Genomic DNA, 922,746 nt, shown 5'->3' on the forward strand with positions numbered 1-922,746 from the left:
GACGATGCTCGGCATCCTGATCGGCATCGCCGCCGTCATCCTCACCGTCGGCCTCGGCGAAGGGGCGCAGCAGCAGGTCAGCAGCGCCATCAACGCCCTCGGCACGAACCTGCTCGTGGTCACGCCCGGCAGCTCCACCACCGGCGGCGTGCGCGGTGGCTCCGGCACGGCGTCGTCGCTCACCGCGAGCGATGCGACGGCGCTGGGCAACAAGTCCGTCGCGCCGGACATCCAGGCCGTGGCGCCGAGCAACAGCCGGTCGGAGTCGCTGACCGCGGGTTCGACGAACTGGACGACCTCGGTTGTCGGCACCACCCCGGACTGGCTGGGCGTGCGGGCCCGCACCGTCGCGGAAGGACGGTTCCTCACCAACCAGGACATCAGCGGCGAGACGGCGAACGTCGTGCTCGGATCGAGCACCGCGCAGGAGCTGTTCGGCTTCGCCGACCCCGTCGGCCGCACGGTGACCATCGGCAACATCCCCTTCACCGTGGTCGGCGTGCTGGCCGCGGAGGGCGCGTCGTCCGCGCAGAACCAGGACGACCAGGCGGTGGTGCCGATCAGCACGGCGTCCGACCGGATCTTCGGCGGCGCCACCCGAACCTCGGTGCAGTCGATCTACGTGGAGGCCACCTCCGCCGACACCCTGTCGGCCGCCTACCAGGAGGCCAACCAGGAGTTGCTGACGCTGCACCACGTGACGGATCCGACCGCGGCCGACTTCACCATCGCCAGCCAGGAGTCGCTGCTGTCCACCGCGACCTCGGTGAGCAAGACGCTGACCATCCTGCTCGGCGGCGTCGCGGCCCTGTCCCTGCTGGTCGGCGGCATCGGCGTCATGAACATCATGCTGGTGTCGGTGACCGAGCGGATCCGCGAGATCGGCCTGCGCAAGGCGCTGGGCGCGAGCCCCACGCTGATCCGCCGCCAGTTCCTGGTGGAGGCGTCCGTGCTGGGCCTGTCGGGCGGCATACTGGGCGCGCTGCTGGGGATCGTGGGCGCGCTGGTGCTGCCGGGGCTGATCTCGTCGACCATCACCGTGTCCCCGACGGCCACCGTGCTGGCCATCCTGACCTCGATCGCCATCGGCATGGCCTTCGGCGTGTACCCGGCCAGCCGGGCCGCCCGCCTGGCCCCGATCGACGCTCTCCGTAGCGAATGAGCTGGAGCCCAACGATGTCCGTGCAGATCCGCAAAGCCGCCTTCGGCCTCGTCGCCGGCGCACTGGCGTTCACGCTGGCCGCGTGCGGCGGCTCGCCCGCGCCCGCGGCCGACAACGGCGGCGGCACCAGGCCGGCCCCCGGCGGCGGCCGCACCGGCGGCGGCGCGCCGCCCGGGGTGTTCGGCAGCATCGCCGCGGTGTCCGGCCAGACGATCCAGGTGCAGAACCCGCAGAGCGGCCAGACCGCCGTCAGCTACGACGGTTCCACCAAGATCACCAACTCGGTGTCCGGCACGCTGGCCGACGTCACCGCCGGCGCGTGCGTGAGCGTCGTCGGCACGTCCACCGGCCAGGGCCAGCCGGTCAGCGCCACCGCCGTGACGATCACCCAGGCCGGCGCGAACGGCTGCAGCTTCGGCAACGGCGGCCAGCGGCCGTCCGGGTCGAACTCGCCGCGCCCGTCGGGCTCGAACCGACCGCGGCCCAGCGGCGGTCCCCGGCCCAGCACCGGCAACAACCCGGCCGGCGGCCCGCGCGCCTTCGGCGCCGTGACGGCCGTGTCCGCCAACGGTTTCACCGTGCACTCGACCTTCGGTGGCAACGCCACCGACACGACGGTCAACGTCACGTCGGCGACGACGTACACCAAGACCGTCAGCGCCGATCCGAGCGTGCTGGTCGTCGGCGCATGCGTTGCGGCGCAAGGCAAGTCGGACGACACCGGCGCCGTGGCGGCGACGTCGATCGCCGTCAGCAAGGCCGGCCCGAACGGCTGCACCGGCGGCTTCCGCGGCGGTCGTGGCGGCTTCGGCGGCGGCCGGGGCAACGGCGGTGGCAACGGTGGCGGCGGTAATGGCTGAGTACAAGAAAGATGCCCGCAGACGGGGATTCCGTCGTTCCCGAGTGGTGATCGGCATCGTGGTGCTGGTCCTGCTCGGCGGCGGGGCAGCGGCGTTCGCCGCGACGAGAAGCGACGATCCCTCGTATCGGACGACCACCGCCGGCCCGGCCCGGGTGACGTCCGTGCTCAACGGCATGGGCACCGTGCAGCCGGTGTCCCAGGCGACGGTCAGCTTCCCGGTCTCCGGGCAGGTGGCGTCCGTGAGCGTCAAGCAGGGCGACCAGGTGACATCCGGGCAGGCGCTGGCGCAGCTGAACACCACGACGCTGCAGGGCCAGGTCAGCTCCGCCCAGTCCACTCTGGCCAATGCGCAGGCGAAGCTGGCGTCCGACCAGAACAGCCAGACCACGGCGGCGCAGTCGTCGACGCCGTCGTCGTCCTCGGGCGGCGGCTCGTCGTCGAAGCTCACCCAGCTGTTGAAGTCGATCTCCGCCGGCCAGAACGCGGTCCGCGGGGCGCAGCAGAAGGTGGACGCCGACCTGCAACTCGCCGGCGCCGCGCTGAAGCAGGCGCAGGCGACGTGCCCGGACGTCATCAAGCAGCTCGGCACGGGCAACCCACCCACCATCACTGGCACGCCGCCGACCAGCACGGATCCGACGCCGACGACGACCAGCGCGCCGCCGGCCCCGCCGGTCGACGTCACCACCTGCACGGACCTGCTGCAGCAGGTCCAGGACGCACAGGCGAAGACCGCCGCCGACGAGAAGGCGCTGAGCACGGCCGAGGCGTCGCTGTCGACCGCGCTGGGGCAGGCGGCGACCGCCGTGCAGCAGTCCGGGTCGTCCGCGGCGAAGACGCCCTCCGGTAGCACCGGCGGCAACCAAGGCGGTTCTCGTGGCGGGTCCTCGACGCCGCCGTCGGCCGACCAGATCGCCGCCGACCAGGCGTCCGTGGACGCGGCCAACGCGCAGCTGGCCGCCAACCAGCAGAACCTGGCCGCGGCCAGCCTGGTCAGCCCGATCGACGGCACCGTGGCGCAGGTCGACCTGGCCGCCGGCCAGAACGCGTCGGCCAACTCGGCCACCGCGAAGATCGTGATCGTCGGCCCGGGCGGCAACCAGGTCACCACCGCCGTCAACGACAACCAGGTCGGCCAGGTCAAGCCGGGCCAGCCGGCGACGATCACCCCCGACGGCTCGGGCAAGCCGCTGACCGGCAAGGTCGTCGCCGTCGGCGCGCTGGCCAGCACCACCTCCGGCGGCTCGGCCAGCTTCCCGGTGACGATCTCGCTGGACAACGGCGGCCCCGGCCTGTTCGCCGGCTCCACCGCGGCCGTGGCGATCACCCTCGGCACCGCGCAGGCGGCCGTCACCGTGCCGACCTCGGCGGTGCACACCCTCGGCGCGACGAGCTTCGTGACGGCGCTGGTCGACGGCAAGCCGGCCAGCAAGCGGGTCACCCTCGGCGTGGTCGGCGCGACCGTCACCCAGGTCACCGGCGGCCTCGACGCCGGCGACGAGGTCGTGCTGGCCGACCTGAGCCAGCCGCTGCCGTCGTCGACCACCGGCGCCCGCGGCTTGACGGGCGGCGGCGCAGGCTTCCGCCCAGGTGGAGCCGGGGGTGCGGGCGGCGGCGCGGCGACGGGAGGCCGGGGCGGAAGGTGACGGCCGACACGGTCGTCCGCGGCGTGGAGCAGTATGTCCCTATGCCCGAGCCAAGCAAGCGCAGCCGGCTGCTCGTCGTCGAGGACGAACCGAGCATCCGGGAGCTGCTCGCCGCCAGCCTCCGGTTCGCCGGCTTCGAGGTGGACACCGCGTCGACCGGCACCGACGCGCTACGTAACGTCGAGCGGGAGCGGCCCGACCTGATCCTGCTCGACGTGATGCTGCCGGACCGGGACGGCTTCGAGGTGGTGCGCCGGCTGCGCTCCGGCGGGCTGGGCGTGCCGGTGCTGTTCCTGACCGCCCGGGACGGGGCCGAGGACAAGATCACCGGGCTGACCATCGGCGGCGACGACTACGTCACCAAGCCGTTCAGCCTGGAGGAGGTCATCGCCCGGGTGAACGCGGTGCTCCGGCGGACCAAGGCGCAGCCGGAGCCGCCGGACAACCGGCTCCGCTACGCCGACCTGGAGCTGGAGGTGGACAGCCACGAGGTGCGCCGGGCCGGGCGGCTGGTGCAGCTGTCGCCGACCGAGTTCAAGCTGCTGCACTTCCTGCTGCGCAACGCCGGCCGGGTGCTGTCCAAGGCGCAGATCCTGGACCAGGTGTGGCACTACGACTTCAACGGCGAGGCCGGCGTGGTCGAGTCGTACATCTCCTACCTGCGGCGCAAGGTGGACGACGTGGAGCCGCGGCTGATCCACACCGTCCGCGGCGTCGGCTACGTGCTGAGGCAGTCCACGTCGTGAAACGCGTGGTCGGGTGGGTCCGGGACTGGTTCGGTCGCATGCCGTTGCGGGTGCACCTGGTCTCGGGCCTGGTCGTCCTGGTCGCGGTGGCGCTGTTCGGGGCCTGGTTCATCACGTCCAAGGTGCTGGAGAACTACCTGTTCGGCCAGATGGACAACCGGTTGCACACCATGGTGGTGTCCACCGCGCGGCAGATGCAGGACGGCAATCTCGACCGGCCCCGGCCGCCGCGCTTCGGGCGGCCCGGGTTCCGGCTGCCCGGCCGGAGCCTGGTCGTGCTGCGCACCCCGTCCGGCAGCCAGGAGCTCACCACGCCGTCCGACGACGGCGAGCACCGGCCGCAGCTGCCGGCGATGGGCCAGCTGGCCGACGGCTCGGCGGTGACGCTGCCGTCGCAGGACGGCGACGGGCCGCGCTGGCGGGTGCAGGTGGCGCGGCAGGGCAACGTCGAGATCGTGGCCGCCACCGACCAGCGGGACCTGGACGCCGCCGTGACCGACATGCGGATCCGGTCGCTGCTGATCTGCCTCGGCGCGCTGGTGCTGGTGGCCGGGCTCGGCTACGCGCTGGTGCGCAGCAGCATGCGGCCGCTGGAGGAGGTCGAGCAGACCGCCGACGTCATCGCCACCGGCGAGCTGTCCCGGCGGGTGCCGGTGCGGCGGCCGGGCAGCGAGGTCGGCCGGCTGGCCAACTCGCTGAACGTGATGCTGGGCCGGATCGAGGAGGCCTTCACCGCGCGGCAGAAGTCGGAGGAGGCCGCCCGCCGCTCGGAGAACCGGATGCGGCAGTTCGTCGCCGACGCCTCGCACGAGCTGCGAACCCCGCTGACCTCCATCCGCGGCTATGCCGAGCTGTACCGGCAGGGGGCGGTCACCTCGCCCGCCGAGGTGTCCGAGGTGCTGGGCCGGATCGAGGACCAGGCGGCCCGGATGGGCCTGCTCGTCGAGGACCTTTTACTGCTGGCCCGGCTCGACCAGCAGCGCCCACTGGAGCAGCGGGTGGTCGACCTGACCGTGATCGCCGTGGACGCCGTGCACGACGCCCGGGTGCTCGATCCCGACCGGAAGATCGGGCTGCACCTGAACGTGACCATGGATCCCGACGAGGAGGACGGCAGCGCCCTGACCGTGCTCGGCGACGAGGCCCGGCTGCGGCAGGTGCTCAGCAACCTGGTCAACAACGCCATCACGCACACGCCCGCCGGCACTCCCGTCGACGTCCGGCTCTCCCGGCGGGACGAGGAGGGCCGGCCGGTGGCCGTGGTCGAGGTGTCCGACCAGGGGCCGGGGCTCACCGGCGAGCAGAGTGAACGGATCTTCGAGCGGTTCTACCGGGCCGACGCCGTGCGCAGCCGCGAGAACGGCGGGACCGGCCTCGGCCTGGCCATCGTCGCCGCGCTGGTGGCCGCCCACGGCGGGCGGGTCGAGCTGGACACCGCCCCCGGTGACGGGGCGACCTTCCGGGTCGTGTTGCCGCAAGAGGTGTGAGGCGAACCGCTCGCCGCGGTACGCGGCGCACAGGCACGGTGACGCCAGCCACGCGGCGTCACCTGTAAGACTGGGGGGTGTGACGATCGAGCAGGCGACCACCGTTGACACCTCACGTGCGCTGTTCGACCGGGCGGCAAAGGCCACGCCGGGCGGGGTCAACTCGCCGGTGCGGGCGTTCCACTCGGTCGGCGGCACGCCTCGATTCATGGTCCGCGGCGAGGGCCCGCACCTGTGGGACGCCGACGGCAACCGCTACGTCGACCTGGTCAGCTCGTGGGGGCCGATGATCCTGGGCCATGCGCACCCGGAGGTCGTGGCGGCGGTGCAGCAGGCGGCGACCAGCGGCCTGTCGTTCGGCACGCCGACCGAGGGCGAGGTGCTGCTGGCCGAGGAGCTGATCGCCCGCGTCGAGCCGGTTGAGCAGGTGCGCCTGGTCAACTCGGGCACCGAGGCGACGATGAGCGCGATCCGGCTGGCCCGGGGCTTCACCGGCCGGCGCAAGATCGTCAAGTTCGCGGGCTGCTATCACGGTCACGTGGACGCGCTGCTGGCGCAGGCCGGCTCGGGCGTGGCGACGCTGGGCCTGCCGACGACGCCGGGCGTCACCGGCGCGCAGGCGGCCGACACGATCGTGCTGCCGTACAACGACTTGGCCGCGGTGAAGGCGGCGTTCGAGGCGAACCCGGGCGAGATCGCCGCCATCATCACGGAGGCGGCGGCCGGCAACATGGGCGCGGTGGCGCCGGATCCCGGCTTCAACGCCGCGCTGCGCGAGGCCTGCCACGCCGACGGGGCGCTGCTGATCATCGACGAGGTGATGACCGGCTTCCGCGTCTCCAAGGCCGGTTGGTACGGCCTGGAGCACGTGCCCGGCGACCTGTACACGTTCGGCAAGGTGATGTCCGGCGGCCTGCCGGCGGCGGCGTTCGGCGGCCGCGCCGACGTGATGGCCAAGCTGGCCCCGAGCGGCCCCGTCTACCAGGCCGGCACGCTGTCCGGGAACCCGGTGGCGGTGGCCGCCGGCCTGACCCAGCTGCGGCTGGCCGACGACGAGGTGTACCGCAAGCTGGACCGCAACGCCCGGCTGCTGGGCGAGCTGTTCACCGACGCGCTGACCGCCGAGGGCGTCGCGCACCAGGTGCAGTACGCCGGCAACCTGGTCAGCGTCTTCTTCACCGACCAGCCGGTGCGCGACTACGCCGGCGCGCAGGCCGCGCAGACCTGGCGCTTCCCGCCGTTCTTCCACGCCCTGCTGGAGCGCGGCGTCTACCCGCCGCCGAGCGCGTTCGAGGCGTGGTTCGTCAACGCCGCCATGGACGACGCCGCGTTCGAGGTCATCGAGCAGGCGCTGCCGCACGCCGCGGCGGCCGCCGCCGCGGCCAAGGAGGACGGTCAGTGACCGAGCTTGTGAGGGCACCATTCAGCACAGCGGCCTGGGTCGCAGACCCGCCGAGCGCCAGCGAGGTGGGACTGTGACCCGAACCCTCGTGCACCTCATGCGCCACGGCGAGGTGCACAACCCGACCGGCATCCTGTACGGCCGGCTGCCCGGCTTCCGGTTGTCCGCGCAGGGCGAGAAGCAGGCGCTGCGGGTCGCCGAGCACCTGGCCGACCGGGACATCGTGCACGTGGTCGCGTCGCCGCTGGAGCGGGCGCAGCAGACCGCCCGCCCGATCGTCGACTCGCACCGCCTTGAGCTGGCCACCGACGACCGGCTGATCGAGGCGGACAACAAGTTCGAGGGCCTGAGGGTGGCCGTCGGCGACGGTGCGCTGCGGTCGCCGCAGCACTGGCCCAAGCTGTGGAACCCGTTCGAGCCGTCCTGGGGCGAGCCGTACCTGAAGATCGCGCACCGGATGCTCGGCGCCGTGCACCGGGCCCGCGCGGCCGCCGCCGGCCACGAGGCGGTGTGCGTCTCGCACCAGCTGCCGGTCTGGACCGTGCGGCGGTTCCTGGAGGGCAAGCGCATGTGGCACGACCCCCGCAAGCGCCAGTGCTCGCTGGCCTCGCTGACCACGTTGACGTTCGAGGACGAGCAGCTGATCCGGATCAGCTACTCGGAGCCGGCCGGCAGCACCGACCCCAGGGTGACGGGCGCATGAGGGGAGAAGGGGCCGCCGCCCGGCGGGATCGTTGCGTGGGCGGCCGGCGCATGAAACGCACTGCCATTGCCGCCGTCCTTCTCATCGGCCTCGCGGCCTGCAGCACCGGCAAGGACGCGGTCGACCAGGGCCAGGGCACGTTCCAGTTCACCGCGCCCGGCGGGCAGACCCACATCGACTACACCGGCCAGCAGCGCCAGCCGCTCAAGGAGCTGTCCGGCGACAGCCTCCTCGACGACGGCAAGCAGGTGAAGCTCAGCGACTACACCGGCAAGATCGTGGTGATCAACATCTGGGGCGCCTGGTGCGGGCCGTGCCGGACCGAAGCCCCGCAGCTGCAGCAGGTCTACGACGAGACCAAGGACCAGGGCGTCCAGGTGATGGGCGTGGACGTGCGCGACGACAAGTCGGCGGCGCTGGACTTCTACCACAACGCCAAACTGGACTATCCGTCGATTTTCGACCCGCCGGGTCGGTCGCTGCTCGTGCTGCAGGGCTATCCCCGCACCACGACCCCGTCCACGCTCGTGCTGGACCGGCAGCACAGGGTCGCCTGGGTGTCCCTTTTGCCGGTTGAGAAGGGCGAACTGCTGGCCAAGGTGAAGCAACTCCTCGCCGAGAAGTAGGGCCGAGTTCACCGCGTATTTCCGTTCGTATGACGGGTGTTCCGCGCGCTTTCACTCATCTAACCTCGCGTGCGGTCCCGCCCCACCACGGATGGAGCACGCCCATGGCCGACTCGAACTCCCCTCTCACGCGCCGCCGGTTCCTCGGCACGGCCGCCGGCACGGTCGCGGCGGCCGGCGCCCTGGCCGCGCTGCCGCCCGGCATGGCCGAGGCGCTCGCCGAGCCGCGCCGTCGCGGCCGGATCAGCGACGTCGAGCACGTGGTCGTCCTGATGCAGGAGAACCGCTCCTTCGACCACTACTACGGCTCCATGCGCGGCGTCCGCGGCTTCGGCGACCGCACGGCCGTGATCCAGCCCAACGGCAAGGACATCTTTCACCAGTACGACCTGGCCCGTACCGACGGCAACCACCTGCTGCCGTTCCATGTGGACACGTCCAAAGTGGACGGGCAGGACCTCGGCGACCTCGGCCATGGCTGGGACGACCAGCACCTGGCCATGAACAACGGGGCCAACAACTCGTGGATCACCGCCAAGGGCGAGATGACCATGGGCTACTTCACCGAGCGGGACATCCCGTTCCACCGGGCGCTGGCCGACGCCTTCACGCTGTGCGACGCCTACCACTGCTCGGTGCAGGGGCCGACCACGCCGAACCGGCTCTACCTGTTCACCGGCACCATCGACGCCGACGGCAAGTACGGCGGCCCGGTCAACTACAACCCGGCCGACTACAAGGGCGTGCTGCGCTGGACCACCTACCCGGAGCGGCTGCAGGACGCCGGCGTGTCGTGGAAGGTGTACGCCAACAAGGAGGTCGGCGACGACGGGGCGCACCCGTTCGTCGGCGACTACGGCGACAATCCGCTGTGGCTGTTCGAGCAGTACCACCACGACTACGACAGCGAGCTGTCCAAGCGGGCCAGCGTGTTCAAGACGTGGGAGCCGGATTCCGGCAAGGGCAAGGACGTCAACCACGTGTTGTCGGAGTTCATCGCCGACTGCGCCGCCGGCACGCTGCCGAAGGTGTCCTGGATCGTCGCCCCCTACGGCTACTGCGAGCACCCCGAGGCCCGGCCGGTGGACGGCGCCGCCTACACCCAGACCGTGCTGAACGCCTTGTGGGCCAACAAGACGCTCTGGGACAACACCGTCGTGCTGATCGACTACGACGAGAACGACGGCTTCTTCGACCACGTGCCGCCGCCGATGGCCCCGGCCGGCACGCCGGGCGAGTTCATCGGCGGCAAGTCGATCGGCCTCGGCGCCCGCGTGCCGATGACGGTGATCTCGCCGTGGAGCCGCGGCGGCTGGGTCAACTCCGAGGTGTCCGACCACACCTCGGTGATCCGCTTCCTCGAGCAGTGGACCGGCGTGCGCGAGCCCAACATCACCGACTGGCGGCGGGCGATCTGCGGCGACCTGACCAGCTGCTTCGACTTCGGCGCCAAGAACGTGACGATCCCGCTGCTGCCGGACACCGCGCAGCTGCGCAAGATTGCCGACGACACGCAGACCAAGCTGCCCAAGCCGACCCCGCCGGCCACCGGCAAGCAGGTCACGCCGCTGCAGGACCAGGGCACGCGCCCGGCGCGGCCGCTGCCGTACCAGCCGGCGGTGACCACGTCGCTTTCCGCCGACAAGGGCACGCTGACCACGACGTTCGCCAACTACGGCACCGGCCAGCTGCAGCTGTGGGCGTTCCGCGCCGACGGCAAGCTCGACGGCCCGTGGCAGTACGACGTGCCGGCGGGCAAGCAGGTCAGCGACACGTGGAAGATCTGGAGCTACGGCTACAAGTACAACGTCGCCGTGCACGGCCCGAACCGGTTCCTGTGGCAGTTCGCCGCCGACGTGAACAAGGCCGGCGCCATCGACGCCGTCGCCGGCTACACGGCCGACTTCAAGCTCAAACTGACGCTGGCCAACCCTAGCGCGGCGGCGGTGAAGTTCACCGTCACCACCAACCACTACGGCAACGGCAAGCAGACGTTCACCGTCGCCGCCGGCAAGACCGTCGACCACATCTTCACGCCGACCGAGGGCTGGTACGACGTGAGCGTGACGATCGACGCCGACCCGGTCTTCCTGCGCCGCTACACCGGCCACGTGGAGAACGGCCACCCCAGCGTCACGGGGTGACGGCAGCCTGGGGGCGCTACCTCAGCGCCCCCAGGTACCGCTCGGTCACGAGGTTCTGCGCCAGCCGGCCGAACGGCCCGCCGAGCTTGGTCAGCAGCGTGGCGTGCCGGGAGAAGGCCGTGACGGTGAAGGACACCGTGCCGTCGTCGTTGCGGTCGAGCACGAACGCCTCCTCGCCGCGCTCGGGATGGCCGGGCAGGGTCCCGTAGGCGAAGCCCTGCCGGGTCGGCTCGTCGACGACGTAGACCACCCGGCACGGCACCTTGATCGGCCCCAGCCGCAGTTCCACCACCGACCCCGACTCGACCCGCGCCGAGGAGGCCAGCACGCGGAACCCGCTCGCCTCCTGCACCTGCCAGCCGAACAGCCGGTCCACCGCCTCGTCGAAACCGGTGGACAGCCGCACGCGGCGGCTGATCGTGCGGTAGCCGGCGGGTAGTTCGCCCGCGGTGGCACCGACCTCGGCGTACGTGAACGGAGCCGACTTCAGTGCGTCGGCACGGGCGGCAGGCAGGAGTTGGACGGTCACCGTGCCATTGTCCCGGCGCCGATCGCGTTCAGCAGCGCCGGCAGCGACCGGCGCAGCTCCCGCTGCCAGTACGGCCAAGCGTGCTGGCCGCCGGAGTAGAACTCGGTGGTCACCGGGATGCCGGCGTCGCGCAGCCGATCCACCAGCACCTTCGACTCCGCGCGGACCACCTGTTCCACGGAGTCGCCGTCGCCGGATGAGATGAACAGGGTCTTGCCGCGCAGTCCGGACACGTCACGGGCCGGCGAGTGCGCGAGCCACATGCCCACCTCGTTCGGCCGCGTCGGATCGCCCCACAGGTTGTGCCAGTCGGTGCCGGGGCACAGCAGCCACATCGACTCCGTGGCCTTCGGGTACGTGAGTGGGTCGACGGCCCCGCTGTAGGCCGCCGCGGCCTGGAACAGGTCCGGATGCGTGGCGGCGTAGTGCATCGCCCCCATGCCGCCCATCGAGTTGCCGGCCACCGCCCGCCGATTCCCGGCGTGATACCGGGTCTCCAGGATCCGCCGCAGCTCCGTCAGATGGAACGTCTCCCAGGCCGGGCCCCCGCCGCGGCCCTGGTTCCACCAGTCCGAGTAGTTCCCGCACCGGCCGCCGTCCGGCATCACGATGATCGCCTCGACGGTGGAGGTCAGGGCGGCCACGTCGGTGTGGTCCGTCCACGCCGCATGGTCGTCGCCGGAGCCGTGCAGCAGGTACAGCACCGGCCACGTGCGCGTGGCGTCCCGCGACCAGTCCGGCGGCAGCAGCAGCCGGGTGGTGACCTCGCCGCCGACCGCCGCCGACCGCATGGTCACGTCCACCTCGCGGCCGCCGAGCCAGTGCTCGGCCAGCCCGGCGTCGCCGGCGAACTCCGGCGGCCCGGTCAGCAGCACCGCCAGCGCCAGCACCGCGAGCAGGGCCTTCACAGAGATCAGATGCCCCGAGGTCACGGCCGGCAAACCGGGCGGCGGGCAACCGGCCCATGCTGCCAAAAACGGGCGGTGAGCTGCCCCGGTTGCTCGGTGACCTGGGCCACTACCTACTCTCGGACGAGTGAACCCGCTGGCAGAGCTAGCCGCGTCGGGGCCGCTCCTGCTGGCCGCGGCGGTTGCCCTGCTCGCCGGCGCGGTGTCCTTCGCGTCGCCGTGCTGTCTGCCGCTGGTGCCCGGCTACCTCGCTTACCTCGCCGGCCTCGTCGGCGCGGACGCGCCCGCGGTCAGCGCGGACGAGCCGGCCAAGGCGGGCCGGTGGCGGGTGGTCGGCGCGTCCGGGCTGTTCGTGCTCGGCTTCACGGTGGTGTTCACCATCGGCACCGTCACCCTGTTCGGGCTGACCGACCTGTTGCTGCTCAACCAGGAGCTGCTGCAGCGCATCGGCGGCGTCGTGACGATCCTGATGGGGCTGGTGTTCGTCGGCCTCGTCCCGGCGCTGCAGCGTGACCTGCGGCTGCACCGCAAGCCCAAGGTCGGCCTGCTCGGCGCGCCGGTGCTGGGCGCGGTGTTCGGGCTGGGCTGGTCGCCGTGCGTCGGCCCGACGCTGGGCGGTGTGCTGTCGCTGACCGCCGGCACGCCCGTCGGCTCCATCGCGCTGCGCGGCATCTTCCTCATGCTGGTCTTCTGCCTCGGCCTCGGCGTGCCGTTCGTGCTGATCGCGATGGGCGCCCGCTGGGCGGTGCGGGTCACCGGCTGGCTGCGCCGGCACGTCCGCGCGGTCCAGCTGACCGGCGGCGGGCTGCTCATCGTCGTCGGCGCGCTGCTGGTCACCGGCCTGTGGGGCCAGCTGCTCGCGATCATCCAGGAGCACTTCGTGACGAACGCGCCGGTGCCGCTGTGACCAACGTCCTGGCGTACCTCCGCAACACCTGGCGCGGCCTGACCGCGATGCGCACGGCGCTGATCCTGCTGGCGCTGCTGGCCCTGGGCGCGCTGCCCGGGGCGCTGCTGCCGCAGCGGCAACTGAACGCGGCCAAGGTGACCGACTACATCCGGGAGCACGGCTGGTGGGGCCGGCTGCTGGACACGCTGCAGTTCTACGACGTCTACGCCAGCGTCTGGTTCTCCGCGATCTACGTGCTGCTGTTCATCTCGCTGGTGGGCTGCCTGACGCCGCGGATGTTCGAGTACGCCAAGCAGGCCCGGCAGCAGCCGGTGATCACGCCGCGCAACCTGGCCCGGCTGCCGCACCACGCGACGTCCACCGTGGGCATTCCGGTGGACGACGTGGTCGAGGCCTCCCGCAAGCGCTTGCGGGGCTGGCGGATGGTCGTGCGCGACGAGGAGGACGGCGCCCGCACCATCAGCGCCGAGCGCGGCTACCTGCGCGAGACCGGCAACCTGCTGTTCCACTTCGCGCTGCTGGGCCTGATCGTGGCCTTCGCCTTCGGCAAGCTGTTCGGCTACTCCGGCCAGGTCGCGGTGATCGCCGACGGCTCCCAGTTCTGCAACTCCGGCCTGTTCGCGTACGACAGCTTCACGCCCGGCCTGAAGGTCGACGGCACCGAGCTGGATCCGTTCTGCATCAAGGTGAACAGCTTCAAGGCCACCTACCTGCCCGACGGCCAGGCCAACAGCTTCGACACCGACATCCAGTACCAGTCCGGCGCGGACCTGAACTCGGACCGGTGGCAGTCCTACGACCTGCGGTCCAACCACCCGCTGCGCACCGCGGGCGACCGCGTCTACCTGCTCGGCCACGGCTACGCCCCGCAGTTCACGGTCACCTTCCCGGACGGGCAGAAGCGCACCAAGTCCATCCAGTGGAACCCCAGCGACCTGACCACGATGCTGTCCAGCGGCACCACCACGTTCGACCCGCCGAACACCACCGACGAGACGCAGCTGCGCAAGCACCAGATCGCCATCACCGGGCTGTTCGCGCCGACCGCCGTCTTCGACGGCACGCTGCTGTCCTCGATCTACCCGGCGGCCAACGACCCGGCGGTCGCCGTCCAGGTGTACGAGGGCGACCTGGGCAACAACTCCGGCTACGCGCACAACCTGTTCACCATCGACCAGTCCATGGTGGACCAGGGCCGGCTGGTGCAGAAGGCGATGAAGAACCTCAAGCTGGGCCAGGAGATCACGCTCGACGACGGCACGAAGATCAAGTTCGACAAGGCGCTGGAGTTCGTCGGCCTGCAGGTCTCGCACGACCCCAGCCAGGACTTCGTGCTGGTGTTCGCCGTGCTGATGCTGGTCGGCCTGATGGGCTCGCTGGCGATCAAGCGCCGCCGGCTGTGGCTGCGGGTCACGCCTTCGGGTGAAGGTACGGTTGTCGAGGTCGGTGGCTTGGCCCGCACGGACCAGGCCGGGTACGGCGAGGAGTTCACCCGGCTCAGCGCCGGACTCCTTTCCGGGCGCGCGCCGATGACAGGGAAGGACACCTGATGCCGGTCAACGAGACGCTGGCCCGCTACAGCGACTGGAGCTACGCCTCCGCGGTCGTGATCTACGTCCTGGCCATGGTGTTCTACCTGGTCGAGCAGGCCATGACCAAGACCAAGCGGCAGGCCGCCCGCGAGCTTGCGGCGGTCGGCGGCGGCGCCGACAGCACCGAGGCCCCGGCCGCGCCGCTGGTCGTCACGAGCTCGCCCCGCGCCGAGCGGATCGGCCGGATGGGCTTCGCACTCAACGTGCTCGGCGTTCTGCTGCACGCCGTCGCGGTGATCACCCGCGGCCTGGCCACGGACCGCGTGCCGTGGGGCAACATGTACGAGTACGGCTCGGCGGTCTGCCTGTTCGCCGTGATCGGCTGGCTCGTCCTGGCCAAGCGGTTCGACCTGCGCCGGGTCAGCGTGTGGGTGCTGCTGCCGATCGTCGTGCTGCTCTTCCTCGGCGGCACCGCGCTGTACACGCCGGCCTCCCCGGTGCAGCCGGCGCTGCAGTCGTACTGGCTGGCCATCCACGTGACGGCGGTGTCCATCGCCAGCGGCCTGCTGCTGCTGCCGGGCGTGGCCAGCCTGCTCTACCTGTTCCGCGCGGCGTACGAGAAGGACAACTCCCGGTTCGCGGGCTTCGCCGTCCGGCTGCCCAAGGCCGACGTGCTCGACCGGCTCGCCTACCGGGTGACGATCGTCGGCTTCCCGCTGTACACCTTCGCGATCATCTGCGGCGCGATCTGGGCCGAGTCGGCCTGGGGCCGGTTCTGGGGCTGGGACCCCAAGGAGACCTGCGCGTTCGTCGCCTGGGTGATCTACGCCGTCTACCTGCACGCGCGGGCCACCGCGGGCTGGCGCGGCAACCGCGCGGCGGTGATCAACGTTGTCGGCTTCGCCGCGATGGTGTTCAACCTGTTCTTCATCAACCTGGTGACATCGGGCCTGCACTCCTACGCCGGGGTCGCGTGACCCCGTGTCGACCCGGCGGAACGCGCCTACTACCGTCGTCAACGGACGGGGAGGTCTCGATCCGCTAGCGCAGGGAGGACCCCAGCGGTGACCGGTCGTTTTGATGAGTCCGAGGGCTGGAAGGCGCCCGGCCAGGATCAGGCCGTCCAGTCCGGTCCGCACCCCGTCGATCCCTCGTCCTCCGGGTCGTACCAGGTCAGCGGCGGTCAGTCCGGTCCGTATCCCGTCGGCGGCGGCCAGTCGGGGCCCTATCCGGTCGGCGGCGGTCAGTCCGGCCCGTACCCGGTGGACCCGGCGTCCTCGGGTTCGTACTACGTGGACCCGTCCCAGCAGCAGCCCCAGCAGCCGCCGGCCCCGCAGCCTGGCTACCCGCAGCAGCCCTACCCCCAGCCGGGTGGTTATCCGCAGCAGCCGTACGGCCAGCAGCAGCGGCCGCCGCAGCCGGGCCAGCAGAACGCGCTGTCCCCGCAGGAGCTGATCAAGCAGAACAAGCGGCCGCCGCAGTCGGGCTGGCGGCGCAGCCTGCACCAGCTCACCGGCGGCCTGGTCAACCTCGGCGAGAGCCCGGCCGACGTGCGCCGCCGCGAGCTGATCTCGCGGATCAACCAGCCGCTGCGCGGCTGCTACAAGATCGCGATGCTGAGCCTGAAGGGCGGCGTCGGCAAGACCACCACCACGACGACGCTCGGTTCCACGTTCTCCTCGCTGCGGGGCGACCGCGTGATCGCGGTGGACGCCAACCCGGACCGCGGCACGCTCAGCCAGAAGATCCCGCTGGAGACCACCGCGACCGTGCGGCACCTGCTGCGCGACGCCAAGCGGATCACCCGCTACAGCGACGTGCGGGCCTACACCTCGCAGGGCCCGAGCCGGCTGGAAGTCCTTGCCAGCGAACAGGATCCGGCCGTCTCGGAGGCGTTCAGCGAGGACGACTACCGGCGCGTGGTCGACCTGCTCGAGCACTTCTACAACATCGTGCTCACCGACTGCGGCACCGGCCTGATGCACTCGGCCATGGCCGGCGTGCTCGACCTCGCCGACTCGCTGGTGATCGTCTCGTCCGGCTCGGTGGACGGCGCCAACAGCGCGTCGGCGACCATCGACTGGCTGGAGGCGCACGGCTACCGTGACCTGATCCGGCGCTCCGTGGCCGTGATCAACTCGGTGCGGCCGCGGGCCGGCAAGGTGGACCTGGACAAGCTGTCCCAGCACTTCGCCAGCCGCTGCCGGGCGGTCGTGCGCATCCCGTTCGACCCGCACCTGGAGGAGGGCGCGGAGATCGAGCTGGAGCGGCTCAGCCCGGACACCCGGCTGGCGCTGCTGGAGCTGGCGGCCACGGTCGCCGACGACTTTCCCGCGCGCTGAGCCGGCGGTGGCCGCGCCGGCCGAGGCCGCGTCGAATCAGGAGGAGCTGCGGGTCAGCAGCCTGGAACTGTTCTTCGATCTGGTTTTCGCCCCATAAGATCGGCGCAGCACGATCACGCAGCTGACCTCGGTGCTGTCGCACGAGCTCGACCTGGTCGGGCTGGCGCGGACGGCGCTGCTGCTGGCCGTGATCTGGTGGATGTACGGCGCCTACGCGTGGCTGACCAACGCGGTGCCGCCGCGCAGGTCCAGCGCCCGCTCGCTGCTGGTGCTGGCCACGATCGCCTACCTGGTGCTGGCCATCTCCGTGCCGGCCGCCTTCGGCGAGAACCGCTGGGTGTTCGCGGTGGCGTACCTGGTGATCGTGCTCGTGCACTCCGGCCTGTTCCTGACCACGACGGATCCCGGCAACCGACACGGCATCCTGCGGGTGCTGCCGTCCAACCTGATCGTGCCGCTGCTGCTGTTCGCCGCGGCGGCGGTGCCGGCCGGTCCGTGGCGCTGGGCCTGCTGGGCGGTCGTGGCGGCGGCGCTGTGGATCAGCGCCCTGGTCCGGCTCCCGACCGGGATCTCGGTGCGTGCCCCGCACTTCGTCGAGCGGCACGGGCTGGTGCTGATCATCGCCTTCGGCGAGACGGTGGTGGCCGTCGGCTGCTGCTCGGCGGCATCATCGTGCTCGCCGCCGGCGTGAAGAAGACCGTGGCGCACCCGTGGGACGCGCTGCCGGTGCCGGCCGCGCTCGCGGTCGGCACCGGCATGGCGCTCTACCTGGTCGGGGACGTGCTGCTGCGGCTCGTGCTGCACCTCGGGTCGAACTGGACCCGAGGCGTCGCCGCGGTACTCGCCGCGGCCAGCACGGTGGTGGGAGCGACCGGATCGGCCGTCGCCCAACTCGCCGTGCTCGCCGCGGTGGTGCTCCTGCTGGTGGCGGCCGAGCACCTGGCCCGTCAGCCCGGCGGGGTGCCGTCCTCGCGGTGACGCTTGGCCTGCTCGGCCAGCTTGCGCAGGAACTCGGGGTCGTCATCGGGCCCGACGCCGCGCTTGGCCTTGCTGCCCACGCGCACCCGGTCGGATCCGAACGCGCGCCAGAGCAGGTAGGCCACGGCCAACGCCCCGATCACCGCGAGCAAGTAGACCATTCGGCACCTCCGGTCAACTGCTCCGAGACTATCTCGTGAACAGTGGGTTCGGGGTGTGCCGCTCAGGCGTTACGCACCGGCTCCGTCGCCTCGGTGGTCAGCTCGGCCAGCAGGGTCTTCACCTCGGACTCGCGGAACCGCCGGTGGCCGCCGGGGGTGCGGATGGAACCGATCCGGCCCGCGGTCGCCCAGCGGGTGACGGTCTTCGGGTCGACACGGAACAGGGTGGCCACTTCGCCGGGGGTGAGCAGGCGCTCTCCGGCGTGCTGGCGGGGGTGCGGCACGGTCGCGGTCACTCTCGACCTCCCAGTCGCTTGGTTCGGGCGTTCCGGTCGCATCGTGGCATCTCACCCTGCGGGTACTCGAACGCTTGGGTGGAGGTAAAGAGGTAGTAAGGCCCAAAAGGTACAAAAACGGGCACGGGTGCATTCGTTTGCACCGGCCGGCCCGGCAGGGGCTCCGCCGAAGGTGCACCAATGGTCACTCGTTCTACGCCGCCCCGGGTCTGGACCTCGTTAAGTCCTAGGATTCCCCAATGGACGCCCTGGATCGTCAGATCATCGCCGCGCTGCGCACCAACGGCAGGGCGACATACGCCGACCTCGGCCGCCAGGTCGGCCTGTCCGCGTCGGCCGTGCACGAGCGGGTCGGCAAACTGGAGTCCTCCGGCGTGATCACCGGCTACCACGCGGTCGTCGACCCGCGGCTGGTCGGCCTGGGGGTGACCGCGCTGGTCGGCATCCACCCGTCCGACACGGCCGACGACGACGAGGTGGCCGCCGCGCTGGCCCGGCTGCCCGAGGTGGAGTCCTGCTACGCGGTCGCCGGCGACGAGGCGTTCGTGGTGAAGGTGCGGGTCGCCACCGTGGACGACCTGGAGCGGACCCTGGTCCGGCTGCGCCGGATCGACGGCGTGGCCAGGACCAACACCACCGTCGTGCTGTCCACCCGGTTCGAGGGCCGGCCGAACAGCCCGGAGGAGCCGGCGCCGCGGGCCGAGTAACCTGGGCAGCCGTGGAGACCAGCACTTTCGGCCGTGACATCGCGCTGTACACGGCGGCCCGGATCGGGCTGCTCGCGGTCATCGCGTTCCTGCTCACGCTCGCCCACGTGCCGCTGCTCATCGCCGTCGCGGTCGGGCTCGTGCTGGCCTGGCCGCTGTCCATGGTGCTGTTGCGGGGGCTGAACGCCCGGATCGCCGCCGCGCTCATCGAGCGTCGCGCCGAGCGTCAGAAGATGCGGGCGCAGCTGCGCGGGGAGGGGTCCGAGTGAGCGCCGACGCCACCCGATGTTGGGTTCGTGAGGCCGTCCGCATCATCGAGGCCGACGCCAACCGCAGCGCCGACACGCACCTGCTGACCTTCCCGCTGCCGCGGGAGTGGGGCGTGGACCTCTATCTCAAGGACGAGTCAACTCATCCGACCGGTTCTCTCAAGCACCGCCTCGCCCGGTCCCTGTTCCTGTACGCCATCTGCAACGGTTGGGTGACCAAGGGCACACCCGTGATCGAGGCGTCGTCCGGGTCGACCGCCGTGTCCGAGGCCTACTTCGCCCGGCTGCTCGGGCTGCCGTTCATCGCCGTGATGCCGCGGTCGACCAGCCGGGAGAAGATCGCCCTCATCGAGCGGCAGGGCGGCAAGTGCCACTTCGTGGACGAGCCCGGCGCCATCTACGACGAGTCGCGGCGGCTGGCCGGCGAGCTCGGCGGGCACTTCATGGACCAGTTCACCCACGCCGAGCGGGCCACCGACTGGCGGGGCAACAACAACATCGCCGAGTCGATCTTCGACCAGATGGCCTCCGAGCAGCACCCCGAGCCGGCGTGGGTGGTCGTCGGCGCCGGCACCGGCGGCACCAGCGCCACCATCGGCCGGTACGTGCGCTACCGCCGGCTGTGCACGCGGCTCGCCGTCGTCGACCCCGAGCACTCGGTCTTCTACGACGCCTGGCAGTCCGCGTCGCCGACGTTGACCGGCTGCAAGGGCTCCCGCATCGAGGGCATCGGCCGGCCGCGCGTCGAGCCGTCCTTCGTCGGCGACGTCATCGACCACATGATCAAGGTCCCGGACGCCGCCTCCATCGCCACCATCCGCTTCGTCCAGGACCTGCTCGGCCGCCGGGTCGGCGGCTCCACCGGCACCAACCTGTGGGGCGCGTTCCAGATCATCGCCGGCATGCGCCGCCACGACCGCCCCGGCAGCGTCGTCTCCCTGCTCTGCGACGGCGGCGAGCGCTACGGGAACACGTACTACGACGACGACTGGGTCGCCGCCCAGGGCCTGGACCTGCGCCCGCACACCCAGACCCTGGAGAAGTTCTTCGCCACCGGCGAGTGGACGGCCTGAGCTACTCCTCGGCGCCCTCGTCCGGGCCGGGGTCGCCGCCCTCGGCGCGGACGACCAGGCGGTCCATGTAGTGGTTCCAGCCGATGCCGTGCGACTGGAACAGGTCCAGCGGCAGGCCGCGGTGGGTGAGGGTGAGCACGGTGCCGGCGCCGTCGGGGCGCAGCGTGATGTCCACGGTGGACGAACCGGGCGGCACCGGGGTGTCGGGGGTCTCCCAGCCCCAGGTGAACGCGATCCGGTGGTAGGGCTCGACGGCGACGAACCGGCCGGAGGCGACGTTGCCCTCGCGGACGTTCATCCGGAACACGCCGCCGGGGCGCGGGTCGATCTCGGCCTCCTCGCCCTGCCACGACAGCCAGCGGTCGCGGTCGGTGAAGAACGAGAAGACCGTCGGCGGCAGCGCGTTGATCCGCCGCTCCACGACCAGTTCCGGGGCCTGCGTCGACGGCTCGGTCATGCCGACCGTCCCTCCTGTTCGGCGTTGTCCCGCTCGACCTGTTCGGCCAGCGCGGCGAGCGTGTCCAGTTCGGCGGACCACATCGACTCCAGCCACGCGGCCAGCGGCCCGAGCGCGGCGCGGTCGGCGCGGTAGAGCCGCCGGTTGCCGTCCTTGCGCACGCTGACCAGCCCGGCCTTGCGCAGCACGGCGAGGTGCTGCGACACCGCGCCGAACGTCACGTCGAAGTGCGCGGCGACGTCGCCGGCCGAGCGCTCGGCGTCCCACACCAGGCGCAGAATCTCCCTCCGGCGCGGTTCGGCGACCGCGTGCAGCGCGTCCACCCAACCAGTTTAGCCCCGACTAAAGCTTGCGGACAGCGGCGCCCGGGTCTAGCTTTAGCCGCGACTAAAATAGATGGGAGCCTGAGATGAGCGTGGACGTGAGCGTGCTGGTGCCGACGAGCGCCGAGGAGACCTACGGCTGGCTGACCGAGCCGGCGAAGCTGCGCCGGTGGCAACTCATCGCCGGCCGGACGGACCTGCGGGTCGGCGGCGAGTTCCGGTGGCTGATCGCCCCGGGCCACACCGCCGTCGGCGCCTACACGGCGGTCGAGCCGGCGCGCCGGCTGGCCTACGCCTGGGGATGGGAGGGAGCCGAGGAGGTTCCGCCCGGTTCGTCCACTGTGGAGGTCACGCTGGCGCCTTCGGCCGGTGGCACCGAGGTTCGGCTCGTGCACGACGGCCTCTCCGACGTGCAGGCCAAGGCCCACGCCGAGGGCTGGGAGCACTTCCTCCAGCGCCTGCGGACCGTGACGATCATCGGCGACGCCGGCCCCGACGAGGTCGCCGGTCTCGGCGACGACCCGAATCCCCTGACCGCCGCCGAGGCGTCGCTGGCGATCTGCCTGCGCGTGCTGCGCGCCGTGGGGACGTCGCACGGCGCCGACAAGACGCCGTGCGCGAAGTTCACCGTGGACGACCTGCTCGACCACCTGCTGGGGTCGCTGACCAGCCTCGCCGGCATGGCCGGCCGGCCGTTCGAAGCCGGTGACGGCACACCGGAGGAACGCGTCGCCGACGCCGGGCTGCGCTCCATCGAGGCCTGGCGCGCCCGCGGCCTCGACGGGACGGTCACCGCCCGCCTCGGCGAAATCCCCGCCGAGCTGGCCTCCGCCATCCTCTCGGTCGAATTCCTCGTGCACGGCTGGGATTTCGCCGTCGCCACCGGTGTCGACTTCAAGGCCGACGACAAGCTGAGCGCCTACGTCCTGGACCTCGCCCGCGGCCTGATCACGCCGCAGGTCCGCGACGGCGAGCAGTTCGCCGCCGAGGTGCCGGTCGGCCCGGACGTAAACACCCTGGAACGACTCGTCGCCTTCACCGGAAGGGCTGTCTGATGGAGTACACGAATCTGACCGAGTCCGCCGAGTACCGCAGGGCCCGCGAGGAACTGCGGCTGGCCGAGATCGAGCTGATGCGGCAGCGCGAACGCGTCGCCCGGCAGCGCCGCGAACTGCCGCCGGGGCCGGTGATGCCGAACTACGTTTTCCGTGAGGACAACGGCACGGTGACGCTCGACGACCTCGTCACCGACCGGCCGTTCATCGTCTACCACCTGATGTACGGCAAGCGGCAGACGACGCCGTGTCCGATGTGCACGATGTGGATCGACGGCTTCAACGGCGTCGCCCAGCACATCGCCCGCAACGTCGACTTCGCGGTGGCGGCCGCGGCCGAGCCGGAGGATCTCCAGCGCTACGGCCGCGAGCGCGGCTGGGATCAACTGCGGCTGCTTTCCTGTGGGGACAACACGTTCAAGCGTGATCTGCGCAGCGAGGACGAAGACGGCAACCAGGACTCCACCATCTCCGTGTTCGTCCGCGACGCCGACGGCGCGGTCCGGCACCACTACACGACCCGGCCGCGGATGAGCGAGGACATCCAGGAGCGCGGCATCGACCTGTTGGCCCCGGTTTGGCATCTGCTCGACCTGACGCCGGCCGGCCGTGGCGACTGGTACGCCGGTCTCGACTACGGTCGACTCGTCAGCGGGAGCCGAACCTGAGACGAGGGCACGCGCGGTGAGCAATCCGGTGCGGTGGGGAATCATGGGCACGGGCGGGATCGCGGGGGCGTTCGCGGCCGACCTGAAGTTGACCGACTCCGGCACGGTGGTGGCCGTCGGCTCACGCAGCCAGGCGTCGGCGGACGCGTTCGCCGACCGGCTCGGCATCGAGCGCCGACACGCCAGCTACGAGGACTTGGCCGCCGATCCCGACATCGACGCCGTCTACGTCGCCACGCCGCATCCGCTGCACCACCCCAACGCGTTGCTCGCTCTGCGCGCCGGCAAGGCGGTTCTGGTGGAGAAGCCGTTCACCATGAACGCCGACGAGGCGCGTGAGCTGGTGAAGGTGGCGCGGGACAACAACGTCTTCCTGATGGAGGCGATGTGGACCCGGTTCCTGCCGCACGTGCGACGCGTCCGCGAGCTGGTCGGCGGTCTCGGCGACATCGTCACCGTGACCGCCGACCACGGGCAGTGGTTCACCGAGGACGCCGAGCACCGGCTGTTCGCGCCCGCGCTGGGCGGCGGCGCGCTGCTCGACCTGGGCGTCTACGTGGTGTCGTTCGCGTCCATGGTGCTGGGGACGCCGAGCAAGATCGTCACCATGATCGACGCGGCGTTCACCGGCGTGGACGGCCAGACCTCGATGATCTTCGGTTACGAGAGCGGCGCGCAGGCGGTGCTGACCTGCACGCTCCGGGCCAAGAGCCCGACCCGGGCGGCGATCGTCGGCACCGACGCCCGGATCGAGATCGACGGCGACTTCTACGCCCCGACCACGGTCCGGCTGGTCCCGCGCTCCGGTGAGCCGACGGTGTTCGAGTCGGAGCACGAGGGCCGGGGGCTGCGGCATCAGGCCGACGAGGTGGCGCTGCGGCTGTCCGCCGGCGAGACCGAGAGCCCGCTGATGCCGCTGGACGAGACCGTGTCGATCATGGAGACGATGGACGCGGTCCTCGCGCAGGCTTAGGCCCCGCCGAGCGCCAGCCCGACGGCCGTGGCGACGGCCCACAGCAGCATGGCCAGGCCCGTGTCCCGGAGCACCGGGATCAGGGCCTTGCCGGTGGCGCCCTTGATCATCTTGCGGGCGCTGGTCACCAGCAGCGGCAGCGCCAGGAAGCCGAGCAGCAGGTAGCCGTCGCGGAAGCTGCCCACGATGCTGACCAGGAACGGCACCACGATCAGGCCCAGGTACAGGGTGCGGGTGTCCTGGTCGCCGATCAGCACGGCCAGCGTGCGCTTGCCGGTCGCGGTGTCGGTGGGGATGTCGCGCAGGTTGTTGGCCACCAGCACGGCGCTGGAGAAGCAGCCGATCGCCACCGCGCCGCCGATGCCGTAGCCGCTGAACTGCCCGGCCTGCACGTACAGCGTGCCCAGCACGGCGACCAGGCCGAAGCAGAGGAACACGGCCAGCTCGCCCAGGCCGGCGTAGCCGTACGGGCGCTTGCCGCCGGTGTAGAACCAGGCGGCGGCGATGCACAGCGCGCCGACCGCGATCAGCCAGTACGAGCCGCTCAGCACGGTCACGACCAGGCCGGCGACCGCCGCGACGCCGAAGCAGACGAACGCGGCCAGCCGCACCGTCGCCGGCTTCGCGACCTTGGAACCGACCAGCCGCAGCGGGCCGACCCGCACGTCGTCGGTGCCGCGCACGCCGTCGGAGTAGTCGTTGGCGAAGTTCACGCCGATGATCAGCGCCAGCGCGACGACCAGCGTGAGCACGCCCCGCGTCACGTCGAACGCGCCGAGCGCGAGCGCGGCGCCGTTGCCCACCAGCACGGGGGCGATGGCGTTGGGCAGGGTGCGCGGGCGGGCACCCTCGATCCACTGTGCGACCGTGGCCATGCCGTCATCTTCCGACACGGCCACGGCCGCCCGTCAACCAGGGGTTACGTCCACAGATAGGTGACGGTCACCCAGGCGTTGTCGGTCAGCTTGAGACCGTCGAGGAAGGTGCCGTCGGCCAGGTCGATGCCGGCCGGGTTGGCCACCTTGCGGCCGAACTGGTCCTTGCCGCCGTTGTAGCCGCTCTGGTACGCCGCCTGCGCCTCCGGCTTGCCCTGCGGCAGGTCCTTCCAGGACTGCCGGCTGGCCTTCGGGTTCCAGTAGTCGTCCTTGGTGTTCCACGGGCCGACGTCCCACACCGGGGCCGTCTCGCACCGGCCGTTGGCCGCGCAGACCTTCACCTGGTACGTCTTCTTCCCGTTGGGGGACAAGGCTTTCCCCGACGGCAGGGCGACGAAGTGATCCCGAGACTTGATCTTGTGGCCGTTGGCGGTCGTGCCGCCGACCAGGCCCTCGCGGGTCGCGAACACCTTGTACGACCTCGCCGCCTTCGGCGCCGCCGCCGCGGCCATGGAGTTGCCGGCGGTCAGCGTCAGCTTGCGGGCCGCCGGACCCGTCGAGCCGTACGGGGCGGTCAGCATCATCCGGACCTGGACGGTCGCGCTGGCCTCGGGCAGCACCGCCGGCGCGTCCGGGGTCGCCTCCGTCCATTCCGTCCACTGGCCGTCCGCGCGCAGGCCACGGACATCGACCGCCAGCTCGGAATCCGCCGGGACGTCTCCGTCCACAGTGGCCGAGACGGAGTTCGACTTCGCCGGCAGCCGGCGCGGGTCGAACATGATGATCCCGGTTTCCAGGTCCAGCTGGTCGGTGGCGGCGTGGGCCGGGCCGCCGGCCAGCCGGACGACGCCGTCGTTGTTGGCGATGTTGCTGTCGTCCTCGTTGTGCGACGCCAGATCGGCGGTCCAGGACGTGGTCGCGGCGGTGGCCGGTGCGGCGGCCGCCAGGGTCAGGGCGGTGGCTGCCGCCACAAGCAGGGGTGTCTTTCGCATGCACCGAGCGAATCGGCGACTTCGTGACTACTCAACGTGGTACGGCGATGTGCCCGTGAATTGCTCACGTTGCCGCGCGACGCCTCTGCCGGTCAGCCGAGTGCCTTCCTGAGGGCCGCTCGGTCCACCTTGCCCGGTCCGAGCAGCGGCAGCGCCGGCAAGAACCGGATCAGCTTCGGCACCGCCGCCCGCCCGGCGGCTTCGCGCACGGCTTCCCGCAGCCGCGCCTCGTTCGGCTGGGGTTCGGCGACCACCGCCGCCGCGACGATCTGGCCCCACTCCGCGTGCGGCAGGCCGACGACACAGGCGTCGGTGACGCCGTCGACCGCCGTCAGAGCCCGCTCGACCAGCAGCGGAGCGACCTTCACGCCGCCAGTGTTGATCACGTCGTCGATGCGGCCGATCACCTCCAGCCGGCCGTCGTCCAGCCAGCGGCCGAGGTCGCTGGTGTGGAACCAGCCGTCGACGAACGGCGATTCGCCGTCGAAGTTGCGGTAGCCGTCGGCCAGCATCGGGCCCCTGATGTCGATGCGGCCGTCGCTGAGCCGGATGTCGACGCCGTCCAGCGGCACGCCGTCGTACACGCAGCCGCTGGCCGTCTCGCTCATGCCGTACGAGGGGATGGCGTTGACGCCGGCGTCTTCGACGCGTTGCCGCAGGGCCTCGGGCATGGCGGCGCCGCCGAGCACGATGGCGTCGAAGCCGCGCAGCGCCGCCAGGCTCCTGTCGTCGGCCATCAGCCGGGTCAGCTGGGTCGGCACCAGGGCGGTGTAGTGCCGCCCTGGCGCCTCCAGTGCGGCCAAGGCCGCCTTGGTGAAGTTCTCCGCGCGGAAACCGTCCGTGAGATCGGCCACGACCGGCTCGTTGTCCGCGAGCAGTGAGCGGATCAGCACCTGCAGGCCGCCGATGTACCGCGCCGACATCGCCAGCAGCCACGTGCCCGGCCCGCCGAGCCGGGCATGCGTGGCCATCGCGGACGCCTTGATGGCGTCGGATGACAGCAAGGCGCCCTTCGGTGCGCCCGTCGACCCCGACGTGCCGATCACCAGCGCGATCCGGTCGTCCACCGGCCGGTCCACGCCCAGCGCCGCCGGCAGGCCCGGCTCCTGGTCGGTCACCGGCAGCAGCGCCGGGCCGTCGCCGGCCAGCGCCGCCGCCAGCGTCGGCAGCAGCGCCAGCACCTCGGCCGGCCGGGTCGGGACGGGCAGCGCCCGCAGCTCACGGGCCATCAGAAGTAGTACGGGTAGTCGGACCAGTCCGGGTCCCGCTTCTCCAGGAAGGCGTTGCGGCCCTCCACCGCCTCGTCGGTCATGTAGGCCAGCCGCGTGGTCTCCCCGGCGAAGATCTGCTGGCCGACCAGGCCGTCGTCGATCAGGTTGAACGCGTACTTGAGCATCCGCTGCGCGGTCGGGGACTTGCCGTTGACCTCACGGGCCCACTCCAGGGCGGTCTTCTCGAGTTCCTCGTGCGGCACGACGGCGTTGACCATGCCCATCTGGTGGGCCTGCTCGGCGGTGTAGGGGCGGCCGAGGAAGAAGATCTCGCGGGCGAACTTCTGGCCGGTCTGGCGGGCCAGGTAGGCCGAGCCGTAGCCGGCGTCGAAGCTGCCGACGTCGGCGTCGGTCTGCTTGAACCGGGCGTGTTCGGCGCTGGCCAGGGTGAGGTCGCACACCACGTGCAGGCTGTGCCCGCCGCCGGCGGCCCAGCCGGGGACCACGGCGATGACGACCTTGGGCATGAACCGGATCAGCCGCTGGCACTCGAGGATGTGCAGGCGGCCGGCGCGGGCCTTGTCGACGGTGTCGGCGGTGTCGCCGGTGGCGTACCGGTAGCCGTCGCGACCGCGGATGCGCTGGTCGCCGCCGGAGCAGAAGGCCCAGCCGCCGTCGCGGGGGGAGGGACCGTTGCCGGTGATCAGCACGCAGCCGACGTCGGACGACATCCGGGCGTGGTCGAGGGCGACGTAGAGCTCGTCGACGGTGTGCGGGCGGAAGGCGTTGCGCACTTCGGGGCGGTTGAAGGCGATGCGCACGGTTCCCTGGTCCACCGCACGGTGGTAGGTGATGTCGGTGAAGTCGAAGCCGTCGACGGCGCGCCACGCGCTCGGGTCGAACAAGTCGGACACGTGTTCATCAGGCACACCTGGGAGAATAGGCGGGTGAACCCGTCCACCGCGCAGGCCCGTGTCCTGGTCGACGAACTCGTCCGCAACGACGTGCGGCAGGTTGTGCTGTGTCCTGGATCACGCAATGCCGCGCTGGCGATCGCCCTGCACCACGCGGCCGTCGCGGGGCGGCTCACGCTGCACGTCCGCATCGACGAGCGGTCGGCCGGCTTCCTCGCGCTCGGCATCGCCCGCGGCACCGGCCGGCCGGTCGCCGTGGTCTGCACCTCCGGGACGGCCGTGGCCAACCTGCACCCCGCGATGCTGGAGGCCGCCCACAGCCACGTGCCGCTGATCGCCCTGACCGCCGACCGGCCGGTCGAGCTGGTCGGCTCCGGCGCGAGCCAGACCACCGTGCAGCACGGGGTTTTCGGCGCGCTGGTGTCCACCGCGGACTTCCCGATGGCGGAGCGCCGCGCGGGGCAGAACGCCGTGTGGCGCGGCATGGTCTGTCGGTCGCTGCGTTCGGACGGGCCCGTGCACCTCAACGTCCCGTTCCGGGAGCCGCTGGTGCCCGACGGCGACGACGACTGGCCCGGATCGCTGGAAGGCCGCCCCGACGACCGGCCGTGGACCTCGGTGTCGTCGGTTGCGGAAAGCCGTTCCGGCGCAACGGAGATCGGGCATCTCGGCGAGCGCACCCTGGTCGTCGTCGGCGACATCTCCCCGGAGATCGCCCGCGCGACGAGTTCGTTCGCCGCGGCGGCCGGCTGGCCGGTGATCGTCGAGCCGCTGGCCGCCGCGGCCGGCGACACCATCGCCACCGGCTCGCTCATGCTCGCCGTCGGTCTCCCGGCGGAGTTGCGGCCGGACTCACTGCTGGTCGTCGGGCATCCGTCGCTGAGTCGCGGTGTGCAGCGGGTCATCCGCGAAACCCCTGTCGTGCACGTGATATCCGATCATCCACAGTGGACCGATCCGCAACATGAGGCCGACTACGTCACCGGCCCGCTCGCGGTCGAGCCGCCTCGGTTCGGGGACGCGTGGCTGTCCCGGTGGCAGGACGCCGACGTGAGCGCCAAGTCCGCTGTGGACAAGTTCCTCGCCGACGAGCCGTGGCCGACCGGCCTGCACGTCGCCCGCGAACTCGTGGACGCATTGCCTTACGGCGCAACGCTTTTCCTTGGCTCCTCCAACCCGGTCCGCGACGTCGACCTGGCCGCGGCACACCGTGCCGACCTGCACCTGTTCGCCAACCGCGGGCTGGCCGGCATCGACGGCACCCTCTCCTGCGCCGTCGGCGTGAGCCTCGGGGTCGAGCACGGCTACGCCCTCGTCGGCGACCTGACGTTTCTCCACGACATCAACGGGTTACTCATCGGCCCCGGCGAGGTTCGACCCAACCTCACCGTTGTCGTGCTCAACGACGACGGCGGCGGCATCTTTTCCCTGCTGGAACAGGGTTCCCCGGAGCACGCCGACTCGTTCGAGCGGGTTTTCGGCACTCCTCACGGCGCTGACCTGGCCGCCCTGTGCGCCGGCTACGGCGTGCCGCACACGCTGGTCCGCACCGCCGGCGAGTTCCGGGACGCGCTCGCCCCGGCGACCGGAATCCAGGTCGTCGAGGTCCGTGCCGATCGCACTCGGTTGCGAGATCGGCATTTCCGACTGCGCTCCGTGGTCGAAGAGGCAGTCCTGACCGACTGATCTCGCTGCGTAGGAACCTACTAACGTTGGGTAGTGCCCTCGGGTGCGGCTCTCTACGTTCGGGCTTGTTGTTCCGAACGGGGAGGTTCGCCTTGAGATCCACCATGCTCGTCACGCTCGCGACCACCGTCGCCGGGCTGCTGCTGGCCGGCACCGCGTCGGCCGCGGGTGGGAGCCCCGGCGGGCAGTCCGTCGGCGACCCGTACTACCCGACCGACGGCAACACCGGTTACGACGTCGGCCACTACGACTTACGCCTGCAGTACCAGCCGTCGACCGACCAGATCAGCGGCACCGCGACCATTCTGGCCACCGCCACCCAGGACCTGTCGCAGTTCTCGTTCGACTTCGGGCTGCACACCGATTCCGTGCTGGTGAACAACTTCCCGGCCACCTACACCAGCACCGGGTCCAAGCTGGTGATCACGCCGTCGAAGACGCTGGCCAAGGGCAGCACGATCACCGTCGTCGTGCGGTACGACGGGATTCCGTCGCAGGTCACCATCAACGGCGAGCAGGACTGGCTGCGCACTCCCGACGGCGCTCAGGCCGTGCAGGAGCCGCACATGGCCGCCTTCTGGTACCCGGCCAACGACCACCCCACCGACAAGGCCACCTACGACGTGTCCGTGGCCGTGCCCGACGGCACGCAGGTCGTGTCCAACGGCACGCTCGTCAGCTCGTCCAGCCGGCTCGGGCAGACCCGGTGGAACTGGCGGAGCACCAAGCCCCAGGCCACCTACCTGACCTTCATCGCCATCGGCAAGTACGACCTGCGCCGCTCCACCGGCCCCGACGGCAAGCCCGTCATCAACGCCTACTCCACCGCCATCGGCGCCAACCACGACGCCGCCGTCGCCAGCGTCGAGCGGACGCCCGAGGTGCTGGCGTGGGAGTCCACCCTCTTCGGGCCCTACCCCTTCGAGGCCGAGGGCGGCGTCGTGCCCGGCGTCGACTTCGGCTTCGCGCTGGAGAACCAGACGCGCCCCGTCTACACCCCCGGCTTCTTCAACGCCGGCGCCGACCTGTCCGTGATCGTGCACGAGAACGCCCACCAGTGGTTCGGCGATGCCGTGTCCGTGCACCACTGGAGCGACATCTGGCTGAACGAGGGCTTCGCCGCCTACGCCGAGTGGCTCTGGTCCGAGAAGGAGGGTGAGGGCACCGCCCAGCAGCTGTTCGACTACTACTACAACTCCGCCCCCGCCTCCGACCCGCGCTGGCAGATCCTCACCGGCGACCCCGGCGCCGACCACCAGTTCTCCGGCTTCGGCGTCTACACCCGCGGGGCGCTGACCCTGCACGCCCTGCGCACCGCCGTCGGCGACGACGCCTTCTTCGCCATCCTCAAGGCGTGGATCGCCGCCCGCGAGTACAGCGACGGCACCATCGACCAGTTCATCGGTGTCGCCGAGAAGGTTTCCGGCAAGCCCCTGCACGACCTGTTCCAGCAGTGGCTCTTCACCCCGGCTCGGCCTTCCCTTCCCGCCGGCGTCGCCACCGCCCACGCCGCTCCGGTGAAGCCCAAGTCCGTCACCGAGATCGACCGCACCCAGGCGCTGCTGGCGCAGTCCCAGCGCTGATCCAGACGGCGCTCGCCCGGGCCCTCTGCCCGGGCGAGCGCCGCTTTGTCCCCAGGTTGTCCACAGCTTGGAGAGTTGTGCACAGGGTTATCCACAGGGCGATCCACAGCGTCCCATGGTGATTTCCCCGATGTTCCGGCGTGGCCGCGCCACCGAGGATGGGCGCGAACCTCGACGGAAGGCGGATCATGAGAGCCAGGGACCAGCGGCCGCTGACGGAGGCGCTCGGGCCGGAGCTGGCGCCGCGGGAGCGGGTGGAGCTGCTCGGGCAGGCGAGCGTCAGCACGGCGTCGATGGGGGAGAAGGTCGGCGTCGCGGTGGCGACGGCGGTGCTGTCCGGCGGGATGATGGCGGCGACCGTGTCGCCGTCGATGCTCTACCTCGTGCTCACGGATCGACGGCTGCTGCTGCTCCGGCCGGGGATCACGACGAAGAAGTCCAAGGTCGTCGCGCGCATCCCTCGGTCGCTGATCACGTTGAGCGACGTCAAGCGCGGGCTGTTGAAGGTGCGGTTCAAACTGAGCGTCGAGGGCGAGCCCCTGGTGATCCGGGTGGCGTTCATCTTCGCCAAGGCGGACGGCACCAGGTTCGCGGAATCGCTGGCACAGTCGAGAGTGTGATCTTCACGAAGATGTTGGTCACCTGGCTGTTGGTGCGGAACGAACGCGACCCGGCGACGCCGCTCGAAGGAGCCGTCGCACCCGGCCGGCCGACGACGTGCGCTGCTAGTCGGCGCGCTCCAGGGCGTCCCTGATCGGGATCATCTTCGCGGCGGCCTCGGCGACCTCGGTGTCGGGATCGGAGTCCGGCACCACGCCGCCGCCTGCGAACAGCCGCACCGACGAACCGGCGACCTGGGCGCACCGCAGCGCGATGCCGACCTCGCCGTCGCCGTTGGCGTCGACCCACCCGACCGGGCCCGCGTACCGGCCGCGATCCATGCCCTCCAGCTCGGTGATCGTGGCCACGGCCTTGGCCCGGGGGGTCCCGCCGACGGCGGCGGTCGGGTGCACGGCCCCGGCCAGCCGCAGCAGCGACGACTCGCCGGCCAGCTCGCCGGCGACATCGCTGGCCAGGTGCATCACGTTGGGCAGCCGCAGCACGTGCGGCCGCGGCGACACCGACATCGACGAGCAGAACGGCCGCAGCGCCTCGGCCAGCGACTCGACGGCATAGGTGTGCTCGCCCTGGTTCTTCGCCGACGCCAACAACTCCTGCGCCAGCTCGTCGGCGTCCACACCGGCGTGCGGCCACATCGTGCCGGCGAGCACCCGCGAGTAGACGCGCGAGTCCTCACGCCGCATCAGCATCTCCGGCGTCGCGCCGACCAGGCCGTCCACCGAGAAGACCCAGCAGCTCGGGTACTTGGCCGACAGCCCGTGCAACAGGAAACGCGGGTCGATGGCCTCATCGGTGTTGGCGATCAGGTCGTGCGCCAGCACCACCTTCGCCAGCTCCCCGGCCCGCATCCGGCCCACCGCCTTGGCCACCGCGTCGCGGTAGTCGGTGACGGAAAGCTCACCCTCGGAGTAGCGGATCGTGGACGGCTTGCGGACCGGCTCCACCGCCTGGAAAGGGCTCTCCGCCGACTCGCCGATCTCCGTCACCCACGTGATGCCGTCCCGCCGCCCCACCAGCACCCGCGGCACCACCAGCACCGACGAGCCGGGATCGTCGGCGAACGCCATGCTGACGAACGCGACCGGCCCGGAGCCGGGCAGCCCCACCTCGTCCGCGCAGTCGATGCCCGCCGCGTAGTCCCGCCACCAGAGGTCGGCCTGCTCGAACCGGTCCGCGCCGGACGGCTCGAACCGGGCGGCCTCGCCCCAGCCGACCAGCCCCTCGCCCCGCATCACCCAGGCCAGCGCGCCGTCGGCGGACGGCAGCAGCCGGAGCAGGTCCTCGTCGGTCGCCACCACCCGGCTGCGGGCACGGAGACCGGTGGCACGGGCGTTCGGAGCGGTCATCACGCCTTCGAGCGTAGAGCGCGGTCCGGCGGACCGTGACCCGGAGCGGGCCTACACTCGGGCGCTGTGGTGGAGAACGCAGTCGTGGCCCGACCGGCGGACACGGCCGGCCGGCAGCGGCCGCGCTGGGCGTTGTTCGGCATGGACAATCTCACGCCGGCCCGTCGTGGCTGGCTGATCGCCGTGGTGTCCCTGGCCGTTCTCCTCACCGTGATGGGCCTGCTGCTGATCGCCGGGGCCTGGCGGGACGACCACGCGATCGAATCCCGGATGGGCCACGCCGACGCCGACGTGCTCTCCGTCGCCTTCGACCGGACCGTGGTGAGGTTCACCACGCCCGACGGCTCGTCGCACAGCCCGTTCAACGGCGTGCTCTACCCGCAGGACCTGCAGGCGGGCCAGCGGGTGCAGGTCGAGTACGACACCAGCCACCCGGACGACCTGGTCCGCGTCGCCGGCCGGGACTACCGCCTGGCCTTCCTGCCGGTGGGCATGATGGTCGGCATCACATGGGCAGTCGCGGCTGGACTGATCTGGTGGCTTCGGCGTCCAAGGACTCCTGCCACCACGTGAGTACCTCGTCCGCCACGCCCGGGGCCGCGACCAGCAGGCCGTCCAGGGGCAGCGGATCGCCGGAGCCGCGCCGGTCCAGCACGACGGCGCCGGATTCCACGGCCAGCGCGACCGCGCCGGCGACGTCCCACTCGTGGTAGCTGTGCAGCACGGCCGCGGCGGCGTGGCCCAGCGCGACCTGCGCCACGGACAGCGCGGCCGAGCCGAGCACCCGTACGCCGGCACGGGCCTTGGCGGCGCGGGCGATGAAGCTGTCCATACCCGGCCACGGGCCGGTCTTCGTCCACTCCGTGCACATCACGGCCCCGGCGACCTCGGTCTTGTCCACCAGCTTGACCGGTGTTCCGTTGGCCCGGGTGCCGCGGCCGCGGGCGGCGGCGTAGATCTGCGCCCGATACGGGTCGGCGACGACGCCGACCACCGGGCCGTGTTCGTCGAGCAGCGCGAGGCTGTAGGCGCACCACGGGATGCCGGCCACGTAGTTGGTGGTGCCGTCGACCGGGTCGACCACCCAGCGGTACGGCGCGGCGCTGATCTCCTCGTCGGCGCCGAAAGCGTCGCCGTGCACGGGGATGCCGGGGAACTCGCTGGCCAGCACGCGGCGGGTGTGCCGCTCCAGGGTGCGATCGGTGTCGGTGACCCAGTCGAACGGGGAGTCCTTGGACTCCGGCCGCGCGCCCCGGCCGGCCGTCGCCGTGATCACGTCGGAGGCGTCGTTGGCCAGCCGGCCGGCGACCTCCAGTGCCCGGGACAGCAGCCCGGGATCTACCGGCTGAATCGATCGGGAGGACAAGAGGGTCACGCCACCCGAGCGTGAACGCGGTCGGTGTCGCCGACGAGAAGCAGAGGTGACGTCCCGGAGATCACCAGATCAAGTCTGCGGGCCGGCCGGCCACGCGCCAATGGCTGACCTGAGGATTTCGGGCAGCGTTCGCCGACCGGTCACCCCGTGTACGGGATGGGCGCGGACGCTGGGCGGGTGCGCGTCGCGATCGTCACCGAGAGCTTCCTGCCGCAGGTCAACGGCGTGACCAATTCCGTTGTCCAGGTGCTGGCGCACCTGCGCCGGCACCGGATCCAGAGCCTGGTCGTCGCGCCCGGGGCCGGTCCCGACCGGCACGAGGACACCCCGGTGGTGCGACTGCCGGCCGTCGACTTCCCGTTCGTCGCCTCGCTGCCGGTCGGCTTGCCGACCCGCCGGGTGCTGACCGCGCTGGCCGACTTCAAGCCGGACGTGGTGCACCTGGCGTCGCCGTTCGTGGTCGGCGCCCGCGGGCTGTCCGCGGCCCGCAAGCTCGGCCTGCCGACGATCGCCGTCTACCAGACCGACATCGCGGGATTCGCCGGTTCCTACGGATTCGGGCTCGGCGCTCGTACCGCATGGCGGTGGACCAAGCGGCTGCACACCCTCGCCACCCGCACGCTGGCGCCGTCCACCTGGGCCGTTCGCGAGCTGCGGGAGCGCGGCGTGCCACGGGTGCACCGGTGGGGCCGGGGCGTGGACGTCGAGCGGTACGACCCGCGCAAGCGGGACAGCAAGCTGCACCGGCAGCTGGCCCCCAACGGCGAGCTGCTCGTCGGCTTCGTCGGCCGGCTGGCACCGGAGAAGCGGGTGGACCGGCTGGCCGCGCTGAACGACGTGCCGGGCGTGCGGGTGGTCGTCGTCGGCGCCGGCCCCGACGAGCAGCTGCTGCGGGACAAGATGCCCGGGGCCGCGTTCCTGGGGCTGACGACCGGCGAGGAGCTGGCCCGGGTCTACGCGAGCCTGGACGTCTTCGTGCACACCGGCCCGCACGAGACGTTCTGTCAGACCGTGCAGGAGGCGCTGGCCTCCGGGTTGCCGGCGATCGCACCGGATGCCGGCGGCCCGTCCGACCTGATCGACGACGGTCGCACCGGCTTCCTGCTGCCGCCGTGGGCCGACGACGAGTTCGCGGCCGGGCTGCGACGAAGCATCGACCTGCTGCGCGACGGCGCCACCAGGGCCGCCTTCGGTGCGGCCGCCCGGCGGGCCGTGCAGGCCAGGACCTGGCCGGCGGTCTGCGACGAGCTGCTCGGGCACTACGCCGAGCTGCTCGACCAGCCGGAGTCTCGGTGCGCGTAGTCCAGCTGGCCAACTTCTACGGACCACGATCCGGCGGGCTGCGCACCGCGCTGCACCACCTCGGCGCCGGCTACGTGCTGCACGGCCACGAGGTGTTCCTCGTCGTCCCCGGCCGCACGCCGTCGTGCGAACGGCTGCCCTCCGGCGTCAAGCGGATCACCCTCCGCGCGCCGGTCATCCCTGGTACGGGCGGTTATCGCGCCGTCGACCCGTGGCGGGTGCGGGCGCTGCTCGACCGGCTCGAACCGGATCGGCTGGAGGTCTCCGACCGGCTCACGCTGCGTGGCATGGGGCACTGGGCCCGGGAGCGCGGCGTGCCCAGCGTCGTCATCTCCCACGAGCGCCTGGACCGGCTGCTGGAGCAGTTCCTCGTGCCGCACCGGCCGGCCGTGCTGGGCGCGGACTGGGCAAACCGGCGGATGGCCGCCAGCTACGACACCGTGGTCTGCACCACCGACTTCGCCCGCGAGGAGTTCGACCGCATCGGCGCCACCAACGTCCGCCGCGTCCCCCTCGGCGTCGACCTGCGCGAATTCACGCCTTGGCGGCGTGACACGGCAGTAAGGGACGACCTGGCTCGCGGCGCCGGGACGCTCATGGTCCACTGCGGCCGGCTGTCGCCCGAGAAGCATGTGGAACGCAGCGTCGACACCGTCGCCGAGCTGCACGAATCCGGTCACGACGTGCGTCTGGTCATCGCCGGCGACGGTCCCCGGCGAGAGGCCCTCGAACGCCGCGCCGCCGGCCTGCCGATCACCTTCCTCGGCTTCGTGTCGTCCCGTCCTGACGTTGCCACCCTGCTCGCCTCCGCCGACGTCTCGTTGGCCCCCGGCCCGCACGAGACCTTCGGCCTGGCCGCCCTGGAGGCCCTCGCCTCCGGCACGCCGATCGTCGTCTCCGCCTCGTCCGCCCTGCGAGAGATCGTCGCCCCCGGCTGCGGCGCCGCCGTCTCCGACCACGCCCCCGCCTTCGCCTCCGCCGTCGCTTCCCTGCTGGCCGACCCCGAGGCCGACCGCCGTGCCGCCGCCCGCGCCCGGGCCGAGGAGTTCCCCTGGCCGGCGGCCGTTGCCGGGATGCTGGCCGCGCTGCGCGCGAGGTGACATAGGCTCGCGGCATGTCGCGAGCCGGCTTGGACAAGAACCCGCGCGAGGTCGCCGAGATGTTCGACGGCGTGGCCAGGGGCTACGACCTGACGAACTCCGTCATGACCCTCGGGTTCGACCGGCGGTGGCGGGAGTGGACGCGCCGGGTGCTCGACGCCAAGGCCGGCGAGAAGATCCTCGACCTCGCCGCCGGCACCGCCGTGTCCACCGTCGAGTTCGCCAGCGCCGGCGCCTGGTGCGTGGCCGCCGACTTCTCCCTCGGCATGCTCCGCAGCGGGGCCCGCCGGGCCGTGCCCAAGATCGCCGCCGACGCCCTGCACCTGCCCTTCGCCGACGGTGTCTTCGACGCCGCCACCGTCTCCTTCGGGCTGCGCAACTTCCAGGGCACCGTCGACGCCCTCCGCGAGATGGCCCGCGTCGTCCGCCCCGGCGGTCGCCTGGTGATCTGCGAGCTGTCCAAGCCGACCTGGAAGCCGCTGCGCCAGCTCTACAGCAACGTCGCCCTGCGGGCGCTGCCGGTCATCGCCAAGCCCGTCGCCTCCAACACCGACGCCTACACCTACCTCGCCGACTCCATCCGCGACTGGCACGACCAGCGAGCGCTGGCCGAGCTCATCGCCGAGGCCGGCTGGGACGACGTCGCCTGGATGAACCTCACCGGCGGCATGGCCGCCATCCACCGCGCAACCAAGCCCGAGTAGCTTCCCCCGCCCCGCCCCCCGCCCCCCGCCCTTTCGCTACGTGAGTGGCCCATTTCGCCTCAGCGGCCACCTAAGCCACTCACGTGCCCGCACCATGACGCCTCGTGGGGCACGTGAGTGGCTTAGATCGTGCTAGGAGCGAAATGAGCCACTCACGTGCGGCAATGGGGAGCTGCGGAGGCAAATGAGCCACTCACGTGGAGAAAAAACGGCTACTCGAGGACTGCTTGTACGGGAGGGCGTGGGCGGGTGGCGGCGCTGGCGTGGGCGGTGGTGAGGTCACGGAGCACGGCGGCGGTGTCTCGCTGCAGCTGAGAGGGCAGTGTGTGAACGACGAGGACACCGGCGCTGGCCAGGGCGGAGTGCTTGCGCATCGTTCGCGCGTACCCGTCTGGCGTCAGGTGGAACTCCAACGAGTCGATTTCCCAGGCGAGGCCGACGTCATCCCACCACGCGTCCACGACACCAAGGCTGCGGCCGTCGGCTGTGCGCAATGCGACATTCCACGCCGGCGCCGGGAGGTTGCTGCCGTGGACCAGGGAACGGGCCCATGCCTCGGCGGCCGACCGCACACCGTCGCTGACCTCGGACAGCACCGTCCGCACGATGGCGGTACCACGCAGTCGACGAACCACAACTTCGTCGGTCAGCGATGCGACCGTGCACAGCCCGCGCTGGAGGCCGTCGGCGAGCATGGCCCGGACCACATCGAGCCGTTGCTCCCTCCGCGCGGCGTCGACGAGCGCCCGCTCGACGCTCACCAGTGGGAATCCGTCGGCCAGGCGGGCGGACCACGGCCGGCGGGATCGCTCCACCACCATGAACGATTGGCTGGCCAAGGCACGGGCGTTGGGCACCAGCACGTGCACCGAATCGTCCGTGGGAAGCCGCCGCACGCCATGTCGGTGAGCTGCCTCGACACCGGTCAGAGCCGACCCGGGACCGGCCCGGAGCAGAGCGGCTCGAACCATCTGGCGTCTGGTCGGCGAGCCGCCGGTCAAGAGGTAGACGCCGGTCAGCAGCCGGGTCCAGCCGCCGCCCGGTTGGCATTTGCGCGCCGGTAGCCCCTGGGGCACACCGAGCCGCAGCAGGTCCGTCCAGGTGGCGACGGCGTCGGGGAACATGTCGGCCAGCGCGGCCACGTCTCTCGTGTTGCATCGGGGCACTCGTTCAATGGTGGGCACGGATCGTGCCTGCGCAACTACCCCTCCGACGGCTGTGGACAACTCGCCGACAGGGCTCGCGGTTGTCCACAGTTAGACTCGCTTCGACCTGCAAGTGAACGAATTCACGAGGGAGTCCGGCATGAGCACGCCCAGCCGAGGCCAGGCCGGCGACGACGCCGACGTGATCGTGGTGGGGGCCGGGCCTGCCGGTTCGACCGCCGCGACGTACCTGGCGCGGGCCGGGCTGGACGTGCTGCTGCTGGAGAAGAGCACCTTCCCGCGGGAGAAGGTGTGCGGCGACGGGCTGACGCCGCGCGGCGTGAAGCAGTTGATCGACCTGGGCATCGACACCCGGGAAGAGGCGGGCTGGCTGCACAACAAGGGCCTGCGGGTGATCGCCGGCCGCACGCGGCTGGAGCTGCCCTGGCCGGAGCTGGCGAGCTTCCCGCCCTACGGCGTGGTCCGCCCCCGCCAGGACTTCGACGAGATGCTGGCCCGCAACGCGCAGAAGTCGGGGGCCCGCCTCCAGGAGGCGACCACGGTCACGAGCGCCGTCCGCAACGAGCGCACGGGGCGCATCGTGGGCGTGAAGTCCAAGGACGGCAAGGAGTTCCGGGCGCCGATCGTGTTGGCGTGCGACGGGGTGTCGGCCCGGCTGGCGCTGTCGATGGGTATCGAGAAGCGCGACGACCGGCCGATGGGTGTGGCGGTTCGCCGCTACTACAAGAGCCCTCGCACCCACGACGACTACCTGGAGTCGCACCTGGAGCTGTGGGACCGCACGGACCCGGCCAAGCCGGTGCTGATGCCGGGCTACGGCTGGATCTTCGGCATGGGCGACGGCACGGTCAACGTCGGCCTGGGCATCCTGTCGACGTCGAAGGCCTTCGGCAGCACGGATTACCGCGCGCTGATGAAGACCTGGCTGGACGGGACGCCGGAGGAGTGGGGCTTCCGCGACCAGAACGCGATCGGAAAGGTCGGCGGCGCGGCGCTGCCGATGGGCTTCAACCGCACCCCGCACTACCGCGACGGCCTGCTGCTGGTCGGCGACGCGGGCGGCACGGTGAACCCGTTCAACGGCGAGGGAATCGGTTACGCCATGGAGTCGGCGCGGCTGGCGGCGGAGTGCGTGGTGCAGGCGATGGCCCGCCCGGCCGGCATGTCCCGGGAACACGCCCTGTACGGCTACCCGACGCGCCTGCGCGAGGCGCTGGGCAGCTACTACCGCCTCGGCAACATCTTCTCGAAGTTGATCGCCAACCCGACGATCATGCGCACGGCCACCCGCTACGGCATGCCGCAGGAGGCGCTGATGCGGCTGGTGCTGAAGCTGCTCGCGGGCCTGTACGACGAGAAGGACGGCGACGCCATGGACCGGGTGATCACGCTGGCCACGAGGCTGGCGCCGGCGGTCTGAGATGATGATCACACGGGTCGGAGAGGCCGTGGCCGATCACGCTCCGTGACATGACGTTTCCGCAGGTGGAAGCGGCGAAAAATCCCCTCGTACGAGGGGATTTTTCATTTCCGGAGCATTGTCCGCCAATTGACGAAAACACCCGATCGGCGTAGCCGAAAGCCACTCGACATGATCTTGAACTGTCCCTGTTGTCAACCCCCTGGGCGACCCCGGGGAGGGGGGCATACACTCGGCTCGCTTGTGAACTGGTTCACAAGCTTGTGAAGAATTTCACAAGGCTGGCAGGCGTCGACGGTGGGAGGTGTCGATGAACGCGCAGGTCGGGGCGGTCGAAGTTAGGTCTGCCTTACCGATGGTGCGGCGAACGTCACCCCTAGGGTTCCGTCACGAGGCCGGTGATCGGCCCCACACGGAGGAGACGAAAAGGTGCTGAACGTCGCTGAAGCCGCAGCGGCCCCCTCGGCTCTGGGGGCCTATGTCCCGCTGGTGTGCCTGTTCGTGCTGGCGGCCGCATTCGCGTTGTTCTCGGTGACGGCCGCGCCGTTCACCGGTCCCCGCCGCTACAACAAGGCCAAGCTGGACGCCTACGAGTGCGGGATCGAACCGTCGCCGCAGCCGATCGTCGGCGGCGGCCGGATGCCGGTGGCGTACTACCTCACCGCGATGCTGTTCATCCTGTTCGACATCGAGATGGTCTTCCTCTACCCGTTCGCGGTGAACTCCGACGCCCTGGGGCTGTTCGGGGTCGTGGAGATCGTCCTGTTCATCGCAACCGTCGGGTTCGCCTACGCCTACGTGTGGCGCCGCGGCGGCCTGGACTGGAACTGACCTAGGGAGCGGCGAGATGGGTCTTGAGGAGAAGCTCCCCAACGGGATCCTGCTGGCCAGTGTCGAGAAACTGGTCAACTGGACGCGCAAGTCGTCGCTGTGGCCGGCCACCTTCGGCCTGGCCTGCTGCGCGATCGAGATGATGACCACCGGCGCGCCCCGCTACGACCTGGCGCGCTTCGGCATGGAGGTCTTCCGCGCCTCGCCGCGGCAGGCCGACCTGATGATCGTGGCCGGCCGGGTGACCAACAAGATGGCCCCGGTGCTGCGCCAGATCTACGACCAGATGCCGGAGCCGCGCTGGGTGCTGGCGATGGGCGTGTGCGCCTCGTCGGGCGGCATGTTCAACAACTACGCCGTCGTGCAGGGCGTCGACCACATCGTCCCGGTCGACATGTACCTGCCGGGCTGCCCGCCCCGCCCCGAGATGCTCATCGACGCCATCCTCAAGATCCACCAGAAGATCATGGACGAGCCGCTGGGCGCCAAGCGCGCCGCGCTGCTGGCCGCCTCGGGCCACCGCACCGAACTGGTGCCGTCCTCGGTCCACTACGGCAAGCCCGGCAGCAAGAGCTACCGCGGCCCGGTCGACCCCAGCCACCGCCACCAGCTCACCGCCGGGGAGTGAAGCGTTCCCGTGACTGACGACAAGCCCACCACCCCAGAGCCCGGCGGCGAGCAGTCCAGCGCCGACCGCCCGGCCGGCGGACTCGAACCGCGCGGCGCCGAGCCCGCGGGCGGTCCGCTGTTCACCGGCCGTGCCCGCAAGGGCATGTTCCACATCTCCGGCTCCGGCGACACCTCCGGCTTCGGTGGCCTGCGGCTGCCGGCCCACGTGGCCGCGCCCAGCGAACGGCCCTTCGGCGGCTGGTTCGACGAGGTCGCCGACGAGCTGCTGGCCGCGCTCAACGACGCGGAGCTGCCGGCCGACACCGTGCAGCAGATCACCGTGGACCGCGGCGAGATCACCTTCTACATCCGCCGCGAGCACCTGCTGGACGTCGCCCGCATCGTGCGCGACGACCCGGCGCTGCGCTTCGAGCTGTGCAGCTCGGTGTCCGGTGTGGACTACGGCGTGGACGTGCCGCAGCGGCTGCACTCCGTCTACCACCTCACGTCGATGACCTACCGCCGCCGGATCCGGCTGGAGGTCTGCCTCGACGTGGACGACGCGCACGTGCCCAGCGTGGTCGAGGTCTACCCGACCGCGGACTGGCAGGAGCGCGAGGCCTGGGACATGTTCGGGATCGTCTACGACGGCCACCCCGCGCTGACCCGAATCCTGATGCCGGACGACTGGGACGGCCACCCGCAGCGCAAGGACTACCCGCTCGGCGGCATTCCGGTCGAGTACAAGGGCGCCGAGATCCCGCCGCCCGACCAGCGGAGGTCGTACTCATGAGCAGCACCGAAGAGGACATCTACGCGAGCTCCCGGGAAACCACCGAGGGCACCGTCTTCAACGTCTTCGGCGGTGACTGGGACGAGGTCGTCGAGGACGCGCTCGGCAACGAGCGCATCGTGATGAACCTCGGCCCCCAGCACCCGTCGACGCACGGCGTGCTGCGGCTGGTGCTGGAGCTGGAGGGCGAGACCGTCACCCAGGGCCGCACCGTCATCGGCTACCTGCACACCGGCATCGAGAAGAACGTCGAGTACCGGAACTGGACCCAGGGCGTCACCTTCGTGACGCGCATGGACTACCTGGCGCCGCTGTTCAACGAGGCCGCGTACTGCATGGCCGTGGAGAAGCTGCTCGGCGTCGAGGTGCCGCAGCGGGCCCAGGTCGGCCGCGTGCTGCTGATGGAGATCAACCGCATCGGCTCGCACCTGGTGGCGCTGGCCACCGGCGGCATGGAGCTGGGCGCGCTGACCGGTATGACCGCCGGCTTCCGTGAGCGCGAGGAAGTCCTGCACCTGCTGGAGTTCCTGACCGGCCTGCGGATGAACCACGCCTACATCCGGCCCGGCGGCCTCGCGCAGGACTTCCCCGTGGACGCCGTCGAGAAGATCACCGACTTCGTCAAGCTGATGAAGAAGCGGCTGCCGGACTACGACAAGCTGCTGACCGGGCAGCCGATCTGGCGCAACCGGCTGGCCGGCATCGGCGTGCTGCCGGTGGACGCCTGCCTGGCGCTGGGCATCACCGGCCCGATCCTGCGGTCGGCCGGCCTGGCCTGGGACATGCGCAAGGTCGAGCCGTACCTGGGTTACGAGACCTACGACTTCGAGGTGCCCACCTCGACCGACGCCGACTGCTACGCCCGCTACCTGCTGCGGCTGGAGGAGATCCACCAGTCGCTGCGGATCATCGAGCAGGCGGTCAAGCGGCTGGAGCCGGGCCCGGTCATGGTAGAGGACGCCAAGATCGCCTGGCCGGCGCAGCTGACGATCGGCTCGGACGGCATGGGCAACTCGCTCGAGCACGTGCGCAAGATCATGGGGCAGTCGATGGAGTCCCTGATCCACCACTTCAAGCTGGTCACCGAGGGCTTCGCGGTGCCGGCCGGCCAGGTGTACGTGCCGGTGGAGTCGCCGCGCGGCGAGCTGGGCTACCACGTCGTCTCCGACGGCGGCACCCGGCCGATGCGGGTGCACGTGCGGGAGCCAAGTTTCGTGAACCTCCAGTCGATGCCGGCGATGAGCGAGGGCGGCATGGTCGCCGACGTGATCGCCGCGGTGGCCTCGATCGACCCGGTGATGGGTGGGTGTGACCGGTGACCTCTGATCTTTCCGACGAGCTGTTCGGCACGGAGATCGCGGACAAGGCTAAGGCGATCATCGCCCGGTACCCGCGGTCCCGCTCGGCGCTGCTGCCGATGCTGCACCTGGTGCAGTCGGTCGAGGGCTACGTCAGCGTGGACGGCATCGCGTTCTGCGCCGACCAGCTCGACCTGACCACCGCCGAGGTGAGCGCGGTGGCCACCTTCTACACGATGTACAAGCGCCGGCCGTGCGGCGAGCACCTGGTCAGCGTGTGCACGAACACGCTGTGCGCGGCCCTGGGCGGCGACGCGATCTACGACTCGCTGCGCCAGCACCTGGGCAGCGACGGCAAGCCGCTGGGTCACGAGGAGACCTCGGGCGTGCCGGGCGAGCCCGGCTCGATCACGCTGGAGCACGCCGAGTGCCTGGCCGCCTGCGACCTCGGCCCCGTGCTGCAGGTCAACTACGAGTTCTTCGACAACCAGACGCCGGAGTCGGCGCTCGACCTGGTCAAGCAGCTGCAGGCCGGCAAGAAGCCGGACCCGACCCGCGGCGCGCCGCTGACCGACTTCCGCCAGGTGGAGCTGCAGCTGGCCGGCTTCCTCGACGACCGCGAGTCCGATGTGGACGGTCCGTCGGCGGCGCCGGAGACGCTGCGCGGAGCCAAGATCGCGCACGAGAAGGGGTGGACCGCGCCGGCGATGCCGGACTCGGTCTCCTTCCCCGCTCTGCCGGAGAAGAAGTGAGGGGGCGGCAGTGAGCAACGACGTCAAACCACTGACCCCGGTGCTGACCAAGCGGTGGCTGTCGCCGAGGTCGTGGACGATCCGGACCTACGAGCAGCTGGAGGGCTACACCGCGCTGCGCAAGGCGCTGACGGCCCACCCGGACCAGCTCATCCAGCTGTGCAAGGACTCCGGGCTGCGCGGCCGCGGCGGCGCGGGCTTCCCGACCGGCATGAAGTGGGGCTTCATCCCGCAGGGCGACAACAAGCCGCACTACCTCGTCATCAACGCCGACGAGGGCGAGCCGGGCACCTGCAAGGACATCCCGCTGATGATGGCCGACCCGCACTCGCTGGTCGAGGGCATCATCATCACCTCGTACGCGATCCGGGCCAACTTCGCCGCCGTCTACGTGCGCGGCGAGGCGCTGCACTGCATCCGCCGGATGCAGGCCGCGGTCAAGGAGGCGTACGCGGCGGGCTACCTGGGCAAGGACATCCTCGGCTCGGGCTTCGACCTGGACGTGGTGATCCACGCCGGCGCCGGCGCGTACATCTGCGGCGAGGAGACGGCGCTGCTGGACTCGCTGGAGGGCCTGCGCGGCCAGCCGCGGCTCAAGCCGCCGTTCCCGGCGACCTCCGGCCTGTACGAGTCGCCGACCGTGGTGAACAACGTGGAGACCATCGCCAGCGTGCCGTTCATCGTCAACGGCGGCTCGGACTGGTTCCGCACCATGGGCCGGGACCGCTCGCCGGGCCCGAAGATCTTCTCGCTGTCCGGCCACGTCACCAACCCCGGCCAGTACGAGGCGCCGATGGGCACCACGCTGCGCGAGCTGCTGGAGCTGGCCGGCGGCATGAAGGACGGCATCCCGCTGAAGTTCTGGACGCCGGGCGGCAGCTCCACCCCGCTGTTCACGGCCGAGCACCTGGACGTGCCGCTGGACTTCGAGGGCGCGGCCGAGGCCGGCTCGATGCTGGGCACCACCGCGATCCAGCTGTTCAACGAGACGGTGTCGGTGCCGTGGGCCGTGATGAAGTGGACCGAGTTCTACAAGCACGAGTCCTGCGGCAAGTGCACGCCGTGCCGGGAGGGCACCTACTGGCTGGTGCAGATCCTGCAGCGGATGGTGCGCGGCGAGGGCACGCCCAGCGACATCGACACGCTGCTGGACATCTGCGACAACGTGCTGGGGCGCTCGTTCTGCGCGCTCGGTGACGGCGCGGTCAGCCCGATCACCAGCGGCATCAAGTACTTCAAGGACGAGTTCCTGGCGCTGTGCGAACAGAACGCGGCCAGCACCGGGAAGCACGCACTGGCAGGAGCGCACTGAGACATGACTGTCGCACCTGAGAAGCCTTCTTCGTCGGAACTCGTCGTTCCCGAGGGCCACGTCAAGCTCACCATCGACGGCCTGGAAGTGGTGGCCCCCAAGGGAGAGCTGCTGATCCGCACCGCCGAGCGGCTGGGCATCGTGGTGCCGCGGTTCTGCGACCACCCGCTGCTCGACCCGGCCGGCGCCTGCCGGCAGTGCCTGGTCGAGGTGGAGATGGGCGGCCGGCCGATGCCGAAGCCGCAGGCCAGCTGCACCATGACCGTCGCCGACGGCATGGTGGTCAAGACCCAGCACACCTCGCCGGTGGCCGACAAGGCCCAGCAGGGCGTGATGGAGCTGCTGCTGATCAACCACCCGCTGGACTGCCCGATCTGCGACAAGGGCGGCGAGTGCCCGCTGCAGAACCAGGCGCTGGCCCACGGCCGCAGCGACTCCCGGTTCGTGGAGACCAAGCGGACCTTCCCCAAGCCGATCCCGATCTCCAGCCAGGTGCTGCTGGACCGGGAGCGCTGCGTGCTGTGCCAGCGCTGCACCCGGTTCTCCAAGCAGATCGCCGGCGACCCGTTCATCGACCTGCTGGAGCGCGGCGCGCAGCAGCAGATCGGCATCGCCGAGGAGCAGCCGTTCCAGAGCTACTTCTCCGGCAACACCATCCAGATCTGCCCGGTCGGCGCGCTCACCAGCGCCGCCTACCGGTTCCGTGCCCGCCCGTTCGACCTGATGTCCACGCCGAGCGTGTGCGAGCACTGCTCGTCCGGCTGCGCACAGCGTTCGGACTGGCGGCGCGGCAAGGTGATGCGCCGGCTGGCCGGCGACGACCCGGCCGTGAACGAGGAGTGGAACTGCGACAAGGGCCGGTTCGCCTTCCGCTACGCCACCGCCGCCGACCGCCTGCTGCGGCCGATGGTGCGTGACGCGGAGACCGGCGACCTGGTCGAGACCTCGTGGACGGACGCGCTGCGCGCGGCCGCCGAGGGCCTGGCCGCGGCCAAGGCAGGCGGCGGCGCGGGCGTGCTGGCCGGCGGCCGGCTGACCGTCGAGGACGCCTACGCGTACGCCAAGTTCGCGCGAGTCGCCTTGGGCAGCAACGACGTGGACTTCCGGGCGCGGCCGCATTCCGCCGAGGAACTGGACTTCCTGTCCTCGCACGTGGTCGGCACCTCCCCGGACAACGGCGGCGTCACCTACGCCGACCTGGAGAAAGCGCCCGCGGTGCTGTGCGTCGCCTTCGAGCCGGAGGAGGAGTCGCCGATCGTCTTCCTGCGGCTGCGCAAGGCGGCCCGCACCGGTCGGACGAAGGTGTTCCACCTCGGCCAGCACACCAGCGGCGCCGTCGAGAAGACCAACGGCACGCTGCTGCGCTGTGTTCCCGGCGGCGAGCCGGCGGCGATCGAGGGCCTGTTCTTCAACTCCACCACCGCGGAGGCGTTCGAGGCGCTGTCCGGCAGCGGGGCGGTGATCCTCGTCGGCGAGCGCGCCGCCGAGATCCCCGGCCTGTTCTCCTCGGTGCTGCGGCTGGCCGAGCGCACCGGCGCCCGCGCGGCGTGGATCCCGCGCCGGGCCGGCGAACGCGGCGCGCTGGAGGCCGGCGTGCTGCCGAACCTGCTGCCCGGCGGGCGTCTGGTCACCGACCCGACGCTGCGGGCCGAGGTCGAGCAGGCGTGGGGCCTGGAGGCCGGCGCGCTGCCGGCCGAGCCGGGCCGCGACACCGACGGCATCCTGGCCGCGGCGGCGTCCGGCGAGCTGGCCGGCCTGCTGGTCGGCGGCGTCGACCCGTACGACCTGGCCGACCCGGAGCTGGCACTGCGGGCGCTGGAGAAGGCGTTCGTGGTCAGCCTGGAGCTGCGGCCCAGCGCCGTCACCGAGCGGGCCGACGTCGTGCTGCCGATCGCGCCGTCCTCGGAGAAGTCCGGCAGCTACCGCAACTGGGAGAACCGCGACCGCGCCTTCAGCACCACGCTGGACGGCACCGGCGCGCTGCCCGACTGCCGGGTGCTGGACACGCTGGCCGTGGAGATGGACGCGGACCTGTTCACGCAGACGCCCGCGGCCGCGGCGGCGAACCTGGCCCGGCTGGGCGAGCCGCGCACCAGCCGCCGGGCCGAGCCGCCCGCGGTGCCCGCGCCGCCGGCCCCGGTCGCGGCCGCCGGCAAGGTGTTGCTGGCCAGCTGGCGGCAGCTGATCGACAACGGCTCGCTCCAGGACGACGAGCCGAACCTGGCCGGCACGGCCCGCACCGCGGTGGTCCGCGTGTCGCCGGCGACCGCCGACCGGCTCGGCGTCGTAGAGGGGCACGCCGCGACCGTGGCCACCGACCGGGGCAGCGTGACGCTGCCGGTCGAGCTGGCCGACCTGCCGGAGGACGTGGTGTGGCTGCCGGGCAACTCCGGCGGCTCGCGGCTGCGGCGGACTTTGGGCGTCGGGCACGGCGCCGCGGTGACCTTGCACGCTGGCGGAGGTGACGCATGAGGTACCTGGCATCAGCTCCCAGCCCGAACACGGGACAGCTGCTGGCCGGCGACCCGCTGTGGCTGGTGATCGTCAAGACCCTGGCGATCTTCGTCTTCCTGGTCGTGATGACGCTGTTCATGATCTGGTTCGAGCGCCGGGTCGTGGCCAGGATGCAGCACCGGCCCGGCCCCAACCGGGTCGGCCCGGCCGGCCTCCTGCAGTCCCTGGCGGACGGCCTGAAGCTGGCGTTCAAGGAGGACATCCGGCCGGTCCTGGCCGACAAGTGGGTGTTCTTCCTGGCGCCGGTGATCTCCGCGGTGCCGGCGTTCCTCGCCTTCTCGGTGATGCCGTTCGGCGGCGAGGTCAACATCTTCGGCTACGACACCGCGCTGCAGCTGGCCGACCTGCCCGTCGGCGTGCTGGTGGTGCTGGCCTGCTCGTCCATCGGCGTCTACGGCATCGTGCTGTCCGGGTGGTCGTCGGGCTCGCCGTACCCGCTGCTCGGCGCGCTGCGCTCGGCCGCGCAGGTGATCTCGTACGAGATCGCGATGGGCCTGTCCATCGTCGGCGTGATCCTGCTGTCGCACTCGCTGTCCACCGCCGAGATCGTGAACTCGCAGCAGGGCCCGTGGTACGTGCTCACGCTGTTCCCGAGCTTCGTGATCTACGTGATCTCCATGGTCGGCGAGACCAACCGGGCCCCGTTCGACCTCGCCGAGGCCGAGTCGGAGCTGGTCGGCGGCTTCCACACCGAGTACAGCTCGCTGAAGTTCGCGCTGTTCTTCCTGGCCGAGTACATCAACATGGTCACCGTCTCGGCCTTCGCCACCACGCTGTTCCTCGGCGGCTGGCACGCGCCGCTGCCGTTCAACCTGATCGGCGACGGCTACTTCGACACCGGCTGGTGGGGCCTGCTCTGGTTCGTCGGCAAGATGATGGTGCTGCTGTTCACCTTCGTCTGGCTGCGCGGCACCCTGCCCCGCATGCGCTACGACCAGTTCATGCGCATCGGCTGGAAGGTCCTGGTGCCGGTCAGCCTGGTGTGGATCGTGCTCGTGGTGTGCGTCCGCGCGTTCCCGCACGCCAACGACTGGGGCGCGGCCGGCATGATCATGCTGATCGGAATCATGATCGTGGCCGTCCTCGTGGTCGTCGCGCTCATCCCCGAGCGCAAGCAGGCCGCCGACCCGGACCGGGTCATGGTCACCGGCGGCGGCTACCCGCTGCCCCCGCTGGACCTGAAGGTCCCGAAGGCGCCCAAGCGCCGCCAGGCCGTGGCCAAACCGGCCGCACCGCAAGAGCCCGCTGCCGTGGCGGCGTCGTCCACCCCGAAGGAGGCCAGCGATGGGGATTCTTGATCCCCTCAAGGGCTTCGGCGTCACCTTCTCGACGATGTTCAAGAAGGTCGTGACCGAGCAGTACCCGGAGGACTACCGGCCGACCGCCGCCCGCTACCACGGCCGGCACCAGCTCAACCGGCACCCGGACGGGCTGGAGAAGTGCGTCGGCTGCGAGCTGTGCGCGTGGGCCTGCCCGGCCGACGCGATCTTCGTCGAGGGCGGCGACAACACCGAGGACGCGCGCTACTCGCCCGGTGAGCGGTACGGCAAGGACTACCAGATCAACTACCTCCGGTGCATCGGCTGCGGCCTGTGCATCGAGGCCTGCCCGACCCGGTCGCTGACCATGACCAACTTCTACGAGTTGGCCGACGACGACCGACAGCGCCTGATCTTCACCAAGGAAGACCTGATGGCGCCGCTGCTGGCCGGCATGGAGCAGCCGCCGCACCCGATGCGGCTGGGCGAGAACGAGCAGGACTACTACGTGAACGGTCCTGAGCTGGCCCGAGGGGAGGCGGCCAAGTGAGCGCGCTCCTGCAGTTCGTCATGCAACAGCAGCAGACCGCGCCGCCGCCGGCGGACGTGGTCACCACGGGCGAGGCGGTCGGCTTCTGGATCCTCGGCCCGCTGGCCCTGCTCGGCGGCCTGGGCATGCTGTTCGCCCGCAACGCCGTGCACTCCGCGCTGTTCCTGGTGCTGACGATGCTCAGCCTCGGCGTGCTGTACATGCTGCAGCAGGCGCCGTTCCTGGGCTTCGTGCAGATCATCGTCTACACCGGCGCGGTGATGATGCTGTTCCTGTTCGTGCTGATGCTGGTCGGCCGGGACAGCTCCGACTCGGTGGTGGAAGTGCTGCGCGGGCAGCGGGTGATCGCCGCGGTCTTCGGCATCGGCTTCGCCGGCGTCGCCGTCTCGGCGCTGCTGCGCGCGGTGTCCCAGGTGCCCTCGGCCGGGCTGGCCCAGGCCAACCAGGGCGGCAACCTGACCAACGTCGGCAAGCTGATCTTCACCGACTACCTGTTCCCGTTCGAGCTGACCTCGGCGCTGCTGATCACCGCCGCCGTCGGCGCGATGGTGCTGGCCTTCGTCGGCAAGAGCAAGCAGGCCCTCAAGTCCCAGCGCGAGCTGGTGATCGAGCGCTTCCGCGGCAACCGGCCCTCCCCGCTGCCCGGCCCGGGTGTGTTCGCCACCGCCAACTCGGTGGCCACCCCGGCGCTGCTGCCGGACGGCTCCGTCGCGCCCGAGTCACTGTCCGAGCTGATCGAGGCCACCGCCTCGGAGACGTTCGAGCACGACCGGGCCGAGGTCGCCGGCACCGAGCACCACGCCGACGCGCACGCGCTGACCGGCACCGGCACGGCCGAGGAGGCGAACCGATGACGCCGACGTACTACCTGCTGCTGTCCGCGCTGCTGTTCAGCATCGGCGCGATCGGCGTGCTGGTGCGGCGCAACGCGATCGTGGTGTTCATGTGCGTCGAGCTGATGCTCAACGCCGTGAACCTCACGCTGGTCACGTTCTCGCGGATCAACGGCCAGCTCGACGGCCAGGTGATGGGCTTCTTCGTGATGGTGGTGGCCGCCGCCGAGGTCGTGGTCGGCCTGGCGATCATCATGGCCATCTTCCGGACCCGTCGCTCGGCCTCGGTCGACGACTCGAACCTGCTCAAGTACTAAGGGGCGACCGGGAAAATGACGGATATCTCCGCGGTCGGGCAGTCCGCCTGGCTGCTGCTCGCGTTGCCCCTGGTCGGCGCGGTCGTGCTGCTGCTCGCCGGCAAGGCCGCCAACAAGTGGGGCCACCTGCTCGGCTGCGCGACGGTGCTCGCCGCCTTCGTGTACGGCGTGATCCTGTTCTTCGACACCACCAGTCACGACGCCGCGCACCGGGTCTCGGAGCTGCACATCTTCTCCTGGATCCCGGTGCAGGCCCTGCAGGTCGACTTCGGCCTGCGGCTGGACCCGCTGTCGGTGACCTTCGTGCTGCTGATCACCGGCGTCGGCTCGCTGATCCACATCTACTCGATCGGCTACATGTCGCACGACGACGGGCGGCGGCGGTTCTTCGCCTACCTCAACCTGTTCGTCGCGGCGATGCTGCTGCTGGTGCTGGGCAACGGCTTCGTGACGCTGTACTTCGGCTGGGAGGGCGTGGGTCTCGCGTCGTACCTGCTGATCGGCTGGTACCAGAACCGGCCGTCCGCGGCGACCGCGGCCAAGAAGGCGTTCCTGATGAACCGGGTCGGCGACGTCGGCCTGGCCATCGCCATCTTCCTGATGTTCACCAACCTCGGCACCACGCAGTACAGCGAGGTCTTCTCGCGGATCAACACGCTGTCGCCGGGCACGATCCTGGCCATCAGCCTGCTGCTCCTGCTCGGCGCCTGCGGCAAGTCCGGCCAGTTCCCGCTCCAGGCCTGGTTGCCGGACGCCATGGAGGGCCCGACCCCGGTCTCCGCCCTCATCCACGCGGCAACCATGGTCACCGCCGGTGTGTACCTGATCGCCCGGTCCAACCCGATCTACAACCTCACCGAGGACGGGCGGCTGGTCGTCACCATCATCGGCACGATCACGCTGCTGATCGGGTGCATCGTCGGCTGCGCCTACGACGACATCAAGAAGGTGCTGGCGTACTCGACCGTCAGCCAGATCGGCTACATGATCCTCGCGGTCAGCCTCGGCCCGATCGGCTACGCGCTCGGCATCGTGCACCTGCTCACGCACGGCTTCTTCAAGGCGGGGCTGTTCCTCGGGGCCGGGTCGGTCATGCACGGCATGAACGACGAGGTCGACATGCGCAAGTTCGGCGGCCTGTACAAGCGGATGCCGATCACGTTCGTCACCTTCGGCCTCGGCTACCTGGCCCTGATCGGCTTCCCGTTCCTGTCCGGCTACTACTCCAAGGACGCCATCATCGAGGCGGCGTTCTCGGGTGAGGGCTGGCACGCCTGGGTGTTCGGCGGGGCGGCCATGCTCGGCGTCGCGCTGACCGCGTTCTACATGACCCGGCTGATGCTGATGACCTTCTTCGGCAAGGAACGCTGGAAGGACATCAAGTCCGAGGACGGCAAGGACTTCCACCCGCACGAGTCGCCGGCCGTGATGACCGTGCCGATGATCATCCTGGCCGTCGGCTCCATCGGCGCCGGCTGGTTCCTGACCAGCGGCGACCGGCTGGCGCAGTGGCTGGAGCCGTCGCTCGGTCAGCTCCGGGAGGCCGAGGCGGGTCCGATCCCGGAGATCGGCCTGACGGTGATCTCCCTGGCGCTCATGGTGATCGGCGCCGGGCTGGCCTGGCTGTTCGTGGGGCGCAAGGACGTTCCGCTGGAGAAGCCGGCCAAGGTCTCCTGGCCGGTCCGCGCGGCCCGCGCCGACCTGTACGGCAACGCCCTGAACGAGGCGCTGTTCGCCAAGCCGGGCGAGGCGCTCACCCGGGGCCTGGTCGTCATGGACGACAAGGGCGTCGACGGCGCCGTCACGGGACTGGCCGGCACCCTCGGCTTCCTGTCCTCGCTGCTGCGACGCACCCAGACCGGGTTCGTCAGGTCCTACGCGCTGACCATGCTGGGCGGCTCCGTCCTGGTGGTCGCGGCTCTGCTGATGGTGAGGTTCTCCTGATGGGAACTGGGTTGCTGATCGCCCTGCTGGTGCTGCCGCTGGTCGGCGCGCTGGTGGTGGCGTTCCTGAAGAACGACGACCGGACCGCCAAGATCACCGCCCTCGGCGTGACCCTGGTCGAGTTCGTGCTCGCGGTGCTGCTGTGGATCAGCTACGAGCCGGGCGGCGCCCGCATCCAGTTCTCCTCGTCGGTGGACTGGATGTCGCAGCTGGGCGTGCACCTGTCGTTCGGCGCGGACGGCATCGCGCTGGTGATGATCGGCGTGATCGCGCTGCTGGTGCCGATCGTGATCGGCGCCGGCTGGGCCGACAAGCTGCCCACCGGCCGGTCGGCCGGCGGCTTCCTGTCGCTGATCCTGGTGCAGGAGGCGTTGATGGTCGGCGTGTTCGCCGCCACCGACGTGTTCCTGTTCTACGTGCTGTTCGAGATCATGCTGATCCCGATGTACTTCCTGATCGGCGGCTACGGCGGCCCGCGCCGGCAGTACGCGGCGGTCAAGTTCTTCCTGTACTCGTTCCTCGGCGGCCTGATCATGCTGGCCTCGGCGATCGGCTGCTACTCGCTGGCCGCCGACAAGCTGGGGCAGGGCACCTTCGACTGGGCGACGCTGGTGACCGTGGTGCGGGACGCGCCGCTGGGCACCCAGGTGTGGCTGTTCTTCGGCTTCTTCCTGGCCTTCGCCATCAAGGCGCCGCTGGTGCCGCTGCACACGTGGCTGCCCGACGCCGCCGAGCAGGCGCCGATCGGCGTGGCCGTGATCCTCGTCGGCGTGCTGGACAAGGTCGGCACCTTCGGCTTCCTGCGCTACCTGCTGCCGATGTTCCCCGAGGCCAGCAAGGCGCTCGCGCCGCTGGTCCTGGTGCTCGGCGTGATCGGCGTGCTGTACGGCTCGCTGCTCGCGGTGGGGCAGAGCGACCTCAAGCGGCTCATCGCGTACGTGTCGATCGCCCACTTCGGCTTCATCGCGATCGGCATCTTCGCCTTCACCTCGCAGTCCGAGGTCGGCGCGGTGTCGTACATGGTCAACCACTCCATCGCGACCGGCATGCTGATCCTGGTGATCGGCATGGTGATCGCCCGCGGCGGGTCGACCAAGATCGCCGACTACGGCGGCATGTCGAAGCTGACCCCGCTGCTGGCCGGGCTGTTCCTGGTGGCCGGCCTGTCGACGCTGTCGCTGCCCGGCACCAACTCGTTCGTCTCGGAGTTCCTGGTGCTGCTGGGCTCGTACCCGACGCAGCCGGTGTACTCGGTGCTGGCGACCATCGGCATGATCCTGGCCGCGCTGTACGTGCTGTGGCTGTACCAGCGGGTCATGCAGGGTCCGGTGCGGGGCAACGCGCTGGTCGGCGTGTCCGGCGGGCCGGGCGCGGCGACCGACCCGGAGAGGGCCGCGGTGACCGACCTGAACCGGCGGGAGCTGGCGGTGCTCGCGCCGCTGGTGCTGTTGATCGTGGTGCTTGGCGTGTATCCCAAGCCGGTGCTGGACATCGTCGGCCCGTCGGTGTCGGCGACCATGAGCGCGGTGGGCGTGACCGATCCGGTGCCCGCGCAGGAAGGCAAGTGACGTGCTCTCCCAATACCTCCTGCAGGCCCAGAACCAGATCTCGCCGCCGGACGTGTCGTACGCGGCGATCGCGCCGATCCTGATCATTCTCGGCGCCGCCTGCGTCGGCGTGCTCTTCGAGGCCTTCATGGCCAAGGAGTCGCGCTGGGCGTGGCAGGTCGGGCTGTGCGTGGTGGCGATCCTCGCCGCCGGCGTCGCGCTGATCCTGTTCCTCAACAGCGACGCCGCCAAGGGCGGGGTCGCCGGGCACACCGGCGTGCTGACCCTCGCCAACGTCATCTCCATCGACAAGCCCGCGCTGTTCCTCTGGGGCACGCTGCTCGCGCTGGGGCTGCTGGCGTTGCTGCTGATCGCCGACAAGACCGTGGACCCGGACGGGGCGCTGCAGACCGAGGCGTTCCCGCTGTTCCTGTTCGCGCTCGGCGGCATGCTCGTGTTCAGCGCGTCGAACAACCTGCTCACCATGTTCATCGCGCTGGAGGTGCTCAGCCTCCCGCTGTACCTGATGTGCGGTCTGGCCCGGAAGCGCCGGCTCATCTCGCAGGAAGCCGCCGTCAAGTACTTCCTGCTCGGCGCCTTCGCCTCCGCGTTCTTCCTGTACGGCACCGCGTTGCTCTACGGCTACTCCGGTTCCGTGCGGCTGACCGACATCGCCAATGCCGCCGTCGGCACCAACCGGTCCGACACGCTGCTGTTCGGCGGTCTCGGCCTGCTCGTCGTCGGCCTGCTCTTCAAGGCCGCCGTCGGTCCTTTCCACGCCTGGACCCCCGACGTCTACCAGGGCGCTCCCACTCCCGTGACCGCGTTCATGGCCGCCTGCACCAAGGTCGCCGCGTTCGGCGGCATCCTGCGGGTGCTCACCGTCGCGTTCCAGTCCACTCAGTGGGAGTGGCGGGGCGTGCTGTGGGCCGTGTGCATCGTGTCCATGGCCATCGGCGCCATCTTCGGTCTGACCCAGACCGACGTGAAGCGCATGATCGCCTACTCGTCGGTGGCCCACGCCGGCTTCATCCTGGTCGGCGCCATCGCCCTGAACACCGACGGCCTCCAGTCCACGCTCTTCTACCTGGTCGCCTACGGCTTCACCACCATCGCGTCCTTCGGCGTGATCTCCCTGGTGCGCCGGGGCAACGGCGAGGCCTCGGACCTGTCCGAGTGGGCCGGCCTGGCCAAGCGCTCCCCGCTTCTGGCCGCCGTCTTCACCTTCCTGCTGCTCGCCCTCGCCGGCATCCCCCTCACCAGTGGCTTCGTCGGCAAGTTCGTCGTCTTCTCCGCTGCCCTGAGGGACGGCATGGCCCCCCTCGTCGTGATCGCCCTCGTCTTCAGCGCCGTCGCCGCGTTCTTCTACCTGCGCGTCGTCGTGCTGATGTACTTCAGCGAGCCCGCCGAGGACGGCCCCACCGTCACCGTGCCCGGCGCCTTCACCACGGTGGCGATCTCCCTGGGCGTCTTCATCACCCTGCTGCTCGGTGTCGTCCCCGGCTTCGTCCTCGACTGGGCCAAGGGCGGCTTCCTCGGCTGAGGCGTCTTTCCACACGAAAGGGGCGGCCCCACCTCGGGGCCGCCCCTTTCGTCTTCGTCTCAGGCCGCGAGCTTGACCACCAGCTTCGCGCCGAGCGCCTGAGCCACCCGGTCCAGCACCGGGATCGTCGGCACCGTCCCGCCCGCCTCGAACCGCGCGACCGCCGACTGCGTCATGCCGGCAGCCGCCGCCAGCTGCGCCTGGGTCCAGCCCCGCCGCTCGCGCATCTCCCGCACCGCCTTGCCGAGTTCGAAGGCCAGCCGGGCGGCCGCGTAACTCTCGCCCGCCCCGGGTTCGGCCATGCGCCGGTCACGCAGCTCCTGCCAGCTGCTCCGCTCAGCCATCGGTGTCGCTCCCGTCCTCGTCCGGCGTGTGCTGCTGCTGGATGCACCGTCTCATGGCGCGACGGGCACGCTGCACCTCACGCTCTTCCCGCATCCGAGTCTTGCGGAACACGGTGAGCAGCACGATCCGCCTCCCGCTCGCGATCCAGTACGTCACCCGAACAGGCAATCCGTCCAGATAGAACCGGAGTTCCCGAAGCTTGCCGTCGAGCTGCCGGGTATGCGGCTCACCGAGCAACGGCCCCCGATCGCCCAACAGGTCGATGTAGAAGGCCGCACCGGCGAACTGCCCGGTGGGCAGGCTCTCCAGCCAGTCAAGCACTTCCGGTTCCAGCTCGACGGTACCCCAGCTCATAGCATCAATGCTATACGCACTGCGTGACAGTTTGGGTGCTATGGGTGACCAAAGGTGGTTCCATGTCTGGCGACCTACAGTGATCGGGCGACTGCGGATCGAGGCGGCGGAGCTATCCTGGAGTTCTCCGCACCACTACCCAGGCACGACCGATCTCGCGGCGATTACGCTGCTGGGGACGTGACACTACTGCTGGGGAAACAGCCAGCAGCCGGGCCGCTGTAGGGGACACATCCACGTGACGGGCAACCAGAGCACGCATCCCGCCAGGGAGCAGGGCATCCGATTCGACTTCGCCGACCCGGCACTGGCCGACGCGGTGAGTGCCGGCCTGAGCAGAGTCGAGAACCTGCTGCGCTCGGTCGTGCAGAGCGACCTCGAGTTCGTCACGGAGACCTCGCTGCACCTGGTCGACGCGGGCGGCAAACGTTTCCGCCCGCTGTTCACGCTGCTGGCGGCGCAGTTCGGCGACGCGGACCGCGAGGACGTGACGAAGGCGGCGGCGGTGGTGGAGCTGATCCACCTGGCCACGCTGTACCACGACGACGTGATGGACGAGGCGACGATGCGCCGCGGCGCGGTCAGCGCGAACGCCCGCTGGGACAACACGATCGCGATTCTGACCGGCGACTTCCTGTTCGCGCACGCCTCCAAGCTGGTGGCGGACCTGGGCACGGAGGCGGGCCACATCATGGCCGGCACGTTCAGCCAGCTGGTCACCGGCCAGATGCGCGAGACGATCGGCCCGGCGGCCGGCCAGGACCCGGTGGCGCACTACCTGAAGGTGATCGACGAGAAGACGGGCTCGCTGATCGCCACGGCGGGCCGCTTCGGCGCCATGTTCGCGGGCGTGCCGGCGGAGCAGGTGGAGGCGCTGAGCACCTACGGCGACGCCTGCGGCTCGGCCTTCCAGATCTCGGACGACATCATCGACATCGCCTCCCCGGCGACGGAGTCGGGCAAGACGCCCGGAACGGACCTGCGCGAGGGCGTCCGCACGCTGCCGATGCTGTACGCGCTGACCGATCCGGACCCGCAGGGCGACCGGCTGCGCGAGCTGCTGGCCGGCCCGATCGCCGATGACAACCTGGTGGACGAGGCGCTGAAGCTGCTGCGCGAGTCGGCGGGCATGGAGCAGGCCCGGCAGACGCTGGCCGGCTACGCGGACCGCGCCCGCGCCGCCCTGGCGGCTCTTCCCGCAGGTCCGGCCCGGGACGCGCTGGACTCGCTGGCCGACTATGTGGTGGCCCGCACATACTGAACTGCTCACCCGTTAGTGTCATGCTGCCCTGAACGGGCAAGGCCCCCGAACGGGCCGGCGGCCGTTAGCCTGCCGCAAGGGCCAGCAGGCACTAGGAGGGTGTAGTCCGGTGATGTGGGTGTTCGGGCAGGTGTGGTTGCTGTGCCTGCTTGCGTTCGTGATCGGCGCGGGACTCGACCATGTGCTGTTCACGCGACCGCTACGCAAGCAGGTCAGGCAGCTGGAGATCCAGCTCGCGAAGGCCAAGCGGGCCGACGCCATGCCGCCGCCACAGCCGTCCGTGGAGACCGACGCCGAGCGCACGGGCATCGTCGACGAGCACCCGCCGCCGAGCCCGAGCTGGGACCCGGACCGGCTGCCCTCGTGGGAGCGCGAGCAGCCCGCGGAGTCGCCGCGCACGCTGGTCGCCCCGACGCCGGAGCAGGACCTGGGCTACGCCCAGCCGTACGAGCCGGAGCCGATCGAACCGGCCAAGTCGTTCGAACTCGGCACGTCCTTCGAACCCGCCGGGCACGACCACCACGCCGAGCACGAGCACGAGGCCGAGCCGGAGCCGGTCAAGACGCCGGAGCCCGCCCCCGAGCCGGAGCCGGTGGCCCAGCACGAGCCGGAGCCGGCGCCCGAGCAGCCGCAGCCGCCGGCCGACGAGCAGCCGACGCAGATCCACGCGCCGATCCCGGCCGCGCCGCCCATCCCCAACCCCAGCCCGGCCGAGATGACGGCCGCGATCAACCGGGTGATCGGCGAGGCGAACGCGGCGGAGACGACCAGCATCCTGCCGCCGGCCCGGGACGACCACGAGGACATGGAGCTGGCCGACCACGGGCCGGCCACCCAGGCGCACGGCCAGCTCGCCCACGCCCCGGCCGACGAGCTGGAGGACGAGCACCTGGTCGACGACGTCGTCGACGAGGAGCTGACCGAGTCGGAGCGCGAGGCGGCCGCCGAGACGACCGGCCCGGTCGCGGTGTCGGTGATCGCCGCGGCGGAGAAGGCCGTGCAGGAGCGCCGGCTGGCCGGTGAGCTCGCCGAGGACGAGCCGGAGCCGGAGCCGGCGTCCCGGCACAGCCGGGTCGAGGAGCACGAGGACGAGCCGGAGCCCGCCCACGCCTCCGAGCCGGAACCCGCTGCGTCGTCGTTCCAGCCGACGCAGGCGTTCCAGTCGGAGCCGGCGTCGTCGTTCCAGCCGACCCACGCCTTCGAGTCCGAGCCCGCGGCGTCCTCCTTCCAGCCGGTCGAGGCCTTCGACCAGCCCGAGCCCGAACCGGAGCAGGGCGAGGTGCAGCTGGAGGCGCTGGCCGAGCCGATCCGGCTGGACCCGAACCAGTTCGGCAAGCCGATCCCGCCGGGCGCTCTCACCCCGCCCGGCAGCGTGACCCCGCCGGAGCCCGCGGAGTCGACGCCGCTGCCGACCCGCCCGCAGCCGTCGCGCCCGGAGCCGGCCCCGATGGAGGCGGTGGCCCGCCCCCGCTCGCTGTTCGAGCCGGTGCTGGACCCGGACGGCGACGACCCGTACGACGACCTCGACGGCTTCCAGCCGATCCAGGAGCCGACGATCAGGTCGTTCTCGTCCACCGACTCGGTGCCGTTCACCCCGATCCTGGCCCCGGAGCTGCTGGAGGCGGAGAAGCCGCAGCCCCCGGCGTCCACCCCGGCCGGCCTGCCCAAGCGCACGGTGAGCAGTTCGTGGCCGCGCGGCGGCAACGGGCTCGGTGCCGGCCCGCAGCCGTTCGACCCGGCCCCGTTCCGGCCGCGGGCGCAGTTCAGCTCGATGCCGCGCAACACCGACGCGGCCCCGATCCGCCGGCCGTCCAGCGGCGGCCCGCGCACCCCGTTCGGCCCCGGTTCGGCGCTGCCCAAGCCGGACGGCTCGGCCCCGTCGGACGACTACCGGGTCAAGGCCGTGCTCGGCTCGCGGACGTATCACGCGGCCGGCAGCGGCGACTTCGACGGTGTGAAGGCCGAGGTCTGGTTCCGCAGCACCGAGGAGGCGGAGCGGGCCGGCTTCACTCCTGGCGCGTAGCCCACGAAGAAGGCCCCCGGCGAAATCGCCGGGGGCCTTCTTCGTGCGGAACGTCAGTCGGCCGCGACGGTCCAGGTGTCCTTGCCGCGCAGCAGCCCGGCCAGGTCGGCCGGCTTGCTGGCCTTGGCCGCCTCCACCTGGTGCCGGGCCAGGTCGTCGTACGTGGCCCGCTGCACGTTGCGGAACACGCCGGTGACGGTGTGGTCCAGGTTGTGGTGGCCCAGCCGCGACAGCGCGAACGCGTAGGACGGGTCCTCGATGGTGGCGTCGTGCACGACGAGGTTCTCCTCGCCGACCTCGGCCACCTCGACGACCTTGAGCGAGCCCGTCTTCGGGTCGCGGGCCACGCCGTGCTGGCCCTCGGCGCCGAACCGGATCGGCTCGCCGTGCTTGAGCGGCACGAGCCGCTCCTCGCGCTCGCCGGCCTCCTTGAGCACGTCGAACGCACCGTCGTTGAAGATGGGGCAGTTCTGGTAGATCTCGACCAGGGCCGAGCCGCGGTGTTCGGCCGCGGCCCGCAGCACCTCGGTCAGCTGCTTGCGGTCGGAGTCCAGCGCCCGCCCGACGAACGACGCCTCGGCGCCCAGGGCCAGGGAGACCGGGTTGAAGGGGTGGTCCAGCGAGCCCATCGGGGTGGACTTGGTGACCTTGCCCTCCTCGGAGGTGGGCGAGTACTGGCCCTTGGTCAGGCCGTAGATCCGGTTGTTGAACAGCAGGATCTTCAGGTTGACGTTGCGGCGCAGCGCGTGGATCAGGTGGTTGCCGCCGATCGAGAGGGCGTCGCCGTCGCCGGTGACGACCCAGACCGACAGGTCCTCCCGCGAGGTCGCCAGGCCGGTGGCGATGGCGGGGGCGCGGCCGTGGATGGAGTGCATGCCGTAGGTGTTCATGTAGTACGGGAAGCGGCTGGAGCAGCCGATGCCCGACACGAACACGATGTTCTCGCGGCGCAGGCCGAGATCCGGGAGGAAGGACTGGACGGCGGCGAGCACGGCGTAGTCGCCGCAGCCGGGGCACCAGCGGACCTCTTGGTCGGTCTTGTAGTCCTTGGCCGACTGCTTGCCGTCGAAGGTCGGCACCCCGGCGAGTCCGCCCAGGGTCGGGAGCCCGAGGTCGATGGCGGTCACGCGTCCAGTCCCTTCACGAAGTCGATCAGCACGTCCTGGAGTTCCTCGGCCTTGAACGGCAGACCCGCCACCTTGGTGTAGGAGACGGCGTCGACCAGGAACTTGGCCCGGATGAGCATCGCGAGCTGGCCCAGGTTCATCTCCGGGATCACGACCTTGTCGTACCGCCCCAGCACCTCGCCCAGGTTCTTGGGGAACGGGTTGAGGTTGCGCAGGTGCACATGCGCGACGTCCATGCCCAGCCGCCGCACCCGCCGGCAGGCCGCGCCGATCGGCCCGTACGAGGAGCCCCAGCCCAGCACCAGCACCCGCGCGGCCCCGGACGGGTCGTCGACCTCGGCGTCCGGCACGGCGATGCCGTCGATCTTGGCCTGGCGCAGCCGGACCATCTTGTCGTGGTTGTCCGGGTCGTAGGAGATGTTGCCGGTCTTGTCGGCCTTCTCCAGCCCGCCAATGCGGTGCTCCAGCCCCGGCGTGCCCGGCACCGCCCACGGCCGGGCCAGCGTCTCCGGATCCCGCAGATACGGCCAGAACTCCCCCGACCCGTCGGTGGCGTTGGGCTCGGTCGCGAACTCCACACTCAAATCGGGCAGGTCGTCGACGTCGGGGATCAGCCACGGCTCGGAGCCGTTGGCGATGTAGCCGTCCGACAGCAGCAACACCGGCGTGCGATAGGTCAGCGCGATCCGGGTGGCCTCCAGGGCGGCGTCGAAACAGTCGGCCGGCGAGCGGGGGGCGATGATCGGCACCGGGGCCTCGCCGTTGCGGCCGAACATGGCCTGCAGCAGGTCGGCCTGCTCGGTCTTGGTCGGCAGACCGGTCGACGGGCCGCCGCGCTGGATGTCCAGCACGACCAGCGGCATCTCGGTCATCACGGCCAGGCCGATGGTCTCGGACTTCAACGCGATCCCCGGCCCGGAGGTGGAGGTCACCCCCAGCGCGCCGCCGAAGGAGGCGCCCAGGGCGGCGCCGATGCCGGCGATCTCGTCCTCGGCCTGGAACGTGGTCACCCCGAAGTTCTTGTGCTTCGCCAGTTCGTGCAGCACGTCGGAGGCCGGGGTGATCGGGTAGGTGCCGAGGAAGACGGGCAGTTTGGCGCACTGCCCGGCCGCCACGATCCCGTACGCCAGCGCGGTGTTGCCGGTGATCTGCCGATACGTGCCGGTGGCCAGCTTCGCCGGGGCGACCTCGTAGGTCACGGCGAACGACTCGGTGGTCTCGCCGTAGTTCCAGCCGGTGTGAAACGCGAGGATGTTGGCCTCGGCGATGGCCGGGTTCTTGGCGAACTTCTCCCGCAGGAACCGTTCGGTGCCGGCGGTCTCCCGGTGGTACATCCACGACAGCAGACCGAGGGCGAACATGTTCTTGGCGCGTTCGGCGTCCTTCTTCGACAGCCCGGTGGGTTCCAGGGCGGCGCGGGTGATGGAGGCCATCGCGACCTGGTGCACGTTGTACTGCGCCAGGGACTCGTCGTCCAGGGGGTTGGAGGCGTAGCCGACCTTGGTCAGGTTGCGTTTGGTGAACTCGTCGGTGTTGACGATCAGGGTCCCGCCGGCCGGGAGGTCGGCGATGTTGGCCTTGAGCGCGGCGGGGTTCATCGCGACCAGGACGTCGGGGCGGTCGCCGGGGGTGAGGATGTCGTAGTCGGCGAAGTGCAGCTGGAAGCTGGACACGCCGGGCAGCGTGCCCTGGGGCGCGCGGATCTCGGCGGGGAAGTTCGGCAGGGTGGCGAGGTCGTTGCCGAACGCGGCGGCCTCGGAGGTGAACCGGTCGCCGGTGAGTTGCATGCCGTCACCGGAGTCACCGGCGAAACGGATCACAACTCGATCAACCTTGCGGACGTCCGTTGTGCGCGTCCCCCTACCCACGTCAATACTCATGGGCTCGACAGTGCCTTTCTCCTCGGCCGCGTCGCGCCGGCCGGCTGGCGGCGCCGGCCTGGCGCTATTTCACGAGCGTAGTCGTCGGGCTCCGGGTGTTCTCACAGTCTCAGCGAAAACTACTCACCCTGGGCGGGGCGCTCGCACCTGCAGTTAACGGTACTTACCACCAGTAAGATGAGGCCCGACGGTGCGGTGCACGTCACAGAAAAGTTCGTCGGTGTCCGATATGTGGGACACGCCCTCAGTTGCCGCTGATCCGCCGGCGCAGCGCCGCCAGCCGCTCCGCGAACGCCGGTGAGTCGATCGAGGCCAGCTGCGGTCTGATCTCCAGTTCGACCGCGTCGGCGTGGGCGGTGGTCGCCGCCGTCGCCCGCATCGTGCGCTTGGTCGCGATCACCAGCTCCCGCGGCGCCTCCGCCGCCTGGCTGGCCAGCTGCACCGCCCGCTCGACCACGTCGTCGACGACGTCGAGCACCAGTCCCGCCGCCAAGGCCGCCTTCGCGTCGTACACCGAACTGAAGAGCGTCATGGCGGCGGCCTGCTGCGGGCCGACGATCCGCTGCAGCATCCACGTCATGCCGCCGCCCGGGTGAATGCCCAGCTGGAGGAACCGGGCGTCGAACCGCGCCCGCTCGCCCGCGAGTCGGACGTCACAGGCCAGTGCGAGATTCAGGCCCGCACCGACGGCGGCGCCGTTGACCGCGGCGACCGTCGGCAGCGAACAGTTCGCCACCGCGAGGAAGCCGGCATAGATGTCGCGGAGGCCCTGCTCGCGGGCCTCGCCCAGCGCCGTCAGGTCCGCGCCCGCGCAGAACGCCGGCGGCGTGCCCGTGACGACGATCGCGCCGACCTGCTCGTCCGCCTCGCACGCCCGCACCGCCTCGGCCAGTTCGGTGGCCAGCGACAGGTTCAACGCGTTGCGGCGGTCGGGATCGTGCACCGTCAGCACGGCGACCCGGGCCCGCCGGTCGACAAGGATCTGACTCATGGCCGCAGGCTAGTGCTCCGGGGTCGGAGGCCGGTCGAGGAGCGTTGACAGCACCACTGTAGAGATCGTCCGGTCCACGATGTCCAGACCGCGCAGCCGTTCCAGGACCGTTTCCAGGTGGTGGATGTTCGCCGCGCGCAGGTGCACGATCGCGTCCGCCGCACCCGAGACCGTGTAGGCCGCCACCACCTCCGGCAGCGGCTCCAGCCGGCCGCGGATCTCCGACGGCGGGATGTTGCCCCGGCAGTGCACCTCCACGAAGGCCTCCGTGCCCCAGCCCAGCGCCTCCGGGTCGACGACCGCCGTGAAGCCGCGCAGGACGCCCATGTCCAGCAACTTGTCCACGCGGCGCTTCACCGCGGGGGCGCTCAGGCCGACCGCGCCGCCGATCTCCGCGTAGCTCGACCGGGCATCGGTCACCAGGCACGAAACGATTCGCTGGTCGATGGCGTCCATGCGCAACATTCTGCACCATCAGACGCAATGCAGCGGCGTTGATCGATGGTCCTCGCACCACTTACATTTCGATCCATGTCCACCACGCTCGACGCGCCGCTCCCCTCGTCGGAGCAGATCGCCCAGGTCCGGGTGCCGACCACCCGTCGGTACCTGATGTGCCCGCCGGAGTACTTCACCGTCGAGTACTCGATCAATCCGTGGATGGACCCCGAGCGTCCGGTGGACACCCGGGTGGCCGTCGAGCAGTGGACCGCGCTCAAGGAGACGTACGAGGGGCTGGGTCACAAGGTCGAGCTCATCGACCCCGAGCCGGGGCTGCCGGACATGGTGTTCGCCGCCAACTCCGGCACCGTCATCGACGGCGTCGTGCTCGGCTCCCGGTTCCGGGCCGAGCAGCGGGCCGCCGAGGCCGACCACTTCCGGCGGTGGTTCCTGCGCAACGGCTACCGCGACGTCGTCATGCCCACCTGCGTCAACGAGGCCGAGGGCGACTTCGCGTGGACCGGCCGGGTGTTGTTGGCCGGCACCGGGTTCCGCACCGACCCCGGCGCCCACGCCGAGGCCCAGGAGGTGCTCGGCGTTCCCGTCGTGTCGCTGCGCCTCGTCGACCCTCGCTACTACCACCTCGACACCGCGCTGTTCGTGCTCGACGACCGGTCCGCCCGGCCCGAGGTCTGCTACTACCCCGACGCCTTCTCCGCCGGTTCGCAGCGGGTGCTTCGCCACCTCTTCCCCGACGCCGTCATCGCCACCGCCGCCGACGCCGAGTGTCTTGGCCTCAACGGCGTGTCCGACGGCCACAACGTCGTGCTGCCGGTTGAGGCCACCGACCTCGGCGACCGCCTGGCCGCCCGTGGCTACCAGCCCGTCTACGTCGACATCTCCGAGCTCCGCAAGTCCGGCGGCGGCCCCAAGTGCTGCACCATGGAACTCCGGGACTGACCGGCGACTTTCCAGCCTCGCAGGTCCGTTCGCTAAACAGCCGCTGAACTGCTAGAACGGCCGCGCCGTGCGGTGGTCGGCTGTGCCACTGTCTGCCGCCGATTGCCGGGTTTTGCCGGTGGTCGCGGAACATACACGGAACAGAAAGGCCCCCGGCGAAGATCATCGCCGGGGGCCTCAGTATCCAGTCTACCTGCCGAAACATGCCTTGTGCATGGAGCCAGCTGATTGGTCGACCGGTAGCAGCTTGGACCTGCCCTTCGGGGCCACATTCCCCACGTCGAACACCCCGGTCAGGGCTGGCCGTACGTGGTCTGCTGATCTGACCTGGACCGATTACCCCGCTACGTTGTGTCTAAGCGGATGGGACATGGCGGGAGTTAGGCTCATTGCATGAAGCAGCCTGGTGATGTCCCAAATTTTGCGAATGTGATACTTCCTTCGTGGGTGTGGAATTCAAACCCTCGAGGATATTTTTCGGAGGCTGCGTTTGTTGGCAGTAAAGCCAGCTTTGACGAGAACGGTTGGACCGTGTTCGCGAAAGAGAGGGTCGACCCTTCGTTCCCTCCCCTTGTGAATGCTTTTGACATTGCCGAAAGTGGTATGGTGTCGAGATATGAATTTCTGTCTGCCTTGGCGGGAACTGAGACCATTGAAATGTCGTCAGCGACTCGCGAAGTAGGCGAGCGTGAACTAGAGAAGAAAAGACTCCGCGCTGAAAGAGTGGGTGATTTGGTTGACACTCTATCGTACTGGCAGCTCAGTGTTATGCTTGCATCGCGGGAAACTCTAGCTGATGTATGTCGCGACATTTACGGCAAGTTGCTTGAGATACCGCTTGAGGCGAGCCCTGGCGAGGTGGCTTTTCCTAATGCGTCTCTGCATGTTATATCAAAAAACCCTGCTCTCGGCTACAGGTTGGAGCTGATCGCATTTCTGCTGCGCGCGCGGTACGATTATGATGCACGGAAAGGGGATGTATCCCACCTTCACGAGGCGATCAAAAACGGTGAGCTGATCTTTGATAGTTCGAGAGGGTTGAGTGATGGAATAGCGCTGTTTGACGTCTATGTTGGTCCTCTGGTGGGCGCGCTAACGCCTGCGGTATGGTCGATAGTCGCTTTGCGGCCATCTGGCGTGATCTTTTATTCGCTTGGCCGCCTTGTTCGAGGGTTTCGGTCGGACCCTGCCGAGCTTATGCACATGCTACCAGTTCGAGGGAGCGTTGAGACGGTTCCCTTTCCCGTGCTGGGGGACGGTGCTGCTAGGGCGGCCATTCAGTGGTGGACTGAACGAATCGGTAAGCTGCTGTCGATAATCTCGGATCCCGCTGTCTTTACTGATCGTAACGGAATGTATGTGGCGACTAAGCATCTACATGCTGCCCTGACGGTGGAGCAACTCTTCCGGCGGGTTACCTCGATACAAGTTGCGCATAGAGATGCTAACGCTCGCCGCGTCCTTTTCTTCTCGGTCCTTGACACAATAGACCGTCTGACCGGTCATGATATTGAATATACATGCTCGCTTGCAAACGCCAGGCGGGCATACGAAAGAGTTGAGGGTGCTATTCCGTCAGCTTCTGCGGAGATTTTACTACCTGCCGCTCGACGTGCTATTGACGCTCTGGAAGAACTTCAGCAAGGGTTCTTTATTGCGAGGCAGGCCGGTTCTGGTGATGTAGTATTTAAGGATGACAAAGGAAAAAATGTTCGTAAGAGTCTAGATGCCGCTACGGCCTCGTACGTCAAGTTGCTGCGAGATGCAACTCATGGTCACGGCGCAAAGTTTGTCAACAAAAAAACTCAAACCAACGCGCTACTTGCGCATCATAATGGGAGTATTCCGTATGATATTGTGCTGCTATCCTATCTCTACCTTCTGGAGTTTCTGGTCGATCTCGATAAGCAGAGAAAGCGATTCTTTGACGGTGGTCGCATCTAAGTAGCTGGTTGGTCTTGGAGCTACGGTGCGTTTACTCAGGATCCAGCATGCTGGTGATCTTGCTGTTGGAGAGCGCCCGTTGGCCGTCGAGGCACTTCGCGTAGACCTTCAGTAGGACGTCGACCGTGTGTCCCGCGCGCTCTGCGACCTCAGCCGCCGGTACGCCGGCCGCCAACCAGGTTGACACCGCCGCGTGCCGCAGGTCGTACGGATCGGCGGCAAGCGGGGAGTCGTACTGCTCCGGCGACAGCCCGATCTTGCGTGCCTTGTCCCAGGCGTCGGTGTAGACCGTCGCGTTGACCGGGCCGCCGCTGACCGATCCGCGGAACAGCCGTCCGTCCTCCGTCGTGCCGAAGGTCCGGAGGTGCCAGCGGAGGATGTCAACCAGTTGCGGAGGTATCGGGACCCGCCGCACAGCTCCTTGCGCCCGCCGCTTGAGGTTCCGTTCCTCCCAGGTTTCTCCCGAGTCTGTGTAGCGCGCATTCGACCGTGAAGCCGACTTTTCCAAGATGATCTCGCCCCACTCGTCGACCTGGCCCTCGTCGGGGAGCCTCAGGTCCGCCTTGCGGATCCGGTTCACCTCGCACGGACGAAGACCCGCGTAGTACATGGCCCCGAAGAAGCCGTACAGGTACTCACGACGACCGGCATACGTCACCGCTGCGAGCACCTGCGGAGCCTGCTTCGGATTCAGTACGACGCGAGGGTCGACCTCGCTGCTTCCGACGTGTGTCGCGACTTTCGACCGGGTGACCGGGTTGGCGTCCAACTCCTCGACGTCGATCGCGAACTCCATCAAGTGGTGCAGCACTCCGCGCCGCGTGCGTGTTGTCCACGACGCAGCAGCTGTGCCGTTCAGGTTGCGGCCGAGCGCGCGAAGCACGTTGCCTATCTCGACTTTCTTTGCCAGGTCCGACACCGGACGAGACGCTGACACCACCCACTCGGCAGTCCGCGCTTCGTCGTCCGTGAGTTGCCGGTCCCGGCGATTGGTCGGCAGCAAGTGCGTCGTGAGCACCCGCCGCAGCTTCCGCCCATCCGGTACCGATCCGTCACGCTTCACGAACGCGGCGACGGCAACCGCGAGCGTGTCGACATACCGCTTCCGCGTGTTCGGAGCCGACTCGTTCCACTCCTCATCGATGAACTCCTGAGCGAGCTTGAGCAGTGATCTCGGCTCCCGCTGCGGCCACTCCGACTCCGGCAACCCGGTCGCAATGTCGAATGCCTCGCCACGCTTCGCCGCCTGAAGAAGCTCCGACCGCCGGCTGTCGGCGAGCTTGATCGTCTTGTACCACTCGGAATGTTCTTCACCTGCGGTTACCCAACGCACGCCGTACGGCTTGGGGCGCTTCTTGCCGTCCGCAGTCGGCTTCAGAGTCTTGATCGCCCACACGTTGACCTTGTACGTGGTTTTCATGCGGCATCACTCCGCCGCCCGTCGAGCCACATCAGATAGTCAGCGACCAGGATGCGGAGTGATCCGTTCGGCAGCTTCCGGGCGACAGGTGCGGCACCTGGAATCTGTCGCCACTTGTAGAAAGTGTTCTTGGAGACCCGCGCCGCCGCGCAGAACTCGTCGACCGTGAGCAGTTGGTTCGGGTCCGGCAGAGCGGAAGTCACGATGCCTCCTTCTTCGTGCGTCGGGTGTTCTTGATCCGTTCGGCGATGCCGTGCGCAAGTTCCATTTCTGCGTCGTTGGCGTAGCCGATGCCGGCGAAATCCCAGCGGTTGACGACGACCACGGAGTCCGGATCGACGCCGAGGCGCTCAAGCGCCTGCTCAGCCCGAAACGCCGCGCGCTCTCCGCGAATCGCCTTGAACGTCGTGCTGTAGTGCTTCGACTTCGTCAGGAAGTGCCCCCGGAAGCCGAGCATGTGCGCCCACTTCCGCAGGTTCAGCTCGTCGTACTCGGCCAGGCCGCCGAGGTCCCAGCACGTTTGGATGATCCGGCGATGGTGTGGCGTGACGTCGAGGTGATCGATGTCGACTTGTCCACGAATCGGCCGGTCCGCGGCTTCGCTCTTTCCGGTGCCCTTGGTGGCGTATTTCGCCACGTAGGCCGCCAAGCGCTCCTCGGAGATCTCGCCCCGCTCGTCCTCGACCTCCGCCGCAGCAGTCGGCCGAATCTGGCGGACGTCGACCTGCCGACCCCACACCAGGCTCAGCGCCGCACCGTCAGGCCGGCTGATGTCGAGCTGGACCGCGCCGGCCGCCGCGACGATCGCATCGGTCAGCAGCTCCGCCGTCGCCCACGCCGGTGTCTGATCGCTCGGTCCGCCTGCTCCGTCGACGCGGACCATCGCGTGGAAGTGGACCAGGCCGCGCCGCTGGTACTCGGCGACCTTGGCGTACGACAGGCGGGCGTGGTCGGTGAACTCGCGGACCGTGATGCCGGCCGCCTGCGCGAGCTTGCGGCGCAACGCGATGGTGAACCGGTGCCACAGCTTGCCCGCGTGCGCCTGCCACAGCACCGCGCCCACGTAGTCGTAGGTGTCGACATCCAGTGGCGCCCCGACCCGGGGGTCCGCCTGGTGGTGGCGTTCCCCGCACGCACAGGGGATTGTCCGGCCGCGCGCCGAGGTCCGCCGGTTGTGCACCGGTCCGAAGGAGGGAGCCGTCAGCGTCGCGAACACCCGAGGCTTCTCGGCGACCGTCACCGGAACGCCCTTGTCGCCTCCGGACAGTCCCGCCCGCATCAGGTGGAAGGCGTCGGCCGCGTACCGGTCCGAACAGGTGGGGCAGACCGACTCCCGCCGGTTGCCGCACGGGGCGAAGATGTGCCCGGACCGTTCGGCCAGGACCTCGCCGGCCTGGTCCTGAACCTGCCATGCGCCCGACATTCGTACCGGGTGCAGGCAGCCGCCGACTCGCTCGACCTTGGCCCGCCATGCCTGGAAGTCAACGGCCTGGACACGACGAGCGATCCGCTCGTCCAGAGACAACGGGGTCACAGTCACAACAGCCCCCTTGATCAACTTTATTTGGGCAAAAAAGGGGCCAGGCACGACGTTTCTGCCGTGCCTGGCCCTGATTACTGCGCCGTCAGCGACGCGAGAATCTGGCTTGCCATCCCGTCCGAGACGTTGGCCGCCCGCTGCACATCTGCGATGGTCGGCTCTCGCCCTTCAGACCGGGCAGCCGCGACGGCCGAGGTGACCTTGGCTGCCATCGGTGCTGGTAGACGAAGCCGTGACGGTGGCGAGGTCACCGCGGACTTGTCCTCGACGGCCGCCGGCTCAGGCTCAACCCGTGGTGCTGTCGGTTCGTGCGGCAGCCGCCGCATGAGCAGCTTGACCACGGTCAGGAACCCCAGCGCTGGCATCGCTGCCAACAGCCAGCCCGCCGGAGTCGGCTCGGCCTCAGCGACCTGGGCGAACATCTGCACCAGGAACCCCGCCACCAGCACCGCGACCGGGAGCGAGAACCGAGCCCGCCGGTCGGTCTGCCGGTCCCGGTGGATCTCGAACGCCGCCACGACCGAGATGCCCTCGATCACCACGGCATCCGCCCACGCCAGCCACCCGGTTTGGCCGTGGTGCGCCGCCCAGTCGTGGGTGTGGGTGAAGCCGGCCGCCGCGCCGATCAGCCCGAGCACGGCGGCCACGGTGAGCCGGATCCCGGTTGCTACCTTGTCGACCGACACGACGGCCCTCCCCTCTCTGCGTCAGGCAGCGTCCTGCTGGAGAAGGTCAGCGAGCAGGTACACCTCGTCCGGCGTGACGGACTCGGTCTCACCCGGCGCGAGCCGCACCAGGCCGTCAACGTGCGGGTACGGGATTCCGCCGTAGACCGTCACGGATGTTCCGCTGTCGGTTCGGCCCGACAGGTGGATATGCAGGCTGTCGGACCCTGGAGTTCGCCACTGCCGACCGGTGACCCCGTTCAGGGCCTGTGCCCAGCGGAGCAGGTTCACTAGGTGCGTCACGTCGTCCGTGTTGAAGGGCTGCACGTCGATCCGGTCCGGAGCGATGTGGAAGTTCACCGAACTGGGCTCCGGAAGGTCCCTGCCCGCGAAGTGGGAACGGTAGGCGCTCATGAGCTTGTCCAGAGTGGACATGGCAGACTGCCTTTCCTTAGAAGTCAACGGTTTCAGCGGCTCACGCGACGGCATCTGTCTGACCGGCAGCCGGCAGCGCGAGAACCTGCCCGCGCGCCGTGACGTACTGCTCCAACTCCTTGATCGAGGGGTCGGAGTTCCAGCCGATCCGGACGCGCATCGGTTCCCGGACGCCTTCCCCGAACACGTAGCCGACGCCCTTGCCCTGCGGCGTCTGCGGAATCCGATGTGCCCAGGCCCCGCGCTTGACGGCGTCATCGCCGAGGACCATGTCGACCTGCTGTTCGGTCGGCACCCGCAGGCACAGCCGCCGCGTGAAAAGGTCCCGGAACGCCACGGTGTCCTTGGCGGGGTCTTGCACGTATCCGCGAAGGCACACGCCCAGCGCGGCCGCCTGCGTCAGCAGCAGCCCGACCCGCTGATCGAGCTTGGCCTTGACCTGGGAGCCGGCGTACTTCGACAACGCCGCGATTTCGTCGAACTCGACCATGTGCAGCGGCTGCTCACGCGAGATGGTGACCTTGCGCGCCTTGCCCCGCAGCTCAGCCTTGCGAGCATTGGCGATGTCGATCAGGTGGTCGAGCAGTTCGAGGGCGCCGGCCGCCGTGTCGGTGTAGGTGGCGAACACCGTGCGCCCGTAGGCCAGCTCAACGCCCTTGGGGTCGATCGCGTGCGCCACGACCAGGCCGTCACGCAGCGCCGGAGCGACCGAGCGCAGAACCTGCCAGGTGAACGAGTTCTTGCCCGCCCGCGACTCCGCGCCCACCAACCAGTGGCAGGCCAGAAGCGGCACATGCCAGGGCCGGGAGTACTCGCTCAGCCCCGCGTAGACCCGTTCCAGGTCAACATCGGTGCCGGCAGCGTCGACGTCCAACTTGCCGCAGTCGACCAGCGAGGCCAGCACATCGCGTCGTTGGAAGTCCAGTGACACCGTCGACGGCCCGAGCTGCCGCACCAGGCACCGATCCGCACCGCGAGCGACCGCCAGCGCCCGCGTGGACTGCTCGACGTCCTCCACGGTCAACCCGGGCACCAGGCGGACGATCACCTCGTCCCACGACGGCCCCGACCGCACCGCCTTGATCGACGGCAGCCCCAGCTCAGCCTGATTCTCTCCACGGGCATAGACCGCCAACCCGCAGGAGCGGACCCAGTTCTTCCATCGCGGCTGGTAGACCGTCCACCGCAGCCACCAGGACCGCAGCCGCCGGCCGATGAAGCGCTCGAAGGTGGTCACGTGTTCGTGCCACCAGACGACACAGCCCAACGCAGCCGTGACCAGGGCAATCACCAGCGGCACCCACCCAACCAGCGAGACCAGATAGGCCACCGCGAGCACGCCGACCGTGGTCCGCCAGAACCGCCGGACCGTCGACAGCACCCACCACACGGCCACGCCCAAGCCCTTGATTGCCTTGCACAGCAGGAAAATCACGGCGGCGATCTCCAGCACGGCCGCAAGGATCTTCCCGAGCCACCGCATCACGAAGAACGCCACGGCACCCGCAGCGACCACGCCGAGGACCAGCAGGACATCTCCCGCCGATCCGGGGGTCGCGCTGGACGCGGCCAGCACGATGCCCATAGCCTCACCCCTGCTTCCTTTGCGAAAGGGAAGACCCCGGACCAGGGGAAGGTGCCGTGCGGCGTGGTTCGTTGGCTGCGAGACGCTACATAGGCGATCACCCCTGGTTCGGGGCCGAATCTGTCAGCCGAGCGAGGCAAGGAAGCCTTGCCGCACAACGTGTTCACGCTCGCCTGGCCGCCCTCTTGGTCGACCACGAAGACCCCCGGGCACCTGTGCGACCGGGGGCCAACGAAGCCACCGGTGCGCTACGACAGCACCGGTTTCAGGCATGGTTCGGCCCACTGTGGAATTGACAAAGAACAAGCAGCCCAAGAAGAACGGCTTAGATGATCAGTGAGGAAACAGTCCTAGACCGGGATCGGCGAGGATCAGGCCACCGGCTTGAGACCGGCTGCCTTGAAGGCGATGCCAGACACGGTCTCGCCCTTGTCGTTCTTGAAGGAGTACGGCGTGACCGTCGCGTCGATCAGCTCGACGTAGGTGCCGTCCTCGAAGCCCTCTCCGGGGTCGGCGGTCAGGGTCACCTTGATCTCTTCGCCCTTCGGGGCCTTCTGCCCAGCCGCCGGTCGCTGCTTCGCGAACAGTCCGACCACGAACATCGTGACGCCGTTCTGGTCGGTGACGAACTCGTCCCGCCCGTCCACGGTGCGCGTCTTCATCGCCGGCTCCTCCGTGACCATGAGCTTGTAGCCGCTCAGGTTCACCGGGATCTGCTGCATGGCCTTGCCTCCTGGAGTCGTTCTCAACCCGACGAGAATGACACTACCAGCTGTACTAGCAGTGTTAGTACTGCAACCTCTGGTCCGATCGGGTGATATGTATCTCTGCTAGCTATGGCGGTACAGTCATGACCATGACCTTGGACCCGACCGACCGGCGACCGGCGTACCAACAGATCGCTGACGATCTCCGCCAGTTCATCGCGTCGGACGCGGTGGGGATCAACGACAAGCTTCCGTCGCTCACCGAGCTGACCGAGAAGTACGGCCGTGCCGTGATGACCATCCGCAAGGCGCTCGACAGCTTGCAGGATGAGGGCCTGGTCGTGACGCGCCACGGTGAGGGCACCTACGTCGTACAGAAGCCAGCAGCTCACGCTGAGCCGGTGACGACCCCGCGTGAGCTGCTGGACAGTTTCCGTCGTATGAGCGAATCGTTGGCCGAGATCACCGACCGTCTTGCGGCCGTCGAGTCGGCGGTGTTCGGTCAGTCAGGCCCAGGTGCTCCTCGACGCGATCAAGGCGACGACTGACCTCCCTGAGCTGGGCTTCCACTCGCGAGGACAGGGCGCGCAACTCGTTCCAGTCCTCCTCAGTCCACTGCACTTCGTTCGCCACCCTTGTCCCCTCGACGTGCATGGTTCTGTGACCGCGTCCCGCTGCTAGCTCGCCCTGCCGACCATCAAGCTGTCGCCGCGACGCTGCTGGCCCTGCGCGATGCTCCGCTCCCAATCAGCCCCCTGCTTGAACTTCTTGGTTAGCGCTTCGAGCACGGCCAGGCGCGCGGCATACCAGTGCGCCTTCTCGTCGACGAGCTCCGGCTCAGCGCCGAGCCCTGACAGCAGACCGGCCAGTTCAGCTGGTCCGAGCGCCTTCGCGGCGTGACGGCCAGCCACCAGGTCTGGCCTGTTGTCCTTGAGCTGCCGACGCACCGCTTTCGCTTCGACGCTGTACAGCTCGGCCATCGCCACGCAGGCAGCAGCCAGCGCGAAGTGCAGCGCAGCCTTGTTCAACACCCAACCGACACGCGTGGCTATCGAGGCGACGCCGTCGGGGCGCCGGGCCTCGCAGAGCTTTGCCACAAGTTCCAACAACTCACGGCGGTGTTTGGACGTCTTCAGCTCGTCCGGCAAGCCAGCAGCTCGCACCTCCACGGCACGATTGCGAACTGTGCTTGTGTGCGGCATCTCTAGATCTCCTTGTGGAATGGCACGAGCCGAAGCAGATCGGCCATCAGCCCTCGCCCCGCTTGACGAGCCAGGTGACGTGTTTCGCCATCAACGGCAGGAGTCGAGCAACAAGCCGCGCCGCGACGTCCCGGGCCAACACCAGGTTCAACTGGTCGGCCCCATCGCCGAACCTCACCGTCACGTGGAACTCACTGACGTCCGTCACCGTCACCGGAACCTGTGACCACCCGACCTCTGCCACCATCGGCTTGCCGTCTTTCTCGCGGCACAGCACCAGCATCAGGACACCCCCTTCCCGGTCTCCGCCGCCGCAAGGCCGGCACGGCCCTGTCGAATGGCCTCCTCCAGGTGGTCCAAGGCCCGACGGTCGATGATCAAGGCAACCGGGAACGCCTTGCCGAGCTTGATCTCGACCCGATCCGCGAACGGCAACGCGTTGGCCCGCATCGGCAGGTCCGCCGTCAGGTGGACGTGCACCAGGTCGCGCATCTCGCCGTCCTGCCCGGTCACGCGTTCGCAATGGACAGGAAGGCCGCGGATCGGCCCCTCTCGTTCCGGCTCCCAGATGAAGTGGTCATCGCGTCGTCTCCCATCTGCTCGCCGGGTACTCCGGCGTTCGCTTCAAGGTCCACTTTCGGCGGAAAGCCAGGACGTGAGCACCGCCCGACGGGATTTCTGAGGACGTCCTGCTAGCCTCAAGTCGTCCCTACTTGTCCCTGGAGCCGAGATGGCAAACGAGCGCCTACGCGATGCTCTGCTGCGCAACGGGCTGACGCCGGAGCAGGTAGCGAATGGCATCGGGGTCGATCCGAAGACCGTCGAGCGCTGGATCACCAAGGGACGAACGCCGTACGCGAAGCATCGGCACGCCATCGCGGCGTTGGTCCGCGAAGCCGAGAACTACCTCTGGCCGAACGCCGTCGCGCCCGAGCGGGCGACGGAGATCGGCGGCTCCGAGGTCATCAAGGTCTATCCCCACCGCAACTCGGTCCCGCGCGAGCTGTGGTCGCGGCTGATCGACAACGCCGCCGAAGAGGTTGAGGTGCTGGTCTACGTGGGGATGTTCCTCACCGAGGACCGCAACCTGATCAAGATCTTTCGGGAGAAGGCACAGGCCGGCGCGCGGATCCGCCTGTTGTTCGGCGACCCGGCCAGCCGAGAAGTCGCCCGCCGCAGCACGGAGGAGGGGATCGGCAAGAACGCCATCGCGGCCAAGATCGGCCAGGCCCTCGCGTTCTTCCGACCGCTCGACGGCGTGCCCGGCATCGACATCCGGTGCCACGGCACCACGCTCTACAACTCGCTCTACCGGTTCGACGACGAGATGATCGTCAACCCGCACATCTACGGATTCCAGGCCGCCCACGCGCCTGCCCTCCACCTGCGCCGGCTGTCAGCGGGCGACCTGTTCGACTCCTACTCGGAGAGCTTCGAGACCGTGTGGAAGGCAGCCAAGCCGCCCAAGTGGTAGGCAAGACCTGTGCCGAAGAGGGACTACCTGGACGACCCTGCCGCGCCGAAGGCGAACAGCATCGTCCCCGCCGCAAGCGCTTTCGTGCAGGACGAGGCCGGCCGTGTGCTGATGATCCGGCGGACCGACAACGACCTCTGGGCCATCCCCGGCGGCGGCCAGGACGTGGGGGAGACCATCGCCCAGACCGCCGTCCGGGAAACCCTCGAAGAGACCGGCATCGACATCGAGATCACGGGTTTGGTCGGCATCTACTCGAACCCCGCACACGTCATCAGCTACGACGACGGCGAGGTCCGGCAGGAGTTCTCCGTCTGCTTCCGCGCCCGCCCGGTCGGAGGCGAGCCTCAAACGAGCAGCGAGTCCCGCGAAGTTCATTGGGTCGAGCCGGCCGACCTGGACGACCTGAACATCCACCCGTCCGTCCGGCTCCGCATCGACCACGGGCTAACCGGATCGGCCGCCCCGTACTACGACTGACCGAGCCCCGCGGCTTTCAGCCGTTCGTTCGTGCGCTCGACCGCGCCCAGCAGCTCCGGCCACGCCCAGCGGATGAAGCACGACACCAGATCTTCCGGTCCGTAGCGCTGCTGAATCTCCGCGACCCGGTCCGTGATCGTCGTACGCGTGCCGTCCGGCGTCGTCGTCATGTCCGCCCACCACAGCGCGTCCCGCAACGGCGTCTTCTCGTCCTCAAACTTCGCCAGCTCCGCCGACAGCCCACGTAGCTCCGCCTCAAGCACCGCGCAGGAGTGATGCGCCACCAGGTGTACCAGCCGATCCGGTGCGTTGATCGCCCTCAGGTACCGCGCCCCGTCGAGCGGGTGAAACCGGGTCTCGGCGATGTTCGGCGCATAGCCCACGTCGTGCAACACAGCCGCCGCAACCACCAGCTCGCCGTCATCCCCAAACAGGGCAGCTGATCGACGTGCCTGTTCAGCGACGCCTTGGACGTGAGCCCATCGTCTCGGCAAGGGCGCCTGAAGCAGACCCTGCGCCACCTTGTACGCCCACGCCACCAGCTCCACGGCGATCATCCTAGAAGTCGCTGCTGTGGCCCCGTGTTCACAGTTTCTTCTCTTCATCAAGGCGCGCCGCCGGCGGCGGCGCGCTGGTCACCTTGGCAGCTCATGGCGTGGCCGCAAGCCCGGAAGGGCGCGCGACGGGGCCCCTGCCTTCGGCGGCCCCGCGCGACCCTTCCGGCCGCGGCCAACCGGTGCGCACGTTCGCCGGCCGCCGATAGCAAGAGCTTCAGTCCTATCCATCGAAGAACAGCGGTCTGCAGTCGCCACACGCCCAGATGATCACCCGTTAGCACCAGCTACGGCGCAACACAGCACTTCATTAACCCTGGAGATCAATTTAACTTAAGCCCAATAGGATCGTCACCGCGAATCAAGCTTCTACGGCTAGTCGCAACTGATTGGCCTTCGCCCTGGAGATTCCCGCAGGCGATGCAACCTGTGGAATCATTAGGTTCTCCGAAAAGAACATAACTTCGGCGCCGCTAGCAACAGTCGAAGCGCTATATCCCAGCGAGTAGCGTATGTTAGGATACCCATTATAAAGCGAAAGAATCTCAGGTGCGGCGTCGTAGGACACGATCCAGCGTGTTTCCAAGCGTTTGATGAGGTCGCAAATCTTTACGTGATCATCATGCTGATAGAAGTTATCGTAGAGACGGGCGCCTTTTACGTAGTAAGGTGGATCAAGATATAGCAACCTGGTGTACTTGCTGTCACTGTCGACGTCGCGCAGGAGTTTGGCCGCGTCTTTTCTAGTGACAGAGATACGGCTCTTATAGCTCGCTATTTTACGCACTCGCTCACACAGTGCATCTCGATTGAACCTGGCGTCGATCTTCCAGTTGCCCTGCTGATTGAGGCCGCCAATTACGCCGCCGCGCGTGATAATTCCTGATCGATTCGTCCTATTTAGAAAGAAAGTAGCGAACCCCAAGTCCTCGGGAGAGGACTTGGGGTTCTCGTACGTTTCCTTTTGTTGTCGCCACTCGTCGACGTCTAGCTTGACCGCTTGAATTCGGTCGCACAGCTTTTCTGCGTCAGTCAGTGCCAGCTTCCAGAAAGCGTGCACTCCCTTATTTAGATCGTTGATGCGGATCCTATCGGCATAGCCGTCGAAAAGTAGGGCGAGAGCCACACTTGCGCCTCCGGCATATGGCTCGATGTACTCAACATTCGAAAGCGAGTTATGTGAGATGAGAAGCTTGAGGAAATTGCTAACTTTAGCCTTGCCTCCAGGGTAGCGCAATGGCGACGGGTAGCGTTCCTGCGTCTCCGCAAGCTTCACCTTTTTCACCTAACCCAAATCTGCTGGATGAACGGCTGCAACTCGTCCCAGCAAGTGCGAATTTCTGACGGCCTCGGGAAAACGTAAGGATTATGAACGTACTGATTCAACGTTGTAGTGGAAATGGAGAACGGACTCTTGCCCTCCGTCACCTTGATCACCGACTTTTCGAGCTGCTCACCGATCTTCCCTGCAGTGCGCATATGTTCAGCGGCCGACTTCATTCGCTTCGCGAGCGCAGTGTTACGCCGTTCATCTTCGGTCATCACGCTCTCGCGGATCAAGTACTCATCAACGCTCAACTCGACAAAGACGCGGAGTAGTACCGCGCATGCGTTTGCATACTCCTCGACATCAAGCTTGAGCAATTCGTGGTATATTCCCTTAATCCGCGCGTTGGTGACCTTGAGATTGCACGTCCGTGGAATTGTGAACGACCGCGGCCTCGAAATTCGCGCGCTACCCGGCGTAGTGTTCGAAGGGGTAGGATTCGCTGGGGTCGACTTTTCTGTCCCATCCGTTTCCTTGGGGCGAACCAGGCTTCCATTGCTGCCCGAAGCGCCCTTCGTTACGTCTACGGTGGATCCCACGGCAGGGCCAGAGACGTCAGGCCCACTCGCAGGGCTCGAACCGTCGACGGTCGCGCCCGATTTAACGCTGGGCTCTTCTGCAGTTGAAACCTCAGCTACCACAGAGAGTTCATTTAGAGCTATAGCCTCAGGTAGCCGTGTGCTCGGATCTGGTAGATCGATTGGCAAAAAATCGTCGATGTACTTACTTCGATCATCCTCGTAGTACACGTCGGTTACCTTTATGTCACCCGTACGAAGATCGTTGACGATCTTGCGTAGTCCCTTGTAAATCTCGGGGCCAGGGTAGGATGAATAAAGAACTCCACGCCTCAGCTCGAGTCCGAGGGCGTCCCGAACGGTCCTCGTTGAAATTAGGCGCTGGAGCGTCGTGATGATCTTGTTTGTTCCGGCAACGGCAGGTGCTACCCGGTCAACGAAATCTATAACCTGACCGGCAGGTGCCCGCTTTGCGTCAGATCCATGACGACTCTTAAACCGGTCCTTCTCGTCGGCGCCCCACTCGACAAGACCTGTGCCATTGTTTGCTCCCGTATGCCTACGCTCAATCCAAGGCCAGGCGTCATCCTCTGTTGCAAATAGCACGCACGTGACTGAATTGATGGGCGACTCCAGGAAGCGCTCGGACAGGCCGCGCAGTTTCCGCAGCTTTGCAGGTGGCAGCGCCCCGTCGACGATGCGGGGGTCATGCAGTGCCTTAAGCGCCAGCGTGCGCCGATTCCCTTCCAACACCTTGTAGTGGTTGGCAACTTCGGGATCGGCCACAACAGCGGGAACTGTGAGCGGGTCCAGTCCGCGCTCAACGATGTCTTCCGCTAGTGCTACGACATGATCCCCCGCAACACGTGCAAGTGCGCGGTATGTAGATTCCTGGTCAGGCTGAATTTCGGTCAGTCGAGAATTTGCCTGATCGAGCAGAAGCTTAGACACGCTGATCCTCTTTGTTGGCAAATCCATAACCTGACCTGGCCCCTCCGCTACTCTCGTGGCTACTTGCCGGCGGCTAGCCTACCGCATTGCATGCCGAAAGCACATTCAAAATGCAGAGCCCCCGGCTGCCCTCCTACCTCCCTCGCCCACACGATGGGCATGCGAAGTCGGTCGAGACGCGGGACAGAGGTACCTCTCACCTAGGCGCAATCAAGCATCCAAACGGCCGTCTTTCACCTGTTTGTGCTGGTAGTGACTCGGTGCGGCAACGGATGGGCTTGCGCTCCTAGCGCCTGCATGCAGGTACTAGGACTCGGAACTACGGTCAAGCATCTGCACCAACTCGAGATGCTGGAGCCGCTGATCCGTAGCCTGGACACGACTGCGAGCATCGAAGGCGACACCCCAGGTAGTGGGCGAGTTGCAAGTCGGCCTCCAGTGCACCTGTTTGCACTCCAACTGGCCCTAGGCAGGGTATTACCAGCGCAAATGCCGCAGGCTGCCAGCGTTGGGGAAGTCCTCGCCGGACGGGCAGGCCAACAGGATGGATGCGGACTGCGGCAGGCTGCGGTTCGGGAGCGGCCTTGACCGCGCCATCCCGTCGACCTCCCGGAGGGCAATCACACGCATCAAGGGGGCGCTCCCAGCCGGAGCCGGTAGTCCTGCCCGCATGTGCCCCCTTGACACGCGTGATCGGGCGTTGCCAGGTCGACGGGATGGCGCGAGGCCACTCCCTTGTGGTCGGGAAGCCAGGCGCGGCCGACGTCGATCGCCGCCGGTAGGGGAGTGGCAGCGCGGAACATGTGCGGAATACGACCCGGCGCGCAATCCCGCAGGGTGGTAAAAATGCAGGTCAGGGCCCTGAGTCGTTAGATCAGCAAGGGCTGCACCATGGAGCTCCGGGACTGACCGGCGACTTCCGCCCCGATCGGAAGATCGCCGGCCTCGGCCGCGTTGCTGTGTCCATGGAACTCGACGAGGACACGCGCGCTCTGCTGGACGGCAAGAACTTCGCCACCGTCGCCACGCTCGACGGCGACGGTGGCCCGCACACCTCCGTCGTGTGGATCGCGCGCGACGGTGACGCCGTGCTGTTCTCCGTCACGGCGAAGCGCCAGAAGGCCCGCAACCTCGCCCGCGATCCCCGGATCAGCCTGACTGTCTTCGACGTCGCGAACCCGTACCACTCCGTCGACATCCGCGGCACCGCCGAGCTGATCGAGGACCCCGAGAAGTCCCTGCCCCGCAGGCTCTCCCAGAAGTATCTCGGCGAGGACCCGCGGCCCGAGCCGGCCGAGCTGCGGCGCCTGATCGTGCGGGTGACCCCGCACAAGGTCACCGGCTTCTCCGTCTGACCGCCGGCGGTTCCACATCGAAATAGTGAGGCAGCCCCGGCGATGTCCGGGGAGGCTGGGTCCCATGAGGGACAGATTCCGGGACGCGATGCGGCTGATGCGGGGGCATGATCCGCAGCTGTGGGAGGACGGCTTCCACACACTGCGCCCGCACGCCGCCGACGAGGACGCGGCGTTCCGCGGCTGGGCCAGGCGCGGCCTGGAGCTGTTGGACGGCCGGGAGTCACGGAACTGATCGCCGGCGCCGCGCAACCCGACGCACAGCCCCCGCGTCGGCCGGACATGCGCAAGGTGCTGATCATCTCCGCGGTGGTGCTGCTGGTGCTGGTCGGCGGCGGTGTCGGGCTGTACCTGCTGATGAACGCCCGCACGTTCCAGCTCTTCGGTGGCCTGACGTACCGGGTGGACACCGAGCAGAAGGTGGTCGCGCTGACCTTCGACGACGGCCCGTCCGACAAGGCCCCGTCGATCGAGAAGGCCCTGTCCGACCTGCACGTGCCGGCGACGTTCTTCCTCATCGGCTCGGAGATCGAGAAGCACCCGGGGGTGGCCGAGCAGCTGGTGGCGCAGGGCCACCAGCTGGCCAACCACTCGTACACGCACACCCGGATGGTGTTCGTCGGCGCCGATTTCGTGGCCTCGGAGATCGAACGCACCGATGCCCTGATCCGCAAGGCGGGCTACGGCGGCGACATCGTGTTCCGCCCGCCGTACAGCAAGAAGCTCTACCAGCTGCCGCGCTACCTGTCCGACCACGACCGGAAGACGATCACCTGGGACGTGGAGCCCGACTCCGACGCCGGCGACCCGGCCTCCGACGACCCCAACGCCATCGCGCGCACGACGCTGGACCAGGTGCGGCCGGGCTCGATCATCCTGCTGCACCCCTGGAACGCCGACCACGACGCCGACCTCGCCGCCCTGCCCCGCATCGTGGACGGCCTGCGCGCCAAGGGGTATCGGTTCGTCACGGTGAACGAACTGCTGGCCGCCCACTGATCAACGCGATAACCTGTTCCCGGCGGGATCCACGGGCTTCGGGAGGTCCTACTGACCGGCTGGCGGGTGTTGGCGTTCCACCTTTTCATGTCGCATTAAGTGGTCAGCCGATCCTGCCCAAAATCCGACCAGATTCGCCGTCGACGCGGTGCTGTGTGCGCTGGCAGCAGCCCTGGTGGTCTTCGCGGGGACTGTCGCCTTCGGGCTCGCCCGGCGCGTCCTTGGCCGGATGCCTCGGCCGCCAACCGAGGTGCGGAACACGGTCGCCCACAACGAGGGCGGCGTAGTCGTCCAGGCCGGCACCATCAACGGCGACATCATCGTCCAGCGCTGCGACTGTCGTAAGGACCCGGACGACAGCTGCCGGCCACCCGACGGGTGACCGGCAGCTGGTCCACTCTGGACGGTGTCCTCACGCCGTGACGGCGGCCTGCTCCACGACGGCCATCAGCTCGTCGACGTCCGACTCGGCGACGGCCAGCGCCGGCTCCAACCGGCCCAGCCCGGTGCACCAGTCCTGGTCCGCCAGGGCGAACGCGGACACCACCAGCGGCGCGGCGGCCCGGCCGGAACGCACCATGTCCTGGAACAGGTCCAGCTCCAGCCGCCCGCCGATGCGGCCGGGCCTGAGCCGCAGCGTCCCATGTGGAGCCTCGTCCTCGTGCGCCCACCGGCACGCCCACTCGGTCCACACCACCGGGCGCTCCACCTCGTGGGTCGGCGACACGGCCTTCACGTTGGCGCCGATGGAGCTGATGCGGTTGGCGTCGGCCGCGCCGACCAGCATGTCCTCGAACTCCATGGACGTCATGCCGATGTCGTACCCGGCCACGAGCGCCACCTGCACGAGGGCGATCGGCACCTGCGGCAGCGCGTCCTCGAAGCACGTCATCGCGCCGCCGTAACGGGTGTTGATCTCCGTCGGCCGGAAGCCGTCCGCGGTGGCGACGCCGTCGAGGGTGAACGTGCCCCGGTAGCCGACGGTGGTGCGCAGCTGCTCACCCACCCGCCGGGCCAGGTTGCGCATCTCGTCACGGATGTGCGCGGGCGGGTCGTAGAAGCTGGCGCACCCGGCGTACAGGAAGCGCGCCGACTCGGTGCGCCGCGGCACGACCATCTCGATCGGACGCAGCACGGCGGTGCCGTCCGGGAACACGATCCCGTGCACGGACACCGGGATCCCCTCCAGGAACGGCATCACCCGGATGAAGTCGCACTTCGGCGCGAGGTGCCGGAACACCCGCCTGGCCTCGGACCGGGTCCGCACCCGGCGCACGAAGTTGGCCCCGCCGTTGATCGCCGGCCCGTCTCCGGACCACACCACGCCCCAGCCGTTGTCCAGCAGCGTGGACGCCTCCCACAGCGAGGTGAACGACTCGCTGCCGGCGTCGAACACGGCCGCCGGCGCGTGCGGCACGGACAGGTCCCGCCACAGCGAGTCGATCGTCGTCTTGTTCTCCAGCGCAACCCATTCGGGCTGCCGGCAGTTGAGCACGGGACGGCCGCCGACCTCGGGCAGCGTCATGTAGTGCGAGCCGATCACCAGTGCGTCGCCCGTCGGATCGAACTCGCGCAGCGCCCCGGCCAGCTCCGGGGTGGGACTGCTCAGCGCTTCCTCAAGGCCCATCTGTTCCATGGCGATCAGACCGCTGATGCCCAGCGGCAGCCAGGTGGCCACCTGCGGGTCGTACAGCGGGGCGGAATCGTCCGTGCTGATCACGAGCGTGCGGTCGGCGCCGAGGTGCTGCAGTTCCTGCACACGCCTGGACAGCCGGGTACCGCCGGCGAGGACGACCTTGCGGCCGCCGAACAGACCACGGAGGCGCTCGGAGAGCGCGCGAAACTGATGATCCATAGTCATGGACTCACTTAGCTGAAGTGCCTTGAGCCCGGCGAGCGCCGGATGCTTCGAAGCATAGAGCCCGCCGCCGGGTCGCCAAAAGCACGGTCTCGCAACGGTATCGGGGCCTCAGCGGGAGATCAGCCGGTCCGCCCGCGGGGTCGGCATCAACATCACCATTCGGTTCACGCTGCCGGGCGCCTTCAGCCACGTTCCCGGGTCGGCGAGCACCTCGTCGATCTCCTGGTCGTCCAGCTCGGGGGCGTCCGCCCAGATCGCGTTGCACGGCTCCCTGATCTCGACCAGCCCCCGGTCGATCAGGTCCCGCACCACGCGGCGGAACCGGGGGATCAGCTCCTTGATCGCCTCCTCGTCGGTGCCCGGGATCCAGACCGTGCCGCACCGCTCGGAGTGACCGAGGAAATCGGAGATCACCCCGTTGAGGTAGGCCTCCTCAATTGTGTTGATCATGACCCAGTACTCTTCGGGCCCGAGTTCCTCCCAGAAGCTCACGCGCCCATCTTCGCCACCGGCACAAGCCCCGCCATTGGCACGTCTAGGCTTGCCCTTCGTGACCACGACGACGTCGACCGTTCGGCTCAACTGGGGCACCCGGTACGAGGTGACGGTGCTCGACCTGGGACTGGCCTGCTGCGGCGTCGAGGTGATGGCCGCGCTGCACGGCCGCGGGGACGACGCCCCGGAACCGGTGCCGGCGGGTGCCCCCGAGGTGGCGCACGTGCTCGTGGTGTCCGGAACCGTTACCGACGTGATGCTGCCGGCGGTCCTCGCGAGCTACGAGGCGATGCCCGAGCCGAAGTACGTGCTCTCGGTCGGCGCATGCAGCAACACCGGCGGCCCGTACTGGGATTCCTACTGCGTCACCAAGGGAATCGACCAGATGTTGCCGGTCGACGTCGCCGTTCCCGGCTGCCCGCCGCGCCCCGAGGCGCTGCTGGACGGGCTGCGGGCGCTGCACCGGATGGTGACGTCATGACCGCCGCATCCGGCGAACTCGCCGCGCGAATGGCTGACTTGCTGCCGTCCGCCGCAACCAGGTCCGCCTTCGCTCAGTCCGTTGTCACCGTGCCGCTCAACGATTGGGTGGACGCCGCGCGGCTGGCCCGTGACGAACTCGGCTGCGTGCTGTTCGACTGGCTCGGCGCCGAGGACGCCGGCCGCCCCGGGTCCGCGGGCGAGCGCCACACCGTGCTGCTGCACGTCGTCGACCCGGCGACCCGCGACGGCCTGTTGCTGCGCACCGAGGTTGGTGACGGCGAGGAGCTCCCGAGCGTCGCCCACGTCTGGGCCGGCGCAGCCTGGCACGAACGTGAGGCGGCCGAGATGTTCGGCATCGCACTCGCCGGTCCCCAACCGGCGCACCTGCTGCTGTCCGAGACGTTCGCAGGGCACCCACTCCGCAAGGACTTCGTGCTGGCGTCCCGTGTCGTGCGGCCTTGGCCCGGCGCCCTGGAACCCGGCGAGTCCACCGCCGCGCCCAGCCGCCGCCGACTCGCCCCGCCCGGAGTCCCCGACCCCTCCTGGGGCCCGCGCCGAGAGGAGGACCCGTCATGACCGAGCAGTCGCCGCCGAGTCCTGATCGTGGCGAGGACAGCGCCGCCACCGGGCAGCTGCCGCCCCGCACCCGCGGCGTGATCGCGCTGCTCGAGGCCAACTGCACGGTGTGCATGATCTGCGCCCGCGAGTGTCCCGACTGGTGCATCCACATCGACTCGCACACCGAGACCGTGCGGCAGGAGGGCGCGGCCCGGCCTCGGCAGCAGAACGTGCTGGACCGGTTCGCCATCGACTACGGCCAGTGCCTGTACTGCGGCATCTGCGTCGAGGTCTGCCCCTTCGACGCGCTGCACTGGGCGCCCGAGCACGACTACCCCGGGACCGGCGAGCACGCCGTCGCCGAACTCGTGCACGAACGCGTCGACCTGGGAAAATGGGTCGAGCAGGTGCCGCCGCCACCGCCGCTGGACGCGGCCGCCGAAGCCGCGCCCGAGGCCGCGCCGGGACGCCCGGCGCGGGGCGCCCCCGGAACTGGGACCAGGCCGGGAGCGTTGTCAGAAAGGACGCGACGACCCGGAGGCTGAGAAGGTGCACAAGCACGTCAACGGGTTGAAGACGGCGCTGCTGCTCGGCGCGCTCAGCGGCCTGATCCTGCTGATCGGCCAGTTCTTCGGCCGGACCGGGCTGCTGATCGGCCTCGTGGTGGCCCTCGGCATGAACGCCTACGCCTACTTCAACTCCGACAAGCTGGCGCTGCGTGCCATGCACGCGCGGCCCGTGTCGCAGGTGGAGCAGCCGGCGATGTACCGGATCGTGCGTGAACTGGCCACCTCCGCGCGGCAGCCGATGCCGCGGCTGTACATCAGCCCCACCCAGGCCCCCAACGCGTTCGCCACCGGCCGCAACCCCGCCAACGCCGCCGTCTGCTGCACCGTCGGCATCCTCGAACTGCTCGACGAGCGCGAGCTGCGCGCCGTCCTCGGGCACGAGCTGTCGCACGTCTACAACCGCGACATCCTCATCTCCTGCGTCGCTGGCGCGCTGGCCAGCGTCGTGTCCGTGCTGGCCAACCTCGCCATGTTCGCCGGCATCTTCGGCAGCAACGACGAGGACCGCCCCAACCCCGTCGCGCTCCTGCTCATCGCCCTCGTCGCCCCCCTCGCCGCCGGCATCGTGCAGATGTCGGTCAGCCGCTCGCGGGAGTTCCAGGCCGACCAGTCCGGCGCCGAGCTCACCGGCGACCCCCTCGGCCTGGCCTCCGCCCTGCGCAAGCTCGAGCACGGCACCCAGGCGGCGCCGCTGCCCCCCGACCCGTCGCTGGTCTCCCAGTCGCACCTGATGATTGCCAGCCCGTTCCGAGCCGGCGAGGCCGGCGCCCGCCTGTTCTCCACCCACCCCCCGATCAGCGAGCGCATCCGCCGCCTGGAGGACATGGCCCGCCACGGCTTCCGCTAGGCAGAGCGGTGCTCCCGTTCGACCTTTCACCCCAGCCCACGAACACAGAACGGCCGCCGGACCCGTTGGGGCCGGCGGCCGTCGTGCTTGCTGATCTGGTGGTCAGGCGGGGGTCGACGGCACGGCGCCCGCGGAGACTGCGACCTCCATCACGTACTGGCCGTAGCCGGACTTCGCCAGCTTCTGGCCCAGGGCGTAGCAGGCGTCCGCGTCGATGTAGCCCATCCGCAGCGCGATCTCCTCGAGACAGGCGATGCGCACGCCCTGGCGGTGTTCGAGCACCTGCACGAACTGGCCGGCCTCCAGCAGCGAGTCGTGGGTGCCGGTGTCGAGCCAGGCGAAGCCACGACCCAGGTCCACCAGTCGGGCCCGGTCGCGCTCCAGGTAGATCCGGTTGACGTCGGTGATCTCCAGCTCGCCCCGCGCCGACGGCTGCAGGTTCTTGGAGATCTCCACCACGTCGTTGTCGTAGAAGTACAGGCCGGTGATGGCCTTGTTCGACCGCGGCTGCGCCGGCTTCTCCTCGATCGACACCAGCTTGCCGGTGGCGTCCACCTCGCCGACGCCGTAGCGCTCGGGGTCCCGAACCGGGTAGCCGAACAGCACGCAGCCGTCGATGCCCGCGACCTGCTTCTGCAGCATCGAGGCGAAGCCCTGGCCGTAGAAGATGTTGTCGCCGAGCACCAGCGCGACGCTGTCGTCGCCGACGAACTCCTCGCCGATGATGAACGCCTCGGCCAGGCCGTTGGGCTGCGGCTGCTCCGCGTAGCTCAGCGACAGCCCGAACTGGCTGCCGTCGCCCAGGAGCCGACGGAAGCTCGGCAGGTCGGCCGGCGTGGAGATGATCAGCACCTCACGAATGCCGGCCAGCATCAGCACCGACAACGGGTAGAAGATCATCGGCTTGTCGTAGACAGGCAGCAGCTGCTTCGACACGGCCTGCGTGATCGGATGCAACCGGGTGCCGCTGCCCCCGGCCAGGACGATGCCCTTCATGACCCGTTCCCCTAGCGGTAGTTCGTGAACTGGAGGGCGATCTCGAAGTCCTTGGACTTCAGCAGCGCGATCACGGCCTGGAGATCGTCCTTCTTCTTCGCCGACACCCGCAGCTGGTCGCCCTGGATCTGCGCCTGCACGCCCTTGGGGCCCTCGTCACGGATCGCCTTCGAGATCTTCTTGGCCTTGTCCGACTCGATGCCCTGCACGATCCGGCCGGTGACCTTGTAGATCTTGCCGGACACCGCGGGCTCGCCCACCTCGAACGCCTTCAGCGAGATGTTGCGCTTGATCAACTTCTCCTTGAAGACCTCGACCGCCGCCACGCAGCGCTCCTCGGTCTCCGCCTGGATCGTGATCGCCTCCTCGCCCGACCAGGCCACCGACGCCCCTGTGCCCCGGAAGTCGAACCGCGTCGACAACTCCTTGCCGGCCTGGTTCACCGCGTTGTCGACCTCCTGTCGGTCGACCTTGCTCACCACGTCGAACGACGGGTCCGCCACGAGTCCTGCACCTCCGCACACCGGTCCGGTAGACCCACGGAGGCTACCCGTAGGGATACCGGTTGGAGACCGCCCCCACGGGTTATGTATAGTTCTGCCCACGGACGCCACCACGGGTCCGCGAAGCCGAGCCAGGTTGCCCGAGCGGCCAAAGGGAGCTGACTGTAAATCAGCCGCGAAAGCTTCGGAGGTTCAAATCCTTCACCTGGCACGTGCACTGAGAACGGCCCGGTGACCTGCGACAGCAGGTCACCGGGCCGTTCTCTTACTGTCCGGCGAGTCCGCCGGAGTCCGACCCGTCTACACCTGGTTCTGCCGAATACCTGCCCGACCTTCGGCGGGCATCGACGTCGCTCCTCGGCCTGGGCGTGAGCAGCGCCTCGACCCGGGTCGGGCGCAGCCTGCTCGCCACCGTCGACGCACTGCCCGTATGTGTGCAGGGGCATCCGCGGGCGTCGCCCGCCACGTACACGTGACGGAGGTCATACAGCCGTTCGGCCAGAGGCGACGCGACACCCCAGGAGTGAATGCTTTCTCTCGCGTCTCGGACCAAGCGTCGTGTAGACCCTGCTGCCAAGCCTGCCGCCACGCGTCCCACGGAGCAGGTAACCCTCCTTGGTTGTGCCGTACCTGCTGATGTGCTGCCGGAGCATGTTGGTTAGCTCGGGACAACACGGGACTGTCCGGCTATTGGTCTCCGCACGGTGCTTCAGACTCGGTTCTTCGTTCGCTGCGCTATCCGTCCGCGCGGCCGCAACTTCCGGAGCAGCCTTCTCTCCAGGTGGCTGGTGCCCAGCATCCCGCTGGCAACGTGAAAACATCTTCGCGCAGGTTCAGAGCCTCTTCGGGCGGGGACGCGCACCGGTTGGCCACAGATCGCCGGTCGGCTCGCGCTTGCGTCGCCTTGGGTTTCTTTGTCCTCACCTCATCCAGCGAGGTCGCCAACTGGTCGACTGCTGCGCTTCGACCAGCAAGCGCTCCCGAGAAACCTGACGGTGTCTCAAGGCCGGAGTTCTGCGTGTCGAGCACCACAACGCAGTGACCGGTCGAGCACATCGACGCTTGATGTGCCGCGCTCGGCCGAGACCTTGGCGCGCGTTATCGGGATGAGCGACCAACTGGTTGTTCTCGGAGGCTGAACACCGGAGCAGCCGCATGGCGCTACATCTGGGTCGCCACAACGCCTTGGCGGTAGTCAGGTCGTACGCAGGTCCTGCTGAGCGGTTGCCGCTCGTCCATGCGGCCACCAGCAAGCTACGAGGGCTACGTGAAACCGCTGGTAGACAACTCACGCGATGAGATGGTGCGTGACAGTCGCCGCGTCGGGGTCGTCTCGGTTCTCCTGCTGCCGACCGGTGGCCGATGAGCGCCAGTGACGCATGTTGCCCGTTCCAGAAGCACGTTGTCGGCCGTACTACAGATGGCGCAGATGAGCAGATGTACGCCGAGGGACGTCTCCTTTTGCTCGCCTAACTGACTGACGAACCGTAAGTGAACCTCACCGAGAGGGGCTGGATCGCTTGGGGTGGCCATGAGAAAGCCGAAAATGTGATAACGATGCTGGGTGGGGTTTTACCGTGTGACCCCCTTGCGATCGCTGGCATGCAATGACGGATCGCTGGCATATGTGGTTATCGTAACCTGCAAGACTGTCGTTCTTGCGGCTCGTGTTGGAGCTTTCGCAACGTTCTCCGCAAAGAAGGAACCGTGCGGCGGTCGTCCACTGTTGACCGTCACGGTTATTTGTGAAGGTGGTAATGATGAATTCAAGGTGTTCCAAGCGACACCACAAGCTCGCCGTGATCGTCCGGTCCGGTCTCGCTCTGGCCCTGATGGCGACGAGCGCGTTCGGTGTGGCCGGTCAAGCGTCGGCCGCGACACAGTCGCAACCGGCTGCGCCCACGGCGGCCCGATCCACCAACGTCGTCCTGGCCAGCAACGTGGGTTGTCTGCTGGCCCGCGACATCACGCGGCTGGACAGGGGCCGGTGGACCATCGACCCGCCGGCAATCATCAGCTCAAAGGGACGTGGCACGTGGGAGACGGAGTCCAGGCTGCCACTCACCGGCACCGAGGGAACCGTCACCTACTTGACGACGGAATGCGCCGATCCGGCCCTGAACTACAAGACGGTCAGAGTGCACTGGAAGAATCCTTACGTCGGAAAGAACGAGTACGACGCGAACGGCACTGATCCCGCACTGCGGGTCACGTGGACTGAAGACGGGGGCAAGCACGCCCATGTAGTCTTCACTCTCGATAGCGCTACGTGATCTTCTCGGCGTCCTCGGGCTTCATCGATGGGGAGTCCCGATGGCGCACGTGATTCCGTTGGCCGAGGAGCCGCAATGGCCGGTGCATGATGCGGCAGGCTCAATGCATCGCTTCGGTGATGGTGCGACCCCGGCCAGGTGCAGGGTGACGACGAGGTTGCGCCGGCCGGCCATGACCCGCGGCCCGGATCGAATGCGGGAGTGATCCTCGCGGTAGACGGCGTCTCGGAGCCGGTGGAGCCCGTAGATCAACGCGTCTGACCGGGAGCCGGTCAAGATCTCAAGCACCTCCTTTCGCAAGTGGCTTGGGGTTGGCCGCGCTGCCGGCGACCGTGTCTGGCTGGTGGCCTGTAAACCAGCCGCGAAAGCTTCAGAGGTTCAATTCCTGCACCTGGCACGCGCGGGATGGGCGGGCTATGCCTGTGGAATACGCAGTCATAGCCCGCTTGCCGTGTCCTTCGAGGCGCTCGCCCCAAACCGCAGTGCAGGGGCTCCGCCTCCGGCGACCGGGATGCGGGCTCCGGACGGTTGTCGGCTCCGGTGTGAGGTCCTCCGGCTTCGCCCTGGCCTCATGTGAATGTCGGTGGGCATGGTTTGTCGTAGGCCGGTTGGGCTTTGTCCCTTGCCTGGTAAGGGTTCGGTGGGCCCTGGTTGCCTGTTGTGAGGCGTTGGAGTCTGCCTTCGCCGGGGTGGGCTGAGTTGGGCGTGCTCACACGCCTTGGGGTGATGTGAGTCCTACGGCGGTGGTGTGCCCGCCGGTTGGGGCTGGGCGGCACGGTCGTGTGCTCGGGGTCAGTCCTCAGTGGAGCGGGTTGGGTGGACCACTGCGATGGGGAATCGCTGCTCGCGTTCGAGCGGGAGCAAGCTCCGATCGGGCGCCGCTTGGTTGGGGGGCTCGTGGGGTGGCGATGTGCGCGGATGCGATGCGGCGCCGACGTGGTGGCGGAGTGGGATGTCGCGTGCGAGGCGCGGATGGCCGGCGTCTGAGCCGGCTCGGGGGATGGGGACGTGGTGAGAATGTGCGCGGAGAGCCCGGATGGGCTCGGGCGAAGGTGAACGTGTGCGGTGGCCAAGAGTTGAGGCGACCGCCGGGAGTGAGATGGCCGGCGCCTGGGGCTTCCCCTCCCAATGACGCCGGCCACGAGAGCAAGCGTAGCACGAGTTCGAACACAGGTTCGAGTGTTGTCATGGGTTTGTGATCTCCCGGTGGCCGCGGTCGGGGTCGTCGGGATCGAGGCCGAGATGGGTCAGCCGGGCCTTGATCGCGGCGCGGCTGCGGCCGAAGTGGTGGCCGAGCTCGGTGATCGGCTGCACGCCGTCCGTCCACAAACGACGGAGTTCGTCGTCCTGCTCGGAACTCCACGGCGTGCCGGCATTGGCCGGCGCCTGGCGCGATTTCGACGACACGCGGCCGCCGCCGCGCACGGTGGCCAGGCCCCGCAGGGTGGCCTCGATGAGTTGGCCGGCGGCGATCAGATCGGTGACCGGCAGGATGAAACTGCCCTCGGCGACCACGGCGCCGTCGGGCAGCTGGGCCTCTAGTTGGACGGTGACGGACAAGTCGGTGTCCATCTGGACGTGGACCGCGTAGCTGCGGTCTCCTATCTCTTCTTCGCCCCTGACTTGGACGCTTGTGCGCATGGGTGACCTCCCTGTGCGGCCACGCTAGGCGGGACGTCGTTGGCCGCGCTGAAGGCGCGATTCGGCGATCTTGCTTTGGGGCTGGATCCGCAGGTCGAGGCGTGTCAAGTCGGGGGTGGAACGCGACGGCCGAAAGCCGCCAGCACGGGTCCCTCGGGGTGGCGAGGATCGGTGCATGAGCGCTTTTCGATTCGGAGTGTTGGCGGAGACGGCGGGCAGCGTCGATGCGGTCGTGGCGACCGCGCGTCGGGCCGAGGAACTGGGCTACGACACCGTGTTGCTGCGCGACCACTTCGTGCCGGAGCCGTTCGGGGAACAGGTGGCACCGCTGATCGCCCTGGCCGCGGCGGCGGGCGCGACGAGCCGGCTGGGGGTGGGAACCCTGGTGCTGGACAACGACTATCGGCATCCGGTGATGCTGGCCAAGGAGGCGGCGACGCTGCAGCAGCTGTCGGGTGGCCGCTTCGAGCTGGGACTGGGCGCGGGTTGGCTACGCGTCGAGTACGAGGCGGCGGGCATGGCCTTCGACCGGGCCGGGGTGCGGGTCGGACGGCTGGAGGAGTCGGTGCGGGTGCTGAAGGAGTTGTTCGCGGGCAAGGAAGTCCGCTTCGAGGGCGAGCACTACCGGGTGGACGGCGTGACGAACTTCCCGCCGGTCGAGCGGGTGCCCCGGCTGCTGGTCGGGGCGGGCAGTCCACGGATGCTGCGGCTGGCCGGCCGGGAGGCGGACACGGTCGGAATCCTGGCCAAGGCATTGCCGGGCGGGACGATTTCCGACGCCATGGAGGAGCGACTTGGTGCCGCATTCGCAACGAAGGCGGACTTGGTTCGCGCCGAGGGCCGCGACGTGGAGATCAGCGCGGTGGTGTCGGTGGAGCTGTCCGACGACCCGCGCGTGGCGGCGGAGCGCTTCGCGATCGAACGCGGCTGGGGCGCCGGCGCCGCGGACCTTGTCGAGGACATGCCGGCGAAGTTCCTGGGCCCGCTCGACCACGTCGTGGAGCTCGCGCACCGGCGACGAGAACGGCTCGGACTGTCCTATTTGGTCGTGTCGGACCGCGAGTTCGAGGCGGCCGCCCCCATGGTGAAGGCGCTGACGGGCAGGTAGGCGTGGCCGTGCGAAGCGGCGGCGCGGTCAGGCGCGAATGGCCGGCCGGCGGTTCCAGCTGGTCCAGAGTGGACGGTAGCCGTGCAGGGACCAGAACGGCACGGAGCGGGGGTTGGCGACGCAGTAGTGCAGGAGCGTGACGGCGATGCCGGCGGCGTCCAGCTCGCGGTGGACGTGGCTGACGAGGGCGGAGCCGATGCCGGCGCCGCGGGTGTCGGAGCGGACGCCGCCGAGACCGAGGTAGGCGGCGGGGGCGGCGGAGGTGCGGCCGGCGATCCAGTCGGAGTGGGGCGGCAGGTCGACAGTGACGATGCCGACGGGGCGGTCGGAGACCTCGGCCAGCCAGATGCAGGGCTGCTCCCGGTCGATCATCTCGGCCATGTTCCGGCGGAGGCCGGACTCGGTGGAGGGGCGTTCGGTGAGGGCCCCGAACTGGGAGTCGTAGCGAACGACTTCCAGATCTAGTGCCACACACGCTGCCAAGTCCGCCTTCGTGGCGTGGCGGATGATGAGGCCGGGCACGGTCGGCGCCGGGCCGAACGAGCCTGCGCGGCGGACGGCGGTGGTGACGAGCGGGGCGAAGCCGTGGCGGACGAGGGCGAGCACGGCGGAGGTGTCCCGGCTCGGCCACGAGATCTGGGCGGCGCAGTCGTCGTCGCCGGGAGTGACGACCTTGGCCAGGTGCTCCTCCCAGCGGTCGAGCAGCGGCCCGAGGTCGGCGCCGGCCAGTCGCACGGTCAGCGTGTGCCGGCGCAGCGGGCCCCAGGTGGCGTCGAGTGCTTCGGAGTCGACCTCCTGGAACGCGGGCGCGCCCAGTGCACCGACGGTGTCGATCAGGTCCCCGGACAGCGGTGGGTCGGCCGGCAGCAGCGGATCGAGCAGGGCCAGGCGCGCGGCGTGCTGCCGCTCGACATCGATGTCCACGCGGAGTCATCCAACACCGGCGACGGGGCGAAGTCGCGGCCATTACTGACGGTGATCGACACGGGGTGTGATCGACGCATCCGAGTGTCCGTTTTGCCGGCGTTTTGTCCGCTTAATCGTTTCAAGAGGCCGGTTGGACGTGCAAATTGCTCTTTCCGACGCCAAACTGTTCACTGGGAGTGTTGCCTTCGTCAACTGGACGGGCCACACTCGCTCAACCGGGGTAAACTGCGGATGGAGGGGTTCCGGAGCGGTCGGGGCCCCTCGGTCGTGCCAAGACACCACCGGCAGGAGTGTCGACAGGGGGAAGGCGCCCTGTCTGCGTGGCCCGACAAGGAGGGTGGATGACCGACCACCGCCGTGCCGTCCATCCCGAGGTGCCACGTCCGCCGGTTCGCGCGCAGCTTGATCCACAGCGTACCCGGCGCTACCGCCTGTTCTCCGCGGCGGTCCTGCTGATCGGCGTCGGCGTCACGGCGGCAGTGCTCCTCGGTCACGTCGACCACCCGCAACCCGAGCAGCTGCTGATCGCCGGCCCGCTGCTCGCCGTCGGCTTCCTGCTGTCCGAGCAGCTGTCCATCGACTTCGACGTCCGGCAGATCAGCTGGACGATCTCCTTCGCCGAGATCCCGCTCGTGCTCGGCCTGGTCACGGTTCCGTTCGAGGTCGTGCTGGCCGCCTACCTGGTCGCCGGCCTCGGCGTGCAGATCAGCCGGCACAAGCTGCGCCACCTCAGCTACCACGTCGGCATCATGTGCCTCGAGGTGGCGATCCCGTACGCCGTCTTCTACCTGCTGACCAGCGACTTCGCCGCGATGCCGGTGTGGGCCGCCGCGGCGCTGGGCGTGCTCACGTCGCCCCTGGTCAGCACGGCTCTCGGCCTGGGAGCAATGCACGTGCTCGGCGGCGAGCTGCGGATGCCCTCCGCGGCCCGGCTGGGCCTGCGCTCGCTGGTCGTCTGCCTGATGAACGTCACCGTCGGCCTGGTCGCGTACGTGCTGGTCAACACCGCGCCGTGGGGCTGGCTGCTGGCCACCCTGCTCGCGGCCTCGATGGTGGCGCTGTACCGGGCGTACTCCGGGCTGCTGCGCGAGCAGCGTGACCTGGAGACGCTGTCCGACGTCAGCCTCAACGTGGCGCGCTCCGGCCAGGACGTCATGAACAAGGCGTCGGTGCTGACCAACGTGCTGCCGCCGGAGGACCCCGCCGACTGGCAGGCCATCGTGGAGCGCATCCGCGACCAGCTCAACGCCAAGCGCGTGGTGCTGCACCTGAAGATGGACGCCGCCGACGACGTGCGCAAGCTCGTCGCCGGGGTGCCGCTGCCCGACGACGCCGACCTGGACCGCGACGACCCGATCCTGCAGCTCGCCGGCAACCACGTGCGCTACTTCAAGCTGTCCGACGCCGCCGACGACGTGCAGGAGGCGCTGCGCCGCCGCGGCGTCTACGAGGTGCTGGTGGTGCCGCTGCGCGGCGCGAGCCAGCCGCTCGGCGCCATGGAGGTGCACGACCGGCTCAGCCGCTGGCGTGGCTTCGGCAGTGCCGACGTGCGGCTGCTGCGCACGCTGTCCAGCCACCTCGCCACCGCCATGGACAACCGCCGCCTGGTCGGGCGGCTGCGTCACCACGCGTACCACGACCCGCTGACCGGGTTGCTCAACCGCACCGGCTTCCGCGAGGTCGCCGGCGATCCCGTGCGCGGCGACGACGCGTGCGTTGTTATGCGCATCGATTTGGACGTGATGTCCGGCGTGGCGGACGCCCTCGGCTACGCCTGGGGCGACCGCATGGTGCTCGCCGCGAGCCGCCGGCTGCGCGACGCCCTCGGTAACGAGGTGCCGCTGGCGCGGCTGGAGGGCGGCTCCTTCGCGGCGCTGCTCGTCGACCACACCCACGAGCAGGCGCAGGAGATCGGCGAGAAGCTGCGCGCGGGGCTGTCCATGCCGTACCCGGTGGACAAGCTGACCGTGGAAGCCAGCGCGCTGATCGGCTACGTCTCCAACACCACCGAGGACGGCGACGACACGCTCGACGTCGACACGCTGCTGCAGCGCGCCGACGTCGCCGTGCAGGCCGCGCACAGCGGCAGCGACCCGGTGCGTGGCTACGCGCCGAGCATGGGCCAGATCTTCCTGCGGCGCTTCCAACTGGTCACCCAGTTCCGGCAGGCGCTGGAGACCGGCCAGGTCACCGTGCACTACCAGCCGAAGATCGCGCTGCCGAGCCGGCAGGTGGTCGGCGTCGAGGCACTGGTGCGGTGGCGGCACCCCGAGTTCGGTCCGCTCGACCCGGACGAGTTCGTGCCCGCCGTGGAGGCCACCGGCCTCGTCGACGCGCTCACCTCGTTCGTGATGGAGCAGGGCCTGCAGCGGGTGCGGTCGTGGCTGGACCGGGGGCTGCGGATGTCCACCGCGGTCAACCTGTCCGTGCGCAACCTGGCCGACGCCAACTTCCCGGACCTGGTCGCCGAGGCGCTGCGCCGCTACGACGTGCCGCCGCAGCTGCTCACCTTCGAGCTGACCGAGTCCGGCGTCATGTCCGACCCGGAGCGGGCGCTGCCGGTGCTGCGGCGGCTGCACGCGATGGGCGTGACGCTGGCCGTGGACGACTTCGGCACCGGCTACTCGTCGCTGGCCTACCTGCGGCAGCTGCCGGTGGACGAGGTGAAGATCGACAAGTCGTTCGTGCTCGGCATGGGCACCGACCTGTCGGACATGGCCGTGGTGCGGGCCATCGTCGAGCTGGGGCACTCGCTGGGCCTGACGGTGGTGGCCGAGGGCGTCGAGGAGGACTCGGCCCGCGAGCAGCTCGTCAGCATGGGCTGCGACGTCGCGCAGGGCTACCTGATCTCCCGGCCGCTGTCCGAGGAGCGCTTCGAGGCCTGGCTGCGGGCCCGCACGATCCGGGCCCGGGGCCTGCGGGATGAGACGGTCCTCACGTTGGTCAGTTGACGCAGGTCGGCGGTGGCCCCCCGATTTCGTGATCGCGGGGGTCATAGGCTAGAGTTCTAATCGCTCCGCAAGAGCAGGCCCCAATAGCTCAGTCGGCAGAGCGTCTCCATGGTAAGGAGAAGGTCTACGGTTCGATTCCGTATTGGGGCTCCAGAGATCGCCGCGGTGCTCAGCTTCAAGGCATCGCGGCTGCTCTGCGTGTAAGGCGGTGTAGCTCAGTTGGTAGAGCAAGCGACTCATAATCGCTGTGTCGCCGGTTCAAGTCCGGCCATCGCTACTCGATGGGGGCGTGCGCTCAGCTTCGCTGAGCCGGGTCGTTCCGCCATTACACTGGGGCCCGCGCCCCAGACCCCCGGCACGGGGGACTAGAGACAGGAGAGGTGCCCCGTGGCTGCGACCGACGTGCGACCGAAGATCACCCTCGCGTGCGAGGAGTGCAAGCACCGCAACTACATCACCAGGAAGAACCGCCGGAACGACCCGGACCGCCTGGAGATCAAGAAGTTCTGCCCGAACTGCGGCACGCACCGTGCCCACAAGGAAACCCGCTGACGCACAGCTTCAGCTCGTGAGAGGCCGCCCCGCATGCTCGGGGCGGCCTCTCCGCGTTCTAACCTGGCCCGGTGCCACTGGACAAGTCGTTCACAGGACGCAGCTACCCGCCGGGTGACGTGTACGAGGTAGGCCGCGAGAAGATCCGCGAGTTCGCCGACGCGGTGGGAGCCACCAGCCCGCTGCACCGCGACCCGGCGGCCGCGCGGGCCGCCGGCTACGCTGACGTGATCGCGCCGCCGACGTTCGCCACGGTCATCTCCATGAAGTCCACCTCGATCGTCGTCGACGACCCCGAGCTGGGCCTGGACTACAGCCGGGTGGTGCACGGCTCGCAGACCTTCGTCCACCACCGGCCCATGGTCGCCGGCGACCGGCTGGTCAGCGTCGTGCACGTGGACGACGTGCAGACCCGGATGGGCAACGACTTCCTCACCATCCGCGCCGAGATCACCACCGAGGACGGCGAATCCGTGTGCACGTCGACCGGGCTGCTGGTGGCCCGCGGGGAGGACGCGTGATGAGCAGGGTGCCCGCATCCAAGGTCACCAAGGGCGACGAGCTGCCGGCCAAGCAGGTCCGCGTCACCCGTGACAACCTCGTCCGCTACGCGGGCGCGTCGCTGGACTTCAACCCCATCCACTGGAACGAGAAGTTCGCGAACGAGGTCGGCCTGCCCGGGGTCATCGCCCACGGCATGCTGACCATGGCGCTGGCCAACGAACTCGTCAGCGACTGGGTCGGCGACCCGGGCGCGATCGTGGAGACCACCACCAAGTTCACCCGGCCGGTGCCCGTGCCCAACGACGGCGAGGGCGCGCTGCTGGAGATCACCGGCAAGGTCACCGACGTGAGCGAGGACGGCACCGCCAAGGTGGCGATCACCGTCTCCTTCGAGGGCCAGAGCGTGCTCGGCCGGCCGACGGCCATGGTCCGGCTCGGCTAGTCCGATCGAGTGACGCTGGGAACGGACCATTCCTCAACTCCGAGTTGAGGAATGGTCCGTTCCGAACGAAAGGTGCTGCGGAGGGTTACTTGGCCTCGCGGAGCAGGTCGCCCATCCGGTTGACGCCGGTGACCAGGTCGTCGTCGCCGAGGGCGTAGGAGAGCCGGAAGTAACCGGGGGTGCCGAACGCCTCACCGGGCACCACGGCCACCTCGGCGTGCTCCAGCACCAGGGCCGCCAGCTCGACGCTGGTCTGCGGGCGCTGGCCGCGCAGCTCCTTGCCGAGTATGCCCTTCACCGACGGGTACGCGTAGAACGCGCCCTGCGGCGTTGGGCAGGTGACCCCCGGGATGGCCGACAGCAGCTCGACCATGGTCTTGCGGCGCCGGTCGAACGCGGCGCGCATCTCGTGCACGGCGTCCAGCGGACCGGACACGGCCGCCAGCGCGGCGCGCTGCGCCACGTTGCACACGTTCGAGGACAGGTGCGACTGCAGGTTCGCGGCGGCCTTGGTGACGTCGGCCGGGGAGATCATCCAGCCCACCCGCCAGCCGGTCATCGCGTACGTCTTGGCCACGCCGTTGAGCACGACGGTGGTGTCGGCCAGCTCGGGCACCAGCACCGGCAGCGAGTGCGCCTGCGCGCCGTCGTAGACCAGGTGCTCGTAGATCTCGTCGGTGACCACCCAGATGCCGTGCTCCAGCGCCCAACGGCCGATCGCCTCGGTCTGCTCGCGGTCGTAGACGGCGCCGGTCGGGTTGGACGGCGACACGAACAGCAGCACCTTGGTGCGCGGCGTGCGGGCCGCCTCCAGCTGCTCGACGGTGACCAGGTAGCCGGTCGACTCGTCCGCGGTGACCTGCACCGGGACGCCGCCGGCGAGCGTGATCGCCTCCGGGTAGGTGGTCCAGTACGGCGCCGGCATGATGACCTCGTCGCCGGGGTCGAGCAGCGTCGCGAACGCCTGGTACACGGCCTGCTTGCCGCCGTTGGTGATCAGCACCTGGCTCGGCTGCACCTGGTAGCCGCTGTCGCGGGCGGTCTTGGCCGCCACCGCCTCGCGCAGCTCGGGCAGGCCGGCCGCCGGCGTGTAGCGGTGGTTGCGGGGGTCGCGGGTCGCCGCCGCGGCCGCCTCGACGATCGCGTCGGGCGTGGGGAAGTCGGGTTCGCCTGCGCCGAATCCGATCACCGGCCGGCCCGCCGCCTTGAGCGCCTTCGCCTTCGCGTCCACCGCGAGGGTGGCGGACTCGGCGATGCCGCCGATGCGGGCGGAGACCCGGCGGCGTGCCGCGGGGGTGTTGACAGGGGGAGCTTCGGGGGCTGCCATGGCCTTCATGGTGGCAGACGCCACCCATCGAATTTGCGTCCGGGGGGGCCCGAACACCGCTGTTGACCAGTGCGGTTGCAGTGACCACCCATTCGTGCCGTAGACTCTCGGGGCCGGGACGTGATGAAGCCTGTTCCCACGGAGTCCGTGGGACGGCGGAGGACGGCCTCAGAGGGGTGTAGCTCAACTGGCAGAGCAGCGGTCTCCAAAACCGCAGGTTGCAGGTTCAAGTCCTGTCGCCCCTGCATCGAAGCTTTTGGTGAGCGGAGGATGGCGTGAGCGAGGACCGCGAGCAGGAGCGGACGGAGAAGCGCGAAGGCGCTGCTCGTCCGGTCACCGCCGCAGCGCGACGCGAGCGCCGCGCCTCCGCACGCCAGGTCGCGCCGGAGACCGGTAGCGACCAGACTGAGTCGGCCAAGGCCGACTCGGCCAAGGTTGTCAGCAGCACCGGCAGGACCACGCAGTCGAAGCGCGAGCAGGGCCTCGAGACGGCGTCGCGGGACCGCAAGGCCAAGCGGCCCAACGTCTTCAAGCGCCTCGGTCGCTTCCTCCGCGAGGTCGTCGCCGAATTGCGCAAGGTCATCTGGCCGACGCGCAAGAACCTGCTGACGTACACGATCGTCGTGCTGGTGTTCGTGGCCGTGATGGTGGCGTTGGTCTTCGGTCTGGACTACGCCTTCTTCCAGGGCGTGGCCTTCCTGTTCGGCAAGTAGCCGAACGGGTGCGGGGCCACCGGTCGCCGGCATGAGCGACCGGACACTGACGCACGAGAGGAAGCGAGACCCAGCTGTGACCTCCGAGAACGGCGCCGCCGCCGGCCAGGAGCTGCCGGACGTCGACGAGCAGGACCTCGACGCCGTGCCCGGCGACGACGCCGCCGTCGAGTCCGACCTGGACGTGGCCGAGGAGAACGAGGTCGAGCAGGTCGAGTCCGAGGAGTCCGAGGACAGCGACGAGCAGGCCGTCGCGGCCGTCGACGAGGACATGGACCCCGCCGAGGAGATGCGGGCCGCGCTGCGGCACGCCCCCGGCGACTGGTACGTCGTGCACTCGTACGCCGGTTACGAGAACAAGGTCAAGACCAACCTCGAGACGCGCATCCAGACCCTGGACATGGAGGACTACATCTTCCAGGTCGAGGTGCCCACCGAGGAAGTCACCGAGATCAAGAACGGCCAGCGCAAGCAGGTGCAGCGCAAGGTGCTGCCCGGCTACATCCTGGTCCGGATGGAACTGAACGACGCGTCCTGGAGCGCGGTGCGCAACACCCCCGGTGTCACCGGGTTCGTCGGCGCCACCTCCAAGCCGTCCCCGCTCACCCTCGACGACGTGCTCAAGTTCCTGCTCCCGCAGGTCGAGCAGGACGCGGCCAAGCAGGAGGGCGGCAAGAAGACGGCCGCCGCCGTGGCCAAGCCCACCGTCGAGGTCGACTTCGAGGTCGGCGAGTCCGTCACCGTCATGGACGGCCCGTTCGCCACGCTGCCGGCTACCATCAGCGAGGTCAACGCGGACGGCCAGAAGCTGAAGGTGCTCGTGTCGATCTTCGGTCGCGAGACGCCGGTCGAGCTGTCGTTCACCCAGGTCTCCAAGATCTGACCGGTTCCCGGCAGGGAGCCGAGCAGCCACGCGGGTGGCGGGCAGGGCCCCCGCGCGGAACCACACGAATAACAGGAAACCCGAAATGCCACCCAAGAAGAAGAAGCTCGCAGCGATCATCAAGCTGCAGATCAAGGCCGGTCTCGCCAACCCGGCGCCGCCCGTCGGCCCGGCGCTCGGCCAGCACGGCGTCAACATCATGGAGTTCTGCAAGGCGTACAACGCCGCGACCGAGTCGCAGCGTGGCAGCGTCGTGCCGGTCGAGATCTCCGTGTACGAGGACCGCTCGTTCGACTTCAAGCTCAAGACCCCGCCGGCCGCGAAGCTGCTGCTCAAGGCCGCCGGTGTGGAGAAGGGCAGCGGCGAGCCGCACAAGACCAAGGTCGCCAAGGTCAGCTGGGACCAGGTGCGCGAGATCGCCCAGACCAAGATGACCGACCTCAACGCCGACGACCTGGACCAGGCGGCGAAGATCATCGCCGGCACCGCCCGCTCCATGGGCATCACGGTCGAAGGCTGAACCACCCTCACTCTTTTAGACAGCGTGGGAGAGCTGGGCGCAGCTCACAACCACTACTGATCCACGAAGGAACAGGAACATGAAGCGCAGCAAGGCCTACCGTCAGGCCGCCGAGCTGGTGGACCGGGAGCGGCTGTACTCGCCGCTCGAGGCCGCCAACCTGGCGAAGGAGACCTCCAAGGTCAAGCTGGACGCCACCGTCGAGGTCGCGATCCGTCTCGGTGTCGACCCCCGCAAGGCCGACCAGATGGTTCGTGGCACCGTCAACCTGCCCCACGGCACCGGCAAGACCGCGCGGGTGATCGTGTTCGCGACCGGCGACAAGGCCGCTGAGGCCGAGGCCGCCGGTGCGGACGCCGTCGGCAGCGACGACCTGATCGAGCGTATCCAGGGTGGCTGGCTCGATTTCGACGCCGCGATCGCGACGCCCGACCAGATGGCGAAGGTCGGTCGCATCGCCCGCATCCTCGGCCCCCGTGGCCTGATGCCGAACCCGAAGACCGGCACCGTGACGCCGGCGGTCGCCAAGGCGATCACCGACATCAAGGGCGGCAAGATCAACTTCCGGGTGGACAAGCAGGCCAACCTGCACCTGGTGATCGGCAAGGCCTCGTTCGACACCGACAAACTGGTGGAGAACTACGCGGCCGCGCTGGACGAGGTGCTGCGGGCCAAGCCGTCCGCCGCCAAGGGCCGGTACCTGAAGAAGGTCACCTTCTCCACCACCATGGGCCCCGGCATCCCGGTCGACCCGAACCGCACCCGCAACATGCTGACCGACGAGGCCAGCGCCTGAGTGCGAAGTAGCTGAGCAGAAGGGCCGCATCCCGCCAGGGGTGCGGCCCTTTTCAGTGGCTGTCGGCCGGCGGGCAGGGGCCCGGATCGGGTTTGTTGTCGACGATGATCCAGCCGTTGTCGGTGCGGGTGAGCACGAACGTCCCGAGCGGGTCGCCGCCGCTGATGGGCATCGCGCAGGAGTACACCGTCGCGGAGGATGTGCCTTCCTCGTGGATGGCCCCCAGTGGCACGGTGATGCTGGCGTAGGTCTCGCTGTCGGTGACCTTCTTGTGCTCCTTGTGCACTGCGTCCTCGCAGCTGGTGGTGCTGAACGAGCCCGCGAAGTGCACGCCGCCGATGCCTCCCAGCACGCTCTGGCAGACCTTGCCGGGGTCGTCGTTGCCGACCGCCGCGTATACGGAACTCACCGCGTACGCGGGATTGGCCGGCCCGTGCAGCGGGACGTCCGCGCCGGGCACGCCGCCGGTGCCGCCGTTGCCGCCGGAGCCGGTGTCGGCAGGGGCGAAGATGTTGGACAGGTAGTACTGACCGCCGCCGAGCACCGCCAGGATCACGATGCCGGCCGGGAGGTACGCGCGCCGCCGCCGCTCCTTCGCCACCGGTCAAGGCTAGCGTTTTGGAGTTACGGGCACCGGGTTGCTACCCTGGTCCCAGTTCCACCGAAGACCGCTGGTGTCTGGCGTGCCCAGACGAAGGTCCCGCGAGAGCGGGCGGCCCGCGCAGGAGGACGAGGCTGCTGTATCCGCACGGTTCGCCGTGCCTATGATGGTGTACGCCCCGTGCCGCTCTGCGCAGGGGCGTTTTCTCTTGTTCGGACCTCCTCCGGCGGTCGCCCGCGGCGATGTGTTCGCGGGTTCCCCGCTACCAAGCAGAGAGGAGGCGACCATGGCGAAGCCAAGCAAGGTCACCGCCGTTGCTGAGATCTCGGAGAAGTTCCGGGCCAGCTCGGCCGCGGTTGTCACCGAGTACCGCGGGCTGTCCATGGCGCAGCTCACCGTGCTGCGGCGCGCTCTCGGCAAGGGCACCACGTACACCGTCGCGAAGAACACCCTGGTCAAGCGTGCCGCCGAGGACGCTGGCGTCGAGGGTCTCGAGAGCCTGCTCGTCGGCCCGACCGCCATCGCGTTCATCGAGGGCGAGCCGGTCGACGCGGCCAAGGCGCTGCGTGACTTCGCGAAGGACAACAAGGCCCTTGTCGTCAAGGGCGGCTACATGGACGGCAAGCCGCTCACGGTCGACGAGGTCAGCAGGATCGCCGACCTCGAGTCCCGTGAGGTGCTGCTGGCCAAGCTCGCCGGCGCCATGAAGGGCAACCTGGCCAAGGCCGCCGGCCTGTTCCAGGCGCCTGCCTCGCAGGTCGCCCGCCTGGCCGCCGCCCTGCAGGAGAAGAAGGCAGCCGAGGCTCCGGCCGAGGGCTGACCAACCCAAGCCACCACCCCGCCTGCATGGCGGCCACGTATTGAGTAAGGAAGGAACGCCATCATGGCCAAGCTCACCACCGACGAGCTGCTCGACGCCTTCAAGGAGATGACCCTCCTGGAGCTGTCCGCGTTCGTGAAGCAGTTCGAGGAGACCTTCGAGGTCACCGCCGCGGCGCCGGTCGCCGTCGCCGCTGCCGCCGCCCCGGGCGCCGCTCCGGCCGAGGCCGCCGAGGAGCAGGACGAGTTCGACGTCGTGCTGGAGTCGGCCGGCGACAAGAAGATCCAGGTCATCAAGGTCGTCCGCGAGGTCGTCTCGGGCCTGGGCCTGAAGGAGGCCAAGGAGCTGGTCGAGTCCGCTCCGAAGCCGGTCCTGGAGAAGGTCGCCAAGGAGGCCGCCGAGGCCGCCAAGGAGAAGCTCGAGGCCGCGGGCGCCAAGATCACCCTCAAGTGATCTCGTAGCTCCACAGCTGTTCCCCGCAGAGGCGGTCACCCGTTAGGGTGGCCGCCTCTGCTGCATCCGGACCATAACGGCTCGGCAACGGGTTCCCGTTCGGAGGAAACTCGCCAGTAACCTTCGCCGTCCGTGGTCGTTGCACCAGGGTGACGACGTCCCACGGCGTCGCAGCGCTGTGGGGTGCACAATTCGCACTCGGAGTAATTCGGGGCACGAGGAGGTGCGGATGGGCGTCGAGGTGGTCGTCGAGGGGCTGTCGAAGTCCTTCGGCAAGCAGACCATCTGGCGGGACGTTTCGCTGACCCTGCCTCCCGGCGAGATCAGCGTCCTGCTCGGTCCGTCGGGCACCGGCAAGTCGGTCTTCCTCAAGTCGCTGGTCGGCCTGCTCAAGCCGGAACACGGCCGGATCGTCATCACCGGCACCGACATCGTGCGCTGCTCCGAACACAAGCTCTACGACGTGCGCAAGCTGTTCGGCGTGCTGTTCCAGGACGGCGCCCTGTTCGGCTCGATGAACCTGTTCGACAACATCGCCTTCCCGCTGCGCGAGCACACCAAGAAGGGCGAAGCGGAAATCCGGCGCATCGTGCTGGAGAAGATGGAGATGGTCGGCCTCATCGGGGCCGAGAAGAAGCTGCCCGGCGAGATCTCCGGCGGTATGCGCAAGCGCGCCGGCCTGGCCCGCGCGCTGGTGCTGGACCCCGAGATCATCCTGTTCGACGAGCCCGACTCGGGTCTCGACCCGGTCCGCGTCGCGTACCTGAACCAGCTGATCGTCGACCTCAACGCGCAGATCGACGCCACGTTCCTGATCGTCACGCACGACATCGGCACCGCCCGCACCGTGCCGGACAACATCGGCATGCTGTTCCGCCGCGAACTGGTCATGTTCGGCCCCCGCGAGGTGCTGCTGACCTCGACCGAGCCGGTCGTCGAGCAGTTCCTGATGGGCCGGCGCGAGGGCCCGATCGGCATGAGCGAGGAGAAGGACGCCGGCCAGGCCGCCGCCGAGCTGGCGGCGCTGCGGGCGGGCGGCTCGTCCGGCCCGCTCGGCGGCCCGAAGGGCGGCGGCGGCACCGGCATCGTGCCGCAGCTGGAGCCGACCCCGGGCCTGCCGATCCGCAAGGCCGTCGAGCGGCGCAAGGACCGCGTGATGCAGATCCTGCACACGCTGCCGCCGTCGGCCCAGGACGCGATCATCAACAGCCTGACCCGCGAGGAGCAGCAGCACTACGGCGTGTTCGCCGGCGCGGGCGTCACCCAGACCCAGCCGCCGGTGCAGATCTCCACCGCGAACCAGGCCCGGGCCGATCAACCTCTGGGCCAGACACCGCGGCCCACACCGTACCCGCGCACCGCGAACCTGCCGGAGAGCGAATGGCAGCCGCAGTCCGGCGCGCTGACCTCCGACGACGCGCCCGCCCCCGCCCCCGAACCGGGGCGCAAGCGGGGCTGGCTGCGCCGGGGCGGTGAGAAGTGACCGCACCAACGGCCAACTTCCCCGGCGCCGGGGCGCTGCGGGAGACCGGCAAGCTGTTCGCGCTCGGCCTGGACACCACCCGCATGGTGTTCCGCCGCCCGTTCCAGGTCCGCGAGTTCATCCAGCAGTGCTGGTTCATCGCCAGCGTCACGATCCTGCCGACGGCGCTGGTGTCGATCCCGTTCGGCGCGGTGATCGCGCTGCAGCTCGGCTCGCTGACCCGGCAGATCGGCGCGCAGTCGTTCACCGGCGCGGCGTCGGTGCTGGCGATCATCCAGCAGGCCAGCCCGATCGTGACGGCGCTGCTGATCGCCGGGGCCGGCGGCTCGGCGATCTGCGCGGACCTCGGTTCTCGCAAGATCCGCGACGAGATCGACGCCATGGAGGTGCTGGGCGTCTCGCCGATCCAGCGCCTGGTGGTGCCGCGGGTGCTCGCGTCCATGCTGATCTCGTTGCTGCTCAACGGAATGGTCAGCGTGGTCGGCGTGCTCGGCGGCTACTTCTTCAACGTGATCCTGCAGGGCGGCACGCCCGGCGCCTACCTGGCCAGCTTCTCCGCCCTGGCCCAGCTGCCCGACCTGTGGATCAGCGAGATCAAGGCGGTCATCTTCGGTTTCCTGGCCGGCATCGTGGCCGCCTACCGCGGACTGAACCCGGGCAGCGGACCGAAGGGCGTCGGCGACGCGGTGAACCAGTCCGTGGTCATCACGTTCCTGCTGCTGTTCTTCGTGAACTTCGTGCTCACCACGATCTATCTCCAGCTGGTTCCGGCGAAGGGGATGTGACCGTGGCTTCGATGCGACGTGCGGTGAACCGTCCACTCGAGACTTTGGACAACTTCGGCGACCAGTTGGCCTTCTACATCAAGGCCCTGGCCTGGACGCCGCGCACGGTCACCCGCTACTTCAAGGAACTGCTGCGGCTGCTGGCCGAGGTGAGCTTCGGCAGCGGCGCGCTGGCCGTCATCGGCGGCACCATCGGCGTCATGGTCGGCCTGTCGGTGTTCACCGGAACCGTTGTCGGCCTTCAGGGTTACGCCGCGCTGAACCAGATCGGCACCTCGGCGTTCGCCGGCTTCGTCTCCGCGTACTTCAACACCCGGGAGATCGCGCCGCTGGTGGCGGGCCTGGCGCTGTCGGCGACCGTCGGCTCCGGCTTCACCGCGCAGCTGGGCGCGATGCGCATCTCCGAGGAGATCGACGCGCTCGAGGTGATGGGCGTGCCGAGCCTGCCGTTCCTGGTCACCACGCGGATCATCGCCGGCTTCATCGCGGTCATCCCGCTGTACGTGATCGGCCTGCTGACCTCGTACGTGGCCGCGCGCACGATCACCGTTGAGGTGTACGGGCAGTCCGCCGGCACCTACGACCACTACTTCAACCTGTTCCTGCCACCGGTCGACGTGCTCTGGTCATTCGGCAAGGTGCTCGTCTTCAGCGTGGTGATCATTCTGGTGCACTGCTTCTACGGCTACCGGGCGACCGGCGGCCCGGCCGGCGTCGGCGTGGCGGTCGGCCGCGCGGTGCGGACCGCGATCGTCACCACCAGCCTGCTGGACTTCTTCCTGAGCCTGGCGATCTGGGGCACCACGACGACGGTGAGGATCGCCGGATGAGGGTCGCCAGGCGCAGGCTCATGGGCGTCGCGTTCATCGCGGTCATCGCGTTGATCGTGTGGTTCTGCATCGCCACGTATGCGGGCACTTTCACCAAATCCGTCACGGTGTTGCTGCGCACCGACCACGTCGGCAACCAGTTGCAGACCCAGTCGGACGTGAAGGTGCGCGGCCTGATCGTCGGCGAGGTCTCCTCGATCACGTCCACAGGGGACGGTGCGCAGCTCGCCCTCGCGCTGCAGCCGGACAAGGTGAACCTGATCCCGTCCAATGTGACGGCGCAGCTGCTGCCCAAGACGCTGTTCGGCGAGCGGTACGTGGATCTGGTGCTGCCCAACGATCCCTCGTCGCGGTCGATCGCGGCCGGCGACGTCATCGGGCAGGACAGGTCCAGCTCGGCCATCGAACTGGAGCGGGTGCTCGACGACCTGATGCCGGTTCTGCAGGCCGTGCAGCCGGAAAAGCTCGCGACCACGCTGACCGCCATCGACCAGGCGCTGTCCGGTCGCGGCGAGGAGCTGGGAAAGACGTTGGTGCAGCTGGATTCCTACCTGGGACAGCTGAACCCGTCGCTGCCCGACCTGGACGCCGACATCAAGAAGCTGGCGTCGCTGTCGAACACCTACACCAAGGCCGCGCCGGATCTGATCAACGCCCTGTCGGACCTCACCACGACGAGCAAGACGCTGGTCGACCAGAAGCAGAACCTGGCCAACCTGTACGCGTCGGTGACGACCGCCAGCGGTGACCTGACGAACTTCCTGTACGCCAACAAGAACAACCTGATCAACCTGGTGGCCACGGCCAAGCCGACGCTGGACGTGCTGGCCAAGTACGCGCCCGAGTACCAGTGCCTGTTCAAGCAGATGGCCGGCTTCGCGCCGCGCATCGAGCAGGCCTTCGGCAAGGGCACCAGCAACCCGGGCCTGCACATCACCCTGGAGATCACCGCCAACCGCGGCAAGTACGTGCCCAACCAGGACGAGCCGCGCTACTCCGACAAGCGCGGCCCGCGCTGCTACGACCTGGTGCCCGCGCCGAACCCGTTCCCGCAGTACCCGCCGGACGGCCCGATCAAGGACGGCTCCAAGGCGCCGACGCCGGCCCGCAGCACCAACGACGGCATCCTGCCCGCCGGCACCGCCACGTCCACCATCACCCAGTCGGCGTCGCTCGGCCTGCCCAACTCGAACCAGGAGCTGGACATGCTCTCCCTGCTGCTCGGACCGTCGATGGGCCTGGCCCCCAACGACGTGCCCGGCGCCAGCGGCCTGCTGGTCGGCCCGCTCTACCGGGACTCGGAGGTGACGCTCAAGTGAGGGGCATCGCCGGGCCGCTGACCAAGCTGATCATCTTCATGGTGATCACCGTGCTGGCCACCAGCCTGCTCGCGCTCACCATCGCCAACATCGACCTGCGCTCGGCCAGCGACTACTCGGCCCGGTTCAGCGACGTCACGTCGCTCAACGTGGGCGACGACGTGCGCATCGCGGGCGTCCGGGTCGGCTCGGTGGACGGCATCCAGGTGGTGGACCGCCGCCAGGCGCAGGTGTCGTTCTCCATCGACGGCGGGCACAAGCTGCCGGCGTCGGTGACCGCGACGATCAAGTACCGCAACCTGGTCGGCCAGCGCTACATCGCGCTGGAGCCGGGCGCCGGCGACCCGAACGCGGTGCTGCCGGCGGGCGGCACGATCCCGCTGGACCACACCAAGCCGGCGCTGGACCTGACCGTGCTGTTCAACGGCTTCAAGCCGCTGTTCCAGGCGCTGTCACCGGACGACGTGAACAAGCTGTCGTACGAGATCATCCAGGTGTTGCAGGGCGAGGGCGGCACCATCGACAGCCTGCTGGCCCACACCGCGTCGCTGACCTCGACGATCGCCGACAAGGACCAGGTGATCGGGCAGGTCATCGACAACCTGAACTCGGTGCTGGACACCGTCAACGCGCACGGCGACCAGCTGTCCACGCTGATCTCCCAGCTGCAGCAGCTGGTCACCGGCTTCGCCCAGGAGCGCAAGCCGATCGGCGACTCGATCGCCGCGCTCGGGGATCTCGCGGACAGCACCGCCGGCCTGCTACAACAGGGCCGCCAGCCACTCAAGGACGACATCGCCCAACTCGGCTCGCTGTCGAAGAACCTGGGCGACAACGACCTGCTCAACCAGTTCCTGCAGACGCTGCCCGGCAAGGTGGAGACGATCACCCGGACCGCCACCTACGGCTCCTGGTTCAACTTCTTCCTGTGCAGCGCCAGCGGGACGGTCGCGGTGCCGCCGATCATCTCCCCGGTGACGCTGCCCGTCGAGCCGGTGACCCAGGCGAGGTGCAAGGCGTGAAGCCCTTCCGTGAGCGCAATCCGATCGCCATCGGCGCGATCGGCCTGACCGTCATCGCGCTGCTGATGCTGGCCGCGTTCTTCGCCGACGACCTGCCGATCATCGGCGGCGGCACGACGTACTCCGCGGACTTCAGCGAGGCCGCCGGGCTGGTGCCGGGCAACGAGGTGCGGATCGCCGGCGTGAAGGTCGGCAAGGTCCGCTCGGTCGGCCTGGACGGCGACCACGTGAAGGTCGACTTCCGGGTGGACGACGCGTGGGTCGGCGACCAGACCACGGCCGCCATCAAGATCAAGACGTTGCTGGGCCAGAAGTACCTGTCGCTGGACCCGCAGGGCACGAAGGCGCTCGACCCCGGCACCGCCATCCCGCGCAACCACACGCTGGCCCCCTACGACGTCAACGAGGCCTTCAACGGCCTGGCCACCACCGTCGACCAGGTGGACACCAACCAGCTGGCGCAGAGCTTCACCGTGCTGTCGCAGACCTTCGCCAACACGCCGCAGGACGTGCGGACCGCGCTGGACGGTCTGTCCGCGCTGTCCAAGACGATCTCCTCGCGCGACCAGCAGCTGGCGCAGCTGCTGAACAACACCAACCAGATCACCAAGACGATCTCGGACCGGGACAAGGAGTTCCAGACCCTGCTCTCCGACGGCAACCTTTTGCTGCAGGAGCTCAGGAGCCGGGAGAACGCCATCAGCCAGCTGCTCACCGGCACCAAGAACCTGTCCGCGCAGCTGTCCGGCCTGGTCAACGACAACCAGGCCCAGCTGCAGCCGGCGTTGCAGCAACTGGACAAGGTGACCACGGTGCTGGAGCGCAACCAGGCCAACCTGTCCAAGAGCATCGCCGACCTGGCGCCGTTCTACCGGGTGTTCGCCAACACCCTGGGCAGCGGCCGCTGGTTCGACACCTACATCTGCGGGCTGCTGCCGCCGGCCATCGGTCCCATCAACCCCGAGGGGTGCTCGCCATGATGGCCACCAGAACCCGACTCGGGCTGGCGCAGGCGGTCGCCATCGTGTGCGTGCTGGCCCTCGTCGTCGCGACCGCCGTGTGGTGGCTGCTGTCCGCCACCAACCAGAACAAGATCACCGCGTACTTCTCCGCCGCGGTCGGCCTCTACCCGGGCTCCGACGTGCGGGTGCTCGGCGTGCGGGTCGGCAGCATCGACGCCGTGACGCCGCAGGGCACCACCGTCAAGGTGGACATGTCCGTGGACAAGTCGGTGTCGGTGCCGGCCAACGCGCAGGCGGTCGTGGTGTCGCCGAGCGTGGTCAGCGACCGCTACGTGCAGCTGACGCCGGTCTACACCGGCGGCGCACGGATGGCCGACAACGCGACCATTCCCCGTGAGCGCACGGCGACCCCGGTCGAGCTGGACCAGCTGTACCAGAGCCTGGACAAGCTGACGACGACGCTGGGACCCAACGGCGCCAACAAGAACGGGGCGCTGTCGGACCTGCTCGACACGGCCGCGGCCAACCTGGCCGGCAACGGGCAGAACCTCAACGACACCATCAAGCAGCTGGGGCAGGCCACGCAGACGCTGGCCGGCTCCAAGGACGACCTGTTCGGCACCGTCGACAACCTGCAGAAGTTCGTCACCACGCTGGCTCAGAGCGACCAGCAGGTGCGGACCTTCAACGACCAGCTGGCGCAGGTGTCGGGCTACCTGGCCGGCGAGCGCACGGATCTCGGCGACGCGCTCAACCAGCTGTCCACGGCGCTGGGCCAGATCCAGGGCTTCATCAAGGACAACCGGGACGAGATCAAGTCCAATGTGGACAAGCTCGCCGACGTGACCAAGGTGCTGGTCGACCAGCGAGCCGCGCTGGCCGAGACACTCGACGTCGCGCCGCTGGCCCTGGGCAACCTGCAGAACAGCTACAACGCCGCCTCGGGCACGCTGGACACCCGCGCCGACATCAACGAGCTGACCCAGCCGCCGATCGTCATGGTGTGCAACCTGGTCAAGCAGCTCACCCCGAAGAACCTGCCCCAGGCGCTCGCCGACGCGTGCGGCCAGCTGGCCCAGGTCGTCGACAAGGTGCTGCCGCTGCCGTCGGCGGCGCAGGTGATCGAGTCGCTGCAGCAGGGCAAGCTGCCGCCGTTGCCGGTGCCGCTGCTCGGCAAGTCGCTCGTCGGGGGTGAGAAATGAGGCGTCGTGTCCCCGCGTTCGCGGTGCTCGCCGTGACGGTCGCGACCGTGCTCGGCGGCTGCAGCGGCGGCGAGTTCGGCGGCGTGTACGACCTGCCGCTGCCCGGCGGCGCCGACCTCGGCGACCACCCGTACGAGGTGCACGTCGAGTTCAAGGACGTGCTCGACCTGGTGCCGCAGGCCGGCGTGAAGGTCAACGACGTGGCCGTCGGCAAGGTGGCCAAGATCGGCCTCGCGCCGGACGGCTGGACCGCCGACGTGACCGTCGAGGTCAACGGCGACGTGAAGCTGCCGGCCAACGCCTCCGCCCAGCTGCGCCAGTCCAGCCTGCTCGGCGAGAAGTACGTGGAACTGGTGGCGCCGAACAACCCGACCGGGCGGCTGGCTGGCGGCGCGACCATCCCGCTGGACCGGACCAACCGCAATCCCGAGGTGGAGGAGGTGTTCGGGGCGCTGTCGCTGCTGCTCAACGGGGGCGGCATCGGCCAGATCCAGGACATCTGCCGCGAGCTGAACAGCGCGCTGTCCGGCAACGAGCCACAGATCCGCCAGCTGCTGACCAACCTCAACACGGTGGTGTCCAACCTGGACTCCCACCGCAACGACATCACGCAGGCGCTGGACGGCCTGAACCGCCTGTCCGGCACGCTGAACAACCAGCGCAACGAGCTGGCCGGGGCGATCGACAACCTCGGGCCGGGCCTCGCCGTGCTGACCCAGCAGCGCGACCAGCTGGTGACGATGCTGAACTCGCTGAGCACGCTGTCCGGCGTCGCCGTCGACACCGTGAACAAGAGCCAGGCGGACCTGATCGCCGACCTCAAGGACCTGCAGCCCACGCTGACCCAGCTGGCCGCGACCGGGCAGAACCTGCCCAAGTCGCTGCAGCTGCTGCTGACCTTCCCGTTCCCGGACGCGACGGTCGCCGGCGTGAAGGGCGACTACACCAACCTGTACGCCGACCTGGACCTCAACCTCGGCGACGTGGTGTCCAACCTGGGCCGGTCCCGGCAGAGCCTGCTGCCCAGCATTCCCGGCCTGACCGGTGGGTCGGGCAGCGGCGTGCCGCTGCCGCTGCCCACGCTGCCGGGCGGGTCGTCGTCCGGCTCCGGCGGCAACAACACCGGCGGCCTGGGCGGGCTGCTCGGCGGTCTCCTGGGTGGGGGTGGGCACTGATGCTGACCCGCAAGGTCCGGCTGCAGATCATCGCGTTCGTGGTGATCGCCCTGGTCGGCGTGAGCTATGCCGGCTTCCGCTACGCCGGCGTCGACCGCCTCTTCGGCCCCCGCGGCTACGCCGTCAACGTGGCGCTGGCCGACTCCGGCGGCATCTTCACCGGCGCCGAGGTGACCTACCGCGGCGTCACCGTCGGCCGGGTCGGCCCGCTCAGCCTGACCAAGGACGGCGTCAGCGTCGAGCTGGACATCGACTCCAGCGACACGCAGATCCCGGCCAACTCGCAGGCGGTCGTCGCGGACCGGTCGGCGGTCGGCGAGCAGTACGTCGACCTGCGGCCCAGCACCGACAGCGGCCCGTACCTGGCGGCCGGCGCGACCATTCCGCAGGCGCGCACCCAGACCCCGCCGCCGGTGCAGGGGCTGCTGACCAACCTGGACAACCTGGCCAGCTCGGTTCCGACGCAGTCGCTGCGCACCGTCGTCGACGAGCTGGACACGGCGTTCCAGGGCACGGGCCCGAACCTGCAGACCCTGCTGGACACCACCAGCAGCTTCACCCAGGCCGCGGCGCAGAACCTGCCGCAGACCACGAGGCTGCTCTCGGACGGCAACACCGTGCTGCAGACGCAGCTCGACAAGTCGTCGGACATCCTGTCGTTCAGCCACAGCCTGGCCCAGCTCGCTGCCCAGCTGAAGAGCTCGGACGGCGACCTGCGCAAGCTCATCACCAACGCGCCGCAGGCGGCCGACCAGATCGACGGCCTGCTCCGCGACAGCGGCGTGTCGCTGGGCAACCTGACCGCCAACCTGCTGACCACCTCGCAGATCCTGCTGCCCCGCAAGGACGGCCTGGAGCAGATCCTGGTCACCTATCCCGCGGTGATCGGCGGCTCGTACACGGTCGTGCCCGGCGACGGCACGGCCCACTTCGGGCTGGCGGTGAACCTGTTCGACCCGCCGCCGTGCACCAAGGGCTACGAGGGCACGGCCCGGCGCGCCGGCGACGTGACCACCCCGGTCGCGCCGAACACGCAGGCGTACTGTGCCGAGCCGACGGGCAGCCCGATCGACGTGCGCGGGGCGCAGAACGCGCCGTACGGCGGCAAGCCGGCGGTGCCGGCGGCCGGCACGGGCGGCGGGCAGGGACAGCAGTCGCAGTCGGCGGCCCCGGGCCTCGCCCCGCTCGTCGGACTGCTGCCCGGACTGGGCAGCGCGAACCTGGGACCGGCGGGTCTGGCCCGGCTGCTCGGCCTGCCGGGCTGACCGGGCCTACCCTGACCGAGAAGTCGAACCTGGAGAGGCATGGCGAACCAGCAGGCAACCGGAGCGAACCGATGGCTGTCGGCGCTGTCCGCGGTGGCGGCGGTGCTGCTGCTCGCGGCGCTGATCTTCTGCGGCGCGTCGCTGGTGAGCTGGCTCGGCGCGTCCGGTGACGAGTCGGTGCGGTTCGCCGGCACCCGGGACGACGTGCTGCGGGTCGGCAAGCAGGAGCTGATCAACTTCTACACGCTGGACTACAAGAACCCGGACGCCTCGTTCGACCGGCTCGTGCAGTCCTCCACGGGTGACCTGGCGACCGCGATCAAGCAGGGCGAGGCCACCTGGAAGAAGCAGCTCACCGATCAGAAGACCAGCTCCACCGCGAAGATCCTGGACGCCGCGGTGACCGAGCTCGACGACCGCGCCGGCACCGCGACCGTGGTGGCCATCGTCGAGGTCGACGTGACGCCCGACAACGGCAAGCCGGCCAACCGGCTGCCCATGCAGATCCAGCTGACCAGGACGGACCAGGGCTGGAAGCTCAGCCAGGCCGGCTCCATCGTCCTGGGCTCGCAGTAGCCGGCCGCGGAAGGATCAGCAGGTGCCACCTCCCCGTCGTAACGCCAACGCCCAGCAGCCGGTCCGCCGGCCCCGGGTCGCCGGCCTGCGCCGGCCGACGGCCCGGCCGGAGGCCGCGCCGCCGCCCGCGGACGAGCGGGTGTCCGGCCGGCTGCCCGTCGACGACCAGCCGGTCGACCCGCCCGTCGACACGGAGGTCGTCGCGCCCGAGGTGATCGGCGCCGAGGAGACCGTCGAGCCGGCGGAACCCACGCGGCGCGAGTTCCCGAAGGCCTTCCCGGACGCCGAGGCCGAGCCGGCGCCCGCCGGGGAGCGCCGGCCGCTGGGCGAGCGGCTGGCCCCGGCCGGGCGCGCGCTGACCCGGCTGCGGCCGCGGACCGTGCTCGGCCCGATCGTGATGGTGCTGGTCGCCGCGGTGCTGACGGCGGCGGGCTTCTGGTTCCGCGGCGAGGCCGGCCGGGTGCTCGACGGCGGCTCGGCGGCCAACAAGGCGCTGGCCGACACCGGCGCGACCACGGACGTGATCACCCAGGTCACCCGGGACATGGAGACGGTGTCCTCGTACAAGTACACCGACCTGGCCGGCGCGCAGAAGGCCGGCCAGGCGGTGAGCACCGGCAAGTTCCTCGGCGACTACAACAAGCTGTTCGAGCAGGTGAAGTCGCAGGCGCCGGCGCAGAAGGCGGTGGTTACCGGGCAGGTGGCCAAGATCGGCGTCCGGCAGCTGCAGGGCGACGACGCGATCCTGTTGGCCTTCCTGACCCAGACGACCACCAGGGCCGACACGAACCAGTCCAACTCGGTCGGCCTCGTCTACACGGTGACCGCGCACCGCTCGGGCGGGAAATGGCTGATCAGCGACCTCACGCCGAGGTGAGCGGGCGGGGGGTGTGTTCGCAAATGCCACTAACACGGCCGGCGAGCCGCCATTACTCCTCCCTTTCACACCCGCACACTCGGTGAGCTGGTAAATATTGATCAACCGTTCGGGTGGCTGGGGAGGTCGGGTCCGTGATCAAGTGGCATCGGGATGACGGCGTCGTGGTCGGCACCCTGGAGCCCGAACGCGTGGCGTGGCTGCGCAGCAGGCTGGCGGAGTTCCACGCGCTGCTCGACTGGCGGCTGAGCCAGTACACGACGGACTACCCGCTCGGCGAGGTGCTCGGCATCGCGCTGCCCACCGAGCCGACGGACCACCCGCCGCTGCAGGCCGTGCTGCGCATGCACGTGCCGGACAGCGAGCCGGCCGAGGTCCGCCTGTGGTGGGAGCCGGAGCTGATCGGCGGGCTGCGCGCCGCGGTGGCCGACGCCTGGCGCAACCTGCCGACCGAGGGCGGTGTGGTGCGACTGGCCGACGACCCGCAGCGGCTGCGGGCCTGGACCCGGGTGCTGCTCAGCCTGCGCATCGCCTACCTCGCCACCTGGGTGCCCGAGGCGCTGTCCGCGCCGCTGCCCGAGGACGCCCCCGCCGACCAGCGCCGCCGGTACGACCGGGCCTGCTGGCTGCGCGCGGTGGTGGACACGCTCGGCGAGTTCACCGGACTGGGCGCGTCCAGGGGCTGACCGAGCGGCAGCGGCGTCCGCCGCGGCCCCGCACCGGCGGGCCTGACGAGCAGCAGCTCGCGCTCGTGCTCGGGCATGGCGCGCAGGTCGTCGAGATCGGCGAGCTTGAGCGCACTGCACCCGTTGCCGTACGCCCGCGCGAGCCCGACCAGGTACTGCAGGCTGGGCCGGCCGCGGGAGGCGGGCCAGTTCTCGCACTCGCTGACCCGCTCGGCGCTGATCGCCCGGCCGGGATTGGCCCGGTTGTACCGGTGCGCGAGCTGCACCTGCGTCCAGCCGAGCGCGTACCGCCAGGCCAGCCGGGGCCGGGCGCCGAAGCGCTGTGCCATCTCGGTGGCGATCCGCTCGACCGGGCAGCCGAGTTCGAGCATCCACGCCCGCACCTCGTCCCGCTCCGCCTTGCTCGTCATCCACGTCCCCCTTCTTGGAGAACCGCCGCGCACACACCCCCTTTCCGGATCCGAACCTAGCCCCGCACCCCGACAATTCGCCCTCCCCGCCAAGAAAACCGGCCACCGGCCCGAACTTCTGACCCGTTTCCGGGACGAATCCGCAGCTCACAGGGGTCGAAACGAGCCAAGAAAAGATTGGGGATCCACACGGGGTCGATCAACGGCTTCCAGCGCCAGGCTTGACCCATGACCGACATCTCGCCCACGAAGACCATCGCGGTGCTCGGCGTGCGCCCCACCGACCGCACCGCGGCACTGCACATCCTGGCGGCCCGGCTCGCGGCCGCGGGCCTGCGCCCGGTCCCGGTGCCGGACGACCCGGTGCTCGCCGACCCGGGTGCCGGCGCCGCCACGGCCGGCAGGAGCCCGACCGTGGCCCAGCTCCGCCGGGCGGACTGGGTGACCGCGTTCGACACCGTGCTGGCCGCGTGCGACCGCGAGCGCAACGCCCGCACGCGGGTGGCGGCGGGCGTGCTGCTGGTCAGCGGAGCCGCCCTGCGCGCGCTGGCGCGCTACCGGGTCGGCCTGGCGCTGCGCGGCGAGGACTACGACGCGTCGATCCGCGGCTGGCTGGAGGGCCCGGCGGCGGGCGCGGCAGCCGGCTACGACGCGGTGCTGCGCGTGCGGCCGGCCGCGCCGGTCGGGCCGGGGGAGCGGCTGCTCGACCGGGCGCTGGCGGAGGTGCTCGAACGGCTCGCGATACCCCCGGGCACGATCTTTACCACCACCTTCGGAAGTGACGTTCGCCACACTGTTTCGGCGGTGGTGGCGCTGGCGACTCGCCAGGGTGTGCCAACCTCTTTCGAGTGTGATCATCCGTCCGCCCGGCCGTCGCCGCTGGTCAGCGCCGTCCAAGCGGGTGGAATTGATGTCCGCCACTGGAGTGATCGGCCGGTGACACCTTGACTGTCGGCCTGGTCGGGGTCACTCTGTCGGTGAGCACCGCCGTGGGCCTTCCAGGGACCCCTCGACAGTCGCCGTTCTCCGGGCTAGACTGCCCCTTTGCGCTGCCCTCTGTCCGCATGCCCTTCGCCGAGAGCACGGGATTTGGGGAGCCACGCACCCCTGACAGACGCGTTAGTCCCTGCTGACGCGGCTGCCGCCAGTACATCAGTCCCTGGAAGGACGCATCTTGGCAGTCTCCCGCGCGACCAAGGCCACTGCTGCGACCAACTCCACCGGAATTCCCGGAGCACCCCGACGCGTCTCGTTCGCGAAGATCCGCGAGCCGCTGGCCGCTCCCAACCTCCTCGAAATGCAGAACCACTCCTTCGAGTGGCTCACCGGAAACGAGGCGTGGTTCCAGCGCCGGGTGGACGCTGGTGACGAGGCCCCGACCGGCGGCCTCGAAGAGGTCCTGAACGAGATCTCCCCGATCGAGGACTTCTCCGGTTCGATGTCGCTGTCCTTCTCCGACCCGCGCTTCGACGAGGTCAAGGCCTCCGTCGAGGACTGCAAGGACAAGGACATGACGTACGCGGCCCCGCTGTTCGTCACCGCGGAGTTCACCAACCACACCACCGGCGAGATCAAGAGCCAGACGGTGTTCATGGGCGACTTCCCGATGATGACCGACCTGGGCACGTTCATCATCAACGGCACCGAGCGGGTCGTGGTCTCCCAGCTCGTGCGCTCCCCCGGTGTGTACTACGACACCGCGATCGACAAGACGACCGACAAGGACGTCTTCAACGTCAAGATCATCCCGAGCCGGGGCGCCTGGCTGGAGTTCGACGTCGACAAGCGCGACACCGTCGGCGTGCGCATCGACCGCAAGCGCCGCCAGCCGGTCACCGTGCTGCTGAAGGCGCTGGGCTGGACCACGGAGCAGATCCGCGAGCGGTTCTCGTTCAGCGAGACGCTGCTGGCCACCCTCGAGAAGGACCACACCGCCGGTCCCGACGAGGCGCTGCTGGACATCTACCGCAAGCTGCGTCCGGGCGAGCCGCCGACCAAGGAGAGCGCGCAGGCGCTGCTGGAGAACCTGTTCTTCAAGGAGAAGCGCTACGACCTGGCCAAGGTCGGCCGGTACAAGGTCAACAAGAAGCTGGGCCTGAACTACCCGGTGTCCACCGGCGTGCTGACCGAGGACGACATCGTCACCACGATCGAGTACCTGGTCCGGCTGCACGCGGGCGAGACCTCGATGACGGTCAACGGCCAGGAGATCCCGGTCGAGGTCGACGACATCGACCACTTCGGCAACCGCCGCGTGCGCACCGTCGGCGAGCTGATCCAGAACCAGATCCGGGTCGGCCTGTCCAGGATGGAGCGAGTCGTCCGGGAGCGGATGACCACCCAGGACGTCGAGGCGATCACGCCGCAGACCCTGATCAACATCCGGCCCGTCGTGGCCGCGATCAAGGAGTTCTTCGGCACCTCCCAGCTGTCGCAGTTCATGCAGCAGACCAACCCGCTGGACGGCCTGACCCACAAGCGCCGCCTGTCGGCGCTCGGCCCGGGCGGTATCTCGCGTGAGCGCGCCAGCATGGACGTCCGCGACGTGCACCCCTCGCACTACGGCCGGATGTGCCCGATCGAGACGCCGGAAGGCCCGAACATCGGCCTGATCGGCTCGCTGTGCTCGTTCGCGCGGGTCAACCCGTTCGGCTTCATCGAGTCCCCGTACCGCAAGGTCGTCGACGGCCGGGTCACCGACCAGATCGACTACCTGACCGCGGACGAGGAGGACCGCTTCGTCAAGGCGCAGGCCAACACGCCGATCGACGACGACGGCAACTTCCTCGAGGACCGGGTCATGGTCCGCCGGAAGGGCGGCGAGACCGACCTCGCCGACGTGGCCGACGTGGACTACATGGACGTCTCGCCGCGCCAGATGGTCTCCGTCGCGACCGCGATGGTGCCCTTCCTGGAGCACGACGACGCCAACCGCGCGCTGATGGGCGCCAACATGCAGCGCCAGGCCGTTCCGCTGCTGCGCAGCGAGGCGCCGCTGGTCGGCACCGGCATGGAGCTGCGGGCCGCGGTCGACGCCGGCGACGTGGTGGTCGCCCGCAAGTCCGGCGTGGTCGAGGAGCTCTCGGCCGACTTCGTCACGGTGATGGCCGACGACGGCAGCCGGCAGACCTACGCGATGCACAAGTTCCGCCGCTCCAACCAGGGCACCTGCATCAACCAGAAGCCCATCGTCAACGAGGGCGACCGGGTGGAGCAGGGCCAGGTCATCGCGGACGCTCCGTGCACCGAGAACGGCGAGATGGCGCTGGGCAAGAACCTGCTCGTCGCGATCATGCCGTGGGAGGGGCACAACTACGAGGACGCGATCATCGTGAGCCAGCGTCTGGTTCAGGATGACGTGCTCACCTCGATCCACATCGAAGAGCACGAGATCGACGCCCGCGACACCAAGCTCGGCGCCGAGGAGATCACCCGGGACATCCCGAACGTCTCCGAGGAGGTCCTGGCCGACCTCGACGAGCGCGGCATCATCCGGATCGGCGCCGAGGTCCGCGACGGCGACATCCTCGTCGGCAAGGTCACGCCCAAGGGCGAGACCGAGCTGACCCCGGAGGAGCGGCTGCTGCGCGCCATCTTCGGTGAGAAGGCCCGCGAGGTCCGCGACACCTCGCTGAAGGTGCCGCACGGCGAGACCGGCAAGGTCATCGGCATCCGCGTGTTCAGCCGCGAGGACGACGACGAGCTGCCCCCGGGCGTGAACGAGCTGGTCCGCGTCTACGTCGCCCAGAAGCGCCGCATCCAGGACGGTGACAAGCTCGCCGGCCGCCACGGCAACAAGGGCGTCATCGGCAAGATCCTGCCGGTCGAGGACATGCCGTTCCTGCCGGACGGCACGCCGGTGGACATCGTGCTCAACACCCACGGTGTGCCCCGTCGTATGAACATCGGCCAGGTGCTGGAGACCCACCTCGGGTGGATCGCCAAGCAGGGCTGGAGCATCGAGGGCGACCCGGAATGGGCCGCGAAGCTGCCGGAGGACCTCTACGACGTGGAGCCGAACACGAACACGGCGACGCCGGTGTTCGACGGCGCCAAGGTCGAGGAGATCGTCGGCCTGCTCGGCTCGACCCGTCCCAACCGGGACGGCGAGCGCATGGTCGGCCAGGACGGCAAGGCCACCCTGTTCGACGGGCGCAGCGGCGAGCCGTACCCGTTCCCGGTGTCGGTCGGCTACATGTACATCCTGAAGCTGCTGCACCTGGTCGACGACAAGATCCACGCCCGGTCCACCGGTCCGTACTCGATGATCACGCAGCAGCCGCTGGGTGGTAAGGCGCAGTTCGGTGGCCAGCGCTTCGGTGAGATGGAGTGCTGGGCCATGCAGGCCTACGGCGCCGCCTACACCCTGCAGGAACTGCTCACCATCAAGTCGGACGACAAGCTCGGCCGCGTGAAGGTGTACGAGGCCATCGTCAAGGGCCAGAACGTCCCCGAGCCCGGGGTGCCGGAGTCGTTCAAGGTGCTGCTCAAGGAGCTGCAGTCCCTCTGCCTCAACGTGGAGGTGCTCTCCAGCGACGGTGCCGCGATCGAGATGCGTGACGGCGACGACGAGGACCTGGAGAGGGCTGCCGCCAACCTCGGCATCAACCTGTCCCGGAACGAGTCGCCGTCCGTCGACGACGTCGTGAACTGACCTCGCCGCGCTGACTCCGGTGTTCCCCGAAACGCCGGGGTCAGCGTCCCGACCCCCAGGCAGCAATCAACCCGAAGGGGAGAAGAGCCGACGTGCTCGACGTCAACTTCTTCGATGAGCTCCGCATCGGCCTTGCCACCGCCGACGACATCCGCCAGTGGTCCTACGGCGAGGTCAAGAAGCCCGAGACCATCAACTACCGCACCCTCAAGCCCGAGAAGGACGGACTCTTCTGCGAGAAGATCTTCGGTCCGACCCGGGACTGGGAGTGCTACTGCGGCAAGTACAAGCGCGTCCGCTTCAAGGGCATCATCTGTGAGCGCTGCGGCGTCGAGGTGACTCGCGCCGAGGTGCGCCGGGAGCGGATGGGCCACATCGAGCTGGCCGCCCCGGTCACTCACATCTGGTACTTCAAGGGCGTCCCCAGCCGGTTGGGCTACCTGCTCGACCTGGCGCCGAAGGACCTCGAGAAGATCATCTACTTCGCCGCGTACGTGATCACCTCGGTCAACGCCGAGCTGCGTCACAACGACCTGCCCACGCTCGAGAGCGAGATGCAGGTCGAGCGCAAGCGCGTGGAGAACCGTCGCGACGCCGACGTGGAGGCGCGGGCCCAGAAGCTCGAGGCCGACCTGGCCGAGCTCGAGGCCGAGGGCGCCAAGAGCGACGTGCGCCGCAAGGTCAAGGAGGGCGGCGAGCGGGAGATGCGCCAGCTCCGCGACCGGGCCCAGCGTGAGCTGGACCGGCTCGACGAGATCTGGAGCACCTTCACCAAGCTCGACACCAAGCAGCTGATCGCCGACGAGCTGCTCTACCGCGAGCTGGTCGACCGCTACGGCGACTACTTCACCGGCTCGATGGGCGCGGAGTCGATCCAGCAGCTGGCCAAGGACTTCGACGTCGACGCCGAGGCCGAGAACCTGCGGGACACCATCCGCACCGGCAAGGGCCAGAAGAAGCTGCGCGCGCTCAAGCGGCTCAAGGTCGTCGCGGCGTTCCAGCAGACCCGCAACTCGCCCATGGGCATGGTGCTGGACTGCATCCCGGTCATCCCGCCGGACCTGCGCCCGATGGTTCAGCTCGACGGTGGCCGGTTCGCCACCTCCGACCTGAACGACCTGTACCGCCGCGTGATCAACCGCAACAACCGGTTGAAGCGACTGATCGACCTCGGCGCGCCCGAGATCATCGTCAACAACGAGAAGCGGATGCTACAGGAGGCCGTCGACGCGCTGTTCGACAACGGCCGCCGCGGCCGGCCGGTCACCGGCCCGGGCAACCGCCCGCTCAAGTCGCTGTCCGACCTGCTCAAGGGCAAGCAGGGCCGGTTCCGCCAGAACCTGCTCGGCAAGCGCGTCGACTACTCCGGCCGTTCGGTCATCGTGGTCGGCCCGCAGCTGAAGCTGCACCAGTGCGGCCTGCCCAAGGCGATGGCGCTCGAGCTGTTCAAGCCGTTCGTGATGAAGCGGCTGGTGGACCTCAACCACGCGCAGAACATCAAGTCGGCCAAGCGCATGGTGGAGCGGGCCCGCCCGGCCGTGTGGGACGTGCTGGAAGAGGTCATCACCGAGCACCCGGTGATGCTCAACCGTGCTCCCACGCTGCACCGGCTGGGCATCCAGGCCTTCGAGCCGCAGCTGGTCGAGGGCAAGGCCATCCAGCTGCACCCGCTGGTCTGTGAGGCGTTCAACGCCGACTTCGACGGCGACCAGATGGCGGTCCACCTGCCGCTGTCGGCCGAGGCGCAGGCCGAGGCCCGGATCCTGATGCTGTCCAGCAACAACATCCTGTCGCCCGCCTCCGGGCGGCCGCTGGCGATGCCGCGTCTGGACATGGTCACGGGTCTGTTCCACCTGACCCGGATCAAGCCGGAGGCCGAGGGCGCCGGCCGGGCGTTCTCCTCGGTCGCCGAGGCGATCATGGCGTTCGACCGCAAGGTCATCGGCCTGCAGGCGCCGATCAAGGTGCGGCTGACCGACCAGGTGCCCACCCGCGGCCAGGAGCCCGAGGACTGGGAGCCCGGCCAGCCGTGGCTGGCCGAGACCACCCTCGGTCGGGTGCTGTTCAACGAGCTGCTGCCGGCGGACTACCCGTTCATCAACGAGGAGATGCCGAAGAAGCGGCAGAGTGAGATCGTCAACGACCTCGCCGAGCGGTACCCGATGGTGACCGTGGCGCGGACGCTGGACAAGCTCAAGGACGCCGGCTTCTACTGGGCCACCCGCTCGGGTGTCACGGTCGCCATCTCCGACGTGCTCGTGCCCGAGGAGAAGAAGGCCATCCTCAACGAGTACGAGGGCAAGGCCGAGGCCGTCGAGAAGCGCTACCAGCGCGGTCAGCTCTCGCACGCCGAGCGCAACAACGAGCTGGTCAAGGTGTGGCAGTCCGCCACCGACGAGGTCGCCAAGCTGATGGAGACCGCGTTCCCCGAGGACAACTCCATCCGGGTCATCGTCAAGTCCGGCGCGGCCGGCAACATGACGCAGGTCCGGTCGCTGGCCGGCATGCGTGGCCTGGTGACCAGCCCGAAGGGTGAGTACATCCCGCGCCCGATCAAGAACTCGTTCCGCGAGGGCCTGTCGGTTCTGGAGTACTTCATCGCCACGCACGGCGCCCGCAAGGGTCTGGCCGACACCGCGCTGAAGACCGCCGACTCGGGTTACCTGACCCGTCGTCTGGTGGACGTCTCGCAGGACGTGATCATCCGTGAGGTCGACTGCGGCACCAACCGCGGCGTCACGATGACCGTCGGCGAGAAGGTCGGCGACAAGGTCGTGCTGCACGAGTACGCGCGCACCAGCGTGTACGCGCGCTCGCTGGCCGAGGACATCACCGACTCGGACGGCAACGTGGTGCTCAACCGCGGCGCCGACCTGGGTGACCCCGCCCTGGACACGCTGATCCGGGTGGGCACCATCCGGGTCAAGGTCCGCAGCGTGCTGACCTGTGAGTCGGCCGTCGGTGTCTGCGCCAGCTGCTACGGCCGCTCGATGGCCACCGGCAAGCTGGTGGACGTCGGCGAGGCGGTGGGCATCGTGGCCGCCCAGTCGATCGGTGAGCCCGGCACCCAGCTGACCATGCGTACCTTCCACCAGGGTGGTGCGACCGGCGCGGACGACATCACCCAGGGTCTGCCGCGTGTCCAGGAGCTCTTCGAGGCCCGCGTGCCCAAGGGCAAGGCGCCGATCGCCGACGTCGACGGCCGCGTGCGGATCGAGGACGGTGACCGGTTCTGGAAGATCACCCTGGTGCCGGACGACGGCAGCGAGGAGATCATCTTCGACAAGCTGTCCAAGCGTCAGCGCCTGGCGATCACCCCGGACGGCCCGCTGCAGGACGGCGACCACGTGTCCGTCGGCCAGCAGCTGCTGGAGGGCACCCCGGACCCGCACGAGGTGCTGCGCGTGATGGGTCCCCGCGAGGCCCAGCTGCACCTGGTCAACGAGGTGCAGAAGGTGTACCGGTCGCAGGGTGTGTCCATCCACGACAAGCACATCGAGGTGATCGTGCGGCAGATGCTCCGCCGCGTGATCATCATCGACTCGGGCGCCACGGAGTTCCTGCCGGGCGCGCCGATCGAGCGCAGCGAGTTCGAGCAGTCGAACCGCCGCGTCGTGGCCGAGGGCGGCGAGCCGGCCTCGGGTCGTCCGGTGCTGATGGGTATCACCAAGGCCTCGCTGGCGACGGAGTCGTGGCTCTCGGCGGCCTCCTTCCAGGAGACCACCCGCGTGCTCACCGACGCCGCCATCAACGGCAAGAGCGACAAGCTCATCGGCCTGAAGGAGAACGTCATCATCGGTAAGTTGATCCCGGCCGGCACGGGCATCAACCGCTACCGCAACATCCAGGTGCAGCCGACGGAGGAGGCGCGGGCCGCGGCCTACGCGATCCCGTCGTACGACGACGGCTACTACACGCCGGACGTCTTCGGCACCGGCACGGGTGCGGCGGTTCCGCTGGACGACTACGACTTCGGTCGCGACTACCGGTGAGGTAGCGAGCTGAAAACGAAGGGCCGGGATGCTTCCGCATCCCGGCCCTTCGTCTTGCGTTGCCGGAGATGGCGGGCGAACCGCCCGGCGCGGCGAAGGCTCAGCGCTCCGCGGCCTCGCGTTCGTAGTTGGACCTGCCGCTGCCGACCGTCAGCTCGTCGTCGATCTCCTCGGCGGACTGCTCGGGCTCGGGGAGGTTGTCCATGGTCTCCTTGGCCCTGCCGTAGATCTCCTTGGCCCCGTCCTTGATCTCACCCTTCCAGTCGAAGCCCTCGTCCTCCTTCTCCCCGGAGGAACCGGCCTCGGCGGCCTTCTCGCCGCTGCCGAAGACGCTCTTGGCGGTGCCGGTGATGTGGTCCCAGTCCTCGCCGAGCTGCTTGACGTCGCCGGTGAGGCCCTTGCCGTCGCGGGCGATGACGTGTTCGCCGATGCGGCCGACGGTGGTGCCGGCCTCGTTCACCCGGGAGCCGACCTTGCCGACGTTGGCCCCGACCTCGATCACCTTGTCGCCGGCCTTGCCGACTCCCTTGCCGACGAGCTTGCCCAGCGTGCCGGCGCCCTTCTCCATCTCCTCGCTGACCTTGGCCAGCCGGCCACCGACCTTCTGGATGCTCGCGGCGAACTTCTTCAGCAGCTCCGCGATCTTGCGGATCATGTCCATGATCTTCTTGATCAGGTTGCCGACCTTCTCGATCAGCTTGCCGACCTTGGACACCTCGGCGCCGGCCTTGCCCACGGCGACGCCGGCCTCGGTGACGGTGGCCGCCGTCGCCGCCGCGTCGGACAGGCCGAAGGTGAAGATCGTGCCGGCCAGCCCGACCGCCCACGTGATCAGCATCTGCTCCACGAAGTCGGCCAGGATGCCGATGATGATGTCCTTGGCCGCCTGCATCATCGACGCGCTGGCCTTGAGCAGCTGCACGATGTAGCCGGCCAGCGTCGCGGTGCCGTGGATGCCGTCCAGGAACGTGGCCATCTCCTGGTGGGCGACGTCCGAGGCGTCGCCCTTCCAGTTGGCGAAGCCGGCGGTCAGCTCGTCGTGCAGCTGCTGGCCCAGCTGGTCGATGTCGGCCGAGAGCTGCGAGTAGGTCTCGGCGGCCGCGTTCAGCGCGTCCGGGCTGCCGGTGACCAGCTCCAGTGCCTCCTTGACCGGCTCGATGTAGTCGATGACAAAGCCGAGGCCCTTGCTGATCAGCGTGTTCAGCGGGTCGATGCCGCCGGAGTCGTCGGCCTCGGCCGCGTACTGCTCGATCTCGGTGACGGTGGCGTGCACGTCGGCGCCGGCGCCGTAGATCTCGTCGAGCACGTCGGTGTGGCCTACGGGCAGCGAGGTCATGCCTGCTCCTTGGGGGTGCTCGGGAGCAGCGTGCCGCTCATGTGCTCGTACGAGGGATCCTTCAGCGCCACCTTCGCGTGGCCGGCGTTGTCGGTCCGGGCATGCACGTCGACGTGCTCGGTCAGCCCGTCGGCCTGCTGGATGTCGCCCTTGACCTCGACGTCCTCCCGGGCCTCGCCGGTCACCTCGACGGTGACGGGGCCGCCGCCCTCGACCTCGACGGTGATCTTGCCGTGCATGGTCTGGTGGCCGTCCTGGCCGGGGTCCGGCACCATGCCCGGGTCCGGCGGCGTGGCCGGCGCCGGGATCTTCGGCCGGCCGACGGGCGGCGTCGGCGGTGGTCCGCCGACGGGTCCGCCGCCCCCGCCGACGGGTCCGCCACCGTGCCAGCCGCCGCCCGCGCCGCCGTACTGGTCGGTGTTGGTGTTGCGGGGCCCGCCACCGTCGACCGAACTGCCCTCGCGCGGGCCGCCGGACCGGCCGGGATCGGCCCTTCCGGGATCCCTGCCCTCGTCGCCGCCGGCCTGCTCGATCTCCTTCTTGTGGTACTCGTCGATCTCCCGGTACAGATCCGCGGTGTTGGAAATGCGCTGCCCGGCGTTGTCCAGCCCGCTGGTCATGTTCGACAGGTGATCGGTGAGCTGGTTCTGCAATTCCACGTACTTGCCGTGCGTCGTCAATTCACCGAGCAGTCCCCATGAACGGGACGGAACCTGGGCGGCGGTGGCGCGCCCGTGCAGCGACTCGGCCTGGCTCGCCATCGACGACACGCGCTTGCCGCATTGCGCCAGTTCCTCGGTGACGACGGTGAATCCCTCGGCCATCAGAACGACTCCTCCGAGCCGAAGCGGAACTCCTCGTCGTCATCCGACCGCCGCGCCGGCGCGGCCGGCGGGGTCGAAGGCCGGTCGTCGTCATCGGTCATGATGCCCTCGGGCATCGAGTCGTCGACGTACTCGTCGGGCGCCGGCTGCGCGTGCTGGGTTCCGGTGTGCTGCGCCTGCGGTGGCGGCGCGTACTGCTGAACCGGGGGCTGGACCTGGGGTTCGGGCTGCCGCGGGGCCTCGTGCCAACCGTCGGCCTGCGGCTCCGGCGGGTTGGCCAGCTCCTCCTGCACCTTGTTCACCCTGGCCGCGATGTCGGTGCGGTCGCCCGCGTAGCGCTGCACGATCTCGGCCTGCCGGCGGGCCGACTTGGCCACAGCCTGCTGGAACGTCGTCGTGACCAGCCGGGACAGCGCCGGCGCCGACATGCTCATCGCGGACGGGCTGATGGTGATCGACCGGACCGCGCCCGAGGGCCCGGCGACCACGGTGACGCCGCCGTCCCGCGACGTCTCCGTCGTTTCGATCGCGACGATCTCCTGCTGCATCAGCTCGAACCGGCCGGCGTCCTTTTCCGCCTGCGCCACATTGCGCCGAAACGCGTCGATGCGCGCGGCGGTGTCCTGATTCATCCCCAGTTCTCCCCGTGTCGGTGTACCGGGTTAAACACATACCGCATCGCCGTGGTCACCGTCCGCGTATCGCCCCCGCGCGGTCTCGAACACGCGGTCGACTATGCTTGTCGACACGAATGCCGAGGGCCTTGCCGATCTTCCTTCTTGATCTTCCGGCAGTGCGACACGCCACGCGCGACACGCGTGTCCGGTGCGTACCCGACCCCCGTTTTGACCCTCGGGCCGCGGGGAAGGTATCTTTGTTATCCGTGCCCGACCCATGTCGGGCCGCTCCGCGTGCCTGTGGATGGCAGTCTCTGGCTGCGTCGACCTCAGGGCGACGGAAGTCCTCCGGAAACCGTTGGGACAGCTAGTTGGTCTCTCGCGGGTCCCGTGAGCGGGCGACACGCCCGACCTCGGGGGACGGAGGGGCCAAGTACACAGAGTCCACGGTGCCCGCAAGGACACCAAGACGCGAACGGAAGAAGCAGCCGGTCTATGCCCACGATCCAGCAGCTGGTCCGCAAGGGCCGCCAGGACAAGGTCGCGAAGACCAAGACCGCGGCTCTCAAGGGGAGCCCGCAGCGGCGCGGCGTGTGCACCCGCGTCTACACCACTACGCCCAAGAAGCCGAACTCGGCGCTGCGCAAGGTCGCCCGCGTGAAGCTGACCAGCGGGATCGAGGTCACGGCCTACATCCCGGGTGAGGGCCACAACCTGCAGGAGCACTCGATGGTGCTCGTTCGTGGCGGCCGTGTGAAGGACCTTCCGGGTGTCCGCTACAAGATCATCCGTGGCTCGCTGGACACGCAGGGTGTGAAGAACCGCAAGCAGGCGCGCAGCCGCTACGGCGCGAAGAAGGAGAAGAGCTGATGCCCCGCAAGGGCCCGGCCCCGAAGCGGCCGCTGATCTCTGACCCGGTCTACAGCTCCCCGCTGGTGACCCAGCTCATCAACAAGGTGCTCGTGGACGGCAAGCGCTCGGTCGCCGAGCGCATCGTCTACCAGGCCCTGGAGGGCGCCCGCGAGAAGACCGGCACCGACCCGGTCGTCACGCTCAAGCGCGCGCTGGACAACGTGAAGCCGGCCATCGAGGTGAAGAGCCGCCGTGTCGGTGGCGCCACCTACCAGGTGCCGATCGAGGTCAAGCCCGGCCGCTCCACCACGCTGGCGCTGCGCTGGCTGATCACCTTCTCCCGCCAGCGGCGCGAGAAGACCATGGTCGAGCGTCTGATGAACGAGCTGCTGGACGCCAGCAACGGTCTCGGTGCCAGCGTCAAGCGCCGTGAGGACACCCACAAGATGGCCGAGTCCAACAAGGCCTTCGCGCACTACCGCTGGTGATTCGGGCGCGGCCGGCCATCGGGCCGGCCGCAACGGATCGGCGCCACCCGCACCGACCACAGCCGCACGAAAGCAAGGAAGACACCCGTGGCACAGGAAGTGCTCACTGACCTGGCCAAGGTCCGCAACATCGGGATCATGGCCCACATCGACGCGGGAAAGACCACCACCACCGAGCGGATCCTGTTCTACACCGGGATCAACTACAAGATCGGTGAGGTCCACGACGGCGCGGCGACGATGGACTGGATGGAGGAGGAGCAGAAGCGCGGCATCACCATCACGTCCGCCGCGACCACCTGCTTCTGGAACGACCACCAGATCAACATCATCGACACGCCGGGGCACGTCGACTTCACCGTCGAGGTCGAGCGCTCGCTGCGGGTCCTGGACGGCGCCGTCGCCGTCTTCGACGGCAAGGAGGGCGTCGAGCCCCAGTCCGAGCAGGTCTGGCGGCAGGCGACCAAGTACGACGTCCCGCGTATCTGCTTCGTCAACAAGATGGACAAGCTCGGCGCGGACTTCTACTTCACCGTGCGCACCATCGAGGAGCGCCTGGGCGCCAAGCCGCTGCCCATCCAGCTGCCGATCGGCTCCGAGAACGACTTCGTCGGTGTCGTCGACCTGGTGCAGATGCGCGCGCTGACCTGGCACGGCGAGGTCCAGAAGGGTGAGGACTACACGGTCGAGGAGATCCCGGCCGACCTCGCCGACAAGGCCGCCGAGTACCGCGAGAAGCTGATCGAGGCCGTCGCCGAGACCGACGACGACCTGATGGAGCGCTACCTGGGTGGCGAGGAGCTGACGGTCGAGGAGATCAAGCGGGGCATCCGCAAGATCGTGACCGACCGCCTGGCCTACCCGGTGCTGTGCGGCTCCGCGTTCAAGAACAAGGGCGTGCAGCCCATGCTCGACGCGGTCGTGGACTACCTGCCGTCGCCGCTGGACGTGCCGCCGGTGGAGGGCACGCTGCAGGACGGGGAGACCCCGGCCTCGCGCAAGCCGTCCGCGGACGAGCCGTTCTCGGCGCTCGCGTTCAAGATCGCCGCCCACCCGTTCTTCGGCAAGCTGACCTACATCCGGGTGTACTCGGGCAAGGTCGCCGCGGGGTCCCAGGTCATCAACTCGACCAAGGACCGCAAGGAGCGCATCGGCAAGCTGTTCCAGATGCACTCCAACAAGGAGAACCCGGTCGACGAGGCGCGCGCGGGCCACATCTACGCCGCCATCGGTCTGAAGGACACCACGACCGGTGACACCCTGTGCGACCCGCAGCAGCCGATCGTGCTGGAGTCGATGACCTTCCCGGACCCGGTCATCTCGGTGGCGATCGAGCCGAAGACGAAGGCCGACCAGGAGAAGCTGGGCACCGCGATCCAGAAGCTGGCCGAGGAGGACCCCACCTTCCAGGTCAAGCTGGACGAGGAGACCGGTCAGACGATCATCTCCGGCATGGGCGAGCTCCACCTCGAGGTGCTCGTCAACCGGATGAAGTCCGACTACAAGGTCGAGGCCAACATCGGCAAGCCGCAGGTGGCCTACCGGGAGACGATCCGCCGGGCGGTGGAGAAGTACTCCTACACGCACAAGAAGCAGACCGGTGGCTCCGGCCAGTTCGCCAAGGTCATCATCGACGTCGAGCCGCTGCAGACCACCGACGGTGCGCTGTACGAGTTCGAGAACAAGGTCGTCGGCGGTCGCGTGCCGCGGGAGTACATCCCGTCGGTCGACGCCGGCGCCCAGGACGCGATGCAGTACGGCGTGCTGGCGGGCTACCCGCTGGTCGGCATCAAGGTGACGCTGCAGGACGGCGCCTACCACGAGGTCGACTCGTCCGAGATGGCATTCAAGATCGCCGGTTCGATGGCGCTCAAGGAAGCCGCTCGCAAGGCGGACCCGGTTCTGCTCGAGCCGATGATGGCGGTCGAGGTGACCACGCCCGAGGACTACATGGGCGACGTCATCGGCGACTTGAACTCCCGCCGTGGCCAGATTCAGGCGATGGAGGAGCGCAGCGGTGCCCGTGTCGTGAAGGCGCTGGTTCCGCTGTCGGAGATGTTCGGGTATGTCGGCGACCTGCGGTCCAAGACCCAGGGTCGGGCGAACTACACGATGCTGTTCGACTCCTACGCCGAGGTTCCCACGAACGTGGCGAAGGAAATCATCGCGAAGGCGACCGGGGAGTAAGCAGCCCCACCGCTTTCAGCGGCTCCCGCGGGGGATCTCCCCGCGGGACGCCGTACATCCGACCCTGACGTAACCGTCGTCGTCGACCAACCACTAACGGCGCGGCGGAAGCAACACAAGTCCAGGAGGACAATCCAGTGGCGAAGGCGAAGTTCGAGCGGACCAAGCCGCACGTCAACATCGGCACCATTGGTCACGTCGACCACGGCAAGACCACGCTGACGGCGGCGATCACCAAGGTTCTGGCCGACAAGTACCCGGACCTGAACGCCGCGTTCGCGTTCGACCAGATCGACAAGGCGCCGGAAGAGAAGCAGCGCGGCATCACGATCAACATCTCGCACGTCGAGTACCAGACCGAGAAGCGTCACTACGCGCACGTCGACGCCCCCGGTCACGCGGACTACATCAAGAACATGATCACCGGTGCCGCCCAGATGGACGGCGCGATCCTGGTGGTCGCCGCGACCGACGGCCCGATGCCGCAGACCCGTGAGCACGTGCTGCTGGCCCGTCAGGTCGGCGTGCCGTACATCGTTGTCGCCCTGAACAAGGCCGACATGGTGGACGACGAGGAGATCCTGGAGCTCGTCGAGCTCGAGGTCCGCGAGCTGCTCTCGGACCAGGAGTTCCCCGGCGACGACGCGCCGGTCGTGCGCGTGTCCGGCCTGAAGGCCCTCGAGGGCGACGAGAAGTGGGCCCAGTCGGTGCTGGAGCTCATGGACGCCGTGGACGAGAACGTCCCGGAGCCGGTCCGTGAGGTCGAGAAGCCGTTCCTCATGCCCGTCGAGGACGTCTTCACCATCACCGGTCGTGGCACCGTCGTCACCGGCCGCATCGAGCGCGGTGTGGTCAAGGTGAACGAGGAGGTGGAGGTCGTGGGCATTCGCGAGAAGGGCTTCAAGACGACCTGCACCAGCATCGAGATGTTCAAGAAGTTCCTCGACGAGGGCCGCGCCGGTGACAACGCCGCGCTGCTGCTCCGCGGTGTCAAGCGCGAGGACGTCGAGCGCGGCATGGTCGTGATCAAGCCGGGCACCACCACCACGCACACCGAGTTCACGGGCAACGTCTACATCCTGTCCAAGGACGAGGGTGGCCGGCACACGCCGTTCTTCAACAACTACCGGCCGCAGTTCTACTTCCGCACCACCGACGTGACCGGCGTCGTGACCCTCCCCGAGGGCACCGAGATGGTCATGCCGGGCGACACCACGAACATGACGGTCAAGCTGATCCAGCCGATCGCCATGGACGAGGGCCTGCGGTTCGCCATCCGCGAGGGTGGCCGCACCGTCGGCGCCGGCACCGTCGAGAAGATCATCAAGTAATGTGCGGTGAGGGCCAGGTGACATTCATTTGTTACCTGGCCCTCACTTCGCCGGCCCCGATTTGGACGCCGCACCAGCGTGTGGCATCCTTAACGGGTTGCTCGTTGCAGAGGCGGCTGGCTCGTTCGCGTACCAGCCGCCCTGCTGCGAGAAGCCGGCACCCACACGGGCCGCAACGGCCTGGGTGTAAGGGTCTGACCGGACCCCGCCTACTGACTGAGCAACACCCAGTAGGGCTGGTGTGCGCGTCGGAGCTGTGTCACTGAAATGGCGACACGCCCGACCGCGTGGACCGGAGGGCCCCGGCACCTGATGACATTTGACTCGTGAATAGGGGAGCGGCACCGAGCTGGGCCCCGGCCCGTCACGAGTCAGCCCGCAGCGGTACGAGAAGAGGAACGGCAAGCCATCATGGCGGGACAAAAGATCCGCATTCGGCTCAAGGCCTACGACCACGAGGCGATCGACGCGTCCGCGCGCAAGATCGTCGAGACCGTGACGCGCACCGGCGCTCGGGTCGTCGGGCCGGTGCCGCTGCCGACCGAGAAGAACGTCTACTGCGTCATTCGCTCGCCGCACAAGTACAAGGACTCGCGCGAGCACTTCGAGATGCGCACGCACAAGCGGCTGATCGACATCCTCGACCCGACGCCGAAGACGGTCGACGCGCTCATGCGCATCGACCTGCCGGCCAGCGTCGACGTCAACATCCAGTAAGCGCGCGGCGGCGGAGAGTAACGAACTCATGTCTGACAAGCAGATCAAGGGGATCCTGGGCACCAAGCTCGGCATGACCCAGGTCTTCGACGACAAGAACCGGGTTGTGCCGGTCACGGTCGTCAAGGCCGGGCCCAATGTCGTCACCCAGATCCGTACGCAGGAGAAGGACGGCTACACCGCCGTCCAGCTGGCCTTCGGCGCCATCGACCCGCGCAAGGTGAACAAGCCGCGCGCCGGGCACTTCGCCAAGGCCGGTGTGACGCCGCGTCGCCACGTCGCCGAGCTGCGCACCACGGACGCCGAGACCTACGAGGTCGGCCAGGAGATCACCGCCGAGGTGTTCCCCGCCGGCTCGGTCGTCGACGTCGTCGGCACCAGCAAGGGCAAGGGCTACGCCGGTGTGATGAAGCGCCACGGCTTCAAGGGCCTGGGCGCCGGCCACGGCGTGCAGCGCAAGCACCGCTCGCCCGGCTCCATCGGTGGCTGCGCCACCCCGGGTCGCGTGTTCAAGGGTGTGCGCATGGCCGGCCGGATGGGCCACGCCCGCGTCACCACCCAGAACCTGACCGTGCACCAGGTGGAGGCCGAGTCCGGCCTGCTGCTCATCAAGGGCGCCATCCCCGGCCCCAAGGGTGGCCTGGTGTTCGTCAAGACGGCCGCGAAGGGCGATGCCTGATGACCACCCTGGACATTCGCAACGCCTCTGGTGAGGCCGGCGGCAGCGTCGAGCTGCCCGCCGAGATCTTCGACGTGCAGGCGAACATTCCGCTGATGCACCAGGTCGTCGTGGCCCAGCTGGCCGCGGCCCGCCAGGGCACGCACGCCACCAAGACCCGCGGCGACGTCCGCGGCGGTGGCAAGAAGCCCTACCGGCAGAAGGGCACCGGCCGCGCCCGCCAGGGCTCGACCCGTTCGCCGCAGTTCGCCGGCGGTGGCACCGCGCACGGCCCCCAGCCCCGCGACTACTCGCAGCGGACGCCGAAGAAGATGAAGGCCGCCGCGCTGCGCGGTGCGCTGTCCGACCGGGCCCGCGCCGGCCGGCTGCACGTGGTGAGCTCCCTGGTCGAGGGCGACAAGCCGTCCACCAAGGCCGCTCGCGTCGCGCTCGCCGCCATCACCGAGTCGCGCCGCACGCTCGTCGTGCTGGGCCGCTTCGAGGAGCGGGACTGGCTGAGCGTGCGCAACCTGGCCAACGTGCACCCGATCGCGCCGGACCAGCTGAACACCTACGACGTGCTGGTCAACGACGACGTCGTGTTCACCAAGGACGCGTACGAGCTGTTCATCGCCGGCCCGACCAAGGGTCGTTCGGTCAAGGCCACGGCCCGCTCGTCCGAGCTGACCGAGGAGGTCTGACGAATGATCCCCGACCACAGGGACATCCTGCTCTCGCCGGTGATCTCCGAGAAGAGCTACGGCCTTCTCGAGGAGAACAAGTACACCTTCCTGGTGGCTCCGGACGCCAACAAGACGCAGATCAAGATCGCGGTCGAGAAGGTCTTCGGCGTCAAGGTCCTGAGCGTCAACACGATCAACCGCCAGGGCAAGCGGAAGCGGACCCGGTCCGGCTTCGGCAAGCGCAAGGACACGAAGCGCGCGATCGTCACCCTCTCCCCGGAGAGCAAGGCGATCGAGATCTTCGGCGGCCCGACCGCCTGATGACTGAGGACTGCTGATCTGACATGGGCATTCGCAAGTACAAGCCGACGACGCCTGGCCGTCGCGGTGCGAGCGTGTCCGACTTCGCCGAGATCACTCGGTCGACGCCGGAGAAGTCGCTCGTGCGTCCGCTGCACGGCCGTGGCGGTCGCAACGCGCACGGCAAGATCACCACTCGGCACAAGGGCGGCGGTCACAAGCGGGCGTACCGCCTGATCGACTTCCGTCGGGCCGACAAGGACGGCGTGCCGGCCAAGGTCGCGCACATCGAGTACGACCCGAACCGCACCGCGCGCATCGCGCTGCTGCACTACGCGGACGGCGAGAAGCGCTACATCATCGCCCCGAACCGGCTGGCTCAGGGCGACACCGTGGAGAACGGCCCGCGCGCTGACATCAAGCCGGGCAACAACCTCCCGCTGCGCAACATCCCGGTCGGCACCGTGGTGCACGCGATCGAGCTCCGCCCCGGCGGCGGCGCGAAGATCGCCCGCTCCGCCGGCGCCCGGGTGCAGCTGGTGGCCAAGGACGGCCCGTACGCCCAGCTGCGGATGCCCTCGGGCGAGATCCGCAACGTGGACGTGCGCTGCCGCGCCACGGTGGGCGAGGTCGGCAACTCCGAGCACGCCAACATCAACTGGGGCAAGGCCGGCCGCATGCGCTGGAAGGGCCGCAAGCCCACGGTGCGTGGTGTTGCCATGAACCCGGTCGACCACCCGCACGGTGGTGGTGAGGGCAAGACCTCCGGTGGTCGCCACCCGGTGAACCCGGCCGGTAAGCCCGAAGGCCGTACCCGCCGCCGCAAGGCAAGCGACAAGCTCATCGTCCGGCGTCGTCGCACCGGTAAGAAGCGCTGAGCAGGAAGGGAGTGAAGGATGCCACGCAGCCTGAAGAAGGGCCCCTTCGTTGACGACCACCTGCTCAAGAAGGTGGACGCCCTCAACGAGTCGGGCAAGAAGACCGTGATCAAGACCTGGTCCCGCCGGTCGACGATCATCCCCGACATGCTGGGGCACACCATCGCGGTGCACGACGGCCGCAAGCACGTTCCGGTGTTCGTCAGCGAGGCCATGGTGGGTCACAAGTTGGGCGAGTTCGCCCCGACTCGGACCTTCAAGGGTCACATCAAGGACGACCGGAAGTCGCGCCGCCGCTGAGCGGGCCGGACAGGAGCAAGGGGTAACAAGCAATGGCTGACAACGCGACCGGCGCGGAGGAGCTGCCGCGCGCCGTGGCGCGGGCCCGCTACGTCCGCCTGACCGCCATGAAGGCACGCCGTGTGGTCGACCTCATCCGTGGCCGCAACGCCACGGAGGCCCTGGCCGTGCTGCAGTTCGCGCCGCAGGCGGCGAGCGAGCCGGTGGCCAAGGTGCTCGCCAGCGCCATGGCCAACGCCGAGAACAACCTCAGCCTCGACCGCGACACCCTGTGGGTGTCCAGCGCGTACGTGGACGAGGGGCCGACGCTGAAGCGATTCCGCCCGCGCGCGCAGGGCCGGGCCTACCGGATCCGCAAGCGGACGAGCCACATCACGATCGAGGTCGAGTCCCGTCCGGTCGAGAAGAAGGCCGGCAAGTCTCGAGCCAAGAAGGGGGCCCAGTAGTGGGTCAGAAGATCAACCCGCACGGCTTCCGCCTTGGTATCACCACCGACTGGAAGTCCCGCTGGTACGCGGACAAGCAGTACGCGGAGTACGTGGCGGAAGACGTCAAGATCCGCAAGATGCTGAGCAAGGGCATGGAGCGGGCCGGCATCTCCAAGGTGGAGATCGAGCGCACCCGGGACCGGGTCCGCGTCGACATCCACACCGCCCGTCCGGGCATCGTCATCGGCCGCCGCGGCGCCGAGGCCGATCGCATCCGGGGCGAGCTGGAGAAGCTGACCGCCAAGCAGGTCCAGCTGAACATTCTCGAGGTCAAGAACCCCGAGTCGGACGCTCAGCTGGTCGCCCAGGTGACCGCCGAGCAGCTGTCCAACCGCGTGTCGTTCCGGCGCGCGATGCGCAAGGCCATGCAGTCGGCCATGCGCTCGCCGCAGGTCAAGGGCATCCGGGTGCAGTGCGGCGGCCGTCTCGGCGGCGCCGAGATGTCCCGCTCGGAGTTCTACCGCGAGGGTCGCGTCCCGCTGCACACGCTGCGTGCCGACATCGACTACGGCTTCTTCGAGGCCCGCACCACCTTCGGCCGCATCGGCGTGAAGGTGTGGATCTACAAGGGTGACGTGGTCGGCGGCTTCCGCTCCCGCGACACCGCGGCCCCGGCCGGCGCCGACCGTCCGCAGCAGCGTCGCGAGCGTCCCAACCGCGCCCGCCGCTCCGGCTCGGCCGGCACCACCGCGACGAGCACCGAGGCCGGCCGCGCGGCCGCCGAGGCGAACGCCGCCGCCACCGAGGCCCCGGCCGTCGAGGCGACCACCACTGGCAATGGGGAGGGCTGAGTAGTGCTCATCCCGCGTAGGGTCAAGCACCGCAAGCAGCACCACCCGAAGCGGAGTGGTGCGGCCAAGGGTGGCACGCGTGTCACCTTCGGCGAGTTCGGCATCCAGGCGCTGGAGCCGGCCTACGTGACCAACCGGCAGATCGAGTCCGCTCGTATCGCCATCAACCGGCACATCCGTCGTGGCGGCAAGGTCTGGATCAACATCTTCCCGGACCGCCCGCTGACCAAGAAGCCGGCGGAAACCCGCATGGGTTCCGGTAAGGGCTCGCCCGAGTACTGGGTGGCCAACGTCAAGCCCGGCCGGGTGCTCTTCGAGATGAGCTACCCGAACGAGACGGTCGCTCGGGAGGCGCTGCGCCGCGCCATCCACAAGCTGCCGCTGAAGTGCCGGATCGTCACGCGTGAAGGTGGTGACTTCTGATGGCAGCGGGTACCACGGCCGCAGAGCTGCGTGAGCTCACCGACGAGGAGCTCGTGCTGCGCCTTCGGGAGGCCAAGGAGGAGCTGTTCAACCTCCGTTTCCAGATGGCCACCGGTCAGCTGGACAACAACCGCCGGCTGCGCACGGTCCGTCACGACATCGCCCGCGTCTACACCGTGATGCGGGAGCGGGAGCTCGGTCTTTCCGTGTCGCCCGACGACGTTACGACTGGTGAGGGTGCCGCATGAGTGAGACCAACGAGGCTGTGAGCCGCAACGACCGCAAGGTGCGCGAGGGCCTTGTCGTGTCCAACAAGATGGAGAAGACGATCGTCGTCTCCCTCGAGGACCGCAAGAAGCACCCGCTGTACGGCAAGGTCATGCGGACCACGACCAAGGTGAAGGCGCACGACGAGGAGAACGTGGCCGGCATCGGCGACCGCGTCCTGCTGATGGAGACCCGTCCGCTGTCGGCGACCAAGCGCTGGCGGCTGGTCGAGGTCCTCGAGAAGGCCAAGTAACAAGCAGACCGAGCCTGTCAGGTCGGAAATCTGGCAGGCCATCGATGGTCAGGAGCTGTAAGTGATTCAGCAGGAGTCGCGACTGCGGGTCGCCGACAACACCGGTGCGAAGGAGATCCTTTGCATCCGCGTGCTCGGCGGTTCCTCGCGTCGCTACGCGGGCATCGGCGACATCATCGTCGCCACGGTGAAGGACGCCATCCCCGGCGCCGGTGTGAAGAAGGGCGACGTCGTCAAGGCCGTCGTCGTGCGCACCGTCAAGGAGAAGCGGCGTCCGGACGGCTCGTACATCCGGTTCGACGAGAACGCCGCCGTGCTCATCAAGCCCGACAACGAGCCGCGGGGCACCCGCATCTTCGGCCCGGTCGGCCGCGAGCTGCGTGACAAGCGTTTCATGAAGATCATCTCGCTCGCGCCGGAGGTGTTGTGATGAAGGTGCGCAAGGGCGACACGGTCGTGGTCATCGCGGGCAAGGACAAGGGCGCCAAGGGCAAGGTCATCCAGGCCTACCCGGAGCAGAACCGGGTCCTGGTCGAGGGCGTGAACCGGATCAAGAAGCACACCCGGATCACCCAGACCCAGCGTGGTGCGCAGTCCGGTGGCATCGTCACCCAGGAAGCGCCCATCCACGTGAGCAACGTGATGGTCGTGGACTCGGACGGCAAGCCGGCCCGCGTCGGCTACCGCACGAACGACGACGGTCGGCGCGTGCGCGTCTCCCGCCGCAACGGTAAGGACATCTGATCATGACCACTACTGAGAAGGTCCTGCCGCGGCTGAAGAGCCGCTACCGCAGCGAGATCGTGCCGGCGCTGCAGGAGCAGTTCGCCTACGACAACGTGATGCAGATCCCGGGTGTCGTCAAGGTCGTCGTGAACATGGGCGTCGGCGACGCCGCCCGTGACGGCAAGCTGATCGAGGGCGCGGTCCGCGACCTGGCCACGATCACCGGCCAGCGTCCCGAGGTCCGCAAGGCCCGCAAGTCCATCGCGCAGTTCAAGCTGCGCGAGGGCATGCCGATCGGCGCGCGGGTGACCCTGCGCGGCGACCGCATGTGGGAGTTCCTCGACCGCCTGCTGACCATCGCGCTGCCCCGTATCCGCGACTTCCGCGGCCTGTCGGGCAAGCAGTTCGACGGCAACGGCAACTACACGTTCGGGCTGAACGAGCAGTCGATGTTCCACGAGATCGACCCCGACTCGATCGACCGTCCCCGTGGCATGGACATCACCGTCGTGACCACGGCAATCAACGACGACGAGGGTCGGGCGCTGCTCAAGCACCTCGGCTTCCCGTTCAAGGAGAACTGAGCCGATGGCCAAGAAGGCGCTGATCAACAAGGCGGCCGGCAAGCAGAAGTTCGCCGTGCGTGCCTACACCCGCTGCCAGAAGTGCGGCCGTCCGCACGCCGTGTTCCGCAAGTTCGGCCTGTGCCGGATCTGCCTGCGGACCATGGCGCACCGCGGCGAGCTGCCGGGTGTGCACAAGTCCAGCTGGTAAGGCGTTAGACCCCGCACCACCCCACTTCGCCCAAGGCCCGATGGGAACCAGGGCGAGAAAGGTTGACAGGTCACCATGACGATGACCGACCCGATCGCAGACATGTTGACGCGTCTGCGGAACGCAAACTCGGCATACCACGACGAGGTCGTGATGCCGCACTCGAAGCTCAAGGCGAACATCGCCGAGATCCTCAAGCGCGAGGGCTACATCGCCGGCTACCGCGACCAGCAGGGCGAGAAGGGCAAGAACCTTGTCGTCGAGCTGAAGTACGGCCCGAACCGGGAGCGGAGCATCGCCGGCGTCCGGCGCGTGTCCAAGCCGGGTCTGCGGGTCTACGCGAAGTCGACCAACCTGCCCAAGGTGCTCGGTGGGCTGGGTGTCGCCATCATCTCCACCTCCGGCGGTCTGGTGACCGACCGGCAGGCGGGCAAGCAGGGTGTGGGCGGGGAAGTCCTCGCCTACGTGTGGTGAGGAAGGGGGACTGACGATGTCGCGCATTGGAAGGCTGCCCATCACCGTCCCCTCCGGGGTCGACGTGAAGATCGACGGTCAGCTGGTGAACGTGAAGGGGCCGAAGGGCACCCTGGAGCACACCGTGGCCGAGCCGATCAAGATCGAGCGGGCCGAGGACGGCACGCTCCAGGTGACCCGGCCGGACGACGAGCGCCTCTCGCGCTCGCTGCACGGCCTGTCCCGCACGCTGATCAACAACCTGATCATCGGCGTGACCCAGGGTTACGAGAAGAAGATGGAGATCACCGGCGTCGGCTACCGCGTGCAGCTCAAGGGTTCCGACCTGGAGTTCGCGCTGGGTTACAGCCACCCCGTGCCGGTGAAGGCGCCGCAGGGCATCACCTTCGTGGTGGAGACCCCGACCAAGTTCTCCGTCCAGGGCATCGACAAGCAGTTGGTCGGCGAGGTCGCCGCCAACATCCGCAAGCTGCGCAAGCCCGACCCGTACAAGGGCAAGGGCGTGCGCTACGCGGGCGAGAAGATCCGCCGCAAGGTCGGGAAGACGGGTAAGTGATCATGGCTGAGTCCACTGCTACCAAGAGGAAGCCGGTCGGCAAGGACGTGTCGACCCGGCGCCGTGTCGCGCGGGCCCGTCGTCACTTCCGGCTTCGCAAGAAGATCAGCGGCACGCCCGAGCGTCCGCGCATGGTCGTCAACCGCTCCTCGCGGCACATCGTCGTGCAGGTCATCGACGACATCGCCGGCCACACGCTGGTGTCGGCCTCCAGCCTGGAGGCGGACGTGCGCGCGATGGACGGCGACAAGAAGGCCCGCGCCACCAAGGTGGGCCAGCTGGTCGCGGCCCGCGCCAAGGAAGCCGGCATCGACAAGGTCGTCTTCGACCGCGGCGGTTACGACTACCACGGCCGGATCGCCGCGCTGGCGGACGCCGCCCGCGAGGCGGGGCTGGAGTTCTGAACATGCACATCACTGGAATTGAGAGGGCCGTCTGATGCCGGGACGCACGCGTCGCGAAGGCGGCGGTGGCGAGCGCGGAGAGCGCCGCGACCGTCGTGACGGTGGCCGTGGCGGGGCGGCCCAGGAGAAGACCCCGCACCTCGAGCGCGTCGTCGCCATCAACCGGGTGGCGAAGGTCGTCAAGGGTGGTCGTCGGTTCAGCTTCACCGCGCTGGTGATCGTCGGCGACGGCGACGGCATGGTGGGCGTCGGCTACGGCAAGGCCAAGGAAGTTCCGGCCGCCATCGCCAAGGGTGTCGAGGAGGCGAAGAAGAACTTCTTCCGCGTGCCTCGCATCGGCGGCACCATCCCGCACCCGATCCAGGGCGAGAAGGCCGCCGGCGTGGTGCTGCTGCGCCCGGCCAGCGCCGGTACCGGTGTCATTGCCGGTGGCCCGGTGCGCGCCGTCCTGGAGTGCGCGGGTGTGCACGACGTGCTGAGCAAGTCGCTGGGCAGCGACAACGCCATCAACATCGTGCACGCCACCGTGGCCGCCCTGAAGGGCCTGCAGCGCCCCGAGGAGGTCGCCGCCCGCCGTGGCCTGCCGCTGGAGGACGTCGCTCCCGCCGGCATGCTGCGTGCCCGTGCCGGGCAGGGGGTGTGACCATGGCGCAGCTCAAGGTGACTCAGGTCAAGAGCAGCATCGGTACCAAGCAGAACCACCGCGACTCGTTGCGGACGCTGGGTCTGCGCAAGATCCGCCAGTCGGTCGTGCGTGAGGACAACCCCGTCAACCGGGGCCTGATCCACACGGTGCGCCACCTGGTGGTCGTGGAGGAGGTCAACTGATGACCATCAAGATCCACCACCTCCGCCCGGCTCCCGGCGCCAAGACGGCGAAGACCCGGGTCGGCCGCGGTGAGGGTTCCAAGGGCAAGACCGCGGGTCGCGGCACCAAGGGCACCGGCGCACGCAAGAACGTGCCGGCTCGCTTCGAGGGTGGCAACCTGCCGCTGCACATGCGGCTGCCGAAGCTCAAGGGCTTCCGCAACCCGTTCCGCACCGAGTACCAGGTCGTGAACGTCGCCGACCTGGCCCGCCTGTTCCCGCAGGGCGGCGCCGTCGACGTGGCCGCCCTGGTGGCCGCGGGCGCCGTTCGCAAGAACGAGCTGGTGAAGGTGCTGGGCGACGGCGACATCGCTGGCGTCAAGCTCGACGTCACCGCGCACAAGTTCTCCGGCAGCGCGGTGGAGAAGATCACCGCGGCTGGTGGCACCGTCACCACGCTGTGAACTGACGCAGTACCGCGAAGCGGCCGGCAGGAACTCCTCTCCTGCCGGCCGTTCCGTGTTTTCGAGGCCTGCTCGCGAACCGTGGGTCACCGGGACGTTCAAGCGTTTCTCAATACTCCGGACGGCCCAGTGGACTACGTTCCGGTGGCGTGTCGACGCCACCGCAGCAGCCCCCGTGGCAGCAGCCTCCGCAGCAATGGCAGCAACCCCAGTGGCAGCAGCAGCCCCATCCCCAGCAGCAGCCTTACGGCCAGCAGCAGCCGTTGCCGCCACAGCAGCCCTACCCGCAGCAGCCGTACCCGCCGCAACAGCCGTATCCGGGCCAGCAGCAGTGGCGCCCGGGACCGCCCCTGCCGCCCCCGAACCGCGGCAAGGCCGTCCGCCTGGTGATCGTGCTGTGCTGCGCGCTGCTGGTGCTCGGCGTCGTCGGCTTCACCTTGCTGCGCCCCGTCTTGTTCCCGTCCGCCGGCAGCAACACGGCCCAGCAGACACGGGACGACGGCATGACGGTCAAGCGGGCCGGGCCTGAGGCCGACTCGGACAACTACGCGGACCCGGCGCCGCTGTCCGAGCAGCCCGTCCCGCAGCCGACCAGCTACCAGGGGACCGCGGTGGTGCAGGCATGCAACCTGCTGGCCGTCGCCGACCTGAACAAGCTGGGGCTGCACTACGACCCCAACGCCGAACCGAACGTCGCGAACTACCAGCGCATCTACATCGCCGGCGACGGAACCGGTCGGCTGCACACCGACTCGCTGGGCTTCGCCAGCGCCAGCGGCTTCGCGCTGAACAAGTGCGGGTACAACCTGGAAGCCGACGACAAGACCCACGACGACATGGTCGCCGTCGCCGTGTCGCAGGAGCCCTACTACCCGACCGACGGCTCCCTGGACCGCTACCAGCGGCAGGCCGACATCGGCGACGTCGCCGCGTACACCCAGCGACGCGAGGGCTCCAAGCCTGACGACGTGACCGGCGACACGGTGCTCAAGGTCAAGGGCGTCACCGTGGATCTGGACTTCCACCTGACCAAGGCGGGGTACGCCGGCAAGCTCGACGACATCATCGCCGCCGTCGCCCACAACCTGACCACGCAGGCCGCCACGCCGGCCGGGCCCTCCACCGTCAGCTACGACAAGGCCGCGTTCCCCAAGAGCTACGTCCAGGCGTGCCCGCTGCTCGCCGGCGACGTCTTCGACAGCGCCTACCACAAGCCGCTGTCGCCGCTGGTCGTCGATCAGCCGGGCACCGCGGTCGGCCAGGTGGCGTTCAGCGACCAGAACGACCACAACCTCTACAACTACGTGGAGATGGAGTGCGAGCGCGGCACCGGTGAAGCGGACTCGCTCTCCCGTACGAGCCTGGACCTGCGGGTGACGAGCTACCTGTCGGACCGGCCGGCGCAGCTGAACATCAACTACGAGCGGACCCACCACGCCGGCGTCGCCACCGTGGTCCCGCTCGGCGACGAGTCGGTGATCATGACCGAGAAGGGCTCCGTCGCCACCGCGGGAGTGCTGCTGATCCGCAAGGGCCGGTTCGTGATCGAACTGCGGGCGGAGGACCCGGAACACGGCGACAAGGGGCTGACCCAGCAGGAGGCCGAGTCGATTCTGGTGCCGGCCGGGCAGCTGATCATGAAGAACTTCGGCGAGCAGAAGTGAGCGGTCCGCCCATCCGCCGCTGACGACCGGGTCCGGCCACAAGTGGCCGGTTCCTCCGTCCGCTGCCGCGACCGGGCGGGAGGGGGCCATCGGCGGTCGGCACGTGCCGCCCCGCGGGCCGGTCCGCGCCGCCGGGCATGGGCCTGAGCTGCGGTTGTCGGAGCGGGAATGTCCGGTTCGGGACCCGCCGACCGGCGGTCTCCGATGATCACCGTGGCTTTCTGCCCCTGGTGGGGTCCGTAGTGCCGCCCGGGCCTGTTACAGTCGTGAGCACGCTTCGGGCCCCGCCGGCACGAAGCGTTCCTGGCTTGCTCGCCAGGTCGTCAGCCGACATGGGTCGGACAAGCCGTTCACCGGTCGGAGACCGGTGACGCCGAGGAGGTCACGCGTGCTTGGCGCCTTCCGCTCGGCTCTCGCGACGCCGGACTTGCGCCGCAAGATCCTTTTCACGTTGGGGATCCTTGCGCTGTATCGGCTGGGCTCGCAGCTGCCTTCCCCGGGCGTGAACTTCGGAAACGTTCAGCAGTGCATCCAGAACGTGGACCAAAGCGGTGTCTACGGCCTGATCAGCCTGTTCAGCGGTGGCGCGTTGCTCCAGCTGTCGGTGTTCTCGCTGGGCATCCTTCCGTACATCACGGCGAGCATCATCATCCAGCTGCTGACGGTGGTGATCCCGCGCTTCGAGCAGCTGAAGAAGGAAGGCCAGGCCGGCCAGAACAAGCTGACCCAGTACACCCGGTACCTGACGGTCGCGCTGGCCATCCTGCAGTCCACCGGCATCATCGCGCTGGCCACCCGTGGCCAGCTGTTCGGTTCCTGCCCGGCGCAGGTCATCCCGGACCAGAGCCTGTTCTCGCTGAGCGTTGTCGTCATCACCATGACCGCGGGCACCGCGATCATCATGTGGTTCGGCGAGCTCATCACCGAGCGCGGTGTCGGCAACGGCATGTCGATTCTGATGTTCACCTCGATCGCCGCCCGCATCCCGAACGAGGGCCAGACCATCCTGCAGCAGGGTGGCGGCCTGGTGTTCACCGCGATCTGCCTGTTCGGCCTGCTGATCATCGGCTTCGTCATCTTCCTCGAGCAGGCGCAGCGCCGGATCCCGGTGCAGTACGCCAAGCGGATGATCGGCCGCCGGATGTACGGCGGCACCTCGACCTACCTGCCGCTGAAGGTCAACCAGGCGGGCGTCATCCCGGTCATCTTCGCCTCGTCGCTGCTCTACCTGCCGCAGCTGATCATCTCGCTGACCACCAACCAGGGCGGCAGTGGCAGCTGGCAGCAGTGGATCCAGAGCTACATCGTCGACCCGAGCAGCTGGGGCCACATCGCGCTGTACTTCGCGCTGATCATCTTCTTCACGTACTTCTACGTGGCGATCACGTTCAACCCCGACGAGCGCGCCGACGAGATGCGCAAGTTCGGCGGCTTCATCCCCGGCATCCGCCCGGGCCGGCCGACGTCGGAGTACCTCACCTACGTGCTGAACCGGATCACGCTGCCCGGCTCGCTGTACCTGGGCCTGGTCGCCGTGCTGCCCACCTTCTTCCTCAGCGTCACCGGGTCGAACGGCACGAACAACAACTTCCCGTTCGGCGGCACCGCTGTGCTGATCATGGTTGGCGTCGGTCTCGACACGATCAAGCAGATCGAGAGCCAGCTCATGCAGCGCAACTACGAAGGGTTCCTGCGCTAGTGAGACTCGTCCTCGTCGGCCCGCCAGGCGCGGGCAAGGGTACTCAGGCAACCGTGCTCAGCGAGAAGCTCGGGGTTCCTCACATCTCCACCGGGGACCTGTTCCGGGCCAACATCGCCGAGGAGACGCCCCTCGGGCTGGAAGCCAAGAAGTACCTGGACACCGGCGCCCTGGTGCCGGACTCGGTGACCAACGCGATGGTCAAGGACCGGTTGGCGCAGTCCGACGCGCAGTCCGGGTTCCTGCTCGACGGCTTCCCGCGCAACACCGCCCAGGCCGATGTGCTGGCCGAGATCCTCGCCGAGTCCGGCGAGTCGCTCGACGCCGTGCTGGAGCTGGACGTGCCCGAGGAGGTCGTCGTCGAGCGGCTGCTCGCCCGTGGCCGGGCCGACGACACCGAGGAGGTCGTGCGGCACCGGCAGGAGGTCTACCGGTCGGCCACTCGGCCGCTGCTGGACTACTACGACGAGATCCTGGTCACCGTCGACGCCGTCGGCGAGATCAGTGAGATCACCGAGCGGGCGCTCAAGGCGCTGCGCGCTGGAGTCTGAGTTGCTCAAGCGAGGTCGCGGTATCGAGATCAAGACGCGCGGCGAGCTGGAGGCGATGCGGGCGGCCGGGATTGTGGTCGCCCGCTCCCTGGCCCTGATGGCCGAGCGGGCCGCCGCCGGCGTCAGCACCGCCGAGCTGGACGAGCTGGCCGAGCAGACCATCCGGGACGCCGGGGCCGTGCCCTCCTTCAAGGGCTACCACGGCTTTCCCGCGTCCATCTGCGCGTCCGTCAACGACCAGGTCGTGCACGGCATTCCGAGCCGCACTCAGGTCCTCGCCGACGGTGACCTCATCTCCATCGACTGCGGCGCCATCCTCGATGGCTGGCACGGTGACGCCGCCGTCACCGTCCTCGTCGGACCTGGCACCGACTCCGACCGCAAGCTCTCCGAGGCCACCCGTGCCTCCATGCATGCCGGCATCGAGGCCGCCGTCGTCGGCGCCCGGCTCACCGACATCTCCTTCGCCATCGAGAGCTCCGTCCTGCGTTCCGACGAGGCCGATGGCGTCGAGTACGGCATCGTCACCGACTACGGCGGCCACGGCATCGGCACCCAGATGCACATGGAGCCGTTCCTGCCGAACTTCGGCAAGCCCGGCAAGGGTCCGCGCCTCAAGGCCGGCATGGCCATCGCCATCGAGCCCATGCTCACCCTCGGCACCGACCAGACCAAGGAACTCGACGACGGCTGGACCGTCATCACCGCCGACGGCACCCGCGCCGCCCACTGGGAACACTCCATCGCCATCACCGACGACGGCCCCTGGATCCTCACCGCCCCCGAGGACTGAGCTCGGCGCGTGCCTGCGCCGCGCCCGGGGTGCCCGGCCTTGGCCAGGGCTGGCACAGGTGTTCGACGCGCGAAGGACCGACAGGCCAATCGTAACGGTGTTACCGAACGTGGGTGGCTGGCAGGATGGTGGGGTGGAGCAGCCAGTGCCGCCGGATGCGAGGCGGGTGTCGGATGCGGACCGCGGGCTGGTGGCGGGCCAGCTGAAGAAGGCGCACGCGGAGGGCCGCCTCGACCTGGACGAGTTCGACGAGCGGACCCGCAAGGTGTGGGCGGCGCGGACGTTCGGCGATCTGGCGGAGGTGACGGCGGACCTGCCGGACGTGCGTCAACCGGTGCCGTGGTCGCGGTCGGAGCTGGCACAGGAGCCGACGCCGGCGAGCCGGCCGACGGCGGAGGTGGCGAGGCGGCCGCAAGGGCGCGGGGCGACGGTGATGCGGGTCGCGACGGGCGCCTGGTTCGCGGCGAGCCTGGTCAACTTCGTGATCTGGGCGATCGTGGTGTTCACCGAGGGCATGGTCTACCCGTGGTGGATCTGGGTGGCCGGCCCCTGGGGAGCCCTGCTGGTCGCGGGCTACATCCTGGGCATCGGACGCGACAACCGGGCGTGACCTGCGCCTCGATTTGGGTAAGACCCAGGAGCACCGTACACTGGATTGACGGCGCACTCGTCGCGTCGATTCCGTCGTGCCTGCGGTGATCTTGAAGTCACCGCGTTCGTGATCTCGGTGGGCGATCGGAGTCGGGGTGTCGCGCGGGCCGCACACCAGTCATACCACCGTCACGAAACGCGGAGGACATGGGCAAGAAGGACGGGGCCATCGAGGTCGAGGGCCGCGTGGTCGAGCCACTCCCCAACGCGATGTTCCGAGTCGAGTTGGAGAACGGCCACAAGGTTCTCGCGCACATCAGCGGCAAGATGCGGCAGCACTACATCCGTATCCTGCCGGAGGACCGGGTTGTCGTGGAGCTGTCGCCCTACGACCTGTCCCGCGGCCGAATCGTCTACCGCTACAAGTGACCTCCACGTTGGGGACGTGGGGCGCTGCTGAGCATGAGCGTCACACGCCGTGGGCCAGCCCTCGGACCCCCTAACTACTCGCACAGGAGTGCACGACCGTGAAGGTCCAGCCGAGCGTCAAGAAGATCTGCGACAAGTGCAAGGTGATCCGCCGCCACGGCCGGGTCATGGTGATCTGCGACAACCTGCGCCACAAGCAGCGCCAGGGCTGATCACCGACCTCGTGCTCGTCGTCGGTCCCTGAGTGGACGCGACCACAAGTACACACACCTCCTCGACCCTGCCGGGCGCACGCGTCACGCACCCGGCTCACCCCCGGACTCCAGGCCGGGGCTGGGACAGCGCCCGTGCGAGCGGGCGTATCGGCACAGCGAGTCGGTCCCAGAACGGACGAGGAGCAGACCTGGAGCGATGACAAGTGAGGAGCAGTACGCCGCATGGCACGACTCGCTGGCGTCGACCTCCCCCGCGAAAAGCGGATGGAGATCGCGCTGACCTACATCTTCGGCATTGGCCGGACTCGCTCGAAGGAGCTCCTGGCCGCGACGGGCATCAGCCCGGACCTGCGGGCCAAGGACCTGGGCGACGACGACCTCGCCAAGCTGCGTGAGCACATCGAGGCCAACTACAAGGTCGAGGGTGACCTCCGCCGCGAGGTCCAGGCCGACATCCGTCGCAAGATGGAGATCGGCTGCTACGAGGGGCTTCGGCACCGTCGTGGGCTTCCCGTGCGTGGTCAGCGGACGAAGACCAACGCCCGCACCCGCAAGGGCCCGAAGAAGACGGTGGCCGGCAAGAAGAAGGCCGGTAAGAAGTAACCCCCGCTAGCTAGGAGATCTCCGAAGAAATGCCACCCAAGACTCGCTCCGGCGCCGGGGTCAAGAAGATCCGGCGCAAGGAGAAGAAGAACGTCTCGCACGGGCACGCCCACATCAAGAGCACGTTCAACAACACGATCGTCTCCATCACGGACCCGACCGGCGCCGTGATCGCGTGGGCCTCCGCCGGCCATGTCGGCTTCAAGGGCTCCCGCAAGTCCACGCCGTTCGCCGCGCAGATGGCCGCCGAGAACGCCGCCCGCAAGGCGGCCGAGCACGGCATGCGCAAGGTCGACGTGTTCGTGAAGGGCCCCGGCTCCGGCCGGGAGACCGCGATCCGTTCGCTGCAGGCGGCGGGCCTCGAGGTCGGAACCATCCAGGACGTGACCCCGCAGCCCCACAACGGCTGCCGCCCGCCCAAGCGGCGCCGGGTCTGAGGCACGGGGAGGAGTAAGCACAGATGGCTCGTTACACCGGCCCCGCGACGCGCATCTCGCGTCGCCTCAAGGTCGACCTCGTCGGCGGCGACCAGGCTTTTGAGCGCCGTCCGTACCCGCCCGGCCAGCACGGCCGCGGCCGCATCAAGGAGTCCGAGTACCTCCTGCAGATGCAGGAGAAGCAGAAGGCTCGCTACACCTACGGCGTGCTGGAGCGTCAGTTCCGCCGCTACTACGAGGAAGCGGTTCGCAAGTCCGGCAAGACCGGTGAGAACCTGCTGCAGATCCTCGAGTCGCGGCTGGACAACGTCATCTACCGCGCCGGCCTGGCCCGCACCCGCCGCCAGGCTCGCCAGCTGGTCAGCCACGGTCACTTCATCGTGAACGGCCACAAGGTGAACATCCCCAGCTACCGGGTGTCCAAGTGGGACATCATCGACGTGAAGCCGAAGTCGCTGCCGACGCTGCCTTTCGAGGTCGCCAAGGCCACCTTCGGTGAGCGCCCGGTCCCGGCTTGGCTCCAGGTGGTTCCGTCCAACCTGCGTGTTCTCGTGCACCAGCTCCCGGAGCGGGCGCAGATCGACACGCCGGTCTCGGAGCAGCTGATCGTCGAGCTGTACTCGAAGTGATCCCCTCCGGCGCGGCCGCCCTCGGGCGGTCGCGCCGGGACTCGGTCGACGTCAAATAGCGGGCGTCGTACGAAAGAAGGTAAGCAGTGCTCATCTCTCAGCGACCCACGCTCGCCGAGGAGCCCATCAACGACACCCGGTCCCGGTTCGTCATCGAGCCGCTGGAGCCCGGGTTCGGCTACACGTTGGGCAACTCGATCCGGCGCACGCTGCTGTCGTCCATCCCGGGCGCGGCCGTGACCAGCATCCGGATCGACGGCGTGCTGCACGAGTTCACCACGGTTCCCGGGGTGAAGGAGGATGTCACCGACATCATCCTGAACCTCAAGGAGCTGGTCGTGTCCTCCGAGGAGGACGAGCCGGTGACCATGTACCTGCGCAAGCAGGGCCCCGGCGCGGTGACCGCGGGCGACATCGTGCCGCCGGCCGGTGTCACCGTGCACAACCCCGACCTGCACATCGCCACCCTCAACGCCAAGGGCAAGTTGGAGATCGAGCTCGTCGTCGAGCGCGGTCGCGGCTACGTCCCGGCGGTGCAGAACAAGCAGGCCGGCGCCGAGATCGGCCGGATCCCGGTCGACTCGATCTACTCGCCGGTGCTGAAGGTGACGTACAAGGTCGAGGCCACTCGTGTCGAGCAGCGCACCGACTTCGACAAGCTGATCCTGGACGTGGAGACCAAGCCGTCGATCACGCCCCGGGACGCCGTCGCGTCCGCGGGCAAGACGCTGGTCGAGCTCTTCGGGCTGGCCCGTGAGCTCAATGTCGACGCTGAGGGCATCGAGATCGGCCCGTCGCCGGCCGAGGCGGACACCATCGCCGCGTTCGCGATGCCGATCGAGGACCTGGACCTCACCGTCCGGTCCTACAACTGCCTCAAGCGTGAGGGCATCCACACCGTCGGGGAGCTGGTCTCGCGCAGCGAGGCCGACCTGCTCGACATCCGCAACTTCGGCGCCAAGTCGATCGACGAGGTCAAGCTCAAGCTCGTCGGCCTCGGCCTCGCGCTGAAGGACAGCCCGCCCGGGTTCGACCCGTCGGTCGCCGCGACCGACTTCCCGGCCGACGCGGGCTGGTCCGACGCGGGCGTGGACAGCCACCACGACGACGGCCAGGACTACGCAGAGACTGAGCAGCTCTGACCCAGCTGTTCTAGACCACAGGAGCAACGGAAATGCCGACCCCCACCAAGGGCGCCCGGCTTGGCGGGTCTCCGGCCCACGAGCGGCTGCTGCTGGCCAACCTGGCCACCGCGCTGTTCACCCACGGGCGGATCAAGACCACCGAGGCCAAGGCGCGCAAGCTGCGTCCGCTCGCGGAGCGGCTGATCAGCAAGGCCAAGCGCGGCGACCTGCACAACCGTCGTGAGGTCCTCAAGACCATCCGCGACAAGGACGTGCTGCACAAGCTGTTCGCCGAGATCGGCCCGCACTTCGCCGACCGCAACGGTGGCTACACCCGCATCGTGAAGACCATGCCCCGCAAGGGCGACAACGCCCCGATGGCCGTGATCGAGCTGATCGCGGACAAGCTGGTCACCACCGAGGCCGAGAAGGCCCGCGGCACCAAGTTCGCCAAGGACGAGGCCGCTGCCGCCCCGGCCGCCGAGGTCGTCGAGACCCCGGCCGCCGAGGAGGCCGCTGACGAGGCCACCGAGACCGAGGCTGTCGCCGAGGCCGAGGAGACCACCGAGGCTGAGGACAAGAAGTCCGAGTGACGTCTGTCCACGACGAGCCCGCCACCCCCGCCGGGGATGGCGGGCTCGTCCGCGTTCGGCTGGACCTCGGTTACGACGGCACCGAGTTCTCCGGCTGGGCCCGCCAGCCCGCCCGGCGCACGGTGTGCGGTGTGCTGGAGGACGCGCTGTCCCAGGTGTTCCGCCGGCCGCTGACGCTGACCGTGGCCGGTCGCACCGACGCCGGCGTGCACGCCAGCGGGCAGGTGGCGCACGTCGACCTGCCCGTCGAGTCCGACGTGGACGGCCTGGCCAAGCGGCTGTCCCGCATCCTGCCCGCCGACGTGCGGGTGTTCCGGGCGACCCGGGTGCCCGACGAGTTCGACGCCCGGTTCTCCGCGCTGCGCCGGCACTACGCGTACCGCGTGGCCGACGCCCCCTTCGGCGCCGACCCGCTGCGCCGGCTGGACACGATCTCCTGGCCGCGGCCGTTGTCGCTGGCGGCCATGTCCGAGGCGTCCCGGCTGCTGCTCGGCGAGCACGACTTCGTCGCCTTCTGCAAGCGGCGCGAGGGTGCCACCACCATCCGCGAGCTCCAGCGGCTGGAGTGGAGCCGCGGCGACGACGACGTGCTCACCGCCGCCGTCTCCGCCGACGCCTTCTGCCACTCCATGGTCCGCAGCCTGGTCGGGGCCCTGCTCGCCGTCGGCGAGGGCCGCGAGCCCGTCGACTGGCCGGCCTCGCTGCTGCGCTCGACCGAACGCTCCAGCTCCGTCACCGTCGCCCCGCCGCACGGCCTGACCCTGGTCCGCGTCGACTACCCCGCGGACCAGGACCTGGCCGCCCGCGCCGCGATCACCCGCAACGTCCGGGTCAGCAGCGCTAGCTGAACGTGATCGGCTGCCAGGTGTGGCCGGAGTCGGTCGTCCGGTAGAGGACGGAGCCGTTGAACGCGTCGGGCGAGCCGGTGACGACGGTGCCGAAGGCGTAGTCGACGAACCGCAGGTCGGCCAGGCCGAAGCGGTCCTCGTCGAGCTGGGTGGTCTGCCAGGTGTTGCCGCCGTCGGTGGTGCTGTACAGCAGCTCCAGGCCGCCACCGGTGGCGGCGATGGTGGCGTTCTGGGCGGAGCCGGCGGCGAAGCCCTGGATGATGCCGGCGAGCGGGGCCTCGGCGTCGGAGGGCAGGAACCGGACGCCGAGGGCGGCTGCGGTGACCAGCTGCTTGTGCATGTGGCCCGGGGAGGGATCGGCGGGGTCGCCGAGGCAGAGGGCGACCACCTTGCCCTCGCGAACGCCGTCCAGCGCGGTCTGCTTGGACACGTCGCAGGGCAGCGGCGACGGCGTGAAGTGCATGGCGTCGGTGGAGGTCCAGTACTTGCTGCTGGCGTGGTCGGCGCCGACCGAGACCTGGACGCCGCCGCCGACGGCCAGGTCCCCGTACGTGATGCCGCCGTCGATGGACATGCCCGGCACGGCGGTCAGGGTCCGCGCGCCGACCTTGCCGGTGTAGAGCTGCGTGGTGTTGTGGTCGGGCTGGCTGAGGGTGCTGGCCAGCGCCAGTACCTGCCCGTCGGCGATGGTGATCTTGTCGAGGTAGCTGGGGCTCGGCAGCCCGGCCAGCGCCACCGCGAACCAGTGCCGGCCGCCGTCGGTGGTGGCCTGGATGTGCTCGCCGTCGGAGACGAAGGCGTGCTTGCCGTCCGGCACGGTCAGCGAGACGTGGTTGTGGTTGTCCGGCAGCGAGATCGGCGGGACCGTCAGCCGGGACCACCGAGCGCCGCCGTCGGTGGTCTCCAGCAGGTACCCGGTGGATCCGGCGTAGCCGAGCACGTAGCCGTGCCGCGGGGTGAGCCAGCTGCTCGACGCCGGTGCGAAGCCGGCGGGCACCGTGGCGGCCACGGCGGTTGCGGGCACGGCGAGCAGGGCGGTCGCCGCCGCGACCGCCAGGGCCGCACATCGTGTGAACGTCATGATGCGGTGACGGCCGGTGACACGATCGGGTTGCGTCGGTTCCCGGCCAGAAGCCCTGGATCAGTCGCCGCGGCGCACCGGGCCGAGGATCTGCTTCTCGCCCTCGCTGGTGACCAGCCGGATCGGCACCCACAGGTCGCGGCCCAGCGCCAGCACGTGGTCGTCGCGCAGCTGGGACAGCTCGGTGACCCGTGCCGGGTTGAGCCGCCAGATCCGGGCGGCCAGCTGCGCCTGGGCGGCCTGCAGCCGCTGGATCAGCACCAGGTCGGCGTTCATGGCGAGCGACCCGGCCTGCGGGTGCAGGTAGGGCAGCACGTACATGGTGGTCTGCCACGGCGTGCGCGGCGGCAGCAGCTCGACCGGGGTGGCGCCGCCGTCGTGCACGACGAGCAGCGGGTTCTCCTCGGAGCTGTCGGGCAGCTCGATCGGCGACAGCCGGCGGATCGACACCACCGGCAGCGGCCGCTCGCCTCCGCCGGTGGTGGTGGCCTGGGCCAGCGCCTGCCACGCCTGCGGCCGGCCGGTCGCGATGATCACCCACGCGCCCGCGGCCAGCGCCCGCAGCGCGAGCTGGCGGGCCAGGTACAGGCCGCCGAGCGCGACCACGCGGGTCGGCATCGGGCGCAGCAGGGAGACGCTGGCCGGCTCGTTGGCGGGGTCGCTGCCGATCAGCGTGCCGCCGCGCTCGGCCGACGGGCTGACGGCGTCGAGCAGCTCGGGCGACACCAGGTACTCGGGGGCGAGCCCGCCGACCTTGCCCATGGTGTCGCGGGACCGGGTCTGACTCGTGCTCATGCCCATCCTCCGAACGGCAGCGTCGCGGCCAGCGCGGCGGTCTGCAGGCCGCGCAGCGGGGTCACGTCGAACCCGAGCTGGTCGGACATCTTCTCCAGCCGGTCCTCGGCCCGGGACAGCTCGGACGGGGTGCGGGCGCTGAGCCGCACCAGCCCGCGCAGCCCGACCTGGCCGTCCTGGCCGCCGGGCGAGATGGCCAGCGCGACGGTGGAGGACAGCGCGCGGATGCTGGTGAACGCGTTCAGCCCGGCGGCGACGCCGCCGCTGGGCCATCCCGTGATCGAGTAGCTGGAGTGGCCGACGCCGGCGGCGGTGACGCCACCCCACTTCTCGGCCAGCCCGACCCGGCCCTCGGCATTGAGTGCGCCGGACAGCTCGCCGATGGCGATGCCGGTGGCCAGCAACTCGTCGGCGTCGAGCGGACGGGTCGGCACGCCGCGGCCCTCGAGGGCGCTGCGCACCCGGGACAGCGCGCCGATCAGCGCCCGGTGCGCGCCGACCACGCCGCCGCCGCGTTCACGGATGGCGGCGCCGCAGCGCCGCGGGTCCAGCCGGACGGCCACCAGGGTGGTGCGCCGCGCGGAGGCCGGCAGCGCGCCGAGCACCTCCATGTACGAGGAGAGGGCGGGCGAGTTGGGCGGCAGGACGGCGCTGCCGGGGTAGCAGTGCCACAGCACCCGGATCGAGTCCAGCACGACGCCGCGGTCCTCCAGGCACGGGGCGAGCGCCCCGAGCGGCAGGTTCGGCGCCTTGCCGATGGGCGAGACGAGCAGCGGCTCCAGCTCCACGCGCAGGACGGCGGTCCAGACGCCGTCCTGCCACGCCATGCCGACGGGCGCGCGCTCGTGGTCGACGGCGTGGGCGACGACGAGGTCCGGCACCGCCAGCCGGAGCAGCGCGACCCGGGCGTCCTCGGCGCCGATGACCTTCGTCTCACCGTCCTCGTCGACGGGGGCGGCTGCCGACTCGGCGGGAGAAGTGACGCGGCTGTGCGAGCGGAACAGGTAACGCACGGTGAGCCCGACCCACTGGGTGAACCAACGGCCGTTCCACCGGATGAAGGTCAGGATGAGCGCGAGCCCCGCGATGCCGCCGGCGACCGGCAGCAGGGAGGTGTTCACCGCGAGCAGCCCGAGGCCGATCGCCACGCCGACCTCGAGCACGACGAGGTTGGCCACCGGCAGGCCGCCGATGCTCGCGCCCGCCTTGCGCCGGCGTGCCGGCGGCACGCGTCGCGGCGGCGGGGCTGCCTGCGCTTGCGGCGGGGGCGCGCCCTTGCTGGGCGGGCCCGGGCGTTGCGTGGTCACGGACATCCGCTCGATCTTCCCCTCGGTGTGCGCTGCGATATCGGGTGGTGGCCGATCGGGTCGTCCCGAAGCACACCCGGCCGGCACTGCCTCCCGCTATCCTGCGAAACCGTACCGCGAACGGGAGAGCTGCGAGCCGCGAATGCCTTCGACACCTACGAGCAAGTCCCAGGTCCAGGCGTACCGATTCATGCTGAGGCGGATGGAGTCCGCCTTGGTGCGCAAGGACTCGGTCATGCTGCACGACCCGATGGGGTCGCACATGCGCTCGGCGGTGGTGGGCGTGCTGCTCGCCATGGTCGCCGCCATCGGCTTTGTCCTGTTCGCCGTGCTCAGCCCGGCGGGCTCGGTGCCCGAGTCCAACGGCGTGGTGATCGGCAAGCAGTCGGGCGCCGTGTACGCGCTGATCACCGACAGCAACAACAACAAGCGGCTGGTGCCCACGTTCAATGTGACGTCGGCTCGGTTGATCCTGTTGGCCAACAACAGCGGCGGCGGGGCGCAGGGCGCCAGCTCGCCGGCGGCGGCCACGCCCGCGGTGGTCGACGACGAGGTGCTCAACGGCCTTCCCCGCGACAAGAAGCAGGGCATCGTGGACGGTCCGCAGCTGCTTCCCGTTGGGCCGCAACGGATCGGCAACTTCTGGGACGTGTGCGACACGCTGCCGGACAACGCCGACAAGAGCTCGACGCCGACCACGTCGGTGATCGGTGGTGTCGACGGGATCGGCTCGGAGATCAGCCTGTCGCAGCCGCTGCTGGTCACGCCGGACCGCGGCAACTCGTACTACCTGATCTACCGCAAGTCCTCGTTCAGCACGAGCCTCGGCCTGAAGAACACGCGCGTGGTCAAGTCCGAAGTGGACCTGGACAAGGACAAGGCCATCGCCAACACCTACCGGTTGCAGCAGCAGTACGCGCGGCCGATCAGCTCGGCCGTGCTGAACGCCATCCCGGGCACGGTGGCGCTGAGCCTGCCGGGCATCCCCGGCCGCGGCGAGCAGCCGACCAGCTACCAGGCGCCGGACAACGCGAAGATCGGCGACGTGCTGCACACCGTCGAGGTCGACAACTCCGACCACTACTACGTGCTGGTGGCCGAGGGCCGGCACGAGGTCTCCCCGATTGCGGCCGAGGCCATCTACGAGAACGGTGGCACCAAGCCGCACAACGTGGAGCCGGGCGACGTGAAGGCGATCCCGCGCGTCGGCACGGCGTGGGCGCTGGACGAGTTCCCGGTGGAGAAGGTCAACCCGGTCGACATCAACGAGTACCCGGCGGTGTGCGCGGCCTGGAGCTACCCGAACAACAGCCCGCTGCTGACCGTGCGCATTCTCGAGGCCCACAAGCCGCTGCTGCCCAACAACGCCAAGCCGATCAAGCTGGGCACGCCGAGCACCGACGGCACCAAGATCTCCGAGTTCTACCTGCCCACCGGGCAGGCCGCCGTGGTCCGGGACAGCACGTCTACTTCGGACGAACGCACCGGGCCGGTGTACGTGATCTCCGATCTCGGCGTGAAGTACGGCTTCGCGTCGTCGATCACCGGCATGACCCCGGACCAGGTCGCGGCCGGCGTCGGGCTCGGCGACCCGGCGACCTACCCGCCGGCGCCGGACGCGATCGTGCGGCTGCTGCCGCAGGGCACCGCGCTCGACCCGGGGGCCGCGCTGCGTACGTACGACACGATGCAGCCGCCGGCCACCGCCGGCAGCTACCCGACCGCGGCGCCGAGCAACCAGCAGGGTGCGCCGCCGGCGGGCGGGGCGGGGAACTGAACGCGGCCCGGGCGCGTCGAAGGGACCGGATCAGTCGGCGAGAGGGGATGACGTGAGCGGCGTGCGGATCGATCCGGACTGGATCGCGAGCTATGCCAAGACGGTCTCCCGGTCGTCGGAGGAGCTGGGGTCGGCGCGGGACGCGCTCAAGGGCGCGCCGCTGCCGGCCGACGCCTTCGGCCAGCTCGGCCGCAACACCGGTGCCGACACCGCGTACGCGCAGGCCGCGCGGACGTTGTCCGACCAGCTGTCCCGGGCCGTGGACGCGCTCACCGCGGCGGCCGAGGGGCTGGCCAAGACCGCCGACCACTACGGCTCGCACGACCAGGACGTCGCGGCCCTGCTGAAGAAGGCGGGTGGCAAGTGAGCGCGTCGCCGGCCCACCTGGACTACCTGTCGCAGATCAGTCGCCAGCTGGGCGTGACCGATCCCGTCGAGGAGTACTACGCGCCGCTGGTCGGCAAGTGGTCCGCACTGCGGGACGAGGCCGACCGCTGGCGCAAGGCGGCCAAGGCCGCCGGCGAGGTCACTGACACGCTGACCAAGTCGCTGGGCGGGCTGGACGCGTCGTGGCAGGGCAAGGACGCCGACTCGTTCATGGCGTACATGCAGTCCTACGGGCTGTCCGGCCATGACCTCGCCGATGCGATGAACGCCATGGCCGACGCCTTGGAGCAGACCGCCAACAGCGTCGAGCACCTCGTCGACCAACTCGGCGACACGCTGGCGGAGAGCGCCGACACGGTGTCCGAGGCGCTGTCCGTGCCGGTGCACGGGGAGAAGCGGGCCACCGAGCACCTGGACGACCAGCACGAGCCGACCAAGCAGCTGTTCGAGTCGGTACGGGACGTGCTGGAGGCGTTCACCAAGCTGTGCAGCGGTGTGCACGGCGGCGACGCCTTCTCCAAGATCACCGTGAAGCACCCGATGCCGACCTCGAACTGGTCGTACGACTACGCCCCGCCGGCCCAGCCGCAGCCCGCCGCGGCGACCAGCCCGGCGGCCGCCGCCCCGGCCCACGCGGCGGCTTCAGCGGCGGGTGCCGCCCACGCCGCCGCGGGTGGCGGTCACGCGGGTGGTGGTGGCGGTGCCTCGATGCCGGCAGCGGCCGGGATCGCGCACGAGGCCGTGCAGGCGCCCGGCGCCGGCAATGTCGCCGGTGTCGCCGAGCCGACCGCCGCCGAGCACTTCACGCCCCCGCCCGCCAGCGCCCCGGCTGCTGCGGCGGCCGCGCAGGGCGGTGCGGCGCAAGGCAGCGGCGGCATGGGCATGATGGGCGGCATGGCCGGTGGTCAGAAGGGCCAGGGCGGCGAGGACCAGGAGCACAAGTCCAAGATCCGCCTCAGCGGCGATTTGCGGGACCTGCTCGGCAAGCCGGAGAAGACGGCGCCGACCGTCATCGGCGAGAACTGACGCCAGCACCGGCCCGGCACGGCTGTCCGTGCCGGGCCCGGTTGCTCACATCCGCAGCCGCTGCGGAGCCGGCCGGTGGTTGCGCCGGGAGCGGCTCGTGGCGTGCACGACGAACAGCGTGATCAGCAGCAGCGCGACGCCGATCAGCGTGCCGTACATGGCGAACATCATCGGCGACAGGCTTTTCGCCTCCGCCACACCGACATCGGACGGAATCTGCACGGCCTTGGCGGTCGCCGGCGAGTTCGGCTCGCCCGGGACGACGGCGGTCAGTGCGGCGACGGGATCGATCATGCCGTAGCCGACCTGGTTGTTGCGGCCGGACGGCGTGCCCGGGTGCTGCGCGGTCATCTCGATCCGGTGCATCACCTGGTACGCGTTGAGGTTCGGGAACTGCTGCTTGACCAGCGCGGCCAGCCCGGCCACGTACGGGGCGGCGAAGCTGGTGCCCTGCAACGGTTGCGGCTTGCCGCCGACGATCTCCTGGTTGACCAGGCCGGTTCTGGAGCCGGGGTCGAGGCTGATGATCCCGGTGCCCGGCCCGGCGACGCTGACCCACGGGCCCCACATGGTGAAGTTGGCCGGCGCTCCCGCCGCTTGCCCGTTGTTGTCGGTGGCGATGGCGGCCACCGACAACACGTCCTCGGCGAACCAGGCCGGCGATTCGATCCACTTGGGCCGGTTCGGGTCGGGGGCGTCGTTCTGGGTGGTGCAGCCGGGGCCCTGGCTCAGGTTGCCGGCGGCGGCCACCAGCACGACCTTCTTGTCGGCCACGGCGTAGTGGATGGCCTGCTGCAGGATCTTCTGCGATTGCTGATCGGCGCCGCTCATGGTGGGCGAAAGGCAGGCCGACAGCGACATGTTGATCACGGTCGCGCCCCGCTGGACCGCGGTCAGGATGGCGTACGCGAGAGTGATGGAGTTGCCGGCGGGACGGTCGCTCTGGTCGGTCGGCGCCTTCACCGTGATCACCGAGCTGGACTGGCGGATCGGCAGGATGGTGGCCTTGGGGGCCACGCCCTGGAAGCCCGAACCCAGGCTGGACGTGTCCGCGCCGATGATGCCGGCGACCTCGGTGCCGTGGCCGTCGCAGTCCTGCTGGTTCACGCCCGGGACGTTCAGGTAGTCGGCCTCGGGCAGCAGGCGGCCGCTGAGCGCGTTGTGCGGGTTCACGCCGGTGTCGATCACAGCCACGGTCTGGCCGGCGCCGTTGGCGTACTGATGCGCCTCGTCCAGGCGCAGCCAGGTCTGGCCGTTGGGCACGTCCTTGATCGGCTGGCCGCCGCTGGACGTGATGCAGGCCTGTTTCTGGGTGAAAACCACGTTCCCGTTGGCGCTCTTGTCCACCGGCCCGTTGGCCGGCGGTCCGGTGTAGTTCAGCGCCGGCGGCATCCACGCGTCCGGGTCGGCGGCGGGGTTGGTGTCCTGCGCCAGCGCGGGGGCCAGGCCGGGGCCGAGCAGGGCGACGACGACCGTCGCCGCGAGCGCGGTTGTTCTGGTGATCCGCATGGTTTCCTCAGAGGTTCAGGTGGCGCAGCGTGCTGTAGAGGTCCATCACGGCCAGCGCCAGCGGCACCACCGCGGCGATGCAGATGGCCTCGAACACGTCGACGGACCGGCGCAGCACCGGCGAGAACTTGCGGTTGGGGAAGGCGACACCGAGCACCAGCGCGGCCGCGCCGACCACGATCAGCGTGCCGAACACCCACAGCAGCCGGCCGAACGGGTCGGACAGCGCGATCCAGCCGGCCAGCACGCCCGCGCCGGCGACGATGCCGCTGGCCAGCAGGGCGACCGCCTGGCTGCCGTTGGCGTACGTGCGCGAGCGCAGCAGCATCACCAGCGTGACGACGACGGCGAAGACCGGGCCCCACACGGTGCCGGAGGTGGCGGCGAGCACGGCGGCGATCGCGGTGGTCACGCCGGCGCCGATGATCATGCCGGTCATGTACTCGTGCGCGAGGCCGGCTCGCTTCTCGATCATGGTGTACTCGGGGAAGCCGCCGTCGTCCTTGAGGTCCTCGGCGTTGCCGGGCACGGTCGGCAGCGGCAGCTTGGCCAGCCGGATGGTGAAGCGCGGCAACCACGACAGCGCGACGAGCGACACCGCCGCCGCGCCGGCGGCGACACCGGCGATCGGCTGCGTGTCCAGCAGCGCGCCGACGAGGAAGGCCAGCCAGCCCAGGGTGGACGCGGTCGCGGCCGCGATGAACACCGTCACGCCCGAGCCGACGAGCAGGATGCACGCCCAGGAAACGATCATCACGAGCAGGCAGGCCAACAACAGGCTCCACCGCGTGAGTTCGCCGGGAATCACGTAGAGGCCGGCGACGAACGCCATCGGCAGACCACCGGCGGCGGCCACGATCACACCGGTCACCGGCACCTGGTAGACGCGGGTGAGCACGGCGCCGACGGCGACGCTGGCGATCATGCCGACACCGGCGGCGATCGCGGCCACCAGGCCGTAACCGCCGGGCATCAGCGGACCGGCGAGCAGCACCGCCACCGCGGCGCCGATCAACGCGACCGTGCCGGCGACATGGCCGATCCGCCTTGCCGTCTCGGCGGTCCACGGCCGGAAACTGTCCGGATTGGACTCCGCGATGGCGTCGACGACGTCGTCGTACAGCGGCGGCGGCGGATTCTCCGAGCGGCGGCGCAACTGCAGCAGGTCACCGTCGACGACGCCGAGCGAGGCCAGCGTCCGGCTGGCGTCCAGCGGGCTCTCGCCCAGCTTGGCCAGGCACCAGCCGCCGTGCCGCGCGCCGCCGTCCGGTTTGACCTCCTTGGCCATGTGCAACAGCATCGGCATCAGGTCGGCAACCGCGACGTCGGACGGCAACGCGACGTCGATCCGTGTCTGCGGCGCGACCACCGTCACCCGGCTGAACACCGTCGTACCGGTCGCCACCTGGGCCCCCTCATCTTTCGGTCTCGTGTGGACTCACCACCACCGCGTGCAGCCGTTTCGCATCCGAACTCCGCGAACCGCCCGCGCGCCGTCGGTGGCCGCCCCTAGTATGGCCGCACCGGCACGGCCGGGAACGGCGGTTCCGGTGAAGACGTTCCAATGGGTTTCGATCCACCCCCGACCCGAAGAGGTGTGTCCCGGTGAGCACGCTCCAGTTCCGGCGTTCGCCGCGCCTAGCCGCGCCCCGGCCGCCCGGCGGTGAGGTGCACCTGGAGCCGCCACCGGAGCTGCCCCGGATCATCCCCGGCAACATCGTGATGAAGGTGCTGCCGGTCGTCATGATCATCGCCTCGGTCGGCATGATGGGCTACATGTTCGCGGCGCCCGGCGCCAAGAACCCGCAGACGATCATGATGGGTGGCTTCTTCCTCATCTCCACGGTCGGCATGATGGCCGGCGGCGCGGGCGGCGGCCGCGGTGGCGGCCAGCGCAAGGCCGAGATGAACGAGGACCGCAAGGACTACCTGCGCTACCTCGGCCAGATGCGGGAGCGCGCCCGGGAGGCGGCCGACGACCAGCGGGCCGCCCTGGAGTGGAACCACCCGGACCCGCAGGCGCTGTGGTCGATGGCCACCACGCGACGGATGTGGGAACGCCGGCAGAGCGACCCCGACTTCGGGCACGTGCGCATCGCCCGCGGCTCGCAGCGGCTGGCCACCCGGCTGGTGCCGCCGCAGACCGGCCCGGTCGACGAGCTGGAGCCGATCGCCACCCTGGCGCTGCGCCGCTTCGTGCGCGCCCACTCGATCGTGCCCGACCTGCCGACCATGATCACCATGCGTGGCTTCGCCGCGATCTCCCTGCTGGGCGAGCGGGAGCTGACCCGCGGCCTGGCCCGCGCCATGATCGGTCAGCTGGTCACCTTCCACTCGCCGGAGGACCTGCTGGTCGCGGTGGTCAGCGCCGGCCGCGCCAAGGCCGAGTGGGAATGGTGCAAGTGGCTGCCGCACGCCCAGCACCCGACCGAGGTCGACGGCATCGGCCAGCTGCGCCTGATGACCGGCTCGCTGCAGCAGGTCGAGGACTGGCTGCACGAGCAGACCAAGGACCGCCAGCGGTTCCAGCGCAACGCCCCGCCGCTGACCGACCAGCCGCACATCCTGATCGTCATCGACGACGGCGAGGTGACCCGCGAGGAGCAGATCATCCTCGACGAGGGCCTGGTCGGCGTCACCCTGCTCGACCTGTCCGACTCGCTCGGCAACCTGGCCGCCCGCCGCGGCCTGCGGCTCGTCGTCGAGCCGGACCGGCTCGGCGCGCGCAGCAACGCGGGCGTGGAGTGGTTCGGCAAGCCCGACGGTCTCAGCGTGCCCGAGGCCGAGGCACTGGCCCGGCGGCTGTCGCCGTACCGGATCGGCGGCCAGGAGGCCACCGGCGCCGAGGACCAGCCGCTGCTCAACGCCAACCCGCCGATCCTGGAGCTGCTCGGCATCCCGGGCGACCCGATGACGTTCGAGATCGCGCAGGCGTGGCGGCCGCGACCGAAGTCGGACCGGTACAAGATCCCGTTCGGCGTCGGCGAGTTCGGCCAGGCCGTCGAGCTGGACATCAAGGAGGCCGCCGAGGGCGGCATGGGGCCGCACGGCCTGTGCATCGGCGCCACCGGTTCCGGTAAGTCCGAGTTCCTCCGCACCCTGGTGCTCGGCCTGCTGGCCACCCACTCGTCCACCGCGCTCAACATGATCCTGGTGGACTTCAAGGGCGGTGCGACGTTCCTCGGCCTGGACGACGCGCCGCACGTGGCCGCGGTCATCACCAACCTGTCCGGCGACCTCACCCTCGTCGACCGCATGAAGGACGCGATCGCCGGCGAGGTGGCCCGCCGCCAGGAGGTCCTGGCCAAGGGCAACTACAAGAACGTCTGGGACTACGAGAGCGCCCGCGAGAAGGGCGCCGACCTCGACCCGCTGCCGGCCCTGTTCATCTGCATCGACGAGTTCTCCGAGATGCTGACGGCCAAGCCGGACTTCATCGACATCTTCCTCCAGATCGGCCGCGTCGGCCGGTCGCTGCAGATGCACATGCTGCTCGCCTCGCAGCGGCTGGAGGAGGGCAAGCTGCGCGGCCTGGACACCTACCTGTCCTACCGGATCGGTCTGAAGACCTTCTCCGCGTCCGAGTCCCGCGCGGTGCTGGGTGTGCCGGACGCCTACGAGCTGCCGCCCATCCCGGGTTCGGGTTACCTGGCGGTGCAGGGCGAGCCGATGACCCGGTTCAAGGCCGCCTACGTCTCCGGCCCGTACCGGCCGGCCGGCATGATCGCCGGCCCGGCCACCCCCGTGGGCGTCAGCGCCGACCGCCGGCCCAAGTTCTTCGTGCCGGACTTCGTGGAGATCCCCAAGGAGCCGGAGAAGCCGCGCGAGGTCGTCAAGGAGAAGCCCAAGGACGAGGACAAGATCGAGCCCAGCGTGCTCGAGGTCATCGTCGGCCGGCTCAACGGCCAGGGCGCGCCGGCGCACCAGGTGTGGCTGCCGCCGCTGAACGAGCCGCAGTCGTTGGACATGCTGCTGCCGCCGCTGGCCGCGACGCCGGACCGGGGCATCTTCCCGCAGGGCTACCAGGGTTACCTGCAGATCCCGCTGGGCCTGGTGGACAAGCCGTTCGAGCAGCGCCGCGACCCGTTCTGGGCCGACTTCTCCGGCGCGGCCGGTCACGGCGCGGTCGTCGGCGGCCCGCAGTCCGGCAAGTCGATGCTGCTGCGGACGTTGATCATGTCCATGTCGGTGACGCACACGCCGGAGGAGGTCCAGTTCTACTGCCTGGACCTGGGCGGCGGCACGCTCGCGCCGCTGGAGGCGCTGCCGCACGTCGGCGGCGTGGCCAGCCGGCTGGAGCCGGACAAGGCCCGCCGCATGGTGGCCGAGCTGACCGGCCTGATCGCCGACCGGGAGCAGCGGTTCCGCGCCGCCGGCATCGACGGCATGGTCGAGTTCCGCAACCGCAAGCGCCGCGGCGAGATGAAGGACGACCCCTACGGCGACGTCTTCGTGATCATCGACGGCTGGCTGAACTTCCGGCAGGAGTTCGAGGCGCTGGAGCAGTCCATCCTCAACCTGGCGGCGCAGGGTCTGTCCTTCGGCATCCACGTGGTCATCTCGGCCAACCGGTGGGCGGAGATCCGGCCCGCGGTCAAGGACCTCATGGGCACCCGGTTCGAGCTGCGCCTCGGAGACCCCAGCGAGTCCGAGTTCGACCGCAAGGTCGCCGTGAACGTGCCGGTCGGCCGGCCGGGTCGCGGCCTGACCCCGGACCGGCTGCACTTCCTGACCGCGTTGCCGCGCATCGACTCCTCGTCCAACGTGGGCGACGTCGGCGCCGGCGTGCAGGACGCCATCGGCAAGATCACGGCCGCCTGGCGCGGCCCGGTCGCGCCGCAGGTCCGGCTGCTGCCCGAGATGCTGCCGTACGAGCAGCTGCCGACGCAGCAACAGCAGCGCAACCCGCACCTGGTGCCGATCGGCGTCAACGAGGACGGCCTCGCGCCGGTGTTCCTCGACTTCGACAACGACTCGCACTTCTACGCCTTCGCCGAGGGCGAGTCCGGCAAGACGAACCTGCTGCGCACCATCGTGCGGGGCATCATGACCCGGTACACCACCAGCGAGGCGGTCATCCTGCTGGTCGACTACCGGCGGACGATGCTCGGCTTCATCGACACCGACCACCTGCTCAGCTACGTGGTGTCGGCCAACCAGCTCGGCGACACCATCAACGACGTCAAGAACTCGCTCAAGGGCCGGCTGCCCGGCCCGGACGTCACGCAGGAGCAGCTCAAGGCCCGGTCCTGGTGGAAGGGGCCGGAGGTGTTCGTCGTGGTCGACGACTACGACCTGGTGGCGACCCAGAGCGGCAACCCGCTGCAGCCGCTGGCCGAGTTCCTGCCGCAGGCCAAGGACGTCGGCCTGCACATGATCCTGGCCCGCCGCTCCGGCGGCGCCAGCCGGGCGCTGTTCGACCCGGTGATCGGCAAGCTGCGCGAGATCGCCGCGCCCGGCATGGTGATGAGCTGCAGCAAGGACGAGGGCGTGCTGATCGGCACGTACAAGCCGACGATCCTGCCGCCGGGCCGGGGCGTGATCGTCACCCGCAAGCTCGGCCAGCAGCTGATGCAGACCGCGTGGCTGCCGGGCGAGTGAGTTGACGGTCCACGTAGCGGTCGACTTCGGCACGTCGAGCACGTGTGTGGCGGTGGCCGTCGACGGCAGGGAGCCGCAGCTGGTCGTCCTGGAGGGCGGCACGCCGGTGATGCCGTCGGCGGTCTTCGCCGACCGCGGCGGCACGCTGTTCGTCGGCCAGGAGGCGGAGCGGCAGGCGGCGGTGGACCCGTCGCGGTACGAGCCGAACCCGAAGCGCCGCATCGACGAGGGGCAGCTGCTGCTCGGCGACACCGTGCTGAACGTGCTGGACGTGGTGCGGGCGGTGCTGGTCCGCGCCACCAACGAGGCGCGGCGGCTGGTCGGCGGCGCGCGGATCGACCTGCTGGTGCTGACCCATCCCGCCGACTGGGGCGCGGTCCGCACCCGGATCCTGCGCCAGGCCGGGCAGGGGCTGGGCGTGGAGGTGTCGCTGGTGCCGGAGCCGGTGGCCGCCGCGGTGTTCCACTCGGCGTCCACCGCCATGCCCGACGGCAGCGCGCTGGCGGTGCTGGACTTCGGCGGCGGCACCGTCGACGCGAGCGTGGTGCGTCGGCGCGGGGCCTCGTTCGAGGTGCTGGCCACCCGGGGCGAGCCGAACTTCGGCGGCGCGGACATCGACCAGGCGCTGCTGGAGCACGTCGGCACGCTGGTGTCCGGGCAGGACCCGCAGGCGTGGCAGGCGCTGGTGGAGGGCCGGGAGATGGCCGACCGTCGGCGTCGCCGGGTGCTTCGGCAGGACGTCCGCGGTGCCAAGGAGACGCTGTCCCGGCACGCCTACACCGACGTGCCGATGCCACCGCCGTTCCCGGACGCCCACGTCACGCGGGCCGACCTGGAGCGGCTGATCGGCCCGCAGCTGGGCCGGGCGGCTGACCTCGTCGCGGACACCGTGAAGGCCGCGCGGCTGACCCCCGGCGAGCTGAGCACCGTGTTCCTCGTCGGCGGGTCCAGCCGGATCCCGCTGGTCGCACGGCTGGTGCACGAGCGCACCGGCATCATGCCGACCACTTTGGACCAGCCGGAGACGATCGTCGCCCGGGGCGCGCTGCGGGTCGTCACGCTCGATCCACATCGGACCGGGGCGTTCCCCGGGGTGCGGCCGCCGAGCCCGATGCAGCAGCCGCTGGAGACGCCGAGCCCCGGCTATCCGGCGGTGCCGGTGGGTGGCGCGGGGCCGATGCCGGCCGGTGCCGCCGCCGACGTCACGCATCCCGTGCCGGCGAACTTCCCGCAGGTGCCGGTGCCCTCCGCGCCGGTGGCCGTGAAGACCCGCAACAAGTGGCTGCCGTGGATCGTGGTCGGCTCAGTGGTGCTGGTGATCGCCGCCGGAGTGACGGTGTTCCGGCTGGTCACCAGCGGTCCGGACGGCAAGCCGGTGGCGCAGTACGACTACCGCTTCACCGCGCCGCCGGGCTGGAGCCAGACCGGCGGCGACGCGTCCAGCCGTGAGGTGCTGCTCAAGCCGGACGGCGGCAGCGGCCAGGACCTGATCGCCGTGCAGGAGCGGGCGCTGAACTACGACGCCACCGTCCAGCGCGACCTGGCCATCAGCCAGGTCCGGTCGGCCGTGGAGAAGGCCGGCTCCGCGTTCTCCGGTTTCTCGGACAGCACCAGCTTCGGCGGCAAGGATGTCCTCTACTACCGCCAGCAGCTCGACGGGGCCGCCGTCGACTGGTACGTGGTGCTCAAGGGCAAGGCGCAGGTCAGCGTCGGTTGCCAGTACCCGGCCGGCGACAGGGACGCCGTGCTGGCCGCGTGCCAGCAGGTCGTGAGCACGTTGGCGGTCGAGGCCTGAGGAGGGAGACGCCCGTGTCGATCGGCGACGCGATGAGCCAGTTCCGGTCCGAGGTGGACGCCGCCGTCGCGCGGGGCAGCCGGGCCGCCGGCGAGGCCCGGGCGCGCAGCGCCGCCACCCGTGGGCAGACCCGGGAGCTGGTGACCAAGGTGCGCGCCCGTCAGGAGCGCCCGCAGCCCTCCGACCTGACGTCGCCGGGGCTGCGCCGGGCGGCGACCTCGTTCCGTTCCGACGAGGGGCTGCCGGTGGACCGGCTGCCGGAGGGAACGGAGCTGCTCGCCCCGATCGGGTCGACTACTCCCAGTGCCCCGAAGCCACCCGCGCCGGGGGTGCGCCGCCCCCGTCCGAGTGACGATGACGAGGACTTTTCGCAGGAGGGAATCATGTTCCGGGGCTAGTTCCACCCGGGCGCGTTTACTAGAGCAACTGTTTGCGAAGAAGTCGCGACGGGGTGGAACCGACCATGGCACTGTCGTCGTCGCAGTAACCGTACGAACCAAGCACGCAGTACTTGACCCAGATTGAAGGGGGCACGTCCCAATGGCTGGCTTCGGGACCAACTTCGCCGAGATGGCGAGCTGCGCCAAGGACATCGAGAACGTCGAGCAGGAGATCAACGCGACGGTCAACAAGCTCAACGGCGACCTCACTCCGCTGCAGTCCAGCTGGAAGGGCCAGGCCTCGGCGGCGTTCCAGCAGCTCCAGGAGCGTCTGATGGAGGACGCCAAGAAGCTGAACCAGGCCCTGAACGACATCGCCACCGCGATGAAGACCGCTTCCGGCACCTACGCGCAGCAGGAAGAGGAAGCCTCGCACGGCATCAGCAGCATCTCCAGCCGGCTGGGTGGCTGACCTCGGTTTCTCGTTTCGGTCGCAGCCGAAACGCACCTTCTGCATTAGCGGCACGTCAGACTTCATTCAGGGGAGAAAACTGTGAGCAGCGAAATCAAGGTCACTTTCGCCGAGATCCAGCAGGCGGCGTCGGACGTCACCAACGCGGCGAACACCGTCGGCAGCCACCTCGAGACGCTGAAGGGCAAGATCGCCCCGATCGTCGCGGACTGGACCGGTGAGGCGGCCGAGGCGTACCAGAATGCGCAGCGGGCCTGGGACGCGGCCGCCAAGGACTTCCAGGAGACCCTTCAGGCCATCGGCGTCGCCGTCCGTCAGGCGGGCGAGGGCTACGAGAGCGCCGAGGGTTCGGCCAAGAAGCTCTGGGGCTGAGACTTTCATCACGCCCGTTCGCGGTGCCCGTGGACCCCGGGACCTCCCGTCCTGGGGTCCACGTATGTGTTCCGACCACCCGTTTTGACCCTCACGGGTGCGGCCGGGTATCTTCTTTCTTTGTTGTGCGGTAATGCGGCGCGAGGCTTGCTGCCGCGCGTGCTCCAGCAGTTCGTGACCACGCTGGCGCGCCCCGCCGCAACGACACCCCATGACACGAGCGTCGACCTACGCAGGGTCGCGCTACAGAGTGAGTGACGACGAGGTAGATCCGTGCGCACGTACAGCCCGAAGGCCGGCGAGGTGAACCGCGCCTGGCACGTCATCGACGCCCAGGACGTGGTGCTCGGCCGGCTCGCCACCCAGGCCGCGACGCTGCTGCGTGGCAAGCACAAGCCCACCTACGCCCCGCATGTCGACACCGGTGACTTCGTCGTCATCGTGAACGCCGAGAAGGTGGCGCTCACCGGCAACAAGCGGGACCAGGCGTTCGTGTACCGCCACAGCGGTCACCCGGGCGGCCTGAGCAAGCGCTCCTTCGGCGAGATGCTGGAGAAGCAGCCGGAGCGCCTCGTGGAGCGGGCGATCAAGGGCATGCTGCCGCACACCCGGCTCGGTCGGGCCATGGCCAGCAAGCTCAAGGTGTACGCCGGCCCGGCGCACCCGCACGCGGCGCAGCAGCCGCAGCCGTTCGAGATCACCAAGATCGCCCAGTGACCGAGGAAGTTTCAGTGACCACTCCTGACCACGAGCCCGAGCAGCTCGCCGACGAGGCCGTCGCCGCTGAGGCTGCCGAGACCACCGAGGCTGTCGAGACCGCCGACGCCGTCGCCGAGTTCGACGCGGCCGTCGAGGCCGACACCGAGACCGAGGCCGCTCCGGCGCCCGCCCCGGTCGCGCTGCCCAACCGCCTGATCCAGACCGTCGGCCGCCGCAAGGAGGCCATCGTTCGCGTGCGACTGGTGCCGGGCACCGGCAAGTTCACGCTGAACGGCAAGAGCCTGGAGCAGTACTTCCCGAACAAGGTGCACCAGCAGCTCATCAAGGAGCCGCTGGTGACCGTCGAGCGCACCGAGATGTTCGACGTCATCGGCAACCTCGTCGGCGGCGGCATCTCCGGCCAGGCCGGCGCGCTGCGGCTGGCGATCGCCCGTGCGCTCATCGAGTTCGAGTCCGAGGACCGCCCGGCGCTGAAGAAGGCCGGCTTCCTGACCCGTGACCCGCGGGCCAAGGAGCGGAAGAAGTACGGCCTGAAGAAGGCCCGCAAGGCGCCTCAGTACTCGAAGCGCTGATTTCGCTCAAAGGCGGCGCGGTCTGCGGTTTTCGCAGGTTGCGCCGCCTTTGGCGTGTTCTGGTCATTTCGGCGAGCAACCCCCGAAGGCGCTCGCACGACCTAGCCGTAGTCTGGCCGCCCCGACGTTCCCCGCCCCGGAGGTAGCAGCGTCCATGTCCCGTCTGTTCGGCACCGACGGCGTCCGCGGTATGGCCAACGCCGACCTGACCCCGGAGCTGGCGCTCTCGCTGGCCGCGGCCGCGGCCCGGGTGCTGGCCGAGCACGACACCACGCACCGACCGGTCGCGGTGGTGGGGCGGGACCCGAGGGCCAGCGGCGAGATGCTGGAGGCGGCGGTGACCGCCGGCCTCACGGCGGCCGGCGCGGACGTGCTGCGGCTGGGCGTGCTGCCCACCCCGGCGGTGGCCTTCCTGGTCGCCGACCTGGGCGCGGACCTGGGCGTGATGATCTCCGCCTCGCACAACCCGATGCCCGACAACGGCATCAAGTTCTTCGCCAAGGGCGGCGTGAAGCTGTCCGACGAGCTGGAGGACGAGATCGAGTCCCGGCTCGGCGAGACCGCGGGCCGGCCCACCGGCGCCGGCGTCGGCCGGGTCAGCGACGTGCCGGACGCGGCCAGCCGGTACATCGACCACCTGCTGCTGTCCACCCCGCACGACCTGCACGGCCTGCGCATCGTGGTGGACTGCGCGAACGGCGCCGCCTCCACCACCGCGCCGCAGGCCTACCGCCGGGCCGGCGCCGAGGTGATCGCCATCAACGCCGACCCGAACGGCCTGAACATCAACGACGGCGTCGGCTCCACCCACCTGGACGTGCTGCAGGCGGCGGTCGTCGAGCACGGCGCCGACCTGGGCATCGCGCACGACGGCGACGCGGACCGCTGCCTCGCGGTGGACGGCACCGGGGCCGAGGTGGACGGCGACCAGATCATGGCGGTGCTCGCGCTGGCCCTCAAGGACACCGGCGAGCTCAAGGACGACACGCTGGTCGCGACCGTGATGAGCAACCTCGGCCTGCACCTGGCCATGAAGGAGAACGGCGTGCGGCTGCTCACCACCGCGGTCGGCGACCGCTACGTGGTGGAGGAGCTGCGGGCCGGCGGCTACTCGCTCGGTGGCGAGCAGTCCGGCCACGTGATCCTGCCCTCGCACGCCACCACCGGCGACGGCCTGCTCACGGCGCTGCGGCTGATGGCCAGGGTGGCCGGCACCGGCAAGCCGCTGAACGAGTTGGCCGGCGTGATGCGCCGGCTGCCGCAGGTGCTGATCAACGTGAAGGTGGCGGACAAGGCCGCCGTCGCGGCCGCCGAGAGCGTCAGCAAGGCCGTCGCCGAGGTGACCGCCGAGCTGGGCGAGACCGGCCGCGTGCTGCTCCGGCCGTCCGGCACCGAGCAGCTGGTCCGGGTGATGGTCGAGGCCCCCAGCCACGACGAGGCGCACGGGGCCGCGACCCGGCTCGCCGAGGTGGTCTCGGCGGTCCGCTGAGGCCTCGTCACCAGTTCGGTGATAGCGACCTGCCCTGTCCGGTTTCTGTAATAGTGTGCGACGCATCGGCATGGACCGCGGGGTGGAACCGAAACGCGCCCCGCGGAGTCCGAGTAGTCATCCACAGCAGGGGGCCAGGGGAGGACAAAGATCATGTCGGGCAGCGTCAAGGCCGACGGCCAGGCGATCACGACTCTCGGTTCGTACTTCCGAGATCTCGATGAGACGACCGCGGTCGGATATCGCAACACGCTGGACTCGGTGCACGTCACGGGCGACATCACGGGCAAGTCGTGCCCGCAGGCCGGTGACGCGGCGGCGAAGGCCGTGCAGACCTTGAGCGCCAACATGAAGGACTTCGGTTCGCACGCGGAGGACATCTGCGCCGGATTGAACGCGACCGCGAAGAACTACGCCGACACTGATTCCTCGAATGCGTCGTCGATCTCGTCCGCGGGGGGTAACGCCTGATGGCCAAAGCACACAAGCACTCCCATCACGAGAGCTCGTCGCCGACCCATCACAAGGACGACAACGACGGCGGCACCACCAGCACCACCAAGCGCAAGAAGGACGACGACGACCAGAACACCGGCAGCACGCATCCCAAGGATGACGGCGACGGGAAGAAGGACGACGACGGCGACGGGAAGAAGGACGACCGCCGCCGCAACGGTCGCGACGGGCAGGACGGCCAGGACGGTGAGGACGGCCAGGACGGCCGGGGTGGTCGCGGCGGCAACGGGGGCGACGGCGGCGATGGGGGAGACGGCGGCGACGGAGGAGATGGCGGTGACGGAGGCGACGGTGGGGACGGCGGCTCCGGCGAGACCAGCGACGGCAGCGGTGGGGACCCGGGCGGCGACGGCGGCGACCTGAGCGGCCGCTCCGACGACGTCTGCGACGACCACGCCGACAAGCGGGACGGCTTCAAGCCGTACATCGACCTCTACAACCTCTACACCGGCAAGAACCTCAGCTTCGACAACGACATCGTCAAGCCGTTCGACCAGCCCCGCGGCATCGACTACGGCAAGCTGGCGCAGGCCGCGGACGACCTCGCGCAGGTCGCCTCCGACTTCGCCGACACCCGCGACGAGATGAACGGCAAGGTCAGCGGGGTCGTCGGCAGCTCGTGGCAGGGCGACGCGGCCAACGCGTTCGGCTCCTACATCCAGCAGTTCGGCAGCAAGGCGCAGACGATCGACAGCGACCTGGACAAGCTGAGCCAGGCCATCACGTCGAGCACCGCGGCGGCCCAGAAGATCGTCGACGCCTACGGTCAGACGCTGGACCAGATCGACTTCGGCAAGATCCAGTTCGACATCGTCACGATCGCCGAGCTGATCGCCATCTACAAGCTCGAAACGGGTCTGGACGACCTGGTCAACAAGCTCAAGGACGGTCTGGCCGACATGATCGGCTTCGACTTCCCGGGCGGCTCGCTGATGGACGCCGCGATGTACGTGTGCTCCACCATCGCCGAGGCCGTGCTGTGGTGCCTGGGCTGGGCCGAGGACCAGTTCCTGAAGTTCATCGCCGGCCTGGTGCAGAAGGTGCTCGACGCCGGCTTCAAGGACCCGTTCGAGCAGAACCTGCAGCTGCTGCAGCAGGGCTCGAAGACCGCGGACAGCGGCATCAAGCAGGCCTTCCAGAACCTGATCTCGACCGCCGAGTCGATCAACCAGAGTCCGTTCTCCGGGCTGTCCCAGGTGCCGGAGGGCAAGCCGGAGCAGAAGACCGGCGGCAACGGCAAGACCGGCGGGAACGGCAAGGGCACCGGCGGCGGCACGGGTGGCGGAACCGGTGGTGGCACGGGCGGCGGCACCGGTGGCGGAACGGGCGGCGGCACGGGTGGCGGTGGCGGCATGCCGACCCAGCCCCCGCCCCAGACCCCTCCGCAGCCGAGCGTTCCTCAGGTGCCGCACCCGACCGCACCGCAGTCCGCCGAGTCGGTGAAGATCCAGGACGGCGCCAACACGATCGAGGTGGACAGCCCGGACGGGCAGGGCCACGTCAAGATCAAGGTGGACGACGGCGACGGCAAGCCGCCGAAGACCTACGACGTCGACTTCAGCAAGGTCGCCAACAACCCGGCCGTGGCCGGCCTCGCCGGTCAGCACGGCCAGACCGGCGTCCCCGGGCAGACCGGCGGGCAGGGCGGCGTGCCCGGCCAGCCGGGACAGGGCGGGGTGCCGGGCCAGACCGGCGTTGGCCAGATGCCCGGCCAGCCCGGCGGCGGCGTTCCCGGTCAGCCCGGCCAGCCGGGCGCCAACCCGGACGGCTCCATCCCGACGCCGGCCGGCCCGGACGGCAAGGCCGTCATCCACGACGGCGACCTGACGATCACCGCGCAGCAGGGCAAGGTTCCCGGCGAGGTGCAGGTTTCCATCGACGACGGCAGCGGCAAGCCGCCGCACACGTACACCATCGACTACAACGACGCCGCCGGTCCGACGGCGTCGCCGGCCGGCACGCACCCCGCCGGCGCGGAGCCGGGCCAGCCCGGGGTCGGCTCGGAGTTCGGCGGCTCCGGCCACGCCGGCGTCGGCACGCAGCCGACCCCGGGCCAGCCCATCGGGACCGCCACCGGCGCGCACGCGATCGACGAGCCGCTGGCGGCCGACACCGGCCAGCCGCTCGCCCACGACGCGAGCCCGCTGGGTGGCGACACCACCGGCACCGAGACCTCGGGCTGGACGATGCCGGGCGAGACCCCGGTGTCCACCGGCCCGGCGCACGCCCTGCCGGACGACGTGCCGCCGCCGATGCCGGAGCCGGCGGCGTGGACCGCGCCGGCCGCGGCCGACCCGGGCTTCGACTTCGCCCCGTCCGGCCAGCACGACCAGGGCAGCTTCTCCGGAAGCCTGTTCGACGCCCCGGCGGCCACCACCGTCGCCGCCGCGTCGTTCACGTCCGGTGCGTCCGTCGACACCGGCGGCACGTCGGCGTGGACCCTGGGCGGCGACACCGGCCACGGCATGGTCGGCGACCAGGGCGGCATGCACCACAGCAGCGCCTGGGACACCGCGCACAGCGCCGCGGCCCCGGGTATGGGCGGGCAGACCCCGACCGACCAGGCCAGCGCGCCCGGCGAGGCGGGCCTGGCCCAGGTCGGCGGCGCGCACGCGGGTGCGTCAGCGCAGGGCGGCTCGCCGATGGGCGGCATGCCGATGATGGGCGCCATGGGTGGCGGCGGTCACGCCGGCGCCGAGGACCAGGAGCGCAGCACCAACGCGTCGTGGCGGACGCCCAGCGCCGTCTTCGACGACGCCGGCGCGGCCTCGGTGGGCCGGATGAACGGTGTGCTCGGTGAGGACGAGGGGAGCCAGCGCCAGTGAGCTATCAGGCGGCCGTCGCCGCGGATACCGCGGTCGCGGAGATGCGGCGGCTCCAGGACGACGTCCAGCGGCAGCGCGCGGCGACCGAGAAGAAGTTCGCGGACGCCGTCAAGGAGAACAAGGAGGCCACGCAGAAGGCGTTGGCCGAGGCGAAGGCGAAGCGGGACGCCGCCGAGAGCGGGCGGCCCGTCGCGCGGCCGGTGCAGGAGGTCCGGGAGGAGAAGTACACGTTCTTCGACAGCGAGGACGAGTACAACCCGCCCGCCGCCCCGTCGTTCCAGATGCCGGAGGTCACCCCGCCGCCGCGTCCCACGCCGCGGCGTGCGGCGCGTCCCGTCTACGACGACGATGACGACGACTATTCGAACCAGAGCTGGATGCAGTGATCAGCCCGCCGTGCGGGCCGTCGCCGGACGGCCCGCACGCTGGTAAGTGACGGGTGCTCGCTTCACGTCTCCGTACAACAGCGAGTCGTACGTGTGGTCGCCGTTCAACTGCCGCAACAAGAACGCGGTGATCACCGCCTTGGCGACGGTCTGTGTCCTGGCCTCGCCTCGGCCGCTGAGCAGCAGTTCGCTCCAGTGCCGGCCCTCGGCGAAGCCGAGGTGGTTGGCACCGGCGATGGTGCGCATCTGCACCGGCCCGCCCCAGCTCTGGGCGATCGCCTCGGCGTGCCCGACCGGCGGCGAGACCAGGTCCTCCTCGGCGGCCAGGTGCACGGCCGGCATCGGGCACAGGCGGGCCGCGTCCACCGCGGACGGCCGCGTTTCCGAGGCGGCGACGGTGAAAACGCCGCGGACCCGCTCGTCCTCGGCCGCCGCGAGCACCGCCGCGCCGGCGCCGGCTCCGTGCCCGCCGACGGCGAGCTTGCCCTTGTCCACGCCGACGACGCCGTCGCCCAGCCGTACCCCGGCCACCACGTCCAGTGCGGTGCGCAGGTCGGCGGCGAACAGTCGGGCCGACGCCAGCGGGCCGCGATGGGTGGCCGGCGCCGCGACGACAACGCCCCACGACGCCAGGTGCCGGAACAGGCCGAGGTAGCGCCGCGGCGGCTGCAGCCAGCCGTGCCCGAAGGCGACCGCCGGCAGGCCGTGGCCGGCGTGCGGGGTGAACAGCGTGCCGGGCAGCCCGACCAGGGCCAGGTCGCCGCGCCGCACGCCGTGCGGACCGGGCCGGCTGAGCTCGGTGAGCGCCTGCTTCGCGGTCAACGGCTTGCGTCGCGCCATACCCGGACCGTACCGCGTCTTTGGCGCGCGTTCCGCGCGCGGCTCGGCCGCCCACGAGGCCGGTGCCTTCCCTTGCCGGTTTTCGATCGATGGAAAGACTCGATCGAAAACCGGCTGCGGTCCAGGCACCGGCGGCGGCCTCGCATCTATTGATCGGCAGTGGTCTACACCAAATCAATTCCGATCATGCCCCTGACCAGGTGTGACGGGAACCAACCCGGCTGGTCGCAACCGGATGGTGGTCTAGCTACCCTGTACCGTCGTGTGCGGAATCGTGGGTTACACCGGTCATCGCCCGGCGCTGGACGTGGTCCTGGACGGATTGCGCCGGTTGGAGTACCGGGGATACGACTCGGCGGGCGTCGCCGTTCTCGACGGCGACGGCGGCCTGGCCGTCGAGCGCAAGGCGGGCCGGCTGGCCAACCTGGAGGCGCGGCTCGACGAGGTCGGCAGGGACACCCTGACCGGCGGCACCGGAATGGGCCACACGCGGTGGGCGACGCACGGCGCGCCGATCGACCGCAACTCGCACCCGCACCGGGACACCAGCGGCCGGATCGCCGTGGTGCACAACGGGATCATCGAGAACTTCGCGCAGCTGCGGGCCGAACTGGAGGCCGACGGCGTCGAGCTGGCCAGCGACACCGACAGCGAGACCGCGGCCCACCTGATCGCCCGGATCTACGACGGCGACCTCGCCGCGGCCGTGCGGACCGTGTGCCGGCGCCTGGAGGGCGCGTTCACGCTGGTCGTCACGCACGCCGACGAGCCGGACAAGGTCGTCGCCGCCCGGCGGTCCTCGCCGCTGGTGGTCGGCGTCGGCGAGGGCGAGACGTTCCTCGCCTCCGACGTCGCCGCGTTCATCGAGCACACGCGCAACGCCGTCGAGCTGGGCCAGGACCAGGTCGTCGTGATCACCAAGGACGGCTACGACGTAACCGACTTCCACGGGGAGCCGGTGCAGGCCAAGCCGTTCCAGGTGAACTGGGACCTGTCCGCCGCCGAGAAGGGCGGCCACGACTACTTCATGCTCAAGGAGATCGAGGAGCAGCCGGAGGCGCTGGCCAACACCCTGCGCGGGCACTTCACCGACGGCCGCATCGTGCTCGATGAGCAGCGGCTGGCCGACCAGGACCTGCGCGACGTGGACAAGGTCTTCGTCGTCGCCTGCGGCACCGCGTACCACTCCGGGCTGGTCGCCAAGTACGCCATCGAGCACTGGACCCGGCTGCCCGTGGAGTGCGAGCTGGCCAGCGAGTTCCGCTACCGCGATCCGGTGCTGGACCGGGACACGCTGGTGGTGGCGATCTCGCAGTCCGGCGAGACCGCCGACACCCTGGAGGCCGTGCGGCACGCCCGTGAGCAGAAGGCCCGCGTGCTGGCCATCTGCAACACCAACGGCGCCCAGATCCCGCGTGAGTCCGATGCCGTGCTCTACACGCACGCCGGCCCGGAGATCGGCGTCGCCGCCACGAAGACGTTCCTCGCCCAGATCGCCGCCAACTACCTCGTCGGCCTCGCGCTGGCGCAGGCCCGTGGCACCAAGTACCCGGACGAGGTGGCGCGCGAGTTCCGCGAGCTGGAGGCCATGCCCGCCGCCGTGCAGCACGCGCTGGGCACCGTCGACCAGGTCCGGGCGCTCGGCCGTGAGCTGTCCGACTCCAAGGCGGTGCTGTTCCTCGGCCGGCACGTCGGCTTCCCCGTCGCCCTCGAAGGCGCGCTGAAGCTGAAGGAGCTGGCGTACATGCACGCCGAGGGCTTCGCCGCTGGCGAGCTCAAGCACGGGCCGATCGCGCTGATCGAGGACCAGCTGCCGGTGGTCGTGGTGATGCCGTCGCCGAAGGGCCGTGCCGTGCTGCACAGCAAGCTGTTGTCCAACATCAGCGAGATCCAGGCCCGCGGCGCGCGCACCATCGTGATCGCCGAGGAGGGCGACGACACGGTGAAGCCGTTCGCGGACCACCTGATCGAGGTACCGGCCGTGCCGACCCTGTTGCAGCCCTTGGTGTCCAGCGTGCCGCTGCAGGTGCTGGCCGCCGAGATCGCGCGGAGTCGCGGGTACGACGTGGACAAGCCGCGTAACCTCGCGAAGTCCGTGACCGTCGAGTGATCGAGGCTGTTGATGCGGGGCGTGTGGACTGCCGACCAGGTTCGGGCGGCTGAGCAGCGGGTCTTCACCAGGGTGCCGGAAAGCCGGCTGATGCGGATCGCCGCGTACGCCGTGGCGAACGAGGTGCTCGCGCTGCTGGCCGCGCGGACCGGCGGCACCTCCGGGCGTCGCGTCGGGCTGCTCGTCGGTGCCGGCAACAACGGCGGCGATGCCCTGTGGGCCGGCGCTTTCCTCCGCCGGCGCGGGGTTTCCGTGACGGCGGTCCTGCTGGCGCCGGAGCGTGCGCACGCCGCCGGGCTGGCCGCGTTCCGCCGGGCCGGCGGTCGCGTCGGCGACTCCGTGGCCGGCGCCGACGTCGTCGTCGACGGCATCGTCGGCTTGTCCGCCAAGGGATCCCTGCGCCCCGACGCGGCCGCTCTGGTCGAGTCCGTGACGGCTCCGATCGTCGCCGTCGACCTGCCCAGCGGCGTCGACCCCGACACCGGCGCCGTCGACGGGCCGCACGTCGAGGCCGCCGTCACCGTGACGTTCGGCGGTCGAAAGCCTTGCCACGTCGTCGGTCCCGGTGCGGTGGCTTGCGGCCGGGTCCGGGTCGTCGACATCGGCATCGGCGACGACCTCGACGAGCCGTACGCCGTGCTGCTCGACGCCGAGGACGTCGCCGACGCGTGGCCCATCCCCGGGCCTTCCGACGACAAGTACACGCAGGGCGTCACCGGCATCGCCGCCGGCTCCGCCACCTACCCCGGTGCGGCCGTCCTCGCCACCGGCGCCGCCGTGCTCGCCACGTCCGGCATGGTCCGCTACGCCGGCACCGCCGCCGATGTCGTGCGGTCGCGGTGGCCCGAGGTCGTCGCCACCGGCCATGTCGGCGATTCCGGGCGGGTGCAGGCATGGGTCGTCGGTCCCGGGCTCGGCACCGGCCAGGCCGGGCGGCAGGTCCTCGCCGACGTCCTCGCCGCCGACGTCCCCGTGTGCGCCGACGCCGACGCCATCACCCTGCTCGCCGGCGACCCCACCCTCTGGGACGCCCGCGACCCCGACACCGCCGTCGTTCTCACCCCTCACGACCGTGAGTTCGCCCGCCTCGCCGGCGATGTCGGCCCCGACCGCATCGCCGCCGCCCGCCGCGCCGCCGCCCGGTTCAGCGCTATCGTGCTGCTCAAGGGCCACTCCACCGTCGTCGCCGCCCCCGACGGCCGGGTCCTCGTCAACCAGTCGCGGTCCTCGTGGCCCGCCACCGCCGGCTCCGGCGACGTTCTCTCCGGCCTCATCGGCTCCCTGCTCGCCGCCGGCCTCGATCCCTGGCTCGCCGCCGGCTGCGCCGCCTACGCGCACGAACTCGCCGCCGACCTCGCCGCCGACGGCGCCCCCGCCCCCGCCTCGTACCTCCAGGCCGCCATCCCCGACGCCATCCGCCACATTCGCAGCCTCTGACCTGCGCGGTATATACGCGAGTATGGTAGGTGTATATACCGTCCGCGCACGCCTAGGAGGCTCGTCATGACGCGCACCCTGATCGACATCGACGACGCCTTACTGCTGCAGGCCCAGCAGGTGCTCGGCACGGCCACGAAGAAGGACACGGTCAACACCGCCTTGGCCGAGGTCGTCGCGCTTCAGGCTCGCCGGAACTTCCTCGCCGCCGCACGCGGCGGGGCCTTCGCGGATCTTGCCGATCCAGAGGTACGAGGTGAGGCGTGGCGGTAGCCCGCTACCTGGCGGACACCAGCGCGTTGGCCCGGCTGCACAAGCCGGTGGTGTACGAATTCCTGGGGCCGTTGATCGAGGCCGGCCTGGTCGCGATCTGCTCGATGGTCGAACTCGAGATCTTGTACTCGGCGCGGAACAAGGGCGACTACGAGAGTCGACGCACCCAGCTGGAAACCGGCTTCGAACGCCTGCCGTCGCCGGACGAGGTGTGGCAGCGGGCGGTGGAGGTGCAGCAGGCGCTCGCCGGGCGCGGCTCACATCGCGGCGTGAAGCTGCCCGACCTGCTGATCGCGGCGACGGCCGAGCGGCACGGAGTGGTGCTGCTGCACTACGACATCGACTACGACGACATCGCGGCGATCACGGACCAGCCGACGCGATGGGTGGTGCCGCCCGGCACAGCCGACTGAGTGACCCGGTTGGCGGTGGCTGACCGGGGCGGGTGTCGGGGGGCTGTGTCACCATGAACGCGTTATGGCTGATCAGCACAATCCTCTCCCGCGGGCCGAGGTCCGGATCGACCTGGACGCCGTGAAACACAACGTCGAGCTGCTGACGCGGTTGGCAGTGCGTTCGGGCGCGCAGACGATGGCCGTGGTGAAGGCGGACGGGTACGGGCACGGCGCGGTGGCGGTGGGCAACGCGGCGTTGGCGGCGGGGGCCTCGTGGCTGGGGGTGGCCTCGGTGGACGAGGCCCTGGAGCTCCGGGCGGCGGGCATCCAGGGCCGCATCTTCTGCTGGCTGCACACGGTGGACGACAACTTCGGACCGGCGGTGGCGGCGGGCATCCACCTGTCGGTGTCCTCGCTGCGGCAGTTGTGGGCGGTGAACTCGGCGGCCCGGGCGGTGGGCACGGAGGCCCGGATCCATCTCAAGATCGACACGGGCCTGACGCGAGGCGGGTGCCAGCCGGCGGACTGGCCGGCGCTGGTGGAAGCGGCGGCCAGTGCCCACGACGAGGGCACCGTCGAGATCGCGGCGGTGTGGTCGCACCTGGCCAACGCGGACGAGCCGGGCCACCCCTCGGTGGACGTGCAGGCGGCCCGGCTGGACGAGGCGTACAAGATCGCCCTGGACGCGGGCCTGCACCCGATCCGGCACCTGGCCAACTCGGCGGCGACGCTGACCCGACCGGACCTGCACTTCGACCTGGTCCGTCCGGGCATCGCGGTGTACGGCCTGAACCCGGTCCCGGGCACGGCCGACCTCAAGCCGGCCATGACGTTCCGTTCCTCGGTGTCGCTGGCCCGCAGAGTCCCGGCGGGGGAGTCGGTCTCCTACGGCCACACGTGGACGGCGGAGAAGGACACGACCCTGGCGCTGGTGCCGGTCGGCTACGCGGACGGGGTGCCCAGGTCGCTGTCGAACCGGATGGACGTCTGGCTGGGCGGGACGCGGCGCCCGATCGTCGGCCGGGTCTGCATGGACCAGATCGTCGTGGACTGCGGGGACGACCCGATCACCGACGGCGACGAGGTGGTCCTGTTCGGCCCCGGCGACCACGGCGAGCCGACGGCGCGGGAATGGGCCGACAAGACCGGCACGATCGACTACGAGATCGTCACGGGCATGTACCGACCGAGGGTGCGGCGCACCTATATCGGCGGCAGCCGATGAGGCCGTGGGTTAAGGCCGCCGGGGTGACCGGCGGCGTGGTGGGTGCTGCGGCGACGGGCCTGGTGCTGGGCGCGGCGGCGCAGAACGCCCGCATCGCACGGCAGCGCCGCGAGACGGACGACCCGAACGAGGACGAGCCGCTCGGCCAGTTACGCGCGACCCGGGAGTGCACGGTCGCGGCGGACGACGGCGTGCCGCTCGCGTGCGAGGAGGTCGATCCGGCCGACGGCGGCACGCCGGCGCTGACCGTGGTGCTGGTGCACGGCTTCGTGCTGGACCGCCGCTGCTGGCACTTCCAGCGCCGCGACCTGGCCGAGATGGTCGATCCCCGGGTTCGCCTGGTGCTGTACGACCAGCGCAGCCACGGCCGCTCCGGCCGGGCCACCGCCGAGTCCAGCACCATCGAGCAGCTGGGCCGCGACCTGGACTCCGTGCTCCGCGCGCTGGCCCCGGACGGCCCGCTGGTGCTGGTCGGGCACTCCATGGGCGGCATGACGATCATGGCGCTGGCCGAGCAGCAGCCGGAGCTGTTCGTGGACCGGGTCCGCGGCGTCGCGCTGATCGGCACCTCGGCCGGCGACGTCGGCGCGTCCGGCCTGCCCCGCCCGCTGCTGTCCCGGCACAACCCGGCCACCCGGGGCCTGGGCCTGCTGGCGAACTGGCAGCCGAGCCTGGTCGAGTGGGCCCGCCGGGCGGGCGGCCACATCACCTGGAGCGCCATCCGCGGCCTGGCCTTCGGCGACCGCAGCGTCAGCCCGAAGCTGGTCGACCTGATGGAGACGATGATCGACGGGACCTCCCTCAAAGCCATCACCGACTTCGTCCGTACCCTGGGCTCGCACAACCGCTACGCGGCGCTGGCGGGCCTGCGGCACTGCAAGGTGCTGGTGGTCAGCGGGGACGCCGACAAGCTCACGCCGTTCCGGCACGCCGAGGCGATCGCCGCCGAGCTGCCGGACGCCGAGCTGGTCCGCGCCGACGGCGCGGGCCACATGGTGATGCTGGAGCAGGCCGACCTGGTCACCGGTCACCTGGTGGAGCTGGTACGCAGCTGTGCGGACGGCGAGACGACTGGACGGCGATGGTGGAAACGGGCGTGAAGGAACTCCGGCTGCCGGTGGAGGCGGACACGGTCGAGTTCGGCCGCCGACTCGGCGGCCTGCTGCGGGCGGGCGACCTGGTGCTGCTCTCCGGCCCGCTCGGCGCCGGCAAGACGGCGCTGACCAGGGGAATCGCCGAGGGGCTCGGCGTGGCGGGCCGGGTCAGCTCGCCGACGTTCGTGATCGCCCGCGAGCACCGGGCCGCCCCGGGCGGCCGGGGCGTGCCGCTGGTGCACGTGGACGCCTACCGGCTGGGCGGGCACCTCGACGAGCTGGACGACCTGGACCTGGACACAGAGCTGGTGGACGCGGCCGTGGTGGTGGAGTGGGGCGAGGGGGTGGCCGAGCGGCTGTCCGACGACCACCTGCTGATCCGCCTCACCCGCCTCGACGACGACGTGCGGGTGGCCGAGCTGCACCCGCACGGTAGCTGGACCACCCGCGAACTCCCCTAGCCCTTTTTGTCGCTACGTGAGTGGCTCATTTCCGTTTGGCGGGCACCTGAGCCACTCACGTGCCCCGAAAATGCGAAATGAGCCACTCACGTAGCGGAAGTGGGGGGCTAGGGCAGCGCCCGTTTCGTCACCTTGCCCAACTCGTTGCGGGGCAAGGAGTGCACGAAGTGCACGACGCGCGGCCGCTTGTGCGGGGTGAGCAGCCTCGCCACGTGGTCGATCAGCTCGTCGGCGCTGGGGGCGGGATCCGCCGCGACCACCCAGGCCACGATCCGCTCGCCGAGGTCGTCGTCGGGACGGCCGGCGACCGCGACCTCGGCCACGCCCGGGTGTTCCAGCAGCGCGTTCTCGATCTCACCGGCGCCGATCTTGTAGCCGCCGCTCTTGATGATGTCGGTGGCCCGCCGGCCGACGATCCGGATGTAGCCGTCCGGGGCGCGGGTGGCCATGTCGCCGGTGCGGAACCAGCCGTCGTGCATCGCCTCGGCGGTCGCGTCGGGGCGGTTGAGGTACTCCAGGAACAGGTTCGGGCCACGGACCTCGATCTCGCCGATGGTGGCGTCGTCGCTGACGGAGACGACCTCGCCGGCGTCGTCCACGAGCCGCACGTCCACGCCGTCGACCGGGGTGCCGACGGTGCCGGGCCGGCGCTCGCCCCAGGCCCGGACGCTGCAGTTCATCAGCGTCTCGGTCATGCCGTAGCGCTCCACGATCCGCTGCCCGGTGGCCTTGGAGATCCGCTCGTGGCAGGTCGCCGGCAGCGCCGCCGAGCCCGACACCAGCAGCCGCGCCTGGGCGACCTGCTTGGCCAGCTCCGGATCGGCCTCCACGTCCGCGGCGAGCCGGTGGTACATCGTCGGGACGCCGAACATCATCGTCGCCGGGCCGGCCAGCTCCGCCGCGGCCGCCGCCGAGCTGAACTTGCCGAGGTGGTGCACGGCGCCGCCGCGCCGCAGCGGCCCGAGCACGCCGACCACGAGGCCGTGCACGTGGAAGATCGGCAGCGCGTGCGTGACGACGTCGGCGGCCGTCCACTCCCAGGCCGCCGCCAGGGAGTCCAGGTTGGACGCGATCGCCCGGCGCGGCATCACCACACCCTTGGGCGGGCCGGTCGTGCCCGAGGTGTAGACGATGAACGCCGGCGCCTCCGCGTCCGGCTCCGGCGGCAGGCCCTCGTCCCGTACGGACAGATCCACATCGAGCCGCGGCAGCGACGCCAGGCCGCCGGGCAGTTCGACGCCCGGCGCCGCCAGCACCTGGGCCGGCGCGCTGTCGCCGAGGATGTGCTCGAGCTCGCGCTCGCCGACCTTGGGGTTGACCGGCACCACCGCGACGCCCGCCGCCAGCGCGCCGACCACCGCCGCGCAGGTCTCGATCGTCGGCGTCGCCCAGACCGCGACCCGGTCCCCGACCAGCCGTTTCGCGATCGCCGACGCCGTGCCGGCCAGCTCGCGGTAGGTCAGTTTCCGGTCGCCGAAGACGATCGCTTCGGCATCTGTCGGGTCGGCCAGAGCCGGCAGCAACATCCCATCAACCCCTCGCGTCGAAGTCGCTTCCGATGATGGTCGTACCCTTGACGACCGTGCTAGTGCTTGCCATCGACACCGCGACCCCTGCCGTCACCGCCGGAGTGGTCCAGCTCGACGCCGACGCGGTGCCGCGAACGCTGGCGCAGCGCGTCACCGTCGACGCCAAGGCCCACGGTGAGCTGCTGATCCCGCACCTGCGCGCCGCGCTGGCCGAGGTCGGCAAGACCATGGCCGACGTGGACGCCATCGTCTGCGGCAGCGGCCCCGGCCCGTTCACCGGCCTGCGTGTCGGCATGGTCACAGCGGCCGCCCTCGGCCAGGCCCTGGGCAAGCCCGTCCACCCGGTGCCCACCGTCGACGCCATCGCCGTCGAGGCCCGCACCGGTCACGGGCTGCTCGTCGCCACCGACGCCCGCCGGCGCGAGGTCTACTGGGCCGCCTACGACGCCGAGGGCCGCCGCGTGGAGGGCCCGCACGTGGAGAAGCCCGCCGACCTGGCCGAGAAGCTGCCGTCCCTGAACGTCGCCAGCGCCGCCGGGCAGGGCGCCGAGATGTACGCCGACGTGCTGGACCTGCCGATCGTGCTGGCCCCGTTCCCGTCGCCGCACGGCCTGGTCGCCGTCGCGGCACGGGACCTGCTCGCCGGCGCCGAACCCGGCCCGATGACCCCGCTCTACCTGCGCCGCCCCGACGCCGTCGTGCCGACCGGGCGCAAGCGGGTGACCCAACCGTGACCGGCTTCACCCTGGCCGCGCTGCGTCACGAGGACGCGGCGCGGTGTGCGGAGCTGGAGCGGAAGCTGTTCCCCGGCGACGACCCGTGGCGCGAGCGCGCGTTCCGGGCCGAGTTGGACAACGGGCACTTCTACCTCGGGGCGTACGACGAGAACGGGCAGCTCATCGGCTACGCCGGGCTCGCGCTCAACGGCCGTGCGCCCGACTTCGAGGGCAGTGTGCAGACCATCGCCGTGGACACCGACTGGCAGGGCCGGGGCGTCGGCAAGGCGCTGTTCGAGGCGCTACTGGCCCGCGCCGACCAGGTCGCGGCGCCCGTGTTCCTGGAAGTTCGCACCGACAACGACCGCGCCATAGCGTTGTACCGGTCCCGCGGCTTCGAGCAGCTGGGGCTGCGGCGCAGGTACTACCAACCGTCCGGGGCGGACGCGTACACCATGGGCCGCCCCGCGGCGGTCCGACAGGAGGAGAAGTCGTGACCGGCGACCGCATCGTGCTGGGCATCGAGTCCTCGTGCGACGAGACCGGGGTGGGCATCGTCCGGCTCGGCGCGGACGGCACCCTGGAGCTGCTGGCCGACGAGGTCGCGTCCAGCGTGGAGCAGCATGCCCGCTTCGGCGGCGTGGTGCCCGAGGTCGCCAGCCGCGCCCACCTCGAGGCCATGATCCCGACCATGAGCCGGGCGCTGGAGAAGTCCGGCATGACCCTGGACGACGTCGACTCCATCGCCGTCACCGCCGGGCCCGGCCTGGCCGGGGCGCTGCTGGTCGGCGTGTCCGCCGCGAAGGCCTATGCCGCCGCCTTGGACAAGCCGCTCTACGGCGTGAACCACCTCGCCGGGCACGTCGCCGCCGACACGCTGGAGCACGGCCCGCTGCCGTCGCCGTGCGTCGCGCTGCTCGTCTCCGGGGGGCACTCGCAGTTGCTGCTCGTCGAGGACCTCGCCGGCAAGATCACCGAGATCGGCTCCACCATCGACGACGCGGCCGGTGAGGCGTACGACAAGGTCGCCCGCGTGCTCGACCTGCCGTACCCCGGCGGCCCGCCGATCGACAAGCTGGCCAAGCAGGGCAACGGCTGCGCCATCGCGTTCCCGCGCGGCCTGACCGGTCCCCGCGACGCCAAGTACGACTTCTCCTTCTCCGGCTTGAAGACCGCCGTCGCCCGGTGGGTGGAGAACCGCGAGCGGGACGGGCTGGAGGTGCCGCTGGCCGACGTCGCCGCCTCGTTCCAGGAGGCCGTCGCCGACGTGCTCACCGGCAAGGCCATCCGCGCCGTCAAGGATCTCGGCGTCGACACCCTGGTGATCTCCGGCGGTGTCGCCGCCAACTCTCGGCTCTCCGGTCTCGCGGCCGAGCGCTGCGCCGCCGCCGGCATCACGCTGCGGGTGCCGCGTCCCCGGCTGTGCACCGACAACGGCGCCATGATCGCCGCCGTCGGCGCGCACCTCGTGGCGGCCGACGCGGAGCCGTCCGGGCTGGACTTGGCGACGGACCCGGGGCTGCCGGTGTCCCAGGTTCAGATCCTCTGAGCGGCATGAGGGTGGGGTTGGTTGAAGCGTTGGCACTCTCGTGGGTAGAGTGCTAGTCGCACGGCACCAACTACCGCCCCGGCCCCCGCGACGGCGGGGTGGCAGGCGCCGTCGGTACCTGCCAACGCTTTCGAACGACCGTGGAGGTCACCCCGGTGAGCGTGAACATCAAGCCGCTCGAGGACAAGATCCTCGTCCAGGCCAACGAGGCCGAGACGACGACCGCTTCCGGTCTTGTCATCCCGGACACCGCCAAGGAGAAGCCCCAGGAGGGCAAGGTCCTGGCCGTGGGCCCGGGTCGCATCGACGACAAGGGCAACCGGATCCCGCTGGACGTCGCGGTCGGCGACGTCGTCGTCTACTCGAAGTACGGCGGCACGGAGCTCAAGCACAACGGCGAGGAGTACCTCATCCTCTCCGCCCGCGACGTGCTGGCCGTCATCAACTGACGTCGCTTTCTCCGCTCAGGCGCCCCGGCGGCCCACACCGGGCTGCCGGGGCGCCTGTGTGCGTAAACCTGAGAAAGGCTCGTAATGCCCAAGCAGATCAGCTTTGACGAGGACGCTCGTCGGGCTCTGGAGCGCGGCGTCAACAAGCTGGCCGACGCCGTCAAGGTGACCCTCGGCCCGCGTGGCCGCCACGTGGTGCTGGACAAGAAGTTCGGCGGCCCGACCGTCACCCTCGACGGCGTGACCGTGGCCCGCGAGATCGAGCTCGAGGACTCGTACGAGAACCTCGGCGCCCAGCTGGCCAAGAGCGTCGCCACCAAGACCAACGACATCGCCGGCGACGGCACCACCACCGCGACCGTGCTGGCCCAGGCCCTGGTCCGGGTCGGCCTGCGCAACGTGGCGGCCGGCGCCAACCCCACCTCGCTGGGCCGCGGCATCCAGGCCGCCGTCGACCACGTGGTGGAGTTCCTGAAGAACAAGGCCACCCCGATCAAGGGCCGCGACAACGTCGCCCAGGTCGGCACGGTCTCCTCCCGCGACTCCTCGATCGGCGCGCTGCTCGGCGAGGCCATCGAGAAGGTCGGCGAGGACGGCGTCATCACCATCGAGGAGTCCTCGACGCTGGCCACCGAGCTGGAGATCACCGAGGGTGTCCAGTTCGACAAGGGCTACATCTCCGCCTACTTCGCCACCGACCCGGAGACGCAGGAGGCGGTCTACGAGGACGCCTACGTCCTGCTGCACCGCGAGAAGATCTCGGCCCTGGCCGACCTGATCCCGGTGCTGGAGAAGGTCGCCCAGTCCGGCAAGCCGCTGCTGATCATCGCCGAGGACGTCGAGGGCGAGGCCCTGTCCACCCTGGTGGTCAACGCGATCCGCAAGACCATCAAGGTCGTCGCGGTCAAGGCGCCGTACTTCGGCGACCGCCGCAAGGCGTTCCTGGACGACCTGGCCACCGTCACCGGCGCGCAGGTCGTCGCCGCCGAGGTCGGCCTGAAGCTGTCCGAGGTGGGCCTGGAGGTGCTGGGCAGCGTCCGGCGCGTGCACGTCACCAAGGACAACACCACCCTGGTGGACGGCTCCGGCCGCAGCGAGGACGTCTCGGCCCGGGTCGAGCAGCTGCGCAAGGAGATCGAGGCCACCGACTCCGACTGGGACCGCGAGAAGCTGCAGGAGCGGCTGGCCAAGCTGTCCGGCGGCGTCGCGGTGATCAAGGTCGGCGCGGCCACCGAGACCGAGATGAAGGAGCGCAAGCACCGCATCGAGGACGCGGTCGCCGCCACCAAGGCCGCGGTCGAGGAGGGCATCGTGCCCGGCGGCGGTTCCGCCCTGGTGCACGCGGCCAAGGAGCTCGCCGACAACCTGGGCCTGACCGGCGACGAGGCCACCGGCGTGCGCATCGTGCGCGACGCCCTGTCCGCGCCGCTGTTCTGGATCGCCACCAACGCCGGCCTCGAGGGCTCCGTCGTGGTGTCCAAGGTCGCGGACCAGGAGTGGGGCGCGGGCTTCAACGCCGCCACCCTGGAGTACGGCGACCTGGTCGGCGCCGGCGTCATCGACCCGGTGAAGGTGACCCGCTCCGCGGTCGCCAACGCCGCCTCCATCGCCCGCATGGTGCTCACCACGGAGAGCGCCGTCGTGGAGAAGAAGGAAGAGGAGCCGGCCGACGCCGGTCATGGCCACGGCCACGGTCACGGCCACTGAGGTCTGAGCAACGAAAAGGACCCCTTCCCGAGAACGGAAGGGGTCCTTTTCGTTGCGTCGTAAGGGATTACTGCATAGCCGGGTGGCGCTGCGACGCCGGGTCCCACTGGGCCCGCTGCTCGCGGCGGCCGACCAGGAACCACATCACGCTGCCGATCAGCGGCATCGCCCAGATCAGCAGGAACCACACCGCCTTCATGCCGGTGCTCTGCCGGGACCCGAGCACGCTCACCACCGCCAGCACCGCGATCAGCACGTGGGCGATGGCCAGGGCGACCAGTCCGACCAGGGCGACCCCGGCGAACACCTGTCCGAACTGGACGAAAGCCATGCTGTGCACTGCGACCATCCCCTAACTTCCCCGTCGATGAGACGAAGTTAGGGCGGGCGGGCGTCATCGGGCGTCCACCGCGGAGATGGTCGTCGCGTCATACCTTGGGCCTACGACGTGAGCACGAGCTGACGACGCCTCGACTTCAGGATGGTGTCCCGCTCCGACTCGGACATGCCGCCCCAGATGCCGTACGGCTCCTGGACCGCCAGGGCGTGCCGGCGGCACATCTCCAGCACCGGGCAGGTCTGGCAGACGGCCTTCGCCCGGGCCTCGCGCCGCGACCGGGCCGGGCCGCGCTCGCCGTCCGGATGAAAGAAGAAGGCGCTGTCCATGCCCCGGCAGTTGCCTTCCAACTGCCAGTCCCAGACGTCCGCGTTCGGACCTGGGAGCCTTCGGGTGTCTGCCATCGAGAACCGCCTCCTCGCCGGGTCGGTGCCCATCGTGGTTGCTCCGTATGGCTTAACTGCGATCACCGTAGAACCGCGCCAAAACTTGTTCAAGAGTGTTCGGGTGGGAAGTTGTTCATTCCTGCCGACGGGTGATCAAGGTCCTCCACCTCTGGTGGCCCAGGTCACACCGCGTGACGTGAGTTGCCGCTGTGAGAAGGTGCCCGGACGATGTCCACCGTGACGACTCAGCCGGAGCCCGTTCCGCGGGAGCGCGCAGCCGGCGAACCGATGCTCTCCGTTGCGGCAGTTGCCAGGCGGCTCGGCGTGGCACCTGCGACGCTGCGCACCTGGGACCGCCGGTACGGCCTTGGCCCGACCGATCACACCACCGGCCGGCACCGTCGCTACGGAGATCAGGACATCGCCCGGTTGGAACTCATGCAGCGGGCGTTGCTGCGCGGAGCGTCACCGGCGGAGGCCGCCCGCTACGCCCTGAGCAGCACATTGCCCGAGCAACGGCTGACCGCGCAGCCGCTGCCGGCCGAACTGCCGGAGCTGATCGTCGGCGGCGACGCCGATGACGGCGAGCAGGTCAGCACGGGTGGCCGCGTGCTGCGCCTGCCCGGCGTGAGCAGGCAGGCCCGGGGGCTGGGGCGGGCCGTGATGGCGATGGACGCGGTGTCCGTGCAGCAGCTGCTGCACGACGCGCTGGCCGAGCTCGGCGTGCTGGTCACGTGGAACACCATGATCCGGCCGGTGCTGACGGGCATCGCCCAGCGCTGGCGGCACTCGGGCGAGGGCGTCGAGGTCGAGCACCTGTTCACGCAGTGCGTCACGGCCGCCCTGTCGGCGGCGCAGGTCGGCGCGCCGCTGCCGGTGAATCCCCGACCGGTGCTGCTCGCCTGCGTGCCGGAGGAGCAGCACAGCCTGCCGCTGCAGGCGCTGGCCGCCGCGCTCGTCCAGCGGGGCGTAGGAACGATGCTGCTCGGCGCAGCGTTGCCGGCCGACGCATTGGCAGCAGCCGTTCGGCGGATCGCGCCGGCGGCGGTGTTCCTGTGGGCACAGCTACCCCGGTACGCCCACTGCACCCTGTTGACGGAGCTGCCGCGCACCCGGCAGCGGATCCGGCTGTTCGTCGGCGGCCCCGGCTGGCAGCAGAGCAAGCTGCCGCCGCACGCGGAGCCGCTGGACTCGCTGTCCGCCGCGCTGGACCGCATTTCGTACGTGTTGCTGGGCGCCGATGGATGAGTACCTGCGGGACGCCGCCTTCGGCGGGAACCCCGGCGCGGACGTCAGCAAGGCCGCCCTGGGCACGCCGCGGCAGCGCTGGCTGGCCGCGGTCGTGCTGGGTGGACAGGGCCGCTACGCCGCCGCCACGGCGCTCCTGACGGAGCTGCGGCACACCGCCGATCCGGTGCTGGCGTCACTGGCCGCGAGCACGCTGGCCTCCCAACGCCGCCAGGTGGGTGGTCACGCCGCCGCGCGACGGCTGGACGGGGAGGCCCTGGCGCGGCTGGCGGGCGTGGAACCGGTCGCCGACGACCCGGACGGGGTGGACGCCGCTGGCGCGCTCGCGGACGCCCTGACGGGGCTGGCGGCGGATGCGATCGGTGTCGGCGGCCCGGCTCGTCGCCTGCATGTGGTGGCAGCCGACACGGTCGAGCGAGTGGGCGGTCACCGCTGGCGGTCGGCGGTGCGGCTGGACTGGGTCCGCGCGGAGATCGAGTTGGCCGCCGGCCGGCCGGAAGACGCCTTGGAGCCGGCTCGGCGGGCGGTGGACACGGCGACCGCCGCGGGGGCGATCCGGCACCGCGTCAAGTCCCGGATGGTGCTCGCCGCGACGCTCGCGAATCTGCACGACGGGGTCTCGAAAGAGCGAGCTGAAGCCCTGTTAGAGTGTGATGTGCGTCACAATGAGGCCCTGGGGCTACACCCCCTCGTGTGGCCCTGCGCACTGCTCCTGTGCCACCTGCGACCCGATGGGGCGCAGGCATGGCTCGAACGGGCTAAAGGGGTGCTGAGCTGCGTGTTGCTGCGTGCCGATCCGGCCGCCCGAACGCTCGCGAAGGCCTCCGTCTGGGTGCCGTGAGGCCGCTGCTCCGTTCCGGGGAACCCGGCTTGGCGGACATCCGGGCGAACTACTTGACGGATTAAGCACCGGATCGTGTCAAGGTTGCCGGCCCGGCGTCCGATAGGGGAAGTGGAACGTCACTCGGCTGTCGGAAAGGAGTCCCCGTGACGACGGTCTTGATCTGCGACGACCGCCGCAGCGTGCGGGAGGGGCTGACGCGTGTCATGTCGGCAGTCCCTGGGGTCAGTCGCATCGACTGCGTGGCACACGGTGACGAGTTGTTGGCGCGGTTCTCCCGGCAGCCGGTGGATGTCGTACTGGTGGGAACCCAGCGCGCCGTGCCGACCGGTGTCGAGGCGACCCGCCGGCTGGTCTCGGCCAACCCCCAGGCCAACGTCATCGTGTTCGGAGCGCCGGACGACGCCGGCAGCATCGCCGCCGCCATCGCCGGCGGGGCCCGCGGCTACCTGCGCTGGGACGCGTCCCGGCCGGAGCTGGTCGCCGCCCTCGCGCACACGCTGGCCAGCACCTCGGTGCCGGCGCCGCGGCAGCCGTCCGACCCGGGCGTGCAGCTCACCGAGCGCGAGCTGCAGGTGCTGCGCGGCATGAGCCAGGGCAAGAGCAACGGACAGATCGGCCGCGAGCTGTACCTGTCCGAGGACACCGTCAAGACGCACGCCCGCCGGCTGTTCCGCAAGCTCGGCGTTCGTGACCGCGCCCAGGCCGTCGCGCACGGCTTCCGCCGCGGCCTGGTGTCCTGAAGTTCTCACTCCTCGGTACCCCCACCGCCGGTGTCGGGGACGCCACATTCTCGTGGGCGTCCCCGGGCGGAGGTGGGGAAATCGCTTGCCCCGCTGCCGCGCCGTCACGACGTCGCATCCCATTGGTCCAGCTCAGCGACCCGTTGGGCTGGACTGGCCCGTGTCCGAGGCCGGATGCCACACTCCGTGACCAAGGGTGACCCGCCGCAGCGTTACATCAGTCGGTGTCGCCCGGTACGGTGAGTCCGACCGGGTTGAGCGACCAACGTCTCGCATGCCGACCGCGTCGGTGTGCCCAGAAGTAACACCAGGGCTGTTGTCTGCGATGAGCACTACGGGGGACGGACTGGACGCCGCAGTGGGCGCTGCCGTTGATGGCGACCGCCAGGCCATCGAACGTGTCCTGGCGTCTATCCGCCCTTTGGTGGTGCGGTACTGCCGCGCCCGTGTCGGCAGGCAGGAGAGGTCCTTCGCTTCGGCGGACGACGTCGCCCAGGAGGTGTGTCTCGCGGTGCTCACGGCTCTGCCCGGTTACCGCGACCAAGGCCGGCCCTTTCTCGCCTTCGTGTACGGCATCGCCGCGCACAAGGTCGCCGACGCCCATCGGGCGGCCGCCCGCAACCGCGCCGAACCCGTGCCGGAGGTCCCGGACGCCCCGGAGACCGACGCCGGGCCCGAGCAGCGCGCGATGCACGGCGAGCTCTCCGAGCGGATGGCGCAGCTGCTCCGCATCCTGCCCGCCAAGCAGCGGGAGATCCTGCTGCTCCGCGTGGTCGTCGGGCTGTCGGCCGAGGAGACGGCGGACGCGGTGGGCTCAACCCCGGGAGCGGTGCGCGTCGCGCAGCACCGCGCGTTGGCACGACTACGCAAGACGCTGGCAGCGGAGGAGGTGGTCTGAGTGGCCGAGCAGCACGGGCCCGGCGATGAGGATGCCGCCACGAGAGAATGGCCGTTGAGAGGCCAGTTCTCTGGGAGTCTGGGCGGAAGCAGACCGGTGCTCACCGGTGACGACCCACTGGGTTCGGAGCTGGTGAACGGGTTCGACCTGGGCGCCGCCGACGTGCCGGTGGACCTGGCGGCGGTGCGTGCCGACGACGCGTTGCTGGACGCCCTCGGCGGGGGCAATCCCGAACTGAACTCCACGCTGGCCGGCCACGAGCTGAGCGCGCTGCTGCTGTCCTGGCGGCGTGACGTGGACAACGAGCCGTTCGGCGATCTGGTGGACACCGAGACGGCGGCCGAGACCGTGCTCGCCGCGCGGCGGGCCGCGCGCCGTCGACCCCGACTTCTGGTCCCGCTGGCCACCGCGGCCGCGGTCCTGGCGATCGCCTTCACCGGCGTCAGCCTGGCCGCGCGCGACGCCAGGCCCGGTGACGCCCTCTGGGGGCTGACCCAGATGCTCTACACCGACCACGCGCACTCCGTGGAGGCCGCGGTCGCCGTCGAGTCCGACCTGAACGCCGCCCGCTCGGCGCTCAGCCAGGGCCGGATCGGCGACGCCCGCACGGCGCTGGCCAACGCCCAGAGCTCGCTGCCGCTGGTGTCCAACGAGGACGGCCGCTCGCAGCTGTCGAAGACGCACGAGAGCCTGGTCAACGAGCTGAACACCACGTCGACGCAGCCGACGTCGCCGACCCAGCCGACCTCGCCGACGCTGACGTCGGACCCGGGTTCGTCGACGTCGACGCTGCCGACGACCACGACGACCACGCCGCCGCCCACGACGACCACGACCACGCCGCCGCCGTCGAGTTCCAGCTCGCCGTCGCCGTCGACGAGTTCGTCGGACACCGCCGGCAGCGGCAAGAACAACCCGCCCGACGACGGCGGCAACCCGCCCTCGGGCGGCAGCGGGTCGAGCAACAACCTGCCCACCGGTGGCACGCCGACCAGTTGACCCCGAATGCTGGGAACGGACCTTTCCTCCACTCCGAGTGGAGGAAAGGTCCTTTCCGAGCGTCATGGGTGGAGCGTCACGTGTGAGCTTGGTCGCAGCTCAGCGGGCGCTCTCCCGCTCGTTGACGCCATCGGCGTAGCCCCGGCAGTACTCCCAGCTCACGTAGCAGGCCGGGTCCGGGTCGAAGGCCGGCTCGTGCGGCCGCATGTGGCCGTCGTGCAGCAGCTGTTCGAGGCTGGCCTGCAGCAGTGCCCAGTCGTGGTAGTGCGGCTCGTCGCAGTCGCCGCAGTCCACCACCACGCCGCGGACCCCGCGCGGCTCCAGCAGCGCCTGGTACACCGCGAGGTCGCTGAGATCGTTGATCAGCTCGGCGCGTTCCTCCTCGCCGATCGGATCGTGCTCGTGGTCGTCGGCATCGCGCAGCGCCCGAGCGGGGTCGTCGGGGTCGCCCGCGAAGGGGTCTGGAGGCAACGCGTCGTGCGGCACGACCCCGCACGGTACCGCGCCGGGCCGCCAATGGCTCCAGATACCATGGACAGAGGCGCTCCGCCTGCGAAAATCCACCCTTTGTAGTCAGTGCAGGAAGGCCAGAGGCCCGAACATGACCGAGCTCACCGCTCAGGAAACGCCGTCGAAGTTCGCCATGCTCGGACTGACCTTCGACGACGTGCTGCTGCTGCCCGCCGAGTCCGACGTCATTCCGAGCCAGGTCGACACCTCGACCAAGCTTTCCCGCAACGTCACGCTGCGCATCCCGCTGGTGTCGGCCGCGATGGACACCGTGACCGAGGCCCGGATGGCGATCGCGATGGCTCGCCAGGGCGGCATCGGCGTGCTGCACCGCAACCTGTCCATCGAGGCGCAGACCGCGCAGGCCGAGGTGGTCAAGCGGTCCGAGGCCGGCATGGTGACCGACCCGGTGACCTGCTCGCCCGACGCCACGCTGGCCGAGGTGGACCAGCTGTGCGCCAAGTTCCGCATCTCGGGCGTGCCGGTGACCGAGCCGGACGGCAAGCTCATCGGCATCATCACCAACCGGGACATGCGCTTCGAGGTGGACCACAGCCGCCCGGTGCGCGAGGTGATGACCAAGGGTCCGCTGGTCACCGCCCAGGTGGGCGTGTCCGCCGAGGCCGCGCTGGGCCTGCTGCGCCGGCACAAGATCGAGAAGCTGCCGATCGTGGACGGCGACGGCAAGCTGCGCGGCCTGATCACGGTCAAGGACTTCGTCAAGACCGAGCAGTACCCGAACGCCACCAAGGACCCGGACGGCCGGCTGATCTGCGGCGCCGCGGTCGGCGTCGGCGACGACGCCTACACCCGGGCCATGAGCCTGGCCGAGGCCGGTGTCGACGTGCTGATGGTGGACACCGCGCACGGCCACTCCCGCAGCGTGCTGGAGATGGTGGCCAGGCTGAAGAAGGACCTCGGCGACAGCGTCGACATCGTCGGCGGCAACGTGGCGACGCGGGTCGGCGCGCAGGCGATGGTGGACGCCGGCGCGGACGGTGTGAAGGTCGGCGTCGGTCCCGGCTCGATCTGCACCACCCGTGTGGTCGCGGGCGTGGGCGTGCCGCAGATCAGCGCCATCTACGAGGCCGACCAGGCCTGCCGGCCGGCCGGCGTGCCGGTGATCGGCGACGGCGGCATCCAGTACTCCGGCGACATCGCCAAGGCCATCGCGGCCGGCGCGAGCGCGGTGATGATCGGCGGCCTGCTCGGCGGCACCGCCGAGGCCCCCGGCGACCTGATCCTGGTCAACGGCAAGCAGTTCAAGATCTACCGGGGCATGGGCTCGCTGGGCGCGATGCAGTCCCGGGGCGAGGCCAAGTCGTACTCCAAGGATCGCTACTTCCAGGACGACGTGCTCAACGAGGACAAGCTGGTCCCCGAGGGCATCGAGGGCCGGGTGCCGTTCCGTGGGCCGCTGGCCCAGGTCACCCACCAGCTGATCGGCGGGCTGCGCGCCGGCATGGGCTACACCGGCTCCAGCTCGATCGCCGAGCTGCAGTCCAAGCAGCTGGTGCGCATCACCGCGGCCGGTCTGAAGGAGTCGCACCCGCACGACATCACCATGACGGTCGAGGCACCCAACTACACCACTCGCTGAGTTGGTCTAATCTCGTCGGGTTTGCGTGATCGGGGAGAGAGGACAGGCCGTGCGGGATCTGGTCGAAATCGGGATGGGTCGCTCCGCGCGGCGGGCTTACGAGCTGGACGACGTCGAGATCATCCCGTCGCGGCGGACGCGCTCGTCCAAGGACGTGTCGACGGCGTGGCAGATCGACGCCTACCGGTTCGACATCCCGCTGATCACGCACCCGTCGGACGCGGTGGTGTCGCCGCGCACCGCGGTCGCGGTCGGCGAGCTGGGCGGGCTGGGCGTGCTCAACGCCGAGGGGCTGTGGGCCCGGCTTTCAGACGTCGAGGACGCGATGTTCCGGCTGACCCGGGCGGCCGAGGAGGACGACCCGCTGGCCGTCACCCGGCTGCTGCAGGAGCTGCACGCCGCCCCGATCCAGGCCGACCTGATCGCCGAGGCGATCAAGCAGGTGCGCGACTCGGGCGTCACGGTCGCGGTGCGGGTCAGCCCGCAGCGCGCCGCCGAGCTGACGCCGGATCTGCTGGCCGCGGGCGTGGAGATCCTCGTGCTGCAGGGCACGATCGTGTCGGCCGAGCACGTGGCCCGCGACGGCGAGCCGATCAACCTCAAGCAGTTCATCGCCGACCTGGACGTGCCGGTGATCGCCGGCGGTGTCGGCGACTACCGGACCGCCATGCACCTGATGCGCACCGGCGCGGCCGGCGTGATCGTCGGCTACGGGCACTCCAGCGGCGTCACCACCACCGACTCGGTGCTGGGCATCGGCGTGCCGATGGCCACGGCCATCGCGGACGCGGCGGCGGCACGCCGGGACTACCTGGACGAGACCGGCGGCCGGTACGTGCACGTGATCGCCGACGGCGGCGTGCACTCCAGCGGCGACATCGCCAAGTCCATCGCCTGCGGCGCGGACGCCGTGATGCTGGGCGAGCCGCTGTCGGCCGCGACCGAGGCGCCCGGCCAGGGCCTGTACTGGACCTCGGCGGCCGCGCACCCGTCGGTGCCCCGGTCCCGGGTGACCGTCGGCGCCGAGGCCGAGGTGGACCTGCGCACGCTGCTGTTCGGCCCGTCGGCGGACCCGGACGGCGCGGTCAACCTGTTCGGCGCGCTGCGCCGGGCGATGGCCAAGACCGGCTACTCGGACCTGAAGGAGTTCCAGAAGGTCGGCCTGACGGTGCGCGGGTGACCGTCGTCGAGCGTGACGGCGTCGCGCTGGTCGAGCCGACCCAGGAGGACGTCGACCACGTCCAGGACGGTTACGACGGCGACTACGAGGCCGACGACGGCGACACGGTGCACGACCTGATCAAGGTGCAGATCCACCGGCTGCTGGTCGTGGACGCCGCCACCGGCGAGCGGCTCGGCCTGGTCAGCTGGCATCCGGTGATGTACGGGCCGACCACCGGCTGCGTGGCCTGGAACATCGGCATCGGGCTGCTGCCGTCGGCGCGTGGGCGGGGTGTCGGCTCGATCGCGCAGCGGCTGCTGGTGGAGCACCTGTTCGCCACCACGCCGTACGACCGGATCGAGGCCGGCACCGACGCCGAGAACGTCGCCGAGCAGAAGGCGCTCACCAATGCCGGCCTTCGCCGCGAAGGCGTGATTCGTGGCGCCCACACTCGGGGCGGCGTCCGCCGCGACATGGTCATGTACGGCATCCTGCGCACCGATCTGGTGGAACCGGGCGGTTCCGCTTAGTCTCGGTGCATGGGCCTACTGACGAGTAGCAACGGTGCTTCCGTCGATTACGACGTCGTGGTGATCGGTTCCGGCTTCGGTGGCAGCGTCGCCGCGCTGCGGCTGACCGAGAAGGGCTACCGGGTCGCCGTCGTGGAGGCCGGGCGGCGGTTCAGCGACGAGGAGTTCGCCAAGACCTCGTGGGACCTGCGGAAGTTCCTGTGGGCCCCGCAGCTCGGCTGCTACGGCATCCAGCGCATCCACACCCTGCGCAACGTGATGGTGCTGGCCGGGGCCGGCGTCGGCGGTGGGTCGCTGGTGTACGCCAACACCCTGTACCGGCCGCTCAAGCCGTTCTTCGCCGACCCGCAGTGGGCCCACATCACCGACTGGGAGGCCGAGCTCTCCCCGTTCTACGACCAGGCCAGCCGGATGCTCGGGGTCGTCACCAACCCCACCACCACGCCGTCCGACCGGGTGATGCAGCAGGTCGCCGCCGACATGGGCATCGCCGACTCGTACCACCCGACGCCGGTCGGCGTGCACTTCGGCGAGCCCGGCAAGACCGTCCCCGACCCGTTCTTCGGCGGTGTCGGGCCGGCGCGCACCGGCTGCACCGAGTGCGGGTCGTGCATGACCGGCTGCCGGGTCGGGGCCAAGAACACGCTCGTCAAGAACTACCTGTACCTGGCCGAGCGGGCCGGCGCGCAGGTGCTGCCCATGACCACCGTGACCGGGCTGCGTGAGCTTGCCGACGGCACCTGGCGGGTCGACACCCGCCGCACCGGGGCTCGCTTCGGCGGCCGGTCGTCCATCACCGCCGGCCAGGTCGTGCTCGCCGCCGGGACCTGGGGCACCCAGAACCTGCTGCACAAGATGCGCGACTCCGGCGCGCTGCCGCGGCTGTCCCGCCGGCTCGGTGAGCTCACCCGGACCAACTCCGAGGCCATCATCGGCGCCGGCCGGCTCAGCTTCGACCCAGCGCAGGACTTCAGCCGGGGCGTGGCCATCACGTCGTCCATCCACCCCGACGCCACCACGCACATCGAGCCCGTCCGGTACGGCAAGGGCAGCAACGCCATGGGGCTGCTGCAGACCATCGCCACCGACGGCTCGCTGCCGACTCCGCGGTGGCTGCAATTCCTTCGCTACGCCGTGCGGCACCCGCTCATCACCGCCCGGATGCTCTCCGTGCACCGGTGGAGCGAGCGGACCGTGATCCTGCTGGTGATGCAGAGCCTGGACAACTCCATCACCACCTTCACCCGGCGCGGCAAGCTCACGTCCAAGCAGGGGCACGGCGAGCCCAACCCCACCTTCATCCCCGCCGGGCACCTGGCCAACCAGCTGGCCGCCAAGCACATCGGCGGCGTCGCCGGCGGGACCTGGGGCGAGCTGGCCAACATCCCGCTGACCGCTCACTTCATCGGCGGCTGCGCCATCGGCACCGACGCCGAGCACGGCGTCATCGACCCGTACCACCGCGTCTTCGGCCACCCCGGCCTGTCCGTTGTGGACGGCGCCGCCATCTCCGCCAACCTCGGCGTCAACCCGTCGCTGACGATCACCGCCCAGGCCGAGCGGGCGTTCGCCCTGTGGCCGAACAAGGGCGAGGAGGACCAGCGCCCCGCCGCCGGCGCCGGCTACCGGCGGATCGCCCCGGTCGCCCCCAAGCACCCCGTCGTCCCCGCCGACGCCCCCGGAGCCCTCCGCCTGGCCTGACCCCGGCGGGGTGGGGCGTCCGTCGGGCGGGGCCGGCTGATCATTGGGAGACTGCTGGCAACGACAGCGGTTCCGACGCGTCCTCGGGTCAGGAGGTGTCCAGGATGGCGATCAGCCGGCGGGCGTTCTTGCAGGCGGCCGGGGTGGGGGCGACGGCGGTCGCGGCGGCGGCGTGCTCGCCGAACGGCGGCCCGGGCCCGGTGTCGTCGACGTCGACGAGCCCGACGCCGACCACGACGACGAGGCCGCCGGCGGTGCCGCCGAACTGGGACAAGCTGCGCGGCCAGCTGGCCGGCAAGCTGGTGCTGCCGGCGGACCCGGCCTACGAGACGGCGAAGCTGGCCTACAACCCGCTGTTCGACAGCCGGAAGCCGGCGGCGGTGGCGCAGGTGGCCAACCCGAGCGACGTGCAGGCCTGCGTGGCCCTGGCCTACGCGTCGAGGATCCCGATCGCGGCCCGCAGCGGCGGCCACAGCTACGTCGGATACTCCACACCGGACAGTGGCCTGGTGGTCGACCTCGGCGGCATGAAGGACGTTCAGGTCCAGCCGGACGGCACGGCGACGATCGGCGCCGGCGCCCGGATGATGGACGTGTACGCGGCACTGGCGAACGCGGGCCGGTGCCTGCCGGCGGGCTCGTGCCCGACGGTCGGCATCGGCGGCCTGACGCTGGGCGGCGGCGTCGGCGTGCTGACCACGAAGTTCGGCCTGACCTGCGACAAGCTGGTGTCGGCGCAGATCGTCACCGGCGACGGCAAGCTGCGCACGGTCTCGGCCTCGCAGGAGCCGGACCTGTTCTGGGCGCTGCGCGGTGGGGGCGGCGGCAACTTCGGCATCGTCACCTCGTTCACGTTCCGGACCGAGGAAGCGCCGCAGCTGACCGTGTTCCAACTCCAGTTCCCGGGCGGCTCCGTCGCGGACGTGCTCGGCGGCTGGCAGCAGTTCATCGCGACGGCCCCGGACGAGCTGTGGACGACGATGGGCGTCTCCGGCGGAAATCCGTCGACGTGCCGGATCAACGGCTGCTTCGTCGGCTCGCCGACCGGGCTGAATCCGTTGCTGAACAAGCTGATCGCGGCGACGGGCACGCAGCCGACCAACCGGTACACGCTGTCCAAGTCCTATGTGGACGCGATGAAGTACTTCGGCGGCTGCGCCTCCTACAGCAACGCCCAGTGCACGCCGAGCTGGAACGGAAACGGCGTGCTGAAGCGGGAATCGTTCACAGCGACCTCCCGTGTGCTGGCGAAACCCTTGTCGGATCCGGCAAAGTTCGCCGAGGTGATGGCCGGCCGCAGCGGCATGGACGTGCTGCTGGACAGCATCGGCGGCGCGGCCGGTCGGGTCGGCGCGACGGAAACGGCCTTTCCGCACCGCGGAGCCCTTGCCACGGCCCAGATCTACCAGGGCTCGACCGCCGCCTCGGCGCGCACCGCCGTCGGCGAGGTCCGCGACAACCTCGGCGCCGTCATCGGCGACGGCGCGTACGTCAACTACATCGACGCCAGCCTCGCGGACTGGGGCACCGCGTACTACGGCCCGAACCTGCCCAAGCTGCGCAAGGTCGCCCAGCAGTACGACCCGGACGGTGTGCTGTCCTTCGAGCAGTCGGTGGCCAAGGCGTAGTAACGGGTCACGCGCCGGCCGCGACCTTCACGAGGTGGAGGACGACGAGGCCACCGTGCACAACGAGGTCACCGGGTCCGTCAGCGGCAACGTCATCCAGGGCCGCGACATGGAAGTGCACATTCACGCGGGGCCCGAGCCGGCCAGGCCGACGGTGTCGGAGTACCTGCGGTCCCTGGCCCGGGCCATCGACAAGGGCGTGCGAGCGGCCGGTGGAAAGCCGCTGGTGGTCACCGGACCCGACGCGGTCAAGGCGGTTCGCTTCTGGGCGGGCCGTGCCGGCGGCAACTACTACCGGGGCAGGACCGCGGTGATCGACCTGGCCAAGCCGGCCTGGCGCGACGACGCGAAGCTCGCGCCGCATCACATCCTGGCGCTGCTGTTGAACGCCAGGACCCTGGACGAGGTGCGGGAATTCCGTCGCATGCGCACGTGGCCGGGGGAGATCCTGATCGTGGTCGCGGCCCCGCAGGAACTGGCCGAAACCGACGGCGTGCGGGTCCTTCGGACGTCGGAGGTGCAGGCCAGGACCGCCACGTTCGACCTGTTGCCGTCCGAGCTGCGCTACAGCCTCCACCCGGCGAAGATCGCGTTTCCCATCGCGGTCGTGGCCACGTTGATCGTGGTGAACGTCAGCCAGCCGCTGCCGGGATTCGTCGTCGTCATTCTCGCGGTGCTCACGGCTGTGGTTTCGGCCTTGGGCGGTTACGGCGTCGGCCACGTGGTGCGGGGATTCTTCCCGCCCGGCGGCGGGCAACTGGTTGTCAGCCCGGACGGCGTCGACCTGCGGACGACGACCGGCTTCACCAGACTTTCCTGGAGCGACATCGAATTCGTGGCGATGGTGCCGCGAGCCGGCGCCTGGGCGCTGCTCGTGAAGGTGACCAGTGCCGAGGAGGTTGTCGACCTGTGCCTGGTCGGCGTCGGCGGACTGCACTGCGACCGCCCGGCGCTCAAAAGCAGCCGTGACGACGTGCTGAGGGCCGTCAAGCTCTACTGGCCCGGACCGGTCGTCGACACGCGCGCCGGGCTGCTGGCCCAGGACAAGCAGCTGGGGGACCGGTTCTGGCCCGGTCCCCGCAGCGCCGACACCTAGAACTTGACGTTGGTCAGGACCATCACGCGTTCCTCGGTGAAGTCCGCCATCGCCGACCGCAGCCCCTCGCGGCCGAAGCCGGAGCCCTTCACGCCGCCGTAGGGCATCTGGTCGGCCCGGTACGACGGCACGTCGCCGACGATCAAGCCGCCGACCTCCAGCTCGGAGGCGGCGCGGAAGGCCAGCTGCAGGTCGTGGGTGAACAGGCCGGCCTGCAGGCCGTAGGCGGAGTCGTTGACGGCCGCCAGAGCGGCGTTGGCACCGTCCACAACGGACACGGCCAGCACGGGTCCGAAGACCTCCTCGGCCCACACCTTGCTGTCCTTGGGCACGTTGGCCAGCACGGTCGGCTCGATGGTCGCCCCGGCGCGGTGTCCGCCGGCGAGCAGCTCGGCCCCGGCGTTGACGGCCTCGCCGACCCACGACTCGACGCGCTCGGCGGCGGCGTCGTCGACCAGCGGCCCGACCTCGACGTCCGGGTCGTGCGGGTCGCCGGTGATCAGGTCGCGGACGCAGGCCACCAGGCGCGGCACGAAGTCGTCGGCGATCGCGGAGTCCACGATCACCCGCTGCACGGCGATGCAGGACTGGCCGGCCTGGTAGTTGGCGAACAGCGCGATCCGCTTGGCCGCGAACTCCAGGTCCTCCTCGGAGCTCCAGTCGGCGGCGACCACGGCCGCGGCGTTGCCGCCGAGCTCCAGCACGACGTGCTTGCGCGGCACCGAGTCCATGATCGACCAGCCGACCGGGCCGGAGCCGGTGAACGACACCACCGGCAGCCGCGGGTCCTTGACCAGCGCGATGGTCTCCTCGTTGCCGACCGGCAGCACCGAGAACGCGCCCTCGGGCAGGTCGGTCTCGGCCAGGATCTCGCCGAGGATCAGCGCCGACAGCGGGGTCCGCGGCGCCGGCTTGACGATGATCGGCGAGCCGACCGCGATGGCCGGCGCGACCTTGTGGGCGACCAGGTTCAGCGGGAAGTTGAACGGCGCGATGCCCAGCACCGGGCCCCGCGACACCCGCCGCACCAGCGCCAGCCGGCCCTCGGCCGCCGGGTCGGTGTCCAGCCGCTGCAGCTCGCCGGTGAACCGGCGGGCCTCCTCGGCGGCGAACCGGAACGTGGAGATGGCCCGGTTGACCTCGCCGTCGGCCCACTTCAGCGGCTTGCCGTTCTCGGCGGTGATCACCTCGGCGATCTCCTCGCGCCGGGCGGCCAGCTGCTCCGACACGTGCGTCAGCGCCGACGCCCGCACGTGCGCGGGCGACGAGCGGAACGTCGCGGCCACCTCGGCGGCGGCCGCGACGGCCCGTTCCACCTGGTCGGGGCCGGGTACGGCGACGGAGGCGACCTCGGTGCCGTCGTACGGGTGGCGAACCAGCAGCTCGGTCGCGCCCTGCTCGGCGTGACCGGCGATCCAGCACGGGCGGGGCTTGGCCTCGATCGCGTCTTCCATGACCACACGATATGACCACCACGGCCCGTCACGCCGGTGGCCATCAGGTACAACGAGCCAGGTCAGGCAGGACAAAGTGTCGTATGCAGGTCGGGAACCAGACAAGCGTGCTCCCGATACATCCGGTTGTGCTCTTCCGCACGCTGCGTGACGAAGCGGGGATCCTGCTCGACCTGCTCGGCCATCCAGATCAGATACGCCGGCAGGTTGTCGGCCACGCCGCGCCGAGTGGCCGGCGAAGCGCCGTAGGCGTCGCAGAACAGGGCCGCACCGCGCAACTGCCGGTCCAACGGCCGCTCCAGGTCCATCAGGGCGAACCGGTACACGCCGTAGGCCACGTCGTACCAGCGCGGCGCCGGCCTGGCCCAGTCGAAGTCGATCATGCCAACGGCGGTGTCGCCCTCGAACACGAGGTTGTACTGGGCAAAGTCACCGTGGCAGAGCACCTCGGCCGGCTCGATGGGCGGGCACTGCCAGCCGTCGGAGCCGGCCACGAAGCCGACCGTCGCGTCGTGATGCCGCCGGAGCAGCCGGGCGGAACTGATCACTGCCTCGTCGCTCATCGGGAAGTGGTGACCAACTTCACCCGGCACGAAAGACAGGACCTCGCGGCCGTCCGCGTCGAAGCCGAACGGCTCCGGGGCGCCTTCGAATCCGGCTGCGGAAACGTGGCGCAGCAAGGCATGCACGCGGGACGACCACGGGCCGGCCGGCCGGTGCACCCTGCCGTCGATCAACCACACCGTGTTCAGTCCGCCGCGCAGCTCCACCCGGTGCACGCTAGCCACGCGTGGAACTGGGAAGATAGCGAATATCCCCCAACCAGGAGGTCCGCTGATCGTGAGCCGACCCGTGCTCGTCGTCGACTTCGGCGCGCAGTACGCCCAGCTGATCGCGCGCCGGGTGCGCGAGGCCCAGGTGTACTCCGAGGTCGTTCCGCACACCGCGTCCGTCGCGGAACTCGTCGCCAAGGACCCGGTGGCCATCGTGCTGTCGGGCGGCCCGTCCAGCGTCTACGCGGACAACGCGCCGCAGGTGGACCCGGCCCTGTTCGAGACGGGCATCCCGGTCTTCGGCATCTGCTACGGCTTCCAGGCGATGGCGCAGGCCCTCGGCGGCGTGGTCGCGCACACGGGCGCCCGTGAGTACGGCCGCACCGAGCTGACCGCCGACGGCGGTGTGCTGCACGAGGACCTGCCGGCGCACCACCCGGTGTGGATGAGCCACGGCGACAGCGTCACCAAGGCCCCGGAGGGCTTCACGGTGACGGCGAGCAGCGAGGGCGCGCCGGTGGCGGGCTTCGAGAGCGTGGAGAAGCGCTTCGCGGGCGTGCAGTACCACCCCGAGGTCGGGCACTCCCCGCACGGCCAGGAGGTGCTGCGCCGCTTCCTGCACGACATCGCCGGCATCCGTCCGCAGTGGACGACCGCGTCCATCGTGGACGAGCAGGTGGCGCGCATCCGCGAGCAGGTCGGTGACGGCCGGGCCATCTGCGGCCTGTCCGGCGGCGTGGACTCGGCGGTCGCGGCGGCGCTGGTGCAGCGGGCCATCGGGGACCGGTTGACCTGCGTGTTCGTCGACCACGGCCTGCTGCGTGCCGGCGAGCGCACGCAGGTGGAGCGGGACTTCGTCGCGGCGACCGGGGTCAACCTGGTCACCGTGGACGCGCGCGAGCGGTTCCTGGGCGCGCTGGCCGGCGTCAGCGACCCGGAGCAGAAGCGCAAGATCATCGGCCGCGAGTTCATCCGCGTCTTCGAGCAGGCCGCGCAGGACCTGCAGGACAAGGAGCAGTACGACTTCCTGGTCCAGGGCACGCTCTACCCCGACGTGGTGGAGTCCGGCGGCGGCGCGGGCACGGCCAACATCAAGAGCCACCACAACGTCGGCGGCCTGCCGGAGGACCTGCAGTTCAAGCTGGTCGAGCCGCTGCGGGCGCTGTTCAAGGACGAGGTGCGCCGGGTCGGCCTCGAGCTCGGCCTGCCGGAGACGATCGTGCACCGGCAGCCGTTCCCCGGCCCCGGCCTGGGCATCCGCATCATCGGCGAGGTGACCGCGCAGCGGCTGGAGATCCTGCGCGCGGCCGACGCGATCGCCCGCGAGGAGCTCACCTCGGCCGGCCTGGACCGCGACATCTGGCAGTGCCCGGTGGTGCTGCTGGCCGACGTGCGCAGTGTCGGCGTGCAGGGCGACGGCCGCACCTACGGCCACCCGGTGGTGCTGCGGCCGGTGTCCAGCGAGGACGCCATGACGGCGGACTGGACCCGGCTGCCCTACGACGTGCTGGAGCGGATCTCCACCCGGATCACCAACGAGGTGGCGGAGGTCAACCGGGTCGTGCTCGACGTGACGAGCAAGCCGCCGGGCACCATCGAGTGGGAATGACACGAACGGCCCCCGCCTCGGCAAAGGCGGGGGCCGTTCGCTATTTCCGGGCGGATGGCCTGACCGTCCACATGAGAATCAGCAGTCCGACGAGGATGGCGCCGCCGGCGACCAGTCCGGTCACCCCGAACGGCAGGTCGGCCATCTTCCCGTCGGACAGCGCGTAGGCCATGGCGAACAGGCCGCCGATGCCGAACAGCAGGCTCACCAGCCGGGGACCGCCCCGGCGTTCCGTCTCAGCCACGGTAGACCTCCACATCCCCGGCGCCGGCGTGCACATCGAGCTGGATGGTGCCGACGGCGTTCGGCACGTTGTCGACCACGTGCAGGTTGACGTCGCGCCAGTCGGCGCGCTGGGTCAGGCAGCGCACGTCACCCACGTTGGCCGTGCAGGTGGCCTCCACGTTCACGTTGGCCGGCACGATCACCCGCGCTTCGCCGGCGTCCACGCTGACCGTGGTCCGAGCCGGCTTCTCCTTGTCGAACTTGAAATCCGTGAGGTCCAGTCGCACGTCGCCGAACGACCGGGAGTAGCTCGCGTCCAGCCGGTCCGTCGGGTTGGCGCGCAGGTCGCCGAAACCCGAATCCCCGCCGTTGGGCGAGTTCGTCAGCGCCACCGCGGCCACGCCGACCAGCACCGTCGGCACGATCAGGCCGCGGCCGCCACGGGCGAACGCGCCGACCACCAGGCCGCCGGCGAGCACGCCGGCCACGATGCCGAGGATGTGCGGCAGGGTCAGCCAGGTCAGGCCCAGGCCGGCCTTGAAGATCAGCAGGGCGGCGGCGGTCAGCACGGCCAGGCCCATGGTCACGCCGCCGACCGCGGAGTGCCGCTTGCGCGGCCGCACCGCGAGGGTCTTGTCCTGGTCGTCGCTGGTGGCCAGCTGCGTGGTCACCGGCTCGTTCGGGTCGTGCAGGTCCCACTGCAGCGGGGCCGCGCCCAGCGGGTCCCACTCGGTCGAGGCGGCGGCACCAGGCGCGTAGCTCGGTGCGGTCATCGGTCCCCCTGAGGTCGTGGTCGGTGCGCCGGGCACGCCCAGCCCGGCGCGGTTGCGGTGCAACAGGAACAGCCCGCCCAGCAGGGCGGCGGCGCTGAGCACGCCGCTGAAGAAGCCGAACTGGCCGCCCCACAGCCAGCCGAACGCGGGCACACACAGCAGGCAGAGCAGGATGGTGAAGCCGCGCGACATCGAGCTGCGCCCGCGGCCCACCATCGCCTCCAGCGCCGAGGCCTCGTCGTTCTCCTCCGCCAGCGTCAGCCAGGCCAGCAGGTAGAACAGCAGGCCGGCGCCGCCGTACACGGTGCAGACGACCAGTGCCACTCGCACGATCACCGGGTCGATGTCGTAACGCCGCCCGATGCCGGCCGCGACACCGGCCACCATCCGGCCCTGCCGCGGACGCCTCGGGCGGGTGGCCCAGAAGTCCGCGACCAGGTGCTCGATGTTGATCCCGGAGTGCTTGGTCGTGTTCACGGTGACGAGCATGCGGCCTGGCGCGGGGCGGCGGCATCCGGGAGCCCCCTGAATCAATCCCCGGGCTCGTCCCTGATGGCTCCATATCCCTGTGCGTGTGACCATCTTGGGGTGAGTTCGCAGCAGCTGGTCGAGGAAGAGAACGCGACACCGGAGGTGTTCGCCGACCGCAGGCTGCGCCGCAGCGGGTCCCACAAGATCGCCGGCGGTGTCGCGGGCGGTTTGGCCGAGCACCTGAACGTGCCGGTGATCTGGGTGCGCGCCGGATTCACGCTGCTGACCGCGATCGGCTTCATCGGGCCGCTGGCCTACGTGCTGCTCTGGATGTTCGCCGCGCAGGCGCCGCCGGAGGAGCAGACCTCGCAGATGGACGCCAAGGAGCGCCAGCAGGGCATCGCGCTGCTGGCCCTTGGTGTCGGCCTGTTCATCGTCATCACGACGCTCAGCGGCTCCCTGGCGTCCTGGTTCATCGTGCCGACCACAGTCGGCATCGGCGGCGCGGCGCTGGTCTGGCGTGAGGCCGACGAGGCGCAGCGGCGCAAGTGGCGTGACGGCGCGCGGACCGGCGTGACCGGCTTCTTCGGCGAGGGCAGCGCCAAGGCCCGGCTCCGGCTGATCGTCGGCGTGCTGCTGGTGTGCGGCGGCGTCGGGCTGTTCCTGTTCCAGCAGGTCTCGCCGGCGCTGGTGCCGCCGGTGCTGATCGCCATCCTGGCCACGCTGGTCGGGGTCGGCGTCATCACCGTGCCCTGGTGGCTGCGCCTGGTCCGCGACCTGGACGACGAGCGCCGCGCCCGCATCCGTGACCAGGAGCGGGAGGAGATCGCCGCCCACCTGCACGACTCCGTGCTGCAAACGCTTGCGCTGATCCAGAAGCAGGCCGAGAACCCGCGCGAGGTGGTCAAGCTGGCCCGCGGCCAGGAACGGCAGCTGCGGACCTGGCTGTACGGGCCGACCGGCTACGGTCGCGGGCGCGCGGCCGCCGCCGAGGCCAACGAGGCAGCCGAGACCCCGGTCAGCGGCGGCACCCTGCACGAGGCGATCGCCGTCGCCTGCGGCGAGATCGAGGACAGCTTCGACGTGTCCGTGGAGCAGGTTGTCGTCGGCGACTGCCCGATGGACGTCCGGCTGACCGCGCTCGTACAGGCGGCCCGGGAGGCCATCGTCAACTCGGCCAAGCACTCCGGGGTCGGCGAGGTCAGCGTGTACGCCGAGATCGAGCCCGACACCGTCACGGTGTTCGTGCGGGACCGCGGCAAGGGCTTCGACCCCGACCAGGTGCCCGACGACAGGCACGGGCTGGCCGACTCGATCCGGGGCAGAATGGACCGGCACGGCGGGAAGGTCCGGCTGCGCACGTCACCGGGGGAGGGCACCGAGGTGCAGCTGGAGATGCCCCGCAAGAAGGAGGCCAAGGCATGACCACGCCGGAGCAGGAGGACCGCAAGCCGGTGCGGGTGTTCCTCGTCGACGACCACGCGCTGTTCCGGGCCGGGGTACGGGCCGAGTTGGCCGCCCACGGCGAGGACGTGGAGGTGGTCGGCGAGGCCGGCTCGGTCGGCGAGGCCGTGGCCGGGATCGAGCACCACCGCCCCGACGTGGTGCTGCTGGACGTGCACATGCCCGACGGCGGCGGCGCCGAGGTGCTGCGCCGGGTCCGGCCGGCCAACCCGGCCGTGGTGTTCCTGGCGCTGTCGGTGTCCGACGCCGCCGAGGACGTCATCGCGGTCATCCGCGGCGGCGCCCGCGGCTACGTCACCAAGACCATCTCCAGCCAGGAGCTGGCCAAGTCGGTGCGGCGGGTGGCCGAGGGCGACGCCGTGTTCTCGCCGCGGCTGGCCGGCTTCGTGCTGGACGCCTTCTCCGAGCGGCCCGGGGCCGCCCCGATCGCCGACCCCGAGCTGGACCTGCTGACCCCGCGCGAGCGTGAGGTGCTGCGGCTGCTGGCCCGCGGCTACGCGTACAAGGAGATCGCCTCGGAGCTGTTCATCTCCGTGAAGACCGTGGAGACGCACGTGTCCAGCGTGCTGCGCAAGACTCAGCTGTCGAACAGGTACGAGCTGTCCCGCTGGGCCACCGACCGCCGCTTGGTGTGACGACCGGTCGACTCCACCTCCAGCCGGAGCGTGTCGATCACGTGTGCCACGGTGTGTGTGCCCTCCGGCCCGCCGCCGCTGTGCACACCCTTGCGCGGGTGCCAGACCAGCGCCAACAGGGCGACGATCGATGACCCGATGGCCAGAGCCCACAACATGTCCACGCTCCCCGAATCCGTTCCCATCCCAGCCAACGGATCCGGGGAGCGCGCGGTTCAAACCGTCTCGGGCTGAAGTTCCTTGGCCGGCTCCGACGCGGTGACCTTGGCCTTTCGGCGGGTCAGGCCGACGCCGACCAGCACGATCGCCATGCCGGCGACCTCCCGCCAGCTCAACGTCTCGTGCAGGAAGACCACGCCGAGCAGCACCGACACCACCGGCAGCAGGTAGGCGACCATGGAGGCGGCGGTCGGGCCCTCCTTGGCGATCTGCGACTGCTGGATCAGGAACGCGAAGCCGGTGCCGAACACGCCCAGCACGACCACCGCCAGCAGCGCCGGCACGTCGAAGTGGATCGGCTGGAGGCCGTCGAACGGCAGCACCAGGGCGCTCATCGCGGTGGCGGTGAGCATCTGGGCGGCGGCCAGCGCGCCGGGGGCGACACCCTTGTTGGCCAGGAACCGGCCGGCGTAGACGACGCCGACGCCGTAGCTGGCCGCCGCGACCAGGCAGACGGCCGCGCCGCCGAGGTTGACGTCGGTGGCCTGCCACGGTGAGAAGATCACCAGCACGCCGGCGAAGCCGAGCACCACGCCGATGACCGTGTTGAGGCCGAGCCGGCGCACGCCGCCGAACAGCAGGGTGCACGGCACCGCCCACAGCGGCGTGGTCGAGTTGATGACGCCGGTGAGCCCGGAGTCGACGGTCTGCTCCCCGATGGCGAAGAGGGTGAACGGCAGGACGTTCGCGAAGAACACGTAGACCACGAGATGGCCCCACATCTGCCGGCCGCTCGGCAGCGGGGTGCGCCGGGCGAACGCGATGGCGCAGAGCACGAGGGCGCCGAGCAGGACGCGGGCGAACACCATCTGGGACGGCGAGAGCGCGTCGAGACCGAGCTTGATCCACAGGAAGCTCGAGCCCCAGATCAGGGCGAGCGAGACCAGTCGTAAGAGGCTTGCCGGTGTCGTCACGACAACAAGCTTGCGCGAGGTAAAGCATCAGAACAAGTGAATTAAACTTCAGAACGTTTAAGGTCCGCTGTAAGGTTTGGGCATGCTCGACGTGCGCAGGATGCAGGTGCTGCGGGCCGTGGTGACCAGCGGATCCATCACCGCGGCCGCGACCAATCTCGGCTACACGCCGTCCGCGATCAGCCAGCAGATCTCCGTGCTGGAGAAGGAGGCCGGGCTGCCGCTGCTGGAGAAGGTCGGCCGGGGCGTGCGACCGACCGCCGCCGGCAAGCTGCTCACCGACCACGCCGGCACCATCGCGGAGAACCTGGCCGAGGCGGAGCTGGCGCTGGCCGACCTGCGCGAGGGCCGCACCGGCCGGCTGCGCGTGCGCTACTTCGCCACCGCGGGCGCGGCCCTTGTGCCACAAGCGGTCGCGGAGTTCCGCAAGGAACATCCCAGCGTGCAGCTGGATCTGGTCAACGTGGAGCCGCTGGACCCGATCCACGAGGCGGCGGCCGGCCGGGCCGATGTGTCCATTGTGGTCGTCGCCGATGGGAAAACGCCGCAGCTGTCGGGAATCCAGCTCGTGCACCTGCTCGACGACCCGTACTCGGCGGTGCTGCCCGACGGGCATCCGTTGGCCGACAAGGACGTTCTCGACCTGGCCGACCTGGCCGGCGAGGTGTGGGTGGACAACGAGTACAACGCGGCGTCGAGCTGGACCTGCCGGCAGATCCTGCTCGACGCCTGCGCGTGCGCCGGCTTCAGCCCGAGCTTCTCCTTGCAGTGCAACGACTATCAGACCGCGCAGGGCTTCGTCGCCGCCGGCCTCGGCATCAGCATGGTCCCCCGCCTCGGGCTGGGCACCGTGGTCCCGGGCGCGGTGGTCCGGCCGGTGCGCCGACCCGAGCCGATCCGGCACATCTACGCCGCCGTGCCCGAGTTCACCGCCGACCAGCCGGCCACCGCCAGCCTCATCCGCTGCCTGCGCGCGGCGGCGTCCCAACAGACCCGGTGAGTGCTCGGAAGGGGGCATTCCTGGCGTTCAACGCCGGGAATGCCCCCTTCCGAGCATGAAAGCTAGTTCGGCAGCGCCTGCCGGCTCTGGCTGTCGATGAGCAGGTTGCCGTCCTGCGACACCAGCGTGAAGACGTCGGCCTCCTTGCTGGTGTTGCCGCTCTTGTCCTTGTACGTGACGACCGCGCTGACCTTGTCCTTGCCGACCGGGGTCACCTTGGTCGCCTTGACCTCGTCGACGCCGGCCCAGAACTGCCGGTAGCCGTCCGGGCCGCCGGAGGCCTGCTGCATGTTCGGGGTGAGGTGCTGGAACGCCTCGGCGGTCTCGTCCGGCAGCAGCTGGAAGTAGCCCTGGACGGCGTGCACCAGATCGGCCGGCGACGGCCCGTCCGGGGTCGCGCTGGTCGTGGTCGTCGTGGTCGTGGTTGTCGTCGTGGTGGTGGTCTTCTGCGTCTTGGTCGGGCCCGTCGACACCTGCGGCGGCTCGTTGTCGGTGGTCTGCGTCGGCAGCGAGGCCGGGTTCTGCCCGCCCGTGTCGGCACGGCTGCTGCCGCCGCCGGAGATGGCGTTGGCCACGAGGATGCCGACGACGGCGGCCGCGACCACGGCCAACGCGGCCAGCAGCATCGGCCGCTTGCTGTTCTTGCGGGGCGTGGGCGGCATGGACTGCTCGCCTGGTCTGAGGCCCGGCGGCCGGGTGTTCGGCCCGGACCCCAGCGGCCCGCCGGCGACCCGGGTGGCCTGCTGCCGGTCGAACGGGCGGGCGTCCAGCCGGGTCGGCCCCGGGCCGACGGGCGCGGCGCCGACGGGCGGGGCCTGGCGCGTGGTGCCGGGGGCGATCTGCCGGGTGGTGCCGGGTCCGGGCGGCGGGTTGACCCGCCAGGTCGGCGCGCCCGGCGAGGCCAGCAGCGCCGGCGGCACCGGGCGGCCGGCGGCGACCGCGGACAGGCCCTCGTGGGCCTGCCGCATGGTCGGGCGTTCCTTGGGGTCGGCGGCCAGCAGGCGCATCAGCAGTGCGTGCAGCGGGCCGGCCTGCCGCGGCGGGTTGACCACGCCGGCGGCGACGAGGTGCAGCAGCGCGAGGGTGTTCTCGTTCAGGCCGAACGGCGGCTCACCCTCGACCGCCGCGTACACGGTGGAGCCGAGCGAGAAGACGTCCGACGGCGGCCCGGGGTCGTAGCCCTTGGCCACCTCGGGCGCGAGGTAGGCGGGGGTGCCGGCGAGCATGCCGGTGGCCGTCACGGTCACGTCGCCGGTGGCCCGGGAGATGCCGAAGTCGGTGATCTTCACGACCCCGTCGTTGCCGATCAGGATGTTGCCCGGCTTGATGTCCCGGTGCACGATGCCGGCGGCGTGCGCGGCGTCCAGCGCCATCGCGGCCTGCGCCAGCACCCGGGCGGCCTCCTGCGGCGGCATGGTGCCCCGCTCGGCCAGGATCGCCGACAGGCTCCGGGACGGCAGGTACTCCATGATCAGCCAGGGATTGCCGTCCTCCTCGGCCACGTCGTACACCGCGATCGCGTGCGGGTGCTGCAGCCGCGCGGCGATCCGGCCCTCGCGCATGGCCCGCTGCTTGGCCTCGTGCGACTCGGCTGCGCTCATGCTGCTGTTGAGCAGCAGCTGCTTGACCGCGACCGTGCGGTGCAGCCGCTCGTCACGTGCGGTCCACACCACGCCCATCGCGCCGCTGCCGATCCGGTTGGTCAGCCGGTACCGGCCAGCGACCAGACGACCGTCGTCAGTCACGGGTGCAGTCTCTCCTCGGTGCGCTGGTCGGCGGCTGGCGTGCGTGGCCCGCCGTCCATCCGGCAGGACAGGTACCCAGGTTAGGGGGTGACCCTGTCAGTCCCCGGTCAATCCGACCGTGCGCTGTGACACGCCACAACTCGCCAGCCAGTATTCCACGACGAGGTGACGGTCAGCCGTAGGGAGGATTCGCGCTGGTCAGCCGAGCAGTCCCGTGATCGGGTCGAGCAGGCCGCCGATGATGCCCTTGTCCGGGGTCGAGCTCGACGGCGGCGGCGTGCTGTTGTTCTGCGACGACGTGCCGGCGCTGTTGTTCGGGCTGGACGGCGGCGTGTTGTTGCTGCCGTTGGTCGGCGTCGACGACGGGCTCGTCGTGCTCGGCGGGTTGCTCGGGGTGCTGCTCGGCGACGGCGCGTTCGTGGTGGTGGTCGGCGTGGCCGAGGAGGACGACGTCGCGCCGCCGTTCTGCTGCGCCTGCTGGCTCGCCGTCACGTACGGGGCGACGCGCGGCGGGGCCGCGTGCTTGTCGGTCGCCTTCGAGTTGCCCGCGGTGGTGCTGTCCGGGGTGACCTGCTCGGTGCCGCGCGGCGCCAGCGGGGCGTCGAGGGCCTGGCCGCGCGGGCCGCCGCCGTCGACGACCGTCAGCGGAACGCCGTTGCCGGAGGCGGAGTTCTGGTTGTTGTCCGCGTTCTGGACGTGGACGATGCTCGCGGCCACGGCGCCGCACAGGGCGGCGACACCCGCCGCTGCGGCGGCGATCTTCGGGGCCTGCTTGCGGCGCTGCTCGCGGGGCAGCTTGCCCTCGCGGCGGAGCAGCTCGCGAATGTAGATCTCACGGCTGGGGGTGTCGTCGCAGGCGACCGTCTCGACGGTGGGGGCCTCAGCGGCAGCGGCCGCTGCCGCGGCCCGCTCGGCGTCCATGGCCTCGACGTCGATCGGCGCGAGCAGCGTCTGCTCCTCCGGGTCCTGCGGGTTCTGCAGCACCGGGAGCGGGAACTGGTCGGTGTCCGCGTTCACCCCGACGAACGGCCGCGCCGCGTCGGAGCGCTCCTCGACGAACTCGTACGCCTCGGAATAACCGGTGGCGGGATACGACTCGTCCAGGTAGTAGTCGTCCTGCACGGCCGGGATGACGTCCGTGGTCTCGCAAGCCGTGGGCTCCGCCCATGCCTGGCGCGAAGACAACTGCTCGCCTCGATGGCGAGCGAGGAGCTCGGAAACGGGGATCTGCCGGGTGGCCGTGGTCGTGCCCACCCTCGTCGAGTCCTCGTACACCGTCGCGTCACCTCTCCGTCGGATCACTGACCGTGGTTTTGATACCGGATCAGAGGGAAGGCGTCACCAGTTTGGGGTAGAAGGCTCGCAGATTTGAGCTACTTAGTGCAGCCTTGATCGGCCAAATAGCCCAACGATGTGCCGGCGGTTGCCGTTTCGATGCCCACCTGTGACCTCCGGGCTGAAACACCGGGGAATACGGCCGCCGGACGCGATCGACGCCGCGCGGGCCGCCCACGCCCGCCTCTCGTGCGGGGTGGGACACACGGCCGGTCCGGCGCGGGGCCGTCCGTAGCAATCAGGTAATCCGGTCAGCCCTGCTGGGCCGATAGGACCTGGGCGCCGATGATCTTCGGCTGGTTGCCGCCGTCGACCCGGAGCAGCTGCTCCACGTGCAGCCAGCTGCCGTCGGCCTGCTGGATGCCGATCACGCCGAGCACGGTGCCGTCGGACATCGCCTCCACGCGCTCCGGCCGCACGACCCGCACCGACGACCAGGACCGGATGAATCCGGTCGGATCGAGGTCGGCCAGCGAGTCGCCCATCATGGCCAGCGCGTCGCGCGGGTTCTGGGCCACTGTGTTGTAGAAGTCGCGCACCACGTCGACCGGGCTGGCGGCGGCGTTCTGGGTCAGCGCCCGCTGGCTGGGGCCGGCGTTCACCGTCGGCGTGACGGCGGTGGGGGACGGGCCCGTGGTCGTGGAGGCGGCGCCCAGCGGCGAGGCCGGGTCGGTCTTGCCGGCGACCTCGGTGGCCAGAACGTCCGGACGCAGCGCGTCCGCACCGGTCAGCGCCTGCGGCTGCGGCGACGTCATCACCGCCACCCTGGCCGGCCTGGGCTCACCGGTGATCATGGACGCCGCCGCGATGGTGCCGGCCAGGGTGATCGCCCCGACGAGCACGCCGAGCAGCTTCAGCGCGGTGCTGGTGCGCGGGTCGCTGTCGTCCGGCAGGCCCTTGCCGCCGAGCAGGTCGCCGAGCAGGGCGTCGGTGGCGGCCTCCTCCGGCGTCGGAATGCGCACCGAGCCCGGCTGCCGCCGGATCAGATCGGCCACGCTGACCGAACCGCCACGGCTGTGCCGCCTGCCGCCAGCAGGACGCTCCACGGGCGTTCTCTCCTCGCCAGTGCCGTTCGAAGATGGGTACCGGAGCACTCGTACCGGGATCGACCCGGTGCGGGCCAGTTCTGGCGCAGAGTTCACCGCTTCGAGGTCGCCGTGGCTAGACACCTTCACTCGAAGGAATGAATCCCGGTGTAGAGGTTGCCGACCGTCACCCCGAGACCGGGGTGTCCTGGCTGATCAGCGGCAACACGCCGGGGGTGAAGGCGAGCACGTGCTCCTCGGTGCTCGTGGTGCCGTCCCGGTGCGTGACCAGCACCGTGTTGATGGTGATGCCCCTGCCCGGATCGATCGTGATGCCCCGCACCTGCACCGACGCCACGTCCTGGTAGCGCTGTTGCAGCGCCGCCTCGCCGTTGGCCTTGAGCGCGCCGGAGGTCAGCTGGTAGGCCTCGCCGACATTGGACGTCACCGCGGCGAAGAAGTGCTGCGTCTGCTGGGCGACCTTGCCCGGGTCGACCACGGGGCTCGTCACGCCGGTGACGGTGGTGATCGTCGGCTGCGTGGTGTGCGTGGGCGCGTCGCTGCCGTGCGTGCCGGTGGACGACGAGCCGGGCGTGTCCGGCCGGGTGCCCGTGCCCGCGGCGCCCGTCTTCGCCACGGCGCTCGGCGCGCCCGGCGGGAGCTGCCGTGAGGGGTCCGTGGTGGTCGGCAGCGGCACCTGGAGCGGATTGCCGGGGAACGACTCGATCTGCGTGCGCATCCGTGACGGACCGACCAGCAGCGCGCCCAGGACGAGCAGCGCCACCAGCGCCGCCACCGAGGAGCCGACCGTGAACCAGGCCGCCCGGCGCCAGGTGCGTGGCGGCGTCACCGAGGCCGGCACCGTGCCGATGTCGAACTTGCGCAGCCCCACCGCGTCCGTGTCGATCATCGGGTCGATCGGCGGCACCGCGGGCAGCGGGACGGTCGGCTCGTCGCACGGGCGGATGATGACCGGCCGGGCGTGGGCGGGCCGGAAACCCACCCGGGCCACCGGCTCGGGCAGCGCGCCGGGCCCGGACGCCGCCCGTCGATGCCGACCGTGATCCGCCTGCCCCGCCTCGCTGCTCATACTTCCAAGACCCTCCCGAGCATCCCTCCTGACGCGGATTTCCGGGCTGGACCGCTCCAGTGGGAATCACCCGTCAGAAGATCTCAGCGTAGGGCGTGAAACCGCGGCCGGCGGCGTCGGTCCCACTGCCGTGCCCGGTTACACCCGGTCGAGTGAGAGAAGGATTGCTACGGGTTGCTTCCGCTGTTCAGCTGCTTGCGCGCGTCCTGCAGCCCGCGCAGCGCCGTGCCGCCCGCGCCCACCGCCACGACGATCGCGATGATCTCGAAGAACAGGTTGCCGGACGCCATCAGCAGCGCCAGCAGCGACGCCACCGTGGTGATGCCGGCCTGCGGCCAGCGCGACCGCACCCACTGCACGATCGGCGCGCCGCCCGCCCGGCGGTTGGCGGCCGACCCGAGCACGAACAGGTATCCGTCGTAGGCGACCGCGGCCACGAGGCTGGCCAGGGCGATGATGACGGCGATGAACTCCATGCCCCCAGTGTGCTCGGGAAACACGGTCGAGGCATCGGTGACATCCCGGAGAAGTCCCCGGGGGTTTGTGCGTCTTGAAGACACCCATACCCCGCGGGCCTCACCTCACCGGCCGAGCGGTCCCCGGCCCATCCGCAGCAGGATCAGCGCGATGTCCTTGCCCTCCGGGCCGAGCCCCTCGCGGTAGCGGGCCAGGATGTCGATCTCCCGGTTGTGCACGATCTTCGTGCCGCCGTTGGCCATCCGCGTCCTGCCGACGATGCCGGACACCTCGGCCCGCCGCTTGACCAGCCGGATGATCTCCGCGTCCAGGTGGTCGATCTCCTCCCGCAGCGACGGGATGTCCGGGGTGGGCTGGTCGCTGACTGGCGTGCTCACTGTGTTCTCCTCCGCGTTTCGGAGATCGGTGGCCCCGGCAGCACAGAAGCCCCGGGTCCGAGGACTCCGGGGCTTCTGTGGTGGTCGTTTCGGCGCTACGCGACCACGGGAGCCGGAGTCCGGATCCCGTAAAAAAACTCGTAGTGGCGCGCGCACATGTCCGGAGTCTCGCACAGCCGGCGGCGCTCCGTCGACCCGTCGTGACGGAACTGTCAGTGCGGCCGGGTAGCGTTGGGGGCGATGAGCGCTCTGTTCGATCTGCCCACGAATCCCCCGGCGCGGGCGACCGGTCCCGACGCGTTGCTGGAGGGCCTCAACCCGCAGCAGCGTGACGCGGTCGTGCACGCGGGCTCGCCCCTCCTGGTCGTCGCGGGCGCGGGCTCCGGCAAGACCAAGGTGCTGACCAGCCGCATCGCGTACCTGCTGGCGGCCCGCGGCGTGCACCCCGGCGAGATCATGGCCATCACCTTCACCAACAAGGCCGCGGCCGAGATGAAGGAGCGGGTCTCCGGGCTGGTCGGCCGGCGCGCCAACGCGATGTGGGTGTCGACCTTCCACTCCATGTGCGTGCGGCTGCTCCGCCGCGAGGCCAAGACCCTGGGCATGTCGTCCAACTTCACCATCTACGACAGCGACGACTCCCGCCGCCTGGTCACCCTGGTGGCGCGCGACCTGGACCTCGACCCCAAGCGCTACCCGGCCCGCACGCTGGCCGTGCACATCTCCAACCTCAAGAACGAGCTGGTGGACGCCGAGACGGCCAAGGACCGCGCGGCCAACGACCTGGAGCGCCGGGTCGCCGAGGTGTACGAGTCGTACCAGCAGCGGCTGAGGCTGGCCAACGCGCTGGACTTCGACGACCTGATCATGCGCTCGGTCGAGCTGCTGCAGGCGTTTCCGGACGTGGCCGAGCACTACCGGCGGCGGTTCCGGCACGTGCTCGTGGACGAGTACCAGGACACCAACCACGCCCAGTACACCCTGGTGCGCGAGCTGGTCGGCACCGGCGAGGGCGGCGTCGCGCCGGGCGAGCTGTGCGTGGTCGGCGACGCGGACCAGTCCATCTACGCCTTCCGCGGCGCCACCATCCGCAACATCGTCGAGTTCGAGCGGGACTACCCGCAGGCGCGCACCATTCTGTTGGAGCAGAACTACCGCTCCACGCAGACCATCCTGAGCGCCGCCAACGCCGTGATCGCGCGCAACCCCAACCGTCGGGACAAGCGGCTGTGGACCGACTCCGGCGAGGGCGAGAAGATCGTCGGCTACGTCGGCGACAACGAGCACGACGAGGCCGGCTTCGTGGCCGGCGAGATCGACCGGCTGGTCGACTCGGGCGAGTTCACCAACGGCGACATCGCCGTGTTCTACCGGACCAACAACCAGTCCCGGGTCTTCGAAGAAATCTTCATCCGGCTCGGGCTGCCGTACAAGGTCGTCGGCGGCGTCCGCTTCTACGAACGGCGCGAGGTCCGGGACGCGCTGGCCTACCTGCGAGTGCTGGCCAACCCCGACGACGCCGTGAGCCTGCGGCGGATCCTCAACGTGCCCAAGCGCGGCATCGGCGACCGGGCCGAGGCGTGCGTGTCCGCCCACGCCGAGCAGCAGCGGATCGGCTTCGCCACCGCGCTGCGCGAGGCCGCCGCCGGCAAGGTCGCGCTGCTCAATCCCCGGTCCCGCAACGCCATCTCCGGCTTCGTCGCCATGCTGGACGAGCTGCACCAGGCCGTCGAGCGGGGTGACGACGTCGGCGACATCCTGGAGCAGGTGCTCGACGTCACCGGCTACCGGGCCGAGCTGGAGGCCAGCGACGACCCGCAGGACGCCTCCCGGCTGGACAACCTGACCGAGCTCGTCACCGTCGCCCGGGAATTCACCCAGTTCAACCTGCCCGAGCCGGACGAGGAGGACCCCGAGCCGGCCAGCAGCCTGGACGCGTTCCTGGAGCGGGTGTCCCTGGTCGCCGACTCCGATTCCGTGCCCGAGTCCGACGACGGCGTGGTCACGCTGATGACCCTGCACACCGCCAAGGGCCTGGAGTTCCCGGTCGTGTTCTCCACCGGCTGGGAGGACGGCGTGTTCCCGCACTCGCGGGCGCTCGGCGACCCCGCCGAGCTGGCCGAGGAGCGCCGGCTGGCGTACGTCGGCATCACCCGGGCCCGGCAGCGGCTGTACCTGTCGCGGGCCCTGATCCGGTCCGCGTGGGGCCAGCCCGCCGCCAACCCCGAGTCCCGGTTCCTCGGCGAGATCCCGTCCGACCTCGTCGAGTGGCGTCGGGTCGAGCCCGAGCGGGCCGCTCCCACCGTCACCACCACCTGGGGCCGTCGGTCCTTCGGCGACGACTCCTCGCGTTCGCGCACCACCCCCGCCTTCGCCAAGGGCTGGCAGCAGACGCCGACCCTGGAGCTCGAGGTCGGCGACCGCGTCAACCACGACAAGTACGGTCTCGGCACCGTCGTCGCCACCGACGGCTCCGGCCCTCGTGCCACCGCCACCATCGACTTCGGCTCCGCCGGCACCGTCCGCCTCATGCTCATTGGCGGCGTCCCCCTGGTGAAGCTCTGACGAACCGCTACATGCGGTGCACTCTGTCGCCGATGTGATACAGAAAAGGTTTTCTGGTATCGATCAGGCCGGCTAGTGCACCACAAGTAGCACTACATCGAGTGAACTGCTACCAAACTGGCTTCAAGTATCATTGTGATACGGATTTGAAGGTAGGTAGCTGTGCTTGTCGAGGTGTTCAGCGGTCGGCAGCGTGACCACGTGGTGCGCAGCGAGCGCGGCTATCTCGCGTTCGTCCCGCCGGATCTGCCGCCCGACGTCGCCTTCGATGTCGGGCTCGTGCGCCGGCTCTCGGCCGCGGACCGCGCGCTCGGCCAGCTCGCCGGGGTCGGCCGTACGCTGCCCAACCCGCACCTGCTCGCGCAGACCATGGTTCGGCGCGAGGCCGTGCTGTCCAGCCGTATCGAGGGCACTCAGGCAACCCTGTCCGACTTGGTGCGCTACGAGGTCGCGCCCGCCGCCACGCCGACCGGCGATGTCGCCGAGGTCTACAACTACGTTGCCGCCGTCGAACACGTGCTCGACCCGGACCGGCGGCTGCCGCTGAGCCTGTCGCTGCTGAGGGAAGCCCACGAGATCCTGCTGTCGGGCGTGCGCGGCGGCTACGCCACGCCGGGCGAGTTCCGGCGTACCCAGAACTGGATCGGACCGCCCGGTTGCGTGCTGGACACGGCCACGTACGTGCCGCCGCCTCCGGAGCGGATGTGGGAGTGCCTCGACGCCTTCGAGAAGTACCTGCATGTCGAGCACGACCTGCCGCCGCTGATCACCATTGCGTGCCTGCACTACCAGTTCGAGGCGATTCATCCCTTCATCGACGGCAACGGGCGGGTCGGTCGTCTGCTGGTCGCGCTGCTGCTCGTCGAGTGGGGCCTGCTGCCGGCTCCGTTGCTCGATCTCTCCGCGTACCTGGAGCCGCGCCGGGACGAGTACTACGCGCGGCTGCTGGCCGTCACGATCGACGGCGACTGGACCGGCTGGATCTCCTTCTTCCTGGATGTGGTGGCGAACCAGGCCGGGGACGCACTGCGTCGCGCGCAGGCACTGCAGGGCCTGCGTGAGGAGCTACGCGGCCGGGTGACCGGAACGAAGTCGTCCAGCCTGGCCCCGCGCCTGGTCGACGCGCTGTTCGAGACGCCAGCGATGACCATTGGCCGTGCCGCGAAGGTCTTGGGCGTGACTCATCGCGGTGCGACTCTCAACGTCGAGCGTCTGGCCGAGGTCGGCGTGCTGACCGAGGTGCCCAGCACCGGCCGGGCCAGACTGTTCCTTGCCGAGGATGTGCTGCGCGTGCTTTCCAGCGAGGATTAGCGGAGGGCGTGCCTCGCGTAGGCCCGGACGTCGGCGTCGGGATCGGCGAGGGCCTCGGTGAGTACGGTGACGGACTCGGCGGAGGCGGGGAGCTGGCCCAGGGCACGGACGGCGGCGCGGCGGACGTTGGGGTGCGGGTCCGCAACGGCGGCCAGCAGTTGGCCGGTGTCGGCCACCGCGGTGGCCGCCTCGCGAACCTGCCAGGCGGGGTCGGCGAGGGCGTCGGCGGCATAGGGCAGCAACGTGTCGGCGCCGGAGGCCAGGGCGGCGGCTCGGACAAGCGGGTCGGTATCGGTGACGAGCGGCACCAACGCGGCCTTGGCTGCGGCATCCGCGATGGAACCGAGCCCTTGTGCCACGGCGATGCGGACCTCACGGGACGAGTCGCCGACGGCAGCGGTGAGCGGGCCGATGGCATCGAGGGAGACGAGGCCGTGGACGGCCTCGATGCGCACCTCGGGCTCGTCGTCGGCGAGGGCCTCGGCGAAGGCGGCGAGCGACCCGACACGCAGGGACCGCAACAGATACAGGGCGGCGGAGCGGACGGCGGGTTCGGCATTGCGGACGGCGCGGACGAGCCGGGCGGCCAGCGGGTCGGAAGCGGAAACGACCTCCACCAACTCCCGCAACCCGGCTGCTGCAGCCCGGCGGACGGCCGGAGCAGGGTCGTCGAAGGCCTCGGCCAGCGCCAGCGCAAACCCGGCGGGGGTGGTCTCCGTCAAGGTCGTGACGGCGGTGACGCGGACCTCTTCGACAGGGCTGGCGAGGTAGGGGCGGAGGTCGTCGAGAGCCGGGGAGGCGTCGGCGAGGGCCAGGAGGGCGACGAGGTCGGCGGAGCCGCCGACCGAACGGGAACGGTGCTGCGAAACCGACTGAACGGCAACGGAGGCGGGGAAGTAGCGGGCGATGACCGACGGGGAACCGCCGGTGGGGGCGGGGAATTCGGGCACGGGCACCAGGTAGGGGGATACGGGGCGGCGGACGAACTCCATGGCGCCGTCGGGGGCGCGGCGGAGGTTGAGGTGGGCGAACCACGCGTCGTCGTCACGGTCGGGGTGGTCCATGCGGTCGTGGTAGAGCCCCCAGCGGGACTCGGTCCGGACGAGCGAGGACCGGGCGGCCATCTCGGCGCAGTCGCGGATGAAGCTGACCTCGGCGCAGCGCATGAGCTCGTGCGGGGTCCGAGCGCCCATGGCGGCGATCTCGGTGCGCATGCGCTCGAAGTGCTCGACGGCGATCTCCAGCCGGTTGGAGCTCTTGGGCGGAGCCACGTAGTCGTTGACCAGCCGACGAAGCTTGTACTCGACCTGGGGCTGCGGTGGACCGTCCGGATTGGACAGTGGCCGGTAGATGAGCTCGTGGGCGTCCGAGATCTGGTCCTCCGGCAGGGAAACCAGCGGCACGTCGAGCCCGGCGGCGTGGGTGCCGGCGAGGTCGCCGAAGACGAAGGCGCCGATCATGTAGTTGTGCGGCACGCAGGCGAGATCGCCGGCGGCGTACAACCCCGGCACGGTGGTCTGGCCGTTCTCGTCGACCCACACCCCGGAGGCCGAATGCCCGCCGCACAAACCGATTTCGGAGATGTGCATCTCGACGTCGTGCGTGCGGTAGTCGTGCCCACGCCCGGCATGGAAGGTGCCACGGGTCGGCCGCTCGGTGGTGTGCAGGATGCCTTCCAGGGCCCGCACGGATTCCTCGGGCAGGTGGGACAACCGGAGGTAGATTGGCCCGCGCTCGGAGTGGATCTCCCGGGCCACCTCGGCCATCATCTGGCCGGACCAGTAGTCGCAGTCGACGAAGCGGTCGCCGGCGGCGTTGGCCTGGTAACCGCCGAACGGGTTGGCCACGTAGGCGCAGGCGGGGCCGTTGTAGTCCTTGATCAACGGGTTGATCTGGAAGCACTCGATGCCGGACAGCTCGGCCCCGGCGTGGTAGGCCATGGAGTAGCCGTCGCCGGCGTTGGTCGGATTCTCGTACGTGCCGTAGAGATAGCCGCTGGCCGGCAGCCCCAACCGTCCACAGGGGCCGGTCGCCAACACCACCGCCTTGGCCGACACGGTGACGAAGTCGCCGCTGCGGGTGTCGAAGCCGACCGCCCCGACGGCCCGACCGCCGGAGGTGAGCACGCGCACGGGCATGACCCGGTTGGTGATCGTCACCAGCGACCGCATGCGCTTCTCACGGAGTACCCGGTACAGGACCTTCTTGACGTCCTTGCCCTCGGGCATCGGCAGAACGTAGCTGCCGGAGCGGTGCACCCGCCGCACGGCGTACTCGCCGTAGGAGTCCTTCTCGAACTTGACGCCGTAGCCCTCCAACCGCCGCACCATGTCGTAGCCGCGGGTGGCGGTCTGCATGATGGTGCGCTGGTTGACGATCCCGTCGTTGGCCCGGGTGATCTCGGCGACGTAGTCCTCGGGCGTGGCCTTGCCGGGGATCACGGCGTTGTTCACGCCGTCCATGCCCATGGCCAGTGCCCCGGAGTGCCGCACGTGCGCCTTTTCCACCAGCAGCACGGAAGCCCCGCGCTCGGCGGCGGAAATCGCGGCCATGGTGCCGGCGGTCCCGCCTCCGATCACCAGCACGTCACAGCTCAGCTCACGGCGTTCGGTCACTGCGTGCTCCCCAGTGCGGCAAGGATCTCGGCGCGGGCGGCGGAGTTGTCACCGTCACGGCGCGGAAACGGAACGTCCACGATGGACTTGATCGACGTGGGCCGGCCGCCGAGCACGGCGACCCGGTCGCCGAGGAACACGGCCTCGTCGACGTCGTGCGTGACGAACACGATGGTCGTGGGCTGCTGGGACCACACGTCGACCAGCAGCAGCTGCATGGCCCGCCGGGTCTGGGCGTCCAGCGCCCCGAACGGCTCGTCGGCGAGGATCACCCGCGGCCCGCTGGCCAGCGTCCGCGCCAGCTGAACCCGCTGCCGCATGCCGCCGGACAGCTCCCGCGGCAGGTGATCGGCGTAGCCGCCGAGACCGACGCGGTCGATCCACGACAACGCCTGCTCGCGGCGAGAATTCCTTGACACGCCACGGATCGCCAGCGGCAGCTCGACATTGCGGCGGACGCTGCGCCACGGCAGCAGCCCGTCCTCCTGGAACACCAACGCCCGCTCGGCCGAGGTCCGTACGATCGGCCGGCCGTCCAACGTGATCGTGCCGCCCGCCGGCCGGTGCAGCCCGGCGAGGGTGCGCAGCACGGTCGACTTGCCGCAACCGGAGCCGCCGACCAGCACCAGGATCTCGCCGGCTTCGATCTTGAGGTCGATCCCGTGCAGCACCGGGTTTTCCCGGTAGCCGACGGACAGGTCCTCGATCAGCATCATCGCGCGACCTCCGCTTCGCGAGGCAGCCAGCGGGTGACCCGCCGGCCGACGAGTTCCACCGCGGCCGCGCTGCCGAAGCCGAGCAGCCCGATGGTGAGCATGCCGACGATCACGCCGGGGTAGTCGACAACCGTGTACGCCTGCCAGGTCCGGTAGCCAACGCCGTACTGGCCGGAGATCATCTCGGCGGAGATCACGCAGATCCACGCCACGCCCATGCCCACCGACAGGCCGGAGAACACGCCCGGCAGCGCGCCGGGCAGCACCACGCTCCACAGCACCCGCCGCCGGTTGCCGCCCATCGTCAGCACGGCCTCCTCCCACACCACCGGCAGCGCGGCGACGGCGTGCCGGGTGGACACCAGGATCGGGAAGAACGCGGCGAGGAACGTGATGAACACGATGCCCTGCTCGTTGCTGGGGAACAGCAGGATCGCGATCGGCACCATCGCGATGGCCGGGATCGGCCGCAGCACCTCCAGCGGCGGCGACACCAGGTCGCCGGTCAGCGCGGACCGCCCGACGGCCACGCCGATCGCCACGCCGGCCAGCGCCGCCAGCGCGAAGCCGATCAGGATCCGGGCCAGGCTGTCGCCGAGATCCCGGTAGTACATGGACGTCTGCAGCTGGTAGCCGAAGTCCCTGGCGACGTCGACGACCGTCGGCAGCCGGTCGAAGTGCAGCCAGAAGTCCACGTGCAGGCTCGTCAGCAGCTGCCACAACAGCAGGGCGGCGACCAGGGAACCGCCGCGCAGCAGGTGTTTTCTCATGCCAGCCTCAATGCGGTGGGGTAGTCGACGATTCGGGCACCCGGATGGGAACTCACGTAGGCGCGTGCCTCGGCCTCGACGTCGAAGGGGCGCAATCCGTTGCCGTAGACCCAGTACGACTTGTCGGCGAACCAGCGCGTACCGGTGTCGGCGTCGTCTATGTACGCGGCGCGGACCTTCTTGCCGCTGTCGCGGATCGTGCGCAGCAACGCCTCCGGGGTCGGCGCGGTGACGGTTGCCGCGGAGCCCGCGAACCACACCTCGCCGGCGTTCACGGGTCGATGCACGGCCGGCACGGACAATGTGGCGAGCGGGCCACCATCCACAAAGGAGGAAAGATCCAGCCCCTTGATGCCGCCGATGGAACGCAGGAACGGAATGTCCTTCTGCAGGGCGGAGATCAGATCGGGGCGCAGGGCCGGGTCGAAGGTGACGAGGCCGTTGGGCCCGTTGTAGAGGTACACCACCTCCGGCGCGAGCCCGGTGACCGACGCGACCTTCAACGCCGCCTCCATCGGATGCGCGTTCAGGTACGCCGTCGCATCCAGCTGGGCCTGCAGAAACGCCTTCACCACATCGGGATTGGCCGTCGCGTACTTCTGGCGGACCACGACTCCGTGCCAGGTGGGCAGGTTCAGCGCGGCGCCGTCGTACAGCAGCCGGGCCTGGCCGGCGAACACGAGCTGCCCCGGCCACGCCACGAACTGCCCCAGCGCGTCCACCGCCCCGGCCCGCAGCGCCGACGCCCCGACCGCCGGATCCTGGTTGATCATCTGCACGTCGCGGTCGGAGTCGACGCCGACCAGGCTCAAGGCGCGAACGGTCGTGCCGTTTCCCGCCGACCCGATGCTTGTGGAAATGCGCTTGCCGCGGAGGTCGGTCAACGAGTGCGCCGGCGACGACGGCGGCACGACGACCATGTTCAGCGCCCCGCGCAGGTTGTAGCCGGTGGCGGACACCAGCTCGGTGCGCCCGTCGCCGAACTCCTGCGTCCGGGAGGCGTTGATCAGCAGCGGGAAGTCGCCCATCGAACCGATGTCGATCTTCCCGGCGACCATCTGCGCGGTGATCGGCGCGCCGGTGGAGTAGTCCTGCCACTCCACCCGGTACGTCTTGCCGGTCCGCTTCCCCAACGCCGACAACCGCCGCTCCAGGTACCCCTGGGCGCGCAGCAGCGTGCCGGCGGTGACGGTGTTGATGGTCTTCGACTGGTAGCCGACCACCACCGTCACCACCGAGGACGTCGCCCCCGACGCCACCGAGCAGCCCGTCAGCAACGCCAGCAGCAGCGCCGGCCAGGCCCGTCTCATCGGATGAGGTAGGGCATGTTGACGGTGACCGCGCCGGTGGGGCAGCGCGCCGCGCACGGGCCGCAGTACCAGCACTCGTCCACGTGCATGTAGGCCACGTCGGTCTCCGGATTGATGGCCAGCGAGTCCAGCGGGCACACGTCCACGCAAAGTCGGCAGCCCTTCACGCACAGTGACTCATCGATCACGACCGGGACATCCGCCCGGTTGGGCACCAAAGCCATGGGAACGAACCCCTCTATCGATCCAGTACGGCGCGCATGGTGAGCCGGTCCCCGCGGAACCGGATGAACTCCAGGTCGACCGGCCGGCCGTCGGCCAGGTGGGTCAGCCGCTCCACCAGCAGCAGCGCCCCGCCGCGCGGCAGATCCAGCACGGACGCCACGTGCGGATCGGCGTTGACGGCCTCCATGCCGACCTCGGCCCGGCCGAGCGGCTGCCCGCAGATGCGCTCCAGCAGCGCGAAGACGTCGTTGTTGACGAGGTCCTCGGCCAGCAGCGGCTCGCCGACATCGACCGGCAGGTAGGTCAGGTCCAGCGACAGCGGCAGGCCGTTCAGCCGGCGCAGCCGCTCGATGCACACGATCGGGTCGCCGGGCCGGACGAGAAGTCGCTCGGCCAGCACCCCGGTCGCCGTCACCACACCCGAGGTCCGGACCTCGTTGCTGACCACGCCGTGCTCGTGCAGCGTCTCGGCCAGCCCCATCAGCCGGTTCAGCCCGTGCGGGTACTTCCGCGCCACGACCACCGTGCCGACGCCCGGCGACCGCTCGATGAGCCCGTCCGCGCGCAGCAGCTCCAGCGCCTCCCGCACTGCGTTGCGGGTGGCGCCGAACTCGCGACCGAGAAGTCGCTCGTCCGGCAGCACGCCGTCGGTGAAGTCGCCGTCGAGCACCTGCCGGCGCAGCGCGTCGGCGATCTGCCTCGCCCGGTCCGCCCGGGGACGTCGCGGTTGCGGGTCCATGACGCCGAACGGTCCGGAGCAGCCATTTCCGCCGGATTTCGACGGTGTTTCCCCGGTGTTACGCCACCTGGTCAGGGCCGCTGACCGGCGGCTCGCCCGAGTCTTCGCCACCGCGGCCCGTGTAACCCCGGTTCATATATTGGGATGTTTCTGTCGGACTTCGATGTATGTCTCCGTCCCGCCGGTACACGCTGAATGGCCCCCTGACAAGGGGGCATCGGGCAGCACTTCACGGCATGGAGTCACCGTGAAGAGTTCGAGAAGTGGGGCCCGACACACTCAGCTACAGGAGGGATCACGGGGGTCATCCCATAGGAGGAGCAACGGTGGAGCGAGTTCGGGTAGGGGTTCACGCGGGAGACCCGATCACCCTGGCGGGAGTGGCCAGCCACCTGCGCGCACGTCCGGAGTTCCAGCTGGTGGGGGAGCGCCAGTTCGGCGAGGCGGCCGTGCTCGTGGTGTGTGCCGACGTCGTGACCTCGGAGGTCATGTCGGCGCTGCGCAGGTTCACCGAGAACTCCTCGGCGCGCTGCGTGCTGGTGACCAACGAGCTGCGCCAGGCCGACCTGCTCGCCGCCGTGGAGTGCCGGGTGGTGAGCGTGCTGCCCAGGGCGGACGCGACCGGGGACCGCCTGGCCGGCGCGGTGGTCGCCGCGGCGAGGGGCCGTGGTGACCTGCCGCCCGACCTGCTCGGCGAGCTGCTGTCGCAGGTGGAGCGGCTGCAGCGGGACGTGCTCGGCCCGCGCGGCCTGACCACCTCCGGCCTCGCCCCGCGGGAGGTGGACGTGCTGCGGCTGATGGCCGAGGGCTGGGACACCGCGGAGATCGCCGAGAAGCTGTCCTACTCGGAGCGGACCGTGAAGAATGTCGTGTATGCGGTGATGAGCCGGTTGGGGCTGCGCAACCGTCCGCACGCGGTCGCCTACGCCTTGCGAGCAGGCGTTATCTAGGCCGATCGGTGGGCACCTGATCACGATGTTTGGCCCTCGGCGTGTGAGGCGGCCACAATCGCAGCGTGCCGAGTACCTCGACCTCGAGCGAGCCCCTGCGGTTCACCCTGCTCGGCCCGGTCCGGGTGTGGCGTGGCGACCGCGAACTGACGCTGGGTCCGCCGCAGCGCAAGGCCGTCCTCGCGACCCTGCTGCTGCGCGCGGACCAGGTGGTGACGGCCTCGGAGCTGGTGGACGCCGTCTGGGGTGAATCGGCGCCGGCGAGCGTGCATGGGGTCGTGCAGACGCACGTGTCGATGCTCAGGAGCGTGCTGGAGCCGGAGCGGCCCCGCCGCGGCCAGGCCAGCGTGCTGCGCTCGGTCGGCAACGGCTACTCGCTGGCGGTCGGCTCCGCGGGCTACGACCTGCGCGAGTTCGAGAAGACGTTGGAACTGGCCCGCCAGCACCGGGAAGAGGGCAACGCCCGCGACGCCGTGGAGTGGTACGCCAAGGCGCTGGCCATGTGGCAGGGCGAGCCGTTGTCGGCCATCCCGGGACCGGGTGCGGTCATCGAACGGGCCCGGCTGAGCGAGATCGTGCTCGGCGTCCAGGAGGAGCGCCTCGAGCTGATGGTCGCGCTCGGCCGGCACACCGCCGCCGTCACCGAGCTGGCCGCGCTGACCTCGGCCCATCCCGTCCGCGAACGTTTGCGGGCGCTGCACATGAAGGCGCTGTCCCGGTCCGGCCGCCGGGCCGACGCGCTGCAGGTCTACACCGACACCCGCCGGGTGATGGTCGACGAGCTGGGCATCGAACCGGGCGCCGAGCTGCGGGAACTGCACCACCGGCTGCTGGCCGTCGACGAGCCCCGGCAGCAGCCGGTCGCGCCGCCGCCGGCACAGCCGAGCCGCCGGCCCATCGTGCCGTTCATGGACGAGCCGTTGCCGGCCCCGATCTCGCCCGCACAGCTCCCGGCGGACGTCGCCGACTTCACGGGCCGCACGGCGCTCGTGAAGCGGCTCACGGCGATGCTGACGCCCCGTACGCACCGAACGGCGCCGCCGCGGGCGCTGGTGGCCGGCATCGGCGGCGTGGGCAAGACGGCGTTGGCCGTGCACGCGGCGCACCAGGTGCGCCAGCACTACCCCGACGGCCAGCTGTACGTGGATCTCCGCGGCGCCGGCCCGGACGCCGCCGACCCGCTCAACGTGCTCAGCGCGTTCCTGCGGGCCTTCGGCGTGTCCCCCAACTCCACGCCGGCCGACCTGGACGAGCGGGCCGCGATGTACCGCTCGGTGCTGGCGTCCCGCCGCGTGCTGGTGGTGCTCGACGACGCCGCCGACGCGGCCCAGATCCAGCACCTGCTGCCCGGCTCGGCGACCTGCGGCGTGCTGGTCACCAGCCGCCGCCGGCTGCCGGAGATGCAGTGGGACGAGCAGGCCGAGCTGGAGGGCATGTCCCGTGAAGAGGCCCTGACCCTGTTCAGCCGCACCATCGGCGCGGACCGGGCCGGCCAGGAGCCGGCGGCCGTGGCCGAGGTGGTGGACGCCTGCGGGCGGCTGCCGCTGGCGCTGCGGATCACCGCGGCCAAGCTGGTCGACCGGCCGCAGTGGACGGTCCGCTCGATGGCGGACAAGCTCGCGCGAGAAAGGGGCAGGCTGTCGGAGTTACGGGTGGGGAGCCTCGAGGTCGAGGCCACCTTTCACCTGGGCTACGGGCAGCTCGACGCCACGTCCGCCCGCGCCTTCCGGCTGATGTCGCTGCCGGAGGGGCCGGGCCTGTCGCTGCCGGCCGCCGCGGCGCTGGTCGGCGAGCCGGAGCCCAGCGCGGAGCCGGTGGTGGAGCGGTTGGTGGACCTGAACATGGTCGCCAGCCCTTCGCCGGACCACTACGCGTACCACGACCTGCTGCGGCTGTTCGCCCGCCAGCGGGCCGCGCAGACCGACAGCAAGCAGGACCGGATCGACGCCATGGTCCGGCTCGGCGACCACTACCTGGGCACCGCGGCGACCGCGGGCTGGCTGATCCAGGCGCCGGCGTGGCCGAAGGAGCGCTTCTGCCGACGGCCCTACGCCGGCGGCGTCGAGCTGGACGACCTGAAGTCGGCGTTCGCCTGGTTCGAGGACCAGCAGCCGGCGCTGCTGGCGTCGGCCCGGCAGTTCCTGACCGACCCGGACCTGCCCTCGGACTACGTCGTCGACCTGATCACGTTCCTTGAGCTGTACCTGGCCAACGGCACGCATTTCGGCGAGATCGGGCAGATCGGCGAGCTGGCCGTGCGCGACGCGGAGCGCACCGGCGACCTGCGCGTGGAGGCGTGGGGCCGGCGCAAGGTGGGCGAGGCGCACCTGCGGCGGTTCCAGCTGCCCGAGGCCCAGGACCAGCTGAGCCGGTCCATCGCCGCCGCCGAGAAGGCCGGCGACGCCGTCGCCCTGGCCACCGCGATGGACCTGCTGGGCAGCGTCGAGTTCCGGATGGGCGACGGCGAGCAGTCGCTGGCCCACCTGGAACAGGCCCTCGCCGTCGCGCACGACGCCGGCGACGTGGTGCGCGAGGCGTACGTGCTGGGCACGATCGGCCGCACCCAGTCCGAGCGCGGCGAGTTCGAGCTGGCCATGGCCGCGTGTGAGAAGAGTCGCGAACTGCACGAACAGCTCGGCAACGAGACGGGCCTGGCCCGCACGCTGTTCATGATGGGCCTGGTCTACCAGCGGTTCCGCCGGCTCGTGGAGTCGATCGACCCGCTGGAGGAGTCACTGGCGGTCTGCCTGGGCATCGAGCAGAGCTTCGGCGAGGGCCACAATCTCGTCATGCTGTCCAGGGGCTATCTGGCTGACGGGCGCGCCGAGCAGGCCGCGGCCGCCGCGTCGCGGGCCCGGGAGCTGGGTGAGGCCATCGGCGACGCCCACATGCACGCGATGGCCGTCGCCGAGCTGGGCAAGGCCCTGCACGCGCTGGGCAAGCACGAGCTCGGCGACGAGCACCTGCACAGCGCCCAGACCCTCCTGACGGAGTTGAACTCGCCACAGGCGGCGGCGGTTTCTGCCCTCCTGAACAAGAAGTGACGTACCGCAAGCCACCCAATGGGGTGCCAGATTCCCTCGGATGCGGCAGTGTGCACGGTGTGCCGATCAGCGACGGGCCCGATGCGGGGGGCGAGGTCATCGAGTTCGACTGCCGTCAGGTGGGATCCGCGCTCGTCGTGTGCTCCCCGAACGGCGCGAGCAAGGCGGCTCGGGTGCTGGCCAACGCGTTACCGGGGGACCCCGAGCGCACGGTGGTCGTCGCCGACTTCCCGCCCGACTCCGGCCCCGAGGTGTGGACCGCGCTGGTCGCCGCCCTGCGCAAACGCGGCCCGATCCGGTTGGCGGTGTCCCGGGCCGGCAGCGGCGACCTGGGGTCGCCCGCGCAGTGGCTGTCCGACCAGCTGAAGGTCGAGGTCGTCGCCCCGGACGGGGTGTTGCTGCCGGTGCCCGGCGGCTCCGCGTTTGTCATCGACTCGCACGGCGCCGGCTGCTGGTACCGCTTCCGGCCGGGGCATCCACCGGACCCGATGGGCAGCCGGTTCCCGGCCCCGGAGTGGGAGCCGATGACGCCGGGCAAGCCGTGGGCCTCCGGCCGCGTCGGCGTGGCCGAGCCGATCCCGGCCGGGCTGTGGATGCACGCCATGCCGTCGGTGACGGAAGGCCCGAGCCGCGAGCACGCCCGGCCGGTGTTCGCGCTGCCGTGCCGGCCCGAGGTGTTGACCATCGTGCTCGGCGGGCCCGAGGAACGGCCGGTGCCGCCGGAGGAGATCCGCGCGCTGCTGACCGCGCTGCCGATGCCGGCGCGGACCAAGGTGCGCATCGCGCCGTACGGGGTCGCGCCGCTGGGAACCGCCTACGCGGACGAGCCGATCGGCCAGATCATCGCCGACCTGGTGGGCGAGCGGATCGCGGTCTACTCCGGGCTGCCGGTGCTCGGCGCGGACGGCGTCGACGTCGTCGCCTACGACGCGCAGGGGCAGCCGTCCTGGCGGCCGTTCACCACCGAGCTGGGCTACTGGCCGCGGACCACGCCGAACGCCATGCCGCCGAGCATCATCGAGCACCGGGCCCCGGTCGGCGGCCTGGTCACGCTGCGTCCGGGCGTCTACCAGCTGGCCGAGGGCGCGGTGGTGGAGCTGGTCAACAGCGGCCTGTGGATCCGCGACCCGGCCGAGCCGCCGCCGAACAGCAACGTCCGCACGCTGCCGATGGATCCGCTGTGGGCCCGCATCACCGTCGGCGTGCCGGGTATGCCGACCTCGCCGGAGCTGTTCGCCGCGGCCACGGAGCTGTACTCCCGGCTGGACCCGGACACCCAGCGGGCGGTTCGGTTCGTGTTCAGCGACGCCTCGCAACTCGTCGAGGACAAGCCGGCCGAGCCGGCGCCCGCGCCACGGCCGCTGGCCGTGGTGGCATCGGCGAAGACCGTGCCGCCGGCCATCGAGGACACCGACGTCGAGATGGAGCCCTTGGCGGAGGAGCCGGAGCTCGACGATCTCGATGACGACGACGACATGGCGCACGGCAAGCACTCCGACGACGGGCCGACCGCGATCGTGCCGCAGCATCTCGTGGAGTCGGCGACGCCCCGGGAGGAGCCCGAGGAGACGACCGCCGTCATCGAGGAGCACTTCGACACGGAACACACTTCCGGGGAGCACTTCGACGAGGTCGACCCCGAGGTGAACCTGGGCGCGCCGGAACCGGTGGCCGAGCCCGAGCCGGAGCCGGAGCCGGAACCCGAGCCGATCTGGCACCAGCGCAGCACCCAGGCCGAGCGGGACTGGGTGCGGCACACGCTGGGCGAGAACTACGAGGGGCACGCGGCCGCGGTGCTCCGCCTGATCGCGAAGCACCCCGGCCTGCGCACCCCCGAGGACGCCACGCTGGAGGCGGTGGTCACCGACCTCGTCGCGGCGCAGATGTACCTGCTGGCCAGCGAGCAGATGGTCAACTCGGCCCTGCGCGCCGGCGATCTGGGGCAGCTCATGCCGTTCGTCCGCTGCGTGGTTTCCGGGTTGCGGCGGATGCCCCCCTTCGAGGGCGCGGTGCTCTGCTACGGCAAGGAGACGCTGGACATCGGGGATGTCTTCACGGAGAAGGCATTCCTCAACACCGCGTCCAAACTGGACGCCGAGCTGCCCGGCCCGGTGGAGTACGTGGTGTGGTCGGTCAACGGCCGCAAGGTCGACGGGATCGGCAACGCCGTCGACCGGGTGGTGTTCCTGCCGGACACCAGGTTCCGCGTGGTGTACGCCAGCAAGACCCGGCTGTTGCTGGTCGAGGACGACGTGGCCGAGCAGTCGCTGGGCCGGCTGGAGCGAGCCGTGGCGGACCGGGAGAGCATGTCCACAGTGGACTATCCCGGCGTCGCGTCGCTGGAGTGGCCGCTAGGCTTCGGCGCGTAGCTTGGCGAGGTTCTTGAACGCCCGGGCGGCCGACTCGCGGCCGATCTTGGCGTTCTCGCACATCGTCCGCTCGTAGCCGGCCAACGCCGCGATCTTGTCCATGCGCCCGTCGCGGACGGCGATCAGCTTGTCCGTCAACACTTCCGCGTCGACCATGGCCAGGTTGGCGCCGAGGCCGCCGGGCGGCGCGGGATGCCCGGCGTCGCCGAGCAGCGTGACGGCTCGGGTCGGCCAGGGCTCGACGGCATCGCCCTCCTTGATCGGGGAGACGCCGCTGTTGGCCGTGTCGGCGTGGGCGATGAGGGCCTTCAGGTCCGGGTGCCAGTCCTCGATCAGGTCCAGAACCGGTTGCAGGTCGAGGGTTTCCGGTGCGCCGGGCAGCATCAGCACCCAGCGGATGTAGCTCGGCGTGTCCGGCAGTCGCACGTCCGGCGCCAGCTCGGCCGCCGCCTCGACCGGCGGCCGCTGGAACACCATCCGGCCCAGCATCAGCTGCACGTCCTTGGCGCTGACCACCGTGCTCCAGCCCGGGATCAGGTGCTCGAAGCCGGCGATGGGGGTGCGGCCGATCGCGCCGTACACCGGGAGATCGTGCACGCCGATGTGCGGCAGCAGTTGCCGGCGGACCGTCGAGCCCATGCCGTCGGCCCCGACCAGCACGTCGGCGTCGACCGTCGTGCCGTCCGCGAAGTGCGCACGGACCCGGCCATCCGGCAGTTCCTCGTAGCGGTCGAGCTTCATGTCGAAGCGCAGTTGGTCGTCGAGGCCGGCGATCAGCAGGTGGCGCAGCACGTTCCGGTCGAACATGCGGCCCTCGTCGTCGTCCCGCTCCTTCTCCTCGAGCACATTGAGCTGGGAGTCGACCGCTCGGCCGGTGCCCTCGATCAGGCCGCTGACCGCGTCCAGCAGCGGGTGCAGCCGCGCCGGCACCGCACCCTCCAGCGCCGCCATGCCGGGGCCGCCGAACCCGATCCGGTAGCCCTGGAAGCGGGCTTCGACGGCGCTGTCCCGCTCGTACACCTCGACGTCGATGCCGGCTCGGACCAGCCGCTGGGCCAGTGCCAGGCCGCCGAGTCCGGCGCCGATGACCACAACCTTCATGATCGTCCCCCTCCCGATGTGAACTAAGTTCACGTGAACTTAGTTCACATCGATCGGGATGGCAAGCTGTGCCCGTGACATCGCGACGCGACGAGGTGCTGGCGGCCGCGCTGGACCTGCTCGACGAGGTGGGTCTGGACGCGTTGACCACGCGGAAGCTGGCCGAGAAGCTCGGCGTGCAGCCCGGGGCGCTGTACCGGCACTTCGACAGCAAGCGGTCGCTGCTCAACGCCATGGTCGCGCGGCTGACGGCCGACGCCGGGAGCGCGGGCGAGCCGCCCGAGGACTGGGCCGGCATGCTCCGGTACGCCGCCGTCGGCGCGCGGGCCACCATGCTGACCCGGCGCGACGGGGCTCGGCTGATGGCGACCTACCTGGTGCCCGCCGACGAGACCGCGCAGCGGTTCTGGCACCGGCTCATCGGCGCGCTGACCGCCGCCGGCATCCCGCCGGCCGACGCGACCGTCGCCGTGGACACCGTTTTCGCCTACGTCAACGGGTTCGCCATCGAGGAGCAGTCACGCGACGGCTTCCCGGCCGAGCCGGGTCAGCGGGCGTTGCGGGACAAGAGTTTCCGGGCCGGGCTGGACCTGATCATCGCCGGGGTCACAGCCAGCCGGAGCTGACCGACGAGGTCCGGCGCACCGCCGCCACCACCGCCTGCCACGGCGGCAGCGCCCGGGCCGGCACCGGCCGGTTGATCCAGCGGGCGGCGGCGAGATTGTCGTTGCACGGCAAGGCGATCAGCGATCCCATCGGGAACAGGCTGACGCCCAGCCGGACCAGGTCCGCCAGCACCGCGTTCGAGGTGGACGTCACCGGCGCCGTCAGGAACACCCAGCGCTCCGGCGTGCCCGCATACGCGATGACCGGCCCGGACAGCATCGCCATCGACAGCATCGAGTTCACCTCGGCGCCCAGCCCGGCCCGCATCCCGATCGCCTCAACCGGATCTCCCACGGTCAGCACCGGTACCGACCAGTCGAGCACTGTCATCGGGTCTGTCCTTCCGCCGAGGCGGTACGAGGGCCGGGCAGCGCGGTGGGGGGCGTGGAGGAGTCGCACCACCCGGCCTTCGTACCGGCGGTGGATTACCACCGCCCGACCACCACGACGCACTCCGGATCAGAGGGGTTCAGTGTCTCTGCCGCGCGTTCCGCGCGGGTCGGGGCCTCGCGCTTTCCTGTGTACCAACTGGCGGGCAACGCGATGCCCGCTGGTGATCAGGCGGCCAGCAGCGCGGCTATCTCATCCGCTCGGGGGTCGCCTATGTGGGCGAAGATGGCGGCGGCGTCCAGCAGCGTCTCACGGGCCTGGGCGAGGTCGCCGAGCGCCTGCAGCGCGGTGCCGCAGACGTGCAGCGCGCACGCCTCGCCGTGCCGGTCGCCGAGCTCCCGGAACACCTCACACGCCCAGCGGGCGTTGTCCAGTGTCTCGGTGTGATTGCCCAGGTCGCAGTGGATTCGGGCGAGTTCCAGCCGGCCGAACGCCTCGCAGCGCCGGTCGCCGAGCTCGTGCACGATCTCCAGCGACTGCCGCAGGTGCTCCAGCGCCTGCTCGACCTCGCCGCGATTGCGGTGCGTGCGCGCCAGCTTGACCAGGGTCATGCCCTCGTACCGCCGGTCGCCGAGCCCGCTGAAGATCTCCAGCGCCTGCCGCAGGTGGCGCAGCGACTCGTCGCCGAGCCGGCAGGCCGCGCCGATGTCGTACAGCAGCGTCGCCGTGCCCTGCTGGTCGCCGAGCCGCTGGGTGATGCGCAGCCCCTGCTGGAAACAGTCCAGCGCCTCGTCGTACCGGTTGCGCCGCCAGTACGCGTTGCCGAGGCTGCGCAGCGCCAACGCCTCGATCTCGGGGACGCCGAGTGCCCGCGCGGCGTCGACCGCGACCAACTCGGTGGCGATCCAATCCTCCCAGTACGAGCGCAGCTCCAGGAAGTACACCAGCGCGGTGGGCAGCTTCCACGCGGTCTCGTGATCACCGAGCCGGCCGGCCTCCAGGCACGCGGCGACCAGATTGACCCGCTCCTGCTCCAGCCACGCCAGCGCCTGGTGGTACGTCTCGAACGCCAGCGGCTCGCAGTGCTCCAGCACCGGCTCCAGCGGGATTGGCCGGTTCTGTGGCATCAGCGTGCGGTCGGCGGCGCCGGAAGTGTGCAGGTACCACGACATCAGCCGGCCGGTCGCCGCCGCTCGCTCGTCCGCCCGCTCGTCCGTCAGCGCGCGTTCGGTGGCGTACACGCGAAGCAGGTCGTGCAGCCGGTAGCGGTCGCGGCCGATCGCCTCCACGAGATGACAACTGCTCAGCCCGTCCAGCATCCGCCGGGTGGCCACCAGCGGCGCGTCGGCCAGCGCGGCGGCGGCCGCGGTGCCGATCTCCGGCCCCGGATGCAGGCCCAGCAGCCGGAACAGCCGCGCCGCCTCGGGCTTCAGCGCGTGGTACGACCACGAGAACACGGCCCGCACCGCGGTGGTCTCGTCGTCGGGCGAGGCCAGCACGTCGAGCCGGTCCCGCTCGTGGCACAGCGCCTCGGCCAGGTCGTCCACGGTCATGTGCGGCCGCGCGGTCAGGTTGGCCGCGATGATTCTCAGCGCCAGCGGCAGGTGCCCGCAGCGGTCGGTCAGCGTGGCCAGCGCGACGGGACAGCCGGCCAGCCGCTCCTCGCCGACGCTGCGGGCCAGCAGCTCGCGCGACTCGCCGGCGGACAGCACGTCCAGCGTGATCCGGTAGGCCCCGTCCCGTGCGACCAGGCCGCCGAGCCGGTTGCGGCTGGTGACCAGCACCATGCAGGTGTGCGAGCCGGGCAGCAGCGAGCGCAGTTGGTCCGTGCTGGCCGCATTGTCCAAAACGACCAGAATGCGCTTTCCCGCCACCAGGCTGCGGTACATGCTGGCCTGTTCCTCGGCCGCGGACGGCACCTGGTGCGGCTCGACGCCGAGGCCGCGCAACAGCTGACCCAGCGCGTCGACGGCGGCCAGCGGCGGCTGGTTCGGGTCGAAGCCGCGCAGGTTCACGTACAGCTGGCCGTCCGGGAAGCGGTCGGCGATCCGGTGCGCGAAGTGCACCGCCAGCGCGGTCTTGCCGATTCCCGCGATGCCGTCGATGGCGGCGATCAGCACGCCGCGCTCGGTGGTGTCCAGATGTTGGCGCAGCAGCGCCAGTTCCTTGTCGCGGCCGGTGAACGTCGAGATGTCGTGCGGCAGCTGCGCCGGCACCACGCGCCCACTGGGCGGCACGGCGGCAGCGGCGGCGGGACGCGGAGTCCGGTCGGACAGGTCGGGGTCGTTGGCCAGGATCTGCTCGTGCAGCTGGCGAAGCTCCGGCCCGGGTTGGACGCCGAGCTCGGCGGCGAGCGTCCGCCGCGTCTCCGCGTACACCTCCAACGCCTCGGCCTGCCGCCCGCAGCGGTACAGCCCGCTCATCAGCAGCCCGCGCAGCCTCTCCCGCAACGGATGCTCGTGCACGACCCGGGACAGCTCGGCGACCACATCCGTGGCCCGGCCGGTGCGCAACATGAGCGACGCTCGGTGTTCGACGGCGCTCAGGTACAGCTCCGCCAGCCGGGTCCGCTCCAGCTCCGAGAACGGGCCGGGAATGCCCGACAGCGGGGCGCCGCGCCACAGCGCGATCGCGCTTTCCACATGGGCCAAGGCGGTTTGCGTGTCCGTGCCGGCCTCGCGCATCGCCGCCAGGTGCGACTCGAACGCCGTCAGGTCGACCTGGTTCTCGGGCAGCCGCAGCAGGTAGCCGGACCCGGCGCTGGCCAGCACCTGGGACGGCGCGCGGTTGGTACGGTCCGGCTCCAACGCCCGCCGCAGGCCCGCGATGTACGTGTGCACGCTGCCCTCGGCGCTGGCCGGCGGCGCCTCGCCCCAGACCGAGTCGATCAGCTCGGTGCGCGACACCGCCCGGCCCGCGTTGCTGGCCAGCACGGCGAGCACCGCTCGCTGCCGGGGCGCGCCGAGCTCGATCTCCACGTCCCCGCGCCACGCGCGCACCGGACCCAGCACCTCGACCCGGATGGTCGAGCCGTGGTCGGTCTCGGGGACGGGCATCTCGCCTCCTGTTCGCGCCTCCAGTGTGGGGTCGGCCGCCGCGGTGGCCAGTCCCGGGGCGGTCAACGCGACGGACGGGGCGGCTTGTTCCCGCTTGTCGAGGCGTCGACCCCGCCCGTCGTATCACACCGTGCCCGTGGAAGGAACGGGCCGATCGTAGCGACAACAGGATCCGCACAACCAGAACCGATGGCGGACAAGGAAAAGGTGAAGAAGATTCGGACCAGCTGATATTCGGAAGGGGGCATTCCTGGCGTCCAACGCCAGGAATGCCCCCTTCCGAGCAAACTCTGAGCTGATCAGGCGGGGATGGTGGGGTACAACGGGAAGCGCTCGGTCAACGCCACCACCCGGGCCCGCAGAGCGGTCGCGTCGAACTCCGGCGTGAGCGCCCGCGCGACGATGTCGGCCACCTCGCGGAAGGCCTCGTCGTCGAACCCGCGCGCGGCCAGCGCCGGGGTGCCGATCCGCAGGCCCGATGTCACCATCGGCGGCCGCGGATCGAACGGCACCGCGTTGCGGTTGACGGTGATCCCGATGTCGTGCAACCGGTCCTCGGCCTGCTGCCCGTCCAGTTCGGACTTGCGTAGGTCGACGAGCACCAGGTGCACCTGCGTGCCGCCGGTGAGCACGGTCGCGCCGGCGGCGACGACGTCGTCACCGAGCAACCGCTCGGCCAGGATCCGCGCGCCGGTGAGGGTGCGCAGCTGCCGCTCCCGGAACGACTCGCTCGCGGCCACCTTGAACGCGACCGCCTTCGCGGCGATCACGTGCTCCAGCGGACCGCCCTGCTGACCGGGGAACACCGCCGAGTTGATCTTCTTGGCCAGCGCCTGCTCGGACAGGATCACGCCGCCGCGCGGGCCGCCGAGCGTCTTGTGCGTGGTGGTGGTGACGACGTGCGCGTGCGGCACCGGGCTCGGGTGCAGCCCGGCCGCCACCAGCCCGGCGAAGTGCGCCATGTCCACCATCAGGTAGGCGCCCACCGAGTCGGCGATCCGCCGGAACTCGGCGAAGTCCAGCTGCCGCGGGTACGCCGACCAGCCGGCGATGATCAGCTTCGGCCGGTGTTCCTTGGCCAGCCGCTCCACCTCGGCCATGTCCACGTGGTAGTCGGACTCGCTGACGTGATAGGCGACGACGTTGTACAGCTTGCCGGAGAAGTTCAGCCGCATGCCGTGCGTCAGGTGCCCGCCGTGGGCCAGGTCCAGCCCGAGGATGGTGTCGCCCGGGTCCAGCAGCGCCATCATGGCCGCCGCGTTGGCCTGCGCGCCCGAGTGCGGCTGCACGTTGGCGTGCTCCGCGCCGAACAGCGCCTTCACCCGGTCGATCGCCAGCTGCTCGATGACGTCCACGTGCTCGCAGCCGCCGTAGTAGCGCCGGCCCGGGTAGCCCTCGGCGTACTTGTTGGTCAGCACCGAGCCCTGCGCCTGGAGCACCGCCAGCGGCGCGAAGTTCTCGGAGGCGATCATCTCCAGGGTGCCGCGCTGCCGACCCAGCTCCGCGGCCACCGCCGCGGCGACCTCCGGATCCAGCTCGGCCAGCGACGCGGTCAGCTCGACCGGTGTCACTCGCCGTCCTCCTGGATCAGCGCGGTGTACTCGTCGGCGTCCAGCAGCCCGTCGGGGTCGCCGTCCACCCGCACGGTGAACAGCCAGCCCTCGCCGAACGGGTCGTTGTTGACCACGGCCGGGTCGTCGACGACGGCCGGGTTGACGTCCACGACCTCGCCGCTGACCGGCGCGTACAGGTCGCTGACCGACTTGGTGGACTCCAGCTCGCCGCACGGCTCGCCCGCGGTGACCGCGGCGCCGGACTCCGGCAGCTGCACGTAGACGATGTCGCCGAGCTGCTCGGCGGCGTACTCGGTGATGCCGACACGGGTGATGCCGTCGGAGACCGACACCCACTCGTGCTCGGCCGTGTACCTCAGGTGGTCGGGGACGGTGCTCATGCTCGGGGCCTCTCAGGAAGAACGACGGTAGAACGGCAGCTCGACGACGTCGACCGGGGTGATGGTGCCCCGGATGTCGACGGCGAGCGCGGAACCGGGCACGGCGCGGTCGGCGTCGACGTAGGCCATCGCGACCGGATGGCCCAGCGTCGGCGACGGCGCGCCGCTGGTGACCTCGCCGATCCTCGCACCGTCGGCCGGGTCGACCACGGGGTACCCGTGCCGCGGCGCGCGGCGGCTCTCGGTGACCAGGCCGACCAGCTTGCGGGCCGGCGTCTCGCCGGCGGCCTTGGCCAGCGCGGCGCGGCCGACGAAGTCACTGGGCTTGTCCAGCTTGACCACCCGGCCCAGGCCCGCCGCGTACGGCGTCAGCTCGGTGGTCAGCTCGTTGCCGTAGAGCGGCATGCCCGCCTCCAGCCGCAGCGTGTCACGGCAGGACAGTCCACACGGGAGGATCTCGCCGGAGTCGGCGACGGCGGTCCACACCGCCTCGGCGTCGTCCGGGGCCACGAACAGCTCGAAGCCGTCCTCGCCGGTGTAGCCGGTGCGGGCCAGCAGCGCGGGCCGGCCGGCGACGGTGGTGGGGTAGGAGGCGTAGTACTTGACGGTCGACAGGTCCGTCGGCGTCAGCGGCGCCAGCAGGCTGACGGCGTTCGGCCCCTGCACGGCGATCAGCGCGTAGTCGGTGGACGCGTCGCGCACCTCGGTGTCGAAGTCCTCGGCCCGGTCGACCAGCTCGCCCGCCACCAGGGCGGCGTTGCTGGCGTTGGCGACGACCATGTAGTCCTGCTCGCCGGTGCGGTAGACGATCAGGTCGTCCAGGATGCCGCCGTCGTCGGCGCAGATCATGGTGTACCGGGCGCGGCCGACGCCGATCGCGGAGGCGTGGCCGACCAGCGCGTAGTCCAGCGCCTGGCCCGCCTGCGGGCCGGACAGCAGGATCTCGCCCATGTGTGTGAGGTCGAACAGGCCGGCGCCGGTGCGTACGGCGGTGTGCTCGGCCACGTCCCCGGTGTAGCGCAGCGGCATCTGCCAGCCGGCGAAGTCGGTGAACTTGGCGCCGAGGCGCTCGTGCACGTCGTGCAGCGGCGTGCGGCGGATGTCGGTGCCCATCAGGAGACCCCTCGTGTGGTGGAGTGAGCCTCCCCCTCTGTCATGGGCCTGAGAGTTTCACCGGCGAGCCGGCTTTCCCCTTGGGCGAGGCGCGATGGGCACGCCTGCTTTTCAGAGTCGCCTGTCCCGAGCGGTAGGGGGGCCTGAGAGATTCCGGGGAGGATTTGCTCCTTCGGCGCCTGCCCGCGATCGACAGGTCTCTCCCGCACGGTGTGAACAGCGAGGATGTACTTGTGCCGGCCACCGTATTTGGAGGTGGCCGGCACGGTCAAGATTCAAGCGTCTTGCCCCTTCAGATCACACCCGACCGCATGGCGTACGCGACCGCGTGCGGGCGGTTGCGCAGGCCGAGGCGGTTCATGACCGCGTAGACCACGTTCTTCACGGTGCGCTCCGAGTAGGAGAGCTTGGTGGCGATCTGCGCGGTGTCCCAGCCCTCGGCCATCAGGCGCAGCACGTCGATCTCGCGCGGGGCGAGCCCGGAGGCGGTGAGGCCGTTGGGCCGCAGCACCTCCTTGTGCAGGCGCTCCACCTGCGCGAGCAGCGAGCCGAGCAGCGTGGGCGGCATGTCCCCCATGCCCCGCTTGGCCGCCAGCACCGCGTGCACCAGGCGCTCGCCGCTGGCCGCCGCCTTCGGCAGCACCGCGACCACGCCGCACTCCACCGCCGCCAACAGGTCCGCGTCGTGGAACCGGTCGGTGACCAGGACGATCTTGACCGGCGTCGACTCGGCGGTCCGCCGCAGCAACCCCATCACGTCAGCGTTGACCGCGTCCGCGCACACCACGAACACCTGGGCCTCGGACAGTCTGCGCTCCGGCACCACCTGGAGCTCGGCCCGCGCCCGCAGGCAGCTGATCGCGCCGGCCAGGGTGATCGGATCGCCCGCGTGGACGGCTACCCACACTCTGTCCATGGTGTGTCCTCCTCGCTGTGTACCCCCAGGAACACACTGTGCAACGACCTTCTTCAGAGGATCTTCACGACGCCTCCATGTCGTAGAGAAAGTGCTGACCAGCGGTTTTCTCGAAGTCCACCCGATCGGGCGAGCGCGGCAAGGTAAGAACGGGCATCGGATCGCCCCGTTCGGGCACACTCTCGAGGCCCGGGGCTGGGAAGTTCCTGGTTGACCTGGGATCGTCTCCAGTAGGCTGGCCGCAGTCCCCCGCGCGAGCAGGAGGAGCCTGTTGGTCGTCGAGGATGCCGCCGCCACGCTCTCCCGGACCACCGCCGAACGGGCGCGATTGCCCGAACTCGCCGATGTTCTCGCCGCCTGTGCCGGCCACCTCTCCGACGAACTGCTCACCGCCGCCCGGTTCTGGCTGGCCGAGGGCCGCTTCGTCGACGTGGCCCGAGCGGTCGCCTTCGCCGTTGTCCATCTACACGTTCCGGTGACGGCCGTTCACCACCGCACCTTGGTCGACGCGTTGGTGACGGGCGGTCACGATCCTGTCGCAGTCCGTGGCGTCGAGCCGGCGCGCTGGCCGGCCGCGCTGCCGTTCACGTTCGTGGACGGCGGCTGGTCCGGGGACGACCGGCTGGACGAGGCCGTGGTCGACGTGGTGACCGACTACCCGGGCGTGCACGGCGTCTGGCGGGCCTGGCGGATGCCGATCGACGGCTCGCCCTGGCCGGCCCCCAAGCGGGTCTACCTCATCCAGGCCGGCGAGCAGGTGGACGTGGTCGCGCTGACCGCGCGGGCGCAGCAGGCGCTGGCCGCCGCGGGCGAGCCCGCGCCGCAGGTCGAGGCGTACGCGGTCGGCTCCCGGTTGGCGGCATACCAGCTGACGGTGCGCCGCAACGGCACGCTGCTGTGGACCTGCCAGCCGGTCGATGTGGACCAATCCGCGCCTTATATGGACCAAATCACATCTTGACGCGTCGCCACTGTTCCCTCTTGTCCGTGTACCAGGAAGAATGACGGCGGGGGTACGACCCCGACCGAACAACCGTCCGGCCGGGCTGGGGAGGAAGCTGGATGTCTGACAACGATGTCCCGGGTTCTGTCCTCCGGGTCGCCCTCCTGGGCCCGGTGCGGGGTTGGGCCGGGGACCGCGAGTTGGAGCTCGGCGCGCCGATGCAGCGCGCCCTGTTCGGCCTGCTCGCGCTCAGCCCGAACCGGATGGTCGGGCGGTCGGAGCTGATCACGGCGCTGTGGGGCGACCAGGCCCCGGCCAGCGCCGAGGGCAGCGTCCACACCTACGTGGCCGGCCTGCGCCGCGCTCTGGAGCCGAACCGGACGCATCGGGCGCCGTCCACGATGCTGGTCAACGCCGGCCCCGGCTACCTGCTCCGGATGGATCCCGACAACCTTGACGTCAGCGCGCTCAACGCGCACCGCGAACGAGCCCGCCTGCTGCGCGGCGAGGGGCACCCCGAGCAGGCCGCCGCCGAGCTCGACGCGGCGCTGTCGCTGTTCCGCGGCACCCCGTTCGACGGCCTGTCCTGTCCTTACGTCGAGCAGGAGCGGCCGCGGCTGAACGAGCTGCGGCTGCTGGTGATCGAGGAGCGGGCCAGCCTGATGCTGGACCTCGGCCGGCACCACGACCTGGCCGCCGAGCTGCCCGCCCTGGTCCGTGAGCACCCGCTGTGGGAGCGGTTGCGCGGACTGCTCATGATCACGCTCTACCGCTGCGGCCGGCAGGCCGACGCGCTGGAGGCCTACCAGGACGCCCGCCGGGTGCTGGCCGAGGAGCTGGCCATCGAGCCGTCCCCCGAGCTGCGCCGGCTGCACGGCAAGATCCTGCGCAACGACCCGGAGCTGGCCGCGCCGCAGCCGGCCCGCCCGGCCGCCGAGCCGGTCAGCGGCCCGGTGCCCGCGCAGCTGCCGCACGACGTGCCCGGCTTCACCGGCCGCGCGGCCGAGATCGCCGAGCTGGACCGGTTCCTGGACGAGACGTCCAACTCGGTGCTGATCTCCGCCATCGACGGCGCCGGCGGCATCGGCAAGACCGCGCTGGCCGTGCACTACGCGCACCGCATCACCGACCGCTTCCCGGACGGGCAGCTCTACGTCAACCTGCGCGGCTTCGACCCGAAGCTGCCGCCGCTGATGCCGGTGGACGCGCTGGGCTACCTGCTGCGCGGCCTCGGCGTGCCGGCCCGGCAGGTGCCCGCCGACCTCGACGACCAGGCCGGCATGTACCGCAGCCTCGTCGCCGGAAAGCGCATTCTGGTCGTACTTGACAACGCCGCGAGCACCGATCAGGTTCGGCCGCTGCTGCCCGGATCGCCGTCCTGCGCGGTGATCGTCACCAGCCGCAACCGGCTGAGCGGGCTGGTCGCCCGTGACGGCGCCCGCCGGATCACCCTGGACGTGCTCAGCACCGACGACGCCGTCCGGCTGATGGTCGGCATGCTCGGCCGCAAGCGGGTGGAGGCCGAGCCGCGGGCGGTCCAGGACCTGGTCCGGCTGTGCGGCAACCTGCCGCTGGCGCTGCGCATCGCCGGCGACCGGGCGGCGACGCACCCGCACCTGATGATGTCCGACCTGGCCGGCGAGCTGTCCAACGAGCGGGACCGGCTGGACGTGCTCGCCCCGGACGACGACGAGTCGACCGCGGTCCGGGCCGTGTTCTCCTGGTCCTACCACGCCTTGAAGCCCGACGCCGCCCGCGTGTTCCGGCTGCTCGGCCTGCACCCCGGCGCGGAGTTCAGCACCCCGGCCGCCGCCGCGCTGACCGGGCTGCCGGTGCCGATGACCCGGCGGCTGCTCACCGATCTGACCGACCGGCACCTGCTCGGCGAGGTCGACCGCGACCGCTACCGGCTGCACGACCTGCTGCGGGTGTACGCCGCCGAGGAGGTCGAGCAGGGCGAGGACGAGCGGGACCGGTCGCTGGCCGTCGAGCGGATGACCGACTGGTACCTCTACACCGCCAGCAACGCCGACAACGGGCTGCGCGGGCAGGCCAACGACATGCCCATCGGCGACCCGCCGCGGGAGTGCGCGCCGCTGCCGTTCGCCGGTTACCTGCAGGCGCTGCAGTGGTTCGACACCGAGAGCGAGAACCTCGGCGCGCTGGACCGGATGGCCGACGAGGCCGGGCGGCACCTGGACGCGTGGCGGCTGGGCGTCGTGGTGTGGGAGTACCACCGGCTGCGCCGCGACTTCGACCAGCTCATCGCCTTCTCCCGGGTGTCGGCCGCCGCCGCCCGGGCCATGAACGACCCGATCGGCGAGGCGCTGTCGCTCAGCTGCATCGCCGCCGCCAGCGCGCACCTCGGCCGGCAGGCCGACGCCGTCGTCGCGCTGCGGCAGATGCCGGCCGTCGAGTACGGGCCGGAGGACACGCACCGGGAGATGAGCACCCTCAGCAACCTCGCCGAGGCGTACCGAGGCAGCGGCATGATCGGCGACGCCCTCGCGCACTACCGCCGGGCGCTCGGGCTGGCCCGGATCGCCGGAAGTCGTTGGCACGAGGGCGATCTGCTGCGCGGGCTCGGCGAGACGTACCTTGAGTTGGGCGAACTCCAGCACGCGCTGGACTGCTGTCGCTCGGCGCTGACGATCTTCCGTCAGCTCGGGGACCTCTACGCGCAGAACACGGTTCTGCAGGATCTCGGCGGGACGCTGCTGGCCATGGGCCGGCAGGAGGAGTCCGTCGGCGCCTTCGCCGACGCCGTGGCCATCGCCCGCCGCATCGGCCACCGGCACGCCGTGGACCAAGGTCTGCAGGGCCTTGCCGCCGCCAAAGCCGTAGCGTCCTAAGTAGACTCTACTGTCGGGAATTGCTTGTGGTGTAATCGGTCCATAGTGGACTTTGTGATCGTCGGCGAAATCGGTTGCCACGGTGCCGACAATCGACGCATGACCACTGCTTCCGTGCTGACCCTGTCCCACTCCGCTGTCGCGGGGCGGGGCCAGCAGCAGCGGCGTGGCCGGGGAGGGTCGACTCCGCCCCGCACGTGAGCGCGGCACTGGTCGCCGGGCTCGTCGCCGGTTATGGCATCGCCATCCCGGTCGGCGCGGTCGGGGCCTATCTCATGGCGCTCACGGCCCGGACGTCGCTTCGCGTCGGCGCCGCGGCGGCCATGGGCGTCGCAACTGCCGACGGCCTGTACGCGCTGATCTCCACGCTCGGCGGCTCGGCGCTGGCGCCGGTCGTCCAGCCGATCACGACGCCGCTGCGCTGGGCCTCGGCGGCGGTGCTCGTCGTGCTGGCGATCCGGGGCGCGGTCAAGGCCGTCACGAGCTATCGACGGCCACAGGAGGTCTCGGGCCGGGAGCTGACGGATCCGGTGCGGGCCTACGCCGCGCTGCTGGGCATCACGCTGGTGAACCCGATGACCCTGATCTACTTCACCGCGCTGGTGCTCGGCGGCCCGACCGCCGGCGACGGGGCCGTGTTCGTGCTGGCGGCCTTCGCCGCCTCGGCCAGCTGGCAACTGCTGCTGGCCGGCGGCGGCGCGCTGCTGGGCCAGGCCCTGGCCGGGCCGCGCGGCCGGCTGGCGACCGCGCTGGTCTCCAGCGCGGTGATCGTGGGTCTCGCCGTGGGTCTGGTTACAGGGTGATGCCGCGGGCGTTCAGCCACGGCAGCGGGTTGATCTTCTTGCCCTGCGGGTTCCAGACCTCGAAGTGCAGGTGCACGCCGGTGGACTCGCCGCGGTCGCCCATCTTGGCGATCTCCTCGCCGGCCTGCACGTGCTGGCCGACGTGCACGGAGAAGGTGTCCATGTGGCCGTACACGTTGATGGTGCCGTCGGCCAGCCGGATCCGCACCCACAGGCCGAAGCCGCTGGCCGGGCCGGCGTCGATGACCACGCCGTCGGCGGCGGCCACGATCGGCGTGTCCATCACGTTGGCGATGTCGATGCCGTAGTGGAACGCGCCCCAGCGGCCGCCGAAGCCGGAGCTGAGCACACCCTCCGCCGGCTTCACGAACAGCGGCCGGTGCTCCTCGGCGTACTTGGCGGCAGCGGCGGCGGCCAGGTCGGCCGTGATCTTCTCGGAGTTGGTGAGCTTCTGCGCCTCGCTGGCGGCGTCGACACCGCGCTGGATGGGCAGCACCTCGGGAGCGCCGACGGCGTCGCCGCCGATGCCGAAGGCGGCACTGGCCTCACGGGCGTCGGCCAGCGGCTTGATGCCGTCGGTGGTGTGCTGCTGCGAAGGGGTCAGCGTGCCGCCGTACGCGGCGGCGGTGAACGCGCCGAGCGCGACTGCGGCCACTGCGACGCGGCCGCGCAGCGCGGACGGCGGCGGGGGAAGCCGGTGGGAGCCGCGGGTGCGCGGGGTCGGCACCCGGGTGATCTCGCTGTGCTCGTCACGCCTCGGGGTTGGCGCGGTGGAGCGTTTCGAGCCGCCGGGGGAGCGGTACTGCGTCAAAGCCTGCCCTTCCGCCTCGGGGAGCCCGATCACTGCGAGCCGGGCGGGGTTCCCGGGCGGCCGCTTCGGGGTGGCGGCCGCGTGTCGCGTACGTGATCAGACCGTGACAACGGACCGCGAGAAGGTAACGAAGTCGATCCCCTAGGGGCAAGCCCTGGTAGGGGGCCTCGCCCGAACGAGTTTCAGCTTGAGAGCTCGGACGAGGCGCTATGACCGTGCGTGACCGGCAATGTGCGGAGAGGGGTGTACTGGCTGGTAGCCCGTTCGGACGGACGGTCGTGCACACGCACGAGGGAATTGGCGACGAGGCGTGACGCGCGGGAGTCCACGGGCAGGGCCCAGTGACCGACATCACGCAGGCAGTGCTCCTCGATGTCCAGGTCCGGGTGGGTCAGCCGGGCGTTGGACTGGGGCAGCACGATCTGGTCGCTCGGCGTCCACACCGAGATGAACCTGGTCCGGCAGTCGGGTGCCGGCTCGTCCAGCTCGGCCAGCAGCGGCGACCCCGGCCGCAGCTGCCGCGCCAGCCCCGTCGGCAGTAGGTACGCCGCGACCGTGCCCCGATGCGGCGTGCCCAACGTGACCAGCGTGTCGACACGCTCGTCCCCGCCGCGGCGCTGCACGTAGTAGCGCGCGATGAGCCCGCCGAGCGAGTGCCCCACCACGTGCACCCGGTCGGACCCGGTCAGCTCGCAGACCTGCTCGACCTGCTCGCCGAACATCGACGCGGCCGTCCGCACGTCCCCGGTCACGGCGGTCAGCACGCTGTAGTTCACCGCGTGCACCACCCCGAAACCCCGTCGGCGCAGCGCGGCTCCCAGTACCGCGAACACGGAGCGGTTGTCCCCTATTCCGTGCAGCAGCAGGATCGGGGTGCCCGCCGCGTCCATCGCCGAAACCAGCAGTCCGCGGGCGGTCGGCGAGAGGGCGTCGGTCCGGTAGTGGACGTACGGTCCGTCCGGGTGGAGCCGTTCCGCCATTGCACCCCAGGGGTAGAGTGCGGCGTGCGCGGCCAGCCATGCCGATTCGACGGCAACACCCCGGAGGGTGCTGGCCAGTCGACCGAGCACGCCGTTACCCATACAGGTGACGGTAAATTAACTGTGCAACTTTCGCGATACATACCGGTTCACGATTAGTCATCTCCTCGCTACACCGTGCCCTTCCGCGCCGTGTTGTAGGTTCGCCCCCGTGAGTGAGCGGCCGAGGTCCCCACACCCACGTCTCGCCGACAGGCGGGCTGCCCGCGCGAGCGCGCCCGAAAGCGATCCGGAACCGCTGGACACGAGCCTGTGGCCGGCGATCGGGGTCGCCGCCGGCGGGGCCGTGCTCCAGATCGTCGGCCTGGTCATCGGCGTGGTGGACGCCCCCGCCGGCTACACGTCCTGGCCGCTCGCGGCCGTGCTGGCGCTGGTGCCGCCGGTCGCCGCCGTGATCTTCGTCGGCAACCGCCGGCCGGCCGCCGCGAGCGCGCTGCTGGTGGTGTTCGCCGCCGTGTCCGTGGGCCGCGCGGTCGCCGCCGTGCAGCTGGCCGTGGACGCCAGCCGGGTCTCGCGGCCGGACCTCGTCGCCGTGTCCGGGACCGTGCCGCCGAACGCCTCGTTCGGGTTGTGGCTGCTCATCCTCGGTTTTGTCGTCACGGTGGTGGCCGGCGTCCTCGCCCGCGACCGCGACCGGCCCGCCGAGGACGAGCCGCGACGCGGCCTGGTCGTCGGCGCGGCGGCGCTCGGCCTGCTGATCGCGATCGGCCTGGTGATGGCCCCGTTCTCGTCCAGCAATCCGCTGCTGCCCGCCGACGGCGTGTTCGACTCGCCGGCGCTGGCCCTGGTCGGCGGCCTGCTGGTGGCGCTGGTGATGCCGGTCGGCGCGGCCGTCGCGGCGAGCTCCGGCGACGCCGACACGGTCCGCGGCGGCATCCTCGGCGTCGGCCTGGCCGCGCTGGTGGTCGGGCTGCCGCCGGCCGTCGCCGGCTACGTGCTCGCCGAGCTGCACCCGTCCACCGGGCCGTGGATCGCCCTGGTCGGCATCGCGCTGCTGGTGCCGTTCGCGTTCGTCTCGGTGGGACGGCGGGAGAAGTCCCTCGACCAGGACGTCGACCTGCCCGGTCGGGGCAACCTGCACCTCGGGGCCGGCATCGTCGGCCTGCTCGCGGCCGTGTCCGGTCTGGTCGCGGTGGCGCTGCCGTTGCTGTCCCTGCCCAACGACGCCGCCGTGCCCGAGAACTATGCGATCCGGCTGCTCACGCCGGCCAGCGTGCTGGTCGGCGTGCTCGCCGTCGGGCTGCTGGTGCCGGCCTGGGCGGCGCTGGTGCGGCCGGCGTTCTCGGTCGCCTGCGCCGGCATCGTGCTGGCGGTGGCCAGCGGCTTCGACAACGTGCTGTCGGCGACCGGCGTGATCACCAGCAAGGCCACGCCCGGCGCCGGCGTCTGGTTCGGGGCGCTGGCCGTGCTGCTGGCGCTGGTCGCCGTGATCATCGCGACCCTGGCCGGCGCCTCCGAGCGGGAGGACGTCGACCTGTCCGAACTGGAGGGTCGACCCGTCCTCGGCTGGGTCGCCGGGCTGGCCGCGCTGCTGGCCGTCGGGGCCTTCGGATTCCCGGCCGTCACCGGCCCGGACTACGAGTCCGCCGGCCTGTGGACGTTCCGTATCGCCTCGACCGGCTCGGTCGTCGCCCTGGTCGCGGTGATCGTCGCCGCCGCGCTCGCCGCCCGGTCCCGGCCGTCGCGGGGCGCGGCATTGTTGTTCGGCGCCGCCGGGGTGGCGGTGGTGCGGGCCCTGGAGTTCGCGTTCACGGGCGGTCGCGTCGCCGGCTCCGCCCCCGCGCTGGGGACCTGGCTCGCCGTCGGCTGCACTCTGGTCCTTGCCGCCGGCGGCATCCTGGCTGTGTCCATGCCGCGCGTGCCGCGCGGGGCTCGGCCGCTCTAAGCCGGCGCCTTCGCTTGCCGCATTTCGAGCGCCGCATCGGCTCGGCGGTGGGTTGCTTCGGGTGGCGGCGCCCGAAATGCCCCAACCGCTCCAGGCGCCGGCGCGGCCTTCGCGGACGGTCCGTGATTGACCTCACGGCCGTTGTAAGTGACGTCACCGCTCCCGCGTGCGCCTGCGGTTCCGCAGGCCGATAAGGTCGGGCGAGGCCGTTGTCCAGTGGTTTTCTCGGGTGTTGAGCGCCCCATTGACCTAGCGCGCGGCCACGTCCGACACCGACGTCGCAGGAGACCCGAGTGGACCTGTACGAGTACCAGGCGAAGGACCTCTTCGCCGCCCACGGAGTACCGGTGCTGCCGGGCTCCGTGGCCGCCACCCCCGAGGAAGCTCGCGCGATCGCGGAGCAGCTCGGCCAGACCGTCGTCGTCAAGGCGCAGGTCAAGACCGGCGGCCGCGGCAAGGCCGGCGGCGTCAAGCTGGCCGACACCGCCGACGACGCCCAGGCCAAGGCCGAGGCCATCCTCGGGCTGGACATCAAGGGCCACATCACCCGCAAGGTGCTGGTGACCCCCGCCTCGGACATCGCCGAGGAGTACTACGTCTCCTTCCTGCTCGACCGGGCCAACCGCACCTTCCTGGCGATGGCCTCCGCCGAGGGCGGCATGGAGATCGAGCAGCTGGCCGTCGAGCGCCCCGAGGCGCTGGCCAAGGTCCCCGTGGACGCGATCAAGGGTGTGGACCGGGCCAAGGCCGACGAGATCGTCGCCGCCGGCAGGTTCCCGGCCGAGGTCGCCGACCAGGTGGCCGAGGTGCTGGTGCAGCTGTGGCAGACCTTCGTCGGTGAGGACGCCACCCTGGTCGAGGTCAACCCGCTGGTGCGCGACCCCGAGGGCAAGATCGTCGCCCTCGACGGCAAGGTCACCCTCGACGACAACGCCGCGTTCCGCCACGGCACCCACGCCGAGCTGGTCGACCACGCCGCCGAGGACCCGCTGGAGGCCAAGGCCAAGGCCAAGCACCTCAACTACGTCAAGCTGGACGGCCAGGTCGGCATCATCGGCAACGGCGCCGGTCTGGTCATGTCCACCCTGGACGTCGTCGCCTACGCGGGCGAGAAGCACAAGGGCGTCAAGCCGGCGAACTTCCTCGACATCGGCGGCGGCGCGTCCGCCGAGGTGATGGCCAACGGCCTCGAGATCATCCTCGGCGACCCGGACGTGCGCAGCGTCTTCGTCAACGTCTTCGGCGGCATCACCGCCTGCGACGCCGTCGCCAACGGCATCGTCAAGGCGCTGGAGATCCTCGGCGACGAGGCGACCAAGCCGCTGGTCGTCCGGCTGGACGGCAACAACGTCGACGAGGGTCGCCGCATCCTCGCCGAGGCGAACCACCCGCTGGTGACCGTGGTGGACACGATGGACAACGCGGCCGACAAGGCCGCCGAGCTCGCAGCTGCGGGGGTGTGACCGGTGGCGATCTTCCTCACCGCGGACAGCAAGGTCATCGTCCAGGGCATGACCGGCTCCGAGGGCATGAAGCACACCAAGCGCATGCTCGCCTCCGGCACCAACATCGTCGGCGGCGTGAACCCGCGCAAGGCCGGCGAGAAGGTCGACTTCGACGGCCAGGTGGTGCCGGTGTTCGGCACCGTCAAGGAGGCCATCGAGACCACCGGCGCCGACGTCACCGTCGTGTTCGTGCCGCCGGCCTTCACCAAGGCCGCCGTGATCGAGGCCATCGACGCCGAGATCGGCCTGGCCGTCGTGATCACCGAGGGCATCCCGGTGCACGACACCGCCGCGTTCTGGGCGCACGCCGTGGCCACCGGCAACAAGACCCGGATCATCGGCCCGAACTGCCCCGGCATCATCAGCCCCGGCAAGTCCAACGCCGGCATCATCCCGGCCGACATCGCCGGCCCCGGCAAGATCGGCCTGGTGTCCAAGTCCGGCACGCTGACGTACCAGATGATGTACGAGCTGCGGGAGTTCGGCTTCTCCAGCGCGATCGGCATCGGCGGTGACCCGGTCATCGGCACCACCCACATCGACGCGCTCGAGGCGTTCCAGAACGACCCCGAGACCGCCGCCATCGTGATGATCGGCGAGATCGGCGGCGACGCCGAGGAGCGGGCCGCGGCCTTCATCAAGGACAACGTCACCAAGCCGGTCGTCGGCTACGTGGCCGGCTTCACCGCGCCCGAGGGCAAGACCATGGGCCACGCGGGCGCGATCGTGTCCGGCTCCGCCGGCACCGCGGCCGCCAAGAAGGAGGCCCTCGAGGCCGCCGGCGTCAAGGTCGGCAAGACGCCCAGCGAGACCGCCCAGCTGATGCGGGAGATCATCGCCGCGCTCTGAGCTGCGCCCTGTGGGGCGGTCCGCTGCTGCGGGCCGCCCCACAGTCATGTCATCCCCGCCCACCCGCCCACTGGCATGTCATCCCCCCACCCACTGGCACGTCATCCCACCCACCCACTGGTATTTCTCAGCCGATCCGGAGAACCGGCCGTGGTCGGCGTACGTCCTACCGAGTGAATCCGATAGCGTTTTGTCCACGCGCGCCGTCCAGACCAAGGGAGAGCACACCCATGACCTTCCCCTCCGGTGGCCCGGCACCGACCCCGGCCAAGCCGGCGGCGACCCAGGAGCTCGACAAGCTCCTGCACATGGCCGCCGCGGGACTGTCGGTGCTTGTCCTCGTGGCCGGCTTCTTCTCGTTCGCGCCGTCGGTGTCCAGCTACGCCGCCGGCCTCGGCTGGATCCCCGCGCTCTACCTGATCGCCGGCGGCCTGTCCGCCCAGGTGCTGCTGCCCGGCAAGCCCACCAAGCCCGGCCTGCTGCCCGGCCTGGTCGCCGTCGCCGTCACGCTGCCGCTGCTGTTCACGGTGTTCACCGCCGGCGCGACCGCCTGGGGCGCCTACCTGCTGCTCATCCTCGGCGTGCTGACCGCCGCCGCGGCCGTCGGCGGCTACCTCGTCGAGGCCGGTTTCATCAGCGCACCGGCGCCCAAGCCGTACCAGCCGCCGCAGCCCGGCCAGTGGAGCCCGCAGACCGGCGGCTTCCCGCAGCCGCAGCCCGGCCAGCAGCCGTTCGGCCAGCCCGGCCCCGGTTTCGGCCAGGCCACGCAGGTCGTGCCCCAGCCCGGCCAGCCCGGCCAGCAGGGTCAGTTCGGTGCGCCGCAGCAGCCGCAGCAGGCCCCCGCGCCGCAGCCGACCCAGTTCATGTCCCACCCCGGCCAGTTCAGCCAGCCGGCGCCGCCGCCGTCCGCCCCCGGCGGCCAGCAGCAGGGCCAGCAGCAGGGCCAGCAACCCGGCACCCCGCCCGGCGGCTTCACCGCCCCGCAGAGTTGATGCCGCGGAGCTGATGTCCTTCGAAGGGGGCATTCCCGGCGCTAACGCCAGGAATGCCCCCTTCCCTGCGTGGCGCTCACTCGGACGGCTCAGCGTTGATGCCAAAGTGGGACCGTGCCGGTCCTCCAGTCCACACAGCGCCGGCCCGCCGCGCCCGCCCGGCGCCCGGCCCGGTCCCGCCAGGCGCGGGTGCGCGTGCTGGCCTACGCCGCGGTCGCGCCGATCGTCGGCGGCTACGCGATGGTCGCCACGGTGCTCGCGGTGGTCGTCGCCTCGGCGTCCAACATCCAGCTCTCGGCCCCGGGCGTGCTGCTCGCGGCGGTCCCGGGCTGGCTGGCGGCACACCACGTGCCGCTGGGGCTGGGCACGCACTCGTTCGCGGTGCTGCCGCTGCTGCCGACGGCGCTGCTGATGCTGATGGTCGCCCGCTCCGCGTCACGCGCGGCGGGACGGCTGCACCTGCACGAGCCGACGCAGGCACGGCTGGTGGTGTTCCCGATCGCGGCGGCGCACGCCGTAGTGGGTTTGACGATCGCGTTGGTGCTGCGCGACGGTCCCGTGACGGCGAGCCCGCCCGCGGCGTTCTTCGGCTGCGGCGCGCTGTCGGCGCTGGCGGCGACGGTCGGCGTGGCGCGGCGGTGCTGCCTGCTGGACGCGGCGCTGTCGCGGGTGGATCCCGTGGTGCTGCGCGGCCTGCGCGCCGGGGCGATCGGCGTGGCGGCGATGTCCGCGGCCGGCGCGCTCGTGCTGGCGTTCGGCCTGGTCACGCACTGGACGACGGCGACAACCATCTTCGAGCAGAGCGGTTCGGAGCTCGGCAGCGAGTTCGGCATGTTCCTGCTGGCGGTCGCGTACCTGCCCAACGCCATCGTGGCGGCGCTGGCCTTCGCCATGGGGCCCGGCTTCACCATGGGCACGTACTCGGTGGCCCCGCTGCATCTGACGATCGCGAAGGTGCCGGCGGTGCCGCTGTTCGCCGCGGTGCCGGCGCACCAGAGCCGGACGCTGCTCGGCCTGATGCTCGCGCCGCTCGTCGTCGGCGTGTTCCTGGGCTGGGCGTGCCGACGCATCGCGCCACGCCCGCTGGCCCGGCTGCGCGGCATCGCCGTCGCGGCGGCGATGGTCGGTGGGGTGGCGTTCCTGCTCGCGGCGTTGACGGGCGGACGGCTCGGCGGCGGCGTGTTCAGCCCGGTCACGGTGCCAGCCGGCCTGGTCGGCGCGGTGGCCTTCGGCTGGGTGCTGATCCCGGGCGGGTTGGTGGCCTTCTTCGCCGGTCCGAGGCAGGCGCGGAACGTGCGCCCGGTTCCGGAAGCCGGCCCACCGGTGGGCGCACCCGATCCAGAACCCGAGACCGCTCCCGAAACCGAACCTGAAGCCGTCGCCGAAGTCGATCCCGAGACCGACGCCGAAGCCGAAGACCTCGCCGCCGACCAGGAACCCGGAGCGGACGAGCCGGCCGACCTCGAAGACGGTGAAGAGGACGTCGAGGACCTCGACGAGGAACCCGAGGACGAGTTCGAGGACGAGGCCGACTTCGAGGACGATCCGGAGGACGACATCGTCGCCGAACTCGAGGCCGAGGCGGACGCCGAACTGGCCGCCGAGGACGACCTCGATGACGGCGAGGACGAGGCCGACGGCGATGAGGATCACTCGCCGGCCGAGTCCGGCGACAAGTAGCCGGACCTGGGCGTGAGCCCCGAAACCCGACCACTTACGCTGGCCATGACCGTGACCCGGCTCGCCAGGAGTTGACCCTGAGCACTCTGCACCGCGCCCGCGTCGTCGTGTTCGTCTCCGGTTCCGGCACCCTGTTGCAGGCCCTGCTGGACGCCGCCGCGACCGACGACTACCCGGCGGACATCGTCGCCGTCGTCGCCGACCGGGACGGCATCGAGGGGCTGGCCCGCGCCGAGCGTGCCGGCGTGCCCACGCACGTCGTGAAGCTGCGCGACCACGCCGACCGGGCCGCCTGGGACCAGGCCCTGGCCGATCTGGTCGAGACGCTGCGCCCGGACCTGATCGTGCTGGCCGGCTTCATGAAGCTGCTCGGCGACCCGTTCATGGACCGCTTCGGCGACCGGGTGATCAACTCGCATCCGGCGCTGTCGCCCGCCTTCCCCGGCGCGCACGCGGTGCGCGACGCGCTGGCCTACGGCGTGCGGGTCACCGGCTGCACCGTGTTCCTGGTGGACCGCGGCGTGGACACCGGGCCGATCCTGGTCCAGGAGGCCGTGCCGGTCGACGTCGACGACGACGAGGCCGTGCTGCACGAACGCATCAAAAAGGTGGAGCGGCGACTGCTGGTCGACGTGGTCGCCCGACTGGCCCGCGAGGGCTGGACCCTTCACGGACGAAAGGTGAGCATCCCGTGACCGAGGCAGGAACCGCGGCACGCCGTCCCGTGCGCCGCGCGCTGATCGGCGTTTCGGACAAGGCCGGACTGCTGGAGCTGGCCACCGGGTTGCACGAGGCCGGCGTGGAGATCGTCTCCACCGGCGGCACCGCGAAGGCGATCGCCGACGCGGGCGTGCCGGTGGTGCCGGTGGAGCAGGTGACCGGCTTCCCGGAGTCGCTGGAGGGCCGGGTCAAGACGCTGCACCCGAGCGTGCACGCCGGCCTGCTGGCCGACACCCGCAAGCCCGACCACCTCCGGCAGCTCGAGGAGCTCGGCATCGCCGCGTTCGACCTGCTCGTGGTGAACCTGTACCCGTTCACCCAGACCGTGGCCTCCGGCGCGAGCCCGGACGAGTGCGTCGAGCAGATCGACATCGGCGGGCCGGCGATGGTGCGGGCCGCCGCCAAGAACCACCCCAGCGTCGCCGTCGTGGTCGACCCCGCCCGCTACGGCTGGGTGCTGGAGAACGTGCGGGCCGGCGGCTTCACGCTCGCCGACCGGCAGCGGCTGGCCGCCGCCGCGTACCGGCACACCGCGTCCTACGACGTGGCCGTGGCGTCGTGGATGGGCAACGTGCTCGCCCCCGACGATGAGGGCTCGGGCTTCCCGGGTTGGGTCGGCGCCACCTGGGAGCGGTCCAACGTGCTGCGCTACGGCGAGAACCCGCACCAGAAGGCCGCGCTGTACGTCTCCGGCGACGGCCGGGGTGGGCTGGCCACCGCGCAGCAGTTGCACGGCAAGGAGATGTCGTACAACAACTACGTGGACGCCGACGCCGCGTGGCGCGCCGCCCACGACCACACCGCCCCGTGCGTGGCGATCATCAAGCACGCCAACCCGTGCGGCATCGCCGTTTCCGGCGACATCGCCGACGCGCACCGCAAGGCCCACGCCTGCGACCCGGTCAGCGCATTCGGCGGCGTGATCGCGGCCAACCGCGAGGTCACGGTCGAGATGGCCGAGCAGGTCGCGGAGATCTTCACCGAGGTCATCGTCGCTCCGTCCTATGCGGACGGTGCGGTGGACGTGCTGGCGCGCAAGAAGAACGTGCGGATCCTGGTCGCGCAGCCGCCGGTGCGCGGCGGCGCCGAGTTCCGGGCCGTGTCCGGCGGGCTGCTGATGCAGACCGTGGACACCATCGAGGCCGACGGCGACGACCCGGCCAAGTGGACGCTGGCCACCGGCGCCGCCGTGGACGAGGACACCCTGGCCGACCTGCACTTCGCGTGGCGCGCCTGCCGGGCCGTGAAGTCCAACGCCATCCTGCTCGCGCACGACGGCGCCACCGTCGGGGCCGGCATGGGCCAGGTCAACCGGGTCGACGCCGCCCGCCTCGCGGTGGCCCGCGCCGGGGACCGCGCCAAGGGCTCCGTCGCCGCCTCCGACGCGTTCTTCCCGTTCCCCGACGGGCTTCAGGTGCTGCTCGACGCCGGCGTGAAGGCCGTCGTGCAGCCCGGCGGCTCGGTCCGGGACGCCGAGGTCATCGCCGCCGCCGAGGCGGCCGGCATCGCCCTCTACCTCACCGGGACGCGCCACTTCGCCCACTGAGCTTTTGGCGCGCGTTCCGCGCGCTGGCTCGGCCCCTTCGGGGGCCGGTGCCTCGCCCTTGCCGGATGTCGCCCGCCGCGTCGGCTTGGGTGGGTGCGTGCGTTGGGTGGCGGCGGTCGAAATCCGCCAACCGGGCGAAGCACCGGCGGGGCCGAGCCCTCACCTGTGTTGGCGGGAGGGCGGCCGCCGTTGATGCTCGGAAGGGGGCTTTCCTGGCGTTGAGTGCCAGGAAAGCCCCCTTCATCACATGTCGCGGAGCTCCAGCACGAACTCCGCCGCGCAGGCCGCCGTGCACGGCCAGGGTTGGCCGCAGACGGCGCAGGCGGTGTCGGTGCACTGGTGCGTCGTGAGCACTTCGGCCGCGTGGCGCCGGTACCGCGCCAGCGTGTCGTTCCAGGCGTTCCTCGATGTCGTCGGTGTGGGCTCCATTGCCATCACGACCTCCACTCGGCTGTGCTGAAAACAGTGTGCGCCAGGTCACTCCAGGGTGAGTGGATGATCACTCCATAGGCGTGTCCCTGCCGCTTGACGGCCACTGTCACGGTGGTGTCTACTTAGCCCATCGGTTCGAACGTGAGTTCGAACCAGGAGGTGGTTCGGATCGGGGTCCGACCAGCTCCGAAACCGCCGTCTTCCCCACGGCGGGCCGCAGGTGCAGGGGTGCGCACGCGGCCGTGACAGTGGGTGAGGAGGTGGCTGGTGTCCGGGTCGGCAACGGCGTCGTTGACCGCGCTCAACGGGGTGAGCGCAGCCAATGAGCTGGCCCAGGCGCCAGTGGGGAAGGCACTGCCGGTCCTGGACGGGCTGGCCGGCCTGTTGCCGTGGGGCGGCCTGCGGCGCGGAAGCACCGTGGTGGTGCGCGGGTCCACCACGCTGTTGCTCGCGCTGCTGGCCGCCGCCACGGCCGAAGGTTCCTGGGCGGCCGTGGTGGGTCTGCCCAATCTCGGCCTGGTGGCCGCATCCGAGCTGGGTGTTGTCGTGCACCGCCTCGCGCTGGTGCCCGCGCCCGGCTCCGAACTCGTTCCGGTGACCGCGGCCCTGCTGGACGGCCTCGACCTGGTGGCGGTGGCCAAGCAGCCGCCCGCCGCCGAGGCGCGCCGGCTGTCGGCCCGGGCCCGGCACCGCGGCTCGGTGCTCATCCCCGTCGGCGGCTGGCCCGGCGCGGATCTCGAACTCGACGGCACCGGCCGCTGGTCCGGGTTGGGCAATGGCCACGGCCGCCTGCACACGCGGGAACTGACCGTGCGGTCGCGCGGCCGTGGCGCGGCGGCCCGCGGCAGCCAGGTGCGGCTCACCCTGCCCGGCGGGCGTGCGATCAGCCTGCCGACGGACAGGCCCGGGCTGATCTTGCCTCCCGACAAGCCCGGTGTGCCGCCTTCCGACAAGCCCCGGCTTCGGCAGGTGGTCTCGTGACGGCCGTGCGCACGCTCGTGGTCTGGTGCCCGGACTGGCCGGTACTGGCGGCGACCAAGGCCGCCGGCCTGCCCTCGCACGTGCCGGCGGCGGTGCTGGCCAACAACCGGGTCGTCGCGTGCTCGGCGGTGGCCCGCGCGGAGGGCATCCGGCGCGGCGACCGCAAGCGCAGCGCCCAAGGGCGATGCCCGGAGCTGGCCGTGTTCGAGGAGGACCCGGCGCGTGACGCCCGCGTGTTCGAGCCGGTCGCGGCGGCCGTGGAGAAGCTGGCCACCGGCATCGAGGTGGTGCGCCCCGGCATCGTGGCCCTGCCGGTGCGCGGGCCCGCCCGCTACTACGGCTCCGAGGCGGCGGTCGCCGAGCGGCTGATCGACCAGGTGGCGTCCGAATGCGACCTGGAGTGCCAGGTCGGGGTGGCCGACGGCCTGTTCGCCGCCACCCTCGCCGCCCGGCGCGGGCTGCTGGTGCCCGCCGGCGGCAGCGCCGAGTTCCTGGCGCCGCTGAGCACCATGGAGCTCAGCCCGCCCGGCGGTCCGGACCGCACCGACTTCGTCGACCTGCTGCGCCGGCTCGGGCTGCGCACCCTCGGCGCGTACGCCGCGTTGAGCGAGCGTGACGTGGCCTCACGCTTCGGCGCCGACGCCGTGGCCACCCACCGGCTCGCCCGTGGCCTGGAGGAACGGCCCCCGGCCAGGAGACGAACGCCACCGGAGCTTTCGGTAACGCATTCGCCCGATCCACCGCTAGACCGCGTGGACGCCGCCGCGTTCGCCGCGCGTGCGCTCGCGGAGCTGCTGCACGAGAAACTCGCGGCTCGGGGGCTGGCCTGCACCAGGCTCGGCGTCCACGCGAGCACGGACAACGGTGAGGAGCTGGGCAGGGTGTGGCGTTGCGCCGAGCCGCTCACCCCCACCGGCATCGCCGACCGGGTGCGCTGGCAGCTGGACGGGTGGCTGCGGGCCGCCCCGGGGACCCGGCCCAGCGCCGGCATCACCACACTGTGGCTGGACCCCGTCGAGGTGGTCGACGCCACCGCGCTGCAGCTAGGGCTGTGGCACGGGGGCAATGAGGATCCGGGAACCGGGGCGGAGCGCGCCAGCCGGGCCCTGGTCAGGGTGCAGGGGCTGCTCGGTCCCGATGGCGTTGTCACCGGGGTGCTCGGTGGCGGACGCGGGCCATCGGACCGGGTCCGGTACGTGCCGTGGGGCGAGGAACGCCTGCCCGGCGCCGATCCGGATGCACCGTGGCCGGGCCGGCTGCCGTCGCCCTCCCCGGCGACCGTGCCGGCCGAACCGGTGGCCGCCGTGGTGCTCGACGCCTCGGCGGCCCCGGTCGGCGTCAGCGGGCGGCAGCTGCTCACCGGGGTTCCCGCCGCCGTGTCCGTCGGCGGCGGGCCCGCGCGGGCCGTGCTGGCGTGGGCCGGGCCGTGGGCCGCGGAAGAGGCCTGGTGGGACCGGGGCGGCCGTCGCCGGGCCCGGCTTCAGGTGCTGCTGGACGGAGTCGAACAGACCGCGCTGCTGCTGGTCCGTGAGGGCCGGGCGTGGGCGGTGGAAGGGGTGTACGACTAGATGAGCGACGACCAGTGGGAGACCGCGGCGTGGGAGTCTCAGCGTGACCCGTGGTTCACCGAGCCCGAGTGGCCGGTCCGGCAGCCCTCGCTGCCGGCGTGGTCGGCGCGGGAGTTCGGCCAGCAGGCCGTGATCCCCCTGCCCCGCCGTTCCCCCGAGTGGCTCGACCGCCCCTGACCCCGGCGAGTCCGCCCAGCGTCACACCGAACGTGTGAAACGGATTCAGGCATTCGATGTGACTGTGGGCGGGACTCGCCGGGTTGGTCAGATCGGGTACGACGCCTGAAAGGCAAGCCGATGGTCGGCAGCGGCGGCGATGCGGTCCAGCTCGTCGTCCAACTCCAGAAACGCCTGCCAGGGTTCGCCGTCCAGCCGGGCGACGATGAGCTGTTCGAGGTCGGGGACGCGCTTGGCCTTCCAGATCTTGTCGGCGAGGCTGACCACCAGATCCTCGGCGGTGATGCCGGGCTCGGCCCATGACGCATGGGTGGCGGCGAAGCGGGCGAGCTCCGGGGGAATGCCTTGGGCGAGCAGGAGATCACGGCCGGCGGGCTCGTGGCGGTGGCCGGGGGCGGACAGCTCCTCGACGTGCACGACCTTGCCGATGTCGTGGGTGGCGGCGCCGAAGTGCACGGCGTCGACGTCGAGGGGGAGGCGGCCGGAGAACCAGTCGGTCAGCTGCACGGCGACGTCGTGCACGGCGCGAAGGTGGGCGGCGAGGCGAGGTGGGGCGGAAAGCCGGAGGAGCAGCTCCGAGGCGGCAGAAGGCAGGGGGCGGAGGTCGGAGTCGGCCAGGGCACGGCGCAGCACACGGTCCAAGGTAACCGTCCACTGCACACAAGCGGCCGATTGCCGGGCGGCTACACCGAATGCCAGCCTTGACGGCATGTCGAGCGACTTCCAACGCAGCAAGGTCGCCGGCGTCTTCAGCGCCATGGACGTCGACGGAGACGGCTTCCTCACCGAACAGGACTTCCGCGCCCTGACCGACCGCTGGACGGGAATCCGGGGCTGGGCCCCGGGAACCGAGGGCCACGACAAGCTGACCGGGGTCATGATGGGCTGGTGGCGAACGCTGCTGGCGGCGTCCGATCAGGACCGTGACGACAAGGTCACGCTGGACGTGGTGTTGCGGGTGGTGGACGGCCTCCAGCAGCAGCCGGAGGCGGTCCGGGGCACGGCGAACGCGATGTTCGACGCGGTCGACGAGAACGCGGACGGCGCGATCTCGGCGGCGGAGTACCGGCAGGCGATCGAGGCCTGGACCGGGAAACCCACGGACACCGACGACATCTTCCCGGTCCTCGACCTCAACGGCGACGGTCACCTGTCCCGCGAGGAGTTCGCGGAGCTGTGGACGGAGTTCTGGGCCGGCGACAACCCGAACGCGCCGGGCAGTCTGGTTTTCGGACGCGTGTAATCCACTGTGGACGGTCGCGCCGGCAGGATCGGCGCGCCGTCCGCCGAGTGGCAGGGGATTCCTACGGTTCGGCGCCTTCGGGCATGGAGGCGGACTGCCAGCCGTAGTCCTGCTGCCACGCCTCGCCGTGCGCCCACGCCACGAACAGCGCGGTGACGTCGGCGGGCTCGTCCAACTCCGTCCACACGTCCTGGCCGTCCCGCCGCTCGACCAGGAACGGACTGTCCGCCTCGCGCCAGGTCTGCAGGTACACGCCGGGTTCCCGCTCGGCGACGGCGAACCGGTCGCCGGCGCCGCCGATCCGCTCCATCAGGGCATGCAGTTCGGCGACGGTGGGAGTGGACAGCGCGGAGCCGTCCTCGGTGGCCACGGTGATCGGCAGGGGGTCGTTCGCTCGTTCCACCGCCCCATTTTCCCAGGCCGGCAGCCAAAAATCGCCCCTTACCGGCAAAAAGACCCCTGACCTGCGGTGATCACCGCCACCGGCCCAGGGGTGCCTACTGCACCTGGCCGGTGGGGCGCAGCAGGATCTCGTTCACGGAGACGTGTTCGGGCTGGCCGACGGCGTACAGCACGGCGGCGGCGACGTCCTCGGGGCGCAGGGTGCGCATCGACCGGTACCGCTGCTGCACCATGTCCCGCAGACCGGGGTCGCCGACCTGGGCGATGATCTCAGTGTCGACCATGCCGGGCTCGATCGACACCACCCGCACGCCCTGGGTGGTGACCTCCTGTCGCAGTGATTCGGTGAAGGCGTTCACGCCGAACTTGGTGGCGCCGTAGACCCCGCCCATGGCGTACGCGAACCGGCCGGCGGTGGAGGAGATCTGCACGATGGTTCCCTTGCGGGCCAACAGGTACGGCAGCACGGCGTGGGTCACGTAGAGCGTGCCGAGCAGGTTGGTGGCCACCATGCGCTCCCAGCCCGCGGTGTCCGCGCCGGCGACGGGGCCGCTGTCCATCACACCGGCGTTGTTCACCACTATGTCCAGCCCGCCGAAGTGCTCGACGGCCGCGGCGACGGCGTCGCGGGCCGACTGCCGGTCGGTGACGTCCAGCTCCAGCGCCAGCACCTCGCCGCCCAGCTCCTTGAGCCGGTCGACCCGGCGCGCCCCGGCGGCGACCTTCACGCCCGCCGTGGCCAGCGCTCGCGCGGTGGCCGCGCCGATACCCGACGAAGCCCCGGTGACCAGGGCGATCTTTCCCCGCACGACATCCTCCTGAGTTAACCGGACCGGGTGGTCACTTTCGACCGTAGCAGATAACCGGACCGGTTGGTCAGGTTAGAATCGACTCGTGAGAGCCGACGCCGTGCGCACCCGGAAGCAGTTGCTGGACGCCGCCTTTGCGATGTTCGCGGAGCGCGGCGCGGAGGTGTCGGTCGCCGAGATCGCGGAGCGGGCCGGCATCGGCAAGGGCACGGTGTTCCGGCACTTCGCCACCAAGGAGGACCTGATCGCGGCGATCGTCGGTGACCTGATCGACGACCTGGTCGAGGCGGCGGAAAGTCGCCATGACGCCGTTGATCCGACCGCCGCGCTGCGGGAGTTCATGACCTACGGCGTCGCGCGTCTGGTCGACAACCAGGCGCTGTGCGACGTGGCCGGCGGCTCGGTGCGGCATCTGGACGTGGAGGCCGGTGTGGCGCGACTGGCGGATGCCGTGCACGTGCTGGTGGGGCGGGCGCGGGTGCGCGGTGAGCTCACCGGCCGGGACGTGGTGCTCCTGATGACCGGCGTGCACAAGGCGGCCGCGCCGCTGCGGGACGCCGAACCCGACCTGTGGCGGCGCTACCTGGGCTTTCTCCTCGACGGCCTGCTTGACACGACGAGCTCAGCACCGCATAGTCGAACATGAGTTCGGGAGGTGCGCCGCAATGGGCTGGAACAATCCGCCGATACGGTGGCGCGACCTCGAACGGACCCTGTCCGGCCGTCCCGGCGTGACCCCGGACGGCGGTGACGCCCCCGGCTACAGCCGCAAGCGGGACGGCTACGAGAAGCCGACGGACATGCCGGCGCAGATGTCGCCGGAGACCACGGTGTACGGCGACCGCAAGCGGGTGCCGTACGCGGAACTGCACTGCCACTCCAACTTCAGCTTCCTCGACGGGGCAAGCCATCCCGAGGAGCTGATCGAGGCCGCGGGGCGGATGCGGCTGGACGCGATCGCGCTCACCGACCACGACGGCATGTACGGCGTGATCAGGTTCGCCGAGGCGGCCAAGGAGGTCGGCATCCGGACCGTGTTCGGCTCGGAGCTCAGCCTCGGCCTTTCCATGCCGCAGAACGGGATCGCCGACCCGGAGGGCAACCACCTGCTGGTGCTGGCCCGCAACCCGGAGGGCTACGCGTCGCTGTGCCGGGCGATCACCAAGGCGCAGTTGGACGGCAAGGAGAAGGGCCGCCCGGTCTACGACCTGGCCGAGGTGGCGGCCGAGTCGAACGACAACTGGGCCGTGCTCACCGGCTGCCGCAAGGGAACCGTGCGCACGGCGCTCGCGCACGAAGGCCCCGAGGGCGCCGAACGTGAGCTGCGAAGGCTGATCTCCTTGTTCGGCAGGAGAAACGTGTACGTGGAGCTGACCGATCACGGCCTGCCGGAGGACACCGACCGCAACGATCTGCTGGTCGAGCTGGCGAAGAAGTGCGGAGTCCAGTACCTGGCCACGAACAACGTGCACTTCGCGACGCCGGCCCGCAGCCGGCTGGCCGGCGCGCTGGCGGCGGTGCGGGCGCGGCGCAGCCTCGACGAGATGGCCGGCTGGCTGCCGGCGTCGAGCGCCGCGCACCTGCGCACCGGCGAGGAGATGATGGCCCGCTTCCACCGCTACCCGGAGGCCGTGCACAACGCCGCCATCCTGGGCGTGCAGTGCGCCTTCGACCTCGATCTGCTGGCGCCGAAGCTGCCGCCGTACCCGGTGCCGCCGGGGCACAGCGAGATGAGCTACCTGCGCTTCCTGACAATGCGCAACGCCCGCAAGAAGTACGGGCCATCCGACGCGAATCCCAAGGCTTACCAACAGCTTGAGCACGAGCTGAAGGTGATCGGCGACCTGGGCTTCCCCGGCTACTTCCTGATCGTCTGGCACATCGTGGAGTTCTGCCGGCGGGCCGACATCCTCTGCCAGGGCCGGGGATCCGCCGCCAACTCGGCGGTCTGCTACGCGCTGGGCATCACCAACGTCGACGCCGTCGAGTACAACCTGCTGTTCGAGCGGTTCCTCGCGCCGGCCCGGGACGGGCCACCCGACATCGACCTGGACATCGAGTCCGACCGCCGCGAGGAGGTCATCCAGTACGTCTACCAGACGTACGGCCGCACCTGCGCCGCGCAGGTGGCGAACGTGATCTCCTACCGGGCCAAGTTCGCCGTCCGCGACATGGCCCGTGCGCTGGGCTACTCCTCGGGGCAGCAGGACGCGTGGACCAAGCAGATCGACCGCTGGGGGCCGCTGAAGACGACCGAGCAGGAGCGCGACCACGACATCCCGGACCTGGTGGTGGACCTGGCCAACCAGTTGGAGGGCTTCCCACGGCACCTGGGCATCCACTCCGGCGGCATGGTGATCTGCGACCGGCCGGTGAGCGAGGTCTGCCCGGTGGAGTGGGCCCGCATGGAGAACCGGTCGGTTCTCCAGTGGGACAAGGACGACTGTGCGCTGGCCGGCCTGGTCAAGTTCGACCTGCTCGGCCTGGGCATGCTGTCGGCGCTGCACTACGCCGTGGACCTGGTGCAGGACTTCGAGGGCGAGACGGTCGATCTGTCCAAACTGGACCTGAACGACCAGAAGGTCTACGACATGCTGTGCAAGGCCGACACCGTGGGCGTGTTCCAGGTGGAGAGCCGGGCGCAGATGGCGACGCTGCCCCGGTTGAAGCCACGCGAGTTCTACGACCTGGTGGTGGAGGTGGCGCTGATCCGGCCCGGCCCGATCCAGGGCGGCTCGGTGCACCCGTACATCCGGCGGCGCAACAAACAGGAACCGGTGAAGATCGACCACCCGCTGCTGGAGAAGGCGCTGCGGCGGACGCTGGGCGTGCCGCTGTTCCAGGAGCAGCTGATGCAGATGGCGGTGGACGTGGCCGACTTCAGCCCGGCCGAGGCCGACGAGCTGCGCCGGGCGATGGGCGCCAAGCGGTCCACGTACCGGATGGAGCGGCTGCGGGAGCGCTTCTACTCGGGCGCGGCGGCCAACGGCATCACCGGCGAGCTGGCCGACGAAATCTTCCGGAAGTTGTTGGCGTTCGCCAACTTCGGCTTCCCGGAGAGCCACGCACTCAGCTTCGCGCACCTGGTGTTCGCCTCCGCGCACCTGAAGCTGTACCACCCGGCGGCGTTCTGCGCGGCGCTGCTGCGGGCGCAGCCGATGGGCTTCTACTCGCCGCAGTCGCTGGTCGCGGACGCCCGCCGGCACGGCGTCACCGTGCACGGGCCGGACATCAACGTCAGCCTGTCGCACGCCACGCTGGAGCATCCCGGCCCGTCGGTCCGGCTCGGCATCGGCACGATCCGCACCATCGGCGAGAAGCTGGCGGAGCGGATCATCGACGAGCGGGAGGCGAACGGCCCGTACCGCACCATGGTCGACCTGGCCGGCCGGATCGGGCTGACCACGCCACAACTGGAGGCGCTGGCCACCGCGGGAGCCTTTGCCGGCTTGGGGTTGGAGCGTCGCGAGGCGTTGTGGGCGGCGGGCGCGGCGGCCCGGGAACGCGCGGGTCGGCTGCCCGGGACGGTCGTCGGCACGGACGCGCCGATGCTGCCCGGCATGGACGAGGTGGAGGTCGCCGCCGCGGACGTGTGGGCGACCGGCGTCTCACCGGACAGCTACCCGATCCAGTTCGTCCGCGGGAAGTTGACCGAGATGGGCGCGGTCCCGGTGGCGGAACTGGGCAAGGTGGAGGACAAGACCAGGGTTCTGGTCGGCGGCGCGATCACCCACCGGCAGCGGCCGGCGACCGCCGGCGGCGTCACGTTCCTCAACGTCGAGGACGAGACCGGCATGCTGAACGTGGTGTGCAGCGAGGGATTGTGGCGGCGCTACCGCAGGATCGCCCGCACCAGCTCGGCTGTGCTGGTGCGGGGCGTCCTGGAGAAGGCGGAGGGCGTGATCAGCCTGCAGGCCGATCAGCTGCGGCACCTGGACATCCGCGTGCCCTCCACCTCGCGGGACTTCCGTTGACGCGGGGCGTCGTCACCGACTGATCGCGTCGAGCAGCAGCTTCGCGGCCACCGTCGCCCCGTCGGTGCTGATCATGTCGGCCACGGCCTTCGCACGGGCGTGGGTCTCGGGCGTCAGGGCCGTCGTGAGTGCGTCCGAAAGGGACTCGAAGGTCGGAGTGGGACTGTCGTGCATCGCGCCGATGCCCAGCTCGGCCACCCGCCGGCCCCAGTGCGGCTGGTCCCAGAACTGGGGTACCACCACCTGGGGCGCCCCGGCCCGGGCGGCCGTCGTGGTGGTGCCGGCACCGCCGTGATGGATGACGGCGGCCACCCGGGCGAACAGGGCCTGATGGTTGGCCTCGCCGACCGCGAAGCAGTCGTCCTGATCGTCGATCAGCGCCAGGTCGGCCCAGCCGTGGGAGATCAGCGCACGGCGGCCCTGCGCGCGGAGCGCCTCGACGGCCACCTGGGCAACGTCTTCCGAGCCACGCATCGGCATGCTGCCGAAGCCCACGTACACCGGTGGCGCGCCGGCGTCCAGGAATGCCACCAACTCGGCCGGCAGCGGGCGCTGGTCCGGCATGATCCATGCGCCGGTCTGCACGACGTCGAAATCCGTCAACTCCTGCCACGGCCCCAACGTCGAGTCCGCCGCCAGCCATGGCCGGTCGGTCAGGACGTGGTCGCGGACGTCCGCCACCGGTGGCAGGCCGATCGACGCCCGCTGGGCGTTGAGCGGCACGCCGTACATCGCGTTCATGAACTGGGCGTCCCGGTCCCACAATGTCCGGTTGTCGGTCACGCCCGGTGCGTGCACGCCCGGCCGCGGCGGCGGCGGGTAGTGCGGCGACGGCAGTTCGAACGGGTGGTAGCACGTGTACACGTAGCGGATGCCCAGTTTCTCGGCCACCGACCGCGCGGCGGCCGGCATGAAGCCGGTCGCCACCAACGCGTCGCAGCCCTCGGCCGCCGCGGCGGCCGTGTCGAAGTACTCGGCGATCAACTCGGCCGCCAGCTGGGCGCCCGATGCCGGCGGCGTCGCCCCGGTCAGCAGCGCGCGCATCGACTTGCGGAAGGGCACCAGCGGCACATCGACACCGGCCAGCAGCTCCGCGAACTCCTCGTCCGGCGGTGCGCACACCCGCACCGCCACGCCGAGCGCCCGCAACTGCACGGCCAGCCCCACCAGCGGTTGGACGTCACCGCGAGATCCGTACGAAATCAACAAAACGCGCATCTCGCGACTCCCAACGTGCAGTTCGGCGTGACTGGCAGTGACGTTGGACAGCCGGCGGTTCGACGGGCTGGACTCGTTGCGGCACAAGTGGTTCCGCTATTCATGACCACACTGATCGCCGCCGGGACCCGGAGCGCTACGCCGAGGGTCGCGAAAGGCCCACCCCTGGCCCGGACAGCCGAGTGACCGACCGGTGGCGGACGACCGAGGTGCCACTTGCGGTGGGACGCTGATGACTTTCCGTTGGCGACATCGGCGACCGCCATGCCGCCGTCGCAAGTGATCGACGGGGTCGACCCGCCGAAGCGGGCCGACCCCGTCAGCCGGTCACGGGTAGCTGACCACGTTGCTGGGCACGGTGCCCGAAGGCGTCACCGCGCCGGTGTCGTTGATGACGTGCGTGATGGTTCCCTGGTAGTTCAGCGAAACCGTCAGCAGGCTGTGGAACCGCACGCCGGAGTTGTTCGGGACTTCGAAGGCGTGGTAGGCGTTCACCGAGGGGTTGACGTTGAAGTAGTTGTAGCTGCCGAGACCCCACGCCTCGTGCGAGGTGACGCCTGCGCCGACCTTGTAGGCGGCGTAGCCGTTCACGCCGTTCGGCGCCATCCACGCCGCCTGGTTGGGCACGTCGTAGGGCATCTCGTTCTGGAAGAAGATGGTCCGGCCGCCCTGGCCGTTCCACGTGACCTCGTACTTCTGGTAGTGCTCGACGAACAGGCCGGTGGCCAACACGTTGTTGCCGTTGACGATCACACCGTTGTCGGCGGTGTTGGTGCCCCAGCCGACCGTGCCGCCGTTGCCGTGGTCGGCCCGCCACGCCCAGATGTGGTCGATCAACGTGTTGCCGCTGTTGACGATCAGGCTCGCGGTGGCCTTGCCGGCGATCTCGCCGCCGACCCGGAAGAACACGTCCTGGATGGAGGTCGGGTTGGACGCGTGGCTGGCCGAGGAACCGGACTGGCCCACCGTCAGCAGCGCGGCCGAGTTGGTCGTGCCGGCGTCGAACAGCAGGCCCTTGAGCCGCACTCCGTCCACATCGGACACCTGCATGGCGTTGACGCCGTTGTCCGGCACCAGGGTCGGGTAGCCGATGCCCAGCACCACGGTGTTGGCCTTGGTGACGTTCAGCGTCTGGTTGAGGTGGTAGACGCCCGGCGTGAAGAACAGGTTGCAGCCGGAGTTCAGCGCCGAGTTGATCGTGGCCGCGGTGTCGCCGGCCTTGACCACGTAGAACTGGCTCATCGGCACCGACGTGCCCGGGGTGCTGCCGTTGGCCCAACTCGGCCCGGAAGCGTTGGTACGCAAGGACGGCAGGAACACCCGGTACTTGCCGCTGCCGTCGATGTAGAGGTACGGCACGTCCCGCGACACCGGCGTGGTGCCCAGGGTCGTCTCCGGCGGGTTCGGGAAGGTGGTGGCCGGCGCGCCGTTCACGCCGGAGAACACCATGTTCCACACGCCGCCGGACCAGCTGCCGAAGCTGGAGTCGCGGGTGTACCACTGCTGCTGGGAGATCGACGCGGTCTGGCCGGACACCTTGGTGTCGGCGATGTAGCCGCCGCTGGCCCAGCCGTAGCTGGCCGGGTACAGCTGCAGGTCGCCGCGGATGTCCATGCGCCGGAACGGCGCCGCCTGCGCGACGGCCCAGCGGTCGCCGCCGGTGGCGTTGACGGCCATGTTCTCCGCGGAACGCCAGAAGTTCTGGGTGGCGTTGCCGGCGTCGGAGGGGTTGAACGCGTCGACCGTGACGTGCCCGTTGATGGTGACGTCGTCGGGGTTCTGGCCGAGGCCGGCGACCGAGGTGTAGAAGCCGACGTTGTCGTTCACCCCGTAGGTGCCGGGCTTGAACAGCTCGGCGACCCGCCGCTCGGCGAACTGCGCGGTCTGGGTGTCCTTCTGCGCGTTGAAGTCGGCGTCGAGCTGCGCCTGGATGCTGGCCGCGGACATGCCCGGGTCGAAGACGTGCACGTTCGGCCCGAAGTTCGGCGTGTCGGACTGGGTCGGGCAGGTCGCCGACGTGGTGCCGATGCTGTACGCGGCGCTGGCCACCGGCGAGTTCGCCATGCCGGCGGCCAGCGCGATCGCGTTCACGGTTTGGCTGGACGAGACCGTGATCGGGCCGGTGTACTGCGGCGAACTCGCCGTCGGCGTCGAACCGTCCACTGTGTACCGGATGGTCGCGCCGGAGGTGGCCGTCGAGATCGTCACCGTCTGGGCGGTGGCGTAGCTGCCGCCGGCCGGGCTGAACGTCGGCGCGGCGGCGGTCGGCGTGGTGGAGCCGCCCTGGGTGTAGCTGAAGTGCGGCGTGTCGTACTGGGGACCGTTCTTCTCGTACGTGAACCAGTAGTCCAGCACGGTGCCGGTGGACAGGCCGTTGACCGTCCACTGCCAGGTGCCGGCGTTGTCGGTCATCCGGACGTTCTGCTGGCCGAGGCCGGGCACGCCGGTGTAGTGCACGTCCACGTACTGCGAGGCCGTGGTCGGCGTGAAGGCGATCCGCGCCTGGCTGGCGCTGACCTGGGTGACGGCCTGCGTGTAATCGGTCGCGGCGACTGCCGGCAGGGCAGTCGTCGCGGTCAGGGCTACTGCACCGATCAAGGCGCGTAGCAGCAGTCTCCTCATCTGAGCACCTCCGAGCAGGGGCAGGGTCTGCCGGACACGACTTTGTGAGAGCGCTCTCAAGCGTCGTGACGATAGACCGCCCCGCCCGGGGTGCGGAAGAGTCAAGCCGGAAATTCAGGCCCCTGCGTCAAAAACGGCTGGCAGTGCGCGGGGCTCGTCGGGTCGAAGGCGTCGGGCCCGGCGTGGATACCCTGATCCGGCGGACGGCGTCGTGTCGCCCGATCGTACGAATCGGCCTGGTGTCCACTGTGGACGGTGTAATCTCCGACCGGTGACGACAGTCTCACTGACGCTGCACGGTGATCCCGAGGACGTCGACAGCCAGGCCCGCCAGCTGCGGACCGAACTGCTCGACCTGGACGTGGACAGCGCCGACTTCGCCGCCGGCGGGCCGGCGCCGGAGCTCAGCAAGGGCGCCGACGCCGACACGGTCAGCACGATCATCGTCGCGCTGACCACGTCCCCGGTGCTGGTCCAGCTCGGCCGGGTGCTGCGCGACTGGGTGCGCCGGGACGAGCGCCGCAAGATCGAGGTGCGCGACGGCGACCGCTCCATCGTGCTCACCAACACCACCGCCGAGGACAACAGCGCCGCCATCGAGGCTTTCTTCCGGCGCGAGCCAGGGGACTGACTACGATCCCTGGCGTGCAGGAAGACGCCGCCGTACCGGGGTTCGAGATCGGCAAGGACGGGGTCGGCAGCATCGTCGTCGGCGTCGACGGCTCGCCGCCGGCCGTGCACGCGGCCGCGTGGGCGGCCGGGCTGGCCCGCCGGGAGCGGGCCCGCCTCGTGCTGGTCTACGTCGAGCCGCTGGCCAGCGCCGCCTACTGGACGTCCATCGGCATGATCAACGCCGCCGAGGCCGCCAACGACTACGTGGCCGAGGTCCGGCGCGAGGCCGCCAAGTTCCTCGACCAGTTCAACATCGAGTGGGACCTGCTGCACCACCGGGGCGACCCCGCCACCGCCCTGGAGCAGATCGCCGAGGAGCTGCGGGCCGACTGCATCGTCGTCGGCCGGTCCCGGCACGGCGGCGGCCTGCTCGGCTCCGTGCCGAAAACCCTGGTCACGCGGGCGCACCGGCCGGTGGTGGTCGTCCCGTGAGCACCGAGACCGGCGAGGACTACGCCGACGCCGTGCTCACCGGGCAGACCTGGGAACGCCGCTCGTTCGAACGCTGCGACTTCACCGACGCCGACCTGCGCGACCTGGTCACCAAGGCGTGCACGTTCACCGACTGCGACTTCACCCGCGCCGACCTCGGCGACACCAGGCACACCGGCACCGCCTTCCGCGGCTGCACCTTCAACCGGACGGTGTTCGCCTCGTCCCGGTTCGAGGGCTGCACGCTGCTCGGCTCCACGTTCACCGACTGCCGGCTGCGGGGCTGCACGATCCGGGACACCGACCTGTCGCTGGCCGGGCTGGGCCGGATCGACCTGCGCAAGATGGACCTGTCCGGGCTGCGGCTGCGTGAGGCCAACCTGGTGGAGGCGGACCTGCGGGAATGCGACCTGCGCGAGGCGGACCTGTCCGGCGCCCGGCTGCTGCGGACCCGGCTGGAGGACACCGACCTGCGCGGGGCGCGGCTGGATTCCGACGGCCTGCGCCAGGCGCAGTTGACCGGCGCGCGAATCGACCTGGATCAGGCGGTGCGGTTCGCGGCCGCGCACGGATTGGTGGTCGAAGGCTGAGGGGGCGGCCGGTCCGCCGCCGCGCGGCCTGGTCGTCCAGAACTGAAACGGGCCGTGCACCCCGGTGCACGGCCCGTTCTCCGTCACTGTCCGGTCGGGGGCGGTGTGCCCTGCCGGACCTCGACCAACGTGCCGTCGGCCAGCAGCTCCTCGATCGACTTCGGCAGCAGATACGCGGTGCCGCCGCCGGGTTGCCCGAACCACGGCACGGCGACGCCGGCCAGGGCCTGCACGGGCTGCTGCAGCCGGTACACGTGGTACGGGCGGCTCACCCACTCCGGAACCAGCGAGCGCAGCGGGAACGGCGTGCCGCCGGCGTAGGTGAGGTTGCCGTCGGGCTGGCCGAAGCGGTCCACCTCGACGCCCTGCGGCAGTTCGATGACGCGCTTGCCGCGGAACAGCGTCAGCGGCGGCTCGCCCCGCAGCGGCTGGATCGGCCAGTCGTCGCCGCGCGGCGCCTGACCGTTCTGCTGCTGCGGCTGGCCGTTCTGCTGGCCCATCGGCGGCTGGTTCGGCGCGGCCATGGGCGGCAGCGGCGGCCGGTCACCCATGGGCGGCTGGCCGCCACCCAGCGGCGGCTGCGCCGGCATCGGCCGGGGCGGCGTCATCGGCGGCAGGCCCGACTCGGGGCGCGGCTCCATCCGGGTCGCCGGCTCGATCCGGGCCGACTCCGCCCGCGACGGCAGGTCCCGCGACGTGAGGTCGAGCGGCGGCAGATCCAACGGCGGCAGATCCGGCTGCTGCTCCGCCTGAGCCCGCGAAGGCAGGTCCATCGGCGGCAGGTCCGACTGGGCCCGTGACGGCAGGTCCAGCGGGGACATGTCCGGCTGGCCGCCGCGCGACGGGAGGTCCATCGGCGGCAGGTCCGGCTGGGCTCCCCGGGACGGCAGGTCCATCGGCGGGAGGTCCGGCTGGCCGCCCCGCGACGGGAGGTCCATCGACGGGAGGTCCGGCTGGGCTCCCCGGGACGGCAGGTCCATCGGCGGCTGCGGCGGGACCGGGTTCGGCGGGATCGGCACCGGCACCGGCGCGATGTCCACCGGCTCCGGCTCGGGCTCCGGCTCCGCGTGCTGCTCGACGTGCTCCTCCGCCGGCACCGGCCGGTTGAGCAGCAGCTTGCCCAGCAGGAACGCGGCGGCGTCGTTGTCGTCGTCGAAGAGCATCGGCGTGCTGAAGCCGTGCTCGTACCAGCCGACCTGCCAGCCGTCCTCGACCCGCTCCAGGTACCAGGTGTTCGGCGACGGCTCGCCGATCCGGTACACCGACGACGGCACGTTCAGCTCGTCGAGCAGCTCACGCAGCAGCTCGATGCTGGGCCCGCCGACCGGTTCGGCCGCGGGCTCCGGCTCCGCGTGCTGCTCCACGACCGGCCCGGGCTCCGGCTCCGGCTCCGGCTCGACATGCTGCTCGACGGCCAGCGGCTCGGGCTCCGGCTCCGGTTCGGGCGCCGGCGGCTCGGGCACCGACATCATCTGGGTGGCCGGCGGCTGCTGGGCCGGCACCGGGCGGCCGTTGGGGACCATGGTGCTCAGCAGCGCCACCGCCTGCCCGCGCGTCGGCTCGTCCACCTCGGGAGCCATGAAGTTGGCCGACCGGATGTGCTGCACCAGGTCCGGCTCGGGCGGCACGCCGTAGCGGGCCAGGTAGAAGATCACCGCCGCCGGCCAGATCCAGGTGCCGTCGGTGTGGAAGGCGAACGGGATGGACTCCGGGTTCTCGTGCGCCAGCCGGTCGCTGTCCATGCCCTGGGCGGTCATCACGACCGGCGCCGCCTCCAGGTAGTCCAGCACCTTGCCGACCTCGGCCGGGTCCAGCGGCGGCCGGTTCACCGTCGGCCGGCCGTCCGGGCCGGGGCCGTCGAAGATCCGGGCGGTGCGCAGCCGTCCGGGCTGCTGGCCCGGCTGCGGCGGCATCGGCGGCCGGGGCGGCTGCTGCGCCGGCCCCTGGAGCCGGCCGGCCAGCCACTCCGGCACGTTCTCCTCGGTGCGCGGGAAGAAACGCATCTCGTCGGTGTAGGCCATCGGCGGCGGCGGGTTCTTCCACTCCGGCTCGTCCCGGTCGAAGTCCAGGTTGTAGCTGGACGGCCGGTCGAGCTGGTAGCGGGCGTTGAACCAGGTGCCGCGGCCCTCGCGGTACATGCCGGCCCGCAGGCGCGCGAACAACGACGCGATGTCCGCGGGCGCGGTCCAAGCCCTGCTCTGGCCGTCCTGGTCGGTGACCTCGGCGGACAGCTCGAAGTAGCGGCCTGCAGCCCGGTAGTAGGCCCTGACCTGCTCCCAGTCCTGCGGAGCGGCCTTCATCAGGGCCAACCCGATCTGCTTGACCAGCGCGTCCTGTTCGACTGGGTTCAGCGGGGTCGGCTGTGACACACGCTCATCCTCTCGCGTTCCGTTGCGATCTGACACCCGCCTCACACCGGGTGTGGCCCAGACCTCCCTGCTCCTCGTCACGACCAGCATCGATGATTGTCCCTTGCGACGGCCAACGGGGGGCGAATGGCGCAATCGGGCGACGGTGAGTTATGAGATCAGTGGTCGTTCGGTCCGTTGCCTGGTCGAAGGGGTGGTTTCGGGCCGAGTTGCCGGTGGAGGTTGCCACATCGGCGCGAGCGACCTCGCCCCGCGCGGAACGCGCGGCACAAGCACGGCAGAATGACGTCGTGACCGCCACGATCCTCGACGGCAAGGCCACCCGCGACGCGATCTTCGACGACCTGCGGGTCAGGGTCGCCGCGCTCACCGCCAAGGGGGTGACGCCGGGCCTGGCCACCGTGCTGGTCGGCGACGACCCCGGCTCGCACGCCTACGTGCGCGGCAAGCACGCGGACTGCGCGAAGGTGGGCATCACCTCCATCCGCCGTGACCTGCCGGCCGACATCTCCCAGGCCGACCTCGAGGCCGTGCTGGACGACCTGAACGCCGACCCCGCGTGCACCGGTTACATCGTGCAGCTGCCCGTGCCCAAGCACCTCGACACCGGGGCGCTGCTGGAGCGGATCGCGCCGGCCAAGGACGCCGACGGGCTGCACCCGGTCAGCCTCGGCAAGCTCGTGCTCGGCGAGCCCGGCCCGCTGCCGTGCACGCCTAGCGGCATCGTCGCCCTGCTGCGCCGCTACGAGGTGCCCATCGCCGGCGCGCAGGTGTGTGTCGTCGGCCGTGGCGTCACCGTCGGCCGGCCGCTGGGCCTGCTGCTGACGCGGCGTAGCGAGAACGCGACCGTCACCCTGTGCCACACCGGCACCAAGGACCTCGCCGCCGAGGTGCGTCGCGCCGACATCGTCGTGGCCGCCGCCGGTGTCGCCGGCCTGATCACCGCCGACATGGTGAAGCCCGGCGCTGCGGTGCTGGACGTCGGCATCACCCGTACGGACGAAGGGCTGCGCGGCGACGTGCACCCCGATGTGCGGGAGGTCGCCGGCTTCCTGGCTCCCATGCCCGGCGGGGTCGGCCCGATGACCCGGGCCATGCTGCTCGCGAACGTGGTGGAGGCCGCCGAGCGCTCGCTCGCGGCGCAGTCGTGATCACGGTGACCGGCCGCCGCCGGTGGACCGAGGAGATCGGCCGCTACGCCCCGTTCGTGCTGGTCATCGCCATCGCCGCCGCCGGCATCGGGCTGATCTTCGCCTACCACTGGCGGATCGGCTCCGGCCTGATCGGCGGGTCGCTGCTGGTCGCCGCCGGGCTGCGGGCGCTGCTGCCGGAGAAGCAGCTGGGCCTGATCGCCCTGCGCCGCAAGTTCACCGACATCGTGTTGTACGGCGGCCTCGGCTTCCTCATCGTGTTGGTCGCCGCGACCATCATCGGCGGCCCCTTCGACCACTGACCCGGGGGTGGTCGTGGCCACGTCGAGACGCTGCTCACGGCCGGCGGTCGGCGATATCCGCTGCTTGGTAATCTGCGGCAACCGGGCGACGCGCCCGGTGCGCGGTCCCGGTGCTGAGGCCGCCGGACAGGACTCCTGCCGTGGTGGTCGCGCCCCGTGGACGTGATGCAGACTGCGGATCGGGAGGATCTTCCCTGTGGCACGCTCCGTCAACGTGACCGTCACCGGTGCGGCTGGCCAGATCGGCTACGCACTGCTGTTCCGGATCGCCTCGGGTCAACTGCTCGGCCAGGACACGAAGGTCCGACTGCGCCTGCTGGAGATCCCCCAGGCGGTCAAGGCGGCCGAGGGCACCGCCATGGAGCTGGAGGACTGCGCGTTCCCGCTGCTCGAGGGCATCGACATCACCGACGACGCGAAGACGGCGTTCGACGGCGTGAACGTGGCCCTGCTGGTCGGCGCCCGCCCCCGCACCAAGGGCATGGAGCGCGGCGACCTGCTGGAGGCCAACGGCGGCATCTTCAAGCCGCAGGGTGAGGCGATCAACGCGGGCGCGGCGGACGACGTGCGCGTGCTGGTGGTCGGCAACCCGGCCAACACCAACGCCCTGATCGCCCAGCAGCACGCGCCGGACGTGCCGGCCGAGCGCTTCACCGCGATGACCCGGCTGGACGAGAACCGCGCGTACTCGCAGCTGGCCAACAAGCTCCGCGTGCCGGTCACCGAGATCAAGCGCCTGGTGATCTGGGGCAACCACTCCGCCACCCAGTACCCGGACCTGTCCCACGCCGTGGTCGGCGACCGCCCCGCCCTCGAGCTCGTGGACGACCAGGAGTGGGTGGAGAACACCTTCATCCCGACCGTCGCCAAGCGCGGTGCGGCGATCATCGAGGCCCGCGGCGCCTCCTCGGCCGCCTCGGCCGCGAACGCCGCCATCAACCACATCCACGACTGGGTGAACGGCACCGCCGAGGGCCAGTGGGCGTCCATGGCCGTGCCGTCGGACGGCTCCTACGGCGTGCCCGAGGGCCTGATCTCCTCGTTCCCGGTGGTCTGCAAGGACGGCAAGTACGAGATCGTGCAGGGCCTGACCGTCAACGAGTTCTCCCGCGCCAAGATCGCCGCCACGGTGGCCGAGCTGGAGGAAGAGCGCGACGCGGTCCGCAAGCTGGGCCTGATCTGATCGCCATCTGAAAAGAAAGGCCCCCGCCGACAGGCGGGGGCCTTTTCACGACCAGGTCACCAGGCGACGGGCAGCGACGCGGCCCCGTACACCACGGACGTGTCGCGCAGCTTCACCTCGCCGGGCTCCACCGCCAGCCGCAGGTTCGGGAAACGGGCGAACAGCTCGCGGAACGCGATCTGCATCTCCACCCGGGACAGCTGCTGGCCCAGGCACTGGTGGATGCCGTGCCCGAAGGCCACGTGCGTGCTGTGCGTGCGGGTGATGTCCAGGATCTCCGGGTTGTCGAAGCGCGCCGGGTCGCGGTTGGCCGCCGCCAGCGAGCAGATCACGGTCTCGCCCTTGCGGAACTGCTGCCCGCCGACCTCGACGTCCTCCAGCACGCCCCGCATGGTGCCGAACTGCACCACCGACAGGTAACGCAGCAGCTCCTCGACGGCGTTGTTGACCAGCGACGGGTCCTCGCGCAGCTTGGCCAGCTGGTCCGGGCGCTGCAGCAGCAGGAACGTGCCCAGCCCGAGCATGTTGGCGGTGGTCTCGTGGCCGGCGATGAGCAGCAGCAGGCCCATCTCCGCGACCTCGTCGTCGGTCAGCGTCGGGTCCGACTCGAACAGGCCGCTGATCATGTCGTCGCCGGGCTCGGCCCGCTTGCGCGCGACCAGGCCGCCGACGTACTCGCGGATGGCCTCGCCGGCCCTCCGCGCCTCCTCGAACGGCAGCGACGTGTCCAGCAGCCGGGACGACCGCGCCTGGAACTCCTCGCGCTCCTCGTAGGGCACGCCGAGCAGCTCGCAGATCACCAGCGACGGGATCGGCAGCGCGAACTTCTCCACCAGGTCGGCCGAGTTCCCGGCCGTCTCCATGGCGTCGAGGTGGTCGATCACCATCTGCTGGATCCGCGGCTCCAGCGCCCGCATCCGGCGCACGGTGAACTGCCCGGTCAGCAGCCGGCGGTAGCGGCCGTGGTCCGGCGGGTCCATGCCGATGAACATGCCCGGGTTGACGTCCTGCCGCATGTCCTCCGGAATCACCCGCAGCGGGTTGGTGATGTTGATCGGCCGCGAGCTGAACCGCGGGTCGGCCATCACGAAGCGGACGAGCTCGTAGCTGGTCACCAGCCAGCCCAGGGAGCCGTCCGGCATGGCCAACCGGCTCACCGGCTGGTCCTCCCGCAGCTTGCGGTAGTCCTCCGGCGGGTCGAAGGGCGTCGGCCGCGTCGTCGGCAACGGTGTCGCCTCGATGGTCACTGTGGTCTCCCCTCACACATCGTCGTTCCCAGCCAACCGGGCCCGCCTGACCGCCGACTCCCACGAAGCTGACGAAAGCCTGACAGTGAAGGCGCTGCCTTCGCCCGATCGGGTGACCAGGTCCACCGAGCCGCCGTGCGCGGTCACGATCGAGCGCACGATGCTCAGGCCGAGTCCCGTCCCTCCGGTGCCCGGGCTCCGCGCCTGGTCGGCGCGGAAGAACCGCTCGAACACCCGGCCGGCGGTCGCCTCGTCCATCCCCGGTCCGTTGTCGGCCACAACCAATTCCACCCTGCCACGCTCGCCCGTGACGCGGACATCGATTTCCGTGCCCGAAGGGGTGTGCACCAGGGCATTGCTGATCAGGTTCTGCAGCACCTCGCGCAGCCGGTTCTCGTCGCCGGTCACCTCGGTCTCGCCGCTCACGGTCAGCTCGACGCGCCGGTCCGGCGCCGTGACCCGTGCGTCGGCGACGGCGTCGGCGGCCAGCACGCCCAGATCGACGGTTCCGGTAGCCGGCTCGTGCTGCTGGTCCAGCTGAGCCAGCAAGAGGAGATCGCCGACGAGGTCCTGCATCCGGGCCGACTCCTGCTGGATCCGGGACATCGACAGCGCGGTCAGCTCCTCGCCGGCCAACCCGTGCTGGTGCATCTCGGCCCAGCCGCGAATCGTCGTCAACGGGGTGCGCAGCTCGTGCGAGGCGTCCGCGACGAACCGCCGCAGCCGTTCCTCGGATTGCTGACGGGCGTCGAACGCCTCGTTCAGCGCCGCCGCGACCTGGCCGACCTCCGAGCCCTCGTTCGGCACGTCGATCCGTTGGTGCAGCTCGCCGGCGGCGATGCGGCGCGCGGTGCGAGCCATGTCCCGCAACGGAAGCAGGCCGACCTTGAGCACGCCGAAGCTCAGCAGCCCGATACCGGCCAACGCCACCACCGTCGCCGTCAACTCGAACAGCATCAGGCGGTTCAGCGCCTCTGCGGTCGGATCGAGGCTTTCTGCCAGCAGTGCGCTGGCGATGGTCACCGAGTGGCCGTCCGCGCCCATGTAGCGGACGTGCGTGCCGACGTCGAACATCTGCGCCCGGTATTCCGGTCCGCCGGCCGAGGGGAGCGTCGTCGGCTTCGCGGCGAAGTCCTTGCCCAGCACGGCCGGCAGCGTCGGCGGCGCGGCCGGGTTGCCCAGCGAATCCTGCGCGGGCGTCTGGTCCACGATCCGGCCGTCCGCACCGACCAGCACGACGACGTATCCCGGTTGGAGCAGCGCGGCGATGCTGTTCTTGGTGACCACGACCGAGGTGGTGTCGATCTGCTGCGTCACCCGTGTCGTGGTGTCGGCCAGCCACGCGTCCGCGCGGTCGCGGAAGTACACCTGCAGCGCCACGATCGAGGCCGCGTCCACGATGGCCATGCCCAGCGCCGCCAGCACGATCACCGCGCAGACCAGCCGCCCGCGCAGCGAGTTGGCGCGGCGCACCTCAGCCCTCCCGCAGGCTGTAGCCGAAGCCGCGGACGGTGTGGATCAGCGGCGTGCCGGTGGCGTCCAGCTTCTGGCGCAGCCGGGACACCACCTTCTCCACGACGCCGTCGCCGAAGTCGTGCCGCCACACGTGTTCCAGCACCTGGCTCTTCGACACCACCCGGCCCGCGTTCACCATCAGGTAGCGCAGCAGCCGGTACTCCGTCGGGGACAGCTCCACGACCCGGCCGTCCCTGGTCACCTGGCGGGTGGCCTCGTCCATCACGACGCCGCCGACGCTGAGCACCGGGTCCGCGCTGCGGCGGGTCCTGCGCAGCAGCACCTGCACGCGGGCCAGCACCTCGGGAATGCTGAACGGCTTGGTCAGGTAGTCGTCGGCGCCGGTGGTCAGCCCGGTCACCTTGTCCAGCACCGAATTCCGCGCCGTCAGCAGCAGCACCGGCGGCGCGTCCGGCTGCTCCGACACCCGCCGGCACACCTCGAAGCCGTCGATGTCCGGCAGCATCACGTCCAGGATGACCAGGTCCGGGTGCTCGGTGGCGACCAGCCTGAGCGCGTCGCGGCCGGTCGCCGCCGTGCGGACCTGGTAGCCGGCCAGGCCCAGGGTGGTCGCCAGCATCTCGGTGATGCCCGGCTCGTCGTCGACGACCAGCAGCTGCTGGCCCTGTCCGTACACCAGGGGCGGCCGTTCCACGCCGGCAGAACGAACCGGACCGGGCTCGCGTTCCGATGTGACCTGAGTCACTGCGTCGAACCGTCGCCGTGGATCACTCGTGTTCGCGGTGATCGTTCCTTTGCCGGCAACTCATTCCCGGAGAAAAGACCATGAACCGTGTGACGGTGGCGCTCGCCCTCGTGACGGCCGCTGTCGGCCTGACCGCCTGCTCCGCGACCCAGACCGAGGTGAAACCCCTTGCGCAGCAAGAGGTCGCCGCTCCGGCCGCGGTCAAGGTGCCGGCCGGCAACAAGCTGATCGCCAGCTTCGAGGGCGACGGCGTCCAGATCTACCAGTGCACGAACTCCGCGTGGACGTTGCTGCAACCCGCCGCCACCATCTCCGACCACGGCAAACCCGTCGCGCTGCATTTCAAGGGCCCGATCTGGGTGTCGACCCTGGACGGCAGCGAGGTCGCCGCCACCGCCGTACCCGGCGCGTCGGTCAAGCACGCCGACGCCATCCCCGAGCTGCTGCTCAAGACGTCGGAGAACCACGGCAAGGGGCAGTTCTCCGACGTCACCTTCGTGCAGCGGCTCAACACCAAGGGCGGCCTCGCGCCCGCCGGCAAGTGCACCGACGGCGCCGAGACCTCGGTGCCCTACTCCGCGACCTACACGTTCTGGTCAGCGGCCAAGTGACAAGACCGGCATTGGTCCACCCGCCACCCCCACCTTGATGCCGTGAAGGGAGCATTCCTGACGTTAGACGTGTGGAATGGTCCCTTCCAAAGGTTTGCCAGGCGGAGATTGGTTTGGTCAGTTCGTGCAGACCTTGCGGAGGGCGTTGATGCGGTCGGCCTCCTGCTGGGCCCATTTCGCCAGGTCACCGTCGGTGAGGTGCTTCAACGCGGCTTCACCGGCGGTCTGCGCGGCGTCGCTGAGCGCCTTGGACAGCTCCTGGTCCTGGGTCTGGGTGGACAGCTTCTGGAACAGGTCGGCCAGTTCCTTGGCGTGCTGGGCGTCCCGCTGCGCGGCGTCACCGATCTCGCCGAGCACCGCCGACCCCAGCGCCTGGGCGCAGATCTCGGACTTCGTCGACGGCGTTCCCGCCGCCGAGGCGTCGCACGCCGTCAGCGCGAACAGCGACGACAGTGCGACCGTGACGACCAGTTTTGCCCGCATCACACGACATTACCGGTGGTACAGGGACCGGACAACGTCGTCGATGTCCGGCTCGATCACGGCGACGTCGTGCACCGGCGACCGCTGGGCGATCATGTTGATCAGGGTCGCCGCGGTCACCGTGTCCCGCCGGAACGACAGCTGCTGCCGCAGCCCGTTCGCCTCCACCTTCACCTCGCGGACGCCCGGCAGCCCGGTCAGCTCCTCGCACGGCCGCTCGAAGTCCACGACCAGCACCCGCTCCGGGGTGACCTCGTCCCGCAGCTCGGCCAGTGGGCCGTCGGCGAGCACGCGGCCGTGGTCGATGACCATCATCCGCCGGCACAGCCGCTCGATGTCGTCCAGATCGTGCGTGGTCAACAGCAACGTGGTGCCGCGGGACGTGTTGAGCTCGGCCAGGAACTCCCGCAGCCGTTCCTTGGAATCCAGGTCCAGCCCGATCGTCGGCTCGTCGAGCACGAGCAGTTCCGGGCCGTGCAACAGGGCCGCGGTCACCTCGCCGCGCATGCGTTGGCCCAGCGACAACTGCCGGACAGGCGTGTCCAGAAACTCGTGCAGCCCAAGCAGTTCCGTGCATTCCTGCAGTCGCTTCAGGTGATCTTCGGCCGGCACCCGGAAGATGTGCCGCAGCAGCTCGAAGCTCTCGCTCAGCGGCAGGTCCCACCACAGCTGGCTGCGCTGCCCGAACACCACGCCGATGCGCCGGGCCAGCTCCGCCCGTTGTCGGGACGGATCGAGCCCGCATACTCGCACCCGCCCGGTGGTCGGCACGAGGATGCCGGTGAGCATCTTGATCGTCGTGGACTTGCCGGCCCCGTTCGGCCCGATGTAGCCGACGGTCTCGCCGGCGGCGATGTCGAACGACACGCCGCCGACGGCCACCACCTGCTGGCGGGTCCGGCGGAACCGGCCGGCCTTGCGCGTCACGGTGAACGTCCGACCCAGCTCGCTGACCTCGATCATGATCCCGTTCCTCGGTAGTGGCGGACGGCGGTGCGCCAGAGCAGGCCGGCGACCAGGGCGGTGAGCACGGTGACCGGCGCGTCGAGCCAGCCGAACCAGGTCGGCGCGCCCAGCGGGTCGGCGTGGTCGAGCAGGGTGAGCGCGGGGTAGTAGGCGACGAACGCGCCCGGCACGATGTAGCCGAGCAGCGTGCGCAGCCAGCCCGAGAAGACGGTGATCGGGTACGAGGTGAGGTAGCTGCCGCCGTAGGTGACGGTGTTGGCCAGCTCGCGGGCGTCGACGAACCAGAACGACACCGAGTTGGCGGCGACGAAGATCGAGCCGAAGATCGTGGCCCCGGCCAGCGGCGTCAGCACGAGCAGCAGCACCTTCGCCGGTGACCAGTGGATGTCCGAAGTGGACAGCACGTAGACCAGTGTGCCCAGCGCGGTGATCACCCGGCCGATCCGGCGCAGCTGGAAGTCGCTGACGAACAGCTGGAACAGTGTCGCGAGTGGACGCATCAGCACCACGTCGAAGCTGCCGGTGCGGATGTAGGTGGGCAGCCGCTCGATGCTGCCGACGCTGAGATCGGCCAGGCCGAACGACATCCCGGACAGGGCGTAGAGCAGCAGCACGGCGTGGAAGTCGAAGCCGCCGAGGCTGGCCACCCGGCCGAACACGATCAGGATCGCGGCCAGGTCTGAGGCCTGCGCGAGGGCCTGGGCCAGGATGTTCATCGCGAACGAGCCGCGATAGCTGAGCTGGCCGCGCACCTGGGCCCGGGCCAGCCGGGCGTAGACGCTCAGGTCAGCCACCCTGCACCACCACCTTGCGCACGGCCCCGTCCAGCAGCAGCCGGCCGGCGGCGGCCAGCAGCGCGACCCAGAGCAGCTGGTGGGCCAGCGTCAGCGGCAGCGACCCGACCTGAACGAACACGTTGATCGGGTCCTGCAGCATGGCCGGGAACGGGGTGAACACCAGCACGGCCTGCGCCCAGTCCGGGAAGTAGGACAGCGGCACCTCCAGGCCGGCCAGGGTGGCCCCGACGATCCGGTACAGGTTGATCACGCCACGGGAGTCCAGCAGCCAGAACGAGGTCAGGTGCAGCAGGAACCGGATGTGGAAGCTGACCAGCACCGCGCAGGCCGTGCTGATCAGGAAGGCCGGCCAGACCACCCAGGGGTCGCCCGGCCAGCGGAACGGGAAGAACAGCGCGCCCAGCGCCAGCTGGGGGATGAACCGGGCGACCAAGCCGAAACCGGCCCGACCCAGGTCGCCGCACAGCAGTGCGGCCTGGAGGTTCCACGGCCTTGACAGGTCGACGACGACGTCGCCGGAACGGATCCGCTCGGCCAGCTCGTCGTCGCCCCAGAAGTCGACGACGCCGAGCAGGCCCTGGCCGAGCCAGACGTAGGTGATGGTGGTGGTCAGGTCGTAGCCGCCGATCGGGGCTCCATCGCGCGCCACGTAAACCGCCGTCAGGATGCCGACCTTGATCAGTCCGAAGACGATGTTGGTGGCGGTGCCCGCGACGACGGCCTGGCGGTAGGTGGAGAACCTGTGGAATCCGGCGAGCGTGATGCGGAGATAACAGCCGATCACAGCGCACACGTCTGTCCACGCTAGGGGCGGCGGCAACCGATTTATCCGGGGATTTCCCCGATCCGGACCGGGGCCGCCCGCGCCTAGCATCGGTGTCATGGTGAACGGGGTGAGCAGCAGGGAACTCCGCGTCTCGGACGCGGAGCGGGAGCACGTGGTCGGGTTGCTGCAGAAGGCGATCGGCATGGGACTGCTGACGCTGGAGGAGTTCACCGACCGCACCGACGTGGCGCTGTCGTCGCGGACCCGCGCGGAGCTGAACGTGGTGCTCGCGGACCTGCCCGGCATGACGCACCCGGAGATGCGGGTCCGGGGCGGGCAGTGGGGCCGGCAGCCGGCGGGGCCGCCGCTGCCCGGCGAGCCGATGGTGCTGTCCAGCGGCTGCGGGTCCAGCATCACCCGCAACGGCTACTGGCAGGTGCCGCGGTCGATGCTGATCCGGTCCAAGTGGGGTTCGGGCGTCAATCTCGACTTCACCGAGGCCGTGTTCGAGCACGAGCGGCTGGACATGCGGATCGAGGTGACCGGCGGCGCCGTGACGCTGCGGCTGCCGGACGGCGCGAGCGTGTCCCTCAACGACCTGAACACGAGGATGGGCGCCTCGGTCAACGACCGTGTCGGCTTCCAGGGCCGCCAGGGCACGCCGCAGATCGTGGTCAGCGGCGACCTGAGCATGGCCGCCCTGACGATCAAGGGGCCAAGGCGCTAGCCACTTCGACGCAGTCGGGGCAGTGCTCGCCGGCCGCCTCCCCGGCCGGCGGCCGCACCCAGGAACGGCAGACGGCGACGATCGCCTCGCCGCCCGAGTGTCGGATCGTGCGCGGCCGTCCGGCGACCGTCTCCGGCAGATGCATCACGTGGCCCTGCACGACCGAGGGCCACCAGGTAGCGGCGGGCATGCAGCCATGATCACGACCGGTTTTGACGGCCCCGTTACAGCCGGAGAAAGGTCAGGAATCGCTGCGGGGGGCGGCCAGGACGCCGTCGAGCAGGCCGGGGAACAGGGCGTCCAGGTCCTCGCGGCGCAGGGTGTTGACCTTGGACGTGCCGACCGGCCGCTGGTGGATGACGCCGGATTCGCGCAGCACCCGGTAGTGGTGGGTCAGCGTGGACTTGCTGACCGGCAGGTCGAGCACGCCGCAGGCGATCTCGCCGTGGTCGGCGATGGCCCGCACGATGCGCAGCCGCACCGGGTCGGCCAGCGCCTGCAGCACCCCCTCGATCCGGATGTCCTTCCGGATGGGGTGCTCCAGCGCGGCCGTGGTGCTCATGCCTCCATTGTACGAAATTTGTCGAAGCGTCAGTGGCCCGCGACGACCGTCGGCACGTGCTGCAGGGTGAGCAGGTCGAACGGCACCCACGAGGCCAGGCCGGTGCGCTGCAGCGACGCCAGCGACAGCCACACCCCGAGCACGGTCAGCACGGGCAGCACCATGCCCAGCTCGACCCGGCCGCCGGTGCGCATCCGCATCGGCTTGGGCAGCGCCACCGGGTACCAGGTCTTGCCGGAGAACGGGATCGGCCAGAAGATCGGGCAGCCCTGCTCGGTGATGGAGTCGCCGAGGCAGTGCGCGAGACAGCCGGCGGCGACGGCGACCGCGCACCACTGGGCCTGTTCCGGCGGGCCGACCTCGATCCAGTGCCAGCACAGGATCGTGAGCCCGAGGGACAGCACGGTCACGCCGAGTACATGGCCCTTCGGCGTCCACTCGTGCAGAAGTCCGCGGACGGCCAGGGCACAGAAGAGGAACAGCAGCGGGATCAGGGCGACCTTGTGGGCCCACTGCACGGCCGCGTAGGTGCCGAAGCCGGCCAGCAGCGCGAACAGCAGGGTGTGCGTCACGCCGCGGTGGCCGCCGTGCCGATTTGCGTCGCTGCGTAAGCGAGTGCTGCGGTAGACCACGTGGCTGACCCAGTGCACGCCCTTGGACAGCACCCACGTGACCCGGCCGAACGTGTTCGCGACCGTGGCCTCGGGGTGGTCCAGGTCCGGCAGCAGCGCGGCGCCGCTGCACAGCGCGGCCCCGACCACCCAGGTCTGCGGCGTCATCGGCAGGCCGTTGGCGATGGCCGCGATGGACACCCCGCCCCAGGCCATCAGTCCACTCATCGCGTGGGTGGGTCCGGTCGACACAGCGCCCCCCTGCTTCAAGATCAGTTGTGCCGGCGAGGCAGGCTACCTGTCGGTCGACCCGTTCGAGGGCGGGACACGGCCGGACGCGGGGGCACAGCTACCCGTGTCCTTCAACACGACCCCGGGACGGTCACGGACCGTTAGCAGTACACTTGTACTGCTTGCATTGTCGCGAGAGGAGAGCCCGGCGCATGGGCAAGATCAAGGTCGAAGGCACCGTCGTCGAGCTCGACGGCGACGAGATGACCCGCATCATCTGGCAGTTCATCAAGGACAAGCTGATCCACCCGTACCTGGACGTCAACCTGGACTACTACGACCTGGGCATCGAGCACCGGGACGCGACCGACGACCAGGTCACCATCGACTCCGCCAACGCCATCAAGAAGCACGGCGTCGGTGTGAAGTGCGCCACCATCACGCCGGACGAGGCGCGGGTCGAGGAGTTCGGCCTGAAGAAGATGTGGCTCTCGCCCAACGGCACGATCCGCAACATCCTCGGCGGCGTCATCTTCCGCGAGCCGATCGTCATCTCCAACATCCCGCGGCTGGTGCCGGGCTGGACCAAGCCGATCATCATCGGCCGTCACGCCCACGGCGACCAGTACAAGGCCACCAACTTCAAGGTGGCCGGCCCGGGCGAGCTGACCATCACCTTCACCCCGGCCGACGGTTCCGAGCCGATCCAGCACGTGGTGGCGAACTACCCCGAGGGCGGCGGCGTCGCCATGGGCATGTTCAACTTCCGCAAGTCCATCGAGGACTTCGCGCGCGCCTCGCTGTCCTACGGCCTGCAGCGCGAGTACCCGGTGTACATGTCCACCAAGAACACGATCCTCAAGGCCTACGACGGCATGTTCAAGGACGTGTTCCAGGAGATCTACGAGAACGAGTTCAAGGCCGACTTCGACGCCAAGGGCCTGACCTACGAGCACCGCCTGATCGACGACATGGTCGCCGCCGCGATGAAGTGGGAGGGCGGCTACGTCTGGGCGTGCAAGAACTACGACGGCGACGTCCAGTCCGACACCGTGGCGCAGGGCTTCGGCTCGCTCGGCCTGATGACCTCCGTGCTGATGACGCCGGACGGCCGCACCGTCGAGGCCGAGGCCGCGCACGGCACCGTGACCCGGCACTACCGCCAGCACCAGCAGGGCAAGCCCACCTCCACCAACCCGATCGCCTCGATCTTCGCGTGGACCCGTGGCCTGCAGCACCGCGGCAAGCTGGACGGCACCCCGGCCGTCAGCAACTTCGCGGAGACCCTGGAGCAGGTCGTCATCTCCTCCGTCGAGGCCGGCGCCATGACCAAGGACCTGGCCCTGCTGATCAGCAAGGACCAGCCGTGGCAGACCACCGAGGAGTTCCTGAACACCCTCGACGAGAACCTGCAGAAGCGGATGGCGTCCGCCTGACGTCCGCGTGACCAAACGGGCCCCGTCGGGTGACGGGGCCCGTTTTCGCGCCGGTCACGGTTTACGTTCCGGCACATGGGGAAGAAGCTCCTGCTCGCGGCGCTGACCGCGATTCTCGGCCTCACGCTCGCCGGCACGGCTTCGGCCGCGACTCAGCCCGGCTACGTCGCTTTGGGCGACTCCTACGCCTCCGGTGTGGGCACCAGGACGTACTTCGACACGACGTGCGACCGGTCCGTGTACGCCTACTCCGAGCTGCTGGCCAGCCGGCTCGGGCTCGCGCTGAACTTCCAGGCCTGCAGCGGCGCCAAGACCGCCGACGTGCTCAACAAGCAGGTCGGCGCGCTGTCCACGTCGACCAAGTACGTCACGATTTCCGTCGGTGGCAACGACATCGGCTTCTCCGGCGTGATCGAGAAGTGTGCGCTGCCGTTCTACAACTGCACCAGCGACATCACCAAGGCCGAGGCGCTGATCACGAGCACCCTGCCCGGCGCACTGGACAACGTCTACACGCAGATCCACAACCGCGCGCCCAATGCCAAGGTCGTGGTGGTCGGCTACCCGCACCTGTTCAACGGCGAGGAGTGCAACCTGTTGGCCCGGCTCAGCCCGACCGAGCAGGGACAGCTCAACGCCGGCGCCGACCAGCTCGACAACGCCATCAAGGCGCGGGCGACCGCGCACGGTTTCACCTTCGAGGATGTGCGGTCGGCGTTCACCGGGCACGCCGTGTGCGACAACGTGGAGTGGCTCAACGGCCTTTCCAACCCCACCACCGAGTCGTACCACCCCAACCGCGACGGCCACGTGGCGTTCGCGAACCTTCTTCAGCCTCTGTTGTGACGTTTGGTGACGGGCTAGCCCGGTAGGGAGCCCCGGCCGGGTGGATTCCGGATCGGGTGGTTCTGCGGCACCCCGTCCTCCGGTATTGCTGGGATGTCCGGTTCTCTGGCCCGAGAGAACCGGCACAGCGGCGGGAGGAGGACGGGGTGCTCGGCATTCCGGTGATGAAACTGGCCGTGATCGGCGGTGTCGGCGTCGTGGCGTTCGCCCTGATCGCCCACCGGAACGCCGGCGCGTCGCAGAGCAACGCCCAGTGCGCCTTCACGGTCAACGCCGACGTGCTCAACGTGCGGGCCGGCCCCAGCACCGCCGACCGCGTCGTCGGGCGGCTGGTGCAGAGCCAGCCGGTGACCGCACAACCCGTGGTGCAGAACGGGTTTCGTCAGCTGGACGGCGCGAGGTGGGCGTCCGTCGACTACTTGGTGGCGGCCTCCGGCAACACCTGCTGAGTCATCCAGCCCTGATCGGCCAGGCCGATGTGGTACGGCACGTTGACCACCACCACCCCCGGCGTGAACAACAGCCTTGCCTTGAGGCGTAAGGCACTCTGGTTGTGCAGCAGGTGCTGCCACCAGCGCGGCACCACGTACTCCGGGATGAACACGCTGACCACGCCGCGCTTGTCCCGGGCGTGGATCCGGGTCACATGGTCCACGATCGGCTTGCTCACGTCCCGGTACGGCGAGGACAGCACCACCAGTGGCGCCTTGATGCCCCGGCGCTCCCATTCCCGTTGCAAGCCGCGGGTTTCCTCGTCGTCGGTGGCGACCGTGACGGCCTCCAGCCGGTCCGGCCGGGTCGCCTTGGCGAACGCCAGCGCCTGCAACGCCGGCTGGTGCAGGCGGGAGATCAGCACCAGCGCGTGCACCTTCGGCGGCATCGTCGTGTTCGGCTTGACGGTCGCGACCTCGCTCTCGAACCGCCGGTAGTAGCGGCTGATCGCCCGCATCACCACGAACAGCACGACCATCGCCAGCACCGCCAGCCAGGCGCCGTGCGCCACCTTGGTGGCGAACACGACGATCAGCACCACCGCGGTCAGCCCGGCGCCAAACGCGTTGATCGCCTGCGATCCGCGCATCCGGGTCCGCTTGCCCGGGTCGGTTTCCGTTGCCAGCGCGCGCTTCCAGTGCACGACCATGCCGGCCTGGCTGAGCGTGAAGCTGGTGAACACGCCGATGATGTAGAGCTGGATCAGGCTGTCGATATTGGCGTCGAAGCCGACGATCAGCAGCACCGCGAACGCCGCGAGCAGCAGAATGCCGTTGCTGAACACCAGCCGGTCGCCGCGGTTGTGCAGCTGCCGCGGCAGGTAGCGTTCGCGGGCCAGGATCGAGGCCAGGCCGGGGAATCCGTTGAACGCCGTGTTCGCGGCGAGGATCAGGATGCCCGCGGTGGCGGCCTGGAACAGGTAGAACAGCATCGAGCTGCCGCCGAACACGCTCGCCGCGACCTGCGAGATCACCGACGGCTTGCCGTCCGGCATGGCGTGCGCGTTCAGGTGCACGGCGAGCGCGGTGATGCCGCCGAACATCGTGACCGCGATCGTGCCCATCATGACCAGCGTCAGCGCGGCGTTGTGCGGCTTGGGTTTGCGGAACGCCGGGACCCCGTTGCTGATCGCCTCCACACCGGTCAGCGCCGTGCAGCCGGACGCGAACGCCCGCAGCGACAGGAAGATCGCGCCGAAGCCGGCCGTGCTCTCCGTGGGGTGCAACGGCAGGTTCGCCGTCGACGCCAACGGCAGGTTGCCGGTCAAGCCGCGAATCGCCGCCACCGCGAACATCACGAAGGTCAGCACGACGAACGCGTACGTCGGGATCGCGAAGGTCTTGCCGGATTCCTTGACACCGCGCAGGTTCGCCAGCGCTATGACCACCACGAACCCCACCGAGATGGCCACCGCGTGCGGCGCCAGCTCCGGGACGGCCGAGATGATCGCCACCACGCCGGAGACCACCGACACGGCGACCGTCATCACGTAGTCCACCAGCAGCGCGGCCGCCGCGGTCAGGGCCGCCGATTCGCCCAGGTTCTCCTTGGCCACCACGAACGCGCCGCCGCCGGTCGGGTAGGCGTAGCAGGTCTGCCGGTAGGACGCGACCACCACGATCAGCACGATCGCCACCGCCGCCGCGACCGGCGTGGACAGCGACAGCGCGCCCGCCCCGCCGACCGCCAGCGTGAGCAGGATCTGTTCCGTGGCGTAGGCGACCGACGAGATCGGGTCGCTGCAGAAGACCGGCAGGGCCAGCCACTTCGGCAGCAGCGTGTCGCCCAGTCGTTCGCTGCGCAGGGGACGGCCGACGAGCAGCCGTTTCACGACGTCGAACACGCTCTCCCTCTCCCCGGTTACTCGGTTGTGAGCGTGCGGGGCCTTGACGCCCGAACCGCTGGCCCTGATGTGTTCTTTACGGCGGAGCGCCTCGCGTTTACGCGTTCCTGATGCCGCTAGGCTCGGGCCGTGCTGACCGTGTCCACCGTCAATGTCAACGGCCTGCGCGCCGCCGCCAAGAAGGGCTTCGTCGAGTGGCTCGCCGCCACCGAGGCGGACGTCGTGTGCCTGCAGGAGACGCGGGCCGAGCTGAGCCAGCTGTCCGACGAGCTGCGGGAACCCGCCGGCTGGCACACCGTCCTGGCCGAGTCCGAGCTCAAGGGCCGCGCCGGTGTCGCCCTGCTGTCCCGGACCGCCCCCGAGGCCGTCCGGGTCGGCTTCGGCTCCGCCGAGTTCGACCGCAGCGGCCGGTACGTCGAGTACGAGCTCGCCGACGTGGTCGTGGCCAGCCTGTACCTGCCCAGCGGTGACGCCGGAACCCCCAAGCAGGACGAGAAGTACCGCTTCCTCGACGCCTTCCACGCCCACCTGGTCGAGCTGCGGGCCAAGGCCGAGGCCGACGGCCGTGAGGTTCTCGTCTGCGGCGACTGGAACATCGCCCACCGGCCCGAGGACCTCAAGTCCTGGAAGACCAACCAGAAGTCGGCCGGCTTCCTGCCCGAGGAGCGGGCCTGGCTGGACCGGCTCTACGCCGACGGCTACGTCGACGTCGTGCGCTCCCTGCACCCCGACGTCGCCGGCCCGTACAGCTGGTGGTCCTACCGGGGCAAGGCCTTCGACAACGACTCCGGCTGGCGCATCGACCTCCACGTCGCCACCACCGGCCTGGCCGAACGGGCCGTCTCGGCCGTCACCGAACGCGCCGCCAGCTACGCCGACCGCTGGTCCGACCACGCCCCCGTAACCGTCCGCTACGACATCTAGAGCCCCGGCGAGTCACGCTCTCAGACACACCGAATGTAGGTTTCGAGCAGCTGATCCCTGCCTGAAACCTACATTCGGTGTGCTCCACAGCGTGACTCGCGGTTTATTCCCGGGTTGGCTGTGAGAGTGGTCTCCCTACGCTGAGCGACGGTCCGGCGCGGCGGCCGACTTACGCTCGCTCGGTGGTCAACGACACCCCGCGCCCGAGCGAATCGGCCCTCCGCAGGGCGCTTCGCCGCGCAGCAGACGGTTCGACGCTGGATGCCACGGAGGCGGCGGTGTTGCTGCACGCCCGCGGCGATCACCTGGAGGAGTTGCTGGGGATCGCGGGCCGGGTCCGCGACGCGCACCTGCGGGCGGAGGGCCGCGAAGGCGTCATCACGTACAGCAAGAACGCCTTCATCCCGCTGACCAGGCTGTGCCGGGACCGGTGCCACTACTGCACCTTCGCGACGGTGCCGCACCGGGTGCCGGCGGCGTACCTCGAACGTGACGAAGTGCTGGACATCGCCCGCAAGGCGGCGGCGCAGGGGTGCAAGGAGGCGCTGTTCACCCTGGGCGACCGTCCCGAGGACCGGTGGCCAGCGGCCAAGGAGTGGCTGGAGGCCCGCGGCTACGGCTCGACCCTGGACTACCTGCGCTCGGTGGCGATCGCGGTCCTGGAGGAGACGGGCATGCTGCCCCACCTCAACCCGGGCGTCCTGAGCTGGGAGGAGTTCCAGCGCCTCAAGCCGGTCGCGGCGAGCATGGGCATGATGCTGGAGACCACGGCGACCCGCCTGTGGAGCGAACCGGGCGGTCCGCACTACGGCAGCCCGGACAAGGAGCCGGCGGTCCGCATGCGGGTGCTGACGGACGCCGGTCGGGTGGGGGTGCCGTTCACCACGGGCATCCTGATCGGCATCGGCGAGAACCTGGACGAGCGGGCCGATTCGCTGCTGGCGCTGCGCGGTGTCGCCCGCCAGTACGGCAACATCCAGGAGATCATCGTCCAGAACTTCCGCGCCAAGCCGGACACGGCGATGCGCGGCATGCCGGACGCGGACCTGCACGAGCTGGCGGCGACGATCGCGGTGGCCCGGCTGCTGATGGGATCCAACGTCAGCGTGCAGGCCCCGCCGAACCTGGTGGGCGACGAGTTCGACCTGATGCTGCGCGCGGGCATCGACGACTGGGGCGGCGTCTCGCCGGTCACCCCCGACCACGTCAACCCGGAGCGTCCCTGGCCGCACATCGACGAACTGACCGCCGTCACGGCGAAGTCGGGCTTCGAACTGCGCGAGCGGCTGACGGCGTATCCCCGCTTCGTGAAGGCGGGCCAGCCGTGGATCGACACCCGCATCAGCGCGCACGTGGATGCGTTGGCGGACCCGGAAACCGGCCTGGCCAACGAATCCGCCGTCCTGATTGGACGGACGTGGCAGGAGCCGGACTACGCCCTCGAGTCGCAGGGCCGCACCGACCTGCACGAGACGATCGACACCACCGGCCGGACCAGCGACCGCCGCGGCGACTTCGACAGCGTCTACGGCGACTGGGAGTCGCTGCGCCGACAGCTGGACAGCAGCCCGACCTTCACCAAGCTGCCCAGCGACGTCCTCGCCGGACTGAAGATCGCCGCCGAGAATCCCGGGGCGCTGCTTGAGGAATCGAACGCGGACGCGGCGCTGGCGCTGCTCACCGCGGACGGCGAGGCGCTGGAGACGATGACCCGGCTGGCCGACCAGCTGCGGGCCGAGGTCAACGGCGACGACGTGACGTACGTGGTGAACCGGAACATCAACTTCTCCAACGTCTGCTACGTCGGCTGCCGGTTCTGCGCCTTCGCGCAACGGGAACGCGACGCGGACGCCTACCGGCTGACCGTCGACGACATCGCCGACCGCGCCCAGGAGGCGTGGGACGTCGGCGCCACCGAGGTCTGCATCCAGGGCGGCATCGACCCGAAGCTGCCGACCAGCTTCTACGCCGACATGGTGCGGGCCATCAAGGCACGGGTGCCGGGCATGCACGTGCATGCCTTCAGCCCCATGGAAATCGTCAGCGGCGCCACCAAGGCCGGCGTGAGCGTGCAGGAGTGGCTGACCGAGCTGCGCGACGCCGGCCTGGACACGATTCCCGGCACGGCGGCGGAGATCCTCGACGACGACGTGCGCTGGGTGCTGACCAAGGGCAAGCTGCCGACCAAGACCTGGCTGGAGGTCGTCGGCACCGCGCACCGGCTGGGCATCCGGTCGTCGTCCACGATGATGTACGGCCACGTCGACCACCCCGGCCACTGGCTGGGTCATCTCCGCACGCTGGCCCGGCTGCAGGACGAGACCGGCGGCTTCACCGAGTTCGTCGGCCTGCCGTTCGTGCACCGCAACGCTCCGATCTACCTGGCCGGCGTCGCCCGCCCCGGACCGTCCCGAAGGGACAATCGCGCCGTGCACGCGATGGCGCGGCTGGCGCTGCACGGCCGGATCCACAACATCCAGTGCTCCTGGGTGAAGCTCGGCGACGAGGGCACGGCCGAGGTGCTCCGCGGCGGCGCCAACGACCTGGGCGGCACGCTGATGGAGGAGACGATCAGCCGGATGGCCGGTTCCGAGCACGGCTCCAACCGCACCATCGCCGAGTTGGACGCGATGGCGGCGCTGGCCGGCCGGCACGCCCGCCAGCGAACCACAACCTACGGTGTCCCTACGTCAAATGGACCCGTTCGGGTGAGCCTTTCGGAGCACTGACGTTACGTCCGATGGGTAGCTTCTGAGGTTGCCGCAAGCATCCCCGCCTCGGAAGGACTATCCCGTGCGCAAGACCAGAGCGCTCGCGTTCCCCCTGGCCGTGATGGTGGCCGGGACGATCATCGCCGGTGCCGGGGCGGCCATGGCCGCGACGCCGGGCGACATCGGCCCGGCCGTCCACACGGCGGTCGACCACATGCGGGGCAACCCGCCATGCGGGCGGACCGGCCGGGGCAACCCGCCGACCTGCACCTCGACCACGACGCCGCCCACTTGTGAGCCGACCGGCTACGGCCGCGGCCTGCCGCCGTGCACGTCGACCACGCCGCCGACGACCACCAGGTCGACGACGACCACGACGACGCCGTGCACGACCACGAGCACCACCACGCCGTCGACGACAAGTACGACCTACACGACGACCAGCACCACGACCTACACGACGTCCTCGACCACGAACTCGACGACGACCACGACCACGACGCCGTCGACCACGACCTCGACGACCACGACCGCCCCGCCGTCGACCACGACGGCCCCGCCGTCATCGACCACCACGACGACCGCCCCGCCGGTGACGACCACCGAGTCCACCCCGCCGGGCACGCAGCAGTTGGCCTACACCGGCACCACGGCCGACACCGGCCTGCTGATCGGCATCGGCCTGCTGCTGATCGTCGGTGGTGGCCTGATGCTGCTGATCCGTCGGACCCCGACCGCCCGCAGGTGAGCCGGGCGGGCGCCCCGCCCGCCCGGGGCGCCCGCAGACGTACGGCACGTCACATCTGCCCGAACAGGCACGGAGGCTGGCCCGGAGCACGGCTCACGGGCGGATAAGCGCTGGTCATGATCTTGTGGGACCCGGCGCTCGGGTCGATAACAACCGCCGTTATTCTCGCTCCTCGTGATGGACCGCACAGTCCCCGGAACGGGTGGGGTTGACACGTTCGGTAGTTTTCCGAACGACAGCCACCCTCGTATTCACTCTTTCGGGGCGACCTCACTGTCGGGAGACGCTGCCTTGCGTAACCGAGTTCGGCACCTGACGCGTTTCACCCTGACCGCTGCCTGCCTGCTGCCGGCCACGCTGCTGGTCAGCGCGGGCGCCGCCGCCGCGGACACCGACGCCAACGTCGAGAGCAAGGTCCCGGTCACCCTGGACGGCTTCGCCCTGATCGCCATCCTGCTGGGCTTCGGCGGTCTCGTCGCCGGCCTGCTGCGCCACCGCCACCGCCTGGCCCGCGAGGCCAAGGCCGCCGCCCAGGCCGCCAAGGCGGTCGTCGAGGAGAGCGCCGCCGCCGCGGCCCCCAAGCCGGCCCCGCTGCCCACACCCAGCCAGCTCTGAGCTGAGTAGTTCAACGCTCTGCGACCGCCTGCACGCACCGTTACCGTATGCGCGTGGCGGAGAAGGAATCCCTGCTGGCCCGGCTGCGCAAGCGGCACGCATGGCTCGATCACCTGGTGCGCGCCGGCACGCGGTACACGGAGCGGTACGGCGACCACTACGCCGCCGCGATCACGTACTACAGCGTGCTGTCGCTGATCCCCCTGCTGATGCTGGGCTTCTCGGTGGCCGGCTTCGTGCTGGCCGGCGACATGCAGCTGCTCGACCAGATCCGCTCCGGCATCGCCACCGCCGTGCCCGGTGCCCTCGGCGACCAGGTCAACACCATCGTGGGCAAGCTGATCGACGCCCGCGGCTCGGTCGGGATCTTCGGTCTGCTCGCCGCGCTGTACTCGGGCCTGGGCTGGATGACCAGCCTGCGCGACGCCGTCACGGCCCAGTGGACGCGTGAGCGCCCGCAACTGCCGTTCCTGATCACCGCGGTCAAGGACCTGCTCACGCTGATCGGGCTCGGCCTGGCGCTGGTGATCTCGTTCGGCATCACCGCGGCCGGCACGGGCCTGGGCGGGCTGCTGCTGGAGTGGCTGGGCCTGCGCGACACCGGCTGGGCCGACGCGCTGCTGTCGATCGCGGCGATCGTCCTGGGCCTGCTGGCCAACTGGCTGGTGTTCCTGTGGGTGCTGTCCAGCCTGCCGCGCTTCCACGTCGGCTGGCGCAGCGCCGTGCGTGGCGCCGTCACCGGCGCGATCGGCTTCGAGATCCTCAAGCAGGTCGGCAACATCTACCTGCGGATGATCAAGGACTCGCCGTCCGGCTCGGTCTTCGGCACGCTGCTCGGCCTGCTGGTGTTCATCAACCTGGTGTCGCGGTTCCTGGTGTTCATCACCGCGTGGACGGCGACGGCCAAGGAGAACATGGCCCGCTCGGCCGAGCCCGCGCCGCTGCCGGAACCGGTGGTGATCCGGCACTCGGTGCACGTGAGCGGACGGCCCGACGCCACCCTGACCGCCGGCCTGCTCAGCGCCGGCGCGCTGGTCGGCGTGACGCTGACCAGGCTGCTGCGCCGGCGCTAGGCGTCAGTTGTTGGCCTGGGCGGCGAGCCGGCGGGCCCGGGCGGCGCGGGCACGGCGCTTGCGCAGGTACATCGCCAGCGCGGCCAGCACGACGAGCCCGGCGAGGATCGTCAGCGGCATGCCGACATTGCCGAACGCCTGGTACATCGGGCTCTTGTCGGCCGCGGTCTGCACCGTGGTCGGGTCCGCGGAGTCGGTCGAGGACGCCGTCGACGACACCGACGGCTTCACCGGCGGGGCCTGGTCGACCAGCGTGCCGACCTGGTGCGCGTTCGCGGCGGTCAGCGTGAAGCCGTAGTCCAGCAGCTTGGAGCTCTGCCGGTACATCGCGTACTGCTGCTGCTCGCCGCGCAGCAGCACGGCCACCAGCCGGTGCCCGCCCTTGGCCGCCGAGGACAGGTTCGTGAAGTGCGCGTCGGTGGTGTTGCTGGTGATGCCGTTGATCGCGCCGGTGTAGGTGGTCATCAGCTGGTCCGCGTTCTTCACGAGGATGCCGCCCAGCGACACCGACTTGACCGCGGCGGCCTCGGCGAACGCCGGCAGCTGCATGGCGTGCCGGTAGATGACCGCGATGTCGTACGCGGAAGTGCTCATGCCCGGACCGTCGAGGCCACCGGGCGTGGCCACGCGGGTGTCCAGCGCGCCCATCTGCTTGGCGGCGGCGTTCATCGTGTCCAGCGTCTTCGGGATGCCGCCGAGCGCCCGCGCCAGCGCGTGCGGCACGTCGTTGCCCGGCTTGAGCAACATCGCCTGCACGAGCTGGGTGACGGTGAACTTGGCGCCCGCCTGGACGCCGACGGCCGAGTAGCCCTTGGCCGCGTCCACGTCCTCCTGCGTGATCAGCACCGGCGTGCTCGGCTTCAGGTCCTGCAGCGCGACCATGGCCAGCAGCACCTTGATCAGGGCCGCCGGGCGCTGCCGGGCGTGCGGGTCCTTGGCCGCGAGCACGGCGCCGGTGTCCAGGTCGGCGAGCACCCACGAGGCGGCGTTCACCTCGGACGGCGGCGCGGTGGCGGCGTCCGGGGGCAGCACGAAGCCGCACTTGCCGAGCTGGTCGCCGCCCACCGGGTCGGCCGGCACCGGCAGCGGCTTGGGCGCGGCGGTGCCGGGCGCGGGCTGTTCCGCGTCGTCCTCGGCGGCCGGCGGCGACTGCTTGTTCGTGCACTCGCTCGGCACGGCACTCGATGACGTCGAGTTCGCCGTCGTGCTGGTGGTTGTCGTCGCCGCAACAGCGCTGCCCGTCGCTACGAACACGGCGGTGACCATTGAGGCCAGAGCCATGACCAGGGCGGCTGCGGGCCGTCGAGCTGGGAGAGGCACCCTCGCAGGCTAGTGCCTTACGCGGTGTGACCGGTCGGACCCGTGGGTTACCCGATCCCGCCCGGGGCGGATACTGCGGACGTGAAGCTGACCCGTGGCAAGTCCGTGTTCCTGCTTCTGTTCGGGGTGTGGAGCTGGTTCATCTGGGTGACGCTGGTGATCAACGTGGCGCAGGACCCGAGGGCGTTCGTCGCCGGGACGGCCACGGCTTTCTTCTACGTGCACCTCACGCTGGCGATCATCTCCCTGGCCTTCGGAACGATCATCGGCCTGTTCGGGCTGCGTGGCCTGCTGGCCGCGCGCCGGCCGGCCGAGGCCGCTCACACTGGGTGAGGCGCGAGCGGGGTTGCCTGCTGGCTGGCAATTGTGAACGTTCGCACGTCTGGCCGTGCCATGTCCGGATTGCTACGTTCCGCCGAATGAGACGTCTGCTGACGCTGCTGACCGCCGCCGGCGCGGCCCTGGTCGGGCTCGCCCCGGTCGCGTCCGCCGCCCCGGAGCACCACTGCGATGCGACGGGCACGACCTACACCTACGTCGTGCTCTACACGCCGGGCGTGCCCCGGTTCGTCGCCGACGCCGAGCTGCGGCTCGACTGCGGCTCCCTCGTCGAGTACTACCCGGAGATCGGGGTGGCCGTGGCCACCTCCGCCAGCCCCGACTTCGCCGACCGCCTCGGGCCGTACCGGGCCTACAGCGGCCGCAAGGACGTGCCGACGTCGACGCTGCGGTCGCGGTCGCAGGAGTCGGCGCTCGCCGCCGTGCCCGCCGCCGACCGCAGCGCCGAGCAGTGGGACATGGACCTGATCAAGGCCAAGCAGGCCAACAAGGTCAACGAGGGCAGCCGCCGCGTGGTGGTCGGCGTGCTCGACTCCGGCGTGGACGCCACCCACCCCGAGTTCGCGAAGGCCATCGACCCGGCGGACTCCGCCGGCTGCCTCACCGGCAAGGCCGACCCGTCGCCCGACGCGTGGAAGCCGACGACGAGCTCGCACGGCACCCACGTGGCCGGCACGATCGCCGCGGCGGACGACGGCAACGGCGTCACCGGCATCGCGCCGAACGTGCGCCTGGCCGCGGTGAAGGTGGTCAGCGACGACGGCTTCATCTTCCCGGAGGCGGCCGTCTGCGGTTTCGTCTGGGCCGGCAAGCACCACTTCGCCGTCACCAACAACAGCTACTTCGTGGACCCCGGCTTCTACTTCTGCCGCAACAAGCCCGGCGACGCGGTGGCGTACGAGGCGATCCGGCGCGCGGTGGCGTACGCGACCGGGCGCGGCGTGCTCACCGTGGCCGCCGCCGGCAACGAGGCGATGGACATCGCCAACCCCACCAAGGACACCGTGCGGGCGCACCCGGTCGACCGGAACTGCGCCACGCTGCCGGCCGGGCTGCCGGACGTCGTCTCCGTGACGGCGGTCGGCTACGCCGGCACCAAGTCGAGCTACAGCGACTGGGGCAAGGTGGACGTGACGGCGCCGGGCGGTGACGGGCGGCAGGTGCCGCCGGCCGGCTCCGGTCCCGCGTGCCCGCTGTCCACGCTGCCGGGCGGCGCCTACGGCAGCATGTGCGGCACGTCGATGGCGTCACCGCACGTGGTCGGGGTGGTGGCGCTGCTGGCCAGCACGCATCCGTGGGCCTCTCCCGCGCAGCTGCGGGGCCTGCTCAGGGCCGAGGCGACACCGATCGCCTGCCCGGCCGCCACGCCGACCTGCACGGGGCCGGCGGGGGACAACACGTACTACGGGCACGGGCTCGTCGATGCGCTGGCCGCGGTTACCCGATAGCGGAACAGTGTGGCACGGGAAGTCCCCGCTTCCCGTGCCCGCTGCAAGTCTTAGAAGTCGAACTCACCGTTGCGGACGCCGGCCACGAACGCCGTCCACTCGGCCCGGTTGAAAACGTGAGCCGGCAGGCTCGGGTCCTTGGCGTCGCGCAGTGCGATGTCGCCCGACGGGAGAGCAGCAACCTCGACGCAACCACCGTCCTGGCAGAAGCTGCTCTTCTTGAACGTGATTTCCATTGAACGTTTTATCTTTCACTCATAGTTGGTTCTCAGCACCTTCCCGATCAGGTCGAGTGAGGACTTTTGGTCCGGGCACTTCGACAGCAGATTGGTGAAGATGTCTTGGTACTTCTTCACCTCCGACTCCTGGGCGGAGAACCGGTCGCCACCGCTCAGTTCCTGGTAGACAGTGTCCTGGTCGGTGTCGTTGTCGAAGGTGAAGATCACGTAGTTGCACTGGATGCCGAGATTGTAGCCGTTCGAGTATGGGAAGATTCTTAGATCCACCCTATCGTGTTCGGCCACGTCCAACAAGGAGGCCAGCTGGCGTCGCATGGCCCCTTGTGAGTGGACGACCCGGTGTAGTGCGCACTCGTCGATGACGGCGGTGACACTGAGGTCACCGAGTCGGTCGAGCACGTATCGCTGGCGCCTGCCGCGAATCTCGACGAGCTGGTCGATTTCGCTGTCCGGCGCACTCGGATAATTGTTCCGGAAGATTTCCCGACAGTATTCCGGAATCTGGAACAAACCCGAGATCGCGAATCCGCTGAACCACTGCATGCCGCTGGCCGCGGATTCGAGCGAGATGTAACTGCCCAGATTGGGCGGCCATGCCTCGGGGTGGTCGGACCACCAGCCCTCGTCCTGGCTGGCGGTGGCCAGGTTCTGCAGCCGGGTGCGCAGCCGGTGGTCGCGGACGTCGTACAGGTCCAGCAGGTCGCGCACGTCGCGCAGCTTGGGCAGGCCCTGGCCGTTCTCCAGCCGGCTGACCTTGCTGGGGGAGCATTCGAGGCGCCGGGCGGCGTCGACGAGTTGGAGTCCGGCGGCTTCTCGCAGCCTGCGCAACTCGTGGCCGAGGCGGCGGCGCGGGATCAACGGTCCCTGAGAAGGGGGCATCCATACACCTCCTGAACCACCCTGCCCGCGTAGCCGCTGGAGGCGCGTGGCGCCACGCTAGGCCATCGGGGTGACCGTGGCAAGCAATCCACACATGCAATTGCACCATGGCATTGCGCTGTGCGCTTTCCTGCCGCACTCTACCCCTGAGCCCCGGCCTACTTCCGAGAGGAGCGCCAGATGAGCACCATCGGACGGCTACCGCTTATCTTCCGCCTGACGCACCCCTCGCGGGCCACGAAAATCATCATCGAGAGTGAGATGGCGCTCCAGTTCCACGGCCTGCGCGCGGCCACCCGCGTCGTCGGCCGCTGGCACCGGCGCACCGCTCGCACCGTCGATCGCGGCATGCGCCTCGGCTACGCCGTCGAGCGGCTGTGCCGGCGGGCCGTCGAGGCCGAGTCCCGGCCGCGCCGGGTCGGCTCGCAACTGCTCACCGCGACCCAGGCCCGGCGCCAGCTCGACCGCTCACCGGCCGTCGGCACCGCGGCGCTCAGTCGGATCGTGCTCGCCTCGGACGTCGAACGCCGACGGCTGCTGCGGTCGGTCGACCGCAAGATCGCGATGCTCGGCCGGCTGGCGGCCCGGCTGGAGCGGGACAGCGAGCGGCTGCAGTACCTGATCGAACGCTGCTATCTCGGGCCGCAGCAGGACATCCTGCTGGCGCGGTCGCTGGCCGGGGACGGGGAGGCGGACCGGATGCCGGTGGTGCGGGCGCTGCCCGACCTGACGTTCATGGTGCTGGCCGTCGGCCGGCTGGAGGTCGTCACGCACGAGGCGTCCGTGTGCCGGGAGGAGGCGCACGGGACCCGGGCGCTGTTCCCGTTCGTGCCCGAACAGCGCCACGAGCCCGCAGTCGCCGTCCGCAACTAGCTCTTGGACAGCGCCTGGTCCAGGTCGCTCCAGAGGTCCTCGACGTCCTCCAGCCCGACCGACATCCGCAGCAGCCGGTCGCCGATGCCGGCGCCGTGCCGGTCCTCCGCCGCGACGATGTGGTGGCTGAGCGAACCGGGGTGTTGGATCAGCGTGTCCACGCTGCCGAGGCTGACCGCCGGCGTGATCAGCTGGACCGCGCCGATCACGGCGTGCGGGTCGCCGACGACGTCGAAGGAGACCATCGGGCCGCCGATCCTCGGCCGGTGGACCCGCTCGACGCCCGGGTGGTCGGCGAGGCGGCGGGCCAGCTCGGTGGCCGTTTTCGACGCCTGAGCGATTCGGATCGGGAGCGTGGAGAGGCCGCGCAGCAACAGGTAGCCGGCCAGCGGGTGCAGGATGCCGCCGGTGGCGATGCGGACCGACCGGAGGCGGCGGGCGAACTCCTCGTCGCACGCCACGACGCCGCCGAGCACGTCGCCGTGGCCGCCGAGGAACTTGGTGGCGCTGTGGAGCACGATGTTCGCGCCCAGTTCGACCGGACGCTGCAACACCGGCGTGGCGAAGGTGTTGTCCACCAGGACGGGCACGTCGACGGTGATGGCCTCGATGTCCACTTCGGACAGTGTCGGGTTGGCCGGCGACTCGACGATCACCAGGCCGGTGTCCGCGCGGACGTCCTTCTCGATCGAGTCCACTGTGGACCAAGTGACGTCCGTGCCCAGCAGGCCGGAACCGATCAGGTGGTCGCTGGTGCCGTAGAGCGGGCGGACCGCGACGATGTGCGGCTTTCCTTGCGCCGCAACCGCGAGCAGGCAGGCCGACAGGGCCGCCATGCCCGTGGCGAAGGCCACCGCCGACTCGGTGCCCTCCAGGTTGGCCAGGGCCGTCTCGAACCTCGACACCGTCGGGTTGCCGACGCGGCCGTAGATCGGGCTGTTGCCCAGATTCACGCCGGCGGCCGCCAGGTCGAGGCGGGCCGCCTCCTCGTGGCTGTCGCGGGCGGGGTAGGTCGTGGAGAGGTCGATCGGGACCGCGTGCAGCCCCAGATCCGTCAGGTCCTCGCGGCCGGCGTGCACTGCCCTGGTGTTCAGCTCCATGCGGCACATCCTGGGCTGGTCACGGTGCTTTGCCGCAAATCCCGTACTAGATTCGGCGTATGGCCGATTCCGTGCGTCTCGATCCGGTTGATCTTGCCATTCTGCGGGAGCTGCAGAACGACGCCCGGATCAGCAACAAGGAGCTCGCCGCCGTCGTCGGCATCGCCCCGTCCACCTGCCTGGACCGGGTGGCCCGGCTGCGGTCCGCCGGCGTCATCGTCGGCACCGTGCTGCGGGTCGACGCCACCGCGCTCGGGCGGCCGTTGCAGGCGCTGTTGTTCATCCGGGTGCAGCCCCATCGCGGCGTGCTGGAGCCGTTCGTCAAGCACGCCCTCGCGCAGCCCGAGACCCGGGCCGTCTTCCACCTCACCGGCCCCGACGACTTCATGGTGCACGTCGCCGCCACCAGCGCCGCCGACCTGCAGCGGCTGGTGCTCGACGAGTTCACCGCCCGGCCCGAGGTCGCCCTCGTGCACACCACGCTGATCTTCCAGCAGTGGGACGGCGGTCCGCTGCTGCCACCTACGACTTCCGGCTGAGGCTTGTTCGGACCTGAGGGTGACGCATGTTGATCGGCGCGGTCCCTACCTTCGGACCGCATGAGGGTTTTGCTCATCACAGCGGCGATTCTGTTGGGCGCCACCGGGACCGCGGTCGCCGCTCCGCCGACCGCCGGCGCCGGGAACCTGGGGGACCGGCTGTTCCCCGACCTCGGCAACGGCGGCTACGACGCCCAGTCCTACGACGTCAGCTACGACTACCAGCCGGGCGTGACCACGATGAAGTCGTCGGTGGTCATGCGGGCCCGGGCCACGCAGGCGTTGTCGGCGTTCAGCCTCGACTCGCTGGTGGCCAGGATCGGGTCCGTCACCGTCGACGGCCGGCCGGCGGCGTTCCGCACCGAGGGCGAGAAGCTCGTCGTGACACCGGCTTCCGCGATTCGGGACCACTCGACGTTCGACGTGCGGATCGACTACACCTCGGACCGGAACCTGGACCCGCCCTCGCCCGCGCTGCACCTGCCGTCGGGTGTCGACTGGCCCTTCAAGGCCTGGGTGAACACGCCCGACGGCTTCGCCTTCATGGGGCAGCCGGACCGGGCGCACCTGTTCTTCCCGTCCAACGACCACCCCAGTGACAAGGCGCGGTTCACGTTCCGTGTCACCACTCCCAGCGACCTCACCGCGGTGTCCAACGGCTCGCTCGTGTCCCGTGTGGTGAACGGCGACCACACCACCTACGTGTGGCGGACCGCCCAGGAGATTCCCACCGACATCACCCAGGTCGCCGTGGGCAAGTTCCGGGAGATCGACCAGACCGGCCCGCACGGGCTGCCCGTGCGGAGCTTCATGACCACCGCGCAGGCCGGCGGCGACGACCTCGTGCGGCAGACTCCCGCGCAGCTCGACTGGCTGGAGAAGACCCTGGGACTGCCCTTCCCGTTCGAGCGCTACGGCGTGCTCGGCGTGAACAGCGCGTACGACGGTGTCGCGCTCGAGACCGCATCCATGTCCACCTACGGCGCCGCCGGCTTCCTGCAGCCCGCCGCCCGGGTCGCGCCGATCATGGTGCACGAGATGGCGCACCAGTACTTCGGCGACGCCGTTTCCGTTCGCAGCTGGGACGACATGTGGCTCAGCGAGGGCCATGCCACCTACTACCAGATGCTGTACGCCGGCGGCATCGACGACGCCATGAAGGGCATGTACGCCGAGGACGGCCACCTGCGGGGCGACTGGGGTCCGCCCGCGCACATGCGCAACGCCGGCGCCACTCTGCTCGGCAGTGACGGCACCGGCGCGCTTTCCCTGTACGCCCTGCGCCAGCTCGTCGGCGACCAGACCTTCCAGCGCATCGAGCGGACCTTCTTCACCCAGTTCCACGGCCGCTCCGCCCGTACGCAGGACTACATCGACGTCGCCAACCGGGTCTCCGGCCGCGATCTCACGTCGTTCCTGACGTCCTGGCTCTACGGCGCCACCACCCCGCCCATGCCCGGCCACCCGGACTGGAAGCCCGCGCAGTCGTAGGACCGTGCCGGCCGGAGGTGAAGACCGACCTGCATGAGGACGTCGGAGCGGTCGGTCACTGCTCCGGGTCGTCGCCGAGCTGTTGCGCCATCGTGTGCATGGCGGCGTTGAGCGCCGTCATCACCCGCGCGCAGGCTTCGACGTCCCGCGGGTCGAGCGTCTCGGCGATCGGCGCCAGCAACCGCATCTCCTGCGCCAGTATCTGGTCGAAGAGCTGCCGGCCGGCCGCGCTGAGCCGGAGCAGGCGTGACCGACGATGCGCCGGGTTGGGCACGAACTCGATCAGTCCTCGGTCGTGCACCGCGTCGGCCAGTCGTTGCACGACCTGCCGGGGCAGCAGCAGCGACCGGCCGATCTGGGGCACGGTGCTCTCGCCCGCGGCGTTCAGCTGTTCCATGATCGCACGCTCCGGCAGCGACAGCCCGATCTCCGCCAGCGCCTCGCCCAACACCTTCGCGGTGGACGTCTGCAACGGGCGGAGGGTGAACAGCACGGCGTGGAGGTGGTCTTCCCCGGACATGGGGCCATGGTGTCACGCGGCAATATGACACCATTAGTGTCATATTGACACCCTGAGTGTCAATCTGTCACGGTTGGGGGGACCGCGAATCGCGCGGACGAGCAGGGGGAGAGCAATGGCTCGGATCGTGATCTTGACTGTAGGCACGCACGGCGACGTGGCGCCCCTGGTGGGCCTGGGCACACGGCTACTGGCCGCGGGGCACCAGGTCGTTGTGACCGTCCCCGAACGGCTCACTCGACTGGTGGCCGACGCCGGTCTCGAACACCGCCCGCTCGACGTCGAGCCGGCCGTCCGGCCGGGGACGGAAGAGGCCCGGGCGGCGCATCGACCGGGTGCTCGGGGCACCGCGTCGGTGATCCGGCTCGCCGTCGGGAAGATGGGGCGGCTGGTCCCCGCGATGCATGCCGCCGCCGACGGTGCGAACATCGTGCTGTGCACGTTCGGCACGGCGCCCGCGGCCATGCCCATCGCCGAGGCACACGGTGCGCCGTGTCTGCTGGTGCCGTTCCAGATCGCCGAACCCACCCGGGAGTTCGGGCCGACGTTCCTCGGCGGACGTGATCTCGGCCCCTGGCTGAACCGGGCGGTCCCGGAGTTGGTGGGCCGGCTGGGGATGCGGGCCTTCGCCGGACTCATTCGCGAGGTGCGCGCCGATCTCGGACTGCCGGCCGAGGTGGCCCCGGCCTACCGTTCGGGGGCGGTGCCCACGCTGTACGGGATCTCGCCCGCCGTGGTGCCCCGCCCGGCGGACTGGCGCGACAACGTTCAACTGGCCGGCTACTGGTGGTCGCCCCGGCCGAGCGGCTGGCGGCCCTCCGAGGACCTGGAGTGCTTCCTCGCCGACGGGCCGCCTCCGATGTACGTCGGATTCGGCAGCGTCAGCGTCGGCAAGGCCGAGTCGCTCAGCCGGGCGGTGCTCGACGCCATCCACCGCACCGGCATGCGGGCCGTCGTGCAGCGCGGCTGGGAGGGCCTGGACGTCAGCGGCGACAACATCTTCACCATCGACGAAGTCCCGCACGACTGGCTGTTCCCGCGAGTCGCCGCCGCCGTCCACCATGCCGGCGCCGGCACCACCGCCGCCACCCTTCGAGCCGGCATTCCGTCCGTGCCCGTGCCGTTCGTCTACGACCAGGGGTTCTGGGCCCGCCGCCTCGTCACCCTCGGCGCCGCGCCCCGCGCCATCCCCGCCGCGCGCCTGTCCGGCGGACGCCTGGCCGCCGCCATCACCAGTGCTGCCACCGAATCCCGCTTCGCTCGGGCCGCGGCGGCGATCGCCGGGCGCATCGCCGAGGAGGACGGGGCCGCGCCGGTGCTGGCGGCCATCGACCGGCTCGTCGCCGCCTGAGCGAACGACGAGGCCCTCACCGACCAGGGGGCGGTGAGGGCCTCGACGTGAGTGCCGGTCAGACGCGCTTGAACAGCAGGGCGCGCTTGACCTCCTGGATGGCCTTGGTGACCTGGATGCCACGGGGGCAGGCGTCGGTGCAGTTGAAGGTGGTGCGGCAGCGCCACACGCCGTCGACGTCGTTGAGGATGTCGAGCCGCTCCTCGGCGCCCTCGTCCCGGCTGTCGAAGATGAAGCGGTGCGCGTTGACGATCGCCGCCGGGCCGAAGTAGGAGCCCTCGGTCCAGTACACCGGGCACGAGGTGGTGCAGCAGGCGCACAGGATGCACTTGGTGGTGTCGTCGAACCGAGCGCGGTCGGCGGCGGACTGGATGCGCTCGCGGGTCGGCTCGTGGCCGGTGGTGATCAGGTACGGCTTGACGGCACGGAACGCCTCGAAGAACGGCTCCATGTCGACCAGCAGGTCCTTGTGCACCGGCAGGCCCTTGATGGGCTCCATGGTGATGGTGGTCGGCTTTCCGTTGCCGGCCAACAGGTCCTTCACCAGGACCTTGCACGCCAGCCGGTTGACGCCGTTGATGCGCATGGCGTCGGACCCGCACACGCCGTGCGCGCAGGAGCGGCGGAAGGTCAGCGAGCCGTCGATGTACCACTTGATGTAGTGCAGGACGTTGAGCACCCGGTCGGTGGGCAGCGCCGGCACCTCGAACGACTGCCAGCGCGGCTCGTCGTCGAACTCCGGGTTGAACCGGCGGATCTGCACGGTGATGGTGACCGCGCCGGGCGGCACCGGCGGCTGCGAGCCGCGGGAACCCGAGGGCGCGGTATCGGTCGTCGCGGTCATCAGTACTTGCGCTCCATCGGCTTGTACCGGGTGAAGGTCACCGGCTTGTAGTCGAGACGGATGTCGGCGGACAGGCTGTCGCCCTGCTTGTACGCCATGGTGTGCCGCATGAAGTTCGTGTCGTCGCGGCTCGGGTAGTCCTCCCGGGCGTGCCCGCCGCGGGACTCCTTCCGGGCCAGCGCGCCGACGACCAGGATCTCGGCCAGCTCCAGCAGGAAGCCGAGCTCGACGGCCTCCAGCAGGTCGGTGTTGAAGCGCTTGCCCTTGTCCTGCACGGCGACGTTGCCGTACCGCTCCTTGAGCTGCTGCACGTCGTGCAGCGCCTGCTTGAGCGTGTCCTCGGTGCGGTACACGGCGGCGTTGGCGTCCATCGTGTTCTGCAGCGCGATCCGCAGGTCGGCGACGCGCTCGGAACCGGTGGAGGTGCGCAGCCCCTCGACCATCGTCTCGACCAGGGCGGCCGGGTTCTCCGGCAGCTCCACGTGGTCGTGCACGGTGGCGGCGTACTCGGCGGCGGCGATGCCGGCCCGCCGGCCGAACACGTTGATGTCCAGCAGCGAGTTGGTGCCCAGCCGGTTCGCGCCGTGCACGGACACGCAGGCGCACTCGCCGGCGGCGTACAGGCCGGGGACGACGTTCTCGTTGTCCCGCAACACCTCGGCGTGCACGTTGGTCGGGATGCCACCCATCGCGTAGTGCGCGGTCGGGTACACCGGCACCGGCTCGGTCACCGGGTCCACACCCAGGTAGGTGCGGGCGAACTCGGTGATGTCGGGCAGCTTGGTCTCCAGCACCTCGGCCCCGAGGTGCGTGCAGTCCAGCAGCACGTAGTCCTTGTGCGGACCGGCGCCGCGGCCCTCCAGCACCTCCAGCACCATGGAGCGGGCGACGATGTCGCGCGGCGCCAGGTCCTTGATGGTGGGGGCGTAGCGCTCCATGAACCGCTCGCCGTCGGCGTTGCGCAGGATCGCGCCCTCGCCGCGGGCGCCCTCGGTGAGCAGGATGCCCAGGCCGGCCAGGCCGGTCGGGTGGAACTGGTAGAACTCCATGTCCTCCAGCGGCAGGCCCTTGCGGAACACGATGCCCATGCCGTCGCCGGTCAGGGTGTGCGCGTTCGAGGTGGTCTTGAAGACCTTGCCGAAGCCTCCGGTGGCGAACACGACCGCCTTGGCCTGGAACACGTGGATCTCGCCGGTGGCCAGCTCCAGCGCGACGGCGCCGGTGCAGACCTGGCCGCCCGGCGTGTCGGTCATGCACACGTCGAGCACGTAGAACTCGTTGAAGAACTCGATGCCGTGCTTGACGCAGTTCTGGTACAGCGTCTGGAGAATCATGTGCCCGGTGCGGTCGGCCGCGTAGCACGCGCGCCGCACGGCGGCCTTGCCGTGGTCGCGGGTGTGGCCGCCGAAGCGCCGCTGGTCGATCCGGCCCTCGGGGGTCCGGTTGAACGGCAGGCCCATCTTCTCCAGGTCGAGGACCGCGTCGATGGCCTCCTTGCACATGATCTCGGCGGCGTCCTGGTCGGTGAGGTAGTCACCGCCCTTGATCGTGTCGAAGGTGTGCCACTCCCAGTTGTCCTCCTCGACGTTCGCGAGCGCGGCGCACATGCCGCCCTGCGCCGCGCCGGTGTGGGAGCGGGTGGGGTAGAGCTTGGTCAGCACCGCGGTGCGGACGCGCTGGCCGGCCTCGATGGCGGCGCGCATCCCGGCGCCGCCGGCGCCGACGATGACCACGTCGTACTTGTGTACCTGCATGTCCGGCGTCTCCCGCGGTCAGCCGCTGATGTTCGGGTCGAAGGTGAAGATCACGAAGCTGCCCAGCGCCAGGATCAGCGCCATGGACACGTACAGCAGGATCTTCAGCCAGAACCGCGTGGTGTCCTTGCGCGCGTAGTCGTTGATCACGGTGCGCAGGCCGTTGCCGCCGTGGAGCTCGGCCAGCCACAGCATGGACAGGTCCCAGAACTGCCAGAACGGCGACGACCAGCGGCCGGCGACGAAGGCGAAGTTGATCCGGTGCACGCCGCCGTCGAGGATGTTCATGATGAACAGGTGCCCGAGCACGAGCACGATCAGCAGCAGGCCGGACAGCCGCATGAACAGCCAGCTGTAGAGCTCGAAGTTGCTGCGGCGGGCGGCCGGGCGGCGCGGGCTGCGCGGCGCGGAGATGTTCAGGGTGCTCATGTCAGTTGCCACCGCCGAAGACCGTGATGAAGCTGCGCTGGAGCATGAAGTACGCACCGGGCACCATCACGACCACCCAGATCACGATGATCGCCCACAGCATCGGGCGCTGGTAGCGCGGGCCCTTGGCCCAGAAGTCGACCAGCATGATCCGGACACCGTTGAGCGCGTGGTACAGCACGGCGGCGACCAGGCCCAGCTCCAACAGGTTGACGACCGGGTTCTTGTAGAGCTCGATCACCTTGTCGTAGGCGTTCGGCGAGACCCGAACGACCGCGGTGTCCAACACGTGCGCGAACAGGAAGAAGAAGGTCAGCACCCCGGTGATCCGGTGGGCCACCCAGGACCACATGCCCAGGTCACCGCGGTAGACGGTGCTACCGCGTCGGCTGCTGCCCCCTGTTCCCTCTGCTGCGCCCGTCGGCGGGGCGGTGGTACTGGCCATGGTGCGCGTGGCCTCCAGCGTCAGTGGTGGGCGCGGCCCCAGGCGTCATTCGGGACGAATTCGGGTCACGGGGCCTTGACCCTCCGGATGCTAGACCGGGGGCCTGCGCCTGGCCCAACGGCGACGGGCGGTCTGTGATCGATGAGACACGCAACGGTGTGGTCCAGGCGGCTTTAACGATCAAGAACCAGTGCCTCCCGGCACAGGTGGTCGGCCCGCCTGGTGGTCTCCGGCTGGCGGTACTTCGGGGCCAGCCGCAGCACCTGCGCGCACGCGGTGTCCAGATCGATCCGGTGTCCGATCGAGACGAACAGCGGCTTGATCTCCCGCTGGGTGCGCAGCGCCCGGCCGACGACGTCGCCGCCGTCCGTCAGCTCCGTCCAGTCGCCGCGCTCCGGGCCGGGCGGGTCGTAGTGCCCCATCGGGGTCTTGGCCACGCCGATCGACGGCAGCCCGGTGACCACACCGAGGTGGCTGGCCAGGCCGAACCGGCGCGGATGGGCCACACCCTGACCGTCGCAGATCAACAGATCGGGCGACGTCGTCAGCCGTTCGAGCGCGCCCAGCAGCGCCGGCAGCTCACGGAACGCGAACAGGCCTGGCACGTAAGGGAAATCTGTGACCCCCGGCACAACGACCTGATCCACCGTTTCGAGTGACGCGATGTCCAGCACCACCACCGCGGCGGCCAGGCGGTCCTCGTCGTACGCCACGTCCAGGCCGGCGGCGGTGCGCGGGGCGAAGCCGGCCGGCGGACGCGGGTCCACCAGCGGCGCCATCCGCAGCTGCAGCGCCACCGCCTCGTCCGGCGTGGCCGGCCAGTCTTCGATCACGTGAAATGCCTCTCCGACGCCACCTCGCCGTGCTCGTCGAAGATCCGCTCGCGGGCCAGTCGGCCGTCCGGGTGCCAGTCCCGGGCGACGCCGACGATCACGCCGCGGCGCACCGTCAGCTCCGACTTCGGCGTGCCGTCCTCGTACCACTCGCGGCGCGGGCCGTCCTCGACGCCGTAGCGGTAGGTCGCCAGCGACGTCACCTCGCCGCTGTAGCCGTGCACCACCGCCTCGCCGGTGAAGAGCTTGCCGTCGATGTGCAGCCGCGCCCCGGAGTCGTACTGCACGGTGGCCACCGCGAGTTCGACCCTCGGCAGCGGCGCCTCGTCCGGCGGCGCCTCGCGCTCGTCGAGCAGGAAGCCGTTGTCGTCCCAGCGCTGGATCTTGCGCACGCCGCCCTTCGGATCGTAGACGGTGAGCTCCTTGAGGCGACCGTTCTCATGCCAGCGCCGCCATTCGCCGACGCGGACGCCCTGCTCGTGCCGGCCCTCCGCGTCCGGCGCCCACCACGGTCCGTCCGCCAGGCCGTCCCGGTACGACGTCACGCGGTCGTCGTCGGCGACCTCACCCGTGAACACCTTGCCGTCGACGTGAAGCAGGTCCTGTTCCTCGGTCGTTTGGGCCCGGTCGACCCTCGTCGTCGGCTCGCCGCGCTCGTCCCAGCGGCGGTCGCCGTCCTCCGCGAGCATTCCGTTGGGATGCCAGCGCTTCTGGCCGTCGCTGCGCAGAATCCCGCTGTCGTACCAGGTTCGGGCCGGGCCATCCTGGACGCCGTCGCGGTAGGTCTCCAGCGACAGCAGGCGATCCCCGTTCTCGCGGACCAGTTCGCCGGTGAACGGCTCGCCCCCGTGCAGCAGCCGGCCCTGCTCGTCCCGGGTCGGCGCGTCCGTGTACACCTCGATCCGCTTCGCCCTGCGCGGCAGGAAGGCCCCGTCCAGCACCGCGTCCGTCAGGTCGGCCGTGGCCAGGTCCGCGTCGTCCAGCATCGCCGCCGTCAGGTCCGCGCCGCGCAGGTTCGTGTCCTTGAACACCGCCGCGATCGCCGTCACCCGGGTCAGGTTCGCGTTGGCGAGATTCGCCCCCGTCAGGTTCGCGTCGTCCAGGTTCGCGTCCGCCAGCTGCGCATCGCCCAGGTCCGCCCCGCCCAGGTTTGCGCTGGTCAGCTGGGCGCTGTCCAGCTCCGCCCGGCGCAGCACCACGTCCCTCAGGTCCGCGCCCAGCAGCACCGCCCCGCTCAACGGCGCCCCCGTCAGGTCCGCGCCGCGGAAGTCCAGGCCCGTGAAGTCGCCGAAACCCTCGTCGAGCCAGTCCTCCAGCGCGACCGCCGCTTCGTCATCGTCCGGCCAGCGGACCGGCAGCCACTCACTCACCCTTCAAACGTACTGTCACCGGACCGGTCTCGACATCCCCGCTCTTCGGACGCCTCACGCCGGCCGTCCTCGTCCCACCGGCTCTCCGCCGCCGGCAGCCCGCGTTCGTCGAACCACTGCTCCCTGGCCGGCCGGCCGTTCGGGTGCCACTCCCGCGCCGGCCCGACGACCCGTCCATTGTGGACGGTCAGCTCGGACCTGAGCTCCTCGCCGTCGTACCACTCCCGCTGCGCACCCTCGCGGATCCCGTCCACGTAGGTGACCAGCGACCTCACCTCGTCGAGCCAGTTGTACGTGACGGCCTCGCCCGTGAACGGGACCCCTTCGAAGACGAGCCGACCGCTGTCGTCCCAGTCGACGTCGGCTGACTGGACGTCGATCAGTCTCACCATTCGCCGCCGTGCAGGCCCTGGGATTCCCGGTCGACGATGAGGACGTCGTTCTCGTCCCACATCTGCGTCTTGCGGATGTCGCCCCAGCGGTCGAGCAGCTTGTACGACTTGAGCTTGCCGCTCGGGTACCACTCCCGCCACTCGCCCACGGCATGGCCGCCGGCCGACTGACCCTCGACCTGCTTGCTGCCGTCCGGGTAGTACTCGATGGACGGACCATGCTCGAGGCCGTCCTGGTAGCTGGTGACGGCGACGACGCGTCCGTTCTCGGTGTCGACGACTTCGCCCGTGAACGGCACGCCGTTCAGCCGGACCATCCAGCCGTCCTCGGTGTCCGAGGTGGTCTGCTCGCGGTTCACGCGTTCGGTCATTGCTCAGCCTTCGAGTGCAGTTCGTAGCGGTGGTCCTTGGGGTGGAACGAGAAACGGCCGGCGTAGCTCGGCACCCCGTGCAGGATATTGTCGCAGTTGGCGCAGGCGCCGGCTTCCTTGCCCAGGTGCATGTTGTCGCTGTTGCCGTACAGGAACCGCGGGTCGAAGCGCATCTCCTTGAGACTCTCGGGAGTCACCGTCTCCCCGTTGCGCTCCCGCTCCCACAGCAGCTCGTTGACGGCCTTGACCTCGGCGTGCCGCAGCGGCTTGTCATGGTGTGCCTGGCCGTCGAAGCTGGTGAGCTCGTTGCCGTGCTCGTCGACGACCGGGTGCTTCCAGGCGCCCATGTCCTTGAGGTTCTGCTGCAGCACCGGGTGCAGGTGTTCGGGCTCGACCAGGTCGGTCGACCGGCCGTTGACGCCTTCGGTGACCGTGCCGGTCTTCAGGTCGATCGCCAGTGCCGAGCAGGGGCCTTCCTTTCTGGGATTGACGCCGGGGGCGATCGCCTCGGCCCGCTGCGTCGACAGGTCCTGCACGTACTCCTTGACCGGCTTGCCGTTGACGGTCTTGATCAGGCCGTTTTCGTACTCGACCTGGTGCGTCTTGGGATCGATCCGCTCCACGACGGCCCCGCGGCCCTTGTCGACCGGCCCGGTCGGCGTGGTCTGCGGAGCGTGGCCGGGATCACGCGCGGGTGGGATCTGCGGGGGATGCTCGTTCGGCGCGCCGGCGGACGGCGGTTTGCGCGGTCCGTCCAGGTCGCCGCTGATGTTGCTGCGGCTGCCGGGCAGCTTCGGCGGCTGCTTGTCGTGGCCGTTTCCGCTCTCGCCGACGTCGGAGCCGGATCGCTCGCCGCCGCCGGGCAGCTTCTTCGGGTCCGACTCCTTGCCGCCGGTGCTGACCGCGGAGGCCGTGCGGGTGCTGCCGCCGGGCAGGTGCTTGGCCTTGTTGTCGGGGTGGTTGCGGTCGAGCAGGTCCTTGGCGTTGCGGTCGGCCTCCTCGTGCAGGTCGCCGGTCTTGCCGAGGTTCTGCCCGGCCTTGTCGGCGACCCGGCCGCCCTCCTTGAACACCTTGCCGGTGATCTGCACCCCGCGACCCATGGCCTTGGCGATCACGGCGCCGATGCCCGATCGGTCGTTGCCGGCGTGGTCCACCAGGTTCTGCCCGGCCGTCTCCAGCTTCTCGCCGGCGGTCCCCACGGTCTGCCCGAACCGCGACAGCATGCTGCCCGACCGGCGCAGATGGTCCGGGTTGGTGTGGATCTTGCTCACGCAGCGGCCTCCCCGTGTCCCAGTTGACCGGTCCGACGCATCCGACGGCCCTATGGTTCCTGGTCACAGTCTGTCACCGCTTGCCGACAATTCGTCCGAGCGGGTCAACGATTCGGTTACACGGACCGTGACCGGTGTCGGCTTCCCGGGACCGGGAGGTACCGTTTCGCCCTCGGCGGGACCGACACCGACAACGGGGTCGGGGCATCTGAGCTCGTCGAAGCAGGGAGAGGACGACAAACCGTGCGTCGAATGCGTGGAGTAGCGGTAGCGGCGATCGCGCTGACCAGCGTGGTGTCGCTGGCCGCGTGTGCCAAGGACAGCACGTCCAGTGCGGGCGGCGGCAGCACCAGCTCGGCTTCGGGCAGCGGCTGCAAGCTGGCCACGCCGCCCAACGCCACGGCGGCGGGCACGAGCACCACCTCCGGCTCGACCAAGGTCGACGGCAGCGCGCTCAAGGTGGGCCTGGCCTACGACATCGGCGGACGCGGCGACGCCTCGTTCAACGACGCCGCGGCGGCGGGGCTGGACCTGGCCAAGGCGCAGCTGGGCATCAAGGCGGAGAACATCAAGGAGACCACCGCCGCGCCGAACGAGTCGGACTCGGCGAAGGAGACGCGGCTGCGCCAGCTGGCCCAGGAGGGCTTCAACCCGATCGTCACGGTCGGCTTCGCCTACGGCCCGGCGCTGCAGAACGTCGCCAAGGACTTCCCGAACACCAAGTTCGCCATCGTCGACTCCACGGTGGAGAACTCACCCAACGTGACCCCGCTGACCTTCACCGAGGAGCAGGGCTCCTTCCTGGTCGGCGTGATCGCGGCCTACAAGTCCAAGGCCTGCCACGTCGGTTTCGTCGGCGGCGTGAACGTGCCGCTGATCCAGAAGTTCCAGGCCGGCTTCGACGCGGGCGCCAAGGCGGCCGCGCCGGACATCAAGATCGAGGACAAGTACATCACGCCAGCCGGTGACTTCACCGGCTTCCAGGCTCCGGACAAGGGCCGCCTGGTCGCCCAGGGCGAGCTCTCCGCCGGCGCCGACGTGATCTACCAGGCGGCCGGCAACTCCGGCAAGGGCATCTTCGACGCGGTCAAGGCCAAGGGCGGCGCCTACGCCATCGGCGTCGACTCCGACCAGTACAAGCAGGCCGGCGTGGCCGACGACAAGGACATCATCATCTCCTCGATGATGAAGCGCGTCGACACCGCGGTGTACGACTTCCTGCGCGGCGTCGCGTCCAACGACCTGACCACCATCCCGAAGGTCTTCGACCTCTCGGTGGGCGGTGTGGACTACGCCACGTCCGGCGGCAAGGTGGACGACATCAAGAGCACCGTCGACGCCTACAAGGCGCAGATCATCTCCGGCGCGATCAAGGTCCCCTCGACGCTGTCCGGCAGCTGACCACAGCGGCAAGCACACCTACCGCGGGCCCGCCAGGATTGGCCGGGCCCGCGGTAGTGCTGTAAGGAGTTGCCCCATGACCACCGCCACCGACCTCGGCGCGCCCGCGGTCGTGCTCACCGGGATCACCAAGCGTTTCCCCGGCGTCGTGGCCAACGACGACATCAGGCTCACCGTCCGGGCCGGCGAGGTGCACGCCCTGTGCGGCGAGAACGGCGCCGGCAAGTCCACCCTGATGAAGATCCTCTACGGGATGCAGCAGCCGGACGAGGGAACCATCGAGGTGGACGGGGCCGAGGTCCGGTTCCGCACGCCGGCGGACGCCATCAAGGCCGGCATCGGCATGGTGCACCAGCACTTCATGCTCGCCGACAACCTCACCGTGCAGGAGAACGTCGTGCTGGGCGCGGAGGCGCTGCACGGCATCGGCGGCCGGGCGCGGGCCCGCATCCAGGAGCTGGCCGGGCAGACCGGCCTGCGCGTCGACCCCGGCGTGCTGGTCGAGCAGCTGGGCGTGGCCGACCGGCAGCGGGTGGAGATCCTCAAGGTGCTCTACCGCGGCGCCCGGATCATCATCCTGGACGAGCCGACGGCCGTGCTGGTGCCGCAGGAGGTCGACGAGCTGTTCGACACCCTGCGCGGCATGCGGGAGCAGGGCTTCACGTTCCTGTTCATCTCGCACAAGCTGGACGAGGTGCGCGCGATCGCCGACAGCATCACGGTGATCCGCCGCGGCACCACCGTCGGCACCGTCGACCCGAAGACGGTCACCTCGCGCCAGCTGGCCGAGATGATGGTCGGCTCCGAGCTGCCCAGCCCGGAGACCCGTGAGTCCACGGTGACCGACCGGGCCGTGCTCACGGTCGCCGGCCTGCACCTGTCCGACGCGGGTGGCCGAGCCATCCTCGACGAGATCGACCTGGCCGTGCACGCGGGCGAGATCCTCGGCATCGCCGGCGTCGAGGGCAACGGCCAGACCGAGCTGGTCGAGGCGATCATGGGCATGCGCAAGGCCGACGGCGGCTCGGTGCTGCTGGTCGGCTCCGGCGGCGAGATCTCCGATCTGACCAAGGTCAACACGCTGCACCGCCGCGAGGCCGGCATCGGCTACATCCCGGAGGACCGGCACCGCCACGGCCTGCTGCTCACGCAGTCCCTGTGGTTCAACCGAATCCTGGGCTTCCAGACCCGGCGACCGGTGGTCAACGGGCGTTGGCTGGACGTGGAGGGGGCCCGCGCCGACACCCGCCGCATCGTCGAGCAGTTCGACGTCCGCACGCCCGGCATCGAGGTGCCGGCGGCGGCGCTGTCGGGCGGCAACCAACAGAAGCTCATCGTCGGCCGCGAGTTGTCCGGCGACCCGGTGCTGCTGATCGCCTCGCACCCCACCCGCGGCGTCGACGTCGGCGCGCAGGCGCTGATCTGGGAGCAGATCAAGCAGGCCCGCGCGGCCGGCCTGGCCGTGCTGCTGGTGTCCGCGGACCTGGACGAGCTGATCGGCCTGTCCGACACGATCAAGGTGATGCTGCGCGGACGGCTGGTGGCGGACGCCGATCCGGCGACGGTCACGCCCGAGGAACTGGGCAGCGCCATGACCGGCGCGACGACCGGTGGAGAGGAAGAGGCCTGATGCGCTCACTGCGTGGCAAGTTGCTGCCGCCGGTGGCGGCGATCGTGTTCTCGGCCCTGCTGTGCTCGGTGGCGCTGATCATCTCGGGCCGCAACCCGGCCCAGGCGCTGGCGGCGATGGTGGTGCAGGTCGGCCACGGCACCACGGCCGTCGACATCGTCAACAGCGCCAGCGTGTACTACCTGGTCGGCATCGCCGTCGCGATCGGGTTCAAGATGAACCTGTTCAACATCGGCGTCGAGGGCCAGTACCGGATCGGCGCGGTGTTCGCGGCGATCGTCGGCGGCGAGCTGAGCATGCCGCCGGTGCTCGGCCAGATCGTGATCATCGGGGTCGCGATGCTCGGCGGCGCGTTGTTCGCGGCGCTGCCGGCGATCCTCAAGGTCACCCGCGGCGTCAGCGAGGTGATCACCACGATCATGCTGAACGCCATCGCCGGCGGCATCATCGCGCTGCTGATCAAGCCGGGCGCGTTCGGCGTGCTGAGCAACAACAACATCAGCACCCCGCCGATCCCGTCCTCCAACGTGATTCCCGGCATCTCGCTCGGCTCGGCCGGCACGGTCTTCGGCCTGGTGCTGTTGGCCGTCCTGGTCGGTGTCGGCTACTGGGTGATGCTCAACCGCACCCGGTTCGGCTTCGAGCTGCAGGCCTCCGGCGAGTCGCCGACCGCGGCCACCGCCGGTGGCGTCGACGCCAAGCGCATGATCGTCATCGCGATGCTGCTGTCCGGCGCGATCGCCGGCCTCACCGCGCTGCCCGAGGTGCTCGGCCGCGACCACGCCTACACGCTGATCTCCCCGCAGGGCTACGGCTTCACCGGCATCGCGGTCGCGCTGCTCGGCCGGAACAACCCGGGCGGCATCGCGTTCGGCGCGCTGCTGTGGGCCTTCCTCGACCAGTCCGCGGTGTCACTGGACAACATCCAGGTGCCACGGGAGATCGTCACCATCATGCAGGGCGCGATCGTGCTGTCCGTGGTCGTGTCCTACGAGGTGATCCGCAGGCTCGAACTGGCCGCCGAGCAACGCCGGGTCGGCAGCCAGCTGGCGGCGACGGCCGCCGTGACCACCGGGAGCGCGTCGTGATCGACACCACCGCAGCGCCGTCGACCACCCCGGCCGCGCCCGTCAAGCGCCGGATTCCCGGCTGGGCCAACGGTGTGCTGTGGACCCTCGCGTCCATCGTGCTGCTCACCGTGACCGCCGACCTGACCGGCCTGGCCAACATCACGGCCACCCCGACCATCCAGGCCGGCCTGCAACTGGCCGTGCCGCTGCTGCTGGCCGGACTCGGCGGCCTGTGGGCCGAACGGGCCGGCGTGGTCAACATCGGGCTTGAGGGCATGATGATCCTCGGCACCTGGGGCGCGGCCTGGGCCGGCTACCAGTGGGGCCCGTGGGCGGCCGTGCTGGGCGGCATCGTGTTCGGCGCGCTCGGCGGCCTGCTGCACGCGCTGGCCACGGTCACCTTCGGCGTCAACCACATCGTCTCCGGTGTGGCGATCAACCTGCTCGGCGCCGGCGTCGCCAAGTACCTGTCCACGCTGCTGTTCGCGCCGGTGTCGCACAACCCGCGGCAGTCGCCGAAGGTGCCGTCGTTCGACACCTACTCGGCGCAGCCGGTCGCGGACTGGTTGGCCGATCTGGAGAAGCAGCAGCGGTACGTGGTCTCCGACGTCGCCGGCATCCTGCACGGCGTGCTGTCGGGTGTGTCACCGCTGACGATGATCACCATCCTGCTGGTGCCGGCCAGCTACCTCCTGTTGTGGCACACCCGGTTCGGCCTGCGGCTGCGGTCGTGCGGCGAGAACCCGGTCGCGGCGGAGTCGCTCGGCGTCAACGTGTACCGGCAGAAGTACCTCGCGGTGATCGTCTCCGGCGCGTTCGCCGGGCTCGGCGGCGCGGCGCTGGTGCTGGCCCCCGGCCAGAACGGCTACCTGGAGAACCAGACCAACGGCCGCGGCTACATCGGTCTGGCCGCCATGATCTTCGGCAACTGGCGGCCCGGCGGCCTGCTCGGCGGCGCGGCGCTGTTCGGCTACGCCGACGGCCTGCAGACGCTGACCGACGGCAAGACGGTGCTGGGCCTGTTCTACGGCATCTCGCTGCTGATCTGGGTGATCGCGCTGGTGCAGCTGATCCGTCGCAAGTGGATCGTCGGGCTGATCGGTGTCGTCGTCGGCGGCGCGCTCTACCTGCTGTACCTGTCGATCGACTCGCTGCCGCAGGAGCTGACCACCTACCTGCCGCACATCGTGACGATCGTGGTGCTCGCCATGTCGTCCCAACGATTGCGAATGCCCGCGGCGGACGGCCTGGTGTACCGACGAGGACAGGGAAGTTAGTTGTCCACTGTGGATTGGGAGAGCTTGCGGCGACAGGCCGTGGCCGCGGCGGCGTCGGCCTACTGCCCCTACTCGGGGCTGCGGGTCGGGGCCGCCGCCCTGTGTGACGACGGCCGCGTCGTGACCGGCTGCAACGTGGAGAACGCCGCCTACGGCGTGGCGTTGTGCGCCGAGTGCACGATGGCCGGGCAGCTGCGGCTGACCGGCGGCGGCCGGTTCGTGGCCGTGGCGTGCCGCAGCGGCGAGGGCGAGCTGCTCATGCCGTGCGGCCGTTGCCGTCAGATCATCTACGAGCTGGGCGGCCCGGACTGCCTGGTCGACACCCCGCGCGGTGTGCTTACGATGCGGGAAGTTCTGCCAGACGCGTTCGGACCAGAGGACCTGCCGTGAGTCACTTCAACGCCGTCGACATCATCCGCGCCAAGCGGGACCGGCAGGTTCTGACCGGCGAGCAGATCGACTGGATGGTCGACGCGTACACCCGTGGCGCGGTCGCCGACGAGCAGATGTCCGCGCTGGCCATGGCGATTCTGCTGAACGGCATGAGCGCCGAGGAGACCGCGCGGTGGACGCGGGCGATGGTCGAGTCCGGCGAGCGGCTGTCGCTGGACGTGGACAGGCCGACCGTGGACAAGCACTCCACCGGCGGCGTCGGCGACAAGATCACGTTGCCGCTGGCGCCGTTGGTGGCCGCCTGTGGCGCGGCCGTGCCGCAGCTTTCCGGGCGGGGCCTCGGGCACACCGGCGGCACGCTGGACAAGCTGGAGTCCATTCCGGGCTGGCGGGCCCAACTGTCCACTGAGGACATCCGTGCCCAGCTGCGGTCGGTCGGCGCGGTCGTCTGCGCCGCCACGGAGGGGCTCGCGCCCGCCGACCGCAAGCTGTACGCGCTGCGGGACGTCACCGGGACCGTCGAGTCGGTGCCGCTGATCGCCAGCTCCATCATGAGCAAGAAGATCGCCGAGGGCGCCGGGTCGCTCGTGCTGGACGTGAAGGTCGGCTCCGGCGCGTTCATGAAGAACCTCGACGACGCCACGGAGCTGGCCCGGGCGCTGGTGTCCATCGGCGTCGACAACGGCCTGAAGATCAGCGCCGTGCTGACGGACATGTCCGTGCCGCTGGGCAATGCCGTCGGCAACGCCATCGAGGTCGCCGAGTCGGTCGAGGTGCTCAAGGGCGGCGGACCGGCCGACGTGGTGGAGCTGACCGTCGCGCTGGCGCGGGAGATGCTCTCGTTGGCTGGACTGTCCGATGTGGACCCGGCCGCGGTGTTGTCGTCCGGCGACGCCTACGAGACGTGGTGCCGGATGATCTCCGCCCAGGGCGGCGACCCGGAGGCCCCGCTGCCCACCGCCGAGCACGTCGAGGTCGTCGAGGCGGCCGAGGACGGTGTGCTGATCGGCTTGGACGCTTACGCCGTCGGCGTCGCCGCGTGGCGGCTCGGCGCCGGGCGGGCCCGCAAGGAGGACCCGGTGCAGCACGCCGCCGGCGTGATGTGCCTGGCCAAGCCCGGCGACACCGTCGAAAAGGGACAGCCGCTGCTCGAACTGCGCACCGACACCCCCGAGCTGCTGGCCGCCGGCCGCGACGCCCTCGCCGACGGCATCGTGATCGGCGACGCCCCGGCCGACCATCGGTCCCTGGTCATCGACACCATCAGGGGCTGAGCGGAGTCGCCCCGCGCGGCACAGGTACTGCTAGCTCGTCCGCCAGTCGATGCGGCCGTCGGTGGTGGTCTCGGGGCGGCAGTGCCGCACCTTCGACCGCTCCTCCAGCGCGGTGGCGATCTGCTCCAGCATCTCCGTGATGCTGCGCCATTCCGGCCCGTGCGCCTCGGCCCGCTCGTGGTCCCACTCCAGCACGCAGCCGCGCTGCGGGCCTGGCCGCAGGTCGACCACGAGCGCGTCGCCGAGGCCGTCGAATGCGAACGGAACCCAGAGCGGGTGGTAGCTGTTGCCGGCCGACCCCGCCTCGGGGCCGCATTCCGGCGTGTCCCAGGCGTCGGCCCATAGCTTGCGCTGCACGCGGAACGCGTCCATTGCGCCCTGCGGGCCGTGCGGTGTGTAGAAGGGCGGGATGATCTCGGCGAACGCCGAATTCCCGGTGCCACCGCACACCGACCACCACTCGTGCAGGTCGTCGGGCAGCTCGACACCGATCTCCTGCTCCAGGATCACGACATCTTCCCGGTCCGCCATCGTGCGCAGCACCGACCCCGTCGACGGTGCGTAGAAGGACAGCCAGCGCACGATCCGACCCCACGCGTCGGCCACTGCCATCCGTTCATGATCGAGTAAGAACGGCGGTGCCGGTACCGCTCATCGGAGGACGATCAGGCGAATCCCGTCTCCGGCTGACGGCATCGGGCGCAACGCGTTAACCTGCCCGGACGCGTGCGAGGGAGGCTGTCGTGTCGGACACCGAGACGATGTGGGCGCCCCCGGACGACGGCCGCCCGCCCGGACGCCCGGACCGCGGGCCGATGATCGCCTTCCTGGTCGTGCTGGTGATCGCGCTGCTGGCCGCCGCGGTGATGGGCGGCTACCTGCTCGGCCTGCACACCGCACAGTCCGAACAGGCCGCGCAGCCGTCGACCATCGCACCGACCACGACGTCCGCGCCGCCGACGACCACCACCACCACCACGGACGCGACGACCACTACCACCACCGACACGACCACCGTCACCACGACGACCGCCATCGGCGCCGGCACCATCCGCAACGCGACGCCGGCCGGCACACCGATCGTGCTCAACGTCGGCTACGGCGTGAACCTGGACAGCACCCAGCCCAACTGGGACGTGGTCCAGAACAACGATCCCGCCTACGTCACCGACCTCCGGTTCGACACCCAGGACACCGTGCTGGCCTCCGGCCGCGGCTTCGCGCCGGCGCAGCCGAACGCCGGCTACGCCGACTGCGTGGCCGCCACCGCGTACACGCCGCTGCTGGATCTGGACCAGATCCTGGCCGGTGGGGCGTACTGCACGACCAGTCCTCAAGGCCGGTTCGCGCTGGTCGTGTTCCATCCCGCGGTCGGCGGACAGCTCACCTTCGACCTCACCGTGTGGGAGAAGACCCCCTAGTCAACTGTGATGATCCGGCGACCACGTAGGCTCTGCCCCGTTCCCGCAGACAGCGCTGGCCGTGACCGGGAGGTCTCCAGATGGCTCAGGACATCGTCCCGATCGAGCTCGGGCTCCCCCAGGGCGACCTGATCACGTTGTGGGCGCCGCGCTGGCGCGAGGAGGGCGAGGAGTGGGAGGCGTTCCTCGGGCACGAGGAGGACCTCTACGCCTTCCCGGACGCCGCGCGGCTGGCCGCCTTCGTGCGCACCGTCACCGAGCACGACCTGACCGACCACCCCGCGTGGCACGTGCTGCCCGCGCTGTCGGCCGTCGAGCTGGTGCCGGACGAGAACCACCAGTTCGACCTCGTCGGCGTGCCCGAGCTGGTCTCGGAGGACCCCGACACCTGGACCATCGGCGAGCTCGCCGACGTGGTGTCGATCCTGCGCTCGCTGGCCGACGTGTGCGAGCTGGACAAGGTCAACGAGGTGCTCGACTCGGTGGACGGCTTCGCGCTGCTGCCGCAGGGCACCTTCCCGTTCACCGGCCGGGACGGCGAGCGCCGCTGGACCGAGCTGGCCAAGGTCGTCGTCGACCGCTGGGACGAGGTGCTGGACGCGATCGACGCGATCGTCACCGTGCCCGACGTCGACGAGAAGGCACTGGCCGAGGCCGAGAAGGAGCTGGCCGACGCCGAGGCGCAGCTGGCCGAGGAGACCGAGGCCGACGAGGACGCCGCCGAGCGTGAGCCCCACGACGAGCCGGAGGACCTGGGCTTCTGGGGCGAGGTCGGCATCGACCCGATCAAGATCATCCTCGGTGACAACGAGTACTACACGCTGCGCTGCTACGTCGACGACGAGCCGGTGTTCCTCGGCTCCTCCGGCGAGATCGACGTCTTCACCTCGGCCAAGGCGCTCGGCCGGTTCCTGGTGAACACCGGCAACGAGCTGGCCGGCAACGACATCACCGAGGTCGCCACCTGGGACGAGGTCGCCACCAAGGCCACCGCCGGCGAGCTCGAGGTCGAGGTGCACGACGACAACGTCTACGTGCTCAACGGCATCGCCGAGGACATCGCCGAAGGCCCCGACTCGATGGACCCGGTGCAGCTGGACCTGGCCGTCGAGCTGCTGGAGGACGCCGCGGCCTGGGCCGGCGACGACTCCGTGAGCGAGGCCCTGGCCCAGTCCGAGAGCCTGGGCTGGCTGGTCTCCTTCGTCGTGCGCCCCGACCCGACCCGCCTGGCGCCGAGCGCCCCCTTCAACGCCGAGGTCGAGGCCTGGAAGGGCCTGGTCGAAACCTTGGAGAACCGCTTCAGGACTCATTAGCGCCGCCTTCGGCGTCGCGGCTCGGCCCCTTCGGGGGCCGATGCCTCGCCCTTGCCGGATTTCGCCCGCCGCGTCGGCTTGGGTGGGGGGCGCGTTTGGTGGCGGCGGTCGAAATCCGCCAACCGGACGAAGCACCGGCGGGGCCTCGCACTCTTCTGTGTTGACGACCCTTCTCTATTTGCTGCCCGCCGTGAGCTCTGTGGCCTCGCGGTGGGCGTCCTCGGCGGCCACCGGCGTGGCGATGATCGCCAGCAGGGGGAACGCCGCACCGACCGCGAACGCCGTCGCATAGCCGAAGGCGCCGACCAGGGCCCCGAGCAGCGGCGGCGTCAGCGCGGCGGCGATGTTCTGGGCGGTGTTCTGCGCCCCCAACGCCCGTCCGGACCACGCCGTGCCGGCCAGCTCGGCGGTCGCCGTGAAGCCCAAACCGTTGTCCGCCACGGTGATCACCGCCCCGATGGCGATGACCGCGACCGCCAGCCACGGCGCCACCCGGTCGCCCAATGCCAGCAGCAGCATCACGAGCGTGCTGGCCACCGCGAGTTGCCGCATCGGCCGCAGCCGACTGCCGACCAGGTCAGCCCACCGCCCGGTGACGATCCGCCCCGCCGCACCGGCTGCCTGCACCACGCCGAGGAACACACCCGCGCCGCCGGGCGTCCAGTGCTGCACGCTGACGAGGTACTCCAGGCTGAATGCGGAGATCACGAACTGCGGCACCACCAGCAGGCTGCTCGCACCGTGCAGCCGCCACAGCGCGGACGACCCGAGGTACGGCGACCGCGTCCGTTCCGTCTCCTTGCGCGGCGGCCGCGGCGGATCCTGCACGAGCACGGCGACGAGAATCGCCAGCAGAACGCAGAGCCCGGCCGGGAACAGCAGCGCCGCCCGGTAACCGAAGGCCTGCCCCAGAAACGGCAGTGTCAGCGCGGCGATGCCGACGCCTACCGGCTGTGCCGTCTGACGGATGCCCATGGCCAGGCCCCGCTCGCGCGGCCCGAACCAGCCCATCACGACCCGCCCGCTGGCGGCGTTCACCGACGCGCTCGCGGCGCCGGCAACCAGCAGCAGCACCGCCAGCAGCGTGACGTCGTGCGTGCCGAGGCTGCCCGCGGCCAGCAGCAGGCCGGCCGCCCCCAACCCGAGCGCCATCACGATCCGCTCGCCGTACCGGTCCGCCGCCGCGCCCCAGGCGATCAGCGTCAGCAGCAGGCCCACCGTCGGCGCCGACACCATCACACCGACCTGCGCCAGCGACAGTCCCTCGGCGGCCCGGATGTCCGGCACGAGGAACGGGAGGCCGTACAGGAAGGTGCACGCCGACGCCTGGGCGGACAGCCCGAGGCCCAGGATCAGCCACCGGCGCGGGTTCTCGGCCACCGACCGCCTCCCAACATGTGGACACCACCGCCTACATGTTGGACGCTAGTCGCGATACTTCGGCTACGGCAACGAATTCCCGGATCCTGGAATCAGGCCAGCAGCTCGGCGTAGCCGGGCTTGATCACCTCGTTGATCAGCGCCAGCCGCTCGTCGAAGCCGATGAACGCCGACTTCATCGCGTTGACGGTGAACCACTGCAGGTCCGCCCAGCCGTAGCCGAAGGCCTCCACCAGCGCGGCGAACTCGCTGGACATGGTGCAGCCGCTCATCAGCCGGTTGTCGGTGTTGACGGTGACCCGGAACCGCAGGTCGGTCAGCAGCCCGATGGGGTGCTCGGCGATCGACTTGGCCGCGCCGGTCTGCACGTTGGAGGACGGGCACATCTCCAGCGGGATGCGCTTGTCCCGGACGAAGCCGGCCAGCCGTCCGATGTGGACGGATCCGTCGGCGTCCCGGGTCACGTCGTCCACGATGCGGACGCCGTGGCCGAGCCGGTCGGTGCCGCAGTGCTGGATGGCCTCCCAGATCGACGGCAGCCCGAACGCCTCGCCGGCGTGAATGGTGAAGTGGGCGTTCTGCTGGCGCAGGTACTCGAACGCGTCCAGGCCGCGGGTGGGCGGGAAGCCGGCCTCGGGCCCGGCGATGTCGAAGCCGACGACGCCGGCGTCGCGGTAGCGCACGGCCAGCTCGGCGATCCGCAGCCAGCCCTCGTTCTGCCGCATCGCGCACAGCAGCGTGCCGATCCGGATCTTGTTGCCGGTGTTGCGCTCGCCCAGCCGGAAGCCCTCCTGCACGGCCTCGACGACCTGCTCCAGCGACAGGCCGCTGGGCTCGAACAGCTCGGGGGCGTAGCGGACCTCGGCGTAGACCACGCCGTCGGCGGCCAGGTCCTCGGCCGCCTCGGCGGCGACCCGGACCAGGGCCTGCTCGGACTGCATCACCCCGCAGGTGTGGGCGAAGGTCTCCAGGTAGCGGACGAGCGAGCCGGAGTCGGCCGCGTCGCGGAACCAGGTGCCCAGCGCGTCGGGGTCGGTCGTGGGCAGCTCCCGGTAGCCGATCGTGTCGGCCAGTTCGATCACGGTCTTCGGCCGCAACCCGCCGTCCAGGTGGTCGTGCAGGAGCACCTTGGGGGCGCGGCGGATCGCCTCGGGGGTCATCGGCGTAGGCATTACGACACGGTACCTCCGCGCGGGCGCGGTCCTCGCTCGAGCGATCTTGGGGCGGTATGATCATGGACGGTGTTAACCGTGCCGGTGAAATCCACCCTCTCGTATGGCGGCCGCCGCTGACGAGTGGTATCTCGGCCACGGTGTGCCACCAGGTCGGGGTATGGCATCACTCATACAGGGGATTTTTGGTTTCAGTCAGCAACCGAATGAAGATCGACTAGGTCCCACGAGGCTCGCGGCGTGCTCCGAACGACGCAAATACGGGCACGTCTTCGTCAAGATCCGTGGGGCCGGTTCGTGTCGCCGTGAGTAGCTGGCTAGAGTCGCTGAGTCTCCCCATCCCCATGGACGAAGGCCCCAGCCGTGAACGAGAACAACAACTCCACGATGTCCTTCGATCGGATGCGCAACATGCTCACGCGCGCCGCGGAGATCCGTGAGAGCGAACAGCAGCAGATCTTCGACGCCCTCGACGAGATCCATGCGCGGATGTCCCCGCTCGAATCGCTGGGTTCCGTTCGCAAGCGGCTGTCGGAGCTGCCCGACCGCACCGAGGTCAGCGTGCTGGCCGAGCGCCTCGACGAGGCGCTGGCCAAGCTGGAGGCGCAGGACGGCGCCATCGCCGAGCTCGGCCGCGCTCTCGAGGGCGTTGTCGACAAGCTGGCCAAGCCGTTCGCGCAGCTGGACGGCCGCCTCGACGGCGTCGGTGGGCGCTTCGAGGGCGTCGCCGGCCGGATGGACGGCCTCGAGGACAAGCTGACCCACATCCACAAGCGCCTCGACGACGTCGACGGCCACCTGGACAAGCAGGACAGCAAGGCCGACGCGCTGCCCGGCGTGCTGCACGCCCCGATCCGGGAGCGCCTGGAGGCGTTGGAGACCGCGCTGCGCAGCCGTATCGACGAGGTCGACGAGGGTGTGCACGAGCACCTCGACGGCACCAAGGAGGCGCTGCAGCGCTCCGTCGCCGAGACCGGCGACGGCATCCGGACCGGCATCGGCGACTCCCGTGCCGCGCTGGAGAGCAGCGTCGGCGACGCGCGGGCCGTCCTGGAGAGCAAGCTGGCCGAGGTGCACGGCACCGTCAACGACCGGATCAGCGCCACGCACGACTCCGTGCACGCCAAGCTGGACGACCTCATGTCCCGCCCGGCCGTCGACCCGACCGACCGCCTCGAGGCCCTGGCCCGCCGCCTGGAGCAGGTCTCCACTCGCCTGGACGAGATCGACACCCGGGTCGACGCCGTCGGCGCCGGTGTCGGCGAGCGCATCGGCGACCTGGCCGGCACCGTCACCAGCGGCCTGCAGGATGTTCACGGCACCCTGTCCGCCCGCCCCGACGCCGAGCGGCTGGTGTCCCTGGTGCGCGGCGCCAACGAGGAGTCCGAGCGGCGCAACGCCAGCCAGCTGGACGAGGCCATGGCCACCTTCGCCGAGCTCATCCTCGGCGGCGGCGCGCCCACCCCGCCCCCGCCGCCCACCGCGCTGCCGCGGCCGCAGCGCCGGGCCCGCGCCCCGAAGAACGCCATCGCCAACAAGGGCGAGAAGGTGGACATCGACGGCATCGACCTGGCCGCCGAGGGCGCCTGATCGAGCATCGCTGACGGCCGCCCGCGGGACTCCCGCGGGCGGCCGTTTTGCGCTCCCTGTACGCCGCGGCCGTGGGTGACACCGCTCACCCTCGGCATCTTCTGTATCGGTAGTGAGTCGTAAAATCCAACTCAGCAGGTTAATGCGGGCTGAGGAGGAGTCATGAGGGACGCCGTCATCGTCGACGCGGTACGGACACCGATCGGCAAGGGCAAGCCGGGCGGCGCGCTGTCCGGGGTGCACCCCGTCGACCTGCACGCGCACGCCATCCGGTCGCTGATCGAGCGCACCGGCATCGACCCGGCCGTCGTCGACGACGTGATCAGCGGCGCCGTCGGCCAGATCGGGGAGCAGAGCGGCAACACCGCCCGCTGGGCGGCGCTGTCGGCCGGGCTGCCCGAGTCCGTGCCGGCCGTGACCGTCGACCGGCAGTGCGGCAGCAGCCAGCAGGCCATCCACTTCGCCGCGCAGGGCGTCATCGCCGGCGCGTACGACGTGGTGATCGCCTCCGGCATCGAGTCCATGAGCCGGATCCCGATCGGCAGCCAGACCGTCGGCAAGGACTTCCTCGGCCCCGGGGTCGCCGCCCGCTACCCCGAGGGCCTCGTGCCGCAGGGCATCAGCGCCGAGCTCATCGCCCGGCGCTGGAACCTCTCGCGGGAGCAGTTGGACGCCTTCGCCGCCGAGAGCCACCGGCGGGCCGCCACCGCGTGGGCCGAGGGCCGGTTCGCCGCCGAGGTCGCGCCGCTCAAGGTGGATGCCGTCGAGGTCAACGGGGACGAGTCCGTACGCCCCGGCACCACTGTCGAGGTGCTGGCCGGTCTCAAGCCCGCGTTCAGGTCGGACTTCTGGCAGCAGCGCTTCCCCGACCTGGACTGGCGCGTCACCGCCGGCAACTCCAGCCCGATCAACGACGGCTCGGCCGCCGTGCTCATCACCAGCAGCGAGACCGCCGCCCGGCTCGGCCTCAAGCCCCGGGCCCGGCTGCACTCCTTCGCCGTCGTCGGCGACGACCCGCTGTACATGCTCACCGGCGTCATCCCCGCCACCCGCAAGGTGCTCGACCGCGCCGGCCTCACCCTCGCCGACATCGACGCCTTCGAGGTCAACGAGGCCTTCGCCAGCGTCGTCCTCGCGTGGCAGGCCGAGACCGGCGCCGACCTGAGCAGGGTCAACGTCAACGGCGGCGCCACCGCCATCGGCCATCCCCTGGGCGCCAGCGGCGCCCGGCTGATGACCACCCTGCTCGGCGTCCTCGAGCAGACCGGCGGCCGCTACGGCCTGCAGACCATGTGCGAGGCCGGCGGCCTGGCCAACGCGACGATCATCGAACGCCTCTGAATACGCCGATGGGCCCGGCCGAATACCGACCGGGCCCATCATTCGTCCAGAAGATCACACACCCATCGGGTGCCAGACGGTCTTGGTCTCCAGCACGGCCCGCATCCGGCTGACGTCCGGCTCCCGCGCCCAGTCCGGCTCGCCCCGGCCGGCGCGGACGAGCCGCTTCACGGTGCCGGCGGCGGCCCGCTCCAGGTCGGCCTTGATGGCGTCCGGGGCGCCGGTCAGGTCGAGAGCGTTGACGTCGGCGTGCGCGGCCAGCCACGGCGCGATCTCGGCGGTGCGGCCGGTGAGTACGTTGACGACACCACCGGGCACGTCCGAGGTGGCGAGCACCTCGGACAGGGTGATCGCCGGCAGCGGCCGGTCCTGGCTGGCCACGACGACGCAGGTGTTGCCGGCGGCGATCACCGGCGCGACCACGCTGACCAGCCCGAGCAGGGACGACGCCTGCGGCGCGAGCACGGCGACGACGCCGGTGGGCTCGGGCACGCTGAACGAGAAGTACGGCCCGGCGACGGGGTTGGCGGCGCCGAACACGCTGGCGATCTTGTCGGTCCAGCCGGCGTACCAGACCCAGCGGTCGATGGCGGCGTCCACGATGGCCTCGCCGCGCTTGGTGCCCTCGCTGGCGGCGACCTCGGCGACGAACTGTTCGCGTCGCCCCTCCAACAGCTCGGCGACCCGGTACAGCACCTGCCCCCGGTTGTACGCCGTCGCCCCGGACCAGCCGGGGAACGCCTTGCGGGCGGCGGCCACCGCGTCCCGGGCGTCCTTGCGGGAGCCCTGCGCGGCGTTGGCCAGGAAGCCGCCGCGCGAGTCGTTCACCGGGTAGGACCGGCCGGACTCGGAGCGGGGGAACGCGCCGCCGATGTAGAGCTTGTACGTCTTGGCGACGGAAATGCGGTCAGACATCGAGGTACGCCTCCAGCCCGGCGCGGCCGCCCTCGCGGCCGAAGCCCGACTCCTGGTAGCCGCCGAACGGCGCGGTCGGGTCGAAACGGTTGAACGTGTTGGCCCACACCACGCCGGCCCGCATCCGCTGCGCCGCCCACAGGATCCGGGACCCCTTCTCGGTCCAGATGCCCGCGGACAGCCCGTACGGCGTGTTGTTCGCCTTGGCCACGGCCTCGTCGGGGGTGCGGAAGGTGAGCACCGACAGCACCGGCCCGAAGATCTCCTCACGGGCGATCCGCATGGACTGCTGCACGTCGGAGAACACGGTGGGGGCGAAGAAGAAGCCCTTCTCCGGCACCGGCGCGGGACTGGTCCAGCGCTGCGCGCCCTCGGCGTCGCCGGCGGCGGCCAGCTCCTGGATCTTCTCCAGCTGGGCCCGGGAGTTGATCGCGCCGACGTCGGTGTTCTTGTCCAGCGAGTCGCCGACGCGCAGCGTCGAGACCCGGTAGCGCAGCTTGTCCAGCAGCTCGTCGGCGATCGATTCCTGCACCAGCAGCCGGGAGCCGGCGCAGCAGACGTGCCCCTGGTTGAAGAAGATGCCGTTCACGATGCCCTCGACGGCCTGGTCCAGCGGCGCGTCGTCGAAGACGATGTTGGCGGCCTTGCCGCCCAGCTCCAGCGTGATCTTCTTGCCGGAGCCGGCCAGCGAGCGCTGGATCAGCTTGCCGACCTCGGTGGAGCCGGTGAACGCCACCTTGTCGATGCCGGTGTGGTTGACCAGCTCCGAGCCCACGTCGCCCGCCCCGGGCAGGATGTTGACCACGCCCGGCGGCAGCTCGGCCTGCTGGCAGATCTCGGCCAGCACCAGCGCGGTCAGCGGCGTCGTCTCGGCCGGCTTGAGCACCACGGTGTTGCCGCAGGCCAGCGCCGGCGCGATCTTCCAGGCCGCCATCAGCAGCGGGAAGTTCCACGGGATCACCTGGCCGGCGACGCCCAGCGGCCGCGGGTCCGGCCCGAAGCCGGCGTAGCCGAGCTTGTCGGCCCAGCCCGCGTGGTAGAAGAAGTGCGCCGCGGCCGTCGGCACGTCGACGTCGCGCGACTCCTTGATCGGCTTGCCGTTGTCCAGGCTCTCCAGCACGGCCAGCTCGCGGGCGCGCTCCTGGATCAGCCGGGCGATGCGGAAGATGTACTTGGCCCGCTCGGCGCCGGGCATCCGGCCCCAGACCCGGTCGTAGGCGCGGCGCGCGGCCTTGACCGCGGTGTCCACGTCCGCCGGCGACGCCGTGCTGACCTCGGCCAGCACCTCCTCGGTCGCCGGGTTGACCGTCTTCAGCGGCTCGCCGGAGCCCTCGACGAACTTGCCGTCGACGAACATGCGGTAGGCCGGCTTCAGGTTCGCGATGTCCCGCGACTCGGGCGCGGGCGCGTACTCCCAGTTGCTCATCTCAGTCCACCGTCACGTAGTCCGGGCCGCTGTAGTGGCCCTCCAGCTGGGTGCGCCGCTGCATCAACAGGTCGTTGAGCAGGCTGGACGCGCCGAATCGGAACAGCGTCGGGGTCAGCCACTCCTCGCCGGCGACCTCGCGCACCGCGACCAGGTAGCGGATCGCGTCCTTGGTCGTGCGGATGCCGCCCGCGGGCTTCACGCCGCGCAGTTGGCCGGTGCGGTCCCGCCAGTCGCGCACCGCCTGCAGCATCACGTGCGTGACGGGCAGTGTGGCGGCGGGGGAGACCTTGCCGGTCGAGGTCTTGATGAAGTCGCCGCCGGCCAGCAGCGCCAGCCAGGAGGCCCGGCGCACGTTGTCGTACGTCGAGAGCTCGCCGGTCTCCAGGATCACCTTGAGATGCGCGTCCCCGCAGGCCTGCTTGACCGCGACGATCTCCTCGTACACCTGGCCGTAGCGGCCGGACAGGAAGGCGCCCCGGTCGATCACCATGTCGACCTCGGTGGCGCCGGCCTCGACCGCCAGCTTGGTGTCGGCCAGCTTGACCGCCAGGTTGGACCGGCCGGACGGGAACGCGGTGGCCACGCTGGCCACGCCCACCCCGCTGTCGCCGACGCCGGCCACCGCGGTGGCCACCAGGTCGGGATACACGCAGACCGCGCCGACGTGCGGCACGTCCGCGTACTCGGGGTCGGGCCGGCGGGCCTTGGCGGCCAGCGTGCGGACCTTGCCGGGCGTGTCGGCGCCCTCCAGCGTGGTCAGGTCGACCATGGAGATCGCGGTGTCGATGGCCCACAGTTTCGAGGCCTTCTTGATGCTCCGCGTGCCGAGGCCGGCCGCGCGCTGTTCGACGCCGACCTGGTCGACCCCGGGCAGTCCGTGCAGGAAGCGTCGCAAGGACGCGTCGTCGCGCGTGACCTCCGACAACTCTGTCGTAGAAGGGGCTGACATGGGATCGAGTCTAAGTGGCGTCCGCGTGCGTATGTCTCCTGTGACGTGAGGAGGCCGCCGTGACATTGACCCCCGACGAGGTGCATGAGGTCGTCTTCAACCCGCCCCCGCCCGGGCGCCGGGCCTACCACCCGGGCGAGGTGGACGACTTCGTCGACCGCATCGAGGCGACGCTGCGCGGCGAGGACACGCTCACCGGCCAGGACGTGAACAAGGTCAAGTTCCACAAGCCGCCGGCCGGCGAGGAGGGCTACTTCGACTACGAGGTGGACCAGTTCCTCGCGCTGGCGGCCGAGGCGCTGGGCTGCGGCTACGACATGGCCGAGGTCGACGCGTTCCTGGACCGGGTCGTGAACGCGCTGCACGGCACCGGCCGGCTCAGCGTCGAGGAGGTGCGCAGCGTGCGGTTCAGGCGGGCCGCCGCCGGCGCCGACGGCTACAACGAGGACGGCGTGGACGCGTTCCTGCTCATCGTCGCCAAGGTGCTGGAGCGGCTGGGCGGCCGGCCGCGCGTCCTCACCGCCGACGACATCGTGTCCGTCGGCTTCCACACCGCCCGCCCCGGCGAGCGCGGCTACGACGAGGACGAGGTCGACCACTTCCTCGACAAGGTGGAGGCGACGCTGCGCGGCCGCGGCCACCTCACCGCCGCCCAGGTCCGGGACGTGACCTTCGGCGAGGCGCTCATCGAGGGGGAGGGCTACGACCAGGACGAGGTCGACGCGTTCCTGGACCTCATCGAGGCCCAACTGGCCGCCACCCCCTACCGCCCAGCCGTCTAACCCCCGCGAGTCACGCGCGAGGTCGCGCCGGCCTCTGGACCGCGGGCTCTGCTCGATCGAGTCTTTCCATCGATCGAGCAGAGCCAAGGGAAGAGGCCGGCTTAGGAGCGACCTCGCCCCGTGCGGAACGCACGGCACAAGCACCGGCACACCGAAATCCGGTTTCGGGCAGAGCCGCGCTCAGGCGACCCAGTTCGCCGTGATGGTGCAGCGCGCCTCCGACGCCGTGCCGCCCGTGACCATGAATCCGAACTGGATGGTCACGTCGCTCGGGGGTTCGGCGCCGTTGCGCAGGTTCGCCAGCGCCGCCTGCAGTGTCGGCCGGACCTTCTCCACCGCCTCGCGCAGCGCGCCGCCGGCCTCGGTGACGAGGGAGCCCGAGCGGTCGAGGCCGCCGTCCACCTCGACCAGCACGTGGTCGCCGTCATCCAGCGTCAAAGCCACCACGTTCACCATGACGACTCCTGGAGTTGACCCGATGTTCGCCACAGGTTAGATCCGCGATCGCCGACCAGGCGGGTGAAACCCCGGCCTGTCCCGCCAACGAGGGACAGGGCGTGCCGGATTCCTGCATTCGGTGTGCCGGAGAGCGTGACTCGCCGGGGTTCAGCGACCCAGTTGGCGGCGGTCGGCCTTCCGCGACTTGCGGCGGACCTCGACCGCGCCCATCAGCGCCAGGCCGGTGATGCGCAGCACGGGCGATCCCGGAGCGCCCTGGCCGTCGGCGCCGCGCTCGAACTCACCCATGATCCCGACGCCGTCGATGCGCACGGTCAGCTCCGGCGGCACGATGATCCGGACACTGCCCATGATCGCGGTGGCGGTGATCGTGCACTCGCCGGCCTCGAAACCGGCGTCCCGCAGGTCCAGCTTCACCTCGCCCCAAAACGCCGTCGCGGTGTACTGGGGCGGCACCACCCACTCGCCGCTGCGCACGCTCTGGCTCATGATCGCCACGGAGTTCGTGGACGTCCCCGCGCCGCCGACCATCGGCGCCACCTGACCGGCCGCGGGCACCGCCGGCACCATCGGCATCGGCGTCTGCGCGTCCGGCAGGTCGCGGGTGAACGGCACCAGCTCGCCGAAGGTCTTCGTCTGGTACAGCCCCGCCAGCCGCTCGTCCAGTTCGCTCACGGTCAGCCGGCCGTCGGCCATCGCCTTGTGCAGCACCTGCGCGACCCGCTCACGGTCGGCGTCCGAGGCCCGCATGGACATGGGGTCAGGCTGCTCGCTCACGGGGAGCAGCGTAGAACCCCGGGCTACCGCCGCGCAGGCCCTCCCGGCGGCCGGCTCGGCACCGGCCGCCGGAGCCGGCGCAGCGTGCACGCCCAGCACCGGCACGGCACCGCGACGCATCCCGAATCCGCCATGCCGCACCGCCATCCGTGACCGTTTCCGACGAAGGGAACATCGCCGCCGGCCCCGTGAACGCTACGTGAACAGGCCCTGGCCCCAGAACTGTCCGGGCGTGACACCTGGCGGGCACGCGAACAGCCCGCTGCCGATGTGCTGGATGTACTCGTTGAGCGCGTCGCCGGCCAGCGCCTTCTGCACGGTCACGAACTGCTTGGGGTCCTTCATGAACGCGATGAAGAACAGGCCGCCCAACAGGTTCCCGGTGGAGTCGATGCCGTCGGTGAACGAGTAACCCCGGCGCAGCAGGTGAATGCCGCCGTTGTGTTCGGGCGAGGCGAGCCGGATGTGGGCGTCGTCGGGGATGTCGCTGCTGCCCAGGTTCGGCGTGTCGAACTCGTCGGAGCCGCCCAGCGGCGCGCCGCTGGTCTTGTAGCGGCCGAACACGTTCTGCTGGTCCGCCAGGTAGTCCCGGTCCCAGGTCTCGATGTACATCCGGATCCGCCGCGCCACCAGGTAGCTGCCGCCGCGCAGCCACGGCTGGTCGGTCTCGGCGCCGACCCACACGTTCTGGTCGATCAGGTCGGTCTGCTCCGCGCGCAGGTTGCGGGTGCCGTCCTTGAACCCCATCAGGTTCCGCGGCGTCGCCTGCGCGCTCGACGTCGACGCCGTGCGGCCGAAGCCGAGCTGCATCCACCGCAGCACAACGATTCCGGCGCCGAGCCGGGCCAGGTTGCGCACCGCGTGGAAGGTCACCTGCGGGTCGTCCGCGCACGCCTGGATGCACAGATCCCCGTTGGTGTAGGCGGGATCCAGGTCCTCCGGCACGAGCTTCGGCAGCGGCGCCAGCGCGGCCGGCTTCTTCGCCGCCAGCCCGAACCGGTCGTCGAACAGCGACGGCCCGAAGCCGATCGTCACGGTCAGGTTGCCGGGCTTGAGGCCGTCGGCCTCGCCGGTGTCGGCCGGCGGCGCCTGCAGGTCCGCCGCACCGCCGGGCACCAGGTGCCCCTTGGTCATCGACTCCGCCGCGTCCGTCCACGTCTTGAGCAGCGCGACGAGTTCGTTGCGGTCCTTGGTGACCACGTCGAACGCCGCGAACGTCAGCCGATCCTGTTGCGGCGTGATGATTCCGGCCTGGTGCTCGGCCCGGAACGGCACGATCTGGGTGGCGTTGGCGGCGCTGGCGACGGTCGCCGTCGCGTCGGCCGCGACCAGGCCGCCGATGCCGATCGCCCCCAGCCCGGAGAGCATCCGGCGGCGGGACAGCCCCGGCGTCACTGCGTCACCTTCGCGGCCACCCGGGACATCGCCTCTCCCAACGCGTTCACGGCCTGGGACAACGTCTTCTGCTGATCCTTGGTCACGGTCGAGTAGTCCACGAAACCGGTGTCGAGGTAGCCGGGGCTCTGCTGGTACGGCTTCAACGCCGCCTCCACGGCCGCGTTCTGGTCCTGGACCGCCTTGGCCACGTCCGGCGCGCTCTTCTGCAGCGCCGGCAGCAGCACGGTGAACGCCTGCATCGAGCCGTCCAGGTTGCCCCTGAAGTCCAGCAGGTCGATGTGCGAGTACCGCTCCTCCTCGCCGGTGACCTTGGACTTCTGGATCTCGTTGACGAGCTCGGTGGCGCCGTTGGCGATCTCGGCCGGCTGGAAGGTCGCCTTGGCCACCAGCTGCTGCAGCTTGGTCACGTTGGTGACCAGCTCGTCGGCCACCGGGCCCATGCCGTCCAGCTTCTTGGCCTCGAAGATGGCCTGCTCGATCCGGTGGAAACCCTTGAAGTCACCGGGGTTGTCGAAGTCGTCGGCGCGGCCGTCGATGTTCTTGTCGAGGTCGCCCCAGACCTCCGCGACCGGCTCCACCTTCTCGTAGAACACGCGCGCCTGGCCGTAGGCGACGCTCGCCTTGGCCATGTCGCCGGCCTTCACCGCGTCCGCGAACGCCTTGGTGCCCGTGACGAGCTGGTTGACCTGGTCCACGACCCACTTGCCGTAGTCGGTGGTGGCCGTGACCAGCGCCGGGTTGTCCTTCCACGACTTGGTGGCCTGGCCGGTCACGTGGAAGTCCCAGTGGTCCTGCTTCGCGCCCGGGCAGTACATCTGGTAGTCGCCCTTGGCCAGCTCCAGGGAGAAGCCGCCGCTCAGGCCGGGCGTGAGGTTCTCCTGCTCGCCCAGGATCTGGCCGCCGGACATCAGCTCCGCCTCGGTGACCGCGGCCGCGTCCTTGTTGGTCACCTTGAAGTTCACCGCGCCGCTGGAGATCGACGACGGCGACGGCTGGCAGCCGTCCGCCGTGAGCGTCACCGTGACGTCGCCACCTTCGCCGGCGGGCGCGTTCGACGGCGGGTTCCCGCTGGCGCTGCTGCCCCCGCACGCGGTGAGGGCGAGGGTCGCCGCGGCCGCGATCGCGGTCAGGCCGATGGTGGTTCTCACGGGTTGGTCGCTCCAATCAGCTTCTTCTTCGCGGCCGTCCTCGGCCACAACACGTAGGCGAGCATCGGGACGGCGTAGACCAGCCAGCCCGTCACCTCGATCACCGTCGGGTAGGGCTGGATTCCCAGCACCCCGCTGAACAGCGAGTACAGCGGCGTGCCCTGCACCACCAGCCACGACAGGTTCAGCGCCCGCTGCTGGCCGAACGAGATCCAGTGCGCCTCGAACGCCGTGTGCAGCGTGGACATCACCAGGCCGGCGGCGACGATCACCAGCACGATTCCCGTGATGCGGAAGAACTTGCTCAGGTTGAGCCGGACGCCGCCCTTGTAGATGCCGTAGCCGATGGCGGCGGCGGCCAGGATGCCCAGCACGGCGCCGAGGAACGACAGCGTGGCGTTGCCGCTGGCCTGGGTGAGCGCCAGCAGGAACACCGCGGTCTCGAAGCCTTCGCGCAGCACCGCCAGGAACGCCATGACGACCAGCGCCATCGTGGAACCCTGGGCCAGCGCGCTCGCGGCGGCGCCCTCGAGTTCCTTCTTCAGGCCGCGGGAGTGCTTGGCCATCCACAGCACCATGTACGTGACCATGACCACGGCGAGCGCGCCGACGACGGTCTCCAGGCCCTCCTGGCCCTGCTGCGGCAGCTCCTGGGAGAGCAGGCGCAGCCCGACGCCGATCACGATGCAGAGCGCCACCGCGATGCTGACGCCGATCCAGACCTGCCGCAGTGCGTCCCGGCGGCCCTGCTGGGCCAGGAACGCGGCGATGATCCCGACGATCAGCGCGGCCTCCAGGCCCTCACGCAGTCCGATCACGAACGTGGGTAGCATCGACTCTCCTGATCAGGCGTGCCTTACCTGTAAGTAAGGCGAGGCTATCTAAAACACCCGGCGGCGCACTGTCAACCAGATGGGGGACCTGTCACGCGGAAGCCGGACATCCAGCGGCTAACGTGACCGCCCATGGACGTCCTCGTCGTCGATCACCCGCTGGCCAGGGCCCGCCTGACCACCATGCGGGACGCGCGCACCGACAGCGCCGCGTTCCGGGCCGCCCTGCACGAGCTGACTGTGATGCTCGTCTACGAGGCGACCCGGGAGGCCCCGGTGGCCACCGAGCGGATCCACACGCCCGTCGCGCGCACCGACGGCTACCGGCTGAGCAACCCGCCGCTGCTGGTGCCGGTGCTGCGGGCCGGCCTGGGCATGGCCGACCAGGCGCACAAGCTCATTCCGGACGCCCAGATGGGCTTTGTCGGGTTGGCCCGCGACGAGCACACCCTGCAGCCCACGCCGTACATGGAGTCGCTGCCGGAGAGCCTGGCCGGGCGACCGGTGCTGGTGCTCGACCCGATGCTGGCCACCGGCGGGTCGATGGTGCACACCATCAACCTGCTCACCGAGCGCGGCGCCACCGACGTGACGGCGGTGTGCGCGCTGGCCGCGCCGGAGGGCATTCGCCGGCTGGAGGAGTCCGGGCTGCCGGTGCGGGTGGTGACCGCGAGCATCGACGAGCGGCTCAACGAGTCCGGCTTCATCGTGCCCGGCCTCGGCGATGCCGGTGACCGCCAGTACGGCTCCGTCTGAGAAAACCTTTACTTCTAACGGTTGCCAGTTTTCCGGCTGCGTCTTTTCGAGTGTCCGCACTGGTCTAGACCTTGACTAAGGGTGGTCTGGACCACATTATTTCCGTGCGAGGCCCGGGGAGGTCACGTGGCGGCCACTTCCCCGGGTCTCGTTTCGTTCTCGGCTCAGGTTGCGTCCTTGGCGCGCCAGCCGTCCACGTGTCCCCGCAACGCGCGTTCGTAGACCACGTCCATCTGCTCCCGTGGCGGCAGGTTGTGCTGGAGTTCCAGCGACACCAGGCCGTGCACGAGGCCCCATGACGCCACCGCGATCACTTCCGGCGACTCGTCGACGTAGACGCCGGCCTCGACGCCTCGACACACGGTGTTGTGGAGGATCTCGAACGCGCTGCCCGACACCTCCGCCAGCAACACGTCCTGGCGCACGTGTGCACGCGCCGCGTCCGTGAACAGCAGCGTGTACAGGTGCGGCTGCGCCAGCGCGTAGGCGCGATACGCCAGGCCGAGTTGGACCAGGTCCTCGGCCGGGTCGTCCGAGGAGGCGGCCGCCCTGAGCTGCCGTGCGAAGCCCTCGAACGCCTCCAGGTAGACGGTTCTGATCAGGCCGGGCTTGCCGCCGAACAGCGAGTACACCGCCGTCGTCGACGTGCTCACGTCGGCCGCCAGCTTGCGCAGGCTGAGCGCGTCCACCCCGTCCGTGGAGATCAGTTCCGCCGCGCAGGTCAGCAGTCGGCCGCGCAGGGCCTCGTCGTGGGTCTTCGGTCGTGGCACTTGACGAGCATAACCGAAACGGTGTTTTATAACGGCGTCATGAAACATGGGGAGGGGATCTGAGATGGTGTTCGACGGACGCTGGACCGCTCGGCTGCCGGAAGAGGGCGGCGTCGTGTTCCTGATCGGCATGCGGTTCAACAAGTGGTGGCGGGTGGACAAGTGGCTGCCCGTGGTCCGGGCCATGCCGCGGATGCTCATGCACCTGGGCAAGCACCCCGAGCTGGGGTTCCTCGGCGGGCAGTCCTGGTTCGGCCGGACGACCATCCTCGTGTCGTACTGGCGCAGCGCCGACGACCTGATCGACTTCGCCTCGGCCAGGTCCGCGCCGCACCTGGAGGCGTGGAAGGCCTACAACCGGGCCGTCGGCGCCGACGGGACCGTCGGCGTGTGGCACGAGACCTACGTCGTGCGGCCCGGACAGGCCGAGGCCGTCTACGCCAACATGCCCGCCTTCGGGCTCGGCCAGGCGTACGCCCATGAGCAGATCACCAAGGACAGCAACAACTCTCGGAAGCGGCTGGCCACCGCTGGACCCGTCTGATACCAGATTGGTACCGTGGCGGCGTGGCGATGACTCTGCGGTTGAGCGAAGAGGAGAACCGCCAGCTCGACGAGCTGGCGGCCGCCGAGGGGCGCTCCAAGCAGGAGATCGTGCGACTCGCGCTGGCCGAGCGCTGGGCCCGGCTGCAGAAGGAGGAGCAGCTCGGCGAGGTGCTGGGTCGGGTGCTGCCGCGGTACCAGGGGCTGCTCGACCGGCTCGGTTCCGCCTGAGTTGACCGACTACCTGGACGCCGGCGACCTCCTCGTGCTGGCCACCGCCGTCACCGGCGGCGACCTCGTGGTGCGGGACCTCGGCCTGCTCGACTCCGCCGCCTACCGGCCCCGCGCCACCGTGCTCGGCGTCGAGGCGTACGCCACCCTCTGGCTCAAGGCCGCCGCCGTGCTCCATTCCATCGTGCGCACCCGTCCCCTCGCCGAGGGCAACTGGCGCCTCGGCTGGGTCGCCGCAGTCGCCCTGTGCGACATCAACGGCTGGTGGATCGACGCCGACGAGGACGAGGCCCTCGGCGTCGTCCGCGCCGTCGCCCACGGCCGCCTCGAGGTCACCGACCTGGCCGCCCGCTTCGAGGCCTGGTCCGTCCCCAAGACCTGACCGTTCTCAGCCGGCTGCCTTCGCCGCCCGCTCGATCTCCTTGCGCCGCGCTTCCCAGAACGCTTCATCGCGCTGGGCGTTCGTCCCCGTCGCGCCGTCGAGCTGTTCGCGCAGGATGTCCGCGTGTCCGGCGTGCCGGCTCGTCTCCGTGAGCATGTGGACCAGGACGTTGAACAACATCACGTCGGGCCTCGGCCACCACGGCACGTGCCCGGGCGCGTCGATGGCGAGCGCCTCGATCGTCCCGTCCGAGTGCTCCCACACGCGGCGGTAGCGCTCGACGATCTCCCCTCGCGTCTCGTGCTCGGTCGCCCACATGTCCGCGCCCCGCTGCCCGAGGTCGTCCCACCGGGCCATCGGCTCCGGGAACGGCCGGCCGAACACCTCGCCGAAGTACCGGGACTCCGACAGAGTCAGGTGCTTGACCAGGCCGAGCAGGTTCGTCCCCGTCCCGGTCAGTGGCCGGCGGATGTCGTACTCGCCGAGCCCTTCGAGCTTGTGGAGCATCACCTCGCGAACCTCTCTCAGGTCGCCGTGCAGATACTCCTTCGCGAATTCATCGATCACAACGCTCAAGACTGCCCGCTCCCGGCCGCCCCACCGCAGCCCCCACCGCTCCCTGGGGGCAGCCCCGCAACCATTCTACCGGGGCAAGGTCACGAAGCCGCTGGTCAGCGATCTTCCTGTGGATAACTCGACAGGGTGTGGACAAACGCTTGCGGTTCGGCGGGGGACTGGTAGCGCTTGACCTGGAGTGCACTCCAGCTTCTACGGTCGGTGTCGTGACATACTCGATCGCCCAGGCAGCGGAACGAAGCGGGTTGTCCATCGACACCCTCCGCTACTACGAACGAATCGGGCTGGTCGATCCGCCGGCCCGGGACTCCGGGGGACGCCGCTCGTACTCCGACGACGACCTCTCATGGCTGGAGTTCCTCACCAAACTGCGCACGACCGGCATGCCGATCCGGATGATGCGTGAGTATGCCCAGCTCCGGCACAAGGGGCTGGCCACCGCCGGCCGCCGCAAGCAGTTGCTGCACGAGCACCGGACCGACGTCCGGCAGCGCATCGCCGAACTCCAGGCGTGCCTGGCCATCCTTGATTACAAGATCACCAACTATGCCGAGATCGAGGCCAAGATGGCCGGCGAGACGCTGGTGCAGGAGGTGTCCGCGTGACCGTTCCGACCAGGCGGCTGGGGGAGCTCCCGGTCGGTGCCCAGGGACTCGGCTGCATGGGCATGAGCCAGTCCTACGGCCAGGGCGACGACACGGAGTCGGTGGCGACGATCCACCGCGCGATCGAGCTGGGCGTCACCCTGTTCGACACGGCCGACGTGTACGGCGCCGGCGCGAACGAGGAACTGCTCGGACGGGCCCTCAAGGGACGCCGTGACCAGGTGACGATCGCGACCAAGTTCGGGTTCGTGCCCGGTGACGGCGGTGGGCTCGCGGTCCGCGGCAACGCGGCGTACGTGCACGAGGCGGTGGACCGGTCGCTGGCCAGGCTCGGCGTGGACCACATCGACCTCTACTACCAGCACCGAGTCGACCCGAACGTGCCGATCGAGGAGACGGTCGGGGCGATGGCCGAGCTGGTGCAGGCCGGCAAGGTCCGCTACCTCGGCCTGTCCGAGGCGGGCGCGGAGTCGATCCGGCGCGCGCACGCCGTGCACCCGATCACCGCGCTGCAGAGCGAATGGTCGCTGTGGACCAGGGACATCGAGGCGGAGGTCCTGCCGGTCTGCCGCGAGCTGGGCATCGGCATCGTGCCGTTCTCGCCGCTGGGCCGCGGCTTCCTGACCGGCAGCCTGAACTCGTACGACAAGCTCGGCGCGGACGACATGCGGCGCGGCCTGCCGCGGTTCTCGGAGGAGAACTTCAACCAGAATCTCGCGATCGTGGACCGGCTCAACTCGCTGGCGGCGCAGCGCGACGTGACGGCCGGGCAGCTGGCCCTGGCCTGGGTGCAGCACCAAGGCGACGACGTGGTGCCGATCCCGGGCACGAAGCGCCGCAAGTACCTGGAGGAGAACGTCGCCGCGGCGCAGCTGGAGCTGACCGCCGAGGACCTCGCGGCCATCGCCGCGGCCGCGCCGGTCGACTCGGTGGCGGGCGACCGGTACCACCCCGCGATGCGGCAATACGTCGGACGCTGACAAGGAGAGAAATGGAATCGCGCAAGCTCGGCGACCTCGAGGTGTCCGCACAGGGCCTCGGTTGCATGGGGATGAGCGAGTTCTACGGACAGGGCGACGACGCGGAGTCGATCGCGACCATCCACCGCGCGATCGACCTGGGCGTCACGCTGCTCGACACCGCCGACATGTACGGCATCGGCGCGAACGAGGAGCTGGTCGGGCGGGCCATCAGGGACCGCCGCGACCAGGTGGTGCTGGCCACCAAGTTCGGCTTCGTCCGTGACCCGAAGGACCCGAGCGTGCGGGGTGTCCGCGGCGACGCGGCCTACGTGCGCGAAGCCGTCGACAAGTCGCTGGCCAGGCTCGGTGTCGACCACATCGACCTCTACTACCAGCACCGGGTCGACCCGAACGTGCCGATCGAGGAGACGGTCGGGGCGATGGCGGAGCTGGTGCAGGCCGGCAAGGTCCGGCACTTGGGCCTGTCGGAGGCCGGTCCGGAGACGATCCGGCGGGCCTACGCCGTGCACCCGATCGCCGCACTGCAGACGGAGTGGTCGCTGTGGTCGCGGGACATCGAGGACGAGATCGTCCCGGTGTGCCGTGAGCTGGGCGTCGGCGTCGTGGCGTACTCGCCGCTGGGCCGAGGCTTCCTCACCGGCCGCTTCACCTCGACAGACAGCTTCGGCGAGGACGACTTCCGCGTCGCCGGGCAGCCTCGGTTCAGCGAGGAGAACCTCGCCAAGAACCAGGCGATCGTCGAGGCGCTGAAGGCTGTCGCCGCCGCACGCGGCGTCACCGCCGGGCAGCTGGCGCTGGCCTGGGTGCAGCACCGGGGGCAGGACGTGGTGCCGATCCCGGGCACGAAGCGCCGCAAGTACCTGGAGGAGAACGTCGCCGCGGCGCAGCTGGAGCTGACCGCCGACGACCTCGCCGCCATCGAGGCCGCCGTGCCGGTCGACGCCGTCGCGGGTGCGCGCTACCCCGAGGCGGGGCTGCGCATGGTCGGCAAGTGATCTAGACGAAACCGCCGGCCTCGGAAATCCGAGGCCGGCGGTTTTTCATGCCATCAGCCCGGCGGCCACCGTCGCCCCCAGTTCCCAGCACGCCTGCAGGTCGTCCTTCGACGGTGTGGCGGTGACCAGCACGTGTTCGGTGACCCGGTTCCAACCGAGGCCCTTGGTGATGCTCTCCACGCTGCGCACGGCGCCCGACATGTCGCTGTTGCCGTGCACGTACAACCCGTACGGGCGTCCTTGTGTGGCGTCCAGGCACGGGTAGTAGACGAGGTCGAAGAACACCTTCAGCGCGCCGGACATGTAGCCGAGCGAGGCCGGCGTGCCGAGCAGGAAGCCGTCGGCTTCGAGCACGTCGACGGCGCCGGTGGCGAGCGCCGGTTTGCGGACGACCTCGACCCCTTCGATCTCGGGCGTTGTGGCTCCGGCCACAGTCGCCTCGAACATCGCCTGAAGATTCGGCGACGGAGTGTGGTGCACGATCAGCAGTCGGGGCACCCGTACGACGATGCCGAGCGGCCCGCGCGACCGCAACCTGTCGACGGTGCGTAGCCGACGGCGGTGGCGAGAATCGTGCTGCCAGCGCGATTCCGGACTGGCGCGTCCGACCGGGTGACGGAGTGTGGTGCGCCGATGTGCCGACGGGTCAAGGAAAAACGCCGCGGCGGGCAGGCAACCGGGTGGCCACCCCGGCCGTCTGACCAAGAGGAAACGCTGGTATAGATGGAAGAACTGTGGACGTCACCTCAACTCTCCTGTCCGGCAGCCGGCGCAAGCGTGTGGTCTACGCGGGCTGGCTCGCCGTAGGCATCGGCCTGATCGGTGCACCCCTTGTGGTCCTGTCGCTGTGGCCCGGCATCGACCACACCCCCTACTCGGCCAACACGGTCCTGCTCGCCTTCGGACTGTGCCTGAGCTCCATCTCCTACGCGTTCGGCCGCGCGGCCGTCGCGGGCATGACGGAAAGCCGGCCCCGACCGGTGTCGGGACCGGGCAACATCCCCTATCTGCTGGCCGGCCTGTTCCTGGCGGTCGCGGTGGTCTCGCTGGTCATCGCGGCGGCCTGAGCCGTCAGTCGAACAACGCAGCAACCTCGCCGCGCAGCGCGGCCAGCCGTGCCACGGCACGCTGCCGCGCGGCGGCCAGACCGTCCCGATCCGGTACCGGTTCCACGATCTCCAGGTACGCCTTGAGCTTCGGCTCGGTACCCGACGGCCGGATCAACACCCGCACACCCTCGCCGCGCAGCGCCAGCACGTCGGCACGCGGCCGCAGGTCCTCGGCAGTCACCGATACGTCCGCCAGCGACGTCGGCGGATCGGTGCGCAACTTCGCCATCAACTCGCCGATCCGGCTCAAATCGGTCACCCGCAGCGAAACCTGGTCGGTCAGGTGCAAACCGTGCGTGACGGCCAGGTCGTCGAGCACGTCCAGCGGCGAGCGACCCTCGGACTTCAGCCCGGCGGCCAGGTCGCACGCGAGCACCGCGGCCGAGATGCCGTCCTTGTCCCGCACGTAGTCCGGGTCGACGCAGTGCCCGAGTGCCTCCTCGTACGCGTAGACGAGACCGGTTCCGGTGCCGTCACCGGCGCGAACCAGCCACTTGAAGCCGGTCAGCGTCTCGTCGTAGCGAGCGCCATGCGCGGCCGCCACCTTCGACAGCAGCGAGGACGACACGATCGTGGTCGCCACCAGCGCATCAGTCGCGTCCATCGTGGACAGGATGTGCTCGCCGAGTAGCACCCCGGTCTCGTCGCCGCGCAGCATGCGCCACGACCCGTCGCGTTCCTTCACGCCCAACGCACACCGGTCGGCGTCCGGGTCCAGGGCGATCGCCAGGTCGGCGTCGACGTCGGCGGCCAGAGCGAGCAGAAGGTCCGTCGCGCCCGGTTCCTCCGGGTTCGGGAACGACACCGTGGGGAAGTCGGCGTCCGGCTCCCGCTGCTGCGTGACGAAGTGCACGTCGGTGAAGCCCGCGGCGGACAACACCGCGGCGAGAGTCTCGGCGCCGACGCCGTGCATCGGCGTCGCGGCCACGCGCAGCGACCGGGCGCCGCCGACAGGCAGGCTCGCCGCCCGTGCGACGTACTCGCCGACCTCGGCATCGGAGAGGGTGGTCCACGTCTCCGAGCGCGGCACCGACACCGCGGCGGGCACCTGCGCGATCGCCGCCTCGATCTGGCGGTCGGTCGGCGGCACGATCTGCGCCCCGTGCTCGATGTACAGCTTGTAGCCGTTGTCGGCGGGCGGGTTGTGCGACGCCGTGATCTGCACGCCGGCGACGGCGTTCAGCCGCCGCACCAGGAACGCCGTCACGGGCGTTGGCAGTGGTCGGTCCAGCACCCGCACGTCGAACCCGGCCGCCGCCAACACGCCGGCGACGGCCCGGTGGAACTGCTCCGATCCGTGCCGCGCGTCCCGACCGACGACCACGACCCCGCCGCCGTGACCGTTCCGCTGCAGCCAGTCCGCGAGGCCGGCGGTCGTCCGCACGACCACGGCCTCGTTCATGCCGTTCGCGCCGGCACGCACCGGCCCGCGCAGGCCGGCGGTGCCGAACGTCAGCGGCCCGCCCATCCGGTCGGCCAGGTCGTCGATCGCCGCCTGGTCGCCGGCCATCGCCCGGGCCAGGACGCCCTGCAACTCGGTGCGGGCGTCCTGGTCGGGGTCGTCGGCGATCCACCGGAACGCGGCGTCGCGCGCCGACGGCGCGAGGCTCATACCTTCGCCACCAGGTCACGCAGCAGGGTGCCCATGTCGGTGGCGGCCAGCCGGCCGGCCTCCAGGACCTCCTCGTGGTTGAGCGGCTCGCCGGTGATGCCGGCCGCCAGGTTCGTCACCAGCGACAGGCCGAAGACCTCGGCGCCGGCGGCGCGCGCGGCGATCGCCTCCAGGGCGGTCGACATGCCGACCAGGTCCGCGCCCATGGTGCGCAGCATCCGGATCTCGGCCGGCGTCTCGAAGTGCGGGCCGGGCAGCGCTGCGTACACGCCGTCCTCCAGATCGGGGCGGATCGTGCGCGCCACGTCACGCAGCCGTGACGAGTAGAGGTCGGTGAGGTCCACGAACCGGGCCCCGACCAGCGGTGACCGCGCGGTCAGGTTGAGGTGGTCGCTGATCAGCACCGGCTGCCCGACGCGCATGCCCTGGCGCAGGCCGCCGGCCGCGTTGGTGAGGATCACGGTGCGCACGCCGGCCGCGGTCGCGGTGCGCACGTTGTGCACCACCGGGTCGATGCCGAAGCCCTCGTACAGGTGCGTCCGGCCGAGCATGACCAGGACGCGGTTGTCGCCCAGCTTCAGCGAACGGATCGTGCCGCCGTGGCCGACCGCGGTCGGCGCGCGGAACCCCGGCAGCTCCGGCATCGGCACCTCGTGCTCGGCCTCGCCGATCACGTCGGCCGCCGGCCGCCAGCCGGAGCCGAGGACGACGGCGACGTCGTGCTGGTCGACGCCGGTGCGCTCGACGAGCGCCGCCGCGGCGGCCGTCGCCAGCGCGTCGGGGGAAATGGAGTCTTCGCTGATACCGGTCACACGGGCGAGCCTAAATCACCCTCAGTCGGCCACCTGGAACTGCTGGGAGATCTGCGCGAACAGCCGCTTGGCCGCGGCGTCGGCATCGCTGCCGACCGGCGCCTTCACGCCGACCACCCACAGGTCGTTGCCCTTGACCAGCACCATCGCGATCGTGTGCGGCGGGGCCGACCCGCCGGTGTCCTGCGCGTACTCGATCTGCTGGCCGCCGCTGAAACCCGGCACCGAGATCGGTGTCAACGGCTGCACGGTCACCTTCGGCAGCGCCTTCACCGCGTTCACGTAGGCGTCGACCTTCGTGAACTTGGGGAACCGCTGCACGGACAGCTCCTGCGTGCCGTCCTTGCTGATGAAGAACACCTGCGCCCTGGCCGGCAGCGAATCGGTGGGCGGCCGGTTCTGGCTGAACTGCTGCCAGTCGGGCGGCACGTCCAGGGAGAAGTCGCCGCCGGAGTCGCCGGTGGTCGGCACCGCCTTGCCGTGGACCCGGGTGGTCGGCACCTTGGCGGTCGTGGTCGAGGTGGGTGACGTGCTGGGCGTGCCGCCGAACGCAACCGCCGTCGGCAGCAGCACCTGGCCGCCGAGGTAGCGGGTGAGGACAAAGCCGCCGGCCATCGACACCACCACGATCACGGCCGCGACCAGTGCCAACACCGCCGTGCCGAGCTTGCCGCGACGTCGGCGCGGCTTCGGGCCCGGTGCGGGCGTCGAGCCCGTCACCATGAACGGCAGCGGGCCCGGGTCGCTGGCCAGCGGCGTGTCCGTCGGCGCGATCGGCGTCTTCGGCGGCGCGAACTGCTTGGACAGCGAGCCGGCCGGGCGACGCGGCTTCGGCGGTGTCACCGGCGGGGCGTCCGGGTTCGGCGCCGGGAAAAGCACCGTGCCCGGCTCCGGCAGCAGCGGGCGCAGCCGCCGGCGCACCTCCGCCAGCGTCATCCGGGCGTCCGGGTCCTTCACCATCAGGCCGGTGATCACCGGTTCGAGCTCACCGGCCGAGGTCGGCTTCGGCACGTCGCCGTGCACCACCTCGGTGACCGTGGCCAGCGGGTCGTCGTCCGCGTCGTACGGCGGCACGCCCTCGACGACCGCGAACAGCGTCGCGCCGAGGCTCCACAGGTCGGCCGCCGGCGTCACCTCCTGACCGGAGGCCACCTCCGGCGCGATGTAGGCCGGCGAGCCCAGCATAATGCCGGTGCTGGTCATCGTGTTCTCGGCGACGTTGCGGGCGATGCCGAAGTCGGTGAGCTTGATCTGCCCGCTGTCGCCGACCAGCACGTTGCCCGGCTTGACGTCACGGTGCGTGATGCCGGCCCGGTGCGCGGCCTCCAGTCCCGCCGCGACCGCGTCCGCCACCGCCGCTGTCTGCTGCGTGTTCAGCGGACCTTGCTGGCGCACCACCTCGGCGAGGCTGCGCGAGGGCACCAGTTCCATCACCACGAACGGCTCGCCGTCCTGCCGGGCGATGTCGTGCAGGGTCACCACGTTCGGGTGGGACAACACCGCGATGGCACGCGCCTCCCGCAGCGTCCGCTCCCGTAGCGCGTCCGCCTCGCCCGCCGGGATGCCCGGCGGCAGCAGCACCTCCTTGACCGCGACCTTGCGTTGGAGGAACTCGTCGTAGGCAGCCCACACCGTGCCCATCGACCCGTTGCCCAGCACGTGTTCGAGCCGGTAGCGGCCGGCGATCACGCGGGACCGGGCGGGCTGCGGAGTTTCCGGCGTGGACATGCGGCCATTCTCCACGAGTCGGGCCCGGCCGTTTTTCTCAGACCCCCGGCTTGTCAGGCCTCGGTTGTCGGCCCTTCGCTGCTACCTCACCGCGAGCGGAGACCGTCGAGCACGACCAAGGCCAGAGGGTCGTCGGCGCGGGCTCCCTGACGGCAGACGACGAGGGAAAGCAGGTCGAGGACGGCGGCCGGCTCGATGTCGGCGCGGAGACTGCCCTCGGCCTGGGCAGCCTTGATCACATCGAGGACCACGGCGTGCAGCCGGGCGACGGGCTCGGCGACGTCGGGATCGTCGACCGGCACGGACTTGAGCATGGCGAAGGGTTCCTGCACGGCGTCGCGCACGTAGCCGAGGAGGACCTCCCACCGCGGCAGGTCGCTGGCGGCGGCCGAGGCGGTGCGGGCGGTGAGCCGGCTGAGGACGTCGCAGCTGATGAGCGCGAGCAGCGCGGCGCGGTCGGGGAAGTGCCGGTAGAGGGTGCCGACGCCGAGCCCGGCGGCCCGGGCGATGTCCTCCATGGACACGGCCTCGCCGTCGGCCATGAACACCCGCGTGGCGGCGCGCACGATCAGTTCGCGGTTGCGCCGCGCGTCGGCCCGCACAAGTCCCTCCCAAGAAGTGGAATCCCGGATTCACCTTACGCTAGGCTCGGTAACCGGAATCTACGGTTCACCTTCAGGGGGCGACATGCGAATCGGACTTCATCTGCACAGCGTCGGCCGGACGCTCGACGAACTGGTGGCGGAGGCCGAGCAGGCACAGGTCGACGCCGTCTACGTCAACGAGACGGTCGGTTGGGATCCGGTGGTCCTCGCAAGCCTGATCGGGGCTCGGGTGCCGGGCATCGACGTGGGCACAGCAGTCACCGTGACGTACCCGCGCCACCCGCAGGCGCTCGCGTCGGCAGCACTGAGTGCGCAGGCCGCCACCGACAACCGCTTCGTCCTCGGCGTCGGGCCGAGCCACAAGCCCGCGATCGAGGAGCGCTTCGGCCTCAGCTACGACAAGCCGGCGGCCCACGTCCGCGACTACCTGACCCGACTGCGGCCGCTGCTGGACGACACGACCGGGCTTCCCGGTGTGACAAGGCCGAAGTTGCTGCTGTCCGCACTCGGCCCGGTCATGCTGGGCATCGCCGACGACCTCACCGACGGCACGCTCCTGGTCTGGACGACCGCGAAGGGCGTCGCCGAGCTGGTGGCGCCTCGCTTGCACGACAAGGAGATCGTGCTGACGGCGCTGGTCGCGGTCACCGACGACGTGGACGGGCTGCAGGCGCAGCTCGCCGCCCAGTTCGCGCCGGTGGCGGGCCTGTCCAACTACCGCCGGCACCTCGACCGGCAGGGCCTGGACAACGTCGTGGAGACGGCGATCGTCGGCGACGAAAAGACCGTGCGGCAAGAACTTCGACGGTTCGAGGAGGCCGGCGTCACCGAACTGCTGGTCAGTGTCGCCGGCCCCGATCGCGAGCGAACCCTGGCCGCACTGAAGTGATCGATACGGCGCTAACCCTGCGGCTCGCGCCAGATCGGGAACATCCGCGGGCCGCCGGGTGGCGCGAACGGTTCGCCGCTGTCGACGAAGCCGTGCCGCCGCCACAGCCGGGCGCTGTCGGCGGAGCTGGCCTCGCCGGAGCAGGCGATGCCCTCGGCGTCGAGGCGGCGGAAATGTTGGCGGGCGATCGCGCTGCCGAGCCCTTTTCGTTGCTTGGACGGTAAAAGCCCGCAGAACTGCCAGTGCAGGTGCGGCTCGGAATGAGCCGAGTGCGCAGCCATCAGTTCACTGAGGACGGTGAACCGGTGGAGGTCGTCCGCGTCGAGAGCGGAGAACCGGTCCATGAATTCCTCGGGGCTCTCGCCGCCCTCGGTGCGGAACCAGAGCGACGCGGCGGAATGGTCGTGCGCCAGATACACCTCGCCGTCGGCGAAGGCGGCCTCGGTGAACGCCTTGAAGAAGACGGGCTGCACCTCGCGCCGGCGTTCGTCGCCGGGAAACACCCACTTGCTCACGGGATCGTTCTGGAACGCCTCGGCGAGCACGCGAGCCACGACGTCCACTTCGGACCGTGAGGCGGGACGGATCACGTCGTCCATCACTCCACCTTCCCGATGCCGGCGTACACCTCGGGTTTGCGGCTGCGCAGCACGGAGCCGCGCACGAGGCCGATCACGGCGGCCAGCAGCAGGATTCCGGGCAGGATCCAGCGCAGCGGCGAGTCACCGGCGGTGCCGAGCAGCACGTCGAAGTTCCACAGGATGAGCACGAGGATCACCAGCAGCGCCACTGCGGCCAGCGCGGGCGCGGTCGTGTGCCGCCACGCGGGCTCGTCGTGCTCGCGCCGGCGGAAGAAGCCGATCACCGACACGGACACGGCGGCCAGCACGAACACCACGCCGGTGGACGCCATCGTGCCCAGCCAGCTGAACAACTCGGTGAACGGGTCCCGGCCGGCGATCGCGAAGACGGCCACGACGACGAGTCCCAACGCGGTCTGCAGCAACGATCCCGCGGCCGGCGCGCCGGTGCGGCGGTTGGTGCGGGCCAGCGCCTCCGGCAGCACACCCTCGCGGCCCAGCGCGAAGAAGTAGCGGGCGATGGCGTTGTGGAAGCTCAAGAGCGAGGCGAACTGGCTGGTGAGGAACAGCACGTAGGAGACGTCGGAGAACACGCTGCCGAGCCGCTGCGCGTTCAGGCCGAACAGCAGGCCGGGGCCCTGCGCCTGCGCGGCCCCAACGACGTTCGCGGGCCCGGCCGCGTCGGCCATCGCGAGCGCCGACAGCGTGTACAGGACGGCGGTCAGCGCCACCGCGAGGAACGTCGCGCGGGCAACGGTCCGCCGCGGGTCCCGCACCTCCTCGCTGTAGGACGCCGCGCCCTCGAAGCCGGTGAACACGGCGACGGAGAAGGCGAACACGGCGCCGACGCCGGTGGTGAACAGGCTGCTCGGCGCGAGCGGCACGAGGGACGGCGCGCCGCCGCCGTCGGGCGAGCCGAGCAGCGCCAGGTCCGTCACGACGATCACCGCGCACTCCAGCAGCAGCACGACACCGAGCACCTTCGCGTTCAGGTCCACGCGCAGCACGCCGAGCGTGCCGATGACCAGCGCGATCGCGAGCGCCCACAGCCACCACGGCGTGTCCAGCCCGAGCAGCGGGTTCAGCCAGTTCGACAGCGACCAGCCGAACAGGCCGTACACGCTGATCTGGATCCCGTTGTACGCGACGAGCGCGACGAACGAGATCGCCACGCCCGCGGGCCGTCCCAGCCCGTTCACCACGTACGGGTAGAACGCGCCGGCGCCGGTGATGTACCGGCTCATCGCGGCGTACCCGACGGCGAACAGCGCGAGCACCGGCGCCAGCAGCACGAAGGACAGCGGCACGCCGACGACGCCGGTCACCGCATAGGTCGCGGTCACACCGCCGGCGATCGCGTAGAGCGGGCCTGATGCGGCTACCACGAAGAACAGAATTTGTGCGACACCAAGACGAGGTCGGGCAAGGCCGCGTTCACGCAGCGGCGTTCGAGTGGCCACCTGCTTTTCTCCCCAGGGCAGTCATCCCACCAATGGCGGCCGATCGTAGCCATTCGACACCGGTTCTCGCAGCCGCTAGTTTCCCGGTACGTGGCCGTCGTGAACTCCCGTCTACCCCTGGTTGAGGCCCTCTTCTTCCTCGCGCACGACGAGTTCACGGGAAAACCGCAGGTGGCGCGCCCCTCGCTGGAGATTTGTTTGATAGGCGCAATTATCTGCGATCTATTGTTCACCGGGCGGATATCGGTCAACGACGGCTGTCCCGCGGTCACCGGAAAACACGGCCGCGGCGACCGGGTGTCCGCCACAGTGCTGGCCGAGATCGCCGCCGAGCCGACCGGATATCCGTTGCGGGAGTGGATCGACCATCTGCGGCCCGTCGTCGTCGACATGGTCGTGGGCCAGCTCGCCGACGCCGGCCTGGTCACGCCGACCGCCGAGCGGAGCCTGCTCCGCCGCACGTACCGGTATCCGCCGGTGGATCTGCTGGTCGCGGCCGGTGGCCGGGCCGAGATCCGCGGCGCGGTGCTGGGGCCGGCCAAACCCGACGTCTACAACGTGAGCCTCGCGCTGTTGGCCTGGCACCTGGGCCTGGACGACCTGTGTGAGCCGCAGCTCGACCGGCGGATGCTGCGGGCGTGGCTGGACCGCGCGGCCAAGCCGATGCCACCAGCGGCGACCGAGGTGCTCGCGGCCGTGGAGGCGGCGGTCGCGGCCTCGGTGTACGGCGGCGAGCGGCGCTGAAGCCTTTCGCCCGGCCGGAAGCTCCGGTTGGATCGGGGTCGTGACCTTGGTGATCGGTGTCGACTCGTCAACGCAGTCGACAAAAGCGCTGGTGGTCGAGGCCGAGACGGGCCGGGTCGTCGGTGGGAGCCGGCAGCCGCATCCCGACGGCACCGAGGTTGATCCCCGTGCCTGGCGAATCGCCTGCGAACGGGCGGTGGCCGAGGCTCGGGCGGACGTGTCGGAGCCGATCGCCGCGATCGCGGTCGCCGGCCAGCAGCACGGCATGGTCACCGTGGACGCCGACGGCGAGCCGGTGCGGCCCGCGCTGCTGTGGAATGACACGAGGTCGGCGGCCGAAACCGAGCAGTTCGTCGCGAAGCACCGCCCTGACCGGTTGGCCGAGCTGACGGGTTCGGTCCCGGTGCCCAGCTTCACCGTGACGAAGCTGGCCTGGCTCTCCGAGCACGAGCCGGCCGCCGCGGACCGGGTCGACCGCGTGATGCTGCCGCACGACTGGGTGAGCTGGACGCTGTCCGAGCCCGGCACCGAGCCGGCGACCGATCGTGGCGACGCGTCCGGGACCGGCTACTTCTCGCCGCGCACCGGCGAATGGCTGCCCGACCTGCTTGCCGACGCCTTCGGTGGCCGCACACCCCGGTTGCCCCGACTGCTCGGTCCCGCCGAGGTCGGCGGTCGCACCACGGAAGGCACCCTGGTCGCGGCTGGCACCGGGGACAACATGGGGGCGGCCCTCGCGCTCAATGCGGGACCTGGCGACGTCGTCGTGTCGCTTGGCACCTCCGGCACGGTCTTCGCCGTCACCGAGGAAGGCAGCGCCGATCCGACCGGCTTCGTCGCCGGTTTCTGTGACGCGACCGGCCGCTACCTGCCGCTCGTCTGCACGCTCAACGCCGCTCGGGTGCTCACGACGACCGCGGCGCTGCTCGGCACCGACCTCGCCGGCCTCGACGAGCTGGCGCTGCGCGCCGAACCGGGCTCCGGCGGCCTGGTGTTCGTTCCGTATCTGGACGGTGAGCGGACGCCGAACCTGCCGGACGCGTCGGGCACCCTGACCGGAATCCGGCGCGGCAACCTCACGCCGGAGAACGTGGCGAGGTCCGCGGTCGAGGGGATGCTGTGCGGGCTGGCTGACGGGCTTGCCGAGCTGCGCCGGGTTGGCGTGCAGGCGCGGCGGGTGCTGCTGATCGGCGGCGCGGCGCGGTCGGCCGCGGTGCAGGCGGTCGCGTCCGGGCTGTTCGACGCGCCGGTCGAGGTCCCCGAGCCCGCCGAGTACGTGGCGTTGGGCGCGGCGAGGCAGGCCGCGTGGGCGCTGTCCGGCGCGTCGGAACCACCGGCCTGGCCGGTGCGCGCCGACGCGATCGAACCGAGTTCGGGCGGGGAGGCGGTGCGCGCCGCCTACACGGCGGCTGTCGCCCAGATCCACGGCCACGTAGGCTAGTGATCAACAGTCGGAGGAGGGCAGCCCATGGCGCGGGTGAGCGCGTTCGTCACCATGCTGGTGTTCAGCGTGCTGTTCGCCGGCACCGCGGTGGCGCAGACCGGCACGCCGCCGCCCGGGCCGTCGCTGAACCCGCAGCAGAACCAGAGCCTGACCGACGACGCGCGGCAGCGGGTGATCATCGGCGTGATCGTGGTCGTGCTGTTCGCGATCGTCTGGTACGGCCGCCGGGTGCGCAAGAAGCGCCAGAAGAGCAGCTGATCTTGTGTCTCATCATGTGAGACAGTTGACCGCCCACAGACGATTTCATGATCATCAGCCTGAAGTCGGCTACAGCCAGGCATAACTTTCCCCATCCGGTTGCACCGTTCGTCGCAATATGGGTGCCGGCTGGCCCTGAAAGGTCGAAAGTCGAGCAAGCCACCAGCACGCCTGGTGCAGGATGACGAGGGTGAGACACCCCAAGGCGAGCTGCCGTTCATCCGTTGAGCGGTATGCGGACGCGCTCGTGGGTCTCTCCCGAAGCATTCACGCCGAGCCCGAGCTGGCCTACCGGGAACACCGCAGCGCCGCGAAGGTCGCCGACCTCGCCGAGCGCGAAGGCTTCCAGGTCGAGCGGGGTGTCGCAGGCCTCGACACCGCTTTCACCGCCACCTACGGCACCGGTGATCTGGTCGTGGGCCTGTGCGCCGAGTACGACGCGTTGCCCGAGGTCGGCCACGCCTGTGGACATAACATCATCGCCGCCGCGTCGACCGGAGCCGCCCTCGCGCTGCGTGATGTGGCGGACGATCTAGGTGTGACGGTCAAACTCGTGGGCACCCCAGCAGAGGAGTCCGGGGGCGGCAAGGTCCAACTGCTGGAACGCGGCGTGTTCGACGACGTCGGGTTGGCGATGATGGTGCACCCAGCCCCGTACGAGGCGGTCGCATCGCCCTCGCTGGCCATCGTCGACCTCGAGGTCGAGTACACCGGCCGCGCGTCGCACGCGGCCGCCGCCCCGGAGCTGGGTGTGAACGCGGCCGACGCGCTGACCATCGCGCAGGTCGCCATCGGGTTGGCCAGACAGCACTTGGAGCCGAAGCAGATGGTGCACGGGATCGTGACGCACGGTGGCGCCGCGCCCAACATCGTCCCGGCGATGGCCTCTGCCCAGTTCTACCTGCGTGCGGAAAACTATTCGTCGTTGCAGCGCCTGGTCGACCGGATCCAGGGCTGCTTCACCGCCGGCGCCGTCGGCACCGGGTGCACGCACGAGGTCAAGGAGATCTCGGCCGTGTACGCGGAGCTGGCGCCGGACCCCTGGCTGGCCGACGCGTACCGCGAGGCCGTGACGGAACTCGGCCGCGCGCCGATGAGTCGACAGGACGAGCTGCTCCGCCTGACCGGCAGCACCGACATGGGCAACGTCACCCGAGCGTTGCCCGGTATCCACCCATCAATTGCGATCGACTGCGGAGACGCGGTGAACCACCAGCCGGAGTTCGCCGCCGCCTGCGCCACGCCGACCGGGGACCGCGCCGTGCTGGACGGCGCCCTCGCCCTGGCGTGGACGGCGGTGGCGGCGGCGACCGATCCCGGACAGCGGGAAAGGTTGCTCGCCGGCGTTGGCACCCGCGTGGCACGCGCTGGAGGTGCGGCGTGACCGTGCTGGACTCGCGGCCCGAACTGCCCAAGGAGGGCGACGGCCGCCGGCACGACGAGGAGTCCGACGTGCTGATCACCGATTCCGGGGTCAGCATGTCCGACGTGGCGGATCTGGGTGTCGGGCGTGGCCCGGCCTGGCTCGACGAGTGGCTGACATCGGGTGCGGCCGACGTCGTGGCCTGGCGGCGGCACATCCATGCCCACCCGGAGCTGTCCCGACAGGAGCACGACACCACGGAGTTGCTGGCCGAGGTGCTCCGCTCCGTCGGCCTGCACCCCACGTTGCTTCCCGGCGGCACCGGCCTGATCTGCGACATCGGCACCGGCGAGCGCTGCGTCGCGCTGCGGGCCGACATCGACGCGCTGCCGCTGACCGAGAACACGGGCCTGCCGTACGCGTCCACGAACGAGGGCGCCTGCCACGCGTGCGGGCACGACGCCCACACCGCCGTGCTGCTCGGCGCGGCGCTGGCCCTCGCCTCCGCGCCGGAGCTGCCCGGCCGGGTCCGGCTCATCTTCCAGCCGGCCGAGGAGGCCATGCCCGGCGGCGCGCTCGACGTGATCGCCGCCGGCGCCCTGGAAGGCGTCGAGCGCATCTTCGGCCTGCACTGCGACCCGCGGCTGGAAGTCGGCCGGGTCGGCACCCGCGTCGGCGCCATCACCTCCGCGGCCGACATGCTGGAGCTCCGGCTCACCTCGCCCGGCGGGCACACCTCGCGGCCGCACCTCACCGCCGACCTCGTGCACGCGCTCGGCACCGTGATCACCGGCCTGCCCGCGCTGCTCAACCGGCGTGTCGATCCGCGGTCCGGGACCGTGCTGACCTGGGGCGCCGTGCACGCCGGCCAGGCCGCCAACGCCGTGCCGCAGGACGGCGTGCTGCGCGGCACCCTGCGCACCGGCGACCACCACGTGTGGAACGAGCTCGAACCGCTGGTCAAGGACCTCGTGCAGTCCCTGCTGTGGCCCACCGGCGTCGGCTTCGAGCTGGAGCACCGCCGCGGCGTGCCGCCCGTCGTGAACGACGCGGAGAGCACCGCCGTGCTGCGTGCCGGCATCGAGGCCGCGCTGGGCGAGGACGCCCTGGCCGGCACCGAGCAGTCGTCCGGCGGCGAGGACTTCGGCTGGTACCTGGAGCACGTCTCGGGCTCGTTCGCCCGGCTCGGCGTCTGGTCCGGCGAGGGCCGCCAGTACGACCTCCACCAGCCCACCTTCATCCTCGACGAACGCGCCCTCCTGGTAGGCGTGCGGGTGATGGTCCACGCCGCCCTGACCGCCCTCGCCTAACCCGGCGAGTCACGCTCTCAGGCACACCGAATGTAGGTTTCCGGCAGTTATCCACAGCCGGCCGGAGTTATCCACAGTCTGTGGAATGAGGGTCCGGACGATATGTCGCTGGCGGCACCGTGGATCCGTGATCGAGCTACCGAACGGACTCCACGGTGCCTACCGGCGACGCGACCTTGTCTCCGCCATCGGCCGCCACGCGATACGCACCGCAGTTGAGCAGGGCCAGCTGGTAAGTTTCCACAGGCATGTAGTGGTGCGTCGGGAACTGGTGACCCAGTTGCGTACCCGGGCCGCGGCCGCATTGCTGCTCGCCGGCGAACGTGCGGTGTTGACCAGACACACCGCCGCCCGAATGTACGGCTGCACCGCCGCCGATTTTGCGCCGATCGACATTCTCGTTCCTTACGCCCGGCGCATTGCGCGGGCCCCGGGAGTCGTTGTTCACAACGGCATCTTCACCGAGGACGATGTTGCCGAAATCGATGGCCTCCCGCTGCTCACTCCCGAACTGGTGCTGGCCGACCTGCTCTGCCGCGCTCGCAGGCCGACCGCGTTGGCCTGCGCAGATCAGATGCTGTCTGGCCTTCCCGACGCGCAGCGGCCGGGATTTCGGGATTCGGTGCTACGGGCGATCAGTGGTCGCGCGGACAATCGAGGCACAAGACAGGCCCGCGTATTGCTCGATCTCGCGACCGGGTTGCCGGAATCGCCGTTCGAGAGTCAGCTGCTGCTGATGTTCTACGACCGAGAGCTTCCCGTGCCGGTCCCGCAGTACTCGATAACCACGATCGACGGGCGGGAGCTCTACAGGTTGGATTTCGCCTGGCCCGAATTCCGCATCGCGGTCGAGTACGACGGCTATGCGGCCCACGCCGAGCGGCAGGAACGAGACCGCCGACGCGACGAGGACCTCGCCGCTCGGGGCTGGATCGTCATTCACGCCACCATCGACGACCTGATGGCCCCATCGCGCCTGGTCAACGACGTGCACAAAGCGCTACAGGCTCGCAGGCTGACTGCCTGAAACCTACATTCGGTGTGCCTGAGAGCGTGACTCGCCGGGGTCGGGGGGGGGGGGGGTTAGCCGGTGATTCCTCGGCAGGGCCTGGTCCTCAGGTCGTTGACGTAGTCGTCGGGGGCGCCGGCGGCCTCGGCGGCGTCGGCCACGACGCCGAGGTAGCGGGCCGAGGGGAGACCGCCCTCGTAGGCGTCGAGGACGTAGAGCCACGCCACGACGGTGCCCTCCAGGGTCTGGGCGCGCAGCCTGATCTTCTTGTACAGGCCGAGCGAGCCCTCCCAGCGGTCCAGGCGGGCCTCGTCGCGGGGGCTGACGTCGTAGAGGACGACGAAGACCTGCGAGTCGGGGTCCTCGACGATGGTCGCGAGCGAGCCCTCCCAGCCGAGGTCCTCGCCGCCGAAGGACAGGCGCCAACCGGCGAGCCACCCGGTCCCCGCCATCGGGGAGTGCGGGGCTCGCTCCATCATCTGGTTCGGGTCCATGTTGGAGCCGTACGCGGCGTAGAGCGGCACGCCCGACAGCCTAGCGACCGATGTGATCAGGGGTCGGGACGCCGAGCGCACGGCGCGTGAGGATGTAAGTTCGTAGCGCCCGCGTACAGGCGTATTGGGAGGACCCGGTGACCCGGATCGTGATCATGGGCGGTGGCCCGGCCGGCTACGAGGCGGCGCTGGTCGCCGCGCCGCACGGGGCCGACGTGACCGTGGTCGAGCGGGACGGCCTCGGTGGCGCCTGCGTGCTCTACGACTGCGTGCCGTCCAAGACCTACATCGCCTCGGCCGGCGCCCGCTCGGCCTTCCGCAACGCCGGTGAGCTGGGCATTCGCACCGAGAACTCGGAAGCGGCCGTGGACGTGCCGGTCGTGCACGGACGGGTGAAGGGCCTGGCGCTGGCGCAGTCCGCGGACGTGCGGGCGAAGCTGCAGCGCGAGGGCGTGCGCATCATCACCGGCACCGCTCGCTTCTGCGACGACGCGCCCGGGCTGGCCCAGCACCGTGTCGTCGCCCACACCTCCGATGGCGGCACCGAGGTGCTGCCGGCCGATGTGGTGCTGATCGCCACCGGCGCCACGCCTCGCGTGCTGCCGGGCGCGGTGCCCGACGGCGAGCGCATCCTGGACTGGCGGCAGATCTACGACCTCACCGAGCTGCCCGAGCACCTGATCGTGATCGGCTCCGGTGTCACCGGCGCCGAGTTCGCCTCGGCTTACACCGAGATCGGCGTCAAGGTCACGCTCGTGTCCAGTCGGGACCGGGTGCTGCCGCACGAGGACGCCGACGCGGCCGCCGTGCTGGAGGACGTGTTCACCGAGCGCGGCAGCGAGATGGCCAAGCACGCCCGCGCCTCCCGGGTGGAGCGCACCGAGAAGGGCGTCAAGGTCTACCTGGAAGACGGTCGCACGGTCGAGGGCAGCCACGCCCTGATGACGGTCGGCTCCGTGCCCAACACCGCCGACATCGGCCTGGACCGGATCGGTATCGAGCCCGGCAAGGGCGGCTTCATCCCGGTGGACCGGGTGTCCCGCACCTCGGTCAGCGGCGTGTACGCGGCGGGCGACTGCACCGGCGTGCTGATGCTCGCCTCGGTCGCCGCCATGCAGGGCCGCATCGCGATGTGGCACGCGCTCGGCGAGGGCGTGCAGCCGATCCGGCTGAAGACCGTCGCCGCGAACGTCTTCACGAACCCGGAGATCGCCACCGTCGGCATCAGCCAGCAGGCGATCGACTCCGGCGAGGTGCCGGCCCGCACGATCATGCTGCCGCTGGCCACCAACCCGCGGGCCAAGATGGAGGGCCTGCGCCGAGGCTTCGTGAAGCTGTTCTGCCGCCCGGCGACCGGCGTGGTCATCGGTGGCGTCGTGGTCGCGCCGTCGGCGAGCGAGTTGATCCTGCCGATCGCGCTGGCCGTGCAGAACCAGCTCACCGTCGAGCACCTGGCGCACACGTTCTCCGTGTACCCGTCGCTGTCCGGGTCGATCACCGACGCCGGCCGGCAGCTGATGCGACACGACGATCTGGACTGACACCAACGCTCGAACCCCCCGAGAAGGTTGCCCCTGACCTGGGGCAACGTTGTCCGATCGGATGACGTCCCGTAGTCGTCCGATCCACAACCGGGGGTACCAACAATGTTTGTCAAGACCATCCTCGGCGGCACGCTCGCCGTTGCCGCTCTGGTCGGCGTCGCGCCGGTCGCGCTCGCGGTGGGCCAGGACGAGCCGACCGTGCAGCTCAACGCCGACACCGCCGCGCTGTCCGGTCGCATGAACGTCTACCAGTTCACCGAGGGCAACACGGCGTACGGCAACTGCTCGGCGGGCAAGGCCGTGTTCTCGTCCTCGGCGCTGACGTTCAGCGACTACCGCTACGAGCCGATGGCCGACACCAGCGCGAACGTCTCCGCGACCGCGAAGCTCAGGCCGGGCATCGTCGCCGGGGCCTACAAGCTCGCGATGACCTGCGGAAACAAGGTCGTCAGCGCCACCTTCACGGTGCCCGGCAAGAAGGCCACCCCGAAGCCCGTCGGCGCGCCGCAGACCGGTGGCGGCGGCACGGCGACCGTGTTCGAGTGACAGCCCGACGAAATTTCCACGGACCGAGGCAACCGGCCGGACGGCGGTTTACGTCTGGTCGGTGATGGCAAGCCCATCACCGGTCGCGCCGTCGCGGCTTTCGTTTTGCAGGGGTGCACGAAATCCACGGCGGCGCGACCAACACCTGGAGCGACGGTGAATAAGACACTCGTCGGCCTGCTCCTTCTCGCAGGCCTCCTCACGACCGCTTGCGGCGGGCAACCCCCGGCGGCCACCACTCAGACCACGACCGCGACCACCACGGTCACCACCAGCTCCACCGAGACACCCGCGCCGCCGTCACTGCCGGCGTCCACGCCCGTGTCGGTGGACATCCCCAAGATCGGCGCGCACTCGACGCTGGTGCAGCTCGGCCTCAACGCCGACAAGACCATCGAGGTGCCGCCGGTGAGCACCCCCATGCAGGCCGGCTGGTACAAGCTCGGCCCCACGCCCGGCGAGATCGGCCCCGCCGTCATCCTCGGCCACGTCGACGGCGACAAACAGGCCGGCATCTTCTTCCGGCTGCACGAGCTCGCAGCCGGCGACAAGATCTCCGTCGCCCGGCAGGACGGCAGCACCGCGACGTTCACCGTGCAGAAGGTCGAGCGGGATCCCAAGAACAGTTTTCCCACCGACGCCGTCTACGGCGACACCAGCACCGCCGACCTGCGGGTGATCACCTGTGGCGGCGCGTTCGACACCAAGGCCCACAGCTACGTGGACAACATCATCGTGTTCGCCACGCTGGACAGGGCGTGAGGGGCCGACACAAGGCCGGCCCCTCACACCGTCAGTCCACCCAGTCGAAGGTCTTGGTGACGGCCTTCTTCCAGTTCGCGTACTCGGACGCCCGGCGGTCCTCGTCCATCGCGGGTGTCCACTCCTTGTCCTTGGCCCAGTTCTGGCGGATGTCGTCCTCGCTCTTCCAGAAGCCGACGGCCAGGCCCGCCGCGTAGGCGGCGCCGAGGGCGGTGGTTTCGGCGACGACGGGGCGGATGACCGGAACACCGAGGATGTCGGACTGGAACTGCATGAGCAGCTCGTTGACGACCATGCCGCCGTCGACCTTCAGCGAGGTCAGGGGCACACCGGAGTCGGCGTTCATGGCGTCGATGACCTCACGGGTCTGGAACGCGGTGGCCTCGAGAACGGCGCGGGCGAGGTGTCCCTTGTTCACGAAGCGGGTGAGGCCGACGATGGCGCCGCGGGCGTCGGACCGCCAGTAGGGGGCGAACAGGCCGGAGAAGGCGGGCACGAAGTAGCAGCCGCCGTTGTCCTCGACGCTGCGGGCGTGCTCCTCGATCTCGGCGGCCGAGGAGATCATGCCGAGGTTGTCCCGGATCCACTGCACCAGCGAGCCGGTGACGGCGATGGAGCCCTCCAGCGCGTACACCGTGTCGTTCGAGCCGATCTTGTAGCAGACGGTGGTGAGCAGCCCGTTCTCGCTGAGCACCTTCTCGGTGCCGGTGTTGAGCAGCACGAAGTTGCCGGTGCCGTAGGTGTTCTTGGCCTCGCCGGGGGACAGGCACGCCTGGCCGAACGTCGCCGCCTGCTGGTCGCCGAGGATGCCGGCGATGGGCACGCCGGCGAGGGCGCCGCGCTCCCGGACCTTGCCGTACTCCTCGGACGACGACCGGATCTCCGGCAGCATGGACAGCGGAATGCCCATGTCGGCGGCGATTCCCTCGTCCCACGCCAGGGTTTCCAGGTCCATCAGCAGCGTGCGGGAGGCGTTGGTCGGGTCGGTGACGTGGACGCCGCCGTCGACGCCGCCGGTCATGTTCCACAGCACCCAGGTGTCCATGTTGCCGAACAGCAGGTCACCGGCCTCGGCCTTGGCCCGGGCGCCCTCGACGTTGTCGAGGATCCAGCGGATCTTCGGGCCGGAGAAGTACGTGGCCAGCGGCAGGCCGGTCTTCGCCTTGTACCGGTCGGCGCCGACGTCCCCGGCGAGCTCGTCGACGATGCCCTGGGTACGGGTGTCCTGCCAGACGATCGCGTTGTACACCGGCTTGCCGGTGGTCCGGTCCCACACCACGGCGGTCTCGCGCTGGTTGGTGATGCCGACCGCGGCGATGTCGGTGACGTGCAGGTCGGCCTTGGCCACGGCGCCGGCGGCGACCTCTCTGGTGTTGGCCCACACCTCTTGCGGGTCGTGCTCGACCCAGCCGGCCTTGGGGAAGATCTGCCGGTGCTCCTTCTGGTCGACCGCGACCACCCGGCCGGAGTGGTCGAAGATCATGCAGCGGGTCGACGTCGTGCCCTGGTCGATGGCGGCCACATAGGAGGACATGAATTCGCCTTTCAGGAAGCGGGCAGAGCCAGGGAGAGCAGCGCCGCGAGCGCGCCGCCGACCAGCGGGCCGACGACCGGCACCCAGGAGTAGCCCCAGTTGCCGCCGCCTTTGCCCTTGATCGGCATCAGGAACGCGTACGCGATGCGCGGGCCCAGGTCGCGGGCCGGGTTGATGGCGTAGCCGGTCGGGCCGCCGAGCGAGGTGCCGATCACCAGCACCACGAACGCGACGCCGGCGTAGCCCAGCGCCGAGTTGCCGAACTGCGGGATGCCGTCGCTGCCGGCCTTGACCGTCGGGCTCTCCAGGATCCAGATCAGCAGCACGAAGGTGCCGATGATCTCGGTGACCAGGTTCCACGCGACGCCCGGGATGCGTGGCGCCGTGGAGAAGATGCCGAGCGTGTTCTGCGGCTCGTCGTGCCGGTCGAACTGCAGCTTGTACGTCGCCCAGCACAGCATCGCGCCGATGATCGCGCCGGCCATCTCGCCGGCGAAGTAGAAGGGGACCTTGTCCCAGCTGACCTTGTCGGCGATCGCCAGACCCAGCGTCACCGCCGGATTCAGATGAGCACCACTCGGATTGGCGACACTCGCACCGGTGAACACCGCGAAACCCCAGCCGATGTTGATGAACAACATTCCGCCGTTGTTGCCGTTGGTGTTCTTCAGCACAGCGTTGGCCACCACACCGGTGCCCAGCAGGATCAGCAGCGCGGTGCCGATCGTCTCCCAGACGAAGATCGCGCCATAGCCCATACACACCTCCGCGCCCGTCGACGCCGTTGGAACGGGAGATCGGACGTTACTGAGCGGTACCGACGCTGTCCATGGCCGAACGGCTCCACTGCCCGCCGCGGCCCCGATGCCGGTAGCGTGATGATCCGTCGGAACCAGGCAGCCAACAGGCGGGAGGCGAGTGGCGTGGCCACCCGGAAACCAGCAGCCCCAGAGACACCGACACGCGGCTCGGCGGAGACCGGCCGGCTCGGCCTGCCGGAACGGGAACGTGACTGGCAGCGCCTGGGTTCGGAGACCTTCGACGTCGTGGTGATCGGCGGCGGCGTGGTCGGCGTCGGCACGGCGCTGGACGCCGCGACCCGTGGCCTGCGTGTGGCCCTCGTCGAGGCGCGGGACCTGGCGTCCGGCACGTCCAGCCGTTCCAGCAAGCTGTTCCACGGCGGCCTGCGTTACCTGGAGCAGTTGGAGTTCGGACTGGTGCGGGAGGCGCTGCGGGAGCGGGAGCTGATGCTCACCCGGATCGCCCCGCACCTCGTCAAGCCCGTGAGCTTCCTCTACCCGCTCAGCCACCGGCTGTGGGAGCGCCCGTACACCGCGGCCGGCCTGCTGATGTACGACACCATGGGCGGCGCCCGCTCGGTGCCCGGGCAGAAGCACCTGACCCGGGCCGGCGCGCTGCGCATGTTCCCGGCGCTCAAGCGGTCCGCGCTCATCGGCGGCATCCGGTACTACGACGCGCAGTCCGACGACGCGCGGCACACCATGACCGTCGGCCGCACCGCCGCGCACTACGGCGCCGTGGTGCGGACGTCCACCCAGGTCATCGGCTTTCTGCGGGAGGCGGACCGGATTTCCGGCGTGCGCGTGCGTGACGCCGAGGACGGTCGGGAGACCGAGGTCAAGGCCAACGCCGTGATCAACTGCACCGGCGTGTGGACCGACGAGCTGCAGCGCCTTTCCGGCAGCCGCGGCCGGTTCCGGGTGCGGGCGAGCAAGGGCGTGCACATCGTCGTGCCGCGGGACCGGATCGTCGCCGAGTCCGGGCTCATCCTGCGCACCGAGAAGTCCGTGCTGTTCGTCATCCCGTGGCGCAACCACTGGATCGTCGGCACCACCGACACCGACTGGAACCTCGACCTCGCGCACCCCGCCGCCACCAAGGCGGACATCGACTACATCCTCGACCACGTCAACACCGTGCTGGCCACGCCGCTCACGCACGACGACATCGAGGGTGTGTACGCCGGGCTGCGGCCGCTGCTGGCCGGGGAGAGCGAGTCCACGTCCAAGCTGTCCCGCGAGCACGCCGTCGCTCGGGTCGCCCCCGGGCTCGTCGCCATCGCCGGCGGCAAGTACACGACGTACCGCGTGATGGCCGCCGACGCCGTCGACGCCGCCGGCGCCGATCTGACCGGCCGGCTGCAGCCGTCCATCACCGACAAGGTGCCCCTGCTCGGCGCCGACGGCTACTACGCGCTCGTCAACCAGGCCGACCAGCTCGCCGCTCGGCACGGGCTGCATCCTTACCGCGTTCGGCACCTGCTCGACCGGTACGGCTCGCTCGTGCACGAGGTGCTCGCCGTCGCCGACGGCGACCCCGACCTCCTGCGCCCGCTGCCCGCCGCGCCCGACTACCTCCAGGTGGAGATCGTCTACGCCGCCTCCCACGAGGGCGCGCTGCACCTTGAGGACGCTCTCACTCGGCGGACCCGGATCTCCATCGAGTACCCGCACCGTGGCGTCGACTGCGCCGAGCAGGTCGCCCGCCTGATGGCCGGTGTGCTGGGGTGGGACGACGCGCGCATCGCCCGTGAGGTGGAGGTCTACACCGCCCGCGTGCAGGCGGAACGGGACTCCCAGTCGGAGCCCAACGACCAGGCCGCGGACGCCCGCCGCATCAGCGCCCCCGAGGCCCGCGACCTACGCGACCCCGTCAGCTGACGACCCTGCTTTTTTCTCTACGTGAGTGGCTCATTTCGCTTCTGGGCGCACCTGAGCCACTCACATGGGCTAACCGCGAAGTGAGCCACTCACGTGGGGCTTAAATGCGAAGTGAGCCACTCACGTGGCGTTAAACGCCGAAATGAGCCACTCACGTGGGGAGATCAGGCGAAGGTGAGCTGGACGGCGTCGTTGAGCAGGTCGGTGATGTGTTGGCCCATGCGGCGGTCGTCGGCGGGGGCGATGGTGCTCCAGGCGACGCCGCCGGGTTTGGCCCGGCGGAGCTGGACGTAGCGGCCGCGGGGGGTGTCGAAGAAGCCGACGACACGGTCGGGGCGGTGGCGGCGGCCGAAGCGGTCGCGGGCGGCGGCGCCGAACTGGCCGCGGCGGCGGACGTTGCCGACCATGGCGGCGAGCTCGTCGGCCTCGGCGGGGGAGACGCCGTGGTCGCGGAGGATCCAGCCGAGCTCGTCGGCGGTCTCGGCCTCGGCCGCGGCGGCGTCGAGTTCGGCGCTGGGGACGGTGATGGAGTATCCGGGACCGGCGGGTAGCTCGGGAAGCAGGGAGAGGGCGGCCCGAGGGAGCGAAGAGATGTCGACGGGGGTCAGGGTGAGCTGACCGTCGGCGAGGCGGGCCAGCACGGCGTCGGGGCCCTTGGCGGCGACCAAGGCGCGAACGCCGCCGTCCAGCCAGAGACGGGCGTCGAGCTCGTAGTCGGCGCCGTCGAGCAGGCCGAGCAGGTCGACGAGGTCCTGGTCGATGCCCCGGGAACCGCCGACGAGGCCGCGCTCGGCGAGGGAGTCCCACACGGTCTTGGTGACGACTTCGCGTTCGAGGTGGGTCTTCCCGGGGGAGGCGACCTTGATCGCCAGCGGCATCTCGGCCAGCCGGAGGTGCTCCCAGAGCACGTCGAACTCCAGCTCGGACAGGGTGAGCAAAGTCAGTACCCGCGCTGGCTGGGGACGGTGGGCCGGGCAGGGACGGTGACCACGGGAACGGCGTCGAACGGCCGCAGCGAACCGGTGTTGGCGGCGGTGTTGTGCTCGTACGTGCTCATGACCTCGAACGCCCGGGTCGCGGCGGCGTCCTGGGCGGCCTCGATGATCTCGGCGTCGACCTGCCCGATGAACAGCGACACGAGGTCGCCGAGCCAGCCGGACGGCCCGGGCTCGGGCGCCTTGACCGGCACGGGCATGTCGGCCCGAGCCCGCAGCACGTAGTCGGCCTGCGCCTCGGTGCTGGCACGGATGCTCTCGGCGCTGGCGTGGGCGTCGTCGGCCCACCGCGCCAGCTGGGCGATGCCGTGCAGCGCTGAGTCGGAAGCAGCCCCGCTCCAGTCCGAGGCGGCGACGCTGATGGCGCTGGACAGCTCGCCGCCGATCTCGTGCAACGCGCCGGAGATCGCGCCCCAGCGCGCGGCCGGGTCGGCGGACGCGGCGGCGCCGGGACCGGAGTTGATGGCGTCGTACAGCTCCTGGTGGGTGTACCCGCGCCAGCGGACGTCGCCGGGCATCAGCAGCCGCCCTGCTGGATCAGCGTCGTGTTGTCCTGCTCGACGGTGTGGTACCCCTGCTCGACCTCGGTCAACGCGTCCAGCGCGCCCTTGAGCTGACGCTGGTAGCGCTGCAGCGCCTCCAGCGCGGAGTCGGCGCCGGTGGAGTGGTCGTTGAAGTCGCTCGCGGCCTGCACGCTGACGGGGTCGCCGGCCCACGGCCGGATCCGCACGTCGGAGATCGCCATCTCGATCTGCTTGTCCAGCTTCACCAGCGCGGTGGTGAACACCTTGCGCAGGCCGGGGATGGCGGCCGGGTCGACCCGGAACCCGCCGGCGGCGACCGTCGCCGGGGCGGGGGTCGTGGTCCGCTGCGGCACGAGTGACCTCCGGGTGTCGGGTGCCAACACTGTAGCGACACTGCGTGACGGTCGGGAGTGGTCAGGGTGACATCCACCCCGCGGGGTGTGTCAATCCGCCATCAGTGGCCGCCGGACAGGCTGGTCATGGCCGCCTCCGCGACCCGTTGCGCGCCAAGACAAAGATCATCTTGGGGGATCGGGGCGGCGCCGCCGCCGTCGCGGAAGAGCACGTCGAGGAACTCGCCCTTGGCCACGTCCACCTCGACGTTACAGAGCGTGTCCAAGCCGGGGGTGCGGACCTCCAGCGCCGGGAAGCCGACGATCGCGATCACCTTGGCGGTGTTCTGCGCCTCGTCGGAGATCCACAGGTCGGCGCCCTCATTCGTGACGAGCGCGAGCCGCGCGACCTGGCCGCTGTAGGTCCCTCGAATGGTGCACGCCCGCGCCTTCAGGTCGGTGTCGGTGTACGGCGACGGCGGGGTGTCCAGGCTCAGCTGCGCCCGCTGGTCCTTGGTCAGGATGGCGCACGGGTTCACCTTGTCCAGCGGGATCTCCCGCGGCCGCGGCGGCAGCGTGAGGCTGGTCGTGGTGGTGGTCGTCGGGGCGGCGGCGGAGGACGAGTTGTCGTGCGTCTGGCTGGTCTCGGTCAGCGGGTACGCGGAGCAGCCCGCCAGGGCCGCCGCGCACAGCAGGAGCAGCGCGAGTCGCATGGCCGGTCAGACTAGCGACCGGGTCCACACGTGGACCTTCGCCCCGCACTCGTCGATGGTCCGGTGGAAGCCGAAGCCGCACTTCTCGGCCACCCGCCGGGACGGCTCGTTGCCGTCCTGGAACAGGTAGTCGACCCGGTTCAGGCCCAGCGCCCCCGCGCCGAACCGCATCGCGGCGGCCAGGCCCTCGCTGACCACGCCGCGGTTGCGGTGCCGGGGCGCGGTCCAGCACGCCGCGGCGGCGGTGCCGGCCCTGAGGTCGAGGTCCTTGAGGCCGACCTCGCCGAGCAGCTCGCCGGTGTTCTGGTCGGCCACCGCCCACGAGCAGCGTTCATCGTCGGCCCACTGCCGGGCGCGCAGCGCCACGTAGTCGCCGGCCGCGGCCAGGTCCAGGATCCGGTGGCTGATCCAGCGCCGGCTGACGGGATCGGTGAAGGCGTCCAGGATCGACGGCCGGTCGTCGATCCGGTCGTCGGCGCGCAGCTGCCGCAGGTAGTACCTGCCCGCGTTGATCTCGACCGGTTCCACGGCGGCCAACCTAGTTGATGCTGGTCACGAATCCGTCGGCGCGGTCGGCCAGGCCGGCGAGGAACTCCTCGTGCGCGGCCGCGGGCGTGCCGTCCGGCGCGGTGGCCAGCTCGACGAGCCAGTCGGCGTCCTCGGCGTCGTCCTCGCCGGCCAGCAGCTCCTTGTGCACGGCGCACGGCCGCCAGCCCAGCTCGGCCAGCTCGGCGGCCAGGGCCTCGGCGTCGTCCCGGTCGTGCAGCACAACGAGCATGCCGCCGTCCATAGTGGACTCAGTCTCGGCCACGCAGCTCTCGCCGCCTGCGGTGCATCTCGTCACGCATCAGGTGCCGCTCCTCGCGCCAGCGGTCCCGCTCCTGGCGGCCACGGTCGCGATCGCGGTCACGGTCGCCGTGGTGGCCGCGGCCCAGGAACGCGCCCGTGAACCAGCTCAGCAGCACCGGCACAGCCATGAACTCCCACTGGTGCAGGAACAGGCCGACGGCGATGCCCACCGGCCAGCTCGCCGCGGCGATGCTGGCCATCGACACCTTCATGCCGGTGCGCCGCGAGACCTCAGCCGAGGCGACCTTGGCCGGCGGCGCGGGCGCGGACGCCGGCGGCGCGGGCGCGGGCGCGCCGAACGCCGGCTTGGGGTCCGGCAGGTCGGCGAACAGCGCCACCAGCTCGCCCCGGGTGCGCGCGGTGGTCACCCGGGCCGAACGCTCCCCGTACTCGTCGATGTCGAGCCGACCGGCGCTCATGTGCTCCCCGAGCGCGGCGAGCGCCTGCTCGCGTTCGGTGTCACCGATCCGCATGTCCGGGGACTCGTTCACGCCGCCAATCGTACGGCGCACCAACGGTCAGGCGTCATGACATCCGTCAGTTCAATCCTTGATCTCCAGCAGCACCGTGCCCTGCGTGACCGTTTCGCCCGTAGTGGCGGCGAGACCCGCGACGGTGCCGGCCTTGTGGGCGGTCACCGGGTTCTCCATCTTCATCGCCTCCAGCACGACCAGCAGCTCGCCGGCCTCGACCTGCTGCCCGTCGGCGACGGCGACCTTGACGATGGTGCCCTGCATCGGCGCGGCCACGGCGTCACCGGAAACGGCGGCGGCGCTCTTGCCGGCACGCTTGCGCGGCTTGGCCTTCGCCGCGGCCGGGGCGGCGGCGCCGACGGCCAGGTTGCCGGGCAGCGACACCTCCAGCCGGCGGCCGCCGACCTCGACCACGACGGTCTGCCGCTCGCCTTCTTCCTCCTCGGCCACGGCCGGGTCGGTGAAGGGCTCGATGGTGTTGTCGAACTCGGTCTCGATCCACCGGGTGTGCACGGTGAAGCCGTCCTCGGCGGTGAACGCCGGATCCCGCACCACCGCCCGGTGGAAGGGCAGCACCGTGGCCATGCCCTCGACGACCATCTCGTCCAGGGCGCGGCGGGCGCGGGCCAGGGCCTGCTGCCGGTCCTCGCCGGTGACGATCAGCTTGGCCAGCAGCGAGTCGAACTGCCCGCCGATCACGTCGCCGGACCGCACGCCGGCGTCGACGCGAACACCGGGCCCCGAGGGCTCGATGAACGTGGCGACCAGGCCGGGGGCGGGCAGGAAGTTGCGGCCGGCGTCCTCGCCGTTGATCCGGAACTCGATCGAGTGGCCGCGCGGGGTCGGGTCCTCGGTGAAGCGCAGCTTCTCGTTGGCGGCGATGCGGAACTGCTCCAGCACCAGGTCGATGCCCGAGGTCTCCTCGCTGACCGGGTGCTCCACCTGCAGCCGGGTGTTGACCTCCAGGAACGAGATCGACCCGTCCAGGCCGACGAGGTACTCGACGGTGCCGGCGCCGTAGTAGCCGGCCTCCGAGCAGATCGCCTTGGCCGACGAGTGGATCCGGGCCCGCTGGTCGTCGGTGAGGAACGGGGCCGGGGCCTCCTCGACCAGCTTCTGGTGCCGCCGCTGCAGCGAGCAGTCGCGGGTGCCGACGACGATGACGTTGCCGTGCTTGTCGGCCAGCACCTGGGCCTCGACGTGGCGGGGCTTGTCCAGGTAGCGCTCCACGAAGCACTCCCCGCGCCCGAACGCCGCGACGGCCTCGCGGACGGCGGAGTCGAACAGCTCGGGAATCTCCTCCAGCGTGCGGGCGACCTTCAGGCCCCGCCCGCCGCCGCCGAACGCGGCCTTGATCGCCACCGGCAGCCCGTGCTCCCGCGCGAACGCGACGACCTCGTCCGGCCCGGCCACCGGGTCCTTGGTGCCGGGCACCAGCGGGGCGCCGGCGCGCATGGCGATGTGCCGGGCGGTGACCTTGTCCCCGAGGTCGCGGATGGACTGCGGCGACGGCCCGATCCAGGTCAGGCCGGCGTCCAGCACGGCCTGGGCGAAGTCGGCGTTCTCCGACAGGAACCCGTAGCCGGGGTGCACGGCGTCGGCGCCGGAGCGCTTGGCCACGTCGAGGAGCTTGTCGATGACCAGGTAGCTCTCGCCGGGGGTGGAACCGCCGAGGGCGAAGGCCTCGTCGGCCATCCGCGCGAACGGCGCGTCCCGGTCCGGATCCGCGTACACCGCGACGCTGGCCAGGCCGGCGTCGCGACAGGCGCGGATCACCCGGACGGCGATCTCACCACGGTTGGCGACCAGGACCTTGTGCAGCGTGATGGGGCCCAGGTCTGCGGCCGACTCTGGCACGCCATACCTCCTCAAACGACTCCAGCGGAACGCGCGCGTTTCGCTGGAGTCTACGGATGACCGACCGCGCACGGGGGGAGACCAACCTCACCACGTGACGAGCGCTGGACCCGGGTTGACGTGCAGACTCATGCTGAACCGGTCGGAACGGGAGGAGGTGCCAGCGCGTGACCAGAGCGTCGAGACCGGTGTTCGTCGCGGTTGTCGTCGCCGTGCTGGTGTTCGCCGCCGCGATCGGCACGACGCTGGTGATGCGGCAGCTGCGGGCGGCCAAGGCGGCGTCGACCAGCACCCAGCCGGCGCCGACGGCGCCGACCGATCCGGTGCAGCTGTGCGGCCAGGCACCGTGCGTGAAGCTGACCAGCGTGTCGATGCCGCAGTTCAAGGAGACCGTCGACCTGCTGGCCGACGGCAAGGGCCACTTCGCCCGGCTGCGCATCACCTCCGACCGTGGGGCGGTCCTGTTCAGCTCGCAGGTTCCCACCGTCGACGCGAAGTCGATCACGTGCGAGGAGGGCAGGACGTCGGCCTGCCTGCTGCAGGGCAAGGACGGCGGCGACCTGATCGGCGAGGTCTACACCGACGACGGCGGCACGTGGCGGCAGACGCCGATCCCGTTCAGCTCGGACGGGGGCTACCTGGCGCTGCGCGACGTCAACGGCGACGCCGTCCCCGATGTGGTGACGACGCAGAGCCGCTGCGACGACAACGCGCCCGCGTCGTGCACGAAGGTCGCCGTGGCCGTGTTCCAACTCACCGGCGAGGAGATCGGCTGCAGCGTCGCCTACGCGAGCCCGCGGCAGTTGCCGGGCTGGCCGGACGTCACGCCGAACCCGGCGAAGCTGTCGGAGTGCCCGTCATGAGTTCGGCCACAGGTCGATCACGCTGACGCCGACCTCGGCCAGCAGCCGCCGGGTCAGCGGCAGGCTGATGCCGATCACGCTGGAGTGGTCGCCGTCGATGCCGTCGACGAACCAGCCGCCCATGCCGTCCAGCGTGAACCCGCCGGCGACGGCCAGCGGCTCGCCGGTGGCGATGTAGGCGTCGAGCTCACGGTCGCTGGGCGTGCCGAAGCGGACCGTGGTGGTCTCCGCGCCGGACGCCTTGTCCGCCACGGCGCCGTCCGCGAGGCGCAGGACGACGTGCCCGGTGAGCAGTTCGCCGGTTTTGCCGGCCATCTCCTGCCAGCGAGCCCGCGCCACCTCGGGAGTGCCGGGCTTGCCGACCATCTTGCCGTTGATGGACAGCATCGAGTCGCAGCCGATCACCACGGCGTCCGGCAGCTCGCCGGCCAGCGCCTCGACGACGGCGTGCGCCTTCGCCTCGGCCAGCGCCGTGACGAGCTCGTCGGGACGGGGATCGGTCAGCGCGGCCGCCACCGCGTCCTCGTCGACGCCGGACACCCGGACCACCGGGTCGATGCCGGCGGCACGCAGCACGTTCAGGCGGGCGGGGGACGCGGAGCCGAGCACGAGTCGCACGGCTGGGAACCCTAGGCCACGGGCGGGACTCCCCGCCCGTGGCACCCGGAAAGTTACGGCAGCGAACCGATCAGCGGGACCTGGACGGACGTCCTGGTCAGGTCCAGCGTGATCTTCGGCTTCGCGCTGCCGGCGGTGATCCAGCCGTTGTCGGTGCCGCCGACGATCAACGCCAGCCGGTGCCCGGCCGCCACCTGGTGGTCGGTCGGGGCCAGCTTGAACGTCATCGTGTACGACTTGCCCGGCGTCAGCGTCGCCTTGCTGGTCAACGACGCGTAGTGGCCGAGGTCGGCCCAGCCGCGAGCGATCACCTGGGCGTTGACGTCGATCGTGTCGGCCTTGGTGTCGAGGAAGCAGCCGGTGTCGCCGGAGGTGCCGGAACCGAAGCAGGACTTGGTGGACAGCGTGGTGATGCCCTCCCCGTCCCCCTGGAAGTTGCGCACGGTCTCCGGCCCGAGGTCGACGAGCACCGCCGACACCTGGCCGCTGCTGGCCGACGACGACGCCGTCACGGTGATCGTGCTGCCGCCGGACACCGTCACCGGGCTGGACAGCGTGCCGCTGCTGAACACGACCCGGGCGCTGTTGGCGGTGTCCGGGCTGCTGGCCCAGTTGGTCTCACTCAGGCTCGGGTTGTCGGTGAACGACTCGACCGCGCCGGCCTTCGGCGCGGTGCTGCCGAGCTTGCCGAGACCGTTCGTGGTGGTGGCGCTCAACTTCAGCGACGTCGCGGTGGCCACCTCCGGGTAGCTCGCCGCGTCCACCCAGTTGTCCGGGGTGCGTTCGACGCTGAGCTGCGGGCCGTTCTGGATGCCGTTGTCCACGCCCATCAGGTAGTGGTCGAACCACTGGTGCAGGGTGTCCACCCACGCGGCGCGCCGGTAGTCGAACGGGTCCACGTGGCTGGTCTGCGACAGCCAGATCTTGCGCTCGACGCCGTGCGCGGCCAGGGCGTCCCACCACTGGCCGAAGTTGATCGGCTTGACGTTGTCGTCCTCCATGCCGTGCGCGACGAACACGCTGGCGTGCACGTTCGCGGCCTGCGCGTAGTAGTTGCGCTGGTCCCACCAGGACGTGTAGTTGCCGTTGGTCGGAGAGCCGGCGTCGATCGCGGACTGCACGCTGCGGCAGCCGTTCTGCGCGGCGGAGGTCTCCACCAGCGTGGACAGGCCGGACGGCTGCCCGGCGGTCAGGTCCGCGCCGTTGGCGCGGTAGTAGTCGTACCAGGAGGAGATCGCCGAGATCGGCACGATCGTCTTCAGCCCGGCGACCCCGGTCGCGGCGACGCCGTTGGCGATCGTGCCGTCCCAGGACTTGCCGATCATGCCGACATTGCCGCTGGTCCAGGTGGCCTTCACGGTCGTTGACCCGGTCGCGGTGGTGTAGCCGGTGGCCCGGCCGTTCAGCCAGTCGACGACCGCCTTGGCCGAGCCGATGTCGGACGGGCCGCCGATGTCGACGCACCCGTTGGACCGGTTGGTGCCGGCCAGGTCCACCAGCACGATGGCGTAGCCGCGCGGCACGAAGTAGTTGTCGTAGTACAGCGGGAACTGCACCGGCCTGCCGGCCGAGTCGTAGGTCTTGAGCTGGCTCTCGTTGCCGCGCCCGCAGCAGGCGTAGTACGGGCTGGCGTCCATGATCACCGGCACGCCGGAGGTCAGCTCCGACGGGCGGATGATGTCCGCGGCGACCCGGACCGCCTTGCCGCTCGGATCCTTCAACCCGGTGTCGACCCACGCGGTCTCCCGGATCGCGTTGGCGTAGGAGTAGGTCGGCTGGCTGCCGCCGTCGTGCGGGGCGGCGCCGGCGGACGCCGGGACGAGCACCATCGCGAGCCCGGCGATCAGGACGGTCAGCAGGGTGGATAACCGTGTCACCTTCACCGGCTCGACGTTACGAACCGGCCGAAGCTGTGCAGTAGAGCCGATAGACGGGTCTCAAGTCAACGGAAGGAGTACTGCCACGCGCCGGGGCCGGGATGCAGCGGCCGGCGCAGCTGCGGCGCGCCCCAGCGGGACGGCGCGGCGGGTTCGTCCGAACCGGCGGGCACGGCGGCGATGGCGGACATCACCGCGGTCAGCACGGCGAGTTCGGTGTCGTCCGGGTTGCCCCGGACGACACGCAGCAGCGGACGGTCGTCGCTCACAGCGGGATGTTCCCATGCTTCTTGGGCGGCAACGCTTCCCGCTTCTCGCGCAGGGTGCGCAGCGCGCGGGCGACGTAGCCGCGGGTGTAGGAGGGCGGGATCACCGAGTCGACGTAACCGCGTTCGGCGGCCACGTACGGGTTGCACAGCGTGTCCTCGTACTCCTGGATCAGTTTGGCGCGCAACGCTTCCACGTCCTCGCCGCGCTCCTTGGCCTCGGCCAGGGTGCGCCGGTGCACGATGTTGGCCGCGCCCTGCGCGCCCATCACCGCGATCTGCGCGGTCGGCCAGGCCAGGTTCAGGTCCGCGCCGAGGTGCTTGGAGCCCATCACGTCGTACGCGCCGCCGTACGCCTTGCGGGTGATCACGGTGACCAGCGGCACCGTCGCCTCGGCGTAGGCGTAGATCAGCTTGGCGCCGCGGCGGATGATGCCGTTCCACTCCTGGTCGGTGCCCGGCAGGAAGCCCGGCACGTCCACGAAGGTCAGCACCGGGATGTTGAAGGCGTCGCAGGTGCGGACGAACCGGGCCGCCTTCTCGCTGGCGTCGATGTCCAGGCAGCCGGCGAACTGCGTCGGCTGGTTGGCGACCACGCCGACCGCGTGGCCCTCGATGCGGCCGAAACCGACCACGATGTTCGGCGCGAACAGCTGGTGCACCTCGAGGAACTCGCCGTCGTCGACGACGCGGGAGATCACCTCGTGGATGTCGTAGGGCTGGTTGGCCGAGTCCGGGATCAGCGTGTCCAGCTCGTGGTCGGTGCCGGTCAGCGTCTCCGCGACCGAGCCGGCCTCCTCGAGGCCGGGGAACACCGGCGGCTCGGCCAGGTTGTTGGACGGCAGGTAGGACAGCAGCTCCTTGACGTAGGCGATGGCGTCCTCCTCGTCCGTGCCGAGGTAGTGCGCGTTGCCGGACTTGGTGTTGTGCGTGCGGCCGCCGCCCAGCTCCTCGAAGCCCACGTCCTCGCCCGTGACGGTCTTGATCACGTCCGGGCCGGTGATGAACATGTGCGAGGTCTTGTCCACCATCACGGTGAAGTCGGTCAGCGCGGGCGAGTAGACGTGGCCGCCGGCGGCCGAGCCCATGATCAGCGAGATCTGCGGGATCACGCCGGAGGCGTGCGTGTTGCGGCGGAAGATCTCGCCGTACAGGCCGAGCGAGACCACACCCTCCTGGATCCGCGCGCCGCCGCCCTCGTTGATGCCGACGATCGGGCTGCCGGTCTTCATGGCCAGGTCCATGATCTTGACGATCTTCTCGCCGTACACCTCGCCCAGCGAGCCGCCGAAGATGGTCACGTCCTGGCTGAACACGCACACCCGGCGGCCGTCGACGGTGCCGTAGCCGGTGACCACGCCGTCGCCGTAGGGCCGGTTGCGCTCCTGGCCGAAGTTGGTCGACCGGTGGCGGGCGTGCTCGTCCAGCTCGGTGAACGAGCCGGGGTCGAGCAGCAGGTCGATCCGCTCCCGGGCGGTGAGCTTGCCCTTGGCGTGCTGCTTCTCGATGGCACGCGCGGAGCCGGCGTGCACCGCCTCGTCGTTGCGGCGGTAGAGGTCGGCCAGCTTGCCGGCGGTGGTGTGGATGTCCGGGGCCTCGGTCGGGGCCACACCCACGGGCTCGGTCGCACTGCTCATGCCGAGGCACTCTAACCAGGGCTTCCGACCTTGGTTACTGACACGTAGCCCACATCACCCCGGCGAGTCACGCTCTGGAGCACACCGAATGCCGGTTTCGAGCAGACTACGCTCGGCAACCGTGCGTGAACCCCTGGACGAGGCCCGTCTCCGGGCCGCCCTGATCGGCCCGTATGCCCAGGTCGACGTCGTCGCGAGCACCGGCTCCACCAACGCCGACCTCCGCGAGGCGTTGCGGGCCGGCGGCGCGGACCGGACCGTGCTGTTCGCCGAGGAGCAGACCGCCGGCCAGGGCCGCCGCGCCCGCACCTGGGTGTCGCCGCCGTACACCGGCCTCTACGTGAGCGTCCTGCTCCGCCCGGACGTGCCGCCGCACCGCATCCCGTGGATCACCCTGCTCGCCGGCGTCGCCCTGGTCCGCACGGCGACGAGCATCGGCGTCGACGCCGTGCTGAAGTGGCCGAACGACCTGCTCGCCGGTCCGCACAAGGCCAAGTGCGCCGGGGTGCTGGCCGAGGCCGACGGCGGCGTGGTGCTGGGCATGGGCCTGAACGTGGCGGCGCTGCCCGGCGACGTCCCGCCGGGGGCGGGCGGCCTGCCGGCGACCTCGCTGGAGCAGCAGGGGGCGACCACCACGGACCGTACGGACATAGCGGTCGAGCTGCTGAAGAACCTCGCCGAGCTGGACGACGCGTGGCGGCAGGAGCGCGGCGACCCGATCGCCTCCGGCCTGCACGCCGAGTACCGCCGGCACTGCTCGACGCTGGGCCTGCGGGTCCGCATCGAGCTGCCGGGAGACCGGGAGCTGGTCGGAACCGGGGTCGAGATCGACGTCGAGGGGCAGCTCGTGGTCCGGGCCGACGACGGCACCCGACACAGCGTCCACGCAGGTGACGTGGTGCACCTCCGGTCGGCCGCCGGCTGACCACCGGTACCGTGGCGGCGTCACCAGCTTCGGGAGGAATCGCCGTGGCCTATCCAGACGACCTGCTCGGCGAGGACGAGCACGTCGTGATCCACAAGCACCCGCACTGGAAGATGCTGTTCTGGCCGATCGTGGTCTTCCTGATCACGGTGGCCGTCGGCGCCTACCTCGCGGCGCTGGTCAGCAGCCAGAGCTGGCACACCTACGCCTGGATCGCGATCGGGGTCGTCGCGGCCATCGTGATCATCTGGGTCGTGCTCGGCCCGCTGATCCGGTGGCGGACCACCCACTTCGTGATCACCACCCATCGGGTGATGATGCGGTTCGGTGTGCTCACCCGCACCGGCATCGACATCCCGATGTCGCGCATCAACAGCGTGCAGTTCCGGCACGGGCTGCTGGACCGTCTCGTCGGCGCGGGCACACTGATCATCGAGTCGGCCTCCGACGAGCCGCTGGAGTTCGACGACATCCCGAACGTGGAGCGCGTGCACTCGCTGCTCTACCGGGAGATCAACGACGACCCCAACGACGACTTCCACCCCGGCCACACCCGGAGCGAGCGGTGACCGCCCGGTCCGTGGGCCTGCCCAGCACGGTCCGCGGCGACGGATTGCCGGAACGGGTGACGATCTGGGAGGTCGGCGCGCGCGACGGCCTGCAGAACGAGTCGTCCGTCGTGGACGTCGCCGTGAAGCTGGAGTTCCTGGACCGGCTGGCCGACGCGGGGCTGTCCGTGTTGGAGGCGACCAGCTTCGTGCACCCGAAGTGGGTGCCGCAGCTGGCCGACGCCGAGCAGCTGCTGGCCGGCCTCAAGCAGCGGGAGGGCGTGTCCTACCCGGTGCTCGTGCCCAACGAGCGCGGCCTGGACCGGGCGCTGGCCGCGGGCGTCCGGCACATCGCGATCTTCGGCAGCGCCACCGAGACGTTCGCCAACAAGAACCTGAACCGGACCCTCGACGAGCAGTTCGCCATGTTCGAGCCGGTCGTGAGCCGGGCTCGGACCGAGGGCCTCGATGTCCGCGCCTACGTGTCGATGTGCTTCGGCGACCCCTGGGAGGGGCACGTCGAGCCGGCGCAGGTGGTGTCCGTCGGCACGCGGCTGCTGGACATGGGCTGCTCGCAGCTGTCGCTCGGTGACACGATCGGCGTCGCGACGCCCGGGCAGGTCGAGGCGGTCATCGGCGGCTTCCCGACCGTCGACAACCTGGCCGTGCACTTCCACGACACCTACGGGCAGGCGCTGTCCAACACGTTGGCGGCGCTGCGTTGTGGCGTGACCACAGTGGACTCCTCGGCCGGCGGCCTCGGCGGGTGCCCGTACGCCGAATCGGCGACCGGCAACCTCGCCACCGAGGACCTGGTGTGGATGCTGGACGGCCTCGGCATCCAGCACGGCGTGAACCTGGACGCGCTGGTCGCCACCAGCGCGTGGATGGCGGAGCGGTTGGGGCGGCCGAGCCCGTCCCGGGTCGTGCGGGCACTGGCCGGATGAGTGCTGGCACCGGACTCGACGTCACTGTCGTCGCCCTGACCGAGCAGACCTGGCCCGCGCTGCAGGAACTGCTCGGTCCGCAGGGCGGCGCCAGCGGCTGCTGGTGCATGTGGTTCCGGCGGACCGCCAACGAGTTCAAGCGCAACAAGGGGGAATCCAACCGGGAGGCGCTCGGGGAGCTCGTCAGCTCCGGCGAACCCGTTGGGCTGCTTGCTCTCGATGCCGGTGGCAGGGCCGTCGGCTGGGTCGCGGTGGCGCCCCGGCTCGCGCACATCCGGTTGGACCGGTCCGCGGTCGCCGCGCCGCCCGATCCCCGTGAGGACCTGTCGGACGTGTGGTCGGTGACGTGTTTCTTCGTGGACCGCACGGCCCGTGGCACCGGCATCACGCGCTCGCTGCTCGACGCGGCCGTGACGTACGCGGCCGAGCACGGGGCCCGCTGCATCGAGGGCTATCCGACCACAGCGTTTGGCGGGACACCCGCACCCGGGCTCGGAGGCGAACGCAAGCAGGTCAGCACCCTGTACCACGGCACGCTGACGATGTTCCTGGACGCCGGCTTCGAGCTCATCGGCCGGCGCGGCATCAAGCGTGCCCTGGTACGCCGAGAACTCCGGTGATCATCACCTACGTCGACTCGTTACCCGTGCTCGTGTGGCGTTTCGACCCACCCCGAATGACCATCTCCTCCGCGCCGTACGGTGGCGGCGTCGGGGAACGCGGCTGGGTGCTCAACGCCACCGTGCCGCACGGCTATGACCGTCTCGACCCCGATCAGCACGTCGCCGAGATCGCCGCCGAGCTTCGCCTGACCGGCCCCGGAACCGGCTTGCTCACCGCGGTCGACGTGCGAAAGGTCGTCTCGGTGACGGAGCGAGGCGTCACCGCCGACGTGACCACCGGGGTTGGCGTGCCCACCTGGGCCGCCGCGCCCGATGCCGCCGGGGAACGCATCGGCACCATCAACGCCGTCTGCCGCCTGCCGGTTCGGTTGAGCCCGGCGGCACTGGTCAACGCCGTCGCCACCGTCACCGAAGCCAAGTCCCAGGCCCTGTTCGAGGCCGGCGTCGACGGCACCGGCACCGCCACCGACGCGATCGTGTTGCTGTGCCCCACTTCGGGGCCCGCCGAGCAGTACGGCGGACCGCGTTCCCGTTTCGGTTCGGCGTTGGCCCGCGCCGTGCACGAGGCCGTCAGCTCGGGTTTGCGCTGACTGGCTTGTCGAACATCGCGCAGACCGCGGCGTTCACCAGCGTCTTGCTGGCAGCGGCCAGCGTCGGCTCGGCATCGAACTCGCTGAAGAGCTCCGTCGACATCAGCACGGAACCGGTGCGGTGGCCGGCGCTGTCGGTGAAGTTGGTGCTGAGGTAGCCGGGGAGACCGCCGTCGTGCCCCCAGAACGTGCCGCACGACGTCGTCCTGGTGTCGATGCCCAGGCCGTAGCCGGGATTGCCGGGCTGGCCCGGGACCGGCACGGTGTCGCGCATCTGCGCCAGCTGGGCGGCGGGCAGCAGCTTGCCACCCAGCAACGCCTCGTAGAACCGTGACCAGTCCTCGGCATTGGACACGATCGCGCCCGCCGCCCCGCCCCAGCGCGGGCTGATGCCGGAGACGTCCACGTGACCGTCGTGCTCGGGGCCGGCCAGATCCCGGACCTCCTCGGGCACCTCCGGCGGCATGTGCGCGGCATCCGGCTCGTAGCCGCGGACATGCGGTCCGAACCAACGGGAGTCATCGGGCAGGTAGGTGTTCCTCAGCCCGAGCGGGCGGACGATCCGGTCCCGCACCAGGTCGACCAGGCTCTTGCCGGTGACCCGCTCCAGCAGCGCGCCGATCGCGACGTAGTTCGTGTTGCTGTACGACCACTTCGCGCCCGGCGGGAACAGCGGCGGGTTGGCCACCCCGATGGCCAGCAGTTCCTCCGACGTCCACGGATGCGGGTCCTTGCCGAGGATCGACGGCAGCATCGCGGGGTCGTTGGTGTAGTCGAACAGGCCGCTGGTGTGATTGAGCAGCATGCGTAACGTGATCGCGTTGCCGTCGGGAACCTTGCCCGGCAACCACTTCTCCACCGGGTCGGTCAGCGCGAGCTTGTGGGCGGCGACGAGTTGCAGCACGAGCGTCGCCATGACGGTCTTGGTGTTGGAGCCCATGCGGAACTCGTCATCGGCGTCCAGCCGATGGTCCCGCTTCGTCCAGTCGGCCTGCTCCGTGATCTCGACGGGACGGCCGTGACCGTCGTCCACCCTGACGATGACACCGGGCGCCCCGGCGGCCACCAACTCCCGGGCCAGACGCTGGAGTTGCGCTGTGGTCCCGTTGTCGGGCGGGCACAAGACCGTGCTCGCCGCCACCGCCACCGCCGTGACCAGGTGCAGCCAACGCATGAACGCTCCCCCTAGGGCCGTCGTTCCGCCAGGAACCTCTCGAAGCCCGCGCGGACCTCGGCTTCCGACGCAATCACGTGACCGCCGCCGTGCTCAAGCACCATCGGGTGCACATCAGGGCCGGGTGCCGAACATGCCGGTGAACGTGGACCGCAGCACGGGCTGCCCGTCGCGGTCGGCCTGCGCGCGGATCTCCACCAGTCCCAGGTTCGGCCGGCTGCGCGACAGCCGCGCGGACAGCACCTCCAGCGAGAACTCCAGCTTGTCGCCGGGGAAGACCGGCGCCGGCCAGAGCAGGTCCTTCCCGCCGGGCGAGCCCTGCGAGGTGGAGTCGGCCAGCACGTGGTCCACGTACGCGCGCATCCACAGGCCCATGGTGAACCAGCCGGACGCGCACAGGCCGCCGAGCACGGAGTTCTTGCCGGCCTCCTCGTCGAGGTGGAACGGCTGCGGGTCGAACCGCGCGGCGAAGGCGAGCATCTCGTCCCGGTCGACGACGGTGCTGCCGAGGTCGAGCACGCGGCCGGCCGGAAGGTCCTCGAAGGCGATCACGGCTCATTCCTACCCGATCGAGTGGAACCGAACGCGCCGAACGGGCGTCCGACTGTCTGACGTGCTCACCAGCGTGGAGGGAACGGCGTGCCAGTTGACCACCAGGCCGAGATCGACCAGCTGATGGCCGACTACCGGCGGAGTCGCGAGCAGTTGGTCGCGGTGCAGCGCGGCATGGCCGCGATTCGCGAGACCGTGACCAGCCACGACGACCTGGTGACGGTGACCGTCGGGCCCAGAGGCACGCTCGTCGACCTGGTCATCGACGACCGCGCCTACCAGCGGCTGCGGCCGGCCGAGCTGGCGGAGCTGATCGTGCGCACCACAGATGTCGCGGTCGCGGGGGCGACCAAGCGCATGCACGACCAGCTGGCGCCCGTGCTGCCGGCCGGCGCCGATCCGGAGTCCGTGCTGTCCGGACGGGCCGATGTGAGCGAGACGGAGATCGAACCGGAACAGCCGGCGGGCCGGCACGTGCGAAAGTCCCGTGAGGACGACAGCTTCGAGAACCGCAACTGGGTCGTCGACGGGAGGCACGCGTGAACACCGGCGGTTTCAGCACCGACGTCGACCGGGTACTGGACCGGGCGGGGCAGCTCGACAGCCTGTCCGACACCGCGCAGTCGATCTTCACCGAGCTGTCCGACGCGCTGGCCGAGGCCGGCGAGTGCTGGGGGACCGACCAGGTCGGACAGAGCTTCGCCACCGGCTACACCGACGCCGCCGAAGCGACGTTCGCGCTGGTCAAGGCGCTGCCCGGGCAGCTGGCGGACGTCGGCGGCCGGCTGGCCGAGCACGCGCACATCCACCGGTCGGTCGACCAGGCCATCGCCACCGGACGTTCGGACTGAGGGGAACGCAACCAGTCATGGGGATCACCCTGCCGGCCGACCTGGCCGAGATCGCCGGGCAGGTCGGCGTGCAGTGGCCGCAGGCCGACGAGACGGCGATGCACAACGCCGCCCTCGCCTGGCGCACCGCCGCCGCCAAGCTGACCACGCTGGCCAAGGACGCCGACCGGTCCGCCAGCGACGCGCTCGGCGCGATGAGCGGCAAGGCCGCCGACGCCGCCGACGACTTCTGGGGCAAGTTCGTGCACGGCGAGAACGCCAAGTTCACGCAGGCCGTGAAGGGCTGCCTGGCCGCCGCCGACCGGCTCGAGCAGGCCGCGCAGAAGATCGGCGCGGCGAAGGTGGAGATCGTCCGCAAGCTGACGGCCGTGTCGCAGCACGCCGGGGCCGCCAACGCCACGCCCGGCGATCTGCCCAAGGCCGGCCTGAACACCCTTCTGTCCGGGGCCGGCGCGGACATCAACGGCATCCTCGGCGATCTCACCACCGCCGTGAACCCCGCGGTGCTGACCGCGCCCGCGGTTTCCGCCGACACGCCGGCCGCCTTCGACAAGACCAGCCAGGCTGTCGGACCGGACGGCGGTTTGCTCGGGCTTTCCACCGGTCTGCCGGACGTCGACGCCATGACGACCGGCGCGACGACCGACCCGTCGCAGGTGCGGTACGACCCGGCGACAGGTCAATATGTCGACAAAACCACGGGCAATGTGATCGACCCGAAGACCGGGTTGCCGACGCTTCCGGGCTCCGCCGACGACGCGCCGACCGGGCAGTTTCCCATCGACGGCACTCATCCCGGCGCCGCTGGGTCGCACGCGGCTCCGCCGCCGGACAACTCCGCCGAGCCGACCGGCCCGGTGCCGCGGCAGGTCGTGGATGCCGCCACGCCGCCGAGCTACGGGCATCAGGGCGGCGGTGGCTACACGCCGCCGCCGTACTCCGATCCCACGCCGACCGGGCCGGTGCATGTCGCGCCGCCGCACGTGCCGCAGTCGACCACCGTGCAGTCGGCCGCGCCCGTGTACACACCGCCGCCTCCGCCGCCGCAGGCTCCCGTCTACCAGCCGCCCAGCAGCGGCGGTGGTAATTACTGGACGCCTCCGACCGTGGACAGCCCGGCGCCGATCAGCTCGGGGCCCGCGCAGGGGATGCCGGGGATGCCCGGGCCGCGCGCGCCGATGCCGCCGGCGTTCGGGCAGCCGGGACTGCCGGGTGCTCCGGGGCAGCCGGGGATGATCCAGCCCGGCGTCGGGGGCGGTCCCGTGGCCGGTGGTCCGGCTGCTGGCGGTGCCGTTGTCGGTGGGCCTGCTGCCGGCGGTCCGGTTGCCGGTGGTCCGGTTGCCGGTGGTCCGGGCGCCGGGCCTGGTGCTGCCGCCGGCGGTGTTGTCGCTGGTGGCGCCGGTCAACCCGGTGCCGGTCAGCCCTACGCACAGCAGCCTGGGGGCGGAGCGCAGGGCGCCGGTGCCGCCGCGATCGTGAACACCACACGGCGGCCCGGCGATGTCGCCGGCGTCTACATCGACGACCATCGGGCCGTCGCGCCCGTGGTCAAACCGGTGGTGAAGAAGCCGACCGTCGCGCCCGGGCTGTTCATGGTCTACATGTTCCCCATCGGCCACATGCCGACGCCGAGCTCGCGGCCCGCGCGCCAGCTGCCGCCGCCGCCCGCCGAGGTCGACTACGCCGCCGGCCTGCGGTTCCCGCCGCACGACCATCCCGAGTCGGGGCTCATCCAGTCCCTCGGCGCCACGCACGCCGACGTGCCCGAACCCCGTGACGGCCAGGAACTCGCCGAGGGCTACGACCCGCTCGGCGGCGAGAACGAGCGCGACTGGGACCGCCGGTTCCTCGTCCGCGCCGGCACCGAGGAGCGTCGCGCCGAGTACGCGTGGCCGCCCGGCGAGCTGTTCCCCGAGGGCGGCTGCGACGCCGGCGAGGCCGTCGTGCTCGAACCCGGCGCCGTCATCGACCGCTTCGGCACGCCCGAGGGCCGCGTGTTCAGCGCCGACGCCACCCCGTTCACGCAGCGCTCGCTGCCGCCCGAGCACCTCGACGCCGGCTACCACCGGTACCGGGTGCTCGCCCCGCTGCCCATGTGGCAGACCATCAGTGCCGCCTGGTTCGGCCAGACCGGCGGCGGTGTCCGCTACCGGTCCGTCTACCCCGCCGCCGACCTCGTCGCGCTGGGCTTTCTGGAGGCTGTCGCATGAACGTCGAGTCGATCACCACGTGGCTCGAGACCGTCGGGGTGCCCGCCGAGGTGGTGTCCGTCGGCACCGAGGCCGACAACGCCTGGTGCCTGCTCCGCGAGGAGCCCCTCGGCGAGGACGGCGCCGTCACGTGGGAGGTCTTCTGGCGCGAGCAGGGCAACCGCTACGACTGGGCCCGCTTCACCAACGAGCAGGTCGCCTGCCACTACCTGTTCGGCCGCCTGACCTGGGCCCAGGTGGCACGCGGCGCGGTCGGCCTGCTCCCGGTCGTGCCCGAGCCACCCGCCGCACCCGTTGCGGCGCCGGCGGCACCCGCGCCGGAGGCTCCCGCGCAGGTACCGCCGGCGTGACCTAACGCGCCAGCAGGCGCAGGGCCTCGTCGTGCAGCTTGCCGTTGGTGCTCAGCGCCGAGCCGGCGGCGTAGTCCGGCTTGCCGGTCAGGTCGGTGAAACGGCCGCCGGCCTCGGTCACCAGGATCTGCGCGAACGCCACGTCCCACGGGTTGACGATCGCCTCGGCGGCGACGTCCATGACACCCTCGGCGATCAGGCAGTGCGACCAGAAGTCGCCGAACGCCCGGCTCTCCCAGCACGCGTCCACGAGCCGCAGGTACGCCTCGCGCGAGTGGTACTCCGTCCACGAGCCGAGGTCCGTGGTCGTCAGGTAGGCGTCCTCGAGGGCCGACACGCCCGAGACGGAAATCTTTCGCGGCTCGGCCAGCGGGTCGGACGTCCACGCGCCCTCGCCCGCGGCGGCCCACCAGCGACGGCTCAGCGCTGGCGCACTGCACAGGCCGACCTGCGGCTGGCCGTCGACGACCAGCGCGATCAGCGTGCCCCAGACCGGGACGCCGCGCAGGAAGTTCTTGGTGCCGTCGATCGGGTCCAGCACCCACGTTCGCCCTGGTCCGGCGCTGCCACCGCGCTCCTCGCCCAGGATCGCGTCGTCCGGGCGCTCGGCGGCGAGGACCTCGCGCACGGCGTCCTCGACGGCGACATCCGCGTCGGTGACCGGCGTTCGGTCCGGTTTGCGCTCCACCCGCAGGTCGCGGGCCCGGAACCGGGACAGTGTTATCGCATCGGCCGCGTCCGCCAATCGCAACGCCAGCGCCAAGTCAGCACCAAAGGTTGACACGGGTTGGATGTTGTCACGCCTACCCTGATTGACGTGAGCGTGGTACTGCTGGCCGAGGACGACCCGGCGATCGCCGATCCGCTGTCGCGTGCACTGCACCGCGAGGGCTACGCCGTGCATGTCGTGGGCGACGGCCCGGCCGCGCTGGACGCGGCCACCGCGGGCGGCGTCGACCTGCTCGTGCTGGACCTGGGCCTGCCCGGCATGGACGGGCTGGAGGTCTGCCGGAGACTGCGGGCCGGCGGGCGCAGCGTGCCGGTGCTGATGCTGACCGCCCGGGCCGACGAGGTCGACTTCGTGGTCGGCCTGGACGCCGGCGCGGACGACTACGTGGCCAAGCCGTTCCGGCTGGCCGAGCTGCTGGCCCGGATCCGGGCGCTGCTGCGCCGCCGCGCGCCCGGCACCGTCGAGGTCAACGGCGTGCGGATGGACCTCGCCGCGCGCCGCGTCACCGTCGACGGGCGTGAGCTCCAGCTGGCCAACAAGGAGTTCGAGCTGCTGCGCGTGCTCATGCAGCACGCCGGCCAGGTCGTGACCAGGGAGGACATCCTCTCCGACGTGTGGAGCGGCCCCGAGCTGAAGAGCAGCAAGACACTCGACATGCACATGTCGTGGCTGCGCCGCAAGCTCGGCGACGGCTCGCCCAAGGCGGCCGAGCGCCGAATCGCGACCGTGCGCGGGGTCGGGTTCCGCTTCAACTCCGAGTAACCGGATGCGCAAGAAGATCCTGCAGGCGATCCTGCTCGCGGTCGCCGTCACCGGGCTCGCGCTCGGCGGGCCGCTGGTGTACACGACCGTGCTGCTCGTCGAGGGCAACGCCCGGGCCCAACTGCAGGAGAACGCCGCCCACGTCGCCGACCTGCTCGACGAGCAGTACGCCAAGTTCCAGTCGTTCGACCTCAAGTCGATCGAGATCGCCGTGCAGAAGCAGGCGTACGTCCGGCTGACCGGCCCCGACGGCAAGATCAGCACGCTCGGCGCGCCCATCAGCGGCGGCAAGATCACGGCGTCCGCCAGCCTCGTGCCGCAGGGCACCGTCGAGCTGTCCATCTCCGACAGCAACATGCGCAGCACCCAGCTCAGCGAGGGCGGGTTGGTGATGCTGCTGCTCGTGCTGTCCGTGGGCATCGGCACCGTCGTCGCCACGCTCACCGCGCGCCGGCTGGCCGAGCCCCTGCAGCACGTCGCCGAGCGCGCCACCCGGCTCGGCGCCGGCGACTTCCGACCCGATCCCCGTCGGCACGGCGTGCAGGAGCTCGACGCCCTCGCCGAAGCCCTCGACACCTCCGGCGCCGCGCTCGCCCAGCTCGTCACCCGGGAGCGTGAACTTGTCGGGGACGTGTCCCATCAGCTGCGCAGCCGGCTGACCGCACTGCAGCTGCGGCTCGAGGCGTTGGCCATGCACCCCGACCAGGAGACCGCCGCCGAGGCCGGGGCCGCGCTCGAACAGGCCGACCGCCTCGCCGCGGTCCTCGACGAACTGCTCGCCGCCGCCCGCGCCGCCCGTGCCGTCGGCGCCGAGCCCCTCGACCTCGCCACCGAGCTGCCCGGCATCGTCGAGGAGTGGCGTCAGCGGCTCCGCGCCGACGGTCGGACGCTACGCATGAAGGTGCCCGACACCCTCGTCGTCCGGGCTACGCCCGCTCGCCTCCGTGAGGCCATCGGCGTGCTGCTCGACAACGCCCTCCAGCACGGCGGCGGCACCGTCACCCTCACCGCTCGCACCGGCGAGGGCACCGCCGTCATCGAGGTCACCGACAACGGCTCCGGCGTCCCCGACGAACTCGCCAGCCACGTCTTCGAGCGCGGCGTCTCCGGCCACGGCTCCACCGGCGTCGGCCTGGCGCTGGCCCGCGCCCTCGTCGACGCCGACGGTGGCCGGATGCAGCTCGCCACCGCCCGCCCGGCCACGTTCGTCATCTTCCTGCCCGTCCCCAAGCCCGACGACGTCCTGGCCGGCGTCGGTTGGCGCGCCGACCCCGGCCCCCGCTGACCGCGGCTTGAGCGAATTGGCCCGAAAGGTGTCGTCGGACGGTCCGTTTAGCCTCAGTCGGTGCCAGTCGTGCTCACCGCGTTCGCGGACGAGTCCTTCCAGGAGGACCCCGTCCACGGCTTCTACGTGCTCGCCGCCGCCGTGTTCCCGCCCGCCATCCATGATCAGGTGCGCGAGACCATGCTGGACCTGCGAAGCCGCCTGCGTAGCCGACGGACCACCGACAAGCTGCATTGGAACCATCTCGATCCCTACCAGCAGGAAGCCGCGGCCAAGCAGGTCGCCGAGATCGAGGGCTTTCACGTGGTCACGGTGGGCACACCGGTGCCGCAGCGCCGGCAGGAGCGCGCTCGCGCGGCGTGCCTGACTCGGCTGGTTCTCGAGCTACACAGCCTCGGTGTCACCGAACTCGTCATGGAGGCACGCGAGGCGGAGCTGAACCGGCGCGACGTGCAGACCGTGATCGGGGCCCGCTACGGCTTGGTCGGCCGGCCCGAGTTTCGGGTCAGCCATCGGTTCGGCTCACTGGATCCGCTGCTGTGGGCCGCCGACATGGTGGCCGGCGCTGTCAGGGCACATCGACTGGGCAGGCCGGCCCCGCGTGATCTTCTCGACGACTGTCTCTATGAGATCACCATCGACACCGGGTGCAGACATGCGTAGAGCCAGGCTCCCGGTATGCCCCAGGTCACCTGGCCCTGCGTCTCGCTCGACACCCGCGGCGCCGAACTCCCAGCTACAAGCCTAGCACCCGAAACCGCTCAGTCCTTGACCAGGCGGGGCCGGGCGTTGGCGTCGGGGAACACGAACTTCTTGAACGCCCACCAGCGGAAGGCCATGGCCACGAGGGTGCCGACGATCTGGGCGCTGACGAAGTCGGCGACCTGGACGCCGAGGGGGCTCAGGTGGTTGTGGTCCAGCAGCAGCACGTAGCGGGAGACCCACAGCGGCACCGAGTTGAGGGCCACGCCGACGCCGCTGACCAGGAAGAACAGGGCGGCCTCGTGTGGGCGCTCGCGGCCGCCGCGGGTGCGGAAGGACCACTCGCGGTTGAGGATGTACGACACGATGGTGGCGATCAACGTCGCGATGATCTTCGCGGTGACCGGGTGGGTCGCCAGGATGGTGGACTTCAGCCCCAGGAAGATCACCGTGTCGATGACGAAGCACGTTCCGCCGACCACGGCGAACTTCACCAGCTCGCGGTGCTTGAGCGCGAACGACCGGAACGGCTCCGGCACGCGCCTGATGAGGGTTTCGCCTACGGACACCCCGCCGAGTGTAGGGACGAAAACCCCAGGTGTCCGCCCGACCGGGCTAGGCGACCTGCTCCGACTGCCCGTCGCCCTCGGACGGCACGGCCCGCAGGTGTGCGACGCTGCCGGACCGCTCGGGGCGCACGTCGGCGGCCGGGAAGACCCACTTCTTGAACGCCCACCAGCGGAAGACCATCGCGATCAGGGTGCCGATGATGGACCCGAAGAAGAAGTCGGACAGCTCCTGCACCGGCATGCTGACCGCCGGCACCTGCAGCCCGAACACGTACCGGGAGACCAGCGTCGGCATCAGGTTCAGGCCCACGCCGATGGCGCTGACCAGGAAGAACAGCGCCGCCTCGTGGTGTCCCTCACGTCCGCCGCGGGTCTGGAACGACCACTCGCGGCTGAGCACGTAGGAGACGATGGTCGCGACGACGATGGCGATCGCCTGTGCGGTGATGGGCTTGGTGTCCAGGACGGTCAGCTTGAGGCCGTACCAGACGACGTTGGTGATCACGAACGTGGTGCCGCCGACGACTGCGAAGCGCAGCATCTCGCGGTGCTTGACGATCAACGCGCGCAGGGGCGCCGGGAAGAACTTGAACACGAACCGCACGACGGACGACACGACGGCAGTGTACGAACAGCCGCCTGAGAGGGTTCATCCGGTCACCCTCAGTGCCCGATTGAGGCCGTTTGGGCAGGCTGTCGCCGCGCTGTCGACACCAGCACGGCAAAGGCCGCCACCCCGGAGAGCGCTCGGCCCCGCCGGTGTTTCGCACGGTTGGCGGATTTCGGCCGCCGCCACCCGACGCGCCCCACCACCCAAGCCGGATGCGGCGGGCGAAATCCGGCAAGGGCGAGACACCGGCTGCCCGGGGGCCGAGCCGCGACGCCGAAGGCGGCGCCAAAAACTCAGCAGAACGGCCAGCGCGGGTCGAGCAGCGGCAGGCACAGCCCGGGGTCGGTGCGCGGGGGCGGCGGCGTGCTCGATGACGGGCTCGTCGTCGCGGGCGGCGGCGTGGTCGTGGTCTGCGGTGGCGGCGGCGTCGGTGTCGTGGTCGCCGGTGGGGTCGTCGTCCTGGGCGGCTGCACGGTCGTCGTCGGCGTCTTGGTCGTCGTCGACGGGATGGTCGGCAGCGTCGTGGACGTAGTCGTCGGCGTCACCGGCACGACCGGCAGCGGCGACGGCGGCAGGTCGCTGCCCGGGTCGCAGTCCAGCGGCACGTCGATCACCTTGTGCGCGCTGCCCAGCGAGCCGGCGATCTCCAGGGCGTCGTCCCGGTGGTGCCAGCGGAACACCCACACGCTGAACCGCGTGGTCTGCCCCTGCGCGAGGTCGAACTTGCAGTTGATCTGCTCGCCGTCCTGGTGGCACGGCGCGAGCGTGAGCAGCCAGCCGTCGTTCGACGCGTTCACGGTCACGGTCGCCGTGCCGGTGTGCGTGCTCCGGTTCGTCACGGAGACGTCGACCCGCGGCGTCCAGAAGTCGTGCCGCCACACCCGCGCGGTGAGGTCGAGGTCGTCGACCTGCCGCACCTGCACGTCGACGGTGGTGATCTGGATGGCCATGCCGCCGTTGGCCATGATCGAGCCGGTGATCTGGCCACCGGTCGCGTCCGGGCCGGCGGTCAGCTCGAAGCGGAACGTCACGGACTCGCCCGGCGCCAGGCCGGTGGCGGTGGTGCAGCTGATCGTGCCGGTGCCGCCGGTGCAGCTGATGGACTGCTTGCCGTCGGCGGCGAGCAGGTCCCGCGCACCGAACGACTGCGTGCCGCCGGGGACGGCCGTGACACCGCTGGGCAGGTTCAGCGTCGCCGTCACCGGTTCGGACGGCCCGTTGCCGTTGTTGGTCACGGTCACCGGCAGCTCCACGGACTGGCCGCCGGGCACGAGGCTGATCGGCTGCCCCGGGACGGACGGTACGAGGTCCGCCTTCGGTGCGGGAGTCGTTGTCGGTGGCGTACTTGGTGGCGGCGGCGAAGCCGGGGGTGGCGACGAGGGACTGCTCGGCGCCGTCGTCGAAGCCGGCGGCTGCTGCGCTGGCGGCGACTGCGTCGGCGACGCGGGGGCACTCGTCGCCGGGGGAGGCGGTGGCGGCGCGGCGTTGGCGGTGATGGGCTTGCTCTGCCCGGACGTCAACGCGAGGGCGACAACCACTGCAAGCGCGGCTGCGGAGGCCCCGACGCCGATCATCTGACGCGGCACTGCGCTCGCGGCGCCGGCCGCGCCGCCAGCAGCACCACCGGCCGCGCCGGCGGCGACCACGGTCGCGGCCTTCGCGGTGGTAGCGCCGATGGTGGCGAGGTAGCCGGCGGCGCCGAGGCCCAGCACCAGCGGCGCGACGACCGCGCGCAGCGCGCCGTTCACATCGGCCAGTTCGGCGGCGAGCGCCCGGCATCGCTCGCACTCGTCCAGGTGCGTCTCCACCTGGGCCGTCTCACGCTTCGACAGACCGCCGCGCGTCCACGCGCCCAGGCGGTCGACGGTCGCGCGGCACCGGTCGGCAGTGCTCTCCGCGAGGTGCACCTGCAGGTACGCCTGCCGCAGGCCCTCACGCGCCCGGTACGCCAGCGCCGACACGCCGTTCGCGGTCAGCCCCAGCAGCGGCGCGACGTCGGCGGGGGACAGGCCCTCGATCTCGGTGTGCCACAGCACCGCCTGCCAGCGCTCGGGCAGCCGGGCGAACGCCTTCGCGGCGAGCGAGCGCTCCAGCCCGGACACGGCGGTGTCGCTGAACTGCACGCTGATGGCCTCGGGGCTGGCCACCTCGGTGACGTCCTCGGCCAGCTCCAGCTTGCGGTCCCGGCGCGTCTTGTCGTACGCGGTGTGCCGCAGCGCGGTCAGCAGGTAGGCGCGGAACGCCGAGTCGGGGCCGCGACCGTCGCGCAACGTGTCCAGCACCTTGGCGAAGGCCTCGGCGACCAGGTCGTCCGCCTCCGCGGTGGACCGGGTCAGCTGGCGCGCGAGGTTGTACGCGGCGCCGACGTGCCGCTCGTACAGCGAGCCGTACGCCTCCGTGTTCCCGCCACGGACCGAATCGATCAGCTCCGCGTCGCTGGGACCAGGCACATCCAGAGGAGCTGTCGCCACCGGTCCCCCTTTCCATCCCTGCTGAGGGGACACAGTGTGACGGAATCGCGTGCCCGACGTCACGTCGGCAACCAATTCGGGTGAGGGGATCCGCGTCATGGTCGCGTTCGCGCACCGTCACAACATCGGGTCGATGGTCGACCCGACCGGAGTAGAGAGGAGCGCGACGAGTGGTTGCGCGGAATGCTGCCTCGTCACTGATCGGCCGACACGATCACCGTGACGCGCTGTGCACACTGCGGGCCCGGTGGCGCTCCGCGAGCCTGGCGTCCGGGTGGCCCTTCCCCAGCGACTGGGCGTTGGCCGAGGTCGACGAGGTGTGCGCGGCAGTGGTGACCGGGGCCGACCTGGTCGAGGTGGTGCCGGCGCTGGGCCGGGCCCGCGCGGCCGCGGGCGCCGGACTGGACGAGACGCTGCTGGATCTCGCCGCGCTGCACGCCGTGCTCACGTCCGAGGAGAGCCTGGTCTCCGCCGACCCCGACGCGACCCCGTCCAAGCTGCTGAGGGCCACCGCGCTGGGGTGGGCCGACGCCGCCGCCGACCAGCTCGGCACGCGCGAGGCGGTGGACGCCATGACCGGCATGACCACCACCTGCTACCTGCGCACCCGGCTCGGCGAGGTGTACCGCGACGCCGCCGCCGACGACCACGTGCTGATCCTGGTCGGCCTCGACCTGTCCGCGGTGGAGGGCTGGACCCGCTCCGTGGCGATGGTGCTGGTGGCGCAGGTGCTGCGCGAGGTGTTCCCCGGCGGCGAGACCGTGTCGCTGATCGGCCCGTCCGTGGCCGGCGTGCTGGCCCGCCGCGACGGCCGGGTGAACTCCAGACTGGCCAGAGTCCGCTGGTTACTCGCCCGACGGCTGACCGTGGACCCGCACCTGCACGAGGTCGGCACTCCGAGCGTGTGGCCGGAGATGCTGCCCGAGTGCCACCTCGAAGCCTGCGAACTGCTCGCCCACCTGGGCGGCTGAGTCCCCCGCGCGGCCGGGCGTCTGCTCCCTGTCACGTCCGGTCGCGTGGCCCTGTCGTGCGGGCCGCGCCTCTTCGTCACCCCATGCGCGGCCATGCCGCTCTGCCACTTCTTGCCCTGCCACTTCCCGCTCTGTCACTTCCCGCCCTGCCCTGCCCGCCTTGCCTCTTGCCACCTGCCCTTTCCTCACTCCGCCCGCCCGGCTGTGTGCTAGTGTTCTAGTCGAGTGACACAATTTCGGGCACAAGGGGATACGACGTGGTCGAGTTCCGGGTGGACCGGGGCAGTGGCCTGCCGGCGTACCTCCAGATCGCGCAGCAGGTCCGCGAGGCGCTGCGGCTGGGCTGGCTGGCGCCGGGCGACCGGCTGCCCGCGGTCCGCGAGGTGGTCGCCACCAGCGGCGTGAATCCGAACACGGTCCTCAAGGCGTACCGCGAGCTGGAGTTCGCCGGGCTGGTCGAGGCCCGGCAGGGCGCCGGCACGTTCGTCAAGGCCGGTCTCGGCACGGGCGATCGCGCGGCACTGGGCCAGCTCTACCGGGAGTTGGCCGAGTGGCTGCGCCGGGCACGACTGGCCGGACTGGAGGACGAGGACGTGTACGCCCTGCTGCGTACCGCCCTGGACGGGGAGAAGGAATGACCGACGGCCTCGCGCTGGCCGCCCGCGGGCTCGGCAAGCGCTACCGCAGCACCTGGGCGCTGCGGGACTGCTCGTTCGAGCTGCCCGCGGGCCGTGTGGCGGCGCTGGTCGGCACCAACGGCGCCGGCAAGACCACGCTGCTCACGATGATCGCCGGCCTGCTGCAGCCGACCGACGGGGAGGTGCGGCTGCCCGCGACCGGCCGGGTCGCGTTCGTGGCGCAGGACAAGCCGCTGTACCGCAACTTCACCCCGCTTGACATGCTTCGCCTGGGCGCCAAGCTCAATCGCGAGTGGGACCAGGTGCGCGCGCTGGACTGGCTGGCCCGGTTCGACGTGCCGCCGGGCCGTCCGTGCGGGCGGCTGTCCGGCGGGCAGCAGGCGCAGGTGGCGTTCGCCGTGGCGATCGGGTCGCGGCCTTCGTTGCTGGTGCTGGACGAGCCACTGTCCGATTTGGACCCACTGGCCCGGCGCGACGTCGTCAACGAGTTGCTGACCGAGGTCGCGGACACGGGCATGACAATGCTGATGTCCACGCACGTGGTCGCCGAGCTGAGCGGCGTCGCGGACCACCTGCTGCTGCTCGCCGACGGCGCGCTGCTGATGTCCGGCGACGTCGACGACCTGCTCGCCGAGCACCGCGTCTACACGGGGCCGCGGTCGCTGCAGCCGCCGGTGCCGGGTGAGGTCGTGCAGGCCAGCCATGCCGGCGGCCAGTCCACGTTCCTGCTCTGCGGTGACGTTGCGGTGGACGAGCCGTGGACGGTTCGGCCGGCCACGCTGGAGGAGCTGGTGCTGGCCAAGCTGTCCGCGGGTTGGACGGTGGCGGCGTGACCTGGCTGACGTGGCGGATCGAGCGCGGCAAGGTGCTCGTCGGCGCGGCGCTGGTACTGGTCGCCGCGGCTGTGTTGCTGACGATGAGCGTGAACGGCCCGGTCGCCATGACGAGCGCCCGAGTGGCGGTCACCATCGGGCCGCCGGCCTTTGCCGTTGTCGTAGCGGTGTTCTGGGGCGCGCCGCTGGTCGCCCGCGAATACGAGCAACGCACATATCTGCTGCTGTGGTCGAGGGAACGCCCGGCGACACGGTGGCTCGCGCTGCGCGTGGCCCACCTGTTGCTTCCGCTGGTGGCGCTCACGTTCGTGGTGACCATGGTGGCGCAGCTGACGCTCCACCGGATGAACGCCACGACCACCGGCTTCCAACCGGCGCCCGACTATGACCTGTGGCCGCCGATGCAGCTCGCGACGGTGCTCGCCGGCTTCGCGCTCGGCGTGCTCGTCGGCGTGCTGGTACGCAATGTCGTGGTGTCGATGGGAATCACGCTCGTCGGCTACGCCGCGCTGCGACTGTTCGTCGGCGTGATCGCCCGACCGCACCTGTTGCCGCCGCTGCGGCTGATCGACAAGGTACGGCCGGTCGGTTCGATGTTCGTGTCGGGTGGATACCTCGACCGTGACGGACAGGAGCTGTCGGTGGCCGCGGTTCAGGCGCTGTGCACCGGGCAGCACCCGGTGGTCGCCGCGCAGGACCAATGCCTTGTCGCCCACGGCATCGCGCACGCGTACGTCGACATTCAGCCGGTGAGTCGGCTCACGGACCTGCGGCTCGTCGAGTTCGGCGGCTACGCCGTGCTCGCCGTGGTCCTGTTCGCGGCGGCCTGGCTGATGCTGCGACGGCGGGAGGCCAGCCGATGACCTGGCTCGCCTGGCGTCAGCACCGGGCCGCGCTGGTCGGCACCGCCGTCTTCGTGGTCCCGCTGGTGCTGTTGCTGGTGCAGTTCTGGTCGTCGGTGCAGGAGCTCAACGCCGCGTGCGGCGAGCACGACTGCTGGATCGGCGTGGCCGGCGCGCTCGGGGGCCAGTTGGGGCACATCTCCAGCGCGCTCACCTACGGCCCGCCGGTGCTGGCGGGGTTGGTCGCCGTGTTCTGGGGCGCGCCGATGCTCTCCCGCGAGTACGAGCAGCGCACCTATCTCGTCGCGTGGGGCCAGGACGTGTCCCCGGGGCGGTGGCTCGGCAGCCGGGCCGCGCTGCTCACCGGGGCGGCCCTGTTGCTGGCCGTGCCGCTCGCGGCGGTCAGCTGGCTGCTGGTCCGGGCAATGCGGGTGAGCGGCGTGTGGGGCAACGTCGGCCCGTACCAGACGCTGGAGCTGTGGCCGCCGATCCAGGTCATGCACGCGCTGTTCGGGCTGGCCCTGGGCGCCGCGGTCGGCGTGCTGCTGCGCCGGACGCTGTTGGCCATGGGCACCACGCTGGCCGTGTTCGTCGCGGTCCGGCTGGCCATCGCGACCACGGTGCTGCGCTGGTTGCCGCCGCAGCGGTTGGTCACCGCGGTCGGCGAGGCGCCTGCGCTGCCGTCGGGCGCGGCCCAGGTGTCCACCGGCTATCTGGACGGCGCCGGCAACCCGATCACGCCGTCGGTGGTCTGCGGCGACCGGCAGTGCCTCGCCGAGCACGGCGTCCAGCACGGCTACGTCGACTACCAGCCGTTCGACCGGCTGGCCGCGCTCAAGTGGACGGAGGTGATCGCCTACGCGCTGCTGACCCTCGGACTGGCCTGGCTGGCCTGGGCACGAGTGCGGCGCACCACACGGGTAGGCTGACCCAACCGTGGACTCTCGCACCGGTCTTCCCGTCGTCGGCATGGTGGGCGGCGGCCAGCTCGCCAGGATGACGCACCAAGCCGCGATCCCGCTCGGCCAGGCACTGCGTGTGCTCTCGGTCACGGCGAACGAGCCGGCTCCGCTGGTCACCCCCGAGGTCATGCTCGGCCATCACACCGACCTGCAGGCGCTGCGCGAGTTCGCCGCCGGCTGCGACGTGCTCACGTTCGACCACGAGCACGTGCCCACCGAGCACCTGCGCACGCTGGTCGCCGAGGGCGTGAAGGTGTTCCCGGGGCCGGACGCGCTGCTGCACGCCCAGGACAAGCTGGTGATGCGCCGCAAGCTGGCCGAGCTGGAGCTGCCGATCCCGCCGTTCGCCGAGGTCAACTCGGTCGGCGACGTGCTCGCCTTCGGCGCCGCGCACGGTTGGCCGTGCGTGCTCAAGGCGGCCCGCGGCGGCTATGACGGCCGGGGCGTGTGGATGCTCAACCAGCCGCAGAGCGCCCACAACGTGGTGCCCGAGCTGCTCGAGGCCGGCACACCGCTGCTGGTGGAGCAGTGCGTGCCGATGCGCCGGGAGTTCGCCGCGCTGGTCGCCCGCTCCCCGTTCGGGCAGGGCGCGACCTGGCCGCTGGTGCAGACCGTGCAGTCCGACGGCATCTGCGTCGAGGTGCTGGCGCCCGCGCCGGACGTGCCCGTCGAGGAGTCCGAGGCCGCCCAGGAGCTGGCGCTGCGCATCGCCGACGCGCTCGGCGTGGTCGGTGTGCTGGCCGTCGAGCTGTTCGACACCCGGGACGGCGTGATCGTCAACGAGCTGGCGATGCGCCCGCACAACTCCGGGCACTGGACCATCGAAGGCGCCCGGACCTCGCAGTTCGAGCAGCACCTGCGGGCCGTGCTGGACTACCCGCTGGGCGCGACCGACAACGTCGCCCCGGCGGTGGTGATGGCCAACGTGCTCGGCGCGTCCGCCACCCCGAAGATGGGCGTCGACGAGCGGCTGCACCACCTGTTCGCGCGGTTCAAGGACGTGCACGTCCACCTGTACGGCAAGGCCGAGCGGCCGGGCCGCAAGGTCGGGCACGTGACCGTGCTCGGCGACGACATGACCGAGGCCCGGCGGCGGGCGACGCTGGCCGCCGGCTGGCTCGCCGAGGCCGAGTGGGCCGACGGGTACGACATCCACGGAGGTAAGTAGCGGTGGCGCTGGTTGGCGTGATCATGGGCAGTGACTCGGACTGGCCCGTCATGGAGGCCGCCGCGCAGGCGCTCGCCGAGTTCGACGTGCCCTACGAGGTCAGCGTGGTGTCCGCGCACCGGACGCCGCAGCGCATGCTCGACTACGCCCGTGACGCCGCCGGCCGCGGCCTGCAGGTGATCATCGCCGGCGCCGGCGGGGCCGCCCACCTGCCCGGCATGGTCGCGTCCGCGACCCCGCTGCCGGTGATCGGCGTGCCGGTGCCGCTGAAGTACCTCGACGGGATGGACTCGCTGCTGTCCATCGTGCAGATGCCCGCCGGGGTGCCGGTGGCCACCGTCTCGGTGGGTGGCGCGCGCAACGCCGGGCTGCTCGCCGTGCGGATCCTGGCCGCCGCCGACCCCGAGCTCCAGGCCCGGATGACCAGGTTCCAGGCCGACCTGGAGCAGCTCGTGCTGGAGAAGGACGACGCGCTGCGACGCAAGGCACAGGCGCAGCTAGGTGAATGACCGCTAACATGCCTGTCAGCAACGTTGCTACTCGTTGGTAACAGGAGGCGTGCGGTGAACCCCGACTTCGGCACCTATCAGTTGGCCGAGGAGCACGAGGAGCTGCGGCAGGCGATCCGTGCCCTGGCGGACAAGGAGATCGCGCCGTTCGCGGCCGAGGTCGACGACCAGGAGCGGTTCCCGCGCGAGGCCCTGGACGCGCTGGTCAAGTCCGGCTTCGCCGCCGTGCACGTGCCCGAGGAGTACGACGGGCAGGGCGCCGACTCGGTCGCCACCTGCATCGTCATCGAGGAGGTCGCGCGGGTCTGCGCCTCGTCCTCGCTGATCCCGGCCGTGAACAAGCTCGGCACCATGCCGATCATCCTGGCCGCCTCCGACGAGCTGAAGCGGCAGGTGCTGCCCTCGATCGCCAGCGGCGAGGCGATGGCCTCGTACGCGCTGAGCGAGCGGGAGGCTGGCAGTGACACCGCGTCCATGAAGACCCGGGCGCGGCGGGACGGCGACAGCTGGGTGCTCAACGGCACCAAGTGCTGGATCACCAACGCCGGCGAGTCCACCTGGTACACGGTGATGGCCGTGACCGACCCGAACGCCGCCAAGCCGTCCAACGGCATCTCGGCGTTTGTCGTGCACAAGGACGACCCCGGCTTCTCCGTCGGGGCCAAGGAGCGCAAGCTCGGCATCAAGGGCTCGCCCACGCGGGAGATCTACTTCGAGGACTGCACCATTCCCGCCGACCGGATCATCGGCGAGCCCGGCACCGGCCTCAAGACCGCGCTGCGGACCCTCGACCACACCCGTCCCACCATCGGCGCCCAGGCCGTGGGCATCGCGCAGGGGGCGCTCGAGGCTGCCATCGCGTACGTCAAGGAGCGCAAGCAGTTCGGCAAGGCCATCGCCGACTTCCAGGGCGTGCAGTTCATGCTCGCCGACATGGCCATGAAGATCGAGGCCGCCCGGCACATGGTGTACGTCGCCGCCGCCAAGGCCGAGCGGGGTGAGGCCAACATCGGCTTCATCACCGCCGCGGCCAAGTGCTACGCGTCCGATGTCGCCATGGAGGTCACCACCGACGCCGTGCAGCTCTTCGGCGGCGCCGGCTACACCCGGGACTTCCCCGTCGAGCGCATGATGCGCGACGCCAAGATCACTCAGATCTACGAGGGCACCAACCAGATCCAGCGTGTGGTCATGTCCCGCGCCCTCCTGCGCGGCTGACGCGGCATCCAGTCGTGGCGCCTGCCCGGTCCCGGACGACCGGGTAGGCGTCGCTTCACCGCCAGGGGCCCATCGCCCGTCGGATGAGCACCCGGCCGCTAACCGTCAGACCGACCGCCAGCGGCAGTGGCCCCACGAGCACTGTCAGAAACTCCACTCCCAGCCGCTGTTGTCGACCAGCATCGGCGGCCGGTACTCCAGGATTCCGTGGGTGTTCCTGCTGTCCAGGACGACCTTGCCGACGTATACCGAGCCCGCGCCCAATGGTTGACTCGGGAATTGCTCGCGGTCTGACAGACACCCAAACGCGGCGGTACTTGTCAGGTTGGTCTCCGTGACGCCGTCGGGGCCGACGACGGCGAAGTCGGTCGGTGCAACTATCAGGAACAACGTCTTGTCCATGGTGACGCTGGTCTTCACGGTCATCGACAACACCACGAAGTGACCGTTCTGCGGTTTTCTTGCGAACTCGGACGTGCATTTGTCGTCCACAGCGATCGCGTCCACAGTGAAGCTCAGGTCGGGATTAGTCGCATCGTCACCAATGGCCGCCACCTGTCCGATCGCCTTCGGTATCAGGCCCCGCGGCGAGAGGCTGGACGTGATCTTCTTGGTCGCGCTCGTGGATGTGACCGTCGGGGGCGGCGCGACCGATGCGTCATGCGGCGTGGCCTGTCCTACGACCGGGAAACCGCATGCGGCAAGAAAGACCGAGCCAATGGCCAGCAGGGTCAGAGTCCGTGGTGTGCTTGTCTTGATCGACATGGCAACTCGCAGCCGTCTCGAGTGATGAAGCTAGTCCGCCCTTCGTGAGTTCATGGCTGTCCGTTACGCATCGTGATCACATCTCCACCTTGGACGGTGCTCGTGGGGGCGATGCTGGGCAGGTCGAACAGATGCGGTAGGCGTTCGGCGAGCTGGCCTGGTTGCTGATGGCCGGCCATGTTTTCTACCCGTTCGTTCTGCGCCGCGGCCGTCCTGTTTCACCGGTCGGGGGAAGTCTTCTGCAGCAGGGAAACGTCCTTGTCCAGCACGGCCAGTTCGAGGCGCTGGCCGCCGTGGTTGAACACGACGACGGTCATCGGCATCGAGGTGATCAGGCCGTCGTCGGGGTGGCCGGATGTTGGTCGAGGTAGCTGGCGGTGGCGGGCGACACGGTGACCGGCTCGCCACGCTTGAGGCGGGCCCGCCACACGGCCTGGGTGGACGACAACGTGAGCAGGCCGTGCGACCAGCCGGCGGACTCGGTCGGCCGGCGCAGCGAGCAGTGCATGCGAACGTCGGCGCCGACAGCGAACTTCACCTGGCGCCGCTCGGCCTTCCGGCGCTCGCGTCGGCGGGCGATCGCGTTGCCGATGAGGCCGCCGATCAGGCCCTCGATGATGGCGTCCAGCATGGCTCGATGACAGGGAGACGCCGGTCACGGATCGGGCGTTTCGGAATATTCGTGCCGCTCGGTGTTGACTCGGCGCGTCCTTGAAGGTTCATCAGAGTCATCGGCTGAACGTTGCAAGGGTGCCGACGGCGCTGGTGGCATGGCTGTGAGGGGGCGTCACGAACTCGTAAGGAGTCCACTGTGGAACACGGGCGCAACGTCGCCGGCCTGTTGGCACGCCTTGTGGTCGGCGTTGTCCTGATCATGCACGGCTGGCAGAAGTTCTTCGAGTACGGCATCGGCGGCACGACGGCGAGCTTCGTCCAGATGGGAGTGCCGCTGCCGGGCGTCTCGGCGGTGTTCGCGGCGACGGTGGAGGTGGTCGGCGGCGCGGCGCTGATCGTCGGCATCGGCCTGCCGGTCGTGGGCCTGCTGATCGCGATCGACATGGCCGGCGCGTTCGTGTTCGCCAAGATGGGGGCACCGCTGATCGCGCCGGGCGGCGGCCAGCTGGAGCTGGTGCTGCTGGTGGGCGGCCTGCTGGCCGGTTTCGCGGGCGGCGCCTACAGCCTGGACAAGGTGCTGTTCCGGGCCAGGGAGAAGGGCGCCGCGCCGCAGCCCGTCACTGCTTGATCAGCTCTACCGTGGTGCGCTCGGACTCGCGACGCTTGGGCAGGGCGGCGACATCGAGGTTGCTGCACTGCACGAGCGACGCCCCGGCGGACAACACCGACAGCAACCCGTCGACCAGTCCGTCCGGAGTGGACCAGTCCAGGGTGGACAGCACGCGGTCGTCGGAGCCGATGTTCAGCGCGCCAGCACGATCGGCGGCACGGGCGACGAGCTCGTCCACAGTGGAGCCGTGGAAGGCTGGGGCGTCGCCGGAAACCTTGTCGTAGGCGATGAAGTCGTCGCCGAAGATCCGGGACTCGACGAGGTAGTCCAGGCCGCCGGCGGGGGCCTCGCCGGAAAGCCCGCGCCCCAACGGATCCAGCGCGACGACGGCGACGGACTCGGCGCCGGGAGCGGAACCGTCGGGACCGATGAACGCGACCGTCGCGCCGTCGGGATCGGCGACGACATGGGCCCCGCACCACCAGGCCCCGAGCAGCACGCCGACGGTCTGCCAGTGTGCCGGCAGCGCAACGGAAACGGCGCTGCCGACCTCGACGTCCAACTCGTCCCGCAGCCAGTTCGCGGTCTTGGCGGCCCAGTTGGCCACGGTCGCCCGTGACAGCTCGATCCGGCTGCCCAGCGCGTCGTCGTAGTGGGTGACCAGCGGCTTGGCCGGGACCGACAGCAGCGGGGCGAACAGCCGTTCCGTGAGGCTCATGGCCCGAGCCTAGTTCACGCAGCGAGTGCCGTTGACGGTGATCGGCTCGGGGGCGGTGGCGTTCAGCCGCAGCGGCCCGGGCGCGGTGAAACCGGACGGCGAGCCCGAAGCCAGGCCGGCGACGAACTTCTTCACGGCGTCGCGGTCGACGACCACAACGCTCTGCCCGCGATCGTTCCGGCCGTTGGCATTGACCACGGGAATGGTGACGAACTCGACGTTGCCGCCGGTCAGGCTCTGCGCCTGCTGCACGAAGCCGAGCACGTCCCAGCCCTGGTCGATCACCACGGACTTCTGCACGGCGGCGGTCAGCGCGCCGAGCCGGTCGGGGTCGAGCAGCGTTCCGGCGGACAGCACCTTCTTGGCCGCCGACGCCAGAAACGCCTGCTGGCGCACGATCCGGTCGAGGTCGCCGTGCGGCAGGTTGTCCCGCTGCCGCACGAACGACAGCGCGTTGCCGCCGGACACGTTCTGCACACCGGCCCGGAAGTTGGCCCCGGAGTTGGGATCGCTGGTCGCGTGCAGCAGGCACACGGGCACGCCGCCGATGGCCTGGCTGAGCAGGTAGAACCCGTACAGGCTGACCTCGGCGTAGTGGTCGACGGTCAGCCCGGTCAGCTGCTGCACGCTCGTCACGAGCGCCTGCCGGCCGGCGGCGTCGGAGTCCCGCTCGATCTTGGCGCTGTCGTGTTCGCCGGCGGCCCGCATCCGTTGCGACGTAAGGTATTTCACCGCCCCGTAGGCAGAGTTGATCTTGTCGGTGCGGTAGCCGGCGATCGGCACCTCGGTGTCCCGCGGGATCGACACCGCGTAGCTCTTGCTGCCGTCCTTGGGAATCCGCAGCAGGATCAGGGTGTCGGTGCTGAAGCCGTCGTTGGCCTCGGTGCGCAGCTGCCGCAGGATGTAGGCGGGCAGCGGATTGCCCCGCAGGTCGGTCCGCCGGTCATCGCCCACGAGCAGGACGTCGGTGGCGCCGTCGTCCTTGGGCGGCGCGTTGGTCGCCGTGGCGACCTCGGACAGCACCGGCGTGGTGGTCATCCCTTGCTGCACCTGGTCGTGCGCGTTGCGGGCGAAGGCCGTGGCCGCGATCACCAAGGCGGAGGCGAGCGCGACGGACGTGCGACCGCACACAAGTGCGATTGCGCGTCCACGGCTGCCCATGCGGCCAGCCTAATTCACGCAGGGCACGCCTCCGGCCGTTATCGACGGACTCGTCGGGGTGGTGACGGCCGTCGACGGGATCACGTACCTGGTGGCCATGCGGAAACCCTGCGCCCCGGGGCCGACGTAGTCCTTGCCCAGATACACCCGGACGTGTCCGGCCGGCACCGCGGAATCCGGCTCGGTAAGCACTTTCCCGCCCAGCGCGGCCGCGACCTTGTCGGCGTCGGCCGACGCGCCCGCGCCGTAGTGCACGGCCGACGTGGGCCGGGTGGCGATGGTGAGGTCCTCGCCGCGGACGAAGCCGTCGCGCATGAGCTCGTCGAGCACGGAAGCGCCGAGGTTGGGCGCGCCCGAACCGTCCCGAAGATCCACGGTGATCCGGTCGTTGCCGGGGGTGGTGGCGCCGGTCGTGCTGCTCGTGCTGGTCGTGGCGCCGCCGATCAACCCGGTGATGAAGTCGTGCACCGACGCCGGATCGACGACCGTGACGGACTGCCCCTCCGACGAGATCACGTTCTGCCCGGTGGGAATCGTCTCGAAGCGCACGCTGCCGCCGGCGATGCCCTGCAGCTGCTGCATGAACGTCAGCAGGTCCCAGCCGGAGCTGATCACCACCGACTTCTTGATGGCGTCGATCAGCGCGTTCAGCTTGGACGGGCTGGCCAGCGTGTCCGCGGACAGCACCTTCTGCACCATGCCGGACAGGAACGCCTGCTGCCGCACGATCCGGTCGAGGTCGCCGCGCGGCAGGTCGTAGCGCTGCCGGACGAAGGCCAGCGCCTGCGCGCCGCTGATCACCTGCTGCCCGGCCGGCAGGTCGATGCCGGAGTGGAACTCCTTGGCCGGCTGGTTCAGGCACACCGTCACGCCGCCGATGGCCTGGCTGATCTCGTAGAAGCTGGCCAGGTTCACCTCGGCGTAGCGGTTGATCGTCACGGCCCCGCCGGTCAGGTCCTCGATGGTCTTGATCAGGTTCTTCCGGCCGGCGACGGCGGCCTGTTGCTCCAGGTCCGCGCCCTTCACGCCCTGCGCGGACAGCTCCGAGTAGGCGTCGTTGCGGGCGTAGGCGTACGCGGAGTTGAGCTTGTGCTTGCCGTAGCCGCCGGCGAGCTGCACGTACGAGTCGCGGGGAAAGGAGATCGCCACCGCGCTGCGGCCGTCGGCCGGGATGTGCAGCAGGATCATGGTGTCGGTGTTCAGCTCGCCCTCGTTCGAGCCGGCGTGCAGCTGGTCGAGCACGGCCTGGGGCAGCGGGTTGCCCTGGGCGTCGGTGCGGCTGTCCAGGCCGACGACGAGGATGTCCTGCGGGCCGTCAAGGCCGGGCACCGCTGTGGTGGTCGTGGCCCCGGCGCGCGGCTGGTGGGTCTCGATCACGTCGGTGGTGGTGATGCCGTTGCGGACCTTGTTCACCTCGACCCAGCCGTAGCCGCTGGCGGTGAGCACCACCGCGGACAGCAGTGCGACGAGGGTCCTGCCGGTGACCGTCCCCGCCAGCGCCGCGCGCGATCTGTCCGCCGGCTCACCCATCGTGATCCTCCCCGTGCCGGAGATCGACAGTAGCCGGACCTGCGTCGGCTCGCCGTGAACCGCCCACTGACGGGTGGATGTGTCACAGATGCAAAGAATCTTACCGGCTGAGACGTACCTCCTCATGACCCTCGATCGGCCCCTTGTACTGTGGGCGGCATGCGAATCCTGGTCACAGGCGGGGCCGGCTTCATCGGGTCCAACTACGTGCGCAAGGTGCTCGGCGGTCACTACCCGGACTACGCCGACGCCGAGGTCGTCGTGCTGGACAAGCTGACCTACGCCGGCAACGAGGCGAACCTCGCCCCCGTCGCCGACAGCCCGCGACTGCGCTTCGTCCGCGGCGACATCTGCGACGCCGAACTGGTCGGCAAGCTGATGGCCGGCACCGACGTCGTGGTGCACTTCGCCGCCGAGTCGCACGTCGACCGGTCCATCCTGGGCTCGGCCGACTTCGTGCTGACCAACGTGCTGGGCACGCAGACGCTGCTGCAGGGCGCGCTGGAGGCCGGCGTCGGCAAGTTCGTGCACATCTCCACCGACGAGGTGTACGGCACCATCGACGAGGGCTCCTGGCCGGAGACGCACCCGCTGGAGCCGAACTCGCCGTACTCCGCGGCCAAGGCCGGCTCCGACCTGATCGCCCGCTCCTACCACCGCACGCACGGCCTGCCGGTGTGCATCACGCGGTGCTCGAACAACTACGGGCCGTACCACTTCCCGGAGAAGGTCATCCCGCTGTTCGTCACCAACCTGATCGACGGCAAGAAGGTGCCGCTCTACGGCGACGGCCTCAACGTGCGGGACTGGCTGCACGTCGACGACCACTGCCGCGGCATCCAGCTGGTGGCCGAGTCCGGCCGGCCGGGTGAGATCTACAACATCGGCGGCGGCACCGAGCTGACCAACAAGGAGCTCACCGAGAAGCTGCTCGAGGCCACCGGCCGCGACTGGAGCTTCGTGGAGCACGTCGCCGACCGCAAGGGCCACGACCGGCGCTACTCGGTGGACATCACCAAGATCTCGACCGAGCTGGGCTACGCCCCGCAGGTGTCGTTCGAGCAGGGCCTGGCCGACGTCGTCGCCTGGTACCGCGAGAACCGGGCCTGGTGGGAGCCGCTGAAGGCCCGCGCCGCCCTGCCGACGGGCTGAGCCGGTGACCCGCCTCGCCCTGCTGGTGCCCGGCGGCCATGGCCAGCTGGGCAGTGACCTCGCCGCGCTGGCCGACCGGGTCGGGCTGCTGCACGCCCCCGGCTCGGCCGAGCTCGACGTCACCGACGTCGGCGCGGTCGACGACGCCGTGTCGTCCTTCGCCGTCGCGGCGCGCGACGCCGGCCTGAAGCCGGTGCTGGTCAACGCCTCCGCGCACACCGCCGTGGACGCCGCCGAGAGCGAGCCGGACCGGGCGTACGCGATCAACGCCACCGGGGCCGGCCAGCTGGCCAAGGCCGCGGCGCTGAACGGCGTGCCGATGCTGCACGTGTCCACCGACTACGTGTTCCCCGGTGACGGCACGCGGCCGTACGAGCCGGAGGACGCCACCGGGCCGAAGTCGGTGTACGGCAAGAGCAAGCTGGCCGGCGAGCAGGAGGTTCTCGGGGCCGGCGAGCAGACGTGGGTGGTCCGCACGGCGTGGGTGTACGGCGCCACCGGCGGCAACTTCGTCAAGACCATGGCCAAGCTGGAGGGGCAGCGGGAGACGCTGTCCGTGGTCGACGACCAGCGCGGCTCGCCGACCTGGTCCGCCGACCTCGCGGCCGGGCTGCTGGAGCTGGCCGGAGCCGTCGTCGGCGACAACCCGCCGGCGCAGCGGGTGCTGCACGGCACCAACGCCGGTGAGACCACGTGGTACGGCTTCACCCGGGCGATCTTCGAGGAGCTCGGCGCGGACCCGGACCGGGTACGGCCCTGCACCACGGCCGACTTCCCGCGGCCGGCGCCGCGACCGGCGTACTCGGTGCTGTCCGGTGCGGCGTGGGCGGCAGCCGGCCTGACGCCGCTGCGCCCGTGGCGGGAGGCCCTCGCGGCCGCCTTCGCCACGGTCGGCGACCAGCTCCGCCCCTGATCTGACATTTGGAAAGGACCATTCCTGACGTTGAACGTCAGGAATGGTCCTTTCACAACGTTCTGGAGTTGCTCAGGCTTTGGCCTGGTGGTAGGCGGTCAGGGTTCGTTCGGCGCAGTTGCGCCAGGTGAAGACGGAGGCGTGGGCGCGGCGGGCGGCCAGGAGATCGGCGGTCGGCGGGTCCTCCAGCGCGGAAACCAGCGCCGCCGCCAAGGCCTCGGTGTCGCCGACCGGCACCAGGTGGGCCTGATCCCCGGCGACCTCGCGCAGCGCCGGCACGTCCGAACAGACCACCGGCACGTTGCACGCCAACGCCTCCAGCACGGGCAGCCCGAAGCCCTCGTCCCGGGACGGCAGCACGAGCGCCGCCGCGCCGGCGACGACGCTGCGAAGGTCCACATCGGACAGGTAGCCGGTGGTCCGAACCCGGTTCCCGTCGGCGCGGTGCCCGGGGCCGACGAGCAGCAGGGGCGGCAGCGACGGCGTGGCGGCGTGTGCCTCCAACAGCGTCGGCAGGCCCTTGCGGGGGCCGTCGGCGCCGACGAACAGCAGGTACTCGGACGGCAGATTCAGCCGCCCACGTAGGGAATCGCCGGGCGGCCGGGCGGCGAACCAGGCGGGGTCGACGCCGAGCGGCGTGACGACGATCCGGTCGGCCGGCACACCGAGCCGCTCGGTGACGACGTTGGCGACGGCCTGCGTCGGCGTGCACACCACGTCCGCCCGCCGCGCGCATTTCCGCACCAGCTCGGGCAGTTCGCGGTCGCTGGGCGGCAGTTCGTCGACGGCGTCGAGGAAGTCCAGGTCGTGCACGGTCATCACGCCGTCGGCGAACAGGGCGGGCGGCAGCACGAAGTTGGTGCCGTGCACCACGTCCGCCAGCCCGGCGTAGATCTCCACCGGCGGGAACGAGGAGTTGAGCCAGCACTTGCGCAGCACCCGCGCCGGCACGGGCATGCCCCGGGCCCGGACCCCGTGCGGCAGCACGGAACGCAGCCCGCGCCACCCGCGGAAGGTGTACGCGACCGCGCGCACGTCGACCTCGTCCGGCATGGAGGCGAGTTCCTCAGCCAGCGCCGCGGTGTAGCGGCCGATTCCCGTGCGCTGCCCGAGCAGCGGCGTGCCGTCGAGCAGCACCTTGAGCCGGTCAGCCACGCGGGTGCCCCGTCGTCAGCCGGATGACCCGGCCGGCGGCCCGCTTGGCCAGCTCGGCCGGCCCGCCCGCGTTCAGGTACTCCCGCACCAGCCCCAGGTCCCTACGCAGCGTGCCGACCGCGCCCAGCGGCTGCTCCCGCACCAGCGGGCCGGCCGCCACGAGCCGGTCGGCGGCCGGGCGCGGCGCGCGGCAGAACTCCACCAGCGGCGCCAGCACCACGTCCCATGTGTACCGCTCCCGCACCACCGCTATCCGCTCCCGACACCCGTCCGCGAACTCCTGGTCGTAGAGCACACGTTCCAGCGCGTCGGACAGTTCACCGGGGTCCTCGGGCGACACCACGATCCCGAGCCGCTCCCGGCGGATGAGGTCGGCGAACGAGTCGCCGTCGGTGGTCACGATCGGCAGCCCGGCCCACAGGTAGTCCAGCACCCGGGTGCGGAACGCGAACGTGGTCTCCACGTGCTCGAAATGCGTGGTCACGCCGCAGTCGCCGTCGAGCAGCCAGTTCTGCCGGTCGGCGTAGGGGACCCAGCGCTCGTTGAAGAACACGTGCGTGCCGGCCAGCCCGAGCCGGGCGGCAAGGCTGCGGGTGCGGCCGGCGATACCCATGTCGGGCACCTCCGGGTTGGGGTGGCGCATGCCCATGAAGAACAGGCGCACGTTGTCGTGCCGGGCCCGCAGCCGGTCGACGGCGTGCACCAGGGTCAGCGGGTCGAACCAGTTGTAGACGCCGCCGCCCCAGACGATCACCTTGTCCTGCGGCGAGATGCCGTCCACCACACCCTTGATCGCCGGCGCGGTGCGCTGCGCGGGCTTGGCCGGCAGCCCGAACGGGACCTCGGCGATGAGCGAGCGCACGGTCGGGTCGGCGTCGTAGACCTGCGGGGTGAGCCGGCCGAGCGCGGCGAGGTGGCCGAGCCAGAAGTGCCGCTGCCGGTCGGAGGCGCACAGGAAGAAGTCGCCGCGCTTGAGCTGGTTGTTCAGCACGGTGGTGACGCCGACGACGTCCTTGGCCCGCTTCTCGTCGTTGCCGCCCTTGGCCTGTTCCAGCAGCTCCAGGTGCATCGGGTCGTAGACGTCGCAGACCACGATCTTGGTGGAGCGCGGGTTCTTCAGGCTCTGCACCATCTCCAGCACGTGGCCCTGCAGCACGATCACGTCCGCCCAGTCGACGTGGTCGAGCAGGCCGCGGACGGTGGACTGCGCCACCGGGAACGGGGCGGCCGGCGGGTCGCAGCGCTTGTTCACGGTGACCAGCCGCACGTCGTGCTCGCCGGCCAGCGTCTCGGCCATGTGCCAGGCCCGGATGGCGGGGCCGGCCATCTGCTCGGACAGCGCGTCACCGGTGATCACCAGCACCCGCCGCGGCCGGCCGAACGGCTCGTCCAGGCCGAACGCGTCGACCAGCGCCTCGTGGGCGGCGAGGTAGCGCTCCAGCGGGTAGGCCGGCTCCATTGCCTTGCGCATCAACGGAACCAGGTCGGCGTCGGTGCGGACCCGGGCCGCCTGCTCGGCCTTGCGGGACTCCGCCAGCGAGGGCAGGAGCTCGACGAACTGGTCGATGGCGAGCAGCCCGGCCAGCGTTTCCCGTGGCACGGCAACCGGTTCCGCGTCCGTGGCGCGGTCGGCCGGTCGCCTGGTGATCTCCAGCTGGGTGGCGTCGATCTCGCCCCTCGCGGTGGCCCGGCGGACCGCCAGCGCCATCGCGGCCGGCATCGCCTTGGCCAGCGTCTCGTCCGAGAGGTTCTTGTACATCGCGGCGAGTGCGTTGCGCTCCAACAGGAAGTACTCGCGCGACGAGTCCACGTCGGACATCGAGGCGTGGTGGCGGTGGTAGGCGACCGACCGCGGCTCGTAGCGCACCCGCCAGCCGCGCAGGTTCAGCCGCCAGCCCAGGTCCACGTCCTCGTAGAACATGAAGAAGCGCTCGTCGAAGCCGCCGAGCTCGCGGAACAGCTCGGCCCGCACGAACAGCGCCGAGCCGGTGCCGAACAGCACGTCCCGGGCCACGTCGTGGCTGCCGTCGTCGGGCTGGCCGGCGAACCGCTTGTAGCCCATGCCGAACCAGGTCAGGCCGCCGTCGACGAAGTCGATCAGCTTGCCGTCCCAGTCCAGCACCTTGCTCGCCACCGCGCCGACGGTCGGCTGCGCCCGCAGCGTCTCGACGGCGGCGGCGACCCAGTCGGCGTGCGGCCGGGCGTCGTTGTTGAGGAAGGCCAGCACCTCGCCGGTCGCGTGCTGCACGCCGAGGTTGCAGCCGCCGGCGAAACCGAGGTTGTCGGGGGCCTCGACGAAGGTCACGCCGGGCTCGTCCCGCAGGCGCTCGGCGCTGCCGTCGCCCGAGTTGTTGTCGACGCAGACCAGCTGCAGTCGGTCGGCCGGGTAGTCCAGCTCCGTGCGCAGCGCGCGCAGGCAGGTCAGGGTGTCCTCGACGCCGCGGTAGTTGACGACGACAACCGACACCGAAGGCTGGGTTACCCCCTCCGACACGCTGGTCTCCCTCCGTACGTGACAGACACAAGCCTGCACTACGGACCTGTGCGCGCGGAGATCAGGGTAAACCCCGATTGCCCCTCATGCTTGCCCGAGCTATGTTTTGCTCAACCGAGCAAGAAGCGGCTCGGGCGAGCAAAGGAGCGGTCATGACCAGGATGATCAACCTGCTGTACGCCAACCTCGGACTCGCGCTGCTGCAGGCGGCGCTGACCTTCGTCTTCTACGGGCAGCTGGTCGCCTACCAGGCGCACGGCAGCGCCGAGGCGTACAGCGTGTTCGAGAACACAACGTGGATCCGCCCGGTGGCGGTGTCGCTGATCTCGCTCATCTACGTGGGCATCGCCCGCAAGCTGCGCTCCGGCAGCCGCGCCACCTACATCCGCGTGGTGGTCATCGCCGTCGTCGGCTCGCTCGGCCTGGCCTGGGGCATCAGCACCGGGCAGTTCCCGATCTGGATGGAGATCCTGATGGGCGCGCAGGCCGCGGTGCTGGTCGGCCTGTTCGTCGCCGCCATGCAGTCGTCCGTGCGGTCGCAGTTCGCCAAGAAGTCGGCGGTGACGGCATGAACCGCCGGCAGCTGCTCGGCCTGGCCGCCGCGGGCGTGACCGCCGCGGCCGGCGCCGGCGTCACGACTCACGGGAAGCCGCCGCTGCTGTTCGTGCACGGCTCGCACGGCAGCGGCGGCTACCTGCTCCCGCTGACGTTGGAGCTCACACAGCGTGGACGCGTGGCGACGGCGGTCGACCTACCCGGTCACGGTGCGGAGGGCTACTTCCCACTCTGGTACCAGGCCCCGCAGGATGTGCACGCCATGGCCACGGAGGTGTCGCCGATCGCGGGCATCTCGTTGGAGGACAACGTGAACCGGGTCGTGTCGGTGTTGCGGCGGATCGGGCCGGCGATCCTGGTCGGGCACAGCCTCGGCGGGGCGACGGTCAGCGCCGTGTGCAACGCCGTTCCGCATCTCGTGCAGCGCGCCGTGTACCTGTCCGCGTACTGCTGCTCGGTACGCAAGACGGTGGCGGAGCTGTTCGAGAGCAAGGAGAACGCCGGCAGCCTGATGCTGAAGGTCCCGCCCACCGCGGACGGCTCCGTGGTGCTGGCCAACCGGTTCAACTGGCGCACTAACGACCCAGACGTGCTGGCGCTGCTTCGGGAGACGTACATCGCGGACGGCACGGACGCGCAGTTGCGGGCGACGATCGGCGGGCTGCAGCCGGACGAGCCGTACGGGGTGAGCTTCGCGGACTGCTCACTGCAGCCGTCCACCGGCGGTCGGGTGCCGCGCACGTACGTGCGGTTCACGCAGGACCGGGCGGTGCCGTTGGCGCTGCAGAACCTGATGATCAGCGACGCCGGCCGGTTCGACGTGCACGACCTGGCCGCGTCCCACTTCGGCGTGGTCACGAAGGCGCCGGAACTGGCCGGGTTGCTGGACGGCCTGCGCTAACGCCCGGCCCAGGCGCGCCACAGCGCGCGCCGGCGGACCCGGGCCGTGACGGAGATCCGCGCCCGAGCCAGCAGCGCCGCCGGCAGCCGCCATGTCACGTCGGCCAGCACCGCCAACCGCAACGACACCCGGAAGTTCGCGCCCGGCACCGGCTTGCGGAACGGCAGCGCTGCCGTGATCGCCGTGAACCGCGCGAGTTGTTCCAACGCCACCAGCAGCGGGGCGCAGCGCACGAGCATCAGCAGTCGGTTGCGCTCGTTCCAGTGGTGGAACTTCGAGGAGCCGAGCCGACTGCTCGCACCGTGCCGGTGCACGACCCGCGCCGGCACGGAAATCACCCGCCAGCCACGCAGCCGCAGCCGCCACGACGTGTCGGTGTCCTCGTAGTAGCAGAAGAATCCCGCCGGCACGCCGCCGACCGAGCGCAGCGCCGCCGTGCGCATCAGCACCGCGCCGCCGCAGAAGCCGAACACCTCGCGCCCCGCCAACGCCGTGTCGGCGCCGTGCCCGTCGGCCGTCAACCGAACACCGACCGACTGCACGGAGCCGTCCGGCAGCTCCAGCGAGGACGTGACCGCCGCGGCGTCGCCGTGGCGGTCCAACGCGTCTTCCAGAGTGGCGATCCACGACGGTCCCGGCACGGCGTCGTCGTTGAGCCACGCCACGAACTCCGTGTCGATGCGTGGCAGCGCCGCCGCCAACGCGCCCGCGTAGCCGCGATTCCGCGGCAGCCGCAGCACGTCGTGTCCGGCGAGCAGTTCGGCCGTGCCGTCGTCGGAGGCGTTGTCCACGACCAGCACCCGTGGCTGCCGGTCCTGCCCGGCGAGCGCGTCCAGGCACTCCCGGATGTGCGCCCGGCCGCGCCAGGTCACCACCACGACGGTCGAACGGGCTTCAGCCACGGCCGCAGACGGTACATGTCACCCTTGGGCGTGCCCGAACTCGTGGTGCTGACCGATCAGCTGCTCGCGCCCGTGCCCGGCGGCACCGGCCGCTACACCAGGGAACTCACTGCCGCGCTCGCCGCGACCGCGCCGGCCGACTGGACCGTCACTGGCGTTGTGGCGCGCTGCGCGGACCCGAGCGCGGCACAGATCGAGGGCGTGGAGGGCCCGCGCATGCTTCCGGTGCCACGGCGGGTTCTGGCGCGACTGTGGCAACGCGGCGTGCCGCTGTGGCCCGGCGGCGACGCCGTACACGCGCCGACGCCGCTAGCGCCGAGCGTGGTCAAGCGCGGGCGCACGCTCGTCGCGACGGTGCACGACGCGGTGCCGTGGACGCACCCGGAGACGCTCACGGTGCACGGCGCGCAGTGGCACCGCACGATGGTGTCGCGGCTCATGCGCAAGGCCAGCGCCGTGGTCGTGCCGACCGAAGCCGTCGCGAAGGAACTCGCCGAACACGTTTCCGGTTCGGCGAACGTGCACGTGATCCACCACGGCGTTCCGGACGCGCTCGCCGTCGAGCCGACCGATGCCGCCGCCGTGGCGCAGCGGCTCGCGTTGCCGCCGCGGTACGTGCTCGCGGTCGGCACTCTGGAGCCGCGCAAGGGCATCGACGTGCTGATCGCCGCGATGGGGTTGCCCGAGGCGCCGGATCTGCCTGTCCTACTGGTCGGCGCGACCGGCTGGGGACAAGTCGACATTTCCTCCGAACGGGTGAGATCTCTCGGCCCGTTGACCGATGCCGAGCTCGCCGTCGTGCTCCGTCGGGCCACCGTGCTGGCCGTGCCGAGCCTCGCCGAGGGCTTCGGCCTGCCCCTGCTGGAGGCCATGGCGGTGGGCGTTCCGGTCGTCCACTCGGATGCGCCGGCGCTGGTCGAAGTGGCCGACGGCGCCGGCTTCGTCGCCCGCCGGGGCGACCCGAAATCGCTGGTAGCGGCGTTGCGCACGGTAATCGACGATCCGGCGGCCGCGCGTGCCGCCGTCGACCGGGGACGGGCGCGAGCGGCCGGATTCACCTGGCGCCGGGCCGCCGAGGCGGTCTGGGCCGTGCACCTGGGGCTGGGCACGCACAGTTAGTCCATTCGTCGGTAATGATCATCGGGGTCGCCGTACCCTGCTCCGGTGCACCATCTCGACCCCAGCGTGTTGATCGACGCCACTGCCGTGCCGGCCGACCGTGGTGGCGTCGGACGGTACGTCGACTCGCTGGCGGCCGCGCTGGATGCCGACGGGGCCAGGCTCAGCGTGGTTTGCCAGCCGCGTGACGCGGCGCTGTACGGGCAACTCGCGCCGCACGCGCGGATCGTGCCCGCGCCGGAGGCCGTCGCCGCCCGCACCGCGCGGCTGATGTGGGAGCAGAGCGCGCTGCCGCGGCTCGCGCGGGCGCTCGGCGTCGACGTCGTGCACTCGCCGCACTACACGATGCCGATGGCCACTCCGGTCGGCTCCGTCGTCACGTTGCACGACGCCACCTTCTTCACCGACCCCGCGCTGCACTCCTCGGTGAAGGCCCGCTTCTTCCGCGCGTGGACGCGTGCGTCGCTGGCCCGCGCCACCGTGTGCATCGTGCCGAGCCGCGCCACCGCCAACGAGCTCACGCGCGTGGCCAACGCCGACCGCCGCCTGCTGCAGGTCGCGCACCACGGCGTCGAGGGCGAGCGCTTCCACCCGCCGTCGCCGGAGGAGGTGGTGGCCGTGCGCAAGGCCCTCGACCTCCAGGACACGCCGTACGTGGCGTTCCTCGGCGCGTTGGAGCCGCGCAAGAACGTGCCCGCGCTCATCCGTGGTTTCGCACGCGCCTGCCAAGGGCGCACGGATCCGCCCGCGCTCGTGCTCGCCGGACAGCCCGGCTGGGACACGCAGGTGGAGAGCGCCCTGGACGCCGTGCCGCACCGCATCCGCGTGATCCGCGCCGGCTACCTGCCGTTCGAGCAGCTGTCCGGTTTCCTCGGCGGCGCCGTCGTCGTGGCGTACCCCAGCCTCGGGGAGGGCTTCGGATTGCCCGTGCTGGAGGCCATGGCCAGCGGCGCGTGCGTGCTCACCACGCGGCGGCTCAGCCTGCCCGAGGTCGGTGGCGACACCGTCGCGTACTGCGGCGTCGGCGCGGGCGACATCGCCGCCGGGCTGACCGAGCTGCTCGACGACCCGGCCCGCCGCTCGTCGCTGGCCGCCGCCGCGCAGCTGCGGGCCAAGGAGTTCTCGTGGGCGGCATCAGCCACCCTGCACCGGGAGGCCTACGGGCGGGCGGCTGTGCTCGCCCGCCGCGCCCGCCACTAGTCTCATCCGGCGTGACGCAGCCCGAGCCGAAGACCTACGGCGACGACCTAGCCGTCGTGACGATCACCTACTCCCCGGGTGAGGTGCTCGACCGGTTCCTCGACACGCTGGCCAAGGCCACCACGCGCACCGTCACCGTGATCCTCGCGGACAACGGCTCCACCGACGGCGCGCCGGAGAGGGCCGCCGCCGAGCGGGACGAGGTCCGTCTCGTGCGCACCGGCGGCAACCTCGGCTACGGCGGCGCCGCCAACCGAGGTGTCGCCGAGCTGCCCGACGACGTCGGCTGGGTCGCCATCGTCAACCCGGACATCGAGTGGGGCGCCGGCTCGCTCGACACGCTCATCGAGGCCGCCGGTCGGTGGCCGCGCGGCGGCTCGTTCGGGCCGCTGATCCGCGAGCCCGACGGCAGCGTCTACCCGTCCGCGCGGCTGCTGCCGTCGCTGGGCAAGGGGCTCGGGCACGCCGTGTTCGGGAAGCTGTGGCCCAACAACCCGTGGACCCGCGAGTACCGGCAGCAGGACACCTCCGTCACCGAGCGCCCCGCCGGCTGGCTGTCCGGCTCGTGCCTGCTGATGCGCCGCGCCGCGTTCGACTCCGTCGACGGCTTCGACTCCAGCTACTTCATGTACTTCGAGGACGTCGACCTCGGCGACCGGCTCGGCCGCGCCGGCTGGCTCAACGTGTACGTGCCGTCGGCGGAGGTCGTGCACCTCGGCGGGCACGCCACCGCGCGGGCGTCCGAGCGGATGCTGGCCGCGCACCACGCCAGCGCGTACAAGTACCTCTCCGAGCGCAACCGTGGCCCGTGGCACGCGCCGCTGCGGCTGGCCATCAGGGCCGGGCTGGCGCTGCGGCTGAAGATGGAGCTCAGGGCTGGTCGGACTCCGGCAGCGCCCCGCTGAGGCGGTCCGTCAGCGAGATGCGGCGGCCCGGCGTCTGCTGGGTGGTCGGGATGATGCCCGGCAGCTGCTTGGTGTCCTGCTCCGGCTGCTGACCCTGGTGCTGCTGACCCTGGTGCTGCTGGGCCGGTTGCTGGGGCCGCTGCTGTTGCTGCGTCTGCTGCTGGGGCGGCACCGGCACCTGGCCGGCCGCCACCGAGCCGGGAAGCACGACCGTGGTGTCCGGGTCCTGTTCGCGCGGGTCCGCCGCGTCCACCACCACGCGCGGAATCTGCACCGTGGGCTTGGCGTCCATCGGCGACGTCGCGTTGTTCGGCGTCACCGCCCACCGGTTGCGGGCGCTGGCGCGGGCGAGTGCTGCGTCGGCCCGGTCGCGGGGGTCCATCTCCCGACCTCTTCCTAGTCCGGCGTGCCGGCCACCGGGTCCGATGCCCGGTCGATCCGCCACGTGCAAGAGTATTCCCTCGGTCGCGCCCGCGTCAGTGGAGGAGGAAACCCGGCATGTCGTCCAGCGTCGGACAGCAGGTCAGTGGGGTCGACGCCGTTGTGCTCGTGGGCGGGAAGGGCACCAGACTCCGCCCGCTCACGCTCTCGGCGCCCAAGCCCATGCTGCCCACCGCGGGGGTGCCGTTCCTGACGCACCTGCTGTCCCGGATCCGGGCCGTCGGCATCACGCACGTGGTGCTCGGCACCTCGTACAAGGCCGAGGTGTTCGCCGAGTACTTCGGTGACGGCTCCCGGCTCGGGCTGGAGTTGGAGTACGTCGTCGAGGAGGAGCCCCTCGACACCGGCGGCGGCATCCGCAACGTCGGCGACCGGCTGCGCGAGGACGACGTCATGGTCTTCAACGGCGACATCCTGTCCGGGGTGGACCTGGCCGGCGTCGTCGGCACGCACCGTGACAACAACGCCGACGTCACCCTGCACCTCGTGAAGGTCCCCGATCCCCGGGCCTTCGGCTGCGTGCCCACCGACGCCGAGGGGCGCGTCACGGCGTTCCTGGAGAAGACCGACAATCCGCCGACCGACCAGATCAACGCCGGGTGCTACGTGTTCCGGCGCGAGACCCTGATGACCATCCCCACCGGTCGTCGGGTGTCCGTCGAACGCGAGACCTTCCCCGGGCTTCTGGCCTCCGGGCACCGGCTGCAGGGCCACGTCGACTCGTCCTACTGGCTCGACCTCGGCACCCCCGGCGCCTTCGTCCAGGGCTCCGCCGACCTCGTCCGCGGCATCGCCCCCTCGGCGGCCCTGCCCGGCGCCCCCGGCGAGTCCATCGTGCTCGACGGCGCCACCGTCGACCCGTCCGCGACGATCACCGGCGGCTCCACCATCGGGGCCGGCTGCGTCGTCGAAGCCGGCGCGGTCGTCGACGGCTCCGTCCTCTTCGACGGCGCCGTCATCCGCTCCGGCGCCGTTGTCGAACGCACCCTCGTCGGCGCTCGCGCCGTCGTCGGCACCGGCACCGTCCTGCGCGATGTCGTCGTCGGCGACGATGCCGTCATCGGCGCCCACTGCGAGCTCCTCCACGGCGCCCGCGTCTGGCCCGGCATCCACCTCCCCGGCACCTCCATCCGCTTCTCCACGGACGCGTAGCCATGGCCCCGAGGTTCGACATCACGCGGGTCCGCCTGCGCAACTACAAGAGCATCGAGTCGTGTGATGTCGAACTCGGCCCGCTCACCCTGCTCGTGGGCCCCAACGGCTCCGGCAAGAGCAACTTCCTCGACGCCTTGCAGTTCGTCGCCGACGCACTGAACACCAACCTGGAGAATGCCCTCCGGGAGCGAGGCGGATTCCGCTCGGTGAGCCGCTTCGGCGAGAGCGAAGTCGAAATCGAGATCACTCTTGGTTCTGGCGTGCAAACGCGAGGCTACCGTGTTGTGCTCGCACCGGTCGATGGCGTTTCGTATCGGGTCGTCAGCGAGGCGTGGAAGTACTCCGATAGTTCGGAATGGTCGGTCGATGTATTTGATGGGCCCGAACATATCGGGCTGCCACGAGGTCGGATTGGTGAGCGGCATCTTCCCGTTCTGAAGGTGCTGTCAGGATTTCGGTCCTTCAGTCCGATTCCGGAGCAGATGAGGGACATCAGCCGCCCGGACCTAGGGGACAGGCTGCTCAGGGACGGCTCCAACGCGCCGAACGTGATCGCCAGGCTGGAGTCCCACGATCCCCCCGCGAAACAGTTGGTCGAGGAATACCTGCGGCTGGTCGTCGATGGGCTGACCGGCGTCGAGTCTCGCCAGATCAGTTCCTGGCGGGCGCTGTTCTTCAAGCAGGAAATCGAAGGGGTGAGCCAGCCCAGGGAATTCGATGCGCTGTCGATGTCCGACGGCACGTTGCATGCCTTGGGAGTGCTCATCGCGTTGTTCGAGGGCGCTGAGACCGTTGGGATCGAAGAACCGGAAAGTGGGCTGCATCCTGCTGCCGCGGCCGTGTTGATGGACGCGCTGCGGGACAGCGCCCACCGCCGTCAGGTGATCGTGACGACGCACAGCCCCGATCTGCTCGATGTGCCGGGCCTCCAGCCGTCCGAAGTGCTTGCCGTGCGCTCTGTTCGCGGCAAGACGGTCATCGGTCGGCTCAACGACGCCGGAACCTATGCGTTGAAGGAGTCCCTCTACAGCCCAGGTGCGTTGCTGCGAACCAACTACCTGCAACCGGAGACCGACGAATGAGCCTTCCGGTTGTCGTGCCCGTCGTCGAAGGTCACGGTGAGAGCACAGCGGTTCCGGTGCTGCTGCGTCGGATGACATGGGAGCTTGGTTGGGAACACCAAGTGGCGCAACCGTTCCGAGTGCCACGGAGCGAGCTGGCCGACCCGACCAAGCTGAATCGCGCGGTGGCGGTCGCCTCTCGCAACGTTCGAGGACCAGGCGGTGTCCTGGTCCTGTTCGATGCCGACGACGACTGCCCGGTGGAACTGAACGCGAAGCTTCAGGGCACGGTCTGCGATTCGCGATGCAGGGTGGAGATCGTCGTCGCCAACCGTGAGTTCGAGGCCTGGTTCCTGGCGTCGATCTCGGCGCTGCGCCAGCACGACGCCGTACAGCCCGACGCGGCCTACGCCGGCGACCCGGAGCAGCGGCGTGGGGCGAAGGAGCAGCTCACCAAGTTGATGGTGAGTCCGTACCGCGAGGTCAGGCACCAGCCCGCCTTCTGCAGCCTGATCGACCTCGAGACGACGTGGCGGAACAGCCGGTCGTTCCGGCGGTTGGTGAGTGCGCTGCAACGGTTGCTGGAGGTGGAGCCGCCGCCATGGACGCTGTGACCCGTCGCTGGACGCCCGACTACCCGCTGGACATCGGCGGGGTGGTCGGGCCGTTGCGGCGTGGGGCCGGGGATCCGGCGTTTCAGGTGGCGGCGGACGGGGCGTTGTGGCTGACGGGGAACGCCGCGTCGGGGCCGGCGTCGCTGGAGCTGCGCCGGCAGGACGGCGAGGTGGTGGCGCGGGCGTGGGGTGACGGCGCGGAGGAGCTGCTGGACGGAGTGCCGCAGCTGCTCGGGGCCGACGACGAGCCGGAGGCGTTCGAGGCGCACCACGAGCTGATCCGCGAGACGAGGCGGCGAATGCCGGGGCTGAGGCTGGGAAGGACGAACCGGGTGTGGGACAGCCTGGTGCCGGCGATCCTGGAGCAGAAGGTCACGGGGTACGAGGCGCGCAGGTCGTGGCGGGACCTGTGTCGGAGATACGGCCGACCAGCCCCGGGCCCGGCGCCGGTGGGCATGAGGGTGCCGCCGACGCCGAAGGCGATCCTGGGCATCACGGACTGGGAGTGGCACAAGGCGGGTGTTGACGGCCAACGGCGAAGGACGCTGCTGAACGCGGCGGCGGCCGCGCATGCGTTGACGAGCAAGGAGAAGCTGCGGTTGATCCCGGGCATCGGGGTGTGGACGACGGCCGAGGTGGCGCAACGCGCCTGGGGCGACCCGGACGAGGTGAGCGTGGGCGACTTCCACATCCCGAGCGTGGTGGGCTGGGCGCTGGTGGGCCGCGCGCTGGACGACGACGGCATGCTCGAGGTGCTCGAGCCGTACCGGCCGCAGCGCCAGCGCGCGGTCCGCTACATCGAGGCGTCGGGGTTCCGCAAACCCCGCTTCGCCCCACGCTACGCAGCCAGGGACTACCGGGCGATCTAGCGGTAACGCGACAAAGCCAGGTCCACGAGTTCGGGCACGGTGTCGACGTTGGACGGCAGCGCATCGACGGGCCACCACTGCAGGTCCACGGACTCGGCGCTGCGCACGGGCTTGGCGCCGACGGGGGCCCGCACCAGGAACCGCACGTCGAAGTGCCGCGTGGGCTTGCCGAGCGAGCAGGTGATGCCGTGCACGTCCACGTGCAGCGGCGTCGGCTCGATCCGCAGCCCCCGGATCCCGGACTCCTCGGTGGCCTCCCGCAGGGCCGCGTCCACCACGGTCGCGTCGGACGGCTCGCAGTGCCCGCCGAGTTGCAGCCACCGCCCGACCCGGGGGTGCAGCGTCAGCAGCACGTGCTCGGCGGTGGCGTCGAGCACCAGGGCGGAGGCGGTGATGTGCCCGGGCTCGCACGAACGCAGGCAGGCGTCCGCCCGCGCGGCGAGGAAGCCGAGAAACGCCTGCCGCAGCGCCTCCTGCGGCTCGCTGCCGGGCTGCCACCCGGTCAACGTCGACACGGCGTCGGCATGCAGGCTCACAGGCCCACCTCGCTGGCGCTCGGCGGGTCTGCGACCCAGCTCCCTGTGTTGAATGGTGCCCTCGCAAGCTCGGTCACAGCTCCACCAATCCCAGTTCGGTCGGCGCGGGCGGCCGGGGCCCGGCGACTCCGTCGGCCGGATGCCCGACGGCGACGGCGCCGAGCGGCGACCAGTCGGCCGGCAGGTCCAGCACGGCCCGCACGATGTCGGGGCAGAAGATGGTCGACGACACCCAGCACGACGCGAGGTCCTCGGCCGCCAGCGCGACCAGCAGCCCCTGCACGGCGGCCCCGCCGGCGACGGTGAACATCGTGCGCTCGGCGGCCTGCCGCAACGGGTCGGGGTAGTCGTGCGCGCCGTCCATCACCATGAACGGCAGCACCAGCTCGGTCGCTCCCCACAGCAGGTCGCCGCGGGCGATGCGGCGCTCGATCCGCGCCTCGTCCCACCCGTCGTTACGGAGGTCGGCACGCCACTGGTCGCGCATGGCCTCCAGCAGCTTGGTCCGCCGCGCCCGGTCCCGCACCCACACGAACCGCACGGGATGCGTGTGGTGCGGCGCCGGCGCCGTCAAACCGACGCCGATCGCCCGGCGCAGCACGTCCTCGTCCACGGGCTCGCCGGAGAAGCTGCGCACGGAGCGCCGCAGCAGCACCGCCTCCCGCCGGCCCTGGGCGATGGACTCGTTGGTGCCCAACCGGAACAGGTCCTCCTCGACCGGCCGGTTCAGGTCCCGTGCGGTCGATCCGTTGTCCGTCAGGGACAATCCCCGCACGACGGCGACCGGCACCGCGCCGAGCTTGCCCTTCACGAGGTCTCCCGCGGCGGCGATCTCGTCGGCGATCGCGACTTCGGTCACCACGAGCTCGTTGCCCTGGCCGTCGACCTCGCCGGCGTAGCTGCGCACGACGGGCAGTCCCGAAGCGCCGATCGCGGCGTCGGTCTGCCCGACCCGCCACGCCCGGCCCATCGTGTCGGTGATCACCACGGCGACGTCGACACCGAGCCGCTCGCGCAGCTCGGTGCGCAGCTTCAGCGCCGAGGCGTCCGGGTCCAGCGGCAGCAGCGCGATCTCGGCCTGCGACACGTTGGAGTTGTCCACTCCCGACGCGGCCTGCACGATGCCGAGCCGGTTCTGCGTGATCAGCGTGTTCTTCACGCGGGCCAGCACCCGCACCGACTCGGAGACGACCAGCTCCCGCCGCCGGGCCTCGCGCTCGGCCGGGTCGTCCGGCGCGGGCACCAGCTGACCCTCCACTTTGGACACGATCTTGCTGGTGACCACGAGCACGTCGCCGTCGCGCAGCCACGGCGCGGCCTCGGCGATGGCGGCGGTCAGGTCGTCGCCGGGACGGAACTCGGGCAGCCCGGGCACCGGCAGCAGCTCGACGGCGCCCTCGGCGTGATCGGTCACAGTGCGACTCCAGCCAGGTCGAGTGCGGCGCGGACCATGTCCGCGGTGGCGTCCACATCGGACATCAGCAGCGGCACGTTGCGCACCGCGACGCCGTCGACGGACGCGTTGTCCTCCGGAGCCACCAGCCAGCCGTCGAGCACGCCGTCGGCCTTACGCGAGCCGTAGTGGCGGCCGACCGCCTCGGCACTGGTCTCCACGCCGATCGCGGTCAGGCACGCGTCGGCCATGCCCCGGACCGGCGCGTTGCCGATGATCGGCGAGACGCCGACGACGCCGGCCGAGGTCGCGCGCACGGCGTCGCGCACGCCGGGGATCGACAGCACGGTGCCGACGCTGACCACGGGATTGGACGGCGCGAACAACACGGCGTCCGCGCCGGCGATCGCGTCCAGCACACCCGGCGCCGGCTTGGCTTCGTCCGCGCCGATCGGCACGATCGAGTGCGCCGGCAGCTCGGCGTGGTACCGGATCCACCACTCCTGGAAGTGGATCGCGCGCCGCTCGTCCTCCGAGCCGGGCACGTCCACGACGACGTGCGTCTCCACCTGGTCGTCGGTCATCGGCAGCAGCCGCACGCCGGGCTGCCAGCGCGCGCACAGCGCCTCGGTGACCGCCGACAGCGGATAACCCGCGCGCAGCATGCGGGTCCGCACCAGGTGCGTGGCGATGTCCCGGTCGCCCAGCCCGAACCACGGGGCCTCGGCGCCGTACGCGGCGAGCTCCTCCTTGACCCGCCAGGTCTCCCCGGACAGTCCCCAGCCGCGCTCGGTGTCGATGCCGCCGCCCAGGGTGTACATGCACGTGTCCAGGTCCGGGCAGATGCGCAGCCCGTGCAGCCACACGTCGTCGCCCGTGTTCACCAATGCGGTGATCTCTGCCCCTTCGGGCAGCGCCGCCTTCACGCCGAGCAGGAACCGCGCCCCGCCGACACCGCCGACCAATACCACGACCTTCACAGGGCGCAATCCTTTCACGCTTGCGGGTGAAATCTCAGCGGGTCCAGAAGCGGAAGAAGGCGTCGCCGAGTCCCGCGAGGGAGATGTCGCCACCGACCAGGCCGAACAGGCCGCGGCCAATGGTGAAGAACACAGTGCTCACCTGGCTCACGCCGATCAGCAAGGCGAACAGCACCAGCGGCGCCCACGGCCGCACCCGCACCGCGATCGCCTGCGCCTCACGCGACAGCCACGGCGCGATCACGCCGAAGCCGTCGAAGCCCGGCACCGGCAGGATGTTGAACAGGAACGTGAACACCTGCAGGAAGGCCAGGTAGGCGAAGGCCAGCTGCAGTCCCAGGGGCAGCGGGACCACCAACACAACAGCGTTGAGCACCAGGCCGATCAGCAGGTTGAACAGCGGCCCGGCGAAGGACACCAGAGATTCGACAGGTTTGGACCGCAGCGCCCAGTGATTGATGAGTACGGCGCCGCCCGGCAGCGGGATACCTCCGATGATCAGGTACACCAGCGGCAGCACGATGCTCATCACTGGATCGGTGTAGCGGCGCGGGTCGAGCGTCAGGTAACCGCGCACCCGCACCTCGTGGTCGCCCCCGCGGTACGCCACGAAAGCGTGGCCGAACTCGTGCAGGCACAGGGAAACGACCCAGCCGCCGACGACGAAGAGCACGACACCGGCGGTGAGCAGCCAGCGGTTGCCGTAGAACGGATCGGCCGTCGGCAGCGCGCACAGCACCGCACCGATGACTGTCACGCCCAGCAGGCCGAGGAACAGGGGACTCGGTCGCACCGATGATCGGTTCACAACCACCAGTGTGCCCGGTGGCGGTGGGTGACCGGCGGCGGTATGACCAGGTGGCAGCGCCTGTTCGCCCTCTGTGACGGTGTCCCCCGACGTAAGTACTTCGCTTGACCCCTTGCAACGACACGGGTGTAATCACATTGGTGTCATTCACCGTCGAGGGGGCGGTGGGTGGTGTCCGCCAACCGGGGAGTGCGGAAGGCGAGGAGGCGGACGGACATGGAAATAGAAGGAGGCCGCGTCGTGGAAGCGGCCGAGATCGTCGGCATCGGCGCGCCCGTGCGCGAGTTCAGCCTGTTGGAATCCGGTGAGAGGGATTTCACGGTGCTGGACGGGGTGTTCGACGGTGACGACGAAGAGCAGGAGTGGCAGGAGCGCGCCCTGTGCGCGCAGACCGACCCCGAGGCGTTCTTCCCCGAGAAGGGCGGATCCACCCGGGAGGCCAAGCGGATCTGTCAGGGCTGCGAGGTGCGTTCGGAGTGCCTCGAGTACGCGCTGGCCCATGACGAGCGCTTCGGCATCTGGGGCGGGCTGTCCGAACGGGAACGCCGGAAGTTGAAGAAGCGGCCCGCGTAGAAGGCTCAACCCGCCGGGCAACTGGCCCGATGATCAGTCGTACGGTGTGCTCGACGCGCCGACGATGGGAGTGGCCAGTTGCCCGGTAAGGCCCAGCCGGTCCTGCGCACCGCGCCGGTGCTCGCGGTGCTCGTGTGCCACGACGGCGAGCCGTGGCTGCGGCTGGCGCTGTCCGCGCTGCGGCGCTCGATGCCGCGCCCTCGGCACGTGATCGCGGTGGACACCGGATCATGGGATCGGACGCCGAAGTTGTTGGCGGAGGCCGCATCCGGGGACAAGCCGGTGCTGGACGGCGTGCTCACCCTGCCGCGTGGAGCCGGTTTCGGAGACGCGGTCCGGGCGGCCGTGACCCACGCCATCGAGCGCTGGGGCGATCCCGGTCGTTGGCTGTGGCTGCTGCACGACGACAGCGCGCCGGAGCCGGGCTGCCTGGCCGCGCTGCTCGCGGCGGCCGAGATGTCGCCGGCCGCGGGTGTGCTCGGCCCGCTCTGCCTGGACTGGAACGACCCCAACATCGTGGTGTCCGCCGGGGTGTCCACGGATTCGTCCGGTCATCGGCAGACCGGCATCTCCGCGCTGGAGAGCGCACAGGCCCGGTTTTTCGAGCAGAGCACCGAATCCCTCGCGGTGAGCTCGGCGGGCGCTTTGATCAGCCGGGAGCTGTGGAGCCGGCTCGGCGGCTACGACCCCGTGCTGCCGATGCTCGGCGACGACCTTGATTTTGGTTGGCGGGCAAACAAAGCGGGTAGCCTGGTGCTGTCGGTGCCGACGGCCCGGCTGCGACACGTGCGCGCCGCCAGCGTCGGCGAGCGTCGGCTGGACGCGCTCGCCGCGCCGCCGGGGCCGTTCCTGCGCGGCGTCGAACGGGCCCATGGCCTGCGCACCTTCCTGGTCAACTGTGCACTTTTCTCGTTCCTCATCGGCCTGCCCCGGCTGATACTGCTGTGTCTGTTGCGTGCCTTGGGATTTCTGGTGCTGCGCCGGGTTCCGGACGCGCGGGCGGAGATCGGCGCGATCCGCTACCTGGTGAGCGGCCGGGGACGTCTGCTGTCCGCTCGGGCAGATCGCCGGCGCATTTCGGTCGCCGGGCAGAAGAGTGTGCGCGGATTGTTCACGAGCCGGCTCACGCGGTTGCGCAACGCGTTCCGCAGCGGCCTGGCCGTGCTGGTTCGCCGACGCGTGCAGGCCGACGCGGTGCTCGGCCGGCTGCCCGCGCCGGAGACGGCACGGACCGCGTGGCTGGACCCGGACGACAGTCGCAACGCCAAGCTTCCCGTCGGACCGCAGGCGCTGCCGGCCGGTGCGCTGCGGGGCGCGCGCCGCGGTCCCGCCGGGCTGCGACGGCCGGCGGCGGTGGTCGTGCCGGTCGCGGCGCAGGCGCCGCCGGGGCTGCGACCGAGCCCGCGGCCACGGCCGTCGCCGCGGCGACGCGACGAGGAGGCGCCCAACCCGCTGGCCGATCTCATGATCGTCGAGGTCGATCGTGGCGAGGTGATCCGGCAGCTGCTGGTGTCGCCGGCGCTGTGGATGTTCGTCACGCTGTCGGTGCTCGGTGTGATCGTCAACGCCGGGCGGCTGGGCACGGATCTCGTCGGCGGCCGGCTGCTGCCGGTGCGTGACCTCGCGGCGACCTGGTCGGCGTACCTGGCGACGTGGCATCCGGTCTCCGGCGGAACGGCCGCTCCCGCGCCAGCGGCGTTGGCAGTGCTGGGAAGTCTCGGCGCGGTGCTCGGCGGCCCGAAGGCCGCGGTGGCCGTGCTGCTGTTCGGCGACCTGCCGCTGGCGGGTGTATCGGCGTATCTGGCGACGCGGCGGATGCGTGTCGCCCGGCCGATTCGCGCTGTGATCGCCGCCGCGTACGCCTTGCTGCCGGCCGCCGCGACCGGTGTGTCGCAGGGCCGGTTGGACGTCGTGGTCGTGCACCTGCTGCTGCCGCTCGTGCTTGCCGGTGCGGCAACTTTGTTGCGGGGCAACGCCCCCGGGACCTGGGTGGCCACCGTCGCCAGCACGTCCATCGGCCTCGCGGTGATCGGCGCCTTCTCACCGTTGACACATCTGCTGGTGCTGGTCGGGGTGCTGATCGGGTTCGTCGCCGTGCCGGGACACCGCCGCGTGCTGGCGTTGTTCGGAATTGTGTTGCTGCCCTTGGCTTTGCTGCTGCCATGGCCCGCGGTTGTGTTGCAGCACCCCGATGTCCTGCTGCACGGCGTCGGCGCGCGGCTGCCCGACACGCCGGAGGCGCTGACCCGACTCGTCACCCTTGACCCCGGCGGCCCAGGGGCCCTGCCGGTGGTCGGAGTGTTCGTCGTCGTGGCCGCCGTGAGCGCTGCCGTGCTGCGGGCCAACCGGAACGTGCTGCCCGGCCTCGCGGTCGCCATCGGCGGCGTCGTCGTGGTCGGGTTCCTGTGGAGCCACCAGGTGTGGACCGGCGCGCCGATGCTCGTGCTCGGCGCCGGGCTGCTGCTGATCGTGCTCGGCGCGTGCGTGCCGGCCCCGGTCGTGTGGGAGATCCCGCACCTGCGCTTCGCCTCCATCAGCGCGGCCCTGGTCGTGGTCGGGCTGCTCGCCGCCAGCGTGCTGATCGCCGGCCGGCAGGGGCCGCTGCACGCCGGCGGCGACCCGCGCTTCGTGCCGGCGATCGCCAACGAACTGGCGACGACCGGCGAGACGGTGCTGGAGTTGGCCCACGACGGCCGGCCGACCCGGCTGACCGCCGGCGGCCTCGCCGGCTTCGGCGACGACGACCTGGTGCCGGTGCCGGGCGCCGCCGAGCGGTTGACCAAGCTCGGCGCCGACCTGATCGGCGCCGACCGTGACGCCGCCGAGGCCGCCGTCGCGCAGCTGGCCGTGGACGGCGTGAGCTACGTCGTGCTGCCCGACACCGGGGCCGCCGAGCGGCTGCACGACGCCGTCGGCGACCTCGCCACCTCCTCGCCGCCGATGTCCGACGGCCGGCCGGTGGTGCGCGTGCAGCTGGCCAACAGCCACGTGGTGCTGCTGGCCCCTCAGCAGGCCCAGAAGGCCGTCACGGGCGGCGCCCCGCCCACCGAGCTCGGCGCGCCCGGCATCGCGCCGGTGGACGCCTCACCGCCCGACATCGCCGTCCGCGTGTCCGACGGGCCGAGCGGCCGGCTGCTGGTGCTCGCCGCCGAGGACGAGCCCGGCTGGCGGGCCACCGTCGACGGTCGTCAGGTGGCGACCGTGCGGGCCTGGGGGCACCTGATCGCCGTCCCCGTGCCCACGGCCGCCGCCGACGTCACGGTCGACCAGCCCGGCACCCTGCGCAGCTTCCTGCTCCTGGTCCAGGCGGCCTTCCTTCTGTTCACGGTTCTCACGGCCATTCCCAGTCGCAAATCAACCCCCGCGAGTCCCGCCTAGGAGCACAGCGAGTCCCGCTCTCGGGCACACCGAAACCCGCTCTCAGGCACACCAGACCGTGAATTCAGGAAGTTCTCAGTCCCCGTCGATCACGTCCGGATCGAGGCCGAGGTAGCTGGCGATCTGCTCGACCAGCACATCGTGCACAAGATCCGCGAGATCGGCCCCGTCCTTGGCCCGCGCCTCCAACGGCCGCCGGTACAGCACGATGCGTGCCCGGGTGGGCACGCCGCGTCGGTCGACGCCCGCCGGAACCAGCCTCGCCAGCGGCACGTTGCCGTCGTCGACGACGCCGTCCTCCCAGCTCAGCTCGTCGTCCGGGCCGACGTGCACCTCCGGCACGTCGTCCACGGCCACGTCCAACTGGGTCAGCTCGGTCCGCCAGCGTGCCTCGATCGGCTCGAGCGCCTCGATCACGAGCGCGTCGAACCGCTCGGCCCGGCTGCGCGCCGCGGGCAGCGTCGCCGGATAGAGCGGTCCGCGCAGGCCACGGCCGTGCCGGTCGCGGCTGCGGCGTCCCCGACGCCTGGATCCTCTGGCCATCACCACGGCCAGTCAGCGTACGCGGAGGCGTGTCACCCGCGTGCCTGCACGCCGCCAAGAGTGGGAAGCGCTATCGTCAGCGATCGTGCGGAGCGTGAGGCGGTGCTCGCGAACCGGGTGTACGAACCCGGCAGTCGCCACGCTCACCTACGCCTATGCGGACTCCACCGCGGTCGTCGGACCCCTGGCCACCTACTCCGAACCGCACAGTTACGACCTGTGCGAGGAGCACGCCATGCGGCTCACGGTGCCCCGCGGCTGGGAGGTCGTCAGGCATGAGGGTGAGTTCGCCGCTCCCGAGCCGTCGGTCGACGACCTGACGGCGCTCGCGGAGGCGGTGCGGGAGGCCGGCCGGGCCGACCGACCGGTGGACCGGGTCGACCCGACCCGGATGGACCCGTCGATGGGGGCCCAGCGACGGGGCCACCTGCGGGTGTTGCCCGACCCGATCGAGGACTGAACGCGCCGGTAGGCTGGCATCGACCCATCCGAGCTACCCGGGAGAAGGCGTGCCCGACCTGTCTGCGATCGTCAAGGCCTACGACATCCGTGGGGTGGTCGGCGAGCAGTTGGACGCCGCCGTCACACGCGCCCTGGGGGCCGCGTTCGCCAAGCTCGTCGGCGGCCCGTCCGTCGTCATCGGGCACGACATGCGCGACTCCTCGCCCGAGCTGTCCGCCGCGTTCGCCGAGGGCGTGACCAGCCAGGGCGTCGACGTCGTGTCCATCGGCCTGGCCAGCACGGACATGCTCTACTTCGCCTCCGGCAAGCTCCAGCTGCCCGGCGCGATGTTCACCGCCAGCCACAACCCGGCCAAGTACAACGGCATCAAGCTGTGCCGGGCCGGCGCGGCTCCGGTCGGGCAGGACAGCGGCCTGGCCGAGATCCGGGACTGGGCCCAGCAGGGCGTGCCGCCGGTGGACGGCCGCCATGGCAGCGTGAGCGAGCAGAACATGCTCGCCGACTACGCCGCCTACCTGCGGGAACTGGTCGACCTGAGCGGCATCCGGCCGCTGAAGGTCGCGGTGGACGCCGGCAACGGCATGGGCGGCTACACGGTGCCCGAGGTGTTCGCCGGGCTGCCGATCGAGGTCGTCCCGATGTACTTCGAGCTGGACGGCAACTTCCCCAACCACGAGGCCAACCCGCTGGACCCGGCCAACCTGGTCGACCTGCAGCGCAGGGTCGTCGAGGTGGGCGCGGACGCCGGCCTGGCCTTCGACGGCGACGCCGACCGCTGCTTCGTGGTGGACGCCGACGGCAACCCGGTCTCGCCGAGCGCGGTGACCGCCCTGGTCGCCACCCGTGAGCTGGCCAAGGACCCGGGCGGCACGATCATCCACAACCTGATCACCTCCCGCTGCGTGCCGGAGATCGTGGAGGAGCACGGCGGCAAGCCAGTGCGGACCCGCGTCGGACACTCGTTCATCAAGCAGCGGATGGCCGAGACCGGCGCCATCTTCGGCGGCGAGCACTCGGCCCACTACTACTTCCGGGACTTCTGGCGCGCCGACACCGGCATGCTCGCCGCCATGCACGTGCTGGCCGCCCTCGGCGAGCAGGACAAGCCGCTGGCCGAGCTGACCGCGGAGTTCTGCCGCTACGAGGCGTCCGGCGAGATCAACTCGACCGTCGCCGACCAGGCCGCGTCGACCGAGGCGGTCCGCGCCGCCTACGCCGGCCGCGACGGCGTGACCTTCGACGAGTTGGACGGCCTGACCGTCGACCTCGGCGACGGCCGCTGGTTCAACCTGCGCGCCTCCAACACGGAGCCGCTGCTGCGGTTGAACGTGGAGGCACCCGACGCGGGCGCGGTCGCCGCGCTGCGCGACGAGGTGCTGGCCATCGTGCGGCGCTGAGAATCTTCGCTAGGGAGGAACCCGATGGCCGTCCAGCTCGACCCGCAGCTGCTGGAGATCCTGCGCTGCCCGTCGCCCGACCACGCGCCGCTACGTCCCGGCACCCCGGACGACGCCGACGCGGACATGCTGACCTGCACCGAGTGCGGCCGCGGCTACCCCGTCCAGGACGGCATTCCGGTGCTGCTGCTGGACGAGGCGGTGCCGCCGCAGGGCGGCGTGGCCGGGTGAGCTGACGTGCTCGACGACACCCTGCTCGACGACCCGTCGCGGCTGGCGGACACCGACACCGGCGGGCTGCTGCGCGCGGCGGCGATGGCCGGCGCGCAGGTGCGCGCCGTCGCCGAGGCCGCCGAGGAGGCGGGCGTCGGGCGGCTGGCCGAGGAGCGGCCGCGGGCCCTGGTGCTGGTCACCCGTCCCGGCATCGGCGTGGCCGCCTCCCAGCTGCTGGCCGCGCTGCTGACGACGGCGTGCCCGGTGCCGGTCGTGCTGGCCGAGGCGGTGCCGAGCTGGATCGGCGCCCTGGACCTGGTCGTCGCGCACACCGACGACCCCGGCGACGTCGTGCTGGCCGAGTCCCTCGACCGGGCGACCCGCCGCGGCGCCCGCGTGATCGTCACGGCCCCGCCGGACGGCCCGGTCGCCGCCGCGGCCGCCGGTCGCGGCGTGCTGCTGCCGCCGCGGGTGCCGGTGCCGACGGGCTTCGGGTTCGCCCGGGCCCTGGCCGCCGGCCTTGTCGTCGTCGGCGCTCTGGGATTGTTGCGTACGGACATCGCCGAGCTGGCCGATGAGCTGGACCGCGAGTCCGAGCGCGACCACCCGATGCACGAGTCGTTCGTCAACCCGGCCAAGAGCCTCGCGCTGCGTGTCGCCGACCGCACGCCGCTGCTGTGGGGCCTCGACCCGGCGGCGACCGCCGTCGCCTGGCACGCCGCGTTCGTGCTGGCCAGCCACGCCGGCGTGGTCAGCGACGTGGCCGGCTACCAGCAGGCCATCGGCCGCGCGGCCCTGCACCGCGCCGCCGTGCAGTCCAGCTCCGGCGGCGACCTGTTCGCCGACCCGGACGACGAGCAGCCCACCCAGCCCCGGGTCCTGCTGCTGGCCGTCGGCCGCGGCGACGCCGCCGAGGCGACCCGCCGCGCGGCCGAGGCGACCCTGGCCGGCGCGGACGTGATCCGGCTGGACGAGGTCTCCGGCGGCGACGCCACCTGCGCCGCGGTGCTTGCCCTGCGTTTCGAGCTGGCCGCCCTCTACCTGGGGCTCGCGGCCGGCACCATCGGCGGCCCCGGGTACTACACCCCGGCCGCCGTATGAGGGAGTGACGACGAGTGGAGTTGCTGCACAACGCGGTGCGTCCCTACGCATGGGGCTCACGCACCGCGATCGCCGAGCTGCTCGGAAAGCCCGTGCCGGCGCCGCACCCCGAGGCCGAACTGTGGATGGGCGCACACCCCGGGGGGCCGTCCCGGCTGGTCGACGCCGACGGTGACGAGCGGTCCCTGCTCGACGAGCTCGCCGCCGACCCCGACGGGCAGCTCGGACCGGCGCTGGCCGCGCGTTGGGGCGGGCGGCTGCCGTTCCTGCTCAAGGTGCTGGCCGCCGACGAGCCGCTGAGCCTGCAGGCCCACCCGTCCGCCGAGCAGGCCGCCGAGGGTTACGCCCGCGAGGAGGCCGCCGGCATCCCGCGGGACGCCAAGAACCGCAACTACCCGGACCCCACCGCCAAGCCCGAACTGATCTGCGCGCTGACCGAGTTCCACGCGCTGGCCGGCTTCGCCGACCCCGAGCGCACCATCCGGCTGCTGCGCGGCCTGGACGCGCCGGGGCTGGCCCACTACACCGAGCTGCTGGCCGGGCAGCCCGACTCCGACGGCCTGCGCGCTCTGTTCACCACCTGGATCACGTTGCCGCAGCAGGCCCTCGACCAGCTGCTGCCGCAGCTGCTCGACTCGTGCGTGCGGCAGGTCAAGGAACGCGGCGAGTTCGACCTGGAGTGCCGGACCGTGCTGGAGCTCGGCGAGGCCTACCCGGGCGACGCCGGCGTGCTGGCCGCCGTGCTGCTCAACCGGATCGTGCTGCACCCCGGCGAGGCGATCTACCTGCCCGCCGGCAACCCGCACGCGTACCTGCGCGGCACCGGCATCGAGATCCTCGCCAACTCCGACAACGTGCTGCGCTGCGGGCTCACCCCCAAGCACGTGGACGTGCCCGAGCTGCTGCGGGTGCTGGACTTCTCGTACGGGCGGATGCCGGTGCAGCGCGGGGACGAGGTCACCCCGCACCACTTCGTCTACCCGACGCCGGCGGCCGAGTTCGAGCTGTCCCGGCTGGAATGGGCTTCGGATGACGCTCCTGTTCGGATCGATCACCCGGGGCCGCAGGTGCTGATCTGCATCGACGGCGCTGTCACGCTGCGCCGCGCGGACGGCGTCGAGCTGCCGCTGCGGCGCGGCGAGTCCGCCTGGCTCGCCGCCGCCGACCCGGCCGTCGACGTCGTGCCGACCAGCCTGCCGGCCTCGGTGTTCCGGGCCACTGCCGGAGTCGATTCGTCCAGCAACTAGGGTTTTGTCCCATGTCAGCAGGGGGCGGTACCAAAGCCATTGTCGCCGCGCTGAGCGCCAACGCCGGCATCGCGGTCGCCAAGTTCGTCGGATTCGCCGTCACGGGGTCGTCGTCGATGCTCGCCGAGGGCGTGCACTCGATCGCCGACACCGCCAACCAGGGGCTGCTGCTGCTCGGCAAGCGCACCTCGCAGCGCAAGGCCGACGCCGAGCACCCGTTCGGCTACGGCCGGGACCGGTACTTCTACTCGTTCGTGGTGGCGCTGCTGCTGTTCACCCTCGGCGCGCTGTTCGCGATCTACGAGGGCATCCACAAGGTGGAGGCGCCCGAGCCGCTGGACGCTCCGTTCGTCGCCGTGATCATTCTCGGCCTGGCCGTGCTGCTGGAGGGCTACAGCTTCCGCACCGCCATGGCCGAGTCGCGGGAACTGCGGGGGAACGCCAGCTGGTGGCAGTTCATCCGGCAGGCCAAGGTGCCCGAACTGCCCATCGTGCTGCTGGAGGACACCGGGGCCCTGTTCGGTCTGGTGTTCGCGCTGCTCGGCGTCACGCTGTCGCTGGTGACCGGGAACCCCGTGTGGGACGGCGTGGCCACCATCGCCATCGGCGTGCTGCTCGGGCTGATCGCCATCGTGCTGATCATCGAGATGAAGAGCCTGCTGATCGGCGAGGGCGCCGCCCCCGAACTGCTGAAGACCATCGTGCGGCAGCTGGAGGGCGGCAACGTGGAGCGGGTGATCCACATCCGCACCCAGTACCTCGGGCCGGAGGAGATCCTGGTCGCCGCCAAGATCGCGTTCAACGGCACCGCGTCGGTCGCCGAGGTCGCCCGGTCCATCGACGAGGCCGAGGTTCGGGTGCGATCCGCGGTCCCCGCGGCCCGACTCATCTACCTGGAGCCCGATCTGGACCGGACACCCCGGTAGGGTTTGTCTGATTTCGACAACGGCGTCGACGCACTGGGAGGGCGTATGCCGGGCAGCGGCCTGTGGCGGACCAAGTCGATCGAGCAGTCGATCGCCGACACCGACGAGCCGGACACCAAGCTCCGCAAGGATCTCACCGCTTGGGACCTGACCGTGTTCGGCGTGGCCGTGGTGATCGGCGCCGGCATCTTCACCGTGACGGCCAGCACCGCCGGCAACGTCGCCGGGCCGTCCGTGGTGATCTCCTTTGTCATCGCCGCCATCGCGTGCGGCCTGGCCGCCCTCTGCTACGCCGAGTTCGCCTCGACCGTGCCGGTGGCCGGTTCCGCGTACACGTTCTCGTACGCCACCTTCGGCGAGTTCGTGGCGTGGATCATCGGCTGGGACCTCGTGCTGGAGTTCGCCCTCGCCGCCGCCGTCGTGGCCAAGGGCTGGTCGGCCTACCTGTCCCAGGTCCTCGGACTTTTCGGCTTGGACGTGCCGACCGTCGTGTCGCTCGGTCCCGTCGACTTCGACTGGGGGACCGTGCTGATCGTGCTCGTGCTCGGCACCCTGCTGGCCGTCGGCACCAAGCTGTCGTCCCGCTTCAGCCAGGTGATCACCGCCATCAAGGTCGCCGTGGTGCTGCTGGTGATCGTCGTCGGCATCGGCTACATCAAGGCCGCCAACTACACCCCGTTCGTGCCGCCCGCCCAGCCGGCGTCGTCGGGATCCCTGAACCAGTCCCTGTTCTCGTTGATCGCCGGCGGCCAGTCCAGCTCCTTCGGCATCTTCGGCCTGCTCGCGGCGGCGTCCGTCCTCTTCTTCGCCTTCATCGGCTTCGACATCGTCGCCACCACGGCCGAGGAGACCCGGAACCCTCAGCGCAACGTTCCCCGAGGAATCCTCGGTTCCCTCGGCATCGTCACCGTTCTCTACGTCGCCGTTTCCCTGGTCGTGACCGGCATGGAGCCGTACACCAAGCTCGCCACCGGGGCCGGCGGCACCAAGAAGACCCTTGCCACCGCCTTCGCCGACAACGGCGTGCACTGGGCCGCCACCGTCATCGCCATCGGCGCCCTTGCCGGCCTGACCACCGTCGTCATGGTGCTTCTCCTCGGACAGACCCGGGTTCTCTTCGCCATGTCCCGTGACGGCCTCATTCCCCGTGGGCTGGCCAAGACCGGCCGCCATGGCACCCCCGTGCGTTCCACCGTGCTGGTCGTGATCGCCGTTGTCATCGCCGGCGGCTTCTTCCCCTCCGGCGATCTCGAGGAGATGGTCAACGTAGGCACCCTGTTCGCCTTCGTCCTCGTCTCCCTCGGCGTCATCGTCCTGCGCCGTACGCGCCCCGACCTCCCCCGTGGCTTCCGCACTCCTCTCGTCCCCCTCGTGCCCGTCCTCTCCGTCCTCGCCTGCCTCTGGCTCATGCTCAACCTCGCCGTCTTCACCTGGGTCCGCTTCGTCATCTGGATGGCCATCGGCGTCGCCGTCTACTTCGCCTACGGCATCAGGAAATCCACCCTCGCCACCGCCGCAAAGGTGTGATTCCCCGGCGTGTGGCCGTCCTCACCCGACGGCCACACGCCGTTGCCGTATCTGGCCCGTCTGCGGCTGGTACTTGTTGCTCGCGTTGTCATCTCGTTTCTCTTCTGGGAGAAGATGTGGGCTCACCGATGCTAGGAAAATTCGGGCTGCTCGGGTGCGGTGTTGTCATCGCCGGCTGTCTGACCGCGTGCGGTTCCTCGTCGATTGCCGGCGAGCCGGGTCCCAATACCTCCCTCGCCTTGTCGGGTGACGCGAAGTGGGCCGGTGTCGACCCGTGTTCGCTCCTCACCGTCGATGAGTTGCGCCAGAACGGCGTCAAGACGCTCGGGAAGCCGCTGAACGTGGCGGGCGAGACCGGCTGTGACTTCCTCAGCGATTCCGATGTCATCGGCCGCGCGATCAACGTCACCAAGTCATCCAACTCCCCGGATTCCTACTTGAGCCGCCCCGGCGACTTTGTCTACATAGAGTCGAATTCGGTCAACGGGCGACCGGGTTTCCAGACCCGGATCTCGAAGAGCAACGACGAGTGCTCCCAGTACATCGCCGTCGGCTCCGGTGTCGTGTCCGTCGCCACCACCCGCGACCGATCCGGCGACCCCTGCGGTGCCGCCCTCACGCTCGCGCAGCTGATCGAGCCCCGTCTGCCGAAGTAGCTCGAGTACCACCCGCCGGCACCCGGCCCGGCTGTGGTAGCCGACCTGCCGCTCGAGCCACTCGAAATAAGCCCCACGGACTGATTGGAACCGGTCGCTCGGTCCTACCGTCTCAGGTACCGTGCTGGGTTGAAGTCTGACTAGCGGGAGGGTGGGTCATGCTGGCGCCGGACGGTGGAGGGGCCGAGGGCTTCGCGGGTGCGGCACTCGGGGTCGCCGCGTTGGAGCAGAATTACGTCAACTTGAAGGGCGCCGTCGACTCCGGCCAGGTCTCGATCACGCCGGACGCCGCGGCCAACGCGGCGAAGGCCTGCCGCGACCAGAAGGACGACTTCGTCCGCTTTCGAGACCAGGCCCAGCAGCTTGCCCGCCACGCTCAGACCCTCCGCATGGGCGATTGCGGCGAGGGCATATCAATGCGCGGCGCTTTCCAGAAAAAAGCGGAAGGCGGGCAGAATTCGGCGTACGATCTCTTCACGCAGGCGGCGGAGATCATGGAGAACATGGCCAAAGCGTACGAGGCTGCCGGCAAGATGTATCATGAGACCGATCAGGCTAATGCGCAGGCTTTCAAGGGGAAGATGTGACCAAGTCTTTTCGTGTCGTGGTCGGGATCGGTTTGATCACGGTCTCCGGCGTTTTTCTTGCCGCCTGCAACAATGGCGTTTCCGGGGATCCGGGTCCGGCGACCGGTGCGAGTACGTCGGCGAATTCCGGTGGCGACGCCGCGCTGAACAAGCTGGACCCGTGCACCCTGCTCACCACCCAGGAGTTGCAGCAGTACCAGGTGCGGACCAAGGGTGAGCCAATGAACTCGTCGGACGAGCAGGGCTGTGACTTCCTCGGTTCGCCGGACAGTCTCTCCCGGGGGATCAACCTCACGAAGTCGAAGGACTCCGTCGCGGACTATGTGCGCCGGAAGGACTCCTACGTCAAGTTTGCGACGAACAGCGTGAACGGCCGCGACGCCGCCCAGGTGCAGATTTCCGCATCGAACACGGAATGCTCGCAGATCATCGCAGTCGGGTCTGGCACCGTGAGTGTCGCCGTGACCGGTGACAAATCGGGCGATCCGTGTGGGGACGCGCTGCAGATCGCGAAAGTCGTCGAGCCGCGGCTGCCGAAGTAAGTAGGGGGAGGGGACATGAGTTGGCTCGGGGATGCCGTTGACAAGGTCGCCGACGCTGGTGCCTCGGTGCTGGGGATCGATGGCCCGTCGCAGAGCAACACCAACCAGCAGCAGTACAACCAGGCGAACCAACGGGGGAACCAGCAGCGGGGCCAGTACAACAACCAGGCCAAGCAGTACGAGCAGCAGGGCGGCGGCGGATACGACCCGGCCGGGATCACCAAGCAAACCAACTGGGCATCGATGGATCACGGCCAGATCAAGCAGATCTCGGACGGCCTTGATCCGGGACCGATCGGCGAACACGGCAAGCAGTGGGCCGATCTCGGCACGGCCCTGACGTCGAGCACCACCAAGTTCAACAGCGCCATCAACAGCGCCCTGAACGGGAACTGGACGGGCGCGGCTGGCGATGCGGCATTGCAGGCGCCGCAAGGGATCGTGAGCTGGGGCGAGGACTTCAGTGCCCAGATGCAGGCGGCCGGGGCGCAGGCCCAGTCGGTGTCTGCGACCGCCGAGCAGGTGAAGGCGACGGTGCCGCCGCCCAAGGACTTCAGCTGGGGCAAGACGATGCTGAGCGGGATCGCGTTCGGGCCGTTCGGGGCGGGGGCCAGTGCGTACGCCCAGCACCAGGAGCAGCAGGAGGCCAAGGAGCAGGCCGTCCGGGTGATGAGCACCGTGTACTCGCCGAACTACATGAACGCGGCGAACACGATGCCGGCGTTCACGGGGCCGACGGACCCGACGCAGCCGCCGGAGAAGCCGAACCCGCCGATCATCGGGCCGCCCCCGATCATCGGGCCGCCGCCGGGCGGCCACCCGCCGGTCGGGCACAACCAGCAGTACAACCCGAACCAGGTGGGCAACCCGAACGGGTCGAACAACCAGCAGCAGAACCCGCCGCAGCTGCCGCCGGACCGGCCGCCGGTGTACGACCCGACGCAGGACCCGAACAACCCGCTGTACCACAACCGGCCGCCGACGAGCACGACGACGCAGAACTCGAACTGGCCGCCGATCGGCCAGGACATGAACGGGAACTGGAACTCGCCGAACTACCCGGGTACGGGCGGCGGAGGCCGGGGCGGCGGCGGTGGTGGAGGTGGCGGGGGCTTCGTGCCGCCGATGGGCACCTCCGGCTTCGGTGGCGGCGGAGGCGGCGGCTACGGGGGAGGCGGCGCGGGCGGCTTCGGCGCGGGCGGGGCCAAGGGCTTCGGGGCGGGAGCGACGGCAGGGGCGAACGCCCGGCCGGGCGCTGGCGCCGCGGCGGGCCTCGGTGCGGAGGAAGAGGGCGCGATGCGCGGCGGCGGCGGCATGGCCGGCCGGCCGGGCGCGGCCGGCGCGGCGGGAGCGGGCGGTATGGGCGCCGGCGGCCGCGGCGGCAAGAAGGAGGAGGACAAGGAGCACAAGTCCGCCGCCTACCTGGTCAACGACGACAACGCGAACGACATCGTGGGCGACCTGCCGCCGACGGTTCCGCCGGTGATCGGCGGCTGACGACCCGATGCAGAGTGTGCGTTGGCGGCTCACGCCGCTGCAGTTCGACTTCGTGTGGGAGGGCCTGGGGGTGGGCGAACTGCCCTTCCCGTTCCAGGTCCGCTCGCACGGCCAGGACGACGTGGAGCGCTCGCACCTGCGCCGCCGGGCGGCGCTGGAGCTGCGCTCGATGGGCCTGACCCGGGGCGACGACCTTGATCCGGAGCTCACGGACGCGCTGACGGCGTTGGTGCGCAACGACTACCTGCTGGACTCGGTCTGGCTGCCGCTGGAACCGGCCGCGGTGTCGCCGGTACGCACGATCGCGGCCCGCACGGGCCATCGAGCGACGCTGGCAGTGCAGCTGCCGGGCGACACCGAGCACACGGGCGGCGACGTGCTGCTGACGGACATCCCGTCGGAGGCGATGGTGCCGGCGGTGGTGGCGGAGCTTCCGCCGGCGCCGCCGGGCCGCCACCCGGCGCTGTCGGTGCCGGTGGCGCAGCGCAACCAGCCTCGCCAGGACGACTACGACGGCGGCGTGATGGTGGCGTCCTCGCAGGGCTACGACCGCGCCAGCCGGGAGCGCCAGGCGGTGGAGCAGCTGACCACGGCCCGGCACCTGCGCGCGGGCGAGCTCGGCGCGACGTTCCGCGACCAGCAGGGCCGCAAGGTCCGCTCCGGCGTGCTGCGCTGGTTCGACAACGTGGACGACGGCCGCTACCTGATGGTCCACGAGCAGGACTACGGCGGCGAGCGCGTGATCGTGCAGCCGGCCGACGCGAACGCGATCGGCCAGCGGCTGCACAACCTGCGTTAGGCGATCTCCCGCAGCACGGGCCGCAGCGCCCAGCTGAACGCGGCGGTGTTGTCGATGAGCGCGGGGGAGGCCAGCACCTGGTTGAACCCGCGTCGCATCCAGAACTGGCCGCGCACCGGCAGCTCGGTGATCATCAGGTGGAACGGCCGGACGGCGCGCGCCAGCTCGACGCCGACGTCGGCGACCAGGTCGGTGATCCACATCCGGGAGCTGTCCCGGTGCCGCCCGTGCCGCAGCTCGTGCCGGGTCAGCTGGGCGTCCCACTGCCGGATCGGCTCGATGAGCGCCCCGAGCGCCCGGCACACGGCCGGCCACCGGGCCATCCACTGCTCGTCGCCGAGCGACATGCCGTCCAGGATGCCGTCGAACCAGTGCAGCCACTCGGCCGACACGGCCGTGCGGTCCACGCCGGGCGCGGGCAGCACCGGCACCCACGGGTCGGTCGGCGGGTACGGGTCGTCGGGCACGCTCAGCGCGAGCACGTCCCGGAGGAAGAGGGCGGTGCGGACGTCCGGTCGGACCCCGATCTGCAACGTCCAGGTGGGTTGGCGTTCGGCGAGCATGGCTGACCTCCCTCGGGCGGGGAAGGTGATCTTCCACACACAGAATGAGGCAGCGCCCGCTTTCACGCCAGTGCGCGGGCACAACGTAGCTTGTCTGTTATGAGCACGCTGCTGTGCCTGGACATCGGTTCCACCTGGACCAAGGGTGCCCTGGTCACCGAGAACGGGACTTTGGTGGGGACGGCGCAACATCCCACCACTCCGCCGGAAGTGTTGGATGGGATTGCATCCGTCACCACCCGTTTGGACGCTCAAGGTCTGCCGGTGTTGGCCTGTTCGAGTGCGGGCGGTGGTCTCCGGCTGGCGGTGGTGGGCCAGGAACGGTTGGTGAGCGCGGAAGCCGGCTACCGGGTGGCGCTGTCCGCGGGCGCCAAGATCGTTCATGTTGTTGCGGGGCAACTGGATGGCGCCGCGATTCGTGAACTTCGTGCCACGCGGCCGGATCTGGTGCTGCTCGCCGGCGGCACCGACGGCGGCGACCGTAGCGTGCTGCTGCACAACGCGAAGCGCATCGCGGCCAACCGGCTGCGGCCGCCGATCGTGTTGGCGGGCAACGCGGATGCCCGCGCGGAGGCGAAGGCGCTGCTGCAGGAGACCGGCCGCACGGTGGTGGCGACGGACAACGTCCTGCCGGACGTGGGCGAGCTGGCGCCGGGACCCGCCCGCGCGGCGATCCGCGAACTGTTTCTACGGCACGTTATCGGCGGCAAGGGACTGTCCAAAGGCAACACGTTCCGCAACCTGGTCAAGGCCGTGACCCCGGACGCGGTGCTCGGCGGCGTCTCGCGCCTGGCGGCGATCCTGGCCGCACGCGAGGCGGGCGCCGTTCTGGTGGTCGACGTCGGCGGTGCGACGACGGACGTCTACTCGGCTGTATCCACTGTGGACGAGAACGCGATGGAACGCACGGTGGCGTTGCCGGCGGACCGCCGCACGGTCGAAGGTGACCTCGGCATGCGCTGGTCGGCTCCGGGCATCGTGGCCGAGGCGAAGGCGGAACGCCTTGAATCTAACCAAGATCTAGCCGACGAAGCGCAATACCGATCGGCCAATGTGGACTGGATTCCCGAGGACGATCACGGCCGCGACGTGGACGCGACGCTGGCCGGACTCGCCGCGGTGCTGGCGGTTCGCCGGCACCTGCGGCTCGTCGACGGGCAGCTCGGTCCCAAGGGTGCGGGCCTGCTTGTGTTGTCCGGCGGCGTCTTCCGGCACGCCACACCGGAACGCCTGCAAGCGATCGAGGACCGGCTGCGCGCGGATCCGGTGCTACGCCCGGTATTGCGCAACGCTGACGTCACCGTCGACCGCCGTTACGTGCTGGCACCGGCGGGCCTGCTCGCCGACGCCGGTCGTACCAAGACAGCGGATGCCTTGCTCGCCAACCACTTCAGTGCTTGAAGTTCCACAGCGTCAGCGGTGCCTCGGCGACATCGAGCCCGGCGGCGGCCGCGATGGCGTGGTCCCACTCCGGATCGGACGTGTAGTCGCGGTGCCGGAGAACGCCTGGGCGCCAACGACGTCCGGCGATCGGACCGCGCTGCGGATCGGGCAGCCAGTGGTCGCCGCCGAGCACCAGTGCCCCGTTGGGACTGCGCTCGGCGGCCGGCAGGGCGCCCTCGAAACCGACGCCGAGTAGCTGGCCGTCGAACGCCAGCCGCTCCCACGTCGTCACGCCGCCGCCGATGGCGTCCGTGCCACGGCACACCGCACGCCACCGGCCGTTCATCGCCTTGGCCAGCTCCGCCAACGAATCGTGCGACACAACGGCCGGAAAGGCCCGCGGATAGGCCCATTGCAGCGGCGATCCCGCGGTCACCAGGCCGACGCGCTCACGCTCGTGTGCCGGCAACGAATCCAGCAGCCGAGCCGCAGCAATGGTCGCCAGCAGGCTGCCCTGGCTGTAGCCGGCCAGAACCACCCGCGTGCCCGGATCGGCCAGGTGTTCCTGGGCCCGAGCGACGAGTTCGGGAATCGCCTTCAACGCGTAGCAGGGCGGCACGAGCGGATGTGCCTCGCGCGGCCAGAAGCCGGCGATGTCGTTGAGCAGACCCAGCTGCCGCGCGGTATCCGGGGACTTCGTCGCCACGTACACCAGCCGCAGCAGGCCGATCGCGAACGCCCCGAGCGCCGTGATCCCGATGCCCGGCAACGGTTGCCCCCACCACGGCAGTTCGACGCCGCGAATCTGCATCAGCACCGACGCCACCGTGCCGGCCGAGAGCACCGCCGCGGCAACGAGAAACACGTGATGGGCGTGCTTGCGCTCCAACCGGGCCAGCCGCCACGCCTGCGCCGCGTGTTTGGCGTCCTCGGGCTTTCCGGGGTGCAGGAGGTCGATCTCGATCGGCTTGGTCCCACGCGGCAACACCAACACGAGCGCGCCGACCAACCCGACGACAACGGCCAGCACGGCGGCTACGCCCCACAGCGTTGTCACGTACCGATATCCGGGCGGCAGCTGCAACGAGTCGTCGCCGAGCGCTTTCTGCACGGTGATTCCCACACCGGCGCCGAATCCACCGCCCAGCAGCGAAGCGATGACCAGCATCGGGGCGGCCATCCAACCGCCGGCCCACGGCCGCAGCGACGGCGGCAGCTGCGACCAACCGCCGCGCGCCAGCACCGCCGCCGGGATCAAGACCAGCGCAAATGCGACGACTGTCACCCCCAGCACGCCGGCGATGGACTGCACGGTCGGGTCCGTGCCGGGCAGGTGCTGGCCGTGGCTGGGCATCGGCGCCAGCGCCCCGGCGGCGACGAACTCCAGCAGCGTCGCCACGACCAACAACCGCCGGGCCCACGGCTTGAACCACCGGCCCTCGGTCGGCGCGTCCAACGCCAACGTGATCAACACACTGAGCAAGATCAACGCCCACGCGGCGATCCACACCACGAAGACCCGATCCGACGACGCCCCGAACGGACCGCCGGCCGCGAGCAGCGCCGCGCACGCGAGCCCGGCTGTGGCGTGCAACACATGCAGCGCGGGCGCGTCCGGATCGGCGGCGATCCTTGCCCCCGGAAGCAGGTCACGCTGCGGTGCCGGTGAGGGGGTGTGCACCTTCCAGTCGATGGCCGACAGCTTGTGCAACAACGCCACCACGATCAGCACCGGCGCCAGCCCGATGGGCGCACGCCACGGCCTGAGCTGCGAGAACTGGTCCAGCCACTGTCCGGCGACGAGATCCAGGCTCACCACCGTCAACTGCGTCACCAGCAGCATCGTCAGCACCAACGCCGCCAGGCGCACCAGCGATCGCAGCGTGCCGCCGAGCACCCGGCCCGTCGGCGGCAGCATCCAGTGAGCCATGTTGGCCAGCGAGAACGGCAGCAGCAGGGCCCAGGCGGCCTTGGCGAAGCCCCCGGACGTCATGGCGCTCCACAGGTAGCCCTCGACGGTCCGCGGCACCGGGCGGCCGCCCGCGTGCAGCACCGGACCCGGCGCGGGTCTGCGCAGCCGGTCGGCCGGGCGCACGATGCGGCCGACGCCGTCGCCCGCGACGTCCACGGCGACAACCGCGTCGACCAGTGACTCAGGTGTGGTCCCCATAACACCGTGCACCCGCAATTCGATGACACGGGTGTCGGGTCCTGCTATCAGCACGGAGGCCATCCTGGGCCATTGAGCGGGCGTTGACCCGTGTCCGAGTCTCCGGCGTGGCGGACCGACTAGTGTGCATGGCCGACGACCTACTGGTTCTGGAGGACTCCACGATGACGGCGATCGCCCCGCCGAAGCTGCAAACCCGCAATGGTGTCGACTTCGCCGTCGCGGACCTGTCGCTGGCCGAGTTCGGCCGCAAGGAGATCCGGCTGGCCGAGCACGAGATGCCCGGCCTGATGGCGCTGCGCCGGGAGTACTCGGAGGTCTACCCGCTCAAGGGCGCGCGCGTCTCCGGGTCGCTGCACATGACCGTGCAGACCGCGGTCCTGATCGAGACGCTGGTCGCGCTCGGCGCCGAGGTGCGCTGGGCCTCGTGCAACATCTTCTCCACGCAGGACCACGCGGCGGCCGCGATCGTGGTCGGCCCGCACGGGACCGAGGAGGAGCCCAAGGGTGTGCCGGTCTTCGCCTGGAAGGGCGAGACGCTGCCGGAGTACTGGTGGTGCACCGAGCAGATGCTGACCTGGCCGGACGGCCAGGGCCCGAACATGCTGCTCGACGACGGTGGCGACGCCACGCTGCTGGTGCACAAGGGCACCCAGTACGAGGCCGCCGGCGTGGTGCCGCAGGCCGAGGAGGACGACGCCGAGGAGTGGAAGGTCATCCTCGAGGTCCTGCGCAACAGCCTCGCGGCCGACAACCAGAAGTGGACCAAGATCGGTCAGGGCATCCGCGGCGTGACCGAGGAGACCACCACCGGCGTGCTGCGGCTGACGCAGATGGCCGCCGCGGGTGAGCTGCTGTTCCCGGCGATCAACGTCAACGACTCGGTCACCAAGTCGAAGTTCGACAACAAGTACGGCATCCGGCACTCGCTGATCGACGGCATCAACCGCGGCACCGACGTGCTCATCGGCGGCAAGGTCGCGGTCGTCTGCGGCTACGGCGACGTGGGCAAGGGCGCCGCGGAGTCGCTGGCCGGCCAGGGCGCTCGGGTCATCGTGACCGAGATCGACCCGATCTGCGGCCTGCAGGCGGCGATGGACGGCTACCAGGTGGCCAAGCTGGAGTCGGTGCTGCCGATCGCGGACATCGTGATCACCACCACCGGCAACAAGGACGTGGTGATGGCCCACCACATGGCCGAGATGAAGCACCTGGCGATCCTGGGCAACATCGGCCACTTCGACAACGAGCTGGACATGGCCGGCCTGGCCAAGGTGCCCGGCATCCGCCGGATCAACATCAAGCCGCAGGTCGACGAGTGGGTCTTCCCCAGCGGCAAGTCGATCATCGTGCTGTCCGAGGGCCGGCTGCTCAACCTGGGCAACGCCACCGGCCACCCGAGCTTCGTGATGTCGAACTCCTTCTCCAACCAGACGATCGCGCAGATCGAGCTGTTCACCAAGCACAAGGAGTACGACAACGAGGTCTACGTGCTGCCCAAGCACCTGGACGAGAAGGTGGCCAAGATCCACCTGGAGGCGCTCGGCGGTGAGCTGACCAAGCTCACCAAGGAGCAGGCCGAGTACATCGGCGTGGACGTCGAGGGCCCGTTCAAGCCCAACGCCTACCGCTACTGAGGTCTTCGGAAGGGGGCGTTCCTGGCGTTGAACGCCAGGAACGCCCCCTTCCGAACGTTCAGGCGCCGCCGGCGCCGGAGCCCCAGTGCACGGTGATGCCGGCGCGGTCGCAGTCGACGGGCTCGAAGTAGGCGCTCACCACGCCGTCGAGGCCGTAGCTGAGCTCGTCGTGCACGATGTCGTCGCCGTGCTGCTCACGGAAGCAGCGGGCCGGCAGCACGCCACGGTGGAAGCGCAGCTGCAGCAGGTAGTTGCCGGCGGCGGACGGGAAGCGGCGTAAGTGCCCGCCGGTCTGCCCGGTGGCGGTGTCGATCACCGTGTAGCTGAAGACGTGGATCTCGCCGGGCGTCAGCCGCCGGTCGAACAGCAGCTCGAACGCGACGGAGCCGTCGGGCCCGCGCTTGCGCATCCGCCCGGCCCGACAGCCCTCGCCGGTGTGCACGGCGGAGTGCTCGACGTGCCCCTGCTCGTCGGCGGGGTGCAGTGCGAGGTAGCGGTCGGCGCCGTCGGTGCGGCCGCGCACGACGAGCCGGCTCAGCACCGACCGTCGGGTGCGCGCGGCGTTGACGGTGACCACCTCGTGCAGCGCGAGCACGTCGAGGCAGGCGTTGCGCAGGTCGGCCTCGAACTCCTCGGCGGCCAGGCTGGTGGACCGCCCGGAGTGCTCGCCCATCGGCTCGATCAGCCCGAGCAGGGAGTTGGACGGCAGGTCCAGCACCTGTTCCAGGGCCAGCACGGCTTCGGTGGCGCGCGGCATCTCGGGCCGGCGCAGCCCACGCTGCCAGTAGCTGAGAGTGGACTGTCCGATGTGGGTGCCGGCCTCGTCGAGGGCCGCTCGGAGTCGGGCCAGCGGCAGCCCGCGGTGGGTGATCGCCTGGTGTAGCGCCTGGTGGAACGGCCCGTCACGCAGCGCAGTGGCTAGCGTGGGCGGCAGTCCACCGGTCGGGTGCACTTTTTCACTCGGTGCGTCCAGGCTCTCGCCGGCCAACGCGGCACCACCCATCTCCCGGCCTGCCGTGTCTGAAGTGGACGCTAGACTAGTCACTCGTTTTGGTGATTGATAGTTGCCCCTCCGGGTGACGTGTCCGGTGCGCCTCTTGCGCGCCGCCGTGCCGGTTTTTGACGATCACTTGTCGGGCTCGCGACAACGGTCCGACACTGTCGTCACGACGCTGTCATCGTTGTCACCGTCTTGGGGGTCCGATGCGCCCGGTGGTCCTCGCCCTGCTCGCGCTGGCGTTGCTCGCGCCGCCCGCCATCGCCGGCCAGCCGCCCCTCGCCGATCCGGTCGCGCTCACGGACCCGATGATCGGAACCGGTTCCGCCGGTGCGGCGGTCGGGGAGATCAACAACTTTCCCGGTCCCAGCACGCCTTTCGGGATGCTGCAGTGGAGTCCGGACACCGCCGACCACTACGCGGGCTACTCGTACGAGGACAAGACGATCAAGGGCTTCAGCCTCACCCACGCCTCCGTCGGCTGCCGCCAGTTCGGTGACGTGCCGATCCTGCCGGTCAGCGGCGACGTCGGCGCGACGCCGTGGTCGCTGCAGGAGCCGTTCACGCACACAGGTGAGCAAGCCTCGCCCGGCTACTACGCGGTGACCGCCGGCGGCGTGAGGACCGAGCTGACCACCGCGCTGCGGGCCGGCCAGGGCCGGTTCACCTTCCCGCCGAACGCCCCCGCACACGTGCTGGTCAAGGCCGGCGGCAGCCTCAACGGCAACACCGACGCCGACGTCGCCTTCCCCGACGACCGCACCGTCACCGGCTCGGCGACCTCCGGCGGATTCTGCGGCCAGGGCAACAAGTACACCGTCCACTACGTGATCACCTTCGACCGGCCGTTCACCGCGAAGTCGTCCTGGAGCGGCCGCGCGGCGGCGGTGCCGAACGTCGTCACGCCGGGCGAGAAGGCCCGCGGCCTCGCCGGCCCGCAGATCGCCGGCCCGCAGGTCGGAGCGACCCTCGACTTCGACACGAGCAAGGACGCGACCATCAAGGCGAAGGTGGCGATCTCCTTCGTCTCCGTGGAAGGCGCCGTGAAGAACCTCGCCGCCGACGCGCCCGCGTGGGACTTCGACGGCATGCAGGCGGCGACGAAGGCGCGCTGGGCGTCCTACCTCGGCCGCGTCGCCATCGGCGGCGGCCAGCCGGCGCAGCTGAAAACGTTCTACGCGGCGCTGTACCACTCGCTGCAGTACCCGGTGACGTTCAACGACGTCGACGGAAGCTACCCGGGCTTCGACGGCAAGGTGCACAACACCGGCGGGCGTACCCAGTACGCCAACTTCTCCGGCTGGGACATCTACCGCTGCGAGATCCCGCTGCTGGCCATGCTCGCCCCGGACGAGACGTCCGACATGATGCAGTCCCTGGTCAACGACGCCGACCAGTACGGCTGGCTGCCGAAGTGGCCGGTCTACAACGACGAGTCCGGCGTGATGAACGGCGACTCCGTCGCGCCGATCATCGCCGGCGCCTACGCGTTCGTTGCGCGGGACTTCGACACCGGCAGGGCGTTGGCCCAGCTCGTCAAGGGCGCGACCAAGGACGGCAAGGTCGGCTGGGGCTACGAGGAGCGGCCCAACGTCGTGGCGTACCAGCAGCTCGGCTACGTGCCGATGGGCGCGGACGAGAACGTGTCGATGACCGAGGAGTACGCCATCGACGACTTCGCCATCGGCCGGTTCGCCGACGCCCTCGGCGACGACGACACCGCGGCGATCTTCGCCAAGCGGGGCCAGAACTGGCAGCACGTGTTCGATCCGACCACCGGCTACGTCCGCCAGCACGCCGCCGACGGCGCGTTCCCGGCCGAGCCCGTGCTCGTTCCGCCGCCGCCCGGCCAGTTCGCGCCGACCGGCTACTCCGAGGGCAACGCCGCCCAGTACACGTGGATGGTGCCGCAGAACCTGGCCGGACTGATCGGCGCGGTCGGCGGCCGCGACGCCGCGACCAAGCGCCTGGACGACCTGTTCACCAAGCTCAACGTGGGCCCGGTGCAGCCGTACTACTGGGCCGGCAACGAGCCGATGTTCAGCGTGCCGTGGACGTACAACTACCTGGGCCAGCCGTGGAAGACGCAGGACGTGGTGCGCCGCGTGCAGAGCGAGCTGTTCGCGGCGACCCCCGACGGCGAGCCCGGCAACGACGACCTCGGCGCGCAGTCCGCCTGGTACGTGTGGTCCGCGCTCGGGCTGTACCCCGTCACGCCCGGCACGACCGACCTGGCCGTGAACACGCCGCTGTTCCCGCACGTGGAGATCAGGACCGGCACCGGACGGCGGATTGTGATCGACACTCAGGGCACCGGCCCGCACATCCAGGGCATGACGGTCAACGGCGTCACCTGGAACCGGTCCTGGCTGCCGTCCGACCTGCTGGCCTGGGGCGGGCGCGTCCAGTACCGGCTGGGCGAGGGCACCGACTGGACGGCCGCGCCGCCCAAGTCCTATCGCGACGGTGAGGCGCCGGCGCTCGGCTATGTGACGCCGCTCGGGACGTCCACGCAGAACACGTTCCAGGTCGGCGCCCGGAACGTGACGGACCGCCCGGTGCAGGTGCAGTGGACGCTGACCGTGCCGCCGGACGTCACGGCGTCGATGACACGAGGGCAGCTCCTGGTGCCGGCGAACGGGACCGCGACCGCTCCCGTGACGGTGACCGCCAGGGCGAACGGGATCTACCCGGTGAGCGTCGACTTCGGCGACAAGCAGCGCGCCACGTCGTACTTCGCGGTGGCCGGGACGGACCACACGGCGACCGGGTGCAGCGCGCTCGGCGCGACCAACACCGACTGCGGGCTCACCCAGATCGAGTACGCCAACGACGGTGCGACCGCGCCGGTGGAGGTCGGCGGCGTGTCGGCCCGGAAGATGGTGCACGCCCACGACTGGGGCGACTACCGGTACCTGTACTTCCAGGCCGACCAGCGGGTCATCCCCGGCACCGGCCCGTACGAGGCGACCATCACCGTGCGGTACCTCGACAGCGGCACGGACACGTTCGTCGTCCAGTACGACTCCGTGAACGCGTCGTATGCGGACGCCAAGCGCATCACCAAGACCGGCACCGGCACGTGGAAGGACGTGACGATCACGGTCAAGGACGCCAAGTTCGCGCACCGGGAGAACGGCCAGTCGGACTTCCGGATCTCCTCCGACGGCTCCGGCGACGCCAGCGCCGAAACCATCGCGTCCGCGAGCGTCACGGTGGTCGGCCCGGACGTGCTGGCGGTCCGTCAGTGCCCCGCGAGCACGCCATAGCGGCTGCCCGGCCGGCATCACATGTTCGCGAGGCCCCGCCGAAGCTCCGCGCGGAACGCGCGGCATGTTACTGCTTGACCTGGTCCAACAGGGTCAGGAACACGTCGCGCTCCACCACGGCCGGCTCGTTCGCGAGCCGGCCGCCGATGTGGCAGACGAAGGTCTCCGGGCTGACGACCTCCAGCGGCATGCCGTCCGGCAGCCGGCAGGTCACCAGGCCCGGCTCGTCCGGGTGCACCAGCACGATGCCCTCGACCTGGACCTTCGGCAGCAGCATCTGGTACGCCGCGACGGTCCGGGCCAGCCGCAGCTTCGCTCCCTCGAAGCTCTCGCCGTCGCGCAGCAGGCCGCCGTTGCCGTCGCTGGTGTAGTGCCCGGCCGGCCACATCTTGGACTCGATCAGCAGCAGCTTCCGCCCGCACAGCACGGCGTGGTCGACCTCGGCGCGGGACGAGCCCGGCCAGGCCAGACCGTGGAAGATGCGCGCGGCCGGGATCTGGCCGAGGTAGCCGGACAGCAGGTCCAGCGTCATCCACTCGCTCTTGGTGCAGTCCTTGACCGGCTCCTCCTCGGACGGCAGCAGCCGCGTGCCCGGAGCGCCGAACAGGTTGAACGTGCGGAACTCGTGCGTGAAGATCCGCTCGGTCACCCGGGACGACAGGTACCAGCGGCCCAGCGGCGGCAACGCGAACACGCCCGCGGCCAACAGCACCACGGCGACGCCGGACAGCGCGCCGGTGGTGATCGCGTAGAAACCCAGCGCGGCCATGCCGGCGGCCCAGATGTAGGTGATCACGGCCAGGAACTTCGGCGTCGCCTTGCCGGCGATCGTCACGGCCACGTACGCGATGGGCACGATCACGATCACCGCGACGAAGGAGAAGCCGCTGGCCAGCATCGGCACGACGGTGCCGACGAGCAGCGCCGTCCACACCGCCGCGACGGTGAAGAACCAGCGCTGCGCCCAGCCGAAGCCGGGCCGCCAGTGCACCTTGGCGTCCGGGTTGACCCGCTGCCACCACGGGATCGAGTCGGTCGGGATCGCCCGCAGGCCGGACGGGAAGCCCGCCGGCTTCGGCGGCGGTTCCGGCGGCCGCTCCTCGCGCTCGGCGTAGGCCGCCTCCTCCTGGTACTCCTCCCAGGACTCCCACTCCGGCGCCGGCCGCGGCCGGCGCTGCTCGGGCACGCCGCGGGCGCGCCGCTGGTCGTAGGCGGCGCGTCGGGCCGGGTCGGACAGCGTCTCGTACGCCTCCTGGACCAGCCGGAACATGATCTGGCTGCCGCCCGCGTCCGGATGCAGCACCTTCACCAGCGAGCGGTGGGCAGACTTGATCTCCGCCTGGGAGGCGCCAGGCTTGATCTCCAGCAACTCGTAGTAGTCGACTCCGCCCACGGCCCTTCCCATCTGCGGCTACGTCTGGCGCGGGTACGAACACGATAGGTTGCCCAGCCGCTGGAGTCCCGTCCAACCAGGGCCGTTTCGTCACCCGATCGGTTAAGTCCGTAGGGTGGGCGCCCGTGGCGAGGCTGGTCGTGATCGAGGGACTTGACGGCGCCGGCAAGCGGACGCTGTCCGACGCGCTGACGGCGGAGCTGGACAAGCGGGGTGCGACGGCGACCCGGATCGCCTTCCCCCGCTACGGCGAGGACGTGCACGCCGACCTGGTTCGGGACGCCATGTACCTGCGGCTCGGCGACCTCGTGAAGTCCGTGCACGGCATGGCCGTGCTGTTCGCCCTCGACCGCCAGGCCGCCCTTCCCGTGATCAGCGAGGCCCTCGCCGCCCACGACGTCGTGCTGCTGGATCGCTACATCGCGTCCAACGCGGCATACGGGGCGGCGCGGCTGCATGAGGATGTAAACGGCGATTTCGTGCGCTGGGTTCACGACCTTGAAGTCGATCGCTTCGGGCTGCCGCTTCCCGACCGTCAGCTGCTGCTCCGGGTCCCCGTCGAGGTGGCGGCCGCCCGCGCCGCCGGCCGCGAGCAGACCGAGCGCGAGCGGGACAGCTACGAGACCGACGACGGCCTGCAGGCCCGCTGCGCCGTGGTCTACGACCAGTTCGTCGAGACGGGCTGGCTCGCGCCCTGGACGGTCGTGGACGGCGTTGCCGGCGCCGACTTCGGGGCCCTCGCCGAGCAGTTGCTCGGCTAGCGGGCCCCGCTTTCCCGGCTCCGGCCGCCGGCCTGCTCTGCCCTAGAGAGCCCCCACCAGGTCTGCGCCCCAGCGCTCGATCTCCGCGTCGATGTCGAGCGGGCCGGTGCCGGAGGACTGGCGCATCGCGTCGGTGACCCGGTCCAGCGGCACCAGCCAGGACACCTCGAACTCGATGCCGTCGGGGTCCTTGGCGTAGAGGGCCTTGGTCGTCACGTGGTCGGACGCGCCGACCAGCGCGCCGACTTCCCGCAGCCGGTCGGCGTGGGCGGCGAGGTCGGAGAGCGTCGTCACCGACCAGGCCAGGTGGTAGAGCCCGACGGTCTCCTTGCCGGCGCCGGAGGGCTTGGCGTCCGGGCCGACCTGGAACAGGCCCAGGTCGTGGTCGTTGTCGGAGTCCGGCGCCTGCAGGAACGCGGCGCCGGGGAACTGGTGCACCACCCGGAAGCCGAGCACCTCGGTGTAGAAGGCGACGCTGCGGTCGGTGTCGCGCACGTACAGCACCGCGTGGTTGAGCCGGCGGATCGCCATCGTTACCTCCCGAACCCCTTGTTTAAGATTCAACTATAACGTCGGTAACGAACCGTGAGCGTTACACGCTGTAGCTCGTGAACCCGACGGGGACGAGGGTGGGTGATTGCTCATGACCGACCGCTGGAGCAGCACGGCGGAGCGCAACGGACCGATCGCTGCCGGTGGCGACCGGAGTGTTGATCGCTGGGGTGCGCGCGGCCGTCCGGCCAGCAGTGCGACGATGGTAGGCATGAAGGCACGCGTCCTGGTGGTCGATGACGACCCTGCCCTGGCGGAGATGCTCACCATCGTGCTGCGCGGTGAGGGGTTCGACACCGCGGTGGTCGCCGACGGCGCGCGGGCGCTGCCGGCGCTGCGGGAGCTCAAACCCGACCTGGTGCTGCTCGACCTGATGCTGCCCGGGATGAACGGCATCGACGTGTGCAAGGCGATCAGGGCCGAGTCCGGCGTGCCGATCGTGATGCTCACCGCCAAGAGCGACACCGTGGACATCGTGCTCGGCCTCGAGTCCGGCGCCGACGACTACGTGGTGAAGCCGTTCAAGCCCAAGGAGCTGGTCGCCCGCATCCGCACGCGGCTGCGGCGCACCGAGTCCGAGCCGGCCGAGGTGCTGGCCATCGGCGACCTGGCCATCGACGTGCCGGGCCACGAGGTCACCCGGGACGGGCAGGCCATCCAGCTCACCCCGCTGGAGTTCGACCTGCTGGTGGCCCTGGCCCGCAAGCCGCGCCAGGTGTTCACCCGCGAGGTGCTGCTCGAGCAGGTGTGGGGCTACCGGCACGCGGCCGACACCCGGCTGGTGAACGTGCACGTCCAGCGGCTGCGGTCCAAGGTCGAGAAGGATCCCGAGCACCCCGAGGTGGTGCTCACCGTCCGTGGCGTCGGGTACAAGGCCGGTCCTCCGTGATCGGGGTCTGACGGATGCGGGTCGACACCAGGCCGGTGACTCGGTGGGTGCAGGAGGCGCCGACCCTGGTGCGGGAGCGCTGGCAGCGGGCCAGTGAGCTGTGGCGGCGGTCGTTGCAGCTGCGGGTGGTGGTGAGCACGCTCGCGTTGTCCTCGGCCGTCGTCTTCGTGCTGGGCATGGTGCTGCAGTCGCAGATCACCGACCAGATGCTGAGCAGCAAGACGCAGGCCGCGACCACGCAGATCAGGGCCAGCGTCAAGGCGGTGCAGCACCAGCTGGTCGGCGTCAGCCCCGGCCCGGACAGCCTGATCACCCGGTTCAACGCCGCGCTCAACTCGCTGACCAGCAGCGGCTCCGCGAACGTCGACGGCTCGTCGGCGGGCGCGTTCGAGCCGATCCTGGCCGACGCCCGGACCTTCGACGGGGCCGGCAACGTCACCGCGACGGCCCACTACCAGGACATTCCCGACGATCTCAAGCGGTTCGTGCTCAACGACGAGATCGCCAGCCGGATCCACACCGTCATGCGCGACAACGTGCCGACCACGATGCTCATGGTCGGCGCGCAGGTGCCCAGCGCCAACCACCCGGTGCAGCTGTACCTGCTGTTCCCGCTGACCGCCGAGCAGCACACCACCGAGGTCGTGCAGAACACGCTGATCGTCGGCGGCATCGTGCTGCTGCTGTTGCTGGCCGGCATCACCAACCTGGTCACCCGGCAGGTGGTCCGCCCGGTGCGGCAGGCCGCCGAGGTGGCCGAGCGGTTCGCCGACGGCAAGCTCGACGACCGGATGCAGGTCATCGGCGAGGACGACGTCGCGCGGCTGGCCGAGTCGTACAACGAGATGGCCGAGAGCATCCAGGCCCAGATCCGGCAGCTGGAGGAGTTCGGCCTGCTGCAGCGCCGGTTCACCTCCGACGTGTCGCACGAGCTGCGCACCCCGCTGACCACCGTGCGGATGGCCGCCGACGTGCTGCACGCCTCCCGCGAGCAGTTCCCCGCCGGCCTCGCCCGCTCCACCGAGCTGCTCGTCGACGAGCTCGACCGGTTCGAGGCGCTGCTCGGCGACCTGCTGGAGATCAGCCGGCTCGACGCCGGCGTCGACGAGCTCACCGCCGACCTCGTCGACGTGCGCGGCATCGTCGAGCGCGCCGTCGCCGCCGTCGGTCCCGTCGCCGCCAGCTCCGGCAGTGCCGTCGAGATGTACCTGCCCGACGTCGAGGTGCCCGCCGAGGTCGACGCCCGGCGGGTCGAACGGGTTCTGCGCAACCTGCTCAACAACGCCGTCGACCACGGCGAGGGCCTGCCCGTGCGGGTCCGCGTCGCCGCCGACGAGAACGCCGTCGCCATCGTCGTCCGGGACTTCGGCGTCGGCCTTCGCGAGGGGGAGGCCGAGCTGGTGTTCAACCGGTTCTGGCGGGCCGACCCGTCCCGCAACCGCCGCACCGGCGGCACCGGCCTCGGGCTGGCGATCAGCGTCGAGGACGCCCGGCTGCACGGCGGTTGGCTCGAGGCGTGGGGCGAGCCCGGCCAGGGCGCCTGCTTCCGGCTGACGCTGCCGCGTCGGCAGGGCTGGGAGCTCACGGACAGCCCCCTGGCCCTGCCGCCCGAGGAGGAGCGGCCGGTCCGCGAGGACGAGGAGGCCGAGGTCAGCCCCCTGGTCGTCGCCGAGGTCGACGCCGACGCGGAGGTCGAGGAGATCATCACCTGGCAGCCCGCCGAGTCGGTGGAGCTGGACGAGTCCGGCGCCGAGCCGTCGATCGCCTGGCACCCGGCCGACGACGACACCGCGCCCGCGGTGGAACGCGGCACGATCGGCCCCGACCCAGAGCTGGACGGCGTGCCCGGGCAGGCCGAGCCGGCAGCCTCGAACGACCGCGATCCCGAACTCGACGACGTGCCGGGCCGGGTCGATCCCGAGTTCGACCACCTGCCTGGCCGGGCCGAATCGGCGTCCGCCGGCTCCGATCGGGAACGCGACGGCGTGTCGGACCGGCCCGGTGGCCGGCCACGCGAGTCCGGGGCCGCCGAATCCGAGTTCGCCTCGAAGTCCGCGGGGGAGGCCCGGTGATCCGGCGGTCCCGGCCGATGCTGCTGTTGATCGCGCTGCTCACGGCGCTCGCGACGGTCACGGGGTGCGCGGCCATTCCGGACGAGACGCCGGCGCAGGGCATCGCCGCCGGCGACGCCGGCGGCAAGGCGGCGCCGGTGCCCGACCCGGCGCCCGGCCTGCAACCGGCCGACCTGGTGCGGGCGTTCCTGGAGGCCAACGCCGACCCGACCAGCAGCTACGCCGCCGGCCGGCCGTACCTGACCAAGGCGGCGCAGGCCAAGTGGCAGCCGGCCTCCTCGATCACGATCATCCAGAACACCTACAACACGCTGCCGGACCAGACCAAGCCCGACCACGCGAAGGTCCTGCTGACCACGCAGATCATCGGCCGCCTCGGCGCCGACTACGCGTTCGTGCCGGCGTCCGCGCCCAACGCGCTGACCATCGAGCTGGACAAGCAGGACGGCCAGTGGCGGATCAGCTCGCCGCCGCCGGGCGTGTACATGACGCTCGACCGGTTCAACGAGGTGTACCGGCAGACCCGGGTGTACTTCCTGGACCCGCAGAAGCGCGTGCTCGTGCCCGACCTGCGCTACATCGTGGCGCAGCCGGCCAGCACCCTGCCGGGCCGGGTGATCGACCTCCTGCTCGCCGGGCCGTCCGACGCCATGCAGGGCGCGGTCACCAGTGCGCTCGGCCGTGACGCCGCGCTGGAGACCGGCGGCAACGAGACCGGCGACGGCGCGGTGCTGGTCAACCTCAGCCGCCCCGGCGACACGGGCTCACCGGGCAACGTGAAGTTGATGATCGCCCAGATCGTGCAGTCGTTGGCGGTGGTCACCAACAACCGCATCCGCGTCGAGGTGGAGGGCACCGCCCTGTCGCCGGAGCGCCTGGACTGGCGGGTCGGCGACCTGCCGGCCTACGACATCGGCACCAGCCCCGGCCCCGACCTGACCGGCCTGCTCGTGCAGGACGGCCGGATCAAGCAGCTCGCCGACGGCAAGCCGCTGAACGGGCCGGCCGGCAACGGCAGCTACGTGGTGCAGACCGCCGCCCAGTCGATCGACGGCACCGAGCTGGCCACCGTCAGCAAGCCCGGGGCCAACGCCGAGTTGCGGGTCGGCGGCCTCACCCAGTCCGCGCCGGTGGTCGACCTGACCGCGACCACCCTGACCCGGCCCACCTGGGTCTCGGCCGACTCGGCGACCGACCCCAGCAACGAGGTGTGGACCGTCGCCGACGGCAGCCGGGTGGCCCGCGTGGTCAAGTCCGCCGACGGCACCTGGGTGGCGCGCCCGGTCAACAGCAACGACCTGAGCCAGTTCGGCCAGATCACCGACCTGCGGCTGTCCCGGGACGGCACCCGGGCGGCCGTGATCGCGAATTCGCAGCTCATCGTCTGCGCGGTCGTCCGCACGCCCAACTCGGACACGGTGGCGCTGCGCTCGCCCCGGCTGCTGCTGCCGGACACGCTGACCAGCGTGGTCGGCGTGGACTGGCTGCTGCAGGACCAGCTGGTGGTGGCCACCTCGTCGCCGGCGTCGCCGGTCGTGCAGGTCGCCGCCGACGGCGACCCGGTGTTCAACCGCTACAACGCGGCCAACCTGACCGCGCCGGTCACGGCCGTCACGGCGGCGCCGAGCCGTCCGGTGATCGTGGTGGACGCCGGCGGTATGTGGACCTCCTCGGACTCGGGTTCGGTGTGGCGGGTGCAGGGGGGCGTCAACGTCGGCCGCGGTTCCTCGGCTGTGCCCTTCTACCCGGGCTGAGTTCGTGCCGCGCGTTCCGCGCGGGGTGTGGTCGCATCGGTCAGTTGGTGCTGGTCAGGGCCAGGACGGCGGTCACCTCCAACCCGGCCGCCTTGAGCACCTCATGGCACGCGGCGGCCGTCGCGCCGGTGGTGATGACGTCGTCGAGCAGCACGACCGGGGTGCCGCTGGGCGGCGACGCCCGCGACCGGATCCGCACCCGTCCGGCCAGGTTGGCGGCTCGGGCCGCCGGGTCCAGTCCGACCGAGTCGGTGACCGAGCGGGCCAGCTCCAGCATCGGGGCCACCGCGACGCCGTGACCGGCCCCGGCCAGCTCGGTCGCGCACCAGCGGGCCAGGTTGGTCATGTGCTCGCCGCCGCGCAGCCGGGACGACCGCCGGCGTGACGGGGCCGGCACCAGCCACCACACACCGTCCGGATCCGGCCGCGCCTCGGGCACCCACGGCAGCGCCTTGGCCACTGCCACCCCCAGCGGCTCGGCCAGCTCGCGTCTGCCGCGCTCCTTGTACGCCAGGACCGCGTCCCTGGCCGCGCCGCGATAGGCGGCGAGGGCGTAGGCCAAAGGCCCGTCCGCGAGCGCGGCCCGACGCACCGGAATCGGGCCTCCGAATTCACCCTCGCAGGTCTCGCACCACAACCGACCATTCGTTCGGCAACCGACACACCGGACCGGCAGGACAAGATCGAGCAGTTTCGTCGTCATGCGTCCACCATGCACCTCGAACCTGACAGTCTCGGCCGCCCGTGTTTATTACTCGCGAGTTCGGGTATCGCCCCGAACCTGAAGAGTTTTCGCATGAGTGAGGGAACCTCACACCGTCACCTGGGGGTGGACGTGAAGCGAATGTCGAGTTTTTGGCCACGGCCTTCGGGGCGGATGACCGAGAGATACCACCCACACGGGTGAACTTGGTCCGAGGGTCTCGATCACCGTCCCCGGTTCCGGCCGGTCCGGCCAAGATCGGGGCCGTCCGGTGGCCGCGCATCGCCACTACCACCATCGGGGCGACCCGATGCGGTGGCGGCAACTCGCACACGTGACCGGGAACCCCGAGCTGGACTGGCACGTTGCTCCGATATGAGGCCCTTGCTCAGCCCGTTCGCCGCAGTGCCAAGGCGACCGCGGCCGACCGGGGTCCTGCGCCGTCGGAGTGAAGCGGGCTCCACCCGTTCGGTGCGCCCCGTGCGGTGGGGGCGCCATCGGCGCGCGCCCACGACATGTTCGGTCACGGAACGTGGTGGCTTGAACTCCCCTGCAACGGGGTCTGTCGCAACGGCGAATCCGGGGCTAACGTGCTCCGCTATCAGCAATCCCGGCCCGCGGGGAGGAGGCGAACAGCCCATGACCCTGGCGCCGGCGAGCAGCGGCATCTGAGCCGCCTCGGTCACCACCCGGCGCTGAACACCATCCCCAGCATTGATGTTCTCGCAGCAGCGAGGGAGGTCGTGTATGGACATCGTCGTGAAGGGCCGCAACGTCGAGGTGCCCGATCACTACCGGGTGCACGTGGCCGACAAGCTGGCCCGTCTTGAGCGCTACGACAAGAAGGTCATCCGATTCGACGTGGAACTGTTCCACGAGCCCAACCGCCGCCAGTCCAAGAACTGCCAGCGGGTCGAGATCACAGCCAAGGGGCGGGGCCCCGTGGTGCGTGCCGAGGCATGCGCCGGCGACTTCTACGGAGCGCTCGACTGCGCGGTGACGAAGCTGGAGAACCGGCTGCGCAAGATGCATGATCGTCGCCGCGTGCACTACGGCCGTCGCAGTCCCGCGTCGGTCGCCGAGGCCACTGGCGCTATCGGCGCCCTGGCTTCCCCCTTGGAAGACGGCGCCCGGACGGCCGCGACGGCCGTGCTGGAGATGGCTCCCGCCTACGACCCGGGCATGGCCGAGGTGCCTGCTCAGCGCTGGGACGAAGACGCCGTCGACGAATCGCTCCCCGGACAGGTCGTCCGCGAGAAGGAGCACCCCGCCAAGCCGATGACCGTCGACCAGGCCCTCTACGAGATGGAACTGGTCGGACACGACTTCTACCTCTTCCATGATGCCGACAAGCAGTGTGCGAGCGTCGTCTACCGCAGGAAGGGATTCGACTACGGCGTGATCAGGCTGGGCTGACGCGCACGGGAACCTCGACGGCCGGCTTCCACGTTGTAGTGGGGGCCGGCCGTTACCCCTTGTCGGTCGAGCCGCCTACGATGACGGAAAAGGGCGTCCGCACCCAGGGCGCGTGACGAGAACCCGACGAGCGAGGTCCCCCGGATGGTCCTGTCCCGACTGCTCCGCGCCGGCGAAGGCAAGATGCTCAAGCGCCTGCGCAACATCGCGAAGCTCATCAACTCGCTCGAGGACGACGTCGTCGACCTGACAGACGACGAGTTGAGGGCCAGGACCGAGGAGTTCCGCAAGCGCTACGCCGACGGGGAGACCCTCGACGAGCTGCTGCCGGAGGCGTTCGCGGTGGCCCGCGAGGGCGCCAAGCGGGTGCTGGGCCAGCGGCACTACGACGTCCAGCTGATGGGTGGCGCCGCGCTGCACCTCGGGCAGATCGCCGAGATGCGCACCGGTGAGGGCAAGACGCTGACCTGTGTGCTGCCGGCCTACCTCAACGCCATCTCCGGCGACGGCGTTCACGTCATCACCACCAACGACTACCTGGCCAAGCGCGACGCGGACTGGATGGGCCGGATCCACCGCTTCCTCGGCCTGACCGTCGGCGTGATCATCGCGGACATGACGCCCGAGCAGCGCCGGGTCGCCTACGCCGCGGACATCACCTACGGCACCAACAACGAGTTCGGCTTCGACTACCTGCGCGACAACATGGCGTGGAGCCTGGACGAGTGCGTCCAGCGCGGCCACAACTACGCCATCGTCGACGAGGTGGACTCGATTCTGATCGACGAGGCCCGCACGCCGCTGATCATCTCCGGACCGGCCGACCAGTCCTCGCGTTGGTACCAGGAGTTCGCCCGGATGGCACCGCTGATGCGCAACGAGACCCACTACGAGGTCGACGAGCGCAAGCGCACCGTGGGTGTCACCGAGGCCGGCGTCCAGTTCATCGAGGACCAGCTCGGCATCGACAACCTGTACGAGGCCGCGAACAGCCCGCTGGTCGGCTACCTGAACAACGCGCTCAAGGCCAAGGAGCTGTACAAGCGCGACAAGGACTACATCGTCCGCGACGGCGAGGTGCTGATCGTCGACGAGTTCACCGGCCGCGTGCTGTCCGGCCGCCGCTACAACGAGGGCATGCACCAGGCGATCGAGGCCAAGGAAGGCGTCGAGATCAAGGCCGAGAACCAGACGCTGGCCACGATCACGCTGCAGAACTTCTTCCGCCTCTACGACAAGCTCGGCGGCATGACCGGCACCGCCGAGACCGAGGCGGCCGAGTTCCACCAGACGTACAAGATCGGCGTGGTGCCGATCCCGACGAACAAGCCGATGATCCGTCGCGACATGCCCGACCTGGTCTACAAGACCGAGGAGGCCAAGTTCGAGGCGGTCGCCGACGACATCGCCGAGCGGCACCAGAAGGGCCAGCCGGTGCTGATCGGCACCACCAGCGTCGAGCGGTCCGAGTACCTGTCGAAGCTGCTGGTCAAGCGGGGCATCCCGCACAACGTGCTGAACGCGAAGAACCACGCCAAGGAAGCGCTGTTCGTCGCGCAGGCCGGCCACAAGGGCGCGGTCACCGTCGCCACCAACATGGCCGGTCGAGGCACCGACATCATGCTCGGCGGCAACCCCGAGTCGATCGCCGAGGAGGAGCTGCGGGCCCGCGGCCTCGACCCGGACGAGACGCTGGACGAGTGGCGCGCCGCCTACCCGGCCGCGCTCGAGGAAGCCAAGGCGCAGGTCAAGGCCGAGGCGGACGAGGTGCGCGAGCTCGGCGGCCTGTACGTGCTGGGCACCGAGCGGCACGAGTCGCGGCGCATCGACAACCAGCTGCGCGGCCGCTCCGGCCGTCAGGGCGACCCGGGCGAGTCCCGGTTCTACCTGTCGCTGGGCGACGAGTTGATGCGGCGGTTCAACGCCTCGATGGTCGAGCTCGTGATGACCCGGCTGCGGGTGCCCGACGACGTGCCGATCGAGCACAAGATGGTGACCCGGGCCATCCGCAGCGCGCAGACCCAGGTCGAGCAGCAGAACTTCGAGATCCGCAAGAACGTGCTCAAGTACGACGAGGTGATGAACCAGCAGCGCAAGGTGATCTACGCCGAGCGTCGCCGCGTGCTCGAGGGCGAGGACCTGCACGACAACGTGCAGGACATGATCACCGACGTGGTCACCGCGTACGTCAACGGCGCCACCGAGGGCGGCTACGCCGAGGACTGGGACCACGAGAAGCTGTGGACCGCGCTCAAGACGCTGTACCCCGTCTCGCTGGACTGGGACGAGCTGACCGCGGACGAGTCCGAGGACCTCACCGCCGAGCGGCTGCTGGAGGCCGTGCTCGAGGACGCCCGGGCCGCGTACGCGGCGCGCGAGGCCGAGATCGACGGCAAGGTCGGCGAGGGCGCCATGCGTGAGCTGGAGCGCCGTGTCGTGCTGTCGGTGCTGGACCGCAAGTGGCGCGAGCACCTCTACGAGATGGACTACCTCAAGGAGGGCATCGGCCTGCGGGCCATGGCGCAGCGCGACCCGCTGGTCGAGTACCAGCGCGAGGGCTTCGACATGTTCAACGGGATGCTGGAGGGCCTCAAGGAGGAGTCCGTCGGCTTCCTGTTCAACCTGCAGGTCGAGGCGGCCGAGCCGGAGCCGGTGCAGGTCGCCGCGGCCGACGTGCCGCAGATCGCCGTCAACCAGCAGCAGGGAGCGGTGGCCGCGCCGCCGGCCCCGCCGCAGCCCGCGCCCGGCACCCAGGTGCCGCCCGCGCTGCGGGGCAAGGGCCTCGACCAGCACGAGCAGCAGCGGCTGTCCTACAGCGGCCCGAACGAGTCCGGCGAGGCGAACTCGCGTGAGGACAAGTCCGCCGCGAACGGCGACGCCGGTGGCACCCGGCGGGAGCGCCGCGCCGCCGCGCGCAACCAGTCCAAGCAGGACCGCAAGCGCCCGCGTCGCTGAGCCTTGGTCAGGGAACGGGGCGTGCCCTTCGGGCACGCCCCGTTTTCCGTCACAGCACGCGGAACACACTGCAGCGCAACGCTTCCCGTACCTCGAAGCGGGCGGCGATGGCCCGCGGCCGCGCGTCGATCTCGGCCAGTCCGCACGCCTCGACGACGCCGGCCGTCGGCTGTCGGGCGTGCAGGCGCCGCAGCCGGCTGCGGTTCGGCGTGGCCCGGCCGCGTGATCTCGTCTGGATCGCGGAGTACGCCGTCGGCGTGAAGTGCGGCCGGAGCTGGCCGACCGGGCGGCGGCCGTCGATCGCCTCCAGCACCTGGTTGACCAGGTGGCGGATCCGGTCGACCAGCGCCGCCGGCACCTCGTCCGCCGCCGGTGGCTGCGGCGGCAGGTCCTCAACCAGCCGCAGCCGTCGCCGGGTGATCCTCTGCGCCCGCAGCGGGCTCGTCTTCGGTTCGTATCCGGGCAGTGCCCGCACGACGATCGGTTCCTCGATCGTGGTCATCCGCCATGGCTGACCCAATGTCGCCCCCGTCTTCTCGCTCCCCCATGCCGAACAGAGCAGCGAGCGGGCCGGCTGCGGACATGCTTAACCTGATCGGGTGATGAAAGGCCTGATCGTCGACTTCGGCGGCGTGCTCACCGACCGCGGGCCCGACGGCGTCGGCGAGCCGCCGCTGATCGGCGCCGTGCTGGCCGCCCGCGAGGCCGGCATCCGCACCGCGCTGCTGTCCAACGCGGACGGTCCCGGCGAGCCGATTCCGTGGCTGGACCGCCTTTTCCAGGTGCTCGTGTTCTCCGGCGACGTCGGCGTGGCCAAGCCGGACGCGGCCATCTACCGGCTGGCCGTCGAACGTCTCGGGCTGGAGCCGGGGGAGTGCGTCTTCGTCGACGACCTCGCCGTCAACGTCCGCGGCGCCGTCGCCGCCGGCCTGGTCGGCGTGCACCACACCTCGATCCCGTCCACCTTGGCCGAACTCGCCGTCCTCCTCGGTGTCGATTTCGCCGGGGGTCGTTCGTGTAACGGGTGAGCGGGCCGCGCCGGGCGGCCCTCCCCGGAAGGAACACGACCGTGCGTTCGATCAACAGCACGATGTTCGTCAGCCTGGACGGCGTCGTTCAGGGCCTGGGCCGGCCCGACGAGGACACCCGCGGCGGCTTCGCCCACGGCGGCTGGGGGCCTCGCTACAACGACGAGGTCATGGGCCGCGAGCTCGGCCGGGGCATGGCCAAGTCCGGTGACATGCTGTTCGGCCGTCGGACCTGGGAGGACTTCATCGCCGCATGGAGTCGGTCGACCGACGGCAACCCCTTCACCGCGCACATGAACGCCGCCACCAAGTACGTCGTGTCGCGGACGCTGCCCGATGCCGACGCCTGGCAGAACTCCATCCTGCTGCGTGGCGACGCCGTCGAGACCGTCGCCTCGCTCAAGGCCCAGCCCGGCAACGACCTCTCCATCAACGGCAGCGTCTCGCTGGTCCGCAGCCTGCACGCCGCCGGACTCATCGACACCTACACGCTGCTCATCCACCCGCTGACCCTCGGCTCCGGCGCCCGCCTGTTCGAGGGCGCCGCCCCGCTGACCGAGTTCGAGCTCACCGGCAGCGTCACCACTACCAAGGGCGTGATCATCGCCCACTACGCCCGCCGCTGAGGACCATGATCAGGGGGCCATTGCCAACTGAAGCCGCCGCCCACCACTCCCCGGGGGGCGTTCCCTGGGCCAGTCTACCAGCGGCGGGGTGGTGATGATCTTGTAAAGGGGGCGCCTGTGGATAACTCTGTCGCTCGGTCGGGGGAAGGATCGGCCGGTGGGCGAGCGGCGGCGCTAGCGTCCGAAGGCATGGATGCACTGGCGCTGGCCTGCGCTTTTACGTTTACGACGACTGCTCACGGCCAGTCCGTGACGGCGGTGTGCCCGATGCCGGTGTACCGGGTGCTGGCGCAGTGCGAGGGGAAGCACGGGCAGTGGCAGGTGTGGGGGCCGCCGGCGGACAAGGACGGGTCGACGGCCCGGTGCAGGGAGGGGAAGATCATCGACTACCGGGTCGAGACCGCCTGACCAGCTCGAAGCAGAGGACGGCGGCGGCGCTGGCGACGTTGAGGGACTCGACGCCGCCGGACATGGGGATGGAGACCCAGCGGTTGATCAGGGGCCGCACGCCGTCGGTGATGCCGGAGGTCTCGCTGCCGAGGACGAAGGCGACCTTGGCGGGGAAGTCGGCGGTGAAGACGGTGTTGCGAGCACCGGCGTCCATGGCGATGAGGGTGTAGCCGGCGTCCCGCAGCAGCCCGGCGGCCTCGTCGGCGGTGTAGCAGCGCAGCACGGGGGCGGTGAAGGCGACGCCGGCGGAGGCCTTGACGACGAGGGGATCGATGGTGGCGACGCCCTTGCGCGGCACGACGATGCCCTCGAGCCCGGCGGCGGTGGCGGTGCGCAGGATCATGCCGACGTTGGCGGGGGTGGTGATGCCGTCGAGCAGGAGCACGGACGCGGGCGGGCGGCGGTCCCCCAGGGCGGAAACGAGGGTGCGCATCCGGGGCGCGACGACGTCGGCCAGCACGCCCTGGTCCTGCTTGCCGTTGCCGGCGAGCACCTTCACCCGCTGCGCGGAAGCCCGCTGGACCTGCACGCCACGGGCCCGGGCGGCGTCGAGGATCTCCCGCGCGGCGGGCCCGCGGGCGCTGTCGGCGAGCACGACCTTGTCGACGGACAGCCCGTCGTCGGCCAGGGCCTCCAGCACCGGTTTGCGCCCGTAGACCGTGACGAATCGATCCTTGGGGGACACATTGTCGACACCGGGGGCCTCACGCACGCCAAGCAGGATGGCACAGCGGTACGGATGTGCCAGGATCGGCACCATGCCGGACCGTCTCTCGGCGCTGGACGCGTCGTTCCTGTACCTGGAAGACCAGACGACCCCGATGCACGTCGGCGGGATCGCGGTCTTCCGCAAGCCCCGGACCGGCTTCGACTACGACGGCCTGGTCGCGCTGATCGAGCAGCGCCTGTCGTTGGTCCCCCGCTACCGGCAGAAGGTGGTCCAGGTGCCGGGCCGGCTGGCCCGCCCGGTCTGGGCCGACGACCCCGACTTCGACGTCACGTACCACGTGCGCCGCTCCGCGCTGCCCAAGCCGGGCAGCGACGAGCAGCTCAACGACCTGGCGGCGCGGCTGATGTCCCGGCCGCTGGACCACAGCCGCCCGCTGTGGGAGACGTACCTGGTCGAGGGCCTGGAGCGGAACCGGATCGCGGTGATCACCAAGACCCACCACGCGATGGTCGACGGCATCGGCGCGGTCGAGCTGGGCCAGGTGATCCTGGACGTGTCGCCGACGCCGCGGCCGCCGGCGGAGAGCCTGTGGATGCCGCAGCCCGCGCCGGGCATCACGCAGCTCGTCTTCGACGCCGTCGCCGAGATGGTGCAGCGGCCCGGCGAGCTGGTGGAGAACGCCCGCTCGGCGGCGCTGGACGCGGCGGCCACGGTGCAGAAGGTCGCTGAGGCGGTCACGGGCATCGTGTCGGCGGCGAAGGCCGCCGCCCGCCCGGCGCCGGGCAGCCCGCTGAACGTCCGGATCTCACACCAGCGCCGCTTCGCCACGGCGCGCACCAAGCTGGACGACTTCCGGGCCGTCCGCAAGGCGCACGGCGGCACGGTCAACGACGCGGTGCTGGCGACGGTGTCGGGTGCCCTCAGGAATTGGCTGCTGTCGCGCGGCGAGGCCGTCAACTCGTACGCGACGATCCGCGCGCTGGTGCCGCTGTCGGTGCGCGACACCGAGTCGGAGAACGGCGTCGGCAGCAAGGTGCAGGCGTACCTGGTCGACCTGCCGGTGGGTGAGTCGAACCCGGTGGTGCGGCTGCACCACATCAGCCACGCCATGCGCGCGCACAAGGAGTCCGGTCAGTCGGTGGCCGCGGACACGCTGGTCCGGGTCGGCGGCATCACGCCGCCGACGCTGCACGCGTTAGGCGCGCGGGCGGCGAGCTCGTTCTCCCGCCGCATCTTCAACGTGGTGGTGACGAACGTGCCGGGCCCGCAGGTCCCGCTGTACGCGGCCGGTGCGAAGATGATCGAGATGTTCCCGATCGTCCCGCTGGCCAAGAACCAGGCGCTGTCCATCGGGGTCACCTCCTACGACGGGGGTGTCTACTTCGGACTGAACGCGGACCGGGACGCGATGTCCGATGTGGACGTCGTGGCCGGGATGGTCGAGGAGTCGTTGGAAGAACTCGTGGGAACGGTGGCCACGTCATGAGGGTGTTCCTGCCCGCCACGCTCGGCATGCTGCACCAGCTGGTGTCCGACGAGGAGTTCCGGCCGGTCGGCGGCACCGCCTTCGCGCTGACCCCGGCGCTGCGCGAGTCCTACGCCTCGGGCGACACCGAGGACATGGAGTACATCGCGATGCTGGACGCGGCCCGCGCCTCGCTGCGGCTGCTGGCCGCGGAGCTGTCGGAGAACCCGGAGGCGCTGCCCCGGCGCGCGGTGATCGCCGCGGACGTCGACGACGTGAAGCTGCGGCCGGATCTGGACTACTCGGTGGTCAAAGTGCCCGGCACGGTGTCGATGAAGGCGATCGCCTCCGTGCACGTGGACACCTCGGAGGCCGAGCCCGCCGTGCGGGCCGCGTCGGCGGTGGTGGACGCAGCCGATCTCGGCGACCCGGACGCGGAGTTCACCGTCGGCAGCGCCGAGGACCATGCCCTTGCCTGGTACGCGCCACAGGAGTTGCCATTCCTGCTGGAGCTGATGTGATGGGGGCATGGACGCGGTCACCTCGGTACCTCAGCCGTACAACGAGCCGGTTCGCTCCTACGCCCCCGGCAGCGCCGAACGCGAGTCGCTGCAGCGACGCATCGCGGACCTGGAAGGCGCCAAGCACGAACTGACCATGACGATCGGGGGCCGCCGGCGGATGGCCGGCGGCGAGCCGATCGACGTGGTGCAGCCGCACGATCACGCCCACGTGCTGGGCGTGTCGGCGCAGGCGAACAAGGACGACGTCGCCGACGCGGTGCAGGCGGCCAAGGACGCCGCGCCGGCCTGGCGCGAGCTGCCGTTCGACGAGCGTGCGGCGGTGCTGCTGCGCGCCGCCGACCTGCTCGCCGGGCCGTGGCGGGACACGCTCAACGCGGCGACGATCCTCGGCCAGTCGAAGTCCGTGCAGCAGGCGGAGATCGACTCGGCCTGCGAGCTGATCGACTTCTTGCGGTTCAACGCGTACTTCGCGCGGCAGCTGATCGCCGAACAGCCGCAGTCCAGCCCCGGTGTCTGGAACCGGTTCGACCACCGGCCGCTGGACGGTTTCGTCGTCGCGATCACGCCGTTCAACTTCACCGCCATCGCCGGGAACCTGCCGCTGTCGCCGGCGCTGATGGGCAACACGGTGGTGTGGAAGCCGTCGCCGACGCAGCAGCTGGCGGCGCACTTCACCATGCAGCTGCTGGAAGCGGCCGGCCTGCCGCCGGGGGTGGTCAACATGGTCACCGGCGACGGCGCCGCCGTCAGCGAGGTCGCGTTGGCCGACCGGGACTTCGCCGGGCTGCACTTCACCGGCTCCACCGCGACGTTCAAGCGGCTGTGGCGGACCATGGCCGACAACCTCGACCACTACTGGTCGTACCCGCGGATCGTCGGCGAGACCGGCGGCAAGGACTTCGTCGTCGCGCACCCGTCCGCCGAGCCGGATGCGCTGGTGACGGCGCTGGTCCGGGGTGCGTTCGAGTACCAGGGTCAGAAGTGCTCGGCGGCGTCACGCGCCTACATCGCCCGGTCGCTGTGGGACGGCGGCGTGCGCGACCAGCTCGCCGACGTGACGCGGAGCCTCAGCTTCGGCGACGTCACCGACTTCTCGCACTTCGGCGGGGCCGTCATCGACTCGCGGGCGTTCGGCAAGCACAGCGAATTGTTCGAACGGGTGCGCAACGAGCGGCTCGTCGACATCCTCGTCGGCGGCGTGGCCGACGACCGCGTCGGCTACTTCGTGCAGCCGACCGTGCTGGTCGGTGAGGACCCGCGGCACGACGTGTTCACCACCGAGTTCTTCGGGCCGATCCTGTCCGTGCACGTCTACGAGGACAGCCACTACGCCTCGATCCTCGACGTGGTGGACACCTCCACCCCGTACGCGCTGACCGGCGCGGTGTTCGCCACCGACCGCGCCGCCATCGAGCAGGCGCACCGGGCGCTGCGGTTCTCCGCCGGCAACTTCTACGTCAACGACAAGCCGACGGGCGCCGTGGTCGGGCAGCAGCCGTTCGGCGGCAGCCGGTCCTCGGGCACCAACGACAAGGCCGGGTCGATCCTGAACCTGATCCGATGGACGAGTCCCCGCTCGGTCAAGGAGACGCTCGTGCCCCCGACGAACCACACCTACCCGCACATGGCGTGAAACGTCAAGTCCGGAAGTTCGGAACGGACCATTCCTCAACTCCGAGTTGAGGAATGGTCCGTTCCGAACTTGGGAAGGGGGTCAGCCGCCCGCTGGCGGGGGTGAGAGTTGGCTGTCGGGGGGTACCGGGACGTCGACCGGTTGGCCCCAGGCGGTGTAGGTGCGGCTGACGGTCAGCGTGCCTTTCGTGGCGGGCACGTCGAGCTTGGACTCGGACCGCAGCGGCACGTTGCCGTTGCCGACCCACAGCTCGTCGACCATGGCGCCGAGCTTGGCCTCCAGCAGCGTCGTGTCCTTCAACGGCCCGTCGGGCAGGGACTTGGCCACGGCCGTCAGGTCCGTCTTCAAGGCGTAGTGCCGCGCCGGCGTCAGCCCGACCGGCTGCAGGTCGGAGCCGACGATGGTGGTGGTCGCGGGATCCAGCGGCATCGCCAGCGGAGACAGCGTCGCCTGCTTCAACGACGCGAACAGCGGCGCGAACTCCTGGGAGAACGCGTCCGTGCCGTTCTCGGTGGCCCGCACCCACGGCTTGTCGGCCGGCAGCTTCTGGTCGGCGGGCGGCCGCACGTAGACGGCGCTCGGCGTCAGCACGAACGACAGCGTGGTGGTGTCCGGGGACTTCACGGTCATCGTCGCCGTCATCCACAGACCCTGGTCGTCGCGGCGGAACGCGCCGGTCACCGAGGTGACGGTGTGCGCGTCGAGCAGTTCGGTCGTGGAGTCGACCGTGAACTTCGCGGAACCGCTGCCGGTCAGCTTCGCGGTCACGGCTTTGGACAGGTCTGCCAGCGTGGCTTGCGCGGGTGGGACAACCGTTGGATCGGACGAGCCGGTACCGGCGACGCTCGACGTGCACGCTGCGAGTCCGAGCACCGCGACCGCGGCGACGGCAGCCCTGGCGACCACGCTCACTTCTGAACCACGTAGACCAGTTCGTTGCCGAACTCGAGTTCCTCGACCTGCCACGGCCGGCCCTCGGCGTGCGCCGTGAAGCCGTTGGAGTACGTCCGGTACATGCCCTTGGACCGCTGCCCGAGCGACTTCGTCGGGAAGCTGACTACGACCACCGGCGAGTTGATGGCGTCGATCAGGCTCCAGCCCAGCTGCTTCTGCTGCGTCTCGATGCACGGCACGGCCTTGAGCAGCAGCGTCACGTCGGCGGGCTGGGGATCGGGGCCGGTCAGCAGGTCGTGCACGGCGACCTCGTGCGACACGCCCAGCACGGACAGCGCCTCGTCCAGGAACGCCATCAGCCGGCTGTCGATGTCCGACGCGCGGTACAGCACGTCCTCGCCGACCGGCATCCACTCCACGGTCAGCGGGTTCATGCCGCACGCGAGGTCGGCGATCACCCGCGGCGGAGCCGGCAGCCGCTCGAAGATGGCCCCGTAGAACTCCTCCAGGATGGGCAGGCGCTCCTTGGTGGACGCGTGCGAGGACATCGTCCGCGACAGGGCGTCCCGGACCTGGTCGCGGTCCTGGGCGTCGCGCAGCAGGCCGAGCATCTTGTCGTACCGGGGCGTGCTCGGCAGGTACGCGCCGAAGATCTCGTGCAGCCCGCGTTTGGTGCGCTTCACGGCGTCGTTGACGTCGCCGCGCGCCGCGGCCAGCGAGGCCGTGGCGATGCGGCGCACGGTGTCGTCGGCGACGCTTTGGTAGCGGGAACTGTCCCGCACGGCCACCAGCACCTTCGCCAGCTTCTCGTCTTCCACCACTACTCCTCGGCCAGCCCCGCCCGCGAGGCCAGCAGCCTACGCAGCGAGCGCAGCCTGCCCTCGGTCGCCAGCCCCTCGGCGACCACCGTGTCCAGCATGCAGTCCGGATCCTCGGGTGGCCCGAGGTGCCCGCAGCCGGACGGGCACTCCTCGGCGGCCTCGGCCATGCCGGGGAACGCCGCCACGATGTCGTCCGGCGTGATGTGCGCCAGGCCGAACGACCGGATGCCGGGGGTGTCCACCACCCAGCCGCCGGCCGGCAGCGGGAACGCCACCGCCGAGGTCGAGGTGTGCCGGCCCTTGCCGATGCCGCTGACCTCGCCGGTGGCCCGCTCCGCCGCCGGCACGAGCTTGTTCACCAGCGTGGACTTGCCGACGCCGGAGTGGCCGATCAGCGCGGACACCCGACCGTCAAGACGTTCGGCGAGGGTGTTGGGTTCGCGGTCCGATCGGGTGACGACCACCGGCAGGTCCAGCTCGGCGTACACGGCCAGGATCTCGTCCGGCGGCGCGAGGTCGGACTTGGTCAGGCACAGCACCGGCGTCAGGCCGCCCGCGTACGCGGCGACCAGGCAGCGGTCGATGAAGCCGGTGCGCGGCGGCGGGTCGGCCAGCGCGGACACGATGATCAGCTGCTCGGCGTTGGCGACCACCACCCGCTCGTACGGGTCGGTGTCGTCGGCGGTGCGCCGCAGCACGCTGCTGCGGGCCTGGCGGCGCACGATCCGCGCGAGAGTGTCCGGCGCCCCGGACACGTCGCCGACCAGGTCCACCTCGTCGCCGATGACGACCGAGGTGCGGCCCATCTCCCGGGCCCGCATGGCGATCACCTTGCGCTCCGGGTCGCCGTCCAGCGCGCACGTCCAGCGGCCGCGGTCGACGCCGACCACCATCGCCGTCTCGGCGTCGGCGTGGTCCGGCCGCTTCTTGCTGCGGGGGCGGGAGCCCTTGCCCGGCCGGACCTTGACGTCGGACTCGTCGAGCCGACGCCAGTCGCCGCGGCTCACACCCGCTCCGCCAGCTGGAGCATGGCCGCCCACATGCCGGGGAAGTCCGGGATGGTCTTGGTGGTGGTGTTGATGTCGTCGACCGAGACGCCGGGCACCTTCAGGCCGATGATCGCGCCGGCGGTGGCCATCCGGTGGTCGGCGTAGGCGTGCCAGAGGCCGCCGGTCGGCTGCGACGGCCGGATGATCAGGCCGTCGTCGGTCTCGTCGGCGTCGCCGCCGATGCCGCGGATCTCCGTGGTCAGCGCGGCGAGGCGGTCCGTCTCGTGGCCGCGGATGTGCGCGACGCCGCTGATGTGCGTGGGGCTGTCGGCCAGCACGGCCATGGCCGCGACGGTCGGCGTCAGCTCCGAGAAGTCGTGCAGGTCGATCTCGATGCCGTTGAGGCGCTCCGGGCCCTTGACGGTCAGGCCGTTGTCCGACAGCGACACGTCGCAACCCATCTGCGCCAGGATGTCGCGCATGGCGTCGCCGGGCTGCGTGGTGGCCAGCGGCCAGTCCGGGATGGTGATCGCGCCGCCCGTGACGGCCCCGGCGGCGAGGAAGGCGGCCGCGTTGGACAGGTCAGGCTCGATCCGCCAGTCCCTGGCCGCGATGGCTCCCGGCGCGACCCGCCACCGGTTCGGCTCGCTGTCGTCCACCTCGACGCCGACCGCCCGCAGCATCTCGATGGTCATCTCGATGTGCGGCAGCGACGGCACCGGCTTGCCGTCGTGCAGCACGGTGACGCCCTGCTCGTAGCGGGCGCCGGACAGCAGCAGCGCCGAGACGAACTGCGAGGAGCCGGACGCGTCGATGGTGACGCTGCCGCCGCGCACCGAGCCCGTGCCGTGCAGCGTGAACGGCAGCGAGTCGCCGTCGATCGACGCCCCGAGCGAGCGCAGCGCGTCCAGCACGGTGTTCATCGGGCGGACGCGGGCCTGCTCGTCACCGTCGAAGCGGACGTCGCCGTCGGCCAGCGCCGCGGCCGGCGGCATGAAGCGCATGACGGTGCCGGCGAGGCCGCAGTCCAGGTCGGCGTCGCCGCGCAGCGGACCCGGCGTGACCTCCCACGACCCCTGGTTCCCGTCGGCGATGCGCACGCCCAGCGAGCGCAGCGCCGCGGCCATCAGCTGGGTGTCCCGGCTGCGCAGCGGCAGGTGCACGGTGGAGGGGCCGTCGGCGAGGGCGGCGAGCAACAGGGCACGATTGGTGATCGACTTGGAACCGGGCACGGGCACGGTCGCGCGCACGGGCTCGGTGACGGACGGGGTGGGCCACGGCTGCGTCATGGGGGTGATGATTCCCTACTCGGCCGCTCGTGTTCCCCCTTGGGGGCCGTGACGTGCGACGATGGAATTCGGAGGTGGTCAGGGGTGTGCGGCAGGTATGCCTCCGCGAAGGACCCGGCGCAGCTGGCCGTCGAGTTCGACGCGCTGGACGCGACCGGGACGGAGCGGCCCGGCGCGGACTACAACGTCGCGCCGACCAAGCCCGTGCTGGCCATCGTGGCGCGCCATCCCCGTGACGAGGAGGGGCGGCCCGACCCGGACAGCGTCGAGCGCACCATCCGGGTGATGCGCTGGGGGCTGGTCCCGACCTGGTCCCAGGACCGGAACGTGGGCGTCAAGATGATCAACGCCCGCTCCGAGACGGCCGCCGTGAAGCCGGCCTACCGGGACTCGATGGCCCGGCGGCGCTGCATCCTGCCGGCCGACGGCTGGTTCGAGTGGAAGCGCGACGGCGGCGCCAAGGAGCCGTACTACGTCACCAATCCGGATGATTCCAGCCTGGCCATGGCCGGGTTGTGGACGGCGTGGCGGGACCCCGACCAGCCCGAGTCGCCGTGGCTGGTGACGTGTGCCGTGTTGACCACCGACGCGTTCGGGCCGTTGGCCGAGATCCACGAGCGGATGCCCCTCGTGCTGCCGCGGTCGTCGTTCGAGCAGTGGCTCGCCCCCGACAAGGGCAGCGACGACGTGGCCGACCTGCTTCGGCCGTCGGAGGAGATCGTGTCGCGGTTCGAGCTGCGGCCCGTGTCGACCGCCGTGAACAGCATTCGCAACAACGGCCCCGAGTTGCTGGCTCGGGCCGAGCCCGAGCCCGTCGAGCTGGACCTGTTCTCGTGACCAGGACCCAGGTCGAGACGCCCTTCGGCCCCGCCCGGGCCGAGTTGCACTGCGCCGCCGAGAGCCGGGCCGCGCTGCTGCTCGGGCACGGCGCCGGCGGTGGCATCGAGGCCCCCGACCTCGTCGCCGCCACTCGCGCCGCCACCGCCGCCGGCGTGCATGTGGCGTTGGTCGAGCAGCCCTACCGCGTCGCCGGCCGGCGCGCCCCCGCACCGGCCAAGCAACTCGACGCCGCTTGGCTCGCCGTCGTCGAGGACCTCGGGGAGCGGTGGTTCGAGGGGCTGCCCCTGGTGTTCGGCGGCCGTTCCAGCGGGGCCCGCGTCGCCTGCCGTACCAGCGCCGACGGACAGGCGGTTGCCGTCCTGTGCCTGGCCTTTCCCGTGCATCCGCCGGGCAAGCCCGACAAGACCCGGATGCCCGAGCTCGACGGAGTCGAGGTGCCGACCCTCGTCGTGCAGGGCTCTCGGGACCCCTTCGGCATGCCGGAGCCGGCGCACCGCCGCGAGGTCGTCACGCTGACCGGCGACCATTCCCTGAAAGCCGACGTCAATGGCGTGACCAAGGCCGTGACCGAGTGGCTGAACCGGGTTCTCCACACCCTCGACGTCTGAGGAGAATTCGGGAGCTTCAGCCGGCGATCGGAGCGACGACGGCGCCGGTGAGCTCGGCCAGGGCGGCGGGAGTCAGCTCGACCTCCAGGCCCCGCCGGCCGGCGGAGCAGAAGACCGTGTCGAAACCCTGAGCCGAGGCGTCGATCACGACGGGCAGGCGCTTCTTCTGGCCCAGCGGCGAGATGCCGCCGGCGACGTAGCCGGTGGCCCGCTCGGCGGCGGCGACCTCGGCCATGCGGGCCTTCTTGCCCTTCAGGGCGGCGGCCAGCGCCTTCAGGTCCAGCTGACCGGTGACGGGGACGACGCCGACGGCCAGCTTGCCGTCGACCTCGGCGACGAGGGTCTTGAACACCCGGGCGGCCTCGATGCCGAGGGCCTCGGCGGCCTCCAGGCCGTACGACTCGTGCCGGGGGTCGTGGTCGTAGCTGTGCAGCGTGTACGGCACCTTGCGCTTGGCCAGCAGCGCGGTCGCCGGGGTTCCCTGTCCCGCCATGGGAACAGACCCTATGACCCGGCTCTCACCCCGGAATGCGCACGGGGGCGGTCGTGTTGAACCCCACGTGGCTACTTCAAGCGCTGTGCTCGGCCGGTCCTCGGCCCGACGCGTATCCTCAGGGGCGAACGACACGCTTCCCACCAGGGGAGCGTCGACAGCGTCCGCCCGGCTCGCCCGCCGGCGGGGAGGGAGCCAGGTGCCGGGTAGCTCCGCCCAGGTCAACGACAACAACACCGTCGAGCAGGAGACTGCCGAGCAGCGGGCCGCGCGCTTCGAGCGCGACGCCATGCCGCTGCTCGACCAGCTGTACTCGGCCGCGTTGCGGATGACCCGCAACCCCGCGGACGCCGAGGACCTGGTGCAGGAGACCTACTTGAAGGCTTACAGCGCCTTCGAGTCCTTCACCAGCGGGACGAACCTCAAGGCCTGGCTGTACCGCATCCTGACGAACACCTACATCAACGGCTATCGACGCAAGCAGCGACAGCCGATCCAGACCTCCGCCGACGAGATCACCGACTGGCAGATCGCGGCCGCGGAGAGCCACACCTCCTCGGGCCTGCGCTCGGCCGAGGTGGAGGCGATGGACCGGCTCCCCGACGACGACGTCAAGCAGGCGTTGCAGCAGCTGCCCGAGGAGTTCCGCATCGCGGTCTACCTCGCCGACGTCGAGGGCTTCGCGTACAAGGAGATCGCCGAGATCATGGGCACCCCGATCGGGACCGTGATGTCCCGCCTGCATCGCGGCCGCCGCCAGCTCAAGGACCTGCTCACCGACGTCGCCCGGGACCGTGGCTTCCTGCGCTCCTCCCGCGAGCGGGAGGTGACCGGGTCGTGAGCGCCGACGAATCGCACGCCAACAAGGCCGGCTGCCGCGAGGTGCTCTCCGAGGTCTGGGCGTTCCTGGACAACGAGTGCGACCAGAAGCAGCGCGAGATCCTGCGCCAGCACCTCGACGAGTGCAGCCCGTGCCTGGAGCAGTACGGCATCGAGGAGCACCTGAAGATCCTGCTGGCCCGCAAGTGCGGTGGCGACCACGCCTCGGCCGAGTTCAAGGAGCGGCTGCGGGCGTGCATCAAGGAGAAGGTGCTCGAGCGGACGCAGGCCAAGGCCGAGCAGTAACTCCAGCAGAACGTGCGAAGGCCCCGGTGACCGCAGGTCACCGGGGCCTTTTGTCGCGCTCACGCACGGGTCTCAGGCGTTGGGCCGCTTCCCGTGGTTGGCGCCGCCCTTCTTGCGGTCGCGGCGCTTGCGGGCACGCTTGGACATAGCTGTCTCCTGAATCTTCGGCCAGACGTCTGTCCCCCGATTGTCGCACGTCCCGAGCGCGCTCCCGAATCCGTGGTTCCATAGCGGGGAGCGGCGTCGAGAGGGGTCGGGCATGACCGAGGAGATCCGGGCCGAGATGGTGGCCAACGTGAGCAAGGTCGTGGCCAAGGAGGGCGACGCCGTCGCGGACGGGGCGGAGATCGTCATCCTGGAGTCGATGAAGATGGAGATCCCCGCGGTCGCCCACCACGCCGGCCGGGTGACCAAGGTCGCGGTCGCTGAGGGTGACGTCGTGCAGGAAGGCGACCTCATCGCCGTCGTCGAGTAACCCGACCGACTAGCGTCGGTGCCGTGTCCACACTCACCGACCTGCTCGCCGAGCACACCGGCCTGCCCGGCGCCGCCGTCGACCACCTGCAGATGGTGGCCGCCGAGTGGCAACTGCTGTCGGACCTGGCCTTCGCCGACTTCGTCCTGTGGGTGCCGCTGGACGACGCCCAGGACCCGGACGGCAAGTTCCTCTGCGTAGCGCAGGCCAGGCCGACGACGGGGCCGACCGCCCACCCCGACGACATGGTGGGCAGCACCGTCACCGCGGACGACCACCCGCAGCTGCGCCGCGCCCTGGTCGAGGGCCGGATCTGCCGCGAGGAGGACCCGCGCTGGCACCTGGGCGTGCCGGTCCGTCGGGAGACCATCCCGGTCCGCTTCAACGGCGACACGATCGCGGTGCTGTCCCGGGACACCAACCTGGCGGTGCCGCGGGTGCCGAGTCCGCTGGAGATCGCCTACCTCGGCAGCGCCGCCGACCTGTGCCAGATGATCTCGGACGGCACCTTCCCGGCCATCGAGCCGTCCGCGGACGTGCACACCAGCCCCCGCGTCGGCGACGGGCTGATCCGCATCGACAGCTCCGGCGCGGTGGTGTTCGCCAGCCCCAACGCGCTGTCGGCGTACCACCGGATGGGCCACGCCGCCGACCTGGTCGGCGTGCACCTGGCCCCGCTGACCAGGTCGCTGGTGGCCGATCCGTTCGACGCGACGGAGGTCGCGCAGCGGATCCGGACCGCGCTGGACGGCAACCCGAGCATGCGCATCGAGGCGGAGTCCCGTCGCGGCGCGGCCGTGCTGTTCCGGGCGCTGCCGCTGCGGCCGCTGGGCAAGGCAGCCGGCGCGCTGGTGCTGGTTCGCGACGTCACGGAGGTGAAGCGCCGGGACCGGGCGCTGCTGTCCAAGGACGCCACGATCCGCGAGATCCACCACCGCGTGAAGAACAACCTGCAAACCGTCGCGGCGCTGCTGCGGCTGCAGGCCCGGCGTACGAACAACGCCGAGGCCCGGGACGTGCTCCAGGAGTCGGTGCGCCGGGTGACCTCGATCGCGCTCGTGCACGAGACGCTGTCGATGTCGGTGGACGAGCGGGCCAACCTGGACGACGTGCTGGACCAGGTGTTCCCGATGCTGTCGGACGTGGCGACCGCGGAGACCGGCATTGCCGTCCGCAAGGAGGGCAAGCTCGGCGTGGTGTCGGCGGAACTGGCGACGCCGCTGGTCATGGTGCTCACCGAGCTCGTGCAGAACGCTCTGGAGCACGCCTATCCGGCCGGCGACTCCGGCGAGGTCGTGGTGCGCGCCGAGCGGTCCGCCAAGTACCTGGACGTCGTGGTGTCCGACGAGGGCAGGGGCCTGCCGCCCGGCTTCTCCCTGGAGCGCACCGAGCGGCTGGGCCTGCAGATCGTGCGCACGCTGGTGGAGTCGGAGTTGCGCGGCTCGCTGTCGCTGCGCCGGCGCGACCAGCGGGGAACCGAGGCGGTGCTGCGGGTGCCCCTGCGGCGCAGCCGCTAGATCCAGCACCGCGGCGCAGCCGCTAGGTCGTGCACCGTGGCTGATCCGGCACTGCGGCGTAGTCGATGAGTTTAATCGTGAAAACGTACAAGGGGCCCGGAACCTCGGGGGAAGGTTCCAGGCCCCTTGCGCGATGAGAAATTGAAAAAGAAATGCTCTCGTCAGGCGTTGCTACGAGCGCGGGTACGAGCGTTGCGACGCTTCAGCGCACGCCTCTCGTCCTCGCTCATCCCGCCCCACACGCCGGCGTCCTGCCCGCTCTCCAGTGCCCACGACAGGCAACCGGACACCACCGGGCAGCGGCGGCAGACGGTCTTCGCCTCGGCGATCTGCAGCAACGCCGGACCGCTGTTCCCAACGGGGAAGAACAGCTCGGGGTCCTCGTCACGGCAGGCCGCGCGGTGGCGCCAGTCCATTTCTCTAGCTCCTCGCTAAGCGCGCTACGAGCGCGCTGTTGTCGTCAGCGGTCGTCGGGGTGCTTGTGAATGCTTTCACGAACTTCGGGGATGTCAAGAGGTCGGCTCCGACTCGGTGAGAGAACTCACCCGATAGATCGGCGTGCTCGACCCCTGGTTCCGGTCCGTGACCAGCCATGATGCCGGAAGCCACAGCTTCGCAACCAGCATATTACGCTCCGGTCACGAACGCAGCGCGAAGCCTGGGGCTCTCAGACCGCGACCCGCAGCGCCTTCGGCACTGACGTGAACTTTACCTGACGGTGTTCACCCAGGTCGTCGCCGTCCACCTGAAGCCGCACCGGCCGCTCGGCGGTCACCCTGACCTCGTCAACATCGTCGAGCCGCAGCAAATTCCCCCCGGAGGGTGGTCCCAGCGGCAGCAGGATCTGCGACAGCGTGCGCGCGATGGTCGGCGGGGCCAGGCTGCGCAGCGCGAACAGGCCCAGGCCGCCGTCGAACGAGCAGTCCGGATTCATGTGGATGGGCTTGGCGCCCAGATAGGTCCACGGATCGGTGTTGGAGACGAAGGCCAGCCGGGTCTTCTCCCGGGTGCCGTCCGGCAGCTCGACCAGCAGGTCCGTGGCCGTGAGCATCTGCTTGACGTAGTTGGCCAGCGCGATCGACGCGTACAGCAGCGGGCTGGCGGTCTTGTCGCGGCGGCGCTCGACCTCGGCCACCACATCGGCGTCCCAGCCCAGGCCGGCGTTGAACGTGAACCAGCGGCTGTCGCTGTCGGCCGGCTCGACCAGGCCCAGCCCGACCTGGCGGCGGCTGCCCGACTCGATCGCCACCAGCAGCCGGTGGGTCGCCTCCACCGGGTCCCTCGGCAGTCCCAGCGCCCGGGCGAACACGTTCGCCGAGCCGCCGGGCACCACGCCCAGCGCGGGCGTGTCCACCGGGTCCGGACACTTCGCCAGCAGGCCGTTGACCACCTCGTTGACGGTGCCGTCACCACCGTGGGCGACCACCAGGTCGATCCCGTCGGCCACCGCGCGCGCGGCGGCGTCGGCCGCGTGCCCTCGGTAGCTGGTCTCCACGATCTCCAGCTGCACGTCGCTGGCCAGCGCGTGGGCCAGCACGTCCCGGCCGGCGGCGGAGGTCGCCGTCGCCTGTGGGTTGACCACGAGAAGGGCACGCACCCCAGCAGAGTAGGACAGACCGTGACCAACGACCGGCCGTCCATCCCCGTACGGGTGGCTGTGGCTCATCGAAAGTGAGGGAGGTCTCCTTCCGTACCCGACGCTCCGGTTCCTTCGCGTTGCCAGCGAGTGCACCCAGACGACCCGTCTGCTCGACGACAACACCCGAATCCTCCCCCCTGCGTCGGCGCCGCGGGACCGGCCGTCCGGGTGGCCTACGATCGGGTCTGCGCACGGATCGTGATGTGCGCTGGTAGCAGGTCGAGGAAGGTGTCCGTTGTCACGCGAAATCGCCGCTCCCGGACCCGTTCGCGCCGCCGGCGCGCTGGTCGCCGTCCAGGGCGCCGCCGCGCTCGTGGTCGCGGTGATCACCCTGGTGCTCGGCCTGTCCGGCGGCGCCCCCGCCCTCGTCGCGTTCGGTGAGGCCGGCGTCTACCTGGTGATCGCCGCCGCGTTCCTGGCGCCCGGCGTGCTGCTGTGGCGCGGTGTCCGTGGCGCCCGCAACGGCGCGGTGTTCCTGCAGCTGCTGGTGCTGGGCGGCATCTGGTGGGGATTCGACCCCATCGACTCGATCCTGGTGGACGTCCTGTTCACCGCCTACTGCCTCGCGGTGCTCGTCCTGCTGCTCTTCCTCGCCTCCTCGCGGGAGTGGGCGATGGGGCTCAAGGAGGACCAGGCCGGCTGAGACGCGCGTTCGGTCCGGTCGCCACCCTCGGGGCTGCCGGCGTCGGTCGTCGCGCTGGTGGCGAACGTGGCGTGCCCCGTTCGCCGACCCGGACCCGTGCTTCTAGCCCTCGGCGCGGGCCGCGGCCTTGGCCAGCGGCTCGTCGGCCAGGCGGTAGCGGTACCAGTCGGTGACCCTGGCCGCGCCCATCGCCTCGTAGAACTCGATCGCCGGCTGGTTCCAGTCCAGCACCGACCACTCGAACCGACCGAGGCCGCGGTCGGCGCATTCCTTGGCCAGCGCCAGGAACAGTGCCCGGCCGAGGCCGCTGCCGCGGTGCTCCGGGCGCACGTACAGGTCCTCGAGGTAGATGCCGTGCGTGCCGGTCCAGGTGGAGAAGCTGAGGAACCACAAGGACATTCCGACGACCTCGCCGTCCACCTCGGCCACGTGGCCGTACAGGGCGGGCGAGGGGCCGAACAGGGCGGCGTGCAGCTGCTCGGCCGTCAGATGGCATTCCTGCGGCGCCCGCTCGTACTCGGCCAGGTCGTGCACGAGCCGCACGACCGCGTCGACATCGGACTCGCGGACGCCGCGGATCATCAGATCTCCCCCAGCGGTGGCACGTTCAGGCGGCGGATCTGCGCCTGGCCTCGCTCGTCACCCAACACCGAGATGCCCGCCGGGTCCAACCCGATTCGCACGCCGGCGGCCGGGTCCAGGCCCAGCCAGCGGACCACCAGCACGCGGCTGAAGTGGCCGTGGCCGATCAGCACCACGTCGCCGCGGTCCAGCTCCTTGCGGGCCCGGGCCAGCACCGCGTCCGCGCGGTCGCCGACCTCCTTGGCCGTCTCGCCGCCCGGGATCTCGTGCGTCCACACCGTCCAGTCCGGCGCGGACTCGCGGATCTGTTCCGTGGTCAGGCCCTCGTAGTCGCCGTAGTCCCACTCGGCCAGGTCCTCGGTCACCTCGTCCACCGCCAGGCCGGCCAGCTGCGCCGTGCGGCCGGCGCGCGTGCGCGGGCTGGCGAGGACGAGTCTTGGGGGGACGGTGGTGCCGCGCAGTTCGGCCAGTACGGCGCCGGCCTTTCGGGCCTGTTGCTCGCCGTGGGCCGTGAGCGGGACGTCCGTGCGACCGGTGTGCTGGCCGGTCAGCGACCACTCGGTTTCCCCGTGCCTGATGACGTACACGTCTGCCACCCAGCGGATCGTAGCCCCGCGCCGCCGCCGCAGCGGGTCCTGTGACCCATCGCACTGCGTCGAACAGGCGATCGAACAATGAGCCTGGATGAGGTAAAATTTGGAGGTAGTCCAGGGGAGAGGACGGTGTCGTCGGTGCGTCATCCAAAACTCGGTGTTGTGGTGGACTTCGCCAACTGCCTGCCCGGCTCGCAGACCAGGATCGTGTCCGACCAACGGCGGATGTACCTCGACGAGGGACGGCAGCCGTGGGCGTACTACGGGCCGATGGTCGCGGCCATCCGCCGGGCCCTGGCCGATCCGTCGCCCGAGGCCGCGCTGGAACTGGCCGTCGCCAAGGTCGAGGATTCCGCCAAGCACGCGCACTTCGTCGAGCTGCAGAAGGGTTTCCTGCGCTGGCACGAGGGTTTCGCCGGCAGTCTCGTGCCCGTCGGCACCGGCACCTGGGTCGGCTCCGACGCCGTCTTCGACGTCGCGCCGCAGCTCGGCCTCCGGCCCGCCAAGGGCCCCAAACTCGCCGTCCAGCTCTACATGAAGGAACCCGAGCTGCGTCCCGACGCCGCCGCCGTCCCGCTGCACATGATGCGGTCCGTCATGGACCAGGTCCTCCCCGACGGCGTCCCCGCGATTTTCGACGTACGGCGCGGAAAACTCCTGTTGCCCTCCCGCCGTCGCAGCGACAAGCGCCTCGACGCCGACGTCGCCGGCGTCGTCGCCCACTGGTCCGCGATCTGGCGCGCCATCGCCTGATCAGTGGTTCTGGGTGAGGAAGGCGATGCCGTTCTTGTCGCAGCCGACCTGGGGCGCGTTGTGGGAGTCGGTGTCGGACTCGCAGGTCCAGCCGTTGACGACGAGGCGGCGGGCGGTGCCCTGGGCCTTGCGGGGAGCGTCGCGGTAGTAGGAGTGCAGGACGTCGATGGCCTCGGCGCAGGCGGCGGTGCCGGCGGGAAGCGCCGGTGAGATGAGGGAGCGCTTGCCGGCGGGGCCGGTGATGGCGCCGCAGTCGACGGGAGGGGTGTAGCCGGGGTCGGCGGGAGGCAGCGCGTGGGTGGGGCCGGTGCCGCAGGCGGTGAGCAGCACGAGGCCGAGAAGGGCCGGCAGCCAACGCCCCATCGTTCCTCCGTCCAGGTGAACTTGCTGCCCATTGGACGCGCACGGGGTGGCTGGGTTCACCCGTCGGCGAATTTGGCCCGGAGACGGTCGATGTCGGGCCCGAGAGGACGGTCGACGAGGACGGGAGGAACGGTCTCGGTGATCCACGCGTAGGCGCCACGAAGGCGGGGAGCGCCGGGAAGGCCGCGAAGGTGGTGCGCCTGGGCGATGCCGATGAGCTCGCAGGCGGTGATGGCCAGCAGATGGTCGATCACCTGCCGAAGCTGCTCGCCGGCGGCCCAGGCGTGCGCCTGCACGTCCTCCTGGCCGGCGGAGGTGTCGAGGGAACCGAGCGTGGCGGGAGCGGCGAGCCGGCGGATCTCGTGCAGCTCGCCGGCGGCCCGCTTGTGGATGGGGGAGAGGCCGGCCTGAGGACCGGGATCGACGGCCAACTGGGCGTTGAGGCCGGTGAACTGGGTGTCCATGAACCGGTGCAGCCGCTGCACGCTGATCTCGGCGAGATGGGTGAGCGCGGCGGTCACGGCGTCGAGGCGAAGCCCGACGGTGACGGCGTGGTAGCCGGCGGTGGAGGTGAAGCGGCCGTCCAGGAAGGACGGGGAATCCGTCGGCGCGGCAAGGAGAAGGTCTCGGGCGGCGGCGAGGTCGTCGAGGGTGCGCTGCGCGTGGGCGATGGCCTGCGGGGCGACGCGGAACGACACGGGGGCCTGCACGAGGTCGGACCGCGTCGCGGAATCCGTTGTACGGGAGCGGATGTCGTCGAGCACGGCGGCGAGGACGGTGTCGGGCCCGGCGAGCGAGGGGTGGTAGATCGAGCGGGGCGCGCCGAGCACGTCGACGGCCATGGCGGCGGCGAGCGTCTGGAGTTCGAGGGCCTGAACGGCCTCGGCGCCGCGCATGAAGGCGTGTGCGATGGCCAGCGGCGAACCCTGGATCAGGCTGGCGCCTTCCTTGGGCCCCAACGGAAACGGCTTGGCCTTGCGGCGCTTGAGGGCGTCGGCGGCGGGCTTCTCGACGCCATCCTCCAACACCGTGCCGACGCCGACGAAGGTCTGGAAGGCGTGCGACAGAGGGATGATCTCGCCGGCACTGCCCAGCGCCAACCGGGGCACGGCCGGAACGAAGCCGTCGTTGAGCCGATCGGCGAGGAACTTGACGAGTTCGGGGCTGGCGGCGGTGGTGGGCGCGAGCAGGCCGTGCAGCTTCACCGCCAGCAACGCCCGGACGTCCGGCTCGGGCAGCCACGGCGGCCCGCCGACGGCCCGGCCGATGAGCAGGTTCCGTTGGTGCGTGGCCTGTTGCTCGGCGTCGAGGGCGACCCCGGCCAGCCGGCCCATACCGGTGTTGACGCCGTACACGGGCTTGTCGGCGGCCTCCAACGCGGCCAGCATCGCCCGCCGGTTGGCGGCGACGTCGTCGAGCGGCCCGAGGTCGACCCGCTGCCCCCTGGCGACGGCCAGGACGTCCAGTTCCCTCATCGGTACGGCAGCATCGTGCCGACGTCGTTCGCCTCGGCGCGACGCAGGATCATGCCGGCCACCGCGAGGTCCGTCGTGGACAGTCCCCGGTGCCAGAACAGGGTTCGCTCGGCGTCGTCCTCGCGGCCCGGCTTGAGGCCGGCGACGATCTGGCCGATCTCGGCGTGGATCCGCTCCTCGGTCAGCAGGCCGGCGTTCAGGTGTGGGCGCAGCGCCCCGAAGCGTGGGTCGCCGGAGCGGGACTCCCGCCAGTTGTCCACGACGATCTTGTCCACGTCGTCGAGCAGGTCCAGCGCCAGCGCGCTGATCGTCCCGTACGGCACGAGGAAGCTCCCGGGCCGGAGGAACTCCTTGCGCAGCAACGGTTCCGGCTCGGTCAGCCGGGACGCCTCGACCAGCACGTCGGCCCCGTCGAGCGTCTCCTCCCAGCTGGCGCGGACCTGCACCGGCTTGCCCAGCCGCTCCGCCAACCGTTCGGCGAACGGCTCCCGGGACTCCGGCCGGCGGCTGGTCACGCGGATCTCGGCGAAGTCGAACACCGAGTCCAGCAGCACCACGTTCCACCAGGCGGTGCCGCGTGCGCCGACGTGCCCGAGCACCTTGGCGTCCCGGCGGGCCAGGTACTTCGCCCCGACCGCCGTCATCGCCCCGGTCCGCGCCTCGGTGATCATCGTGCCGTCCACGATCGCCTTCGGCATGCCCGTCTCCGGGTCGAACAGGCTGATCAGGGCCATCTCGCTGGGCAGGCCGCGCTCGTAGTTGCCGACGAAGTCGCCGACCACCTTCACCCCGCTGACGCCCTTGTCGGTCAGGCTGCCGCGGAGCACGTTGAAGTGGCCCTTGCCGCCGTTGTCCGGAACCAGGTGCGTGCGCGGCTCGAAGACCACCCGGTCGTTGCCGTGGTCGGCGAGCACGTCCTCCACCGCCGCCACGATGTCCGCGTCGGTGACGCCGAGCGACTCGATGTCCGCGCCGGACAGGTAGCGCATCCAGACCGTCGTCACGCCACCAGCCTAGATCGTCTGCCCCGTCCAGGCCGCGCCGTTCCAGTAGCGCCGCACGCCCACGGCGTCCGGGTACCAGCCGGGCGGCGGCGTCGTGTTCAGCACGTCGACCTGCACCGGAGCCGCCACCACCGGGTCCGCCATGCACGCCATGACCAGCGCCGCGACCCAGCCGATGACCGTCCATCCGAGTAGGAGGTCGAGCACCGCGATCGGGGCGGCGTTCGACTTCCGCCTGGTCGCCGCGATCGCCCACGGCAGCATGTAGCCGACCGTCAGGGCCGTCACCACCCACGCGAACGCCACGTGCCCGTCGGAGACCGGCTGCGGGTACGTCGCGGGCACGGCGGCGCGACCGGGCACTGGATACGACATGGTGGCTCTCCTGCGACTCGACCGAATGGCCGTACGCAGAGCATTCGCCGCCGAGGTGGAGATCGTTAGCGTCCCGGTCGCCGGACCTGGACGCCGGGACCCACGCGGTCGGGCAGACGAAACGGCGCCGACCGGCGGAACGCGTCTCCGCTGGTCGGCGCCGTCCCAGGGCGTCTACCTCAGCCCTGCTTGGTCTCCCAGAAGATCTTGTCGATCTCGGCGATCAGGTCCAGCAGCTCCTGACCCTTGGCCGGGTCCATGGAGCCCTTGGCGCCGGCCGCGCCGGCGGCCTTGGTGGCCTTGTTGAACAGGGTGTGCAGCTCCGGGTACTTCTCGAAGTGCGGGGCCTTGAAGTAGTCCGTCCACAGCACCCACAGGTGGTGCTTGACCAGCTCGGCGCGCTGCTCCTTGATCTGGATGGCGCGGGTACGGAACTCGGGGTCCTCGTTGCCCTGGTACTTCTCCTGGATCGCCTTGACGGACTCGGCTTCGATCCGGGCCTGGGCGGGGTCGTAGACGCCGCACGGAAGGTCGCAGTGCGCCGTCGCCTCGAGGCGCGGGCCGAGGATGCGCGACAGCAGTCGCATGGGTCCTCCCTGACAGTGAATGCTCCGACGTGCGGAACCCTACTCCGGACGGCCGGAGCGGGCAGGCGGAGGTGATCGTTGGCACCGGTGGGAATAGATCGTTGGCCGCTGCGCAGGCTGCGCGTGCGCGGCCCGTCGATGGCGCCGACCCTCAAGGACGGGGACGTGCTGCTGGTCAGCTTCCGGCGGAAAGCCACGCCGGGGGCGATCGTGCTGGTGAGATGGCCGGCGCGACCCGATCAGCTGTCGGTCAAGCGCGCGGTGGAACGGCGCGGCGAGCAGTGGTTCGTGGTCGGGGACAACCAGTTCGGGTCGACGGACTCGCGGGACCTCGGCCCGGCGGACGTGCTGGGCGTGGCCACGTTCCGGCTGTGGCCACGCCCACGCAGGCTCAGCTGAGGCCGCGCAGCTTGTCCCGGTAGGCGACGCAGTCGGAGTAGCTGGGCAGCAGCCCGGCGGCCTCGGCCTCGGCCAGGGTCGGCGCGTCGCGGTCCTTGTCGGACAGGATCGGCTCGATGTCCGACGGCCAGGGCAGCCCGAGCGCGGGGTCCATCGGCGTGATGCCGTGCTCGGCGCTCGGGTTGAACGGCTCGGAGCAGAAGTAGGACATCGCGGTGTTGTCGGCCAGCGCGATGAACGAGTGGCCCAGGCCCTCGGACACGTAGAGGGCGTTGAACTTCTCCGAGTCCAGCACCACGGACGTCCACTGGCCGAAGGTGGGCGACCCGACCCGGATGTCCACGATCACGTCCAGCAGCGCCCCGTACGGGCAGTAGACGTACTTGGCCTGGCTGGGCGGCACGTCGGCGAAGTGCACGCCGCGGATGGTGCCCCGCCGGGACACGCTGTGGTTGGTCTGCGCCAGCCGCATCGGGTGACCGACCGCCTCGACGAACGCCTGCTCCTGGAACGGCGCCGCGAACAGGCCCCGGTGATCCGGAAAGGCCGGTGGAGTGAATTCCCAAGAACCTGCGATGTCGAGCTCACGAACCTGCATGGCGTCGCAGGTTAGCCGCTTGACCGATCGTGAACCGAACTGCCTGCGGAAACTGACCGGTCAGTGCAAGCAATTCGTACGGTCGTCTTGCTAAACCGCCTCTGAGCTGGGCAAAGAATGTGATCCCCGCCGCAGACAGACCGGTGGTCGGCTGTCACACTGTGCGAACCCCAGCGTCGCTTCGACCGCTGTTTCGATACCCGGAACGCGATGGTCGGCCCGACTGCAAGGCGTGCAGTGACCGACGCGACAGCGTCGGTCGCGCCCCGCGCGCCCGCCACGCCGCCGTGTCACTGATGAGGGACCCCGTGACCGCTGTGAACGAATCCGCCGCCGATCTGACCGACACCGAGATATTCGCCGCCCATGAGGGAGGCAAGCTGGGCACCGCCGTGACGGCCCCGCTGGCCGACCCGAAGGCGCTCTCGATCGCCTACACACCCGGGGTGGCGCGGGTCAGCCGCGCCATCGCCGAGGACCCCGCGCTCGCCGCCCGCTACACCTGGGCGCACCGCCTGGTGGCGGTCGTCAGCGACGGGACCGCCGTACTGGGCCTGGGCGACATCGGTCCGAGCGCGTCGCTGCCCGTCATGGAGGGCAAGTCCGCGCTGTTCAAGAAGTTCGGCGGACTAGACTCCATCCCGCTGGTGCTGGACACCACCGATGTCGACGAGATCGTGGAGACACTGGTCCGCCTGCGCCCCTCGTTCGGCGCGGTGAACCTGGAGGACATCTCCGCCCCGCGCTGCTTCGAGCTGGAGGCGAAGCTGATCGAGGCGCTGGACTGCCCGGTCATGCACGACGACCAGCACGGCACCGCGATCGTGGTGCTGGCCGCGCTGCGCGGCGCCACCACCGTGCTCGATCGCAGCCCCGCCGACCTGCGCGTTGTCGTGGCCGGCGCCGGCGCGTCCGGCGTGGCCTGCGCGAACATCCTGATGGCCGGCGGCGTCGGCGAGGTGACCGTGCTGGACTCGCGCGGCATCGTGCACGCCGACCGGGACGACCTGAACCCGATCAAGCGTGAGCTGGCCGGCCGCACCAACGCCTCGGGCCTGCGCGGCGGCGTCGCGGAGGCGCTGCGCGGCGCGGACGGGTTCCTGGGCCTGTCCGGTTCCACGGTGCCGGAGGAGCTGATCGCGACCATGGCGCCGAAGGGCATCGTGTTCGCGCTGTCCAACCCGGACCCGGAGATCCACCCGGTGGTCGCCGCCCGGCACGCCGCGGTGGTGGCCACCGGTCGCAGCGACTTCCCGAACCAGATCAACAACGTGCTGGCGTTCCCGGGCGTGTTCCGCGGCGCGCTGGACGCCGGGGCCCGCCGGATCACCGAGAACATGAAGCTGGCCGCGGCCGACGCGATCTTCCAGGTCGCCACGGACGACCTGGCGGTGGACCGGATCGTGCCCAGCGCGCTGGACCCGCGGGTGTCCGTCGAGGTCGCGCGGGCCGTCGCGGCGGCCGCTGCGGCAGATGGAGTAGCGTAGGCGCCGACGCGGACCCGCTCGGCCGGCCGATCCGCTTTTTTCATACGTCGCCAGGATATTGGCGGGGACGGCTGTGAGTTCTGCGGTGGACGCGATACCGTCGCTGGCGTCAGGTGCTCCCCGGGGGTGCGTCGTGACCGACGCACCCCCGGCGCACTGTGATGCAGTCGCCGGCTTGGCCCACCCACGCCGCCCCGGTGGCCGACACGGAAGGGCGGAGCCGTGGCTGAGCGCAGCGGGCAGGCGGGAAGCGCACCTGTCACGCTCGGTGGTGCCCGGCTGCCGAACGCCCGCCGCGGCCCGGTCGAGCTGGGCGGCCTGACGCTGTCCGAGCCGCCGACCCTTCGGGTCGACCCGAAGGGCGTGGTCATGCAGGCCAACGCCGCCGCGGCGGCGATGATCGGCGCGACCGACCCCGACCGGCTCGGCGGCACCGTCCTGCGCGACCTGTTCGCCGGGCAGGAGCCCGACCTCCGGCTGCGTCGGCTGGACGGCACCGAGCTACCCGTCCGTGTGGTGCAGACGCCGGTGCCCGGCACCGGGTTGCACGCCATCGTCCTGGTGGACGTCTCCGACCTCGCCTCCGCGGCCGCCGAGCTGCGCGAGGAGCAGCGCCGGCTGACCGACGTGCAGCACGTCGCCGGCATCGCGTCCTGGGAGTTCGACCCGGCCACCGGCAAGACCGTGTGGTCGGACAGCCACTACGAGATCCTCGGCATCGAGCGCGGCTCGGTGGAGCCGGGCGCGGAGGCCGTGCTGGACCTGGTGCACCCCGAGGACGTCGAGATGGTGCGCGACTACTGGCGCAACCACCAGTTCTCCGGCGAGCCCATCGACATCGAGTACCGCATCGTCCGGCCGGACGGCGACGTGCGCTGGCTGCGCGGCGAGGCCAAGTCCACGGTCGGCGCGGACGGCCGGATCGGCCTGGTCACCGGCTACATCAGGGACATCACCGAGCGGAACCGCACCAACGACGAGCTGGCCCACGAGCGGGCCCGGCTGGTCGAGGCCCAGCGGATGGCCCGCATCGGCAGCTGGACGCTGGACGTGCAGACCGGCTACACCTACCGCAGCGAGGTGCTGCGGGAGATGTACGAGCAGGTCGGCGGCTCGAGCACGGACGCGAGCTTCATGCCCGGCGTGCATCCCGACGACCAGCAGCTGATCACCGAGATGCTGGACAAGTTGCGCGCGGCGCAGACCACCGAGCCGCTGGAGGTGGAGCTCCGCGACGTCACCGGCGAGCGGGTGTACATCTGCCGCGCCCGGGCCCAGCTGTCGGCCACCGGCAAGGTCGAGCAGCTGCTGGGCACCATCCAGGACGTCACCGAGCAGCGGGCGCTGGAGCGGGACCTGCGTGACGAGCGCCGCCGGCTGTCGGACGCGCAGCGGGTGGCCAGCCTGGGCACCTGGGAGTGGAACACCGCCACGGACGACTGCGTCTGGTCGGGGATGATGCGCGAGCTGCTCGGCGTGGACGAGCAGGAACGGGCCACCTACCAGCGTTACCTGAGCCTGGTGCACGCCGACGACCGCGGCTGGGTGGACGAGCTGTGGCAGCAGCTGGCGATCAACCGTGAGCCGGTGGAGTGCGAGCACCGCATCGTCCGCCCGGACGGCCTGGTGCGGGTGCTGCGCTGTCACGGCGCGTCGGTGCAGGGCACCGGCCCGGTGCTGGTGGGCACCGCGCAGGACGTCACCGCGCAGCGCACCGCCGAGGCCCGCATGAAGCTGTCCAGCCAGCGGTTCACCGACCTGGTCGCGGTCACGCCGGTCGGCATCGGCCTGTTCGACGAGGCGGAGCGGCTGGTCGACGCCAACGACGCGCTGTGCGACCTGCTCGGCATCGACCTGGAGCAACTGCGCGGCATGACCGCCAGCAGCCTGACGCACCCGGACGAGCCGGTCGGCTGGCTGTCGTCGGCGGCTCGGCTGACCGCGGAGCGCGAGGGCGGTTTCAAGGTGCCGCAACGCATTCTGCTTCGCCCGGACGGCGAGCTGGTGTACTGCGAGCTGCACATCGCGATCTCCGTGCAGGACGACGGCCGCCGGTTCTGGCTGGTGGTGTTCCAGGACATCACCGAGCGCCGCCGGGTCGCGGAAGCCTTGCGGCATCAGGCAAACCACGACGAGCTGACCGGGTTGCCCAACCGCGCGGCGGTCAAGGAGACGCTGACCCGGCTGCTGGCCGGCGACGGCGCCGAGAAGATCGCGGTGCTGTTCTGCGACATCGACAACTTCAAGCGGGTCAACGACTCCCTCGGCCATGACGCCGGCGACGAGCTGCTGGTGGCGCTGGCCCGGCGGCTGGAGGGCGGGCTGCCGGCCGGCTGCACGGCGGCGCGGATGTCCGGCGACGAGTACGTGATCATCTGCGAGGACATCGACGCGGCCGGCGGGGTCGAGGCGCTGGGCACCCGGGTGGCGAGCCTGCTGCGGGCGGCGGTGCCGGTGCACGGCCAGCTGGTGCGGGTGTCGGCGTCGATCGGTGCGGCCATCCCCAACGGCTCCCGGTCCACCGGCGTCGACCTGCTGCGCTTCGCCGACGCCGCCATGTTCGAGGCCAAGCGGCGTGGCGCCGGTCGGGTCTCGCTGGCGTCGGCGGCGCTGATCGCGTCCGCGGACCGGCAGGTGCACCTGGAAGGGCAGCTGCGCGAGGCGCTGGCCAAGGACGGGCTGACGCTGCACTTCCAGCCCGTGGTGGGCGTGGACGGCACCGTGCAGACGGCCGAGGCGCTGGTGCGCTGGCCGCACCCGGACCGCGGGATGCTGGCGCCGGACGCGTTCCTGCCGGTGGCCGAGCAGGGCGACCTGATGCGTGAGCTGGACAGATGGGTGCTGCGCACCGCGCTGCGCGAAGCATCCACGTGGCCGGTGCCGAACGGGAAGCCCGTCGCCGTCGCTGTAAACCTTTCCGGCCTTGTTCCAGGTGACCCCGACTTCGTGGACGCGGTGTCCAACGCCGTCGCCGAGTCCGGCATCGCCTGGGACCGGGTGGTGCTGGAGCTGGTCGAGACGGCGCTGGTCGACCTGCCGTGCAAGACCATGCAGCAGATGGACATCCTGGTGGCGAAGGGCGTCCGGTTCGCGGTGGACGACTTCGGCACCGGCTACTCGTCGCTGGCCCGGCTCAAGGACCTGCCGGCGCAGATCATCAAGGTGGACCGGCGGTTCGTGTCCGGCGTCGGCAACGACCCGTCCGACTTCGCGGTGGCCCGCGCGGTGGTGGACATGGCGCGGGCGATGGGCCGCAGCTGCGTCGCCGAGGGCGTGGAGACCGCGACCCAGTTCCACGTGCTGCACGGCGTCGGCGTGGACGCGTACCAGGGCTGGCTGTTCTCCCGGCCGGTGCCGCCGCGCGAGTTCCGGGCCGTGCTGGCCCTCGGCCCGCTCCACGTCCCCCGCGCCGGCTGAACCCCGCGAGTCACGCTCTCAGGCAGGGCGAGTCACGCTCTCAGGCAGATCCGACGATCGCCTCGATCCGGTGGCGCGGAAGGTCGATCAGCCGCAGGTCCGTCTCGCCGGGGATCTTCGCCGCGACGAGCTCCCTGGCTTCACGCTTCGTCAACGTGCCGCCGGATTCGGCGATCATGGTTTCCCGCAGTATGTTGCCGAGCTTGCCGTGCACACGGTCCAGCAACCCCGTTCCGGTGCGAGTGGCCACCACAACGGCGTGCTTGCCGTCCGGTGTGCTGCGGTGGAACCGTAGCCGGTACTTCGAAGCGACCACAGTGGACAGTGACTTCTGCCCCCGCTCGTCGCGGACGTCGACGTGGTTGTTGGGAACGAGAACCGACAGCTTCTCCGCGTTGCACGCCAACAGGATCCGTAGCAGCCACGGCCCGGGGTCGGCCGAGGCGTCGATGGTGAGCGAACGTCCGGTGATCGGCTGGGTCCAATCCGGCTGCTGCGCAGCGGAATCACCGGTGAACGCCAGCAGCGCCGAAGAGTCCACAGTGGATGATGACTCGATGGACTGCGGTCCGTGCGTGTAGATGCCGGTGCGCTGCGCGGCCTTCCGGCCACGCGACGTCGCCTGGCACACGTAGAGATCGGCGGCGCTGCCGATGGCCTGCGCCCCGTCGAACCGGTGGAAGCCCGGCAGGATCGCCTCGAACACCAGCCCGATGCCGAGCAGTTCCTGCTGCACCTTCTGACCCAGCGCTGGCGTCCGGTCGCTGAACCCGTACGCCAGCAGCAGCCGGCCGGACCCGGTGTCCCGCAGCGCCTCCACGCCGCGACCGGCGAAAAGCGCCATCCCTTCCGGCGTGTAGGGCGGGTCGCTGAACACCAGATCTGACGATTCCATTACCGTCGGCGGCAGTCCGAAGCGCAGATCCGCGTGCAGGCAGCGGATGTTGAGGCCCCGCTCCCGCGCGCGGGTGTCGATGTGGGCCAGCACGCGGTCGTCCAGATCCACGACGATCACCTCGACGTCCGGGTTGACCGCGGCCACCGCGAGCGAGGTCAGGTCGTGGTCGCCGAGGCACAGCAGGGTGTTTCCGGACAGTTCGTACTGCTCGTTCAGCCACTTCGCCCGCCGCGCGACGGTCTCCGGCGTGGCCTGTACGTGGTCGAGCGCGGCCAGTGGCGGCGGCACGGCGTCCACATCGGAGCGGATGACGTCGAGGTCCGGCTCCATCCGCGGCGGAACCGTGAAAGCCTCGGTGTACGACGCGATCGCGGCGGCCCGGATCTCATATGTGTCACGGTTGCGCACCAGGTCGCCGTCCAGTGCGGACAGCAACTCCTCGACCCCGCGCCGTGGCACGGCGGACTCGCGGACCAGCTCTGCCAGCGTGTGGGGGCCGTCGCACAGCATGCCGATCACGCGCCGTGCCGGCCCGGTGCGCGCTCCGTGGCGGGAAACGACCGCGCGGGCCTGGTCCAGTGGGGTCACAATCGGGTAAGCGTACTGGTTCGCACATGCTGGAACGGAGTGCCGTTGTCGGTGGTTGCGGCTACTGTCGTCCGCACTACCGCGACGACCGGAGGGACCTCGGGGTGATCGAGTTCCAGGCCGTGACCAAGCGGTTCGATGACGGCACCGTCGCCGTCGACGAACTGGACCTGACCGTGGATCCTGGCCGGATCACGGTGTTCGTCGGACCATCGGGCTGCGGCAAGACGACCTCCCTGCGCATGATCAACCGGATGATCGACGCCACCTCGGGCGCCATCCTGGTCGACGGGAAGGACGTGCGCCAGTCGGACCCGCCGCTGCTGCGGCGGGGCATCGGCTACGTGATCCAGCAGGCCGGGCTGTTCCCGCACCGCACCGTGCTGGACAACATCGCCACCGTGCCGCTGCTGGCCGGCTGGGGCCGGGCCAAGTCCCGCAAGCGGGCCGAGGAGCTGCTGGAGACGGTCGGCCTGCCGGCCAGCATGGGCAGCCGGTACCCGGCGCAGCTGTCCGGCGGCCAGCAGCAGCGCGTCGGCGTGGCCCGGGCCCTGGCCGTGGACCCGCCGGTGCTGCTGATGGACGAGCCGTTCAGCGCGGTCGACCCGGTGGTCCGCGAGGGCCTGCAGGACGAGCTGCTGCGGCTGCAGGGCGAGCTGGACAAGACGATCGTCTTCGTCACGCACGACATCGACGAGGCGATCAAGCTGGGCGACAAGGTCGCGGTGTTCCGCACCGGCGGCATCCTGGCCCAGTACGACACCCCCGCGGAGCTGCTGGCCCGGCCGGCGGACGACTTCGTGAGCAACTTCGTCGGCCGCGACCGGGGCTACCGGGCGCTGGGCTTCCTCGCCGCGAGCGGGCTGACCGTCGGCGAGCTGGCCAGCGTCCAGCTCGGTGACACCGCCGGCGAGGCGCGGCGAAAGCTGAGCGACGGCTGGGTTGTCGTCGTCGACGAGCGCAAGCACCCGTGCGGCTGGCTGTCCGCCGATCGTCTGTCCGATGTGGACGAAGCGGCCACCGTCGACACGGATCTGGTGCAGTCCGGCGGATCCCTCTACGACACCGAGCACGGCTCGCTGCGCAGCGCGCTGGACGCCGCGCTGAGTTCGCCCTCCGCGCTGGGCGTCGCCGTCAACGGCAGCGGCGAGCTGGTCGGCTCCGTGACGGCCGACGAGGTGCTGCGCGCACTGGCCGCCGCGCGCACCGCCGGCGAGGTCCCCCGATGACGTGGGTGTTCGACCACCTGGGGTTGCTCGGCGACCTCACGGTGACGCACGTCTACCTGTCGGTGCTGCCCGTGGTGCTGGGGCTGATCATCGCCATCCCGCTGGGCTGGGCGGCCAGCCGGTGGCGGCCGGCGCGGGCGTTCCTGCTCACCGTCAGCGGCCTGCTCTACACGATCCCGTCGCTGGCGCTGATCGTGATCCTGCCGGCGATCATCAGCACCAAGACGCTCGACCCGCTCAACGTGATCATCACGCTCACCGTGTACACGATCGCGCTGCTGGTCCGCTCCATCGCCGACGCGCTGTCCGCGGTGCCGCCGACGATCGTCGCGGCCGCCACCGCCATCGGCTACCGGCCGTTCAAGCGCTTCGTCGGCGTCGAGTTCCCGCTGGCCATCCCCGTCGTCGTGGCCGGACTGCGGGTGGCGATGGTGTCCAACATCAGCCTGGTCAGCGTCGGCGCGCTGATCGGCATCGCCGGCTACGGGCAGCTGTTCACCAACGGCTTCCAGCTCCAGTTCGTCACCGAGATCGTCACCGGCATCGTCGCGACGCTGCTGCTGGCGCTGGTCGCGGACCTGGTGCTGCAGCTGATCGGACGACTCGTGACGCCGTGGACCAGGGTGGGGAGGTAGGCCGTGAACCTGTTGACGAGCTGGCTGTTCGACCCCGCCAACTGGAGCGGCTCGACCGGCGTGCCGGCGCGGCTGCTGGAGCACCTCTGGTACACCGCGCTGGCGCTGGTCATCGCCATCGTGATCGGCTTCCCGCTCGGCGCGCTGGTCGGGCACACCAAGCGCGGCGGCTTCGCGCTGGTCGGCGCGGCCAACGTGCTGCGCGCGCTGCCGACCGTCGGCGTGCTGACGCTGGTTGTGCTGCTGGCCGGCATCGGCCTGGTGCCGCCGATCGCCGCGCTCACCCTGCTGGCCATCCCGCCGATCATGGCCGGCGCGTACGCCGGCATCCAGGCCGTCGAGCCGGTCGTGGTGGACGCGGCGCGCGGCGTGGGCATGCGGGAGAGCGAGATCCTGTTCCAGGTCGAGATCCCCAACGCGATGCCGCTGATCTTCGGCGGCGTGCGCAGCGCCGCGCTGCAGGTGGTGGCCACCGCGACCATCGCCGCGTACGTGGGGCTCGGCGGCTTCGGACGATACGTGTTCGACGGCCTCGCCCTGCACGACTATCCCCAGATGGCGGGCGGCGCGATCCTGGTCGCCGTGCTCGCGGTGCTGGTCGAGCTGGTGCTCACCGGCGTGCAACGGCTGGTTGTCTCACCCGGGCTGCGCCCGGTGAGGACGAGTGGAGGAATCCAGAGATGAAGCGAACCGTAGCCGGCCTGGTCACCGTCCTGGTGGCGGCGCTGGGCCTGACCGCGTGTGGTGGGGGCTCCGGTGGCGACCCGCTCGCGGGCAACAACAGCGGCTCCCAGTCCCCGTCGGACACGATCACCATCGGGTCGGCCAACTTCCCGGAGAGCCAGCTGCTGGCCGAGATCTACGCCGCCGCGCTGGCCAAGGCCGGGGTGAAGGTCAGCAAGAAGCTGAACATCGGCAGCCGGGAGACCTACATCCCGGCGCTCAAGGACGGGTCGATCGACCTGATCCCGGAGTACAGCGGCGTGCTGCTGCAGTACTTCGACAAGAACGCCACCGCCACCAGCGCCGGCGACGTCTACTCCGCGCTGCAGAAGGCGCTGCCCAGCGGCCTGTCCGTGTTGGACAAGTCGGCCGCCGAGGACAAGGACGCCATCGTCGTCACCAAGGAGACCGCGGACAAGTACAACGCGAAGTCGCTGTCCGACATCGCGGCGCACTGCGGCGACCTGGTGCTTGGCGCCGCGCCTGAGTTCCAGAAGCGGCCGGACGGCGTGCCGGGCCTGCAGAAGAACTACAACTGCACGTTCAAGGACTTCAAGTCGCTCGACGCCGACGGTCCGCTGACCGTGGCCGCGCTGCAGCAGGGCACCGTGCAGGCCGCGGACATGTTCACCACCGACAGCACCATCGAGAAGAACGGCTGGGTCGTGCTGGAGGACCCGAAGTTCAACTTCGCCGCGCAGAACGTGCTGCCGCTGATCAACACCAGCAAGGCCAGCGACAAGGTGAAGAAGACTCTCAACGCCATCTCGGCCAAGCTCGACACCAAGACGTTGACCGAGCTCAACACCAAGCTGGCGGCGCCGGACAAGCCCGACGCCTCCAAGGTCGCCAGCGACTGGCTCGCCACCGCCGGCCTCTGAAACCCCGGCGAGTCACGCTCTCGGGCACACCGAATGTAGGTCTCGGGCACATGCCCGAGACCTACATTCGCGCTGCCTGAGAGCGTGACTCGCCGTTTTACTTGTGGCCGCCGATTCTCAGGGTCAGCTCGTCGGCGGAGCGGCGGACCTCCGCCGCGATCTCGGGCCAGTCCTGGCCGCATGGGTTCGCGTCGGGGCAGACGTGCCGGAACGTGGTGCTGATGGCGGCGATGGGCCGGCCGCCGTGGTCGAAGACGGGAGCGGCGACCGAGGCGAAGTCGGCGGTCACGAACCCGTCCTCGACGAACCAGCCGCGCTGCCGTTCGAACGACAGGAGCCGGCGCAGGGACGGCAGGTCCCGAGGGCCCCGGCCGGTGCGGTCGACGAAGCTGCCCACGCCGGGGAAGAGGGCCCGGACCTGCGCCGGCAGCAAATGAGCCAGCATCGCGCGCCCGGAAGCCGGCAGATGAGCCGGTAGCCGCACGCCGACGTCGGAGACGAGGGTGTTGGGCTGCCGGGGCTGCTCCCGCAGCAGGTAGAGCGCCTCCGCGCCGTGCAGGACGCCTAGGTGCGCGGTGGCGCCGACCCGGTCGACGAGCCGCCGCAGCAGCGGCCGCGCGAGGCGCTCCAGGGGGTCGTGCCGCAGGTACGCCGATCCCAGCTCGAAGGCGGCGACCCCGAGCCCGTAGCGGCGCTCCTCGGGCAGGTGCGTGACGAAACCGGCGTCGGCCAGCTCGCCGAGCAGGTGGTACGTCGTCGACCTGGGCAGATCCAACTCGCGGGCGATCATGGCGGCCGACATCGGGCCCGGCCGGCCGGACAGCAGGCGCAGCACGGCCAGGCCGCGGCGCAGGGCCGGCACGTCACTGCTGCTACCCACGGGTACACCTCGGCATGTCTGGTATCCCAGACACTCTCACCCGTCCCGGACTCGTGCAAGCGGCCGCCACCAGCTGTGATGGGACCCATGGCACACCCGGAGGCAGTGCAGCTCGGCGCGAAGCCGCTGCGGCGTGACGAGGTCGTCGCGGTCGCCCGCGACGGCGTGGCGGTCGAGCTGGAACCGGCCGCGGTCGAGGCCGTCAGCACGGCCCGGGCGCACATCGAGGAGCTGGCCAACGCGACGACGCCCACCTACGGCGTGTCGACCGGCTTCGGGGCGCTGGCCGTCCGGCACATCCCGCCGGACCGGCGTGCGCAGCTGCAGCGCTCGCTGATCCGTTCGCACGCGGCGGGTGCGGGCCCGGAGGTCGAGCGGGAGGTTGTTCGTGCGCTGGCCCTGCTGCGGCTGCGCACCCTGGCCACCGGCCACACCGGCGTCCGCCCGTCCACTGTGGACGCGATGGTCCGCATGCTCAACGCCGGCATCACGCCCGTCGTCCACGAGTACGGGAGCCTCGGCTGCTCCGGCGACCTGGCTCCGCTGTCCTCGGTCGCGCTGGCGCTGATCGGCGAGGGCCAGGTCCGGGACGCCCAGGGCGTGCTGCGGCCGGCCGCCGAGGCGTTGGCGGAGGCCGGCATCGAGCCGGTGGCGCTGGCCGAGAAGGAGGGCCTCGCCATGATCAACGGCACCGACGGCATGCTCGGCATGCTGGTGCTGGCGATCACCGACCTGGCCCGGCTGCTGGACATCGCCGACCTGACCGCGGCGATGAGCGTGGAGGCCCTGCTGGGCACCGACCGCGTCTTCGCGCCCGACCTGCAGGCCCTGCGCCCGCATCCCGGCCAGGCGCGGTCGGCCGCCCGCATGACGAAGATCTTGGCCGGCTCGGAGATCATGGCGAGCCATCGCGGCCCGGACTGCACCCGCGTGCAGGACGCGTACTCGCTGCGCTGCTCGCCGCAGGTGCACGGCGCCGCCCGCGACACCCTGGCGCACGCCGAGCTGGTCGCCGACCGCGAACTGGACTCCGCCATCGACAACCCGGCCGTGCTGGCCGACGGTCGCGTGGAGTCCAACGGCAACTTCCACGGCGCGCCCGTCGCGTACGTGCTGGACTTCCTGGCGATTCCGGTCGCGGACGTGGCCAGCATGGCCGAGCGCCGCACCGACCGGATGCTGGACGTGGCCCGCTCGCACGGCCTGCCGCCGTTCCTGGCGGACGACCCGGGCGTCGACTCCGGCCACATGATCGCGCACTACACGCAGGCCGCGGTGGTGTCGGAGCTGAAGCGCCTGGCTGTGCCGGCCTCGGTCGACTCCATCCCGTCCAGCGCCATGCAGGAGGACCACGTCTCGATGGGCTGGTCCGCGGCCCGCAAGCTGCGCAAGGCCGTCGACGGCCTGACCACCGTGCTGTCCATCGAGCTGCTCACCGCGGCCCGCGCGCTGGACCTGCGCGCCCCGCTCAAGCCGGCGCCCGCCACCGCGGCCGTCGTCGCCCTGCTCCGGGAGCACGTTCAGGGCCCCGGACCCGACCGCCACCTGGCCCCGGAGATCGCGGCCACCGAAGCGCTCGTCCGAAGTGGACTGATCGCCCGCATCGTCGAGGAGAACTCCTGATGTCCGAGCCCATTCGGGCCGCCCGTGGCACGAAGCTGACCGCGCGCAGCTGGTCCACCGAGGCGCCGTTGCGGATGCTGCACAACAACCTGGACCCGGAGGTCGCCGAGCGCCCCGAGGATCTGGTGGTCTACGGCGGCACGGGCCGTGCCGCCCGCGACTGGCCGAGCTTCCACGCGATCTCCCGCGAGCTGACCACACTCGGCGAGGACGAGACGCTGCTGGTGCAGTCCGGCCGGCCGGTCGGCGTGCTGCGCACCCACGAGTGGGCGCCGCGGGTGCTGATCGCCAACTCCAACCTGGTGCCGGACTGGGCCAACTGGCCCGAGTTCCGCCGCCTGGAGGCCGCCGGCCTCACCATGTACGGCCAGATGACCGCCGGCTCGTGGATCTACATCGGCACCCAGGGCATCCTGCAGGGCACCTACGAGACGTTCGCCGCGGTGGCCAACAAGCGCTTCGGCGGCACCCTCGCCGGCACGCTGACCGTCACCGCCGGCCTCGGTGGCATGGGCGGCGCGCAGCCGCTGGCCGTCACCATGAACGACGGTGTGGCGCTGTGCATCGACGTCGACCCGGAGCGCGCGCAGCGCCGGGTGGAGCACCGCTATCTCGACGAGGTCGCCGACAATCTGGACGACGCGATTCGCCGCGTCGAGGCGGCCAAGCGCGACCGCAAGGCACTGTCGGTCGGTCTCGTCGGCAACGCCGCCGAGGTCCTGCCGGAGCTGCTGCGCCGCGGCGTCGAGGTCGACATCGTAACCGACCAGACCTCGGCCCATGACCCGCTGTCGTACCTGCCGATCGGCGTCGATCTCGGCGACTGGCACGACTACGCGGCGCGCAAGCCCGAGGAGTTCACCGACCGGGCACGGGCCTCGATGGCGCAGCACGTGCAGGCCATGGTCGGCTTCCAGGACGGCGGCGCCGAGGTCTTCGACTACGGCAACTCGCTGCGCGGCGAGGCCAAGCTCGGCGGCTACGAGCGGGCCTTCGAGTTCCCCGGCTTCGTGCCGGCCTACATCCGGCCGCTGTTCTGCGAGGGAAAGGGCCCGTTCCGCTGGGCGGCGCTGTCCGGCGACCCGGCCGACATCGCGGCCACCGACCGCGCGATCCTGGAGCTGTTCCCGGACAACGAGCCGCTCAAGCGGTGGATCCGGATGGCCGGGGAACGCGTTGCGTTCCAAGGACTTCCGGCCCGCATCTGCTGGCTCGGCTACGGCGAGCGGCACCTGGCCGGCCTGCGTTTCAACGAGATGGTGGCCAGCGGTGAGCTGTCCGCGCCGGTGGTCATCGGCCGCGACCACCTCGACTGCGGCTCGGTCGCGTCCCCGTACCGGGAGACCGAGGGCATGGCCGACGGCTCGGACGCGATCGCCGACTGGCCGTTGCTGAACGCCCTGGTCAACACCGCTTCCGGCGCCACGTGGGTGTCCATCCACCACGGCGGCGGCGTCGGCATCGGCCGGTCCATCCACGCCGGCCAGGTCACCGTGGCCGACGGCACCGCGCTGGCCGGGCAGAAGATCGAGCGGGTGCTGACCAACGACCCGGGCATGGGTGTGCTGCGGCACGTCGACGCCGGCTACGCGCTGGCCGATGAGGTCGCGCAGGAGAAGGGCGTCAAGATCCCGATGAAGGCCAACTGATGACGGCTACGGCCACCGGCCTGCTGGCGGCGATCGCCGACGTCGGCGCGGACCGCACCCGTGGCGGGTACTCCCGCCACGGGTTCGACCGGGTCGAGCTGGAGCTGCGCGAGTGGTTCACGGCCGAGGCGTCGAAGCGCGGCCTGGCCGTGGAGACCGACCGCAACGGCAACATCTGGGCGTGGTGGGGAAATCCCGGTCCGGACGCCGTGATCACCGGCAGCCACCTGGACTCCGTGCCCGGCGGCGGCGCGTTCGACGGGCCGCTCGGCGTCGTGTCCTCGCTGGCGGCGGTGGATGTGCTGCGGGCCAAGGGCTTCACGCCGCGCAGGCCGCTGGCCGTGGTGGTCTTCGTCGAGGAGGAGGGCGGTCGGTTCGGTGTGCCCTGCCTCGGCTCTCGGCTGATGACGGGCGCGATCGACGCCGACAAGGCGCGGTCGCTGCTCGACCCGGACGGGGTGTCGCTGGCGGACGCGATCAAGCGTTCCGGCGCGGATCCGTCGACCCTCGGGCCGGACGAGGAAGCGTTGGCGCGCATCGGATGCTTCGTCGAGCTGCACGTGGAACAGGGCCGTGGGCTGACCGTCCCGGTCGGCGTGGCGTCATCGATCCTGGCGCACGGCCGGTGGCGGTTCACCTTCACCGGTGAGGGAAACCATGCCGGGGCAACGCTGATGGAGGATCGCCGCGACCCGATGGTGCCGGCCGCTTCGCTGGTGTTGGCCGCCCGCAAGGCGGCCGTCGGCGGTGCGCGGGCGACCGTGGGCCGGGTGGTGCCGGTTCCCGGTGGTACCAACGTGATCGCGTCCGAGGTGAACGTCTGGCTGGACGCCCGTGCGGCAGACGATGCCGCCACGAAGTCGGTCGTCGCCGAGATTCAGGCGATGGCCCGGCAGGCGGCCGCCGAGGAGGGCTGCGGGGTCCGGGTCACGCAGGAGTCGTACGGCGACACCGTTGTGTTCGACCAGGTTCTCCGTGACGATCTGTCCACTGTGCTCGGTGGTGTGCCGGCGCTGCCGACCGGCGCCGGGCATGACGCCGGCATCCTGGCCAGCCGGGTGCCGACCGCGATGTTGTTCGTGCGCAACCCGACCGGCGTCAGCCACGCGCCGGAGGAGTACGCGGAGCCGGACGACTGCGAGGCCGGGGTTGCCGCGCTGGCGACGACGCTGGAGCATCTGGCGTCGTGATCTACTGGTGTGAACGGGCCTGGCTGCCCGACGGTGTGGTCGCCGGCGTGCTCGTGCACGTCGGCGACGACGGTCGGATCGCGTCAGTGTCCACTTCGGACTCTCCGCCGCCCGGTGCCCAGCGCCTGAACGGAATCGTGCTGCCGGGGTTCGCCAACGCGCACTCGCACGCGTTCCACCGGGCCCTGCGTGGCCGTACGCACGCCGACGGCGGCACGTTCTGGACCTGGCGGCAGGCGATGTACCAGCTCGCCGAGCGGCTCACGCCGGAGAGCTACCTGAAACTGGCGACCGCCGTCTACGCCGAGATGGCCGTCGCCGGTATCGCGTGCGTCGGTGAATTCCACTACCTGCACCACGGTCCCGGCGGCACCCCGTACGCCGACCCCAACGAGATGGGCCACGTGCTGCGGGAAGCCGCCGCCACGGCCGGAATCCGCATCACGTTGCTCGACACCTGTTACGTGGCAGGGGGAATCGGCACCGAACTTACCGGCACCCAGCTCCGGTTCAGCGACGGTGACGCAACCCGTTGGGCAGCACGCGTTTCCGGGCTGAAGTCGGACAATGTGATGCGGGTCGGCGCGGCCATCCACTCCGTGCGCGGCGTTCCCCGTGAGCAGCTGGCGGACGTCGCCGCGGTCGACGGGCCGCTGCACGTCCACCTCTCCGAGCAGCCGGCGGAGAACGAGGCTTGCCTTGCCGCGTACGGAATGACGCCGACCGCGCTGCTGGCCGAGGCCGGCGTGCTGTCGCCCCGGACGACCGCCGTGCACGCCACGCACCTCACCGAGGCCGACCGCAAGCTGCTCGGCGACAGCACCACCACTGCGTGCTTCTGCCCGACTACGGAGGCGGACCTCGCCGACGGCATCGGGCCGGCGCGGGAGCTCGTCGACGCCGGTAGCCCGCTTTCCCTTGGCAGTGACCAACATGTCGTGATCGACCCACTGGTGGAGACGCGGGCGCTCGAACACGGCGAGCGGCTGCGCACCGGCCGGCGCGGCCGGTTCAGTCCCGAGGAGCTGCTTGCCGCCGCAACCGCCGCCGGTCACGCCTGCCTCGGCTGGCCCGACGCCGGCCGCATCGCCGCCGGCGCGCCGGCGGACCTGGTCGCGATCGGTCTGGATTCAGTACGAACGGCGGGTAGCCGTCCCGAACAGGTTCTGCTTGCCGCGAATTCGTCCGATGTGGACACGGTAGTAGTCGGAGGGCGGGTTGTGGCCACCCAGGGCCGCCATGCGACGCTAGGGGAGGTAGGACCTCTTCTCGCGGACGTGATGGGGGAACTGTGGCAGTCCTGATCACCGGCATCGCCGAGCTGACCACGAACGACGGCGAGCTGGGCAAGCTGACCGACGCCGCCCTGGTGGTGGACGGCGACCGGGTGGCCTGGGTCGGAGCCGCCGCCGATGCCCCGGATGCCGACGAGCGCGTCGACGTCGAGGGCCGCGCCGTGCTGCCGGGCTGGGTCGACAGCCACACCCACCTGGTCTTCGCCGGCGACCGGACCGCCGAGTTCGGGGCCCGGATGTCCGGCCAGCCCTACGCCGCCGGCGGCATCGCCGTCACCGTCGACGCGACCCGTGCCGCCAGCGACAAGCAGCTCGCCGCCGGCCTTCGCCGGCACGTCGACGAGGCCGTTTGCCAAGGCACCACGTACATCGAGACCAAGACCGGCTACGGCCTGACCGTCGCCGACGAACTCCGCTCGGCCGTGCTGGCCGGCCAGTACGCCGACGAGGTCACGTTTCTCGGCGCGCACCTCGTGCCGCCGGGAGCGAAGGCCGACGAGTACGTGGACCTCGTGTGCGGACCGATGCTCGACGCCGTCGCCCCACACGTGACCTGGGCCGACGTGTTCTGCGAGACCGGCGCGTTCGACGAGGACCAGTCGCGCACGGTGCTGACCGCCGCCGGCAAGAAGGGCCTCGGGCTGCGGGTGCACGGCAACCAGCTCGGCCCCGGGCCCGGCGTGCGGCTGGCCGTGGAGATGGGCGCCGCGAGCGTCGACCACTGCACCTACCTGACGCCCGCCGACGTCGCCGCGCTGGCCGACTCCGACACCGTCGCCACGCTGCTGCCCGCCTGCGACCTGTCCACCCGGCAGCCGTTGCCCGAGGTGCGAGCACTGCTCGACGCCGGCGTCACCGTCGCGCTGGCGTCCAACTGCAATCCCGGCTCGTCGTACACGTCCTCGATGGCGTTCTGCGTGACCACCGCCGTGCTGCAGATGCGGATGACCGTCGAGGAGGCCGTGCGCGCCGCCACGCTCGGCGGCGCGCAGGCCCTTCGTCGGGACGATATCGGCGTGCTACGACCCGGTTCGCGGGCGGACGTGCACGTGCTCAACGCTCCGTCCACCACGCATCTCGCCTACCGGCCCGGGGTGCCGCTCACCTGGGCGGTGTGGCGCGCGGGCGTTCGACAGCGGTGACCGACTGGAGTTCGGTGACAGTGGCGTAGCCGGCGTCCAGCAGCGCCGCGTCCGAACCCGGCTCCACCTCGTCGTCCAGCTCGACCGTGGTCAGCTCGATCATCTCGTCGTCCTGGTGGGTGACCCGGCTCTGCACCCGCCCGTACGCCGTGAGCGTCGCCCACTGCAGCGGGCCCGGGTCCGGCCGGTTCGGCACGTTCAGGTTGAGGACCGTGCCCGGTTCGATGAAGCCCAGCACGTCCTTCACGTACGGGTCGACCACGTCCCACAGCGGCACCTCCGTCGGGTCCAGGCCGACGCCCAGCGACACCGCCAGCGCCGTCACGCCGTTGATGTGCGCCGTCAGCGCTGCCCCCACCGTGCCCGAGTGGATGACCGCCCGGCCGATGTTCGGGCCCAGGTTCACGCCCGACAGCACCAGGTCCGGGCGGCCGCCGAAGGCTCCTCGGCAGCCGATCAGGGCGATCAGGCCCGGGTGCGCCTCGACCGCGTACGCCGGCACTTCCGGCAGCTCCTTCAGCGTTCGGCGCTCGACCGCCGCGCTTCGGTTGCCCGCGGACGCCGTCAGCCCGGCGCCCGTCCCGCTCGCCTCCACCCGAGGCGCCGCGATGATCGTCTCGTGGCCCAGCTCCACCGCACAGCGCGCCAGTGCCGCCAGCCCGGGGGAGTCGATGCCGTCGTCGTTGGTGACCAGAACGCGGAGTGAGTTCACCCCTCAGTGGTACCCGCTGACCCGCTTGAGATCTACCCGGTGTGCTTGCCGCGACGGCAACCCACATGTGCTTCTCATGTGGCATCAGTGCGCGAGTAGGAAGCGCATGTGGCGTCGCCGGTGTGCCCGAAACCGACATTCGGTGTGACGCTGGGCGGGACTCGCCGGGGTCGTCAGTCGTCGATGTCGTCGGAGTCGTCGCGGGCCAGGAAGGTGGCCAGGCGTTCGACGGCGGTCTCGAACTCGGGGTTGAGGTCGACGAAGGCGCGCAGGCGGTCGGCGACCCAGGCGAGGGTGACCTCCTCCTCGCCGCGCCGGTCCTCCAGCTCCTCGATGCCACGGTCGGTGAAGTACACAGCAGCTCCTCAGAACAACGATGGCCGGACCCCGAGGGGCCCGGCCATCGCAAACTACAGCCTTACGCGAACGCCTTGGTGACCACGGCGCGCTGCTCGACCTCGTGGACCTTGCTGAAGCCGGAGGCGGGCGCGGCCATGGGGCGGCGGGACACGCGGGTGAGCTTGCCCTGCACCTGGGGCAGCGCCTCGGGGATCACCAGGCCCAGGTGCGGCCAGGCGCCCTGGTTGGCCGGCTCCTCCTGCACCCAGCGGATGTCCTTCACGTTGGAGTACCGGTCGAGCACGGCGGCCAGCTTGCGCTCGGGCAGCGGGTAGAGCTGCTCGATGCGGGCGATGGCGACGTTGTGCGCGCCCAGCTTCTCCTTCTCGGCGGCGAGCTCGTAGTAGATCTTGCCGGTGCACAGCAGCAGCCGGTCGACCTGCTCCGGGTTCGGCTGCGTCGGGTCGTCGATGACGGACATGAACCGCCCGGTGGTGAAGTCCTCGACGGAGCTGGCGGCGGCCTTGAGGCGCAGCATGGACTTCGGCGTGAAGACCACCATCGGCCGCTTCACACCGTCGAGCGCGTGCCGGCGCAGCAGGTGGAAGTAGTTGGCCGGGGTGGACGGCACGGCGACGGTCATCGACCCCTCGGCGCACAGCTGCAGGAACCGCTCGATACGGCCGGAGCTGTGGTCGGGGCCCTGCCCCTCCAGGCCGTGCGGCAGCAGCAGCACGACATTGCCGCGCTGGCCCCACTTGGCCTCGCCGGAGGAGATGAACTCGTCGATGATCGACTGGGCGCCGTTGACGAAGTCGCCGAACTGCGCCTCCCACAGCACGAGCGCGTCGGGGTTGGCCACGGAGTAGCCGTACTCGAAGCCGAGCGCGGCGAACTCGGACAGCGCCGAGTCGTACACCATGAACTTGCCCTGGTTCTCGGCCAGGTTCTGCAGCGGCGTGTACTCGGCGCTGGTCTTGCGGTCGATCACGACGGAGTGCCGCTGGCCGAAGGTGCCGCGCTGGGAGTCCTGGCCGGACAGCCGGACGGTCTTGCCCTCCATCACCAGTGAGCCGAAGGCGAGCAGCTCGCCGAAGCCCCAGTCGATGCCGCCCTCGTGCGCCATCTGGGCCCGGCGCTCCAGCACCGGCTTGACCCGCGGGTGGGCGTTGAAGCCCTCGGGCAGCTCGATCTGCGCCTGGCCGATGCGAGCCACCACGTCGGCGGAGATGGCGGTCGGCACCTTGGCCGGCACCTGCTGCTCGGACTCGACCGAGTTGGTCGGCTTGATCGGGTGCTTCTCCAGCTCACGCACCTCGTTGAAGACGTGCTCCAGCTGGCTGGCGTAGTCGCGCAGCGCCTTCTCGGCCTCGTCCACGGAGATGTCGCCGCGGCCGATCAGCGACTCGGTGTAGGTCTTCCGCACCGAGCGCTTGGTGTCGATGATGTCGTACATCGCCGGCTGGGTCATCGACGGGTCATCACCCTCGTTGTGACCGCGGCGGCGGTAGCAGATCATGTCGATGACGACGTCCTTGTGGAACGCCTGCCGGTAGTCGACGGCCAGCTTGGCCACCCAGTAGCAGGCCTCCGGGTCGTCGCCGTTGACGTGGAAGACCGGCGCGCCGATCATCTTCGCCACGTCGGTGCAGTACTTGGACGACCGCGAGTGCTCCGGGTTGGTGGTGAAGCCGACCTGGTTGTTCACCACGACGTGCACGGTGCCGCCGGTGCGGTAGCCGCGCAGCAGCGCCAGGTTCAGCGTCTCGGCGACCACGCCCTGGCCGGCGAACGCGGCGTCGCCGTGCATCGCCACGGGCAGCACGGTGTAGCCCTCGCCGCCCTTGTCCAGCAGGTCCTGCTTGGCCCGGACGACACCCTCCAGCACCGGGTCCACGGCCTCCAGGTGGGACGGGTTGGAGGCCAGCGACACCTTGGTCTCGCCGTCGCCGAACATCCGGAAGTACTTGCCCTCGGCGCCGAGGTGGTACTTCACGTCGCCGGAGCCGTGGGCCTGGCCCGGGTCGAGGTTGCCCTCGAACTCGCGGAAGATCTGCGAGATCGGCTTGCCCACGATGTTGGCCAGCACGTTGAGGCGGCCGCGGTGCGGCATGCCGATGACGACCTCGTCCAGCTCGTGCTCGGCGGCCTTGTCCAGCACGGCGTCCAACAGCGGGATCAGCGTCTCGCCGCCCTCGAGGGAGAACCGCCGCTGACCGACGTACTTGGTCTGCAGGAAGGTCTCGAACGCCTCGGCCGCGTTCAGCTTGGACAGGATGTACTTCTGCACGGTGGCCGGCGGCTTGTCGTGCACGACCTCGACCCGCTCCTGCAGCCAGCGCCGCTCGGCGGGCTCCAGGATGTGCGTGTACTCGACGCCGACGGTGCGGCAGTAGGAGTTGCGCAGCACGCCCAGGATGTCGCGCAGCTTCATCTTCTCCTGGCCGGCGAAGCCGCCCACGGCGAACTCGCGGTCCAGGTCCCACAGGGTCAGGCCGTGCGAGAGGACGTCGAGGTCCTCGTGCCGGCGCTGCCGGTAGTTCAGCGGGTCGGTGTCGGCCATCAGGTGGCCGCGCGAGCGGAACGCGTCGATCAGCTCGATCACCCGGGCGGTCTTGTCGACCGAGCCCTCGGGCAGGTCCTCCACCCAGCGGATCGGCTCGTACGGCAGCCGCAGCGAGGTGAAGATGTCGTCGTAGAAGCCGTCCTCGCCGAGCAGCAGCTGGTGGATGCGGCGCAGGAACTCGCCGGACTCGGCGCCCTGGATGATGCGGTGGTCGTAGGTCGAGGTCAGCGTCATGATCTTGCTGACGCCCATCTCGACCAGGGCCTTCTCGCTGGTGCCCTGGAAGTGCGCCGGGTACTCCATCGCGCCGACGCCGACGATCGCGCCCTGGCCGGCGGTCAGCCGCGGCACCGAGTGGTTGGTGCCGATGGTGCCCGGGTTGGTCAGCTGGATGGTGCTGCCGGCGAAGTCGTCCGCGGTCAGGCCGCCGCTGCGGGCCTTGCGGATCAGGTCCTCGTAGGCCTGCCAGAACTGCGTGAACGTCATCGACTCGCAGTTCTTGATGGCCGCGACCACCAGCGAGCGCTGGCCGTTCTTGCCGGGCAGGTCGATGGCCAGGCCCAGGTTCACGTGCTCCGGCGTGATGATCGAGGGCTTGCCGTCGACCACGCCGTAGGAGTTGTTCATGTTCGGGTACGACTCGAGCGCCCGGACCAGCGCGTACCCGATGATGTGGGTGAAGGAGACCTTGCCGCCGCGGGTCCGCTTCAGGTGGTTGTTGATGACGATGCGGTTGTCCGCCAGCAGCTTGGCCGGGACCGCGCGGACGCTGGTCGCGGTCGGCACGGTCAGCGAGGCGTCCATGTTGCGGGCGATCGCCGCGGCGGCGCCGCGCAGGGGCTTCACGTCGGAGCCGGCGGCCGGCTTCACGGGCGCGGCGGTGGCCGCGGCGGCCGGCGTCGGCTTGGTGCTCGGCAGCGTGGTCTGAGCCGGCGTCGGGGTGGCGGCCGGTGCGGAGGCGGCCGGCGGCGTCGCGGCGCGGCCGTTGGCCGGCGGGGGCGCGGTGGTGGTGGTCGCCGTCGCGGTGGCGGCGGTGCTGCCGTTGACGGCGGTGGTGCCGGCGGCCGTGCGCTGCGTCGCCTTGTAGTCGGCGAAGAAGTCATGCCACGCCGGGTCGACGGATGACGGGTCGGCGAGGAACTGGTCGTACATCTCCTCGACCAGCCACTCGTTCGGGCCGAACTGCGACGCAGAGCTGGAGCTGGACACGGCTGGCGCTCGCCTCTATCTATCTCGCTATTTGTACTGACTCACTCCGCCAGCAAGGCTAGTCCTCCGCGCAGGTCGCTTCACACACAGCCGAGCCGGCACAACGTCAGGTGGATCACATGATCAATCCAGATCATCCCACCGACTTGGGCTTCTGACCGGCTCTGTTGAGCAGGGCTTAGGGAACTGGATCGTTTCAGTCCTGCACTTGCACGGGAAACGATTGTGGCCGGAACCACGTTTGGTGTTGCCTCACGCGCCCGCACGTGCAGTTACCTGCGCCGCGTGCCGCGGCGGGCTCGGCCCCTTCGGGGCCGGCGCCTCGCACTCTCCTGTGTCGGCGGGTCAGGCGGCGTCGTCGATATGGGCTCCGGTTCGCCACATCTCCGCGTACCGGCCGCCGGCCTCCAGCAACTCCGCGTGCGTGCCCTGCTCGACGATCCGGCCCTGCTCCAGCACCACGATGCGGTCCGCACGGGCGGCGGTCGCGAGCCGGTGCGCGACGACGAACGTGGTCCGGCGGCCGGCGAGGCGCTCGCTGGCGGCGAGCACCGTGGCCTCGGTCGCCGGATCCAGCGCGGCGGTGGCTTCGTCGAGGAGCAGCACGGCCGGGTCGACCAGTTCCGCACGGGCCAACGCCACCAGCTGGCGCTGGCCGGCGGACAGCGCCTGCCCGCGTTCGCCAACCTGCTGGTGCATCGCGTGCTGCAGCCCGGCGACCTGCCGCAGCGCCCCGACCGCCCGCACGGCGGCCGTCACCTCATCGCGTGAAGCCGTCGGGCGGCCGTAGCGGACGTTGTCGGCGACGTCGCCGACGAACAGGTGCGCCTCCTGCGGCACGACGCCGAGCCGGCCGCGGTAGCCGTCCAGGTCGTACTGGCGTACGTCGACGCCGTCCACGAGCACGGCGCCGTCGGTCACGTCGTAGAACCGCGCGACGAGCTTCACCAGCGTCGACTTGCCCGCGCCGGTGCGGCCGACGAGTGCGACGGTCTCGCCGGCGCGGACATGCAGGCTCACGCGATCGAGTGCCGGCGTCGCCGCACCCTCGTAGCGGAACGTCACGTCACGCAGCTCGATCTCGCCGCGCAGCGTCGACGGCACCGGCACGGGCGTCGACGGCGGCACGATCGAGGACCGTGTGTTCAGCAGCTCACCGATGCGCTTCAAGCCGACCATCGCCTGCTGGTAGCCGTCGAACACGCCGGACAGCTGCTGCACCGGCGCGAAGAACAGCCCCAGGTACAGCTGGAACGCCAGCAGCGCGCCGGCGCTCAGGTCGCCGCTCGCCACGCGGTACGCGCCGACCGCGAGCACGGCCGCCTGCGCCACGCCGGAAAGCAGCGCCACGAACGGGAAGTACGTGGCGATGTAGCGCTGTGCCCGCAGCCGTGACGTCCGATACGCGAGGCTGCGCTCCCCGAACTCCCGTGCCGAGTACTGCTCGCGCGTGAACGCCTGCGTGACGCGCAGCCCCGACACGTTCTCCTGGAGGTCGGCGTTCACGACGCTGACCCGCTCGCGCGCCTGGGCGTACGCCTCGGACGACGCCTTGCGGAAGAAGTACGTCGCCACCGCCAGGATCGGGATCGCCGCCATCGCGACCAGGGCCAGCCCGATGTCCGTGACCAGCAACGCCACCGCGATGCCCACGATGGTCAGCGCGCTCACCGCCGCCGTGACCAGGCCGGTCTGGAGGAACGTGGACAGCGCGTCGACGTCCGTGGTCATCCGGGTCATGATCCGGCCGGCGAGCTCGCGCTCGTAGTAGTCGAGTCCGAGCCGTTGCAGGTGCGCGAAGCTCCGCACGCGCAGCACGTACAGAAGGCGCTCGCCCACGCGAGCCGTCAGCACCGTCTCCACGCGTGTGTTGAGCCAGTTGACGACGACGATGCCGGCACCGAGGCCCGTCGCCACCCACAGCGCGCCCATGGTGCCGCGCGTGACGCCGTCGTCGACGCCGTAGCGCACCAGCGCCGGCAGCGCCATGGAGCTGAGGGCGTCGATCGTGACCAGCGCGCCGACGAGCAGCAGTGCCCAACGCACCGGCCGTAGCAGCGACACCAACCCGAACTTGCGGGCGGTGGCACCGGTATCGGGGCTCAGGTTCGGCTGTTCGGTCGCCTCGGGGAGCGGCACGAGGTCGGGCACGTCCGGCTCCTCCGGCGTGACCGCCGGCCACAGCTCCGCCGACGCGACGTCGATGTGCGCCGTCGCGTCCTCGATCGCCTCACCTGGGCCGGCCAGCAGCTCCCGGAACAGCGTGCAGCGCTCGTTCAGCTCCTCCTCGGTGCCGACGTCGACGACCTTGCCGCCGTCCAGCACCGCGATGCGGTCCGCCAGCGCGAGCGTGGAACGCCGGTGCGCGACGAGGAGCGTGGTGCGCTGCGCGGTGACGGCCTTGAGCGTGTCGTGGATCGCCGCCTCGGTCACGGCGTCGACCGCCGACGTCGCGTCGTCCAGCACGAGCACGCGCGGCGCCGACAGCAGCGCCCGTGCCAGGGCGATGCGCTGCCGCTGGCCGCCGGACAGCGTGAGGCCGCGTTCACCGACCTTCGTCTCGTAGCCCTCGGGCAAAGCCGTGACGAACTCGTGCGCCTCGGCCGCGCGCGCCGCCTCCTCGACCTCCGCGTCCGTGGCGTCCGGGCGGCCGTAGGCGATGTTGGCGCGGATGGTGTCGGAGAACAGGAACGCCTCCTCGAACACCACCCCCACCGCGTTGCGCAGCGAATGCAGCCGCAGTTGCCGCACGTCCACGCCGCCGACGCGGATCGCGCCCTGGTGCACGTCGTAGAAGCGGGGCAGCAGCAGCGACACGGTCGACTTGCCGGAACCGGCGGTGCCCACCAGCGCCAGCGTCTCGCCTGGCTCCACGCGCAGGCTCACGCGATCCAGCACCGGCTCGCTGCGCGCGTACCCGAACGTGATGTCGTCCAGTTCGACGGCCAGCGGGCCGTCGGGCACGTCCTCGCTGCCGTCCTTCACGTCCGGCTGCGAGTCGATGAGTTCGTTGACCCGGTTCACGCTCGCCTTCGTCACCTGCGCGGTGACCATCGCCGCCGCGAGGAAGCGGGCCGGTCCGAGCAGGCCCGTCACGTAGCTGGCGAACGCGAGGAAGGTGCCCAGCGTCACCTGGCCGTTCAGCGCCAACCAGCCGCCGAGGCCCAGCACCGCGATCTGCCCGAACAGCGGCATCGCGCCCAGCGTCGCCGTCGGCGGTGCGGTCAGCTTGGCGGCACGCATCCGTAACGAGAACAGCCGCCGGGCCCGCCCCTCCAGGCCGGCGATCTCTCGTGTCTCCTGGCCGAAGCCCTTCACCACGCGGACGCCCGTGACCGTCTCCTCGACGTGCTGCGCCACGTCCGCCGCCTGCTGCTGCGCGTGCCAGGTTGCCGAGAACACTGTCTTGCGGCTGCGCAGCGCGACGTACACGACGGCCGGCACCACGATGAGGGCGATCACCGTCAGCAACGGCGACAGCCACAGCATCGCCCCGACGGCGACCAGCACGAACGCGATGTTGCCCAGCGCGTACGGGACCATCGAGATCAGGCCCTGCACCTGGTTCAGGTCACTGATCGAGCGGGACACCACCTGGCCGGTGCGCAGCTCGTCCTGCTTGCCGCCGTCCAGCCGCTGCATCGCCGCGAACACCTGGCCACGCATGTCGTGCTGCACGTCCAGGGCGAGACGTCCGCCCAGGTAGCGGCGCAGGAACGCGGTGACGAAGGTCAACACCTCGATGCCGGCCAGCGACCCGATCAGCCACCCGAGGCGGTTCGTCGTGCCCGCCACCGCGTCGTCCACCGCCAGCCGCACCACCAGCGGCGCCACCGCCTGCTGGCCCACGCCCAGGACGGCGGCCCCGAGCGACAACACCACCACGACCGGATGCCGCCAGCACGCCGCCGACAGCCGCCGCACCCACCCCGTTCGTTCGGACACAGAAGTAACTTACGGTGCCCGAGCTTGATCATGCTCGGCCCATATTTTGGGTTACCTGAGTGGCTCAGGTGGCGCTCAAGCGAAAATGAGCCACTCAGGTGCCCCCAAAAGGGGTGGCTACCTCAGGTGATGTCGCGGGTTTTGCTCATCAGCCAGCCGCCGACCGCGAACACGGCCGTCCAGGCGGCGAAGATCAGGCCGCTGATCCACCAGTCGAAGGCGCCGCGGGCGCCGGCGGCCGCCCGGATGAGGTCCGAGAACAGCTCCTGGGCCTCGCCGGTCATCAGCCCGCCGATGTTGGGCACCTGGGCGACCACCAGCTGCGAGGCCACCGAGCCGGTGAGGCCGTCGGCGGAGCCGTTGATCAGGATGCCGGGCCAGTTGTACGGCAGCAGCGAGCCGATCAGGTTCTCCACCAGCAGCGTGTACAGCAGCAGCGAGATGATCGACGCGATGGGGCTGCCGAACAGGGCCCCGACGCCCATGCCGAGCAGCGTCCACAGCATGCACGAGACGATCCCGGACGCGGCGATCTCCAGCCAGCTGACGGCGTCGGGCAGCTGCTCGGGCCGCGACGCGATGGCCATGCCGATGCTGGCCACGCCGGAGATGACCACACCGAAGCCGAGTCCCCAGACGGCGTACGTGATCAGCTTGGCCGACAGCAGGCTGCCGCGGTTGGGCGCGGTCAGGTAGCTGGTGGTGATGGTCCGCCGGTTGATCTCGCTGGACAGCGCCAGCGCCCCGAACACGATGGGGAAGATGGCGCTGATGTTGACGGTCCGCGCGAAGATCAGCGTGGACCAGGGCAGCCGGTTGAAGTCCAGCCGCAGCTGGGTGACGATGACGTTGCTGTTGACCTGGTCGAGCACGGCGCCGATCAGGGCGTTGCCGGCGATGCTCCACAGCGCGGCCAGCGCCACGGTGGGAATCAGCAGCGCCCACCACATCTTGGTGGTGAGGATCTTGCGGAACTCGGCGGAGACGAGCCGGCCCATCAGGCGTTACCTCCCCAACCGCCACCCGGCGGCTGCTCCGGCGGCGGGGCCGCCTGCTGCTGGTCCTGCGGCGGCGCATAGGGCTGGCCGCCGTACTGCTGCTGGCCGGGCGGTGGCGCGTAGGAGGCGTACTGCTGGCCGGTCTGCTGCTGGTACTGCTGAGGATCGACGGGCGGCGCGTACCCCTGCGGCGGCGTGCCTTGGGGCGGCGCATAACCCTGCGGCGGCGCATAGCCCTGGGGCGGCGTGCCCTGCGGGGGGTAGCCCTGCGGCTGCTGGTACTGCTGCGGGTCGACCGGCGGCGCGTAGCCCTGCGGGGGCGTGCCCTGCGGCGGGGCGGCGAAGCCCTGCGACGGCGGTCCGTAGCCGCCACCGGGCGGCGGGCCCCAGCCCGGCGGGGCACCGTAGCCGGGCTGCTGGCCGGTGTACTGCCCCTGCGTCAGCCGGAAGAACAGCTGCTCAAGGTCGACGGTCTCCTGCTGGATGTCGTACAGCGCGATGCCGGCGGCCATGGCCAGGTCGGCGACGGTCTTCCGGTCCACGCCGGTGATCGCGAGCCGCCCGTCCTGCGTCTGCTCGATGGCGTTGACGCCGGCCTCCTGCAGCTTGACCACCAGCGCCTGCGGGTCGGCGGCCTGCACGAGCACCCGGCTCTGCTGCGACTGCCGCAGGTAGTCCAGCGACCCGTAGTACACGGTCTGCCCGCGGCTGATGATCACGACCTGGTCCACGGTCTGCTCGACCTCGGCCAGCAGGTGGCTGGAGATCAGCACGGTGCGGCCGGTGCGGGCGAAGGACTGCAGGAACGCCCGCAGCCAGGCGATGCCCTCCGGGTCGAGGCCGTTGGCGGGCTCGTCGAGCACCAGCACCTGCGGGTCGCCGAGCAGCGCGGTGGCCAGCGCCAGCCGCTGCTTCATGCCGAGCGAGAACCCGCCGGCGGCGCGCCGACCGGCCTCGGACAGCCCGACGAGTTCCAGCACCTGATCGGCGCGCTGGTCCGGCACGCCCATCGCGGCGGCGTACACGCGGAGGTGGTTGCGCGCCGAGCGGGTCGGGTGGAAGCCCTGCGCCTCCAGCACGGCGCCGACGACCCGGCCCGGGTTGCCCAGCTGGTCGAACGGCAGGCCGTTGATGGTGGACGTGCCGGCGGTCGGCCGGACCAGGCCCAGCAGCATGCGCAGGGTGGTGGTCTTGCCGGCCCCGTTCGGACCGAGGAAGCCGGTGACCGAGCCCGGTTCCACGGTGAAACTGAGGTTGTTGACCGCGATGATCGGGCCGAACTGCTTGCTCAGGCCCTGCACCACGATGCGGCCACTGCCGTCGTGCACGTGTTCCTCCCGGTGCCGGTGCGTGCCCTGGTCATACCCTATTCGCCGGCTTCGCGCCGTCGGATCGCGAGCTGATCCAGCAGATATGTGACGACGCTGTCATCGTCGTTGGTTCCCGTCACGACCGACGCGGTCGCCCGGACTTCCGGCTGGGCGTTGGCCGGCGCGATCCGGCGGTCGGCGACGGCGAACATCGGCAGGTCGTTCACGTGGTCGCCGCACACGGTGATCTCGCCGTCCAGGTCCAGCCGCTGCCGCAGCTCCAGGATGGCCGCGCCCTTGGTGGCCAGCGGGCTCTGCAGCACGACCTCGGACCAGCCCGGGCTGTACGAGTTCAGCGCCGCCCACACCCGCGCGCCGTCGCCGACGGCGGCCTGCACGGCCGCGGCGACACCCGGGGCGTCGTCGTCCGGCACGTACGAGCACAGCATGACGACCTGTTCCCGGTCGGCGACCGTGCGCAGGTCGGCCGTCTCGGTCAGCCGTGGGTCCCGGTACCGGAGCTTCTCGCCGATGAACCAGCCGGCTCCGGGGTTGAGGTCCACGCTGAAGTGCACCCGGTCCCGGGAACCGTCCCAGCTGGTGACGATCGGGTCGCCGAGCAGGTCGATGGCCTTGCCGGCGGTCGCCGGGTCCAGCGCGTTGGTGACGAGGTGCTCGCCGGTGCGCAGGTCGGAGATGTACGCCCCGTTGTGCTCGATCACCGGCAGCCGCAGGTCGACGCCGGGCAGCATCGGCCGCATCGCGGCGGTGCTGCGCGCACTGGCCACGGTCAGCGCGACGCCGGCCGCGACGAGGCGGTTCAGCCCGTCGCGGGCGGCGTCGGACAGGGAAGTGTCGGATCGCAGCAGCGTCCCGTCGAGGTCGCAGACGAGCAGATGTCCCGGTGACGTCAGCCAGCTCACCGGTCCCATCCTGCCCGCCGGCTAGTTCGCGGCCGGCGACCCCTGCCAGTAGTCCTCGAGCACCCGGCGCATCTCCTCGGTCTCCGCGTCGGGCTCGCCGAGCAGCTCGAACCGGGGCGGCACCACCTCGGACACCATGGTGTCCTCCAGCGGCTCGGTCGGCGGCGCGGCCGGTTCCGGCTCCGGCGGCGGCGCGGGCAGCACGCCGCCGAACGCGCCGATCGGGTCCAGGCTGGCCAGCGCCGGGGTGTCCGGCCGGTCCGCGTACTCGCTGGGCGCGGGCCAGGTCGGGTCGTCCACGATGGCGAACGGGCCGGAGCTGGCGATCGCCGGCGGCGGCGGGCTGACCGGCGTGATCGGCGTGTAGCTCGGCGCCGGGGGCAGGGCGGCCCGCAGCACCGGCAGTTCCACCGTCATCTCGGACGGCACCTCGGGCGGGATCACGGTGGTGCGCCGCATTTCCGACGGCAGCGGCCGGGTGCGCACGCCCTGCACGGCGGTGCCGTCGGCCTGCTTGCTGTGCCGGCCGTTGCGCCGGAACAGACCACGCAGCCCGCGACGCTGCTGCCGCGGTTCCGGCGTGGTGCCGCCGCCGATCAGGTGCTGGTGCGCGAGCAGCCACACCTTGCACGGCCAGCGCCGCTTGCGCAGCCGGCCGGGGCAGGCGCGGCAGCGGCCGTCCTCGTCGGCGGTGTGCACCTCCAGCAGCAGCCGCCAGCCGTCGGCCAGCCGCTGCAGCTCGGCGCGGGCCAGCGGGGCCAGGGTGCCGCCCGCGTTGGTCTGCTCGGCGGCCTGGTCCAGCGCGGCCAGTCGGCGCAGCACGGCCCGCCGCATCCCGTCGTCGACGGCGCTCATTCGCTCAACCCCAGATCGCCGGCGGCGCGGTCGAGGGCGTGGTGCAGCCGCCGGGTCTGCTGCGGGGACAGCACGGCGGTCTGACCGGGCGGCGCGACCAGCACCACACGGCCGTGCTCCACGAGCACCGTCATGGACCGGTCCCGGCCGAACGGGTCGAGGCAGTCCACCCACCAACGGGGTTCACTCATCAGGCATCTCCGTCAGGCTCCACGGCGTGCCACACCGGAGCGCGCAGGGCTGGCGGCACACACCCGTCTCACATCGGCCGATCGGGCCAGCTCACACAGTCCGCGAGGCAGGGTTTCACCCGTTTGCACGCCTGTTCACCCGTTCGAGTGGCGGCACACAAGATTTTTTCGACGGATCTCGCCCAAACATGAGGCAAATCGGGGTCGGAGACCCTAAGCTGTTGTTGGCGGCCCGCTCCCAGTGACCCCCAGGCTGGTTGAGCGGGCCGCTCTTTACTGTCCAGGGTCCGTGGCCCGGCTCACTCCCGCAACCTCCTCGACGTGACCTTCCCTTGCCCGCTAAATTGTGGGTAGTTCCCATCTCTTTCATTGTGGGGGGTTCCTGATGAGGGTTCTGGTCACGGCCTCGCCCGGCCTCGGGCACATGCTGCCGATGGTGCCGATCTCGTGGGCGCTGCGCGCCGCCGGCCACGAGGTGCTGCTGGCCATGGCCGGCCGCAGCGCCGAGCACGTGCCGATGCTCGCCGCGTCCGGCCTGCACGTCGTGCAGACGTGCGGGCACGAGCAGTTCGTGCGGCTGATGAACGCCGCCCGCGGCTCGATGGACGTCAAGGCGTGGCAGCAGAAGATCAAGGAGGCGTCCCGGTCCGGCGAGTTCGACCGGCTCACCTCGGTCGCGATCGGGCTGTTCGTCCCGCAGTCCGACGCGGTCGCGGACGCCGTCGTCGACATCGCCGACAACTGGCGGCCCGACCTGGTGCTGCACTCGCCGATGGAGGGCGCCGGCCCGCTCGCCGCCGCCAAGCTCGGCGTGCCCGCGGTCGAGCAGTCGTTCGGCCTGTTCAACCCGGTGAACCGGGTGCTGATGATGGCCGAGGCGCTGGCCGACGCCTACCGCCGGCACGGCGTCGACGGCCCGCCCGAGCGGCGCGGCCTGCTCAACGTGTCACCGCCGAGCATGGGCATGCCGGACACCGGCTGGTCGATGCGGTACGTCCCGTACAACGGTGGTGACCAGCTGCCGGACTGGCTGCTGCGCACGCCGGACCGGCCGCGGGTGGTCGTCACGCTGGGCACAGTGCTGCCCGGCTTCCAGGGACTCGGGCCGCTGCAGTGGCTGGCCGACGTGGCTGGCGGCATCGACGCCGAGTTCGTGGTCACGCTCGACGGCGCCGACGCGGAGCAGCTCGGCACGCTGCCGGCCAACGTGCGGCCGGTGGCGTACACGCCGCTGACCGCGCTGCTGGCCACCAGCACCGCGGTGGTCCACCACGGCGGCTCCGGCTCCACCATGACCTCGCTGGCCATGGGCCTGCCGCAGCTGGTCGTGCCGCAGGGTGCGGACCAGTACAACAACGCTTACGAGGTCGCCAAGCGCGGCGTCGGCTTCGAGGTCGACACCGACGTGCGGTCGGTCGATGCGGACGACCTGACCCGACTGCTGACCGACGCCTCGCTGGCCGCCGCGGCCGCGGAGGTCAAGGCCGAGATCGCCGGTCAGCCGGCGCCGGCCGCTCTCGTTTCCCGACTCGTCGAACTGGTGGGCTGAATCCATGCGCGTGCTCGTCACTGCTCTGGCCGGACACGGCCACCTCTTCCCGCTCGTCACGACCTCGTGGGCGCTGCGCGCCGCCGGCCACGAGGTGCTGTTCGCCAGCGCCGGCGACCTCACCGCGCTCAAGGGCACCGGCCTGCACTCCTATGACGTGGCGCCGGGCCTGGACATGCGGTCGCTGCTCGGCGACGACGCCGGCGAGGCGTTCCGCAGCTCCACCAGCGGCCGCCAGCTCGGCACCGACCCGTCGGACATGCGCGACCACCCGGCGTTCCGGCTGTTCAACGGCCTGGCCGAGGGCATGGTGGACGGCCTGGTCGGGCTGGCCCGGGACTGGCGGCCGGACGTCGTCGTCTACGAGGCGATGAACGTCATCGGCCTGCTCGCGGCGGACGCCGCCGGGGCCAAGGCGGTGTCGCACTCGATCGGCGTCGCCCACAACAAGGACGTGCTGGCCATGTTCGCCGGCATGCAGCGGGACATCTTCAAGCGCTACGGCGTCGACGAGATCCCCGACCCGGACGTGCACCTGGACGTCGCGCCGCCGAGCATGAAGGAGGCGCCGGACGGCTGGCTGATGCGGTACGTGCCGTACAACGGCGGCGGGCAGCTGCCGGGCTGGTTGACCGCCCGGCCGGAGCGGTCGCGGATCACCGTCACGCTGGGCACGGTGGCGCCGATGCTGACCGGTATCGGGCCGGTGCAGCGGATCGTCGCGGCGGCGGAGAAGATCGACGCCGAGTTCGTGATCGCGATCGGCGGCAACGTCGACACGTCGTCGCTGAGCGACCTGCCGGACAACGTGCGGCTGGCCGGCTACGTGCCGCTCGGCCCGCTGCTGGCGACCAGCGCCGGGGTCGTCCACCACGGCGGCGCGGGCACCACGCTGACCGCGCTGGACGCGGGCGTGCCGCAGATCGTGGTGCCGCAGGGCGCGGACGGCCCGATCAACGCCGCCGCGGTGGCCGCCGCCGGCACCGGCCTCAACGTGACCGACGAGGAGCTGGACACCCAGCTGATCGAGCGGCTGCTCACCGAGGAGTCGCTGCGGGTCAACGCGGAGCGGATCCGGGCCGAGATGCACGCCATGCCGTCGCCGGCCGAGATCGCCGATCGGCTCACTAAGAATTTCGGTGGACAAGTTTCTTAGTAGCAGAGTTAAATGGTCGGCACAGGGAGGGAGCAACAGCCATGCGCATTCTGATCACCACGTCCCCGGGTCTGGGGCACATCCTGCCGACCATCTCGTTCGCGCACGCGGCCCGGGCCGCCGGCCACGACGTGCTCTACGCGACCGGCGGCTACGTGGGCGCGGTGTCCGACGCGGGCCTGCAGGTGGTGGACGCGTCGCCGGGGACGAACTACATGGAGATCTTCTCCGCCGCCGGGGCGACGATGGGCCAGCAGATGCAGGCCGCGCGGGGCGACCTGCGCAGGACCGTCGAGATCGCGCTGGAGATGTTCGCCAAGGTGTCCGAGCCGACGCTGGAGACCGTAGCCCGGGTCGCCGACAAGTGGCAGCCGGACGTCGTGCTGCACACGCCGCTGCAGGCCGCGGGGCAGTTGGCGGCCGGCAAGCTCGGCGTGCCGCTGGTGATGCTGGAACTCGCCATGGGTCGCAGCCGCGGCTTCGACGACATGGGCGACATCACCTACCGCGAGCTGCGCGAGTACTTCGAGCGGCACGGCGTGGCCGAGGCGCCGCGGCCGGCCGTCAAGCTCAGCGTCACGCCGCCGAGCGTGCGGGGGCCGGAGCGGTCCGACAGCGAGTGGCTGATGCGGTACGTGCCGTACAACGGCGGCGCCGTGATGCCGGAGTGGCTGCTGGACAAGCCGGACCGCCGCCGCGTGCTGATCACGCTCGGCACCGTCGTGCCGCACGCCGGGCTCGGCGGGATCGAGCCGATCGTCGCGGCCGCGAGCAAGGTCGACGCGGAGTTCGTGCTCGCGCTCGGGGACGTGGATCTCACGTCGCTGGGCGAGTTGCCGGGCAACGTCCGGGCGGTCGACTACCTGCCGCTCGGCGCGCTGCTGTCCTCCTGCGACGCGGCGATCCACCACGGCGGCGCCGGCACCACGATGACCACAGTGGACGCCGGCATCCCGCAGATCGTCGTGCCGCACGGCGCGGACCAGTTCGTCAACGCCGACACTGTGCAGGCCAGCGGCATCGGGCAGCGCGCGGAGGTCGGCGACGTCGACGTGGAGATGATCGAGCGGCTGCTCGACGACGAGGACTGGCGGACCAACGCGCTGCGGATGCGGGACGAGGTCCGCGCGATGCCGTCCCCGGTCGACGTCGTGGCCCGGCTGGCCGGATACATCGGCTGACCCTCCGCTGTCAACCCCTTGAAGTTCGGAACGGACCATTCCTCAACTCCGAGTTGAGGAATGGTCCGTTCCGAACAGTGAGGCGGTTGGTCAGCCCTTCAGGGCGGCGGCTAGCTTGGCGCCGTCGTAGGAGCCCCAGCCGGTGACCTGGTCGTAGCCCTGACCGGCCTTGAAGGTGCCGTTGCTGCCGGACGTCACGTCGTGGAAGCCGGTGCCCTTCAGGCCGTACAGCGCCTGGTTGGCGGCGCCGAGCTTGGCGCCGTACAGCGCGGCGAAGCCGGCCCACATCGGGGCGGCGCAGCTGGTGCCGCCGTAGACCTGCCAGCTGCCGCCGGAGTAGATGGCGTAGCCGCTGTTCGGGTCGGCATCCGAGGACACGTCGGGAACCGTGCGCTTGCCGTTCGAGCCGGCCTGCCAGCTGGGGGCGTCGAACACCGTCGAGGTGCCGCCGCCGGAGCCGTTCCACGCCGACTCGGAGCCGTAGCCGTTGCCGCTCACGGACAGGTGCGTGCCGCCGACACCGGTCACGTTCGGGTCGGACGCCGGAAAGTCGACCGCGTCCACGCCGGACCCGGTCTGGCTGCGGGTGCAGTCCCGCGAGCCGTCGTCACCGGAGGCGGCGAAGAAGCTGATGCCCTCGGCGGTCGCCTGCTTGATCCCGTTGCTGGTGCCGGTGATCGCCGCCTGGGTGGTGTCCGGCTCGCACGAGCCCCAGGAGATCGACACCACCGACACCTTGTTGTCGCTGGCGATCTGGTTGGCCATGTCGACCTCGCCCTGGTCGCTGTTGGGCGCCTCGTACACGTAGGTCGACGCGGCCGGGGCCATCGCGTGCACGATCTCGATGTCCAGCTCGACCTCGCCCTGCCCGTCGCCGGGGCTGGCGTCGTAGTTGGCGCCGTCCACCGACACGGTCTGCGGGGCCGACGAGCTCAGGCTGAACTGCTTGTCGTACGCGGCGATGTTGGACGCCTGGTAGCCGTCGAACTCCCACAGCGCGACCGACTGGCCGGAACCGGTGCCGAGCGAGCCGGTGTCGTACGCGCCGCGCAGCTGGGTCGGGTTGTAGCCGGAGGGCGCGGCCGCCTTCTTCTGCGACACCGAGTTCTTGTGCTTGACGGCGTGGTTGTCCAGGCCGACGACGCCCTGCACGGCGGCGGCGATGTTGGCCGGCAGCTTGGGCGCGGAATCGTTGGCGAAGAAGTCACGGTGCTGCGCGGTGTCGGTGTAGCGGCCCAGCGAGGTGGCGAACGCCCGCTGCAGCTGCGACGCGGTGCCACTGGCCGTGACGACCTGGCGGTTCTCGCTGACCTTCGTCACGGCGAGGCCCTGCCCGCGCAGGTAGCTGGACACGCTGTCCACTGTGGACTGGGTCGGCGCGAACCGGTCGTTGAACTGGGCCGGCGTGATGAACTTACCGTGCTCCGGCGAGCGAGGGTTGCTCACGTCGGCGATCAGTTTGTCCAGTTCGCTGCTGTTGCGCAGTTTGAGTGCGACCGACACGGACATCTTGGTGTCGGCGTCGACCGCGCCGTCGCGCTGGCTGTGCGCGAGCGCGGGGGAAACGTTTCCGGGAACGGAAACCAGCGGCTGGGTCTGCGCTGCGGCGGTCCCGGCCATGGCCGCCGCGGCCAGTAGCGGCAGGGGCGCCGCGGCGAGCGCGAGTGCGCGGAAGCGTCGTGACATGTGGTGACTCCTTGGTGCGAGGCAGGGTTCGTGCCCAAGTGACCACTGACCGTAGACGCGTAACACTTCGAGGGGAACCAACGATATGAGGGTTTCTTTCAACAGTCCATCAACAGACGACAGGCCGGCCGCGCTGTGCGCACGGCCGGCCTGTTCTGGGAATGCTGAGCTGCGCTCAGAAGGTGATGACTTCGCTCAGCGGGGTGTGCGGGAGCCCGTGCGCCACCGCGACGGGCTCGTTGACCAGCTTGCCGTCGTGCACGTTGAGGCCCAGCGCCAGCGCCTTGTCGTCGCGCAGCGCCTGCTGCCAGCCCTTGTCCGCCAGCGCGACCGCGTACGGCAGGGTCACGTTGGTCAGCGCGTAGGTGGAGGTGTTCGGCACCGCGCCCGGCATGTTGGCCACGCAGTAGAACACCGAGTTGTGCACCTTGTAGGTCGGGTCGTCGTGCGTGGTCGGCCGCGAGTCCTCGAAGCAGCCGCCCTGGTCGATGGAGATGTCGACCAGAACCGAGCCCGGCTTCATCCGCGACACCAGCTCGTTGCTGACCAGCTTCGGCGCCTTCGCGCCGGCCACCAGCACCGCGCCGATCACCAGGTCGGCCTCCAGCACGGCCTGCTCCAGCGCGTAGCGGTTGGAGGTGACGGTGCGGATCCGGCCGTGGAACTCGCGGTCGATCTGGCGCAGCCGGTCCACGTTGGTGTCCAGGATCTCCACGTCGGAGCCCATGCCGGCGGCGATGGTCGCCGCGTTCACGCCGGCCACGCCGCCGCCGATCACCACGACGCGGGCCGGGCGGACGCCGGGCACGCCGCCGGGCAGCACGCCGCGGCCGCCGGAGGGGCGCATCAGGGAGTAGGCGCCGACCTGCGCGGACAGCCGGCCCGCGACCTCGGACATCGGGGCCAGCAGCGGCAGCGCGCCGTTCGCGGTCTGCACGGTCTCGTACGCGATCGCGGTGTTGCCGGACGCGATGAGCGCGTCGGTGAGCGGGCGGTCGGCGGCCAGGTGCAGGTAGGTGAACAGGGTCTGGCCGGCGCGCAGCTTGGCGTACTCGGGCGCGATCGGCTCCTTGACCTTGAGCACCAGCTCGCCCTCGGCCCACACGTCGTCGGCGGTGGCCAGCACCTTGGCGCCGGCGGCGAGGTAGTCCTCGTCCGGGATGGAGGAGCCGACACCGGCCCCGGCCTGCACGAACACGTCGTGGCCACGGGTGACCAGCTCGTGCGCGCCGGCCGGGGTCAGCGCGACGCGGTACTCGTGGTTCTTGATCTCGCGGGGGACGGCGATCCGCACGATGTTCGATCCTTTCCGGGCGCACGGCTGGTGTGTTGCTTTCCACGGTGGGCTACCCCAACCGGGGTGTCATCGTGCGCCCGGAAGCATCGAACGGCCGTCCCGTTGTGCTCGGGGAACAACCGGTACTGAGGTCTAGACCTCTCAGCTGTCCAGTGTCGAGCCCGGGCGGAAGATCATCACGACCGTGACGGCGGCCCAGAGCAGGTTGAAGACGCCCGTGTACATCGCCAGCTGGGCGGTCGGCGTCGGCGTGCCGTCCAGCACGCGCTGCTGGTACGGCAGCACCAGCAGGCCCAGCACCAGCGCCGCGACGCCGGTCAGCACGATCGAGACGATGATCCAGAGATTGCCGGTGACGTGCATGATGCCGGCGGTGGCGAAGCCGAACACCGGCACCGCGATCGAGACCAGCGCGTAGACCTTGCAGATCCGGTTGAGCAGCCGCAGCGTCGCCCTGTCCTCGTCGTTTCCGCTGGCCAGGGCCTTGCGGGCGAGCGGAGGGAACATGCTCGCGGCCACCGCGACCGGGCCGATGGCGACGATCACGGCGAGGATGTGGATGGTGAGCAGGATCTTGGTCACGGCGGTGCCTTTCTGACGAGCGCCCGGTCAGCGCTCATTCAGCCTCATCATTCGCCTGCTGAGACAGTGGCTGGATCGCCAGGCTTCAACGGATTCCCGCCAGCTACCGTGGTCGGCATGCACACCGTCGCCGTGCTGGCCCTGCCTGGTGTCATCCCGTTCGACCTGGCCACGCCCATCGAGGTGTTCCAGCGGACCCCCGGCTACCAGGTCCGGGTCTGCGGTTGCGAGCCGGAGATCGACGCCGGCCTGTTCACGCTGCGTGCCCCGTGGGGCCTGGAGGCGCTCGGTTCGGCGGACACGATCATCCTGCCCGGCTGCTCGGGGTTCGACGTGCCGGTCGAGGTGGTTTCCGCCTTGCGGGAGGCGGCTTCGCGCGGCGCCCGGCTTGCGTCCATCTGCTCCGGGGCGTTCATCCTCGCCGCGACGGGGTTGTTGGACGGCCTGCGCGCCACCACACATTGGGCCGGCGCGGCCGAGCTGGCCTCGCGATACCCGCTGATCGACGTGGATCCCGATGTCCTGTACGTCGACAACGGCCAGTTCCTCACCTCGGCCGGCGCCGCCGCCGGGCTCGACCTGTGCCTGCACCTCATCCGCCGCGACCACGGTTCCGCCGTCGCCGCCGACGCCGCGCGGCTTTCCGTGATGCCGCTGGAACGTGAGGGCGGTCAGGCGCAGTTCATCGTGCACGACCTGCCGCCCGTGCCGCGCGGGACCGAGTTGGAGAAGTTGTTGGCGTGGATGGAGGAGAACTCCGTTCGGGAGCTCACTCTGGACGAGATCGCCGCGCAGGCCGGCATGAGCACCCGGACCCTGAACCGCCGCTTCCGTGAACAGACCGGCACTTCGCCGTTGCGCTGGCTGCACCGGGCTCGGGTCCGCCGCGCGCAGCATCTGTTGGAGGCCACGGACGAACCCGTGGAGCGGATCGCCGTGCGGACCGGATTCGGCTCCCCGACGGCGTTTCGTGAGCACTTCAAGCGGATCGTCGGAACCAGCCCGCAGGCCTACCGGGCTGCTTTCACGCCCACCTCCGGCTGACCACGACTCGCGTCCGCCCGACCGCCGTTCTCCACCCTGCCGCTTCACCGGGCGGCGTTCACGCCCATTTCAGCGTCACCAGCTGGGCCAGCAGCGCGAGCCGCACGTCCGGATCGTCGAGGTCCACGACCTCACCGATCTTCTTCATCCGGTACCGGAAGGTGTTCGGGTGGATCCGCAGCGCCCGGCTCGCCTCACGGGGATCGCCGGGGTGCCGCAGCCACTGGTACAGCGTGTCGAGGTCCATCTCCTTGAGCCCGGCAAGCGGCCCGAGTTCGGCGACGCCGGAGGCCTTCGAGGCGGCGGCGACGCGGTGCAGCACCAGCGACGACCACACCTCCTCGTAGCCGGCGAGTCTCGTGCCGACGAGGCCGGTTCGCAGCAGTGCCAACGTTTCGTCGGCCTGGGACCGTGACAGCGGAAGGTCCGTGAGGGCGACCGGGGCGCCGGCGGCGACCAGCGGTTCGCCGGTGGAGAGCACCTCCCGGAGCTGGGTCCAGCCCTTGTCCGGGACCACTGCGTAGAGGACGCCGTGCAGGTCCGCGACCGCCGGCCGGCGGCCCACGCCTCGCGTCATGCGCTCCCACAACGCGAGGCGAACGCCCTCGGCGTCGGCGGCATCCTCGCTGGCGGCGTCGATCGCGATCACCCGGTGGGGTTGCTCGTCCAGGCCCAGCTCCGCCGCCGCGGTCCGGCCGCCGGTCGAGCCGGACAACACCGCCCTGACCAGTTCGGCCGAACGCATCCGCTCCGCGTCGACGCGGGCACGGCGCCTGAGCAGATGCAACGCGACGACCGGGCCGGTGTCCGCGAACGCCGCCGAACGCTCGTCGCTGACCTCGCCGTCGACCACCGCCCACATCGAGCCCAGCAGCTCGCCGCCCATCCGGATCGGCACGATCAACCGCGGCAGCGTGCCGTCCCGCTGCGCCGGCACGAAGATCACCGATCGGCCCTTGCTGAGCTGGCGGAACACGCCCCGCGACCGGAACCGGGCCAGCACGTCGTCCGGCACCCGGCGGCCCATGATCGTCGACACCCGAGCCGGGTCGGTGCGGTCCTGCCGGGACGAATAGGCCAGCACGCGGGAGTTCGCGTCCTCGATCGTCACCGGCGCGTCGATCACCGCCGCCACCGCGTCGGCCAGCCGGAACAGGTCGCCGAACTGCTCGACGTCGCCGTCCGACTCGTCGTCGGCGGCCGCGTCCAGCACCGCCCGCAACAGCCAGACCAGCTGCGCCCAGGCCGCCTCCTGCCGTACCTCGACGATCGCGATCTCGGCTTCCTTGGCGGCGTTGAGCACCTCCTTGTCGCCGGCCTGCGGTTGCTTCAGCAGCACTCCCGCCGCGCCCCTGGAGTGCCGTATCAGGTCGACCGCGTCCTTCCGCCCGCCGACCGCGACCCCCAGCACCAGGTCTCCGGCCGCGATCACGTTCCGGCGTCCCGGCTCCGCGATCACCACGTCCGTCACGCTCTGCGGCGCCGCCGCCGCGTGCACGGCGCGCAGCATCGTCGGCCCCACCCGGTCGACGACACCCTGCACGGTCACCACCGCGTCATCGTGCCACCGACGCCGCCACTGTTCATGTCCGACGAGCGGAACCCTGTCCTGTCCGGACGGGATCGTCGGCGACGCCGTATTCGGCGAGTCGCAAAAGCGGCACCGCCGTCGAAGATCGTTCATATTTGCGGGGCCAATCATGTGGCCTCTTTTAGCGGTATCGGCCGGTCGGCAACCCTGGGGCGAGACTTCCCGAGCTTTGTGGCTTGATTATTGAGATAGGAGTGTGGGTCTTGAAGGCCTTCTTCCGTGGTGCGCACATACTGATCGCCATTTTCGTTGCCCTGCTTGGCCTCCTGCTCGTCGTCCCACAGGGCACGGCGACGGCCGGTGCGCTCGACGATCCGGGCCAGGGAGCCGCCAAGGTTCCCTGTTATGAAAAGATTTCGGTGGTCAACAGTGCCGCGTTCGTCATGTACTGGACCGGGAAGATCTCCACCGGTCTGTCCACGCCGCCCACCGGCAACTATCCCGTCGGTCAGGAGCAGACCATCGATTTCAATGTTTACGGAATCAGGGACGGCGTCGAGATCTGGCCTGACGTGCAGGCCATCCTCGGGACCTCGAACAGCGGCCCCCGTGTGCCGTTCTGCCAGGGTGGCGCGACCGCCGTCTACCGGGTGACGGGCACGACCCTCAACTTCTCGGTGGATCTCCTCTGACGTGAGCCCGCGCGGTGGTTCGGCCTCCTGACGCTCGCGTCAGGAGGCCGAACCACGGTCAGCGCCTGCTGATCTTGAACACCCATGCGTACTGATCTGCGGAAACCGCCGCCGGCGGCACGTCGATCACCAGCGAGCTGCCGGTCGTCGTCCAGGTCAGCGGCTTCGGGTAGCCGAGCATCGTCACCTTGTCCCCACTGCGGATCGGCACCGGGGCGCTGACCGTGAGCTTGCTGCCCGGCGCGGTCAGCGACGTGATGTAGAAGGCGTCGCGTTTGGTCGTGAATCGCAGATCACCCAGCTGCGCCTGCCGCGACCAGTACGACGTGTCGTAGATCGACTCGCCGTTGACCTTGAGCCACGCGCCGGTCTGCCGCAGCCGGGTCTGCATGATCTCCGGGATGGTGCCGTCCGCCCGCGGGCCGATGTCCAGCAGGAAGTTGCCGTTCTTGCTGACGATGTCCACCAGCGTGTGCACGACCTCCTCGGCGGTCATGTACATGTCGTCCGGGGTGGCTCGGTTGTAGCCGTACGAACGGGGATCCAGGCCGCGGCTGGCCTCCCACTTGGCCACCACCGTGTTCGGGTACGTCGTGTACTCGGGTGTGGTGAAGTCGTGCACCGAGATGCCCGACCGGTCGTTGATCGTCACGTCCTTCGGCCGCGGCCGGTCCTTGGCGTGGTTGAAGTACTCCGCCATCAGCCGCCGGCTGTCGTTGACGCCGCCGATGTCGCACCAGATCACGTCCGGGTCGTAGCCGTGCACCAGCTCCAGCATCTGCGGCAGCTGGTAGTCGAGCACGAAATCCCGTCCGCTCGCGTAGCCGGTGTAGGGGACCGCTGCGCCGGTGTACGGGTTGCGCGGCGGGTGGCCCATCCACGGGTTGTCCGGGTTGAACCACTCCGGCATCGAGAAGTACAAACCGTTGCGCAGCTGGGGAGTGTGCTTTCTCGACGCCGCGAACAGGTCCTTGACCAGGTCGCGTTTCGGCCCCAGCTTGGCGGCGGTGCGGCCGGAGACCTTGGAGTCCCAGAGCGCGAAACCCTCGTGGTGCTTGGAGGTCAGCACGTAGTAGCGCGCGCCGGCGTCGACGAACAGGTTCAGCCAGTCCAGCGGGTTCCACTTCTCCGCCTTGAACTGCGGGATGAAGTCGTCGTAGTTGAAGGTCTCGCCGTAGGTCTGGCGGTGGTAGTCGTAGACCGCGTTGGACGGGTCCTGCATCCAGTTCCAGTACCACTCCGCGTACTGCTTGCCCGGCGGCGACCAGGCCGGCACCGAGTAGACGCCCCAGTGGATGAAGATGCCGAACTTGGCGTCCTGGAACCAGTACGGGGCCTGGTGGGTGTTCAGCGACGTGTCGGCCGGTTGGTAATCCGGTATGCCCAGCAGGATCGGGGCGCTCGCACTCGCCAGTGTGTCCTTTTTGGACTTCGCCGCGATGGTGCCGGTCACCGTCGTGCCGTCGTCGACGCGTTGGTCCTTGCGGATGCCGATGCGCAGTTTCGCTTCGTCGCCGGGCGCGAGCCAGTCCACGGTCGCCGGCGCGACCGTATGGCCGCCCTGGACGTCCACGGAGACCGTCAGCTGGTCCTGCGGGGTGATCCATTCCGTGCCGAGGTTGACCAGCGTCGCCTCCACGACCTGCGGACCGGCGTCGGTCAGCAGGCTGGTCGTGGACTTCGTGCCGCGCAGCGTGACCGCCTTGCCGACGGTCACCGGCTGCAGGCTGAGCGCGAACACGTGCAGGCTGGACTGGCCCTCGACGGCGGGATTGGTGGTCGGCAGGGTGATCGCCACCGCGTCCCGGTTCGGGTCGATCCAGACCTGCGAGGTGCCGATCGACACCGGATTCTGGTCGGTGCCGCCGCCCGGCGTGTAGCGGAACGGGGCGACGAGCTGGCCGCTGCCGGAGTACCAGTCGGCCCCGCCCAGCTGGGCCTCGCTGGTACTGCCGTCGGCGTAGTGGACGGTCGCCGTGCCGCCGGTCGCGCCATACGAGCAGGCCGTGAGGAACAGGGCCGTGACGTAGCGGCCTTTGGGCAGCGGGATCTGCTGACCCATGGCCACGATGTTGTTCTTGCCGGTCGGCGTCGGGAAGGCGAACGGGACGCCGTCCACCGTGACCTGGCCGCTGGGTAAGCCCTCGGCCGGGAAGGTGTAGCCGGATCCGTCGAAGTTGCCGTCATGGGCGGTGGCGGTGTCGATGCCGTCGTTGTCGAAGAGGCCGTCGAGCGGGACGGGGACCGGATTCGGTGCGGTGGACGCCGCGAAGGCGGCCCCCGTGGCCGTGGTGGACACCGTGGCGAGCACGGTGGCGCCCAGGGCCAGTCCCAGGGCGGTCCGTCTGGGGAAGGTCGTCATCGAGCCCTCCTGCGTCGGGCCGCCAGGCGACGAACAGATCCGATGTGTATGGGTGATTTATGCGGCGGACCGGGGCCTGACGCGGTTAGTCATCGGATGACTGTTGATCCTGGGTGGCCGGTCTCACACTGTCAAGACCTCGGTCACGCCCCGGGCCGCCAGGTACTCCGGCGTCGTGTCCATGACGATCGCCGGCCGCTGGCCCTCCTTGGCCAACCGCATCCAGGCCTCGAAGAACGCGCCGCCCGGCCCGGAGGAACTGCGCTTGCCGTCGAACAGCAGGGCCGTCGTGCGGTCCACCGGCTTCGGCAACTCTGCGTGCACGGCGTTGGCCACCGCCTTGGCCAGCGGCTTCGCGTTGCCGTCCGCGTCGAACAGGCCGAGGCCGTACTCCAGCTCCGGGTAGTCGATGAACTTCCGGTCCACGTCGTGCGAGCACCACCACGTAAGACCCCAGACGTTCTTGCAGGTCGCCACGTTGGCAATCGTTTGCTCCGCGTACTCCACGGCGTGCTCGACCGGGATGTGCGGGGCCGGCGCGCCCACCTCCTGCACCCAGATCACCCGGTCCACCGTGCCGTAGGCGCGGGCCAGCTCCGTGCCGTACTCGGCGAGGTGGTGGATCTCCGTCGACTGCGGACCGTAACGACGGGCCGCGTTCAGCGTGAAGACCCAGGGGTGGACCGTGGTCATGGCGCCCTTGGTCGCGCTGGCCAGCGGGGTGAACGGGTGGTCGTCGACGTACCAGGCGTCGTCGAAGGCCGAATGGCAGTGCGGGTGGTCCGGATCGGCCGTGTTGACCACCTCGAGCAGCCGGTCCAGCCAGACGTCCACCTCGGCTGCCGTGCACGGGTTGTGCGCGACCAGATTGTTCATCTCGTTGCCCAGCGTCATTCCCAGGAAGTTCGGCTCCCCGCGCAGCGCCGTGGCCAGCGTGCGCAGCAGCAGGGCCTGGCCCTCCAGGACGTCCGGATCGGTGAAGACGTTGCGGTGGTGCCAGGTCTGCGTCCAGGAGGGGTAGAAGTCGAAGCTCGACAGGTGGCCCTGGATGCCGTCCACCGTGACGTCCAAGCCCGCCTCGGCGCCCATGCGAACCAGGTCCAGCAGCTGCTCGACCGCCTTCTCCCGGATCACGCCGCGGTTGGGTTGGAACACCGGCCAGATCGGGAACACCCGCACGTGGTCCAGGCCCAGGCCGGCCAGTTGGTCCAGGTCGCGGCGGATCGAGTCCGGCTCGAAGTCCAGCCAGGTGTGCCACCAGTGCTTGCTGGGCGTGTAGTTGGCGCCGAACCTCATCAGCCGCTCCCCGGTTCGCCTACAGTGAGGGCCAACAATTCCACACAGGCCGCGTGCCTCCGGCACACAGCCCGGTCGGGAGAGCCCTCGGATTCGCCGAGGCGCCGAAGGAGCAAGCCTCCCCGCACACTCTCAGGCAACCAGACCGGCCGGGCGAGGCGACTCTGGAAAGCAGCGTGCGCGGTCGTGCACGCACACCCACGGTGCAAGCTGTCGCGGTCGTGACGGCGAAGCTCTCAGGTCCCATGACAGAGGGGGAGCTTCCGTCGTCCTCGGCATGCCCTGGAGTCCGTCATGGCCATCAGCGTTTTCGACCTTTTCTCGGTGGGGATCGGTCCGTCCAGCTCGCACACCGTCGGGCCGATGCGGGCCGCCTGCATGTTCGTCTCACGTCTGCGGGCCGCCGGCCGGTTCGACTCCGTCGCCCGCGTCCACGTCGAGCTGTTCGGCTCCCTCGGCGCCACCGGGCACGGTCACGGCAGCCCCAAGGCCGTCATGCTCGGTCTCGAGGGTTCACAGCCCGAGCTGTGCGACCCCACCGACGCCGACGACCGCGTCGCCCACATCCGGTCCAGTTGTCGGCTCGTTCTGGGCGGTTCCCGGGAGATCGAGTTCGTCGAGGACACCGACCTGATCATGCACCGCCGCAAGCAACTTCCGTTGCACCCCAACGGAATGAGCTTCGCCGCCTTCGCTTCCGACGGCTCCTCGCTGGATTCCGCCGTCTACTACTCCGTCGGCGGTGGCTTCATCGTCGACGAGACCGCCACCGGGACGGACCGGATCAAGCAGGACGAGACCGTCCTGCCGCACCCGTTCCTCTCCGGCGACGAACTCCTTGCCCGGACCCGGGAATCCGGCCTGTCCATCAGCGATGTCATGCTGGCCAACGAGTTGTCCTGGCGTCCCGAGACCGAGGTTCGCTCCGGTCTGCTGCACATCTGGCACGTCATGCAGGAGTGTGTCGAGCGGGGTTGCACCGTCGAGGGCACCCTCCCCGGCGGTCTCAAGGTCCGCCGCCGCGCCGCCGACCTCCGGCGGACTCTCGCCGCCGAGCACTTCACCACCGACCCCCTGCGGGTCATGGACTGGGTCACCCTGTTCGCCCTCGCCGTCAACGAGGAAAACGCCGCCGGCGGCCGCGTGGTCACCGCCCCCACCAACGGCGCCGCCGGCATCGTCCCCGCCGTGCTGCACTACTACTCCCGCTTCGTCCCCGGCGCCTCCGACGACGGCGTCGTTCGCTTCCTGCTCACCGCCGGCGCCATCGGCGTCCTGTTCAAGGAGAACGCCTCCATCTCCGGCGCCGAGGTCGGCTGCCAGGGCGAGGTCGGCTCCGCCTGCTCCATGGCCGCCGCTGGTCTCGCCGAGGTTCTCGGCGGCACCCCCGAGCAGGTCGAGAACGCCGCCGAGATCGCCATGGAGCACAACCTCGGGCTCACCTGCGACCCCATCGGCGGCCTCGTGCAGATCCCGTGCATCGAACGCAACGCCCTCGCCTCCATCAAGGCCATCACCGCCGCCCGCATGGCCCTCCGTGGCGACGGCGCCCACTTCGTCTCCCTCGACAAGGTCATCAAGACCATGCGCGACACCGGCCGCGACATGAAGGACAAGTACAAGGAGACGGCCCGCGGCGGCCTCGCGGTGAACGTCATCGAGTGCTGACTCGCGCTTCGGTGATCTCTCATCGGCATTCCGGGGCAGTGGGCGGGAGAGGCTGCCTAGGCTGCGGGTATGGAACATATGTGCGCGCGAGTGGAGGACGACGGCACGGCGGTGAGGTTGGGCGGCCCGGAGGGGTGGATCCGCCTGTGGAACCGGACGCATCCGTACGACGACGAGATGCTGGCTTTCTGTATCGAGATCGGGGCGGTGGACATGACGGCGCGGGCGCACCGGGTGGTGGTGTTCAACGAAGCGCCGGAGAAGTTCGTGGGGGAGTTGGCGGAGAGCTTCGAGGGGTGGAGCGGGACGAGGGTGTGGGAAAGCCTGGATCGGGATGTGCGGATCGGGGCGACGTACAAGTCGGGCGGGCGCGGGGATATGACGTGGTCTCTCGCGCCGTGGCGGGAGAGGGATGCGTGGAGCGCGTCGGTGACGGTGAGAGGAGTGGAGGCGGGAGAAGAGATGCGGAGGTTGGCGGAGGACATGAGGGTGCTACTGGGGTGAGGTCAGGGGCATCCCTGATGTGAGCTGACGGCCTCGTGGCCGAATCTGATTGCCATGGCGGGGAACGGGTTCGGCAGGGTGCTGGCGGGGGCGTGCCTGGTGGCGGGGCCGGCGTTGACGGGGGCGTCGACGGCATTCTGGGAGGGGCAGAGCCAGGGAGCGACGGGCGGCGCGTTGGTCGTGCTGGCTACGGGGCTGTGGGCGTACGGGCTGGTGACGGTGCTGGCAGGGGTGTCGAGAAAGCTGCCGAGGTACGGGGCAGTGGCGACGTTGGTCACGGTGCTGGGGGTGGTCGGAGGCACGGCGTTCGGGGTGCAGGCGATCTACGAGGCGGCTCTGGGGATGTCGCACAGCAGGGCGATAAGCGCGCTGGAGCCGTATCCGTTCGCGGGGGACGTGGCGTTCTGGCTGGCGGGGCCGATGTTTCCGGCGGCGTTGGTGTTGACGGGGATCGGGTTGTTGCTCGCGCGAGAGGCGCCCAGGTGGGTGGGAGCGCTGGTGTGCCTGGGCGGACTGGTGTTTCCAGTGGGGCAGATCCTGCGAATCGAGTGGGTAGCCAGCGGGGTGGACCTGCTGTTGTTGGTCCCCTTCGCGTACCTCGCATGGGGGATGGTCCGTGACGCAAATGAGGTTGTGCCGGCAACTTAGGCTGTGACGCATGACCAGGATCGCGGTGTTGACGGGGGCGGGGATCTCGACGGACTCGGGCATCCCGGATTACCGCGGCCCGCAGGGGGAGTGGACCAGGGACCCGAAGGCGCAGAACCTCTTCACGTACGAGAGCTTCATGGGGGACGCGGAGACGCGCCGGGAGTTCTGGCGGCGGTACGAGAAGCACCCGGCGTGGGAGGCGGAGCCGAACGAGGCGCATCGGGCGCTGGCGAAGCTGCCGAACACGAGGGTGCTGACGCAGAACGTGGACGGCCTGCACCAGAAGGCGGGAACGCCGGCGAGAAAGGTGTTGGAGCTGCACGGAAGCATGCACAGGACGGTGTGCACGCGGTGCGGCGAGGGCTTCAACACCAAGGAAATCCTCGGCGGGGACAAGAGCTGCCCGAAGTGCGGAGGAATCCTGAAGCTCGGGGTGACACTGTTCGGCGAGAACCTGGACGCGGACGTGCTGGGCCAGGCGAGGAACATCGCGGCGGTGAGCGATGTGTTCCTGGCGATCGGCAGCTCGCTGCAGGTGGAACCGGCGGCGGCGCTGTGCGCGGTGGCGGTGCGAGCCGGGGCACGGCTGATGATCGTGAACCGCGATCCGACGCCGTACGACGATCTGGCGGCGGAGAGGATCACGGAACCGATCGGGACAGCGGTGCCCCGGCTCTGCGAGGAACTCAGCCGCTGAAGGAGCAGCCTGGGGTCGACTTCGCGGCTTCGACGCCGGCCATGAGGAACATTCCCACGCCGTAGTTGCTGGTGGCAGTGGGGCTGATGGGCTGGTACTGGGACGGGTGCGAGGACGGTCCCTGCACATAGCCGACAACGCCGTTGGAGCGCAGGGCGGTGCCCTTCAGCCAACCCCAAGCCTTCTGGACGACGGGCAGGTACGTCGCCGAGTCGAGGTAGCCGGCCTGGATGGCCTTGGCCATGCCGTAGGTGTAGAGGGACGTGCCGCTGGACTCGGGGGCGGGGTAGGCGGAGGGGTGGTCGACGTCAGCAGTCCAGTAGCCGCCGGGCTGTTGAGTGGACCTCAGCTTGGCGAACATGTCCTGCAGCAGGGAGATGTAGTGGGCGCGGTGGGTGTCGCCGGCGGGGAGGTTGGCGATGGTGTCGGTGAGGGCGGCGACGATCCAGCCGTTGCCGCGGGACCAGTGCTGGGTGGTGCCGACCCAGCGGGAATCCCGCCACCACAGGGAGTTCTTCTTGTCGTAGATGTGGCTCTCGGGATAGGCGAACAGCTTGGCCATGGCGTCGATGTTCTTGCTGCCGCCGAAGTAGGCGAAGGCCGACAGGGCGCCGAGGCGGACGGCGTCGACGTAGTCCATGTCGGACGTGTTGCCGCCCTCGACCTTCTTGGTCTCCTTGTCGACATAGGCCTTGGCGTCGGCGATGTCACTGGCGGGGTGCTTGGGGTCGAGTTGGTAGAGGTCGATGTACTCCTGGGCGGCTTCGGGGCCGTCGAGGTTGGGTGTGCCGGTGGGCAGCTTCCACTTGTTGTGGACGGCCCACGCGGTCGCGTAGTTGAGGTACTTGGCGTCGCCGGTCAGCTTGTACGCCTCGATGTCGCCCTTGATGAACAGGGAGTTGAACCAGGTGGAGTCGGCCGGCTTGGAGTTGCCGGCGATCCAGTGGTCGGCGGCGGCCCGGATGGGGGCCTCCTCGGAACAGACGGTCGGCGCGGCCGAGGCCGCGGTCGGGAGCAGTGCCCCGGCGACCAGGGAACAGGCGATCGCAAGCGACCACCGGGAACGAGATGCCACCACAACCTCCAGGAGTGTCGGCGCGGCGGCGAGGCTGGAAACGTTTACATAGTAGGGGTGCCGTCAATCGCCGGGTGGGGGAGGGGAAGCGGGGCGGTGGGGGAAGTGGGAAGCGTCGATCGTTGGTCAGGCCGGGGCGGGGGTGAGGGGAAGTGGGAGGCGGAGCCCGGCGACGGTGGTGACGGGTCGGTGGGAGTTCGGGTGCCGTCAGTCCGCGTTGCCGCCGGTGCCGCTGCCGAGCACGCCGATGCCGGAGCCGGGGAGCTGCACCGGGAGGTTGGTGGGGGCGAGAGTGCTGTTGCCGGTGAGAACTCCGCTCGATCCGTTGAACGAGCCGCCGATGCCGGGCTGGACGTCGGAGGCCGCGGCTGGCCGGGCGAAGAGCAGGAGCAGGCCGATGACCAGGCCGGTGATGCGCATGATGATCATTGTTGTGGCGATCGATTCCTCCGATGACAGCAGCCCGTGACTGCGGCGGAGCTCTTGACGCGTGGCGGAGTGCTGCCTACGGTCGGCGGCAGAGCTCCGATGTATAGGTTTTCACGGCGAGGTGAGGGACCGATATGGTTGAGCTGTCGCGGAGAAGCCTGCTCGCCGCGGGTGGGGCGCTGCTGGCGGCGCCGGCGGTGGGAGCCGGCGCGGCGGAGGCGAGCGCCGACACCAACGACAAAGGGCTGAACTGGCGGTCGTTCCTCGGCGGCAGTGACCTGGTCTGGAAGCGGCTGCCGAAGAACTGGTACGACGGCCCCTTTCTCGGCAACGGGTTCCTGGGCTCGGGCATCTACGCGGAGCCGGGCGCCAACGCGATCCGGTTCAACGTGCAGCACAGCGAGGTGCAGGACCACCGCCCGGAATTCGGCTCCCTGTACGGCCTCGCCCGCCTGCCGATCGGCTGGTTCACGCTGGAGCCGACCGGCACGGTCACGGCGGTCGACTGGCGGCTGAGCATCTACGACGCGGAGTTGGCCGGCACGATCACCACCACCGCCGGCAGCATCGCCATCCGAGCGATCGTCCACAGCGGACGGTCGGTCCTGACGGTGCAGGCGAAACCGACCGACGGGGAGGCGCAGTTCCGCTGGGTGTTCCACCCGGCGGACGCGGTCAGCCCCCGCACGGACCCCAAGTTCAACAAGCCGGCCCCGGACGGCTACCTGCCCAACCCGAAGCCCAGCACGAACACCAGCGGCGACGCCACGGTAGTCACCCAGCCCCTGCTGTCCGGCGGCGAGCACGTCACCGCATACCAGGAAACGAAAAAGGGCACGGTCAGGACCCTGTACGCGACGGTCGCCTGGTCGAACCCCGACAAGACGGCCGGCGGCAAGGCGCTGCACAGCCTGAAATCAGCGGCGACCCATACTCTGGACAGCCTGGCCCAGGACCACCGGGCCTGGTGGAACGCCTTCTACCGCAAGAGTTTCTTCTCCATCCCCGACGGCCGCCTGCAGAGCTTCTACTGGATCCAGCTCTACAAGGTCGCCTCCGCCACCCGCCGCAACGCCCCGGTGATGGCGACGACCGGCCCCTGGCTCGAGCCGACGCCGTGGCCGGCCACCTGGTGGAACCTGAACGTGCAACTGGAGTACTGGCTGATCAACGGCTCCAACCATCTCGAACTGGACTCGCTGACCCGGGCGATCAGCCAGTACCGGGCCAACCTGAGCAGCCAGGTCGTCGCGCCGTACAACCAGGACTCCGCCGGCATCCCCCGCACCACGGACATCACGCTCCTCAACGGCGGCACGGTCGGTGTGCCGGGGCAGGACCCGCCCACGCCCGAGATCGGCAACCTGACCTGGGCGCTGCACAACGTGTGGCTGACCTACCGCCACACCATGGACACGGCCACCCTCAGGGACACCGTGTTCCCCCTGCTACGCAAGGCGATCAACTACTACCTGCACTTCCTCGCGCCGGGCGACGACGGCAAGCTGCACCTGCCGAAGACGTTCTCGCCGGAGTACGGCGTCGACACGCCGGACACCAACTTCGACCTGGCGCTGATCCGCTGGGGCTGTCAGACCCTCATCGACTCCGCACAGATCCTGGGGATCAACGACCCGCTCGCCCCGAAGTGGCGCGACGTCCTGACGAACCTCACCCCGTACCCGACCGACGCCAACGGCTTCATGATCGGCGCCGGCCAGCCGTTCGCCATGTCCCACCGGCATTACTCGCACATGCTGTCGGTGTACCCGCTCTACCTGGTGAACTGGGAGCAGCCGGAGAACCGGAACCTGATCCAGACCTCGCTCAACCACTGGATCAGCTTCAAGGGCGCGCTGCAGGGCTACAGCTACACCGGCGCGGCCTCGATCGCGGCCCAGATGCTGCGCGGCAACGACTCCGCCCAGTACCTCAGCGACCTGCTGCGGCTCTACGTCCAGCCCAACACCATGTACAAGGAGTCCGGACCGGTGATCGAGACGCCGCTGTCGGCGTCGCAGTCGATGCACGACATGGTGTGCCAGAGCTGGAACGGGGTCGTCCGCGTGTTCCCGGCCATCCCCGACTCCTGGGCAGACGTCACGATCGACAACTTCCGCACCCAGGGGGCGTTCCTGCTCAGCGCCTCATGGCAACGCGGCGTGACCCGTTGGGTCAAGGTGCACAGCGAGGCCGGAGCGCCCTGCGTCATCCGGCACGGCATCCCCGGCCAGGTCACGGTCCGAGACGCGCACGGACGGCCGCTGCGGACGAAGGAACTCGACGCCACCACGATCCAGATCGATCTGCCACGGGGCGGCGAGGCGGTGCTCTACCGGTCCGGCGACCGGCCGGACTTCACGGTCGCGCCGGTCACGCCGAACGGCCCGGCGGCGCCGTGGGGCCTGCCTGCCTGAGTTTCACAGGATTCTGTAAGGAAAGCCGTAACCGTTCCTCAGGAACTACTGATGTGATCTGTGTCGCGGGGCTCCCGATGGAAATCGGGAGCCCCGACCACTGTCAGAAGCGGAACAGGTTGCCGGTCTTGTTGTCCCGCTCGCAGCTGTTGGTGTAGCTGTCCTGGAACAGCACCGTCCGGCCGCGCCACAGGCCGGTCGCGCTCACCTTGATCGACTGGAAGATCATCGGGCAGAAGATGTGCGCCTCGGTGCCGGGCATGGTCGCGATGTCGCCGTCGACCTGGGCGAGCTGGATGCAGGCCAGCTGGGCGTCCGGATGGGTGCCGCCGACCGGGTCACAGGTCAGCTCGACGACGTGCGGGGCCTGGCCGGCGGTGGTGGCGGTCAGGGTCAGGGTGGAGGGCATCGCGGCCGCGGCGGGGACGGCGGTCACGCAGACGGCGGCAGCGCACAGGGCGACCGCGCCGGCAAGGACTCGGGGGATGGCCATGGTTGCCTACTCTTGCGCCGTTCGTGCAGACGATCGATGTAAAACCGAGTGCTCCACCAGAACGTGTGGCCGCTTTCACCCTTTTGTGGTCAGATGTGGCCACCCAGGGAGGTTGCCGTGACTCGATCGATTGATCAGGTGCGAAGCTCGTCGGTCCGCAAGGTCGCACTGGCCAGCGCGGCCGGCACCACCATCGAACTGTACGACTTCCTGATCTACGGCACCGCCTCCGCAGTGGTGCTGCCGAAGCTGTTCTTCCCGGCCGGCAACCAGACGGTGAGCACGCTGCTGGCGTTCGCCACCTTCGGCGTCGGCTTCCTGGTCAGACCGCTCGGGGCGGCGGTCATCGGGCACTTCGGCGACCGCGTCGGCCGCCGCCCGATGCTGGTGCTCACGCTGACCATGACCGGCCTGTGCACCGCGCTGATCGGCGTGTTGCCCAGTTACGCCTCGGCCGGCCTGATCGCCCCGGTGCTGCTGCTGATTCTCCGTTTGTTGCAAGGGTTCTTCCTCGGCGGCGAGCAGAGCGGCGCGGCGCTGATGGTCGTCGAACACGCCCCGGAGCGGCACCGCACCTGGTACGGCGGCTGGACCTTCCTCGGCTCGCCGCTGGGACTGTTCCTCGGCACGGCCATGTTCTCGCTGGCCACGGTCGCGGCCGGCGGCGACTTCCTCAGCTGGGGCTGGCGGATCCCGTTCCTGGCCAGCCTGGTGCTGGTGGGCGTCGGCATCTACATGCGGGTCGGCATCGAGGAAAGCCCGGAGTTCAGGGAACTGCGGGCCGCGCACCGGGTGACCCGGGTGCCACTGGCCGAGGTGCTGCGCACCTCGTGGCCGAAGGTGCTGCTCGGCGTCGGCGTCAACCTGGGCTTCAACGCCTTCATCTTCATCCTCGTGACGTTCGTGCTGAACTACTGGACGGCCGTGCACCACCTGCCGCAGCAGCAGGTGCTGACCGCGAGCCTGGTCGGCGGCGCGGCGCAGGTGGTGGCGATCCTGATCGCCTGCCGGATCGCCGACCGGGTGGGCCGCACGCCGGTGATGATGACCGGTGCGCTGTTCATCATCCTGTTCGCGTTCCCGCTGTTCTGGCTGATCGACACCGGCTCGGCCGGGCTGCTGATCCTGGCGCTGGCCTTGGCGTACGCGGGATCCGGCATCCTGTTCGGCCCGATGGCCTCGTACTACCCGGTGCTGTTCGAGCCGCGGCTGCGCTACTCCGGCGCGGCGTTCAGCTACCAGCTCGGCGCGACGCTGGGCGGTGGCCTGTCCCCGTTGGTGGCCACCGCCCTGCTGTCCGTCGATCACGCCCGCCCGTGGCCGATCTCGCTGTACCTGGTGCTGGGCGGGCTGATCAGCGCGCTGTGCCTGCTGGGACTGCGCCGCTCGGCACCCGGTCCAGTAGCCGACTGAGCACCGACTGGAGCGTGCCGGCGGCGTCGGCGACCTCGAAGTCCGTACGCCAGGCGACAACGCCGTCCGGCCGCACCAGGCTCGCGCCGCCGTGGCCGATGCCGTACGCCTCGACCAGGCGGTCCTCCGGGTCGGTCAGGCCGGGGCCGAGGCCGACCGTGCGCACGACGATGCCCAGCCGGCCGGCCACGTGTTTGGCCGCCTCGTGCCAGACGCCGCCCTCGGTCCCGGTCAGCAGCACCCAGTCGCGGCCGAAGAAGTCCACAGTGGACATATCGACGCCGTCGAGGACCAGTGGCACGTGCGGGGCGCGGAAACCGGGGCGGCCGCTCGGCTTGCGCGGGTCCTCGACCGGCGCCGGGTCCTCGTCGTCGATCAGCACGGCCTCGGACCGCTGCCGGACGCCGAACACGACCTCCAGGTAGCCCGAGGGGATCGGCACGGCGTCGGAGCGCAGCTGTGGGGCCATCCGGTCGACGTAGTTGGCCAGCGACTCCGCCACCACGAGCTCCGCCACGGTTCGGCGCTCCGGGTCGTAGCTGTCGAGCAGTCCCGGTCCCGCCTGGCCGCGAAGCACGGCGGCCAGCTTCCACGCCAGGTCGAAGCCGTCGCCGATGGCCGTGTTGCCACCGAGGCCACCGGTCGGCGGCGTCACCTTCGCCGCGTCGCCGGCCAGGAAAACCCGGCCGTCGCGGAAGGTGTCGGCCACGCGGGCGGCCATTTCCCACGCCTGTACGGTGCGCAGTTCCAGCTCCAGCGCCGGATCGTCCAGCCCGAGCCGGATGAGCGCGGTGCAGCGCTCCGGCGTGAAGTCCGAGATCGACTCGCCGCGCGCCGGGTCGTACTCGACGGCGAAGATGTGTCGGCCCCGCACGTGCGTCGAGCCGAAGACGCCGGTGAATTCCGGGTGCTGCAGGTAGAACAGCGTGCTGGCGACGTCGGCGAGCCGCTCCGGATCGGTGTCGAACACGATGCCGGCGTAATGGCTGAGGCTGCCCCAGCCGTGCCGGCTGATGCCGAGCTGCTCCCGGATCGGGCTGCGGTGGCCGTCGGCCGCGACGACGTAGTCGGCGCGAACCTGGCTGAGCGTGCCGGTCGGACGGTGCACCAGTCGCGCGGTGACACCGAGCGTGTCCTGGTCGAACGAGACGAGCTCGGTGTCGAACCGGACGCGTGCGCCCAGTTCCCGCGCCCGGTCCACCATGATCGGCTCCAGTTGGACCTGTGTCGCCATGCCCATGGGCAGCGGCGAAAGCGCGTCCCACAGCCGCGTCTCGTCGCCGGCCACGATCCGCTTGAGCACGGTTCCGTGCACGCTGGTGGCAACCTTGATCTCGAAGTTGTGGCCCCCGGTGAACGGGCTCGCGGCCAGCACCTCGTCCACCACGCCGGCGGTGCGCAGCAGCTCCATGGTCCGCGGATTCTGGCCGGCGGCCTTGGGATGTAACGAAGTTCCCGGGTGCCGCTCGACGACGAGCGTGTCGATCCCTCGATCGGCCAGGAACATCGCCGTCGCCGTGCCGGCGAGCCCCGCCCCCACCACCAACACCTGAACTCGTGTGGTGTCCATTGATCCCCCCTTGATTCTCAATCTGAAAGTATCTTAGTTGATGAGAGATCTCGGTGACAAGGGGGTTACGAGACGATCTAGGGCCAGCGTTCCGCCTGGACAGTCGGCGGCAGGTGTGCGAGGTTCACCGACCGGAGGTCGATGTGGCTAAGGTGCAGCTGGATATCCCGTCCTACGACCGCGGCATCGGCCTGGTCTCGGCTTGGCCGGACAACTACCGGCTGACAGTGTCGGTCGGCGCCGACGGCAAGGTGAGCGTCGTCGGCGATCCCGCCGGACTGACCGGGCTCGCCGTGCAGCTGCTGGCGCTCGCACAGCCGGGCGTGCCGACCGGGGCGCACGAGGACCTCGACGATTTCCTTCTCGTGCTGGACGAAGGATCCGCGCCGCTGCGGCTCGAACGCGCCTGAGCGCGCCAGGGCAACGAATACCTACCTTCGCCGCCAACGCAGGAGAGCGCTCGGCCCCGTCGGTGCTTAGCAAGGGCGAGGCACCGGCTTAAAGAGGGGCCGAGCCGCGACGCCGGAGGCGGCGCCAAGTGCTCAGCCCCGTTCCTCGGGGAGCGGCTCCAGCAGTGAACCGGCGTCGTTGAGCAGGTTCGTGGCCGACCGCAGCTGGTCGGCGATGCGCTCGCGGTAGTCCCGCAGCCGCGCCGCTTCCTGGTTGCTGCGGTTGATCCGGGCGTCGGCGTCCGCGACGGCCGCGGTGACACGCTGGTCCAGCTCGGCCATCTGGGACGCTTCGAGCTCGGCGATGGCGTCCAGCGCGGCCTTGCGCTTCTCGGCGATCTCCCGCTCGAACTCGGCCTCGATCTGCCGGCGCCGCTGCTCGGCCTGCTCGTCCAGCTCCTTGCGCCGCTGCACGGCCACGGTGGTCAGCTCGGCGGCCTCGCTGCGCGCCTTCTCCATCAGCGTCTGGTGCTCGGCGATGATCTCCGCCTGCTGCTTGTCCAGGTCGGACAGCAGGGTCTGGTACCGCTCACGCAGCTTGGTGGCGGCCGCCTCGGCGTGCGACCACGTGGTCTCGGCGGCGGCCTCGGCCCGCGCGGCGGTCTCCGCGGCGGTCGCCTCGGCCAGCTGCAGCGCGCGCTTGGCCTGGTCGGGCGTCTCCTCCACGGCCGGCTCGGGGGCCGCCGGCGGCGGCGCCTGCTTGGCCTGGTCCAGCTGGCCCTTCAGCTCCTCGATCCGCGCCCGGGCCTGGTCGAGCTGCTTGGCCAGCTCGTCGGCCTGACGCAAAGCGGCATCCCGGTCGGCGGCGAACAGCCGCACCTCGGAGGTGATCCGCTTGAGGTGTGTCTCGACCTCCATACGGTCATAGCCACGCATGGCGACCGTGAAGCTGGGAATCGACTGGGTGATGTCTCGGTTCTCGGCCGGCGCCATGAGGCAAACCTACTCCCTTTCGTCCCACGGAGTGAACGGGGCTTCTCGGGTGATCGTGGCCGGTCTAGCGTCGGGCACATGGCCCTCCTGGTGTCCCGCCGGCACGTGGACTACGTGCGCGTCACCAGCATGGCGTGTCGCACGCTCGGCTGATCTCCCCTCACCTCACGCCTTTTTCACCTCACTCAGCCCGGAGTACACCCATGCCTTCGTCCTGGTCGTTCGAGACCCGTCAGATCCACGCCGGCGCCGCGCCCGACCCCGCCACCGGCGCCCGAGCCACACCCATCTACCAGACCACTTCCTACGTCTTCCGGGACACGGCCCACGCGGCCGCCCTGTTCAGCCTGGCCGAGGCCGGCAACATTTACACCCGCATCAACAACCCCACCCAGGACGTGCTGGAGCAGCGGATCGCCGCCCTGGAGGGCGGCGTCGCGGCGGTCGCGTTCGCCTCCGGGCAGGCGGCGGAGACGGCCGCGATCCTGAACCTGGCCAGCTCCGGCGACCACTTCGTGTCCAGCGCGTCGCTGTACGGCGGCACCTACAACCTCTTCCACTACACGCTGCCCAAGCTGGGCATCGAGGTCAGCTTCGTCGAGGACCCCGACAACCTGGACGAGTGGCGGGCGGCCGTCCGACCCAACACCAAGCTGTTCTTCGCCGAGACGCTGGGCAACCCGCGCAGCAACGTGCTCGACATCGAGGCGGTCGCCGCGGTCGCGCACGAGGTCGGCGTGCCGCTGGTCATCGACAGCACGGTGACGACGCCGTACCTGCTCCGGCCGCTGGAGCACGGTGCGGACATCGTCGTGCACTCGGCGACCAAGTTCCTCGGCGGACACGGCACGGCGATCGCCGGCGTGGTCGTGGACGGCGGGAAGTTCGACTTCGGGGCGCACGCGGATCGTTTCCCCGATTACAACGAGCCGGACCCGAGTTATCACGGCCTTCGCTACTGGCCGGCGCTCGGCCACGGCGCGTTCGCGGCGAAGCTGCGTGTGCAGCTGCTGCGGGACACCGGCGCGGCGATCGCCCCGCAGAACAGCTTCCTCATCCTGCAGGGCATCGAGACGCTGTCGCTGCGCATCGAGCGGCACGTGGCCAACGCCAAGGCGCTGGCGGAGTGGCTGGAACAGCGCGACGAGGTGGAGACCGTGCACTACGCCGGCCTGCCGTCGAGCCCGTGGTACCAGGCGGCGCGGAAGTACCTGCCGGCCGGCGCGGGGGCGATCGTGTCCCTGGAGCTGCGCGGCGGCGCCGACGCCGGCCGGGCGTTCGTCGACGGCACGGAGCTGTTCAGCCAGCTGGCCAACATCGGCGACGTGCGCAGCCTGATCGTGCACCCGGCCAGCACCACCCACTCCCAGCTGACCGAGGAGGAGCAGCGGATCGCCGGCGTGACGCCCGGCCTGGTGCGGCTGTCGGTCGGTCTGGAGGGAATCGAGGACCTCAAGGCCGACCTCGAAGCCGGGTTCCGGGCCGCGAAGGCGGCACTCTGATGGATGCCCCGCCTCCCGCCACCGGCGCGTGGCGGGAGGCCGATCCGCCCGGCCGGCGGCAGTGGGTGCGACTGGACCGCCCCCTGCCGCTGGAGCGCGGAGGCGAGCTGCCCGCCGTCCAACTCGCCTATGAGACGTGGGGGACTCCTGCCCCGGACCGGTCCAACGCCGTCCTCGTGCTGCACGCGCTGACCGGCGACAGCCATGTCGCCGGTCCCGCCGGGCCGGGACATCCGACCGCCGGCTGGTGGGATTCCCTTGTCCAGCCCGGAGTCATCGATCCGGGGCGGTACTTCGTGGTGGCCCCGAACGTGTTGGGCGGCTGCCAGGGGAGCACCGGCCCGTCGTCCATCGCGCCTGACGGAAGGCATTGGGGGAGCCGGTTTCCCGCTCTGACCGTACGGGATCAGGTCGCCGCCGAGGTGGCGCTGGCCGACGCGTTGGGCATCGACCGGTGGGCCGCGGTGGTCGGTGGCTCGATGGGCGGGATGCGGGCCCTGGAGTGGGCCGTCTCCGTGCCGGATCGGGTGGAGTCGTTGCTGCTGCTGGCCTGTCCGGCGCGATCGACGGCCGACCAGATCGCGTGGACGTATCCGCAGCTGCAGGCCATCCGGTCCGATCCGGGCTGGCATGGCGGTGATTACTACGGGTTGGGGGAGGGGCCACATCGGGGGCTCGGCGTGGCGCGGCGGATCGCGCACGTCACGTACCGGAGTGAGGCCGAGCTGTCGGGTCGCTTCGGGCGCAAGCCGCAGGGTGACGGGCGGTTCGCGGTGGAGTCCTATTTGGACCATCACGCCGACAAGCTGGTGCGGCGGTTCGATGCCGGCAGCTACGTCGTGCTGGCCGAGGCGATGAACTCGCACGACGTCGGCCGCGGGCGTGGCGGTGTGGCTGCCGCGCTGAGTCGCGTGACGGCCCGGACGGTTGTCGGCGGGGTGACCACGGACCGGCTCTATCCGTTGGCGCAGCAGCGAGAGCTCGCCGCGGGCATCCCTGGAGCGGGCGAGGTGCGGGTGATCGACTCGCCGTACGGGCACGACGCGTTCCTCATCGAGACCGAGCAGATCGCCCGGCTGGTTCGGGAGTTGTTCACAGGTAGCGAGTCCCGTGTGGGTTCCCGCTGATCCGGCTGAGGTCCCGGATCACGGCCAGCAGCGGTTCCCTGAGCGCGTCGAGGGCGTTGCGCAGTTCGGCGGTCGGATCCCACGCCGTGTCGTCGAACTGCGTGCGGTCCTCGTAGCGGCGAAGTGCCGGATGCCATTCCGACAGGAAGGGGCGCAGCACCTCCTCCATCAGCCGCTCCGCGACCTCGCCGAACCGTTGCGAGGAATCCGGGCCGCACTCCCGGAGTTGCTCCCGGGTGAACGAGAAGATGCTGTGCAGCGAGGAGATCGCCTCCCGCAGGCCGCCGCCGCCCAAGGGCCGCACGGGAACCCGGTGCGCCAGCTCGACCTGGACCCGGAACGCCGCCGCGCGCTCCCGCTCGTCCACCGCGAAGTCGTCCCGCACGCGGCGGGCCGCCAGCGCGGCGGCGCTGATCTGCTCGTGCCGCGCCGGATCGGGATCGCTGTGCCGGATCACGTGTGCGACCACCGCCGGTACCTCCAACGCGCCTCCGCCGACCAGCCGCACCACAGACTGCCTGGCCAGCCGGTCGACCGCCAGACCGACCGGGCCAAGACCATCCAGAACGGGTAACGGCATCGGATCTGGCGCGAACGCCGTCACCGCGCGCAGCACGTCCAGGCCGGCGTCACCGGCCGCGTCCACCTCGGCCAGCAGCCGCTTCGCGGTCGACTCCAGCACCGGCCAGTCCCGGGAGAACAGCCGCCGCCGTACCGAGTCCAGCCCCGCCGACCGGGCCGAGCCGGCGAGGTCCAGCAGCGCGCCGGGATGCCCGCCGACGGCGTCCACGAGCTTGTGCGCCGACTCGCGGTCGCCCGGCGCCAGCGCCTCGACCTGGTTCAGCACGAGCCTGATCGCTTGCGCCGCAGGCAGTTCCGGCACGGGGACGCCGGTGCCGAGCTCGGCGTAGCTGCCGTCGGTGGTCGTCAGGACGCTGGCGGCGGTGGGATGCGGCGACAGCAGCCGGCGGACGTGATCCAGGTCGAGCCCCGCCGGCACGCCGTCGACGACCCAGAGGCTGGGTTCCCTGCGCGCGTCCAACGCCAGCGCCACCCGATCGGCGGCGTGACCATTGCCCGTGGCCCCTAAAGCCTCGGCGATCGCCGTGAGCTGCTCCTGCCAGGGATCGGCGGCGCACAACCAGAAAACGCCGCCGGGGAAGGTCGCGCCGAACTGCCGTGCGTACTCGGCGACCAGCGACGAGGTGCCGATGCCGCCGACGCCGTGCACGACGGCGACGGGCTCGCCGCCGCCCTCGGTCAGCGTCGCGGACTGCGGGTGCAGCGCCGAATGCAGCCGCCACAACTCCGCGGTGCGGCCGACGAACCGGGGCGGCGGCCGGTGTGCCGGGGCCGGCAGCCACAGCGGGGCACGACCGTGGTCGACGCCGCCGATGGTCGTCGGCAGTTCGTCGACCTTGCGCGTGACTGCCTCGGTGAGGTGGCGCAGCTCGGCGGACGGGCTCCAGAACCGCGCGTCGCGCAGCTCGATCGGCTCGATGTGGGCGGTGCCGCGCTCCGGGTTGACCACCAGCACCCGGCGCAGCGGGTCGCCTTCCCGTTGCCCGGCAAGGAAAGCCGTGATGAGCTCCTGCTGGCACGCGCGGCGCGTCGGGTAGGCGTGCGAGTAGTAGGCGAGCAGCAGTCGGGACCGGCCCAGCTCGGCCATGATCGTCCGGGACACCGAGTCGAACCGGTGCACGCCGACCTCGTCCTGGAACACCCGCAGCCCCCGGGCGCGCAGCTCCGCCGCCAGCGCCTCGGCCGGCGTGGTGTCCGACCGGCAGTAGCTGAGGAACACATCCCAGGCCATCAGCCCCGACCTCCTCCGCGGTTAACTCCGATGGGGGACAGTGTCGAGCCTGACGGACGGGTGAATCGCAAGCCACCTGCTTGCCATAATTCACGCCGTAGCGCTACTCCACGTGACGGATCATGAAGCGTCGTCACGTTCGGTCGTGAACCGGCTGTCGGCAGTCCTCCACCGTTCGCCGGGAGCGGATCACTGTATGTCGACTTTCCCGCTAAAACGGGATTCGGCTCCGTTCCGTGACTATGGGCATCGCACTTGCACTGGGCTACGCTCCCGCACTTGACACCGTCAGGGATGGGTGTGTGGTGATAGACCCGTGGGTTGTCGGGCTTTGTGGCGTGACCGTTCTGGCCATATCCAGTGCGGTCGCGATTGTCGCCTACATGAGGCCGAAATTTTCGGTCCCAACCGCGGGCGGCGGTGCGGACGGACCGTTCGCGGAGGCCGACCTGATCGGCCCGGAACTGCGCGACTGGGCCGCGGCCCACTACCGGCGGACCGTGCCGGTGCTGCGGGTCTGGCAGCGCCGCGCCTGGCTGTACGGGGCGGCCCACTTCTACGCCGTCGGCTGGACCGTGCTGATCTCGCTGTCGCTGCCGTTCCTGATCCCCTACGTCACCGACGGCAACGGCTCGCGGCTGCTCGTGCAGGCGCTGTCGGTGTTCGGCGCGGTGGTGTTCGGCCTGCACAGGACGTTCAAGGCCGAGGAGAACTACGGCAAGTACCGGCTGCACGAGTCCAGCGTCTACACCCTGGTCCGCAAGCTCGTCGACGACCCCGAACAGCTCGGCGGCAGCGACGCCGAGCGCCGTCGCCGCTACCTCGCGGAGATCGAGCGGATCAGGGAACGCGCCCGCAACGACGAGATCAACAATCTGCCCAGTCCGTCCTCTCCGCCCCGGATCGGCCCGGTCACGCCCATTCCCGAGCAACGGGAATCGGACGGTTATCGATCGGCCGCGCCGGGGCCATTGAGTGGAGGAGCTTCTCCGTGAGTCAGCGAAGCCGGGTGAGTGGCGTGTGGACGCCATCACCGATAGAACGAGAGGCCGCGTGGGAGCTGTATGTCGAGCTCGCCACGAGGATTACGACCGTGGAACAAAAACCGGGCGCCGGAATCGTGCGCGAGGAACTGAACAGCATTTACTCGCTGTTCGCCTGCACCCGGGACATCCTGCGCAAGTACGGCCCCGAGCTCGCGCCCCGCGGCCGGGCCGGCAGCATCACCTTCGCCGGCATCGCCGTGGAGATGGTGAACACCGTGCTGCGGCCGCTGCTCACCAAGTGGCATCCCGCCCTGGCCGAGTGGGAGGCGAGCCGGCTGCCCGGCGACAGCGTGGTCGTGCACGAGCGCGGGTGGGACCAGATCGACGCGCTCCGGTCGGAGGTCGCCGACACCCGCCGGGTTCTTCTGGACCTGGCCGCCGACCTGCACGAGGCGATGCAGATCGAGCCCCTGATCGGGCAGGCATGATGACGCGCGACATGGCCTGAGGCAAGCCCCGCTCGTGATCAACGCGCATTTCCTGACGTTGAACGCGAGGAATGCCCCCTTCCGAACCTCAGCCGCCGTCTCCGTCACTCTCCAACGCCTCCGCGATCCAGCCGGCCACCGGAAGATCCCGGTTCGTGCATTCGGTGGCCAGCCGGATGGTCCAGCGCAGCGCCTGCATGACCACCGCCGCCACCTCGCTCGGCGCGGCGGTGCTCAGCGCGATGTCGATCTGGGCGCGGGCCGCCTCCTGATCGCCGTGCACCTCGGCGAGCAGGGTGCGGACCGCGGTGCGCACCGGCGGGTCGGCGTCGTCGATGGAGACTTCCTGCCCGTCGGCGTCGTACACCTGCATCTTGACCGGGGTGGCCCCGCCGGAGCCGAGCGCGGCGACCATCTCGCTGCACTCGCGGAACAGCATCAGCACCAGTTCCTTGCCGTCCACGTCGCCCGCGGGCGAGGTGTCGACGAAGGTGGTCAGCAGGCTGATCGCGGCGCCGTCGTCGCCCGCCTGGGCGGCGGCGAGCGCCTCGCCCGCCGTGCTGACCATGCGCTGTCGTCGGTCCGGATCCTGTGGGTCCACCGGCCCATCTTGCAACACAACCGGGACCGGCGGTGATCCAATCGGCCGTCCGGGTTCAGGAGTGCTTGAAACGCCAGGTCTTCGAGTCGGTGAGCACGCAGAAGCCCGGCGACATCACGATCACCCGCAGCGTGCCGTCCCGCATGTCGTAGTCCATGCCCTCCACCTCAAAGGCGCCGCTGCACGAGCTCTGCAGCGGCAGCTGACCGAGAGCGCTCACGTGGGCCGTCACGTCGGAACCGCCGAGCGGGCCGCTCAGATCCAACTGCAGCAACGGCTTCGTGACGCCGTAGAGCGATCCGTCCGGGTCGTCGGAGGCGCACAGCAGCTGTGTCGGCGAGGTGAAGTCGCAGCCCTGGACGTCCCGGATCGGGTGGTCCGGGCGAATCGCGAAGGCGTACGGCAGGTTCTGGTTCGGCGTGGTGAACCGGACGCCCGGCATCGGGTACACCAGCAGGCGGTCCATCGTGCCCCACTCGCCGGAGACCAGCCACTGCCCGTCCGGCGACACGGCGGCGAACGAGTTGTTCAGCGCCTCCCAGGACTCCAGCTTGTGCGTGTACTCCGACCAGGTGCCGTCGGGCGCCTGCAGGCGGAACATCTTGGCGCCGTTGTTGTCGCTCTGGTACGGCTCGACGTAGTAGCCGAGCCGGGAACCCGGGTCGCCGACGTGGTTCCAGCCCTTGACGGAGTCCGCGATCGGGATCGTGGACAGGCCGGTGTACTGGATGAAGCTCGAGTTCGGCCGGACGACCGTGGCCAGGCCCTGGCTCTCGTCCAGCGCCCGGGCGTGGTCGGAGCCCTGGATCACCCAGGACCCGGTGTCGGCGTGCGCGATGCCCGGCACGATCACGGCGATCGCCACCGCCAGCACGGCGGCCAGCGTTTTCCTGCCCATCAGCCCAACCCCTTCGTCGGTGGACGGCCGCGCACAGACGTACCAGGCCAGGGCGGGAATCTGAAGAATTTTCGCGATCTGAACCGTGACGGCTCGAATAACTGTGAACGAGCAGGGCTTCTCCCCGCGGGGCGGGCGATCCTACCCTCGGCAGTGTTAGGGAACTTTCCTAACTGTCAAGAAACCAAGGAGGTGTGCATGAAAAGCAAGCTGCTGGTCGCCCTGCTCGGCATCGGCTTGCTCGTCGCGGGAGCCGCCCCTGCCCAGGCCGCCGTGACGCCGCACAGCACCACGTACACCATGTACGTGACGCTCTACGGCGCGCTGGACAACGACCCGCCCGGCAGTGCCGACATCGCCTACCCGCAGATCCACTCGCAGGCGGGCGGCACCGGCACGTACAGCAACCCGGTCACGTTCGCGACCGACCGGTCGGAGCTGGCCCCCGGCACCAGGGTCTACTACTCCTACCTGAAGAAGTACTTCATCATGGAGGACAGCTGCGCCGCCTGTATCTCCGACTGGAAGAGCGGCAAGCGCCACATCGACATGTGGGCCGGCAACTCGACCAACTCGGCGATCATCGACTGCGAGAACAAGCTCACCCGCAGCGGCTCGGTGATCGTCAACCCGGCGTCCAACCTGACGGTCGACACGACGCCGATCTTCAACACCAGCACGCACAAGTGCTACTCGCCGTGATGACACGGTGACGCAGTGGTCCGGTAACGCCGCGCCGGACCACCCTGTGTGAGAATTCTCCGCTGAACAGCGCTGTCGCCAAAGGGTTGCAGGTACCACAATCTGCCTGTTGCATCCCCTAGCTCGAAAGAGGCGGCGACATGGTGGACACCCTGCGTCCCGACCGCACCCGACCGCTGGGCCGGTCGGAGTGGGCCAGCATCGGCGGCATGGCCGCCTTCGTGCTCGCCCTGCACGTGATCGGGTGGGGTTCGCTGATCTTCCTCATCTCGCCGGCCAACTACCAGATCGGCAACGGCCAGGTCTTCGGCGTCGGGCTCGGGCTCACCGCGTACACGCTCGGCCTGCGGCACGCCTTCGACGCCGACCACATCGCCGCCATCGACAACACCACCCGGAAGCTGATGTCCGAGGGCAAGCGGCCGCTGTCGGTCGGCTTCTGGTTCTCCCTCGGCCACTCCAGCGTCGTCTTCGGCCTCTGCGTGCTGCTGGCGCTGGGCGTCCGGGCCCTGGCCGGCGAGGTCGCCGACGACGGCTCACCGCTGCACAACTGGACCGGCATCGTGGGCACGCTCGTCTCCGGCACCTTCCTGGTGCTCATCGGCGTGATCAACCTCGTCGTGATGGCCCACATCATCAAGGTGTTCCGCAAGATGCGCGGCGGCGAGTTCGACGAGGCCGAGCTGGAGCGCCGGCTGGACGAGCGCGGCTTCATGAACCGGATCCTGCGCGGCCTGACCAAGGCCATCAGCCGGCCGTGGCAGATGTACCCGACCGGCCTTCTGTTCGGCCTCGGCTTCGACACCGCCACCGAGGTGTCGCTGCTCGTCCTCGCCGGCGGCGCCGCCGCGTTCGCCCTGCCCTGGTACGCCATCCTGACGCTGCCCGTGCTGTTCGCCGCCGGCATGAGCCTGTTCGACTCCATCGACGGCTGCTTCATGAACTTCGCCTACGGCTGGGCCTTCGCCAAGCCCGTGCGCAAGGTCTTCTACAACATCACCGTCACCGGCCTGTCCGTGGTGGTGGCGCTGGTCATCGGTGTCATCGAGCTGCTCCAGCTGCTGGCGGAGAAGCTCGAGGTCACCACCGGCGTGCTCGGCTGGATCGACACCCTCGACCTGAACCTGGTCGGCTACGTGATCGTCGGCCTGTTCGTGCTCACCTGGCTGGTGGCGCTCGCGGTGTGGCGGTTCGGCCGCATCGAGGAGCGCTGGTCGGTGGAGGCGTCCTAGCGGAGCGCCGTCCACCCGGCGCCGCGGACGATGCCCTCCTTGATCAGCGCGCCGACGCGTCCGGTGATGACCGTCTTCTTCGGACGGTCCATCGCGTCGACCAGTTGCACCAGAGCGTCCTTGCGGCCGAGGCTGATGCACTGGAGGTAGTAGCGGTAGCCGAACGGCTTCGGCTCCTGGTTGCGGAGCCGGGCGGCGATCGCCTTGGCGGTGTACTCCGCCATCGGTTCGGCGGTGGCGCAGGCCATCCGCAGTTCCTGGCCGTTGATCCGGACCACGGCGCTGTCGCCGATCGCGTAGATGTCGGGGTGCGAGACCGACCGTTGCGTCTCGTCCACCACGATCCGTCCGTCGCGATCGGTCCGGATGCCGGCCTCCTTGGCCAGCGGCGAGACGCGGAACCCCGTTGTCCACACCGTGATGTCGGTCGGCAGCTCGTCGCAGTCGGTCAGCACGACGCTGTCCGCCAGCACCTTGGCGACCCGGGCGCCGGTGCGGACCTCGATGCCCAGCCGGTTGAACACCCGGCCCAGGTGCCTGCGCGCGTTGGCCGACAGGCTGCTGCCCGGCGCGTGGCCGGCGACGACCCGGACGTGCAGGTTCGGGTGCTGCTCGGCCAGCTCGGTCGCCACCTCGACGCCCGTCAGGCCGGCGCCGACGACCGTCACGGTTCCCTTGGTCGGCAACAGATCCCGGAGCCTCGTCGCGTCCGCGTGACCGGCCACCGCGTGGGCGTTCTCCGCGACGCCCGGGACGCCGTGGTCGTCGGCGACGCTGCCGAGGGCGTACACCAGCGTGTCGTAGCCGATCACGCGGCCGTCGACGTCGATCTCCTTGCGGGCCGGGTCGATCGCCCGCACCCAGCCGATGACCAGCTCGATCCCCGTGCCCCGCACCGACTCCGCCAGCGGCCGCACCCGCAGGTTCTCGCCGGCCGCATGCTGGTGCAGCCGGACCCGCTCGACGAAGTCCGGCGCCGCGTTGACCAGGGTGACCCGCGCATCGGTCCGCCGGGCGAGGCGGTGGGCCGCGACGAGACCCGAGTAGCCGGCGCCGATGACGACGATGTTCGTCATGTCCAAGTCCCTTCCCTCGTGGTGACGGGACTTGAACCGGACAGCCGCGCGATTCCTGACAGGGCGGCTATGTGTGCTGCGTCACCTGCGCGGCGATGTGCGCCAGCTTGTCGGGATTGACGATCGCGCGGAAGTCGGTGATCAGGCCGTCCACGATCTGCAGGTTGATCACGGTGGTCAGGTCGCCGTGGACGAACGCGAGGATCGCCGGTTCGCCGTTGACCTCGTCGATGCGGATCTCCAGCCCCTCGACGTTGCTGGCCAGCCAGTTCAGGTAGACGGTCGCCCGCTCGCGGCCGCGGATCGGCTTGCGGGCCGCCCGAGTCTTGCCGCCGCCGTCCGCCCAGGCGACGACGCCCTCGGCCAGCATGCCCTCCAGTGCCGCCATGTTCCCGCTGCGGGCGGCGACCAGGAAGTTCTTGGTGATGCGCAGCTTCTCCTCGCCGCTGGCGTCGAACCGCGGCCGGTCCTGCGCCACCCGCTGCTTGGCCCGGCGGTAGAGCTGCTGGCAGTTCGCCTCGGTCAGGTCGAGCACGTCGGCGATCTCGCGGTGGCTGTACTCGAAGGCCTCGCGCAGCACGAACACCGCCCGCTCGGCCGGCGTGAGCCGTTCCATCAGCAGCAGGAAGGCCATCGACACGGACTCGCGCAGCTCGGCCGTGTCCAGCGGGGTGTACGAGGTCAGCAGCGGCTCCGGCAGCCACGGGCCGACGTAGCTCTCGCGGCGGGCCCGCGCCGAGGTCAGCCGGGTCAGGCACAGGTTGGTCAGCACCTTGGTCAGCCACGCCGCCGGCTCGCGGATCTCGGCCTGGTCGGCGGCGTGCCAGCGCAGGTACGTGTCCTGCACCGCGTCCTCCGCCTCCGCCGCCGAGCCGAGCAGCCGGTAGGCGACCGCGAACAGGCGCTGCCGGTGCTGCTCGAAGTCCGCCACCCGGCCGAGTCTAGGCGCGGCTCGACCCTCGATCTCGCCCAGGCCTTCGCGGCCGCGCCCGAACTGCGGGCCGGGAGAGGGAAACCCCTCCACTGTGGAGCGATTCAGCTGAGGGAGTGCACCGCCGCGTAGGCCATCGCGGCGAGCAGGTCCGCCATCTGCGCCCGGTCGAGGTGCGCGGAGTGCGGGGTGGAGTTGATCAACCCGAACAGCGCGTGCGCGGCGGCCCGGGCCGCTGGCTCGCCCACTTCGGGGCGGGAGCGGCGGATCGTCGTGACCCAGACCTCGACGTAGCGGCGCTGCAGGGTGCGCACCCGCTGCCGGTCGGTGTCGGCGAGGTTGCCGAGGTCCCGCTCCTGCACGGTGATCAGCGCGGGATTGTCCAGCGCGAAGTCGACCTGCCAGCGGATGAGCGTCCGGATCGATTCCTCGGCGTCGCCGGCCACCCGGACGCGGGCCTGGGCGCCGGCCAGCAGGAGCTCGCTGATGGACGTCAGCATCTCGCCGAGAACGGCGTCCTTGCTGCGGAAGTGCCGGTACAGGGCGGGCCCGGAGATGCCGACGGCCGCGCCGATGTCGTTGATGCCGACGCCGTGGAAGCCGTGCCGGGCGAACAACTCGGCGGCGGCGGCCAGGATCTGCTCCCGCCGGCTCGGGGTCGCGGTCTGCTCGGCGAACGGCACGCCACCGATGGTAGACGAGCGAGTTAACGAACGCTAACCGCGGTATCGAACGGTGGAGTGACCGGGTGTGTTTCGTACCCAAAAGGCGAATATGTCATCAACTCTTGACGAATCTCTTCCGGCGGAAACCTTGTTCCTGCAACGATTATCGGGTCTCGGCACACCTCAACGGAGAGGCTCCCCTGTCATGCGCCTGTCTCGTGCCCTCCCCTGCCTCGCGGTCGCCGTCGCGGCCGCACTGTCCACAACGGCCGTCGCCCACGCGGCGCCGGCTGCCGTCAACTACGCCGCGGTCGGCGACTCCTATGCCGCCGGTGTCGGCGCGCAGAGCTCGTACGACAACAGTTGCGACCGCAGCAGCAAGGGTTACCCGAGCCTGTGGGCGGCCGCGCACTCGGTGTCCGCTTTCACCAACGTCGCCTGCTCGGGCGCGAAAACCAGTGACGTCCTCAACAGCCAGGTGGCCTCGCTCAGCTCGGCCAACACCGTGGTCACGGTGACGATCGGCGGCAACGACGCCGGCTTCTCCAGTGTGATGGAGTCCTGCATCATCGGTGGCGACTCCGGCTGCAACACCGCGGTCAACAACGCCAAGAACTTCGTCAACACCACCCTGCCCGGCCTGCTGGACAACACCTACAACGCGATCCGCAGCCACGCCCCGAACGCGTCGGTCTACGTGGTGGGTTACCCGCACTTCTACCAGCTCGGCGGCTCCTGCAACGTGGGCCTGAGCGACACCTCGCGCAACTACATCAACAGCGGCGCGGACACGTTGGACTCCGCCGTCTCGGCGGCGGCGAGCCGGCACGGCTTCCGGTTCGTCGACGTGCGCTCGCTCTTCGACGGCCATGGCATCTGCTCCTCGACCTGGTGGCTGAACAGCGTGACCTGGCCGGTGGTGAACTCCTACCACCCGAACGCGGCCGGCTACTCCGGCGGCTACCTGCCCGCGCTGAACGCCGTGACCGGCTGAGGGGCCTGACTGGACGAAGTTGTTAGCGGCCGTTAACCTGGAGGTCTGGGTTAACGGTCGCTAACAGCTGAGGAGCGTCATGGTCGCGCCGGCACTGGCCAGCGCCGCGGATCCGGCGGATCCGGGCTACCAGCGCAACGCCAAGGAACACGCCGAGCTGGTCGCGCAGCTGCGGGGCCGGCTGGCCGAGGTCGCGCTGGGCGGACCCGAGAAGGCGCGCATCCGGCATGTGGAACGCGGCAAGCTGCTGCCGCGCGACCGGGTGGACTCCCTGCTCGACCCGGGCTCGCCGTTCCTGGAGCTGTCCCCGCTGGCCGCCAACGGCATGTATGAGGACCAGGCGCCGGCCGCCGGCATCATCACGGGCGTCGGGCGGGTCGAGGGCCGCGAGTGCGTGATCGTCGCCAACGACGCCACGGTCAAGGGCGGCACCTACTACCCGATCACCGTCAAGAAGCACCTGCGCGCCCAGGAAGTGGCGCTGCACAACAACCTTCCCTGCCTGTACCTGGTGGACTCGGGCGGCGCGTTCCTGCCGCGGCAGGACGACGTGTTCCCGGACCGCGAGCACTTCGGCCGGATCTTCTACAACCAGGCCACGATGTCCGCGAAGGGCATCCCGCAGATCGCCGCCGTGCTGGGCTCGTGCACCGCGGGCGGCGCGTACGTGCCGGCGATGAGCGACGAGGCGATCATCGTGCGCGGCCAGGGCACGATCTTCCTGGGCGGCCCGCCGCTGGTGAAGGCGGCCACCGGCGAGATCGTCACCGCCGAGGAGCTGGGCGGCGGCGAGCTGCACTCCCGCACCTCCGGCGTCACCGACCACCTCGCCGAGGACGACGCGCACGCGTTGCGCATCATGCGCCAGATCGTCGCCACCTTCGGGCCCCGCCCGCAGCGGCCGTGGGAGATCGAGCCGACCGAGGAACCGGCCGTCGACCCCGACCAGCTCTACGGCGTGGTCCCGATCGACACCCGCACCCCGTACGACGTGCGCGAGGTCATCGCCCGGATCGTCGACGGCAGCCGGTTCGCGGAGTTCAAGTCGGAGTACGGCGCCACGCTGGTCACCGGCTTCGCCCGGATCCACGGCCACCCGGTCGGCATCATCGCCAACAACGGCATCCTGTTCAGCGAGTCCGCGGTCAAGGGCGCGCACTTCATCGAGCTGTGCGACCAGCGCGGCATCCCGCTGGTGTTCCTGCAGAACATCTCCGGCTTCATGGTCGGCCGCGAGTACGAGGCCGGCGGCATCGCCAAGCACGGCGCGAAGATGGTCACCGCGGTGGCCTGCGCCCGGGTGCCGAAGTTCACCGTGGTGATCGGCGGCTCGTTCGGCGCGGGCAACTACTCGATGTGCGGCCGGGCCTATTCGCCGCGGTTCCTGTGGATGTGGCCGAACGCCCGGATCTCGGTGATGGGCGGCGAGCAGGCCGCCTCCGTGCTCGCGACGGTCCGCCGGGACCAGCTCGGCGACGACTGGCCCCAGGAGGACGAAGAGGCGTTCAAGCAGCCGATCCGGGACCAGTACGAGAGCCAGGGCAACCCGTACTACTCGACCGCCCGGCTGTGGGACGACGGCGTGATCGACCCCAAGGACACCCGGACCGTGCTGGGCCTGGCGTTGTCCGCCGCGGCCAACGAGCCGCTGCCTCCCGTCCGCTACGGCGTCTTCAGGATGTGATCATGTTCGACACCGTACTCATCGCCAACCGCGGCGAGATCGCGGTCCGCGTCGCGACCACGTTGCGGCGTATGGGGATTCGCAGCGTCGCCGTGCACAGCGACGCCGACGCGGGCGCCCGCCACGTGCGCGAGGCCGACGTGGCCGTGCGCATCGGGCCGGCAGCCGCGCGGGAGAGCTACCTGTCGATCGAGCGCATCATCGACGCCGCTGTGAAGACGGGTGCGCAGGCCGTCCACCCCGGATATGGCTTCCTGGCCGAGAATGCGGCGTTCGCGCGGGCCTGCGCCGAGGCGGGGCTGGTGTTCGTCGGCCCGCCGCCGGCGGCGATCGACGCCATGGGCGACAAGATCCGCGCCAAGCAGACCGTGACCGCGGCGGGCGTGCCGGTGGTGCCGGGCGCGTTCGGCGCCGACATCGAGCACGCGGTCGCCGAGGTCGGCTTTCCGGTGCTGCTCAAGCCGTCCGCCGGTGGCGGCGGCAAGGGCATGCGGCTGGTGCACTCGCTGGACGAGCTCCCGGCGGCCATCGAGTCGGCCAAGCGGGAAGCGTTGAACTCCTTCGGCGACGACACTCTGCTGGCGGAACGCTTCGTGCAGAACCCGCGGCACATCGAGATCCAGGTGCTGGCCGACGCCCACGGCACGGTGCTGCACCTCGGCGAGCGGGAGTGCAGCCTGCAGCGCCGGCACCAGAAGATCATCGAAGAGGCCCCATCGCCGCTTCTCGACGAGGAAACCCGCGCGCGGATGGGGAAGTCGGCCGCCGACGCGGCCGCGGCGGTCGGCTACACCGGCGCCGGCACGGTGGAGTTCATCGTCTCCGCCGACCGGCCCGACGAGTTCTTCTTCATGGAGATGAACACCCGGCTCCAGGTCGAGCACCCGGTGACCGAGCTGGTCACCGGCATCGACCTCGTCGAGCAGCAGCTGCGCGTCGCCGCCAGCGAGCGCCTTTCCCTGACGCAGGACGACATCCGGCTCACCGGTCACGCCGTCGAGGCCCGCATCTACGCGGAGGACCCGGCGCACGGCTTCCTGCCCACCGGCGGCACCCTGCTGGCCCTGGAGGAGCCGAGCGACCGGATCCGCATCGACTCCGGCGTTTCCGAGGGCTCGGTCGTCGGCAGCGACTACGACCCCATGCTGGCCAAGCACATCGCGTACGCGTCCACAAGAGACGAAGCGCTGCGCAAGCTCCGGTCGGCGCTCGGCGACGTCACGATCCTCGGCGTCACCACGAACATCCCGTTCCTGCGGGCCCTGCTGGCCGACGAGGACGTGGTCGCCGGCCGGCTCGACACCGGCCTGGTGGAACGCAAACTGGCGGCGCTGGTCGCCAACCCGATGCCCGACGACGTGCTCGTCGCGGCGGCCCTGGAACGCGCCTTGGCGCTGGAGCCGCGCGGCGAAACCGTTGACCCGTGGGACATCCCCGGCGGATGGCGGATCGGCCAGCCGGCGTGGACGTCCTGGCTGATCGGCGCGCCCGGCGACGAGCCGGCCAAGGTGCGCCTGCGCGGCCGGGCGTCGAACGCCGAGGTCGTGATCAACAACGGCGAGCCGGTCGCGGCCGGCGCGTGGCACGAAGGCAACCGGCTCCACGTCCGCAGCGGCGGCGTGACCAGGTCGTACCGGCACGCCCGGGACGGCGAGATCACCTGGATCGGAAACTGGCCGCTGCTGGAGACCGAGCCGCTGCAGCAGTCCCGCAAGGGCGGGGCCGGCGCGGCCGGCGGCGCGGTCACCAGCCCGATGCCCGGCACGGTGCTGCTGCTCAAGGTCGCCGCCGGCGAACGGGTCAACGCCGGCCAGCCGCTGCTGGTCGTCGAGGCCATGAAGATGGAACACACGGTCGTCGCGCCCATCGACGGCGCGGTCGCGGAGCTGGCGGTGCACGCGGGCCAACAGGTTCGGCTCGGCCAGCAGCTCGCGGTTGTTGCACCCCTACAGGAGTGACGAGCATGGACACCAGGATCAGCCCCGACCACGAGGCGCTGCGCAAGACCGTCGAGGAGTTCGCCCGCGAGGAGGTCGCGCCGGTCATCGGCGACTTCTACGAGCGCGAGGAGTTCCCGTACGAGATCGTGGCCAAGATGGGCCGGATGGGCCTGTTCGGCCTGCCGTTCCCCGAGGAGTACGGCGGCATGGGCGGCGACTACTTCGCGCTCTGCCTCGCCCTGGAGGAACTGGCCCGGGTCGACTCGTCGGTCGCGGTCACGCTCGAAGCGGGCGTGTCGCTCGGCGCCATGCCGATCTATCGGTTCGGCACCGAGGAGCAGAAGCAGCAGTGGCTGCCCAAGCTCACCGCCGGCGAGGCGCTGGCCGGCTTCGGCCTGACCGAGGCCGGCGGCGGCACCGACGCCGGCGCCACCCGCACCACCGCCAAGCTCGACGGCGACGACTGGGTGATCAACGGGTCCAAGTGCTTCATCACCAACTCCGGCACCGACATCACCAGCGCGGTCACGGTCACGGCGGTCACCGGGCAGAAGGCCGACGGCGGCAAGGAGATCTCATCGATCATCGTGCCGTCCGGCACGCCCGGCTTCACCGTGTCGAAGAAGTACTCGAAGGTGGGCTGGAACGCCTCCGACACCCGGGAGCTGTCGTTCACCGACTGCCGGGTGCCGGCGGCCAACCTGCTCGGCGAGCGCGGTCGCGGCTACGCCCAGTTCCTGCGCATCCTCGACGAGGGCCGGATCGCCATCGCCGCGCTCGGCGTCGGCCTGGCCCAGGGCTGCGTCGACGAGTGCGTGCGGTACGTGAAGGAGCGCGAGGCCTTCGGCCACAAGATCGGCACGTACCAGGCGATCCAGTTCAAGCTGGCCGACATGGAGGCCCGGGTGCACACCGCCCGGCTGGCCTACCACCACGCCGCCGACAAGATGCTGCGCGGCGAGCCGTTCAAGCGGGAGTCCTCCATCGCCAAGCTGGTCTCGTCCAACGCGGCCATGGACAACTCGCGGGACGCCACCCAGATCTTCGGCGGCTACGGCTTCATGAACGAGTACCCGGTCGGGCGGTTCTACCGGGACGCCAAGATCCTGGAGGTCGGCGAGGGCACCAGCGAGGTCCAGCGCATGCTCATCGCCCGCGAACTGGGCCTGTAGTCGGTCGACTACAATTGGCAACACCCGAAGGGTTTCGGCCCGCCGAACCTGGGTACTACAGTGAGGTCGGTAGCTAGCTCCCGCCGTGTTCCTCCCCCCTCGACATGGCGGGTTACCCCGGCGCCCCCGCTCACCCCCGTGCGGGGGCGCCGGCCTTTGTCCGACCCTGTGGGGTCATCACCGCAGGCGAGCGCCGGCCCTCTGTCAGGCATCACCGCAGGGGCGCGCCGGCCTTCTCCTGGATCTGCTCCCGTGGCTCGACCACCGGCACCAGCGGCTGCTCGGGCAGGTCGTGCCGGCCCGAGATGAACTCCTGGAAGCGGATCTTGAGCAGGATCAGCGGCTGCCGGTAGCGGGCCTCACGGCGAATGGCGACGCTGAGCTTGCGGGAACCGGCGCGGTAGCGCCAGCGGGCCCACGGCGAGTTCGGCCGGGCCAGCCGCAGCGCGCCGATCTCCGCCAGCGGCGGCAGCAGCAGGCCCAGCAGGCCCGTCCAGATCTTGCCCTTGAGCAGGGCGACCACCGCGAAGCCCAGGTCGATCAGCGCCACCACGGCGCCGGCCACGTGCGGCGGCAGGTTGAAGTCCGGCAGCAGGCCGTAGTCCAGCGGCCGCGCGCCCAGCAACAACAGCCCGGTCAGGCCGACGGCGAGGAACACCGCGTCCACCGACAGCCGGCCGGCCTGGGTCCAGTAGACGTCACGCAGATGCAGGATGAGCGCGAACTCGTCGAGCACGAGGGCCGTGCCCACGCCGAACAGGCCCGCCGACCACAGCCGCCAGTCGCCGGCGTCGTCCGGGGTGGCCAGGCCGATCACGCCGCCGAGCATCATCGCCACCACGCCGAACACCACGTGGTGGATGTGCGTGCCACCGGGCGTGACGTTCCCGGGCCACCAGCGCACCTTCGCCCTGATCATCCGCACGCTGATCCTGATCAGCACGAACGCGATGACCAGGCCGAGGAAGAACCAGAGCAGGCGCTCGTGTCCGGAGTCCCAGTGGCCCATCCGCCGACCACCCTTCGCCAAGTGGTTGTTGCCGAAGGTTACGCCGGGGATGCCTTGCCGGTTGCCAGTTTGCGAACTCCCGGCCCACCGGGGTGGTTCCGAAACCGGTACTGGGGTACCCCGTGACGGACAGCACTGGCACTGTCGTGCCTTGACGTGCGTTGAACATGACAAAATCCAAGCGGCATCGTGGGCGGCGCGGAGGTCGTGTTTTGCTGTACTGGTTCATGAAACGGGTTGCGGGCCGGCTGGGTCGGGCCGTGTACCGGCCCAAGGTCGAGGGCCTGGAGAACATCCCGGCGACCGGGCCGGTGATGCTGGCGAGCAACCACCTGGCGTTCGTGGACAGCATCGTCATCCCGATGGTGGTCCCCCGTCGGGTGAACTTCCTCGCCAAGGCGGAGTACTTCGAGGGCAAGGGCGTGAAGGGCGCGCTGATGCGCGGCTTCTTCGGCGGCCTCGGCCACATCCCGGTGCAGCGTGGCAGCGGCCGCGCCGCGCGGGCGGCGCTCGACACCGCGGAGGAGGTGCTGAACAAGGGCGGCGCGTTCGCGATCTACCCGGAAGGCACCCGCTCCCTGGACGGCCGCCTGTACCGCGGGCACGCCGGCGTGGCCCGGATCGCGCTGGCCACCGGCGCCCCGGTGGTCCCGGTCGGCCTGATCGGCACCGACCAGGTGCAGAAGAACGGCCGCGGCCTGCCGCGCATCCGGCCGATGACCGTCCGCTTCGGCAAGCCGCTGGACTTCTCCCGCTACGAGGGCATGGCCGAGTCGACCATGATCCACCGCGCGGTCACCGACGAGATCATGTACGCCATCCTGGAGCTGACCGGCCAGGAATACGTGGACAGCTACCGCCCCCACCCAAAAGCGGCCTGAGGTAATCGCCGCCATTACCTAAACGTTGGGAACGGACCATTCCTACACTCCGAGTTGAGGAATGGTCCGTTCCGAGTCTCCGGGGTTGACGGTCAGGAGGCGACCAGGTACTGGGGCAGGTGCCGCTCCAGGTCGGTGAAGACCGCCGCGTTGTGCCGGTAGGCGATGCGGGACTCCTCGATGATGCGCTCCCGCTCCGCCTCGTCCCACGGCGAGGTGTTGAGCAGCTCGTGGTAGCGGGCCTTGAAGGCCTTGCGGTCCGGGATCCGGTCGAACACGTAGAACCGGGTGCCGGCGTGGTCGACGATGCCGTGCTGGCGCTCGGTCACGGCGCCGACGGCCTGCCCGCCGGAGATGTCGCCGAGGTAGCGGGTGTAGTGGTGCGCGACGAAGCCGCCGGGCCAGGTGAAGGCGACCTCGCGTAACCGCTCGGTGTAGGCGACGGTGGCCGGGCCGGGCTCGATGATCGAGGCCCACTCCGGCCCGTACAGGTGGGCCAGGTCCTGCTCCAGCGCGGGCAGCCGGCGCAGCTCGGGGCTGGCGAACGGCCCGGCGACGGGGTCGTCGGCCATGGCGTCGGTGGCCTCTTCGAGCACCCGGTAGATGAAGTAGTGCTGGGCCACGAGCGCGGCGAAGCCGGCGAGGCTGAGCCGCTGGTCGAACAGCACGCGCACGAATTCGGCGCCGTTGGCGACCTGGTGGTCGTCCATCGTCTCGGTCCGGAGGGTCGCGGAGAAGGTCACGCCCCGAGTCTGCAGATCCCGACGCGGTGTCGTCAAGATTGTGACGACAAGTCGTCATAAAAAGCGCCCACTCCGCGGAGCACGAAGCGGACGGTCGACTCCACGGCGTGATCGAGCTCGGGACCGGAGAGCTCGGCGACGGTCCGGCCGCTGATGCAGGCGGTGACCAGCCCGACCAGGGTGTCGACATCGTCGGCGGGCAGCAGCCCCTCGCGGATGCCGGCGGCGAGGATGCCGCGCAGGATCAGCTCCAGCGCGCTGACGTGCTCGACCATGTGCCGGTAGCTCTGCTCGGACATCAGCGACCGCAGCGCGGTCCCGGGCGGCAGGTGGTTGCGGGCGACGTGCCGCAGCTGGCTGCGCACGTAGGTGGCCAGCCCGTCGACCGGGTCGCGCACCTCGGCCAGCGCCGAGACCAGCTCGGCCATGTACTGCTCGGTGACGTGCTCGGCGTACGCGAGCAGCAGCGACTCCTTGTCGGCGAAGTAGTTGTACATCGCCGTGCGGCCCACCTCGGCCGCCGCCGCGATGTCGGCGAGCGAGATCGCGTCGAAGCCGCGCTGGTACATCAGTGTCGACAGCGCCGCGAAGATCCGCTCCCGGGTGCGCTCCCGGTGTTCGCCCAACGACCTGCCGGTGATCTTCGGCACGTCCTCCAGGTTACGGGGTGGCCACCGGGCAGCTCTGCGACGGCCACGGCTTCTTGCCGGTGTCCAGGACGCGCACCTTGATCTGCTTGCTGTCGCCGCCGCCGTTGTTGGTGATGCTGGAGACGAAGGTGCAGACGATCTGGTCGACGGCGTGCTGGGTGAGCGGCTTGCCGTCGGGCGTGTACACGAACACCCAGTTGCCGCCGTCGTCGACGTACTTCGTCGCCAGGGTCGCGTCGGACGGGATGTCGCTGGTCAGGCCGCCCGCTGCCTCGGTCGCGGTCGGGCCCTGTGCCAGCGCCCGGAGCGCGTCGTCCTGCGGACTGCGGATGATCATGCCGGCGGTGGCCTTCGGGTCCAGGGTCGGCGACGGCGGCAGCGGCCGGGTCACGGCCCGCAGCGTGCCGTGGTCGAGCAGGTACACGATCAGGCTCGAGACCGCGCCCTTCGGCGCCTCCCAGCCCTGGATCACCCGGCTCGGCCGGATGCCGCAGCCCGCCACGACGGCGCCGACGAGCGCGCCGACCAGCAGCAGCGTCGCCGCGCTCAGCAACCCGTGCCGTCGGGTCATCGGGGGTCCTCACCCATGACTCGGGGCAGGCGGAGGATGAACACAGCGCCTCCTTCCGGACGGTTGGCCGCCTCCAGACTGCCATGGAGGCCGCCGACGCTGTGCAGTCGCGCGTTCTCCCACGCGATCGCCAGGCCCAGGCCGCTGCCCTCGGACCGGGTCCGGGCGAACTCGGCCTTGTAGAACCGGTCGAACACGTGCGGCAGCACCTCCGGGGCCAGGCCGGGCCCGTTGTCCATCACCCGCAGCTCGACCCAGTTGTGGTCGGCCCACAGCCGCAGTTGCACCGGCGGCGCGCCGTGCTTGAGCGCGTTGCCGACCAGGTTGGCCACGATCACGTCCAGCCGCCGCGGGTCGAGCCGGGCCACCACGCCCGCCGGCAGGTCGGCCTCGACCCGGCCGAGCCAGCCGCGCGCCCGCAGCGTGGCCCCGATCGCGCTGGCCACGTCGATGTCGTCCAGCGCCAGCTTGGCCGCGCCGGCATCGAACCGGGACACCTCCATCAGGTCCTCGACCAGCCGGGTCAGCTTGCGGGTCTCCTGGCTGACCAGCCGCGCGGCCTGACCGGCATCGTCACCGAGTTGCGGGGCCTCCTCGTCCAGCACATCCGTCACGGCGGTCATCGCGGCCAGCGGCGTGCGCAGCTCGTGGGACACGTCGGCGACGAAGCGTCGCGCGTCGGCCTCCATCCGGCGCAGCTGGCCGACGTGGTGTTCCAGCGCCGCGGCCGTGTCGTTGAACGTCCGGGCCAGCTCGGCCATCTCGTCGTTGCCGCGGACCTTCAGCCGGGCGGACAGGTCGCCCGCGCCGAGCCGTCGTGCGGTGATACCGAGCTGGCGCACCGGCCGCAGCACGCCGCGAGCGGCCAGCAGCGCGACGATCACCGCGAACAGCGCCGAGAGCGCGCCGAACAGCCACGCGAAGCTGGCCAGGTCCTTGATCGAGTTCTGCTGGGCGGTCAGGTCCGAGACGGCGTAGATCTCCAGCCCGGACGGCTTCCAGCTGTCGTCGGTCTGCCAGGCCAGGACCGGGATGCCGATGATCATCGCGGGGTAGTTGCCGATGGTGACGCGCTGCCAGACCACGCTGCTGCCGGTGCGCATCTCCTCCCGCAGCTCGGGCGTGAGCTCCGAGAGCTCCATGCCACCCTTCGAGCGCATGTTCTGGTACACCGCCACCGCGCCGTTGCCGACGCTGAACGCCAGGCTGTCCAGCTGGTCCTGGGTCGGCGGCAGCTTGATGCCGATCGTGGACTGGTGCACCCGGCTGATCATCGGCGTCACCACGGCGTCGGTCGCGTCCTGCTCGATGACGCGGCGGGCCAGCACGTACGTCGCGCCGGACGCCGCGGCCGCGCTGATGGCGGCGATCAGCACGAACGCCACGACCAGGCGCGGCCGCAGGCCCCACGCCACTCCCAGGAAACGGCGGAGTCGGCTCATACCGGTCCGAACCGGTAGCCGAAGCCGCGCACGGTCTGCACGTAGAGCGGGTCGGCCGCGTTGTCCTCGATCTTGGACCGCAGCCGCTGCACGCAGGCGTCGACCAGGCGGGAGTCGCCGAGGTAGTCGTGCTCCCAGACGGCCTCCAACAGCTGCTGGCGGCTGAGCACCCGGCCCGGCGTGCCCGACAGCTCCAGCAGCAGCCGCAGCTCGGTCGGGGTGAGGCTGATCTGCACACCGTCCTTGCTGACCACCAGCGCGGCGCGGTCGATGACCAGTTTTCCGTGCTTCTCCTGCTCGGAGCGCTCGGCGCCGGTACGACGCAGCACCGCGCGGATGCGGGCGTCCAGGACCCGCGGCTGCACCGGCTTGACCACGTAGTCGTCCGCGCCGGCCTCCAGGCCGCCGACGATGTCGAAGTCGTCGCTGCGGGCGGTGAGCATGATGATCGGGACGTCGCCGCTGGCCCGGATCCGGCGGCACACCTCGAAGCCGTCGATGCCCGGCAGCATCAGGTCGAGCACGACGATGTCGGGCGCCTCCGCGCGCAGCCGGGTGAGACCTTCCTCACCGGACTCGGCGGCGTGGATCGTATGGCCCTGCCGGCGCAGGGCAAGTTGCAAGCCCTCACGCACTGCACGGTCGTCCTCTATCAACAGAACCCTGGACACGATCGAAGATTATTCGGTTATGGTCGCGGCGACGCTGGTCGTAAGCCCCTGCCACGGGCTCTTGTAGCGAAACCATGACGTGCCGAGGACATGGGGGTGACGTACGTGCGCCGCCGACGTGGGGGCGAGCAACTGGTCGGGCAGATGCCGGTTCGTCGCCGGGACCACGCCTACCGCCACCTGACGGTGCTGGTGGCGACCCTGCTGCTGCCGCTGGCCGCGCTGGTCACCGGCGGGGGGAGAGTGCGCGAACGGGCCTGCGAATGGGCCTTCCGGGTGCGGTATCCGTTCGAGGACCTGACCGGTCTCACGCCCGGGACGAAGGCGGCGTTCATCGCGGCGCGATGCGCCGCGCTGTGGCATGACGCCGAGCTCATCGGCCTCACCTCCGGTCACCGAATGTACGCCGAGCAGCGCGAACTGTTCGAGGAAGCGGTGCGCAGCTACGGGTCCGAGAGTGCCGCGCGGCAGTGGGTGCTGCCACCCGAGGAGTCCTCGCATGTGCGGGGCCGCGCGCTGGACGTGCGGCCGACCGAAGGCGCTCGCTGGCTGGAGCGCAACGGCGACCGCTTCGGGCTGTATCGGACATATGCCAACGAATGGTGGCACTTCGAGTACTGGCCGGAATACCGCGGCACCGGCAGGCAGCCCCCGATGCGGCCGACTCCCGGGGGATGAGCCGCGCTCACCAGCGGCGATCCGGTCATGCGTGGCTGCGCAAGATCTTTGCCGTGTGATCCAGCTCTGGATCTCTGTGACACGGCTGTGACACAGTCACCACGGGATGCGGACACCGGTCGGCGATTGTTTGGGCCATGCAGCAAACGCAGCTCAGGTCAGTCCCCACCACCCGACAGCCGCTGACGCTGGAAGACCTCTACCGGCAGCACCGGGTCCGCCTGCTCGGCCTGGCCCGCAAGCTGGTCGACGACATGGCCAGCGCCGAGGACGTGGTCCAGGACGCGTTCGCGGCACTGCACCGGAACTGGGGCGGGCTCCGCGACGAGTCGGCGGCCGCCGCCTACCTGTCGGCCGCCGTGGTCAACGGCAGCCGCTCGATGCTCCGCCGCCGCAAGCGCGCCCGCGACTACGTGCCGCCGCACGAGGTGCCGGCCCGTTCCGCCGAGTCGCTGGCGATGATGACCACCGACCAGCAGGCCGTGATGGACGCGTTGGCCCAGCTCGCGCCGCGGCAGCGGGAGGTGCTGGTGCTCCGCTACTACGGCGGCATGACGGAGGCCGAGATCGCCCGCGCCACCAGCATCTCGCAGGGCGCCGTGAAGTCCACGGCCAGCCGCGCCCTGGACAAGATGGAGCGCCTGATGGCCGAGCACCGCCCCATGCACCTCCGCCGCACCGCCTGACCCCCGCGAGTCACGCTCTCAGACACACCGAATGCAGGTTTCAGGCAGATCAGCACCGACAAGCCCGGTTTTCAGGGTCGGCCGGTCAAGGCCGGTCCGGGCGCGAACCGGGCCTCAGGGCTTCCTCGCCACCATCGCGTACGTGCTGGACCGCTCCGGGTGGTCCTCGACCTCTTCCGGCGAGTCCGGATGCCAGGACGGCAGGTGCACCACCCCGGGCTCGACCAGCTCCAATCCCTCGGCCAGCCGGCTGACCTGCGCCTGGTTGCGCGGGAAGAAGGGGTTGTCGGTCCTGGTGTAGAGCCGTTCCACCTGCTTGCCGCGCTCGCCGACGTACTCGTGCGTGCCGTGGGACACCACGAGGTAGCTGCCGGACGGCACGGCGTCCATGTACGCCCGCACGGTGGCCCGGGCCAGCTCGTCACTGTCGACGAAGTGCAGCACGGCGAACATCAGCACGCCGACGGGCTCGTCCGTGTCGATCAGCTGGGCGACGGGGGCGGAGGCCAGCACGGACTCCACGTCACGCATGTCGGCGAGCAGCACCGCGGCGTTGTCGTTGGCCTCGAGCATGACCTGGCTGTGGGCGACGGCGACGGGGTCCTTGTCCACGTACACGACGCGTGCCTCGGGGGCGGCGCCCTGGGCGATCTCGTGCACGTTGCCGACGGTCGGGATGCCGGAGCCCAGGTCGAGGAACTGGCGGATGCCCCGCGACACGAGGTGCCGCACGGACCGCCGCAGGAACGCCCGGTTGGTCCGCATGATCAGCGGCAGTTCGGGCATGGCGAGCATGGCCTGCTCGGCGAACTCCCGGTCGACGGCGAGGTTGTGGTATCCGCCGAGGTAGTAGTCGTAGACCCGGGCCGCGCTCGGCCGTTCCAGGTCGACCTCGCCCGGGGCCCACGTCGGCCGCTCCATCTGCCCGCCTCCCAAAAATCACTCGACCGAGCGACCCTAGTGCAGGGTGGAGACGGTCACGGTGGTCGGCTCGCCGTGCACCAGCCCGGATTCGAACGCCTCGCGGCACGCCTGCCGCCGCACCTTGCCGCTGGTGGTCTTCCTGACCAGGCCGTTCAGCCCCAGCACCACGGTGTGGCAGGCCAGCCGGTGGTCGCCGTACACGGCCCGCCGCACGGCCCGAACCACCTCGTCGATCACCGCCTCGCTCGGCCGGCGCTGCCGCAGCTCGACGAACAGCACCAGGCGTTCGCCGGTGGGCTCGTCCTCGCCGGTGGTCACGGCGAACGCGGCGACGCCGCCGGCCCGCACCGCCGCGTGACAGCCGCGGACGCTGTCCTCGATGTCCTGGGGGTAGTGGTTCAGGCCGTGCACGATGATCAGGTCCTTGAGCCGCCCGGTCACGAACAGCTCGCCGTCGTGCCGGAAGCCGAGGTCGCCGGTGCGCAGGAACTCGCCATCAGCGCCGGGATCGTCGACACTGTCGGCCAGCCGGGCCCGGAACGTCTCGGCGGTCTCGTCCGGCAGTTCGTAGTAGCCGAGCGCCTTGCTCGGGCCGTCCACCCAGATCTCGCCGACCCGGTTCGGCTCGCACGGCAGCCGCGTCTCCGGGTCGACGATGAGCATGGTGGTGCCGGGTTTGGTCACGGGGCCGCAGCCGACGTAGCGGGCGCTGCGCGTCACCGAGCCCTCGGCCACGGGCACGACCCAGTTGCCGTCGAGGGCGTCCCGGTCGACGCGGATGACGCTGCCGCCGCCCATGGTGACACTGCCGGCGTGCTCGGCCAGCCCGTACGCGGGGTAGAACGCGTGCGGGGCCAGGCCGGACACCGCGAACGCCTTCACGAAGGAGTCCACAGTGGAGGCTCGAATGGGTTCGGCGGCGCACATCGCCACCCGCAGCGCGCTGAGGTCCCAGGATTCCCGCTGCTGCTCGGTGGTCTTGCGCACGATCAGGTCGTACGCGAAGTTCGGCGCCGCGGTGTGGGTGGCCCGGATCCGGGACACCACGTCCAGCCACACGGTCGGCCGGTGCAGGAAGGCCATGGGGGACATCGTGTACACGTGTCCGCTGCCGACCAGCGCACCCAACGTCATGGAGATCAGGCCCTGGTCGTGGAAGTGCGGCAGCCACGACACCGCCCGGGTGTCCGAGCCGCGCAGGTCGGTGTCGACCACGTTCTGCGCCAGCTCGCAGTGCAGGTTGCGGTGTGAGACAAGCACTCCGCGCGGGGAGCCGGTCGAGCCCGAGGTGTAGGTCAGCAGTGCCGGTTCGTCCAGTGTGGACGGCTGGTGCCAGGTTCGGTCCCGGTCGGCCTCGGGTCTGTCCCGGTCCGTTCGGTACCACGGCAGCGCCGGCCACAGCTGGCCGGCGCCGACCGTGGTGCGGATCCGGTCGTAGGCGCCGTGGGTGAGCACCGCCCGCGCGCCGGAGCTGGCCGCGATCGCGGTGAACGCCTCCAGGTCGTGCCGCATGGTGAACGGGTTCGGCGGCGCCGCCGGCACCGGCACCACGCCGGCCGCGAGGCAGCCCAGCAGGGTGACCGCGAAGTCGGGGGACGGCAGGTGCACCAGCAGCGCGCGGTCGCCCGGCTGCAGGCCCCGCCCACGCAGCTCGGCCACCACGCGGTCGGCCTGGTCGCCGAGCTGACCGGCGGTGTACGTCACCTCATCGGAGCCGTCGTCCCGCACGTAGCTGAGCAGCGGCTGGTCCGGCCGCTCGCGGCGGACCCGGTCGAAGGCGGCCGCCACCGTCTCGGGTGAGTCGATCCGAACCGTCATCGTGTCCACCGGCCTTCGTGGCGATGCCGACGGATTCTACTGGGCCGTGGTCAGCCCTTGATGCCGGTCTCGGCCACGCCCCGGACCAGGAAGCGCTGCAAGACCACAAAAACCAACACGAGCGGCAGGATACCCACGGCGGCGGCCACAAAAAGCTCATGAATGTTCACGTTCTGTGCGGTGAGGAACGTGGACATGGCCACCTGGACGGTCCAGGACGACTCGTCCTGGCCGATCACCAGCGGCCAGAGGAAGGCGTTCCAGCTGCCGATGAACTGGATCACCGCCACCGCGGCGAAGAAGCCGCCGGAGTTCGGCACCACGATCCGCCAGAACGTGCCCCAGTGACCGAGGCCGTCGATCCGCGCCGCCTCCTCCAACTCGCGCGGGAACGACAGGAAGTACTGCCGGAACATGAACGCCGTGAAGCCGGCGAACAGGCCGGGGATCACCAGGCCGCGCAGCGAACTCACCCAGCCGAGTGACGACACCAGCACGAAGCTCGGCACGAACGTCACCGCCGCCGGCACCATCAAAGTGGCCACGATCAGGTAGAAGACCTTGTTCGCGTGCTTGTACGGAATCCGGGCCAGCCCGTAGCCGCAGAGCGAGCCGAGCAGCAGCTGCCCGCCGGTCTGCAGCACGGCGATCACCAGCGAGTTCCACAGCGCGTGCGCCATCGGCACGCTCGGGTCGGTGAACAGCTCGGTGATGTTCTCCCAGTGCAGGGAACTCGGGAACAGCGACCACTCCGGCGAGGTGATCTCGGCCTCTGTGGACAGTCCATTGCGGACGATCAGGTAGAACGGCAGCAGGAACACCAGCGCCGCGACGGTCAGCGCCGCGTATCGCAGCGTGGTGCCGGCGACACCGGGGCGCAGGCCGACCGGTCGGTTGTCCATGGCGATCAGTCCCGTCGTCCGAAGCCGAGCACCTGGCCCTGCAGCAGCGTGACGAGCGCGATCAGCAGCGCCAGGATCAGCGCGCCGGCGCTGCCGTGCCCGTAGTCCTGCGTCTGCCCGAGCGCCAGGTAGTACAGGTAGACCAGCGGTGGCCGGCCGAAGTCGGGGTAGCCGCGGGCGGTGCCGAGCAGGTTGTAGAACTCGTCGAACGCCTGGTACGCGGCGATCAGGCTGAGCAGCAGCACCGCGATCGAGGTGGGCCGCAGCTGCGGGAAGGTGATGTGCCGGAACACCTGCCAGCCCGGCTTGGCCCCGTCCACGTACGCCGCCTCGTACAGCGAGTCGGGAATGCGCTGCAGGCCGGCGATGAACAGGATCATGTAGAAGCCGACCTGCAGCCACAGCCGGGCCGTCACCAGCACCACCCAGTACCAGGGCGGATCGGGGTTGGACAGCCACGCCACCGGGTCCTGCCCGAACCAGTCCAGCACGGTGTTGGCCAGCCCGAACCGCACGCCGCTGAACAGCGACAGCTTCCACACCATCGCCGCCACCACGTACGAGCAGGCGGTGGGCAGGAAGAACACCGACCGGAAGAAGGCGCGGGCGAACCGGATCCGGTTCACCGCGACCGCCAGCCCCAGCGCCAGCGCGAACGTCAGCGGCACGATGAACAGCGCGAACACGCTGAACGTCAGCAGGCTCTGCGCGAACGGCCCGGTCAGCATGTCCGCGTAGTTGTCGAGGCCGACGAAGGTGTCCGGAGTGACGGTGCCCTGCGCGTCGAAGAAGCTGAGGTAGGCGCTCCAGCCGATCGGGATGTAGTTGAAGATCAGCAACCCGATAAGGAACGGGCCGACGAAGACCCAGAACGGCCCTGCGGATCGCGCCGATGCCTGGAGGCGCAGACCGGAAAGACCGCGTCCTTTCAGCGATCTTTCCGGGCCAGCCGAAGGGATCGGCTCAGAGCGATCCGCATCCGCGCGGAACGCGCGCAGAGGGCGCTGCTTCCTCATCCGTAGAGCCTCTTGAGTTCCGTCTGCACGGATCCGGCCGCGTTCTTCAGCTCGGTCGTGGCGTCGGCCCCGCTGCGCACGATCTTGTTGAGCGAGTCGCTCAGCGCCAGCTGCATCTTCGCCGTCCACGGCGGCGGGTTCTGCGGCTTGCCGAGATCCTGCACGAAGCGCACGGCGTCGGCCGCCGGCCCGGACTTCAGCTTGTCGGCCTTGGCGGCCAGGCTCTTGCGGGCCGGGATGTGGAAGCCGTAGCTGAGGTCGAAGTCCTGCTGGTAGTCGCCGCGCTCGATCCACAGCCACTTCACGTACGCCTTGGCGGCGTCGATCTTCTTGCTCTTGGCGTTGACCATCGACCCGTACGCGCCGAACGGCACCGACGCCTTGCCGGCCCCGTTCAACGCCGGCCACGGCAGCACGCCGAAGTCGTCGCCCAACGCCTTCTGCACGGCCGGAACCGTCCACAGTCCCGTCCACTGCATGGCGGTCAGGCCCTGCACGAACGCGGACGGATCGGACCAGTCGGCCGGCGCGCCGAGCAGCAGGCTGTTGCTGGTGAACAGCGTCCGCAGCCTGCCGACCGACTCGGCGGCGAGCGGGTCGTCGAAGCCGACCTTGTTGTCGGGGGTGAGGTAGTCCAGCCCGGCCGACCACAGCAGCGGACCGGCCAGCACGCCGACGCCGCCGTCGTTGCCGAGGAACAGGCCCTTCACCTTGTTGGTGGTGAGCTTGTGGGCGGCGTCGATCAGCTCGTCGACGGTGCTGGGCGGCTGCAGGCCGGCCTTCTGCAGCATGCTCTTGCGGTAGAACAGCATCTGCATGTCCACCGACTGGGGGATGCCGTAGACCTGCCCGTCCACGGTGTGGCTGGCCAGCACCGACTCGGTGAAGTCGCTGCGGGCGTCGCCCAGCAGGTCGTCCAGCGACACGATCTGCTTGCTACGCACCATGTCCACCCGCAGCGTGGACTCGAACACGTCCGGCCCGTTGCTGGCGGCCAGCGCGCTGGCGATCTTCGAGTCGTAGTCGCCGGGGTTCCACTGCACGTGGACGGTCGCCTTGTCGTAGGCCTTCGCGTACCGCTCGACGGCCTGCTGCACGCCGGCCTCGCCGTAGGCGTGGTACCACTGCTCGATCGTGTCGCCGCTGCCGCTGCTACGGCCGGTGTTCGAGCCGCAGGCGGCGAGCAGGCCGGCCGCTGTGACGCCGCCCGCCATCCCCAGGAACCCACGCCGGCTGTACCCGCGCATCACGTCCACCCCTTCCAGTCGCGCCCACACTGAGTGACAACCCCACCACGCAAGCCTGGGCCCCGTCAGCCGATCCCTCAATGTGGAAGGGCCGGTCGGGGTCACAGTGATTTACTCCATGTTTTGGCCCATCGCGGCCGATTGGTCGTATCGTTGAAGGCACACCGAGACCCCCGCCGCTCCCTCCCCCCTGAGCGGCGGGCCCAGTGCCGGAGCCCCGCTCACCCCCGTGCGGGGCTCCGGTCATTTCCCAGGGAGTCCTGTGATGGCGACCACCTTCCACGAGGCTGCCGACGCCGCTGATCTCGTGGTCGACGTGCTGCTCGACGCGGTTGTCCCGATGGACGAGGGCACCGCGGAGAGCCGGATCGAGCTGCTGAACGGCCTGGCCCTGGCGGCCGAGGCGCTGCGCGCGGCCGGCCGCGGCGACCAGGCCCTCGCCGACGAGCTCGGCCGGTCGGCCAGCGCCAACTTCGACCGGGTGGACCCGATCGAGCTGATGCTGCTGCGCGGCTGACGGTCGAAGTCGAAACAATTTCGGCCCGCTCTTGATCAACGCTGTCGCCGGGCCCGGGACAACAGGGTCTGCAGCACGACAACCACCACCAGCACCGCGCCGCTGACCACGGCCTGCATGTTCGAGTTGAACCGGCCCAGCTGGTTGATCAGCTCCTGGATCACGAACAGCAGCGCCACCCCGGCCAGCGTGCCGCTCACCGCGCCCGCGCCGCCGGTCAGCATGGTGCCGCCGATCACAACGGCGGCGATGGCGTTCAGCTCCAGCCCGACCCCGATCACGGTGACGCCGGAACCCAGCTGTGCGGCGGACATCACGCCGGCGAAGCCGGCCAGCAGCCCGGAGATCACGTACACGCTGATCTTGGTGCGGGCCACCGGCAACCCCATCAGCGAGGCCGCGTCCTCGTTGCCGCCCACCGCGAACAGCCGCATGCCGAACGGTGTGCGTTGCAGCACAACGCCTCCGGCGAGATAGGCGACCACCGCGATCACCACCAGCACGGTGCCGTCGCCGAGCCAGCGGAACGCCGAGCCGGCCGGCACCAGGTACGTCGTCGAGCCCTCGCTGGTGATCAGCTGCAGCAGGCCGCGGGCGAACAGCAGCCCGCACAGCGTCACGATGAACGGCGCCATCCGCAGCCGCGCGATCAACGTGCCCTGGATCAGTCCGATGACGCCGCTCACCACCAGCGGCAGGATCAGCGCGCCGGCCAGGCCCCAGCGCGTCGACCCGTACGCCGCCAGCACACCGGCCAGCGCGTACACCGAACCCACGGACAGGTCGATGCCGCCGCTGATGATCACCAGCGTCATGCCGAGCGCGATCATCGCTAGGAAGCTGGCCTGCACCGCCAGGTTGCCCAGCGTGTACGCGGTCAGGAAGGTGCGGAACATCAGGCCGCCGGCGGCCAGGAGGACGACCAGCACGACCAGAGCGCCGTGCCGTTGGATCGCCGCGATCATCGTCCGTTCCTCCTCTCCCGCTGCACCAGCACCGCGGCGGCGATCAGCGCCGCCTCCAGCATCTGCGTCACCGACGCCGGCACGTCGTGCTTGATCAACGTGGCCGAGATCAGCTGCATCAGCAGCGCGCCGGCGACGGTGCCGATCACCCGCACCCGGCCGCCGGTCAGCGGCGTGCCGCCGACCACCACCGCCGTGATCGCGGACAGCTCGATCAGCAGGCCGAGGCTGGACGGGTCGCTCGCGGTGAGCCGCGCGCTGGCCAGCACGCCGGCGATCGCCGCGAACACCCCGGACAGCATGTACACGGTGAGCAGCGTGCGCTTGACCGGCAGGCCGGCGAACTCGGCGGCCCGGCGGTTGCCGCCGACCGCGACCAGCTGCCGGCCGAACGTCGTGCGCTCCACCAGCAACGCCACGATGACCACCAGCACCAGCGCCACCAGCACGGTCAGCGGGATGCCGATGACCGACGACGAGCCCAGCGCCAGCAGATCCGGGTTGTACAGCTGCTTCAGCTGCCCGTTGGCGATCACCAGCGCCAGTCCTCGGCCGCCGACGAGTAGGGCCAGTGTCGCCACGATCGGTTGCACGCCGGCGAATGTCACCAGCGACCCGTTCAGCAGCCCGGCCAGCGCGCCGGCGACGAGGCAGACCAGGATCGACGCCACCACGCCGTACCCGAGATAGAGCGGCAGCAGCGCGGCGGCGATCGCCATCACCGAGCCGACCGACAGGTCGATGCCCTCGGTGCCGATCACCAGCGCCATGCCCAGCGCCACCACCAGCGTCGGCACCACCTGCACCAGCTGGGTGCGGAGGTTGTCGGTGGTGATGAAGTTCGGCGTGATCACCACGTTGACCACGACCAGCACGATCAGCGCCAGGTAGACGCCGTAGTCGCGGATCGCGGTGCGCCGGATGAGGGTGCTAGCGCTGCTCATCGGCAATCACCGCCATCACGCCGTCCACCGTGACCTGGTCGCCGGTCAGCTCGGCCACCGAGGCCCCTTCCCGCAGCACCACCACCCGGTCCGCGCCCTCCACCAGCTCCTCCAGGTCGCTGGACACCATCACGATGCCCAGCCCCTGCCCGGCCAGCTCGTCCACCAGCGCCTGCACCTCGGCCTTCGCACCGACGTCGATGCCGCGCGTCGGCTCGTCCAGCAGCAACACCTTGGGGCTCATCGCCAGCCATCTCGCCAGCATCACCTTCTGCTGGTTGCCGCCGGACAGCTCGCCCACCTTCTGCTCCGGGCTGGCGGCCTTGATCCGCAGCCGGCGCATGAACGTGTCCACGATCTCGCGCTGTTTTCGCTTGGAGACGACGCCCGCCACCGACAACCGGGGGAGCGCGGCCAGCACGATGTTCTCGCGTACGGACAGGTTCGGGATGATGCCCTCCGCCTTGCGGTCCTCCGGCACGAGCACCAGACCCGCGCGGATGGCGGCGGGCGTGGAGCCGGCGCGGATCCGCTTGCCGGCGACCTCGATCTCGCCCTCGTCCAACGGCTGCAGGCCGACCAGCGCCTTCATCGTCTCGGTGCGGCCGGAGCCCAGCAGCCCGCCCAGGCCGACGATCTCGCCGGGATGGACCGTCAGATCGACGCCGTCGAGCACGGTCCGGCGGCGCAAACCCTTGCCGCGCAACACGGTCCGTTCGGCGCTGTCGTGCTCGCCGGCGAACACCGTGCGCTCGCCCTCGTCGGACAGGGTGCGGCCGAGCATGGTCGCCACCAGCTCCAGCCGGCCGATGTCGGCCAGCGGTCCACTGTGGACGACGCGGCCGTCGCGCAGGACCGTCACCGTGTCGCAGATCTGGTACAGCTCCTCCAGCCGGTGGCTGACATAGAGCACGGCCACGTTCCGCTCGTGCAGCCGCCGGATCACGTCGAAAAGGGTTTCTACCTCACGGGGTTCCAGCGACGAGCTGGGCTCGTCCATGATCACGACCTTGGCCCGCGCCCGCACCGACCGGGCCACCGCGATCATCTGCTGCACGCCCAGACCCAGTGTTCGCAGCTGGCGCCGCGGGTCCACGCTGATGCCCAGCTCCGACAGCAGCTCCCGGGCCTGCGCCTGCATGCCCGGGAAGTCGATGAGCCGCAGGCGATTGCGCGGCTCGTGGCCGAGGAACAGGTTCTGCGCCACCGACATCGACGGCACCAGGTTGACCTCCTGGTACACCGTGCTGATGCCGGCCGCCTGGGCGTCCAGCGGCCGGCCGAACGCCACCGGCTCGCCGTCCAGCAGCAGCTGCCCGGCGTCCGGCTGGTACACGCCGGTGAGCACCTTGATCAGGGTGGACTTGCCGGCGCCGTTCTCGCCCACCAGGGTGTGCACCTGGCCGGGACGCAGCTCGAAATCCACCTCCCGCAGCGCCTGCACGCCGGCGAAGTGCTTGCTCACCCCGACCGCCTGGAGCAATCGGACCTCCTCGATGAACGCGACTTACCCGACCGGCGCGCACTGCCGGCCGGGTAAGTCGGGACCACTCAGTAGGCGTTGCCGACCTGAGCGGCGGCGTTGGAGCTGTCGTACTCCCTGTCCTGGATGGTGATCGTCTGCGGGATCGCCTTGCCGGACAGGAAGTCCTTCAGCGTGGACAGCGCCAGCGGGCCGAACCGCGGGTTGGACTCGACGTCCCCGTTGATCTGCCCGTTGACGATGCCCTGCACCACGTTGCGCGTGCCGTCCACGGAGAACACCTTGATGTCGGTGCCGGGCTTCTTGCCGGCGCCGCTGATCGCGGTGACCGCGCCCAGCGCCATCTCGTCGTTCTCGGCGTAGATCGCGGTGATCTCCGGGTGGGCCTGCAGCAGCTGCTCGGTCACCGACTGGCCCTTCTCCCGGGTGAAGTCGCCGGTCTGCTGGGCGACGACCTGCACGTTCGGGGCGTTGGCCTTGAGGTAGTCGGTGAAGCCGCTGGTGCGGTCGGTGGTCACGTTGTTGCCGGTGGAGCCGAGCAGGATCGCCACCTTGGCGGTGCCGTTGGTGGCCTTCACCAGCTGGGTCGCGGCCCGCTTGCCCTGGGCCACGAAGTCCGAGCCGATGAACGTCAGGTAGTCCTTGCACGGCGTGGCCGAGGACAGCTTGCGGTCGATGGTCACCACCGGCACGTGCTTGTCTCTGGCCGCCTGCAGCGCCGGTTCCAGCCCCTCCGAGTTCAGCGGGGCCACGACGAGCAGGTTCGCGCCCTGCGCCAGCAGCCCCTGGATGTCGGAGATCTGCTGGCTCAGGTTGGAGTTGGCGTTGCGCTTGAGCAGCTGCACGCCCTGCTTCTGGGCCTCGTCGGTGATCGACTGGGTCTCGGTGATCCGGAACGGGTTGGCCTCCGCCTCGGACTGCGAGAAGCCGACCACGGCCTTGCTGAAGTCCACCTTGGTGGCGCCGTAGGCGTCGATCGTGCAGGTCGGACCGGACGCGTTGGACGCGGTCTGCTGGCCGCCGCCGGAGCCCGCGGTGGACCCGCCGCCGCCACTGCCCTCCGGGTTGGCGCATCCGGTGATCACCAGCAACGCGGCAACCGCGGCGGCCGCACCAAGGGAAGACTTCATCGTCGACACCCTCCTACCCGCTTCGGACCAAACTAACGGAAAGTTTCGTTTCGCTGTCAAGCGGTCACGCAAGGTTTGTCCGATCAGGTGTCCGCCCGGTACAGCTGATCGATCTCGGCCGCCGACAGCGCGCGGTCGTACACGTGCACCTCGTCCAGCACGCCCGGCCAGAAGTCCACCTGCGCCTTGTTGTAGAGGGCGCGGCCGAGGACCGTGTGCCCGGCGGCGGCCCGGCCCGGACAGTACGGGGCGGTGCCGGCCAGTTGACCGTTCACGTACAGCCTGATCTGCGACTTCACCGAGTCGTACAGGCCGACCAGGTGGTACCAGACGCCGGCCTGTGGGACCGGGCCCAGCGCCCGGATCGTCGGGGTGCTGAACGCCAGGCGGTTGTCCTGGGCCGAGTACTGCAGGAAGAACTCGCTCACGCCGTCGGACCGGTCCTGGCTGACCGCGGTCGCGAACCGCCCGGTCTGGTCCAGCCGAACCCACGCCGCCACCGAGTAGTCCGTGGTCGTGTCCAGAATGGACGCTCCGGTGTCGGCCCACTGGTTGACACCGTTGAACTCCAGCCCCTGCCCGATGCGGCCGTCCGTCCACAGCGGACCGTTCTGCAGCTTGACCGAGTGGCCGTGGCCGGAGGTGTCGTCGCTGACCCCGTCCAGGGGCCAGGCCCCGACCCCGGTCAGGCCGGGCGTGCCGGGCGGCGGGGGCGGCGGCTGCTCGGCCTGGCCGGACGCGGCGATCACCGCCCGGTTCACCGCCCGCACCTGCGCCAGGTCCGGCTTGAGCACCTTGCGGTCGTAGGTGAACAGGCCGTTGACCTCGTTCTCCACGTCGGTGGCCTGGGTGTAGATCGCCGCCGACAGCCCGCACTTGACCTCGCAGTCCTTGACCTGGTTGAGGATCTGCACGTAACGGCTGGTCAGTGTGGCCTTGTCCGGCTCCATCTCGTAGCTGGTGCCCTTGCCGGGCTGCCACTCGTGGCCGGGCACGACCAGCCCCAGCCCGCCGAACTCGCCGTCCACCGCGGCCCGGGTGTCGGTCGGCACCGGGCTGCCCGGGCCGACGTAGGCGTGGTTGTCGTAGACGTCGCCGTTGCCGCCGTCGAAGGAGTAACAGCAGTTCAGGCCGCTGTTGTTGTTCACGAGCCGGCTCGGGTCCCAGGCCTTGACCTGGTCGGTGACCGCGGCCGGGTCGAACTCGCCCCAGCCCTCGTTGAACGGCACCCACTCCACGATCGACGGGTGGCTGCGGTGCTGGTCGATCATCGCGTGCAGCTCGGTCATGAACTGCTGCTCGGCCGCCGGCGTGGGCCGCGGCGTGCTCGGGACCGTGGGTCCGAAGTCCGCGTTCATCGACGGCATGTCCTGCCACACCATCAGGCCCAGCTTGTCCGCCCAGTAGTACCAGCGGTCCGGCTCCACCTTGATGTGCTTGCGAACCGTGTTGAAGCCCAACGCCTTCTGCTCGGCCAGGTCGAAGCGCAGCGCCGAATCCGTGGGGGCGGTGTAGATCCCGTCCGGCCAGAAGCCCTGGTCCAGCGGGCCGAGGCTGAACACGAACTTGCCGTTGAGCAGCGTGCGGAGCTTGCCGTCCTGGCCCTTGCCGATCGACACCGAGCGCATGCCGAAGTAGCTGGTCACGCGGTCGCCGCCGACCCGCACGGACAGGTCGTAGAGGAACGGGTCGTCCGGGGTCCACAGGTGCGGATGCTTGATCGGAATGGTCAGCAGCGCGTCGGCCCTGCCGGTCGTGCGGGCGACCACCCGGCCGTGATCGGTGGCGACGACCTCGACGGGCTGGCCCTGCACGCCGGCGGTGTGCACGGTCAGCTTCAGCGAGTTCGTGGTCAGGTCGGGCGTCTGGTCGAGGGCCGTGATGTGTGTCGCCGGCACGGGTTCCATCCACACCGACTGCCAGATGCCGGACGTCGGCGTGTACACGATGTTGTTGACGGGGTGCTCGCGCTGCTTGCCGATCGGCTGCCCGCCGGCCTCGGTGGGATCCACCACGCCGACCACCAGTTCCTGCTCGCCGTGCCGGGTCAGCGCGTCGGTCACGTCCACGCTGAACGCGTCGTAGCCGCCCTTGTGGGTGGCCAGCTGGTGGCCGTTGACCGAGACGGTGGCCTGGTAGTCGACGGCGCCGAAGTTGAGCACCACGCGCTGTCCGCGCCAGGACTCCGGCACGGTGAACGTGCGCCGGTACCACATGGTGCTTTCGTGCCGCATGATCCCGGACAGGGCGGATTCCACCGGGTACGGCACGAGAATCCGTTCCGGCAGCGGTTGTCCGTCCGGCGGCGTGGTGCCGAACTGCCACACCCCGTTGAGGCTGCGCCAGTCGCGGCGGACCAGCTGCGGCCGCGGGTACTCCGGCAGCGCGTTGTCCGGGCCGACCTGGTCGGTCCACGGCGTCGACAGCGGCGGGGACTTCCGGTGCCAGCCGCCGTCCGGCGCGGCGGACGCCGGCAGCGTGAAGACCGACAAAGCGGCCAGCAGGACGACGAACACACTTGCGAATCTGCGCATCGGCACTCCTTAGACGCGGGTGCTGGGTGCGCGTTCCCGGGTGGGACCAGCCGTCGTCACGCAGGATGCTAGGGCCGGTACGCTCGGTCATCAACCGCCGTTCGTGCCCCCTGGTGTCCGGTCACGTCGGCGAACTGGGCTACGGTACGGCCGGACATCGCTGGGTGGGGGAGTTCCGGCATCGACAAATCCTGCAGAGCACGTGGGTAGGCGCTGACGATCGCCGGGAGGTGGACGCCTGTGGACAGCAACTTCGAGAACCGGCCGCCCCGACGCCCTGGACCCCCTGCGGGCTCGGGCGGCCACCCGCAGCCGCCCCGCCAGCCCGGCCCCGGCCGTCCGCAGCCCCCGCAGCGCGGCGGCGTGCCGCCGAAGCCCCAGGGTGGGCGCGTTCAGCCGCCGAAGCCCGGTTCGCCGAGGCCTGCTCAGCAGAACCCGGTCCCGCCGAAGCCCGCGCCGCAGAGGCCTGTGCCGCCGAAGCCCGCGGCGCAGAAACCTGCGCCGCAGAAGGCCTCCGCCCCGCCGAAGGCTGCTGCGCAGAAGCCGCCGGCTCGGAAGTCACCGGCTCAGAATCCGGTGCCTTCGAAGGCCGCCGCCGAGAAGCCGCTCGCGCGCAAGCCGCCGGCCGCGCGTCGCCCGTCCGGCAACACCGTCGCCAAGCGTGCCGGCATGACGGCGCTCGCGTTGGTGTCGACCGTGGTCTTAGTGGTCACCGGCTACGGCTACACGACCCTGGACAACCTGACCAGCGGCCTCGCCACCGACAACGTGATCAAGGCGGAGAAGCCCGCGGACGGCGCGGTCGACGTGCTGCTGGTCGGCCTGGACAGCCGGACCGACGCGCACGGCAACCCGCTGGACCCCAAGCTGCTGGCCCAGCTGAACGCCGGCGGCGACGAGGGCGAGCTGAACACCGACACGCTGATCCTGGTGCACATCCCCAACGACACCAGCAAGCCGGCCGCGCTGCTGTCCATCCCGCGCGACTCCTACGTCGACATCCCCGGCGGCTACGGCAAACACAAGATCAACTCGGCTTACCCGCGGGCGATGAACGACGAGGCGTCCGAGCTGCGCAACAAGGGCGTCACCGATCAGAAGCAGATCACCCAGCAGTCCCAGTCCGCCGGGCGCAAGGAGCTGATCGCCACCATCGAACAGCTCACCGGGGCCAGCATCGACCACTACGCCGAGATCAACCTGTTCGGGTTCAGCGAGATCACCAAGTCCATCGGCGGCGTGAAGGTGTGCCTGAAGCAGGCGACCAAGGACAGCTTCTCCGGCGCCAACTTCCCGGCCGGTGAGCAGACCATCTCCGGTGTGGACGCGCTGAAGTTCGTGCGGCAGCGGCACGAGCTGCCGGGCGGCGACCTGGACCGGATCAAGCGGCAGCAGGTGTTCATGGCCGGCCTGGCCAGCACCGTGCTGTCCGGCGGCACGCTGACCAACCCGGGCAAGCTGGCCGCCCTGATCAACGCCATCAAGAACGCCGTCGTGCTCGACCAGGGCTGGGACCTGCTCGGTTTCGCCACCCAGCTCAAGGGCATGACCGGGGGCGGCCTGCATTTCCAGACGATTCCGACCGGCCGGCCCGACCTGCCCACGCCCAACGACGGCCAGGCCGTCGAGGTGGATCCCGCGCAGGTCAAGGCGTTCGTGCAGCAGCTGACCGGGATCACGCCCAGCAGCGCTGCGACCCCGACGAGCGGCTCGTCGTCGACCGGCAACGGCATCACCGTCGAGGTGCGCAACGCCAACGGCAAGTCCGGCCTGGCCGACAGCGTGATGTCCGCGCTGGTGGCCAAGGGATTCGTGCAGGGCGACACCGGCAACGCGGCCAAGCGGTCCAAGTCGGTCATCCGCTACCCGAAGGGCGGCGCCGCCGACGCCGAGAAGGTGTCCGAGGCGCTCGGCGGCGGGTACGACACCGAGCAGGACGACGTCGACGGCATCCAGCCCGGCCACGTGCGGATCTTCCTGTCCACGGCCTACGACGGCCCCGGAGCGGAGGGCTTCACCGGCCCCGCGGCCTACGCGCTGGCCCCCACCGGAACCAGTTCCGCCGCCACCAGCAGCGACACGATCACCGCCAACGGCATCACCTGCGTGAACTGAGCTGTTGCCGCGCGGGGCTCAGCCCCTTCGGGGCCTCGCACTCTCCGAGCCTGGGGGCGTGTTGTGGCTAGCCGGCTTGGTGTTCCCCACCCGTGTCGAAGAAGGCGTCAAGGTAGGCATCCGGTTTCAGGTGGCTCTCCCGTAACAGCGAGAAGACCTCGGTGCCCTGGGTGATCCGGTCCTCCGACAGGGCGTAGGCCTGGGCGAAGTCCAGGTGCTCGAAGCCGTTGTCCAGGGCGTAGTCGCGCGCCTCCCGCCCGGCGAGCTCGATCGCCTGGGCCGCGGATGCCGCGCGCCACAGGGTGATCCGCTCCTCGTACGGCCGGTTTTCGTGGCCGTTCCAGCGGAACACGCAGCGCACCCCGTACCAGCCGAGCCCATCGTCGGTCACGGCGTCGATTATCCCCGTCACTCGATCAGGTCGGCGCGAAGTTCGGTGAGCAGCGTCTCCAGCTGCCGGTACGACCACAGGTCCCGGAACGCGGTGAGCCGGCGGCCGTCCTCGTCGAGCACGAAGTGCGTGCCGCGGCGGGCCATCGTGACGGCCTTGATCCGGTCCCGGTCGATCTTGCTCGCCGGGCCGATCAGCACGTGCACCCGCAGCTGGCGGTCGTCCAGCACCAGCCGGGTCCGCCGCAGGTAGGCCACCGGCATGAGCGCGAACGCCACGACGATCAGCAGCCAGACGGCGATCTGCAGCGGGTCGAGGGTGCCGATCGTGGTGAATCCGGCGATCAGGGTGGCCAGGGACAACAGTCCCATCAGGACGATCACGGACAACACGCGCGGGTTGGTCGGCGAGCAGTGGATCACCAGCGGATCGGGCATGAGTGCACCCCAGCACGAAAACGACCCGATCGGGGATAACGCTTCAATAACGCCCGGCCCGTCGCGCTGGGGTCGGCATCCCCATTCGCGGTGAACTGCGACGTCGGTCGCGGCGAAAGCGAGGGGACCTCACTGTGAAATCGACCTTGGCGCTGGTCGTTGCCCTGTTGGCGTCGTTGGTCGGGGCCGCGCCGGCCTCGGCCGGCACCCCGGCTTCGGAGCCCCGGCCGGCCGCGTCCGACAAGGTGTTCACACATGTCTGCGAGCAGCAGCCGCGCTACGAGTGCGGCACCATCACGGTGCCGCTCGACTACTCGCGGCCGTCCGGTCCGAAGTTGACCATCGCGGTCTCCAGGTTCAAGGCCACTGGCAGTGCGCGCCAGGGCGTGATCCTCTACAACCCCGGTGGTCCCGGCGGCAGCGGCCTGTTCACCGCCGGGGCGGTGCCGGCCAGCGTGCGCGCGGCGTACGACTTCATCGGCTTCGATCCGCGCGGGGTCGGGAAGAGCAGCCCGATCAGCTGCGTCGACCCGTCCTTCTTCGCCACCCCCGGCGCGGACCCGAACCCGAGGTCCGAGGCCGACAAGGTGCCGTTCGTCAAGCGGGCCAAGTCCTATGCGGACGGTTGCGCCGCCCGGTCCGGCGCCGAGCTGCCGTACATCAACTCGCTCAACACCGCGCGGGACGTCGACGAGATCCGCAAGGCGCTCGGCGAATCCAAGATCACCTACTACGGCGTCTCGTACGGGACCTATCTCGGCACCGTGTACGGGCAGCTGTTCCCGGACCGCGTGCGGCGGATGATGTTGGACAGCACCATCAACGCCGACCCGGCCGCCGTCTGGTACCAGGACAACCTCGACCAGGACCTGGCCTTCCAGAAGCGGTCCGAGATCTGGTTCGACTGGATCGGCCGCTACGACGGCGTTTTCCACCTCGGGGTCGGCCGTGACGCCGTGTACGCCAACTACCTCAAGGCCCGGTCCGCGCTCGCCGCCAAGGCCGCCGGGCCGGTCGGCCCGCTGGAACTGGACGCCGTTGTCGTGAACTCCGCGTACTACGACATCAACTGGGTCAGCAATGCCCGTGCCTTCAGCAACTTCGTGGTGAAGGGTGACGCCACCGCGCTGATTTCGTACACGCGGGACAACAACCCCGCCACCGCCGACGGCGAGAACAGCAACGCCGTCTACACCGCCGTCGAGTGCAACGACGCTCGGTGGCCGCGAAGCTGGTCGGTCTGGAACCGCGACAACACGGCTGTGGCGCAGCGGGCTCCCATCGAGACCTGGGCCAACGCCTGGATGAATCTGCCGTGCGCCTTCTGGTCGTTGCCGCAGCCGTCCGCGCTGCGGATCACCGGTCAGGGCCTGCCGCCGATTCTGATGCTCCAGGGCACCCTCGACGCCGCCACGCCGTACCAGGGCGCGCTGCGCACCCACCAGCTCCTGCCCAGCTCCCGGATGATCATCGAGGACGGCGGCGGCTCGCACGGCGTCTACAACGCGCCGTGGGTGCACAACACCTGCGTCGACAACTACGCCACGGCCTATCTGCTCACCGGCGCCATCCCCGCCGCCGACGTGACCTGTGCCGGGCACTCGCTGCCCGACCCCGGAGCCCCGTCGACATCCCGGTCGCTGCCCCGACGCTGATCCGCGCTCGGCGGCGTGCGGATTCGGGCGGCTCCACTAAGCTGGAGCCCGTGAGTGGGGCGGTCGACCAGTTCGTGTCCAGGCTGGACTATCCGGTGTTCGTCGTGACGACAGTCGACCGGACCGGCGACGAGCGGGACGGGTGCGTGGTCGGGTTTCTCACCCAGTGCAGCATCGATCCGCTCCGGTTCCTGGTCTGCCTGTCGGTCCGCAACCGCACGTACCGGGTGGCCCGGCAGGCCGAGCTGCTGGCCGTGCACCTCGTCGGCGAGGAGCAGCGCGACCTGGTCGAGTTGTTCGGCGGCACGACCGGGGACGAGATCGACAAGTTCGAGCGGTGCGAATGGAGTCCGGGTCCGGGCGGCGTGCCGCTGTTGGACGCGGCGTCCGGCTGGCTCGTCGGCACGATCCTGGACCGGTTCGAACTCGGGGACCACGTCGGTTTCCTGCTCTCGCCGACCGCGGGCCACGTCACGGACGGCCAGCCGCCGCTGATGTTCTCCGCGGTGCGCGACCTCGAGCCCGGCCATTCCCCCTAGCTCACCAGATAGGGGTAGCCCGCGCGGGGGATTCGGGGCAGTTGACCAGGAGCACGCAGCGGAAGCAGCGCATGCCGTCGGCGGTGTCGACGATGAGGTCGCGGTGGGCGGAGTGGGCGCAGCGGGCGGCGAGGATGCCCCGGCCGACCTCGGTGATCTGGGCCAGCGGGAAGGCGTGCACCTGGTCGTCGTAGCGGCTGTGCCACCAGATGAACGGACCGGTCATGCCGCCGAGGCTAGAAGCACGAACCGGCCCGGCATCGCCATCGGGCGCACGTCACGTCGCCATTGGACGCACGGGTCGCTAGCGTCGGCCCGGTGGAGCGCAACGAGCGCCTGGAAGCCATGCAGGAGGCCGCATCGGCGGCCTTCGCGCCGCTGCGGCTGACGACCGACGAGTACGACTTCGACGGCGGCATCCGGTACGCGACGGCGGGCGGGCTGCTGGTGGCCGACATCACCGGGAACGCGGGCGGGGTCTGGCGGCCGCAGCGGCTGATCACGTCCACCGACAGCGAGCTGTACAAGTTCTCCCTGCACCTGAGCGGATCCTGCATGCTGGGCCAGGACGGCCGGCACACGGCGGTGAATCCGGGTGATCTTGTCGTCTACGACACGACCAGGCCCTACGGCTTGGTCTACGGAACCGCCTACCGCACGGTGGTTGTCGGCGTGCCTCGCGAGAGGTTGGCCGGCCAGGCATCGGCGTTGCGGCAGGCGATCGCGCGGCCGGCGCGCACGGACAGCGGCCTGCGGCGGGTCGTCGCCGGCATGTTGAACGGCCTGGCGGAAGACCTGGACGGGACCGTCACCGAGGGCGGCACGCAGCTGGCCGATGCGCTGCTTTCCCTGCTGGGAAAGGTTTTCACCGGCGACGCCCGGCTGATGGATCCCCGAACGTCGATGCGGGAACGGGTTCTGGCCTACTGCGAGGCCAACCTGGGCGACCCGGACCTGTCCGTGGAGACGATCGCCCAGGCGCACGGGATTTCGGCGCGGTACCTGCACAAGCTCTTCGCCGGCACCGGCACGACCATCGCCGCGCTGATCAGAACCCGCCGCCTGCAACGGATCCGCGACGACCTGACCGACCCGGGCCAGGCGACGGTGCCGGTGGCGGTGATAGCGGCGCGTTGGGGCGTGCTGGATCCGACGCACGTGAGCCGCCTGTTCCGGGCGGCGTACGGCATGTCGCCGGCCGGCTACCGGCGTCAGCTGCTCCGCTGAATCGGCATCCAGGCGGCGGCCTGTACTCGGGCCAACCCACTCCGCACCGCCGCGGCGAAGCGTTGCGCCTGCTCGAAGGGCACGCCGGTGCAGCGCAGCTCCATGTGCTCGGCCCGGATCGACAGCGCCCCACCGGACAGGGAGTTGCCGGCGGTGGCCACGGACACGACCTCGGTGAGCGGGATGTGCGTCCCCTCGGCCAGCACGCGGAAATCGGTGGCCACCAGCGTCCCGCCGGGGCCGGACAGCACGGCACGCACCTGCTCGGTCGGACCGAGCCGGTCGGTGAACTCGGCGGAAAGCTCAATGGTGTCGGCCATCGGCCCAGGATCCTGGCGGCGGCGGGCGATCGTCACTAGCCCGTCGGAGTGAGCACGCCGGTCACGGTCCGTGAGATGTTGTAGGGAAACTTCAAGAACCCTGCAGAAATTATAAATAGAAGTTCGGTGTTGCCGGGGGCAAGCTGACACCGTGGTCGCTTCCCAGTCAACCCAGGTCGAAAACCCTGCCGCCCCCGACCGGGCCCGGGAGGGCCTGTGGCTCGCGATCGCCGCCTACGGCATGTGGGGGCTGTTCCCGCTCTACTTCCCGCTGCTGGAACCGGCCGGCGCCGTGGAGATCCTGGCCCACCGCATCGCGTGGTCGCTGATCGTGCTGGGCGTGGTGCTGCTGATCCGCCGGCGCTGGGCCTGGGTCGGCCAGCTGCTGCGCCAGCCCCGCCGGCTGGGCATGCTGGCGGTGGCCGCGGTGATGATCGCGATCAACTGGGGCACCTACATCTACGGCGTGAACGCGGGCGACGTGGTGGAGACCTCGCTCGGCTACTTCATCAACCCGCTGCTGACGATCGCGCTGGGCGTGGTGGTGCTGCACGAGCGACTGGGCACGGCGCAGTGGGTCGCGGTCGGCATCGGCGTGCTCGCGGTCGCGGTGCTCACGGTCGGTTACGGCCGGCCGCCGTGGATCGCACTGATCCTGGCCGTCGCGTTCGCCATCTACGGTTTCATCAAGAAGCGGGTCAACCTGCCCGCCGTCGAGGCGCTGGCGGCGGAGACGGCCGTGCTGTTCGTGCCGGCGACGGTGTATCTGGTCGTGCTGGAGGTGATCGGGGTCGGCACCTTCCTCGGCCACGGCACCGGCCACTCGCTGATGCTGGCCGGCGCGGGCCTGATCACGGTGGTGCCGCTGGTGTGTTTCGGTGCGTCGGCGACCCGGTTACGCCTGTCGACGCTCGGCCTGGTGCAGTACCTGGCCCCGGTGTTCCAGTTCCTGGTCGGCATCCTCGTCGACCACGAGCAGATGAACGCCACCCGCTGGATCGGGTTCGGCCTGGTCTGGCTGGCTTTGGCGGTCCTCGTGGCGGACGCCGGTCGACGGTTGTACGATTCCAGTCGTACCAATGTGCGATGATGCTCGTACCAATCGACTGGAGGGCGCCGTGGAACTGGGCCGGGTAGGCATCTGGAACCGGACCGTCGCGATGGACGAGCCGAGGTCCCGCGAGGCCGCCGCCGAGCTGGAGGAGCTCGGCTACGGCGCGGTGTGGATCGGCGGCAGCCCGCCGGTGTCGATGGCGGAGAACGTGCTCGCCGCGACCGAGCGGCTCGTCGTGGCCACGTCCATCCTCAACATCTGGCAGCACGAGCCCGCCGACGTCGCCGCGCAGGCCGACGCTGCCAACGCAAAGTTCAACGACCGCTTCCTGCTGGGCCTCGGTGTGAGTCACGGTCCGATGGTGCCGAACTACGCGAAGCCGCTGGCGACGATGCGTGAGTTCTTGGCCGGCCTGGACGCGGCCGGTCACCCCAAGGAGAAGCGCCTGCTCGCGGCGCTCGGGCCGAAGATGCTGGAGCTGTCGGCCCGCGAGGCCAACGGCGCCGTTCCGTACCTGGTCACGCCAGAGCACACCGTTCGGGCCCGGGGCATTCTCGGCGCCGGCCCGCTGCTGGTGCCGGAGCTGAAGGTCGTGCTGACCAACGACCCGGCCAAGGGTCGCGAGATCGCCCGGGACCACCTGCAGATCTACCTGCGGCTGCCGAACTACCTGAACAGCCTGCGCACGCTCGGCTTCGACGACACCGACTTCGCCGACGGCGGCAGCGACAAGCTGGTGGACGGGACCGTGGCCGTCGGCGACGAGGACGTCGTCGCCGAGTGGCTGCGGCGGCACCTCGACGCGGGCGCCGACCACGTGGCCATCCAGGTGCTCAACGACCCGCTGCCGGTGGCCGAGTGGCGCTCGCTCTCCGGGTTGACTCAGGGGCGTTTCTGACGCATAGCGGGCCGGCGCCGCCCAGACCACGACCGTGCGAGGCCCCGCCGATGTTTCGCCCGGTTGGCGGATTTCGCCCGCCGCCGGCCAACGCAACCACGCGCCCGAACCGATGCGGCGGGCTAAATCCGGCAAGGGCGAGGCATCGGCTACCCGGGGGCCGAGCCCCGCGCGGCACGCGCGGCACGGGCGCTGTTCCCAACACGGTTGGTGACGGCCGTCAAGCCCTCCCGTCCACTGGAAGACGGCTAACACCTCGGCCGGTGAGCGTGCAGACTGGGGACGGTTTGCACACCGTCGGCTGGAGGGGACCATTGGAGCGGACACTGGCCTGGGACGGGGCCGCCGTTGTGGCCGTGGACCAGTGCGCGTTGCCGCACGAGCGGACCGTGCTACGCCTGACGACACCCGACGAGGTCATCGACGCCATCAAGCGGCTGGCCATCCGCGGCGCGCCCGCGATCGGTGTGGCCGGCGCGCTCGCGGTGGCGCTGTCGGCGCAGCTCAGCGACGACGACGAGCAGGCCGTGCGGGAGGATGCCGAGCGCATCGCCAACGCCCGCCCGACCGCGGTCAACCTGAGCTGGGCCGTGCGCAGGGTCTTGACGAAACTCCCCGGCGGCGCGCGGGCCGTGCTGGACGAGGCGCTGGCGATGTTGGAGGAGGACGAGCGGACCAATCGTGCGATGGCGGCCCGCGCCGCCGACGCCGTGCTCGGCCTCACGAGCCGCCGGCCGCTGCGGATCCTGACCCACTGCAACACCGGCGCGCTGGCGACCGTCGCGGTCGGCACGGCGCTGGGCGGCATCAAGGAACTGGCCGAGCGCGGCCTGGTCGAGGAGGTGCTCGCCGGCGAGACGCGGCCGCTGCTGCAGGGCGCGCGGCTGACGGCGTGGGAGCTGACCCAGGCCGGCATCCCGTTCCGGCTGTGCGTGGACTCCGCCGGCCCGGCCGCGATCGCCGCCGGCCTGGTCGACGTGGTGATGGTCGGCGCCGACCGGATCACCGCCAACGGCGACGTGGCCAACAAGGTCGGCACCTACTCGCTGGCCGTCGCGGCGCACCGCAGCGGGATCCCGTTCGTCGTCGTCGCACCAGAGTCCACTGTGGACGAGTCCATTGCGGACGGTTCGCAGATCGCCATCGAGCAGCGGCACGCCGACGAGGTGACCGCCTTCCACGGGCACCGGGTGGCGCTGCCGGAGACGCCGGTGTTCAACCCGGCCTTCGACGTCACGCCGAACGACCTCGTGACGGCGATCGTCACCGAGGACCGGGTGTGGCCGCAGCGGCCGGCCGGGCAGCTCGCCGAGGTCGCTCGGGGGCTCTACCAGCGCGGTTGGCTGGACGGCACCGCCGGCAACCTGTCCGTGCGCATCGGGGACCAGGCGCTGATCACCGCCAGCGGGCGGAGCAAGGGCGAGCTGACCAACGCCGACGTGGTGCTGGTCGAGGCCGAGACCGGGGCGTGGATCTCCGGCGACAAGCCATCCGCCGAGACGTCCATCCACGCCGCGATCTACAAGGCGTTCCCCGACTGCGGCGCGGTCGTGCACGCCCACCCGCCGTACGCCACGGCGGTCGCCGCCCGGGCGATGGCCGCCGGCCAGGACTCCGTGCGGTTCACCGACTTCGAGATCATCAAGGGCTTCGGCGTGGCCGACCCGAGCTCGCTGGACGTGCCGGTGTTCACCAACTGGTCGGACGTGCCGCGCATCGCCGCCGAGGTGGGTGAGCGGGTGAACGGATCGGTGCCCGTTCTGCTCATCGGGCACCACGGCGTCACCGCGTGGGGTCCTACGCTGGAGGTCGCCCGCAACCGGGTGGAGTGCATCGAGGCCCTCTGCCGGCTGCACCTGCTCACGAACTAGGAGAATCAGGATGACGCTGTTGCAGGTCATGCCCGACAGCAACCGTGACGAGGTGTTGCTGCGCACCACCGACCTCGCGACCATCGCCGCCGAGCTGGCGCCGTTCAACATCACGCTGGAGCAGTGGGACACCGTCGAGCTGCCCGACACCGCGGGCCAGGAGGAAGTGCTCGAGGCGTACCGGGCGGACGTGGAGAAGGTGTCCAAGGAGGGCGACTACCGGCTCGTCGACGTCGTCCGGATGAAGCCGGACGCCAACGACCCGGAATGGCCCGCGAAGGCCAAGGGCGCGCGCGAGAAGTTCCTCAACGAGCACACCCACGACGAGGACGAGGTCCGGTTCTTCGTCGAGGGCAAGGGCTGCTTCTACCTGCACCTCGACGGCAAGGTGTACGCCGTGGTGTGCGAGCGCGGCGACCTGATGTCGGTGCCGGCCGGCACCACGCACTGGTTCGACATGGGCTCCGAGCCGGAGTTCTGCGCGATCCGGTTCTTCCAGGAGGAGGACGGCTGGGTCGCCGGCTTCACGGGGGACGGCATCTCGTCCCGGATGCCGACGCTGGACGAACTGGTGTGATCGTCACCGACATCGAGGGCACCACCAGCTCGATCTCGCACGTGCACGACGTGCTGTTCCCGTACTCGCGGGCGCGCATCCCGGAGTGGGTGCGCCGCCCCGAGGCGGCGGCCGTGGTGCGTGAGGTGGCGGCCGACCCGGACGAGGCGGCGGCGATCCTGATCGGCTGGATCGACCAGGACGTCAAGGCCACGCCGCTGAAGACGTTGCAGGGGCTGATCTGGGCCGAGGGCTACGCCTCCGGCGAGCTCACCGCGCACGTGTACGACGACGTGCCGCCGGTGCTTCGACGGTGGTCTTCCGACGGCGTGCCGGTGTACGTGTACTCGTCGGGCTCGGAGCTGGCCCAGCGGCTGTGGTTCCGGCACACCCAGCACGGCGACCTGCTGGGGCACTTCGCCGGGCACTTCGACACCGTGTCCGCCGGCCCGAAACGTGAAGTCGGTTCGTACCAGGCGATCGCGAAGTCGATCGGGGCGGACCCGGCGGAGTTGACGTTCCTGTCCGACGTCGCCGCCGAGCTCGACGCCGCCGAGCAGGCCGGCTGGCACACGGTCGGCGTCTCACGGCCGGCCGACGGCTCCCCGGACGTCGGCCGGCATCGCCGGATCACCAGCTTCGCCGAACTGCTCTGAACCTACATTCGGTGTGCCCGAGAGCGTGACTCGCGGGGGTTTCCGCGAGTCACGCTCTCGGGCAGGGCGAGTCGCGTTATTCGAAGGTCTCGCCGGCGGCGGCCTTCTTGCGCAGCAGCTCCGGCGGGGTGAAGCGGTCGCCGTAGCGCTGCGCCAGCTCCTCGGCGCGGGCGATGAAGCCGTCGAGGCCGCCCTCGTAGCCGTTGATGTACTGCAGCACGCCGCCCGTCCAGGCCGGGAAGCCGATGCCGAAGATGGAGCCGATGTTGGCGTCGGCGACGGCGGTGATCACGCCCTCCTCGACGCACTTCACCGTCTCGATGGCCTCGGCGAACAGCATCCGCTCCTGCATGTCCTTGAACGGGATGTCGTCGCCGTCGCGGATGATGCCCGGCTTGCCGAAGTGCTCGGCCAGGCCCGGCCACAGGCCGGCCCGCTTGCCGTCGGCGTAGTCGTAGAAGCCCTTGCCGTACGAGCGGCCGCCGCGGTCGAACTCCGTCACCATGCGGTCGATGACCTGCTCGGCCGGGTGCGCCACCCAGGTGCCGCCGGCCGCCTCGACCGCCTTGCGGGACTCGTCGCGGATCTTGCGCGGCAGCGTCAGCGTCAGCTCGTCCATCAGGGACAGCACCGGGGCCGGGTAGCCGGCCTGGGTGCTGGCCTGCTCGATGGACGGGGCCGGCAGGCCCTCGCCGAGCATGGCCACGCCCTCGTTGATGAACGTGCCGATGACGCGGCTGGTGAAGAAGCCGCGGCTGTCGTTGACCACGATCGGCGTCTTCTTCAGCTGCAGCACCACGTCGAACGCCTTGGCCAGCGCCTCGTCGCCGGTGTTGGCGCCGCGGATGATCTCCACCAGCGGCATCTTGTCCACCGGCGAGAAGAAGTGCAGGCCCACGAAGTCGGCCTGCCGCTTCACGCCCTCGGCCAGGCCGGTGATCGGCAGCGTCGAGGTGTTGGAGCACAGCAGCGCGTCCGGCTCGACGACGTTCTCGATCTCGGCGAACACCTGGTGCTTGAGCTCGGTGTTCTCGAAGACGGCCTCGATCACCAGGTCGCAGCCGGCCAGGTCGGCGACGTCCGCGGTGGGCGTGATCCGGGCCAGGATCTCGTCCCGCTTCTCCGTGGTCATCTTGCCCCGGCTGACGGCCTTGTCCAGCAGGCCGACCGAGTAGTTCTTGCCCTTCTCGGCCGCCTCGGCCGAGACGTCCTTGAGCACGACCTGCATGCCGGAGCGGGCGCACGAGTAGGCGATGCCCGCGCCCATCATGCCGGCGCCCAGCACGGCGACCTTCTTGGCCGTGTACTGCGGCACGCCCTGCGGCCGGCTGCCGCCCTTGTTGATCGTCTGCAGGTCGAAGAAGAACGCCTTGATCATGTTCTTCGAGACCTGGCCGGCCGACAGCTGCAGCATGTAGCGGGACTCGATGCGCAGCGCCGACTCGAAGTCGACCTGGCTGCCCTCGACCGCGGCGGACAGGATCGCCTTCGGCGCCGGCATCGGCGCGCCCTTGAGCTGCTTGCGCAGGTTGGCGGGGAAGGCCGGCAGGTTCGCCGCGAACTTCGGCACCGACGGCGTGCCGCCGGGGATCTTGTAGCCCTTGACGTCCCAGGGCTGCACCGCGTTCGGGTTGGCCTTGATCCACTCCTTGGCGCGGGAGATCAACTCCTGCGGCGTCTGGACGATCTCGTCCACGATGCCGGTCTCCTTGGCCGCCGCCGGGGCCAGCTGCTGCCCCTGCAGCAGCAGCTTCAGCAGCGCGTCGGCGATGCCGAGCATGCGCACCGTGCGGACCACGCCGCCCGCGCCGGGCAGCAGGCCCAGCGTCACCTCGGGGAAACCGAAGCGGGACTTGGGGTTGTCCAGCGCAATCCGGTGGTGGCAGGACAGCGCGATCTCCAGGCCGCCGCCCAGCGCCGAGCCGTTCAGCGCCGCCACGACCGGGCGGCCCAGCGTCTCCAGGCCGCGCAGCGCCGCCTTGGTGCTGGTCAGTGTGGCCATGAAGCGCTCGCCGTCGGCCGGCGTCACCCGGCGCAGGTCGTTCAGGTCGCCGCCGGCGAAGAACGTCTTCTTGGCCGAGGCCACCACCACGCCGGTGATGTCGTCACGCTCGCGGCGCAGCCGCTCCACCACCTGCGTGACGGCGTCGGTGAACTCCTGGTTCATGGTGTTCGCCGACTGGCCCGGCGCGTCCATCGTCAGCGTGACGATGCCGTCGGAGTCCTTGTCCCACGTGAAGTACTCGCTCATGACCTCGTCCCTCAGACGCGCTCGACGATCGTGGCGAGGCCCATGCCGCCGCCGATGCACAGGGTGACCATTCCGTACCGCAGCTCGCGCCGCTCCAGCTCGTCCACGATCGTGCCCAGGATCATCGCGCCGGTCGCGCCCAGCGGGTGGCCCAGCGCGATCGCGCCGCCGTTGACGTTCACCTTCTCCCACGGGATGTCCATGTCCCGCATGAAGCGCAGCACCACCGCCGCGAACGCCTCGTTCATCTCGACCAGGTCGATGTCGTCCACGGTCAGGCCGGCCTTGGCCAGCGCCTTGCGGCAGGCCGGGGCCGGGCCGGTCAGCATGATCGTCGGGTCCGCGCCGCTGACCGCCGTGGCCACGATGCGGGCCCGCGGGGTGAGGCCGAAGTCCTTGCCGATCTGCTCGCTGCCGATCGCCACCAGCGCCGCGCCGTCCACGATGCCCGAGGAGTTGCCGGCCGTGTGCACGTGGTTGATGCGCTCGACCCAGTGGTACTTCTGCAGCGCCACCGCGTCGAAGCCGCCCATCTCGCCGATCGTGGCGAACGACGGCTTCAGCTCGCCCAGGCCCTCCAGCGTCGTCTGCGGCCGCAGGAACTCGTCGCGCTCCAGCACCGTCAGGCCGTTGCGGTCGCGGACCGGCACCACCGAGCGGTCGAAGTAGCCGTTGCTCTGGGCCTTGGCCGCGCGGGCCTGCGACTCCAGCGCGTAGGCGTCCACGTCCTCGCGGGAGAAGCCCTCGATCGACGCGATCAGGTCGGCGCCGATGCCCTGCGGGACGAAGCTCGTGTCGTAGGCCGTCTCCGGGTCCATCGCCCAGGCGCCGCCGTCCGAGCCCATCGGGACCCGGGACATCGACTCCACGCCGCCGGCCAGGATCAGGTCGTCCCAGCCCGACCGGACCTTCTGCGCCGCGATGTTCACCGCCTCCAGGCCCGAGGCGCAGAACCGGTTCAGCTGCACGCCCGCCACCGTGTTGGGCAGGCCGGCCGCCAGCGCCGCCGTCTTGGCGATGTCGGCGCCCTGGTCGCCGACCGGGGTCACGCAGCCCAGCACCACGTCGTCGATGCGGGCCGGGTCGAGGTTCGGGTTGCGGGTGCGCAGCTCGTCGATCAGGCCGACGAGCAGTGAGACGGGCTTGACCTCATGGAGCGACCCGGTCTGCTTGCCCTTCCCCCGCGGGGTCCGGACCGCGTCGAACACGAAAGCTTCGGTGCTCATGGCTGTGGCGCCTCCTGGCTCGGGCATCACCTCGACGGTAGCGGTGCCCCAAGTAACAATCAATCCGGCCTGCATGTATCACATACCGCTTGGAATGTGAGTTGGGTCTCCCTCGGTGGCTACCGTGATCGGATGCGCACCCCTGCGGAGATCGTCGACTTCGAGATCGGGTTCGCCTGCCGCCAGGCGACGGACGTCGTCGACGTGCCAGGCGGAGTGGCGGTCCGGCATCGGGAGTTTCCGTTTTCCTACAACAACAACCGGCTGCTGATCCGGGAGGTGGTCGACCCGGCGACCTTGCTGGCGGCGGCCGACGACGTGATGCGGGACCTGGACTACCGGGTGATCGTGTTCCTTGACGACGAGCCGGCGCAGGCGTTCGGCCGGGTCGCGGTGGAGGCGGGGTACAAGGAGCAGCCGCTGGTGGTGATGCGGTTCGAGGGGGAGATCCCGCCGGCGCCGTCGGTTCCGGTGGTGTCCCTCGAACTGCCGGTGATGATCGAGGCGCTGCGGAAGAAGTGGCGGGCCGACGAGCCGTGGCTGCCGGCGGAGGAAGTCGAGCAGCTGGCCACGCGGGTTCGGGATCGGCGCAAGGGCGCGGACGAGGTGCATTTCCTCGGTGTGGTGCGAGACAACGAGCCGGTGTCGTGGGCGGATCTCTATCGGCAGCAAGGGATCGCGCAGATCGAGTACGTGATGACGCTGCCGGCCCACCAGGGGCGCGGCTACTCCACGGCGGTCATGCACGAGGCGCTGCGTCGGGTGCACGACTGCGACACGGTGTTCCTGTTCGCCGACGCCGTGGACTGGCCCCAGAACTGGTACGGCCGACTGGGTTTCACCCCAGTCGGCCGCTTCCACGAATACGTCAGGACTACTTAGCCCACGGAACCTGCGGCGAGGCGTAGAAGTTCACGCCCTGCACCTTCCAGCGCGGCCCCTGCGCGGCCAGCCGCGTCTTGAACGTGGTCCAGTTGTGGGTCGACGCCTGCGACCAGCCCAGCTCGGCCAGCTCGGCCAGGCGCGGGAACGCCATGTACTGGATGTCGGCCAGCTTGACGATCGTCTCCGTCCACAACGGACCCTCGACGCCGTTCACCTGGGACGCCTTGACGCCGGTCAGGTAGTTGCCCGGGTCCCAGTTGTAGGCGTCCTTGGCCTCGATCAGGCCGGCCCAGTCCTGGCCGAGCGGGGTCTGCTCGGTGTACTTCATGTCCAGGTAGGCCAGGTTCGCCGGGGACAGCACGAAATGCGTGCCCTTCTTGGCCGCCGCCTGCACGCTGGCGTTGGTCGGGGTGGTGTCCCAGTACTGCCCGATCGTCGACGGCAGCAGGTCGGCCTTGCTGATGTCGTGCCAGCCGATGGCGGTCTTGCCGTGGTTGGCGACGATCTGCTGCACCTTGGCGATGAACGGCTTGTAGTCGGCGTCGCTGGTGGACTGCGCCTCGTCGCCGCCGATGTGGATGTACGGGCCGGGGGTCAGCGCGGCGATCTCGCCGATCACGTCGTCCAGGAACTTGTAGGTGATGTCCTTGGACGTGCACAGCGAGCTGAAGCCGACGTCGGTGCCGGTGTAGAGCGGCGGGGCGACGCCGTTGCAGTTCAGCTCCGCGTACGAGGCCAGGGCGGCGTTGGTGTGCCCCGGCATGTCGATCTCCGGGATGATCGTGATGTACCGGCTCGCCGCGTACGCCACGATGTCCTTGTACTGCGCCTGCGTGTAGTAGCCGCCGGCGCCGCCGCCGACCTGGGTGCTGCCGCCGTAGGTGGCCAGCTTCGGCCAGCTGTTGATCTGCAGCCGCCAGCCCTGGTCGTCGCTCAGGTGCAGGTGCAGCGTGTTGACCTTGTAGCGGGCGATCTCGTCGATGTAGGTCTTGACCGTGTCCACGCCGAAGAAGTGGCGGGCCACGTCCAGCATCGCGCCGCGGTAGCCGAAGCGCGGGTGGTCGGTGATCTTGCCGCCCTGGATCTGCCAGGGGCCCGGCTGCTTGGTGCTGGCGTCGATGCTCGCCGGCAGCAGCTGGCGCAGCGTCTGCACGCCCTCGAACAGGCCCGCCGGCTTGTTCGCCGTCAGCACCACCGAGGTGGCGTTGACCGTCAGCTGGTAGCCCTCGTCGCCGAGCGTGGCGTTCGGGGCGATCTGCAGCTGGATCGGGTCCACCGCGCGCGCCCACAGCGCCTGGTCCACCGGCAGCGCGAAGCCCGTCGCCGGGCGCAGCACGCTCGCCAGGTAGTTGCCGACCGACGCCGCCTGGCCGCTCGCCGCGATCCTGGCGCCGCTGCCCAGCGTGAACGTCGAGTTGGCCTGCGTCGCCCACGCCGGGGCCGGCACCACGCTGGCGTACGGCACCGCCTTCGGCTTCACCGGCGCCGCCTGCGCGGCTGCCGCCGTCCCGAGCATCGTGATGGCGGCGGCCGCGACGACCAGCCGCCGGGGGATCGTTGACATGTCTGGGTTGTCCTCCCGAGCGGGGACCGGGACACGGCGGCGGAAGCCCATTGGATACAGGGCCCGAGCGGGCTGTCAAGGTATAGACCACTCAGGGAGCAGCGCTGAACAGCAACGATCCCGTTCTCTTGCCCCCGATGTCGCTGACGACAAGCCCGCCGCGCCAGCGGCCGGTCTCGTCCAGGTAGCGGAACTGCAATTCCCGCAGCGCCTCGCCGTGGTCCTCGCGCACCCGGTGGTATCGCCCGGAGGAGTGAACAGAAACGCATTTCGTTCCGTAAGCGGCGGCCGCCATCGGGAACACGAGGGTGGAGGCGAGCAGATCCGCTATCTGGATGCCGACGTGGTTCCGGCTGTCGGAGAACAGCGGCACCTCCAGCACGTGTGGATACGGGTCGCCGGCGACGCGGTACTTCTGCGTGAATATCGAGTGCGCGACCCGGGAGTTCGCCTCGGGAGTCCGGCCGTCGGCGATGAGAACCCCCGTCGAGCTCCGCTCGATGAGGTACTGGCAGAAATGCTTGGCGATGTCCTGGGCGGCGTAGCAGTAGGTGGCGTCCGGCTTGAGTCCCTTGCCCGCACGCTTGACCCAGATGCGCCCGACCACCTTGCCGTCGTAGCGGTTCACCAGGTCGATCAGCGCGCGTTGGATCAGCGATGCCTGGCGACGCCTGTTGCGCGAGTCGCTGCGGACCATCTGCAGGACTTCGTTGCCCTTGAGTTCGTGCAGCACCTCGTCCAGCGTCAGGCCGGTGTTGAACCGGCGTGGGAAGTACCGACGCTTGAGTGCCAGGAAATCACGGGTGAGGCCGGGAACGGCGCCGGCCTCGACGATAAGGCCCAAAATCACCATCACCGGAGTCGAGTTGATTCCCCGATCGGGTGATTCTGTGCCGCCGGACTCGTCGAGATAGCAGAAATGCACAGGGGCAACATAGCGTATGAATGCGCTAAGGCCGCCCCGAGGGGCGGCCTTAGGATGTGATGTTCGGTCGTTCTGACCTATGCACCGGTACTGCCGTTTCTGTCACCAAGCATAGCCACTACGCCATCCGGGCGCAAACCCCGATCGGGTCAGGCGCGGACCCGCGGGCCGGAGAGGCCACTGAGGATGAAGTGGTCACGGTAGCCGGGGCGGTCCCCCCGACGAGACCGCCCCGGCGCCGCGGACTACACCTCGGCGGATCGAACCCCGCCGGCCTGGAACTGGGCGAACCTGGCCTGCTGGCGGTCGGCGTACCACTTGTTCCACACGGCCAGCAGCACGAACGCGGCGATGATCATCACCGTCGACACCGTGACCATGACCTCGACGGGCAGCAGGAACACCAGCGGAATCCGCAGCAACGCCTCGAAGACCAACCCGAAGCCCCACACGGCCGACATCACCACGAAGCTGCGGCGGAACGCCGGCACGGTCGCCCACAGCCGCGTGAACTCGGCCTCCTTGGCCGGCTGCATGCGCAGCGCCGCGAAGTAGACGAGCGGCTTGCCGAGCAGGCAGCTGACCAGGAAGGCGACGCCGGCGACGAAGGTGCCGGCGGACTCCTTCACGAGCATGAACCGCACGTCGCCGGTGACGAACGACAGCACCAGGCCCACGGTGAAAACGCCGACCATGACGGCCGAGAACAGCTCGAACTTCCGGTCCTTCGCCGCGACGAACAGCGTCCGCAGCAGGGCGATGACCGAGCCGGCGAGCAGCGCCACGAAGTCGCCCGCCCCCAGCCAGTGGGCGACGAAATAGGTCAGCGCGGGCACACCGACGTCCACCAGCAGCGACTTGAGAATCGTCAGCACACCGGGCGGCTTCGGGGACTCCGTCATCGCGCCAGTTCTCCGTCCGGGATCCAGGACCCGTGGAAGCCGGCCGGCACCCGACGGGGCAGCAGCACCGACGCGACCGGCTTGGCCGCCAGGTCGGTGGCGTCGTGCACGAGCAGTTGCGAGGCGACGGTCGGGTCGGAGTTGGTGACGATCGACAGCAGCCAGCCCTCATCCTCCCCGCTGGAGTCCGCGGCCGGAACGAAAACGGCCTCGCCGGCGTGCCAGTTCTCGCCGAGCTCGTGCCGGGCCACCTGCCCGCGGTCGGTGTCGTACTTGATGATGGCGGCGCTGTCGACCGCGTACAGGTAGCGGTTGGGCAGGCCGACACGGCGGTCGTCGACGGTCGGGAACTCGGCGTTGCCGTCGTCCAACTCCTGCTCGGTGACCTTGCCGGTGGCCGGGTCGAGGATCCAGCGGTGCAGCTTGCTGACGGCGAGCGCGGCGGCCTGCTCGGCCCGTGGGGCCCCGCCGCTCCGGCTCCAGCTCTGGAACCAGGCGTCCCGGCTGTATCGGATGGCGTCCAGGACGACCCGGCCCTGCTCGTCCTCGCGGGCGTTGCCGACGTGGAAGACGTAGCACGGTTCGACGTCGAACCACCGCACCGTCGGGTCGTCCTTGCCCATCAGGCCGATACGGGACGTGTACTTGTCGCTCCACTGGTACGGCATGCCGCGGCCGACCAGCTCCATGTCGAACACGACCGGCAGGTCCAGCCACACCACGTGGTTCCTGGTGATCGCGAAGTCGTGCATCATCGTCGGCCCGGCCACCTGCACCGGGAAGCTGGCGACCAGCTCGCCGGCGGCCGACAGCCGGTGGTAGGTCAGGAAGGGCGGCCGCATCCCGTAGTCGAACAGGTGCAGCTCCCCGGTCTCGGGGTCCTCCTTGGGGTGCGCGGTCATGCCGGTGGTGAGCCGGCCGTTGAAGTCGCACGGGCCGAGCGTGTCCAGCTCGCGGCTGATCTCGTACGGGTAGCTGGTCTCCATCAGCGCGAAGACCTTGCCGCCGTGCTTTACGACGGACGTGTTCGCCGCCCCGGCCGCCAGGTCGACGGTGCCGTCCGGGCGGTGGAAGGGCACGCCGTCCATGGCCTTCGTGCGCACCCAGCGGTTCCGGTACCACTCGGCTCGGCCCTGGTTGAGGCGGACGCCGTGCAGCATGCCGTGGCCGGTGAACCAGTGGCCGCTGTCCTCGCCGGGCACCGGGTTCGGGCCGTTGCGGAAGTAGCGGCCGGTCAGCTCGGTCGGCAGCGCGCCCTCGACCTGCAGGTCGACGGCCTCGATCTCGTCGGCGACCGGGGCGAGGTGCCCGGCCAGGTAGCTCGGAGTCGATTCGGTCATGTCCCAATAGTGACACGTAGCTAATGACATGTCAACAGTGACATGACGGGCCAGTCATGTGGGCACGGGGCGTCAACACGACGTTCGAATCCCGTCACGTCGTCAGGTTCGCTGACACCGTCGTCCCGGCCGGCTGGCAGAGTGGGAACGGTTCGTTGCCGAAGCGGAGGACGCCATGCCCGAGGCGAGCGCGTACGCGCGGGGAGTGCCGTGCTGGATCGACCTGTCCTGCACGGACATCAATGCCAGCAAGGAGTTCTACACGGCACTGTTCGGCTGGGAGTACTTCGTCGGGCCGCCGGAGACCGGTCACTACACGCAGGCGCTGCTGGGCGGTAAGTCCGTCGCCGGGCTGATGCAGCAGGCGCCGGACCAGGCCGACGCGCCCGTCGCGTGGACCACGTACCTCAAGGCCGACGACGCCGACACCACCCACAAGGCGATCGTCGAGCACGGTGGGCAGGCGATGACCGAGGTCATCGACGTGATGGGCGAGGGCAAGATGATCATCGCCGCCGATCCGACCGGCGGTGTTTTCGGCGTGTGGGAACCCGGCCGGCACATCGGCGCCCGGGTGGTCAACGAGCCGGGCAGTTGGATCTGGAACGAGCTGTCGACGCCCAACGCCCCGCGGGCGCGGGACTTCTACTCGGCGGTGTTCGGGCTGGAGATCGGCGATCCCATGCCGGACTTCGACTACACGACGATCAAGGCCGAGGGGCGGGACGTCGGCGGCATCTTCACCGTGCCGGACGCCCAGCCGGAGTGGCGGGTGTACTTCGCCGTCGCCGACACGGATGCGACGACCGCCATCGCCGACAGCAACGGGGCGACGGTCGTCAGCCAGCCCAAGGACACACCGTTCGGCCGCATGGCGGTCATCCAGGACCCGCAGGGCGCGGTCTTCGCCCTGATGTCGGCACCCCAGAGCTGAGCCCTACTCGCATCCACCCTCCGTGACAAGCCTTCGGTGTTCGGAAAGGACCATTCCTTAACTCCGAGTTGAGGAATGGTCCTTTCCGAGCGTCCGGTGCGTGTCGGCCGGGCCGCCCGGCGAGGGCCGGTGTCAGGCCGCGGCCGGCGCCGGGGCGGTCGGCTTGTCGTCGCTGTCGTGGCCGCCGCCGCCCAGCAGGCCGCTGAGCAGGCCGGACAGCGAGTCGAGCAGGCCGCTGACCAGGCCGGAGACCGAGTCGAGGATGCCGCTGCGGGGTTGCGGGGTGGCGAGGGTGTCCGCCAGTTGGATGCGCTGTTGCTCGGCGCGGCCGAGATACAGGGCGACGGCGGGGTTCATGGCCTCGCGGTCGACGTCCTTGCGGACCTGGGCGAGCGCGGGGGCCAGGTCGGTGACGGCGGCGCGGACGGCATCGACGTCCTTGGCCTGCCAGGCGGCGGCGATGCGGTCGCGGCCCTGCTGAACCTGCTGGGCCAGCGTCGGGGTGCTGGCCTGCGCGACGCCGGACACGCCGAGCACGGCGGCGACCAGCGTTGCGGCGATGAGCCCGACAACGGTCTTGGGCATCGTTGACCTCTGAGTGGGTGTCGGAACGGGACGGGCCAATGGTTGACCCGTGAAGCACTTTCCGCCCGTCTAGATCACCCGATCGGGGAACTCCGCCTGGAACAGGGCCAACAAAGGCGTTGCCTTGACGGCGGTTTCCTCGTACTCACCGTCCGGATCGGACAGTGCGACGACCGCGCCGCCGACGCCGTAGTCGACCCGACCGGGGGTGATGACGGCGGTGCGGATCACCACGCTGAGGTCGACGGCGCCGCTGAGCGAGAAGTAGCCGACGGCCCCGGAGTACACGCCCCGGGCGGCGCCTTCGAGCCGGTCGATGATCCGCATGGTGCGGATCTTCGGCGCACCGGTCATGGAGCCGGGCGGGAACGCGGCCCGCACGCAGTCGACGGGCGAGGCATCGGGCCGCAGTCGTGCGGTGATCGTCGACACGAGTTGGTGTACCGTCGCGTAACTCTCCACGTCGAACAGCGCCGGCACCCGAACGCTGCCGACCTCGGCGACGCGGGCCAGGTCGTTGCGCACGAGGTCGACGATCATCAGGCTTTCGGACCGGTCCTTCTCGCTGGTCCGGAGTTCTTCCCGCAACGCGGCGTCCCGCCCGGGGTCGTCGCCGCGCGGCCGGGTTCCCTTGATGGGCTTGGATTCCACGACGCCGTCACGGTCGATGCGCAGGAACCGTTCCGGTGATGTGCTGAGCACGTGCATGTCGCCGAACTTGAGCAGAGCGCCGAACGGGGCTGGGCTCACCCGCCGCAGGAACCGGTATGCCCGCCAGGGATCCACGTCGGAGTCGACCGTGATCCGGTTGGTCAGGTTGACCTCGTACGTCTCGCCCTCGACGATCGCCTGCTGGCAGGCCGTCACGGCGTCGAGGTACAGCTCCCGACCGTGCCGCAACGAGATCGCTTCCGGGCCGAGTGCCTCCGCCGGTCTCAGGTCCACATCGGACACCTGGGCCAGCAACGAAAGCTTCGCCGGATCAAGCGCCAGCACGTAGGTGGTGTTCTCCGCGTGGTCGAACACCACGGCGTGGTCGGCGAACATCATGGCGGCGTCCGGATACGGCGACTCGTGGGCGGCGTCGCCGCCGCACTCGGCCTTCAGTTCGTAGCCGAGATAGCCGACCCACCCCAGGGCGAAGTCGAACGGGACGTCCGGGATCGCCTTGACGCCGGCGAGTTCGGCGGCGAGCCAGTCGAAGAAGGACCCGTTCACGTCGGCCGAGGTCACGCACCGGGAGGCGGAACCCATGATGGAGAAGCGGCCGATTCCGTTGCTGTCCAACCAGAACGCGTGCTTGGCGGCGCGGAACAGCTGGTCGAACACGGCTTCCGGCTCGGCGGTAGTCGGCATTCGGCGCACATGGACGGCAATCGGCTCATCGGCGGGGGAGAGATTGCTGGCGGGGGTGCGATCGCGGGCGGGAGTGGGATCGCTGCTTGGGGCGAGATGGCCGGCGGGATGGGCGTCGTGGCTGGTCTTTATCGCCGGCCGCGACCGCACCGGCGTGAGGTCGGCGAAGTTGCGGAGCAGTCGATGGCCGTGTTCGGTGCGGATCGACTCGGGGTGGAACTGCACGCCCCACAAAGGTTTCGTCCGGTGCTGGAGTCCCATCAGCACCCCATCGGGCGTCCATGCCGTCGCTTCCAGCGAATCCGGCAGGTCCGTCACGGCGAGCGAGTGGTACCGCACGGCCCGGAACGGCGACGGCAGACCGGCGAACAAGCCGGTCCCGTTGTGCTCGACGGGCGAGGTCCGGCCGTGCCGGGGCTCGTCGGCGCGGGCGACCTTGGCGCCGTGCAGGTGGGCGACGGCCTGATGACCGAGGCAGACGCCGAGCAGCGGCAGGTCGCAGCGGGCGATGAGCTCCCGGCACAACCCGAGGTCCGCCTCGTGCTCGGGGGTGCCGGGGCCGGGGGAGATCACCACGTTGTCGAACTCGGCCAGCAGTCCCACGGTCAGCGCCGGGTCGTCGTTGCGCAGCACGGTCGGCGCGCACCCGGTGACCTCGGCCAGGTAGTGGGCGAGGTTGTGGGTGAACGAGTCGTAGTTGTCGACGAGCAGCGTGCGCACGCGGCGACGGTAACCGACCGGACCGGTCACGGGTACTCATCGTGCGCCACCGAACGGCGGCAACCCCACTGCGGAACGGCCGTTCACCACTTCGAGCGACGATCCGAAAACGCTGTGTCGACAAGGCGAGGATCGGAAGACTGAGGCACATTCACTAATTCGGGGTTGGAGTATACAAGTCGACGGTCTCGGGGAACCGCGGCGAGGTCGGCGAGCGGGCGGTTCGGGAAAGTCGGGGCGGGTCGGCGACCAGGCGGCTCGGGAAAGTCGGGGCGGGTCGGCGAGCAAGTGGAGGTGTCGTGCTACGCAAACCGGCCGCCGCGATCGGCGGTTTCTACGCCACCTCGCTCGACTCGGTCCGGTTCGCGTTCCGCCGTCCCTTCCAGACGCGCGAATTCCTCCAGCAGTCCTGGTTCATCGCCGGGGTGTGCCTGGCGCCGACCCTGCTGATGTCGATCCCGTTCTGCGTCATCACCGTCTTCCAGCTCAACCAGCTGCTGATCGAACTCGGCGGCGCCGACCTGTCCGGCGCGGGCGCCGGCCTCGGCGTGGTCCGGGAGATCGCGCCGCTGGTCAGCGCCCTGGTGGTGGCCGGATCCGGGGCCACGGCGATCTGCGCCGACCTCGGCTCGCGCCGGATCCGCGAGGAGATCGACGCGGTCCGGGCGCTGGGCCTGCACCCGGTGCAGTGCCTGGTCGTGCCGCGGGTGCTGGCCGCGACCGTCGTCGCGCTGTGCCTGAACGGCCTGGTCACGCTGGTCGGGCTGCTGGCCGGCTACGTGTTCTCGGTCTACGTCCAGCACGCCAGCCCCGGCCTGTTCACGGCCAACCTCACGCTGCTCACCGGCCCGAAGGACTTCGCCGTCAGCGAATTCAAGAGCGCGGTGTTCGGGCTGCTCGCCGGCCTCGTCGCGTGCCATCTCGGATTGACGGCGAAGGGCGGCCCGAAAGGTGTCGGCGACGCGGTCAACCAGACGGTGGTGGGCAGTTTTCTCCTGTTGTTCCTGGCCAACAGCCTGATCACCGTGTTGTTCCTGAGGAGCTGACGATGCTGGGATCGATCGGCCGCCAACTGGAATTCCACGGCCGCGTCTACGCGAAACTGCCGAACGCGGTGCGCAAGTACCGGCGGGAAGTGTTCCGGCTGCTCGCGGAAACGAGCATGGGCACCGGCGGGCTCGCGGTGATCGGCGGCACCGCGGCCGTTGTGGCGTTCATGACAGCGGCGGTCGGTGTCGAGGTCGGCCTGCAGGGTTACGCGGCGCTGTCCGACATCGGCGCGGGCGCGCTGGCGGGATTTCTCTCCTCGTACGCCAACACGCGTGAGGCCGCGCCGCTGATCGCGGGCATCGCCCTGACCGCCACGGTCGGGGCCGGCTTCACCGCGCAGCTCGGCGCGATGCGGGTGAGCGAGGAGATCGACGCCCTCGAGGTGATGGCCATCCCGTCGCTGCCGTTCCTGGTGAGCACCCGGATCATCGCCGGCCTGCTGGCGATCGTGCCGCTGTTCGCACTGGCGGTGCTGACCTCGTTCACCGCCACCAAGTTCGTCGTCACCGTCGGCTTCGGTCAGCCCGCCGGCACCTACCAGCACTACTTCGACGTCTTCCTCAATCCGACGGACCTGTTCTGGGCGTTCGCGAAGGCGCTGCTGATGTCGGTCGTCGTCATGTCCGTGCACTGCTATCACGGCTTCACCGCGCGTGGCGGCCCGGCCGGCGTCGGCATCGCGGTCGGCCAGGCCGTGCGGACCTCGCTGGTGGCGGTGCTGCTGGTGGACATGGCGGTCGACTTCAGCGTGTTCGGCAACGCCTCGACAGTGCATATCGCCGGATGAGCCGGCACACCGCCCTGGGGGCCGCGTTCGTCGTCGCCGTGCTGGCGGCGTCGGCGCTGGTCGCCGCCCAGTTCCAGGGCGCGCTGGACCGGGTCGTGCCGGTCACCGTGCTCGCCGGCCGCGCCGGCCTGCTGATGGACCGCGGTGCGGAGGTGAAGATCCTCGGCGTCACCGTCGGCACGGTCCGCAGCGTCACGCCCACCACCGACGGCGCCGAGCTCGGCGTCGGCCTCTATCCGGCGACGGCCGATAAAGTGCCGGCGGACGTCACGGCGAACGTGGTGCCGCTGACCATCTTCGGCGCCAAGTACATCGAGCTCATAAGGCCGCACGAGCCGTCGCCGCCGATCAAGGCCGGCGCCGTGATCGGCGGTAACCGCGTCGCCGTCGAGATCAACGAGACGTTCGAGCACGTGCTGGGCCAGCTGAACGCGATCGAGCCGAGCCGGTTCAACCTGGCGTTGACCGCGGTCGCCGATGCCCTGCGCGGGAACGGGGACGAGCTCGGCGAGCTGGCCGAGAACCTCGACGGTTACCTCGGCAAGATCAACCCCAGTCTGCCGGCATTGCGGGCTGACCTGGCCAAAGCCCCGGCAGTGCTCGACACGTACGCGGCGGTCGTGCCGGACGCGATCCGCGTCGGCGACAACCTCGGCGCCACCAGCGACACCCTGGTGTCCGCGCAGCTGACGACGTTCCTGTTGTCCCTGACCAAGTTCGGTCACCAGAGTGCCGACTTCCTCGGTGGCGTCGGCCAGCCGCTCACCGACGCGTTGCACATCAGCCGACCCACCGCGGGCCTGCTCGCGAACTATGCCGCCATGTTCCCCTGCCTGTTCCAGGGACTCGACCTCAACCGGCAGCTGCTGAGCCGCAACCGGGACAGTGGCCTGCACATCGACGTCACGGTCGGTCCCGGCGCGAAGCCGTACCGCTACCCGCAGGACCTGCCGGAGATCCGGCCGGGCACCGGGCCCAGCTGTCACGGAATGGCGGCGCACCGGTGAAGTTCCTCGTCTTCTTACTCGTCAGCGTCGCCGCCGCGGCGCTGGTCGGCGTCACGCTGTCCGGCCGCGGGCCGGACGGGCCGGCCGACGACTACCACGCGACCTTCGCCGACGCGTCCAACCTCGTTGCCGGCGACGAGGTCCGGGTGGCCGGTATCCGGGTCGGCACCGTCGAGGAACTGTCCATAACGGACGGAAACCAGGTGCGGGTCACGTTCTCCGCGCAGCGGACCGTCGACCTGACCACCGGCACGCACGCGGCCGTGAAGTACAAGAACCTGGTCGGCGGCCGGTATCTGGAGCTGACCGCCGGCGACGGCCCGAAACTGCCGCCGGACGGCACGATCCCGGTGAGCCGGACCGCGCCGGCGCTCGACCTCGACGCGTTGTTCAACGGCTTCAAGCCACTGCTCGCGGCCCTGTCGCCGGACCAGGTCAACGCCGTGTCCGGCGAGCTGGTGACCGTGTTGCAGGGCGAGGGCGGCACCATCGACGAGCTGCTGGCCGCGCTGGCGTCGGTGACGTCCACGCTGGCCGACCGGGACAAGGTGATCGGCGACGTGATCACCAACCTCGATGCCGTGCTGGGCAAGGTGAACACCGGCGAGCTGGGTCGGCTGATCACGCAGTTGCAGCAGCTGGTCAGCGGCCTCTACGCGGATCGGGACCAGATCGGCGACGCCGTCACGCACATCGACGCCCTGACCGGCAAGACGGCCCAGCTCCTCGGCGTGGTGCGGCCGCCGCTGCGCGACGACATCGACAACCTCGGCCGGCTGGCCAACACCTTGAACGCCGACAAGGACAGCCTCACCGCCGCGCTGGCGGCGCTCCCGGACGCCTACCAGCGGCTGTCCCGCGGCGCCGCCTGGGGCGGCTACTTCAACGTCTACCTGTGTGGTCTCGGCATCAAGCTCGCGGACCCGATCGCACTGCGCAGCGGCGTCGCCCGCTGCCTGCCGACGAAGTGAGGGCGACATGACCAGGACCTTCGCGGAACGAGACCCGGTGAAGCTGGGGGTGATCGGCACCGTCGTGCTGGTCACGGCGGTGGCCGGCGCGTTCCTGGTGCCGACGGCGATCGGCGGCCGGCAGTTCGTGGCCGAGTTCGCCGAGGTGGGCGGCCTGGGCGGCGGCGACCCGGTGGTGGTGTCCGGGCTGAAGGTCGGCACGGTCGACGGTGTCGCCCTGGACGGCGATCGCGTTGACGTCACGTTCTCCGTGACGGACGACAAGGTCCGGCTCGGCGACAGCACGAGTGCGGCGATCAAGGCGGAGACGGCGTTGGGGCGCAAGGAACTCGCGCTGGCCCCGGCCGGCGGCGGCGAGCTGCGACGGATCCCGCTCGACCGCACCACCGTGCCTTACGACGTCACGGACGCGTTGTCGGACGTCACGACACAGGTGTCCCAAGTGGACACCGGCAAGGTGTCGAGCGCCCTGGACACGCTGTCGGAGACTTTCAAGGACACGCCGCCGCAGGTCAAGGCGGTGCTGGACGGACTGAGCCGGCTCTCCCAGACCGTCAGCTCCAGGGACGTGGCGCTGCGCGACCTGTTGCTGCACGCCGACAACGTCAGCGGCGTGCTGGCCCAGCGCAACGACCAGCTGGTCAAGATCCTCGCGCAGGGCTCGTCGCTGCTGGCCCAGCTGAACCAGCGCGGGGCGGCGATCCGGTCCCTGCTGACCAACTCCGTGGCGGTGTCCGACCAGCTCAGCGGCCTGGTCGCGGACAACAAGGGCCGGCTCGACCCGGCGCTCAAGCAGCTCGACGACCTGCTGGCGGTGCTGCAGCAGAACCGGAACAACCTCGACCAGGTGCTCGACCGGACCGGACCGCTGGTCCGCGAGATCGGCGAGGCCGTCGGCTCCGGGCCGTTCGTCGAAACGCAGGTCGGCAACCTCGTGCCGACGAACCTGGTGCCGCTGCTGCCGGAACTGCTGGCCAGGGGAGGAAAGTGAACCTGCACCGACTGACCGTCGCCGCCGTCGTCGCGGCCCTGCTGGCCTCGACCGTGTACGTCGTGCTGAACCCGGGCGGCCGGCGGACCGCGACGCTGGAGTTCACGCGGGCCGTCAACCTGCATCCGGGCGACGACGTGCGGGTGCTCGGCGTGCGGATCGGTGAGGTCACGTCGGTGCGGCCGGACGGCGACCAGGTCGCCGTCGGGATCGGCTACGACCATCCGGTGCCGGCCGGGGCGAAGGCCGTCATCGTCACGCCCAGCGTGATCAGCGGCCGGTTCGTGCAGCTCACGCCCGCCTACACCGGCGGACCGCAGTTGGCCGACGGGGCGACCGTGCCGAGGGATCGCACGGCCGTGCCGGTGGAGTGGGACGAGCTGAAGGACCAGCTCACCCGGCTGTCGACCGCGCTGGCGCAGAACGGGTCGCTGCCGAACGCGATCAACACCGCCGCCGCGAACCTGCGGGGCAACGGCGGTTCGATCCGGCAGACGATCGCCGACCTGGCGAAGGCCGCGAGCACGCTCGCCGCCGGCAGCAAGGACCTGTTCGGCACGATCACCAACCTCCAGGTCCTGATCAGCGCGTTGAACGGCGCCGACCAGCAGGTTCGGCAGTTCAGCGCGCAGCTGGCGGCGATCTCCAGGCTGCTGGACGACAACAGGACCCAGCTCGCGGCGGCGCTGAGCGCCCTGGACAAGGCCACCGCCGAGGTCGCGGACTTCGTGGCCCACAACGGCGAGCGGCTCGGCGCGACCGTCGGCCAACTCGCCGACGTGACGAAGATCCTCGCCGACGACCGGGCCCAGCTGGCGCAGATCCTGCACCAGGCGCCGACCACGCTCACCGACACGCTCGCCATGTTCGACCCGGCCACCAGCACGCTGCAGGCGCGGCTGGCGATCAACAACACCCAGGACCTCGCCGGCTTCACCTGCATCACGCTGTTCTCCCTCGGCGGCACGCCCGACCAGTGCCGGCGGACGCTCGATCCGCTGCTGCACATGCTGAACATGACCACCGTGCCGGTCGCCCTGAACCCGCCGAGCCTGCCCACTCTGCTGCTCGGCGGCGGCCGATGAGGATCCTGCTGGCGCTGGCCCTGGTGCTCGGTCTCACGGCGTGTGGCAGCGACACGTTCACCGTGCAGGCGGAGTTCGCCAACGTCGCCAACCTGGTGCCGAACGCTGAGGTGAAGATCGACGACGTCACGGTGGGCCGGGTCAGCGATGTGCGACTCGACGGCTGGCACGCCCGGCTGACGTTGGAGCTGGACGACGGCGTCCGGCTGCCGGCCAACGCCACCGCCAAGATCGGCCAGAAGAGCCTGCTGGGGGCCGAATACGTCGAGCTGAACCGGCCGGCCGAGCCGCAGGGGCAGCTGCGCGGTGGCGATCTGATCCCGTTGGCGCGGACCGACCGGTACCCGGAGACCGAGGAGTTGCTGGCCGGGTTGTCGTTGTGGCTCAACGGCGGCGGCCTGCAGAACCTGCGGACGATCTACACCGAGGTGGACCAGGCTCTCGGCGGCCGCGAGCAGGTGACCCGGGACCTGGTGGACAAGCTCCGAACCTTCACCACCAGTCTCGACCAGCAGAAGGCCGCCATCGTCGCGACCGTCGACGCGCTGGACCGGCTGAGCAAGCCCCTGGCCGCGCAACGGGACCAACTGGCGAACGCGATCGACCACGTCACACCCGGCGTCACGCTGCTCAACCAGCAGCGCACCAACCTCACCGACGCCCTGACGGCGCTGACGTCGTTCTCGACGGTCGCCACCAGGGTCATCGACCACACGCAGGACGATCTCCAGGCCGACCTCGACGACCTCAAGCCGATCCTGGCGAACCTCGTCGCCGCCGGCGACGCGTTGCCGAAGTCTCTCGACGTGGCGGGCACGCTGTTGTTTCCGCTGTCCACTTTCAAGAACAGCTTCCGCGGTGACTTCGTCAACGTGTACGCCACGATCGACCTGTCGTTGCAGGCGGCCGATCCGCTGCTCGCCCCGCTGGGCGGCCGTTGATGTTCAACCGACTGGTCCGCATCCAGCTCGCCGCGTTCTCGGCGCTGACGGTCTTCGCCGTGTCGGTGGTCGCCGTGGACTACCTCGACGTCACCGGTGGGAAGTACACCATCAGCGCGGACTTCGCGGACGCCTCGGGGCTGTATCAGGGCGCGGAGGTGACCTACCTCGGCGTGCGGGTCGGCAAGGTGACCTCGATGGACCTCGGCACCGACGCCGTGCGGGTTGCGATGTCGTTGGACGAACCCGTGCCGGCCGAACTGAAGGCCGAGATACACAGCACGTCCGCGATCGGTGAGCAGTACGTCGACCTGTCACCGGTCGGCGGCGAGGCCGGCAACGCCGTCGACGGAACCACGATCCCACTGGACCGCACCAAGCCGATGACGCCGACCGATGCACTTCTGTCCAGTGTGGACGCCCTCGCGAAGGCGGTGCCGACCGATCGGCTCCGGACCGTGCTGACCGAAGTGACCGCGGCGTTCCAGGGATCCCACAACGACATCCGGCGGCTGCTCGACCAGGCGTCCCTGCTCGTGCACGACGCCACGGTCGACGTCGGTCCCACCACCAGCCTGATCACCAAGCTCGGGCCGTTCCTCGACACCCAACACGACCTCGACGGCCAGATCCGTTCGTACACAAGGGATCTGGCGTCGTTCACCGACCAGCTCCGGCTCAGTGACGACGACCTCCGCCGGCTCGTCGACACCGTGCCGACATTCGACGACCAGCTGCTGGGCCTGCAGGACCGGCTCAGGCCGACGTTGCCCGTGCTGCTGGGCAACATGATCGCCACCGGCCAGGTCGTCCGCACCTACCTCCCGGGCGTCGAGCAGTTCCTCTCCGTCTACCCGGCCACGGTCGCGATCATCCAGAACATGCTGCTGCGGCACGGTGGCATCGCTGCCACGTTGCGGCTGAACATCAACGACCCACCGCCGTGCACCACCGGCTTCCTGCCCAACCCGCAGCGGCGGGATCCCAGCGACACCAGGGACATCGCCGCGCCCGACAACCTGTACTGCAAGGTCGCGCCGGCCGATCCCCGGGTGGTGCGGGGCGCGCGGAACACGCCGTGCCTGAACGCGCCCGGTCGACGCGGCGCGAGCCCCGAGCAATGCCGAGAACAGGAGCCCACATGGCAGAAGTTGCTGGTGAAGTAGTGCCCTGGCGGCGGCGGGTCCTGCCGGCCGCGGCCATGGTGCTCGCGGCCGCGCTCGTCGTCGCCGCGTCGCTGTTGCTGCTCAGGCTGAACGACGCCAACGCCGACGAGGACAGCCGCCAGTCGGCGCTCCAGGTCGCCCGGCAGGTCGCCGTCGACCTGACCACCGTCACCAAGGACACCGCGCAGCAGGACGTCGACCGGCTGCTGGACGTGGCGACCGGCTCGTTCAAGGACCAGTTCGCCCGGCAGGCGGACGTGTTCCGCAAGGTCGTGCAGCAGGCTTCCGTCACCTCCAAGGGGACCGTCGCCGAGGCCGGCGTGAGCAGCGTCGACGGCGACACGGTCACCGTGCTGGCGGCGGTGTCCGCGACGGTGCAGAACGCGGACGCGCCGGACGGGGAACAGCGCCAGTACCGGATGAAGATGCAACTGCACCACGAGGGAGACCGCTGGCTGGTCTCGGATCTGGAGTTCGTGCCGTGAGATTCGTGCAGTGTCGTTTTTTCAGGGGGATTGCCGCGGCTGCGGTCCTCGGCCTGGGCGCCGCCGTCTTCCTGCTGTACCAGCGGGTCGAGCAGGCGTCCGAAGTGGACGCCGCCCGGCAGTCGGCCGTCGACGCGGCGCGGACCCGGCTGCCGCAGCTGCTCTCGTACGACTTCCACACCCTGGACCGGGACCTCGCCGGTGCGCGGTCCGGCACCACCGGAACCTTCCGGGACCAGTTCGCCGAGCTGGCCACCAAGGTCGTCGCCCCGGCCGCGCAACAGCAGCAGATCGTCACCAGGACCACGGTCGCCGGCACCTCGGTGGTCAGCGCCGAGACGGATCGTGTTGTGCTGCTGGTGTTCCTCGACCAGGTCACGCAGACCAAGGCCGACCCGTCGGCACGGATCGACGGCGCCCGCGTGCGGGCTACCCTGCAGCGACAGGACGGTCAATGGCTGGTTTCCGAGCTGACGCCCGTGTAAGCAGCAGAAAGGCCAGCACGGCGGCGACCGCGACCGCGGTCATCACGACGCCCATCGACACCGCCGTGCTGGCCAGCGGCGCGGCCACGCCGCCGACGAGGAACTGCGCGGTGCCGAGCACCGCCGAGGCGTTGCCGGCCTTGTCCGGATGATCGTTCATCGCCAGCGCCGTGGCGTTCGGGAACACCACGCCGACGCTCGCCGCCAGCACGAACAGCGACGGCAGCACGCCGGGCAGCCCGAGACCGGTGAGCACCGACAGCAGCAACGCGACCGCGCCGAGCACCGTGCCGCCGAGGCCGGTGGCCAGCAGCGGACGCGGCGCGAACCGTCCCAGTAGCCAGCCGTTGAGCTGGCTGGCTCCCATGATCGCCAGGGAGTTCACGCCGAACACCAGGCTGAACAGCGGCGCGGACAGGCCGTAGGTGTCCTGGAGCACGAAGGACGAGCCCGAGATGTAGGCGAACAGCGCGGCAAACGACAGTGCGCACGACAGGGCGTAGCCGATGAAGACGCGGTCGACCAGGAGGGAGCCGATCGACAGGCTGCCCTTGTGGCGGCGTTCGCGCGGCAACGACTCCGCGAGCGTCAGCGTGGTGAGCACCAGCAGGAGCAGCCCGATCGCCGACAGGACGACAAAAACGCCGCGCCAGGTCGTCCAGTGCAGCACCACCGCGCCGAGCGCCGGCGCGACCACCGGGCCGAGGCTGTTCACCAGCATCAGCAGCGAGAAGAACTTCGCCAGCTCGCGACCCTCGAACAGGTCGCGCGCCACGGCCCGGGAGATCACGATGCCGGCCGCGCCGCCCATGCCCTGCACCAGCCGCAAGATCGTCAACGTGATGGCCGACGGCGCGACGATGCACGCCGCCGACGCGACGAGGTAGATCGCCAGCCCGACGAGCAGCGGCCCGCGCCGGCCCAGCCGGTCCGACAGCGGGCCGGCGATCAGCTGGCCGACCGCCAGGCCGATGGTGCACGCGGTCAGCGTCAGCTGGATGTCCGACGGCGCCGCCGTCAGCTCGCGCGCCATCGCCGGAAAGGCCGGCAGGTACATGTCGATGGACAGCGGCGCGAACGCCGACAGGCTGCCCAGCACGACCGCCAACCAGGCCGTTTTCGCCTTCGTCACAATTCGGCAGGATACGTCCCCCGAATGGGGTAGCGTCCGATCCATGATGGCCGTCACGTCGATGCTGCCCGCCCACGCGGACGCCGTGCTGGACATCTACCAGCTGGGCATCGACACAGGCCAGGCCACCTTCGCCAGGTCCGCGCCGAGCTGGTCGGAGTTCGACTCCGGGCACCTGCCGGGGCACCGTTTCGTCGCGGTGGACGGGGACCGCGTGCTCGGCTGGATCGCCTGCGCGCCGACGTCCAAGCGCGCGGTGTACGCGGGGGTCGTGGAGGAGAGCGTCTACGTCCATCCGGACGCCCACGGGCGCGGGGTCGGGCGGGCGCTGCTGAACAGCGTGATCGCCAGCACCGAGGCCGCCGGCATCTGGACGCTGCGGGCCGGCATCTTCCCGGAGAACACCGCCAGCCTCGGCCTGCACGAGAAGCTCGGCTTCCGGGTGGTCGGCGTCCTGGAACGGGTCGGCCGCTTCCACGACGGGCGGTGGCGCGACGTCGTGCTGCTGGAGCGGCGCAGCGCGGTCGTCTGACCGTCCGATGTGGATTGTCGTGCCGCGGGCATGACATCTGTCGTGGGTGCCGGGTGGTCGGCGGTGCCAGACTCGGCGCCATGCGAGCCAAGGGGATCAACTACGACACGGGATTCACGCCGGGCGGCAAGCAGAGCCGTCCCGTGTTCGACCCGGAGCAGGTGCGTCGCGAGCTGCGGCTGATCGCCGACGAACTGCACTGCACGGCCGTCCGGATCAGCGGCGCGGACCCGGCGCGGATCGCCGTGGCGGCGGAGTTCGCGGCCGAGGCGGGGCTGGAGGTGTGGTTCGCGCCGTTCCCGTGCGACCTGACGACGGCGGAGATGCTGGCGCTGTTCCTGGACTGCGCCGAGCGGGCCGAGGCGTTGCGTGCCGGCGGGGCCGAGGTGGTGCTGGTCCTCGGTTGCGAGATGAGCCTGTTCGCCAAGGGTTTCCTGCCCGGCGACGACGTGTACGCGCGCATCGAGGCCATCATGAGCGGCAACCCGGAGATATACGCCGCCTTCGCGAGCGCGCCGGCCGAGATCACGGCGTTCCTGACCACGACGGTGGCCGAGGTGCGGGAGCGGTTCGGCGGCAAGATCACCTACGCGGCCGGGCCGTGGGAGGAGATCGACTGGACGCCGTTCGACATCGTGTCCGTGGATGCCTACCGGGACAAGGACAACGCCGCCACCTACCGTGACCAGCTCGCCTCGCTGTCCCGGCACGGCAAGCCGGTCGTGGCCACCGAGTTCGGCTGCTGCACGTACGTCGGGGCAAGCGAGCGCGGCGGCACCGGCTGGATGATCGTCGATGACAAGGCCGACCCGCCGCGGCTCGACGGCGACTACGTGCGTGACGAGCAGGAGCAGGTGCGCTACCTGCGGGACCTGCTGCCGATCTTCGAGGAACTGGGGCTGGACGGGGCCTTCTGGTTCACCTTCGCCTCGTACAACGCGCCGCACGTCGCCGATCCGCGGTACGACCTGGACATGGCCGGGTACGGAGTGGTGAAGCTGACCGACGAGGGGCTGGTGCCCAAGGCCGTGTTCGGCGCGCTGGCCGAGGCGTACCGCTGAATCCTTCGGCCGGCGCCGAAGTGTTGCGGCACTACGGTTTCCGTATGGATCTGGAACTGCCTGTGCCGCAGCCCGCGCCGACCGTCGCCTGGCTGCGGGCGATGGTCGCCCGGTTCAGCTCCGGCTCCGACCACCAGCGCCGCCGGGCCCTCGCCGTCGCCGAACTCGCCAAGATCGACCCGGCCGAGCTGCGGCAGCTGGCCGCGGAGACCACGTGCAGCGGGGCGGAGGTTCTGGCGCGGGCCATGGGGGTCGAGGTCGGTGCCGCCGTGGCCGAGGCCGCCCGTGCCTACCACCCGCACACCATCGCCGACGAGGCCGCCGACCGTGCTGTGGCCCGCCTGGTCGACGCCTTCGGCGGCGTCACCGACGAGTTGACCGCCGCGCGGATCAGCCTGCTGGTGCAGAGCTGTGACGCCACTGCCGCTCTCGTTGCCAACGCCCGCAACTATTCCAGTGTCGAGGAGACGTTGCTGGTCGATCCACCCCTTCGCTCGACCCGCCGCGTCCGTGACGGCGAAGTCGTCATGGTCAGTCTCGACGGGCATCCTTTCGGGGCCGGCACGCACGAATGCCCCGGCCGGGAGCACGCGATCGCGCTGGCCGAGGGCATTCTGGCGCGCGCCGAATAGCAGCAGCGCCGGTTACTTCTTGCCCAGCAGCGTGCCGACGTCACCCAGCAACCCTCCCACCACAGCGTCGAGCACGTTCGGCGGCGTGGTCGTCGTGGTCGTGGGCGGCGGCGTGCTGGTTGTCGGTGTGCCGGGCGGAGGGGCGGACGTTGTGGTGGTCGGGGGTGGGGTTGCGGTGGCGGCGGTCGCCGGGACGGCGGGAATGCTGGTCACACCGCCGGAGTAGGTGGTGATCCACTGGAACACCTCGGCCAGGTAGGCGCCGTCGTGGTTGTAGCTGAGGACGGCGTTCACGAGGTCGCCGTTCAGCGACAGGTCACGGCCGTCGGCGCAGAGGTAGTCGGCGGCGGAAGCGGTGGCGTCCCAGACGTTCTGGGGATCGGCGGCGCCGTCGTGGTTCTCGTCGACGCCCCACTTGGCCCACGTGGAGGGCAGGAACTGCATGGGGCCGACGGCGTGGTCGCCGTCGGAGAGCTCGGGGCCGAAGATGGGCTCGGTGACGGTGCCGCGGTCGTCGACCTGGCCGCCGCGGGCGTGGTTGGACTCGACCTTGCCGATGCCGGCGAGCACCTGCCACCGCAGGTGACACGAGGGGACGCGGCCGGCGGCGTGCTGGTAGGCGGCCAGCAGCACGGCGGGGATGCGGTTGTCGGTGACGGTCGCGACGGTCTTGAACGGGACGACGTGATCCGGCCGGACCACCTGCACGTCGGGCCGCTTGTGCGGGGCGGCGGGGGAACCGCCGGGCGGCACAACGTGATCGGGCACGGTCGAAGTGGCCGGCTGGGCTTCGACCACGGCGGGCGGGGTCGTGCTGGCCACGCAGGTGACGGCCAGCACTCCGGCGAGCGCGACCAGACCGGTCGAGGCACGGCGGGACAAGGGGGACTCCAATCAGGGGAGGAGAGGACCGTGGCCCGGCGGGACGACGGGCCGGGCCACGGTGGGTCGACACAACTCAGAACAGGCGGCCGACCGCCTGCGAGACGGACTGCAGGGCGCCGAGCACCGGCACGCCCAGCGGGTCGAACGTCCAGATGTTGTTGAGGGAGCTGGTGTCGGGCTTGTCCACCACGGTCACGCCGTCGGCGAGGGCGGGGGAGGCGGCGCCGATGAGGGCGGCGGTCACCAGGGTGGTGGTGACGAGGGTCCTGCGCATGACGGATTCCTTTCGGTTCAGCCGCTGATGAGCTTCAGCAGGCCGTCGACGGGGGCGAGGGCGGTGGTCGGCAGCGGCACGGTGGGGCCGAGCAGGGAACCGACGTCCACGCCGGGCAGGGCCCAGACGGGGAGGGTGTCGGCGGCGGCCGAGCCGGCGCCGGCGGCGAGCAGGGCGGCGGTCAGCAGACCGACGGCAACAGCCTTGGACTTCATGGAATTCCTTTCAGCAGACGGAATCGGTGGGCTTGGGATTGCCGAGACCGAACAGCGGGCGCAGCGGAACGCCGATGTAGGTGCCGGCGATGGCGGCGACGCCCCACAGCCAGCCGTGCAGGCTGAAGGAGGCGACGCCGGAGAAGTAGGCGCCGATGTTGCAGCCGCCGGCCATGCGGGCGCCGAAACCCATGAGCACGCCGCCGATGACGGCGCCGACGGCCATCTTCCACGGCACGGCGCGGTGCAGCACGAAGGCGCCGGCCAGCGCGGAGGCGATCAGGGCCCCGAGCATGATGCCGAAGTCCATCACCGAGACCCGGTCGGCCAGGACCGAGGCGTGCAGGGCGGCCGCGTTCTTCGGGACCGTCCAATAGGGAGTGCTGGAGATGTCGATCCCTATCCAACCAAGGAACTTCGCGCCCCACAAGGCGAAGGCGGCGGTGATTCCCCATGGGCTGCCGGAGACGAACAGGGTCACGGCGTTCAGCACGGCGAGCAGGATCGCGCCCACCCACAGCGGCCACGCGCCGCGCAGCACCCGCGTCCAGCCCCGGGCCACGGGGGCCGGCTCGATCGGCGGCGGGTTGCGACGCCGTTGCAGCAGAAGGGATCCGCCGGCGATGGCACCGATGATCAGGAACGAGAACAGGACGCCGCCGCCGTACCCGAGCGGGGTGTTGGCCAGCGACACGGTCGGGCCGAGCGACTGGAGGTAGGTGATCCAGTTGGCGGCGAAGGCGCTGCCGATCGAGCCGAGGACGAAACCGCCCAGGGTGTACAGGATGGCGGTCTGTCCGCTGCCGACCGCGAACAGCGTGCCGGACGCGCAGGAACCGCCGATCTGCATGCCGATGCCGAAGATGAACGCGCCGAGCGCCACCCCGATGCTGGCCGGTAACACCATTGCCTTGGGGGCGCCGGACAGACCGATGCCGGACCGCAGGATCACCCCGAACAGCAGCACCGCCACGGCCAGCATCAGCATGTGCGCCCGGATCGCCGCGCCCTGGCCGACCGCGACGATCTGCCGCCACGCCGAGGTGAACCCGAAGCGGGAGTGGAACAACACCAGGCCGAGCGCCAGCCCGACCACGTACAGCAGGGCCAGCTTCCAGCCCGCCGCGTGATAGACGGCGAAGCCGAGAACGGCGGCGAGCGCCGTGCCGACGACGATCACGCCGGATCTGGCCGACGGCGCCTCGACCGCCACCACGGGCAGTCTTTCGTTGGCGACAGACATCTTCCCTCCTAACGACTCAGGGCAGCGGAGATCGGGCGAAGGCCCAGGACGGGGCCGCTGATGGGGGCGGTGGCGCCGGGTGGGCGGCGGCTCACGACAGCGGCCCGGAGATGGGGACGATGGTGCCGTTGGGGACCCACTGGCCGGGGTAGGCCATCTCCATCCCGTCCATGGTGTTGTCCATGGGCATGGCGTCGACCTGGGCCGACGCGTAGAGCCGCACCGACGGATCGGGGTGCTGGCCCTGGGCGGCGAGCCACTGGTCGAGGCCGCCGAGGGAGCCGGTCTCGCCGGGGAAGGCGTTGGCGAGGGCGACGGTGTAGGCCAGGGTCTGGGGATCACGGGGATCGAAGCGGAGCGGGACCGCCGAGCTGACGACGGACTTCAGCAGGGGCGCGGTGAGCAGCCACGGGGCGAGGTAGATGCCGTCGACGAAGGTGGGCTTGCGGGTCTGCTCCGCGGCGACCTCGGACAGCTCGGCGGCGGCGCCGGACCAGCCGGCGACGACGACCAGGGCGCTGTTGGGTTGCTCGGTGTCGGACACCGGGATCCCGGCCCGGCGAACGACTTCCGCGGCGGCCTTGGCGCGCGGGGAGTCGTCGCCGACGATGGTGATCGCCGGGATCTTCCGGCCCGCCAGGTAGTCCACAAGCTTGTGGACAGCCTCGGCATCGCCTGTGGACAAGGCGTCGCTGGGGCACGACGTCAACGCAACCCGACTGCCGCCGATGAGACCGCCCAACGCCGCGTTCGCGCACTCCGCGTCCACGGTGCGACCGGCCGGCCCGGAGCCGGTGTCGACGGGCAGCGTGGATTCCTTGCCGTCACGGGAGATCCGCACCGTGCTGCGCCCCGGCGGAAGGTCGATCTCCGCCCACGCACCGTTCATTCCCGGCCTGGCAACGGCCTTGACTCCGTTGACCGTCGCCGCGTCCGGCAGGTGGACGAGGTTGCGGCCGGGGCGTTGCGGAGCGACCAGAACCGGCACGCCGGCGGCCTCGCCGAGCAGCGGCACGCCCGGGGTCGGCAGGTCCGCCGGGCGAGGGATCGCGCCCAGCGCCGCCCACGCGAGGTAGGCGACCACCACCGGCAGCGCGCCGACGGGGTAGAGCCGCCTGGTCGGCAAGGTGATCGTCAACCCCGTGACGACGATCGGCAGCAGCGCCACCACGAGCAGCGCCAGGCCGAAGCCGGTGTCGTAGAGGCGGCGGTCGAAGCCGACACCGGACACCGCTATCTGCAGCACGCCGGCCAGTGCCAGGACGATGGCCAACGTCAGGGCCACGGGGCGAGGGCGAAGCCGGCCCGTTGACGAAGGCGCGAGCAGCGTCAGCCCGAGCCAGACGACGACGCCGACGGTGTAGCCGGTGTCGGCGAGGAACTCGATCCCCATGTGGCTCAGGGAGATCTCGGAGATCAGCACCACCAGCAGGCCGAAGCCGACGCACGCGGCCGGCGTGCGCCAGCGCAGCGTGGCCGGCACCGCGACGGCGAGCAGCAGCTGCCCGATCGCGAACACCGGGTTGGTGTCCAGCCACAGCAAGGAGATCAGGTCGGCGGCGGCCGTAACGGCGGCCGCGATCCACGCGATGACAACGGTGTTACGGCGCACCGAGGCCACGGTGGGTCGCAACAGGCCGATGCCGGCGACGGTCGCACTCGCCACCAGGAGCACGATCCTGAGCAGCAGCACGGCCGGAGGGACACCGGTGACGGACGTGTCCATGCCCATGTCGGTCATGTTCAAAGGGAATCCCGCTTCACCTAGGACGGGCGGCGCCGCGGTCGGGGCGGCGCCACCCGCTATCCGCTACTTCACGTCGGCGTCGGCCACGACGAACAGCTCGGAGTGCGGCTTGGCGTTGCCGAAGTCGCCGTGCGGCCAGGACTTCCGGTTGAAGTTGATGCCGACCTGCCCCGTGTACTCGTCACGGAACGAGGTGTCGACGGTCAGCTTGCCGTCCGGTCCGATGTTCACCATGTTGACCTTGTGGTCGCCGTCGATGCCGGACCGCGCCACGAAGTAGTCCGACACCGCGACCCGGGCCGGGTTGTCGGTCTCGTGGTAGTAGCCGTCCGAGCCGACGGTGAAGTTGTCGTACGTGCCCCAGTGCGGGCCCTGTCCCGGCGTGCTCGGGTTGATCGCCGCCGCGCCGACCAGCGTCGGGCAGTCCGCGCCGCCGCCGTTCTGCGCCTTGGCGACCGTGTCGATGTTGCAGGTGTAGCCGGCGCCGTCGGCGAGCAGCTTGCGAATGTCCAATGTGTACACGCCGCCGATGGTGCCTGGGTCGTCCGCGGACAGCGTGCCCTTGGGACGGCCGATCACCGCGTGGTACAGGTAGTGGTCGTCCGGGCTGACCTGCACCCAACCGCCGTTGGTGCCGCCGCCGTTGGCCTCGGTCGCGTTCGGGTTGAACGCCTTCGTGGCGGTGCCGTCGTCGAACACCTCACGCCAGTGCGGCTCGGCCGCGGTGATGTCCGGCGTGTAGAAGATCGCGCCGCCCTGCATGGTCTGCGCGAACGCACCCTTGTGCCCCGGCTGGTTGGTCACGGTGTTCTCCATGACCGCCCGGCTCTCCGCGTGCAGCGGGTCGGCCGGGTTGGCCCGCGGGCCGTCCGGCAGGTAGCTGACCGCACGCAGCTTCGGGTTGTTGCGGTCGGAGATGTCCCAGGTCCGGATGGTCGGCCGGCGTAGGTACGGCGACGGCTGCTTGACCGGGTCGAGAATGATGTTGCGGGGTTCCGCGTAGTCGCTGGTGATCAGCGTGTTCAGGTCCTCGCGGGCCTGGATGCCGTGCGGGTTCGCGCAGGTGGCGCTGCCCAGCTGCGGCAGGTTGTCGCACAGCTTCGGGTCGTCGCCCTGCGGGGTGGCCGCCGGGGACTGGGACAGCACCTTGCCGTTCTGGTCGAAGTGGATCACCTCGCCCGGGCTGCCGGCGAAGCCGTTGCCGATCACCGACGAGCCGTCGCCGTACACGTACGGGCCGGGCACCACCGGTCCGCCCATGTAGGTGCCGTACGCGGTGCCGTCCTTGAGCGTCCAGTACGCGTCCGGCACCGAGCCGCCGAGCGTCTGGCTGGGCAGGCTGATGCCCTTGAGCCTGAGCTCGGGCAGCTTGCTCACGTCGAACGCGTAGGTGGCCGCCGCGAACAGCGCGCCCGCGTAGATGGTGTCGCCCTTGTGCCACACGTACTGCATGTGGTGCGGCTCGTTCTCCACCAGCGGGCCGACGGTCGCGGTGTTCACGACCTTGCCGTAGTCCGGCGAGCCCTTGGTGGCGTCGATGACCGCGAGGAAGTCCGGCCCCGGCAGGGCGTTGCGCACCTTGGTCAGGCCGCCGCCGAGCGTGCCCGGCAGGTTCTTGATGTCCGGCACGACGGTGTCGGCGATGTTCTCGTCGCCGGCCCAGACCAGCAGCCATTCCTTGCGGGTGTTGGACCTCGCGGCGTACTGCGGCACCAGGTGGTTGGTGACGGAGTAGTCCTTGCCGTCCGCGCCCGCGACGTGCTGGGTGGTGACCTGCACGTCCGCGTAGGCGGATGTGCCCGCGGCCGGGAAGAACGTGGCGGCCGCGGCGACTGCTACGGCCGCGCCGGCCACCCTCGCCCTGCGCCGGCCCGGCGGTTTGACAGACATGTGTGCTCCCGATTCGTCAAAGGAGAAAATGCGCGCGACTGACCGACCGGACACCGATGTCGGTGTTCGGGCAAGCGTTTTCACCGGCTCCCGAACATGTCGGTCACCGATTGATATGAGATGGACTCAGCGGCCCAGACAGAGGTCGCTCGCCTGCCGCTGCAGGTCGACATGCCGGCGAATGGTCAGAGAGACCCCGCGCATCATGCGCAAGATGATGGTGCGTTCGGAGTAACTTGTCAATGAGTTCCCCAAGTGCGGGAAATGACCCCAATTGGGTGACGACTATTGACGTGTCGGTGTCAGACGGAAATTTCGATGCGTTTTGTTAATGGATCGAGTCGGGTACGGAAACGGAACAACTCACAGGTTGTGTCGGATCCGATCGCGAAGTGGCTTGCGCCGCAAGGCTTCCGTGGCCGCGATGACCACTTCGGACAGTGGGTACGGCAGCTCCGCGTCGAGCTCGCGGCCGGCCGCCTCGGCGGCCTGCCAGGCCTGCTCCAGCTTCGGCAGCAGCGCGCGGGTGCGCGGCGTGAGGTCGACGATCCGTTGTCGCGCATCGGTTCCCGGCGACAGCGAGACCAGTCCCTGTCGGTCCATCTGGGTGATCGTCTGGCTCGCGGCGGAGTGAGTCACCTCGACCGCCTTGGCCAGATCCCGAATCGTACTCGGGCCGAGCGTCGCCAGCGTTCGCAGGAACGGGGCGTAGCGCGGGCGGAAGCCGGTCAGTCCCAGCTCCTCCTCGACGATCGCCACGTCGCCGTCCAGCAGTTCGATCAGGTGGCGAAGTCGCGTGCCCAGTCCCGGTCCCGTCACCCGTTCAATATAACAGTGCTAATGTAACAGCACTGTTGTATCTGCGACCGGGGGGACCCATGCGCGACCGCTACCCGGAGATCGAGCCCTACGACCATGGCCTGCTGGATGTCGGCGACGGCAACCTCGTCTACTGGGAGACCTGCGGGAACCCGGACGGCAAGCCGGTGCTGTCCGTGCACGGCGGGCCCGGCAGCGGCTGCGGCCCGGGCTCCCGCCGGTACTTCGATCCGCAGCGGTACCGGATCGTGCTGTTCGACCAGCGCAACTGCGGCCGCAGCCGGCCCGACGCAGGCGACCCGGCCGTGGACCTGTCGGCCAACACCACCGACCACCTGATCGCCGACATGGAGCTGCTGCGCGAGCACCTCGGCATCGACCGCTGGATGCTGTTCGGCGGCTCCTGGGGCTGCGTGCTCAGCCTCGTCTACGCCGAGCGGCACCCGGAGCGGGTGACCGAGCTGGTGCAGATGGGCCTGGCCACCGGCCGCAAGGATGACGTCGAACTGCTCACCCGCGGCCTCGGCGGCATCTTCCCGCAGGCGTGGCAGAAGTTCGTCGAGCTGCTGCCCGAGGACGAGCGCGACAACATCCCCGCCGGCTACTCGCGGCTGCTCAACGACCCCGACCCGGCGGTGCGCAAGCGTGCCATGCGGGCATGGTGCGACTGGGAGGACGCGATGCTGCCCTACGCCCCGGCGCGCGCCATGTACGAGGAGGACGAGCGGTTCGCCTACGCCTTCACCCGGCTCGTCACGCACTACTGGAGCCAGGACCACTTCATCGGCGACAACGAGGTGCTGGCCAACGCGCACCGGCTCGCCGGCATCCCGACCGTTCTCGTGCAGGGGGTGCTCGACCTCGGCAACCTGGTCGGCACGCCGTGGCTGCTCGCCCAGGCGCTGCCGCACGCCGAGCTGGTGATGGTGCCAGACGAGGGGCACAGCCTCAGCTCACCGGGCATGCGGCACGCCCTCGTCACGGCCACCGACAAGTTCGCCGAAAAAAATTCTGGCAGGGTGTCGAGCGAGCCGACCTCCGTTCGACGCGTAGGTGAGCAGACACCCTGACATGAGGAGACAGCGATGCGGTTCATGGTGATCGTGAAGGCCAGCGAGGCGAGCGAGGCCGGCGTGCTGCCCACCCCCGAGGAGTTCGAGGAGATGGGCAAGTTCAACGAGGAGCTGGTCGACGCCGGCGTGCTGCTGGCCGCCGACGGCCTGCAGTCCAGCGCCAAGGGCGCCCGGATCTACTTCGACGGCGACAAGAAGACCGTGGTCGACGGCCCGTTCACCGAGACCAAGGAGCTGATCGCCGGGTACTGGCTGGTCGAGATGAAGTCGCTGGAGGAGTGCGTCGAGCGGTTCAAGCGTTGCCCGTGCCCGGCGCCCGGCCAGCAGACGAACATCGAGATCCGGCAGGTCTTCGAGGCCGACGACTTCGGCGAGAACTTCACGCCCGAACGGCGCGAGGCCGTGGAGCGGATGCGGGCCAAGGTCGCCGAGAACAGTTGACCGTGGTCGACGCGCCGACCCGGGACGACGCCGACGGCCACTGAACGCGGGTTCGCGCCGGTCTCTGGAGCCGCGGCCCGGGAAAATCGCGTCTGTTCAGCGATTTTCCCGGGCAAGGCGAAGAGACCGGCTTACGAGCGAACCCTCCCCGCGCGGCACGCGCGGCGTAGATACTGTGGCGGTGGCCACCGACACCCACCGCGCGATCGAGGCCGTCTGGCGGATCGAGTCGCCGCGCCTGATCGCCGGCCTGACCCGGCTGATCCGCGACGTCGGCACGGCCGAGGAGCTGGCGCAGGACGCGCTGGTGGCGGCCCTGGAGCAGTGGCCGAGCGAGGGCGTGCCGAAGAATCCGGGCGCCTGGCTGATGACCACCGCGAAGCGGCGGGCCATCGACCAGATCCGGCGCAACGAGACGTTCAAACGCAAGGTCGAGGAGGTCGGCCGCGATCTTGAGGAGTCGACGCCGGACATCGGCGAGATGGTCGCGTCGGACGACGGCATCGGCGACGACCTGCTGCGGCTGGTGTTCGTCGCCTGCCACCCGGTGCTGTCCACGGAGGCCCGGGCCGCGCTGACGCTGCGGCTGCTCGGCGGCCTGAGCACCGACGAGATCGCCCGCGCGTTCCTGGTGCCGGAGCCGACCATGGCGCAGCGGATCGTGCGCGCGAAGAAGACCCTGGCCAAGGCCAACGTTCCGTTCGAGGTGCCGCAGGGCGAGGAGTTGGCGGCGCGGCTCTCCTCCGTGCTGGAGGTCGTCTACCTGATCTTCAACGAGGGCTACTCGGCGACCGCCGGCGACGACTGGATGCGGCCGGCGCTGTGTGAGGACGCGTTGCGGCTGGGGCGGATCCTCGCCCGGCTGGCCCCGCGCGAGCCCGAGGTGCACGGCCTGGTGGCGCTGATGGAGATCCAGGCCTCCCGCGCCGCCGCCCGCACCGGCCCTCGCGGTGAGCCCATCCTGCTCGCCGACCAGAACCGGGCCCGCTGGGACCAGTTGCTGATCCGCCGCGGGCTTGCCGCTCTGGAGCGGGCCGAAGCGTTGATCGACGGCAAGCCCGGCCCCTACGTGCTGCAGGCTTCCATCGCCGCCTGCCACGCCCGGGCCCGGCGGTTCGAGGACACCGACTGGGAGCGCATCGCCTGGCTGTACGAACACCTCGCCGAGACCACGTCGTCGCCGGTCGTGGAGCTGAACCGGGCCGTCGCGCTGTCGATGGCCTTCGGCCCCGAGACCGGGTTGGCGCTGCTGGACCAGCTGATGGAGTTCCCGTCCATGCAGAACTACCACCTGCTGCCCAGCGTGCGCGGCGACTTCCTGATGAAGCTCGGCCGCCTGGCCGAGGCACGGTCGGAGTTCGAACGGGCCGCCTCGCTCACCCGGAACGAACGGGAGCGGACGCTGCTGCTGGACCGCGCCGCCGCCTGCACCGAACCGGCCTGACGTCAGCCCGCCACCCGGTCCTGGGCGATCACGTGGGTGGGGCGGACGCGGACCAGCAGGTTGCCGGGGCCGGTGCCGTACTCGACGAAGCCGGCGGCCTGGTCGGGCGGGAGGTAGCGGTTGGCGATGAGCTCGACGCAGCGGCGGAGCTCGGCGGGGTCGGTGGAGAGCTCGGCGGTGCCCTCGACGGACACGAAGGAGTAAGGCGGCCGGTCGTCGTCGACGACGACGGTGACCAGAGGATTGGCCTGCAGGGCCCGGCCCTTGACGGTGGCGGCGCCGGTGAACAGGACGATGTCGGAGCCGTCGAGGGCGTACCAGACGGGCACGGCGTGGGGGCGGCCGGAGGACCGCATGGTCACGAGGATGGCGGTCCGAGCCCCCTCGGCCAGGAATTCGTGTTGCCGAGCAAGGCTCATCGGCTCAGGCATGCTCACCCAACTTCCAGGTGCTGGTGGTCCCGGCCAGCATCGCACGGGTCGAGCGGGGCTGTCAGGCGAACCGGTCCCACTCCCATTCGATCCGGTACGCCCCGGCCGGCTCGTCCAGCCACACGGCGCGGACGGTGCGCCGGTCGTCGATCGACAGCTCGGCGGACTCGCCGCGACCGCCGTCCGCCGGTTCCGAGATGGCCCGGAAGTCTTTCGGAACCGCTTCCGGATGAAACGTGACCTCCAGAACGTACTGCCGGATCGGGGCCGCGAATCTTCGTTCGCACATCACCGCCCTGTTACCGCCGGGTAGAAAATCGAGGCCGTATTCGACAACGGTTCGCTCGCCCCTGCGCAGATTCTGGTCGAACCACAGTTCGGCGGCCATCAGGTGCGACTCGGTGTCGACGCCGACGCGGCCCAGGCGCACCCCGGCGACCGGCACCACGGTCGGCAGCCGCGCGCAGCGGGTGTCGTCCCGGTAGACGGTGATCATGTGCTTGGCCCGCTCGGTCACGGCCTCCAGCACGGCGATCACCCGGCAGTAGCTCTCCCCGCCGGCCGCGTCCATCACGTAGCGCTCGTGGTAGCTGAGCACCCGCCGATGCTCGGCCGGCCGCTGGACCTGCGACATCAGCTGGTCGACGGCCGCGCCGAAGTGGCCCCAGAGCTCGCCGGACGGCACCATTCTGGTCTTGCCGCGGCCGCGGCGGACCCGGTCGCCGAGCAGCTCCCGCAGCGACCCGGCCGGCACGCCGAGGATCTCCTCCAGCGCGGACAGCGCCGCCAGCGACTCCGGCCGCTCGGGTCTGCTCCGGCCTCTCGACCAGTAGCTGAGCGTGGCGGTGCTCAGCGCGAATCCCCGCTCGGCGAGCCGATGGACGATGCGGTCCAGGGTCAGTCCGCTGGCGGTGATCGCACCGTGCAGGGCGGGTGCGAAGTCGCGGCGTTGCGTCATCGGGGGCGATTATCGCGTATTAATTGATCGCGGACCACCCTTCTTGTGGCCCGTGCGCGCATCTCGTTAACACTTAATTTTCCCGCCTTGCCGGCGTGAGGTGAAATCGTATTCACTCGGCTTCGTCCCCGCCGGACCAACCCCTGCATGGCCCGGCGGGGCCGCTCGACCTGGAGTTTTGGACTGATTCCAGGGAAGACCGCCGTCACTGCCGCGTCACGGAAAAAGCACGGAATCCCCTGTTGTCGAACGCGGGCGACGGCGGTCATGATTCGGTCATGGTGGGATACGACGCGGTTGTCGTCGGCAGCGGCCACAACGCGCTGGTCGCCGCCGCGTACCTGGCCCGTGCCGGCTGGGGCGTGCTCGTGCTGGAGGGCAACGACCGGCCCGGCGGGCTGGTGCGGTCCGATGAGCTGACGCTGCCCGGCTTCCGGCACGACAACTTCTCCGCGGCGCACCCGCTGTTCGTGGCCGGCCCGGCGTACGCGGAGCTCAAGTCCGAACTGGACCTCGAGTACCTCAACACCCGCTACCCGACGGGCGTCTCGCTGCCCGACGGCCGCAGCTCCGTGGTGTCCACCGACCTGGACGAGAACATCGTCGAGGCGAACCGGCTCTCGCCCGGCGACGGCGACGCCCTCGGCGAGCTGTTCAAGGAGTTCGGGCCGTCGATGGACACGGTGTTCGCGCTGTGCTCGGCGGACCTGACCACGCCGAGTTCGGCCGCCGCGATCCAGAGCCTGATGCACACACCCGACGGCGGTTTCTCCGACTTCGCCCACATGTTCACGCTCAGCGCCCGGAACCTGCTGGAGCAGCGGTTCCGCTCGCCGGTGCTGCGGGCGATGCTCGCGCCGTGGGCGACGCACCTCGGCCGGGCCGTGGACGACGCCAACAGCGGCACCTGGACGGTGCTGGTGCTGGCCGCGCTCACCATGGTCGGCATGCCCATTCCCAAGGGCGGCAGCGAGGAACTGATCAAGGCGCTGGTCAAGCTGATCGAGCGCAACGGCGGCGAGGTCCGCTGTGGACAGTGGGTGAAACACGTTCTCGTCGAGGGCGGCCACGCCGTCGGTGTGCGCACCGCCGACGGCGACGTGATCCACGCGCGGCGCGCCGTGATCGCCTCGGTCAACCCGGACCAGCTCTACCTCAAGCTGCTCGACCACGATCACGGCGTCGCCCCGCCCACGCTGCGCAGGCAGGCCAGGGACTATCGCTACGGCCTCGGCGCGCTGCAGATCCACCTCGCGCTGTCCGAGCCGGCACGGTTCCACGACGAGCGGCTGACGCGGGTCGGCCAGCCGCACCTGACCGGCGGCCTGAACGCGATCTCCCGCGCCACCAACGAGGCGCTGCGCGGGCTGCTTCCCGTGGAGCCGACGATCTCGTGGGACACCGCGTCCACTTTGGACCCCTCGCGCTGCCCGCCCGGCCGGGCCGTCGCGCGCCTGCAGATGCTGGAGGTGCCGGCCGTCGTGCGCGGCGACGCAGCCGGCACGATCCGTGTCGACGAGTGCGGCTGGACCGAGGACGTCAAGAACGCGTTCGCCGACCGGGTGATCGACGAGGCCGCGCGGCACGTGCCGGGGCTGAAGGACATCATCATGGACCGGCACGTGATCAGCCCGCGCGAACTCGCCGCGTTCAACCCCAACTGCGGGCCCGGCGATCCCTTCGGCGGCAGCCACGACCTGGCCCAGAGCTACATGTTCAGCCCGCTGCCCGGCCAAGCGAGCCACCGCACCGTGGTCCCCAACCTCTACATGGTCGGCGCCGCGACCTGGCCCGGCCACGGCGTCAACGGCGGCTCCGGCTACATCGTCGCCCAGGAGCTGATGGACTGACGTTCGACGCTCGGAACGGACCATTCCTCAACTCGGAGTTTAGGAATGGTCCGTTCCGAGCTTCCCGGGTGGCGCGAAGTCGGCCCAGGTGGTAATGGCGAAGCGGGGGCCGTCGTGGCGGATCTCGACGGCGCCGTGGCCGCCGAAGTGGGCCGGCACCACGAGTTCGTGCTGGTCGGCGGCTCGGCCGAGCACCCGCAGCCGGCTAGCCTGCGCCTGCCCCGGGTCGAGGCAGAAGGTGCTGTTGCACAACGGATCCGTGACCTGGTACGGGCTGTGCAGCATGTCGCCGACGAACACCGCCCGGTCGGCGCCGGACCGCAGGCGCAGCACGGCCGATCCCGGCGTGTGTCCGGGCGCGGCCTCCAGTTCGAGGTTGTCGTCGATGCGGAAACCGTTCTCCCACAACGTGACCAGCCCGGCGTCCAGCACCGGCGCCACGCTGTCGTCGTGCACCTCCGTGCCCTTGAAGTGCTCGTGGTCGGCGCGGTGGATGAGGTACGTGGCGTTGGGGAACGTCGGAACCCATGTGCCGTCGGCATTCCGGGTGTTCCAGCCGACGTGGTCGGCGTGCACGTGCGTGTTCACCACGACGTCCACGTCCGCCGGATCCACCACGGCGCTCAGCCGCTCCAGGAAATCTGTGTGCCAGCCGGCGAAAACCGGGTTGGTGCGCACCCGGTCGTTGCCGACGCCGGTGTCGACCAGCACCGTCCGGCCGGCGCTGCGCAACACCCAGGTCTGCGCCGCGGCGATCATGCCGCCGGTCGCCGGGTCGTGGTGGTCCGGCGCGAGCCAGGCCGGCGCCGGCTCCGGCACGCCCGGCACGAACGTGCGCAGCGGCCCGAACTCGCCGTGCCGCTCCACCACCCTGGTGATCTCCACATCGCCCACTGCAATCGTGTCCATGCGTCCAGTCTGCGGCTCAGTGGTGAGCGTTTGAATGCTTGTGTGGACCGATTCCATGCTTGATACGCTCACGACATGGACGTGGTGAGCGATGTCATCACCGTGCTGCGGACCGGGCGGCCGTCGTCCAACCGCACCTCGGTGGACGTCCGCTGGCACATGCCGTTCGACGCCTACGACGGCGCCGGCTTCCACATCCTGCTGCGCGGGAACTGCTCGCTGCTCAGCGACTTCGGCGAGCCGGTCCGACTCGGCGTCGGCGACGTCGTGCTGCTGCCACACGGCAGCGCGCACCGGCTGGCCGGCGACGGAACCGAACTGCTCTGCGGCAAGTACCGGCTCGACCGGTCGCGGTCCCATCCGCTGCTCGTCGACCTGCCCGAGATCATCCACCTGCCCGCGACCGTCGGCCGCCACCCCGAGCTCCGCGCCGCCATCGACCTGCTCGGCGGCGAGGTCGAGGCCGACCGCTCCGGGCGCGGCGCCGTCGTGTCGGGCCTGCTCGACCTGCTGCTCGTGTACATGCTTCGGGCTTGGCTGGAGGACAATCCCGGCACCGGCTGGTCGGCCGCGCTCGCCGATCCTGCGGTCGCCGGCGCGCTGCACGCCATCCACGACGACCCGGCCCGGCCGTGGACCGTGCCCGAACTCGCCGCCCTCGTCGGGCAGTCTCGCGCCACCCTGGCCCGGCGGTTCACGGCGCTGGTCGGCCAGCCGCCGATGGCGTACCTGACGTGGTGGCGGATGACCCGCGCGGCCCGTCTGCTCCGCGACTCCGACGCGCCGCTGGCGGCCATCGCCCGCCAGGTCGGCTACGAGTCGCCGTTCGCCTTCTCGCACGCGTTCAAGCGGCTGTTCGGCCAGTCGCCCAACCAGTACCGGCTCACGGAGGTTTGTTGATGTTGCGCTGCGCTGTGCTCGACGACTACCAGGACGCGGCGCGGGCCAACGCCGACTGGAGCCGGGTCGACCTCACCGTCTTCCGTGAGCACATGTCCTCGGAGGACGAGGTCGCCGCCGCGCTGGCCGACTTCGACGTGGTGGTGATCATGCGGGAGCGGACTCCGTTCCCCGCCTCGCTGCTGGCCCGGCTGCCCCGGCTGAAGCTGCTCATCACGTCCGGAATGCGCAACGCCGCCATCGACCTCAAGGCCGCGGCGGTGCTGGGGGTCACGGTGTGCGGGACCGCCAGCCGGTCCGAGCCGCCGGTGGAGCTGACCTGGGCGTTGATCCTCGGGCTGTGCCGGCACGTCGTGCCCGAGAACGTCGCGTTCCGCTCCGGCGGGCCGTGGCAGAGCACCATCGGCACCGACCTCGTCGGCGCCACGCTGGGGCTGCTCGGGCTCGGCAAGATCGGCACGCGGGTCGCCACGATCGCGCGGGCGTTCGGCATGGAGGTGCTGGCGTGGAGCCAGAACCTGACGGCCGAGCGGACCGAGGCGGTGGGGGCTCGGTTGGCGCTGTCCAAGGAGGAGTTGTTGGCCGGCAGCGACATCGTCTCGATCCACCTGGCGTTGAGCGACCGCACCCGTGGCCTGGTCGACGCCGACGCGCTGGCCGCGATGAAGCCGTCCGCGCTGCTGGTCAACACCTCGCGCGCGGCGATCGTGGACACCGAGGCCATGATCGCCGCGCTGACCTCCGGACAGCTGGCCGGGGCCGGGCTCGACGTGTTCGACCTGGAGCCGCTGCCGGCCGACCATCCACTTCGGACACTGCCGAACGTGCTGGCCACGCCCCATCTCGGCTACGTGACCCGGGGCAACTACAGCCGGTACTTCGGCGAGGCGGTCGAGGACATCGACGCGTTCGTGGCCGGCGCGCCGATTCGCACACTCGGCTAGCGCAGCCGCGGCCGGAAGCTGTCGAACAGCATCAGGATGTGCTGCGAGTTCACGCCGGCCGCCTCGAACAGGGCCGCGACCCGCTCCGGCACCGGCCGGAACGGGTCGTTCTCCCTGGTCGGCGGCAGACCCTCGGCGTCGCCGAGCAGCGACTCCGGGGTGGCCAGCGTGGTCAGCTTGTAGTAGCGCCAGCGCGGGGCGACCGAGTCGGCCACGACCACGTCACGACCGTCCCGAATGATCACGCTGGCCCGCTTGTCGTTGTACGCCATGGTCACGCAGTTGTCGCCGATCAACGTGGCGATGCGGGCCGCCGCCCGGCGCGGGTTCTTGAACGTGCCCTTGGAGACCCAGACCCCGTCGATCAACTCGACGTCCAGGCCGGCGCTCTCGAACGCCGCCCGCAACTCCGCGTGCGGGTCGTCGGCGGAGTCCACCGCCAACTCGATCACCCAGTCGACGTCGGTGCGGGTCGCGACCCGGGCATAGGGCTGGTCGGGGTGGTACAGGTAGCGTTCCGCCTGCTCCGCGTCGGCGAACGCCGCGATCTCGGCCGCCTTCTCCCACGCCGACTTGGCGATCGCGTCGTTGGGGGCGCTGCCGAACAGGTCCGCCTCCTGGCACAGCAGCGCCAGACAGACCGCGATCAGCGAGCTGAGGTACGACTCCAGCTGGCCGGGGCCGCTCTCGTCGTCCCGGAGGGGCAGGGTCGACACGATGTCCCGCAGCTCCGGCCGCCACTCCTCGCCCGACTCCCAGACGCCCGCCGCGAGCAGGTCCAGGTACAGCCGCGCCACCGTCATCCGCAGTTCCGGCCACGGCTGCGGCTCGCTGATGACGGCGTCCCGCATCGCCCGCAAGCGATTGCGCCACAGGTGGCGCTGGTGGGGCGGGATCACCGGGGCCTTGACCGGCCCGGCCGGGAAGAGCATGTCCGTGAGCGAGGGGCCGAGGGTGCGGGTGACCGCGCCGAGCCACTCGTCCCAGGTGGTGGCGGGCGGGCGGGGCGTCTGCTTGGCCTCGGCCAGCAGGTGGTTCAGGTCGCTGGCGAACCGCTGGGACAGGGTCTGATCGGCGTACACCTCGGCCATCGCGAGGTGGCGGGCCAGCCTCGGCTGCGGTCGTTCGGTCCCGGTCTCCACGGCGCCCCCTCGGGATGATCGGCGTTACGCCTTCAACCTACGCAATGCGGCCGCGGGATTGGCCCCAACCTGCCAGGGGTCCTGCTCACACTGAACAAAGGGCTCCGATTGTGAGCAGAGATCAGCTCGACTTACATACGTACAGACTGTATGTTAATGACCCATGGAGATCGAGCTCGGCGGCAGCCGCCTCCGCTACCGGGAGGTCGGCTCGGGCCCGCCCGTCGTTTTCGTGCACGGACTGCTGGTCAACGGGGAGCTGTGGCGCAAGGTCGTGCCGGTCGTGGCCGGCGCCGGCTACCGGTGCCTCGTCCCCGACTGGCCGCTCGGCGCGCATTCCGTTCCGGTGCCGCGGGCCGACCTCACGCCGCCGGGAGTGGCGGCCCTGATCGCCGACTTCCTCGACGCCCTCGACCTTCGCGACGTCACCCTGATCGCCAACGACACCGGCGGCGCGATCACGCAGCTCGTGATGGCCGATCATCCGGAGCGCATCGGGCGGGTCGTGCTCACCCCGTGCGACTGCTTCGAGGCGTTCTTCCCCTCGGTGTTCGCCCCGCTGCCCCGGTTCGTGCGCATCCCCGGCGCCACCTGGCTGCTCGTCCAGGCCCTCCGGCTGCGGGCGTTGCACCGGTTGCCCATGACCTTCGGCTGGGTGGCCAAGCGGCAGCCGCCCGCCGACGTCGTCGACGCGTATCTGCTGCCCAGTCGCCGTGATGCCGGCGTGCGCGCCGACCTGCGCCGGTTCGTGTCGGCGGTGCACAACCGCCACACCCTCGCCGCCGCCGAGCGGCTGCGCTTCTTCACCCGTCCCGTGCTGCTCGCGTGGGCCCGGGAGGACCGGCTGTTCCCCGTCTCCCTCGCCCGCCGGCTGGCCGCCGTGCTGCCCGACGCCCGGCTGGAGTTGATCGACGACAGCTACACGTTCGTGCCCGAGGACCAGCCGCAGGCGCTGGGGCGGGCCGTGGTGAACTTTCTCGGTGCCACGTCGTAGCCAGGAGGAACGCACCCGCTCCACCCGGTCCGCCCTCACCGCCGCCGCCCGGACCCTGTTCGCCGAGCGCGGCTACGCCGCCGTGTCCACCGACGAGATCGTCCGGGCCGCCGGCGTCACGCGCGGGGCGCTCTACCACCACTACGCCGACAAGCAGGCCCTGTTCCGGGACGTGTTCGAGCAGCTGGAAGGCGAGATCACCGCGGAGATCGACACGGTGTTCGCGGCCGAGTCCGACCACCTCGCCGCCATGGCCGCCGGCGTCACCCGCTTCCTCGACATCTGCCAGCGGCCCGAGGTCCTGCGCATCGGCCTCACCGACGCGCCGGCCGTGCTCGGCTGGTCGGCCTGGCGGGAGATCGAGGCCCGGCACGGCCTGCGCGTGATCACCGACAAGCTCGCCGCCGCCGTCGCCGACGGCCTGGTCGCCACCCCGTCCGTGCCGGCCCTGGCCCAACTCGTGCTCAGCGCCGTCATCGAGGCCGCGCTCATGATCGCCAACGGCGCCGACCGCGAGCCCACCCAGCAGGCCCTGACGACCCTGCTGCTCGGCCTGGTCACGAAGTAGTCTGCTGCGGCGGGTTCTCCTCCTGCCGCCCAGCTCCGACGTGGCATGCTCTGGGCGGCGCTCGGCTCGGCAGCGAAAGGCGACGCGGTGACCACCTGGACCGACGTGATCAACTATGTCCGGACCCGGCACGAGGTGCTGGAGGACACGGGCTCCTGGCTGCGGTTCCGCCTGGAGTGCGAGGGCGAGCGGACCCAGCAGGTCGCCGTGCACCACGTCGCCGACCTCGACGGCGCCGAGTGGCTGGAGATCTCGTCGCCGGTCGGCCGCGCGGACGCCATCGACCTGCGCCGGCTGCTGGAGCTCGCCGGCGAGTCCACCGTCGGCGGTGCGGCCGTCGTGGACGGCGTCGCCCTGCTCAAGTACGCGGCGCCGCTGGAGGACCTCAGCGTCCTCGACGAGTTCGCCCGTCCCCTCGAACTTCTCGTCGCCCGCGCGGACACCCTGGAGCAGGAGCTCACCCGCTCCGACGAGTTCTGACGGTCACCGGCCGGGGCCCGCGAACGCGGCGGTCCCGGTCCGTCCTCAGTAGACAGACCGGCCCCGCGGCGCGGCGGCCGGCGTAGCCGCGCGCGCCGAAACGCGTCGACGGGCGTGCGGAGACACGTCGGCGGGTGCGCGCCGGATCGCGCCGTGCCCACTCCCTCAGCCCACGGTCGGTGAAGTGCCCTGACCGGGGAAAACGGTCCGTGTCCGTGAGACTACCCACGTTGGTAATGGCCTCTCACCAGCGGCGTAAGCGAACCTCAGGCTAGGAAACGGCACAGCTGTGGGTTCCGGACCGAAGGGGCGGGGGATGCGACAGCTTGAGGTGGCACTGATCGGCGCGGGGCTGATCGCGCGGTTCCACCTGGACGCGTGGATCGGCGCCGGCGTGGCGGTCCGGGTGTACTCGGACGACGGCCGCGCGGCGGACCTCGCGCGGGAGTTCGGTGCCACGGCTGTCGACTCGCTGGCGGCGGCGCTGGACGGCGCGGACGCGGTGGACATCTGCACGCCGACGGGAACCCACCACGAGATCGCGATGGCGGCGATCGCCAAGGGCGTGGGCATCGTGGTGGAGAAGCCGCTGTCGGCCAGCACGGCCGAGGCGGAGGCGATCGTCGACGCGGCGGAGCGGGCGGGAGTCCGGCTGTACGCGGCCCACGACGTGCGGTTCGCGGCGCCGTTCGCCCGGCTGCACGAACTGGTGGCATCGGGCGGCATCGGCGATGCGGCGGTGGCCCGCTTCCACTTCTCGGCCTACCACCCGCGCCCCTGGACGGGCCACGCGACGGCGCAGTCGGGCGGCATCCTGACCGACCAGATGCTGCACGGTGTGGACCTGGCGTACTGGATCTTCGGCGAGGTCGTCCGGGTGCACGCCAGCTACCAGGGCGAACTCGCCACCCCGGCCCCGGAGGGCGCGGCGGCGACCGGAACGGCGGTGCTCACCCACGCCGGCGGCGCGATCAGCCACGTGGTGAGCCGCTGGACGTCGACGCCGAAACCGCCCGTCCGCGTGGCGTACCACGTCTCCGGCAGCGCCGGGACCGTCAGCTACGACTCCGAGTGGCCCCAGGAGGTTCGGGTGACCGCCGGCGAGGCCGAGAACTTCGGCTACGCCGGGGAGTCGGTGTTCGTCAACGAGATGCGTGAGTTCGCGCAGGCCTTCGCCGGTGGCCCCGAGCCGCGCGTCGGGGCCAGGGACGCGCTGGCCGCGGTCCGGATCACCCAGGCCGCCGCGGAGTCCGCGTGGACGGGGCGTGCCGTCGAACTGCCGGTGAAGGGAAACGCATGAGGGTCGCCGTCCTGTCCTTCGCGCACGAGCGCGCCGAGACCTACGCCCGGCTGCTGCACGCCCGGCCGGACGTGGAGCTGCTCATCGCGGACCCCGAGGGTTCGCCGGAGAACCAGGAGAAGGCCCGGGCCGTCGCCGCCGAGCTCGGCGTGTCCTATGTGGACGAGTGGGACGACGTGCTGGAGTGGCTGCCGATCGCGGTGGTGGTGACCACCGAGGTGGAGCGCCGCCCCGAGATCGTCGAGCGGCTGGCCGAGGCCGAGGCGTTCGTGCTGTGCGAACAGCCGCTGGCGCTCAAGGAAGCGGCCGTCAAGGAGATGGTCGACAACTGCGACATGGGCGGCGTCCGGCTGACGCTGGCGTCCCCGGCCTGCTACGGCGGCGCGTTCGACACGGTGCGCAAGGGAATCGCCGACGGCATCGTCGGCACGCTGACCACGATCCACGGCTCGTACAACACCAGGCCGACGGACGGCGGGGCGCTGGCGGCCAACGCACCGGTCCTGCTCGACGTGGTGGACACGGTGCTCGGCGGCGAGCCCGCGCGGCAGGTCTACGCGCAGACCAACAGCATCCTCAGTGGACGGTCGGACGTCGAGAGCGCCGCGGTCGTCACGGTGACGTACGCCAACGGCGTCGTCGCCTCGTTCGACTGCAGCTGGAGCCAGGAGCCGACGGCCGGCCCGGTCGTGAGCTTCGTCGGCGACAAGGCGACCGTGGAGTACACCGCCTCGCCGCGCATGCTCGGCGGCGTCGACACCGCCGGCCATCGGCGGGAACTCGGCGGCGGCGACCAGATTTCGGCCATGCTGACGGATTTCCTCGGCACGGTCGAGACCCGTGCGGGCAGCGGACCGGACGGCCAGGCCGCGCTGCGCACCCAGCGCGTCATCCAGGCCGCCTACGAGTCGGCGCAGACCGGACAGCCTGTCGATCTCAAGTGACATAACCGAAAACAACAACAGGATCGGTCGTATTTCCCGCATACAGAGCCACTGAATGTCGGGGCGGTCAGCGCGCGCCCTTTTCCGGGCGGTATGACCCGGCGAAGCAAGGGAGATCATGATGAGTGCCACCTCGGTGAAGATCGCGTTGAGCGGCGGCCCGGTCGACCTGGCGGCGGCCGACCGCAGTGTGCCGGAGGCGGAATTGGGGCAGACACTCAAGATTCGCCACGGTGCCGGGTACGAGCACTTCGTCCACGACGGCGAGCGGCAGACGGTGGACGGGTGCGAGGTGGCGGTCTTCCGCTGGGCGCACCGCACGAAGATCGCCGAGTGACGGCACTTTTTCCGTAGATTCTCTAGAGCGAGAAGGACTCCATGACCGACGCCATTTCCTTCGAGGAGCCGTGGGCCCGGATCGACAAGTTCGATCCGCCCGCGGTGTTCGACTCGCTGCGCGCAGAACGTCCCCTCGCCAAGATGGTCTACCCGGACGGCCACATCGGCTGGATCGTGTCCAGCTACGAGCTGGTGCGGGAGGTGCTGAGCGACCCGAAGTTCAGCCACAGCTGCGAGGTCGGGCACTTCCCGGTGACCCACCAGGGCCAGGTCATCCCGACCCACCCGCTGATCCCCGGCATGTTCATCCACATGGACCCGCCGGAGCACACCCGGTACCGCAGCCTGCTCACCGGCGAGTTCACCGTCCGCCGCACGGCCCGGCTGGCCCCGCACGTGGAGGCGGTGGCGGCGGAGCAGATCGAGGTCATGCGTGAGCACGGCGCCCCCGCCGACCTGGTCAAGACGTTCGCGAAGCCGCTGGTGCTGCGGGTGCTGTCGCAGATGGTCGGCCTGCCGTACGAGGAGCGCGACCGGTACCTGCACGCGGTGACGCTGCTGCACGACGCGGAGGCCGACCCGGCCGAGGCGGCCGCCGCCTACCAGGTGGCGCAGGCGTTCTTCGACGAGGTCGTCGAGCGCCGCCGCAAGCAGCCCGAGGACGACCTGATCAGCGCCCTGGTCGCGGACGAGGACCTGACCGACGAAGAGCGGCGCAACATCATCGCGCTGCTGCTGTTCGCCGGCTACGAGACGACGGAGAGCGCGCTGGCCGTCGGCGTGTTCGCGCTGCTGCACCACCAGGACCAGCTCGCGGCGCTGCGGGCCGACCCGGACAAGCTCGACGGCGCGATCGAGGAACTCCTGCGCTACCTGACGGTGAACCAGTACCACACGTACCGCACCGCGCTGGAGGACACCAAGCTCAACGGCGAGGTGATCAAGAAGGGGGACACGGTCACGGTGTCGCTGCCGGCGGCCAACCGCGACCCGGCCAAGTTCGCCTGCCCGGCCGAGCTGGACATCGAGCGCGAGACCTCCGGTCACGTGGCGTTCGGCTTCGGCGTGCACCAGTGCCTCGGCCAGAACCTGGCCCGCGTCGAGCTGCGGGTCGGCCTGTCGGCACTGCTGCGGGCGTTCCCCGACCTCCGGCTGGCCGTCTCGGCCGACGAGGTTCCGTTGCGGCTGAAGGGCTCCGTCTTCGCGGTGCAGAACCTTCCGGTCGCCTGGTGAGCGTGTTCTCCAGCTAGAGTCCCGAAAGGAACTGCCGCACCGTGCGCACCGACCTCATCAAGCCACTGCCCGTCGCACTCCAGGTGAACGCGTCCCGCTTCCCCGGCAAGGTGGCTTTCGAGGACGACCGGCGGGCGGTCACCTACGCCGAACTCGACGCGCGCACGCGCAGGCTGGCCGGGCACCTGGCCGGCCTGGGCGTGCGCCGCGGCGACCGGGTGGCCATCTGCCTGCGCAACACGGTGTCCACTGTGGAGTGCTACCTGGCCGTCGTGCGCGCCGCCGGCATCGGGGTGCCGCTCAACCCGGCCTCCTCGCTGGCCGAGCTGGAGTACCTGCTGTCCGACAGCGGCGCCACGGTGGTCATCACCGACGCTGCGCAGGCCGAGCGGTTCCGGGTTTCGAACGTCACGGTGCTGGTGACGGGTGACGCCCCGACGGGAACGCTCTCGTACGACGAACTCGCCACCACCGAGCCGACCGAGGCGGCCCGGGACGACCTGGATCTCGACGACGTGGCGTGGATGTTCTACACGTCGGGCACGACCGGCCGGCCCAAGGGCGTGCTGTCGACGCAGCGCAACTGCCTGACGTCGGTGGCTTCCTGCTACGTGCCGATCCCCGGGCTGAGCGAGCAGGACCGGGTGCTCTGGCCACTCCCGTTGTTCCACAGCCTTTCCCACATCGCCTGCGTTCTGTCGGTCACGGTGGTCGGCGCGACCGCGCGGATCCTGGACGGCGGCGCGGTGCAGGACGTGATCCGAGCGCTCCGCGAGGAGGAGCCGACCTTCCTCGCCGGCGTGCCGACGACGTACCACCACCTCGTGACGGCCGCCCGCCGGGACGGATTCTCCGCGCCCAGCCTGCGTATCGGCCTGGCCGGCGGCGCGGTCCTCGGGGCCGGGCTGCGCCGGGAGTTCGAGGAGACCTTCGGCGTCCCGCTGATCGACGCCTACGGCAGCACCGAAACCTGCGGCGCCATCACCATGAACCCGCCGGACGGCCTTCGCGTCGACGGCTCCTGCGGCCTGCCGGTGCCGGGCGTCGGCGTTCGCATCGTCAACCCCTCCACCGGGCTGGACATGCCGGTCGGCGAGGAGGGCGAGGTGTGGGTCAAGGGGCCGAACGTCATGGTCGGCTACCACAACAGCCCGGAGGCGACCGCCGCCGCGATGCGGGACGGCTGGTTCCGGACCGGCGACCTGGCCCGCCGCGACGAGAACGGCTACTTCAGCATCTGCGGCCGGATCAAGGAGCTGGTGATCCGCGGTGGGGAGAACATCCACCCGGCCGAGGTGGAGGCGGTCGTTCGCGCCGTCCCGGGTGTGGTGGACGTGGCGGTGGCCGGGCTGCCGCACGACACCCTCGGCGAAGTTCCCGTCGCCTATGTGATTCCCGGTCCCGACGGCTTTGACGCTCAGGCACTGCTGGCCGCCTGCCGGGAGCAGTTGTCGGCGTACAAGGTGCCCGAGCAGGTTCGTGAGGTGGAGAGCATTCCCCGGACGGCTTCGGGCAAGATCCAGCGTCGCCTGCTGGCGGAGCAGCCGAGCCGGCTGGTGTACGCGGCGACCGAGTACGACAACGCGCCGGTGAGCGAGCCGGACGCGGTCGTGGCGGAGGCCCTGCGCCAGCGCCTGTCTGGTGTGGACGGTTTCCTGCTGGAGGACCTGGTTCGGGAACTGGCCGCCGAAGTGCTGGGGCAGCCGGTTCCGGCCGACCGTGCCTTCCGCGACCTGGGCTTCAGCTCGGCGGCCATTGTCGAGCTGCGCAACCGGCTGACCGCGGCCACCGGGCTGCGGCTGCCCGCCGCTGTCGTCTTCGACCACCCGACCCCGATGGCGCTGGCCGGTTTCCTGCGGGCGGAGCTCCTCGGCGACGCGCGGCCGGTGGTCGAGACGATCACCGCCGCCGACCCGGACGAGCCGATCGCCATCGTGGGCATGGCCTGCCGCCTGCCCGGTGGCGTGGCCGGGCCGGACGATCTGTGGCGGTTGGTGGCCGACGGAGTCGACGCCGTCTCCGACTTCCCCGACGACCGAGGGTGGGACCTGGACCGGCTGTTCGACCCCGACACCGAGCGCCCCGGCACTTCGTACACGAACAAGGGCGGCTTCCTCAGCGAAGCCGGCATGTTCGACGCCGGCTTCTTCGGGATCTCGCCACGTGAGGCGCTGGCGATGGACCCGCAGCAGCGGTTGCTGCTGGAGACGTCGTGGGAGGCGTTCGAGGCCGCCGGTGTCGATGCGACGTCGTTGAAGGGCAGCGATGTCGGCGTGTTCGTCGGTGTCTTCGGTCACGGCTACGGCGTCGGCGTTGACCTGCCGGAGCTGGAGGGCTTTGCCACCACCGGGTCGGCGTCGAGTGTGGCGTCGGGACGACTGTCCTATGTGTACGGCTTCGAGGGCCCGGCGGTCACCGTCGACACGGCGTGTTCGTCGTCGCTGGTGGCGATGCACCTTGCCGCGCAGGCGTTGCGGCAGGGCGAGTGCTCGATGGCGCTGGCCGGTGGCGCCACCGTGATGGCCACGCCGGGAACCTTCGTGGAGTTCTCCCGGCAGCGGGCCCTGGCCCCCGACGGCCGGTGCAAGGCGTTCGCCGCTGCGGCCGACGGGACCGGCTGGGCCGAGGGCGCGGGCGTCGTTGTGCTGGAACGGCTGTCGGTGGCCCGTGAGCGTGGGCACCGGGTGCTGGCGGTGCTGCGGGGTTCCGCCGTTAACCAGGATGGTGCCTCCAACGGTCTGACCGCCCCGAATGGCTTGTCCCAGCAGCGGGTCATCCGCCGGGCGCTCGCCGCCGCCGGACTCGCGGCGTCCGATGTGGACGTTGTCGAGGCGCACGGCACCGGTACGTCGCTGGGCGACCCGATCGAGGCGCAGGCTCTCGTTGCCACCTATGGACAGCGGGACGCCGAGCGGCCGCTGTGGTTGGGGTCGTTGAAGTCCAACATCGGTCACACGCAGGCGGCCGCCGGGGTCGCCGGTGTGATCAAGATGGTTCAGGCGCTGCGGCACGGGGTTGCGCCGGCGACCTTGCACGTGGATGCGCCCACGCCCGAGGTGGACTGGTCCGCCGGGGCCGTGGAGTTGTTGACCGAGGCCCGCGAGTGGCCCCGGAACGGGCGCCCGCGTCGTGCGGGCGTGTCGTCGTTCGGCGTCAGTGGGACGAATGCGCACGTGATCCTGGAGGAGGCTCCCGAGGAGCCGGCCGCCGCCGAGGCCGCTGTGGACGGCGTCTTCCCGCTGGTGGTGTCGGCGCGGAGCACCGAGTCGCTGGCGGCGCAGGCCAGCCGGCTAGCCACCGTTGTTGAGAACAACGAGCTTTCGGCCGTGGCCGGGGCGTTGGTGTCGAAGCGGGCGGTGCTAAGCGAGCGGGCCGTTGTGGTAGCGGGTTCCCGCGAGGAGGGGCTGGCCGGCTTGACCGCGCTGGCCCACGGTGAGCACTCGCTGACCGGCAGCGCGGACGTGCCGGGCAAGCTGGTCTGGGTGTTCCCGGGCCAGGGCACGCAGTGGGCCGGCATGGGCCGGGAACTCCTGGATTCCTCGCCGGTCTTCGCCGAGCGGGTGGCCGAGTGCGCCGCCGCGTTGGAGCCGTACACCGACTGGTCGCTGGTCGACGTGCTCCGTGGCGACGCCGAGCCCGAACTGATGGAGCGGGTCGACGTGCTGCAGCCCGCCTGTTTCGCCGTGATGGTCGGTCTGGCGGCGGTGTGGTCGTCGGTCGGTGTGAAGCCCGACGCCGTGATCGGTCACTCCCAGGGGGAGATCGCCGCCGCGTGCGTGTCCGGGGCGCTGTCCCTTGAGGATGCGGCGAAGGTGGTTGCCCTGCGCAGCCAGGCCATCGCCGCCAAGCTGTCTGGTCGCGGCGGCATGGCTTCCGTCGCGCTGAACGAAGAAGACGCTCTGGCCCGGTTGCAGCCGTGGGCCGGCCGGGTCGAGGTCGCCGCGGTCAACGGGCCGTCCTCGGTGGTGATCGCCGGGGACGCCGAGGCGTTGGACGAGGCGCTGAAGTCGTTGGAGGCCAGCGAGATCAGGGTGCGGCGAGTCGCGGTGGACTACGCCTCGCACACCCGGCACGTCGAGGACATCGAGGAGACACTGGCCGAGACCCTGGCCGGGATCGAGGCCCGTACGCCGGCCATCCCGTTCTACTCGACGGTGACCCGCGAGTGGAACGAGGTCGTCGACAGCGGCTACTGGTACCGGAACCTGCGCAACCGGGTCGGCTTCGGGCCGGCGGTCACGGACCTGGTCGAACTCGGGCACCGCATGTTCGTGGAGATCAGCGCCCACCCCGTGCTGGTGCAGCCGATCACCGAGATCCCGGGCGTGGTGGCCAGCGGTTCGCTGCGGCGCGAGGAGGGCGGCCTGCGCCGGCTGCTGACCTCGATGGCCGAGCTGTTCGTACGGGGCATCGCCGTCGACTGGGCGGCGCTGCTGCCGCCGGTGGCCGGCTGGGTGGACCTGCCGACCTACGCCTTCGACCGCCAGCACTACTGGCTCAACCCCACGCAGTCGACCGATGCGGCGTCGCTGGGGCAGGCGACGGCCGATCACCCGCTGCTGGGCGCGGTCGTCAGCCAGCCCGACTCGGCCGGCTTCACGGCCACCTCGCGGTGGTCGCAGCGGTCGCACTCGTGGCTGGCGGAGCACGTCGTCGGCGACGGCGTCCTGGTGCCGAACGCGACCCTGGTCGAACTGGCCATCCGGCTCGGCGACCTGGCCGACGCTCCCGTGCTCGACGAACTGACCGTCGACGCGCCGGTGGTGCTGCCGCTGCGCGGCGGCCGGGACATCCAGGCCGTCGTGGGCGAGCCCGACCAGACGCGGCGGCGGACCGTGCAGATCTACTCTCGCGCGGCGGACGCCCCGCTCGATGCGCCGTGGACCCGTCACGCGCACGGCACGCTGGCTCCAACGACCACCACGGCGACGCTGGAAACCGGTGCTGGCACCGAGATCAGCCTGAACGGCCTCCGCGACGCCGACCGCTACGGCCTGCACCCCGCGCTGCTCGACGCCGCCGTCCGCATGATCCTCCCCGCCGGCACGCTGCCGTCGGTGTGGACCGGCGTGACCCTGCTGGCCTCGGGCGCGGCTGCGGTGCACGTGTCGGAGCGGGGCGACGGCCTCGCGCTGACCGACGGCGCCGGGCAGCCGGTCATGACCATCGGCGGGATCGTGGCAGCGCCCTACGAAGGCGCGAGCACGTTGCCGCACGACTCCCTGTTCCGCATCGAGTGGACGGAACTCCCGCTCTCCACAGTGGACGGTCTGCTCGACATCGTGCCGATCACGACCGCGGAGGACGTTGCCGCGGCGGGAACTCCGTACTTTCTGCTGTACGAAGCCATTCCCGGCAGCCCGAGGGAGTCGGTCAACGCCGCGCTGGCGGTGCTGCGGGCCTGGCTGGCCGAGCCGGCTCTGGCCGACACCCGGCTGGCCGTCGTCACCGGGGACGCCGACGAGCTCGGAGCGGCGGCGGTGTGGGGCCTGGTGCGGTCGGCCCAGTCGGAGCACCCGGGCCGGATCGTGCTCGCCGACCTCGACGACAACGCAGCGCTAGCGGCCGTTCTGACCAGCGGCGAACCGCAGCTGCGGGTGCGCAACGGCGTCGCAACGGTGCCGCGCCTGGCCCGCGTCACCCCCGACCAGACGCAGCGGCCGCTCGATCCGAACGGCACCGTGCTCATCACCGGCGGCACCGGCACTCTCGGCGCCATCGCCGCCCGGCACCTCGTCACCAAGCACGGCATCCGGCACCTGGTGTTGGCCAGCCGCCGGGGCCACGCCCCGGAGCTGTACGACGAGTTGACCGCCCTCGGCGCGACGGTCACCATCGCCGCCTGCGACACCGCCGACCGGCCGCAGGTCGAGGCCGTCCTGGCGAACATCCCGGCCGAGCATCCGCTCACCGCCGTCCTGCACACCGCCGGTGTCCTGGACGACGGCGTGCTCACGGAACTGAGCCCCGCCCGCGTCGACACCGTGCTGCGGCCCAAGGTCGACGCCGCGCTCCACCTGCACGAACTCACCCGCGACCTCGACCTCGCCGCGTTCGTGCTGTTTTCCTCGGCAGCTGGCGTGCTGGGCAACCCCGGGCAGGCCAACTACGCGGCGGCCAACGCCTGCCTCGATGCCATCGCCCGCCAACGGCACCGCGAAGGCTTGCCGGCGGCCTCGATCGCCTGGGGCTACTGGTCGACGGTCAGCGGCATGACCCAGCACCTGGGCACCGCGGACCTGCACCGCAACAAGCGAACCGGCATGAGCGGTCTGTCCGCTGACGAGGGCATGGCCCTGCTGGACGCCACCCTGACCGCCACCGACACGTTCGTGGCGGCGAAGTTCGACGTGCCGGCGCTGCGCCGCGCGGCGGCGGCCGGCGAGTCGCTGCAGCCGCTGTTGCGTGGCCTGGCCCCGTCCCCGCGACGGACGGCGAAGGCTGCGGGCTCGCTGTCGCTGGCGGACCGCCTGGCCGGCCTGGCCGACGCCGAGCAGGCCGAGGCGGTGCTGGACCTGGTCCGCAAGCACGCCGCCGAGGTCCTTGGGCACGCCTCCGCCGACGCCGTGCACCCCGGCCGCACGTTCAAGGACGCCGGCTTCGACTCGCTGACGGCGGTGGAGCTGCGCAACCGGCTGGCCGCCGCGACCGGGCTCACCCTGTCGCCGGCGATGATCTTCGACTACCCGAAGCCGCTCGCGCTGGCCGAGCACCTCCGTACCAAGCTCCTCGGCGGTGCCTCGCAGCACTCGGTGCAGGCGTCCGTCGCCACCGACGAGCCGATCGCGATCGTGGCGATGGCCTGCCGGTTCCCGGCCGGCGTGCACAGTCCCGAGGACCTGTGGCGAGTGGTGGCCGACGGGACCGACGCCGTCACGGAGTTCCCGGCCGACCGCGGCTGGGACACCGACGGTCTGTACCACCCCGATCCCGACCACGAGGGCACGACCTACGTCCGCCACGGCGCGTTCCTCGACGACGCCGCCGGATTCGACGCCGCCTTCTTCGGCATCTCGCCGAACGAGGCGTTGGCGATGGACCCGCAGCAGCGCCTGCTGCTGGAGACCTCGTGGGAGGCCTTCGAGCGGGCCGCTATCGACCCGACTTCGCTGGCCGGTCAGGACGTCGGAGTGTTCGTCGGCGTCAACAGCCACGACTACAGCATGCTCATGCAGCGGGCGGCCGGTGTTGAGGGTTTCCGCCTCACCGGCAGCTCCGGCAGCGTGATCTCCGGCCGCGTGGCCTACCACTTCGGCTTCGAGGGGCCGGCCATCACGGTCGACACGGCTTGCTCGTCGTCACTGGTGGCGCTGCACATGGCCGCGCAGGCGCTGAACCGCGGCGAGTGCTCGATGGCCCTGGCCGGTGGCGTGATGGTGATGGGCACCGTCGAGACCTTCGTCGAGTTCTCCCGGCAGCGCGGCCTCGCGCCCGACGGCCGGTGCAAGGCGTTTGCCGACGGCGCGGACGGCACCGGCTGGTCCGAGGGCGTCGGCCTGCTGCTGGTGGAACGGCTGTCCGACGCTCGCCGGAACGGCCACCAGGTGCTGGCCGTGGTGCGCGGCAGCGCGGTCAACCAGGACGGCGCGTCGAACGGCCTGACCGCGCCGAACGGTCCGTCGCAGCAGCGGGTCATCCGCAGGGCGCTGGCCAACGCCGGACTGTCCACTTCGGACGTCGATGCCGTCGAGGCGCACGGCACCGGCACGACGCTCGGCGACCCGATCGAGGCCGAGGCGCTCATCGCGACCTACGGCCAGGACCGGGCCGAGCCGCTGTGGCTGGGGTCGGTGAAGTCGAACATCGGCCACACGCAGGCGGCCGCCGGTGTGGCCGGCGTGATCAAGATGGTCATGGCGATGCGGCACGGCGTTCTGCCGCGGACACTGCACGTGGACCAGCCGTCGTCCAATGTGGACTGGTCGGCGGGAAGCGTCGAACTGCTGACCGAAGCCCGGGACTGGCCGGCGACCGGCCGTCCGCGCCGGGCCGGCGTGTCGTCGTTCGGCATCGGCGGCACCAACGCGCACGTGATCATCGAAGAGCCACCGCTGGACGAATCGCCAGAACTCCGCGAGGTCGCGCCGTCCTCTGGAGCCGCGGGCCGGGAAAATCGCGTCTTTTCAGCGGTTTTTCCGGACAAGGCGAAGAGGGCGGATCGGAGCGACCTCGCCCCGCCCGGTACGGGCGGAGAAGGCACTGTGACGACCACCTCCGAACCGGAGCCGAGCGGCTTCCCGGTGCCGGTGGTCCTGTCGGCGCGGACCGCCGCCGGGCTGCGCGGCCAGGCCGGCCGGCTGGCCCGGTTCTTCGCGGACAGCGAGGGCGTGGGCGTGGCCGACGCCGCCCACGCCCTCGTCACCACCCGTGCCCACCTCGACCACCGCGCGGTTGTCCTGGCCACCGACCGGGACGAGCTCTGCGCGGACCTGAGCGCGATCGAGGGCGGCAAGGAGAGCCCGGCGGTCGTGACCGGCGCGCCGGTCACGGGCAAGGTGGCGATCCTGTTCACCGGCCAGGGCAGCCAGTGGGCCGGCATGGGCCGGGAACTGGCCGAGACCTTCCCCGTCTTCCGTGACGCCTTCGCCACCGCTTGCTCGGCCGTGGACAAGCACCTGGGTGGGCGGCCGCTGCGGGACGTGGTGTTCGACGGCGAGCTGCTCGACCAGACGATGTACACACAGGGCGCGCTGTTCGCCCTGGAGACGGCACTGTTCCGGCTGATCGAGTCGTGGGGCGTGCGCCCGGACCTGCTGGCCGGCCACTCGATCGGCGAGATCACCGCTGCGCACGTCGCCGGGATGCTCGATCTGGAGCAGGCGGCCAAGTTGGTGGCCACGCGCGGGAAGCTGATGCAGAACCTGCCCGCCGGCGGCGCGATGGTCGCTGTGCAGGCGACCGAGGCCGAGGTCGAGCCGCTGCTCGCGCCGGTCGACGGCGTGGTCTGCATCGCGGCGGTGAACGGCCCCGATTCCGTTGTGCTGTCCGGCGATGAGGCGGCGGTGCTTGCGGTCGTCGCTGAGCTGCCAGGCCGCAAGACGCGGCGACTGCCGGTCAGTCACGCCTTCCACTCGCCGCTGATGGCCCCGATGCTGGACGAATTCCGTTCCGTGCTGGCGGATCTGGAGTTCCGGCCGGGGGCGCTGCCCATCGTGTCGACGCTGACCGGCGCTCCGGGTGGCCTTGACACCGTGGACTACTGGGTCGACCAGGCCCGCAACGCCGTCCGGTTCGCCGACGCCGTCACCACGCTGGGCGAGCTCGGCGCGACGACGTTCCTGGAGATCGGCCCGGGCGGGGCGCTGGCGGCGATGGCGCTCGGCGTGCTCGGCGGGCCGGAGCAGAGCTGCCTCGCCGTGCTTCGCAAGGACGGCAAGGAAAGCGCCGACGTCGTCGCCGCGGTCGCCGGGCTGCACGTGCGGGGCGTGGACGTCGACTGGACGGCGCTGCTGGGCCGGCGCAACGCCGTCGAGCTGCCGACCTATGCGTTCCAGCACCAGCGCTACTGGGTGGAGACCGAACCCGTTGCCGTATCGACGGTTCGCCCCGTGATCGAGCAGGACGATCCGGCCGGTGACGCGTTCGCGGACCGGTTGGTCGGGCTGGCGGAGGTCGAGCAGCTGCGGGTCGTGATGGACCTGGTCCGGGCGAGCACGGCGATCGTGCTCGGGCATCGCGAGGCGGACGCGTTCGACGAGGAGCAGTCGTTCAAGAGCCTCGGCTTCGACTCGCTGAGCGCGGTCAAGCTCCGCAACCGCTTGCAGGACTTCACCGGCGTGAGCCTGCCGACCACGCTGGTGTTCGACTACCCGACGCCGGCCGTGCTCGCCGCCCACCTGCGGGCCGAACTCCTCGGTGAGCGCCGGGAAGTCGCCGCGACGACTGCCCCGGTGACGACCGACGAGCCGATCGCGATCATCGCGATGAGCACCCGGCTGCCCGGCGGCGCGGACACGCCCGAGGAGCTGTGGAACCTGGTGGTGGAGGGCCGGGACGCGATCGCCGGCTTCCCGGTCGACCGCGGCTGGGACCTCGACGGCCTGTACCACCCGGACCCGGCCAACCCGAACACCAGCTACACCCGCTCGGGCGGATTCCTGTACGACGCCGCGCAGTTCGACGCCGGCCTGTTCGGGATCTCGCCGCGCGAGGCGCTGGCGATGGACCCGCAGCAGCGGCTGCTGCTGGAGACGTCGTGGGAGGCGCTGGAGCGGGCCGGCATCAACCCGTTGTCGGTCAAGGGCAGCGACATCGGCGTCTTCACCGGCATCGTCCACCACGACTACGTGACCCGGCTGAACAAGGTGCCCGACGACGTGCAGGGCTACCTGATGACCGGCACCGCGTCGAGCGTGGCGTCCGGTCGTGTGTCCTATGTGTTCGGTCTGGAGGGCCCGGCGGTCACCGTCGACACGGCGTGTTCGTCGTCGCTGGTGGCGATGCACCTTGCCGCACAGGCGTTGCAGCGCGGCGAGTGCTCAATGGCGTTGGCCGGCGGCGCGACCGTGATGGCCAGCCCCGACGCCTTCCTGGAGTTCTCCCGGCAGCGCGGCCTGTCGGCCGACGGCCGCTGCAAGGCTTATGCGGAGGGTGCGGACGGCACCGGCTGGTCCGAGGGCGTCGGCGTTGTGCTCATGGAGCGCCTGTCGGTGGCGCAGGAGCTCGGGCATCCGATCCTGGCCGTGCTGCGCGGTTCCGCAGTCAACCAGGACGGTGCCTCGAACGGCCTGACCGCGCCCAACGGCCCGTCGCAGCAGCGGGTGATCCGCCAGGCGTTGGCCGCCGCCGGCCTCAAAGCGTCCGATGTGGACGTTGTGGAGGGCCATGGCACCGGGACGTCACTCGGCGACCCGATCGAGGCGCAGGCTCTGCTGGCCACGTATGGGCAGCGGGATCCCGAGCACCCGTTGTGGCTGGGGTCGTTGAAGTCCAACATCGGTCACACGCAGGCGGCCGCCGGTGTCGCCGGTGTGATCAAGATGATTCAGGCGCTGCGGCACGAGGTGCTGCCGGCGACCCTGCACGTCGAGACGCCGACGACCCAGGTCGACTGGTCGGCGGGCGCGGTGCGGGTGCTCACCGAGGCCCGGGAGTGGCCGCGCAACGGCCGTCCGCGTCGGGCCGCCGTGTCCTCCTTCGGCGCCAGCGGCACCAACGCGCACGTGATCCTGGAGGAGGCTCCCGAGGAGCCGGCCGCCGCCGAGACCGCTGTGGACGGCGTCATTCCGTTGGTGGTGTCGGCGGGAACTTCCGCCGCACTGGCGGGGCAGGCCGGCCGGCTGGTGTCTTTCCTCAAGGGTTCCGGCTTGTCGCCGGCCTCGGTGGCCGGCGCGCTGCTCTCCGGCCGGGCGATGCTCGCCCAGCGGGCCGTGGTCGTGGCGGGCTCGACGGACGAGGCGCTGGCCGGGCTGAACGCGTTGGCCCGTGGCGAGAATGCGCCGGCGCTGGTGACCGGCAGTGTGGATGTGCCGGGCAAGGTCGTGTGGGTGTTCCCGGGCCAGGGCTCGCAGTGGGTGGGCATGGGCCGTGAGCTGCTCGACGCGTCGCCGGTGTTTGCGGCGCGGATCGCCGAGTGCGCGGCCGCGTTGGAACCGCACATCGACTGGTCCCTTGTGGACGTTCTGCGCGGCGACACCGCCCCGGAGATGCTGGAGCGCGTCGATGTCCTGCAGCCGGCCAGCTTCGCGATGATGGTCGGCCTGGCGGCGGTGTGGTCCTCGGTCGGCGTCAAGCCCGACGCCGTGGTTGGTCACTCGCAGGGCGAGATCGCCGCCGCCTGCGTGGCCGGGGCGTTGTCGCTGGCTGACGCGGCAAGGGTGGTTGCCCTGCGCAGCCAGGCCATTGCCGCGAAGTTGTCCGGTCGCGGCGGCATGGCTTCGGTGGCGCTGGCTGAAGAAGACGCTTCGAGCCGGTTGCTCCCGTGGGCGGACCGGGTCGAGGTGGCGGCGGTGAACAGCCCGTCCTCGGTCGTGGTAGCCGGTGACGCCGAGGCGTTGGACGAGGCCCTGAAGACCCTGGAGAGCCAGGGAGTTCGCGTGCGGCGGGTGGCGGTGGACTACGCCTCCCACAGCCGTCACGTCGAGGACATCCAGGCCGCGCTGGCGGAAACCCTGGCCGGGACCGAAGCCCAGGCGCCGGCGATCCCGTTCTACTCGACGGTGATCGGGGAGTGGATCCGCGACGCGGGGATCGTCGACGGCGCCTACTGGTACCGGAACCTGCGCAACCAGGTCGGCTTCGGGCCGGCGGTGGCGAGCCTGGTCGAGCAGGGGCACGGGGTGTTCGTGGAGCTCAGTGCCCACCCGGTGCTGGTGCAGCCGATCACCGAGATCACCGACGGCCTGGTGGCCGGCTCGCTGCGCCGCGACGACGGCGGCCTGCCGCGGCTGCTGGCGTCGATGGCCGAGCTGTTCGTGCGGGGCATCGCCGTCGACTGGACGTCGATGGTGCCGGCGGCCGGGCGCGTCGATCTGCCGACCTACGCCTTCGAGCACCGGCACTACTGGCTGCACGAGGCCGAGACCACCGACGAGACGGTTGCGGCCGAGGGCGCGGACTCCGACTTCTGGTCCGCGGTCGAGCACTCCGACCTGGACTCCTTGGCGTCACTGCTGGAGTTGGGGGCCGACCAGCGCACTGCGCTGACCACGGTTGCCCCGGTGCTGGCGGACTGGCGGAAGAAGCGCCGCGAGAGCTCGTCCGCGGAGAAGCTGCGCTACAACGTCACCTGGCAGCCGCTCGACCGGGAAGCCGCCGGCGTGCCCGGCGGGCGCTGGCTCGTCGTCGTGCCGGCGGGGCACCAGGACGACGCCCTGCTGGCCGAGCTGACCGGGCAGGGACTCGACCTGGCAGTGCTGGAGGTCGGTGACCGCACCCGGGAACACATCGCCGGCCTGGTTCCCGACCACGACCTGAGCGGCGTGCTGTCCCTGCTGGCGCTGGACCCGCAGCCGCAGGACCCGACCACGGTCGCGGCGACGACGCTCGCGCTCGTCCAGGCTTTGGGCGACCGTAACGTCACTGCCCCGCTGTGGTGCGTGACCCGGGGTGCGGTCAACATCGGCATCCAGGACGCGGTCACCGCGCCGGCCCAGGCGGCGTTGTGGGGCCTCGGCCGCGCCGTGGCGTTGGAGCGCCTCGACCGTTGGGGCGGCATGGTCGACCTGCCGGCGTCCAGTGACGCGCGCACGGCGCAGAGCCTGCTCGGTGTGCTGACGGGCGCCTCCGGTGAGGACCAGCTCGCGATCCGGCGGTCCGGCGTCTACGGCCGGCGGTTGGTCCGCAAGCCCGTGCCGGAGACCTCGGCCGACAGCCGTTGGCAGCCGCGGGGAACGATCCTGGTCACCGGTGGCGCCGAGGGCTTTGGCCGGCATGCGTCCGTCTGGCTTGGACTGTCCGGAGTGGACCGACTCATCGTCACGACCACCGCGCACGCGCCGGAGGACTGCGTGGCGAACCTACGGGCCGAGCTGGCCGGCCTCGGCGTCGACACGGTGGTGGAGACCTGCGCCGACACTGACCGGGACGCGATCACGGCGCTGGTGTCCGCGGCGAAGGTCTCGGCCGTCGTGCACACCGCCGACATCACGCAGACCAGTGCCGTCGACGACACGAGCCTGAGTGACCTCGCCGGGGTCTTCGGGGCCAAGGTCGACACCGCCCTGTGGCTGGACGGGCTGTTCGAGGACACGCCGCTCGACGCGTTTGTGGTGTTCTCCTCGATCGCCGGCGTGTGGGGCGGTGGCGGCCAGGGGCCGTCGGCCGCGGCCAACGCCGTGCTCGACGCGTTGGTCGAATGGCGGCGGGCGCGGGGCCTGCGGGCGACGTCGATCGCCTGGGGCGCGCTGGACGAGGTCGGCGTGGGCATGGACGAGGCGACGCTGAACCAGTTGCGCCGCCGAGGCGTGCTGCCGATGGCGCCGCCGCTGGCCGTGACGGCGATGGCGCAGGCGGTGCGGGGCAACGAGAAGTTCGTATCGGTTGTGGACATGGACTGGGGCGCCTTCATCCCCGCCTTCACGTCGGTTCGCCCGAGCCCGCTGTTCGCCGACCTGCCCGAGGCGAAGGCGGCCCTGGCGGCGTCGCAGCCCGACGCCGAGAATAGCGACACGGCCGCGTCGCTGGCCGACTCCCTGCGGGGCGTCGCCGACGGCGAGCAGAACCGCATCCTGCTCAGGCTGGTCCGCGGGCACGCCTCGACGGTCCTCGGCCACAGCGGGGCGGAGGGCATCGAGCCGCGGCAGGCCTTCCAGGAGGTCGGCTTCGACTCGCTGGCGGCGGTGAACTTCCGCAACAGCCTGCAGTCGGCCACCGGACTGAAGCTGCCGGCGACCCTGATCTTCGACTATCCGACGCCGGAGTCACTCGTCGGCTACCTGCGTGAGGAGTTGTTGCGGGAGCCCGAGGACGACTTTGCTGGACGGGAGGACGAACTGCGGCGGGTGTTGGCCGCGGTGCCGTTCGACCGGTTCCGCGAGGCGGGGGTGCTGGAGACCCTGCTGGGACTGGCCGACGCGGAACCGGCGGCGGACGTCCCGGCGGCGGTCCCGGCGGCGGCCGACGACGAGCTGATCGACGAGCTGGACATCGCCGCTCTTGTCCAGCGCGCGCTGGGCAAGACGAGCTGACCACCGATGGTGAACGAACGTGGAGGACGAGTTATGTCGGCGCCAGACGAGCAGATCGTCCAGGCACTGCGTGCCTCGCTGAAGGAGAACGCCCGGCTTCAGCAGGAGAACAACGCGCTCGTCGCCGCGGCCGCGGAACCCATCGCGATCGTGTCCATGGCCTGCCGGTACGCCGGCGGCATCAAGGGTCCCGAGGACCTGTGGCGGGTGATCACCGACGGCACCGACGTCTACACCGGCTTCCCCACCGACCGCGGCTGGGACCTGGAGGGCCTCTACCACCCGGACCCCGACCACCCCGGCACCACGTACGTGCGGGAGGGCGCGTTCCTGCACGACGCCGGGCAGTTCGACGCCGCCTTCTTCGGCATCTCGCCGCGTGAGGCGCTGGCCATGGACCCGCAGCAGCGGCAGCTGCTGGAGGTGGCCTGGGAGACGTTCGAGCGGGCCGGCATCGACCCGCATTCGGTGCGGGGCAGCGATGTCGGCGTGTTCGCCGGCATCGTGCACCAGGACTACGCGCCCGATCTGAGCGGCTTCGAGGACTTCATGAGCCTGGAGCGCGCTCTGGGCACCGCCGGCGGTGTCGCCTCCGGCCGCGTCGCCTACACCCTCGGGCTGGAGGGCCCGGCGGTCACCGTCGACACGATGTGCTCGTCGTCGCTGGTGGCCGTGCACCTGGCTGCGCAGGCGTTGCGCCGCGGCGAGTGCTCGATGGCGATTGCCGGTGGCTCGACGGTGATGTCGACGCCGGGTGGCTTCGTCGGCTTCGCCCGGCAGCGTGGGTTGGCGTTCGACGGCCGCTGCAAGTCTTACGCCGCAGGGGCCGATGGTTCGTCGTGGGCCGAGGGCGTCGGCGTGCTGCTGCTGGAGCGCCTGTCGGTGGCCCAGGAGCGTGGCCACAAGGTGCTGGCGGTGATCCGCGGCAGCGCGGTGAACCAGGACGGCGCTTCCAACGGCCTGACCGCGCCGAACGGTCCGGCGCAGCAGCGGGTCATCCGCAACGCGCTGGCCAGCGCCGGGCTGTCGCCGTCCGATGTGGACGCTGTCGAGGGGCACGGCACCGGCACCACGCTCGGCGACCCGATCGAGGCGCAGGCGTTGCTCGCCACCTACGGCCAGGGCCGCGACCCGAAGCAGCCGCTGTGGCTCGGCTCGGTGAAGTCGGTCATCGGCCACACCCAGGCGGCCTCCGGCGTCGCCGGTGTGATCAAGACGGTCTTGTCGCTGCAGCACGGATTGCTGCCGAAGACCCGGCACGTGGACGCGCCGACGCCGCAGGTGGACTGGACCGCCGGCGCGGTGGAGCTGCTGACCGAGGCCCGCGACTGGCCGCGCAACGGCCACGCGCGCCGGGCCGGCGTCTCGTCCTTCGGCGCCAGCGGCACGAACGTGCACGTCATCATCGAGGAAGCGCCGGAAGCCGAGGCTGTTCCGGCGGAAGTTTCTGAAGGCGTCGTTCCGCTGGTGGTGACGGCGGGTACCGCCGCGTCCCTTGCCGCACAGGCGGAACGGCTGTCGTCTTTCCTCGACGGCACCGAGGTTTCGCTGGCACACGTGGCCGGCGCGCTGGCGTCGGGCCGGGCCGTGCTGGGTGAGCGCGCCGTTGTCGTCGCTGGTTCGACCGAGGAGGCGCTGGCCGGGCTGGGTGCCTTGGCACGCGGCGAGAACGCCGCCGGGCTGGTGACCGGGTCGGGCTCGCCGGGCAAGATCGTGTGGGTCTTCCCGGGTCAGGGCACGCAGTGGGTCGGCATGGGCCGGGAGCTGCTCGACTCGTCCCCGGTGTTCGCGGCCCGGATCGCGGAGTGTGCGACCGCGCTGGAGCGGTGGGTCGACTGGTCCCTGGTGGACGTTCTGCGCGGCGACGTCGCGCCGGAAATGCTCGACCGGGTTGACGTTCTGCAGCCGGCTTGCTTCGCCGTGATGGTCGGCCTGGCGGCGGTGTGGGCGTCGGTCGGCGTGCAGCCGGACGCCGTGGTCGGCCACTCCCAGGGTGAGATCGCCGCCGCCTGTGTCTCCGGCGCACTGTCCCTTGAGGACGCTGCTCGGGTGGTTGCCCTGCGCAGCCAGGCAATCGCGGCGACGCTGTCCGGCCGCGGCGGCATGGCCTCCGTGGCCCTGAGCGAGGACGAGGCGACCGAGCGGCTGGCCCGCTGGGCCGGCAGGGTCGAGGTCGCGGCCGTCAACGGGCCGACATCGGTGGTCATCGCCGGCGACGCCGAGGCGCTGGACGAGGCCCTGGACGTGTTGGACGACCAGGGTGTCCGGGTGCGGCGGGTGGCCGTGGACTACGCCTCGCACAGCCGGCACGTGGAGGACGTCCGCGACACCATCGCCGACGCCCTGGCCGGCATCACCGCGCAGGCCCCGGCGATCCCGTTCTACTCCACCGTCACCGGCGAGTGGATCAACGACGCCGGTGTGGTGGACGGCGGCTACTGGTACCGGAACCTGCGCAACCAGGTGCGGTTCGGGCCGGCGGTCGCGGAGCTGCGGGCCCAGGGGCACGGCGTGTTCGTCGAGCTGAGCGCCCACCCGGTGCTGGTGCAGCCGATCAGCGAACTCGTCGACGCCACCGAGGCCGGCGTTGTCGTCACCGGATCGCTGCGCCGCGAGGAAGGCGGCCCGCGGCGGCTGCTGGCGTCCATGGCGGAGCTGTTCGTCCGCGGCGTTCCGGTGGACTGGACGGCGATGCTGCCGGCCGGCGCGACGTCGGCACACGTCGACCTGCCGACCTACGCCTTCGACCACCAGCACTACTGGCTGCACATGGGCGACTCGGCCACCGACGCGGCGTCGCTGGGCCTGGTCGGGGCCGACCACCCGCTGCTCGGCGCGGTCGTGCCGCTGCCGCAGACCGACGGGCTGGTCTTCACCTCCCGCCTGTCGCTGAAGACGCACCCCTGGCTGGCCGGCCACGCCATCGGCGGCAAGGTGATCATCCCCGGCACCGTGTACGTCGACCTCGCCGTCCGGGCCGGCGACGAGTTCGGCTTCGGCATCCTGGAAGAGCTGGTCATCGAGGCCCCGCTGGTGCTGCCCGAGCAGGGCGGCGTGCGGCTCCAGGTCGCGGTCGGCGGGCCGGCCGAGACCGGCCTGCGCCCGGTCGCCGTGTACTCGAACCGTGACGACGACACGGACACGTGGACGCGGCACGCCACCGGTCTGCTCTCGGACACCAAGTCCACCCAGACCGCGGACTTCGACTTCACGGCGTGGCCGCCGGCGGGCGTGCAGCACGTCGAGATCGAGAACTTCTACACCGACCTGGTCGAGCGCGGTTACGCCTACGGGCCGGCGTTCCAGGGCCTGCGGGCGGTGTGGCGGCGCGGCGAGGAGGTGTTCGCCGAGGCGTCGTTGCCCGACGACCACCGCGAGGACGCCGGCAAGTTCGGCATCCACCCGGCGCTGCTGGACGCCGCCCTGCACACCAACGCGTTCGCCAACCCGGACGACGTCCGCCAGGTGCTGCCGTTCGCGTGGAACAAGCTGGTGCTGCACGCCGTCGGCGCGTCGACGCTGCGGGTGCGGATCGCGCCCTGCGGGCCGGACGCGTTGTCGTTCCAGGCCGCCGACGACACCGGCGCGATGGTCCTGACGATGGACTCCCTGGTGTCGCTGCCGGTGTCGGCCGACCAGCTGGAGACGGCGGCGGAGGAGAGCCGCGATTCGCTGTTCCGGGTGGAGTGGACCGAACTGCCCACGACCGACGCGCCCGCTCCGTCGTGGACGACGGTGGCGACGGCCGACGACGTGGCGGCCGTGGCCCGGAACACCGCGGCGGCCGTGCTGTACGCGGTCGGTGGCGAGGACGGGCCGTTGGCGCTGACCACCCGCGTGTTGGGTGTGGTGCAGGCGTGGCTGGCCGACGGGCCGGAGGAGTCGCGGCTGGTGATCGTCACCCGTGGCGCGACGCCGGCCGGCGACGGCGCCGTGAGCGACCCGTCCGGTGCGGCGGTGTGGGGCCTGGTCCGCGCGGCGCAGGCCGAGAACCCGAACCGGATCGTCGTCATCGACACCGACGGCGACCCGATGCTGGGCGCGGCGCTGGCGAGCGGCGAACCGCAGATCGCCGTGCGGGGCGGGAAGTTGTCCGCGCCCCGGCTGGCCCGGGCCGGCGGTCAGGCGCCGGAGGCGCCGGCCGTGTTCCGTCCAAACGGGACGGTCCTGATCACCGGCGGCACCGGCTCGCTGGGCGCGGTCGTGGCCCGGCACCTGGTGAACCGGCACGGCGTGCGGAAGTTGGTGCTGGCCAGCCGGCGCGGTGCCGAAGCCGACGGCGTGGCCGAGCTCGTGGCCGAGCTGGACGCCGAGGTGTCCGTCACGGCTTGCGACGTCTCCGACCGGGAGCAGGTCGCGGCGCTGCTGGACGAGCACCGCCCGACCGGCATCGTGCACCTCGCCGGTGTCCTGGACGACGGCGTCATCGGCGCGCTGACCCCCGAGCGACTGGCCGGCGTGTTCGCGCCGAAGGTCGACGCCGTCCGGCACCTGGACGAGCTGACCCGTGGCAGCGAACTCGACGCCTTCGTGGTGTTCTCCTCGGCGGCGGCGCTGATGGGCTCCGCCGGCCAGGGCAACTACGCGGCCGCGAACGCGTTCCTGGACGGCCTGATGGCCAACCGCCGCGCGGCCGGGCTGCCGGGCGTGTCGCTGGCCTGGGGCCTGTGGGAGCAGAGCACCGGCCTGACGGCCCACCTCAGCGCCGTCGACCAGGCGCGAATGAGCCGTGGCGGCGTGCTGGCGATGAGCCCCGATGAGGGCCTCACCCTGTTCGACATCGGCCTGCAGGCCGAGCAGGCGCTGCTGGTGCCGATCAAGCTGGACCTGAAGGCGATGCGCGGCCAGGCCGCGGCCGGCGGCGACGTGCAGCACCTGCTGCGCGGCCTGATCCGGGTCGGCCGGCGGGTGGCGCGGGCCTCGGCCGGCGACAGCGGCGGCCTGGTCCGCCGGCTCGCCGGGCTGAGCGCCGAGGAGCAGGAGAAGCTGCTGCTCGGCATCGTGCAGAACGAGGCCACGGGCGTGCTGGGATTCAGCGGCCCCGAGCTGACCCAGGGCACGCGCAAGTTCAACGAGATCGGCTTCGACTCCCTCACGGCGGTCGAGCTGCGCAACCGGCTCAGCGCGGCGACCGGCGTGAAGCTGCCGGCGACGCTGGTCTTCGACTACCCGACGCCGGTCGCGCTGGCCCGGCACCTCCGCGAGGAACTGGGCGAGACGGTGTCGGGCACGCCGACCACCGTGGTCGCGGCCGCCGACCCCGACGAGCCGATCGCCATCGTCGGCATGGCCTGCCGGCTGCCCGGCGGCGTGACGAACCCGGACGACCTGTGGCGGCTGGTGTTCGAGGGCCGCGAGGGCATGTCGCCGTTCCCCACCGACCGCGGCTGGGATCTGGACGGCCTGTTCGACCCGGACCCGGACCGTCCCGGCACCTCGTACACGCGTCAGGGCGGGTTCCTGCAGGGCGCCGGGCTGTTCGACGCCGGCTTCTTCGGGATCTCGCCGCGTGAGGCGCTGGCCATGGACCCGCAGCAGCGGTTGCTGCTGGAGGCGTCCTGGGAGGCGCTGGAGCGGGCCGGCGTCGACCCGACCAAGGCCCGTGGCGACAAGATCGGTGTCTTCACCGGCATGTCCATCCACGACTACCTCGAGTCGCTGAGCAACATGCCTGACGACCTGGAAGGCTTTGTCACGACGGCGACGGCCGGCAGCGTGGCCTCCGGCCGCGTGTCGTACGTCTTCGGCTTCGAGGGCCCGGCGGTCACCATCGACACGGCCTGCTCGTCGTCGCTGGTGGCGACGCACCTGGCGGCGCAGGCGCTGCGCAACGGCGAGTGCGAGATGGCACTGGCCGGCGGTGTCGCGGTGATGGGGTCGCCGATCGGCGTGCTGGGCATGTCCCGGCAGCGCGGTCTGGCCGAGGACGGGCGGGTCAAGGCCTTCTCCTCGGACGCGGACGGCACGGTGCTGTCCGAGGGCGTGGCGATCATTGTCCTGGAACGGCTTTCGGTGGCCCGGGAGCGCGGGCACCAGGTGCTGGCGGTGATCCGCGGCAGCGCGGTGAACCAGGACGGCGCTTCCAACGGCCTGACCGCGCCGAACGGTCCGTCGCAGCAGCGGGTCATCCGCAGCGCCCTGGCCAACGCCGGCGTCGCTCCGTCCGAAGTGGACGTTGTCGAGGCGCACGGCACCGGCACCGCCCTGGGCGACCCCATCGAAGCGCAGGCGTTGCTGGCCACCTACGGGCGTGACCGCGACGTCGAGAAGCCGCTGTGGCTGGGTTCGCTGAAGTCCAACTTCGGTCACACGCAGGCGGCCGCCGGCGTGGCGTCCGTGATCAAGATGGTGCAGGCGTTGCGGCACAACGTGTTGCCGCCGACCCTGCACGTGGTCGAGCCGACCCATCAGGTCGACTGGTCGGTCGGCGCCATCGAGCTGCTGACCGAGGCGCGAGACTGGTCGCGCAACGGTCACCCCCGTCGGGCCGGCGTGTCGTCGTTCGGCATCAGCGGCACCAACGCCCACATGATCATCGAGGAGGCGCCGGCCGAGCAGCCGGTGGCGCAGCAGGCCGTGCCGGACGGCGTAATGCCGCTGGTGGTGTCGGCGCGCAGCGCCGGATCCCTTGCCGGGCAGGCGGGTCGGCTGACGTCGTTCCTCGACGACTCCGACGTGCCGCTGGCGCTGGTCGCGAACTCCCTGCTGTCGACGCGGGCGGTGCTGGGCGACCGTGCCGTGGTCGTGGCCGAGTCCCGGGACGAGGCGGCGACGTCGCTCGGCGCGCTGGCTCAGGGCGAGGTTGCCGCCGGTGTTGTGACCGGAAGCGTTGGTGCGTCGGGGAAGCTCGTGTGGGTGTTCCCGGGCCAGGGCACGCAGTGGGTCGCAATGGGCCGGGAGCTGCTGGATTCCTCGCCGGTGTTCGCCGAGCGGATCGCCGAGTGCGCGGCTGCGTTGGAGCCATGGGTCGGCTGGTCCCTGGTGGACGTGCTGCGCGGCGACTCCGATCCCGAGCTGATGAACCGGGTCGACGTCCTGCAGCCGGCCAGCTTCGCCATGATGGTCGGCCTGGCGGCGGTGTGGTCGTCGGTCGGCGTTGTCGCCGACGCCGTGGTGGGCCACTCCCAGGGCGAGATCGCGGCGGCATGTGTCGCTGGCGCACTGTCCCTTGAGGACGCTGCTCGGGTGGTTGCCCTGCGCAGCCAGGCCATTGCCGCGACGCTGTCCGGCCGTGGTGGCATGGCTTCCGTGGCCCTGAGCCACGACGAGGCGGTCGAGCGGCTGGCGTCGTGGGCCGGCCGGGTCGAGGTGGCGGCGGTCAACGGCCCGTCGTCCGTGGTGATCGCCGGCGATGCCGAGGCTCTCGACGAGGCGGTGGAGGCGCTGTCCGGTCGCCGTGTGGCGGTGGACTACGCCTCGCACACCCGGCACGTGGAGGACATCGAAGCCACGCTGGCGGAGACGCTGGCGGGCATCGAAGCCCAGGCGCCGCTGCTGCCGTTCTTCTCCACGGTGACGGGCGAGTGGATCCGCGACGCCGGTGTGGTGGACGGCGGCTACTGGTACCGGAACCTGCGCAACCAGGTCGGCTTCGGGCCGGCGGTGGCCGAGCTGATCGGCCAGGGCCACGGGGTGTTCGTCGAGGTCAGCGCGCACCCGGTGCTGGTGCAGCCGATCACCGACGTCGTCGACGCCGCCGAGGCCGATGTGGTCGTCACCGGAACGCTGCGCCGCGAGGACGGCGGCCGGCGCCGGCTGCTGACGTCGATGGCGGAGCTGTTCGTGCGCGGCGTGGAGGTGGATTGGAGCGGCGTGCTGCCGCCGATCGCCGGCCGCGTGGAGCTCCCGACCTACGCCTTCGACCACCAGCACTACTGGCTGCACACGGCGGCCGCGACGGATGCGCCGTCGCTCGGCCTGGCCGGCGTCGACCACCCGATGCTCGGGGCGGTCGTGCGGCTGCCGCAGTCCGACGGCCTGGCTGCCACCTCGCGGCTGTCGGTGCGGACGCACCCGTGGCTGGCCGATCACGCGGTTGGCGGCGTCGTGATCGTGCCGAGCGCCGGTCTGGTCGAGCTGGCCGTGCGAGCCGGTGACGAGGTCGGCTGCTCGGTGCTGGACGAGCTGGTGATCGAGACCCCGCTCGTTCTGCCCGCGCACGGCGGCGTCCGCGTGCAGGTCGCTGTCGGCGGTCCGAACGAGGACGGCACCCGCTCGGTCGACGTCTTCTCCCTGCGTGACGGCGAAGAGGACGCGTGGACGCGGCACGCCACCGGTGTGCTGTCGAGTGCGGCCGCGATTGCTGACACGTTCGACTTCGCCGCCTGGCCGCCGGCCGGAGCCCGCGCGGTCGACGTCAACGACCTGTACGCCGACCTCGCCGAGCGCGGTTACGCCTACGGCCCGGCGTTCCAGGGCGTGCGGGCGTTGTGGCAGCGCGGCGAGGAAATCTTCGCTGAGATCGCCGTGTCCGAGGACGCCGCCAAGTTCGGGATCCACCCGGCGCTGCTGGATGCGGCCCTGCACCCCGTGCTCCGCTCGGCGAGCGAGGACCTGCGGCAGCCGCTGGAGTGGCACACCGTGGCGCTGCACGCCGTCGGCGCGTCCGCGCTGCGTGTGCGGCTCGCGCCGGCCGGCGCCGACGCCGTGTCGCTGTCCGCCGCCGACGAGACCGGCGGCCTGGTCGTCACGGCGGCGTCGCTCGGGTTCCGCTCGCTGCCGGCCGTCGCCGAGTCGACCACGCTTGTGGCCAACGCTTTGTTCCAGGTGGACTGGACCGTGCTGCCCGATGTCGGCGGTGTGCTGGCCCCGTCGTGGACGACGGTCGCCACCGCCGACGACGTGACCGGCCTGACCGAGGTCCCCACGGCCGTGATCCTGGAGGCCGGCGACGACGAGGCACTGGCGCTGACTTCGCGGGTGCTGGAGGTCGTGCAGGCCTGGCTGGCCGGCTCGGGTCTGGAGGACTCACGGCTGGTGGTCGTGACCCGCGGCGCGGTGCCCGGCAGCGATGGCGTCGTGACCGACCCGGCCGCCGCGGCGGCGTGGGGTCTGGTGCGCGCGGCGCAGGCCGAGAACCCGGACCGGATCGTGCTGCTGGACCTCGGCCCCGACACCGACCTGGCCGAGATCCTCGGGTCGGCGCTGGCCACCGCCGAGCCGCAGATCGCCGTGCGGGGCACGACGTTCTCCGTGCCGCGCCTGGCCCGTGCCACCCGGAACGCCGACGCGGCAACCGGTTTCGGCCCGGACAGCACGGTTCTGCTCTCCGGCGCGGGCGCGCTGGGTTCGTTGGTGGCGAAGCGGCTCGTGGCGGGCCACGGCGTGCGCAAGCTGGTGCTGGCCAGCCGTCGCGGTTCCGCCGCCGACGGCGTGTCGGAGCTGGTGGCCGAGCTGGCGGAGCAGGGCGCGGACGTGACGGTCGTGGCCTGCGACATGGCCGACCGCGAGCAGGTCGCCGCCCTGGTGGCGGAGCACCCGCCGACCGCGGTCGTGCACACCGCCGGTGTCATCGACGCCGGCGTGATCGAGACCCTCAGCCCGGAGCGGCTGGCCCGGGTCTTCGCGCCGAAGATCGACGCCGTCCGGCACCTGGACGAGCTGACCCGGGGCCTGGAGCTCACCGCGTTCGTCGTCTACTCCTCGGTGTCGGCGGTGTTCATGGGCGCCGGCAGCGGCAGCTACGCCGCCGGCAACGCCGGCCTGGACGGTCTGATGGCCCGCCGCCGCACCCTGGGGCTGCCGGGCCTGTCGCTGGCCTGGGGCCTGTGGGACCAGACCACCGGCATGGCGGCCGGCATGGACGAGCAGACCCGGGCCCGGATGAACCGGCGCGGCGGCCTGCAGCCGATGTCGCCGGCCGAGGGCATGGAGCTGTTCGACGCCGCCCTCGGCTCCGACCAGGCGCTGCTGGTGCCGGCCAAGCTGGACCTGCGCGGCGTCCGCGCCGACGCCTCGGCCGGCGGGGCGGTGCAGCACATGCTGCGCGGCCTGGTCCGCGCCGGCCGTCAGCAGGCCCGGTCGGGCGGTGCCGGCGGCGAGCGCGGCAAGCTCGGTGAGCAGCTGGCCGGGATGACCCCGGCGGACCAGCTGACGCTGCTGCTGGACCTGGTCCGTGGGCAGGTCGCGGCCGTGCTCGGACACGCCAGCGCAGCGGCGGTTCGGGCCGACCTGGCGTTCAAGGACGCCGGCTTCGACTCGCTGACCTCCGTGGAGCTCCGCAACCGTTTGCGCGAGGCGACCGGCCTGAAGCTGCCGGCCACGCTGGTGTTCGACCACCCGACCCCGCAGGCCCTGGCCCGTCACCTCCGTGACGAGCTGGGCGACGCGGCGCCGTCGTCGGTCACGCCGACCATCGTGGTCGCCGACCCCGACGAGCCGATCGCCATCGTCGGCATGGCCTGCCGCCTGCCCGGTGGTGTCGCGGGTCCGGAGGACCTGTGGCGGCTGCTGGTCGACCGCGGCGACGCGGTGACCGGGTTCCCGACCGACCGCGGCTGGGACCTGGAGGGCCTGTTCGATCCCGACCCGGAGCGTCCCGGCACCTCGTACACGAACAAGGGCGGTTTCCTGCACGAGGCCGGACTTTTCGACGCCGGCTTCTTCGGCATCTCGCCGCGTGAGGCGTTGGCGATGGACCCGCAGCAGCGGTTGCTGCTGGAGACGTCGTGGGAGGCGCTGGAGGCCACCGGGGTCGACGCGACCTCGTTGAAGGGCGCCGATGTCGGTGTCTTCACCGGCGTCTTCGGCCAGGGCTACGTCGCCCCGGGCGCCAGCGTCGTCACGCCGGAGCTGGAGGGTTTCGCCGGCACCGGCGGGTCGTCCAGCGTCGCCTCCGGCCGCGTGTCCTACGTCTTCGGCTTCGAGGGCCCGGCGGTCACGATCGACACCGCCTGCTCCTCCTCGCTGGTGGCCATTCACCTCGCCGCACACTCGCTGCGCCAGGGCGAGTGCTCGATGGCGCTGGCCGGTGGCGCGACGGTGATGGCCAACCCCGGTGCCTTCGTCGAGTTCTCCCGGCAGCGGGGCTTGGCGGTTGACGGTCGCTGCAAGGCGTTCGCCGCCGCGGCCGACGGCACCGGATGGGCCGAGGGCGTCGGTGTTGTTGTGCTGGAACGGCTTTCGGTGGCCAAGGAGCGTGGCCACACCATCCTGGCGGTGCTGCGCGGCAGCGCGGTGAACCAGGACGGCGCCTCGAACGGTCTCACCGCCCCGAATGGTCCCTCGCAGCAGCGGGTGATCCGCCGGGCCCTGGCCAACGCCGGTCTCACGACGTCCGATGTGGACGTTGTCGAGGCGCACGGCACCGGAACCTCGCTGGGCGACCCGATCGAGGCGCAGGCATTGCTGGCGACGTACGGCCAGAACCGCGAGCCGGGCAAGCCATTGTGGTTGGGGTCGCTGAAGTCCAACATCGGGCACGCCCAGGCAGCCGCCGGCGTCGCCGGTGTCATCAAGGTGGTGCAGGCGCTGCGCCACGGCGTGCTCCCGGCGACGCTGCACGTCGACGCTCCCACCCCCGAGGTCGACTGGTCGGCGGGCGCGGTCGAGCTGCTGACCGAGACCCGGGACTGGCCCCGCAACGGCCACCCGCGCCGGGGCGGCGTCTCCGCGTTCGGCGTCAGCGGCACGAACGCCCACCTCATCATCGAAGAGGCGCCCGAGGCCGTCACGCCCGAGCCGGAAGACGCTGCGACGCCTGAGGTCCTGCCGATTGTGGTGTCGGCGCGGAGCGCCGCTTCGCTGGCGGCGCAGGCCGGTCGGCTGGCCGCAGTCATCGAACAGGCGCCGCTTTCGAGCGTTGCCAACGGGTTGGTGTCCGAGCGGGCGACGCTGACCGAGCGGGCCGTGGTCGTGGCCGGTTCGACCGAGGAAGCCCTGGCCGGCCTGGGCGCGCTGGCGAACGGCGAAGGTTCCGGCAACGTCGTCACCGGTCGGGCCGGTGCGCCGGGCAAGGTCGTGTGGGTCTTCCCGGGCCAGGGCACGCAGTGGGCCGGCATGGGCCGGGAGCTGCTGGACGCCTCGCCGGTGTTCGCCGAGCGGGTGTCCGAGTGCGCGGCGGCCTTGGCCCCGTACACCGACTGGTCGCTGATCGACGTGCTGCGCGGCGACGCCGAACCGGAGATGCTGGACCGGGTCGACGTGCTGCAGCCGGCCAGCTTCGCCATGGCGGTCGGCCTGGCGGCGCTGTGGTCGTCCGTGGGCGTGAAGCCGGAGGCGGTGGTCGGCCACTCCCAGGGTGAGATCGCCGCTGCCTGTGTGTCGGGCGCACTGTCGCTGCAGGACGCGGCGAAGGTGGTAGCCCTGCGCAGCCAGGCCATCGCCAAGGGCCTGTCCGGTCGCGGTGGCATGGCTTCTGTGGCCCTGAGCGAGAACGACGCGGTCGACCGGCTGGCGCCGTGGGCGGACCGGGTCGAGGTCGCGGCCGTCAACAGCCCCACCTCCGTGGTGATCGCGGGCGACGCCGAGGCGCTCGACGAGGCCCTGAAGTCGTTGGAGGGCGAGGGAGTTCGCGTTCGCCGCGTGGCGGTGGACTACGCCTCGCACACCCGGCACGTCGAGGACATCGAGGGCGTGCTGGCCGAAACCCTGGCCGGGATCAGGGCACAGGCCCCGTCCGTGCCGTTCTTCTCCACCCTGACCGCGGAGTGGATCCGTGACGCCGGTGTGGTGGATGGCGGCTACTGGTACCGGAACCTGCGCAACCAGGTCGGCTTCGGGCCGGCGGTGGCCGGGCTGATCGGCGCCGGCTACGGCGTGTTCATGGAGATCAGCGCCCACCCGGTGCTGGTCCAGCCGGTCAACGAGATCGTCGACGACACCGACGTCGTGGTGACGGGTTCGCTGCGACGCGAAGATGGTGGCCTGCGGCGGTTCCTGACCTCGATGGCCGAGCTGTTCGTGCAGGGCGTGGAGGTGGACTGGACCAGCGTGCTGCCCAAGGTCGCCGACCGGGTCGAGCTGCCGACCTACGCCTTCGACCACCGGCACTACTGGCTGCGTCAGCCCACCGCGACCGCCACCGACGCGGCGTCGCTGGGCCAGGCCGCGGCCGACCACCCGCTGCTGGGTGCGGTGGTGCAGCTGCCGCAGTCGGACGGCCTGGTGTTCACGTCGCTGCTGTCGGTGCGGACGCACCCGTGGCTGGCCGATCACGCCGTCGGCGGCGTGGTGATCCTGCCCGGCAGCGGCCTGGTCGAGCTGGCCGTGCGGGCCGGTGACGAGGCCGGCTGCTCGGTGCTGGACGAGCTGGTGATCTCCTCGCCGCTGGTGGTTCCGGAGCAGGGCGGCGTGCGGGTGCAGGTCGCGCTGAGCGGCCCGAACGACAACGGTTCCCGCACGGTGGACGTGTACTCCCGGCGCGACGGTGGCACCGGCGCCTGGACGAAGCACGCCACCGGCGTGCTGTCGCAGGCCCAGGCGCCGGCCGCGGGCTTCGACTTCCTGGCCTGGCCGCCCCGTGACGCGGAGCCGGTCGACGTCGAGACCTTCTACGCCGACCTGGCCGAGCGTGGTTACGGCTACGGGCCGGCGTTCCAGGGCCTCCGGGCGGTCTGGCGGCGTGGCGACGAGATCTTCGCCGAGGCTGCGCTGCCCGAGGACCTGCGGGCCGACGCCGGCAAGTTCGGCGTCCACCCGGCGCTGTTGGACGCCGCGTTGCAGGCGGCCACGGCCGGTGTGGACGGTTCGGGCGAAGCGGTGCTGGCCTTCGCGTGGAACGGGTTCGCGCTGCACGCCGCCGGTGCTTCGGCGCTGCGGGTGCGGCTCGCGCCCAACGGCCCGGAGGCGCTGACGGTCGAGGCCGCCGACGAGACCGGCGGTCCGGTGCTGACCATGGACTCCCTGGTGTCCCGCCCGGTGTCGGCGGCGCAGCTCGGGGCGGCCGAGGTTCGCGACGCGCTGTTCCGGGTCGACTGGACGGAGCTGCCGGCTTCCGCCCTGGAACCGGTGCCTTCGTGGGTGCGGGTCGCCACCGGTGACGACGTGCGGTCGCTGGCCGAGAACGTGCCGCCGGTGGCGGTCTTCGACGCCATTGGCGCCGACGGCCCGTTCGCGGTGACGACTCGGACGCTGGAGGTCGTGCAGGCGTGGCTGGCCACGCCGCAGCTCGACGAGTCGCGGCTGATCGTGCGGACCCACGGGGCCGTGCCGGCCGGCGGCGACGACACGGTGACCGACCCGGCCGCGGCGGCGGTGTGGGGCCTGGTCCGCTCGGCCCAGGCGGAAAACCCGGACCGCATCGTTCTGCTGGACACCGATGGCGACACGGAGTTGGTGCTGGCGGCGGGTGAGCCGCAGCTGGCCCTGCGCGGGGCGACGGTCTCCGTGCCGCGCATCGCCCGCGTCACTGGGACAACCGACAACGACACGAACGCCTTCAGCGGCACGGTTCTGGTGTCCGGAGCCGGCGCGCTGGGCCACCTGGTGGCCGAGCACCTCGTCACGAGGCATGGCGTGCGGAAGCTGGTGCTGGCCAGCCGGCAGGGCCCGGCGGCCGAGGGCATCGCGGAGCTGGACCTGGACGCCGAGGTGTCGGTGGTGGCCTGCGACCTGTCCGACCGGGAGCAGGTGGCGGCGCTGCTGGCCGAACACAAGCCGACCAGCGTCGTGCACACGGCCGGCGTCTTCGACGACGGCCTGATCGACGGCATGACGACGGAGCAGCTGGCCGGGGTCTTCGCGCCGAAGGTCGACGCCGTCCGGCACCTCGACGAGCTGACCCGGGACATGGACCTCGACGCGTTCGTGGTCTTCTCCTCGGTCGCCGGCGTGGTCGGCGGCGGTGGTCAGGGCAGCTACGCGGCGGCCAACGCCTACCTGGACGCGGCGATGTCGCGACGGCGCGCGGCCGGCCTCCCCGGCTTGTCGCTGGCGTGGGGCCTGTGGGAGCGGAGCCTCGGCATGGCCGCCCGCCAGAGCCTCGTCGACCAGGCGCGGGCCAGCCGCGGCGGCGTGCTGGAGATGAGCCGCGCCGAGGGCCTGGAGCTGTTCGACCTCGCTTTGCGTACGGACGAGGCGCTGCTGGTGCCGATGAAGCTGGATCCGGCGGTGATGCGGGCCGACGCCGCGGCCGGCGGCTCGGTGCCGTCGCTGCTGCGGGGCCTGGTTCGGGTCGGCCGGCAGCAGGCGCGGGCGGCGGCCGCGGTGGACAACACCCTGCTCCGCCGACTCGGCGGGCTCTCGCCGGCCGACCAGGAAGCGTTGCTGCTGGACGTGGTTCGCGGCCAGGTCGCGCTGGTGTTGGGGCACGCGGGGCCGGAGGACGTGCGGCCGGACACGGCCTTCAAGGACGCCGGCTTCGACTCGCTCACGTCGGTGGAGCTGCGCAACCGGCTGCGGGAGGCGACGGGCCTGAAGCTGCCGCCCACGCTGGTCTTCGACTACCCGAACCCGTTGGTGCTGGCCCAGCACCTGCAGACCCGGCTGGCGCCGAGCAACGGCGCTCCCACCGCCGACGACGCGCAGGTGCGGCAGGCGCTGGCGTCGGTGTCGCTGGAACGGCTGCGTGAAGCCGGCCTGGTCGACGCGCTGCTCAAGCTCGCCGGTACGGGGCAGCAGGCGAACGGCGTCGGGGACGAGGCCGGTGACGAACGGGCGATCGCCGACCTCGACGTCGACGACCTCGTGGAAATGGCGCTGGGTGGTGAGTGACTCCGTGCGTGGCATCTACCGAGTGATGGGGGGCGCCTGGTGAGCGCGTCGTATGAGAAGGTCGTCGAGGCGCTGCGGAAGTCGCTGGAAGAGGTCGGCGAGCTGCGCAAGCGCAACCGCCGGCTGGCGGACGCGGCTCGCGAGCCGATCGCCATCGTCGGCATGGCGTGCCGGCTGCCCGGCGGCGTCACCGGTCCGGCCGACCTGTGGCGGCTGGTGGCCGAGGGCGGGGACGCGGTGTCGAGCTTCCCGACCGACCGCGGCTGGGACCTGGACCACCTGTTCGACCCGGATCCCGACCACGCCGGCACCTCCTACGTCAGCCAGGGCGGCTTCCTGCACGACGCCGGACAGTTCGACGCCGGCTTCTTCGGCATCTCGCCGCGCGAGGCGCTGGCCATGGACCCGCAGCAGCGGCAGCTGCTGGAGGCGTCCTGGGAGGCGTTCGAGCACGCGGCGATCGACCCGATCTCGTTGAAGGGCAAGGACGTCGGTGTGTTCATCGGCGCCGCCCCGCAGGGCTACGGCTCCGGCCCGATCGGCCCGGAGATGCAGAGCTTCGCCGGCACCGGCGTGGCCGGCAGCGTCATCTCGGGCCGGCTGTCGTACGTGTTCGGGTTCGAGGGCCCGGCGGTCACCATCGACACGGCGTGCTCATCCTCGCTGGTGGCGATGCACCTTGCGGCACAGGCACTTCGCGCCGGCGAGTGCTCGGTGGCGCTGGCCGGTGGGGCGATGGTCATGTCCAGCACCAACTCGTTCGTCGTGTTCTCACGGCAGCGAGGGCTGGCAGCCGACGGCCGCTGCAAGGCGTTCGCCGAGGGCGCTGACGGCATGGGCATGTCCGAGGGCGTTGCTCTGGTGCTGCTGGAGCGGCTGTCGGTGGCGCAGGAGCGCGGGCACCGGATCCTGGCGGTGCTGCGGGGTTCCGCGGTGAACCAGGACGGCGCCTCCAACGGTCTCACCGCGCCGAACGGACCGTCGCAGCAGCGGGTCATTCGCCAGGCACTGGCCAACGCCGGGCTCGAACCGTCCGAAGTGGACCTCGTCGAGGGGCACGGCACGGGGACGTCCCTGGGCGATCCGATCGAGGCCCAGGCGTTGCTGGCGACGTACGGGCAGGACCGCGAGCCGGGCAAGCCGTTGTGGCTGGGGTCGTTGAAGTCCAACATCGGCCATGCGCAGGCGGCGGCCGGTGCGGCGTCCGTGATCAAGGTGGTGGAGGCGCTGCGGCACGGCGTGCTGCCCTCCACCCTGCACGTCGACGCTCCGTCGACCGCGGTCGACTGGTCCGAGGGCGCGGTGGAGTTGCTGACCGAGTCGCGGCAGTGGCCGCGCAACGGTCATCCGCGTCGGGTCGGCGTGTCGTCGTTCGGCGTCAGCGGCACGAACGCGCATCTGATCATCGAGGAGGCGCCGCTCGACGAGCCGGCTGCCGAGATCGTGTTCGACGGTGTGGTTCCGCTGGTGGTGTCGGCCCGGAGCACGGCATCCCTGGCCGGACAAGCTGATCGGCTGGCCAAGCTGCTGGGTGAGGCCCCGCTGGCGAGCGTGGCCGGCGCGTTGGTGCGCGGCCGGGCGGCGCTGGACGACCGGGCCGTGGTGGTGGCCGGTTCGACCGAGGAAGCCCTGGCGGGCCTCACTGCGTTAGCCCGTGGCGAAGACGCCGTCGGTGTCGTGACCGGCCGCGCCGGCGCGCACGGCAAGCTGGTGTGGGTGTTCCCGGGCCAGGGCACGCAGTGGGTCGGCATGGGCCGGGAACTCCTCGACTCCTCGGCCGTTTTCGCGCACCGGATCGCCGAGTGCGCGACGGCGCTGAAGCCGTGGACCGACTGGTCGCTGGAAGACGTGCTGCGCGGCAACACCGATCCCGCCCTGATGGAGCGGGTCGACGTGCTGCAGCCGGCCTGCTTCGCGGTGATGGTGGGTCTGGCGGCGGTGTGGTCGTCAGTCGGTGTGAAGCCCGACGCCGTGATCGGTCACTCGCAGGGCGAGATCGCTGCTGCCTGCGTGTCCGGCGCACTGTCCCTTGAGGACGCGGCGAAGGTGGTTGCCCTGCGCAGCCAGGCCATCGCCGCCAAGCTGTCCGGTCACGGCGGCATGGCTTCCGTTGCGTTGAGCGAAGAAGACGCTCTGGCCCGGTTGCAGCCGTGGGCCGACCGGGTCGAGGTGGCGGCGGTCAACAGCCCGTCGTCGGTGGTGGTGGCCGGGGACGCCGAGGCGTTGGACGAGGCGCTGAAGTCGTTGGAGGGGCAGGATGTCCGAGTTCGCCGAGTGGCTGTCGACTACGCCTCGCACACGAGGCACGTGGAAGACATACAAGGCGCCCTGGCCGAGGCATTGGCCGGAATTGACGGTCACGTACCGGTCATTCCGTTCTACTCCACCGTCACCGGCGAATGGATCACCGACGCCGGCGTGGTGGGTGGTGAGTACTGGTATCGGAATCTTCGCAACCAGGTGCGGTTCGGGCCGGCCGTCGCCGCGCTGATCGAGCAGCGGCACGGCATCTTCCTGGAGGTCAGCGCCCACCCGGTGCTGGTGCAGCCGGTCAGTGAGCTGGACGGCGTGGTGGCGACCGGGTCGCTGCGCCGCGACGACGGCGGCCAGCGCCGGCTGCTGACCTCGGTGGCCGAGCTGTTCGTCCGCGGCGTCGCGGTGAACTGGAACGCCGTGCTGCCGGCCGTCAGTGGGCACGTGGAGCTGCCGACTTACGCCTTCGACCACGAGCACTACTGGCTGCACTCCGTCGAATCGGTGACCGACGCGACGGCGCTGGGGCAGGCGACCACGGATCATCCGCTGCTGAGCGCGGCCGTGCGGATGCCGCAGTCCGACGGCGTGGTGTTCACCTCGCTGCTGTCGCTGCGCACGCACCCGTGGCTGGCCGACCACGCGATCAACGGCGTGGTGCTGTTCCCCGGCACCGGCCTGGTCGAGCTGGCCGTCCGGGCCGGCGACGAGGTCGGCTGCCCGGTGCTGGACGAGCTCGTCACGCAGACGCCGGTCGTCGTCCCCGAGCACGGCGGCGTCCGGATCCAGGTCGCCGTCGGCGGGCCGAACGAGAACGGCGCCCGCACGGTGGAGATCTACTCCCTGCGTGAGGACGGCGGCGATGTGTGGACGCGGCACGCCACCGGTGTGCTGTCCGCCGGCCCGACCGTGGCGCCGGGCTTCGACTTCACGGCGTGGCCGCCGGCCGGCGCCGAGCCGGTCGAGGTCGGCGACTTCTACGAGGGCCTGACCGAGCGCGGATACGCCTACGGCCCGGCGTTCCAGGGTGTGCGGTCGGTGTGGCAGCGCGGCGAGGAGGTCTTCGCCGAGGTTGCGCTGCCTGACGAGCACGTCGAGGATGCCGCCGCCTACGGCCTGCACCCCGCGCTGCTGGACGCCGCCCTGCAGACCGGGACCGTTGCCGCCGCGGCGGCGGCCGCCCGGGGCGAGGCGACCGGCCGGTCGGTGATGCCGTTCGCGTGGAACGGCCTTGCGCTGCACGCCGTCGGCGCCTCCGCCCTGCGGGTCCGGGTCGTGTCGGGCCCGGAGTCGATGGTCGTCGAGGCCGCCGACCAGACCGGCGGCCCGGTGCTGACGATGGATTCCCTTGTCCTGCGCGAAGTTGCCACGCAGCAGGCCAACACCAGCTCGCTCTACCACGTGGACTGGACGGAACTCCCTTACACCGCAGAGCCTTCGCCGACGTGGGTGCCGGTGACCTCCGCCGACGACGTGGCGGATCTGCCCGCGGCGGTCGAGGCGGCGGTGTTGGTGGCGATCGGCGACGGCGACGCGCTGGGTGTGACGTCACGGGTGCTGGCGGTCGTGCAGGCCTGGCTGGCGGCCGAGCTCGACGAGTCGCAGCTGGTGATCGCCACCCGCGGCGCGATGCCCGCCGGCGACGGCGCGGTGACCGACCCGGCGGCGTCGGCCGTGTGGGGCCTGGTGCGCGCCGCGCAGACGGAGAACCCGGACCGGATCGTCCTGCTGGACCTCGAACCCGACGGCGACATCGAGCCGATCCTCGGCGCGGTGCTGGCCAGCGGTGAGCCGCAGGTCGCCGTGCGCGGGACGACGCTGTCCGTGCCGCGCCTCGCCCGTGCTACCCAGACCACCGACTCGGTGGCGTTCGGTCCGGACTCCACGGTGCTGGTCTCCGGCGGCGGCACGCTCGGCGCACTCGCGGCCCGGCACCTGGTGACGCGGCACGGCGTGCGACGCCTGGTGCTGGCCAGCCGTCGCGGATCCGCCGCCGAGGGTGTCGCGGAACTGGTTGCGGAGCTCAAGGAACACGGCGCCGAGGCGACGGTTGTCACCTGCGACGCGTCCGACCGCGGCCAGGTCAAGGCCGTGCTGACCGAGCACCGCCCGACCGCCGTCGTGCACACGGCGGGCGTGTTCGACGCCGGCGTGGTCGGGGCGCTGACCCCGGCGAAGCTGGCCAAGGTGTTCGCGCCCAAGGTCGATGCGGCCCGGCACCTGGACGAGTTGACCCGGGACATGGACCTCGACGCGTTCGTCATGTACTCCTCCGCGTCGTCGATCTTCATGGGCGCGGGCAGCGGCGGCTACGCGGCCGCGAACGCGTTCCTGGACGGCCTGATGGCCCACCGCCGGTCGCTCGGCCTGCCCGGCCAGTCGCTGGCCTGGGGCCCGTGGCAGCAGGTCACCGGCATGGCCGACACGATCGACGACGTCACGCTGAGCCGGATGAGCCGGCGCGAGGGGCGCGGCGGCGTGCGGGCGCTCGGCTCCGAGGACGGCATGGAGCTGTTCGACGCCGCCCTGGCGTCCGGGCACTCCCTGCTGGTGCCGGTGAAGCTGGACCTGAAGGAGGTCCGCGCCGACGCCACGGGCGGCGGCGTGCCGCACCTGCTGCGCGGCCTGGTCCGCGTGACCAAGCAGGCGGCACGGGCGACGTCCGGCGGCGACAGCGGGCTGGCCGAGCGGCTCGCCGGCATGACGCCGGCGGACCAGGAGGCGACGCTGCTGGAGCTGGTGCGCAGCCAGGTCGCGGTCGTGCTGGGGCACTCCGGCGCGGCGGCCGTGCGGCCGGACATGGCGTTCAAGGACGCCGGCTTCGACTCGCTGACCTCGGTGGAACTGCGCAACCGGCTGCGCGAGGCGACGGGGCTGAAGCTGCCGGCCACGCTGGTCTTCGACCACCCGAACCCGCAGGTCCTCGCCCGTCACCTGCGTGACGAACTGGGCGTCGGCGAGACGTCCCCGGTCGACTCCGTGCTGGCCGGCCTGGCCGGGCTGGAGTCGGCGATCGGGTCCGCGGCGGACGACGAGGCCGCCCGCGAGCGGATCACCCGCCGGCTGCGGGAGCTGCTCAAGGCGGCCGAGACGACCGCCGAGCCGGCGGCGTCCGACGACGAGCTGGACGCCGCCAGCGACGAGGAGCTGTTCGCCCTCGTGGACCGCTTCGCCTGACCACCCATCGACGTGACGCACACATTTCCGGGAGCTGAGTTCAGTGGCTGACGAGGGGCAACTCCGCGATTACCTCAAGCGGGCCATCGCCGACGCGCGCGATGCCCGCAAGCGGCTGCGCGAGGTCGAGGACCAGGCCCGGGAGCCGATCGCCATCGTCGGCATGGCCTGCCGGTACCCCGGCGGGATCTCCTCGCCGGAGGACCTGTGGCGGGTCGTCGCGGACGGGATCGACACGGTGGCGGGCTTTCCCTCCGATCGCGGCTGGGACCTGGACGCCCTGTTCGACCCGGACCCCGACCGGCCGGGCACGTCCACCACCAGCCAGGGCGGCTTCCTGCACGACGCCGGGCTGTTCGACGCCGGCTTCTTCGGGATCTCGCCGCGTGAGGCGCTGGCGATGGATCCGCAGCAGCGGTTGCTGCTGGAGACGTCGTGGGAGGCGTTGGAGCGGGCCGGCATCAACCCGTTGGCGTGGAAGGGGCGGGACGTCGGTGTCTTCACCGGCCTGTCCAGCCAGGGCTACGGCGTCGGCTCCGGGCCGGTCGCGCCGGAGCTGGAGGGCTTCGCCGGCACCGGCGCGGCCCCGTGCATCGCCTCCGGCCGCGTGTCGTACGTGTTCGGGTTCGAGGGCCCGGCGGTGACGGTGGACACCGGCTGCTCGTCGTCGCTGGTGGCGATGCACATGGCGGCTTTGGCGCTGCGGCAGGGCGACTGCTCGGTGGCGCTGGCCGGCGGCGCGATGGTGATGGCCAAGCCCGGCTCGTTCCTGTCGTTCTCCCGGCAGCGGGCGCTGGCCGCCGACGGCCGGTGCAAGGCGTACGCCGACAGCGCGGACGGCATGGGCCTCGCCGAGGGCGTCGGCGTGATCGTGCTGGAGCGGCTGTCGGTGGCGCAGGAGCGCGGGCACCGGATTTTGGCTGTGCTGCGGGGAACCGCCCTGAACCAGGATGGCGCGTCGAACGGCCTGACCGCGCCGAACGGTCCGTCGCAGCAGCGGGTCATCCGCGAGGCGCTGGCCAATGCCGGACTCGTTCCGTCCGATGTGGACATCGTCGAGGGGCACGGCACCGGCACGGTGCTGGGCGATCCCATCGAGGCGCAGGCGCTGCTCGCCACCTACGGCCAGGGCCGCGAGCCCGGCAAGCCGCTGTGGCTGGGCTCCGTGAAGTCGAACATCGGCCACACGCAGGCGGCCGCCGGCGTGGCCGGCGTGATCAAGATGGTGGAGGCGCTGCGCCGCGGCGTGCTGCCGCCGACCCTGCACGCGGAAACGCCCAGCAGCCAGGTGGACTGGACGGCGGGCGCGGTGGAGTTGCTGACCGAGGCGCGCGAGTGGCCGCGGGGCGACCGTCCGCGCCGCGCGGGCGTGTCCTCGTTCGGCATCAGCGGCACCAACGCCCACCTGATCATCGAGGAGGCTCCGGCCGAGGAGCCGGTTGCCGGCGTCGCTTTCGACGGGGTGTTGCCGCTCGTGCTGTCGGCGCGGAGCCTCGGTTCCCTGGCCGGGCAGGCGGATCGGGTGGCGGCGCTGCTGGAGCGGGCCCCGTTGGTGGGTATTGCCAACGCGTTGGCGGACCGGGCGCTGCTGACCGACCGGGCCGTGGTGGTGGCCGGGTCGACCGAGGAAGCCTTGGCCGGCCTGGGTGCGTTGGCGCGCGGCGAGAATGCTCCCGCGCTGGTGACCGGCAGCGTCGGTGACGCCGGCAAGCTGGTGTGGGTGTTCCCGGGCCAGGGGTCGCAGTGGGTCGGCATGGGCCGGGAACTGCTGGAGTCCTCGCCGGTGTTCGCCGAGCGGATCGCCGAGTGCGCGGCCGCGTTGAAGCCGTGGATCGACTGGTCGCTGGTGGACGTGCTGCGCGGCGAGAATCCCGGGCTTCTGGAGCGGGTCGACGTCGTGCAGCCGGCCAGCTTCGCCGTGATGGTCGGCCTGGCGGCGGTGTGGTCGTCGGTCGGCGTTGTCCCCGACGCCGTTGTTGGTCACTCGCAGGGCGAAATCGCCGCGGCCTGTGTTTCCGGGGCGCTGTCGTTGGAAGACGCGGCACGGGTGGTCGCGTTGCGCAGCCAGGCCATTGCCGCGAAGCTGGCCGGTCGCGGCGGCATGGCTTCCGTTGCGTTGTCGGAAGACGACGCGCTGATCCGGCTGGCCCCGTGGGCGGACCGGGTCGAGGTTGCGGCCGTCAACAGCCCCTCCTCGGTGGTCGTCGCCGGTGATGCCGAGGCGTTGGACGAGGCGCTGAAGTCGTTGGAAGAGCAGGGTGTTCGGGTTCGGCGGGTCGCGGTGGACTACGCCTCGCACACCCGGCACGTCGAGGACATCGAGGAGACGCTGGCCGAGGCGCTGGCGGGGATCACCGCGCAGGCCCCGCTGGTGCCGTTCCACTCGACGGTGACGGGCGAGTGGATCCGGGACGCAGGTGTCGTCGGCGCCGACTACTGGTACCGGAACCTGCGCAACCAGGTCGGTTTCGGCCCGGCGGTGGCCCGGCTGGTCGAGCAGGGCTTCACGGCGTTCGTTGAGGTCAGTGCACATCCGGTGCTGGTGCAGCCGGTCAACGAGATCGTGGACGACGCCGATGTCGTGGTCACGGGGACGCTGCGCCGGGACGACGGCGGCCGGCGCCGGCTGCTGACGTCGATGGCCGAGCTGTTCGTCCGCGGCGTGGCCGTGGACTGGAACAGCGTTTTACCGAAGGTTGCCGGGCACGTCGAGCTGCCGACCTACGCCTTCGACCACCAGCACTACTGGTTGCACGCCGAGGAAGCCGCCACCGACGCGGAGTCGCTCGGCCAGACGGCGACGGACCACCCGCTCCTGGGCGCGATGGTTCAGCTGCCCCAGTCCGAGGGCTGCGTCTTCACCTCGCGCCTGTCGCCGAAGACGCAGCCGTGGCTGACTGACCACGCCGTTCTCCCCAGCAGCGCGCTGGTGGAACTCGCCGTGCGCGCCGGTGACGAGGTCGGCTGCCCGGTGCTGGACGAACTCGTCACGGAGTCGCCGCTGGTCGTGCCGACGCAGGGCGTGCGGGTCCAGGTGGCGCTGAGCGGTCCCGGCGACCACGGCCTGCGCACGGTCGAGGTCTACTCCCGGCCCGACGACGCGGACGTGTGGACCCGGCACGCCACCGGCGTCCTGTCCGACGCCTCGGTCCCGGCACCGGACTTCGACTTCACGGCTTGGCCGCCGGCCGGCGCGGAGCAGGTCGGGGAGGCGATGTGGCAGCGCGGCGAGGAGACCTTCGCCGAGATCACGCTGCCCGAGGAGCTGCAGAAGGACGCCGCCGGCTTCGGCATCCACCCGGCGCTGCTGGACGCCGCCCTGTTGAGCGACGAGCCTCGGCTGCCGCTCGACTGGACCGGCGTCACGCTGCACGCTACCGGCGCTTCGGCGCTGCGGGTGCGGCTGGCGCCGGCCGGTGACGACGCCGTGTCGCTGGCGGCGGCCGACGGCATCGGCGGCCTGGTGCTGACCGCCGATTCGGTGGCGTTCCGGACGGTCTCCGTCGAGCAGCACGCCACCACCCGCGACTCGCTGTTCCGGGTGGAGTGGACCGAACTTCCCACGCCGGCAACGCAATCCGCCGACCCGGTCGAGATCCTGGAAGTGACCGGCGGCGACGATGCCCTCGCCGCTGCCTCGCACGTGTTGGCGGCGGTGCAGGCTTGGCTGGCCGGCTCGGACGAATCGCGGCTGGTGGTCGCGACCCGCAACGCCGTGCCCATCAACGGCGCGGTGACCGACCCGGCTGCGGGGGCGGTGTGGGGCCTGGTGCGGTCCGCCCAGGCGGAGAACCCGGACCGGATCGTGCTGCTGGATCTTGACGGTGACATCGACAAGGTCCTGGGCGCGGTCTTGGCCACCGGCGAGCCGCAGGTTGCCGTGCGCGGCAACGCCTTCTACGTCCCGCGTCTCGCCCGTGCCGACGAGCAGGTGCCGGAGGCACCGGCCGTGTTCCGTCCCGACGGTACGGTCCTGATCTCCGGCGCCGGTGTGCTCGGCGCGGTGCTCGCCCGGCATCTAGTCACCAGGCACGGCGTCCGCCGCCTCGTGCTGGCCAGCCGTAAGGGGCCGGCCGCCGACGGTGTGACGGACCTGATCGCCGAGCTCGAAAACGCCGAAGTCACGGCCGTCGCCTGCGATCTCGCCGACCGTGGCCAGGTGGCGGCACTGCTGGCCGAACACCGTCCGACCGCGATCGTGCACACGGCCGGCGTCCTGGACGACGGCGTGATCGGGGCCCTGACTCCGGAGCGGCTGGCCAGGGTCTTCGCCCCCAAGGTCGACGCGGTGCCGATCCTGGACGAGCTGACCCGGGACATGGACCTTGACGCCTTCGTGGTGTTCTCCTCCGGTTCCGGCGTGTTCGGCTCGCCCGGCCAGGGCAACTACGCGGCGGCCAACGCCTTCCTGGACGCGGCCATGGCCAACCGCCGGGCCGCCGGCCTCCCCGGTCTCTCGCTGGCCTGGGGCCTGTGGGAGCAGGCCACCGGCATGACCGCGCACCTCGGCGGCGCCGACCAGGCCCGCATGAGCCGCGGCGGCGTGCGACCGATGACCGCCGCCGAAGGCATGGATCTGTTCGATGCCTCGCTGATGTCCGACCAGGCCCTGCTGGTGCCGGTGAAGATGGACCTGCGCGAGGCACGGGGCGGCACCGTGCCGCACCTGCTCCGCGGCTTGGTCCGGCCGGGACGGCAGCAGGCGCGGACGGCGTCCACAAGCGACAGTGGCCTGGCCAAGCGGCTCGCCGGGCTCGCCCCGGCCGAGCAGGACGAGCTGCTGCTCGACCTGGTCCGCAACCAGGTCGCGGTCGTGCTCGGGCACGCCGGCGCGAATGCCGTCCGCCCGGACGGCGCGTTCAAGGACGCCGGCTTCGACTCGCTGACGTCCGTCGAACTCCGCAACCGGCTGCGCGAGGCGACCGGTCTGAAGCTGCCGGCCACGCTGGCCTTCGACTACCCGACCCCGGTGGTGCTCGCCCGCCACCTGCGGGCCGAACTCGGGGCGGGCGGGGATGCGTTGTCCCAGGTCAACACCCGGATCGAGGAGATCGAGTCGCTGATCGGCGGCCTGGCCCTCGACGAGTCCACGAGATCCGCCATGACGCTCCGGCTGCAGGGCCTGGTGGCCAAGTGCAACGGGGTCCGCGAGCCGGCCGGCGGCGTCGCGGTGGCGGAGCAGCTCGAAGCCGCGTCCGCCGACGAGGTCCTCGACTTCATCGACGCGGAACTCGGGCTGACCTGATCCCGGTTCGAGGCCCCGCCCCATCAACACCTTCGTGAGGACAGACGACAATGGCCACGGACGAGAAACTCCTCCAGTACCTCAAGCGTGTCACGGCCGAGCTGCACACTCTCAAGCAGCAGGGCTCGCGGCACGCCGACGAGCCGCTCGCCATCGTGGGCATGGCGTGCCGGTTCCCTGGCGGCGTGGCCTCGCCCGAGGACTTCTGGCGGCTGGTGTCCGGCGGGGCCGACGCGCTGTCCGACTTCCCGACCGACCGGGGCTGGAACCTGGACGGCCTGTTCGACCCGGATCCCGATCGTCCCGGCACCTCCTACGCCAGCCAGGGCGGGTTCATCGAGGGCGCTGGGGGTTTCGACGCCGGCTTCTTCGGGATCTCGCCGCGTGAGGCGCTGGTCATGGACCCGCAGCACCGGTTGCTGCTGGAGACGTCGTGGGAGGCGCTGGAGGACGCCGGTGTCGACGTGACGTCGCTCAAGGGCACCGATGTCGGCGTGTTCTCCGGCGTCTTCACCCAGGGCTACGGGGCCGGTTCGATCACGCCGGAGCTGGAGGGGTACGCCGGCACGGGGTCGGCTTCCAGCGTGGCCTCCGGCCGTGTGTCCTACACCTTCGGCTTCGAGGGCCCGGCGGTCACGATCGACACCGCCTGCTCGTCCTCGCTGGTGGCGATTCACCTTGCCGCGCAAGCACTGCGGCTGGGGGAGTGCTCGATGGCGCTGGCCGGCGGCGCGACCGTGATGCCGACGCCCGGCACCTTCGTGGCGTTCTCCCGCCAGCGCGTGATGGCCACCGACGGGCGGAGCAAGGCGTTCGCCGCCGCCGCGGACGGCACCGGCTGGTCCGAGGGCGTCGGCGTGCTGGTGCTGGAGCGGCTGTCGGTGGCGAAGGAGCGTGGGCACCGGATCCTGGCGGTGATCCGTGGCAGCGCGGTGAACCAGGACGGCGCCTCGAACGGCCTGACCGCGCCGAATGGTCCGTCGCAGCAACGGGTCATCCGCAAGGCGCTGGCCGGCGCCGGCCTCGTTGCGTCCGATGTGGACGCTGTGGAGGCGCACGGCACGGGTACCGCCCTCGGTGACCCGATCGAGGCACAGGCGCTGATCGCCACCTACGGCCAGAACCGGTCGACGCCGTTGTGGCTGGGATCGGTGAAGTCCAACATCGGCCACACGCAGGCGGCCGCCGGTGTCGCCGGTGTGATCAAGATGGTGCAGGCGCTCCGGCACGGCGTACTGCCGCCCACGCTGCACGTGGACGAGCCGACGCCGCAGGTCGACTGGTCGGCCGGTGCGGTGGAGCTGCTGACCGAGGCCCGCGACTGGCCGCGCACCGAGAATCCGCGCCGCGCCGGCGTTTCCGCCTTCGGAATCAGTGGCACCAACGCGCACGTCATCCTCGAAGAGGCTCCTCTAGACGAAGAAACCCCGGCCACGTCCGGGACTCCCACGGGCGCGGTGCCGCTCGTCCTGTCGGCGAGCAGCTCGGCTTCCCTTGCCGCCCAAGCGGATCGGCTGGCGTCGTTCCTCGACGACACTGAGCTGCCGCTGGGGCGCGTGGCCGGGGCGCTGCTGTCCGAGCGGGCGCTGCTGAACCACCGCGCGGTGGTGGCCGCCGGTTCGACCGGGGAGGCGCTGGCCGCGCTGCGTGCGCTGGCCAACGGCGAGGCAGCTCCCGGCGTGGTGACGGGGTCGGGTGTGGACGGCAAGGTCGTGCTGGTGTTCCCGGGCCAGGGTTCGCAGCGGGTGGGCGCGGGCCGTGAGCTCTACGAGCGGTATCCGGTGTTCGCGCAGGTCTTCGACGAGGCGTGCGAACACCTGGACGCGGCGCTGACCGGCTGGACCGACCACCCGGTGAAGGACGTGGTGCTGGGTCGCCTGCCGCGCAGCGCCGACCTGTTGAACCAGACGGTGTTCACCCAGGCCGGGCTGTTCGCGGTGGAGAGCGCGCTGTACCGGCTCGTCGAGTCGTGGGGCGTGCGGGCCGACGCGGTGATCGGCCACTCGATCGGCGAGATCACCGCCGCCTACGCCGCCGGTGTGCTGTCGCTGGCTGATGCGGCACGGATCGTCGCCGCGCGGGGCCGGATGATGCAGGCCCTGTCGCCGCACGGGGCGATGGTCGCCGTGGCCGCGAGCGAAGCCGAGGTGGCCGACCTGCTGGGCGACGGCGTGGAGCTCGCGGCGATCAACGGCCCGACCTCGGTGGTGCTGTCCGGCGACAACAACGCCGTGCTCGCGGCGGCCGACCGGCTGCGCGAGCGTGGCCACAAGACGAAGCAACTCGTTGTCTCGCACGCGTTCCACTCGCACCAGATGGAGCCGATGCTGGCCGACTTCGCCGCCGCGATCGCCGACGTGGCGTGGCAGCCGGCGGTGATCCCGGTGATCTCCAACGTCACCGGCCGGCTGGCTGAGCCCGATGAGCTCGCCGACCCGCGGTACTGGGCCGAGCACGTGCGCCGGCCGGTCCGGTTCGCCGACGGCATCGCGGCCGCGGCGGAGTACGGCGCCGACCTGTTCGTGGAACTGGGTCCGGGCGCGGCCCTGACCGCGATGGTCACCGAGACCGCCGCCGAGGCGATCTGCGTGCCGGCGCTGCGCGACGGCCGCCCGGAGGACCAGACCCTGCTGGCCTCGGTGGCGGAGCTGTTCGTGCGCGGCGTGACCGTGGACTGGAGCAGCCTGCTGCCCGAGGCCACCGGGCACGTCGACCTGCCGACCTACGCCTTCGACCGGCAGAACTACTGGCTGCCGCCCGGCGAGGCGGCGACCGACGCCGCGTCCCTGGGGCAGTCGGCGGTCGACCACCCGCTGCTGGGCGCGCTGGTGCGGCTGCCGCAGTCCGACGGCGTCGTGTTCACGTCCCGGCTGTCGCTGCGGACGCACCCGTGGCTGGCCGACCACGTCATCGGCGGCGTGGTGCTGGTCGCCGGCACCGGGCTGGTCGAGCTGGCCGTCCGGGCCGGCGACGAGGTCGGCTGCTCGGTGCTCGAGGAACTCGTCATCGAGCAGCCGATGGTCGTCCCGCAGCACGGCGGCGTTCGGGTGCTGGTGTCCGTCGGCGCCCCTGGTGCCACCGGGTCGCGCAGCTTCGACGTGTATTCGCTGCGTGAAGACGGCGACGAGTGGATCCGCCACGCCACCGGCTTCCTGTCCGACGGGCCGGCCACGCGCGGCACCGGCTTCGACTTCACCGCCTGGCCGCCGGCCGGCGCCGAGCGGGTCGAGGTCGGGGACTTCTACCCCGGGCTGGTCGAGAGCGGTTACACCTACGGACCGTCGTTCCAGGGCCTGCGGGCGGTGTGGCGGCGCGGCGAGGAGATCTTCGCCGAGGTTGGTCTGCCCGAGGAACTGCACAAGGACGCCGGCCGGTTCGGCATCCACCCCGGGCTGCTGGACTCCGCCCTGCACGCCGGCATGATCGCCGTTGCGGCGGCGGAGGAATCCGGCCCGCCCGTGCTGCCGTTCGCGTGGAACGGCATGGCCCTGCACGCCGCCGGTGCCTTGGCGCTGCGCGTACGGGTCGTGTCGGCCGGCCCCAGCGCCATCTCCGTGGAGGCCGCCGACGAGGCCGGTGGGCTTGTCGTGTCGGTGGATTCCCTGGTGTCGCGGCCGGTGTCCACCGAGCAGTTGGACGCGGCGGCGGCCCGGACCCGCGACGCGCTGTTCCGCGTGGAGTGGACGGAGGTGCCGGCCGATGCACAGCCGGTGCCGGCCGACGTCGCCACCCTGGAGGTCGCCGGCGAGAACGACGCCCTGGCCGTGACTTCCCGCGTGCTGGCGGCTGTGCAGGAATTGCTGGCAGCTGAGGACTCGCGACTCGTGGTCGTGACTCGCGGTGCGGTGCCGGCCAATGGCGTCGTCACCGATCCGGCCGCGGCGGCGGTGTGGGGTCTGGTCCGGTCCGCCCAGGCCGAGAACCCGGAGCGGCTCGTCCTGCTCGACGTCGACGGCGACATCGAGCCGGTGCTGGGCGCGGCGCTGGCCACCGGTGAGCCGCAGGTGGCAGTCCGAGGAGGCAAGTTCTACGCCCCACGCCTGGCCCGTGCGGATGTCACGGAGGCGCCGGCGGTGTTCGGTCCACACGGGACGGTCCTGGTCTCCGGCACCGGCTCGCTGGGCGCACTTGTCGCACGGCACCTGGTGTCCCGGCACGGCGTCCGCCACCTGGTCCTGACCAGCCGGCGCGGCCGTGACGCCGACGGCATGGCGGAACTGCTTGCCGAGCTGGAAAACCAGGGCGCAGAGGTGACGGCCGTCGCCTGCGATCTGGCCGATCGCGACCAGGTGGCGTCGCTGCTGGCCGAGCACCGTCCCACCAGCATCGTGCACACGGCCGGTGTCCTGGACGACGGCGTGATCGCGGCGTTGACGCCGGAGCGGCTGGCGACGGTGTTCGCGCCGAAGGTCGAGGCGCTGCGGCATCTCGACGAGCTGACCCGGGACATGAACCTCGACGCCTTCGTGGTGTTCTCTTCCGCCTCGGGCGTCTTCGGCTCGGCCGGCCAGGGCAACTACGCGGCGGCCAACGCCTTCCTGGACGCGACCGTCGCCCAGCGGCGCGCAGCCGGCCGGCCGGGCGTGTCGCTGGCCTGGGGCCTGTGGGAGCAGACCGATGGCATGACCGCGCACCTCGGCGGTGCCGACCAGGCGCGGATGAGCCGCGGCGGCGTCCTGGCCATCGGGCCGGCCGAGGGCATGGAGCTGTTCGACGCCTCGCTGGCGTCCGAGCAGGCCCTGCTGGTGCCGGTGAAGCTGGACCTCCGGGCCTCCCGGGCCGACGTGCCGCACCTGCTGCGCGGCCTGGTCCGCCCGGCCCGGCAGCAGGCGCGGGCGGCGGCCACCGACGACAGCGGGTTGGCGCACAAGCTGGCCGGACTCGCTCCGGCCGAGCAGGAGGCCCTGCTGTTGGACCTGGTCCGCGGCCAGGTCGCGTTCGTGCTCGGCCACGCCAGCGCCGACGCCGTCGCGGCGGACACGGCGTTCAAGGACGCCGGCTTCGACTCGCTGACCTCGGTCGAACTCCGCAACCGGCTGCGCGAGGCGACCGGCCTCAAGCTGCCGGCCACGCTGGTCTTCGACTACCCGAACCCCCAGGTGCTCGCGCGTCACCTCCGTGACGAACTGGGCGACACCGCGGCCGGCACGCCGGCGACCGTCGTCACGGCGGCGGCCCCCGACGAGCCGATCGCCATCGTGGGCATGGCCTGCCGGCTGCCGGGTGGCGTCGCCAATCCGGACGACCTGTGGCGACTGGTGTTCGAGGGCCGCGAGGGCGTGTCGCCGTTCCCCGACGACCGGGGATGGAACCTCGACGAGCTGTTCGACGCGGACCCCGACCGCACCGGCACGTCCACCACCAGCAAGGGCGGATTCCTGCAGGGTGCGGGCCTGTTCGACGCCGGGTTCTTCGGCATCTCGCCGCGTGAGGCGCTGGCGATGGATCCGCAGCAGCGGTTGCTGCTGGAGACGTCGTGGGAGGCCCTGGAGAGCGTCGGCGTCGACCCGAACTCGTTGAAGGGCACCGATGTCGGCGTCTTCACCGGCGTGTCGGCGCAGGGCTACGGCATCGGCGTCGCCGCGCCGGAGCTGGAGGGCTTCGCCAGCACGGCCGGGGCGTCGAGCGTGGCCTCCGGTCGTGTGTCGTACGTCTTCGGCTTCGAGGGCCCCGCAGTCACGATCGACACGGCGTGCTCGTCGTCGCTGGTGGCGATGCACCTTGGCGCGCAAGCGCTTCGGCAGGGCGAGTGCTCGATGGCGTTGGCCGGTGGCGTGACCGTGATGGCCACGCCGGGCACCTTCGTGGCCTTCTCTCGGCAGCGGGGCCTCGCCGGTGACGGCCGCTGTAAGGCGTACGCCGACGGCGCGGACGGCACCGGCTGGGCCGAGGGCGTCGGCGTTGTTGTCCTGGAACGGCTTTCCGTCGCCCGGGAACGCGGGCACCGGATCCTGGCCGTGCTGAAGGGAAGCGCGGTGAACCAGGACGGCGCCTCGAACGGCCTGACCGCGCCGAACGGTCCGTCCCAGCAGCGGGTGATCCGCCGGGCCCTGGCCAGTGCTGGCCTTTCGCCGTCCGATGTGGACGTTGTCGAGGGTCATGGCACCGGGACCACCCTGGGCGACCCCATCGAGGTGCAGGCCCTGCTGACCACCTACGGCCAGGACCGGGAGCCCGGCAAGCCGCTGTGGCTGGGGTCGATCAAGTCCAACATCGGCCACACGCAGTCCGCGGCGGGCGTGGCCGGCGTGATCAAGATGATCCAGGCGCTGCGGCACGACGTGCTGCCGCCGACGCTGCACGTGGACGCGCCGACGAGCCAGGTCGACTGGTCCGAGGGCGCGGTGGAGCTGCTCACCGAGGCGCGGGAGTGGCCGCGCAACGGGCATCCGCGCCGCGCGGGCGTCTCGTCGTTCGGCGTCAGCGGCACGAACGCGCACGTGATCATCGAGGAGCCACCGCTGGACACGACAATCGACGAGGTCGTGTCCGGCGGTGTTCTGCCACTGGTGGTTTCCGCGCGAAGCGCGGGATCCCTGGCGGGGCAGGCGGGGCGCCTCGCGGCGTTCATGGAGGACGCCGACGGGGCGTCACCGGCCGGCGTGGCCCGGGCGTTGTTGTCCGGGCGCGCCGTGTTCGGTGAGCGCGCGGTCGTGGTGGCGGAATCCCGTGAGGAGACGCTGGCCGGCCTGCGGGCGCTGGCCCTGGGCGAGAAGGCCGCCGACGTGGTGGTCGGCAAGGTGTCGGCCTCGGGCGTGCCGGGCAAGCTGGTGTGGGTGTTCCCGGGCCAGGGCACGCAGTGGGTCGGCATGGGCCGCGAGCTGATGGACGCCTCCCCGGTGTTCGCGGCGCGGATCGCCGAGTGTGCCGCCGCACTGCAGCCGCACGTCGACTGGTCGCTGGTGGACGTGTTGCGCGGCAACACCGATCCGGCCCTGATGGACCGGGTCGATGTCCTGCAGCCGGCCAGCTTCGCCATGATGGTCGGCCTGGCGGCGGTGTGGTCGTCCGTGGGGCTGAAGCCCGATGCTGTGGTCGGCCACTCGCAGGGCGAGATCGCGGCGGCCTGCGTCGCCGGTGCACTGTCGCTTGTGGACGCAGCAAAGGTGGTTGCCCTGCGCAGCCAGGCCATCGCCACCACGCTGTCCGGCCGCGGCGGCATGGCTTCCGTCGCGCTGAACGAAGAAGACGCTCTGAACCGGTTGCAGCCGTGGGCCGACCGGGTCGAGGTGGCGGCGGTCAACAGCCCCACTTCCGTGGTAGTCGCCGGTGACGCCGAGGCGTTGGACGAGGCGCTGAAGTCGTTGGAGGCCGACGGTGTCCGGGTGCGGCGGGTTGCGGTGGACTACGCCTCGCACACGCGGCACGTCGAGGACATCGAAGGCACGCTGGCCGAGACCCTCGCCGGGATCACCGCCCAGGCGCCGGCCATTCCCTTCTACTCCACGGTGATCCGCGACTGGATCGAGGACGCCCGTGTGGTCGACGGCGGCTACTGGTACCGGAACCTGCGCAACCAGGTGCGGTTCGGGCCGTCGATCGGCGACCTGATCGCCCACCGGCACGGGGTCTTCCTGGAGGTCGGCGCCCACCCGGTGCTGGTCCAGCCGATCACCGAGATCACCGACGACACGGACGCGATCGTCGTCGGGTCGCTACGACGGGATGAGGGTGGCCTGCGGCGGCTGCTGACCTCCATGGCGGACCTGTTCGTCCGCGGCGTCGCGGTGGACTGGAACGGCATCCTGCCCGCCGCGACCGGTCGGGTGAGCCTGCCGACCTACGCCTTCGACCACCAGCACTACTGGCTGCGTGCCACGGAGACCGCCACCGATGCGACGTCGCTCGGGCTGGCCGGGGCCGACCACCCGATGCTCGGCGCGGTCGTGCAGCTGCCGCAGTCCGACGGTCTGGTCTTCACCTCACGGCTGTCGCTGCGCACCCACCCCTGGCTGGCGGACCACGCCGTCAAGGGTGTTGTGATCATCCCCGGCACCGGGCTGGTCGAGTTGGCCGTGCGGGCCGGCGACGAGGCCGGTTGCTCGGTGCTCGACGAACTCGTCATCGAGGCGCCGCTGGTGGTGCCCCGCCGGGGCGGGGTCCGCGTGCAGGTCGCGGTGAGCGGCCCTGACGACAACGGTTCCCGCACGGTCGACGTGTTCTCCCGGCGTGACGACGACAACAGCGGGGAGTGGACGCGTCACGCCACTGGTGTGCTGACCAACGCACCCGTGGCACAGCAACGGTTCGACTTCGCGGTGTGGCCGCCGGTCGACGCGCGGCCGGTGGACATCAGCGACGGCTACGGCCGGCTGGCCGAGGTCGGCTACGAGTACGGGACGACATTCCGGGCCGTGCGGGCGGTCTGGCGGCGTGACGACGAGATCTTTGCCGAGATCGCGCTGCCGGAGGACCGCCGCGAGGATGCCGCCCGGTTCGGCATCCATCCCGCGCTGTTGGACGCGGCCCTGCACTCGACGATCCTGATCGCCGACGGGGAATCGGACGAGCGGGAGGTGTCGCTGCCGTTCGCGTGGAACGGCCTGCGGCTGCACGCCGCCGGCGCATCCGTGCTGCGGGTGCGGATCACCAACCCCGAGCCCGACGCGATGTCGCTCGAAGCCGTGGACGAGACCGGCGGCCTTGTCGTGACGATGGATTCCCTCGTCGGCCGGCCGATCTCCCGCGAGCAGCTCGACGCGGCGGCGGCCGGCACCGCCCGCGCGAACTCCTTGTTCCGGGTGGACTGGACCGGCCTGCCGGTGGCGCTGGGACAAGTCGCGCCGTCGTGGGTGGCGGTGGCCGACGCGGAACAGGTGGCGACGCTCGCCGACGACGTGCTCTCGGGCAACGCCGAGGCGCCAGCGGTCGCGATCATGGAGGCGACCGGCGGCGACGTGCTGGAGCTGACCACCCGCGTGCTGGACGTCGTCCAGTGCTGGCTGGACGGCGGCGGGTTCGAGGAGACGCGGCTGGTGATCGCCACCCGCGGCGCGGTGCCCGCCGGCGACGGCGCGGTGACCGACCCCGCCGGCGCAGCGGTGTGGGGCCTGGTGCGCGCCGCGCAGGCGGAGAACCCGGACCGGATCATCCTGCTGGATGTCGACGGTGACGTCGAACCCGTACTGGGCGCGGTAATCGCCAGCGGCGAGCCGCAGGTTGCCGTCAGGGGCACGGCGTTGTCGGTGCCGCGACTCACCCGCGCCGCCGGCCAGCTGCCGGACGTGCCGGCGACTTTCCGTCCGGAAGGGACGGTTCTGGTCACCGGCGGCACCGGGTCGCTGGGCAGCCTCGTCGCCAAGCACCTGGCCGGCCGGCACGGGGTGCGGAACCTGGTGCTGACCAGCCGGCGGGGCCCGGATGCCGAGGGCGTGGACGCGCTCGTCGCCGACCTCGCCGAGCAGGGCGCGAAGGTGTCGGTCGTGGCCTGCGACATGGCCGACCGCGACCAGGTGGCGGCCCTGCTCACCGAGCACCGTCCGACCGCTGTCGTGCACACGGCCGGCGTCGCGGACGCGGGGGTCATCGGGACGGTGACCCCGGAGAAACTGGCGGAGGTGTTCGCGCCGAAGGTGGACGCGGTTCGGCATCTGGACGAGCTGACCCGCGACCTCGACCTCGACGCCTTCGTCGTCTACTCGTCGGTGTCGGCGGTGTTCATGGGCGCGGGCAGCGGCAGCTACGCCGCCGCGAACGCGTTCCTGGACGGGCTGATCGCCCACCGCCGGTCACTGGGGCTGCCTGGGTTGTCGCTGGCGTGGGGACTCTGGCAGCAGACCACCGGCATGGCCGCCGGCACCGACGACCTGGCCAAGACCCGGATGAGCCGGCGCGGCGGCCTGCTTTCCCTGAGCCCGGACGAAGGCATGGAACTCTTCGACGCGGCACTGGGTTCCGGGCAGCCGCTGCTGGTGCCGGCCAAGCTGGACCTCGGCAGCGTGCGGGCGGACGCGGCGGCCGGCACGGCCGTGCCGTACCTGTTGCGCAACCTGGTCCGGGCGGGCCGGAAGCAGGCGCGCACGGTGAACGTCGGCGACGAGCGCGGGCGGCTGGCCGAGCGACTGGCCGGATTGCCGGCGGCGGAACAGAAGCAGGTCCTGCTCGACGTGGTGCGGGCGCAGGTGGCTTCGGTGCTCGGTTACGACGCGAGCCACCACATCGACGCCGACCAGGGCCTGTTCGAGCTCGGCTTCGACTCGCTGACCGCCATCGAGCTGCGCAACCGGCTGCGCGACATCACCGACCGCAAGATCGCGGCCAACCTCGTCTTCGCGTACCCGACCGCCGAGATGATCGCCGCGCACCTGCACGAGCTGACGACCGCCATGGCGATCTGAAAGAGGGTGACGACGTGTTCGACGTGGACCGCTACCTCCGGCGGATCGGCTGCGACGGTATGACCGGCGTGGATCTGGAAACGCTGCGAACGCTGCAGAAGCGGCATCTGATGGCGATTCCGTACAACAGCCTGGCCTACAGCGTCGATGACGGCATCGAGATCGTCGACCTTGACGACGACGAGGTGTTCGAGAAGACCATTGTGGACGGTCAGGGCGGCGCCTGCTACCACCTCAACCGGATGTTCCACCGGCTGCTGGCCGAACTGGGCTACGACGTGTCCCTGCTGGCCGGCAGCACCGCCGAGGGCCGGCAGAACTTCGGCACCGACATCGAGCACATGTTCAACCGGGTCACCCTGGACGGCGACGAGTGGCTCGTCGACGTCGGCTACCCGGGCCCGACCTACGTGGAGCCGGTGCGGGTCGGCGACGAGGTGCAGCGCCAGTACGGCAGCCAGTTCCGGATCGTCGACCACGAAGGCGGATTCGCCCTGCAGCGCCGGGGAGCGGCCACCCGCTGGGGCGTGACCTACACGTTCACCACGAAGGCGCGGCAGTGGAGCGACTGGAAGGAACTGGAGGACAACTTCCGGGAGCTGGTGGCCGACTCGGGTCGCACCGACACCCAGGAGGTGTTGTGCGGCCGGGCTTTCGGCGACGGCCAGGTCTTCCTGCGCCAGCGCCGGCATCTCACCGTGCGCAACGGCCGTGAGCAGGTGCGCACGATCACCGACGACAACGAGCACCGGATGCTGCTGGACCGCATCCTCTCCGGCGACGACCTCGACTGAGCTCGCGCTGGGCAGAAGGGGGAAAACGAATGAAGAACGAGGGTCGTCCGGTCGCGTGGTTCGCCGACTTCTACTGGACCGCCTACGAGTCCTACGTCCGCTACATCCACGACATCGACGGCGAGGAGCAGGACTCGGACGTCACGGAGACCTTGGAGCTGACGCCGTGACGACAACGATCCCGGTCCGCCTGGGGGAGCGCTCGTACGACGTGCTCGTCGGGCCGGGCGTGCGCACGGCGGTCGCCGACGTGATCCGGCGGCTGGGCGCGAAGCGGGCCGTCGTGGTGTCGGCCCGTCCGAAGGAGTGGGTGCCCGACACCGGAGTGGAGACGCTGCAGCTGCCGGCCCGGGACGGCGAGCCGGACAAGCGACTGTCCACAGTAGAAGCTCTGTGCGGCGAGTTCGTGCGGTTCGGGCTCACCCGCTCGGACGTCGTCGTCTCCTGCGGTGGCGGCACGACCACCGACACGGTCGGCCTCGCTGCGGCGCTGTACCACCGAGGCGTGGCCGTGATCCACCTGCCCACGTCACTGCTCGCGCAGGTGGACGCCAGCGTCGGTGGCAAGACGGCGGTGAACCTGCCCGAGGGCAAGAACCTCGTCGGCGCGTTCTGGCAGCCCAGCGCGGTGTTGTGCGACACCGACTACCTGTCGACCCTGCCGCGGCGCGAGATACTGAACGGCCTCGGGGAGATCGCCCGCTGCCACTTCATCGGCGCCGGTGACCTGCGCGGGCTGCCGCTCGAAGAGCAGATTGCCGCCAGCGTCACCCTCAAGGCCGGGGTCGTGGCGGAGGACGAGCGGGATTCCGGCAAGCGGCACCTGCTCAACTACGGCCACACCCTGGGCCACGCGCTCGAACTGGCCACCGGATTCGGGCTGCGCCACGGCGAAGCGGTCGCCATCGGCACGGTCTTCGCCGGCCGGCTGGCCGGCGTGCTGGGCCGAATTGATCAGTCCCGAGTGGACGAACATCTCGCGGTCGTCGGCCACTACGGCCTGCCCACCGCGCTGCCCGAGGACGTCGACCCCGACGGCCTCGTCCGGCAGATGCACCGGGACAAGAAGGCGCTCAGCGGCCTCGGCTTCGTCCTGGACGGGCCTGCCGGCGCGGAGCTCGTGACCGACGTGCCGGAGGATGCCGTGTTCCGCGCCCTCGCCCAGATGCCCCGAGCCCCGCTGGACAAGCTCATCGGGGCCGTGACGGCATGAGACGTTTCCCTTGCGGCGACCGACATCTGACCCGGTTGCTGACCGAGGCGCTGGCCCGACCCGCCGTACAGCAGCCATGCTGGCCGGACCCGGAGCGCGCCGCCGCCGTCGTCGACCACCTGCACAGCGCGGCGCCGATCGTGTCGCCGCACGAGACGGCCCGGCTGACCGAGCAGCTCGCGGCCGTCGCGCGCGGCCAGGCTTTCCTACTCCAGGGCGGTGACTGCGCCGAGACCTTCGCCGACAACACCGAGCCGCACCTGCGCGCCAACCTGGAGACGCTGCAGCAGATGGCGGCCGTGCTCGCCGAGGCGGCGGGCATGCCGGTGGTCCAGATCGCCCGTATGGCTGGCCAGTACGCCAAACCGCGGTCCAATCCCGTCGACGGGCACGGCCTGCCGGTCTACCGCGGCGACATCATCAACTCCGCCGACGCCACGCCCGAGGCTCGAACTCCCGATCCGGACCGGATGCTGCTCGCGCACGCCAACGCCGCCGGCGCGATGGACCTGGTCCGCGAGCTGGGCGGCGGCGAGGTCTACGTCAGCCACGAAATGCTGCTGCTGGACTACGAACGCGCCGTGCTGTGGGCGGACAACACCGGCACCGAGCCCCGAGTGGCCAGCGGGCTGGCGCACTTCCTGTGGATCGGTGAACGCACCCGCCAGCTCGACGGCGCCCACATCGCCTTCGCCGAGCTGCTGTCCAACCCGATCGGCCTCAAAATCGGCCCGGGTGTCACGCCGGAACTGGCCGCCGAGTACGTGGAGCGGCTGGACCCGCACGGGACGCCGGGCCGGCTGACATTGGTGTCCCGCATGGGACACGAGCTCGTCCGCGACGTGCTGCCGCCGATCGTGGACAAGGTCACCGCCTCCGGGCACGAGGTGGTCTGGCAGTGCGATCCCATGCACGGCAACACAAGTACTTCGGGCAACGGCTACAAGACCCGGCACTTCGACCACGTGGTCTCCGAGATCGCCGGCTTCTTCGACGTGCACCGCGGACTGGGCACGCATCCCGGCGGCATCCACGTCGAGGTGACGGGCGAGGACGTGACCGAATGCCTCGGCGGCGCCTCGGGAATCGCCGAGGCCGACCTGCCGGCGCGCTACCGGACGGCCTGCGACCCGCGGCTCAACGCCGAGCAGTCGCTGGACCTCGCCGCGTCCGTGGCGGAGCTGCTGCTCGACCGCCGACGCGTCCAGGAGGGGGTCTGATGACCGCGATCAGTGGAACCACAAGGCTTTACGTCGTCCTCGGCGATCCCGTCACGCAGGTCCAGTCGCCGGGGATGATGAACCCGCTGTTCGAGCAGCTGGGCATCGACGCGGTGCTGGTTCCCGTGCACGCCAAGCCCGAACACCTCGACGTGGTCGTCCGCGGGCTGCGCGCGGCCGGCAACGTCGACGGCATCTTCGTGACGGTGCCGCACAAGGTGGCGATCGTGGCGCTGGCCGACCGGTGCAGCCCGATGGTGGAGATCACCGGCAGTGCCAACGCGATGCGGCGTGAGGCCGACGGCCGTTGGTACGCCGAGAACTTCGACGGCCTAGGCTTCGTCACCGGCCTGACCGACGCCGGCCACGACCCGAAGGGCAAGCGGATCACGCTGGTCGGGGCCGGCGGCGCGGGCAGCGCCATCGCGGCGGCGCTGCTGGCCGCTGGCGCGGACCGGCTGTCGATGTGTGACCCGGACACCGCGAAACTCCAGGCGCTGCAAACCCGTCTGGAATCGCACTGGCCGGACCGGACCGTCATCTCGGACACGCCGGAGCTGGCCGGGGCCGACATCGTCGTGAACGCGACACCGTTGGGCCTGAAGGCCGATGACCCGTTGCCATTCCGGCCGGATCTGCTGTCACCGGGTTGTGTTGTGGCGGACATCATAATGAAACCCCGCGAAACCCGTCTTCTCCGCGAAGCCGCAGCTCGCGGCCACGAGGTCCATTACGGAATCCACATGCTCGACGGCCAGTTGGACTCCTACCGCGCCTTTTACGGCCTGGACGACTACCAGACCTAGGGATGTGGACCGCCGCGGTGCGTCCATACCATGGCTTGAGAGGCTGAGTCATATTTCTCGCCGAAGGACCGTCTTTCACGCTTTTTCTCGATCGGACCCACCACGGAGAATCGGAGAGACATGAACGCGCGACAGGCACCAGAATTCCCCGCGTGGCCTCAGTACGACGACGCCGAGCGGGACGGCCTGATCCGTGCGCTCGAGCAGGGCCAGTGGTGGCGCATGGGCGGGGACGAGGTGAACTCCTTCGAGCGCGAGTTCGCCGAGCACCACGGCGCCGAGCACGCCCTCGCGGTCACGAACGGCACGCACGCGCTGGAGCTCGCCCTGCAGGTGATGGGCGTCGGCCCGGGCACCGAGGTCATCGTGCCGGGCTTCACGTTCATCTCCTCCTCCCAGGCGGCCCAGCGGCTGGGCGCGGTGACGGTCCCGGTCGACGTCGACCTGAACACCTACAACATCGACCCGGCCGCCGTCGCCGCCGCGATCACGCCGCGCACCAAGGTGATCATGCCCGTGCACATGGCCGGCCTGATCGCCGACATGGACGCGCTGGCCAAGATCTCGGCCGAGACCGGCGTGGCCGTGCTGCAGGACGCCGCGCACGCGCACGGCGCGCGCTGGCAGGGAAAGCGGGTCGGCGAGCTGGGCAGCATCGCCACCTTCAGCTTCCAGAACGGCAAGCTGATGACCGCAGGCGAGGGCGGCGCCGTGGTGTTCCCCGAGGGCGAGACCGAGAAGTACGAGACGGCCTTCCTCCGCCACAGCTGCGGCCGCCCCCGCGACGACCGCCGCTACCTGCACCAGATCTCCGGTTCCAACATGCGGCTCAACGAGTTCTCCGCTTCCGTGCTGCGGGCGCAGCTGCGCCGCCTGGACGAGCAGGTCGCGCTGCGCGACGAGCGCTGGGCACTGCTGTCCAAGCTGCTGGGCCAGATCGACGGTGTCGTGCCGCAGGGCGGCGACGTGCGTGCCGACCGCAATTCCCACTACATGGCCATGTTCCGCGTCCCCGGCATCACCGAGGACAAGCGCAACGAGCTGGTGGACCGGCTCGTCGCCGCCGGCCTGCCGGCGTTCGCGGCGTTCCGCGCGATCTACCGCACCGACGCCTTCTGGGAGTTCGGCGCGCCGGACGAGACCGTCGAGCAGATCGCCGAGCGCTGCCCCAACACCGACGCCATCAGCCAGGACTGCATCTGGCTGCACCACCGCACCCTGCTGGCCGGCGAGCCGGAGATGCACGCCACGGCCGAGATCGTCGCCGGCATCGTGGCGGGGGCATGAGCGAGCTTGCGAGCGAATCATTCAACGCAGAGCGTCCGCGAACGCGGACGCCGAGCGCTAGCGAGGCGCCCGCAGTGAGCGTGCGGGTCGCCGTCGTCGGGCTCGGGTGGGCGGGGCGTGAGCTGTGGCTGCCCCGGTTCCGCGAGCACGCCGACTTCGAGGTGGTCGCCGCCGTCGACGCCGATCCGGCGTCGCGGCAGGCGTTCACCGAGGAGACGGGCATTCCCGCGTACCCCGCGATCGATGCCCTGACCGCGTTCGACATCGACCTGGCCGTCGTCGCGGTGCCGAACCACCTGCACGTCGAGGTGGCCGGCGCGCTGCTGGCCGCCGGGATCTCCGTGTTCATCGAGAAGCCGGTGTGCCTGACCTCGGCCGAGGTCGACGTCCTGGCGGCGGCCGAGCGCACCGGCGGCATGCTGCTGGCCGGCAGCGCCGCCCGCTACCGCGGCGATGTGCAGGCGTTGCACCGGCTCCTGCCCGACCTGGGCGAGATTCGGCACGTCAGCCTGGGCTGGGTCCGGGCCCGGGGCGTGCCGCGGGCGGGCGGCTGGTTCACCCAGCGCGACAAGGCCGGCGGGGGAGCGCTGTTCGACCTCGGCTGGCACCTGCTCGACACGCTCGCCTTCCTGGCCGGCCCGGCCGCCTTCACGCAGGTGATCGGCGTGACGTCGGACGACTTCGTCAACGCTGGCGCGTGGCGGGCGGCGTGGCGGCAGGACGAGCCCGGCGCGGCCGCCGCCGACGTGGAGGACACCGCGCGCGGCTTCCTCGTCCGTGAGGACGGGATTTCCGTGTCGCTGCGGGCAAGTTGGGCCTCGCACCAGGACAAGGACGTCTCGCTGATCCAGGTCGAGGGCAGCGGCGGCATCGTGGAACTGCGGTGCACCTTCGGGTTCAGCCCCAACCGCGACCCCGAGCCGGTGCTGACGCTGGCCCGCGAGGGCACGACCACGCGGGTCGCGCTGCCGACCGAGCCGATCGGCGTCGAGTACGGCCGGCAGGTGGACCGGCTGGCCGCGATGCTGGCCGACCCCGCCACCCGGGGGCAGGCGCTGGCCGAGGCCCGCCCGATCGTCTCGGTGATCGAGAACTTCTACGCGTCGGCCGGCTCCGCGCGGGCCCGGCGGGCGGTGCCCGCGTACCAGTAGAGAGGTGCCCCATGGCGTACCCGATCGTCGACCGGCCCGATGCCGAGGCGGATCCCTCGGTCTCGGTCAGGCACGCGGTCATCTTCGATCTCGACGGTGTCGTCGTCGACAGCTTCGCGGTGATGAGCGAGGCCTTCGCCATCGCCTACAACGAGGTGGTCGGCGACGGTCCCGCGCCGTTCAAGGAGTACCGGCGCCACCTCGGCCGGTACTTCCCGGACATCATGCGGATCATGAACCTACCGCTGGAGATGGAGGAGCCGTTCGTCCGCGAGAGCTACCGCCTCGCCGACCAGGTCCACGTCTTCGACGGCATCCTGGAACTGCTGCTCACGCTGCGGGTGCGCGGCATGAAGCTGGCCATCGCCACCGGCAAGACCGGGCCGCGTGCCCGGGACCTGCTCGGTCAGCTGGGCCTGCTGCCGTTCTTCGCGCACGTCATCGGCTCGGACGAGGTGCCCCGGCCGAAGCCGGCCCCGGACATGGTGTTCCACGCGCTGGACCTGCTGGGCGTGGAGCCGGAGAAGGCCATCATGATCGGCGACGCGCCGACCGACATCGCCAGCGCCCAGGGCGCCGGCGTCGCCGCGGCCGCCGCGCTGTGGGCCCCGCCGGACGACATCGGCGAGCTGCTTGCCGCCGGCCCCGACGTGGTGCTGCAGCGGCCGGCCGACCTGCTCGCGCTCTGCCCGGCCGTCCCCGCCGTTCGCTGACGCGTGGAGACGGCCCACTACCTCGGCATCGACGTCGGCGGCACGAAAGTCGCCCTGCGGGCCGAGAACGACGCCGGGTGTGTCCAGGAGACCTCGTTCGCCTGGGCGCCCCGGCTCAGCGCTGCCCGGGATCTCGACCAGCTCGCCGAGCACGTCGCCAAGATGCGGGCACTGCTCGGAACGCCGTTGCGAGCGGTCGGCGTTGCCATGCCGGCGACCGTCGACGCCGAAGGTCGGGTCACCGCCTGGCCCAGCCGTCCGGAGTGGACGGACGTCGACTTCGGTGCGGCGCTGCGAAAGCTGTTCCCCGAGGCGGCCGTCGTCTGTGCGGACGACGGTGATGTCGGTGCGTTGGCCGAGGCGCGGGCGGCCGGCTGTGACGACCTGCTCTACATCGGCGTCGGCACCGGTATCGGCGGCGGTCTCGTGCTGCGCGGCGAGCCGTGCCCCGGGCTCGGCCGGGGATCGTTCGAGATCGGGCACGTCATCGTCGACCTGGGCGGAGCTCGGTGTGTCTGTGGCCGGCGCGGCTGCCTGCAGGCGATCGCCTCCGGCCCGGCCACACTGCGCCGCGCGGAGTTGTTGCGGGGCGCGGCCGTCCCCTTCGACGAGCTGCGGGATGCGTTGCAAGACGAGGAATCCTGGGCCGTCACGGCGATCGACCAGACCTGCCGGGCCCTGGCCGCGGCGGTCGCCGGCGTGCAGGAACTGGTTCATCCGCAACGCGCGCTGATCGGCGGCGGTTTCGCGGCCGGCATCCCCGAGATCATCGACCGGGTGGCCGCGCATCTCGCCGCGCTGGCGCGGCCCGGCCACGACCCGCTGCCGGTCGCGCCGGCCAAGCTCGGCGGCCTGTCTTCGTTGCACGGCGCGGTGTCGCTGGCCCGCCTGATCGGGCAGTGAGCCTCAGCCCGGGCCGGCAGTGACCACTCTCGCCCTGCCTCTCAGCCCTCGCCGCCGCTGCGCAGCAGCGGCATCACGACCGTGTCGATGATCTCCTCGAGCGTCTCGTCCGGCACGGGCTTGAGGGTCTGCAGCATTTCCAACTGCAGCATGGTGAACGGCAGCCCCCGGATCCGGGCGGACAGCCGCGAAGGCTCGATCTCCCCGCGCGCGGCGGCCCGCTCGTAGACGACGTCCAATGCGTGCGGGCGGCCGTACCGGATGGCGTCGCGCAGGTCGGCGGGGTTGGTGCCGGACTCCTCGAAGTAGCCGGCCAGGTGCACGCCCATCATGGTGACGAACTGCGCCCGCGTCCGGCTGATCTCCCGCATCAGGGCCAGCAGGTCGCCGCGCAGCGAGCCGGTGTCCTCGGGCGCCTGGACCCGGTTGCGCTCCAGGACGTGCACGATCGTCGCGCGCATCAGCTCGAGCCGGTCGCTCCAGCGCCGGTACAGCACCGGGCGGCTGGTGCCGGCACGCGCCGCGACGGCGTCCATGGTGAAGCGCGCGTAGCCGCCTTCCTCCAGCTCCTGCCAGGACGCGTCCAGCAGCGCCTGTTCCAGGACCGCGCCCCGTCGCCGCTCGCCCATCGGTACTCCCTCACTCACGTGCAAGACACACTTGCGTATCTTAACCGGCCGACCTACAGTAGCCGTCAATAAGAAACAGCGACGTATCTTGGGATGTGCCCAATGTCCTCGTCCAGCAAGCCCGCTTCCGAACGCATCGACCCCGAGGTGCTGAAGCTGGCGTTCACGATCATCGTCGGCGCGCTGGCGCCGATGTTCGACACGACGATCGTCAGCGTCGGCATCAACGACCTCGCCCGCGAACTGCGCGCTCCGCTCGGCACGATCCAGTGGGTGAGCACCGGCTACCTGCTGGCCATGTTCGTCGCCATCCCGCTCGTCGGCTGGTTCCAGTCCCGGCTCGGCGGCAAGCGGGTCTGGCTCGGCTCGCTCGGGCTGTTCCTGGTCGGCTCCGTGCTGTGCGCGCTGTCCTGGGACGTCACCAGCCTGATCGTGTTCCGGGTCCTGCAGGGCGTCAGCGCCGGCGTGATGATGCCGATGATGATGACGCTGATCATGCAGGCCGCCCGGGGGCGCAACACCGGCCGGCTGATGGCCACCGTCTCGCTGCCCATCGCGCTCGGCCCGATCCTCGGCCCGGTGCTGGGCGGCCTGCTGCTGGCCTCGGGCATCTGGCAGCTGCTGTTCCTGATCAACATCCCGTTCTGTGTCGTCGGCCTCTGGCTCGCCGTCCGGAACCTGCCGGAGGACAAGCCCGCCGGCGACCGGCCGCCGCTCGACGTCGTCGGCATCCTCCTGCTGCCGCCGGGCGCGGCCGCCCTCATCTACGGCCTGTCCCAGATCGGCGGCGCCGGTGGCTTCGGCGCTCCCCAGGTGCTGATCCCGCTGCTGGCCGGCGCCGTCCTGATCGCCGTCTTCATCGTGCGGTCGCTGCCACGCGGGGCCAAGGCACTGGTCAACATCTCCCTGTTCGGCCACCGCTCGGTCGCCTCGTCCTCGGTGCTGTACTTCCTCAGCGGCGCCACCCTGTACGGGGCGATGCTGCTGCTGCCGCTGTTCTGGCAGCAGGCCCGGGGCGAGGACGCTCTCGGCGCCGGCCTGCTGCTCATCCCGCAGGGCATCGGCACGCTGCTGTCCCGGTTCGTCGCCGGGCGCTACACCGACAAGGTCGGCGCCCGCTGGGTCGCGCTGATCGGGTTCGCCGCCGTGGTCCTGACCACCGTGCCGTTCACGTTCGTCACCGCCGACACGTCCAACCTGGTGCTGACGGGCCTGTTGCTGCTGCGCGGCCTCGGCATGGGCGTCGCCACCATCCCGCTGGCCAGCGCCGCCTACGTCGGCCTGGACCACGCGTCCATCCCCAGCGCCACCATGATCGTCCTGATCATCCAGCAGATCGGCGGCTCGCTGGGCATCGCCGTGCTGGCCGTGATCCTGCAGCGGGCCTCCGCCGGCGCGACCGACCTGACCGCCCTCACCCACGCGTTCAGCACCACCTTCTGGTGGTCGATCGGCCTCACCGCGCTGGCCGTGCCGCTGTGCCTGCTGCTGCCCGGCCGGCCCAAGCCCGCGCCGGCCGCCGAGACCACCGCCGGAGCCGAAGTCCCTGCCGAGGCCTGAGCTGGCCTTTCGGGCCCGCCAGCGCTGTCAGGTTGGGGGATGTTGGGCGGATTCGTCCTTCCTATGGTTCCCCGACGGGGCAGTGTGCCCGCCCCACGCCAGCGACCCGGTCACACGGCCGAGGCAGCCGGTGAGTCGTTCTCGGTGACCCGGAATCCTCTTCGATGGAGTACGTCATGAGCGAGACAACCCTCGAGTGCCAGCGGCCACGGCCGTTCCCGCTGGAGCGCACGTCGGTGCCGGAGCCGGCGGGCGACTACCGCCGGCTGCGCGCGGAGCAGCCGATCATCAAGGTCTCGCTGCCGACCGAGCAGGAGGCGTGGCTGGTCACCCGGTACTCCGACGTCCGCGCGCTGCTGATCGACGAGCGCATCAGCGCCGACCGCAGCCACCCGAACTTCCCGCTGCGCCGGCCGGTGCAGTCGGTGCTGCGCAAGGGCTTCAGCGCCCAGGCCAAGTCGCTGCTGGCGCTGGACCTGCCGGAGCACACCGCGCCCCGGCGGATGCTGGCCAACGAGTTCACCCTGCGTCGGATCAACGAGCTGCGGCCGGTAATCCAGAAGATCGTGGACGACCGGATCGACGAGATGCTGGCCGCGGGGCCGCCGGCCGACCTGATCTCCGACCTGGCCACGCAGGTGCCGTCCCGGATGATCTGCGAGCTGCTCGGCGTGCCGCTGGAGAGCCGGGAGTTCTTCCAGGACCGCACCCTGACTCTGCAGCTGCCGGGCAGCACCCCCGAGCAGCAGCTGCAGGCCGCGGACGACCTGGCCAGGTTCCTGGACGAGCTGGTCACCGAGAAGGAGCGCGAACCCAGCGACGACGTGCTCGGCCGGCTGGTCCTGCGCAACCGGGACACCGAGGTCTACACCCACGACCTGCTGGTCGGCATGGCGCAGAACCTGCTGATCGGCGGGCACGAGACCACCATCAACGCGATCGCGCTGGGCACCATCGGCCTGCTGCAGCGCCCCGACGTCATCGCCGAGCTGCAGTCCGACCCGGACATGATCGTCGCGACCGTCGAGGAGATCCTGCGCTACTACCCGATCTTCGACGTGATGGTCCGGGTGGCCAAGGAGGACATCGAGATCGGCGGCGTGACGATCAAGGCGGGCGACGGCGTGGTGCTGGCGCTCGGTTCGTGCAACCGGGACGAGGAGCGCTTCGCCGACGGCGACACCTTCGACGCCCGCCGGGGCGACCGCCAGCACGTGACCTTCGGCTACGGCATCCACCAGTGCCTGGGCCAGAACCTGGCCCGGGTGGAGCTGGAGATCGTGTTCGCCACGCTGTTCCGCCGGATCCCCACCCTGCGGCTGGCCGTCGACCTCGACGAGGTGCCGTTCAAGGTCACCTCGACGATCACCGGCGTGTTCCGGCTGCCGGTGACCTGGTAGCCCGCACAACCGAAAGTCGCTCCACCGAGCGGGTCGGTCCCGACCGACCCGCCCCCCGACGCCGGCCCGGTCGACCACACCCCTCCATGGTGGTCGACCGGGCTCGGCCCTGTTTCGCGCCGGAAAGTCCACCAAACCAAGGGATGGTCCCGGCCCGGGCGGGGGCCGCAAGCTTCAGGCGCCGTCACCGGCGCGACTGATCTCACGAAGAACCCGTTCCGTCAGAAGGGAACGTCATGGCCGCAGTTGCCGACACCTGGGGTGCTCCCCGATCGCTGTTCTGGCTGCACGGGGAGCGGCCGGCCGCGCCGGTCTCCTTCGACGAGGCGTCCAAGGTGTGGAACGTCTACGGCCATGCCGACGCGCTGCGGATCCTCAACGATCCGGCCACCTACTCCTCCGAGGTGCAGCGCAAGATCCCCATCGACGACCGGCTCAACGAGGGCAACCTGCTGCGCATGGACGGCGTGCCGCACGCCAAGCTGCGCAAGATCGTCAGCCGGGTCTTCACGCCGAAGGTGGTGGCGGGGCTCGAACCGCGGATCGCCGCGGTCACGGCCGAGCTGCTGGACGGCCTGGCCGGCCGGGACAAGTTCGACCTGATCGAGGAGCTGGCCTACCCGCTGCCGGTCATCGTCATCGCCGAGCTCCTGGGGGTGCCCGCCGAGGACCGACCGCTGTTCAAGCAGTGGGTGGACATGATGTTCCACGGCCGCGAGGAGATCTTCATCGAGGCCGACGGCGACGAGAAGGTCGTCATGAACGGGGCCGAGGAGGTCCTGCGCTACATCGCCGAGCACGTGGCGAAGCGCCGGGAGAACCCGGGCGAGGACCTGCTGTCCAAGCTCGTCGAGGCCGAGGTGGACGGCGAGCGCCTGTCCGAGAGCGAGATCGTCAACTTCGGCTTCGTGCTGCTGCTCACCGGCCACATCACCACGACCATGTTGCTGGGCAACGCGGTGCTGTGCCTGGACACCTATCCGTACTGGCAGGAGCAGGTGCGCGAGAACCCCGAGCTCATCCCGGCGGTCATCGAGGAGTCCCTGCGGCTGCTGCCGCCGTTCTCCGCCGTCTCCCGGCTCACCAACGAGGAGGTGGAGCTGAGCGGGCAGCGCATTCCCGCCAACGAGCTGGTGATGGTGTGGCTGGCGGCGGCCAACCGGGACGAGGAGGCGTTTCCCGAACCCGACACCTTCAACCCGGCGCGCGACCCCAACAACCACCTCTCCTTCGGCCGCGGCGTCCACTTCTGCCTCGGCGCCCCGCTGGCCCGGCTGGAGGGCCGCATCGCGCTGGAGATCCTGCTGGACCGCTACCCGTTCCTGTGCACCGATCCGGAGGACCCGCCGGTGTTCCGGCCGCTGCCGATCATGAGCGGCATCGACAAGCTGCCGCTGCTGGTCGACACGGAGTGAGCCCGCCGCGATCGGTCCACCACGGACGGTGAATCGGCCGGTCAGACGGCTATCAAGGCGAGGGATGCCCGGCCGGCCGGACCCGACCTAGCCTACGAATCGTTACGCCCGGGAAAGAACGAGGCTTGAGGGGTACTGGTGACGAAGCCGACACCGTTCAAGGTTGGCGAGGCCTACGACAGCTTCGCGGACCTGCTCGACCAGCTCTGGGGCGCGAACCTGCACCACGGCTTCTGGAGCGGCGATCCCGACGAGTCGTTCGACGACGCCACCACCCGGCTGACCGACAAGCTGACCGCCCTGCTGGCCGCCAAGCCGGGGGACCGCCTGCTCGACATCGGTTGCGGCAACGGCGAACCGGCCATCCGGCTGGCCACCGCGCACGGCATCTCGGGCGTGGGCATCTCGATCGCCCCGGGCCAGATCGACCGGGCCAACGAGCGGGCGGCCGCGGCCGGCCTGGCCGACCGGCTGTCGTTCCAGGTCGCCGACGCGATGGACATGCCGTTCCCGGACGAGTCGTTCGACCTCGTGTGGGCGTTGGAGTCCTTGCACCACATGCCCGATCGCTGGCACGTGGTCCGCGAGGCGGCCCGGGTGCTGCGGCCCGGCGGCCGGCTCGCGCTCGGCGACTTCTTTCTGCGCAGTGTCGACGGCCGCCCGGCCGACGCCTCCAGCTGCGAGCTGGTGTCGATGGGCGCGCTCAAGCTCGTCGAGCTCGACGAGTACCAGGACCAGCTGCGCGCGGCCGGCCTGGAGCCCGACGGCGTCGAGGACGTCAGCGACGGCACGCGGCCGTCGTGGGGCAAGGCGGCCGAGCGGTTCGAGGCGGCCCGCGAGGCGGCCGAGCACCACATCGGCCCGGAGCAGTTCCAGACCACGCTGCGCCGGTTCCGCCAGTTCAGCGACGAGCCGTCGGTGGGCTATGTCCTGCTGACCGCCCGCAAGCCGGCCTGACCACATGGCCTCAGCGTCCACAGTGGACGTGACGGTGCGGCACGCGTCCACGATCCGGCCGTTCCTCCGCTAGGCCCGCACACATCACCCTTGGAGGGGAACATGGACACCACCAGCGAGACCCTGGACGCCGCCGCCGGCACCTGCCCCATGGCCGCCGCCACGACGACCGAGACCTGCCCGCTGGACATGACGGACGCGCAGCTGCTCAGCGACCCGTTCCGGGGCTATTCCAGACTGCGCGAGGAACAACGCGTCATCCGGGCGGTGTATCCCAGCTCGCCCACCCCGGTGTGGCTGATCACCCGCTACGACGACGTCAAGGAGATGTTGGGGGACAAGCGCTTCGCCAACAACCCCGGCAGCGTTCCCGGCGCCAACGTCGACAACGTGCACCACGAGCTGGTCGAGGCCCTTGGCCTGGAAGAGAAGTACATCAAGATCTTCACCAGCAGCCTGCTCGACGCCGACGGCGAGGACCACGTCCGGCTGCGCCGGCTGGTGTCGCGGGCCTTCACCGCGCGGCGGGTCGCCGACATGCGGCCGCGGGTGGAGGAGATCAACAACTGGCTGCTCGACGAGATGGAGCGCATCGAGGCCGAGGACAACGACGAGGATCCGGCCGGCGTGGTCGACCTCATCGAGCACTTCGCCTACAAGTTCCCGATCAACGTCATCTGCGAGCTGATCGGCATTCCCGAGGCCGACCGGCCCCAGTGGCGGCAGTGGGGCAAGGACGCGTTCTCGCTGACGCCGGGGGCGCAGAACAAGCCGCTGCAGGGCATGATCGACCAGATCACCGAGCTGGTCGAGCTGCGCCGGGCCGAGCCGACCGGCGACCTGCTGTCCGCGCTGATCGACGCGCACGACGAGTCCGGCGACCGGCTCACCGAGACCGAGCTGATCACCATGGTGCTGACGCTGGTGCTGGCCGGCACCGAGAACTCGTCGCAGACCATCGGCAACGGCACCGTCGCGCTGCTGACCCACCCCGAGGAGAAGGCCAAGCTGCGCGCCAACCCGGCGCTGCTGCCGGGCGCGATCCACGAGCTGATGCGCTGGTGCGGCCCGCTGCACAGCACCCAGTTCCGGCACGCCGTCGAGGACGTGGAGCTCGGTGGCCAGCTGATCAGGCAGGGCGAGCGGGTGATGGGCATGCTGGTCGCGGCCAACTACGACCCGCGCTACTTCCCGGAGCCCGACAAGCTGGACCTGAGCCGGCACGCCGACATCCAGCGCGAGCTGCACGTCGGTTTCGGCGCCGGCCTGCACTACTGCCTCGGCGCGCACCTGGCCAAGCAGGAGTTCGAGGTGGCGTTCAGCAGCCTGCTCAACCGCTACCCGCACATGGAGCTCGCGGTGCCGGCCGAGGAGTTGGAGCGGCAGAACATGCCCGGCTCGTGGCGGCTGCGTCGGCTGCCCGTCCGGTTGAACGTCTCGGCCTCGTAGCGGCCGGCGGCACGGCCATGGATCCCACCGCCGATCGTTGCGCGATCAGCGGTGGGATCAGTGTTCTCAAACCGGTCTCCAGTTCGGAGAAGGCGAACTAACCTACCCACAACACAAGATCATCGATGACGGCGACAAGGGAGACGGCACGATCATGAAGCATGCAGGCAGAGTCGGTCCGGCGGTCGGGCTGTCGGCGACCGTCCTGGCCGCCGCCCTCCTCGCGACGGGCTGCGGCGCCCCGGCGAGCAACGCCGCGGACACCCCCAAGGGCGACGACCGCGGCGACATCACGCAGCTGATCTACAAGTTCTACGACAACATGGAGAAGAACCAGTACGACAAGGAAAAGGACGTGCTGGCCGACGGGGTGACCGTCAAGAACCCCGGCGGCGGCGTGACCACCGGCGCGGACAAGGTCATCGCCAACGCGTCGGCGGCGGCCAAGAACGAGGACCGGACCCAGCACGTCGTCACCAACGTCATCGTCGACGTCAACGGCGACAAGGCCACCGCGCAGGCGGACGTGGACCAGCTCTTCGGCAGCAGCAAGACCCCGCAGGGCAAGCTCGCCCCGGAGCCCACCATGCGGCTCAGCTCGAAGATGCACTTCGAGGCGACCCGCACGGCCAACGGCTGGCGCGTGTCGCACATCGAGGGCGACCTGCTGTGGGCCGTCCAGAAGTAACCGGACGAACGAAAGGCCACCCTGGTGGGGATTCCCCAGGGTGGCCTTGATCTGTGCGCTGTGGGCGGTCAGTTCAGCCTGGTGCTCGGGTCCACGAACACGTCGTCGCCGTCGATCCGCACCGCGTAGACGGCGACCGGCTCCAGCGCCGGCGGCGCGGTCGGCTCGCCGGTGCGCAGGTCGAAGCACGCCCCGTGCATCCAGCACTCGATCTCGCCCTCGGTGACCTCGCCGTCCGACAGCTTCAGGAAGGCGTGCGAGCACTCGTTGCGCAGGGCGTGCACCTCGTCGCCGTCGCGCACCAGCACGACCGGCACGTCACCGACCTCGACGGCGAACGGCTTGTTGTCGTCCAGTTCGGACAGTGCACACACTCTGATCGCTTGCGACATGGCGCCCCATCTCACGGGAAATCGTGGTGACACGGGTCCTGGCGGCCCGGGAACCGGACCGCCAGGACCCGCGGGTGAAACGGTTCGGCCTCAGGAGGCCGGCTTGCCGAGGAACAGCGGCAGGTCCTTGGTCCGGGTGAACCCGGGCCGCAGGATCCACGGCACCTCCTCGCGCGGCACCGCCAGGTGCAGGTCCGGGAACCGGGTGAACAGCCCGCGCAGCGCCACCTCCGCCTCCAGGTAGGCGACGTGCTGGCCGAGGCAGCGGTGGATGCCCTTGCCGAAGCCCAGGTGGCTCTCGGAGCCGACGGAGAGCCGGTCCACGATGAGCTTCTCCGGCTCGGGGAACTTCCGCGGGTCGGCGTTCGCGGCCATGATCATCGGCACGATGGGCATGCCCTTCGGCACGATCACGCCGCCCAGCTCGACGTCCTCGGTGGCGAACCGCGGCTGGCCGTACTGGATCGGGCCCAGGCGCTGCAGCTCACGCACGGCCTGCGGCCACAGCGTCGGCTCGTCCTTCAGCCGCTGCAGCTGGTCGGGGTGCTCCAGCAGCGCGAGCACCGAGTTGCCGATCAGGTAGGTGGTGGTCTGGTGCCCGGCGGTGACCAGGCTGAACAGGATGCCCACCAGTTCGTCGTCTGTGGCGATGCCCGGGTTGGCGGCCTGCGCCTGGATGAGGGCGGTGATCAGGTCGTCCTGCGGGTTGTCGCGCCGGCGCTGGAGCATGTCCCGGGCCAGCGCGAGGGTCGCGCGGACCTCGCCCTCCAGGGTCTCGCCGTTCAGCGTGGCCATCGCGTCGCTCCAGGAGCGCCACTGCGCGCGGTCCTGCTCGTCCACGCCGACCAGCTCGCAGATCACGGTGACCGGCAGCGGGTAGCAGAACTCCTGCACCAGGTCGACCGACTCGCCGTCCTTGGTGATCTCGGCCAGGTGGTCGAGCAGCTTCGAGGTGAGCTCCTCGACCCGCGGGCGGAACTTGCTGACCCGGTGGTTGGTCAGCGCGTACGACACCAGCTTGCGCAGCCGGGCGTGCTCCTCGCCGTCCGAGGCATTGATCAGGTTCTTCAGCCACGGGATCAGGTCCTCGGACACGTTCAGGTGCCGGAACACGCCGTTGCGGATGTCGGCGTCGGGGTCCTCGACCAGCGGGTTGCACAGGAACCGCGGGTCGGTGAGGATCTGGCGCACGTGTTCGTAGCGGGCCGCCAGGAACATCGGCGGGCCGCCCATGAAGCCGCCGATCTGCAGCGTCGGCTGCTCGCGGATCTTCGCGTGCGCCCCCCACGGGTCGGCGACGACTTCCGGGGCGAACAGGTCCATGACCGGTTCGGCCGAAGTGTCGGAGGTGGTGGTCATTGGCCCACATCCCTTTCGTGTCGACAGGCAGAGCGATCCGTTGGCGTGGGGCGGGCGCGCTTCGGCCCGGTCCGCCCAACGGTAGGGACGGGGCGGCGGGCTGAGCATCCCCCAACCTGATAGGTGTGGTGCTGTCAGGCCGGGGGATGCCCGGCGGCCGCCGTCCGCCCTAGCCTGGTGGAGGATCGGCGGCCGTGTGCCACCGTCCACTCCGGACAGACGAGGGAGGCCACCGCGGTGACCGAGAAGCCGGCCGCCTACCAGTCCCTGCGGGCGCCGCTGCCGCCCGAGATCACGCGCCGCGAGGACCCGTTCACCCCGCCGCCGACCCTGCTGGCCCTGGCCGAGAAGGCCCCGGTCACGCGGTCGACGCTGCCCGGCGGTGACCCGTTCTGGCTGGTCTCCGGGTACGAGGAGGCCCGCGCGGTGCTGGCCGACTCCCGGTTCTCGGCCGACCGGTTCCGCTACCACCCGAGGTTCCGGCAGTTGCCGAAGGAAGTCGCCGACCGGCTGCGGGACGACAAGGCCCGGGCCGGCTCGTTCATCAACATGGACCCGCCCGAGCACAGCCGCTACCGCCGGCTGCTCACCGGGCAGTTCACCGTCCGCCGGATGCGGCAGCTGACCGCGCGGATCGAGCAGATCGTCACCGAGCGGCTGGATGCGCTTGAAGCCAAGGGAACCGGCGCCGACCTGGTGGCCGAGTTCGCCGTTCCGGTGCCGCTGCTGGTGATCTGCGAGCTGCTGGGCGTGCGCTACGAGGACCGGGCCGAGTTCCAGCAGCGGGCGGCGGTGCTGCTGCAGACGAACCTGCCGATCGAGCAGGCGGTGGCCAACGCCGAGGCGCAGCGGCTGTTCATGCTGCGGCTGGTCGCCGACAAGAGGGACAACCCCACCGACGACATCATCTCCGGCCTGGTCCACGACGCCGGCGCCGATCCGGCGCTGACCGACGACGAGCTGGTCGGCATCGCCAACCTGCTGCTGTTCGCCGGCCACGAGACCACCGCCAGCATGCTGGGACTGGGCACTTTTGTGCTGCTGCAACGCCCTGAGCAGCTTGCTGCGCTGCGTTCCGACCCGTCCCGCATCGGTGACGCCGTCGAGGAGCTGTTGCGCTACCTGCCCATCGTCAACAGCGGGCTGTTCCGGTTCGCCAAGGAGGAGCTGGAACTCGGGGGCGAGCAGATCCCGGCCGGCGGCACCGTGGCGATCTCGCTGCTGGCCGCCAACCGGGACGAACGGCACTGGGCGGATCCGCAGCGGTTGGACGTGACCCGGGCCCGCAGCCCGCATCTGGCGTTCGGCCACGGCGTGCACCAGTGCCTCGGCCAGCAGCTGGCCCGCACGGAGCTGACCGTCGGCTTCACCGAGCTGTTGCGCCGCTTGCCGAATCTGCGGCTGGCCGTGCCGGCCGAGGAGGTTCCGCTGCGCACCGACACCATCAACTACGGCGTGCTGGCGCTGTCGGTCGCCTGGTAGCGGGATACGAGAAGGAGCCCCGTCCGGTGGACGGGGCTCCCTCTCGGGTGTGGCTCAGTGGGTGGCGACGAACTCCTTGAGCGTGCCGATCACGTACTCGATCATCTCGGTGGTGATGCCCGGGTAGACGCCGACCCAGAACGTCCGCTCGGTCACGATGTCGCTGTTGGTCAACGGCCCCACGATGCGCTGCGGCTTGCCGATGTAGGCCGGGTGCCGGGTCAGGTTGCCGGCGAACAGCCGCCGGGTGCGGATGTTGCGCGCCTCCAGGTAGTTCACCACGTCCGGCACGTCGAAGCCGGCGTCCGGCTCGACCGTGATGATGAAGCCGAACCAGCTCGGGTCGCTGCCCGGCGTCGCCTCGGGCAGCAGCAGCCCCGGCAGCCCGTCCAGGCCCTCCCGCAGCTGGCGCCAGTTGCGCTTGCGGGCCTCGATGAAGTCCGGCAGCTTGGCCAGCTGGCTCAGCCCCAGCGCGGCGTGGATGTCCGTGCTCTTGAGGTTGTAGCCCACCTCGGAGAACACGTACTTGTGGTCGTAGGCCTCGGGCAGCGTGCCCAGCTGCAGTTCGAACCGCTTCAGGCAGCGGTCGTCCTCACCGGGCTCGCACCAGCAGTCGCGGCCCCAGTCGCGGAACGACTTGGCCAGCTTGGCCAGCTTGATGTCCGAGGACAGCAGCATGCCGCCCTCGCCCATGGTCAGGTGGTGGGCCGGGTAGAACGACACCGTGGAGAACCGGCCGAAGGTGCCGGTGAGCCTGCCGTTGTAGGTCGAGCCGACGGCGTCGCAGTTGTCCTCGATGAGGTGCAGGTTGTGCCGCTCGGCGATCTCGGCGACCTCGGCCACCGGGAACGGGTTGCCCAGCGTGTGCGCGATCATGATGGCCCGGGTGCGCGGGGAGATGGCCTCCTCGACCCGCTCGGCCGTCGTGTTGTACGTGCCGAGTTCGATGTCCACGAAGACCGGCACCATGCCGTTCTGCAGGATCGGGTTCACCGTGGTCGGGAACCCGGCCGCGACGGTGATCACCTCGTCGCCCGGCCTGAGCTGCTCGTCGCCCAGCGTCGGCGAGGTCAACGTGCTCAGCGCCAACAGGTTCGCCGACGACCCGGAGTTGGTCAGCACCGCCTTGCGCCGCTTGAGCGTCCGGGCGAAGCGGGACTCGAACGTGGTGGCGATCGTGCCGGAGGCGATCCGCATGTCCAACGCGGCCGCCACCAGAGCTTCGCGGTCGTCGGCGTCCAGGACCGCCCCGGACGACAGGATCGGTGTCTGGCCCGGAATGAACGGCGCCGTCCCGGGGGACTGGGCGTCGTGGTAGCCGCGAACCTGCTCCAGCAGGCGCGATCGGGCTGAGTCGACCATGTCGTTTCCTCCCGGCTCAGGGGAGACCGCCGCACCTGTGCAGTCGTGAATCCCTCGGCTCCAGGCTAGGAAGCGGCGTCACGGCGCGGCATCCCTCAACGTGATAGGGCGGCGCCGGGCGGGCGGCCGAGACTATTCACGTTGGTGATGGCCCCGTCCGGCCGGGTGGGCAAGCTGGAATCGGCACGAGCCGTCAGGCGACGCCTTATGGGAGGAAGATCGTGAAGGTTCTTGTTCTGGCCGGGGTCGCCCCGTCGACGGTGTTCAGTCACGTCCCGCTCGCCAACGCCCTGCGCAACGCGGGCCACCAGGTCATGACCACCGCCTCGGTCGACGAGCTGATGCCGACCATCTCGGGCGTCGGCCTCGCGGCCGTTCGGGTCACCGACCCCAACCTGACGCCGCAGCAGATCATCGCCCAGAGCGGCCTGACGCGCGTGCCCGACGAGCCGCTCGAGCGCGAGATCATGGCCGGCCGCTGGTACGCCCACATGGAGTACGTGACGCTCGACGCCTTGCTGGCGCTGTCGAAGGACTGGCGCCCGGACGTCATCATCAGCGGCGTCACCTCCTACGCCGGTCCCCTGCTGTCGGCCCACCTCGGCGTGCCGTACGTGCGGCACGCGTGGGACATCCACGACCCGAAGTTCATGGACCAGGGCGCACAGGAGCAGCTGCGCGAGCAGCTGACCGCGCTGGGCCTGGACGGCCTGCCCGAGCCGGCGATGACGATCGAGATCGCGCCGCCGAGCATGCGTCCGGCCGACGCCGCGCCCGCGCAGATGATGCGCTGGATCCCCGGCAACTCGCAGGCCGTGCTGGAGCCGTGGATGTACACCCGCGGCGAGGGCAGCCGGATCGGCGTGACCATCGGCACCGGCGTCGCGAGCTACAACCAGTACGACTTCCTGCAGGGCGTCGTCGAGAACATCGCCACCCTGGACTCGGAGGTCGTGGTCGCGGTGACCGAGGACGCCGCGCCGACCCTGCGTGAGCGGCTGCAGAACGTGCGGGCCGGCTGGATTCCGCTGGACGTCGTCGCCCCCACCTGCGACGTATTGGTGCACCAGACCGGCGGCAGCACCATGATGACCGGCCTCACCTTCGGCGTGCCGCAGGTGCTGATCCCCGACACCCGGATGTACCGCGCGGCCGACATGGCCCGCCGCCTGGCCGAGACCGGCGCCGCCGTCGTGCTCACGCCGGAGGAGGCCACCAGCGAGGTCATCGCCAAGACCTGCCAGGAGATCATCACCAACCCCTCGTACGCCGAGGCCGCGGCCGGCCTCGCCGCCGAGATCGCCGCCCTGCCGGGGCCGGACGAGGTGGCCCGGCGCGTCGAGGCACTCGTCAAGGCATGACCACCGGCAGTGTCATCACCCGCAGCATGACCGTGCGGCCGCTGGAGATCGACGGCTCGTTCCTGATCGAGTCGAAGTCCTTCGGCGACGCGCGCGGCGACTTCTACGAGGTGTACCGCGAGGACGTGCTGGCGGAGGCGCTCGGCTACGCGCCGAAGGTGTTGCAGACCAACGTCTCCACGTCGTGCCGCAACGTCCTGCGGGGCGTGCACGGCGCGGCGACCCCGCCGGGCCTGGCCAAGTTCGTCACGTGCATCCGTGGCTCGATGCTGGACTTCGTCGTCGACGTGCGGATCGGCTCGCCGACCTTCGGCCGGTGGGACATGATCGTGCTCGACGGGGCCGGCGCCACCTCGGTCTACGTGGAGGAGGGGCTGGGGCACGCCTTCGTGGCACTGACCGACGACACCTGCGTCCAGTACCAGCTCTCCGACCTCTACCGGCCGGCCGAGGTGCTCACCGTGCACCCGCTGGACCCGGAGATCGGCCTGCCGCTCAAGCTTCCCGGCGAGCCGATCCTGTCCGAGCGCGACGCCGCCGCGCCGACCCTGCGCGAGGCCGGCGAACTCGGCCTGCTGCCGACCTACGACACGTGCCTGAAGCTGCGGGCGGCCCGTCAGCAGCAGTGAACCCGTTGCGGCGAAAGGCCCCGGACCTTCGGTCCGGGGCCTTTCGCTTGTGTGCCGGTCAGTTCGTGCGTTCGCTCAGCTGAGCCAGCGACTTGCGCAGCGACTCGCCGAGGAAGTCCAGGTCGGCGTCCGTGGCGTTCAGCGGCGGCGCCACCAGCAGGCCCTCGCCGGTGTGGTCGGGGTGCCAGCCGGCGTGCGGGTAGAGCAGCAGGCCGTTGCTCCTGGTGATCCGCATGGCGTCGCCGATGGTGCCCGGGACCAGCTCGATGCCGTAGAAGTAGCCGATGCCGCGGACATCCTTGACCAGCGGGTGGTTCCGTGCGGCGTCGGCGACCAGCTGGCCCACCGCCGAGCCCTTGACCGCGTCACGGTCGAAGGTGCCGAGGTCCTCCAACACCGACAGCACCGCCAGCCCGGCGCGGCCCTGCAGTGGCGTCGCCGACATGGTTCCCATGAGAGGCAACCACTTTCCGCTGGACATGATGTCCTCGGCCAGCTGTGGCGCGAGCATCGTCGCCGCCAGCGGCACGTAGCCCGCGCCGAGGCCCTTCGACAGCGTGATGATGTCGGCGTCCGCGCCCGGCGTGTGGTGCGAGGCCAGCGGCAGGCCGGTGCGGCCCAGACCGGTCAGCACCTCGTCCTGGATGAACAGCACGCCGTACTCGTCGCAGATCTCGCGGACCGCCCGCAGGTAGCCGGCCGGCGGCACGTAGCCGCCGCCGGTCGTGCCGTTGACCGGCTCCATCAGCACCGCGGCGACCGTCTCCGGGCCGGCGTTGACGATGGCGTCGCGCACCGTCTGCGCGCACTCCACCCGGCAGGTCGGGAACGGGCAGCCGATGTGCTGGTTGGGATACGGCGGGTCGAAGGCGGGGGCGATGCCGAAGCTGTCGTCCGGGTGCGGCCGCCGGGAACGGTGCCCGGACAGCGCCAGCACGAAGGCGCTGTTGCCGTGGTAGCCGAGCGTGGACGTCAGGATCTTGTGCCGGCCCTCCTCGCCCCGCGCCCGCTGCACCAGTCGGGCCAAGGAGATCGCGGCCTCGGTGGCGTGCGTGCCGGTGGGGGTGAACATGACCCGGTCGTCCGGGCGGTGCACCGCCCGGGCCGTGGCCGCGGCCAGCTGCTCCATCTGCGTCGGCGCGAACGTGCCGGGGCTGGCGTAGGTGCAGATGCCCACCTGCTCCCGCAGCGCGTCCACCACCACCGGATGGGCGTGGCCGATGTTCACGTTGACGATGCCGCTGGCGCCGTCGAGGTAGCGCTTCCCGTCGGTGCCGAACACCCAGGACCCGAAGGCGTGGCTGTAGGAGATCGGGGGAATCTGCAGCCGCGCGGCCAACAGCTGGGACGTGCCCGCGGCGGGGTTCACGGTCATGGTCACGATAGGGATCCTCCTGGCATCCGCTCGGTGGCGTGATCGACGTAGAGCCGCGCCCTGGTGCGTATGTCGTCGACGAGAACCGCCTGCCGCAGCACACCGTCGTGGTCGGGCAGCTGCCCGGATTCGATGGCCGTGGCGAACGCGTCAAGCGTGTTCGCCACCTGGTCGTCCGGCGCCAGCAGGATCTCGTCGAGTCCGGACGGCCGCTCCAGGCGCACCACCGGGACGTGGTCGGCTGGCGGCGTGAAGGCGTGTTCGAGGACGATCCGCCCCTCGCTGCCCCAGAGTTCGTAGCCGGACCGGTAGGCGTGGTCCAGGCCGAAGGTCACCGACGCGCCGACACCATTGCTGGCGCACAGCAGTGCCTGCCCGGCGGAGTCGACGGAATGGCCGTGCCGGCGGGTGAGCACCGCCGACGCGACCTGCAAGTCGTTGCCCAGGAAGGACATCGCCGCCCGGATCGGGTAGACCCCGGTGTCCAGCAGCGCACCGCCGCCCAGGTCCGCGCTGTAGCGGATGTCGTCGGCCGGCCGGCGCGGCACCGCGAACGCGGCGTGGAAGGCCCGCAGCTCGCCGATCGCGCCGTCCGCCACCAGGCTGCGGACCGCCGCGTGCTGGCTGTGGTGGAGGAACATCACGTTCTCCATCAGCACCAGGCCACGGGATCGGGCCGTGGCCACCAGCTCGTGGGTACGGGAGACGCTGGTGGTCAACGGCTTCTCGGCGAGCACGTGCTTACCGGCGTCCAGGGCGCGCTCGATCCACGTGGCGTGCATGGCGTTCGGTAGCGGGACGTAGACCGCCTCGACCTCGTCGAGATGCAGCAGCGCCTCGTAGCCCGTGACCGCGCGGCAGGCGTAGGCGCGGGCGGCGGCGGATGCCTTGTCGACGTGCCGGCTGGCGATCGCGACGATCTCCACGCCGGGTAGGGCGGCCATCGCGGGAAGCATCCTGCGGTGGGCGATGCTCGCGCATCCGATGATCCCGATGCGCACGGGAGTCACAAGATCTCCTTCCCTCCGGGACCGCCGAAGTGCAGTGGTGGGGCCGTCCCGCGGCCTGCATGGTCCGTCCGGAGCGTAGGGCGGGCGCTGCACCTTGGGGCATCCCCTGACCTGATAGGTCCTGATGGCCGGGGCTATCAGACCTGAGGATGCCCAGGCGGACAAGGCGGTCCTAGCCTACGGGGGGATCCACCGACACTGTCCGATGTGTACCCGAGGGGGTCACGTGGTCGACATCGCGAGCGCTGCGGACACGGCGCCGGCAACCGGGTCGGCCTTAGCCGTGGCCGACGACGCCGTCATGTCCATGGCGGACTTCCACTCCTGGTTCAACGCGCGGGCCCGGGCCAACAGCTTCCGGGTGGACCGGATTCCGTTCGCCGACCTGCGGGGCTGGGACTTCGAGCCGGACAGCGGCAACCTCGTGCACGCCAGCGGCCGGTTCTTCTCCGTCGAGGGCCTGCGGGTGCGGACCGACCGGCCGTGGGTGAGCGAGTGGATCCAGCCGATCATCGTGCAGCCCGAGATCGGCGTGCTCGGCATCCTGGTCAAGCGGTTCGGCGGGGTGCTGCACTGCCTGATGCAGGCCAAGATGGAGCCCGGCAACATCAACGGCTTGCAGATCTCGCCGACCGTGCAGGCCACCCGTAGCAACTACATGCAGGTGCACGGCGGCGCCGGCACCAAGTACATCGAGTACTTCCGGCCCGGTTCCCGCGCCCGGGTGCTGTTCGACGGGCTGCAGTCCGAGCAGGGCTCGTGGTTCCTGCACAAGCGGAATCGGAACATCGTCGTCGAGACCGACGAGGACGTGCCGCTGGACGAGGACTTCTGCTGGCTCACGCTGAGCCAGATGCGCCGGCTGATGCGGCTGGACCACATGGTGAACATGGACTCCCGGACCGTGCTGTCGTGCATCCCGCCCGCCCTGACCCGGCCCGACGACACCGGCGACTCCTTCAGCGACGCCATCCTGAACTCCCTGTCCGGTCACGGTCACGCCGTGCACGATCCGGCGCGGATCCTCAGCTGGCTCACCGAGATCCGGGCCCGGCAGGAGCTCGTGCAGCGGCGGGTGCCGCTCAAGGAGGTCGTCGAGGACGGCTGGCGGCTGGGGCCCGAGGTCATCGACCACCGGGCCGGCAAGTACTTCGACGTCATGGCCGTTTCCGTGCAGGCCAGCAACCGCGAAGTCACCTCGTGGACGCAGCCCCTGGTCGCCCCCAAGCAGTCCGGTCTCTTGGCTCTGCTCGTCAAGCGGATCGGCGGCACCCTGCACGCTCTCGTGCAGGCTCGTAGCGACGCCGGCACCCTCAACATCGCCGAGCTCACCGCCACCGTGCACTGCCAGCCCGGCAACTACGTCGATGCGCCGGCCGAACACCGCCCGCCCTACCTCGACTACGCCCTCGCCGCTCCCTCCTGCCGCGTCCGTCTCGACGTCGTGCACTCCGAGGAAGGCGGCCGCTTCTACCACGCCCAGAACCGGTACCTGGTCGTCGAGGTCGAGGACGACTTCGCCGCCGAGCCCGACGACAGGTATCTCTGGACGACGTTGAACCAGCTGATGTCCCTGCTGTCGCACAGCAACTACCTGACGGTCGAGCTGCGCAGCCTGATGGCCAGCATGCGCAGCCTCTGACGTCCTTGCGGCACAAGGAAGGGCCGGGTCCTCGGACCCGGCCCTTTCCCTGTGTGTCAGTCGGTGTGTCAGCTGGCCGGCACCGCGGCGCGCAGCCGGTTCGTCAGGCCCTCGACCAGCTTCGCCAGCCCGTCGGTTCCCCGAGCGGAGCCGAAGACGTGGTAGTCCGGCCGAACAAGCAGCGAAGTCGCCTGGTACTGCGCCAAGAACGGCCGATAGACGTCGTCGACGTCCACGCCGTCGGCCAAATGGACCACGTGGGCATCGAGCTCGGCCAAGGGGTTCCCGTCCAGCGCCTCGGTGGTGAGCAGCACAAACCCCCGCCCCACAACGTCATCGAACAAGCCGGTGGTGCCGTTCAGACTCACCCGACCCTGCGGCACGACCGCGCCGGCGCCGGGGCTGTCGTGGAGCAACCCGACGGTGAGCGGCTTCGCGGGCTCCGGTCGAGTCGCCGCCTTGCCACGGCGGTTGGCCAGCACGGTGGCGTCCCGCTCCGCGGCGGCCGCCGGATCGGTCACGCAGATCACCCGACCCAGCTGGACCGAGGCGAGAATCGCCTCCTTGGCCTGCTCACGGCGTTCCTCGGTGTAACTGTCCAGAATGGACGCGTCGGCCCGACCACGGAGCGTGAGGTCCAGCTTCCACGCCAGATTGGTCACGTCGCGAATGCCGGAGCACATGCCCTGCCCGGCGAACGGCGGCATCAGGTGCGCGGCGTCGCCGGCGAGCAGGACGCGGCCCACCCGCCACTGGTCGGCCCACCTGGCCTGGAAGATGTACGTGGTGCTGCGCAACAGGGTCGCCGTGTCCGGAGTCACGCCGAACGGCGCCATCAGCCGCCACGCCGTCTCGTCCTTGTTCAGCTCGGCGGTGCTCTCGTCAGGCAGCCGCATGAACTCCCAGCGCCGCCGCCCGGGACCGCTGCCCACCAGCGTCGTCGGCCGGGCCGGGTCGCAGATCTGCACGTTGGTCGGCACGAATTCGCGCGGCTCGTGGAGCTCGACGTCGCAGAGCAGCCACTCGTACGAGAACCCGAGATCGGTCACGGGCACGTCGAGGTGATCCCGCACGAAGCTGTTGGCCCCGTCGCAGCCCACCACCCACCGCGCCCTGAGGGTCCGCGTCGCGTCGTCCTCGTCGGTGGCGGTCACGGTCACGTGCTCGTCGCCGTCGACGATGCCCACGACCTCGTGCCCACGCAGCACCTTGATGCCGGGAAGTTCCTTGACCCGGGCGGCAATGAGCTCCTCCAGCGACGGCTGGTGCATGGTGTTCGCATCCGGCCAGCCGTACGGGCCGGTCGTGGTGAACGCGATGTCCAACAGCGTCTGACCGGCGGCAGTCTGCCACTGGTACCCGTTGGCCGGCGCGGTGATTCGTCCCAGGTCCGGGCCGATTCCGGTGGCGGCCAACAGCCGAGCGGTCTCGCCGTCGAAACTGGTCGCCCGCGGCAGCCTGTACGGCTTGGGGCGGCGTTCCAGCACCGTCACCCGCCAGCCGCGCTGGGCCAGCAGCACCGACAGGGTGGCGCCGATCGGCCCGTTGCCGACGATGACGACATCCGCGTCCGTCATCGCCGAACCAAGCGGCCGAACTGCTCGCGCAGGCAGTCGATGCGCCCCGGCACCGACGGATCACCCTCGGGCCACGCCAGGTCGATGCCGATCCGGCCGTCGAAGGTGCTCAGCACGTAGCCGCCGAGCGCGATGGCCTCCCGCATCCGGGAAGCCGAACGCAGGTTGGTCAGCCGCAGGCCGTCCGGCGTCCGCATCCTCGGCGCGACGCCCCAGTTCATGATGCTGACCACGGCGAGCATCTGGCTCGGGTCGAACGCCTTCGCGCCGGCTGGCCGGCTCAACATGTCCAGGATGCTGCGCTGCACGGAACCGTCGGCCAGCCCGGCCCGCAGCTGCGCGCCGATGGCCCGGCCGATCGCCAGGGCGCTGTGCTCGATGCCGTCGGTGACCTTGAACGCCACGCCGCCGAGCACGTTCGTGCCCTCGGTCGCGCCGACCGGCGGCGTGAGGCGGCTGCGCAGGTTCACCGAGTACCGGTACAGCAGGTCGGTCAGTGGCATCTCGCGCATCTCGGCCTCGGCCAGCAGGATCGCGGCCGACACCAGGCCGTTCATCGTCACGTGCTCGCGGTGGCCCAGATCCACCAGCGCGGTCGTCTCGGCCGCGGTCAGGCGGTACTGGATCACGTGCCGGATCACCGGGTCCGGCAGCGCCACCGGCGGCATCGGAGCCGGGGTTTCCGTTGCGGCCGGGGCGTTCGCGTGAATGCCGCGCTCGGCCAGCAGGTCCTCCAGCGACCGGGGGTACGGCTGTTCCGCCAGGTCAAGGGGCACACCGTTGACGACGTCGGTGTAGCACGACCAGAGCTGTGTGAGCACCGCCATCGCGTGGTGCGCGTCGGCGACGCTGTGCTGAATCGCCAGGCAGACACTGGCCTCGTAGCCGTCACGCACGACGTTGAGCGCGCTCAGCGACCGGTTCTGGTCGACCTCCAGGCCGGCCAGCGGCCGGTCGAGGTCGCCGTCGGTGAACCGGACCTGCGGTCGGGCGTCGGACTCGGTGAGCACAACGCCGTCGTCAGCGAACTCGACCCGGGCCGAGAGCTGGGGATACGCCCGGCACACGGCCTCGTAGGCGGTGGTCAGCGCCTCCGGGTCCAGCCGGCCGGCGGCGCGCACCGTGTAGCCGATGTACGACTCCCGGATCGCGTGGATCCTCTCGCTGGGCGCCAGCGCACGCCGAACACCAGCTCGCGTCACGAGTTCCCCTCCAGTGCATCCCCAGTGGGCTCAGGCTCGCCGACGGTCCCCGCCACGGCCATCACCAAGGTGAGTAGTCACGGTCCGATGAGCGCGCCGTCGGCCAGCTTCTCGGCGATCGTCCTGATCATGGGCACGGCCTGCTCGACCAGGAAGAAGTGGCCGCCCGGCAGCACCCGCAGGTCCGTCGGGCCGGTGGTGTGCCGGGTCCAGGCGCGGGCCTCGTCCAGCGACACCCGCGGATCGGCGTCGCCGGTGAAGACCGTGATCGGGCAGTCCAGCCGGCGGCCGGGATCGTGCCGGTACGTCTCGACGGCCCGGTAGTCGCCGCGGATCGCCGGCAGGATCATCTCCAGCAGCTCCGGGTCCTCCAGCATCGCCGCGTCGGACCCGCCCAGGGTCCGCAGCTCGGCCACCAGCCGGTCGTCCGACACCTGGTGAACGCTCTCGTCCCGGTAGCGGGACGGCGCCCGACGCCCCGAGGCGAACAGGTGCACCGGCGCGGGCAGCCCGGCGTCGGCCATCCGCAGCGCCACCTCGTAGCCGGTGATCGCGCCCATGCTGTGTCCGAACAGCGCAAGGGGCCGGTCATCCAGGTGGCGCAGCGCGTCGAGGATGTCGTCGGCCAGGGCCGGGATGCTGCCGACCGGCGGCTCGTGCCGTCGGTCCTGGCGCCCCGGGTACTGCACCGCCAGCACCTCGATGGCCGGGGCGAGCGCCTTGGCCAGCGGGAAGAAGAAGCTCGCCGACCCGCCGGCGTGCGGCAGGCACACCAGGCGGGCCCGCGCCGCGGGCGCCGGGTGGAACCGGCGCATCCACTTCTCGACGTGCTCGGCAGGCTGAGGCACAGCAGGGTTCCCTTCCGAAGGCGTCGTTCCGCCAACGTTAAGGAAGTGGCCACCGGCTGAGCATCCTTCGACCTGATAGCCGTCCCCGCTCGGCCGCACTCGTCGCCCCCGTCTGCTCCGCTCCAGCCCTCGTGCGGAATCCACTGTGGACTGCGTCACGGCAAAGGGGTGCATCCCTCGTTTCCTACCGGTCCCCGCGCGGCGCTGCCCGTCTGTCCGCGAGCATTGCCCGTCGGTCCGTCGGCCCCGCACATCGGTGCTGGCAGCATTGCCCTTTGGTGCTATCAGAATGGGGGATGTCCGGTGGTCGGCGGCTGTCCTAGCCTGCGGTGGGGTGGGGAAATCACCCCTGCGCTGAACAGAGCACAAGCCGCTGCACCGGACAGAGAGGTCTCCCGTGAGTGTTGTGCTTCTCCTCAACGGTCCCAACCTGGGCGCCCTGGGCTATCGCGAGCCGGAGATCTACGGCACCGACACTCTCGCGGACATCGAGAAGGCGGTCGCCGAGGAGGTCGCCGTGCGCGGCTGGGAGGTGGTGTCGATCCAGCGTGACGGGGAGGGTGACCTGGTCGGCGCGATCCACCAGCACCGTGACAGCACGGTCGGGGCGATCGTCAATCCGGGGGCGCTGATGATCGCCGGCTGGAGCCTTCGGGACGCGTTGGCGAGCTATTCGCCGCCGTGGATCGAGGTCCACCTGAGCAACGTCTGGGCCCGGGAAAGCTTTCGGCACGAGTCGGTGATCGCTCCGCTCGCCAGTGGTGTGGTGATCGGATTGGGCGCTTTCGGGTACCGTCTGGCGGCCCAGGCGTTGTTGCACCTGTGCCCGGAAACGTGACGGTCGACGTGCCGAAACCTGTTGGACATCACACGGACTTCACTACGCGCGTACAACCTGCTTCCTTGAATCGTCAACCGTTTCCCGGAATGTCAACCGTTCGGTCAATCTAACCAAGGGTCGAATACCTAGCGTGACGCTGTGAGCAGCGGAAACTTGGTCACGGGGATCCCTCTGGACGCAGCGCCGAGCCGAAGGTATGGTCGGTAATCGGCAACAAGGGCAAAACTTCGCTGGGGGAGCCGAGGGGGATCTTTGTCTTACTTGCTGGAGTCGCCGCCTGTCGGCGTAGAGATTTCTCGTGATCAAAACAGCTACATACCGGAGAGGCGTTTTCCGCAGCATCCTTTTGCTGGATCCGTCGATGATTTTCTTCCGGGATCGTGCGAGGCCGCCGGATTTTTTCGGCGTTCCGCCTGGTCCTGGTACGACGGGCGGCTCGACGTGGGGTTGCAGGAAGCCGCCGCGGCGGTGGACGTCAAATGCGACGACAACCACGAGCCGTGCGAACTCGCCCCTTTCTGGCACATCGCATTGCTGATCAAGGCGAGGGAGCTCGACGCCGCCTGGCGGGCACTGAACTCCCTTGAGATGCGCCGGGGGGCGTCAGAGGCGGAACGGGTGACGGCGACGTCGCACGTCATCCGGGGTGACCTGCTGTTCGCCATGGGACGGGTCGAGGAGGGCCTGGCCGAGGTGAACGCGGGGCTGCGGGTCGCGGAACGCTGCGGCGCCCGCTCACTGCTGCCCACCGGTTATGTGGTGATGGCGCTCGGCGCGCTGCGCCGGGCGGACATGCGGGCCTGCCTGCATTTCGTGGACAAACTGACCGGGGAAGCCCTGCTGGGCTATTTCGGACAGGCCGCCGGGGCGTGGGTCACCGCGCAGGCGGCGGAGGCGCGGGGCGGGGTGGACAACGCGGCGGGACTCATCGCCGGAATCGTCACCCATCCTTTTGTTCTTCGTCAGCTTCTGGTGTCGGAACCGGCGGCGGCGTCCTGGCTCGTGCGGGCATCGGGCAAGCTGGGTGCCCGTGACCTCGCGCAGGCCGTGGTGATCGCGGCCTGCGCCGCGTCCGGCAAGCAGTCGCGATTCGGCGTGGTCAGGGCGGCCGCGCTGCACGCGGCCGGCCTGCTGGAGAAGGACTCGTGCAAGCTGCTCGAGGCGGCGAATCTGTATCCCGACCGCTGGTGCGGCGCGTCCGCGCGGGAGGATCTGGCCGGCCTGCTGGCCGCGAGGCGGTCCGAGCGGAACAACACGATTCATATTCTGGAGTCGGCGCTGGGGGCCTATACGGCGGTCGGCGCCACCCGTGACGCGTCCCGAATCGTTAACAAGCTTCGCGATTTCGGTGTGCGTCGCGGTGCGATCCGTGCCGTGGAGCGCGATGGCGATCTTCCGCACGGACTCACCAACACGGAGTTCGCGGTCGCGGAGCTGGTGAGCCAGGGGCACACCAACAACGAGGTCGGCCGCCAGCTGTTCATCTCTCGGCACACCGTGGCATTCCATCTCAAGAAGGTGTACCAGAAGATGAGTGTCGCCTCGCGTGTCGAGTTGGCGGCCAGCTGGAAAGCAATGCAATAGCGGCCCGTTCATGTTCGGCGGCCCGCCCGGTCAATGACGCCCGGGCGGCCGACGTCTGCTGGCCGAACCCCGACGTACGGGAAAACACATGATGGTTGAGGGGGACCGGTGACAAAGCCGACGCCGACGCCGACCGAGATCGGACATGGCTACGACCAATTCGCGGATCTGCTCGACGATGTCTGGGGCCTGAACCTGCACCACGGCTACTGGGACGATCTGTCCTCGTCGCTGGAGGAGGCCACCACCAAGCTGACCGACCGGCTGAGCGCCATGCTGACCATTCGGCCCGGCGCCCGCCTGCTCGACATCGGCTGCGGCATCGGCGAGCCGGCGATCCGGCTGGCGAGCACCCACGACATCGAGGTCGTCGGCGTCTCGATCAGCGAGCGCCAGATCCAGCGCGCCAACGAACGCGCCGCCGCGGCCGGACTGTCCGACCGACTGTCCTTTCAGTACGGCGACGCGATGGACCTGCCGTTCCCCGACGAGTCGTTCGACCTGGTCTGGGCGATGGAGTCGCTGCACCACATGCCGGACCGCTGGCACGTGATCAGCAAGGCGGCCAAGGCACTCAAGCCCGGCGGGCAGCTGGCGATCAGCGACTTCCTGCTGGTGCCGGGCGCCGCCGGTGCGGCGGCCGACGCCGCCCGCGTGCACGAGAACGGCGGCGGCGTGCTCACGGTCGTCGACCTGGAGGAGTACCTGGCGCACCTGCGCGAGGCCGGGCTCGAGCCCGAGGCCAGCGAGGACGTCAGCAAGTTCACCCGGCCGTCGTGGGGCAAGGCCGCCGAGCGCTTCCGGGCGCTGCGCGAGCAGGCCCTGCCGCACATCGGCGAGGCGCAGTTCGAGGTCGTGCTCTCGCGCTTCCAGACCTTCAGCGACGAGTCGGCGCTGGGCTACGTCCTCCTCACCGCCCGCAAGCCGGCCTGATCACCACGGGAAGCGCGCAACCATGCAGACAACGGAAGAGACGCTGCAAGACCTCATCGCCAGGATGACCGGTGACAACAAGCACCTGGCCGCCGCGACGTCCACTTTGGACGCCATCTGGGTGCTCTACGACCGCGTGCTGAACGTGTCGCCGGAGACCATCGACGACCCCGACCGGGACCGGTTCTACCTGTCCAAGGGGCACGGGCCGATGGCCTACTACGCGGTGCTCGCCGCGAAGGGCTTCATCGACCCGGACGCGCTGGACGTCTGGCGCACCTTCGACTCGCCGCTGGGCATGCACCCGGACCACGTGATCGCGCCCGGGGTGGAGATCAGCAGCGGCTCGCTCGGCCACGGGCTCCCGCTCGGCGTGGGGACCGCGCTCGCGCTGCGCGCGCAGGGCCGCGACGCCCGCGTGTTCGTGCTGATCGGCGACGGCGAGTTCGACGAGGGCAGCAACCACGAGACGATGGCCATCGCCGGCCGCCTCGGCCTGGACCGCCTCACCGTCATCGTGATCGACAACAAGACCGCCAGCCTCGGTTGGCCGGACGGCATCGCCAAGCGCTTCGAGATGGAGGGCTGGCTCGCGAGCACCGTGGACGGTCGCGACCAGGACCAGCTGTACCAGGCGCTGACCAGGGAAACCGACGGACGGCCGCGGGCCGTGGTGGCGGAGGTCCTCCCCATCTCGGAAGGGAGCGCGGCATGACCGCTCAGGTGACCAGGAAGCAGATGCGCACCGTCTTCGCCGAGACGGTGATCGAGTCGCTGGCTTCGGACCCCCGGGTGGTCATGCTGACCGCCGACATCTCGTCGTGGTTCTTCTGGGACGTCAAGAAGGAGTACCCGGACCGGGTGCTCAACTTCGGCATCCGGGAACAGGCGATGATCGACATCGCCGGCGGCTTCGCGCTCGCCGGCATGCGGCCGGTGGTGCACACCTACGCGCCGTTCCTGATCGAGCGGCCGTTCGAGCAGATCAAGATCGGCCTGAACCACCAGGACGTCGGCGCCGTGCTGGTCAGCGTCGGCGCCTCCTACGACGACCCGTCGTGGGGCCGTACCCACCAGGGGCCCGGCGATGTCGCGCTGCTGGACACGCTTCCCGGCTGGACCGTGCACGTTCCCGGACACGAGGACGAGGTCGGTCCCTTGCTGCGCAAGGCGATCGCCGGCGACGGTCGTGTCTACATGCGACTGTCCGAACGGGCCAACGGCGAACCGGTCCCCGTCACCGACGGCTTCACCGTGCTGCGCAAGGGAACCGCCGGTGTGGTGATCGCCGTCGGCCCGATGCTGGACCAGGTGCTCGCCGCCACCGCGAACATCGATGCGACGGTGCTGTACACCTCCACGATCCGGCCCTTCGACCACGCCGGCCTGCGCGCCGCGGTGGCCGACGCGCGCGCGAACGTCGTGCTCGTCGAGCCCTACCTGAAGGGCACGTCCTCGCACGAGGTGAACGAGGCGCTCACCGACGTGCCGCACCGGGTGCTGTCGTTCGGCGTGTGGCGGGACCGCGAGGCGCGGGCCTACGGCACCGCCGAGGACCACGACAAGCTGTTCGGTGTGGACCCGGAGAGCCTGGCCGCGTCGATCACCAGATTCTTCAACTAGCCCGCCACGGGGCCGCTCCGAGGAGTTTCCGAAGTGACCAACACTGAGACCAAGCCCGCCAACAACGACGCGCTGCGCGCTCCCGTGCCGGTGGAGCTCCTCGACCGCGACGACCCGTTCACGCCGCCGGCGCCCCTGACGGCCTTGGCCGAGAAGGGCCCCGTCAACAAGGCGACCCTGCCCGGCGGCGACCCGTTCTGGCTGGTGACCGGGTACGAGGAGGCCCGTGCCGTGCTGGCCGATCCTCGGATGTCGGCCGACCGGTTCCAGTACCACCCCCGGTTCAAGGAGCTCCCCGAGGCGCTGCGGGAGAAGCTGCGTGACGACAAGTCCCGGGCCGGGTCCTTCATCAACATGGACCCGCCCGAGCACACCCGGTATCGGCGGATGCTCACCGGGCAGTTCACCCTGCGGCGGATGCGCCAGCTGACCGACCGGATCCAGGAGATCGTCACCGAGCGGCTGGATGCCTTGCTGGCCAGCGGAAACAGCGCCGACCTCGTGCCCGCTTTCGCCCAGCCCGTGCCGACCTTGGTGATGTGCGAGCTGCTCGGCGTCGGCTACGAGGAGCGTGAGGAGTTCCAGCGCACCACCGCCAACCTGCTGCGGATGGACCTGCCCGCCGCCGAGGCCGTCGCCAACATGGAGGCCCAGCGGGCCTTCATGCAGAGCCTCATCACGCACAAGCGGGCGCACCCCTCCGACGACATGATCTCCGGCCTCATCCACGACGCCGATGCCGCCCTGTCCGACGACGAGCTCATCAACATCGCCAACCTGCTGCTCATCGCCGGCCACGAGACCACGTCGAACATGCTGGGGCTAGGCACTTTCGTCCTCCTACAGCACCCTTCCCAGCTCGCCACCCTCCGCGCCGACCCTTCCCTGATGTCCGACGCCGTCGAGGAACTCCTGCGGTTCCTGTCCATCGTCCACACCGGGATCTTCCGCTTTGCCAAGGAGGAGGTCGAGCTCGCCGGCGAGCTCCTCCCCGCCGGCGCCACCGTCGTGATCTCCGTCGTCGCTGCCAACCGCGACAAGCAGCAGTGGTCCGACCCCGACCTCCTCGACGTCACCCGGGCCCGTGGTCCCCACCTCGCCTTCGGCCACGGCGTTCACCAGTGCCTCGGCCAGCAGCTCGCCCGCATCGAGATGACCATCGCCTACAACGAGCTCCTGCGCCGCCTCCCCAACCTCCGCCTCTCCGTCCCCGCCGAGGAGATCCCCCTCCGCAACGACATGCTCACCTACGGCGTGCACGCCCTCCCCGTCACTTGGGACACCCCCTGACGCTGGCGTTCCCAAACTTCACGGCTCTATACGGCTAGGACGTCATCTCTTCCAGAAATGCCTGCGTCTCGGGATCCGTCGAGAACACCGCGGTGCCGCGCATCCCACGGGTGAGAAGCACCTTGTATGTGTTCTTGACCAGGGCCGTGAAGTGGACGTCGTCAGCCCTGCGTAGATCGGGGTCCTTCGACACCGACCGGTTCGACACCCATCGGCCGTCGCGACGGACGAGGTCCGGGCCGAAGATCACGCCTGACCAGTCGTATTCGAAGCCCTGAGCCGTGTAGATGCAGCCGACCTGGCCGAAACCGCGCTCGTCGGTCGCCCAGTACGACGACTCCGGGACGTCGGGCACCTTCAGCTTGGCGTCGGCCTTCGCGTTCCACGGGCGCCGCCAGTCGCCGATGGTGACGTCCTCCACGAGCCGGGGGCCGTCCGCGGTCTGCGTCGGCTTGCTCCACGGCCAACAAAAGCCGGCGGTCAGACGGCCGATCCCGCGATACTCGGCCTGCTGCGCCAGCACCCACTTCTCCAGGTGGGCGGGCGACGGCGCCGACGTCACCGTGATCGCCTCGTCCAGCGGACCCGCGATCGCGCTCCACGGGATCGGCGGTCCCACCTCCGGTCCGATGCCGAGCAGCCGGGAGACCCAGGTGTCGTAGGACACCGAGCCGCCGCAGCGCAGCTGGTCGCGCAGGCGAATGACCTCGACCTCGCATCCCGCCGCCCGCGCGGCGGCGGTGATCTCAGCCTCCGAGCCCATCTCGCCCGGCCGCACGACCTGGTTCTCGTCGAGCAGGAACACCGGAACGGTGGCCACGTCGATGAGTTCGTCGATCTGCCGTCGTGCTCGCTCCCGCTGCGCCTTGGTGGTGTATCGGTTGACGCCGGTCTCCCGGATCCGGTGGGCCTCGTCGCAGATCAGCACGCGGAGGTCGGCGGGCTCGGCGCCGACGAAGGAGTTGAAGTACTTGAACATTCCGCGCAGGCGCGGACTGTCCTTGCCGCCGTACTTGCGCATCGTCTCGGTGAACGACCTGGAGCCGGTCGCGTGCGCGACCTCGACTCCGCGCCGGGCGAGCTCGGCGACCAGGCTCAGCGCGATCACGCTCTTGCCCGAGCCCGGACCACCCATCACGATCACCACGGTTCGGGTCTTCGCCGCCCTCGACCGGACCACGGCGTCGAGCACGATCTCGTAGGCGACCTTCTGGTCGTCCAACAGCACGAACTGCTCGCGGTCCTGGAGTTCGGCCGCCACGTGCGCCAGGAACGGCTTCGTCGGCCTGTGCTCGAACCTCAGGAACTCGTCGCCGGCGTCCCGGTTCGCGTCCCGTGAGCCGTCGACCGCGAGGACCGAGCGCAAGTGCTCGACCAGCTTCGCCCGATCGTCCAATGTGAACAGTCGACCGTACTCGTCGACGCGGTTGGCGACGACGTCGGCCCGCCGGGCGTTGTGCAGGTAGGCGACGCCTCGCACCGCCCGCGGCCGTTGCGCCAGCGCGGGTGTGTGGTCGATGAAGTACTGACAGTAGCCGCGGACCTGCTCCGTAGGGTGTATCCGCATGCCGAGCGCAGGCACGATGACGACTGATTCCAGCTTCGCCTCCGCTCGTGACCACTGCTTCAGTTCCACGAAGACGAAGCTGGTCTCACGAGTCCGTGGATGGATTCCGCAGAGGACGACGTCGATCCGCATCTTGCTGTGCGGAAGCTGGTGCTCCAGCAGCACTTCCACGTCGCCCAGGCCGGCGTCGACCAGATCCCGGAACAGCACCGGCAGGCTGTTCTGCCAGGAGCGCACCTCGGCGGCGCCCGCCCTGGCGCCCGCGTACCTGGCCTGCTCCTGCAGGTGTTCGATGAGCTGACCGTGGTCGAATCTCGCGAGTAGGTCCGACACGCTGCCACGATCGAGAGCCACTTGATCCCCCAAGTCGGTGTGAGCCGACAAGGTTAGAGCCTGGGTTCACGTGATCTCGCGGGGACACGCCATCGCTGATCGGTCGGCGCTGGGACCTGCCGAAGGGACCTGTCGGCCATCTGGTCCGCTTGGTGGACAACCACGGTTGTCTCGTCGTGTTCAGCCCGAGGGACAACGCCACCGTGGACGCGTACTCGTTCGACACCCCGCAGCGCCCGATGGTGCTGCTCAACGTTATGAAGGACGACTACTACCGCCAGCGGTTCGACGTCGCTCCCGAGTTGGGGCGCCTGGTGATGCACGTCGATGCCGAGCCCGGAAGGCGCGCCGTCGAGGACCAGGCCAACGTTTTGCCGCCGAGTTCCTGAAGCCGGCGGAGAACATCATCGAGCAGCTGCCGAGTCGGGCCGACTGGCGTCGACTCGGCGAGCTCAAGCAGCACTGGAACGTGAGCCTGCAGGCGGTTGCTGTACCGGGCGAGGACGCTGCACGTGATGAGCGATGTCACCTATCGCAACGCCATGACCACCGTGACCAACTGCGGCTGGCGCCGCTGCGAGCCCGGGCCGCGGCGGCTGCTCGACCAGCCGTCGCCGCTGCCGAAGGCCGTCGCGTTGCTCACCGAGCAGACCGGTGTCGACGAGCGGGGGCTGGCCGCCGAATGCCAGGCGCCGCTGGGGCTGTTTCGCACGGTCGTGTCGCGCTTGCCGGAGGCGACGATGCCGGCCGGTGGCGGCAATCCCGTCGTGTCCCTGCTGAGGACCACGGACTGACCTATCCTCCCGTCATGAGCCCCCGAACTTCTTCATGAGTTCCTCGTTCACGCGTGCCATCCATGCCTGGCCGATCTCGGTAATCGTTCGGTCGGCATTGGGATCCTGGCGGAACGCGGCAGCAGCCTCAGTTCCACGCTCGCGGATGAACGCGGCCTCGAAGTCCACGTCGGCATCGACGACCTCAGTACCGTCCAAATAGGCGGTCAACACGTGCGTTGTAGTGAATCCGTTCATGCCGTCGAACTTCAGCAGCACCCGCCAGTGCCTGCGGTCGGCATTGATCTCCACCGTCGTCGGAATCTCGTCGAATGCGCCGGTGTAGATGAGTTGCACGCCGCCCATCCCGCCGCGGCTCTCACTCACCAGTTGGAACCTCGAGGACTCGAGGTGCCCGATGAGGGCCGTGACCGAATCAGGCTGTGATGCCATCAGTGTCCTCCCGGTGGAATCATCCGCGAGCCGTCCGGACTCACGGTGTACCCAGTCAGCCACGGACGCCGCGGATCGATCTAGCGGTAGCGACTGAGCGGTGCCGGTGAATATGTCAACGGCGAGCAACCTGGCAATTGGTCGTCGATACGTCCGTGTGTCACCCGATCGTGTGGTACTGCTAACCGGTTGACTGTCCGTCACTGGGGAGCGCGGTTGAGTCAGGTGGTCAGCGGCAGCGTCGCGGAGCTGCGGCAAAGGATGGCCGAAGGCACGTTGGTTCGTGATCTCGTGCGAGCGACGGGCTCGTGGCAACCGGTGAACGCGGAAACGGGAGAGGTCGGCGCTTGGCGGAAGAGTCTCCCGGCTCTCCTGGACGTGATGGAGCGGGCCGGCTTGCCGGACGTGCAGGTTGTCCTCGAGCACCGGCTGCCGTACAGCCCGAAACGGATCGACGCGGTTCTCTGCGGCCTGACTCCCGACACCAGTGAACCTTCGTACATGTTGGTCGAGCTCAAGCAATGGTCGGCGCCGATCACCGCGGAGGCCGGTGGCTTTCGGGTCAAGGGCCTGGACAGCCTTCAGCTGCATCCGTCCGAACAGGTGTTTCGGTACGGTCAGCAGCTGCTCGACTTCTACCCGGATCTCGGCCGTAACCCGCACCGGGTCCGCGGCATCGCGTACCTACACAACGCGGAGGACGAGGAGTGCGCGGCGCTGGATCGCCCCAGGTTCACCGCGCAGGACTACCTGGTCACGCGCAGCAGAACGTCGGTTCTCGAGAAGGTGTTGCAGCGGGTGCTGGACGCCACGGCGGACATCAGCGCGAACCGACAGTTGGCGAAGGAACTGCTGGACGCGAAGGCAGCACCGGCACGGACGCTGTTGGCCACCGCGGCCGCCATGTTCGAGAACCGGGGCGACTTCGTGCTGCTCGACGAGCAGAAGCTGGCCTACAACATGGTGATGGACGCGGTCACGTCGGTGCGGACGGGCGACGGTCCCAAGCGAGTCGTCATCGTGCTCGGCGGACCGGGCTCCGGCAAGAGCGCCATCGCGATGTCCCTGCTGGCGAAACTCGCCAGGACCGGGCGGAAGGTGTTGCACGCCACCGGATCTCGGGCCTTCACCCAGACGTTGCGAAAGCGCGTGGCCCTCGGTGACCACCGTGTGGCGCAACTGTTCATGTACTTCTTCGACTTTCGCCGGAAGGAGGCGAACGAACTGGACGTCGTGATCTGCGACGAGGCGCATCGTATCCGCGACAAGCGGTCGAACGGCGACGGCAACCGGTTGCAGATCGAGGAACTGATCGATGTTGCGAAGGTGCCGGTGTTCCTGCTCGACGAGCACCAGGTCGTGCGACCCAACGAGGTCGGGACCAGGGCGTACATCGAGCAGGCCGCGGTGGCGCGGGGCTGCCAGGTCGAGGTGGTCCGGCTGGAGGGCCAGTTCAGGTGCGGTGGTTCCGTCCTGTACGACGAGTGGGTGCGGCGGTTGCTCGGTCTCTCCGAGCAGCCGCCGATCGTCTGGTCGGACCTTGTAGCGGGGACGGACGACGAATACGTCGTGCGTACCGAGAGTTCCCCCGTGAGTCTTGAGGAATGGCTCTCGGGCCGCATGCGAATGGCCGGTGGCACGGCGCGGATCGCGGCTGGCTTCTGCTGGCCCTGGAGCGACCCGAAGCCGAACGGCCGGGGCGGCCACCGCCTGGTGGATGACGTGACCATCGGGAACTGGAAGCGGCCGTGGAACACGCCCGACGGCAAGAGGGTTGACGACGCGCCGCCGGCGGCGCTGTGGGCGTCCGATCCCAGGGGCTTCAACCAGGTCGGATGCATCTATACCGCGCAGGGGTTCGAGTACGACTGGGCGGGCGTGATCTTCGGGAAGGATCTCGTCATCCGAGACGGCCAGTGGGTCGCTCAGATCGATGAATCCAGGGACAAGGCGGTCAAGCGGGATCGCGCCCGGTTCGACGAACTCGTCCGCAACACCTACAAAGTGCTGCTCACCCGCGGCATGCACGGCGTCTGCCTGCACTCGGTGGACGAGACGACGAACCGATTCTTGCAGACGTACTCTCGCTGAGCGCTGGCATGGTGGAAGCGGAGGCGCGGTGACTCGGACCGCCTGCACCTACGTTCCCAAGAACCAGAACTCGGCTGGAAACCTGGAGATCGGCCTGGCTCGACGGGTGTGGGGTTGGGAGGACGACGCGTTGTCCAAATCGGACGGCCTGCACATGGCTGGTTCTCTGCGGTTCGGCGATTCTGTGGTGTTCGGGCACCTTGGACCGAGCAGCCGCGTTCAGCCAGGCGGTTGGAAGGACGTCCGGCTCGCAGAGCCGTGTTCGCCAAGGTCGCCCGATCTCTCTATCAACCGACGAGTGGGTGTGGCCGGACCGGCCGTACCCCTGGCGCATCGATCTCGAGTACGTGGGCGAGGAGGAGAATTTCCCGGCATGGCGCTCGGCGAGATTGGCATGGAATCCCTGCGGCTGTCGGCCAACAAGCAGGGCCAGCCGATCGTCGCGTCAGCGCCCGATGCGTACGAGGACGTGGTGGCGGCCGCGGCGCCCGAGCCCGAGGAGGAAGATGCCTTTGGTTCTACGGTCCGGTCGACGGTAAGCGGTTGATGGCGTATCGCTGCGAGCAGGCGCGACTGAAGAAGCTGAAGTTCGGCGACGCTATGGAGGTCACTTGCGACCTCGGCACTATCTGCGGTCGGCTAGGTAAGCGATGACCGGACGGATCCGGATAAAGCGCGTGCATACATGGCTAAGCCCAGCCTCGCGCCGCTGTGGCGTTCCATTCGGCAGCGACTGGAACGCAACGGTCTGAACCTCGTTGGCTACCTAGTACTACAGCCGCAGGCTGTGATGTTTGCGGTGTTGCCGCTGGTAGTGGCATCGCCGGGCGTGGGTCTGATGAAGTCGCCGCCAGTCCGACCATCGATCAGTGTGCGCTCGGGGGTGCGTCGGTCGCGTCAGGATGGCCCACAAACGTCTGATCTCGTTGCACGACAACGGGATCAAACACTCGTGGCCGGCTGTGACGCCCCCTTTGCGTCGCGGTCGCGTTCAGCGGACGCGGTCACGGCCAGGAACGCGGCGGCCAGCATCGACAGCGTGACATGTCGGTACCACGCCTGATACTTGCGGACCTGGTAGTGGTCCAAGCCGGTCTCGTTCTTGGCGAACTGGAAGGTTTCCTCGACACCCCAACGACTGCCGGCGACCCGGACAAGTTCTGCCAACGGCACGGGACGGCGGGTGTGGCAGATGTAGTACGCCAACTCGTCCGGCTTGCTGATCGACCGGCGCACCACGAGAAGGTGCTCGTCCGCGCCCGGGTCCAGCAGCAGCCAGTCATACAGCCGGCGCCCCTTGCTGCCCTCACCGGCCGACAGGCGTTGCCAGCCCTTGCGCGGTGCGCTGCGAGCCAACGCATCCGCCCGCACAGCGCCTTTCGGGGTGGTGAAGCGCTGATCGCAGGAAACGGCCATGACGTAGTCGATGTCGTTGTCTTCTAGCCAGGTTCGCAGGCCGGGATTGTCGCCGTATGCCTCGTCCGCGGTGAACCAGTCGATGTCCCTTCCCGCCTCCAGCAGGCGAGCCAGCATGTGTTGGGCCAGCACGGGCTTGGTCGCGAACTCCACATCCTCGTCGATCCCGGCCTCCGCGCAGCGCTCGCGGTCGTCGGTCCAGGACGCGGGCAGGTAGAGCTCGCGGTCGATCAACGCCCGCCCCCGGGCCGACACGTAGGTCAAGAACACGCCGAGTTGGCAGTTCTCGATCCGACCGGCGGTGCCGGAGTACTGCCGTTGGACACCGGCGGATTTGGTGCCTTTCTTGAGGAATCCGGTCTCGTCGGCGACCACGACCCCGGTGGGATCAGTGATCTGGTCCAGCACGTAGTCCCGCAGGTCGTCTCGGACCGCGTCGGCGTCCCAGCGGTAGAAGTTCAGCAGGCGCTGCATGCCGTCAGGGGCCAGGTCACCGGCCTGCTCGGCGATCGTCCAGGAGTTCTTGCGCTCGGCGCCCGACAGCAAGCCCAGCAGGTACATCCTGGCCCGGTGGCGTGAGTCTGCCTGTGCGAACCGGCCTGCGACCAGCGCGAACATGTCCTCGAACCCTGCCCGCCACCGCGCCAGGCGATCGTCCGCGTTCGTCTCCGGTAGGGCCGTGAGGTCCTGCTCCATGTCCGGCACACCCAAGTCGATCACGCATCGGCGGTCTCCGTGAACACGACACGCCGACAAGTATCACACCGTGCGGCTGTAGTACTAGTGGCCAAGTTGTACGATCAGACCGCCGAACACCTGTCCGGTCTGCTCGGACGCACAGTGGCGGACGGTCGTGCGAGGGTCCAGCTCGCCGAACTGGACGCCGTTCTTTCTGCGCTCGTCTGCGGTCGCGCACGGCATGGCCACAGTTGTCGCCGAACTGGCCGGCGGCCCGTTGACCAATCGCAGAGCGCAGCTCAGGGCCCGAGAGGAGTCGAAACTTGACCTGTGAGCCGGTGGGAAGACGCACTCTCCGAGTTCAGGCTCGACTCCGTTCCGTGGGTCGTTGAATGGCAGAGCGGGCCCGGCGCGCCGGACTGCTTAGCAGGGCCGGCGATGACGCGGAGACGGTGATCCGGCGGCCATGTCCGTTCTGGGTATGGCCTCGGTTATGCCGCTGACCGCGCGACGTTCTGACGCGCTGAGGGATGCGCTGCCCATCCCACCGTCGTTCGAGCTGGCGGAGTTGGCTAGCCGCGTATGCCCTGGACGATGACCAGCTGACGACCGCGCTCGTGGTCAGAGCCGTCTCCGCGGCGACCGGCGAACCCATTCCCTCGACGGCGACAGGCCAGCGGGAGAATTGTGGGCACTTGTTGGCGTAACACCCGATTCCGTGTCCGGCGCGGTGCTGACCCAGGCCTTGCGCCCCGGACCGCGAGACGTCCCGTGGGCGGTGATGATGCGGGCGCGCGCCGAACTTGGCTTGGTCACCCATGTGACACTTCAGGAGTGGCACGTCGCCGCGCACCGCCCGTGGGCGGTGGCTGGACAGGACGTGTTCGCGTGCGCGAACCCGCAAGTCCTGTAAGCAGCCGCGCGTGCCGGCACCGCGAGACCGCTGCTGAGCACGTCGGGATATCCAGCGACCGTGTCACTGTTGGCGATGGACCGTCTTGTCGCTGATGGGGTGGCGGTTCGGTGCCACGGTGGTTCGACGCCCGCGGGTGTTCGCATCGCTTCGCGATTGTTCGAAAGAGGTGTGGTGTCGTGGCGGTTCTTTGCGGACGACTACCTCGCTGCGGTTTGACGGCACGCGTCTGCCGCTCACCGGCATCGCGCCAGGCACTCCGTGGAGTCCCGACCTCTCTCAAGAGGTGTGTTCCCATCGGCTCGCCCTACATCTCGCCGTACATGAGGAGGCTCTGCTCGACGTGCTACTCGGCGACATGACCACAGTCAGTTGAGTTCACGGTACGGACTCGTCGTCCTCGGCGGTGCTGGCCAGGGCAAAGGACGACGCTACCGTAGCTGATCTGTCAGACGTACCAGGTGGCACAGTTGAAGGACCTGCCCGAACATCGGTTGCTGTCGAAGGTACGGCAGTGTCAACGGGTTCGCGGGCGACTTGATCGGCAGGCTGGGCATCGTGCTGCCCGTGACGCGAGGGCGGCCGTTCCACGTCCATTCGACCGCTCGCCGACTCCGTCGCCGGCGATCAGGACAGGCCCTGCTGTGGTGTATAGCGGACCGGATTACCACACCGCCGTCAGCCCGGTGACGGACGCCCAGCTGCTGCTCTGGCTGTCGAAGTCGCACTTTGTGGTGCTCGACGGACTGGACGAGGTCTCGGACCGCAAACGCGCGAGCTCCTACTTGCACACGTCGCCCTTTCGCATCGAGGCGATCTGCTGTCGGCGGCGACGACCCGCGTGTAGGGCTGTGCGGCGGAGTTCCCTCCCGATGAGTTCGAGGAGCTCAAGCTGCCTTGCCATCCGCAGCCTCGATCCCAGCGTAACAGGTCACCCCCGGCGCACGATGCGCAGGGAAACTCCATACTCAACGCCTTCGGTGACCGCCGGCCCGCCGGCGAGGCCTACTGATCAACAACGTCGAACACCGTTCATGGGACAGACCCGCCACGAGAAACGATCGCAGTACACTACCGAGGCACCGCCGCCGTATCACCCTGGAGACCGATGTCGCTCGCTGAAATCGATGCCATGGTTACCGCGTTGTTCTGTGGCGACGTGACTCCCCACGGCTCGTACCGAGCCCCCGGCGGTGGTGCTCAGGTCAAAGGGATCGAGTTGCTCGCCGATGCTCTGTATCGCTATGACCTGGTCGAGAGAGCCACAGCCACATCGGTGACACTGCAACTTTATGTGGGTGTTGACGGCCTTGGCGAAGGTTTATGGCGGCAAGAAGTGCGGGTGCTGCAGAGAGTCGCGTCACTCGGTCATCCCGCGCTGCCGCAGATGGTAGACGGCGGAACTGTCGAGAAATCAGTGACCAGCCCTTACTCCGTGAGCGGATGCGCGTTCGTCGTGACGCGCCGAAGCGACGGGATGTACGACGCGGCGGCCGCCGGGGACAACACGCGGGCAGGCCTCACGGAGATCATCGACGCGCTGAAAGCAAGTCCGTCGAAGGCGGTCGCGCACCTGATGAGCCTCGCCGACGCGCTGGCGATCCTCCACGACATGGGCATCGTGCACCGCAACATCTGGCCGGGAACCATCGAGTACACCGCGTCGCAGAACGAGGAGCAGTTGATCCTCGCCAGGTTCGAGATGAGCAGCCTGGTGTCGAACCTGCTCAGGTCGTCCCTGCGCGACGCGGGGGAGCGGGCCGAGCAGGCCAGGAAGCTCATCGTCGGGCAAGGAGCCGACGCGCTTGCCTACTTCTCCCGCGAGCGGCTCGAGTTTCTGCTCAATGAGGGAGCGAGGCTCGAAGATCACCGCTCTGACATCTACAGCCTGGGTATGGTCGCCGCGGAGTGGTTCACCGGGGCCATTCCGGCGGAACTTCTGCGGGCGGTCACGTCCGCGATCTCGGGTGACACGCCGGAGCTCGACGGTTTGCTGGCCGCGAATCGCGCCATCAACACCTATATGCGCGACGCCGTCAAGAGTTTGCCCGGCCCACTCGCAGTTCTGCTGCGGGATATGCTTTCCTGGGACAAACCCACGGGAAGGCCGAGTGCGGCCGACGTCGTCAGCCGGATATCCGACCACTACGAGCACCTCGTATCGGACTCAGCCTCCGCTCCGAGCGGTCCCCACCTACTGATATTCATGCCCGAGGAATGTCGCGACACTCTGCTGAAATGGGAGCTCGTGGATCTTGATCCGATGACTCCCGAGGGCAAGGAGGAGACGAGCGAGTTCATCAGGGCGGACTTGAAGAATGCTCGGTTCCTGCACCTGCCGAATGGTGCTGAACCGTTCGTGCCCGGCAACGACCCCGAGAAGAGGCGCGCCGCGGACCATGTCTTTCTCGGTCGCAACATGGCGTGGTTCTGCCGGCCGTACGAGCCGGTCATCGGTTTCAACCGTCGAGGTGCGCCCGATGACCGGGGCCTGGTGATCGCGTTTGTGCTGGGACTCGACACCGGACGTGGGCATCGCCTGAAGATCGCGGTCGAGCGCGCCAGCAAGCGGCGGTGGGTACCTTCGGTCCACATCGTGCCGTCGGACATCGACAAACAGGAGATGCAGGAGAAGCTCGAGGCCAGTCCGTCGTGGCGGCCCCTGTTCGAAGCCGTTTACGACGCGGCGCCGCAGACGAAGGCCGAACGCGAGTTCTCCCATGCCTTCGACTGGTTGTTGCAGTTCCAGCGAACCGAGCTGGAGGCGCGCCAGTACCCGTACATCGCGGACGGCGCGGGCGAACGCGATCGCGTTGTGCTGCGCTTCGACGAGGAGCGCGACCGGCGCTGGCGGTTCAGCTCGGCGATGGCCACCGTGTTCGCGGGTACAGCGTCCTTGCGGCCAAACATGGGCGACTTCTTCCATGCGGCGCGCAGCAATAGCGGAATCACCACCGTGTTGCTACGCGCCGACGACGACGGCGTGCCCGCCCGCCGGGTGGCGATCAGCCTGGAGTGTGTGGGAGGGCACAACGACACGGTCGAGGTCGCCGCAGGGCATCAGACCAGATCCGTGCCGAGCCGCGGTTGGATCACGCTGGCTGAGGACTCCGGCTCATGGGTCGCCTTGCGCAGGCAGGAGGACGCGCGAGCCGAGTTGCTTGCGAACCGGGTACTGGTGCAGCAACTGGCCACTCCGAGGGCAGTCGAAATGCCGCGCTTGACCAAGCGGAGCACCACCACGCAGGTCGCCGAGGCGATGAGCAAGATCGAACCGCTGTTCGCCTTGCAGGGACCACCAGGAACGGGGAAGACCGAGGTCACCGCCGAGGCGATCTTGGCGTACCTCAAGGCGGAGCCGGGTAGCAGGGTCCTGGTGTCCACCCAGTCGAACTTCGCGCTTGACAACATCGCCGAGCGGCTCCTTCGCAAGCTGGGCATGGTAGGTGAAGATGACCAGCCTGCGACCTCCGCGACCGACGTGGTCGCGGTCCGTGCGACTACCGAGTGGAGTTCGGACAAGGTCGACGAGCTCGTCCGGCCGTTCCTCATCAATGACCTCGCGGAGCGCAGACAACAGGAGATCGTCGAACGCACCGAGCAGCTACTGGTGAACGCCGATGACCACACCCGGTCACTGTTGGCGCAGTGGCCGGCGATAGTGCGCGACGGTCTTCCCGAGCTGATAGACCGCCTGCACCGATCCGCCAACCTGGTGTTCGCTACCTGTTCCTCCGCGACTCCGGCACTGTTGACCCAGTCCGCGTCCACTGACCTCTTCGACTGGGTGGTGATCGAGGAGGCCGCCAAGGCCTGGCCGACTGAACTCGCCATCCCCCTGGCGCGCGGCACCCGCTGGGCGGTGGTCGGTGACCACCGGCAGCTCCCCGCGCACCGGAGGCGGGAGATCGTCGACTTTCTCGACGAATGCGCGTCGTCGTCGATCGTCGACCTTCAGCTGCACGGCCAACGGAAAGACGCTTACCTGGCTGTATTCGATCTCTTCGGGCAGATGTTCGAGGGAGCCGCTGACCCGGCCGTGCCCCGGCCGCGGCACACCATGCGCACCCAGTACCGCATGCGTGACGCCATCAGCCAAATCGTCAGCCGGATGTTCTACCCGGTGACGCCGACGAAACCCGGCGAGCACACGGACATCAACCGCCCGGGCCTCCTGGAGACCGGACGCGATGACAACGGAATTCTGCATGCGCCGGCGGGCCTCGCCCGGCACGCCGTCGTCTGGATCGACACCACTGATTCCCCGTTGTGCGAGGAAGAATCCGCCTGGCGCAACGCGGGTGAGGTGCAGATCATCGAGCAGTTGCTCGCGTCACTTCGCCCACGGCCGGTGCCGAAACAGGATGGCTACGGCGACCATCCGGTTGCCGTCCTCTCGCCCTATCGGCTTCAGCTGGAGCTCCTGCGCACGCGACCCGACCTGAAGCCGTACGCGTCGACGATCCACGCGTTTCAAGGCAGGGAAGCGAACGTCGTGGTCGTCTCGCTCGTCCGCAACCAGAAGCGGGGCCCTGTTGAGCAGCCGTGGCGCAACATCGGGCACCTCCACGAGCCGGAGCTCGTCAACGTGTTGTTCTCGCGCGCTCGTGAGCACCTGGTGCTGGTCGGCTCGTTCCGGCATTTCCAATACAACGGCGGGCCGATGTGGGCAGACATCTGCACCTTGGTCGAGAAGCACGGGATCGTGCGCAAGGCCGCTGACTTCGTGGAGGCCTGATGCCCACTCTTCGCGTCTTCGCGCCCTACGAGTCGGTGTTGGTTCGTGCTCGCCTCGGATACGGCGGTGAGCTGTCGCGTATCGAGAGCGCGGTCCTCCGCGCGATCGTCGAGCTGTGGCAGAAGCGGACTGCCGAGATGGAAAGCTCTGCGATCGAGCGCAAGACGGGTGTCGGGCTGAACAAGCTTGTCAACCTGTTCAGCCTCGGAGGGAGGGTGACGCTGGAGCTGATCTTCGACCTTTGGCGTCGAGGGCACATCACGCTGGACCTCCAGCACGCGATGGTCGCCCCGACCCAGGCCGCGGTCGACGCCTTCAGCGCCAACGGCAGCCAAGTGCTGGGCAGCGGCGAGTTCAAGATGGAGGACTTCGAAGTCTGGCTGGATCGTGTGAGCGGCCACCTGACCGGCCGGACCGGCGTCCCCGTGCCGCCGGACGACCAGCTCAAGGTCCCGGTGGACGCGATGTTCGACGCTAGCACGCTCGGGGTTAGCGGCGGCGCGGTCCTCAAGGCGGTCCGGGAGTGCCTCGTCGAGCAACAGCAGGCCGCCCAGGACCGGAACGCGGCGCGACATCGTGGTCGTGACGTCAGGGTCATGGAAACCCGGCTGGTCCCCGACCACGATCGGCCAGCCGTGCCCGGCAGGGCGTGGTACCCGATCGACGTGACCGTCCACCGTCATCCGAACAACGATGAGATCAGGGTCGTCGTGCCGCCGAGCGCGGGCCGCACGCCCGCGCAGTGCGAGCGAGCGGGCCGGCTGCTGACGGCATTCGTGGAGCAACGCCCGAATCACACCTTCTCCCGCAGATTGCTCGCGGCGGTGAGCACGTCCCTTTCCGATCCCCCGACGCTCGACCACAACATCGGTCTCCTGGAGCGGCTGCTCGTGGACGCGGTCACCGCGCTGGCGGGAACGCGGACATCGCTGCACAGCCAGCTCGTGGAGAGCGTAGAGACGATTAGGAGGCAGATCGAGGAGCGGATCGAGGGCGAGGCCAAGGCCGAGGCCGTGCAGTCGGTGACGGATTACCGGAAGGCTGTACACGAGGTCATCGGGACCGCGCACCGCCAGGTCGTTCTCATCGCCTCCGTCCTGCACTACGACGGTCTGGTCGAACTGCTGACACCGTTGCGCGAAGCGATCGGACGAGGCGCCCAGATCGTCCTACTCTGGGGCCGCGATCACTTCGCCGTGATCGACCCCCAAGTGCAGCGCGTGTTCGAGGAGCTCAAGCTGCACGCGGTGGCGCAGCACCTGGGCGCCTCGGCGGTCGTGATGTCCAGCCGCCCAGCCAAGATCAACGTCAACGCGGTCGTCGCGGACAACCGCGCGGCGCTGCTGGGCTCCTTTCCCTACCTCGGCCGGGCGAACAGCGAGTCGAACCCGCTCGGCGTGGTGATCACCAACCCCGGCCACCAGGACTGCGAGCCAATCGAGGCGATGCTGAGGTGGGTGCGGCGAACGATGCCGGACAGCCGCACGGCGTCCGCAGTCCTTTGCCGCGGCAGGGACTTCGAGACGGCGGACGAGTCTCGCCCTGAACAGGCCGACCACGTCTCCTGGTCTGATCTCCCCACGGAACTGGAACAGGACGTGGCGGCCTCCGATGCGGTGGTCCGCGCCTGGGCTCAGGCCTGGGGACGTTGCCTCGACGAGGCGCGCAACGTGCTCGCCCTCCGCCGTCTGCCTTCGGTAACGCTGGTGGAGGACAGCGCGCACCGGGACGCGCTGTGGGACGGGATCCGAGCGGCGAAGCGTCAGGTGGTCATCGCCAGCCAGCGACTGACCACGACCGCGAGCAGCCGTAGGCTCGCGAGCCTACTTCAGGAGCAGCTCGACGTCGGTGTGCGCGGTGACGTCTTTTACCAGTACCCCCATCGCGAGGCGAGACAGATGGTGGACCTGCTCAGTGGTCTGGTCAGGACGTCGAACTCGCGGTTCGCGCTGCACCAGGTTCAGTCGAACTTCCGCGCTCTCATCAGTGACGACGACGTCGTGATCAGCAATTTCGACTTCCTGTCCCACGAGGGCTTTTACCGCGGGCCCGCGAGCCGGAAGCCTCCGGTGGAGCTGGGGTTGCGCATCTCGGGTAGCGCGTTCGCCGGACAGGTCGCACAGCTGCTCGGCGCTCAGGCCGTGCCGCGGTCGCGCTCGAAGATCGAGTCCGCGCCGCCGGTGAGCAATCGCTCGGACCTCGTGGTGGCGCTGGACGGCTGTCCGGCGACCGACGTGAGTGGTCGTGCCCGGCTGGTCGCTGAGGCGGTTCGCACCGTTGGTGCGGACCGGGTGCTCGAGGAGCTCGTCGACGCGGGGGTCTCAGGCGACGTGCTCCAAATCGCCGCCGCCCTGGTCGTCCGAGGAGGGCTGGCCGCGCCGGACGACAGGGTGCGCAAGTGGTCGCTGTGGCTGGTCGACGAGCTGTGGTCGAGCAAGCGGTTCCCCGAAGCCTGGCTGCTCCGCCGAGCGGTCCCCTGGTCGGCGCTCCCGCTGTCGATGGCGACCGCGGCGGCGCTCAGCGGCACAGCAGGGGTGGCCCAGGCGGTGGAGAGTGCGGCGCTCGAACTGTCGGAGTCGGCGTCCGCGTCCGCGGCGCTTATCGCGTTCAGCTCCGCGCAGTTGCTCGCCTGGCCTGTTGAGCAGGACCAGGGAGTTCCGTCGGCCGTCGCTTATCAATTGCGTGAGGTGCTCGCATATCTGGCTGACACCGGCGTGGCACCTTGCTGGAAGCAGCTGGCCGCTGTGCTCGCCGAGGAGTCGGCTGAGGCGGACAGTCCCGGTGTGCTCAAGGTGGTGCGCCGATGGGCCGCGCTCCGGAAGAGGGAAACCGAGCGGGTCAAAGCGTGGGAGCACTTGTCCGCCGCGTTCAGCCAGGCCGAGGCGATGACGTTCAACTTCGAGTCCGGGTTGAAGACCCACGGTCACCTGTTTCACCACAACGGCTTCTTCGGTGGCCTGCGCACGGCCATCGAGTCCCGCGACGCGAAGGAAGTCGCTAGATGGGCGGGGCGGCCCGAGCTCGGTGATCTCCCCGACCTCGTCGACACGACTACGAAAGAGGTCGCGGGCATGCTCAGGAACAGCAACATCGTCGCGGACAAGCGCAGGGTATACATCAACCGGTTGGAAACGCTCAGGGAAGCAGCCCAGCAGTTAGTGATCTTGACGGCGCAGCAGGCGGACCCAGGTTCGGAGCGCCAGCACGACGTCGTGCGGCCATTGGTGGCGGAGGTGACGAAGCTGTGGCCCGAGCTTCATGTCGAGCTGGCTGATCAACGAGCCCCGGAGCGGCACCTCACCGAGTACGCACTGTCCGCCATCAGGGAGATCGCGGAGTGGGGAAGGGCATGACGAGCGAGCCGAACTACCTGCAGGCCGTCGTGGGTGGACTGCGGCAGTCCTGGTCTCGGCCCAGGTTGTTCGCCCTCGTCACAACGGCGGACGCGGTCGACCCGATCTCGGCTGCCGAAGCGCTGTTGGGGGATCTGGCTGCACCGACGACCGATGTCGCGCAGGGCTTCCACCAGCTGCTCGACGAGGGTGAATTCCACGCCTGCCGCCTACTCCTGTCCAGCGAGGACAAGGAACTCTCCGAGGCGCAACGGACGGCTCTCGGCCATCGGCTCGACAACGCGATCGCCTCGGCCCGCAACACGTTGCTGTTGAAGGAGCATCAGCTGAACACCAGTGCCGCAGCACTGGGAATCCCAGGACCGTCCGTGGACTGGGCGAGCCTACTCAACGTTCGCAAGACGGACGCGGTCCAGGCCCTCGACGAGTTCGGAAACGCCCTGCGGAAGGCGAGCGGCGAGCGCCGTGCCGTGATCGAGCGACTGCTGCCGGACCTGGAACCAGTGCGGCGTAAGACGGTGCTTGCCTGCCTACAGGCAGGGATGTACACGGCAGCTGAGCAGATCGCCACGCAGGTCAGCGAACCGGAGCCCTGGCTCGGTCCGACAGCGGTCGCCGGGGTCGGGCTGTGGGACTACGCGCAGTCCGCGAACGACGAGGTGCTGCGCTGGTTCGTCGACGTCGCGGCGGCTCCGGCCGACTTCGATCAGCACCGCCCCGCCGCGGAAGACGAGGCCGGGCTGAGACTCGTGCGGGCCATGCACGAGGCGTTCGAGAATCTCGACAGCAGGACGGCGGAGCAGCTGGGCGACGCCATCGACGGCCTGATTACGGACATGCAGTTCCGGCACCCAGCTCGCCGCGTGGGAGCAGGCTTCGAGGTCGATTTGCGCGGGGCGACGGATCCGCGCCTGCCCTGGTTGGCCCTGCCAAGGAAGCTGCCCGTCCATATCGGACCCCAACCCCCAGCTGGCGGCTCAGCTGTGCAGCTCTGGCTGCCGACGGTCGGCCATGGGTACCAGGCGCCTGACGGGTCGCAGCTGCTGGATCCGCATTTTCTCTTCCTGCTCGTGGAACCGGATGCCACGAACAAGCCTCGTACGGCCGAGTGGCGCCGGATCAATCTGCTGCGCCGCATCTGCGACCGGCTCCCGTTCGAGCTGGTCGTCGACGCGGACGAGGACCTGGGTGACAGTGCCGAGGCACGGGCGTCCCTGTGCTGGATGTTCGACCTGCTCGGATTGCGGGCCGCCGCCGAGGTGCCGGAAATGGTCCTGTTCGAGACGGGTGCGCTTCCCGTTGTGCTGCACGCGATCGTGCGGATCATCGCCGACACGGTGCCGCGGCCGGGCCCGTTGACCCTGGACGACCTGGAGAAGCTGCGGGAGAGCAGTTCGGTCAAGCAGTCCTTGTTCGACGCCGTCTTCGCACTGCTCAACGACGATCTCGCGGCTCAGGTGGTTTACGGCGCGTTGCTCAACAGAGCGGCCAGACTCGGCAGCGAACGCGTGCGACGCGATCTGCTTGACGAGGAGCTCGACGATATGACCATGGCCGTGATGCAGGAACACGAGGACCAGACCGGTCGGCTCCACGACTTCCCGGTCGCGCGCCTGAATGTCGGAGCGGCGCTCCAGCGCGTCGACACAATCGGGCTCGCGACCCTCGAGGAGGACGAGGTGGTCCTGTCAGGCCAGGGCCTGGTCATGCTCCTCGGCGGAGATCTGCTGGTGCTGCGCACGGTCGAGGCGCTGAAGCGGTTCCACGCCAATCGGGACGAGGTCGAGGAACGTGCCGAGCTGGCCCTACGGAATCGCACCCAGCGACAGAACAAGCACGTCCGCGCCGGCTATGAGTACGCTCTCATGCAGCTCACCGCGGAGCTCAAGCGGGACGACCTGACGCCATCGGAACGCAACCGGCTGGTGCATCAGATCGACGCACACAACAAACTTATGGCCCAGCACACAGCCATTGAGAACGGTGACCTCGACGCGCTACTGAGGCTGACCACGTTCGACATCGCCGTGTTGCTCGACGAAGTGGCTGACGGGCAGCGTAAGGCGAACCACCTGACGATCGACATCGTCAACGAGGCCGGGGTGCTGACCAACGTGGTCGCCATGCGACTGCTCGTCCAGCTCGCACTCGTCGATCTGAGCCACAACGCGGTGCAGGCGATGCAGTCCGTTGGTGCGAAAGACCGGAAGATGCGCATCGTCATCCGGTACGAGGACAACCTCACCGGGCGGTTCGTCGTGCTCGACGTGGAGGACAGCGGGCCGGGGTTCGGCAAGGCCGACGTGAGCCTGCTGGACAATCAACGGCGAGAGATGGGAATGCGTGGCGGCGAGGGGCTTCGGCACGCGGCGCTCAACCTCGAGGCGTGCAACGGAAAGCTGGAGCGCGTCGCGGCTCCGTCCAGTCTAGGAGGCGCGCACCTGCGCGTCTGGTTGCCCTTGGCCGAGTGAGTGGTCAGCCGTCCGCGATGAGCTTGCGGACGAGATCGCGTAGCGGAATCATCGGTCCTTTCTGGTCGTTGTGCTTCGGGATCACGTTGCGGACTCCTAGCGACCGCTTCAGGCTCTCCAGGTCTTCGAAGGGCAGTTCGGCGGACATCAGCGCGGTGGGCATCTCCGGACGCAACCGCCGCAGGTCTTCGAGGACGAGTCGTCCGTGCCCGTCGACCATGCCCTCATCCAGGTGAAGGTCGACCAGGGCGCAGTCGTGATCCAGCGGGTGCCCCGCTGCCAGCCTGCGGGTCCACTCCCCGATCGAGGTGATCAGGTCGCACTCGAACTCTCCCCTCAGCACATCCTCAAGGGACTTCGCGATGAGGTCGTCCACGATCAGTACCCGCTTGCGCTTCACGACTGGCCGCTGCGGTTCACCGCGCCATCGGGCGGCTTCGGTGTGGAAGATATCGCAGAACCCGTTCCAGGAAGACAGGCTTGCCCGTTCGGGGTCCGTCAACCCGCGCACCCTTGTGACCAGCCGATCGCGTGCTTCTTTGATATCCCGCCAGCAGCTGGCCGGCAGACGGGAGTACTCCTCCCAGGGGTTGCTGTCCCACATCTGGAGCAGCTCGTCGAACCGCTCGGTCGGCTCTGTTGCGGACAGGGACAGGACCGAGTCGCGGAACACCAGGGCGTCGATCGAGGAAGTAGGAAGGTCCAGCACGTAGGGGGCGCCGGCGGCGGGCTTCGGGACGGGGGCGTGTTTACGGAGCCGGAGGGCCGCCTGCGACAAGGCGTTGGGGTCGGTGCCCGTCGTCCAGAGGTGATTCATCAACCATAGTTTCGAACGTCCGCGCGGTCCGGCGAGTGCGAGCGCGGCGAGCAGACTGCCGTGAAGCGGCGTCAGTTCCAGTGAAGAGCCGTCCGCCCGAAAGATCGTCGGGCGGCCGAGGATTCTCACCCGGATGCCGCTGGTCTCGTCCGTCGTTAAACCATCCACCTCGCAACGCTACCCAGGTCGGCAACCAGGCACGATGACACCGTGATGACAATCCACATGGCAACGCGGTAACAACGGCCCTGGTGGTCACTGGAAGGTCATCAGGCGACCTATTAGTGGTGTCATCGGACCCCGGGTCTCCTTGTGGCATGAGAAAACTCCCGACGAACCGCATCGCAGCCGGGGTTCCCGCCGGCGCACTCGTCACCGCTGCAGTCACGACCGGTACGCCGTGGCTCTACGGCCTCGCTGTGGCCGCCACGGCCCTGCCGTGGGTGGCGGAGATCGTGTGGCGTTGCGTCTTCGCGGCCATGCCCGAAGCCGTGCGCCGCGACTTGCTCGAACTGGAGAAGATCGGGCAGGAGCGGTGAAGCCGGGGAAGGCCGGCTTTCGGCCATGTACCGGGCACCCCGACCAGCCGCCCGACTCGCCTCACCCGGCTTACTCGTCGAAAACGTTGGAGGCCGAGCTCGGGCAATCACCCTGACGGACTGTCAGGGAACAGGCCAGCTCCCGGCGGCTTGTGCCGGCGCGGCAACGCCGCCGTCAGGACCGACACGGCGTCAGCGGTCTGCAGCGAATCCTGCGCAGCGCAGCCAAGGTGCACGCCACGCCTCGATTCCCTGATGGACTGCGGCTGACCTGCTGAAAGACTTAGCCAAGTGAGTGCCCCCGGCACGACCCGGGCTCGATCCACACGAACCCATACCCGCCGTGAACTGCTGGTTTCTTCCACCCTCGGCGTCGTCTGACGCCTCCGCCCGACAGGCGGCCGATGAACACCGAGAAGATCATCACCGGCCTGACGCCGTTGCAGGCCGACCGCCTGGCCTGCGTCGACTGCGGAGTTAACTACCTCCGCATCCATGCCCCGTGTGTGCCGCTCGGCCGATCAGCTACCGGCTCGCAGGTGTTCGTCTGCGCCGCCCGCCACCAGACCAACGAGCTGCGTGCGGTCGGAGGTGCCCTGCGATGAGCACCACGCCGTCCCCGGCTCGGCGTGACCCGTCGCTGTGGGTGCAGTGCGCCAACATCGCCTTGGCACCCGAACTGAGCGTGCTCGCCATCGCGGTCGCCGACTGTCCACCGCTGGCGCTTCTGCTGGTCGTCGAACTCCTCAACCGCGCTTAAGCGCCACCGCTCCGAGACTAAGAGGGTGTCTTACGTGGCGGCCTTGGCGAGCCTCTTGAAGCAAGTCAAGGCCGCCGCCAACGTCAGGAACGCGCAGAAGTGGTTCGCCTTGCGCTCGTACCGCATCGCGAGTCGGCGGTACCCGAACAACCAGGCGATCGTGCGTTCGATGACCCACCGGTGCCGACCCAGCCGCGCGCTGGACTCAGTGTCTTTGCGGGCGATCCGCACCGCGATCCCCTGCTCGCGTACCCACGCCCGTAACTCCTTGATGTCGTAGGCCTTGTCCGCGTGCAACTTCGCCGGCTTGCGCCGACGGGGACCACGCCGCGACTTCACTGCGGGGATCGCCCGCACCAACGGTTTGAGCCCGTAGGCGTCGTTGGTGTTGGCCGCCGACACCGCCACCGACAACGGCAGACCGGCCCGGTCGGACAGCGCGTGGATCTTCGAGCCCGGCTTGCCTCGATCGACCGGGCTCGGACCGGTCAACGATCCCCCTTTTTCGCCCGCACCGCCGCCGCGTCCACCACCACCCGCGACCAATCGATCAAGCCCTGGCCGCCCAACTCGTCCAAGACCGCCCGATGCACCCGTGGCCACAGGCCCGCTTTGGTCCACTCGGTGAACCTGCGGTGCGCGGTCGGCACTGTGACCCCGAACGACGGCGGTAGATGCCGCCAGGCGCAGCCGCTGGTCAACACGAACACGATCGCGGTGAACACCGCCCGGTCGTCCACCGGCGTCGTCCCACCGCCCTGCCGACGCGGCGTGAACTGTGGGACCAACGGCGCGACCAGTGCCCACAACTCGTCGGGCACCAGCCGCTGCGACAACGCATCCGTCACAACGTCTGATCATGGCAGCGGCCGAGCAAGATCCACGTGAGACGAGCTCTAATACTGCAACGGCACTTGTGTGAGTTGTAGTGGATCATGTTCGTCGTGGTGATTGACGTTGCGGTCGCAGAGCTGGACCGGGTGCACGCGCGGATCAGTGCTCGGTTCACCCGGTCTGAACCGCGTGCTCGGTCTCGGGAGTACCTGCTCGGACTGACCGCGGGACTGGAGCGGAAGAACGGCTGGACGTTGGCCGAACGCGCAGGCCAGACCAGCCCGGACGGTATGCAACGACTGCTGCGGCGGGCGGACTGGGATGTCGACGGCGTCCGTGACGACCTGCGGGACTACGTCGCGGAGCAGTTGGGCGAGCGCGACGGCGTGTTGATCGTGGACGACACCGGGTTCCTGAAGAAGGGGACCCGGTCGGCCGGGGTGCAGCGGCAGTACTCGGGCACTGCCGGGCGGACGGAGAACTGCCAGGTCGGCGTGTTCCTGGCCTATGCCTCGACCCGTGGTCACGCGTTGATCGACCGCGAGCTGTACCTGCCGGAGTCCTGGACGAGTGACCGGGATCGATGTCGTGCCGCCGACGTGCCCGACGAGGTCGAGTTCGTGACCAAGCCTCGGCAGGCCATGGCGATGATCGACCGCGCGGTCGCCGCCGGCGTGCCGTTCGGCTGGGTGACCGCCGACGAGGCGTACGGGCAGGTCAAGTACCTGCGGGTCTGGCTCGAGCAGCACGATCTTCCGCACGTGTTGGCCACCAAGGTCAACGACACCCTGGTTACCACGACGATGCGCCAAGCCCGTGCCGACGAACTGGTCGCCGCGGTGCCGGCGCGGGCCTGGCGCCGGTTGTCGGTGGGAGCTGGGGCGCATGGGCCGCGCGAGTACGAATGGGCTCGGGTGCCGTTGCGGGTGCTGTGGGCGCCGGGTCGTGGGCATTGGCTGCTGGCGCGACGGTCGATCACTGACCCGACCGACATCGCATACTACGTCTGCTACGGGCCCCGTCGGTGCACGGTTGTGGACCTGGCATGGATCGCGGGGGCGCGGTGGCGGATCGAGGAGTGCTTCCAGCAGGCCAAGAACGAAGCCGGGTTGGATCACTATCAGGTTCGTTCTTGGCGTGCCTGGTACGCGCACGTCACGCTGTCGATGCTTGCTCATGCCTGGCTCGCCGTCACGCGATCCCTTGTCGCAAAAGGGGAACGAGTGACCGCGACACGGGCATGATCGGCTTCACGTTACCGGAGGTGAGGCGACTGTTGATCAACCTGGTCTTCCGGACCGCAGCCAGCGTCGACCACGTCTGGTCCTGGTCGTGTTGGCGCCGGCGACGTCAACATCAAGCCCGTCTCAGCCACTACAAACGGCGCGGTTACCCACTGACCTAAGTGCCGTTGCAGTACTAATACGACAACGACAGGTCGTGATGTTGTCTCCGGTGGTGGCTAGCTCGGGCACGGGCCTGGCTAACCAACCGCCACCGTGACCAGTGCAGGATGTGATCGACGGTGTGGGCGGAACGGACCACGACCCGGTTCCATAACCGGCGAACCTCGTTGACCGACAACGGGATCACGGTCTGACCATCGCCAGCAACGGAGCCCCCTTTTCAACGGTTGGCCGTGTGATCACCAGGAACGCCAACGCCGTCATCGACAGCGTGACGTGCCGGTACCACGCCTGGTAACCCCGCGCCTGGTAGTGATCCAGACCGGTCTCGTTCTTCGCCGTCTGGAAACACTCCTCGATCGCCCAGCGGCTGCCCGCGACACGAACCAGCTCCGCCAAGCTGGTATCGGCAGGCCCGAAACACACGTAGTAGGCGATGTCGGTCGGATCGCTGACCGAACGCCGAGCCAGCAGCCAGTGCCCCCAACCCCGCCGGCGCAACGGCCGGATCTCCACCGCCGTCCAGTCCGACACCCGAGGGCCACGAACTCCGTCCCCGCAGCTGAGCCGCTGCCAATCTGCGTCCGCGACGTCCGCAATCATCCGCGCAACCCGGACCTTGGCCAAGTGCATCGACACCACCATCGCCGACTTGGGCACCGCCACCACATGCGGGACGTCCACGGTCTCCAACCACAGCCGGAACTTCGTGTCCTGCCCGTACAACTCGTCGGCGGTCACCCATCCGAACGGCACCTCCGTCGCGAGCGCACGCTCGATCATCCGGCGGGCCAGCACCTGTTTGGTCGCGAACTCCACCTCGTCATCAATGCCAGCCGCCCGGCACCGGTCACGATCATCGGTCCAGTCCTTGGGCAGATACAACTCCCGATCAATCAGCGCACGACCGCGTGGTGAGGCATACGCCAGAAATACCCCGATCTGCGAGTTCTCGATCCGGCCGGCAGTGCCCGAGTACTGCCGTGCGACTCCTGCGGAGTGGGCACCCTTCTTCAGAAAGCCGGTCTCGTCGACGATGAGCACCCCCTGCTCACCGTCACCGATGCGTTCCACAACCGCGGCACGCACGTCGTCACGCAAGCCATCGGCGTCCCACGCGTAGAAGTTCAGCAACCGCTGCATGCCTTCCGGCCCCGCATCCCCGGCGGCCTCGGCCAGCGTCCACCCGTTCTTCCGCTCGATCTCGGCGAGCAATCCCTTGACATACCAGCGCATCCGGCGCCGCGACTCCACTCGGGGGAACCTGCCGGCGAACCGGCCCAGAAACGCCTCGAAGCTCGCCGACCAGTCCGCCACCATCTCCGCCAACACAACAAGATCAACTACCAGAGTCCGGACCTAGATTACAACCTGTCGTTGTCGTACTAATACTGCAACGGCACTTGTGTGAGTTGTAGTGGATCATGTTCGTCGTGGTGATTGACGTTGCGGTCGCAGAGCTGGACCGGGTGCACGCGCGGATCAGTGCTCGGTTCACCCGGTCTGAACCGCGTGCTCGGTCTCGGGAGTACCTGCTCGGACTGACCGCGGGACTGGAGCGGAAGAACGGCTGGACGTTGGCCGAACGCGCAGGCCAGACCAGCCCGGACGGTATGCAACGACTGCTGCGGCGGGCGGACTGGGACGTCGACGGCGTCCGTGACGACCTGCGGGACTACGTCGCGGAGCAGTTGGGCGAGCGCGACGGCGTGTTGATCGTGGACGACACCGGGTTCCTGAAGAAGGGGACCCGGTCGGCCGGGGTGCAGCGGCAGTACTCGGGCACTGCCGGGCGGACGGAGAACTGCCAGGTCGGCGTGTTCCTGGCCTATGCCTCGACCCGTGGTCACGCGTTGATCGACCGCGAGCTGTACCTGCCGGAGTCCTGGACGAGTGACCGGGATCGATGTCGTGCCGCCGACGTGCCCGACGAGGTCGAGTTCGTGACCAAGCCTCGGCAGGCCATGGCGATGATCGACCGCGCGGTCGCCGCCGGCGTGCCGTTCGGCTGGGTGACCGCCGACGAGGCGTACGGGCAGGTCAAGTACCTGCGGGTCTGGCTCGAGCAGCACGATCTTCCGCACGTGTTGGCCACCAAGGTCAACGACACCCTGGTTACCACGACGATGCGCCAAGCCCGTGCCGACGAACTGGTCGCCGCGGTGCCGGCGCGGGCCTGGCGCCGGTTGTCGGTGGGAGCTGGGGCGCATGGGCCGCGCGAGTACGAATGGGCTCGGGTGCCGTTGCGGGTGCTGTGGGCGCCGGGTCGTGGGCATTGGCTGCTGGCGCGACGGTCGATCACTGACCCGACCGACATCGCATACTACGTCTGCTACGGGCCCCGTCGGTGCACGGTTGTGGACCTGGCATGGATCGCGGGGGCGCGGTGGCGGATCGAGGAGTGCTTCCAGCAGGCCAAGAACGAAGCCGGGTTGGATCACTATCAGGTTCGTTCTTGGCGTGCCTGGTACGCGCACGTCACGCTGTCGATGCTTGCTCATGCCTGGCTCGCCGTCACGCGATCCCTTGTCGCCAAAGGGGAACGAGTGACCGCGACACGGGCATGATCGGCTTCACGTTACCGGAGGTGAGGCGACTGTTGATCAACCTGGTCTTCCGGACCGCAGCCAGCGTCGACCACGTCTGGTCCTGGTCGTGTTGGCGCCGGCGACGTCAACATCAAGCCCGTCTCAGCCACTACAAACGGCGCGGTTACCCACTGACCTAAGTGCCGTTGCAGTACTAAGCGAATAGTCAGGGCCGGCGACGCAGCCACGCAGTAGCAATGACCGCTCAGTAGCGCAGAGAACCTCGGGGAGAGACGAACGTGGCGTCCGAGGAGCGACCGGCAACGCCGAAGCCCGGTCCCCCACCCCGCCTGAAGCGCTGGTTCCAGGAACGGCCTTCAGAGTACCCGTGGGAGTAGGACGGCCTCGACCACGTGCGGCGCCTCACGCCGCACGCTGAGCCGTACCGCGCATGGGCCACCTTCTCCTTCACCGCGGCCTCCGGCCGGAGTGTTCCGTCCCGGGCGGTGCGGGGTAGACGAGCAGGACTCCGTCTGCGGCGACGAACACCGCTCCGTGCTCGTCGATTTCCAGCCGTTGGTCCAGTGTGGACGCCCAGGTAAGGCCGAAGCACTATCCGACCCGGTGGGACGACAGATGCGTGCGCGTCAACACCAGAGGCAGGATCCCGGGCAGCTCAAGGTCGGTTTGTGTCAGCAGAACTTCGCCGGTCGCGAGGTCGACCGGGTCCTTGGTCTCGGTCCGCTTGCTGTCCTGGACTGCATGGGCGCGAGGGTTGTCGCCCACGTGCGTCCGCGCAGTGCGTCCGCCGCGCCCGCCTCGACCGGAGCCGACGCGTGTCGACCGTCGTGATCCACCACCGTGCGGTTCGGTGTTGCCCTTGGTGTCGGGATGCAGCTTCTTCAGTAGTCCGGCGCCGCTGCTGTCCGCCTCGTCATAGAGGTCGGCGCTGGTATGGAGGCGTTTTCCGGCGCCTTCGACTACGCGGCCGCCTTCACTGAAGACCTTCCCGGTGATCTGTACGCCCTTGCCCATGGCCTTGGCCACCACGGCGCCGATGCCGGATCGGTCACTGCTGGCGTGTGAGACCAGGTTCTGCCCCGCGGTCTCCAGCTTCTGTCCACCCTCCGCGAGCTTCCCCCCGAACTCGCTGAGCTTCCCACCCGACCGCCGCATGTGCTCCGGATGAACATTGATCTTGCTCACGAGACCCCCGCCTCTCGCTCTGCTTCCCGCCGAGAGTAGCGACGGACGCCCCCTTCATGCAGGAACAGCGATGGGCACACCGCGACGCCCCCAAGTCCCAGCAGCAGGGCGAGCGAAGCGAAGCCCCCAACCGGGCGATGCGTAACGAGCCCGAAGGGGTCCAGGGGCGAAGCCCTCCTGGCTTGGGGTCTGGGGCGAGAGCCCCAGAAAACACAAACGCCTGATCCGGCGAGCGCGTAGCGCGAGCAGGATCAGGCGAATCAGGCGTGCCCCCGGCAGGATTCGAACCTGCGCACCCGCCTCCGGAGGGCGGTGCTCTATCCCCTGAGCTACGGGGGCCCGTTGCTCAACGAGGAGAAGCTTACAGCACGGGGCGGAGGGGTTTGCACGGCCTACCGTTTGGCGGGTGGACGAGGTGATCACGGGGGATGGGCTGCGGCTGGCGGTCTACGTGGACGGGGACGCGGGCAACCCGACGGTGCTGCTGGTGCACGGGTTTCCGGACACGGCGAAGGTGTGGGATCCGCTGGTCAGGGAGCTGAGGAGCCGGTTCAGGGTGGTGAGGTACGACGTGAGAGGGGTGGGAGGGTCGGAGGCGCCGAAGAACCTGAGCGGCTTCGGGATCGAGAGGTTGGCGGACGATCTGAGGCGTGTGGCGGAGGCCACAAAAGGGCCAGTGCATCTGGTGGGGCACGACTGGGGAGCGGTGCAGGGGTGGCGGGCGGTGGCCGAGGGGAGCTTCGAGTCGTTCACGGCGATCTCGGGGCCGGATCTGGGGCACGCGAGCGACTGGTACCGGCGCAACTTCCCGTCGAGGGAGACGCTGAGCCAGCTGGCGAGGTCCTGGTACATGGGGGCGTTCAAGATCCCGAAGGTGCCGGATCTGTTCTTCCCGAGCAACGGCCTGGCGTTGTACCGGGCGAACATCGGGCGGAAGCACGAGCCGAGGCGCATAACCACCAGGACGCTGCAGATCGTGCCGACGAGGGACAGGTACGTGACGCCGGCGCTGACGGCATCGGCGGAGCCCTGGTGTGACGACCTGACGGTCAAGAAGGCGCCGGCGGGGCACTGGGTGATCAGGAGTCACCCGGAGCTGGTGGCGAGCTGGATCACGGAGTTCACGCTGGAAAGATAGATCCCCGTATTGAACTTATGCGCATGTCGCTATATGTTTCAAGAACCGGACGGGAAGGGACAGAGCGCGATGGGGCACGGACACGGGCACGGAAGCGCCTCGGGCCAGCACGTGGGACGCCTGTGGGCAGCCCTGGGCCTCGGCGCGACGTTCCTGGCGGTGGAAACGACCATCGGCGTCACGACGGGCTCCCTGGCCCTGATCTCGGACGCGGCGCACATGCTGACGGACGTCGTGGGCATCGGGCTGGCCCTGGCGGCGGTGCTCCTCGCGGCCCGGAACAACCAGAACCAGAACCGAACCTTCGGCATGTACCGAGCGGAGGTGCTGGCGGCGCTGGCCAACGCGGTGCTGCTGTTCGCGGTCGCGGGCTACGTCCTGTACGAGGCGATCGAGCGCTTCGCGGCCCCACCGGAGGTGCCGGGCCTGCCGGTCGTCATCACCGCGGTCATCGGCATCGCGATCAACGCGACCGCCTTCCTCCTGCTCAGGGACGGCGCGAAGGAGAGCCTGAACCTCCGGGGCGCCTACCTGGAAGTGCTGTCGGACCTGGTGGGCTCGATGGGCGTCCTGATCAGCGGTCTGGTCACGCTGACCACGGGCTGGCGCTACGCGGACCCGATCATCGCGGTCGCCATCGGCCTGTTCGTCCTGCCCAGGACCTGGGGCCTGGCCAAAAGGGCGCTGCGCATCCTCTTCCAGCACGCGCCCGAACGGGTGGACGTCGAGCAGCTACGTGTTGATCTCACTGCCCTGGACGGCGTGACGGAGGCTCATGACGTCCATGTGTGGACACTCACATCGGGCATGGAGGTGGCCTCGGCGCACCTGGCGGTCGCACCCGGGGCTGAACCGGCGGACGTGCTGGTCAGGGCCCAGAAACTGCTCGCCGACGACTACCGGCTGGAGCACGCCACGGTCCAGGTCGAGCCCCGCGACGCCACCGCGAAGTGCCGTGACCTGAGTTGGTGACGGCACCCGTTCGGGTGTCTTCTGGGAAAACCGCGTGGGTATCCCACCGGTGCTGCGTCCCACCTCTGTCACGGGTGAAGACGTGAGAGAGCGAAGGGGATGGACCACATGGGCAACGACCGCAAGGTGATCACGGCGAGGGTCGACTTCGGCTTCCTGGCCGCACACGACTTCCTGGTGCCGCTTGAGGTCGAGCTGCGCTACGACACGCTGGACCCGTTCGCGGTGGTGGCGGCGTTCCGGCCGGGCCGCGACGACTGCGTCGAATGGGCCTTCGCCCGCGACCTGCTGGCCGACGGCCTGATCGGCGACGCCGGTGAGGGCGACATCCGGATCAGGCCGTCGGACAGCGACGTGGAGATGGTCGTGGTGGAGCTGCACTCGCCGTCGGGCCAGGCGGTGTTCGAGGCCCCGGCGGAGGACCTCGCGGAGTTCCTGGACGAGACCTACGAGGTCGTCATGCCCGGCAACGAGCACCTGTGGGTGGACATCGACGCGGAGCTCACGCGCCTGACGTCGATGTCGTGAGGAACTCCTCCTTGATCTCCTTGGACCCGAACGGCCACACCTGCTCGGCCCGGGCCCAGATCAGGAACGCGATCACGCCGACGACCACCCATCCGATGGACAGCAGGATGGACAGCGTTCCGGCCGAGTAGTAGAGGAACGCCCAGCCGACCAGGGCGATGATCGCGGGCACCGGGTACAGCCACATCTTGTAGGGCCGCACCAGGCCCGGCTGCCGCCGCCGCAGCACGACCAGCGCGGCGATCTGGGCCACGGACTGCACGAGCACGATGACCGCGGTGAGCATGTTGATCACGTCGGTCAGCGGCAGCAGCGAGGCGATGGCGGTGATCACACCCATCACCAGCAGGCCGACGGTCGGGAAGTGCCCCTTCGGGTGCAGCTTGGCGAACACCGGCAGGAACAGCTTGTCCCGCGCGGCCTCGAAGGGCACCCGGGAGCCGCCGAGCAGGCCCGCGAACACCGACGCGAAGGCGGTCACCACGATGAGCACCGTGATCACGTTCGCGACTCCGGAGCCCCACGCGGTCGACACCGCCAGCGTGGCCACCGACGAGGACTTGGCCACGTCCTGCCACGGCACGACGCCCAGGATGCCGATCTGCAGCAGCAAATACAGGCCCATGATGCCGACGATCGACAGGATGATCGACCGCGGCAGCGTCTTGCCGGGCTCGCGCACCTCGGCGCCGAGGTAGGCGCTCGTGCTGTAGCCGAGGTAGTCGTACACCGCGAGCACGAGGCCCGCGCCCAGGCCGGTGAAGAACGGGCCGCCGAGCGCGAAGGTGCCCGGCGCGTAGTCGAACGCCATCGAGGCGTGGAAGTGGCTGTACGCGGCGATGATCACGGCCAGGATGCTGACCAGCATCACGCCGAAGAACACCGTGGTGAGCCGGGTGACGTCGCCGATCTTGCGGTACAGCAACACGATCACCAGGCCGGTGACGACCACTCCGACGATGTGTCCGAGCGTGTTGACGTTGCCGGTCTCGTCGACCACCGCCGGCCACAGCACGCCGAGGTACTGCACGAGGCCGATGACGCCGGTGGACATGATCAGCGGGATGAACAGCACCGCGGTCCACACGAACAGGAACGGCATCAGCCGCCCGGTCCGGTACTGGAACGCCTCCCGCAGGTAGATGTACGTGCCGCCGGCGCCGGGCATCGCCGCGCCGAGCTCGGCCCAGACCAGGCCGTCGGCCAGCACGATGATCGCGCCGATGATCCAGCCGAACACGGCCTGCGGGCCGTTCACGTCCGCGACCATGAACGGGATCGTCAGGAACGGGCCGATGCCGCACATCTGCGTCATGTTGATGGCGGTGGCCTGCCACGGCCCGATCCGCCGTTCGAGGCCCGCCTGCCCCTTCTGCGTGTCCGTAGCCACGCCCACCTCCCTGGCTCGAATTAGGAAAGGTTCTTAACATAAAGACCGTGTGGTGGGGAACACGCCGACGGTGACTGCCGTCGAAGTCGTGACCTGATCTTGCGTCAGACTTGGCCCGTGACGCCGTCCGGACTCTTCCCGGAGTCGTGGCTGCTCGCGTCCGCCGATCAGCGCACGGCGCTGGAGAAACAGCTGGCGGAGGCGGTCGGCGACGACCATCCGCTCGCGGTCACGCCGGTGGCCGCGGTGGCCCGTTGCGCGGGCTGCGGGCTGGTCGTCTACACGGCCGGCCAGGGGCGCGAGTTGGTCTGGACCATGGTGTCCTTCGGCCGGACGGCCCAGGTCGATCCGGGGGTGGCGGTGTATCCCACGTTCGCCGGTCTGCGCCGCGCCATGGCTGCTCACGCCCACTGATCCCGTGACCTCCTACTATGGGGGATCGGCGGGGCTTTGGCCCCTGGACACGGAGGCAGGCGGTGTGAGGGCGCCACAGGTCGGCACGCCCGCGAGCATGCGGGAGCTCAACCAGCGGATCGTGCTGGACCGGCTGCGACGAGGCGGCGCCGCGACCCGGCCGAGCCTGGCCAGGGACACCGGTCTGTCCAAGCCCACGGTCGGGCAGGCGCTGCTCGACCTGGAGCAGGACGGGCTGGTTCGGCCGGCGGGCCGCACCTCGGCCGGCCCCGGTCGGTCGGCGGTGCTGTACGAGGCCGATCCTGCGGCCGGGCACGTGCTGGGCATCGACATCGGCCGCGGCCGGCTCCGGCTGGCGGTCGCCGACCTGGCCGGCACGGTTGTGGCCAAAGTGGACGAACCCAACCGCTGTCGTTCGGCCAGCGCGTTGGTTCGCACGGTGCAGGACATGGCCACCGGAGTGGTGGGGCAGGCCGGCATGGCACTGTCCGATGTGGTCCTGACGGTCGTCGGCAGCCCGGGCGTGCCGGACCGCAGCGGCCGCATGCTGCACCTCGCGCCGAACCTGCCCGGCTGGGGCCGTCGCGGCCTGCTGGACGAGCTGGAGGCGGTGCTCGGCCCGAACCTGCTGGTGGAGAACGACGCCAACCTGGCCGCGGTGGGTGAGCGGGACCAGGGCGCGGCGCGCGGCGTCGACGTCTTCGTCTGCGTGAACGTGGGCACCGGCATCGGCATGGGCATCGTGGTGGACGGCCAGCTGTTCCGCGGCGCGCACGGGGCCGCCGGCGAGGTGGGCTACCTGCCGTACGGCTGGGTGGACACCGACTCCGAGGGCTGGACCCCGGCCACGCCGGGCATGCTGGAGCAGGCGGCCGCGGCGAACTCGGTGGTGAAGCTGGCCAAGGAGCAGGGCGTGCGCAACGCCGGCACGGCCCGTGAGGTGTTCCAGCTGGCCCGGCAGGGCGACCCCGGCGCGCTGGCGGTGGTCGAGCAGGAGGCGACCAGGCTGGCCTTCCTGGTGGCCTCGGTGTCGGCGGTGATCGACCCGGAGCTGGTGCTGCTGGTCGGTGGCATCGGCTCGAACACGGACCTGCTGATCGAGCCGCTGGAGAAGGCGATGCACGAGATCAGCCCGCTGTCGCCCCGAATCGCCCCCGGCGAGCTGGGTGAGGACGCGGTGCTGACCGGCGCGATCGCCACCGGCCTGCGGGCGGCCCAGGACATCGTCTTCGAGCGGCGCGGCGAGAATTTGGTGACGCAGCGCAGCGGTGTGAATGTTTAATTGAACCGTTTCACTCGTTTGGCGGAACCCAAGCCCGAGTTTGGTGGCATAGCGTAAGCGCCACCTCCTCGGGAGGGAAAAGGGTCGCACAGGGGATGAAACGAGGCAGGCCGAGACGGGGGTCAGGTCACCTCACGTTCGGGAAGCGGTCGCCGCGCCGCTTTCGCCGCTTCCCGAACGACACGAAGGGGCTGTCCCAACGGGACAGCCCCTTCGTCTTGCCTGGCAACGGTCAGTTCATCGGCAGCGGCTGCGCGTTCTTGGCCGCCAGCATCTGCTTGATCAGGTCGACCTCGGCGCTCTGTGACTTCAGGATGTTCTCCGCCAGCACCCGCACCGCGGGGACGGACGAGTGGTCGGCGGCGAACTGCGCCATCGGCGCGCCGCCGAGGTGGTGGCGGAGCATCAGCTGCAGGAAGTACGTGTCCATGTCCGGCCCGCTCATGGACTGCAGCTTGGAGATCTCCGCGTTGGTGGCGTAGCCGGGCATGTGGTCGACGCCGTCGGCCGGCATCTGGTTGCCGTTCATGCCCGGCATCCCGGCCATGCCGTCGCTGGGCCCGGCCATCCACGCCATGTAGCGCCCGGTCGGGGACTGCTCGGGCTGCCCCCACAACATGAGCCAGCCGCGCATCCGGCCCTCCTGGTCCAGCTGCGTGGACTCGATGTCGAAGGCCAGCTGCCGGATCTGCGGGTCCTGCGTGTGGTCGCGGGCCCAGTTGGCCATGGTCACGGCCTGCAGGTGGTGCACGCCCATGTCCTGGGCGAAGCCGACCTCGATCGAGCCGGGGCCGGGGTTGTTCGCCGCGGCGCCGCTGCCGGGCAGCTTGATCAGCAGCCCGACGGCGGCGCCGAGCAGCAGGATGGCGACGGCGGCGGCGGTCAGCACCAGCACCCGCGTGGTCGCGGAGACCGGCCCGGTGGGCAGCTCCTCCTCCGCGACCTCGTCGAGTTCCTCGGTCTCGGCCATCAGCTGGACGGCGAGGTGGTGGTCGGGGCCGTGGAACCCGACGGAGCGCCGGAGGCGGGCGGCATGCCGGGCTGCTGCTCGTTGGTGGCGTCCTGCGCGCCGGTGCCGGACATCGGCACGGCGTCCGGACCCGGCTTGGACGGGTCGAACGGCGGCGGGTTGTTCGGGTCGAACTGGCCCGGGCCGAGGGCGTCACAGCTGGCGCCGACCTCGGGGTACTCGTACTGGTTGGTGCGCAGCGCGGAGATGAACTCGTCGATGCGGGAGTCGCCGACGCTGTCCACCTTCAGCTGGTGGCCCCAGGACTGCAGGGAGACCGCCTTGTCCAGGCCCGGGTACGGCGACAGCATCATGAACTGCTTGCCGTTGACCTTGGCCTTGAGCGTGTCCAGGTCGGCGCCCTTGACCTTGTCCGGGTTGTAGGCGATCCACACGGTGCCGTGCTCCAGCGCGTGCACCATGTTCTCGTTGCGCACCGCGGTCTTGTAGACGATGCCCTGGCAGTCGGCCCAGAAGCCGTCGTGCGGCCCGCCGAACGGCGGCGACTGGTCGTAGGCCACCCGCTGGGTGGGCTGCACGTGCTGGCCGGACTTGTAGTCCTTGATCACGATGCCCGGGATCTTGGTGGACGGGTCCTTGTTGCTGTCGCTGGGCTGCCACTGCGCGAGCGCCGCCTGCGCGGCGTTCTGGGCGCTGATCTTCGCGTAGGCGTAGCCGAACACGCCGACGGCCAGCACCAGCACGACGACGACGGCGATGATGGTGCCCCAGGGCTTGCCCTTGCCGGCCACCACCTGTCCGCGCGCCGCGTTGACGACGTTCTTGGCGCCGCCCTTCTTCTTCCCGCCGGCCATCTCCCCGCCCTTGGCATCGTGAGCTGGACCACATCGGTCCAGACCTTCGGCGGCCAGTGTAGGGACCGGGCATGAGAATTCCGTCAGACCCGGACGGGCCCATGCGGCAGACCAGGGCCGTTCCACACCCCGGGACGGGAGTAACCCCGTCGCGACGTGCGGATACGCTCTCCTAGACTGCTCCGGTGACTCCAGCCGCTCTTGCCGACCTCGTCCGCTCCACCGCCGTCGATGTCCTCACGTCCCGAGGACTGGACACCGGCGTGCTCCCGGCCGAGGTGACAGTCGAGCGACCCCGCAACCCGGAGCACGGGGACTACGCCACCAACCTGGCCCTTCAGGTCGCGAAGAAGGCCGGCGTGGCGCCGCGGGACTTCGCCGGCTGGCTGGCCGAGGCGCTGACCAGCCAGGCCGGCATCGCCGCGGTCGACGTCGCCGGCCCCGGCTTCCTCAACCTGCGGCTGGACGCCGACGCCCAGGGCGCGATCGTGCGCGAGGTGCTGACCGCGGGCGCCGGCTACGGCCACAACACGCTGCTGGCCGGCCGGAAGATCAACCTGGAGTTCGTCTCCGCGAACCCGACCGGCCCGGTGCACCTGGGCGGCACCCGGTGGGCCGCGGTCGGCGACGCGCTCGGTCGTGTCCTCGAGGCCGAGGGCGCCGACGTGACCCGGGAGTACTACTTCAACGACGCGGGTGCGCAGATCGACCGGTTCGTCCGGTCGCTGGTCGCCGCCGCGAAGGGCGAGCCGGCCCCGGAGGACGGCTACGCCGGCGGCTACATCAACGACATCGCCGCCGAGGTGGTCAAGCGGGAGCCGAGCGTGCTGTCGCTGCCCGAGGCCGAGCGGAACGAGACGTTCCGGCAGGTCGGCGTCAACCTCATGTTCGACGAGATCAAGCAGACCCTGCACGACTTCGGCACCGACTTCGACGTGTACTTCCACGAGAACTCGCTGCACGAGTCGGGCGCCGTGGAGCGGGCCGTCGAGCGGCTGAAGGCCTCCGGCGACCTGTACGAGCAGGACGGCGCCTGGTGGATCCGCTCCAAGGAGTTCGGCGACGACAAGGACCGCGTCGTCATCAAGAGCGACGGCGCGCCGGCCTACATCGCCGGTGACATCGCCTACTTCCAGGACAAGCGCCAGCGCGGCTTCGACCTGTGCATCTACATGCTGGGTGCGGACCACCACGGCTACATCGGCCGGCTCAAGGCGGCCGCGGCGGCGCTGGGCGACGACCCGGACACCGTCGAGGTGCTGATCGGCCAGATGGTGAACCTGGTCTCGGACGGCAAGCCGGTGCGGATGAGCAAGCGGGCCGGCACGGTGATCACGCTGGAGGACCTGGTCGACGCCGTCGGCGTGGACGCGGCCCGGTACTCGCTGATCCGGTCCTCCGTGGACTCCGCCGTGGACATCGACCTGGACCTGCTGCGCAAGACCAACAACGAGAACCCGGTGCACTACGTGCAGTACGCGCACGCCCGGATCACGCGGCTGTTGGACAACGCGGCCGACCTGAAGATCGAGGTCGGCGACGTGGCCGACGCCGACCTGAGCCTGCTGACCATGGACCGCGAGGGCGCGCTGATCCGCACCATCGGCGAGTTCCCCAAGGTCGTCGCCACCGCCGCCGAGCTGCGCGAGCCCCACCGGGTGGCGCGGTACCTGGAGGAGTTGGCCGGCGCCTTCCACAAGTACTACGACACCAAGGGCGCCCAGGTGTTGCCCAAGGGCGACGAGGAGGTGTCGGCGCGGGCGGTCCCGCAGCTGCACCTGCTCCGCGCCACGCAGCAGGTGCTGCGCAACGGCCTGGCCCTGCTGGGTGTCACCGCCCCGGAACGGATGTAGACCGATGCGTGCCCATCCCGCCGGCCCACGTCACGCCGACGTGCTCGTGCCGGCGAACACCGCAGGACCCCGACCGTCCACTCCGGACGAACTCGACGCGTTGCCGGCCACCGTGTGGCCGCTGGGCGCCCGCCGCCGCGACGACGGCGTCGTCGAGCTCGCCGGCGTGGACGTGCGCGACCTCGCCGAGCAGTACGGCACGCCGCTTTTCGTCGTCGACGAGGACGACTTCCGCACCCGCTGCCGCACGCACGCGGAGGCGTTCGGCGACCCGGCGCTGGTGCACTACGCGTCCAAGGCGTTCCTGTCCGTGGAGATCGCCCGCTGGGTCGCGCAGGAGGGCCTCGGGCTGGACGTGTGCAGCGGCGGCGAGCTGGCCGTCGCGCTGCGCGCGGAGTTCCCGCCGGAGCGGATCGCCTTGCACGGCAACAACAAGTCCACCGCCGAGCTGGACCGGGCGGTCGAGGCCGGCGTCGGCGTCGTGGTGCTGGACTCGTTCCTGGAGATCGCCCGGCTGGACGAGATCGCGCGCCGGCGCGGCGTCCGGCAGGCGGTGATGATCCGCGTGACGGTCGGCGTCGAGGCGCACACCCACGAGTTCATCGCCACCGCGCACGAGGACCAGAAGTTCGGCTTCTCGCTGGCCGGCGGCGACGCCGCGGAGGCGGCCCGCCGGGTGCTCAAGGCCGAGGGGCTCAAGCTCGTCGGCCTGCACAGCCACATCGGCTCGCAGATCTACGACGCCGACGGCTTCGAGATCGCCGCGCACCGCGTGATCGGCCTGCTTTCCGCGCTGCACAAGGAACATGGTGACGACGCGCTGGCCGATCTGTCCACTGTGGACCTGGGTGGCGGCCTCGGCATCGCGTACATGCCGGACGACGACCCGCCGCCGCCCGGCCAGTTGGCCGAGCAGCTCCGTCAGATCGTCCGCAAGGAGTGCGAGAACGAGGGCCTGCCAGTGCCGCGCGTGGCCGTCGAACCCGGCCGCGCCATCGCCGGCCCCGGCACCGTCACCGTGTACGAAGTCGGCACGACCAAGGACGTCGTGCTCGGCGGCGGCACGGGCCGCCGCTACGTCAGCATCGACGGCGGCATGAGCGACAACATCCGCACCGCCCTGTACGACGCCGTCTACGACTGCCGGCTGGTGTCCCGCCGCGTCGACGAGGGTGTGCCGGCCACGCTGTCCCGCGTGGTGGGCAAGCACTGCGAGTCCGGTGACGTGGTGGTGCGCGACTGCTGGCTGCCGGCCGACATCGCGCCGGGCGACCTGCTCGCGCTGGCCGCGACCGGGGCGTACTGCTACGCCATGGCCAACGGCTACAACCGGCTGCCCCGTCCGGCGGTCGTCGCCGTCAAGGACGGCGAGAGCCGGTTGCTGCTGCGCAGGGAGACCGAGGACGACCTGTTCCGCCTGGAGGCATAGTCGTGAAACCCATCAAGGTCGCGATGCTCGGCTGCGGCACCGTCGGCACCGAGGTGGCGCGGCTGCTCACCGACCAGGCGGACGACTTCGCGGCCAGGATCGGGACGCCGGTCGAGCTGACCGGCATCGCGGTGCGCCGCCCGAACAAGCACCGCGAGGTGCCGGCCGAGCTGCTGACCACCGACGCCGACTCGCTGGTCGAGTCCGATGTGGACGTTGTCGTCGAGGTGATCGGCGGCATCGAGCCGGTGCGCTCGCTGCTGCTGAAGGCGTTGCGTGCCGGCAAGTCCGTCGTCACGGCGAACAAGGCGCTGCTGGCCGAGCACGGCCCCGAGCTGTACGCGGCGGCGGACGCCTCCGGCGCGGACATCTACTTCGAGGCGGCCGTGGCCGGCGCCATCCCGCTGCTGCGCCCGCTGCGGGAATCCCTTGCGGGGGACCGGATCACCCGCGTGATGGGCATCGTCAACGGGACCACGAACTACATCCTGTCGGCGATGTCGGCCACCGGCGCCGGCTACGCCGAGACGCTGGAGGAGGCCAGCCGCCTCGGCTACGCGGAGGCGGACCCGACCGCGGACGTGGACGGCTTCGACGCAGCGTCCAAGGCGGCGATCCTGGCCTCGCTGGCGTTCCACACCCGGGTCACCGCCGGGGACGTGCACCGCGAGGGCATCTCGGCGGTCACCTCCGCCGACATCGCGGCCGCGCGGGCGCTGGGCCGCACGGTGAAGCTGCTGGCGATCTGCGAGCGGGTCACCGACGACGAGGGCGTGGAGTCCGTCGCCGCCCGCGTGCACCCGGCGATGATCCCCAACAGCCACCCGCTGGCCTCGGTCGGCGGCGCGTTCAACGCGGTGTTCGTCGAGGCGGACGCGGCCGGCCAGTTGATGTTCTACGGCCAGGGCGCGGGCGGCGCGCCGACGGCCAGCGCCGTGCTCGGCGATCTTGTCGCCGTGGCCCGCAACATCGTCGCCGGCGGGCGCGGTCCGCGCGAGTCGGCGTACGCGGAACTGCCGGTGCGCCCGATGGGCCAGGCCAGCACCCGCTACCACATCAGCCTGGACGTGGCCGACCGGCCGGGCGTGCTGTCCCAGGTCGCCGCCGTGTTCGCCGAGCACGACGTGAGCATCGCCGTGGTGCGCCAGGAGGGCCGCCCGGTGGACGCGAGCCTGGTCGTGGTCACGCACGCCGCGTCGGACGCGGCGCTGCGCGGGACCGTGGACAAGATCGCCGGGCTGCCGGTGGTCCGTGAGGTCGTCAGCGTGATGCGGGTCGAAGGGGAAGAGTCATGATCACTGCCATCCGTCCGGGCTGGCCGGGGGTCATCGCCGCGTACCGGGACCGCATCCCGCTGCCGGCCGACGCCGAGATCGTCACCCTGCACGAGGGCGGCACGCCGCTCGTGGCGGCCAGGCACCTGTCCGAGCTGACCGGCTGCCAGGTCTTCCTCAAGGTGGAGGGTGCGAACCCGACCGGCTCGTTCAAGGACCGCGGCATGACCGCCGCGATCAGCCTGGCGGTGGCGCAGGGCTCGAAGGCCGTGATCTGCGCCTCCACCGGCAACACCTCCGCGTCGGCCGCCGCCTACGCCGCCAAGGCCGGGCTCACCTGCGCGGTTCTCGTCCCCAGCGGCAAGATCGCGCTCGGCAAGCTGGCCCAGGCGGTCGCGCACGGCTGCCGCATCCTCCAGGTGGACGGCAACTTCGACGACTGCCTGGAGCTGGCCAGCAAGACCGCGGTGGAGTACCCGATCACGCTGGTCAACTCCGTCAACCCGATCCGCATCGAGGGCCAGAAGACCGCCGCCTTCGAGGTGTGCGACGTGCTCCGAAAGGCGCCGGACGTCCACCTGCTGCCGGTCGGCAACGCCGGCAACATCACCGCGTACTGGAAGGGCTACACGGAGTACGCGGCGGACGGTGTGATTGCCGCTACGCCAAGGATGTTCGGCTTCCAGGCGGCCGGTGCGGCGCCGCTGGTGCAGGGCACGCCGGTGAAGCACCCGGAGACGATCGCCACCGCGATCCGCATCGGCAACCCGGCGTCGTGGGACGGCGCGGTGGCCGCACGTAACGAGTCGGACGGTTTGATCGACGCTGTCTCCGATGACCAGATCCTTGCCGCGTACCGGTTGCTGGCCTCGCGTGAGGGCGTCTTCGTCGAGCCGGCCTCCGCCGCGAGCGTCGCCGGCCTGCTGCTGACGGCCGAGGATGGCAGGCTGCCCAAGGGTTCCACGGTGGTCTGCACCGTGACCGGTCACGGGCTGAAGGACCCGGACACGGCGCTGAAGGGCCTGCCGGAGGTCGAGGTGCTGCCGGTGGAGCCCGGCGCGGTCGCGCACGCCCTGGAGCTGGTGTGAGGGCGGTTCACGTCCGGGTGCCGGCGTCCACCGCGAACCTGGGTTCCGGCTTCGACGCGCTGGGCATCGCGCTCGGCCTGTACGACGAGGTCGAGGTCGAGGCGGCGGATTCCGGGCTGCAAGTGCATGTCGAGGGTGAGGGCGCCGGGCAGGTGCCGCTCGGCGAGGACCACCTGCTGGTGCGGGCGGTCCGTGCCGTCGACGGCGTGCCGGATGGCCTGATTGTCCGGTGCCGCAACACGATCCCGCACTCCCGCGGCCTCGGCTCGTCGGCCGCCGCGGTGGTCGCGGGCGTCGCCGCGGGCTACGCGCTGGCCGGGAAGACGTTGGATGACCGGGCGTTGCAGCTGGCGGCCGAGTTCGAGGGGCACGCCGACAACGCGGCGGCCAGCCTGCTCGGCGGCCTCGTGCTGGCCTGGGGCGAGGGCGAGAAGGGGCAGTGCTACCGGGCCGTTCGCCTGGAACCGCACGCCGACCTGCACGCCATGGTGTTCATTCCGGCCACGGAGTCGTCGACGAAGACCACCCGCGGCCTGCTTCCCGCGCAGGTGCCGCATGTTGACGCCGCGTTCGCGGCCGGACGGGCAGCGCTGGCGGTGCATGCCGTGACGTCCGCGCCGGAACTGCTGTTGCCCGCCACGGAGGACCGACTGCACCAGGGTTATCGCGAACCGGCCTGGCCGGACACGATCCGTGTTGTCGAAGCGCTGCGCGCGGCCGGCTTCCCGGCCACCGTGTCCGGGGCCGGCCCGACGGTGTTCACCCTGGTCAGCGGCGATCGGGAGGTGCCGGCGACGGTCGACCTGACCGGCTTCGACGCGCGGCGGCTGGAAATTGACCGGGACGGCGTACAGGTTCGGCCGATCGGTTGATTTCGGCACAAAGTCCAGGTGGGGGGTGTTGCCCGAGGTTGCGCCACGCCGGGGGCGGTTGTTGCACCATGGCGGCGTGCCGTCTACCCTCAGGGTAGATCAGTCACCGAGCGCACGGGCGCCGGTGTCGTGCCCGGGCACTCGTCCCGGTACGCATCTCCCGATCGGAACGTCTGTAGTCGACGTCTGGCGGGATACCCGGCCGCTGTGGTGACCGACAAGTCCCGTGTTCGCGGGTTTCCGGCCCGCTCACGGGCGACCGCGCCGTTCAGCTTTCGGGACGGCGCCAGCTGGTCCAAGTAGGAGGCTCGGACCGGTCAGGAAGGACATGTGTGAGCAACACCGATCTCTTGGGCAGCGACGCGGTGCCCGCCGCGCCGGGTTCCCAGCAGGACTCGGCTCCTGCCCCCCGTACCGAATCCAAGGAGACCCCGCTGACCACCACGAAGCGCCGCGCAGGACTGTCCGGCATGGTGCTCGCGGAACTGCGCGAGCTCGCCGGTCAACTCAACATCAGCGGCACCGCGGGCATGCGCAAGGGTGACCTGATCGCCGCGATCAAGGAGCGCCAGGGGTCTGCCGGCGGTCGCGCCGAGACCGCCGAACTGCCGCTGACCGGCGTCACCGCGTCCAAGCCTGCCCGCCGTACCTCGGACAAGTCCCGCGCCGCCGACGCCAAGAAGGCCGACTCCCCGAAGGTCGAGTCCGCCAAGGCCGAGGCCCCGCCCGCCCCCGTCGAGGCCGCTCCGGCCGCCACCGCTGAGTCGACCGGCGGGGCCCTTGCGGAGACCGCGCCCGCGCCCCGGCAGAGCGAGGAGGAGGGCGGCCGCCGCAACAACCGGCGCCGTCGCGCCGCCGGCCGCCCCGCCGGCGCTCCGGACAGCTCCGACCAGTCCGCCGGCCAGCAGCAGTCGGGCGAGCGCCAGCAGGGCGAGCGCCAGGACCGCCAGCAGGGCGGCGAGCGTCAGCACGACCGCAACGAGCAGCGGGGCGAGCGCCAGCAGGGCGACCGCAACGAGCAGCAGCGCGACCGGGGCGACCGCCAGCGCGGCGACCGCAACGACCGCGGTGACCGCAACGACCGCGGCGACCGGCAGCAGAACAACCGGCCGGACAACCGCCAGCAGGACGACGACGACGAGCGCGGCGGCCGCCGCGGGCGCCGGTTCCGCGACCGCAGGCGCGGCCGCGACGGCGCCGAGCGCGGCCAGGGCGGCGGCGACACCGAGGTGCGCGAGGACGACGTCCTGCTGCCCGTCGCCGGCATCCTGGACGTGCTGGAGAACTACGCCTTCGTGCGCACCTCCGGCTACCTGGCCGGCCCGAACGACGTGTACGTGTCGCTGTCGCTGGTGCGCAAGTACGGCCTGCGCCGCGGCGACAACATCACCGGCGCGGTGCGCCAGCCGCGCGAGGGCGAGCAGCAGCGGCAGAAGTTCAACCCGCTGGTCCGGGTGGACACCATCAACGGGCTCGAGCCCGACCAGGTGCGCAACCGGCCGGAGTTCACCAAGCTCACGCCGCTCTACCCGAACGAGCGCCTGCGCCTGGAGACCGAGCCGCACATCCTCACCACCCGCGTCATCGACCTGGTGATGCCGGTCGGCAAGGGCCAGCGCGCGCTCATCGTGTCGCCGCCCAAGGCCGGCAAGACCTCGGTGCTCCAGTCGATCGCCAACGCGATCACCACGAACAACCCGGAGTGCCACCTGATGGTCGTCCTCGTGGACGAGCGTCCGGAAGAGGTCACCGACATGCAGCGGTCGGTGAAGGGCGAGGTCATCGCCTCCACCTTCGACCGCCCGCCGGGCGACCACACCTCCGTGGCCGAGCTGTCCATCGAGCGGGCCAAGCGCCTGGTGGAGATGGGGCACGACGTGGTCGTGCTGCTGGACTCGATCACCCGTCTCGGCCGCGCCTACAACCTGGCCGCGCCGGCGTCGGGCCGCATCCTGTCCGGTGGTGTCGACTCGACGGCGCTGTACCCGCCGAAGCGCTTCCTCGGCGCCGCGCGCAACATCGAGGGTGGCGGCTCGCTGACCATCTTCGCGACCGCGCTGGTGGAGACCGGGTCGACCATGGACACGGTCATCTTCGAGGAGTTCAAGGGCACCGGCAACGCCGAGCTCAAGCTGGACCGGCGCATCGCCGACAAGCGGGTCTTCCCCGCCGTCGACGTCGACCCGTCCGGCACCCGCAAGGAGGAGCTGCTGCTCCCGCCGGACGAGCTGGCCGTGATGCACAAGCTGCGCCGCGTGCTGCACGCCCTGGACAGCCAGCAGGCCATCGACCTGCTGCTGGACCGGCTGCGCAAGAGCCGCACCAACATCGAGTTCCTGATGCAGGTGGCGAAGACCACACCGGGCAGCAACGGCGACTCGGACTGATGTCGTAACCACGAAGGAAGGGCCTTTCCCCGAGGGGAAAGGCCCTTCCTCGTGTTCGGGGACCCATTGCGGGGGGCGTGTGGTCCCCGGGTGACGGGACGAGGGATGTCCCGGTGGCTGGTCAGTGACGCGGGACCGCGGCCGGGGTCCAGCCGCGGTAGTTGTTGAAGTAGTTGACGCCGCCCATGGCCTTGGTGACGTGGCCGATCTTGCTGTTGACGCTGGTGGCCCAGAAGCCACCGGCGCCGTCGGAGATGCCGACGTGGCCGTAGGCGCTGATGTCCCAGTAGACGAAGGCCCCGAGCGGCGGGTTCTTGTCGCCGGGGTGCTTGGGGGAGGCGCCGTTCCAGTGCGCGTTGGCCGAGGCCCACACGCCGGTGGTGCCGTAGGCGTTCTCGGCGGCCTTCTCGCAGTAGCCCTGGTAGGCGGTGCTGCCGTTGTGCGCCTTGTACCAGGCGACGGCGCCGGCGGCGGTGCCGTCGCCGGCCGACATGGGCGCGGCGACGACCGCGGGCGCGGCGGAGGCGGCGGCCAGCGGGACGGCGCTGATCGCGGTGACGGACAAGGTGACGGCTAACGCGGCCTTCGCCGCGGTGCGCAGAAAACTGTTCACGTCGTGACCCCTTGAGAAAGTGAGTTCTTGACGAGCTGCGCACGACGCTATGGGCGTGACCGAGGACACGTCACCGGCGATTGCCGTGACCGGAAACGCGAGCGCCTGGTCACGCCCCGTGGTCAGACGAAAGTTGGTAGTCCGAGCGCTCCCACACGCAGACCGCGACCGTCGCGATGGCCGCCGGCACGCCGATCGCGACGCCGACCAGGCTGGGCAGCGACGCCCAGCTCAGGGCGATTCCCGTGACCAGCACGAGCACGGGGTAGCCGCGCGCGATCCGGCGCAGCCGCTCCCGCCGGCCCCATGCCACGCCGGAATGCAGCGCCGCCGTCACCCCGGCCGCCGCCCCGAACACCGGCGCGGACAGCGGCTCCATGCCGTCGCCGACGCCCAGCGCCAGGCTGGCGCCGCCGACCAGGCCCAGCACCGTGGCCGTGAACAGCACCGGCACGGTCAGCCAGAGCGCGACCGGCAGCGGCCGCGCCGGCGAGCAGGCGTCCAGTGCGCACGACACGGGGCACAGTGTGGCGAATAGGCCATTCGGCGGGCGGGTGAGGTCGGCAAAAGGGTCGCCGGCAGCGCTCAGCGGGCCGTCGCGAGCGGCGAGTGGTCGGTGGGGAACAAACCCGCCCCCCGGCCTGTTTCAGCAGGTGTCGGGCCGTCTGGCAGAATGGACGGTCGAGTCAGGCTCCGGTTCACCCCAGCACCAGCCACGGGGACCCGGCGGCCGCCGATGAGAGGAAGCAAGGATGAAGGCCGGCATTCACCCGGAGTACGTGGAGACCACCGTGACCTGCGGTTGCGGCAACACCTTCACGACTCACAGCACCAAGAGCTCGGGCGCGATCCACGTCGAGGTCTGCTCCAACTGCCACCCGTTCTACACGGGCAAGCAGAAGATCCTGGACACCGGTGGCCGGGTCGCCCGCTTCGAGGCGCGCTACGGCAAGCGCAAGAAGTGACATCCGAGATCTGACGAAGCAAACGTCTAGAGGGCCCCGTAGCCACTGGCTGCGGGGCCCTCTCGCGTGGTGACTCGGCCCGGATCTGGGGGTGCTCCGGGCCCGGCCCTGCCCGCACGGATGCGGGCGCGGTGGTGCCGTGTTCGTGCTGGGAATGTGTTCGTACGCCGGGACGGCGCCGGCTGGGGGCTACCGACGCCGCCACGGTCTCGCATCGCCCCACCGGGGGCTCTCCCGGACCCCGGCGGGTTTCGACGGCACCAAGACTGCTCCTGGCGCCCCCGCCCGCTCATCGTCAAAATTGGGTATTCGACGCTAACGGTTGCCAAGTAACGAGATCACGGATGTTTCGGTGACCGAGATTCATACCCGGATGCCGGATAACGCGTCCGGCCGGCCGCTCGATAGGCCGGTTGGTTGAATCATCATCAAGCGGTCGCTCTCCCACGACCGCGCCGACGTTGTGGGCAGGGGGCTGCGCATGACAGGGCAGGCATGGTGGGCACGGATACCCGCGTCCCGCATCACCGTCGTGCTGACGGCGGTGGCGGCGCTCGCGGTCAACCTCTCCCCGGCCCGCACGCTGATCCCGGACCAGTCCGGCCAGCTGGTGATCGTGCTCCTGGTCGCCGGCCTCACAGCCTTCGGCTCCCTCGCGGCCTTCATGCTGTCCAGACTCGACGACAGCAGAGGTATCGCCGGTCTGGCCGCCGCCGTAACGGTCTACGCGCTGGTCGTGCTGCCGGCCACGGTCGTCGCGTTCACCGGCGACAGCGCCGATCACCTGATGAGCGTGCTGCGGGCGAGCGGCGCCCTGGTCTTCCTCGTGCTGATGACCTTCGCGCTCGTCCCGCGCCAGCCGGCATGGACGACGGGCTGGCAGGGCAGCCTGCTCGGCGTCGTCACGAGCGTCGCGCTGGCCATGATGATCGTGGCAACGCCGCCGCTGAACGAGGCGCTGATCGTGACCGGCGCGCTCGTGCGCGTGCTCATCGTCGCATGGACCGGCATCTCCGCCGTCTACATGTACTACGGCCTGCGCAACCGGCTGCCGCTCGCGTACCGGTTCGGCGGCGGCATGCTCATCGTCGCCGTCGCCCAGGTGCTGCGCGAGACCGGCAACCTCGGCCTGGGCAGCATGAGCCTGCGGCTGCTCGGCGCGGTCATCATGTGCGCGGCGCTGGCCCGCAGCCTGCGCGAGCGTTTCTCCACCTCGCAGCTGCGCGTCGACCGCATCGCCGAGTTGGACCACGAGCTGCACAACGTGCTGGCCGGCCTGGACGGCATGACCCACGTGCTCAGCCACGCCGGCAAGGACGACCGGGAGCTGCTCAGCGAGGCCGTCCGCGAGGAGATCGGCCGCCTGCGCAACCTGCTCGACCAGCGCTCCGAGCCGCCGGGCTGCGCGGTCGATCCGGTGCTCACCAGGATCGTCACGCTGCGCCGCACCAACGGCCTCGACGTCGAGCTGGACGTGGAGCCCGGGCTGCGCACGACGATGCCGGCCGACGCGTTCGCCCAGGTCGTGACCAATCTGCTGGCCAACTGCGAGCGGCACGCGCCCGGGGCGAAGGTGCAGGTCAAGGCGCGCGCGAACGGCCGCAGCGTGCACGTCGAGGTGCGTGACGACGGCCCCGGCCTGGCGCCGGAGGTACGCGGCAAGGTGTTCCGGCGCGGCGTGCACGACCGGACCCGCGGCGGCAGCGGGCTCGGGTTGCACCTCAGCCAGCAACTGGTCGGCGCGTCCGGCGGATCGCTCTCGCTGCGGCCCGGCGTCGACGGCCACGGCACCGTCGCGGCACTGGCCGTGCCTGCGGGCCGCCCGTGATGAAGCCACCCGTTCTGGTGATCGACGATCACGCGATCGTGGCCACCTCACTGGTGTTGGCGTTGCGGGGACAGGGCATTCCGGCCCGCCGCTGCCCGGTCACGTCCGAGGCGGAGATCATCGCCGAGGCGGAGTCCGGCGAGCGCGGCCTGGCGCTGCTGGACATGGACCTCGGCCTCGACGTGGACGGCGCCGACCTGGTGCTGCCGCTCAAGGCGGCCGGCTGGCAGGTGCTGGTGGTGACGGGCTCGTCCAGCCGCAACCGGATCGCCGCCGCGGTGGTGGCCGGCGCGATCGGCTGGGTGTCCAAGTCGGCGCCGTTCGAGCAGCTCGTGCAGGCCGCGGCCGCCGCCGTGAACGGCAGGTCGATGCTGTCCGAGCAGGAGCGTCGCGAGCTGTACGAACTCCACCGCGGCGACCAGGACCGGACCCGGCTGCTGGACCGGCTGACGGTTCGCGAGCGCGAGGTGCTGGACCGGCTTGCCGCAGGTCAGCGGGCCGCGAAGGTGGCCGAGGAGTTCGTCGTGTCGGTGGCGACGGTGCGCAGCCAGATCCGGTCGATCCTGGCCAAGCTGGAGGTCGGCTCCCAGCTGGAGGCCGTCGCGCTGGCCCGATCGGGTGGGAGCTCGAGCCGTTAGGCACACTAGGCGGTGTGACCAGACCCGTCCCTGAGGCCCTCGAGGCGCTGCTGTCCGAGTACGTCGAGCTGGAGGAGCGGCTCGCCGACCCCTCGGTGCACGCCGATCAGGCGACGGCCCGCAAGCTCGGGCGCCGCTACGCCGAGCTGACGCCGGTGGCGCGCACGATCCGCGAGCTGGAGCAGGTGCGCAACGACATCAGCGCGGCCGAGGAGCTGGCGGACGAGGACGCGGCGTTCGCCGCCGAGGCCGACGAGCTGCGGGAGCGGGTGCCCGAGCTGGAGCAGAGGCTGACCGAGCTGCTGCTGCCGCGCGACCCGCACGACGGCTCCGACGTCGTCATGGAGGTCAAGTCGGGGGAGGGCGGCGAGGAGTCCGCGCTGTTCGCCTCCGACCTGGTGCGGATGTACCTGCGGTACGCCGAGCGGCATGGCTGGAAGGCCGAGATGCTCGACGCCACCGACTCCGACCTGGGCGGCTACAAGGACGCCACGCTCGTGTTCAAGTCGAAGGCCGGCGACCTCGACGGCGTGTGGGCGCGGCTGAAGTTCGAGGGCGGCGTGCACCGCGTGCAGCGGGTGCCGGTGACCGAGTCGCAGGGCCGCATCCACACCTCCGCGGCCGGCGTGCTGGTCTACCCCGAGGTCGAGGACGTCGAGATCGAGATCGACGAGAAGGACCTGCGGGTGGACGTGTTCCGCTCGTCCGGGCACGGCGGCCAGAGCGTCAACACCACCGACTCGGCGGTCCGCATCACGCACCTGCCCACCGGCATCGTGGTGTCCTGCCAGAACGAGCGGTCGCAGCTGCAGAACAAGGCCCGCGCCATGGAGGTGCTGCAGTCCCGGCTGCAGGCCATGGCCGAGGAGAAGGCACAGCTGGAGGCGTCGGCGAACCGGCGCAGCCAGGTCCGCACGGTGGACCGCTCGGAGCGGATCCGCACGTACAACTTCCCGGAGAACCGGATCTCCGACCACCGGATCAACTACAAGGCGCACAACCTGGACCAGGTCCTCACCGGCGATCTGGACCCGCTGCTGGACGCGCTGGCCGAGGCCGACCGCGCGGAGCGGCTGGCCGCGGTGGGCGGCAATGGCTGACGTGCGCCACCGGCAGCCGCTGCGGCTGGCCATCCTCGACGCTGAGCGGATTCTGGCCGCCGCGGGCATCGACAGCGCGCGGTTCGACGCCGAGGAGATCGCCGCACACGTCGTCGGCGTGGAGCGGATGAAGCTGCCGCTGGTGCCGCTGGTCGACCCGCAGGTGATCGACGGCATCGGCAAGCTCGTGCACCAGCGGGCCAAGCGGATTCCGTTGCAGCACCTGCTGGGCTGGGCCCCGCTGGGACCGATCACAGTGGACGTCGGTCCCGGCGTTTTCGTGCCACGGCCGGAGACCGAGCTGCTGCTGGAATGGGGTTTGGCCCAGCTGCAGGGCAGTGCTCGATCTTCTGGCAAGCGCCCAGTGGTGGTCGACCTGTGCACCGGCTCGGCCGCTTTGGCGTTGGCGATGGCGCATTGCCGGCCGGACGCCGTCGTGCACGCGGTGGAGATGGACCGGTCCGCGCTGGCCTGGGCGCGGCGCAACGCCGACAAGCAGGTCGCCGCCGGCGACACCCCGATCCGACTGCACGCCGCCGACGTCACCGCCCCCGGCGTACTGTCCGAACTGGACGGTTCCGTCGACCTCGTGCTGTGCAATCCCCCTTACGTGCCAATGGGAACCGTGGTGCCGCCCGAGGTCGCCGACCACGACCCCGTGCAGGCCGTGTTCTCCGGCGGCGACGGCCTGGACGTCATCCGGCACGTCGTCACGCTGGCCGCGCGACTGCTCGCCCCCGGCGGCGGCGTCGCCATCGAGCACGACGACACGCAGGGCGAGTCCGTGCCGGCGTTGCTGGCGTCACGGCGGGTGCTGACCGATGTCGTGGACCACAACGACCTGGCCGGCCGGCCCCGTTTCGCTACCGCACGGCGGAGTTAGCCACCATCGCGTCGAAGAGGGGCGACGTCTGCGCCCAGTCGGCCGCCGGGGCCGAGGCGTAGACGTCATACTGGGTGCCCCCGGCGTTCCAGTACAGGATCTTCACGTGCCGCGGCGCGCCGTTCAGGGCGTAGGTGAACTCCCACAGCACGGCCGGGTTGTTCAGGTACTTCTGCTGGCTCATCTGCACCCGCTGGTAACCCGGCTGGGTGGACCAGGACTGCTTCTCGTACGCGGTGAGCCAGGTGTAGAGGTCGGCCTCGCCGGCCACGCCCTGGTAGCGCACGAACCGGCCGCTGGCGCCGCCGTTGCGCGGGTCGTCGGCCTGGAAGCCGTTGCGGATGGAGCTGATCTTCCAGCCGTCCGGGATCACGGTCACCAGCCCGGACGGGCCGCTGACCTGCTGAAATCCCTTCGGCGGGCCGGTCGGCGCGGTCGAGCTCGGCGCCGGAACGGCGGCGGGGATGCCGGCGACGGCGGCAGTGCCGTGCGAGGCCAGCAGCGCCACGCCGATGAGGCCGCCCGCGACGAGGTAGCCGACCGCCGCGACCAGCGCCAGCTGTAGTGGAGTGCGCACGGCCCTCCCCGTCCGGAAGAATGCGAGCCGAACCAAGCCTACTGAGCGAGGGCCGCGGATGGGCAACGAGTGGCAGGCCAGCCGGGAGTGGAAGGACATCTCCACCAAGTGGCGGCTGGTGCCGGCGGGGCTGCGGTCGTCGCGTCCGGAGGACCCGTTCGCGCAGGGCTGGCTGGCCATGGAGACCGGCGACCTGGCCCGGGCGCAGACGCTGTTCGAGGAGGCGTGCCGGGTTCGCGGCGACGGCAACGACTACGTGGCTCTGGGCGACGTGGCCGTGGCCCGGCGGGACTGGGCCACCGCCGAATCCCAGTTCCAGCGGGCCCTTCTCGTCGCCCCGCTGTCCATCCTCGCCATTCTCGGGCTGGCGTTGGTGCGCGCCGCCCTCGGCCAGGCCGAGACCGCCGTCGCGGAACTGGACGTGCTTGCCCGCACCCGCAAGGGCGACCCGGTCATCGGCTACTACCTCGCCGTCGCGCTGCTGGCCCGTACCGTCGAGGTGCGGACCGAGACCGGTGACGGCCGGCTGCTCATCGGTGACGTCAAGCAGCTGGAGCAGTGCGAGGACCTGGCCCGGCGGGTGGCGGTCTCCGGCACCGACGACGCCGAGTTGCTGGCCGCCGCCCGCTCGCTGCTGGAGGAGGTGCGGTCCGGCCGGGAGTGGATCTGGACCGCTCCCCGCAACGCCGGCTTCCTCGGCGGTGTCGCCGGCCTGTTCGGGGTGGTGCCGATCATCGTCGGCGGACTGCTGGGCAGTTGGCCGCTTGTCGTCGCGGGAGAGGTGATCGGCGCGGCGGCGATCTTCTATGCGGTCTACACGTACCGCCGGCAGCGGTGGCAACTGCGTGCCCTGAGCCGATAGCCGCAACGGCACTGTGAAAACATCGTCCGCCGTGAGCACTGTTTATGACTGTTCCCGGCAGGACAGCCGCGAGGCGGGGCTGGCCGCGGCTGCGGGCGCGGTCCGCTCGGGCCGTCTGGTGGTGCTGCCCACGGACACGCTGTACGGCATCGGCTGCGACGCGTTCGACGCGGCGGCGGTGCGGTCGCTGCTGGAGGCCAAGGGGCGCGGGCCGGACATGCCGATCCCGGTGCTGGTCGGCTCCTGGCAGACGATCGACGGCCTGGTCTTCTCCGTGCCGACACAGGCCCGCCAGCTGATCGAGGCGTTCTGGCCGGGTGGCCTGTCGCTCGTGCTCAACCACGCCCCGTCGCTGAACTGGGACCTGGGCGAGACGCGCGGCACGGTGATGCTGCGGATGCCGCTGCACCCGGTGGCGATCGAGCTGCTGCGTGAAGTGGGCCCGATGGCGGTGTCCAGCGCCAACCGAAGCGGCCACGCGCCGGCGACGACGGCGGCGGACGCGCAGGCGCAGCTGGCCGATTCGGTGGCGGTGTACCTGGACGGCGGCACCGCCGACAAGGGCGTGGCGTCGACGATCCTGGACCTCACCGGCGCGCAGCCGTTGGTGCTGCGGGAAGGCGCGGTCACCATCGCCGAGCTGAACGAGGTGCTGGGCGAGGACGTCGTCACACGGTGACAACCAGCCCTGAGATCAACTAGCCCCCGGACCGGGCACCACACGGATGGCGGTAGCGTTGTAGCCACCACTTTTCCTCTTCGCCGCACAAGGAGCGACAGCGCGCCGTGGGTACTCCGTTGCCGACCTCAGCGGCCGGCCTGCTGCCCGTCCGGGAGTACCTCCTCGTCGGGCTCACCGCCGCCGCGGTGACGTTCCTGCTGACCGGGCTGGTCCGGGTGGTGGCGATCCGGCTCGGCGCGGTGGCCAACCCGCGCGCCCGCGACGTGCACGTCACGCCGGTCCCGCGGATGGGCGGGCTGGCGATGTACGCGGGCGTGCTGGCGGCGATGCTGCTGGCGCACCAGCTGCCGGTGCTGCGGGTCGCGTACACGTACTCGTGGGCGCCGTGGGCGGTGGTGCTGGCCGGCCTGCTGATCACGCTGGTCGGCGCGATCGACGACCGGTTCGAGCTGGACTCGCTGACCAAGCTGGCCGGCCAGGTCACCGCGGCCGGCATCCTGGTGCTGTTCGGCGTGCAGTGGCTGGCGTTCTGGGTGCCGTGGGACGGGTTGAACGGCAGCTACGGCTCGGTGCTCGTGCTGGGGCCGAGCCAGGGCGCGCTGCTGACCATGCTGCTGACCGTCACCATGGTCAACGCGATGAACTTCGTGGACGGCCTCGACGGCCTGGCCGCCGGCATCGGCTTCATCGCCGCGGCGGCCACCTGCGCGTTCTCCCTGGGGCTGCTCGACCAGCGCAACGGCGACGCGCACCTGTACCCGCCGGCCCTGATCTCGGCCGCGCTGGCCGGGGCGTGCCTGGGGTTCCTGCCGCACAACTTCAACCCGGCCAAGATCTTCATGGGCGACTCCGGCTCCATGCTGATCGGCCTGATGCTGGCCGCGGCCAGCACCTCGCAGGCCGGCGACCTGAACTACTCGGTGGCCGACCCGCGCGACCTGATCGCGCTGCTGACGCCGCTGATCGTCGTGGCGGCGGTGCTGTTCGTGCCGCTGCTGGACCTGGTCATGGCGATCATCCGGCGCACCCGGAAGGGCCTGAGCATCGGCAGCGCCGACAAGATGCACCTGCACCACCGGTTCCTGGAGATCGGGCACTCGCAGCGCCGCGCGGTGCTGCTGATCTACCTGTGGGCGGGACTGCTCGCCTTCGGCGCGGTCGCGCTGGCCTTCGCGCCCGTCGAGGTCGTGGTGTTCGGCGTCGCCGCTGGTCTGCTGCTCGCGCTGGGGGTGTCCGCGGTGCCGCGGCTGAAGGCGGCCCGTGCCGCCGCACGCGGCAACTAGGTCCATATCGGGCGAATTGTCAAGGCGCCCCAGGGAATTGCCGAACCCGAGCTTGCGGGCGCGCGTATAGTCCTTGGGGTTGCAGACTCGCTGGACGCACCACGAGCCCGTCTCTGAGGGCCCGTGGCAGTGGCGTCCGTACCCTGTGGTAGCGTTCGCCGTGTCTCCGAACGACGGAGACCTGCCGACCCAGTGACCGCCCGGAGATCCGAGGTCACGGCCGACACAAAGCTCGGACGGCGCCGCTACGACGAGGAGCTGCCCTTGACTGCACGTCATTCCTCCGCGCCCATCGCGGGATAGCGACAGCCGTCTGTCATGTCCGCCAACCAGCCCAGTGGTCGCCCGAGCGTGGCGAGCCTGATCGGCATCGGCTCCACGGTCGTGGTCCTGGTTGTCGGCGGAGTGGGACTCGGATGGTGGTTGGACTCGCTCCTGCACACCGTTCCGGTCTTCGTGTTCATCGGCTTGGCAATAGGCATGGCCAGCGCCTGGATTTTCGCCTACGCCAAGCTGCGCAAGTTCCTGAAACAATGAGGTTCGAGGGGAAAAGCATGTCAGCCGGGGAAGCTGCGTCGCCCACTCCCATCCACGTCCAGCGTGTCATCGATCTGCGTCGCCCGTTGTTGATGGCGGCCGCGATGGGAGTCCTGGCGCTCGTCGCGTCGGGTCTGCTGGGCCACATTCTGATGGGGGTCTTCGGCGTCGTCGGTCTCGCGCTGGGGTTGCTCAACACCCGCCTCGTCCAGCGTTCGGTCGGCAAGGTGACGATCACCGAGAACCCGAACAAGAAGGCGCTCGCCTTCTCCGCGCTCGGCCGTCTCGCCATCATCACCGCGATCGCGCTCGGCGTCGGCCTGTTCGTGCGGCCGGACGGCATCGGCATCTTCCTCGGCCTCGCGGTCTTCCAGCTCATCATGATCGCCAGCACCTCGGCATCGGCAGTGAAGGGGCTTCGCCAGCAATGACGCAAAATCTTGCCGCGTCTGAGATCGAGATCGGACAGCACCTTTTCCGGTTCGAGCTGTTCGGCCTGACGTTCAACGGTGACACGTTGCTGGCCAGCGCGGTCGCCGCCGCGGTGCTGATCGTTCTCGCGTTCACGCTGCGGGCCAAGATCACCTCGGGCGTGCCCGGCGGCGTCCAGCTGTTCTTCGAGACGATCACCGGCGCGGTGCGCCAGCAGGTGGACAACATCATCGGCCTGAAGATCGCGCCGTTCGTGGTGCCGCTGGCGATGTCGCTGTTCCTGTACATCCTGGTGGCCAACTGGATCGCCGTGCTGCCGGTGCAGATCGGTGGCCACGACTTCATCCCGCCGCCCGCGTCGGACGCCAACTTCACCTACGCGCTGGCGATCCTCGTGTTCGTCTGGTACCACGTCGCCGGCGCGCGCCGCCGTGGCGCCGGCCGTCACGCGGTGCAGTTGGTCAAGGGCCACGTCTCCTTCCTCGCGCCGATCAACATCGTCGAGGAGCTGGCCAAGCCGATCTCGCTCTCGCTGCGACTCTTCGGCAACGTGTTCGGCGGCACCATCATGGTGTCCCTGATCATGGCGATGTTCCCGTCCTACATCCTGTGGGCGCCGAACGTGGTCTGGAAGCTCTTCGACCTGTTCGTCGGACTGATCCAGGCTTTCATCTTCTCCTTGCTGACGATCCTCTACTTCAGCCAGGCGACGGAACTGCCGGAGGAGCACCACTGATTCCGACGGTTCACTGCTTGACCTAGTCTGACATTCACCACAGGCGTCAAAGAAATACTCGATTAGGAGAGTCATGGCTGACATCAACCAGGCCATCATCGCGGCTGGTGCCTACATCGGTGGCGGTCTCATCCTCGGTGGTGGCGCGATCGGCGCCGGTATCGGTGACGGTATCGCTGGTAGCCAGTTCATCGCCGGCGTCGCCCGCCAGCCGGAGGCCCAGGGCCGCCTCTTCCTCCCGTTCTTCATCACCGTCGGTCTGGTCGAGGCCGCGTACTTCATCAACCTCGCCTTCATGGCCCTGATCGTGTTCTCCCAGCCGGGTAGTGGGGCCTGATCTCCATGCATGACGAGGTTCTCGCGGCTGGGGACAACTTCCTCATTCCCAACGGCACCTTCATCGGCGAGCTCATCATCTTCGCCATCGTCCTGCTGGTCATTTGGCGCTTCGTGCTGCCGCCGGTGCAGAAGGCGCTGAAGGACCGCGAGGACATGGTCCGCAAGGAGGCCGAGCAGTCGCGCCAGGCTGCCGAGCGCTTCGAGCAGGCCGAAGCGAAGTACAACGAGGCGTTGGCCGAGGCCCGTGCCGAGTCCGCGTCGATCCGGGACACCGCGCGGGCCGAGGGCCAGCGCATCCTGGACGAGATGCGGCAGCGGGCGCAGGCCGAGGCCGACCAGATCGTGCAGCGCGGCGACGAGCAGTTGGCCGCGCAGCGCGCTCAGGTCGTCGCCGAGCTGCGCACGCATGTCGGTGAGCTGTCCACGGCGCTGGCCGGGCGGGTCGTCGGCGGCGAGCTCGCCCCGGCGGCGCGCGGCAACGCCAACGTGGACCGCATTCTCGGCGAGCTGGAGGGGAACGGCTGATGGGCGTGGCCGAGTACATCGCTGAGCTCTTCGCGTTCGCGATCATCGTCTTCTTCGTCGTGCGGTACATCGTGCCGCCGGCGCGCAAGGCGATGCGGGCTCAGCAGGAGACCATCCGGGCCCAGATCGAGCGGGCCCAGGAGACCGAGAAGCGGCTGGCCGTCGCGGAGGCGAAGTACGCCGACGCGCTGGTCGAGGCGCGCGAGGAGGCCGCGAAGATCCGCGACAACGCGCGTGCGGACGCGCAGCGGATCGTCGAGGAGATGCGCGCGCAGGCCGACCGCGAGGTCGAGCGGATCAGGCAGCGCGGCGAGGAGGAACTCGCCAACCGCCGCCAGTCCCTGATGCGCGAGCTGCACGCCTACCTCGGTCAGCGGTCGGTCGCGGTGGCCGACCGCCTGGTCGAGGAGCACCTGGCCGACGCCGGCGCCCGCAGCGCCACCGTCGACCGGTTCCTGGACGAGCTGGACGCGATGTCCGCCCGTGACGAGGCGGCGACCTCCGAGCCGTCGCTGGTCGCGAGCAAGGGAGAGAGCTGATGCACGCCGCAAGTCGTGAGGCGCTCGCGGCCGCCGAGCTGCGGCTGCTGGACGTCATCGACGGCGCCGACGACCAGGGTCTGGTGACGCTGGGCGAGGAGCTGTTCGCCGTCGTGCGGCTGCTGATCGACGAGCACGCGCTGCGCCGCGCCGTCTCGGACCCCGCGTCCGATCCGGCGGCCCGCGAGGGTCTGGTCAGGGGCCTGCTCGGCGCCAAGGTCGGCGAGGGCACGCTCAAGGTGCTGTCCGCGGCCGTCACGGCCCGCTGGTCCAGCGCTCGCGAGCTGCTGGACGGCCTGGAGTCGCTGGCCCGCACCGCGTTGCTGGTGCGCGCGGAGCGGGGCAACCGACTGGACGCGGTCGAGGACGAGCTGTTCCGGCTCGGCCGGATCATCGCCGGTCAGACCGAGCTGGCGCAGGTGCTCGGCGCGAGCGGCGGGAACGCCGCCGGCAAGGCCGAGCTCATCGACTCGCTGGTCGCCGGCAAGGTCGAGCCGGTCACCGAGATCCTGGTCCGCCAGCTGGTGACCACGCCGCGAGGCCGCGACATCGTCGCCGGCCTCGAGGAGCTCACCGCGGTCGCCGCCCGGCGCCGCGAGCGCTCCGTCGCCTACGTGCGGTCCGCCGTCGAGCTGACCGCCGCGCAGGTGGACCGGCTGGCTACCGCCCTGCAGCGGGTCTACGGCCGCCAGGTCGTGCCGCACGTCGAGGTCGACCCGGCGGTGCGCGGCGGACTGGTGGTCAGGGTCGGGGACGAGGTCATCGACGGCAGCGTCGCCGGCCAGCTCGACCTGCTGCGACGTGAACTGGCCGGCTGAGTCGGCTCCCAAACTGCAAGAGATGCCCAGAGCGAAGTGAGAGCAGGAACGACATGGCGGAGCTGACGATCTCGTCGGACGAGATCCGCAGTGCGATCGAGAACTACGTCTCCAGCTACTCCCCGGACGTCAACCGGGAAGAGGTCGGCACCGTCACCGCGACGGGTGATGGCATCGCCTTTGTCGAGGGCCTGCCTTCCGCTGTGACCAACGAGCTGCTGGAGTTCCCGGGCGGCATCCTCGGTGTCGCGCTCAACCTGGACGTGCGCGAGATCGGCGCCGTCATCCTCGGCGGCTACGAGTCGATCGAGGAGGGGCAGGAGGTCAAGCGGACCGGCAAGGTTCTGTCGGTGCCGGTCGGCGACGGCTTCCTCGGCCGCGTGGTGAACCCGCTCGGCCAGCCCATCGACGGCCTCGGCGACATCGTGAACGACGACGAGCGCGTCCTCGAGCTGCAGGCCGCGACCGTGATGCAGCGCCAGCCGGTGAAGGAGCCGCTGCAGACCGGCATCAAGGCGATCGACTCGCAGACGCCGATCGGCCGGGGCCAGCGGCAGCTGATCATCGGTGACCGCAAGACCGGCAAGACCACGGTCTGCGTCGACACGATCATCAACCAGAAGCAGGCCTGGGAGAGCGGCGACCCCAAGCAGCAGGTGCGCTGCGTGTACGTCGCCATCGGCCAGAAGGGCTCCACCATCGCCGCCGTGAAGACGGCGCTGGAGGACGCGGGCGCGCTGGAGTACACCACCATCGTCGCCGCCCCGGCGTCCGACCCGGCCGGCTTCAAGTGGCTGGCCCCGTACACCGGCTCGGCCATCGGCCAGCACTGGATGTACCAGGGCAAGCACGTCCTGATCGTGTTCGACGACCTGACCAAGCAGGCGGAGGCCTACCGGGCCATCTCGCTGCTGCTGCGCCGCCCGCCGGGCCGCGAGGCCTACCCGGGCGACGTCTTCTACTTGCACTCCCGCCTGCTGGAGCGCTGCGCGAAGCTGTCCGACGACCTGGGCGCGGGCTCGATGACCGGTCTGCCGATCATCGAGACGAAGGCCAACGACATCTCGGCCTACATCCCGACCAACGTCATCTCCATCACCGACGGCCAGTGCTTCCTGGAGTCCGACCTGTTCAACCAGGGCCAGCGCCCGGCGGTCAACGTCGGTGTGTCGGTCTCCCGGGTCGGTGGCTCCGCCCAGATCAAGGCCATGCGCAAGGTCGCCGGTTCGCTGCGTCTGGACCTGTCCCAGTACCGGGAGCTGGAGGCGTTCGCCGCCTTTGCCTCCGACCTGGACGACGTGTCCAAGGCCCAGCTGGCCCGCGGCGCGCGGCTGTACGAGCTGCTCAAGCAGCCCGCCTACAGCCCGTTCCCGGTCGAGGAGCAGGTCGCGTCCATCTTCCTGGGCACCCGCGGCCACCTGGACTCGGTGCCGGTGGAGGACATCCGCCGCTTCGAGACCGACTTCCTGGAGCACCTGCGGCACAACGAGGCCGGCATCCTCGCCGACATCCGCGACAGCAGGGACCTCTCGGAGGAGAACGAGGAGCGCCTGGTCAAGGCCATCGCCACGTTCAAGAAGGGCTTCACCGCCTCCGACGGCTCCTCGGTGGTCGAGCACCCGGCCGACGCGCTGGGCGAGGACGAGGTCGGCCACGAGTCCGTGCACGTGAACCGGCCCGCGCCGGCGAAGAAGTGACGACCCATGGCAGCTGAGCTTCGAGTTCTCAGGCAGAAGATCAGGGCGGTCCAGTCCACCCAGAAGATCACCCGTGCCTACGAGCTGATCGCGACCTCGCGCCTGCCCAAGGCGCAGCAGCGGATGGCCGCGTCCCGGCCGTACGCCGAGGAGATCACCCGTGCGCTGACCGAGCTCGCCACCGTCTCCACGCTGGACCACCCGCTGCTGGTGGCCCGGCCGGAGCCGAAGCGGGCCGCGGTGCTCGTCGTGACCAGTGACAAGGGCATGTGCGGCGCCTACAACTCCTCGGTGCTCAAGCGCGCCGAGGAACTGCAGTCGCTGCTGCGCGAGCAGGGCAAGACCCCGGTGCTGTACGTCATCGGCCGCAAGGGCATGACGTACTACGGCTTCCGCAACCGGGAGCTGGCCGGGTCCTGGTACGGCGTGTCCGACCAGCCGAACTACGCCACCGCGGCGGAGGCCGGCTCGGCGCTGGTGGAGTCGTTCATGTCCGAGGAGGGCGTGGACGAGGTGCACGTGGTGTACACCGAGTTCAAGTCCATGCTGACGCAGAGCCCGGTGGCCAAGCAGGTCGCGCCGCTCGAGGTCGAGTACGCCGAGGAGCCGACCACGTCGCGCACCTCGTACGAGTTCGAGCCCGAGGCCGAGCAGCTGCTCGGCGCGCTGCTGCCCAAGTACATCAACACGCGCCTGTTCTCGGCGCTGTTGGAGGCGGCGGCGTCCGAGCTGGCCTCCCGCCAGCGGGCGATGAAGGCGGCCACGGACAACGCCAACGAACTGCTCCGCGACTACAGCCGCCAGGCCAACGCGGCCCGCCAGGCCCAGATCACCCAGGAGATCAGCGAGATCGTCGGTGGCGCCAACGCCCTCGCAGCCGCAGGAAGTGATGAGTGAGATGACTACCGCTACCGCCAGCTCCACCGGCCGCATCGCTCGCGTCCTCGGCGCCGTCGTCGACGTCGAGTTCCCGCGTGGCGCGGTGCCCGAGCTGTTCAACGCCCTCAACGTGCAGGTCGACACGGCCGGCATCAACCGCGTGCTGACCCTGGAGGTCGCCCAGCACCTGGGTGACAACCTGGTCCGCACCATTTCCATGCAGCCCACCGACGGTCTGGTCCGCGGCCACGCGGTCACCGACACCGGCAAGCCGATCTCGGTGCCGGTCGGCGACATCGTCAAGGGCCACGTGTTCAACGCGCTGGGCGAGTGCCTGGACGAGCCGGGCCACGCCAAGGACGCCGAGCACTGGGGCATCCACCGCAAGGCGCCGGCGTTCGACGCCCTCGAGGGCCGCACCGAGATGCTGGAGACCGGCCTCAAGGTGATCGACCTGCTCACCCCGTACGTGCAGGGTGGCAAGATCGGCCTGTTCGGCGGCGCGGGCGTGGGCAAGACGGTGCTCATCAAGGAGATGATCATCCGTGTCGCCCGGAACTTCGGTGGCACCTCGGTGTTCGCCGGCGTCGGCGAGCGCACCCGTGAGGGCAACGACCTGATCCTGGAGATGACCGAGGACGGCGTCATCAACGACACCGCCCTGGTCTTCGGTCAGATGGACGAGCCGCCGGGCACCCGTCTTCGCGTCGCGCTGTCCGCGCTGACCATGGCGGAGTACTTCCGCGATGTGCAGAACCAGGACGTGCTGCTGTTCATCGACAACATCTTCCGGTTCACCCAGGCCGGTTCCGAGGTGTCGACGCTGCTCGGCCGCATGCCCTCCGCCGTGGGTTACCAGCCGACGCTGGCCGACGAGATGGGTGAGCTCCAGGAGCGCATCACCTCGACCCGTGGCCGGTCGATCACCTCGATGCAGGCGATCTACGTGCCCGCCGACGACTACACCGACCCGGCGCCGGCCACCACCTTCGCCCACCTGGACGCCACCACCGAGCTCTCCCGTGTGGTGTTCTCCAAGGGCATCTTCCCCGCGGTGGACCCGCTGGTGTCCACCTCGACCATCCTCAACCCGGCGATCGTCGGCGAGGAGCACTACCGGGTCGCCCGCGAGGTCGTCCGGCTGCTGCAGAAGTACAAGGACCTGCAGGACATCATCGCCATCCTCGGCATCGACGAGCTGTCGGAAGAGGACAAGGTGACGGTGCAGCGGGCCCGCCGCATCGAGCGCTTCCTGTCGCAGAACATGTACTCCGCCGAGCAGTTCACCGGTCAGCCCGGCTCGACCGTGCCGCTCAAGGAGACCGTCGAGGCGTTCGACAAGATCGCCAAGGGCGAGTTCGACCACTACCCCGAGCAGGCGTTCTTCATGTGCGGCGGCCTCGAGGACCTGGAGAAGAAGTACAAGGACCTCACCGGCAAGTGAGGTTGGTGTGGTGGGGGTGTTGGGCTTGAGCCCAGCACCCCCGGCTGCGGAGAGTGCGAGGCCCCGCCGACGTTTCGCCCGGTTGCTGGATTTCGAACGCCGCCACTCGACGTGACTCACGACGAAGCCGGTGCGGCGTTCGAAATTCGGCAAGGGCGAGGCGTCGGCCCCAAAGGGGCCGAGCCGGCCGCGCCGAAGGCGTCGGCCAAATACACGCTGTAACCGTTAGAATCGGTCCTCGAGGTCGACGAAGGAGATGAACGTGGCCGAGATGTCCGTCGAGTTGGTCGCCGTCGAGCGTCGTCTGTGGTCGGGCCAGGCCACGATGGTGCTGGCGCGGACGATCGAGGGCGAGATCGGCATCCTGCCTCGCCACATCCCGCTGCTCGGCCAGCTGGTCGACGGCCACGCCGTGGAGATCCGCACCACCGGCGGCGAGGTAGTGCGCGCCGCCGTGCACGGCGGCTTCATCTCGATCAGCGAGCGGGGCGTGAGCATTCTCGCCGAGTCCGCGGAGCTCGCCGACGAGATCGACGTCAACGCCGCCCGAGCGGGCCTGGACAGCGACGACGAGGCGGAGCGGACCAGAGCAGCCGCCCAGCTGCGCGCCGCGGGCCAGACGGTCTGAGCCGGGCTGACGGGCGGGGCCGTGGACATGACTTGGATCGTGGCAGTGGTCCTGGTCGTCACGGCCGGGGGGCTGGGCCTGCTGGCCTGGCGCCGGCTACGGCTGTTGCGCGCCGGCGGCGTGCACGTGGCCCTGCGGGGCCGCAAGGACGACAGCGGTCGGGGATGGCAGCTGGGCGTGGGCCGCTACCGCGGTGACGAGTTCGTCTGGTATCGGGTGCTGTCCGTGCGGTCGGGCCCGGACAAGGTGATCCGCCGCGACGGCCTGGAGATCGACGCCCGCCGCGAGCCGACCGGCCCGGAGACGTACTCGATGCCCCTGGGCTCCATGGTGATCAGCTGCCACGGCCCGGACGGCACCGTCGAGATCGCCATGGGCGTGGACGCCATGACCGGCTTCCTGTCCTGGCTGGAGTCCTCCCCACCCGGCAGCGCCATCCCCTGGGCCAGCTGACAACCCCCGGACGCGAGTCGCGTTCTCGGGCTTGAGAGTCGCGTTCTCGGGACGCCACCGCGCGACGCAACCACGCGCCGAACGTCCCGAGAGCGCGACTCGCGCTGCCTGAGAGCGCGACTCGCGGGGGTTTCTTATGCGTTCGCGCCTCGCACCCACAGCACATCCCCGTCGGGGTTGGCCACGCGGGCGAGGATGAACAGCAGGTCGGACAGGCGGTTGAGGTACTTGGCCGCCAGGATGTTGGTCTGCTCCCGCTCGGCCTCGATCAGCGCCCAGGTGGCGCGTTCGGCCCGCCGCGTGACGGTGCGGGCCTGGTGCAGCAGCGCGGCGCCGGGCGTGCCGCCGTTGAGGATGAACGACGTGAGGTCGGGCAGGTCGGCGTTGTAGTGGTCGCACCAACCCTCGAGCCGGTCGATGTAGGACTGGGTGACCCGCAGCGGCGGGTACTTGGGATCGGGGACGATCGGCGCGCACAGGTCGGCGCCGACGTCGAACAGGTCGTTCTGGATCTTGCGAAGCAACCCGGGGAGCTCCTCGGGCAACTGACCGAGTGCGATGGCCACCCCGATGGCCGCGTTCGTCTCGTCGACGTCGGCGTAGGCGGCCAGCCGGGGCGAGGTCTTGGGCACGCGGCTGAAGTCGCCGAGCGCGGTGGTGCCGTCGTCGCCGACACGGGTGTAGATGCGGGTCAGGTGCACGGACATACCCGGACCATAGAGCCTTTCGCGTTTCCGTACGATGGTCGGCGGCTCCCGCCGGGTCGAAGACGCTAGGAGATACAGGTTGAGCGAGCACTTCACGGTCGAGGGCGGGGCACGGCTGGTCGGCACGGTCGACGTCGTCGGCGCCAAGAACAGCGTGCTCAAGCTGATGGCCGCGGCCCTGCTGGCCGAGGGCACGACCACGCTCACCAACTGCCCGGAGATCCTGGACGTGCCGCTGATGGCGGACGTGTTGCGTGACCTGGGCTGCGACGTCGTGGTGGACGGCGCGACGGTCACCATCACCACGCCGGCCCAGCTCAACCACGAGGCCACCTCTTCGTCGGTGGGCAAGCTGCGCGCATCGGTCTGCGTGCTGGGCCCGCTGGTGGGCCGCTGCAAGCGCGCCGTGGTGGCGCTGCCCGGCGGCGACGCCATCGGCCAGCGGCCGCTGGACATGCACCAGAGCGGCCTGCGCCAGCTCGGCGCGTCCAGCACGATCGAGCACGGCTGCGTGGTGGCCGAGGCCGAGGACCTGCGCGGCGCGCAGATCTGGCTGGACTTCCCCAGCGTGGGGGCGACCGAGAACATCCTGATGGCGGCGGTGCTGGCCAACGGCACGACGGTGATCGACAACGCCGCCCGCGAGCCGGAGATGATCGACCTCTGCACGATGCTGGTGCAGATGGGCGCGAAGATCGAGGGCGCCGGCACGTCCACGCTGACCGTGCACGGCGTCGGCAAGCTGGAGCCGACCGAGCACCGCGTGATCGGTGACCGGATCGTCGGCGCCACCTGGGGCTTCGCCGCCGCTGTCACCCGCGGCGACATCACCGTGCGCGGCGTCGACCCGCACCACCTCGACCTCGTGCTGGAGAAGCTGCGGATGGCCGGCGCGGACGTGTCGCTGGTGGAGAACGGCTTCCGCGTGGTGATGAACCAGCGGCCGAAGGCGGTCGACTTCGTCACGCTGCCCTACCCGGGCTTCGCCACCGACCTGCAGCCGTTCGCCATCGCCATGGCCGCGGTCGCCGACGGCACGTCGATGATCACGGAGAACCTGTTCGAGTCCCGGTTCCGGTTCATCGAGGAGATGGTCCGGATGGGCGCGGACGCCCGGACCGACGGCCACCACGCCGTCGTGCGCGGCCTGGAGCGGCTGTCCGCGGCGCCGGTGTGGGCCTCCGACATCCGCGCCGGCGTGGGCCTGGTGCTGGGCGCGCTGTGCGCGGACGGCGTCACCGACGTGTGGGACGTCTTCCACATCGACCGCGGCTACCCGCAGTTCGTGGAGAACATGCAGCGCCTCGGCGCCAACATCCAGCGGGTGGCTGAGCAGGCGTAACGGCCATCTAAACCGATCGTGTGAGCAAATCCACCAGGTAGATCAAGGTTACCGGCCAGTACGCTGGGTCAATCTTTTCTGGCTCGGCGTCGACGCCAGTGACCGGAGGTGGGCTGTGCCGTACCCGACCGACCGTGACCGCGACCGCCCGTGGGTGATGCGCACCTACGCCGGCCACTCGTCGGCGGCCGCGTCCAACGCCCTGTACCGGCGCAACCTGGCCAAGGGACAGACCGGCCTGTCGGTGGCGTTCGACCTGCCCACGCAGACCGGCTACGACTCCGACCACGAGCTGGCCAAGGGCGAGGTCGGCAAGGTCGGCGTGCCCATCGCGCACATCGGCGACATGCGGCAGCTGTTCGACCAGATCCCCCTGGCCGACGCCAACACGTCGATGACCATCAACGCCACCGCGATGTGGCTGCTCGCGCTGTACGTCAGCGTCGCCGAGGAGGACGGCGCCGACATCGCGAAGCTGGCCGGCACCACGCAGAACGACATCATCAAGGAGTACCTGTCCCGCGGCACCTACGTGTTCCCGCCGGGGCCGAGCCTGCGGCTGATCACCGACATGGTCGCCTGGACCGTGGCCAACGTGCCCAAGTGGAACCCGATCAACGTCTGCTCGTACCACCTGCAGGAGGCCGGCGCGACGCCGGTGCAGGAGATCGCCTACGCGATGTGCACGGCGATCGCCGTGCTGGACGCCGTGCGCGACTCCGGCCAGGTGCCGGCCGAGCGGATGGGCGACGTGGTCGCCCGCATCTCCTTCTTCGTCAACGCCGGCGTGCGGTTCGTCGAGGAGATGTGCAAGATGCGGGCGTTCGCGGCGCTGTGGGACGAGATCACCCGCGACCGCTACGGCATCGCCGACCCCAAGCAGCGCCGCTTCCGCTACGGGGTACAGGTCAACTCGCTCGGGCTGACCGAGGCGCAGCCGGAGAACAACGTGCAGCGCATCGTGCTGGAGATGCTGGCGGTGTCGTTGTCCCGCAACGCCCGCGCGCGGGCGATCCAGCTGCCGGCGTGGAACGAGGCGCTCGGGCTGCCGCGGCCGTGGGACCAGCAGTGGGCCCTGCGCATGCAGCAGGTGCTGGCCTACGAGACGGATCTGCTGGAGTACGAGGACATCTTCGACGGCTCGCACGTGGTGCAGGCCAAGGTGGACGAACTGCTGGCCGGCGCCCGCGAGGAGATCGACCGCGTGCAGGCCATGGGCGGCGCGGTCGCCGCCGTCGAGAACGGCTACATGAAGTCCTCCCTGGTGAGCTCGCTGGCCGAGCGCCGGCGGCGGCTGGAGGCCGGCGAGGACGTGATCGTCGGCGTGAACAAGTTCGACACCAGCGAGCCGTCGCCGCTGCAGGCCGAGGGCGCGAAGGCCATCGAGACCATCGACCCGGCCGTGGAGAAGCACGCGATCGAGGCGCTGCAGCGCTGGCGCGCGTCGCGGGACAACGCGGCGGCGGAGGCGGCGCTGGTCGGGCTGCGGGACGCCGCCAAGACCGACGAGAACCTGATGGAGGCCAGCCTGGCCTGCGCCCGCGCCGGCGTGACGACCGGCGAGTGGGCGGCCGCGCTGCGCGAGGCCTTCGGCGAATACCGCGCTCCCACCGGGGTTTCCGCCGCCGCCGCGGTCGGTGAGGCCGGTTCGGCGATCGCCGCCGTGCGGGAACGCGTGCAGGAGACCGGGAAGCGGCTCGGCGAGCGGCTCCGGATCCTGGTCGGCAAGCCCGGCCTGGACGGCCATTCCAACGGCGCCGAGCAGATTGCCGTGCGCGCCCGCGACGTCGGCTTCGAGGTGATCTACCAGGGGATCCGGCTGACGCCGGCGCAGATCGTGGCCGCCGCCGTGCAGGAGGACGTGCACATCGTCGGCCTCTCCGTGCTGTCCGGCTCGCACCTGGAGGTCGTGCCGGCGGTGGTGGAGGGCCTGCGGGCGGCCGGCGCCGGCGACGTTCCGGTGATCGTCGGCGGCATCATCCCGCCCGACGACGCCGCCGCGCTGGCCGAGCGGGGCGTGGCCCGGGTCTTCACGCCCAAGGACTACGAGCTGACCCAGATCATGGACGAGATCGTCAACGTCATCCGCGAGGCGAACAGCCTGTGAGCGAAGGGGCCCCGGCAGCGCCGGGGCCCCTTTCGGTGCTGCTCGCTCAGCGCGTGGTGGCGTTGGCGGCGGCGATGATCTGCGCGGTCACGGCGTGCGGCTGCGAGACCAGCACGGCGTGCGAGGCGCCGTTGATCTCGACGGTGTGGGCGTGGGCCCGCTGCGACATCCACTCCTGGGCCTTGACCGGGATGTTCTTGTCACCGGTCGGGATGATCGACCACGACGGGATGGTGTGCCAGGCGGCCTCGCCCGAACCCTCGGTCAGCGCGGCCTGGGTGACCGGGCGCTGGGTGGCGGCCATCAGCTTGGCCTGCGACAGCGGCACGTCGGCGGCGAACTGCTTCGGGAACAGGTCCTGCTTCACGTAGAGGTCGGTGTTGCCGTCGGGCAACGCGACCGTCTGGATGGTGGCGGCCAGTGTGCTGCCGGGGAACTTGTTGGTCAGGTCGAGGGCGGACTCGCCCTTCTCCGGCAGGAACGCGGCCACGTAGACCAGTGCCTTCACGTTCTTCTCGCCCAGCGCCGCGTTGGTGATGACCTGGCCGCCGTAGGAGTGGCCGACCAGGATCACGTCGCCCTTGACGCTCTCGATCAGGCCGCGGATCGTCGCGGCGTCGGAGGCGACGCCGCGCAGCGGGTTGGCCGCCGCGATCACCGGGTAGCCGCGGCGTTCCAACTCGGTGATCTCGCCGTTCCAGCTGGACGCGTCGGCGAAGGCGCCGTGCACCAGCACCACCGTCGGCTTCTTGCCGTGGTTCTCGGGCGCTGCCGGGGTGTTCGGGGTGGCCGAGGAGGACGGCGCCAGGGCCAGCGCGGCGGTGACGGTCAGGGCGGCGCCGACGGCCAGGGTGCGGGCGATGGTGGCCTTGATACGCATCTCGTGGGCTCCTTCGTGGACGGGCTCGATGACAAGAACCGTAGGCGATTACATCGTGCACAATCAAGTTGGAGACGATGTGACCGCGACCACAACGGGCGGTTCTTGGCTGTTGTGGCACACGATAAGCGCAGGTCAGATGGGTTGTGTCGGAGTGGAGAGGAACGTGCGCCCGATGCCCGGACCGTGGCCGAACGGGCAATCGCCGCCGGACCGGCGGTACCCCCACACACGGCCGAACCCCGGCGAGTCACGCTCTGGGACACACCGAATGCAAGTCTGGGGCACACCCGATCGGGTGTGCCGGAAACCTACATTCGGTGTGCCTGAGAACGTGACTCGCCGGGGTTCTGGGGTGGCGGGTCAGTCGGCCGCGGCGGCGGCCTTCTCCGGGGTCGACGGGGCGTTTTCCGGGAAGTGGCAGGCCACCTGCTGGCCGGGGGCCAGCTCCACCAGTGGCGGCTCCACCGTCCGGCACTTGTCCTGCGCCTTCCAGCACCGGGTGTGGAAGCGGCAGGCCGGCGGCGGGTTGATCGGGCTGGGCACGTCGCCGACCAGCCGGATCCGCTCCCGCTTGCCCTTGTTGTCGGGGTCCGGCACCGGCACGGCCGACAGCAGCGCCACCGTGTACGGGTGCATCGGCCGCTCGTACAGCGCGCTCCGGTCGGCGATCTCCATGATCTTGCCGAGGTACATCACGGCGACCCGGTCGGACACGTGCCGCACCACCGACAGGTCGTGCGCGATCATCACGTACGTCAGGTCCAGCTCGCCCTGCAGGTCCTCAAGCAGGTTGATCACCTGCGCCTGGATGGACACGTCCAGCGCGGACACCGGCTCGTCGGCGACGATGAGCTTCGGCTTGAGCGCCAGCGTCCGGGCGATGCCGATGCGCTGGCGCTGGCCGCCGGAGAACTCGTGCGGATACCGGTTGTAGTGCTCGGGGTTGAGCCCGACCAGCTCCAGCAGCTCCTGCACGGCCTTCTTCACGCCCTGCGGCGTCGCCACCTTCTGCAGCCGGAACGGCGCGCCGATGATGGTGCCGACGTTGTGCCGCGGGTTCAGCGACGAGTACGGGTCCTGGAAGATCATCTGCACGTCGCGGCGCAGCGGCCGCATCGCCGAGTTGGACAGGTGCGTGATGTCCCGTCCCTCGAAGACGATCTTGCCGTCGGTCGGCTCCAGCAGCCGGGTCAGCAGCCGGCCGGTGGTGGTCTTCCCGCAGCCGGACTCGCCGACCAGGGACAGCGTCTCGCCGGTGCGCACCGAGAAGTCGAGCCCGTCGACGGCCTTGACCGCGCCGACCTGCCGGCGCAGCAGTCCCCTGCGGATCGGGAAGTGCTTGCGCAGCCCCGAAACCGTCAACAGACTGTCCACAGTGGTCTCCATATTCCTAGAGTTTCGGCTGGATCTCGTTGGTCCAGATCCGCAGCCGCTGGTCGACGCTCATGTGACAGGCCACCTTGTGGCCGCTGCCGATGTCAACCAGTTCGGGCACCTGCGACGTGGTGGCGTCGCCGGGCAGGTCCTTGTAGGCGCAGCGGGGATGGAAGGCGCAGCCGCTGGGCACGTTGATCAGGCTGGGCGGCGTGCCCTTGATCGGCAGCAGCCGCTCGGAGCGGTCCCGGTCCAGCCGCGGCATCGAGCCCAGCAGGCCCCACGTGTACGGGTGCTGCGGCGAGTGGAACACCTCGCGCGCGCTGCCCTGCTCCACCGAGCGTCCGGCGTACATCACCATGATGTCGTCGGCCAGCTCGGCGACCACGCCCAGGTCGTGCGTGATGATGATGACCGCCGAGCCGAACTCCTGCTGCAGGTCCTTGATCAGGTCCAGGATCTGGGCCTGCACGGTGACGTCCAGTGCGGTCGTCGGCTCGTCGGCGATCAGCAGCTCCGGGTCGCAGCACAGCGCCATCGCGATCATCGCGCGCTGCCGCATGCCGCCGGAGAACTGGTGCGGGTAGTCGTCCACCCGCGAGTTCGGCTGCGGGATGCCGACTCGGTCCAGCATCTCGATGGCGTGCTTGCGGGCCACCGCCTTGGTCACCTTGTGGTGGATCCGGTACGCCTCGATGATCTGCTGCCCGACCGTGTAGAACGGGTGCATCGCCGACAGCGGGTCCTGGAAGATCATCGCCATCTTCTTGCCGCGCAGCGACCGCACGTGCTCGTCGTCGGCGGAGAGCAGTTCCTCGCCGTCCAGCCAGATCTCGCCGGACATCTTCGCCTTGGCGTAGCGCTGCAGGCCCATCAGCGCCATGCTGCTCACGCTCTTGCCGGAGCCGGACTCGCCGACGATGCCCAGCGTCTTGCCGCGCTCCAGCTTGAACGACAGCCCGTCCACCGACTTCACCACGCCGTCGTCGGTGTTGAAGTGCACCCGGAGGTCGTCGACCTCCAGGAAGCTGCGCTGCTGCGGCGGGTCCCATTGCTCGGTCACTAGATACGCACCCTCGGGTCGATGACCACGTACAGAATGTCCACGACCAGGTTGGCCACGATGACGAAGGTGGCGGCCAGGATGGTCACGCCGAGCACCTTCGGCAGGTCGTTCTGGGTGATCGCCTGCAACGCGTACTGGCCGAGGCCGTTGAGCGAGTAGGTCTTCTCGGTCAGGATCGAGCTGCCCAGCAGGATGCCGATGTCCAGGCCGAAAATGGTGGTGATCGGGGTCAGCGCGGCCCGCAGGCCGTGCCGGACCACCACCGTGCTCTCCGGCAGGCCCTTGGCCCGCGCGGTGCGGATGAAGTCCTCGCCCATCGTCTCCAGCATGCCGGCCCGGGTGAGCCGGGCGTAGGCGGCGGCGTTGAGGAAGGCCAGCGTCACCCACGGCAGCACCAGGTCGTAGGCCCACTCCGCCGGGTTGTCGGTGAAGTTGGTGTAGCTGCCGCCCGGTGGGAACCAGCCCAGCGTGTAGCTGAAGATGTTCAGCGCGAGCAGACCGGTGAAGAAGATCGGCAGCGACACGCCCGCGAGCGCGATGCCCATTGCCGTCCGGTCGAAGACGCTGCCCTTGCGCAGCGCGGAGACCACGCCCGCGGACACGCCGAAGGCCAGCCACACGATCGCGCCGCCGACGGCCAGCGACAGCGTCACCGGGAAGCGGTCGATCAGGTCCGGCAGGACAGGGGTCTGCTGCAGGAACGAGTAGCCCAGGCAGGGCGCCGGGCAGTGCACCGTGGTCGGACCGGTGCTGTAGTCGGCGCCGACGAAGATGCCCGACAGGAACCGCCCGTACTGCACGTAGAGCGGGTCGGTGAAGCCGAGTTTGACCGCCATCGTGTGGATCTGCGCCGCGTCCGCCGTCTTGCCGACGTAGCGCGAGGCGAGGTCGTCCGCGGTCGCGCCGCCGATGCGGGGCAGCAGGAAGAAGATCAGGAAGACCGCGATGCTGACGATGAACAGCATCACGATGGCGCCGATCAGGCGACGAATCAGGTATGCGAACACCGGTACGGCTGGTGGCGGCCCGGCCGCCGCCCGAATGGACGGCGGCCGGGCGCCCTACGCCTTCACCTACCTTCAGCTACTTCTTCACGCCGAGCGCGAGGTAGTCGTACATGCCGTACGCGTCGTTGACGAACACGTTGGTCAGGTTCTTCGGCCGGTACAGCAGGGCCTTGGCCCAGATGCCGGGCAGGATCCACGCGTTGTCCATGACCTTCTTGTCCACGTCCACCCACGCCTTGTTGCGGGCGTCGGTGTCGGAGGTGGTGAGGGCCTTGTCGATCGCCGCGTCGACCGCCGGGTCCTTGACCGTCAGGTTCGTGTTGCCGCCGGTGGCCCGGATGACGCGGCTGTCCACGATCTGCGCCAGGAAGCCGAAGCCGTCGGTCCAGTCGCCCTGCCAGCCGGTGAGCATGATGCCCAGGCCGTTGTTCTTGGCGAAGTCCGGCTTGCCCGCGTACAGCTTGAAGTAGTCGCCCTGCGGGTACGGCTTGATCGTCAGCTTGATGCCGACCTTGGACAGCGACTGCTGCAGCGCCTCGGCCGCCGCCTTCTCCTTCGGCCGCTCGGCCCGGTAGGAGATGTTGGTGCTGAAGCCGCTGGGCTGGCCGCAGGCCTGCAGCTCCTGCTTGGCCTTGGCCTCGTCACCGGCGTTGTTCGGCGTCGGGTAGGTGTCGAACTTCTGCGCGCCCTGGGTGACCGGGGGCAGCAGGTTGGTGGCGATCTCGCCGCCGGTCGGGCCGCCGTACGCGGCCTGGTAGGACGTCTTGTCCGCGGCGTACTCCACGGCCCGGCGGCAGTGCACGTTGTCCAGCGGGGCGACGTCGCCGTTGATGCCGGCGTACCAGAGCCGGTCGCTGACCGGGTTGTCCGCCTGGGCCTTCTGCTGCGGGTTGGCCAGGATCTTGCCCTGGGCCGCCGCCTGCACGCCGGTGCCGGCGATGTCGACGTCGAGGTCGCCGGAGATCAGGCGGGAGTCGATGTCGTCGGCGTTGGTGTTGAGCGAGACGTCGATCTCGTCCGGCAGCGCCTTGCGGTTCGGGTCGGTCTTGGCGTCCCACTGGTCGTTGCGGACCAGCTTGAAGTTCTTGCCCAGGTTGTTCTCGGCGAACTTGTACGGGCCGGTGGAGACCACGTGCTCCTTGTACTTGGAGCCGGTGTCCTTGGCCTGCTGCACGGGCTGCGTGGAGGGCAGCGCCGCGAAGTAGTCGAAGCCGGAGAACGCCGTCTTCAGGTGGAAGACGATGGTGGTGTCGTCCGGCGTCTCGATGGCCTTCAGGCCCAGCTTGTCCGCCGACGGGTCGTTGTAGGGCGAGGTGTAGCCCTGCAGGTCGAGGTAGTCGTTGAAGTACGTGGGCCCGTCGGGGAACACGCTCTTGTCCAGCGACCGCTCGACCGCGTACTTGACGTCCTTGGACGTGACGGTCGCGCCGTCCTCGAACTTGACGCCGGTGCGCAGCTTGTAGGTCCAGGTCTTGCCGCCGTCGCTGGACTGGCCCAGCGAGGTCGCCAGGTCCGGCACCAGCTTGGTGCCCTCCTGGCCGGGGGCCGAGGCGAACATGAGCAGGCCTCGCCCGGTCAGCCGGGCGAAGTTCCACTCGTAGCCGTAGTACATGTCGGCCGGGTCCAGCGAGTCCCAGTCGCCGGAGTTGGCCATCCGGATGGTGCCGCCCTTGGCGTCCGAGGGGTTGACCACCTTGCCGTTGGCGGCGTTGAACGCGCTGGCGGAGCCGCCGGAGCCGGACGAGCCGGAGCCGCCGCCGCAGGCGGTCAGGCCCGTGGCGAGCGCGGTGGCGACGGCGACCGCCGCCATGACCCGCTTTCTCTTCATGATCTGGTCAACCCCTCATCTTCTCGAACTGCTTCCAGACTGGTGAAAGAGCCTGGCCCGTCATCGGGCACGTGGGTCGAGCGCGTCGCGCAGACCGTCACCGAACAGGTTGAACGCCAACACGGTGATGAAGATCGCCAGACCGGGCACGAGCATGAACTCGGGGTCGATCTGGTAGTACTGCGTCGCGTCGGACAGCATGCCGCCCCAGGTCGGGGTCGGCGGACGGACGCCGACGCCGAGGAACGACAGCGCCGACTCGAACAGCACGTTCGTCGGGATCAGCAGCGTGGAGTACACCAGGATCGGCGCGGCCAGGTTGGGCAGCAGCTCCCGGAACAGGATGTGCGGGGCCCGCGCGCCGAGGCTGCGAGCGGCGTCGACGAACTCGCGCTCGCGCAGCGACAGCGTCTGGCCGCGGATGATCCGGCCGATGTACGACCAGTTGAAGAAGCCGATGATGAAGATCAGCAGGGCGATGCGCAGCGCGTCGCCGGACAGGCCGAAGGCGTTGTCCGGGACGACGCCGGCCAGCGCCAGCGAGAACAGCAGCAGCGGGAACGCCAGGAAGACGTCCATCAGCCGGCTGATCAGCGTGTCCACCCAGCCGCCGAAGAAGCCGGCGATCACGCCCATGACGGTGCCGATGACCACCGACACCACCGTGGACAGGAAGGCGATCAGCAGTGACACCCAGGAGCCGGCGAAGATGCGGGCCAGCAGGTCGCGGCCGTTGACCGGTTCCACGCCGAGCGGGTGGTCGGCGCTCAGGCCGCCGAAGAAGCCCTTCGGGATCTGCAGGTCGGGGTCGATCAGCGACTGGTTGAACTGCGTGGTGGGGATGAGGCCGAACACCCGGTCGAGCACGAACGCCGCCGCGGCCGCGACGACCAGGACCGCGACGACCACACCGCCGGTCATCGCCACCTTGTCCCGCCGCAGTCGCATCCAGGCGATCTGCCGCAGCGAGCGGCCCTCGATCGCCTTGCCCATCCCGGCCAGCACGGCCTCAGGCTCAGCCTGGACCGCGTCGCCCGGAACATCCATGGGCGCCGTCATCGTCTCACCCCTGCCTTCGGCGGCCGCGCATCAATTGCACCGTTGGGAACTCACCAGTTCCCACGAGTTCAGCAGACTCTCTTACCTATGGCTGAACGGCGCCAGATTCATCGCCCGTCCGTGGCGGGATTGTGATTGAAATGGCGGACAGGAGGCCGCCGACGTAACCCGTCTGGCCTAAGCGATGCTACGTCATACGGGTGAACAAGGTTTGGTGCTCGGTCCAACTTGTCGACAGAGGGTGACGACCGTCGCCGTGACGCCCGGTCAGTGGCTCATTGGCCCGATCGAAGTCGAGAATTCGCTCACCAATGGTACTCGAGCGATTTTGTTGGAATGCGCTGCGCACGCGTCGGGTGACTGGCTGTGAATGGTCGTTGAGGTGTGGCAGCGTTGGGGCATGGCCTCCTACCAGCACATCCTGCTCGACCGTGCCGGGGCGACGGCACGGATCACCATGAACCGCCCGTCCCGGCGCAATTCGCTGTCCGAAGACCACCTCCGTGAACTCCTCGACGCCGTGCGGTCGGTGGCCGCCACCGACGCGACCGGCCTGGTGCTGGCCGCCGCCGGCCCGGTGTTCTCCGCCGGCCACGACTTCGGCGACGTGTCCGCCCGCGACCTCCTCGGTGTCCGCGAGTTGCTGGCCGTCTGCACGGAGCTCATGCGTGCTCTCCAGTCCGCGCCCCAGGTGGTCGTCGCCCGGGTCCACAGCCTCGCGACGGCCGCCGGCTGCCAGCTGGTGGCCTCCTGCGACCTGGCCGTGGCCGCGGAGTCGGCCGGCTTCGCCCTCCCGGGCGGCAACGGCGGCTGGTTCTGCCACACCCCGTCGGTGCCGGTGGCGCGGGCCATCGGCCGCAAGCGGCTGATGGAGATGGCGCTGACCGGCGACCCCGTCGACGCTCGCACGGCGCTGGAGTGGGGCCTGGTCAACCGCGTCGTCCCCGACGACGAGTTGGACGCCGCCGTGGACGAGTTGTTGGCCCGGGCCACCCGGGGGAGTCGGGCCAGCAAGGCCCTCGGCAAGCGCACGTTGTACGCCCAGCTCGACCGCCCCGAGGCCGACGCCTACGCCCTGGCGCTGGAGGTCATGGCCGCCGCGTCGCAGCTGCCGGACGCCCGCGAGGGCATGGCCGCCTTCCTGGAGAAACGCCGCCCCACCTGGACCAACTGACCTGACACCCCCGCGAGTCCCGCTCTCGGGCACACCGAAATCCGGTTTCGGGCAGAACTGAGCCTCGAGTCTCCGTTCTGCCCGAAAGCGTCATTCGGTGTGCCGCTGAGCGGGACTCGCGGGGTTTTGGTTGCGGGGGTTGCGGGGGTTCTTGCCGGGGTGGACCGTCTTCGCAGGCGGCCGGACGGCCGCCCGATGCTGCACGCTTACACCGCTGTCGCATACTTGCGTTGATCGCTAGAAAGTTTGCGACTTTCTGATACAGATATTGCAGCTTGTCGTTCCTTCTTCTTATGGTGGCCGTCACACCAAGGCACCCTGCCGCCGAAGTGGAGACGACGATGTCTGAGCGATCCCTGCGTTCCTTATCCCTGCGACTAGGCGCGGCCGGCCTGGGCGTCGCGACGCTGGTCGGACTGGCCCTAGCGGCGCCGCACGCGGCGCCGTCGGCGGCGGCAGCTGCCGGCGGCCGCGGTGCGAGCGTTCCGTTCACCGAGTACGAGGCCGAAACGGCCGCGACCAACGGGACCGTGATCGGTCCCACCCGAGCCGCCGGCACGCTGGCCGGCGAGGCGTCGGGGCGGAAGGCCGTCACCCTGTCCGGCAACGGCCGGTACGTGGAGTTCACCCTCACCGCGGCGGCGAACGCGGTGACACTGCACTACTCGGTGCCGGACGCTGGTGGCGGCGCCGCCTACACGACGCCGATCGCGGTGTACGTCAACGGCGCCAAGAACCGCGACCTGACGCTGACCAACAAGTACAGCTGGTACTACGGCGGCTACCCGTTCACCAACGACCCGGGCGCCGGCAACCAGCACCACATGTACGACGACGTGCGGACCATGTTCGGCAGCACGCTGTCCGCCGGCACCAAGGTGAAGTTCCAGCTCGACGCGGCCTCGGTCGCGGTCACGGTCGACACCGCCGACTTCGAGAACGTCGGCGCGGCGATCGCGCAGCCGGCGAACTCGCTGTCGGTCACCTCCTACGGCGCCGACCCGAGCGGCGCGGCCGACTCCGGCAGCGCGTTCGTCAACGCCATCGCGGCGGCGTCGGCCCAGGGCAAGATCCTCTACGTCCCGCAGGGCACGTACACGGTCAACCAGCACCTGACCGTCAACAACGTGACGATCCAGGGCGCGGGCCAGTGGTACACCGTGCTGCACGGCAACCGGGTCGGCGTGTTCGGCCTCGGCGAGCCCAACAGCTGTGGCCAGGGCGGCAACTCCGGCGTCAGCAGCAACGTCAAGCTCTACGACTTCGCCATCATGGGTGAGGTCACCGAGCGCAACGACTGCGACCAGGTCAACGCCATCGGCGGCGCGCTCGGCGGCGGCTCCGTGGTCTCCGGCCTGTGGCTGCAGCACGTGAAGGTCGGGCTCTGGCTGGACGGCCCGTTCGACGGCCTCACCGTGTCCAACAACCGGATCCTGGACGTCACCGCCGACGGCCTCAACCTGCACAACGGGATCAGCCACGTCACCGTCACCAACAACTTCCTGCGCAACACCGGCGACGACGGGCTGGCGATGTGGTCGGAGGTCAACGCCGACCACGACAACACCTTCTCGTTCAACACCGTCGAGCTGCCGATGCTGGCCAACAACATCGCCATCTACGGCGGCCACGACAACAGCGTCACCGACAACGTGGTGACTGACACCCAGACCCAGGGCGGCGGCATCCACGTCGCCAACCGGTTCAACGCCGTGCACGTCTCGGGCACGACCACGTTGGCCCGCAACACAACCCTGCGTGCCGGCGTGCTCGATCCCAACTGGCAGTTCGGCGTCGGCGCGATCTGGTTCGACGCCCAGCAGGGCGCGCTGGACGGCACGATCAACGTCACCGACTCCAACCTGCTCGACAGCTCGTACGAGGCGATCCAGACGGTCGAGGGCTCGACGGTGTCCAACGTGCACTTCAGCAACGTCACCATCGACGGCACCGGGACCTTCGTGCTGCAGCTGCAGGCCGGCGGCTCGGCGAGCTTCACCGACGTCACCGCCGCGCACGTCGGCGCGTCCAACCCGATCTACAGCTGCCTGGGCGGCGGGTTCACCATCACCCAGGGCGGCGGCAATTCCGGTTGGTACACGGCGACTCCGTACTGCGGCGGCTGGCCGGCGCCGGTCTACACCTACCCCGGTGACGGCAACCCGCCGACGACCACGACCACCACCACTACGACAACCACAACCACCACCACGACGACGACCCCGCCGAGCGGAAACCTCGCGCTGGGCAAGGCGATGTCGGCCAGTAGCTACACCCAGGTGTACGGGCCGGGCAACGCCAACGACAACAACACCAGCAGCTACTGGGAAAGCGCCAACAACGCGTTCCCGCAGTGGCTGCAGGTGGACCTCGGTTCGTCGACGTCGGTGCGGCGCATCGTGCTCACGCTGCCGCCGTCCACGGCGTGGGGTGCCCGCACGGAAACGTTGTCGGTGCAGGGTTCCAACGACGGCGGCTCGTTCAGCACCGTCGTCGGCTCCGCCGGCTACCGGTTCGACCCGGCGACCGGCAACACCGTGACGATCACGGTCCCGGCCACGAGCCAGCGCTTCCTGCGGCTCAACTTCACCGGCAACGACGGCTGGCCTGCCGGCCAGGTGTCGGAGTTCCAGGTCTACGGATCCTGAGCCGACAAGGTCGGATCCCTTGCCGCAGCAAGGGATCCGACCTACGGCTGGGCCAGCGCATCCAGCGCGGCGGCGATCACCGGTTGGCGTTCCGTGCCGGCCCGGACGACGACCTCGATCTTGCGGTGCAACCCGGACGCCGGCACCATCGCCAGCCCGGGCGGGGCGTTGCGGGTGGCCATCGCCGGCATCATCGTCACGCCCAGCCCGGCGACGACCATGTCCAGCGTCACCGGGATGCTCGCGCAGTTGTGCACGACCTGCGGCGTGAAGCCGGCCGTCCGGCAGGCGTGCACGGTCGCCTCCCGGCAACTCCCGGTCGGGAACACCACCCACGGCTGCTCCCGCAGCGCCGCCAGCCCGTCGGCCTCGACCGCCTCGCGCAGCCGCTCCGGCACGCAGATCAGGAACGGGTCGTCGCACAGCGGCAGGCCGACCAGCCCTGGCTGCAACTCCGTGCCCAGGTGCCGGTACCGGTAGGCCAGCACGAGGTCGAGCCGCCGCTGCCGCAGCATCGGGATGGTGTCCTCCGGCTCGCTCTCCAGGAACCGGAACCGCAGCTGCGGGTGCCGCGTGTGCAGCGTCTCGGCCATCGGCATCGCCAGCGCGGGGAAGCCGCTGGTGAAGCAGCCGACCGCCAGCTCGCCGTCGATCGTCCCGGCCAGCTCGTTGACCTCGGCGGACGCCCGTTCGAGCGCCGCCAGCACATCCTCGCAGCGCCGGGCCAGCGCGCGCCCGGCCGAGGTCAGCCGCACGGTCCGGCCCTCGCGCAGCAGCAGCGGCTTGCCGACCTCGGCCTCCAGCGCCCGCAGCTGCTGGGACACCGCGGAGGCGGTCACGTGGTGCACGTCGGCGACCGCGGTCACCGTCTGGTACTCGGCCAGGTCGCGGAGCAGCACGAGCCGTCGCACATCCATCACGTAGCCCAGCTTAAAACGAACTGCAGATGATGTAGCTGGACTCCACTGAGAGGCTGGACGGCATGAGGATCCTTCTGATCGGCGCGTCCGGGCTGCTCGGCCGCGCGGTGCACGACGTGCTCGGCGTCCGCCACGAGGTCATCACCGCCTCCCGGTCCAACGGCGACCTGGCCATCGACATCACCGACCCGGCGTCCATCGCCGCCGTGTACGACGAGGTCGGCCAGGTCGACGCCGTCGCCTGCGCCGCCGGGAGCGTGCCGTTCAAGCCGCTGGCCGAGCTGACCCGCGAGGACTACCTCGCCGGCGTCACCGACAAGGTCCTCGGCCAGATCGAGCTCGTCCGGCAGGGCGCCGAGCACGTCACCGGCTCGTTCACGCTGATCAGCGGCGTGCTCGCGCGGGAGCCGATCCGCACCGGGGCGGTCGCGTCGCTGGTCAACGGCGCGCTGGAGTCGTTCGTGATGGCCGCCGCGGTCGAGCTGCCGCAGCGGATCAACGCCGTCAGCCCGACCGTGTTCACCGAGGCGCTGGACGCCTACGGCGACTTCTTCCCCGGTTTCGAGCCGGTGCCGGTGACCGCCGCCGCCCGCGCGTACGTGAAGTCGATCGAGGGCGCGGCCACCGGGCAGGTCTACAGGTTGGGCTGACGGGACTCGTGCAGGAGCAGCAGCATGTACGCGGCCACGGTCTGCGCGTCGCTGATCTCGCCGCGGGCGATCATCGCCTCGAACTCGGCGCGGTGGATCCACGCCGAGCGCATGTCCTGCTCCTCCAGCTCCCGCTCCGGCGCGCCCTCGGTCAGGCCGGTCGCCAGGAACACCGTGCCGCGCTGGCTGGACATGCCCGGCGCCACGTCCAGCACGCCCAGCTCCACCAGCTCGGCGGCGCGCAGGCCGGTCTCCTCGCGCAGCTCGCGGGCGGCCAGCTCCTTGGCCTCCACGCTGGCCAGGTCGGGCGCGGTGCCCTGGCAGAACTCCCAGCGCCGCATGCCCAGCGGGTAGCGGAACTGTTCGACCAGCCGCAGCCGGTCCCCGTCGAGCGGGATGACCAGGGCGTAGTTCGGCTTGTCGACCACGCCGTAGATGCCGGTCGAGCCGTCCGGGCGGCGGATGTCGTCCTCGCGGACGGTCATCCACGCGTTGCGGTAGACCTCACGTGACTGGAGCGATTCCACGGCCCGATCCTGTCAAACGGGCCAGGGGCGCGGAGAGCGCCATGGCCACCGAGGGTAGGTTGTCGCGGTGCGTCTTGTGATCGCGCGGTGCCAGGTCGACTACGTCGGCAGGCTGACCGCCCACCTGCCGATGGCCAACCGGCTGCTGCTCATCAAGGCCGACAACTCGGTGTCGGTGCACTCCGACGACCGCGCCTACAAGCCGCTGAACTGGATGAGCCCGCCGTGCTGGCTGATCGAGGACCCGGGCGTGTGGACCGTGCAGAACAAGGCCGGCGAGAAGCTGGTGATCTCGATCGAGGAGATCATGCACGACTCCAAGCACGAGCTGGGCATCGAACCGGGCCTGGTCAAGGACGGCGTGGAGGCGCACCTGCAGGTGTTGCTGGCCGAGCACGTCACCACATTGGGTGACGGCTGGTCGTTGGTGCGGCGGGAGTTCCCGACCGCGATCGGGCCGGTCGACCTGATGTGCCGGGACGCCGACGGCGTGTCGGTGGCGGTGGAGATCAAGCGCCGTGGCGAGATCGACGGCGTCGAGCAGCTCACGCGCTACCTGGAGCTGCTCAACCGGGACCCGCTGCTGGCCCCGGTCAAGGGCGTGTTCGCCGCGCAGCAGATCAAGCCGCAGGCCCGGACGCTGGCCGAGGACCGCGGGATCCGCTGTGTGACGCTGGACTACGAGGCGCTCAAGGGCACCGACTCGGACGAGTTCCGCCTGTTCTAGATCGTCAGGGCCGCGACGTCGAAGGCGCCGACCGTCACGCTGCGGTCGGTCGGCCCGGCCGACCCGGGCGTCGGCGCCGCGTCGGTGTACTGGTGCACGGCCAGCCGCGGGTGCGACCAGCCGACGTCGCCCGGCTCCACTCCGTACCGGGCGGCGCAGATGAAGACGTCGTCGTCGGCCCAGTCGTCGGGCCGCAGCATGCCGCCGGCCCACCAGCTCTGCGACGCGTACACGCACAACTTCCGCTGGCCGGTCGCCGTGCGCAGGGCGTCCCGGAACGCCGGTATGAAGGCGTTTGCGCTGTCGGCGGTCCAATCGACACCGTCGGCGGGGTCGTTCTCGATGTCCAGCAACGGAAGCATCGCGCCGTCCCCGAACGCCCCGACCGGGCCGGCCACCGACACGAAATGGTCCACATTCGCCGCCACCCCGACGGTCGGGTCCGCGAAGTGGTACGCCCCGGTGATCAGCCCCGCCGCCGTCGATCCGGCGAACTGCCCGCCGAACAACGGATTCGTGTACCCGCTGCCCTGCGTCGCCTTCGCCCACGTCCACGCGTTCCCGCCGGCGCGCACCTCCGGCCAACTGGTGATCGTGTTGTAGCTGCTGACATCGATGCCGTAGTCGGCCATGGGGCACCTCACCGTGGTACGCCGATCGATCCCCCCTTACGGATGACATACCCGTCGGCCAACCGGCGGCAAACCCATGCGCGGCGGGCATAACCGAACGGCCCAGCGCTTTCCCGCATTGGTACGGAATTCTGCCTTTTCGCTGCTCTTTCGGGGGAAGGCAATGCTCCGCCGGTGTCGCCGGTCTCCACTCGGGCGACTGCTGGCCGTGCCCGGGAGAGTCCGTTCGTGCGGTCGGCGTCCGATCATGCAGCGCCCGGATTGACCCCGGATGACCGTCCTGGTTCTCTTCGGTCACCGTAGGGAAAAGAGGGTCGGCCGTGGCAGCTCCCAGGCTCGTGTCCACCTCGACACGTCGTCCGCCCGGATTTCTGGAGTGGTTGCAGGACTGGGTGATCGGCGCCGGGCTGGTCGGCGTCGTCGACGGGGTGCTCGGCGTGCTCGGCCTCGGCGGCCTGCTCAGCGCGCTGCTGGGCGACCCGGCGCTGCGCGCCGCCTCGGTCGTGGCGGCGCTGTTCGGGCTGCTGGGCCTGTTCGTGCTGCTGGCCGTGCACCGCGGCGAGTCCCGGCGCCGGTCCGCGCAGGACCGCCGGCTGCGGCTGAAGTACCAGGACGTGCTGGAGGAGCGGTTCGGCTACGCGGCGAACGTGCGGAGCTGGTGGCACGACGTGACCGTGCGCCGCAACGGCGACACGTTCGAGAAGATCACCATGACGCTGGTGGCCGACAGCGATCTGCTGCACTACGTCAGCATCTGGTCCGGCGCCGGCAGCGACTGGCCGGAACGGCTGCGGCGCAAGGTGCACGTCGACGTGCGCACGCCGGAGAACGGGTTCGAGGGCGGCACCCGGCCGGAGGTGACGATCGACTGGGAGAGCCGGGGCCGGCTGGTGGCCACCGTGCACTTCGCCGAGCCGGTGGCCCGGGGCGACGCGGTGAGCCTGATCGTGACGATCATGTGGCCGGGCAAGGCCGGCCAGCTGATGCGCGGGCAGCCCGACACCTTCGTCCGGACCTTCACCGGCGATGCGGTGCCGGAGCTGGTCTATCGGGTGCGGCTGCCGTACCCGGCGCGCTGCGACGTCATCGGGCTCCGGCACGACCTGAACGACTACACGCTGGCGAAGGAGATCGACGACGAGGGCCGGTCGGTGTTCACTCTGGACGCTCGCGGCGTGCCGGTCGGGCGGCCCGTCGGCATGTGCGTGGACCTGGCCTGACCTGCACCCAGCCCGCAGGCGGCTGGGTGACCGGGCGGCCTACTTGCTCTTGCTGCCGTTGCCGCCCTCGTCGCCACGGGCGCGGTGCTGAGTCATCGAAACCTCTTGTTCGTGCTGATGTTCCGGTGCTTGTGGCGGCGGAAACGCGTACTTGATCACTGTGGACGGCACAGTATCACGGCTGTCCCCAACAGATTCGCTGGCTACGAGGGGGCCATGTGCGAGGCCACCGCCTCGTGAACAATTGCGCCGTGACCGCGATGTCGTGGTTGTGCAACAATTGTGCGACGGCGCAACCGCAACGCATTCACTAGGTGGTCCACCGGTTTTGGTTGCGCGACAGGCGATTTCCGTCCGAATCGGGACAGATTCCTGGCCGTCGCCCCGAATGGCTGGCATAGCTGGACGTGTTCACGTTCCGTCGGCAGTTCGGAGCCCCGAGGTGATTCAAGCGCTGTCCCGGCTCGCCGCCCTTGCGGCGTCGGCCTTGCTGGCTGGCATGGTGCCGGGGGCGGTGCCGCCCGCGTCCGTGCAGGCGACCGCCCCGGTCGAGAACAAGACGTGCAAGCCGGTCAGCAAGTCCGAGGGGGAGCAGTACTCGGCGGGGCAGCTGGCCAAGCTGGCCAAGGACACCGGTTTCACCGGCGACGGCCTGGTGAACGCCGTGGCGGTGGCGCTGGCCGAGAGCAGCGGGTTCACCAAGGCGTTGCTGGTCAACGAGAACTGCACCCGGGACCGCGGGCTGTGGCAGATCAACGACTACTGGCATCCCGAGGTCAGCGAGCAGCAGGCCTTCGATCCGGCGCAGAACGCCAAGGCCGCCTTCGACATCTCCGACCAGGGCACCCGCTGGGACCAGTGGTCCACGTGGGAGAGCGGCGCCTACAAGGACTACCTGCCGGACGCCGAGCAGGCGGTGCGCAACCCCGCCTGACCGGCGCGCGTGGGGTTCCCGCCCCGAACGAACCCCTTGTCGGGCGGGAGCCCCGCGCGCAGCGGACGTATCCAGATGCTCAGCCCCGCCGAAAGCGCTCCGCCAGGGTCGGATCGCTCTCCCACCACGGGCGGTTCGGGTCATCGCCGGCGGCCTCCCGCTCGTCCAGCACCCGGTCGATCTCCTTGGCCTGCTTGGCATCCTCCTTGGTCATCCGGTTCACCAGCGCGCCGAGGAACGGCAGGCCGGCCAGGTCGCCGACGATCCACAGCACGCCGGCGCCGAAGGTCTGGTCGAGCCGCAGATCGGGGCCCCAGGCGCGACCCAGGGCCTGGTAGTAGTCCTGGGCCACGAGGTGGCCGGAGAACCACAGGGTCAGGCCGAGGGCGGCGTCGCCGACCACCTCGACCAGCGTGATCCAGACGGACACCAGGTGATGGAACCGCCGCGGCACGGGATCGAGCTGCAAACGGCTCCAAAAGTAAACAAGACCGATCAGAAGCAGGGCCAGCCGCGTGAGCTCGTCGACCGCCCGAAACCGCAGCACGGCGGGGTACCAGGCGGTGAAGTAGAGCAGCCACGGCGTGGCGATGAGCAGCACGGATGCCGTGGCGGGGAAGGCGATGACCTTCCCGAACGGACTGTGCAGCACGGAACGCAAGCGCCCCACCAGAGCGGCCGGTCCGGTGTCGCGGAGCAGCGTGAACGGGGCGCCGAGGGCGAGGCCGAGCGGGGCGACCATCAGCAGCAGGATGACCTGCGCGGCCCGCATCGAGAACAGGGTGTCGGCGTAGACACCGATGCTGGACAGCGTGGCGATGGCGTACGCCCCGAGCCCGCCGCCGTAGAAGGCGACCACGCGGGCCCGCGGCCAGTCGCCCCGTCGGCGCACGGACAACCCGTACCAACCGCCGACAACGATCATGACGACCAGGGACACGGGATCGGCCGTCCACGAGGTGACGGCCGTGACCAGCGTGAGGGGCTCCGGCACGGCCTCCAGTCTGGCACTGCCGAAAACGCGTCCATTGCGGACCCGAATGCCTGTTCTGCGCGGATCGGCCGCGGCCGGCGGGTGATTGGCGCGCATGATCTCCCACCGCCCCGCCGACCACCCGGAGTGATCTTGGTCAGGTCGACCAGCGAGCCGTGATCGTCTTGTGACCCCACGTCACCGAGCGGGTACACCCATGGTCAATTAGTGTGACCTTCCAACAAACACAACAGCTGGGTTTCGACCTGTTCACCGCTCGATCCCTGTGCGGTAACGTTCGCTTCCGCCACATAGTGGTGAATGCTGTTCGGTGCTGTTCGATGTGTGGAGGTGGGGCCGGTGAACGTCCTGGCGGACGCGAACCTCCGGCTGGACGCCGGGCCCGTGGACTACGTCCTACTCGGCTTCTACTTCGTGCTGGTACTGGGCATCGGCGCGCTGGCCCGCCGCTCGGTGTCCTCCAGCCTGGACTTCTTCCTGTCCGGCCGGTCGATGCCGGCCTGGGTGACGGGCCTCGCCTTCATCTCGGCGAACCTGGGCGCGGTCGAGATCTTCGGCATGACCGCCAACGGCGCGCAGTACGGCGTGCCGACCGTGCACTACTACTGGATCGGCGCCATCCCGGCCATGGTCTTCCTCGGCCTGGTGATGATGCCCTTCTACTACGGCTCCAAGGTCCGCTCGGTGCCGGAGTTCCTGCTCCGCCGGTTCGGCCGGTTCGCGCACCTGGTCAACAGCCTCAGCTTCGCGCTGGCGCAGGTGCTGATCGCGGGCGTCAACCTGTTCGCGCTGGCCACCGTGATCAACCTGCTGCTGGGCTGGCCGACCTGGGTGGCGATCATCGTCTCCGCCGCGATCGTGCTGGCCTACACCACGCTGGGCGGCCTGTCCGCGGCCATCTACAACGAGGTCATGCAGTTCTTCGTGATCGTCGCGATGCTGCTGCCGCTGACCATCGTCGGCCTGTACAAGGTGGGCGGCTGGAACGGCCTGGTGGCCAAGCTCACCGCGGCCAACTCCGACTCCTACGCCGAGCTGCACTCCTGGCCCGGCTCCAACCTGACCGGCATCGCCAACCCGGTGCTCTCGGTCATCGGCCTGGTGTTCGGCCTCGGCTTCGTGCTGTCCTTCGGCTACTGGACGACCAACTTCGCCGAGGTGCAGCGCGCGCTGTCGGCCAAGAGCATGTCGGCGGCCCGGCGCACGCCGCTGATCGGCGCGTACCCGAAGACGCTGATCGTGCTGCTGATCTTCATCCCGGGCATGATCGCCGCGGTGATCTCGCCGGAGCTGGCCGCGTTCAAGGCCAGCGGCGGCAAGCTGGACAACGGCGTCACCTACAACAACACCATCGAGCTGCTGATCCGCGACCTGCTGCCCAACGGCATGCTGGGCGTGGCGATCACCGGTCTGGTCGCGGCGTTCATGGCCGGCATGGCGGCCAGCGTCAGCTCCTTCAACACGGTGTTCACCTACGACCTGTGGCAGACCTACGTCGTCAAGAACAAGCCCGACGAGTACTACCTGCGGGTCGGCCGGCTGATCACCATCGTCGGCTGCGTCATCGCGATCGGCACCGCGTTCATCGCCGGCACCTTCAACAACATCATGGACTACCTCCAGACGTTGTTCGGCTTCTTCAACGCGCCGCTGTTCGCGACGTTCCTGCTGGGCATGTTCTGGAAGCGGATGACCCCGATGGCCGGCGGCGTCGGCCTGATCGTCGGCACGCTGTCCGCGGTCACGATCGACGTGCTCAACCGGTCGGGCGTGCTGACCCTGTCCGGCCAGGGCGCGAGCTTCGTGGCGGCCAGCGCGGCGTTCATCATGGACGTCCTGATCAGCGTGCTCGTCACGCTGGTGACCGCGCCCAAGCCCGAGTCGGAGCTGGTCGGGCTGGTGTGGTCGCTGACGCCACGGGACAGCCTCAAGCACTCCGACACCGGTGAGAACGCCGGTTGGTACCGCAAGCCGGTGGTGCTCGGCGTCGGCGTGCTGGTGCTGGCGGCCGTGCTGAACATCATCTTCTGGTGAGGGAGGACGGACTTCGATGAGCGAGCCTGTGAAGAAGCGCGCGGGGCTGTTCGACCTCCGCTACGTGCTGGCGCTGTTGTTCGTGGTCTACGGCGTGGTGCTGACCGTGATGGGCATCGCGTTCACCAGCCAGGCCGGCCTGGACAAGGCGGCCGGCGTCAACATCAACCTGTGGGGCGGGATCGTGATGCTCGTGGTGGGCATCCTGTTCGCCCTGTGGGCCCGGTTGCGGCCCATCGTGGTCCCGGTCGGGACCGAGCCCGCCGACGACGCCACTGGCGCCGGCGAGAGCTGATCCACCTACCGGCGGCCGGTGCTGAGCATTCAGCGCCGGCCGCTCCGGTGCGGGTACACCGGGTTGAACGCCTCAACGGTCCACGCGTCGAACCGACGAGCCGCCTTGCGGGCCTGCCTGCGCAGAACCTTGATCACTTACTGCTCCCTTCAGAGCCTTTCCGAACCTTGCACCCGTAATGACGTGTTGATCTTCTGAATCGTTCCCGAAACTCTCGGTGAGACCGATCACGGGATTCACGTCACATCGATCCGCGCAGGTCGCTACCGTGCACCCGTGCTCCGCCTCGCCTGTGCCGTGCTCGCGGCCGCCGCCGTGCTCACGGCCTGCTCCTCCGGCGTCGACACGACCCGCTCCGTGTCCGCGCGCACCACCGTCGCCACCGCGGCCACCGGCGGCGATTCCGGACCGGTGGACCCGGCGTTCGCCGAGGCCAAGCTGCGTGCCGTCGACCCGTGCGGGCTGCTCGACACCAAACTGCTCGGCAACGTCGGCACCCCCGGCGGCAAGCCGAGCGGCGACCCGTTCCGCGGGTGCCAGGCGACCGTCACCGTCAACGGGCAGCAGTTGAGCGTCACCGTCACGCTCGGCGACGCCGTGCCGGAATGGGACCGCGACGCGATCCCGCTGGACGGCATGCGGGTGCTGGAGGCCAGGCAGAACACCAGTTGCACGGACAAGGCCGTCACGCAGAGTTCCCCGACCCGGGCGATCGTGGTCCGCACCGAGGCCAAGGGCGGCGGCGAGCCGTGCGCGACCGGCCGGCAGGTGCTGAGCGGCGTGATCGCCCGCATCCGCACCGCCCCGCCGCAGATCCAGGCCGGCAGCAGCGTCGTGGCCGGCACCGATCCGTGCACCCTGATCGACAAGGCGACGGTGACGTCGATCGTCGGTCCGCAGCCGCGCCTGGACTCCGAGTCCCTCTACGACTGCGCGTGGCGGCAGAACGGGATCACGCTGGAGGTCTACGCCAAGATCGGCCTCGACCCGGCGGTGCCCGGCTTCGACACCCCGCCGACACCCGTCGATCTCGGCGGCGTCAGCGCGTACCGGTCCGACACCTCCACCGCCTACCCGTCGTGCACCGTGCAATGGGCCGATCGGCCGCTTTCCCAGCAGCGCGGCGAGATCGTCACCGTGTACGTCGCCAACGGCCAGAAGATCGCCGGTTTCGACACCTGCGGCCAGGCCGTCGCCGCGGGCAAGATCGTCGCGGCGAAGCTGCCCAAATCCTGATTCACCCGCACGGCGGTGCGACACGGCCGGGAGAATGGGTGCTGACGAGTACGGGTCGGTTTGCGTACTCTTCAGTAACAAGCGTGGGTGAACAGCCGGGAGGGTCGATGACTCAGACAGCGCCGGAGAGCAGTGCGGTGACCACCTCGGGTGACGGGCGGTTCGCCTCGCTGGATCCGCGCACCGGAGAGGTCGTCGCCCACCACCCGATCCACACGCCCAAGCAGGTCGCCGACGCCGTCGCGCAGGCCCGCCGGGCGAGCAACTGGTGGCAGGAACTGGGCTTCGCCGGCCGCAAGGAGCGGCTCGACGCGTGGCGGCGGCTGCTGGTCAAGCGGCTGGACGAGGCGGCCGGCCTGATCAGCGCGGAGACCGGCAAGCCCGCCGCGGACGCCAAGCTGGAGATGGTGATCGTCATCGATCACCTGCACTGGGCCGCCCGCAACGCCGAACGCGTGCTGCGCAAGCGCCGCGTGCCGGCCGGGCTGCTGATGTCCAACCAGTCCGCGACCCTGGAGTACCTGCCGGTCGGCGTCGTCGGCGTGATCGGGCCGTGGAACTATCCGGCTTTCACGCCGATGGGCTCCATCGCCTACGCCCTCGCGGCCGGCAACACCGTCGTGTTCAAGCCGTCCGAGCTGACGCCCGGCGTCGGCACCTGGCTGGCCGACACGCTGGCCGAGATCGTGCCGGAGCACCCGGTGCTGAGCGTGGTCACCGGCTTCGGCGAGACCGGCGCGGCGCTGTGCCGGTCCGGTGTGGACAAGCTCGCCTTCACGGGGTCGACCGCCACCGGCAAGCGCGTGATGGCCGCGTGCGCCGAGTCGCTGACGCCGGTGCTGGTCGAGTGCGGCGGCAAGGACGCGCTGATCGTCGACTACGACGCCGACGTGCAGCTGGCCGCCGACGCCGCGGTGTGGGGCGCGATGTCCAACGCCGGCCAGACGTGCATCGGCGTGGAGCGCGTGTACGTGCACGAGGACGTCGCCGACGAGTTCACCGCCGCCGTGAAGAAGCTGGCCGCCAAGCTGCGGCCCGGCGGCGACCCCGGCGCCGACCTCGGCCCGATCACCATGCCGGCGCAGGTCGACATCATCCGCGGTCACGTGCAGGACGCCATCGACAAGGGCGCGAAGGCGCTGGTCGGCGGGGTCGAGTCGGTCCGGCCTCCGTTCGTGGAGCCGGTCGTGCTGGCGGACGTGCCCGAGGACTCGCTGGCCATCACCGAGGAGACCTTCGGCCCGACCATCACCGTCAACCGGGTGCGCGACGTCGACGAGGCCATCCGTCTCGCCAACGCCGGCCGGTACGGGCTCGGCGGCACCATCTTCTCCAAGTCCCGCGGCGAGCAGCTGGCCCGCCGGCTGCGCGCCGGGATGGTGTCGGTCAACGGTGTGGTGGCGTTCGCGGCGATCCCGTCGCTGCCGTTCGGCGGCGTCGGCGAATCCGGCTTCGGCCGCATCCACGGCGAGGACGGGCTGCGCGAGTTCGCCCGTCCGCAGGCCGTGGCCCGCCGCAAGTTCAAGCCGCTGCTCAACCCCATGTCGTTCAGCCGCGGCGCCGGCACCGTCCGCCAGCTCCTGGCCATCGTCAAGCTCCGCTACGGCCGCAAGTGAGCGCGAGGGGGCACTCCCGCCGGGAATGCCCCCGTTCTCGGTCAGACCCGCAGGATGCCGCGCAGGTCAGTGAGCACCGAGTTCGCGGCCAGCACGCCGAGGCCGAGGTACCAGGTCTCGTCGGGGACGGCCTTGGCGTGGCCGGCCTTCACCGCGCCCAGCGTCGACCACAGCGGGCCGCCGAGCACGCCGGACTGGTCGGTCTTGCCGGGGTCGCCGTAGGTGCCGTACAGGATCCAGTCGGCGTCGGCCTTGCCGATCTGCTCCGTGCTGATCTCCACGGCCAGGTCGTTGGCCTTGCCGGACTCGGTCACCGGCAGCCCGGTGTCGGCCAGCACGGTGCCGATGAACGACTTGGTGGCGTACAGCCGGATCCGGCCGGGCATGAAGCGCAGCATGGAGATCACCGGCAGCGTGCCCAGCCTGGCCTGCGCGTCCTGGCCGAGCTTGCGGGCCGCCGCCTCGTAGTCGGAGATCATCTTGTCGGCCTGCTCGGTGCGGTCCAGCGCCGCCGAGTTGAGCCGGAAGTTGCTCTTCCAGGTGTAGCCGGGGCGCTCGGTGAACACCGTCGGGGCGATCTTGGCCAGCAGCGGGTACTGCTTCTCGGCGCGCAGCTTGGAGCCCAGGATGAGGTCGGGCTTGAGCGCGGCGATGGCTTCCAGGTTGAGCGTGTTGGTGGTGCCGACGTCGGCCGGCTTGCCGCCCTTGTCGCCGACGTAGGACGGCATGTTCGGCGAGCCGTCGGGGAAGGCGACGCCGACCGGCTGGACGCCGAGCGCGACCACGTTGTCCAGCTCGCCGGTGTCGAGCACGACGACCCGGGTCGGCTTGTGGTCGAGCGTGGTCTTGCCCATGGCCTGCGTGATGGTGCGCGGGAACACGCCGGGCAGCGCGTCGGTCCCGTACTTGGCGGTGCGGGCGCCGGCGTCGAGAAAGGCGGGGCCGCCCTGCGCCACCTCGGAGCGGCCGTCCGAGGACGGGGCCTGACCGCAGGCGGCCAGCGTCCCGGTGGCCAGCGCGGCCGCGACCAGCACGACGATTCCCTTGGCTCTCATGTTAGGGCAGCCTACCCTTGGCATTTCGCGGCTGGCGTGGCGCGTGTGCGCGGGGGTAGGAAGGTCGGGCCGGATGGTTGTCGCGACGAGGGGACCCCGTGATGAAGAAGATCATCAACGACCCGTCCACAGTGGTCGACGAGGCCCTGCGGGGCATGGCGCTGGCCCATCCGGACCTGCTGGTGGTGCAGCCGGATCCGGCCGTGATCTGGCGCGCCGACGCGCCGGTGGAGGGCAAGGTGGCGCTGGTCTCCGGCGGCGGCTCCGGCCATGAGCCGATGCACGGCGGCTTCGTCGGCACGGGCATGTTGGACGCCGCCTGCCCGGGCGCGGTGTTCACGTCGCCGACGCCGGACCAGGTGCAGGCGGCCGTCGAGAAGGTCAACGGCGGCGCGGGCGTGCTGCTGATCGTCAAGAACTACACCGGCGACGTGCTGAACTTCGAGACAGCGGCGGAGCTCGTCGCGATGGACGGCGTCGACGTGCGCACGGTCGTGATCGACGACGACGTGGCCGTCAAGGACTCGCTGTACACGGCCGGTCGCCGCGGCGTGGCCGGCACACTGCTGCTGGAGAAGATCGTCGGCGCGGCGGCGGAGCGGGGCGCGGACCTCGACCGCTGCGAGGCGTTGGCGCGCAAGGTGGTTGCCAACGTGCGATCGCTGGGCCTGGCGCTGACGGCGTGCACGGTGCCGCACGTCGGGCAGCCGAGCTTCGAGCTCGCCGACGACGAGTACGAGCTCGGCATCGGCATCCACGGCGAGCCCGGCCGCCAGCGGCTTCCGATGGAGCCCGCGGACGCCCTGGTGCGCCGGCTGATCGAGCCCGTGGTGGAGGACCTGCCGTTCGCCGAGGGCGACCGCGTGCTGCTGTTCACCAACTCCATGGGCGGCACGCCGCTGGTCGAGCTGTACCTGGCGCACGGCATCGCCGAGAAGCTGTTGGCCGAGCGGGGAATCGTGGTGGAGCGCCGACTCGTCGGCCCGTACGTGACAAGTCTGGAGATGCAGGGCATGAGCGTGACGCTGCTGAAGCTGGACGACGAGTTGACGGAGCTGTGGGACGCGCCGGTGCGCACCGCGGCGCTGCGGTGGGGGATGTGACGATGGGCTGCTCCGGCACGGATGTGGCGTCGGCGGTGCGGGCCATGGCGACGGTCGTCGCGGCGCACCGGGACGAGCTGGTCGAACTCGACCGGGCCATCGGCGACGGCGACCACGGCGAGAACCTCAAGCGCGGCTTCGAGGCCGTCGTGTCCGCATTGGACTCGTCCGAAGTGGACACTCCGACTGCGGTGCTGAAGCTGGTGGCGAAGACGCTGATCTCCAAGGTCGGCGGCGCGTCGGGACCGTTGCTGGGCACGGCCTTCCTGCGTGCGGCGACGAGCCTGGAGGAGGTCGACGGCGCGTCGGTCGCCGCCGCGCTGCGGGCGGCGCTGGACGGCGTCGTCGCGCGGGGCAAGGCCGAGGTCGGCGACAAGACGATGGTCGACGCCTTGCGGCCGGCGGTCGATGCGGCCGAGGCCGTGAAGGACAAGTCGGTGGCGGAGGTGCTGGCGGCCGCGGCGACCGCGGCCGAAGCCGGCGCCGAGTCGACGATTCCGTTGGTGGCGCGTAAGGGGCGGGCGTCCTACCTGGGCGAGCGCTCCGCCGGGCACCTCGACCCCGGTGCCCGCTCGACGTCGCTGCTGCTGCGATCGCTGGTCGACTCGGCGGCCGCGTCATGACCGTCGGCATCGTGATCGTCTCGCACAGCGTCAAACTGGCCGAGGGAGTGGCCGAACTGGCCGGCCAGATGGCGCCGAACGTGACGATCCGGGCGGCAGGCGGGATGGACGACGGTTCCCTCGGAACCGACTTCGACCGCGTCTGCACGGCGCTGGAACAAGCCGACACCGGTGACGGCGCGGTGCTGCTCTACGACCTGGGCAGCGCCCGGATGATCGCCGATCTCGCCGTCGAGGCGCATGCGAACCCGTTGCACGCGGTCGTCGTCGACGCCCCGGTGGTGGAAGGTGCGGTCGCGGCGGCCGTCGCCGCGCAGGGCGGCGGCGACCTGGCCGGCGTCGCCCGGGCGGCCGGGGAACGGCCGCCGGAGTTCGGCGCGGAGGAGCCGCAGGTCGCGGGCGAGAGCGTGGACCTGGTGCTGCGCAACGAGGTCGGCCTGCACGCCCGGCCGGCCGCGCTGCTGGTGCGCACGATCGCCAGCCTCAAGGCCGATGTGACCGTCTACCACAACGGACAGCAGGCCGACGCCCGCAGCGTGCTGGCGCTGATGGGCCTGTCCGCGCGCGGCGGTGACACGATCAGGGTGGTGGCCGACGGGCCGGACGCGGCCGAGGCGCTGCGCCGGATCGGCAAGCTCGTGGAGATCGAGTTCGAGGAGTAGTCCGGAACGCACTGAACCGCCCGGGCGGCTGTGGGCGTAGTTGGCGGCGATCGTCACTGCGAGCACGACCGACCGGCCGGCTCAGTGCTTTTCAGGAAGGACTGCTCATGGTTGTCACTCGGGTGATCGCCGCGAGTGCGGCGCTCGCCGCGTTCACGATCGTCGCGGTGGCGCCGGCCGCCTACGCCGACACCAGCAACAGTCGCAACAACGGCGACGCCTCCTTGAAGATCGAACCGTCGCAGCGCTCCTACCACGGCGGCGACATGATCAAGCTCGACGCCAGGTGCGACTCCGACCGCGCCGACATCGCCGTCTCCGCCGCGCTCGACAACGTCAAGGAATGGATCAGGACCGGCCGCAGGGACTTCAACCTGCAGGCCACCGCCCGGGTCCGGGGCGACGTGCGCTCCGGCAACTTCGAGATCGCCTTCCGCTGCGGCAACCAGAAGATCTCCGTCACGATCAACGTGGACAACGGCAACCGTGGTGGCGGCCGCGGTGGCGGCGGGACCACGACGACGACCAACACCACGACATCGACCACAGTGGACACTTCGACCACCATGGTCTACCCCAGCGGCGCGCCGCAGACCGGCGGCGAGGGCCCCTCCGACACCGGTTCCGGGCTGCTCACGCTGGCCGAGCTCGGCGGCGTGGTGCTCGTCGCCGGCGCGGGCGTCGGCGTCGCGGTGAACCGCAGGCGCAGGCTCGCCGTCCAGCGCGGCTGAGGGCGGGGCATGGAGCCGACACTGCACATTCCGAACCCCTCCCGGCACAAGTCGCCGCCCGGCCGGCGCACCACGATGGTGGTCGTCGGCGCGCTGGTCGCGGTGTTCGCGGTGGCCGGGGTCGCGATCGGGATCTTCCGGACCGGCTCGCCCAGCGTGAACACCGCGCTGAGCAGCCCGGTGCCACCCTCGGCGAGCGAGGCGGTCAACGCGCCCGTCACGACGACGTCGGTGGCGCAGCAGGCACTTCCGCCGGCCGCGAACGGGTCGCGGCCGGCGATTCCGGTGCGGGTGGACGTGGACGCGATCAACGCCCACTCCTCGCTGGTCCAACTTGGACTGAACGCCGACAAGACCGTGGAGGTGCCGCCGGTGGAGCAGCCGCTGCAGGCCGGTTGGTACAAGTTCGGGGCGCGGCCCGGAGAACTGGGCAAGGCGGTGATCCTCGGGCACGTGGACGGCGGCGGCCAGCTCGGCATCTTCAACCGGCTGCGCGACCTCAAGCCCGGCAACGCGATCAAGGTGACCGAGCAGGGCGGGCAGGTGCTGAACTTCGTGGTGCGGCAGGTGCAGCAGGTGCCCAAGGCGCAGTTCCCGACGCAGGCCGTGTACGGCCCGTCCACCCAGCGCGAGCTGCGGCTGATCACCTGTGGCGGCGCGTTCGACAAGGCCAGTGGCAACTACGTGGACAACATCATCGTCTCCGCCGTGCTCAGTTGACGAGGGCCGGCCTGAAGTCGTCGGCGTCGGGGCGTGTCGATCCTGGGTGACGCGTTCCCGGCGCCGGCCTCTTGGTGGGGTGGGGGAGAAGGAGGGCCGCGGGGGAACTTGCACGATTCGGTGGCGAAGCTCACCCGGATGAGCGGTCGCGGCATGGCAGTATCTCCGCCAAGCTCGGATGTTACTGACGCGTAGCAAGCCAGTGACGCCGCTTCGACGAGCGCCGGAGGTCCGCCGTGACGCGCGAAATTTCCACCGAAGATCCGCTTGCGGGATCGAGCATCAGCACCGTCGGGATCGTGGGACTGGGCACCATGGGCGCCGGCATCGCGGAGGTGTGCGCGCGCAGCGGGTTGCGGGTGATCGCGGTCGAGGTGGACGAGGCGGCGATCGCCAAGGGGCGCGGGCACATCGAGCACTCCACCGAGCGGGCGCTGCGCGGCGGCAAGCTGGACGAGGCCGGCCGCGCCGAGCTGCACGACCGGATCTCCTGTACCACAAGCCTTTCCGACCTCGCCGAGGTCGACCTGGTGATCGAGGCCGTTCCGGAGAGCCTCGCGCTGAAGGCGGAGATCTTCGCGCAGCTGGACAAGATCGTGCGGCCGGACGTGATCCTGGCGTCCAACACCTCCTCGCTGTCCGTCACCGAGATCAGCGTGCACACCGGCCGCCCGGGCAAGGTGCTGGGGCTGCACTTCTTCAACCCCGCGCCGGTGCTCAAGCTGGTCGAGGTGGTGCGCACCGTCGTCACCGAGCACGACGTGGTCGACGCCGCCGTCGCGTTCCTCGGCGGGCTGGGCAAAACGCCGGTGGTGATCGGCGACCGGGCCGGCTTCATCGCCAACGCACTGCTGTTCGGCTACCTCAACCACGCCGTGCGGATGTACGAGAGTCGTTACGCCACAAGGGAAGACCTCGACGCCGCGATGCGGTACGGCTGCGGCTACCCGATGGGACCGTTGGCGCTGCTGGACCTGATCGGCCTGGACACCGCGTACGAGATCCTCGACACGATGTACCACCAGTCCCGCAACAGGTTGCACGCGCCGGCGCCCATTCTGAAGCAGATGATCACCGCCGGGCTGTTGGGCCGGAAGTCCGGGCGCGGCTTCTACACCTACGAGGCGCCCGACTCGCCCGTCGTCGTCGCCGACACGACCGTGTCGGCTTCGGTCGCCGGCACGCCGCGTGAGGTGCACCGGGTCGGCGTGATCGGCACCGGCACCATGGCCACCGGCATCGTCGAGGTGTTCGCCAAGGCCGGGCACGACGTCGTGCTGCGGGCTCGCGGCGTGGACAAGGCCGAGGCCGCCGTCGCCAAGATCCGCAAGTCGCTGGACAAGGCCGTCGTCCGCGGCAAGCTCGCCGAGGCCGACCGGGACGCCGCGCTGGCCCGCATCCACACCGCCGTCGAGTTCGAGGCGCTGGCCGACTGCGACCTGGTCATCGAGGCCGTCGCCGAGGAGCTCTCGGTCAAGCAGGCCGTTTTCGGGGCCTTGGACGAGGTGTGCAAGCCCGGCGCGGTGCTCGCCACCACCACCTCGTCGCTGCCCGTCATCGAGTGCGCCGCCGCCACGTCCCGCCCCGGCGACGTCATCGGCCTGCACTTCTTCAACCCCGCCCAGGTGATGAAGCTCGTCGAGATCGTCTCGACGATCTCCACCGCCCCCGACGTCGTCGCCACCGCCCACGCCGTCTGCAAGGCCCTTCGCAAGGAGCCCGTGCACTGCGGCGACCGCGCCGGCTTCATCGTCAACGCGCTGCTGTTCCCGTACCTCAACGACGCCGTGAAGATGCTCGAGGCGCACTACGCCGAGGCCGACGACATCGACACCGCCATGAAGGTCGGCTGCGGGCTGCCCATGGGACCCTTCGAGCTCCTCGACGTCGTCGGCCTCGACGTCTCCCTGGCCATCGAACGGACCCTCTACCTCGAGTTCCGTGAGGCCGGCTTCGCCCCCGCACCCCTGCTCGAACACCTCGTCACCGCCGGCCGCCTCGGCCGCAAGACCGGCAAGGGGTTCCGCGACTACACCATGTGACGGTCCGCTACGCTTCGCACGTGACGATCATGCGCCTCCTCGGGTTGCCGCCTCGGGTCTGCGACACGATCCATGCCAAGGCCCGAGTCGCCGGACTGTCCGTGGAGGACTACGTCCGCGGCCACCTGATCGCGCTGGCGTCACAGCGGACGTCCGACGAGATGCTGAACGAGATCGAGGCCCGGCTGGCCCGACCGCTCTCCGGACTGTCCTCGAACCCTGAGGAATCGACCGATGAGCACAACCAGCAGTGCAGCGCTGAATCAGCGCTATCCTGACGACGTGGCGACCATCCAGATCCGCGACCTCCCCGACGACACGTACCGAACGATCCGACTGCGGGCCGAGTCGGCCGGCCAGTCGATCCAGGCGTACATGCGTGACCAGGTGATCGCGATGGCCGCGAAGAAGACCAAGCAGGAAGTGATCGCGATCATCGAGGCGGGCCTGGCCGAATCCGGCGGCGCCGACCCCGACAAGATCCTCGCCTACCGGGACGAGGAACGCCGGTGACCGATCTGGTGTTGGATTCCTCCGCGTTCGTGTACGCGACCACTGTGTACACCGACGATGCTCGGGAACTGCGCAAGCGGATCGCCGCGTCGACCTGCCATGTCCCGCACCTGGCCGACGCCGAGGTGGGCAGTGTGCTGCGCCGTCAGGAACTGGCCGGCGACCTGTCGGCCGACGAGTGCCTGACGGCCCTCCACTCGCTCAAGCACCTGGTGGACAACCGGTATCCGGCGATCGGGCCGCTGGCCGACGCCGCTTGGCAGCTACGCGGTGCCATCACCTTCTACGACGCCCTCTATGTCGCACTTGCGGCGAACCTGGGCGTGCCGTTGGTGACCATGGATGCCCGGTTGAGCCGGGCGCCGGGAGTGACCTGTGCGGTCGAGGTTGTGGGGCAGCCCTAGCCGCCGCAGCAGCCCCCGCCGCAGCAGCCCCCGCCGGCGGGGGCTGCTGCGGCGGTGTTCACGCCGACGGTGGTGAGCAGCTTGACGGTGTCGTCGTGCCCGGCGGGGCAGTGGGCCGGGTCGGCGGCGCTGCTCATCGGCCGGTTCACCTCGAAGGTGTCGCCGCACTGGCGGCACCGGAACTCGTAGATCGGCATGGGACCATTGTCCGGCACGGACGGTCCCGCCGGATAGCCTGGGCACCCGTGCCCCGGAGAAACCGACCCCAGCGCCCGCGGCCGCAGGACGACGAGCCGCGGCCGTCGACGTTCGGCTGGGCGCGGGTGGAGTCGGGGCCGGACGGCGACTGGAACGTGCGGCCGGTCGGCGGCGCGGAGAAGACGTACCGGTGCCCGGGCTGCGACCACGAGATCCGGCCGGGCACGCCGCACGTGGTGGCGTGGCCGGCGGACGACTACGGCGGCGTCGAGGACCGAAGACACTGGCACACGGGTTGTTGGAACAGCCGGGGAAGGCGCAGACCGACGTCCCGGCGCTGGTGAGTCAGCGGAGCTCGGGCACGGATCCCGCCGACGAGGCGCGCACCGGTTCCAGCTCGGCGGGCCACGGCGTGGTCGAGGTCATGCCGGCATCGTGCCGTCGGCCCGGCGTCGACCTGGCACGATTTTCGGTGATGAGCACCGAGATCCGCGCCAACACGATGCTGCCGGCCCGACGCGAGCCGGTCACGTTGACCACGGCCGACGGGCTGCGGCTGGTGGGGGAGCTGGCGCTGCCGGAGAAGGCGCCGAGGGCGACGCTGATCTGCCTGCACCCGCTGCCGACGCACGGCGGCATGATGGACTCGCACCTGTACCGCAAGGCGGCGTTCCGGCTGCCGGCGCTGGCCGACATCGCGGTGCTGCGTTTCAACACCCGGGGCACGGCGAGCGAGGCGGGCCGCAGCGAGGGCGCGTTCGACAACGGCGACGGCGAGCGGCTGGACGTGGCGGCGGCGCTGGCGTTCGCCCAGGAACGGAACCTGCCGAACGTGTGGCTGGTGGGCTGGTCGTTCGGCACGGACCTGGCGCTCAGGCACGGCTGCGCCGAGGAGGTGACCGGCGCGGTGTTGATCTCGCCGCCGCTGCGCTACAGCGCGCCGGAGGACCTGACGACGTGGGCGGGCACGGACAAGCCGGTGGTCTGCCTGGTGCCGGAGTTCGACGACTACCTCCGCCCGGCGCAGGCCCGCGAGCGGTTCGCGCCGATCCCGCAGGCGCGTGTCGAGGAGTTCGCCGGCGCGAAGCACCTGTTCGTCGGCTACACCGAGCCGGTGCTGGACGCGATCGTGGCCACGGTCGCGCCGGACGTCGAGGTCCCGCTGCCACGCGTCTGGGACGGCCCGGCCGAGGAGCGTCGGGTCACGATCGTCTGAACTCCAGCCAGAACGGATCGCAGCCGGCCCGCCGGAAACCGAGCCGCTCGGCCAGCCGGATGGACGGCAGGTTGTCCCGCGTCGTGATCACGACGACCGGCGCGCCCGGCCCCTCCCGCTCGGCCCACTCGACGGCGGCCCGCGCCATCTCCAGCGCCAGCCCACGCCCCCAGACGGCCGGCCGGAACCGGTAGAACATGTTCAGCGCCGGCGCGCCGTCGTGCTCGACCGGCCGCAGCCCGCCGATCCCGACGGCCTGCTCGGTCGCGGCGTCGACCACCAGCCAGTAGCCGATGCCGTGCTCCACCCAGTCGGCCACCCAGCACCGCAGCTGCTGGGCGATCCGCGCCGGGCTGGCGGTGCCGACGGGGTTGTGCCGGTTCGCCGCCGGGTCGCCCTGGATCTGCACCACAACGGGCAGGTCGTCGGGCCGTAACCGGCGCAGCAGCAGCCGCTCGGTGCGCAGTTCGGCGAGCATGCGCCGATTCTGCGCCGACTGTGTCGTTACAGATGCTCGATGCGGCTCTCGGGGAGCCGCTTCAGTACCTGTTCGACCGTCTCTTCGGCGGTCTGGGTGGAAGTGTCCAGCCACAGCCCGATCCGCGGCGTGTCCCGATGCACGACGGCGTTGAGCGCGGCCGGCGTCCACACGTCGTCATAGGCGATCTTGTCCCGCTCGGCCTCGCGGCGACGCACCGTTTCCTCGTCCGGCACGAGCACGACCACGTGCAGCGGCCGGGCCCGCAGCGAGCGTACGAACTCGACCAGGTGGCGGCCGACGATGATGTCCTCGACCACGGTGGCGAAGCCGGCCTCGTGGAAGGAGTCGGCCAGCAGCGCGGTCTGCCGGTAGCGCAGCGCGAGCTGGCGCAGCGCCTCGGGCGTCGGCTCCGGCGTCATGTCGGCGCGGCCGCCGCGGACCATTGTGCGCACGGCGTCGCCCTCGACGAACGCGCTCGTGGGCAGCGCGTCGGCGAGCAGCCGGCCGACGGTGGTCTTGCCGGCGGCGGAGGTTCCGGTCAGCAGGATGAGCGGATGGTCAGCCACGAGCGTGCACAGTAGCGTCGGAGCACATGATGTTGGTCCTGTTGCACGCGTTCCCACTGGACAGCCGGATGTGGGACGGCGTTCGCGAACCCTTGGCCACACGTTTGCGGCTGGTCACGCCCGATCTCGGCGAGGGCCCGCCCAGCCTGGACGCCGCCGCCGACACCGTGCTGGCCGGGCTCGGCGACGAACCCTTCGTGCTCGGCGGCTGCTCCATGGGCGGCTACCTGGCCATGTCCATCCTGCGCAAGGCCCCGGCCCAGGTCCGTGGCCTGCTCTTCGTCGACACGAAGTCAGCCGCCGACGCGGCCGAGGCGCGGGAGAACCGGCTCGCCGTCGCCGCTCGTGCCGAGTCCGAGGGCGTCGCGGGGTGGCTGGCCGACGCCATGCTGCCCAACCTCGTCGGCCCCACCACCCGGGAGCACCGCCCCGAGGTCCTCGCCACGCTGCGCTCGCTCATCGACTCGCAGGCCGGTTCGGTCGTCGCACGGGCCCAGCGGGCCATGGCCGCCCGCCCCGATTCGACGGAGCTGCTGGCCCAGGTGACGGTGCCGACGCTGGTCGTCCGTGGGGCGGAGGACGCCCTGATGGCCCCGGGCGCCGTCGAGGTTCCCGGTGCGCGGGTGGTGGAGATGGCCGGGTGCGGGCACCTGCCGCCGGTCGAGGACCCCGACGCGTTCGTGGCCGTGGTCCTCGACTGGCTGGCGGATCAGCGCTTGGCGCCCTGACGCGGCGGGGTCGGGCGCTGGATCTTCTTGGTCTGCTCGGCGTCCTTGGCGGCGGCCGGCTGCTGGCCCTGCTGGGGCTGCTGCTTCGCCGGCTGCTTGCCCTGCTGCGGACGACGCGGCGTGGCGGGCTTGGCGGCCTGCGCCGGCTTGGCCGGCACCTGCTGGACCGGCTGCGTGGCCTGGGCCTGCGGGGTCGCGGGCCGGCCCTGCTGGGCGGCGGGGTTGGCGGCGGTCAGCGGTGCCTGCCCCTGCGGACCGGCCGGAGCCTGCGACTTGGCGGCCGCGGCCGGGCCGGCCGGGGCCTGCGGCTGAGCGGCTTGCGGCTGCGCCGGGGCGGACTGGCTCTGCGCCGGCTGAGCCGGAGCGGCCGGGGCCGGCTTGCCCTGGGCGGTGGCCGGAGCGCCGCTGGCCTGCGCCGACGGCGGCTGGGGCTGGCCGGGGGTCGCCGGAGACTGAGCGCCGGAGATCGGAGCCGCCTTGTCCTGCGGCGCCGGGATACCGCCCTCGGGCACCTTCACCTGCACGGTCGGCGACTCGTCGGCCACCTTCTCCTCGGGCAGCCGCTCCAGCATCGGCGCCGCGGCGAGGATCAGGCCGCGAGCCTCGGTGAGCTGGCCGGCGATCCGGTTGCGCAGCTGACGGAGCTGCTCGACCCGGCGGGTGGCGTCGCCGACCCGGCGGGCGGACTCGTCGGTGGCCTCCCGCACGCGGCGGTGCGCCTCGTCGGTGGCCTCCTGCAGCCGCGCGGTGGCCTCGGCGATGGAGTCGTGCCGACGGCGGTTGGCCTCCTCGGTCGCCTCCCGGACCCGCTTCTCGGCCTCGTTCTTGCTGGCGGCCTCCTGCTCGGCCAGGGCCCGCATGGCCTCGGTGCGCCGAGCGGACATCGCGATCTCGAAGTCCTCCTCGATCTGCGTCCGCTTGGCCAGGGAGTCGGCGTCGGCCTTGGCCCGGGCCTGGGCCGCCGCCTCGTCGAGCTCGTCCCGCTTGGCGGCGGCCTCGTCGGTGAGGCGCTTGGCCTCGGCGTGCGCGGCCTCCATGACACCCTTGTGCTCGGTCTCCATGGCGGCCCGCCGCGCGTCGAGGTCGCGCATCATCTGCTCGTACCGGGCCCGCAGCGCGGCGCCTTCCTCCTCGGCGCGGGCGCGGATGTGCCCGGCCTCGGCCTCGGCGCGGGCCTTGGTCTCGTTGGCCTCCTCCTGCGCGAGCTTCAGCATTCGCTGCAGTCGCTCGCTCAGACCCTCGAGGGTGGTGGGCGGCAGCGACAGCCGGTCCACCTGCCCGCGCAGGTCGTCGATCTCCGACCGGGCCTTCTCCAGCTGCCGGGCCAGGTCGTTGGCCTGCGACACGGCGGCGTCCCGGTCGGCGGCGAGCAGCTTCAGGTCGGCGTCCAGCCGTTCCAGGTGGTCTTCCACCTGGGCTTTGTCGTAACCGCGCTTGACGACGTCGAAGCCGGTTCCCAACGGGACGAGATCGCGGTCGCTGCCGAGGGCCATGTCTCCACGCTACCGGTACGAGTGACACCGGTGTGCACGGCGCGGGTGGGAATCCCGGTCACACGCCCCGGAACCGGTTGATCTCGGACAGATGCCGGGCCCGCAGCTCGGGGTCGCGCACGCCGAGGCCCTCCTCCGGGGCCAGGCACAGCACGCCGACCTTTCCCTGGTGCGCGTTGCTCTGCACGTCCCGCGCGGCCTGCCCGGTCTCGGCCAGTGTGTACACCTTGGACAGTGTGGGGTGGATCTTCCCCTTGGCGATCAAGCGGTTGGCCTCCCACGCCTCGCGGTAGTTGGCGAAGTGCGAGCCGATGATCCGCTTGAGGTTCATCCACAGGTAGCGGTTGTCGTAGCTGTGCATGTAGCCGCTCGTGGACGCGCAGGTGACGATGGTGCCGCCCTTGCGCGCCACGTAGACGCTGGCGCCGAAGGTCTCGCGGCCGGGGTGCTCGAACACGATGTCGGGGTCGTCGCCGCCGGTCAGCTCGCGGATCTTGGCCCCGAACCGCTTCCACTCCTTGGGGTCCTGCTCGTGCTCGTCCTTCCAGAACCGGTACCCCTCGGCGTTCCGGTTGATGATCAGCTCCGCGCCCATCCGCCGGCAGATCTCGGCCTTCTCCTCGCTGGACACCACGCACACCGGGATCGCGCCGCCGTTGAGGGCGAACTGCGTGGCGTACGAGCCGAGGCCGCCGGAGGCGCCCCAGATCAGCACCGTGTCGCCCTGCTTCATGTTGGCGCCGTTGGTGGACACCAGCTGCCGGTACGCGGTGGAGTTGACCAGCCCGGGGGAGGCGGCCTCCTCCCAGGTGAGGTGCCGCGGCTTGGGCATCAGCTGGTTGGTCTTGACCAGCGCCAGCTCGGCCAGGCCGCCGAAGTTGGTCTCGAAGCCCCAGATCCGCTGCTCGGGGTCGAGCATCGTGTCGTTGTGCCCGTCGGGGCTCTCCAGCTCGACCGACAGGCAGTGCGCGACCACCTCGTCGCCCGGCTTCCACGCCTGCACGCCTGGGCCGGTGCGCAGCACGACGCCGGCCAGGTCGGAGCCGACCACGTGGTAGGGCTGGTCGTGCCGGGACGCCAGCGGCGAGGTCCTGCCGTAGCGCTTGAGGAAGCCGAAGGTGGACATCGGCTCGAAGATCGAGGTCCAGACGGTGTTGTAGTTGATGGCGCTGGCCATCACGGCGACCAGCGCCTCGCCCGGACCGAGTTCCGGGGTGGGCACCTCGTCCAGGTGCAGCGACCGGCGCGGGTCCTTGTCCGCGGTGGCCAAGCCGTCGAAGAGATCCACCTCGTCGGCGTGCACGGTCACACCCCGGTAGGTCTCGGGAACGGGTAGGTGCGCGAGCGTGTCGAGCTCGTCGGCTTGGATCGCGTCAAGGATCTTCTGCACGGCGGTGCCTCCGGGGCCTCGATGGGGTCCGATCGCAGGTTGGAGGCAGGTTACCCACGAGTAACGATACAGAACTACGGATGTGGCCCGGTTCACCCGTCAGCGTCGGAAACGCCGGCCCGGCCCGGTGTCGCGCAGCCTTGCCGCAGGCGGAGAAGCGCTGCTCAGAGGGTAGATGTCTAGCAGATCACAAGTCTTGACCGGCCGGCCAACCAAAGCGCATGATCTGTGCGTCCCACGAGGATGTGGAGGGGTTCAGATGGCTAGGTCATGGACTAGGTGGCAGGACTGGACCGAGGTTGTGATCGGGGCGCTGGTGGCGCTGTCACCGATCGTCGTGACGACCTCGACGGCCGCTGCGTGGACGATGATCGTCCTTGGTGTGCTCGTCGTGCTCGACGGCCTGTGGTCGCTCGCCTCGCCCAGCATGGTCGCCGGCGAGTGGGTGCAGATCGTCCTCGGCGTGCTGCTGTTCGTGGCACCCTGGGTGATGGGATACACGGAGTTCTCGGGCGCCTCCTGGGTGTCCTGGGTCGGCGGCGTGCTGACCGTGCTGGCCGGCGCGGTGGCCGTGCCGGTGGCGACGTCCGCGCACCGCGGACTGGCCGGATCACACTGACGATTGCCGGTGACGACGATTTTGGGGTGAGGGTGGAGGAGATCCCAGCCAGGGAGCGAATCCTGACGGCGGCGGAGGAACTGTTCGCCGAGACCGGGTTCGAGGCCACCCCCACCTCCAGGATCGCCGAGCGGGCCGGCGTGCCCAAGGGGCTCGTGCACTACTACTTCAAACGCAAGCCCGATCTCCTCGTCGCGCTCGTCGAGCGGTTGCCCGACGAGCGCATCGACGTGTCCCGGGTGGTCGTGGACGGCGACGTCGCGGCCAGCCTGCGCGCGCTGCTGGCGGAACTGGACCGCCGCCGCGAGGAATCGCTGATGCTGAGCAATCTGCTCTACCGCGAGGCCGACACCCACCACACCGTGCGCGACGCGCTGCAGGACCGGTTCCGCCAGCTGGTCGCCCTGATCCGTAAGGTGATCATGGCCGCCGGCAGCGCGGTGCAGTGCAAGGCGGACGTGGACAGCGCGGCCGAACTGCTCGCGCTGGCCGTCAGCTACCAGCACTCGGTCGCCCGCCACGCCACCGAGCCGGAACTCGGCCGCGTGACGATGGAACGGGAACTGGCCTTCATCTCCGACGCCCTGGCCCTCGGCGCGGGCGCCCCGTGATCCGCGGGCAGTGAACGGCGGCTTTTCGGACAGATCGAGTAGTTGCCATGTCAAGATGACGCCACACGTGGCACATTCCCGGTGCCGGCCAAAACCGGTTTTGCCGAGGAAGAGGGCTTGTGAGGCGGCCGACCATCCACGACATCGCGCGCGAGGCCGGCGTGGCCAAGAGCACGGTGTCGTTCGCGCTCAACGGCCAGCCCGGCGTGTCCGAGGCGACCCGGCGGCGCATCGCCGCCGTGGCCCATGAGTTGGGGTGGCAGCCGAGCCGCGCCGCCCGGGCGCTGTCGGGTGCGAACGCCGAGGTCGTGGGCCTGGTGCTGGCCCGCCCGGCCGGCCTGCTCGAAGTCGAGCCCTTCTTCATGCGGCTGATCGCCGGCGTCGAGGCGGCGCTGGGCGCGGACGACATCGGGCTGCTGCTGCAGGTGGTCGGCGAGGACCCGGCGCACGAGATGGAGGTCTATCGCCGCTGGTGGGGGCAGCGGCGGGTGGACGGCGTGCTGGTCGCCGACATCCGCGTGGACGATCCACGGCTGCCGCTGCTGGCCGAGTTGGGACTGCCGTGCGTGCTGCTGGGCAACGAGGTGCCGGGCAGCGGGCTGACCACGGTCGGGGTTGATTCGAAGGCGGCCATGGTTGCGGCGGTGGCACATCTGCGCGCCCTGGGGCATACCCGGATCGCCCGCGTCGCCGGCATCGCCGAGTTCCAGCAGACCGTGCTGCGCGGCCAGGCGTTCGCCGAGGCCGCCGGGCCGGACGCCGTGGTGGTGTCCGCCGACTACAGCGGCGAGCGGGGCGCCGAGGCCACCCGTGAGCTGCTCACCTCGGACCGGCCGCCCACGGCGATCGTCTACGACAACGACGTGATGGCCGTCAGCGCCGTCGGCGTGGCCGCCGAACTGGGCGTGGACGTGCCGGGGCAGCTGTCGATCATCGCCTGGGACGACTCGCCGCTGTGCCGGCTCCCGCACCCGGCGCTGACCGCGATGAGCCTGGACATCCCGGGCTACGGGGCCGCCGCCGCGGCGGCGCTGCTGCGGGTGATCGCCGGAGAGCGCGTGCCGGACACCGTGTTCGGGACCGCACAACTGGTCGTGCGTGGCAGTACCGCTCCGGCTTGATTCCGTTTCCTTTTCGGTCGTTGCCGACGGAATTCCGGGCGCTGGCCGGAATGATCTGGTCACGACCGGCGATCGCGGCGATTCGGAGTGGATACGCTCGCCGCCGAGGTGATGGGCATGAACCGACTGGTGGTCGCGGCGTACGCCGAGGACCCGATCACCCTGGGCGGGATGATCGGCAGCCTCGACGGCCGGCCCGATGTCTCGATCGCGCCGTACGGCCAGCAGCCGAAGCCGGACGTGCTCGTCGTGTGCGTGACCAGGGTCGGCGGCGACACGCTGGCGATGCTGCGCCGGATCGCCGCGAAGGAGCCGACCAGGATCGTGGTGGTGACCAGTCACCTGCGCGACATCGACGTGCTGCCGCTGGTGGAGTGCGGCGTGGTCGGCGTGGTGCCGATCGCCGCGGCCACCCCCGAGCGGCTCGGCCGGTCCGTGTTCGCCGCCGCTGGCGGCCACGGCGAGATGCCGCCGACGCTGCTCGGCCAGCTGCTCGGCCAGGTCGCCACGCTGCAGCGGGATGTGTTGCGCCCCATGGGGTTGGTCGCCTCGGGGCTGGCCGGACGGGAGCTCGACGTGCTCCGGCTGCTGGCCGACGGCCTCGACTCCGGGCAGATCGGCCGCAAGCTCGACATGAGCGAACGCGGCGTGAAGAACGTGATCGAGGTCCTGTTGCGCAGGCTCCGCCTGCGCAACAGGCCGCATGCCGTGGCCGCCGCGCTGCGCGCGGGGCTCTTCTGAATCAATGCCCCTCGGCGGGCTGCACCAGTTCCACCAGCACGCCGCCGGCGTCCTTGGGGTGCACGAAGTTGACCCGGCTGTCGGCGGTGCCGCGCTTGGGCTGCTCGAACAGCACCCGCAGGCCCTTCGCGCGCAGCGCCTCACAGGCGGCGTCCACATCCGTCACGCGGAACGCCAGCTGCTGCAGGCCCGGGCCGCTGCGGTCGAGGAACTTGGCGATGGTGGAGTCCGGCCGCGACGGGGCGAGCAGCTGCACCGCGGCGCCCGTGGTGTCGCCGGGAGCGCGCAGCATGGCCTCCCGGACGCCCTGTTCCTCGTTCACCTCCTCGTGGCTGACCTCCAGCCCGAAGGTCTCGCGGTGGAAGGCGATCGCGGCATCGAGGTCCGGCACCGCGATGCCGACGTGGTCGATGGCGGTGACAAGGCCGGCGAGCTCAGCGCGCAGGTTCATGCCACCGCAGGGTAGTAGCCTTGAGCAGCGCAGTCCCTGGAAATCGAAGCTGTGCGGCTACTCACAGCCGCAGGCAAAGCTACCGGCCGGTATGGTCCACAAGACCACCGCCCGCACCGTCGCTGGAGGCCGTCGTGTCCGGTTCCGTCATCGTCGCAGGGGCCCGAACCCCGATGGGACGACTGCTCGGCTCGCTCAAGGACTTCTCCGGAGCCCAACTCGGTGGCGTCGCCATCAAGGGCGCACTGGAGCGGGCCGGCGTGAGCCCGGAGCAGGTCGAATACGTGATCATGGGTCAGGTTCTGACCGCCGGCGCCGGCCAGATCCCCGCGCGGCAGGCCGCCGTCGCCGCCGGCATCCCGATGGACGTGCCCGCGCTGACCATCAACAAGGTGTGCCTGTCCGGCATCGACGCGATCGCCCTGGCCGACCAGCTGATCCGGGCCGGCGAGTTCGAGATCGTGGTGGCCGGCGGCCAGGAGTCCATGACCCAGGCCCCGCACCTGCTGCCCAAGTCCCGCTCCGGCTTCAAGTACGGCGACGTGCAGCTGCAGGACCACATGGCCTACGACGGCCTGTTCTGCGCCTTCGACCAGGTCGCGATGGGCTCGTCCACGGAGAAGTACAACTCCCGCTACGGGCTGACCCGCGAGGAGCAGGACGCGTTCGCCGCCCGCTCGCACCAGCGCGCCGCCGAGGCGGCCAAGAACGGCCTCTTCGACGAGGAGATCGTTCCGGTGCCGATCCCGCAGCGCAAGGGCGACCCGGTGCCGTTCGCCACCGACGAGGGCGTGCGGGCCGACACCACGGTGGAGACGCTGGCCAAGCTGCGTCCCGCCTTCGCCTCCGACGGCACCATCACCGCCGGCTCCGCGTCGCAGATCTCCGACGGCGCCGCCGCGGTCGTCGTGATGAGCAAGGCCAAGGCCGAGGAACTGGGCCTGAGCTGGCTCGCCGAGATCGGCGCGCACGGCGTGGTCGCCGGCCCGGACGCCAGCCTGCACGAGCAGCCGTCCAACGCCATCCGCAAGGCCTGCGCCAAGGAGGGCATCGACCCGGCCGACCTGGACCTGGTCGAGATCAACGAGGCGTTCGCCGCGGTCGGTGTGGTGTCCGCCCGCAAGCTGGGCCTGTCCGAGGACAAGGTCAACGTCAACGGCGGCGCGATCGCGCTCGGCCACCCGATCGGCATGTCCGGCGCCCGCATCGCGCTGCACCTGGCGCTGGAGCTCAAGCGCCGCGGCGGCGGGGTCGGCGCGGCCGCGCTGTGCGGCGGCGGCGGCCAGGGCGACGCGCTGATCGTGCGGGTCCCCAAGAACTAGTGACCCGCACCGTCGACGTGCCCGACCTGGTCGCTCGGGCCAGGTCGGGCGAGCCGCGGGCGGTCGCCCGGCTGATCTCGCTCGTCGAGGACGCCAGCCCGCACCTGCGGGACGTCGCCGCCGCGCTCGCCCCGCACACCGGGCGGGCGCAGGTCATCGGCATCACCGGCTCGCCCGGCGTGGGGAAGTCGACGATGACCTCGCAGCTGGTGAGTGCGTTGCGGCGCAAGGAACTCCGCGTCGGCGTGCTGGCCGTGGACCCCACATCGCCGTTCTCCGGCGGGGCTCTGCTCGGCGACCGGGTCCGCATGCAGGACCATGCGACCGATCCCGGCGTGTTCATCCGGTCCATGGCCAGCCGCGGGCACCTGGGCGGCTTGTCGTGGGCGACGCCGCAGGCCCTGCGGGTGCTCGACGCCGCCGGCTGCGATGTCGTGCTGATCGAGACCGTCGGCGTCGGGCAGTCCGAGGTCGAGGTCGCCGGGCTCGCCGACACCACGTTGGTGCTGGTCGCGCCGGGCATGGGCGACGGCATCCAGGCCGCCAAGGCCGGCATCCTGGAGATCGCCGACGTGTTCGTGGTGAACAAGGCCGACCGGGACGGCGCCGACCAGACCGTGCGGGAGCTGAAGCACGGGTTGTCGCTGGCCCGCCGGGAACGGCTCGGCCCCAGCTGGCGGGCGCCGGTCGTGCGGGCCGTCGCCGCTCGTGGCGAGGGCATCGACGACCTCGTGGCGGCCATCGGCGAGCACCGGAGTTGGCTCGTCGACCGGGGCGAGCTGGAACACCGCCGCCAGGCCCGCGCCGCCGCCGAGGTCGAGGCGATCGCGTTGGCGCAGCTGCGGTCCCGCATCGGCGACCTGCGCGGCGGCACGGCACTGGACCAGCTGGCCAAGCGTGTCGCCGCCGGCGAGGTCGATCCGTACGCGGCCGCCGACGACCTGGTCGAGGGCCTGCGGTGAGTCGCCGACGGTGATCCAATCGGGGGTGGCAGGATGGCGTGGGTGACCAGCGCTCCGATCCTGCCGGCGACGGTGGCGGCGGCACACCTCGAGTCGTGTGCGGCCGAGCTCGCCGGGGCCAGGCTTGCCGGCCTGGACGACGTGTCCGCGATCGTGCCCGTGCTGACGCGGGCGCAGCGACAGCTGGCGGTCGCGCTGGGCAACCTCGCCCGTCACACGGACGGCGGTCGTCCCCGCGGCGCAAGGGATGCCGGTGATTCGGCCGAGTCGGCTGCGCTGGCCGAGGTACTGCGTGCTGCGTCCGACGCCGCCCACGCTACGGCGAATGCGCTTGGAGAGTCGTTGCCACTGTTGGAAAACCTCGCCGACGGCGATACCCGTTCGTAGCAGCCGCCGCGCGGTTGCGCCCGTTTACGCTTGAAGGAAAGCGTTTTCGCGCCACCGAGGTGCTTCCCCCGCCGTTGTTGACGTGGCCACCGTCGAGGAGGGGTCGACTTGCGCAGCTTCTGGAAGGGCAGCATCGGATTCGGGCTGGTCTCCATTCCCGTCAAGGCGTACAAGGCCACCGAGGAGCGGGGTCTGGGCCTGCACCAGGTGCACGCCGCCGACGGCGGCCGGATCCGGTTGAGCCGGTACTGCGAGATCGACGGCGCCGAGGTGCCGGCGTCCGAGGTGGGCCGGGCCGCCGACACCGGCGGCGGGGACGTCGTGCTGATCACCGACGAGGACCTGGCCGGCCTGCCCGTGCCGACGCTGCGCACCATCGCCGTCCACACCTTCGCGCCGCCGTCGCAGATCGATCCGCTGTACCTGTCCCGCAGCTACTACCTCGAACCCGACACCGACGGTGTTCGCCCGTACGTGCTGTTCGCCGAGGCCCTCCGCCGCTCCGGCAAGGTGGCCGTGGTGAAGGTCGCCTTCCGGCAGCGGGAGACCCTGGGCATGCTGCGGGTGCGCGACAACGTGCTCGTGCTGGAGACCATGGTGTGGCCGGCCGAGATCCGCACCCCCGACTTCCCGTTCCTGGACGAGGATGTCGACGTTCGGTTGCCGGAACTCAAGGCCGCCACCGCGCTGATCGACTGCCTGTCCGGGGACTTCGACCCCGCCCAGCACAAGGACGCCTACCGCGAGGCCCTCGACGAGTTGATCGAGGCCAAGGCCGCCGGGAACGAGGTGATCCGGCCGGAGGTCCCGATCCAGCCGAACGGTTCGGGGGATCTGCTCACGGCGTTGGAGGCGAGCCTGAAGGCGTTGGAGCCCAAGGGATCCGGCGCTGTCCGCCGGGCCAAGGCCGCCGCGAGGAAGGCCGGGGAAGCCGCCGACCGCGCGCACAAGGCGGCTCGGACGGCGGCGAAGTCCCGGCGCTAGAAGGAAGAGCGGCTCGCCGCCGGCCAGGTGCGGTCGGCGGCGGATGCGTCCGCTAGCGCGGCAGTACCAACAACGCGTCTCCGACCGCCCGTTCGCCCGTCGCGTCCGACGGCGAGGTCACCAGCTTCCCGTTTACGGCCATGGCCGTCGAGCCGCCGCCATCCAGGTTCATCGCGGTCACCGCGCCGAGACCGGCGAGCAGGTGCGCGCCCTCCAGCAGGGAGAATCCCTCGCTGTAGCCGGGTTGGCGGCCGTCGACCGTGACGACGACGAGCCGGCCGGAGCGGTCGATGCCGACCATGGTCCGGGGGTTGCGCTTGACGGCCCAGCCGTAGAGGTACGACGGGTCGCCGGGGTGGGAAATCCCGTCGGCTACGGCATCCACCGACACTCGGCCGTCACGCACCAGCCAGGGGCCGCCGTTGACCACACCTTGCGCATGCACGGTCCGCCCGTGCTGGTCGACGACCCGGGAGTCGATCCGAAGCTTGGTGCCGGGCCGGGCGTGGGCGGTCAGCCACGCAGCGCCGGTCCCGATCCCCTGCAGCACATGGCCGTTCGCCGGAACGTCCCCGCCTCGTGGCTGCAGTGCCGTCACGGTGTCGTGTGCGTCGAGGACGGCCTCCACTCCGTCGCCGGTGGGCGTGGCCGCGCCGAGCTGGGGCGTGAACAGCACCAGCTCGTCGGCGTTGGTGCAGGTGGAGTCGTGCAGCGGCTCGGCGGTCGGCAGGTCGCCGGGCTCGCCGCAGTTGCGGATGACACCGGGCTTGCGGTTGATGCCGTTGACGGTCACGCCGTTCACGGTGACCGCGGTGCGCAGGCTCGCGATCGACGGCCGCTGCCCGAGAACGAGCTCGACCCGGCCGTTGGTGGCCTCGCTCTGCAACTGCCCGTCGTAGACGCCGAGCCCTGCCGCCTCACCGGGGAAGCCGTCCTTCGGATCGATGACGAAGAAGCCACCGTTCACGCCGACCAGCGCGCCGGCCGCAGCGGCCAGGGAGGAGGTGGTCCGCCGGCCGGTCACGGTCGGGCCGTGGGTGGCGATGACCTGGCCCTTGAACTGCCGAGGATCGACGATGACGACCTTGACGTGCTCAGGGCCCTGCGCCTGCGGGCCGTCCTGCCCCGTCCACTCGGCGCCGGCGGAGAAGCCGGCGGCCTTCATCGCGGCGGCCGTCGAAGCGGCCTCGGTCTGCGAAGCGAAGGATCCGACCCGAACCCGCCAGCCGAGCGGGCCGTGCGGGGAATCGGCGAACGCCGGCCAGTCGACCTCCTCGGCGCGGGCCGTGAAACCCTTGGCGGCCAAGGACTTCACCAGCTCGGCGGCGTGGTCGCGAGACCCCAACGCGGCCGCGGGAGCATCCGGATCCTGGCTGTCGCTGGGCACCGCGACGGTGACGGTCCAGCTGTTGTGCCCGGTGCCCTCGCCCAACGTCACGGACCGGACCGACACGCCCGGGGCCAACACCTCGACGGGAGAAGCCGGCGCGCTCACGCCGAGCACGAGAGCGCCGGTCAGCAGCAGCTTTGTTATCACATAAGGAAACTAACCGGTGAGGAGTCGGAAGCCCGACCCCTCACCGTGACTGTTCAGCAGCTCGACTTGTAGAAGTACTTGGACTGCTGGTCCATGTTGTCCTTGGTGATCGACACCAGGTCGGTGGCGATGTTCCGGGTCACCGACCCGCCGGTCAGCGCCGCAACGGCCTGGTCGACGCCGTCCTTGCCGATGGTGGCCGGGTCCTGCGCGATCAACGCCTGGAAGCTGCCGTCCTTGAGGTCGCTGACCTCCTTGGGGCTGGCGTCGAAGCCGACCAGGTTGACCTGCCCGGTCTTGCCGGCCGTGCGCAGGCCGGTCGCCGCGCCCTCACCCGTGTTCAGGTTGGTGGCGAAGATGCCGATCAGGTCCGGGTTGCTGGACAGCGTGGCGGTCACCTTCTGCGCCGACTGGGCGGCGTCGTTGTCGGTGTACTGCTGCCCGATGTAGGTGATGTTCGGGTACTTGGCGATCTCCTCCTTGAAGCCCTTCTCCCGCGCGTCGGTGGTGGAGGTGCCGGCAACGGTGTTGAGCACCAGCACCGAGCCCTTCTTGTCACCGACCAGCTTGGCGAGCGTGTCGGCGGCGAGCTTGCCGCCCTGCTCGTTGTTGGAGGAGATGGAGGACTCCGCGATCGAGGTGTCCTGCAGCGAGGTGTCCACCTCGATCACCTTGATGCCGGCGTCCTTGAGCTGCTTCATCGGCCCGGCCATCGCCTTGTCGTCGGTCGGCGCGATCAGCACCGCCGCCGGCTTGTTGGCCAGGATGCCGGTGACGATCGGCGTCTGGTCGCTCGGGTTGAACTTCTGCGGCGCCTGCGTCTTCACGGTGTAGCCCTTGGCCTTCGCCTCGGCCTCCACCCCGCACTGCATGGAGATGTAGAACGGCTCGGCCGACACACCCGGGATCAGCACCAGGTTCTTGTTGTCCGCGTTGGACGATCCCGAGGAGCCGCCGCTCTGCCCGACCTGGCCGCCGCACGCGGTGGCGAGCAGCGACACGGCGGCCAGCGCTGCGAGACCGGCGATCCTTCTAGTGTCCGTCATCGTTGAGAGACCTTTCACCTGACGAGAGATCAGCGCTGGTTGCGTGCCCGGCGGCGCACCTGGTCGAACCAGACCGCCGCCACCAGCACGATGGCGACCGCGATGGGTTGCCAGAACACGTTCACCCCGATGATGGTGAAGCCCTTGTTGAGCACCGCCGGGATGAACACGCCGATCACCGTGCCGATGACCGACCCGACACCGCCGAACAGACTGGTGCCACCGAGCACCACGCCGGCGATCGCGTTCAGGTTGTCCGTGCTGTGGCTGGTCAGCGTGGTGGTGGTGAAGTACGCCAACGACATGAAGCCGGCCAGCCCGGACAGCACCCCGGACAGCACGTAGACCAGCACCAGGTGCCGGGTGACACCGATACCCGTGCGCTGCGCGGCCACCTCGTTCGAGCCGATCGCGTACGTGTAGCGGCCGAACCGGGTGGTGCTGAGCAGCCACGCCCCGATCGCCGCCACCACCGCGGCGAACACCACCATCGTCGGGATGCCGCCGAGCAACGTGCCCGAACCCAGCGACCGGGCCAGCGCGGTCGGCATGGTCCGCACGTCGGAGCCGCCGGTGAGCAGTTCGCCCGCGCCGAGCGCGGCGCCGAACGAGCCCAGCGTCACGATCAGCGCCGGGATCTTCGCGCGGGCGATGAGCAGGCCGTTGAGCACGCCCCACGCCGCGCCGCTGACCAGCGCGACCACCCCGCCGACGATGATGACGCCCCAGCCGGCGTCGGTGGAGTCGCCGCCGGACAGCGCGTTCATCGCCAGCGCGGACGTGATGCCGGAGAACACCAGCACCGAACCGACCGACAGGTCGATGCCGGACGTGATGATCACGAACGTCATGCCGACCGACAGCACCAGCAGCACCGAGGTCTCGATCAGCAGGTACTGCAGGTTGGTCAGGTTGAGGATGCCGCCGGGGTCGATGATCCCGAACACCACGACCAGCGCCAGCAGCACCAGCGCGATCCACAGCGTGTTGGCGCCGGCCAGCCGCCGGCCGAACGACTGCTTCTCCAGCGGGGCAACGGATTCGGAAACGGTGGTCACGACACGTCCTCCTGCACCAGCGCGCCGGTCATCGCGCCGACGAGGTCCTCCAGCGACGCTTCTCCAGCCTTGAACCGGGCGACCCGCTTGCCCAGCCGCAGCACCTCGACGCGGTCCGACACCGACAGCACCTCGGGCATGTTGTGGCTGATCAGCACGACACCGATGCCGGCGTCGCGAACCTTGCGGATCACGTCCAGCACCCGCTCCCGCTGCACCACACCCAGCGCCGCGGTCGGCTCGTCCATGAACACGACCTTGCTGGCCCACACCACGGACCGGGCCACGGCCACGCTCTGCCGCTGGCCGCCGGACAGCGCCCCGATCGGCACCTCCACGCTCTGCAGCGTGACGCCGAGCCGGCCGAACTCCTCGGTGGCGCGGCGGCGCATCTCGGCCTTGTCCAGCATGCCGAGCGCGCCGAGGATGCCCTTGCGCTTGATCTCCCGGCCCAGGTACAGGTTGGCCGCCGGGTCCAGGTCCGGCGCGACGGCCAGGTCCTGGTAGACGGTCTCGATGCCCAGCGACCGCGCCGTGGTCGGCGAGTCGAGGTGGATCTGCTTGCCCTCCAACAGGATCTCGCCCGAGTCGGGCTGCTCCGCGCCGGACAGGCACTTGATGAACGTGGACTTGCCGGCGCCGTTGTCGCCGATCAGCGAGACGACCTCGCCGGCGGACACCTCGAACGAGGCACCGCGCAGCGCCTCGACGCTGCCGTAGTGCTTGACGAGCGACCTCGCCTCCAGCAGCGGCGTGCTCATGTGCGCACCTCCGGGGGTAGACACCTGACGGCCACCAGTCCGCCGTCCAACTTGGACGATCCGGCGGCGTGCGGCAACACGAAGGTGTCGCCGCGGCGCAGCGCGATCGGGTCGCCGCCCTCGGTGTGCAGCCGGCCCTCGCCGTCCAGCACCACCAGCACCGCGAACGACGGGTCCAGCTCGATCGGCGAGTCGGCGTGCAGCCGCTGCGCGCGGAAGAAGTCGCTGTTGGGCAGCAGGTCCACACACGGTTCGTGACGGTCGGCGGTGTGCTTGACGATCGTGTCCAGCCGCTTGGCGTCCCAGCCGGAGAGGTCCAGCGCCTCCAGCGCGACGGTCTGGCCGAGGCCCAGGTGCCAGGAGTCCGGGCCGTCCAGGAAACCCTGCCACTCGATCGTGATGGAGAAGTCGGTCGGCTGCTGCAGCTCGACGATGAACACGCCCTCGCCGATCGCGTGCGGCAGGCCGGCCGGGATGAACACCGTGTCGCCGGCCTTGACCGGCACCGCGTTCAACGCGCCCAGCATCGCCTCGCGGTCCTGCACGGTCACCCAGTTGTCCACGACGGCCGCGTCGGCGTCCGCCTTGAATCCGATGTGGACGGTCGGGTTCGGGCCGGTGGTGCCGACCACGATCCACGCCTCGGTCTTGCCGTGCCGGCAGTTCAGGTGGTCGGCGGCGAACGCGTCCGACGGGTGGTAGTGCACCGGCAACCGCTGGCCCGCGTCCAGCAGCTTGACCAGCAGCGCGGTGTCCGCCCCGTATCGGGCCGCGTGCTCGGCGCCCAGCCACGCCGTCGGGTCCGCCGCCACGGCGTCGCGCAGCAGCGTGCCGTCGGGCAGCGGCGACAGGCCGGCGTCCTTGCCGAACTGGGTCGTGATCGACCCCACCCAGTCCTCGGGACCGAACTCGGCCGTCGCCGGCATGCCGCGCAGCTCGGCGATCGCCGCGCCACCCCGGTAGAACTGCCGGGGCTGGTTGGCGGCCAACCGGACGGGCCGCAGGTTCTCGCTCAAGGTCGCATTTCTCCTGATCCACGGGGTACCAAACGCACCGGAAGCACCACCCGCCGCGGCGGGGAGGTGTCCCCGTCCAGGCGGGAGAACAGCAGTTCGGCGGCGGCCTTGCCGATCGCGCTGGCGTCGTGCGCGATCACTGTCACGGGCGGGTCGAGCAGGTCGGCCAGCTCGAAGTCGTCGAAGCCGACCAGGGCCGGGCGGTTGGGCCGGCCGGCGAGCACGCGCAGCAGGTGCACGGTGATCCGGTTGTTGCCGGCGACCACGGCGGTCGCCGGCTGCCGGTGCTCGCCGATCCGGCGCAGCACCTCGGCGATGCCCCGCTCGTCGTGCGGACCCATCGCGACCAGGTCCTCGTCGTAGCGGATGCCGGCGCGCACGCAGCCCTCGCGGAAGCCGCGCAGCCGCTCGTTGGCGGTGAAGATGTCCGGGGCGTCACCGAGGAAGGCGATCCGGGTGTGGCCGTGGGCGGCGAGGTGCCGCACGGCCAGCACGGTGCCGCCGATGTTGTCGACCAGCACGGTGTCGGCGACGACGTCGCCGGCGGGCCGGTCGAGGAACACCACCGGCATGCCGGCGCGCATCTCCGGCACCAGGTAGCCGTGCTGCATGCCGGCCGGCACCACGAGCATGCCGTCCACGCGGCGGGCGCAGAACTCCAGCGCCAGCTCGCGTTCCCGGCCGGGATCCTCGTCGGACGAGCCGGTGAGCACCTGCCGCCCGTACTGCCGGGCGACCTCCTCCACGGCCCGGGTGATGCCCGAGTAGAAGGGGTTGCCGACGTCCTCCAGGACCATGCCGATGGTGCCGGTGGACGAGCCGCGGCGCAGGTTGCGCGCGCCCAGGTTGCGCCGGAACCCGAGCTGGTCGATGGCCGCCAGCACGCGCTCGGCGGTGGCGGGGTGCACTCCCGGCTCGTCGTTGACGACCCGGGAGACCGTTTTGATGCTGACCCCGGCCAGTCGCGCCACGTCGCTCATGGTTGCGCGGCGGACCCGTCGAGGACCGAGGCTCGACAACGTTGTCATGATGGCGCGATCTCACCGGATCCACACACGCCTTGTCAATGGGTGTGAACCGGTCAAGTACGAAGGGCGGGGTGGAACCGCTGTTCGGCGAGATTTGGCTGTTCACAGTGTGAACGCGCGTTGTTGCTGCATACGGACGACTGTCGTTGTCCGGAAGCAGACAGGGTCATCCGTAGCGTCTTGACGCGGGTCCGACACGCTCCGCAGTGTTGCCGACGGGTCGAGCGGACCCGCCGGGCGTCGCGACAAGGTTGTCACGTCCGCCGCTCGACGAACTTGTGTTCGAGCCACGGGAGGCGACCGCACGATGTTCCCTGTCCCGAGACCGCGGCGCTGGCGCGCCGCAGCGGTGATCGGCACGGCGCTGGCGATGGTGGTGTCGCCGATGGTGGCGACAACCGCGACCGCCGCGCCCGCGCCGAAGGCCCAGGACCTCGCCCAGTGGGTGGATCCGTACATCGGCACCCAGCCCGGCGACGCCGACATGGGCACCGGCGGCGGCGCGGCCAACACGTTCCCCGGCGCGGACGTGCCGTTCGGCATGGTGCAGTGGAGCCCGGACACCGTGACGCTCCAGCACGGCGGGTACTACTACCAGGACAACCGGATCAAGGGCTTCAGCCTGACCCACCTGTCCGGCGCGGGCTGCGACACCTACCAGGACATCCCGTTCATGCCGGTCGTCGGCGACATCACCGACTCGCCCGCGGCCAACCCGATGAAGTACATCTCCACCTTCTCGCACAGCAACGAGAAGGTGACCGCCGGCTCGTACGGCGTGAACCTGGACAACGGGGCCAAGGTCGAGCTGAGCGCCACCCAGCGCACCGGCGCCGGCCGCTTCACCTGGCCGGTCGGGCCCACCTCGACGCTGCTGGTCAACGTGTCCGGCTCGATCATGGGCACCGACGACGCGTCCGTCACCATCGGCAAGAACTACATCAGCGGGTACGCCGCCAGCGGCCACTTCTGCGGCGCCGACGACCACTACCGGGTCTACTTCTACGCCCAGTTCGACCAGAACTTCGCCAGCACGGGCACCTGGCACAACGGCGCCGTGACGCCCGGCAAGGACGCCGAGCGCGGCATGTCGCTGCCGAAGGCCCCGGTCACCAGCGCGCCCAACACCGCCAACGCCAAGTCAGCCAAGGCGAAGTCGGACGTCACCTCGCAGTCGGTGAAGCCGCAGGACACCACCGTGTCCGGGCCCGGCAGCGGCGCCTACGTCACCTTCGACAACACGAAGTCCCCGACCGTCAACGTGAAGGTCGGCGTCTCCTTCGTGTCGGTGGACGGCGCGAAGGCGAACATCAAGGCGGAGAACCCGGACAAGACCTTCGACCAGGTCGCGGCGGCGGCGCGGGCGTCGTGGAACAGCCGGCTCAACCAGATCGCGGTGACCGGCGGGACCAACGACCAGAAGACCATCTTCTACACCGCGCTGTACCACTCCCTGTTGCAGCCCAACGTGTTCTCCGACTCCGACGGCCAGTACCCCGGCTTCGACGGGCAGCTGCACAAGGCCGCCAAGGGACACGCGATCTACACCAACTTCTCCGGCTGGGACATCTACCGGTCCGAGGCGCAGCTGCTGGCGCTGCTGGCGCCCAGTGAGACCTCCGACATCGCCAACTCGATGGTGCAGTTCGCCGCGCAGGGCGGGTCCTGGGACCGGTGGACCGTCGCCAACGACTACACCGGCGTCATGAACGGCGACCCGTACCACATCATCGTGTCCACGGCGTACGCCTTCGGCGCCAAGGGGTTCGACGCCAACCAGGCGCTGCTGCTGATGGAACGCGGCGCCTCGCAGCCGACCGTCGGCTACGAGGAGCGGCCGGGCCTGGCCAACTACCTCAAGCTCGGCTACGTGCCCGGCGTCGCCTCCGACACGCTGGAGTACACCAGCGCCGACTTCTCCATCGCGCAGCTGGCCCGGCGCCTCGGCGACTCGGCCACGTACAACACGTTCATCAAGCGGGCCCAGAACTGGCAGAACCTGTACAACCCGGCCACCGGCTACCTGCAGCCGCGCGCGGCCAACGGCTCGTTCGGCAGCCCGTTCAACCCGGCCGACCCCGGCGGCTACACCGAGGGCAACGGCGCGCAGTACGTGTGGATGGTGCCGTACAACTACAGCGGGCTGATCACCGCGCTGGGCGGCAACGACGCCGTGAACAAGCGGCTGGACGACTTCTTCACCAAGCTCAACGCCGGCCCCAGCGACCCGCACGCGTTCCTGGGCAACGAGCCCACCCTGCAGACGCCGTGGATCTACGACTACACCGGCGCGCCGTACAAGACCCAGGCGCTGGTCAACCAGATCCGCCAGCAGATCTGGAAGGCCGGCCCGAACGGTCTGGTCGGCAACGACGACCTCGGTGAGATGTCGTCCTGGTACGTGTGGGCGTCCCTCGGCCTGTACCCGGAGATCCCGGGCCGCGCCGAGCTGACCCTGAACACGCCGGAGTTCACCGGCGCCGTCATCACCCGTCCCGGCGGTCAGAAGATCACCATCAACGCCCCGGGCGCCTCGACGTCGACGCCGTACATCGACTCGCTGAAGCTGAACGGCCAGACCTGGACCAAGCCGTGGCTGCCGGAGTCGTTCGTCAACACCGGTGGAACGCTGGACTTCAGCCTGTCGTCCACGCCCAACACCAGCTGGGGCTCGGCGCACGCCGACGCGCCGCCGTCGTTCACCGACGGGGCGGTCAACCAGAGCACGTTCGTCGACCCGTCCCGGCTCGTCGCCCCCGCGGGCGGCACCGCCAACGCGAACGTCGGCGTGCAGGACCTGTCCGGCCAGGGCACGACCGTGCACTGGACCGCCACCGCGCCGGCCGGGCTGACCATCACCCCGTCCTCCGGTGACCTGACGACTGATCCCGGCGGCAAGGCCAGCACTCCGGTGACGGTCACCGTCGCCGCCGGCACCGCCGAGCAGACGTACAACATCCCGATCTCGTACACCGCCGGCGGCAAGGCCATCAACGGGTCGACCCTGGCCGTGCTGGTGGCGCAGCCCGGCAGCCTGCGGGCCACGTTCAACAACGTCGGCACGTCGCCCGACGACAACCAGCAGATCGGCAACTTCGACGGCGGCGGCTGGAGCTACTCGCGCAACGCCTTGGCCGCCAAGGGCGTCAACCCGGGTTCGACCATCACCGACTCCGACGGCCTGAAGTTCGTGTGGCCCAACGTTCCCGTCGGTGAGCTCGACAACGTCAACGCCGGTGGGCAGACCATCAACATCGACGCCCCTGCCGGCGCCACCCAGCTGTCCCTGCTCGGCAGCGCCGGCAACGGCAACGCCTCCGGGACGTTGACCATCACCTACACCGATGGCACCACCCAGAACGCCTCCGTCGGCTTCTCCGACTGGGCGCTCGGCGGTGGCGGCGCTCCCGTCGCGTACAACAACCGGACCGTCGTGACCATGCCGTACCGCAACGCCGGCGGCGGCACCTCGCAGCAGCTCGTCGTCTACCTGTTCGCCACCGCGCCGATCGCTTTGCAGGCCGGCAAGCAGGTCAAGAGCATCACGCTGCCGGGCACCATTCAGGGCGGCACCTTCCACGTGTTCAGCATCGCCGTCGGCTGAGCACTCCCAGACGCTCACGAGGGACGTGGCGGCGGCTTCGTGAGTGACCCGAGGCGGGCTGGTCACCGGCAATCCGGTGGATCAGCCCGCCTCACCGTGTTCGTGCCCGGCGGTGCTCAGGGAGGTGATCTCCCACAGCGGCCACAGCTTCACCGTGCCGTCCTGACCGGTACTGACGACGTATCGCCCGTCTGGACTGAACGCTACCGACGTCACCCAACCTAGGTGGCCCCGCAGGCAGGCGATCACGCGGCCGTCCGAGACATTCCACAGACGAACGGTGCCATCCCAACTGGAGCTCGCGATCGCCGTCCCGTCCGGATTGAATGCTATGGCAGTGACCACGTTCCGGTGGCCGGTCAGAACCTTGTGCTCCTTCCAATCGTCAGTACGCCACATCACGATGCTGCGTTCGGCTGTGCATCCGGCGAGCAGCGAACCGTCCGGAGAGAAGGCGATGAACTTGAACAACCCTGAACGCGGCGCCTTCAGCAGCTGTGATTCGTTCAGCGCTCTGTCCATAATGTGAATAGCGTTACCCCATGTTGCCGCAAGCAGGTGGCCGCCCGGGGCGAACGCCATGTCGTCGGAATGGTATTCGGGCCGAATTTGCGACGACTGTGCGACAGGTTTCCAGTCGCTGGTTCGCCACAGTGTGATGGGTGCATCTTGCGCTGAGGTTGCCAGCAATTCTCCATCCGGGCTGAACGCTGTCGTGTCCGCGTTGTAGGGTAGGGCGACGGCTTGCTTGCCATTGGCGTGCCATATCTTTACGACGTTGCGACAGACGGTGGCCAGTAGAGTGCCATCGGGGCTAAAACTGAGCTGGTTCAGTGTGCCTCCGATCTTGAATCCGGCAACCGTCTTCCAGGTTTCTGTCGACCGCAGTGTGACCCCGGAAAAGTTAGCGGTGGCCAGTATTGAGCCGTCCGGGCTGAAGGTGGCCGTGCTAACGAATCTTTCCTTGGTTAGTGTTATGCTTCGGTCTTCTCGTCTGAGCGCGTACAGTCGCAGCAGCGGTATGCTGAACATGACCGTCACGAGGCCGAATCCGCCGAGCGTGATCGCGCTCGTCCAGGTCGGCGCAGTGAATTGCCAGATCAAGCAGCCCGCGGTCACGGAAAGGGTGCCGCCCTCATACGTCAACAAACGTCGAAACTGCGGTGGATACGGAGTGGAGACGCCCGGCGGCGGCGCGATTTGCGCCGGCTCGGTTTTCGATCGCGGAGGCTGTGCGGGCGACATGAGGAACTGCGCAGGTTGAGGATCGGGCGAGGCGGTGGAGGCACTCAGGGTGGCACGCGCGGCTTCGGCCAGTGGTTGGTTCGTGTCCTCACTCAGTTGGTGCAGCGTTTTCCGCGCGACTTCGTCGCCAAGGCTGGCCAGCTCGCCGAGTTCTTCGACGGCGGCCATACGGATGCGCGTCACGGTGCTGCGCAGCCCTTGCCTGATCTCGGCAGGCAGATCGGGATTGAGGCGGAGGCCGCGGTTGCTGTGTGCGATGTAGAGGTCGCCGACCAGTTGGACGCTGCGGGTCGGTGTCTGGTCCGGGGTGTTCTTCTTCACCTCGTCGTGCACAAAGACGTACAGTTCGTTGGCGTCGATGAAACCGTCGGCGTTGAGGTCGGCGGCTCCGGTACGCAGGCCGCGGACGATGGCGTCGGTGAACACGGACGGTTGGGCGCTGCCGCGGACATGCGGGTCCGGGCCGCGTTCGAAGGCGTACTGGATGGCGGTGGACGCAGTCATCACGGCACAGCCCCGGCCCGAGTCCGCGGTCAATTGCGCGACGACGTCCACGCTGCCCTCGGCCTTGGGGGCCCGTCCGGAGGGGAAAGCGCCGGAATAGCAGCAGTCCAGCCACAGCGCGGCCCGGCGGGCCTGGCTGTTGTCGATGAGCTCCCGCAGGAGGCTGGCGGCCACAGCGGTCGTGGGGAGTAGCTGGTGCTCAGTGTCGGTGGTGACCAGGTGCAGTTGGCCGGAGACATCCTTGACACCGTGACCGGACACGTAGCAGAGGATCATGTCGTCCCGCTCGGCCTCGTTGAACAGCCGGTTGAGCCGCCGCCGCACCTCGTCGGCGGACCGGTTGACGAGCGTCTCGACGGTGAAGCCGCCGATCTCGGGGTTCCGCAGCACGTCGGCGAGGGCTTGGGCATCCGCCTGGGGCGCCCGCAGCGCTCGGAAGGTCGGGTCCGCATGGGTGTCGGTCACGATGAGCAGCGCCGTCCGCCTGCCTGCCATGCCACCTGCCATTCGATACGACCGACGCGCCGTATCCAATCGATAGCGCAAGGTGCGCCGACCCTACAGCGAATCCCGTGCGGTGCACCCGATCGGTCTAATGGGGACCCTGACATATCTCCGGTGTTGCGGCGAAAGCCCGCCGCCGGATCCGGTGAGACCTAGCGTTCCCGCCATGAGCAAGGGGAGCACGATCGTCGCCGAGGGGCTGCGCAAGCGGTACGGCGACCTGTGGGCGGTCGACGGGGTGTCGTTCTCCGTCGGCGAGGGGGAGTTCTTCGGGATCCTCGGTCCCAACGGCGCGGGCAAGACGACGACGCTGGAGATCATCGAGGGGCTGCGCAAGCCCGACGAGGGGAGCGTGCGGCTGTTCGGCGAGCAGCCCTGGCCGCGCAACCCGAAGCTGTTGCCGCGCATCGGGGTGCAGCTGCAGGCCTCGTCGTTCTTCGAGAAGCTGACGGCCCGCGAGCAGCTGGAGACCTTCGCCTCGCTGTACGGCGTGAGCACGGGCACGGCGGCGGACATGCTGGAGCTGGTGGGCCTGGCGGACAAGGCGGACACCCGCGAGAACAAGCTGTCCGGCGGCCAGCGGCAGCGGCTGTCCATCGCCTGCGCCCTGGCCCACGACCCGGACATCGTGTTCCTCGACGAGCCGACGGCGGCGTTGGACCCGCAGGCCCGCCGCAACCTGTGGGACGTGCTGCGCGCGATCAAGGAACGTGGCAAGACCATCGTCTACACCACGCACTACCTGGACGAGGCGGAGATCCTCTGCGACCGCACGGCGATCATGGACAAGGGGAGGATCCTGGCCATGGACGCGCCGGCGACGCTGGTGCGCGGCCTGGACGCGCCGACGCACGTGATGATCGAACGCGGCATCATCCCGCTGGAGGAGGCGAAGACCCTTGCCGGCGTTGAGGAAGCCGCCGACGACGGCGTCTCGTTGCGACTGTCCACTCGCAACCCGGCCAAGCTGCTGTCCACTTTGGCCGAACGCGGCGCGCTGGAGGGCCTGCAGGTCCGTGGCGCCACGCTGGAGGACGTCTTCCTGGAGCTGACCGGACGGGAGTACCGGGCATGACCGCGTTCAAGAGCCTGTCTGTGGCCATGTTCAAGGGGTTCTTCCGCGAACGGGTCGCGCTGTTCTTCACCTTCCTGATGCCGCTGATGTTCCTGGTCATCTTCGGCCTGATCTTCGGCAGCAGTTCCGCCAACAAAACGAAGATCGACGTGGTCGGCGACGGGCCGGTGATCACGGCGCTTGACGGCACCGGCACCGTCGAGATCCAGCACGTGGACTCGTTCGACAAGGCCGTGCAGGCCGTCAGGAACGGCGACGTGCCGGCGGCGATCTCCGTGCAGGGGAACAAGATTCAGCTGCGCTACGCGGCCAGCGACTCGGTCGCCGCCGGCACCGTGCAGGCCATCGTCGGCTCGGTCGTGGACGGCACCAACCTGCAGGCCAGCGGCAAGCCGCCGGCGATAACCCTGGACTCGCAGCGGGTGGAGGACTCGTCGCTGACCGCGATCCAGTTCCTCACGCCGGGCATCCTGTCCTGGGGCCTGGCCACCTCGGCGATCTTCGGCTCCGCGCTGACCCTGGTGAACTGGCGCAAGAAGCAGGTGCTGCGACGGATCCGGCTGGCCCCGGTCAGCACCGGCACGGTGATCTCGTCCCGGCTGCTGGTGACCATCGGAACCTCGGTGTTGCAGGCGATCCTGTTCGTCGCGGTCGCGATGACGCCGGTGTTCGGGCTCAAGCTGGCCGGCCAGTGGTGGCTGGCGCTGCCGCTGCTCGTCCTCGGCTCGCTGTCGTTCTTCTCCATCGGCGTGCTGGTCGGCTCCATCGCCAAGTCCGAGGAGGCGGCGACCGGCATCACCAACGTGATCGTGCTGCCGATGGCGTTCCTGTCCGGCACGTTCTTCCCGCTGCAGAACGCCCCGCAGTGGCTGCAGACCGTCTCGGAGGTGTTGCCGCTGCGGCATCTCAACGACGCCATGGTCGACGTCCTGGTGCGCGGCAAGGGGATCGAGGCGCTCGGCGTTCCGGCGGCGGTTCTCATCGGCTTCACCATCGTGGTCGGATTCGCCGCGTCCCGAGTCTTCAGTTGGGAGGACAGCTGACGTCGCGCGCGTTCCGCGCGCGGCTCGGTCGCTCCAGGCATCGGCGCGACCTCGCCGACCCGGTAGGGGCGTGAGCCCGCTCACGCCCCACACTGGGAGCCATGTTCGACACCCCGTCAGGGCGGTTCCGCGCCGTCGCAGTGGCCGAGGCGGTCTCCTGGGCCGGCCTGCTGATCGGCATGTTCTTCAAGTACGCCATGGGCAACGCCATCGGCGTGCACATCTTCGGCTCGGTGCACGGCGTCGTGTTCATCGCCTACGTGGTGCTGTCGCTGCTGGCCCGCCGGGCCCTGCGGTGGGACAACCGGACCACCGTGTGGGCGCTGGTCGCGAGCATCCCGCCGTTCGGCTCGGTGGTGTTCGAGCGCTGGGCCACCCGCACCGGGCGGCTGGCCGAGCGGGCGGTCGCGATCAGCGCCTGAGCTCAGCCGGCGAAGTCGCCCGCCGCCTTGCGCACCTTGGACAGCAGCTCGGTCAGCTGCTCGGTCTGCCGGTCGGTCAGCCCGCGCAGCCCGAGGTTGACGTCGGACACCGACTTGGTCGCCGCCTCGCACAGCTCGCGGCCGGCCGCGCTGATCTCCACCAGGGTGGTGCGCCGGTCCGACGGGTGCGGCGTGCGCTTGACCAGGCCGTCGGCCTCCAGCCGGTCCACGATGTTGGTGACGCTGGTCGGGTGCAGCTGCAGCCGCTCGCCCATCACCCGCATCGGCAGGCTGCCGCGCCGGGAGAACGTCAGCAGCACCAAGGCCTCGAACCGGGCGAAGGTCAGCCCGTGCGGCTTGAGCGCCGCGTCCACCGTGGACTGCAGGATCTGCTGCACCCGCATGATGCTGGTGACCGCCGCCATCGCCCCGGACGGGCCGACCCGCTCCTCCCACATGCCCGCGGCGCGGGCGATCGGGTCGAACGGCAACGGTTGGGTGGCCATGGTTGTCGACGCTAGCAGTTCAGGGGTCGGTGATCACGGGTTGTTGCCGGAGCGCCCCGCAGCGGGTTGACTGGCCGGCATCCAGACAGGGAGGGCCGATGCTGGTCGCGTTCAGTGTGTCGCCGCTCGGCGGCGAGTCCGACAGCGTGGCGGAGGCGGTCGCCGACGCGGTGCGCGTGGTTCGGGAGTCGGGGCTGCCCAACGAGACCACCAGCATGTTCACCACCATCGAGGGTGAGGACTGGGACGAGCTGATGGACGTCGTCAAGCGCGCGGTGCAGGCCGTGCAGGCGCACGCGCCGCGGGTGTCGCTGGTGCTCAAGGCGGACATCCGCCCCGGGCACACCGATCAGCTGCACGCCAAGGTGGAACGGGTGGAGAACTACCTGTCATGAGTGCGCGGCGGATGTGGACGCTGTACGAGCCGTACCACGGCGTCACCTACTTCGCGCCGCAGGCGCGGGCCGCGACCGACGCGCTGGGCTGCCGCGGCGGCTGGATGGGCTACTTCGGGCTGCGTGCGGCCCCGCTCGGCGCCGTGCCGGCCGAGGTCGTCGCCGCCTCCTTCTACAACTTCAAGCTGAGCCGGGTCGCCCGCGCCATTCCCACCGCGTGGACCATCGCCACCCCGGAGCAGTTCCTCGAGGCCCGGCTCGCCGGCGTCGACGCCGGCCTGCGCGCGATCTTCGGTGACGACGTCGTCGGCGACGACATGATCGAGGCGGCCCAGCTGGCGCAGCGCGCCGCCCTCGCCGCCCCGATCGCCGGCCGGCCGCTGGCCGCCGCCAACGTGGCGCTGCCGTGGCCCGATCCGCCGCACCTCGTGCTGTGGCACGCCACGACGATCCTGCGCGAGTCCCGCGGCGACGGCCACGTGGCCGCGCTGGTCGCGGCCGGCCTCGACCCCGTCGAGACGCTCGTCGCGTTCGCCGCCGACCGGGAGGTCTCCGACCAGCAGGGCTGGGAGGCATGGCGGGGCTGGACGGCCGAGGACTGGGCCGCCGCGCAGCGCCGGCTGCGGGATCGCGGGCTGATGGACAAGGAAAACCGGATCACCGCCGACGGCTCCCGGGCCCGGCACGATGTCGAGACGCGGACCGATGCCGCGGCCGAGCTGCCGTGGGAGGTCCTCGGCGACGCCGGCACCGAGCGGCTGGCGGAGTTGATGACGGGGTTCCTGCGCCGGATCGTGGCCGCGGGCGTCGGCGTCATCAAGCCGCACCCGATGGGCCTGGACCTGGTCAAGATCGCGGGGGAGTGACGTGGAACGGGAATTCGCCGAGAAGTTCGCTCAGGAGTGGGTCGAGGCGTGGAACGCGCACGACCTGGAGCGGCTGCTCGCGCACTTCGCCGACGACGTGGTGTGGAGCTCGCCGGTGGTGGTGTCGTTCTGCGGCGACGAGTCCGGGACGCTGTACGGCAAGCAGACGGTGCGGGAGTACTACGCCGCGGGGCTGCGCCGGATCCCGGACCTGCGCTTCGAGGTGCTGAGCGTGCGGGTCGGCATGGACGTGCTGGTGATCAACTACCGGAACCAGGACGGCCGCGAGGTCAGCGAGGTCCTCAAGCTGCGTGACGGCCTGGTGGTCGAGGGGCACGGCACGTACGCCTGACGGAACTCGACATTCGGTGTGTCCGAGAGCGTGACTCGCCGGGGTCAGGGCGAGATCTCCTCCAGCGTCCGCCCCCGGGTCTCCTCGGCCAGGAACGCCGTCACCGCCGCGGCCAGCATCGCCACGCCCAGCACGGCGAAGGCGGCCGGCAGCCCGAGGCCGGCCGCGAACGCGCCGACGACGAGCGGGCCGGCGATGACGCCGACGCGGTTCCACACGCCGCCGAGGCTCGCGCCGGCGGCGCGCATCGGCGTCGGATACAGCTCGGGGGCGTACAGGTAGAGCCCGAGGTTGACGGCGAACACGAACAACGCCCCGAGGGCGGACAGCACCAGCAGCTCCAGTGGCGAGTTCGCGCCGAGGGCGGCCAGCGCGGCGAAGGTCACCGCCGCCAGCGCGCTACCGCCGGCCAGGCAGGCCCGCCGGCCGATGCGGTCCACCAGCAGCGCGATCGCCACCGCCCCGAGCAGGCCGGCGACCGAGGTCGCCACGCTGTACGTCAGCGCCGTCGAGACCGGTAACCCGAAGACATCGGTGTAGATCGTCGGCAGCCAGCTGGCCACGCCGTAGTTGGCGAAGTAGCTGAGCAGCCACAGCAACCCGACGATCACCGTGCGCCGCAGGTAACGGCGGCGCACCGAGGGCGCCCGGGTGATCGCCACGACCGGCGGCAGCGGCCGACCCGTCGACCGCTGCACGGCCCGTTCGATCCGCTCCATCACGCCCATGGCCCGCTCGCCCCGCCCGGACGCCGCCAGCCACCGCGGCGACTCCGGCACCCAGCGCAGGATGGGCCCGACCAGCAGCGCCGGCAGCACGCCGATGCCGTACACCCAGCGCCAGCCCAGCACCGGCACCACCCACGCGGCGACGATCGCCACGGCGGTCAGCCCGGCCGGGAACACCAGCTCGTACAGCAGCACGAACCGGCCGCGCCGGTCGGACCGGGCCAGCTCGCCGATGTAGGTCGCCGCCGCCGGCACCTCGCCGCCGATGCCCACACCCTGCACGAAGCGCAGCAGCACGAACGAGACGAAGCCCGGCGAGATGGCCAGCCCCATGCACGACAGCGAGGTCACCGCGAGCGCGATCACCACCACGTTCACCCGCCCGATCCGGTCCGCCAGCACGCCGGACACCAGCGCGCCGAGCAGCATGCCGACCGAGCCGCTGGTGATGGCCAGCGCCTGCTGGCCCGTGCCCAGGCCCCACTCCACGGTCAGCGACGGCAGCGTGTAGGCGATGGCCAGCTGGTCGAAGCCCTCGAAGAAGGTGACGACCCCGACCAGCCAGCGAACCCGCAGGTGCCAGCCGGAGTCCGGCAGTCTCTCCAGGCGGGCGGGCACGTCCTCGCCACCGGCCACCATGGCCACCCCCAGTGTCCCGACCGGTAACTGTGTGTGGACAGTGTCCTGTCAGCCGGACTCGCGGGCAACCGTCGGCAGGTTCGTGCCAGGATGGAACCGTGACAAGGCCAAACCCCCGCCAGAGCGCAGCTCTGTCCGCGGCGCTGTCCGGCGCCGTCGACCTGTCCGGTCTGAAGGCGAAGGCCGACGCGGCGAGCCGGCAGCCGGCCCCTCCCGCGGGCGGCGCGCAAGCCGCGGCCACCCCCGCCACCGGCGACTTCGTCGTCGCCGTGAGCGAGGCCAGCTTCCAGACCGACGTGGTCGAGCGGTCCATGCAGGTCCCGGTCATCGTGGACCTGTGGGCCGAGTGGTGCGGGCCGTGCAAGCAGCTGTCCCCGGTGCTGGAGCGGCTGGCCCAGGCCGCCGGCGGCGCCTGGATCCTGGCCACCGTGGACGTGGACGCGAACCCGCGCATCGCTCAGCTGTTCGGCGTGCAGTCCATCCCGACCGTGGTGGCCATCGCCGGCGGCCAGCCGATCGACGCGTTCGCGGGCGCGCTGCCCGAGCCGGAGATCCGCAAGTGGCTGGACTCCCTGCTGGACGCGCTGCGCGACAAGCTGCCCGGCATCCGCATCGCCGAGCAGGGCGGCGCCGGGCAGCCGTACGAGGAGCCCGAGGACCCGCGGTTCACCGCCGCCGAGGACGCGTTCGAGCGCGGCGACTACGCCGCCGCCGAGGCCGCCTACCAGGAGATCCTCGCCGCCGAGCCGGCCAACGCCGACGCCAAGGCCGCGCTGGCCCAGGTCCGCTTCACCGCGCGGGCCGAGGCCGCCGACCCGGCCGCGGTCGCCGCCGCGGACGCCGACCCGGACAACATCGACGCCCAGCTCACCGCCGCCGACGCGCTGATCGCCGCCAACGAGGTGGAGGCCGCCTTCGCGCGGCTGGTGGACACCGTCCGCCGCACGTTCGGCGACGACCGGGACCGGGTGCGCCAGCACCTCGTCGGCCTGTTCGAGCTGTTCCCGTCGGACGACACCCGGGTCGCCGCCGCCCGCCGCAACCTGGCCAGCGCCCTCTACTAGCCCCACCTAGAGCTGTCAAGCCTGGGATGTTCGGAACGGACCATTCCTCAACTCGGAGTTTAGGAATGGTCCGTTCCGGGCTTCAGGGGCGGGTGTGGACGGCGACCGCGTTGGAGTTGGTGGTGCACTTCGAGCGGCCCAGGAGGTGCTTTCGGCACGCCTGGATCTGGAAGCCGTAGGTCACCCCCGGCTCGGGGTGGTCGAAGACGAAGTGGGTGCGGGCGGCCTCGATGCTGACGATGCCGGGTCGCCCGACCACCCAGTAGCTGACGTTGTAGGCGTCGGCCGCCGGGTACTTCCAGTCGAGCTGGAGGTCGCCGTCGCCGTCCTGGACGACGCTGGTCAGGTACGGCCGGTCCGGCACGAAGCAGTCGGCGGTGTTGAGCGACGGCCTGTGGTTGCCGGACGCGACCACGACCGGCTGGCCGGGCGACTCCAGCAGGTAGCCGCGGGCGAAGTTGATGTAGCGGCTGCAGCCGTCGAACCGGTCGGTGTCGACGGGATCGCCGAGCAGTTGGCGGTAGTTGATCCACGCGGCCCGCATCGGCGATGTCATGGTGAGGAGCCCGCCGACGGACGGGAACCAGAACCCGTAGTTGCCGTCCGCCCCCTGGACCCAGGAGATATCGTCCGTGTGCTGGATGGGGCTGACGGGGCACATGTGGTTCGCGGCGTGCCCCTCGAACACCCCCGGGAAATGCGGGTCGTAGGGCGCGTACCGTTGGCAGACGTTCTCGGCGGACACGGTGTCGGCGGCGGACTGCAGGAACACCGACAGGACGGCGACGGCCAGCAGTAGTGCGCCGGTCAGGCGCAGCTTGTGGGCGACGACGGACGCCGGACGGGCGTGCTCGCCCGCGGATCCGGCGATCTCCCGCGCCCACTTCGTCTGCCGCCACGTCATGTACGCCGTCACGCCGAACGACGACAGCACGGTGAGCAGCACCGCCACCGTCGCGTCGCCGATCTCCGACATCAGGCCGACCTCGGCGACAACGACCACGAGCAGCGCCGCCCCGGCGGCCAGCGCGGTCCGGGCGGCCCGCCACCACCAGGGCGCGTGCAGCACCTGCATCGCCCAGGCGTGACCGACTTCGTCGCCGGGACCGGTATCGCCGGTCCTTGCCCGCCGCAACACGTCCCGCCGGCCACGGAATCCGAGTTGCCACCAGGCAACCTGCACGCCGACGATGTCGGCAAGGTCCCCCGTCCTCACGGGTATCCACGGTAGGGCCGGATGCTCCAATGTAGTAGGGGAAATGGGGGTCGTCGCATGGCCGACGGTGGCGTGACGCGGGCCCACCCCGCGCCGATGCTGCTGGTTCTCAGCTTCCGGTGGCTCACCGTCGGGTGGACCGCCGTCGTCGCCCTGCTCAGCAACCAGGTCCTGGAGCAGCGGGCCGGCCTGGCCGTGGTGACCCTGGCCGCCATGCTCGGCTGGACCGCCTGGCTGACGGTCGCGGCGGTCCGCCGCCCCGAGCGGGTGCTGTCCGTCGACCTGCTGCTGGCCATCCTCGTGCTGCTCGTCTCCGGCTGGGTGGGGCCGCAGGGCCAGCTGCTCACCGACCACCCCACCTTCGCCGGCGCCTACCCCATGGCCGCCGTCGCCGCCTGGGCCACTGTCTTCGGGGTGCGCGGCGGCGCGTTCGCGGGCGTCGCCGTCGCCGTCTGCCTGCCCATGGGCTACTACCTCAACGGTTCCGCCACCATCGACACCGGCTTCCTGGACTGGCTGAGCCTGGTCGGCAGCGCCCTCGCTTACGTGGTGCTCGGCGGGGCCGTCGGCATCGCCACCGCCCAGTTCGAACGGGTGTCGCTGAGCTTGGCCGAGGGCCGCGCCGTGGTGGCGAGTCTCCGTGAACGGGAGCGGATCGCCGCCCACATCCACGACGACGTGCTGCAGCGCCTCGGTCAGATCCGCAAGCACGGTGGCGACCTGGCCGACCGCGGCGGCGTCACCGCGACCGAGCTGCGTGCCCTGATGGCCGACGTCGGACGGCAGGAGGCGAGCCTGCGCCGGCTGGTGCTGGCCGAGAACCCCGGGGCCTCCTCCGGCACCCGATCACTCGTCGAGGCCATCGCGGAGGTCGCCGACGGCTACCAGCAGTGGCCCATTCGGCTCGTCGACAGCGGCCACATCCCGGTGCCCGCCGACGTCGCCGCCGAGCTGGCGGCCGCCGTCAACGAACTGCTCGGCAACGTCGTCAAGCACGCCGACGCCGAGCACGTCTGGATCTCGGTGCTCGACGACGGCTCCCTCATCACAGTCGACGTGCGTGACGACGGCGTCGGCTTCGCCTACGACGAGCCCGAACTGGCCGCCTCCGGCCGGCTGGGGCTCGCGGTCAGCGTCCGCGCCCGGCTGGAGCGGCTGGGCGGCAGCGTCACCATCCGGAGCCGTCCCGGCCGGGGAACCGAGGTGCGGCTGGAACTGAGGAGCGGCTCATGACAGCGACCACATCGACCGTGCGGGTGCTCGTCGTCGAGGACCACCCGGTGACCAGGGCCGGCATCAGGGCCAGCCTGGACAACCACCCCGGCCTGACCGTCGTCGGCGAGGCCGACAACGCCGCCATGGCCTTCCGCCTGCTCGACGTGGAACTCGTCCATGTCGTGCTGGTGGATCTACGACTAGGCGACGAACAGGGCATGGACCTCATCGAGCATCTGGCCCGCACCCGGCCGTCGACCAGAGTGCTCGTGCTCTCCCAGGCGTCGCCGGGCGAGGTGCTGGCGGCGATGAAGGCCGGTGCGCACGGCTACGTGAGCAAAGCGGCCACCACCGCCGAGCTCACCCACGCCGTGCTGGCCGTGCTGGAGGGGCCCGTGCTGCCGCCGGAGCTGGCGGCCCGACTGGTCGGGGAGTTCCAGCACCGGTCGTCGCTGACCGGCCGTGAACGCGAGGTGCTCGGCTGTCTCGCCCGCGGCTACGACAACCGGGAGATCGCCGAGGAGCTCGGCGTCGCCGTCCGCACGGTCAACCGGCACCTGGAGAACATCCGGGAGAAGCTGGGCAGCCGACGGCGCTCCGAGCTGATTCGGCTGGCCCGGGAGTGGGACGCCGCCGGCTAGTCGAACTTCTGCGTGCAGGTGGAGGCGCCCTGGAGGAAGCCGATCCGGAACGCCTCCACCCGCGTGAAGCCCGACGCGGCCGCCTTCCCGTTGACGTCGGCCGCGATCAGGCTGTTCGTCGTGAGCAGCTCGGCCACGGCCTCGTCGAGGTCGCCCGCCGTCAGCGAGAGACTGTCGACACCCTTCTTCATCGCCGCGCCCCAGTAGCCGACCAGGCAGGCCGTGCGGAGGCCGGTGTTGGTGTCGTCCAGCGGGAGGTTCGCCGCCTTCTGCACCGACAGCACGTAGCGCGAGGCCACCTCGCCGAAGGCCGCGAAGTCGCCGATGCCGGAACCCTTCTTCGTCGGCGTGCCGATCACCTTGAGCTTGGCCAGGTCCATCGAGACGGTGTCGGTCGCCGGGCAGTAAGCCGTCGGCGACGTCGTCTTCGCGTCGCTGCACTGCTGTGGCTTGGCGGTGCTCAGCGTCGGCGGCTTGGCGCCGGACTGGGCGAACACCTGGTTCAGGGCGCGGCCCACGCGCTGGAGGTTGCCCGTGGTGATCGGCACGTTGCCGTTCTGGGCGGCGTCCTCGTCGTTGCGGAACGCCGTCTCGGTGATGCGGCCGTTGATCTCGGCCACGTCGATCTTGGCGCAGCGCTGGGGGCCGTCGGTGAAGCCGGTCTGGAAGGCGAAGACCCGGTCGAAGGCGTTGCCGTGCGCGGACTGTCCCTTGAACGAGTCGCCCGGCTGATCGCGCACGAAGAACGTCGTCGCCAGCACCTTGTTCAGACCGTCGCCGGTCGACATCTGGAAATGCTTGGCCTTGTCCTCGGCCACATAGCGCATGAACGCGCCGGCATAACAATCCGCTTGTTGCTCAAGGACAATGCTCGGCGTCGCATTGTTCACGCCGGACAACGGGCCCAGCTGCGACTGCACCGCGTGGCCCATCTCGTGCGCCAGAACCATGGTCACCGCGAGCGGACCGAAACTCTGCACCAGTCCCGGCAGCAGTTCACCGCGGTCCCAGGAGACGCTGTTGTCGAGGTCGCAGTAGAAGGCGTTGACCACGCCGGCCGTGTTCTCGTGGCCCGCGCAGACCCGCAGGTTGGCGCCGTCCGAGTCGTACGAGGTGAGCTTGGACGCCGGCTTGAACTGCTTTCCGAACACCTTCGGCAGCTGGTCGCGCCAGTAGTCGTCCACGTCGGACAGGGTGTTGACCGCCAGCCGGTCCATCTCGCCGTGATCGCTGTTGGTCACCGGCAGCGTCGCGTCCGGCACTCCCGGCCGGGGGCCGCTGGCGCCCGAGTTCACCGGCATGCCGCCCGCCGAGCCCGGATCCAGCTGGCCGAGCGGGCCCGCCGATCCCGCGACCTTCGCCGAGCAGTTGGTCAGCAGCGCGATCGCGGCCGCCAGCGCCAAAACCGTCGACCCGAGACGCCGACCTGCCGTGCTCATTCTTGTGCTTCCCCTTGCCGCCCTTTGCTACGCCGCGAGCACCCTACTGGCCTAAAGGGCTGCCTGTCCGGCGGTTGGCGACGCGTTTCAGCCGTGATCGGAACGTGAAAATATCTCACTCCCGGGGGTGAATTCTGCCGTTCAACGCTGCGATCCCTTGTGCTGGCCCCGACGGGGAGTGAGTCTCGTCACGAAGTTACCGACGGGTACTTCGCCTGTTGGAAGGGAGAAAGCCATGCGCGAAGCCGACGACGTCGAGTTCGGCGACGACACCGAACCCGAGGTCGCCCCCGTTCGGGGCCGCACCCGGTGGCTGCGCTTCGCCGGCACGTTCGCCGTGGGTGGCGTGCTGGCCGGTGGGTTGCTCGTCGGCGTGTCCCAGGGCGCGTTCGCCGCGTCGTTCGCGGTGTCCGGCACCAGCTTCGAGGTCACCTCCTCGCACCTCGTGGGCACCGGATTCGTCCAGTTCGGCGGGATTTCCGCCAGCCCCGACGCGGCGCACCCGGTGGCCGTCAACGCGTTCAAGAGCGCCGACCTGGACAACTTCTGCCAGTCGGTGTTCCTGCCGAACAACCCGATCATCGGCGACCTCACGCTGCGGATCACGGCCGACGGCGCCAAGGGCATGCACGCCGACAACATGGTCGTCGACATCGCGCAGGTGGACGGCGACTTCACGCTGAACAACCCCGACATCGGCGTGGACGCCAGCCAGGTCTCCAAGGGCCCCATCGGCGCGCAGGGCCGGCCGGGCGACTTCGGCATGCAGGCCGACTCGATCTCGATCAACAACTTGAAGCAGGTTGCCTGGGGCACCTCCGCGCAGACCATCGCCTTCAAGGGCATGAGCCTGCGGATCGTCGCCGGCAACAACCAGTGCATCAAGTAGTTCGAGCACACACGGCTGCGGCAGCACATTCCCTCGGGTGCTGCCGCAGTCGTGGTTGGAAGGGAGTTCGCACGTGGCCGGTTCCGTGATCGGCAGGGCGTGGCACGCCTTCGGCCGATGGCGGCGCAGCCGTCCGTTCTGGGCGGGGCTGTTCCTGCTCCTGTCCGGGCTGGTGATCATCTTCCCGCCGTTCGCCTCGCTGAAGCTCGGCGCCATGGCGATATCCATCCAGACCATCGGCGGCCTGTCCGGCGCGCTCATCGGCACCCTGCTGGTGGTGTGCGCACTCACCATGTGGATACGACCGCAGTTCCGGCTGGCCGCCGGCATCGCGTCGCTCATCCTGGCGCTGACCGCGCTGGTGACCACCAACCTCGGCGGCTTCCTCGCCGGCACGCTGCTGGGCATGATCGGCTCTGCGCTGGCGCTGTCGTGGACGCCCAAGACGCGCAAGCGCAAGGCCGCCAAGGCCGTGCCACCCGCCGCCGTCGCTGTGGTTCTGCTCGCCGGGCTCGCCGTTCACGGCCTCAGCGACCCCACCGTTGCCGTCGCCGACCCGTCGCCCACCTCCGTGACGGCCACAACCTCCGCGGCGCCCACCAGCACCACCACGACCACCGTCGCGCCGACTTCGACGACCTCGCCGCCGTCGTCGGGCAGCGCGACGGCCACCTCCACGTCCACCTCGGCGGCGGCGACGAGCACCACCACCGCCACCCCGTCCCCGCCCGCCCTGCCGGCGGGGACGCGGGTGTGGACCCTGGAGTCGCCGTCGATCGCCATGAGCGGCCTGAGCTACAAGGGCATCGTCAACACCGTCGTCGGCGGCAAGACCATCAAGGTCCTCAAGTTCACCGCCTCGTCGGTGAAAATCAAGAACCTCGTCCAGACCGCCGACCGCGGCGGCGGCCACAAGATCATCACCACCGCCGCCCCCGGCAGCACCTCCACCATCACCGGCGGCGCCATCACCATGCTCACCGCCGAGATCAAGGGCACCGCCGTCGTGAACATCCTCGGCATCCCGGTGCGGCTGCCCATCGACTACACCGCCACCAGCCCGCCCCTGATCACGCCGCCCGAGGTGACCTTCGAGAACGTCGTCGTCACCAACACCGACCAGTCCGGCGGCACTCTCACCATCCCCGGCGCCAAGATCGTCGCCACCTGACGCATGGACCCGATGCCGTGCTCGGACGGGGCTGGCATGCTGGCGTCGTGTACCGGGAGTGGGCGACGGGCCTGGCCGGGGCGATCGCGTGGAGTCGCGTGGTGGACGAGCCGCGGACTCATCGGATCCTGCCCGACGGCTGCCTCGACCTGATCTGGTCCGACGGGCACCTGCTCGTCGCCGGCCCGGACACCGTGGCCCACGAGATGACCAGCCCGGCCGGCCGGGTCTATGCCGGACTGCGGTTCATGCCCGGCACCGGGCCATCGGTCTTCGGTGTGCCTGCCCACGAGCTTCGGGACAGCCGGGTCCGGCTGGATCAGATCTGGCCGCAGCGGCTTGTCGACGGCCTGACGGCCCGGGTCTCTGATGCGTCCGACCGTGCGGCCGCGCTCGTGGACGTCGCCCGTGACCGCATCGAGGTCGACCCCATGATCAGCGCAGTCGTCGGGGCGCTGCGTGCGGGGCGGTCGGTGGCGAAGGTGGCTGAGGAGACGGGGCTGAGTGAGCGGCAGTTGCTGCGTCGCAGCCTCGCGGCGTTCGGGTACGGGCCGAAGACGCTGGCGCGGGTGCTGCGGATGGAGCGGGCTCTTGCCCTGGCCGCTCGTGGCGTGCCTGCGGCGGATGTTGCTGCCAGCACCGGCTATGCCGATCAGGCTCACCTGTCACGGGAAGTGAAGGCACTCGCCGGCGTGCCGCTGAGTCGTTTGGCGGGGTGAGGTGAGGGCGGTCGGGGGCAAGCTGCTACCCGCCGGCCGCCTGTCCGCTTTCATTCGCCCAACGGGCAGAAGAGGTCCACGCCGTTGCCGTCGGGGTCGTGGACGACGGCGTAGCGCTGGCCCCAGAAGGCGTCCCAGGGCTCCTTGTGGCCGTGGTGGCCGGCGTCGACGAGGTCCCGGTAGACGTGGTCGACGTCGGAGGGGGAGGAGCAGAGGAAGGCGAGGCCGATGCGGTGGGAGCCGGTCGGCGGGGTCCAGGTGGGGTCGAAGGAGCGGACGGTGTCGACGGTGTCCCACATGATCTGCAGCCCGCCGGGGAGGGAGGCGGCGACGTGGGGTTCGGAGTCGGCGGCGACGGGGATGGAGAGGCCGAGCCGGCGGTAGAAGGCGAGGGTCTTGGCCATGTCGTCGACGACGAGGCCGACCACGGAGAACTGGGGTGTCATGCGGCAAGACGCTAGGCAGTGAGCACCGGAAGCGTCTTGACGAAATCAGACACCGCAGGCTTTGGCGCCGCCGGTGAAGCCGGTGCGGAAGGCGAGGACACGGGCGAAGCCGGTGGGGAGGGCCTTGCCGGTGGTGTCGCGGGAGCCGTAGTCGTAGCCGAGCAGGACGCCGACGGACTTGTCGAGGTCGCCGGGGGAGAGCTGCACGGTCTTGCTACGGCCAGGCACGGAGCCGGTGTACGCCCCGGCGAGGCAGACGGCGGCCTGGCCGGCGGCAGGGGAGTCAGTGGGCTTGCCCAGGGAGGCCAAGGCGGCCAGGGCGTAGCGGGTGGCGATGAGAGTGCCGGCGGCGTAGTCCCCGATGCCGGACACGAGGGTGGGAATGGTGCCCTTGGTCGAGAGCAGGACCGCCTTGGTGTCGGGGCAGAAGGCCACCGGGCCCTGGTCGCCGGCAGAGCAGGAGACGGGGCCGTCGGTCTGGGTCAACTTGGGCGAGGACCACCGAGAACCGGCGAGCTGGCCGAAGTAGGCGTTCAAATCCGGCACGAGGGCGGCGACGAGATCGGACAGTGGGATGTTGCCGCCGCGCTGCTGGTCGCCGAGGCTGGTGAAGGTGCGCTGGGTGAACTGCCGGTTGGCGACGGTCATCCCGGCGCAAAGCTTGGGCCCCTGCTGGTAACCGTCCTGAAAGGCCGACACGCGGTCGAAGGCGTCGCCGTGGGCCCCGTCCTCCGAGGAACTGGTGCCGACGGGGTCGCGGAAGGTGGCGAGGGCGCCGATGGCCTTGTCGAGCTGCGAGGCGGTGATCCGCAGGTGCGGGGCCTTGCCGTCGGCGACGGAACGGACGAAAGCGCCGGAATAGCAGTCGGCCATGGTCTCGATCAGGATCGTCGGATACCGGTCGGGGTCGGCGCGTTCCATGGCGGCGGTGGGCGAGGTCCGGCTCTGCACGGCATGCCCCATCTCGTGCGCCAGCACGACAACCACGGCAGCGTCGCCGAACTTGTCCCGCAGCACGGGCAGCAGCGCGGCGCGGTCCCACGCGACGGAATCCTTGGCGGGACAGTAGAAGGCGTTGCCCTCGACGTCGGACGCGGCGTCGGTGCACGGCGGTGCGGAGCCCTTGTCGGCGGTGGTGTCCACGGAGTACACACCGCCGGTCAGGTCCTGCCACTGCTTGCCGAACACCGCCGGGAAGTTCTGCTTCCAGAAGGCCTGCACGTCGGCGATGGTGGACGCCGCGATCCGGTCGGTGGTGCCGTTGTCGGTGCCCTGCACGAAGCTGGGGGCCACGCCGGCGCCGACGAGCACCGGGTCGGCGGTCACCGGCTCGGCGACGCCGGCCACGCTCGCGCACCCGGCCGTGACCAGCACGGCCGCGAGAGCGGCGACAACAGTTCCACGCACTCGACCAGTCTGCCGGACGCCGCCGAGTATCGTTGCCCGGCAAGGGGGTCACTCATGGACACGAAGACGCGCGGCGACGGGCCCTTGCTGCTTCTGCTGCACGGCGGCGGGGGCGACGTCACCAGCTTCGACGCGGTGCTGGACATCCTCGCCGAGCACTACACGGTCGTCACGTACACGCAGTGCGACGGCGGCCCGGTCGAGCGGGCCGACGAGGCGGCCCGGCTGCTGGCCGACCTCGGGGCCAGCAAGGCGTCGGTCTTCGCCAGCAGCGCCGGCGCGATGGTGGCGCTGGATCTCGTGGCGCGGCATCCGGAGCGGGTCGGCCTGCTGGTGGCGCACGAGCCGCCGGTGGTGTCGCTGCTGCCCGACGCGGACGAGCTTCTCCAGGCATTCCACGACCTTGTCGGCAAACCGGACTCCGGCGTGCGGTTCGTGCGGCTGACCGGCGTGCTCGGCCCGGTGGACGAGTCGATGGTGCTGGCCGCTGGCGAGCACATGCGGGTGGACGCCAACATGGGCACCTACCTCGGCTGGCAGCCGGATCTGGCCGCGATCCGGGACGGCGAGGTCAAGGTCGTGCTCGCGGCGGGCAAGCAGGTCGCGGGCTCGATCCCGTTCCGCACGGCCGAGGCCGTGGCCGACGCGGTCGGGGCGCCGATGGTGATCTTCCCCGGCAACCACTTCGGCTACGCGCCGCTGCCGGGCGTCAACGACCCGGCGGCGTTCGGCCGGACGCTGGTGGATCTGCTGAGGTCTCAGCTCTCCAGGTAGCGCAGCACCGCCAGCACCCGGCGGTGCTCCGTGCTGGTCTTGGGCAGCCCCAGCTTGTTGAAGATGCTGGCCACGTACTTCTCCACCGCCCCCTCGGTGATCACCAACCCCTCGGCGATGCCGGTGTTGGACCGCCCCTCGGCCATCAGGCTGAAGGCCTCGCGCTCACGGGGCGTCAGCGTCGCCAGCGGGTCCCTGCGCCGGCTCCGAGCCACGATCTGCGACACGACCTCCGGGTCGAACACGGTCCCACCGGCGCCGACCCGGTCCAGCGCGGACAGGAACTCCTCCACGTCGGCGACCCGGTCCTTCAACAGGTAGCCGACGCCGTTCAACGCCCCGGTGATCAGGTCGGAGGCGTAGCGCTCCTCGACGTACTGGGACAGCACGAGCACCCCGGTCTCCGGCCACTGCTGCCGGATCACCAGCGCCGCCCGCAGGCCCTCGTCGGTGTGGGTCGGCGGCATCCGCACGTCCACCACGCACACGTCGGGCCGGTTGTCGGCGACGGACCGCAGCAGCTTCTCGGCGTCGTCCACGGCGTCGACGACCTCGTGGCCGTTCTCGGTCAGCAGCAGCGTCAGGCCGTGCCGCAGCAGCACGGCGTCCTCGGCGATCACGATTCGCACGGCAGCTCCAGGCTCACGGTCGTCGGCCCACCGGCCGGGCTGGTCACGGTCAGGGTGCCGTCCACGCCTGCGGCCCGATCGGCCAGGCCGGCCAGCCCGGAGCCGCCGGCCAGCACGGCGCCGCCGACACCGTCGTCGCCGACCGACACCCGCAGCAGCCCGCCGGCCCGGCGCACGATCACCCAGGCCCGCGAGGCCCGCGCGTGCTTGGCGATGTTGGTCAACGACTCGGCGATCATGAAATAGGCGATGGACTCGGCGGTGCGGCCGGGCCGCTCGGCCACGTCGAAGTCGATCGACACGGGCACCTCGGAGCGGGCGGACAGCGCGGACAGCGCGGCGTCCAGGCCCCGGTCGGCCAGCACCGGCGGACTGAGGCCGCGGGTGAGCTCCCGCAACTCGACGATGGCCTCCTTGGCGCTGTGATGCGCCTCCTCCAGCAGCGCCCGCGTGGCCTCGGGGTCGGTGTCGTACTTGCGCTTGGCCCGGCCGAGCAGCATCGCCAACGCCACGAGCTGCTGCTGGGCGCCGTCGTGCAGGTCCCGCTCGATGCGCCGCCGCTCGGTCTCGGCGGCGGCCATCGCGTCCTCGCGGCGCTGCTCCACCTCGAACACCCGGGCGGCGAGCTGCTCGGCCGACAGCTGGCCAAGGTAGCGGCGGGCCAGCCCGAGATGCCAGCTCAGCATCCAGCGCACGGCGTACGGCACGGCCGGCGTCAGCAGCGCCAGCAGCAGCACCGGCACGCTCTCCCAGGCCTGGTCCGCATGCAGGTAAGGCCGGTACATGGAGTCGATCGCGGCGCCGATGAAGTAGAAGGCCCCCGCTATCAGTGCGACCGGCGGACCCAGCCAGCAGAGCACCGTCAGCGCCCCGGTCAGCAGGGCCACCGGCAGCCGGACCAGCTGGTACGCCATCAGCCGCCACGATGAGCGATCGACCACCAGCTTGCCGAACAGCGGCAGCAGCGAGCCGCCGCGTGCCCGCGGTCCCAGCGCCAGCGGGATGTCCACGCCGAGCACGGCTCGGTGCCAGCTGACCTCCAGCCGGGCGCAGCCCTCCAGCGCGTACGTGGTGCCGATGAAAGCCAGCACTCCCAGCGGCAATGTCAGCAGCAACAGCAGCAGCACGAGCCAGGCGGACGCGGTGCCGTTCGCCTGGATCGGACCGGCGATCTCGGCCGCCATGAGCAGCGCCGGGACCGGTGTCACCACCAGTGCCAGGCCGACGAGCAGCACGAGCGTGTTGGCCACGCTCCAGAAGATGGCGCCGAGCAGGTGCAGGGTGGCCCGCCAGGTCCGCGCTTCCCCCAGCGGTCTCAGTAGCAGCGCGTGCAGCCTCCCCATCACGTTTCGCAGCCTACGGACGGGTGGGCGGGCGGTATATCCGGTTAACCCCCGTAACTAGGCGTCGAACAGGGCACTCACCGACTCGCCGTTGTGGATGCGCCGGATCGCCTCGGCCATGGCCGGCGCGATGGACAGCACGGTCAGCTTCGGGGTGCGCTTCTGCGGCGCGATCGGCACGGTGTCGGTGCAGACGATCTCCTTCACGCCCGGCATGTCGCCGATGCGCTTGATCGCCCCATCGGCGAACAGGCCGTGCGTGCAGGCCACCCGGATCGAGCCGACGCCCAGTTCGTGCAGCCGCTGGATCAGCTCCACCACGGTGCTGCCGCGGGCGATCTCGTCGTCCAGCACGATCACGTCCTTGCCGGCCACGTCGCCGATGATCGAGCTGATGCTGACCTTGTCGTCGGCGAAGCGCTGTTTGGCGCCGGCCGCGACGCCCACGCCCAGCAGCCGGGCGAACGCGGCCGCCGGCTTGGCGTTGCCCAGGTCGGGGGAGACGACCACGGCGTTGGACAGGTCGGTGCCGCGGAAGTGGGCCGCCAGCTCGCGCAGCGCGTGCAGGTGGTCCACCGGCACGCTGAAGAAGCCGTGCACCTGCGGCGAGTGCAGCGTCATGGTCAGCACGCGGTTCGCGCCGGCGGTCAGCAGCAGGTCCGCGACCAGCCGGCCGCCGATGGAGACGCGGGGCATGTCCTTCTTGTCGCTGCGCGCGTACGCGTAGTGCGGCAGCACCACCGTGGTGCGGGCCGCCGACGCGCCGCGGGCGGCGTCCAGCATGAGCAGCAGCTCGACCAGGTTCTCCTGGGTCGGCGGCACCAGCGGCTGGATCAGGAACACGTCCCGCTCCCGGCAGTTGGCCTGCAGCTGAACCTCGATGCAGTCGTTGGCGAACCGTTCGACCCGCACCGGGCGTAGTGGAACACCGAGGTGCGCGCAGATGTCGGCCGCGAGGTCGGGATGGGCGCTGCCGCTGAAGACCGCGATCTCATGCACGTGAACGGATGCTACCCAAAGGCGAATCGATCTGAGGTGAACCGTTCGACGGTTTCGACGGTAGTACCCCTGCGAACGTGGTTCAGACCATAACGACGACAGGAGACGCCGCAATGTCCTGGATTGCCGATATGAGTCCCAGTCGCAAACGCGCTGCCGTCCTCGGCACCGCGGCCGCGCTGGGCGTCGCCGTCGTGCTGGGAGGTGGATTCGCGATCATCTCGGGGACCAGCCACGCGGCCAACGCCCCGACCGAGAACTGCCAGGGCCTCGACCAGGCGCTGCAGAACAACCTGAACTTCATCGCGCAGCAGAAGGCCAACCCCGACGCGCAGTCCGCCGCTCGGATCGCCAACCGCCAGGCGGTTGTCGACCAGATCCAGCAGCGCCGCCAGGCCGCCGGCTGCACCAACAACGTCACCGCGGGCGACGCCAAGAAGGGCGGCAGCGGCGAGAACTGCAACGGCCTGCAGAAGGCGTTGCAGAACAACCTGAACTTCATCGCGCAGCAGAAGGCACATCCCGACGCCCAGTCCGCGGCGCGCATCGCCAACCGCCAGGCCGTGGTGGACCAGATCGAGCAGCGGCTCAAGGCCGCCGGGTGCTCGGACAACGGCAACGGCAACAACAACGGCTGCCCGACCGAGACCGCCGCGCCCCCGACGACGACCACCACCACCACCGACAACAACGGTGGCATGGGCATGGGTGGCAACAACGGCATGGGCAACGGCATGGGGTCGGACAACAACGGCATGGGGTCCGGCAACGGCATGGGTGACAACAACGGCATGGGCTCCGGCAACGGAGGCATGGGCGCCGACAACGGGATGGGCAACGGCAACAACAACGGCATGGGCCACGGCAACAACGGCAACATGGGTAACGGCAACAACAACGGCATGGGCAACGGCAACGCCGGCTGCGACAACGGCGGCACCGACACCGCCGACCCCACCGCCACCGCCGACCCGACCGACACCAACGGCGCCGACGCCGGCACCGCCGCCAACCAGGTCTGCAAGGGCTCCACGGTGACGCTGTCCGGCGAGAGCGGCACGGCCGCGGCCTCCAGCAACCAGTTCCCGGTCGGCACCAAGCTGAAGGTCACCAACCTGGACAACAACAAGTCCATCACCGTGCCGGTGACGTCCACCTCGGGCAGCTGCGTGCTGCTCAACAACGACGCCTTCAACCAGATCCACGAGCAGGGCAAGCAGCTCATCCGCCACGCGCTGATCCAGAAGGTCGGCTGATCCACAACCCGTTCACGAAACACACGAACGGCCCGAACCCGGTCCCAGGAGCCAGGTTCGGGCCGTTCGTCGTGGACTAAGCCTCCGGGGCCAGCCAGATCACGCCGGCCGGCGGCAGCTGCACCACCGCCGAGGCCGGCCGCCCGTGCCAGGGCTTGGCCCCGGCGACGATCTCGCCCTGGTTGCCCCAGCCGGAGCCGCCGTAGACCTCGGCGTCGGTGTTGACGACCTCACGCCACACTCCGGTGGACGGCAGGCCGATCCGGTAGTCCCGGTGCGGCCCGCCGGAGAAGTTGGCCACGCAGGCCAGCATCGAGCCGTCCTCGCCCTGCCGCAGGAACGACAGCACGTTGCCGGCGGAGTCGTTGGCGTCGATCCAGGAGAAGCCGTCCGGCGAAGTGTCCAAAGTGTACAGAGCGGGGCTCTGCCGGTACGCCGCGTTGAGGTCGCCGACCAGACGCTTGACGCCGTTGTGCAGCGGCTCGTCCAGCAGCGGCCAGTCCAGCGACCGCTTCTCCGACCACTCGTCGATCTGGCCGAACTCGCCGCCCATGAACAGCAGCTGCTTGCCGGGATGGGCCCACATGAACGCCAGCAGCGAGCGCAGCCCGGCCGCCTTGTTCCAGGCGTCGCCGGGCATCCGGCCCCACAGCGACCCCTTGCCGTGCACCACCTCGTCGTGCGACAGCGGCAGCACGAAGTTCTCGCTCCACGCGTACATCAGCGAGAAGGTCATCTCGTTGTGGTGGTAGGACCGGTGTATCGGGTCGTGCGACAGGTACCGGAGCGTGTCGTGCATCCAGCCCATGTTCCACTTGAAACCGAAGCCCAGCCCGCCCAAGTGCGTCGGTCGCGTCACGCCCGGCCACGCGGTGGACTCCTCGGCGATCATCATGATCCCCGGGTGCCGCCGGTACACGGTGGCGTTGAGCTCCTGCAGGAACTGCACGGCATCCAGGTTCTCCCGGCCGCCGTGCACGTTGGGCAGCCACTGCCCCTCGGGCCGCGAGTAGTCCAGGTACAGCATCGAGGCCACGGCGTCGACCCGCAGCCCGTCGACGTGGAACTCCTCGATCCAGTACAGCGCGTTGGCCACGAGGAAGTTGCGCACCTCGTTGCGCCCGAAGTCGAACACGAACGTGCCCCAGTCGGGCTGCTCGCCGCGGCGGGGGTCGGCGTGCTCGTACAGCGGGCTGCCGTCGAACCGGCCGAGCGCCCACTCGTCCCGAGGGAAGTGCGCCGGCACCCAGTCCACGATCACGCCGATGCCCCGCTGGTGCAGGTGGTCGACGAAGAACCGGAACTCGTCGGGGGAGCCGAACCGCGGCGTCGGCGCGTAGTACGACGTGACCTGGTAGCCCCACGACCCGGCGAACGGGTGCCCGGCCACCGGCAGCAGCTCGACGTGGGTGAAGCCGGTCTCCAGCACGTAGTCGGCCAGCTGCTCGGCCAGCTCCCGGTAGTTCAGGCCCTGCCGCCACGAGCCGAGGTGCACCTCGTAGGCGCTGACCGGCCGCTTCGACCACTCGCTGGCCTCACGCTCGGCCAGCCAGTCGTCGTCGTTCCACTGGTACGCCGACTTGTACACGACCGACGCGGTGGCCGGCGGCACCTCGGTGGCGAACGCCAGCGGGTCGGCCTTCTCGTGCCACGCCCCGTCCTTGCCCAGCAGCCGGAACTTGTACTTGGTGCCGACGGGGACCTCGGGCAGGAACACCTCCCACACGCCGGAGGAACCCAGCGAGCGCATCGGCGTGCCACGGCCGTCCCAGCCGTCGAAGTCGCCGCACACCCGCACGCCCTGCGCGGTCGGCGCCCACACCGCGAACGACGTGCCCTCCACCGGTCCGCCGGGGGTGTCGTAGCGGTGATGATGAGCGCCCAGCACCTCCCACAGCCGCTCGTGCCGGCCCTCGCCGATCAGGTGCAGGTCCAGCTCGCCGATCGTGGGCAGCCACCGGTACGGGTCGTCGGCGATCACGACGTTGCCGTCGCCGTAGTCGACCTCGTACCGGTAGTCGCTCGGCGGCTCCGGCACCAGGCCGGCGAACAGGCCGCCCTCGACCGGATCCAGCTCGAAGCGCTTGTCGCCGACGAGCACCGACACCGAGCGGGCGCCGATGCGCAGCGCCCGCACCACGGTGCCGCCCGGGTGCGAATGCGCCCCCAGCACGGAGTGCGGATCGTGGTGCGCACCCCCGAGCAGCCGGTCCACCTCGTCCTTGGCCGGTGCGATGCTCGTCACGGCTTCTCAGTCCTCTCCGGCGGTGATCCTCGCGATGGACGCCAGCGGCACGGTCAGCCAGTCCGGCCGGTTCCCGTGCTCGTACGCCACCTCGTACACGGCTTTGTCCAGTTCCAGCGCGCGCAGCAGCGGCCCCTGCTCGCGGGGGTCGGCGCCGACCTCCGCGTAGCCGTCGCAGAACGCGTCCCGGTTGCGTGCGGTCCACTCCCGCGCCCGCACCTCCAGCTGGTGGTCGGCCGGGTTCCCGACCAGCAGCTGCTGCGCGGCGTAGTCGAACGACCGGAGCATGCCGGCCACGTCCCGCAGCGGCGAGCGCAACGCGTTGCGCTCGGCCAGCGGCGCCGCCGGCTCGCCCTCGAAGTCGATCAGCTTCCACCCGGTCGCGGTGCGCAGCACCTGGCCCAGGTGCAGGTCGCCGTGGATGAACTGCACGTCCACCACGGACGGCCCGTTGCGGGCCTCCTCGAACACGGCCCGTAACGCCGGCTCGTACCGCGCCAGCTCCGGCACGTCGGCGAGCACGGTGTCCAGCCGGCGGTGCATCGCCTGCACCGCCTCGTAGAGCCGCTCCGGCCCCTCCTGCCCGCCGCCCAGCGCCCGCCGCAGGTCGGCGTGCACCTCGGCCACGGACTGGCCCAGCCGGAACGACTCGCCCGCGAAGTCGCCGCCGACCTCGGCGGCGTGCAGGTCGGCCTCGGCCATCAGGTCCCGCACCGACGCGGTGGCCATCGCCCAGCCCTCGGCCGCCCCGGACAGGAACTCCTGCAGGATGCCCAGCACCACGAACTCGTCGGTGATCGCGCCCAGCGGCCGGGCGATGTGCTTGCAGCCCACCGACTGCAGCGCCCGGTGCAGCTGCAGGTCGGGGTTCGGGCCGACGACCACCCGGCGGAACAGCTTGAGGATGTAGTCCTGGCCGTAGATCACCGAGGTGTTGGACTGCTCGGCGCCGACCGGCCGGGCCCGCTGGCTGGGCACGATCTGGGCACCGGGCTCGGGGGCGAAGTGGATGCCGCCCACCCAGGTGTCCTCGGCGATCAGCTCCAGCAACCGGCGCATCAGCTCGGTGTCGTGCACAGCCTCGTAGTAGACGAACCCGTCCACCTCGCCGATCCTCGCGTGCGCGAGGTGCTCTGGCAACTCCCGGCGCCGGCCCACCAGCAGCTGGTACTCCCCGTCGGGGGTGCGCAGCACCGCGTGCACCAGCTTCGGGTCGCCGTCCAGCAGCGTCACCGCGTCGCGGGTGGACACCTCGGACAGATCTCGGTTCTTGCCGCCGAACCAGCGCTGCTCGGGCAGCCAGCGCAGCAGGGCGTCGGACAATGGGGTCAGTTCGGTCACGGAGCCTCCCCGCCCTCGGTCTCGGGGACCAGTTGAAACCAGTAGAAACCGTGTCCCGGCAGCGTCAGCAGGTACGACAGCTCGCCGATCCGCGGGAACCGCACGCCGCCGGTCAGCTCCACCGGCACCCTGCCCCGGTACTCGGACAGGTCCAGCTCGACCGGCTGCGGGAACCGGGACAGGTTGTTCACGCACAGCAGCACGTCGTCGTTCCACCGCCGCAGATAGGCCAGCATGCTCGGGTTGGACGAGCCCAGCTCGGTGAACGTGCCGAAGCCGAAGGCCTTGTGCGCGGTGCGCACCTCCAGCATGCGGCGCGTCCAGTTCAGCAGCGACGAGGAGTTGTTGATCTGCGCCTCGACGTTGATGCCCTGGTAGCCGTAGGTGGCGTCGGCGATCACCGGCAGGTAGATCCGGTTCGGGTCGCAGCGGGAGAAGCCGGCGTTGCGGTCCGGCGTCCACTGCATGGGCGTGCGGACGGCGTCCCGGTCGCCCAGCCAGATGTTGTCGCCCATGCCGATCTCGTCACCGTAGTACAGCACCGGCGAGCCCGGCAGCGACAGCAGCATCGCGGTGAACAGCTCCTGCTGGTTGCGGTCGTTCTCCAGCAGCGGGGCCAGCCGCCGGCGGATGCCGATGTTGGCCTTCATCCGCGGGTCCTTGGCGTACTCCGCGTACATGTAGTCGCGTTCCTCGTCGGTGACCATCTCCAACGTCAACTCGTCGTGGTTGCGCAGGAAGATGCCCCACTGGCAGCCGGACGGGATCTCCGGCGTCTGGGCGAGGATCTCCGAGATCGGGAACCGGGACTCGCGGCGCACCGCCATGAACAGCCGCGGCATCAGCGGGAAGTGGAACGCCATGTGGCACTCGTCGCCGCCGGCGTCGGCGTCGCCGAAGTACTCCACCACGTCGGCCGGCCACTGGTTGGCCTCGGCCAGCAGCACCCGGCCCGGGTACTCCACGTCCACCACCTTGCGGCAGCGCTTGAGGAAGTCGTGCGTGCGCGGCAGGTTCTCGCAGTTGGTGCCCTCCTCCTCGAAGAGGTAGGGCACCGCGTCCAGCCGGAAGCCGTCGATGCCGAGGTCCAGCCAGAACCTCAGCACGTCGATCATCGCCTCCTGGACCTCGGGGTTCTCGTAGTTGAGGTCCGGCTGGTGGCTGAAGAAGCGGTGCCAGTAGAACTGCCCGCGCACCGGGTCGAAGGTCCAGTTGGACGACTCGGTGTCGACGAAGATGATGCGCGCGTCGGAGTAGCGGGAGTCGTCGTCGCTCCACACGTAGAAGTCGCCGTACGGGCCCTGCGGGTCGGTGCGCGAGGCCTGGAACCACGCGTGCGCGTCCGAGGTGTGGTTGAGCACCAGGTCGGTGATCACCCGGATGCCCCGGCGGTGGGCCTGGTCGAGCAGGTACACGAAGTCGTCGACGGTGCCGAACTCGGGCAGCACCTGCCGGAAGTCGCTGATGTCGTAGCCGCCGTCACGCAGCGGGGACGCGTAGAACGGCGGCAGCCACAGGCAGTCGACGCCCAGCCATTCCAGGTAGTCCAGCTTCTCCGCGAGCCCGCGCAGGTCGCCGGTGCCGTCGCCGTTGGAGTCGGCGAAGGCGCGCACCAGCACCTCGTAGAAGACGGCGCTCTTGTACCACTCGGGCTCCCGCGGAGCCTGTCTTGCCGTGCCGAAGTCGTCCGCACTCACCTCAACGAGGTGGCCGTCCTCGGTGAACTCGTTCCCCGGGATGTCGGTTCCCCCCGAAAGTCCAACGCTGTGGGGAGCGTCGGGCATCGTCGCCACCACCCCTCGTCCATGGTCGGCTAGCCCCGCCCCCGGTGACTACCCGGGGCGGAGCCGCGCTATTCGTGCTGATCAGGTTTACTTGCGAGAAATACTGATGACGTGCGCGACGGCACGCCAGGGTTCGAGCCGGACGAAGTTGGCCTGACCCCAGTCCCAGGTGTCGCCCGTGACCTCGTCGTGAGCGGTGAACCGCTCGTGCCAGTCGAATCCCAGCTCGGGAAGATCCAACCAGAGCGTGCCCTGTTGGGCGTTGTTCGGGTCGAGGGTCACCACCACTACCACCGTGTCGCCGGTGGTCGGGTCCGTCTTGCTGTACGCGATCAGCGCGTCGTTGTCGACGTGGTGGAAGAACAGGGTGCGCAGCTGCTGCAGCGCCGGGTGCGCCTTGCGCAGCTGGTTCAGCTTGGTCAGCCACGGCTGCAGCGACCGGCCCTCCAGCAGCGCGGTGTGGTAGTCACGGGGCCGCAGCTGGTACTTCTCGGAGTCCAGGTACTCCTCGGAGCCCTGGCGCACCGGCTCGTGCTCGTACAGCTCGTAGCCGGAGTAGACGCCCCAGGTCGGGGACAGGGTCGCGGCCAGCGCGGCCCGGGTGGCGAACATCGCCGGGCCGCCGTGCTGCAGCGACTCGTGCAGGATGTCCGGTGTGTTGACGAACAGGTTGGGCCGGCCCTCGTCGGCGTGGTTGAGCCAGTCGACCATGAAGTCGATCAGCTCCTGCTTGCCGGTGCGCCAGGTGAAGTAGGTGTAGGACTGGGTGAAGCCGAGCTTGGCCAGGCCGTACTGCCGGGCCGGGCGGGTGAACGCCTCGGCCAGGAACAGCACGTCCGGATAGCGCCGCTTGACCTCCCAGATCAGCCAGTGCCAGAAGTCCGGCGGCTTGGTGTGCGGGTTGTCCACTCGGAAGATCCGCACGCCCTGCTCGATCCAGTGCGTGATCACCCGGTTGATCTCGGCGTACAGGCTCCGCGGCTCGTTGTCGAAGTTGAGCGGGTAGATGTCCTGGTACTTCTTCGGCGGGTTCTCGGCGTACGCGATCGTGCCGTCCGGCAGCGTCGTGAACCACTCGGGGTGCTCCTCGACCCACGGGTGGTCCGGCGCGCACTGCAACGCGAAGTCCAGCGCGACTTCCAGGCCCAGCTCGTCGGCGCGGTGCAGGAAGCCCTTGAAGTCGGCCAGCGTGCCCAGCTCCGGGGCGACCGCGTCGTGGCCGCCGTCGCGGGAGCCGATCGCCCACGGCGAGCCGACGTCGTCCGGGCCGGCGTTCAGGGTGTTGTTGGGGCCCTTGCGGTTGACCCGGCCGATCGGGTGGATCGGCGGCAGGTAGACCACGTCGAAGCCCATCTCCGCGACCCGGTCCAGCTCGCGGGTGGCCGTGACGAACGTGCCGTGCACCGGCTTGCCCGTTTCGTCCCAGCCGCCGGTGGAGCGGGGGAAGAACTCGTACCAGGAGCCGTAGAGCGCCCGCGTGCGGTCCACCCAGATCTTGTGGACTTTGCCACGTGTGAGCAGCTCTCGGACCGGGTACTCGCGCATGATCCTGTCGACGTGGTCGGAGAGCGCGGCGCCGACCCGGTCCGGCAGCGGCCGTTCACCGTCGCGCAACCCGGCGGCCACCGCGAGCAGCAAGTCCTTGTCGTTGCGGCGATCCGGGCGCTTGCCCACCCGCTCCACCAGCCGCGCGCCGAGTTCCAGGTCGTTGGCCAGCTCCGCGGAACCCTGGCCTGCCGCCAGTTTCTTCTCCACCGCCGAGCGCCAGGTCGCCCACGGGTCGCTCCAGGCGTCGATGCGGAACGTCCACGCGCCCTCGGCGTCCGGGACGATCGTCGCCACGAAGCGGTCCAGGCCCGTGCCGTGCTCGACCATGCGGGTCTGGCGGGCCACCTTGTCCTTCGGGCCCTTCCAGGTCACGGTCGCCGCGACCGCGTCGTGGCCCTCGCGCCACACCGTCGCGCCGATCGGGATGTGTTCTCCCACAACGGCTTTCGACGCATATCGGCCGCCACTGACCACCGGGGTGATGTCGTCGATGCCCAAACGTCCACTCATCGCCCACGCCCCTAGGTCGCCGCCGCCCGCGCCCATAGTGTGCCTTGGCCGGCCTGGTTCCAAACCACCGGGTGATCGTCCGTGACTGTTGATCGTGACTCCGACCGTGACCCGATGTGCGAAGGCTAGCGTCCGGGCGGATCATCAGCCACCGCTGGGAGAATTCTTCATGTTCACTGGGGCAGGTCGTTTGCTCGCGGCCACACTTCTCGTCACATCGTTCACGGTGGCCGCCGCGCCGAGCGCGTCGGCTGCGGTCTGTGTCTGGACGAGAACCGCGTTACCCACCACGGGTGACCGCACCGCCGGTGACGTCACGGGCGGCAACGACGGCGGCGTACTCGTTGGTAACACGTACAAGCCGAACCCGATCTTCGCCGGCAGCGGCCCGAAGTACGGCGCCGTGTGGTCCGGCGGCAAGCTCGTCGCGTCCGCCGCCGACCCGGGCACCCAGTTCAGCGGCATCAACAACGCCGGCACCGTCGTCGGCTTCACCATCGACGCCGACGGCCACAGCCACGCCGCCACGTTCTCGTCGACCACCGGCGCCGCCACCCCGCTGCCCGTCGATTCGAGTTGGATCAACACCACCGCCGACGCGATCAACACCGCCGGCGACATCGCCGGCACCGCCGACTTCGGCGGCAGCTCCCACGTCGTCGTCTGGCACGCCGGCGGGCACAAGGTGCTGTCCCAGTCCTCGTCCCGGCTGGACCTCGTGCACGGCATCGACGACCAGGGCCGGGTGCTCGCCGACATCGCCCTGCCGGCCGCCGACAACGAGCTCAGCGGCGTCGTCTGGGACGCCTCCGGCGCCCGCCACGTCCTGGCCGGCGTCGACTCCCAGACCTGGCACACCACCTTCGCCATCCGTGGCGGCCTCGTCGCCGGCTCCTACGACGAGGCCCAGGCCGCCCTGTGGAAGGTCGACGGCACCCTGAGCAGCAAGATCGCCGGCGGTACCAAGGCCGAGGCCATCGGCGCCACCGGCACCGTCGGCGGCCAGGCCTATGACACGGCGGCCCAGAAGTACAGCACCGTCCTGTGGAAGGCCGGCACGGTCATCGCCACCCTGCCCACCAACTCGATCACCGCCGGCGTCGTCGTCGTCGGCCCCGACGACCACACCGCCGCCGGCTCGGAGTACGGCCGCACCTGGGGCGGCGGCCCCTCCGACCTCCCCGTCACCTGGCACTGCATGTGAGCTAGCCGCCGGGGGGACTCCACCTGAGTGGCTCATTTTCGCTTGGCCGCCACCTGAGCCACTCACGTGCCCCCGCCCGTCGCACGTGAGTGGCTCAGGTGGGGCTGGGGGCGAAATGAGCCACTCACGTGGGGGGCTTCCCGCCACCCCGGGGCTGCAAAGTTTTGCAAGATCTCTGTGAAAGTTGCAGGGGCGGCGGGGGGCGGTTATAAGGTCGCCCCCCGTGAGAGCACTCCGCCGGTTCACCGTCCGCGCCAGTCTGCCCGAGCCGCTCGCCGCGCTCGGCCGGCTGGCGACCAACCTGCGTTGGACGTGGCACCCGCCGACGCAGGAGCTGTTCGCCGCGGTCGACCCGCAGGCCTGGCAGCGCGCGGGCAACGACCCGCTGGCGCTGCTGCGCGACCTCCCGGCGGCGCACCTGGAGCGGCTGGCGGCGGACGAGGCCTTCCTGGCCCGGGTCCGGGCCGTGGCCGACGACCTGGACCACTACCTCACCGCTCCGCGCTGGTACCAGACCCGCGGCGAACAGACGGAGCTGCCGGCGACGATCGGGTACTTCTCGATGGAGTTCGGCGTCACCGAGGCGCTGCCGAACTACTCGGGCGGCCTGGGCGTGCTGGCCGGCGACCACCTGAAGGCGGCGTCCGATCTGGGCGTGCCGCTGATCGGGGTGGGCCTGCTCTACCGCTCGGGCTACTTCCGCCAGTCGCTGTCGCTGGACGGCTGGCAGGAGGAGCACTACCCGGTCCTCGACCCCCGCGGCCTCCCGCTCGAACTCCTCACCGACGCGGCGGGCACGCCGGTCCAGGTGCACGTGAGCGTGCCGGGCGACCGCACGCTGCACGCCAGGATCTGGCGCGCCCAGGTGGGCCGGGTGCCGCTGCTGCTGCTCGACTCGAACGTCGACGAGAACGACGACGACCTGCGCGGCGTCACGGACCGGCTCTACGGCGGCGACCAGGACCACCGGATCCGCCAGGAGATCCTGGCCGGCATCGGCGGCGTCCGGGCGGTCCGCGTCTACTGCGAGCTGACGGGCACGCCGCAGCCGGAGGTGTTCCACACCAACGAGGGCCACGCGGGCTTCCTGGGCCTGGAGCGCATCCGCGAGCTGGTGACGGACCAGGGCCTGGAGTTCGACCAGGCGCTGGCCGCCATCCGCGCGGGCACGGTGTTCACCACGCACACCCCGGTCCCGGCCGGTATCGACCGCTTCCCGGTCGACCTGGTCCAGCACTACTTCGGCGGTGACCGGCTGCTGCCGGGCGTGCCGATCGAGCGGGTGCTGGCGCTGGGCGCGGAGGAGAACCCGGGCCTGTTCAACATGGCCCACATGGGCCTGCGGCTGGCCCAGCGCGCCAACGGCGTCTCGAAGCTGCACGGCGAGGTCAGCCGGGGCATGTTCGGCGGCCTCTGGCAGGGCTTCGACGCCGACGAGGTGCCGATCGGCTCCGTCACCAACGGCGTGCACGGCCACACCTGGGCGGCGCCGGAGATGACCAAGCTGGAGCCGGAGCAGCTGACCGACTCCGTGCTCTGGGAGCTGCGCTGCGGCCTGCGCGGCAAGCTGGTCGACGAGGTCCGCCGCCGGGTGCGCGCCTCCTGGCTGCAGCGCGGCGCGTCGGCGCTGGAGCTTGGTTGGACGGACTCGGTGTTCGACCCGGACGTGCTGACGGTCGGCTTCGCCCGTCGCGTGCCCACGTACAAGCGGCTCACGCTGATGCTGCGCGACCCGGAGCGGCTGCGCGCCCTGCTGCTGCACCCGGAGCGCCCGGTGCAGCTGGTGGTGGCCGGCAAGTCGCACCCGGCCGACGACGGCGGCAAGGCGCTGATCCAGCAGATCGTCAAGTTCGCCGACGACGCCGGCGTGCGGCACCGCATCGTCTTCCTGCCGGACTACGACATGTCGATGGCCCGCTACCTGTACTGGGGCTGCGACGTGTGGCTGAACAACCCGATGCGGCCGCTGGAGGCGTGCGGCACCTCGGGCATGAAGGCGGCCCTCAACGGCGGCCTGAACCTGTCCATCCGCGACGGCTGGTGGGACGAGTTCTACGACGGCAAGAACGGCTGGGCGATCCCGACCGCGGACGGCGTGCCCGACCCGAACCGCCGCGACGACCTGGAGGCGGCGGCGCTGTACGAGCTGCTCCAGGCCCAGGTCGCGCCGCTGTTCTACGACCGCGGCGAGGCCGGCGTGCCGACCCGCTGGATGTCGCTGGTCCGGCACACGCTCACCGAGATGGGCCCGCAGCTGCAGGCGGAGCGCATGGTCCGGGAGTACGTGGAGACGTACTACGCGCCGGCCGGCTCCTCCGCGACGGCGGTGCGCGCCAACTCGTTCCAGGGGGCCAAGGAGCTGGCCGTCTACAAGGCACGGATCCGCTCCGCGTGGAACCGCGTGCAGGTGACGTACACGGACCTGTCGGTCAACGGCGCGCACGCCCCGGTGGTCGGCCAGCCGGTGACGGTCCGGGCCAGGGTCGACCTGAACGGCCTGTCGCCGTCGGACGTCGAGGTGCAGGCGGTCATCGGCCGTGTCGCCGATTCGGGTGAACTCTCCGAGGTGGTCACGGCGACCATGACGCCCGGCATGGACGGCGCCTACCAGGCGGAGCTGGCCCTGCCGCACGTCGGCTCCGTCGGCTACACCGTCCGCGTGCTCCCGCACCACGAGCTCCTGGCCACCCCCGCCGAGCTGGGCCGAGTGATCCTCGCTTAACCCCGGCGAGTCACGCTCTCAGACACACCGAATGTAAGAAACGGGCAGGTCCTCCTCGCTTCCCGGGTGCGAGGAGAACCTGCCCGTTTCGGTGCCGGGAGCGCCACCACTCCCGGCGGTAGCCCGCTCAGCCGCGCTTGATGCTGAGCGGGTACACGTTCTGGTCGGCGCGATCCGCCGCCTGCTCGGCCGACAGCGCGGCGAGCACCGCCAACCCCTGGTACAGCGGCATGTGGTCGGTGGCCACGCACGTCGGCCCGCACACCCGCACGGTGACGTGCACGGCCTCGCCCGGCGCGGCCGGACGGGGGATCGGCGTGGCCGCCACCATGGCCGCCGTCACGGGGCGACCCGATCGGGTGTAGACGCGGGTCCGCACGTGGAACGCGATCAGGCCGACGACCGCGCACGCCGCCCACCACACCGGCACCGCCGCCAGCTGCTCCCACGGCACGGACCGGGTGAAGCCGGCGCCGACGCCGGCCTGCATCGAGCCGTACATCGGCAGGAAGCGCACGAGGTCGTTGTCCGACCCGGCGTTGACCACCGGCGACTCCAGCCCGACGTCGATCAGGCTGATCATGATGATGGCGAACATGCCCTCCAGCTCGCCGCGCAGCAGCACGCCGAGCACGATGCCGATGCCGCCGTACGTGACCGCCGCGGTGAACATGCCCAGTGCGAACAGCCACAGCTGCTCGGGATGCCAGAACACCCACACCATCGCCGTCGTGTACGCCGCGACCACGACCGAACTGGCCGTCAGCGCGGTCACCTTGGCCGCGAGCAGATGCGGCCGGGGATAGCCGGCCGCCACCAGCCGCCGGTCGAACGGGCCCGAACGGTAGGTCACGCTGAACATGAGGAAGCCCACGATCAGCGTGACGGCGTTGAGCCCGCCGGAGATGAAGGTCAGGTGCTGCCCGTTGACGTGCAGTTCCTCGCCCGTGTCCCGGTACCGGAACGGCAGCGGGCTCTCCGACATCATCAGGTCGATCAGCGTGATCCAGACCGGCACGAACACGGCGACCAGGACGATCGCCAGCCGGTTGCGGGCGTGCTCGATGAGTTCGAACCCGGTCGCCGTGCGGTAGAACCTCCGGCCGATGCTCATCCGGCGTGCGCCTCCACGGGCATGGGCGTGACAACCCCGTTGGCCAGCCGGTAGCCGGTGTCCAGGCGGTCGATGTCGTGGCTGAGGTGGGAGATCACCAGCAGCGAGCGGCCGGTGTCGCGCAGTTCCCCGGCCAGTTCCCAGAAGTGCAGGTAGGTCTCCCAGTCGAAGCCCTGGTACGGCTCGTCCAGCAGCACCACCGCCGGGTCGTGCATGAGCGCGATGACCAGGTTCAGCTTCTGCCGGGTGCCGCCGGACAGCGACTTGACCCGGCTGGCCCGGTACTGGGTGAAGTTCAGCCGTTCCACCAGCTCGTGCGCCCGGTGCAGGTCCTCGAGCTGATAGGCGCGCTGGAAGTAGCGCAGGTGCTGGGCGACGGTCAGCGAGTCGTTCAACACGGTTCGTTGCGGGCAGTAACCGAGCCTACCTCGTGGTATGACCCATCCGTGGTCCGGTTTCAGTTCTCCGGCCAGAATTCGCAACAGCGTGGTCTTGCCGGCGCCGTTTTCGCCGACGATTCCGGCCAGCTCGCCACGCTCCAGTGTGAAGTCCACGCGGTCGAGCACCTGCCTGCGGCCGAACGCCTTGCGCACGTCGGCCACATAGAGCGTGGAGTTCTGTGAGGACACCTCATCACTGTCCGTCCGGGACCGGTTTCCCGCAAGTTGACCTGCGCTGACCGGCCCACTGTCGGGTGATCTTGGCAAGTTGCGGTTGTTGCTCGGTCAACATCGGCTCATGCTGCGATGAACGGACTCGCATGGCCGTCCGAATTGGATTCGCATTTTTCGCCACGGCCGGTCGTGCCAATTCCTGCGAGGGAGTGACCGGCGTGGTGCAGCTCGCGCGTGAACCGATTGCCGTCATCGGTATGTCCTGTAGGTATCCCGGTGGGGTCGATTCACCGGAGCGTTTCTGGCAACTGCTCGTGCAGGGCCGCGACGTCATCCGAGAAGGCCCGCACGGTCGCTGGGACGTGGACGCCTTCTACGATCCGGACGTCGACGTGCCCGGCCGCTGCACTTCGCGCTGGGCCGGCTACTTCGACGACATCACCGGCTTCGACGCCGCCTTCTTCGGCATCTCGCCGCGCGAGGCCACGACCATGGACCCGCAGCACCGGCTGATGATCGAGCTGGCCTGGGAGGCACTGGAGCGGGCGGGGCTGCCGCCGCGCGACCTCGCCGGCACGCGGACCGGCGTGTTCGCCGGTATGTGCCACTCCGAGTACATCGGCCGGCTGGCCGGCCGGTACGAGGACATCGACGCGTACATGATGACGGGCAACGGCCACTCCACCGCCGTCGGCCGCATCTCCTACCTGCTCGGGCTGAACGGCCCCAGCGTCGCGGTGGACACCGCCTGCTCCTCGTCGCTGGTGGCGCTGCACCTGGCCTGCCAGAGCCTGGCCACCGACGAGTCCGACCTGGCGCTGGCCTCCGGCATCAACCTGATGATCAATCCCGAGACGCCGATCAGCTACTCGAAGTGGGGCATGCTGTCGCCGACCGGCCGCTGCCACCCGTTCGACGCGGGCGCGGACGGCTTCGTGCGCGGCGAGGGCGCCGGCATGGTCGTGCTCAAGCGGCTGGCCGACGCGGAGGCCGACGGCGACGACGTGCTGGCGGTGATCCGCGCGACCGCCGTCAACCAGGACGGCCGCTCGCAGGGCCTGACCGCGCCGTCCGCCGACGCGCAGCGGTCCCTGTTCTTCGAGGCGGTCGAGAGGTCCGGTGTGGACCCGGGTCTGCTCGGCCTGATCGAGACGCACGGCGCCGGCACGCCCGTCGGCGACCCGATCGAGTTCGACTCGATGCGCACGGTCTACGGCACCGGCCGGGACCGCTGCGCGCTCGGCGGCGTGAAGTCCAACCTCGGCCACACCGAGGCCGCGGCCGGCGTGTCCGGGCTGATCAAGACCGTGCTCAGCCTGCGGCACGGCATCATCCCACCGACGCTGAACTTCACCGGCTGGAACCCGCAGATCCACCCCGAGGACACCAGGTTCTTCGTGCCGACCGAGGTCACGCCGTGGCCGGTGCACGACGCCCCGCGGCTGGCCGCCGTCTCGTCCTTCGGTGTCGGCGGCACGAATTCGCACGTCCTGGTGGAGCAGGCGCCACACCGAACATCCCGGCGAACACCCGAGACGGGCCGACCGACCATGATCCCGGTGTCCGCCGCCTCCTTCGAGGTGCTCGGCACCGCCGCCAGCCGCCTCGCGGAATGGTTGCGCGACAACGATGTCTCACTCACCGACGTCGCGCACACCCTCGCCGCCCGCCGCTCCCACAACCTCGCCCGGCTCGCCGTGACGGCCCGGTCCGTCGACGAGCTGGCCGCCTGCCTGGAGGGCTTCGCCGACGGCGAGCCGCAGCCGCAGGTCACCTGCACCACCGCCAAGACCGCCGCCGCCAAGGGCAGCGTCTGGGTGTTCTCCGGCCAGGGCTCGCAGTGGCACGGCATGGGCCGCCGGCTGCTGGCCGAGGAGCCCGAGTTCGCCGCCGCTATCGCCGAGATCGAGCCGCTGGTCATGGCCGAGGCCGGCTTCTCGGTGACGGAGGTGATGTGCGCGCCGGAGATGTCCGCCGAGATCGACAAGATCCAGCCGACGCTGTTCGCCATGCAGGTCGGGTTGGCCCGGCTCTGGCGGTCCGCGGGCGTGGAACCGGCGGCCGTGATCGGGCATTCGATGGGGGAGACCGCCGCCGCGGTCGTGGCCGGCGGATTGTCGCTGGCCGACGGCGTGCTGGTGATCTGCCGCCGCTCCGCGCTGATGAAGCGGGCCTCCGGCCTGGGCACGATGGCTTCCGTCGATCTGCCGGCCGAGGAGTTGGACCTCAGCGGCACCACGGTCACCGTCGCCGTGCAGTCCTCGCCACGGTCCACGGTGGTCTCCGGTGACACCGCCGACGTGGAGCGGCTGGTCGAGACGTGGCAGGAGCAGGGGCAGATGGCCCGGCTCGTCGCCGTGGACATCGCCGCCCACTCCACGCACATGGACCCGCTGCTGGACGAGATCGTCAGCGGGCTCGCCGGCCTGAAGCCGTTGCCCACCACCGTTCCCGTCTACTCGACGGTGCTGGAGGACGCCCGGCAGCCGTTCACCTTCGACGCCCGGTACTGGGCCGCGAACCTGCGTCAGCAGGTGCGCTTCGCCAACGCCGTGCAGGCCGCCGGCGAGGACGGCTACGGCGTGTTCATCGAGGTGTCGCCGCATCCCGTGACGACCTATCCGATGAGCGAGACGCTGCCGGAAGCCGTTGTGCTGCCGACCATGAAGCGCGACTGCGACCCGTCGGAGTTCTTCGGCATCCAGCTCGGCGCCCTGTACTGCGCCGGCACGCCGATCGACTGGTCCCGTGCGTACAGCCAGGGCCGGCTGGTGGACGTGCCGACGTTGACCTGGGACCGCAAGCGGCACTGGATCGACCTGCCGCTGCCGCACCCGGACCTGCAGGTGGCCGGTTCCTCCGACACCCATCCGCTGCTCGGTGTGCACGTCAAGCTGCCGGAAGGCGACGGACGCCATGTGTGGCAGGCGGATCTGGGCACGGCGACGCTGCCGTGGCTGGCCGATCACCGCGTGGACGACGCGATCGTGTTGCCGGGCGCGGGCTTCAGCGAGATGGTGCTGGCCGCCGGCTCCGAGTTCTTCGGCGTGTCGGCGGAACTCGTCGACGTGACGGACCTGCGGTTCGACCGGCTGCTGCCGCTGGGTGAGCACGTCGAAGTGTCCACCGTGCTCACGTCGTTGGCCCCGGACCGGGCGTCCGTGGCGGTGCTGACCAGCACCGAGGACGGGCTGAACTGGGTCACGCACGCCACGGGTGAGGTGCGCCGGCTGGAGTCGCGGACGCCGATGGCCCCGGCGGTTCTCTCCGAACTTGTCGCGGCGCACACGGTTGTCGAGGAGCTGCCGGAGTTCTACGCCGGACTGCGGGCCGACGGCTACTTCCACGGGCCCGCGTTCGCCGGCCTGACCGAGCTGCGTGTCGAGGACGTGGACGGCGGAACGGTGCTGGGCAAGGTGAAGGTGCCGGCCGCCGCCCGGGCCAGCGCCCGCGGCTTCCGGTTCCATCCGGTGCTTTTCGATACGTGTCTGCAGGCGCTCGGTGCCGCGCGGATCAAGGGCCGCCCGGCCGGCGCGCCACGGCTGCTGCCGGCCGGCGTCGCGACGCTGCGGGTGTTCGGCGACCCGGCTCGCGGCGTGTGGTGCGAGGGCCAGGCCGTGCTCGACGACAGCGACGGATCGTCGGCGCTGGGCTGGATTCGGCTGCTGGACGCCGACGGCGCGGTGTTGGTGGAGGCGCACGACATCAAGCTGGTGTCGCCGGAGCGTGAACTCGGGCCGCGCCGGCTGGACCCGTTGTTCCACGAGATCACCTGGCAGCCCGCTCCCTTGCCGGAGACATCCGTGACGGGCAGCTGGCGGATCATCGGCGACGGTCCGCTGGCCGCCGAACTGTCCACGCTGCTGCCCGCCGAGGGCGACGCCGTGACGGGAGTTGTTGTGCTGCCGTCGAATGCCGACGGCATGGAGCAGGTCGTCGACCTGATCGACGTGATCCGCGAGGCCGGCGAGGCGCGGCTGTGGATCGTCACCCAGGGCGGGCAGGCGGTCACCACCGACGAGGACATCAACCTCTCGCAGGCGGCCCTGCGCGGCATCGGCCGCGTCGCCGGCTACGAGCACGCCGAGCTGCGGCTCACGCTGGTCGACCTCGATCCGGCCGACGAGTCGCCGGCTCCGACCCTGGCGCGGGAACTCGTCGCCGACGCTTCGGAGGACGAGGTCGCCTGGCGCGGCGGGGAACGGCTCGTGGCTCGCCTGGTGAAGGCTCCGCTGCACGACGGCACCTGGCAGTTCCGGCCACGTCGAACCGTGCACTACGGACTCGACGGCTTCGCCCTGGACCTGGCTCGGCCCGGCAACCTCGACACCATGGGCCTCGTCGTGCGGCCGCGCAGGGAGCCGGCGGCCGGCGAGGTGGAGATCCAGGTGCAGGCCGGCGCGCTGAACTTCCGCGATGTGCTGCTGGCCATGGGCCTCTACCCGACCACCGACGGCTCGCAGCCGCCGCTCGGCGGCGACTGCGCCGGCGTCGTCAGCCGGGTCGGCCCGGGGGTCCGCCACCTGAAGCCCGGCGACCGCGTGTTCACGCTGGCCAACGGCTCGTTCGCGACCTTCGTGACGACCCCGGCCGACCTGGTGGCGGTGATCCCCGACGGCATGACCGCCGCCGAGGCCGCCGTCGTGCCGGCCGTGTACCTGACGGCCTGGTACGCGCTGGTGCACCTGGCGCGGCTGATGCCCGGCGAACGCGTGCTGATCCACTCCGCCACCGGCGGCCTCGGCCTGGCCGCGATCGCCATCGCCCGCAGCCGTGGCGCGGAGATCCTGGCCACCGCCGGTAGCGAGGAGAAGCGGGCCTACCTGCGGGCACTCGGCATCGAGCACGTGATGGACTCGCGGTCGCTCGACTTCGTGCCGCAGACCATGGCCGCCACCGACGGGCGCGGCGTCGACGTCGTGCTCAACTCCCTGGCCGGACCGGCGTTGCGGGCCGGGCTGGACGTGCTCTCGGTCGGCGGCCGGTTCATCGAGCTCGGCAAGCGGGACATCTACGCCGACACCAAGCTCGGCATGTCCCCGTTCAAGCGCAACATCACCGTCAGCAGCGTCGACCTGGACCTGGTGCTGCGCACCAAGCCCGACCTGGCCTGCACGCTGCTCGGCGAGGTGGCCGAGGAACTCGCCGCCGGCCGGCTGGACTCGTTGCCGCGCAAGGAGTTCCCGCTGGAGCAGGCCGCCGACGCGTTCCGGCTGATGGCCGCCGCCCGGCACATCGGCAAGCTCGTGCTCACCGTGCCGGAGACCGGCTCGACCGTCGCCGTCGTGCCCGAGGGCATCGTGCCGGTCGCCCATGCCGACGGCGCGTACGTGATCACCGGCGGCCTCGGCGGGCTCGGCCTGGAGATGGCGAAGTGGCTGGGCGGACTGGGCGCCGGCCGGCTCGTGCTCAACGGTCGGTCGGCGCCTTCCGTGCACACCGAGGAGGTCATCGCCGGGCTGCGGGCCGGCGGCATCGAGGTCGAGGTCGTCTGCGGTGACGTCTCGGTCGGCGACACCGCCGCCCGGCTGGTCGAGGCCTGCGGTTCCTTTGCGCTGCGGGGCATCCTGCACGCCGCCGCCGTACTCGACGACGGCATGGTCCTCAACCTCGACCGCTCCCGCGTGGAGAAGGTGTGGCGGCCCAAGGTCGACGGTGCCTGGCGGCTGCACGAGGCGTCCGAGGGGCACGATCTCGACTGGTTCGTGCTGTTCTCCTCGGCGGCGTCCATGTTCGGCAACCCCGGGCAGTCCAACTACGCCGCCGCCAACGCCTGGCTCGACGCCTTCGCCCAGTGGCGGCACCATCGTGGACTGCCCGCGCTGTCCGTGAACTGGGGCGCCTGGGGCGAGGCCGGCCGGGCGACCGGCTTCAAGGACCGTGGATTCAGCACTTTGTCGACAAAGGACGGTATCGACGCCCTGACCACGCTGCTCGACCACGAACGCGTCCGCACCGGCGTCTTCGCGTTCGAGGCCGACAGCTGGTTCGCCCTGCTGCCGTCCGTGCTGGACTCCTCGTTCTTCGCCGCGATGCCCCGCTCCGCCCAGGGCGACGCCCCCGCCTCCGGCGGCAAGGTCCGGGCCGAGCTGGCCGAACTGCCGGCCGAGGACCGGCGCAAGGCCATGACCGTCTACCTGGCCGAGCAGATCCGAGTGATCCTCGGCCTCAGCTCCGCCAGCGTGGACGCGGACGTGCCGTTGACCAACCTCGGCTTCGACTCCCTGACGGCGCTGCAGCTCCGCAACCAGCTCGAAGCCGACCTCGCCCTGAAGATCCCGGCAACGGCGGTGTGGACCCACCCCACCCCGGCGGCACTAGGCGACCACCTCCTCGAGCAGCTGGCGCTGTAGACATTTGGAAAGGACCATTCCTCGCACCCAGTGCGAGGAATGGTCCTTTCACAACATCTGAGGTTGCGGGTCAGGCGGAGAGGGTGTACTGCTCGCTACCGAAGGTGCGCATGAGGTAGTCGCGGTCCACCGGTGGCGTGAAGTCGCCGGTCAGGCCCAGGCGGCGCAGGCCGAGGTCGTCGAAGCGCCGGCGGTACGACACGAACGGCAGGAACGTGCTCATCGTCTGGTAGACCAGCGATTCCCACGGCGCCGGCTGCTGCGGGGCGCTCGGCACGAACCGCCACGTGATCGGCAGGATGTCCTCGAAGAGCTCCTCGAACACGTCCGCCAGCACGGCCATCCGCACGTCCCGGGGATGCACGATGTGGTACGTGTCCACTCGGGACGTCGGCGGCTGCGCGGCGACCTCGACCATCAGCCGGGCGGCCTCTTCGACCTGCAGCATGTTCACCAGCGCCTGCGGGTCGCCGGGCACCCGCACGACCAGCCGCTCCCGGCTCTCGCCGGTCATCGCCAGCGTGTTGACCAGCTTGCGGGTCAACTGCAGGCCCGTGAGCAGCGGATGCGTCGGCAGGTGCGGGTGCGGCCGCTGGTCGGTGACGAGCACCGACGGCCGGTGCACGACCGCGGGCCGCCCGGTGCGCGCCGACCACTCCCGCACGGCGACCTCGGCCAGGTACTTCGACTCCTCGTAGCGGGTGGTGAAGCCGTACGAGTCGTCCAGGTCCTGCTCGTAGATCCGGCCGACCGGCCGCCGGCCGGCCACGCCGATGGTGCTGACGTGGTGCAGCATCGGTTTGCGCGCGCCGGCGTCGGCCAGCTCGATGATCCGCCGCGTGCCGACCGTGTTGGTCAGGTGCAGCCGCTGCGGGTCGGAGTTGAGGTCGATGGACGCCGCGCAGTGCCAGATCTCGTCCAGCTCGTCGGCGAGGCTCTGGAAGCGCTGCTGGGTCAGGCCCAGCCGCGGCCGCTCCAGCTCGACCACCACGGTGCGCAGGCGGGCGGCGATCTCGGCGATCGCGTCGTCCGTCCGGCCGCTGGCGCGCAGGTAGCGCACGATCCGCTCGCGGGCCGGAATGCCGCCGGGACGACTCAGCAGGATCACCGAGTCGTGCCGTTCCGCGAGGATCTCCAGCAACCGGGTGCCCAGCAGCCCGGTCGCGCCGGTAATGGCGATCGGCATGGTCGAGCGCTCCTTACTCACGAGGCCCCCTGTGCGGAATATAGGTCCGCTTGCCGATCACCACTCGTGATCTCGCTCGTATTGGTGAATCACCGCCGCTCAGCGGGCCCTTCCGGGTGTTCCGTGCCTACTGTGTTCGCAGGGCCCGGTGCTGATGCGTCATCCGGATACGGTCGGATCCGGCTGCACGGTTTCGTGTTCAACCAGCCGTGGACGGAATTCCCCGTGTGAATTCCATTCGCGTTCTCCTGGTTGGAGGAAAGCAGGAGAGGACGTCATTCATGCTCAGGAAACTGCTGGTCGTCGTGCCGGCACTGGCAATGGTCGCGGTCACGATAGGGTCCGCGTCCGCGACGACCGCATCGAGGCCCGCCACGGTGCCACTGTCGGCCGACCGGGCCGCGTGCACCGCGGACATGCCCGAGGTCAAGGCGCTGTCGACGTCGATGACCGACTTCGTCGCGGCGATCACCGCGACGCCGCCGGACCCGGCCAAGGTGCAGGGCATCATCGGCGACATGGTCAACGAGGTGGTCGCCCTGCAGAAGGCCGGCTGCCTGCCCCAGCTGCCCGGGACGCAGACGCGCGTGCAGGACCCGCAGCAGTGCCTGACGGCCGTCGTGAACGCCCTGGCCGCGCTGCTCAACGTGCTCGCCGCCAACATCGCCGTGCCGCCCGACCCCACCGCCGTCACCGGCGCCATCACCAAGCTCGGCGCCGCGGTGACCGCGATCAACAACAACAACTGCCTGCCGATCAAGCTGCCCGTGCCGGGCGCGCCCGGTGGCCTGCCGGCCCCGCCCGGCGGCACCCCGGCTCCGCCCGGTGGCCTGCCGGCGCCGCCGACCATCCCCGGCACCTGATCGAATCGCCGTTTCCGGGTCCGCCCAGCAGTGGGGCGGGCCCGGTTTCGTGTTCAGGACACGTCGAGGCGGGCGCGGATTCGTGCCACCCGGGGCCACCAGGGCGCGATTCGTTCCGCCTCGCCCAGCGTCAGCCGCGCCGTCGCGTTGTCGCCGGCGGCCATCTGCGCCCGGGCCAGCGTGGCCAGGTCGTCGGCCCGGCCCAGCGCGTCGTTGCCGAGCTCGATCGCCGTGTTGGCCAGGGCGATCGCCTTGGACACGTTGCCGCGCAACACTTCCACCAGCGCCTTGGCGCTGTTCAGCTTGTACGCCGGATAGGCCAGCTGCTCGGCGTCGGTGATCGCCCGCTCGGCCCAGCCCAGCCCCAGCTCCGGCTCCAGCTGGCCGGCCTCCACGGCGGCCGCGGCCAGGCCCGCCAGCCCGGCGGTGATCAGGGCGAAGTCCCGCTGCGGCAACCCCGGTTCGGCGAGCATGCCCAGCACCAGCTGCATCGCCTCGGCGTAGCGGCCGTGCGCCTCCAGCAAGACGACCCGCGCCATGGACAGCGACTGCCCCTCGGGCTGCAACTGCGCCAACGCATCGCACGCCGCCTGCGCGGCCGGCAGGTCGCCGGCCTGCACCGCCTTCGTCACGGCCGCGACCAGCGGGGCGGCGTCGATCTCGGCCGCCTCCCGGGGCTCCAGCCGCAGGTAGTGCAGCAGCACCCAGCCGGTCGAGGTCGCGGCGGCGTCACGGCGCGGGAACAGCGCGAGGAGCACCGCCGCCGCGCAGCCGACGGCCGCGCCCAGCCAGAACGGCCCGGACTCGGTGACGACGAGCAGTGCGGTCATGGCCACACCCAAGATCGCCGACACCAGGTAGGTGCCCCAGACCCGGGGCCGCACCGGCATCTTGCCCGGCCCGATGGTCACCGACAACATGATCGGCACGGCCCGTAGCGTGATCGTCCTGCCGGGTGTCGCCCAGTCGCGCAGCCGGGGCCCGAACCCGATCACAATGCGAGGCATCCTCGGACCGAGCGCCAGTCCGCCGGCGAGCACGCCCAGCTGCAGCACCGCCAGCCCGATCAGCGCCCCCGCGAGCAGGCCGGGCAGCGCCACCAGGGTCGCCGCCGGGGCGCGCTCCAGCGCGGCGACGACGATCACGGAGGCGACGGCCAACACCGTCCCAGGACGTACGCGGGGCACGAAACCTACAGACGCTACCCCGTGCCGCGTGGTTCCGGGCGAACGCGCCTAAGGTTCACGTATGGCGGTGAAGCGACCCAACCCGGCGCTCTGGCTCTGGTACTCGTTCGGGGGGCGGTTGCCGCAGGACTACCGCGAATGGGTGCTCGGCGACGTGATCAGCAAGACCTGGCTGCTCCGGCACCTGCTGCGGACCTTCCTGCGGCTGCTGATCCCGCTGGCCATCCTGTTCATCGTGCTGTCCCAGTTCGGCGGGCCGCTCTACATCATCCTGATGGCGCTGGCCCTCGGCCTGATCGTCGGCCTGTACTACTCGCTCAGCTACGCCTCCGAGGCCAACGACGCCAGGCTGCGCAAGTACGGCTACCCGCCCGCGTACGGCAGCACGATCAGGGACAACCGGTTCTCCGAGGAAGACCGCCCGGAGTGATCAGGGCACGGCCGGTCGCCCACCAGCCACCACCGGCAGGCCGGCCGCCACCCAACCCCGGAAGCCACCCACCAGATCCGTCGCCGTCTTCAACCCCAGCCGGTGCAGGTCCCGCGCGGCCAGGCTGGAGGCGTACCCCTCGTTGCACAGCACGATGACCTTCGTGTCCCCGTCGAGCCCCGGCAACCGGTGATCACTGGCCGGGTCGAGCCGCCACTCCAGGTGGATCCGCTCCACCGGCACCGAGCCGGGGATCTCGCCCTCGGCCGCCCGGTTCGCGATCGGCCGGATGTCGACCAGCAGCGCGCCGTCCTCCTGCAGTCGCCGCGCCTCGGCCGGGCCGACCCGGTCCAACTCGGCGCGCGCCTGCTCGAGGTACTCGTCGACGGTCACTTCACGTCCTCCAGGCTGGCGTACTCGCGGGTCGGCAGCAGCGGCGGCGAGTAGGCGTGCACGCTCGCGGCCGGCGCCACTCCGAGGTTACGCACCTGGTGCGCCCGCCCGCCGCTGAAGCCGACGGCCTCGCCCAGCTGCCGCTTCATGGTGCGGATCGGGCCGCCGGGGTAGCGGTAGTCCTCGGTCAGCTGCCCCTTGAGTACCGTGAACGAGCCGGCCGCGCCGCCGTGGTCGTGCGGCTCGGTGCCCTGCCCCGGCAGCCACGACAACAGCCACACCTCGACACCGCCGGTCAGCGCCAGCCGCGCCCACCAGCGCTGCGGCTCCTCGAACCTGAGCACGTCCAGCAGCGGCGTGGTCAGCTCGGTGGTGATCGTGCTGGTCAGGTCGCGCAGCTGGGACGGAGTCCACAGCGGACGCTCCGGCAGGATCAGGTCGCGCAGCAGCGGCAGGTCGAGGGCGGGGTGGACGTCGAGGTCGATGGCGAGGGTCACGGGGTGCTCCTGCGGGTCGCGGCACTGGGACGGCATGCGGGGACGCGACGGGCCGGCGGGCTCGCTACTCGAAGCAGGCGATCAGCGGCTGCGTCGCGTGCGGGTACACCCGCAGGAGGCGACGCGAACGAGGTCGACAACGAGGTCGCACCAGGTCGTTCTGGGCCGGATCATGTGTCGATGTTCGCATGGGTCGCACTGGCCTGGCGACCGCTTCCACCTGCTGAAATCATGTCGGTCACCGACGAATCCCCGCGCGTTCAGCCGCGGGTGTGCCAGCCGCGGTGGCGTTCGGCGAGCTTGCGCGCGTGGGCGGCGACGGTCTCGTCGCCGTAGTGCTCGGCGGTCACCAGCAGCACCTCGCACGTCCTCGGATGATCCGATCGCCACACCAGGTTCAGGAACTCGATCGTCTGCGCGGTGTCGCCGTGCTCGGCGACGGCGTCCAGCATCCGCGCCACGCCGCCGCCGTCGAGCAGCCCCGACAGCTCGACCACGTGTGCGTCCGCGATGCGCACCGCCGGCACGTCGCCGCCGTCCAATGCCTTGTGCCGCAACAGCCACAGCAGCGCCGGGCCGTCGTGCGGACCGCCCAGCAGCAGCCGCACCGGTGGCACCGTGCGCTTCTCACCGAATACGTCACCGCATGCCCTGATCGCCACCATCACGTCGGCCGTCGGCCGATCCGGGGTCGCGATCCGGCTGATCAGCTCGCGGGCGTTGTGCCGGTCCGGCTGCTCCATGCTCCACTCGCGCACGTCGTCGGCCCACTCGTCGCCGGCCGCCGGAAGCGCGTCGATCAGCTCGTCCACCGTGGACCACAGGGCGTCCGGCAGCACCCGCACCAGAAGCCCGTTCTCCTCGGCCACGTCCACCAGGATCGGCACCCCGCACGCCGTCAGCCGGGCCTCGCTGCCCAGCGAGAACATCAGGCCGCAGTCCATCAGGAAGTCGATCACGTCGCTCGGCACCGGCAGCTCAAGCAGGTCCAGCGAGCGGCGCGCGACCGCCGCCTTCACCAGCTCGATGCTCAGCTGCACCAGGCTGCGTCCCGGCAGCTTCGGATGCGCCGCGAACACCTTGCGGATGAGGTTCACCGAGTGCTTCTCGACCTTGCGCCACGCCGCCACCTGCACCAGGCGGCCCTTGAAGCGCCGCACCGCGCCCGCCGCCAACGCCCAGGCCAGCACCCGTGGCAGCTCCGCCGGGTCGACGCCCAGGGGGATCGCGATCTCGTCCGGCAGCTGACCCCGGCCGACCAGCTCGATGCCGTCCTCGCCGCACGCCTGCCGCAACTGGGCGAACCACACGAACACCGGCGCCCGCTCCGCCGCGAACCACTGCTCACGCTCGTTCGGCAGCCGCAGCGGGCCCACCGTGCGCTGCTCGACGCCGTCCAGCGCCTTCTTCACCTCGTCCGCCGGCAGCGTGCGGACGCGGGACACCAGCTCCGCGAACGTCAGCTCCTCGCCGCCCCGCACGTGCTGGAACAACGCCTTCGCCCGCACGTCGTAGGACACACGGTGCTCCGCCGCCTCCCAGACCTCGCCGCAGCGGTCGCCCATGTCGTCCGGCAGGTCGCTGTCCGTGGACAACATGCCGTAGCGGGCCAGGAACTCCAGCAGCGGACGCAGCGTCAGGGCTCCGTTCGCGCACACCGTCTCCGGCAGGGCCAGCCGGTCCGGCAGGTACTCCAGCAGGAAGCGGTCGATGTCGCGGACCGTCCAGCGGAAGTAGCCGTCGTTCGGGCCGAGGCTGCTCCAGTCCAGGGCCATGATGGCGTCCTGGACGTGCTCGACCGGCGTGTGCCGGTGCTCGGCCCACTCCAGGAACTGCGCGACCAGGTGGTCGCGGAGCTCGGGGTCGGTGCCCCACGGCTGCTGCATGGCGTCATCGTGTCAGAGGTCACCAATGGTGTGCGCCGCCTGTGCACGAACGGTCGCTCCCCGTGAAGAGTGGTTTTTCCCCGTCGGAGTTCACCGGGCCGGAACGATGAGTAGTCATGAACCAACCGTCCGGGGTGCGGCCGGACCCGGGGCTCACCCTGCTCGACCTGTACGAACAGGCGCTGCCCCAGGTCTACGGCTACCTGCTGGCCCGGTGCGGGCAGCGGCCGGTGGCCGAGGACCTGACCACCGAGGTGTTCCTCGCGGCCATGGACTCCTGCCGGCGCGGCAACGTCACCGAGGTCGGCACTAGTTGGCTGATCGGAGTCGCCCGGCACAAGCTCGTCGACCACTGGCGGCGGGTCGAACGCGAGCAGCGGGGGCTCCGGGTGCTCGGCGGGCTCGCCGCCGCGCCCGAGGACCCGTGGGATTCGCGGCTCGACGCCCTGTTCGCCCGAGAGGTGCTGGCCGAGCTTTCCGCCCAGCACCGGTCCGTGCTCACCCTGCGGTATCTCGACGGCCTCCCCGTGCCCGAGGTCGCCCGCTGCCTCGACCGGACCGTGCACGCCACCGAGGCGCTGCTCGTCCGGGCCCGGGGCGCTTTCCGTGCCCGCTACCAGCGCCGAGAGGAGGGCACCCGATGACCGACCCGTTCGAGGACCTGCTCGAGCCCGTGGTGCCGGTCGACCCGGATCCGCGGTTCGCGGCGAGCCTTCGGGCCCTGCTCGAGGCTGCCCTTCTGTCAGGAGGAACCATGCCCGCCACCGCCGTTCAGGGCGATGTCGTCTACGCGTCCGTCTGGTCCCCCGACGCCACCCGCGCCGGCGCCTTCTACTCGTCCGTGCTCGGCTGGCGGATCTCCGCCGACGGGCGCTCCGTCGTGGGTCTGGGCCAGCACCTGGGCCTGTGGTCCGACCCGCGGCGCACCACCTTCCTCAGCCACGCCGTTTCCGACATGGACGCCGCCATCGCCCGGGTCCGGGCCGCCGGCGGTTCCGCCGAGCAAGCCGTGCAGGAGCCCTTCGGCCTCAGCGCCATGTGCGTCGACAACCAGGGCCTGCCCTTCGCCCTGCACCTCGGCAACCCTGTTCCCCGTGCGGAGTCGTCCGCCCAGGGCGAGATCGTGTACCTCACCATGTTCGTCCGCGACTCCGTCTCCGCCCGGGAGTTCTACGGCTCCGTCTTCGGCTGGACGTTCACGCCCGGCCGGGTCGACGACGGCTGGCAGGTCCAGGGTCCGCACCCCATGTTCGGCCTGCAGGGCGGCCACCCCGAAGCCGCTGTGTTGCCCATGTACGCCGTCGACGACGTCCACGCCGCCGTCTCTCGCGTCCGCGCCGCCGGCGGCACCGCCACCGACCCCGTGCAGATGCCTTACGGCATCACCTCCGACTGCGTCGACGACCAGGGCCTGCGCTTCTACCTGGGCCAGTTCTGACGCCCGCTCCCCGTGCACGTGAGTGGCTCACTTGCCCCCGAAGCCGCACCTGAGCCACTCACGTGACCCCGAGAAGCCACGTAAGCCACTCACGTGACCCCGAGAAGGCACGTGAGCCACTCACGTGCGCCCGAGAAGCGCAAGTAAGCCACTCACGTGCCCCGCCTACTTGCTGGTGCGGGGGACGCGGAGCAGGAGCGTGGTGCGGCCGGGAAGTTGGATCTTGGCGCCGGAGGCCAGCGGGGTTTGATCGACGGGAGTGCCGTCGGGGGTGCCGCTGTCCAGCATGGGTTCGAAGACCGGGCCGAATTCGGCCGGGGGCAGGGTGAACTCGCACGGGTCGCCGCCGGCGTGCAGGACGATGAGCCAGGAATGGTCGGAGACGAGCTCGCCGGATTTGGTGCGGGACAGGCAGTTGGCGCCGTCGATCCAGACGCCGAGAGTCCGCCGGTCGTCGTCGAACCAGTCGGTCTCGGCCATTTCCGTGCCGTCGGGACGCAGCCACACCAGGTCGGGCTCGCCGCTGGGGGTGATGCGGCCGTCGAAGAACTGGGGCTGCCGAAGCGCGGGGGACACGGCGCGCAGACCGACGAGGCGTTGCACGAAGGCAAGGAGGTCCGACGCGGTGGAATCCAGGGACCAGTCCACCCAGGACATTTCGTTGTCCTGGTTGTACGCGTTGTTGTTGCCGTCCTGGGTCCGCCACATCTCGTCGCCGGCGGTCATCATCGGCGTGCCCATGGACAGCAGCAGGGTGGAGATGAGGTTGCGGGCCTGGCGGGCCCGCAGGGCGAGGACGTCGGGCTCGGAGGTCTCCCCCTCGGCGCCGCAGTTCCACGACCGGTTGTCGTTGGTGCCGTCCCGGTTGTCCTCGCCGTTGGCCTCGTTGTGCTTGTCGTTGTACGACACCATGTCCCGCAGCGTGAAACCGTCGTGCGCGGTGATGAAGTTGATCGACGCCCACGGCCGTCGGCCGTCGTCGGCATAGAGGTCGCTGGAACCGGTCAAGCGGTATGCCAGATCCCGCACGCCGACGGCCCCGCGCCAGAAGTCCCGGACGGTGTCGCGATAACGGCCGTTCCACTCGGCCCACTGCACACCGAAGGCGCCGACGCGATATCCGTCGCCGGTGGCGTCCCACGGCTCGGCGATGAGCTTGCAGCTGGCCAGCAACGGATCGCACGCGATGGCGGTCAGCAACGCCGCATTGGGGTCGAACGGCCCGGCGCCGGGACGGCCCAGAACGGACGCGAGGTCGAACCGGAAACCGTCGACACCCAACTCACCGGCCCAGTACCGCAGCGAATCGGTGACCAGTCGCACGACAGTCGGCGAACCGGCGTCCAGGGTGTTGCCGCAGCCGGTGATGTCCAGCCCACGGCCGCCGTCGCCGTGCGCGTAGTACGCGGGGGCGTCCAGCCCGCGGAAACACAGCGTCGGTCCCTCGAAACCGGACTCGCAGGTGTGGTTGAACACCACGTCGACGATGACCTCGATGCCGGCGGCGTGCAGGGACGCCACCATGGTCCGGAACTCCTCGACCTCACGACCGGGCTCGCTGGCATATCCGGCATAAGGGGCGAAGAATCCGAGCGGCGAGTACCCCCAGTAGTTGTGGCGACCGGCTGTCATCAGCGACGGCTCGTCCACAAACGTGTGCACGGGCATCAGCTCGACGGCGGTCACGCCGAGCCGCACCAGGTGCTCCACCACGGCCGGGTGCGCCAGCCCCAGGTAGGTGCCGCGCAGGTGCTCGGGCACGTCCGGATGCCGCCGGGTGTAGCCGCGCACGTGCAGCTCGTAGAAGACGGACTCCTCGAACGGCACCTCGGGCTTCACGCCGGTCGCGGGCCCGCCCGGAGACGTCACGACGGACAGCGGCACGCTGCCCAGCGAATCCACCGTTGAGGCCGGCCCGGTCATGGCGTTGTCGACGTAGCCGAGCGCCGCCTCGAGACTGGTCAGTTCCCCAGTGATGCGTTTCGCGTACGGGTCGACGAGCAGCTTCGCCGGATTGTGGCGAAGACCACGTGTCGGGTCGTACGGGCCGTGCACGCGGTAGCCGTACTGCTGCCCCGGCAGCACGCCGTGCACGACGCCGTGCCACACGCCGAAGGTTCGTTCCGTCAGCTCAACGCGCCTTTCCTGACCGTTGTCGAGTAAGCACACCTCCACGGCCTCGGCCGTCGAGGAGGCCACGGCGAAACGCACCCCGCCGCCCTCGGGGTGCGACCCGAGGGGGAAGGGGCGTCCGGCCAACATCATCGGGTCCGGCGCAGGGTTGGCAACCACGTCGCGATCTTCCCCGACCTGGTGCCCCGGTGCCAGGCCACGTCCGGCGGGTTGTGAACAATGGGCTCGTGACCGAGCCGATCAGTGCGGATGTCGATCTCGTCGTGGCGATGGAGAAGGTCAGCGTGCGGCGCGGCAGGACCACCCTGGTGCGTGGCATCGACTGGCGTGTCGAGCTGGACGAGCGGTGGGTGGTGCTGGGCCCGAACGGGGCCGGCAAGACCACCCTGCTGCGGCTGGCCGGCGCCGAGATGCACCCGACCACGGGGACGGTGCACGTGCTCGGCGAGAAGCTGGGCCGCACCGACGTGTTCGAGCTGCGTCCCCGCATCGGCGTCTGCTCGTCCGCGCTGGCCTCGCGGGTGCCGCCCGAGGAGAAGGTGCTGGACGTGGTCGTCAGCGCCGGCTACGGCGTCATCGGGCGCTGGCGTGAGCAGTACGACACCATGGACACCGGCCGCGCCGAGGAGCTGCTGGCCGCACTGGGCATCAAGCACCTGGCCGAGCGCATGTTCGGCACGCTGTCCGAGGGCGAGCGCAAGCGCACGCTGATCTCCCGGGCGCTGATGACCGACCCGGAGATGCTGCTGCTCGACGAGCCCGCCGCGGGCCTCGACCTGGGCGGCCGCGAGGACCTGGTGGCCCGGCTGTCGGAGTTCGCCTACGACCCGGACGCGCCGGCGATGGTGCTGGTCACCCACCACGTGGAGGAGATCCCGCCGGGCTTCACGCACGCGCTGCTGCTGCGCGAGGGCGGCGTCGTGGCGCAGGGCCTGATCGACGACGTGATCACCGCCGAGAACCTGTCGGCCACCTTCGGCCAGGATCTTGAGCTGGACAAGGCCGGCCACCGCTTCTTCGCCCGCCGCCGCACCGGCGCCTGACGGTGGGAACGGACCATTCCCAAACTCCGAGTTGAGGAATGGTCCGTTCCGAGCGAAACATCGGGTGGCTACTGGGCGGTAGCCTGCCGGTCAGGATGTCTGAGGAGGACAGATGGCTGAGTTCGTCCGGCTAGAGGTGGACGGCGGGATCGGCACCATCCGCCTGGAGCGGCCGCCGATGAACGCGCTGAACATGCAGGTCCAGGAGGAGATCCGGGCCGCGGCGGCGGAGGCGTCCCGGCGCGACGACGTGCGTGCGGTGATCGTCTACGGCGGGCAGAAGGTGTTCGCGGCCGGCGCGGACATCAAGGAGATGGCCACGCTGTCCTACGCCGAGATGGCGGCCCGGGCCCAGCAGCTGTCCTCCGCGGTCGGCGCGGTGGCGGAGATCCCCAAGCCGACGGTGGCGGCGATCACCGGCTACGCCCTGGGCGGCGGCTTCGAGCTGGCGCTGTGCTGCGACCGCAGGATCGCCGGCGACAACGCCAAGGTCGGCCAGCCGGAGATCCTGCTCGGCATCATCCCGGGCATGGGCGGCACGCAGCGGCTGGCCCGGCTGATCGGCCCGAGCAAGGCCAAGGACCTGATCTACACCGGCCGGTTCGTGGCGGCCGACGAGGCGCTGGCCATCGGCATGGTGGACGAGGTCGTCGCCCCGGACGACGTGTACGAGGCGGCCAAGCGCTGGGCGTCCCAGTTCGCCGAGGGCCCGGCCCGCGCGCTGGCGGCGGCCAAGGCGGCCATCGACGGCGGCCTCGACGGGGACCTGGCCAGCGGCCTGAAGCTGGAGAGCCACCTGTTCGCGGCCCTGTTCGCCACCGACGACCAGGCCGCCGGCATGCAGTCGTTCATCGAGAACGGTCCGGGAAAGGCGAAGTTCAGTGGCAAGTGACGTGCAGGACCCTGCCCCCAACCCGCACGCCACCGAGGAGCAGGTGCAGGCCGCCTGGGACGACCCCAAGCTGGCCAACGTGCTCTACCACGACTGGGAGGCGGGCACCTACGACGAGAAGTGGTCCATCTCCTACGACCAGCGCTGCATCGACTACGCCACCGACCGGTTCCGGATGGTGGCGGGCGACCGCGGCTGGCCCTACGGGCGGGCGTTGGAGCTGGGCAGCGGCACCGGGTTCTTCCTGCTGAACCTGATGCAGGGCGGGGTGGCGCAGAAGGGCTCGGTGACCGACCTGTCGCCGGGCATGGTGCAGGTGGCGCTGCGCAACGCCGAGAACCTGGGCCTGGACGTGGACGGCCGGGTCGCCGACGCCGAGCGCATCCCGTACGACGACAACACGTTCGACCTGGTCGTGGGGCACGCGGTGCTGCACCACATCCCGGACGTGCAGGCGGCGATGGCCGAGGTGCTGCGGGTGCTCAAGCCGGGTGGGCGGTTCGTGTTCGCCGGTGAGCCGACCAAGGTCGGCGACTTCTACGCTCGCAAGCTGGGCCAGGTCACCTGGTGGCTGACCACGAACGTGACCAAGTTCGGGCCGCTGAACTCGTGGCGGCGGCCGCAGGAGGAGCTGGACGAGTCCTCCCGCGCGGCGGCCCTGGAGGCCGTTGTCGACCTGCACACGTTCGATCCGGCCGAGCTGGAGCGGACGGCCCGCGCGGCGGGCGCGCGCAACGTCAAGGCGGTCACGGAGGAGCTGTCGGCGGCGCTGTTCGGCTGGCCGGTGCGCACCTTCGAGGCGGCGGTTCCGCGCGAGAAGCTGGGCTGGGGCTGGGCGATGTTCGCCTACAAGACCTGGCAGCGGCTGTCCTGGCTGGACGAGAACCTGCTGGCCAAGGTGATGCCGCGGGAGCTGTTCTACAACGTGCTGGTGACCGGGACCAAGCCGGGTGGGGTATGAGTTCTCCGCCGCCGACGTCGACTTCCTGACGTCGGCGGCGGGCCGGTCCGCGCTGGCCGAGGTCGGCGCGCTGCCGCTGACCGCCGCCTCGCGGCTGGCCGACGTGGCCGCGGCCCGCAAGATCGTGCCCGACTTCGCCGCGGCCGTGCTGGAAACGGCTGTGCTGCGCCGAAAGGCCGTGGCGAAACTGTCCTCTTCGGACGACTGGCTGTTCACCGACGCCGCGTTGCAGCAGGCGACGCCGTCGCCCGTCGCGGAGCATCGGGCCCGGCGGCTGCGCGGTCGCGACGTGCATGACGTGACGTGTTCGATCGGCGCTGACCTGACCGTGGTGGCCCGTGTGGCCAGGCGCTGCATTGGGTCCGATGTGGACTCCGTGCGGCTGAGGATGGCGCGCCACAACGCATCTGCGGCCGGCGTCGATCCGCTGCTCGTGCGGGCCGACGCACTGCGACCGTCCACTGGAGACACTGTGGTCGTCGCGGACCCGGCGCGGCGGGACACTGCGGGGCAGAGGAAGTGGCGCGCCGCCGATCTCGTGCCGCCGCTGGACGATCTCGTCGACGCCTACCGTGGCCGGGACCTGGCCGTGAAGTGTTCGCCGGGCATGGACTTCGACGCGGCGCCGTGGGCCGACGAGGTCGAACTCGTCTCGCTGGACGGCCAGGTTCGCGAGGCCTGCCTGTGGACGGGCTCGCTGGCCACGGTATCCAGAAGGGCAACGGTTCTGCGCACGAACGGTCCCGAGTGGACGATCACCTCCGACGAGCCCGACGACTGCCCGGTCACGCCCGTCGGCGCCTGGATCGTCGACCCGGACGGCGCCGTGGTGCGGGCCGGCCTGGTCCGGCACTACGCGGCCCGGCACGGGTTGTCCCAGCTCGACCCGCACATCGCCTACCTGACCGGGGACCGCCCGCCGCCCGGCATCCGGGCGTTCGAGGTGCTGGAACACGGCCACTACAGCGAGAAAGCCCTGCGTGCGGTGCTGCGACGCCACCGGATCGGGCGACTGGAGATCCTCGTCCGAGGCCTTGACGTTGATCCCAACACGCTGCGACCTCGGCTGAAGCTCGCCGGCGACGCCGAGGCGACCGTGGTGCTCACGAGGATCGGTCACACCCCGACCGCGGTGCTCTGCCGCGCGCACGCAACCACCTGAGGTGTCGCACGTCCTCTCATCGGGTACTCGAAACGCTGAGTACAACTGGAGGCGAATGTCCATGACCAGGTCACTCGGTATCGCGGCGGTCGCTGGAGTCATGGCGGTGGGCCTGCTCACCGCGGCGTGCGGCAGCCCGAGAACGACCAACGCCTCGTCCGACACCTCGACCACGTCCTCCTCGGCCACGGCGACCAGCACGACGGCCAGTTCGGCGGCGGACACCGGCGCCAACACGGCTTCCGGCGCCAAGGGCGACGGCTCCGGCGGCGCGAACGCGGCCAACGGCCAGTGCCTGACCGGAAACCTGAAGGTCACGGCGGGCGGCGGCGACGCGGGCGCGGGCCACTCGTTCATCCCGATCGTGTTCACCAACACCGGCTCGGCGCCGTGCACCATCGCGGCCTACCCCGGCGTGTCCTTCGTGACCGGTGACGACGGGCGCCAGGTCGGCGACCCGGCCACTCGCGTGTCGGCGAGCGCTCCCACGGTGACGCTGCAGCCCGGCCAGGCCGCGTCGGCGGCGCTGAGCATCACCAACCCCGGCGTGTACGACCCGGCGCAGTGCAAGCCGGTCGCGGTGCGCGGCCTGCGGGTCTACCCGCCGAACAACACCGCGGCCGCCTTCGTGCCGCTGTCCGGTGACGTGCAGGGCTGCTCCGGGCACGTGCCGAACCAGGAACCGTTGAAGATCAAGCCGGTGGTGGCGGGCGCGAACGCGCAGTGAGTGCTGGGCGGCCCCTGACCAGGGGCCGCCCCCAGCTCAGCCCAGGATGCGGCTGAGCACGAACTCGCCGAGTTCGGCGGTGTCGGCCTCGAAGGCCACGTCGATCAGCCGGCGCGGCGACTCGACGTAGCCGCGCTGGTCGATGATCGTCGCCCCACGGCCGGGGCCGTGCGAGCAGTCGACCTCGATCGGGCACGCCGTCGTGCGGAGAATGCCCGGTGAGATGGCCTCGGCCAGCGCGATGGCGTCGTGCAGCACCATGCCGTCGACGCCGAGCACCCGCCGGTAGGTCTCCCGGTACGACGGCGTCAGCGCGCTCAGGCCCTTGGCCACCGCGCCGCCGGCGGCCAGGCGGTCCAGCCAGGCCGCGTCCACCGCGCAGCGGTGCGTCAGGTCGAGCGGCACCAGCACGGTCGGCACGTCTTCCTCGGCGAGCACGCGATGTGCCGCCTCTGGATCGCTCCAGACGTTGAATTCGGCGGCCGCGGTGGTGTTTCCGCCCTTCGCGCCGCCGCCCATCGCCACAATGCGACCGATCTTCGGCTTCAGCTCGGGGTGCACCGCCAACAGCAGCGCCACATTGGTCAGCGGGCCGATCGGCGCGATGGTCACGGGCTCGGTGGCCTGGCGCAGCAGATCCGCCATCAACTCGACGGCGTGCCGGCCGTCCACGTCGTGCGCGGCCGCCGGCAGCGTGTCGGCGGCGCCGGACAGGCCGTCGTTGCCGTGCACGGTGCTCGCGCGGTGGACGGTCGGATGCACCAGCGGGCGGTCCGCCCCGGCCGCCACCGGCACGTCCGGGCGGCCGCACAGCGCCAGCAGGCGCAGAGCGTTCGCGGTGGTGTGCGACAGCGCCACGTTGCCGAAGACGGTGGTCACCGCGAGCAGGTCAACCTCGGGGCTGGCGGCCGCCAGCGCGATGGCGAAGGCGTCGTCGATGCCTGGGTCGGTGTCGATGATCAGTGGCGTCATAAGGTGCAGCGTATGACGAGCATGTGGGGCGCATCGCTGGCTTCACGGCGTCGCGCCCGCCGCCGCGACCCCGAGCAGGCGCGCTTCCTCACCATGGCGTCGCTGCGCTGGATGCTGCGCAACCGGGCGTACACGCCGTGGTACCTGGTGCGGTACTGGCGGCTGTTCAAGTTCCGGCTGGCCAATCCGCACGTGGTGCTGCGCGGCATGGTGTTCCTCGGGAGGAACGTGGAGCTCCACTGCCGTCCCGGCTACGGCCGGCTCGAGGTCGGGCGCTGGGTGCACATCGGCGACGGCAACTCCATCCGCTGCCACGAGGGCTCGCTGCGGATCGGCGACAAGGTCGTGTTCGGCAAGGACAACACCGTCAACTGCTACCTGGACGTGGAGATCGGCGCCGCGACGCTGGTCGCCGACTGGGTGTACGTGTGCGACTTCGACCACGTCGTCGCCGACATCACCATGCCGATCAAGGACCAGGGCATCGTCAAGACGCCCGTGCGGATCGGGCCGGACTGCTGGCTCGGGGTGAAGACGACCGTGCTGCGCGGCACCCGCATCGGCCGGGGCTGCGTGCTCGGCGCGCATGCCGTCGCCCGTGGCGAGATCCCCGACTACTCCATCGCCGTCGGCACGCCGGCTCGGGTCGTTCGGGACCGCCGCGCCGACTACGAGGCGGATGCCGAGCGCCGCGCCGCCGTGGCGGACATGGCCCGCAAGGCCGACGAGGCGTTGAAGCAGGCGCTCAGCGACACCCCCTGAGCTGGCGTCAGTGGAAGGCGTTGCCGGTGGCGATCTTGGGGCGGCCCAGGATGCCGTGGTCGCGGATCTGAGCCGCCGAGTAGACGGCCACCGTGCCCTCGGCGATGCGGCCCCAGTCGAAGTCGGTGCCGAGGCGAGTCTTGGCGGCGCGAGCGCGGCGTTGGGCGGCCGCGGGGTCGTCCAGCACGCCCCGTACCGCCGCGGTCAGGCCGTCGACGTCGGCCGGCGCGAACGACGACCCCGTCCTGCCGTCGACCACAACCTCGCCGAGGCCGCCGGCCGTGGACGCCACCAGCGGCGTGCCGGCGGCAGCGGCCTCCAGGGCGACGATGCCGAACGGCTCGTAGCGGCTGGGCAGCACGACGGCGTCCGCTGCGGACAGCACGGCCGCCAGTTCACGGTCGGACAGGTGCCCGGCGAACTCCACCGCGCGCAGCACCCGGTGCTTGCGGGCCTGGTCGGCCAGCCACTGCGCATGGCTGCCCGTGCCGGCGACGACCAGCCGGGTGCCGGGGTGGCTGCGCCGAATCCGGGCCAGGCCGGCGATCAGGTCCTGCACGCCCTTCTCCCACTCCAGACGTCCGAAGAACAGCAGCAGCGGCGCGTCGGGAGCCCCGTGCCGCTCGCGCGCCGCCGCCACGTCCGCCGGCCGCACCCGCCACCGTCGCGGCTCGATTCCGTTGTGCAGCACCGTGATCGTGTCCGGGTCCACGTCGAACAGGTGCGTCACCTCGGCTCGCATCGCCGCCGAGCACGTGATCAGGCTGTCCGCCCGGTTGGCCAGCCACCACTCCACCGAGTGCACCTGCTGGTTCAGCGGCTGCGACAGCCAGCCGCTGTGCCGGCCCGCCTCCGTCGCGTGGATCGTGGCGACCAGCGGCACCTCCGCTGCCTCGCTCAGCGCCACCGCCGGGTGCGTCACCAGCCAGTCGTGGGCGTGCACCACGTCCGGCTGCCACGTGCGCAGCAGCCGCAGGCCCTCGCGGATCATCCCGTGGCCCATCGCCAGCGTCCACGCCACCAGATCGCGCTCGAACACCAGGTGCGGCGGGTCCTCCGCGATCCTGATCACCCGCACCCCGCCCGACGCGAAGTCGGAGGTCGGGTTCGTCGCCGCGTCGCTGCCCGTCGGCTGCCGGCACAGCACCACCACCTCGTGGCCCTGCTCGCCGAGCTTGCGGGCCAGCGCGTGCACGTGCCGGCCCAGCCCGCCGACCACGACCGGCGGGTACTCCCAGGACAGCATGAGGATCCGCATGACCAGGGGATCCTGCCATGTCCGGCACCGGGGCTACTCATCGGTAGCCCCGGTTGCCCGAAACTCCCCGTGAGAACCGGTTCTAGCGCAGCTCGTCGACGAACTTCGCGACGTCGAGGGTGCCGACGCCGGTGGCGTGGTCGTAGCCGGGGACTGCCGGGTAGCCCTTCGACCCGGTCTGGCCGGTGGTCACGTCGACGATTCCCTTGGCGTGCCGGGCATTGAGCCGGTAGATGTCGTTGTCGATCTGGCCGACGCGGTGGCCGAGGGCCTGGTCGGCGAGGGCGACGACGCCGGCGAACAGGGGCGAGGACTGGCTGGTGCCGCCGCCGAGCCACCAGCCGGGCGCCGCCGGGTCGTAGCTGGAGTAGATCCACAGGCCGCCGTCGGGGTCGGCGTCCATGCTGATGTCGGGGGTGCCGCGCTTGGCGCCGACGACGGACTTCACCGAGTTCTGGAACGAGGGACGGTCGAACACCTGCGACACGTAGCCGCCGCTGCCGGTCCAGGCGCTGTCGGCGGTCAGCCGCTTGCCGGAGTTGTCGAGGTCGAGGTGGGTGCCGCCGACGGCGGTGACGAGGGGATCGGAAGACGGCCAGAACCCGCCGCTGCCGGCCTGGGCGCCGCCACCGTCGCCGGAGCTGGCGGTGAGCGTGACGCCGTGCCGGGCGGCGTTCTGGAAGGCGTAACGGAGCGTGGTCAAGGACGTGTAGTCGCCGACCTCGTAGCCGGGGAAGTGCCGCTCGCCGGTACCCCAGCTCATCGACACGACGTCACCCTCGCCGACGTCGACGAGGTGGTTGATGGCGCTCATCATCTCGGGCACGCCGACGGGGCCGTCGGTCTCGGCGATGCCGGTCTCGACCAGCACGATCTTCGCGCCGGGGGCGATGGCGTGCGCGGACTCGACGTCGAGGGTGCTCTCGCCGGCCCAGCCGCTCTGGTCGTCGTCGGTCGGGTCGAACGGCGGCACCTCGCCCCACTTGAGCACCTCGACCTGGGTGTCGGGCAGCCCGAACTGCTTGTCGAACACCTCGAGGTCGTGCTGGACGGTGGGCGAGCCGAACGAGTCGACGATCACGATCGTGCGACCCTTGCCGGTGATTCCCTTGGCGTGCAAGGGGTTCACGTTGTAGGCGGCCTGGAGCTGGGCCGGCGAGTAGCAGTGCCGGGCCAGCTGGGCGAGGCACTGGTCGGTGGGCAGCGGCGCGGGCTGCACCGCGCTGTGCTGCAACGGGATCATGGGCGTGGCGGCGGCGACCGCCCCGGTGGCGGGCAGTGTGGCCGCGATCAGGGCGGCGACCAGCGCGGTTCGTGTTGACTTGGACACGGAGCGCCACCGTAGTGGCGGGGAAGGTGTGTCAACACCCTCTTGCGTCTAGAGTTCCGAACAAGCCGTCACGAACGCGCAGCTCGGCGGCGACATCGACCGCTTTTTCCCGGGCGCCAAGGCGAATCAGGTCCGCCAGGTGGGAAAACCCGTCGGCATGGGTTGACGCGCGGTGCCGGGCGTAGTCGGCCGCCGAGTCCTTGGTGACCATGAACGCCCAGTCGCTGGACAGGGCCAGCAGCGCCTCCCGCAGCAGCTGATCGGCCACGGGATCGCGGACATCGCTGGGGCGCAACGTGTCCAGCAGCGTGCGCTGCAGCCGGGCGTTGGCGTCGACCATGTCCGCCACCTGCTCGCCGTCCCAGACCCGCCAGTCCTTGCCCGAACCCCAGGACGACGCCGGCAGCTCAACCGGCCCGCCCAGGTGGCCGGCCTCCAGTGCGCCACGCAGGGTGGTCACCCGCACCCCGGCCTCGGGTAACGCCGTCAGCACGGCGTCCAGCCAGGCCGGCCCCTCGTGCCACCAGTGCCCGAACAGCTCGGTGTCGTACGCGGCGACCACAAGTCCCGGTTTCGGCAACGAACGCAACCTTCGCACCACCGTGTCCACGAAGTCGGCGGCGTGCCGCTGGACGGCGAGAGCCGCCAGCTCCGGCTCGTACGGCCGCTTCTCCTCCGGTGGCACGTTCTTCCCGGTCACCCGCGACGGCTTCAACCCGGACGGGTGGTCGTACGTGTGGAAGTCGCGGTAGACGGGATCGCCGGGGTAGCCGGCCTTCGGCGACCACACCCGGTACGTGACCTCGAGGTCGCGGCCGAAGCAGACCACGTCGCTGTCGCCCACGGTGTGCGCGGCGGAGGTGTCGCCGTGCAGCGCCGGACCGTCCACAAGGAACCGTTGCACGCCGGCCGCGGCATAACCCTGTTCCATGCCAGGGGAATAGCCGCACTCCGGGGCCCAGATGCCGGCCGGCCGGGTGCCGATGCGGTGCTCGGTGTCGGCGAGGCCGGTGTTCAGCGCGAACCGCCGGATCCGTTCGTCCAGCAGCGGTTGGAACGGATGCGTCGCCGGGCCGCCGAGCAGTTCGATCACGCCGCTGTCCACCAGTCCACGAAGGACCGTCGAAAACCCGTGCCGCCACTTGGTTTCGAAGTCCGTCAACGCCTTCGCCGACGCCCGATGCTCCGCCGCCGCGAGGTCCTTCAGCAGCGGATCCGTCCACCGCGTCGCCGCGAAGTCCGCCCGCAGCTGCCAGTTGCCCAGCCAGTCGTGGAACGCCCGCAGGCAGTACGGGTCGTCCAGCTGCGCCGCGAGCACCGGCGTCACGCCGAGCGTCAGCACATCGCGCTTTCCCTGCGCCGCATAGCGTTCGAGCAGGTCGACCACCGGCAGGTAGGAGTGCGCCCAGGCCTGGTAGAGCCATTCCTCGCCGACCGGCCAAGAGCCGTGGTGCGCCAGCCAGGGCAGGTGGCTGTGCACCACCAGGCAGAAGGTCCCCTCCTCGGTCACGGCTTCACCGCCACCGCGACCAGGTCCAGGCTGCCGTCCACGTCGTCCTCCGTGATCACGAAGTCGTCCGCGTCGACCGCCTTGACCTCGGTCAGCAGGTCGTCCGGCCAGCCCTGATCGCCGAGCACCACCTCGACCTGGCGCTCGATGATCGTGTCGTCGATGCCCGGGCCGTGCCGCAGCCCCGCCAGCGTCTGCACCTCGAAGCCGGCCCCTCGAAGCAGGGAGTCCAGTTCGGACGGTGACAGTTCCCTGGTGTGGAACGGGTTCAACGGCGTGTCCCGTCCGGGAGAGAAGGTGATCCGGTTGGGCGTGGTCAGCAGCAACCGACCGCCCGGCCGCAGCACCCGCCGGCACTCGACCAGAAACCCGTGCTGGTCCCACAGGTGCTCGATCACCTGAAGGTTCGCCACCACGTCCACCGACGCGTCGGCCAGCGGCAGCGCCGCCAGGTTGCCGCGGACCGCGCCCACACGCGGGTAGGCACGGCGGACGTGCTCCGCCGTCAACCGGTCGTAGTCCAGCGCCACGACCTGGCGAGCAACCCCCGCCAGCAGGTCCGCGCCGTAGCCCTCGCCGCAGCCCGCCTCCAGCACCGTCGCGCCCGCGCAGTGCGGCGCCAGCGCCAGGTACGCCGCCTCGTGCCGGCGGAACCAGTAGTTCTCCTCCGGGATGCCCGGGACGGTTCGTTCCCCGGTCAGGGGCAGCGGCTCGGCTGTCACGCCGCGAACCCTACCTGCCGGTAGCCGGGGCGCTGACCCGGAGCACGTTGCCGTCCGGGTCGTGCAGGCGCATCTCGTACATGCCCCACGGCCGCACCACCGGCGGCTCCGCCACCCGCGCGCCCCGATCCGCCCACTCCTGGAACAGGCCGTCCACCTGCTCGGCCGTGTGCACGTCCAGGTGCAGCCGGGTCGTGTGCTCGCCGGGGTTCTGGGTCAGCAGGATCTGGACCCCGTCCCGGCCGACCAACGCCGTTCCGGGCTGGTCCGGCTCGTCGTCGTCGAGAAACCGCGCCTCGGGGTCCGACCACCGCCAGCCGATCCGGAACCCCAGCACCTCGGCGTAGAAGCGCAGGCTGACGGCCACGCTGTCGACCAGCAGGTTCGGCCGGCAGGCGAAGATCACCTCGTCGGAATTCGGATGCATGGCGGCAAGCATGCTGCTGCACTGGGGCGCATGCCAGGTCTGACGCTGCCGGGAGTGGAGATGCGGACCTCGTTCGTCGAGGCGATGCGGGAGTTCCAGGCCGAGGGGCGCGGGCAGGAACATGACCGGTCGACCGTCGGCGACGAGATCAGGGACAACCGCTGGGCTACCCCGGAGGGGTTCTCGGAGTTCGTGGCGGACCTGCGGGCCAAGGCCGTCGTGGAGCCCCCGCCGGGGCGAGTGCGCGGGACGACCTGGTGGTGGTGCGAGGGCACGACCTACCTGGGGCGGATCGCGCTCCGGCACGAGCTGACGGAGTCGCTGCGCAAGAAGGGCGGCCACGTCGGCTACGACGTCCGGCCGACGGCCCGCCGGCAGGGGCACGCCACCGCGATGCTGGCGGCGGTGCTGCCGAAGGCCCGGGAACTGGGCATCGACCGGGCCCTGATCACGTGCGACGAGGACAACATCGGCTCGCGGCGGGTGATCGAGGCCAACGGCGGCGTGCTGGAGTTCGCCGGCGACGGCATCCGCCGCTACTGGCTCGCCACCTGAACCCCGGCGAGTCCCGCTTACCGTCACACCGAATGCAAGGTTCGAGCAGAAGTGAGCCTCGAGTCTCGCTTCTGCCGGAAACCTGCATTCGGTGTGTCTGAGAGCGGGACTCGCGGGGGTCGACCCCGGGGCTAGACCGGGGACACGGTTACGCCGAGAGCGCCGGGGCCGAGGTGCGCGAACACCGCGGAACTCGCCTGGGTGAGCACGAAGTTGCGGGCGCGCGGGATCCGGGCCTTGAGCGTGTCCAGCAGCGTCACCGCCCGCTCGTCCGGGCCGTAGTGCTGCACGGCCACGTCCACCTGGTCGTTGCCGGCCCGCTTGACGGCGGCGTCCACCAGCTTCTTGATCGCACGGTCGGTGCCCAGCGCGCGGCCGGACGGCGCGACCTGGCCGTTCTTTATGGTCAGCAGCGGTTTCATCGACAGCGCGGTGCCCAGCAGCGCCTGCGCGGCCCCGATCCGCCCACCCTTGCGCAGGTACTCCAGCGTGTCCACGTAGATCAGCTCGGTGCCGGTGGAGTATCTC

General features: G+C 70.4%; 848 protein-coding genes, 5 tRNA genes, 5 pseudogenes and 3 riboswitches (2 of these 861 only partly in view). Of the genes and pseudogenes, 523 read left to right on the forward strand and 335 right to left on the reverse strand.

The genetic code is table 11. The features are described from left to right. The 9 genes from BJ998_RS21430 to BJ998_RS21470 all read left to right on the forward strand — a co-directional run. Positions 1-1,162: the 3' portion of an ABC transporter permease gene (locus BJ998_RS21430; RefSeq protein WP_184864246.1), read on the forward strand. The gene continues 68 nt to the left of window position 1, outside the view; only the last 1,162 of its 1,230 coding nucleotides appear in the window; its start codon lies off the left edge, out of view; it ends in the stop codon at positions 1,160-1,162. Positions 1,163-1,176: 14 nt separating this feature from the next. Further along, positions 1,177-2,022, forward strand: a complete 846-nt coding sequence (locus BJ998_RS21435; RefSeq protein WP_184864248.1) for a DUF5666 domain-containing protein — start codon at positions 1,177-1,179, stop codon at positions 2,020-2,022. A 43-nt stretch (positions 2,023-2,065) separates the two neighbouring features. Next, positions 2,066-3,670 carry an efflux RND transporter periplasmic adaptor subunit gene (locus tag BJ998_RS21440; protein WP_184864250.1) on the forward strand — a complete coding sequence of 535 codons (1,605 nt, stop codon included), beginning with the start codon at positions 2,066-2,068 and terminating at the stop codon, positions 3,668-3,670. A gap of 41 nt (positions 3,671-3,711) precedes the next feature. Continuing rightward, positions 3,712-4,416, forward strand: coding sequence for a response regulator transcription factor (locus BJ998_RS21445; protein WP_184864252.1), 705 nt, complete (start codon positions 3,712-3,714; stop codon positions 4,414-4,416). Beyond that, positions 4,413-5,903, forward strand: coding sequence for a sensor histidine kinase (locus BJ998_RS47615; protein WP_221338086.1), 1,491 nt, complete (start codon positions 4,413-4,415; stop codon positions 5,901-5,903). The genes BJ998_RS21445 and BJ998_RS47615 overlap by 4 nt, the downstream gene beginning before the upstream one ends. 79 nt (positions 5,904-5,982) lie before the next feature. After that, the gene (gene hemL, locus BJ998_RS21455) at positions 5,983-7,305 is read left to right on the forward strand and encodes a glutamate-1-semialdehyde 2,1-aminomutase (protein ID WP_376775887.1); all 1,323 of its coding nucleotides are present in this window, start codon (positions 5,983-5,985) and stop codon (positions 7,303-7,305) included. Positions 7,306-7,402: 97 nt separating this feature from the next. Next, a complete protein-coding gene (locus BJ998_RS21460; RefSeq protein WP_184868843.1) occupies positions 7,403-8,008 on the forward strand; it encodes a histidine phosphatase family protein in 606 nt (201 codons plus the stop codon). 50 nt (positions 8,009-8,058) lie between these two features. Then, positions 8,059-8,634, forward strand: coding sequence for a TlpA family protein disulfide reductase (locus tag BJ998_RS21465; protein ID WP_184864254.1), 576 nt, complete (start codon positions 8,059-8,061; stop codon positions 8,632-8,634). Between the two features lie 104 nt (positions 8,635-8,738). Then, positions 8,739-10,778 carry a phosphocholine-specific phospholipase C gene (locus BJ998_RS21470; RefSeq protein ID WP_184864256.1) on the forward strand — a complete coding sequence of 680 codons (2,040 nt, stop codon included), beginning with the start codon at positions 8,739-8,741 and terminating at the stop codon, positions 10,776-10,778. Between the two features lie 16 nt (positions 10,779-10,794). On the opposite strand, the gene BJ998_RS21475 is transcribed toward BJ998_RS21470, so the two are convergent. Then, positions 10,795-11,307, reverse strand: coding sequence for a DUF1990 domain-containing protein (locus BJ998_RS21475; RefSeq protein ID WP_312890261.1), 513 nt, complete (start codon positions 11,305-11,307; stop codon positions 10,795-10,797). Next, on the reverse strand, positions 11,304-12,215 hold the full coding sequence (locus tag BJ998_RS21480; RefSeq protein WP_184864258.1) for an alpha/beta hydrolase: 912 nt from the start codon (positions 12,213-12,215) through the stop codon (positions 11,304-11,306). The genes BJ998_RS21475 and BJ998_RS21480 overlap by 4 nt, the downstream gene beginning before the upstream one ends. Positions 12,216-12,342: 127 nt before the next feature. Between BJ998_RS21480 and BJ998_RS21485 the strand changes: the two genes are divergently transcribed. From BJ998_RS21485 to BJ998_RS21510, 6 genes are all read left to right on the forward strand, one after another. Beyond that, positions 12,343-13,122, forward strand: coding sequence for a cytochrome c biogenesis CcdA family protein (locus tag BJ998_RS21485; RefSeq protein WP_184864260.1), 780 nt, complete (start codon positions 12,343-12,345; stop codon positions 13,120-13,122). Further along, positions 13,119-14,675: a cytochrome c biogenesis protein ResB gene (resB, locus tag BJ998_RS21490; protein ID WP_376775888.1), complete on the forward strand. Its 1,557-nt coding sequence runs from the start codon at positions 13,119-13,121 to the stop codon at positions 14,673-14,675. Before BJ998_RS21485 ends, resB begins: the two co-directional genes overlap by 4 nt. After that, on the forward strand, positions 14,675-15,634 hold the full coding sequence (ccsB, locus tag BJ998_RS21495; protein WP_184864262.1) for a c-type cytochrome biogenesis protein CcsB: 960 nt from the start codon (positions 14,675-14,677) through the stop codon (positions 15,632-15,634). The genes resB and ccsB overlap by 1 nt, the downstream gene beginning before the upstream one ends. Positions 15,635-15,721: 87 nt before the next feature. Next, positions 15,722-16,999 carry a MinD/ParA family ATP-binding protein gene (locus BJ998_RS21500; protein ID WP_184864264.1) on the forward strand — a complete coding sequence of 426 codons (1,278 nt, stop codon included), beginning with the start codon at positions 15,722-15,724 and terminating at the stop codon, positions 16,997-16,999. A gap of 130 nt (positions 17,000-17,129) precedes the next feature. Further along, positions 17,130-17,690, forward strand: coding sequence for a low temperature requirement protein A (locus tag BJ998_RS21505; RefSeq protein WP_184864266.1), 561 nt, complete (start codon positions 17,130-17,132; stop codon positions 17,688-17,690). Beyond that, entirely contained in the window at positions 17,687-17,977 is a 291-nt protein-coding gene (locus BJ998_RS21510) for a hypothetical protein (RefSeq protein ID WP_312890262.1), read from the forward strand. The genes BJ998_RS21505 and BJ998_RS21510 overlap by 4 nt, the downstream gene beginning before the upstream one ends. Here BJ998_RS21510 and BJ998_RS21515 read toward each other — a convergent pair. Beyond that, entirely contained in the window at positions 17,947-18,138 is a 192-nt protein-coding gene (locus BJ998_RS21515) for a hypothetical protein (protein WP_184864268.1), read from the reverse strand. The genes BJ998_RS21510 and BJ998_RS21515 overlap by 31 nt on opposite strands. Positions 18,139-18,200: 62 nt before the next feature. After that, positions 18,201-18,434, reverse strand: coding sequence for a BldC family transcriptional regulator (locus BJ998_RS21520; protein WP_043721356.1), 234 nt, complete (start codon positions 18,432-18,434; stop codon positions 18,201-18,203). A gap of 239 nt (positions 18,435-18,673) precedes the next feature. Here BJ998_RS21520 and BJ998_RS21525 point away from each other — a divergent pair, with 239 nt between their 5' ends. From BJ998_RS21525 to cds1, 3 genes are read left to right on the forward strand one after another with little or no spacing between them, the layout of a single operon-like run. Beyond that, positions 18,674-19,141, forward strand: a complete 468-nt coding sequence (locus BJ998_RS21525) for an Lrp/AsnC family transcriptional regulator (RefSeq protein WP_184864269.1) — start codon at positions 18,674-18,676, stop codon at positions 19,139-19,141. An 11-nt stretch (positions 19,142-19,152) separates the two neighbouring features. Further along, positions 19,153-19,410, forward strand: coding sequence for a DUF4229 domain-containing protein (locus BJ998_RS21530; protein ID WP_184864270.1), 258 nt, complete (start codon positions 19,153-19,155; stop codon positions 19,408-19,410). Beyond that, positions 19,407-20,483 carry an L-cysteine desulfhydrase Cds1 gene (gene cds1, locus BJ998_RS21535; protein ID WP_184864271.1) on the forward strand — a complete coding sequence of 359 codons (1,077 nt, stop codon included), beginning with the start codon at positions 19,407-19,409 and terminating at the stop codon, positions 20,481-20,483. The genes BJ998_RS21530 and cds1 overlap by 4 nt, the downstream gene beginning before the upstream one ends. 1 nt (position 20,484) lies before the next feature. Here cds1 and BJ998_RS21540 read toward each other — a convergent pair whose 3' ends face one another. Both BJ998_RS21540 and BJ998_RS21545 read right to left on the reverse strand, forming a co-directional pair. Then, positions 20,485-20,940 (reverse strand): SRPBCC family protein, encoded by a 456-nt coding sequence (locus BJ998_RS21540; protein ID WP_184864272.1) that lies wholly within the window; start codon positions 20,938-20,940, stop codon positions 20,485-20,487. Next, positions 20,937-21,263: an ArsR/SmtB family transcription factor gene (locus BJ998_RS21545; protein WP_184864274.1), complete on the reverse strand. Its 327-nt coding sequence runs from the start codon at positions 21,261-21,263 to the stop codon at positions 20,937-20,939. Before BJ998_RS21545 ends, BJ998_RS21540 begins: the two co-directional genes overlap by 4 nt. 86 nt (positions 21,264-21,349) lie before the next feature. Here BJ998_RS21545 and BJ998_RS21550 point away from each other — a divergent pair, with 86 nt between their 5' ends. The 3 genes from BJ998_RS21550 to BJ998_RS21560 are packed head-to-tail and all read left to right on the forward strand — an operon-like array spanning position 21,350 to position 23,959. Continuing rightward, positions 21,350-22,318 (forward strand): TIGR03086 family metal-binding protein, encoded by a 969-nt coding sequence (locus BJ998_RS21550; protein WP_184864276.1) that lies wholly within the window; start codon positions 21,350-21,352, stop codon positions 22,316-22,318. Next, on the forward strand, positions 22,318-22,986 hold the full coding sequence (locus BJ998_RS21555; RefSeq protein ID WP_184864278.1) for a DUF899 family protein: 669 nt from the start codon (positions 22,318-22,320) through the stop codon (positions 22,984-22,986). The genes BJ998_RS21550 and BJ998_RS21555 overlap by 1 nt, the downstream gene beginning before the upstream one ends. A gap of 28 nt (positions 22,987-23,014) precedes the next feature. After that, on the forward strand, positions 23,015-23,959 hold the full coding sequence (locus BJ998_RS21560; RefSeq protein WP_312890561.1) for a Gfo/Idh/MocA family protein: 945 nt from the start codon (positions 23,015-23,017) through the stop codon (positions 23,957-23,959). Here the strand turns inward: BJ998_RS21560 and BJ998_RS21565 are convergent. The 4 genes from BJ998_RS21565 to BJ998_RS21580 form a co-directional block, all read right to left on the reverse strand. Beyond that, positions 23,956-24,834, reverse strand: a complete 879-nt coding sequence (locus tag BJ998_RS21565) for a 1,4-dihydroxy-2-naphthoate polyprenyltransferase (protein WP_184864282.1) — start codon at positions 24,832-24,834, stop codon at positions 23,956-23,958. The two genes, BJ998_RS21560 and BJ998_RS21565, sit on opposite strands and share 4 nt — an antisense overlap. Before the next feature lie 44 nt (positions 24,835-24,878). Then, positions 24,879-25,826: a DUF8814 domain-containing protein gene (locus tag BJ998_RS21570; RefSeq protein ID WP_184864284.1), complete on the reverse strand. Its 948-nt coding sequence runs from the start codon at positions 25,824-25,826 to the stop codon at positions 24,879-24,881. A gap of 92 nt (positions 25,827-25,918) precedes the next feature. Further along, a complete protein-coding gene (menE, locus tag BJ998_RS21575) occupies positions 25,919-27,055 on the reverse strand; it encodes an o-succinylbenzoate--CoA ligase (RefSeq protein WP_184864286.1) in 1,137 nt (378 codons plus the stop codon). Beyond that, on the reverse strand, positions 27,055-27,966 hold the full coding sequence (locus BJ998_RS21580; RefSeq protein WP_184864288.1) for a 1,4-dihydroxy-2-naphthoyl-CoA synthase: 912 nt from the start codon (positions 27,964-27,966) through the stop codon (positions 27,055-27,057). The genes menE and BJ998_RS21580 overlap by 1 nt, the downstream gene beginning before the upstream one ends. Before the next feature lie 18 nt (positions 27,967-27,984). On the opposite strand from BJ998_RS21580, the gene menD reads away from it, so the two are divergent. The 3 genes from menD (at position 27,985) to BJ998_RS21595 (ending at position 31,840) form a co-directional block, all read left to right on the forward strand. Next, positions 27,985-29,637: a 2-succinyl-5-enolpyruvyl-6-hydroxy-3-cyclohexene-1-carboxylic-acid synthase gene (gene menD / locus BJ998_RS21585; protein ID WP_184864290.1), complete on the forward strand. Its 1,653-nt coding sequence runs from the start codon at positions 27,985-27,987 to the stop codon at positions 29,635-29,637. 104 nt (positions 29,638-29,741) lie between these two features. Further along, a complete protein-coding gene (locus tag BJ998_RS21590) occupies positions 29,742-31,220 on the forward strand; it encodes a M1 family metallopeptidase (RefSeq protein ID WP_184868846.1) in 1,479 nt (492 codons plus the stop codon). A gap of 188 nt (positions 31,221-31,408) precedes the next feature. Further along, positions 31,409-31,840 carry a PH domain-containing protein gene (locus BJ998_RS21595; RefSeq protein ID WP_184864292.1) on the forward strand — a complete coding sequence of 144 codons (432 nt, stop codon included), beginning with the start codon at positions 31,409-31,411 and terminating at the stop codon, positions 31,838-31,840. A 105-nt stretch (positions 31,841-31,945) separates the two neighbouring features. Here the strand turns inward: BJ998_RS21595 and BJ998_RS21600 are convergent, their stop codons facing one another. After that, complete coding sequence (locus tag BJ998_RS21600; protein ID WP_246489418.1) at positions 31,946-33,187, reverse strand: isochorismate synthase; 1,242 nt, start codon at positions 33,185-33,187, stop codon at positions 31,946-31,948. A 66-nt stretch (positions 33,188-33,253) separates the two neighbouring features. Between BJ998_RS21600 and BJ998_RS21605 the strand changes: the two genes are divergently transcribed. Then, the gene (locus tag BJ998_RS21605) at positions 33,254-33,760 is read left to right on the forward strand and encodes a DUF3592 domain-containing protein (RefSeq protein WP_312890264.1); all 507 of its coding nucleotides are present in this window, start codon (positions 33,254-33,256) and stop codon (positions 33,758-33,760) included. Here BJ998_RS21605 and BJ998_RS21610 read toward each other — a convergent pair. Then, the gene (locus BJ998_RS21610; protein ID WP_184864294.1) at positions 33,693-34,562 is read right to left on the reverse strand and encodes an inositol monophosphatase family protein; all 870 of its coding nucleotides are present in this window, start codon (positions 34,560-34,562) and stop codon (positions 33,693-33,695) included. The two genes, BJ998_RS21605 and BJ998_RS21610, sit on opposite strands and share 68 nt — an antisense overlap. Before the next feature lie 177 nt (positions 34,563-34,739). On the opposite strand from BJ998_RS21610, the gene BJ998_RS21615 reads away from it, so the two are divergent. From BJ998_RS21615 to BJ998_RS21625, 3 genes are read left to right on the forward strand one after another with little or no spacing between them, the layout of a single operon-like run. Next, positions 34,740-35,864 carry a glycosyltransferase family 4 protein gene (locus BJ998_RS21615; RefSeq protein ID WP_312890265.1) on the forward strand — a complete coding sequence of 375 codons (1,125 nt, stop codon included), beginning with the start codon at positions 34,740-34,742 and terminating at the stop codon, positions 35,862-35,864. Beyond that, a complete protein-coding gene (locus tag BJ998_RS21620; RefSeq protein WP_184864298.1) occupies positions 35,855-36,964 on the forward strand; it encodes a glycosyltransferase in 1,110 nt (369 codons plus the stop codon). The genes BJ998_RS21615 and BJ998_RS21620 overlap by 10 nt, the downstream gene beginning before the upstream one ends. A gap of 14 nt (positions 36,965-36,978) precedes the next feature. After that, entirely contained in the window at positions 36,979-37,668 is a 690-nt protein-coding gene (locus tag BJ998_RS21625) for a demethylmenaquinone methyltransferase (RefSeq protein ID WP_184864300.1), read from the forward strand. A 212-nt stretch (positions 37,669-37,880) separates the two neighbouring features. Here BJ998_RS21625 and BJ998_RS21630 read toward each other — a convergent pair whose 3' ends face one another. Continuing rightward, entirely contained in the window at positions 37,881-38,834 is a 954-nt protein-coding gene (locus BJ998_RS21630) for a hypothetical protein (RefSeq protein ID WP_184864302.1), read from the reverse strand. Positions 38,835-38,973: 139 nt separating this feature from the next. On the opposite strand from BJ998_RS21630, the gene BJ998_RS21635 reads away from it, so the two are divergent. The 15 genes from BJ998_RS21635 to nuoN all read left to right on the forward strand — a co-directional run bounded on the left by BJ998_RS21635 (position 38,974) and on the right by nuoN (position 56,356). Next, positions 38,974-40,254 carry a geranylgeranyl reductase family protein gene (locus tag BJ998_RS21635; protein ID WP_184864304.1) on the forward strand — a complete coding sequence of 427 codons (1,281 nt, stop codon included), beginning with the start codon at positions 38,974-38,976 and terminating at the stop codon, positions 40,252-40,254. 429 nt (positions 40,255-40,683) lie between these two features. Then, positions 40,684-41,085: an NADH-quinone oxidoreductase subunit A gene (locus BJ998_RS21640; RefSeq protein WP_043721392.1), complete on the forward strand. Its 402-nt coding sequence runs from the start codon at positions 40,684-40,686 to the stop codon at positions 41,083-41,085. Between the two features lie 16 nt (positions 41,086-41,101). Next, positions 41,102-41,713 carry a NuoB/complex I 20 kDa subunit family protein gene (locus tag BJ998_RS21645; RefSeq protein ID WP_184864307.1) on the forward strand — a complete coding sequence of 204 codons (612 nt, stop codon included), beginning with the start codon at positions 41,102-41,104 and terminating at the stop codon, positions 41,711-41,713. 9 nt (positions 41,714-41,722) lie between these two features. Further along, positions 41,723-42,487 (forward strand): NADH-quinone oxidoreductase subunit C, encoded by a 765-nt coding sequence (locus BJ998_RS21650; RefSeq protein ID WP_184864309.1) that lies wholly within the window; start codon positions 41,723-41,725, stop codon positions 42,485-42,487. After that, positions 42,484-43,806 carry an NADH-quinone oxidoreductase subunit D gene (locus BJ998_RS21655; RefSeq protein ID WP_184864311.1) on the forward strand — a complete coding sequence of 441 codons (1,323 nt, stop codon included), beginning with the start codon at positions 42,484-42,486 and terminating at the stop codon, positions 43,804-43,806. Before BJ998_RS21650 ends, BJ998_RS21655 begins: the two co-directional genes overlap by 4 nt. Continuing rightward, on the forward strand, positions 43,803-44,537 hold the full coding sequence (gene nuoE / locus BJ998_RS21660) for an NADH-quinone oxidoreductase subunit NuoE (protein WP_184864312.1): 735 nt from the start codon (positions 43,803-43,805) through the stop codon (positions 44,535-44,537). Before BJ998_RS21655 ends, nuoE begins: the two co-directional genes overlap by 4 nt. 10 nt (positions 44,538-44,547) lie before the next feature. Continuing rightward, a complete protein-coding gene (gene nuoF, locus BJ998_RS21665) occupies positions 44,548-45,849 on the forward strand; it encodes an NADH-quinone oxidoreductase subunit NuoF (RefSeq protein ID WP_184864316.1) in 1,302 nt (433 codons plus the stop codon). A gap of 3 nt (positions 45,850-45,852) precedes the next feature. Further along, positions 45,853-48,321: an NADH-quinone oxidoreductase subunit G gene (locus tag BJ998_RS21670; protein ID WP_184864317.1), complete on the forward strand. Its 2,469-nt coding sequence runs from the start codon at positions 45,853-45,855 to the stop codon at positions 48,319-48,321. After that, complete coding sequence (nuoH, locus tag BJ998_RS21675; protein WP_184864319.1) at positions 48,318-49,661, forward strand: NADH-quinone oxidoreductase subunit NuoH; 1,344 nt, start codon at positions 48,318-48,320, stop codon at positions 49,659-49,661. The genes BJ998_RS21670 and nuoH overlap by 4 nt, the downstream gene beginning before the upstream one ends. Then, a complete protein-coding gene (gene nuoI, locus BJ998_RS21680) occupies positions 49,648-50,172 on the forward strand; it encodes an NADH-quinone oxidoreductase subunit NuoI (protein WP_043721408.1) in 525 nt (174 codons plus the stop codon). The genes nuoH and nuoI overlap by 14 nt, the downstream gene beginning before the upstream one ends. Positions 50,173-50,192: 20 nt before the next feature. Beyond that, on the forward strand, positions 50,193-51,026 hold the full coding sequence (locus tag BJ998_RS21685; protein WP_184868849.1) for an NADH-quinone oxidoreductase subunit J: 834 nt from the start codon (positions 50,193-50,195) through the stop codon (positions 51,024-51,026). Beyond that, a complete protein-coding gene (gene nuoK / locus BJ998_RS21690) occupies positions 51,023-51,322 on the forward strand; it encodes an NADH-quinone oxidoreductase subunit NuoK (RefSeq protein WP_184864321.1) in 300 nt (99 codons plus the stop codon). The genes BJ998_RS21685 and nuoK overlap by 4 nt, the downstream gene beginning before the upstream one ends. A gap of 15 nt (positions 51,323-51,337) precedes the next feature. Beyond that, the gene (nuoL, locus tag BJ998_RS21695; RefSeq protein WP_184864323.1) at positions 51,338-53,266 is read left to right on the forward strand and encodes an NADH-quinone oxidoreductase subunit L; all 1,929 of its coding nucleotides are present in this window, start codon (positions 51,338-51,340) and stop codon (positions 53,264-53,266) included. Continuing rightward, the gene (locus BJ998_RS21700; RefSeq protein WP_184864325.1) at positions 53,266-54,834 is read left to right on the forward strand and encodes an NADH-quinone oxidoreductase subunit M; all 1,569 of its coding nucleotides are present in this window, start codon (positions 53,266-53,268) and stop codon (positions 54,832-54,834) included. Before nuoL ends, BJ998_RS21700 begins: the two co-directional genes overlap by 1 nt. 1 nt (position 54,835) lies before the next feature. After that, a complete protein-coding gene (gene nuoN / locus BJ998_RS21705) occupies positions 54,836-56,356 on the forward strand; it encodes an NADH-quinone oxidoreductase subunit NuoN (RefSeq protein WP_184864326.1) in 1,521 nt (506 codons plus the stop codon). Between the two features lie 59 nt (positions 56,357-56,415). On the opposite strand, the gene BJ998_RS21710 is transcribed toward nuoN, so the two are convergent. After that, a complete protein-coding gene (locus BJ998_RS21710) occupies positions 56,416-56,700 on the reverse strand; it encodes a helix-turn-helix domain-containing protein (RefSeq protein ID WP_184864329.1) in 285 nt (94 codons plus the stop codon). Next, positions 56,693-57,055 (reverse strand): type II toxin-antitoxin system RelE/ParE family toxin, encoded by a 363-nt coding sequence (locus BJ998_RS21715; RefSeq protein WP_184864330.1) that lies wholly within the window; start codon positions 57,053-57,055, stop codon positions 56,693-56,695. Before BJ998_RS21715 ends, BJ998_RS21710 begins: the two co-directional genes overlap by 8 nt. 280 nt (positions 57,056-57,335) lie before the next feature. Here BJ998_RS21715 and BJ998_RS21720 point away from each other — a divergent pair, with 280 nt between their 5' ends. Both BJ998_RS21720 and BJ998_RS48655 read left to right on the forward strand, forming a co-directional pair. Continuing rightward, positions 57,336-58,316 carry a polyprenyl synthetase family protein gene (locus tag BJ998_RS21720; RefSeq protein ID WP_184868850.1) on the forward strand — a complete coding sequence of 327 codons (981 nt, stop codon included), beginning with the start codon at positions 57,336-57,338 and terminating at the stop codon, positions 58,314-58,316. Between the two features lie 112 nt (positions 58,317-58,428). Next, a complete protein-coding gene (locus BJ998_RS48655; RefSeq protein WP_446685014.1) occupies positions 58,429-60,339 on the forward strand; it encodes a sunset domain-containing protein in 1,911 nt (636 codons plus the stop codon). A 53-nt stretch (positions 60,340-60,392) separates the two neighbouring features. Here the strand turns inward: BJ998_RS48655 and BJ998_RS21730 are convergent, their stop codons facing one another. The 4 genes from BJ998_RS21730 to BJ998_RS21745 all read right to left on the reverse strand — a co-directional run bounded on the left by BJ998_RS21730 (position 60,393) and on the right by BJ998_RS21745 (position 64,793). Next, complete coding sequence (locus tag BJ998_RS21730; protein ID WP_184864334.1) at positions 60,393-61,466, reverse strand: 2-oxoacid:ferredoxin oxidoreductase subunit beta; 1,074 nt, start codon at positions 61,464-61,466, stop codon at positions 60,393-60,395. Continuing rightward, entirely contained in the window at positions 61,463-63,346 is a 1,884-nt protein-coding gene (locus tag BJ998_RS21735) for a 2-oxoacid:acceptor oxidoreductase subunit alpha (protein WP_184864336.1), read from the reverse strand. The genes BJ998_RS21730 and BJ998_RS21735 overlap by 4 nt, the downstream gene beginning before the upstream one ends. A 244-nt stretch (positions 63,347-63,590) precedes the next feature. Beyond that, entirely contained in the window at positions 63,591-64,337 is a 747-nt protein-coding gene (locus tag BJ998_RS21740; protein WP_184864338.1) for an enoyl-CoA hydratase, read from the reverse strand. Between the two features lie 9 nt (positions 64,338-64,346). Then, complete coding sequence (locus BJ998_RS21745; protein ID WP_184864340.1) at positions 64,347-64,793, reverse strand: Lrp/AsnC family transcriptional regulator; 447 nt, start codon at positions 64,791-64,793, stop codon at positions 64,347-64,349. A 75-nt stretch (positions 64,794-64,868) separates the two neighbouring features. Here BJ998_RS21745 and ddaH point away from each other — a divergent pair, with 75 nt between their 5' ends. Then, positions 64,869-65,738 carry a dimethylargininase gene (gene ddaH / locus BJ998_RS21750; protein WP_184864342.1) on the forward strand — a complete coding sequence of 290 codons (870 nt, stop codon included), beginning with the start codon at positions 64,869-64,871 and terminating at the stop codon, positions 65,736-65,738. 393 nt (positions 65,739-66,131) lie between these two features. Then, on the forward strand, positions 66,132-67,682 hold the full coding sequence (locus BJ998_RS21755) for a hypothetical protein (RefSeq protein WP_184864344.1): 1,551 nt from the start codon (positions 66,132-66,134) through the stop codon (positions 67,680-67,682). Between the two features lie 31 nt (positions 67,683-67,713). Here BJ998_RS21755 and BJ998_RS21760 read toward each other — a convergent pair whose 3' ends face one another. The 7 genes from BJ998_RS21760 to BJ998_RS21790 all read right to left on the reverse strand — a co-directional run bounded on the left by BJ998_RS21760 (position 67,714) and on the right by BJ998_RS21790 (position 74,049). Beyond that, positions 67,714-69,102 carry a tyrosine-type recombinase/integrase gene (locus tag BJ998_RS21760; RefSeq protein ID WP_184864347.1) on the reverse strand — a complete coding sequence of 463 codons (1,389 nt, stop codon included), beginning with the start codon at positions 69,100-69,102 and terminating at the stop codon, positions 67,714-67,716. Next, a complete protein-coding gene (locus tag BJ998_RS21765; RefSeq protein ID WP_184864349.1) occupies positions 69,099-69,305 on the reverse strand; it encodes a helix-turn-helix transcriptional regulator in 207 nt (68 codons plus the stop codon). Before BJ998_RS21765 ends, BJ998_RS21760 begins: the two co-directional genes overlap by 4 nt. Next, positions 69,302-70,642, reverse strand: coding sequence for a replication initiator (locus BJ998_RS21770; protein ID WP_376776006.1), 1,341 nt, complete (start codon positions 70,640-70,642; stop codon positions 69,302-69,304). Before BJ998_RS21770 ends, BJ998_RS21765 begins: the two co-directional genes overlap by 4 nt. Before the next feature lie 74 nt (positions 70,643-70,716). Next, a complete protein-coding gene (locus BJ998_RS21775; RefSeq protein ID WP_184864351.1) occupies positions 70,717-71,328 on the reverse strand; it encodes a DUF2637 domain-containing protein in 612 nt (203 codons plus the stop codon). A 21-nt stretch (positions 71,329-71,349) separates the two neighbouring features. Further along, a complete protein-coding gene (locus BJ998_RS21780) occupies positions 71,350-71,742 on the reverse strand; it encodes a hypothetical protein (RefSeq protein WP_184864353.1) in 393 nt (130 codons plus the stop codon). A gap of 40 nt (positions 71,743-71,782) precedes the next feature. Next, on the reverse strand, positions 71,783-73,327 hold the full coding sequence (locus BJ998_RS21785) for a cell division protein FtsK (RefSeq protein ID WP_184864355.1): 1,545 nt from the start codon (positions 73,325-73,327) through the stop codon (positions 71,783-71,785). A gap of 371 nt (positions 73,328-73,698) precedes the next feature. Continuing rightward, positions 73,699-74,049, reverse strand: a complete 351-nt coding sequence (locus tag BJ998_RS21790; protein WP_184864356.1) for a hypothetical protein — start codon at positions 74,047-74,049, stop codon at positions 73,699-73,701. Between the two features lie 134 nt (positions 74,050-74,183). Between BJ998_RS21790 and BJ998_RS21795 the strand changes: the two genes are divergently transcribed. Beyond that, positions 74,184-74,582 (forward strand): GntR family transcriptional regulator, encoded by a 399-nt coding sequence (locus BJ998_RS21795; RefSeq protein ID WP_184864358.1) that lies wholly within the window; start codon positions 74,184-74,186, stop codon positions 74,580-74,582. 129 nt (positions 74,583-74,711) lie between these two features. Here BJ998_RS21795 and BJ998_RS21800 read toward each other — a convergent pair whose 3' ends face one another. The 3 genes from BJ998_RS21800 to BJ998_RS21810 form a co-directional block, all read right to left on the reverse strand. Beyond that, positions 74,712-75,182: a hypothetical protein gene (locus BJ998_RS21800; protein ID WP_184863740.1), complete on the reverse strand. Its 471-nt coding sequence runs from the start codon at positions 75,180-75,182 to the stop codon at positions 74,712-74,714. Between the two features lie 100 nt (positions 75,183-75,282). Beyond that, a complete protein-coding gene (locus BJ998_RS21805) occupies positions 75,283-75,519 on the reverse strand; it encodes a hypothetical protein (protein WP_184863738.1) in 237 nt (78 codons plus the stop codon). Beyond that, on the reverse strand, positions 75,519-75,749 hold the full coding sequence (locus BJ998_RS21810; RefSeq protein WP_246489984.1) for a hypothetical protein: 231 nt from the start codon (positions 75,747-75,749) through the stop codon (positions 75,519-75,521). The genes BJ998_RS21805 and BJ998_RS21810 overlap by 1 nt, the downstream gene beginning before the upstream one ends. Positions 75,750-75,966: 217 nt before the next feature. Here BJ998_RS21810 and BJ998_RS21815 point away from each other — a divergent pair, with 217 nt between their 5' ends. Continuing rightward, positions 75,967-76,710: a DUF5919 domain-containing protein gene (locus tag BJ998_RS21815; RefSeq protein ID WP_184864360.1), complete on the forward strand. Its 744-nt coding sequence runs from the start codon at positions 75,967-75,969 to the stop codon at positions 76,708-76,710. 9 nt (positions 76,711-76,719) lie between these two features. Then, positions 76,720-77,190: an NUDIX hydrolase gene (locus BJ998_RS21820; RefSeq protein WP_184864362.1), complete on the forward strand. Its 471-nt coding sequence runs from the start codon at positions 76,720-76,722 to the stop codon at positions 77,188-77,190. Here BJ998_RS21820 and BJ998_RS21825 read toward each other — a convergent pair. The 3 genes from BJ998_RS21825 to BJ998_RS21835 all read right to left on the reverse strand — a co-directional run bounded on the left by BJ998_RS21825 (position 77,181) and on the right by BJ998_RS21835 (position 80,540). Beyond that, the gene (locus tag BJ998_RS21825) at positions 77,181-77,738 is read right to left on the reverse strand and encodes an HD domain-containing protein (RefSeq protein WP_312890269.1); all 558 of its coding nucleotides are present in this window, start codon (positions 77,736-77,738) and stop codon (positions 77,181-77,183) included. The genes BJ998_RS21820 and BJ998_RS21825 overlap by 10 nt on opposite strands. A 367-nt stretch (positions 77,739-78,105) precedes the next feature. After that, the gene (locus tag BJ998_RS21830; protein ID WP_221338087.1) at positions 78,106-79,029 is read right to left on the reverse strand and encodes a DNA adenine methylase; all 924 of its coding nucleotides are present in this window, start codon (positions 79,027-79,029) and stop codon (positions 78,106-78,108) included. Next, complete coding sequence (locus BJ998_RS21835) at positions 79,026-80,540, reverse strand: hypothetical protein (RefSeq protein ID WP_184864366.1); 1,515 nt, start codon at positions 80,538-80,540, stop codon at positions 79,026-79,028. The genes BJ998_RS21830 and BJ998_RS21835 overlap by 4 nt, the downstream gene beginning before the upstream one ends. A 965-nt stretch (positions 80,541-81,505) precedes the next feature. On the opposite strand from BJ998_RS21835, the gene BJ998_RS21840 reads away from it, so the two are divergent. From BJ998_RS21840 to BJ998_RS21855, 4 genes are all read left to right on the forward strand, one after another. Then, entirely contained in the window at positions 81,506-81,895 is a 390-nt protein-coding gene (locus tag BJ998_RS21840; protein ID WP_221338088.1) for a PPOX class F420-dependent oxidoreductase, read from the forward strand. Between the two features lie 64 nt (positions 81,896-81,959). Further along, the gene (locus tag BJ998_RS21845) at positions 81,960-82,130 is read left to right on the forward strand and encodes a hypothetical protein (RefSeq protein WP_184864370.1); all 171 of its coding nucleotides are present in this window, start codon (positions 81,960-81,962) and stop codon (positions 82,128-82,130) included. A gap of 47 nt (positions 82,131-82,177) precedes the next feature. After that, entirely contained in the window at positions 82,178-82,894 is a 717-nt protein-coding gene (locus tag BJ998_RS21850) for a polysaccharide deacetylase family protein (RefSeq protein ID WP_184864372.1), read from the forward strand. A gap of 229 nt (positions 82,895-83,123) precedes the next feature. Then, positions 83,124-83,276 carry a hypothetical protein gene (locus BJ998_RS21855; protein WP_184864374.1) on the forward strand — a complete coding sequence of 51 codons (153 nt, stop codon included), beginning with the start codon at positions 83,124-83,126 and terminating at the stop codon, positions 83,274-83,276. A gap of 30 nt (positions 83,277-83,306) precedes the next feature. On the opposite strand, the gene BJ998_RS21860 is transcribed toward BJ998_RS21855, so the two are convergent. Next, positions 83,307-84,749: an ATP-grasp domain-containing protein gene (locus BJ998_RS21860; protein WP_184864376.1), complete on the reverse strand. Its 1,443-nt coding sequence runs from the start codon at positions 84,747-84,749 to the stop codon at positions 83,307-83,309. Positions 84,750-84,863: 114 nt separating this feature from the next. Continuing rightward, positions 84,864-85,247: a hypothetical protein gene (locus BJ998_RS21865; RefSeq protein ID WP_184869230.1), complete on the reverse strand. Its 384-nt coding sequence runs from the start codon at positions 85,245-85,247 to the stop codon at positions 84,864-84,866. 58 nt (positions 85,248-85,305) lie between these two features. Here BJ998_RS21865 and BJ998_RS21870 point away from each other — a divergent pair, with 58 nt between their 5' ends. The 4 genes from BJ998_RS21870 to htpX are packed head-to-tail and all read left to right on the forward strand — an operon-like array spanning position 85,306 to position 87,707. Continuing rightward, on the forward strand, positions 85,306-85,731 hold the full coding sequence (locus tag BJ998_RS21870) for an NADH-quinone oxidoreductase subunit B (RefSeq protein ID WP_312890270.1): 426 nt from the start codon (positions 85,306-85,308) through the stop codon (positions 85,729-85,731). Next, on the forward strand, positions 85,728-86,309 hold the full coding sequence (locus BJ998_RS21875; RefSeq protein ID WP_184864380.1) for an NADH-quinone oxidoreductase subunit C: 582 nt from the start codon (positions 85,728-85,730) through the stop codon (positions 86,307-86,309). The genes BJ998_RS21870 and BJ998_RS21875 overlap by 4 nt, the downstream gene beginning before the upstream one ends. After that, entirely contained in the window at positions 86,306-86,836 is a 531-nt protein-coding gene (locus tag BJ998_RS21880; RefSeq protein WP_184864382.1) for a 4Fe-4S binding protein, read from the forward strand. Before BJ998_RS21875 ends, BJ998_RS21880 begins: the two co-directional genes overlap by 4 nt. 4 nt (positions 86,837-86,840) lie before the next feature. Beyond that, on the forward strand, positions 86,841-87,707 hold the full coding sequence (gene htpX / locus BJ998_RS21885) for a zinc metalloprotease HtpX (RefSeq protein WP_184864383.1): 867 nt from the start codon (positions 86,841-86,843) through the stop codon (positions 87,705-87,707). Positions 87,708-87,809: 102 nt separating this feature from the next. Here the strand turns inward: htpX and rfbA are convergent, their stop codons facing one another. Then, complete coding sequence (rfbA, locus tag BJ998_RS21890; RefSeq protein WP_184864384.1) at positions 87,810-88,703, reverse strand: glucose-1-phosphate thymidylyltransferase RfbA; 894 nt, start codon at positions 88,701-88,703, stop codon at positions 87,810-87,812. Positions 88,704-88,714: 11 nt separating this feature from the next. Then, complete coding sequence (locus tag BJ998_RS21895) at positions 88,715-89,206, reverse strand: YajQ family cyclic di-GMP-binding protein (RefSeq protein ID WP_184864385.1); 492 nt, start codon at positions 89,204-89,206, stop codon at positions 88,715-88,717. Between the two features lie 130 nt (positions 89,207-89,336). Between BJ998_RS21895 and BJ998_RS21900 the strand changes: the two genes are divergently transcribed. Both BJ998_RS21900 and BJ998_RS21905 read left to right on the forward strand, forming a co-directional pair. Then, positions 89,337-89,417, forward strand: a tRNA-Tyr gene (locus tag BJ998_RS21900). A 1,588-nt stretch (positions 89,418-91,005) separates the two neighbouring features. Beyond that, entirely contained in the window at positions 91,006-91,479 is a 474-nt protein-coding gene (locus tag BJ998_RS21905; protein ID WP_184864386.1) for a hypothetical protein, read from the forward strand. Between the two features lie 1,185 nt (positions 91,480-92,664). Here the strand turns inward: BJ998_RS21905 and BJ998_RS21910 are convergent. Then, positions 92,665-93,120: a hypothetical protein gene (locus BJ998_RS21910; protein WP_184864387.1), complete on the reverse strand. Its 456-nt coding sequence runs from the start codon at positions 93,118-93,120 to the stop codon at positions 92,665-92,667. Positions 93,121-93,295: 175 nt separating this feature from the next. Between BJ998_RS21910 and BJ998_RS21915 the strand changes: the two genes are divergently transcribed. Further along, entirely contained in the window at positions 93,296-94,228 is a 933-nt protein-coding gene (locus BJ998_RS21915) for a TIGR03621 family F420-dependent LLM class oxidoreductase (protein ID WP_184864388.1), read from the forward strand. Positions 94,229-94,255: 27 nt separating this feature from the next. Here the strand turns inward: BJ998_RS21915 and BJ998_RS49215 are convergent, their stop codons facing one another. After that, the gene (locus BJ998_RS49215; protein WP_184864389.1) at positions 94,256-95,152 is read right to left on the reverse strand and encodes a GNAT family N-acetyltransferase; all 897 of its coding nucleotides are present in this window, start codon (positions 95,150-95,152) and stop codon (positions 94,256-94,258) included. Between the two features lie 344 nt (positions 95,153-95,496). On the opposite strand from BJ998_RS49215, the gene BJ998_RS21925 reads away from it, so the two are divergent. The 6 genes from BJ998_RS21925 to BJ998_RS21950 all read left to right on the forward strand — a co-directional run bounded on the left by BJ998_RS21925 (position 95,497) and on the right by BJ998_RS21950 (position 99,604). Beyond that, on the forward strand, positions 95,497-98,106 hold the full coding sequence (locus tag BJ998_RS21925; protein ID WP_184864390.1) for a putative bifunctional diguanylate cyclase/phosphodiesterase: 2,610 nt from the start codon (positions 95,497-95,499) through the stop codon (positions 98,104-98,106). A 77-nt stretch (positions 98,107-98,183) separates the two neighbouring features. After that, a tRNA-Thr gene (locus BJ998_RS21930) sits at positions 98,184-98,259 on the forward strand. A gap of 51 nt (positions 98,260-98,310) precedes the next feature. Beyond that, positions 98,311-98,383 (forward strand) — tRNA-Met (locus tag BJ998_RS21935). Between the two features lie 110 nt (positions 98,384-98,493). Then, positions 98,494-98,658: a 50S ribosomal protein L33 gene (gene rpmG / locus BJ998_RS21940; protein WP_025361417.1), complete on the forward strand. Its 165-nt coding sequence runs from the start codon at positions 98,494-98,496 to the stop codon at positions 98,656-98,658. A 71-nt stretch (positions 98,659-98,729) separates the two neighbouring features. After that, on the forward strand, positions 98,730-99,179 hold the full coding sequence (locus BJ998_RS21945) for a MaoC family dehydratase N-terminal domain-containing protein (protein WP_184864391.1): 450 nt from the start codon (positions 98,730-98,732) through the stop codon (positions 99,177-99,179). Further along, positions 99,179-99,604 (forward strand): MaoC family dehydratase, encoded by a 426-nt coding sequence (locus BJ998_RS21950; RefSeq protein WP_184864393.1) that lies wholly within the window; start codon positions 99,179-99,181, stop codon positions 99,602-99,604. Before BJ998_RS21945 ends, BJ998_RS21950 begins: the two co-directional genes overlap by 1 nt. A gap of 85 nt (positions 99,605-99,689) precedes the next feature. Here BJ998_RS21950 and BJ998_RS21955 read toward each other — a convergent pair whose 3' ends face one another. Further along, positions 99,690-100,931: a pyridoxal phosphate-dependent aminotransferase gene (locus tag BJ998_RS21955; RefSeq protein ID WP_184864395.1), complete on the reverse strand. Its 1,242-nt coding sequence runs from the start codon at positions 100,929-100,931 to the stop codon at positions 99,690-99,692. Positions 100,932-101,103: 172 nt separating this feature from the next. Between BJ998_RS21955 and BJ998_RS21960 the strand changes: the two genes are divergently transcribed. The 5 genes from BJ998_RS21960 (at position 101,104) to rplA (ending at position 103,843) form a co-directional block, all read left to right on the forward strand. Continuing rightward, a tRNA-Trp gene (locus BJ998_RS21960) sits at positions 101,104-101,176 on the forward strand. A 30-nt stretch (positions 101,177-101,206) separates the two neighbouring features. Continuing rightward, complete coding sequence (gene secE, locus BJ998_RS21965; RefSeq protein ID WP_184864397.1) at positions 101,207-101,644, forward strand: preprotein translocase subunit SecE; 438 nt, start codon at positions 101,207-101,209, stop codon at positions 101,642-101,644. 76 nt (positions 101,645-101,720) lie between these two features. Beyond that, positions 101,721-102,527, forward strand: a complete 807-nt coding sequence (gene nusG, locus BJ998_RS21970; protein ID WP_184864399.1) for a transcription termination/antitermination protein NusG — start codon at positions 101,721-101,723, stop codon at positions 102,525-102,527. An 85-nt stretch (positions 102,528-102,612) separates the two neighbouring features. Beyond that, a complete protein-coding gene (gene rplK, locus BJ998_RS21975) occupies positions 102,613-103,047 on the forward strand; it encodes a 50S ribosomal protein L11 (RefSeq protein ID WP_184864401.1) in 435 nt (144 codons plus the stop codon). A 79-nt stretch (positions 103,048-103,126) separates the two neighbouring features. Next, a complete protein-coding gene (gene rplA / locus BJ998_RS21980; RefSeq protein ID WP_184864402.1) occupies positions 103,127-103,843 on the forward strand; it encodes a 50S ribosomal protein L1 in 717 nt (238 codons plus the stop codon). A gap of 52 nt (positions 103,844-103,895) precedes the next feature. Here rplA and BJ998_RS21985 read toward each other — a convergent pair whose 3' ends face one another. Continuing rightward, positions 103,896-104,444 (reverse strand): hypothetical protein, encoded by a 549-nt coding sequence (locus BJ998_RS21985; protein WP_184864404.1) that lies wholly within the window; start codon positions 104,442-104,444, stop codon positions 103,896-103,898. A gap of 286 nt (positions 104,445-104,730) precedes the next feature. On the opposite strand from BJ998_RS21985, the gene rplJ reads away from it, so the two are divergent. The 17 genes from rplJ (at position 104,731) to BJ998_RS22070 (ending at position 126,955) form a co-directional block, all read left to right on the forward strand. After that, entirely contained in the window at positions 104,731-105,264 is a 534-nt protein-coding gene (gene rplJ / locus BJ998_RS21990) for a 50S ribosomal protein L10 (protein ID WP_184864406.1), read from the forward strand. Positions 105,265-105,327: 63 nt separating this feature from the next. Continuing rightward, positions 105,328-105,717, forward strand: a complete 390-nt coding sequence (gene rplL / locus BJ998_RS21995) for a 50S ribosomal protein L7/L12 (RefSeq protein ID WP_184864408.1) — start codon at positions 105,328-105,330, stop codon at positions 105,715-105,717. A gap of 229 nt (positions 105,718-105,946) precedes the next feature. Then, positions 105,947-107,200, forward strand: a complete 1,254-nt coding sequence (locus BJ998_RS22000) for an ABC transporter ATP-binding protein (protein WP_184864410.1) — start codon at positions 105,947-105,949, stop codon at positions 107,198-107,200. Next, positions 107,197-107,985, forward strand: a complete 789-nt coding sequence (locus tag BJ998_RS22005; protein WP_184864412.1) for an MlaE family ABC transporter permease — start codon at positions 107,197-107,199, stop codon at positions 107,983-107,985. The genes BJ998_RS22000 and BJ998_RS22005 overlap by 4 nt, the downstream gene beginning before the upstream one ends. Positions 107,986-107,996: 11 nt before the next feature. Beyond that, positions 107,997-108,815, forward strand: a complete 819-nt coding sequence (locus tag BJ998_RS22010) for an MlaE family ABC transporter permease (protein WP_184864414.1) — start codon at positions 107,997-107,999, stop codon at positions 108,813-108,815. Further along, a complete protein-coding gene (locus BJ998_RS22015; RefSeq protein WP_184864416.1) occupies positions 108,812-110,134 on the forward strand; it encodes an MCE family protein in 1,323 nt (440 codons plus the stop codon). Before BJ998_RS22010 ends, BJ998_RS22015 begins: the two co-directional genes overlap by 4 nt. Next, a complete protein-coding gene (locus BJ998_RS22020; protein WP_184864418.1) occupies positions 110,131-111,156 on the forward strand; it encodes an MCE family protein in 1,026 nt (341 codons plus the stop codon). The genes BJ998_RS22015 and BJ998_RS22020 overlap by 4 nt, the downstream gene beginning before the upstream one ends. Next, positions 111,153-112,136 (forward strand): MlaD family protein, encoded by a 984-nt coding sequence (locus tag BJ998_RS22025; RefSeq protein ID WP_184864420.1) that lies wholly within the window; start codon positions 111,153-111,155, stop codon positions 112,134-112,136. Before BJ998_RS22020 ends, BJ998_RS22025 begins: the two co-directional genes overlap by 4 nt. After that, positions 112,136-113,320 (forward strand): MCE family protein, encoded by a 1,185-nt coding sequence (locus BJ998_RS22030; RefSeq protein ID WP_184868853.1) that lies wholly within the window; start codon positions 112,136-112,138, stop codon positions 113,318-113,320. Before BJ998_RS22025 ends, BJ998_RS22030 begins: the two co-directional genes overlap by 1 nt. Continuing rightward, entirely contained in the window at positions 113,317-114,495 is a 1,179-nt protein-coding gene (locus tag BJ998_RS22035) for an MCE family protein (protein ID WP_184864422.1), read from the forward strand. The genes BJ998_RS22030 and BJ998_RS22035 overlap by 4 nt, the downstream gene beginning before the upstream one ends. Beyond that, entirely contained in the window at positions 114,495-115,760 is a 1,266-nt protein-coding gene (locus tag BJ998_RS22040; RefSeq protein ID WP_184864423.1) for an MCE family protein, read from the forward strand. The genes BJ998_RS22035 and BJ998_RS22040 overlap by 1 nt, the downstream gene beginning before the upstream one ends. A gap of 39 nt (positions 115,761-115,799) precedes the next feature. After that, a complete protein-coding gene (locus BJ998_RS22045) occupies positions 115,800-116,336 on the forward strand; it encodes an Rv1363c family protein (RefSeq protein WP_184864425.1) in 537 nt (178 codons plus the stop codon). Positions 116,337-116,358: 22 nt separating this feature from the next. Continuing rightward, the gene (locus tag BJ998_RS22050; RefSeq protein WP_184864427.1) at positions 116,359-117,213 is read left to right on the forward strand and encodes a hypothetical protein; all 855 of its coding nucleotides are present in this window, start codon (positions 116,359-116,361) and stop codon (positions 117,211-117,213) included. Between the two features lie 134 nt (positions 117,214-117,347). Then, positions 117,348-117,899 carry a DUF2017 family protein gene (locus tag BJ998_RS22055; RefSeq protein ID WP_184864429.1) on the forward strand — a complete coding sequence of 184 codons (552 nt, stop codon included), beginning with the start codon at positions 117,348-117,350 and terminating at the stop codon, positions 117,897-117,899. Between the two features lie 638 nt (positions 117,900-118,537). Continuing rightward, positions 118,538-119,257, forward strand: coding sequence for a hypothetical protein (locus tag BJ998_RS22060; protein ID WP_184864431.1), 720 nt, complete (start codon positions 118,538-118,540; stop codon positions 119,255-119,257). A gap of 226 nt (positions 119,258-119,483) precedes the next feature. Beyond that, positions 119,484-122,963 (forward strand): DNA-directed RNA polymerase subunit beta, encoded by a 3,480-nt coding sequence (rpoB, locus tag BJ998_RS22065; protein WP_184864433.1) that lies wholly within the window; start codon positions 119,484-119,486, stop codon positions 122,961-122,963. A 92-nt stretch (positions 122,964-123,055) separates the two neighbouring features. Continuing rightward, positions 123,056-126,955, forward strand: a complete 3,900-nt coding sequence (locus BJ998_RS22070; RefSeq protein ID WP_184864435.1) for a DNA-directed RNA polymerase subunit beta' — start codon at positions 123,056-123,058, stop codon at positions 126,953-126,955. 100 nt (positions 126,956-127,055) lie between these two features. On the opposite strand, the gene BJ998_RS22075 is transcribed toward BJ998_RS22070, so the two are convergent. Genes BJ998_RS22075 through BJ998_RS22085 form a run of 3 tightly spaced genes read right to left on the reverse strand, consistent with a single transcriptional unit; the run spans position 127,056 to position 129,747 of the window. Beyond that, positions 127,056-128,291, reverse strand: a complete 1,236-nt coding sequence (locus BJ998_RS22075; protein WP_184864436.1) for a WXG100 family type VII secretion target — start codon at positions 128,289-128,291, stop codon at positions 127,056-127,058. Continuing rightward, positions 128,288-129,115, reverse strand: coding sequence for a WXG100 family type VII secretion target (locus tag BJ998_RS22080; RefSeq protein WP_184864437.1), 828 nt, complete (start codon positions 129,113-129,115; stop codon positions 128,288-128,290). Before BJ998_RS22080 ends, BJ998_RS22075 begins: the two co-directional genes overlap by 4 nt. Continuing rightward, positions 129,115-129,747, reverse strand: coding sequence for a YbaB/EbfC family nucleoid-associated protein (locus tag BJ998_RS22085; protein ID WP_184864438.1), 633 nt, complete (start codon positions 129,745-129,747; stop codon positions 129,115-129,117). The genes BJ998_RS22080 and BJ998_RS22085 overlap by 1 nt, the downstream gene beginning before the upstream one ends. Before the next feature lie 480 nt (positions 129,748-130,227). Between BJ998_RS22085 and rpsL the strand changes: the two genes are divergently transcribed. The 38 genes from rpsL (at position 130,228) to truA (ending at position 154,729) form a co-directional block, all read left to right on the forward strand. Next, the gene (gene rpsL / locus BJ998_RS22090; protein ID WP_025361387.1) at positions 130,228-130,602 is read left to right on the forward strand and encodes a 30S ribosomal protein S12; all 375 of its coding nucleotides are present in this window, start codon (positions 130,228-130,230) and stop codon (positions 130,600-130,602) included. After that, on the forward strand, positions 130,602-131,072 hold the full coding sequence (gene rpsG / locus BJ998_RS22095; RefSeq protein WP_116172399.1) for a 30S ribosomal protein S7: 471 nt from the start codon (positions 130,602-130,604) through the stop codon (positions 131,070-131,072). Before rpsL ends, rpsG begins: the two co-directional genes overlap by 1 nt. An 87-nt stretch (positions 131,073-131,159) precedes the next feature. Further along, entirely contained in the window at positions 131,160-133,259 is a 2,100-nt protein-coding gene (gene fusA / locus BJ998_RS22100; RefSeq protein ID WP_184864439.1) for an elongation factor G, read from the forward strand. Between the two features lie 137 nt (positions 133,260-133,396). Continuing rightward, complete coding sequence (gene tuf / locus BJ998_RS22105; RefSeq protein WP_184864440.1) at positions 133,397-134,590, forward strand: elongation factor Tu; 1,194 nt, start codon at positions 133,397-133,399, stop codon at positions 134,588-134,590. A 411-nt stretch (positions 134,591-135,001) separates the two neighbouring features. Beyond that, positions 135,002-135,307 carry a 30S ribosomal protein S10 gene (gene rpsJ / locus BJ998_RS22110; RefSeq protein WP_003938093.1) on the forward strand — a complete coding sequence of 102 codons (306 nt, stop codon included), beginning with the start codon at positions 135,002-135,004 and terminating at the stop codon, positions 135,305-135,307. 28 nt (positions 135,308-135,335) lie between these two features. Then, on the forward strand, positions 135,336-135,986 hold the full coding sequence (rplC, locus tag BJ998_RS22115; protein ID WP_184864441.1) for a 50S ribosomal protein L3: 651 nt from the start codon (positions 135,336-135,338) through the stop codon (positions 135,984-135,986). Further along, positions 135,983-136,666, forward strand: coding sequence for a 50S ribosomal protein L4 (gene rplD, locus BJ998_RS22120; RefSeq protein ID WP_184868854.1), 684 nt, complete (start codon positions 135,983-135,985; stop codon positions 136,664-136,666). Before rplC ends, rplD begins: the two co-directional genes overlap by 4 nt. A gap of 3 nt (positions 136,667-136,669) precedes the next feature. Next, on the forward strand, positions 136,670-136,969 hold the full coding sequence (rplW, locus tag BJ998_RS22125) for a 50S ribosomal protein L23 (protein WP_184864442.1): 300 nt from the start codon (positions 136,670-136,672) through the stop codon (positions 136,967-136,969). 23 nt (positions 136,970-136,992) lie between these two features. Then, entirely contained in the window at positions 136,993-137,826 is an 834-nt protein-coding gene (gene rplB / locus BJ998_RS22130; RefSeq protein WP_184864443.1) for a 50S ribosomal protein L2, read from the forward strand. An 18-nt stretch (positions 137,827-137,844) separates the two neighbouring features. Then, on the forward strand, positions 137,845-138,126 hold the full coding sequence (gene rpsS, locus BJ998_RS22135) for a 30S ribosomal protein S19 (protein WP_033384221.1): 282 nt from the start codon (positions 137,845-137,847) through the stop codon (positions 138,124-138,126). A gap of 32 nt (positions 138,127-138,158) precedes the next feature. After that, positions 138,159-138,572: a 50S ribosomal protein L22 gene (rplV, locus tag BJ998_RS22140; RefSeq protein ID WP_116172405.1), complete on the forward strand. Its 414-nt coding sequence runs from the start codon at positions 138,159-138,161 to the stop codon at positions 138,570-138,572. Next, positions 138,572-139,405, forward strand: coding sequence for a 30S ribosomal protein S3 (gene rpsC, locus BJ998_RS22145; RefSeq protein WP_184864444.1), 834 nt, complete (start codon positions 138,572-138,574; stop codon positions 139,403-139,405). Before rplV ends, rpsC begins: the two co-directional genes overlap by 1 nt. Before the next feature lie 3 nt (positions 139,406-139,408). Further along, on the forward strand, positions 139,409-139,828 hold the full coding sequence (gene rplP, locus BJ998_RS22150; RefSeq protein WP_043721520.1) for a 50S ribosomal protein L16: 420 nt from the start codon (positions 139,409-139,411) through the stop codon (positions 139,826-139,828). Then, on the forward strand, positions 139,828-140,076 hold the full coding sequence (gene rpmC / locus BJ998_RS22155; protein ID WP_184864446.1) for a 50S ribosomal protein L29: 249 nt from the start codon (positions 139,828-139,830) through the stop codon (positions 140,074-140,076). The genes rplP and rpmC overlap by 1 nt, the downstream gene beginning before the upstream one ends. Beyond that, on the forward strand, positions 140,073-140,348 hold the full coding sequence (gene rpsQ, locus BJ998_RS22160; RefSeq protein ID WP_184864448.1) for a 30S ribosomal protein S17: 276 nt from the start codon (positions 140,073-140,075) through the stop codon (positions 140,346-140,348). Before rpmC ends, rpsQ begins: the two co-directional genes overlap by 4 nt. 61 nt (positions 140,349-140,409) lie before the next feature. Continuing rightward, positions 140,410-140,778 (forward strand): 50S ribosomal protein L14, encoded by a 369-nt coding sequence (rplN, locus tag BJ998_RS22165; protein ID WP_184864450.1) that lies wholly within the window; start codon positions 140,410-140,412, stop codon positions 140,776-140,778. Next, the gene (gene rplX / locus BJ998_RS22170) at positions 140,778-141,092 is read left to right on the forward strand and encodes a 50S ribosomal protein L24 (RefSeq protein WP_184864452.1); all 315 of its coding nucleotides are present in this window, start codon (positions 140,778-140,780) and stop codon (positions 141,090-141,092) included. The genes rplN and rplX overlap by 1 nt, the downstream gene beginning before the upstream one ends. 2 nt (positions 141,093-141,094) lie before the next feature. After that, on the forward strand, positions 141,095-141,658 hold the full coding sequence (rplE, locus tag BJ998_RS22175) for a 50S ribosomal protein L5 (RefSeq protein ID WP_184864453.1): 564 nt from the start codon (positions 141,095-141,097) through the stop codon (positions 141,656-141,658). Positions 141,659-141,662: 4 nt separating this feature from the next. Next, positions 141,663-141,848, forward strand: coding sequence for a type Z 30S ribosomal protein S14 (locus BJ998_RS22180; protein ID WP_184864454.1), 186 nt, complete (start codon positions 141,663-141,665; stop codon positions 141,846-141,848). Positions 141,849-141,923: 75 nt separating this feature from the next. Continuing rightward, a complete protein-coding gene (rpsH, locus tag BJ998_RS22185; protein WP_184864455.1) occupies positions 141,924-142,322 on the forward strand; it encodes a 30S ribosomal protein S8 in 399 nt (132 codons plus the stop codon). A gap of 16 nt (positions 142,323-142,338) precedes the next feature. After that, positions 142,339-142,878, forward strand: coding sequence for a 50S ribosomal protein L6 (gene rplF, locus BJ998_RS22190; RefSeq protein ID WP_184864456.1), 540 nt, complete (start codon positions 142,339-142,341; stop codon positions 142,876-142,878). Positions 142,879-142,880: 2 nt separating this feature from the next. Beyond that, positions 142,881-143,282, forward strand: a complete 402-nt coding sequence (gene rplR / locus BJ998_RS22195) for a 50S ribosomal protein L18 (RefSeq protein WP_184864457.1) — start codon at positions 142,881-142,883, stop codon at positions 143,280-143,282. 34 nt (positions 143,283-143,316) lie between these two features. Continuing rightward, entirely contained in the window at positions 143,317-143,925 is a 609-nt protein-coding gene (gene rpsE / locus BJ998_RS22200; RefSeq protein WP_043721544.1) for a 30S ribosomal protein S5, read from the forward strand. A gap of 2 nt (positions 143,926-143,927) precedes the next feature. Then, positions 143,928-144,110 (forward strand): 50S ribosomal protein L30, encoded by a 183-nt coding sequence (gene rpmD / locus BJ998_RS22205; RefSeq protein WP_184864458.1) that lies wholly within the window; start codon positions 143,928-143,930, stop codon positions 144,108-144,110. Then, on the forward strand, positions 144,110-144,553 hold the full coding sequence (rplO, locus tag BJ998_RS22210; RefSeq protein ID WP_184864459.1) for a 50S ribosomal protein L15: 444 nt from the start codon (positions 144,110-144,112) through the stop codon (positions 144,551-144,553). The genes rpmD and rplO overlap by 1 nt, the downstream gene beginning before the upstream one ends. A 149-nt stretch (positions 144,554-144,702) precedes the next feature. Next, positions 144,703-146,217, forward strand: coding sequence for a hypothetical protein (locus BJ998_RS22215; RefSeq protein ID WP_184864460.1), 1,515 nt, complete (start codon positions 144,703-144,705; stop codon positions 146,215-146,217). 388 nt (positions 146,218-146,605) lie between these two features. Beyond that, a complete protein-coding gene (secY, locus tag BJ998_RS22220) occupies positions 146,606-147,916 on the forward strand; it encodes a preprotein translocase subunit SecY (protein ID WP_184864462.1) in 1,311 nt (436 codons plus the stop codon). After that, positions 147,916-148,467 carry an adenylate kinase gene (locus tag BJ998_RS22225; RefSeq protein WP_184864464.1) on the forward strand — a complete coding sequence of 184 codons (552 nt, stop codon included), beginning with the start codon at positions 147,916-147,918 and terminating at the stop codon, positions 148,465-148,467. Before secY ends, BJ998_RS22225 begins: the two co-directional genes overlap by 1 nt. Before the next feature lies 1 nt (position 148,468). Next, positions 148,469-149,260 (forward strand): type I methionyl aminopeptidase, encoded by a 792-nt coding sequence (map, locus tag BJ998_RS22230; protein ID WP_184864466.1) that lies wholly within the window; start codon positions 148,469-148,471, stop codon positions 149,258-149,260. 133 nt (positions 149,261-149,393) lie between these two features. Then, positions 149,394-149,870, forward strand: coding sequence for a DUF1707 domain-containing protein (locus BJ998_RS22235; protein ID WP_184864468.1), 477 nt, complete (start codon positions 149,394-149,396; stop codon positions 149,868-149,870). A gap of 188 nt (positions 149,871-150,058) precedes the next feature. Then, entirely contained in the window at positions 150,059-150,280 is a 222-nt protein-coding gene (gene infA, locus BJ998_RS22240; protein ID WP_005166804.1) for a translation initiation factor IF-1, read from the forward strand. Between the two features lie 98 nt (positions 150,281-150,378). Further along, entirely contained in the window at positions 150,379-150,492 is a 114-nt protein-coding gene (rpmJ, locus tag BJ998_RS22245) for a 50S ribosomal protein L36 (protein ID WP_022925314.1), read from the forward strand. Between the two features lie 225 nt (positions 150,493-150,717). Next, complete coding sequence (gene rpsM / locus BJ998_RS22250; protein WP_184864470.1) at positions 150,718-151,098, forward strand: 30S ribosomal protein S13; 381 nt, start codon at positions 150,718-150,720, stop codon at positions 151,096-151,098. A 29-nt stretch (positions 151,099-151,127) separates the two neighbouring features. Then, positions 151,128-151,535, forward strand: coding sequence for a 30S ribosomal protein S11 (gene rpsK / locus BJ998_RS22255; RefSeq protein WP_116172425.1), 408 nt, complete (start codon positions 151,128-151,130; stop codon positions 151,533-151,535). A gap of 23 nt (positions 151,536-151,558) precedes the next feature. Continuing rightward, positions 151,559-152,164 (forward strand): 30S ribosomal protein S4, encoded by a 606-nt coding sequence (rpsD, locus tag BJ998_RS22260; RefSeq protein WP_184864471.1) that lies wholly within the window; start codon positions 151,559-151,561, stop codon positions 152,162-152,164. Between the two features lie 86 nt (positions 152,165-152,250). Continuing rightward, positions 152,251-153,306: a DNA-directed RNA polymerase subunit alpha gene (locus tag BJ998_RS22265; RefSeq protein ID WP_184864473.1), complete on the forward strand. Its 1,056-nt coding sequence runs from the start codon at positions 152,251-152,253 to the stop codon at positions 153,304-153,306. Between the two features lie 32 nt (positions 153,307-153,338). Further along, positions 153,339-153,881 (forward strand): 50S ribosomal protein L17, encoded by a 543-nt coding sequence (gene rplQ / locus BJ998_RS22270; protein ID WP_184864474.1) that lies wholly within the window; start codon positions 153,339-153,341, stop codon positions 153,879-153,881. Next, positions 153,878-154,729, forward strand: coding sequence for a tRNA pseudouridine(38-40) synthase TruA (truA, locus tag BJ998_RS22275; protein WP_312890272.1), 852 nt, complete (start codon positions 153,878-153,880; stop codon positions 154,727-154,729). The genes rplQ and truA overlap by 4 nt, the downstream gene beginning before the upstream one ends. Here truA and BJ998_RS22280 read toward each other — a convergent pair. The 3 genes from BJ998_RS22280 to eccE are packed head-to-tail and all read right to left on the reverse strand — an operon-like array spanning position 154,722 to position 157,783. Next, positions 154,722-155,810 carry a WD40/YVTN/BNR-like repeat-containing protein gene (locus BJ998_RS22280; protein WP_184864477.1) on the reverse strand — a complete coding sequence of 363 codons (1,089 nt, stop codon included), beginning with the start codon at positions 155,808-155,810 and terminating at the stop codon, positions 154,722-154,724. The genes truA and BJ998_RS22280 overlap by 8 nt on opposite strands. Positions 155,811-155,870: 60 nt before the next feature. Beyond that, positions 155,871-156,605, reverse strand: coding sequence for a hypothetical protein (locus tag BJ998_RS22285; RefSeq protein WP_184864479.1), 735 nt, complete (start codon positions 156,603-156,605; stop codon positions 155,871-155,873). Further along, positions 156,602-157,783 (reverse strand): type VII secretion protein EccE, encoded by a 1,182-nt coding sequence (gene eccE / locus BJ998_RS22290; protein ID WP_312890562.1) that lies wholly within the window; start codon positions 157,781-157,783, stop codon positions 156,602-156,604. Before eccE ends, BJ998_RS22285 begins: the two co-directional genes overlap by 4 nt. A 271-nt stretch (positions 157,784-158,054) precedes the next feature. On the opposite strand from eccE, the gene eccB reads away from it, so the two are divergent. The 3 genes from eccB to BJ998_RS22305 are packed head-to-tail and all read left to right on the forward strand — an operon-like array spanning position 158,055 to position 161,102. Beyond that, positions 158,055-159,689 (forward strand): type VII secretion protein EccB, encoded by a 1,635-nt coding sequence (gene eccB, locus BJ998_RS22295; RefSeq protein ID WP_184864483.1) that lies wholly within the window; start codon positions 158,055-158,057, stop codon positions 159,687-159,689. Between the two features lie 52 nt (positions 159,690-159,741). Next, positions 159,742-160,056 carry a hypothetical protein gene (locus BJ998_RS22300; RefSeq protein WP_184864485.1) on the forward strand — a complete coding sequence of 105 codons (315 nt, stop codon included), beginning with the start codon at positions 159,742-159,744 and terminating at the stop codon, positions 160,054-160,056. Then, complete coding sequence (locus tag BJ998_RS22305; protein WP_184864487.1) at positions 160,053-161,102, forward strand: WXG100 family type VII secretion target; 1,050 nt, start codon at positions 160,053-160,055, stop codon at positions 161,100-161,102. Before BJ998_RS22300 ends, BJ998_RS22305 begins: the two co-directional genes overlap by 4 nt. Positions 161,103-161,147: 45 nt before the next feature. On the opposite strand, the gene mycP is transcribed toward BJ998_RS22305, so the two are convergent. Further along, positions 161,148-162,611, reverse strand: a complete 1,464-nt coding sequence (mycP, locus tag BJ998_RS22310; RefSeq protein WP_184864489.1) for a type VII secretion-associated serine protease mycosin — start codon at positions 162,609-162,611, stop codon at positions 161,148-161,150. Between the two features lie 7 nt (positions 162,612-162,618). Continuing rightward, complete coding sequence (gene eccD, locus BJ998_RS22315) at positions 162,619-164,016, reverse strand: type VII secretion integral membrane protein EccD (protein ID WP_184864491.1); 1,398 nt, start codon at positions 164,014-164,016, stop codon at positions 162,619-162,621. A 200-nt stretch (positions 164,017-164,216) separates the two neighbouring features. Here eccD and eccCa point away from each other — a divergent pair, with 200 nt between their 5' ends. The 11 genes from eccCa (at position 164,217) to BJ998_RS22370 (ending at position 177,739) form a co-directional block, all read left to right on the forward strand. Then, entirely contained in the window at positions 164,217-168,212 is a 3,996-nt protein-coding gene (gene eccCa / locus BJ998_RS22320) for a type VII secretion protein EccCa (protein ID WP_184864493.1), read from the forward strand. Between the two features lies 1 nt (position 168,213). Next, entirely contained in the window at positions 168,214-170,007 is a 1,794-nt protein-coding gene (locus BJ998_RS22325; RefSeq protein ID WP_184864495.1) for a type VII secretion-associated protein, read from the forward strand. Between the two features lie 14 nt (positions 170,008-170,021). Further along, positions 170,022-170,405, forward strand: coding sequence for a hypothetical protein (locus tag BJ998_RS22330; RefSeq protein WP_184864497.1), 384 nt, complete (start codon positions 170,022-170,024; stop codon positions 170,403-170,405). Between the two features lie 142 nt (positions 170,406-170,547). Beyond that, positions 170,548-170,859, forward strand: coding sequence for a WXG100 family type VII secretion target (locus BJ998_RS22335; RefSeq protein ID WP_184864499.1), 312 nt, complete (start codon positions 170,548-170,550; stop codon positions 170,857-170,859). An 81-nt stretch (positions 170,860-170,940) separates the two neighbouring features. Next, positions 170,941-171,231: a WXG100 family type VII secretion target gene (locus tag BJ998_RS22340; protein WP_184864501.1), complete on the forward strand. Its 291-nt coding sequence runs from the start codon at positions 170,941-170,943 to the stop codon at positions 171,229-171,231. 273 nt (positions 171,232-171,504) lie between these two features. Beyond that, on the forward strand, positions 171,505-171,948 hold the full coding sequence (gene rplM, locus BJ998_RS22345; protein ID WP_184864504.1) for a 50S ribosomal protein L13: 444 nt from the start codon (positions 171,505-171,507) through the stop codon (positions 171,946-171,948). A gap of 14 nt (positions 171,949-171,962) precedes the next feature. Further along, positions 171,963-172,523, forward strand: coding sequence for a 30S ribosomal protein S9 (rpsI, locus tag BJ998_RS22350; protein ID WP_312890273.1), 561 nt, complete (start codon positions 171,963-171,965; stop codon positions 172,521-172,523). A 154-nt stretch (positions 172,524-172,677) separates the two neighbouring features. Continuing rightward, a complete protein-coding gene (gene glmM, locus BJ998_RS22355) occupies positions 172,678-174,012 on the forward strand; it encodes a phosphoglucosamine mutase (RefSeq protein ID WP_184864506.1) in 1,335 nt (444 codons plus the stop codon). A 153-nt stretch (positions 174,013-174,165) separates the two neighbouring features. Further along, complete coding sequence (locus BJ998_RS22360) at positions 174,166-174,483, forward strand: type VII secretion target (protein WP_184864507.1); 318 nt, start codon at positions 174,166-174,168, stop codon at positions 174,481-174,483. Continuing rightward, positions 174,483-177,353: a WXG100 family type VII secretion target gene (locus tag BJ998_RS22365; protein WP_184864510.1), complete on the forward strand. Its 2,871-nt coding sequence runs from the start codon at positions 174,483-174,485 to the stop codon at positions 177,351-177,353. The genes BJ998_RS22360 and BJ998_RS22365 overlap by 1 nt, the downstream gene beginning before the upstream one ends. After that, positions 177,350-177,739: a hypothetical protein gene (locus BJ998_RS22370; RefSeq protein WP_184864512.1), complete on the forward strand. Its 390-nt coding sequence runs from the start codon at positions 177,350-177,352 to the stop codon at positions 177,737-177,739. Before BJ998_RS22365 ends, BJ998_RS22370 begins: the two co-directional genes overlap by 4 nt. Here BJ998_RS22370 and BJ998_RS22375 read toward each other — a convergent pair whose 3' ends face one another. Further along, the gene (locus tag BJ998_RS22375; protein ID WP_184864514.1) at positions 177,740-178,579 is read right to left on the reverse strand and encodes a dienelactone hydrolase family protein; all 840 of its coding nucleotides are present in this window, start codon (positions 178,577-178,579) and stop codon (positions 177,740-177,742) included. Positions 178,580-178,841: 262 nt separating this feature from the next. Here BJ998_RS22375 and glmS point away from each other — a divergent pair, with 262 nt between their 5' ends. The 7 genes from glmS to tsaE all read left to right on the forward strand — a co-directional run bounded on the left by glmS (position 178,842) and on the right by tsaE (position 185,574). After that, the gene (gene glmS / locus BJ998_RS22380) at positions 178,842-180,689 is read left to right on the forward strand and encodes a glutamine--fructose-6-phosphate transaminase (isomerizing) (protein WP_184864516.1); all 1,848 of its coding nucleotides are present in this window, start codon (positions 178,842-178,844) and stop codon (positions 180,687-180,689) included. A 12-nt stretch (positions 180,690-180,701) separates the two neighbouring features. Further along, entirely contained in the window at positions 180,702-182,126 is a 1,425-nt protein-coding gene (locus tag BJ998_RS22385; protein ID WP_184864518.1) for an NAD(P)H-hydrate dehydratase, read from the forward strand. A 66-nt stretch (positions 182,127-182,192) separates the two neighbouring features. Continuing rightward, the gene (locus tag BJ998_RS22390; RefSeq protein WP_184864520.1) at positions 182,193-182,399 is read left to right on the forward strand and encodes a type II toxin-antitoxin system VapB family antitoxin; all 207 of its coding nucleotides are present in this window, start codon (positions 182,193-182,195) and stop codon (positions 182,397-182,399) included. Continuing rightward, complete coding sequence (locus BJ998_RS22395; RefSeq protein WP_184864522.1) at positions 182,390-182,812, forward strand: PIN domain nuclease; 423 nt, start codon at positions 182,390-182,392, stop codon at positions 182,810-182,812. Before BJ998_RS22390 ends, BJ998_RS22395 begins: the two co-directional genes overlap by 10 nt. Before the next feature lie 64 nt (positions 182,813-182,876). Then, positions 182,877-184,019 (forward strand): alanine racemase, encoded by a 1,143-nt coding sequence (gene alr, locus BJ998_RS22400; RefSeq protein ID WP_184864523.1) that lies wholly within the window; start codon positions 182,877-182,879, stop codon positions 184,017-184,019. Then, positions 184,016-185,119 carry an alpha/beta fold hydrolase gene (locus tag BJ998_RS22405; protein WP_184864525.1) on the forward strand — a complete coding sequence of 368 codons (1,104 nt, stop codon included), beginning with the start codon at positions 184,016-184,018 and terminating at the stop codon, positions 185,117-185,119. The genes alr and BJ998_RS22405 overlap by 4 nt, the downstream gene beginning before the upstream one ends. Beyond that, positions 185,101-185,574 (forward strand): tRNA (adenosine(37)-N6)-threonylcarbamoyltransferase complex ATPase subunit type 1 TsaE, encoded by a 474-nt coding sequence (gene tsaE, locus BJ998_RS22410; RefSeq protein WP_184864527.1) that lies wholly within the window; start codon positions 185,101-185,103, stop codon positions 185,572-185,574. Before BJ998_RS22405 ends, tsaE begins: the two co-directional genes overlap by 19 nt. A gap of 107 nt (positions 185,575-185,681) precedes the next feature. On the opposite strand, the gene BJ998_RS22415 is transcribed toward tsaE, so the two are convergent. Continuing rightward, on the reverse strand, positions 185,682-187,100 hold the full coding sequence (locus tag BJ998_RS22415) for an acyl-CoA synthetase (RefSeq protein ID WP_184864528.1): 1,419 nt from the start codon (positions 187,098-187,100) through the stop codon (positions 185,682-185,684). 56 nt (positions 187,101-187,156) lie between these two features. Between BJ998_RS22415 and tsaB the strand changes: the two genes are divergently transcribed. The 5 genes from tsaB to groL all read left to right on the forward strand — a co-directional run bounded on the left by tsaB (position 187,157) and on the right by groL (position 191,524). After that, the gene (gene tsaB, locus BJ998_RS22420; RefSeq protein WP_184864530.1) at positions 187,157-187,837 is read left to right on the forward strand and encodes a tRNA (adenosine(37)-N6)-threonylcarbamoyltransferase complex dimerization subunit type 1 TsaB; all 681 of its coding nucleotides are present in this window, start codon (positions 187,157-187,159) and stop codon (positions 187,835-187,837) included. Then, complete coding sequence (gene rimI, locus BJ998_RS22425) at positions 187,834-188,316, forward strand: ribosomal protein S18-alanine N-acetyltransferase (protein WP_184864532.1); 483 nt, start codon at positions 187,834-187,836, stop codon at positions 188,314-188,316. Before tsaB ends, rimI begins: the two co-directional genes overlap by 4 nt. Beyond that, the gene (tsaD, locus tag BJ998_RS22430; protein ID WP_184864534.1) at positions 188,313-189,368 is read left to right on the forward strand and encodes a tRNA (adenosine(37)-N6)-threonylcarbamoyltransferase complex transferase subunit TsaD; all 1,056 of its coding nucleotides are present in this window, start codon (positions 188,313-188,315) and stop codon (positions 189,366-189,368) included. The genes rimI and tsaD overlap by 4 nt, the downstream gene beginning before the upstream one ends. A gap of 155 nt (positions 189,369-189,523) precedes the next feature. Then, positions 189,524-189,817 (forward strand): co-chaperone GroES, encoded by a 294-nt coding sequence (groES, locus tag BJ998_RS22435; RefSeq protein WP_116172859.1) that lies wholly within the window; start codon positions 189,524-189,526, stop codon positions 189,815-189,817. An 84-nt stretch (positions 189,818-189,901) separates the two neighbouring features. Then, positions 189,902-191,524 carry a chaperonin GroEL gene (gene groL, locus BJ998_RS22440; protein ID WP_184864536.1) on the forward strand — a complete coding sequence of 541 codons (1,623 nt, stop codon included), beginning with the start codon at positions 189,902-189,904 and terminating at the stop codon, positions 191,522-191,524. 67 nt (positions 191,525-191,591) lie between these two features. Here the strand turns inward: groL and BJ998_RS22445 are convergent, their stop codons facing one another. Together BJ998_RS22445 and BJ998_RS22450 are read right to left on the reverse strand one after the other, a co-directional pair. Continuing rightward, the gene (locus tag BJ998_RS22445) at positions 191,592-191,855 is read right to left on the reverse strand and encodes a PLD nuclease N-terminal domain-containing protein (protein WP_184864538.1); all 264 of its coding nucleotides are present in this window, start codon (positions 191,853-191,855) and stop codon (positions 191,592-191,594) included. A gap of 110 nt (positions 191,856-191,965) precedes the next feature. Continuing rightward, complete coding sequence (locus BJ998_RS22450) at positions 191,966-192,265, reverse strand: WhiB family transcriptional regulator (RefSeq protein ID WP_116172860.1); 300 nt, start codon at positions 192,263-192,265, stop codon at positions 191,966-191,968. Positions 192,266-192,475: 210 nt separating this feature from the next. On the opposite strand from BJ998_RS22450, the gene BJ998_RS22455 reads away from it, so the two are divergent. The 5 genes from BJ998_RS22455 (at position 192,476) to BJ998_RS22475 (ending at position 196,976) form a co-directional block, all read left to right on the forward strand. Beyond that, entirely contained in the window at positions 192,476-193,495 is a 1,020-nt protein-coding gene (locus tag BJ998_RS22455) for a MerR family transcriptional regulator (RefSeq protein WP_184864540.1), read from the forward strand. Further along, positions 193,488-194,336, forward strand: a complete 849-nt coding sequence (locus BJ998_RS22460) for a tetratricopeptide repeat-containing protein (RefSeq protein ID WP_184864542.1) — start codon at positions 193,488-193,490, stop codon at positions 194,334-194,336. Before BJ998_RS22455 ends, BJ998_RS22460 begins: the two co-directional genes overlap by 8 nt. A 146-nt stretch (positions 194,337-194,482) precedes the next feature. Then, complete coding sequence (locus BJ998_RS22465) at positions 194,483-195,079, forward strand: response regulator transcription factor (RefSeq protein WP_015805222.1); 597 nt, start codon at positions 194,483-194,485, stop codon at positions 195,077-195,079. Between the two features lie 325 nt (positions 195,080-195,404). Then, positions 195,405-195,977, forward strand: coding sequence for a sigma-70 family RNA polymerase sigma factor (locus BJ998_RS22470; RefSeq protein ID WP_184864544.1), 573 nt, complete (start codon positions 195,405-195,407; stop codon positions 195,975-195,977). Between the two features lie 96 nt (positions 195,978-196,073). Then, positions 196,074-196,976, forward strand: a complete 903-nt coding sequence (locus BJ998_RS22475; protein WP_184864545.1) for an anti-sigma-D factor RsdA — start codon at positions 196,074-196,076, stop codon at positions 196,974-196,976. A gap of 99 nt (positions 196,977-197,075) precedes the next feature. Here BJ998_RS22475 and BJ998_RS22480 read toward each other — a convergent pair whose 3' ends face one another. Next, on the reverse strand, positions 197,076-197,462 hold the full coding sequence (locus BJ998_RS22480) for a DUF5319 domain-containing protein (protein ID WP_184864547.1): 387 nt from the start codon (positions 197,460-197,462) through the stop codon (positions 197,076-197,078). Between the two features lie 115 nt (positions 197,463-197,577). Here BJ998_RS22480 and guaB point away from each other — a divergent pair, with 115 nt between their 5' ends. The 6 genes from guaB to BJ998_RS22510 all read left to right on the forward strand — a co-directional run bounded on the left by guaB (position 197,578) and on the right by BJ998_RS22510 (position 205,203). After that, a complete protein-coding gene (guaB, locus tag BJ998_RS22485; protein ID WP_184864549.1) occupies positions 197,578-199,086 on the forward strand; it encodes an IMP dehydrogenase in 1,509 nt (502 codons plus the stop codon). Between the two features lie 49 nt (positions 199,087-199,135). Next, entirely contained in the window at positions 199,136-200,266 is a 1,131-nt protein-coding gene (locus BJ998_RS22490) for a GuaB3 family IMP dehydrogenase-related protein (protein ID WP_184864550.1), read from the forward strand. Beyond that, positions 200,263-200,778, forward strand: coding sequence for a GNAT family N-acetyltransferase (locus BJ998_RS47630; protein WP_184864552.1), 516 nt, complete (start codon positions 200,263-200,265; stop codon positions 200,776-200,778). Before BJ998_RS22490 ends, BJ998_RS47630 begins: the two co-directional genes overlap by 4 nt. Positions 200,779-200,787: 9 nt before the next feature. Continuing rightward, entirely contained in the window at positions 200,788-202,479 is a 1,692-nt protein-coding gene (locus tag BJ998_RS22500; RefSeq protein WP_184864554.1) for an FAD-dependent oxidoreductase, read from the forward strand. A gap of 104 nt (positions 202,480-202,583) precedes the next feature. Further along, positions 202,584-204,107, forward strand: coding sequence for an FAD-binding oxidoreductase (locus BJ998_RS22505; protein WP_184864556.1), 1,524 nt, complete (start codon positions 202,584-202,586; stop codon positions 204,105-204,107). Between the two features lie 34 nt (positions 204,108-204,141). Continuing rightward, a complete protein-coding gene (locus BJ998_RS22510; RefSeq protein WP_184864558.1) occupies positions 204,142-205,203 on the forward strand; it encodes a hypothetical protein in 1,062 nt (353 codons plus the stop codon). On the opposite strand, the gene BJ998_RS22515 is transcribed toward BJ998_RS22510, so the two are convergent. Beyond that, on the reverse strand, positions 205,200-206,657 hold the full coding sequence (locus tag BJ998_RS22515; protein ID WP_184864560.1) for an aldehyde dehydrogenase family protein: 1,458 nt from the start codon (positions 206,655-206,657) through the stop codon (positions 205,200-205,202). The genes BJ998_RS22510 and BJ998_RS22515 overlap by 4 nt on opposite strands. A gap of 62 nt (positions 206,658-206,719) precedes the next feature. Further along, positions 206,720-207,427: an aminoglycoside phosphotransferase family protein gene (locus BJ998_RS22520; protein ID WP_184864562.1), complete on the reverse strand. Its 708-nt coding sequence runs from the start codon at positions 207,425-207,427 to the stop codon at positions 206,720-206,722. A gap of 67 nt (positions 207,428-207,494) precedes the next feature. Between BJ998_RS22520 and guaA the strand changes: the two genes are divergently transcribed. Then, positions 207,495-209,039, forward strand: a complete 1,545-nt coding sequence (gene guaA / locus BJ998_RS22525) for a glutamine-hydrolyzing GMP synthase (RefSeq protein WP_184868857.1) — start codon at positions 207,495-207,497, stop codon at positions 209,037-209,039. Positions 209,040-209,079: 40 nt separating this feature from the next. Here guaA and BJ998_RS22530 read toward each other — a convergent pair whose 3' ends face one another. Together BJ998_RS22530 and BJ998_RS22535 are read right to left on the reverse strand one after the other, a co-directional pair. Next, positions 209,080-209,283 carry a hypothetical protein gene (locus tag BJ998_RS22530; protein WP_184864564.1) on the reverse strand — a complete coding sequence of 68 codons (204 nt, stop codon included), beginning with the start codon at positions 209,281-209,283 and terminating at the stop codon, positions 209,080-209,082. After that, positions 209,276-210,514, reverse strand: a complete 1,239-nt coding sequence (locus tag BJ998_RS22535; protein ID WP_184864566.1) for a PspC domain-containing protein — start codon at positions 210,512-210,514, stop codon at positions 209,276-209,278. The genes BJ998_RS22530 and BJ998_RS22535 overlap by 8 nt, the downstream gene beginning before the upstream one ends. Before the next feature lie 75 nt (positions 210,515-210,589). Between BJ998_RS22535 and BJ998_RS22540 the strand changes: the two genes are divergently transcribed. After that, on the forward strand, positions 210,590-211,933 hold the full coding sequence (locus tag BJ998_RS22540) for a PspC domain-containing protein (RefSeq protein WP_184864568.1): 1,344 nt from the start codon (positions 210,590-210,592) through the stop codon (positions 211,931-211,933). Further along, on the forward strand, positions 211,930-212,607 hold the full coding sequence (locus BJ998_RS22545; protein WP_184864569.1) for a response regulator: 678 nt from the start codon (positions 211,930-211,932) through the stop codon (positions 212,605-212,607). The genes BJ998_RS22540 and BJ998_RS22545 overlap by 4 nt, the downstream gene beginning before the upstream one ends. On the opposite strand, the gene BJ998_RS22550 is transcribed toward BJ998_RS22545, so the two are convergent. Together BJ998_RS22550 and BJ998_RS22555 are read right to left on the reverse strand one after the other, a co-directional pair. Then, entirely contained in the window at positions 212,550-212,765 is a 216-nt protein-coding gene (locus BJ998_RS22550) for a hypothetical protein (RefSeq protein ID WP_184864571.1), read from the reverse strand. The two genes, BJ998_RS22545 and BJ998_RS22550, sit on opposite strands and share 58 nt — an antisense overlap. 57 nt (positions 212,766-212,822) lie before the next feature. After that, positions 212,823-213,740 carry a DMT family transporter gene (locus BJ998_RS22555; protein WP_184864573.1) on the reverse strand — a complete coding sequence of 306 codons (918 nt, stop codon included), beginning with the start codon at positions 213,738-213,740 and terminating at the stop codon, positions 212,823-212,825. 82 nt (positions 213,741-213,822) lie between these two features. Between BJ998_RS22555 and BJ998_RS22560 the strand changes: the two genes are divergently transcribed. After that, positions 213,823-214,740, forward strand: a complete 918-nt coding sequence (locus BJ998_RS22560) for a LysR family transcriptional regulator (RefSeq protein WP_184864575.1) — start codon at positions 213,823-213,825, stop codon at positions 214,738-214,740. Between the two features lie 62 nt (positions 214,741-214,802). Here the strand turns inward: BJ998_RS22560 and BJ998_RS22565 are convergent, their stop codons facing one another. The 6 genes and pseudogenes from BJ998_RS22565 to BJ998_RS47635 form a co-directional block, all read right to left on the reverse strand. Beyond that, positions 214,803-216,485, reverse strand: a complete 1,683-nt coding sequence (locus BJ998_RS22565) for a serine/threonine-protein kinase (protein WP_184864577.1) — start codon at positions 216,483-216,485, stop codon at positions 214,803-214,805. Positions 216,486-216,683: 198 nt separating this feature from the next. After that, positions 216,684-217,739: a hypothetical protein gene (locus tag BJ998_RS22570; RefSeq protein WP_184864579.1), complete on the reverse strand. Its 1,056-nt coding sequence runs from the start codon at positions 217,737-217,739 to the stop codon at positions 216,684-216,686. Positions 217,740-218,071: 332 nt separating this feature from the next. Then, on the reverse strand, positions 218,072-218,866 hold the full coding sequence (locus BJ998_RS22575; protein WP_184864581.1) for a hypothetical protein: 795 nt from the start codon (positions 218,864-218,866) through the stop codon (positions 218,072-218,074). A 166-nt stretch (positions 218,867-219,032) separates the two neighbouring features. After that, entirely contained in the window at positions 219,033-219,935 is a 903-nt protein-coding gene (locus BJ998_RS22580) for a hypothetical protein (protein WP_184864582.1), read from the reverse strand. Positions 219,936-220,102: 167 nt separating this feature from the next. Beyond that, the gene (locus BJ998_RS22585) at positions 220,103-220,411 is read right to left on the reverse strand and encodes a hypothetical protein (protein ID WP_184864584.1); all 309 of its coding nucleotides are present in this window, start codon (positions 220,409-220,411) and stop codon (positions 220,103-220,105) included. Between the two features lie 105 nt (positions 220,412-220,516). After that, a pseudogene (locus tag BJ998_RS47635) lies at positions 220,517-220,795 on the reverse strand (chorismate mutase); the annotation flags it as partial. Positions 220,796-221,029: 234 nt separating this feature from the next. On the opposite strand from BJ998_RS47635, the gene pcrA reads away from it, so the two are divergent. Both pcrA and BJ998_RS22600 read left to right on the forward strand, forming a co-directional pair. Continuing rightward, a complete protein-coding gene (pcrA, locus tag BJ998_RS22595; protein ID WP_184864588.1) occupies positions 221,030-223,354 on the forward strand; it encodes a DNA helicase PcrA in 2,325 nt (774 codons plus the stop codon). A gap of 162 nt (positions 223,355-223,516) precedes the next feature. Beyond that, positions 223,517-224,665, forward strand: coding sequence for a Fic family protein (locus tag BJ998_RS22600; RefSeq protein WP_184864590.1), 1,149 nt, complete (start codon positions 223,517-223,519; stop codon positions 224,663-224,665). On the opposite strand, the gene BJ998_RS22605 is transcribed toward BJ998_RS22600, so the two are convergent. From BJ998_RS22605 to BJ998_RS22630, 6 genes are read right to left on the reverse strand one after another with little or no spacing between them, the layout of a single operon-like run. Then, on the reverse strand, positions 224,662-227,280 hold the full coding sequence (locus tag BJ998_RS22605) for a fumarate reductase/succinate dehydrogenase flavoprotein subunit (protein WP_184864592.1): 2,619 nt from the start codon (positions 227,278-227,280) through the stop codon (positions 224,662-224,664). The genes BJ998_RS22600 and BJ998_RS22605 overlap by 4 nt on opposite strands. Continuing rightward, complete coding sequence (locus BJ998_RS22610) at positions 227,277-227,996, reverse strand: ABC transporter ATP-binding protein (protein ID WP_184864594.1); 720 nt, start codon at positions 227,994-227,996, stop codon at positions 227,277-227,279. Before BJ998_RS22610 ends, BJ998_RS22605 begins: the two co-directional genes overlap by 4 nt. Beyond that, entirely contained in the window at positions 227,993-228,766 is a 774-nt protein-coding gene (locus tag BJ998_RS22615) for an ABC transporter permease (protein WP_184864596.1), read from the reverse strand. The genes BJ998_RS22610 and BJ998_RS22615 overlap by 4 nt, the downstream gene beginning before the upstream one ends. Beyond that, a complete protein-coding gene (locus BJ998_RS22620; RefSeq protein WP_184864598.1) occupies positions 228,763-230,076 on the reverse strand; it encodes an ABC transporter substrate-binding protein in 1,314 nt (437 codons plus the stop codon). Before BJ998_RS22620 ends, BJ998_RS22615 begins: the two co-directional genes overlap by 4 nt. Continuing rightward, complete coding sequence (locus tag BJ998_RS22625; RefSeq protein WP_184864600.1) at positions 230,073-230,300, reverse strand: 4Fe-4S dicluster domain-containing protein; 228 nt, start codon at positions 230,298-230,300, stop codon at positions 230,073-230,075. Before BJ998_RS22625 ends, BJ998_RS22620 begins: the two co-directional genes overlap by 4 nt. A 14-nt stretch (positions 230,301-230,314) precedes the next feature. Next, positions 230,315-231,040 carry a GntR family transcriptional regulator gene (locus BJ998_RS22630; RefSeq protein WP_184864602.1) on the reverse strand — a complete coding sequence of 242 codons (726 nt, stop codon included), beginning with the start codon at positions 231,038-231,040 and terminating at the stop codon, positions 230,315-230,317. Positions 231,041-231,420: 380 nt separating this feature from the next. Here BJ998_RS22630 and BJ998_RS22635 point away from each other — a divergent pair, with 380 nt between their 5' ends. The 3 genes from BJ998_RS22635 to BJ998_RS22645 all read left to right on the forward strand — a co-directional run bounded on the left by BJ998_RS22635 (position 231,421) and on the right by BJ998_RS22645 (position 237,403). Then, positions 231,421-231,990: a helix-turn-helix transcriptional regulator gene (locus BJ998_RS22635; protein WP_273935956.1), complete on the forward strand. Its 570-nt coding sequence runs from the start codon at positions 231,421-231,423 to the stop codon at positions 231,988-231,990. A 65-nt stretch (positions 231,991-232,055) separates the two neighbouring features. Beyond that, positions 232,056-235,034 (forward strand): AfsR/SARP family transcriptional regulator, encoded by a 2,979-nt coding sequence (locus BJ998_RS22640; protein ID WP_184864603.1) that lies wholly within the window; start codon positions 232,056-232,058, stop codon positions 235,032-235,034. A gap of 59 nt (positions 235,035-235,093) precedes the next feature. Next, on the forward strand, positions 235,094-237,403 hold the full coding sequence (locus BJ998_RS22645) for a hypothetical protein (RefSeq protein WP_184864605.1): 2,310 nt from the start codon (positions 235,094-235,096) through the stop codon (positions 237,401-237,403). On the opposite strand, the gene BJ998_RS22650 is transcribed toward BJ998_RS22645, so the two are convergent. After that, the gene (locus BJ998_RS22650; RefSeq protein WP_221338090.1) at positions 237,386-238,504 is read right to left on the reverse strand and encodes an FAD-dependent oxidoreductase; all 1,119 of its coding nucleotides are present in this window, start codon (positions 238,502-238,504) and stop codon (positions 237,386-237,388) included. The two genes, BJ998_RS22645 and BJ998_RS22650, sit on opposite strands and share 18 nt — an antisense overlap. Before the next feature lie 74 nt (positions 238,505-238,578). Between BJ998_RS22650 and BJ998_RS22655 the strand changes: the two genes are divergently transcribed. Next, positions 238,579-239,130, forward strand: a complete 552-nt coding sequence (locus BJ998_RS22655) for a TetR family transcriptional regulator (RefSeq protein ID WP_184864607.1) — start codon at positions 238,579-238,581, stop codon at positions 239,128-239,130. Here BJ998_RS22655 and BJ998_RS22660 read toward each other — a convergent pair. From BJ998_RS22660 to BJ998_RS22685, 6 genes are all read right to left on the reverse strand, one after another. Further along, entirely contained in the window at positions 239,111-239,500 is a 390-nt protein-coding gene (locus BJ998_RS22660) for a hypothetical protein (protein WP_184864608.1), read from the reverse strand. The two genes, BJ998_RS22655 and BJ998_RS22660, sit on opposite strands and share 20 nt — an antisense overlap. A 227-nt stretch (positions 239,501-239,727) precedes the next feature. Continuing rightward, positions 239,728-242,556, reverse strand: a complete 2,829-nt coding sequence (locus BJ998_RS22665; protein ID WP_184864609.1) for an AfsR/SARP family transcriptional regulator — start codon at positions 242,554-242,556, stop codon at positions 239,728-239,730. Between the two features lie 299 nt (positions 242,557-242,855). Next, positions 242,856-244,127: a serine hydroxymethyltransferase gene (glyA, locus tag BJ998_RS22670; RefSeq protein WP_312890277.1), complete on the reverse strand. Its 1,272-nt coding sequence runs from the start codon at positions 244,125-244,127 to the stop codon at positions 242,856-242,858. Further along, positions 244,124-244,510 (reverse strand): glycine cleavage system protein GcvH, encoded by a 387-nt coding sequence (gcvH, locus tag BJ998_RS22675; RefSeq protein WP_184864610.1) that lies wholly within the window; start codon positions 244,508-244,510, stop codon positions 244,124-244,126. The genes glyA and gcvH overlap by 4 nt, the downstream gene beginning before the upstream one ends. 12 nt (positions 244,511-244,522) lie before the next feature. Next, entirely contained in the window at positions 244,523-245,623 is a 1,101-nt protein-coding gene (gcvT, locus tag BJ998_RS22680) for a glycine cleavage system aminomethyltransferase GcvT (protein ID WP_184864611.1), read from the reverse strand. A gap of 30 nt (positions 245,624-245,653) precedes the next feature. Then, positions 245,654-245,743: riboswitch (glycine riboswitch) on the reverse strand. Between the two features lies 1 nt (position 245,744). Continuing rightward, a riboswitch (glycine riboswitch) is annotated at positions 245,745-245,839 on the reverse strand. A 76-nt stretch (positions 245,840-245,915) separates the two neighbouring features. Continuing rightward, complete coding sequence (locus BJ998_RS22685; RefSeq protein WP_043721691.1) at positions 245,916-246,539, reverse strand: helix-turn-helix transcriptional regulator; 624 nt, start codon at positions 246,537-246,539, stop codon at positions 245,916-245,918. Between the two features lie 271 nt (positions 246,540-246,810). On the opposite strand from BJ998_RS22685, the gene BJ998_RS22690 reads away from it, so the two are divergent. The 3 genes from BJ998_RS22690 (at position 246,811) to BJ998_RS22700 (ending at position 251,137) form a co-directional block, all read left to right on the forward strand. Next, positions 246,811-247,500 carry a hypothetical protein gene (locus tag BJ998_RS22690; RefSeq protein WP_184864612.1) on the forward strand — a complete coding sequence of 230 codons (690 nt, stop codon included), beginning with the start codon at positions 246,811-246,813 and terminating at the stop codon, positions 247,498-247,500. 101 nt (positions 247,501-247,601) lie between these two features. After that, entirely contained in the window at positions 247,602-250,334 is a 2,733-nt protein-coding gene (locus BJ998_RS22695) for an AfsR/SARP family transcriptional regulator (RefSeq protein ID WP_184864613.1), read from the forward strand. A gap of 197 nt (positions 250,335-250,531) precedes the next feature. Beyond that, positions 250,532-251,137 carry a LysE family transporter gene (locus BJ998_RS22700; protein WP_184864614.1) on the forward strand — a complete coding sequence of 202 codons (606 nt, stop codon included), beginning with the start codon at positions 250,532-250,534 and terminating at the stop codon, positions 251,135-251,137. Here the strand turns inward: BJ998_RS22700 and BJ998_RS22705 are convergent. Together BJ998_RS22705 and BJ998_RS22710 are read right to left on the reverse strand one after the other, a co-directional pair. After that, on the reverse strand, positions 251,127-251,948 hold the full coding sequence (locus BJ998_RS22705; protein ID WP_184864616.1) for a M23 family metallopeptidase: 822 nt from the start codon (positions 251,946-251,948) through the stop codon (positions 251,127-251,129). The two genes, BJ998_RS22700 and BJ998_RS22705, sit on opposite strands and share 11 nt — an antisense overlap. Positions 251,949-252,130: 182 nt before the next feature. Further along, on the reverse strand, positions 252,131-253,030 hold the full coding sequence (locus tag BJ998_RS22710; protein ID WP_184864618.1) for an esterase/lipase family protein: 900 nt from the start codon (positions 253,028-253,030) through the stop codon (positions 252,131-252,133). Positions 253,031-253,139: 109 nt separating this feature from the next. Between BJ998_RS22710 and BJ998_RS22715 the strand changes: the two genes are divergently transcribed. From BJ998_RS22715 to BJ998_RS22765, 11 genes are all read left to right on the forward strand, one after another. After that, positions 253,140-254,873, forward strand: coding sequence for a hypothetical protein (locus BJ998_RS22715; RefSeq protein WP_184864620.1), 1,734 nt, complete (start codon positions 253,140-253,142; stop codon positions 254,871-254,873). Positions 254,874-255,166: 293 nt separating this feature from the next. Further along, complete coding sequence (gene sucC / locus BJ998_RS22720; protein WP_184864622.1) at positions 255,167-256,336, forward strand: ADP-forming succinate--CoA ligase subunit beta; 1,170 nt, start codon at positions 255,167-255,169, stop codon at positions 256,334-256,336. Positions 256,337-256,339: 3 nt separating this feature from the next. Then, positions 256,340-257,227, forward strand: a complete 888-nt coding sequence (gene sucD, locus BJ998_RS22725) for a succinate--CoA ligase subunit alpha (RefSeq protein ID WP_184864624.1) — start codon at positions 256,340-256,342, stop codon at positions 257,225-257,227. A 230-nt stretch (positions 257,228-257,457) separates the two neighbouring features. Beyond that, complete coding sequence (locus tag BJ998_RS22730; RefSeq protein WP_184864626.1) at positions 257,458-258,219, forward strand: DUF5336 domain-containing protein; 762 nt, start codon at positions 257,458-257,460, stop codon at positions 258,217-258,219. Between the two features lie 114 nt (positions 258,220-258,333). After that, complete coding sequence (locus BJ998_RS22735; protein WP_184864628.1) at positions 258,334-259,899, forward strand: cell division protein PerM; 1,566 nt, start codon at positions 258,334-258,336, stop codon at positions 259,897-259,899. A 71-nt stretch (positions 259,900-259,970) separates the two neighbouring features. Then, on the forward strand, positions 259,971-260,594 hold the full coding sequence (purN, locus tag BJ998_RS22740) for a phosphoribosylglycinamide formyltransferase (RefSeq protein WP_246488636.1): 624 nt from the start codon (positions 259,971-259,973) through the stop codon (positions 260,592-260,594). Further along, on the forward strand, positions 260,591-262,165 hold the full coding sequence (purH, locus tag BJ998_RS22745; protein WP_184864630.1) for a bifunctional phosphoribosylaminoimidazolecarboxamide formyltransferase/IMP cyclohydrolase: 1,575 nt from the start codon (positions 260,591-260,593) through the stop codon (positions 262,163-262,165). Before purN ends, purH begins: the two co-directional genes overlap by 4 nt. A 247-nt stretch (positions 262,166-262,412) precedes the next feature. Continuing rightward, entirely contained in the window at positions 262,413-262,625 is a 213-nt protein-coding gene (locus BJ998_RS22750; RefSeq protein ID WP_184864632.1) for a hypothetical protein, read from the forward strand. A gap of 239 nt (positions 262,626-262,864) precedes the next feature. After that, a complete protein-coding gene (gene imuA' / locus BJ998_RS22755; protein WP_184864634.1) occupies positions 262,865-263,578 on the forward strand; it encodes a DnaE2-dependent mutagenesis accessory factor ImuA' in 714 nt (237 codons plus the stop codon). Continuing rightward, positions 263,575-265,146 carry a DNA polymerase Y family protein gene (locus BJ998_RS22760; protein ID WP_184864636.1) on the forward strand — a complete coding sequence of 524 codons (1,572 nt, stop codon included), beginning with the start codon at positions 263,575-263,577 and terminating at the stop codon, positions 265,144-265,146. Before imuA' ends, BJ998_RS22760 begins: the two co-directional genes overlap by 4 nt. Further along, complete coding sequence (locus tag BJ998_RS22765) at positions 265,147-265,323, forward strand: hypothetical protein (RefSeq protein WP_184864638.1); 177 nt, start codon at positions 265,147-265,149, stop codon at positions 265,321-265,323. An 87-nt stretch (positions 265,324-265,410) separates the two neighbouring features. Here BJ998_RS22765 and BJ998_RS22770 read toward each other — a convergent pair whose 3' ends face one another. Beyond that, positions 265,411-265,956, reverse strand: a complete 546-nt coding sequence (locus BJ998_RS22770; RefSeq protein ID WP_312890278.1) for an HD domain-containing protein — start codon at positions 265,954-265,956, stop codon at positions 265,411-265,413. 76 nt (positions 265,957-266,032) lie between these two features. Between BJ998_RS22770 and BJ998_RS22775 the strand changes: the two genes are divergently transcribed. Continuing rightward, the gene (locus BJ998_RS22775) at positions 266,033-266,566 is read left to right on the forward strand and encodes an EF-hand domain-containing protein (protein ID WP_184864642.1); all 534 of its coding nucleotides are present in this window, start codon (positions 266,033-266,035) and stop codon (positions 266,564-266,566) included. A gap of 61 nt (positions 266,567-266,627) precedes the next feature. Here BJ998_RS22775 and BJ998_RS22780 read toward each other — a convergent pair whose 3' ends face one another. Then, entirely contained in the window at positions 266,628-266,969 is a 342-nt protein-coding gene (locus tag BJ998_RS22780) for a hypothetical protein (protein ID WP_184864644.1), read from the reverse strand. Between the two features lie 94 nt (positions 266,970-267,063). Further along, entirely contained in the window at positions 267,064-267,777 is a 714-nt protein-coding gene (locus tag BJ998_RS22785) for an SDR family oxidoreductase (protein WP_184864645.1), read from the reverse strand. An 85-nt stretch (positions 267,778-267,862) separates the two neighbouring features. Between BJ998_RS22785 and BJ998_RS22790 the strand changes: the two genes are divergently transcribed. Both BJ998_RS22790 and BJ998_RS22795 read left to right on the forward strand, forming a co-directional pair. Next, positions 267,863-268,423, forward strand: coding sequence for a TetR/AcrR family transcriptional regulator (locus BJ998_RS22790; protein WP_221338092.1), 561 nt, complete (start codon positions 267,863-267,865; stop codon positions 268,421-268,423). 19 nt (positions 268,424-268,442) lie between these two features. Continuing rightward, a complete protein-coding gene (locus tag BJ998_RS22795) occupies positions 268,443-271,751 on the forward strand; it encodes an error-prone DNA polymerase (RefSeq protein ID WP_184864647.1) in 3,309 nt (1,102 codons plus the stop codon). 12 nt (positions 271,752-271,763) lie between these two features. On the opposite strand, the gene BJ998_RS22800 is transcribed toward BJ998_RS22795, so the two are convergent. Both BJ998_RS22800 and BJ998_RS22805 read right to left on the reverse strand, forming a co-directional pair. Continuing rightward, the gene (locus BJ998_RS22800; protein WP_184864649.1) at positions 271,764-272,969 is read right to left on the reverse strand and encodes a glycosyltransferase; all 1,206 of its coding nucleotides are present in this window, start codon (positions 272,967-272,969) and stop codon (positions 271,764-271,766) included. Between the two features lie 327 nt (positions 272,970-273,296). Further along, positions 273,297-275,591: a chitobiase/beta-hexosaminidase C-terminal domain-containing protein gene (locus tag BJ998_RS22805; protein WP_184864651.1), complete on the reverse strand. Its 2,295-nt coding sequence runs from the start codon at positions 275,589-275,591 to the stop codon at positions 273,297-273,299. Positions 275,592-275,862: 271 nt separating this feature from the next. Between BJ998_RS22805 and BJ998_RS22810 the strand changes: the two genes are divergently transcribed. The 3 genes from BJ998_RS22810 to BJ998_RS22820 are packed head-to-tail and all read left to right on the forward strand — an operon-like array spanning position 275,863 to position 277,285. Then, positions 275,863-276,222, forward strand: coding sequence for an effector-associated constant component EACC1 (locus BJ998_RS22810; protein ID WP_184864654.1), 360 nt, complete (start codon positions 275,863-275,865; stop codon positions 276,220-276,222). A gap of 14 nt (positions 276,223-276,236) precedes the next feature. Further along, positions 276,237-276,695, forward strand: a complete 459-nt coding sequence (locus BJ998_RS22815) for a universal stress protein (RefSeq protein ID WP_312890279.1) — start codon at positions 276,237-276,239, stop codon at positions 276,693-276,695. Beyond that, entirely contained in the window at positions 276,692-277,285 is a 594-nt protein-coding gene (locus BJ998_RS22820; RefSeq protein WP_184864656.1) for a pentapeptide repeat-containing protein, read from the forward strand. The genes BJ998_RS22815 and BJ998_RS22820 overlap by 4 nt, the downstream gene beginning before the upstream one ends. An 83-nt stretch (positions 277,286-277,368) precedes the next feature. Here the strand turns inward: BJ998_RS22820 and BJ998_RS22825 are convergent, their stop codons facing one another. Next, a complete protein-coding gene (locus tag BJ998_RS22825) occupies positions 277,369-279,654 on the reverse strand; it encodes a TNT domain-containing protein (RefSeq protein ID WP_312890280.1) in 2,286 nt (761 codons plus the stop codon). A gap of 290 nt (positions 279,655-279,944) precedes the next feature. Here BJ998_RS22825 and BJ998_RS22830 point away from each other — a divergent pair, with 290 nt between their 5' ends. From BJ998_RS22830 to BJ998_RS22840, 3 genes are all read left to right on the forward strand, one after another. Further along, positions 279,945-280,805 carry a bifunctional methylenetetrahydrofolate dehydrogenase/methenyltetrahydrofolate cyclohydrolase gene (locus tag BJ998_RS22830; protein WP_184864661.1) on the forward strand — a complete coding sequence of 287 codons (861 nt, stop codon included), beginning with the start codon at positions 279,945-279,947 and terminating at the stop codon, positions 280,803-280,805. Further along, complete coding sequence (locus tag BJ998_RS22835; protein ID WP_312890281.1) at positions 280,802-281,107, forward strand: DUF3017 domain-containing protein; 306 nt, start codon at positions 280,802-280,804, stop codon at positions 281,105-281,107. The genes BJ998_RS22830 and BJ998_RS22835 overlap by 4 nt, the downstream gene beginning before the upstream one ends. Before the next feature lie 196 nt (positions 281,108-281,303). Beyond that, complete coding sequence (locus tag BJ998_RS22840; protein ID WP_184864663.1) at positions 281,304-282,290, forward strand: malate dehydrogenase; 987 nt, start codon at positions 281,304-281,306, stop codon at positions 282,288-282,290. 56 nt (positions 282,291-282,346) lie between these two features. On the opposite strand, the gene BJ998_RS22845 is transcribed toward BJ998_RS22840, so the two are convergent. The 3 genes from BJ998_RS22845 to BJ998_RS22855 are packed head-to-tail and all read right to left on the reverse strand — an operon-like array spanning position 282,347 to position 285,707. Continuing rightward, complete coding sequence (locus BJ998_RS22845; RefSeq protein ID WP_312890282.1) at positions 282,347-283,537, reverse strand: cytochrome P450; 1,191 nt, start codon at positions 283,535-283,537, stop codon at positions 282,347-282,349. A gap of 12 nt (positions 283,538-283,549) precedes the next feature. Further along, positions 283,550-285,010: a sensor histidine kinase gene (locus tag BJ998_RS49220; RefSeq protein ID WP_184864665.1), complete on the reverse strand. Its 1,461-nt coding sequence runs from the start codon at positions 285,008-285,010 to the stop codon at positions 283,550-283,552. Between the two features lies 1 nt (position 285,011). Continuing rightward, positions 285,012-285,707, reverse strand: a complete 696-nt coding sequence (locus BJ998_RS22855; RefSeq protein WP_312890283.1) for a response regulator transcription factor — start codon at positions 285,705-285,707, stop codon at positions 285,012-285,014. A gap of 131 nt (positions 285,708-285,838) precedes the next feature. Between BJ998_RS22855 and BJ998_RS22860 the strand changes: the two genes are divergently transcribed. After that, the gene (locus BJ998_RS22860; protein ID WP_184864667.1) at positions 285,839-286,369 is read left to right on the forward strand and encodes a DUF3455 domain-containing protein; all 531 of its coding nucleotides are present in this window, start codon (positions 285,839-285,841) and stop codon (positions 286,367-286,369) included. 117 nt (positions 286,370-286,486) lie between these two features. Here the strand turns inward: BJ998_RS22860 and BJ998_RS22865 are convergent, their stop codons facing one another. The 4 genes from BJ998_RS22865 to BJ998_RS22880 are packed head-to-tail and all read right to left on the reverse strand — an operon-like array spanning position 286,487 to position 289,408. Then, positions 286,487-286,852, reverse strand: coding sequence for a DUF8711 family protein (locus tag BJ998_RS22865; protein WP_184864669.1), 366 nt, complete (start codon positions 286,850-286,852; stop codon positions 286,487-286,489). A gap of 9 nt (positions 286,853-286,861) precedes the next feature. Continuing rightward, positions 286,862-287,815, reverse strand: a complete 954-nt coding sequence (locus BJ998_RS22870) for an ABC transporter ATP-binding protein (protein ID WP_184864671.1) — start codon at positions 287,813-287,815, stop codon at positions 286,862-286,864. Continuing rightward, the gene (locus BJ998_RS22875; protein ID WP_312890284.1) at positions 287,812-288,612 is read right to left on the reverse strand and encodes an ABC transporter permease; all 801 of its coding nucleotides are present in this window, start codon (positions 288,610-288,612) and stop codon (positions 287,812-287,814) included. The genes BJ998_RS22870 and BJ998_RS22875 overlap by 4 nt, the downstream gene beginning before the upstream one ends. Continuing rightward, entirely contained in the window at positions 288,605-289,408 is an 804-nt protein-coding gene (locus tag BJ998_RS22880) for an ABC transporter permease (RefSeq protein ID WP_312890285.1), read from the reverse strand. The genes BJ998_RS22875 and BJ998_RS22880 overlap by 8 nt, the downstream gene beginning before the upstream one ends. A gap of 88 nt (positions 289,409-289,496) precedes the next feature. On the opposite strand from BJ998_RS22880, the gene BJ998_RS22885 reads away from it, so the two are divergent. Then, on the forward strand, positions 289,497-290,108 hold the full coding sequence (locus BJ998_RS22885) for a DUF1707 SHOCT-like domain-containing protein (protein WP_184864675.1): 612 nt from the start codon (positions 289,497-289,499) through the stop codon (positions 290,106-290,108). On the opposite strand, the gene BJ998_RS22890 is transcribed toward BJ998_RS22885, so the two are convergent. From BJ998_RS22890 to BJ998_RS22900, 3 genes are read right to left on the reverse strand one after another with little or no spacing between them, the layout of a single operon-like run. Continuing rightward, entirely contained in the window at positions 290,089-290,298 is a 210-nt protein-coding gene (locus BJ998_RS22890) for a hypothetical protein (RefSeq protein ID WP_184864677.1), read from the reverse strand. The two genes, BJ998_RS22885 and BJ998_RS22890, sit on opposite strands and share 20 nt — an antisense overlap. A 51-nt stretch (positions 290,299-290,349) precedes the next feature. Further along, the gene (locus BJ998_RS22895; protein WP_184864679.1) at positions 290,350-290,670 is read right to left on the reverse strand and encodes an ArsR/SmtB family transcription factor; all 321 of its coding nucleotides are present in this window, start codon (positions 290,668-290,670) and stop codon (positions 290,350-290,352) included. 29 nt (positions 290,671-290,699) lie between these two features. Further along, positions 290,700-291,533, reverse strand: a complete 834-nt coding sequence (locus BJ998_RS22900) for a metal-dependent hydrolase (RefSeq protein ID WP_184864681.1) — start codon at positions 291,531-291,533, stop codon at positions 290,700-290,702. Between the two features lie 191 nt (positions 291,534-291,724). On the opposite strand from BJ998_RS22900, the gene BJ998_RS22905 reads away from it, so the two are divergent. From BJ998_RS22905 to BJ998_RS22915, 3 genes are all read left to right on the forward strand, one after another. Then, complete coding sequence (locus tag BJ998_RS22905; protein ID WP_184864683.1) at positions 291,725-292,948, forward strand: NADP-dependent isocitrate dehydrogenase; 1,224 nt, start codon at positions 291,725-291,727, stop codon at positions 292,946-292,948. Between the two features lie 75 nt (positions 292,949-293,023). Then, a complete protein-coding gene (locus BJ998_RS22910) occupies positions 293,024-293,794 on the forward strand; it encodes an SGNH/GDSL hydrolase family protein (protein WP_184864685.1) in 771 nt (256 codons plus the stop codon). Positions 293,795-293,940: 146 nt separating this feature from the next. Further along, positions 293,941-294,243 carry an SH3 domain-containing protein gene (locus tag BJ998_RS22915; RefSeq protein WP_312890286.1) on the forward strand — a complete coding sequence of 101 codons (303 nt, stop codon included), beginning with the start codon at positions 293,941-293,943 and terminating at the stop codon, positions 294,241-294,243. Here BJ998_RS22915 and BJ998_RS22920 read toward each other — a convergent pair. Then, the gene (locus BJ998_RS22920; protein WP_184864687.1) at positions 294,210-296,129 is read right to left on the reverse strand and encodes an APC family permease; all 1,920 of its coding nucleotides are present in this window, start codon (positions 296,127-296,129) and stop codon (positions 294,210-294,212) included. The genes BJ998_RS22915 and BJ998_RS22920 overlap by 34 nt on opposite strands. Positions 296,130-296,258: 129 nt before the next feature. Here BJ998_RS22920 and BJ998_RS22925 point away from each other — a divergent pair, with 129 nt between their 5' ends. The 5 genes from BJ998_RS22925 (at position 296,259) to yhjD (ending at position 302,200) form a co-directional block, all read left to right on the forward strand. Further along, complete coding sequence (locus BJ998_RS22925; protein WP_184864688.1) at positions 296,259-297,053, forward strand: exodeoxyribonuclease III; 795 nt, start codon at positions 296,259-296,261, stop codon at positions 297,051-297,053. 182 nt (positions 297,054-297,235) lie between these two features. Next, complete coding sequence (locus BJ998_RS22930; RefSeq protein ID WP_184864690.1) at positions 297,236-299,782, forward strand: bifunctional FO biosynthesis protein CofGH; 2,547 nt, start codon at positions 297,236-297,238, stop codon at positions 299,780-299,782. Positions 299,783-299,846: 64 nt separating this feature from the next. After that, positions 299,847-300,512 (forward strand): hypothetical protein, encoded by a 666-nt coding sequence (locus BJ998_RS22935; RefSeq protein ID WP_184864692.1) that lies wholly within the window; start codon positions 299,847-299,849, stop codon positions 300,510-300,512. A 291-nt stretch (positions 300,513-300,803) separates the two neighbouring features. Beyond that, on the forward strand, positions 300,804-301,127 hold the full coding sequence (locus BJ998_RS22940; protein WP_184864694.1) for a hypothetical protein: 324 nt from the start codon (positions 300,804-300,806) through the stop codon (positions 301,125-301,127). Positions 301,128-301,180: 53 nt separating this feature from the next. Continuing rightward, positions 301,181-302,200, forward strand: a complete 1,020-nt coding sequence (gene yhjD / locus BJ998_RS22945) for an inner membrane protein YhjD (protein WP_376775891.1) — start codon at positions 301,181-301,183, stop codon at positions 302,198-302,200. 3 nt (positions 302,201-302,203) lie between these two features. On the opposite strand, the gene BJ998_RS22950 is transcribed toward yhjD, so the two are convergent. Beyond that, the gene (locus BJ998_RS22950; RefSeq protein ID WP_184864698.1) at positions 302,204-303,454 is read right to left on the reverse strand and encodes a D-alanyl-D-alanine carboxypeptidase family protein; all 1,251 of its coding nucleotides are present in this window, start codon (positions 303,452-303,454) and stop codon (positions 302,204-302,206) included. Positions 303,455-303,601: 147 nt separating this feature from the next. On the opposite strand from BJ998_RS22950, the gene BJ998_RS22955 reads away from it, so the two are divergent. Together BJ998_RS22955 and BJ998_RS22960 are read left to right on the forward strand one after the other, a co-directional pair. Further along, positions 303,602-303,853: an SCO4848 family membrane protein gene (locus BJ998_RS22955; protein ID WP_184864701.1), complete on the forward strand. Its 252-nt coding sequence runs from the start codon at positions 303,602-303,604 to the stop codon at positions 303,851-303,853. Positions 303,854-303,939: 86 nt separating this feature from the next. Further along, complete coding sequence (locus BJ998_RS22960; RefSeq protein WP_184864703.1) at positions 303,940-305,307, forward strand: S8 family peptidase; 1,368 nt, start codon at positions 303,940-303,942, stop codon at positions 305,305-305,307. A gap of 50 nt (positions 305,308-305,357) precedes the next feature. Here the strand turns inward: BJ998_RS22960 and BJ998_RS22965 are convergent, their stop codons facing one another. Continuing rightward, positions 305,358-305,543, reverse strand: a complete 186-nt coding sequence (locus BJ998_RS22965; protein WP_184864705.1) for a DUF397 domain-containing protein — start codon at positions 305,541-305,543, stop codon at positions 305,358-305,360. 15 nt (positions 305,544-305,558) lie between these two features. Further along, complete coding sequence (locus BJ998_RS22970; protein ID WP_184864707.1) at positions 305,559-306,404, reverse strand: helix-turn-helix domain-containing protein; 846 nt, start codon at positions 306,402-306,404, stop codon at positions 305,559-305,561. Positions 306,405-306,605: 201 nt separating this feature from the next. On the opposite strand from BJ998_RS22970, the gene BJ998_RS22975 reads away from it, so the two are divergent. Next, a complete protein-coding gene (locus tag BJ998_RS22975) occupies positions 306,606-307,298 on the forward strand; it encodes a hypothetical protein (protein ID WP_184864709.1) in 693 nt (230 codons plus the stop codon). Here the strand turns inward: BJ998_RS22975 and BJ998_RS22980 are convergent. Continuing rightward, positions 307,295-308,398, reverse strand: a complete 1,104-nt coding sequence (locus tag BJ998_RS22980; RefSeq protein WP_184864711.1) for a trans-sulfuration enzyme family protein — start codon at positions 308,396-308,398, stop codon at positions 307,295-307,297. The genes BJ998_RS22975 and BJ998_RS22980 overlap by 4 nt on opposite strands. 59 nt (positions 308,399-308,457) lie before the next feature. Here BJ998_RS22980 and BJ998_RS22985 point away from each other — a divergent pair, with 59 nt between their 5' ends. Both BJ998_RS22985 and BJ998_RS22990 read left to right on the forward strand, forming a co-directional pair. Further along, on the forward strand, positions 308,458-308,937 hold the full coding sequence (locus BJ998_RS22985; protein WP_184864713.1) for an Lrp/AsnC family transcriptional regulator: 480 nt from the start codon (positions 308,458-308,460) through the stop codon (positions 308,935-308,937). Positions 308,938-308,997: 60 nt separating this feature from the next. Beyond that, on the forward strand, positions 308,998-310,428 hold the full coding sequence (locus tag BJ998_RS22990) for a M1 family metallopeptidase (RefSeq protein WP_184864715.1): 1,431 nt from the start codon (positions 308,998-309,000) through the stop codon (positions 310,426-310,428). 55 nt (positions 310,429-310,483) lie between these two features. Here the strand turns inward: BJ998_RS22990 and BJ998_RS22995 are convergent, their stop codons facing one another. Beyond that, a complete protein-coding gene (locus tag BJ998_RS22995) occupies positions 310,484-310,948 on the reverse strand; it encodes a MarR family winged helix-turn-helix transcriptional regulator (protein WP_184864717.1) in 465 nt (154 codons plus the stop codon). Positions 310,949-311,075: 127 nt separating this feature from the next. Here BJ998_RS22995 and BJ998_RS23000 point away from each other — a divergent pair, with 127 nt between their 5' ends. Next, positions 311,076-312,299 carry a glycosyltransferase gene (locus BJ998_RS23000; protein WP_184864719.1) on the forward strand — a complete coding sequence of 408 codons (1,224 nt, stop codon included), beginning with the start codon at positions 311,076-311,078 and terminating at the stop codon, positions 312,297-312,299. Positions 312,300-312,357: 58 nt separating this feature from the next. Here the strand turns inward: BJ998_RS23000 and BJ998_RS23005 are convergent, their stop codons facing one another. The 9 genes from BJ998_RS23005 to BJ998_RS23045 all read right to left on the reverse strand — a co-directional run bounded on the left by BJ998_RS23005 (position 312,358) and on the right by BJ998_RS23045 (position 320,008). Next, entirely contained in the window at positions 312,358-313,143 is a 786-nt protein-coding gene (locus tag BJ998_RS23005; protein ID WP_184864721.1) for a succinate dehydrogenase iron-sulfur subunit, read from the reverse strand. Then, the gene (sdhA, locus tag BJ998_RS23010; RefSeq protein ID WP_184864722.1) at positions 313,143-314,897 is read right to left on the reverse strand and encodes a succinate dehydrogenase flavoprotein subunit; all 1,755 of its coding nucleotides are present in this window, start codon (positions 314,895-314,897) and stop codon (positions 313,143-313,145) included. The genes BJ998_RS23005 and sdhA overlap by 1 nt, the downstream gene beginning before the upstream one ends. Before the next feature lie 18 nt (positions 314,898-314,915). Next, complete coding sequence (locus BJ998_RS23015; protein ID WP_184864724.1) at positions 314,916-315,326, reverse strand: succinate dehydrogenase hydrophobic membrane anchor subunit; 411 nt, start codon at positions 315,324-315,326, stop codon at positions 314,916-314,918. A 1-nt stretch (position 315,327) separates the two neighbouring features. Then, positions 315,328-315,771, reverse strand: a complete 444-nt coding sequence (sdhC, locus tag BJ998_RS23020; RefSeq protein WP_184864726.1) for a succinate dehydrogenase, cytochrome b556 subunit — start codon at positions 315,769-315,771, stop codon at positions 315,328-315,330. A gap of 173 nt (positions 315,772-315,944) precedes the next feature. Beyond that, positions 315,945-316,550: an endonuclease V gene (locus BJ998_RS23025; protein ID WP_184868868.1), complete on the reverse strand. Its 606-nt coding sequence runs from the start codon at positions 316,548-316,550 to the stop codon at positions 315,945-315,947. 50 nt (positions 316,551-316,600) lie between these two features. Beyond that, a complete protein-coding gene (locus BJ998_RS23030) occupies positions 316,601-317,974 on the reverse strand; it encodes a pentapeptide repeat-containing protein (protein WP_184864728.1) in 1,374 nt (457 codons plus the stop codon). After that, positions 317,971-318,366 (reverse strand): toxin-antitoxin system YwqK family antitoxin, encoded by a 396-nt coding sequence (locus BJ998_RS23035; protein ID WP_184864730.1) that lies wholly within the window; start codon positions 318,364-318,366, stop codon positions 317,971-317,973. The genes BJ998_RS23030 and BJ998_RS23035 overlap by 4 nt, the downstream gene beginning before the upstream one ends. Next, the gene (locus BJ998_RS23040; protein WP_184864732.1) at positions 318,360-318,737 is read right to left on the reverse strand and encodes a toxin-antitoxin system YwqK family antitoxin; all 378 of its coding nucleotides are present in this window, start codon (positions 318,735-318,737) and stop codon (positions 318,360-318,362) included. The genes BJ998_RS23035 and BJ998_RS23040 overlap by 7 nt, the downstream gene beginning before the upstream one ends. Further along, positions 318,734-320,008, reverse strand: a complete 1,275-nt coding sequence (locus tag BJ998_RS23045; protein WP_184864734.1) for a YwqJ-related putative deaminase — start codon at positions 320,006-320,008, stop codon at positions 318,734-318,736. Before BJ998_RS23045 ends, BJ998_RS23040 begins: the two co-directional genes overlap by 4 nt. A gap of 252 nt (positions 320,009-320,260) precedes the next feature. On the opposite strand from BJ998_RS23045, the gene BJ998_RS23050 reads away from it, so the two are divergent. The 6 genes from BJ998_RS23050 (at position 320,261) to BJ998_RS23075 (ending at position 327,053) form a co-directional block, all read left to right on the forward strand. Then, positions 320,261-321,409: a BMP family lipoprotein gene (locus BJ998_RS23050; protein ID WP_184864736.1), complete on the forward strand. Its 1,149-nt coding sequence runs from the start codon at positions 320,261-320,263 to the stop codon at positions 321,407-321,409. Positions 321,410-321,485: 76 nt separating this feature from the next. Next, positions 321,486-323,039 carry an ABC transporter ATP-binding protein gene (locus tag BJ998_RS23055; protein ID WP_184864738.1) on the forward strand — a complete coding sequence of 518 codons (1,554 nt, stop codon included), beginning with the start codon at positions 321,486-321,488 and terminating at the stop codon, positions 323,037-323,039. Further along, positions 323,039-324,127: an ABC transporter permease gene (locus BJ998_RS23060; RefSeq protein ID WP_184864740.1), complete on the forward strand. Its 1,089-nt coding sequence runs from the start codon at positions 323,039-323,041 to the stop codon at positions 324,125-324,127. Before BJ998_RS23055 ends, BJ998_RS23060 begins: the two co-directional genes overlap by 1 nt. Then, the gene (locus BJ998_RS23065) at positions 324,127-325,386 is read left to right on the forward strand and encodes an ABC transporter permease (protein ID WP_184868869.1); all 1,260 of its coding nucleotides are present in this window, start codon (positions 324,127-324,129) and stop codon (positions 325,384-325,386) included. Before BJ998_RS23060 ends, BJ998_RS23065 begins: the two co-directional genes overlap by 1 nt. Further along, positions 325,387-325,776 carry a cytidine deaminase gene (locus BJ998_RS23070; RefSeq protein WP_184864742.1) on the forward strand — a complete coding sequence of 130 codons (390 nt, stop codon included), beginning with the start codon at positions 325,387-325,389 and terminating at the stop codon, positions 325,774-325,776. Further along, positions 325,773-327,053 (forward strand): thymidine phosphorylase, encoded by a 1,281-nt coding sequence (locus BJ998_RS23075; protein ID WP_184864744.1) that lies wholly within the window; start codon positions 325,773-325,775, stop codon positions 327,051-327,053. The genes BJ998_RS23070 and BJ998_RS23075 overlap by 4 nt, the downstream gene beginning before the upstream one ends. A 30-nt stretch (positions 327,054-327,083) precedes the next feature. On the opposite strand, the gene BJ998_RS23080 is transcribed toward BJ998_RS23075, so the two are convergent. After that, the gene (locus BJ998_RS23080; protein WP_184864745.1) at positions 327,084-327,665 is read right to left on the reverse strand and encodes an SMI1/KNR4 family protein; all 582 of its coding nucleotides are present in this window, start codon (positions 327,663-327,665) and stop codon (positions 327,084-327,086) included. Positions 327,666-327,796: 131 nt separating this feature from the next. Here BJ998_RS23080 and BJ998_RS23085 point away from each other — a divergent pair, with 131 nt between their 5' ends. Together BJ998_RS23085 and BJ998_RS23090 are read left to right on the forward strand one after the other, a co-directional pair. After that, on the forward strand, positions 327,797-328,474 hold the full coding sequence (locus BJ998_RS23085) for a hypothetical protein (protein WP_184864747.1): 678 nt from the start codon (positions 327,797-327,799) through the stop codon (positions 328,472-328,474). Between the two features lie 80 nt (positions 328,475-328,554). Beyond that, the gene (locus BJ998_RS23090; protein WP_184864749.1) at positions 328,555-329,787 is read left to right on the forward strand and encodes a SatS C-terminal domain-containing protein; all 1,233 of its coding nucleotides are present in this window, start codon (positions 328,555-328,557) and stop codon (positions 329,785-329,787) included. 174 nt (positions 329,788-329,961) lie between these two features. Here BJ998_RS23090 and BJ998_RS23095 read toward each other — a convergent pair whose 3' ends face one another. Together BJ998_RS23095 and BJ998_RS23100 are read right to left on the reverse strand one after the other, a co-directional pair. Further along, positions 329,962-331,167 carry an MFS transporter gene (locus BJ998_RS23095; protein ID WP_184864751.1) on the reverse strand — a complete coding sequence of 402 codons (1,206 nt, stop codon included), beginning with the start codon at positions 331,165-331,167 and terminating at the stop codon, positions 329,962-329,964. A gap of 92 nt (positions 331,168-331,259) precedes the next feature. Then, the gene (locus BJ998_RS23100; RefSeq protein ID WP_184864754.1) at positions 331,260-332,339 is read right to left on the reverse strand and encodes an adenosine deaminase; all 1,080 of its coding nucleotides are present in this window, start codon (positions 332,337-332,339) and stop codon (positions 331,260-331,262) included. A gap of 363 nt (positions 332,340-332,702) precedes the next feature. On the opposite strand from BJ998_RS23100, the gene BJ998_RS23105 reads away from it, so the two are divergent. Further along, positions 332,703-333,929 carry a hypothetical protein gene (locus BJ998_RS23105; protein ID WP_376775892.1) on the forward strand — a complete coding sequence of 409 codons (1,227 nt, stop codon included), beginning with the start codon at positions 332,703-332,705 and terminating at the stop codon, positions 333,927-333,929. A gap of 162 nt (positions 333,930-334,091) precedes the next feature. After that, complete coding sequence (locus tag BJ998_RS23110) at positions 334,092-335,270, forward strand: thiolase family protein (RefSeq protein WP_184864756.1); 1,179 nt, start codon at positions 334,092-334,094, stop codon at positions 335,268-335,270. Positions 335,271-335,324: 54 nt separating this feature from the next. Here the strand turns inward: BJ998_RS23110 and BJ998_RS23115 are convergent, their stop codons facing one another. The 3 genes from BJ998_RS23115 to deoC are packed head-to-tail and all read right to left on the reverse strand — an operon-like array spanning position 335,325 to position 338,563. Then, the gene (locus tag BJ998_RS23115; protein WP_184864758.1) at positions 335,325-336,185 is read right to left on the reverse strand and encodes an aldehyde dehydrogenase family protein; all 861 of its coding nucleotides are present in this window, start codon (positions 336,183-336,185) and stop codon (positions 335,325-335,327) included. Further along, positions 336,178-337,611 carry an aldehyde dehydrogenase family protein gene (locus BJ998_RS23120; protein WP_184864760.1) on the reverse strand — a complete coding sequence of 478 codons (1,434 nt, stop codon included), beginning with the start codon at positions 337,609-337,611 and terminating at the stop codon, positions 336,178-336,180. Before BJ998_RS23120 ends, BJ998_RS23115 begins: the two co-directional genes overlap by 8 nt. 1 nt (position 337,612) lies before the next feature. Further along, on the reverse strand, positions 337,613-338,563 hold the full coding sequence (gene deoC, locus BJ998_RS23125) for a deoxyribose-phosphate aldolase (protein ID WP_184864762.1): 951 nt from the start codon (positions 338,561-338,563) through the stop codon (positions 337,613-337,615). A gap of 59 nt (positions 338,564-338,622) precedes the next feature. Between deoC and BJ998_RS46620 the strand changes: the two genes are divergently transcribed. Beyond that, a complete protein-coding gene (locus tag BJ998_RS46620; protein ID WP_221338095.1) occupies positions 338,623-339,345 on the forward strand; it encodes a DivIVA domain-containing protein in 723 nt (240 codons plus the stop codon). 180 nt (positions 339,346-339,525) lie between these two features. Here BJ998_RS46620 and BJ998_RS23145 read toward each other — a convergent pair whose 3' ends face one another. From BJ998_RS23145 to efeU, 5 genes are all read right to left on the reverse strand, one after another. Then, a complete protein-coding gene (locus BJ998_RS23145; RefSeq protein WP_184864764.1) occupies positions 339,526-339,801 on the reverse strand; it encodes a CU044_2847 family protein in 276 nt (91 codons plus the stop codon). A 150-nt stretch (positions 339,802-339,951) separates the two neighbouring features. Continuing rightward, entirely contained in the window at positions 339,952-340,581 is a 630-nt protein-coding gene (locus tag BJ998_RS23150; RefSeq protein ID WP_184864766.1) for a DUF1707 SHOCT-like domain-containing protein, read from the reverse strand. 195 nt (positions 340,582-340,776) lie between these two features. Next, positions 340,777-341,976, reverse strand: a complete 1,200-nt coding sequence (gene efeB, locus BJ998_RS23155; RefSeq protein ID WP_312890288.1) for an iron uptake transporter deferrochelatase/peroxidase subunit — start codon at positions 341,974-341,976, stop codon at positions 340,777-340,779. Then, positions 341,973-343,127: an iron uptake system protein EfeO gene (gene efeO / locus BJ998_RS23160; RefSeq protein WP_184864768.1), complete on the reverse strand. Its 1,155-nt coding sequence runs from the start codon at positions 343,125-343,127 to the stop codon at positions 341,973-341,975. The genes efeB and efeO overlap by 4 nt, the downstream gene beginning before the upstream one ends. Further along, entirely contained in the window at positions 343,124-343,960 is an 837-nt protein-coding gene (efeU, locus tag BJ998_RS23165) for an iron uptake transporter permease EfeU (protein ID WP_184864770.1), read from the reverse strand. Before efeU ends, efeO begins: the two co-directional genes overlap by 4 nt. Before the next feature lie 132 nt (positions 343,961-344,092). On the opposite strand from efeU, the gene upp reads away from it, so the two are divergent. After that, positions 344,093-344,716, forward strand: a complete 624-nt coding sequence (gene upp, locus BJ998_RS23170; RefSeq protein ID WP_184864772.1) for a uracil phosphoribosyltransferase — start codon at positions 344,093-344,095, stop codon at positions 344,714-344,716. A 164-nt stretch (positions 344,717-344,880) separates the two neighbouring features. On the opposite strand, the gene BJ998_RS23175 is transcribed toward upp, so the two are convergent. After that, entirely contained in the window at positions 344,881-345,486 is a 606-nt protein-coding gene (locus BJ998_RS23175) for a TetR/AcrR family transcriptional regulator (RefSeq protein ID WP_184864773.1), read from the reverse strand. 64 nt (positions 345,487-345,550) lie between these two features. On the opposite strand from BJ998_RS23175, the gene BJ998_RS23180 reads away from it, so the two are divergent. From BJ998_RS23180 to BJ998_RS23190, 3 genes are read left to right on the forward strand one after another with little or no spacing between them, the layout of a single operon-like run. Next, positions 345,551-346,030 (forward strand): DUF4188 domain-containing protein, encoded by a 480-nt coding sequence (locus BJ998_RS23180; protein WP_184864775.1) that lies wholly within the window; start codon positions 345,551-345,553, stop codon positions 346,028-346,030. A gap of 23 nt (positions 346,031-346,053) precedes the next feature. Further along, positions 346,054-346,260 carry a ribbon-helix-helix protein, CopG family gene (locus BJ998_RS23185; protein WP_184864777.1) on the forward strand — a complete coding sequence of 69 codons (207 nt, stop codon included), beginning with the start codon at positions 346,054-346,056 and terminating at the stop codon, positions 346,258-346,260. Position 346,261: 1 nt separating this feature from the next. Further along, positions 346,262-346,642 carry a type II toxin-antitoxin system death-on-curing family toxin gene (locus BJ998_RS23190; protein WP_184864779.1) on the forward strand — a complete coding sequence of 127 codons (381 nt, stop codon included), beginning with the start codon at positions 346,262-346,264 and terminating at the stop codon, positions 346,640-346,642. Positions 346,643-346,648: 6 nt separating this feature from the next. Here the strand turns inward: BJ998_RS23190 and BJ998_RS23195 are convergent, their stop codons facing one another. Then, a complete protein-coding gene (locus tag BJ998_RS23195) occupies positions 346,649-347,209 on the reverse strand; it encodes a DinB family protein (RefSeq protein WP_184868872.1) in 561 nt (186 codons plus the stop codon). 215 nt (positions 347,210-347,424) lie between these two features. On the opposite strand from BJ998_RS23195, the gene BJ998_RS23200 reads away from it, so the two are divergent. Genes BJ998_RS23200 through BJ998_RS23210 form a run of 3 tightly spaced genes read left to right on the forward strand, consistent with a single transcriptional unit; the run spans position 347,425 to position 349,801 of the window. Then, positions 347,425-347,823, forward strand: coding sequence for a MerR family transcriptional regulator (locus BJ998_RS23200; protein ID WP_184864781.1), 399 nt, complete (start codon positions 347,425-347,427; stop codon positions 347,821-347,823). A gap of 56 nt (positions 347,824-347,879) precedes the next feature. After that, positions 347,880-348,803 (forward strand): aldo/keto reductase, encoded by a 924-nt coding sequence (locus BJ998_RS23205; RefSeq protein ID WP_184868873.1) that lies wholly within the window; start codon positions 347,880-347,882, stop codon positions 348,801-348,803. A gap of 11 nt (positions 348,804-348,814) precedes the next feature. Continuing rightward, a complete protein-coding gene (locus BJ998_RS23210; RefSeq protein WP_184864783.1) occupies positions 348,815-349,801 on the forward strand; it encodes an aldo/keto reductase in 987 nt (328 codons plus the stop codon). A 45-nt stretch (positions 349,802-349,846) separates the two neighbouring features. Here the strand turns inward: BJ998_RS23210 and BJ998_RS23215 are convergent, their stop codons facing one another. Further along, positions 349,847-350,299 carry a flavodoxin family protein gene (locus BJ998_RS23215; RefSeq protein WP_184864785.1) on the reverse strand — a complete coding sequence of 151 codons (453 nt, stop codon included), beginning with the start codon at positions 350,297-350,299 and terminating at the stop codon, positions 349,847-349,849. 236 nt (positions 350,300-350,535) lie between these two features. On the opposite strand from BJ998_RS23215, the gene BJ998_RS23220 reads away from it, so the two are divergent. After that, complete coding sequence (locus tag BJ998_RS23220) at positions 350,536-350,868, forward strand: hypothetical protein (RefSeq protein WP_184864787.1); 333 nt, start codon at positions 350,536-350,538, stop codon at positions 350,866-350,868. 4 nt (positions 350,869-350,872) lie between these two features. On the opposite strand, the gene BJ998_RS23225 is transcribed toward BJ998_RS23220, so the two are convergent. From BJ998_RS23225 to BJ998_RS23240, 4 genes are all read right to left on the reverse strand, one after another. Then, on the reverse strand, positions 350,873-352,522 hold the full coding sequence (locus BJ998_RS23225; RefSeq protein WP_184864789.1) for a phospho-sugar mutase: 1,650 nt from the start codon (positions 352,520-352,522) through the stop codon (positions 350,873-350,875). Then, complete coding sequence (locus tag BJ998_RS23230) at positions 352,519-353,334, reverse strand: purine-nucleoside phosphorylase (RefSeq protein WP_184864791.1); 816 nt, start codon at positions 353,332-353,334, stop codon at positions 352,519-352,521. The genes BJ998_RS23225 and BJ998_RS23230 overlap by 4 nt, the downstream gene beginning before the upstream one ends. A 21-nt stretch (positions 353,335-353,355) precedes the next feature. Beyond that, complete coding sequence (locus tag BJ998_RS23235) at positions 353,356-355,062, reverse strand: serine/threonine-protein kinase (RefSeq protein WP_184864793.1); 1,707 nt, start codon at positions 355,060-355,062, stop codon at positions 353,356-353,358. A gap of 86 nt (positions 355,063-355,148) precedes the next feature. After that, positions 355,149-355,664 (reverse strand): TetR/AcrR family transcriptional regulator, encoded by a 516-nt coding sequence (locus BJ998_RS23240; RefSeq protein ID WP_184864795.1) that lies wholly within the window; start codon positions 355,662-355,664, stop codon positions 355,149-355,151. A gap of 85 nt (positions 355,665-355,749) precedes the next feature. Between BJ998_RS23240 and BJ998_RS23245 the strand changes: the two genes are divergently transcribed. Further along, on the forward strand, positions 355,750-356,556 hold the full coding sequence (locus tag BJ998_RS23245) for an LLM class flavin-dependent oxidoreductase (protein WP_184864797.1): 807 nt from the start codon (positions 355,750-355,752) through the stop codon (positions 356,554-356,556). A gap of 11 nt (positions 356,557-356,567) precedes the next feature. On the opposite strand, the gene BJ998_RS47645 is transcribed toward BJ998_RS23245, so the two are convergent. Both BJ998_RS47645 and BJ998_RS23255 read right to left on the reverse strand, forming a co-directional pair. Next, positions 356,568-357,155, reverse strand: a complete 588-nt coding sequence (locus tag BJ998_RS47645) for a GNAT family N-acetyltransferase (protein ID WP_184864799.1) — start codon at positions 357,153-357,155, stop codon at positions 356,568-356,570. Further along, the gene (locus BJ998_RS23255) at positions 357,155-358,597 is read right to left on the reverse strand and encodes an APC family permease (RefSeq protein WP_376775894.1); all 1,443 of its coding nucleotides are present in this window, start codon (positions 358,595-358,597) and stop codon (positions 357,155-357,157) included. Before BJ998_RS23255 ends, BJ998_RS47645 begins: the two co-directional genes overlap by 1 nt. Before the next feature lie 171 nt (positions 358,598-358,768). On the opposite strand from BJ998_RS23255, the gene BJ998_RS23260 reads away from it, so the two are divergent. The 6 genes from BJ998_RS23260 to BJ998_RS49225 all read left to right on the forward strand — a co-directional run bounded on the left by BJ998_RS23260 (position 358,769) and on the right by BJ998_RS49225 (position 364,743). After that, entirely contained in the window at positions 358,769-359,341 is a 573-nt protein-coding gene (locus tag BJ998_RS23260) for a GOLPH3/VPS74 family protein (RefSeq protein WP_376776007.1), read from the forward strand. A 40-nt stretch (positions 359,342-359,381) separates the two neighbouring features. After that, positions 359,382-360,782 (forward strand): xylulokinase, encoded by a 1,401-nt coding sequence (gene xylB / locus BJ998_RS23265; protein ID WP_184864803.1) that lies wholly within the window; start codon positions 359,382-359,384, stop codon positions 360,780-360,782. 27 nt (positions 360,783-360,809) lie between these two features. Continuing rightward, positions 360,810-361,043 (forward strand): hypothetical protein, encoded by a 234-nt coding sequence (locus BJ998_RS23270; protein ID WP_184864805.1) that lies wholly within the window; start codon positions 360,810-360,812, stop codon positions 361,041-361,043. Positions 361,044-361,290: 247 nt separating this feature from the next. Further along, positions 361,291-362,427 carry a M20 family metallopeptidase gene (locus BJ998_RS23275; protein ID WP_376775895.1) on the forward strand — a complete coding sequence of 379 codons (1,137 nt, stop codon included), beginning with the start codon at positions 361,291-361,293 and terminating at the stop codon, positions 362,425-362,427. Continuing rightward, positions 362,424-363,716 (forward strand): amidohydrolase, encoded by a 1,293-nt coding sequence (locus tag BJ998_RS23280; RefSeq protein ID WP_184864809.1) that lies wholly within the window; start codon positions 362,424-362,426, stop codon positions 363,714-363,716. Before BJ998_RS23275 ends, BJ998_RS23280 begins: the two co-directional genes overlap by 4 nt. Positions 363,717-363,843: 127 nt before the next feature. Continuing rightward, positions 363,844-364,743, forward strand: a complete 900-nt coding sequence (locus BJ998_RS49225) for a type IV toxin-antitoxin system AbiEi family antitoxin (protein ID WP_312890290.1) — start codon at positions 363,844-363,846, stop codon at positions 364,741-364,743. Between the two features lie 56 nt (positions 364,744-364,799). On the opposite strand, the gene BJ998_RS23290 is transcribed toward BJ998_RS49225, so the two are convergent. Further along, positions 364,800-365,249 (reverse strand): gamma-glutamylcyclotransferase family protein, encoded by a 450-nt coding sequence (locus BJ998_RS23290; RefSeq protein WP_116172595.1) that lies wholly within the window; start codon positions 365,247-365,249, stop codon positions 364,800-364,802. A gap of 107 nt (positions 365,250-365,356) precedes the next feature. Here BJ998_RS23290 and BJ998_RS23295 point away from each other — a divergent pair, with 107 nt between their 5' ends. The 3 genes from BJ998_RS23295 (at position 365,357) to BJ998_RS23305 (ending at position 368,071) form a co-directional block, all read left to right on the forward strand. Further along, positions 365,357-366,760, forward strand: coding sequence for an NAD(P)H-quinone dehydrogenase (locus BJ998_RS23295; RefSeq protein WP_184864811.1), 1,404 nt, complete (start codon positions 365,357-365,359; stop codon positions 366,758-366,760). A gap of 105 nt (positions 366,761-366,865) precedes the next feature. Then, the gene (locus BJ998_RS23300) at positions 366,866-367,309 is read left to right on the forward strand and encodes a hypothetical protein (RefSeq protein ID WP_184864813.1); all 444 of its coding nucleotides are present in this window, start codon (positions 366,866-366,868) and stop codon (positions 367,307-367,309) included. A 156-nt stretch (positions 367,310-367,465) separates the two neighbouring features. Continuing rightward, the gene (locus tag BJ998_RS23305) at positions 367,466-368,071 is read left to right on the forward strand and encodes a class F sortase (protein ID WP_184864815.1); all 606 of its coding nucleotides are present in this window, start codon (positions 367,466-367,468) and stop codon (positions 368,069-368,071) included. Between the two features lie 31 nt (positions 368,072-368,102). Here the strand turns inward: BJ998_RS23305 and glpK are convergent, their stop codons facing one another. Continuing rightward, positions 368,103-369,605: a glycerol kinase GlpK gene (glpK, locus tag BJ998_RS23310; protein WP_184864817.1), complete on the reverse strand. Its 1,503-nt coding sequence runs from the start codon at positions 369,603-369,605 to the stop codon at positions 368,103-368,105. 11 nt (positions 369,606-369,616) lie between these two features. Continuing rightward, a complete protein-coding gene (locus BJ998_RS23315) occupies positions 369,617-370,363 on the reverse strand; it encodes an MIP/aquaporin family protein (RefSeq protein WP_184864819.1) in 747 nt (248 codons plus the stop codon). 234 nt (positions 370,364-370,597) lie between these two features. Here BJ998_RS23315 and BJ998_RS23320 point away from each other — a divergent pair, with 234 nt between their 5' ends. Next, positions 370,598-372,286: a glycerol-3-phosphate dehydrogenase/oxidase gene (locus BJ998_RS23320; RefSeq protein WP_246489464.1), complete on the forward strand. Its 1,689-nt coding sequence runs from the start codon at positions 370,598-370,600 to the stop codon at positions 372,284-372,286. A gap of 164 nt (positions 372,287-372,450) precedes the next feature. Here the strand turns inward: BJ998_RS23320 and BJ998_RS23325 are convergent, their stop codons facing one another. The 8 genes from BJ998_RS23325 to BJ998_RS23360 form a co-directional block, all read right to left on the reverse strand. Continuing rightward, a complete protein-coding gene (locus BJ998_RS23325; RefSeq protein ID WP_246488638.1) occupies positions 372,451-373,224 on the reverse strand; it encodes an ESX secretion-associated protein EspG in 774 nt (257 codons plus the stop codon). 2 nt (positions 373,225-373,226) lie between these two features. Further along, the gene (locus tag BJ998_RS23330; RefSeq protein ID WP_184864822.1) at positions 373,227-373,799 is read right to left on the reverse strand and encodes a PPE domain-containing protein; all 573 of its coding nucleotides are present in this window, start codon (positions 373,797-373,799) and stop codon (positions 373,227-373,229) included. Further along, positions 373,799-374,158 carry a transcriptional regulator gene (locus BJ998_RS23335; protein ID WP_184864824.1) on the reverse strand — a complete coding sequence of 120 codons (360 nt, stop codon included), beginning with the start codon at positions 374,156-374,158 and terminating at the stop codon, positions 373,799-373,801. Before BJ998_RS23335 ends, BJ998_RS23330 begins: the two co-directional genes overlap by 1 nt. A 101-nt stretch (positions 374,159-374,259) precedes the next feature. Beyond that, on the reverse strand, positions 374,260-374,850 hold the full coding sequence (locus BJ998_RS23340) for a DUF3558 domain-containing protein (RefSeq protein ID WP_184864826.1): 591 nt from the start codon (positions 374,848-374,850) through the stop codon (positions 374,260-374,262). Positions 374,851-374,856: 6 nt separating this feature from the next. After that, complete coding sequence (locus BJ998_RS23345) at positions 374,857-375,378, reverse strand: GNAT family N-acetyltransferase (RefSeq protein WP_184864828.1); 522 nt, start codon at positions 375,376-375,378, stop codon at positions 374,857-374,859. A gap of 10 nt (positions 375,379-375,388) precedes the next feature. Further along, positions 375,389-375,661 (reverse strand): hypothetical protein, encoded by a 273-nt coding sequence (locus BJ998_RS23350; RefSeq protein ID WP_312890291.1) that lies wholly within the window; start codon positions 375,659-375,661, stop codon positions 375,389-375,391. After that, on the reverse strand, positions 375,648-376,190 hold the full coding sequence (locus tag BJ998_RS23355) for a DUF1707 SHOCT-like domain-containing protein (RefSeq protein ID WP_184864830.1): 543 nt from the start codon (positions 376,188-376,190) through the stop codon (positions 375,648-375,650). The genes BJ998_RS23350 and BJ998_RS23355 overlap by 14 nt, the downstream gene beginning before the upstream one ends. A gap of 51 nt (positions 376,191-376,241) precedes the next feature. Further along, entirely contained in the window at positions 376,242-378,029 is a 1,788-nt protein-coding gene (locus tag BJ998_RS23360; protein ID WP_184864832.1) for an acetyl/propionyl/methylcrotonyl-CoA carboxylase subunit alpha, read from the reverse strand. 167 nt (positions 378,030-378,196) lie between these two features. Between BJ998_RS23360 and BJ998_RS23365 the strand changes: the two genes are divergently transcribed. Next, complete coding sequence (locus BJ998_RS23365) at positions 378,197-378,892, forward strand: hypothetical protein (protein ID WP_184864834.1); 696 nt, start codon at positions 378,197-378,199, stop codon at positions 378,890-378,892. Here the strand turns inward: BJ998_RS23365 and BJ998_RS23370 are convergent. From BJ998_RS23370 to BJ998_RS23385, 4 genes are read right to left on the reverse strand one after another with little or no spacing between them, the layout of a single operon-like run. Beyond that, positions 378,887-379,510: a Maf family protein gene (locus BJ998_RS23370; RefSeq protein ID WP_184864836.1), complete on the reverse strand. Its 624-nt coding sequence runs from the start codon at positions 379,508-379,510 to the stop codon at positions 378,887-378,889. The two genes, BJ998_RS23365 and BJ998_RS23370, sit on opposite strands and share 6 nt — an antisense overlap. Before the next feature lie 53 nt (positions 379,511-379,563). Continuing rightward, complete coding sequence (locus BJ998_RS23375) at positions 379,564-381,393, reverse strand: Xaa-Pro dipeptidyl-peptidase (RefSeq protein WP_312890292.1); 1,830 nt, start codon at positions 381,391-381,393, stop codon at positions 379,564-379,566. A gap of 59 nt (positions 381,394-381,452) precedes the next feature. Then, positions 381,453-381,656 (reverse strand): acyl-CoA carboxylase subunit epsilon, encoded by a 204-nt coding sequence (locus BJ998_RS23380; RefSeq protein ID WP_184864838.1) that lies wholly within the window; start codon positions 381,654-381,656, stop codon positions 381,453-381,455. After that, positions 381,653-383,290, reverse strand: a complete 1,638-nt coding sequence (locus BJ998_RS23385) for an acyl-CoA carboxylase subunit beta (RefSeq protein ID WP_184864840.1) — start codon at positions 383,288-383,290, stop codon at positions 381,653-381,655. The genes BJ998_RS23380 and BJ998_RS23385 overlap by 4 nt, the downstream gene beginning before the upstream one ends. Positions 383,291-383,378: 88 nt before the next feature. On the opposite strand from BJ998_RS23385, the gene BJ998_RS23390 reads away from it, so the two are divergent. Genes BJ998_RS23390 through BJ998_RS23410 form a run of 5 tightly spaced genes read left to right on the forward strand, consistent with a single transcriptional unit; the run spans position 383,379 to position 386,923 of the window. Then, the gene (locus tag BJ998_RS23390) at positions 383,379-384,215 is read left to right on the forward strand and encodes a biotin--[acetyl-CoA-carboxylase] ligase (RefSeq protein WP_184864842.1); all 837 of its coding nucleotides are present in this window, start codon (positions 383,379-383,381) and stop codon (positions 384,213-384,215) included. 44 nt (positions 384,216-384,259) lie between these two features. Further along, complete coding sequence (locus BJ998_RS23395; RefSeq protein WP_184864844.1) at positions 384,260-384,784, forward strand: PH domain-containing protein; 525 nt, start codon at positions 384,260-384,262, stop codon at positions 384,782-384,784. After that, positions 384,781-385,710, forward strand: coding sequence for a hydroxymethylglutaryl-CoA lyase (locus BJ998_RS23400; RefSeq protein WP_184864846.1), 930 nt, complete (start codon positions 384,781-384,783; stop codon positions 385,708-385,710). Before BJ998_RS23395 ends, BJ998_RS23400 begins: the two co-directional genes overlap by 4 nt. After that, a complete protein-coding gene (locus BJ998_RS23405; RefSeq protein WP_184864848.1) occupies positions 385,707-386,330 on the forward strand; it encodes a GNAT family N-acetyltransferase in 624 nt (207 codons plus the stop codon). Before BJ998_RS23400 ends, BJ998_RS23405 begins: the two co-directional genes overlap by 4 nt. Next, on the forward strand, positions 386,327-386,923 hold the full coding sequence (locus BJ998_RS23410) for an adenosylcobinamide amidohydrolase (protein ID WP_312890294.1): 597 nt from the start codon (positions 386,327-386,329) through the stop codon (positions 386,921-386,923). Before BJ998_RS23405 ends, BJ998_RS23410 begins: the two co-directional genes overlap by 4 nt. Here the strand turns inward: BJ998_RS23410 and BJ998_RS23415 are convergent. Beyond that, a complete protein-coding gene (locus tag BJ998_RS23415) occupies positions 386,904-388,097 on the reverse strand; it encodes a serine hydrolase domain-containing protein (protein WP_184864850.1) in 1,194 nt (397 codons plus the stop codon). The genes BJ998_RS23410 and BJ998_RS23415 overlap by 20 nt on opposite strands. Positions 388,098-388,211: 114 nt before the next feature. Further along, positions 388,212-388,649: a MaoC family dehydratase gene (locus BJ998_RS23420; RefSeq protein WP_312890295.1), complete on the reverse strand. Its 438-nt coding sequence runs from the start codon at positions 388,647-388,649 to the stop codon at positions 388,212-388,214. A gap of 87 nt (positions 388,650-388,736) precedes the next feature. Between BJ998_RS23420 and BJ998_RS23425 the strand changes: the two genes are divergently transcribed. From BJ998_RS23425 to BJ998_RS23440, 4 genes are read left to right on the forward strand one after another with little or no spacing between them, the layout of a single operon-like run. Further along, positions 388,737-389,192: a YbaB/EbfC family nucleoid-associated protein gene (locus tag BJ998_RS23425; protein ID WP_184864852.1), complete on the forward strand. Its 456-nt coding sequence runs from the start codon at positions 388,737-388,739 to the stop codon at positions 389,190-389,192. Continuing rightward, the gene (locus tag BJ998_RS23430) at positions 389,189-389,500 is read left to right on the forward strand and encodes a hypothetical protein (protein ID WP_184864853.1); all 312 of its coding nucleotides are present in this window, start codon (positions 389,189-389,191) and stop codon (positions 389,498-389,500) included. The genes BJ998_RS23425 and BJ998_RS23430 overlap by 4 nt, the downstream gene beginning before the upstream one ends. A gap of 17 nt (positions 389,501-389,517) precedes the next feature. Next, entirely contained in the window at positions 389,518-391,710 is a 2,193-nt protein-coding gene (locus tag BJ998_RS23435; RefSeq protein WP_184864856.1) for a glycohydrolase toxin TNT-related protein, read from the forward strand. After that, positions 391,707-392,060: a hypothetical protein gene (locus BJ998_RS23440; RefSeq protein ID WP_246488639.1), complete on the forward strand. Its 354-nt coding sequence runs from the start codon at positions 391,707-391,709 to the stop codon at positions 392,058-392,060. The genes BJ998_RS23435 and BJ998_RS23440 overlap by 4 nt, the downstream gene beginning before the upstream one ends. Before the next feature lies 1 nt (position 392,061). On the opposite strand, the gene hisN is transcribed toward BJ998_RS23440, so the two are convergent. Continuing rightward, the gene (hisN, locus tag BJ998_RS23445) at positions 392,062-392,844 is read right to left on the reverse strand and encodes a histidinol-phosphatase (protein WP_312890296.1); all 783 of its coding nucleotides are present in this window, start codon (positions 392,842-392,844) and stop codon (positions 392,062-392,064) included. 33 nt (positions 392,845-392,877) lie between these two features. On the opposite strand from hisN, the gene BJ998_RS23450 reads away from it, so the two are divergent. The 3 genes from BJ998_RS23450 to BJ998_RS23460 are packed head-to-tail and all read left to right on the forward strand — an operon-like array spanning position 392,878 to position 395,500. Next, positions 392,878-393,552: a response regulator transcription factor gene (locus BJ998_RS23450; RefSeq protein ID WP_184864860.1), complete on the forward strand. Its 675-nt coding sequence runs from the start codon at positions 392,878-392,880 to the stop codon at positions 393,550-393,552. 4 nt (positions 393,553-393,556) lie between these two features. Further along, positions 393,557-394,837, forward strand: a complete 1,281-nt coding sequence (locus BJ998_RS23455; RefSeq protein ID WP_184864862.1) for an ATP-binding protein — start codon at positions 393,557-393,559, stop codon at positions 394,835-394,837. A gap of 60 nt (positions 394,838-394,897) precedes the next feature. Further along, positions 394,898-395,500 (forward strand): DUF3800 domain-containing protein, encoded by a 603-nt coding sequence (locus BJ998_RS23460; protein ID WP_184864864.1) that lies wholly within the window; start codon positions 394,898-394,900, stop codon positions 395,498-395,500. Positions 395,501-395,598: 98 nt separating this feature from the next. Here the strand turns inward: BJ998_RS23460 and BJ998_RS23465 are convergent, their stop codons facing one another. From BJ998_RS23465 to BJ998_RS23475, 3 genes are all read right to left on the reverse strand, one after another. Further along, positions 395,599-396,108, reverse strand: coding sequence for a GtrA family protein (locus tag BJ998_RS23465; RefSeq protein WP_184864866.1), 510 nt, complete (start codon positions 396,106-396,108; stop codon positions 395,599-395,601). A gap of 46 nt (positions 396,109-396,154) precedes the next feature. Beyond that, complete coding sequence (locus BJ998_RS23470) at positions 396,155-396,649, reverse strand: GtrA family protein (RefSeq protein ID WP_184868881.1); 495 nt, start codon at positions 396,647-396,649, stop codon at positions 396,155-396,157. A gap of 362 nt (positions 396,650-397,011) precedes the next feature. Further along, positions 397,012-399,189 (reverse strand): sigma-70 family RNA polymerase sigma factor, encoded by a 2,178-nt coding sequence (locus BJ998_RS23475; protein WP_184864868.1) that lies wholly within the window; start codon positions 399,187-399,189, stop codon positions 397,012-397,014. A 170-nt stretch (positions 399,190-399,359) separates the two neighbouring features. Here BJ998_RS23475 and BJ998_RS23480 point away from each other — a divergent pair, with 170 nt between their 5' ends. The 8 genes from BJ998_RS23480 (at position 399,360) to BJ998_RS23515 (ending at position 406,330) form a co-directional block, all read left to right on the forward strand. Continuing rightward, complete coding sequence (locus tag BJ998_RS23480; protein WP_312890297.1) at positions 399,360-400,160, forward strand: GGDEF domain-containing protein; 801 nt, start codon at positions 399,360-399,362, stop codon at positions 400,158-400,160. A gap of 257 nt (positions 400,161-400,417) precedes the next feature. After that, a complete protein-coding gene (locus BJ998_RS23485) occupies positions 400,418-400,798 on the forward strand; it encodes a GntR family transcriptional regulator (RefSeq protein ID WP_184864870.1) in 381 nt (126 codons plus the stop codon). Beyond that, a complete protein-coding gene (locus tag BJ998_RS23490) occupies positions 400,795-401,631 on the forward strand; it encodes an ABC transporter ATP-binding protein (protein ID WP_184864872.1) in 837 nt (278 codons plus the stop codon). The genes BJ998_RS23485 and BJ998_RS23490 overlap by 4 nt, the downstream gene beginning before the upstream one ends. Beyond that, positions 401,628-402,494 (forward strand): ABC-2 membrane transporter-related protein, encoded by an 867-nt coding sequence (locus tag BJ998_RS23495; RefSeq protein WP_184864874.1) that lies wholly within the window; start codon positions 401,628-401,630, stop codon positions 402,492-402,494. Before BJ998_RS23490 ends, BJ998_RS23495 begins: the two co-directional genes overlap by 4 nt. Beyond that, positions 402,491-403,402 carry an ABC-2 membrane transporter-related protein gene (locus BJ998_RS23500; RefSeq protein ID WP_184864876.1) on the forward strand — a complete coding sequence of 304 codons (912 nt, stop codon included), beginning with the start codon at positions 402,491-402,493 and terminating at the stop codon, positions 403,400-403,402. Before BJ998_RS23495 ends, BJ998_RS23500 begins: the two co-directional genes overlap by 4 nt. 7 nt (positions 403,403-403,409) lie before the next feature. Next, on the forward strand, positions 403,410-404,603 hold the full coding sequence (locus BJ998_RS23505) for a 5-(carboxyamino)imidazole ribonucleotide synthase (RefSeq protein WP_184864878.1): 1,194 nt from the start codon (positions 403,410-403,412) through the stop codon (positions 404,601-404,603). 23 nt (positions 404,604-404,626) lie between these two features. After that, positions 404,627-405,112, forward strand: coding sequence for a 5-(carboxyamino)imidazole ribonucleotide mutase (purE, locus tag BJ998_RS23510; protein ID WP_184868883.1), 486 nt, complete (start codon positions 404,627-404,629; stop codon positions 405,110-405,112). Positions 405,113-405,166: 54 nt separating this feature from the next. Then, positions 405,167-406,330: an acyl-CoA dehydrogenase gene (locus tag BJ998_RS23515; protein WP_184864880.1), complete on the forward strand. Its 1,164-nt coding sequence runs from the start codon at positions 405,167-405,169 to the stop codon at positions 406,328-406,330. A 144-nt stretch (positions 406,331-406,474) separates the two neighbouring features. On the opposite strand, the gene BJ998_RS23520 is transcribed toward BJ998_RS23515, so the two are convergent. Then, entirely contained in the window at positions 406,475-407,095 is a 621-nt protein-coding gene (locus BJ998_RS23520) for a hypothetical protein (protein WP_184864882.1), read from the reverse strand. 331 nt (positions 407,096-407,426) lie between these two features. Continuing rightward, entirely contained in the window at positions 407,427-407,726 is a 300-nt protein-coding gene (locus BJ998_RS23525) for a hypothetical protein (RefSeq protein ID WP_184864884.1), read from the reverse strand. A 180-nt stretch (positions 407,727-407,906) separates the two neighbouring features. Between BJ998_RS23525 and BJ998_RS23530 the strand changes: the two genes are divergently transcribed. Then, the gene (locus tag BJ998_RS23530) at positions 407,907-408,338 is read left to right on the forward strand and encodes a DoxX family protein (RefSeq protein WP_312890298.1); all 432 of its coding nucleotides are present in this window, start codon (positions 407,907-407,909) and stop codon (positions 408,336-408,338) included. Here the strand turns inward: BJ998_RS23530 and BJ998_RS23535 are convergent. The 3 genes from BJ998_RS23535 to BJ998_RS23545 are packed head-to-tail and all read right to left on the reverse strand — an operon-like array spanning position 408,328 to position 411,729. Continuing rightward, on the reverse strand, positions 408,328-409,038 hold the full coding sequence (locus BJ998_RS23535; protein ID WP_184864886.1) for a TIGR03089 family protein: 711 nt from the start codon (positions 409,036-409,038) through the stop codon (positions 408,328-408,330). The genes BJ998_RS23530 and BJ998_RS23535 overlap by 11 nt on opposite strands. A 9-nt stretch (positions 409,039-409,047) precedes the next feature. Beyond that, positions 409,048-410,199 (reverse strand): LCP family protein, encoded by a 1,152-nt coding sequence (locus BJ998_RS23540; RefSeq protein ID WP_184864888.1) that lies wholly within the window; start codon positions 410,197-410,199, stop codon positions 409,048-409,050. A 9-nt stretch (positions 410,200-410,208) separates the two neighbouring features. Then, positions 410,209-411,729 carry an LCP family protein gene (locus BJ998_RS23545; protein ID WP_184864890.1) on the reverse strand — a complete coding sequence of 507 codons (1,521 nt, stop codon included), beginning with the start codon at positions 411,727-411,729 and terminating at the stop codon, positions 410,209-410,211. A gap of 159 nt (positions 411,730-411,888) precedes the next feature. Between BJ998_RS23545 and rfbB the strand changes: the two genes are divergently transcribed. Together rfbB and rfbD are read left to right on the forward strand one after the other, a co-directional pair. Beyond that, positions 411,889-412,881 carry a dTDP-glucose 4,6-dehydratase gene (rfbB, locus tag BJ998_RS23550; RefSeq protein ID WP_184864892.1) on the forward strand — a complete coding sequence of 331 codons (993 nt, stop codon included), beginning with the start codon at positions 411,889-411,891 and terminating at the stop codon, positions 412,879-412,881. A 4-nt stretch (positions 412,882-412,885) separates the two neighbouring features. Continuing rightward, complete coding sequence (gene rfbD, locus BJ998_RS23555) at positions 412,886-413,794, forward strand: dTDP-4-dehydrorhamnose reductase (protein WP_184864894.1); 909 nt, start codon at positions 412,886-412,888, stop codon at positions 413,792-413,794. A gap of 72 nt (positions 413,795-413,866) precedes the next feature. Here rfbD and BJ998_RS23560 read toward each other — a convergent pair whose 3' ends face one another. Further along, complete coding sequence (locus BJ998_RS23560) at positions 413,867-414,949, reverse strand: glycosyltransferase family 4 protein (protein ID WP_184864895.1); 1,083 nt, start codon at positions 414,947-414,949, stop codon at positions 413,867-413,869. After that, entirely contained in the window at positions 414,942-417,443 is a 2,502-nt protein-coding gene (locus BJ998_RS23565; RefSeq protein ID WP_184864897.1) for a glycosyltransferase, read from the reverse strand. The genes BJ998_RS23560 and BJ998_RS23565 overlap by 8 nt, the downstream gene beginning before the upstream one ends. Positions 417,444-417,595: 152 nt before the next feature. Between BJ998_RS23565 and BJ998_RS23570 the strand changes: the two genes are divergently transcribed. Beyond that, the gene (locus BJ998_RS23570; protein WP_184864898.1) at positions 417,596-418,015 is read left to right on the forward strand and encodes a hypothetical protein; all 420 of its coding nucleotides are present in this window, start codon (positions 417,596-417,598) and stop codon (positions 418,013-418,015) included. Continuing rightward, complete coding sequence (locus BJ998_RS23575) at positions 418,012-418,899, forward strand: alpha/beta hydrolase (RefSeq protein WP_184864899.1); 888 nt, start codon at positions 418,012-418,014, stop codon at positions 418,897-418,899. The genes BJ998_RS23570 and BJ998_RS23575 overlap by 4 nt, the downstream gene beginning before the upstream one ends. Here the strand turns inward: BJ998_RS23575 and BJ998_RS23580 are convergent. Further along, complete coding sequence (locus tag BJ998_RS23580; RefSeq protein WP_312890299.1) at positions 418,896-419,801, reverse strand: glycosyltransferase; 906 nt, start codon at positions 419,799-419,801, stop codon at positions 418,896-418,898. The two genes, BJ998_RS23575 and BJ998_RS23580, sit on opposite strands and share 4 nt — an antisense overlap. A gap of 15 nt (positions 419,802-419,816) precedes the next feature. Between BJ998_RS23580 and BJ998_RS23585 the strand changes: the two genes are divergently transcribed. The 3 genes from BJ998_RS23585 (at position 419,817) to BJ998_RS23595 (ending at position 423,025) form a co-directional block, all read left to right on the forward strand. Continuing rightward, positions 419,817-420,920 carry a glycosyltransferase family 4 protein gene (locus BJ998_RS23585; RefSeq protein ID WP_221338101.1) on the forward strand — a complete coding sequence of 368 codons (1,104 nt, stop codon included), beginning with the start codon at positions 419,817-419,819 and terminating at the stop codon, positions 420,918-420,920. Positions 420,921-420,986: 66 nt separating this feature from the next. Beyond that, positions 420,987-422,120: a glycosyltransferase family 4 protein gene (locus BJ998_RS23590; RefSeq protein WP_184868887.1), complete on the forward strand. Its 1,134-nt coding sequence runs from the start codon at positions 420,987-420,989 to the stop codon at positions 422,118-422,120. An 11-nt stretch (positions 422,121-422,131) separates the two neighbouring features. After that, positions 422,132-423,025, forward strand: coding sequence for a glycosyltransferase family 2 protein (locus BJ998_RS23595; RefSeq protein WP_184864900.1), 894 nt, complete (start codon positions 422,132-422,134; stop codon positions 423,023-423,025). Here the strand turns inward: BJ998_RS23595 and BJ998_RS23600 are convergent. Further along, complete coding sequence (locus tag BJ998_RS23600; protein WP_184864901.1) at positions 422,991-423,407, reverse strand: hypothetical protein; 417 nt, start codon at positions 423,405-423,407, stop codon at positions 422,991-422,993. The genes BJ998_RS23595 and BJ998_RS23600 overlap by 35 nt on opposite strands. A 116-nt stretch (positions 423,408-423,523) precedes the next feature. On the opposite strand from BJ998_RS23600, the gene manB reads away from it, so the two are divergent. From manB to BJ998_RS23620, 4 genes are read left to right on the forward strand one after another with little or no spacing between them, the layout of a single operon-like run. Then, positions 423,524-424,618, forward strand: coding sequence for a mannose-1-phosphate guanylyltransferase (manB, locus tag BJ998_RS23605; RefSeq protein ID WP_184864902.1), 1,095 nt, complete (start codon positions 423,524-423,526; stop codon positions 424,616-424,618). Positions 424,619-424,620: 2 nt separating this feature from the next. Next, positions 424,621-425,703 (forward strand): AAA family ATPase, encoded by a 1,083-nt coding sequence (locus tag BJ998_RS23610; protein WP_184864903.1) that lies wholly within the window; start codon positions 424,621-424,623, stop codon positions 425,701-425,703. Next, positions 425,700-426,296, forward strand: a complete 597-nt coding sequence (locus BJ998_RS23615; protein ID WP_184864905.1) for a DUF4276 family protein — start codon at positions 425,700-425,702, stop codon at positions 426,294-426,296. Before BJ998_RS23610 ends, BJ998_RS23615 begins: the two co-directional genes overlap by 4 nt. Continuing rightward, positions 426,284-427,165, forward strand: a complete 882-nt coding sequence (locus tag BJ998_RS23620) for a DNA-3-methyladenine glycosylase family protein (RefSeq protein WP_184864908.1) — start codon at positions 426,284-426,286, stop codon at positions 427,163-427,165. The genes BJ998_RS23615 and BJ998_RS23620 overlap by 13 nt, the downstream gene beginning before the upstream one ends. On the opposite strand, the gene BJ998_RS23625 is transcribed toward BJ998_RS23620, so the two are convergent. From BJ998_RS23625 to BJ998_RS23640, 4 genes are all read right to left on the reverse strand, one after another. Continuing rightward, positions 427,162-427,701, reverse strand: a complete 540-nt coding sequence (locus BJ998_RS23625) for an NUDIX hydrolase (protein ID WP_184864910.1) — start codon at positions 427,699-427,701, stop codon at positions 427,162-427,164. The genes BJ998_RS23620 and BJ998_RS23625 overlap by 4 nt on opposite strands. Positions 427,702-427,774: 73 nt before the next feature. Next, entirely contained in the window at positions 427,775-429,115 is a 1,341-nt protein-coding gene (locus tag BJ998_RS23630; protein ID WP_184864912.1) for a coenzyme F420-0:L-glutamate ligase, read from the reverse strand. Next, positions 429,112-430,074 (reverse strand): 2-phospho-L-lactate transferase, encoded by a 963-nt coding sequence (gene cofD, locus BJ998_RS47655; RefSeq protein ID WP_184864914.1) that lies wholly within the window; start codon positions 430,072-430,074, stop codon positions 429,112-429,114. The genes BJ998_RS23630 and cofD overlap by 4 nt, the downstream gene beginning before the upstream one ends. Before the next feature lie 34 nt (positions 430,075-430,108). Further along, entirely contained in the window at positions 430,109-430,882 is a 774-nt protein-coding gene (locus tag BJ998_RS23640) for a site-2 protease family protein (RefSeq protein ID WP_184864916.1), read from the reverse strand. Between the two features lie 321 nt (positions 430,883-431,203). On the opposite strand from BJ998_RS23640, the gene BJ998_RS23645 reads away from it, so the two are divergent. Both BJ998_RS23645 and BJ998_RS23650 read left to right on the forward strand, forming a co-directional pair. After that, a complete protein-coding gene (locus tag BJ998_RS23645) occupies positions 431,204-431,455 on the forward strand; it encodes a WhiB family transcriptional regulator (RefSeq protein ID WP_184868888.1) in 252 nt (83 codons plus the stop codon). 78 nt (positions 431,456-431,533) lie between these two features. After that, positions 431,534-434,833 (forward strand): glycosyltransferase family 2 protein, encoded by a 3,300-nt coding sequence (locus tag BJ998_RS23650; RefSeq protein WP_184864918.1) that lies wholly within the window; start codon positions 431,534-431,536, stop codon positions 434,831-434,833. Positions 434,834-434,908: 75 nt separating this feature from the next. On the opposite strand, the gene BJ998_RS23655 is transcribed toward BJ998_RS23650, so the two are convergent. Beyond that, the gene (locus BJ998_RS23655) at positions 434,909-435,376 is read right to left on the reverse strand and encodes a metallopeptidase family protein (protein WP_184868889.1); all 468 of its coding nucleotides are present in this window, start codon (positions 435,374-435,376) and stop codon (positions 434,909-434,911) included. Between the two features lie 85 nt (positions 435,377-435,461). Here BJ998_RS23655 and BJ998_RS23660 point away from each other — a divergent pair, with 85 nt between their 5' ends. The 12 genes from BJ998_RS23660 (at position 435,462) to BJ998_RS23715 (ending at position 446,330) form a co-directional block, all read left to right on the forward strand. Next, positions 435,462-435,836, forward strand: a complete 375-nt coding sequence (locus BJ998_RS23660) for a DUF3499 domain-containing protein (RefSeq protein ID WP_184864920.1) — start codon at positions 435,462-435,464, stop codon at positions 435,834-435,836. A gap of 49 nt (positions 435,837-435,885) precedes the next feature. Next, positions 435,886-437,235 (forward strand): phosphomannomutase/phosphoglucomutase, encoded by a 1,350-nt coding sequence (locus BJ998_RS23665; RefSeq protein WP_184864921.1) that lies wholly within the window; start codon positions 435,886-435,888, stop codon positions 437,233-437,235. A gap of 24 nt (positions 437,236-437,259) precedes the next feature. Beyond that, a complete protein-coding gene (locus BJ998_RS23670) occupies positions 437,260-437,466 on the forward strand; it encodes a Trm112 family protein (RefSeq protein ID WP_184864923.1) in 207 nt (68 codons plus the stop codon). 6 nt (positions 437,467-437,472) lie between these two features. Then, on the forward strand, positions 437,473-438,549 hold the full coding sequence (locus tag BJ998_RS23675; protein ID WP_184864925.1) for an SIS domain-containing protein: 1,077 nt from the start codon (positions 437,473-437,475) through the stop codon (positions 438,547-438,549). 14 nt (positions 438,550-438,563) lie between these two features. After that, a complete protein-coding gene (gene manA, locus BJ998_RS23680; RefSeq protein ID WP_184864926.1) occupies positions 438,564-439,796 on the forward strand; it encodes a mannose-6-phosphate isomerase, class I in 1,233 nt (410 codons plus the stop codon). Positions 439,797-439,807: 11 nt separating this feature from the next. Next, positions 439,808-440,722, forward strand: a complete 915-nt coding sequence (locus tag BJ998_RS23685; RefSeq protein WP_184864928.1) for a cation diffusion facilitator family transporter — start codon at positions 439,808-439,810, stop codon at positions 440,720-440,722. Positions 440,723-440,767: 45 nt separating this feature from the next. Continuing rightward, on the forward strand, positions 440,768-442,249 hold the full coding sequence (locus tag BJ998_RS23690) for an amino acid permease (protein ID WP_184864930.1): 1,482 nt from the start codon (positions 440,768-440,770) through the stop codon (positions 442,247-442,249). Positions 442,250-442,365: 116 nt separating this feature from the next. Then, positions 442,366-442,905, forward strand: coding sequence for a DUF3558 domain-containing protein (locus BJ998_RS23695; protein ID WP_184864932.1), 540 nt, complete (start codon positions 442,366-442,368; stop codon positions 442,903-442,905). Positions 442,906-443,063: 158 nt separating this feature from the next. Continuing rightward, positions 443,064-443,492, forward strand: coding sequence for a hypothetical protein (locus BJ998_RS23700; RefSeq protein ID WP_184864934.1), 429 nt, complete (start codon positions 443,064-443,066; stop codon positions 443,490-443,492). Beyond that, the gene (locus BJ998_RS23705) at positions 443,489-444,034 is read left to right on the forward strand and encodes a DUF3558 domain-containing protein (protein WP_184864936.1); all 546 of its coding nucleotides are present in this window, start codon (positions 443,489-443,491) and stop codon (positions 444,032-444,034) included. Before BJ998_RS23700 ends, BJ998_RS23705 begins: the two co-directional genes overlap by 4 nt. Before the next feature lie 15 nt (positions 444,035-444,049). Then, positions 444,050-445,531, forward strand: a complete 1,482-nt coding sequence (locus BJ998_RS23710; protein WP_184864938.1) for a PPE domain-containing protein — start codon at positions 444,050-444,052, stop codon at positions 445,529-445,531. A 7-nt stretch (positions 445,532-445,538) separates the two neighbouring features. Further along, positions 445,539-446,330 (forward strand): ESX secretion-associated protein EspG, encoded by a 792-nt coding sequence (locus BJ998_RS23715; protein ID WP_184864940.1) that lies wholly within the window; start codon positions 445,539-445,541, stop codon positions 446,328-446,330. Here BJ998_RS23715 and BJ998_RS23720 read toward each other — a convergent pair. Beyond that, positions 446,327-446,893, reverse strand: a complete 567-nt coding sequence (locus BJ998_RS23720; RefSeq protein ID WP_184864942.1) for a hypothetical protein — start codon at positions 446,891-446,893, stop codon at positions 446,327-446,329. The genes BJ998_RS23715 and BJ998_RS23720 overlap by 4 nt on opposite strands. Before the next feature lie 99 nt (positions 446,894-446,992). On the opposite strand from BJ998_RS23720, the gene BJ998_RS23725 reads away from it, so the two are divergent. Continuing rightward, entirely contained in the window at positions 446,993-448,294 is a 1,302-nt protein-coding gene (locus BJ998_RS23725; protein ID WP_184864944.1) for a glutamate mutase L, read from the forward strand. Here the strand turns inward: BJ998_RS23725 and BJ998_RS23730 are convergent. Beyond that, complete coding sequence (locus BJ998_RS23730) at positions 448,284-450,509, reverse strand: hypothetical protein (protein ID WP_221338102.1); 2,226 nt, start codon at positions 450,507-450,509, stop codon at positions 448,284-448,286. The two genes, BJ998_RS23725 and BJ998_RS23730, sit on opposite strands and share 11 nt — an antisense overlap. A gap of 101 nt (positions 450,510-450,610) precedes the next feature. Between BJ998_RS23730 and ahcY the strand changes: the two genes are divergently transcribed. After that, positions 450,611-452,083, forward strand: a complete 1,473-nt coding sequence (gene ahcY / locus BJ998_RS23735; protein ID WP_184868891.1) for an adenosylhomocysteinase — start codon at positions 450,611-450,613, stop codon at positions 452,081-452,083. Between the two features lie 58 nt (positions 452,084-452,141). Here the strand turns inward: ahcY and BJ998_RS23740 are convergent, their stop codons facing one another. After that, entirely contained in the window at positions 452,142-453,071 is a 930-nt protein-coding gene (locus BJ998_RS23740) for a hypothetical protein (protein ID WP_184864946.1), read from the reverse strand. 215 nt (positions 453,072-453,286) lie between these two features. Here BJ998_RS23740 and BJ998_RS23745 point away from each other — a divergent pair, with 215 nt between their 5' ends. After that, positions 453,287-456,349: a GH92 family glycosyl hydrolase gene (locus BJ998_RS23745; RefSeq protein ID WP_184864948.1), complete on the forward strand. Its 3,063-nt coding sequence runs from the start codon at positions 453,287-453,289 to the stop codon at positions 456,347-456,349. A 67-nt stretch (positions 456,350-456,416) separates the two neighbouring features. On the opposite strand, the gene BJ998_RS23750 is transcribed toward BJ998_RS23745, so the two are convergent. Further along, positions 456,417-457,742, reverse strand: coding sequence for a J domain-containing protein (locus BJ998_RS23750; RefSeq protein WP_184864950.1), 1,326 nt, complete (start codon positions 457,740-457,742; stop codon positions 456,417-456,419). 125 nt (positions 457,743-457,867) lie between these two features. Here BJ998_RS23750 and BJ998_RS23755 point away from each other — a divergent pair, with 125 nt between their 5' ends. After that, a complete protein-coding gene (locus BJ998_RS23755) occupies positions 457,868-458,503 on the forward strand; it encodes a dTMP kinase (protein ID WP_184864952.1) in 636 nt (211 codons plus the stop codon). Between the two features lie 42 nt (positions 458,504-458,545). Here the strand turns inward: BJ998_RS23755 and BJ998_RS23760 are convergent, their stop codons facing one another. Next, positions 458,546-459,034 carry a VOC family protein gene (locus tag BJ998_RS23760; protein WP_184864954.1) on the reverse strand — a complete coding sequence of 163 codons (489 nt, stop codon included), beginning with the start codon at positions 459,032-459,034 and terminating at the stop codon, positions 458,546-458,548. Positions 459,035-459,266: 232 nt separating this feature from the next. Between BJ998_RS23760 and mtrA the strand changes: the two genes are divergently transcribed. The 3 genes and pseudogenes from mtrA (at position 459,267) to BJ998_RS49230 (ending at position 463,770) form a co-directional block, all read left to right on the forward strand. Further along, the gene (mtrA, locus tag BJ998_RS23765) at positions 459,267-459,944 is read left to right on the forward strand and encodes an MtrAB system response regulator MtrA (protein WP_116172900.1); all 678 of its coding nucleotides are present in this window, start codon (positions 459,267-459,269) and stop codon (positions 459,942-459,944) included. A gap of 14 nt (positions 459,945-459,958) precedes the next feature. Further along, positions 459,959-461,566: pseudogene (gene mtrB, locus BJ998_RS23770) on the forward strand (MtrAB system histidine kinase MtrB); the annotation flags it as partial. Between the two features lie 446 nt (positions 461,567-462,012). Then, on the forward strand, positions 462,013-463,770 hold the full coding sequence (locus BJ998_RS49230) for an LpqB family beta-propeller domain-containing protein (RefSeq protein ID WP_184864958.1): 1,758 nt from the start codon (positions 462,013-462,015) through the stop codon (positions 463,768-463,770). Between the two features lie 40 nt (positions 463,771-463,810). Here BJ998_RS49230 and BJ998_RS23780 read toward each other — a convergent pair whose 3' ends face one another. Then, positions 463,811-464,362 (reverse strand): ComF family protein, encoded by a 552-nt coding sequence (locus tag BJ998_RS23780; RefSeq protein WP_312890300.1) that lies wholly within the window; start codon positions 464,360-464,362, stop codon positions 463,811-463,813. 858 nt (positions 464,363-465,220) lie between these two features. On the opposite strand from BJ998_RS23780, the gene hpf reads away from it, so the two are divergent. Beyond that, the gene (hpf, locus tag BJ998_RS23785; RefSeq protein WP_184864962.1) at positions 465,221-465,889 is read left to right on the forward strand and encodes a ribosome hibernation-promoting factor, HPF/YfiA family; all 669 of its coding nucleotides are present in this window, start codon (positions 465,221-465,223) and stop codon (positions 465,887-465,889) included. A 144-nt stretch (positions 465,890-466,033) separates the two neighbouring features. Beyond that, positions 466,034-468,844, forward strand: a complete 2,811-nt coding sequence (gene secA, locus BJ998_RS23790) for a preprotein translocase subunit SecA (protein WP_184864964.1) — start codon at positions 466,034-466,036, stop codon at positions 468,842-468,844. A gap of 49 nt (positions 468,845-468,893) precedes the next feature. Here secA and BJ998_RS23795 read toward each other — a convergent pair whose 3' ends face one another. After that, positions 468,894-469,346 (reverse strand): Rv3235 family protein, encoded by a 453-nt coding sequence (locus tag BJ998_RS23795; RefSeq protein WP_184864965.1) that lies wholly within the window; start codon positions 469,344-469,346, stop codon positions 468,894-468,896. Between the two features lie 100 nt (positions 469,347-469,446). Here BJ998_RS23795 and BJ998_RS23800 point away from each other — a divergent pair, with 100 nt between their 5' ends. Together BJ998_RS23800 and BJ998_RS23805 are read left to right on the forward strand one after the other, a co-directional pair. Then, on the forward strand, positions 469,447-469,872 hold the full coding sequence (locus BJ998_RS23800) for an HAD-IA family hydrolase (protein WP_184868893.1): 426 nt from the start codon (positions 469,447-469,449) through the stop codon (positions 469,870-469,872). A gap of 41 nt (positions 469,873-469,913) precedes the next feature. Continuing rightward, the gene (locus BJ998_RS23805; RefSeq protein ID WP_184864967.1) at positions 469,914-470,498 is read left to right on the forward strand and encodes a dihydrofolate reductase family protein; all 585 of its coding nucleotides are present in this window, start codon (positions 469,914-469,916) and stop codon (positions 470,496-470,498) included. A 236-nt stretch (positions 470,499-470,734) separates the two neighbouring features. Here BJ998_RS23805 and BJ998_RS23810 read toward each other — a convergent pair whose 3' ends face one another. Together BJ998_RS23810 and BJ998_RS23815 are read right to left on the reverse strand one after the other, a co-directional pair. Next, positions 470,735-470,881, reverse strand: coding sequence for a hypothetical protein (locus BJ998_RS23810; protein WP_184864969.1), 147 nt, complete (start codon positions 470,879-470,881; stop codon positions 470,735-470,737). After that, positions 470,878-471,660, reverse strand: coding sequence for a TrmH family RNA methyltransferase (locus tag BJ998_RS23815; protein WP_312890301.1), 783 nt, complete (start codon positions 471,658-471,660; stop codon positions 470,878-470,880). The genes BJ998_RS23810 and BJ998_RS23815 overlap by 4 nt, the downstream gene beginning before the upstream one ends. Before the next feature lie 46 nt (positions 471,661-471,706). Between BJ998_RS23815 and BJ998_RS23820 the strand changes: the two genes are divergently transcribed. The 3 genes from BJ998_RS23820 to pruA are packed head-to-tail and all read left to right on the forward strand — an operon-like array spanning position 471,707 to position 475,240. Then, positions 471,707-473,104: a WS/DGAT/MGAT family O-acyltransferase gene (locus BJ998_RS23820; protein WP_184864973.1), complete on the forward strand. Its 1,398-nt coding sequence runs from the start codon at positions 471,707-471,709 to the stop codon at positions 473,102-473,104. Continuing rightward, positions 473,101-473,604, forward strand: coding sequence for a DUF6912 family protein (locus BJ998_RS23825; RefSeq protein WP_184864975.1), 504 nt, complete (start codon positions 473,101-473,103; stop codon positions 473,602-473,604). Before BJ998_RS23820 ends, BJ998_RS23825 begins: the two co-directional genes overlap by 4 nt. A 7-nt stretch (positions 473,605-473,611) precedes the next feature. Continuing rightward, positions 473,612-475,240 (forward strand): L-glutamate gamma-semialdehyde dehydrogenase, encoded by a 1,629-nt coding sequence (pruA, locus tag BJ998_RS23830; RefSeq protein ID WP_184864977.1) that lies wholly within the window; start codon positions 473,612-473,614, stop codon positions 475,238-475,240. A gap of 81 nt (positions 475,241-475,321) precedes the next feature. On the opposite strand, the gene BJ998_RS23835 is transcribed toward pruA, so the two are convergent. The 4 genes from BJ998_RS23835 to aroA are packed head-to-tail and all read right to left on the reverse strand — an operon-like array spanning position 475,322 to position 479,233. Then, complete coding sequence (locus BJ998_RS23835; protein ID WP_184864979.1) at positions 475,322-476,152, reverse strand: SCO4651 family lipoprotein; 831 nt, start codon at positions 476,150-476,152, stop codon at positions 475,322-475,324. Next, positions 476,149-476,952, reverse strand: a complete 804-nt coding sequence (locus BJ998_RS23840; protein ID WP_312890302.1) for an Rmt family 16S rRNA (guanine(1405)-N(7))-methyltransferase — start codon at positions 476,950-476,952, stop codon at positions 476,149-476,151. The genes BJ998_RS23835 and BJ998_RS23840 overlap by 4 nt, the downstream gene beginning before the upstream one ends. 2 nt (positions 476,953-476,954) lie before the next feature. Beyond that, complete coding sequence (rsgA, locus tag BJ998_RS23845) at positions 476,955-477,962, reverse strand: ribosome small subunit-dependent GTPase A (RefSeq protein ID WP_184864983.1); 1,008 nt, start codon at positions 477,960-477,962, stop codon at positions 476,955-476,957. Then, positions 477,959-479,233, reverse strand: coding sequence for a 3-phosphoshikimate 1-carboxyvinyltransferase (aroA, locus tag BJ998_RS23850; protein WP_184864985.1), 1,275 nt, complete (start codon positions 479,231-479,233; stop codon positions 477,959-477,961). The genes rsgA and aroA overlap by 4 nt, the downstream gene beginning before the upstream one ends. An 84-nt stretch (positions 479,234-479,317) precedes the next feature. On the opposite strand from aroA, the gene BJ998_RS23855 reads away from it, so the two are divergent. After that, positions 479,318-480,070: an SOS response-associated peptidase gene (locus BJ998_RS23855; RefSeq protein WP_184864987.1), complete on the forward strand. Its 753-nt coding sequence runs from the start codon at positions 479,318-479,320 to the stop codon at positions 480,068-480,070. After that, the gene (locus BJ998_RS23860; protein ID WP_184864990.1) at positions 480,067-480,681 is read left to right on the forward strand and encodes an alpha/beta hydrolase family protein; all 615 of its coding nucleotides are present in this window, start codon (positions 480,067-480,069) and stop codon (positions 480,679-480,681) included. The genes BJ998_RS23855 and BJ998_RS23860 overlap by 4 nt, the downstream gene beginning before the upstream one ends. 16 nt (positions 480,682-480,697) lie before the next feature. Here the strand turns inward: BJ998_RS23860 and ybaK are convergent, their stop codons facing one another. Continuing rightward, positions 480,698-481,174: a Cys-tRNA(Pro) deacylase gene (gene ybaK, locus BJ998_RS23865; protein ID WP_184864992.1), complete on the reverse strand. Its 477-nt coding sequence runs from the start codon at positions 481,172-481,174 to the stop codon at positions 480,698-480,700. A 199-nt stretch (positions 481,175-481,373) separates the two neighbouring features. Here ybaK and BJ998_RS23870 point away from each other — a divergent pair, with 199 nt between their 5' ends. Both BJ998_RS23870 and rsrA read left to right on the forward strand, forming a co-directional pair. Further along, positions 481,374-482,015 carry a sigma-70 family RNA polymerase sigma factor gene (locus tag BJ998_RS23870; RefSeq protein ID WP_184864994.1) on the forward strand — a complete coding sequence of 214 codons (642 nt, stop codon included), beginning with the start codon at positions 481,374-481,376 and terminating at the stop codon, positions 482,013-482,015. Beyond that, a complete protein-coding gene (gene rsrA / locus BJ998_RS23875; protein ID WP_184864996.1) occupies positions 482,012-482,299 on the forward strand; it encodes a mycothiol system anti-sigma-R factor in 288 nt (95 codons plus the stop codon). Before BJ998_RS23870 ends, rsrA begins: the two co-directional genes overlap by 4 nt. A gap of 72 nt (positions 482,300-482,371) precedes the next feature. Here rsrA and BJ998_RS49595 read toward each other — a convergent pair whose 3' ends face one another. Then, complete coding sequence (locus BJ998_RS49595; protein ID WP_096498094.1) at positions 482,372-482,446, reverse strand: 50S ribosomal protein bL37; 75 nt, start codon at positions 482,444-482,446, stop codon at positions 482,372-482,374. 112 nt (positions 482,447-482,558) lie between these two features. On the opposite strand from BJ998_RS49595, the gene BJ998_RS23880 reads away from it, so the two are divergent. Both BJ998_RS23880 and BJ998_RS23885 read left to right on the forward strand, forming a co-directional pair. Then, positions 482,559-482,774 (forward strand): biotin/lipoyl-binding carrier protein, encoded by a 216-nt coding sequence (locus tag BJ998_RS23880; protein WP_184864998.1) that lies wholly within the window; start codon positions 482,559-482,561, stop codon positions 482,772-482,774. A 23-nt stretch (positions 482,775-482,797) separates the two neighbouring features. After that, entirely contained in the window at positions 482,798-484,291 is a 1,494-nt protein-coding gene (locus tag BJ998_RS23885) for a sensor histidine kinase (RefSeq protein ID WP_184865000.1), read from the forward strand. Between the two features lie 161 nt (positions 484,292-484,452). On the opposite strand, the gene BJ998_RS23890 is transcribed toward BJ998_RS23885, so the two are convergent. Together BJ998_RS23890 and BJ998_RS23895 are read right to left on the reverse strand one after the other, a co-directional pair. Next, complete coding sequence (locus BJ998_RS23890; protein WP_043722052.1) at positions 484,453-484,707, reverse strand: WhiB family transcriptional regulator; 255 nt, start codon at positions 484,705-484,707, stop codon at positions 484,453-484,455. 251 nt (positions 484,708-484,958) lie between these two features. Next, entirely contained in the window at positions 484,959-485,888 is a 930-nt protein-coding gene (locus BJ998_RS23895) for a diacylglycerol/lipid kinase family protein (protein WP_184865002.1), read from the reverse strand. A gap of 277 nt (positions 485,889-486,165) precedes the next feature. On the opposite strand from BJ998_RS23895, the gene BJ998_RS23900 reads away from it, so the two are divergent. Beyond that, on the forward strand, positions 486,166-486,573 hold the full coding sequence (locus BJ998_RS23900; RefSeq protein ID WP_184865004.1) for a hypothetical protein: 408 nt from the start codon (positions 486,166-486,168) through the stop codon (positions 486,571-486,573). Positions 486,574-486,675: 102 nt separating this feature from the next. Here the strand turns inward: BJ998_RS23900 and BJ998_RS23905 are convergent, their stop codons facing one another. Both BJ998_RS23905 and BJ998_RS23910 read right to left on the reverse strand, forming a co-directional pair. Continuing rightward, a complete protein-coding gene (locus tag BJ998_RS23905; RefSeq protein WP_184865006.1) occupies positions 486,676-487,155 on the reverse strand; it encodes a GNAT family N-acetyltransferase in 480 nt (159 codons plus the stop codon). Beyond that, positions 487,155-487,751, reverse strand: a complete 597-nt coding sequence (locus BJ998_RS23910) for an acid phosphatase (RefSeq protein WP_376775897.1) — start codon at positions 487,749-487,751, stop codon at positions 487,155-487,157. Before BJ998_RS23910 ends, BJ998_RS23905 begins: the two co-directional genes overlap by 1 nt. Positions 487,752-487,877: 126 nt before the next feature. On the opposite strand from BJ998_RS23910, the gene BJ998_RS23915 reads away from it, so the two are divergent. After that, complete coding sequence (locus tag BJ998_RS23915) at positions 487,878-488,501, forward strand: hypothetical protein (RefSeq protein WP_184869231.1); 624 nt, start codon at positions 487,878-487,880, stop codon at positions 488,499-488,501. Here the strand turns inward: BJ998_RS23915 and BJ998_RS23920 are convergent, their stop codons facing one another. The 5 genes from BJ998_RS23920 to sodN all read right to left on the reverse strand — a co-directional run bounded on the left by BJ998_RS23920 (position 488,502) and on the right by sodN (position 492,305). Further along, positions 488,502-488,864 (reverse strand): hypothetical protein, encoded by a 363-nt coding sequence (locus BJ998_RS23920; RefSeq protein WP_184865010.1) that lies wholly within the window; start codon positions 488,862-488,864, stop codon positions 488,502-488,504. A gap of 56 nt (positions 488,865-488,920) precedes the next feature. Further along, the gene (locus tag BJ998_RS23925) at positions 488,921-490,339 is read right to left on the reverse strand and encodes an aromatic amino acid lyase (RefSeq protein WP_184865011.1); all 1,419 of its coding nucleotides are present in this window, start codon (positions 490,337-490,339) and stop codon (positions 488,921-488,923) included. Beyond that, the gene (locus BJ998_RS23930; RefSeq protein WP_184865013.1) at positions 490,336-491,343 is read right to left on the reverse strand and encodes an ornithine cyclodeaminase family protein; all 1,008 of its coding nucleotides are present in this window, start codon (positions 491,341-491,343) and stop codon (positions 490,336-490,338) included. Before BJ998_RS23930 ends, BJ998_RS23925 begins: the two co-directional genes overlap by 4 nt. Before the next feature lie 9 nt (positions 491,344-491,352). Further along, positions 491,353-491,718 carry a superinfection immunity protein gene (locus BJ998_RS23935; protein ID WP_184865015.1) on the reverse strand — a complete coding sequence of 122 codons (366 nt, stop codon included), beginning with the start codon at positions 491,716-491,718 and terminating at the stop codon, positions 491,353-491,355. A gap of 179 nt (positions 491,719-491,897) precedes the next feature. Beyond that, positions 491,898-492,305 (reverse strand): superoxide dismutase, Ni, encoded by a 408-nt coding sequence (gene sodN / locus BJ998_RS23940; RefSeq protein ID WP_184865017.1) that lies wholly within the window; start codon positions 492,303-492,305, stop codon positions 491,898-491,900. A gap of 87 nt (positions 492,306-492,392) precedes the next feature. Here sodN and BJ998_RS23945 point away from each other — a divergent pair, with 87 nt between their 5' ends. Continuing rightward, the gene (locus tag BJ998_RS23945; RefSeq protein ID WP_312890303.1) at positions 492,393-492,704 is read left to right on the forward strand and encodes a S26 family signal peptidase; all 312 of its coding nucleotides are present in this window, start codon (positions 492,393-492,395) and stop codon (positions 492,702-492,704) included. Here BJ998_RS23945 and BJ998_RS23950 read toward each other — a convergent pair. After that, positions 492,697-493,302, reverse strand: a complete 606-nt coding sequence (locus BJ998_RS23950) for a dTDP-4-dehydrorhamnose 3,5-epimerase family protein (RefSeq protein ID WP_184865021.1) — start codon at positions 493,300-493,302, stop codon at positions 492,697-492,699. The genes BJ998_RS23945 and BJ998_RS23950 overlap by 8 nt on opposite strands. 296 nt (positions 493,303-493,598) lie before the next feature. On the opposite strand from BJ998_RS23950, the gene BJ998_RS23955 reads away from it, so the two are divergent. Further along, the gene (locus tag BJ998_RS23955) at positions 493,599-494,789 is read left to right on the forward strand and encodes an NAD(P)-dependent malic enzyme (RefSeq protein WP_184865023.1); all 1,191 of its coding nucleotides are present in this window, start codon (positions 493,599-493,601) and stop codon (positions 494,787-494,789) included. Positions 494,790-495,011: 222 nt separating this feature from the next. Then, the gene (locus tag BJ998_RS23960) at positions 495,012-498,206 is read left to right on the forward strand and encodes a sensor domain-containing protein (protein ID WP_312890304.1); all 3,195 of its coding nucleotides are present in this window, start codon (positions 495,012-495,014) and stop codon (positions 498,204-498,206) included. 40 nt (positions 498,207-498,246) lie between these two features. Here the strand turns inward: BJ998_RS23960 and BJ998_RS23965 are convergent, their stop codons facing one another. Further along, positions 498,247-499,692: a bis-aminopropyl spermidine synthase family protein gene (locus BJ998_RS23965; RefSeq protein ID WP_312890305.1), complete on the reverse strand. Its 1,446-nt coding sequence runs from the start codon at positions 499,690-499,692 to the stop codon at positions 498,247-498,249. Between the two features lie 104 nt (positions 499,693-499,796). Here BJ998_RS23965 and BJ998_RS23970 point away from each other — a divergent pair, with 104 nt between their 5' ends. The 4 genes from BJ998_RS23970 to BJ998_RS23985 are packed head-to-tail and all read left to right on the forward strand — an operon-like array spanning position 499,797 to position 503,160. Beyond that, positions 499,797-500,921 (forward strand): ABC transporter ATP-binding protein, encoded by a 1,125-nt coding sequence (locus BJ998_RS23970; protein ID WP_184865025.1) that lies wholly within the window; start codon positions 499,797-499,799, stop codon positions 500,919-500,921. Continuing rightward, the gene (locus tag BJ998_RS23975) at positions 500,918-501,556 is read left to right on the forward strand and encodes an ABC transporter permease (RefSeq protein ID WP_184865027.1); all 639 of its coding nucleotides are present in this window, start codon (positions 500,918-500,920) and stop codon (positions 501,554-501,556) included. The genes BJ998_RS23970 and BJ998_RS23975 overlap by 4 nt, the downstream gene beginning before the upstream one ends. Positions 501,557-501,559: 3 nt before the next feature. Next, the gene (locus BJ998_RS23980) at positions 501,560-502,240 is read left to right on the forward strand and encodes an ABC transporter permease (protein ID WP_184865029.1); all 681 of its coding nucleotides are present in this window, start codon (positions 501,560-501,562) and stop codon (positions 502,238-502,240) included. After that, positions 502,237-503,160, forward strand: coding sequence for an ABC transporter substrate-binding protein (locus tag BJ998_RS23985; protein ID WP_184865031.1), 924 nt, complete (start codon positions 502,237-502,239; stop codon positions 503,158-503,160). The genes BJ998_RS23980 and BJ998_RS23985 overlap by 4 nt, the downstream gene beginning before the upstream one ends. A gap of 97 nt (positions 503,161-503,257) precedes the next feature. Here the strand turns inward: BJ998_RS23985 and BJ998_RS23990 are convergent, their stop codons facing one another. Next, on the reverse strand, positions 503,258-504,040 hold the full coding sequence (locus BJ998_RS23990) for an IclR family transcriptional regulator (protein ID WP_184865033.1): 783 nt from the start codon (positions 504,038-504,040) through the stop codon (positions 503,258-503,260). A gap of 87 nt (positions 504,041-504,127) precedes the next feature. On the opposite strand from BJ998_RS23990, the gene hutH reads away from it, so the two are divergent. From hutH to hutI, 5 genes are read left to right on the forward strand one after another with little or no spacing between them, the layout of a single operon-like run. Continuing rightward, on the forward strand, positions 504,128-505,663 hold the full coding sequence (gene hutH, locus BJ998_RS23995; protein WP_184865035.1) for a histidine ammonia-lyase: 1,536 nt from the start codon (positions 504,128-504,130) through the stop codon (positions 505,661-505,663). After that, a complete protein-coding gene (gene hutU, locus BJ998_RS24000; RefSeq protein ID WP_184865037.1) occupies positions 505,663-507,312 on the forward strand; it encodes a urocanate hydratase in 1,650 nt (549 codons plus the stop codon). The genes hutH and hutU overlap by 1 nt, the downstream gene beginning before the upstream one ends. Then, entirely contained in the window at positions 507,312-508,502 is a 1,191-nt protein-coding gene (locus BJ998_RS24005; protein WP_184865039.1) for an allantoate amidohydrolase, read from the forward strand. The genes hutU and BJ998_RS24005 overlap by 1 nt, the downstream gene beginning before the upstream one ends. After that, positions 508,499-509,806: a formimidoylglutamate deiminase gene (locus BJ998_RS24010; protein WP_312890306.1), complete on the forward strand. Its 1,308-nt coding sequence runs from the start codon at positions 508,499-508,501 to the stop codon at positions 509,804-509,806. The genes BJ998_RS24005 and BJ998_RS24010 overlap by 4 nt, the downstream gene beginning before the upstream one ends. Continuing rightward, positions 509,794-510,939 carry an imidazolonepropionase gene (gene hutI / locus BJ998_RS24015; RefSeq protein ID WP_184865041.1) on the forward strand — a complete coding sequence of 382 codons (1,146 nt, stop codon included), beginning with the start codon at positions 509,794-509,796 and terminating at the stop codon, positions 510,937-510,939. The genes BJ998_RS24010 and hutI overlap by 13 nt, the downstream gene beginning before the upstream one ends. Here the strand turns inward: hutI and surE are convergent. The 9 genes from surE to BJ998_RS24060 form a co-directional block, all read right to left on the reverse strand. Continuing rightward, positions 510,899-511,651: a 5'/3'-nucleotidase SurE gene (surE, locus tag BJ998_RS24020; RefSeq protein ID WP_184865043.1), complete on the reverse strand. Its 753-nt coding sequence runs from the start codon at positions 511,649-511,651 to the stop codon at positions 510,899-510,901. The two genes, hutI and surE, sit on opposite strands and share 41 nt — an antisense overlap. 173 nt (positions 511,652-511,824) lie before the next feature. Continuing rightward, positions 511,825-512,007 carry a DUF6104 family protein gene (locus BJ998_RS24025; protein ID WP_184865045.1) on the reverse strand — a complete coding sequence of 61 codons (183 nt, stop codon included), beginning with the start codon at positions 512,005-512,007 and terminating at the stop codon, positions 511,825-511,827. A 62-nt stretch (positions 512,008-512,069) separates the two neighbouring features. After that, the gene (locus tag BJ998_RS24030) at positions 512,070-515,765 is read right to left on the reverse strand and encodes a multifunctional oxoglutarate decarboxylase/oxoglutarate dehydrogenase thiamine pyrophosphate-binding subunit/dihydrolipoyllysine-residue succinyltransferase subunit (RefSeq protein WP_184865047.1); all 3,696 of its coding nucleotides are present in this window, start codon (positions 515,763-515,765) and stop codon (positions 512,070-512,072) included. A gap of 345 nt (positions 515,766-516,110) precedes the next feature. Then, complete coding sequence (locus tag BJ998_RS24035; RefSeq protein ID WP_184865049.1) at positions 516,111-519,710, reverse strand: ABC transporter ATP-binding protein; 3,600 nt, start codon at positions 519,708-519,710, stop codon at positions 516,111-516,113. A 122-nt stretch (positions 519,711-519,832) separates the two neighbouring features. Beyond that, positions 519,833-520,708, reverse strand: coding sequence for a hypothetical protein (locus BJ998_RS24040; RefSeq protein ID WP_184865051.1), 876 nt, complete (start codon positions 520,706-520,708; stop codon positions 519,833-519,835). Next, positions 520,708-522,036, reverse strand: coding sequence for an ATP-binding cassette domain-containing protein (locus BJ998_RS24045; RefSeq protein WP_184865052.1), 1,329 nt, complete (start codon positions 522,034-522,036; stop codon positions 520,708-520,710). Before BJ998_RS24045 ends, BJ998_RS24040 begins: the two co-directional genes overlap by 1 nt. Positions 522,037-522,074: 38 nt before the next feature. After that, a complete protein-coding gene (locus tag BJ998_RS24050) occupies positions 522,075-522,941 on the reverse strand; it encodes an HAD family hydrolase (RefSeq protein WP_184865053.1) in 867 nt (288 codons plus the stop codon). Between the two features lie 21 nt (positions 522,942-522,962). Next, complete coding sequence (locus tag BJ998_RS24055; RefSeq protein WP_184865054.1) at positions 522,963-523,796, reverse strand: hypothetical protein; 834 nt, start codon at positions 523,794-523,796, stop codon at positions 522,963-522,965. After that, positions 523,793-523,987: a hypothetical protein gene (locus tag BJ998_RS24060; protein ID WP_184865055.1), complete on the reverse strand. Its 195-nt coding sequence runs from the start codon at positions 523,985-523,987 to the stop codon at positions 523,793-523,795. Before BJ998_RS24060 ends, BJ998_RS24055 begins: the two co-directional genes overlap by 4 nt. 385 nt (positions 523,988-524,372) lie before the next feature. Between BJ998_RS24060 and BJ998_RS24065 the strand changes: the two genes are divergently transcribed. From BJ998_RS24065 to BJ998_RS24075, 3 genes are read left to right on the forward strand one after another with little or no spacing between them, the layout of a single operon-like run. Beyond that, positions 524,373-525,536: a nucleotide disphospho-sugar-binding domain-containing protein gene (locus BJ998_RS24065; protein ID WP_184865056.1), complete on the forward strand. Its 1,164-nt coding sequence runs from the start codon at positions 524,373-524,375 to the stop codon at positions 525,534-525,536. A 4-nt stretch (positions 525,537-525,540) separates the two neighbouring features. Next, the gene (locus BJ998_RS24070) at positions 525,541-526,692 is read left to right on the forward strand and encodes a nucleotide disphospho-sugar-binding domain-containing protein (RefSeq protein ID WP_184865057.1); all 1,152 of its coding nucleotides are present in this window, start codon (positions 525,541-525,543) and stop codon (positions 526,690-526,692) included. A gap of 41 nt (positions 526,693-526,733) precedes the next feature. Next, positions 526,734-527,873: a glycosyltransferase gene (locus BJ998_RS24075; RefSeq protein WP_184865058.1), complete on the forward strand. Its 1,140-nt coding sequence runs from the start codon at positions 526,734-526,736 to the stop codon at positions 527,871-527,873. A gap of 90 nt (positions 527,874-527,963) precedes the next feature. Here BJ998_RS24075 and BJ998_RS24080 read toward each other — a convergent pair whose 3' ends face one another. The 3 genes from BJ998_RS24080 to BJ998_RS24090 form a co-directional block, all read right to left on the reverse strand. Further along, entirely contained in the window at positions 527,964-529,559 is a 1,596-nt protein-coding gene (locus BJ998_RS24080) for a S53 family peptidase (protein ID WP_184865060.1), read from the reverse strand. Between the two features lie 175 nt (positions 529,560-529,734). After that, positions 529,735-530,853 (reverse strand): alanine dehydrogenase, encoded by a 1,119-nt coding sequence (ald, locus tag BJ998_RS24085; RefSeq protein WP_184865062.1) that lies wholly within the window; start codon positions 530,851-530,853, stop codon positions 529,735-529,737. Positions 530,854-530,997: 144 nt separating this feature from the next. Continuing rightward, a complete protein-coding gene (locus tag BJ998_RS24090; RefSeq protein ID WP_184865064.1) occupies positions 530,998-531,438 on the reverse strand; it encodes a hypothetical protein in 441 nt (146 codons plus the stop codon). Between the two features lie 117 nt (positions 531,439-531,555). Between BJ998_RS24090 and BJ998_RS24095 the strand changes: the two genes are divergently transcribed. Further along, positions 531,556-532,482: a GlxA family transcriptional regulator gene (locus tag BJ998_RS24095; RefSeq protein WP_184865066.1), complete on the forward strand. Its 927-nt coding sequence runs from the start codon at positions 531,556-531,558 to the stop codon at positions 532,480-532,482. Positions 532,483-532,540: 58 nt separating this feature from the next. Here the strand turns inward: BJ998_RS24095 and BJ998_RS24100 are convergent, their stop codons facing one another. Continuing rightward, a complete protein-coding gene (locus tag BJ998_RS24100; RefSeq protein ID WP_184865067.1) occupies positions 532,541-534,034 on the reverse strand; it encodes a PucR family transcriptional regulator in 1,494 nt (497 codons plus the stop codon). A gap of 242 nt (positions 534,035-534,276) precedes the next feature. Here BJ998_RS24100 and BJ998_RS24105 point away from each other — a divergent pair, with 242 nt between their 5' ends. Continuing rightward, on the forward strand, positions 534,277-534,705 hold the full coding sequence (locus BJ998_RS24105; protein ID WP_184865069.1) for a hypothetical protein: 429 nt from the start codon (positions 534,277-534,279) through the stop codon (positions 534,703-534,705). A 58-nt stretch (positions 534,706-534,763) separates the two neighbouring features. Here the strand turns inward: BJ998_RS24105 and BJ998_RS24110 are convergent, their stop codons facing one another. Together BJ998_RS24110 and BJ998_RS24115 are read right to left on the reverse strand one after the other, a co-directional pair. Then, positions 534,764-537,067 (reverse strand): alpha-L-fucosidase, encoded by a 2,304-nt coding sequence (locus tag BJ998_RS24110; RefSeq protein WP_184865071.1) that lies wholly within the window; start codon positions 537,065-537,067, stop codon positions 534,764-534,766. A gap of 123 nt (positions 537,068-537,190) precedes the next feature. Then, positions 537,191-538,363 (reverse strand): glycoside hydrolase 5 family protein, encoded by a 1,173-nt coding sequence (locus BJ998_RS24115; protein WP_184865072.1) that lies wholly within the window; start codon positions 538,361-538,363, stop codon positions 537,191-537,193. 66 nt (positions 538,364-538,429) lie between these two features. Then, positions 538,430-538,521, forward strand: a riboswitch (glycine riboswitch). 136 nt (positions 538,522-538,657) lie between these two features. Here BJ998_RS24115 and BJ998_RS24120 point away from each other — a divergent pair. From BJ998_RS24120 to BJ998_RS24135, 4 genes are all read left to right on the forward strand, one after another. Further along, positions 538,658-540,031, forward strand: coding sequence for an L-serine ammonia-lyase (locus BJ998_RS24120; protein WP_184865074.1), 1,374 nt, complete (start codon positions 538,658-538,660; stop codon positions 540,029-540,031). 90 nt (positions 540,032-540,121) lie between these two features. Next, positions 540,122-540,535 (forward strand): DUF6228 family protein, encoded by a 414-nt coding sequence (locus tag BJ998_RS24125; protein ID WP_184865075.1) that lies wholly within the window; start codon positions 540,122-540,124, stop codon positions 540,533-540,535. A gap of 54 nt (positions 540,536-540,589) precedes the next feature. Then, positions 540,590-541,183: a hypothetical protein gene (locus BJ998_RS24130; protein ID WP_184865077.1), complete on the forward strand. Its 594-nt coding sequence runs from the start codon at positions 540,590-540,592 to the stop codon at positions 541,181-541,183. A 10-nt stretch (positions 541,184-541,193) separates the two neighbouring features. Then, positions 541,194-541,883: an SIR2 family NAD-dependent protein deacylase gene (locus BJ998_RS24135; protein ID WP_184865079.1), complete on the forward strand. Its 690-nt coding sequence runs from the start codon at positions 541,194-541,196 to the stop codon at positions 541,881-541,883. Here the strand turns inward: BJ998_RS24135 and BJ998_RS24140 are convergent. Together BJ998_RS24140 and BJ998_RS24145 are read right to left on the reverse strand one after the other, a co-directional pair. Then, the gene (locus tag BJ998_RS24140; protein WP_184865081.1) at positions 541,873-542,958 is read right to left on the reverse strand and encodes a glycoside hydrolase family 88 protein; all 1,086 of its coding nucleotides are present in this window, start codon (positions 542,956-542,958) and stop codon (positions 541,873-541,875) included. The genes BJ998_RS24135 and BJ998_RS24140 overlap by 11 nt on opposite strands. Before the next feature lie 207 nt (positions 542,959-543,165). Beyond that, the gene (locus tag BJ998_RS24145; RefSeq protein ID WP_184865083.1) at positions 543,166-543,378 is read right to left on the reverse strand and encodes a hypothetical protein; all 213 of its coding nucleotides are present in this window, start codon (positions 543,376-543,378) and stop codon (positions 543,166-543,168) included. A gap of 143 nt (positions 543,379-543,521) precedes the next feature. Between BJ998_RS24145 and BJ998_RS24150 the strand changes: the two genes are divergently transcribed. Continuing rightward, positions 543,522-545,804, forward strand: coding sequence for a glycosyl hydrolase family 95 catalytic domain-containing protein (locus tag BJ998_RS24150; protein WP_184865085.1), 2,283 nt, complete (start codon positions 543,522-543,524; stop codon positions 545,802-545,804). A 103-nt stretch (positions 545,805-545,907) separates the two neighbouring features. On the opposite strand, the gene BJ998_RS24155 is transcribed toward BJ998_RS24150, so the two are convergent. Beyond that, positions 545,908-546,297, reverse strand: a complete 390-nt coding sequence (locus BJ998_RS24155; RefSeq protein WP_184865087.1) for an SSI family serine proteinase inhibitor — start codon at positions 546,295-546,297, stop codon at positions 545,908-545,910. A 117-nt stretch (positions 546,298-546,414) separates the two neighbouring features. Between BJ998_RS24155 and BJ998_RS24160 the strand changes: the two genes are divergently transcribed. Continuing rightward, a complete protein-coding gene (locus BJ998_RS24160; protein ID WP_312890307.1) occupies positions 546,415-547,710 on the forward strand; it encodes an MFS transporter in 1,296 nt (431 codons plus the stop codon). On the opposite strand, the gene rdmE is transcribed toward BJ998_RS24160, so the two are convergent. Further along, entirely contained in the window at positions 547,652-549,280 is a 1,629-nt protein-coding gene (rdmE, locus tag BJ998_RS24165) for an aklavinone 12-hydroxylase RdmE (protein ID WP_184865091.1), read from the reverse strand. The genes BJ998_RS24160 and rdmE overlap by 59 nt on opposite strands. A gap of 143 nt (positions 549,281-549,423) precedes the next feature. On the opposite strand from rdmE, the gene BJ998_RS24170 reads away from it, so the two are divergent. After that, a complete protein-coding gene (locus tag BJ998_RS24170) occupies positions 549,424-549,690 on the forward strand; it encodes an Imm32 family immunity protein (RefSeq protein WP_184865093.1) in 267 nt (88 codons plus the stop codon). Between the two features lie 132 nt (positions 549,691-549,822). On the opposite strand, the gene BJ998_RS24175 is transcribed toward BJ998_RS24170, so the two are convergent. Beyond that, the gene (locus tag BJ998_RS24175) at positions 549,823-550,662 is read right to left on the reverse strand and encodes a coiled-coil domain-containing protein (RefSeq protein WP_184865095.1); all 840 of its coding nucleotides are present in this window, start codon (positions 550,660-550,662) and stop codon (positions 549,823-549,825) included. Positions 550,663-550,865: 203 nt separating this feature from the next. Here BJ998_RS24175 and BJ998_RS24180 point away from each other — a divergent pair, with 203 nt between their 5' ends. Continuing rightward, entirely contained in the window at positions 550,866-552,164 is a 1,299-nt protein-coding gene (locus BJ998_RS24180; RefSeq protein ID WP_184865096.1) for a bifunctional o-acetylhomoserine/o-acetylserine sulfhydrylase, read from the forward strand. Continuing rightward, positions 552,164-553,291, forward strand: coding sequence for a homoserine O-acetyltransferase MetX (gene metX / locus BJ998_RS24185; RefSeq protein ID WP_184865098.1), 1,128 nt, complete (start codon positions 552,164-552,166; stop codon positions 553,289-553,291). Before BJ998_RS24180 ends, metX begins: the two co-directional genes overlap by 1 nt. Here metX and BJ998_RS24190 read toward each other — a convergent pair. Beyond that, complete coding sequence (locus BJ998_RS24190; protein WP_184865100.1) at positions 553,257-555,104, reverse strand: TIR domain-containing protein; 1,848 nt, start codon at positions 555,102-555,104, stop codon at positions 553,257-553,259. The genes metX and BJ998_RS24190 overlap by 35 nt on opposite strands. A gap of 383 nt (positions 555,105-555,487) precedes the next feature. Here BJ998_RS24190 and BJ998_RS24195 point away from each other — a divergent pair, with 383 nt between their 5' ends. Together BJ998_RS24195 and BJ998_RS24200 are read left to right on the forward strand one after the other, a co-directional pair. Then, entirely contained in the window at positions 555,488-556,099 is a 612-nt protein-coding gene (locus BJ998_RS24195) for a hypothetical protein (protein ID WP_184865102.1), read from the forward strand. A 98-nt stretch (positions 556,100-556,197) separates the two neighbouring features. Then, the gene (locus BJ998_RS24200; protein WP_184865104.1) at positions 556,198-556,578 is read left to right on the forward strand and encodes a hypothetical protein; all 381 of its coding nucleotides are present in this window, start codon (positions 556,198-556,200) and stop codon (positions 556,576-556,578) included. An 88-nt stretch (positions 556,579-556,666) separates the two neighbouring features. On the opposite strand, the gene BJ998_RS24205 is transcribed toward BJ998_RS24200, so the two are convergent. Then, a complete protein-coding gene (locus BJ998_RS24205; protein WP_184865106.1) occupies positions 556,667-557,146 on the reverse strand; it encodes a hypothetical protein in 480 nt (159 codons plus the stop codon). An 88-nt stretch (positions 557,147-557,234) separates the two neighbouring features. After that, on the reverse strand, positions 557,235-558,077 hold the full coding sequence (locus BJ998_RS24210; protein ID WP_184865108.1) for a hypothetical protein: 843 nt from the start codon (positions 558,075-558,077) through the stop codon (positions 557,235-557,237). A gap of 198 nt (positions 558,078-558,275) precedes the next feature. On the opposite strand from BJ998_RS24210, the gene BJ998_RS24215 reads away from it, so the two are divergent. Together BJ998_RS24215 and nicT are read left to right on the forward strand one after the other, a co-directional pair. After that, positions 558,276-558,779, forward strand: a complete 504-nt coding sequence (locus tag BJ998_RS24215; RefSeq protein ID WP_184865110.1) for a hypothetical protein — start codon at positions 558,276-558,278, stop codon at positions 558,777-558,779. 140 nt (positions 558,780-558,919) lie between these two features. Further along, the gene (gene nicT, locus BJ998_RS24220; RefSeq protein ID WP_184865111.1) at positions 558,920-560,011 is read left to right on the forward strand and encodes a Nickel transporter NicT; all 1,092 of its coding nucleotides are present in this window, start codon (positions 558,920-558,922) and stop codon (positions 560,009-560,011) included. On the opposite strand, the gene BJ998_RS24225 is transcribed toward nicT, so the two are convergent. The 3 genes from BJ998_RS24225 to BJ998_RS24235 all read right to left on the reverse strand — a co-directional run bounded on the left by BJ998_RS24225 (position 560,008) and on the right by BJ998_RS24235 (position 562,701). After that, positions 560,008-561,087, reverse strand: a complete 1,080-nt coding sequence (locus BJ998_RS24225; protein ID WP_184865113.1) for an NAD(P)/FAD-dependent oxidoreductase — start codon at positions 561,085-561,087, stop codon at positions 560,008-560,010. The two genes, nicT and BJ998_RS24225, sit on opposite strands and share 4 nt — an antisense overlap. A 67-nt stretch (positions 561,088-561,154) precedes the next feature. Next, the gene (locus tag BJ998_RS24230) at positions 561,155-562,018 is read right to left on the reverse strand and encodes an RNA polymerase sigma-70 factor (RefSeq protein ID WP_312890308.1); all 864 of its coding nucleotides are present in this window, start codon (positions 562,016-562,018) and stop codon (positions 561,155-561,157) included. A 104-nt stretch (positions 562,019-562,122) separates the two neighbouring features. Continuing rightward, positions 562,123-562,701 (reverse strand): SACE_7040 family transcriptional regulator, encoded by a 579-nt coding sequence (locus BJ998_RS24235; RefSeq protein ID WP_184865115.1) that lies wholly within the window; start codon positions 562,699-562,701, stop codon positions 562,123-562,125. Positions 562,702-562,888: 187 nt separating this feature from the next. On the opposite strand from BJ998_RS24235, the gene BJ998_RS24240 reads away from it, so the two are divergent. The 4 genes from BJ998_RS24240 to BJ998_RS24255 all read left to right on the forward strand — a co-directional run bounded on the left by BJ998_RS24240 (position 562,889) and on the right by BJ998_RS24255 (position 568,473). Further along, the gene (locus BJ998_RS24240) at positions 562,889-563,677 is read left to right on the forward strand and encodes an SGNH/GDSL hydrolase family protein (protein ID WP_184865117.1); all 789 of its coding nucleotides are present in this window, start codon (positions 562,889-562,891) and stop codon (positions 563,675-563,677) included. A 79-nt stretch (positions 563,678-563,756) separates the two neighbouring features. After that, complete coding sequence (locus BJ998_RS24245; protein ID WP_184865119.1) at positions 563,757-565,361, forward strand: carboxyl transferase domain-containing protein; 1,605 nt, start codon at positions 563,757-563,759, stop codon at positions 565,359-565,361. 2 nt (positions 565,362-565,363) lie between these two features. Further along, positions 565,364-567,319, forward strand: a complete 1,956-nt coding sequence (locus BJ998_RS24250; protein WP_184865121.1) for an ATP-binding protein — start codon at positions 565,364-565,366, stop codon at positions 567,317-567,319. Positions 567,320-567,324: 5 nt separating this feature from the next. Further along, positions 567,325-568,473, forward strand: a complete 1,149-nt coding sequence (locus tag BJ998_RS24255) for an acyl-CoA dehydrogenase family protein (RefSeq protein WP_184865123.1) — start codon at positions 567,325-567,327, stop codon at positions 568,471-568,473. A gap of 211 nt (positions 568,474-568,684) precedes the next feature. Here the strand turns inward: BJ998_RS24255 and BJ998_RS24260 are convergent, their stop codons facing one another. Continuing rightward, positions 568,685-569,482, reverse strand: coding sequence for a hypothetical protein (locus BJ998_RS24260; RefSeq protein ID WP_184865125.1), 798 nt, complete (start codon positions 569,480-569,482; stop codon positions 568,685-568,687). Positions 569,483-569,694: 212 nt separating this feature from the next. Here BJ998_RS24260 and BJ998_RS24265 point away from each other — a divergent pair, with 212 nt between their 5' ends. Beyond that, on the forward strand, positions 569,695-570,363 hold the full coding sequence (locus tag BJ998_RS24265; protein ID WP_184865127.1) for a lysophospholipid acyltransferase family protein: 669 nt from the start codon (positions 569,695-569,697) through the stop codon (positions 570,361-570,363). A gap of 92 nt (positions 570,364-570,455) precedes the next feature. Here the strand turns inward: BJ998_RS24265 and BJ998_RS24270 are convergent, their stop codons facing one another. The 5 genes from BJ998_RS24270 to BJ998_RS24290 are packed head-to-tail and all read right to left on the reverse strand — an operon-like array spanning position 570,456 to position 574,440. Beyond that, on the reverse strand, positions 570,456-571,106 hold the full coding sequence (locus tag BJ998_RS24270; RefSeq protein ID WP_312890309.1) for a biliverdin-producing heme oxygenase: 651 nt from the start codon (positions 571,104-571,106) through the stop codon (positions 570,456-570,458). 32 nt (positions 571,107-571,138) lie between these two features. Beyond that, the gene (locus tag BJ998_RS24275) at positions 571,139-571,756 is read right to left on the reverse strand and encodes a TetR/AcrR family transcriptional regulator (protein ID WP_184865129.1); all 618 of its coding nucleotides are present in this window, start codon (positions 571,754-571,756) and stop codon (positions 571,139-571,141) included. A gap of 10 nt (positions 571,757-571,766) precedes the next feature. Then, positions 571,767-572,327 (reverse strand): GerMN domain-containing protein, encoded by a 561-nt coding sequence (locus BJ998_RS24280; protein WP_184865131.1) that lies wholly within the window; start codon positions 572,325-572,327, stop codon positions 571,767-571,769. Continuing rightward, positions 572,324-573,769, reverse strand: coding sequence for an ATP-binding protein (locus tag BJ998_RS24285; protein WP_184865133.1), 1,446 nt, complete (start codon positions 573,767-573,769; stop codon positions 572,324-572,326). The genes BJ998_RS24280 and BJ998_RS24285 overlap by 4 nt, the downstream gene beginning before the upstream one ends. Next, on the reverse strand, positions 573,766-574,440 hold the full coding sequence (locus tag BJ998_RS24290) for a response regulator (RefSeq protein ID WP_184865135.1): 675 nt from the start codon (positions 574,438-574,440) through the stop codon (positions 573,766-573,768). The genes BJ998_RS24285 and BJ998_RS24290 overlap by 4 nt, the downstream gene beginning before the upstream one ends. A gap of 96 nt (positions 574,441-574,536) precedes the next feature. Between BJ998_RS24290 and BJ998_RS24295 the strand changes: the two genes are divergently transcribed. After that, a complete protein-coding gene (locus BJ998_RS24295; protein ID WP_312890310.1) occupies positions 574,537-575,118 on the forward strand; it encodes a D-alanyl-D-alanine carboxypeptidase family protein in 582 nt (193 codons plus the stop codon). 137 nt (positions 575,119-575,255) lie between these two features. Continuing rightward, positions 575,256-575,804, forward strand: a complete 549-nt coding sequence (locus BJ998_RS24300) for an RNA polymerase sigma factor (RefSeq protein ID WP_184865138.1) — start codon at positions 575,256-575,258, stop codon at positions 575,802-575,804. Positions 575,805-575,918: 114 nt separating this feature from the next. Here BJ998_RS24300 and BJ998_RS24305 read toward each other — a convergent pair whose 3' ends face one another. From BJ998_RS24305 to BJ998_RS24325, 5 genes are all read right to left on the reverse strand, one after another. Beyond that, complete coding sequence (locus BJ998_RS24305; RefSeq protein ID WP_184865140.1) at positions 575,919-576,725, reverse strand: SAM-dependent methyltransferase; 807 nt, start codon at positions 576,723-576,725, stop codon at positions 575,919-575,921. Positions 576,726-576,761: 36 nt separating this feature from the next. Next, the gene (locus BJ998_RS24310) at positions 576,762-578,546 is read right to left on the reverse strand and encodes a fatty acyl-AMP ligase (protein WP_184865142.1); all 1,785 of its coding nucleotides are present in this window, start codon (positions 578,544-578,546) and stop codon (positions 576,762-576,764) included. A 50-nt stretch (positions 578,547-578,596) separates the two neighbouring features. After that, positions 578,597-579,448, reverse strand: coding sequence for a carbohydrate ABC transporter permease (locus tag BJ998_RS24315; protein WP_184865144.1), 852 nt, complete (start codon positions 579,446-579,448; stop codon positions 578,597-578,599). A gap of 5 nt (positions 579,449-579,453) precedes the next feature. After that, positions 579,454-580,287: a carbohydrate ABC transporter permease gene (locus BJ998_RS24320; protein ID WP_246488643.1), complete on the reverse strand. Its 834-nt coding sequence runs from the start codon at positions 580,285-580,287 to the stop codon at positions 579,454-579,456. 173 nt (positions 580,288-580,460) lie between these two features. Further along, entirely contained in the window at positions 580,461-581,711 is a 1,251-nt protein-coding gene (locus BJ998_RS24325; protein ID WP_184865148.1) for an ABC transporter substrate-binding protein, read from the reverse strand. Positions 581,712-581,976: 265 nt separating this feature from the next. On the opposite strand from BJ998_RS24325, the gene BJ998_RS24330 reads away from it, so the two are divergent. Further along, positions 581,977-582,228 (forward strand): hypothetical protein, encoded by a 252-nt coding sequence (locus BJ998_RS24330; protein WP_184865149.1) that lies wholly within the window; start codon positions 581,977-581,979, stop codon positions 582,226-582,228. Positions 582,229-582,263: 35 nt separating this feature from the next. Here BJ998_RS24330 and BJ998_RS24335 read toward each other — a convergent pair whose 3' ends face one another. The 5 genes from BJ998_RS24335 to BJ998_RS24355 form a co-directional block, all read right to left on the reverse strand. Beyond that, positions 582,264-583,193, reverse strand: a complete 930-nt coding sequence (locus BJ998_RS24335; protein WP_184865151.1) for an ABC transporter permease — start codon at positions 583,191-583,193, stop codon at positions 582,264-582,266. Continuing rightward, positions 583,190-584,137 (reverse strand): ABC transporter permease, encoded by a 948-nt coding sequence (locus tag BJ998_RS24340; protein WP_184865153.1) that lies wholly within the window; start codon positions 584,135-584,137, stop codon positions 583,190-583,192. The genes BJ998_RS24335 and BJ998_RS24340 overlap by 4 nt, the downstream gene beginning before the upstream one ends. Further along, positions 584,124-585,620, reverse strand: a complete 1,497-nt coding sequence (locus BJ998_RS24345; protein WP_221338107.1) for a sugar ABC transporter ATP-binding protein — start codon at positions 585,618-585,620, stop codon at positions 584,124-584,126. Before BJ998_RS24345 ends, BJ998_RS24340 begins: the two co-directional genes overlap by 14 nt. A 68-nt stretch (positions 585,621-585,688) precedes the next feature. Continuing rightward, positions 585,689-586,750 (reverse strand): ABC transporter substrate-binding protein, encoded by a 1,062-nt coding sequence (locus BJ998_RS24350; RefSeq protein ID WP_184865155.1) that lies wholly within the window; start codon positions 586,748-586,750, stop codon positions 585,689-585,691. Between the two features lie 83 nt (positions 586,751-586,833). Next, positions 586,834-589,284 carry a LamG-like jellyroll fold domain-containing protein gene (locus BJ998_RS24355; protein ID WP_184865157.1) on the reverse strand — a complete coding sequence of 817 codons (2,451 nt, stop codon included), beginning with the start codon at positions 589,282-589,284 and terminating at the stop codon, positions 586,834-586,836. Between the two features lie 576 nt (positions 589,285-589,860). Between BJ998_RS24355 and BJ998_RS24360 the strand changes: the two genes are divergently transcribed. Next, positions 589,861-591,399, forward strand: a complete 1,539-nt coding sequence (locus BJ998_RS24360) for an LCP family protein (protein ID WP_312890311.1) — start codon at positions 589,861-589,863, stop codon at positions 591,397-591,399. 67 nt (positions 591,400-591,466) lie between these two features. Here BJ998_RS24360 and BJ998_RS24365 read toward each other — a convergent pair whose 3' ends face one another. Together BJ998_RS24365 and BJ998_RS24370 are read right to left on the reverse strand one after the other, a co-directional pair. Next, complete coding sequence (locus BJ998_RS24365) at positions 591,467-591,790, reverse strand: hypothetical protein (RefSeq protein ID WP_184865159.1); 324 nt, start codon at positions 591,788-591,790, stop codon at positions 591,467-591,469. A gap of 17 nt (positions 591,791-591,807) precedes the next feature. After that, positions 591,808-592,227, reverse strand: a complete 420-nt coding sequence (locus tag BJ998_RS24370; RefSeq protein WP_184865161.1) for a hypothetical protein — start codon at positions 592,225-592,227, stop codon at positions 591,808-591,810. A gap of 134 nt (positions 592,228-592,361) precedes the next feature. Between BJ998_RS24370 and BJ998_RS24375 the strand changes: the two genes are divergently transcribed. Then, positions 592,362-593,882, forward strand: coding sequence for an alpha/beta hydrolase (locus BJ998_RS24375; protein ID WP_184865162.1), 1,521 nt, complete (start codon positions 592,362-592,364; stop codon positions 593,880-593,882). A 50-nt stretch (positions 593,883-593,932) separates the two neighbouring features. After that, a complete protein-coding gene (locus BJ998_RS24380; RefSeq protein ID WP_184865165.1) occupies positions 593,933-594,421 on the forward strand; it encodes a flavin reductase family protein in 489 nt (162 codons plus the stop codon). Between the two features lies 1 nt (position 594,422). On the opposite strand, the gene BJ998_RS24385 is transcribed toward BJ998_RS24380, so the two are convergent. Next, complete coding sequence (locus tag BJ998_RS24385; protein ID WP_184865167.1) at positions 594,423-594,647, reverse strand: hypothetical protein; 225 nt, start codon at positions 594,645-594,647, stop codon at positions 594,423-594,425. 92 nt (positions 594,648-594,739) lie between these two features. Between BJ998_RS24385 and BJ998_RS24390 the strand changes: the two genes are divergently transcribed. Further along, complete coding sequence (locus BJ998_RS24390) at positions 594,740-595,648, forward strand: AraC-like ligand-binding domain-containing protein (RefSeq protein ID WP_184865169.1); 909 nt, start codon at positions 594,740-594,742, stop codon at positions 595,646-595,648. Here BJ998_RS24390 and BJ998_RS24395 read toward each other — a convergent pair. After that, a complete protein-coding gene (locus BJ998_RS24395) occupies positions 595,633-595,968 on the reverse strand; it encodes a hypothetical protein (RefSeq protein ID WP_184865172.1) in 336 nt (111 codons plus the stop codon). The two genes, BJ998_RS24390 and BJ998_RS24395, sit on opposite strands and share 16 nt — an antisense overlap. A 151-nt stretch (positions 595,969-596,119) precedes the next feature. Between BJ998_RS24395 and rarD the strand changes: the two genes are divergently transcribed. The 5 genes from rarD (at position 596,120) to mtnC (ending at position 601,003) form a co-directional block, all read left to right on the forward strand. After that, a complete protein-coding gene (gene rarD / locus BJ998_RS24400; RefSeq protein WP_312890312.1) occupies positions 596,120-597,058 on the forward strand; it encodes an EamA family transporter RarD in 939 nt (312 codons plus the stop codon). A gap of 28 nt (positions 597,059-597,086) precedes the next feature. Beyond that, complete coding sequence (locus BJ998_RS24405; protein ID WP_184865174.1) at positions 597,087-597,920, forward strand: LLM class F420-dependent oxidoreductase; 834 nt, start codon at positions 597,087-597,089, stop codon at positions 597,918-597,920. Between the two features lie 314 nt (positions 597,921-598,234). Continuing rightward, positions 598,235-599,791 (forward strand): S-methyl-5-thioribose-1-phosphate isomerase, encoded by a 1,557-nt coding sequence (mtnA, locus tag BJ998_RS49600; RefSeq protein WP_221338109.1) that lies wholly within the window; start codon positions 598,235-598,237, stop codon positions 599,789-599,791. A gap of 10 nt (positions 599,792-599,801) precedes the next feature. Then, the gene (locus BJ998_RS24415; RefSeq protein WP_184865178.1) at positions 599,802-600,368 is read left to right on the forward strand and encodes a 1,2-dihydroxy-3-keto-5-methylthiopentene dioxygenase; all 567 of its coding nucleotides are present in this window, start codon (positions 599,802-599,804) and stop codon (positions 600,366-600,368) included. Next, complete coding sequence (gene mtnC / locus BJ998_RS24420; RefSeq protein WP_184865181.1) at positions 600,365-601,003, forward strand: acireductone synthase; 639 nt, start codon at positions 600,365-600,367, stop codon at positions 601,001-601,003. The genes BJ998_RS24415 and mtnC overlap by 4 nt, the downstream gene beginning before the upstream one ends. Positions 601,004-601,079: 76 nt before the next feature. Here mtnC and BJ998_RS24425 read toward each other — a convergent pair whose 3' ends face one another. Both BJ998_RS24425 and BJ998_RS24430 read right to left on the reverse strand, forming a co-directional pair. Beyond that, positions 601,080-603,254 (reverse strand): 3-hydroxyacyl-CoA dehydrogenase NAD-binding domain-containing protein, encoded by a 2,175-nt coding sequence (locus BJ998_RS24425; RefSeq protein WP_184865183.1) that lies wholly within the window; start codon positions 603,252-603,254, stop codon positions 601,080-601,082. Between the two features lie 11 nt (positions 603,255-603,265). Next, a complete protein-coding gene (locus BJ998_RS24430; protein WP_184865185.1) occupies positions 603,266-604,480 on the reverse strand; it encodes an acetyl-CoA C-acetyltransferase in 1,215 nt (404 codons plus the stop codon). A 132-nt stretch (positions 604,481-604,612) separates the two neighbouring features. Here BJ998_RS24430 and BJ998_RS24435 point away from each other — a divergent pair, with 132 nt between their 5' ends. Beyond that, entirely contained in the window at positions 604,613-605,362 is a 750-nt protein-coding gene (locus BJ998_RS24435) for a GNAT family N-acetyltransferase (RefSeq protein WP_184865188.1), read from the forward strand. Here BJ998_RS24435 and BJ998_RS24440 read toward each other — a convergent pair. From BJ998_RS24440 to BJ998_RS24455, 4 genes are all read right to left on the reverse strand, one after another. Continuing rightward, positions 605,355-606,929: a beta-N-acetylhexosaminidase gene (locus BJ998_RS24440; protein WP_184865190.1), complete on the reverse strand. Its 1,575-nt coding sequence runs from the start codon at positions 606,927-606,929 to the stop codon at positions 605,355-605,357. The genes BJ998_RS24435 and BJ998_RS24440 overlap by 8 nt on opposite strands. 91 nt (positions 606,930-607,020) lie before the next feature. Then, positions 607,021-607,854: a DUF3800 domain-containing protein gene (locus tag BJ998_RS24445; RefSeq protein WP_184865192.1), complete on the reverse strand. Its 834-nt coding sequence runs from the start codon at positions 607,852-607,854 to the stop codon at positions 607,021-607,023. Positions 607,855-608,099: 245 nt separating this feature from the next. Continuing rightward, a complete protein-coding gene (locus BJ998_RS24450; protein WP_184865194.1) occupies positions 608,100-608,756 on the reverse strand; it encodes a VC0807 family protein in 657 nt (218 codons plus the stop codon). Then, positions 608,753-610,096 (reverse strand): carotenoid oxygenase family protein, encoded by a 1,344-nt coding sequence (locus BJ998_RS24455; RefSeq protein ID WP_184865196.1) that lies wholly within the window; start codon positions 610,094-610,096, stop codon positions 608,753-608,755. Before BJ998_RS24455 ends, BJ998_RS24450 begins: the two co-directional genes overlap by 4 nt. 175 nt (positions 610,097-610,271) lie before the next feature. Here BJ998_RS24455 and BJ998_RS24460 point away from each other — a divergent pair, with 175 nt between their 5' ends. Beyond that, a complete protein-coding gene (locus BJ998_RS24460; protein WP_184865198.1) occupies positions 610,272-611,030 on the forward strand; it encodes a VOC family protein in 759 nt (252 codons plus the stop codon). Between the two features lie 132 nt (positions 611,031-611,162). Here the strand turns inward: BJ998_RS24460 and BJ998_RS24465 are convergent, their stop codons facing one another. Together BJ998_RS24465 and pabB are read right to left on the reverse strand one after the other, a co-directional pair. After that, the gene (locus BJ998_RS24465) at positions 611,163-611,615 is read right to left on the reverse strand and encodes a hypothetical protein (protein WP_184865200.1); all 453 of its coding nucleotides are present in this window, start codon (positions 611,613-611,615) and stop codon (positions 611,163-611,165) included. A gap of 69 nt (positions 611,616-611,684) precedes the next feature. Continuing rightward, a complete protein-coding gene (gene pabB, locus BJ998_RS24470; protein WP_184865202.1) occupies positions 611,685-613,691 on the reverse strand; it encodes an aminodeoxychorismate synthase component I in 2,007 nt (668 codons plus the stop codon). A gap of 299 nt (positions 613,692-613,990) precedes the next feature. Here pabB and BJ998_RS24475 point away from each other — a divergent pair, with 299 nt between their 5' ends. From BJ998_RS24475 to BJ998_RS24520, 10 genes are read left to right on the forward strand one after another with little or no spacing between them, the layout of a single operon-like run. Beyond that, positions 613,991-614,737, forward strand: a complete 747-nt coding sequence (locus BJ998_RS24475) for an MlaE family ABC transporter permease (RefSeq protein WP_184865205.1) — start codon at positions 613,991-613,993, stop codon at positions 614,735-614,737. A gap of 2 nt (positions 614,738-614,739) precedes the next feature. Beyond that, complete coding sequence (locus BJ998_RS24480; protein ID WP_184865207.1) at positions 614,740-615,528, forward strand: ABC transporter permease; 789 nt, start codon at positions 614,740-614,742, stop codon at positions 615,526-615,528. Next, positions 615,525-616,535: an MCE family protein gene (locus BJ998_RS24485; protein WP_184865209.1), complete on the forward strand. Its 1,011-nt coding sequence runs from the start codon at positions 615,525-615,527 to the stop codon at positions 616,533-616,535. The genes BJ998_RS24480 and BJ998_RS24485 overlap by 4 nt, the downstream gene beginning before the upstream one ends. Further along, positions 616,532-617,506: an MCE family protein gene (locus BJ998_RS24490; RefSeq protein ID WP_184865211.1), complete on the forward strand. Its 975-nt coding sequence runs from the start codon at positions 616,532-616,534 to the stop codon at positions 617,504-617,506. The genes BJ998_RS24485 and BJ998_RS24490 overlap by 4 nt, the downstream gene beginning before the upstream one ends. A 7-nt stretch (positions 617,507-617,513) precedes the next feature. After that, positions 617,514-618,497 carry an MCE family protein gene (locus tag BJ998_RS24495; protein ID WP_184865213.1) on the forward strand — a complete coding sequence of 328 codons (984 nt, stop codon included), beginning with the start codon at positions 617,514-617,516 and terminating at the stop codon, positions 618,495-618,497. After that, positions 618,494-619,582, forward strand: a complete 1,089-nt coding sequence (locus tag BJ998_RS24500; RefSeq protein ID WP_184865215.1) for an MCE family protein — start codon at positions 618,494-618,496, stop codon at positions 619,580-619,582. The genes BJ998_RS24495 and BJ998_RS24500 overlap by 4 nt, the downstream gene beginning before the upstream one ends. Next, positions 619,579-620,523, forward strand: coding sequence for an MCE family protein (locus BJ998_RS24505; protein WP_184865217.1), 945 nt, complete (start codon positions 619,579-619,581; stop codon positions 620,521-620,523). The genes BJ998_RS24500 and BJ998_RS24505 overlap by 4 nt, the downstream gene beginning before the upstream one ends. Then, positions 620,523-621,689 (forward strand): MCE family protein, encoded by a 1,167-nt coding sequence (locus BJ998_RS24510; protein ID WP_184865219.1) that lies wholly within the window; start codon positions 620,523-620,525, stop codon positions 621,687-621,689. Before BJ998_RS24505 ends, BJ998_RS24510 begins: the two co-directional genes overlap by 1 nt. Then, positions 621,665-622,174 carry an Rv1363c family protein gene (locus tag BJ998_RS24515; RefSeq protein WP_184865221.1) on the forward strand — a complete coding sequence of 170 codons (510 nt, stop codon included), beginning with the start codon at positions 621,665-621,667 and terminating at the stop codon, positions 622,172-622,174. The genes BJ998_RS24510 and BJ998_RS24515 overlap by 25 nt, the downstream gene beginning before the upstream one ends. Before the next feature lie 5 nt (positions 622,175-622,179). After that, positions 622,180-622,659 carry an Rv1363c family protein gene (locus BJ998_RS24520; protein ID WP_184865223.1) on the forward strand — a complete coding sequence of 160 codons (480 nt, stop codon included), beginning with the start codon at positions 622,180-622,182 and terminating at the stop codon, positions 622,657-622,659. Here BJ998_RS24520 and BJ998_RS24525 read toward each other — a convergent pair. Continuing rightward, entirely contained in the window at positions 622,604-623,791 is a 1,188-nt protein-coding gene (locus BJ998_RS24525; RefSeq protein ID WP_312890313.1) for a multidrug effflux MFS transporter, read from the reverse strand. The two genes, BJ998_RS24520 and BJ998_RS24525, sit on opposite strands and share 56 nt — an antisense overlap. Positions 623,792-623,834: 43 nt before the next feature. On the opposite strand from BJ998_RS24525, the gene BJ998_RS24530 reads away from it, so the two are divergent. The 3 genes from BJ998_RS24530 to BJ998_RS24540 all read left to right on the forward strand — a co-directional run bounded on the left by BJ998_RS24530 (position 623,835) and on the right by BJ998_RS24540 (position 626,016). Then, positions 623,835-624,323 carry a GNAT family N-acetyltransferase gene (locus tag BJ998_RS24530; protein ID WP_246488644.1) on the forward strand — a complete coding sequence of 163 codons (489 nt, stop codon included), beginning with the start codon at positions 623,835-623,837 and terminating at the stop codon, positions 624,321-624,323. Between the two features lie 80 nt (positions 624,324-624,403). Continuing rightward, a complete protein-coding gene (locus tag BJ998_RS24535) occupies positions 624,404-625,384 on the forward strand; it encodes a glycoside hydrolase family 113 protein (RefSeq protein WP_184865227.1) in 981 nt (326 codons plus the stop codon). A gap of 44 nt (positions 625,385-625,428) precedes the next feature. Then, positions 625,429-626,016, forward strand: coding sequence for a hypothetical protein (locus BJ998_RS24540; protein ID WP_184865228.1), 588 nt, complete (start codon positions 625,429-625,431; stop codon positions 626,014-626,016). A gap of 12 nt (positions 626,017-626,028) precedes the next feature. Here the strand turns inward: BJ998_RS24540 and BJ998_RS24545 are convergent, their stop codons facing one another. From BJ998_RS24545 to BJ998_RS24575, 7 genes are all read right to left on the reverse strand, one after another. After that, positions 626,029-626,898 (reverse strand): lytic transglycosylase domain-containing protein, encoded by an 870-nt coding sequence (locus BJ998_RS24545; protein WP_221338110.1) that lies wholly within the window; start codon positions 626,896-626,898, stop codon positions 626,029-626,031. A gap of 76 nt (positions 626,899-626,974) precedes the next feature. Continuing rightward, positions 626,975-627,175 carry a hypothetical protein gene (locus tag BJ998_RS24550; RefSeq protein ID WP_184865232.1) on the reverse strand — a complete coding sequence of 67 codons (201 nt, stop codon included), beginning with the start codon at positions 627,173-627,175 and terminating at the stop codon, positions 626,975-626,977. A 17-nt stretch (positions 627,176-627,192) separates the two neighbouring features. Continuing rightward, positions 627,193-627,390 (reverse strand): hypothetical protein, encoded by a 198-nt coding sequence (locus BJ998_RS24555; protein ID WP_184865234.1) that lies wholly within the window; start codon positions 627,388-627,390, stop codon positions 627,193-627,195. A 10-nt stretch (positions 627,391-627,400) separates the two neighbouring features. Next, complete coding sequence (locus tag BJ998_RS24560; protein WP_184865236.1) at positions 627,401-628,633, reverse strand: YeeE/YedE family protein; 1,233 nt, start codon at positions 628,631-628,633, stop codon at positions 627,401-627,403. A gap of 91 nt (positions 628,634-628,724) precedes the next feature. Further along, complete coding sequence (locus tag BJ998_RS24565; RefSeq protein ID WP_184865238.1) at positions 628,725-630,374, reverse strand: hypothetical protein; 1,650 nt, start codon at positions 630,372-630,374, stop codon at positions 628,725-628,727. Between the two features lie 69 nt (positions 630,375-630,443). Beyond that, the gene (locus BJ998_RS24570) at positions 630,444-632,270 is read right to left on the reverse strand and encodes a hypothetical protein (protein ID WP_221338111.1); all 1,827 of its coding nucleotides are present in this window, start codon (positions 632,268-632,270) and stop codon (positions 630,444-630,446) included. Positions 632,271-632,633: 363 nt separating this feature from the next. Beyond that, on the reverse strand, positions 632,634-633,089 hold the full coding sequence (locus BJ998_RS24575) for a MarR family winged helix-turn-helix transcriptional regulator (RefSeq protein ID WP_312890314.1): 456 nt from the start codon (positions 633,087-633,089) through the stop codon (positions 632,634-632,636). Positions 633,090-633,148: 59 nt separating this feature from the next. On the opposite strand from BJ998_RS24575, the gene pip reads away from it, so the two are divergent. The 3 genes from pip (at position 633,149) to BJ998_RS24590 (ending at position 636,047) form a co-directional block, all read left to right on the forward strand. After that, positions 633,149-634,159: a prolyl aminopeptidase gene (gene pip, locus BJ998_RS24580; protein ID WP_184865240.1), complete on the forward strand. Its 1,011-nt coding sequence runs from the start codon at positions 633,149-633,151 to the stop codon at positions 634,157-634,159. A 15-nt stretch (positions 634,160-634,174) separates the two neighbouring features. Continuing rightward, positions 634,175-634,603, forward strand: coding sequence for a YciI family protein (locus tag BJ998_RS24585; protein ID WP_184865242.1), 429 nt, complete (start codon positions 634,175-634,177; stop codon positions 634,601-634,603). 175 nt (positions 634,604-634,778) lie between these two features. After that, positions 634,779-636,047 carry an RNA polymerase sigma factor gene (locus BJ998_RS24590; RefSeq protein WP_184865244.1) on the forward strand — a complete coding sequence of 423 codons (1,269 nt, stop codon included), beginning with the start codon at positions 634,779-634,781 and terminating at the stop codon, positions 636,045-636,047. 2 nt (positions 636,048-636,049) lie between these two features. Here BJ998_RS24590 and BJ998_RS24595 read toward each other — a convergent pair whose 3' ends face one another. After that, positions 636,050-636,478 carry a PPOX class F420-dependent oxidoreductase gene (locus BJ998_RS24595; RefSeq protein ID WP_184865246.1) on the reverse strand — a complete coding sequence of 143 codons (429 nt, stop codon included), beginning with the start codon at positions 636,476-636,478 and terminating at the stop codon, positions 636,050-636,052. Positions 636,479-636,539: 61 nt separating this feature from the next. Next, positions 636,540-637,436 (reverse strand): hypothetical protein, encoded by an 897-nt coding sequence (locus BJ998_RS24600; RefSeq protein ID WP_184865249.1) that lies wholly within the window; start codon positions 637,434-637,436, stop codon positions 636,540-636,542. A gap of 278 nt (positions 637,437-637,714) precedes the next feature. On the opposite strand from BJ998_RS24600, the gene BJ998_RS24605 reads away from it, so the two are divergent. Then, positions 637,715-639,286 carry a phytoene desaturase family protein gene (locus tag BJ998_RS24605; protein WP_184865251.1) on the forward strand — a complete coding sequence of 524 codons (1,572 nt, stop codon included), beginning with the start codon at positions 637,715-637,717 and terminating at the stop codon, positions 639,284-639,286. 39 nt (positions 639,287-639,325) lie between these two features. Here BJ998_RS24605 and BJ998_RS24610 read toward each other — a convergent pair whose 3' ends face one another. After that, positions 639,326-640,195: an MBL fold metallo-hydrolase gene (locus tag BJ998_RS24610; RefSeq protein ID WP_184865253.1), complete on the reverse strand. Its 870-nt coding sequence runs from the start codon at positions 640,193-640,195 to the stop codon at positions 639,326-639,328. A 75-nt stretch (positions 640,196-640,270) separates the two neighbouring features. Between BJ998_RS24610 and BJ998_RS24615 the strand changes: the two genes are divergently transcribed. Continuing rightward, a complete protein-coding gene (locus BJ998_RS24615) occupies positions 640,271-641,095 on the forward strand; it encodes an AraC family transcriptional regulator (protein ID WP_184865255.1) in 825 nt (274 codons plus the stop codon). Positions 641,096-641,097: 2 nt separating this feature from the next. After that, positions 641,098-642,039: a D-2-hydroxyacid dehydrogenase family protein gene (locus BJ998_RS24620; RefSeq protein WP_221339092.1), complete on the forward strand. Its 942-nt coding sequence runs from the start codon at positions 641,098-641,100 to the stop codon at positions 642,037-642,039. Here BJ998_RS24620 and BJ998_RS24625 read toward each other — a convergent pair. Next, positions 642,036-643,181 carry a hypothetical protein gene (locus tag BJ998_RS24625; protein WP_184865259.1) on the reverse strand — a complete coding sequence of 382 codons (1,146 nt, stop codon included), beginning with the start codon at positions 643,179-643,181 and terminating at the stop codon, positions 642,036-642,038. The two genes, BJ998_RS24620 and BJ998_RS24625, sit on opposite strands and share 4 nt — an antisense overlap. Positions 643,182-643,344: 163 nt before the next feature. Here BJ998_RS24625 and BJ998_RS24630 point away from each other — a divergent pair, with 163 nt between their 5' ends. From BJ998_RS24630 to BJ998_RS24730, 22 genes and pseudogenes are all read left to right on the forward strand, one after another. Beyond that, on the forward strand, positions 643,345-644,175 hold the full coding sequence (locus BJ998_RS24630) for an alpha/beta fold hydrolase (RefSeq protein ID WP_184865261.1): 831 nt from the start codon (positions 643,345-643,347) through the stop codon (positions 644,173-644,175). Further along, entirely contained in the window at positions 644,162-644,743 is a 582-nt protein-coding gene (locus tag BJ998_RS24635) for a TetR/AcrR family transcriptional regulator (protein WP_184865263.1), read from the forward strand. Before BJ998_RS24630 ends, BJ998_RS24635 begins: the two co-directional genes overlap by 14 nt. Before the next feature lie 87 nt (positions 644,744-644,830). Continuing rightward, positions 644,831-645,223 carry a hypothetical protein gene (locus BJ998_RS24640; protein ID WP_184865264.1) on the forward strand — a complete coding sequence of 131 codons (393 nt, stop codon included), beginning with the start codon at positions 644,831-644,833 and terminating at the stop codon, positions 645,221-645,223. Between the two features lie 316 nt (positions 645,224-645,539). Further along, positions 645,540-646,523: a Gfo/Idh/MocA family protein gene (locus BJ998_RS24645; RefSeq protein WP_184865266.1), complete on the forward strand. Its 984-nt coding sequence runs from the start codon at positions 645,540-645,542 to the stop codon at positions 646,521-646,523. Continuing rightward, a complete protein-coding gene (locus BJ998_RS24650) occupies positions 646,520-647,467 on the forward strand; it encodes a Gfo/Idh/MocA family protein (RefSeq protein WP_184865268.1) in 948 nt (315 codons plus the stop codon). The genes BJ998_RS24645 and BJ998_RS24650 overlap by 4 nt, the downstream gene beginning before the upstream one ends. Positions 647,468-647,588: 121 nt before the next feature. Then, complete coding sequence (locus BJ998_RS24655) at positions 647,589-647,804, forward strand: DUF5988 family protein (RefSeq protein ID WP_184865270.1); 216 nt, start codon at positions 647,589-647,591, stop codon at positions 647,802-647,804. A 41-nt stretch (positions 647,805-647,845) separates the two neighbouring features. After that, positions 647,846-649,039: a cytochrome P450 gene (locus BJ998_RS24660; RefSeq protein WP_184865272.1), complete on the forward strand. Its 1,194-nt coding sequence runs from the start codon at positions 647,846-647,848 to the stop codon at positions 649,037-649,039. Positions 649,040-649,080: 41 nt separating this feature from the next. Beyond that, positions 649,081-663,666: a type I polyketide synthase gene (locus tag BJ998_RS24665; RefSeq protein ID WP_184865274.1), complete on the forward strand. Its 14,586-nt coding sequence runs from the start codon at positions 649,081-649,083 to the stop codon at positions 663,664-663,666. Between the two features lie 33 nt (positions 663,667-663,699). Next, the gene (locus tag BJ998_RS24670; protein WP_184865276.1) at positions 663,700-679,317 is read left to right on the forward strand and encodes a type I polyketide synthase; all 15,618 of its coding nucleotides are present in this window, start codon (positions 663,700-663,702) and stop codon (positions 679,315-679,317) included. Positions 679,318-679,356: 39 nt separating this feature from the next. Further along, positions 679,357-679,407: pseudogene (locus tag BJ998_RS49710) on the forward strand (hypothetical protein); the annotation flags it as partial. A gap of 84 nt (positions 679,408-679,491) precedes the next feature. Continuing rightward, the gene (locus BJ998_RS24675; RefSeq protein ID WP_446685015.1) at positions 679,492-684,747 is read left to right on the forward strand and encodes a type I polyketide synthase; all 5,256 of its coding nucleotides are present in this window, start codon (positions 679,492-679,494) and stop codon (positions 684,745-684,747) included. Between the two features lie 43 nt (positions 684,748-684,790). Beyond that, entirely contained in the window at positions 684,791-689,992 is a 5,202-nt protein-coding gene (locus tag BJ998_RS24680; RefSeq protein WP_184865280.1) for a type I polyketide synthase, read from the forward strand. Positions 689,993-690,042: 50 nt separating this feature from the next. Then, positions 690,043-700,329 carry a type I polyketide synthase gene (locus tag BJ998_RS24685; RefSeq protein WP_184865282.1) on the forward strand — a complete coding sequence of 3,429 codons (10,287 nt, stop codon included), beginning with the start codon at positions 690,043-690,045 and terminating at the stop codon, positions 700,327-700,329. 59 nt (positions 700,330-700,388) lie between these two features. After that, complete coding sequence (locus BJ998_RS24690) at positions 700,389-701,123, forward strand: arylamine N-acetyltransferase (protein WP_184868906.1); 735 nt, start codon at positions 700,389-700,391, stop codon at positions 701,121-701,123. A gap of 29 nt (positions 701,124-701,152) precedes the next feature. Continuing rightward, positions 701,153-701,293 carry a hypothetical protein gene (locus BJ998_RS24695; RefSeq protein ID WP_184865284.1) on the forward strand — a complete coding sequence of 47 codons (141 nt, stop codon included), beginning with the start codon at positions 701,153-701,155 and terminating at the stop codon, positions 701,291-701,293. Further along, positions 701,290-702,336: a 3-dehydroquinate synthase family protein gene (locus BJ998_RS24700; protein WP_184865286.1), complete on the forward strand. Its 1,047-nt coding sequence runs from the start codon at positions 701,290-701,292 to the stop codon at positions 702,334-702,336. The genes BJ998_RS24695 and BJ998_RS24700 overlap by 4 nt, the downstream gene beginning before the upstream one ends. Beyond that, on the forward strand, positions 702,333-703,556 hold the full coding sequence (locus tag BJ998_RS24705) for a 3-deoxy-7-phosphoheptulonate synthase (protein ID WP_184865288.1): 1,224 nt from the start codon (positions 702,333-702,335) through the stop codon (positions 703,554-703,556). Before BJ998_RS24700 ends, BJ998_RS24705 begins: the two co-directional genes overlap by 4 nt. Continuing rightward, a complete protein-coding gene (locus tag BJ998_RS24710; protein WP_184865290.1) occupies positions 703,556-704,362 on the forward strand; it encodes a shikimate dehydrogenase family protein in 807 nt (268 codons plus the stop codon). The genes BJ998_RS24705 and BJ998_RS24710 overlap by 1 nt, the downstream gene beginning before the upstream one ends. Before the next feature lie 120 nt (positions 704,363-704,482). After that, on the forward strand, positions 704,483-705,649 hold the full coding sequence (gene rifK, locus BJ998_RS24715; RefSeq protein WP_184865292.1) for a 3-amino-5-hydroxybenzoate synthase: 1,167 nt from the start codon (positions 704,483-704,485) through the stop codon (positions 705,647-705,649). Positions 705,650-705,723: 74 nt separating this feature from the next. After that, positions 705,724-706,800 carry a Gfo/Idh/MocA family protein gene (locus tag BJ998_RS24720; RefSeq protein WP_184865294.1) on the forward strand — a complete coding sequence of 359 codons (1,077 nt, stop codon included), beginning with the start codon at positions 705,724-705,726 and terminating at the stop codon, positions 706,798-706,800. 11 nt (positions 706,801-706,811) lie between these two features. Then, positions 706,812-707,513, forward strand: a complete 702-nt coding sequence (locus BJ998_RS24725) for an HAD-IA family hydrolase (RefSeq protein WP_184865295.1) — start codon at positions 706,812-706,814, stop codon at positions 707,511-707,513. A 3-nt stretch (positions 707,514-707,516) separates the two neighbouring features. Further along, complete coding sequence (locus BJ998_RS24730; protein ID WP_184865297.1) at positions 707,517-708,416, forward strand: ROK family protein; 900 nt, start codon at positions 707,517-707,519, stop codon at positions 708,414-708,416. A gap of 41 nt (positions 708,417-708,457) precedes the next feature. Here the strand turns inward: BJ998_RS24730 and BJ998_RS24735 are convergent, their stop codons facing one another. Beyond that, positions 708,458-709,045, reverse strand: a complete 588-nt coding sequence (locus BJ998_RS24735; protein ID WP_184865300.1) for a TetR/AcrR family transcriptional regulator — start codon at positions 709,043-709,045, stop codon at positions 708,458-708,460. A gap of 102 nt (positions 709,046-709,147) precedes the next feature. Here BJ998_RS24735 and BJ998_RS24740 point away from each other — a divergent pair, with 102 nt between their 5' ends. The 6 genes from BJ998_RS24740 (at position 709,148) to BJ998_RS24765 (ending at position 716,514) form a co-directional block, all read left to right on the forward strand. Beyond that, complete coding sequence (locus tag BJ998_RS24740) at positions 709,148-710,605, forward strand: DHA2 family efflux MFS transporter permease subunit (RefSeq protein WP_184865302.1); 1,458 nt, start codon at positions 709,148-709,150, stop codon at positions 710,603-710,605. Positions 710,606-710,781: 176 nt separating this feature from the next. Continuing rightward, the gene (locus BJ998_RS24745; protein ID WP_184865304.1) at positions 710,782-712,005 is read left to right on the forward strand and encodes a cytochrome P450; all 1,224 of its coding nucleotides are present in this window, start codon (positions 710,782-710,784) and stop codon (positions 712,003-712,005) included. A 236-nt stretch (positions 712,006-712,241) separates the two neighbouring features. Continuing rightward, positions 712,242-713,420, forward strand: coding sequence for a cytochrome P450 (locus BJ998_RS24750; RefSeq protein WP_184865306.1), 1,179 nt, complete (start codon positions 712,242-712,244; stop codon positions 713,418-713,420). A 138-nt stretch (positions 713,421-713,558) separates the two neighbouring features. Then, positions 713,559-714,377, forward strand: a complete 819-nt coding sequence (locus BJ998_RS24755) for a methyltransferase domain-containing protein (RefSeq protein WP_184865308.1) — start codon at positions 713,559-713,561, stop codon at positions 714,375-714,377. 102 nt (positions 714,378-714,479) lie between these two features. Beyond that, positions 714,480-715,826 (forward strand): cytochrome P450 family protein, encoded by a 1,347-nt coding sequence (locus tag BJ998_RS24760; protein WP_246488645.1) that lies wholly within the window; start codon positions 714,480-714,482, stop codon positions 715,824-715,826. 154 nt (positions 715,827-715,980) lie between these two features. Continuing rightward, a complete protein-coding gene (locus BJ998_RS24765; protein WP_184865310.1) occupies positions 715,981-716,514 on the forward strand; it encodes a nuclear transport factor 2 family protein in 534 nt (177 codons plus the stop codon). 68 nt (positions 716,515-716,582) lie between these two features. Here BJ998_RS24765 and BJ998_RS24770 read toward each other — a convergent pair whose 3' ends face one another. Both BJ998_RS24770 and BJ998_RS24775 read right to left on the reverse strand, forming a co-directional pair. Further along, entirely contained in the window at positions 716,583-716,906 is a 324-nt protein-coding gene (locus BJ998_RS24770) for a non-heme iron oxygenase ferredoxin subunit (protein ID WP_184865312.1), read from the reverse strand. A 90-nt stretch (positions 716,907-716,996) separates the two neighbouring features. After that, a complete protein-coding gene (locus tag BJ998_RS24775; protein WP_184865313.1) occupies positions 716,997-718,265 on the reverse strand; it encodes a cytochrome P450 family protein in 1,269 nt (422 codons plus the stop codon). Positions 718,266-718,502: 237 nt separating this feature from the next. Between BJ998_RS24775 and BJ998_RS24780 the strand changes: the two genes are divergently transcribed. Then, the gene (locus BJ998_RS24780) at positions 718,503-719,747 is read left to right on the forward strand and encodes a cytochrome P450 (protein WP_184865315.1); all 1,245 of its coding nucleotides are present in this window, start codon (positions 718,503-718,505) and stop codon (positions 719,745-719,747) included. 54 nt (positions 719,748-719,801) lie between these two features. Here BJ998_RS24780 and rfbH read toward each other — a convergent pair whose 3' ends face one another. Further along, a complete protein-coding gene (rfbH, locus tag BJ998_RS24785; RefSeq protein WP_184865317.1) occupies positions 719,802-721,109 on the reverse strand; it encodes a lipopolysaccharide biosynthesis protein RfbH in 1,308 nt (435 codons plus the stop codon). 221 nt (positions 721,110-721,330) lie between these two features. Between rfbH and BJ998_RS24790 the strand changes: the two genes are divergently transcribed. Both BJ998_RS24790 and BJ998_RS24795 read left to right on the forward strand, forming a co-directional pair. Next, positions 721,331-722,470: a glycosyltransferase gene (locus BJ998_RS24790; RefSeq protein ID WP_184865319.1), complete on the forward strand. Its 1,140-nt coding sequence runs from the start codon at positions 721,331-721,333 to the stop codon at positions 722,468-722,470. Between the two features lie 26 nt (positions 722,471-722,496). After that, entirely contained in the window at positions 722,497-723,099 is a 603-nt protein-coding gene (locus tag BJ998_RS24795) for a dTDP-4-dehydrorhamnose 3,5-epimerase family protein (protein ID WP_184868908.1), read from the forward strand. A gap of 58 nt (positions 723,100-723,157) precedes the next feature. Here BJ998_RS24795 and BJ998_RS24800 read toward each other — a convergent pair whose 3' ends face one another. Together BJ998_RS24800 and BJ998_RS24805 are read right to left on the reverse strand one after the other, a co-directional pair. Then, positions 723,158-724,474: an aminotransferase family protein gene (locus tag BJ998_RS24800; protein ID WP_184868909.1), complete on the reverse strand. Its 1,317-nt coding sequence runs from the start codon at positions 724,472-724,474 to the stop codon at positions 723,158-723,160. 2 nt (positions 724,475-724,476) lie between these two features. Then, complete coding sequence (locus tag BJ998_RS24805; RefSeq protein ID WP_184865321.1) at positions 724,477-725,484, reverse strand: Gfo/Idh/MocA family protein; 1,008 nt, start codon at positions 725,482-725,484, stop codon at positions 724,477-724,479. A gap of 301 nt (positions 725,485-725,785) precedes the next feature. Between BJ998_RS24805 and BJ998_RS24810 the strand changes: the two genes are divergently transcribed. Beyond that, entirely contained in the window at positions 725,786-727,126 is a 1,341-nt protein-coding gene (locus tag BJ998_RS24810) for an NDP-hexose 2,3-dehydratase family protein (RefSeq protein ID WP_376776008.1), read from the forward strand. A 68-nt stretch (positions 727,127-727,194) separates the two neighbouring features. Here the strand turns inward: BJ998_RS24810 and mhpA are convergent, their stop codons facing one another. The 3 genes from mhpA to BJ998_RS24825 all read right to left on the reverse strand — a co-directional run bounded on the left by mhpA (position 727,195) and on the right by BJ998_RS24825 (position 730,720). Continuing rightward, positions 727,195-728,703, reverse strand: coding sequence for a bifunctional 3-(3-hydroxy-phenyl)propionate/3-hydroxycinnamic acid hydroxylase MhpA (gene mhpA / locus BJ998_RS24815; RefSeq protein WP_184865325.1), 1,509 nt, complete (start codon positions 728,701-728,703; stop codon positions 727,195-727,197). Then, complete coding sequence (locus tag BJ998_RS24820) at positions 728,700-729,905, reverse strand: phthiocerol/phthiodiolone dimycocerosyl transferase family protein (protein WP_184865327.1); 1,206 nt, start codon at positions 729,903-729,905, stop codon at positions 728,700-728,702. The genes mhpA and BJ998_RS24820 overlap by 4 nt, the downstream gene beginning before the upstream one ends. Positions 729,906-729,982: 77 nt before the next feature. Next, positions 729,983-730,720 (reverse strand): thioesterase II family protein, encoded by a 738-nt coding sequence (locus BJ998_RS24825; protein WP_184868910.1) that lies wholly within the window; start codon positions 730,718-730,720, stop codon positions 729,983-729,985. A 430-nt stretch (positions 730,721-731,150) separates the two neighbouring features. Here BJ998_RS24825 and BJ998_RS24830 point away from each other — a divergent pair, with 430 nt between their 5' ends. The 6 genes from BJ998_RS24830 (at position 731,151) to BJ998_RS24855 (ending at position 737,024) form a co-directional block, all read left to right on the forward strand. Then, positions 731,151-731,591, forward strand: coding sequence for a type II 3-dehydroquinate dehydratase (locus BJ998_RS24830; RefSeq protein WP_184865330.1), 441 nt, complete (start codon positions 731,151-731,153; stop codon positions 731,589-731,591). 255 nt (positions 731,592-731,846) lie between these two features. After that, positions 731,847-733,178 carry a helix-turn-helix transcriptional regulator gene (locus BJ998_RS24835; protein ID WP_246488646.1) on the forward strand — a complete coding sequence of 444 codons (1,332 nt, stop codon included), beginning with the start codon at positions 731,847-731,849 and terminating at the stop codon, positions 733,176-733,178. Positions 733,179-733,286: 108 nt separating this feature from the next. After that, positions 733,287-734,111, forward strand: coding sequence for an SAM-dependent methyltransferase (locus BJ998_RS24840; RefSeq protein ID WP_184865332.1), 825 nt, complete (start codon positions 733,287-733,289; stop codon positions 734,109-734,111). 22 nt (positions 734,112-734,133) lie between these two features. Continuing rightward, positions 734,134-734,826 (forward strand): thiamine pyrophosphate-binding protein, encoded by a 693-nt coding sequence (locus BJ998_RS24845; protein ID WP_184865334.1) that lies wholly within the window; start codon positions 734,134-734,136, stop codon positions 734,824-734,826. Next, complete coding sequence (locus tag BJ998_RS24850) at positions 734,823-735,734, forward strand: transketolase family protein (protein WP_184865336.1); 912 nt, start codon at positions 734,823-734,825, stop codon at positions 735,732-735,734. Before BJ998_RS24845 ends, BJ998_RS24850 begins: the two co-directional genes overlap by 4 nt. A 33-nt stretch (positions 735,735-735,767) precedes the next feature. Next, entirely contained in the window at positions 735,768-737,024 is a 1,257-nt protein-coding gene (locus BJ998_RS24855; RefSeq protein WP_184865338.1) for a cytochrome P450, read from the forward strand. Positions 737,025-737,058: 34 nt separating this feature from the next. Here the strand turns inward: BJ998_RS24855 and BJ998_RS24860 are convergent, their stop codons facing one another. After that, positions 737,059-738,924, reverse strand: coding sequence for a DNA/RNA helicase domain-containing protein (locus tag BJ998_RS24860; protein ID WP_345031115.1), 1,866 nt, complete (start codon positions 738,922-738,924; stop codon positions 737,059-737,061). A gap of 152 nt (positions 738,925-739,076) precedes the next feature. On the opposite strand from BJ998_RS24860, the gene BJ998_RS46630 reads away from it, so the two are divergent. Together BJ998_RS46630 and BJ998_RS46635 are read left to right on the forward strand one after the other, a co-directional pair. Continuing rightward, positions 739,077-739,313, forward strand: coding sequence for an ImmA/IrrE family metallo-endopeptidase (locus tag BJ998_RS46630; RefSeq protein ID WP_221338115.1), 237 nt, complete (start codon positions 739,077-739,079; stop codon positions 739,311-739,313). A gap of 126 nt (positions 739,314-739,439) precedes the next feature. Beyond that, positions 739,440-739,718: a hypothetical protein gene (locus BJ998_RS46635; protein ID WP_221338116.1), complete on the forward strand. Its 279-nt coding sequence runs from the start codon at positions 739,440-739,442 to the stop codon at positions 739,716-739,718. A 12-nt stretch (positions 739,719-739,730) separates the two neighbouring features. Here BJ998_RS46635 and BJ998_RS24870 read toward each other — a convergent pair whose 3' ends face one another. Further along, the gene (locus BJ998_RS24870) at positions 739,731-740,084 is read right to left on the reverse strand and encodes a hypothetical protein (RefSeq protein ID WP_184865340.1); all 354 of its coding nucleotides are present in this window, start codon (positions 740,082-740,084) and stop codon (positions 739,731-739,733) included. A gap of 291 nt (positions 740,085-740,375) precedes the next feature. Between BJ998_RS24870 and BJ998_RS24875 the strand changes: the two genes are divergently transcribed. Together BJ998_RS24875 and BJ998_RS24880 are read left to right on the forward strand one after the other, a co-directional pair. Further along, complete coding sequence (locus BJ998_RS24875) at positions 740,376-742,241, forward strand: DNA/RNA helicase domain-containing protein (protein WP_312890567.1); 1,866 nt, start codon at positions 740,376-740,378, stop codon at positions 742,239-742,241. A 373-nt stretch (positions 742,242-742,614) separates the two neighbouring features. Continuing rightward, entirely contained in the window at positions 742,615-742,788 is a 174-nt protein-coding gene (locus BJ998_RS24880) for a hypothetical protein (RefSeq protein ID WP_184865342.1), read from the forward strand. 395 nt (positions 742,789-743,183) lie between these two features. On the opposite strand, the gene BJ998_RS24885 is transcribed toward BJ998_RS24880, so the two are convergent. Then, positions 743,184-744,275 (reverse strand): IS701 family transposase, encoded by a 1,092-nt coding sequence (locus BJ998_RS24885; RefSeq protein ID WP_184860234.1) that lies wholly within the window; start codon positions 744,273-744,275, stop codon positions 743,184-743,186. A gap of 1,000 nt (positions 744,276-745,275) precedes the next feature. On the opposite strand from BJ998_RS24885, the pseudogene BJ998_RS49605 reads away from it, so the two are divergent. From BJ998_RS49605 to BJ998_RS24905, 4 genes and pseudogenes are all read left to right on the forward strand, one after another. Next, a pseudogene (locus BJ998_RS49605) lies at positions 745,276-745,467 on the forward strand (DUF2399 domain-containing protein); the annotation flags it as partial. 889 nt (positions 745,468-746,356) lie between these two features. After that, positions 746,357-749,986: an AAA domain-containing protein gene (locus tag BJ998_RS24895; RefSeq protein WP_184865344.1), complete on the forward strand. Its 3,630-nt coding sequence runs from the start codon at positions 746,357-746,359 to the stop codon at positions 749,984-749,986. Then, on the forward strand, positions 749,986-753,339 hold the full coding sequence (locus BJ998_RS24900) for a phospholipase D-like domain-containing protein (RefSeq protein WP_184865346.1): 3,354 nt from the start codon (positions 749,986-749,988) through the stop codon (positions 753,337-753,339). Before BJ998_RS24895 ends, BJ998_RS24900 begins: the two co-directional genes overlap by 1 nt. Further along, entirely contained in the window at positions 753,324-755,810 is a 2,487-nt protein-coding gene (locus BJ998_RS24905; RefSeq protein ID WP_184865348.1) for an ATP-binding protein, read from the forward strand. The genes BJ998_RS24900 and BJ998_RS24905 overlap by 16 nt, the downstream gene beginning before the upstream one ends. A gap of 4 nt (positions 755,811-755,814) precedes the next feature. Here BJ998_RS24905 and BJ998_RS24910 read toward each other — a convergent pair whose 3' ends face one another. Beyond that, positions 755,815-756,795 (reverse strand): DNA-binding transcriptional response regulator, encoded by a 981-nt coding sequence (locus tag BJ998_RS24910; protein ID WP_184865350.1) that lies wholly within the window; start codon positions 756,793-756,795, stop codon positions 755,815-755,817. A 149-nt stretch (positions 756,796-756,944) separates the two neighbouring features. Between BJ998_RS24910 and BJ998_RS24915 the strand changes: the two genes are divergently transcribed. The 3 genes from BJ998_RS24915 to BJ998_RS24925 all read left to right on the forward strand — a co-directional run bounded on the left by BJ998_RS24915 (position 756,945) and on the right by BJ998_RS24925 (position 757,926). Beyond that, on the forward strand, positions 756,945-757,166 hold the full coding sequence (locus tag BJ998_RS24915; protein WP_184865351.1) for a hypothetical protein: 222 nt from the start codon (positions 756,945-756,947) through the stop codon (positions 757,164-757,166). Positions 757,167-757,570: 404 nt separating this feature from the next. Then, a complete protein-coding gene (locus BJ998_RS24920) occupies positions 757,571-757,771 on the forward strand; it encodes a hypothetical protein (RefSeq protein ID WP_184865353.1) in 201 nt (66 codons plus the stop codon). Further along, complete coding sequence (locus tag BJ998_RS24925) at positions 757,768-757,926, forward strand: hypothetical protein (RefSeq protein ID WP_184869232.1); 159 nt, start codon at positions 757,768-757,770, stop codon at positions 757,924-757,926. The genes BJ998_RS24920 and BJ998_RS24925 overlap by 4 nt, the downstream gene beginning before the upstream one ends. 30 nt (positions 757,927-757,956) lie before the next feature. Here BJ998_RS24925 and BJ998_RS24930 read toward each other — a convergent pair. Then, a protein-coding gene (locus BJ998_RS24930; RefSeq protein ID WP_184857770.1) for an IS5 family transposase occupies positions 757,957-758,774 on the reverse strand; the annotation gives its coding sequence in 2 pieces (ribosomal slippage) (positions 757,957-758,432 and positions 758,432-758,774; 819 coding nt in all). A gap of 96 nt (positions 758,775-758,870) precedes the next feature. Here BJ998_RS24930 and BJ998_RS24935 point away from each other — a divergent pair. Then, complete coding sequence (locus BJ998_RS24935; RefSeq protein WP_184860707.1) at positions 758,871-760,004, forward strand: IS701 family transposase; 1,134 nt, start codon at positions 758,871-758,873, stop codon at positions 760,002-760,004. A 345-nt stretch (positions 760,005-760,349) separates the two neighbouring features. Here BJ998_RS24935 and BJ998_RS24940 read toward each other — a convergent pair whose 3' ends face one another. Then, positions 760,350-761,486, reverse strand: coding sequence for an IS701 family transposase (locus tag BJ998_RS24940; RefSeq protein WP_425558971.1), 1,137 nt, complete (start codon positions 761,484-761,486; stop codon positions 760,350-760,352). A 113-nt stretch (positions 761,487-761,599) separates the two neighbouring features. Here BJ998_RS24940 and BJ998_RS24945 point away from each other — a divergent pair, with 113 nt between their 5' ends. Beyond that, positions 761,600-762,733 (forward strand): IS701 family transposase, encoded by a 1,134-nt coding sequence (locus BJ998_RS24945; protein ID WP_184860707.1) that lies wholly within the window; start codon positions 761,600-761,602, stop codon positions 762,731-762,733. A gap of 429 nt (positions 762,734-763,162) precedes the next feature. On the opposite strand, the pseudogene BJ998_RS49235 reads toward BJ998_RS24945, so the two are convergent. After that, positions 763,163-763,870, reverse strand: a pseudogene (locus BJ998_RS49235) (DUF6531 domain-containing protein). Positions 763,871-764,167: 297 nt separating this feature from the next. Further along, positions 764,168-764,239, reverse strand: a tRNA-Arg gene (locus tag BJ998_RS24955). A 67-nt stretch (positions 764,240-764,306) separates the two neighbouring features. Between BJ998_RS24955 and BJ998_RS24960 the strand changes: the two genes are divergently transcribed. The 3 genes from BJ998_RS24960 to BJ998_RS24970 all read left to right on the forward strand — a co-directional run bounded on the left by BJ998_RS24960 (position 764,307) and on the right by BJ998_RS24970 (position 766,538). Then, positions 764,307-765,038, forward strand: coding sequence for an alpha/beta fold hydrolase (locus tag BJ998_RS24960; RefSeq protein WP_184865357.1), 732 nt, complete (start codon positions 764,307-764,309; stop codon positions 765,036-765,038). Between the two features lie 69 nt (positions 765,039-765,107). After that, the gene (locus BJ998_RS24965; RefSeq protein WP_184865358.1) at positions 765,108-766,010 is read left to right on the forward strand and encodes a cation diffusion facilitator family transporter; all 903 of its coding nucleotides are present in this window, start codon (positions 765,108-765,110) and stop codon (positions 766,008-766,010) included. Positions 766,011-766,118: 108 nt separating this feature from the next. Further along, the gene (locus tag BJ998_RS24970; protein ID WP_184865359.1) at positions 766,119-766,538 is read left to right on the forward strand and encodes an SsgA family sporulation/cell division regulator; all 420 of its coding nucleotides are present in this window, start codon (positions 766,119-766,121) and stop codon (positions 766,536-766,538) included. Here BJ998_RS24970 and BJ998_RS24975 read toward each other — a convergent pair. Beyond that, on the reverse strand, positions 766,513-767,928 hold the full coding sequence (locus tag BJ998_RS24975; RefSeq protein ID WP_184865360.1) for an APC family permease: 1,416 nt from the start codon (positions 767,926-767,928) through the stop codon (positions 766,513-766,515). The two genes, BJ998_RS24970 and BJ998_RS24975, sit on opposite strands and share 26 nt — an antisense overlap. A gap of 117 nt (positions 767,929-768,045) precedes the next feature. Between BJ998_RS24975 and BJ998_RS24980 the strand changes: the two genes are divergently transcribed. Both BJ998_RS24980 and BJ998_RS24985 read left to right on the forward strand, forming a co-directional pair. Beyond that, positions 768,046-768,342, forward strand: coding sequence for a hypothetical protein (locus BJ998_RS24980; protein ID WP_184865361.1), 297 nt, complete (start codon positions 768,046-768,048; stop codon positions 768,340-768,342). 97 nt (positions 768,343-768,439) lie between these two features. Beyond that, positions 768,440-769,624 carry an ROK family transcriptional regulator gene (locus tag BJ998_RS24985; RefSeq protein WP_184868915.1) on the forward strand — a complete coding sequence of 395 codons (1,185 nt, stop codon included), beginning with the start codon at positions 768,440-768,442 and terminating at the stop codon, positions 769,622-769,624. 232 nt (positions 769,625-769,856) lie between these two features. Here BJ998_RS24985 and BJ998_RS24990 read toward each other — a convergent pair whose 3' ends face one another. Both BJ998_RS24990 and BJ998_RS24995 read right to left on the reverse strand, forming a co-directional pair. After that, the gene (locus BJ998_RS24990) at positions 769,857-770,594 is read right to left on the reverse strand and encodes a DUF305 domain-containing protein (protein WP_184865362.1); all 738 of its coding nucleotides are present in this window, start codon (positions 770,592-770,594) and stop codon (positions 769,857-769,859) included. Further along, positions 770,594-771,448 carry a thioredoxin-like domain-containing protein gene (locus BJ998_RS24995; RefSeq protein WP_184865363.1) on the reverse strand — a complete coding sequence of 285 codons (855 nt, stop codon included), beginning with the start codon at positions 771,446-771,448 and terminating at the stop codon, positions 770,594-770,596. Before BJ998_RS24995 ends, BJ998_RS24990 begins: the two co-directional genes overlap by 1 nt. 185 nt (positions 771,449-771,633) lie before the next feature. On the opposite strand from BJ998_RS24995, the gene argS reads away from it, so the two are divergent. The 6 genes from argS to rho all read left to right on the forward strand — a co-directional run bounded on the left by argS (position 771,634) and on the right by rho (position 780,351). Continuing rightward, positions 771,634-773,301 carry an arginine--tRNA ligase gene (gene argS / locus BJ998_RS25000; protein WP_184865364.1) on the forward strand — a complete coding sequence of 556 codons (1,668 nt, stop codon included), beginning with the start codon at positions 771,634-771,636 and terminating at the stop codon, positions 773,299-773,301. A gap of 4 nt (positions 773,302-773,305) precedes the next feature. Beyond that, positions 773,306-774,730, forward strand: a complete 1,425-nt coding sequence (gene lysA / locus BJ998_RS25005) for a diaminopimelate decarboxylase (protein WP_184865366.1) — start codon at positions 773,306-773,308, stop codon at positions 774,728-774,730. 2 nt (positions 774,731-774,732) lie between these two features. After that, a complete protein-coding gene (locus BJ998_RS25010; RefSeq protein ID WP_312890318.1) occupies positions 774,733-776,025 on the forward strand; it encodes a homoserine dehydrogenase in 1,293 nt (430 codons plus the stop codon). Then, a complete protein-coding gene (gene thrC / locus BJ998_RS25015) occupies positions 776,022-777,092 on the forward strand; it encodes a threonine synthase (RefSeq protein WP_184865368.1) in 1,071 nt (356 codons plus the stop codon). Before BJ998_RS25010 ends, thrC begins: the two co-directional genes overlap by 4 nt. Next, a complete protein-coding gene (gene thrB / locus BJ998_RS25020; protein ID WP_184865370.1) occupies positions 777,089-777,964 on the forward strand; it encodes a homoserine kinase in 876 nt (291 codons plus the stop codon). The genes thrC and thrB overlap by 4 nt, the downstream gene beginning before the upstream one ends. Before the next feature lie 332 nt (positions 777,965-778,296). Continuing rightward, complete coding sequence (rho, locus tag BJ998_RS25025; protein WP_184865372.1) at positions 778,297-780,351, forward strand: transcription termination factor Rho; 2,055 nt, start codon at positions 778,297-778,299, stop codon at positions 780,349-780,351. A 121-nt stretch (positions 780,352-780,472) separates the two neighbouring features. Here rho and BJ998_RS25030 read toward each other — a convergent pair whose 3' ends face one another. Both BJ998_RS25030 and BJ998_RS25035 read right to left on the reverse strand, forming a co-directional pair. Next, positions 780,473-780,964: a CHAP domain-containing protein gene (locus tag BJ998_RS25030; RefSeq protein ID WP_312890319.1), complete on the reverse strand. Its 492-nt coding sequence runs from the start codon at positions 780,962-780,964 to the stop codon at positions 780,473-780,475. Between the two features lie 109 nt (positions 780,965-781,073). Beyond that, positions 781,074-781,481: a hypothetical protein gene (locus BJ998_RS25035; protein WP_184865374.1), complete on the reverse strand. Its 408-nt coding sequence runs from the start codon at positions 781,479-781,481 to the stop codon at positions 781,074-781,076. Positions 781,482-781,716: 235 nt separating this feature from the next. On the opposite strand from BJ998_RS25035, the gene rpmE reads away from it, so the two are divergent. From rpmE to prmC, 5 genes are all read left to right on the forward strand, one after another. After that, the gene (rpmE, locus tag BJ998_RS25040) at positions 781,717-781,929 is read left to right on the forward strand and encodes a 50S ribosomal protein L31 (protein WP_184865376.1); all 213 of its coding nucleotides are present in this window, start codon (positions 781,717-781,719) and stop codon (positions 781,927-781,929) included. Between the two features lie 481 nt (positions 781,930-782,410). Next, on the forward strand, positions 782,411-783,757 hold the full coding sequence (locus tag BJ998_RS25045; protein WP_184865378.1) for a sensor histidine kinase: 1,347 nt from the start codon (positions 782,411-782,413) through the stop codon (positions 783,755-783,757). Further along, positions 783,757-784,395, forward strand: a complete 639-nt coding sequence (locus tag BJ998_RS25050) for a LuxR family transcriptional regulator (RefSeq protein ID WP_184865380.1) — start codon at positions 783,757-783,759, stop codon at positions 784,393-784,395. Before BJ998_RS25045 ends, BJ998_RS25050 begins: the two co-directional genes overlap by 1 nt. Before the next feature lie 14 nt (positions 784,396-784,409). Further along, positions 784,410-785,495, forward strand: coding sequence for a peptide chain release factor 1 (gene prfA, locus BJ998_RS25055; RefSeq protein WP_184865381.1), 1,086 nt, complete (start codon positions 784,410-784,412; stop codon positions 785,493-785,495). After that, entirely contained in the window at positions 785,488-786,378 is an 891-nt protein-coding gene (prmC, locus tag BJ998_RS25060; protein WP_184865383.1) for a peptide chain release factor N(5)-glutamine methyltransferase, read from the forward strand. Before prfA ends, prmC begins: the two co-directional genes overlap by 8 nt. Here the strand turns inward: prmC and BJ998_RS25065 are convergent. Continuing rightward, a complete protein-coding gene (locus BJ998_RS25065) occupies positions 786,359-786,955 on the reverse strand; it encodes a serine/threonine kinase C-terminal domain-containing protein (RefSeq protein ID WP_184865385.1) in 597 nt (198 codons plus the stop codon). The genes prmC and BJ998_RS25065 overlap by 20 nt on opposite strands. 58 nt (positions 786,956-787,013) lie before the next feature. On the opposite strand from BJ998_RS25065, the gene BJ998_RS25070 reads away from it, so the two are divergent. From BJ998_RS25070 to BJ998_RS25140, 15 genes are all read left to right on the forward strand, one after another. Next, on the forward strand, positions 787,014-787,817 hold the full coding sequence (locus tag BJ998_RS25070; protein WP_184865387.1) for a hypothetical protein: 804 nt from the start codon (positions 787,014-787,016) through the stop codon (positions 787,815-787,817). A 31-nt stretch (positions 787,818-787,848) separates the two neighbouring features. Further along, positions 787,849-788,496 carry an L-threonylcarbamoyladenylate synthase gene (locus BJ998_RS25075; protein WP_184865389.1) on the forward strand — a complete coding sequence of 216 codons (648 nt, stop codon included), beginning with the start codon at positions 787,849-787,851 and terminating at the stop codon, positions 788,494-788,496. 107 nt (positions 788,497-788,603) lie between these two features. Beyond that, on the forward strand, positions 788,604-789,782 hold the full coding sequence (locus tag BJ998_RS25080) for a glycosyltransferase family 4 protein (protein ID WP_376775901.1): 1,179 nt from the start codon (positions 788,604-788,606) through the stop codon (positions 789,780-789,782). A gap of 318 nt (positions 789,783-790,100) precedes the next feature. Next, the gene (locus BJ998_RS25085; RefSeq protein WP_184865391.1) at positions 790,101-790,319 is read left to right on the forward strand and encodes an AtpZ/AtpI family protein; all 219 of its coding nucleotides are present in this window, start codon (positions 790,101-790,103) and stop codon (positions 790,317-790,319) included. Between the two features lie 17 nt (positions 790,320-790,336). After that, positions 790,337-790,750 carry a hypothetical protein gene (locus tag BJ998_RS25090; RefSeq protein WP_221338117.1) on the forward strand — a complete coding sequence of 138 codons (414 nt, stop codon included), beginning with the start codon at positions 790,337-790,339 and terminating at the stop codon, positions 790,748-790,750. Then, positions 790,747-791,487 carry a F0F1 ATP synthase subunit A gene (gene atpB / locus BJ998_RS25095; protein ID WP_184865392.1) on the forward strand — a complete coding sequence of 247 codons (741 nt, stop codon included), beginning with the start codon at positions 790,747-790,749 and terminating at the stop codon, positions 791,485-791,487. The genes BJ998_RS25090 and atpB overlap by 4 nt, the downstream gene beginning before the upstream one ends. Positions 791,488-791,560: 73 nt before the next feature. Continuing rightward, on the forward strand, positions 791,561-791,824 hold the full coding sequence (locus BJ998_RS25100) for a F0F1 ATP synthase subunit C (protein ID WP_184865394.1): 264 nt from the start codon (positions 791,561-791,563) through the stop codon (positions 791,822-791,824). A gap of 5 nt (positions 791,825-791,829) precedes the next feature. Then, positions 791,830-792,351, forward strand: a complete 522-nt coding sequence (locus BJ998_RS25105) for a F0F1 ATP synthase subunit B (RefSeq protein WP_221338118.1) — start codon at positions 791,830-791,832, stop codon at positions 792,349-792,351. Further along, complete coding sequence (gene atpF / locus BJ998_RS25110) at positions 792,351-792,890, forward strand: F0F1 ATP synthase subunit B (RefSeq protein WP_184865396.1); 540 nt, start codon at positions 792,351-792,353, stop codon at positions 792,888-792,890. Before BJ998_RS25105 ends, atpF begins: the two co-directional genes overlap by 1 nt. Further along, positions 792,890-793,708 carry a F0F1 ATP synthase subunit delta gene (locus tag BJ998_RS25115; protein WP_184865398.1) on the forward strand — a complete coding sequence of 273 codons (819 nt, stop codon included), beginning with the start codon at positions 792,890-792,892 and terminating at the stop codon, positions 793,706-793,708. The genes atpF and BJ998_RS25115 overlap by 1 nt, the downstream gene beginning before the upstream one ends. Before the next feature lie 53 nt (positions 793,709-793,761). Continuing rightward, positions 793,762-795,405, forward strand: coding sequence for a F0F1 ATP synthase subunit alpha (gene atpA / locus BJ998_RS25120; protein WP_184865400.1), 1,644 nt, complete (start codon positions 793,762-793,764; stop codon positions 795,403-795,405). 6 nt (positions 795,406-795,411) lie between these two features. Next, complete coding sequence (locus tag BJ998_RS25125) at positions 795,412-796,302, forward strand: F0F1 ATP synthase subunit gamma (protein ID WP_184865402.1); 891 nt, start codon at positions 795,412-795,414, stop codon at positions 796,300-796,302. A 1-nt stretch (position 796,303) separates the two neighbouring features. Next, the gene (atpD, locus tag BJ998_RS25130; RefSeq protein ID WP_184865404.1) at positions 796,304-797,728 is read left to right on the forward strand and encodes a F0F1 ATP synthase subunit beta; all 1,425 of its coding nucleotides are present in this window, start codon (positions 796,304-796,306) and stop codon (positions 797,726-797,728) included. 271 nt (positions 797,729-797,999) lie between these two features. Next, on the forward strand, positions 798,000-798,356 hold the full coding sequence (locus tag BJ998_RS25135) for a F0F1 ATP synthase subunit epsilon (RefSeq protein ID WP_184868921.1): 357 nt from the start codon (positions 798,000-798,002) through the stop codon (positions 798,354-798,356). Between the two features lie 27 nt (positions 798,357-798,383). Then, positions 798,384-798,809, forward strand: coding sequence for a DUF2550 domain-containing protein (locus tag BJ998_RS25140; RefSeq protein WP_184865406.1), 426 nt, complete (start codon positions 798,384-798,386; stop codon positions 798,807-798,809). Positions 798,810-798,943: 134 nt separating this feature from the next. On the opposite strand, the gene BJ998_RS25145 is transcribed toward BJ998_RS25140, so the two are convergent. After that, on the reverse strand, positions 798,944-799,516 hold the full coding sequence (locus BJ998_RS25145) for a cob(I)yrinic acid a,c-diamide adenosyltransferase (RefSeq protein ID WP_184865408.1): 573 nt from the start codon (positions 799,514-799,516) through the stop codon (positions 798,944-798,946). 79 nt (positions 799,517-799,595) lie between these two features. Here BJ998_RS25145 and murA point away from each other — a divergent pair, with 79 nt between their 5' ends. Both murA and BJ998_RS25155 read left to right on the forward strand, forming a co-directional pair. Further along, entirely contained in the window at positions 799,596-800,858 is a 1,263-nt protein-coding gene (gene murA, locus BJ998_RS25150; protein ID WP_184865410.1) for a UDP-N-acetylglucosamine 1-carboxyvinyltransferase, read from the forward strand. Positions 800,859-800,973: 115 nt separating this feature from the next. Further along, positions 800,974-802,965, forward strand: coding sequence for an ethylmalonyl-CoA mutase (locus BJ998_RS25155; protein WP_184865412.1), 1,992 nt, complete (start codon positions 800,974-800,976; stop codon positions 802,963-802,965). A 46-nt stretch (positions 802,966-803,011) separates the two neighbouring features. Here BJ998_RS25155 and BJ998_RS25160 read toward each other — a convergent pair whose 3' ends face one another. The 6 genes from BJ998_RS25160 to BJ998_RS25185 form a co-directional block, all read right to left on the reverse strand. Continuing rightward, positions 803,012-803,845, reverse strand: a complete 834-nt coding sequence (locus tag BJ998_RS25160; protein ID WP_184865414.1) for an alpha/beta hydrolase — start codon at positions 803,843-803,845, stop codon at positions 803,012-803,014. Between the two features lie 363 nt (positions 803,846-804,208). Beyond that, complete coding sequence (locus tag BJ998_RS25165; RefSeq protein ID WP_184865416.1) at positions 804,209-805,234, reverse strand: ABC transporter ATP-binding protein; 1,026 nt, start codon at positions 805,232-805,234, stop codon at positions 804,209-804,211. Positions 805,235-805,238: 4 nt separating this feature from the next. Next, positions 805,239-806,285, reverse strand: coding sequence for an ABC transporter ATP-binding protein (locus tag BJ998_RS25170; RefSeq protein ID WP_184865418.1), 1,047 nt, complete (start codon positions 806,283-806,285; stop codon positions 805,239-805,241). After that, positions 806,285-807,295, reverse strand: coding sequence for an ABC transporter permease (locus tag BJ998_RS25175; protein WP_184865420.1), 1,011 nt, complete (start codon positions 807,293-807,295; stop codon positions 806,285-806,287). The genes BJ998_RS25170 and BJ998_RS25175 overlap by 1 nt, the downstream gene beginning before the upstream one ends. A gap of 76 nt (positions 807,296-807,371) precedes the next feature. Then, on the reverse strand, positions 807,372-809,123 hold the full coding sequence (locus BJ998_RS25180) for an ABC transporter substrate-binding protein (RefSeq protein ID WP_184865422.1): 1,752 nt from the start codon (positions 809,121-809,123) through the stop codon (positions 807,372-807,374). 60 nt (positions 809,124-809,183) lie between these two features. Further along, on the reverse strand, positions 809,184-810,182 hold the full coding sequence (locus BJ998_RS25185) for an ABC transporter permease (RefSeq protein ID WP_184865424.1): 999 nt from the start codon (positions 810,180-810,182) through the stop codon (positions 809,184-809,186). A 400-nt stretch (positions 810,183-810,582) separates the two neighbouring features. Here BJ998_RS25185 and BJ998_RS25190 point away from each other — a divergent pair, with 400 nt between their 5' ends. Together BJ998_RS25190 and BJ998_RS25195 are read left to right on the forward strand one after the other, a co-directional pair. Continuing rightward, positions 810,583-811,356 (forward strand): enoyl-CoA hydratase-related protein, encoded by a 774-nt coding sequence (locus BJ998_RS25190; protein ID WP_184868922.1) that lies wholly within the window; start codon positions 810,583-810,585, stop codon positions 811,354-811,356. A 341-nt stretch (positions 811,357-811,697) separates the two neighbouring features. After that, a complete protein-coding gene (locus tag BJ998_RS25195; RefSeq protein WP_184865426.1) occupies positions 811,698-814,004 on the forward strand; it encodes a discoidin domain-containing protein in 2,307 nt (768 codons plus the stop codon). Between the two features lie 41 nt (positions 814,005-814,045). On the opposite strand, the gene BJ998_RS25200 is transcribed toward BJ998_RS25195, so the two are convergent. Then, complete coding sequence (locus BJ998_RS25200; RefSeq protein WP_246489522.1) at positions 814,046-814,921, reverse strand: LysR family transcriptional regulator; 876 nt, start codon at positions 814,919-814,921, stop codon at positions 814,046-814,048. Between the two features lie 65 nt (positions 814,922-814,986). Here BJ998_RS25200 and BJ998_RS25205 point away from each other — a divergent pair, with 65 nt between their 5' ends. Further along, positions 814,987-815,574, forward strand: coding sequence for a short chain dehydrogenase (locus BJ998_RS25205; protein WP_184865430.1), 588 nt, complete (start codon positions 814,987-814,989; stop codon positions 815,572-815,574). Here BJ998_RS25205 and BJ998_RS25210 read toward each other — a convergent pair. Then, positions 815,559-816,101: an NUDIX domain-containing protein gene (locus BJ998_RS25210; RefSeq protein WP_312890320.1), complete on the reverse strand. Its 543-nt coding sequence runs from the start codon at positions 816,099-816,101 to the stop codon at positions 815,559-815,561. The two genes, BJ998_RS25205 and BJ998_RS25210, sit on opposite strands and share 16 nt — an antisense overlap. A 67-nt stretch (positions 816,102-816,168) precedes the next feature. On the opposite strand from BJ998_RS25210, the gene nucS reads away from it, so the two are divergent. Beyond that, positions 816,169-816,828: an endonuclease NucS gene (nucS, locus tag BJ998_RS25215; protein ID WP_184865432.1), complete on the forward strand. Its 660-nt coding sequence runs from the start codon at positions 816,169-816,171 to the stop codon at positions 816,826-816,828. Here the strand turns inward: nucS and BJ998_RS25220 are convergent. Further along, positions 816,825-817,460 (reverse strand): glycoside hydrolase family 25 protein, encoded by a 636-nt coding sequence (locus tag BJ998_RS25220; RefSeq protein ID WP_184865434.1) that lies wholly within the window; start codon positions 817,458-817,460, stop codon positions 816,825-816,827. The two genes, nucS and BJ998_RS25220, sit on opposite strands and share 4 nt — an antisense overlap. Before the next feature lie 320 nt (positions 817,461-817,780). Here BJ998_RS25220 and BJ998_RS25225 point away from each other — a divergent pair, with 320 nt between their 5' ends. Then, positions 817,781-818,680, forward strand: coding sequence for a hypothetical protein (locus BJ998_RS25225; protein ID WP_184865436.1), 900 nt, complete (start codon positions 817,781-817,783; stop codon positions 818,678-818,680). Positions 818,681-819,122: 442 nt separating this feature from the next. Continuing rightward, positions 819,123-819,614 carry a transglycosylase SLT domain-containing protein gene (locus BJ998_RS25230; RefSeq protein ID WP_184865438.1) on the forward strand — a complete coding sequence of 164 codons (492 nt, stop codon included), beginning with the start codon at positions 819,123-819,125 and terminating at the stop codon, positions 819,612-819,614. 79 nt (positions 819,615-819,693) lie between these two features. On the opposite strand, the gene BJ998_RS25235 is transcribed toward BJ998_RS25230, so the two are convergent. Beyond that, positions 819,694-820,608 carry a cytochrome c oxidase assembly protein gene (locus tag BJ998_RS25235; protein WP_312890321.1) on the reverse strand — a complete coding sequence of 305 codons (915 nt, stop codon included), beginning with the start codon at positions 820,606-820,608 and terminating at the stop codon, positions 819,694-819,696. Between the two features lie 339 nt (positions 820,609-820,947). On the opposite strand from BJ998_RS25235, the gene BJ998_RS25240 reads away from it, so the two are divergent. The 4 genes from BJ998_RS25240 to BJ998_RS25255 all read left to right on the forward strand — a co-directional run bounded on the left by BJ998_RS25240 (position 820,948) and on the right by BJ998_RS25255 (position 825,789). Beyond that, a complete protein-coding gene (locus tag BJ998_RS25240; RefSeq protein WP_184865442.1) occupies positions 820,948-822,642 on the forward strand; it encodes a sodium:solute symporter family protein in 1,695 nt (564 codons plus the stop codon). Between the two features lie 16 nt (positions 822,643-822,658). Further along, complete coding sequence (locus BJ998_RS25245; protein ID WP_184865444.1) at positions 822,659-822,937, forward strand: hypothetical protein; 279 nt, start codon at positions 822,659-822,661, stop codon at positions 822,935-822,937. Positions 822,938-823,213: 276 nt separating this feature from the next. Continuing rightward, positions 823,214-824,173 carry a hypothetical protein gene (locus BJ998_RS25250; protein WP_184865446.1) on the forward strand — a complete coding sequence of 320 codons (960 nt, stop codon included), beginning with the start codon at positions 823,214-823,216 and terminating at the stop codon, positions 824,171-824,173. Positions 824,174-824,280: 107 nt separating this feature from the next. Further along, complete coding sequence (locus tag BJ998_RS25255) at positions 824,281-825,789, forward strand: aldehyde dehydrogenase family protein (protein WP_184865448.1); 1,509 nt, start codon at positions 824,281-824,283, stop codon at positions 825,787-825,789. A gap of 41 nt (positions 825,790-825,830) precedes the next feature. On the opposite strand, the gene BJ998_RS25260 is transcribed toward BJ998_RS25255, so the two are convergent. Further along, entirely contained in the window at positions 825,831-826,844 is a 1,014-nt protein-coding gene (locus tag BJ998_RS25260) for an ABC transporter substrate-binding protein (protein ID WP_221338120.1), read from the reverse strand. Between the two features lie 101 nt (positions 826,845-826,945). Here BJ998_RS25260 and dhaK point away from each other — a divergent pair, with 101 nt between their 5' ends. The 9 genes from dhaK (at position 826,946) to BJ998_RS25305 (ending at position 833,642) form a co-directional block, all read left to right on the forward strand. Next, positions 826,946-827,947 (forward strand): dihydroxyacetone kinase subunit DhaK, encoded by a 1,002-nt coding sequence (gene dhaK, locus BJ998_RS25265; protein ID WP_184865452.1) that lies wholly within the window; start codon positions 826,946-826,948, stop codon positions 827,945-827,947. Between the two features lie 2 nt (positions 827,948-827,949). Next, positions 827,950-828,570, forward strand: coding sequence for a dihydroxyacetone kinase subunit DhaL (dhaL, locus tag BJ998_RS25270; protein WP_184868924.1), 621 nt, complete (start codon positions 827,950-827,952; stop codon positions 828,568-828,570). After that, positions 828,567-829,232: a dihydroxyacetone kinase phosphoryl donor subunit DhaM gene (dhaM, locus tag BJ998_RS25275; RefSeq protein ID WP_184865454.1), complete on the forward strand. Its 666-nt coding sequence runs from the start codon at positions 828,567-828,569 to the stop codon at positions 829,230-829,232. The genes dhaL and dhaM overlap by 4 nt, the downstream gene beginning before the upstream one ends. A gap of 107 nt (positions 829,233-829,339) precedes the next feature. Then, positions 829,340-829,963, forward strand: coding sequence for a hypothetical protein (locus BJ998_RS25280; protein WP_184865456.1), 624 nt, complete (start codon positions 829,340-829,342; stop codon positions 829,961-829,963). 9 nt (positions 829,964-829,972) lie between these two features. After that, the gene (locus BJ998_RS25285) at positions 829,973-830,683 is read left to right on the forward strand and encodes a class F sortase (protein ID WP_246488648.1); all 711 of its coding nucleotides are present in this window, start codon (positions 829,973-829,975) and stop codon (positions 830,681-830,683) included. Positions 830,684-830,964: 281 nt separating this feature from the next. After that, positions 830,965-832,725 carry a 3-hydroxyacyl-CoA dehydrogenase family protein gene (locus tag BJ998_RS25290; protein ID WP_312890568.1) on the forward strand — a complete coding sequence of 587 codons (1,761 nt, stop codon included), beginning with the start codon at positions 830,965-830,967 and terminating at the stop codon, positions 832,723-832,725. Between the two features lie 20 nt (positions 832,726-832,745). Next, positions 832,746-833,003 (forward strand): hypothetical protein, encoded by a 258-nt coding sequence (locus BJ998_RS25295; RefSeq protein ID WP_184865478.1) that lies wholly within the window; start codon positions 832,746-832,748, stop codon positions 833,001-833,003. A gap of 4 nt (positions 833,004-833,007) precedes the next feature. Further along, entirely contained in the window at positions 833,008-833,238 is a 231-nt protein-coding gene (locus BJ998_RS25300; RefSeq protein ID WP_184865480.1) for a FitA-like ribbon-helix-helix domain-containing protein, read from the forward strand. Continuing rightward, positions 833,235-833,642, forward strand: coding sequence for a type II toxin-antitoxin system VapC family toxin (locus tag BJ998_RS25305; protein ID WP_184865482.1), 408 nt, complete (start codon positions 833,235-833,237; stop codon positions 833,640-833,642). Before BJ998_RS25300 ends, BJ998_RS25305 begins: the two co-directional genes overlap by 4 nt. On the opposite strand, the gene BJ998_RS25310 is transcribed toward BJ998_RS25305, so the two are convergent. Beyond that, positions 833,639-833,839, reverse strand: a complete 201-nt coding sequence (locus tag BJ998_RS25310) for an FmdB family zinc ribbon protein (protein ID WP_184865484.1) — start codon at positions 833,837-833,839, stop codon at positions 833,639-833,641. The genes BJ998_RS25305 and BJ998_RS25310 overlap by 4 nt on opposite strands. A 48-nt stretch (positions 833,840-833,887) precedes the next feature. Between BJ998_RS25310 and BJ998_RS25315 the strand changes: the two genes are divergently transcribed. Together BJ998_RS25315 and BJ998_RS25320 are read left to right on the forward strand one after the other, a co-directional pair. After that, positions 833,888-834,184, forward strand: a complete 297-nt coding sequence (locus BJ998_RS25315) for an Rv1322 family protein (protein WP_184865486.1) — start codon at positions 833,888-833,890, stop codon at positions 834,182-834,184. Positions 834,185-834,315: 131 nt separating this feature from the next. Then, a complete protein-coding gene (locus BJ998_RS25320; RefSeq protein ID WP_184865487.1) occupies positions 834,316-835,056 on the forward strand; it encodes an alpha/beta hydrolase in 741 nt (246 codons plus the stop codon). Here BJ998_RS25320 and BJ998_RS25325 read toward each other — a convergent pair. Both BJ998_RS25325 and BJ998_RS25330 read right to left on the reverse strand, forming a co-directional pair. Beyond that, entirely contained in the window at positions 835,043-835,534 is a 492-nt protein-coding gene (locus BJ998_RS25325; RefSeq protein ID WP_184865489.1) for a GNAT family N-acetyltransferase, read from the reverse strand. The genes BJ998_RS25320 and BJ998_RS25325 overlap by 14 nt on opposite strands. Positions 835,535-835,560: 26 nt before the next feature. Then, complete coding sequence (locus BJ998_RS25330; protein ID WP_184865491.1) at positions 835,561-836,103, reverse strand: AAA family ATPase; 543 nt, start codon at positions 836,101-836,103, stop codon at positions 835,561-835,563. A gap of 26 nt (positions 836,104-836,129) precedes the next feature. Between BJ998_RS25330 and BJ998_RS25335 the strand changes: the two genes are divergently transcribed. Beyond that, entirely contained in the window at positions 836,130-836,831 is a 702-nt protein-coding gene (locus BJ998_RS25335; RefSeq protein ID WP_184865493.1) for an alpha/beta fold hydrolase, read from the forward strand. Here the strand turns inward: BJ998_RS25335 and BJ998_RS49610 are convergent. Both BJ998_RS49610 and ccrA read right to left on the reverse strand, forming a co-directional pair. Continuing rightward, the gene (locus tag BJ998_RS49610) at positions 836,813-838,324 is read right to left on the reverse strand and encodes a coiled-coil domain-containing protein (RefSeq protein WP_376775902.1); all 1,512 of its coding nucleotides are present in this window, start codon (positions 838,322-838,324) and stop codon (positions 836,813-836,815) included. The genes BJ998_RS25335 and BJ998_RS49610 overlap by 19 nt on opposite strands. A gap of 58 nt (positions 838,325-838,382) precedes the next feature. Continuing rightward, complete coding sequence (ccrA, locus tag BJ998_RS25345; RefSeq protein ID WP_184865502.1) at positions 838,383-839,714, reverse strand: crotonyl-CoA carboxylase/reductase; 1,332 nt, start codon at positions 839,712-839,714, stop codon at positions 838,383-838,385. Positions 839,715-839,973: 259 nt separating this feature from the next. Between ccrA and BJ998_RS25350 the strand changes: the two genes are divergently transcribed. From BJ998_RS25350 to BJ998_RS25365, 4 genes are all read left to right on the forward strand, one after another. Continuing rightward, entirely contained in the window at positions 839,974-840,333 is a 360-nt protein-coding gene (locus BJ998_RS25350; RefSeq protein ID WP_184865504.1) for an SPW repeat domain-containing protein, read from the forward strand. Between the two features lie 32 nt (positions 840,334-840,365). Next, positions 840,366-840,944, forward strand: a complete 579-nt coding sequence (locus tag BJ998_RS25355) for a TetR/AcrR family transcriptional regulator (protein ID WP_184865506.1) — start codon at positions 840,366-840,368, stop codon at positions 840,942-840,944. 119 nt (positions 840,945-841,063) lie between these two features. After that, a complete protein-coding gene (locus BJ998_RS25360; RefSeq protein WP_184865507.1) occupies positions 841,064-842,065 on the forward strand; it encodes a LacI family DNA-binding transcriptional regulator in 1,002 nt (333 codons plus the stop codon). A 117-nt stretch (positions 842,066-842,182) separates the two neighbouring features. Next, positions 842,183-842,806 (forward strand): LuxR C-terminal-related transcriptional regulator, encoded by a 624-nt coding sequence (locus BJ998_RS25365; RefSeq protein ID WP_184865509.1) that lies wholly within the window; start codon positions 842,183-842,185, stop codon positions 842,804-842,806. Position 842,807: 1 nt separating this feature from the next. Here the strand turns inward: BJ998_RS25365 and mce are convergent, their stop codons facing one another. After that, on the reverse strand, positions 842,808-843,257 hold the full coding sequence (gene mce, locus BJ998_RS25370) for a methylmalonyl-CoA epimerase (RefSeq protein WP_184865511.1): 450 nt from the start codon (positions 843,255-843,257) through the stop codon (positions 842,808-842,810). 134 nt (positions 843,258-843,391) lie between these two features. Between mce and BJ998_RS25375 the strand changes: the two genes are divergently transcribed. From BJ998_RS25375 to ku, 4 genes are all read left to right on the forward strand, one after another. Next, positions 843,392-844,579: an acetyl-CoA C-acetyltransferase gene (locus BJ998_RS25375; RefSeq protein WP_184865513.1), complete on the forward strand. Its 1,188-nt coding sequence runs from the start codon at positions 843,392-843,394 to the stop codon at positions 844,577-844,579. Next, positions 844,579-845,541 (forward strand): methylmalonyl Co-A mutase-associated GTPase MeaB, encoded by a 963-nt coding sequence (gene meaB, locus BJ998_RS25380; protein ID WP_184865515.1) that lies wholly within the window; start codon positions 844,579-844,581, stop codon positions 845,539-845,541. The genes BJ998_RS25375 and meaB overlap by 1 nt, the downstream gene beginning before the upstream one ends. A 33-nt stretch (positions 845,542-845,574) precedes the next feature. Next, positions 845,575-845,928 carry a hypothetical protein gene (locus BJ998_RS25385; protein ID WP_184865518.1) on the forward strand — a complete coding sequence of 118 codons (354 nt, stop codon included), beginning with the start codon at positions 845,575-845,577 and terminating at the stop codon, positions 845,926-845,928. A gap of 108 nt (positions 845,929-846,036) precedes the next feature. Further along, entirely contained in the window at positions 846,037-846,912 is an 876-nt protein-coding gene (gene ku, locus BJ998_RS25390; protein ID WP_184865520.1) for a non-homologous end joining protein Ku, read from the forward strand. Positions 846,913-846,964: 52 nt separating this feature from the next. Here ku and BJ998_RS25395 read toward each other — a convergent pair whose 3' ends face one another. From BJ998_RS25395 to BJ998_RS25420, 6 genes are read right to left on the reverse strand one after another with little or no spacing between them, the layout of a single operon-like run. Then, positions 846,965-848,449, reverse strand: coding sequence for a phosphodiester glycosidase family protein (locus BJ998_RS25395; RefSeq protein WP_184865522.1), 1,485 nt, complete (start codon positions 848,447-848,449; stop codon positions 846,965-846,967). A gap of 53 nt (positions 848,450-848,502) precedes the next feature. Further along, the gene (locus BJ998_RS25400) at positions 848,503-849,495 is read right to left on the reverse strand and encodes an ABC transporter substrate-binding protein (protein WP_184865525.1); all 993 of its coding nucleotides are present in this window, start codon (positions 849,493-849,495) and stop codon (positions 848,503-848,505) included. Positions 849,496-849,524: 29 nt separating this feature from the next. Further along, positions 849,525-850,553, reverse strand: coding sequence for an ABC transporter permease (locus BJ998_RS25405; protein WP_184865527.1), 1,029 nt, complete (start codon positions 850,551-850,553; stop codon positions 849,525-849,527). Then, positions 850,550-851,314, reverse strand: coding sequence for an ATP-binding cassette domain-containing protein (locus BJ998_RS25410; RefSeq protein ID WP_184865529.1), 765 nt, complete (start codon positions 851,312-851,314; stop codon positions 850,550-850,552). Before BJ998_RS25410 ends, BJ998_RS25405 begins: the two co-directional genes overlap by 4 nt. Next, positions 851,311-852,330 (reverse strand): class I mannose-6-phosphate isomerase, encoded by a 1,020-nt coding sequence (locus tag BJ998_RS25415; protein ID WP_184865531.1) that lies wholly within the window; start codon positions 852,328-852,330, stop codon positions 851,311-851,313. Before BJ998_RS25415 ends, BJ998_RS25410 begins: the two co-directional genes overlap by 4 nt. Beyond that, positions 852,327-853,310, reverse strand: a complete 984-nt coding sequence (locus BJ998_RS25420; protein WP_184865533.1) for a LacI family DNA-binding transcriptional regulator — start codon at positions 853,308-853,310, stop codon at positions 852,327-852,329. Before BJ998_RS25420 ends, BJ998_RS25415 begins: the two co-directional genes overlap by 4 nt. 355 nt (positions 853,311-853,665) lie before the next feature. Here BJ998_RS25420 and BJ998_RS25425 point away from each other — a divergent pair, with 355 nt between their 5' ends. Continuing rightward, positions 853,666-856,962 carry a GH92 family glycosyl hydrolase gene (locus tag BJ998_RS25425; RefSeq protein WP_184865535.1) on the forward strand — a complete coding sequence of 1,099 codons (3,297 nt, stop codon included), beginning with the start codon at positions 853,666-853,668 and terminating at the stop codon, positions 856,960-856,962. Between the two features lie 81 nt (positions 856,963-857,043). Here the strand turns inward: BJ998_RS25425 and BJ998_RS25430 are convergent, their stop codons facing one another. Further along, positions 857,044-859,206 carry a caspase, EACC1-associated type gene (locus BJ998_RS25430; RefSeq protein WP_184865537.1) on the reverse strand — a complete coding sequence of 721 codons (2,163 nt, stop codon included), beginning with the start codon at positions 859,204-859,206 and terminating at the stop codon, positions 857,044-857,046. A gap of 175 nt (positions 859,207-859,381) precedes the next feature. On the opposite strand from BJ998_RS25430, the gene BJ998_RS25435 reads away from it, so the two are divergent. From BJ998_RS25435 to BJ998_RS25445, 3 genes are all read left to right on the forward strand, one after another. Further along, complete coding sequence (locus BJ998_RS25435) at positions 859,382-860,290, forward strand: ABC transporter ATP-binding protein (RefSeq protein WP_184865539.1); 909 nt, start codon at positions 859,382-859,384, stop codon at positions 860,288-860,290. After that, on the forward strand, positions 860,287-861,333 hold the full coding sequence (locus tag BJ998_RS25440; protein ID WP_184865541.1) for an ABC transporter permease: 1,047 nt from the start codon (positions 860,287-860,289) through the stop codon (positions 861,331-861,333). The genes BJ998_RS25435 and BJ998_RS25440 overlap by 4 nt, the downstream gene beginning before the upstream one ends. A gap of 101 nt (positions 861,334-861,434) precedes the next feature. Further along, a complete protein-coding gene (locus tag BJ998_RS25445; protein WP_184865543.1) occupies positions 861,435-861,755 on the forward strand; it encodes a DUF3817 domain-containing protein in 321 nt (106 codons plus the stop codon). A 2-nt stretch (positions 861,756-861,757) separates the two neighbouring features. Here BJ998_RS25445 and BJ998_RS25450 read toward each other — a convergent pair whose 3' ends face one another. Beyond that, positions 861,758-862,261, reverse strand: coding sequence for a MarR family winged helix-turn-helix transcriptional regulator (locus tag BJ998_RS25450; RefSeq protein ID WP_184865545.1), 504 nt, complete (start codon positions 862,259-862,261; stop codon positions 861,758-861,760). A gap of 98 nt (positions 862,262-862,359) precedes the next feature. On the opposite strand from BJ998_RS25450, the gene BJ998_RS25455 reads away from it, so the two are divergent. The 3 genes from BJ998_RS25455 to BJ998_RS25465 are packed head-to-tail and all read left to right on the forward strand — an operon-like array spanning position 862,360 to position 863,874. Further along, positions 862,360-862,656: an MTH1187 family thiamine-binding protein gene (locus tag BJ998_RS25455; protein ID WP_184865547.1), complete on the forward strand. Its 297-nt coding sequence runs from the start codon at positions 862,360-862,362 to the stop codon at positions 862,654-862,656. Beyond that, a complete protein-coding gene (locus BJ998_RS25460) occupies positions 862,653-863,522 on the forward strand; it encodes an SCO6745 family protein (RefSeq protein WP_184865549.1) in 870 nt (289 codons plus the stop codon). Before BJ998_RS25455 ends, BJ998_RS25460 begins: the two co-directional genes overlap by 4 nt. A 1-nt stretch (position 863,523) precedes the next feature. Further along, positions 863,524-863,874, forward strand: a complete 351-nt coding sequence (locus tag BJ998_RS25465) for a nuclear transport factor 2 family protein (RefSeq protein ID WP_184865551.1) — start codon at positions 863,524-863,526, stop codon at positions 863,872-863,874. Positions 863,875-863,918: 44 nt separating this feature from the next. Here the strand turns inward: BJ998_RS25465 and BJ998_RS25470 are convergent, their stop codons facing one another. Next, positions 863,919-865,241, reverse strand: a complete 1,323-nt coding sequence (locus BJ998_RS25470) for an MFS transporter (protein WP_184865553.1) — start codon at positions 865,239-865,241, stop codon at positions 863,919-863,921. Positions 865,242-865,339: 98 nt separating this feature from the next. Between BJ998_RS25470 and BJ998_RS25475 the strand changes: the two genes are divergently transcribed. After that, positions 865,340-866,305: a tetratricopeptide repeat protein gene (locus BJ998_RS25475; RefSeq protein ID WP_312890322.1), complete on the forward strand. Its 966-nt coding sequence runs from the start codon at positions 865,340-865,342 to the stop codon at positions 866,303-866,305. Positions 866,306-866,387: 82 nt separating this feature from the next. Here BJ998_RS25475 and BJ998_RS25480 read toward each other — a convergent pair whose 3' ends face one another. Next, entirely contained in the window at positions 866,388-867,521 is a 1,134-nt protein-coding gene (locus tag BJ998_RS25480; RefSeq protein WP_184865554.1) for a fibronectin type III domain-containing protein, read from the reverse strand. Between the two features lie 57 nt (positions 867,522-867,578). On the opposite strand from BJ998_RS25480, the gene BJ998_RS25485 reads away from it, so the two are divergent. Next, entirely contained in the window at positions 867,579-868,754 is a 1,176-nt protein-coding gene (locus BJ998_RS25485; RefSeq protein ID WP_184865556.1) for a sensor histidine kinase, read from the forward strand. Next, positions 868,751-869,377, forward strand: coding sequence for a response regulator transcription factor (locus tag BJ998_RS25490; protein ID WP_184865558.1), 627 nt, complete (start codon positions 868,751-868,753; stop codon positions 869,375-869,377). Before BJ998_RS25485 ends, BJ998_RS25490 begins: the two co-directional genes overlap by 4 nt. On the opposite strand, the gene BJ998_RS25495 is transcribed toward BJ998_RS25490, so the two are convergent. Further along, positions 869,374-870,816 (reverse strand): neutral zinc metallopeptidase, encoded by a 1,443-nt coding sequence (locus BJ998_RS25495; RefSeq protein ID WP_184865560.1) that lies wholly within the window; start codon positions 870,814-870,816, stop codon positions 869,374-869,376. The two genes, BJ998_RS25490 and BJ998_RS25495, sit on opposite strands and share 4 nt — an antisense overlap. A gap of 235 nt (positions 870,817-871,051) precedes the next feature. Here BJ998_RS25495 and BJ998_RS25500 point away from each other — a divergent pair, with 235 nt between their 5' ends. The 3 genes from BJ998_RS25500 to BJ998_RS25510 all read left to right on the forward strand — a co-directional run bounded on the left by BJ998_RS25500 (position 871,052) and on the right by BJ998_RS25510 (position 873,595). Then, entirely contained in the window at positions 871,052-871,705 is a 654-nt protein-coding gene (locus BJ998_RS25500; RefSeq protein WP_184865562.1) for a DUF6230 family protein, read from the forward strand. 73 nt (positions 871,706-871,778) lie between these two features. Continuing rightward, the gene (locus tag BJ998_RS25505) at positions 871,779-872,876 is read left to right on the forward strand and encodes a DUF6114 domain-containing protein (RefSeq protein ID WP_184865564.1); all 1,098 of its coding nucleotides are present in this window, start codon (positions 871,779-871,781) and stop codon (positions 872,874-872,876) included. 101 nt (positions 872,877-872,977) lie between these two features. Beyond that, positions 872,978-873,595 carry a helix-turn-helix domain-containing protein gene (locus tag BJ998_RS25510; RefSeq protein WP_312890323.1) on the forward strand — a complete coding sequence of 206 codons (618 nt, stop codon included), beginning with the start codon at positions 872,978-872,980 and terminating at the stop codon, positions 873,593-873,595. Positions 873,596-873,645: 50 nt separating this feature from the next. Here BJ998_RS25510 and BJ998_RS25515 read toward each other — a convergent pair whose 3' ends face one another. Next, complete coding sequence (locus BJ998_RS25515; protein ID WP_184865568.1) at positions 873,646-874,041, reverse strand: VOC family protein; 396 nt, start codon at positions 874,039-874,041, stop codon at positions 873,646-873,648. A 45-nt stretch (positions 874,042-874,086) separates the two neighbouring features. Then, the gene (locus tag BJ998_RS25520; protein WP_312890324.1) at positions 874,087-875,448 is read right to left on the reverse strand and encodes a neutral zinc metallopeptidase; all 1,362 of its coding nucleotides are present in this window, start codon (positions 875,446-875,448) and stop codon (positions 874,087-874,089) included. Positions 875,449-875,502: 54 nt separating this feature from the next. Between BJ998_RS25520 and BJ998_RS25525 the strand changes: the two genes are divergently transcribed. Next, positions 875,503-876,222 carry an alpha/beta fold hydrolase gene (locus BJ998_RS25525; protein ID WP_184865570.1) on the forward strand — a complete coding sequence of 240 codons (720 nt, stop codon included), beginning with the start codon at positions 875,503-875,505 and terminating at the stop codon, positions 876,220-876,222. On the opposite strand, the gene BJ998_RS25530 is transcribed toward BJ998_RS25525, so the two are convergent. From BJ998_RS25530 to BJ998_RS25540, 3 genes are read right to left on the reverse strand one after another with little or no spacing between them, the layout of a single operon-like run. Next, entirely contained in the window at positions 876,207-876,851 is a 645-nt protein-coding gene (locus BJ998_RS25530) for a response regulator (protein ID WP_184865572.1), read from the reverse strand. The two genes, BJ998_RS25525 and BJ998_RS25530, sit on opposite strands and share 16 nt — an antisense overlap. Next, positions 876,839-878,194: a sensor histidine kinase gene (locus BJ998_RS25535; RefSeq protein WP_184865574.1), complete on the reverse strand. Its 1,356-nt coding sequence runs from the start codon at positions 878,192-878,194 to the stop codon at positions 876,839-876,841. Before BJ998_RS25535 ends, BJ998_RS25530 begins: the two co-directional genes overlap by 13 nt. A 57-nt stretch (positions 878,195-878,251) precedes the next feature. Continuing rightward, entirely contained in the window at positions 878,252-879,193 is a 942-nt protein-coding gene (locus BJ998_RS25540) for a ribose-phosphate diphosphokinase (RefSeq protein ID WP_184865576.1), read from the reverse strand. Between the two features lie 131 nt (positions 879,194-879,324). Between BJ998_RS25540 and BJ998_RS25545 the strand changes: the two genes are divergently transcribed. After that, on the forward strand, positions 879,325-880,449 hold the full coding sequence (locus tag BJ998_RS25545; protein ID WP_246488649.1) for an RlpA-like double-psi beta-barrel domain-containing protein: 1,125 nt from the start codon (positions 879,325-879,327) through the stop codon (positions 880,447-880,449). 76 nt (positions 880,450-880,525) lie between these two features. On the opposite strand, the gene glgB is transcribed toward BJ998_RS25545, so the two are convergent. The 4 genes from glgB to BJ998_RS25565 all read right to left on the reverse strand — a co-directional run bounded on the left by glgB (position 880,526) and on the right by BJ998_RS25565 (position 887,877). After that, positions 880,526-882,694 carry a 1,4-alpha-glucan branching protein GlgB gene (gene glgB / locus BJ998_RS25550; RefSeq protein ID WP_184865578.1) on the reverse strand — a complete coding sequence of 723 codons (2,169 nt, stop codon included), beginning with the start codon at positions 882,692-882,694 and terminating at the stop codon, positions 880,526-880,528. Positions 882,695-882,700: 6 nt separating this feature from the next. Next, the gene (locus tag BJ998_RS25555; protein ID WP_184865580.1) at positions 882,701-884,035 is read right to left on the reverse strand and encodes a maltokinase N-terminal cap-like domain-containing protein; all 1,335 of its coding nucleotides are present in this window, start codon (positions 884,033-884,035) and stop codon (positions 882,701-882,703) included. Next, positions 884,032-885,819, reverse strand: a complete 1,788-nt coding sequence (treS, locus tag BJ998_RS25560; protein WP_184865582.1) for a maltose alpha-D-glucosyltransferase — start codon at positions 885,817-885,819, stop codon at positions 884,032-884,034. Before treS ends, BJ998_RS25555 begins: the two co-directional genes overlap by 4 nt. Positions 885,820-885,906: 87 nt before the next feature. Then, positions 885,907-887,877 carry a maltotransferase domain-containing protein gene (locus BJ998_RS25565; RefSeq protein ID WP_184865584.1) on the reverse strand — a complete coding sequence of 657 codons (1,971 nt, stop codon included), beginning with the start codon at positions 887,875-887,877 and terminating at the stop codon, positions 885,907-885,909. 169 nt (positions 887,878-888,046) lie between these two features. Here BJ998_RS25565 and BJ998_RS25570 point away from each other — a divergent pair, with 169 nt between their 5' ends. Together BJ998_RS25570 and glgP are read left to right on the forward strand one after the other, a co-directional pair. Then, positions 888,047-889,081, forward strand: a complete 1,035-nt coding sequence (locus BJ998_RS25570) for a hypothetical protein (protein WP_184865586.1) — start codon at positions 888,047-888,049, stop codon at positions 889,079-889,081. A gap of 223 nt (positions 889,082-889,304) precedes the next feature. Then, a complete protein-coding gene (glgP, locus tag BJ998_RS25575; RefSeq protein WP_184865588.1) occupies positions 889,305-891,803 on the forward strand; it encodes an alpha-glucan family phosphorylase in 2,499 nt (832 codons plus the stop codon). 127 nt (positions 891,804-891,930) lie between these two features. Here glgP and BJ998_RS25580 read toward each other — a convergent pair whose 3' ends face one another. Together BJ998_RS25580 and BJ998_RS25585 are read right to left on the reverse strand one after the other, a co-directional pair. Continuing rightward, positions 891,931-892,917: an ABC transporter permease gene (locus BJ998_RS25580; RefSeq protein WP_184865590.1), complete on the reverse strand. Its 987-nt coding sequence runs from the start codon at positions 892,915-892,917 to the stop codon at positions 891,931-891,933. Further along, a complete protein-coding gene (locus BJ998_RS25585) occupies positions 892,914-893,546 on the reverse strand; it encodes an ABC transporter ATP-binding protein (RefSeq protein WP_184865592.1) in 633 nt (210 codons plus the stop codon). The genes BJ998_RS25580 and BJ998_RS25585 overlap by 4 nt, the downstream gene beginning before the upstream one ends. A 203-nt stretch (positions 893,547-893,749) precedes the next feature. On the opposite strand from BJ998_RS25585, the gene BJ998_RS25590 reads away from it, so the two are divergent. Further along, positions 893,750-899,884 carry a type I polyketide synthase gene (locus BJ998_RS25590; protein WP_221338123.1) on the forward strand — a complete coding sequence of 2,045 codons (6,135 nt, stop codon included), beginning with the start codon at positions 893,750-893,752 and terminating at the stop codon, positions 899,882-899,884. 70 nt (positions 899,885-899,954) lie between these two features. Here BJ998_RS25590 and BJ998_RS25595 read toward each other — a convergent pair whose 3' ends face one another. Continuing rightward, entirely contained in the window at positions 899,955-901,070 is a 1,116-nt protein-coding gene (locus BJ998_RS25595; RefSeq protein WP_184865596.1) for an SDR family oxidoreductase, read from the reverse strand. 281 nt (positions 901,071-901,351) lie between these two features. Here BJ998_RS25595 and BJ998_RS25600 point away from each other — a divergent pair, with 281 nt between their 5' ends. Further along, on the forward strand, positions 901,352-901,933 hold the full coding sequence (locus BJ998_RS25600; protein WP_184865598.1) for a hypothetical protein: 582 nt from the start codon (positions 901,352-901,354) through the stop codon (positions 901,931-901,933). Between the two features lie 53 nt (positions 901,934-901,986). Here BJ998_RS25600 and BJ998_RS25605 read toward each other — a convergent pair whose 3' ends face one another. After that, positions 901,987-903,096: a hypothetical protein gene (locus tag BJ998_RS25605; RefSeq protein ID WP_184865600.1), complete on the reverse strand. Its 1,110-nt coding sequence runs from the start codon at positions 903,094-903,096 to the stop codon at positions 901,987-901,989. 85 nt (positions 903,097-903,181) lie between these two features. Here BJ998_RS25605 and BJ998_RS25610 point away from each other — a divergent pair, with 85 nt between their 5' ends. Beyond that, on the forward strand, positions 903,182-903,550 hold the full coding sequence (locus BJ998_RS25610) for a DUF5313 family protein (protein ID WP_184865602.1): 369 nt from the start codon (positions 903,182-903,184) through the stop codon (positions 903,548-903,550). On the opposite strand, the gene BJ998_RS25615 is transcribed toward BJ998_RS25610, so the two are convergent. The 3 genes from BJ998_RS25615 to BJ998_RS25625 all read right to left on the reverse strand — a co-directional run bounded on the left by BJ998_RS25615 (position 903,551) and on the right by BJ998_RS25625 (position 906,326). Continuing rightward, the gene (locus BJ998_RS25615) at positions 903,551-903,943 is read right to left on the reverse strand and encodes a rhodanese-like domain-containing protein (protein WP_184865604.1); all 393 of its coding nucleotides are present in this window, start codon (positions 903,941-903,943) and stop codon (positions 903,551-903,553) included. Continuing rightward, positions 903,940-904,440, reverse strand: a complete 501-nt coding sequence (locus BJ998_RS25620) for a cysteine dioxygenase (protein ID WP_312890325.1) — start codon at positions 904,438-904,440, stop codon at positions 903,940-903,942. The genes BJ998_RS25615 and BJ998_RS25620 overlap by 4 nt, the downstream gene beginning before the upstream one ends. A gap of 260 nt (positions 904,441-904,700) precedes the next feature. Beyond that, positions 904,701-906,326: a hypothetical protein gene (locus BJ998_RS25625; RefSeq protein ID WP_184865608.1), complete on the reverse strand. Its 1,626-nt coding sequence runs from the start codon at positions 906,324-906,326 to the stop codon at positions 904,701-904,703. 116 nt (positions 906,327-906,442) lie between these two features. Here BJ998_RS25625 and BJ998_RS25630 point away from each other — a divergent pair, with 116 nt between their 5' ends. Both BJ998_RS25630 and BJ998_RS25635 read left to right on the forward strand, forming a co-directional pair. Next, positions 906,443-906,970 (forward strand): RNA polymerase sigma factor, encoded by a 528-nt coding sequence (locus BJ998_RS25630; protein WP_184865610.1) that lies wholly within the window; start codon positions 906,443-906,445, stop codon positions 906,968-906,970. Then, positions 906,967-907,764, forward strand: coding sequence for a VOC family protein (locus tag BJ998_RS25635; protein WP_184865612.1), 798 nt, complete (start codon positions 906,967-906,969; stop codon positions 907,762-907,764). Before BJ998_RS25630 ends, BJ998_RS25635 begins: the two co-directional genes overlap by 4 nt. Before the next feature lie 165 nt (positions 907,765-907,929). On the opposite strand, the gene glgX is transcribed toward BJ998_RS25635, so the two are convergent. After that, positions 907,930-910,029, reverse strand: coding sequence for a glycogen debranching protein GlgX (gene glgX / locus BJ998_RS25640; RefSeq protein WP_184868929.1), 2,100 nt, complete (start codon positions 910,027-910,029; stop codon positions 907,930-907,932). A gap of 95 nt (positions 910,030-910,124) precedes the next feature. Between glgX and BJ998_RS25645 the strand changes: the two genes are divergently transcribed. From BJ998_RS25645 to BJ998_RS25665, 5 genes are all read left to right on the forward strand, one after another. After that, positions 910,125-910,940 carry an ABC transporter ATP-binding protein gene (locus tag BJ998_RS25645; RefSeq protein WP_376775904.1) on the forward strand — a complete coding sequence of 272 codons (816 nt, stop codon included), beginning with the start codon at positions 910,125-910,127 and terminating at the stop codon, positions 910,938-910,940. A gap of 112 nt (positions 910,941-911,052) precedes the next feature. After that, entirely contained in the window at positions 911,053-911,832 is a 780-nt protein-coding gene (locus tag BJ998_RS25650) for an enoyl-CoA hydratase/isomerase family protein (RefSeq protein ID WP_184865614.1), read from the forward strand. A 1-nt stretch (position 911,833) separates the two neighbouring features. After that, positions 911,834-912,793, forward strand: coding sequence for a class I SAM-dependent methyltransferase (locus BJ998_RS25655; protein WP_312890327.1), 960 nt, complete (start codon positions 911,834-911,836; stop codon positions 912,791-912,793). Then, entirely contained in the window at positions 912,783-913,955 is a 1,173-nt protein-coding gene (locus BJ998_RS25660; protein WP_184865618.1) for a THUMP-like domain-containing protein, read from the forward strand. Before BJ998_RS25655 ends, BJ998_RS25660 begins: the two co-directional genes overlap by 11 nt. 61 nt (positions 913,956-914,016) lie before the next feature. Beyond that, a complete protein-coding gene (locus BJ998_RS25665) occupies positions 914,017-914,682 on the forward strand; it encodes a DUF4232 domain-containing protein (RefSeq protein WP_184865620.1) in 666 nt (221 codons plus the stop codon). A gap of 36 nt (positions 914,683-914,718) precedes the next feature. Here BJ998_RS25665 and BJ998_RS25670 read toward each other — a convergent pair whose 3' ends face one another. Then, complete coding sequence (locus tag BJ998_RS25670; RefSeq protein ID WP_184865622.1) at positions 914,719-915,654, reverse strand: nucleoside hydrolase; 936 nt, start codon at positions 915,652-915,654, stop codon at positions 914,719-914,721. 12 nt (positions 915,655-915,666) lie between these two features. On the opposite strand from BJ998_RS25670, the gene BJ998_RS25675 reads away from it, so the two are divergent. After that, positions 915,667-916,416, forward strand: a complete 750-nt coding sequence (locus BJ998_RS25675) for an acyltransferase (RefSeq protein WP_184865624.1) — start codon at positions 915,667-915,669, stop codon at positions 916,414-916,416. Between the two features lie 7 nt (positions 916,417-916,423). Here the strand turns inward: BJ998_RS25675 and BJ998_RS25680 are convergent, their stop codons facing one another. From BJ998_RS25680 to BJ998_RS25700, 5 genes are all read right to left on the reverse strand, one after another. Beyond that, positions 916,424-917,674, reverse strand: coding sequence for a glycosyltransferase family 4 protein (locus tag BJ998_RS25680; RefSeq protein ID WP_184865626.1), 1,251 nt, complete (start codon positions 917,672-917,674; stop codon positions 916,424-916,426). A gap of 82 nt (positions 917,675-917,756) precedes the next feature. Then, the gene (locus BJ998_RS25685) at positions 917,757-919,004 is read right to left on the reverse strand and encodes a S53 family peptidase (protein WP_221338124.1); all 1,248 of its coding nucleotides are present in this window, start codon (positions 919,002-919,004) and stop codon (positions 917,757-917,759) included. A gap of 31 nt (positions 919,005-919,035) precedes the next feature. Further along, positions 919,036-920,514 carry a 1,4-alpha-glucan branching protein domain-containing protein gene (locus BJ998_RS25690; protein ID WP_184865629.1) on the reverse strand — a complete coding sequence of 493 codons (1,479 nt, stop codon included), beginning with the start codon at positions 920,512-920,514 and terminating at the stop codon, positions 919,036-919,038. Next, entirely contained in the window at positions 920,511-921,236 is a 726-nt protein-coding gene (locus BJ998_RS25695) for a class I SAM-dependent methyltransferase (protein WP_184865631.1), read from the reverse strand. The genes BJ998_RS25690 and BJ998_RS25695 overlap by 4 nt, the downstream gene beginning before the upstream one ends. Before the next feature lie 10 nt (positions 921,237-921,246). Continuing rightward, the gene (locus tag BJ998_RS25700; protein WP_184865633.1) at positions 921,247-921,663 is read right to left on the reverse strand and encodes a VOC family protein; all 417 of its coding nucleotides are present in this window, start codon (positions 921,661-921,663) and stop codon (positions 921,247-921,249) included. A gap of 30 nt (positions 921,664-921,693) precedes the next feature. Between BJ998_RS25700 and BJ998_RS25705 the strand changes: the two genes are divergently transcribed. Further along, positions 921,694-922,218, forward strand: a complete 525-nt coding sequence (locus BJ998_RS25705) for a GNAT family N-acetyltransferase (RefSeq protein WP_184865635.1) — start codon at positions 921,694-921,696, stop codon at positions 922,216-922,218. A gap of 131 nt (positions 922,219-922,349) precedes the next feature. Here the strand turns inward: BJ998_RS25705 and BJ998_RS25710 are convergent, their stop codons facing one another. Further along, positions 922,350-922,746: the final stretch of a DegV family protein gene (locus BJ998_RS25710; RefSeq protein ID WP_184865637.1), read on the reverse strand. The gene runs 446 nt beyond the window's last position; 397 of the gene's 843 nt are visible here — the last part of the coding sequence; the start codon falls outside the window, past its right edge; the stop codon is at positions 922,350-922,352.

The organism is Kutzneria kofuensis (genome assembly GCF_014203355.1).
Classification (GTDB): Bacteria; Actinomycetota; Actinomycetes; order Mycobacteriales; family Pseudonocardiaceae; genus Kutzneria; species Kutzneria kofuensis.

Excerpts from the sequence above, each read along its gene's own strand:
- BJ998_RS24330 (WP_184865149.1), top strand. The coding sequence starts at position 581,977 with ATGGCGACCACCTTCCACGAGGCTGCCGACGCCGCTGATCTCGTGGTC.
- BJ998_RS24120 (WP_184865074.1), top strand. The coding sequence starts at position 538,658 with ATGGCCATCAGCGTTTTCGACCTTTTCTCGGTGGGGATCGGTCCGTCC.
- groL (WP_184864536.1), top strand. The coding sequence starts at position 189,902 with ATGCCCAAGCAGATCAGCTTTGACGAGGACGCTCGTCGGGCTCTGGAG.
- BJ998_RS24005 (WP_184865039.1), top strand. The coding sequence starts at position 507,312 with ATGACGGCTACGGCCACCGGCCTGCTGGCGGCGATCGCCGACGTCGGC.
- BJ998_RS24595 (WP_184865246.1), bottom strand. The coding sequence starts at position 636,478 with ATGCCTGAGCCGATGAGCCTTGCTCGGCAACACGAATTCCTGGCCGAG.
- BJ998_RS23975 (WP_184865027.1), top strand. The coding sequence starts at position 500,918 with ATGACGTGGGTGTTCGACCACCTGGGGTTGCTCGGCGACCTCACGGTG.
- BJ998_RS24740 (WP_184865302.1), top strand. The coding sequence starts at position 709,148 with ATGTCCTCGTCCAGCAAGCCCGCTTCCGAACGCATCGACCCCGAGGTG.
- BJ998_RS25085 (WP_184865391.1), top strand. The coding sequence starts at position 790,101 with ATGTCCGCCAACCAGCCCAGTGGTCGCCCGAGCGTGGCGAGCCTGATC.
- BJ998_RS24555 (WP_184865234.1), bottom strand. The coding sequence starts at position 627,390 with ATGAAGTCCAAGGCTGTTGCCGTCGGTCTGCTGACCGCCGCCCTGCTC.
- BJ998_RS24515 (WP_184865221.1), top strand. The coding sequence starts at position 621,665 with ATGGCAGAAGTTGCTGGTGAAGTAGTGCCCTGGCGGCGGCGGGTCCTG.
- rpsG (WP_116172399.1), top strand. The coding sequence starts at position 130,602 with ATGCCCCGCAAGGGCCCGGCCCCGAAGCGGCCGCTGATCTCTGACCCG.
- BJ998_RS21590 (WP_184868846.1), top strand. The coding sequence starts at position 29,742 with ATGCTCGTCACGCTCGCGACCACCGTCGCCGGGCTGCTGCTGGCCGGC.
- BJ998_RS24335 (WP_184865151.1), bottom strand. The coding sequence starts at position 583,193 with ATGATCGCGGCGATCCAACGGCACGGCGCTCTGGTCGTGCTGGTCGTC.
- BJ998_RS24745 (WP_184865304.1), top strand. The coding sequence starts at position 710,782 with ATGAGCGAGACAACCCTCGAGTGCCAGCGGCCACGGCCGTTCCCGCTG.
- BJ998_RS24115 (WP_184865072.1), bottom strand. The coding sequence starts at position 538,363 with ATGAGGTTCGGCGCCAACTACACGCCCAGCAAGCACTGGTGGCACACC.
- BJ998_RS22560 (WP_184864575.1), top strand. The coding sequence starts at position 213,823 with ATGCTCGACGTGCGCAGGATGCAGGTGCTGCGGGCCGTGGTGACCAGC.
- BJ998_RS21655 (WP_184864311.1), top strand. The coding sequence starts at position 42,484 with ATGAGCAGCACCGAAGAGGACATCTACGCGAGCTCCCGGGAAACCACC.
- BJ998_RS21645 (WP_184864307.1), top strand. The coding sequence starts at position 41,102 with ATGGGTCTTGAGGAGAAGCTCCCCAACGGGATCCTGCTGGCCAGTGTC.
- BJ998_RS22375 (WP_184864514.1), bottom strand. The coding sequence starts at position 178,579 with ATGGCGCGACGCAAGCCGTTGACCGCGAAGCAGGCGCTCACCGAGCTC.
- BJ998_RS23015 (WP_184864724.1), bottom strand. The coding sequence starts at position 315,326 with ATGAGCACCCTGAACATCTCCGCGCCGCGCAGCCCGCGCCGCCCGGCC.
- rfbH (WP_184865317.1), bottom strand. The coding sequence starts at position 721,109 with ATGGTCGACTCAGCCCGATCGCGCCTGCTGGAGCAGGTTCGCGGCTAC.
- BJ998_RS21445 (WP_184864252.1), top strand. The coding sequence starts at position 3,712 with ATGCCCGAGCCAAGCAAGCGCAGCCGGCTGCTCGTCGTCGAGGACGAA.
- BJ998_RS24600 (WP_184865249.1), bottom strand. The coding sequence starts at position 637,436 with ATGACGCAACGCCGCGACTTCGCACCCGCCCTGCACGGTGCGATCACC.
- BJ998_RS23455 (WP_184864862.1), top strand. The coding sequence starts at position 393,557 with ATGCGCAAGAAGATCCTGCAGGCGATCCTGCTCGCGGTCGCCGTCACC.
- hutU (WP_184865037.1), top strand. The coding sequence starts at position 505,663 with ATGTCCGAGCCCATTCGGGCCGCCCGTGGCACGAAGCTGACCGCGCGC.
- BJ998_RS24530 (WP_246488644.1), top strand. The coding sequence starts at position 623,835 with ATGATGGCCGTCACGTCGATGCTGCCCGCCCACGCGGACGCCGTGCTG.
- BJ998_RS24630 (WP_184865261.1), top strand. The coding sequence starts at position 643,345 with ATGGAGATCGAGCTCGGCGGCAGCCGCCTCCGCTACCGGGAGGTCGGC.
- BJ998_RS22870 (WP_184864671.1), bottom strand. The coding sequence starts at position 287,815 with ATGATCGAGGTCAGCGAGCTGGGTCGGACGTTCACCGTGACGCGCAAG.
- BJ998_RS22405 (WP_184864525.1), top strand. The coding sequence starts at position 184,016 with ATGAGGCCGTGGGTTAAGGCCGCCGGGGTGACCGGCGGCGTGGTGGGT.
- BJ998_RS25190 (WP_184868922.1), top strand. The coding sequence starts at position 810,583 with ATGGCCTCCTACCAGCACATCCTGCTCGACCGTGCCGGGGCGACGGCA.
- BJ998_RS22545 (WP_184864569.1), top strand. The coding sequence starts at position 211,930 with ATGACCACGCCGGAGCAGGAGGACCGCAAGCCGGTGCGGGTGTTCCTC.
- dhaL (WP_184868924.1), top strand. The coding sequence starts at position 827,950 with ATGGGCTGCTCCGGCACGGATGTGGCGTCGGCGGTGCGGGCCATGGCG.
- BJ998_RS25435 (WP_184865539.1), top strand. The coding sequence starts at position 859,382 with ATGAGCAAGGGGAGCACGATCGTCGCCGAGGGGCTGCGCAAGCGGTAC.
- BJ998_RS22660 (WP_184864608.1), bottom strand. The coding sequence starts at position 239,500 with ATGACAGTGCTCGACTGGTCGGTACCGGTGCTGACCGTGGGAGATCCG.
- BJ998_RS22615 (WP_184864596.1), bottom strand. The coding sequence starts at position 228,766 with ATGAGAAAACACCTGCTGCGCGGCGGTTCCCTGGTCGCCGCCCTGCTG.
- BJ998_RS21710 (WP_184864329.1), bottom strand. The coding sequence starts at position 56,700 with ATGGCTGAGCGGAGCAGCTGGCAGGAGCTGCGTGACCGGCGCATGGCC.
- BJ998_RS24690 (WP_184868906.1), top strand. The coding sequence starts at position 700,389 with ATGACCGGCGTGGATCTGGAAACGCTGCGAACGCTGCAGAAGCGGCAT.
- nuoH (WP_184864319.1), top strand. The coding sequence starts at position 48,318 with ATGAGGTACCTGGCATCAGCTCCCAGCCCGAACACGGGACAGCTGCTG.
- BJ998_RS23540 (WP_184864888.1), bottom strand. The coding sequence starts at position 410,199 with ATGGGCAGCCGTGGACGCGCAATCGCACTTGTGTGCGGTCGCACGTCC.
- BJ998_RS22415 (WP_184864528.1), bottom strand. The coding sequence starts at position 187,100 with ATGTTGCTGCCGGCTCTGGCCGACCCGACAGATGCCGAAGCGATCGTC.
- BJ998_RS23890 (WP_043722052.1), bottom strand. The coding sequence starts at position 484,707 with ATGGACTGGCGCCACCGCGCGGCCTGCCGTGACGAGGACCCCGAGCTG.
- rplV (WP_116172405.1), top strand. The coding sequence starts at position 138,159 with ATGGCTGACAACGCGACCGGCGCGGAGGAGCTGCCGCGCGCCGTGGCG.
- BJ998_RS25185 (WP_184865424.1), bottom strand. The coding sequence starts at position 810,182 with ATGACGGCGCCCATGGATGTTCCGGGCGACGCGGTCCAGGCTGAGCCT.
- BJ998_RS24695 (WP_184865284.1), top strand. The coding sequence starts at position 701,153 with ATGAAGAACGAGGGTCGTCCGGTCGCGTGGTTCGCCGACTTCTACTGG.
- rpsK (WP_116172425.1), top strand. The coding sequence starts at position 151,128 with ATGCCACCCAAGACTCGCTCCGGCGCCGGGGTCAAGAAGATCCGGCGC.
- BJ998_RS22765 (WP_184864638.1), top strand. The coding sequence starts at position 265,147 with ATGAGCGACGACCAGTGGGAGACCGCGGCGTGGGAGTCTCAGCGTGAC.
- BJ998_RS24845 (WP_184865334.1), top strand. The coding sequence starts at position 734,134 with ATGCAGACAACGGAAGAGACGCTGCAAGACCTCATCGCCAGGATGACC.
- rpmD (WP_184864458.1), top strand. The coding sequence starts at position 143,928 with ATGGCGCAGCTCAAGGTGACTCAGGTCAAGAGCAGCATCGGTACCAAG.
- BJ998_RS23720 (WP_184864942.1), bottom strand. The coding sequence starts at position 446,893 with ATGCTCGCCGAACGCCAACCCACCTGGACGTTGCAGATCGGGGTCCGA.
- nuoL (WP_184864323.1), top strand. The coding sequence starts at position 51,338 with ATGACGGATATCTCCGCGGTCGGGCAGTCCGCCTGGCTGCTGCTCGCG.
- BJ998_RS25050 (WP_184865380.1), top strand. The coding sequence starts at position 783,757 with ATGAAGCCACCCGTTCTGGTGATCGACGATCACGCGATCGTGGCCACC.
- ccsB (WP_184864262.1), top strand. The coding sequence starts at position 14,675 with ATGCCGGTCAACGAGACGCTGGCCCGCTACAGCGACTGGAGCTACGCC.
- BJ998_RS24550 (WP_184865232.1), bottom strand. The coding sequence starts at position 627,175 with ATGCGCAGGACCCTCGTCACCACCACCCTGGTGACCGCCGCCCTCATC.
- BJ998_RS21795 (WP_184864358.1), top strand. The coding sequence starts at position 74,184 with ATGACCTTGGACCCGACCGACCGGCGACCGGCGTACCAACAGATCGCT.
- BJ998_RS22695 (WP_184864613.1), top strand. The coding sequence starts at position 247,602 with ATGTCTGACAACGATGTCCCGGGTTCTGTCCTCCGGGTCGCCCTCCTG.
- BJ998_RS25335 (WP_184865493.1), top strand. The coding sequence starts at position 836,130 with ATGATGTTGGTCCTGTTGCACGCGTTCCCACTGGACAGCCGGATGTGG.
- BJ998_RS24070 (WP_184865057.1), top strand. The coding sequence starts at position 525,541 with ATGCGCGTGCTCGTCACTGCTCTGGCCGGACACGGCCACCTCTTCCCG.
- BJ998_RS22965 (WP_184864705.1), bottom strand. The coding sequence starts at position 305,543 with ATGGAAATCACGTTCAAGAAGAGCAGCTTCTGCCAGGACGGTGGTTGC.
- BJ998_RS24385 (WP_184865167.1), bottom strand. The coding sequence starts at position 594,647 with ATGACCGGTCCGTTCATCTGGTGGCACAGCCGCTACGACGACCAGGTG.
- rpsJ (WP_003938093.1), top strand. The coding sequence starts at position 135,002 with ATGGCGGGACAAAAGATCCGCATTCGGCTCAAGGCCTACGACCACGAG.
- BJ998_RS24485 (WP_184865209.1), top strand. The coding sequence starts at position 615,525 with ATGAGCCGGCACACCGCCCTGGGGGCCGCGTTCGTCGTCGCCGTGCTG.
- BJ998_RS23795 (WP_184864965.1), bottom strand. The coding sequence starts at position 469,346 with ATGACCACGATCGAGGAACCGATCGTCGTGCGGGCACTGCCCGGATAC.
- BJ998_RS23490 (WP_184864872.1), top strand. The coding sequence starts at position 400,795 with ATGACCGACGGCCTCGCGCTGGCCGCCCGCGGGCTCGGCAAGCGCTAC.
- BJ998_RS25610 (WP_184865602.1), top strand. The coding sequence starts at position 903,182 with ATGGCGGTGAAGCGACCCAACCCGGCGCTCTGGCTCTGGTACTCGTTC.
- BJ998_RS24970 (WP_184865359.1), top strand. The coding sequence starts at position 766,119 with ATGGGCAACGACCGCAAGGTGATCACGGCGAGGGTCGACTTCGGCTTC.
- BJ998_RS23810 (WP_184864969.1), bottom strand. The coding sequence starts at position 470,881 with ATGATCTTCCCCTCCCTGCACCGGGCCGTCGACCCGTCCTTGTCCGCC.
- BJ998_RS21670 (WP_184864317.1), top strand. The coding sequence starts at position 45,853 with ATGACTGTCGCACCTGAGAAGCCTTCTTCGTCGGAACTCGTCGTTCCC.
- gcvH (WP_184864610.1), bottom strand. The coding sequence starts at position 244,510 with ATGAGCACCGTCCCCGACCACCTGAGGTACACGGCCGAGCACGAGTGG.
- BJ998_RS24750 (WP_184865306.1), top strand. The coding sequence starts at position 712,242 with ATGGCCGCAGTTGCCGACACCTGGGGTGCTCCCCGATCGCTGTTCTGG.
- BJ998_RS21685 (WP_184868849.1), top strand. The coding sequence starts at position 50,193 with ATGCAACAGCAGCAGACCGCGCCGCCGCCGGCGGACGTGGTCACCACG.
- rpsD (WP_184864471.1), top strand. The coding sequence starts at position 151,559 with ATGGCTCGTTACACCGGCCCCGCGACGCGCATCTCGCGTCGCCTCAAG.
- BJ998_RS24145 (WP_184865083.1), bottom strand. The coding sequence starts at position 543,378 with ATGCGCATCACCGGCCTGGTCATCGGCCTGCTCCTGCTCTTCGCCCGG.
- atpD (WP_184865404.1), top strand. The coding sequence starts at position 796,304 with ATGACTACCGCTACCGCCAGCTCCACCGGCCGCATCGCTCGCGTCCTC.
- BJ998_RS22730 (WP_184864626.1), top strand. The coding sequence starts at position 257,458 with ATGACCTTCCCCTCCGGTGGCCCGGCACCGACCCCGGCCAAGCCGGCG.
- BJ998_RS22280 (WP_184864477.1), bottom strand. The coding sequence starts at position 155,810 with ATGACGTTCACACGATGTGCGGCCCTGGCGGTCGCGGCGGCGACCGCC.
- BJ998_RS22365 (WP_184864510.1), top strand. The coding sequence starts at position 174,483 with ATGGCCAAAGCACACAAGCACTCCCATCACGAGAGCTCGTCGCCGACC.
- BJ998_RS24710 (WP_184865290.1), top strand. The coding sequence starts at position 703,556 with ATGACCGCGATCAGTGGAACCACAAGGCTTTACGTCGTCCTCGGCGAT.
- BJ998_RS22905 (WP_184864683.1), top strand. The coding sequence starts at position 291,725 with ATGGGCAAGATCAAGGTCGAAGGCACCGTCGTCGAGCTCGACGGCGAC.
- rpsQ (WP_184864448.1), top strand. The coding sequence starts at position 140,073 with ATGAGTGAGACCAACGAGGCTGTGAGCCGCAACGACCGCAAGGTGCGC.
- BJ998_RS22630 (WP_184864602.1), bottom strand. The coding sequence starts at position 231,040 with ATGGACCCGCAACCGCGACGTCCCCGGGCGGACCGGGCGAGGCAGATC.
- rpmC (WP_184864446.1), top strand. The coding sequence starts at position 139,828 with ATGGCAGCGGGTACCACGGCCGCAGAGCTGCGTGAGCTCACCGACGAG.
- BJ998_RS22960 (WP_184864703.1), top strand. The coding sequence starts at position 303,940 with ATGAGACGTCTGCTGACGCTGCTGACCGCCGCCGGCGCGGCCCTGGTC.
- BJ998_RS25160 (WP_184865414.1), bottom strand. The coding sequence starts at position 803,845 with ATGCGTATCAAGGCCACCATCGCCCGCACCCTGGCCGTCGGCGCCGCC.
- atpA (WP_184865400.1), top strand. The coding sequence starts at position 793,762 with ATGGCGGAGCTGACGATCTCGTCGGACGAGATCCGCAGTGCGATCGAG.
- BJ998_RS25565 (WP_184865584.1), bottom strand. The coding sequence starts at position 887,877 with ATGAGTGGACGTTTGGGCATCGACGACATCACCCCGGTGGTCAGTGGC.
- BJ998_RS22585 (WP_184864584.1), bottom strand. The coding sequence starts at position 220,411 with ATGGAGTTCATCGCCGTCATCATCGCCCTGGCCAGCCTCGTGGCCGCG.
- BJ998_RS25650 (WP_184865614.1), top strand. The coding sequence starts at position 911,053 with ATGGCTGAGTTCGTCCGGCTAGAGGTGGACGGCGGGATCGGCACCATC.
- BJ998_RS21915 (WP_184864388.1), top strand. The coding sequence starts at position 93,296 with ATGAGCGCTTTTCGATTCGGAGTGTTGGCGGAGACGGCGGGCAGCGTC.
- rplJ (WP_184864406.1), top strand. The coding sequence starts at position 104,731 with ATGGCGAAGCCAAGCAAGGTCACCGCCGTTGCTGAGATCTCGGAGAAG.
- BJ998_RS22620 (WP_184864598.1), bottom strand. The coding sequence starts at position 230,076 with ATGAGACGGGCCTGGCCGGCGCTGCTGCTGGCGTTGCTGACGGGCTGC.
- BJ998_RS23950 (WP_184865021.1), bottom strand. The coding sequence starts at position 493,302 with ATGCAGGTTCGTGAGCTCGACATCGCAGGTTCTTGGGAATTCACTCCA.
- mtrA (WP_116172900.1), top strand. The coding sequence starts at position 459,267 with ATGAAGGCACGCGTCCTGGTGGTCGATGACGACCCTGCCCTGGCGGAG.
- BJ998_RS24460 (WP_184865198.1), top strand. The coding sequence starts at position 610,272 with ATGCCCGAGGCGAGCGCGTACGCGCGGGGAGTGCCGTGCTGGATCGAC.
- BJ998_RS25070 (WP_184865387.1), top strand. The coding sequence starts at position 787,014 with ATGGGCAACGAGTGGCAGGCCAGCCGGGAGTGGAAGGACATCTCCACC.
- BJ998_RS21855 (WP_184864374.1), top strand. The coding sequence starts at position 83,124 with ATGCCTCGGCCGCCAACCGAGGTGCGGAACACGGTCGCCCACAACGAG.
- BJ998_RS23670 (WP_184864923.1), top strand. The coding sequence starts at position 437,260 with ATGGCCGTCCAGCTCGACCCGCAGCTGCTGGAGATCCTGCGCTGCCCG.
- BJ998_RS25140 (WP_184865406.1), top strand. The coding sequence starts at position 798,384 with ATGACTTGGATCGTGGCAGTGGTCCTGGTCGTCACGGCCGGGGGGCTG.
- BJ998_RS24300 (WP_184865138.1), top strand. The coding sequence starts at position 575,256 with ATGCAGCAAACGCAGCTCAGGTCAGTCCCCACCACCCGACAGCCGCTG.
- BJ998_RS23035 (WP_184864730.1), bottom strand. The coding sequence starts at position 318,366 with ATGGTGAGACTGATCGACGTCCAGTCAGCCGACGTCGACTGGGACGAC.
- guaB (WP_184864549.1), top strand. The coding sequence starts at position 197,578 with ATGACCGAGCTCACCGCTCAGGAAACGCCGTCGAAGTTCGCCATGCTC.
- BJ998_RS23330 (WP_184864822.1), bottom strand. The coding sequence starts at position 373,799 with ATGCCCGGCGACGTCCGCTGGCGCGGGTACACCCACCAGGAGCTGTAC.
- BJ998_RS23315 (WP_184864819.1), bottom strand. The coding sequence starts at position 370,363 with ATGGGCTATGGCGCGATCTTCGTCTGGGAGACGATCGGCACCGCGCTG.
- BJ998_RS21875 (WP_184864380.1), top strand. The coding sequence starts at position 85,728 with ATGACCGCCGCATCCGGCGAACTCGCCGCGCGAATGGCTGACTTGCTG.
- BJ998_RS24250 (WP_184865121.1), top strand. The coding sequence starts at position 565,364 with ATGTTCGACACCGTACTCATCGCCAACCGCGGCGAGATCGCGGTCCGC.
- metX (WP_184865098.1), top strand. The coding sequence starts at position 552,164 with ATGGATGCCCCGCCTCCCGCCACCGGCGCGTGGCGGGAGGCCGATCCG.
- BJ998_RS23570 (WP_184864898.1), top strand. The coding sequence starts at position 417,596 with ATGACCAGGATGATCAACCTGCTGTACGCCAACCTCGGACTCGCGCTG.
- BJ998_RS22445 (WP_184864538.1), bottom strand. The coding sequence starts at position 191,855 with ATGGCTTTCGTCCAGTTCGGACAGGTGTTCGCCGGGGTCGCCCTGGTC.
- BJ998_RS23730 (WP_221338102.1), bottom strand. The coding sequence starts at position 450,509 with ATGGCCTCCGTGCTGATAGCAGGACCCGACACCCGTGTCATCGAATTG.
- BJ998_RS22885 (WP_184864675.1), top strand. The coding sequence starts at position 289,497 with ATGGTGAACGGGGTGAGCAGCAGGGAACTCCGCGTCTCGGACGCGGAG.
- sodN (WP_184865017.1), bottom strand. The coding sequence starts at position 492,305 with ATGCGACTGCTGTCGCGCATCCTCGGCCCGCGCCTCGAGGCGACGGCG.
- BJ998_RS25165 (WP_184865416.1), bottom strand. The coding sequence starts at position 805,234 with ATGGAGACCACTGTGGACAGTCTGTTGACGGTTTCGGGGCTGCGCAAG.
- BJ998_RS24800 (WP_184868909.1), bottom strand. The coding sequence starts at position 724,474 with ATGACCGTGAACCCCGCCGCGGGCACGTCCCAGCTGTTGGCCGCGCGG.
- BJ998_RS24570 (WP_221338111.1), bottom strand. The coding sequence starts at position 632,270 with ATGTCTGTCAAACCGCCGGGCCGGCGCAGGGCGAGGGTGGCCGGCGCG.
- BJ998_RS24435 (WP_184865188.1), top strand. The coding sequence starts at position 604,613 with ATGCGCACCCCTGCGGAGATCGTCGACTTCGAGATCGGGTTCGCCTGC.
- BJ998_RS22990 (WP_184864715.1), top strand. The coding sequence starts at position 308,998 with ATGAGGGTTTTGCTCATCACAGCGGCGATTCTGTTGGGCGCCACCGGG.
- BJ998_RS24440 (WP_184865190.1), bottom strand. The coding sequence starts at position 606,929 with ATGTCAACGATCCCCCGGCGGCTGGTCGTCGCGGCCGCCGCCATCACG.
- gcvT (WP_184864611.1), bottom strand. The coding sequence starts at position 245,623 with ATGGGCACCGACATCCGCCGCACGCCGCTGCACGACGTGCACGAGCGC.
- BJ998_RS22750 (WP_184864632.1), top strand. The coding sequence starts at position 262,413 with ATGTCGCGGAGCTCCAGCACGAACTCCGCCGCGCAGGCCGCCGTGCAC.
- BJ998_RS24920 (WP_184865353.1), top strand. The coding sequence starts at position 757,571 with ATGAACACCGAGAAGATCATCACCGGCCTGACGCCGTTGCAGGCCGAC.
- rplL (WP_184864408.1), top strand. The coding sequence starts at position 105,328 with ATGGCCAAGCTCACCACCGACGAGCTGCTCGACGCCTTCAAGGAGATG.
- BJ998_RS22515 (WP_184864560.1), bottom strand. The coding sequence starts at position 206,657 with ATGGAAGACGCGATCGAGGCCAAGCCCCGCCCGTGCTGGATCGCCGGT.
- BJ998_RS24350 (WP_184865155.1), bottom strand. The coding sequence starts at position 586,750 with ATGAAGTCTTCCCTTGGTGCGGCCGCCGCGGTTGCCGCGTTGCTGGTG.
- BJ998_RS21840 (WP_221338088.1), top strand. The coding sequence starts at position 81,506 with ATGGAACTCGACGAGGACACGCGCGCTCTGCTGGACGGCAAGAACTTC.
- BJ998_RS24645 (WP_184865266.1), top strand. The coding sequence starts at position 645,540 with ATGCGACAGCTTGAGGTGGCACTGATCGGCGCGGGGCTGATCGCGCGG.
- BJ998_RS24340 (WP_184865153.1), bottom strand. The coding sequence starts at position 584,137 with ATGAGCAGCGCTAGCACCCTCATCCGGCGCACCGCGATCCGCGACTAC.
- BJ998_RS22980 (WP_184864711.1), bottom strand. The coding sequence starts at position 308,398 with ATGGAGCTGAACACCAGGGCAGTGCACGCCGGCCGCGAGGACCTGACG.
- BJ998_RS25470 (WP_184865553.1), bottom strand. The coding sequence starts at position 865,241 with ATGGTGGCCGGTGGCGAGGACGTGCCCGCCCGCCTGGAGAGACTGCCG.
- BJ998_RS25180 (WP_184865422.1), bottom strand. The coding sequence starts at position 809,123 with ATGAAGAGAAAGCGGGTCATGGCGGCGGTCGCCGTCGCCACCGCGCTC.
- tsaE (WP_184864527.1), top strand. The coding sequence starts at position 185,101 with ATGGTGGAAACGGGCGTGAAGGAACTCCGGCTGCCGGTGGAGGCGGAC.
- BJ998_RS24985 (WP_184868915.1), top strand. The coding sequence starts at position 768,440 with ATGCGGGAGCTCAACCAGCGGATCGTGCTGGACCGGCTGCGACGAGGC.
- BJ998_RS22455 (WP_184864540.1), top strand. The coding sequence starts at position 192,476 with ATGTCCACCGTGACGACTCAGCCGGAGCCCGTTCCGCGGGAGCGCGCA.
- BJ998_RS22860 (WP_184864667.1), top strand. The coding sequence starts at position 285,839 with ATGAACCGTGTGACGGTGGCGCTCGCCCTCGTGACGGCCGCTGTCGGC.
- eccB (WP_184864483.1), top strand. The coding sequence starts at position 158,055 with ATGCCTTCGACACCTACGAGCAAGTCCCAGGTCCAGGCGTACCGATTC.
- BJ998_RS24370 (WP_184865161.1), bottom strand. The coding sequence starts at position 592,227 with ATGCCCGATCCGCTGGTGATCCACTGCTCGCCGACCAACCCGCGCGTG.
- BJ998_RS47645 (WP_184864799.1), bottom strand. The coding sequence starts at position 357,155 with ATGGACGACGTGATCCGTCCCGCCTCACGGTCCGAAGTGGACGTCGTG.
- BJ998_RS25420 (WP_184865533.1), bottom strand. The coding sequence starts at position 853,310 with ATGAGCGACGTGGCGCGACTGGCCGGGGTCAGCATCAAAACGGTCTCC.
- rplE (WP_184864453.1), top strand. The coding sequence starts at position 141,095 with ATGACCACTACTGAGAAGGTCCTGCCGCGGCTGAAGAGCCGCTACCGC.
- BJ998_RS24065 (WP_184865056.1), top strand. The coding sequence starts at position 524,373 with ATGAGGGTTCTGGTCACGGCCTCGCCCGGCCTCGGGCACATGCTGCCG.
- BJ998_RS24210 (WP_184865108.1), bottom strand. The coding sequence starts at position 558,077 with ATGGGCAGGAAAACGCTGGCCGCCGTGCTGGCGGTGGCGATCGCCGTG.
- BJ998_RS24615 (WP_184865255.1), top strand. The coding sequence starts at position 640,271 with ATGGACGTGGTGAGCGATGTCATCACCGTGCTGCGGACCGGGCGGCCG.
- BJ998_RS25105 (WP_221338118.1), top strand. The coding sequence starts at position 791,830 with ATGCATGACGAGGTTCTCGCGGCTGGGGACAACTTCCTCATTCCCAAC.
- BJ998_RS22775 (WP_184864642.1), top strand. The coding sequence starts at position 266,033 with ATGTCGAGCGACTTCCAACGCAGCAAGGTCGCCGGCGTCTTCAGCGCC.
- rpmE (WP_184865376.1), top strand. The coding sequence starts at position 781,717 with ATGAAGGCCGGCATTCACCCGGAGTACGTGGAGACCACCGTGACCTGC.
- rplF (WP_184864456.1), top strand. The coding sequence starts at position 142,339 with ATGTCGCGCATTGGAAGGCTGCCCATCACCGTCCCCTCCGGGGTCGAC.
- BJ998_RS23210 (WP_184864783.1), top strand. The coding sequence starts at position 348,815 with ATGGAATCGCGCAAGCTCGGCGACCTCGAGGTGTCCGCACAGGGCCTC.
- BJ998_RS23615 (WP_184864905.1), top strand. The coding sequence starts at position 425,700 with ATGAGCCTTCCGGTTGTCGTGCCCGTCGTCGAAGGTCACGGTGAGAGC.
- BJ998_RS25135 (WP_184868921.1), top strand. The coding sequence starts at position 798,000 with ATGTCCGTCGAGTTGGTCGCCGTCGAGCGTCGTCTGTGGTCGGGCCAG.
- BJ998_RS24795 (WP_184868908.1), top strand. The coding sequence starts at position 722,497 with ATGACCGTGCGGCCGCTGGAGATCGACGGCTCGTTCCTGATCGAGTCG.
- BJ998_RS23525 (WP_184864884.1), bottom strand. The coding sequence starts at position 407,726 with ATGCTGGACGCCATCATCGAGGGCCTGATCGGCGGCCTCATCGGCAAC.
- BJ998_RS24990 (WP_184865362.1), bottom strand. The coding sequence starts at position 770,594 with ATGGCCGAGACCGAGGAACTCGACGAGGTCGCGGAGGAGGAGCTGCCC.
- secA (WP_184864964.1), top strand. The coding sequence starts at position 466,034 with ATGGTCCTGTCCCGACTGCTCCGCGCCGGCGAAGGCAAGATGCTCAAG.
- BJ998_RS21540 (WP_184864272.1), bottom strand. The coding sequence starts at position 20,940 with ATGACCGAGCCGTCGACGCAGGCCCCGGAACTGGTCGTGGAGCGGCGG.
- BJ998_RS25535 (WP_184865574.1), bottom strand. The coding sequence starts at position 878,194 with ATGGGGAGGCTGCACGCGCTGCTACTGAGACCGCTGGGGGAAGCGCGG.
- BJ998_RS22505 (WP_184864556.1), top strand. The coding sequence starts at position 202,584 with ATGGCGATCAGCCGGCGGGCGTTCTTGCAGGCGGCCGGGGTGGGGGCG.
- BJ998_RS24505 (WP_184865217.1), top strand. The coding sequence starts at position 619,579 with ATGAGGATCCTGCTGGCGCTGGCCCTGGTGCTCGGTCTCACGGCGTGT.
- BJ998_RS25455 (WP_184865547.1), top strand. The coding sequence starts at position 862,360 with ATGCTGGTCGCGTTCAGTGTGTCGCCGCTCGGCGGCGAGTCCGACAGC.
- BJ998_RS23385 (WP_184864840.1), bottom strand. The coding sequence starts at position 383,290 with ATGAGCAGTGCGACCGAGCCCGTGGGTGTGGCCCCGACCGAGGCCCCG.
- BJ998_RS25145 (WP_184865408.1), bottom strand. The coding sequence starts at position 799,516 with ATGTCCGTGCACCTGACCCGCATCTACACCCGTGTCGGCGACGACGGC.
- BJ998_RS25280 (WP_184865456.1), top strand. The coding sequence starts at position 829,340 with ATGGTTGTCACTCGGGTGATCGCCGCGAGTGCGGCGCTCGCCGCGTTC.
- BJ998_RS22975 (WP_184864709.1), top strand. The coding sequence starts at position 306,606 with ATGAGCACCATCGGACGGCTACCGCTTATCTTCCGCCTGACGCACCCC.
- BJ998_RS23655 (WP_184868889.1), bottom strand. The coding sequence starts at position 435,376 with ATGGCCAGAGGATCCAGGCGTCGGGGACGCCGCAGCCGCGACCGGCAC.
- rplC (WP_184864441.1), top strand. The coding sequence starts at position 135,336 with ATGTCTGACAAGCAGATCAAGGGGATCCTGGGCACCAAGCTCGGCATG.
- BJ998_RS25220 (WP_184865434.1), bottom strand. The coding sequence starts at position 817,460 with ATGGCCGACTACGGCATCGATGTCAGCAGCTACAACACGATCACCAGT.
- BJ998_RS21740 (WP_184864338.1), bottom strand. The coding sequence starts at position 64,337 with ATGAGTCAGATCCTTGTCGACCGGCGGGCCCGGGTCGCCGTGCTGACG.
- BJ998_RS22000 (WP_184864410.1), top strand. The coding sequence starts at position 105,947 with ATGGGCGTCGAGGTGGTCGTCGAGGGGCTGTCGAAGTCCTTCGGCAAG.
- BJ998_RS25675 (WP_184865624.1), top strand. The coding sequence starts at position 915,667 with ATGACGAGCATGTGGGGCGCATCGCTGGCTTCACGGCGTCGCGCCCGC.
- BJ998_RS24285 (WP_184865133.1), bottom strand. The coding sequence starts at position 573,769 with ATGAGCCGACTCCGCCGTTTCCTGGGAGTGGCGTGGGGCCTGCGGCCG.
- BJ998_RS24885 (WP_184860234.1), bottom strand. The coding sequence starts at position 744,275 with ATGTTCGCGCTGGTCGCAGGCCGGTTCGCACAGGCAGACTCACGCCAC.
- BJ998_RS21635 (WP_184864304.1), top strand. The coding sequence starts at position 38,974 with ATGAGCACGCCCAGCCGAGGCCAGGCCGGCGACGACGCCGACGTGATC.
- BJ998_RS23535 (WP_184864886.1), bottom strand. The coding sequence starts at position 409,038 with ATGAGCCTCACGGAACGGCTGTTCGCCCCGCTGCTGTCGGTCCCGGCC.
- BJ998_RS24305 (WP_184865140.1), bottom strand. The coding sequence starts at position 576,725 with ATGGAGCGGCCGACGTGGGCCCCGGGCGAGGTCGACCTGGAACGGCCG.
- nicT (WP_184865111.1), top strand. The coding sequence starts at position 558,920 with ATGGTGGACACCCTGCGTCCCGACCGCACCCGACCGCTGGGCCGGTCG.
- lysA (WP_184865366.1), top strand. The coding sequence starts at position 773,306 with ATGCGTGCCCATCCCGCCGGCCCACGTCACGCCGACGTGCTCGTGCCG.
- BJ998_RS24430 (WP_184865185.1), bottom strand. The coding sequence starts at position 604,480 with ATGAGCACCGAAGCTTTCGTGTTCGACGCGGTCCGGACCCCGCGGGGG.
- BJ998_RS22080 (WP_184864437.1), bottom strand. The coding sequence starts at position 129,115 with ATGGCCGAGGGATTCACCGTCGTCACCGAGGAACTGGCGCAATGCGGC.
- BJ998_RS24095 (WP_184865066.1), top strand. The coding sequence starts at position 531,556 with ATGCACACCGTCGCCGTGCTGGCCCTGCCTGGTGTCATCCCGTTCGAC.
- BJ998_RS24135 (WP_184865079.1), top strand. The coding sequence starts at position 541,194 with ATGACCAGGATCGCGGTGTTGACGGGGGCGGGGATCTCGACGGACTCG.
- BJ998_RS25430 (WP_184865537.1), bottom strand. The coding sequence starts at position 859,206 with ATGGCAGGCAGGCGGACGGCGCTGCTCATCGTGACCGACACCCATGCG.
- BJ998_RS22685 (WP_043721691.1), bottom strand. The coding sequence starts at position 246,539 with ATGGACAGAGTGTGGGTAGCCGTCCACGCGGGCGATCCGATCACCCTG.
- aroA (WP_184864985.1), bottom strand. The coding sequence starts at position 479,233 with ATGACGCAGCCGTGGCCCACCCCGTCCGTCACCGAGCCCGTGCGCGCG.
- BJ998_RS25665 (WP_184865620.1), top strand. The coding sequence starts at position 914,017 with ATGACCAGGTCACTCGGTATCGCGGCGGTCGCTGGAGTCATGGCGGTG.
- BJ998_RS22550 (WP_184864571.1), bottom strand. The coding sequence starts at position 212,765 with ATGTTGTGGGCTCTGGCCATCGGGTCATCGATCGTCGCCCTGTTGGCG.
- BJ998_RS48655 (WP_446685014.1), top strand. The coding sequence starts at position 58,429 with ATGTGGGTGTTCGGGCAGGTGTGGTTGCTGTGCCTGCTTGCGTTCGTG.
- BJ998_RS25195 (WP_184865426.1), top strand. The coding sequence starts at position 811,698 with ATGTCTGAGCGATCCCTGCGTTCCTTATCCCTGCGACTAGGCGCGGCC.
- BJ998_RS24355 (WP_184865157.1), bottom strand. The coding sequence starts at position 589,284 with ATGCGCAGATTCGCAAGTGTGTTCGTCGTCCTGCTGGCCGCTTTGTCG.
- BJ998_RS24825 (WP_184868910.1), bottom strand. The coding sequence starts at position 730,720 with ATGCGCCGGTTCCACCCGGCGCCCGCGGCGCGGGCCCGCCTGGTGTGC.
- BJ998_RS23110 (WP_184864756.1), top strand. The coding sequence starts at position 334,092 with ATGAGGGACGCCGTCATCGTCGACGCGGTACGGACACCGATCGGCAAG.
- BJ998_RS21470 (WP_184864256.1), top strand. The coding sequence starts at position 8,739 with ATGGCCGACTCGAACTCCCCTCTCACGCGCCGCCGGTTCCTCGGCACG.
- BJ998_RS22085 (WP_184864438.1), bottom strand. The coding sequence starts at position 129,747 with ATGAATCAGGACACCGCCGCGCGCATCGACGCGTTTCGGCGCAATGTG.
- BJ998_RS25400 (WP_184865525.1), bottom strand. The coding sequence starts at position 849,495 with ATGACGGACACTAGAAGGATCGCCGGTCTCGCAGCGCTGGCCGCCGTG.
- BJ998_RS25115 (WP_184865398.1), top strand. The coding sequence starts at position 792,890 with ATGCACGCCGCAAGTCGTGAGGCGCTCGCGGCCGCCGAGCTGCGGCTG.
- BJ998_RS25630 (WP_184865610.1), top strand. The coding sequence starts at position 906,443 with ATGAACCAACCGTCCGGGGTGCGGCCGGACCCGGGGCTCACCCTGCTC.
- BJ998_RS21555 (WP_184864278.1), top strand. The coding sequence starts at position 22,318 with ATGGAGTACACGAATCTGACCGAGTCCGCCGAGTACCGCAGGGCCCGC.
- BJ998_RS23685 (WP_184864928.1), top strand. The coding sequence starts at position 439,808 with ATGTCAGCAGGGGGCGGTACCAAAGCCATTGTCGCCGCGCTGAGCGCC.
- BJ998_RS23545 (WP_184864890.1), bottom strand. The coding sequence starts at position 411,729 with ATGGGTGAGCCGGCGGACAGATCGCGCGCGGCGCTGGCGGGGACGGTC.
- BJ998_RS24535 (WP_184865227.1), top strand. The coding sequence starts at position 624,404 with ATGCGAGCCAAGGGGATCAACTACGACACGGGATTCACGCCGGGCGGC.
- BJ998_RS22285 (WP_184864479.1), bottom strand. The coding sequence starts at position 156,605 with ATGAGCACGAGTCAGACCCGGTCCCGCGACACCATGGGCAAGGTCGGC.
- BJ998_RS21910 (WP_184864387.1), bottom strand. The coding sequence starts at position 93,120 with ATGCGCACAAGCGTCCAAGTCAGGGGCGAAGAAGAGATAGGAGACCGC.
- BJ998_RS24915 (WP_184865351.1), top strand. The coding sequence starts at position 756,945 with ATGAGAAAACTCCCGACGAACCGCATCGCAGCCGGGGTTCCCGCCGGC.
- BJ998_RS24175 (WP_184865095.1), bottom strand. The coding sequence starts at position 550,662 with ATGGCGCCGGCCGAGAACCGAGACATCACCCAGTCGATTCCCAGCTTC.
- BJ998_RS24560 (WP_184865236.1), bottom strand. The coding sequence starts at position 628,633 with ATGTCTGTCGCCAACGAAAGACTGCCCGTGGTGGCGGTCGAGGCGCCG.
- BJ998_RS22625 (WP_184864600.1), bottom strand. The coding sequence starts at position 230,300 with ATGGCTTTGGTGCCCAACCGGGCGGATGTCCCGGTCGTGATCGATGAG.
- pip (WP_184865240.1), top strand. The coding sequence starts at position 633,149 with ATGCGCGACCGCTACCCGGAGATCGAGCCCTACGACCATGGCCTGCTG.
- BJ998_RS24650 (WP_184865268.1), top strand. The coding sequence starts at position 646,520 with ATGAGGGTCGCCGTCCTGTCCTTCGCGCACGAGCGCGCCGAGACCTAC.
- hpf (WP_184864962.1), top strand. The coding sequence starts at position 465,221 with ATGGACATCGTCGTGAAGGGCCGCAACGTCGAGGTGCCCGATCACTAC.
- BJ998_RS25570 (WP_184865586.1), top strand. The coding sequence starts at position 888,047 with ATGTTCACTGGGGCAGGTCGTTTGCTCGCGGCCACACTTCTCGTCACA.
- BJ998_RS49610 (WP_376775902.1), bottom strand. The coding sequence starts at position 838,324 with ATGGCCCTCGGCAGCGACCGCGATCTCGTCCCGTTGGGAACCGGCTTC.
- BJ998_RS22045 (WP_184864425.1), top strand. The coding sequence starts at position 115,800 with ATGGCGAACCAGCAGGCAACCGGAGCGAACCGATGGCTGTCGGCGCTG.
- BJ998_RS25635 (WP_184865612.1), top strand. The coding sequence starts at position 906,967 with ATGACCGACCCGTTCGAGGACCTGCTCGAGCCCGTGGTGCCGGTCGAC.
- BJ998_RS21600 (WP_246489418.1), bottom strand. The coding sequence starts at position 33,187 with ATGACCGCTCCGAACGCCCGTGCCACCGGTCTCCGTGCCCGCAGCCGG.
- BJ998_RS21850 (WP_184864372.1), top strand. The coding sequence starts at position 82,178 with ATGCGCAAGGTGCTGATCATCTCCGCGGTGGTGCTGCTGGTGCTGGTC.
- BJ998_RS24060 (WP_184865055.1), bottom strand. The coding sequence starts at position 523,987 with ATGAGTGAACCCCGTTGGTGGGTGGACTGCCTCGACCCGTTCGGCCGG.
- BJ998_RS24770 (WP_184865312.1), bottom strand. The coding sequence starts at position 716,906 with ATGTCGCAAGCGATCAGAGTGTGTGCACTGTCCGAACTGGACGACAAC.
- BJ998_RS24255 (WP_184865123.1), top strand. The coding sequence starts at position 567,325 with ATGGACACCAGGATCAGCCCCGACCACGAGGCGCTGCGCAAGACCGTC.
- BJ998_RS24150 (WP_184865085.1), top strand. The coding sequence starts at position 543,522 with ATGGTTGAGCTGTCGCGGAGAAGCCTGCTCGCCGCGGGTGGGGCGCTG.
- BJ998_RS23725 (WP_184864944.1), top strand. The coding sequence starts at position 446,993 with ATGAGCACGCTGCTGTGCCTGGACATCGGTTCCACCTGGACCAAGGGT.
- rpsL (WP_025361387.1), top strand. The coding sequence starts at position 130,228 with ATGCCCACGATCCAGCAGCTGGTCCGCAAGGGCCGCCAGGACAAGGTC.
- treS (WP_184865582.1), bottom strand. The coding sequence starts at position 885,819 with ATGCCCGACGCTCCCCACAGCGTTGGACTTTCGGGGGGAACCGACATC.
- BJ998_RS24310 (WP_184865142.1), bottom strand. The coding sequence starts at position 578,546 with ATGACGGTTCGGATCGACTCACCCGAGACGGTGGCGGCCGCCTTCGAC.
- BJ998_RS25670 (WP_184865622.1), bottom strand. The coding sequence starts at position 915,654 with ATGACGCCACTGATCATCGACACCGACCCAGGCATCGACGACGCCTTC.
- BJ998_RS21955 (WP_184864395.1), bottom strand. The coding sequence starts at position 100,931 with ATGGCAGCCCCCGAAGCTCCCCCTGTCAACACCCCCGCGGCACGCCGC.
- hutH (WP_184865035.1), top strand. The coding sequence starts at position 504,128 with ATGGCACACCCGGAGGCAGTGCAGCTCGGCGCGAAGCCGCTGCGGCGT.
- BJ998_RS23620 (WP_184864908.1), top strand. The coding sequence starts at position 426,284 with ATGGACGCTGTGACCCGTCGCTGGACGCCCGACTACCCGCTGGACATC.
- BJ998_RS22015 (WP_184864416.1), top strand. The coding sequence starts at position 108,812 with ATGAGGGTCGCCAGGCGCAGGCTCATGGGCGTCGCGTTCATCGCGGTC.
- BJ998_RS23800 (WP_184868893.1), top strand. The coding sequence starts at position 469,447 with ATGAAAGGCCTGATCGTCGACTTCGGCGGCGTGCTCACCGACCGCGGG.
- BJ998_RS24080 (WP_184865060.1), bottom strand. The coding sequence starts at position 529,559 with ATGTCACGACGCTTCCGCGCACTCGCGCTCGCCGCGGCGCCCCTGCCG.
- BJ998_RS22910 (WP_184864685.1), top strand. The coding sequence starts at position 293,024 with ATGGGGAAGAAGCTCCTGCTCGCGGCGCTGACCGCGATTCTCGGCCTC.
- BJ998_RS24155 (WP_184865087.1), bottom strand. The coding sequence starts at position 546,297 with ATGGCCATCCCCCGAGTCCTTGCCGGCGCGGTCGCCCTGTGCGCTGCC.
- BJ998_RS21735 (WP_184864336.1), bottom strand. The coding sequence starts at position 63,346 with ATGAGTATTGACGTGGGTAGGGGGACGCGCACAACGGACGTCCGCAAG.
- BJ998_RS24395 (WP_184865172.1), bottom strand. The coding sequence starts at position 595,968 with ATGGCCGACACCATTGAGCTTTCCGCCGAGTTCACCGACCGGCTCGGT.
- rplO (WP_184864459.1), top strand. The coding sequence starts at position 144,110 with ATGACCATCAAGATCCACCACCTCCGCCCGGCTCCCGGCGCCAAGACG.
- BJ998_RS23520 (WP_184864882.1), bottom strand. The coding sequence starts at position 407,095 with ATGTCGATCAAGACAAGCACACCACGGACTCTGACCCTGCTGGCCATT.
- alr (WP_184864523.1), top strand. The coding sequence starts at position 182,877 with ATGGCTGATCAGCACAATCCTCTCCCGCGGGCCGAGGTCCGGATCGAC.
- BJ998_RS25490 (WP_184865558.1), top strand. The coding sequence starts at position 868,751 with ATGACAGCGACCACATCGACCGTGCGGGTGCTCGTCGTCGAGGACCAC.
- BJ998_RS22995 (WP_184864717.1), bottom strand. The coding sequence starts at position 310,948 with ATGTCCGGGGAAGACCACCTCCACGCCGTGCTGTTCACCCTCCGCCCG.
- BJ998_RS21880 (WP_184864382.1), top strand. The coding sequence starts at position 86,306 with ATGACCGAGCAGTCGCCGCCGAGTCCTGATCGTGGCGAGGACAGCGCC.
- BJ998_RS25410 (WP_184865529.1), bottom strand. The coding sequence starts at position 851,314 with ATGAGCACGCCGCTGCTGGAGGCGAGGTCGCTCGTCAAGCACTACGGC.
- BJ998_RS24325 (WP_184865148.1), bottom strand. The coding sequence starts at position 581,711 with ATGCGCGGGTACAGCCGGCGTGGGTTCCTGGGGATGGCGGGCGGCGTC.
- rdmE (WP_184865091.1), bottom strand. The coding sequence starts at position 549,280 with ATGGACACCACACGAGTTCAGGTGTTGGTGGTGGGGGCGGGGCTCGCC.
- BJ998_RS21550 (WP_184864276.1), top strand. The coding sequence starts at position 21,350 with ATGAGCGTGGACGTGAGCGTGCTGGTGCCGACGAGCGCCGAGGAGACC.
- BJ998_RS22450 (WP_116172860.1), bottom strand. The coding sequence starts at position 192,265 with ATGGCAGACACCCGAAGGCTCCCAGGTCCGAACGCGGACGTCTGGGAC.
- BJ998_RS24240 (WP_184865117.1), top strand. The coding sequence starts at position 562,889 with ATGCGCCTGTCTCGTGCCCTCCCCTGCCTCGCGGTCGCCGTCGCGGCC.
- BJ998_RS46635 (WP_221338116.1), top strand. The coding sequence starts at position 739,440 with ATGAGCGATGTCACCTATCGCAACGCCATGACCACCGTGACCAACTGC.
- BJ998_RS25310 (WP_184865484.1), bottom strand. The coding sequence starts at position 833,839 with ATGCCGATCTACGAGTTCCGGTGCCGCCAGTGCGGCGACACCTTCGAG.
- BJ998_RS24510 (WP_184865219.1), top strand. The coding sequence starts at position 620,523 with ATGTTCAACCGACTGGTCCGCATCCAGCTCGCCGCGTTCTCGGCGCTG.
- BJ998_RS22035 (WP_184864422.1), top strand. The coding sequence starts at position 113,317 with ATGAGGCGTCGTGTCCCCGCGTTCGCGGTGCTCGCCGTGACGGTCGCG.
- BJ998_RS24925 (WP_184869232.1), top strand. The coding sequence starts at position 757,768 with ATGAGCACCACGCCGTCCCCGGCTCGGCGTGACCCGTCGCTGTGGGTG.
- BJ998_RS23180 (WP_184864775.1), top strand. The coding sequence starts at position 345,551 with ATGGTGTTCGACGGACGCTGGACCGCTCGGCTGCCGGAAGAGGGCGGC.
- BJ998_RS23145 (WP_184864764.1), bottom strand. The coding sequence starts at position 339,801 with ATGGTGAACGTGGTGGCTTTGACGCTGGATGACGGCGACCACGTGCTG.
- mycP (WP_184864489.1), bottom strand. The coding sequence starts at position 162,611 with ATGCGGATCACCAGAACAACCGCGCTCGCGGCGACGGTCGTCGTCGCC.
- BJ998_RS23415 (WP_184864850.1), bottom strand. The coding sequence starts at position 388,097 with ATGCGTTGGCTGCACCTGGTCACGGCGGTGGCGGTGGCGGCGAGCACG.
- BJ998_RS25125 (WP_184865402.1), top strand. The coding sequence starts at position 795,412 with ATGGCAGCTGAGCTTCGAGTTCTCAGGCAGAAGATCAGGGCGGTCCAG.
- rplK (WP_184864401.1), top strand. The coding sequence starts at position 102,613 with ATGCCACCCAAGAAGAAGAAGCTCGCAGCGATCATCAAGCTGCAGATC.
- BJ998_RS24605 (WP_184865251.1), top strand. The coding sequence starts at position 637,715 with ATGGTGGGATACGACGCGGTTGTCGTCGGCAGCGGCCACAACGCGCTG.
- BJ998_RS24760 (WP_246488645.1), top strand. The coding sequence starts at position 714,480 with ATGGACACCACCAGCGAGACCCTGGACGCCGCCGCCGGCACCTGCCCC.
- BJ998_RS21925 (WP_184864390.1), top strand. The coding sequence starts at position 95,497 with ATGACCGACCACCGCCGTGCCGTCCATCCCGAGGTGCCACGTCCGCCG.
- BJ998_RS24455 (WP_184865196.1), bottom strand. The coding sequence starts at position 610,096 with ATGACCGAATCGACTCCGAGCTACCTGGCCGGGCACCTCGCCCCGGTC.
- BJ998_RS23340 (WP_184864826.1), bottom strand. The coding sequence starts at position 374,850 with ATGCGACTCGCGCTGCTCCTGCTGTGCGCGGCGGCCCTGGCGGGCTGC.
- BJ998_RS25495 (WP_184865560.1), bottom strand. The coding sequence starts at position 870,816 with ATGAGCACGGCAGGTCGGCGTCTCGGGTCGACGGTTTTGGCGCTGGCG.
- BJ998_RS22010 (WP_184864414.1), top strand. The coding sequence starts at position 107,997 with ATGCGACGTGCGGTGAACCGTCCACTCGAGACTTTGGACAACTTCGGC.
- ybaK (WP_184864992.1), bottom strand. The coding sequence starts at position 481,174 with ATGGCGGGACAGGGAACCCCGGCGACCGCGCTGCTGGCCAAGCGCAAG.
- BJ998_RS24055 (WP_184865054.1), bottom strand. The coding sequence starts at position 523,796 with ATGAGCGCCGTCGACGACGGGATGCGGCGGGCCGTGCTGCGCCGACTG.
- BJ998_RS24810 (WP_376776008.1), top strand. The coding sequence starts at position 725,786 with ATGTCCATGGCGGACTTCCACTCCTGGTTCAACGCGCGGGCCCGGGCC.
- deoC (WP_184864762.1), bottom strand. The coding sequence starts at position 338,563 with ATGTCAGCCCCTTCTACGACAGAGTTGTCGGAGGTCACGCGCGACGAC.
- BJ998_RS25580 (WP_184865590.1), bottom strand. The coding sequence starts at position 892,917 with ATGAGCATCGGCCGGAGGTTCTACCGCACGGCGACCGGGTTCGAACTC.
- BJ998_RS22795 (WP_184864647.1), top strand. The coding sequence starts at position 268,443 with ATGGGCTGGAACAATCCGCCGATACGGTGGCGCGACCTCGAACGGACC.
- BJ998_RS24225 (WP_184865113.1), bottom strand. The coding sequence starts at position 561,087 with ATGACGAACATCGTCGTCATCGGCGCCGGCTACTCGGGTCTCGTCGCG.
- BJ998_RS21780 (WP_184864353.1), bottom strand. The coding sequence starts at position 71,742 with ATGTCCACTCTGGACAAGCTCATGAGCGCCTACCGTTCCCACTTCGCG.
- atpB (WP_184865392.1), top strand. The coding sequence starts at position 790,747 with ATGACGCAAAATCTTGCCGCGTCTGAGATCGAGATCGGACAGCACCTT.
- BJ998_RS25525 (WP_184865570.1), top strand. The coding sequence starts at position 875,503 with ATGGACACGAAGACGCGCGGCGACGGGCCCTTGCTGCTTCTGCTGCAC.
- BJ998_RS25545 (WP_246488649.1), top strand. The coding sequence starts at position 879,325 with ATGAGTCCCAGTCGCAAACGCGCTGCCGTCCTCGGCACCGCGGCCGCG.
- BJ998_RS23610 (WP_184864903.1), top strand. The coding sequence starts at position 424,621 with ATGGCCCCGAGGTTCGACATCACGCGGGTCCGCCTGCGCAACTACAAG.
- BJ998_RS25680 (WP_184865626.1), bottom strand. The coding sequence starts at position 917,674 with ATGCGGATCCTCATGCTGTCCTGGGAGTACCCGCCGGTCGTGGTCGGC.
- BJ998_RS23100 (WP_184864754.1), bottom strand. The coding sequence starts at position 332,339 with ATGCCTACGCCGATGACCCCCGAGGCGATCCGCCGCGCCCCCAAGGTG.
- BJ998_RS23470 (WP_184868881.1), bottom strand. The coding sequence starts at position 396,649 with ATGCTGCGCTTCGCAGTCGTCGGCGGCACCACGTTCGTGATCACCAAC.
- BJ998_RS24655 (WP_184865270.1), top strand. The coding sequence starts at position 647,589 with ATGAGTGCCACCTCGGTGAAGATCGCGTTGAGCGGCGGCCCGGTCGAC.
- BJ998_RS23040 (WP_184864732.1), bottom strand. The coding sequence starts at position 318,737 with ATGACCGAACGCGTGAACCGCGAGCAGACCACCTCGGACACCGAGGAC.
- nuoK (WP_184864321.1), top strand. The coding sequence starts at position 51,023 with ATGACGCCGACGTACTACCTGCTGCTGTCCGCGCTGCTGTTCAGCATC.
- BJ998_RS24850 (WP_184865336.1), top strand. The coding sequence starts at position 734,823 with ATGACCGCTCAGGTGACCAGGAAGCAGATGCGCACCGTCTTCGCCGAG.
- BJ998_RS23700 (WP_184864934.1), top strand. The coding sequence starts at position 443,064 with ATGCTGGCGCCGGACGGTGGAGGGGCCGAGGGCTTCGCGGGTGCGGCA.
- BJ998_RS23985 (WP_184865031.1), top strand. The coding sequence starts at position 502,237 with ATGAAGCGAACCGTAGCCGGCCTGGTCACCGTCCTGGTGGCGGCGCTG.
- BJ998_RS24610 (WP_184865253.1), bottom strand. The coding sequence starts at position 640,195 with ATGGACACGATTGCAGTGGGCGATGTGGAGATCACCAGGGTGGTGGAG.
- BJ998_RS24075 (WP_184865058.1), top strand. The coding sequence starts at position 526,734 with ATGCGCATTCTGATCACCACGTCCCCGGGTCTGGGGCACATCCTGCCG.
- BJ998_RS23920 (WP_184865010.1), bottom strand. The coding sequence starts at position 488,864 with ATGGGGCGTTGGCTGCCGGCCCTTCTCGGCCTCGTGCTGCTCACCGCC.
- glmM (WP_184864506.1), top strand. The coding sequence starts at position 172,678 with ATGTCCCGTCTGTTCGGCACCGACGGCGTCCGCGGTATGGCCAACGCC.
- BJ998_RS22610 (WP_184864594.1), bottom strand. The coding sequence starts at position 227,996 with ATGATGCTGATCGAGGACCTGTCCGTCGGCTACCGGGAAAACCCGGTG.
- BJ998_RS24465 (WP_184865200.1), bottom strand. The coding sequence starts at position 611,615 with ATGCCCAAGACCGTTGTCGGGCTCATCGCCGCAACGCTGGTCGCCGCC.
- dhaK (WP_184865452.1), top strand. The coding sequence starts at position 826,946 with ATGAAGAAGATCATCAACGACCCGTCCACAGTGGTCGACGAGGCCCTG.
- rplX (WP_184864452.1), top strand. The coding sequence starts at position 140,778 with ATGAAGGTGCGCAAGGGCGACACGGTCGTGGTCATCGCGGGCAAGGAC.
- rifK (WP_184865292.1), top strand. The coding sequence starts at position 704,483 with ATGAACGCGCGACAGGCACCAGAATTCCCCGCGTGGCCTCAGTACGAC.
- BJ998_RS24660 (WP_184865272.1), top strand. The coding sequence starts at position 647,846 with ATGACCGACGCCATTTCCTTCGAGGAGCCGTGGGCCCGGATCGACAAG.
- BJ998_RS23710 (WP_184864938.1), top strand. The coding sequence starts at position 444,050 with ATGAGTTGGCTCGGGGATGCCGTTGACAAGGTCGCCGACGCTGGTGCC.
- manB (WP_184864902.1), top strand. The coding sequence starts at position 423,524 with ATGTCGTCCAGCGTCGGACAGCAGGTCAGTGGGGTCGACGCCGTTGTG.
- BJ998_RS24110 (WP_184865071.1), bottom strand. The coding sequence starts at position 537,067 with ATGACGACCTTCCCCAGACGGACCGCCCTGGGACTGGCCCTGGGCGCC.
- BJ998_RS23905 (WP_184865006.1), bottom strand. The coding sequence starts at position 487,155 with ATGATCCGCGGCGTCCGCGAGTCCGATGTCGACGCGGTCGTGCGGCTC.
- BJ998_RS21460 (WP_184868843.1), top strand. The coding sequence starts at position 7,403 with ATGCGCCACGGCGAGGTGCACAACCCGACCGGCATCCTGTACGGCCGG.
- BJ998_RS22470 (WP_184864544.1), top strand. The coding sequence starts at position 195,405 with ATGAGCACTACGGGGGACGGACTGGACGCCGCAGTGGGCGCTGCCGTT.
- nuoI (WP_043721408.1), top strand. The coding sequence starts at position 49,648 with ATGGGGATTCTTGATCCCCTCAAGGGCTTCGGCGTCACCTTCTCGACG.
- BJ998_RS24245 (WP_184865119.1), top strand. The coding sequence starts at position 563,757 with ATGGTCGCGCCGGCACTGGCCAGCGCCGCGGATCCGGCGGATCCGGGC.
- BJ998_RS25700 (WP_184865633.1), bottom strand. The coding sequence starts at position 921,663 with ATGCATCCGAATTCCGACGAGGTGATCTTCGCCTGCCGGCCGAACCTG.
- BJ998_RS22580 (WP_184864582.1), bottom strand. The coding sequence starts at position 219,935 with ATGAGCAGCGAGGCGGGGCAGGCGGATCACGGTCGGCATCGACGGGCG.
- BJ998_RS24195 (WP_184865102.1), top strand. The coding sequence starts at position 555,488 with ATGAGGCCGAAATTTTCGGTCCCAACCGCGGGCGGCGGTGCGGACGGA.
- BJ998_RS24260 (WP_184865125.1), bottom strand. The coding sequence starts at position 569,482 with ATGGGCCACTGGGACTCCGGACACGAGCGCCTGCTCTGGTTCTTCCTC.
- BJ998_RS24315 (WP_184865144.1), bottom strand. The coding sequence starts at position 579,448 with ATGGACAACCGACCGGTCGGCCTGCGCCCCGGTGTCGCCGGCACCACG.
- BJ998_RS25445 (WP_184865543.1), top strand. The coding sequence starts at position 861,435 with ATGTTCGACACCCCGTCAGGGCGGTTCCGCGCCGTCGCAGTGGCCGAG.
- BJ998_RS23080 (WP_184864745.1), bottom strand. The coding sequence starts at position 327,665 with ATGGCAGTGGCCGACGCGTGGGGTCGGATCGTGCGCTGGCTGTCCTTC.
- BJ998_RS21715 (WP_184864330.1), bottom strand. The coding sequence starts at position 57,055 with ATGAGCTGGGGTACCGTCGAGCTGGAACCGGAAGTGCTTGACTGGCTG.
- BJ998_RS25485 (WP_184865556.1), top strand. The coding sequence starts at position 867,579 with ATGGCCGACGGTGGCGTGACGCGGGCCCACCCCGCGCCGATGCTGCTG.
- BJ998_RS22865 (WP_184864669.1), bottom strand. The coding sequence starts at position 286,852 with ATGCGGGCAAAACTGGTCGTCACGGTCGCACTGTCGTCGCTGTTCGCG.
- rfbB (WP_184864892.1), top strand. The coding sequence starts at position 411,889 with ATGCGAATCCTGGTCACAGGCGGGGCCGGCTTCATCGGGTCCAACTAC.
- BJ998_RS25320 (WP_184865487.1), top strand. The coding sequence starts at position 834,316 with ATGAGCACCGAGATCCGCGCCAACACGATGCTGCCGGCCCGACGCGAG.
- BJ998_RS22390 (WP_184864520.1), top strand. The coding sequence starts at position 182,193 with ATGACGCGCACCCTGATCGACATCGACGACGCCTTACTGCTGCAGGCC.
- BJ998_RS21565 (WP_184864282.1), bottom strand. The coding sequence starts at position 24,834 with ATGGCCACGGTCGCACAGTGGATCGAGGGTGCCCGCCCGCGCACCCTG.
- BJ998_RS22650 (WP_221338090.1), bottom strand. The coding sequence starts at position 238,504 with ATGAAGGTTGTGGTCATCGGCGCCGGACTCGGCGGCCTGGCACTGGCC.
- BJ998_RS24540 (WP_184865228.1), top strand. The coding sequence starts at position 625,429 with ATGGATCTGGAACTGCCTGTGCCGCAGCCCGCGCCGACCGTCGCCTGG.
- BJ998_RS22460 (WP_184864542.1), top strand. The coding sequence starts at position 193,488 with ATGGATGAGTACCTGCGGGACGCCGCCTTCGGCGGGAACCCCGGCGCG.
- pcrA (WP_184864588.1), top strand. The coding sequence starts at position 221,030 with ATGAGCGCTCTGTTCGATCTGCCCACGAATCCCCCGGCGCGGGCGACC.
- BJ998_RS25205 (WP_184865430.1), top strand. The coding sequence starts at position 814,987 with ATGAGGATCCTTCTGATCGGCGCGTCCGGGCTGCTCGGCCGCGCGGTG.
- dhaM (WP_184865454.1), top strand. The coding sequence starts at position 828,567 with ATGACCGTCGGCATCGTGATCGTCTCGCACAGCGTCAAACTGGCCGAG.
- rplR (WP_184864457.1), top strand. The coding sequence starts at position 142,881 with ATGGCTGAGTCCACTGCTACCAAGAGGAAGCCGGTCGGCAAGGACGTG.
- glpK (WP_184864817.1), bottom strand. The coding sequence starts at position 369,605 with ATGTCCTCCTATGTGGCCGCCATCGACCAGGGCACGACGTCGACCCGC.
- BJ998_RS25515 (WP_184865568.1), bottom strand. The coding sequence starts at position 874,041 with ATGACACCCCAGTTCTCCGTGGTCGGCCTCGTCGTCGACGACATGGCC.
- BJ998_RS21815 (WP_184864360.1), top strand. The coding sequence starts at position 75,967 with ATGGCAAACGAGCGCCTACGCGATGCTCTGCTGCGCAACGGGCTGACG.
- rpsH (WP_184864455.1), top strand. The coding sequence starts at position 141,924 with ATGACGATGACCGACCCGATCGCAGACATGTTGACGCGTCTGCGGAAC.
- BJ998_RS24415 (WP_184865178.1), top strand. The coding sequence starts at position 599,802 with ATGACGCTGTTGCAGGTCATGCCCGACAGCAACCGTGACGAGGTGTTG.
- pruA (WP_184864977.1), top strand. The coding sequence starts at position 473,612 with ATGGACGCGGTCACCTCGGTACCTCAGCCGTACAACGAGCCGGTTCGC.
- BJ998_RS24775 (WP_184865313.1), bottom strand. The coding sequence starts at position 718,265 with ATGACCACCACCTCCGACACTTCGGCCGAACCGGTCATGGACCTGTTC.
- BJ998_RS23050 (WP_184864736.1), top strand. The coding sequence starts at position 320,261 with ATGCGTGGAGTAGCGGTAGCGGCGATCGCGCTGACCAGCGTGGTGTCG.
- BJ998_RS25325 (WP_184865489.1), bottom strand. The coding sequence starts at position 835,534 with ATGCTCGCCGAACTGCGCACCGAGCGGCTGCTGCTGCGCCGGTTACGG.
- rfbA (WP_184864384.1), bottom strand. The coding sequence starts at position 88,703 with ATGAAGGGCATCGTCCTGGCCGGGGGCAGCGGCACCCGGTTGCATCCG.
- BJ998_RS24450 (WP_184865194.1), bottom strand. The coding sequence starts at position 608,756 with ATGACGGAGTCCCCGAAGCCGCCCGGTGTGCTGACGATTCTCAAGTCG.
- BJ998_RS22075 (WP_184864436.1), bottom strand. The coding sequence starts at position 128,291 with ATGACCTCGCTGCCCGTAGGCCACACCGACGTGCTCGACGAGATCTAC.
- thrC (WP_184865368.1), top strand. The coding sequence starts at position 776,022 with ATGATCACTGCCATCCGTCCGGGCTGGCCGGGGGTCATCGCCGCGTAC.
- BJ998_RS22060 (WP_184864431.1), top strand. The coding sequence starts at position 118,538 with ATGACCGACATCTCGCCCACGAAGACCATCGCGGTGCTCGGCGTGCGC.
- BJ998_RS22890 (WP_184864677.1), bottom strand. The coding sequence starts at position 290,298 with ATGCCCGCCGCTACCTGGTGGCCCTCGGTCGTGCAGGGCCACGTGATG.
- sdhA (WP_184864722.1), bottom strand. The coding sequence starts at position 314,897 with ATGCAGGTACACAAGTACGACGTGGTCATCGTCGGCGCCGGCGGCGCC.
- BJ998_RS25285 (WP_246488648.1), top strand. The coding sequence starts at position 829,973 with ATGGAGCCGACACTGCACATTCCGAACCCCTCCCGGCACAAGTCGCCG.
- BJ998_RS22540 (WP_184864568.1), top strand. The coding sequence starts at position 210,590 with ATGGCTCCATATCCCTGTGCGTGTGACCATCTTGGGGTGAGTTCGCAG.
- BJ998_RS23880 (WP_184864998.1), top strand. The coding sequence starts at position 482,559 with ATGACCGAGGAGATCCGGGCCGAGATGGTGGCCAACGTGAGCAAGGTC.
- BJ998_RS25705 (WP_184865635.1), top strand. The coding sequence starts at position 921,694 with ATGCCAGGTCTGACGCTGCCGGGAGTGGAGATGCGGACCTCGTTCGTC.
- upp (WP_184864772.1), top strand. The coding sequence starts at position 344,093 with ATGGACGTCCTCGTCGTCGATCACCCGCTGGCCAGGGCCCGCCTGACC.
- BJ998_RS23500 (WP_184864876.1), top strand. The coding sequence starts at position 402,491 with ATGACCTGGCTCGCCTGGCGTCAGCACCGGGCCGCGCTGGTCGGCACC.
- BJ998_RS21595 (WP_184864292.1), top strand. The coding sequence starts at position 31,409 with ATGAGAGCCAGGGACCAGCGGCCGCTGACGGAGGCGCTCGGGCCGGAG.
- BJ998_RS21465 (WP_184864254.1), top strand. The coding sequence starts at position 8,059 with ATGAAACGCACTGCCATTGCCGCCGTCCTTCTCATCGGCCTCGCGGCC.
- BJ998_RS22030 (WP_184868853.1), top strand. The coding sequence starts at position 112,136 with ATGGCCACCAGAACCCGACTCGGGCTGGCGCAGGCGGTCGCCATCGTG.
- BJ998_RS23060 (WP_184864740.1), top strand. The coding sequence starts at position 323,039 with ATGCGCTCACTGCGTGGCAAGTTGCTGCCGCCGGTGGCGGCGATCGTG.
- rplB (WP_184864443.1), top strand. The coding sequence starts at position 136,993 with ATGGGCATTCGCAAGTACAAGCCGACGACGCCTGGCCGTCGCGGTGCG.
- BJ998_RS23435 (WP_184864856.1), top strand. The coding sequence starts at position 389,518 with ATGGGGATCACCCTGCCGGCCGACCTGGCCGAGATCGCCGGGCAGGTC.
- BJ998_RS24480 (WP_184865207.1), top strand. The coding sequence starts at position 614,740 with ATGCTGGGATCGATCGGCCGCCAACTGGAATTCCACGGCCGCGTCTAC.
- BJ998_RS23745 (WP_184864948.1), top strand. The coding sequence starts at position 453,287 with ATGCGCCCGGTGGTCCTCGCCCTGCTCGCGCTGGCGTTGCTCGCGCCG.
- BJ998_RS22800 (WP_184864649.1), bottom strand. The coding sequence starts at position 272,969 with ATGCGCGTTTTGTTGATTTCGTACGGATCTCGCGGTGACGTCCAACCG.
- BJ998_RS25200 (WP_246489522.1), bottom strand. The coding sequence starts at position 814,921 with ATGGATGTGCGACGGCTCGTGCTGCTCCGCGACCTGGCCGAGTACCAG.
- BJ998_RS23715 (WP_184864940.1), top strand. The coding sequence starts at position 445,539 with ATGCAGAGTGTGCGTTGGCGGCTCACGCCGCTGCAGTTCGACTTCGTG.
- rpsM (WP_184864470.1), top strand. The coding sequence starts at position 150,718 with ATGGCACGACTCGCTGGCGTCGACCTCCCCCGCGAAAAGCGGATGGAG.
- BJ998_RS25260 (WP_221338120.1), bottom strand. The coding sequence starts at position 826,844 with ATGAGAGCCAAGGGAATCGTCGTGCTGGTCGCGGCCGCGCTGGCCACC.
- BJ998_RS24705 (WP_184865288.1), top strand. The coding sequence starts at position 702,333 with ATGAGACGTTTCCCTTGCGGCGACCGACATCTGACCCGGTTGCTGACC.
- BJ998_RS23300 (WP_184864813.1), top strand. The coding sequence starts at position 366,866 with ATGTTTGTCAAGACCATCCTCGGCGGCACGCTCGCCGTTGCCGCTCTG.
- BJ998_RS25350 (WP_184865504.1), top strand. The coding sequence starts at position 839,974 with ATGGCTAGGTCATGGACTAGGTGGCAGGACTGGACCGAGGTTGTGATC.
- BJ998_RS25440 (WP_184865541.1), top strand. The coding sequence starts at position 860,287 with ATGACCGCGTTCAAGAGCCTGTCTGTGGCCATGTTCAAGGGGTTCTTC.
- BJ998_RS23270 (WP_184864805.1), top strand. The coding sequence starts at position 360,810 with ATGGCGCGGGTGAGCGCGTTCGTCACCATGCTGGTGTTCAGCGTGCTG.
- BJ998_RS21845 (WP_184864370.1), top strand. The coding sequence starts at position 81,960 with ATGAGGGACAGATTCCGGGACGCGATGCGGCTGATGCGGGGGCATGAT.
- BJ998_RS25595 (WP_184865596.1), bottom strand. The coding sequence starts at position 901,070 with ATGCCGATCGCCATTACCGGCGCGACCGGGCTGCTGGGCACCCGGTTG.
- purE (WP_184868883.1), top strand. The coding sequence starts at position 404,627 with ATGGGCAGTGACTCGGACTGGCCCGTCATGGAGGCCGCCGCGCAGGCG.
- BJ998_RS24130 (WP_184865077.1), top strand. The coding sequence starts at position 540,590 with ATGGCGGGGAACGGGTTCGGCAGGGTGCTGGCGGGGGCGTGCCTGGTG.
- BJ998_RS25600 (WP_184865598.1), top strand. The coding sequence starts at position 901,352 with ATGCTCAGGAAACTGCTGGTCGTCGTGCCGGCACTGGCAATGGTCGCG.
- BJ998_RS21785 (WP_184864355.1), bottom strand. The coding sequence starts at position 73,327 with ATGGGCATCGTGCTGGCCGCGTCCAGCGCGACCCCCGGATCGGCGGGA.
- ahcY (WP_184868891.1), top strand. The coding sequence starts at position 450,611 with ATGACGGCGATCGCCCCGCCGAAGCTGCAAACCCGCAATGGTGTCGAC.
- menE (WP_184864286.1), bottom strand. The coding sequence starts at position 27,055 with ATGGCCCGTGAGCTGCGGGCGCTGCCCGTCCCGACCCGGCCGGCCGAG.
- BJ998_RS23575 (WP_184864899.1), top strand. The coding sequence starts at position 418,012 with ATGAACCGCCGGCAGCTGCTCGGCCTGGCCGCCGCGGGCGTGACCGCC.
- BJ998_RS23115 (WP_184864758.1), bottom strand. The coding sequence starts at position 336,185 with ATGTCTGACCGCATTTCCGTCGCCAAGACGTACAAGCTCTACATCGGC.
- BJ998_RS24725 (WP_184865295.1), top strand. The coding sequence starts at position 706,812 with ATGGCGTACCCGATCGTCGACCGGCCCGATGCCGAGGCGGATCCCTCG.
- rplA (WP_184864402.1), top strand. The coding sequence starts at position 103,127 with ATGAAGCGCAGCAAGGCCTACCGTCAGGCCGCCGAGCTGGTGGACCGG.
- BJ998_RS23440 (WP_246488639.1), top strand. The coding sequence starts at position 391,707 with ATGAACGTCGAGTCGATCACCACGTGGCTCGAGACCGTCGGGGTGCCC.
- BJ998_RS23225 (WP_184864789.1), bottom strand. The coding sequence starts at position 352,522 with ATGAGCCTCGCGCCGTCGGCGCGCGACGCCGCGTTCCGGTGGATCGCC.
- BJ998_RS25385 (WP_184865518.1), top strand. The coding sequence starts at position 845,575 with ATGGCGTGGGTGACCAGCGCTCCGATCCTGCCGGCGACGGTGGCGGCG.
- BJ998_RS24425 (WP_184865183.1), bottom strand. The coding sequence starts at position 603,254 with ATGAGCGAGTACTTCACGTGGGACAAGGACTCCGACGGCATCGTCACG.
- BJ998_RS21950 (WP_184864393.1), top strand. The coding sequence starts at position 99,179 with ATGAGCAGGGTGCCCGCATCCAAGGTCACCAAGGGCGACGAGCTGCCG.
- BJ998_RS23005 (WP_184864721.1), bottom strand. The coding sequence starts at position 313,143 with ATGACCGCGACGACCGATACCGCGCCCTCGGGTTCCCGCGGCTCGCAG.
- BJ998_RS24995 (WP_184865363.1), bottom strand. The coding sequence starts at position 771,448 with ATGGCCGGCGGGAAGAAGAAGGGCGGCGCCAAGAACGTCGTCAACGCG.
- BJ998_RS25450 (WP_184865545.1), bottom strand. The coding sequence starts at position 862,261 with ATGGCCACCCAACCGTTGCCGTTCGACCCGATCGCCCGCGCCGCGGGC.
- BJ998_RS24585 (WP_184865242.1), top strand. The coding sequence starts at position 634,175 with ATGCGGTTCATGGTGATCGTGAAGGCCAGCGAGGCGAGCGAGGCCGGC.
- BJ998_RS24900 (WP_184865346.1), top strand. The coding sequence starts at position 749,986 with ATGCCCACTCTTCGCGTCTTCGCGCCCTACGAGTCGGTGTTGGTTCGT.
- rpsS (WP_033384221.1), top strand. The coding sequence starts at position 137,845 with ATGCCACGCAGCCTGAAGAAGGGCCCCTTCGTTGACGACCACCTGCTC.
- BJ998_RS23405 (WP_184864848.1), top strand. The coding sequence starts at position 385,707 with ATGAGTGCTGGCACCGGACTCGACGTCACTGTCGTCGCCCTGACCGAG.
- rplQ (WP_184864474.1), top strand. The coding sequence starts at position 153,339 with ATGCCGACCCCCACCAAGGGCGCCCGGCTTGGCGGGTCTCCGGCCCAC.
- BJ998_RS21745 (WP_184864340.1), bottom strand. The coding sequence starts at position 64,793 with ATGGACGCCATCGACCAGCGAATCGTTTCGTGCCTGGTGACCGATGCC.
- BJ998_RS21700 (WP_184864325.1), top strand. The coding sequence starts at position 53,266 with ATGGGAACTGGGTTGCTGATCGCCCTGCTGGTGCTGCCGCTGGTCGGC.
- BJ998_RS25425 (WP_184865535.1), top strand. The coding sequence starts at position 853,666 with ATGTTCCCTGTCCCGAGACCGCGGCGCTGGCGCGCCGCAGCGGTGATC.
- BJ998_RS21790 (WP_184864356.1), bottom strand. The coding sequence starts at position 74,049 with ATGCAGCAGATCCCGGTGAACCTGAGCGGCTACAAGCTCATGGTCACG.
- BJ998_RS24940 (WP_425558971.1), bottom strand. The coding sequence starts at position 761,486 with ATGGTGGCGGACTGGTCGGCGAGCTTCGAGGCGTTTCTGGGCCGGTTC.
- BJ998_RS24880 (WP_184865342.1), top strand. The coding sequence starts at position 742,615 with ATGGCGCTCGGCGAGATTGGCATGGAATCCCTGCGGCTGTCGGCCAAC.
- mhpA (WP_184865325.1), bottom strand. The coding sequence starts at position 728,703 with ATGACGGACGCGGATGTCGTCATCGTCGGCAACGGGCCGATCGGCGCC.
- BJ998_RS22985 (WP_184864713.1), top strand. The coding sequence starts at position 308,458 with ATGGCCGATTCCGTGCGTCTCGATCCGGTTGATCTTGCCATTCTGCGG.
- BJ998_RS21755 (WP_184864344.1), top strand. The coding sequence starts at position 66,132 with ATGAAGCAGCCTGGTGATGTCCCAAATTTTGCGAATGTGATACTTCCT.
- sdhC (WP_184864726.1), bottom strand. The coding sequence starts at position 315,771 with ATGGCCAGTACCACCGCCCCGCCGACGGGCGCAGCAGAGGGAACAGGG.
- BJ998_RS23120 (WP_184864760.1), bottom strand. The coding sequence starts at position 337,611 with ATGAGCAACTGGGAGTACGCGCCCGCGCCCGAGTCGCGGGACATCGCG.
- BJ998_RS23245 (WP_184864797.1), top strand. The coding sequence starts at position 355,750 with ATGCGAATCGGACTTCATCTGCACAGCGTCGGCCGGACGCTCGACGAA.
- efeU (WP_184864770.1), bottom strand. The coding sequence starts at position 343,960 with ATGCTACCCACGTTCGTGATCGGACTGCGTGAGGGCCTGGAGGCCGCG.
- BJ998_RS23205 (WP_184868873.1), top strand. The coding sequence starts at position 347,880 with ATGGGCATGAGCCAGTCCTACGGCCAGGGCGACGACACGGAGTCGGTG.
- BJ998_RS25090 (WP_221338117.1), top strand. The coding sequence starts at position 790,337 with ATGTCAGCCGGGGAAGCTGCGTCGCCCACTCCCATCCACGTCCAGCGT.
- BJ998_RS21570 (WP_184864284.1), bottom strand. The coding sequence starts at position 25,826 with ATGCGAAAGACACCCCTGCTTGTGGCGGCAGCCACCGCCCTGACCCTG.
- BJ998_RS21760 (WP_184864347.1), bottom strand. The coding sequence starts at position 69,102 with ATGAAAACCACGTACAAGGTCAACGTGTGGGCGATCAAGACTCTGAAG.
- BJ998_RS21515 (WP_184864268.1), bottom strand. The coding sequence starts at position 18,138 with ATGGTCTACTTGCTCGCGGTGATCGGGGCGTTGGCCGTGGCCTACCTG.
- prmC (WP_184865383.1), top strand. The coding sequence starts at position 785,488 with ATGGCTGACGTGCGCCACCGGCAGCCGCTGCGGCTGGCCATCCTCGAC.
- BJ998_RS21860 (WP_184864376.1), bottom strand. The coding sequence starts at position 84,749 with ATGGATCATCAGTTTCGCGCGCTCTCCGAGCGCCTCCGTGGTCTGTTC.
- BJ998_RS23935 (WP_184865015.1), bottom strand. The coding sequence starts at position 491,718 with ATGTCGTATCCAGTGCCCGGTCGCGCCGCCGTGCCCGCGACGTACCCG.
- BJ998_RS24765 (WP_184865310.1), top strand. The coding sequence starts at position 715,981 with ATGAAGCATGCAGGCAGAGTCGGTCCGGCGGTCGGGCTGTCGGCGACC.
- BJ998_RS25245 (WP_184865444.1), top strand. The coding sequence starts at position 822,659 with ATGAGCGAGCCTGTGAAGAAGCGCGCGGGGCTGTTCGACCTCCGCTAC.
- BJ998_RS23955 (WP_184865023.1), top strand. The coding sequence starts at position 493,599 with ATGAGGGACCCCGTGACCGCTGTGAACGAATCCGCCGCCGATCTGACC.
- BJ998_RS24280 (WP_184865131.1), bottom strand. The coding sequence starts at position 572,327 with ATGACCCGACGGCACGGGTTGCTGAGCGCGGCGACGCTGCTGCTGGTC.
- infA (WP_005166804.1), top strand. The coding sequence starts at position 150,059 with ATGGGCAAGAAGGACGGGGCCATCGAGGTCGAGGGCCGCGTGGTCGAG.
- BJ998_RS24565 (WP_184865238.1), bottom strand. The coding sequence starts at position 630,374 with ATGACCGACATGGGCATGGACACGTCCGTCACCGGTGTCCCTCCGGCC.
- BJ998_RS24190 (WP_184865100.1), bottom strand. The coding sequence starts at position 555,104 with ATGGCCTGGGATGTGTTCCTCAGCTACTGCCGGTCGGACACCACGCCG.
- BJ998_RS24205 (WP_184865106.1), bottom strand. The coding sequence starts at position 557,146 with ATGGTCAGCACGGCGGGCGAGGCGCTCGCCGCCGCCCAGGCGGGCGAC.
- BJ998_RS25460 (WP_184865549.1), top strand. The coding sequence starts at position 862,653 with ATGAGTGCGCGGCGGATGTGGACGCTGTACGAGCCGTACCACGGCGTC.
- BJ998_RS24040 (WP_184865051.1), bottom strand. The coding sequence starts at position 520,708 with ATGGGCCGGCTCGTCTCCGCCGAGTTCCGCAAGATCCTCACCACCAAG.
- BJ998_RS23925 (WP_184865011.1), bottom strand. The coding sequence starts at position 490,339 with ATGAGGGAACTGGACGTCCTGGCCGTCGCCAGGGGGCAGCGGGTCGAC.
- BJ998_RS24895 (WP_184865344.1), top strand. The coding sequence starts at position 746,357 with ATGTCGCTCGCTGAAATCGATGCCATGGTTACCGCGTTGTTCTGTGGC.
- BJ998_RS22180 (WP_184864454.1), top strand. The coding sequence starts at position 141,663 with ATGGCCAAGAAGGCGCTGATCAACAAGGCGGCCGGCAAGCAGAAGTTC.
- BJ998_RS21805 (WP_184863738.1), bottom strand. The coding sequence starts at position 75,519 with ATGCTGGTGCTGTGCCGCGAGAAAGACGGCAAGCCGATGGTGGCAGAG.
- BJ998_RS24180 (WP_184865096.1), top strand. The coding sequence starts at position 550,866 with ATGCCTTCGTCCTGGTCGTTCGAGACCCGTCAGATCCACGCCGGCGCC.
- BJ998_RS22040 (WP_184864423.1), top strand. The coding sequence starts at position 114,495 with ATGCTGACCCGCAAGGTCCGGCTGCAGATCATCGCGTTCGTGGTGATC.
- BJ998_RS22665 (WP_184864609.1), bottom strand. The coding sequence starts at position 242,556 with ATGCCCGTCCCCGAGACCGACCACGGCTCGACCATCCGGGTCGAGGTG.
- BJ998_RS22500 (WP_184864554.1), top strand. The coding sequence starts at position 200,788 with ATGGGCCTACTGACGAGTAGCAACGGTGCTTCCGTCGATTACGACGTC.
- BJ998_RS24670 (WP_184865276.1), top strand. The coding sequence starts at position 663,700 with ATGTCGGCGCCAGACGAGCAGATCGTCCAGGCACTGCGTGCCTCGCTG.
- BJ998_RS25625 (WP_184865608.1), bottom strand. The coding sequence starts at position 906,326 with ATGCAGCAGCCGTGGGGCACCGACCCCGAGCTCCGCGACCACCTGGTC.
- mce (WP_184865511.1), bottom strand. The coding sequence starts at position 843,257 with ATGAACCTGCGCGCTGAGCTCGCCGGCCTTGTCACCGCCATCGACCAC.
- BJ998_RS22360 (WP_184864507.1), top strand. The coding sequence starts at position 174,166 with ATGTCGGGCAGCGTCAAGGCCGACGGCCAGGCGATCACGACTCTCGGT.
- BJ998_RS22895 (WP_184864679.1), bottom strand. The coding sequence starts at position 290,670 with ATGAGCACCACGGCCGCGCTGGAGCACCCCATCCGGAAGGACATCCGG.
- BJ998_RS23090 (WP_184864749.1), top strand. The coding sequence starts at position 328,555 with ATGGCTCAGGACATCGTCCCGATCGAGCTCGGGCTCCCCCAGGGCGAC.
- BJ998_RS22335 (WP_184864499.1), top strand. The coding sequence starts at position 170,548 with ATGGCTGGCTTCGGGACCAACTTCGCCGAGATGGCGAGCTGCGCCAAG.
- BJ998_RS23760 (WP_184864954.1), bottom strand. The coding sequence starts at position 459,034 with ATGGCGATCCGCCGGCTCAACCACGCGGTGCTGTACGTGCGCGACACC.
- BJ998_RS25045 (WP_184865378.1), top strand. The coding sequence starts at position 782,411 with ATGACAGGGCAGGCATGGTGGGCACGGATACCCGCGTCCCGCATCACC.
- BJ998_RS25500 (WP_184865562.1), top strand. The coding sequence starts at position 871,052 with ATGCGCGAAGCCGACGACGTCGAGTTCGGCGACGACACCGAACCCGAG.
- BJ998_RS24735 (WP_184865300.1), bottom strand. The coding sequence starts at position 709,045 with ATGGGCGAGCGGCGACGGGGCGCGGTCCTGGAACAGGCGCTGCTGGAC.
- BJ998_RS24215 (WP_184865110.1), top strand. The coding sequence starts at position 558,276 with ATGAAAAGCAAGCTGCTGGTCGCCCTGCTCGGCATCGGCTTGCTCGTC.
- BJ998_RS25255 (WP_184865448.1), top strand. The coding sequence starts at position 824,281 with ATGACTCAGACAGCGCCGGAGAGCAGTGCGGTGACCACCTCGGGTGAC.
- BJ998_RS22710 (WP_184864618.1), bottom strand. The coding sequence starts at position 253,030 with ATGGGTAACGGCGTGCTCGGTCGACTGGCCAGCACCCTCCGGGGTGTT.
- BJ998_RS23235 (WP_184864793.1), bottom strand. The coding sequence starts at position 355,062 with ATGTCCACGCCGGAAACTCCGCAGCCCGCCCGGTCCCGCGTGATCGCC.
- BJ998_RS23390 (WP_184864842.1), top strand. The coding sequence starts at position 383,379 with ATGCCGGTTTCGAGCAGACTACGCTCGGCAACCGTGCGTGAACCCCTG.
- BJ998_RS23585 (WP_221338101.1), top strand. The coding sequence starts at position 419,817 with ATGTCACCCTTGGGCGTGCCCGAACTCGTGGTGCTGACCGATCAGCTG.
- BJ998_RS21435 (WP_184864248.1), top strand. The coding sequence starts at position 1,177 with ATGTCCGTGCAGATCCGCAAAGCCGCCTTCGGCCTCGTCGCCGGCGCA.
- BJ998_RS21525 (WP_184864269.1), top strand. The coding sequence starts at position 18,674 with ATGGACGCCCTGGATCGTCAGATCATCGCCGCGCTGCGCACCAACGGC.
- ddaH (WP_184864342.1), top strand. The coding sequence starts at position 64,869 with ATGTCCACCACGCTCGACGCGCCGCTCCCCTCGTCGGAGCAGATCGCC.
- glgX (WP_184868929.1), bottom strand. The coding sequence starts at position 910,029 with ATGATGTTGGCCGGACGCCCCTTCCCCCTCGGGTCGCACCCCGAGGGC.
- BJ998_RS24685 (WP_184865282.1), top strand. The coding sequence starts at position 690,043 with ATGGCCACGGACGAGAAACTCCTCCAGTACCTCAAGCGTGTCACGGCC.
- rpsE (WP_043721544.1), top strand. The coding sequence starts at position 143,317 with ATGCCGGGACGCACGCGTCGCGAAGGCGGCGGTGGCGAGCGCGGAGAG.
- atpF (WP_184865396.1), top strand. The coding sequence starts at position 792,351 with ATGGGCGTGGCCGAGTACATCGCTGAGCTCTTCGCGTTCGCGATCATC.
- BJ998_RS23025 (WP_184868868.1), bottom strand. The coding sequence starts at position 316,550 with ATGGCGCCGCTGGTGGACCCGCGTCCGCCGGCCGGCTTCGCCCCGCGC.
- BJ998_RS23055 (WP_184864738.1), top strand. The coding sequence starts at position 321,486 with ATGACCACCGCCACCGACCTCGGCGCGCCCGCGGTCGTGCTCACCGGG.
- BJ998_RS25365 (WP_184865509.1), top strand. The coding sequence starts at position 842,183 with ATGAACCGACTGGTGGTCGCGGCGTACGCCGAGGACCCGATCACCCTG.
- BJ998_RS23690 (WP_184864930.1), top strand. The coding sequence starts at position 440,768 with ATGCCGGGCAGCGGCCTGTGGCGGACCAAGTCGATCGAGCAGTCGATC.
- BJ998_RS22385 (WP_184864518.1), top strand. The coding sequence starts at position 180,702 with ATGCGGGGCGTGTGGACTGCCGACCAGGTTCGGGCGGCTGAGCAGCGG.
- BJ998_RS21625 (WP_184864300.1), top strand. The coding sequence starts at position 36,979 with ATGTCGCGAGCCGGCTTGGACAAGAACCCGCGCGAGGTCGCCGAGATG.
- rplW (WP_184864442.1), top strand. The coding sequence starts at position 136,670 with ATGATCCCCGACCACAGGGACATCCTGCTCTCGCCGGTGATCTCCGAG.
- BJ998_RS22805 (WP_184864651.1), bottom strand. The coding sequence starts at position 275,591 with ATGAGGAGACTGCTGCTACGCGCCTTGATCGGTGCAGTAGCCCTGACC.
- BJ998_RS24965 (WP_184865358.1), top strand. The coding sequence starts at position 765,108 with ATGGGGCACGGACACGGGCACGGAAGCGCCTCGGGCCAGCACGTGGGA.
- BJ998_RS23825 (WP_184864975.1), top strand. The coding sequence starts at position 473,101 with ATGAGGGTGTTCCTGCCCGCCACGCTCGGCATGCTGCACCAGCTGGTG.
- BJ998_RS23600 (WP_184864901.1), bottom strand. The coding sequence starts at position 423,407 with ATGGACCCCCGCGACCGGGCCGACGCAGCACTCGCCCGCGCCAGCGCC.
- BJ998_RS24495 (WP_184865213.1), top strand. The coding sequence starts at position 617,514 with ATGACCAGGACCTTCGCGGAACGAGACCCGGTGAAGCTGGGGGTGATC.
- BJ998_RS25100 (WP_184865394.1), top strand. The coding sequence starts at position 791,561 with ATGGCTGACATCAACCAGGCCATCATCGCGGCTGGTGCCTACATCGGT.
- BJ998_RS23820 (WP_184864973.1), top strand. The coding sequence starts at position 471,707 with ATGCCGGACCGTCTCTCGGCGCTGGACGCGTCGTTCCTGTACCTGGAA.